This is a genomic window from Saccharothrix sp. ALI-22-I (assembly GCF_001984175.1).
Classification (GTDB): Bacteria; Actinomycetota; Actinomycetes; order Mycobacteriales; family Pseudonocardiaceae; genus Actinosynnema.
In genome coordinates this window covers 288,358-1,130,869 of the sequence record NZ_MTQP01000069.1, presented here as the reverse complement: position 1 = coordinate 1,130,869, position 842,512 = coordinate 288,358, and the positions used below count along the sequence as shown (strand labels likewise).

The window sequence follows — 842,512 nt, the reverse complement described above, 5'->3', positions numbered from 1 at the left end:
CGCGGCCGGTCACCGTGCCCGACCAGTGGCAGGTCCAGATCCAGGCGCGTATCCAGGCGGACTGCCGGGTCGTCATGCACACCTCGTACCTCAGCGACGCCGAGCTGGCGACCGCGCACCTGGCGCAGACCGCGGACGTCTCCGCGACCGTCGCCGAGGCGCTCGCGGCGGCCGGGCCCGACGCCCGGCTGTGCGTGCTGCCCGAAGGCCCCCAGACGATCCCCTACGTCGACGGGACACGTCGGTGAACGGGGCGGTCCTGGTCTGTCTGGACAAGTTCCGGGGCTCTCTCACCGCCGCGCAGGCGTGCGCGCACGTGGTCGACGGCGTGACCGGTGCGGGCGGCCGGGCGGTGGCGATGCCGGTCGCGGACGGCGGTGAGGGCACCGTGGAGGCGTTGGTGCGCGCCGGTTACGACGAGGTGCGCGTCGAGGTCGCCGGTCCCACGGGCCGGCGCGTGCAGGCCGGGTTCGCCGTGCGCGGCGGACGCGCGGTGGTCGAGATGGCCCAGGCCAGCGGGTTGGACGTGCTTCCCGGTGGTCGGTCGGCGCCGCTGACCGCTGACACCTACGGCACCGGCGAACTGATCCGTGCCGCGCTCGACCAGGGCTGCCTCGACCTCGTCCTCGCGGTGGGCGGCAGTGCCACGACCGACGGGGGAGCGGGACTGCTCCGCGCTCTGGGCGCACGCATCACCGGCCCTTCGGGCGTGCCGATCGGGCCCGGCGGCGCGGCGTTGACCGGCGCGGCGCGTGTCGACCTGTCCGGCTTGGACCTGCGGCTGAGGCTCGCGCGGGTGACGTTGGTGTCGGATGTGGACAACCCGCTGTCGGGGCCGGACGGGGCCGCCGCGGTGTTCGGGCCGCAGAAAGGCGCGACACCCGGCGACGTGGAGGTGTTGGAGCGAGGCCTCCGGCGGTTCGCTGAGGTCATGGCGGAGGAGACCGGGCGCGACCTGAGCGGGGAACCCGGCGCGGGTGCGGCCGGCGGCACCGGGTTCGCGGCGCTGGCGGCCCTCGACGCCCGGCGGGCGTCCGGCGCCGACTTCGTCCTGCGTGCGATCGGCGTCGAGGACGCGTTGCGCGAGGCCTCGCTCGTCGTGGTCGGGGAAGGCCGGTTCGACGAGCAGAGCCTGCGGGGCAAGGCGCCGATCGGTGTGGCCGAGGCGGCCCGGCGGCACGGCGTGCCGGTCGTGGTGATCGCGGGCGACATCCGGCTCACACCCAGGCGACTGCGGGACGTCGGCGTCGTCGCCGCCTGGTCACTGCTGGAGCGCGCGGGCGACCTCGACACCGCGATAGGACAGGCGCCCGCACTGCTCAAGGCAATCGGGCGCGAACTCGTCACGCACGTGCCCATCGTCGTCGCGCAAGGAGGATGACCATGACCGGACCGGAGGTGGTGGGACCGGAGGTGGTCGATCTGGGGTTCGCCCGGGTCGATGTGGGTCGTGAGGCGCGTCAGGGGTTGCCGGAGGTGGTCTACGGCAGCGGGAAGACGCCGGCGCAGGTGGTGGCGATCGTGCGGACCTTGTTGGGGCACAACGACGGTCCGGTGCTGGTCACGCGGGTGCAGGCCGACGCGGCGCGGGCCGTGCTGGCCGCCGTGCCGGGCGGCGCGTACGACGGCGCGGCGCGTCTGCTGGTGTGGCGGCCCGCGGCGCCGACGGGGTTCGGTGTGGTGGTGGCGGCGGCGGGGACGGCGGATCTGCCGGTGGCGGGGGAGGCCGCCGCGGTGGCCGCCGCGGTGGGGCTCGGGGTCAGCACGGTCACCGATGTCGGCGTGGCGGGTCTGCACCGGCTGCTCGCCGAGCAGCAGCGGTTGCGGGCGGCGGACACCGTGATCGTGGTGGCGGGCATGGAGGGCGCGTTGGCCAGCGCGGTGGGTGGTCTGGTCGCCTGCCCGGTGGTCGCGGTGCCCACCTCCACCGGTTACGGGGCGGGTCTGGAGGGGATCACGGCGTTGCTGGCGATGCACGCGTCCTGCGCGGCCGGCATCACGGTGGTGAACATCGATTCGGGGTTCGGGGCGGCGATGGCCGCGTTCCGGCTCGCCCGCGTGGCGGGACGGAGGACGGGATGAGCCGGATCTGCGTCATCTCGCCGTTCACCGGGTTGGCCGGGGACATGCTGCTGGCCGCGCTCATCGACGCGGGGGCGCCGTCGGAGGCGGTCCGGGCGGCCGTCGCCGACACCGGCCTGACCGGGTGGGACCTGGCCGTCACCTCGGTGCTCACCCACGGGTTGACCGGGTGTCGGGTGGTGGTGTCGGTGTCGGACGACGCGACGAGCCGCAGCGCGGGGGAGTTGATCGCGATGGCGGGGCGGGTGCGCGTCCGGGCGGTGGCGGACATGGCGGTCGCGGCGTTGCGGGCGATCGCCGAGGTCGAGGGCCGGCTGCACGGTGAGGACCCGGACCGGGTGCATCTGCACGAGCTGGGTGGTCACGACACGCTGGTGGACATCGTCGGGGTGGCCGCCGCGCTGCACGCGCTGGGCGTGGACGCCGTGCACTGTGAGGCGTTGCCAATCGGCGCGGGGGCGGTGCGCACGGCGCACGGGGTGCTGCCCTGCCCGGCCCCGGCGACCTCGGCGCTGCTGGCGGGCGCGCGTGTGGTGGGCACGAGTCTGGTGGGGGAGACGGTGACGCCGACGGCGGCGGCGTTGCTGCGTGCGGTGGGCGCGGACTACGGTCCGCCGCCGGGGATGCGGATGACGGCCACCGGCTACGGGGTGGGCAGCAGGACGTTGCCCGACCGGCCCAACGTGGCGGTGGTCCGCCTCGGCGACCGGGAATCGGGAGAGGTGCGCGACCTGGTGGTCCTGGAGACCAACCTGGACGACGTCACCGGGGAGGTCCTCGGCTATCTCGTCGCCCTGCTGCTGGACTCGGGGGCGTTGGACAGTTGGATCACGCCGGTGGTGATGAAGAAGGGTCGGCCCGGACACGTGCTGCACGCGCTGGCCGCGCCCGAGGCGGCGGACGGGATCGAGCGGCGGATGCTGGTCGAGACCGGCACGCTGGGTGTGCGGCGGACGAGCGTGCGGCGGACCGCCCTGCCCCGCACCACCGACACCGTGCACGTGCACGGGATGCCGGTACGTCGCAAACACGGACCGCACCACGGCAAGGCGGAGTACGACGACACCGTCACCGTCGCCCGGCACACGGGCCTGCCACTGCGCACCGTGCTCGCCCTGGCCGTGGAAAGCCCCGCCGTGGAAAGCCCCGCCGTGGAAAGCCCCGCCGTGGAAAGCCCCGCCGTGGAAAGCCCCGCCGTGGAAAGCCCCGCCACGCAGAGCCCCGAGGAGCACTGATGGACACCAGGACCGCCGCCGAGCGGCTCGTGGAGCATCTGGCCGGGATCGGCCCGGTGGCCGTGGCGTTCTCCGGTGGCGTGGACTCCGCGCTGGTGCTCGCCGCCGCCGTGCGCGCCGTCGGGCCCGACGCGGTGCTCGCGGTCACCGCCGACTCCGCCAGCCTCGCCGCCGCCGAACTGACCGACGCCGTCGCGTTCGCCGACCGCCTCCGCGTCCGGCACCTCGCACCCGCCACCGCCGAGCTGGACAACCCCGACTACGCCGCCAACGGCCGGGACCGCTGCTACTTCTGCAAGTCCACCGTGCTGGACACCATCACGGCGGTCGCCCGCGAGCACGGCCTGCACGCGGTGGCGACCGGGACCAACGCCGACGACGCACGCGACCCGTTCCGCCCCGGCATCCGCGCCGGCGACGAGATCGGCGTGCACACCCCGCTGCGCGCCCTCGCGATGACCAAGACCGACGTCCGCGCCGTCAGCCGCCACTGGAACCTGCCCACCTCCGACAAACCGGCCATGCCCTGCCTGGCCAGCCGCGTCCGCTACGGCCTGAGCATCACCCCCGCCCGCCTCGCGCGGGTCGAACGCGCCGAGACCGCCGTCCGCGCCTGGCTCGCGGACACCGGCACACCCACCCGCGACCTGCGGGTCCGCGACCTCGGCGATACCGGACGGATCGAACTCGACCCACACCTGGCCCACCGCCCCGAGATCGCACCCGCCCTGACCGAGATCGTCCGCACCGCCGGATTCGACAACGCCGAGATCACCTTATTCCGGTCGGGCGCCCTCAACCACGAGTGAACCAGCCGGGTTCATCGGTCGGCCTGGGTGGCCAGCGCAGTCCGAATGGAATCGATTCACGGGTATTGACCAGCGATAACGCTGGCACCGAGTAGTCAAATGCCGCATCATTGCGGCGTAGGGACCGGAGTGTCAATGACGACATCAGGACTGTCCCGCCGGGGTTTCCTGGCGGCCACCGGCATCGCGGCGACCGCAGCCGCACTACCGGGCCTCACTGCGGGCTCGCCGTCGGCGTTCGCGGCGGACACCCAGGCCAACCTGTCGAACCTGGTCAACCTCCGGTTCGGCATGTTCAACCACTTCAACCTCGGCACCTTCACCGACGAGGAGTGGGCGGCGGGCGGCCAGAGCCCGGCGAAGTTCGCGCCGTCCTCCGTGGACTGCGCGCAGTGGGCGGCAGCCGCCGCCGCCGCGAAGATGAGCTACGGCGTGCTCACCACCAAGCACCACGACGGCTTCTCCCTGTGGCCCACGGCGTTCGGCACCCAGAACGTGGCCTACTCGGGCTACCGACAGGATGTCGTGCGCCAGTACGTCGACGCGTTCCGCGCCCGGGGTCTGCGGGTCGGGCTGTACTACTCGATCTGGGACCGCACGCACACGATCCAGGCGTACGGCGGTCACGTCGGCGACCAGACCCAGTCCATCGAGCCGGGCGACATGACCGTGGTGCTCGGCCAGATCCGCGAGCTGCTGACGAACTACGGCACGATCGACGTGTTCGTCACCGACGGCTACGCCTGGCAGATGGGTCAGCAGCAGATCTCCTACCAGGAGGTCCGCAACCTGGTGAAGTCGCTGCAACCGGACTGCGTGATGGTCGACCACGGCGCCCTGACGCAGCCCTGGCTCGGCGACGCGATCTACTTCGAGGCCCCGCTGGGCATCCGGGCACCGGCGGGGAACACGTTCGCGGGCATGCAGGGCGAGACGATCAGCCGCGGCTGGTTCTGGCACCCGCACACGCCCACCGAGGCACCGCGCAGCCGTGACGCCATCCTGGCCGACCTCGGCGACCTGGAGCCCAAGTACACCTCGTACCTGTTGAACTGCCCGCCCAACCGCAACGGCAGGCTCGACACCAACATCGTCAACCGGCTCGCGGAGGTCGGCGCGGCCTGGAGCCCGAACAACTCGCGTCCGCCGCTGCCGGCCCAGCCGCTGCGGGTCGAGTGGCCGGTGAACGCGGTCGCCGCCTACGCGTCGTCCTACAACCCCGGCGAGTCCGCGTACCACGCGATCGACAACCGCAGCGACCGAAACTTCGAGACCTGCTGGTCGACCTGGGGCGGGGGTCGCACGCTGCCGCAGACGATCACGATCGACCTCGGCGGGGTGTGGAGCAACGTCTCCACGCTCGAATACCTGCCCAAGCAGTGGAACCGCACCAACTCCACCGACGGCGACATCACCGCGGCCACCATCTCCACCAGCACCGACGGCGTCGCTTTCACCACGGTGGCCACCGTGAACTGGGCCGCGAACGGGCGGCTCAAGCTCGCCGAGTGGGCCAACCGGGACGTCGGCTTCGTGCGCATCACCGTCACGGCCGCCACCGGCGGCTACGTCAACGTCAACGGAGTGCACATCGGAGGCCGGAGCGCCCGCCCCCAGTTGGTCTCGCGTTTCCCGGTGGCGAACACGGTCTACCGCATCCAGTCCCGCGCCAGTGGCAAGGTGCTCGACGTGCGGGGCGTCGACACGGCCAACGGCACCCCAGTGCACCAGTGGTCGTGGTTGAACCAAGCCAACCAGAAGTGGACCTTCATCGCCACTGGGGACGGGTACTTCAAGATCCGTGACCAGAACAGCGGCAAGCTGCTGGAGGTAGGTGGCCTGTCCCGGGTCAACGGCGGAACCATGAACATCTGGAGCGACGCGAACGTCCACCAGCAGCACTGGGCCGTCACACCGATCGACGGCGGCTACCACATCCTCACCAACCGGCTCAGCCAGCGGGTGCTGGAGGTCCCCGGCGCGTCCACCGCGGACGGCACGGTCCTCGACCAGTGGGACCACAACGGCGCCGGTCAGCAGCAGTGGCGGCTGATCCAGTCCTGACGGACCGATCCGCCGACCCGTCCCGGCGTTCCCGTCCCCGACGGGAACGCCGGGCTTCGGGCCGGTGATCGCGGCACGGTTCCGGCCGAGGCCCGCGCCGCTCCGGAAGCGGGCTAATCGCCGAACAGCTTGCCGGTCTGCTCGATGATCGTCATGACGCTCAGCACGCCGAACAGGAGCACCGACCAGCCGAGCGCGGCCATGCGGCCGGCGCGGATGCGGATCGGTTCCGGCAGCACCTTGCGGTTGAGGACGATCAACAGGCCGGAGTAGATGAACATCATCAGGCCGCCGACGCACGCGGAGATCACCAGCAGGATCAGCGGCTGTCCGAGACCGGCCAGCACGATCGCGCAGCCCACCAGCACCAGCACCCACACCACGGTGAAGTAGAGCGTGCTCTCCTTGACGTTCTTGGCGTACGCGGTCTTGATCACGTCCGCGACCAGGCGGCTGGAGTAGTCCACGATGCCCAGCGCTGCGGCGAACAGCGCGAACGCGCCGGTCACCCAGAACAGCGTGCCGAACCAGGCGCCGACCGTCTCCTTCAGCACCTCGCCCTCGATCCGCAGGAACCCGATGTTGTTCGGCAGACCCGGCCGGCCGTAGACGGTCGAGTAGGCGAGCAGCGAGGTGAACATGATGGACAGGAACGTGATCAGCACGAAGGTGTACAGCTGCTCGCGGTTCGCGAACCGCCACCACGCGCGCCAACGGGCCAGGTGCTCGTCGGTCGGTTCGAAGATGAACCCGGTGCTCGGCGCGGCCTCGGGCTTGCCGGTCACCGGGCTCTTGATGCGCGGCACGTACTTGCCCATGCCGAAGCCCTTGTCCCGGATCCAGTTGCTCTGCACCAAGTTCTGGCCGCCACCGGCGCCCGCGAAGGCGAGCGCGCCGGTCAGGAACGCGAGGCCGAGCGGGTCGATCGGAATGCTCGCCCCGGTCACGATCTCGGGCACGTCCGCCCACGTGTCCGCCGAGATCGCGACCACCGCGCCGACCGCGAGCAGCGCGAGCACCGCCGCGACCTTCAGCATCTCCGCCCGTTCCAGCGCCACGTACACCACCGGTGCCAGCGTGAGGATCAGTCCGATGGCGAGCAGCATCCCGACGGAGATCCAGCGGACGTCACCGCCCCACAGGTAGGTGACCATGGTCGCCGAACTGGTCGCCCAGCCGGGCCACAGGTTCGCGAACACGGTCAGCACCGCGAACACCAGGCCCCAGTGCCGCCAGAAGCGGCTGAAACCGGTGAGCGCGGTCTCGCCGGTGGCGAGCGTGTACCGCTCGATCTCCATGTTCAGGAAGAACTGGGTGGCCAGCCCGACCAGAGCCGCCCAGACGAACACCAGGCCGACCTGGGAAGCGATGTAGGGGAAGAGGATGAACTCGCCGGACGCCAGCCCGACGCCCGCGGCGACGACCCCCGGTCCGATGATCCGCCAGGTGGAGGTCGGGGCCTCCGGTAACGGCCGGACCTCGGGCGGTGGCAGATGGCGGCTGGTGGGAAACCTGCCGGTCACGTCGTTGTGCTGCCTCGTCATCTGGTGATCCCTTCGCCGGAACAAGGAGATCTCCGTGGAGATCATACGGGGGAACCCGCACGATCGGGCGAGGAAAGTCGAATGGGTCCGTTCAGCGACGCATGATCGCGGAGGCCTGGGATGACCGTGGCGCCGAGGTGGCCGCCGGTCGACGTCGAGGCGCCGACCGGCGGCTTCGGTTCAGCGTGCCGAGCAGGTCGGGGAGAGACCGGTGGCGTTGCCGGTGGCTTGGAAGCCGAATTCCACCGACTGACCCGCCGCGACGGAGCCGTTGTAGTCGACGTTGGTGAAGGTGACGGTGCCGGTGGTGCCGCTGCGGTTGGCGCTCCACTGGTTGGTGACGGTGGTCCCGGATGGCAGGGGCACCGAGACCGACCAGCCGTTGAGCGCCGACGAGCCCGCGGTGACCTTGATGTTGGCGACGAAGCCACCGTTCCAGGTGTTCAGCGACGCGGTCGCGGTGCAGTCGCCGGGGCCGGGGTTCTGCGTGGTGGTGGTGGTCGTCGTGGTCGTGGTCGTGGTCGTGGTGGTGGTGGTCGTGGTGGTGGTCGGGTTGGTGGGCCCTGCGGCGTTGAGGACGTCGAGGACGGCGTTGTAGGCGGGCTTCTTGTTGCCGGAGCCGTCGAACAGCAGCGGCGAGTCGCCGGGGTAACGCCAGGAGTCGGTGTCGCGGATGCCCCACACGGTGATACCGGTGCATCGTGCGACGGCAACGCACGCCTGGGTCACGCGGCGGTAGCTGTCGGCCTGCTGGGTGCCGGAACCGGCGATGTCCAGCTCGGTGATCTGCACGTCGACGCCGAGCGCCGCGAAGCGCTGGATGGTGGTCTGGTAGTCGCCCGGGATGCCGGTGCCGAAGTGGGACTGGAGGCCGACGCAGTCGATGGGGACACCGCGGGCCTTGAAGTCCTGCACCATCCGGTAGACGCCCTGGGTCTTCGCGGCGGCCCAGCTGTCGGTGTTGTAGTCGTTGTAGCAGAGCTTGGCGCCGGGGTCGGCCGCGCGGGCGGTGCGGAAGGCGACCTCGATCCAGTCGTTGCCGGTGCGCTGGAGGTTGGAGTCACGGCGTCCGCCGGACCCGCCGTCGGCGAAGGCCTCGTTGACGACGTCCCAGGCGTAGATCTTGCCCCGGTAGTAGGAAGCGACCCGGTTGATGTGGTTGACCAGCGCGGAGCGCAGTGCCGAGCCTTCCATGCCCTGCATCCACCGCGGTTGCTGCGAGTGCCAGGCCAGGGTGTGGCCGCGCACGCGTTTGCCCTGTGCGAGCGCGTGGTTCACGATGCGGTCGCCGTTGGCGAAGCTGAACTGGTTCTGGTTGGGTTCGGTGGCGTCCATCTTCATCTCGTTCTCGGCCGTCACCATGTCGAACTCGCGGTTCAGGAGTCCGACGTAGGTCGAGTCGCCGAGCCTGCCGGCCGCGACGGCCGCGCCGTAGTAGCGGCCGCTCTGGGCCGCGGACGCGCCGAGCGTGCTCGCGGCGCTCGCGGACGTGGTCGCGAGGAACGCGACACCGCCCGTGGTGGTGGCCATCAATGTCGCCGCGAGTACGACTCGTGACACTGACCTCGCTGTCAGTTTCATCTTCGACACCTTCAGGGAAAGCACCCGCCGCGGGCGACGGGTGGGTGGGCAGAACCGTTCGGCCCGGATTGTTCGCGCTCACAAGAATTGCACGGGGGGATGATGGCGGTTAATGGGCTGAACGGAGCAACTTCTTTCTTTAGCGTCTTTAGCTGCGCTAATGCGACCTTGTCGAATGTCGTTCAACGCGAGATTCGGAGCGGGTAGCTAAAGTTAGCGCTCACATTTTTAGCTTTGACCGGTCGATCCGGGCATGGCTACATTTGCCTGGTGACCGGGGTAGCTCCGCAGACCGCGACCCCCACCGTGTCGAGCGCCGCCGCCGCGACCGCTGTCAATGATGAACAGCGAAGGGGACTGAAGACCATGAAACGCTCACCCTGGAGGCATCGCGTCGCGCACGCCATGTCCGCGGCGCTGCTGGTGGCGGCAGGCATGGTGACGGTGCTGAACGCCGACCCCGCCCGAGCCCTGGACAACGGTGTGGCGCGCACGCCACCGTTGGGCTGGAACTCGTGGAACACGTTCGGCTGCAACATCAACGAGACGCTGATCAGGCAGATGACCGACGCGATGGTCAGCTCCGGAATGCGCGACGCCGGCTACCAGTACGTGGTGGTGGACGACTGCTGGATGAACCCCAACCGTGACTCGGCGGGCAACCTCCAGGGCGACCCGGGCCGGTTCCCCAGCGGCATGAAGGCCCTCGGCGACTACATCCACGCCAGGGGCTTGAAGTTCGGGATCTACCAGGCGCCGTTGACCGAGACGTGCGCCCAGTACTTCAACTCCTACCCCGGTTCGACCGGGGCGCTGGGCCACGAGGAGCAGGACGCCCGCCAGTTCGCCGCGTGGGGCGTGGACTACCTCAAGTACGACTGGTGCTCGCCGAGCGGGACGATGGACGACCAGGTGCGCACGTTCGCGAAGATGCGCGACGCGTTGCGCGCCACCGGCCGCCCGATCGTCTACAGCATCAACTCCAACAGCATCCACGACAAGACCGGGCCCCGGCGCAACTGGGGCGACGTGTCGAACATGTGGCGCACCACCGAGGACATCACCAACAAGTGGGACACCGGGCAGACCAACGGCTACCCGATGGGCATCCAGAACATCGTCAACGTCACCGTGCCCCTGGCCTCCTACGCCAAGCCCGGGTCGTTCAACGACATGGACATGCTCGAAGTCGGCCGCGGTGGCATGAACGACACCGAGATGCGCAGCCACTTCGCGCTGTGGGCGATCATGGCCTCGCCGCTCATCGCCGGCAACGACCTGCGGAACATGGACGCCGCCACGCAGGCGATCCTGAAGAACCCCAACCTCATCGCCATCAACCAGGACCCCCTCGGCTACCAGGCCCGGCAGGTCAGCAACGACGGCACGCGCCGCATCCTGTCCAAGACGCTGTCGAGCAACCAAGTCGCGGTCGCCCTGTTCAACCAGGGCTCCAGCCCGACCACCATCAGCACCGACCGCTGGGCGGTCGGCGGCCTGGAAGGCGTGGACATCACCGTGCGGGACGCCTGGACGAACGCGAACGTCCCGACGAGCGACGGCAAGTTCTCCGCCACCGTGCCGGCCCACGGCACCGCCGTCTACGTGGTCAAGGGCTCCGGTTTCCCGACGACCACCACCACGACGACAACCACCACGACCACCACGACGTCGACCACCCCGGATCCGGGCGGCTCCTGCCGGGTCACGAGCACCGTCAACGCGTGGAACACCGGTCTGACGTCGGACACCACCATCACCAACACCGGTAGCGCGCCGATCAGCGGCTGGTCGCTGGCGTTCACCCTGCCCGGCGGGCAGACGATCACCTCCGGGTGGAACGCCTCCTACTCGCCCACGTCGGGACAGGTCACGGCCAGGAACGCCTCCTACAACGCCGACATCGCACCCGGCGCGTCGGTGAGCATCGGTTTCCAGGCCAACCACACCGGCAACACCGACAAACCCTCCTCGTACACCCTCAACGGCGCCACCTGCACCACGGCCTGACCACGGCCGGGGGAGGACTCAAGCGCGAGCACCACGCAGATGGGACGGTAGTGGGGAACAGGAGCTTCGACGTGCCCGCGATGGCGGATGTCGCCCGGCTCGCGCAAGTCTCGCACCAGACGGTGTCGCGGGTGCTCAACGGGCACCAGCACGTCAGCGAGCCGACGCGGCTGCGGGTCCAGGCGGCGATCGACCAGCTGGGCTACCGGCCGAATCGGGTGGCGCGCGCCCTGGTGACGGGCCGTTCGCAACTGCTCGGCGTGGTGGCGCAGAACTCCACCCTGTACGGGCCGGTCTCGCTGCTGGCGGCGTTCGAGCAGGCGGCGGCCGAGGTGGGGTTCGTGGTGACCGCGCATCGGGTGGACGTGGCGGACCACGGGTCCGTCACCAGGGCCCTGGAGCGGCACCGCGACCAGCGGGTGGCGGGCATCGTCGTCATCGCACCCACGGCTTCGGTGAGCGACGCGATCGACGCCATCCCGCCCGGCGTGCCGTTGGTGATGGTGGACGGCGACCCGGAGCGGTCCACCCCGCTGGTGACCGTCGACCAGGTGGCGGGCGCCTACGCGGCGACCCGCTGCCTGCTCGACGCGGGCCACCGCACGGTGTGGCACGTCTCCGGTCCGCCGGACTGGTTCGACAGCGCGGGTCGGGTGCGCGGCTGGCGGTCGGCGTTGGAGGACGCGGGTCTGGAGGCGCCGCCGCTGCTGCCCGCGGACTGGAGCGCGGCGTCGGGGTACCGGGCGGGGCAGAGGCTGGCGCAGATGCCCGAGGTGACCGCGGTCTTCGCGGCCAACGACCACCTGGCGCTCGGCATCCTGCGTGCGATGAGCGAGCACGGCAGGCGGGTGCCGCACGACGTGAGCGTGGTCGGCTTCGACGACGTGCCCGAGGCCGGCTACCTGATTCCGTCGCTGACGACCGTGCGGCCGGACTTCGACGCCGTCGCCCGGGAGACGCTGGACCTGCTGCTGGCCCAGGTCGGCGACCACGAGATCGGCGACTCGCAGCGCACCATCGCGCCGACCTTGGTGGAGCGGGACAGCGTCCGCCCGCCGTCGACCGAGAGCGTGGGTCAGGCCGGTGCGGCAAGCCCGCGCTCGTGCAGCCAGGCCAGTTGCACGGCTGGATTGGAGCCGTAGCCGCCGCCGTGGTCGGCGAAGGGCCACACGGTCATGGTCCGGTCCTCGCCCGCGTAGTGGTTGAAGGCGGCGTAGACGGTGGAAGGCGGGCAGACCGGGTCCATCAGGCCGACGCTGAACAGCGCCGGCGCCGTCGCCCGCTGGGCGAAGTGGACACCGTCGAAATAGGACAACGTGGCAAAGGTCCGCTGCACGTGCTGGCGACTGTGCCAGCGCAGGTACTTCGCGAGTTCCTGGTACGGGCCTTCGCCGCTGATCTCCGCCGCCCGGCGGAACTGGCACAGGAAGGGGACGTCCGGCAGGACCGAGGCCACGCCGTCCGGCGCCAGTCCCGCGACGGCGAGCGCGAGGCCGCCGCCCTGGCTGCCGCCGGCGACGATCACCCGCCGGGGATCCAGGCCGGGCAGGTCGGCGACCGCGTCCACCGCCCGGACGCAGTCGGTGATGAGACGCCGGTAGTAGTAGTGCTCGGGGGAGTCGACGCCGCGGGTCATGAAGCCCTCGGCCCACTGCGTGCCGTGGCCCTCCGTCGAGTCCGGGGTGTCGTGGCCCTGGCCGCGGCTGTCGACCACGAGCTGCGCGTACCCGGCGGCGGACCAGAGCAGGTGGTCGGTGGGCAGCCCACGACCTCCGCTGTAGCCGATGTAGGTCACGACCACGGGCAACGGACCTTCGGCGTCGCGTGGGCGCAGCAGCCAGGCGGCCACCGGTTCGCCGTTCCAACCGGGAAACCGCACGTCGTCCACATCGACGGTGCGCAGCAGGTGCCGGTCGGTGACCCGCTCGGCCTTCACTGCCCCGCCGCAGGCGCGTGCCGCCGCGAGGGTGCGCTCCCAGAAGGCGTCGAAATCCTCCGGAGGGCTGGAGTCCGGGCGGTAGTGGGCCAGTTCGTCGTGCGGGGAGTCGGTCAACGGCATGGGGGAGTCCTTCGGATGCGCGGTGGTGAAGCGCTTCGACGTTCGCATGCGTCCCGCTGGTCTGTCAATCATGCGACTGCAAGGAATGTTCGCGCTGTTGGAGCCCTTGTTGAAGGTCAATGTGCATGGCTAACCTCAATGCGACAGTTCAAGCGCTTCGACACTGGGATTCATCGTGACCAACGAACCGCAGACGATCCAGTGGGGCCACGGGACCTTGGCGGCCGAGTTCAGCCTCACGGGGGACGGTGTCATCCGACTGGCCCGACTCGGCTCGCCCGGTGACGTCCCCGATGAGCACGACCCGGGCGCGGCGGTGCCGCTGGTGGCCGTGACGGCGGTGGGCCACGGCCGCTGGTGGTCGGGCAACCGCTTCATCCACTCCGTGATCGGCGAGCGGCTCCGCTACCGGACGCACCGTTCGACCCACGAGGACGGTTGGCACGTGCTCACCGTCGAACTCGACGACCCGGAGACCGGCCTGGTCGCCGAGGTGGTCTACGGCTCGCCGGACGGCGTCCCCGCACTGCGCGGCGAGGTCGTCCTGCGCAACGAGGGCGACACCACCCTGCACCTGCAGGCGGTCAGCTCGCTCGCGGTGGGGGGCCTCACGCCGGCGCGGGCGGATGCGCTGGACGACGCCGACCTGCTGTGGGCGGACAACGACTGGTTCGCCGAGTGCCGCTGGCAGCGCCGACCGCTGCGGCTGACCTCGCCGGCCCTCACCAGGCGCGTGCGGATGTCCAACGGTCGGGGAGCGTTCGTGCTGGCCGGCCAGGGCGTCTGGTCCAGTTGCGGCCAACTGCCGATGGGTGGTCTGGCCGACCGCCGGACCGGCCGGGCGTGGGTGTGGCAGGTCGAGCACAACGGGGGCGGCTGGCGCTGGGAGTGCGGCGAACGCGAGGGCGCCGCCTACCTGGCGGCGTTCGGCCCCTGCGACGGTCACCACGGCTGGCACCACGCCCTCGAACCCGGCGCGGAGTTCCGCACCGTGCCCGTGTCCCTCGCGTTCAGCTCCGACGGCGGGACCGACGTCGCCTTCGCCGCGCTGACCGACTACCGCCGTGCGACGCGCCGACCGCACCCCGACCACGAGCGCTTGCCCGTCATCTTCAACGACTACATGAACTGCTTGATGGGCGACCCCACCACCGCCAAGCTGCTGCCGCTGATCGACGCCGCGGCCGAGGCGGGTGCGGAGTACTTCGTCATCGACGCCGGCTGGTACGCCGAAGAGGCCGAGAACTGGTGGGACACCGTCGGGCTCTGGGAGGCGTCCCACTCCCGCTTCCCCGGGCCGCGAGGTCTCCACGAGGTTCTGGACCGCATCCGGGAACGCGGCATGGTCCCCGGTCTGTGGCTGGAACCGGAGGTGATCGGGGTCCGCAGCACCGTCGCCGACGCGTTGCCCGAGGAGGCGTTCTTCCGGCGCGACGGCGTGCGCGTCGTCGAATCGGGCCGCTACCACCTCGACCTGCGCCACCCCGCCGCCCGCGCCCACCTCGACCGGGTGGTGGACCGCCTGGTCGGCGAGTGGGGCGTCGGCTACCTCAAACTGGACCACAACATCGACGTCGGCGTCGGCACCAGTGGCCACCCCGGCGAGAGCCCGGGCGCCGGTCTGCTCGGCCACAACCGCGCCCAGCTGGACTGGCTCGACGGCGTCCTGGACCGCCACCCGCACCTGGTCGTGGAGAACTGCGCTTCCGGCGGCATGCGGATGGACCACGCGCTGTTGTCCCGGCTGCAGGTGCAGTCCACCAGCGACCAGGAGAGCCTGGTGCTCTACGCGCCCATCGCGGCCGCCGCGCCCACCGCGGTCACCCCGGAGCAGGGCGCGGTCTGGGCCTACCCGCAGCCGGACGACTCGCTGGACGAAGTCGCCTTCACCATGGTCAACGCACTCCTCGGCCGGGTGCACCTGTCCGGGCGGATCCCGGAACTCCGCCCCGAGGCCCGCGCGCTCGTGCACGAGGCCGTGACGGTGTACAAGAGCATCCGCGCCGACCTGCCGCGGGCCGTGCCGGTCTGGCCGCTCGGCCTGCCCGCCTGGGACGACCCGTGGATCGCCCTCGCCCTGCGCACACCCGCCACCACGTACCTCACCGCGTGGCGCCGACCCGGCACCGAGGACACCGCGACGCTGCGCCTGCCACACCTGCTCGGCGCGGACGTCGTGGTCGACCTGCTCTACCCCGGCGCCGGTCGGGCCGCCACCACGTGGCACCCCGACACGGCCGAGCTCACGCTCACCCTGCCGGCGGCACCGTCCGCCGTGCTGTTGCGCCTGAGGCGTTCGGGGGCGGACGCCGGGTAGCCGACGTCGTCACGCGCACCGATCACCATCCCGACCGCCGGACTTTGGAGTTCCGCCATGTCCTCAGCAGGGAAGAACGCCGGCACGCCGGACCCGCAGACGGCGCTGAGCGACGTCTCCGCCCTGGAGTACCTGCCCAAGCAATGGCATCGCACCGACGCCATCGACGGTGACGTCACCGCGTGCACCGTTTCCACCAGTACGGACGGGGTGACGTTCACCGAGGTCGCCACGGCCGCCTGGCCGGGTGACCGCACGACCAAGTTCGTCGAGTGGCCCGCCGTGGCCGCCGGGTACGTCCGCGTCGAGGTCACGGCGGGCACCGGCGGCTTCGCCCGCGTCGGTGGCCTGCACATCGGCGGTCGCGTCGACCGACCCGCCCTGATCTCCACGGCCTTCCCCGGCGACCGCACCGCCTACCGACTCGTGCCCCGGGACAGCGGCCTGGTGGCGGGGGTCTTCGGCACCGAGGTCCGTACCCGGGACGGCGGTGCGCAGGAGTGGACGATCACCCGCGCCGACAGCGGCTACTACAAGATCCGCAACGCCGGCACCGGCACGCTGCTGGAAGCCGCCGGCCGCTCCCGTGCGGACGGCACGACGGTCGTGCACGGGAGCGACTCGGACGATCCGCACCAGCACTGGGCGATCACCCCCACCGGGGACGGCCGCCACTACTTCCTCACCAACCGGGTGAGCGGTCTGGCTCTGAACGCCGGCGGCTACCTGGACCGGTGCCGCGTCGACCTGATGACGTACACCGCCGACGTGCGGCAGCAGTGGCGGATCATCGCCCCCTGATCGGCGCACGCCGCGTCGAAACTCTCGTTTGCGGTTCGCGCGCACGAGCAGCATGGAATACCGCGTGTGATCACGTGTGAAACCATGCGATACCGGGGTGAGCGCTAACAATTTTAGCTTCTTTGAGCGTTGACCGCCGCGCGCGCCGCCGGCTAGATTGGCTCGAAAGTGGAGGTCTCTCCACCGAAAGTTTCGGACCCTGTCGGTCTGGCAACTCCGCCGCGACCGTACGTCAACGACGACGATGGGGACAGCGATGCGATCGCCTCCTGCGCTGTGCGCGTTCGATGTGGTGCCCGTCCCGTGCCGGCACAGCTCTCCGGTGCGAACCATCCATTGAGGACTGCCGCGCTCACCCCAGGAAGGCAAGTCATGCTCTCGTTACGACGTTTCACGTCGAGGCGCGCCAAGCTGGCCGTCGCGGCGCTCACGCCGGTAGTCGCCCTCTCCGTGCTGACGGGGGTGTCGGTGCCCGCCTCGGCCGCGCCGGGCTGCTCGGTCGCCTACTCCGCGCCGTCCCAGTGGCAGGGCGGGTTCACCGCGAACGTGTCCATCACGAACGTGGGCGACGCGGTCAACGGGTGGACGCTGACGTGGTCGTTCACCGCCGGTCAGCAGGTGATGCAGGCGTGGAACGCCGACGTGTCGCAGAGCGGGGGACAGGTGACGGCGCGCAACGTCTCCTACAACGCGTCGATCCCGACCGGGGGCCGGGTCGAGTTCGGGTTCAACGGCTCGTGGACCGGGAGCAACCCCGCACCGGCGAGCTTCAGCCTGAACGGCACCCCGTGCACCGGCGGCGTGGACCCCACGACCACGACCTCCACCACGACCTCCTCGTCCACCACCACCACGACCACGACGACCACCCCGCCGACCGGGAACCTGCCGTCGAGCTTCCGCTGGTCCTCCAGCGGGATCCTGATCAGCCCGAAGCCGGACGCCACCCACGCGAACGTGGCGGTGAAGGACCCGAGCGTCGTCTACTACAACGGCAAGTACCACGTGTTCGCCTCGACCTACACCAACGGTTACAACCTGATGTACACCAGTTTCAGCGACTGGTCGCAGGCGTCCTCGGCACCGCACACCTACCTGGACACGACCGCGATCGGCTCCAGCTACAAGGCCGCGCCGCACGTGTTCTACTTCGCGCCGCAGAACCTGTGGTACCTGGTCTACCAGACCGGTGACAACGCGGCGTACTCGACCACGACCGACATCGCCAACCCGCGGTCGTGGAGCGCGCCGAAGAGGTTCTACGCCAACGGGATGCCGCAGATCGTCCGGGACAACATCGGTGACGGTTACTGGGTCGACTTCTGGGTCGTCTGCGACACCGCCAAGTGCTACCTGTTCTCCTCCGACGACAACGGTCACATCTACCGGTCGGAGACCACGGTCGCGAACTACCCCAACGGGTTCACCAACACCGTGATCGCCATGCAGGACTCCAACCAGAACCGCCTGTTCGAGGCGACCAACGTCTACAAGGTCCAGGGCCGCAACCAGTACCTGCTGCTCCAGGAGGCGATCGGCTCGGACGGCAGGCGCTGGTTCCGCTCCTGGACCGCGCCCGCCATCACCGGACCGTGGACCGCGCTGGCCGACTCCGAGTCCAACCCGTTCGCACGCTCCAACACCGTGACGTTCCCGAGCGGGCAGTGGACGCGGGACATCAGCCACGGCGAGCTGGTCCGCTCCGGCCACGACCAGCTCATGGAGATCAGCCCTTGCAACCTGCGCTTCCTGTACCAGGGCATGGACCCCAACTCGGGCGGTGACTACAACCGGCTGCCCTGGCGGCTCGGCCTGCTGACCCAGACCAACTCCACCTGCTGACCTGATCACTTCCGCCGCCCATGCAGTCCATGTCCGAACGGCAGAAAAGAGTTGCTGATGATCATGCGCAGGCTATTAGGGCCCGCGTTGGCGGCGGTGCTCCTCGCCGCGGCGGTGACCGGCACGGCGTTGAGCGGAGGACTCGGTGCGGCCGCGCCGTCCACGCAGGTCGGTGCGCTCGCGTCGAGCGCCGGCTGTGGCAAGGCCCCGACGTTGCGCAGTGGGACGCACACGATCCAGAGCGGCGGCAAGAGCCGCAGCTTCATCCTGCGGGTTCCGGACGGCTACGACAACACCCGTCCGTACCGGTTGATCTTCGGGTTCCACTGGCGTGGTGGGACGATGAACGACGTGTCGTCCGGTGGGACGAGTGGGACGGCGTGGTCGTACTACGGGATGCAGGAGCAGTCGAACAACAGCGCGATCCTGGTGGCGCCGCAGGGCCTGGGCAACGGCTGGGCGAACTCCGGCGGCGAGGACGTGACGTTCACCGACGACATGCTGCGGCGGATCGAGGCCGACCTGTGCGTCGACACGGCGTTGCGCTTCGCGATGGGGTTCAGTTACGGCGGTGGGATGAGCTACGCGTTGGCGTGTGCTCGGGCGACGGTGTTCCGTGCGGTGGTGGTGTACGCGGGTGCGCAGTTGAGCGGGTGTAGCGGTGGTAGTCAGCCGATCGCGTACTTCGGCATGCACGGCATCACGGACAACGTGCTGAACATTTCGCAGGGGCGGTCGTTGCGTGATCGGTTCGTGGCGAACAACGGCTGCACGCCGCAGAGTCCTCGTGAGCCGTCGCAGGGCAGCATGACCCACATCACCACGACTTACTCGTGCCGTGCGGGGTACCCGGTGCAGTGGGCGGCGTTCGACAACGGTCACATGCCCGGTCCGGTGGACGGCACCTACACCGAGAGCGGCGTCCGGACCTGGACCAAGGGCGAGGCGTGGAAGTTCATCTCCCAGTTCCAGGGCGGCCCCGGCACCACGACGACCACCACAACGAGCACGACGACAACCACGACGACAACCACGACCACGACCACGAACCCGCCCGGTGACGGCTGCAAGGTGACCGACACCATCAACGCGTGGAACAGCGGCCTGACGTCGGAGATCGTCATCACGAACACCGGTAGCGCGCCGATCAGCGGCTGGTCGCTGGCGTTCACCCTGCCCGGCGGGCAGACGATCACCTCCGGGTGGAACGCCTCCTACTCGCCCACGTCGGGACAGGTCACGGCCAGGAACGCCTCCTACAACGGCAACATCGCACCCGGCGGGTCGGTGAGCATCGGCTTCCAGGCCAACCACACCGGCAACACCGACAAACCGGCCTCGTTCACCCTCAACGGCGCGGCCTGCAGCGTCGCCTGACCCACCGGCGCGGGGTTGTCCGGCATCGTCCGGTTGATCAGGTCCTGCGCCCGCGTCCACAGGTTTCGCCAGAACACCGCCGCGGGAGCCGCCGTTGCGGACCGGCAGTGCGGGCAACCAGTCCGCGCCGGCCGGCCGCAGGGCGGCTCCTGCGGTATCTGCTTGATCGCCCGCCTTCGTCATCGAACCGGTTCGACTGCGCCGCGTCGCGTGATGATCTGGGCAACCGCGCGCCGAAGTCCGCACGCCGTGTCATCGATGCATGTCGATTCGCCGGTCGCGGAGTCGAACCGTTGGGATGAGCGCGCGGTGTTAAGCCCCCGCTGAACTGACTTCTCGGCGTCACGTCGGTGCGGACCGTTGCGCCGCTCGCAGGGCTGCGCGTACGGTCTGCCGTTAGTCGAACCGGTTCGACCCTCTATCCGCCGATCCGGGGTCCTCATGGTTCAACGGCGAACTGGTCCTCCTCTCCCTAGGAGTCACGCGTGGACACGACACCTGACCGGCGGCGTAAGCGCCGTCGCAGTCCCGCTCTTCTCACGATCGGCGCTCTGGTCGCCGCATCCCTCGTCATGACGACCGCACCGGCCCAGGCCGGGGACGAGTCGATCGCGGTCGACTTCTCCGTCGCCGGCGGTTCCCCGACCTACCGGGCGTCCGGTTGGATCTACGGCATGTCCGAGGACGCGTCGGCGCCCGCGGACAACTTCTTCCGCGACGTGAAGTTCCGGTACATGCGTGCCGGTGGCGCGCAGCTCGACAGCCCGGGGGGCTGGGTGTCGGGCAAGTACGACCGCAGGTGGAACGCGACCCGTGCCCAGTTGTTACGTACCCGGTCGCTCGGTGGTGAGTTCATCCTGCTGCCCCACGACCTGTGGGGCGCCGACGGCTACCCGATCTCCCGGTTCCCGGGCGACAACGGCAACTGGACCGACTACGACAACTTCCTCACCCGCTTGATCGCCGACGTGCGGGCGACCGGGGCGCCGGTGCAGTGGGACATCTGGAACGAGCCCAACATCACGCTGTTCTGGAACCGCCCGCAGTCGCAGTACTTCGAGCTCTGGCGGCGCACGTACCAGCGCATCCGAGCCGAGTTCCCCGCTCACCTGATCGTCGGCCCGAGCTGCGCCTGCGTGCCGTCGTCCTCCGGGTGGTGGACTCAGTACCTGGACTTCGTCAAGGCCAACAACGCCGTGCCCGACATCATCAGCTGGCACTCCCTGCCCGGCGACCCGGTCGCGAACGTGGCGACGGCCAACGCCACCCTCGACGCGCGCGGCATCCCGCACCCGCGGCCGTACCAGATCAACGAGTACGGCGCGTCCAACGAGCAGAACCCCGGTGACGGCTCCTGGTACATCGCCCGCCTGGAGCGCGCCGGCGCGGACGGCCTGCGCGCCAACTGGGCGAGCGCGGGCAACCTGCACAACGACCTCGGCAACCTGCTCGTCCGGAACTCGGCGGGGCAGCACCAGCCGAAGGGCGAGTGGTGGGTCTACCGGTTCTACGGCTCCCAGACCGGGCAGATCGCCTCGGTCACGCCCAGCCAGTCCTACGACGGGTTCGCGACGAAGGCGCCGGGTGAGGCCAAGGTCCTGGTCGGTGGTGGCCGCACGACCGGCAACATCGCGGTGAACCTGCGGCGCCTGGACGCCACCGAAGGCATCGTGCTGAACAACCAGGTGCGGGTGCTCGCCGAACGCATCCCGCACAACGGCGGTGCGGCGGTCGGGGGCCCGGTGACCGTCCTGAACACGGTCGTGACCCTGTCCGGCAACGCCACCACCGTGAACCTGCCGCACTCCAACGTCGACGACTCGTTCACCATCACCGTCCTACCGCCCACGGGCACCGGTGACGGCTCCTTCCAGTCCACCGCGGTCGCCCAGCACTCGCAGCAGTGCCTGACCAACCCGAACCGCAGCACCGCCGACGGCACCCAGCAGCGGCAGTCCTCCTGCGGAACCGGTGACGAGCAGCGGTGGAACTTCCGCCCGGTGGCCGGGCTCGCCGACACCTACACGGTCGTCAACCAGCAGTCGGGCAAGTGCCTGGACGTCAACGCGGCGTCCACCGCGGACGGCGCCGCGGTCATCCAGTGGGCCTGCAACAGCGGTGTCAACCAGCAGTTCACCCTGCGGAAGGTCACCTACGCCGGCAACGACCCCGACGACCACCAGCTCGTGGCCCGGCACAGCGGCAAGTGCGTCGACGTCAACGGTGTCTCCACCGCGCAGGGCGCCGTGGTCCACCAGTGGCCCTGCAACCCCGTGACCCAGGGCACCCCGCTCAACCAGACCTGGCGACTTCCCGGTCGCTAGACCCGCACTCCGTGACGGGAACGGCCGCCCCCCCATAAGACCGCCACCAGGAGGCCGCCACGCAGAAGACCGCCGAAGGCCTTTCACGGCCTTCGGCGGTCTTCGCGTCGACCCGATCCCGGTTCGGTCAGGCGGTCGTGCCGGTGACCGACGTGCCCGACTTGGTGACGTAGTACGTCACCTTTTCGCCGCTCCAGTAGTGGAACGTGAGCGTCACCCGCTGGTCGTCCTTGACAGCGCCGAAGAACTCCGCCGTCAGGGTGGTGCGACCGTCCGTGTAGTTGGGCGCGAACGACCGGTCGAACTCCTTGAAGGACGTCCAGTCGTGCGGGCCCGCGTTGGTGCCGTCGTCGTACTTGGCCTCCATCGTGGCGAGCTGGTCGCCGCGGAAGGCCGTCGGGATGGCGAACGAGTCCGTCGTCCCGGTGGCGTCGGACAACACCGGGGTGTCATAGGTGATGACGTAGAACTTCCACGGCACGCCCTGGGAGAAGCGGGCCGTCAGCACCGCGTTCGTGCCGTAGTCCCGCGAGCCGCTCAGCCTTGTCAGCGCCGAGGCGGTCAGGGTGAGCTGGTCACCCTCGAGCGTGTAGTCCCGGCCGCGCACCAGCTTCGTGTTGCCGTGGTACAGGTCGGTGAACGAAGTGCCGTTGAGGTTGAGCGCGATCGTCTTGGCGGTGATGGGGCTCGACTTCGCGTTGAACACCTGGTCGGTGTAGGCCGTGCCGGAGCGGGTCTTCCAGCTCGACTTGATCTGCGCGAACAGCTCCGGGTCGTTCCACTGGAACGAGGTGCGGTTGAAGTGCTGGCCGTTGTCCCACAACATCGTGGTGACCTTCTTGCTGCGCGCCTGGTAGCCGAAGTACTCGAAGAACTTCAGCTTCTCACCCTGCTCGATGGTGCCGGTGTGCCGGTCGAAACCGAGCAGGCCGTACTCACCGATGATCACCGGGATGCCGCGCGCGACGAAGCTGGTGTGAACGCGGTCGAACGTGTCGGTGACGTCCTTCTGGACACCGGCGTCGAAGCGCGTGCCGCCCGCGACGTTCACGCTGAACGGCCAGTAGCCGTAGTAGTGCACGGTCGCGATCAGGTTGGGGTCGTTGAACCCCCGGATCTGTTCCACCAACGGGTCGACGTACACCTGCTCGGACGAGGTGTGCAGGGTCGGCAGGACCAGCAGGCGCTTGGCGTTGTTGCCGCCCGATCGGCGCACGATGTCGTGGAACGACGCGTTCAGCTCGGCGTTGAGCTCGATCTCCTGCGGCTTGCCCGTGCTGCCGGTGAACTGCGGCTCGTTCCAGCTCTCGAACGTCAGCTTGGGCCCGAACTCGGTGAAGGCGCCCGCCAGTTGCGTCCAGATGCTGTTGAACTGGTTGAGCACCTGGTCGTGCTCGGTCGGCATCTTCCAGGTCCACTGCCACGAGTCGTGGTGGAGGTTGATCATGACGTACAGGTCGCGCGCCAACGCCCAGCGCACGACCTCCTTGACGCGGTTCAGGTACGCCGCATCGATGGTGTAGTCCGGCCCCGGGCCCACGCGCGCAGTCCACGTGACGGGGAGGCGGACGCTCTTGAAGCCCTGCGCCTTCACGTTGTCCAGCAGGGCTTCCGTGATGCGCGGGTTGCCCCAGGACGTCTCGTCGCCGGGCATCCCGACCGAGTCCAGCGTGTTGCCGAGGTTCCACCCCGGCTGCATCGCCGCGGTGTGCTCCATCGCGCTGAGCTGCTTCCCGCCGTGGACGCAGGTGACACCGTTGAGCGAGAACGACAACGGCGCCGTGTTCGCTTCCTCCCAGGTGCCGATGAAACCGAACTTCACCGTCGAGTTCGTCGTGATCTTGGCGTTGTAGCTGGCGTCCGCGGCGGTGACCTGGTTGTCGGACTCGGTCACCTTCGCGTTCCACGCGTTGCGGACCTGCTGACCGGACGGCCACTCCCAGCTCAGCCGCCAGCCGTCGACCGCGGCGCCGTGGTTGGTCACGGCGACGTCGGCGTTGAAGCCACCCGACCACTGGCCCGTGACCGAGTACGCCACGGTGCACCCGGCCTCCGCCGCGACGGCCTCGTTCGCCGTCACCGTGATCAGGCTCGCGGTCAGGGCCGCGACCCCGGCCGCCACGACACCGATCCGATGGCGGGCCGGTCGTGTCCTTCTGCGCAATCCGAACATGGAACTCCTCACATCCTCAGGTGGAGCAAACAGCCATGAGAGCGGCGAACCGGTCACGAACCGGTGATCCGCCACTGTTTGTGGAGAGCCGCGGGACTAGTCGCCCGCGGTGAAGATCCGCACATCGCACGCGTCGAGGTGCATGGGCTGGCCGGCGCCGACCGCATCGCCGGACAGCACGTCGGTCAAGTCGCGCGGCGCCCGGACCTCCGTGGGCAGCGGGCTCCAGTTGTGGACCACGTGCACGCGGCGGCCGTCCGGTGACGTCCCGGTGGTCGCGGTGGTGGAGGCAGGCAGGTCGGCCCAGCCGCTGACGGGGACGGGCGCGAGCCAGGCCGCCAGGCTCCGGGCGAGGGCGCGCCCCGGCACGGTGCCCACGCAGGTGACGCGGCCGGCTCCGTGACGGCGGGTGGTGACGGCGGGCCAGCGGCCGAAGTGCGGGTGGTCGTACTCGGCGAGCACGTCCGCGTCCACCGTGGTCAGGCCTTCCGCCCACCGCGTCGCGGTCGCGTCGGTGCCGAGGTCGAGCGGGCTGTCCGGTGCGGCGCGGACGGGCAGCGGAGTGGCCAGGTTGCTGAACTCGTCGTACCACACGCCCGCGGCTACGACGAGCCGCGGCGGGGCCGGCTCGGGCCGTGCGCGCGCCTCGTGGTCCGCGTAACCTGTCCGGGGACCGAGGACCAGGTGACCACCGGCGTGCGCGTAGGCGGCGAGCCAGTCGAGCGTCGCGTCGTCGGCGATGTACAGGCCGGCGGCGATCAGAACGGGGTGGTTTTGCACCGCGGCCTCGGGAGTCGAGCGCTGGTGCAGCTGGCGGGTGTGGATGATGCGCGCCTGCCGGCCCGCCTCGAAGACGCCGCGGTAGAACGAGTCGAAGATGCGGTGGTACGAGGCGTGGTCCGGACCGCCGTCCGCGGTCGCCAACGGCGGGTACTTCTGCATCAGCCACTTGTTCGGCATCGAGTAGACCAGCGCGATGTCGGAGTCCGGCTCGATCCCGGCCACCAGGGCGCCGGCGGTGTCGAACTCGGCGCCGAGGCGGGCGATCTCGGCGTAGACCCGTCCGGGACGACCGCTGTGCGGCAGGACGCCGCCCCAGTGGGTCTCCGCGCCGAAGTGCAGCGTGTGCCAGTGCCAGTACTCCACCATCCGCGCGCCACGCGAGACCAGTGCCCAGGCCGCCTGCCGCCACTGCCCGTCGTAGCCCGGTCGGTTGTCCGACGTGCCGCCGACCGCCTGTGCGTTGGTCTCGGTGATCAGGAACGGCTCCTGGCGGGAGGAGAAGACGCGGTCCGCGTTCTCGTAGAGCGCCCACACGCCGGTGGTCTTCCAGTGCTGCTGCTCGTGGTCGTCGGGTGTCGGATCGGGTAGCACGAGCCCGTCCTGCATGTCGTAGTACGGGTTGCCTGCGGTGACGTCCAGCGCGTCGGTGAGTTCGTCGTCCTCGAAGGCCGGGTGGCCGTAGGAGATGCACGTGGTGACGAACTGGTCGGGGCTCGCGTACTCCCGCACGATGTCCGCCTGCCAGGCGACGAACTCGGTGGTCTGGCGAGCCTGGAACGCTCGCCACGCGACGTCGTACTGGGGCTGTGCGTTGTTGTCCGGTGTCCAGAGGTCGGCCCAGGTGGAGAGCAGGTGCGACCAGTAGACCAGGCCCCACTCCTGGTTGAGGGCCTCCACGGTCCCGTACCGCGCGCGCAGGTCGTCCACGAACCGCTGGAAGAGGCCCTGGTTGTGCGGCAGCCGCAGGCCCGGTTCGTTGTCCACCTGGAAGCCGATGACCGCCGGGTGCGAGCCGTGCCGGACGAGGATCTGGCGGCTCACGCGTTCGGCGTGGAAGCGGAACGCGGGGTGGGTGAAGTCCACCTCCTGGCGGGCTCCCCAGCCCATGCGCTGCCCGGTGGCGTGCTCGGCGGCGATCTCGGGGTACTGCCGGGACAGCCACGGCGGCACGGCGTACGTGGGTGTGCCGAGGACGACGGAGATGCCGCGTTCGTGGGCGCCGTCGAGCACCGGCGTGATCCAGTCGAGGTCGAACCGCCCGTTCTCCGGTTCCCAGGTGGACCACACCGACTCGCCCACCCGGATGACGGTGAACCCCGCTTGCGCCATCAGGTCCAGGTCGGTCTTCAACCGGTCGTACGGCTGGTACTCGTGGTAGTAGGCGGCGCCGAACAGGACGCGCGGTGGCAGTGCGGTCATGGCGTCGGTTCTCCGAACGTGGCGGTGCGGCTGGTGCGGTCAGGAGGTCGTGTGGTCGGCGGGGTCCGTTCCATGGCGGTGACCTTCGCTGTCGTTGGAAGCGTCGCGGCAGGGGACACGCGCGCGCCGCGCCGGGTCAGCCGTCGAGCGACTCGTAGTCGAACCAGTCGAAGTGGACGGTGCCCGCCGTGGCGTGCAGGCCGATGACGCGACCGGTGAAGCCACCCGCGACCTCGGTGGAGAGGTAGCGGCCGTCGAGGGTGGCGAGGGTGGTGAACGTCCCGTCCGGTTCGCCGAAACCGAGGTGGACGGTGTCGGGGCCGGTGCGCGCGTCCCGGAGGGTCTTCTCCTCGTGCACGTCCACGCCCAGGACCAGTGGCCCGGCGGGTACGGCCCGGGACGCGACCACGGACTTCAGCGTGCCGACGCGGGCCACCACCCGCACCTCGCCGGCGGTCGCCTCGACCTCGTAGTGGTGCTCCTCGTCCAGCCTCAACGCGAGGCCACCGGTTCCGCTGGAGGTGTCCACGAGCGTGCGCGCCCGGCAGGACCGGTGCTGCTGGCGGCGGCCGACGAACACGACGTCGCAGTCGTCCAGGGACTCACCGCGCGCGTGGAGGGTCAGCCACCCGGCGCGTTCCTTCGTCGTGCAGTGCCGTTCCTGCCGGTCGCGCAGCGAGATCCAGGCCGGGGGGAGCGCGGGCAGGTCGAAGTCGTCGCGGGACGCCTCGGCCGGACCCGGCCGCAGCGGCCACGGCACGGTCCCCTCGGGCGCCAGCGGGCCGACGACCGGCCAGTCGTCCACCCAGGTCACGGGCGCGAGGAACGTCTCCCTGCCCAGCACGTGCCAGCCGGGGGTCCCGCCGCCCGGCCGCACGCCGAGCAGCACCATCCACCAGGAGCCGTCCGGCCCTTGCACGAGGTCCGCGTGCCCGGTGTTCTGGATCGGGTGATCGGTGCCGCGGTGGGTCAGGATCGGGTTGTCCGGGCACGGCTCGAACGGGCCGGAGGGGGTGCGGCCGCGGGCGATCGAGACGCCGTGGCCGCGTTCGGTGCCGCCTTCGGCGATGAGGAGGTACCAGTAGTCGCCGATCCGGTACAGGTGCGGCGCTTCCGGCGCCTTCGCGCCGGGCGCACCGGACCAGATCCGCCGCGGCGCGTCGAGCACCTCCCCGGTGTGCGGGTCGATCCGGACCTGCGCCACCCCCGCGATCGTGCACCAGCAGGTGCCGTCGGAGTCCCAGGCGAGGTCCGGGTCGATGCCGGGCAGGTCGGGCAGCAGGATCGGGTCCGACCAGGGTCCGGCGGGGTCGGTGGCGGTGACCAGGAGGTTGCCGTCGCCGCTCACGTTCGTGGTGATCAGCCAGAACCGGCCGTCGTGGTGGCGCAGGGTCGGCGCGTAGACACCGGCGGACGACGGCGAGTCGAGCGGGAGGCGCAGTTGGCCCGGCCGGTCCAGGACGTTGCCGATCTGCGTCCAGTGCACCAGGTCGCGACTGTGGAAGATCGGCACGCCGGGGAAGTACTCGAAGCTGGAGCAGACGAGGTAGTAGTCCTCGCCGACGCGGCACACGCTCGGATCGGGGTGGAAGCCCGCGATCACGGGGTTGGCGAACGTGCTGGGGTTCGGTGACATCCCATCAGGCCCTTCGTGGTTGGGGCGCGCTCCAGCGCACCGGTGCGGCACGGCGCACGGTGTGATCGACGGGTTCGGTGAGGGTCAGGGCATCCGGAGCACGGCACAGCCGTGGGACGGCAGCTCGGTCAGCGGTCCACCGGTGAGCAGGTCGTGTGCGGTCTGGGCGAGCGGGACGGTGTCATCGCCGTGGTTGAACAGGAAGCACCACCCGCCGCGGGTGACGGCTTCCACTCCGGGCGGCCACTCGCGGGCCACACCGGCTTCCCGCAGCAGTCGGTCGACCAGCGCGGCGTAGTCGGAGGTGTCGAGGACGGTGGAGAGGTACCAGCCGTGGCCGGCGCCGAAGGCGTGGCGGGTGAGCGCCGGGCGTCCGGCGAGCATCCCGTGGGTGTAGGCGGCGATCGCCTCCGCGCCGTCGAGGTGCAGGTACTCGCTCCACACCGTGCCGTGCGCGCCGTCGGACAGCGTCATCCGCTCCTCTCGGCGCAACGGCCGCGGCTCTTCGACCCGGACGCCGAGGGCTTCGCGCAGTGGCTGGGCCGGGTAGCCGCCGAGGCGGGCGTGGGGGTGCTCGTCGACCACGCCGCTGAAGTGCTGGACGAGCAGCGTGCCGCCGTCGGCGACGTAGCGGCGCAGGTTCGCCGCCCCCGCGTCGGACAGCAGGACCAGGGCGGGTGCCAGGACGAGTCGGTAGCGGCTCAGGTCGTGCTCCGGGTGGGCGAAGTCGGTGACGACCCCCGCGTCCCACAACGCCCGGTGCGCCCGCCGCAGCATCGCGTGGTAGTCGAGGTCCGGCGAGGGCAGACCGTCCGCCTCCGACGCCCACCACGCCTCCGCGTCGTGCAGCACGGCCACCTCGGCGGTCACCGTCGACCCGGCCACCTCCGCGAGCCGGGCGACGGCGTCGCCGACCTCCGTCACCTCCCGGAAGATCCGGCTGTCCGGCCCGGCGTGCGGCACCATCGCCGAGTGCCACGTCTCGGCGCCCGCCTTCGACTGGCGCCACTGGAAGAACAGCGCGCCGTCCGAGCCGCGCGCGATGTGGCTGAGCGTGTGCCTCAGGATGTCGCCCGGGTCCTTCGGCAGCACCCGGCGTTCGGCGTAGACGGTGTTCGTGCCCTGCTCCATGAGCAACCACGGCCGGCCGCCGCCGAACGAACGGGCGCGGTCCGCGCCGAACGCCGTGTCCGCCGCGGCGTCGAGGCCCGGCCTGTCCGGGTAGTGGTCGATGGTCACGACGTCCAGTTCGCGGCCGAACGCCCACAGGTCGAGGTTCTGGTAGCCGGGCAGCATCAGGTTGGTGGTCACCGGGAGGTCGCTGTGGGCGCGGATCGCGTCGCGTTGCTCCCGGTAGGCGGCGAGGGCCAGGTCGGACCCGAAGCGGCGGAAGTCCAGCGTCTGCCCGGGGTTGTGGTGCCATTGCGTGGCGCGTGGCGGCAGGACGTCGTCCCAGGAGGTGTAGCGCTGGCTCCAGAACGCCGTGCCCCACGCCTCGTTCAGCGCGTCCAGCGTGCCGTGCCGGTCGCGCAGCCAGGTGCGGAACGCGGCGGCGGCGTGGTCGCACCAGCAGAGCGTGGCGTACTCGTTGTGCACGTGCCACAGCGCGACCGCGGGGTGTCGGCCGTAGCGCTCGGCCAAGGCGGAGGCGATGCGGCGGGCCGCGTCGCGGTAGGCCGAGGCGGCGAGGCAGTAGGTGTCACGGCTGCCGTGGACGAGTTGGACGCCCTCGGCGGTCACCGGCAGCGCGTCCGGGTGTGCCGTGGTGAACCACGGGGGAGGGGAGGCGGTCGGCGTGGCCAGGTCGACGGCGATACCGTTGGCGTGCAGGCGGTCGAGGTGGGCGTCGAGCCAGGTGAAGTCGTAGCGGCCTTCCTCGGGTTCCAGCAGGGCCCAGGAGAACACCCCGACCGTGGCGAGGTTGACCCGCGCCTGGCGCATCAGTTCGTCGTCCTCGGCCCAGACCTGCTTGTCCCACTGCTCGGGGTTGTAGTCACCGCCGAACGCGAGACCGCCGAGCCGCTCGGTCAGTTCGTGCGCCGTCATGCCTGCTCCTTGCGCAGTGGCAGTCGTGCGTCGTCGCGCACGAACAGCGGGATGCGTTCGATCGGGGCGGCGACGGTGACCGTCTGCCCGCCCGCGTGCTCTTGGCCCGTCCACGCGTCGGTCCACCGGGCTCCGGCGGGCAGGTGCCCGGTGCGCTCCCGGGCTCCCGCGGCGGTGACGGGTGCGACGAGCAGGTCGGGGCCGAGCACGTCGGCCGGTGCGCCCGCGGTCGCCGGGAGGTACGGGGTGACCGAGCCGTCGGTGTCGGCGTCGACCCGCACCGTCAGCGCCCCGTTGACCAGGGTCGCGTGGTGCTCGGCGATGCCGATCTCCGGCTTGCCGCCGGGCGGCGCGTCGAGCAGCGCGCCCGGCAGGTCGTCGAGCACCGGACCGCCGGTCCTCGCGCGAACGCGGACGGCGTCGGGTCCCCACACCTCGATGCGCAGGGTCTCGCCGTTGGCCCGCCATTCGAGGGCGTTGCCGAGATCGCGGAAGTGCATTCGGTGTGCTCCTGGCGGTGGTGAAGGTTCATCGCGTCCGGACCGGTGGCCGACGGACGCGCAGGGAGCCGCTCGCGGTTGTTCAGGGCGCGCTGGGAGTCCGGCTGAGGTGCGGGCCGGTGCTCTCCCGAACGGTCAGGACGGGTCGGAGCAGGACGAGTTCGTCGTCCGGCTCCTCGTCGCGCCCGGCCGCGGTGATCCGCTTCATGACCTGCTCGACGGCGACCCGGCCCAGTTCCTGCGCCGGGCCGGTGACCGCCGTCAACGCGGGCGCGTACTGCTCGGCGAGCAGCTCGGGGCACAGCGCGATCACGGAGGCGTCCTCGGGGACCGTCCGCCCGCTGATGCGCAGCAGGCTGAGCAGCGGGCCGATCGCGCCCTCGTTCTGCACCACGAACCCCGTGGTGTCCGGTCGGTCGGCGAGGATGCGGGCCAGCGTGCCCGCGGTGCTCTCGTAGGTGCCCTCGCACGGCCGGTGCACGAACCGCAGTCCTCTCTCTTCCGCGCGTTCCCGGAAGCCCACCAGGGTGCGCTCGGCGTACCCGGCGTGCCGCTGGTACACACCGGAGCCGTACCCGATGAACGCGACCTCCCGGTGGCCCAGGTCGGCCAGGTGGTCCGCGCACAACGCGCCCGCGGCCCTGAAGTCGTGGTCCACGCAGGACAACCCGCTCCGGTCGTCGGGCAGGCCGATGAGCGCGGCCTGCGTGCGCAACTCGCGCAGCACCGGGATGCGCTCGTCGTCCAACTCGACGTCCATCAGGATCACGCCGTCCGCCAACCCGCTCACCGCGACCCGGCGCACACCCTCCGGGCCCTCGTCGTTGGTGATCAGCAGCACGTCGTAGCCGTGCTGGCGGGCCGTCATGGTGACCGAGATGGCGATCTGCATCATGATCGGCACGTAGACGTCGGCACGCAGCGGCACCACCAAGGCGATTATGTGGGAGCGCTTGGCGGCCAGCGCTCTGGCGCCGGCGTTGGGGTGGTAACCGAGCTCGGCCACCGAACGCTCGACGCGGCGCCGGGTCTCCTCGGAGATCGAGCGCTTGCCGCTGAGCACGTAGCTGACCGTGCTGGCGGACACGCCCGCGTGCCTGGCCACATCGGCGAGTGTCACCATGCGTGATGCTCCTGCTTCTCGTCCTCTTCCGGGCCCGCTCCCGGAGCCCGCGTGCGCACAGTGTGCCGGTTCAGCCCTTGACCGCCCCCGTGAGCACGCCGACGCGGAAGTGCTTCTGCATGAACGGGTACACCACCAGCAGCGGCACGATCGTCAACACCACCACTGCCATCTGCAACGACAGCGGCGCGGTCTGCGAGAACTGCGTGCCGAAGCCGGCGTTGACCGAGCCCGGCAGCCCGTTGCCCCGGTTGACGTAGGTCAGCAGCACGTACTGCAGCGGCCACTTCTCGCTGTCGGTCGGCATGTAGAGCATCACGTTGAAGAACGAGTTCCAGTAGCCGACGCCGTAGAACAGGGCGACGACCGCGGTCACCGCCCGGGACGTGGGCAGGACGATCGACCACAGGATTCGCCAGTCACCCGCGCCGTCGATCCGCGCCGCCTCGATCAGGTCGACCGAGGTGTCGGAGTAGAACGCCCGCAGCACCAGGATGTTGAACACCGACACCGCGCTGGGCAGGATCAGCGCCCACCACTGCCCGTAACCGCCGAGCTCGGTGACGACCAGGAAGGTCGGGATCAGGCCGCCGCTGACGAACATCGTGAGGATCAACAGCACCAGGATGAAGCGGTGGGCCACCGAGCCGGACCGGGACAGGCCGTAGGCGCACAGGATCGACACGGCCATGGACACGGCCGTGCCGACCGCCGTGATGCCGAGGCTGACCAGCAGCGCGTTGCGCACCGTGGAGTCGCCCAGCATCACGCGGTACGCCTCGAAGGTCACGTCGGTCGGCCAGATCACCAGGCCGCCCGCGCGGTTGACCGCCGCCTGCGTGGACAGGCTGGTCACCACGATGATCCACAACGGGACCAGGACCACTGCCACGACCATGCCGAGGGTCAGGCCCTTGGCGGTCTGGCCGGCCGCGGTCGGCGGCTCCTCCCAGACCGGGCGTTTCGCGCGCTTCCGGTGCCGGACGGGCTTGCGACCGGTCACTTCGCGCTTCTCTTTGGTGCGTTCGATGGTCAGCGTCTCGGTCATTTCCGGTACAACCCGTCTTCGCCGAAGGCGTGCGCCAGCTTGTTCGCGCCCCAGATGAGCAGCAGCGAGATGACGCTCTTGAACAACCCGGCCGCCGCGCCGTAGCTGTAGTTGTTGGTGGCGATGCCGTAGTAGAACGCGAAGGTGTCGAGCACGTCGGCCGCTTCGTGGCCGACCGCCTCCCGCTGGATCAGGAACTGCTCGAACCCGACGGTGAGCGCGTTGCCCAGGCGCAGCACCAGCATGAGCATGATGACGCCGGCCATCCCGGGCAGGGTGATGTGCCACAGCCGCCGCCACCGCCCGGCCCCGTCCACCGCGGACGACTCGTACAGATCGGTGTTGATGGCGGCGAGCGCGGCGAGGAAGACGATGATCGACCAGCCGGCTTCCTTCCAGATCGCCTGCGAGGTGACCAGCAGCACGAATGTGTCGGGGTTGGTCATGATGTCCCAGGTGCTGATGTCGTTGCTGCGCAGGAACTGGTTGAGCAGCCCCGCACCGCCGAACATCTGCTGGAAGATCGTGATCGCGAGCACCCACGAGAAGAAGTGCGGCAGGTAGGCGATGGACTGGATGAGGTTGCGCAACCGCTCGCTGAGCACCGAGTTCAGCAGCAGCGCCAGCGCGATCGGGATCGGGAAGAACAGCACCAGCTGCACGAAGCTGAGGTAGAGCGTGTTGCCCAAGGAACCCCAGAACAGCGAGTCGTTGAACAGGTACTCGAACTGGTCGAACCCCACCCACTCGCTGTTCCACACCCCGACCAGCGGGTTGTAGTCCTGGAACGCCGTCAGCAACCCGAACAGCGGCACGTAGTTGAAGACCAGCAGCAACGCGACCGCCGGCACGGTCATCAGCAGCAGCGACCGGTCGCGCCGCAACCTGACCCGCAGGCTCAGCCTGCCGCTCTTCCGTGCCGGCGGTTCCGTGTCAACGGTGCTCACTGACCGGTCCCGTACTTCTGGAGGACGTTCTCGTCCATCCACTGGATCAGCTTGTCGCCTCCGCTCGACTTCCAGGTGGTGATGGCGTCCTTCACCTCGGAGACGGGCTTCTTGCCGTGGTAGCAGTCCTTGATGGCGTCCTCGACGGCCTGCGCCGCGTCGGCGGTGGCCATGGACCGGGGCAGGCTGATGTTCATGTTCCAGAACACCGGCTTGCGCAGGTACTTGACGTTCGCGGCCTGCCAGGCGGTGTAGTCCTTGGTCACGACATCACCACCGGGGTTGCTGATCACGGCAGAAGGCGCGGCCAGGAACGGGTAAGTCGTGGCCTGGACGTTCTTCTTGCCCTCCTCTGTGGCGGTCGGCACCCCGTTGACCATCGTGTGGTGGACGCCCTCGACCCCGAAGTTGATCAACGTGTACTCCGCCGAGCCGAACGGCGCGGCCAGGTAGTTCGCGACCGCCAGCAGCTCCTCGATCTGCTCGGGCTTCAGGTTGATGTTGAGGTAGCTGAGGATCCTGGTGGAAGCGCCCATTTCGATCACCGCATCGCCCTTGCCGTCCGCGGTGAAGAAGTTGAAGGCGCCCCGCCGGTAGTTCGGGTTGGCGGCCGTGCCGGACTGGTGGTCCGACAGGTTCCAGGCGCCTCCGCCGCCGCCTCCGATCAGCGTCTTCCCGGAGTAGAAGCGGACGCCTGCGTTGGTGTTGTCGCCCGCGATCGCGTCCGGGTGCAGGTAGCCCGAGGTGGCGAGCTTGTAGTGCCAGTCGAGGGCGTCGAGCAGCTCTTCCATCTCGTACTTGTGGACCAGCTTGCCGTTGTCCACCTTCCACTTGAGGGGCACGTTCCAGGCAGGGAACATGTACGTCCACACGTCGTCGAACGCCCACACGCCGCCCTTGGCGTCGGTCAGCTCCTTGCCCAGGTTCATCAGGTCGTCGGCGGACTTCACCTGGTCGGCCGTGATGCCCTTCGCGTCGAGGACGTCGCGGCGGAAGAAGGTGGTGCCGGCGATCGAGAACCCGGTGGAGAACGACGGGATGCCGTAGAGCTTGTCGCCCCAGGCGCCCGACTGCCAGGCGCCCGTGGGGAGAGCCGCGAGGTTGGGGTACTTCTTGATGTTGTCACCGGACAGGTAGGGCGTCAGGTCCGCCAGCTGCGTCCCGGCCAGCTCGCCGAGGCTGAAGTTCGAGCTCCACCACGCCGGCAGCTGGATCCAGTCCGGCAGCTTCTTGGCGGCGGTCATGGTGGGGACGATGGTGGCGTAGTTGTTGCCGTCCGCCGGCTTCATGTCAAGCGTGACGCCCAAGGCCTTGTTCATGGCCTGGTAGAACGAGTTGTCGGCGGGCGGGATGGTGCCCCACAGCGGCGTGACGGTCGTGTACCTGCCGCCCTTGCCCGGGATGCCCGAGACGGTGGCGATCCGGTTCGACGGGTAGGTCAGGAAGCCGGGGTCGGTCATGACGTCCGGCCCGCCCGCCACCGCGGCGATGTCCGCCTTGATCGCGTTGCTCGGCACGTAGCTCGGGAGCGCGGACTTGAGGGCGTCGCTGTTCGCACCGGTCGCCTGCTGGGCGCCGCCGCCGCAGGCGGACAACAGGCCACCCATGGCCGTGAGTCCCACGACCGAGGCCGTGGTGCTCAGGAACCTTCTGCGATTCAGCTCAATCCCCATGACAGGGCCCACCCTTCTTCGTTGAAAGCGGTGTGTCGAAGCGCTTGACGATGTCGGGAGAGTAATCATGTGACGTGGCGCACGGCAAGGGTCAGTCACCAAGCAAGATGCGAGCTTGGGGCACTGATTGACAGTCCCGCAGACTCCATGTCAGCGTTGAAGCGCTTCACCTGATCTGACCTGAGGGGTTGTGCCGCGTGAGTACCTCATCCCTGACCGCCGCCGGGCGGCTGCCGTTCCACGACTCCGAGCTGGATGTGCGCAAGCGCGTCGATGATCTGCTCGGCCGGCTGACGCTCGACGAGCGGATCGCGATGCTGCACCAGCACGCACCGGCCGTGCCGCGGCTGGGCGTCGCCGCGTTCCGCACCGGCGCCGAGGCGTTGCACGGTGTGTCGTGGCTCGGCGTCGCGACGGCGTTCCCGCAGGCGGTGGGCCTGGGCGCGACCTGGGACGAGGACCTGGTGCGCCGCGTGGCCGAGGCGACCTCGGTCGAACTGCGCGCGTTCCACCTGCACCGCCCACCGGCCGAGGGGGACAGCCGGACGAGCCTGCAGGCGTGGGCACCGGTGGTGAACCTGCTGCGCGACCCGCGCTGGGGGCGCAACGAGGAGGGCTACTCCGAGGACCCGGTGCACACGGTGCGAATCGCGGAGGCGTTCTGCCGCGGCCTCGCGGGCGACGACCCGCGGTTCCTGCGCGCGGCCCCCGTGCTCAAGCACTTCCTGGCCTACAACAACGAGGACGACCGCTGCATCACCTCCTCCGGTGTGCGTCCCCGTGTGCTGCACGAGTACGACCTCGCGGCGTTCCGACCCGTGGTGGAGTCCGGGGCGGCGACCGGCGTCATGGCCGCCTACAACCTGGTCAACGGTCGTCCGTGCCACGTCAGCCCGCTGATCGAGGACGAGCTGCGCCGCTGGGCCGAGCCGACCGGGCACGAGCTGTTCGTGGTCAGCGACGCGGAAGCGCCGTCCAACCTGGTCGACCCGGAGCACTACTTCGACGACCACGCGGAGTCCCACGCCGCCGCGCTCAAGGCGGGCATCGACAGCTTCACCGACCACGGCCTGGACAGCGCCACCCCGGTCGGGCGGCTGCGCGAGGCGCTGGAACGCGGCCTGATCGACGAGATCGACATCGACCGCGCGGTGCGCCGGCAGCTCGCGCTGCGGTTCCGCCTCGGCGAGTTCGACCCGGACCTCGACCCGTACGCCACGATCGGTCCCGATGTGATCGACCACCCGCACCACCGGGTGCTCGCCGAACGTGCGGCCACCGAGTCCGTGGTACTGCTGAAGAACGACGGGCTGCTGCCGCTCGACAAGGCCGCGACGCCCCGCGTGGCGGTCATCGGTCCGCTCGCCGACGTGCTGCACGAGGACTGGTACAGCGGCACGATGCCGTACCAGGTCACCATCGCCGCCGGTCTCGAAGAGGCGGTCGGCGAGGTGGTCCGCGTGTCGGGTGACGACCGCATCGCGCTGCGCTCCCGCACCACCGGCCGGCTCCTCGGTGACACCGCGTTCGACGTCACCGAGTGGGGCGACGACGTGGTGACCCTGCGGTCCGCCGACACCGGCCGCCACCTCGGCGCCAAGGACGGCTCACTGGTCATCGAGGAAGAACGCATCAAGAGCTGGGACGTGTACGAGACGTTCCGGCTGGAGCCCGTCGCGGACGACAGCGACACGGTGCTGCTGCGCAACGTCCTCACCGGCCGTTACGCCGCGGTCGACCCGGCCGACGGCGGGGTGAGCGTCACGGTCGAAACGCCCGAGGCCGCCGAGCGCTGGTCGCGGGAGTTGGTGCGCGACGGCGCGGAGGAGGCCCGCGCCGCCGCGGCCGCCGCCGACCTCGCGGTCGTCGTCCTCGGCAACCACCCGCTCATCAACGGCCGCGAAACCCAGGACCGCACCGGCACCGCGTTGCCCGAGACGCAGGCGGCACTGCTCCGCGCCGTCGCCGAGGTCCAGCCGGCGACCGTCCTCGTGGTGATGAGCAGCTACCCCTACGCCCTGGACTGGGCAGATGAGCACCTGCCCGCCGTGGTGTGGACTTCCCACGGCGGGCAGGAGACAGGTCACGCGCTCGCCGCCGTGCTGCTCGGCGACGCCGAGCCGGCGGGCCGGCTGCCGCAGACCTGGTACCGGGGCGACGACGACCTGCCCCACCCGCTCGACTACGACATCATCAAGGCGGGTTGGACCTACCAGTACCACCGGGCCGCACCGCTGTACCCGTTCGGCCACGGCTTGTCCTACACCGACTTCGCCTACCGCGACCTGCGGTTGTCGTCGGAGGTCATGCCGCAGGACGGATCGCTCGACGTGTCGGTGACGGTGGCGAACACCGGTGCGCGGCCCGGCAGCGAGGTGGTCCAGCTCTACGTGCGGGCGCTGGACGCCCGCTACGACGCGCCACGGCTGCGCCTCGTCGACTTCCGCAAGGTCCGCGTCGGTGCGGGGGAGAGCGAGGCGCTGACCTTCCGGCTACCCGTCGAACGGCTCGCCCACTGGGACGTCGCCCGCGGTGCGTTCACGGTCGATCCGGGCGACTACGAGATCGTCATCGCCCGTTCCGCCGAGAACCACGTCCTCGTCGCACCGCTCACCGTCACCGGCGAGAACCCCGCGCCGCGCGCGGTGGTCGACCGGCACACCCGCGCCGTCGACTTCGACGACTACTCGGAGCTCGTGCTCGTCGACGCGACCCGGGCCACCGGCGACGCGGTCGCCCCGGCGGACCCGACGCGACCCGCGACACTGCTGTTCCGCGCCGCGGACCTGACCGGCGCTGTCGGCGTCGAGGTCGAGGTGGCGCGAGTGGACGGTTCGGGGGAAGGGCGGCTGGAGTTCCGCTTGGCCGACCGGCCACTCGCCCTGGTCGACGTACCGGTGACGGGCGACCGCTACACGTGGACGACCGCCACGGCCGAGTTCCCGGAGCGGTTGGACGGAGTCCACGACCTGTGGCTGACCCTGCACGGCGACGTCCGACTCACCGCGTTCCGCTTCACCTCGTCCCACACGGCTGCCGGATGAGGAGCTCCTGAGGTAGCGACTGGTGACGTCGGAGTCGGCGCCGGCATGTGATGAACAGACCGTTGCCCCTGGTCAGGCCCACTTGTGGGTCCGACCAGGGGCAACGGTCTGTTTGGCGTCGGTCGACCGGACGGCAACGCGCCCACCATGCGGACCGAGGGTGGTTCGCGCTCATAGGCCAGGTGGAGGCGGGCGCCCAACTATGAGTGCGACTCACCACGTGCCGTTCCTTGACGATGGATGTGACACACCTTACTGTCGTGGGCGCTAACATTCGGTAGTTGCTTCGAAAGTTTCGGTCGGGTGGGTGCATGCCCACTCCGGTGCCGCACTGCCTCCGGGCCGTGACGACCGAGCGCTCAATGCGGCCGTGCCGCCTGTCCCGTCGGTTTTGGAGGAGCGTCGTGAGACTCCGCTTACCCCTGTTCTGTGCCGCTGTGGCCCTGGTCGCCGCCTGTACACCCGGCACCGGGGGCGGTGGCGGTGGTGACGGCAAGTCGTTCGAGTTCTGGTCGTTCTCCGCGATCAACCAGAAGCTGTCGGTCGACGCCTACAAGCAGAAGCACCCCGACGTCGAGGTCAAGCTGACCGAGGTGGGCTCGTCGGTGGAGACGGCACAGGCGCTCACCACCGCGCTGGCCGGCGGCAAGGTGCCGGACCTGGTGCTGATCCAGGGTGACGACCTGCCGAAGTTCGTGCAGCAGCCGCAGAACTTCGTCGACCTGCGGACGTTGGGCGCCGACGACATCAAGGGCGACTACCTGGACTGGGTGTTCAAGCAGAGCGTCGCCAAGGACGGCGAGGTGCTGGGCATCCCGACCGACGTGGGCGGCATGGCCATGGTGTACCGGACCGACCTGTTCGCCGCGGCGGGCCTGCCCACCGACCGGGAGGCCGTCAGCGCGCTGTGGCCGACGTGGGACGACTACATCGAGACCGGGAAGCGCTACACGCAGCAGACCGGCAAGGCGTTCGTGGACAACGCGGCGACCAGCGTGTTCTACCAGGCGGTCAACCAGGTTTCCCAGAAGTACTACGACAACAAGGAACGCAAGCCGGTCTACGACAGCAACCCCGAGGTGAGGGCGGCGTTCGACCTCGGCATCAAGGCCGCTACCTCCGGGATCACCGCCAAGCAGACGTCGTTCGAGACGGCGTGGAGCGCCGGCATGACGCAGGGCCAGTACGCGACCGTGGCCGCGCCGTCGTGGATGCTCAACAGCATCCGCACCACCGCACCCGACACCAAGGGCAAGTGGGACATCGCCCGCATCCCGGGCGGTTCCGGGAACTGGGGCGGCAGCTACCTGGCCATCCCCAAGCGCGCGCAGAACCCCCAGGCGGCCTGGAACTACATCAAGGAGATGCAGTCGCCGCAGGGGCAGTTGGAGCACTTCGGACGAGTCGGCGCCCTGCCCTCCACCCCGTCGGTCTACAAGGACGAGAAGCTCACCACGACGAAGGACCCGTTCTTCTCCGACGCGCCGACCGGCACGATCTACACCGACTCGCTGCTGGAGCTGAAGCCCTTCTACATCGGACCGGACAGCGCCACCATCGGCCAGGAGTTCCTCAACTCCATCACCAACGTCGAGCAGGCCGGTGGCAACCCGGCCACCGCGTGGGACGACGCGGTGCGCAACATCAAGACCGCCATCGGCGGTTGACGCCGTGGTAGCCGCGCTCACCCCGGTGCGCCCGGCCACACCGCCTCCCCCAGCCTTCGGAAAGACCCGAGGGCTGGGGGAGCGGCTGTCGCCGTACGCGTACATCGCCCCGTTCTTCGTCATCTTCGCGGCGTTCGGGCTGTTCCCGTTCGCCTTCACGTTCTACGTCGCCCTGTTCGACTGGAACCCCATCGGCGACCAGGAGTTCATCGGCACGGACAACTTCGTCCGCATGCTCGGCGACCCGAGGTTCTGGAACGCCACCCGCAACACGGTGAGCATCTGGGCACTGTCGACGATCCCCCAGCTCCTGATCGCCCTGCTGCTGGCCCACGTGCTCAACAACGCCCGGCTGCGGTTCGCGTTGTTCTTCCGCATGTCGATGCTGGTGCCCTACGTGACCTCGGTGGCGGCCACCGCGATCGTGTTCGTGCAGCTCTTCGACCGCGACTTCGGGCTGCTCAACTGGCTGCTCGGGCTGGTCGGCGTGGCACCGATCGACTTCGTCCAGACCACGTGGGGCAGTCACCTCCTGATCGCCGCGATGGTGACCTGGCGGTGGTTCGGCTACACCACGCTGCTCTACCTCGCCTCGCTGCAAGCGGTCCCCCGCGCGGTCTACGAGGCCGCGGCCATCGACGGCGCGGGCCCCTGGCAGCAGTTCCGCCACATCACCGTCCCCTCGTTGCGGCCGATGATCATATTCACCGTGGTGACCTCCACGATCGGCGGCTTGCAGATCTTCACCGAGCCGCTGCTGGTCGGCACGGGCGGGCCGCAGTCCTGCGGTGTGGTGCGGCAGTGCCAGACGCTGACGCTGTTCCTCTACGAGCAGGGCTTCGGGCAGTTCCAGTTCGGCTACGGCTCGGCGGTCGGCGTCGCGCTCTTCGTCATGGTCGTCGCCATCGCCGCGATCAACTACCTGCTGTCCACCCGGATCAAGGCGGACCGATGACGAGCACCACGCCACAACCCCGACGCCACGGCCGGGTCCGCTGGTGGACTTACGTGCTGCTGGCCGCGGCCGCCGTCGTGAGCCTGTTCCCGCTGTACTGGATGTTCATCGTCTCCACCACCGACAGCGCGACCGCGACGGAGATGCCGCCCGAGATCGTGCCGGGAGGCAACTTCTTCCACCTCGCGGGCCTGGTGCTGGACACCGTGCCGTTCGTGCAGTCGCTGCTCAACAGCCTGTTCGTGGCCACCGCGATCGGGGTGGGCCAGGCGGTGCTGTGCGCGCTGGCCGGGTTCGCCTTCGCCAAGCTCGACTTCCGGGGCCGCAACGCGCTGTTCCTGGTCGTCCTGCTGACCATGACCGTGCCCACGCAGCTCTCGGTCATCCCGCAATACCTGATCATGTCCTGGCTGGGCTGGGTGGACACCCTCCAGGCCCTGGTCGTGCCGGGCCTGGCCAGCGCCTTCGGCATCTTCTGGATGCGCCAGCACATCATCGCCACGGTCAGCGACGAACTGCTCCAGGCGGCGCGGATCGACGGCGCGAGCACCTGGCAGGTGTTCTGGCGGATCGCCTTCCCGATCGTGCGCCCGGCCGCGTTCGTCCTAGGCCTGTTCGGGTTCATCACCGCGTGGAACGACTTCCTGTGGCCGTTCATCGTGCTCAAGTCGCCCGAGCGGTACACCGCCCAGATCGCCATCAAGGCCTTGCAGAACAGCCTCGACGTCGACCTCGGGCTGGCCATGTCCGGTTCGTTCCTGGCCACCATCCCGCTGGTCGTGGTGTTCATCGTGGTCGGGCGGCGCATGGTCGCGGGCATCCTGGACGGCGCCTTCAAGGGCTGATCACCGTCACCGGCCACATCCCACCGACGCGAGGTCGGCGGGATGTGGCCGGTGAAGTGCGGCGGGCGAGCCGCTTACTGGTTGCCGCTGACGGTTACGCCCGAGCCCAGCGCTGGTTGGCGCCGGTGTGGCAGGTCCACACGATCACGGCGGAGCCGTTGGCGGTGGCGGCGCTGTTGACGTCCAGGCACAGCCCGTTCTGCACGTTGCTGATCGTGCCGTTGCTGTTCAGGTTCCACTGCTGGTTGGTGGCGCTGTTGCAGTCCCAGATCCGCACCCGGGTACCGGTGGCGGCGTTGCTCGGCATGTCCAGGCACTTGCCCAACACCTGCAAGGCCTTCCCGTTCACCGTGAACTGCTGGTTGGACCCGCTGTTGCAGTCCCAGATGACCATCTGCGTGCCGTTGGCCGAGTTCGCGCCGTTGACGTCCAGGCACCGGCTGCTCGCCTCGCCGCGCAACCGGAAGGTGGTCGGGTCCGGGCCGGGGCCGGGGCCCTGCTCACCGGTGAAGAACTTCCACACCTCGCCCTTGACCCAGCTCCTGGCACCGCTCTCGCAGCCCGCGCACCCGTCCACGGGTCCCTGCTGGTGACCACCGTCGAACGGGGCCCAGACCACCGGGTACCCGGTCCGGCACCCCGAGTAGGCGGTGGTGATGTGGGTGTTGCTGCCCCGGGCCGGCTCCGGCGGGTTCTGCGTCGTGCAGCCGTTGTTGCGGACCCACCGGTCGCGCTGGCCGCGTCCACTGCCGATGTTGTCGCCGATGCCGTGGATGCCCATGTAGGCGACGGGCGCGGTGCCGCCCGCGCACCCGCTGATCTCACCGGGCGAGGCGATGGCGGCGATGGCGCGGAACACCGTCGGCCGGGAGCACGCGAGCGAGATGCTCATCGCGCCGCCGTAGCTGAAGCCGAGCGAGAAGCGCTGCGTGGTGTCGACGCAGAGGTCGTCCTCGATCCGCTTGATCATGTTGTCGACGAAGGTGACGTCCTCGCCGCCGGCGTTGCCCCAGCCGTTGTTGAGGCCTTGGGGCGCGACGAAGATCGCGGTGTTGTTCGACAGCTGCTTCAGCCCGTAGTGGGCGTAGACGGCCCCGTCGCTCCCGCCACCGGCGACCTGGTCCATGGTGCCGCCCAACCAGTGGAACCCGAAGACCAAGCGGTGCTGGTAGGTGTTGTTGTAGTTGTCGGGGACGCTCAGGATGAAGCTGCGCGTCTTGCCGCCGCTCTGGATCGTGTGCGTGCCGCTGCGCAGGGTGGGCGTCTTGCCGCAGCCCGGGGTCGCGGCGGCGGTGGTGACGGTGTCCGGTGCCGCTGCCGCCGGTGCCGGTTCGGCGCCGGCGACATCGGTGCCGCCCAGCAGCAGCGCGGCCGCGGCCGCGAACAACGTCCATCGTCGTTGAAGGCGTTTGTCCTTTGACACGGGTGCTTCCGTTCTCTGTGGTGTGGTTCGCTGATGGGTGGGTCGGCGGTCACCCGCTGCCCTCCGGGGCCGTGTCGGCCGGGATCGCGCCGGAGTCCGGCCCGGACGGCAGGTACACGTGCACGTGCCCCTTGCCGGCGTCGATGCTGATCACGTCCAGCTGGAGCGCGGCGACCGACCAGGTCCGCAGCGCCAGCGTGCGCTGCGCACCGGCCAGGGTCAGCAGCTCGCCCGCCAGCGGCTGGGGAGCGGTGACCGCAGCGGCGAAACCGTCGACCGCGGCGGCGAGTTGCTGGACGGCGGTGCGCATCCCGGTGCGGGCGACGTTCACGCCGTTGCCCGCGGACGGTGTCTCCGCGTACCGCTGCACCTCCGCAGAGACCACGTCGCGCCAGCCGCGCACCTCGTCGATCGTGGGTGCGGCGGGCGCCGCCGTGTGCTGGAGGGGAGACGCCTCCGCCATCGCCTGGAGCACCGGGGTCAGCCGTTCCCGGCCGCCCTTGGCCAGCTCGATCAACGTGCCGACCTGCTCGACGTCGCGCTGCGCCTCGGCCTGCTCCAACTCGGCGATCCTGCGCTCCGTCGCGTCCGGTCCGGACGTCCAGGAGCCGGTCACGAACGCGACGGCGAACCCGAGCGCGAACGTGGTGACCAGGGCGGTGGCCGATCCCCACCGGGATCGGGGTGATCGCGCCGCCGCGGCCTGGCGCGGGGACTTCCCCGGCCGTGCCCGTCCCACCGATGTGGTCCTGCCCATGACCTTCCTCCTTGCCGAACGGTGAGAAGGAACCTCGCGGCGGGGAGGTCCGCGGCCCCGGCGCGTGCCGGGGCCGCGGACGACCCGCTCAGGACAGCGTCCACCTCTGGTTGGTGCCGCCGCTGCAGGTCCAGATGATCAGCTGGGTCCCGTCCGCGGAGCTGCCGCCGTTGGCGTCCAGGCACTTGGTGCCGTTGCGGATCGTGCCGTCCGACTGCACCGCCCAGTTCTGGGCGGACGAACCGTTGCACGTCCACAGCTGCACCAGCGCGCCGTCGGCGGTGCTGCCGCCGTTGACGTTGAGGCACTTGCCCAGGGCTTGGAACGTCTGCCCGGTGCGCGTCCACGTCTGGTTGGTGCCGCCGTTGCAGGTCCACAGCTGGACCTTGGCGCCGTCGGCGGTGCTGCTGCCGTTGACGTCGACGCACTTGCCGCCGATGCCGACGATGCGGTTGGTCCCGCCGCCGGGGCCCGGCACGCCGACACCGTTCCCGGTGAACGTCATCGAGTCCAGGTCGTACGTGGTGCTCGAACCCGTCTTGAACACCATGAACAGCTCCGTGGTGCCACCGGGGTTGGTGACGTTCACCGCGGGCGTGCTCGCGTAGTTGTCCCAGCCGCCGGTGCTCGGGACCGGGACCGTGGCGATCAGCGCACCCGTCGGCGAACCGGCCCGCAACTCGACCGATCCACCACCGCTCGGCGAGGACAACCGGAGCGACACCTGGTTGATGCCGGTGAAGTTGTACGGCGTGAACGAGATCCAGTCGTTGTTGCTGATGTCGCCGACCCTGGAGCCGGACTCGGCCGCCGCCTGCGCCACGACCCGCACGCCGGAGGAGCCGGTGAAGAACTCGGCCTGCTTGCGCTTGGGTTGCAGCAGGACCTTCCGGTTGCCTTCCAGCGCGGGCACGCCGGACGTGCCGTTGTCGGTGTACCTGCTCGCCGCCACCCAGAACGAGTTCAGGTTGGCGTGCGCGCTGTCGGTCTCGGCCTTGAACGTGCCGGTGCAGCCGGGGATCGGCGAGAGGTCGTGCCCGTGCTGGTCGTGACCCAGCGCCGGGGTGGTGGTCACCCTGCCGCAGTCGATGGTGCCGTCCTCGGGGTCGGTGACGGTGACCGTGTACGGGATCGAGTCGCCCCAGCCGAACATGCCGCCGTCGGGGATGCTCAGGTTGACCGTCGGCGCGGTGTTGCCCGAGGTCACGACCACGCTGGTGACGCCGGACTTCCCGCCGGCATCGGTGACGGTGAGCTTGGCGTTGAACTGACCCCTCGCGGTGTAGGTGTGCGTGGGGTTGGCCTCGGTGGACGTGCTGCCGTCGCCGAACTCCCACCGGTAGGTCACCGGGCCGCCCTCGGGGTCACCCGAGCCCGCGCTGGAGAACCGCACGGTCAGCGGTGAGGAGCCCGAGGTGGGCGTTCCCGTCGCGGTCGCGATCGGACTGCGGTCGCCGCTCTTGTAGTCGATGCGGTAGAGCCCGGAGTCGGGGTTGTCCCGACCGTACCCGGAGCCCCACTCCAGCAGGTACATCGAGCCGTCCGGGCCGAACTTCATGTCCAACGGGGACTTGAAGCTCAGGTTCGGCAGGAAGTCGTTGATCTTCAACAGCTTCCCGTCCTGGCCGAGCCGGAACTCCCACATCCGGTTGCGCGACCACTCGCCGAAGAACGGGGTCTGGTCGAAGTAGGCCGGGAACTTGGTGGGGGAGGGGTTGTTCGCGTCGTACTGGTAGATCGGGAACGCGCCGGGCGCCTCGCCGCCCGAAGGGCTGCCCATCTCCGGGAACTTGTTGCCGTTCGCGCCGTTGCCGTACCAGACGTCGGCCTTGCGCGCGGCCGGCAGGTCGGTCAGGCCGGTGTTGTTGGGCGAGTTGTTCACCGGTCGGTCGCAGTTGAACTTGGCGCCCGACTGGCCGGTGGCGAAGTTGTAGTCGTTGAACGGGATGTTGTCGCCGATGCAGTACGGCCAGCCGTAGAAGCCGGGCGACGCGATGATGTTCCACTCGACGGTGCCGCCGGGACCGCGGTTCGCGTTGTCGTTCGCGGCGTCCGGGCCGTAGTCGGCCGCGTAGATCACGCCCGTGGTCGGGTGCACCGAGAACCGGAACGGGTTGCGGAAGCCCATCGCGTAGATCTCGGGCTTCGTCCGGGCCGTGCCCTGCGCGAACATGTTGCCGGTCGGGATCGTGTAGGTCCCGTTGGTCTCCGGGTGGATGCGCAGGATCTTGCCCCGCAGGTCGTTCGTGTTGGCCGCGGTGGCCTGGACGTCGTTGTTCGCCCAGCCCGGCCGCTCGTCGATCGGCGCGTAGCCGTCGGAGCGGTGCGGCTGGACGTCGTCGCCGGTGCCGATGTAGAGGTTGCCGTTCGGGCCGAACGCGATGTAGCCGCCGGTGTGCCCCGGTTCCGGCGCCTGCCGCGAGGACGGCACCTTCATCAGGATCCGCTCGCTGGCCATGTCCAGCGCGTCGCCGTTCACGGTGAACCGGGAGACCCGCGCGATGTCCTCACCGCCGCCGGAGGGGGAGTACATCAGGTAGATCCACTTGGTGGTGGCGAAGTTCGGGTCCAGTGCGAGCCCGGTCAGGCCGTCCTCGCCACCCGTGTACACGCTCAGGGTCGCCGCCGTGACGGTGGTGCGGGTGTCCGGCTTGTGGATCTTCACCTTGCCGCCGTACTCCGCGTAGAACACGCGGCCGTCCTTGGCGACGTCGAGCGCGGCCGGTCCGACGGTGTTGTCGTCCAGCGCCACCTTCTCGAAGCTGCTCCACGCCGTGGGACCGCAGTCGGCCTGGACCTTGCCGCCGGCCGATTCCACGCCGCCCTTGACGTGCTCGCGGAACAGCGGTTCGGAGTAGCTGGACGCCTGGTGGCCCATGGCGGTGGCCCAGAGCCGGCCGCCCTCGAAGTTGCGGCACCACGAGATCGGGTGGTCGTAACCCATCCGGCTCGAGCCGGGGTCGTACGTCGTCTCGTCGGCGGTCACCAACACGTGCGCGTTGCCGCGCACCGAGCGGTTGAAGTTGTACCACTCCTCGGTCCGCGTCCAGCGGTCCGGCAGCGCCGTGCCGGACGGGTGCTTGCGGTCGGCGACCTTGGCGGTGCCGGACACGGTGGCCGAGTGCGCCGTCATGGTCGCGCCGAGCATCTGGTCCCACCACGGGAACTGCTGCTCGATGTTCATGTCCGTCGCGTTGTGGATCGCGACGAAGCCGCCGCCGGCGCGCATGTACCTCTGCGCGGCGGAGCGCTGCGCGTCGTTGTCCCACACCATGCCGGAGGTCTGGAGCATGACGACCACGTCGAACGTGGCGAGCGTGGCGTCGTTGAAGACCGACGAGTCCTCGCTCTTGGTCAGCTCCCACTCGTTCTGGGCGGCCAACTGCTCGAACATCGTGATCCCCGCCGGGATCGAGTCGTGCCGGTAGGCACCGGCAGCGGTCTTGCTGAACAGCAGGACGTGGAACCCTTCAGGGTGCGCGGGTGCGGGCGCCGAAGCCAGGCCCATCATCACCAGCACGCAACCTATGATCGATAACAGGCGCGCGAATCTGTGTCGCATTGCCACTCCTCTGGGGCATCGAAAGGCGACTGGCTGGATTACGCGGCGGCGGCGGCGTGCGGGAAGGTCTGTGGCGTCCGGCGGCTGTCACCGGATGCCGGTGGTGCTGTACGCGTGCTGCGCTAGCCCGGTGCACGAGGGTCCGGCCGGCGCGGCGCACGGCACCGCGCCGGCTCGGATTCGGATTCCAGTCGGCTGGAACACTCCGAGGTGTCGACCGCCGTGGGACTCAGGGCGCTTCACCAGGGGAGGCGGACTCTTCCGCACTCACCGGTGGCGATGATCGAACCCATCGACGAGCAGACATGAGCGCTCCCTCGGTGCGTCATTGCCCGGGTGCTGGATGTCATACAAGTACTCGTAAGATCCGCCACGATTTGTAACACACATCCGCCGGGCGAGTCCAGATACGCGATCGCCGCGAGGGTGCTTCGGCCGTCGCGGGCAAGGGGCGCCACGTGACCGATCGGCGCCCGGTCGCGGGTGTCAGCCGAAGAGGCGGCGCTGGATCTCGCGGCGGTAGTCCTGCAGGGTGTTGTCGAGGTGGAGGCCGGCGGCCGCCGCAGCGGCTTCGGGGTCGCCGTCGCGGATCGCCCGGTAGATCGCCAGGTGTTCCTCGACCGCCTCGGCCGCGTGGCCGCCGACGGTGCCGTGAAACCCGATGGTGCTGGACTGGCGCTGCAGACGGCGGGCTTCGCGCACCGCGGCCACCAGGAACTGGTTGTGGGACGCCGCGGCGACGGCGAGGTGGAAGTCCTCGTCGCCGCGGTCGAACAGCGAGGTCTCGCCGGTCAGGTGGCCCTGTCGGCAGGTTTCGGCGGCGGCGCCGATGGCGCGCAGTTCGGCGGGGGTGGCATGGGTCGCGGCCAGTCGGCTGGCGGCGGTCTCCTGCACACGGCGGAACTCGAAGAGCATGTAGACGTGGTCGAGGTTGGTCGGCAGGAAGAAGCCTCCCCACCGGGAGGAGCCGAGCATGCCCTCGTCGTCGGCCACGTAGAGCCCACGCCCCTTGTGCGCCCGCACCCGTCCGATCGCGGAGAGGATCTTGACGGCTTCCCGCACGACCGTCCGGCTGGTGCCCATCCGCGCGGCCAGCTCGTTCTCGGTCGGCATCCGGTCGCCCGGTTGCAACTCCAGCTCGGCGATCAACTGGAGGATCTGCTCGGCTACCAGCTCGTAGCCCGGCCGGTACGGACCGGTCACCGGAGTGGTGTCCGGCTGCCCGGTCGGGTCCTCCGGCACAAGTGCGCCATCCGTCAACGCTGCTCCTTAGTGACGGGTCACCTGAAGAGTATGACGGCTCACCGCCGGCCACACAGCCTACATCTCAAGGGCGACGACCCGCGGGAGCATGCGGTGCGGTGCCTGACGCCGCACATCGGCCGCCAGATGTGACGCGTGGCGGTCGCGGTGTGGCCGACCTGTCCCGAATAAGCATGCTTATCTGTCCTTGAGCAGATCCGGCCGGCAGTGGAGGCTCCTTGCTCACGCCGGCGTCGAACAGCGGTGTGCGGATGCCGCGTTCCCGACCCCCTCGGATGTCCAGACGGTGGGCACCTGCTCCGTCGGCGGCGGCCTCGTGGTGCACGGGTTGGACCACGGTGGTGGCCGCCGGGTCGAGGTGGATGTCGAGCCCCGAGTCCCCGTAGGCGAGACGCACCTTCACAGCCGTTCCCCCGGCAGTCGGTAGACGCGCGCGGCCGTGCCGCCGAACACCTCGTCGCGCTCGGCGGCGGTGAGCCCGGCGGTCAGCCCTTCGGCCGCCGCGACGACCTCCTCGTAGGAGGCGGCGAGCAGGCAGACCGGCCAGTCGGAGCCGAACATCACCCGCGACGGACCGAACGCGTCCAGCACCACGTCGGCGTACGGGCGCAGGTCCGCCACGGTCCACCCGGCCCGGTCGGCCTCGGTGACCATGCCCGACAACTTGCAGGTGACGTTCGGCTCGGCGGCGAGCTCACGGATGTGGGACGCCCACGGTTCGCGGTCGCCGGCGGCGATCGGGGGCTTCGACAGGTGGTCCAGGACGAACGTCGCCCCGGGCAGCGCGCGCACGGTCTCGATCGCCGCCGGCAACTGGTGGACGAGGGTGAGCAGGTCGTAGGCCAGCCCCGCCTCGGCCACCGCGCGCAGTCCGCGCTGGACGTCCGGCCGGGTCAGCCAACGCGGGTCCGGCTCACCCTGCACCAGGTGCCGCACACCGACGAGCAGGTCGCCGCCGGGACCGGCGCGCAGAGCGGCGAGTGCGTCGCCGATGCCGGGGTCGGTGAGGTCGGCCCACCCGACGACGCCTGCCACCAGGCCCTTGCCCTCCTCGGCGGCCAGGGACAGGAAATCCGCGGTCTCCTCGACGTCCGGGACGACCTGGACCAGGACCGTCCGGTCGATCTCCGCCACCGCGGCGGCCGGCGCCAGGTCGTCCAAGGCGAAGTCGCGGCGGATCGGGGCGAGGTCGGGACCGTTGAGCCAGTCGTGGGCCCGAGGGCTCGGCCCCGTTCGGCCGGGGGCGCCAGGCCGGAGTCGCCAGACGTGGTGGTGCGCGTCGATCCGGATCATGTCGGTCGGTGGCATCGGACTCCCTGCTCCGGCGCAAGTGTGCGCCAGCAGGCTAGCAATACATCCTATCTCATCGGAAGGGTGGTTTGTTCGCGTGGTCCCGGTGTTCGGCCTGTTCTATCGCTCTCACATGTGCATATGTCTTCGGGTGGCACCTCGGTATGCCGTGTGATGCCGACGCGACTACGTCGGCGCCTCCCAAATCCATCCGATGTTCGCGTGCCGGTGGGCTGCCGGACGTGACGGCGAGGTCAGGCGCGCTGGAGTTGGAACCGCTGGTTGTCGCCCCCGCCGGGGGTCCACTGCGAGATGCGCGCGCCATCGGTGGTCGACGCGCTCCACACGTCCATGGCCAGGTTGCTGAGGCGGTTGACCAGACTGACGACACCGCCGCCCTGGTCGACCACGCGCCATTGCTGGCTCGTGGCGTTGGTGTCAGCCCGTTGGGTGATGTCTGCGCCCGTGCTCGAACTGGCGACCTGGAGCACCAGGCCGCTGTGCCGGGCCCGGATGCGGTAGTAGCCGCCGCCGGAGTCGACGAAGTCGAACTGCTGGTTCAGGCCGCCGGTCGACGACCACTGCTGCAGCAGGGCGCCTGCGGCGGTGGACACGCCGCTGATGTCGGCGAACTTCCCGCTGTGCCGCGCGACGAGCCGGTAGTACACCCCCGGCTGGACGACCGGCCCGCTGCCGACGCCCTGTCCTGTCGCGCGGTACGCGTGCCCGGCCTGGCCGGGGAACACGATGACGTCCGCCTCGGGCTTGGTCGGCTGCACGACCGCACCGCTCGTCGTGTCGGTCAGTTCGAAGGTGCCGGTGAACATGCGGTTGCGGACCCGGATCGTGCCGTCGCGGTCCGGCGTGACGGAGAGGGTGGTCGCGGTGCTGCTCCATGTGGCGCCGACGGTGTGCCCGCCGCGCCCGCGCAGACCCGTCACGCTGCCCGCCGACCACGCCGGCGGCAGCGCGGGCAGCACGTGCAGTTCGCCGTTGTGGCTGTGCAGCAGCATCTCGGCGATGCCGGACGTGGCGCCGAAGTTGCCGTCGATCTGGAAAGGCGGGTGCAGGTCGAACATGTTGGGCGCGAGCCTCGCCGGTGTCACGAGGTAGCGGATCAGGTCGTGCGCCCGGCCACCCTCCTCCATCCGCGCCCAGTAGTTGATCTTCCAGGCCAGTGACCAGCCGGTTCCGTCGTCGCCGCGCAGCTGGAGGGTCCGGCGGGCGGCCTCGAACAGCTGGGGCGTGCCGCGCTTGGTGATCTGGTTGCTGGGGTGCAGGCCGTACAGGTGCGAGACGTGCCGGTGGTTCGTCTCGGGCTCGACCCAATCGTAGAGCCACTCCATGATGTTCCCGCGCGAGCCGACCCGCATCGGCGCGAGCCGCTGAGCCGTCGCGCGGACCCGCGTTCGGAGGTCGGCGTCCACGCCCAGCACCTCGGAGGCGCGGGCGCAGCCCTCGAACAGGTCACGCAGGATCTGCATGTCCATCGTCGGCCCCGCGCACACGCTGACGTTCGCGTGGTGCAGCAGTTCCGGCGAGTTCGACGGGTTGGTGACCAGCCACTTCAGGGTCGGTTCCTCCACCAGGGTGTCGAGGAAGAACTGGGCGGCGCCCTTCAACGCGGGGTAGTACGACCGCAGGAACTCGACGTCGCCGGTGAACAGGTAGTGGTCCCAGATCATGGTGGCGAGCCACGCGCCGCCGGTCTGCCACATGCCCGCCGCGGCGAAGTCGACGACCGAGGAGCCCCGCCACCCGTCGGTGTTGTGGTGCGTGACCCAACCACCGGCGCCGTACTGCGCACGCGCGGTACGGGCGCCGGTCACGGTGAGGTCGTTGATCATCCGGAACACCGGCTCGTAGCACTCGGCGAGGTTGGTCGTGTCGGTCGGCCAGTAGTTCATCGGCAGGTTGGCGTTGATCGTGTACTTCGAGTCCCACGCCGGTGTCAGCGAGTCGTTCCAGATGCCCTGCAGGTTCGCGGGCTGGGTGCCCGGCCGCGACGACGAGATCAGCAGGTACCGGCCGTACTGGAAGAGCAGGGCGGAGAACTGCGGGTCGACCGCGGTGTTGTGCTGGGCGATCCGGACGTCGGTCGGCTGGTCCGCCGCCGCGGTGCGGCCGAGGTCGATGGCGACCCGCCCGAACAGCCGCTGGTAGTCGGCCACGTGCCGGCTGAGCAGCACGTCGTACGCCGTGCCCTGCGCGGCGTTGAGGCGTCCCCGGGCGATGCCCTGGTAGTCGCCCGCCACGTTCCGGTAGTCGACGTAGCTGGTGCCGATCGAGATCAACAGGGTGACGCTGTTGGCGTTGGTCACCCGCAGCGTGCCGCCGGAGCTGCTGGTGCTCCCGCCCTCGGTGATGGCCTTGGCCAGCGCGAGGAACCGGACCGAGCCCGCGATGCCGCGCTGATCGCCGGACCGGCCGTCCAACCCGATCGTCGTGCCGTCCGGGCTCGATGCCGTCGCCCTCTGCGGCGTGCTGAACGACGCGGTGAACGAGATGGAGCCAGGCGTCTCGGCCGTCAGGCGCACGGCGATCACCTGGTCGGGCGCGCTGGCGATCACCTCGCGCCGGTACCGCACGTTGTTCGCCACGTAGGTCACCACCGTCGTGGCGGTGGTCAGGTCGAGCCACCGCTGGTAGCCGGACACCGTGCCGGGACTGGGGAAGGTGAGCCTGAGGTCGCCGACGGTCTGGTAGGCGAGCTGGCCGGCCGGGTTGCCCAGCATCGCCTGGTCGATGAGGGTCTGCGCCTGCGACCACTGGTTCGCGAACACCAGGCGTCTGATCTCCGCCAGGGCGGCCGCGCCTCGCGGGTTGGTGTAGTCGTGGGGACCGCCGGCCCACACCGTGTCCTCGTTGAGCTGCAACCGCTCCGTGTCGGCGTTGCCGAAGACCATCGCGCCGAGGCGGCCGTTGCCGATCGGCAGCGCGCGGAGCCACTCCGTGCCTGCCTGCCGGTCGTACCACAGCGCCAGGTCGTTCACCGCGCGCACTTCCGGCGGCGCGGTCGACCCGGCACGGGCCACCGCCGTCCAGCCCGGCATCAGCAGGGCTCCGGCGCCCGCCGCACCGAACTTCATCAGTTGCCTACGTGGTAAATCCGGCATGCTGGACCCTCCAAAGCGGACGGTGGTGGACCGGGAGCGGGGACGTGACTGTCCTCAGTGGCTGGTGGACCGCCGAATCGGGTCGCAACGTCCACAGCTCAACCGAAGCCCTTGGGCAACGTAGCCATCGGCGAACGTCGCCGTCAATGCCAGGCGCACGATGATGTTAGCGATAACAGGCGATGGTGTGGAAACCGGAAAGCGCATATTGCGCCATTCCGACCAAGGCGTTAGCGCTAACAATTTTAGCAAGGCAGAACGTTGACGCCTTGAGTCGTCGGTGGCTACGGTGCGGGAAGGCTCCGGTGAGACCCGCGGTTCGGCCAGAGGTGGGTAGCCCGGCCGCGCCCGTCAACGATGACGAGGGGACTCTTCGATGCGACGAACACGTTGGGGTGGACCGGGTGCCGTGTTCCGGCCGGCGCATCCGCCCAATCGCAGTTGTCCGACCGGTCGAGCCCCCGTCGATGTCTAGTCCGTTGAGGACATTGCGGCGCACGTCGCTCGGGCGTCCCGGGAGCGACAGGCGAAGTCGTTGCTTTAGCCGATTATTAGCACTTAGCCTCCCCCTTGGTTCGAGTCGGTTCGGACCGCGCACTGCCCGATTCGTTCGGAGTCCCCATGGTTCAATGGCGAACTGTCCCCGCCGCGTCCGCCGCCATCCTGATCGCGTGCGGAGTCGGTCCGCCGCAGCCATCTCGTGCCGGCGCCGGCCGGTCGACGGGTTGACCGCGGAAAGTCGACCGAATTCTTCCTGACTTCGACTGGGAGCGCTCCCGGAGAGCGCTGGACGTCATTCGGGCAGGAAGGGCAGTGGTCGAGAAGGTCATGCCGGTGTGGGCGGCGACTACCTCCGGCTGTCCTGGCGGAGGGGCCCGCTCACCCGGACCCACTCGACCCGCCGATCGCCAAAGCGCTCCACCGGCGCGTCGCCGCCCCACGCGCCGGCCGTGTCGAAGCCACCGTCAGATGAGATCAAAGGGTGTGAGCCTGCCATGAGATACCGGGTCAGGGCGGCGTTGTCCGCCGCTCTCCTCGTGGCCGCCGGTGTGGTGGCGACGGTGATCGGCTCCTCGCCACCGGCCGCCGCGCACGCGGTCAACCCCGCCGACTTCCAGCAGGTCGAGCTGGCCCGAGGGGTCGCCGAAGTGGGTGAGCCGATGACGCTCGCCGTGTTGCCGGACCGCTCGGTGCTGCACACCGCCCGCAACGGGACGGTGCGCCGCACCACGGCGGCCGGCGTCACCAACGTGATCGGCACGGTGCCGGTCTACACGCACGACGAGGAAGGCATGCAGGGCATCGGGGTGGACCCCGGTTTCGCCACCAACCGGTTCATCTACCTGTTCTACGCACCGCCGCTGTCGACCCCGGGCGGCGACGCACCGGCCACCGGCTCGGACTTCTCGGCGTGGAAGGGGGTCAACCGGCTGGCCCGGTTCACCCTGAACGCCGACTTCACGCTGAACATGGCCAGCCAGGTCACCGTGCTGGAGGTCGGGACCGACCGGGGCAACTGCTGCCACGTCGGCGGTGACATCGACTTCGACGCGGCCGGCAACCTGTACCTGTCCACCGGCGACGACTCCAACCCGTTCGACTCCAGCGGCTACACCCCGATCGACGAGCGGACCAACCGCAACCCGGTCTACGATGCGCAGCGCAGCGCGGGCAACACCAACGACCTGCGGGGCAAGGTGCTGCGGATCAAGGTGAACGCGAACGGGTCGTACTCGATCCCGGCGGGCAACCTGTTCGCGCCCGGCACCGCGAACACCCGGCCGGAGATCTACGCGATGGGTCTGCGCAACCCGTTCCGGTTCAACGTGGACAAGGCGACCGGCGCGATCTACGTCGGCGAGTACGGTCCGGACGCGGGCACCAGCAGCAACACGCGGGGACCCGCCGGCATGGTGGAGTTCAACCGGATCACCTCGGCGGGCAACTACGGCTGGCCCTACTGCGTCGGCTCGAACACCACGGCCGAGGCGTACGTGGACTACAACTTCGCCAACGGGCAGTCCGGCAGCCGGTTCAACTGCGCCGCGCCGGCCAACAACTCGCCGCGCAACACCGGATTGGGCACCCTGCCCGCCGCGCGATCGGCGTGGATCAAGTACGACAACTGCTCGTTCTCCGCCTTCGGCTGCGGCTCGGAGTCCCCGATGGCCGCCCCGGTGTACCGGTACGACGCGGCCAATCCGTCGTCGATCAAGTTCCCGCCCGCGCTGGACGGCCACGTGTTCGCCACCGAGTTCGGCCGGCGCTGGATCAAGACCATCGACGTCAACGCCGACGGGTCGGCCGGCCAGGTCAACGAGTTCCCGTGGCGCGGCACGCAGGTCATGGACGCCACCTTCGGCCCCGACGGCGCCCTGTACGTGCTGGACTACGGCACCGGGTGGGGCAGTGGTGACGCCAGCTCCGCGCTCTACCGCATCGAGTACAACCCGGCCGGGAACAGGGCGCCGACCGCCCGGGCCGCCGCCGACCGCGTCTCCGGCAGCGCACCGCTGACGGTGAACTTCTCGTCGGCCGGCTCCTCCGACCCCGAGGGCACGGCGCTGAGCTACTCGTGGAACTTCGGCGACGGCACCACCTCCACGGCCGCCAACCCGAGCCACACCTTCACGGCCAACGGCCAGTACTCGGTGACGCTCACGGTGACCGACACCGGCGGCCGCTCCGGCTCCGCCGGCGTGTCCATCTCGGTCGGTAACACCGCTCCGACGGTCAAGCTGGACACGCCGATCAACGGCAGCCTGTTCAGCTTCGGCGACGCCGTGCCGTACACCATCACCGCGACGGACGCCGAGGACGGCACGATCGACTGCAGCCGGGTGAAGCTGAGCTACGTGCTCGGCCACGACAGCCACGGGCACCCGATCACCACGCAGACCGGCTGCTCGGGCACGTTGCAGATCCCGGTGGACGGTGAGCACGACACGGCGGCCAACCTGTTCGCCGTGTTCGACGCCGAGTACACCGACTCCGGCTCGAACGGCCAGCCGCCGGTGACCACGCACACCCAGCACGTGCTCCAGCTGAAGCACCGCCAGGCCGAGCACTACTCGACGCAGTCCGGCACCGCCCTCTACGACAAGGCGGCGGCCGAGGGCGGGCGGACCGTCGGCGACATCCAGAACGGCGACTGGATCGCGTTCGATCCGTACGCGCTGGGCAGTTCGACGAGGTTCACCGCCCGGGTGTCGTCGGCAGGCTCGGGCGGCACGCTGTCCGTGCGGGCCGGTTCGCCCACCGGAACGGTGCTCGGCACGGTGACCGTGCCGGTGACCGGCGGGTGGGACACGTTCACCGACGTGTCCACCAACCTGTCCAACGTGCCGGCCGGAACGTTCACGCTGTACCTCACCTTCGCGGGCGACACGGGCACCCTGTTCGACCTGGACGCCTACACGTTCGGCGCCTCGACGGGCACCCGGACCGGACCGATCGTCGGCGTCGCGAGCAAGTGCGTGGACGTGAGCGGCGGCAGTACGGCCGATGGCACGAAGATCCAGTTGTGGACGTGCAACGCCGGTGCGAACCAGCGTTGGACGGTGAACGGGTCCACGCTGCGCGCGCTGGACAAGTGCATGGACGCGGCCGGCACCGCCGACGGCGCCCTGGTGCGGTTGTGGACCTGCAACGGCGGCGGTGCGCAGAACTGGACCGCCGGCGCCAACGGTTCGTTGGTGAACCAGCAGTCGGGCAAGTGCCTGGACGCCAACGGCGCCAGTTCCACCGACGGCACGCAGTTGATCATCTGGAGCTGCCACGGCGGCACCAACCAACGATGGACCCTGCCCTGACGAACTCGGCAAGGACAGCGGTGTGGCGTCGCTCCTATCGCAGGGGCGGCGCCACACCGCCCTCCTCCCAGGAGGCCAAGAGATGAGAAGCTCCCTCACCCGACGCGTGGTCGGCACGGCCGCGGCCGTGCTGACCATCGCCGCCCTCAGCACGAGCCCACCGGCCACCGCGGCCGACGCACCGTACGACGTGCTGGTGTTCTCCAAGACCGCGGGTTTCCGGCACGACTCGATCCCGGCGGGCATCCAGCTGATCCGTGACCTCGGCGCGGCCAACAGCTTCACGGTCACCACCACCGAGGACTCGGCCCACTTCACCTCGGCCAACCTGTCCCGGTACGAGTCCGTGGTGTTCCTCAACACCACCGGGGACGTGCTCAACGCCACGCAGCAGACCGCGTTCGAGTCCTACGTCCGTGGCGGGGGCGGGTACGTCGGCATCCACTCGGCGTCCGACACCGAGTACGACTGGCCGTTCTACGGCGAGCTGGTCGGCACCTACTTCACCTCGCACCCGGCCATCCAGCAGGCGACGGTCCGGGTCGAGAACCGGGCGCACCCGGCCACCGCGCACCTGAGCCCGGCCTGGACCCGGACCGACGAGTGGTACAACTTCCGCGGCAGCGTCCGGTCGACGGCCCGGGTCCTGGCGACCCTGGACGAGTCGACCTACAGCGGCGGCTCGATGGGCGCCGACCACCCCCACACCTGGTGCAAGCCGGTGCAGAGCGGGCGCTCCTTCTACACCGGCAGCGGCCACACCCAGGCCAGCTACGCCGAGGCCGGCTTCCGCGCCATGGTCCTCGGCGGCATCCGCTACACGGCCAACCGGGCCGACGCGGACTGCCGGCCGGAGAACGGCTACACCACGCTGTACAACGGCTCCACCACCGGTTGGACGCAGGTCGGTCCGGGCGGCTTCACCAACAGCGACAACACGCTGACCTCGTCCGGCGGCATGGGGATGCTCTGGTACAGCGCCAAGGAGTTCCGCTCCTACTCCCTCAAGCTGGACTGGCGGATGCCCGGGGACGACAACTCCGGCGTGGTCCTCGGGTTCCCGGTGGGCAGCAGCGCGGACTCGGCCCTCGCCAACGGCCACGAGGTGCAGATCGACGCCACCGACACCGCGGACAAGACCACCGGCGCGATCTACGGGTTCAAGGGCGCCGACCAGGCCGCCCGTGACGCCGCGCTCAACCCGCCCGGCGAGTGGAACACCTTCGAGCTGCTGGTCGAGGGCGAGCGCCTCCAGGTGTTCCTCAACGGCGCGCTGATCAACGACTTCACCAACACCGACCCGGCGCGGTCCCTGGCGTCCGGGCACATCGGCATCCAGAACCACGGCACCGGCGACGACGTGTCGTTCCGCAACATCCGCATCAAGGAGCTGGGCGGCACTGTGCCGCGCACCGGGCCGATCACCGGAGCCTCCGGCAAGTGCGTCGACGTCAGCGGTGGCAGCACGGCCGATGGCACGAGGTTGCAGCTGTGGTCGTGCAACAGTGGCGTGAACCAGCGTTGGACGGTCAACGGCTCCACCCTGCGCGCGTTCGACAAGTGCATGGACGTGTCGGGCACGGCCAACGGGGCCGCGGTCCGGCTGTGGACGTGCAACGGCAGCGGTGGCCAGAACTGGACCGCGAACGCCAACGGTTCCCTGGTGAACCCGCAGTCGGGCAAGTGCCTGGACGCGAACGGCGGCGGTTCCGCGGACGGCACGCAGTTGATCATCTGGAGCTGCCACGGCGGCACCAACCAACGGTGGACCCTGCCTTGAACCGAAGGAGTGTTCGATGACAGCCAGCGGTGAGGCCTTGGCCTCCCCACAGACGCGACGCAGACGACCGGTGACGGCCGCCGTGGCGGCGGTGCTCCTCGCGGCCGGCACGGTGACCGCGGTGACCGCGTTGCCCGCGTCGGCGGCCACGATCGACACGAGCGCGTGGTACGTCCTCGTGAACCGCAACAGCGGCAAGGCGTTGGACGTGTACGGCCTGTCGACGGCCGACGGCGGCCGCATCGCCCAGTGGACGCGCAACGACGGCGCGAACCAGCAGTGGCAGTTCCTGGACTCCGGCGGTGGCTACTACAGGCTCAAGTCGCGCCACTCCGGCAAGGTCCTCGACGTGCCGAACTCGTCGACCGCCGACGGCGTCGCGATCCAGCAGTGGACCGACCACGGCGGCACCAACCAGCAGTTCCGGGCGGCCGATTCCGACGGCGGCTTCGTGCGGTTGATCGCCCGGCACAGCAACAAGGCGGTGGAGGTGCAGGGCTCCTCCACCGCGGACGGCGCGAACGCCGTCCAGTACGCCGACACGGGCGGGAACGGCCAGCAGTGGCAGATGGTCAAGGTGGGCGGCGGCGGTGAGCCCGGCGGCTCTGGCTGCGGCAAGGCCCCGACGTTGCGCAGCGGCTCGCACACGATCACGAGCAACGGCAAGACCCGCAACTTCGTCCTGCGGGTGCCGGACGGCTACGACAACACCCGGCCCTACCGGTTGATCTTCGGTTTCCACTGGCGTGGCGGCACGATGAACGACGTGTCCTCCGGCGGTACCAGCGGTGCGTCGTGGGCGTACTACGGGATGCAGGAGCAGTCGAACAACAGCGCGATCCTGGTGGCTCCCCAGGGCTTCGGCAACGGCTGGGCGAACTCCGGCGGTGAGGACGTCACGTTCGTCGACGACCTCATCAAGCGGATCGAGGGCGACCTCTGCGTCGACCCGAAGCTGCGGTTCGCGATGGGCTTCAGCTACGGCGGCGGCATGAGCTACTCGCTGGCGTGCTCCCGGGCGACGGTGTTCCGCGCCGTCGTGGTGTACGCGGGTGCGCAGTTGAGCGGGTGCTCCGGCGGTACGCAGCCGATCGCGTACTTCGGCATCCACGGCATCTCGGACAACGTGCTGAACATCTCGCAGGGACGGTCGTTGCGCGATCGGTTCGTGGCGAACAACGGTTGCGCCGCGCAGAGCCCGCGCGAGCCGGCTGGAGGCAGCCGCACGCACATCACGACGACGTACTCGTGCCGAGCGGGGTACCCGGTGCAGTGGGCCGCGTTCGACGGGGGCCACGGGCCGGGTCCGGTCGACGGCTGTGCCTGTGAGGACGGCGCGCGGACCTGGACCAAGGGCGAGGCGTGGAGGTTCATCGCCCAGTTCTGACCGCGAACCAACCCCACCCAGTACGGCAGGCGGGGCACCTGGACTTCCCGCTTCGTGATCATCCCGGCCAGAGCGATGAGCTCGGCCGCCGGTCGCGGAGCGGCGAAGCCCAGGTGCCCCCGGGTTTCGTCGTGCCGTTCGAACGCCAGGCCGGAGTGCTCGCCGTCGATGAGGCCGAGCGTCGCGGCCAGGCGCAGCGGTGTCCACAATGGAGGATCGCGGGTCGTGGGTCAGCGCCACCCACAACGAAGGGAACCGCACATCGTAGTGATGCCAAGGGTTTTGATTGACATGCACCCGACGGCGCTCCTACGGTTCGCGTCATGGTCGTGGTCCGCCGAACAGCGGCGGACCGGGCGGCCGACCGAATCCCCGGAGAGCGCGGCCGTTCGGCGGGCACGTGCACGGCTGCTGCCACGACTCTCTCTCCGGGAACGTGGACGGAGGTGCGCGGGTGAACGTGCGGCTGGAGGGCGTCACCAAGAGCTTCCTCGGCGTCACCGTGTTGCGCGGCGTCGACCTCGAACTGCGAGCGGGCGAGGTGCACGCACTGGTCGGCGAGAACGGCGCCGGCAAGTCGACCCTGCTGAAGGTGTTGGCAGGCGTCCACCGACCGGACTCCGGTCGGATCGTGCTGGGAGGGAAGGAAGTCTCGTTCGGCACCCCGCGTGACGCGCAGGCGGCGGGCATCTCGATCATCCACCAGGAGTTCACCCTCCTCGAACACCGGTCGGTCGCCGAGAACGTGTTCCTGGGCCGCGAACCCGTGCGACGCGGCCAGGTCGACAGCCGGGCGATGGAGGCCGAGACGCGACGGCTGCTGGACTGGCTCGGCGAGGAGGGCATCGAGCCCGACACCGAGGTGGCACGGCTCTCCGTCGCGCAGAAGCAGGTCGTGGAGATCGTCAAGGCGCTGTCCACCGAAGCCGGGGTGCTCGCGATGGACGAGCCGACCGCCGCGCTGGCCGATCACGAGGTCGAGCTGCTGTACGCGCTGGTGGGTCGGCTGCGGGAGCGGGGGATGGCGATCCTCTACGTCTCCCACCGGATGCGCGAGGTGTTCGACCTGAGCCAGCGGATCACGGTGCTGAAGGACGGCGCGTTCGTGGCGACCTCGGCGACCGGCGACATCACCTCCGACCAGCTCGTGCGGCAGATGGTCGGCCGTCCGCTCGAAGCCCTGTACCCGGAGCGCGGCAACGACGTGGGCGACGTGCGGCTGGCGTTGCACGCGGCGGGGAACGACCGGGTGCGGGACCTGGACTTCGGGGTCCGTGCCGGTGAGATCGTCGGCCTGGCCGGGTTGCAGGGCTCCGGGAGATCCGCGACGGCGCGGGCGATCTGGGGTGTGGAGCCGTTCACCACGGGCTCCGTGGCGGTGGACGGCGTGCCGGTCCGCGTCGACCGGCCACGTACCGCGGTCCGCGCCGGCATCGGCTACGTCACCGAGGACCGCAAGGGCGAAGGTCTGGTGCTCCGGCAGTCGGTGAAGGACAACGTCCTGCTCGTGCGGCGGGCGGCACTGCGGGGAGCGGCGGCACGGCGCGCGGCCGACCTCACCAGGCTGCTGGAGTCGGTCACGGTCACCGCACGCGGGCCGCACCAGGAGGTGCGTTACCTGTCGGGTGGCAACCAGCAGAAGGTCGTGCTCGGCAAGTGGCTCGCGGTCGAGCCGCGGGTGTTGATCGTGGACGAGCCGACACGCGGTATCGACGTGGGCGCGAAGCAGGCCGTCTACCGGCTGCTGCGCGACCTCGCGGGTGGGGGAGTGGCCATCCTGATGATCTCCTCGGAGTTACCCGAGCTGATCGGCATGAGCGACCGGATCATCGTCATGCACGAAGGCGCCGTGGCGGGCGAGCTGCCGGCCGGCAGCTCGGAGGAAGCTGTGATGAGGCTGGCCACCGGACACGGGATCGGTGACGCCGCGTGAGCGTCGTGCGGGAGCGGGCCCTGCGGAACGCGAGTGCGACGCGACCGCGGAAGTTCGCGCTCACCCCCACCGTGACCGTGTACGTCGCGTTGGCCGTGCTGCTCGTGGTCGGCAGCGTCCTGGTCGCCCTCGACGGCGGTGTGCTGCTCGACCAGGGCGGCATCCTCAACATCCTGACCCGCAGCACCGTGCTGGGACTGGTCGCGGTGGGGCAGACCATCGTGATCATCACCGGCTCGCTGGACCTGTCCGTGGCCTACCTGGTCGGGCTGAGCTCGCTCGTGGCGGCCGAGACCATGGCGGGCAGCGGGACGATGATCGTGCCGGGGGTGCTGCTGGCGCTGGCGGTCGCGGCCGTCGTCGGGCTCGTCAACGGACTCGTGATCACGGTTCTCAAGGCCAACGCGTTCATCGCCACGCTCGGGGTCGCGTTGGTCCTGCGCGGGTACCTCGAACACAACTACACCGGGCCGGCGGGCAGCGTGCCCCGTTCGTTCCAGCACCTCGGGTACGACCGGATCGGGCCGATCCCGGTGGCGGCGCTGCTGATGCTGCTCATCGCCGCGGGCGCGTGGTGGTACCTGCGGCGGACCCGCGGCGGTTACCACATGTACGCGGTCGGTGGTGACGTCGACGTCGCCCGGCTGTCCGGTGTGCGCACCGGCCGGACGATCGTCACCGCGCACGTGCTGTGCGCGGTCATGGCCGGACTGGCCGGGGTGTTCCTGGCCAGTCGGCTGGGTTCCGGTGCGCCGTACGTCGGCACCGACGCGGGGTACGACCTGGAGTCCATCGCGGCCGTGGTGCTCGGCGGCGCGGCACTCGCCGGTGGCCGCGGCGGCGTGGTCGGCACGATCGGTGGCGTGCTGATCCTGGCCACCCTCGACACCGTCTTCGACGACCTCGCGGTCGACCCGTTCTTCAAGGACGTGGTGCGGGGCATCGTGCTCATCGTCGCGGTGGCGCTGTACGCCCGCCGCCAGTCGTCCCGGAGGTCGACGTGACGTGGCGACCCCGCCTGGCCGACGGGACCGCACCGGTGCTGGTCGTGCTTGTGGTCCTGCTGGTGGCACTGGCCTTCGCCGGTCCCACGTACGCCGAGCCGACCGGGTACCTGGCGCTGCTCAAGCGCGCTGCGCCGTTGATGATCCTGGCGATCGGCCAGTACTTCGTGGTCGTGTCGGGTGGTTACGACCTGTCGGTGGGGTCGCTGGTGACCGCGGAGGTCGTGATCGCCGCACGACTGGTCGACGGGGACGACGCGAACACGTCCTGGGTGATCGCGCTGCTGCTCGGCTTCGGCGTCCTCGTCGGGCTGGTCAACGGCCTGATCACGACGAAGCTGCTGGTGCCGTCGTTCATCGTGACGCTCGGGATGCTGCTGGTGCTCGACGGCGCGGTGTTCCTGTGGACCGGTGGCGCGCCGCGCGGCGCCCTGTCGCCGTCGTTCCGGACGTTCGGCCGGGGCGGGATCGACGTGCCGGTCCTGGGCCAAGTGCCGTGGTCGGTGCTCATCCTGCTGGTGGTGCTGGTCGCCGCGGCGCTGTTCATGCGCGGCGGCACCGGGCGGACGCTGCTCGCGGTGGGCGACAACGACACGGCTGTCCGGCTGGCCGGTGGCCGTGTCGACCGGCTGCGGCTGATCGCGTTCGTGCTCTCGGGACTGCTGGCCGCGCTCGCCGCCATCCTGCTCGCCGGGTTCGCCGGGGTGTCCGCACAGGTCGGAAACGGCTTGGAGTTCCGGGCGATCACCGCGGTCGTGCTCGGCGGCGTCCTGCTCGGCGGTGGTCGCGGCTCGGTGGTCGCCGCGGCTGCCGGGGCGCTGTCGTTGGAAGCCCTGTTCTCCCTGCTGAACCTGCTCGGTGTCTCGGGCGCGCTCGAATCCGCCGTGCAGGGCGTGATCATCATCGCGGCGGTCGCCTACGCCGCGCGCGGCACCGGCTTGCGACGAGTGCTTCGGCCTCGCAAACCCGAACCGGTGACCTCTTGAACACCGCCGAAGAACCAAGGAGCAACACCATGCGCAGGAAGTGGTTCGGAGTCGTCCTCGCGGGTGCCCTGGCGGCAACCGGTTGTTCGAGCGACCTGCCCGCTGCGGGCCCAGGCGCCACGACTGCGTCCGACCAGGCGGTGAAGTCCGAGTTCTTCGACCAGGCCGAGTACGAGCGCCAGTTGAAGTTCCGCACCGCGAAGGCCGTCGACCTGGACGGGGCGAGCGGGGAGGCCAAGCCCTGGGCGCAGATGCTCGACCCGAAGATGGTCGCCACCACCGAGTACGCCAAGCCCGGCGGCAACTACCACCTGTGCTTCTCCAACGCCTCGGTCGACAACCCGTGGCGGCAGGTCGGGTTCAAGACCATGCAGGAGGAGGTGAAGCTGCACCCGGAGATCGTCAAGTTCACCGTGCTCGACGCGGAGGCCAAGGACGACAAGCAGATCAGCGACATCCAGTCGTTCGCCGCGCAAGGGTGCAGCGCGTTGATCGTGTCGCCCAACACCACCGCCACGCTCACTCCCGCCGTCGAGGCGGCGTGTGAGACCGGGGTGCCGGTGATCGTGTTCGACCGCGGCGTCAACTCCGATTGCCCGGTCACCTTCATTCACCCGATCGGCGGGTTCGCGTTCGGCGCGGACGGCGCGGAGTTCCTGAAGGAGAAGGTGCCGGCGGGCGGCAAGGTGCTGGCGTTGCGCATCCTGCCCGGCGTGGACGTGCTGGAGCAGCGGTGGGCCGCGGCGAACGAGATCTTCGCCGGCAGCGGGCTGGACATCGTCGGTGTCGAGTTCACCGACGGCGACGCGGCCAAGACCAAGACCATCGTCAACGACTACATCCAGCGCGAAGGCCGGATCGACGGCGTGTGGATGGACGCCGGCGCGACCGCCGTCGCCGCGGTGGAGGCGTTCCAGGACGCGGGTGTGCCGATCCCGCCGTTCGTCGGCGAGGACCAGCAGGACTTCCTGCGGACGTGGGTCACGGAGAAGATGACCGCGGTCGCGCCCACGTACCCCACCTTCCAATGGCGGACGCCCGTCATCGCCGCGCTCAGAATCCTGGAAGGCAAGCAGGTGCCGGAGGAATGGGTGCTGCCCCAGCCCAAGGTCACCCAGGACGACGTCCAGGACTTCATCAAGCAGGACATGCCACCGCTGCACTACGCCATGTGCGGCTGCGAGTCGATGCCGGGCTACCCCGGTCCCTGGAAGTAGCCGTGGCCGGGCTGACCGCGCGGCACCCCGGATCGGAAGGAGAACCAATGGCGGATGAGTCCACCGGGCTCTGGCTGATCGGCGCACGTGGCTCCGTCGCGACGACCGCCGTGAGCGGGCTGCTGGCCCTGCGCGCGGGCCTGACACCCGTCACCGGATGTGTGACCGAGCGACCCGAGCTGGCCGGGGTCACGCTGCCCGGGTGGTCGGACCTCGTCGTCGGCGGGCACGACATCGCGCAGACACCCCTGGAGAAACGGGCCGAGCTGCTGGCCCAGGGCGGTGTGCTGCCGCACCACCTGCTGGAGTGCGTCAAGTCCGGTCTGCGTGAGGTCGACAGCGAGATCCGGACGGCGAGCTTCGACGGTGTCCAGGCCGACGTCGCCCGGCGGCTGGCCGCCGACATCACCGAGTTCAGGGAACGGCACCGGCTCGCACGCGTCGTCGTGGTCAACGTGTCGTCCACCGAACCGCCCGTGCCGCCGCTGCCCGAGCACGCCGAACTGGCCGCGTTGGAGCGGGCGTTGGCCGATCCCGACCGGAACGTGCTGCCACCCAGTTCGCTGGCCGCCTACGCGGCCCTGCGGGCGGGCTGCCCGTTCGTCGAGTTCACACCCTCGACCGGGATCGCCCTGCCCGCGTTGGACGAGCTCGCCCGACGGGAGGGCCTGCCCTACGCCGGGCGGGACGGCAAGACCGGTGAGACCCTGCTGCGCACGGTGCTCGCGCCGATGTTCACCGCACGGGGACTGACGGTCCGGTCGTGGGCGGGCACCAACCTGCTCGGCGGCGGGGACGGCGCGACGCTGGAGGACCCGGCGCACGCCGACAGCAAGCTGAGGTCCAAGGCGAACGGGCTCGCGGCCCTGCTCGGCAGTGAGGTGACCGCACCCCTGCACATCGACAACGTGCCGGACCTCGGCGAGACGAAGACCGCCTGGGACCACGTGTCGTTCGAAGGGTTCCTCGGTGCGCGGATGAGCCTGCAGTTCACCTGGACCGGCTTGGACTCGGCACTGGCGGCACCGCTGGTGCTCGACCTCACCCGGCTCGTCGCCGCGGCCCACGCGGCGGGTGAGAAGGGCGCGTTGGGCGCGTTGGCCTTCTTCTTCAAAGACCCGCTCGGCAGCGAAGAACACCGCTTCGCCGAGCAGACCCGCGCGCTGTACGAGTGGGCGGGAGGACTGGGATGAGGGCGTACCTGCAACTCGTGCGGGCGCCCGCCGCGTTGACGGCGCTCGGCGACACCCTCGTCGGCACGGACGCGCCGTTGCGGGGCAGGCGCCTGCTGCTGCCACTGGCATCGGCGGCGCTGTACTGGGCGGGCATGGCGCTCAACGACTGGGCGGACCGCGACCTGGATGCCGTGGAACGGCCGGAGCGGCCCATCCCGTCGGGACGGATCAGCCCGAACGCCGCCTTGGCCACCGCAGTCGGCTTGACGGGCGCCGGCATCGGGCTCGCCGCGGCGGCCGGGCGCAACGCGGTGCCGCTCGCCGTGGCGGTGTGGGGCTACGACACGGTGTTGAAGAACACCCCCGCCGGTCCGTTCGCGATGGCCGCGTGCCGGGGGCTCGACGTGCTGCTGGGAGGCCGGGCCCCGTTGCCCGCCGCACTGATGGCCCTGCACACGCTGGGCGTGACGGCGCTGTCGCGCGGCGAGGTGCACGGCACGTCACCTGCCGTCGCCAAGGCCGTTGTGGGCGGGACGGCGATGACCGCCCTGACCGCTTTGATCGCCGGCGGTCGGCCCACTGCCGTCGCGGCGGCCGTGGCCTACGCCGCCTCGGTCGGACGTGCGCAATGGGCCGTGGTGCAGGACCCGTCCGCCGCACGTGTGCGCGCGGCGACCAAGGCGGGCATCCACGGCATGGTGCTGCTGCAATCCGCGCTCGCCCGGCACGGTTCGGCGATCGTGCTGGTCCTGCCGCTGGCCCGGGCGCTGAGCCGGAAGGTGAGCCCGACATGACGTTCCACGTCGGCTACGGCACCAACGGGTTCGCCAACCACCGCTTGGACGACGCGCTCTCGGTCATCGCCGATCTCGGCTACACGGCGGTCGCGCTCACGCTCGACCACCACCACCTCGACCCGTTCGCCGACGACATCGGCGCGCGGACCGAACGGCTCGCGGCACGTCTCTCGGCGCTGGGGCTGCGCGTCGTCGTGGAGACCGGGGCGCGTTACCTGCTCGACCCGCTGCGCAAGCACCACCCGACGCTGGTGAGCGAAGACCAGGAGGTCCGGGTCGACTTCTTGCTGCGCGCCAAGCGGATAGCGGCCGACCTCGGCGCGGACTGCGTGTCGTTCTGGTCGGGCGTCGGGCCCTCGGACAGCTGGGAGCACCTGAAGTCCGGTGTCGCCGCGGTGTTGACCGGCGGGCCGGCCGTGCCGCTCGCGCTGGAGCCGGAGCCCGGCATGGTGGTGGAGCGACTGGACCAGGCCCTGCGGCTCCGAGCGGAGCTCGGGAACCCCGAACTGCTCGGGATCACCTTGGACGTGGGGCACTGCGTGGCGGTGGAGTGGCAGGACGCGGCGGCGTGCGTTCGAGCAGCGGGCGGGCTGCTGATGAACGTGCAGCTGGACGACATGGTGCCCGGCGTCCACGAACACCTGGAATTCGGAGAAGGGCAGTTGGACCTTCCCGACACCCTCGCGGCACTGACCGACATCGGCTACACCGGTGTCGCCGCCGTGGAGCTTCCCCGACACAGCCACGCCGCACCCCTGGTGGCGAAGCGGGCATTCGAAGCGCTGCGCACCGCGAGTTGGCTGGCCATGGTCGAACAGGCGCTGCGGGCCGATCCCGCCTCCATCCGAACCCTGTTCCCCGTCGTGGGCCGAGCGGTGCGCGTCGGTGTGCAGGAGGCCCGCGTGCGGCTGCTCGTCACGTACATCGACATCGCCCAGGACGTGGCCGAAGGGCTCACCGCGCTCTACCGGCACGGCACGTCGGCCGAACGCCTCGGGATGTTGCGCGGGCTCGCCGAGATCGGCGGTCGAGTGCCGGAGACCGGGGTCGAGCTGGTCAAGGACGCCCTGCGCAGCAACGAGAGCGGGCTGGTCGCGGCGGCCATGGGCCCGTTCGCGGCGGATCACCTCGACCAGCACGCGTGGCGGCACGGCGTGCTGAAGCTCCTGTTCATGGGTGTCCCGTTGACGGTGGTCGCCGACCTCGACCGGCGCACGGACGACGAGTTGCTGCGCATGGTGTCCGCGTTCGCCGACGAACGCCGCGCGGCCGGCCGCCCGGTGCCCACCGACGCCCTCGAACTGCTCGGAAAGGCATCGTGATGCGCATCTTCGACCCGCACATCCACATGACGTCGCGCACCACCGACGACTACGAGGCCATGTACGCGGCCGGGGTGCGAGCGCTGGTGGAGCCGGCGTTCTGGCTGGGGCAACCGCGCACGAACGTGGGGTCGTTCCTCGACTACTTCGACGCTCTGGTGGGGTGGGAGCGGTTCCGCGCGGCGCAGTTCGGCATCGCCCACCACTGCGCGATCGCGCTGAACCCCAAGGAGGCCAACGACCCGCGGTGCACCGGCGTGCTGGAACACCTGTCGCACTACCTCGTCAAGGACGGGGTCGTCGCGGTCGGGGAGGTCGGGTACGACTCGATGACGCCGGAGGAGGACGACGCGTTCGCCCGCCAGCTGGAGCTGGCCGCCCGGCACGACCTCCCGGTACTCGTGCACACCCCGCACCGGGACAAGCTGGCCGGCACGCTGCGGACGCTGGACGTGGTCCGCGAGTCGGGCATCCCGCCGCAACGGGTCCTGGTCGACCACCTCAACGAGACGACCGTGGGCGCGGTCGCGGACTCGGGGTGCTGGATGGGGTTCTCCATCTACCCGGACACCAAGATGGACGAGGCGCGGATGGTGGCGCTGCTCGCCGAGTACGGCACCGAACGGGTGCTGGTGAACTCCGCCGCCGACTGGGGCCGCTCGGACCCGCTGAAGACCCGGTCAACCGGTCTCGCGATGCTCGAAGCCGGGTTCGACGAGTCCGAGGTCGACACCGTGTTGTGGCGCAACCCGGTGGACTTCTACGGCCAGAGCGGACGGCTCCTGCTCGACCCGGCCACCGCCGGCGCGACCGACACCGCCACCGGGAACTCGGTCCTGAGGGGCGAACGCCGGTGATCGCGTACTGCACGAACGTCCACCCGGCGAACGACCTCCCCGGCATCCTCGACCAACTCGACCGCCACGCGGTCGGCGTGCGGGCGCGACTGGGTGTGGACACCCTCCCGCTGGGCCTGTGGCTGCCCGCGTCGGTCGCGCGCGGACTGGCCGAGGACAGGTCCGCGCGGCTCGGGCTGCGGGCCGAGCTCGCCGCCCGGGGGCTGACCGTCAGCACGCTCAACGCCTTCCCGTACGGCGACTTCCACGGCGAGGTGGTCAAGCACGCCGTGTACCGGCCGAGCTGGGCCGACCCGCGGCGCCTGGCCTACACCGCCGACTGCGCCACCGTCCTCGCCGACCTGATGCCCGACTCCGCCTCGTACGGCAGCATCTCGACGTTGCCGCTGGCGTGGCGTGAGCCGTGGGGCGACCGCGACGACGCGGTCGCCGAGGCCGCGCTGACCGAACTGACCCGCAGGTTGCGGGGGAGTGGCGACCGGCCGATCAGGCTCGCGGTCGAGCCCGAACCCGGCTGCGTGCTGGACACCGTCGCGGACGCGGTGGCGTGGCTGGCCGGTCGCGTCGACCCCGAGTACGTCGGCATCTGCCTGGACACGTGTCACCTCGCGGTGTCGTTCGCCGACCCGGCGGCAACGGTCGCGGCGATCCGTGCGGCCGGGTTGTCGATCGTCAAGGTGCAGGCGTCCGCCGCCCTGGAGGTCGCGGAACCCGGCAGCGAGGAAGGCCGGCGTGCCGTCGCCGCCTATGTCGAACCCCGCTACCTGCACCAGGTCCGGGAGAACACGCCGGACGGCGTGCTGGCCGCGGACGACCTGCCGGACGCGTTCGCGACCCTGCCCGCGCGGCACCCGTGGCGGGTGCACTTCCACATGCCGCTGCACGTCCAGCCCGCACCGCTGCGTTCGACCACGGACGTGCTGGTGGCCGCCATGGCGGCGGTGGAGCCCGACACCCACGTCGAGGTGGAGACCTACACGTGGAACGTGCTCGCGGACGCGGGCGACCTGACCGACGGGATCGCCGCGGAACTGCGATGGGCCCGGGACCACCTCTGGACGGGGGTATCGGCGTGAAACCACTGGTGGTCGTGGACGTGGTCGGCATGACGCCGGCGCTCCTCAAGCACATGCCCAACCTCGCGGGCCTGGGCTGGCAGGCCGAACTGGGCACGGTGCTGCCCGCCGTCACGTGCAGCGCCCAGGCGACCCTGCTCACCGGGCTCACCCCCGCCCGGCACGGCATCGTGGGCAACGGGTGGTACTTCCGCGACCTCGGCGAGATCCACCTGTGGCGCCAGCACAACCGGCTGGTCGGGGGTGAGAAGCTGTGGGAGACCGCACGGCGCGTCCACCCCGGCTACACGGCCGCGAACGTCTGCTGGTGGTACGCCATGGGGGCGACCACCGACATCACCGTCACCCCGAGGCCGATCTACCACGCGGACGGCCGCAAGTCGCCCGACTGCTACGTCCGCCCACCCGACCTGCACGACCGGCTCACCGGGGCCCTGGGCGAGTTCCCGCTGTTCCAGTACTGGGGCCCCACCGCCTCCCTGGCCTCCAGCGAGTGGATCGTCGGCGCGGCCGTGAAGGTCCTGGCCGACCACCGACCCGACCTGGTGCTGGTCTACGTGCCGCACCTGGACTACGACCTGCAGCGGTTCGGGCCCTCGTCACCGCAGGCGATCAAAGCCGCGGCCGACGTGGACAAGGCGCTCAAGCCGCTCCTGGACTCCGACGCGACGATCGTCGCGCTGTCGGAGTACGGCATCACCGATGCGCGCAGGCCGGTCGACGTCAACCGGGCGTTGCGGGCGGCAGGGCTGCTGGAGGTCTACGAGCAGGCCGGCATGGAGTACCTGGACCCGTGGACGTCCCGCGCGTTCGCCGTGGCCGACCACCAGATCGCGCACGTCTACGTCGCCGATCCCGCGGACCTGGCCAAGACCCGCGCCGTGCTCGACGAACTGCCCGGGGTGGACGTGGTGCACGACCGGGACGCACAGGCGAAGGTGGGGCTCGACCACGAGCGTTCCGGCGAGCTGATCGCGGTCGCCGAACCGGACGCCTGGTTCACCTACTACTACTGGACCGACGACAGCCGTGCGCCCGACTTCGCGCGCGGCGTGGACATCCACCGCAAACCCGGCTACGACCCCGCCGAGCTGTTCTTCGACCCGGCCGACCCACTGGCCAAGGTCAAGGCGGGGTTGAACCTGGCACGCAAGAAGCTCGGCCTGCGGTATGCGATGAACGTGGTGCCCCTGGACCCGTCGTGCGTGCGCGGCACGCACGGCAGGCTCCCGGACGTGGCCGCCGACGGCCCCGTGCTGCTGTGCTCCGACCCGGCAGCCGTGCCGCGATCGGTCGAGCGCGACGGGCGACTGGCGGCCACCGACGTTCGCGACTTCCTGCTGGCACTCCAAGGGATCAGCGGTCCGCCCGCGCGGCAGTGAGGAATCAGGCACATGTGGGACATCGGCGTCAGCACCTGGGTCTGGGCGTCACCGCTCACCGACGACGTGCTGGCGGGGCTCGCGCCGCGCATCCGCGAGTGGGGCTTCGACGTCATCGAGCTGCCGGTGGAGCACCCGGGCGACTGGGACCCGCACCGGGCGGCCGAACTGCTGGCGGCCCTGGACCTGAAGGCCTCCGTGTGCCTCGCCATGGCGCCCGGTCGGGACCTGGTGGAATCCGACACCGTCGCCGAGACCCAGGACTACCTGCGGCACGTGGTGGACGTCGCGGCGATCGTCGGCAGCGGCGTGGCGGCCGGACCGGCCTACAGCGCGACGGGCCGCACGTGGCGGATCGGGAACCGGTCGCAGGTCTACGCCCAGCTGCGCGAGAACCTCGCCCCGGTGGTCGAGCACGCGGCGTCGAAGGGCGTCCGCATCGCGGTGGAGCCGTTGAACCGCTACGAGACCAGCCTGCTCAACACGGTCGGGCAGGCCCTGGAGGCGCTGGACGGACTGCCCGAGGAGGGCTGCGGCCTGGCGCTGGACACCTACCACATGAACATCGAGGAATCATCGCCGGTCGCGGCCATCCGGGCCGCGGGCGAACGGATCGCGCACGTCCAAGTGTGCGCCAACGATCGCGGCACGCCGGGTGCCGACCACCAGGACTGGCCCGCGTTGTTGCGGGCGCTGGCCGATGCCGGCTACCGCGGTCCGCTGTGCATCGAGTCGTTCACGCCGGACAACGCCACCATCGCGACGGCCGCTTCGATCTGGCGGCCGTTGGCGAGTTCGCCCGACGCCCTCGCCACCGGGGGGCTGACGTTCCTGCGCGACGCCGTCGCACCGTTCAGCGGGTGATCTCGCCTCACCCGATCCGCGTGGCGGGTGCTCGGCTCATCGAGGCGGCGCCACGGAATCCCGGTGGCGGACGGGCATCGGGACGCGGTGGGTGCTGCCCCGGTGCACGCGGTCCAGGTCGGGGTGATCGGTGTCGGCGAAGAGGAGGTCGACGGCCTTCGCACCGAGGTCGTGGTGCGGGAGGGCGACGGTGGTGAGGCCGGGGCGCAGCCAGGAGGCGATGGGGTGGTCGTCGAAGGAGACGACGGAGACGTCGTCGGGCACGGTGAGGCCGGCGTCCTGCAGTGCCTGGTAGGCGCCGAGCGCGAGTCGGTCGTCGAGGCAGATCAACGCGCGGGGACGTGCCTTGGCCAACAGGTCCCGGGTCGCCTCGAAGCCGTACTTCGGCAGCCACCAGCGGCACGGGTGTCCGCTCTCCACCTCGACGCCCACTTCACCGAGCTCCTGGCGGATACCGGTGAGCCGGTCGAACGCCGCGGTCCGGCCCGCAGGGACGTCGTCCCCGGACGGGCCGACGCCGATGAGGTGGATGCCCTCGGCGTGGCCGGCGTCGAGGAGCACGCGTGCGGCGGCGCGGCCGGCTTGGACCTCGTCGGGCAGGACGGAGACGAGCGGTGACGGCTCCCGGGGCAGCAGGTTGAGCAGTACCGCGGGTCCGGTGGCGAGTTCGGTCGGGATGCTGATCGTCCTGGTGTGCACCGAGGCGAGGATGATGCCGTCGACGTGGTAGTCGTGCATCGTCTCGATCAACGTGCGCTGAAAGCCGGCATCGCCCTCGGTCTCACCGAACAACAGCGTGACGCCGTGCCTGCGGGCCGCGCCCAGCGCACCTTTGATCATGTGGCCCGCGAGTCGTGAACTGGCGACGGAATCGGACACGAAGGCGATCGTCTGCGTCCTCGCCCCGCGTTGTCCCATCGAGACCCGGTTGCGGCGGTATTCCAACTCCGTCGCCGCTTCGCGGACCCGGCGCTGCATCTCCTCGGAGATCCGCAGGTCGCGGCCGCGCCCCGATAAGACCAGGGACACGGTGGTTTGGGAGACGCCGACCACCTTGGCCACATCGGCCAAGGTGACCCGTCGTGCGCCCAACGTGGACCTCCGTTCGCCGAGTCCGGCCGCCGGTGCACGGCGACCGGTGCATGCACAACAAGGGATGGGGCCGTTCGGATCGACAGCTGGGCCACCGGGAGCGCTCCCAGAGCTGGTGAAGCTTCGCGCGACGGCCGTTCGTCAGCCGCCCGTCAGCCGGGGCCGCCGGTTCGGGGCGCACAGGGTGCGCGGCCGTTCGGCCGTTGTGGCATGAGCTGCTCCACTACGTTGTGGTGCTCGTGGGCCGGAGTCCGACGAGCTGGATCTCCTGTCGATGAGTCTGACTCATCGAGCCGTGGTCCTGGCTAACCATGACAGCCTGTGAGCGGCCGTGTCGTCAAGGGAACGAGCATGCCTATTTTCCGGAGCAGTAGCGCTCGTTCGGCCATCTGGTCCGTTTCGCCGGGAAGCTACTCGCAGTTGATCGAGTAAGTACTACTCATCGTTCCCCGTCGGGCGTCGGATCGGTATGCTGGCCGCACCCGTCGGCCGTGCGCATGGCGACGACTCAGCGGAGTGCCGCGCGAGGGGGTGATGTCGCCGAGTGGCCGCCTAGCGCTCCAGGCGGCTCGGGTCTCCGTTGTCGGTACGGCGCACCAACCACGCTTCGGTGATGTGGGTGAACATGGCTTCGGCGGCGCCTGCCGGGTCGTGTGCCGCGATCCGTTCGTAGATCCGGCGGTGTCCTTGGTTGGACGCCACGCACAGGGCGCGTTCGCTTCTGCCCGTGTAGCGGGCGGTGTTGATGACCTGGCTCTCCAGAGAGCGCACGACGCCCCGGGCGATGCGGTTGCCCGACGCCTGCATGATCGTGTCGTGGAAGGCGCGGTCCTGCTCGCGGTAGGCGATGGGGTCGTCGACGAGTTGGTCCATCCGGTCCACGAGGGCGCGTAGCCGGTCGATCGTGTCCTGGTCGGCCGTGCGGGCGGCGACCTGGGCCATGTCCGATTCGAGGAGCCGCCGGGTGACCACGAGATCGTCGAGCACGGCCAGCGTTTCGTCTTCGGCGATGGTGGCCGCGAGGACGAGTTCGTCCAGCATGTTCCACATCGCGGGCGGGGTGACCATGGTGCCGGCGCCTTGGCGCACCTGGACCAGGCCCTTCTCCTGGAGGATCTTCACCGCTTCGCGGATGACGGTCCGGCTGACCGAGAAGGTCGCGCCGAGTGCGGGCTCGGGCGGCAAGGACGTCCCGGAGGGGTGGACGCCCCGGACGATGCGCCCCACGAGTTCCGCGGTGACCGCCTTGGCCAGGTTGGCCGGTCGACGCGCCCACTCGGGAGGTGCGGGTGCGTCTTCGGCCGCTCGCCGGTCCGCTGCGGTCATCTTTCCTCCGGTTGCGCCATGCGCCCCGGGTGCTTTCAGGGCTGCGGCGAGTATACGTAGCACCGTTGACGTCATACGTCATACGACGTTACGTTTGTGGCCGCAATCGCGCCGAGCGCGTAGATCGCCCGGCCGCCGTCTGGGGAAGTGAGCAGCAATGAAGCAGCGCGCACTGTGGTCGGCTGCCCTGGTCCTGGGTCTGGCACTGGCGTCCGGCTGCGGAAGCGCCACGGCGCCGGGATCCTCCGGCAGTTCGGGCGACAAGCTGGTGGTCTGGGACTGGAAGTCCGGCGATGCGAATGTGGCCGCGTACCTCGACAAGGCGAAGGCCGATTTCGCGAAGAGCCACCCGGACACCGAGGTCGAATTCGTGGCCCAGCCGTTCGACCAGTACTACACGCTGCTCGGGGCGGCGATCCAGTCCGGCAAGGGGCCCGACGTCATGCTCTTCAACGGGGGCGGTCAGCTCCGTGACCGGGTCGACGCGCTGGTGCCGCTGGACGAGTACGTCGCCCAGGACAAGCAGCGGCTGGCGGGCTGGGAGGCGTTCACCCGGGACGGGAAGACCTATGCCTCGCCGGTGACGCTGCAAGGTCACCCGCTCTACTACAACAAGGCTCTGTACGAACAGGCGGGACTGGACCCCGAGGCGCCCGCCAAGACGTGGGACGACTTCGTCGAGAACTGCGGCGCGATCACCGGCAAGACGGGTGCCAAGTGCTTCGGCGTGGGCAACAAGGAAGGCATCGGAATCCAGTTCTTCCTGTCCAGCGTCGGTTCGGCGGTGCTCGCGCCGCAGGAGTACGACGACTGGATCGCCGGAAAGCGGAACTGGGCCTCGCCGGACGTGAAGCGGATCTTCGAGCTCTGGAAGCAGGTCAACGACGCCGGCCTGAACAACGACGGGGTCAACTCCACCGCGATGTTCAACGACGCGTTCGCGGTCTTCCAGTCGGGCAAGGCCGCGCACATCATCGGCCTGATGTCCGACATCGGGCACTGGAAGGACTTCGCCGAGTTCCTCGACCCGGACGACGTCGGCGTCATGGCGGCGCCGGTGGTCAACCCCGCGGCGACCCCGAGCCTGCCGTACGACGGTGGAATCGGCTACGCGGTCGCGAAGTGGACCAAGGACCCGAAGGTCGCCGCCGACCTGGTGCGGTCGTTGACGTCGTCCGAGGCGCTGAAGGCCTTCTACGCGGACGCGGGCGCGATCGCATCCGACACCACCATCGACGTCTCCGCCGGCGGCCCGGCCGTCACCACGATCACCGCGGGGATCAAGACCGGCAAGCCCGCCCTGCACGTCGCCTTGTCCTCCAAGACGGTCGATCTGATGGGTCGCCTTTCACAGCAACTGCTCAGCGGCTCGATCACCGCAGACGAGGCCGTGGCGCAGCTGGCCGCCTCCGACAAGGCGAGTTGATCCGTGCCGTCCGGAGGTTCCCCGTCCTCGGTTCGCCCGGTAGTGGCTGGGCGAACCGAGAGGGGAGTGGTCGCCGGAGCGGCGGGGCGGCGACCGGGGAGGCCGTTCTCGCGGCGAACCCGTCGCGGGTCGAGGGTCGAGCGCCTGGCGCCGTTCGTCCTGGTGGCGCCGGCCGTCCTGATCATCGTCGTGCTGCGGCTGTGGCCGCTGGTGCTCGGGGTCAACTTCTCCTTCACCGGTGACGGCGACCGCAACGGCACGTCGGTCGGCCTGGACAACTACGTGACCCTGTTCGGCGATCCGCTGTTCCGCACCGCGTTGGGCAACGTCGGCCTGCTCGTGCTGTTGCTCCCGGTGGCCGTGGCGATCCCCGGTCTGCTCGCCACGTTGATCTACCTGCGGGTCCCCGGACATCGGGTCTACCGGGGCGTCTACTTCTTCCCGGCCGTGCTCTCCCCGGTGATCGTGGGTGCGATCTTCAACCTGTTGCTCGCCTACGACGGTCCGCTCAACGCGGTCCTCGGCGGGGTGGGCCTCGGGCCGGTGGACTGGCTCGGCGATCCGGACGTGGCGATCTTCGCGGTCGTCGGCGTGCACGTCTGGGCGACGTTCGGCATGGCGCTGGTCGTGTTCCTGGCCGGGTTCGCGGCCCTCGACCCCTCGCTGCTGGACGCCGCCAAGGTGGACGGCGCGTCCCTCCCGCAGACCGTCTGGCACGTGATCATCCCGGGTCTGTCCCGCACGATCCAGTTCGTCTTCGTGACCACGATGATCGGCATGTTGACGTCGATGTTCGGCCTGTTGTTCGTGATGACCAGCGGCGGTCCGGAGGCGTCCACCTACCTCCCGGAGTACTACATCTGGGTCCAACAGGGACAGTTCAACCAGCCCGCGCTCGCCTCCGCCGCCTCGACGGCACTGTTCCTGATCATGCTCGTGGTGGGGCTGGCCCAGATCGCCGTCCTGCGCCGCGCGGGCAGGGAGGGCTGATGGCCGGCCGCCGGTTGACGAAATGGGTCGTCGCGGTGCCGATGGCCGGGCTCGCGCCGGCGACGATCTACCCGCTGGTCATGCTTCCGACGGGTGCCCCGGCACTCCTCGTCGTCTACCTGTTCCTGCAGCGCCAGATCGCCGACGCGTCACCGCGGGGGCCACGAAGGGCTGACAAAATGCGCATCACTGGTTACCGGACCCTCACCACCGTCCAGGACTGGGGTCGGCCGGTCGGCGACGCCAACGGCGTCTTCGCCGACGGCCTCGTCCGGGTTCCGATCGTCGTCGTCGAGACGGACGTGGGCATCACCGGCGTCGGGTTCGGACCACACGTGGAGATCGACTCGATCTTCGCCGCCTTGGAGGGCGAGGACCCGCGCGGCGTCACCGCCCTCTACGACCGGATGCTGCGCCAGACGTTCAAAGCAGGCCACGCGGGCGCGGTGTTCGGCACCATCGGCGCCCTCGACACCGCGCTGTGGGACATCAAAGCGCAGGCCGCCGGCGAACCGCTGTGGCGACTGCTCGGCGGACGCGACCGCCGCGTGCCCGCCTACGCCTCCGGTGTGGACATCGGGCTGGGCGACGACGAACTCGTGGCGCTGTACGAGACCTATGCCGACCGCGGACTGCGGGTGGCGAAGATCAAGGGAGGTCTCGACGTCGATCGGGACCGGGACCGCCTCATCCTGGTGCGCGATGTGCTCACCAACGCCGGTCGCGGCACACGGCCGGGTTTGATGCTCGACGTCAACGAGGCGTTGACCCGCAAGCAGGCGGTGCGCCACGTCGTCGAGCTCGAACGGACGCTCGACCTGATCTGGATCGAGGAGCCGGTCCGGCGGTGGGACGCGGAAGGCCACGCGGTCGTCGGCCGTGGCGTCCGCGCGTCGGTCGCCAGCGGGGAGAACCTCTCCGGCCTCGAACAGTACCGCCCGTTGATCTCGACGGGAGCGATCGACGTCGTGCAGGCGGCCGCGGGCTGGGGTGTCACGCACTTCCTGCGGGTCGCGGCCCTCGCACACGCCCACGACCTGCCCGTCAGCCCCATCGGCAACACGCCGGTCGGGTTGCTGCACGCCGCGACGTCCGTACCGAACCACCTGGTCAGCGAGCTGCAGGACTTGCGGCCGCCGTCGGGGATCTCGGTCGACCTCCACGTCGAGAACGGGGCGTTCATCCTGGGCGACAGCCCGGGGCTGGGCGTCCGCGTCGACGAGGAAGCGATCGTCGCGTCTCGCCGTCGACTCGCCGTCCCGGTGTCCGAAGGTCCCCACGTCCGGCCGGAACGCGCCGGGCAGCGCCTGCTGGCGGTGGTGCGGGACACCGTCACTCCCGATCGCCTGGATCCCTTGCCGTCGTGATCGACACGTCGTGACGACCACGTCAAGGTCGCGTGTCCGAGTGCGTCCCACGCGCCGTGGCAGCGGCCGAGCACTCGGCTGAACCGCCTGCGTCACAACGAAGTGCCCATCCGCCACCTCGACCGGCCGCCACACAACACACTCCAATGCCAGGAGGCCTCCTTTGTTAGCGTCCTCGTCCTCTGCGGTGCGAAGGCCGGTGTCGGCCGGCGTTGCCGCTGTGGTGTTGACCGCCGCCGTCGCGGCGGTAGCCCTCGCTCCTCCCGCGTCCGCCGCCACCACGACCCTCTACGCGTCGCCTTCAGGCACCGGCACCAGCTGTTCCGCCGCCCAGCCGTGCTCGTTGCCCGCCGCCCAGGCCGCGGTGCGGTCGCAGAACAGCAGCATGTCCGGTGACATCGTCGTGCAGTTGGCCGACGGGGTGTACCGGCTCTCCGAACCGCTGCGGCTGACCGCGGCGGACTCCGGCAACAACGGTTACCGCGTGCTGTGGCAGGCGGCCCCGTCCGCGCGTCCGGTGATCAGCGGCGCCCGCGCCGTCACCGGCTGGTCGGTGGTCGACGCCGGGAAGAACATCTGGCGCGCGAACGTCCCCACCGGGGCCGACTCCCGCCAGCTGTACGTCAACGGCGCGATCGCGACCCGGGCGCGCACGCAGGTGAACCGGGCCGACTTCACCTTCGCCAGCACAGGTATGAGATTCTCCAACTCCGCGCTGAACTACCTCAACAACCTGGGCAACCAGAACCGGGTCGAGGTGGAGAGCGTCAACTCGTTCACCGACCGGTACTCGCCGGTGCAGAGCATCAGCGGGAACTTCCTCACCATGCAGCAGCCCGCGTGGAACAACAACACCTTCGGGTACGACACGCTCAGCCAGCCGCACCGGGCGGGGCCCTTCTACCTGGCCAACGCGTACGAGTTCCTGGACTCACCGGGGGAGTGGTACCTCAACCCCGCTACCGGCGCGTTGTCCTACATCCCGTTGGCCGGGCAGAACATGAGCACCGTCAGCGTCGAGCTGCCGGTGCTGCAGTCGCTGGTGGACGTCGGCGGCACCTATGACGCGCCGGCGCACCACATCTCGTTCAGCGGGATCACGTTCACCGGCACCACCTGGCTCGGCCCCAGCAGCAACCAGGGGTACGCCGACCAGCAGACCGGCGCCTACATGACGGGCAACTGGAACTGGCCGGGCGACCGGCTGACCTCGTGCCAGAACGGCTGCACCCAGTTCGAGGCGGCACGACCGCACTGGAACCAGATGCCCGCCGCCGTGCAGGTCTCCGCGGCCAACAACATCACCTTCAGCGAGTCCCAGTTCCTCAACCTCGGGCAGACCGCCATCGGTATCGGCAACGACGCCAACGCCCACGCCAGCGGAGTCGGCCTGGGCGCCAGCAACATCACGGTCACCCGGTCCGAGATCGCCCGTAGTTCCGCCGGCGGCATCGTGGTCGGCGGCGTGCGCGCCGACGCGCACCACCCGAGCGACCAGCGGATGGTCAACCGGGACATCACCGTCAGCTACAACCGCATCCACGACCTCGGCATCGAGTACCGGGGTAACGTCTCGGTGCTGAACACCTACGTCACCAACGCCACCGTGTCCCACAACGAGGTCTACAACATGCCGTACTCCGGCATGTCGATCGGGTACGGCTGGGGCGCCAACGACGCCGGCGGCAACAACAACTACGCCAACCGCGGCCTGTACAACTACCAGCCGCGCTACACGACGGCCACCACCGCGTCCAACAACCGGCTCATCAACAACTACGTCCACGACGTCATGCAGCAGATGAACGACGGCGGGTGCATCTACACGCTGTCGTGGAACCCGGGCGCCTCGATCAGCGGGAACCACTGCCAGCGGACCAACGGCTACTTCGGGGTCTACTTCGACGAGGGCTCGAAGTACTACTCAGTCACCGGCAACGTCTTCAACAACACCGGCACTTGGGCCACCGCCAACTACTGGGGTGGCGAGAACATGGGCAACTGGACGGTCACCAACAACTGGTCGACCAACGGCAGCACCAACGTGACCAACGGTGATCGGGGCAACGTGGTGTCCGGCAACACGGTCGTCTCCAACGGCAACTGGCCGGCCGGCGCGCAGGCCGTGATGGCCAACGCCGGGCCAGGGGGCAGCACCAACACCGGCCCGCAGAACGCCATGCTCGTGGGAACCCAGTCGGGACGCTGCGCCGAGGTCGCCAACGGGAGCGCCAACGGCGCCCAGGTCCGGCTCTGGGACTGCGGCGGCGCCACCAACCAGCGGTGGACCTACACCTCCGGCAAGCAGTTGATGGTGAACGGCAACAAGTGCCTGGACGCCAGCGGCGCCGGGACCGCGAACGGCACCGCGGCGATCATCTGGGACTGCCACGGCGGCACGAACCAGCAGTGGAACGTGAACGCCAACGGCACCATCACCGGGGTGCAGTCCGGGCTGTGCCTGGACGCCAGCGGCAACGGGACCGCGAACGGCACCTTGATCCAGCTCTGGTCGTGCCACGGCGGCACGAACCAGCAGTGGAGCACGCGCAACTGAGCCACCGTGCGGGGGGCCGGCACGCCCGGCCCCCCGCACCGCGGCAATCGGCGCGCCGACCCACCGGCAGACGCCAGACGAGGGGCCTGGCCGCCGGTTTCGAGAAGGTGTGACCGCGGGAGCCCGCGTCGGAACCGTTGCTTTAGCCCTGTTTTAGCACTTACCGTCGTCTTTTGATCGAACCGGTTCGAAAACCCTGCACTGCTGATCCGTTCGCCCATTCCGCGTACTCGGCGCGCCCGTGTTCGCGACCGTCGCCGCTCTCCCTGCCCTCCCACATCGTCGTAGGAGTAGAAATGCAGCCTTTACCCGTTTCCCCAGCGGGTTCTGTGACGCGTTGGTGGCGCTCGCCGGCGGCGGTGCGCGCGCGTGTCGTGATGGCACTGGCCCTGTTGCCCGCGGCGGTGTTGACGTGGTCCGCACCGGTGACCGCATTGGCGGCCGGCACGGGGCCGTGTGACATCTACGCTTCGGGTGGTACGCCCTGCGTGGCCGCGCACAGCACGACGCGGGCGCTCTACGGCTCGTACGCCGGCAATCTCTACCAGGTCAGACGTTCGTCGGACAACACCACGAGGGACATCGGTCTGCTGGCCGCGGGCGGTACCGCCAACGCGGCGACCCAGGACTCGTTCTGCGCCGGCACCACCTGCGTGATCACGGTGGTCTACGACCAGTCCGGCCGGGGCAACGACCTGTGGTACCAGGGATCGGCGGTGGTTCCGGGGTCGCCCCAGAGCAGGCCCGCGGTCGCGACCTCCGAGTCGCTGGCGGTCGGCGGCAGCAAGGCCTACTCGCTCTACATCAACCCCGGCAACAGCTACTGGCGCGACGGCCACCTGACGGGCGTGCCGACCGGCGCCGCGCCGGAAGGCATGTACATGGTGACCAGCGGCACGCACGTCAACAGCGGCTGCTGCTTCGACTACGGCAACAGCGAGACGACCCGGAAAGCCGACGCGGCCGGCGCGATGGACGCGATCAACTTCAGCACGCAGTGCTGGTTCGGCGGGTGCTCCGGAACCGGTCCCTGGGTCCAGGCGGATCTGGAATGGGGCCTCTTCCCCGGCGGCAGCCAGTCGTGGAACCCGAACCAGCGCGCGTTCACCAGCAAGTTCGTCACCGCGATGTTGAAGAACAACGGAACCACGCGGTTCGCGCTCAAGGGCAGCGACGCGCAGGTCGGCAACCTGACCACGCTGTGGGACGGCGCGCTGCCCAACGGGTACAGCCCGATGAAGAAGCAGGGCGCCATCATCCTGGGCAGCGGCGGTGACTGCTGCAAGCCCGACGGCGGCGCGAACCTCAGCGCGGGGACCTTCTACGAGGGCGCGATGGTCGCGGGCTACCCGTCCGACGCGACCGAGAACGCGGTGCAGGCCAACATCATCGCGGCCGGGTACACCACCGGTGGCAGCACCACCCCGGGCGGCGCGGTGCGCGCGGTGGGCGCGGGCAAGTGCCTCGACGTGCCGAACGGGACGGCGGGCACGCAGGCCCGGATCTGGGACTGCCAGGGCGGCGCGAACCAGACCTGGACCCGCACGTCGTCGGGCCAGTTGGCGGTGTCCGCCGGCTCCGCCCAGATGTGCCTCGACGCCTACGGCCAAGGAACCACCGCGGGCACGAGGGCGGTCCTCTGGTCGTGCAACGGCCAGGCCAACCAGCGCTGGAACGTCAACGCCAACGGCACGATCACCGGCGCCCAGTCCGGCCTGTGCCTGGACGTGTCCGGGGCGTCCACGGCCAACGGGGCGCAGGTGCAGCTGTGGACCTGTAACGGCGGCACCAACCAGCAGTGGGGCGTCAGCTGATCCCCACCACCATCGGTTCCGACTCGACAGCTGCCCGGCACGTCGTGCCGGGCAGCTGTTCAACCCGAGGAGCACACGTGCGACAACGCCTCAGCAGACTTGCCGCCGGTGCCGCGGCACTGATCACCACGGCACTGGTCACCGCCGCGCTGCTGCCCGCCGGTCCCGCCGCCGCGGAATCCAACGGCGGCGTGCGGGTCATGCCGTTGGGCGACTCCATCACCGAGGGGACGCAGGTGCCCGGTGGTTACCGGATCGGGCTGTGGCAGCGGTTCGGGTCCGGCAACTACCGGGTGGACTTCGTCGGCTCGCAGTTCAACGGACCCGCCTCGCTCGGGGACCACGACCACCAGGGCCACCCGGGTTGGCGCATCGACCAGATCGACGCGAACGTCGTCACCTGGCTCCGGAACACGACCCCGCGCACGGTGCTGCTGCACATCGGCACCAACGACATCCTCCAGAACCGCGATGTCCCGAACGCGCCCGCCCGCCTGTCGGCGCTCATCGACCGCATCACCGCGACCGTGCCGAACGCCGACGTGTTCGTCGCGACCATCATCCCGCTGTCCAACCCCGGGCAGGAGTCCGCCGTCCGGACCTTCAACGCCGCGATCCCCGGCATCGTGCAGAGCAAGGTCAACGCGGGCAAGCGCGTGCGCCTGGTGGACATGCACGCCGCGTTGACGACGGCCGACCTGATCGACGGCGTCCACCCCACCGCCACCGGTTACGACAAGATGGCCGCGACCTGGTACAACGCGCTGCGCGCCGTGCCCGGGAGCATCGGGGACCCGGTCGCCTCGCAAGGCAGGCAGGTCGTCGGCGTGCCCTCGGGCCGCTGCCTCGACGTGCCGGGTACGTCGACCGCCAACGGTACGCAGCTGCAGCTGTGGGACTGCCACGGCCAGTCCAACCAGTCGTGGACGCACAACTCCGGCAGGCAGTTGGTCGTCTACGGCACCAAGTGCCTGGACGCCTACGGCCGGGGGACGGCCAACGGCACGCAGGTGGTGATCTGGGACTGCCACGGCGACACCAACCAGCAGTGGAACGTGAACGCCAACGGCACGATCACCAACGTGCAGTCCGGCCTGTGCCTGGACGCGCACAACCTCGGCACCGCCAATGGCACGAAGTTGGTCCTGTGGTCCTGCACCGGGCAGCCCAACCAGCAGTGGATCCAGCGCACCCCGGCCTGACCGCGAGACCGGGCAAGCGTCCACCGGGTATTTCGACGGCGGTTCGAAGAATCGCGGATTCCGGTGGGCGCTTACCCGGAGGTATTCGACAGGAATCGACCAGAGGGTTCGCAATTCGATTCGAAATTCGACTGTCATTCGATATTGACAGTCGTGAAAAGCGGTGCGTAGCGTTTTGTGCGCGTTGACCGCCGAATTTCGGAGAGAAAGGTGGACCTTCGTGCTCAAGAGCTTCATGGTAGCCGTGCTGGCCGCTGCCGCACTGGCCCTGCCGACGACCGGCACCGCGCAGGCGGCCGGCAGTTGCGAAGACTTCTACTCGATCACCATGGGCAAGTACTGGGTCAACAACAACGTGTGGGGCCAGGACTCGGGCCAGGGATGGCAGTGCGTGTGGGACGTGTCGTCCGGCGGCTCGATCTCGTGGGGCACGAGTTGGGACTGGAGCGGTGGGCCGAGTCAGGTGAAGTCCTACGCCAGTTCGGTGCTCGGCTGGCACTGGGGCAACAAGCTGTCGGGCACCGGCCTGCCGGTCCGGTTGTCGGACAACCGGTCGGTGAACACGGGTGCGAGCTACACGGTCCGGCAGAACACGGCGAACGTCATGAACGTCGCCTATGACCTGTGGCTGCACCCGATGTCGAACCCCGGCACCACCAACCCGTCCGACGAGATCATGATCTGGACCTACCGCGCCGGTGGCGCCGGGCCGGTCGGCACGCGGCAGGCCACCGTGTCGATCGCCGGCACCAACTGGGACCTGTACCGGGGCAACATCGGCTGGGAGGTCTACTCGTTCGTCCGGACGAGCAACACCAACTCGGCCGCGTTCAACCTGCGCGACTTCACGTCGCACCTGGTCAACCGGGGTTGGTTGAGCAACCAGAAGTACCTGACCAGCGTGCAGCACGGCACGGAGGTCTTCAGCGGGAACGGGCAGTTGGACGTGCACTCGTACTACGCCAACGTGGGCTGACCACCCGACGCGGCGCGGCGGTTCCTGTGCCGCCGCGCCGCCACCGCGTCCGGTCACGCCGGGACGTCGGCGCCCCGCTCCCGGTACTCGAACCAGTCGAAGGACGCGCTGCCCTCGGTGGTGTACATGCCGATCACCCGGCCGGTGAAGCCGACGGCGACCTCGGTGGACAGGTAACGCCCGTCCAGCTCGGCCAGCAGGTCGGTGCCGAGGTGGAAGGCGATGGTATCGGGCCCCGTGGCGGCCGTGCCGAGCGCGATGTCGTGCGCACCCGTCGCCGAAGGCGGCAGCAGGTCGTCGGTCCGGGTCGTCACCGCGAGCACGACCGGGCCGGGTGGCACCGCACGCCGCGCCACGGCGTGCCGCAGCGGACCGATGCGCGCGATGACCTCCACCTGCCCGTCGCACACCTCCAGGTCGTAGTGGTGCGCCTCGTCGAGGCGCACGGACACCCCGGCACGCCCCGAGCCGGGATCGAGCCGCACTTCCACGCGGCACTCGGGGTGCTGCTGCCGCCGCCCGACGAAGGTGCACCCGGAGGCGTCCAGCGTCGATCCGGTCGCGTGCAGGGTGAGCCACCCCGGGCGTTCCGCCAGCGACCAGGAGGTGTCCGGCCGGCTGCGCGGCGAGATCCACTCGGGGCCGAGCGCCGGCGCGTCGAAGTCGTCCCGCGCGGGCTGGGGCTCCCAGGGGTGCCACGCGCGTGGCGCCTCCGCACGGAGTTCCACGGTGCCGATGCGCGGCCAGCCGTCGACCCACTCGACCGGGACCAGGAACGTCTCCCTGCCCAGGACGTGGAAGCCGGGGGTGAAGCCGCGGGGGCGGGTCGCCAGCAGCACCATCCACCAGTCCCCGTCCGGAGTGGTCACCAGGTCGGCGTGCCCGGTGCTCTGGACGGGGTGGTCGGTGCCGCGGTGGGTCAGGATCGGGTTGACCGGCGCGGGTTCGAATGGGCCGCGTGGCGAGCGGGCCCGTGCCATCGCCACCGTGTGGCCGCGCTCGGTACCGCCCTCGGCGATCATGAGGTACCACCAGTCGCCGATGCGGTACAGGTGCGGAGCCTCCGGCCACTGCAGGCCGGTGCCGGACCAGATCTTCCACGGTCCGTCGAGGACCTTGCCCGCCTCGGGGTCGATGCGGGCCACCCCGACCCCGTGGAAGGCGGCCCAGCAGTTGCCCTCGTCGTCCCAGGCCAGGTCGGGGTCGATCCCCGGCAGGTCGATCCAGACCGGGTCCGACCACGGGCCTTCCGGCCGCTCGGCGGTGACGATGAAGTTGCCGCCGGAGGAGACGTTCGTGGTGATCATCCAGAAACGGCCGTCGTGGTGGCGGATGGTCGGCGCGTAGATGCCCCGTGAGGCGGGTGCCTCCGGTGGCAGCGGCAGTTGCTCCGGCCGGTCCAGGACGTTGCCGATCTGCCGCCAGTGCACCAGGTCGCGACTGTGGAAGATCGGCACGCCGGGGAAGTACTCGAAGCTGGAGCAGACGAGGTAGTAGTCCTCGCCGACTCGGCACACGCTCGGGTCGGGGTGGAAACCCCCGATGACCGGGTTGTCGTAGAACCGCGGCAAACCCGCCTCCTGTGAGTGGGATCGAAGGTGGACGGCCGAGGGACGGGCCGTCGCTCGTGACCACTGCGGCCATGAGCGACGGCCCGTCCCTCGTCCTGGTCGGGTATCAGGGTGTGGTGAGGTCGAACTTGCCCACGGTGACGGAGCCGCCCAGGGCCTGGGTGGCGTGGTTGAAGATGCCGAAGCGGTAGCCCATGAAGAACTGCCAGGTGTTGTTGAGCGTGAACGATGGTCCGAGCGAGGTGAAGTTCGTGCCGTCGGTGCTGTAGGAGAAGCGGGCTTGCCGGTTCGAGCCGGGTTGGATGTCGGCGTTGATCCGCAGCCAGATCCGGCCGCCGCTGATGCCCGCGCTCGCGGCCTCGGTACCGGTGCTCGTGGTGCGCCAACTGCTGTCCATGGCCAGACCGGTGGTCATCACGACCCGGGACTGGCCGTTCTCGCGTTTGACGCCGATCCACGCCGACGATTGGCGGAGCATCGCCAGGCCCGACCGGTCACCGTCCCGCATGGTGCTGTAGTCGAGCTCGATCGTGGCGGTGGAGGTGGGGCCTTGGATGCGGTGGGTCAAGGTGTTGCGGGCGGCGTAGAGGTCGTTGGTGACCGTGGCCGTCTGCAACCTCAGCCCGTTGTTCACCGAGTACTTGGAGGTGTCCGGGTCGTGGTTCCACTCCCACTGCGGACCGAGGGCGGTGCCCGCGAAGGTGTCGGTCCCGGTGAGGGGTTTCACCGGCCGCGTCGGCAGCGGCGAGGGGTAGTTCACGCCCCACCTGCCGTTGACGGTCTGCAAGGTCGGCCAGCCGTCGGCGGTCCAGGTGATCGGTGCGAGCGCGGGCACCCGGCCACCGGGGTAGGCGTCCACGAAGGACATGTAGTGCCAGTCGCCGTTCTGGGTCTGCACCAGACCGCCCTGGTGCGGCACGCCACCGCCGGAGATCGGGCCCGGCAGGTCGAGCAGGACCTGGCGCATCGTGTAGGGCCCGAACGGGTTGTCGGCCTTGAGGACGTACTGCCCGTTGGCCGGTCGGGTCAACCAGATGTAGTAGCTGCCGTTGCGCTTGTAGAACCGTGCGCCTTCCAGGGTGCCGACGTTCGACGGCGTCTGGAACACCTGCTGCGCCCGCACCTGGCTGCGGCCGTCGGGCGACAGCTGGGCGACGCTGATCGTTCCGTTGCCGTAGGCGACGTACATCGTGTCGTTGTCGTCGATCAGCATGCCCGCGTCGTAGTAGCAGTTGTCGAGCTGGGCGTGCCGGCTCCACTGCCCGTCGACGCTGGTCGCGGTGTAGATGTAGGTGTCGTTGAAGTCGATGCAACCGGCCCAGTAGTAGGTGCGGTTGCTCGCCCGGTACTGCAACGTCGACGCCCAGATGCCGTTGACGTAGGCCCGTTGCCCGTTGGTCAGGTCGTACTTGGTGCCGAAGTCCAGGGACGGCACCGAGTGGCCGGCGAACTCCCAGTTCACCAGGTCGTAGGACCGCAGGATCGGCGCGCCGGGGGAGTAGTGCATCGTGGACGCGGTCATGTAGTACGCGTCACCGACCCGGATGACCTCGACGTCGGCGAAGTCCTGCCACACCACCGGGTTGGTGTACTGCCCGCCCGGCGCTTGTGTCGTCGTCGTGGTCGTGGGGTTGCCGCCACCGACGCGGACGAGTTGCCACTGTTGGTTGGCGCCGCCCCAGTCGCTGTACTGGACGACGTTGGCGCCGTCGGCCGTGGAGGAGCCCTGGACCTCGACGGCCTTGCCGCTGTTGCGGTTGATCAGGCGGACGTGTCCGTTGTCGGAGTCGGCGAGCCGGAACTGCTGGTTGGTGCCGTTGCCGTCGGCCCACTGCACGATGCTCGCACCGTCGGCGGTGGAGAAGTTGTGGACGTCGAGGACCTTGCCGGAGTGGCGCGACTTGAGTCGGTAGTAGCCGCCGCCGGAGTCGACGAACTGCCACTGCTGGTTGTTGCCGTCGTTGCGGGCCCACTGGGTGATGCGGCCGCCGTCGCTGGTGGAGAGGTTGTAGACGTCCAGTGCTTTACCGCTGTTGCGGTTGACCAACACGTACCAGGCGTTGGTGTCCACGGTCGCCGCCGACGCGGGTGCCATGCCGAGCGCTACCACGACGCCGCCGAGCAGGACGGTGATGACCGCGGTCGCGACACCGGCCAGACCCCGGTGTCTGCGGACCCGTGGAACTGAGGTGGGTGGGTGTTGGCCTGCCCCTGCCATGGGTGTGCTCCTCTTCTTCGAAGGGATGGCGAAAGGCGGGGGACCGGTGAGGTCCCCCGCCCCGCGGCGGCGGTGCCGGATCAGCCGACCTCGTCAGGCGGTCAGCGTTGCAGGGTCAGCACGCCCGGTCGGTAGGGCAGCAGGCCGTAGTCCACGCCGTTGGAGCGGGGGTCGCGGCCTTGGTAGAGGAGCTGCAGGTTGCAGGGGTCGATGGTCTTGGTCTGGTCGGCGTTGGTGCGGATCAGGTCGCCGTGACTGATGTCGTTGGTCCAGGTGGCGCCGCTGTTGGCCTTGCCCGCGAAGGGGTTGCTCTCGGTCGCGGCCTGCGGCGTCCAGGAACCGTTGAGGCTGCTGGAGGTGAACGAGCGGAAGTAACGCCCGTTCGCCCCGATCGCCTCGACGATCATCAGGTACTGGTTCTGGTCCTTGACCTTGTAGACCTCGACCGCCTCGAACAGGTTGTTCGTCGTGTCGCTCATGATCGTCGTGTAGGACGAGCCGAAGCTGCCCGGGAAGTTCCCGAGCGGCATGACCTGGCGGTAGATCTTGCCGTTGTCACCGGCGAAGAACAGGTACATGTTCTGGCCGTCGCCGATGAGCGTCTGGTCGATGGGTCCCGTGCCGGAGCCGGTGATGCTGGCCGTGGAGAGCACCTGCTGCGCCGACCACCCGTTCGGGTTGGTGGGGTCGGTCGACGTCCGGTAGCTGAACGCGGTCCCGCCCCACTGGTACGCGAGCACCCAGATGTTCTTCGGGGCGAAGTAGAGCAGCGTGGGCGCGACGGTGCCGGTGTTCATGGCCTGCTGGGGTGCCGAGGCCATGTCGGACCAGTTGCTGAAGAGCCCGAAGTTCATCGAACCCCAGCTCGTCCCGAAGTCGTGCGTGGTCCCGTAGACCAGGTGCTTGCCGTTGTAGGGCACGTAGGTGAAGTCCTTGAGCGAGACCCAGCCCGACCTCGGGTTCGCCAGCGCCCCGGTGGAAGTCCACCGGTAGCTCGACGGAAGTGAGCACCCGCCGGGGTTCGAGGACGTCGTGGTGGTGGGGTTCGTCCCGCCGCCGACGCGGACGAACTGCCATTGCTGGTTGGCGCCGCCCCAGTCGCTGTACTGGACGATGTTGCCGCCGTCGTTGGTGGCCGCGCCCTGGACTTCGAGAGCCTTGTTGCTGTTGCGGTTGATCAGGCGGACGTAGCCGCTGTCGGAGTCGGCGAGGCGGAACTGCTGGTTGGTGCCGTTGGCGTCGGCCCACTGCACGATGGCGGCGCCGTCGGCGGTGGAGAAGTTGGCGACGTCGAGGACCTTGCCGGAGTGGCGGGACTTGACGCGGTAGTAACCACCGCCGGAGTCCACGAACTGCCATTGCTGCTGGTTGCCGTCGTTGCGGGTCCACTGGGTGATGCGCGCGCCGTCGTTCGTGGCGAGGTTGTAGACGTCCAACGCCTTGCCGCTGTTGCGGTTGACCAACACGTACCACGCGTTGGTGTCAACGGTCGCCGCCGACGCGGGTGTCGCGCCGAGCGCCACTACGAGACCGCCGAGCAGCACCGTGACGACCGCGACGGCGACACCGGCCAGGCGGCCGCGGTGTCTGCGGACTCGCGGAACTGTGATGGGTGGGTGTTGGCTTGACTCGGCCATGGGTGTGCTCCTCTTCGTCGAGGGGATGGCGAAAGGCGGGGACTGGGAGGTCCCCCGCCGTGCGGCGGCGGTGCTGGATCAGCCGACCCGGACGAGCTGCCACTGTTGGTTGGCGCCGCCCCAGTCGCTGTACTGGACGACGTTGGCGCCGTCGGCCGTGGAGGAGCCCTGGACCTCGACGGCCTTGCCGCTGTTGCGGTTGATCAGCCGGAAGTAGCCGCCCGATTCGACCGCGCGGAATTGCTGGTTGGTCCCACCGTGGTCGGTCCACTGCTGGATCGCGGCGCCGTCGGCGGTCGACGAGTTGGGCACGTCGAGGACTTTGCCGGAGTGACGTGACTTGACGCGGTAGTAGCCGTCGCCGGAGCCGGCGAACTGCCATTGCTGGTTGGCGCCGTCGTTGCGGGACCATTGGGTGATGCGGCCGCCGTCGTTGGTGGCGAGGTTGTAGAGGTCCAGCGCCTTGCCGCTGTTGCGGTTCACCACCACGTACCACGCGTTCGTGTCGATGACCCCGGGCTGGGGCTGGGGAGTGCCCCCGTTCAGGGCGTTGAGGGTGGAGGTGTAGGCGGGCTTCTTGTTGCCCGAGCCGTCGAACAGCAGCGGGGTGCCCGAGGCACGCCACGAGTCGGTGTCGCGGATGCCCCACACGGTGATGCCGGTGCAGCGCGCCACCGCGAGGCAGGCCTTGACCACGCGTTCGTAGTTGGCCGCCTGCGCGGAGCCGGAGCCCTCGATGTCGAGTTCGGTGATCTGGACGTCGACGCCGAGGTTGGCGAAGTTCTGCAGGGTGGTCTGGTAGTTGCCCGGCACCGGGGACTGGGGGTTGAAGTGGGACTGGAGGCCGACGCAGTCGATGGGCACGCCGCGCTGCTTGAAGTCCTGGACCAGCCGGTAGACGGCCTGGGTCTTGGCGTGGGTCCAGTCGTCGGTGTTGTAGTCGTTGTAGCAGAGCTTCGCGCCGGGGTCGGCGGCGCGTGCGGCGCGGAACGCGGCCTCGATCCAGTCGTTGCCGGTGCGCTGGAGGTTGGAGTCGCGGCGCGCGCCGGAACTGCCGTCCTGGAACGCCTCGTTCACCACGTCCCAGGCGTAGATCTTGCCGGCGTAGTAGCCGGCCACCCGCGTGACGTGGTTGAGCATCGCCGAGCGCAGCGCGGAGCCGGACATGTTCTGCATCCAGCCGGGCTGCTGGGAGTGCCAGGCCAGGGTGTGGCCGCGGACCCGCTTGCCCTGGGAGCGGGCCAGGTTGACGATGCGGTCGGCGTTGCCGAAGGTGAACTGGTTCTGGTTCGGCTCGGTCGCGTCGATCTTCATCTCGTTCTCGGCCGTGACCATGTCGAACTCGCGCTGGAGGAGTCCGGCGTAGGTCGAGTCACCGAGCCTGCCCGCGGCTACGGCCGTGCCGAAGTAGCGACCCGACTCGGCCGCCGCGGTGGCCAATGTCGTACCCGCCGCCTGGGCCAAGCCGGTGAACGCCACCGTCAGCGTGGTGGCGATCAGTCCTACGACGAGCAGCAACGCCGTTGTTCTCGGCTGACGCGAGGGCGTCGGCCGAATGACCGCTCGTATCGAATGTTCCATCACATGTCCTTCGGATCGAACAGCAGGGTGTTAGCGTTAACATCCACCTTGGAAAGCCTCCTCGTGGAGGAGGCGCATTTGGGCGCGGCAATCACGGCACGCGCGGCGGTCGTGCTCATCTGACTGTGACCGATGGCACACCATGGGTCAAGACATTACGCAACTGTTTCGTACAGGTAGGCTCGGCTAAAGTTGGTTGGACATTCTTTAGCAGCCGATAAGTGCTGTTCGGTGCCCTCGGGCAGGGCAACTTCGGAGACCGCTGTTCCTTCGTGCTAAAAGTTAGCGCTCACATTTAGCTTTGACCGCGTTCTAGAACTCATAGTTTCATTGGCGGGGCAGCCCCGTACGTCACCGCCTGCCCCGGTCGAAGTGAAGGGACGACGATGTCCACTGGAACACGCGGACGACTCCTGCACCTCGCCACCGCAGTCGTCGCGGCGCTGGGCCTGTTCACCGCGGCGCCCACCTCGCCCGCGGCCCAGGCCGCGCCGGGCAGTCCCGCGCTCACCCCGCCACTGGGCTGGAACAGCTGGAACAGCTTCGGCTGCGGCATCACCGAGGCACAGGTCCGCCAGGCCACCGACGCGATGGTGAACTCGGGGATGCGCGACGCGGGCTACCAGTACGTCGTCGTGGACGACTGCTGGTTCGACCCGCAGCGCGACGCCCAGGGCAACCTGCGCGCCCACCCGACCAAGTTCCCCAGCGGCATGAAGGCGCTCGGCGACTACATCCACGCCCGCGGCCTGAAGTTCGGCATCTACCAGGCGCCCAACGAGAAGACCTGCGCCCAGGGCGTCGGCACCCACCCCGGCTCCACCGGCAGCAAGGGCCACGAGGTCCAGGACGCCCGGTCGTTCGCGTCGTGGGGAGTGGACTACCTGAAGTACGACTGGTGCTCCGGTGCCGGCACCCGTGACGAGCAGGTCGCCCGGTTCACGATCATGCGCGACGCCCTACGCGCCACCGGCCGCCCGATCGTGTACAGCATCAACTCCAACAGCTTCCACGCGCCCACCGGTGACAAGTACAACTGGGGCGAGATCGCCGACCTGTGGCGCACCACCGAGGACCTGCTGGACATCTGGCAGAACGGCAACACCAACAGCTACCCCATGGGCGTTGGCAACGTCCTGGACATCACCGCCCCGCTCGCCGCCCAGGCCGGACCCGGGCATTGGAACGACCCCGACATGCTCGTCGTGGGCCGCCCCGGGCTGAGCCTGACCGAGTCCCGGGCGCACTTCGCGCTGTGGGCGCTGATGGCCGCGCCGCTGATGGCGGGCAACGACATCCGCACCATGTCCGCCGACGTCAGCGCGATCCTGCGCAACCCGCGACTGCTGGCCGTGAACCAGGACCGGCTCGGCGCGGGCGGCAGGCGGGTGCGCGACGACGGCAACACCGAGGTCTTCGCCAAGCCCCTGTCCGACGGCTCGGTCGCGGTCGGTCTGTTCAACCGGGGCAGCGGCACCGCCACGGTGTCCACCACCGCCGCCCAGATCGGCCTGTCGGGTGGGTCGTTCTCCCTCACCGACCTGTGGACCGGAGGCACGTCCACCACCTCCGGCGCGATCTCGGCGAGCGTGCCCGCGCACGGCGTGGCCGCGTTCCGAGTCTCCGGCGGCAGCCCGATCGCCGCCACCACCTCCCGGCTGCGCGGCGTCGGCTCCAACCGGTGCGTCGACATCGAGAACGCCTCCACCGCCGCCGGCGCGGCCGCGCTGCTCCAGGACTGCCACACCGCTGCGGCCCAGCAGTGGACGAGCTGGGCGGGCGGCGAGATCAGGGTGTTCGGCGACAAGTGCCTTGACGCCTACAACCAGGGCACCACCAACGGCACCCGCGTGATCACCTGGTCGTGCAACGGACAGGACAACCAGAAGTGGACCCTCGGCTCGGACGGGTCCATCCGCAACACCCGTGCCGGTCTGTGCCTTGACGCCGACCAGGCCGGCACCGCCAACGGGACCCGGCTGATCCTGTGGACCTGCAACGGCCAGAACAACCAGAAGTGGAGCCGTGCCTGACGATCGCCCTGAGCGGCGCGCTCACCGTCCGGTACTGCGCACTCCGCGGCACCCGGTCCCGGACTCCGGTCCCCTCGCACGCAAAGCCTCGCGAGGGGACCGGAGTCCAGCCCGCGCCGATCGGCCCGACGTCCACCCGTGATCCCGGGAAGGAGCACCGTGCGCACCTGCCGCGACCCTGTGATCGGTGGATCCCACCCGCACCCGAGCGTGTGCCGAGTCGGTGACGACTACTACCTGGTGTGCTCCAGCTTCGAGCACTTCCCCGGCGTGCCGATCTTCCACAGTCGCGACCTGGTGCACTGGCGGCAGATCGGCAACGTCCTCAGCCGGCCGGAACAGCTGCGGCTGTCCGCCGACACGCCCGCGTCGCGCGGGATCCACGGGCCCACCATCCGCTACCACCGCGGGCGGTTCAGGGTGATCGCGACGAACATGTCGGCGGGCGGCAACTTCGTCGTGACGGCCGACCGCCCGTGGGGGCGGTGGTCGGATCCGGTGTGGATCGACCTGCCCGGTGTCGCCCCCGACCTGGCATGGGACGAGAACGGCAACTGCTGGTGCACCACGTCCGACGGGCACATGGCGCGCATCCACCCTGACACGGGAACCGTGCTGGAAGGTCCATGGCGGACGTGGCGCGGCAGTGATCGCCAGTACCCGGAAGCGCCCCGCCTGTGCCACGTCGGCGACTGGTGGTACCTGCTGTTCAAGTACGGCCACGCGCTCGCGGTCGCCCGCGCACGCACGCCCCGCGGACCGTTCGAACCCGCGCCGGGCAGCCTCAGCGACACCTCACGGCCGATCCGGAGCACCGGCCGCGCGGACCTCGTCACGACACCGGACGGGGCTTGGTGGCTGGTGCTGCCCGGAACCCGCGAACACCCGTCGGGTTTCCACGTGCTCGGGCAGGAGGTGTTCCTGACGCCGGTGCGCTGGGAGAACGAGTGGCCTGTGGTGGACGAGGCGGCCGAAACGCCCACACCGGGGGAGTTGCACCCACCGCTGCCGGCGCGCGACGACTTCGACGAGTTCGTGCTCGCCCCGTCCTGGATCTCGCCGCGTGGTCGCCCGGACGGGTCGTGGTCGTTGACCGAACGCCCCGGCTGGTTGACGCTGCGTGCCACCGGCGACACCCTCGACCGCCCCGGCTGCACGTTCGTCGGTCGCCGACTGGCGCACCTCGACTCACGGGTGTCGGTCCGCATGGATCCCGGCACGGCCCGAGCGGGTCTGAGCATCCGGCGCGACGAGGCGCACCACTACGACTTCGAGGTCGTGCCCGGCCGGGTGGACGTGGTCGCCAGGATCGGGCCGGTGCGCCAGGTCGTGGCTAGCCGCACCACGCATCCCGGGCCGGTCACGCTCACGGTCGTCACCCGCACCACCGACCTCGTGCCGCCGTCGTTCGTGCGCCCGACCGACGAACCCACCGGCATCGAGCCCGCCGGACCCGACACCATCGCGTTCCACGTCGACAGCGATCCGGGCCCGCTGGCCGAGCTGGACGGTCGGTACCTGTCGCCCGAGGTCACCGGCGGTGCCGCCGGGCGGGTCGTCGGCATGTACGTCACGCGCGGTGTCGCGGCGTTCGACTGGTTCGACTACCGCGGCCTCGGCTGACTTCTCGTGCCTACCGACTGATGTCCTACCTGGAGGTGCTCTTGATGAAATCCACGTCGTTGTCCGCAGCGGCACCGCGACGAGCCGGTGCTCTGCTCGTCGCCGTCCTGTGCGCCTTGGCGCTCCTCCCTGCGGTGGCCAGGGCCGATAACCCGATCGTGCAGCACATGTACACCGCCGACCCGGCACCGCTGGTGCACAACGGTCGGGTGTACCTCTACACGGGGCACGATGAGGACGGCTCGACCTGGTTCACGATGAAGGAGTGGCGGGTCTGGTCGTCGGCCGACATGGTCAACTGGACCGACCACGGCTCGCCGATGAGCGTGGCCACGTTCTCCTGGGCGAGCAAGGACGCGTGGGCCGGGCAGGCGATCTACCGCAACGGCAAGTTCTACTGGTACGTGCCCGTGGTCAACCGCGCCACCGGCCGGATGGCGATCGGTGTCGGCGTCGCCGACAGCCCGACCGGCCCGTTCCGCGACGCGATCGGCCGCCCGCTGGTGGAGAACGGCGAGATCGACCCGACGGTCTTCATCGACGACAACGGCCAGGCGTACCTGTACTGGGGCAACCCGAACCTGTGGTACGTGCGCCTCAACGCCGACATGACCTCGTTCTCGGGCAGCCCCACCCAGATCCCGCTCACCACCGCCGGGTTCGGCGCTCGGACCGGCGACCCGAACCGGCCGACGCTGTACGAGGAAGGGCCGTGGGTCTACAAGCGCAACGGCCTGTACTACAACGTGTTCGCCGCCAAGTGCTGTTCGGAGTTCATCGCCTACTCGACCGCACCGAGCCCGACCGGGCCGTGGACCTACCGGGGCACCGTCATGCCCACGCAGGGCGCCAGCTTCACCAACCACGCCGGGATCGTCGACTTCAAGGGCAGCTCCTACTTCTTCTACCACAACGGCGCCCTGCCCGGCGGAGGCGGTTTCACCCGCTCCGTGGCGGTGGAGAAGTTCACCTACAACGCCGACGGCACGATCCCGACCATCAACATGACCACCTCCGGCGCGCCTCAGGCGGACACGCTCAACCCCTACGTCCGCCAGGAGGCCGAGACGATCGCCTGGGGCTCGGGCGTGGAGACCGAACCGTCCACCGAGGGCGGGATGAACGTCGGTTGGATCGAGAACGGCGACTACATCAAGCTCAAAGGCGCCGCGTTCGGCACGGGCGCGAGGACGTTCAGCGCACGGGTCGCCTCCGGCGCCGCCGGTGGCACCATCGAGGTCCGACTGGACGGCCCCACCGGCACGGTGGTCGGACGCTGCGGCGTCTCCGGCACCGGCGGCTGGCAGAACTGGACCACCGTCTCCTGCCCGATCACCGGCGCGACCGGCACCCGCGACCTCTACCTCCGGTTCACCGGCGGCAGCGGCTACCTGTTCAACGTGAACTGGTGGCAGTTCGGCGCGTAGCGCACAAGCGCCCACCCGGCTGATGTTCACGCTCACAAACGACCCCTAGTTCAAGCACGCTAAAGTTAGCGCTAACAATTTTAGCATTTCCGAGAATTGACTGCGCTGCTTTGCGTGGTTACATTCAAGTTGCGTCTGGGAGCGCTCCCAGAAAAGTTCAGCTCGTACCCCAACACAGCATCGACGCTGCGAGGACCCTGAATGAGTGCAACAAAACTGGCACGCGGCGGCGCCGCTGCCGCCGCCCTGACCCTGTGTTCGGGGCTGCTGATCCTGGCGAGCACCTCGGCCAACGCGGCCCCCGGATGTTCGGTCGACTACCGGGTCAACCAGTGGGACACCGGCTTCACGGCCAACGTCACGCTCAACAACCTCGGCGACGCGATCTCCGGCGGGTGGACCCTGGAGTGGGACTTCCCGGGCAACCAGAAGATCACCAACGGCTGGAGCGCGACCTTCGCCCAGTCCGGTCAGCACGTGAGCGCGAAGAACCCCAGCTGGTCGCCGACGCTGCCCACTGGTGCATCCGCGACCATCGGTTTCAACGCCTCGTACTCGGGCGCGAACGCCACCCCCCCGTCGTTCAAGCTCAACGGCACCACGTGCAGCGGTGGTCCCACGACCACGACATCAACCTCGACGTCGACGTCGACTTCCACATCGACCTCCACGACGACCACGACTACCACGACCACGACCACGCCGGGCCAGCCCGGTGAGCACTTGGCCAACCCGTACGTGGGCGCCAAGGGCTATCTGAACCCCGACTACGTCGCGAACGTCAACAGCCTGGCCGACGCGACCGGCGGTGCCCTCGGCACCTCCATGCGCAAGGTCGCCCAGAACTCCACCGCCGTGTGGATGGACCGCATCGGCGCCATCACCGCCGGACGGGGGTTGACCGGTCACCTCGACGAGGCGCTGCGGCAGTCTTCCGGCGGCACACCAGTGGTGATCCAGGTCGTCGTCTACGACCTGCCCAACCGCGACTGCGCGGCACTGGCGTCCAACGGCGAGCTGAAGGTCGGCGAGAACGGTCTGGCCCGGTACAAGGCCGAGTACATCGACCCCATCGCCGCGATCCTGGCCGACCCGAAGTACCGCGACCTGCGGATCGTCGGGATCATCGAGCCGGACTCGCTGCCCAACCTCGTGACGAACCTGAGCAAGCCCAAGTGCGCCGAGGCCAATTCCAGCGGTGCCTACGTCCAGGGCATCCAGTACGCCCTGAACAAGCTCAGCGCGATCCCGAACGTCTACAACTACGTGGACATCGGGCACTCCGGGTGGTTGGGCTGGGACTCGAACATGGGTCCCTCGGTGCAGTTGATCGCCAACACCATCAAGGGCACCACCAAGGGCGTCAACAGCGTGGACGGGTTCGTGTCGAACATGGCCAACACCTCGCCGACCGACGAGCCCAACCTGCCCGACCCGAACCTCAACGTCGGGAGCCAGCAACTGCGGTCCGCGACCTTCTACCAGTGGAACCCGTACTTCGACGAGGCCGACTTCGGCACGGAGATGCGCAACCGGTTCATCTCGGCCGGCTTCCCCAGCGGCATCGGCATGTTGATCGACACCTCCCGCAACGGCTGGGGCGGCCCGAACCGGCCCACCGGTGCGAGCGGGTCGACGGTGGACGCGTACGTGAACTCCGGCCGCATCGACCGCAAGCTCCACCGGGGCAACTGGTGCAACCAGGCCGGTTCCGGCATCGGTGAACGGCCCACGGCCGCGCCGCGAGCGGGCTTCGACGCCTACGTGTGGATCAAGCCTCCGGGTGAGTCCGACGGCATCGCGACCAAGACCGACGGCCCGAACGAGGAAGGCAAGCAGCACGACCCGATGTGCGATCCGGCCTTCCGCGGCGACGAGCAGGCCAACGGCCGCAACCTGACCGGTGCCATGGCCGGCGCCCCGCACGCCGGCTCGTGGTTCCCCGCCGGGTTCACCTCCCTCGTCCAGAACGCCTACCCGGCGCTCTGAAAAGGGGAGACACGATGACGCGCAGAAAACAGACCGCAGCCGCGTGCCTCTTGTCGAGCGCACTCCTGGCCGGGGCTGTGGCCTTGGCGGTGGGCGGCGGCGCGACCGCGCAGGCGGCCGACTCGGCGTTCTACGTCGACCCGTCGAGCTCCAGCGCGAAGTGGGTCGCCGCCAACCCGGGCGACTGGCGGGCATCGCTCATCCGCGACCGGATCGCCTCGGTCCCGCAGGCGCGGTGGTACACCACCACCAACACCTCGACGGTGCGCTCGGAGGTCAGCTCCTTCGTCGGCGCGGCGGCTTCGGCCGGGAAGATCCCGATCCTGGTGGTCTACAACATCCCCAACCGGGACTGCGGCGGCGCCAGCGGCGGCGGCGCACCGTCCCACTCGGCCTACCGGGCGTGGGTGGACGAGGTCGCGGCGGGTCTGGCCGGTCGTCCCGCGACGATCGTGCTCGAACCCGACGTGCTGCCGATCATGAGCAACTGCCAGAACGCCGACCAGCAGAGCCAGACCAGGGCGTCCATGTCCTACGCGGGCAAGAAGCTCAAGTCCGGTTCCGCACAGGCCAAGGTGTACTACGACATCGGCAACTCGGCCTGGCTGAGCCCGTCGGAGGCCGCGAACAGGCTGCGTGCGGCCGACATCTCCAACAGCGCCGACGGCATCTCCTCGAACGTGTCGAACTACCGCAGCACGTCCGACGAGGTGAACTTCGTCAAGAACGTCCTCAATGCCGTCGGCGACAGCAGGCTCAAGGCGGTGGTGGACACCAGCCGCAACGGCAACGGTCCGCAGGGCACCGAGTGGTGCGATCCTCCCGGGCGCGCGATCGGCACGCCCAGCACGACGAACACGGGCGACGCGAGGATCGCGGCCTTCCTGTGGGTCAAGCTGCCGGGTGAAGCGGACGGCTGCATCGCGCCGGCCGGCCAGTTCGTGCCGCAGCGCGCGTACGACCTGGCGATCGCGGCGGGTCCGACATCGACGACGACATCGACGACGACGACCACCACCACCACCACGGGCAACAACCCCGGCGGCGGCTGCACGGTGACCCATCGTGTGGTCAGCCAATGGACGGGCGGGTACACCGGCGAGATCGTGATCACGAACCGGGGACAGTCGATCAACGGCTGGACCCTCACGTTCTCCGCGCCGGGGGTCTCCGTCACGAACGGCTGGAACGGGACGTGGACCGACACGGGCGACACAGTCCGGGTCGCCAACGCGTCCTGGAACGGAACGCTCCCGACCGGTGGGCAGACGACCATCGGTTACAACGCGAGCTACAACGGAACGACGCCGCCGTTCACGTCACCCGCCTTGAACGGCACTGTCTGCTCCTGACACCGTAACCAGCCCTGAAGCGGTTCCCCGTCCGGTCACTGCCTCCTCCGGACGGGGAACCGCTGTGTGTTCACGACCGGGATGCGGTGAACGGCATGCGGCGTGCTTCGTCAACGAGTCGTCGCACCTCGGGCTTTGCGCCGCCCTACCGCGGTACCGGACATGGCGAGAACGGAGAGCAGGACGAGCGCCCCGGCCGCGCCGAGAACGGTCCAGGGCGCCAGTTCCAGGTATGGCTGGTTCTCCGCCAGGAGGCGGCCCCACTCCGGCGTGGGCGGCTGCTCGCCCAGGCCGAGGAAGCCGAGGGACGCCAGCACGAGCACCGTGGTGGGCAGGCGCAGGAGGGCGTTGCGCAGCACGGCCGGCAGCACGGCGGGCAGCAGGTGGTGGCGCAGCAGGTGCGTCGGGCCGGCGCCGCACGACACCGACGCCAGGATGTGACCGCTCGCCCGTTCCTGTTCGAGCAGTGCCGCGGCTTGGGCGGCGTAGGGGGTCCAGCCGATCAGGCACACCGCGCCCGCGGCACCCCACACCGACGGCCCGGTCACCGCGGTGGTCAGGAGTCCGATCAGGACGGCCGGCAGCGTCGACATGACCTCGGTCAGGCCCGCGGTCACCCGTCCCGCCATGCCGAGCAGCAGTCCGGTCACGATGCTGACCGTCGTGACCCCGAGGGCCAGGCCCGCGGTGCGCAGCGCGCCGTGGCCCAGCCTGGCCAGCAGGTCGCGTCCGAGCGCGTCCGTGCCCAAGGGGTGCGCGGCCGAGGGGGGCAGTAGGCGGGCCGCCGTGTCGACGTGCAGGGGATCGCGCAGCAGCCCGGCGACGACGAGCGTGAGCAGAGTGAGCGCGCAGAGGCCGGCCACCAGGCGGGTGGAGCGCCGCGGCCGGAGGGCCGGTAGGTGGGAGGCGGTCAGGCCGCCGTCCCGCAGGGCGGGGCCGAGCAGAACGTGGCGCATGGCCTGGATGAGCAGGCCGGCCGCGACGCCGAGCAGGGCCAGGGCCAGGGTCGCGGTCTGCAGCGGCGGGAGGTCTTGGGCGATGGCGGCCTCCAGCGCGAGTCGGCCGAGTCCCGGGATGTTGAAGATCTTCTCCACCGCGACCGCGCCGCCGACCAGGGCGACGACGGTCGGCAGGAGTTGGGGGAGCACCCCGGCCAGCGCGCCGCGAAGCGCCGACCGGGCCACGTGGCCGGACGAGAACCCGCCGGCGTGCCAGGTCCGCGCCCACGGCTCGTGGAAGGTGGCGGGCAGGGAGTGGTCGAGCAGGCCGCCGATCATCGCCCCGGACGGCACGCCGAGGGCCAGGGCGGGCAGCACCATCGACGACGGCCCCTCCCAGCCGCTGGACGGGAACCAGCCCAGCCACACCCCGAACACGGTGGCGAGCAGCGAGGCGAGCAGGAACTTCGGCAGCGCGGCGAGGAAGGCGGCCCCGGTGCCGCCCCGCCCCGGTGGCAGTGCTTGCCGTGATCCGAGGCACAGGGTGCGTGCGCTGATCAGCGCGGCCACCGCGATCGTCACTACGAGCGCGCCGAGCATCAACGTGGTCGAGACCGCGAAAGCGCTCGTCACCTGGGGAAGGACCGGTTCGCCCGACACCCAGGAGGTGCCCGCGTCGCCGCGCGACAGGCCGCCGAGCCAGTGCCCGAGGTGCGTGAACGGCCCCTCGTCCAAGCCCAGCTGCTCCCGTACCGCCGCCAGTTGCGCGGGGGTCGGGTCCTGGTCGGCGGATCGGGCCCGCAGGACCGTCAGCGCGGGGTCGGTCGCGGACAACCAGGGCAGCAGCGCGACGGCCGTCAGCAGGGTGGTCCCGGCGGCGACGCGGCCCGCGCCCGCGCGCCACCGGGGCGGGCGGGCATCGGCACCGGTCGACTTGGTGCTGATCATCCGCCGCTACTTGAGTCGGGTGTCGAGGCCGATCAGGGAGCGCTCGCGGGGGTCGAGGCGCACACCCTCGACATCGGCGCCGATGCCCTGTACGACCTTCTCGTGGACCAGCGGCACGACGGCGTCGGTGCGCAGGACCTCCGCCTCCGCCCGCATGATCTTCTGCTGCCTCTGCGCGGTGTCGCCTTCCTCTGCGGCGGACGTGATGGCCTGGTCGACCGCGGAGTCCTTCACCCGGGCGATGTTGTAGACGCCGGTGCTGCTGAAGTCGCTCGTGAGGTACGCGACCGCGTCGCCGGTGTCGAGGAGCGTCACCCGGGAGAAGACGAGCGCGTCGTACTCGCCCGCGAGGAGGTCGGCTTCCATCTGCGTGTACTCGCGCACGTCCTGCTGCACCGTGAACCCGGCCTTCTCCAGTTGCTGCTGCAGGACGGTCGCGATCTCGGGCAGTTCGGCGCGGTTGGTGTAGGTGGCCAGGCGCAGCGTCGTGCCCTGGGTCTTCGACTTGACCTGGTCGGTGGTCGCGGCCGTCGCGCGGCCGGACACCTCGACACGCTTGTCGGCCGCCCAGGGGACGGCGGGCCCGAACAGGCCCTGCGCGGGGTCGGCGTACCCGCCGAAGACCGAGTCGACGAGGGCGGAACCGTCCACGGCCTCGCGGGCGGCCGCGCGGAGCGACGCGTCGGCGAAGACGCCGCCGGCGGTGTTGAGGACCAGGCTGTCGGTCCGCACGGACGGCACTTCGTGACGGGTGTCGGTGTCCAGCAGCTTCGCCTGGGCGGTGGGGATCCACTCGGCGATGTCGACTTCGCCGGCGCGCAGGCCGTTGGCACGGGCGGCGCCGTCGGCGATCCAGGTCACGTCGATCCCGGATGCCTCGGCCTTGCCGCCCCAGTAGTCCTCGAAGCGGTCCAAAGTGGCCTTGGTCTTCCCGGTGAGGTTGGTGATCCGAAAAGGACCGGTTCCGGCACCGATGGGGCTGACGGTGCCGTCGTCGGCGTACGCCTTCGCGGAGAAGATGCCCAGCGCGGGGCTGGCCAGCCGAAACGGGAGCACCGGATCGGCGGTCTTCGTGCTGATCGTGACGGTGTCGGCGTCCTCGGCCTTCGCGGTCAGCGTCACGTCACTGAGGACGCGGGGCTTGGTCTTCGCGGCACCGGCGTGGTCGAGCGCGTTGACGACGGACTCGGCGGTGACCTCGGTGCCGTCGTGGAACTTGGCCTCGCGCAGCTCGAAGACCCAGGTCGTGGTGTCCTTCCGGGACCAGGACTTCGCCAGCGCGGGCGCGGCGGCTCCGTCCTCGCCCAGCGCCGTGAGTCCTTCCGCGACGGAGAGCTTGCTCAGCACGGTCGCGTCGTTGCTGTACGGGGACAGGGCCTGCACCGGCGGCACCGCGAGGGCGACCCTCAACCGGCCACCCGACCCGGCCGGCGCGCCCGGATCGCCCGTGCCCGACACGAAGCAGCCCGCCAGCACGGGGATGAGAGCGAGCGCGGCGACGATGCCGAGGGGTGTTGGGCGCATGGTGGTTCCTGTCGTGCGGAGAGGTGGTTATGTCCCGGCTCACCGGATGCGGTGCGGGCGACGACACCGTATAAGGCAAGCCTCACCAATCTTTCGGTGAGGTGAGTGAAGTCTCAATGATCCGCAACCGTCGGCCACCGGTCGGGACGGCTCGCGGCGCCCATCATGACGCACCACCTGCTGTGCCAGATACGGGCACGATATGCCACATCGTGGGACGACCTGGATGGAAACGATTGTCATGAGCTACGGTCCGGTCGTTCACTCCTCAACGACCTCGGGACAGGCTGATGCACCACCGCACGCCCATGGCTGCCGCCGGCCTCATGGCGGTCTCCGTTCTCCTCACCGGTTGTTTCGCGACCGGGGCGACGGGAACCGACGACCCGTCCGGGGGAGGCCGGATCAAGGTGGCGATGATGCTGCCGCCGCGGTCGGGGTTGTCGCCGTTCAGCGACGACGCCTTCAAGCTGTCGCGCTGGTCGACGGCGGAGACGCTGGTGAACCTGGACGAGAAGGGTGACGCGCGGCCCGCGCTGGCCACTCGGTGGACCCGCACGTCCGATACGACGTGGGAGTTCGTCATCCGGGACGGTGTGACGTTCCACGACGGCAGCGTGCTGACCGCGGCCGTGGCCGCGAACACGCTGACCCGCGCGATGAAGGCCTCGCCCAAGCCGCGCATCCTCGACGGTGTCCGGTTGGAGGTCCGTGCCGAGGCGGACAAGGTCGTGCTCACCACCGGCGTGCCGGATCCGCTGGTGCCGCAACGACTCTCCTCGCCGCAGCTGTCCGTCCTGGCCGAGAGCGCGTACGCCCCGGACGGCAAGGTGAACCCGGTCGGTGCTGGTAGCGGCCCGTTCAAGCTGGTGCACGTCAACGGCACGACGGGCGCCACGCTCGACCGCTTCGACGATTACTGGGGCGACAAGGCGAAGGCCGCGGGCATCGACGTCTCGTTCGTGCCGGACGGCGCCGCGCGCGCTGCCGCGATCCGCAGCGGTGAGGCCCACATCGCGGAAGCGGTCCCGGTGTCCCAGGCCGCGCTGCTGGACCAGCAGACGATCACCGAGGTGCCGATGCCGCGCACCAACACCCTCTACCTGAACACCAAGTCAGGCCCGTTCATCGATCCCGCCCTGCGTGCCGCGGTCCGTGAGTCGATCGACGCCGAGGCGATCGTGAAGGGCGTCTACGAGGGACGGGCCGACGTGGCGAAGGGCCTGCTCGGACCCGCGCTGCCCTGGGCGACCGAGGGTCGCAAAGCCTTGGGCGACCGGACGAAGGCCGCAGATCCGAGGGGCGTGACGATCACCCTCGCGACGTTCACCGACCGGGCCGAGCTGCCCGAGGTGGCGTCGGTGTTGCAGCAGCAATTGCAGGACAAGGGGTTCACGGTGAACCAGGTCGTGCGCGAGTACGCGCACATCGAACAGGACATGCTGGCCGGCAAGTTCGACGCGTTCATCCTGTCCAGGGCGACGGTGCTGGACTCCGGCGATCCCGTCGCCTACCTGAGGTCGGACTTCGCCTGCGACGGGTCGTTCAACATCGCGAAGCTGTGCGACCCGGCGGTGGACGCGGCCGTGGCGAAGGCAGCCGGTGTGGAATCCGGTGATCAGCGCCGTTCCGCGATCCTGGAGGCCGAGGCGACGGTGCTGCGGACCGACGCCGCGATCCCGATGCTGCACGAACGCGTCATCCAAGGTGACGCGACGTCGGTGGCGGACTCGGCCAAGGACCCGCGCGAACGGCTCCTGGTCACCGCGACCACCCGGCTGAAGTGAGCGGCGTGTCGGTGCGCGACCGCGCCGGTGCGCTCCTGTCCCGCGCCGGCGCACTCGCGTTGATCGTCGCGGTCGTGGGGTTGCTGCCGTGGCTGTCGGGCCGCGACGCGGCGCTGTCCGTGCTGCGTGCCCGTTCCGCCGAACAGGAGCCGACGCCCGAGGCCTTGGAGTCCGTGCGCCGGGAACTGGGCTTGGACGCGGGCCCGGCGGGGCTGCTCGGTGACTGGCTGGGCGGGGTGCTGCGCGGTGACCTCGGGCGGTCCTGGGTCAGCGGCGCCGAAGTGCTGCCGTCGGTGCTGTCCGGTCTGGGTGTCTCGTTGACCCTGATGGGCGCGGCGTTGGTCGTGACCCTGCTGTTGGCGAGCGCGTTGTGTGCGCGGACGGTCGTGCGCGGGGCGCGGGGGACGCTGCGAGGTGGTTCGGGTGGCGGAGGGGCCGCGGCGTTGGCGGCGTTGCCGGAGTTCCTGGTCGCCACGATCTTGTTGATCGTCCTGTCGGTGTGGCTCGGGTGGTTCCCGCCGTACGGCTGGCAGGGACCGCAGCATCTGGTGCTGCCCGCGGTCGCGTTGGGCGTCCCGGCGGGTGCGGTGCTGGGACGATTGGTGGACGACGCGCTGCCTGCCGTGGTGGAGGAGCGCTGGGTCGGGCTGTGGCGGTCCTCGGGGTGCACGCCTCGCATCATCGCGTCGGCTGCGCTGCGCCGCGTTCTGCCTCCCCTGCTGCCGCAGATCGGTCTCGTGGCCGTCGGGCTGACCGGTGGCGCGGTGGCCGTCGAGACCGTGTTCACGGTGCCCGGCATCGGCCGTACCGCCCTGAGCGCTGCGGAATCCCAGGACTTGCCGCTGTTGCAGGCTTCGATCCTCGCGCTGGTGCTCCTGGGGGTGCTCGCGGGATCGCTGGCGGCGCTGGCCCGGCACCGGCTGCTCGGACCCGGGTTGCGTGACGCCGCGCTGTCGCTGCCCGCGCCGGTCGCAGGGACGACCGGCCGTTCGCGGCGAGCGGTTCCGATCGTGTGCGCGGTGGTGGCGGCCGTGGTCATCTGCTGGGGGCTGCTGCTGGAACCACTGCGGCTGGACATGGCCGCCCGGCTCGCGGGCCCGTCGTGGGCGCACCCGCTGGGCACCGACTCGCTAGGCCGGGACGTCCTCGCCAGGGTCGGGCACGGCGCGGCCGCGACGCTCGGTGTGGCGGCGGGCGTGTGCCTGTGCTCCTACGTCCTCGCGGTGGTGCTGGGATTCCTGCCGGGCCCGGCGTCGGGCGTGGCGGAGACGGCCAACGCCGTGCCCCCGGTGATCGCGGGCATCCTGGTCGCCGCTGTGCTCGGCCCCGGAGTCGTGGGCGCGTCCGTCGCGGTCGCCCTCGTGTCCTGGCCGCCGCTCGCGGCCCACGCGGCAGCCTTGGTCCAGGAAACGCGCGCTGCCGCTTACGTGACGGCGTTGCGTGCCATCGGGTCGCCACCGTCGTGGATCCTGCTGCGTCACGTGCTGCCGTCGGTGGCCGGACCGGTAGCCCGCCACGCCGTCCTGCGCCTGCCCGGCATCGCCCTCGCCCTGGCGTCCCTGGGCTTCCTCGGGCTCGGCGCACAGCCACCCGCGCCGGAGTGGGGCCTGATGCTGGCCGAGTCGTTGCCCTACGTGGAGCGTGCTCCGCTGGCGGCACTCGCACCGGCGGCGATGCTGCTGGTGCTCGCCACACTCGCGGTCTCGTTGTCCACGTTGCGCGGATGGGGCAGGACGGATTCCGGGCTGTTCGGCGTGATTCGGAGTCGCCGGATGTCGATCGCCGAAGGGGTTGGTGCGTGATGAGCACTGAAGCACTCCTGGAAGTTCGCGGCCTGCGGATCACCGCCACCCGGCCGCACGAGGTCGATCTGGTGTGCGACGTGTCCTTCGAGGTCGCGGCAGGCGAGATGCTCGCCGTGGTGGGGGAGTCCGGGGCGGGGAAGTCCATCACCGCGCGAGCCGTGCTCGGGTTGCTGCCCGCCGGGATGCGTGTGTCCGGCAGTGTTCGGTTCGACGGCGAGGAACTGGTCGGCGCCTCGGATGCGGTGTACCGGAAGCTGTGGGGACACCGGATGGCCTTTGTGCCGCAGGACGCGCTGTCCGTGCTCAGTCCCGTGCACACCGTCGGAGACCAACTCGCCCTCGCCGTCCGATCGGTGCGGGGAGTGGGGCGCAAGGCGGCGCTGGAGCGGGCTGTCGACGCGCTCGACCGCGTCGGCATCGCGGACGCCGCCCGCCGCGCCCGCGCCTACCCGCACGAGTTCTCCGGTGGCATGCGCCAGCGCGCGGTGATCGCCATGGCGACGGTCAACGACCCGGACCTCGTGGTGGCCGATGAGCCGACCACTGCGCTGGACCCGACCATCCAAGCCCGGATTTTGGACATGCTGGACACGCTCCGCGAGCGGGCCGGGATGGCGGTCGTCCTGGTCACGCACGACCTCGCCGTAGCCGCCGCCCACGCCGACCGGGTGCTGGTGATGTACGCGGGCCGGCACGTGGAGTCCGGTCCGGTCCACCGAGTCCTGCGCGAGCCGCGTGCCCCCTACACAGCAGGCCTGCTCGCGTCGTTGCCTCCGCGGCACGCGGAGAGCAGGTACCTGCCCGCCATGCCCGGAGCGCCCGCGACGACCGGTTCCCTGCCGGCGGGGTGCGCGTTCGCGCCACGCTGTCCTGCGGCCGCGGACTCCTGCACGCGGCACGAGCCCGAGCCCGCCGAGTGGCAGGACGGGCACTGGGCGTCCTGCCACCGGCTCGCCGAGCTGCCGCGGCGCACCACGGACCTGTTCGTGGGGACCACGGCATGACGGCGCCACTGCTCGAAGTCCGGGACCTCGTCGTCCGCTACCCGGCACGGGGACGCCGGACGTCGCCCGTCCTGGCGGTGGACCGAATCTCCTTCACCGTGGCCGCCGGGGAGACGCTCGCCCTGGTCGGCGAGTCCGGCTCCGGCAAGTCCAGCACCGCCGCTGCGGTGCTCATGCTGCGCAAGCCGGAAGGCGGGTCCGTCCGTTTCGGAGGTCGTGAACTGACCACTGTGGAGGAGCCTGAACTACGAACGCTCAGGCGTGGTTTCCAGCCGGTGTTCCAGGACCCGTACGGTTCACTCAGCCCGCGCAAGACGGTGTTCGACGCCGTCGCCGAGCCGTTGCGCGTCCAGTGCCGCTGGGATTCGGCGACCGGTCCCGCGCGGGTGGCCGAGCTGCTCGACCTCGTGCACCTCGACCGGTCCGTCGTCCGGAGGCTGCCGCACGAGCTGTCCGGCGGGCAGTGCCAACGCGTCGGCATCGCCCGGGCGTTGGCGAGCGAGCCGAGGCTGCTGGTGCTCGACGAACCGGTTTCGGCGCTCGACCCGTCGGTGCGCGCCGGGGTGATCAACCTGTTCACCGAGTTGCAGGACTCGCTGGGGCTCGCCCAGCTGTTCATCTGCCACGACCTCGCGCTGGTCCGGCACGTCGCGCACAGGGTGGCGGTGCTGCACCGCGGCCGCATCGTCGAGTCGGGTCCCGCTCGCCAAGTGTGCGACGCACCCACCCACGACTACACCCGCGAGCTGCTGTCCTCCGTACCCGATCCGGACCGCCTGACCGCGCGGTGATCCCTCTCCTGCACGAGATCCGTTCCGTCAGCCCAGTCTCAGGACGCCGAGCGCCATGAGGGCCACGTGCAACTCCGTGCGCCGCTCACCGGATTCGAGGTCGCAGTCGAGCAGTCGTTCGATGGTCGCCAGGCGCTGGTAGAGCGTCTGGCGGGAGAGGTCGCCGCGGCGGGCGGCGGTGGTCTTGTTGCCTGCGGCGTCGAGGTAGTGGCGCAGGGTGGGCAGCAGGTCGGTGTGGTGGCGGACGTCGTGTTCGACCAGGCGGCCGATCTGGCGTTCCACGTAGTCCTGGACGCGGACGTCCTCGCGCAACGTGTACAGCAGTTGCCGCAGGCCGATGTCGGACAGTTCGTGGAACGGCTTGTCCGAGCCGCCGGGCAGGACGGCTTCCGCCACGCGTGCGGCCGCGCGGAACGAGCGGGCGGCGTGGGCGAGGTCGGTGACCTCGGTGACCTCGGAGCCGACGCTCACCACGGCCGACGGGTCGACGTCGAGCGCGGTGTGGCTCAGCTGCTCGACCACGGGCCGCCACGGCTGGGCGGTTCGCAGGGCGAGCAGGACGCCGACGCGCCCCGGGCTCAGTTCACCCACCAGGGCGGTCCAGGGCTCCAGTGCGTCGACCAGGGAGCTTCCGGCTGACGTGTCCACGAGAACGGCGACGTAGCGGGTGTCCTTGGTCGGCACGCCCAGCGCCGCGGCGCGTACACGTGCCTCGTCGGGGGAGCGGTGGCGTTGTTCGGCGATGTCCTGGAGCAGGTTGCGGTGGGCTCGGCGTTCCCACGTCGCGGTGTGGATGAGGCGTGCGATCGTCAACGCCATCGCGGTTCGCACCAGCACGGTGACGTCCTCGGGCCCGAACGGGGTGCCGTGCGCGGGTTTGCCCGGTGCCGGTGGGGAGAGGGTGGGGAGCATGGCCACCCGGCCCCACCGTTCGCCGCGGTATTCCACCGGGGTCACCAGCCACCGCTCGGGACCGCGGACGTCGGTGTCGTCGCCCGGTGGGACGGCTCGGGAGCGGCGTTCCCAGTCGGTGAGCGCCTCGGCCACGGTCCGACCGGCGGCTTCGCAGATGAGCGCCTGGTGCGCGAGGTTCTCCAAGACCACCGTGTGGCCGCTCATCTCCGCCGCGGCCCGCATCACGTCCTCGGGCCCCGCGCCGCGCAGCGTCAACGCGGTGAAGGCGTCGTGGATCTGCTGCGTTCGCTGCATCGCCTCCGCGTGGTTGCCGAGGATGAGGGCGTGGACGACCTGGGTGACTTCGAGGAAGTTGACGTCCTTGGCCAGCGTGACCAGGGGCAGGCCCCGGGTCCGGCAGGCGCGCACCAGGGCGTCGGGTGCTCGGTGGAACCTCCGGACCAGTTCGATGACGAGGGCGGCCGCGCCGACGTCGGCCAACTCGTCGACGTACCGGCGCACCAGCGAGGGATCGGTCGGCAGGGGCATGCCGGTGGTCAGCACCAACTCGCCGCCCTTGAGGAAGGACGCCGGGTCGGTCAGTTCGGTGATGTGCACCCAGCGGACCGGCCGGTCCAGGCCGGATTCGCCGGTGACCACCGTGGGCAGACCTGCCGCGAACAGCGGCAGGGCCAGTACGTCGGCGACGGTGAGCACGCTGCCGACCGCCGCCGGGTGCTCCTGCTCGCCGGACCGGGCGGTCCGGTGTTCGTCGTCCACGGCGTCTCCCTGAGTGCCCGGTCACTCTGACAAGCGGCGTCCACCTGCGCAAGTGCGGCCGACGCGGGCCGGCCCGGCCGTGGCCGACGGGTGCGGACCGCGGCGGTTGACAAAACGTCCAAACCCCGTGCTCCAGGCGGACAGAACACGCGTTGTCGCGCCCACGGGCTGCCGAGATGCTCGGAATCGACCGCGAGACCCAGGGAGACGACCATGACCGCACTGTCGCCGCACCTCCGCCAGGCCACGCCCGTGGTCGCGGTCCGAGGGGAGGGCGTCCACCTGTACGGCGAGGACGGCCGGCGTTACCTCGACTTCACCGCCGGGATCGGCGTCACCAGCACCGGCCACTGCCACCCGGCGGTGGTGGCCGCGGCCCAGGAGCAGGTCGGCACGCTCGTCCACGGCCAGTACACGACGGTCATGCACCAGCCGCTGCGTCGGCTGGTGGACAAGCTGGGCGAAGTGCTGCCGACCGGACTGGACAGCCTGTTCTTCGCCAACTCCGGCAGTGAGGCGGTGGAGGCGGCGTTGCGGCTGGCGCGGCAGGCCACAGGCCGGCCGAACGTGCTGGTCTGCCACGGCGGTTTCCACGGCCGGACGGTGGCCGCCGCCGCGATGACGACCTCCGGCACGCGGTTCCGGGCCGGTTTCTCGCCGCTGATGAGCGGTGTGGTGGTCACCCCGTTCCCGGCCGCCTTCCGGTACGGCTGGGACGAGGACGCCGCCACCGACTTCGCGCTGCGCGAACTGGACTACGTGCTGCAGACCGTGTCCGCGCCCGCCGACACGGCCGCGGTCATCGTGGAGCCCGTGCTCGGTGAAGGCGGGTACGTGCCCGCGACCCGCCGGTTCATGGAGGGCCTGCGCGAGCGTGCCGACCGCCACGGCTTCCTGCTGATCCTGGACGAGGTGCAGACCGGCGTCGGCCGCACGGGCCGTTTCTGGGGTCACGACCACTTCGGTGTCGTGCCGGACATCCTGGTCACCGCCAAGGGCCTGGCCAGCGGTTTCCCGCTGTCCGGCATCGCCGCGTCCGAGGAGCTGATGAGCAAGGCGTGGCCGGGCTCGCAGGGCGGCACGTACGGCGCCAACGCGGTGGCGTGCGCCGCCGCCTGCGCGACCCTGGACGTGGTCCGCGACGAGAAGCTGGTCGACAACGCCGAGCGGATGGGCGAACGGCTGCGCGCCGGGCTGGAGGCGGTCGCCGCCACGACGCCGGCGATCGGGGACGTGCGGGGCCTCGGCCTGATGCTGGGCACGGAGTTCGTCACCGAGGACGGTCGCCCCGATGGGGAAACCGCCGCCCGCGTGCAGCGCGCCGCCGCGGAGGCGGGGTTGCTCCTGCTGCTGTGCGGCGCGTGGAACCAGGTCGTCCGGATGATCCCCGCGCTGGTGATCGACGAGCAGGCCGTCGACGAGGGGCTGCGGGCGTGGGCGTCCGCGGTCGAGGTGGGCGTGGTGGCGCCATGACGGCGGACGCCCTGGCGCGTCTGCTCGCCCGATCCGCTCCCGGTATGCGGCTGGAGACCGGCGCGGGCGGCACCGCGCCGTACGCCTACGACGCCTCCAACTACCGGGTCCCGCCGCTGGCCGTGGCGTTCCCGCGCTCGGTGGACGAGGTGCGCGCCGTGGTCCTGGCGTGCCGGGAGCTGGGCGTGCCGGTGACCGCGCGGGGCGGCGGCACCAGCATGGCGGGCAACGCCATCGGGCCGGGCGTGGTCCTGGACTTCTCCCGCCACCTGAACCGGGTCCTGTCGATCGACTCGGAGGCGGGCACCGCTCGGGTCGAGGCCGGGGTGGTGCTGGACGACCTGCGCACGGCCGCGTCACGGCACGGGCTCACGTTCGGCCCCGACCCGTCGTCGCACAGCCGCTGCACGCTCGGCGGGATGATCGGCAACGACGCGTGCGGCAACCGTTCCGTCCGGCACGGGCGGACCAGCGCGCACGTCGAGTCCCTGGAGATCGTCACCGCGGACGGCGTCCTGGCGATCGCCGACCACACCGGACTGCACGCCGCCGACCCGACCGACACCGAAGCGGTGGCGCGGCTGACCGAGGGCGCGCGGAAACTGATCGTGGACAACCTGGCGCTGATCCGCACCGAACTCGGTCGCATCCCGCGCCAGGTCTCCGGCTACCAACTCCACCACCTGCTACCCGAACGCGGCTTCGACATGGCGCGGGCCCTGGTCGGCACGGAGGGCACGTGCGCCGTCGTGGTCGCCGCGACCGTCCGCCTGGTCGCCACGGCTCCAGCGTCGGCCTTGCTGGCACTGGGCTACGACAACCTCGTGGACGCGGCCGAGGACGTCCCCGAGATCCTGCGTTGGTCGCCCACCGCCGTGGAAGGCATGGACGAGGCCATCGTCGCCACCATGCGCGCCCGACGCGGCCCGGACTCGGTCACCGGGCTGCCCGACGGGCGGGCCTGGCTGTACGTCGAACTCGACGGTGACGACGAAACGGACGTGACCGTCCGGGCCGCCGAGCTGCTGGACGTCCTCAAGGTCCGCGGGCGCGTGGTCGACGGCAGGCTGGTGGACAGCGCCGCGCAACGGCGTTCGCTGTGGCGGGTCCGCGAGGACGGCGCCGGCCTGGCCGCACGCCTGGTGGACGGTGGCGAGTCGTGGCCGGGCTGGGAGGACGCGGCGGTCGCGCCGGAGAACCTGGCGGGCTACCTGCGCGAGTTCCGGGCGCTGCTGGACGAGCACGGCCTGACCGGTGTGCTGTACGGGCACTTCGGCGCCGGCTGCGTGCACGTGCGCATCGACTTCGACCTCGGCACGGACCCCGGCCGGGCCGCCGCCCGCCGTTTCCTGAAGCAAGCGGCCGAGTTGGTCGTCCGGCACGGCGGCACGCTGTCGGGCGAGCACGGCGACGGGCGTGCCCGCGGCGAACTGCTGGACGTCATGTACAGCCCGCGCATGATCCAGGCCTTCGCCGCCTTCAAGCGGCTCTTCGACCCGGACGGGCTGCTCAACCCCGGCGTCATCGTCGCGCCCGCCGCACTCGACGCCGACCTGATGCTGCACAACCCCGTCGCACCGGACGGCCGCCCCACGCTCTTCACGTTCCCGCACGACGACGACGGGTTCGCGGGTGCGGCCCGGCGCTGTGTCGGCGTCGGTCGCTGTCGCAGCGACACGGGCGGTGTGATGTGCCCCAGTTACCGGGCCACCGGCGACGAGAACCACTCCACCAGGGGCCGGGCGCGTCTGTTGCAGGAGATGCTGCGCGGGGAGACCGTCCAGGACGGCTGGCGTTCGACGGAGGTCCGTGACGCCCTCGACCTGTGCCTGTCCTGCAAGGCCTGCTCCACCGACTGCCCGGTCGGCGTCGACATGGCCACGTACAAGGCGGAGTTCCTGCACCAGCACTACCGGGGCCGGATCAGGCCCCGCTCGCACTACTCGCTGGGCTGGCTGCCCTTCACCTCCGCCCTGGCCCGTTACGTCGCCCGACCGGTCAACGCGCTGCTGCGCGGACCGTTGGGAACGCTGGCGGCCCGCCTCGGCGGCGTCACAACCCACCGCGCGATACCCGCCTTCGCCTCGCGGCGCGCGCTGCGGTCCGCGCTCCGCGACGTGCCGCCGACTACCGAGCCGACGGCGCTGCTGTTCGTCGACAGCTTCACGCGGGCGTTCCGCCCCGAGGTCGCCGGGGCCACCGCCAGAGTGCTCGGCGACGCGGGGATTCCGAGCACGGCGCGCGACGGGCTGTGCTGCGGTCTCACCTGGGTGAGCACCGGCCAGCTCTCCGTGGCACGCCGGGTCATGGCCCGCACGGTGGCCGCACTCGACGGCGCGTCGGATCGCGACCTGCCGATCGTTGTGGCGGAGCCGAGCTGCGCCGCCGCGCTGAAGCGTGACGTACCCGAACTGCTCGGCACGGACGCCGCCCGCCGCGTCGCCGCACGGGTGCACACCCTGACCGGTGCGCTGACCGAACTGGCCGCGCCGGGGTGGAGTCCGCCAGAGCTGCCCGACTCCGTGCTGTTGCAGACGCACTGCCACGAGTACGCCACATTCGGCAGCCGTCGGCCGGGTGACCTACTACGCAAGCTCGGCGTGCGGAAGGTGACCGACGCCGAGGGCTGCTGCGGTCTGGCCGGGAACTTCGGCTTCGAAGAACAGCACTACGAGACGTCCATGGCCGTCGCCGACCTCTCGCTGCGCCCCCGTCTCGACGAACAGCCCGACGACGGGGTCGTCGTGGCGGACGGCTTCAGCTGCGCCACCCAGATCGACCACCTCACCCAAGGCCGGGACATCCGCGCGGTGCACTTGGCCGAACTGCTCGACCAGGCCGCCCGACCAGGAGGAACACCGTGATCGACACACCGAGGCAGTTGTTCATCGACGGCACCTGGCTGGACGCGGCCGACCGCGCCACCATGCCCGTGCACGACCCGGCGACCGGCGAGGTGATCTGCCACGTCGCCGACGCGGGTCCCAAGGACGCGCTCCTCGCGGAGGACGCGGCCGTGCGCGTGCAGGAGGAGTGGGCGGCCACCGCGCCCAGGGTGCGCAGCGAGATCCTGCGCCGCGCGTACGAGATCATCGTCTCCCGCACCGACGAACTCGCCGCGCTGATGACGTCCGAGATGGGCAAGCCCCTGGCCGAGGCCAGGGGAGAGGTCGCGTACGCGGCCGAGTTCTTCCGCTGGTTCTCCGAGGAGGCCGTGCGTGTCGAGGGCGGGTACGGCGTGCTGCCGGACGGCCGCAACCGGATGCTGCTGATGCGGCGGCCCGTCGGGCCGTGCCTGCTGATCACGCCGTGGAACTTCCCGTTGGCGATGGGCACCCGCAAGATCGGCCCGGCCGTCGCGGCGGGCTGCACGATGGTGCTCAAGCCCGCGCCGCAGACCCCGCTGTCCAGCCTCGCGCTGGCCGCGATCATGCAGGAGGCGGGGTTGCCCGACGGCGTGCTCAACGTCGTCACCACGTCGAAGCCCGGTGACGTGGTCGAACCGATGCTGCGCGGCGGGCGTATCCGCAAGCTGTCCTTCACCGGCTCCACGCAGGTCGGCCGACTGCTGCTGGCACAGAGCGCGGACACCGTCGTGCGCACGTCGATGGAGCTGGGCGGCAATGCCCCGTTCATCGTCTTCGACGACGCAGACCTCGACACCGCCGTGGACGGCGCGATGACCGCGAAGATGCGCAACATGGGCGAGGCCTGCACCGCCGCCAACCGGTTCTTCGTCCACCGCGCCGTCGCCGACCGGTTCGCGCAACGACTCGCCGAACGCATGGGCGCCCTCGTCGTCGGGCCCGGCGCCCGACCGGGAGTCGACGTCGGGCCGCTGATCGACGAGGCGGGCCGCGCCAAGGTCCAGGAACTCGTGACCGATGCCGTGCGACGGGGTGCCGAGGTGCTCGTCGGCGGAACCACCCCGGACGGCCCCGGCCACTTCTACCCGCCGACCGTGCTGACCGGCGTGGACCCCGACAGCAGGCTCATGTCGACCGAGATCTTCGGCCCGGTGGCCGCGATCCTCACCTTCGACGACGAGGACGAGGTGGTGCGCCGGGCCAACGACACCCCGTGGGGCCTGGTCGGCTACGTCTTCACCGGGTCGCTGGACCGCGCACTGAGGGTCAGCGAGCGGCTGGAGGTGGGCATGGTGGGCCTCAACACCGGACTGGTGTCCAACCCCGCCGCCCCGTTCGGCGGCGTGAAGCAGTCCGGCCTGGGCCGGGAAGGCGGCCGGGTCGGGATCGAGGAGTTCCTGGAGTACAAGTACATCGCGGTGCCGGTGTAGGCCGACACCGCGACATCCGTGGGCTACGAGCCGAGGCGGCGTGCGGAGATCTCCGCCGCCGCCTCGGCGACGAGCCGACCCCACTCGGGCAGCCGGGCGTCGTCGTAGCGGGAGCTCGGCATGGATATCGCCACGGCGGCCAGCGGCGTGCCGTCCTCGTCGAGGATCGCCGAGGCGATGGCGCACACGTCGGGCCGGTACTGGTTGCGGTTGACCGCGTAGCCGTCGGCGCGTACGTGGTCCAGCTCGCCCCTCAGCTCCTGCGGATCGGTGATGGTGGCGTCGCTGTAGCGCTCCAGTGAGCGGGCCAGCAGCTCCTCCACATCGGACTGCTCCACGTTGGCCAGTATCGCGTGCCCTACCGCCGTCGCGTGCATCGGCGAGGTGTCGCCGATCTCGTGGAAGGTGCGCACCGCGTGCGAGGAGTCGACGCGGTCGACCACGACCATGCAGTCGAGGGCGTCCGGAACGGACAGGTGGATCGTCTCGTTCACATTGTCGCGCAAGCGGATCATGGGTTCGCGCGCCGCCGCGAACAGACTCGATCCCTGCAAGGCCGCAGGGCGCACGGCGAGCACCCGCGCGCCGATCTCCCAGCGCGTCGTGTCCTTGCGGTTGGCGCGCAGCCAACCCGCCTCGCTGAGGGTGACGAGGGTGCGCTGCACCGTCGACTTGGGCAGCCCGAAGATCTTCGTCAGTTCCCCCACTGTGACCGGCTGGTGCTGCGCGACCGCCTCCAGGATGCGCAGCGACCTGGTCACGCTCTTCATCTCCATGCGTTATCCCCCTGTTAAAGCAGTGAAGTCCTGCCGGACACCTCTTGACTCCCTTCGGAGTAACTGCCATTCTTCGTGCCAGATTCTAGCACGCCGTGCCACATTCCGGCACGCTGATGTGAGTGGATTCGCCTGAGCCCCCCATCCGGCCGCATCAGCTTCGCGGTCCGATAGGCCGAAAGGAAGCCCCCGTGTCTGCCAGGAAGCGTGTCGCCGTCGTCGGCGTCGGAACGATGGGCAGCCAGGCCGCCTGGCGGTTGGCGGCCCGTGGCGCCGAGGTGGTCGGGTACGACCGGTTCGCCCCCGGTCACGACCGGAGCGCCGCGGGTGGCGAGACGCGGATCTTCCGCAGCGCCCACTTCGAGGACTCCCGCTACGTGCCGCTGCTCAAGCACGCCGACGCCCTGTGGGAGGAGTTGCAGCGGGAGACCGGGCGGGAACTGCGCCGCCTCACCGGCTGCCTGCTCATGGGGCCGACCGGGCACCACCAGATGGCCACCGTCCTGGAGTCCATCGCCGAGCACGGCCTGGACCACGAGGTCCTCGACGCCGACCTGCTCGCGAAGCGCTTCCCGCAGTACCGGATCGAGGACGGCGACGTCGCCGTGCTGGACCAGCGCGCGGGCTTCATCCGGCCGGAGTTGACCATCCAGACCGCCGCGCGCCGTGCGGAGGAACTGGGCGCTCGTATCCACCGCTACACGCCGGTCCGCGAGATCACACCGGAGGGCGACGGTGTGGCGGTCCGCACCGATGAAGGCAGCGAGCACTTCGACGCTGTCGTGGTGACGGTCGGCCCGTGGGTCAACGACCTGCTGCCCGACCTGCCCTGGGAGGTGGAAGTCCGCCGGCTGATCAGCGCCTGGTACGTGCCCACCACCGGCGCGTGGTTCGGCGAGGAGCGTCCGGCGTTCATCCGCACCGCGCCGACGCACTGCTACGGCCTGCCGTCCCCGGACGGCGTCTCGGTCAAGCTCGGCCTGTCCCGCGCCCTGCACCGCCCGGTGGACGACCCGAACCGGCTCGACCGCACGGTGGAGCCGGAAGAGTTGGAAATCTTCGGCGAGCTGATCGGGCGGTACATGCCGGACCTGCACCGGGACCCCATCCGACTGTCGGTCTTCATGGAGGGCTACACCGAGAGCAGCCGTCCGTTGGTGGGTCCGCTGCCGGGCAACGAGAACGTGGTTCTGCTGGCCGGGTTCTCCGGTCACGGCTTCAAGCTCTCGCCCGCCTTCGGCGACATCGCCGCGGACCTCGCGCTCGACGGCGCGTCGGCCCAGCCCATCGACTTCATCTCCACCTCGAACCGCACGGAGGCGTGACGCAGCGATGACCAACACAGCGATCACCAACAGCGGGGCGACGACCCTCATCGTCGGCGCGCTGGGCGCCGGACCGGGGACCAAGGTGCGCGGCAGTGTGCGCGCCGACCTCGGCACGCTCACCGTCGACATCCCGTTGGCCCTGATCAACGGCAGCCGTCCGGGCCCCCGTGTGGTGATCACCGCCGGCGTGCACGGCGGCGAGTTCACCGGAATCGACGCGGCCCACCGACTCGCGGCCCGACTCGACCCCGACCAGGTGCGAGGGCAGGTGCTCCTCTGCCTGGTCGCCAACCCTCCCGCCGTTTACGACGGACGGCTCGGCACGTCCCCGCTCGACGGGGTCAACATCAACCGCGTCTTCCCCGGTGACCCCGAGGGCAGCCCCACCGAACGGCTGGCGGCCTGGCTGTTCGAGAACCTGATCCACGGCGCCGACGCGTACATCGACCTGCATTCCGGCCGCGTCGACGAGTTCCTCCGCAACTTCGTCGGCTACCGCCTCACCGGCGACCCGGAGCTGGACACGAAGACCGCCGACATGGCGCGCGTCATCGGCTACGACGACGTGATCCTGGGCCTGAACGCCGACGGCGGCAACAGCCACGCCGCAGCGGCGCGTCTCGGTATCCCGGCCATCCTCGTCGAGACCGGTCAGCTCGGCGAGCGCGACCCGCAGGCGGCCGAGCTCCTCGTCGCCGCGCTGCTGAGGCTGCTCGACTTCCTCAACGGCGAGGACGTCGAGCAGCCGCCCGCCGACGAATGGGTCTGGGTCGGCGGCATCACCGCCGAGGCCACCGGCCTCTGGTACCCGGAGTTCACCCCTGGGGACGACGTGACCGAGGGTCAGGTCATCGGCCGCATCACCGACCCCGCCGACGGCGGGGAACACGAGGTCCGCGCAACGGCCACCGGACGTGTCTTCTACGGCATGCACGGCCTGACCGTGGTACCCGGCACCGATCTCGCCGCCATCGCGGCGCCCCGCTAGCCCGATCCCCGAACCTCCCCTCCCGCCAGTCTCCCCGCTCCGCTTCCTCCCCCGGCCCCCTGGAGGCTCCCGTGAAAGACGTACGGATCGACCGCCGATTGTTCCTGCGCGGTGTCGGCGCCGTCGCGGCAGGTGTTGCCGCGTCCTCGCTGGCCGCGTGTGGCACCGGCTCCAGCCGCTCGGCAGGCAGCAGTGGAACCGCCGGCAGCTCCAAGACGATCGTCGTCCGCAACAGCGGCGGCGCCTACGGCGACGCCAACCAGAAGGCGCTCTACGAGCCGTTCTCGAAGGAGACCGGTATCGAGGTCAAGGTCATCAACATCAACTACGCGCAGATGCTGGCCCAGATCGAGCAGGGCCGCCCGCAGTTCGACCTGATCGACAACTCCATGATCGACTTCGTGAAGTTCGCCAAGGCGGGGGCGACCGAGCAGCTGGACTACGACCGGCTCAAGAACGCCAAGAACGCGGGCATCGCCCAGAACCTCCTCGCCACCCACGCGGTCGGCAAGAACTACTGGGGCAGCGTCATGGCGTACCGCACCGACGCGTTCGGAGGCAGGAAGCCGGGCTCCTGGGCGGAGTTCTGGGACACCAAGGCGCTGTCCGGCAACCGTGCCCTCCAGCACGTGGACGCCGACATCCCGGAGTTGGAGTTCGCCCTGCTGGCCGACGGCGTGCCGCTGGACAAGCTGTACCCGCTCGACCTGGACCGCGCCTTCCGGGTGCTGGACCAGGTGAAGGGCTCGATCAAGAAGTACTGGGACACGGGAGCACTGCCCGGCGTGCTGCTGGGCCGTCGCGAGGTCGACGCGTCGAGCGTCTGGCACGGTCGGCTCGACGACCTGATCAAGCAGGGGCAGCCGCTGGCCTACCAGTTCCAGGGCGCCCGGAGGCAGAGCAACGGCTGGGCCGTCCCCAAGGGCACGAACAACCTGGACGCCGCCTACCAGCTCATCGACTTCTCGCTGCGCCCCGAGGTGCAGGCCCACTTCGCCGAGGTCTACCCGATGGCGCCGATCGTGCCGGCGGCCTACGAGAAGCTGTCGGAGGAGGTCTCGGCCAACCTCCTGGGCTCGTCGAAGAACCTGGCGACCGGATTCGACGCCGATGTCGAGTGGTGGGTGGCGAACGACGACGTCGTCACCAAGCGCTGGCAGGAGTGGGCCCGTGTCTGAGCTCCACGTGATGTCGACGCAGCAGTCCCCGTCGATTCCCGCGTCGGCGGTCACCGGCACCGGCAAACCGCTGTCGGTGACCAAGGTGCGCAAGACCTACGGCGCCATGGCCGCCGTCGATGAGATCTCGATGGAGATCGGCGCCGGGGAGTTCGTGACGTTCCTCGGCTCCTCCGGCTCCGGCAAGACCACCACGCTGATGATGATCGCGGGCTTCGTGGAACCCGACTCCGGGTCGATCGTGGTCGGCGGCCGGGACGTCACCAGGCTGGCGCCGCAGAAGCGCGGGCTGGGTTTCGTGTTCCAGCAGTACCTGCTGTTCCCGCACATGACGGTCGGGGAGAACATCGCCTTCCCGTTGCAGCTGCGGGGTGTGCCGAAGGCGGAGATCCGCCGGCGGGTGGGAGAGACGCTGGAGATCGCCGGTCTGGCCGGGTTCGCCCGGCGCCGGCCGCGCGAACTGTCCGGCGGCCAGCAGCAGCGCGTGGCGCTGTGTCGCGCGCTGGTCTACCGGCCACCGGTGATCCTGATGGACGAACCGCTCGGCGCGCTGGACAAGAAGCTGCGCGACCAGCTCCAGACCGAGATCAAGCGCATCCAGCAGGAGCTGGGGCTGACCGTCATCTACGTGACGCACGACCAGGAGGAGGCGCTCGTCCTCTCCGACCGGATCGCGGTGATGCGCGACGGCCGGATCGACCAGTTCGACACGCCGCGGGAGCTGTTCGAGCGACCGCGTACCCCGTTCGTGGCCGACTTCCTCGGTGCGGCGAACTTCCTCCCCGGACAGGTGGAGGACAGCACTGCGGAGCACGTGGTGGTGCGCCTGGACACCGGCGGCGTGCTGCGCGCCCGTGCGCAGGACGTCACCGCCGGCACGCGGGTGCGTGCGGCGGTCCAGCCGGGACGGTTGACGCCGGTCGCGCCGGAGGCGGGCTTCTGCACCGGCGTCGTCGAGTCCGTGACCTACGTGGGCACGCTCGTCCGCGTGACCGTGCTGCCGGAGGGCGGCACGGGCTCGACGGTCGTGCGACTGGAGGTCCCGGCGGGTCGGGCGCCGTACGTGGGCGACCGCATCGGCCTGTCCGCCGACCCCGGGGACGTCAGTGTGTTCGCGGCCGGCACGGAGGGCTGAGCGATGGCCGCACCCGTTCTCGCGCCGGCGGAACCCGCCGTCGCGACCGCACCCGGAAGCGGGCCCGGCGGACTGCGCCGCCGGCTGTCCGGCCGCCGGACCCGATTCGGACTGCTCAACGCCACGCCCATCGTCGTCTACCTGCTGGTGCTGTTCGTCTACCCGATCTTCAGCACCCTGCTCCTCAGCGTCGAAGGCGAGGACGGCGGGTTCACGCTGCACTGGTACGCCGACGCCCTGCAGGGCACGAACCTGGACATCCTGCTCGCGACGCTGCGGATCTCCGCTGAGACGTCGCTGCTCAGCCTGGTCATCGGGTTCCTGCTGGCCTACTGGATCACCCGGCTGCGCCCGCTGTGGGCGGGGCTGGTGATGCTGGTCGTGGTCGTGCCGCACTTCATCAGCGCACTGGTCCGCACGTACGGCTGGATCATCCTGCTCGGCGACCACGGCCTGGTGAACGAAGCGCTGGTCGGCCTGAACGTTCCCGGTGCCCCGTTCGCACTGCTCTACAACGAGATCGGTGTCGTGATCGGCACGACCTCGGTGATGCTGCCGTACACCGTGCTGCTGCTGTACGCCGTGATGCGCGGCGTGGACCGCGGACTCACGGCCGCGGCGGCGAGCATGGGCGCGGGCCGGCTGGTGACCTTCCGCCGCGTCTACCTGCCGCTGGTGGCACCGGGCCTGGTCAACGCCAGTGTCCTGTGCTTCATCCTCTGCCTCGGCTACTACGTGACGCCCGCGCTGATGGGTGGTCCGAAGCAGACGATGGTCGCTGCTCTGATCGACGAGCAGGTGATGAAGGACAACCAGTGGAACGGCGCCTCCGCGCTCGGGGTGATCCTCCTGCTGCTGACCTTCGCCGGCCTGCTGTTGCTGCAGCTGTTCAAGAAGGTGGGCATGGCCCGCAGGAATCGAGGTGCGGCGTGATCGGCCTGCGTAACAGCGTGACCGGACGCATCGTCCTGACCATCCTCTCCTTGCTGGTGCTGCTGTTCCTGGCGTTGCCGATCGTCCTGATCGTCGTCACGTCGTTCGGCAGCGACGCGCTGGGCTCCTTCCCGCCCGAGTCGTGGACGCTGGGCTGGTACCAGCAGGTGTTCGCCGACGACAGCAAGTGGCCCGCCGCGCTGTCGCTGAGCGCGATGGTCGCCGCCATGACCACCGTGTTCTCCGTGGCGCTCGGCATGACCGCGGCGATCGCCCTGGTCCGCAGCGAGCTGCCGCTGCGGTCCGCGGTCTACGGTCTGGTGCTGGCTCCGCTGGTGATCCCGCAGGTCGTGATCGCACTCGGCATGTTCCTGCTCTTCGAGCCCGCCTCGATGCTCGGCAGCCCGATCGCGATCGCCTTGGGGCACACCGTGCTGGCCTCGCCGATTGCGGTGATGATCATCATGGCCACGCTGAAGGGCATCGACGAGCGACTGGAGGACGCGGCCGCCAGCATGGGCGCGGGCCGGCTCACCATCGCGCGGCGGATCACGTTCCCGATGGCCGCGCCCGGTGTCGTCGCCGCCGCGGTGTTCTCCTTCATCACCAGCTTCGACGAGTTCTTCATCTCCCAGTTCCTGTCCTCCGTGGACACCACGACACTGCCCGTGCAGGTGTTCAACGTCCTGCAGTACGACGTCGACCCGTCGGTCACCGCGGTCGCCGCGCTGCTCATCGCCGTCGCGATCCTGGCGTTGGCCGTGGTCGGTGTGGTCCGCAGGCTCGGCTCGGACAAGCAGAGCGGTCTGCTGCCGGTGGAAACCGGGATCTCGGCCGGAGGTGAGACGCGATGACGACCGCGTTGTCCGCCACCGCGGCCCGGCACCTGCTGTTGAACATGACACCCAACGGTTCCCCGGGCGATGACGGGGTCTTCGTGGTGCGGAGCGGGGACGGCCCCTACGTCCGCGACGAGGACGGCACGCGTTACATCGACGGGTTGTCCGGCCTGTACTGCTGCCAGCTGGGCTACTCCTACGCCGACGAGATCGCCGAGGCGGCGGGCAAGCAGCTCCGCGAGCTGTGCTACAGCCCGCTGTGGTCGGCTTCGGCGCACCCGGCGGCGATCGAGTTGGCCGAGCGGCTGGCGGGCATCGCGCCCGCCGGCATCGAGCACACCTTCTTCTCCAGCGGTGGAGCGGAAGCGGTGGAGACCGCGTGGAAGATCGCCCGTCTTTACCACGCGCTGCACGGCGAACCGGGCCGCACCAAGGCCCTGTCCCGGCGGGGCGCGTACCACGGGCTGACGATCGGCGCCTTGTCGCTCACCGACGAACCCGGCCTCACCGAGCCGTACGGGCCGCCGGCGATCGACACGCGGTTCGTGTCCAACACCAACCGCCACGGTCTGCCGCCGGAGATGGCGAACGACTCGGTGTTCACCGCCCACCTGCTCGCCGAGCTCGAAGACGTCATCGTGGCCGAAGGGCCGGAGACGATCGCGATGCTGATCGCCGAGCCGGTGCAGAACAGGGGAGGGTGCATCGCCCCTCCCGCCGGCTACTGGCAGGGCCTGCGCGCACTGGCCGACCGGTACGGCTTCCTGCTCGTCGCGGACGAGGTGATCACGGGCTTCGGGCGGCTCGGGGAGTGGTTCGGCGGCGACCGCTACGGCGCCGAGCCCGACGTGGTCACGGTCGCCAAGGGCATCACCGCCGGCTACGCCCCGATGGGCGCCACGCTGGTGGGGCCGCGCGTCGCCGAGGTGATCAACCGGCCCGGCGTGGTGCTCAACCACGGCTACACCTTCGGCGGGCACCCGCTGAGTGCCGCCATCGCCCTGCGCACGCTGGAGATCATGGAGCGCGACGAGGTCTTCGACAACGTCCGCGATTTGCAAGGCGGGTTCGCGAGCGGCATGGCCGCGCTGACCGACCTGCCGATCGTCGCCGACGTGCGCGGCGCCGGGTTCTTCTACGCGGTCGAGCTGAACGGGGACCGGGAGGACGGTGGTTTCTCCGACGCGGCGCGCCAGGCTCTCGTCGTCGACCTCATCCCGCGCCGGCTGCGCGAAGCGGGGCTGCTGGCCAGGGTCTACGACCGCGCCGCACCCCTGCTGCAGATCGCGCCACCGCTGATCAGCGATCGGCCGCTGCTGGACCGCATAGTCGAGATCATCGCCGACACGCTCGACGAGGCCTCACCGGCGTTGACCCGATGACGTCTCCACGCCACACCACGAAAGGAACGCACATGTACTCCATCGGTCCGCTGACCGTCGCCCCCGGCGCGCGAGCCCAGGGCCTGATCCCGGTCGGCACCAGCACCTACGGCGTGGAGCTCGGCATTCCCGTGATCGTCGTCAACGGCGTCGAGCCCGGCCCGGTGCTGTGCGTGGACGCCGGCGTGCACGGCGACGAGTACGACGGCCAGGAGGCGATCCGCCGGGTCCTGGCCGAGACCGACCCGGCGACGCTGCGCGGCACGCTGGTCGGCATCCCGTGCATGAACACCCCGGCGTTCGAGGCGGCGGCCCGCACTGGCAGCCTCGACCACCTCAACCTCAACCGCATCTTCCCCGGTGACCCCGACGGCTCCTACTCGCTGCGCCTGGCCGCCACCTTCGTCGACCAGGTCGTGCCCGCGATCGACGCCCTCGTGGACCTGCACACCGGCGGCCAGTACGGCGAGATCGCCCCGCTGACCATCGTGCAGGGCGGCTACGAGGACCTCGCGACCGGCATCGGCCTGGCCGCCGGGCACGAGCTGATCTGGAAGGGCGGCAAGTGGGGCGGCACCGTGCGCCACCCCACGCTGGCCGCGGGCAAGCCGGCCATCACCATCGAGGTCGGCGGTGGCACCTACCGGGAGTCGAACGTCGCGCTGCACGCCGACGCCGTGCGCAACATCATGCGCCACCTCGGCATGGTCGACGGCGAGCCGCAGCTGCGCGACCGCTACACCGCTGTGACCGGCACGTTCGCCCGGTCCGCGGCCGGCGGCTTCTTCGTCAGCCGCGCCGAGCCGGGCGAGCAGTGCAAGGAAGGCGACCTCATCGGCCAGATCGTGGACCACTACGGCAACACGCTGGAGGAGGTCCGCGCCGAGTGGGACGGGATCGTGCTGTGGGTGCGCCGCATCCGCACCGTCCGCCCCGGTGACGAGGTCGTGATCTTCGGCGCGGTCGAAGGCGAGATCACGCCATGAGCGACACCACCGAACTGCTGATCGACGGCAAGCGGGTCCCCGCCGCCGACGGCCGCACGTTCACCGTGGTCGACCCGGCGCACGGCGCGCCGATCGCCGAGGTGTCCCTGGCCGGCGTGGCGGACGTGGACCAGGCGGTAGCCGCCGCGCGGACCGCGTTCACCGCCCCCGAGTGGGCGCGGATGCGTGCCGCCGACCGCGGCAGGCTGCTGTACCGGATCGCCGAAGGCATCCGGCGCGAGGGCGAAAAGCTGGCGCGGCTGGAGAGCCTCGACGTCGGCAAGCCGCTGCGGCAGGCGAAGGCGGACGTGGAGGCCGCCGCGCGTTACTTCGAGTTCTACGCGGGCATCGTGGACAAGCTCGGCGGCTCGACCATCCCGCTGGGCCCCGGCCTGCTCGACTACACCGTCCGCGAGCCGATCGGCGTGTCCGGCCAGATCATCCCGTTCAACTACCCGCTGCAGAACACGGCCAGGGGCAGCGCCCCGGCGTTGGCCGCGGGCTGCACGGTGGTGCTGAAGCCGTCCCCGGAGGCGCCGCTGACACCGTTGGAGATCGGCCGGATCGCGCTGGACTGCGGGCTGCCGCCCGGCGTGCTCAACGTCGTGCCGGGCGACGGCGAGACCGGCGCCGCGCTCGCCGGGCACCCGGGCATCGACCAGGTCACGTTCACCGGCTCGGTGGCCACCGGCATCAAGGTCGCCCAAGCCGCCGCCGCGAACGTGGTGCCCTCGGTGGTCGAGCTGGGCGGCAAGTCCCCGGTCGTCGTCTTCGCCGATGCCGACTTCGACCTGGCCGTGGGCGCCATCGCGGCCTCGGCGTTCGGCAACGCGGGGCAGACCTGCTCGGCGGGCACCCGGCTGCTGGTCCAGCGCGGGGCCGAGGAGTTCCTCGACAAGCTGGCGGCCCACGCGGCCTCCCTGCGCCTCGGCCCCGGCGTGACCGACCCGGACGTGGGCCCTTTGGTCTCGGCTCGCCAGCGGGACCGCGTGCAGGGGTACCTGGACTTGGCCCGCGAAGAGGGCGCGACCGTCCGCGCCGGCGGCAACGCACCCGCGGACCAGGAGCTGAGCAGCGGTTACTACATCGAGCCCACCGTCCTTTGCGGACTGACCAACCAGGCCCGGGTCGCCCGCGAGGAGATCTTCGGACCCGTCGTGACCGTCATCGAGTTCGATGACGCCGAGGAGGCGCTGGCGATCGCCAACGACAGCCCGTTCGGCCTCGCCTCCTATGTCTGGACCCGTGACATCGACCGCGCGTTGCGCATGGCCTCGGGTATCCGGGCAGGTCAGGTGTACGTCAACGCCACCGGCGTCGGGACGGGCGTGGAGCTGCCGTTCGGCGGCTACAAGCACAGCGGGTGGGGCCGGGAGAAGGGCCTGGAGGCGTTGGCGAGCTACACCCAGACCAAGAACGTCTGCATCGGGTTCGGGAACCGGCCATGAGGTACCGCACGCTCGGCGAGCGCGGCCCCACCGTCTCCGTGGTCGGTGTGGGCGGCAACAACTTCGGTTCGCGCCTCGACGAGGAAGGAACCAAGGCGGTCGTCCACGCCGCACTGGACGCGGGCATCACCCTGTTCGACACCGCCGACATGTACGGCGGGTTCGGCGGCAACGGCGCGCGCGGCGACGGTGAACGGCTGCTCGGTGCCGCCCTCAAGGGACACTGGGACACCGTGGTCCTGGCCACCAAGTTCGGCATGGAGATGAGCCCGGACGACGACCGCCACGGCCCGCGCGGCGCGCGCCGTTACATCCGGCACGCCGTGGAAAGCTCACTGAGCAGGCTCGGTACCGACCGGATCGACCTGTACCAGTACCACGAGCCGGACGGCGTCACTCCGCTGGAGGAAACCGTCGCGGCGCTCCGGGAACTGGTGCGGGAAGGCAAGGTGCGGCACATCGGCTGCTCCGACCTTCCCGCCGACGAGCTCACCGCCGACTTCGTCAGCACGCAGGCCCGCTACCACCTGCTCGACCGGAGCGCGGAGACCGACCTGATCCCCGCCTGCCTGTTCGCCGGCGTCGGCCTGCTGCCGTACTACCCGCTCGCCAACGGCCTGCTCAGCGGCAAGTACCGGCGCGGCGAGCAAGCGCCACCCGGCAGCAGGCTGTCCTGGCGCCAGGGCTGGCTCACCGGCGCCGCCCTCGACCGCGTCGAAGCGCTCACCGCCTACGGCGACGAACGAGGCCTGAGCCTCCTCCAGGTCGCGGTGGGTGGACTGGCCGCCCTGCCCGCCGTCGGCTCCGTGATCTGCGGCGCCATGACCCCCGAACAGGTCACCGCCAACGCGGCGGCGGCCGACTGGATCCCCACCCCGGCCGACCTGGCAGCCCTGGACGCGATCGTCACCCCCGGCGAACGCGTCGTCTGAAGTCCCCCGCTCCCTCTGGAAACCGCGAGATAGAGGCTGAACGCCATGCGAGAGATCGTCACCTTCGACGCCTATGCAACCTTGATCAACTTTGAGCTCGCCCCCACGACCCTGAAGGTCCTCGAAGACCGGCTGGATCTGGACAACCTGGACGTCGACGAGTTCCTCGACGACTTTCGCGTCATGCGCTTCCAGGCCGTCCTGGAGGCCTACCGCCCGTACCACGAGATCCTGCACTCCAGCCTGCGCAACGCCATGCGCCTGCACGGCCTGGAGTACCGCGAGTCCGACGGCGACGCCCTGGTCGAGGCCGTCCCCACCTTCGGCCCCCACCCGGAGGTCCCGGAGGCCCTGCGCGCGCTGAAGTCCAAGTACGAGATCGCCATCATCTCCAACACCGACGACAACATGATCGCGCGGAACGTCGAGAACATCGGCGTCGAGTTCGACTACGTCATCACCGCGCAGCAGGCCGGCGCGTACAAGCCGGACCGCCAGACCTTCGAGTACGCGTTCAAGACCATGGGCGTCGAGCCGTCGCAGGTCACCCACACCGCCCAGGGTTGGGAGTACGACCACATCCCGACCCGCGACCTCGGCCTGAAGCGCCGGGTGTGGATCAACCGCTACGGCCGCCTCGGCAGCAGCGACTACCAGCCCTACGACGAACTGCCCGACCTGAGCGGCCTGCCCGCCCTGCTCGGCTGCTGAAGGAGAGGCCCGCCGCCATGAAACAGATCCCCTATTGGCTCGACACCGCCCCACAGCCGCCCGACCGGTCGGGCAAGCCACTGCCCGAGAACGCGGACGTGGTGGTCATCGGCGGCGGCCTCACCGGCCTGTCGACCGCCTACCACGTCGCCCGCAAGGGCGCGTCGGTCGTGCTGGTCGAGAAGGACAAGATCGGCTCGGGTGCGTCCGGGCGCAACGGCAGCATGTGCACCCAGGGCATCACGATCGCACCGGCCGAGGCGCGCAAGCGCTACGGCCAGGAGCGCGCACTCGAGCTGTACAACGCCTTCCGCGAGGCGGTCGACGTCGTCGAGGACCTCACGCGGACGGAGCAGATCGACTGCGACTTCAACCGCTCCGGGCGCCTCGGCCTGATCTGCAAGCCTCAGCACTTCGAGGGCCTGCAGGCCAAGCAGCGCGACCTGGCCGAGAACTTCGGTCACGAGACGGTCGTGCTGAGCAAGAGCGAGCTGCGTGCCGAGCTCGGCTCGGACTACTACCACGGCGCTCTGCTCGACCCGCTCAGCGCGGGCCTGCACGTGGGCAAGTTCGTCGGCGGCCTGGCAGACGCCGCCGAGCGTGCCGGCGCCGAGATCCACGAGCGCAACGCCGCCACCGGCCTCACCCGCCTTCCTGACGGCGGCTTCCTGGTGGAGACCCTGCACGGCACCATCCGTGCCAAGCAGGTCATGGCGGCGACGGACGCCTACACCGACAAGGCGCTGCCGTGGTTCCGGAAGCGGCTGATCAACGTCGGCAGCTTCATCATCGTCACCGAGCCGCTGGGGGAGGAGCGCGCCAAGGAGCTCATCCCGAACGGCCGCCTGCTGGTCGCCCACAAGAATGTCGGCCACTACGTCCGCCTCACCCCCGACAACCGCCTCGCCTTCGGCGGTCGGGCCCGCTTCGCCCCCTCCAACCCGGCTTCCGACATCAAGAGCGGAGACATCCTCAAGCGGGAGATGACCGAGATCTTCCCGCAGTTGGCCGGAGTGCGGATCGACTACGTGTGGGGCGGCATGGTCGGCTTCTCCTGGGACCGCGTTCCGCACGCGGGCGAGGAGGACGGCCTGTTCTACTCCATGGGTTACTGCGGTCACGGCGTCCAGATGGCCACCTACATGGGCCGTGCCATGGCGGAGATGATGGACGGCAAGCCGGAGGCCATGGCTACCGCTGGGTGATGTCGGAGGGTCGAACAGTTGTCGAATGCCCTGGTGCTGTTATCCAGAATCACATGTCTGAACAAGTCTGTCGTTTTGCTGAAGGTCTTTTCGCAAACGGTCGAACCTCGTGCGCCGACTCCCTGTCGTGCCCGTCGACGTGCCTTGCCCCGGGCGGATTGGGCTGTTCGGGCGGCGCGTGGCTGCGCGGGCTGTCGACCTCACGGAGCGGGCCGGTTCTTCCGCGTTCTGGGGCGTACCTAGGGTGGGGTCTCAAGACCATCGAGAGGGAACGCCGTATGTCGAGCACTCGGCCGTTGATCGCTGTGACTGGTGCTACCGGACAGCTTGGTGGGCGGGTTGCCCGTCGGCTTGCCGATGCTGGGATTGGGCAGTTGCTGCTGGTCCGTGATCCGGCCCGTGCGCCGGAGTTGCCGGGGGCGACTACGGCGAAGGGGAGTTTTACGGACTTCGACGCGGTTCGGGAGGCGCTTGACGGCGTGCCGACCGTGTTGATGGTGTCTGCCTCGGAATCACGGGACCGGGTTGATCAGCACCGGGCGTTCGTGGACGCGGCGGCGGCTGCGGGGGTTGGGCACCTGGTTTACACCTCGTTCGCGGGTGCGGGGCCGGAGGCGACGTTCACGCTGGCGCGGGATCACTGGGCGACTGAAGAGCACATTCGGGCCAGTGGCATGGGGTTCACGTTCCTGCGGGACAACCTCTACGCCGACTTCATGCCTGCCCTTGTCGGTGACGACGACGTCATGCGTGGACCGGCTGGTGATGGTCGGGTGGCGGCGGTGGCGCAGGACGACATCGCGGACGCGGCGGCTGCGGTGCTGACCGAGCCGAAAGCGCACGTTGGGTGCACGTACGAGCTGACCGGGCCGGAAGCGTTCACGTTGCACGAGGCGGCTGCCCTGCTGTCGGAAGCCACCGGGCGGACGATCAGCTACTACCCGGAGACCGTTGAGGAGGCGTATCGGTCACGGGCCTCGTACGGTGCGCCCGACTGGCAGGTGGACGCGTGGGTCTCCACCTACACCGCCATCGCCAACGGTGAGCTTGCCGAGGTCAATGACGCCGTTCCGGTGTTGACCGGCCACCCCGCCACGTCGTTGGCCGATCTGCTCCGCAGTGGGGCCGTCCAAGGCTAGGGGCACCGAGGGCTTCCGCTGTTGGTCGGCCCAACTGTTAACGCTAACAGCGCAGCTCAGCGGCCTCAGCGATCTCGTCGTGTCACAGATCCACCGTAATAGCGCAACATTTCGGCACGTAGAGTGACCGCTCAGTCGCCGACCTCTGGGTCTTGACAAATGTTGTTAGCGATAACATAGTTAACGCAGGCGCCCCGTGAACGCCCGGATGAGCGCCACCTCAGAACTTGCTCGGTGGGCAGACGTGTGAACCTCAACCGTCTGCCCACCAAGCTCCAAACCACCAAGCTCCGAACCCCGCTGCTCAGCGCCCCAACGGGATCTCGAAGTGGACGGTCTGGAAGCTGATCGGGTCGCCGTCACGCGCGTCGTGCACCTCCGTGGCCACGGACCGCCAGAACGGCTCGGCCCCGGCGATCCGGGTGTCGGTGTGCAGGTACAGCCGCTCGTACCCCGGCGTCCCCGCCACGAACGAGGTGGCCATGTCGACCAGCGCCCGCGCCAGCCCACTGCGCCGGTGGTCGGGCCGCACGTACACCCGGAACAGCTGGGCGGTGCTCCCGTCCGGGTAACGGGCGGCCAGCCAGGCGGGGTGCGGCGGGCTGGACGGCGCCGTGGCGCGCACACCGGTGGTGCCCACCACCTCGTCACCCTTGACCGCGACGAACAGCGCGTGCCGCTCCGGCCGCACGTAAGAGCCGTCGAGGTCGACCACGTCACCGTGCCACTCGGGCCGGTAGCCGTAGCCGAACTCGTGGTAGAAGGTGTCCAGCATGACGCTGCGCGCGCCGGGCAGGTCGGCTTCGGTCGCCCGGCGGACCTCGTAGGGCCCTACTTCGCGGTGGTACAAGGTCATTTCCTCTTCTCCTCTGTTCCTTCCATTGCGCGGCCCAGCAGGCCGGTGGTCACCGGGTGGGTGGGGGAGCCCAGGACGTCGGCCGCCGATCCGTGCTCGACGACGTGCCCCTGGTGCAGCACGGCGACGCGGTCGGCGAGCCGCGCCACCACGGCCAGGTCGTGGCTGATCAGCACCACCGTGCAGGTCAAAGCGGCGAGCTGGTCGAGCAGGCTCGCCTGGGTCAGCGTGTCCAGCCCGGACGTGATCTCGTCGCACACCAGCACGTCCGGTCGGGCGAGCAGCGCGCGCACCAGCGCGGCCCGTTGCAGCTCGCCACCCGACAAGCCGGCGGGCCGCCGGGTCACGGTCGCCTCGTCCAGACCCACGGCGGCCAGTTCCGCCAACGCCTCCGCGCGAGGGTCCGTCGAAGCCGAACCACCCAGGCGCACGGCCGTCCGGCTGACCTGGTCGAGCACCGTGCGGTACGCGTCGAACGACGAGCGGGCGTCCTGGAACACGTACTGCACCGCGGCCAGCGAAGCCCGTGAACGCCAGCGCAACGACCGGGGCAGCGGCCGACCGTCGAGCAGCACGTCACCGGTGAACGCGGCGTGCAGCCCGGCGACACACCGGGCCAGAGTCGTCTTCCCGCTGCCGGAGCGACCCACGACGGCCAGGCATTCACCCGCACCGACCCGCACGTCAACGTCATGCAGCACGGCGGTGGAGCGGTGCCGTGCGGTCAGCGAACGGGTCTCCAGCCGAGGCACCCCGGGTGGGCGCACCGAAGGCACCGTGACGCGGGGCTGCGCGGCGACCAACGCGGCCGTGTACGCCGAGCGTGGCCGGTCGAAAACGTCGGCCGTCGGCCCCGCCTCGACCACCTGACCCGACCGCAGGACGACCACCTCGTCCGCCAACGCACGCACCACGTCGAGGTCGTGCGTGAGCAGGACCAACGCGACACCCTGGGCCACGACCGACGCGAGTTCGTCCACCACCTCGGCCCGCGTGATCGGGTCCTGCCCCGTGGTCGGCTCGTCCGCCACGAGCACCGCCGGATCACCGACGAGCGCCTGCGCCAGCACCACCCGCTGCTGCTGCCCACCGGACAGCTCGTGCGGGTAGCGGCGCAGCAACTCGGCCGGCACCCGTGCCCGGCGCAACGCGGTGGCGATCAACGAGTCCCGATCACCGGGGTGCAACGCGGCGATCTCCCGGAACACACCACCGAGCCGTCGCACCGGGTTCAGCGCCGCCGAAGGCTGCTGCGGCACGAACCCGACGTGCCCGGTCACCGTGACCTGCCCGGTCACCGTCACCCCGGGCGCGTGCTCGCCCAGCAACGCCAACCCGGTCGTGGTCTTACCGCTCCCGGACGCGCCGACCAGCGCGACCACCCGCCCGGCGGACAGCGCGAAGCTCACCCCGTCGACCAGCGTCTTCGCACCGGCCACCGCCCGCAGGCCCTCGACGTGCACGACGGGCGTCACGACCGGCGTCATGTCCGCGCCTCCGCCCGCAGGGCGCGGTCGAACACCAGGTTCAGCCCCACCGACAACGCCACGATCAGCAACGCGGGCACGACGACCGCCCACGGCTGGAGGAACAACCCGACCCGGTTGCGGTCGACCATCACGGCCCAGTCGGCGGCGTCCGGCGCGACCCCGACACCGAGGAAGCTGGCCGACGCGACCAGGTACAGCGCGCCGGTGAGCCGGACGCCCAGGTCCGCGGCCAGCGTCCGCAGCATCGACCGTCCCGTGTAGACGATGGAGGTCCGCCACCACGTCTCGCCCTGCAACCGCATCGCCTCCAACGCCGGACGTCCGGAGATCTCCAGCGCGGCGGCCCGGGAAATGCGCGCCACATCGGGGAAGTTGACCAACGCCACGACAACCACCAGCACCGGCAGACCCGGCCCGGCGATGGCCGCCACCAGGATCAGCACGAGCAGGGACGGCACCGCGAGCAGCAGGTCGAGGGGCCGCATCAGCACCTCGTCGACGATCCGCGGACGTGACATCGCCGCCATCACGCCCCACGGCACGCCCACCAAGTACGAGAACACCGTCGCCAGCAACGCGACCAGCACCACCGTCTGCCCACCGGCTAGCACCTGGTGCCACACATCGCGACCCACGAAATCGGTGCCCAGCAACGAGTTCGCGGTGAACGGCGCACCCCTCGTCGGCGAGTCCGGCACGAACCAAGGCCCGACCAACGCCAACACCAGCGGCACCACGACGAGCACCGCGCCGACACTCCTCATGGGGTTCAAGCGGTTCACGCGATCGCCACCGATCGCGGCGCGAGCCGGAACACGACCAGGTCCGCGACCAGGTTCACCACCACCGTGGTGACCGCGAAGACCACCGCCAGCCCTTGCACCACCGGCAGGTCACGGCCCGCGACCGCGTCCACCAGCGTGGTGCCCAGACCGGGGATGACGAACACCGCCTCGACCACGATCACGCCGCCCAGCAGCCAGTCCGTGGTCCGCGCCACCTGCTGCACGGCCGGCGCCAGCGCGGTCGGCAGGGCGTGCGCGAACCGGACCCGGTTCACACCGATGCCCAGGCGACGCGCGTGCCGCACGTAGTCCGACGCCAGCGCGTCGATCATCCCCGCACGCACCAGACGACTGATCGAGCACAACGGCCGGGCCACCAGCACCACCAGCGGCAGCACCAGCACGGCGGGCTCTGCCAAAAGATCCGCCCCCACCGCCGTCGGCGGCAACCACCGCAACTGCACCCCGAACAACGCGATGAGCACCACGGCCAGCGCGAACTCCGGGATCGAGTGCAGACCAACGGTCACCGTGGTGACCGCCCGGTCCAACGGCCCGCCCTCGCGCAACGCGGCCAGCACGCCGAGCAGCACCGACATCGGGACCAGCAGCACCAGCGCGAGCAGCGCCAGCACGAGCGTCGGCCCCAGCCCGTCGTGCAGGAACTCGGCGACGGGCCGGCCGGAAATCAGCGACGCGCCGAAATCACCGTGCGCGAGACCCCACAGCCACGAGCCGAACCGGTCCAGCGGAGGCCGGTCCAGGCCCATCGCGACCCGGATCTCCTCGATCCGCCGCGGGTCCGGGTTGTCGCCCGCCAACGCCACCGCCGCGTCCCCCGGCAACGCCTGCACCAGGAGGAACACGACGGTGACGACGGCGAGCACCTGGACCGCGCCGATGGCCAGCCGCCGGGCCGCGTAGCGGCGCAGACTCATCCCAGCCACACCTTGTCGAACCGCGCCCAGTCCAGCGTGTTCGCGGGCGCGGTGGAGATGCCGCCGACGTTGGGCGCGGCGCCGACGATCCAGTCCGCGAATCCCCACATCAGGTAGCCGCCCTCGGCGTGCAGGGACCGCTGCATCTCCCGGTACACCGCGCCGCGCCCGGCGTCATCCACAGTGGACACAGCCTTGTCGTACAGGGCGTCGAAATCGGGCCTGGCCCACTTGGTCACGTTGGTGCCGGAACCGGTCAGCAGCCGCTGCGCGATGTGCGTCTCGATCGGCATCGCGCCGGACCGGAAGCTCGACATCGAGCCGTTCTTCAAAGTGTCGGCCCAGTAGCTGTCCTTGTTGCCGGTGACCACCTCGATGGTCAGCCCCGAGCCCTTGACCTGGTCGGCGAACACCGTGGCGGCCTCGACCATGCCGGCCGCGGCGGTGGAGGTGTCCAGCTTGACCGTGAGCCCTTCGGCGCCGGCCCGGCGGATCAGGAACTTCGCCTTGTCCAGGTCACGGGTGCGCTGCGGGATGTCGTCGGCGTAGTGCTGGTAGCCCTTGCCGAACAGGTCGTTGCCCACCTGGCCGCTGCCCGCGAGCACCGATTCGACCAACTGCGGCCGGTCGGCCAGCAGGAACATCGCCTCGCGCAGGTCGCGGTTGTCGAACGGCGGCCGGTCCACCTTCATCGCGAACGCCTGCACGGCGCTGTTGGGCGCGCGGTGGATCGCCATCCGGTCACCGGCCGCGTGGCTGCGCGCGGTGGTCGGGGTGAGGTCGTGCGCGTACTCGACCTGGCCGCCGAGCAGCGCGTTCGCCCGCGCCGACTCCTCGTTGGCGATCACGAACTCCAGCTCGTCCAGGTGCGGCGCGCCCTCCCAGTAGTCGGCGTTGCGCTTGAGCAGCACCGACTTGCCGGGCTCGAACGAGACGAAGCTGAACGGTCCGGAGCCGACCGGCGCGGTGAAGTCCTCGCTGCCGGCGGGCACGATGTACGTGCCGAACGCGGCCAGCGCGTTGGGGAACTCCACGAACGGCCGCTTGAGCGCGAACTCCACCGTCCGCTCGTCCACCGCGCGGCTGTTCGGCAGGTCGATCAACGCGAGGCTGGACTTGGCCCGGAACGCCCGGTTGGGGTCGAGGATGCGGGCGTAGCTGGCCAGCACGTCCTCCGCGCGCACGGGCTGCCCGTTGTGGAAGGTGGCCTGGCGCAGGGTGATCCGCCAGCGTGTCAGGGCGGCGTCGGCCTCCCACTTCTCCGCCAGTCTGGGCTGCGCGGAGACGTCCGGGCCGAGGTCGGCGAGCTTGTCGTACAGCGCCTTGGACCGGGCGGCCTCGACGAACAGGTTCGCCAGGTGCGGGTCCAGCACCTCCTTGGCGCCGCCGCCCGCGAACGCCGCGCGCAGCCGGCCGCCGTCGCGTGGCGTGGACGCGGCGGACGCCGGCCCGCTGTCCGTCGTGCCGCATCCGGTGAGGGTGGCGATCGAGAGGCCGGCGGTGAGACCGAGGAAGTTGCGGCGGTTGAGGGAGTGCATGGTCGTTCCTTTCAGCGGCGGGTCATTGGGGCTGGCGAAGGCGCGCGACGAGGTGCAGGCGGTCTCCGGACAGGTCCTCGCTCAACTCGGCGTCGGATGCCCAAGGAGGTTCGGTCCGCGGTCCCGGCGAGTCGAACAGGGCCAGCACGTCGAACCCGGCGTGGTCCAGGAAGTGCCGCAGTTCCTGGGGGAACAGCAGCCGCCACGCGGAGCGCTGCACCAGCGGCTGGGCGCCGGGCCACTGCCACTCGCGTCGCCGGCGCAGCAGCTGGGCGGCGTGGTCGATCCAGAGCCGGGTGTGCGAGGTGTAGGAGACGCCCTCCCAGACGACAGTGCGGCTGCGGACGTCGTCGAGCAGTTCGGTGTTGCCGAGGAAGAACGCGCCGTTGCGCATCTCCGCCACCAGCAGGCCGCCCGGTTCGAGGTGGTCGCGGCAGCGGCGCAGGAAGTCGTCCAGATCGGCGTTCGTGTGGCAGTACAGCAGCGCGCTGTCCAGGCACGTGATCACGTCGAAGCGGCGGCCGAGGTCGAACGACCGCATGTCGCCGAGCACGAACGCCGCCGCCGGGTGGTGCGCGCGGGCGTGCTCGACCATCGACTCCGAGCTGTCCAGCCCGACCACGCGGTAGCCCAGGCTCGCCAGGTGGCCGGCGTCGCGGCCGGTGCCGCAGCCGACGTCCAGCAGGTCGCGACCTGCCCCGGAATGGCGGCCAACCCCGAACCTGGTCACCACGTCGTGCGTGAACCGGGCGGCGACGTGGTCGGGATCGGGGAACTGGTGCTCGTACAGCGCCGGGTTGTCGGTCAGCAGGTTCTCGCCCCGCGGGTTCTCGCGCAACGTCATCGGGCCACCTCTCGGTTCTGGGCGAGCACGCCACGTCGGTGCAGTCCGGCCACGGCCGCCGCGCACACCAGCCCGACCGCCACGCACACCAGCGACGCCACCCAGCCCGACCGGCCGAACACCCAGCCGATCGCCGCGTTGCCCAGGGCCGCCGCGATGCCCGAGACCAGGTAGAACACGCCGAAGTAGGTGCCCGCGAGACCGGTGCGGCCGAACGCCGGGATGAGCTCGTAGACGAACGGGTGCGCGATCATCACGCCGACCGACAGCAGCAGCGCTGCGACCAGCACGGGCGTGATGCCGCCGAGCGGGCCGACGTGGCTCACCGCCGTCGCGACGAACCCCAGCCCCATGACCGCCAGCCCGAGCGCGATCGCCCGGCCGCGCGCCACCCGTTTCAACGCCCTGGTGATGCGCACCTGGAACAGCAGAGTGGCCACAGTGGACACCAGGAACACCGCCCCGACGGCGAACGCCGAGTCGGTGAGCCGCTGTGCTTCCAGCGGAAGCACCAGGTACAGCTGGTTCTGGAGCACGAACATGCCGGTGAGCGCGCAGGTGAACGCGAGGAACCGGCGGTCGGCCAGGCACTCGCGCCAGTCGTCCAGCACGGTGCCCTGGTGCGGCGGGGTCGGGCGGGCGGGCAGCACGGCCGCCTGCGCGACGGTGAGCGCGGCGAAGATCCCGGCCGCCACCAGCGCGGCGATCCGGAAGTCCCACAGCATCAGCAGGCCGCCCAGCAGCGGACCGGTCAGCGCGCCCGCCTGCCCATAGGCGTTGAACAGGGCGAACGCGCCCGCCCGGTCGGAGGACTCCTCGGCGATGTAGGCGCGCACGGCCGGGTTGAACAACGCGCCCGCGAGGCCGCTGAGCACGGACGCGGCCAGCAGCACCGCCACCGACTCACCCGCCGCGAACAGCCCGAACCCGATCGCCCGGATCGCGCAGCCGGCGATGATGATCCGGCGCGGGCCGAGGCGGTCCGACGCCGAGCCGCCGAGCAGGAACAGCCCCTGCTGGCTCAACGTCCGCACGCCGAGCACCACGCCGATCGTGGCCACCGACAACCCCAGGTCGCCCAGGTGCGTGGCCAGGTAGGGGATCAGCAGGTAGAAGCCGGTGTTCACGCCGAACTGGTTGACCAGCAGCACGCGCACCGACAGTGGGAAACGCCTCATCGGCCGGCCCTGGGCACCACGCCGAGACCGGGCACGGGGGACAGCCGCAGCGTGCCGTCGTCACCGCCGATACCGGTCCACGGGTCGTCGGCGAGCAGGAGGTGGCCGTCCAGGTCGACCCACCGGGCGTGGCCGGTGAGGTGCACGGCCGGCGCGATGCCGAGCGAACTGGCCACCAGGCAGCCGAGCATCACGTCCAGGCCGGACGCGTGCGCGATGTCGATGATCTCGCGGGCGGCGGTGAGCCCGCCGCACTTGGCCAGCTTGACGTTCACCCCGTCGACCAGGCCTTTGAGCGCTCGTACATCGTCGGCGGTGGCCGCGTCCTCGTCCGCGATCAACGGCACCGGGCAGCGGTCGTGCAGCCAGGCCAGGTCGTCCAGGTGACCCGGTGCGATCGGCTGTTCCAGGGCGTCGATGCCGGTGAGCTGTTCGACCACCCTGAGGGCCTGTTCGGCGGTCCACCCGCCGTTGGGGTCGAGGATGAGGCGCGCGTCGGGGGCGGCGGCGCGGATCGCGTTGACCGTGGCGACGTCGTGCTCGGAGCCGACCTTGACCTTCAGCACGGTGAACCCGCGTGCGGCCAGTTCGGCTGCGTGCGCGGCGGCGGTCGCCGGGTCGCCGATGCCGATCGTGTAAGCCGTCGGCACATCCGTCCACTGTGGAACGCCGACGAGCGCGTGCACCGGCACTTCTTGCCGCAACGCCGTCAGGTCGTGCAGCGCGGTGTCCACGGCGGCGAGCACGCCCGGCGGCAACTCCGGCAGGCGTTCGCGCAGTTCACGTGGGTCCGTGCATTCGGCCACCACAGGCACCAGGTCCCACAGCAGCCCGGTGATCCGCTCGACGTCCAGCCCGTAGTACTGGCTCGTCACCACCTCGCCGTGCCCGCGCAGCCCGTCGCACTCGACCACCACGCGCACGGCGTCACGGCGCGCCATCACCGACCGCGAGATGCGCAGCGGCGAGCGCAACTCCAGCCCGTACACCGTCCAGTCGAGCTTCACGCGGGCACTCCGACGGCCTTGGGCGCGTACACCGAGCGGCACCTGGCCCAGCTGGTGACCTCGATCCCGTCCGTGTCCGCGATCTCCACCGGACGGTCCTCCGGCGTCCCCAACAAGCCCCGTGACCGGCAGAAATCGTCGTCGAAGATGGTGCCGAGGTAGCGGTGCGGGCCGTCGGGGAAGATCGTCACCACGGTCGTGCCGGGCTCGACGCGCGCCACCCACGCCGACACCAGGGCGACCGCGCCGGTGCTCCAGCCGCCGGTGACGAAGCAGTCCCGGGCCAGCCGGCGGCAGGCGTCGACCACCTCCACCGGACCCAGCCAGTGCACTTCGTCGAACTGCTCGTAGGCGACGTTGCGCGGGTGGATGCTGCTGCCCAGGCCGCGCATCACCCGGGACCGGGCGGGTTGGCCGAAGATGGTCGAGCCGACGGTGTCCACGCCCACCAGCCGCACGTCCGGCCAGTAGCGGCGCAGGGCCGTGACGATGCCGGCGCTGTGCCCGCCGGTGCCCACGCTGCACACCAGCACGTCGGCGTGGTCCAGTTGGGCCGCTAACTCGCGCGCCAGACCCGTGTAACCGGCGGGGTTGTCGGGGTTGTTGTACTGGTCGGGCCAGTACGCGCCGGGCAGGCCGCGCAGCACCGACTGGAGCCGGTCCAGCCTGGCCTGCTGCCAGCCGCCGGTCGCGTGCGGCCGGTCCACGACCTCCAGCCGTGCGCCATGGGCGCGGAGCAGTGCGCGCATCGACGGTTCGAGCTCGTGGTCGACCACCAGCACGACCGGGTGTCCCAGCGCCTGACCGGCGAACGCCAACCCGAGGCCGAGGGTGCCGCTGGTCGACTCCACGACCACCGCGCCGGGACGCAGTTCGCCGCGTTCCCGTGCGGCCAGCAGCATCGCGACCGCCGAACGGGCCTTCATACCGCCCGCGCTCAGGCATTCCAGCTTCGCCCAGAAACCGCCGTGGCGGTGCGGGAGCGGGGTGTCGATGCGGGCGATCGGGGTGTTGCCGAGCAGGTTGAGCAGGTGGTGGTTGCGACGCGGGCCCACTGGAGAAAGCACGGTCACCGGGCCCGTTCCGTGCGGTAGTGGTGCAGGGTCGTCTGGCCGCCGTGCAGCCAGAAGAACGGGTACGGCTCCGCCGACACCGCCGTGACGCCCGAGCCGAGGAACCACGGCACGATCGCGCTCGCGGTCTGGGCGAACAGCACCAACGGCCGGTCGGCGGCGACCGCCGTGCGCAGCAGCGGTTCGAAGCTGCCGTTCCCGACCGTCATACCGGAGGCCAGCACCAGGTCGCAGTCCGCGACGGCGGCCTCGGCGTCGGTCACGATCGGCTCGTCCCACTCGGTGCGACCGCCCTTGAGGTCGCACGCCACGTACCGCAGGTCGCGGGCGCGCAGGTGGTGCAGCAGCGAGTTCACCACGCCGACGACCAGTACCCGTTGTCCCGGCACGGCGTCCAGCAGGTCGACCACCGCCGACGCGCGCGCCATGGACTTGGCCAGCGAATCGCCGGGGCCGACCACGATGTGCTGTGCGGCCGAGAGTTCGTGCGGATGGGCGTTCATCAGGTACGCGTCCAGCACGGCGGTGCGGATCGCGGCGTCGGGGTGGGCGAGCAGGTCCGCGACGGTCTCGCCGACGCAGTCGGTCACGTGCGCGTCGTCGGCCTCGTCGGGTTCGACCGCGCACGAGCCGACCGCGTCACCGACCCGGACGCTGACCACGGTGTTGCGGTACGCCTGGCCGCGCGAGACGTGCCGGGCGCCCTGTCGGGTGGTGAACGCGACGCTCACCCGGCTCTCGGCCGGATCGGGTCCGATGGCGCCGGCGCGGGCCAGGGCGAGGAGTTCGGTCACGCTCGTCAGTCGCTCTACCCCGGCGGTCACTCCGAGCCCTCCGCGTACCGGACGTCCAGCCCGGCGATGACGCGTTCGGCGCGGTCACGCGCGTCGGTGTCCGGGGACGTGACCATGACGTGCCCGAGGTAGCTGTTGTTGCTGGTCGGCTCACCGGCCCGATGCCCGGCGGGCTTCACCGCCCAGTCGACGACCTCGGGGTTCGCGGCCAGGGTGTCGGCGCCGTCGATCCCGGCCAGCACCCCGGCGCGGGGCGGCAGGAGGAAGGAGATGGCGGCGCTGCGGACGCCGGTCTCGCGGGGGCGCAGGTCGGGCTGTTGGCCGGCGGCGAGCTGGGCGAACACGGACGGCAGGTCGATGCCGGTGACGCGGCGGACCAGCTCGGTGATCTGGTTGCCCGCCGGGCGCGGGTTGACCTCGATCAGCCGGGGGCCGTCGGCGGTCAGCTTGACCTCCGTGTGCGCCACGGAGTTGTCCAGACCCAGCGCCTCGATCGCGGCCACGGCCGTGTCGACGACGGCGGCCCGGTCGGCGTCACCCAGGTCGGCCGGGAACATGTGGCCGCTCTCCACGAACCACGGCCGTCCGGCCAGGCTCTTGTCCGTCACGCCGATCACGTGCGTCGTACCGGCCACCGTCACCGTCTCCACGCTGAACTCGGGACCGACGAGGAGCTCTTCGAGCAGCACGGTCGGCACCCGCTCCTGGCCGCGGGCGTTGACCGGGAACGCCTCCAGGGCCAGGAACGCCTCGCGCAGCCCGGCCTCGTCCCGCACCTCGCGGACGTGCATCCCGGCGCACAGGTCCACCGGCTTGATCACCAGCGGGTAACCCAGCGCGGCGGCGGCTTTCGCGGTGGCGGGCCAGTCCTCGGTGAGGGTGAACCGGGGACCGGGCACGCCCGCGTCACGGGTGGTGGTCCGGGTGAGGTCCTTGCGGTAGGCGCGTTCGACACCTTGCGGGTCCGGACCGGGCAGGTTCAGGTGCGCGGCGACCGTGGCGACGGTGGAGAGGTAGTAGTCACAGGAGGAGATCACGCCGTCGAACGCCAGCACCTCGTGCACGCGTTCCACATAGGACAGCAGCGCGGCGATGTCGTTGGTCTCCGTGGTGAGCACGTTGTCCGCCGCCAGCAACGGGTGCGGGTGCGCGGGCGCGGAGCGCAGGTAGTGGTGCAGATCGCGGGTGAGGAAGGTGAACCGGTGGCCCGACTCGTGGATCGCCCGTGGCAGCAGCGAACTCATCGCACCGACCCAGCTCTCGATCATCAACAAGTGCGCCACGCGTGCTCCTCCGGAGGAACGTCGATCGGGATCCAGGGAATGGTAATCATTATCAGTCGAGCGGTGTCGCCGCCAAACGAGTGACATGGGTCACGAACGGTGAGGTCGGTCGGGCGCGGACAGCGCCGTGGCGCCGCCGGAGTTCCGGCGACGCCACGGTTTCCGCCAGGCGATCAGGGTTGGACGGTGAAGGTGTAGGTCTGCCGGCCGGTGGTCACGGCGCAGCCGGAGGTGGTGGTGGCGGTGGCGGTGGCTTCGCCTTCCTCGGCGCTCCCGGCGGCTCGGTGCACCAGCTGCCGCAGGTGGTGCTGGGCAAGCACGTCCACGGCGAGATCGACCCGCACCTGTGGCAGGACGTGCGCAACGCCCGTGCCTACGCCGAGGTCATCCGTGACGCGTTGTGCACCGCCGACCCGGACGGCGCGGAGATCTACGACCGCAACGCCCGCACGGCCCTGCTCCTGCTCACCCGCAGCCGCCGACGTCACGGCTGACGGTGTTGTGGCGCCACAGCGGAGGGTGCGGCCCCGGCGCGTCAGGCGTCGGGGCCGTCCTGTGGGACCTCGCCTTGAGCGCCGGGGATCGGGTCAGGCCCTGCGGGCGCGGTAGGCGGCTACGGCGTTGCGGTTGCCGCACGTGGTGCTGCAGTAGCGGCGGGAGCGGTTGCGCGAGAGGTCCAGGACGAGGTTGTCGCAGGTGTCGTCGGCGCAGGTGGAGAACCTGCTCAGTTCGTCGGCGCGGATTACGTCGATCATCGCCATGGCGGTCTCGACCGCCATCCGGACGGCCAGCGGCGTGTCGGGGTGCGTGGCGTGCAGGTGGTAGTCGAACCCGTCGTGCCGCACGAGCTGGGGCACGGCGTGGTGCGTGGCGAGGATGTCGTTCACGATCTCGACGGCGGTGTCGCGGTCGCTGGTCAGCAGCCGTCGCAGCGGGGCTCGCAGCGCGCGGACGGCCTCCAGTTCGGCGTCGTCGTGGGTGCGCGACCCGGTGTAGGCGTGCTCAATGACGAACGCGTCCAGCTGTGCCCGGTCCGTCATCGTGTCCGGCTCCTCGGCCGAGTTCGCGAGAGCGACCGCGGCGGCAAGCGCCGCGGTGGTGTCATGGGTGAAAAGCACATTGACAGATTACCGGTTCGGTCCATAGCGTCATGAGTCATGACGGCGATGACACATGACAGGCTGGCCGGCGGGCGACTTCGAGCCGGGTTGGGCTTCGCGGCGCTGTCTGCGTCGTCCTTCGCGTTGTCCGGGCCGTTGGCGCGCGGGCTGATGGACGCGGGCTGGTCGTCGGCGGCCGCGGTGGCGGCGCGGGTGCTGCTGGCGGCCGTCGTGCTCATGCCGATCGCGCTGGTCCAGCTCCGCGGCCGGTGGCACCTGTTGCGTCGCAACGTGCGGCTGATCACGGCGTACGGGCTGGTCGCGGTCGCGGGCTGCCAGCTGGCGTTCTTCAACGCCGTCGCGCACATGGAGGTCGGCGTCGCGTTGCTGGTCGAGTACACCGCGCCGGTCGCCGTGGTCGGTTGGCTGTGGCTGAGTCGCGGCCAGCGTCCCGGTCGGCTGACGGTCCTCGGCGGGTTGCTCGGGCTGGTCGGGCTGCTGTTGGTGCTCGACGTCGTGTCCGGCGCGCGGGCGAGTGCGGTCGGCATCCTGTGGGCGTTGGGCGCGATGGTGGGGGCGGCGGTCTACTTCCTGCTCTCGGCGCGGGACGAGGACGGGCTGCCCGGCACCGTGCTGGCCGCCGGTGGGCTGCTGCTCGGCGGTGTCGTGCTGGTGGTGGCGGGTGCCGTCGGGATCGTTCCACTGGCTGTGTCGACCGGGTCGGTCGCGTTCGACGGGTTCACCGTGCCGTGGTGGGTGCCGATGCTCGTGCTCGGCGTCGTGACCGCCGGGCTCGCCTACGCCGCCGGTATCGCCGCCATTCGTCGGCTCGGCTCGCGGTTGGCGTCGTTCGTGGCGTTGACCGAGGTGGTAGCGGCGCTGCTGTTCGCCTGGCTGCTGCTCGGCGAGGCGCCGGGCGGGATTCAGCTGGTCGGCGGTGCGCTGATCCTCGGCGGTGTGGTGGCCGTGCGAATGGGTGAACCCCGTTCTGAGCGTTGAATTCGGGTGTTCCCAACGTTGGACACGCGTGTTCTGAACGTTGGACACGCGTGTTCTGAACGTTGGGCACGCGGGGGTTCGGGGGTGGTCCTTGTCACATGACGTTGGGGTTCCTATGCTCGGAAAGCGCTTACCTCATCCCTCGACGACGGGTGGACGATGGACATCGCTAACGGGCTCCGGATCGGCGCCCTCGGCGCGGCGGCGTTGTTGCTGGTCGCCGGGTGCTTCGGCGGACGACCGGCCGAGGGTGGGGCGGCGGGTGACGGGCCCATCCGCATCGGCGTCTCGTTACCCCTGACCGGCGATTTCTCCGAACCGGGCAAGGGCGTGCAGCGCGGCTACGAGGCGTGGGCCAAATACGTCAACCACAACGGCGGGCTGCTGGGCCGCCAGGTCGAGCTGACCATCCTGGACGACCAGTCCAACGCCGACCGGGTCGCGGCGGACTACGAGAAGCTCATCAACTCCGACGGTGTCGATCTCGTCTTCGGCCCGTTCTCCACCCGCCTGGTCATCCCGGCCGCGCAGGTGGCCCGTGACTACGGCTTCCTGTTCGTGGAACCGGCGGGCGCCGCGGCGGAGGTGTTCAACCAGGGCTTCGACAACCTGTTCTACGCCGCACCGGCCGTCGCCCAGGACCACTACAACCACCTGGCCGACGCGATCCTCGCGATGCCCGAGGCCACCAGGCCGAAGACGGCCGCCTACGCCGCGATGGACGACCCGTTCGCCCAGGGCACCGCCAACGGTCTCAAGGAGAAACTGGCCAAGGCCGGCATCCAGACCGTGGTGGACGAGGTGTACCCACCCAACACCACCGACTTTGGCTCCATCGCCGCCAAGATCGCCGACTCGCGCGCGGACGTCGTGGTCGGCGGCACCCAGTACCAGGACGCGGTCAACCTGATCGTGGCCCTGCGGCAACTCAACTACCAGCCGAAGCTGGCCGCGTTCTCCACCGCGCCGACCAACCCCGAGTTCCCCAAGGCGATCGGCGCGCAGACCGAGGGCATCCTGTCCCCGACCGGCTACACGCCCGAAGCGGACTACCCGTCCAACAAGGAGTTCGTCGACTTCTACACCCGTGAGCACGGCACCGCGCCCACCGAGGACGAGGCCAACGCGTGGACCACCGGCCAGGTCGTGGCCGCCGCTGCCACCGCCGCGGGCTGCGCGGACCCGTCCCAGGAGTGCCAGCGCAAGATGATCGACTGGCTGCACGGCAACGAAGTGGACACCGTCGTCGGCCCGTTGAAGTGGGACGAGGCCGGCCGGCCGCAGGGCGCGCACCTGATCCAGCAGTACGTGGGCGGCAAGATCCGCATCGTGCTGCCCGCCGAGGCCGAGGAAGCCGAGCTGGTCTACCCGAAGCCCGCGTGGTGAGGCCGGGTGTCCCTCGTCTTCCAGAGCCTCGTCCTCGGCGTGCTCATGGGCGGTCTCTACGCCCTGCTGGCCGCCGGTCTCACCCTCTACTTCGGTGTGATGCGCGTGGTGATGATCGCGCATTCGGCGTTCCTGGTGCTGGCCGCGTACCTGGCGTGGGCGTTCACCGTCCAAACCGGACTGGACCCGATGCTGTCGCTCGTGGTGACGGTGCCGCTGTTCTTCGTCCTCGGTGTGGCCGTGCAACGGTTGCTGGTCGCACGCCTGCGCCCGGCGACGTTGACGATGATGTCGGTGCTGCTGACGTTCGCCGTGGCGCTGGCCGTGGAGGGCACGCTGGGGTTCGTCTTCACCGGCACGCACCGCCGCATCCCGCTGTCGTACTCGGGCGCGCGGCTGGAGCTGTTCGGAGCGAGCGTCGCGCTGGTCAAGCTGATCGCGTTCGGCCTGGCCGTGGTGACGCTGGTCGGTCTGCACGTGCTGCTCAAGGTGACCCGGTTCGGCCAGGCGCTGCGGGCCACGATGCAGCACCGTGAGGCGGCCCGGCTGCTGGGCGTGGACACCGACCGGATCGCCGGGTTCGGTTTCGGGCTCGGCCTGGCCACCGCCGCCGTCGGCGGGACCGCCCTCGCGTTGGACTCCACGATCTACCCGTCGCTGCACTGGCACTGGATCGGACCGTTGATGGCGATCATCGTCGTCGGCGGGCTGGGCAGTGTGGCGGGCGCGGCCATCGCGGCTTTGTTGCTGGGTGTCGGGCAGAACCTGCTCCAGATCCCGCTCGGCACGACGTGGGCGCAGACGTTCTTCTACGCCGCGCTGTTCGTGACGCTGATCCTGCGTCCGCAGGGGTTCTTCGGAGGCCGCCTTGCGCAGCGGTTCTGAGACAGTCGCGAAAGCATTCGGTCTGGTCGCCCTCGCGGCCTTCGTGGTGGCGTTCCCCAGCCTGGCTTCGGACCCGTTCGTGCTGTCGGTCGGCGTGGTGATCGTCAGCTACGCGGTGCTGGCCACGGCGTGGAACTTCGTCGGCGGGTTCACCGGCTACATCTCCCTGGGGCACGCCGCGTACTCGGGTCTCGGCGGTTACGCCACCGGGCTGCTGATCCTGCGCGCGGAGGTCAACCCGTGGCTCGCGCTGCTGCTCGGCGGGCTGGTGGTGGCGGCGCTCGCGGTGCCCGTCGGCATCGCCGCGCTGCGGGTGCGCGGGGCGTCGTTCGTGATCGTGTCCATCGCGTTGGTGCTGGTCCTGCTGCTGGTGTTCCAGAGCTGGGAATCGGTGACCGGCGGCTCGGACGGACTGCGCGTGCCGCGCCCGTTCGGTCCCGAGGTGTTGCGGCCCGAGCAACACCAGCGGTTCTTCTACCTGCACGCGGTGTTGCTCGCGGTGATGCTGCTGTGCTGGTGGGCGATCGACCGGTCGCGCTTCGGCATGGGCCTCAAGGGCATCCGGGAGGATGAGGACAAGGCGCGGTCGCTCGGCGTGCCGACGGTTCGCTACAAGCTGGCGGCGTTCGTGATCTCGGCGTTCTTCACCGCGTTGGGCGGCGGCCTGTACGCGCTGTGGTTCGGTTTCCTCGACCCGATCTTCCAGTTCTCCATCCTGGTCGGCTCGAACATGGTGCTGATGAGCCTGCTCGGCGGCGTGCGCAGCCTGTTCGGGCCGCTGGTCGGCGCGGTCGTCGTCGGTTACGCCACGGAGTTCTTCAAAGCCCAGTACGGCGACACGCAGATGCACCTGGTCGCGATGGGCGTCCTGCTCGCGGTGGTGGTGCTGTTCCTGCCGGACGGGGTCATCCCCGCCGTCAGAGGGCTCGTGGCCCGGCTGCGGCCGGAGCAGGCGTCTATCCGCGAGGTCACGCAGGAGGAACTGGCCGAGGAGGTGCGCCGGTGACTGTGCCGAAGGAGGGACTGCGGACCGAAGGTCTCACCAAGTCGTACGGCGGTGTGCGGGCGGTGGACGCCGCGTCCGTGACGTTCCACCACGGCCGGATCAACGCCCTGATCGGGCCGAACGGCTCCGGCAAGACGACGTTCTTCAACTGCGTCACCGGCATGGTCAAACCGGACGCGGGCACGGTCACCTACCACGGCCGCGACATCACCGGACGGGGCGCGCACAAGATCGCGCACGCGGGCATCGGCCGCAGCTTCCAGCTGTGCCGAGCGTTCCCGCGGCTCACCGCCGTGGAGAACCTGCTGGTGTCGGTCCGACCGGGTTCGGTGCTGCGCGCGCTGGCCCCCGCACGCCGCAAGGCCGACGTGGACCGGGCGATGGAGCTGCTGACCCGCGTCGGCATCGAGCACCTGGCCGAGGTCGAGGCGCGCGACCTGTCCTACGGCCAGCAGAAGCTGCTGGAACTGGCGGGCGTGCTGATGGCCGATCCCGAGACGATCCTGCTGGACGAGCCCGCCGGCGGGGTGAACCCGGCGTTGATCGAACGGATCGGCGCGCTGGTGCGCGAGTTGAACGCCGAAGGCCGGACCTTCCTGATCGTGGAGCACAACATGGACATGGTGATGAGCTTGTCCGATCACGTGGTCGTGTTCGACCGGGGCCGGCCGATCGCCGAGGGCCCACCGGACACCGTCCGCGCCGACCCGCTCGTGCTGGCGGCCTACCTTGGCGGCTGACCTGCTCGAACTCGTCGACGTCGAGGCCGGTTACGGCCGTGCGGCGCTGGTGCTGCGCGGGCTGACGGTGCGCGTGCCGCCCGCGTCCGTGGTGTGCCTGGTCGGCCCGAACGGCGCGGGCAAGTCCACCGTGCTCAAGGTGGCCAGCGGGCTCCTCGCGCCGCGCGCCGGCCGGATCGTGCTCGACGGGCGGGACGTCACCGGGCGCGGGCCGCAGCAACTGCTGACGGCGGGCCTGTCGCACGTGCTGCAAGGGCACAGCGTGTTCCGCGAGATGACGGTGGGGGAGAACGTCCTCCTCGGCGCGTACACCGTGCGGGACAAGGCGACGGTGGCCGAACGGGTGGACTTCGTCCGGACGTTGTTCCCGGTCGTCGGCGAGCGTTGGGACGCGCTCGCGGGCGCGTTGTCGGGCGGGCAGCAGAAGCAGGTGGAGTTCGCCCGCTCGCTCATGGTCAGCCCACGGGTGGTGCTGCTGGACGAGCCGTCGATGGGCCTGGACCCGAAGGCCACCGCCACCGTGTTCGAGCAGATCGTCCGCATGCGCGACGCGGGCACGGCGGTGCTGCTGGTCGAGCAGAACGCCCGCCGCGCGTTGGAAGTCGCCGACCTGGGCTGTGTGCTCGACCTGGGCCGGGTGCACATCAGCGGCCCGGCGGGCGACCTGCTCTCCGACCCCCGGCTGGGCGAGTTGTACCTCGGTCGCGCCGGCGACCGGAAGTCGGTGGAACCGACCGACCTGTGACTGTGGCCGACCCGTGAAGGGGCTGACCCGTGAAGGGGCTGACCCGTGAAGGCCTACCGCCGCCCGGTCTTCCGCGTATCTCCAAAGGAGGAGACAACGATGGGCAAGCGCAGATGGTGGGCTGCGGTGGCGGCCGCCGCCGTGGTCCTCGCGACCGCGACGCCGGCGTGGGGCGCACCGGACGATCCGATAGCCGACCCGATCCCGGAAGACCCGATCCAGTCCCGTCTCGGCCTCGTGCTGGCCGAGGTCGCGCAGCTGCCCGCGTCCACGCCGACCCCGCCGACCACCGACAACCGGCTCCTCCGGCACAACCGGATCAACTTCGTCGGCGAGGTGCCCGACCGGTCAGGCCGGCTGTACGTCCCGGACCTCAACGGCCCGCTGTACCTGGTGGACGGCGGCACGCCGCACCTCTACCTCGACCTCGTGGCCCGGTTCCCCAACTTCTGGGCCGCACGCGGGATGGGCAGCGGGTTCGGGTTCGTCGCGTTCCACCCCGAGTTCGCCCGCAACGGCAAGTTCTACACCACGCACACGGAGGGCAAGGCCGCGATCGACACCGAGACGCCGACCTACCCCAACCAGCCCAACGCCGTCGTGCAGAGCGTGGTGTCGGAGTGGACGGCCGACGACCCGTCCGCCGACGTGTTCACCGGCACCCGACGCGAGCTGTTCCGGTACGGCTTCGGCACCACGACCCACGCCGTCCAGCAGATCGACTTCAACCCGAACGCCCGGCGCGGAGACCCCGACTACGGCTTGCTGTACCTGGCCGTCGGCGACGGCGGCCTCGGCGTGAGCTCCGACGTGCCGCAGGACCTCGGCAACCCGGCGGGCAAGATCCTGCGCATCGACCCGCTGGGCACGAACGGGCCCGGCGGCCGGTACGGCATCCCGCGGGCCAACCCGTTCGTCGGCCGGCCCGGCGCGCTCGGCGAGATCTACGCCTACGGCATGCGCGACCCGCACCGGTTCACCTGGGACCGGGGCGGCAGCCACGCGATGTACCTCGGGCACATCGGCCAGCACGCGATCGAGGCGGTGTACGAGGTCCGCGCGGGCGACAACCTCGGCTGGAGCCGGCGGGAGGGCGCGTTCACGTTCCGCCGGGAGGACCAGTGCCGGCTGTACCCGCTGCCGGACGACGACGCCCAGTACGGGTACGTCTACCCGGTGGCGGCCTACGACCACGACCCGCCGGCGGGGTGGTCGTGCTCGTCCGACAGCGGTCACGCCATCTCCGGCGGTCAGGTCTACCGGGGGCGCGCCGTGCCGCAGCTGCGCGGCAAGTACGTCTTCGGTGACCTGGTCGACGGCAGTGTGTTCTACACCGAGGTGTCGAAGATGAGGCGCGGCAAGCCCATGGCGCCGCTGCACGAGCTGCAGTTGTTCGACACCGACGGCAACGTGAAGCGGATGACGGACTTCGTCGGCGACGGCCGGGTGGACCTGCGTTTCGGCACCGACGCGGCCGGTGAGCTGTACCTGTTGACCAAGGCCGACGGGCGGCTCTGGAAGGTCGTCGGCACCCGCAACGGCCCGCGCACCGAGGTCACCCCCGCCGTCGCCCGGAACCTGGTGGCGCACTACGACTTCGACCACCCGTTCCCGGTCGACGACGCCCGCGAACGCGACCTCGGCACGTCGCGCACCCTGTTCCGGCTGATCAACGGCGGCGAGGAGATGCGCGTGGGCGACGGCGCGTTCCCCGGCGGCAACAACGCCCTGGAACTGCGGCCGCTACCCGGTGAGAACGACGACTGGAAGGCGGGGGTGTGGGACGAGGACGGCGCCGAGTCGCTGCGGGCGTTCAACGGCGCCAAGGGCATCACGATCATGGGCTGGTTCAAGCTGACCGGCCAGAACCCCAGTCCCGGCTTCGGCGCGGTCGGGCTCGCCGGTCTGCTGAGCGGCAACTCCGACGGGCACTCGGTCCGGGCGCTCATAGAGGCCTTCGAGGTCGACGGGGAGATGCGGCTGGTCGCGCTCGGACGCCGGATCGACGGCGGCGCGTCGCAGACCTACGCCGCCTCGATGGACTGGCAGGAGGCGCTGCCGCCCAACCGCTGGGTGCACCTGGCCGCCACGTTCGACTACACCACCGGCCGGATGGCGCTCTACCGCGACGGCAAGCCGCTGCCGGGGTTCTACGCCGTTCCGGGTGATCCCTGGCAGGTCGACGGCACCGGCACCTCACCCACCGATCCGAGGGGCATCAAGGTGGGCGGGAGCTTCCCGCAGGACACCGCGGAGCGGAACCCCTGCACGTGCCGGATGGATTCGCTGATGTTCCTGGACGTCGCCGCGTCCGCCGACGTGGTGGCCGAGCAGTACCGGCGGTTCACCCGCCGCTAGTTCACGGACACGCGAGTCCTCCACCCGGCGTACCGGGCGGAGGACTCGCGGGGTGCCGACTAGCGGTAGGTGATGTTGGATGAGCTGTAGAGGCAGTTGGTGCTGTCCGCACCACTGCCGATCTTCGTCGGCTCACCGCTGGTGACGCCCCTGTACTTCTCGCAGATCACGATCTTCCGGCTGCTGTCGCCGACGATGGTGATCCCGGAATAGCGCGCGGTGTCGCCGTAGTTCGTGTTGATACCCGCCAGCACCTGGCCCGGCGAGTACACCCTCACGTTTTCCAGGATGACGTTGCGCTTGTACTGCGTGCCGCAATTGCCGCACGACCGGTACAGCTTGCCGAAGTCGTCCACCTGGAAATTGCGGATGTGGATGGTGCCCGGCCCGTTGTGCTGGAACACCTTGTCCGACGCCTTGCGCGCGCCGCCCCCGTTGACCGTCATCTTCTGCGACGAAGAGGAGCCCTTCAACGTCGCCGCGTCCTCGCCGACGTCCTCCCACCACACGTTGTTGAGCGTGCAGGTGCCGAGGCAGTGGACGCCGTCGGAGGCCGGGTTGCCGAGGATGACGTTGGACAGCGTGGCGCCGTTGGCCAGTTCGAACAGCGGGCTCTTGCCCTCTTCCTGGCCGCCGTCCCCCAGGGCGCCGGTGCCGTAGAACCGCTTCATGCCGCCGTCGTACGGCGTGGTGCCGACCTTGATCTTCGTGCTGACGCCCTGCGAGCCGTTCGGCGCGGGAAAGGTGCTCCCGGCCGCCGAGCCGCTCGGCGCGACCGCCGTGGTCAGCACCGCGGCCATGACTAACGCCGCGGCCGCGGACAGCAGCCGCCGAATCGGCAGCCTGGTTTTTTCGTGCACGTGTTGCCTCCTATTCGGTGGCAGCGGTGACGAAAACGTTACAAGTGTGATAACTGGCGTGTCAACGAAATCGGGGGCCGTCGGGAAAACCTTCGGAATGTCGAGTTCGATTCCGCGACCGAAAAAGGGTCGGACGGTTGTGGCGCTGACCTGTTCGAACGATTCGAATGGCCCGGTCGAACGATCTTCGGCCGGGCATTCTTCATTCACATATGTGACGTCTCACCACGCAATGAACTTCGGTCCGAATCACCCGAACGGACGGGTCAGGGTTGACCCGTTCGGAACTTGTCCAGGACCCGGCGTTCCCGCTTGGTCGGCCGCCCGGCCCCGCGCTCACGGCGGGCGACGGCAGCGGGCGCTTCCGTGGGCGGTGGCGGTGGCGGCGTCCGGTCGATGAAGCACGCGACCGCGTCGGCCGCGCCGACCCGCTTCTGGATCACCCGCACGACCTCCACGATCCGGGTCGTCTGCCCCACGCGGGCACGCACCTCGTCACCCGGCGACACGGTCGTCGCGGGCTTGGCCGGCCGGTCGTTGACGCGCACGTGTCCACCCCGGCAGGCCGCCGCGGCGTCGGATCGGGTCTTGGTCAGTCGGACCGCCCACAGCCAGCGATCCACACGGGTGGACTCCACCACCACATCATGGCCTGCGCACGGGCGGGTCCGCCAAGCCACCACCGTCAGTGCCACGGTCGTCATTGCGGTCCGCGTGGTGCCTGTGACACGTTGTAGCACCCAAATGGAATAACGCGATGAGGAGCGCGCATGATCATGCGTCGCACGGTCCTGGCCCCGTTGAGCGTCCTGTCCCTGTTGGCCGCGGCGTTGGTCGCGCTACCGGTCCCGGCCTCCGCGGCCGTGCTGTCCCTCTCCAACTTCCAGTTGCGACCCAACACCTACGGCACCAGGCTGCGCGACCGCGCCGACAACCTCCCGCTGGTGAAGGCCACCGTCACCAACATCATGAACGACCTGAACCGTCGGGACGACGACATCGCGACCAAAGTCGGCGGGGCGTGCGAGGGCGGCGCCCTGGTCGCCGGCAATCAGGTGGTGATCTCACAGAGCGTCTGCTTCGACGACGACGACAACGCGGTCGCGGCCTGGTACCCGCAAGGCGTCACCACGTCCGCCGACATGCAGGCCGACCAGACGTGGGGCGACGGCTACCAGCCCGTCCTGGTGAGCTGGTACGACAAGAACGACAACGCCGACGGCCTGGTGAAGGGCGTCCGCATCAGCTTCATGAACGCCGACACCGGCTACTACCGGCACGTCCTGCTGGTGTATCCGCGCGAGCTGAGCAGCGGCGACATCGACTACGACGCGGTCCGGGTGTCGCAGGACGAGACGAACACCGACGACTACAACAAGGCACTGCACGCCGGCGGGATCGTCTGGTACGGCAACTACCTCTTCGTCGCCGACACCGCGCGCGGCTTCCGGGTGTTCGACATGCGCCGCATCTTCGACCTCGGCGCGTCGGGGAACGGCACGACGAGCAGCCCCGACCTGCTCGGCCTGCGCAACGGCGTCTACTACGGCCACGGCTACCGCTACATCATGCCGCAGATCGGATCGTGGACGGTGACAGCCGAAACGGGCACCAAGTGCACCGAGGGGGACCTCTCGCCGAACTTCTCCTACACCTCCCTCGACCGCAGCGGCACGCACCACCTGCTGGCGGGCGAGTACTGCGAAGAGGAGCGGGACACCAACGGTCGCGTGGCGGCGTGGCCGATGGCCGGGGCTTTCGTCGGCGACACCGAACTCAACATGGACCCGGACTACCGGTGGAACGCCGACGCGGCGTACCGGGTCCCGGTCAGCAACCTCCAGGGCGCGACCCGGTTCAACAACAAGTGGTACCTGAGCCAGAGCGACGGCGAGACCAGGTCCGGCAAGCTCTACACCACCCCGGCGATCAGCACGCAAACCGGCGACCTCCAGGTGGCCGGCAGCCAGTGGCTGACCATTGGGCCGGAAGACCTCTCGCACTGGGCGAGCGGCACCGCCACCAACCCGACGCGCGGCACGTTCTGGACGGTGGCGGAGCACAAGGACAAGCGCATGGTCTACGCCGTCGTCCCGCAGATCTCCTGAGTGTGTTGAATTGCCGCTCCTCCGGAGACGGCGTGCGAGGTCGCCTGACTGAGCTCGTTTCCGCCGCTCCGCGGCTGGGCAGGTCGTTCGCGCCTCATTTCCGGCGATCGAAGAGCGTGATGGCCGGAAAATGAGGCGCGAACGACCGACGCGACCTCGCACGCGGGTGCGACCGCCGTCAGATCACTTCATGCCGCAGAGCGCGTGGTCGACCAGGTCCACCGTGACGTCCTTCGTCGGCTTGGGCACGTTCGGCTTCGGCACCATGGAGTCGGTGTTGATCGACACCATCACGCTGCGCGTGCCGTCGGCGGTGACGCCGTTGCGGGTCTTGAAGCCGGGGATGTCGCCGCCGTGCGACCAGTAGCCGCCGCACGAGCTGGGAATCCACATGATCCCGAGTCCGTACCGGGCACCCGGCCACGCCGGGTCCAGCGCGGGCACGCGCATCGCCTTCGTCATCTCGGCGAGCTGCGCGGGCCGCAGCACCTTGCCGCCGATCAGCGCCTTGAGGAACTTGTTCCCGTCGTCGGTGGTGCTGATCATGTCACCGGCCGCGCCGCCCCACGACGGGTTGTACGTGGTCACGTCGATCGGCTCGCCCCACCGCGGGTCGTTCGGGTCGGCCTCCATGCCCTTCTCGGTGAACCGCTGGTAGGACACGGCGTGCGGCCTGGGCAGGAACGGCGACGTGCCCGGCAGGTACGTGTCGCGCAGGCCGAGCGGTCCGACGATGCGAGACCGCACCTCGTGCTGCCAGGTGTTCCCGGTGACGCGTTCTATGATCATCCCGGCCAGGGTGTAGCCGGTGTTGGAGTAGTTCCAGTCCGTGCCGGGCGCGAAGTCCGGCGGCATCTGCATCGCCAGCGCGACGGTCTGCTCCGGCGTCACGGTCCGGAACCGGTTCTCTTCGAACTCCTTCTCCAGGAACAGCTCCGGCATCTTGCCCAAGTAGTTCGGCACGCCGCTGGTGTGCTGCAACAGTTGCCGCACGGTGATCTTCGTGCCGTCGTTGCCGTTCCCGGTGACGACTCCGGGCAGCCAGCGGTCCACGGTGTCCTCAAGGGACAGTCGACCTTCGCCGACCAGTTGCAGCACGGTCGCCGCCACGAACGGCTTGGTGTAGCTGCCGATGCGGAACTTCGCCTGCCACGGCACGGGGGTCCGCGCGGCGACGTTGCCGTAACCGCTGCGCACCTCGACGTCACCGCGCGGGGTGTCGACCTCGACCAGCACGCCGGGCGCGCCGTGGTCGAGCAGCGCGTCCGCGTGCCGCTGGAGGGTCTTCGTGTCCGGGCGGTGGTCGGCGTTCGCCGTGCCGGCCGTGGCGATGCCCAGCACCGCGATCATCACCGTCGCACAGAGTCGTTTCATGTCACCGAACGCTAGGCACGCGGCGGCCCCGGGTCGTCGCCCCACGACGGCATCTTCGGCTACCCCCGTGGGGGTAGCGGTAGATCAGCCCGCAGGGTGGCGACGGATGTCATGGCACGCCACTACCTTGGGCTGGTGCTGGCGAAACTCACACCGATCCGGCTGGACCTGCTGCTCGCGGTGGTCCTGACCTGGTTGACCGTGGCCACCACGGTGAAGCAGGTCGGCGGTCACCACGGTTGGCCGGCTTACGCGGTGGCCGCGCTCACGGTCGCGCCGATCGCGCTGCGCCAGCTCGCGCCCGTGGTCACGATGACGGTCATGCTGGGCGCGTTGACCGCGTACAGCCTGCTGGAGTTCGGCGGTCTGCCCAGTGCCGGGGTCGGTGCGCTGGTGGGCATGTTCACCGTGGCCACCATGCGCTCGAGGCTCGTGGCCGCGCTCGTGTTCCTGGTGACGTCGTTCGTCGTGGTGGTCGCGTTCGTGCGGGTCTCCGAGGTGGCCGCGTGGTCGGAGATCGCGCAGTCGATCCTGGTCGTGCTGGGCGCGTGGGTGCTGGGCGAGGGCACGAAGCGCTGGGCGGAACGCGCCGAGCGGCTGGCCGAGGAGGCGGCGCGGGCGGTCGCGGACGAGCGGGTGCGGATCGCGCGGGAGCTGCACGACATCGTGGCGCACCACATGTCGGTGATCTCCCTCCAGGCCGGTGTGGCGCAGTACGTCCTGGACACGGACCTGGCGACGGCGCGCAAGGCGATCACGACCGTCGGCGACACCAGCCGTGAGGCGTTGACCGAGATGCGCCGCCTGCTCGACGTGCTGCGCGTCGACCACGACGACGACTACCGCCCGCAGCCTGGCTTGGCGGCCCTCGACGACCTGGTGGAACGCGCACGCGGCGCGGGGCTGCCGGTGGACGTGGTGGTCACCGGGCAGGCCCGCGAACTCCAGCCGGGGCCGGACCTGTGCGCCTACCGGGTGGTGCAGGAGTCGCTGACCAACGTGCTCAAGCACGCCGGACGGGCCGAGGCCCGCATCGATGTCGACTACGGCGAGCAGACGCTCGTGCTCAAGGTGACCGACAACGGCCGGCCACCCCACGACGGCGCCGCGTCGGACCACCCGTCGCACGGCATCCGCGGTATGCGGGAACGCGCCGAGCTGTACGGGGGAGTGCTCACCGCCGGCCCGTTGGCGGACGGCGGGTTCGGTGTGGTCCTGCGCCTGCCGATGGGCGAGGTGGCGGCCCGGTGACGATCCGCGTGCTCGTCGCCGACGACCAGGCGTTGATCCGCGCCGGCCTCGTCGCCCTGTTCACCGCCGCACCCGGCTTCGAGGTGGTGGGTGAGGCCGCCGACGGCGAGCAGGCCGTGGCCCTGGCCGCCGAGACCACGCCCGACGTGATCCTGATGGACATCCGGATGCCCGTGCTGGACGGCATCGCCGCCACCCGCCGCATCTTGCGGGAACACCGTGAGGACCCGCCGCGCGTGGTCGTGCTGACCACGTTCGACCTGCCGGAGTACGTCTACACCGCGTTGGGCGAGGGCGCCTCGGGGTTCCTGGTCAAGGACACCCCTCCGGAACGCATCATCTCCGCGGTCCGCACCATCGCCGCCGGCGACATCCTCATCGCACCCCACATCACCCACCGGCTCATCGAGACCTACGCCAGCCACCACCGGGCCACCGCCGTCGGCGCACCCCAACTGGCAGTCCTGACCGCGCGGGAGACCGAGGTGCTGCGCCTGGTCGGCAACGGGTTGACCAACGGCCAGATCGCGCAGCGGCTCGTGCTCAGCGAGGCGACGGTGAAGACGCACGTCAAGCGCACGATGGGCAAACTCGGCCTGTCCAGCCGGGCACAGGCCGTCGTGGTCGCCTACGAGAGCGGCCTCATCGTGCCGACGTCCGGGAAGCAGGTCAACTAGCATCCGCGCCGTGGACAAGACGCGGGTCGGGTGCTGGTCGGTGGTCGCGCTCATCGTGGCGCAAACGTTTTCCACCGTGTTGTCCGGTGGACCGCCCGAACTGCGGATCATCGGCGTGTTCTTCAACGCCGCCGCCGCGTTCTCGGTCTACCTGGTGCTGCGCCGCCCCGACCGCAACCGGTGGCCGCTCGTGGCCTGGACCGCCGGCTTCTTCGGCTGGCACGTGACCGGCCTGCTCACCCTGGCGGGCATCGTCACGACCGGCTTGGACGCGGCGTTCATCGTCGGGGTGGACAACCAGTTCTCGGTCTTCTACCAGGCCGTTCTGACCACGTTGGCGGGCTTCGCGGTCCACCTGCTGCTGCCCAGGCCGAACAAGACCTGAGCCGGGTCACGCGTCGCGCCACCGCAGCAGCGAGCCGCCTACGACCAGCGCCCCGGCCGCCCACAGGCCGAGCACGCCCAGACCGGCCCAGGGGCTGACCGGCAGGCTGCCGACGCCCGTGGTGGCCTGCACCGCCAGGCCCGCCGTCATCGGGCTGATCCGCTGGAGGCGCTTGAACCAGTCCGGGTCCGACACCACCGCGGCCACGATCGGGAACAGGTACAGCAGCCCGAGCACGACCCCGATGGCCGCCGCCGCGTCACGCACCGCAGTGGCCACGCCCAGTGCGAGCAGGCCCACCAGCACCAGGTAGAGCACCGAACCGACGGCTGCGCGCAGCACCGGCCCGTCGGCCAGCGACAGCGTCGCGTGCCCGTGAGCCTCGGTGAAACCGTTGCCCGGCAGGATGATCCGCCCCGCCAGCACGGACACGAGCACCGCCGCCGCACCCGCCACCGACACCAGACCGCTGACCACGAGCGCCTTCGCGGCCAGCACCGTGGACCGGCGCGGTATCGCCGCGAACGTCACCCGGATCATCCCGGTGCTGTACTCGCCGCCGACCGCCAGCACCGCCAGCACGGCGACGACGGCCTGCCCGAACGCGATCCCGGTCAGGCTGATCTTCGCCGGGTCCTGCCCGCAGCCCAAGCCCGAGCAGCTGACGACGGCCGACGCCGCGACACCCAGCGCCACGGTCAGCAGCACCACGGCGGCCAGCAGCCAGGCCGTGCCCGCCACGGTCCGCAGCTTCGTCCACTCCACGTGCAGCGCTTCCTTCACGCGTCCCTCCTGCGCAGCACGAAGGTCGCCACACCCAGCGCCAGCGCGGTGTAGCCGCACAGCACCGCGAAGCCCGCCAACGGCGTCAACGGGAAGTAGCCGTCGGCAGGCGCGTAACTCGCGGTGACCTGCGCGTACTCCGGCACGCTCTGCTGGACGGCGAACGCGGCGGCCGGCGTGACCCGCAGCAGCCAGTCCGAGGGCCCCGAGGGCAGCACCGACGCGATCGCCAGGATGTACGGCAGCACGATCGCCACGATGACCACGGTCACCGCGCCCGCGCTGCGCCGCAGCACCGTGCCGACGGCCAGGCTGAACACCGCGGCCACCGCCAGCAACGCCGCCGTGCCGACCACCACCCGCACCTCCGTCGCCGTCGGCACCGGGAACATGAAGTGTCCCTTGTCCCGCTCCACCGCCCCGACCAGCGGCACCGCGATCACCGCCGCGGCCAGCCCGGTGACGAACGTGACCGCCCCGATCACCACGGCCTTCGCCGCCAGCACCCGACCCCGCCTCGGGCTCGCGGCGAGGCTCGTGCGGATCAGGCCACGCCGATACTCGGAGGTCATGAACGTCGCCGCGACCACGATGACCGCGATCAGCCCGGCGAACGCGCCCACCAGACTGCTCTCGATCGTCTTGCCGAGACCGCCGCGGCCGGCCACGATCGGCGCGATGTTGCCGGCCCCGCTCACCGTGACACCGTCGCCGGTCTCGTCGAAACCGACCGGCGGTTCGGCGCCGCCGCCCGGCCCCCCACCGGCCCGGTCACCGATGCTGTCACCTGTCCACCCGGTGTCCGGCCAGGTGCCCTGGAGGTCGATCCGGTCGAACTCGGCCGTCGCCAGCGTGGGGTAGCTCGTGGCGCTCGTGCTGACGAAGGACTCGGTGATCACCTCGTGGTGGGGGGAGGCGGCGAACAGCCCGGCCCGCACGGTCGACGGCAGTCCGGGCAGGCTCACCGTGCCGACGAGGTGCCAGTCCGTGCCGTCGGTCGACTCGTGGCCGGTGATCGTGTCACCCGACCGGGTCAGGCGCAGCCAGCTCGGCTTGGTGGACACCGTGCCCGCGATGTCCCCGGTGTAGTTGTGCTGCATCCGCACGCCGTGGCCGCCGGTGACCGCCAGCGCGGCGTACGCCGACCCCGGGGTGGTGCTCTCCTTGATGATGATCCCGGCCTTGGTCCACGGCTCGGGTTCGGTCTTCTGGTTGTCCGAAGAGGACACCGTGGTGAGGGAGGTCAACCGGGCGGTGATGCTGCCGTCACCGCTCAGCGACTGGTGTGCGAGGTAGAAGCGGTCGTTCACCGGCTCGCCGTCCGGGCCGACCGGAGGTGTGCTGGCCGCGCACGACCGACCCTCGGGGCCGGCGCACGAGAAGTTGCTCGCCGCCGCGCCGAACAGCCCGATCAGCACGATGACCAGCGCCGCCGCGACCAAGCCGATCACCCAGCCGCGCACGGTCCGGAACTTCGTCCACTCCGCGCGCAGCAACTGCCCGAACCCGTCCCGCGCGGGAGGTGCTTCGGAGCGGTAGGTCGTCATCGTCATCGTGCCGCCTCCTCGGCCACGGCCGCGTGGAACTCGACCGCGTCCCTGGTCAGCTCCATGTACGCCTCTTCCAGCGACGCGCGGTGCGCCGACACCTCGGAGAACGGCACCGCGTTCTCGCCGAGCACCGCCACCACGCGTTCCCCGGACAGCCCGGAGACGGTGAGCGTGTCGGCTCCGGTGACAGCGACCGTGGCCCCGGCGTGCGCGAGGACCGTCATGGCCTGCGTGCGGGCGGTCGTGAGCAACGTGATCCGGTCACCGGACGCGGACTCGATCAGGTCCGCCACGCTGACGTCGGCGATGACCTTGCCCCGGCCGACGATCACCACGTGGTCGGCGGTGTCCTGGAGTTCGCTCATCAGGTGGCTGGACACCAGCACCGCCCGGCCCTCGGCGGCCAGCGACCGCAGGAAACCGCGCATCCACCGGATGCCCTCGGGGTCCATGCCGTTGACCGGCTCGTCCAGCACGAGCACCGGCGGGTCGCCGAGCAGCGCCGCCGCGATACCCAGCCGCTGCCGCATGCCCAACGAGTAGCTGCCCGCCCGGCGCCGGATCGCCGACGCCAGGCCGACCTGCCCGACCACCTCGTCCACCCGCCGCGCGCCCAGGCCCTGCGAGTGGGCCAGCCACAGCAGGTGGTTGCGGCCGGTGCGGGCGGGCTGGAGCGCGCCCGCGTCCAGCAGCGAGCCGACCTGCCGCAACGGGTGCCGCAGGGTCCGGTACGGCCGGCCGCCGACCAGCGCGTGGCCCGCGTCGACCGAGTCCAGGCCCAGGATCGCCCGCATGGTGGTGGACTTGCCGGCGCCGTTGGGGCCGACGAAGCCGGTGACCTTGCCCGGTGTGACGGTGAACGTCATCCCGTCCAGCGCCACGGTCGGCCCGAACCGCTTGCGCAGCCCGGTGACTTCGATGGTTGCTTCCATGCCGGGAAGGCTAGGGAGCGGGGGTGGGCGCGGTCGTCACGCGAGAGAGCCGTCTCCGCCGTCGCTGACGTGGGGGACGACGACCGCCGCGCATCCCTCGCGTGGGGGACGGCGGTGTCACCGCCTGCGGTGACGCACGTGCGCGCGCCGGTGACCACAATGATCGGCGTGAACGGAGACAGCGACCGGTGGGGCCGGACAGCGCGGTTCGTCGCGGCCCCGTACGCACCGGTCGTGGCCGGGTTGCTGCTGGGGGCGGGCGCGATGGCCGAGTCGGTCGCGCGGGCGGTGACAGGCGGGGTGGACACGCAACTCGTCCTGGTGCTCGGCGTGCTGGCGCTGGGCACGACGGCGCCAGTGGCGTTCCTGCGGCCGACCCCGGCCGCGATCGCCGTCACGGCGGCGGGAGTGCTGTCGCTCGGGCTGTTCCACAGCCTCACCGTGGCGGGTCTCGGCGCGCAGCTGATCGTGCTCTACCGGCTGGGTCGGGCAGGTGGGCAGCTCCTGGCCACGTGCCTGGCCACGCCGTACCTGGTGCTGGCCTTGGCCGGTGGCACATGGGAACAGGGCCTCACCGGGATCGCCGCGTCACTGGGGTTGGCGGCGGCGTGGGTCGGGATCGCCCGGTCGGCACGCGGTGAGGCGTTGGTGCACCGCGCCGCCCGGCAGGCCGTCGCCGGGAGGCTGCTGGAGCACACCGCACGCGGTGAACGGGCGAGGATCGCGCGCGAGTTGCACGACGTCGTCGCGCACCACATTTCGATGATCGCGGTGCAGGCGGAGACGGCCCGGCTGACCACGCCGGGAATGCCCGCCGCCGGTGCGCAGCGGCTGTCGGAGATCGGCGACACCGCACGGGCCGGGCTGACGGAGATGCGCCGGCTGCTCGGCGTGCTGCGGGAGGACGCCGCTCCGGAGGAGGTCGCGCAGCGGCAGCCCCAGCCCGGTCTGCAACAGCTCAACGAACTGCTCGACCACGCCCGGGACACGTCCGGCGCCGGTGCCCGGCTCATCGTCTCCGGCACGCCGGCCGAACTCGATCCGGGCGTCGAACTGGCCGCGTACCGGATCATCCAGGAAGCCCTCACCAACGCGCGGCGGCACGCGCCCGGCGCGGCGGTCGACGTGGAGCTGCACTACACCGACGAGGCACTGCGATTGCGCATCAGGGACAACGGCCCCGGCCCGCCGGCCACTGCGCTCGGCGGGCACGGGTTGACCGGAATGCGTGAACGGGCAGCGGCCGTCGGCGGCCGGTTGCACACCGGACCGACGGCCGTGGGCGGGTTCCTGGTCGAAGCCAGCCTCCCGAAGGCGGTCGGATGAACGCAGTCCGCGTCGTCGTCGCCGACGACCACCAGGTGATCCGCACCGGGTACGCCGCGCTGCTCGACACCCAGCCGGACTTCACCGTCGTCGGCACCGCGTCCGACGGCGGCGAGGCGGTGCGGATCTGCCGCGAGCTGTCGCCCGACGTGGTGCTCATGGACGTGCGGATGCCGGGGACGGACGGCATCGAGGCCACCCGGCAACTGGTCGACGGTGCGTCGGGCGGGCCGCGAATCCTGATCCTGACCACGTTCGACCTGGACGAGTACGTCTACGACGCGTTGCGCGCGGGTGCCAGCGGCTTCCTGCTCAAGGACGTGACGGCGGAGCAGCTGTTCGACGCGGTGCGGGTCATCGCGGCGGGGGAGGCACTGCTCGCACCCACCGTCACCCGTCGCCTGATCAGCGAGTTCACCCGCCTGCGGCCGGAGCCCGCCACCCCGCCGAGCGCCGCCCTGGCCACCCTCACCCCACGCGAGACGCAGGTCTTGCGGCTGGTCGCGGAGGGCTTGTCGAACCCGGAGGTGGCGGCCCGCCTGGTCGTGACCGAGGAGACGGTGAAGACGCACGTGAGCCGGGTGCTGAACAAACTGGGCCTGCGCGACCGCACCCAGGCGGTGGTCGCCGCCTACGAGTCGGGCCTGGTCGTGCCGCGCTTCCGCGACCCCGGCTAGGCCGCCCGGCCTCGGGACCCGTTGGTACGACAGTCGGTGTCGGCCGACGGTGGCCTGTGGCATTCTCGGTGTGGCGCGCGCGATCACCGACTGTCAGCACTTCCTTCACGAGAAAGGCTGAGTCCGTGCGAAATTCCAGTCGAACGCTGCGTGTCGCCATCCGGTCGCTCGTCCTGGCGCTGTTGTGTTCCGGCACCATCGCCGGGGCAACGGGCACCGCCTCGGCCGAGCCGGTCGAGTCGGTTCTGGACTACCGGTGCGCCGTGCCCCATGGACCCAGCCTGACCGTGAGAGCCCAGGTCCGGGGCGGATTACCGGCCGAGGGGTGGGGGTTCGCGCCCAACACCGTCCCCAACAGCAATTACGCGTACATCGACGTGGACCTGACGCTGGGTGGCGACCGTCGGGCACTGGGTGCGGGCGCGGTGCGGATCGACGGGGACAGCACCGCCACGCTCGCGGCGACCTTCACGGGTCCGAGCGGAACCCAGACCGCCGACGCGAGTCTGACCTTCGCACCGGTGCGCCTCACCGGGTGGAGCGGGGCGCCGGTCCAGGCCGCGGGCGCGTTCACGCCGCTGTTCTTCCGCCAATCCGGCGATCACACCATCCACTTGGGCGATCTCAAGCTGACCTTGCGCCCCGAGCGCGCCGACGGAACGCCGCTGGGGACGGTCGGCGTGACGTGCAGCCCTGTCCCGAACCAGGACACCTCGCTGGGCAGCCTGTCGGTGCAGAGCGTCATCATCGAACGCCCGGTGCGCCCCACCGAACTCCGGGTGACGGCCGTGACCCCGACCAGCGTCTCCCTGGCCTGGCACGCGGTCCCCTGGTGGTTCGAAACCCGGGACTACGAGGTGCACCTCGACGGCCAGAGGGTCGCCTACGCCACCGAGAAGCAGATCACCCTCACCGGACTCGCGCCCGACAGCCAGCACCGGGTGAAGATCGTCCACCGGGATCTGGGTGGCTTCTCCTCGGTGCCGAGCCAAGGACTGGTCTTCGCCACACCGCCCGCCGACCTCTGAAGCACGGCCCGGAATGCCCGAACCTCAAGGGGAGCGGGCATTCCGGGCGTCAGAGCGGGATGTGCGCTTACCGGTCCACCCGCTGCGGCGGCAGTTTGTCGCCCACCAGCGCGAGGGTCTGGATGGCGGCGAGACCGTACTGGGCCGACGCGTTGGTCGACACGAACGCCGCCTCGTCCACCGGGCGCAGCACGTTCGGGCCCTCGACCCTGGTCGAACTCCACGGCAGGCCGGGGGTGTAACCGTCCTGGCCCGCGAAGAACTCGTTCCACGCCCGCTGGGCCAACGCGTCGTCCCCGGTCCGCGCCGCCGCGTACGCGGTGAGGCGGGAGTGCATCTGGCGGAAGCCGATGTTCCACGAGCCGCCGACCTCGGCCTGCTGCTCGGCCCTGGTCGCGCCGTACAGCCGGCAGTACTGCAACCACGCCCGCTCGAACGCCGGCTGCCCCAGGACGTCGATCAGCTCACTGCAGATCTCTGCCAGCCCGAACACCGCCGACAGGTGCGACACGCTCACCTGCACCCGATCCGTGGCGAACCGGCCGGTCTCCAGGTTGTACAGCGCCTCCCCGGTGATGAACCCGTTCTTCAAAGCCCCGATGTCCTCGACGGTGCCCAGCAGCTTCTGCCGCGCGATCGGGTCGCCGCCGCGTTCCCACTCGGTCAGCCACGCCGCGGCCAGCGCGCCCCAGTCCGTGCCCAGGCCGATGGCGAGCGCCTTGGGGTCCGGCGTGTACGGCTCGGTGCGGATCTTGCGCAACGGGTCGAGGGCGACGAACGTGCGGTCCGCGTCGACCAGCTCGCGCAGCAGGTCGCCGACCCGTTCGTCGGCGGTGAGGAAGTAGTAGAACCGCCGGTTCGCGGCGGTGCTGATCCGCAACTGCTTGGCGCTGCACCCCCAGTGCAGCACGTTGTGCCTGGTGCCGAGGTCCTTCCACTGGCCCAGGTGGTAGACGTCCACCTCGCCGGTGTGCCGGGTCATCGCCTCGGCCATCCGGAACACGTCCGCCCGCCCGCTGCGCAGGTAGGCGTACCAGAGCCACAGATCCGTCGACAGCTCCGAGTTGTCCCACGCGTAGCCGCCGACGTCGTACCGCCACTGGTGCCGGTCGGTGTCGTAGGTGTGCATCACGTCGCCGTAGTTCCAGAACCCGTACCAGCGGCGCTGCTCGACCTGGTCGCGGTGGTAGTCGAAGAGGAAGTCCAGCCGGTCCTCGATCGAGGCCCGCGCCGGGGTGGAGCGGTCGACCAGCGACCAGTCACCGAACACGCCCGCCGCCAGCAGGTGCTGCGGCGGCGCGACCAGCAGCGGCGGCGTCTGCACGGCCTGCGACATGGCGGCCAGGCTCGCGTCGTCCGGTGTCGAACCGAGCGCCCACAGGGTCAGCTCGCTGGTCCGCGCGACGCCGTACGCGGTGCCGAAGCCCGGTTCGTAGTCCTCGTAGGTGATCTGGAGGCCTTCCAGCTGCTCCGGGAAGGTGTCCATGCCCAGACCGTCGTGGTAGAAGCGCAGGTCCATCGGCCGCGCGTCGGGCGACCACAGCCACACCGTCACTTCGGCCTTGTCGCCCGCCGCGCCGCGCACGTCGAGCTGCGTCGGGTGCAGCTGCCAGAAGTTCCGCAGGCCGAACGCCAGGCCGCCGCTCACACCGCCGACGTAGCCGAAACCGGGGGACCGCTGCCCGGCGTCCACGTCCACCCAGGTGTGGCCGGGCTTGGTGCGCTTGCGGATCGCGTAACCGTCGGCCGTGAGCTGGCTCAGGCTGTAGTCGCCCCACGCCGGGATCAACGGCAGCCTGCTGCTCACCCGGGTGTCCCAAGTGGACGTCGGCGGCAGCTTCCGGCCCTCGACCTGCGCGGTCCGGACCGCCGCGCCGGGGTCGCGCCGCAGACCGGTGATACCGCGCACGGCCTCGCGCAGCAGACCGCCTTCCTCACCGCCGAACCGGATGTGCCGGTCGTACAACTCGTCCCGCATCGGCACCTCGAACCGGATTCCCAGACCGCGCAGGTAGTCGTCGGTCGTGCCGTCCCAGACGAACGTGTGGGTCATCCGGATGCTGTCCGTGCCGGCGAAGAAATAGAACCGGACGGTGAACGGCAGCCACTCGCGCCGTCTCGTCACACCCCGGTGCACGCCGTCGATGCGCAACACCGCCCGCACCGGACCGCTCTGCTCCACGATCACGTTGCGCACGGCGCTGACGAACTTCTCCCGCCTCGCGCTGCCGGTGTCCTCGTCCTCGTCGTGGTCCTGCCGCAAGGCCACCAGGTGCCCGCGCTGCACCACCGGCCGGCCGTTGCGCACGATCCGCTCGATCAGCTCGGCGCCGCTCTTGCGCACGGTCACCTCGATGACACCGGTGTCGACCACGACGCGCCCGTGCTGGTCGTCCACCTTGACGGCCTGCGCCGGGGCTTGCGCCGGGCCCGGCTCCAGCCGGTACCCGTCGGCGGCGGTCGGCCCGCTGATCGCGTGCGCGCTCCACTTCAGCGAGCCGTCCGGCCAGACGCCCGTGGTCCAGGTCTGCACCGGCACCTGCTCGCCGGAGGCGGTGGTCAGGGCGAACGTCTGGTCCTTGCCGAACACCCCGCGCGGCCAGGGGACGCCCCACGTGGTGCCCGCGTGCGTGGCCGGTGCGCCGCCTTCCAGCCAGGCGAGGGCGGCCTGGCGCGGCGGGTCGGCCGCCTGAGCTGACGCCTGAGCCGCCGCGTGCGCGCTGCCCGCGCCGAACGGCAGTCCGTACGCGGCGCCGGCGGCCGCGACGCCACCCAGGAAGGTCCGACGGTTCACCTTTGCCATCAAGGTCTCCTCGTTGAGATGCAGGGAAAGCGCTTTCCGACGGCGTACGAGCACTGCACCACCGACGACCGCCGCCGTCAAGGCGCCGACGGCGGTCGTCGAGTGCGGTCAGCCGATCAGGTCGCCGACACCTGGAGTTCGTTGATGCCGAGGAACCCGGTCGACGTTCCCGGTGCCCGGCTGGTCATCGTGATCCGGACCTTCGTGGTGGAGACCGGGTCGAACGTGATGGTGCTCGGCTGTCCCACCGCGGTCGCCCAGTCGACCCGGACGTTCGACGCGGACGCCCACGCGGTGCCGTTCCAGTACGCCACCTCGACCGAGGCCGGCAGCTGGTGGGAGCCGTCCACGGTGAAGTACGACGTCACGCCGCCGAACCGCCGCTCCTCCGGCCACGCCACGGACACCCAGTCGCTCGCGTGCGCCGACGACACCGACGGCAGCACCTGTGTGGCCTGCTTGGAGTAGGAGTTGGACCACCGGGTGGCCATGTCACCATCGATCATCGCCGCGGGCAACGTGGTCGGCCTACCGCTGTAACTGGCGTCCACGGGGCTGGAGAGGTCCGGCGGCGCGGGCGCGAACACCGGTGCCGCACCGACCGGTCCCTTGGTCCCGGCCCAGGTGGCGAACACCGACGTGCGCCCCGACCGCAGACCCGGCGACGTCGCCTTGACCGTGATGGGCCCGGCCCGCCCGTCCGACTGGACGATCGCCAGCACCTTGCCGTGGAACGCGGTCATCCCTTCCGCCTTGTACGGCTCCACGCTCTCCGGCCGTCCGTTGTCCACGCCGACCAGCCTGCCGCCGGTGACGGAGAAGGTGACCTTGTTGTCCGCGCTCGGCACGACCACGCCGTTCTTGTCGACCACGTCGGCGGTGATGTAGGTCAGCGACTTGCCGTCGGCCTTGACGACCTTGCGGTCCGCCGTCAGCTTCACCGCGTCCGCCGCACCGGCCGTGCGCACGGCGTCCCGCGAGACCTCCTTGCCGTCCTTGCGCGCCACCGCGACCAGCTCACCCGGCTCGAACGGCACGGTCCAGGTGAGGTGCAGCTTGCCCGCGCTGCCGTTGGGGCTGGTGTAGCTGCCCGGGAACGGCCCGGTGGTGACGTTCTTGTCGTCACCGGACGGCTCGGTCGTCTCCAGGTACTCCTTGCCGTACGTGGTCGTCTTGCGGTCGAACTTCCGCACGCCGAGCGACTTGCCGTTGAGGAACAGCTCGACGGTGTCCACGTTGGCGTAAGCCCACACCTGCACCGGGTCGCCCACCTTGTGGTCGGTCCAGTTCATCGGGATCACGTGCACCATCGGGTCGGTCGTCCACTGGCTCTTGAACAGGTAGTAGAGGTCCTTCGGGAAACCGGCCGTGTCCATCGCGCCGAAGTGCGAGGTGCGCACCGGGAACACGCCGTCGAACGGCGTCGGCTCGCCGATGTAGTCCATGCCGGCCCACAGGAACTGGCCGAGGAAGAACTTGCGGTCCCGGTCCTTCTTCAACCCGTACTCGCCGCTCAACGTCCACGACGCCATGTTGTTGTCGTACGACGACGCCTCCCGCTTGCCCGGCGTGTAGTTCTCACCGGTGTTGAGCAGCAACGGGTCCTGGTACGAGCCGCGGGTGGACGTCGAGGACGACGACTCGGACTCGAAGATGAACTTGTCCGGGTACTTGGCGTGCAACGCGTCCACCGACCCGGCGGTGTTGTAGTTCAGGCCGAGGCCGTCCAACGCGGTGAGGATCTGGTCCGGACCCGATCCGGTGGCCGGCACCCGGCGGTACGCGTCGGAGCCGAACACGATCGGGCGACTGGTGTCGATCGACCTGATGTCGGCGGCCAGCCGCTTCGCGGTGTCCGGGCCGAACGGGACCGAGTGGAAGTCCGGGATCTCGTTGCCGACCGACCACAGCACGACGGCGGGGGAGCTCTTCGCCGCGTTCACCATCTCCTTGATGTCCGCGGAGCTGTTGGCCTCGAAGAACCGGCCGTAGTCGTAGGCGATCTTGGGCCTGCGCCAGGTGTCGAACGCCTCGACCATCATCACGATGCCCAGCTCCTCGCAGAGCTCGATCTGCTCGGGCGAGGGTGGGTTGTGCGAGGTCCGGAAGGCGTTGACGCCCATGTCCTTCATCAGCTTCATCTGCCGTGCCAACGCGTCCCGGTTCACCGCGGACCCGAGGGCGCCCTGGTCGTGGTGCAGGTCGACGCCCTGGATCTTGTGGTACTCGCCGTTGACGAAGAAGCCTTCGTTCGCGTCGAACCGGACCCAGCGGAAGCCGAACCGGGTGCTGGTGGTGTCCACGCGCCTGCCCGCCACCGTCACCTCGGTCTCCAAGGTGTAGAGGTGCGGGTTCCCCATCGACCACAGGGTGGGCCCGGGCACCCGGATGTCGGACTCGACGGTCGGTCCGCTCACCGCCGACCGGTGACGTGCCACGACGCGACCGGAGGCGTCCTTGATCCGGTACTGCACGGCGACGTCCGCGCTACCGGCGCCGTTGACCACGTCGGTGCGGACGTGGGCGGTGGCGTAGCCGGACTTCACCTCCTGCTCCACGTTCGGCGTCGTCACGAACGTGCCGTGCCGGGCGACGTGCACCGGGTCGGTGACGACCAGCTCGACGTGCCGGTAGATGCCGCTGCCGGAGTACCAGCGGCTGCTCGGCAGCTTGTTGCGCACCTTCACCGCGACGACGTTCGGCGTCCTGCCGTCGGTGTGCGCCAACGGGGTCAGGTCGACCGCGAAACCCGTGTAGCCGTACGGGTGCGCGGTGACCAGGGTGCCGTTGAGGTAGACCTCGGAGTCCATGTAGACGCCGTCGAAGTCCAGCGAGACCTTCTTGCCCGTGGTGGAGCGCGGCAGCGTGAACGTCTTGCGGTACCAGCCCAGTCCGCCGGGGAAGTAGCCGGTGTTGCTGCCCGCCGCGGGTGTCATGGCCTGCTCGATCGACCAGTCGTGCGGCAGGTCGAGCGCACGCCACGACGAGTCGTCGAAGCCGGGTTCGTCCGCGTCGGCGTACGCCGGGTCGTCGTCGCCGGTGGTGTTGGCCAGGGCGAACTTCCACGACCCGTCGAAGTTCTCGCTGCGGCTGAGGTGCGCGGCGGCGGCCGGGTCACCGGTCGCCGCGGGAGCCTGCACGAGGCCCGACGCCAGGAGCAGCGCGACGACCGACGCCACGCTTCCTCGGAACAAACGCCTGTGTCTGTCCACCAAACCCTCGTCTCCCCGAAACCCAACAACACCGATCAGAGAAGTTCTCAGAGCAACAGAACGCCACAGGATGCTGCCGCCGGCGCAAGTGGCTGTCAATAGCCCGGCCAGGTCCCGAAGGCGGCCTGAAGTCATTGAGACACAAGGCTTGCGCAGCACACGCCCCCGTGCTGGTAAGCGTTTACCGAGGTGTCGGTCTCAGCGGCCGGCGGCGCGACCGAGGGTGCTCTGCCGGGCGATCAGTCGGTGTGAGGCGCGGACCTCTATGCCGGGTAGCGGTTCGGTGCTGCCGATGCGTTTGAGCAGCCGGTCCACCGCCGTCGTGGCGATGGCGTCCTTGTCCGGCGAGATCGTGCTGATCGCGGGGTTGGAGTAGCGGCCTTCCTCGATGTCGTCGTAGCCGATCAGCGCGATGTCCTCGGGCACCCGGAGCCCGCGTTCCAGCACTTCGTGCAGCGCGCCGAGCGCCACCGGGTCGTTGTAGCCGAAGACTGCGTCCGGTGGGTCGTCCCGGTCGAGCAACGCCCGCATGGCGGCCGCGCCGTCGGCCCGGGTGAACCGCTGCGCCTGGATGATCAGCGACTCGTCCACCGGCAGCCCGGCGTCCGCGTGGGCCTGCCGGTAGCCGAGGGTGCGCAGTTGCGCCGCCTCGCCGGTCGGGTACGGCTGATCGCCTATGGCCGCGATCCGGCGCCTGCCGAGGCCGATCAGGTGCGCGGTGGCCTCGCGGGACGCCACGACGTCGTCGATGCCCACGTGGTCGAAGAAGGCGTTGGACGACCGCTCGCCGAGCAGGACCAGCGGGAACGTCGGGTCGCTCTCGGCCAGGTCGTCCTGCGCCAGCCCGAGCGGGCTGTAGATCATCCCGTCGAACAGGACCGCCCGCGCGCCGCGCCGGATCAGCTCGCGCTCGTGCGTCGGGTCGCCGTCGGTCTGGTCGATCAGCACGTGGTAGCCGCGTTCCCGAGCGTGGGGGATGATCACCTGCAACAGCTCGGAGAAGTACGGCACGTCCAGGAACGGCACCACCACGGCGATCTGCCCGGACCGGCCGTTGGCGAGGTTGCGGGCCAGCACGTTGGGCCGGTAGCCCAGTTCCTTGATCGCCTTCTCCACCTTCTCGCGGGTGTGGTCGGTGACCGCCGCGTAGCCGTTGACCACGTTCGACACCGTCCGCGCGGACACCCCCGCCAGCTCGGCAACGTCACGCAGCGTGGCGTCACGCATGGGCTTCCTCCGGTCGGACGGCGCGGCGGCGCGGCGGCTTGCAGCGCTGCAAAGAGTGTGCGCGCCGGCCCCCGTCGCGGCAAGACTCACTTGTCCGCCGGAGGTCGAGCCGGCCCACATCTCGTTTGAATTAACATCAGATGAGGTCTTGCAGCGCAGCAAAACGCGGTCCATAGTCTTTTGCAGCGCAGCAAGACCCGGTGCCACGGCGGCAGCCACAGTCGGTTCCCCCGAACCCGTCGGCCGTGGCGCAGTACGCCGACCGACCTCAGCGGCACCTGTTCGCGCCTCGTGGGGTCGCCGCTCACCTTCCCTGTCTCGATCACGCTCCGTGATGACGGTCGCGCATGCCCGGACGCATGCCGCGACGGAAAGGCGCTACCCATGCTCGGCACCAACTGGTTGGCAAAAGCCAGGATGGCGAAACTCGGCAGAGGGCTCGCCGTCTGCGGCCTGCTCGCGGTGGCCGCCTGTGGCGGGGCCACCGGTGAGGACAGCGGACCGGTGCGCGTGTCGGTCTGGGCCTGGTACCCGGAGTTCAAGGGCGTGGTCGAGGCGTTCAACGCCTCCCACTCCGACATCCAGGTCGACTGGACCAACGTCGGTACCGGCCCGGACCAGTACGCCAAGCTGAAAACGGCGTTCACCGCGGGCAAGGGCGCGCCGGACGTGGCGATGGTCGAGTTCCAGCAGATCCCGACGTTCGTCATCCTCGACGGTCTGGCCGACATGGGCCCGTACGGCGCCAACGAGGACAAGGACCTCTACGCCGAGTGGGCGTGGAGCCAGGCCACCGACGGCGAGAAGGTCTACGCGATCCCGGTCGACGGCGGCCCGATGGCGTTGATGTACCGCAAGGACCTGTTCGACCAGCACGGCATCCCGGTGCCGACCACCTGGGCCGAGTACGCCGACGCCGCGGCGCGGATCAAGGCCGTCGATCCGGACGCCTACATCGCCAGCTTCGGCAGTGACGGCGGCTGGCTCAACGGGCTGATGTGGCAGGCGGGCTGCCGGCCGTACGGCTACTCGCAGGCCAAGGCCAAGGACGAAGTCAAGATCAACTTGACCGCGCCGGAGTGCAAGAAGGTCGTCGACCTGTACGGCGACCTGGTGGACAAGGGCCTGATGGCGCAGGACAAGTTCTTCACCGCCGACGCCACCGCCGCGCTGGACTCGGGCAAGTACTGGACCTGGGCCGCGGCCGGTTGGACTCCCGGTTACGTCGCGGGCTCGCTCAAGAACACGGCCGGCAAGTGGGCGGTCGCGCCGATGCCGCAGTGGACCGCGGGCGCCGACGAGCAGGGCGACTGGGGCGGCTCGACGTTCACCGTGACCAAGCAGGCCAAGAACCCGCAGGCGGCGACCACGGTGGCCCGCGAGTTGTTCGGCCGTTCGAAGGCGGCCTGGGACATCGGCCTGAACAAGGCGTTCCTCTACCCGCTGGTCAAGGACGTCGCGGCGGACCCGGCGTTCACCGGAAAGGCGTACGAGTTCTTCAACGGCCAGAAGGTGAACGAGATCTTCGTGCCGGTGTCGCAGAAGCTGGGCGAGTTCCAGTACACGCCGTTCCAGGACTTCGTGTTCAAGGACCTCAACGACCGCACCGCCGAGGCGATGTCGGGCGGCAGGGAATGGAGCACGGTGCTGGAGGAGACGCAGAAGAACGTCGTCGCGTACGCCGAGAAGCAGGGCTTCAAGGTCAGCCGGTAACGCACTCGCGGCCTGTCGCGGCCCGTCCGCCGCGGCAGGCCGACCACCCCCCAGTCCAGGAGGTTCCCCGTGACCCGGTCCATACCGATCACGGCACCCGCGGCCGACTCGCCGCCACCACCGCACCGCCCGGTCGAGAGCCGGTCGCGGCGCAGGTCGCGCCGGGTCACCGCGCACCCGGTGGCCGGCGCCCTGTTCGTCCTGCCGTTCTTCCTCGTCGTCGTCGCGTTCCTGATCGTGCCGCTCGGGTACGCGTTCTGGCTGAGCCTGTCCAGCAAGAGCCTCGCCCTCGGCACCCGGTTCACCGGTATCGACAACTACGTGCGCGCGTTCACCGACCCGGTGCTGCTGGACGGCCTGCTGCGGGTCGTCCTGTTCGGGCTCGTGCAGATCCCGATCATGCTCGGTATCGCGCTGGCCGGGGCGTTGACGCTCGACGCCGTGACCACGAAGTTCGCCCTGGCGTTCCGGCTCATCGCGTTCATGCCCTACGCCGTGCCCGCCGTCGTCGGCGCGCTCATGTGGGGTTTCCTCTACAGCCGGACGTTCGGCCCGTTCGCGGACCTGCCCACGTTCGTCGGCGGCGACCCGATCGACTTCTTCAGCTCCTCTTTGCTGCTGCTGTCGCTCGGCAACATCGTGACGTGGGCGTGGACCGGCTACAACATGATCATCCTGTACTCGGCGTTGCAGGGCGTGCCGAGGGAGATGTACGAGGCCGCGGTGATCGACGGGGCCACGCCGGTGCAGATCGCGTTGCGGGTCAAGGTGCCCGCGATCAAGCAGGCCATCTCGCTGGCCGCGATCTTCACCGTCATCGGCACCATGCAGTTCTTCACCGAACCGGCGATCATGGCCCGGTTCGCGCCGCAGATCTCGGCCGGGTACACGCCCAACCTCTACGCCTACAACCAGGCGTTCGCCTACTCGGACTTCCACTACTCGGCCGCGCTGTCGTTCGCGCTGGGCTTCCTGGTGTTCGTGGTGGCCTACGCGTTCGTGTTCATCAACCGCAGGCGGGGGGCACGCTCGTGACCATCGGCGGAGCCGGCAATCGGACCACGGTGAAGACCCGACTCCCGCACGTGCTGATGGCGGCGGGCATCCTGTACTTCCTGGTGCCGCTGCTGTGGGTGGTCATCGCGGCCACCAAGAGCCAGCCGGACCTGCTCGACAGCCCGGCGCTGTGGTTCGCCGAGTTCAACCTGGTGGAGAACATCGAACAGCTGTTCCGCGAGGACGACGGCGTCTACGGCCAGTGGCTGCTCAACACGGCGCTGTACTCGGGGCTCAGCGCCCTGGGCGCGACCGCGCTCGCCGCCGCCGCCGGTTACGGACTGGCCCGGTTCTCTTTCGTGGGCAAGCGGTTGTTCGAGACCGCGTTGCTGGGCATGATCATGGTGCCGGCCACCGCACTGGTGCTGCCGACGTACCTGATCCTGTCCGAACTGGAGATCGTCGACACGATGTGGGCGGTCATCCTGCCGTCGCTGCTCAGCCCGTTCGGCGCGTACCTCGTCCGGGTGTACGTGGCCGAGAGCGTGCCGGTGGAGCTGATCGACGCCGCGCGCATCGACCGGGCCGGTGAGCTGCGCATCTTCTGGCAGATCGCGGTGCCGATGATGCGCCCCGCGATCGTCACCGTCTTCCTGTTCACCCTGGTCGCGACGTGGAACAACTACTTCCTGCCCCTGGTCATGCTCAGTGACGCCGACCTGTACCCCCTTACCGTGGGGTTGACCACCTGGTTCAACACCGCACAGCAGGAGGCCGGTACGCGAATGCTGTTCAACCTCGTCGTGACCGGCTCACTGCTGGCCATCGTCCCGCTCGTCGTCGCCTTCGTCCTGTTGCAGCGCTTCTGGCGCAGCGGCGCGGCCGCGGGCGCCCTGAAGTAGGAGCATCGTGCTAAAGGCTTCTTTGGTCCTCAGTCCCGACTACGTCATCGCGCCGGTGCGCCGCCGGCTGTTCGGGTCGTTCGTCGAGCACATGGGCCGTTGCGTCTACACCGGCATCCACGAACCCGGTCATCCCACCGCCGACGAGGACGGTTTCCGGGGTGACGTGCTCGAACTGACCCGTGAGATGGGGGTCGAACTGGTCCGCTACCCCGGCGGCAACTTCGTGTCCGGCTACCGGTGGGAGGACGGCGTCGGCCCGGTCGCCGACCGCCCGGTGCGCCGCGAACTCGCGTGGCACAGCATCGAGACCAACGAGGTCGGCATCGACGAGTTCGTCCGGTGGGCCCGCAAGGCCGACGTCGAGGTGATGTACGCGGTGAACCTCGGCACGCGTGGCGTCGCCGAAGCGCTCGACGTGCACGAGTACATGAACCACGAGGGCGGCACGCACCTGTCCGAGCTGCGTCGTGCCAACGGGTCCTCGGAGCCGCACGGGGTGAAGCTGTGGTGCCTGGGCAACGAGCTGGACGGCCCGTGGCAGCTCGGCCACAAGACCGCGCACGAGTACGGCCGGCTGGCCGCCGAGACGGCCCGGGCGCTGCGGCAGGCCGAGCCGGGGTTGGAGCTGGTGGCGTGCGGCAGTTCGAGCTCGTCCATGCCGACGTTCGGCGAGTGGGAGTCCACCGTGCTGGAGTTGGCGTACGACGAGGTGGACCACATCTCGCTGCACGCCTACTACGAGGTGCTCGACGGTGACGTGGACAGCTTCCTCGCCTCCGCCTTGGACATGGACCGCTTCATCGACAGCGTGGTGGCGACGGCCGATGCGGTCGGCGCACGGCTGAAGAGCAGCAAGAAGATCACGTTGTCGTTCGACGAGTGGAACGTCTGGTACATGAAGAGGTTCCAGGAAGCGCCGCGCACCGAGTGGGAGATCGCGCCACGGGTCATCGAGGACCAGTACGACGTCACCGATGCCGTGGTCGTGGGCAACCTGCTGATCTCGTTGCTGCGGCACAGCGACCGGGTGGCGGTGGCCTGCCAGGCGCAGCTGGTGAACGTGATCGCGCCGATCCGCAGCGAACCGGGCGGCCCGGCGTGGCGGCAGACGATCTTTCACCCGTTCGCGTTGACCTCGCGGTTGGCACGGGGCCAGGTGCTGCGGGTGGAGACGTCCTCGCCGACCTACCCGACCAAGCGCTTCGGCGACGTTCCCGTGGTCGACGCGGTCGCCACCCACGACCCCGAGACCGGTGACACGGTCGTGTTCGTGGTCAACCGACACCAGTCCGAACCGGTGGACCTCCGAGTCGGCCTGGCGGCGTTCGGCGAGCTGACGGTGGCCGAGGCCTGGACGATGCACGACTCGGACAGCACGGCCACCAACACCGAAACCGACCCCGACCGCGTAGTCCCGCAACCGCAGAAGGCCGACATCACCAACGGCGAACTCCTCGTCGCCCTACCACCGGTCTCCTGGACCGCCGTCCGCCTCACCAACCGCTAGCCCACTCCGGGCACCGCGAGCCCTCCACTCGGACGACTCGCGGTGCCCGGAAGACTTCCGGTCATGAGCACGTCGGTCGAGGAGATCGTCCAGGAGGTCCTGCACGCCGCTGCCTGGTGAGCTGCCCGCTACGGCAGGGAGGCCGGCAGGTCGAAGGGCGGGAAGTGCTCGGCCCCCACGAACGACGTGACCTCCGAGATCAGCTCCCCCTTCAACGTCAGCACGTTGATCGCCCACGCCCTGTGCGTCCCGGCGCTCTCGTCCCACAGGTAGCACCCCACCGCAGGCTGGCCGTTCGCGGTCGTCGCGATGTGCCGCCACGACCCGCAACCGGTCAGCGGGACCCGGACGGCGAAGTCCATGACCGCCTCGATCCCGTGGTGCCAGTGCGGCAGCGGCGGCATGGACCAGGTGACGTCCTCGGTCAGCAGTGCGACCAGGGCGTCGGCGTCACCGCGTTCCAGTGCGGTGGAGAAGTCGGTCACGACCTGTCGCATGCGTGCGTCGCCGATTCGGCGCAACGTCTGCTGCTGCGTGCGCGCGGGCACCTTCTCCGCGACGATCCGGCGGGCCCGCGCCAACGCCGAGTTCACCGACGTGGTGGAGGTGTTCATCATCGCGGCGATCTCGGCCGCCGAGAAACCCAGGACCTCGAACAGCAGCAACGCCGCCCGCTGGTTGCCCGGCAGGTGCTGCAACGCCGCGACGAACGCCAGCTCGACCGCCTCGCGCTGGGCATAACGCCCGTCCGGGCCGCCGTCGCCGAGGCCCGCGTCCGGGTACGGTCCGAGCCAGGCGACGTCGACCAGCGGCTCGTCCCCGAGCACCGCCCGCTCACTGGACGGCCCCAGGTCGACCGGCAACGCCCGCCGCCCCCGGCTCTCCACGGTGTCCAGGCACGTACGAGTCGCCACCGTGTACAGCCACGACCGCAGCGAGCTGCGCCCCTCGAAACGGGCCAGTCCGCGCCACGCCCGGAGCAGGGCGTCCTGGAGGGCGTCGTCGGCGTCGTAGGTGGAGCCGAGCATGCGGTAGCAGTGGGCGTGCAGTTCCCGGCGCAGCGGTTCCACCAGACGGGTGAACGCGTCACCGTCGCCGTCGCGTGCCCGCGCCAGGTCGGGCTCCTCGGGGCCCGCCACGGCGGAGTCTGCGGACCGCGCCGAAGAAACTTCGTTCACGACCGACGATTCTGCCCCACTCCGGGAGTCACTTCCTGCGATCGAGCACTTCAGACCCGTTCTGCGGAGGAACCGATGACCCAGACCGCCACCACCGAGACCCTGCGCGTCCCGGACGCGCTGCTGCACTACGAAGTGCGGGGTCAGGGGCCGCTCGTGGTGCTCGTCGGCGCGCCGATGGACGCCAGGCCGTTCGAGCCGCTGGCCGACCTGCTCGCCGTCGACCACACCGTGCTCACCACCGACCCGCGCGGCATCAACCGGAGCAAGGTGGACGACCCCGACCGCGACTCGACGCCGGAGCTGCGCGCCGACGACCTGGCCCGGCTCATCACCCACCTGGACGCGGGCGCGGCGGTGGTCCTCGGCTCCAGCGGCGGCGCGGTCAGCGTGCTGGCCCTCGTGCAGGCGCACCCCGAACTCGTGCACACCGCGATCCCGCACGAGCCGCCGCTGGACCAGCTGGTGGACGACCGCGCGCAGCTGCTCGCGTGGACCGACGAGATGATCGCCACCCACCTGTCCGGCGACACCATGGGCGCGTGGCGGAAGTTCATGCTCATCGCCAACCTGCACATGCCCGACGAGGTCATCGAGCACATGTTCGGCGGCGAGCGCGACCCGCAGGACCTCGCCGACGAGCGCTTCCAGTACACGCACATGCTGAAGCCGACCGTCGAGTGGGTGCCCGACTTCGACGCGCTGCGTTCGGCGTCGACCAGGATCGTGGTCGGCATCGGCGAGGACTCGGGTGAGCAGCTGTGCGAGCGCACGTCGATCGCCCTGGCCGCGGGACTCGGCATCGAGCCCACCCGCTTCCCCGGCGGCCACATCGGCTTCGCCGAGGACCCGGAGCCGTTCGCGACCCGGCTGCGCGAGGTCCTGAACGAGAGCTAGGCGGTGACCCGGCGGTGGTCGACCACGACCGACAGGACGGCCACCGCCAACCCGGCCAGGCTCAACCCCACACCGACCCACGCGGTGGAGGTGTAACCCCAGCCCGCGCTGATGGCGAGGCCACCCAGCCACGCGCCCGCGCCGTTGGCGATGTTGAGCGCCGAGTGGTTGGACGACGACGCCAGCGACGGCGCGTCGGGTGAGGCGTCCATCAGCCGGACCTGGAGCGCCGAGGCCAGGATCTGCGACACCAGCCCGATCAGGAACACCATGCCGAACGCCATCACCGGTGACGTGGCGGTCAGCGCGAACAGCACCAGGACGACCGTCACCGCGATCATCGAGCCGAACACCGTGCCCATGACCGAACGGTCCACGAAACGCCCGCCGACCGTGGCGCCGATCGTCATGCCGAGCCCGAACACCGCGAGCACCCACGGCACGGCGGCGAGCGACAGGCCGGTGACCTCGGTGGTGATCGGCGAGATGTAGGAGTAGACGGCGAACATGCCGCCGAACCCGATCATGCCCGTGACCAGCGCGAACCACACCTGCGGGCGGCGAAACGCGCGCAGTTCGGCGGTGACGCTCTCGTCACCGGAGGCGGGGATGCGGGGCAGCCACTTGGCCACCGCCAGCGCCGTCACGACCGCGATCACGGCCACCGCCAGGTAGGCCACGCGCCACCCGATCTGCTGACCGGCGGCGGTGGCGACGGGGACGCCGATCAGGTTGGCCAGCGTCAGCCCGACCATGATCCGCGCGACCGCCGTGCCCCGCCGTTCCGGTGGCACGAGGGTGGTGGCGACCACGGCGGCGATGCCGAAGAACGCGCCGTGCGGCAACCCGGCCACGAACCGCGCCGTCATCAACAACGTCGTGTTCGGCGCGATGGCGGACAGCCCGTTGCCGAGCGCCAACGCGATCGTCAGCCCGATCAGCAGCCCTTTGCGCGGCAACTTCGCGGCCAACCCGGCGATGAGCGGCGCCCCGACCACGACACCCAGCGCGTAGAGGCTGATCGCGTGGCCGGCGGTGGGGATGGAGATGCCGAACGTGTCCGCCATCTGCGGCAACAGCCCCATGGTGGCGAACTCGGTGGTGCCGATCCCGAAGCCGCCCAGCGCGAGCGCGGCCATGGCGGCACCGCCACCCTTGCCACCCCGACGGGTCGCGGTGGACTCAAGGGTGGTCGCCGTCATGCGTCGCTCCTGTCATCTGTCCCGTGTCGACAGTGACCGCGACGGTTGGCTCACTCGTTAGCTACTGAAACGATTTTACCGGCCCCGCCCGCACCGGTCCGCCCACCTGCCGCGTGCCCCTCCTCACACGGCGGTCAGACGGTGGTGTGCTGGGGCTTGCGCAGGACGATCACCGTGACCACGAGAGCGGCGGCGAGCAGGGCTGCGGCGATGGTGAAGGCCACGTGGTAGCCGGCGGTGAGGGCGGCGGGCTCGGCGACGCCTGATGCCAGTTCCTCCTCGGTCCGTGCCGCGGCCAGGGTGGAGAGGACGGCCACGCCCACGGCCATGCCGATCTGCTGGGTGGTGTTGAACAGGCCGGACACCAGGCCCGCTTCGTCCGGCTTGGCGTCGGACATGCCCAGCGCGGTCAGGGCGGGCAGGACCAGGCCGCCGCCCGCGATCAGCAGCATCACCGGCAGCAGGTCGGTGACGTAGTTCGCGTTCACCGGAACGGTCATCAGCTTCAGCATCGCGCCCAGCAGCAGCACGAGCCCGGCCGACAACACCGCACGTTCACCGAACCGGGTGTTCAGGCGGGCCGAGACGAACAACGACACACCGCCGATGGCCACCGCCGCCGGGAGCATCGCCAAACCGGTCGCGAGCGCGCTGTAGTCCAAGACCTTCTGCATGTAGAGCGCGACGATGATCTGGAAGGCGAACATCGCCGACAACGTCAGGATCTGCACCAGGTTCGCGCCCGTCACGTTGCGGGAACGCAGGATGCGCAGCGGCATCAACGGCGTCTTCGCCGTCGCCTGGCGGACGGTGAACGCGGCCAGCAGCGCCACCGACAGCGCGCCGAGGCCGAGGGTGTGCGGAGCCGTCCAGCCGTACTGCTCGACCTTGACCACGGTGTAGATGCCGAGCATCAGACCACTGGTGACCAGCGCCGCACCGAGCACGTCGGCACCCGCGGACAGGCCCGCACCCCGGTCGGACGGCAGCGTCCGGATCGCCAGCACGATGGTGGCCACGCCGATCGGCAGGTTGATGAAGAAGATCCAGTGCCAGCTCAGGGTGTCGGTGAGAACGCCGCCCAGCACCTGACCGATGGACGCGCCGGCCGCACCGGTGAAGCTGAACACCCCGATCGCCTTGGCCCGTTCACCCGGATCGGTGAACAGCGTCACCAGAATCCCCAGCACCACCGCCGACGCCATCGCGCTGCCCGCACCTTGGAGGAACCGGGCGGCGATCAGCAGACCCGGGGTCGTCGCCGCGCCGGCCAGCAGCGACGCGGCGGTGAACACGGCGTTCCCGGCCAGGAACATCGTCTTGCGGCCGATCAGGTCACCGAGCCGGCCGGCCAGGAGCAGCAGGCCGCCGAACGCGATCAGGTACGCGTTGACCGTCCAGCTCAGGCCGGCCGGTGAGAAGCCCAGGTCCTGCTGGATGGCGGGCATGGCGACCGTGACGATGCTGCCGTCCAGGATCGTCATCAACATCGCGGCGGACAGCACGACCAGCGCGGACCAGCGGTTCGCGCGGGGTGTTTCGAGCGGTGTTGCGAGCGTGGACGACATGGTTCTCTCCTGTTTCGACGACAACAGGAGGAACCGTAGCGGATAGTTTTGTTGCGGACAATCTCTCTCGGACTTACCTGGTGCTCTCGCGCACCCGACGGGCGATCTGGAACCCCGGGACGGGGGTGGCCAGATGACCGTTGACCAGCAGGTTCATCGCGTGCAGCAGTGCGTCGCGATCTTTCTCGGGCAGCGACTCCAGCGCCGCCCGGTGCACGCCGTCCACGATCTCCTGGCTGCGCTTGGCCAGCTCCGCGCCCTTCTCGGTGACGGCGATGATCCGGGCCCGCCGGTCGGTGGTGGACTGCCGGCGCTCGGCCAGGCCCGCCTTCTCCAGCGCGTCGACCGTGACCACCATCGTGGTCTTGTCCATGTCGCCGACCTCGGCCAACTGGATCTGGGTGCGCTCCTCTTCGAGGGCGTGGACGAGCACGCAGTGCATGCGTGCCGTCATGCCGATCTCGGCCAGCGCTGCCGCCATCCGGCTGCGCAGCACGTGGCCCGCGTGGTCCAGGAGGAACGACAGGTCGGATTCGGTGCGGGCTGGGGCCATGGCGGACATGGCCCCAGTCTAGCTACCAGGACAACACTGGATTATCCGCAAGAAACCTAGTTACAGCGGTGGGTGGGCGTTGCGCAGCAGCTCCTGGAACTGCGCCGAGTGCCAGTACCGGGCCTGCGGCGAGCCCGGCCACGCGCCGGTCGGTTTCGGGGTCGCGCCCGGCCAACCTTCGTACGTCGGGTCGCACATCCGGTTGTGGACCTCGTCCTCGATCGGCATCGGGATGCTCGCGCCGTCCGACTCGCCCGGCGGCTTCATCCACACGTAGGCGTCGACACCGCGCACCGGTGCCGCGACCGGCCGTTCACCCAGGCCCGTGCCGGTCTGGTTGCACCAGTTGGTGATCCGCAGCCTGCGGTCGATCCGGCCACCCTCGACGTACGCCTCCACGTGGCTCTCCGAGCCGGGGCCGGTCGGCCGGTTCGGGCCGCCCCACCCGTTGCGGGAGGTGTCGATCAGCACGCCGACGCGCGGGTGGAAGCCCGCCGCGACCAGCTCCTGCCGGAAGACCTCCACAAAGGACAGTTCGTCGATGAACGGGTTCCAGTCCACCCACCTGGTCTGCAGGATCGGCTGGCCGGCGATGACGTCCTTGACGATGAACTCCTCGCGCAGCACCGAGTAGTCGGCGGTGTTGGCGATGAAACCGTGCACGTTCGCCGTCGTGCTGCCGCCCGCGTTCGCCGCCCTCAGCAGCAGGTCCCGCGTGGGCAGGCGGTCTTCGTCCCAGCCGATGTTGCCGTGGTGGCCGATGTCCAGGTAGTTGTAGACGTTCCGGATCGCGCCCAGCTTCGCCAGCGCGTACCCGATGCCCTCCACGTAGGCGCCGTTCGCCTTGACCGTCTCGCACTGCGGGGTGGCCCACGGGCGCGGCGCGGTGTGCGTGACCAGGAACGGCAACGAGTTGGGCTCCACGACCGTGACGATGCGCAGCCGCGCGTACGCCGGGTCGGCCAGGATCGCGGCGACGGGGTCGATGAACTCCCGCTGGTAGCGCGACAGCTCGCCCGGCCCCAGCTCGCCGTTGCTCGACAGCCAACCGCAGTCCCGGCCGGGCAGGTCGTAGAGGACGAGTTGCACCAGGTCGGCACGCTGGCGCAGCGCCTCGTCCAAGTGGGCGCGCAGGGTCATCCGGCCGTGCCAGCCGTACAGGGACGCGATGTTGTGCAGCCACACGCCGGTCGGCTGCCCGGCGACGGCCGCACCGCCCGGTTCGGCGGCGGCGTGCGCGGACCACTCCGGGTTCACGTAGACCCGGGCGCCCGCATACGGGTTGTCCACGCGGCGCGCGCTTTCCGGCGCGCCTTCCGCGGTGCCGACCACCAGTCCGGCCGTCAGGGCGATGGCCGTGAGCGCGTGGCCGACGCGTAAGAGGGACTTCATGAACTGCTACCTCCGGTGATCACAACGATGTGAGGGAGGCGGTGTGCTTCACACCGTACCGCGCGCGGTCGAGGCGCGGCTGCGGTCATTGGAAGGCGGCTGCGGCGACTTCGGTGGCCTGTGCGATCAGGGCGTCGTCGTGCTCGGCGTCCTGCGCCGTGCGGCTGGACATCACCGCCAGCACGATCGGGGCGCGGTCCGGCGGCCACAGCACGGCGATGTCGTTGCGCGTCCCGTAGGCGCCGTTGCCGGTCACACCTCCACTACAGCACGACCGGCGCGAAGCGGGCGATCAGAGGTCGTCCACGCCGATCAGCCCGTCCTGGATGGCCCGCGCCACCAGCGCCGCCTTGGTCGGCGCCTCCCGCCCGATCAGGGCGTACTTGATCCGGATCCGCTCCAGGTGCGAGTTCACCGTGCTCAGCGAGATGCCCAGGCGCTGCGCCACGAACTCCTTGGACTCCGACTGGAACCACTCGACCAGCACCTCGACCTCCCGCGCCGACAAGGCGGGCCGGTGGTCGGACCGGTCGCCCGCCAACGCGCCCGCCAGCGACGGCGGCGTGTACGGACGGCCCTCCGCCGCCGCACGGGTCGCCTGCACCAGGTGTTCCGCGCCCTCCGCCTTGGTCAGGTAGCACAGCGCGCCCAACTCCAGGCACTGCAACGCGATGTCGTCGTCGGCGCGCATCGAGTAGACGACGACCCGCCGTCCCACCTCGACCAGCCGGCGCAGGTCGCCGAGCACCGGCGTGGGGCCGCCCAAGTGCAGGTCGAGGATCACCACGTCGGCCTGCGCGCCCTCGCCGAGCCACGCCGCGCGCACGTCCTCGCCGCTCGCGACGACCCGGATCGGCGGGGTGCCGGAGGACAGCCAGTAGGCGACGCCCGCGCGCACCGCCGGGTGGTCGTCCACCACCACCGCGCTCAGCTCGTCCGCCATCTCGCCTCCATCCGCGTGTGCCGACCGTACGTGCCGCATTCGACCTCGACCCGACCCGTCACGGTTCCGAAATCGACCCCGGCGTCGGCGATCACCGCCACCCGCACCTCGCCCTCGGTCCGCAGCAGGCTCACCCGCGCCCGGTCGCGGGCCGCCGACAGCGCCACCGCCAGCGGGCCGGTCAGCTCGCGCCGCACGTCCGTCGGCACCGGCACCGGCGCGCCGCTGACCGCCAGCGACACCTCCACCCCGCGCCGCTCGGCGACGTGCACGCACGCCGTCACCTCGTGCACCAGCGGGTCGGGCACGTCGTCGTTCTCCGCGAACAGCCGCCGCAGCTGGGTGGCCGCGAGCGCGCACCGCAGCCGGGTGTCGTCGGCGCGCGGGTCCAGCACGCCGTCCGCCAGGTCCGCGAGCAGCGGCAGGGTCGCGCCGAGCTGCCCGGCGAACCCGGCGCGCAGGTCCTGTTCCCACTGCTCGGCCAACGCGGCACGGGTCGCGGCGCGCTCCCGTTCGGCGGCGACTTCGGCGGCCCGGCGCGCGTTGCGCAGCAGAATCCGGGACATGACCAGCACGCCGAGCTGGAAGCTGGTCACGCTGAACACGACCACGCCCGCGCTGCCGATCTCGGCCCGCTCCGGCGCCCCGGCGAGCACCCACTGGGTCACGCTCAGCACGACGTGCGCCGCCTGCGCGGCCAGCAGCACCGGGACGCGGTCGAGCAGCAACAGCAGCAGGTGCCAGCCGATCAGGCCGTACGACCAGTGCGCGGGGCCGAAGTGCGCGTCCGGCGGCAACGCCTCGGTGGCCACCGAGGACGCCGCCAGCACCGCCACCGTGCCGCCCACCACCAGCGCCTTCGGCAACGGCCTGCGGCGCACCACCCACACCGCGCACAGCAGCGTCACCAGCGCCGGAACGGCGAACGCGACCCGGCCGGCCGGGTGGTCGTGCACGAACAGCGCCGCGACACCCAACCCCTGCACCACGGCCGTGACGCCGAGCAGCGCCAACCGCAGGCTGGCGAACACGTGGCCCTCGACGTCGACCCGTCTTTCAGCTCCCCCGGCGACCTCAGCCACGTGGCCACGCCAACCGCACCGTCGTGCCGCCCGGCCGGGACGTCACCTCGGCGCTGCCGCCGACCGCCGCCATCCGCTCGACCACCGAGCCGCGGATACCGCGCCGGTGGTCGGACACCGCGTCCACGTCGAACCCGCGTCCCGCGTCGCTCACCCGCACCTCCACACCGTCGCCGTTCGCGCTCACGCGCAGCTCGGCGGCCTGGGTGCCCGCGTGCCGCTCGACGTTGGTCAACGCCTCCCGCACCGCTCGGACCAGCGCCAACGCCACCGACGCGGGCACGAGCGCGTTGTCCCAGCGTGCGTCGATGTCCAGCGGACTGCGTTCCACGACCGGTTTGAGGGACGAGCCGACGTCCACGGCGGTGTCCGTCGGCACGGCGCCGGCCAGCACGTCCAGATCACGGCGCGCGTACCCGGCGACCTCGGACGGGTCGGTGTCCCGCCCGTTGACCGCCACCACCAGGAACGTCGCCGACGCGGTGTCGTGCAGCAGCGCCAGGTACTCGCGCTCACGCCTGCGCCGTGCCAGCGCCATCGCCTCGGCCCGTTCCAGCGCGGCCTGCCGGGCGCGCAACTCGTCCACCCGGCGCGTGGAGCGGCGCAGTAACCGGTACGCGAGCCGCGCCAGCACGCACTCGACCACCAGCCGGGCCACCGCCGAGCCGTCCCACCCGACCGCCGTCAGGTACACGGCCAGCAGCGCGGCCGTGGTGGGCACGGTGATCTTCGGTGACCACTCCCACTGGAGGGTGATCGCGGTGGTGGTGAGCACGTTGAACATCCACTGGTCCGTGCCGTCGATCCGCGCCTGAGCCGCGCACACCGCCACCACCCGCACGATCGCGAGCACGATCGCGAGCCTCTGAGACCCGAAGTCCGCCACCGCGCCGACCAGCACCAGGGCCAGCAGCCCCAAGCCGAGGGGCAGCGCGTCGGACGGCACGGACAGCACACCGAACACGCTGATCAGCGCGACGCCGACACCCCGGACCGGCCCGGCGAACCGCGCGATGGCGGCCAGGAACTCCGACTCCACCTGCCCGCGCATGCCGCGACCCTAACCGCACGCGCGCGGTGACCGACGGGTGACGGGCGCGCCAACGGCTGAGAGCGCTCTCGTGACAACAGCGGACAGAAAGCGCGTCGGGGCTTCCGGTCCGCCCGCCGGGTTGGGTAGACCGTTGGTCAGTCGAAGGGCTGGGGGCGCGGTGCGGGTGGTCACGGCGGGGTTGGCGATCGTTCTGCTGGCGGGTGTGGCGGTGCCGGCCGGCGCCTCGGCGCGGGACGCGGTCGGGTCCGTGGACCCGTTGATCGGGTCGGCGGGCGGCGGCAACACCTACCCCGGCGCGGTGCGGCCGTTCGGGATGATCTCGTGGAGCCTCACCAGCACGCGTGGCGACCAGACCAACACCGGCGCGGCCAACGGGTACGCCTACGACGCCACGCGGGTGCGCGGGTTCAGCCTCACGCACGTCAACGGCGCGGGGTGCCACCCCGGTGCGGCCGGTGACGTGCCGATCATGCCGTTCGTCGGCGAGGTCACCACCTCGCCCACCGCCGACGTCCGGGACGAGGTGTACGCCGCCGACTTCCGGCACGAGGACGAGTCCGCCACGCCCGGCCGTTACCGGGTCGGGTTGGCTTCGGGCGCGTCGGCCGACCTCAGCGTGACCACTCGGGCCGGCGTCGGCGACTTCACGTTCCCCGCCGACAAGCCCGCCGCGCTGCTGTTCCGGGTGTCGAACTCGTTGAACGGCAGCGAGGACGCCGAGGTCACCATCGACCCGGCCCGCCGCACGGTGTCCGGGTCCGTGCTCACCGGCGCGTTCTGCGGCCGTCGGGCCAACGGCGGCGCGAACAACAAGAAGACCTACTACCGCCTGTACTTCACCGCGTCGTTCGACCGTGACTTCGCGGGTACCGGCACGTGGGTGAACGGCTCGTTGCAGCCCGGTTCGACCACCGCCACCGGTGGTGAGGGCTACGAGACCGGGGCGGCACGACAGGGACGTGGGTCCGGCGGTTACGTCACGTTCGACACCTCTCAGGACGACGACGTGCGCATGCGTGTCGGCATCTCGTACACGAGCGCTTCGGCGGCCCGGCGCAATCTGGACCGTGAGATCCGTCCGCACCACAGCGTGGACGACATCGCGGCCGACGCCCGACGCGAGTGGGCGCGGCAGCTGCGTGCGGTCGAGGTCTCCGGTGGCACGGACGCGCAGCGCACCACGTTCTACACCGCCCTCTACCACGCGTTCCTGCAACCCAACATCACCAGCGACGTGGACGGCACGTACCTCGGCAGCGACCGCCAGGTCCACCGCCTGGAACGCGGCCAACGCGCCCAGTACGGCAACTTCTCCGGCTGGGACCAGTACCGCGCCCACACCCAGCTGCTGGCCCTGCTCGAACCGGGGATCGCCTCCGACTACGCCCAGTCGCTGCTCAACCTGGCCCGCCAGAACGGCGGCGTGTGGGACCGGTGGGTGCACGTCAACGGGCCGACGCACGTGATGACCGGCGACCCGTCCGCGCCCGCGTTGGCCGGCATGTACGCCATGGGCGCGCGGGACTTCGACGTGCGGGCGGCGTTCGACTCGCTGGTCCGCCAGGCCACCGTGCCGCACCCGGACGGCCTGTCCGACAAGGGGTGTCCGGGGCAGTGCGAGGGGCAGCGGCCGAACCTGGCCGAGTACCTGCGGCTCGGGTACGCACCGCAGGACACGTGCCACTGCTGGGGTGGGGCGGCCGAGACGCTGGAGGACGCCACCGCCGACTTCGCGTTGGCCGACTGGGCGGGCCGGCTCGGTCGTGACGACGTGCGCCGTTCGTTGCTGCCCAGGGCGGGTTGGTGGCGCAACACGTTCAACCTGTCGGCGGCGGACGGCGGGTACCAGCAGGCGCGGGCTTCGGACGGCACGTGGACGTGGCCGTTCAGCCCGTCGTCGGACCTCGGGTTCGCCCAGGGCACCAGCGCGACCTACACGTGGATGGTGCAGCACGACGTGTCCGGGCTCGCGGCGGCGATGGGCGGGCGCGAGCGGGCCGTCCAGCGGTTGGACGGCTTCTTCCACAAGCCGGACGGCTCGTGGGCGACAGGCGGCGACGGGTTGCGCTACGACCCGACCAACGAGCCCGGTATCCACACGCCTTGGCTGTACAACGCTCTGGGACAGCCGTGGAAGACGCAGGAGACCGTGCGTGCCATGGCGTCCCTGGTCTACCGGACCGGTCCGAGCGGGCTGCCCGGCAACGACGATCTCGGCACCATGTCGGCGTGGTACGTGTTCGCCGCGCTGGGCGTGTACCCGCAGACGCCGAGCCGGGCGGAACTGCTGCTGTCCAGCCCGATGTTCCCCCGCGCCAAGATCAACCGGAACGGCGCGCCCACCATCACCATCAGCGCGCCCGACGCTTCGCCCGCCAACGTCTACGTGAACGGCGTGACGCTCAACGGCCGTGCGCACGACAAGTCGTGGCTGTCGGAGCAGTTCGTGACCCACGGCGGCGACCTCGTCGTGGACGTCGCCGCCACCCCCGACACCTCTTGGGGCACCACAAACCTGCCTGTAGACCACGTGCCCGCGGCGGCAACCCGCTACCGCACCGCCGGCCCGCCCGTCCTGTCCGCGAACGCCGACCTGAAACCGTTCGCCCTGACCGGGACCGCGCCCTAACCTGCGGACGTGACCGATCTCGGTGCCGAACTGTTCGACCGGGTAGCCGCCGACTACGACCGCTCGGTGCCGTTCTTCGCCACGTTCGGCCACCGCCTGGTCGAGTGGGTCGGGTTGGCGCCCGGTGCGCGAGTGCTGGACCTGGGCGCGGGACGCGGCGCGGTGACCGCGGCGGCCGTCCGGGCGGAGGGCTCGGTGGGGTGTCGCGTTCTCCGTGCCGGGACTCAGCGCGGACGGCGGGCGGTGGGCGGCGTACGGGCGGATCGTGGACGAGTTCGTGCGCCGTATCCGTGACCCGGAGCCGCACGAGCCGGTGACGTGGAGTTCTCGCGCCGACCGCGCGGGCCTGCACCACTCCTCCCACACCACCACCGAGGTGTCGATGCCGATCGACGGGCCCGAGGCGCACTGGGCGTGGCTGATGTCCCACGGCAACCGGTGGCTGTACGACGCGCTGGACCCCGTGGACCGCGCCGCCCTCCGCGAGCGAGTGCTGCGCAGCCTCCGTGAGGACCACCCGGCAGGCGGAACCAGGCTGATCGCCGGCGCGGAGTTCCACCGGATCGTCAAACCCACCGTCACACCCTGACTTCGCCAAGCACGGTCTATATCTTTCGTCAGGGGTATCTCTGGTCGATCGCCAGATGTCCTGGCACCGCAACGGTTCCTAGATTCGCAACCATGAAAGCCACCCTGATCGCCGCGCTCACCGGCGTCGTGATCACCGTCGCGGCCTCGACCCCGCCCCCGACCGCCCACGCCCAACCGTCCAAGACCACCATCGACGACTACATGGCCAAGGCCATGCACGGCACCGACCTACCCGGCCTGTCGGTGGTGGTGACGCACCGCGACCGCGTCGTCCACGCCGCCGGCTACGGACAGGACTCCGCGGGCGCGCCCATCACCGCGGACACACCGATGCGGATCGCCTCGGTCAGCAAGTCGTTCACCGCCATGGCGGTGATGACGCTGGTCGAGGACGGGCGGATCGCGCTGGACGACCCGGTCGCGGACCAGCTGCCGGGCTTCACCATGGCCGACTCCCGCCACACCGGGGTGACCGTCCGGCACCTGCTCAACCAGACGTCGGGCTTCTCCGACACCACGATCGACATCACCGCCCTGGAGCAGTCGTCGTCACTGGCCGAGTACACGTCCGCGCTGGGTTCCGCGTCGTTGGCCGCCGATCCGGGCACCCACTACGAGTACTGCAACGTCAACTACGACGTGGCCGCCCGCCTGGTGGAGGTGGCGAGCGGCCGACCGTTCGGCGAGTACCTGAAGGACCGGGTGTTCGGCCCACTGGGCATGTCCCGCAGCACGGTGTCCTCGCAGGAGATCGCACCGGCCGACGGCTACAACTCGGTGTTCGGAGCCTGGCTCTCCAGACACGAGTTGCCGGCCTTCCTCGACTCCAGCGGCGCCGGCGGAGTCATCACCACCGCGGCCGACATGGGCAAGTGGCTGATTAGCCAGACCGGCAACGGTGCGCGGCTGGTGTCACCCGAGGGCCTGCGGACCATGCACCGATCCTCCACTGTGGACGACTACGCCATGGGCTGGATGCCGGAGCAGGGACCGGACGGCGTGCAGCTGCTGGTGCACCCCGGGAACCTGTTCACCTACACAGCCGTGCAGGCCGTAGTCCCCAGTACCGGGTACGGGTACGCGGTACTGGCCAACAGCGCGTCGTTGTCCGACGACACCTACAGCATCCTCACCGGTCTGGTCGAGCTGAGCCAGGGAGGGCAGCCGGAGGACGTCGGCGGCGGGCGGCAACTGTTCGAGCTGGTGCTGGGCCTGATCGCGTTGGTGGCCGTGGGACTCGGTGTTCTGGGTGTGTGGCGGTCACGCGGGTGGGCGCGGCGCCGCGCCGGGACAGCGCCGTGGCGGGTGGCCCTGCGTCTCGTCCCGTTACTCCTGCCGTCGGCCGTGTTCGTGGCCTACCCGGACCTGATCGAACTGCTGATGAACGGCCGCACCGTCACCTGGAGCCAACTGACCTACTTCGCGATCCCGCTGACGATCACCCTGCTCGTAGCGGCACTGGCCGGCACGACAACCGCGATCGCCCGCCTGGTCAACCTGCGGTCGGTTTCAACGTCGATTTGAAGGTTGCGCGGAATCCATCCCAGATAGCTCCGAGCCACTCCGCTAAAAGTCTCAACTGATACTTCAACGATACGGTTGAAGGCATGAAAACCAGCGATGACCAGTGGGAACGGTCGGTTGTGCGGACGCGCGGACTGCGCATGCGGTACGGCTCCACCGACGTCCTGAAGGGAGTGGACCTGACCGTCGGCCCCGGCGAAGTGGTGGCGTTGCTCGGCCCCAACGGCGCGGGCAAGACGACGACGATCGAGATCCTGGAGGGCTTCCGGAAACGTTCGGCGGGCGACGTCCGGGTGCTCGGCGTCGACCCGGACGACGGCGACGAGGCGTGGCGGGCCCGGCTCGGCGTGGTGCTGCAATCGTGGCGCGACCACGGCCGGTGGCGGGTGCGGGAGCTGCTGTCCTACCTGCGCCTGTTCTACGAGCCCTACCGCGAGCAGGTGTTCGACCCGGACGAGCTGATCGGCGTCGTCGGCCTCACCGACCACGCAGACAAGAGGATCGGCACCCTGTCCGGCGGTCAACGGCGGCGGCTGGACGTCGCGGTCGGCCTGGTCGGACGCCCCGACCTGCTGTTCCTGGACGAGCCGACAGTCGGGTTCGACCCCGAGGCCAGGCGCGAGTTCCACGAGCTGGTGCGCCGCCTGTCCGGCACCACGATCCTGCTCACCACGCACGACCTGACCGAGGCGGAGAAACTGGCCGACCGGATCGTGATCCTGGTGTCCGGCCGCGTCGTGGCCGACGGCACGGCGGCGGAACTGGCCGCCCGGATCGCGGGCACAGCGGAAGTGCGGTACCGCCTCGACGGGGAGGAGCACGTGCTGTCCGTGGCGGACTCCACCGGGTACGTGCGGGAGCTGTTCGCCGAGCACGGCAAGGCCGTGGACGACCTGGAGGTGCGCCGCCCCAGCCTGGAGGACGTCTACCTGGCGCTGGTGAACGCGTGAACCCCCGGGCGGTGGCCGTGCGCGCCGGCGTGCGGCGTGGACGGATCGAGTTCGGCCAGACCATGACCAACGCGGGCGAGCTGATCGGCTGGCTGTGGCTGCCGGTGGTCGCGCTGGTGGTGATGTACGCGTTCGGTGACGGCGCGGTACCGGGCGTGGACTTCCCGCTCGGCGCGCAGGCGGTGCCCGGCATCCTCGCGATGAACGCCGTGTTCACCGGCCTGATGAGCTTGGCGATGGCGCTGACCATGGACCGCGAGGACGGCACGCTGCTGCGCGCGAAGGCCACCCCGAACGGCGTGCTCGCCTACGTCGTCGGCAAGGTGCTGGGCAAGGCGGCGCTGACGGTCGCCGTGCTGGCGCTCGTGCTGGTCCCGGCGCTGTTCCTGTTCGACGGCCTGGAACCGGGCCGGGCGTCGACGTGGCTGACATCGGCCTGGGTGCTGGTGCTGGGACTGCTCGCCACCCTGCCGATCGGCGTGATCCTGGGCGCGGTGTTCGGCAACACCCAGAGCCTCGGTTTCGTGACCCTGCTGATCATGGGCCTGGTGGTGGTGTCGGGCGTGTTCTACCCGATCACCGCGCTGCCCGGCTGGTTGCAGTGGGTCGGCCAGGCGTTCCCGCTGTACTGGCTGGGACTCGGCCTCCGGTCGGCCCTGCTGCCGGACGCCCTCGCGGTCGCGGAGATCGGCGGCTCGTGGCGACACCTGGAAACCGTGATCGCGCTCGGCGCCTGGGCCGTCGTCGGTTTCGTGCTGGCGCCCGTGGTGCTGCGCCGCATGGCCCGCCGTGAATCGGGCTCCTCGGTCGCGGCCCGCCGCGAACAAGTGGCACAGCGCCTCAGCTGAGCAGGGCTTAGCTGAACAGCGCCGTCAGTTCACCGCGCTGGAACGCCTCCAGCACCCGACCGACGCGCACGTCCGGTGCGTTCGGCGCGAGCACCCGCACCACGCCGGTCTGGTCGGCGGGCTGCTCGACCGTCGCACCGGGCAGGGTCGCCGCCCACGTCGGGCCTTCGAGGTTGGTCCGCACGAGATCCTTGAGCGCGTTGGGGTTCTCGTCGGGCACGCACACGACTTCGGTGCTCTCACCGGCCGGCGTCGTGCGCACGCCCGCCGCCACCGGCAGTCCGCTCTTCGGCCTGCTGATCAACGCCGCCGACACCTCACCGAGGCACCGGGCCAGTTCCCCGATCATGGGGTCCGCGGCCAGCGACTGGTCCTCCGAGGGCTCGGTGATCCACTTCAACGCCTCGGCGGTGGTGGCGTGGACCACCGCTCCCGCCTCCACGCGCACCTGCTGGAACCCGGACACGAGCCCGGCCCGCGCCAACGCCCCGTCCGCCGTGATCTCGCCGTCCTCACCGGTGGTCCAAGTGCCCGGATCGGCACGCCGCCCGCCCAGCGCGGCGAACTTGGCGTCCACCGCCGCCACGTCGACGTCCATGCGCAGCACCGCGGCCCACGTCGGCGGCTGCCCCACCCGCAACGCCGTCGTGGCCCGCGTCGGATCGAACCCGACCAGGTCGGGAAGCACCGCGCCGTACGAGGCCAGGTCGGAGTACCCGTAGCCCTGCAAGGCGCGGAAGCGCTCGGCGTCCTTCTCCAGCAGCACCCGGACGGCCGCCACGTCGCCGTACTCGACCAGCAGGGACGACTCGTCGGTGGCCCGCGCACCCGCCAGCGCGCCGAGCAGCCCGGTCGCCGGCGGCGATTGCGGCACGTCCGCCTCGGCCGCACACCCGGCCAGCAGGACCGCCACCAACGCCACGCTCGAACCCTTGGTCACCGATCGGATGTTAGGGCGACAAGCCGATCCCCACGCCCGTTTTTGCCGAAGGCGTCGGCGAAAGCGGCGAGGACAGGGGTGTCCCGCCCACCGGCCGCAAACGAAATCAGTCCGGGATCTCCACCGCGATCTCCTCGCCCAACCGCGCGTCGCCCAGCAGGTCCAGTTCGTCACCGCTCCAGAACCGGCCCGGGTCGTACCAGTTGGCGCGGCGGCCGGCGGGCAGCAGGCCCATCGCCTCGTACGTCACGGCCACGACCTCCGCGCAGTACGCGGTCTCCAGCGTGGTCTCGGTCGCCTTGCGCAGGTTCGGCAGCCGGCCGCGCAACCACCTCGTCGCGAGCCGCGCGGTGGACGGGAACGGCGTGCCGTTGAGCCGCGCCACCGTCTTGAGCACCGCGTCGTCCTCCTCACGGGTCGTCGCACGGTCCAGTTGTCGCAGCCACGCCCGCTGCCCGTACTTGCGCGCCCACACCAGCACCGCCTCGCGCAGGTCGTGCAGCTGCACCCCGCGGTGGTGGGTGCCGGTCCACACGTCCGGCAGGGAGCGGCCCAGTTCGGCGTGCCACATCAGCGGCGGCAGGTCCTCGACGGCCACGGTCATGCCCACGTGGTTGACCGGGCTGTTGGTGGTCACCCGGATCGCGCGGTCGGCCACCGAGGTGCCGCGGAACAGCCACACGTCACCGGTGCGGGTCAGCTCGACCGCTTCGTCCAGACCGATCTTCGTTCCAGCCATCCGGGTAGCCTAGGCAGATGCGCTGGTGGAAGCTGCTCGGCCTGGCCGGTGTCGCGGGTGTCGCGGCGACAGGTGTGGTGATCGCGCGCGCGGAGCGCAAACGCCGCGCCTACACCCCCGACGAGATCCGCGAACGGCTGCACGCCCGCGTCGACCGGCCCTGACCCCGTGATGCGGCGGCCGGCCGGCGGTGGGATCTTGGAGCCCATGGTGGTCGTGGTGCTGGGAACGGGTCTGATGGGTGCCGGCATGGCGCGCAGTCTGCTGCGGGCCGGGCTGGACGTGGTGGTGTGGAACCGGAGCGCGGCCAAGGCGCGCCCGCTCGCCGACGACGGCGCCGTTGTCGCCGACGACCCGAAGAGCGCTGTCGCCGAGGCCGACATCGTGCTCACCATGCTGTTCGACGCCGACGCGACCGCCGAGGTGATGGCCGAGGCGCTGCCGGCGGTCAAGGAAGGCGCGGTGTGGGCGCAGTGCGGCACCGTCGGCCTCGACGGCGGCGAACGGCTCGCGGAACTCGCCGCCAAGCACGGCGTGGCGTACGTGGACGCGCCGGTCCTCGGCACCCGCACACCGGCCGAGGAGGGCAAGCTGACCGTCCTCGCGGCCGGACCGACCGACCTGCGCGCGGCCGTCGCGCCGGCGTTCGACGCCATCGGCGTCCGCACGGTGTGGGCGGGCGAACGCCCGGCCGACGGGCAGCGGCTCAAGCTGGCCACCAACTCGTGGGTGCTGTCGATCACCGCCGCCGCAGCCCAGGCCGTAGCGCTGACCCGCGGCCTCGGCCTGGACCCCGACGCGTTCCTCGAAGCCATCGCCGGCGGCCCGGTCGACAGCATCTACGCGCAGGTCAAGGGCCGTCTCATGATCGACGGCGAGTTCCCGCCGTCGTTCGGTGTCGACGGCGCGGCCAAGGACACCGAGCTGATCGTGGCCGCGATGGCCGCGGCTGGCACCGACGACCGGCTCATGCGCGTGCTCGAAGACTTCTACCGGACCGCCGCCCGGCAGTCACAAGGCAGCGAGGACATGGCGGCGGTGATCAGGGCGTTCGGGTCCTGAAACGTTCGGCTCCCGACCCTGTCGGCAGCCGACGGGTGGGAGTTACCGTCGAACCGGGTACCAGTGGGGGAGAGGTGCCCGGCGGCGGAGGAGGCGGCTTGTGGGAACCGGCGGGGTGATCGCGGCCGCGGCGCTGGCCGGCGCGCTCGCCGCGGGCGCGGGCGGACTGACCGTGCCCGACCCGGACGACATCTGGGACGACACCGGCCTGCGCGTGGTGGACCGGGTGACCCGTGCGGACGGCGAGTGCGCGCCCCACGCGTTCTCCCAGGTCCAGCAGCTGCTGACGGCCACGCCGTGCGTCGCGCTCGACCGGATGCTGTTCACCCTCACCGACGACGAGGGCGGCACGATCGTGGTGTTCGTCGCCTGGATCGAGTTCGACGACCGCGCCAAGGCACGCGAGTTCAAACGGGTCGAGGACATCCACGGCACCGGTGACATCACCCCCCTGTCGGGATCGTTGCTCCAGATCAGGGACGTGCCGTTCACCGCGCACAACTACGACTCGGACACGCTCGACGGCGTGACCGTCGTGATCGCCGAGACGGAACTGGTGACCGGCGGGTTCACCGCCGAATACCTCGACGACATCGCCCAGGTCGCGGTCCGCACACCCCGCCCTTAGCCTGAATCCGGAAAACCGGACTTCCGGGTTTAAACGTCCCCAATCGGGTTACCCCGGACCGCGCCGAGCGGTCGCGCGCGGTCCGGGGCAGGCGGGGACAGGGCGGTGGTGCGTAGTGGAGTGGGATTTCGAGGACGACAACGCGGTGCGCGGGCTGCTCGCCTACGTCTCGGAGGTGACGCGCGCGCTAGGGTTCAGCGGCGAGTGCTCGTGCGTGCAGGCGGACGGCCCTTGCCTGACCGCCTACCTCGCGGTGGACGGCCACCTGCCCGGGTTCGCGGACCGGGACGTGGCGCTGCTGTGGGACGAGGACAGCGGCTGGTCGGTCGCCGTGGAGAGCGACAGCGCCGAACCGCCGTTCGTGCTGGCCCGGCTGCGCGGCCCGGTGCGGCCGCAGCCCGAGGCGGTGGCGCAGTGGGTGGAGGAACTGGACCTGGTGCCCGACGACGAACTGCTGACCGCCCGCTGACGGGTCATCAGCCGCCGGCTGTCCGGGACACCGTCCGGACAGCCGGCCAACCTGTGCCCTGACCTGCGGTTGCGGTGCGTTCTGGCCGTGCTCGGTTCCGAAACGGGCGGGTCGTGCCGATGACGCGGTTGGCGGAGGCGCTGCTGGACGACACCGACACCCCGGCCTCCGCTGCCGTGGACCCGGCGCCCGACTGGTACCTGCGACTGGTACCTGCACCGGGCGACGGCGGCGGCCGTCTAGTCGGTGAGGCGGGTTTGCAGGGTCTCGATGTCGTGGGCGACCACGAGTTCGGTGCGCACCGTGGCGAGGCCGAACCGGTGGTTGACCCGGATCATGTGCTCGTTGTCGGCGCTGGTGACCGTCTCCATCCGCTCCAGATCCGGGTGGTCGGCCACCAGCCAGTGCGCCATCACGCCCTTGAGACCCAATCCCAGCCCGTGACCCCGATGCGCGGCGAGCACCGCCGTGTCCCCTTGATGTGACGTCCGCGGCCCGTGCGGCAGCAGCACCACCTCCGTCAACCCGGCGACCTCACCGGTGACCTCGTCCACGGCCACCACCACGCGCTGCTCCACGTTTTCGCGCCTTAGTCCGGCTTCGGTCTCACGGACCTCCTCGACCGTCCACTCAGGACTCCGAAACTCGGTCGTCCCCGTTGGCGCGTCGTGGATCGCGCTCCGCGCGGCGGCGTAGGACGCGACGATCTCCTCCGGTGCCTCACCGACCCAACGCTCGACCCGGTACCCCTCGGGCAGACCTTCCGGCCACCGCGTCCGATCCGCCTCGGCGACCGTCAACGCCTGCACGGCCAGCGCCCGCACGGTCTTGAACCCCAGCCCGTGCGCCCACTTCGCCGCCGGACCGCCCTCCACGAGCCGCCAGTCCTCGATCACGGTGCGTCCGCGTTCCCGGAAATCCGGCAGCATCGCCCGAAGTACCCGCGTGCCGACGCCCCGCCGGCGGGACTCCGGGTGGACCACCACCGTGGCCACCGCGATGTGACTGTTCTCCGCCTCGGGGAACCGCGCGTACCCGAACGCCACGATCCCGGTCCCGTCCCGCACCACCCAGTGCCCGGCCGGACCGACGCCGGGGAACGGGTTGCGCAACCGCTCCACCACATCCTCGTAGGTCGGCACCGGCTGGTCCGCCCCGTCCGGCTCGTCCACGAGGTGACTCGCCCTCACCACCCGGTAGTACCCGGCCAGATCCGCTGCGTCCGCCCGGCGCGGGTCGAACAACTCCACCGTCACTTCGCCCCCTTGTCGGAGCGGTCACGGTATCGGCGTCGGTACGAGCGGGTCGTGCGGTTTTCGTCTCCGGACAAGGTCTCCGGACGAGAACGGGGCCGCAGGCGATTGCCCGCGGCCCCGTCGGCGGAAATCCGCCGGCCGTCACCGGCCGACCGGCCGGAGGTCACGACCGGAGGCGGTCAGGTGTTCCCAGGTCCGGCCGCGCTGGCTGGGCGGCGCCGAACCGTCCGCCGTGCACGTCGGGTACACCAGGCCGTAGGGGGTGGGTTGGTGGAACAGATCTCCGCTGCGGATGTCGATCAGGTCCCGCGACTGTGCCATCACGACCTCCCGTCAGAGGGTGTGGAGGTGCCCATGTCCTGCTCCTCGTTGAACCGACTGGGGACGTGGGGATACCCGCTGAACAGCACTGATATGCCGAAAGCATTGCGACGTAAGGGTGAACCCGCCGTGGTGCTCGTCAACGCTTGTCAACGCTTGTGGTGCGCGACCTCCTGCTCGGCGTCGTCGGCCGGCGGGATGCCCCGGTCGACGTGATCGGCGTGGAAAAGTGCTTGTGCCAGCAGGGATTTCACGTGGTCGTTGGCGGCGGAGTAGTAGACGAACGTGCCTTCCCGCCGCCCCTTCACCAGCCCCGCGAGGCGCAACTTGGCCAGGTGCTGGCTCACCGCGGTCGGCGCCGCGCCCGCCAGTTCGGCGAGGCAGGCCACCGACGACTCGCCCTGGAGCAGCGCCCACAGAACCCTGATCCGGGTCGGATCGGCCAACAGGCGGAACGACTCGGCGGCCAAGTGGACCTGCTCGTCGTTGGGCATGTCGAAATCCGGCCGCGCGGTGTGCATGGACGACAGCCTACCTACTTGCGTATATGCATGACTGCGCAGGTAGCCTGATAGTCGACGGACGCAGGTGCGAGCAAAGGCGGAACCCGTGATGGCCGGCGCACACGATCACGCACACGCACATGGCCACGCACATGGCCATGGCCACGGTCATGGCCACCGTTCGGCAGATCGCGTCGACAACGCCCTGGAGGGCAGCAAACGCGGCATGCGCGCCCTGGTGATCTCCTTCGTCGCCCTGTTCGTCACAGCAGCCGCCCAAGCCGTGTTGGTGCTGCTCACCGGCTCGGTGGCCCTACTGGGCGACACCGTCCACAACTTCGCCGACGCCCTGACCTCCGTCCCCCTAGCCATCGCCTTCGTACTCGGCCGCCGCGCCGCCTCCCGCCGCTTCACCTACGGCCTGGGCAGAGCCGAGGACCTGGCCGGCGTCGCGGTAGTCCTGGTGATCGCCGCCTCCGCGCTGTTCGCCGGCTACGAATCCGTCCACGCCCTGCTCGACCCACAGCCGGTCCGACACCTCTGGGTCGTGGCCGCGGCCGGCGTGGTCGGCTTCCTGGGCAACGAACTCGTCGCCCGCTACCGCATCCGGATCGGCCGGGAGATCGGCTCGGCCGCCCTGGTCGCCGACGGCATGCACGCCCGCACCGACGGCTTCACGTCACTGGCCGTGGTGCTGGGCGGAATCGGCGTGGCCCTCGGCTTCCCCGTCGCCGACCCGCTGGTCGGCCTGGGCATGACGATCGCCATCCTGTTCGTCCTGCGCGACGCCGCGGGCGAGGTCTTCGGCCGGCTGCTCGACGCGGTCGACCCGGCGTCGGTGGACCTCGCCGAACGCGCCGCCGCGCAGGTCGACGGTGTGGTGCGGGCCGAGCGGGTGCGCATGCGGTGGACGGGGCACGTGCTGCGGGCGGAGCTGGCGATCGCGGTGGACGCGGGTCTCAGCGTCGAGCAGGGCCACCGCATCGCCCACGAGGTCGAGCGCCACCTCAAGCGCGCTGTTCCGCGCCTGGTCGCCGTCACCGTGCACACCGAGCCCGCCGCTGTGCCTGTCTAGCCGCCGCGCCGCCGCCTCCTTCCCCACCGGCAACGTCAATGGTGTGCCGAGAGTTTCCCGTTGACGCTTGGTTCGCTCGTCCGGGTGATCTTGGTGCGGGCGGCCGCCGGGGGAGTGGACTGTCAGGGCTCAGGGCAGGGGAGGGATGTCCAGGGCCAAGGTGACCAGGGAGTGCACCCGGGTCGCGATCGCGGCCAGCACGCCGTGCGCCTCCGGGGACGCGGACTCGGTCGCCGCGTGCAGCGCGCGCAGGTCTTCGTCGATCCGGTCCAGGATGGGGGTGACGTCGGCCTGTCGGGTGTTGAACGCGGTCGCGATCTCGTCCAGCGGCACGCCCTGCAGCTCAAGCCGCTGCACGAGGTGGATGCGTTCCACGTCACCGGGTTCGTAGAGCCGGTAGTTGCCGGCCGTGCGCTGCGCCGGCGAGATCAGCCCGAGGCACGTGTAGTAGTCGACGGTCCGGATGCTGACGCCGGCACGGGCGGCCAACTCGCCGATCTTGAGCAGGACCTCGGTCACGCCACCCCCTAACCGTACAGTGCTACGTGCTAGTGTGAAGTATGTCAGACGAAGACGGCTGTAGTAACCGGCCGGGTCAGGCCCGGCTGAACGACACCGCACCATGTTGATCCTCACCGGCACGCTGGCGATCGTGCTGCTGACCATCGCCACCGGCTACTTCGTGGCCCAGGAATTCGCCTACATGGCCGTGGACCGGGGCCGCCTGCGCCAACAGGCCGAGAGCGGCGACAAAGCCGCCCAGCGCGCCTACCTGGTCACGCAGCGCCTCTCGTTCATGCTCTCCGGCGCCCAGTTCGGCATCACGGTGACCGCGCTCCTCGCCGGTTACGTCGCCGAACCCCTCCTGGGCAACGGCTTGGCCTCCATCCTCGGACTCACCGGCCTGCCACCGGCACTGGCCGTGTCGCTGTCCATGGCACTCGCCCTGATCTTCGCGACCGCGGTCCAGATGGTGCTCGGCGAGCTGTTCCCCAAGAACCTCGCCATCGCGAAACCGGAAACCCTGGCCAAGGCGCTGAGCACGTCCACCCTCGCGTACCTGAAAGTCACCGGCCCGCTGATCCGGCTCTTCGACGCGGCGGCCAACCGGCTCCTCCGGGCGGTGGGCATCGAACCCGTCGAGGAACTCCCGCAGGGCGCCACCTCGGACGACCTGAGGCAGATCATCGGTGAGGCCGGAGAACAGGGCCACCTGGACGCCGAGCTGTCCCGCCTGCTCGACCGGGGCCTGGACTTCCGCGGCCTGGTCGCCGACCAGGCCATGACGGCGCGCGTCTCGGTGCACACCGTGCGCGCCGACGAGCCCGCCGCACGCGTGGTCGAGTTGTTGGACACCGGCCACTCGCGGTTCCCCGTCATCGGTGACGGGCTGGACGACCTGCGCGGCGTCGTCGGGTTGGCCGAGGTGCTGACCGTCGCGCCCGAACACCGCCGCACGACGCCGGTGGGTGACATCGCGTCGCCCGCGCTGGTGGTGCCCTCGACGTTGCCGCTGCCCGCCGTGCTGGAACGGTTGCGCGCCGAACGCCGTCAACTGGCGTGCGTGGTGGACGAGTTCGGTGGCTTCGCGGGAGTGGTGTCGTTGGAGGACCTGGCCGAGGAGCTGGTCGGCGAGATCCACGACGAGGACGACGTGCTGCGCGACACCGTTGAACAGCGCGCCGACGGCTGGGAGGTGCCCGGCCGGTGGCGGATCGACGAGATCGCCGACGCGACCGGCATCGAGCTACCCGTGCACGACAGCTACGACACCGTGTCCGGTCTGGTGCTGCGCCGGCTCGGCCGCACGCCCGATGTCGGTGACGAGATCGAGCTGGGCCCGCATCGCGTCCGGGTGACGGCGGTGGCGCGGCACGTGCCCAGTCGGGTGCTGCTGAGCACGGCGGTGCGGCGATGATGTGGTCGTTGGTCATCTCCCTGTTCCTGTTGCTGGCCAACGCGTTCTTCGTGGCCTCCGAGTTCGCGTTGATGGCGGCGAAGCGGCACCGGCTGGAGGAAGCCGCGCAGACGAGCCGGGCGGCGCGGGCCGCGTTGGCCGGCGTGCGCGAGTTGTCGCTGATGCTCGCGGGCGCGCAGTTGGGCATCACGCTGTGCACGTTGGGCCTGGGCGCGTTGGCGAAGCCGGCCGTGGCGGACCTGGTCGACCCGTTGTTCCTGGCGGTCGGCCTGCCGTCCGGGTTGTCGTACGCGGTGTCGTTCGCGATCAGCCTGGTGCTGGTGGTGTTCCTGCACATGGTGGTCGGCGAGATGGCGCCGAAGTCGTGGGCGATCAGCCACCCGGAGCGGTCGGCGCTGCTGTTGGCGATGCCGTTCCGGGCATTCGCGCACGCCGTCCGCTGGGTCCTGAGTGGACTGAACGCGACGACGAACGCGCTGCTGCTCCTGCTGAAGGTGCAGCCGAAGAACGAGCTGACCCGCGAACACCACCCGGACGACGTGCGGATGCTGGTGCGGCAGTCCGCCGAGCACGGCCTGATCCCGGAGGGCCAGCGGCGGCTGCTGACCCGGATGCTCCAGCTCCAGCAGACGACCGTGGCGCAGGTGATGGTGCCCATCGGGACCACGGTCACCGTCGCCGAGCACACCGGCGCACGCGCGATCGAGGACCGCAGCCGGGAGTCGGGGCGTTCGCGGTTTCCGGTGACCGACCGGGACGGCCGGTTCGTCGGCCTGGTGCACATCCGCGAGGCCGTGCGCGCCACCGCCGCGGGCGCGGACACCCCGGCCCGGGACCTGATGACGGTGCCGCTGACGCTGTCCGCCGCGCTGCCGGTGGCGGCGGCGGTGACCAGGATGCGCGCCGAACGGGCGCAGCTGGCGCTGGTGGCCGACGCGGACGACCGCGTGGTCGGCATCGCCGCCCTCGAAGACCTCCTCGAAGAGCTGATCGGCGACTTCGAGGACGAGACAGACCAACCGAATTGACTCCCCTGGAGGACGTCACCCCATGTTCAAGCGGATGCTCAGTGCCTTCGGCGTCGGCGGACCGTCCGTCGACACCGTGTTGGACTCGCCGCACGCCCTGCCCGGTCAGGTGATCACCGGCCAGGTGCGCATCCAGGGCGGCAAGAACGACGCCCGCATCGACCGGATCGTGCTGTCCCTGGTGACCAGGGTCGAGGTCGAGCACGGCGACCACGAGTTCGGCGGCACGGCGGAGTTCCTGCGCCTCGACGTGGCCCAGGACGTGCGGGTCGCGGCCGGTCAGCCGGTGGCGGTGCCGTTCCAGCTGCCGCTGCCGTGGGAAACCCCGATCACCGCGGTCGGCGGACAGCCGCTGCCCGGTATGACGGTGGGCGTGCGGACCGAGCTGGTGATCTCCGGCGCGCCCGACAAGGGCGACCTGGACCCGGTCCTGGTCGGCCCGCTGCCGTCGCAGGACCGGGTGCTCGACGCCTTCGGTCAACTCGGCTTCCAGTTCCGCTCCGCCGACGTCGAGGCGGGCCGGATCCACGGCGTGCACCAGGAGCTCGGCTTCTACCAGGAGATCGAGTTCTTCCCGCCGGCGCAGTTCGCGGGCCGGATCAACCAGGTGGAGCTGACTTTCGTGACCAGCCCGCACGAGCTGGTCGTGGTGCTGGAGGCGGACAAGCGGGGCGGCATGTTCTCGTCCGGCTCCGACGCCTTCGGCCGCTTCCACGCTTCGCACGCCGACGCTCAGAACACCGACTGGGCGGCTGCGATCGGCCAGTGGCTGGCGCAGGTCTCCGAACGCGGCGGCCACGCCGCCTACGGCCACCCCGGCCACCCCGGCCACCCCGGCCACCCCGGCCACCCCGGCCACCCCGGCCAGCACGGCCACCGCCGCGGTCCGGGCATGGGCGCGGTCGTCGGCGGCGTCGCGGCCGGCGTGGTCGGCGGCATGGTGTTGGGCGAGGTGGTGGAAGAGGCGTTCGACGGCGGCGAGGACCTCGGCTTCGAGGAGTAGTAGCCGCGAAAACCCCTGACCACGGGAAACCGCTCTCACCCCGGCCGTGGGTGAGAGCGGTTTCTCTTTGTAACGCAACCCGGTCCACCGCCCCGGCGTCATATGGGTAAGTTGGCGAGACCGGATAGGGGATTCGCTTTGGGGGGACCGGTGTCCAAAAATACCTTCGTCCGCGCGTGCGGACTGGTCGCGGTGGTGCTCACCGCGGCCGCGTGCACGTCGACCGGCGAGGAGCCGCTCAACCCGGAGCTGGCGCCACGCGGCACCGTGCAGACCACGGCCACGCCGTCCAGGCAGGACCTGTCGAACAAGGTCAGCCTGACCGGCAAGGTCACCATGAACCCGGTCTTCGGGATCGTGTCGCCGGTCGCGGGGCAGGTGCGCTACCTGACCCTGACCGAGCCCACCAGCACGCCGACCAGGCCGACCCGGTTCGCCACGGTCTGGCTGGACGGCAAGCCGAACAACGTGGACGTGCCCGCCGGCTCCACGTTCGGCGGGCGTCTGGTGGACGACCGCGCCACCGTCACCGCGGGCATGCCGATCGCGTCGGCGAAGTACGCGGGTTACGGCATCGTCGCGGACATCAGCGGCGAGCAGGCGTACCAGATCTCCGACGCCGCGCAGGGCGTGGTGCAGGCGCAGATCAAGAACGGGCCCGGCCCGTTCCCGTGCACCCTGCTCGGCACGATCGCGGCACTCCCGGTGGGCACCGTCCCGGCGCCGCCGCCCGCGCAGGAGCCGCAACAACCCGACGAGCCCGGCGTCACCAACGCCCCGCCGGTGCAGCCGCAGCAGCCGCAGGAGCCGAGCAACTCCTCCGAGCCGACCGGCCTGCGCCTGGTGTGCACCGCGCCCGCCGACGTGAAGCTGATCAACGGCGCCGCCGCCACCCTGGAACTGGTCACCGCGACCGCGCAGAACGCGCTGGTCGTGCCGGTCGAGGCGGTGGCGGGCGGCCAGGGCAAGGGCAAGGTCGACGTGGTCGGCCCGGACGGCGCCAAGCAGACCAAGGACGTCGAGCTCGGCCTCACCGACGGCAAGGTGGTGGAGATCAAGTCGGGCCTGACGGGCGAGGAGACCCTGGCCGTGCCGGGCCCGAACCTGCCGCCCGCCGCACCCGACGGCCAGGGCGGCCCCGAGACGGGGTCGAAGTGACCACCTCACCGCTCCTGGTGCCGGCGCTGCAGCCGCCGCTGATCCAGCTCACCGGCGTGACCAAGACCCTCAAGGGCCAGGACCAGCCGCGCACCATCCTCGCGGGCGTGGACCTGACCGTGCACCCCGGCGACAGCGTCGCCATCCTGGGCCGTTCCGGCTCGGGCAAGAGCACGCTGCTCAGCCTGATCGGCCTGTTCGACCGGCCCGACGGCGGCCAGTACCTGTTGGGGGAGCGGGACATCACGAAGATCCCCGAACGCAAGGCCGCCGCGTTGCGCAGCGCCGAGTTCGGGTTCGTGTTCCAGCGCTTCTTCCTGCTCAAGCACCTGACGGCGGCGCAGAACGTGGCCATGGCCCTGGTCAACGGCCAGGGCTGGCTGCCGCGGCGCAAGCGCAAGGCCAAAGTGCTGGCGGCGTTGGAACGCGTCGGCATCGGCCACCTGGCCAAGCACAAGCCGCCGCGGCTGTCCGGTGGTGAGCAGCAGCGCGTCGCGATCGCCCGCGCCCTGGTGCGCGAACCGCGCATCCTGCTGGCCGACGAGCCGACCGGCGCGCTGGACACCGACACCGGCAACCTGGTCGTGGACGTGCTGCGCCAGGCCACCGAGCAGGGCTGCGGTCTGGTGCTGGTCACCCACGACCACGACCACGCGGCGAAGATGGGCCGCGTGCTGCGCCTGTCCGACGGCGTGCTGAACCCCGTGCCGCAGCGGGTGGTCGTGTGATCAGGCTGTCCGGTCGGCTGCGCGCGTCGCTGATCATCGGCGGCCAGGGCATCCGGGCCCGCAAGCTGCGCACGTTCCTGTCGATGGTCAGCCTGTTCCTCGGTGTGCTGGCCGTGGTCGTGGTGCAGGCCGGCGCGGAGATCGCGAACCGGGCCATGCTCGCGGACGTCGAGCTGTCCCAGGGCAAGGACGGCACGCGGCAGATGTACCTGTCGCCGGAGGGCCAGACCGTGCCGGTGGCGCTGGAGGTCTTGAAGGGCCGCACCGACTCGGTGGCCATGACCAGCGCCAGCGCGATCATCGGCGAACCGGGTGTGAAGCCGATCAACGAGGGCGGCGGCCCGATCGACCAGCCCGGCGGCTACGGCCCCCGGATGACGTGCGACGAGTCCGGCTGTTACCCGGTGGACGACGGCAACGCCGGCGCGCCGCAGGGCCAGGCCGTGCAACTGGAACTCATCGGGCTGACCGGTGACATCCGCCAGTTCCGGCCGTTCCGCCCGTCGCAGGGCCGGTGGCTCGACTTCGGCGGCGAACCGTCGCTGGCGCCGAGGCTGGTGCTCAACGAGCATGCGGCGAAAGCCTTCACGCAGTACCACGTGCCGGCGGAGATGAGGGTCCAGGGCGCGACCGTCAACCCGACACCGCAGATCATCGGCGTGGTGGACGACGGCGGCTACCAGCCCGCGGCCTACGTCAGGTCCGACGAGATGCTGAACTGGCTGCCGGTGACCAGCGTGAGCGACAGCAACTCCGGCCCCGGTCTCCAGGTGCTGATGACCCCGGCCGCGACCGAGGTCGAGCACATCCTGCGGGCCAGGCTCACCGCCGCGGGCACGCCGGAAGACCGCATCCGCGTGAACACGGTGGAGACGCTGGAGCGCATGTCCACCGAGTTGGCGATCATGCGCTGGATCTTCCTGGGCATGGCGGCGCTCGTGCTGCTGATCGGCGTGGCGGGCATCCTCAACGTCGGCCTGGCGACCGTCGGCGAACGCATCGAGGAGTTCGCGTTGCGCCGCGCCGTGGGCACACCCCGGCTGTTGTTGGCGGGCATCGTGCTGGCGGAGACGCTGCTGACCGGTCTGCTGACGGCGGCGTTGGCGATCGGCGCGGGCGTGGTGGGGCTGAAGCTGGCGCTGACGATGTTCGGCTCCCGGTTCCCGTCGTTGGAGGGCGTGGCGTTCCCGTGGCAGGCGGGCGTGGCCGGGGTGGTCGCGGGTCTGGTGGCCGGCATCCTCGGCGGCCTGATCCCGGCGCTGCGCGCGGCCCGCATCCCCATCGCCACGGTCATGCGCGCCTAGCCGAGGTCACGCGGCGCAGTCACGGCGCGGCGGTCCACGGACCCACTCCGACCTTTCCGGTGCTACCGAGGTCCAGGGTGGCGGGGCCGCCGCGCGGGCTGACGGGCGTGAACACCTGCGACGGCTGCCCGACGGCGACCGCGATCTCCAGGTGGACGCCGACCACCGGCGGCGCGGTCGTGTCGTCGTAGGTGTTGCGCCACAACAACCCCGTTGTCGCCGACGCGCCGGGCGCCACCGTGACCGGCTGCGGCTCGGCGTCGAGACCGGTCTCCGAGGAGATGCCGAACGACCCTTGCCCGACGGCGACCGTCAACGGTTCGCGGTCCTCGTCCAGCAGCGTGATGGACGGGTAGCCGTTCAGCTGCAGCGTTTCGGTGCCGCAGTTGGTCAGCGTCAGGGTCATCACCCGCAGCCCCATCGCCGCGTCCTCGCCCGTCACCGCGTACTCCACACCGGTCGGACAAGGGTCGGGTGACGGCGGCGTGGGGAGCGGCTGCGGGGGAGGCTGCGGAGTGCAGGCCGACACGAACACCAACAACAGCAAAAGAAGTCGGGACACGCGATCGATGGTTCCACAACACAGCGAAGTTGCCGGAAGGCGCATTCCCGGGATAAGCTCACGCCCGTGACTGCCGGGTCGGCCTTGGGCCACAAGCGAGAGAGTCACCCGGCCAAGGTTTGACCGCCGGGTGGGCCCGCGGCCCGCCGTTCCCCTTGAGGCGTCAGGGTTTCCGCGCACGTCAGCGCGACGTACCCGCCTCCGCGCCCACAACCGCACTGCCGTTTCACGCGCGCCCACCACGGTCCCCGCGCGGGACCGTCATGTCCGCGCGTCTCCACAAAATCTTCACCGAAAACCACGGCGCAATTCACCCGTGGTGACCCGGTCATGCCCAAAATCAGGAGTACACGGGAATGGATTTCAACCAGCAGGTGATCGACGAGTTCCGGGCCAACGCGGGCCGGGTCGGCGGTCCGTTCGAAGGGGGCAGGCTCATCCTGCTGACCACCACCGGAGCCAGGTCCGGCACCCGGCACACCAACCCGCTCGGGTACCTGCCCGACGGCGACCGCATCCTCGTCATCGGGTCCGCCGGCGGCGCGCCCCGCCACCCGGACTGGTTCCACAACCTCGTCGCCGACCCGGTGGTCCAGGTGGAGGACGGTGTCTTCACCTACGACGCCAAGGCCACCGTCCTCGACGGACCGGAACGGGACGAGATGTGGGCACGGGCGGTCGAATCCGACCCCGGCTGGGCCGAGTACCAGGCCAAGACCACCCGGCAGATCCCGGTCGTCGCGCTCACGCAGATCGCGGGCGGCCCACCGAACGCGTCCAGCTGGGGTGCGGCGCTCAAGCTCGTGCACGACGCGTTCCGCCGCGAACTGGCCACCATCCGCCGTGAAGTCGCCGCGTCCGGGTCCTCCCTGGGCGCGCAGCTGAAGGTCAACTGCCTGACCGCGTGCCAGGGCCTGCGCTTGCACCACACGGCCGAGGGCGGCGGCATGTTCCTGATGCTGCGCGACCGGTTCCCGGACCTCGCACCGACCCTCGACCGCCTCGACCAGGAGCACGAGAGCATCGCCGCGCTCCTGACCGGCCTCCAGCAGACCCTGGACCGCAATGACGTGACGACCCTGCGCGCGGACGTGGACCGCCTGATCGGCGAGCTGGAAGCCCACCTGGCCTACGAGGAGGAGCAGTTGATCCCCTTTCTTGACGCGTGAAGGCAACCAAACGGCCCACTCGCGCCATTTATGAGTAGGTAGGACTACCAGTCTTCGTCCGCCGCGCGGGCATTCCCGGACGTGATCGGTTCACGACCGCTTGAATGACCGTGCTTGTCCCATCCAGCTGAACAAGGAGAAGTCGTGGGTAGAGCTAGGGGCTTGGGGGCCCTGTTCGCCTCGCTGGTCGTCGCGGCGACCGTGTTGAGCGCGACAGGAGGAGCCGCCGCCGCACCACCGGGACGCGGCACAGTGGACCCGGCGTCGGTCGCGGAGTCCGTGCGGTACCTGGTCGAGACCTACGGCGTCAGCGAACGGGAGGCGCTGCGCCGGCTCGAACTCCAGAACGAGGCGGTGCGCCTGGACCAGGTGCTCCGCAAGGAGAACGCCGCCCAGTACGGCGGCATGTGGCTGGACCAGACGTCCGGCGTGCTGGTGGTGGCCACGACCGAGCCGGCTGCCGTGCGGTCGCACCTGAAGGACCTGCCCGACCGGGCGCACGTCCGCACGCAGCCCGTCCGGCACTCGCTGGCCGACCTGACCGCCGCCAAGGACCGGATCGCCACCAAGGTCGGCGCCGGCCCCGACGCGGTGTACCTGCCCGCGGTCAACGAGCGGGACAACGAGGTCGTCCTGTGGGAGCGCACGTGGGTCGCGCAGGAGAAGTTCTCGGTGGCCCAGGAAGGTGACGCCGCACGTCAGGCGATCGCCGACGAGTCCGGCGTGACGGTGCGGACCAAGGTCCTGCCCAAGCCGACGCCGCTGTCCACGCCGAACGTGGACTGGGGCTTCTGCCACCCGCTCTACTGCACCAACTACGGCCCGATGCGCGGCGGTCTGCGGCTGGACATGCAGCGCGACAACGGGACCTGGGGCGGCTGCACGGCCGGCTTCAACCTCCGGACCACCGGCGGCGGGTTCCCGGGCAAGGGCTGGCTGCTGACCGCGGGCCACTGCATGGCGACCAAGACCAACAACGTGCCGACGCAGCACAACGGCAACCCGGTGCTCCAGCAGCACGGCATCGAGAAGAACTCCTACCCGTACGACTACGCGGCCCTGCCGTACGTCGACGCGGCGGCCGAGAACACCTGGCTGGCGAGCCAGACCGGCCGCAACCGGGTGCTGAAGTACTGCCGCAACGGTGGCGGCGACAGCAACGCCGACACCCCGTGCGGTCAGCAGGCGACGTCGGTGGACGAGTACATCACCGGCATCCACACGCTGGCCGAGGTCAAGGCGGGCTGGGTGGTGTGCGCGTCCGGCTCCGGGTCGAGCGCGGTCAACTACCCGGCCTCGGTGGACAGCGGCGCGGGCGAGGGCTACCTGGTCGGCACCCGCTGCGGCCGGGTGCTGTCCACCGACGTCGGCATCAACACCGACATCTGCGCCCGTGCGGGTGACAGCGGCAGTCCGCTGTTCAGCCAGGTCGACCACACCGCGCTGGGCATCCTGGAGGGCAGCCAGCAGGCCCGCCACGGCATCTGCTACGCCGGTGAGCTGAACAACTACGTGCCGATCGACACGATCCTGACCGACCTGAGCGCCCGCGCCGCGAGCCAGGGGTCGAAGTTCTCGGTGATCACCACGCCGAACGGCTGACCGAACGTGACCCGCCTCCCGTGACAAGGGGGCGGGTCACCCCACCGGCGCCAACAACCCCGCCACCAGCAGCACGCACACCAGCGCCGCCACCAGCCCGGCCGCCACCAGGTAGTGCCGCACCGTCGCCCGCCCCGGCATCCGCCGCAACGCCACCACGACCGCCACCAGCGCGGTGAGCGCGATCGGCAGCAACGCCCGCCAGGCCCGGTCGAACGAGAACGGCAGGAACGAATCCGCCCCGTACAGGGACAGGATCAACGCCGGCAGACCCAGCCCGGCCGCCGCCGCGGCCGCCGCCATGTTGAACCGCTGCTGGGCCTCGCCGTCCTGCGCCACGGCGAACGTCGACATGCTGCTCAACAAGGCATGGAGCCGGGCCACCTCTTCGGCCAGCTCGACGTCCATCGCCTCGCAGTGCCGCAACGCCGCACGGTGCGTCGCCGTCCACGGGTTGCTCCCGTCCACCTGCTCACCGCGGTTGGCCCGGTAGGTGTCGGCATCCCACAGCCCGATCCACAGGCCCTCCCGCACCGCCGCGCGGGCGTGGTCACGGGCCCGGCTCAACGCCATGGACAACTCGATGATCTGCGCCAGCAACGACCGCAACGCGGTGGACCTGCGCTGCGCCAACAGGTCCGCGACCTGGCGTTCCACCTCGTAGCGCAACCCGCGCAGCCTGGTCACCTCGTCGCGGGAGGCCTCGGCGAGCGCCTTCGCCACCGTGACGGCCTTGGCCTTCGGGTCACCGTCGATCCGGTGCGCGGGCTCGGCCAGCGATCCGACCACCGCCTCGGTCAGCCCGCCCGACTCGGTGTCCTGCTGCCACCCGGTGCTCTCCCGCCACACCGACTGCACCAGGAACGCCACCGACGTCCCGCCGTCGGCGGTCACCGCGACCCGCGCCTCGCCGACCACGATCCGCCGGTCACCGCGATCGCCGATCAGCCGGACCAGCGGCGGCACCAGGAGCGCCTCGGCGCCCGACCGCTGCCAGATCTCCCGCCGGAGCGGCAGGTCGACACCGGGCTCGGTGGACACGACCGCGTGCAGGCCGTGCCCCTCTTCCACCGGGTCACCGGCGAACAGCAGGGAGGTGGACGGCATGAGTGGATCCTAGATCGACACCCGACCGGTCACGTGCGGGTTTCGCCCACACCCGACCCGGCACGCGCCGGACCGGGTCGTTCGCGCCGACCAGCGCGGTCACCGTGCCGGGCGCCAGCTCGAACGAGCAGTCACGCAACGCCCAGTTCCGGCGATACCGCATACCCAGACCGTTCGCGCGCACGGCGAACCCCACGTCCACCACCAGAATCCCCCAGATTTGACGAAAGACTGGTCGATCACTCATTACGGCGGCCGGCGGAACGGCCGTCTCAGGCGGCCGTTTCCGGGGTCGGCAGTGGCGGGGAGGTCAGTAGTGCCGGATGCCCGCCGACAGCGTCTGTGCCCACGGCGCGTCGACCGCGTCCGCGCCCACCGCCACCACCAGGTGGCACAACATGCCCTTGGCGAAGAAGTCCTGCACCTGCTCGTCGCTGCCGCCGGACACGCCACGCACGTACTCGGTCATCCGGGCGTACCCGCGCTGGACGACCTCGCGCACGGCCGGGTCCGAGATCGCGGCGCACTGGGCGTGCATCTGGACGAGGAGGAGCGTGCTCTCGTCGGCGATCAGGCGGGCGTAGGCGTCGCCCATCGCGTAGAGGACAGCCTCCGGGCTGCTGCCCTTGGCGGCCGCGACACCGTCGGCCAGGCTTTCCCGGATTCGGGCGAAACAGTGCTCGACCACGGACAGGAACAGGGCTTCCTTGTCGGGGAAGAGGCGGTAGACGTAGGCCTGGGAGATGCCGGCGGACTTGGCGACCTCGCCGGTGGTGGTGCCGTAGTAGCCGCGTGCGGCGAATGCGCCCAGGGCGGTGCGCAGGACCGTGTCGCGGCGTTCCTCGGCGGTGGAGAGTCGTCGTTCGCTTGTTGCGCCAGCCATATGTGTAATTAACCACTCACAATGGTGGGGGTCAAGTCGACGCGCTCATCGACCGACGACCCGCCCACCACGGGGTTAGGGTCGTTCGCATGTCCCGTGGCGTGGTGGTGCTGGTCCTCCTGCTGCTGGCGGCATGCAGTTCACCGCAGTCCGCCGAGCCCTTCACGCCCACGGCGCTGCCCTCTCCGACCACCACCACTCCCGCCGGCACTGTGGCAACGACCACCACGTCCTCACGTGTGCGGGTGACGGCTCCACCGGCGGGCAATCCGAACGGCGGAGCGCCCGTGCCACCAGAGGCCGCCGCCGTGGACACCACCCGCCCGACCCGCGTGATCGGCGACGGCACACCCGCCGGCTGCACGTCCCAGGCGGTGGTGGCGGCGGTGGCACAGGGCGGGATCATCACGTTCGACTGCGGCTTCGACCCGATCACCATCACCATGACCGTCACCGCGCAGGTCCGCAACGATGCGGTGCAGGACGTCGTGCTGGACGGTGGGGGACTGGTCACCCTCAGCGGAGCCGGTCAGCGCCGCATCCTCTACCAGAACACGTGCGACGAGACGTTGGGCATCACCACGTCCCACTGCCAGGACCAGGACCACCCGCGACTGACCATCCAGAACATCACGCTGGTGGACGGCAACTCCATCGGTGCGACCGAGGGCGGCGGTGCGGTGTTCGTGCGCGGCGGACGGGTCAAGGTGGTCAACTCCACGTTCGTGCGCAACAAGTGCGACCAGAACGGGCCGGATCTGGGTGGTGCGGGGATGCGCGTGCTCAGCCAGTCGGCCAACCAGCCGGTGTTCGTGGTCGGCAGCACGTTCGACGGTGGCACGTGCGCGAACGGCGGGGCGCTGAGCAGCATCGGCGTGTCGTGGGTAGTGCTGAACAGCCTGCTGCGCAACAACTCCGCCATCGGCCACGGCGCCAACCCCGCCCGTGCAGGAACTCCAGGCGGCGGCAGCGGCGGCGCGATCTACGCCGACGGCAACACGTTCACCGTGCGAATCGCGGGTAGCATCGTGGAAGACAACAAGGCGAACGAAGGCGGCGGCGCGGTCTTCTTCGTCAGCAACGACCGCACCGGCACGATGGCAGTGGAGTCCTCCACCCTGCGCCGCAACTCCAGCGCAGGCTTCGAAACCCCCGGCTACAAGGGCATCTTCTTCCTCGGCGCAGCAAACCCCTCGGTCATCGGCTCCACCATCCAGTAGCACTCCGGCCCACCTCAGGCCGCGATGGCAGCGGGTGGTCGGTGGAGAACTGCTCCACCTCGGCCGGATTCCCCCGCAGTAACCGTTGATAGGAATCCAGGTCATAGCCACACCGCAACACCTGGGCCAACAACTCCAACCGCTGCCGATGCATCGCCCGCATCGACGCCTCGACATCCGCCGCCGCGGCGAACACGGCTGCCTCGTTCAGCAGCGGACGGGAAAGTTCCATACCTCCATGATATTCGAACGAGCGTTCGCGGTCATCGCTCGACCAGGTGAAAAGGATCGTCCAAAAGCGACAGCTTCAGTGAGGAATTTCTAGGCAGCACAACCACTTCAGGGAAGTTCGGTGATCACATGTGTCAGTGCGGCGACCTGTCGGTACGGATCGGTTGCGCCGGCACGTTCTTCGCACTCAAGCAACGCGGCGAGCGTCTGTTCGTCGGGGAGTGGGGCGTCCTCGGACAGGTGGTCGGTGAACACGCGCACGCCGTACCAAGCGCGCAGCACCAACCCCTGCGCTGCGAGCGCGTCCGTCAGATCCCCCAGGCGATCCGCGCGAGCGGTCACGCCGATGCGGTTGTCGTAGGACTCACCGCTGAACGCGTCCAGCGGCGCAGTCCAATCACCGAGCAGGCCCGGTCGCATCGCCAGTCCGTCGCCGTTGCGCACCAACAAGGACACGAGCCCGCCCACCGCAACGACGTTCGCCAACTCGGCCAGCAACGGCGCCGGATCGGGGTAGTACATGAGAACTCCGTGGCAGAGCACCAAGTCGAAGCTCCGCGCCGGGAACGGCAGGTGGCGTGCGTCGCCCTGCATCAGGTCCACTCGCGCGCGGACGTCCGGCTCCTCCGCCGCCAGGGCGTCGGAGAAGTCGCTCAACAACGTGGCCGAGGAGTCCAGCCCGGTCACTCGGTGGCCGAGCCGCGCCAGCCGCAGCGCCTGCGTGCCCTGCCCGCACCCCACGTCCAGAACGGACCCGCCTGCCGGCAGGTGCGACGCCAGCTGTCGGGTCACCACTTCCTGTCGCACGACCTGGCGGAGGGTGCCGAGACGGGACCGCCAGCGGTCCTCGCCCGTGGTGAAGGTGGTCATGTGACCTACAGAACCACGTGGCCACCTGGGACGCCGGCGCAAGAATTCCCGTCGATCGTCGGATTGTGAGCAGGCCGTCCGCCGCGCACGATGAGGCGCCGGCAGAGGGGCCGGCTGGATATCTCCCTGCGATCTCGACGTCCGGCCACCCTGCGAGCACGACCCCGGCCGGGCGCGGGAAGGATCAACCGTGCGCAACACTGCTGGAAAGACGCTTGCCCTGGCGGCGGGCGTCGTCGCGATGCTGGCCGCGTTCGGGGGCCAGGCGGTCGCCGCGCCACCGCCACCGGACTCGGGCAACCTGACGCCGATGGTGGTCGGCGGCACCCAGGCCGCCAAGGGAGAGTTCCCCTGGATGGTGCGTCTGTCCATGGGCTGCGGTGGTTCGATGCTGACCGACCAGCTCGTGCTGACGGCGGCGCACTGCGTCAACAGCACCGGCAACAACACCTCGATCACCGCCACCTACGGCGTGGCGGACCTCCAGGACACGTCCAGGATCACCCGCACGTCCACCTACGTGCACCGGTCGCCCACGTATGACACCTCCACCGGTGGTGACTGGGCGTTGATCAAGCTGGCTACGCCGATCACCGGCGCGGCGCTGCTGCCGATCGCCACCACCAAGGCCTACGACACCGGTGTGTTCACGGTGGCCGGTTGGGGTGCCACGGCGGAGAACGCCGGCCAGTCCCGTTACCTGCTCAAGGCGAACGTCGACTACATCGATGACACCACGTGCAAGAACTCGGACCCGTACTACGCGGACCTGAAGCCGGCCGCCGAGCTGTGCGCGGGCAAGCTCGCGGGTGGCGTCGACACGTGCCAAGGTGACTCGGGCGGTCCGATGTTCCGCCGCGACAACAACGGCGCGTGGATCCAGGTCGGTATTGTCAGCCACGGCAACGGATGTGCCCGGCCGGACAACCCCGGTGTCTACGCCGAGGTCAGCACGTTCGCCACGGCCATCAACCAGGCTGCGGCGAACCTCGGCGGCACGCCGCAGCCTCCCGGCAAGGTGTTCGAGAACCTGACCAACGTGAACATCCCGGACGCCGGCTCGGCCGTGTTCAGCAACGTGACGGTCAGCGGTGTGGCGGGCAACGCGCCGTCCACCCTGAAGGTCGGCGTGGACATCAAGCACACCTACAGCGGTGACCTGGTGATCGACCTGGTCGCACCGGACGGCTCGACCTACCGGATGAAGAACTCCAGCAACTCCAGCACGCCGAACGTGGTCACCACTTACACGGTGAACGCGTCGTCCGAGGTCGCCAACGGCACGTGGCGGCTCAAGGTGCAGGACGTCTACAGCCAGGACACCGGCTACGTGGACTCCTGGAAGCTCACGTTCTAGGAACCACTCACGGTCACTGGCATACAACGGTCCGGTGACCGAACCGACCATCGCGCTGTTGTGAGCTGTACGCCGACAGCCGTTTCCGGAATGCGCCTGAAACGCCAATCCGCACCATCGAGGTGAAGCTGTCACCGCGTCCGTCGGTCTGACTCCGACGTGCTGGTCGCCCGGCGCTGCCACAGCTCCCGGGCGACCAGCCAGCAGCCGACGAGCAGGAGCAGACCGTGGGCCATGCGCCCCGGCGGGGCGGTGAAGAACTGCGGCAGGAAGAGCGCGAAACCCAGCGCGTAGGGGATGGCGAGCTTGCTCTTGAGCTCGACGGCGGCCATCACACCACCCACGGCGAGCACGATGAGGCCGATGGCGAAGATCGTGATCCCGACGGGCTGGTAGCGGACCGCTTCGACCAGTTCCAGCAGGCGCGGGTCCGGGTCCTCGGCCGCGCGCAGGCCGAGGGGGTACAGGCCGAACGTCTCCGCGCCGTAGTAGACAGACGTCAGCAGCGCGCCGATCGTGGTGACGACGGCGGCGCGGGAGCGTTCGAGGACCGGCAGGCCGAGGCTGACCAGCAGGAAACCGCCCACGGCGAACATGTGCGAGGCGACCCAGGCGGATGTGCCCATGACGCGCAGGCCTTCCACCGTCGTCTCGTCCGAGTAGGGCCGCAGCACCGGGTAGAGCAGGAAGAACGCACCCGCGACGCCGAACGCGGCGGTGCCTGCCTTGAGCTTGTCCATGACGTCTCCGTGAGCACTAGTCGTTTTGGAGAGCATCGCTCTCTGGTGAGAATGGTGCCGCCTCGCGCCCGTCCTGGCAAGAGCGATGCTCTCTTTTGTTGCAGCCGCTCTCGAACTGCGCGATCATCGGCGCCATGACCGGCACACCGAGGCAGCGAGCGCGGGCTCAGGCGATCGAGGACATCAAGCGGATCGCGAAGGAGCAGTTGGCGCGGGAGGGCAGCGCGGCGCTGTCGTTGCGGGCGATCGCGCGGGAGTTGGGCATCGTGTCGTCCGCCGTGTACCGGTACGTGCCCAGCCGGGACGACCTGCTGACCATGCTCATCGTGGACGCGTACAACTCGCTCGGTGACGCGGTCGAGGCGGCCGAGGGCGCGTGCGCGCGGGACGACCTGCGCGGCCGGTGGCTGGCGCTCGGGTCGACGGCGCGGGCGTGGGCGGTCGAACGGCCGTCGGAGTACGCGTTGATCTACGGCAGCCCGGTGCCCGGCTACCAGGCCCCGGTGGAGCAGACCGGTGATCCGGGCACCCGGGTGTCGTTCCTGTTGTTGGCGTTGCTGGTGGACGTCGAGCGCCGACGCCCGCCTTCGGCCCCGCTGTCCGGGCCGCTGGGCGAGGATCTCGCCGCGCTGCGCGACACCCTGGGGCTGGAGATCGGCGACGATCTGCTGGCCCGCGGGTACCTGGCGTTCACCGCGATGTTCGGCCTGATCAGCTTCGAGGTGTTCGGCCAGTACCGCGGCAGCTTCACCGACTGCGCCGCCCACTTCGAGCACCAACTGGGCCGGTTGGCCGACCTGCTCGGCATCTGAACGAGCGGAGTGGGGAGCGTTCGGGTTTTGCCGCACAGGCCGCACAGGCCGCACAGGAGGAGATGCCGCCAGCCGCTGAGCGCTGCCACTGTCGCCGGATGAGACATGCGGTGGTGTCGGGCGCGAGCATGAGCGGGTTGCTGGCGGCACGGGCGTTGGTCGAGGACTACGACCGGGTCACCGTGGTCGATCGGGACCCGCTGCCGGCTGACGTCGGGCACCGCCGCGGGGTGCCGCAGGCCAGGCACTTCCACACCATCCTGCTGCGCGGGGCGCAGGTGCTCGACGAGATGTTCCCCGGTCTGGTGGACGAGTTGGTCGCCGCGGGCGGGCATCAGGCGGACTTCCTGAGCGAGGCGCGGCTCGTGGTGGCCGGACACGAGTTGGTGCGCACGGTCACCGGCGCGTCGGACATCCAGACGACCCGGCCGGTGCTGGAGGGGGCGATCCGGGCGCGGGTCGCGAACCACCCCGGTGTGGAGATCCTGTCCGGTTGCGACGTGGTCGGGCCGGTGGTCGAGGGCGGACGGGTGACCGGGGTCCGGATCGTCCGGGACGGTGTGGGCGACGTGCTGGACGCCGACCTGGTGGTGGATGCGATGGGGCGTTCCGGACGGGCGCGGGCGTGGTTGGCGTCCATGGGGTTCCCGACGCCCGCCGAGGACCGGATCGACGTCGACATGGTGTACGCGAGCCGGTTGGTGCGGCCGGCCGCACCGTTCCCGGACAAGCTGGTGCTGGTCGGTCCGGTGCCCGGCCGGCCGACCGGGTTCGCGTTCGCCGCGCAGGAGGGCGGCCGGTGGATGGTCACCGCCGTGGGTATGGCGGGCGACCACCCGCCGACCGACGAGGCCGGCTACCTCGCGTTCCTCAAGCGGTCCGCGCCACCGGACGTGCACGACGCCATCGCCGCCGCCGAACCGCTCACCGAAATCCGCCTGCACCGGTTCCCGGCCAGCCTCCGTCGGCGCTACGAACGGCTGCGCCGGTTCCCGCCGGGTCTGCTGGTCTTCGGCGACGCGTTGTGCAGCTTCAACCCGATCTACGGCCAGGGCATGACCGTCGCGGCGCTGGAGGCCCAAGCCCTGCGGCGGTGCCTGCGGGACGGCGAGCGCGACCTGGCGCGGCGGTTCTTCCGCGCGGCGGCCGGGATCGTCGACCCGGTGTGGCAGCTCAACGCGGGCGGCGACCTGGCACTGCCGGAGATCATCGGTCACCGCCCGCTGACCACCAGGCTCCTCAACCGGTACGTCGCCCGACTGCAACGCGTCGGCGCGCACGACCCGGTGGTCGCCACCGCGTTCGTCCGCGCCATCGGACTGCTCGACCCGCCGTCCTCGATGATGCGCCCCGGCGTGCTGGCCCGTGTCGTGGTCGGCGGTATGCGCCGGAGCTGAGACGACCAGGTCTGCCGAACGGCTACCTTGGGCAGCATGCTGCTGCCGTCCGCGATCTGCGCGGTGAGCGCGGTCTACCTGATCGCGGGGGTGATCAGCCGCCGGGTGCAGCCCCGCAACCGGATCGGGCTGTTGTTCGTGCTCGTCGGGGTCGGGTGGTTGCTGAACTACACGGTGGACGACACGTCCTTCCTGGTGATGCTGGCGGCCCAGGGGTGGCCGTCCGTGCTCGGTCACGCGCTGGTGGCGTTCCCGACCGGCAGGTTGCGCACGGTGCCGCGTCGGCTGGTGGTGGGTGCCGGGTACGTCGAGACGATCGTGCTGAACGTGGCGCACGACTGCCCGTGCAAGCCGTGGGCCGGTCCGGTGATCGAGGCCGAGACGGCGATGACCGCCGTCGTCGGGATCTCCATGCTGGGTCTGCAACTGCACCGCTGGCGGGTCAGCAGCATGGCGCAGCGGCGGACGCTGACCTTGATGCTGGGCGCGATGGCGGTGGGGGTCGTCACGTTCGCCGCGTGGGAACCGGCGGCGGAGGCGGGCCTCGACCTACCTCTGGTCGTCCTGATGCTTGCGTTGAGCGGCGTCCCGTTCGCCTACCTCGCGGGCCTGCTGCGCCGGCGGATGGACCGCGGCGCGTTGGCCGACCTGGTCGTGCGGCTCAGCGGCGACAGCCGGCGGGCCGGGGTGCAGGAGGCGTTGGCGGCCACGCTGCACGACCCGGGTCTGCGCGTCGCGTACTGGGTGGCCGAGCAGGAGCAGTACGTGGACGTGGACGGGCGGCCGGTGGCACTGGATGCCGTGCACACCAGGGTGGACCGGGGCAGCACGCCGGTCGCCGTGCTGCTGCACGACCCCGCGCTGGACCTGGAACTGGTGGATGCCGCGTGCGCCGCCGTCGGCCTCGCGCTGGAGAACGAACGGCTCACCGCCGAGCTGCGGGCGAAGGTCCGGCAGCTGGCCGAGTCGCGCACCAAGGTGCTGTGGGCGGCGGAGGACGAACGCCGGCGGCTGGAACGCAACCTGCACGACGGCGTCCAGCAGCGGCTGCTGTCGGTGGTGATGACGTTGGGGCTGGCCGAGACCGTGCCGTCGGAACGCGGACGCGCGCTCGCCGCCGAGGCCAAGCAGGCCGTGCTGGCCACCATCGACGACGTGCGCGCGGTGTGCCACGGCATCCACCCGCCGGTGCTGACCGAACGCGGCCTGCACGGCGCGGTGCGGGAGCTGACCGCGTTGGCCGAGCCGCGGGTGGACCTGACGCTGGACCTGCCGGAGACCGTGCCGCCGTTGGTGGAGACGACGGCGTACTACGTGGTGGCGGAGGCGCTGGCGAACGTCACCAAGCACGCCGAGGCGTCCCGCACCAAGGTCGTGATCACCGGTGGTGGCGGGCGGTTGGTCGTGCGGGTGGACGACGACGGGCGCGGGGGAGCGGACCCGGAGCTCGGCTCGGGGCTGCGCGGCCTGAGCGAACGGGTGGAGGCGAACGGGGGGACGATGCGGGTGGTCAGCGGGCCGGGGGAGGGCACGAGCGTGCGGGTGGTGCTGCCGTGCGGGTCGTGATCGCGGAGGACTCGACGTTGCTGCGCGAGGGGTTGACCAGACTCCTGGCCGAGGCCGGTTTCGACGTCGTGGCGGCGGTGGAGGACGCGCCGGCGTTGTTGACCTCGGTCGGCGCGCACCGGCCCGACGTGGCCATCGTGGACATCCGGATGCCGCCGACGCACACCGACGAGGGGCTGCGGGCGGCGGTGGTGTTGCGGCGGCAGTACCCGGAGACGGGGGTGCTGGTGCTGTCGCAGTACGTCCGGGTGAGCTACGCGGCGGAGTTGTTGGACGCGGGCGCGGACGGGGTCGGCTACCTGCTCAAGGACCGGGTGTCGGACCTGGCCGAGTTCACCGCCGCGATCCGGCGGGTGGGGTCGGGCGGGTCGGCGTTCGACCCGGACGTGGTGAGCCGGTTGCTGGTGCGGCGGCGCGGCGACAGCGAGAGCCGGTTGACCGAGCGGGAACGGGCGGTGCTGGCGTTGATGGCGGAGGGGCGGACCAACCAGGCCATCGCGCAGCGGCTGTTCATCGCCGAGCGGACCGTGGAGAAGCACTGCACGAGCATCTTCACCAAACTCGACCTGTCCGCGAGCCCGCACGACCACCGCCGCGTGCTCGCCGTCCTGCGCTACCTCAACGCCTGACCTGTAGGTGGTGCGGTTAACCGCACCACGGGGTGGGGCTGGCACGATTCCGGCGCACGTGGTCGCGGCGGCAGGCTGGCCCCATGACACTGGGGCAGGATCTGGAAGTCGACGAACCGGCGGGGAGCACGGCGCCCGCGCGCCCGAGGCCCAGGGCGGGCTATCGCACGGACCTGATCACGGTCCTGCTGGGGACCTGGTTCTCGCTGGGCCTGTTCCTGGACGCGTGGGCGCACTCGAACGTGCCCGAGCTGGAGTCGTTCTTCACGCCGTGGCACGCGGTGTTCTACTCGGGCTTCGCCGCGACCGGCGCGTGGATCCTGTGGGTGCTGTGGCGCAACTACCAGCAGGGTCTGCGCGGCCTGGACGCGGTCCCGGTCGGCTACGGGCCGGCGGTGATCGCGCTGCCGGTGTTCGCCGCCGCCGGCATGGGCGACTACCTGTGGCACACGTTCATCGGCATCGAGCAGGGCATCGACATCCTGTTCAGCCCCACCCACCTGGTCCTGATCTCGTCGATGATCCTGATCCTCACCACGCCGCTGCGCACCGCGTGGAGCGACCCGGCCATGACCGGCCCGTCGTTGCGGCAGTTCCTGCCCGCCGCGCTGTCGCTGGGGTTCACCGCCGCACTGGTGGTGCTGTTCTCCGGCTACGCCGACGCGACCGAGTTCACCAGCGGTGAGATCATCAGGGCGTTCACCTTCGAGAAGAGCGAAGGCGGCTCGGGGTGGGCGAGGTCGCTCGCCTCCTCGATCATGTTCACCAACCTGATCATGGTGTTGCCGCTGCTGCTGGCCGCACGCCGGTTCCGGCTGCCGTTCGGCACCGCGACCCTGCTGGCCGTCGTGGTGATGCTGCTCAGCACCGCCGTCGCCGACTACACCAACATGAGCACCGCCATCGGGTTCGTCGTGGCCGGTGTGATCATCGACGTGCTGCTGGTCAAGCTGCGCCCGTCCGAGGACCGGCTCAAGGAGTACCGGATCTTCGGCGCCGCGGCCTCGTTCGTCACCTGGGCGGTGTACTTCGCGGCGGCGGGCATCGACCAGGGCGCGATGCCCGGCGTCACCGAGATGTGGACCGGCGCCCCGGTCATGGCCGCGCTGCACGGACTGCTGATGGCGGTGGTGCTCGTGCCGACCGCCCGCCGGTGAGGGCACTGCTCCTCGCCCTCGTCCTGCTGATCTCCACCGCCACCCCGGTTCAGGCGCACGCCGGCGGCCTCACGCCGCAGGACCACCTGAGCCGGGTCACCGGGATCGAACCGCCGCTGCCCGGCGTGACGGCGGAGATGGTCAACCACGGCACCCAGTTGGAGATCCGCAACGGGAGCGGCACCCCGATCACCGTCGCCGACCACGTGATCGGGGTGGGCGAGGCCTACCTGTTCCGCGACGAACGCACCACCGCGCCGCAGTGGGAGGTGCCGCTGGGCACGTCGGTGATCAAAGGTCGGGTGGGCACCACACCGGGCCCTAACCCGTTGTGGTGGCTGCTGATCACGGCCGCGATCGCCCTTGGCGGCTACTTCCTGGGGCGTAGGCGGGCACTGCTGGCGGCGGGCGTGGTGGTGGTGACGGCGGCGCACGTGTGGCACGCGGTCGGCTCGACACTCGCCGTGACCGGCCAGCCGTTCGTGCCGCTGCTGATCGGGGCGAGCGGCGTGGGCCTGGTGGCGTGGCCGTTGACCGTGGTCGCGGTGGTGGCGGCGGTGCGGCGCAGACCGGCGACCGCGTTCGTGGCGGCCGTCGTCGGCGCGATGTTCGTGGTGGCGGGGATACCGGACTTCGACAGCTTCCGGTTCTCCCAGCTGCCGTTCGCCGGTCCGGGCGACCTGGACCGGCTGCTCGTGGCACTCACCCTCGGCGGCGGCCTCGGCCTCGCCGCGGGTGGATTCGACTTCATGCGAAGGGCTGGTTCGACCACATGAGCCCGGTGATCCGAGTTCTGCTCGCCCTGCTCGTACTCGCGGGGTGCTCGTCGGCGCCGCAGCCGGCGTCCCCGCCGGCGCCGGACGGGCCGCTGGTGCTCGAACTGTCGGTGGACCAGGCGTCACCGCAGCGGGTGGAGGCGGTGCGCGGGCAGGCCGTCGAGCTGACCGTGACCAGCGACGAACCGGTGGACGTGCACGTGCACGGGTTCGACGTGCTGGGCCGGGCCGAGAGCGGCACACCGGCGGTGCTCAAATTCACCGCCGACCGGACCGGCACGTTCGACGTGGAGGCGCACCCCGACACGCTGCTGGTGCAACTGGTCGTTCGGTGACGGTCCTGGCGCACGGGGTGGGCGCGCGGCACGACCTGCCGCTGCCGTTGGACCTGGTGCTCCAGGGCGCGGCGGTCGCGCTGCTGGCGTCGTTCCTGGCGCTGGGGCTGCTGTGGGCGAAACCCCGGTTCGACACGGCCGTGCCGAAGCCCGAACGTGACTGGTGGCCGGTGCGGGTGCTGGTGGCCGCGGGGCTGCTGCTGGTGCCCGCGCAGGCGTGGCCGCACCTGGTGTTCGTGCTGTTCTGGGTCGGCGTGGCGGTGCTGTCGATGCTGCTCGGGCCGGTGTGGCGGGTGCTCAACCCGCTGCGCCTGGCCGCCCGCGTCACGCTCGGCCGCACGTACCCGGAGCGGCTGGGCCACTGGCCCGCGGCGCTGGGGCTGCTGGCGTTCACCTGGGTCGAGCTGGTCGAGCCGGACGCGCTGCCGTGGTTCCTGGCGGCGTACGCGGCGGTGAACGTCGCGGGCGGCGTGGTGTTCGGCCACACCTGGTTCGAGCGGGCCGACGGGTTCGAGGTGTTCTCCACCCTGCTCAGCCGGTTGTCGCCGCTGCACGGCAACCCGTTCCGCGCCCTGGTCGCCACGCCGGTCCGGTCCGGCCTGGTCGCAGTGGTGGCGGTGCTGCTGGGCTCGACCGCGTTCGACAGCATCGGCTCCACACCGACCTGGGAACGGCTGGCGGTACCCGACTGGGTGGGGCTGGTGGTGACGGTCGGGCTGGTCGCGGGCAGCTACCAGCTGGCGTGCCGGGCGTTCGGCGGGGAGCTGGCGCACTCGCTGGTCCCGATCATCGCCGGGTACGTCGTGGCGCACTACTTCTCGCTGCTCGTGGTCGAGGGCCAACGGGGCGTCGCGCTGCTGTTCGGCGTCACCGACTCCACCCCGGACGACGCCCTCGCCGCCCCGGTCCTGGTGGCCTCGGTTCAGGTGTGCGCGGTGCTCGCCGGTCACCTGCTGGCCGTGGTGTCCGCGCACGACCGCACGTTGCGGCTGCTGCCGCCGCAGAAGCAGCTGACGGGCCAGGTCCCGTTGCTGGTGCTCATGGTCGGCTACACCTCGGGCGGCCTGGCCCTGCTGTTCGCGGGCTAGGGCCGTTCACGAGTACCGCGCGCCGAACGCGCCGCGAGGGTCCACTCTAGACACGCCTGGGGGTCCCGCTCCGAGTTGTGGAGGTTGGACATGTTGGATGTCTCGGCACTGCGCGGCGTCTTCGGGGGCACCGTGCTCACGCGCGACGACGACGGTTTCGAGGCCGCCCGGGTGTTGTTCAACATCGCCGTGGAGACCTCGCCCGCGGTGATCGCGCGGTGCACCACCGCGGAGGACGTGAGGCAGGCACTGGCGTTCGCCCGGCGGTCCGGGCTGCCGGCGGCGGTGCGCAGCGGCGGGCACAGCGTGGCGGGCGCGAGCCTCGTGCAGGACGGCCTGGTGCTCGACATGCGCGCGATGGACTCGGTCACCGTCGCGGCGGACGCGCGCACCGCGGCGGTCGGCGGCGGCGCGACGTGGGGCGCGGTGGACCGGGCGACGCAGGCGTACAGCGTGGCCACGACCGGTGGCCGGGTGTCCACCACGGGTGTGGGCGGGCTGACCCTGGGCGGCGGCTCCGGCTGGCTGGAGCGCAAGTTCGGCCTGGCGTGCGACAACCTGCTGTCGGTCGACCTGGTGCTGGCCGACGGCCGCGAGGTCACCGCGAGCGAGACCGAGCACCCCGACCTGTTCTGGGCGCTGCACGGCGGCGGCGGCAACTTCGGCGTGGCGACGTCGTTCACGTTCCGCCTGCACCGGTTGCCGGAATTCTCGATCGCGCTCCTGCTCTGGCCGCACGACGAAGGCGAAGCCGTCACCCGCGCGTACCGCGATTTCGTGGCCGACGCGCCCGACGAAATCGGCGGTGGGCTGCTCTACCTGACCGGGCCGCCCGAGGAGTTCATGCCGCCCCACCTGGTCGGACAGCTGTGCTGCGCCGTGCTGGTCACCCACGCCGGACCCGAGGCGGAATTGCGCGAACTCGCCGCTCCGCTGCTGGAGGCGGACCCGAAGGCGACCGTGCTGACCGACATCCCGTACGCCGACCTGCAGTGCATGCTGGACGACCCGCCGGGATTCCGGAACTACTGGTCGGCGGAATACCTGATGGATCTGCCGGACGAAGCGGTGCGCCGGTTCTGCGCGAGTGCGTACGAGATGGTGTACCCGTCGCCCTCGCAGCACGCGCTGTGGCCGTGGGGCGGCGCGGTGGCCAGGGCGGGTGACTGGCCGATGCGGCACCGCGACGTGCCGTGGGTGGTGCACCCGTTCGGGGTGTGGGCGGACCCGGCCGACGACGAGCGCGCCCGGCGGTGGGCGCACCGCCTGCGCGACGCGCTCCAGCCGTGGAGCACGGGCGCGACGTACCTCAACTTCATCGGCGACGAGGGCGCCGACCGGGTGGTGGCCGGGTTCGGCGCGGCCAACTACGCGCGACTGGCGCAGGTGAAGGCCGAGTACGACCCGGACAACGTGTTCAACCGGTGGCACAACATCGTTCCCGCGACTGTCCGTCGTGACACAGTGACTCGGTCGGGGTAAAGGATTAGCCCGAAGAGCGGGTTCCCATCGGTTTCGAGTGGATCGATCCCGCTCGCAGTGTCCGCAGGTCACCTGACCGTTGGGCATCCTGAGGCACTCGGATGAACCGCCTTTTCACGGAACCACGCGATCACTAGTTTTCGTAGGCGTGGAATTCGCGGATCTGTGGAAATCGTCCCGGTTGTCGGAAGGGCGTCAATGAGCGTGTACCTCACAGGTCTGCTGTGGGTCGGCGGTGCGGCGGTCGTCGCCGCCATCCTGGCCTACCTGATCCGCAAGTACGGCGAGATCGAGGGCAGGTCGGCCAACAACGAGGCCGCGGGGCAGGTGTTCACCATCGTCGGCGGGCTGCACGCGGTCCTGGTGGCGTTCGTGCTGATCGCCCTGTTCGACGCGGTCACCCAGGCCAGCGACGCCTCGTACCGGGAGGCGGACGGCCTGGTCGCGGCCACGTGGGCGAGCGACGCGCTGTCCAAGGAGACCGGTGAGGAGGTGCGCGAGCTGTCGCGCGCGTACGCGACCACCGTGATGAACGACGAGTGGCCGTCGATGACGGCGGGCACCGACTTCGAGTCCACCGGCTGGTCCCAGCTCGACCGGATGCGCCAGGTCGTGGCCCAGGCGCCCGCGACCGACGAGTGGCAGGTGGACCGCAAGACCGAGGCCGCCAACCAGCTGTGGCAGGTCTACCAGGCCAGGCAGGAGCGGTTGGACGCGGCCGGCGGCGGGGTCAGCTCGGTGGTGTGGTTCGTGCTGGTGGCGGGCAGCGTGCTGGCCATCTGCCTGCCGCTGTTGTTCGGCGGCCCGCTGATGCGCACGCACGTGCTCATCGTGGCCACCCTCGCCGCGACCATCGCGCTGCTGCTCTACGCGACCTACCAGCTGCAGAACCCGTTCGGCGGTGGTGCCGAGGTGAGCCCGGCGGCGTTCGAAGCCGCTGTTGCGCGGTTCGGATGATCGAAGCGCTCGCCCAGCTCGGGTGCACCATCATCCAGGTGGAGGCGGGCCACCACGGTCCGTCGACCACCTTCGAGGTGCGGTTCCCGTCCGGCGCGGCGACGTCCCTCGGCCGGCTCGACGTGCGGCTCAACGCCATCGGCTTCTCCGCGCGGCAGAACCTCGTCTACGGCGTGGACGACGACGGCAGGCTGGTCGCGCTCGACCGCGCGGGCCGGGTCGTCGGCACGCCGACGCACCGGTTGCCCCTGCTGAAGCACGCCACGGCGGGCGTGGTGATGGGGGAGCGGCTGGTGGTGCGGGTCGGCCCGCGGCTGTTGTCGGTGGACATCGACCCCGGCGGCGGCCGCTTCGGGCACGTCGTGCACGAGACGTGGCTGTGGCCGTGGGAGTCCTGGACCGTCGACGACTTCGACGTCAACCCGGCCGACGGCCTGCTCTACGGCGTCGCGACGCACGCGTTCGGGCCCGGCGTGGTGGTCACCATCAACCCGCACAACGGCAAGGTCCGCGAGGTGCCCGGGGTCGGGCCGCTGCCCGGCGGGCACGGCTACGGCGCGGTGACGTTCAGCCCGGAGGGCGCGCTCTACGCCACGAACAACCGGCACGACGGCCGCAGCACGCTGTGGCGGGTGGCGCTGGACGGCTCGGGCGTGGTCACCGAGATCTCGTCGCGGCAGACGCTGCGCACCATCGACTCGTCCGGCTGCCTGTCCGCGCCCCCGGTGATCGACCCGCCGCGACCGACACCGACGCCCACCCCTGGTCCGACACCGACCCCCACGCCCGATCCGACGCCCGTTCCGACGACGACCACCCAGCCGGCGGCGGCGCCACCGCCCCCGCCGGTCACCACCACCACGACGACAACCACCACGACGACAACGACCACTACGACAACGACCACTACGACGCCGACCACGCCCGCACCCACGCCGCCGCAGCCGAACCCGCCACCGCCGGCCGCCCTCAACATGCCGGAACGGCGGGCGGAGACAGTGGCGCCGGTCAACAACAACGTGCGCGACCAGCGCCGCTGGGGCCTGGTCGCGATCCTGCTGATCCTGGGTGCGGGCGCGCTCGCCCGGCAGTCAGCGAGCGCGAGCCGGCGGCGGTGACCCGCGGCTAGACCGCGAGCATCCGCCGCACCTCCTCGTTGTGCAGCTCCTCGACCGCGCCCGCGTGCACGACCTCGCCCGCGTCCATCACCACGAAGCTGTCGGCCAGCCGCAACGCGAAGTCCAGGTACTGCTCGACCAGCAGCACGGTCAGCCCGGCCTCGCGGTGCAGCCGCTCGATCGCGTTCTCGATCTCGTCGATCACCGACGGCTGGATGCCCTCGGTCGGCTCGTCCAGCAACAGCAGCCGCGGCCTGGTGATCAACGCCCGCGCGATGGCCAGCTGCTGCCGCTGACCACCGGACAGGAACCCGGCCGGCCGCTTGAAGAACTCCTTCAACGCAGGGAACACGTCCAGCGCCTCGTCCACCGCCGACGGGTCGCGGTGCGCGGTGGCCTCCAGCGTGACCTGGAGGTTCTCCCACACCGTCAGCTGCGGGAACGACACGTGCCCCTGCGGCACGTACGCCATGCCCGCCCGCACCCGCTGGTGCGTCGGCATCCGCGTGATGTCCTGCCCGTCCAACGTGATCCGGCCCGCGGTGGGCGTGAGCGTGCCCATGACGGTCTTCAGCAGCGTCGTCTTGCCGACCCCGTTGCGGCCCATGACGCAGACCAGCGACCCGGCTGGCACCTCCAGACCAACGCCGAACAGCACCCGCGCCCGCCCGTAGGCGGCATCCACTTCGGACACCGACAGCATCAGCCCACCGCCTTCCCCTTGGCCCGCCCCAGGTACACCTCGCGCACCTCGGGGTCCTCCTGCACCTCGGCGACCGAGCCCTCGCGCAGCACGTGACCCTGGTGCAGCACGGTGACCTTGCGTGCGTACTTGCGCAGGAACTCCATGTCGTGCTCCACCACGACCACCGTGTGCGTCGAGGCGATCTCGTGCAGCAGTTCGCCGGTGCGTTCGCGTTCCGACCGGCTCATGCCCGCCACCGGCTCGTCCAGCAACAGCAGCTTCGGCTTCTGCACCAGCAGCATGCCGATCTCCAGCCACTGCCGCTGGCCGTGTGAGAGGACACCGGCGGGCTTGTCGGCCAACGCCGTCAGGTCCGCCACCTCCAGGGCCGAGGCCACCGCGTCGGACACGCCGCGCCGCCGGCGGAACAGCGACCGCAGCGGCAGCCGGAAACTGTCCGCGAGGTCCAGGTTCTCCACCACGGTCAGGTCCTCGAACACGGTGGCGGTCTGGAACGTGCGGCCGACACCCATCCGCACGATGTGGTGCTCCCGCTTGCCGACCAGCTCCTCACCGCCGAACCGGACGCTGCCCGACGCGGGCTTGGTCAACCCGGTGACCACGTCGATCAGCGTGGTCTTGCCCGCGCCGTTGGGCCCGATCAGGAACCGCAGCTCGCCTTCCTCGACGGTGAAGTCCAGCCCGTCGATCGCGGCGAACCCGTCGAACACCACCCGCAGTCCACGCACCTCCAGCAACGCGCTCACGCCGTCACCTCCACCGGTGCGGAACCGGAACCGGAACCGGTCGGGGTCTGTTTGCGGGACGACAGCCGGTAGCGCACCGACTCGACGACCCCGGCCAGGCCCTTGGGCGCGAACACCAGCACCAGCACGAACAGCCCGCCCTGCAGGTACAGCCAGCCCTCGGCGAAGTCCTCGCTGAACAGGGTCTTGGCGTAGTTGACCGCGATCGCGCCGGCGATCGCGCCCGCGAGCACGAACCGCCCGCCGACCGCGACACCGACCAGCAGCTCCAGCGACGGCACGATACCGAGCAGCGCGGGGGAGATGATGCCGACGATGGGCACGAACAACGCACCCGCCAAGCCCGCCATCACCGCGGAGATCGTGAACGTGATCGTCTTGACCACGGCAGGGTCGTAGCCGAGGAACCGCACCCGGTCCTCACCGTCCCGCACCGCCACCAGCAGCCGGCCGAACCGGCTGCGCACCAGCAGCTTCGCCACCAGGAACGTCACGCCGAGCACCACGGCGGCGACCGCGTACACGGCGCGCTGCCCGTTCGGGTCGGTCAGGTCCAGCCCGAAGAACTGGGTGAAGTTCGTCATCCCGTTCGTGCCGCCGGTCAGGCCCTGCTGGCCCACCAGCAGGATCACGAACGCCGCCGCCAACGCCTGGGACAGGATCGCGAAGTACGCGCCGCGCACCCGTTGCCGGAACACCAACAGCCCCAACAGGAACGCGACCAGACCGGGCAGCAACACCACCGCCGCCAACGCGAACACCGGGTTGCCGAACGGTTTCCACAGCGCGGGCAGCTGTTCGACCCCGCTCCACACCATGAAGTCCGGCAACCCGGCCGACCCGGCCTCCTTCAGCTTCAGGTACATGGCCATCGCGTAGCCGCCGAGGCCGAAGAACACGCCCTGGCCCAGCGTCAGCATCCCGCCCTGACCCCAGGCCAACGCGATGCCGACCGCGACGATGGCGAAGCACAGGTACTTCGCCAGCAGCCCGAGGCGGAACGGCGAGAGCGTCAACGGCGCCAACGCCAGCAGCACGATGCACACCACCAGGGAGATGCGACCCAACGTCATACCAGCGTCCTCCCCTTCAACACGAACATGCCCTGCGGTCGGACCTGGAGGAACGCGATGATCGCCACGAACACCAGCACCTTCGCCAGACTCGCGTCGGTCCAGAACTCCAGGTAGCCGTTGAGGAATCCGAGTGCCAGCGCCGCCAGCACCGCGCCGCGCAACTGGCCCAGCCCGCCCGCGACCACGACCAGGAACGCGTCCACGATGTAGAAGGTGCCCAGGCTCGGGCCGACCGGGCCGACGAGCGTCAACGCGACGCCCGCCACCCCGGCCAACCCCGAACCCAGCAGGAACGTGAACCGGTCCACCCGTCCGGTGGCGATACCGCTGTACCCGGCCAACTCCCGGTTCTGCACCACCGCCCGCATCCGACGGCCCTGCGGCAGCTTGGTCAGGTAAACCCACACCCCGACCACGCAGAGCACGGCCAGCACGATGATGAACATCCGGTTGTAGGGGAGGCGGACGCCGAGCAAGTCGACGCCGCCCACCAGCCAACCCGGTGCCGTCACCTGGACGTTCGGCGCGCCGAAGATGTCCCGCGCCAGCTGTTGCAGCACCAGGCTCACACCCCAGGTCAACAACAGCGTGTCCAACGGCCGCCCGTAGAACCGCCTGATCAGCGACCACTCCAGCAGCAGCCCCATCAACCCGGCCACGACGAACGCGACCGGTAGAGCGATGAGGAACGACTGGCTGGTGAAGCCCTGCAACAGGTATGCGGTGTAGGCGCCCGCCATGATGAACTCGCCGTGCGCCATGTTGATCACGCCCATCTGGCCGAACGTGAACGTCAGACCGAGCGCGATGAGCAGGAGCACCGCGGCGATGCTCAGTCCGATGGGCAGCTGGTTGGCCAATGCCCCCATGTGTCCCTCCTGTGTTGGATTGCGCCGCCTCCGGCGACGCGACCTCGCTAACTCAGGCCGCCGGCCCAGTCGTAGCTCTTGAGGTACGGGTCCGGCTTGATCGGGCCGGGGGAGGACCACACTTCCTTGATCTGGCCGTCGGCCTGGACCAGGCCGATGCGCGCGGTCTTGGCCACGTGCTGGTTCTCGCCGTCGATGGTGGTGGTGCCCTCGGGCGCCTCGATCGAGATGCCGCCCGCGGCCTTCTTCACCGCCTCGACCTCGACGGTGCCCGCCTTGGCGACGGCCGCGGCCCACAGGTAGACGGCGTTGTAGCCGGCCTCCATCGGGTCGGAGGTCACCTTGTCCGCGCCGTACTTCGCCTTGAACGCCTTGACGAACGCGTCGTTCGCGGGCGTCGTGGTGGTCTGGTAGTAGTTCCACGCCACCAGGTGCCCGGCCACGTTCTCCGGCCCGATGCCCTTGACCTCTTCCTCGGCCACGCTCACCGAGACGACCGGCGTGGTCTGCGGCGTGATGCCGGAACCGCGCAGCTGCTTGAAGAACGCCACGTTGCTGTCGCCGTTGAGGGTGTTGAACACCGCGTCCGGCTTGGCGTCGGCGATCTTGTTCACCAGGGTGCTGTACTCGGTGTGGCCGAGTGGCGTGTACTCCTCGCCCGCGATCTCGATGCCCTTGGCGGCCGCGTACGCCTTGATGATCTTGTTGGCGGTGCGCGGGAACACGTAGTCGCTGCCCACCAGGAACATCTTCTTCTTGCCCTGCGCGGCCAGGTAGTCCAGCGCGGGCACGATCTGCTGGTTGGTTGTCGCGCCGGTGTAGAAGATGTAGGGCGAACTCTCCAGGCCCTCGTACTGCACCGGGTACCACAGCAGCGCCTTGTTGCGCTCGAACACCGGGAGCATGGCCTTGCGGCTGGCGGACGTCCAGCCGCCGAAGACCGTCGCCACCTTGTCCTGGGAGATCAGCTTCTGCGCCTTCTCGGCGAACGTCGGCCAGTCGGACGCGCCGTCCTCGGTGACCGGGACGAGCTTCTTGCCGAGCACGCCGCCCTTGGCGTTGATCTCCTCGATGGCCAGGAGTTCCGCGTCGCGGACGGTCACCTCGCTGATGGCCATGGTGCCGCTCAACGAGTGCAGGATGCCGACCTTGATGTCGTCACCGGAAGCACCCGCGTTCGAACTCGGATCGTCGACGCAGGCCGTCGCGAGGAGGGCGGGAAGCAGGAGGGCGATCAGACCGCGCTTGAGGGTTCTGGGACGCACCGGCGGCTCCTTTCGGCTGTGGAACCGAGAAGGTATGAACCGGAAGTTGCGTGCCGGACGCGTCAGGTTACGGTCGTGTGGCCAATGCGCACCGTACCCAGTCGTAACCTTCCGCCCTCACAGCCCGTTTCCGAACCGTCATCCGAACGGTCGCCCGCATCCGCCGAACGTGTCACCGGCTCGCGGGTTCGCGGCAGCCGACCGGACGACAGCGACCAGGTCCGACTCGGCGTAGCGTCGGAATCATGAGCGCTGCGGAACGCGGACGGGTGCGCGTGGAGACCGGGGCCAAGCGGGTTCGGGTTTATCTGGCGGGTGAGTTGGTCGTCGACACGACGCGGCCGGCGTTCGTGTGGGAGAAGCCGTACTACCCCACGTACTACTTGCCGGTGGCGGACTTCCGGGCCGCCCTGGTGCCCATCGGCGAGGTGAGGCGTTCACCCAGTCGTGGTGACGGCCAGGTGTACGACGTGAAGACCAGCACCGGCACCGCGCCCGGAGCCGCGTTGCGCTACCCGGAGTCACCGCTGGAGTCCCTGCGCGACCTGGTCCGGCTGGAGTGGGACGCGATGGACGAGTGGTTCGAGGAGGACGAGCCGGTCTACGTCCACCCGCGCGACCCGTACTCCAGGATCGACGCCCTGCGCAGCAGCAGGCACATCCGGGTCGAGATCGGCGGCGTCGAGGTGGCGAACTCGCACCACCCGGTGATCCTGTTCGAGACCGGCCTCCCGGCCCGCTACTACCTGCCGATGACCGACGTCCGGATGGACCTGCTGCGACCCACCGACCTGCGCACGAGCTGCCCGTACAAGGGCAACGCCGAGTACTGGTCCGTCGTGGTCGGCGAGGACGTGCACGAGAACCTCGTCTGGACCTACCGCACGCCCGTCCGGGAGAGCACGCCGATCGCGGGTCTGGTCGCGTTCTACAACGAGAAGGTCGACACGTACGTCGACGGCGTCCTGGAGGAACGGCCCCGCACGCCATTCAGCTGAGTGTGATCGCCGTCTGCCGCCCGGACGGCGGATGGTAGGGGGTGGTCGGTCCGGGAACGCTTGCCAACCATGGACGTCTTCCCCTCCACGCCGAGGGCCCACCGCAACCCCGTGGTCGTCGCACGGAAGAAGGCGCTGCTCAAAGCGCCGCACATGGCCAAGTTGACGGAGTTCGCGCAACGCATCGCCACCGAGCGCAAGGCCGACGTGCCGCTGTTCGACCCCGCCGGAGGCGGTGTCAACTCGAAGGTCCTGTTGCTGCTGGAGTCACCGGGGTCGGCGTCGACGAAGTCCGGCTCCGGCTTCAACTCCCTGGACAACGACGACCCGACGGCCGCCAACGCGTTCGCCGCGATGACCGAGGCCGGTCTGTCCCGGCGGGTGTGCCTGAACTGGAACGTGGTGCCCTGGTACCTGGCCAACCGCGAGCCGACGCCCGCGGAGCTGCGTTCGGCGGTGCCGTACCTGGTGGAGCTGCTGCGGATGCTGACCGACCTGAAGGCGGTCGTGGTGCTGGGCAGGCCCGCGGGCACCGGCTGGACGCTGTCCGGCCGCGGTCACAAGCTGAAGGTGTTCAACGCGCCCCACCCGTCGCCGCTGTCCATCAACCGGGACCGGGCGGGGCGGTGGCCGCAGCTCGTGGACGCCTTCCGGCAGGCCGCCAAGGTGGTCGACGGCTGAGCTTCACTCGATCGGGAGTTCACGCAGTCGGAATCGGTACACCCGGGTTTCCGCCGGGACGTGTCGAACCCGGGCAGTCTGCTTCGTCGTACGGGTAGAGCACCCGACGCACGGAGGGAGACCGCCATGGACACCACCACCATCACCCCCAGGGACCGCGCCGTGCTGCGCGCCGTCGCGGCGGGCCGCTGCGTGTACGCCGCCGGCACGTTGCTGGTCGACGGGATCTGCTGCTGCGACCAGTTCATCGGCCCCCGGCTGGTCCGCGCGGGCCTGATCTCGTCCCAGTCGGGCCCGGCCCGGCTGACCGCCAACGGCCGGGCCGTGCTGGACGCCGCGTACGACGCCGTCGCCGCTTGAGCCCCGGCGTTCAACCGTTGACCGCGCGCCCGATCCGGTCGTGCACCCCGCGCAGGTGTTCCACCAGCTCGTGCGGCTCGTGCACCTCGAACTCGCACCCCAGCTGCACCAGGTGGAACGCCAGGTACTCCACCGTGTCGGCGAGGCGCACCCGGCACGTCCGTTCGTCCACCTCCTCGACCTCGGCGCCGCCGAACCGACCGCGCACCTCACGGGCGGGCAGGTGGACGGTCGCCACCGCCGTGTAGGTCGGGGCCCGGTTCAGGATGTGCTCCGCCACGTAGGTGGCCGCGTCGGCGGCCGGCAGCGGACGCGGCGTGAACCGCGCACCGGTGGCCGACAACGCCGTCATCCGGTCCACCCGGAAGAACCGCCAGTCGTCCCGCTCCAGGTCGAACGCCAGCAGGTACCAGCGCCGCCCGGACGGCACCAGGTGCTGCGGCTCGACGTGCCGCCTGCTCTCCGCGCCGTCGGCGGCGGAGTAGCGGAACCGCAGCCGTTCCCGGTTCGCGATGGCGGACGCCAGCACGGTCAGGTGCGCCGGATCGACGGTCACGCCGTCGGCGCCCAACACCACCGGCACGGTCGCCGCACCCAGCGCGCTCAACCGCCGCCGCAACCGGGACGGCAGCACCTGCTCCAGCTTCGCCAGCGCCCGCACCGAGGCCTCCTCGATGCCCGCGACGGTCTGCTGCGCCGCCGCGCGCAGACCGACCGCGATGGCCACGGCCTCCTCGTCGTCCAGCAGCAACGGCGGCATCGCCGTGCCCGCGACCAGCCGGTACCCGCCCTCGGCGCCCATCGACGCCTCGACCGGGTAACCCAGCCCCCGCAACCGGTCCACGTCCCGCCGGATCGTGCGCGGGCTGACCTCCAGCCGCCGCGCCAACTCGCTGCCCGGCCACTCGCGCGGCGTCTGGAGCAGCGACAGCAGGGCGAGCAGCCGGCCGGCGGTGTCGGTCACCAGCCCAGCATGCCGGACAACCAGGACAGCTCCCGACCTACTTGTCCCGCCGCCACATCTCCATCAGCTCTGCCGGTGCGACCTCTTCGAGTTGCTCGTACGTGCACGACTCCGGGGTGCGGTCGGGGCGGAACCGGACCAGCCTGCTGGTGTGCCGAAAACGTCGGGCCTGGAGGTGCTCGTAGCGGACCTCGACGACCAGTTCCGGCCGCACCGGCTGCCAGGACAGCGTCTTGGTCGGGTTCCACCGGCTTTGTGCGCCGGGCGTGGTCGCGTCGATCTCGCGCGGCACCGAGTGGACGGCCTTGGCCAGCATCGGCCGCACGGGTGGCATCACGGGGAGGTCCACGCCGCCGAGCGTAGATCGAAGGAGGAATTTCCACCGTCGGTCGCAATTCAGGACCGGAGTTGTCCGCGATAGCTCATAGCCTGAGTCCAACGCCGAAACGGAAGGCAGAAACCCATGAGCACCACCGCGATCGCCTCGACCGAGCTCACCGACCTGCTGTCCACCCTCGCCAGGCACCGCGGGTTCCTCCGCTTCACCGTGCGCGAGCTGACCGACGAGCAGGCCCGGCTCACGCCGACCACGAGCCAGTTGTCCCTCGGCGGCCTCATCAAGCACGTCCGCGACATGGAGGAGAGCTGGATGCGCTTCGCGGTCGGCGGCGCCGAGCTGATGGAGAGCGTCCAGGGGGACTGGGTGAACGGCTTCCGCATGCTCGAAGGCGAGACCCTGGAAGGCCTGCTCAAGGACTACGAGGAGGCCGCCGCGAAGACCGAACGGCTGCTCCGGGACCTGGACCTGGACACCGCCCACCCGCTACCGGTGGCGCCGTGGTTCGAGCCGGGCGCCAGCTGGAGCGTCCGCCGCGTGGTGCTGCACCTGATCGCCGAGACCGCCCAGCACGCCGGCCACGCCGACATCATCCGCGAGACCATCGACGGCCAGAAGACCATGGGCTGACACCACGCCTTACCCCGAAAGGGGGAACCGGTGTATCGGGAGTGTTGCGACGCGGGGTGGCGTCTCGATCGGATCGCTACCCTGCGTGGACTGCTGTGCCAGGCAGCTCGACGGCCTTGGTGCAGTTCGACATCGTGGCCACCTCCGGCGCGTTCTCGGCGCGGACGCCGTTCGTGCTGACCGGGTAGCGGGCTCTCACAGCCGGCAGAGCCGCCGGATCGTGTCGGCGTGCGAGGGGTAGAGCGGGGCGAGGGTGTCGGCCGCACCGAAGGTGACCACGTCGTCGGTGTAGGGCGGCACCACGACCGTGCCGACCAGTGACCACTCGCCGTCCGGTTCGCTGGCCTGCCAGACGCCGGCGGGCACGACGACCTGGGGGCGCTGGCCGGCGGCGAGATCGGGGCCGAGCACGGGTGTGGTCACCGTGCCGTCCGGGTGCAGCAGCAGCATCCGCAGCGGCGCGCCGAAGTGGTAGGCGTAGATCTCCACGTGGTCGAGCTTGTGCACACCGGAGAACTCGCCCTTGCGCAGCAGGTAGTAGATCGCGGACACCTCGGGCGAGCGCCACGACTGCCCGAACCACCCGCCCTCCACCGGCAGTTCCGCCAACCCCAGGGCCGCGATGGCCTCGTCCGCCGTCACCGTCGAATCCCCGTTCACGACAACTCCGCTTCCACTGATCCGTGCACGACGACCATCCCCTTGCCCAGCCGCTTGGCCGTGTACATCGCCGCGTCCGCCGTGCCCAGCAGGTCGTCGGCGGTCAACGACGGGTCGAACGCGTCGCGGTGCGAGATGCCGATCGACGCCCGGATCTCGTGCGAGCCGTTGGCGGTCCGGAGCGGCTCGCTCATCGCCTCCAGCACCCGCCGCCCGATCTCCTCCGGCGCCTGCGGGTAGCCGTCGACCAGCACGCCGAACTCGTCACCGCCCAGCCGGGCCACCACGTCCTGCGTCCGCACGCACGCCTGCAACCGCGCCGCCACGATCCGCAGCACCGCGTCGCCCTCGGCGTGGCCGAAGTTGTCGTTGACGTCCTTGAACCCGTCCACGTCGATGAACAGCACCACCGCCGGCGACGTCCCGGCCAGCGCCGCGTCCAGCCGTTCCCGGAACAGCGCCCGGTTCGCCACCCCGGTCAGCGGGTCGTGGTAAGCCTGGTGCCGCAGCCGTTCCCGGCTGTCCCGCAGCTGCTCCAGCAGCCGCACGTTGTCGATCAGCGTCAGCAGCTGCCGGGCGATCACCAGCAGCACCACGCCCAGCCCGACGTAGATCTCCAACGGGTTCAGCCGCACGCCCGTCGCCGTGCCGACCACGATGAACAGACCGGTGACCAGCATCGGCAGGTACGGCACCAGCAGGTGCAGCAGCTCGCCCGCGCGCAGCCGCGCCGAACCGGCCCGCTCCCGCGCGCCGTCACCGGGCGCGATCGAGCTGAGGAAGAACAGCGCCGGGCACACCATGAACCCGATGTCCGCGGCCGTGGGGATGGCGGTGGCGCCCTTGCTCACCAGGAACGCGAACACCCAGCCGGAACCCGACTGCGCCACGCCCGCCAGCGCGATGAACAGCACCGGCAGCTGCCGCACCGACCGGTGCGTCCACGACGACACCAGCAGCACGACCAGCATCACCAGATACGCCGCCGGGTGCGCCACGACGGTCGCGAAGCCCGGCCCGGAGGTGGCCCACGCGCGGACCATCGACTCCAGCAGCGACACCCACGTGAGCACGAACAGCGAGCCGACCACGATCAGCCCGTCCAGCGCGACGACGAGCTTGCTGCGGTGCCCCGGCAGCTTGCCCGACCCGCCGTGCGACAACACCAGGATCGCGCACAGCGTGAGCGCGGGCACGAGCATGAACCCCAGCGGCGCCAGCGTGGACGAGGGCAGCGACACCCCGAGGAACACCTGGCCCCAGATCCACGCGCACAACCCGACGACCAGGCTCGCCATCGCCGCGGCCATCCACAGCCGCCAGCGCCGCGCCACGCCCTGACGCCGCCGTGCGGCCCGCCAGTAGGACACCATCGCCGCGGCAGAGGCGAGGAGCTGGGTGAACTTGTCGATCGCCACCGACGTGGGCCGGTCGAGCACCCCGGAGACGACCAGGCAGACGATGCCGACCACCAGGGCGCAGACGGCAGCGGTGACGATGCCGAACCGCCTCAGGGTCATGGCACCCCGCTTTATGCCGCGACTGGAGTCGATCACTTGACTTAGGCACTGTAGTGACATCGTGACGCTGTGTCGATCGGGGGGTATCCGTTCGTCACCGAACGCATGTCACGGCCGGGGTGCGTGTCATGACGGCGGCATTCGGGTCCACCCCTTAAGGTTCGAACTGGTGTTCGTCGGCGGCTGAGAGGACCAGCGTGCGCGTGTTCGGAGTCGACCCCGGCTTGACCCGGTGCGGGTTCGGGGTGGTCGACGGCGGCCCCGGTCGCACCGTGCGGCCGATCGCCGTGGACGTGGTGCGCACACCCGCGGACGCGGACCTGGCCGTGCGGCTGCTCCAGCTGTCCGACGCCGTCGAGGAGTGGCTGGACCGGTACGAGCCGCAGGTGGTGGCCATCGAGCGGGTGTTCAGCCAGCACAACGTGCGCACCGCCATGGGCACCGCGCAGGCGGGCGGCGTGGTCGCGCTGTCGGCCGCGCGCCGGGGCCTGCCGGTCGTGTTCCACACGCCCAGCGAGGTCAAGGCCGCCGTCACCGGCTCCGGCCGGGCGGACAAGGCACAGGTCACCACCATGGTCACCAAACTCCTCGGCCTCAAGACCGCGCCCAAGCCCGCCGACGCCGCCGACGCGTTGGCGTTGGCCATCTGCCACCTGTGGCGCGCGCCCATGCGGTCGCGCCTGGAGGAGGCGCAGGCGAGGGCGGCTGAGATGGCCCGGACGCACCGCGCGAGACTGGCGCAGGCCAGTGGTCGGATGTCGGCCGCGAAGACCGGAGGTGAGGGTCAGTGATCTCGTCGCTGCGCGGGCAGGTGCTGTCCATCGGGCTCGACCACGTCGTCGTCGAGGTCGGCGGCGTCGGCTACGCCGTGCAGGCCACCCCCGCCACGCTGGCCACGCTGCGCCGCGGCGAGGAGGTCCGGCTGGCCACGGCGCTGGTCGTGCGCGAGGACTCGCTGACCCTGTTCGGGTTCGCCGACGCCGAGGCGCGCGAGTTGTTCGGGCTGCTGCAGACGGTGTCCGGGATCGGGCCGAGGCTGGCGTTGGCCACGTTGGCCGTGCTGGAGCCGGACAAGCTGCGCGCCGCGCTCGCCGAAGGCAACATCACCGTGCTGACCCAGGTGCCGGGCATCGGCCGCAAGGGCGCCGAACGGCTGATCATCGAACTGCGCGACAAGGTCGGCCAGCTCCAGACCGCGCCGAGCGCCGCCGCCGAGACCGGCCAGGTCCGCACGCAGGTCACCGAGGCGCTGCTGGGCCTGGGCTTCCCGGCCAAGCAGGCCGAGCAGGCCGTGGACGCCGTGCTGGCCGCCGACGGCACACTGGGCACGTCCGAGGTCCTCCGCCGCTCCCTGGCCGCCCTGGGTCGCAAGCGATGAATTTCGACGACTTCGAAGAGGACACGCTCAACCCGCTGCCCGACCCCGCCGAGCGGGACGTCGAGACCACGCTGCGCCCGAAGGACCTGCACGAGTTCGTCGGCCAGCCCAAGGTCCGCGAACAGCTCGAACTCGTCCTGCAAGGCGCGATGCAGCGCGGCTCGCCGCCGGACCACGTGCTGCTGTCCGGGCCGCCCGGCCTGGGCAAGACCAGCCTCGCCATGATCATCGCCGCCGAGCTGGGCGCGTCGCTGCGGATCACCTCCGGCCCGGCCCTGGAACGCGCGGGCGACCTGGCCGCGATGCTGTCCAACCTGGTCGAGGGCGATGTGCTGTTCATCGACGAGATCCACCGGATGGCCCGGCCCGCCGAGGAGATGCTGTACCTGGCGATGGAGGACTTCCGGGTCGACGTGGTCGTCGGCAAGGGCCCCGGCGCGACCAGCATCCCGCTCGACATCGCCCCGTTCACCCTGGTCGGCGCCACCACCCGGTCCGGCGCGCTCACCGGCCCGCTGCGCGACCGGTTCGGCTTCACCGGGCACATGGAGTTCTACAGCCCCGACGAGCTGGAGCTGATCGTCCGCCGTTCGGCCAAGATCCTCGGTGTCGACCTGCACGACGACGGCGGCCGGGAGATCGCCGGCCGCTCCCGGGGCACGCCCCGCATCGCCAACCGGCTGCTGCGCCGGGTTCGGGACTACGCAGAGGTGCGCGCCGACGGCGCGGTCACCCTGGAAGTCGCCCGCGACGCCCTGAAGGTCTACGACGTGGACGAGCTGGGCCTGGACCGACTGGACCGCGCGGTCCTGGGCGCGCTGGTCCGCTCGTTCGGCGGCGGGCCCGTCGGCGTCTCCACGCTGGCCGTCGCGGTGGGTGAGGAACCCACCACGGTCGAGGAGGTCTGCGAGCCGTACCTGGTCCGCGCGGGCATGCTGGCGCGCACTCCCCGTGGTCGCGTGGCCACCGCCACCGCCTGGCTGCACCTGGGCTTGCAGCCGCCTCCGGGCGCGCCCGGCGAGGCCACCCGTTCCCTGTTCGACGACGCCACCGAGTGATCGGGATTACTGACCTGGCACAATCGGCGGTGGCATCCCAGAAATTCGGACGTACCGGGCGCTGATCGCGTTCGCCCGTCCGGTTGATCGGAGAATGATGGACCTGTCCTCCTTGATGTTCCCGCTGCTGCTCGTGCTGCTCGCGGTGCCGCTGTTCCTCAGCGCCCGCAAGCAGAAGCGGGCCGTGGCCGAACAGCAGGCGCTGCTGAACTCCCTGGAGCCGGGTGACCGGGTCATGACCACCTCCGGGCTGTACGCGACGGTCGCCGAGGTGAACGACGACGACAACACGATCGAGCTGGAAATCGCCGACGGTGTGGTCACCACCTGGCTGCGCCAGGCCATCCGCGAGAAGGTCGTCGCGGACACCGAGAGCGACGCGGTCGTGGACGACGTGGACGATGTCGTGGACGAGACGGTCGACGCCGCGCCCGCGCAGCAGGAGAGCAAGAAGTAACCCGAAGTAACCAGCAAGCCCTTCGGCCTGGAGCCGGCAACGGTCAATCTGCCGACTCCAGGCAGTGACGCGCAGCTCACACCATCAGGGGTACGCTGCGCCCTCGCTGACCTTGTCAACTATCAGGAGACGGACGGACCGTGGCACCTCCGGCCGGGCAAATCCGCCCCGCGAAGTACCTGGGCGCATTTGTCCTCATCGTGGTCGCGCTGTACTCCCTGGTGTTCTTCACCGGGAACGGCAAGGCGACACCCAAGCTCGGTATCGACCTCCAGGGTGGCACGCGCGTCACCCTGACCGCCCGGGCTCCTGATGGGCAGACGCCGACCGAAGAAGCGCTCAACCAAGCCCGCACGCTCATCGAGACCCGCGTCAACGGCCTGGGTGTGGCCGGCACGGAGGTCGTCCGCGACGGCACCAACCTGGTGATCACGGTCCCCGGCTCGGACAGCGAGGGCGCCAAGCGACTCGGCCAGACCGCGAAGCTGAACTTCCGCAAGGTCATCGGCTCGCCGGTGCCCAACACGCAGCCGGAGCCGGCGCCCACCACGACCGGGAGCGCGCCGCCCGCCTCGGGCTCGACCACGCCGCCCGCGAGCGACGGCACCGCGCCGTCGGAGACCGCGGTCGCGCCGACCACGACCGCCCAGGGCCGCCCGGCGCCGGCGTTCGAGGCCCAGCCGACCACGACCCCGCCGGCCGACACCACCCCGCCCGCCACGGACCCGTCCGCGCCGCCGGCCGAGCCGCAGATCGATTGCCAGGCGGTGTTCGGCGGCAAGTACTCCGACGACCCGACCACGGCGATCAAGGAAGCCCGGGAGTGCCGGCAGAACGAGCAGCTGTCCGCGATGGACGCGCAGACGGCGTCCCAGTACGTGGGTCTGTTCACCTGCCCGACCATCGACCCGCTGCTGGGCAACGACGACCCGGCGCTCCCGCTGCTGACCTGCGACCAGGACAAGACCGAGAAGTACCTGCTGGCGCCGGTCAACCCGCCGGCCGACGGCAGCGTGAAGGACGACGACTTCAGCCTGTACTCGCGGCTGACCGGTGAGGACATCGACGACGCGGTGGCGGGCACCGACCCGCAGGGCGCCGGCTTCATCGTCAACCTGAGCTTCAAGGCCGACGGCGGCGACAAGTGGGGCAAGTTCACCTCCGCCAACGTGCAGCAGCAGGTCGCGGTCGTGCTGGACAGCCAGGTGGTGTCCGCGCCGAACATCAACGAGCCCATCCTCGGCGGCAGCACCCAGATCAGCGGCCGGTTCACCCAGGCCGAGGCCAACGGCCTGGCCAACGTGCTCAAGTACGGCTCGCTGCCGCTGTCGTTCGAGGCCTCCGAGGCCGAGACGGTGTCCTCGACGCTCGGCCTGGCCTCGCTCAAGGCGGGCCTCATCGCCGGCGGCATCGGCCTGGCGCTGGTGTTCGTCTACTGCCTGTTCTACTACCGCCTGCTCGGCGTGCTGACGATCCTGTCGCTGGCGCTGTCCGGCGTGGTGGTCTACGCGGTGCTGGTGCTGCTCGGCCGCCTGATCGGGTTCACCCTCGACCTGGCCGGTATCGCCGGTTTCATCGTGTCGATCGGTATCACCGCGGACTCGTTCGTGGTGTTCTTCGAGCGGTTGAAGGACGAAGTGCGCGAGGGCCGGACGTTCCGGTCCGCGGTGCCGCGCGCCTGGGTCCGCTCGCGCCGCACGATCCTCTCGGCGGACGCGGTCAGCTTCCTCGCCTCGGCGATCCTGTACGTGATCGCCGTCGGCCAGGTGAAGGGCTTCGCGTTCACCCTCGGCATGTCGACCGTGCTCGACCTGGTCGTGGTCTTCCTGGTCACGCACCCGCTGGTCTCCATGGCGTCCAAGTCGAAGTTCCTGTCCAACCCGAAGCTGTCCGGTCTGGGCGGTGCCATCCAGGCCGCCGTCAACGACCGCGCGCTGTCGGGTGCGAAGAGCACCGCTGTGAAGGAGGTCTGACGTGGCCGAGACGAAGAAGGCCAACGTTTTCACGCGGCTCTACGTCGGCAATGGCGCGTTCGACATCGTCGGCAAGCGCAAGCGCTGGTACGTGCTGTTCGGCCTGATCCTGCTGATCTGCATCGCGTCGATCGTGTTCCGGGGGTTCAACCTCGGGATCGACTTCACCGGTGGCACGCGGGTCCAGCTGCCGGCCACGAGCGCGTCCGGCACGATCAGCGTCGAGGCGGCCAAGGCCACCTTCGAGAAGGCCATCGGCGAGGAGCCGACCGCGGCGCAGACCGTGGGCTCCGGCGCGTCGGCGACCATCCAGATCCGGTCCGAGACGCTGAACGCCGACCAGGTGCTCGCGCTCAAGAACGCGCTCAACGACGACCTGAAGCCCAACGGCGGCACGCAGGCCATCAGCGACAGCGCGGTGTCCGCCTCCTGGGGCGGTGAGATCACCGGCAAGGCGCTGATCGCGCTCCTGGTGTTCTTCGTCGCGGTGGCGATCTTCCTGGCGCTGTACTTCGAGTTGTCGATGGCGATCGCGGCACTGGTCGCGGTGGTGCACGACGTGCTGATCACGGCGGGCATCTACTCGCTCGTCGGGTTCGAGGTCTCGCCCGCCACGGTCATCGGTCTGCTCACCATCCTCGGCTTCTCGCTGTACGACACGGTGGTGGTGTTCGACAAGGTCCGGGAGAACACCCGCGGCCTGCTCGGCCTCACCCGCCGCACGTACGGCGAGGCGGCGAACCTGGCGGTGAACCAGACCCTGATGCGCTCGATCAACACCTCGCTGATCGCGCTGCTGCCGGTGCTGGGCCTGCTGGCGATCGGCGTGGGTCTGCTCGGCGTCGGCACGCTGAAGGACCTGGCGCTGGTGCAGCTGACCGGTATCGCCATCGGCGCGCTGTCGTCGATCTTCATCGCGACCCCGGTCGCGGTGGACCTGAAGATGCGCGACGCCCGTTACAAGGCGCAGGCCGCGCGGGTGCAGGCGCGTCGGGACAACCTGGCCCGCAAGGCAGGCGGCGAGGCCGTCAGCGGTGGCGACATCGTGGAGTCGACCGACGACGAGTCGTTGCAGGCCGAGCTGCGCAAGGAGAAGGCCATGGCGGCCGCGGCGGGTGTGCCCGCCCGGCACGGCAAGGCAGGCGACGCGCGGCGCCGCCCGACCGGCAAGAAGCACCGTTGAAGCTGGACCGCGCCCTAGGGCTGCTGCGTGAGGTCCCGGACTTCCCCCTGCCGGGGGTCGTCTTCCGGGACCTCACGCCGGTGCTCGCCGACCCGGACGCGCTGCGTGCCGTGGTCGACGCCCTTCAGGACAAGATCCACCCGGACACGCAGGTCGTCGCCGCGATCGAATCGCGCGGGTTCCTGTTGGGCGCCGCGCTCGGCTACGGCTGGCGCTACGGCGTCGTGCCGCTGCGCAAGCCCGGCAAGCTGCCCGCGGTGGCCCATCGCGTGTCGTACGACCTGGAGTACGGGACGGCCACGCTGGAGCTGCCCGCCGACGCCATCACCCCCGGTCAGCACGTGGTCGTGGTGGACGACGTGCTGGCGACCGGTGGCACCGCGGCGGCGGCGTGCGAGCTGGTCGAACGGGCCGGCGGCGTGGTGACGGGCATCTCGGTCGTGCTGGAGATCCCCGGTCTCGGCGGGCGTGACCGCTTGGCGGGCCGTGAGGTCAACGCGCTGCTCACCGTCTGATCATCCGACCGGTCGGACCGAACGGCGGGTGCTGCTCGTCGTGTGAACCGCACCGCTCATCGGCTCACTGCCGAGGTCGACGTCCGATCGGAGTTATCCTCGGTTCCTAGACCCGAGGAGCGTGGTTGAGCCAGGACACCGAACCCGCCCAGACGTCGCAGCCCGTGCCCGCACGGCCGCCGTCGGCGACGAGGCGTGTGCGCGCGCGGCTGGCACGTCGGATTACCGCCCAGCGCGCAGCGCCGGTCAAGCAGGTGCTCGAACCGCTGGCCGCCGTCCACTGCGACCTGCACCCCAAGGCCGACCTGGCGCTGCTCCAGCACGCCTACGACGTGGCGGAGGAGAAGCACCGGCCGCAGCGGCGCAAGTCCGGCGACCCGTACATCACGCACCCGCTCGCGGTGGCGACGATCCTGGCCGAGCTGGGCATGGACACGACCACGCTGGTCGCGGCCCTGCTGCACGACACGGTCGAGGACACCGACTACTCGCTGGACCAGCTGCGGGTCGACTTCGGCAACGAGGTCGCGCTGCTGGTGGACGGCGTGACCAAGCTGGACAAGGTCAAGCTGGGCGCGGCGGCCGAGGCCGAGACCATCCGCAAGATGGTCATCGCGATGGCCAAGGACCCCCGGGTGCTGGTCATCAAGCTCGCCGACCGGCTGCACAACATGCGCACCATGCGGTTCCTGCCGCCGGAGAAGCAGGCCCGCAAGGCGCGCGAGACGCTGGAGGTCCTCGCGCCCCTCGCGCACCGCCTGGGCATGGCGACGGTGAAGTGGGAGCTGGAGGACCTGGCGTTCGCGATCCTCCAGCCGAAGAAGTACGACGAGATCGTGCGGCTGGTGGCCAACCGCGCGCCGTCCCGCGACACGTACCTGGGCGGGGTGATCACGGAGCTGGGGCAGCAGTTGGAGGCGGCCCGGATCACCGCCAAGGTCGAGGGCCGGCCCAAGCACTACTACTCGATCCACCAGAAGATGATCGTGCGCGGCCGGGACTTCGACGACATCCACGACCTGGTCGGCGTGCGCATCCAGGTGGACGAGGTCCGCGACTGCTACGCGGCGATGGGCGTGGTGCACGCGCTGTGGCAGCCCATGCCCGGCCGGTTCAAGGACTACATCGCGCAGCCCCGGTTCGGGGTGTACCAGTCGCTGCACACGACGGTCATCGGGCCGGACGGCAAGCCGCTGGAAGTGCAGATCCGGACCTACGACATGCACCGCACCGCCGAGTACGGCATCGCGGCGCACTGGCGGTACAAGGAGACGCGCGGCACGCACAACGGCAAGGGCGTCGAAGTCGACGAGATGGCCTGGATGCGGCAGCTGCTGGACTGGCAGCGGGAGGCCGCCGACCCCGGCGAGTTCCTGGAGTCGCTGCGGTTCGACCTGGCCGCGCGGGAGATCTTCGTGTTCACGCCCAAGGGCGACGTGGTGACGTTGCCGACCGGGTCCACGCCGGTCGACTTCGCCTACGCCGTGCACACCGAGGTCGGGCACCGGTGCATCGGCGCCCGGGTGAACGGGCGGCTGGTCGCGCTGGAGCGCAAGCTCGAAAACGGCGAGGTCATCGAGATCTTCACGTCGAAGGCGGAAGGCGCGGGCCCGTCCCGCGACTGGCTGACCTTCGCGGCCTCGCCGAGGGCCAAGGCGAAGATCAAGCAGTGGTTCGCGAAGGAGCGCAAGGAAGAGGCCGTCGAGGTCGGCAAGGACGCCATCGCCAAGGAGGTCCGGCGGGTCGGGCTGCCGCTGCAGCGGCTGGTGTCGGCCAATTCGATGGGTGCGCTGTCGAAGGAACTGCACTACCCCGACGTGTCCGCGCTGTACGCGGCCGTGGGGGAGGGGCACACCTCCGCCCGGCACGTGGTGCAGCGGCTGGTCGCGCAGCTCGGCGGTGTCGAGCACGCCGAGGAGGAGCTGGCCGAGCGGTCCACGCCGTCCACCGTGGCCAGGCGGCGGGTCACCGGTGACGCCGGTGTCATCGTCAAGGACGCGGCCGACGTGTGGGTCAAGCTGGCCCGCTGCTGCACGCCCGTGCCCGGTGACGACATCCTCGGCTTCGTGACCCGTGGTGGTGGGGTGTCCGTGCACCGGACCGACTGCACCAACGCGGACGAGCTGCTGAAGACGCCGGAACGGCTGCTGGACGTCGAGTGGGCGCCGTCATCGTCCTCGGTGTTCCTGGTGGCGATCCAGGTCGAGGCGCTGGACCGGCACCGGCTGCTGTCCGACGTGACGAAGGTGCTGGCCGACGAGAAGGTCAACATCCTGTCGGCGTCGGTGACCACGTCACGGGACCGGGTCGCGGTGAGCCGGTTCTCGTTCGAGATGGGCGACCCGAAGCACCTCGGCCACGTGCTCAAGGCGGTGCGCAGCGTGGAGGGCGTGTACGACGTGTACCGGGTGACGTCGGCGTCCTAGCGCGGGTCGCGTCAGCGAAACGTCAGGGGCTGGTGTCACTATCCGGCATGTCGTCCTCACGGACAGACGGGGAAGACGCAGGGGCCCGGCACTCCTCTCCCGAGTGCCGGGCCCCTGCGTGTCCGTGAGGGACGAGGTGTCGGCCTCTAGGCGACGGCGGCGGTCTTGATGTCGACCGGGGTCTTCGGCTTGCCGTCGCCCGTGCCGCTTTCCGTGCCGGCCTTCGCGACCTCGTCGACCTTCTTCAGGCTTTCCTCGTCCACGGTGCCGAACACCGTGTACTTCGGCTCCAGGTTCTGGCCGTCGCCGTAGACGATGAAGAACTGGCTGCCGTTGGTGTCCGGGCCCGAGTTGGCCATCGCCAGCACACCGCGGCCGTAGGTCAGCTCCGGGAACACCTCGTCCTTGAAGCTGTAGCCCGGGCCGCCACTGCCCGTGGCACTCGGGTCGCCGCACTGGAGCACCTGGATGCCGGAGGTGGTCAGGCGGTGGCAGGTGGTGTCGTTGAAATATCCCTGCTGGATGAGGCTGACGAAGCTGTTCACCGCGCACGGCGCGAGCGTGCGGTCGAGGGTCAGCTTGAGGTCGCCGATCGAGGTGCCGAGCGTCGCGCTCACGGTGCCCTCGGCGGAGACCTGGCCGGCCTCGGGGGCCTTGACCTCTTTGCTCGCCTGCTCCTGGCCGGCCGGGTACTCGCACGACACCTGCGCGCCGAGCGGCGTGGGGCGCTTGATCGCCGGGTGCAGCTCGGTCGGGATGGCCGCCGGGGCGTCGTTCGAGGCCGACGGAGGGGTCGAGGCGGCGGCCGCGTCGTCCCCGGTGCTGCTGAAGTCGGTCGTGGCGAACCAGTACACACCGCCCGCGACCACGACGACGGTGAGCGCCGTCGCGACCACAGCGATCACCCGGCGCCGCTTCGCGCGCTCCGCCCTGCGGACGAGCTGGCGCTCCAGCTTCCGCTTGGCCTGCTCGCGGCGCTGCACGTTGGTCGGCACCTGCAACCTCCCTGATCTCTGCGTCGACGGCGACGATCGGTCAGCAGTCTAGGGGGCAGGTATGTGACTGGTGTATGCCGGATAGGCTGGTTGAGGGGTCCACAGGGATCCGTTGTAGATCCGTTGCCGTCGAGAGGTGCTCCCGTGCTCGTGATCGGGTTCCCCACCGGCGCCCTCCAGGCCAACTGCTTCGTGCTGGCCACGGGCGCGGGCGGGGCGTGCGTGGTCGTCGATCCCGGCCAGGACGCGGCCGAGCCGATCGCCGAGGCGCTGCGCGAGCACCGGCTCTCCCCGGTGGCGGTGCTGCTGACGCACGGGCACTTCGACCACTCGTTCTCCGTCGCACCCGTCTGCGACGGCAACGACATCCCGGCGTGGATCCACCCCGACGACCGCGTGCTGCTGTCCGACCCGCTCAAGGGCATCAGCGCCGAGTCGAGGGCCTTCTTCGGCGGCAACCTGGAGATGCGGGAGCCGCGCGAGGTGCGCGAACTGGCCGACGGCGCCGAGCTGGACCTGGCCGGTCTCCGGCTGACCGTCGACCACACACCGGGCCATACCGGCGGGTCGGTGATGTTCCGCGCCGGCACCGAGGAGGGCGGACGGCTCGTGCTGTCCGGCGACACCCTCTTCGCCGGCTCCATCGGACGCACCGACCTGCCTGGTGGCAACCACCGCGAGATGCTGACGTCGCTGCGCACCAAGGTGTTGACGTTGGCCGACGACACGGTGGTGCTGCCCGGCCACGGGCCCACGACGACCATCGGCCGCGAGCGCGCGGGCAACCCGTTCCTGCTGGAACTGGGTTCGCCCGACGCGCCGGCCGCACCGCACCGAGGACTGTAGAACCGTGACGACTTTCGCGGCGCCCAAGGGCGTCCCCGACTACTTCCCGCCGACCTCCGCCTCGTTCCTGGCTGTCCGCGACACGCTCGTGGAGTCCGCGCGCCGTGCGGGCTACGGCTACATCGAGCTGCCCGTCTTCGAGGACACCGCGCTGTTCGCGCGCGGTGTCGGCGAGTCGACCGACGTGGTCAGCAAGGAGATGTACACGTTCACCGACCGCGGCGGCCGGTCCATCACACTGCGGCCCGAGGGCACGGCGGGCGTGATGCGCGCGGTCATCGAGCACGGCCTCGACCGCGGCCAGCTGCCGGTGAAACTCGCCTACGCGGGGCAGTTCTTCCGCGCCGAGCAGCCCCAGGCCGGGCGGTACCGGCAGTTCCACCAGGTCGGCATCGAGGCGGTCGGCGTGGACGACCCGGCGTTGGACGCCGAGGTCATCGCGGTCGCCGACGCCGGGTTCCGGGCGTTGGGGCTGACCGGGTTCCGGTTGGAGCTGACGTCGCTGGGCGACGCCACCTGCCGTCCGCAGTACCGGGAGAAGTTGCAGGCGTTCCTGGCGGGGCTGCCGTTGGACGAGGAGACGCGGCGGCGGGCGGCGCTCAACCCGTTGCGGGTGCTGGACGACAAGCGGCCCGAGGTGCGGGAGCTGGTCGCCGACGCGCCGCTGATGGTGGACAACCTGTCGGCCGAGTCGCTGGCCCACTACGAGCAGGTCAAGGGGTATCTCGGCGACCTGGGCGTGAAGTTCGCGGAGAACCCGCGGATGGTGCGCGGCCTGGACTACTACACGAAGACGACGTTCGAGTTCGTGCACGACGGGTTGGGCGCGCAGTCCGGTATCGGCGGCGGCGGGCGTTACGACGGGTTGATGGAGCAGTTGGGCGGGCAGCCGCTGTCCGGGGTCGGGTTCGGCCTCGGGGTGGACCGGGCGCTGCTGGCGTGCCAGGTCGAGGGCGTGTCGCCGGGTGACCCGACGCGGTGCGACGTGTACGGCGTGCCGTTGGGCGAGGCGGCCAAGGCGCGGCTGGTCGCGTTGTCGGCGCCGTTGCGGGCGGCCGGTGTGCGGTTCGACCTCGCTTACGGCGGCAAGGGGCTCAAGGGCGCGATGAAGGGCGCCGACCGGTCGGGCGCGCGGTTCGCGCTGGTACTGGGCGAGCGGGACATCGAGGCCGGGGTCGTGCAGGTCAAGGAGTTGGCGTCGGGTGACCAGCGTTCCGTGCCGCTGGACGACGTGGTGATCTCGGTGCTGGAGGCGTTGGGCCGGTGAGCGAGCGGACTGCCCTTGACCTGCTCGACCCGAAGGCGGTGCGTCGGCGCGCGCGGACGGTGGCCATCGGCGCGCTGATCGTCGCCGCCGCGTTCGGCGGGTTGCTGGGGCTGCTCGCGGGGCGGACCGCCGGTCTGGTGACGGCGGCGGTGTTCGCCGTGCCGTTGTTGATGTTGGCGTGGTCGGAGGCGCGGCGGCGGGTGTGGCTGGAAGGTCACGTGCTGTCCGTGCGCGCCTTCGGCACGCGTTCGGTGGACCTGCACACGGCCGACCAGCTGGACCTGCTGGTCACGGACATGCGCGGCACCCGGACCGTGGGCCTGTTCGTGCGGGGTGGCGGCAAGGCGATCAACCTGGCGTTGGCGATCTACGCGGGCACGGGTGGGCGGGAGCAGGGCGTCCTGGGGCTGCGCAAGGTGGCCGACGCGCTCGCCGGCCGGGGCGACGCGCCGGGTCTGGTGTTCTCCGAGCTGCTCATCGCCCAACTCCGCGCCGAGGCCCGCGGCCTGGCCGCCGCCGACCGCCCGCTCTACAAGCTGGGCTCGATGGCCCCGACGGGCCGCCTGGCCCAGAAGCTGACCCCCGAGGCCATCTCCCGGTTCGTCTCCAGCTTGGACTAGACAGCCCCGACCGGACCTGACCGGGTACGGCGGGGGGTCACTCGTCGGGCAGGCCCCATGTGCCCTTGGGTGGCGGGGGTGACTGGGTGGCCGTCGCGTCCGTCGTCGGTGGCGCTCCGCCGATGAACCGGATCAGGGAGTCGTCGTGTTCGACGCGCCCCGGGAACGGGTCGCCGGCGGTGAGCCTGGTCAGGGCCGCCACCGGCAGCTCCACGTGCGAGCCGACGAGCACGAAGTTGCCGAAGCGCCTTCCCCGGAACACCGCGGGCTCGGCCAGCACGCACACGTGCGGGAACACGGCCCGGACCGTGGCGGCCTGGGCCTTGGCGAACGCCAGCTTGCCGCCATCGCCGATGTTCGCCGTGTAGACGCCGTCCGGGCGCAGGGTGCGCGACGCCAGCGCCACGAACTCGACCGACGTCAGGTGCGCGGGCGTCCGGGCGCCGGCGAACACGTCCGTCACGACCAGGTCGAACGCGGCCTCCGGCGCCTTCTCCAGCACGGCCCGCGCGTCGCCGTTGCGGATGCGCAGCCGCCAGTTCCGGTCCAGCGGGAGGATGCCGCGGACCAGGTCGATCAACGCCGCGTCGATCTCCACCACCTGCTGGCTGGACCGCGGCCGCGTGGTCGCGATGTACCGGGGCAGGGTGAGCGCGCCGCCGCCCAGGTGCAGGGCCCGGATCGGGTCGCTGCCCGGTGCGATCAGGTCGGCGACGTGGCCGAGTCTGCGCAGGTACTCGAACTCCAGGTGGGTCGGGTCGTCCAGGTCGACGTGGGACTGCGGCGTGCCGTTCAGGCGCAGCATCCACGCCCTGGACACGTCGGGGTCGGGGACCAACTCCGCGATGCCCGAGTCGACCTCCCGGCTGATGGTCTCGTCGGCTTTCCGGATCCGTCCCACGCCGATGATTATCCAGGGTGGCTACGCTGCACAGTCGTGCAGATCGCCGCAGATGTCCTCACCGCGCTCGTCGCGGCCATCCACCTCTACATCGTCGTGCTGGAGATGTTCCTCTGGAACACCCCGCGCGGCCGGGCGACGTTCGGCACCACGGAGGAGTTCGCCGCCGAGTCGAAGGTGCTGGCGGCCAACCAGGGGTTGTACAACGGGTTCCTCGCGGCCGGTCTGATCTTCGCGTTGATCGCCCGGGGCGCGACCGGGTTCGCGTTCGCGGTGTTCTTCCTGATCTGCGTGATCGTGGCGGGGCTGTACGGCGCGGCGACGGTCAGTCGTCGGATTCTCCTCGTGCAGTCCGTGCCCGCCGCGATCGCGTTGTCGCTGGTCCTGCTGGCCCGGTAGGGCGGCGCCACGGGCCCTTGGCCGGGTCGTAGCCGGTGCGCAGGTCGCCGGTCACGCGCTTGCGCCACGTCGGGTCGGAGGCGGCGGCGGGGTCGGAGGTGGCGGGGTCGGGGGTGGCGGGGTCGGGCGAGGGTTCCTCGGTGGCCGGCACGGGTTCGCGGCCGGCCACGAACGCGGCCAGAGCGGTGGTGATCGGCACGGCGGCCACCAGGCCGATGCTGCCCACCAGCGTCCGCACCACCTCCTGCGCCACGTCCTGGGCGGTGAGGATCTCGCCCAGCGTCCGCCCGGACAGCGAGAACGCCAGCAGCAACGGCAGCGCCGCGCCCGCGTACGCCATGACCAGCGTGTTCACCACGGACGACAGGTGGTCGCGGCCGATCCGCGACCCTGCCGCGTACAGCTCGCGGAACCCGAGCGCCGGGTTGGCCCGCCGCAGCTCCCACACCGCACTCGTCTGCGTCACGGTCACGTCGTCCAGCACGCCCAGCGCGCCGATGATCGTGCCCGCCAGCAGCAGCCCGCGGGTGTCGATGCCGTGCCCGAGCAGCGACACCAGGTTCGCGGTGTCCGGGTCGAGCCCGGTCAGCTTGCCGGCCGCGGAGAACACCGCGCCCAGCACGCCGATCAGCCCCAGGCTCGTCAACGTCCCCAGCACCGCCGTGGACGTCCGGGCGGACAGCCCGTGCGTCAGGTACAGCACGATGAACATGATCAGCCCCGCGCCGACCACGGCCACGGTCAGCGGGTTCTCCCCGGCCAGGATCGCGGGCAGCACGAACAGCACCAGCACCACGAAGCTCAGCACCAGCGCGCCCAGCGCGGCCAACCCCTGCCAGCGCCCCAACAGCAGCACGGCCGCCGCGAACAGCACGGCGAGCAGCAGCAACGGCACCCCGCGCTGGAAGTCGGCCAGCTGGTACGACGAGCTCTCGTTCGGGTCGCCGCCGCCGTAGGACAGCACCACCGCGTCGCCGACCGCGAACTTCGGCGTGCCCGGCTGGTCCGGCACCGGGACGCGGATGTCCCGTCCGGCCGCCGCGCCGTCGCTCATCCGCACGGTCACCAGCACGCAGCCGGTGGCGCCCGGAACGGTCGCGTCCGGCCCGCACCCGCCCTGGACCACGGCGGTCACGTCGCCGCGCACCGGCACCTGCGCCAGCCCGGCCGCGGCGCCGGTGGCCTGCTCGTGCCCGAACGGGTACAGCACCAGCGTGCCCACGACGGTCGCCAGCACGAACGGCAGCAGCAGGACCAGCAGCAGCTTGCGGACCGGCTTGGAGGCCGGTTCGGCGGGGCCGTGCCCGTGTCCGTGGCCGTGTGCGGCGATCAGGTCCTTGGCGTGCACGGTGCTAATAGTGCCCGATCGGCCCAACGCGTCCGCATTCCGGACGGTTAGGTGCGGATTTCGGGATGAAAGCTACCCGAGCGGGTGGGTGAACCGGAAGTGCCGGGCCACCGCCTCCTCGCAGGCCGCCAGGGCCTGCCGCAGCCGCTGGTCCGCGGACCCGGTGACCAGCCGCCACGGCACGCCCCGCGCGGCCAGTCCGGCCTGGAACCGGGCCGTCATCCACGCGCGCAGGTGCTCGCCGTCCCGCCACCCGTCCTGCTCGAACGGCACGCCGACGTGATCGGTCAGCAGGTACAGGGCGGGGCGGTGGGCGTCCGGCGCGATGTCCGGGTGTGGCGCGCCCAGGTACCGGTGACCCCAGACGGTGGCGGCCCACGGGTCGTTGTCGCACACCAGGACCGGGCCGTCCACGGCGGCGTCGGCGAGCTCCCGTTGCCTGCGCGCCACGTCCTGGAAGTCGCCGACCGTCCACACCAGACTGTCGATGGTCGCGTCCGGGTCGAACGCGCGGGCGGCGGCCAGCTTGAGCTCGGTGTGCGCGCGGCCGTATTCGGGCACCCAGGGCGCGCCCAGTGCGGCCGCGAGGTCACGCGACAGCGTCGTGGTGCCCGTGCTCTCCGCCCCGAGCACCACGATCCGCGCGCACAGCCCCACCCGGGTCGCCGGCGCGAGGTGTGCCCACTGGCCGCGCGGATCGGCCCGGACCGCGGTGCCCGACACGGGGTGCGTGCCGCGGTCCAGGTCGACCAGGACGTGCCGGGCGCCCAGCCGTTTGGCCATCTCGTCGCCGTAGCGCTCGCTGGAGAACACCGCGTCGATCGCCGCCGACGCGGGGTCTCCGTCCAGGATGGCCCGCCGCGCGAGTACGGCCCGTGCCACGCCCATGTGCAACTCCCACACGGTGTCGCTGTGGAAGTCCATCTCGTGGTCGTCGACGTCGCCGAGCACGACGAGACCGGGCGTCTCCGCGTGCTCGGCGCGCAGCCACGCGACCCGGTCCGCGACCGGGATGGACTCCACGGCCGACGCCAGCACGGTCACCGTGGTCCGCCGGCTGCGGGCGGCGGCGGTGCGGATGAGGTGGTGGTGACCGGCGTGCGGCGGGTAGAACTTGCCGAGCACCAACGCGTGGTCGAAGTCGGTCACGCGACGACCAGTTCGTCACGCAGGTCGTCGCGCAGCGCCTTCGTCCAGTTGCGCAGCCCGAGCACGCACAGAGCCATGAAGCCGACGTAGAGGATCGCGGTCAGCCACAGGTCCTTGTAGGCGTACAACGGAACGTAGATCACGTCCGCGGCGATCCACAGCCACCAGCACTCGACCTTCTTGCGGGTCTGGCCCCACGTGGCCAGCAGCGAGAGCACAGTGGTCACGGAGTCCGCCCAGGGCACCGTCGAGGTGGTGAACGAGGTGAGCACCCACACCAGCAGCAGGGTGCCCGCCACACCGGCCGCGAGCAGCCACTGCCACTGCGCGCGGGTGGTCCGGCTGACGTGCAGGGCGGAGTGTTCGGCGCCGCCGCGCAGCCAGGCCCACCAGCCGTACAACGCCAGTGCGATGTAGACGACCTGAAGGCCCGAATCGGCGAACAGGCCGCTGGTCGCGAACAGCACCAGGAAGGCGAGGTTGTTGAGGATGCCGATCGGCCAGTTCAACGGGTTCTGCTTGGCCACCAGCCACACGCAGAGCGCGCCGGTGACGAAACCGGCCACCTCGCCCCAGCTCGTGGTGGCACCGGCGAAGGTCAGGGCGGTGGTGGTGAAGGGCCACAGGATGACGTCCAGCACTGACACAGGCACTCCGATTGACCATAGTTCGAACACGTGTTCGAATGTGGACATGCGATGGGACGGACAGAAGGACGGGGCTGATCGGCAGCAGGCTCTGCCGGGGTTGCCGGGGCTGGTTCGCAGCGTACGAACTCCCGACTTCGCCGACGTCGTGTTCCACGAGGTGAACGCCAAGTCCGTGTTGAACCGGGTGCCGGGCGGCGGGCTGCCGTTCGGCTGGACGATCAACCCCTACCGCGGCTGCACGCACGGCTGCACGTACTGCCTGACCGGTGACACGCCCGTGCTGCTGGCCGACGGCCGCACCAAACCCATCGCCGAGCTGTCCCTGGGCGAGGAGGTGTTCGGCACGTCGGAGGGCCGGTTCGTGGTCACGCGCGTGCAGGCGCACTGGAAGACAGCCAAGCCCGCGTACCAGCTGACGTTGAGCGACGGCACCCGGGTGGTGGCCGGCGGCGACCACAGGTTCCTCACCGACGAGGGCTGGAAGCACGTCACGCCCGGCCGTTGCGACGATTTCGAGGAGCGGCCGTTCCTGGTCAAGGGCGCGCAGCTGGTCGGAACGGGTCGGTTCGCCACACCGCCCGCGCAGGACGACGAGTACCGCACCGGCTACCTGTGGGGCGTGGTGCGCGGCGGGCTGCCCAGCCACCCGGACGTGCTGGCGCGGGTGCGCGAGTTCGCCGGCGGTCGGCTGCCCCGGGAGAACGAGCTGGTGGAGTGGCCGACGACGCCGGGGGAGGAGTGGTCGAAGGGGTTCCTGGCGGGCCTGTTCGACGCGCGCGGCAGCTCCACCGGCGGTCAGCTGGTGATGTCCAGTTCGGACAGCGTGGTGTTCGAGGCGGCGGTGCTGGCGTTGACGCGGCTGCGCGTGTCGCACGTGGTCGAGGTGCGCGGGGTGCGAATCATCGGCGGGCTGGTCGAGCGGCTGCGCTTCCTGCACCTGGTGGGTCCGGCGATCCCGCGCGGCAACGCGGTGGAGGGCATGGCGGTGCCCGTGACGTCCCGGCTGTCGGTGGTGTCGGTGGAGTCGCTGGGCGTGACGCGGACGCTGTACGACATCACCACGGGCACCGGCGATTTCGTGGCCAACGGTCTGGTCAGCCACAACTGCTTCGCCCGCAACACGCACACCTACCTGGACCTGGACGCGGGCCGTGACTTCGACACCCAGGTGGTGGTGAAGGTCAACGCGGTGGAGGTGCTCAAGGCCCAGCTCCGGTCGCGGAAGTGGCAGCGCGAGCACGTGGCGATGGGCACGAACACCGACCCGTACCAGCGGGCCGAGGGCCGGTACGCGTTGATGCCGGGCATCATCCGGGCACTGGCCGACTCGGGCACGCCGTTCTCGATCCTCACCAAGGGCACCGTGCTGGCACGGGACCTCCCGCTGTTGGCGGAGGCCGCGTCTTCGGTGTCGGTGGGCATCGGTGTGTCGCTCGCATTACTGGACCGGGAGCTGCAATCCGGCCTGGAGCCCGGTACCCCGAGTCCGCAGGCGCGGTTGGATCTGGTGCGCCGAATCCGCGACGCGGGCCTGCCGTGCGGGGTGTTCGTCGCGCCGGTGCTGCCGGGGTTGACCGACTCGGAGGAGCAGCTGGACGCGCTGCTGGCGTCGATCGCGTCGGCGGGCGCCACCGGCGTCACCGTCATGCCACTGCACCTGCGACCGGGCGCGCGCGAGTGGTTCGCCCGGTGGCTGGTGCGGGAACGCCCGGACCTGGCCGACAACTACCGCAAGCTCTACTCCCGCGGGTCCTACGTGGACACCCACTACCGCCGCCGCCTGGCCGCCCGCGTCCAGCCACTCTTGGCCCGCCACAGCCTGGACGCACACGGCAAACGCGAAGCCGCAGGCATCCCCGGCGATGAAGAGGGCCTGTGGCCCGAAGGCAGCCTCCCCGCCTCAACCCCACCCACCCCCGTAGCGCAAGAACAACTGACCCTCCTCTAGTCCCGCATAACGCACGGCCTGAGGGAACCGCAGGGGCAAAACTGCTGGTCGGGTGGCCGGTCGCAGTCTGGCGTACGGCGTACGGTACAATGTACGACATGAGTGCCGTGCCGGGTAGTGGAGCTGGGTTCGTGCCGACCGACGAAGACGTGGCGGGCGTGCTCGCGTGGTTCGAACAGTGGGATGCCCTGGCGGTGGCCAAGGACGTCGAGGCGATGGCCGGGCTGACGATGTTCCCGGTCAACGCGGTTACCGACGGGTCGGTGCAGTCGTGGGACCGGGAACGGTTCCTGCAGGACATGGCGGCGAACCTCGGTGAGGGTGACGTGCAGATGGAGTCGGTCCGGACGCCGGTCTTCATCAACGCCAACCTGGTGTTCGTGGTCACCGACGCGACCATCACGGTGGGCGAGTTCTCGCAGGTCGTGCGGTACGGGGACCTGCTGGTGAAGACCGACGGCAAGTGGCTGTTCCAGACCATGGTCCAAGGCGGGTGGTAGACGTCCGGGCCACTAACAATCAGTCTTGACTGTTTGTTAGTGGCCCGGAACACTCGGCCGCATGGCCACCGAAACCAGGGAGACCCGGCGCCAGGCCGACCGCAGCCGGGAGACCCGGCGCAAGCTCATGGAGGCGACGGTCGACTGCCTGGTCGAACGCGGCTGGGTGGGCACGACGACGACGGTGGTGGCCGAGCGCGCGGGCGTGTCCCGGGGCGCTCAGCTGCACCACTTCCGCACCCGCGGTGAACTCGTCGCCGCCGCGGTCGAGCACCTCGGGGTGGAGAGCGTCCTGCACCTCAAGGAACGCGCGCGGCAGGTCAACGGGAGCTCGTCGAAGAATCGGATCACCGCGGTGGTCGAGCTGATCGCCGACTTCTACGCCAGCGACCTGTTCACCGCAGCCCTCGAACTGTGGGTCGCCGCACGCACCGATCCCGACCTGAAGACCGTGGTGGTGCCGCTGGAGGTCCGCCTGGGCCGCGAGACGCACCGCTTGGCCGTCGACCTGCTCAACGCCGACGAGACCAAGCCGGGCGTCCGCGAAGCCGTGCAGATCACCATGGACCTGGTGCGCGGTTTGGCCCTGGCCAACCAGCTGACCGACGACACCAAACGGCGTAAGAGGATCATCCGGCACTGGGCTCAACTGCTGGAGGACTCGCTGTGATCACCGAAATCCTGAACGACCTGCGCGCCGAGAGCCAGGAACTGGACGATCTGGTCTCGCCGCTGTTCGACTGGACCATCCCCACGCCCGCCGAGGGCTGGACGATCGCGAACCAGATCAGCCACCTGCGGTGGACCGACCGCATGGCCACGCTTGCCATCCGCGACCCGGCCGCGTTCGCCGAGGCGTTGAAGCAGGCCACGCCGGACATGGTGGACGAAGGCGCGCGGGAGCGGGTCAGGCTGTCGGACTGGCGTGCCGGCCGCGCGGAGCTGGCCCAAGCCCTCCAGGAGGTGCCGCCCGGCGTGAAGGTGCCGTGGTTCGGGCCGCCGATGAGCCCGGCGTCCATGGCCACCGCCCGGCTGATGGAGACGTGGGCGCATGGCCAGGACGTCGCCGACGCGCTCGAGGTGACCCGTGAGCCGACCCACCGGCTCAAGCACGTCGCGCACATCGCGGTTCGTGCGTTCGGCTACGCGTTCCTGGTCAACGGCCTGGCCGTGCCGGAGGTGCCGGTCCGGGTGGAGCTGACCGGGCCGCAGGGCGAGCTGTGGACGTGGGGCCCGGAGGACGCCGAGGACCGCATCACCGGCCCCGCGTTGGACTTCTGCCTGCTGGCCACCCAGCGACGGCACCGCAACGACCTGACCGTGACCGCGGTCGGGGACACCGCCAACGCCTGGCTGCCCATCGCGCAGGCGTTCGCCGGTCCTCCCGGCGCGGGGCGCGGGAAAGGGCAGCGGTGATCCGCATCGGCAACGCCTCGGGGTTCTACGGTGACCGGTTCTCCGCCGTCCGCGAGATGCTGGCCGGCGGGGAACTGGACGTGCTCACCGGCGACTACCTGGCCGAGCTGACCATGCTCATCCTGGGTCGCGACCGGATGAAGGACGCGAACCTCGGCTACGCCCGCACGTTCCTGCGCCAGCTCGAAGAGAACCTGGCCGAGGCGCTGGAACGCGGTGTCAAGATCGTCTCCAACGCAGGCGGGCTGAACCCGGAAGGGCTGGCCGAGGCGGTCGACAAGCTCGGCCTCGGCGCGAAGGTCGCCTACGTGACCGGCGACGACCTGCGCGAACGGTTCCCGGAGGCGTTGACCGCCAACGCCTACCTCGGCGCGTGGGGCATCGCCGAGTGCCTCGCCGCCGGGGCGGACGTCGTGGTCACCGGGCGCGTCACCGACGCGTCGTTGGTCGTCGGGCCGGCGGCGGCGCACTTCGGCTGGGGCCACGAGGACTGGGACGCCCTGGCCGGCGCGACGGTCGCCGGTCACGTGCTGGAGTGCGGCACGCAGGCCACCGGCGGCAACTACTCGTTCTTCACCGAGATCGACGCGACCAGGCCCGGGTTCCCCGTCGCGGAGATCGAGGCCGACGGCTCGTCGGTCATCACCAAGCACGACGGCACGGGCGGCGCGGTCACCGTGGACACCGTCACCGCCCAGCTGCTCTACGAGATCGGCGCGCCCGCCTACCTCGGCCCGGACGTGGTCAGCCACTTCGACACCATCCGGCTCGACCCGCACGACCGGGGCGTCCGGATCTCCGGGGTGAAGGGCTCGCCGCCGCCCGACACGCTCAAGGTCTGCCTCAACACGCTCGGCGGGTTTCGCAACTCGACGACGTTCGTGCTGACGGGGCTGGACATCGAGGCCAAGGCGGACCTGGTCCGCCACCAGCTCGAACAGGCCATCGGTGACGGCGACCTGACGTGGACGCTGGCGCGCACCGAACACGCCGACGCGGACACCGAGGAGACGGCGAGCGCGCTGCTGCACGTCACCATCAAGACGCCGGACGCCAAGCGGGCCAAGGCGTTCTCGCGGGCGGGCATCGAGCTGGCGTTGGCGTCCTACCCGGGCTTCCACGTCACCGCGCCGCCCGGCGACGGCACGCCGTTCGGCGTCTACCGGGCCGCGTACGTGCCGCGGACGTCGGTGCGGCACCGGGCCGTGCTGCCGGACGGGGAGGTGGTCGAGGTATGAGGCCTGTCTCGAAGAGGGTTTCCCCGAAAAAGGTTCCACTGCGTCGAATCCCTTTGGGCACGATCGCGGGCGCGCGCTCGGGGGACAAGGGTGGTGACGCCAACCTCGGGGTGTGGGTGCGCACGGACGCTCAGTACGAGTGGTTGCGTGGCGAACTCACCGTCGAACGGGTGAAGGAACTGCTGCCCGAGGCGGGCGAGGTCGACCGGTACGAGCTGCCGAACCTCAAGGCGCTGAACTTCGTGCTGCACGGCCTGCTCGGCGACGGCGTGGCTTCGTCCACCCGCTTCGACCCGCAGGCCAAGGCGCTGGGGGAGTGGCTGCGCTCCCGTCACGTGGAGATCCCGGAGGCGTTGCTGTGAACACGACGTCCGAGCTGTTCGAGACGCCGGAGCGGCGGGACCTCCGGGCCACCGTGCGGAAGTTCACCGAGCAGGAGGTCGTGCCGCACCTGTCGGACTGGGAGCGGGCCGGGGAACTGCCGCGTGAGCTGCACCGGAAGGCGGCGGAGATCGGGCTGCTTGGCGTCGGTTTCCCGGAGGCCGTCGGCGGCGCGGGCGATCTGCTCGACACCGTCGTGGTGACCGAGGAGCTGATCCAGGCCGGTGGCTCGTCCGGGCTGGTCGCCGGGTTGATGACGCACGGCATCGCATTGCCGCACATCGTGGACTCGGGTGACGAGAGGCTGATCGACCGGTTCGTGCGGCCTACGTTGGACGGTGAGCTGATCGGGGCCCTCGCGGTCACGGAACCCGGTGGTGGCTCGGACGTGGCCGCCCTGCGGACCACCGCTCGGCGTGAAGGTGACCACTACGTGGTGAACGGGTCGAAGACGTTCATCACCTCGGGTGACCGGGCGGACTTCGTCACCACGGCCGTGCGCACCGGTGGTCCCGGTCACCGGGGCGTGAGTCTGCTGGTGATCGAGAAGGGCACGCCCGGGTTCACCGTGGACCGTCGACTGGAGAAGATGGGCTGGCACTGCTCGGACACGGCCGATCTGTCCTTTGTAGATGCACGGGTGCCGGTGGCCAACCTGGTCGGGCTGGAGAACACCGGGTTCGCGCTGATCATGCGGCAGTTCCAGGTGGAGCGGATCTCGATGGCCGTGGAGGCGTACGCGACGGCTCAGCGCTGTCTGGACTTGACGGTGGCGTACACGCGGCAACGCGAGACGTTCGGCAAGCCGCTCATCGCGCGGCAGGTGGTCAGTCACCGGCTGGTGGAGATGGCACAACGCATCGACCTCGCCCGCACGTACACGCGCGAGGTGGCGGTGAAGGTGTTGCAGGGTCTAGAGGTCGCCGCTCAGGTCTGCTTCGCGAAGAACGCGGCCGTGGAGGCGTGTTCGTTCGTTGTGGACGCTGCGGTCCAGCTGCACGGCGGCGCTGGTTACACGCGCGTTATGGAGGTCGAACGACACTACAGAGACGCGCGAATCCTCGGTATCGGGGGCGGCGCGACCGAGGTGTTGACCGAGCTGGCGGCGAAGCGATTGAGGTACACGGGATGACGATCTTGCGGACGGTGGTGGACGGCCGGTCGCCCGAGTACGCCGGGAACCGGGAGGCGTTGCTGGCCAGGTTGGCCGAGTTGGACGCCGAGCAGGCCAAGGCACTGGCGGGCGGCGGCGCGAAGTACGCCGAGCGGCACCACAAGCGCGGCAAGCTGCTGGTGCGGGAGCGGATAGAGCTGCTGGTCGACCAGGACAGCCCGTTCCTGGAGCTGTCGCCGTTGGCGGCGTGGGGCACCGACTACCCGGTGGGCGCGAGTGTGGTCACCGGGATCGGGGTGGTGGAGGGCGTCGAGTGCGTGATCGTCGCCAACGACCCGACCGTGCGCGGTGGGGCGAGCAATCCGTGGACGCTGAGAAAGACGTTCCGCGCCAACGACATCGCGTTGCAGAACCGGCTGCCGTTGATCGGGCTGGTCGAGTCCGGTGGTGCGGACCTGCCGAGCCAGAGCGAGATCTTCATCCCCGGCGGCCGGGCGTTCCGCGACCTGACCCGGCTGTCCGCGGCCGGTGTCCCGACCATCAGCACGGTGTTCGGCAACGCCACCGCGGGCGGCGCGTACGTGCCCGGCATGTCGGACTACGTGGTGATGATCGAGGAACGGTCGAAGGTGTTCCTCGGTGGTCCGCCGCTGGTGAAGATGGCCACCGGTGAGGAGTCCGACGACGAGTCGCTGGGCGGCGCGCGGATGCACGGCACCACGTCCGGGCTGGCCGATTTCGTGGCGGAGGACGAGGTGGACGCGATCCGGCTCACCCGGCGGGTGGTCGCCCGGCTCAACCGGCGCAAGCTCGGTCCCGCGCCCAAGCCGGTGGAGCCGCCGTTGTACGACGAGGACGGCCTGCTGGGTCTGGTGCCGACGGACCTGCGCGTGCCGTTCGACCCGCGCGAGGTGATCGCCCGGATCGTGGACGGCTCCCGGTTCGACGAGTTCAAGCCGGACTACGGCACCAGTCTGGTCACCGGGTGGGCCGACCTGCACGGCTATCCGATCGGCGTGCTGGCCAACGCGCGCGGTGTGCTGTTCAGCGCGGAGGCGCAGAAGGCCACGCAGTTCATCCAGCTGGCCAACGCCAGTGACACGCCGTTGCTGTTCCTCCAGAACACCACCGGGTACATGGTCGGCGCGCAGTACGAGCAGGGCGGCATCATCAAGCACGGCGCGATGATGATCAACGCGGTGGCCAACAGCCGGGTGCCGCACCTGACCGTGGTGATGGGCGCGTCCTACGGCGCGGGCAACTACGGCATGTGCGGCCGGGCGTACGACCCGAGGTTCCTGTTCACCTGGCCCAACGCCAAATCGGCGGTGATGGGGCCCAAACAGCTCGCCGGCGTGCTGTCGATCGTGGCGCGGCAGGCCGCCGCCGCGAAGGGGCAGGACTACGACGAGGAGCACGACGCGGCCATGCGGCAGATGGTGGAGGGGCAGATCGAGCAGCAGTCGTTGGCCGCCTTCCTGTCCGGCAGGCTCTACGACGACGGCGTGATCGACCCGCGCGACACCAGAACCGTGCTCGGGCTCTGCCTGTCGGCGATCCACAGTGGACCGATCAAGGGCGCCGAGGGCTACGGCGTCTTCCGGATGTGAGGACGCGATGATCCGCAAGCTGTTGATCGCCAACCGGGGCGAGATCGCGCGTCGGGTGATCCGGACGTGCCGGGAGGTCGGGGTCTCGCCGGTGGCGGTGTTCTCCGACCCCGACGAGCACGCGCCGCACGTCCGGGAGGCCGACGCGGCGGTGCGGCTGCCGGGGGACGCGCCGAGCGGGACCTACCTGCGTGGTGACGCGTTGGTGGCGGCGGCGCTCGCGGCCGGTGCGGATGCGGTGCACCCGGGCTACGGGTTCCTGTCCGAGAACGCCTCCTTCGCGCGTGCCGTGCAGGCCGCCGGGTTGACGTGGGTCGGGCCGGACCCGGAGGTCATCGATGCGATGGGCTCCAAGGTCGCGGCCAAGAAGCGGATGGCCGCCGCCGGCGTGCCGGTGCTGCCGGAATTTGACCCGGAGTCGGCCCGGGAGTTCCCGCTGCTGGTCAAGGCATCCGCGGGTGGCGGTGGCCGGGGGATGCGGGTGGTGCGGTCCGCGGCCGAGTTGGCCGGGCAGGTCGCGGCGGCCCGTCGCGAGGCCGAGTCGGCGTTCGGCGACGGCACGGTGTTCTGCGAGCCGTTGCTGGAGCACGCACGGCACGTCGAGGTGCAGGTCCTGGCCGACGCGCACGGCACGGTGTGGGCGTTGGGGGAGCGGGAGTGCTCCATCCAGCGCCGGCACCAGAAGATCATCGAGGAGACGCCCAGCCCGGCCGTCACGCCGCAGGCGCGTGCGCGGCTGTTCGACGCGGCGACCAAGGCCGCCGAGGCGATCGGGTACGTCGGGGCCGGCACGGTGGAGTTCCTGTTCACCGACGACGGCTCGTTCCACTTCCTGGAGGTCAACACCCGGCTCCAGGTCGAGCACCCGGTCACCGAGGAGGTGTTCGGCGTCGACCTGGTGGCCTGGCAGCTCGCGATCGCCGAAGGCGCGCGGCTCCACGGGGAACCGCCGACACCGAACGGCCACGCGATCGAAGCCCGGCTGTACGCCGAAGACCCGGCGCACGACTGGCGGCCGGCGAGCGGCACCGTGCACCGGTTCGCCGTGCCGGACGGGGTGCGCGTGGACAGCGGTGTGGAGGACGGCACCGAAGTCGGGGTGCACTACGACCCCATGCTGGCCAAGGTCATCGCGTGGGCGCCGACCCGGCACGCGGCGATCCGCAAGCTCGCCGCCGCGCTGGAGCGCACCGAACTGCACGGTCTGGTCACCAACCGGGACCTGCTGGTGCGCACGCTGCGGCACCCGGAGTTCGGCGCGGGCAACACCCACACCGGGTTCCTCGACGAACACGCGCTGACAACCCCGCCCGACGCAGACGTGCGGCCCGCCGCGTTGGCCGCCGCGCTCGCGTTGGCCGAACGCCGCCGCGGCTCACTCCCACTGGCCTCCCTCCCGCTGGGCTGGCGGAACCTCCCGTCCCAGCCGCAGAAGACCGTGTTCGAGCACGGCGGCGACACGGTGGAGGTCGACTACCGCCACACCCGCGCGGGCGTGGAGACGAGCCTGGACCTGACGGTCGTGGCGGCGTCGCCGACAGAGGTGACGGTGGAGCGGGGCGGGGTGCGCACCACGTTCCCGGTCGCGGTGTACGGAGACCGGGTGGAGGTGGGCGCGGTGTCGCTCAAGCTCCGGCCGCGGTTCCCGGAGCCTGCGGCCAAGGTCGCCGAGGGCGCCACCGTCGCACCGATGCCCGGCACCGTGGTCCGGGTCGCGGTCGAGCCGGGGCAGCGCGTGGAGCCGAGGGCGGAACTGTTCGTGCTGGAAGCGATGAAGATGGAGCACCGGGTGCCGTCGGCGGCCGGCGGCACGGTGGTGGAAGTGCTCGTGCAGGCGGGTCAGCAGGTGGATGCGGGCGATGTGCTCGCGGTAGTAGCCGAAGACCCGCTTGCGGGGTCGAGTGAAGGGGCTGCGGTGTGATGATCAACTTCACCGAGAGTGAGGAGCGGCGGGCGCTGCGCAAGGCCGTCGCCGACATGGCCCGCAAGTACGGCCACGAGTACTTCACCGCCAAGGCGCGGGCGGGGGAGAAGACCGACGAGCTGTGGGCCGAGGCGGGCAAGCTGGGCTACCTCGGCGTGGCCGTGCCCGAGGAGTACGGCGGTGGTGGCGGTGGGATCGGTGACCTGGCCGCCGTGTGCGAGGAGTTGGCGACGGCCGGCTGCCCGTTATTGCTGACCGTCGTCTCGCCCGCCATCTGCGCCACGGTGATCGCCCGCTTCGGCACCGACGAGCAGAAGCAGCGGTGGCTGCCGGGGTTCGCCGACGGCACCACCAAGATGGGGTTCGCCATCACCGAGCCGGACGCGGGCTCCAACTCGCACAAGCTCACCACCGCCATCCACCGCGACGGCGACGAGTGGGTCCTCAACGGCGGCAAGTACTACATCTCCGGTGTGGACGAAGTCGAGGCCGTTCTTGTGGTGGCCCGGCATGTCGACGCGACGGGCCAACGGCTGCTGCCGTCGTTGATGATCGTGCCGACGAACGCGCCCGGCTTCACCTACCGGCACATCCCGATGGAAGTGCTGTCGCCGGAGAAGCAGTTCACCTGCTTCTTCGACGACGTGCGCCTGCCACTGGACGCGCTGGTCGGCACCGAGGACGCGGGCCTGGCCCAGCTGTTCGCCGGACTCAACCCGGAGCGGATCATGGCGGCGTCCTTCGCCACCGGCATGGCCCGCCGCGCACTCGACCTGGCGGCCGAGTACGCCCGCACCAGGACCGTCTGGGATACGCCGATCGGCGCGCACCAAGGCCTCGCGCACCCGTTGGCGCAGTGCGCGATCCAGGTCGAGTTGGCGAGGCTGATGACCCAGAAAGCCGCGGCTCTCTACGACGCTGGGGAGGACCGGGCTGCCGGGGAAGCGGCCAACATGGCCAAGTACGCGGCGGGGGAGGCGGTGGCGGCGGCGGTGGACCAGGCCATCCAGGTGCACGGTGGCAACGGGCTGTCGTCCGAGTACGGACTGGGCGCCATGCTGGCCGCGTCCCGGTTGTCCCGAATCGCCCCGGTCAGCCGGGAAATGATCCTGAACTACGTGGCGCAGCACACGTTGAAGTTGCCGCGCTCCTATTGAATCAGGTCCATTCCCAGCGCAGGCCGACCACGCCGGGACCGAAGTCGAGCGCGACCGCGTACGCGTAGCCCCAAGTGTCCACCGGGGTCTCGCGTACGTCGGTTGGTTCTCCACCGGTCAAACCGGTCGTGAATTGTTCACAACGCGCGGGTCGGCACCGCGAGTCGTAGCGGACCTCCAGGACGTACTCGCGAACGGGGTGGCGGAAGCGCCGCGAGTGCGTGTTGTCGAACGTGGGGTGGTGCGGTGCCACGTGGATCAGCTCGTACTCGACGGCGGTCCGCTCACCTCGGCGCAACGGGCGGTCGAGCAGCAGTTCGGCGACCATCAATCCGTTGCGCGGGTCGGCGGAAACCCTCCCCAGTCTGCACGAGCGCAGCGTGCCGATGACCGGCAGCGGGTCACCGGGCAGCCGGGTGTCGTAGCCCAGCAGCACCCGGTCCACGCCCGACCGCTCGGCGCGCAGCACCTGCCGCGACCGCACCCGGCGGGTGCTGCCGTCCATCGCCAGCTCCACCTGGTCGCGCAGGCTGAGCCGGGTGAGGTCCTGGTCGGTGCTGGTGTCGACGTCGGCCAGCAGCTCCGCGATGGTCGCGTAGTCGTTCTCGCCGACCCAGCCCTCCGGGCCGGACACGCGTGACCGGGGACGGGCCTTGCCTCGGGGCCGGGGCGGTCCGAGCAGCGTGCTGAGCCCGCCGGGGCCGACGTCCAGGATCTCCTCCAGGTGGCTGACAGCGGTGAGCGAATCCGGTCGCTCGGGTCGCCGCCTGCCCGACTGCCAGTAGCTCAGCGCGGCGATGCTGACCGCCACGCCCCGCCCTCGCAGCTTGTGCTGGATGCGTTCCAGGCTGAGCCCTTTCGCTCGGATCGCCGCACGCAATGCGTCCGCGAAGGGGTCGGACCCCGCGTCGATCCGTCGGGGATCGCGTACCCGCGATTCCGGTCCGACGACTGGCGTAGGCATCTTCGCTCCGTTCTCCGGTGGACAAGGCGAGCGACGTTATCGCGCGAAATCACCAGGACGGTACAGCCGATCGGGTTTCCCGGCGTGAATTTAACCGAATCGGACGGCAAATCCTGCGGGCTGTGGAATGTTTGAATTCTCATCAACAGCAGTGGTGTGAAGAGTCGGCTACCACACGATCACCGCACCACGCTGGGACATCTGGTCCCTTTCCGGTAGTCGAAGCAGCCCATAGGCTCAAGGCGGTCAGTGACGTGGAACACATCTACCGCCGAAGCGGGCGTCATCGCTTCTCGTTTCGACGGCCCCGGCGAAAGCATTTATCCACAGCGTTGAATCACTTCTCAATCACGTTGTCGCGGGCGGGCGGGCCGGTGCCCCTGGCGGGTGGTTCCCCGAACCGACTGCTCCGTCCGGCGCCCACGGCCCGACCGGAGTTCGGCACACTGGCAACCCCGGCGCGTGATCCGCGCCCGGGTTCCCTTCCCCTGCAAAGGAAAGCCGTATGCGCAAGCTCTTACCGGGCCTCGCCGCCACCGCCCTGACCGTCACCCTGCTCGCCGCGCCCGCCCACGCCGAGGGCGCCGTCCTGCACGCGGGCTCGCCCACCGCCGTGCCCGGCAGCTACATCGTCAAGCTCAAGGACCTCACCACAGCCGGTGCCGTCGAAAGCCGGCTCCAAGGTCAGGTGACGCGGAGATTCGCCGCGTTCGGCGGCTTCACCGCGTCGCTCACCCCGCAGCAGGCCCGCCGGCTCGCCGCCGACCCGGCCGTCGAGTACGTCGAGCAGGACCAGGTCGTGCACGCCAACGCCAGCCAGCCCAACGCGCCCTGGGGCCTGGACCGGATCGACCAGCGCGCCCTGCCGCTGAGCACCACCTACAACTACACCTCCCTCGGCACCGGCGTCACCGCGTACGTGATCGACACCGGCATCCGGACCACGCACACCCAGTTCAGCGGACGTGCCGTCCACGGCTACGACGCCGTCGACAACGACTCCGTCGCCCAGGACGACAACGGGCACGGCACCCACGTCGCCGGCATCATCGCCGGCACCACGTACGGCGTGGCCAAGGGCGTGCGGGTGGTCGGGGTGCGCGTGCTCAACGGCTCCGGCAGCGGCACCACCTCCGGTGTCATCGCGGGCGTGGACTGGGTGCGGGTGAACGCGCGCCGTCCCGCCGTGGCCAACTTCAGCCTCGGCGGCTCGGCGTCCGTCGCGCTGGACGACGCGGTGCGCCGGTTGATCGCCGCGGGCATCACCGCGTCGGTCACCGCCGGCGGCAGCAACGGCAGCGTCGCCAACGTCTCGCCGGCTCGGGTCGTCGAGGCCGTCACCTCCGGCGCGACCACCCAGACCGACGCCAGGGCGTCGTTCTCCAACTACGGCACCGGCGTGGACCTGTACGCGCCGGGCGTCGGCATCACCTCGGCGTGGCACACCAGTGACACCGCCACCAACACGCTCAGCGGCACGTCCATGGCGACCGGCTTCGTCAGCGGCGTCGCCGTCCGGTACCTCCAGAACAACACCACGGCCACCCCGGCCCAGGTGCACGCCGAGCTCCTGCGCGAGGCGACACCACTGCCGTGGGGCGGAGGGCTCCTCTACTGGTCGCCGACCCGGTGAACTGAACCGGTGACGTGCTGGTCGGCGAGGTGAGTCGACGGGGCGAGGTGGTGGCGCATCACCAGCTCGCCCTCGTCCACCTCGCCGGTGTCGGCGAAACCGAACGCCGCGTACAGGCCGCGGGCCACCGCGTTGCCCGGCACGACGCTCAGCACCAGCTCGGTACGGCCCTCGGCACGTGCCACGTCGGCGATCGCGGCCAGGCCCTTGCGGCCGAGCCCGCGGCCCTGGGCGCGCCGGTCGATCATGAACCGGACGATGTGCAGCTCGTCGGGTCTGTCCCGTTCGAGGAGGGTGAAGCCCACCAGCTCCGCTCCGCTGAACAGGGCAAGCGGCTGCAACTTCGGGCGGTGGATCCAGGCGTCCGCGATCGACTTGAGGTTCGTCGCGACGAACGTCCGCTGGTCTTCGTGGACCTCCAGGCCGATCACGGCCCGGTAGTTGTCCGCGGTCACGGGTTCCAAACGCATGTCCGGACCGTAGCGCCGCCGTGACACCACCGCTCCCGGATTTTGGGAACCCCCTGGTCGGACCGATTGTTCACGCTCAGGGATAACTGGCAATTGTTCACCCTTCCGAGGGAACCCATCGGTTGCCTACGTTTGTGACTGTCAGCGAGGGCAAGGTGGCCCAATGTCACCCCCGAGCCCTGCAAAGCTCCTCGGGGTGAGTCGAGCCACCGTTCGAAGAACGGAATCCGCATGCGACAGTCACGACAGGCCCGGTTCCTGGCCGGGGTCGGGGCGACGGCGCTCGCCGTCACCGCGACCTCCCTGTTGGCCGCCCCTGCCCAGGCCGCCGAGGGCGAGATCCTCGCCGCCGACGCCGTGCAGAAGGTCCAGAACCACTTCATCGTCAAGCTCAAGGACGGCTCGACCGCGTCCGCGCAGAGCCTGGCGGGCCAGTACGGCGGTCAGGTCGACACCGTGTTCCGCAGCGCGCTCAACGGCTTCTCCGTGTCGCTGCCCGAGGCGGCGGCCAAGCGTCTCGCGGCCAACCCGGCCGTCGAGTACGTCGAGCAGGACCAGGTCTTCACCATCCAGGCGACGCAGACCAACCCGCCGTCCTGGGGCCTCAACCGGATCGACCAGCGCAACCTGCCGCTGGACACGGCCTACAGCTACACCTCGACCGGCTCGGGCGTGAACGTCTACGTCATCGACACCGGCCTGCGGGTCAGCCACAGCACGTTCGGCGGCCGGGCCCGCAACGGCTACGACGCGGTCCAGAACGACAGCGTCGCGCAGGACGGCAACGGCCACGGCACGCACGTCGCGGGCACCATCGCGGGCAGCCAGTACGGCGTCGCCAAGGGCGCGACGGTGTACGGCGTGCGCGTGCTCAACGACGCCGGCAGCGGCACCACCGCCGACGTCATCGAGGGCATCGACTGGGTGACGAACAACCACGTCAAGCCGGCCGTGGCGAACATGAGCCTCGGCGGCGGCGCCTCCTCCACGATCGACGCGGCAGTGCGCCGTTCGATCGCGGCGGGCGTCACCTACGCCATCGCGGCGGGCAACAGCAACGCCAACGCGTCCGGCTACTCGCCGGCCCGCGTGACCGAGGCCATCACCGTCGGTGCGACCACCAGCACCGACGCCCGTGCCAGCTACTCGAACTTCGGCACGGTGCTGGACATCTTCGCGCCGGGCTCGTCGATCACCTCGGCGTGGATCACCAGCGACACCTCCACCAACACCATCAGCGGCACCTCGATGGCGACCCCGCACGTCGCCGGTGCCGCCGCCCGCTACCTCCAGGGCAACCGCAGCGCGACCCCGTCCCAGGTGGCGAGCTACCTGGTCGGCCAGTCGACCGCGAGCAAGGTGACCAGCCCGGGCACCGGTTCCCCGAACCGCCTGCTCTACCTGGCGCCCACCGCCTGATCCACGACCGAACGAACTGGGGCCGTCCTCTCACGAGGGCGGCCCCAGCCGCGTCAGGCCCCGGTCGCGTCAGGCGGGCTGCACCACCAGGAACTCCAGCGACGTGGCCGGCTCACCGTCGCCCCCGGCTTGTTCGGTGCCGGGCACGACACCGCCCGCGACGACCTTGTCGACGACCTCCATGCCGAGGGTGACCCGGCCGAGCACCGGGAAGTCGGGGCCGATCACCGGACTGTCCTGGTAGACGATGAAGAACTGGCTGCCGTTGGTGCCGGGGCCCGCGTTGGCCATCGCGACCACACCGCGCCGGTAGTCCCCGGTCCTCGCCGTCGGGTCGTCGTAGACGTATCCCGGTCCGCCGGCGCCGGTGCCCGTCGGGTCGCCGCACTGGAGCACCCAAAGCTCCTCCACGGTGAGCCGGTGGCACGACGAGGTGTTGTAGAGCTGCTTCGTGATCAGGTGGCGAAAGCTGTGCACCGCGCACGGCGCGCTCGCGGCGTCGAGCTCCACGTCGAAGCGGCCCCGGTTGGTGTCGAAGCGGATCGTCACGGTGCCGCGGGCGGGGACCGGACCCTCGTCGGGTGGGGTCATCCGGCGCATCGGTTCGTCGTTGATCAGCGGGTACTGGCAGTCGACGGTCGGGATCGGCTCCGCCGGCGGTGTGGAGCCCGCCACCGGGCGGCCGGGGACCGCCGTGGTGCACGCGGTCGTCAGGAGGATCAAGGCACTCACGAGCAGGCGTCTGGCCACCGGGTGATCGTAGAACCTCTCCCACCTGCGGATTAAAGGTTTGCTCAACGATCGTTCAGCACCGGCTGGGCACACTGGGTTCCGCGGCGGTCCGACAGGGAGCCCTGATCGGTAGAGCAGGGGGAAGGGCACCCCTGGGGGCGGACCGCCGCGCTCGGACGCGGAGGAAACACGGAGGGGAAACCTGGTGGCGCCACCCACCAGGTCGTTGGCTAGCCTTGACGACCAGTAGTCAGTTGAGCTAGCCCCCAGTTTTCGAGCCAACCCGAGGAGAGCAGTACCCGTGATGCGCACGCACCAGGCCGGGACGCTCCGCGCCGAGCACGCCGGGCAGTCCGTCACCCTGACCGGGTGGGTGGCCCGCACGCGCGATCACGGCGGCGTGATCTTCATCGACTTCCGGGACGCCTCCGGCGTGGCGCAGGTCGTCTTCCGCGAGGGCGAGATGGCCGAGCGGGCGCACAAGCTGCGCTCCGAGTTCGTGGTCAAGGTCGTCGGTGAGGTCGCCCGCCGCCCCGAGGGCAGCGAGAACCCCGACCTGCCCACCGGGGCCATCGAGGTCTACGCCTCCGAGCTGGAAGTGCTCAACGAGGCCGCGCCGCTGCCGTTCCAGCTCGACGAGCACCTCCAGGTCGGCGAGGAGGCGCGGCTGCGCCACCGCTACCTGGACCTGCGCCGCAGCGGCCCGGCCAAGGCCATGCGGCTGCGCAGCGAGGCCAACCGGATCGCCCGCGAGGTTCTGCACGCGGAGGACTTCGTCGAGGTCGAGACCCCGACCCTGACCCGCTCCACCCCCGAGGGCGCGCGCGACTTCCTGGTGCCGGCCCGGCTGCGCCCCGGCTCCTGGTACGCCCTGCCGCAGTCGCCGCAGCTGTTCAAGCAGCTGCTGATGGTCGGCGGCCTGGAGCGGTACTACCAGATCGCCCGCTGCTACCGGGACGAGGACTTCCGCGCCGACCGGCAGCCCGAGTTCACCCAGCTCGACATCGAGATGAGCTTCGTCGACCAGGACGACGTGATCGCCCTGTCCGAGAAGATCCTGGCGAGCCTGTGGAAGGACCTGGCGGGCTACGAGATCGCCACGCCGATCCGCCGGATGACCTACGCCGAGGCGATGGCCAAGTACGGCACGGACAAGCCTGACCTGCGCTTCGGCCTGGAGCTCACCGAGCTGACCGAGTACTTCAAGGACACGCCGTTCCGGGTGTTCCAGGCGGCGTACGTGGGCGCGGTCGTCATGCCAGGCGGCGCGTCGCAGCCTCGCCGCACGCTCGACGCGTGGCAGGACTGGGCCAAGCAGCGCGGCGCCCGCGGTCTGGCGTACGTGCTGGTCAACGAGGACGGCACGCTCGGTGGCCCGGTCGCCAAGAACCTCTCCGACGCCGAGCGCGACGGCCTGGCCAAGGCCGTCGGCGCCAACCCCGGTGACTGCGTGTTCTTCGGCGCGGGCGAGCCGGACGGCGCGCGGGCCCTGCTCGGTGCGGCCCGGGTGGAGATCGCGTCCCGGATCGGCCTGATCGAAGAGGGCTCCTGGTCGTTCGTGTGGGTCGTGGACGCGCCGATGTTCGAGGCCGTGGACAAGATCGGCGACGACATCGCGGTCGGCAGCGGCCAGTGGACCGCGCTGCACCACGCGTTCACCTCGCCGAACTCCGAGTGGATCGACAAGTTCGGCACAGACCCGGGCAACGCGCTGGCCTACGCCTACGACATCGTCTGCAACGGCAACGAGATCGGCGGCGGGTCCATCCGTATCCACCGCGCCGACGTCCAGCAGCGCGTTTTCGAGATCATGGGCATCGGCGCGGAGGAGGCGCAGGAGAAGTTCGGCTTCCTGCTCGACGCGTTCAAGTACGGCGCGCCGCCGCACGGCGGCATCGCGTTCGGCTGGGACCGGATCACCATGCTGCTCGGCGGGTTCGACTCGATCCGCGAGGTCATCGCGTTCCCGAAGAGCGGCGGCGGCTACGACCCGCTGACCGCGGCGCCCGCGCCGATCACCCCGCAGCAGCGCAAGGAGGCGGGCGTCGACTTCAAGCCCGCTCCCGAGAAGACCGCGCACGAGAAGACCGCGCCCGAGAAGACCAGCACCGAGAAGCAGTAACCAGTGCTGCACCTGCGGGCCATCTGCCCGGTCGAGCACACCGATGAAGTGTTGGTGGCGCTGAAGCAGCACCCCGGCGTCACGCACGTCGTGCTGCTGCGCGGCGCGGCGATCGAGCCCGCGGGTGACTTGGTGGAAGCCGACGTCGCCAGGGAGGCCACCGATGTGGTGGTGGCCTCCCTGTGCGCATTGGGCGTCGACCGCAACGGCGGCGTCACGCTGGAGCAGATCGACACCGCCCTGTCCGACGCCGCCGACCGCGCCGAGGAGGCCGCGCCCGGTGAAGGCGCGGACGCGGTGGTGTGGGAGGAGCTGCTGTCCCGCACCGGCGAGGAGTCCCGGCTCAACGTCACGTTCCTGTCGTTCCTGATCATCGCGTGCCTGCTCGCGGCGGTCGGCGTGGTGACGAACTCGCCGATCACCATCGTCGGCGCGATGGTCGTCGGGCCGGAGTTCGGCCCGCTCGCCGCGATCGCGGCCGGCATGGTGCTGCGGCGCTGGGACCTGGTGCGCAGGGCCGCGGCGGCGCTCGCGGTCGGGTTCCCGCTGGCCATGGCGATCACCGCGGTGGCCGCGTTCGCGGGCTCGTTCACCGACCTGTTCAGCCGGGACATGGTGCTCGCCGCGCACGAGGTCGACTTCGTGTTCCAGGTCGGGCCGTTCTCGTTGATCGTGGCGCTGCTCGCGGGCGCGGCCGGGATGCTGTCGATGACGTCCGCGAAGTCCGCGGCGCTCGTCGGGGTGTTCATTTCGGTCACCACCGTGCCCGCCGCAGGCTACGCCGCGGTGGCCGCGGTTCTCGGTGAGTGGGACATATGCCTCCAGTCGATTGCGCAGTTGGCGGTGAACCTGGTCGGCATCGTGGCGGCGGCGACGCTGGTACTGGGGCTGCGCACGCGTCGCGGCCGCGCCCGTGAGCTGGGACGACCCCTCACGAGCGGCTGACCGGGTGCCGATTTCGACAAACACTGGAACCCTCCGGGGCGTGAGCATTACCGTCACGGTGCCCGGACGGGTTCTGTCAGATCGGTGGCCACCGGGAGTAGGGTCGGAGGGGATGAGCGTGGAGATCACCGCCGGCCCGCAGGACATCGACGACGCTGCCCCTTCCGAGCTGGACGCGGCGGTGGCGGCGGCCGAGTCCGTGTTGAGCAGCAGGTTCGGCGCACCGGTTCGACTGGCCGACCCCGAGGACCTCGGGGGAGCGGGCCGGTCGGTGGTCGCCCGCGTCCGGGTGGCGCACACCCCGTTCTCGCTGCCCCGCACGCTGGTGGTCAAGCGCTACCCGTCGCCGGTGAACGACCGCGACCCGTTCGCGCACGAGGTGGTGAGCCACAAGCTGCTCACCGCGCTGCCGTCGGAGGAACGCCTCACGCCCGAGCTGGTGGCGCAGGACAACGCCAAGCGGCTCGTGGTGCTCGAAGACCTGGGCAAGGCCCCTCGGCTGGCGGAGAAGCTGCTGGGCTCCGACGCGCGTGCTGCCGAACGGGGGCTGCTGTCCTGGGCGCACGCCATGGGACGGCTGCACGCGACGACCGCCGGGCGTGACGCCGATTTCGACGCGTTGATGCGCCGCCAGGGCAGCCAGTGCTGCGCCGATCCGATCGTGGTGGACGTGCACACGGCGTTGGCCGGGATGCCGGCGTTACTGTTCGAATCGTTGGAAGTCGACACACCGGACGCGGTGCGGGCGTACGCCGAACAGGCCGTGCGAGGGTTCGTCACCTCCCGCCGGCGCGCGTTCAGCCCGTCCACGTCCTGCCCGGACAACCACCTGGTGACCAGCAAGGGCGTCCGGTTCCTCGACTTCGAGGGCGGCTGCGTGCGGGACATCGTGTTCGACGCGGCGTGCCTGCGGGTGCCGTTCCCGTCGTGCTGGTGCGCCTACGGGCTGCCCGCCGGCATGTCGGAGGCGATGGTCGCGGCGTGGCGGGCCGAGGTGTCGTCGGTGTGGCCGGACCTGGACGACGACTCGGTGTTCCTGCCCCGGCTGCTGGAGTCGCAGCTGATGTGGGTGTGGCTGGGCACGTGGCGCGGGCTGCCCGGGTTGGACTCGGCGCTGCCGTCCGGGCACCGCCCGCTGGACTCGCCGCCGCGCCTGGTGGTGCTGCTCTCGCGGTGGGTGCGGCTGCGGTCCGACGCGCTGGCGTCGGGCGCCAAGCACATCGCGGCGCACGCCGAGGACGTCATCACGGCGCTGGTGTCGCGGTACGGGGCGAAGGCCGCGGAACTGCCGCTGTACCCGGCATTCCGGTAGCGTTCCGCTGTTCGTCCCCGGCGCGTCACGTGGCTGCGCGATGGTTTCGGTGTGGCCAAGCCGGTGCACAGTCTGGTGGTCCTGGGCGACTCGACGACGGTGGGCGTGGGCGATCCCGTGCCCGGTGGGTGGCGGGGCGTCGGTCCGCTGCTCGCGGCGGCCTTCCCGGACGCGCGGTACCTGAACGGTCTCGTTCACCGGGGCGCGGGTGGCGTCGGTGCGGCACGCGCAGCTGCCGAAGGCGCTGCCGGTGCGGCCGGACGCGGCCGTGCTGCTGGTGGGGATGAACGACACGTTGCGGTCCGACTTCGACGCGCGGCAGCTGCACCTGGACCTGGACGCGATCGTGGGCGCGTTGGTGTCGGTGGGTTCGGTCGTCGTCACGGGTGCCGCTGGTGTGCACGGGCGGGTTGAAGGTGACGCCTCTGCACCGTGGGCTGGTTGGTGGTGAAGGGGATTCCGTGGCTGTGGCGCCGAGGTCGCGATCTGGTCCCTTACGCCGCAACGATTGTGTACTGCTCGTGGGCGGGTCACCCGGAACCACCCCGCTACGTCATCCGCCCGATCGCGACCGAGGCGGTGGCCGCGCAGTTGAGCGCAACGACCACCGCCTCTTCCGGGGAGTGCTAGTCGAGCTCGTACACCGTCGATTCACCGATCGTGGTGGCCTCGTAGTTCGCGGCGACCCACTCGGTGATCTCGCTGTTGCCGCCGCGCCCGCCGCCCATGCCGGTACCGCCCGTGACGAAGTAGCCGACCCGGCCGTCCGCCACGTACTGCTTGAACTCCTCCAGCGTCGGCGCAGGGTCACCGCCGCTCCAGCCGCCGATCCCGATCACGGCCTTGCCCGAGGCCAGTGACAGGCTCGCCGCGCTCTGCGCGCTCACCGTCGCCGCCGCCCAGGTGCCGGTGGTGTTCTTGAGCAGGTCGATCAGCTCCGCGGAGGTCTGGCCCGCCGGATCGCCGCCCATGCCGCCGCCCATCTGGCTGGTGTAGCCGGCCGGGCCGGACATCGGGATGGAACCGCCGTGCGGAGTGGCGGCGGTGGCCACGCCGAAGGCGGCGGTGGAGAACACGGCGGTGATCAGGGCCAGCGCGGCGACCCGGCGTGCGCCCATCACGATCGCGGTGGCCACCAGCACGGTCACCGCCGCGACGGTCCAGCGGATCGCGGGCATCCAGTCACCGAACCGCTGGAGCAGGGCGAAGCTCCAGAAGCCGGCGGCGGCGACCATCAGCGCGAGAGCCACGCGCACCTGGACGTTCTTGCGGCCACGCCACATCTCCCGGCCGGAGATGGCGACGAGCGCGGCGATGCCCGGCGCGACGGCGACCGTGTAGTACGGGTGGGTGATACCGCTCATGAAGCTGAACACGATCCCGTTGCCCAGCACCCAGAGGCCCCACATCACCAGGGCCGCGCGGGTCCGGTCGGTGCGCGGCAGGCGGCGGGTGAACCACAGCCCGGCCACCATGCCGATGAGCGCCGCCGGCAGCAGCCACGAGATCTCGGCGCCCATGCTCGCCCCGAACAGCCGCCCGATGCCGGTGGCGCCGCCGAAGCCGAGGTTGGCGTTGTTGCCACCGGCCACGACACCGACACCGCCGCCACCTCCGCCGCCGCCGAAGATCCGGCCGAGGCCGTTGTAGCCGATGGCCAGTTCCCAGAGGGAGTCGTTCGACGAACCGCCGATGTACGGGCGGGAGTCCGTCGGCCACAGCGCCACCAGGGCGATGAACCAACCGGCGGAGACGACCAGTGCGAGTCCCGCGCCGAGCAGGTGCGCGAACCGCTTGAGCAGCGAGGCGGGCGCGGCGAGCAGGTAGACGGCGGTGAACGCGGGCAGCACCAGCAGCGCCTGCCCCATCTTGGCCAGGAACGCGAACCCGATGGCCACGCCCGCCAACGCCAGCCACCAGCCGGACGCCTTATCCAGCGCCCGCACCGTGCAGTAGGCGCCGGCCACCATCAGCAGCACCAGCAACGCGTCGGGGAGGTTGAACCGGAACATCAGCACGGCGACCGGCGTCACCGCGAGAGCCGCGCCGGCCATCAACCCGGCCGCCGCGCCGGAGGTGCGCTTCACCGTGGCGTACAACAACCACACGGCCAGCACGCCCTCGATGGCCTGTGGCGCCAGCACGGCCCAGCTGGAGAACCCGAAGATCCGGGCGAACAGCCCGCTCACCCACAAGGCGGCGGGCGGCTTGTCCACGGTGATCACGCCGCCGGCGTCCGACGCGCCGAACAGCCACGCGGTCCAGCTCTGCGACCCGGCCTGGGTGGCGGCGGCGTAGTAGCTGTTGCCCCAGCCGGAGTCGGTGAGGTTCCACAGGTAGAGGGCCGCGGTGCCGGCCAGCAGCACGACCAGCGCGGGCGTGGTCCAGTTCCGGCCCGGCCGGGCCGCGGCCGGGGCGGTGGCGGGTGCCGTCAGGGTGGCGGTGGTCATGGAAGAGGTCCCTGGAGTCGAGGTTGGCGTGGTCATCCGGTGGCCTCCACGGCGCGGCGGGGGCGGAAGACCCAGTTGCGCAGCAACAGGAAGCGCAGCACGGTGGCCAGGAGGTTGGCGCCGACGACCGCGGCCAGTTCGGCCGGGCCGCCGGGTTCGGAGAACAGGTGCAGCAGTGCCAGTGAGCCGCTGGTCAGCGCCAGGCCCAGGCCGAAGACGATCAGGCCCTCGAACTGGTGCCGCCCCGCGCCCCGCCGACCGCGCACCCCGAAGGTGAACCGGCGGTTGGCCGCGGTGTTCGCGATCGCGGTCACCAGCAGGGCCACCAGGTTCGCGCCCTGCGCCCCCAACCCGCCGCGCAACAGCACGAACAGCAGCAGGTAGGCCAACGTGCTGATCACCCCGACCGCGGCGAAGCGGACGAGCTGCTTGAACAACCCCGCGGGCACACCCGGCGTTTCCGGCTCCAACGGTTCTCTCCCCAGCTGGGCGCGGAGTTCGCCGACGGGGATGCGCCCGGTCACCAGACCGCGCCCCACCCGTGCGACGCCTTTCAGATCGGCCACGGCGGTGGACACGATGTCCACCCGGCTGTCCGGGTCGTCCACCCAGTCCACCGGCACTTCGTGGATGCGTGCGCCGGCACGTTCGGCGAGCACCAGCAGTTCGGTGTCGAAGAACCAGCCGGTGTCCTCGACGTGCGGCAGCAACCGGCGGGCCACGTCGGCCCGGATCGCCTTGAACCCGCACTGCGCGTCGGTGAACCGGGTGGCGAGCGTGCCGCGCAGGATCAGGTTGTAGCAGCGGGAGATGAACTCGCGCTTCGGGCCGCGCACCACCCGCGCACCGCGCGCGAGTCTGCTGCCGATGGCCAGGTCGGAGTGCCCGGAGGTCAGCGACGCCACGAGCGGTGCGAGGGCGGCCAGGTCGGTGGACAGGTCCACGTCCATGTACGCCAGCACGGCCGCGTCCGACGCGGTCCACACCGCCTTCAGCGCCCGGCCCCGCCCCTTCTCCTCCAGGTGCACGGCGGTCACGTTGGGCAGCTCGCGGGCCAACTCGTCGGCGACGGCACGCGTCCCGTCGGTGCTCGCGTTGTTCGCGATGGTGATCCGGAACGTGTAGGGGAACGTCCGGGTCAGGTCGGCGTGCAGCTTGCGCACGCAGGGCGCGAGGTCGCGCTCCTCGTTGTACACCGGCACCACCACGTCGAGCACGGTGGTCGTCGTGAGCGTCGCGAAGGTCATGAGCTCACCCTCGGGCGCTTGGCTGGGTGGCTCGTGTGTCATGGCTGTACGTCCGCTGTGAGATCGTAAACGGCCACGCCGTCCACCTCCGTCACCGTGAACGTCTCCGCGACCCATTCGGCGATCCGCTGCGCGGCGTCGCTGCCGGTCTCGGCCGGCATCCCCGCGCCGCCGAGGAAGTAGTGCATCCGTCCATTTCGGACCAATTCCTGGAACTCCTCCAGCGTGGGCGCGGGATCGGTGCCGTTGAACCCGCCGACGGCCATCACCGGCTCACCGCTGCCGAGCTGGTACCCGGCCGCGTTGTTCGACCCGACGGCCGCCGCCGCCCAGGTGAACCCGTCGTTGTCCCGCAACAGCTCCACCAGTTCCGCGCCGGGTGTGGGCGCGCTCAGCAGGCCACCCATCCCGCCCATGCCACCGACGTTGGCCGTCCCACCGCCGGGGCCCATGAGGACCAGCCCACCGCCGGGGCGGTTGGCCCGCGCGGGCCCGGCGCTGGGAATCGCGCCGGAGTGCGGTGTCGCGGCGGTGGCCACGGAGTACGCGCCCGGCCCGAGCAGGGCGGCGACGAGCGCGATCGGCACGACCACGACGGCGGGCGCGACCGTGGACAGGAACAGCCCGACCGCGGCCGGCAGACCGAGGATCAGCACGACGGCGGCCAGCGCGGTCGACCAGTCCAACAGCAGCAGGTAGCACTGCAGCGCCGTCACGGCCAACGCGCCGGACAGCGCCGCCGCCGCGGCCGGTTCCCGGCGTCTGCGCCACAACGCGACCGCGCCGATGCCGATCAACGCCCCGATCGCCGGGGCCAACGCCACCGTGTAGTAGGCGTGGATGATGCCGTTCATGAAGCTGAACACCAGGGCGGTCACCACGAGCCAGCCGCCCCACAGCGCGATCCCGACCCGTTCGCCCTTGCGCCCGGCCCACCACCCGGCGGCCAGCAGCACCAGCGCGGTCGGCAGCAGCCAGGCGATCTGACTGCCCATCTCGCTGCCCAGCAGCCGGGCCCACCCGGTGGAACCCCACCCGCGTCCGCCGCCGACGCTGCCGACCTCCTCACCGGTCAGCCGGCCGAGCCCGTTGTAGCCGAGCGCCAACTCCAGCACGCTGTTGGACTGCGATCCGCCGATGTAGGGCCGTGAGCCGGCGGGCACCAACTCCACCGCCAGCACCCACCAGCCACCGGCGACGATCATCGCGCCCAGCGCCGCGCCCAGGTGCCACACCTTGCGCAACACCGCGGCGGGCGCGGACACCAGGTACACCAGCCCGAACGCGGGCAGCACCAGGAACGCCTGGAGCATCTTCGCCAGGAACGCGAAACCGACCGCCACCCCCGCGAGTACCAGCCACCGCACCGAGGCCTTCTCGGTGGCCCGGACCGTGCAGTAGGCGCCCGCCACGAGCAGCAGCACCATCAGCGCGTCCGGGTTGTTGAACCGGAACATCAGCACCGCGACCGGCGTCAACGCCAGCACGGCGCCCGCGATCAGACCGGCGGCCTCACCGGCCGTCCGGCGCACCGTGGCGTACAGCAGCCACACACTGGCCACGCCCATGAGCGCCTGTGGCACCAGGATGCTCCAGGCGTTGACCCCGAACAGTCGGGCGGACAACCCCATGACCCAGGTCGCCGCGGGTGTCTTGTCGACGGTGATGGCGCCCGCCGAGTCGGTCGCGCCGAAGAACCACGCGTGCCAGCTCTCGGCACCGGCCTGGGCGGCGGCGGAGTAGTAGGCGTTGGCCCAACCGGAGTCGCCCAACCGCCAGAGGTACAACACCGCCGTCCCGGCCAACAACAGCAACAGTGGTAGTCGCGCTCGCATGGGGTCGAGCCTGTCGGCGGACCCTGGGCGGTCCTTGTGCCCTGCCTGTGAGCCGGCTGTGTGCGGATCAGCGCGGCAGGCGCACGGTGAACGTGGTCCGGCCCGGCCTGCTGTCCAGCCGCACCGAGCCCTCGTGCGAGGCGACGACGGCGGCCACGATCGACAGGCCCAGCCCGGTGCTCCCGGCCGCACGGGACCGCGACGTGTCACCCCGGCTGAACCGCTCGAAGACGTCGGCCTGCAACTCCTCCGGGATGCCGGGACCGTCGTCGGTCACCGCCACCTCCACCGCGCCGTCCACAATGGACAGCGAGGTGGTGACCTTGGTGCCCGGCGGTGTGTGCGTGCGCGCGTTGGACAACAGGTTCGCCAGAACCTGGTGCAGCTTGTGCGTGTCACCGGTCACCTGGACCGCCTCGGGCGGCAGCTCCAACCGCCACTCGTGGTCCGACCCGGCGATCCGGGCGTCGCTGACCGTGTCGACCACCAGCCGGGACAGGTCCACCGGCTCACGCCCCAGCGGACGCCCGGCGTCCAGCCGTGCCAACAGCAGCAGGTCCTCGACCAGTGACGTCATCCGCACCGCCTCGGACTCCACCCGCCGCATGGCGTGGGCGATCTGCGGCGGCACCTCGTCGGGTGTGCGCCGGGTCAGCTCCGCGTAGCCGCGGATGGCGGCCAGCGGGGTGCGCAGCTCGTGGCTGGCGTCGGCGACGAACTGCCGGACCCTGGTCTCGCTGTCGTGCCGGGCCTGCAACGCGCCGCCGATGTGCCCGAGCATCCGGTTCAGCGCCAGACCGACCTGCCCCACCTCGGTGTCGGGGTTGGCGTCCTGTTCGGACACCCGTTCGGCCAGCGCCACCTCGCCCTCGTGCAACGGCAGCTCCGCCACCCGGCCGGCGGTCGCGGCCACCCGTTCCAGCGGGCGCAGCGTGCGGCGGACTATCAGCACACCCGCCAGGCTCGTCGCGATCAGGCCGGCCAACGCGACCCCGCCGAGAATCCAGCCCATCTGCCACACGATGCTGTCGATGTCGGCCATCGGCAGCCCGGTGGTCACCACCGCCCCGGACGGCGTGGTGAGGGAGAGAACCCGGTAGTCGCCCAGTTCGCCGTCCAACGTCACCGTCCGCGCGATGCCGTCGGCGGGCACGTTTTGGATCTGCTCGGTCACGTCACCCGACAGCCTCACGCTGTCGCTGAAGTCCGGGGGCAGCCGCCGGCCGTCCACCACGCCGTCGTCGAGCCTGATCAGCACCAGCGTCCCCGGCCGGAACCCGGGGCCGTCCAGCGGACTGGGCGGCATACCGCCGGGCATCGGCATGGACAGTCCCCGGCCGGCCTTGAACGTCGATTCCCGCAGCTCGCCGTCCAACTGCCGGACCAGGAAGTCCCGCAACGCGAACCCGGTCGCCACGCCGATGATCGCGCACACCACCGCGAGCAGGACCACCTGCGCGGCGACGAGCCGGGTGCGCAGCGGCCAGCGCTTCGTCCGCGCGGACCAGTGCTCAGGACGAAGGCTTGAGGACATAACCGGCGCCTCGCATCGTGTGGATCATCGGTGCGCGGCCGGCATCGATCTTCTTGCGCAAGTAGGAGATGTAGAGCTCGACGATGTTGGCCTGGCCGCCGAAGTCGTAGCTCCACACCCGGTCCAGGATCTGCGCCTTGGACAGCACCCGCTTGGGGTTGCGCATCAGGAACCGCAGCAGCTCGAACTCGGTCGCGGTGAGGTCGATCGCGGTGCCGCCGCGGCGGACTTCGCGCGTCTCCTCGTCCAGCACCAGGTCGCCCACCACGAGTTCGGTGCCCGCGGTCGCCTCCGTGACGCCGGTGCGGCGCAGCAGACCGCGCAGCCGCAGCACGACCTCCTCCAGGCTGAACGGCTTGGTCACGTAGTCGTCGCCGCCCGCGGTGAGCCCGGCGATCCGGTCCTCCACCGCGTCCTTCGCGGTCAGGAACAGCACCGGCAGGCCGGGCAGGTCCGCCCGCATCCGGCGCAGCACCTCCAGCCCGTCGAAATCGGGCAGCATGATGTCCAGCACCACAACGTCCGGCCGGAACTCGCGCGCGGTCCGCACGGCGGACGTGCCGTCCAGCGCGGTGCGGACCTCCCAGCGTTCCATCCGCAACGCCATGGACATCAGTTCGGCCAACGTGGACTCGTCGTCGACCACGAGGACCCGCACCGGACTGCCATCCGGGCGGCGGAGTTCAGGGGAAGCCCCCGATGCAGACACTTGGTGCATGCTCCCATCGTCGGTCGGGCCCTTGAGCACCTCCTGTGCCGATCCTGTGTACCACCTGTGAACCGACGCGACCGGTGGCGGCACACGCTCAGGCACACGCTCAGGCACACGCACAGGCACCGCCCAAGGGCCGCACAGCCCACACACAGACTTCCCCGAGACCGTGGTCGCCATGACTACCGAAACCGAGCAGCACCCGACCTGGGGTGAAGAGCCGCCGCAGGCCGCCGCTCCCGGATCCGGCTGGAACGGTCGCAAGACCCTTGCCGCGGTCGCCATCGCCGTGGGCATCGCCGCCGTCGGCGGTGGTGTCATCTACGCCGCGAGCAACTCCGAGGCCGCCCAGAACAGCATGGGAGGCCCCGGCGGCTACGGCATGCGGGGCGGCCCCGGCATGATGATCATGGGCAGTCCGTTCGGCGAGACCACGCACGGCGAGTTCCAGAACGGCGAGGTCACCGAGGTCGGCGACGCCTCCATCACGGTGCAGAGCAGCGACGGGTTCAGCGAGACCTACAAGATCGACGGCGACACGCAGGTCAACGGCGGACAGGGCGCCCTGGACGACATCGCCAAGGGCGACACCGTGACCATCATCGCCGCCGCGGCCGAAGACGGCGGCGAAGCCACCGTCGAGACGATCATGGAAGGCAACGCGCAGCGCGGCGGGCCGCAGATGGGCAACGGCCAGCCGCCGGCCAACCAGCAGGGAACACCACCGACCCGGTAGAACTACCGGTATGACCAGACTGGCGCTCTCGGCACTGCTGGCAACCCTGGCCCTGTTCGGGGCGGCGCCCCAGGCGCTGGCCCACACCGAGTTGGTGTCGAGCGACCCGGCGAACGGCGGCACGCCGCCGCAGCGTCCCACGCAGCTCACGCTGACGTTCACCGAACCGGTGCCCGCCGAGAGCGCCACGGTCACGGTCATGGGCCCCGACGGCGCCGCCTGGCCGTTGGGCGAGGTCACGGCCCAGGCGGCGACGTTGACCATCCCGATGCGGGAGACCGGGTCGCCGGCCGGCCAGTACACCGTGACCTGGATGGTCCAGGCGCTGGACGGCGACTTCGTCGACGGCACGTTCGCGTTCACGCTGACCGCGCCGCCCGCGGCCCAGCAGCCACCGGCCGCCACGCCGACGCCCACCGCGCCGGCCGTGACGTCCGCGGACGCGGCCCCCACCACCGCATCGAGCACCGCCTCCGCGACGACGCTCACGGCCGTGATCACCGGGACGTCCGTCCCGGCCGTCGCGGGGAGCGCGGACGACGACGGTGGCGTGCCGCTGTGGGTGTGGATCCTGGTCGCGGCGGTGCTGGCCGTGATCGGCATCGCGGTCGGCGTCGGCCTGAACAGGCGCGGAAAGCCCGCCGAGTAGTCAACGGTCAACGGTTACGGTCCCGCCATGACCGGATCTCCTCTGCACCGCCGCGCCCTGCTCGCGGGCGGCGCCGCGGGTGTGCTCGCCCGCTACGAGGACACCGCCGCGCTGGACTTCGTCAACCAGGTGCAGGGCGAGACGCTCAAGGCGAACCTGACCGAGGCGCTGCCGGTGCTGTCGCCGGCCTCGCCGTTCAACAACTACCGGCAGTCCGGCGGCGGCAACTTCCCGCACATCGCCGCCGCGCCGGTGCTGCACAACCGGCAGCTGGAGATCCGCCAGCTGATCATCGAGTGGGTGCAGGAGCGCGGCGAGATCGACCCGGCCGCGTTTCACCGCACCGACTGGCGCCTGGTCGTCGACGGCACGCCGGTGGTCGTCGGATGACGTCGCCGGTGTTGCCGGACATCGTGGGGCCGGGGTTGGACGTGCTGTTCTGCGGCATCAACCCCGGCCTGTTGTCCGCGGCCAAGGGGCAGCACTTCGCCCGGCCGGGCAACCGGTTCTGGCCCGCGCTGCACCTGTCCGGGTTCACGCCGCGCCTGCTGACGCCCGCCGAGCAGGAGGAGCTGCTGGAGTACCGGCTGGGCATCACGAACCTGGTGGCCAGACCGACCGCGAAGGCCGACGAGCTGTCCCGCGAGGAGCTGCGGGCCGGCGGGGTCAGGTTGACCGAGCTGGCCCGGCTCTACCGGCCCAAGGTGGTGGCGGTCGTCGGCGTGACGGCGTACCGGACCGCGTTCGAGCGCAAGGCGGCCCGGATCGGCCCGCAGGACGGACTGATCGCCTCCTCGCGGCTGTGGGTGCTGCCCAACCCCAGCGGGCTCAACGCGCACTACCAGCTGCCCGACCTGGTCGAGCTGTTCGGGCGGCTGAGGTCGGCCGCGCGAGGTCGCGTCAATCGTTCGTGACTCATTTTCCGGCGATCACGCTTTCGATCGTCGGAAAATGAGGCGCGAACGACCGACTTCCAGGCGACCGAGCCGCCGTCTGCGGAGCAGCGGCAATCCAACACAGTTACAGGTTCTTGAGGCCGGCTAGGACGCGTTCCAGCAGGGTCAGGTCGGGGCCGCCGGGGGCGGCGGCGTTGTGGTGGACGGCGACGATGCCCATGGTGATCAGGTCGCTGAGCAGGACCCGGGCCACGCCTAGTGGCACCGAGAGGAGTGCGGAGACCTCGGCGACGGACCGGGGGTTGGCGCACATCTCCACGATCGACCGCTGCTCGGCGGTGGTGTCGCGCATGGCGATCGCGATGCCGTTCTGCTCCAGCGAGACCAGCGTCTCCAGCCGCAGGTCGTAGCTGGCGGACGTGCGGCCGCCGGTCCACGCGTAGGGGCGGACCAGGGGGCCGGAGAACTCCTCCACGGTCGGCTCGGGTTCCGGCTCGCGGCCGGACGGCACGGTCGGCGGCGCGACGTAGTCGTAGGGCCCGTCGAACGGCGCGGTCTCCTCCAGCGGGTCGTCCTGCCGGTCGTCGTCGGGCTGTTCGTCCAGGCTGCGGCGGAGTCTGGACGAGCCGAACCGGGCGCCGGTGGCCCCGACCTCGCCGCGTAACGACCGCCGCCGCCGGGGCGGCTTGGGTGGCTCCGCCGGCTCCTCGTCGATGCTGCGGCGCAGTGAGGGCGAGCCGAACCGGGCACCGGTCGTACCCACCTCGCCACGCATGGACCGTCGGCGTCTGCGATCTCCACCGTCGGCAAACTCCGGGTCTGAGCTCGCTGTGCTCACATCCCGGGAACCGTAGACCGAACCACGTTCGGCTGATGTCAAACATGTTTCGAGTCCGTGCAATCCTCGTTAACGGCTGCACGTGAGGACGCATGTGAGGCCCTGAGGGATGATGTTGCGATGCGCATCCGTGAGGTCGAGATCTCCGACGACATGATCAGGTTGGGCCAGTTCCTCAAGCTGGCGGGTCTGGCGGACAACGGCGCGCACGCCCGTGAGCTGGTCGAATCCGACGAGGTGACGGTGAACGGCCGGCTGGAGACGCGGCGCGGCGCGCAGCTGCACCACGGCGACGTGGTCGCCGTGGGCGACGAGAAGGCCCGTCTGGTGGCCGGTCGCTAGCCCTCGCGAAGGCTCATGAGGGCGGCGCGCCCTGGCGGCGGTAGGCCCACTCCTCGTGCCAGCAGTGCGGGTAGACGCCGCGGCGGAAGTAGGCCGGCACGCCGTCGATCGGGGCCGCCGCCCGGTCGTGGTAGAGCAGCCAGTACGGCAGCACGGTCGCCACGACCCAGTTCGCCGCCACCAGCGGCAGGTACAGCGGCCCGAACAGCCGCGCCTGGAACACGTGCACGGCCTCGTGGTCGTCCACGCCCATCGCGATCCCGGCCTGCACCGGTCCGATGGTGGTCGCGAAGCCCTTGATCACGCCGTCGCGCAGCCCGAGCGTGCCCCGGTGCCGGCTGAACGCCGGATCCACCCGATTGCCCCGCGCCAGCGCGTACGCCAGGAACACCGCGCCCGCCACCGTGTTCGGCAGGCTCCACGTGGCGTCCACCACACCGAGCACCCACCCACGCCGGCCGCGCGGGTACAGCCGGGTCCGCCACGCCCACACGCCGTGGAACGCGCCCAGCAGTCCGCCGATCACCAGCACGACGACCACCGGCCCATTGTGGTCGGAAAAGTGGCGGCGGTCACTCTTGATCCTCCGGGCCGGTGGAAATTGGTTCGGCCCGGTCACTTGAAGTGGCCGGGCCGTTGCTCCGAATAGCTGCTCCCGCGCTGTGAATGGGTGACCGCAAGCCCGCCGTGATGCGGTGTCGCCCTAGGGTCTTTAGACCCTTTTCGGGCTCATTCCGGCCCAGTTCGGACCTCTGTCGAAAACTCCCTGTAACGGAAACCGTCCCAGATTCGATGGACGTGTCCGCGTGCCTGTGCGGCCTCGCGCCGGCCACTGTGGATCGCCGCATCCCGACCGGCGGCAAGCCTTTCCCTGAACCGGTGCGGTGACCCGAAGTCACCTGGTGGCCCACCTGGGTGTGTGTGAGAGGCGTACCGAGGAATGTCCGACCGGCCCGGCTTTCACTGTCCGTGTAACGCGCGCCCTCGACGTGACGAATGACCGTTGGCGAAGCAAAAAATCGTCGCCGCACATTTGCCGTACACCACACGCGGGTCCGTCGGGGATGCCCTGCGAACGAGCACGTCCGAACCGACCCAACCCGGGGGGAGTACCACGATGAGCAACCAGGTCCAGCCGACGCGACACAGACAGGTCGCGGGAGTCGGCGCAGCCAACCGCACGACCAGCCCCACGGTCGACAGTTGGGAACCCGCCTACCGCTACGGCGTGATCGCCGCCGACGTCTTGTGCACCGTCGTGGTCGTCCTGCTCGCCGGTGTCGTCCTGTCGTCCCGCGTCGCCTCGTTCACCCCACTGCCCCTGATCGCCCTGGAAGCGGTCACCGTCGCGGTGGTCATCGGATCGCTGGTCCTCAACCGGGTGTGGAACCCGACCGTGCTGGGCCAGGGCGCCGAGGAGTTCCGCCGCCTGGGCCGCGGCGTGTTCGGCTCCGTCGTCGCGCTGGGTCTGGGCGCGCTGGCGGCCAACCTGCCCGGCGCCCGCCTGTGGGTGTTCGTGGTCGGACCCGCCGTCGCGCTGGTCGCCTTCCCGGTCCGCTACCTGCTCCGCCGCCCGCTGCACCGCGCCCGCGGTGAGGGCCGCTGCCTGCTGCCGGTGCTCGCGGCGGGCAACGTCGAGACCGTCACCGACCTGATCAGCCGCACCCGCCGCGCGCCCCACCTGGGCTGGCGCGTGGACGCCGTGTGCACCGTGGACGGCCGCGCCGAGATCGGCGTCGAGCTGGAAGGCGTCCCGGTCGTCGGCCGGTTCGGCGAGCTGGGCGAGCAGGTCCGCCGCGGCGGCTACCGGATCGTCGCGGTCACCGCCGACGCCTACTGGACGCCGCGCCGGCTCCAGCGGCTCGCCTGGGACCTGGAGGGCACCGGCACCGAGATGGTCGTCGCGCCCGCCCTGATGGACTTCGCCGGACCTCGGCTGCACGTCACCGGCGTGTTGGGCATGCCGCTGCTGCGCGTCACCGAGCCGGCGTTCACCGGTTTCCGCCGCGTGGTCAAGGCGACCGTGGACAAGGTCGGTTCGGCACTGCTGGTCGCGCTGCTGAGCCCGGTGCTGCTGGCCGTGGCGGTGGCGATCATGGTCGACACCAAGGGCCCCGTGCTCTACAAGCAGCGCCGGGTCGGCAAGGACGGCGTGCCGTTCACCATCCTGAAGTTCCGCACCATGGTCACCAACGCCGACGCGCTGCGCGCCAAGCTCCAGTCGGTGAACGAGGGCGCGGGCGTGCTGTTCAAGATGCGCCGCGACCCCCGCATCACCGCCGTCGGCCGGTTCCTGCGGCGCTACTCGCTCGACGAGCTGCCGCAGCTGTTCAACGTCCTCACCGGCGCCATGTCGCTGGTCGGCCCACGGCCGCCGCTGCCGGAGGAGAGCGCGAAGTACGGGCCGGACATGCGCCGCCGGCTGCTGGTCAAGCCCGGCCTGACCGGGTTGTGGCAGGTCTCCGGGCGCAGCGACCTGTCGTGGGAGGAGTCCGTGCGGCTCGACCTCCGGTACGTGGAGGACTGGTCGCTCGCGCTCGACGCGTTGATCTTGTGGAAGACCTTCCGCGCCGTGTTCGGCGGGCAGGGGGCGTACTGACTATGACCCGCCGACGTACGTCTCCCAGCGGAGGCGGCGACAAGGAGAACGAGATGGATCAGCCGATCGGCATCGCGGTGATCGGTGCCGGCTACTGGGGGCCGAACCTGGTGCGCAACGTCCAGGCCACCCCCGGGCTGAAGCTGCGCTACCTGTGCGACCTGGACGTGGAGCGGGCCCGCCGTGTGTTGGGCGACTACTCGACCGTCCGGGTGTCGGGCTCGCTGGACGACGTGCTCGCCGACCCGGCGGTCGACGCGGTCGCCATCGCCACCCCGGCCGCCACCCACCTGCCGGTCGCGCTGGCGGCGTTGCGGGCGGGCAAGCACGTGCTGGTGGAGAAGCCGCTGGCGGCGAACTACGAGGACGGCTTGAAGCTGGTCGGCGAGGCCGACAGCCGCGGCCTGACGTTGATGCTCGACCACACCTTCGTCTACACGCCGACCGTGCAGCACCTGCGGCACCTGGTGCGCAGTGGCGAGATCGGCACCGTGCAGTACCTCGACTCGGTGCGGGTCAACCTCGGCCTGGTGCAGCCGGACGTGGACGTGTTCTGGGACCTCGCGCCGCACGACCTGTCGATCTTCGACGCGATCCTGCCCGACGGGGTGCGCGTGACGCGGGTCGCCGCGCACGGCTCGGACCCGATCGGCGCGGGCCGCGCGTGCGTCGGCCACCTGACGCTGGAGCTGTCCGACGGCGTGATGGCCCACGTGCACGTGAACTGGTTGTCGCCGACCAAGATCCGCACCATGATCGTCGGCGGCTCCCGCCGCACGGTGGTGTGGGACGACCTGAACGCCGTGCAGCGCCTGTCCGTGCACGACCGGGGCGCGGACCGCATCGAGGACGACGAGGACCGCCGCCAGGCGATCATCTCCTACCGGCGCGGCGACACCGTGGCCCCGGCGCTGCCGGAGAAGGAGGCGCTGCGCGGGATGATGGCGGAGTTCGCCGCCTCGATCACCGAGAAGCGGGCGCCGCTCACCGACGGCTGGTCCGGCCTGCGGGTGCTGGCCACCCTGGAGGCCGCGTCAGCCAGCCTCGCCGCGGGCGGCGAGTTCGTCACCGTGGCGCAACTCGACCAGCCCGACCCGCTCGACGAGCTCGACGACGTCCAGCTCGCCACCGCGTAACAACCACTTGCACGCCCGCAAGGAAGGAACAAGCACCATGTCGGAAGCGGCTCAGCCGATCACCGGCCAGCGGGCCCTCGTCACCGGAGGAGCGGGCACCATCGGCTCCGCGGTGGTGGACCAGTTGCTCGCCACCGGAGCCGCCGAGGTGGTCGTGCTGGACAACTTCGTCCGGGGCCGTCGGGAGAACCTGGCCGAGGCCGCCGCGTCGGCGGGCGACCGGCTCACCGTGGTCGAGGGCGATATCAACGACCGGGCGCTGCTGGCAGAACTCAGCCAGGGCACCGATCTGGTGTTCCACCTCGCGGCCATCCGGATCACCCAGTGCGCCGAGGAACCCCGGCTCGCGCTGGAGTGCCTGGTCGACGGCACGTTCACGGTCGTCGAGGCGGCCGCCGCGGCGGGCGTGAAGAAGGTCATCGCCTCGTCGTCGGCGTCGGTCTACGGCCTGGCCGAGGTCTTCCCGACCACCGAGCGGCACCACCCGTACAACAACGACACGTTCTACGGCGCGGCCAAGGCGTTCAACGAGGGCATGCTGCGCAGCTTCCACGCCATGTACGGGCTGGACTACGTGGCGCTGCGCTACTTCAACGTCTACGGACCGCGGATGGACGCGCACGGCAAGTACACCGAGGTGCTGATCCGCTGGATGGAGCGCATCGCCGACGGCAAGCCGCCGCTGATCTTCGGCGACGGCGCGCAGACCATGGACTTCGTGCACGTGCACGACATCGCCCGCGCCAACATCCTGGCCGCGAAGGCGCCCGTCACCGACGAGGTCTACAACATCGCCAGCGCCCACGAGACCAGCCTCAAGGACCTGGCGCACGCGCTGCTGTCCGCAATGGACTCCGACCTGCCGCTGGAGCACGGCCCGGAGCGCGCGGTCAACGGCGTCACCCGCCGGCTCGCCGACATCTCCAACGCCGCCCGCGACCTCGGCTGGAAGCCCGAGATCGGTCTGGTGGACGGGTTGCGCGGCCTGGTGTCGTGGTGGCAGGCGGCCGTGGCGGCCTCGGGCGCCGAGGCGCTCCGATGATCCCGGTCATGAAGCCGTGGCTGGGCGCGGAGGAGGCCGAGGCGGCCGCCGCGGCCGTGCTGTCCGGCTGGGTGGCCCAGGGGCCGAAGGTCGCCGCGTTCGAGGACGCCTTCGCCCGCCGCGTCGCCGCGCTGCACGCGGTCGCGGTGTCGTCGTGCACGACCGCGTTGCACGTCGCGCTGCACCTGCTCGACGTGCGGCCCGGTGACGAGGTCGTGGTGCCGTCGCTGTCGTTCATCGCCACCGCCAACGCGGTGCGCTACTGCGGCGCCACGCCGGTGTTCGCCGACGTGGAGGTGGAGACCGGAAACCTGTCCGCGGCCACCGTCGAAGCGGTGCTCACCGAGCGCACCCGCGCGGTGATCGTGGTGCACCAGGCCGGTGTGCCCGCCGACGTCGACGCGTTGCGCGCGTTGTGCGGGCCGCGCGGTGTGACGGTGGTGGAGGACGCCGCCTGTGCGGCGGGCTCCACCTACCGGGGCGTGCCGGTCGGCGCGGACGCCGAGCTGGCGGCCTGGTCGTTCCACCCGCGCAAGCTGATCACCACCGGTGAGGGCGGGATGCTCACCACGAACCGCGAACAGTGGGCGGTGCGCGGCCGGCGGCTGCGAGAGCACGGCATGAGCGTCAGCGCGGCCGAGCGGCACAGCGGCGGCGGCGCGGTCGTCGAGAGCTACCTGGAGACGGCGTTCAACTACCGGATGACCGACATCCAGGCCGCCGTCGGCCTGGTGCAGCTGTCCAAACTGGATGCGATCGTGCGGCGTCGGCGTGAGCTGGCGGCCCGCTACCACGAGCTGCTCGCCACTGTGTTCGAAACCGATGGGCCGGGCCTGCGCCCGGTGCGCGACCCGGAGCACGGCACGACGAACTACCAGTCCTATTGGGTCATGCTGCCGGAGGACACGTCGTTGGAGCGCAACGACGTGCTGGCCAGGCTCGCCGAACGCGGGGTGTCGGCGCGCCGGGGGATCATGGCCGCGCACCTGGAGCCCGCGTACGCGGGCCACCCGCACGGCGACCTGCCGGTGACGGAGTCGTTCACCAAGCGGTCGCTGATCCTGCCGCTGTACCACGATCTGACGACCGCGGAGCAGGACACCGTGGTCGAGGAGTTGAAGGCGGCGCTCCACGTGCCGCTGGCTGCACGCTAGCCCGGCGCTGCGGGTGGTACACCTTTTTCCGTTGTGGTGTAACGCAAGGTGCGGTTCCGGCGACGACCGGAGCAACAGCACTCCGCTGATTGACGGAGTGCGCACTCGACCACCCGCAGTTACGGCCGCTTTTGCTCGAAAGGTGAACCGCCATGACCGCCGACCCGAAGCGGGCCAGACCCGTTCTCGCGGTACTACTACTGCGTCTGCTGGTGGTGATCGCCCTCGCGGCGTCGACCATCGTGGTCGTCGGTCTGCTGCGGGCCCCAGAGGCAGCCGCGGCGCCGTGCGACGCGCCCGTGGTCAACAAAGTGGCTTGCGAGAACACCAAACCGGGCACGCCCGACTGGCAGGTGAACTACCGGGACGACGGCATCCTCGGGTTCACCACGGACATCAGCGTCAACCCCGGCGGCCGGGTCGACTTCAAGATGCTCACCAGCGCGTCGTCCTACTACATCGACATCTACCGGCTCGGGTGGTACGGCGGCATCGGTGCGCGGTTCCAGGAGCGGATCACCCGCAGCGGGGCGCAGAACCAGCCGCCGTGCCTGCGCGGCACGGACGGCAGCGCGCTCATCGACTGCGGCAACTGGGCGGTGTCGCTGGGCTGGAACGTGCCCTCCACCGCGGTCTCCGGCATCTACTACGCCCGCACGCACCGCAACGACAACGGCGCGGAGAACGAGATCGTGTTCGTCGTCCGCGACGACGCCAGCACCTCGAAGATCCTGTTCCAGGCCTCCGACTCGACCTGGGTGGCCTACAACCGGTACGGCGGCAACAGCCTCTACTTCGGTGACGGCCCCGGCCAGGGCGGCCAGGCGTACAAGGTCAGCTACAACCGCCCGTACACCGGCGGCGACGGCGACGACAACTTCATCTTCAACGCCGAGTACCCGATGCTGCGCTTCCTGGAGCGCAACGGGTACGACATGAGCTACACCACCGACGCCGACTCGGCCCGGCGCGGCCACCTGATCAAGAACCACAAGGTGTTCATGGCCATCGGCCACGACGAGTACTGGTCGGAGGAGCAGCGCAACAACGTGGAGGCCGCCCGTGACGCGGGCGTGCACCTGGCGTTCCTCACCGGTAACGAGGTCTTCTGGAAGCACCGCTGGGAGAAGAGCATCGACTCCTCCCAGACCGACTGGCGCACCATCGCCTGCTACAAGGAGACCAAGGGCACCCAGAACGACGGCCTGAGCGACTGGACCGGCACCTGGCGCGACCCGCGCTACCCGGACCAGGACGGCGGAAAGCCGGAGAACGCGCTGCTGGGCAACATCTTCACCGTCAACGGCCGACGGGACGACTCCCTCCAGGTGCCCGCCGCGTACGGCAAGATGCGGTTGTGGCGTCACACGTCGTTGCAGAGCCAGGCCGCCGGCTCCACCTACACGTTCCAGCCCGGCACGCTGGGTTACGAGTGGAACACGGTGGAGGACAACGGCTTCCAGCCGCCCGGCGTCGCGCAGCTGTCCCGCACCACGGTGACCATCCCCGAGGGCGCGTACGTGCTGCAGAACCACGGCGACCTCTACACCCCGGACACCAAGACCCACGCCATCACCTACTACCGGCACCCGAGCGGGTCGCTGGTGTTCGGCGCGGGCACGGTCCAGTGGGCCTGGGGCGTGGACGACGAGCACGCGTTCCTCACCAACACCCCGACCTCCGACGTGCGGATGCAGCAGGCCACGGTCAACTTCCTGGCCGACATGGGCGTGCAGGCGACGACGTTGATGTCCGGTCTGGTGCAGGCGACCGCGAGCACCGACAGCCAGGCGCCGACCGTGGCGTTCGCCAACGTGCCGCCGGTGTCCAGCGTGGGCGTCTCGTACACGTTCTCCGGCTCGGTGTCCGACACCGGCGGCCAGGTCGGCGGCGTCGAGGTCTCCACCGACGGCGGCACCCGCTGGCACCCGGCGGTCTGGCAGGCCGGCGCGACGGGGTGGAGCTACACCTACGTCCCGACCCAGTCCGGCCCGGCGAGCCTGCGCGTGCGCGCGGTGGACGACTCGGCCAACCTGTCCAACCCCGTCGTGGCCACGCCCGGCGTGAACCCGCGCACCTGCCCGTGCGGCCTGTGGACCAACGCGGACGTCCCGGACGTGCCCGACAGCGGTGACGCGTCACCGCTGGAGCTGGGTGTCAAGTGGACCGCGAACAGCGCCGGCTACGTGCGCGGCGTGAAGTTCTACAAAGGACCGGGCAACACCGGCACCCACACCGGTTCGCTGTGGTCGTCCACCGGCCAGCAGCTGGCCACCGGCACGTTCACCAACGAGACCTCAGGCGGTTGGCAGACGCTGACCTTCGCGATGCCCGTGCAGGTGGCGGCGGGCACGACCTACGTCGTGTCGTACTTCGCGCCCAACGGGCACTACTCGTACGACCTGGAGTACTTCTTCCAGCAGCAGCGCTACCTGGAACCGCTCACCGGCCTGAAGAACGGCGCGGACGGCACCAACGGCCTGTTCAAGTTCGGCGGCACCGGCTTCCCGACCCAGTCCCACTGGGGCAGCAACTACTGGGTGGACGTGGTGTGGGCGTCGGACCCCGGCCCCGACCAGCGCGCGCCGCTGCTCGTGTCGACCACGCCGGTCGACGGCGAGGGCACCGTCGCGCTCAACCCGGTCGTCTCCGGCACCTACGACGAGGCCGCCTCACCTGGTTCCATCCAGTTCACGGTGACCGGCCCGGCCGGCGCGGTGTCCGGCTCGTCGGCGCTGTCCAACGAGAACAAGACGGTCACCTTCACCCCGAGCCAGGCCCTCACGCCGAATACCGCCTACACCGCGGCGCTGCGCGTGTCGGACGCGGCGGGCAACCAGACGGTGCAGTCGTCCTGGTCGTTCACCACCGGCGCGACCCGGCCCGCTGCCTGCCCGTGCACGGTCTGGGACGACTTCGCCCGGCCCGCGGTGTACGCCGCGAACGACACCACGGCCATCGAGGTCGGCACCAAGGTGCGCTTCAACGGCAAGGGTGAGGTGCTGGGCGTCCGGTTCTTCAAGGGCACCGGCAACACCGGCACGCACACCGGCTCGCTGTGGTCGTCCACCGGCCTGCTCCTGGCCACCGGCACGTTCACCAACGAGACGTCCAGCGGCTGGCAGAAGCTGACCTTCGCCTCACCGGTGGTCGTGCAGGCCAACACCACCTACATCGTGTCCTACTACGCGCCCAACGGGCGTTACGCGGTCACCGGCGGCTACTTCGCCGGCCAGAGCCCGAGCTACGCGGGCATCCGGGCGTTGGCCGACGGCGTCGACGGCGCCAACGGCCTGTACCGCTACGGCAGCGGCGGCGGCTTCCCGACTTCGTCGTACAACGCGACGAACTACTGGGTCGACGTCGTCTACCGCAACGGCCTCAACGGCGACACCACGCCGCCGACGATCACGAACCGCTCCCCGGCCGTGGACGCCACGGACGTCGTCGCCACCACCCCGGTGACCGCGACGTTCAGCGAGGCGGTCGACCCGGCCAGCACGCAGATCTGGCTGTCCGACCCGCGCGGCGCCCAGCTGACCGGCTCGCTGTCGCTGTCCGGCGACCAGAAGACGGTCACCTGGACACCGACCGGCAAGCTCATGCCGAACACGCGCTACACCGCGAGCGTGCTGATCGCCGACGTCAACGGCAACCCGATGCCGGACCCGGTGACGTGGTCGTTCACCACCAGCGCGGCCGTGATCTGCCCGTGCACGCTGTTCAGCTCGGCGACCGTGCCCACGGTGCAGTCGGCCGACGACAGCGGCGCCTACGAACTGGGCGTCCGGTTCACCCCGACCGCGGGCGGCAAGATCACCGGCGTCAAGTTCTACAAGGGCGCGGCCAACACCGGCACGCACACCGGCTCGCTGTGGTCGGCGAGCGGCCAGCAACTGGCCACTGGCACGTTCACCGGCGAGACCGCGAACGGCTGGCAGACGCTGACCTTCGCCAACCCGGTGTTCGTCTCGGCGGGGACCACCTACACCGCCTCGTACACCACGACCACGGGCCGCTACTCCGTGGACGGCGGGTACTTCAGCGGCTACGCGGTGGCCGGCGGACCGCTGGGCGCGCCCGCGGCCGGTGACGGCGGCAACGGCGTCTACCGCGCGGGCACGGGCTACCCGACGAACTCCTACTCTGGCGGCAACTACTGGGTCGACGTGGTCTACCTGCCCAACGACGACAACGTCCCGCCGGTCGTCAACGGGCGCACCCCGCTGGCCGGCGCCGGCGAGGTGTCCCGCACCTCACCGCTGACCGCGTCGTTCGACGAGCCGGTCGACCTGACCACGGCCCAGTTCACGCTCGCTGACTCCGGTGGCGCGAAACTCGCGGGCACGCTGTCGCTGTCGGCCAACCAGCAGCAGGTGACGTGGACGCCGGCGGCGGCGTTGGGCGGCGGCATGACCTACACCGCCAGCCTGCGCATCGCCGACGTCTACGGCAACCTGATGACCACGCCGACGACCTGGTCGTTCACCACGACCACCGACGGGGACTGCCCGTGTTCGCTGTTCAGCTCGGCGACCGTGCCCACGGTGCAGTCGGCCGACGACAGCGGCTCGTACGAGCTCGGCGTCCGGTTCGTGCCTTCGGTGAACGGCTCCATCACCGGGGTGAAGTTCTACAAGGGCACCGGCAACACCGGCACGCACACCGGCTCGCTGTGGTCGGCGAGCGGCCAGCAACTGGCCACCGGCACGTTCTCGAACGAGACGGCCACCGGCTGGCAGACGCTGACCTTCGCGGCACCGGTGTCGGTCTCCGCCGGGGCGAGCTACGTGGCGTCCTACACCGCGCCCAACGGCCGGTACTCGGTGGACACCGGGTACTTCATGGGCAACGCGGTGACCAGCCCGCCGCTGAGCGCGCCGGCCACCGGTGAAGGCACCGCGAACGGCGTCTACAAGGCAGGCCCCGGGTTCCCGGAGTCGTCTTACGCGGGCAGCAACTACTGGATCGACGTCGTGTTCACCACCGGATGAGCGCCCCCCAAATGAAAAGGCCCCGCCCACTGCTGCTGGTGGGTGGCGGCGGACTGGCCCGCGAAGTCCTCGCGGCCGTCCGCCTCACCCCCGGCGCGTGGCGACCCGTCGGCGCGCTGGACGACGACCCGGCGCGGCACGGCACGCACCTCGACGGCCTGCCCGTGCTGGGCGGGACCGATCTGGTGCACGAGATGACCGACGCGGCGGTGCTGGTGTGCGTGGCCAACGCGCACCGGCCGCGCGGCAGGCTGGGCGTCGTCGCCCGACTCGGCCTGCCGGAGGACCGGTGGGCGACGGTGGTGCACCCGGCGGCCTCGGTGGCCGTCGGAGCGGTGGTGGGGCCGGGCACGGTCCTGCTCGCCGGAGCGGTGGTGACGACGCCGTTGCGCTTGGGAGCGCACGTCGTCGCCATGCCGCACGTGCTGATCACCCACGACGACGAGATCGGCGACGGCGTCACGTTCGCCGGGCGCGCGTCGCTGGGCGGGTCGGTGCGGGTGGGGGAGAGCGCCTACCTCGGACAGGGCAGTTCGGTCCGGGAAGGCGTGTCGATCGGTGCGGGAGCGGTGGTGGGCATGGGCTCGGTGGTGCTCGCCGACGTCCCCGCGGGTGAGGTCTGGGCGGGCATCCCCGCCCGACGACTGCGAGAGGGGAACGGTTCGTGATCGACATCCCGCTGGTGGACCTGCGTGCCCAGCACGAGCAGGTGGCCGACGAGGTAGCCGACGGCTGGGCGGAAGTGCTCAAGAACACCGCCTTCGTCGGTGGGCGCCAGGTCGCCGAGTTCGAGGCGGAGTTCGCCTCGTACCAAGAGGTCCCGCACTGCGTGGCGGTCGGTAACGGCACCGACGCCATCGAGTTGGCGTTGCGGGCGCTGGGGGTCGGGCCGGGTGACGAGTGCGTGCTGCCCGCCAACACCTTCATCGCCACGGCTGGGGCGGTGGCCCGGACCGGTGCCACGCCGGTGCTGGTGGACTGCGTGGCCGACACGGGTTTGATCGACGTGTCGCAGGTGGCTGATGTGCTGTCGCCACGGACGAAGGCGCTGCTACCCGTGCACCTTTATGGGCAGGCCGCGCCCGTGGAGGAGTTGCTCGCCCTTGGTGTGCCGATCGTCGAGGACGCGGCGCAGGCCCAGGGCGCGCGGCGGCACGGTGTGCCGGTGGGCGGGCTCGGCGACATCGCCGCGACCAGCTTCTACCCCGGCAAGAACCTCGGCGCTTACGGCGATGGTGGTGCCGTGCTGACGGCGTCGGCTGAGTTGGCTTCCGCGGTGCGTCTGCTGCGTGAGCACGGGTCGCCGCGCAAGTACGAGCACTCGGTGGTCGGCTTCAACAGCCGGCTCGACACCCTCCAGGCCGTGGTGCTGTCCGCGAAGCTGCGCCGGCTGGAGGCGTGGAACGAACTGCGCCGGGCCGCTGCGGATCGTTACTCGTCTTTGTTGGCCGATGTTCCCGGCGTGACGCTGCCCGTGGTGCTGGACGGCAACGTGCCGGTGTGGCACCTGTACGTGGTGCGCGTGGCGTCGCGGGAACGGGTGCTGGCGTCGCTGCACGAGGCCGGGATCGGTGCGGGCATCCACTACCCGACGCCGGTGCACCTGGCGGGCGCGTACGAGTACCTGGGGCACGCGCCGGGGGACTTCCCGGTGAGCGAGGCCGTGGCGGGGGAGATCCTGTCCCTGCCGCTGTTCCCGGAGATCACGGTGGCGCAGCAGGAGCGCGTCGTGGCGGCGTTGGCGGAGGCGGTGCGATGAGTGAGGTGTTCGTTCACCCCAAGGGCCTGTGCGAGAGTTCGGACGTCGGCTCCGGCACCCGCGTGTGGGCGTTCGCACACGTGTTGCCGGGGGCCAGAATCGGCCGCGACTGCAACATCTGCGACGGCGCGTTCGTCGAGAGCCGGGCCGTGCTGGGCGACCGGGTGACCGTGAAGAACGGCACCCTGGTGTTCGACGGCGTGGTCTGCGAGGACGAAGTCTTCCTCGGCCCGAACGTCCTGTTCACCAACGACCTGCGTCCCCGTGCGGCGATCCGCAAGACCGGCGATGCCCTCCTGTCCACAGTGGTCCGCCGCGGCGCCACCCTGGGCGCCGGCGTCGTAGTCGTCTGCGGCGTGGAAATCGGCGAACACGCCTTCGCCGCCGCGGGTTCCGTCGTCACCAAGGACGTGGCCGCACACGCCTTCGTAGCCGGCAACCCGGCCACCCACAAAGGCTGGGTCTGCGACTGCGGCCAACGCCTGGACGCCGGCCTGGTCTGCCGCGACTGCCACAACCGCTACGTAGAAGGCGACAAAGGCCTCTCCCCAGCCCCCTAACCCCACCCCACCCGCGTCCCGTCCGCCTCTGCGGACGGGGCGCCCTCGCGTGTCCAACGTTCAGAACGCGCGTGTCCAACGTTCAGAACAGGCGTGTCCAACGTTCAGAACGCGAGAGTTGAACCTTCAGAACGCGAGAGTCGAACGTCCAGGACCCGTGAGTTCAACGCTCGGAACGTGCGACCAGGGCCGTTCAGGCGCCCTGGACCTCGGGTGTGGGTGTGGTCTTGCGTTCCTGTTGGGCGGCGCGTAGTAGGGCGCCGCTCATGCCGATCATGATGAACACCAGGCCGGTGGCTACGCTGAAGCCGAGCAGGTCGAAGGTGATCGAGCCGATGCCGCCCGCCAGGACGGCCGCGAGCAGGGCGCTTGCCAGGCTGCGCAGTTGCTCGTCCTGGCTGATCATCCGCACTCGGATCGTCGCGAACGCGGCCGCGAGGAACATGCCGATCAACGCGAACAGGCCGAGGTAGCCGTTCTCGATCAGGGTGAGCAGGAACTGGTTGTCCAGGATCGTGTACTTCGTCGGCAGGTAGGTGCCGAAGCCGCGACCCAGCAACGGGTTCAGGTCGATCTGCTCCGCCGCCGCCTCGTAGTCCGCCGTACGCGCCTTCACGCTCGGGTCGTCCTCGATGTTGGAGAACATGCCGCGAATGGTGCCGAACAGACCGGGCACCACCAGGCTCGCGCCCAGGAAGAACCCGCCGCCCACCCCCAGAGTGGTGATCTTGCGCCGCTTCGGCAACGTGACCACCATGATCACCGCCGCCACCGCCACACCGACCAGCGCGGTCCGCGACAACGCGGTCATCGAGCCCAGGCCGACCAGCGCCAGGCACACCAGCCAGCGCACGTACGGCGTGCCGTCGTCCCGCGCCTTGAACACGTAGTGCGCCCCCAGCGGCACGGCCATCGCGCACACCAGGCCGAACTCGATGGGGTGGTTCGTGGTCCCGGTCGGCCGGCGGAAGATCGACCGGGCCTCCATCGCCGAGTACCCGTTGTCCTGCGTGCGCAGCCCCGGCAGCGACACGTAACCGGCCAGGTCGACGCCGAGCCCGAACTGCACCAGCCCCACGAACGCGATCACCGCCGAACAGCCCAAGAGCAGCTTGAGCACCCGGTCCAGCCGTTCCTTGCTGCGGATGGCGTCGCACGCGAACACCGCGACCGCGATCATCGACATGATCCGGATGATGCTGCTGTCCGCCACGGTCAGCTCATCGGTCGGCAGCCAACGCCGCGTCGCCACGCCGTAGGTCGCCAGCTGCGACGCCAGGTACAGCGCCACGGCGGTGCGCACGACGTTGCGCCCCTTGCTCATCCCGACCGTGTCCACCATCTGCCCGGACAGCCACAGCACCCCCAGCAGCAGCGCCACCACCAACGCGGGCGGCAGCGTCATGGGCACGAACGACAGCACCAGCCGGGCCGGGATGATCAGCAGTGCCAGCAGTAACAGGCACACGAGAGTGGCGCCGTCCGTCCGTTGGCGCACGGGGCTGTCCTGCAGGAACTGCTCGGACACGGTCAGGGTTTGTCTTCGTTGGTCGGCCACGCCGGAGCCCCCGGTTTACCGGGGGCGTTGCGCGCCCCGGGAGCGGCGATCTTGACCGTCTGCTCGCTGGCCGTCGGCTGCGGGCGGCGCACCGGCGGGCCGGGCGGGCGGCGCGGCATGCCGTTGGACTGCGGCGAAACGTGTGTCGGAGGGTGTGGAGCGGCCTGTGGCGGTGGTTTCGGAGCCTCGGGCTTCACCGGAGTGCCCGCGGCGGCCTGTGGCGGCGTCACGGCGGCGTCATCCGGGTGGTCCGCGGCCTCCGCGGCCTGGCGCTCCCGCGCCTCACGGCGGCGGCGCAGGTGGTTCAGGATGCTGTCGCCGCCGAACGTGGCCGCCGTCGTCAACAACATCAGCAGCACGAACGCCGCGCCCGCGTACCGGACCTTGCCGCCGATCTGCGCCTCGGCCGCGGTCGGGTTCACGATCACCTGCGAGGTGATGAACGTCGACGCCGGCGCCTTCAGCGTGGTCTGCTGCTTGTCCAGCTCCTTGGCGGCGAACTCCATCACCGTGGAGACCATCCGCTCGGCCGCTTCCGGCGTGTTGCTGTCGCCCGTCACGAACAGGAACGGGCCGGCCTGGCCGCCGCCGGCCGCGGTGAAGTTGTCCGGTGAGTCCTTGACGATGCCCAGCGACTCCTTGCGGGTCTTCGGATCGGCCAGGATCTGCGCCAGGATCTGCGAGGTGGTCGACAGGCTGCCGTCGAACGCCAGCAGCGGGTTGACCCGCACCGCCTCGTCCGGCGAGACGTTCTCCGAGAACGTGCCACCGGCCGCGGGGGAGGTGAGCACCATGACCCCCGAGGACTGGTAGCGCGTCGGGATCGAGAGGAACACACCGGCGGCCACGGCGACAGCCAGGATCGCCGACGGCAGGGCGATGTACCACCGCCTGCGCAGCGTCCGCACGGCGCCCCAGAAGTCCATCCGCTCCCCGATCCACGTTCACCCTGCATGCGGGCGCACTAGCTGTTGTTACTCTTGAAATCGGCCGACTCGCGCCTAGGTGTTACAGGTGGTGATGGACTTGGGCTCCCGGCGCGTCACGCTCGCCGTCGCGGCCATCGTACTGGTCGTCGCGGCCGCGGTGGTGTATGTGACGTCGGTCGTGCGCGAGACCTCACCCGTGGCGGTGACCACGGTCGACGGGGACCTGATGTTCGTGGCCCTGGCCGACGGTCGCGGCCGGGTGGAGCAGGTGCGCCTGGCCGATCCCGGCGCCCGCAGCGCCACCCCGATGACGTGCCAGCGGGTGTACCGGGCCGGCGGGACGACGGTGTGCCTGCGGTTGGCCGGGCCGGGCCCGACGTACGCCGCCGAGGTGTCCCGGGACGGCGCCGCGGTGCGGACCGTGCCGCTGCCCGGTGTGCCCAGCCGGGCGAAGGTGTCGGCCTCGGGGCAGGTGGTCAGCTGGACGTCCTTCGTCAGCGGCGATTCCTACCTGGTGCCCGGCGGGTTCTCCACCCGCACCGGGTTCCTGGACGTGCGGACCGGCGAGGCCGTGGAGTCCCTGGAGGGCTTCACCGCGATGGTGGAGGGCAAGCTCCACACCGCTCAGGACATGAACTACTGGGGCCTGACCGTGGCCGACGACGACCGCACGTTCTACGCGACCCTCGCCTCGGGCGGCTACACCTGGCTGGTGAAGGGCGATCTGGTGGACCGTCGCCTGGAGTCGCTGCGCCGTGACGCCGAGTGCCCGTCGTTGTCGCCGGACGGCACGAAGGTCGCCTACAAGAAGCGCATCGGACGGCTCGGCCCGTGGGAGCTGGCCGTGCTGGACCTGAAGACCGGCGAGGAACGCCGGCTCCCCGGCACCGCGGGCGTGGACGACCAGGCCACCTGGCTGGACGACGAACGACTCGCGTTCGCCGCCGTGCCCAAGGACGCCAAGCTCGCCTCGATCCACGTCGTCCCCGCCGACGGCTCGTCCGCCGCCGTGATCCTCATCCCCGACGCCGACTCGCCGTCCCCGATCTGAGCGGTCCCCGCACCGCCCGATCACACCAGCAGTTCCCGCCTGAGCACCTTCTCCAGCTCGTGTCCGGCCGCGTCCCAGGAGCGGCTCGACACAGAGGCGGACGCGGCCTGGGCGACCGCACCGAAGTCCGGCAGTGTGACCACTTCGGACAGTGCACGGGCCAGGTCGTGCGGGGTGGCGGGGGCATAGCGGACGTGGTCGTTGTCCAGCACGACGCGGTTGTGCACGGCGTCGTTGACGACCGGCAGGCAGCCTGCGGCGAGCATCTCGTGCGGTACGAGCGAGACGTTGGTCATCGACAGGGTGAGGCCGGCGTAGCACTGGTTGTAGATGTCGTTGAGCCGGTCGGGGGAGACCAGGCCGTGGTCGATGTGCCGGGGGCCCAGGGTGCCGATCTTCTCGCCGTACGTGTGGATGGCGACGTCCGGATGCTGTTCGGCGAAGATCTCCAGCGCCAGCAGTCCGATCTCGATCGCCCGGCGCGGCGCCAGCCGGCGCGCGTAGAACACCACGCCGTCCCGCCGCACACCGTTGCGCAGGTGGTAGCGGTCGGCGTCGCAGCCGAAGTCGAAGAAGTCGGCCGCCATGCCCGCGTCGGCCCGCACCTTCTCGGCCAGGTAACGGCCGGCGGTGAAGCCGTGGAAGCCCATCCGGTAGGTGTTCTCCGCCAACGCGGACAGCCCGCCGACCGGGAAGAACCACGGCTCGTAGTCCTGCACGAGGTAGAACCGCTTGCCCGCGCACGGGTCGTTGAACGCCGGGTAAGCCGTCATCCACGCGGTGGCGAACACGGCGTGCGCGTCGGCCATGCCGTCCAGCACATCGTGCACCGAGCCGCGGAAGCCGGGGAACGCCGACCGGATCACCGGCTCGTGATCCGCCGCACGGCTGCCGTACACGTCGTACAGGTAGAGCCGGCAGTTGTGGCCGAGCGATTGCAGGTGCTCGATGAGCCGGAACATCGTGGTGTGCCCGCCGGAACCGGGTGACGGCGGCGTGCTGACCCAGTTGACGGTCAGCCGCCCGTCGGCCGGAAGAGGCGGCACGACGACCGGCCGCCGAACACCGATGTCCGCCGCACGCACGTCCTCCAGGCGCACCGGGAACACCTCGGCGTCCGCCCCGAACCGCCGTGCCGCGCTGCCCAGCGCACGGGCCCCGAGCTGCCGCACACCCTGCGAGCGCACGATGCGCGAGACCTGGTGCGCACGCCGCTGCAACTGCCGGACGACCCTCACTCGCTACCCCTTCGACGCAGCAGACCCAGCACCTCGTGGCGCAGGGGGAACACGACGACCGCGTACGTCAGCGACGCCAACGCGCCACCCACCAGCAGCCGCCACAGAGCGCCCTCGATCACCGACTGCACGCCCAACGCCACCGCGACCATCACCAACCCGCCGAACGCGGGCCGTGCGACAGCCGCACCGAGCACCCGCGCCCGAAGCCCGTAAGGCCGGAACGCGATCAGATACGCGGGCACGATCACCAGGAGCACGACCACGCTCTGCGCCGCCGCCACACCCCGGATGCCGTCCACGTGTGCGCCCAACGCCAGCAGCGGCACAAGCGCGACCAGCCACACCAGGTGGATCACCAGGATGGCCCGCGACCGCCCGGCGCTGGCCAGGTAGTCGTACCCCAGCTCCAACGCCACCCGCAGCGCGCCCAGCAGCACCAGCAACGCCAACGCCTCCGCGGCCGGCGCCCACCGCTCGCCGTAGACGGTCCGCACCAGCGGATCGGCGAACGCCGCCAGCAGCACGCACGCCGGCACGGTCACCAGCGCGAGTAGCCGCAGCGCACGCGCGAACGTCCGGGCGAACAGCTCCGGATCATCCCTGACCTGTGAAAACGCTGCCAGCGACACGCTGCGCACCGGCTGCGAGAAAGCACCTACGGGCCAGTTCGCCAGGTTGAACGCCAGCAGGTAGAACCCCAGCGGCACGGTCCCCAGCACACTGCCGACGATGATGTAGTCGACGTTCAGCACCCCGAACACCAGCAGGCTCGCGCCCGCCAACGGCAGCCCGAACGCCAGCAGCCCCCGCGCCTGGACCGCGTCGAACCCGGGCCGGTAGCGCTGCTTGGTGTAGGCGAACATCACCACGGCGGCCACCAGGTTGGTCGCGATCCGCGACCACGCCAGGCTCCACGCGCCGAACCCCAGCACCGCCAGCACCACCACCACGGACGTGCCGATGACGAACGCCGATGTGTCCGCGACGAACTTGTGGTCCTGCCGGAACTCCCGCTGCAACAGCGCACCCGGCACCGCCGACGCGCCCGCGATCACCAGCGACAGCGACATCAGCTGGATCACGCCGGTGGCCTGCGGCGTGTCCATCGCCGACGCGAACCACGGCGCGCCGATCACGCAAAGCCCCGCGAGCAGGGCACCGGACGCGATGGACAGCGTCGTCACCGTCGGCGCGAGTTCCGCGACCGGCTTGTCGGTTCGCACCAGCGCCACGCTGACGCCCATCTCGCTGACGCTCATCACGATGTTGAGCACCACGAGCGCGACCGCGAACACGCCGAACTGCTCGGGCGCGATGAGCCAGGCGAGCAGGACGCCCACACCCACCTGGCTCAGCCGCTGCACCAGGCTGTTGACCGCACTCCAGCGGATCGCCGAGGTGACCTTGCGCTCCAGTCCGGGGCGCGCGGATTCGGGCTGCTCGACCTCGGCGGTCACTGGCCGCGCCACTTCCAGACCTGCTTGCCCACCAGGCCGGCGCCGCGCTTGGCCAGGTGGCTGCCGACGAACAGCTGCGTGCGGCTGCACACCTTCGGGCCCAACGCCCGCCGCCGCCGCAGCGCCCGGTACTCGGGCAGTCGCTCGGTGCCGGGGTAGACGCGCCGGGCGAAGGTCACCAGCTCGTCCACCGGGATCTCGGCCAGCTTGTCCCGGTCGTAGGCGCGCACCGCCCGCCACAACGCGTCCTTGGCGATCGACCGGTCGGCCAGCGCCCGCAGCCCCGGCGGCAGGTCGGGGTGCTCGGCGAAGAACCGCTCGAACACGGCGTGGCGCTGTTCCAGATCGGCGAACAACGACGAGAACCGGGTGCGCATCATGCTCTGCTGGTGCACCCGGTAGTACGCGGCGGGCTTGCCGCGCACGTAGCCGATGTCGGACACCGCGGCGATGCGCATCCACATCTCCAGATCGCCCGCGTGCGGCAGGTCCGGCCGGTAGCCGCCCACTTGCTGCTGCACGGACGTGCGCACCACGGCCTCGGGCGAGGACAGCACGTTCTGCCCGGTGCGGCAGCGCGCCTCGATCCAGTCCACACCGGACCACACCGTGCGGCCGGGCGGGGGAGTGATCACGGACGGCAAATTGTCGTGATCGGTGTAATAAACAACACGTCCGTAGACCATGCCGACACCCGGATGAGCCTCGAACACCTCGGCCGCACGGGCGAGCGCGCCCGGCGCCAACAGGTCGTCCGCGGACAGCAGTACGGTGTAGTCGGCCTTGGCCCACTCCAGCAGGCCCTCGTTGTAGGTGGCGATGTGGCCCTGGTTGACCTCGTGCCTGCGGCCCTCGACCCGCGGGTCCTCGACCAGTTCGGCCATGACCTCGGGCGTCTCGTCACTCGACGTGTCGTCGATGATCAGCACCCGCACGTCGACGCCGGGCTGGTCGAGCACGCTCCGCACGCAAGCGCGCAGGAACCGGGCGTAGTTGTAGCAGGGGATGACGACGTCGACCGTTGGTCGTGCCGGAGGCTCAGTCACTCTCTACACATCGTGCGCGAACGCGGATCGTTAACGGCAAGGCTCCGATCCCGATGTACGGGACATACGGGAAGGGGTTCCATGGACCACGTCGTGCTGACGCGTTTCAACCTGCCGTCCGTCGGCGCGGAAAGCGTCGTGCGGGCGCGTGACGGGTGGCTGACCGAACGCGTCGGGCTGTTCGAGCGGTACTGCCTGCCCTCAGTGGCGGCCCAGACCTCGTCGAACTTCCGGTGGCTGATCTACTTCGACCCGGAGAGCCCTCAGTGGCTCAAGGACCGCATCGAAGCCCACGGCGACGCCTACACCCCGGTGTTCCGCACTCAGGTGAGCCGCGAGGAGCTGATCGAGGACATCTCCAAGCTGTTCCCGACCAAGGGCGACGAGCTGATCACCACCAACCTCGACAACGACGACGGCCTGGCGGCGAACTTCATCGCCCGGCTCCAGGCGGAGCGCTCCACCGGCCGCCGCACCGCGCTGTACCTGGCGAACGGGCTGGTCAAGAGCCCGGAGGGGCTGTTCGCCCACCACGACCGGGACAACGCGTTCGCGTCGATGCGGGAGAGCTGGGACGCCCCGGTGACGTGCTGGGCGGACTGGCACAACCGGCTGCACCGGCACGCCGAGGTGGTGTCGCTGGGCGGCGCGCCCGGCTGGCTGCAGGTCGTGCACGGCGGGAACGTGAGCAATCGCACTCGCGGCAGGCTGGTCGCGCCCGCGCCGTACCGGCCGCTGTTCGGCACCGCGCTGGACGACGTGCCGGAGCCCGCCGGTGGGGTGTTGGCGCGTGACCGATTCGTGGGACATCCCTTGCGGGTGGCCCGGGACGGGGCCAGATACTTGGCCAAGACGACGGCGCTGCGGCTGCTCGGACCCGGCGGCTTCGAGAAAGCAAAACAGGTGCTGGCCGCGCGTGGGCGCGTCCGCACCCCGCCGAGGTGAACAGGAGCACGACCATGGTTCGTGCACTTTTGGCAGTACTCGGACTCACCCTGACCGCTTGTACGGCCACGGCCGTGTCCCACCCGCAACCGGATCCGGAACCGGACCGGGTGGTGGCGCCGGCGCTCGCCGGACCGTCCGTGGACTACTACAAGAAGTGGGCCAACGGCCCCAATCCCACCGGTGACCCGAGCGTCTTCCCGGTCAACGTCTGGATGCAGGACCCGTCCGGCGTGGAGAACGGCGAGAAGCTGGGCCGGGCCTACCCGAAGATCGGCGTCGACTTCGGCATCGGGCTGTGGGAGGACCAGTGGTGGTACCTCCGCCAGGAGGGCCTCTACGAGACCGACTGGCGGGTCTACGCGGACGGGACGCGGGTCGACACGGTCTTGGCGGACACCGCGCACGCCCGCAACTACGTCGGCTACCTGATCGCCGACGAGCCGGACATGAACAAGGTCTACGGCGACGTGTTCAACCCCGACATGCAGCCGTCGGCGATCCTGAAGGCCTCCGACGCGGTGCGCGCCAAGGACCCGTCCCGGCCCACGTACCTCAACTTCAGCCCGTGGATGGGCACGCCGACCGGTGAGATCGGGTACGGCTACATCGAGGAGTCCTACGAAAAGGACATGCGCAAGTACTGCTCGGCCGCGGACATCGCGTCGGCCGACTACTACGCCTGGACGCACCCGGACCGGGGCGACACGGTCGGCGCGTACAGCTACGGCCAGGTCATCGACACCATGCGCAAGTGGTGCGGGCCGGACAAGCCGCTGTACGGGTTCGTGGAGACCGGGCACCCGCACACGCACGGCGAGATCATCAACGCCGACCAGCTCGAATCGGCGGTGTGGAACACCATCCTGCACGGCGCGACCGGCATCAACTACTTCGCGCACAGCTTCTACACCGAGGGCAAGGGCGAGTACTCCAGCGTGCTTACCCGGCCCGAGATCATGGCTCGCGTCACCGCGGTCAACGCGCGGCTGAAGAGCCTCGCGCGGGTGCTCAACGCGCCCAACCAGCCGGGTGCGCCGGCGGTGAGCGACAACGGCATCCCGGTGTCCGTGTTGCACAAGGAGATCGGCGGGGACCGGTGGGTGCTGGCGCAGACCGACGGCACCAAGCAGGACCCGCGCAGCCGCGCCGCGAAGGTGACGCTGAGCGTGCCGGTGGAGTCGGGCACGGCGACGGTGGTGGACGAGAACCGGACCGTGCCGATCGTGGACGGCAAGATCGTGGACGACTTCGGTCCGTACCAGGTGCACGTCTACCGGTTCTGAGCGGTTTCGCGGCCGGCTACGGCTTTCCGCCCCCACGACTGCTAACAGCTGGGCGGTGTACGGCGATTGGGCCAGTGCGGGACTCGAACCCACCGGAGGCCGATCGTGTTGCTCAGACAGATCCGCAAAGCGCCCGCCGTGTGCAGTGCGGTGGTGTTGGGCGCGGCGCTGCTGCTCGTGCCGTCCGGGGCGGCGGGCGCCCAACCCGACCGCGTGCTCGGCTACATCGCGAACAACGGCGGTGGGGTGTCGGTGCTCGACACGGCCACGAACGCCGTCACCAACACGCTCATCGACTCGAACGGTGACTCGCCCTACGGGGTCGGTGTCGCGTTCGACGGCACGCGCGGTTACGTGACGAACGTTCGCGATGACACCCTCACGATCATCGACACGCCGACCAACACCGTGGACGCGGCCGTGCCGGTCGGCGACGGACCCGCCGGTGTCGCGGTCTCGCCCTCGGGTGGGCACGTGTACGTGTCGAACTACCTGGCGGGCACGGTGTCCGTGGTCGACACGGCGACGTTGACCACGACCGAGACCATCCCGGTCGGTGCGAACGCCGACGGTGTCGCGATGAGGCCGGACGGCAAGCGGCTCTACGTGGCGCACGACGTGGTCGGCCCCGGCACGGTGTCCGTGGTGGACACCACGACGAACACCAAGATCGCCGACATCCCCACCGGCAACACCCCGACCGCCGTGGCGGTGACCCCGGACGGCGCGAAGCTGGTCGTGGTCAACAAGTTCTCCAACAACGTGGCCGTGGTCGCCACCGCGTCGAACACCGTGATCGGCACGGTGCCGGTGAGCTTCATCCCGCACGGTGTGGCGATCTCGCCGGACGGCGCGCGTGCGTACGTCACCAACAGCGAGAACCACACCTTGTCCGTGGTGGACATCGCCGCACTGACCCACGTGGCCCAGATCCCGGTCGGCAGCAGGCCGATCAACGTGGCACTGACACCGGACGGCTCCAAGGCGTACGTGACGAACTTCAACAGCGGAACACTGTCGATTGTGGACACCGCAACGCTGTCGACCGTCGGTTCGGTCCCGGTGGGCGTGGACCCGGTGGGCATCGCGATCCACGCCGTCCCGCCCGCCCCGACCAAGCTGGCCGCCGGCTCCGGCCAACTCCAGTTGCGCCTGCTGGGCTTCACCCTGCGAGGCCTGGACGCCACGCTCACCGAATCGCACACCGGCAAACCGGTGGTGGGCAAGCTGGTCTCGTTCCGCACCGTCAAGGGCCACCCCCTCTGCACCGCCACCACGAACTCCGCGGGCAAGGCCGAGTGCAACGCCAACGTCCCGCTACTGGTGGGCACCGCCACCCTGCTCCTGGGCTACACGGCCGGCCACGCGGGCGACCAGACCCACGGCCCGTCCGCCGCACACGGTCAGATCCACCTCCTCTGAACCCGCACCCCTGCGGAACCCGCGGCCCGTGCACCTTCGGGGGTGCACGGGCCGCGGTCACGCCCGCGGTCAACCGCGGGCGTCGTAGGTCTCGCGTGCTGCGAGCACCTCTTCGATGTGTTTCTCGGCCCAGTGGCCCAGCGCCTGCAGGGGCGTGTGCAGCGTGCGTCCCAGGGTGGTCAGTTCGTATTCGACCCTGGGTGGCATTTCGCCGTACGCGTGCCGTGTGACGAGTCCGTCGCGTTCCAGATCCCGCAGCGTCTCGGTGAGGACTTTCCCGCTGATCCCGTCGACCACGGTGCGCAGGTCGCCGAAGCGCATCGGGCCGTCGCTGAGTGCGATCACCACCATCGCCGTCCACTTGTTGGCGATGCGGGCCAGTGACGTGCGGGACGGGCAGGTCGCGGTGAGGATGTTGAACGCCGGGTGCTGGAACATGGCCGACATTCTCCTCAGTCGGTGCCCCAAAGGCGTCCTCGGCGTCCTGGGCGCTGGAGAAGAGCCAGACCTCCGCGATCCGGTCGCCCTCGATCCGCATCACGTCGATGCCGTCCTGCGCGAGTTCGACGTCGTCGCGCCGTGCCGAGAAGTGGACGGGAACCGCGACCACGTCACCGTTGACCATGGGCGCGCCGGTCACCGCGAGCTCGAACGTGCCCGCGCTGATGGTCATCGTCGCGCCGAGCACGCCTTCGACGGCGGCGCGGCCCCGATGAGTGCCGGAGAGCCGGTTGTCGCCGGGCTGGTGCCACACGATGCCCTCGGCGAACAGGCCGGCGACCGTGGCGAAGTCCTTCGCGGACACCGCGTCGAGGTACTCGCGGGCAACGGCGAGCGTGGTGGTCGAGTCCACTGTGAACATCTCCTTGGTGAGTTCGTGCTGGTGGAACCCGATACTCACCATCGGTAACCATTTACCGCAACGTAACTAACGTGCATATGTGGCCCATGTCACATCTGTCGAACTGTGGCCGTGGGTCACTCAGTGGCAGCGGTGTCCGCGAGTGCGTTGAGGCGCCAGGCCACGAGCACGGCCACCAGCAGGGAGGCGATCGCGGCGTAGACGGCGGTGCCGAAAGCGGCGAACTGGAGGAGGAAGCCGAACGCCACGGACGACACGAGCCGGGCCAGTGCCTGGCCCGTCTGCACCACCGACAGACCCGACGCGCGCAGCGACTCCGGCACCAGGGCGCTCACCCGTGCGGACAGGACACCGTCCGTCGCGGCGTAGAAGAGGCCGTGCAGCAACAGGGCCGAACCAACGCCGACGTAGCCGGTGCCGGGGGCTAGGAACAGCACGTACACGGCCAACAGCAGCACATGGCCGCCGAGGAACACCGGCCAACGGCCGACACGGTCGGCCAGCCGTCCGATCGGCGTGGCGGCGACGAGGAACACCAACGCCGTGCCCAACGGCAACAAAGGCAACAGGTGCAGCGGGGCGTCAGTCGCCTTCTGCACCAGGATGAACACGAACGCGTCCGACAACGTCGCCAACCCCAGCACCGCCGACGCGATCGTCACCCTCCGGTACCCGGCCTGCCGCAGCAACGCCAACCCGGCCTTCACGGACGGTCGCGGGCCCGTCAGCACCGGCCTCGGATTCTCCCGGACGAACGCCACCAGCACGATCAGCCCCACCACGGCGAAGCACGCGCTGACCACGAACACCGGGCCCGCGACGATGCCGATCTCGTACAGCAGCACGAAAGTCACCAACGGCCCGAGCAGCGCGCCGACCGTGTCCATGGTCCGGTGCACGCCGAACGCCGCGCCCAACCGGTCCGGCGGGGTGGCCAGGGAGATCAACGCGTCACGCGGCGCGGTGCGCAGGCCCTTGCCCGCACGGTCGGCCGCCATCGTCGCGCCGATGCCGAACGCCGACGCGCCCACGACCGGGAAGATGAACTTGGTCACCGTCGACAGTCCGTAACCGACCGCGGCGACGGCCTTGTGCCGGTGCGTCCGATCGGAGACGGCTCCGCCGACCAGTCGCAGCACCGCCGTCGCACCCGTGTACAGACCGTCCAGCACACCGAACTGCGCGTAACCCATGTGCAGCGTGAACAGCAGGTAGACCGGCATGAACGCGGTGACCATCTCGGCCGAGACATCGGTCAGCAGGCTCACTGCGCCCAGCGCGAACACCGTGCCGGGAACCCTGCCCCTGACCCGCTCACTGGGCCGGACGGACGCAACGTACATGCTCCCGATATCGGTCACGTGCGGTAACCGTTACCGGTTCCGGGGGCGTCGTAACGGGGACCGGTCCGAACCCGATGACGCGGGTATGCCGGACATCTCCCTGGCCCGCGTCCGCGTGGGCGCCGTCGATGTGTGGGCCGTCCGCGAGTCCGGCGTCGCCGAGCACGTCACCGAAGCCTGGCGACGGGCCGAGGGTGGCGCGATCGTCACGGCCAACGTCGACATCGTGCGCGCCGCGACCCGCCGTCCTGAACTGGCCGAGCTGGTCGCCAAGTCCGAAATGGTCGTCGCCGACGGCATGCCGGTGGTGTGGGCGGGCAGGCTCGCGGGCGTCCCGGTGCCCGAACGGGTCACCGGCGCGTCGCTGGTGTTCACCCTCGCCGAAGCCGCCGCGCGCGAAGACCGCTCGGTCTACCTGCTCGGTGGTGACCTCGGCGTGCCGGAGAGGGCCGCCGACGTGCTGCGCGACAAGTACCCCGGACTGCGGATCGCGGGCACGGACTCGCCGCCGTTCGGCTTCGACTCCTCCGCCGACGCCACCGCCGACGCGGTGGCCAAGGTGGTGCAGGCCAAACCGGACCTGGTCCTGGTCGGCCTCGGTTTCCCCAAGCAGGAACGCCTGATCGGGTTGCTGCGCGCGGAGCTGCCGCAGGCCTGGTTCCTCGGCTGCGGCGCGGGCATCCCGATGGCCGCGGGCGAGTTCCGGCGGGCCCCGGGCGCGGTGCAGAAGCTGGGTGCGGAGTGGCTGCACCGCCTCGCGCTCGAACCGCGCCGCCTGGCCAAGCGCTACCTGCGTGACGACCTGCCGTTCGCGTTCCGCCTGCTCGGGGGCGCGCTGCGCACCCGGTTCCGTCGCTCGACCGCCGACGGAGTCGGCAATCAGACCGGGGAGTAGATAGTGCCGCTTGCCGTCGTCGTCGTGACCTACCACAGCGCCGAGGTCGTCGAAGACTGCCTGAAGTCGATCGCCGTCGCGTTGCAGTCCATCCCGGACGGTCGGATCGTGGTCGTGGACAACGCCTCCGCGGACGACACCCTCGACATCGTCGCCCAGGTCGCGCCGGACGCGCAGATCGTGGCGCGGCCGACCAACGACGGGTTCGGCGCGGGCGTCAACGCCGGGTTCGCCGCCGCGCCGGACTGCGACGTGCTGGTGCTCAACCCGGACGTCCGGCTCGATCCGGACGCCATCACGCTGCTGCGGGCCGCGTTGGCGTTGCCCGGCACCGGCATCGCGGTGCCCCGGCTGGCCGGGGCGGACGGCGCGCCGCAGCTGTCGTTGCGCCGTGCGCCCAACCCGTTGCGCGCGGTGGGCGAAGCGCTCCTCGGCGGCACGCGGGCGGGTCGGTTCGACGCGCTGGGTGAGCTGGTGGTCGATCCCCTCCGGTACGAGACGGCCGGGACGTCGGACTGGGCGACGGGTGCGGCGTGGCTGATTTCGCGTGAGGCGCGTGAGGCGACCGGCGTGCTGGAGGAGCGGTACTTCCTGTACTCGGAGGAGACCGAGTACATGTTGCGTGCGGGCAAGCGGGGGTACGCCGTCCGCTACGAGCCGCGTGCGCACGCCGTGCACTTCGGTGGTGAGCAGTCGACGTCGCCGGTGCTGTGGTCGATGGCCACGACGAACCGGGTCCGGATGGTCCGGGAGCGCAGCGGACGCCTGGCCGCGTTCGTGATGTGGTGGGCGGTGCTGCTCAACGAGCTGGTGCGCGTGCCGCGTGGCGTCAAGCACCGCAAGGCCATCGGCGACCTGCTGCGGTGGCGCCGTTGGCCCGCGCGTCCCGGACAGGCCGCCGAGCCCGGTTGGGTGTGCTTCTCCGCGCAGGACTGGTGGTACCACAACCGGGCGCACTCGGACTTCCAGCTGATGCGGTCGATGTCGGCGCACCGGAAGGTGCTGGTGGTCAACAGCATCGGCATGCGGATGCCCACGCGGGGCAACAGCACGCACGTGTCCCGGCGCATCCTGCGCAAGCTGCGCAGCGTGGCCAAGTTCGTGCGCAAGCCGATGCCGGACTTCTACGTGATGTCGCCGTTGCCGCTGCCGTTCTACGGCTCGCCGTTCCTGCGCAAGGTCAACGCCGTGCTGGTCCGCACCCAGGTCCGCCTCGTCGCGCGTGCGCTCGGCCTGCGGACGCCGGTGATCATGGTGACCATCCCCACCGCGTGGGACGTGGTCGCCCCGATGCGCCGGCAGAGCCTGGTGTTCAACCGGTCGGACCGGCACTCGGACTTCCCCGAGGCCGACCGCGCCTCCATCGAGGCGCTGGAGAACCAGCTCCTGGCCCACGCCGACCACGTCGTGTACGTCAGCCACGCCCTGATGGACGAGGAGCTGCCGCGGACCGGTACCCGTGCCCACTTCCTCGACCACGGTGTGGACGTTGACCACTTCACCGCGCGGCCGGAGTTCGAGTGGCCGGACGACGTGCGCTCGATCGACGGTCCCCGGATCGGGTTCTTCGGGGCGCTCGACGACTTCGTAGTCGACTTCGACCTGCTGGAACAGGTGGCCGCCGAGCTGCCGGAGGCCTCACTGGTGCTGATCGGTGACGCCACCCACCCGATGGAGCGGTTCGACAAGTACCCGAACGTGCACTGGCTGGGCTTCCGCCCGTACAGCCTGATCCCGGCCTACGGGTCGGCGTTCGACGTGGCGATCATGCCGTGGCAGGACAACGACTGGATCAAGCGCTCGAACCCGATCAAGCTCAAGGAGTACCTGGCCCTCGGCCTCCCCGTCGTCAGCACCGACTTCGCCGAACTGGCCGCCTACACCGACCGGGTCCGCGTCGCCCGGACCCCCACCGCCTTCATCGAGGCCATCCGCCAGACCCTCGCCACCGGCCCCCTGCTCCCCGCCCACACCCTCCGCACCTCCGTCCAACCCCACTCCTGGCACGCCCGCACCCAAGACCTCCTGACCCTCACCACCCCCTGACCCCCGCGCGTGTCCAACCCCCAGAACGCGCGTGTCCAACGCTCAGAACAGGCGTGTCCAACGTTCAGGACTCCTGAATTCAACGCTCAGAACACGCTGAGCGGGTCCTGAGGCGTCCTCGACTCCGTGACCACCCCTGAGGTTGCGTCGTTGTGGCTTGCGCCGCGAACCTCGCCGTCTGGCCCAGGCTGGGTGGCCGGCACATCTAGTGTGGGTGTCGTGCAGCCACTGCCCCCGAACGCCCCATCGCGGATCGGCGACTACACGCTGCTCGCCGCGCTCGGCCGCGGTGCGATGGGGTCGGTCTACCTGGCCCGCTCGCGCGGCGGGCGGCCGATCGCGGTCAAGGTCGCGAAGGCCGAGCTGGCCGACAACCCGGAGTTCCGGGAGCGCTTCCGCCGCGAGGTCGAGATGGCACGCGCGGTCGGCGGCTTCTGGACCGCCACCGTCGTCGACGCCGACCCGGACGCCGAGCGGCCGTGGATGGCCACCGAGTACATCCCCGGCCTGAGCCTCCAGCAGGCCGTCCAGGACCACGGCCCGCTGCCCGAACGCGCCGTGCGCCGCCTCGCCGGAGGCCTGGCCGAAGCGCTGGTCGCGATCCACGGAGCGGGCCTCGTCCACCGCGACCTCAAGCCGTCCAACGTCCTGCTGGCCAACGACGGCCCGCGCGTCATCGACTTCGGCATCGCCCGCGCCCTGGAGCACTCGGCGCTCACCGAAGCGGGCATCGTCTTCGGCACCCCCGGCTACCTGTCACCCGAACAGGTGGTCGGCCAGAAGATCACCACCCAGAGCGACGTGTTCGCGCTCGGCTCGGTCCTGGTCTACGCCGCGACCGGCGGCGGTCCGTTCGGCGAAGGCGCCACGTCCGCGCTGGTCTACCGCGTGGTCCACCAGGAACCGGACCTGTCCAACGTGCCGTCGAACCTGGTCCCGCTGATCGTGCCGTGCCTGGTCCGCGACCCCGCGCACCGCCCGACGCCCGCCCGCCTGCTGGAGCTGATCGGCCCACCGTCCGCCGAACCGTCCTGGCTGCCCGCACGCATCCGCACCATGGTCGAGCAGCGGCACACCGAGCTGAGCATGCTGCCCGCCAAACCGCCCACCCGCGTCATGGTGGACGACCCACCGCCCAAACCTCCGACGATCGCCACCCCGGCACCGGCGGCACTGGTCCCCGTCCGCACCGACCCCGGACGCAAGGAGGTCCGCCCCACCGGCGTCCGGTTCAAGACCTCCCGCGTGGTGGGCCTGAGCTGGGCCGGGGCGAACGTGCTGGCCGCCATCGTCACCGGCTCCATCGCCGACCCGAACCTCGGCGCGCCCGACGCGGTGCGGCTGGCCGCGATCCTCGCGTTCCTGGCCTTCGCCGTGGCCGCGATCCGGCTCGTGGTCGGCGTGGCCCGCGCACCGCTCACCCTGGACGTCGGCCCGGACGGCATCACGCTGTCCAACGGAGCCGAGTCGCGCCGCCTCCCGTGGTACGCGATCGCCCGCGTCAAGGTCGAGGCACACCACGCCCGCCCGTGGCTCGTGGTCTGGCTGGTCAGCGCCGCCAAGGCCCCGGACACGCTGGGGCGCGGCAGCTTCACCCGGCACAAGGGCGGCCTGCGCGTCTACCCCATCTCGCACGAGCGCTACCGCAAGCGCCGCGACCGCGACGTGGTCGAGCTGCGCTCCGCCCTGGCCTGGTACGGATCGGCCGCCTACGACCCCCGCTGATCTACACGGCTGATCTACAGGGTTCCGCCGCGGATCAGCGACCGCTGAACGTCGCCTTCCCCGGCCCCTCGGCCAGGAACGACCGCACCGCGCCGCGCAGGTCCTCGGTGTCGAACAGCTCGGCCGCGATCGCCGCGACGTGCTCGTTCGCCTCGGCCACGCCACCGCTCTCGAAGTGCGCCAACACCCGCTTGGTGGCCGCGTGCGCCAACGTCGGCCCGGTCGCCAACGTGTGGGTGAACTCCAGCGCCGCGTCCTCGAAACCCTCGTCCGGCAGCACCCGGTTGACCACGCCCCACCGTTCCAGCGTGGCGGCGTCGTACCGGTCGCCGGTCATCACGAACTCCTTGGCCCGGCCCACGCCCGCCCGCGCGGCCAGCCGCTGCGTGCCGCCCATGGTCGGGGTCAGCCCGACGACCTTCTCCACCAGGCCGAACCGCGCCCGTTCGGCGGCCAGCAGGATGTCGCACGCCACCGCGACCTCGAACGCCCACGTGAGACACAGCCCGTGCGCGGCGAACACGGTCGGGAACGGCAGCGCGGCCACCCGTTCCGGCAGCTCCAGCATCTGCTCGAACAGGGCTTTGGCCTGCGCGGACGTCTTCTGCGCGGCGAACAGCCCGACGTCGACACCGCCGCTGACGACCTTGCCCTCGAAGCGGATCAGCAACGCCCGCGCGGGCCGGTCCTCCAAGTCGTCGACCGCCGCTTCCAGCAGGTCCTGCAACTCGGCGGAGTAGAGGTTCAGCGGGGGAGCGTCCACGGTGAGCACGGCCAGCCCGACCGCGTCCCGCTCAAGGCGGACCTGTTGCGCTGCCACGGGCCTGGACTTTACACGCGTCGGAATGCCGAAAACCACGTGTCCGAATGGCCCAGCCGGGGTGAGAATCCGCCAATGACTTCCTGGACCGTTCGGCCGGAGCCGGTCGACAGCCCGACCGCGGTGGCGGTGATCCGCGCCTACTTGACCGACATCATCGGCCGGTACTACGGCCGCCCGGCCACGCCCGCCGAGGTCGACCAGGCGATCGCCGACGACCCGACCGACGACCTGGCGAGGTTCTTCGTGGGACGCCGGGACGGGGTGGTACGAGGGTGCGTCGGGTTTCGCATGGTCGGTCCGGAAACGGCCGAGTTGAAGCGCATGTTCGTGGACCCCGGGGCCCGCGGCACGGGCGGGGGAGCGGTGCTCCTCGCGGCGGCGGAGCGGGCCGCCGTCTCACTTGGTGCTGCGGCCATTCGCCTGGACACCCGGGCTGACCTGGTCGAAGCCCGCGCGCTGTACGCCAGGCACGACTACCGCGAGGTGCCCGCGTTCAACGACGACCGCTATGCGGAGCACTGGTTCGAAAAGCGGCTATCGGGGTCATTCGGTTCCCAAATCACAGGTGTGAGGTCTCTCACTTGACAGTGAATAATCGCCCCAGTTGAGTATGGGTCGAAAGTCGGCCGCGGAATGAAATGGGGATCAGTCCAGTGGCTTTCGCCGTTGAGTTGACATTTCGTGATGCGCGCCAGGTGCGGAGATCCATTCATCTCGCACACCGGGAATATTGGCGTCCGCTCGCCGAACAGGGTGTGCTCGTCGGAACCGGCCCGTGGGCCGATGGTTCCGGCGTGCTGCTCATCGTTCAGGTGCCCGACGACGCCGCCGCCCGGGACCTGGTGCGCGGTGACCCGTACGTGCGGTCGCAGTCGATCGCCGAGGTGCGCATACGCCAGTGGCACGTGCTGCTGGGTGTGCCGGAAGGTGAGCGCGTGCCGGGTATCGTCCGGCCGCGTGACGGGCAGAGCGCCGAGGCGCGTTCGCGTGAGCCGTTGACGCCACACGAACACCGGATCGCACTGATGATGTTGGAGGGTATGACGAACCGGCAGATCGCCGAGCACTTCTCGGTGTCGACCCGGGCCGTCGAACTCCACATCACCCGCATCTACCGCAAGCTCGACATCGGCAGGCGTGCGCAGCTCGCCGCGGCGATGCCGTGGGGCCAGCGCTCGTACTTGTAGGCGCACGTACCGGTCGGGTGTGAGCCGCGAGGATCGACGGAGAGCGTCGATCCTCGCGGCTTTCCTGTCTAAGTTGATCTATTCGGGTGGCACTGGGTACGGATCGGCTCGGTAAAAGTTCACCGACCGTGCGGTATGTCACACGATTAGGCAATCCGAGTGACTTCTGTCAATACTCCTTACCCATCGGTAACGTGAGTGACGGGAGTCAGTGGTGCGCAACCTCGTCGTCGGATCAGCCGTGCTCGCCCTGCTCGCCGCCGCCGGTTGCGGCGCCGAGGACGAGAAGCCGATCAAGGCGGGGCCGGGCGTCACCGCCGACACCATCTCCCTCGGCGTGCTCACCGACATGACCGGTCCGTTCTCGCCCACGTCGCTCATCCGGATCAAGGGCTACGAGCTGTTCCTGGGCGAGCTCAACGAACGCGGCGGCATCTGCGGGCGCAAGGTCGAGCTCAAGCAGGCCGACCACGGCTACGACGTCGACCGGGCGTTGGAGGCGTACTTCGACCTGGAGCCGCAGGTGCTCGGGTTCATGGACGTCACCGGCACGCCGATGACCGAGGCCATCGAGCCGGACCTGATGCAGACCCGCGCCATCGCCGCGCCCGCGTCCTGGTCGGCGAGCCTGCTGGGCAACCCGCACATGGTCATCGTCGGCACCACCTACGACCTCGACGTGATCAACGGGCTGGACCACGTCAAGCGGGCGGGGCTGATCGGCGAGGGCGACACGATCGGGCACATCCACGTCGACAGCGACTACGGGCGCAACGCGCTCGAAGGCAGTGCGTTCGCCGCCGAGAAGTGGGGCATGACGCTGGTGTCCAAGGCCGTGCCGGAGACCACCGACGTGGTCGCCCAGGTCGCCGAGCTCAAGGCGGCGGGTGCGCGGGCGGTGTTCCTGAGCACGTCGCCGCAGCAGACCGCGACCGCCGTCGCCACCGCGGAGCGGATCGGCTGGGACGTGCCGTTCCTGGTCAACGCGGTCGGGTACGACCCGCTGATCCTGGACTCGCCGGCCGCGGCCGCGGTGGTGAAGCGGGTGCAGGTGGTGTCGCCGATCGCGCCGTTCGCCACCGACCTGCCGGGGCCGCGTGCGGTCGCCGAGGCGTTCACGCGCAAGTACCCGGACCTGAAGCCGACCGGGTCGGTCGACCACGGTTACGTGATCGGCATGGCGTTCGCCGCGATCCTGGAGAAGGCGTGCGCGGCGCGTGACCTGACCCGTGACGGCGTGCTGCGGGCGTTCCAGGAGACGAACAAGGTCGAGACGAACAGCCTCACCGGGCAGCTGCGGTTCTCGCTGGTCGGTCGGCCGTCCAGCACGCAGTCCTACATCGCCAAGCCGGACCCGGCGACGCCCGGCGGGCTGGCCGTGGTCGCCAACCTGTTCGAATCCGACCTGGTCAAGCTCAAGGGCACGCGTGCCAAGTAGCCCTTGCGGGTAGTTTTCCCCGCTCCGGTTGGGGAATCCGCTGGGCATGATCGAGGTGCGCACGACGGTGCCGACGTCGGTGGAGCGGGTGTTCGCGGTGTTGGCCGACGGCTGGTCCTACGCGAGCTGGGTGGTGGGCGCCGCCCACATCCGCCAGGTCGACCCGGGCTGGCCCGGCACCGGCACCCGGATTCACCACAGCATCGGCGTGTGGCCGGCGGCGGTGAAGGACGTGACCACCGTGCTGGACGTCGACCCGCCCCGGATGCTGGAACTGGAAGCGCGCATGTGGCCGATGGGTGCGGCGCGGATACGGTTCGAGCTGAAGACCGTGTCCGACGGCGCCGAGATCACCATGTTGGAAGAGGCCGTCAAGGGACCCATATCCCTCCTGCCCGAGTCCGTCCAGTCCCTGTTCCTGGCGCCGCGCAACCGCGAATCCCTACGCCGCCTGGACGACCTGGCCGTCCGCAAAGGCACGGTCGGCTAGTAGAGGGTGCGGTGCAGGCCTCGGATCATGAGGCGGTAGGCGTCGCCGGCCAGGCCGTTGCGGGTCAGGGCGGCGCGGGCGGCGTTGGCGCCGGGGGCGCCGTGGACGCCGCCGCCGGGGTGGGCGGAGGCGCTGGAGAGGTACAGGCGGTCGATGGGGGTGTCGGCGCGGGCCAGGCCCGGGACGGGGCGGAAGATCAGCTGTTGGTGGATGGCGGCTGTGCCGGAGTTGATCGAGCCGCCGATCAGGCTTTGGTTGCGTGCCTCCAGGTCGGCTGGGCCGTGGAGGATGCGTGCTCGGATCGAGGCGCGGAAGCCAGGTGCGTGCTGTTCGATCAGCTGCTCCACGCGGTCGGCTCGGCGGCGTAGGCGGTCCGGGGACCAGCGTTCGCCGCGCGGCACGTGGGTGTACGCCCAGGCCGTTTCGGTGCCGGCGGGCGAGCGGGTCGGGTCGGTCGTGGTCATCTGGCCCATGATCACGAACGGGGTGCGCGGCACCCGGCCGCACGCGATCTCCGTGCTGCTGAACGCCAACCCGTTGAAGTCGCCTCCCAAGTGGACGGTGCCGGCGCCGCGCACCGACGGGTTGGTCCACGGGATCGGGGTGTTCAACGCCCAGTCCACCTTGATCGTCGCGTCGTCCCACTCGAACCGGTCCAGGTCCGCCACCAGCCGTGGCGGCAGGTGGTCCGGGCCGACCAGGTCGAGGTACAACGTCGGCGCGGGCACGTCCGCCAGCACCGCCTTGCGCGCCCGCACGTAACCACCGGCCGCGTCACGCACCCCCAGAGCACGCCCACCGGCCACGACAACCTGCGTCACCGGCCGCGCGCACTGCACCACGCCACCCAGCCGCCGCACCAACGCCTGCGTCAACGCCCCGGCCCCGCCCTCCGGCACGGGATACCCCACGTCCTGCCCGAGCATCGACAGCAGCCACCCGAACGCCGCCCCGCCCGCCTGATCCGGCCCCAGATCGGTGTGCATCGCGTTGCCCGCCAACAACATCCGCGCGCCCTCACCCGAGAACCGCTCGTCCCCGAACGCCCGCACCGACTGCACGAACGACCGCACGAACCGCAACGCCTCACCCGGTCCCAACGCCCCCAACAGCCCCGCCCCCGCACGAAAAGGCGGGAACGGCCGCAACAGCCCGTCGAGCAACTCCGACCGCACCCGTTGCCACCGCTCGAACTCCGAACGCCACGCGTCACCGTCACCCGCGCCGAACGCCTCCACCGAGGCCGCCGTCCGGTCCACGTCCTGCGACAGCACCACCGCCCGGTCGTCCGGCAACAGGTGCGCCAGCACGTCCGGCGCCCGCCGCCACCGCAGCCCGTGCCGCTCCAAGCCCAGCCCGGCGATCGCCGGCGACGCCGCCCCCAACGGGTAGAACGCGCTGAACAGGTCGTGGTGGAACCCCGGCTCGGTCAGCTCGGCCGTCCGCACCGCCCCACCCGGCTCCTCGGCCGCCTCCAACACGAGCACGTCCCACCCCGCGTCGGCCAGCACGTTCGCCGCCACCAACCCGTTGGGACCGGACCCGATGACCACCGCGTCCACGACATCGCTCAACGCACGTCTCCCTGGCTCTGATGCACCGGCCGACCGAATCCCAGCCGACGCCACCGACTCCCGTGCTGCGGCGCGAGCGGCCCCCACGTCCCACGCCCCGCCGCGAGCGCCGCGATGAACGACGCCAACGCCTCACGCGGATCGTGCATCGGCGCCCAGCCCAGCGCCCGCATCCGACCGGAGTCCACAACGGACACCTGATCGGCCAGCCGCAACCAGCCGGGGTGCACCGGTTGCAGACCCACGCGCCACGTCGGCCAGGCCAACGCCCGCAACACGCCCAACGGCACCGGCACCAGGAACCCGCCCACCACCGCCGCCAACTCCGGCGCGCGCAACGGCGGATCGGCGGCGATGTTGTACGCGCCCACCGCGCGCCGCCGCAGGATCACCTGAAGAGCCCGAGCCACGTCCTCCGCGTGCACGATCTGCATCCGCAGCCCCGGCCACAACGGCACCGGCAGCCACCGCCGCCCCAACACCCCGGGCGGGATCAACGGGCTCAGCGTCCACCGGTCGATCTCCGCGCCCGCGTCCGGCTGCACGACCGCGCAAGGCCGCACCACCGCCACCCCGGGCTGTCCGACCAGCAACCGCTCCAGCTCGGCCTTCTGCGCGCTGTAGGCGCTACCCGGCACCCCGCCGCACGGCCAGCCCTCGTCCACGGGAGCCGACGCCGGCGTGTAGGCCGCGACCGACGACGCCACCACGACGTGCGGCACACCCGCCCGTCGGGCGGCTCGCAGCACGTGGGAAGTGCCGGTGATGTTGGTGCGCCGCATGTCCGGTTCACCCGGCGTGGGCTGCACCGCCCACGCCAGGTGCACCACCGCGTCCGCACCCGCGAACGCCCTGCTCAACACCACCTCGGCGGCCGTCGCGCTGATATCGCAGCTCACCCACCCGGGTGAACCGGGCGGTATCCGCCGCGCGACGCCCACCACCGGGTCGCCCGCATCGGCGAGCACCCGGCGCAGGGCCGTCCCCACGTTGCCGCTGGCACCCGTGACGACGACCCTCATGGCCCGTGAGTACCCCTACTTGCCCCCGCCAAGCCCGGCCCGGCGCAGCGCCTCGGCCATCGCGCCGTTCGCCGGCGGGCGCTGCTCCTGCTGACGGGGCTTGCCCCCGCCGCGTTGCCCGCCGCGCTGACCACCACCACGTTGCTGACCGCCGCGTTGGCCTTCCTCGCGCGGCGGCTTGCGGCCCGGCTCGTCCTCCAGCCGCAGCGTCAGCCCGATCCGCTTGCGCGGGATGTCGACCTCCAGCACCTTCACCCGCACCACGTCACCGGACTTCACCACGTCCCGCGGGTCCTTGACGTAGGTGTTGGACAGCGCCGAGATGTGCACGAGACCGTCCTGGTGCACGCCGACGTCCACGAACGCGCCGAACGCGGCCACGTTGGTCACCACGCCCTCCAGCACCATGCCGGGCTTGAGGTCGGCGATCTTCTCCACGCCGTCGGCGAACGTCGCCGTCTTGAACGCCGGCCGCGGGTCGCGTCCCGGCTTCTCCAGCTCGCGCAGGATGTCGGTGACGGTCGGCAGGCCGAACTTGTCGTCCACGAACTCCTGCGGCCGCAGCGACTTCAGCACCGCGGTGTTGCCGATCAGCTGCTCACCGCCCGCGCGTTCCTGCATCCGACGCACCACCGGGTACGCCTCGGGGTGCACGGAGGAGGCGTCCAGCGGGTCGTCGCCGTTCGGGATGCGCAGGAAGCCCGCGCACTGCTCGAACGCCTTCGGACCCAGCCGCGCCACGTCCTTCAGCGCCCGGCGCGAGCGGAACGGGCCGTTGCTGTCGCGGTGCAGCACGATGTTCTCGGCCAGACCGGCGGTGATGCCGGAGACCCGGGTCAACAGCGGCACGGACGCCGTGTTCAGGTCCACGCCGACCGCGTTCACGCAGTCCTCGACCACCGCGTCCAGCGAGCGCGACAGCTTCGACTCGGACAGGTCGTGCTGGTACTGGCCCACGCCGATCGACTTCGGGTCGATCTTCACCAGCTCGGCCAGCGGGTCCTGCAGCCGGCGGGCGATGGACACCGCGCCGCGCAGCGACACGTCCATCCCCGGCAGCTCGGCCGACGCGAACGCCGACGCCGAGTACACCGACGCGCCCGCCTCGGACACCACAGCCTTGGTCAACTTCAGCTCGGGGTGCCGTTTGAGCAGGTCGGCGGCGAGCTTGTCGGTCTCCCGCGACGCGGTGCCGTTGCCGATCGAGATCAGGTCGACGTCGTGCTTCTTGGCCAGCGCGGCCAGCTTGGCGATCGACTCGTCCCACCGGTTCGCGGGCACGTGCGGGTAGATCACGTCGGTGTCCACGACCTTGCCGGTCGCGTCGACCACGGCCACCTTCACACCGGTCCGGAAGCCGGGGTCCAGGCCCATGGTGGCGCGCGTGCCGGCCGGGGCCGCCAGCAGCAGGTCCCGCAGGTTCGACGCGAACACCTTCACCGCCTCGTCCTCGGCGAACGCCCGCAGCCGGGACCGCAGGTCGATGCCCAGGTGCACGAGAATCCGGGTCCGCCACGCCCAGCGCACGGTGTCGCCCAGCCACCGGTCGGCCGGACGGCCCTGGTTGTCCACCCCGAACCGGGACGCGATGCGCGCCTCGTAGCCGGTGGGCTCGTCCTCGTCGGCCGGGTCGAACTGGAGGTCCAGCACCTCTTCCTTCTCGCCGCGCAGCAGCGCGAGGATGCGGTGCGAGGGCAGCTTGGTGAACGGCTCGGAGAAGTCGAAGTAGTCGGAGAACTTCGCCCCGTCCTCCTCCTTGCCCTCCCGGACCTTGGACACCACCCGACCCTGGCCCCACATGCGTTCCCGCAGGTCACCGAGGAGGTCGCCGTCCTCGCCGAACCGCTCGACCAGGATCGCGCGCGCACCCAGCAACGCGGCGGCCACGTCCGCGACCTCCTCGGTCACGTACGCCTTCGCCACCTCCTGCGGGTCCTGCGTCGGGTCGTTCAACAGCCCGTCGGCCAGCGGTTCCAGGCCCTGCTCACGGGCGATCTGCGCCTTGGTCCGCCGCTTCGGCTTGTACGGGAGGTAGAGGTCTTCCAGCCGGGCCTTGGAGTCGGCGGCCAGGATCGAGGCCTCCAGCGCCTCGTCCAGCTTGCCCTGGGACCGGATGGAGTCGAGCACAGCCGCCCGACGCTCTTCGAGCTCGCGGAGGTAGCCCAGCCGCTCCTCCAGCGTGCGCAGCTGGGTGTCGTCGAGCATGCCGGTCGCTTCCTTGCGGTACCGGGCGATGAAGGGAACGGTGGAACCACCGTCGAGCAGGTCGACGGCGGCACTGACCTGCCCGGCCCGCACCCCTAGCTCGTCGGCGATCCTCTGGTGAATGGCTGTGGTCACAGCGAGCCATTGTGCCCTGCCCGGCCGGCCACGTTCGGGCACCCCGGTGACGTCGGGCGGTGCCGGGGTCGCTCGTGCTCGCCGCTGTCGAGAACCCGTGTCCGGGTCGGGCGACCTCGACGCCTCGGTGACGTCCGCTGAGGCATCAGGGTGTTCGTCCTTTCCGCCAGGAGGATCACGAGCCGAAGAAGTCGGTCTCGCCTACGTCGAGGGGGATGACCCGGCCGTCGCTGCGGGCCGTGGCGAACAAGTCGCCCACGGCCACCGCCGTGGTGCCGTCTGGGCCGACGAGGGCGCGATCGACCCGGGACCCGACCTCCACCGCGGCCAGCCGCGCGCCGTGGAACGAGGTGGCGCCCACCGGGACCTCCCGACCGTCGGCCGCGACGCGGACCAGCACGCTGCCCGGGGCGGCGCCCGGTGCCTGCCGCAACCCGATCCGCTCGGGCGAACCGGGGTTCACCCCGGCCTCCACGGCGGTCGCGCTGGGCGGCGCGGCGAAACCCGACTGCATCTCGACGTCCGGCTCCGGCGTCAGCAGGTAGGACCCGCCGAAGAACAGCACGCCGAACAGCACCGGCGGCAGCAGGAACAGCGGGAGCCGGTGCCGAGGGGGTCGCGGCGTCTCGTAGGGCATGACCGGCGAGTACTGCGGTGGTGTCTGGTACATCGGTGTCCCCCGTTCGATCGTGATGGCGCAAAGCTCCGGCCGCGCCCGCGTCGGCTACGGCCGGTGTGCCTGCGTTGGACCTCGCTGTGTTGCAGGCGGAACGAGCGGTCGCTGTGTCTGCTGTGGAGCATTTCCTGGACGATCCGGACGCGGTGGAGCGGACGTTGGCGGCGGTGGTGGCGTTCGGTGTGCCGACGTCCGATCCGGAGTTGGACGCGTTGGCGGAGCGGGTTGCTGTGCTCGCCGAGGACTACGGGGTGGTGCTCGGCCCGGTTGAGGCGCGGAGTCGGGGCTCGTTCGCCCTTGCGGCCGGCGGTGCGGATCACTGTGCTGGCTGGTTCGTCCACTGTGGATTGGGCGTTGGTGCCCCATGGCGTGGTGGACGCCGCCGCGCCCGCCGAGTGGGCCGTCGTGCGGCGGCAGGGGAAGAGCTAGCGGTGTACGACGGGCTGATGCGCGGGAGCTGCGGACGTCGCTCGGGTTGCCGTGGGAGGGGTACGACGTGATCGCCGAGGGGGTGGCGACGAGCGTGGGGGAGTGGGCCGACGCGGGCGCTACCTGGTGGATCGAGTCGGACTGGGACACCACGGTCGACGCGGTGCGCGACCGGATCGCTGCCGGACCGCCGTCGGTGTGAGCTGTCAGCCGGGGAGGGCGGCCAGGACTTGGTCCGCCAGTTGGGCGGGGGTGTGCTGGTCCGACCTGAGGACGAGGGTGTCCGGGGGCAGGGTGGCTCGCGCGGCCACGCAGCGGTCGACGTTGCGGAGGCGGAAGGCTCGGGCGTTGGCGTCGACCTGCGGGTCGTCATCGAGGACCTGGGTGTTGATGCGGTGACGCAGTTCCTCGGCGGCCAGGTCGAGGAAGACGTGCAGGACGGGGACGTCTGCTTCGGCGAGGAACTTGAAGACCTCGTCCCGGTAGCCGGTGTCGACCAGGGTCATGGGCGTGATGACGTGGTGGTCGTACTCGCGGTGCAGGCCGATGGCGAACTCGGCGGTGAGCTTGCGCCACAGCGGCAGGTCCTGGAAGTCACCGCTGTCCGGCAGGGGCACCCACTTGCGGAGCAGGTAGCCGACGTACTCGGGGTCGAACGGCAGGGCGTCCGGCAGCCGGCGGTGCAGTTCCTCGGCCAGGGTCGTCTTGCCGGCGCCGAACGCGCCGTTGATCCACACGATCACCCGCTACCCCCCTTGTGATCCCCTCCCGACTCTAAATGACCTTGTGCGCGGCACGCCGGCCGCCCGGGCGGTGCGTCCGGTCGGGTGAGACGATCCGGGCCGTGGTGGACCTTCCCGGACCCGTCGGGTTCGTGCTCGGTGGTGGTGGCAGCCTGGGCGCCGGCCAGGTCGGCATGTTGCGTGCCCTGGCCGAGGGCGGTGTCGTGCCGGATCTTGTCGTGGGCACATCGGTCGGGTCGGTCAACGGGTCGTTGCTCGCGTTGGACCCGGCCGGTGCGTTCGAACGGCTCGCCGCGATCTGGCAGCACATGACCAGGGCCCGCGTCTTCCCCGGCGGTCTGCTCGCGCAGGCCCGGACGTTGCGGCAGCACAAGACGCACCTGTTCCCCAACACCGGGCTGGGTGAGGTGTTGGGGTTCGGGCTGGGTGGCGTGCGGGACTTCGCCGAGCTGACCCTGCCGTTCGGCGCGGTGGCGGTGGACTCGGTGACCGGCACCGCCGTCACGTTGACCTCGGGTGATCTGGTGTCGGCGGTGCTGGCGAGCAGTGCGATTCCCGGTATCTACCCGGCGGTGCGGCGGGAGGGGCGGGTGCTCTACGACGGCGGCGTGCTGGCGAACGTGCCGATCCGCCAGGCGCTCGCCATGGGGGCGAAATCGCTGGTCGTGCTGGACTGCGCGTTCCCCGGGCACCTGCCGACCGTGCCGGCGACGTTGGCCGAGACGCTGCTGTTCTGGGCGACGTTGGGCACTCGCAACCAGGCGGTGCTGGAGGCTGAGTTGGCGTCGGTGGACGTGCCGATCGTCTACCTGCCCGGACCACCCGTGCAGCCGGTGACACCGCTCGATTTCGGGCACACCGCCCAGCTGATCGCGGCGTCCTACGAGGCCTCGAAGGCGTTCCTCGCGGGCGTCGAGGTCAAGGGTCCCGGTCTGTACGGCCACCCGTCCGGGACATACTGACCGGTATGACCACACTCGACCACTGGGGCGGGACCAGCCGGTACGTCGATCTGGACGGTCCGGTGCACTACGTCGACTTCGGCGGTGACGGGCCGCCGGTGGTGCTGGTGCACGGTTTGGGCGGATCGCACCTGAACTGGTGCCTGCTCGCGCCGCACCTGGTCGACCGGCACCGGGTGCTGGCCGTCGACCTCGCCGGGTTCGGTCTCACCCATCCGGAGGGGCGCTCCACGACGGTGCCCGCCAACGCGCGGCTGCTCGAACGGTTCCTCGCCGAGGTGGTCGGTGAGCCGGCGGTGCTGATCGGCAACTCGATGGGCGGGATGATCGCGATCCTGCACGCCGCCCGCCGTCCCGCGTCGGTCACCGCGCTGGCACTGCTGGACCCGGCCGTGCCGCTGCCCTTGGGTGTCCGCCTCGACCCGCAGGTGACGGCGGCGTTCGCGATGTACGCGGTGCCGGGCCTGGGCCAGTGGTTCCTGACGAAGTCACGTGTGGGGGTCCCGCCGCGCCGGCAGGTGAAACGGGTGCTGAACCTGGTGTGCGTCAACCCGGAGCTGGTGCCGGAGGAGATGATCCTGGCGTCGATGTCGCTGCTGGAGCAGCGCGCCGAGGTGCCGGGCCTGGACGAGGCCTTCCTCGCCGCTGCCCGTTCGGTGGTCTGGACGGGCGCGACCAAGCGCCGGTACTACGCCGCGATGAGCAGGGTGCGCGTGCCGGTCTACCTGATGTCGGGCGCCCAGGACCGCCTGGTGCCGGTCGCATCGGCCCGAGAAGTCGCCCGCCGCAACCCGTCCTGGCGGTTCGACGTCCTCGAAGGCGTCGGCCATGTCCCGCAGCTGGAAGTGCCGGAGCTGGTGGCCGAGCGGATCAAGGCCTGGCTCGCCTAGCGACGCAGGAACTTCGCCCAAGCGGCACGCGGGAACGACAGCATCGGCCCGGCCGGGTTCTTCGAGTCACGCACGTCGGTCGCGTCGGTGGTGAATCGGATCTCCACGCAGGCCGGGTTTTCGGCGCTACGACTCGACTTGAACCAGCCGGTGCGGTTGATCGGGTCGTTCACGCGAACTCCTTACCGATCTGCTCGATCAGGCCGAGCGATTCGGTCCGGTCGAGCGCGTAATCCATTGCCTGGCTGTGGGCCAGACTGTACTCGCGGATGCGCATCGGCTGATCGATCAGATCGGTGGTCGACACGGTCTCCTGCCACACCAAGTCGGGCAGCCTGCTGCTGGCGAAGCCGAGGATGTAGAAGGTCGATCCGCCGATGGCGTTGTGGTAGTCGGCGCTGAACGGCACGATCCGTACCTCGATCGTGTCCGGATGTTGGTTGATCTTCGCGACCAGGTGTTTGAGCTGTGCCGCCATCACCGTGCGGCCGCCGACCATCTGGCGCAGTCCTGATTCGGTGATCACCGTGGTGAGCCGGACCGGATCGTCGCCTTCGAGTCGCTGTTGCCGCTTCATCCTCACTTCGACGCGGCGGTTCGCTTCCGCCAGCCGGATGCTCGGCGCACCACCGTTCATGATCGCCATGGCGTAGTCCTCGGTCTGGAGCAGGCTGGTGATCATGCCCGCGCTGTAGGCGCGAATGCTCTCGGCGCCGGCCTCGAAACCGAAGTACCTGGACACCTCGGCGCTGAACATGGCGGAGTACGCGCTCCACCAAGCCCGCTTGCCCGCCGCCTCGCGAAGTTCTTGCAGTTCCTCGACTTCCGCCTCGTCGAACTCCAGGACTGCGGCCAGTTCGGCGAGTTTGCGTGCGTTGATCTTGAGCTTTCCGCTCTCGATGCCGGAGATGTACGACTGGCTGGTGCCGATCGCCTTCCCGGCGGACACGGCGGTGATGTCCATGAGTTCGCGGCGCTCGCGCAGTCGGAGGCCAAGCTCCCAGCCTGCTACTGAGGTTGACATCGACATGATCTTTCACCTGATCAGGTTGTGCTACTTGCTAATATTAGCGACCTTGGGCACGATCGTAACAGAGGCGGGAAGGGGGAGGCGGAAATGGGTCGGGCTCGGGTGCAGTTGTGGGCGCAGATTCCCAGTGATGTGTGGATCAACTACGAAGTCGAACCGGGTGGGGGTGCGGTGGTGTTCAAGATCGGTCAGGACGTGGAGTTGTACGTCGATCCACGGGCGTTGACCAAGATCGGTGAGGCGGCGGCGGAGGCGGTCGAGTTGGCGGGGGCGGTGGCGGCGGACAAGGTCAGCTCGCGGTCGCGGTGACGAGGTCGTCGAAGCCTGCGCGGATGCCGTCGGCCAGCACTTGCACGTCCGGCACGCCGTCGAAGTCCGCGTTGATGCCGAAGGTGATCTGGTCGAGGTAGGAGAAGATCCCGACGCTGATTCGCATGGTGCTGGCGATGGGCACGTACGGGTAGATCTCCGACAGACGCCTGCCGAGCATGTACAACGGGATGCGGGGGCCGGGGACGTTCGTCGTGACCGTCTGCAACAGCTGCTGCGGGAAACGCATGGCGGTGCGCGAACCCAGTGCCAGCAGGGTGGGGGCGGCGAAGTTGGACAGGTTGGTGAGCACGTCCGCGCCCGCTGCCTGGCGGCTGCTCTTCAGGTCGTCCATCTGCTCGCGGATCGATGCCAGGCGCGCCAACGGGTCCGGCTCGCTGACGGGCAGGTTCACCAGCACCGCGCTGACCCGGTTGTTCAGCACCCCGCGCTCGGCGGACGACCGCATCGACACCGGCACCATGCTGCGCACCACCTGACCGTCCGCCAGCTCGTCCCGTTTGGCGAGCAGGTCGCGGAACCCGTTCGTCACGGCGGTCAGGATGACGTCGTTCACCGTGCCACCGGTGACCTTGCGGACCGCCTTGATCTCGGCCAGGTTCGCCTTCGCCCACACCCAGCGCCGGTGCGGTCCGATCGGGCCGTTCAACGTCTTCGGGGTGCTGGTGGTGAGCCGTCGAGCCGTGGTCGGCAGGCTCTCCAGCACGGCACGGCCGATGTCCAGCACCTCCGAACCGCTGCGCAACCGCTTGGCCAACGCCGGGAACGCGGCCAAGTGCTTGACCGGCGTCAACACCGCGTCCCGCACCCCGTCCACGACGAGGTCCAACGTCGAAGGACTGGACGCGGGCTTCCACTGCACCGGCTCGGGCAGCGGTGCCTCCTCGCGCCAGTCCAGCAACACCTGCATCAGGTCGGTGCCCGCGACACCGTCGATCAGGCAGTGGTGGACCTTGGAGATGATCGCCCACCGGCCGCCCTCCAGCCCCTCGACCAACCACACCTCCCACAGCGGCTTGGCCAGGTCCAGGCGCTGCGCGAACAACCGTCCGGCGAGGTTGCGGAGCTGGTCGTCCGCGCCCGGCGCCGGCACCGCCGTGTGCCGGACGTGGTAGAGGATCTGGAAGTGCTCGTCGTCCACCCACACCGGGCGGCCGACGTGCAGTGGGAGCGCTTTCACCCGCTGCCGGTACCGGGGCACGTTGCCCAGCTTGGCCGCGAACAGCCGGACCACGTCGCCGTACGACGGGGCCGGACCTTCGAAAACCAGGACCGAGCCGACGTGCATGGGCACGTTCTCGTCCTCGATGAAGAAGAAACCCGCGTCCATCGCGCTCATCCGGTCCATGGCCCGACCGTAGGCCTGCGGCGACACCGCGGTCCAGGTGACGCGCGAGTGGCTGTTGAGACGGCCGGGCCATAAGAGGCCATAAGAGACGGCCGGCCATAAATCGAGACTTCTGGGTACTGGCGTAAACGATCGCCGCGAAACATCATGGTTACGTGGGGCGCGCTCGACGCGGAGCGGGGGGAGGGGCCAATGTCAGCACTACCGGACATCCCACCGGACCACCTTGACCTGCACGCGGCACCGGATTCCGCGCCGAGCCTGCTCTGGTACCTCACCGAGCCGACCCGGGCCGTCGTCGACATCGGCCAGTTCGCCGCCACCCGTGCGCTGCTGCGTGCCGCGCCGAGCGGCGACGGCCACACCGTCCTCGTCCTGCCGGGCCTCGGCGGGACCGACGCCTCCACCGCCATGCTGCGCAAGTTCCTCACCGGCCTGGGCTACGACGTGCACGGCTGGGGGCTGGGCCTGAACATCGGGCCGTCGGTCGAGGTCGTGCGCGGGATGCGCGAGTTGCTGCGGGAACTGGCCGTCGGCGGCAAGGTGAGCGTCGTCGGCTGGTCGCTGGGCGGCATCTTCGCCCGCGAACTGGCCCGCGATCACCCCGGGATGGTGCGCCAGGTGATCACGCTCGGCAGCCCGTACGCGATGACCGACCTGCGGCAGACGCGGGTCAACCCGGTGTACCGGCTGCTGGCCCGGTTCTACGTGTCCGGCGCGGACGTACCGCCACCCGAGCACACCCGCCCGCCGTTCCCGGTGCCGTCGACGTCGGTGTACTCGAAGTCGGACGGCATCGTGGCGTGGCAGGCGTGCGTCTCGACGCCCGGCGCGCGGCGGGAGAACGTCGCGGTGGCCTCCAGTCACCTCGGCTACGGCTACAACTCCTCCGTGCTGTGGGTGATCGCCGACCGCCTCGCCCAACGCGCGGGCCGCTGGCGCCCGTTCACCCCACCACCGGGCATGGCCCGGATGTTCCCGGCCGCTTAATCCGGTCGGCGAGTGCGGTTATCCGCCTGGAGCGCGCGGGGTACGGGCGCGCTGATCGATCCGTCGGTCTCGGGGAGCGCCCCAGGCCGTCGACCTCCGGAAGGGAAGACGACGCATGCTCCTCAAACGTCCGATGTGGCAACGGTTCAAGGGCCGACGGCTCGTCACGCCTGCGGTCATCGGTGTTGTGGCAGCGTTATCGATCGCTCCGATGGCCGTCACGGTGGCGGGTGCCTCGGCGGCGGCCCCCGTTCGTGTCTACATCGCGGGAGACTCCACCGGGTCGACTTATGTGTCCTCGCTGGCTCCCCGGACCGGCTGGGGGCAGGCGCTGCCGGTGTTCCTCACCTCCAAGGCCGTGGCGGTGAACGTGGCCAAGTCGGGGGCCAGTTCCAAGAGCTTCATCGACCTGGGCCGGCTCGACCACATCCTGGGCCTGATCAAGAGCGGTGACTACCTGCTCATCTCGTTCGGGCACAACGACGAGAAGATCGAGGACCCGACCCGCTACACCGAGCCGTCGACAACGTACAAGTCGTATCTCTCCCAGTACATCGACAAGAGCCGGGCCAAGGGAGCGATCCCGATCCTGATCACGCCCGTGGAACGACGCCGCTTCACCAGCGCGGGGGTCGCTTCCCCGTCGCACGGCGCCTACCCGGCGGCGATGCGCGAACTCGCGGCGGCCAAAGGCGTACCGCTGATCGACCTGACCGCGTCCAGCATGGCGCTGTGGAACCGCGAAGGCGTCGAGGGAACGAAGAAGCACTTCATGCACCTGGCGGCCGGGCAGTACCCCAACTACCCCGACGGCATCCAGGACAACACGCACTTCCAGGCGTTCGGTGCGATCGAGGTCGCCCGACTCATCGCCACCGCGTTGCGAAACCAGGGCGCCCTGCCGTCCACCTATCTCCGGCGACTCACCGAAACCATCCCCACCAGCGCGATCGTCTGGCCCACGACCGCACCGTACTGAGGCGAATACGACAACAGCTGCGCCGGGGCCGGTACCGGTACCAGCCACCGCCCGCCCTCCGTCCACGAGGCCATCGCGTCGTGGACGGGAGGGCGCGTCGTCTCAACGCGAATACCTCGCTGCCCCGATCAGGTGGAACGTTCGGCGTTCCGAAGGGTTCTGGCGGCCTGGCAGGCGTCTTGAAAATGACCACCTGAATATCTCTTGTGTTGGTCGTTTCTTCACCGCAGGGTTCAGCGCGGCCCGTTGGCTCCGACGGGCAACCCTGACGGAGGTGGAGCATGTCCCCTGCACGCAAGATCGCCGCGTCCCTGTTCGCGGCCGCCACGTTATCGGCATTCCTCACGACCCCGGCGCACGCCGCGACCGACGCCGAACTCGCCTTCCACTGGGCGCCGGTCCACTACCAGGACACGGACTCGTCCGACTACGACGCCGACTACCTGTCCTCTGTGGACTTCGACGGCGAGTGGAACGCGCTGAACAACTGGGAGAGCCAGGACGACTCGCTCGCCCGCCTCACCGGCGCCGCATACTACTCGGTCGTGGAGACCTCGACGCACTGGTTCGTGGTCTACAGCTTCTACCACCCGCGTGACTGGGAGGACTCGCCCGACCCGCTCGGGCTGACCACGCACGAGAACGACATGGAGGGCATGCTGGCGACGGTCCGCAAGGACGGTTCGGCCTACGGCAAGCTCGAAGCCGTGGTGACGGTGGCGCACAGCGACTTCTACTCCTACGTCCCGGCGGGCAGCACGTTCACCTCCGGACGGGAGGGCACCGACGGCACCCTGCGGCTCAACGGCACCCGGCCGACCACCCGCCAGGAAGCCAAGGGCCACGGCCTGTACGCGTGGAACGGCGCGGAGTTCCCCGGCGGCGACGGCGTGGTCTACGTGCCGAGCACGACCGGCGAGGTGCCGTCGGGCGGCAACGACCGGTCGGTCGGCTACCGGCTCGTGGACACCTTCGCCGCCGGTGGTCTGTGGGCGCAGCGCAACAGCTCCACCACGTTCGCGAGTTGGGGCACGTTCCGCGGTGACAACGGCAAGGACAACGCAGCCAACACCGCCTGGGGCTGGGACGACGCCAACGACGGCAACGACCTCCCGCGCGGCATGCTCGCCACCGACCCCGCCTACCTGGTCTCGGTCTACTTCGCCAACCGCGGCACGTTCAGCCTCACCTACACCCGCAACACCTACCGCTAAACCCGAGAGCCGAACCCCCAGCCCCCGCGTGTCCAACGTTCAGAACGCGCGTGTCCAACGTTCCGGTACCCCGAGTTGAACACTCAGGACAGTCGGCCGACGTTCCGAGTGTTCAACTCGGGTGTTCTGAATGTTGGACACGCGTGACGCGAACGTTGGACACGCGCGACTTGGGGGTTCGACTCTCGCTACCCGAGTGTTCGACTCTCGCGGTCTAAGGTGTGCGGCGTGACTGCTCGCACTTCCGCACCACCGTTGGCTCGACTGGTCACGGAGGTGTTGGCGCCGTGGGTGCTCGTGCTGAGCCTGCCGTTGTTGGTGGCTTGGCGTGCCACCAGGAGCCTGCCGGAGACGCTGCTGTGGGGCGCGGTGGTGGGGTTGACCGGGTCGGTCATCCCGATGGCGGTGATCGTGCGCGGTGCGCGGCGGGGCCGGTGGGAAGGCCACCACGTGACCAATCGCGAGGGACGGCTGGTGCCGTTGCTGGTCTGCGTGGCGTCACTCGGTCTGGGGATCGCCGCACTGACGTTCGGCGGTGCGCCGAGGGCGATGGTGGCGCTGGCGTTGTCGATGTTCCTCAGCCTGCTCATCTGCCTGGCGGTGACGTTCGGCCTGCCGGTGAACGGCGGGCGCGGCTGGAAGGTATCGGTCCACTCGGCGGTAGCGGCGGGCGCGGTGGCGGTCCTGACCATCACCTACGGCCCCTGGGTGCTCCTGGCCGCGCCGCTGGTGGCGTTGGTGGCCTGGTCACGGGTGGCGCTGGGCGACCACACGAAGGCGCAGGTCGTCGTCGGCGCGGTCCTGGGCGCGGTGATCGGCGGCTTGGCCTTCTCGATCCTCTCCTCGTGAGGGCGCTCACTCCCGGCGACCGCCGGTCACGCTTTACCCTCCGGTAATGACGCTGAGGCTCGACACCGCAGGCCCGGTGGCGGTGTTGACCATCGACCGCCCGGCCAAGCGCAACGCCATGAGCTACGACATGTGGTCCGCGCTGCCCGGCCTGCTGACCCAGGTGGAAAAAGACGACGCGGTGCGCGTGCTGGTGGTACGCGGTGGCGAGCACTTCTCGGCGGGCGCGGACATCAGCGAGTTCTCCACCCTGCGCAAGGGCGCGGACGGCGCGGCCCGGTACAGCGAGGCCGTGCACAACGGCGAACGCGCCATCGCCACCCTCGGCAAGCCCACCATCGCCGCGATCACCGGATTCTGCATCGGCGGCGGCTGCGAGATCGCGCTGGCTTGCGACCTGCGGGTGGCGGCGGCGGACGCCCGGTTCGGCATCACGCCCGCCAAGCTCGGCATCGTCTACAACTTCACTTCCACCAAGCGGTTGGTCGACGTGGTCGGCCCGGCGTGGGCGAAGCAGATCCTGTTCGGTGGCGAGATCGTCGACGCGGCCACCGCGCTGCGGATCGGCCTGGTCAACGAGGTGCACCCGGCCGACGCGCTGGAGGCGCGGGTCAAGCAGCTGTCCGAGACGATCGCCGCCCGCGCCCAGGTCAGCGTCCGCGGCGCGAAGCAGATCGTCAACCGGATCACCGACGGGCAGCACGACGAGGACGACGCCGTGCGGGCGCTGTACGACGAGGCCGTGCACAGCGCGGAGTACGCGGAGGGCGTGGCGGCGTTCCTGGAGAAGCGGACGCCCCGGTTCTGATCCGACGCTGTTAAGTCCGTTAGCCCGGCCGGGTGAATCGGACTGGTTCCAAGCGGGTGTGTCGGGGTACTTCGACGGCATGACCGAACCCGGAGAGCCAATCGAAGAACGCGACGAAGAAGACCTGGGTGAGACCGAAGGACCGATCAACCCCGATCCGCCGCACTCGGCGGGTACGCCCGAGCCGCCCAACCTCGACGTTGACCCGGAACAGTTCATCGACGAGGACGAGAAGCGCGGTAGGGCGGACGAACCGCCGTCATAGTGGAACATCCTCGCAGGTCAGAGGAGCCTGTGGGCCGCCCTGTCGTGGATGCGCCCTGTCGTGGATGCGGCCTGTCGTGGATGCGGCGCAAGGGGCACCTCTGACGCCCCAGGGCGAGGACTGGGCCAAGAGGACGAACCGCCCTCCTGGCCCAGCCGGGTGTCAGTCGCCGTCGTGCTTGTTCGTGTCACCGGGCCATTCGCCGGTGAGCCGGTCGTAGCCGGTGGCGCCACCCCGATCGATCGCGGCCTTCACCAGGCCGAAGATGGCGCCCTGGACGGTCGCGGCCAGCAGCACCTCGCCCCAGCCGCGGTCCTTCTGGGTCGCGGTCGGGGCTTCCTTGGTGCCGGTGATCAGCTTCCACACCTGGCCGAACAAAGCGCTGGCGGCGAGCCCGCCGAGCACGCTGAACAGCAGCCCGAGAGGTCGGTAGAGCAGCTTGCTCATGCCGACCGCCTCCTGCGCAGGAGCCTCCACAGCAGCAGCACGACGGCGACCGCGCCCGCCGTGACCGCGCCGGGGTGCCGGCGGGCCTGCTGCACGCCCTGCTCGACGCGCTGCTGCACGGGCGGCGGCAGCGCCTCGACCGCCTGGGCGGCCTTCTCGCTCACCTGGCCGGCGACCACACCGGCCTTCTCGCCGACCTGGCCCGCGACCTCGCTCGCCTTGTGGCCCACCTGACCTGCCACTTCGCTCGCCTTGTGGCCGACCTGGGTGGCCACGGCGCCGGCCTTCTCGCCGACCACACTGACCTGCTCGCCCGCCTTGTCGGCGGCGTGGCTGACCGCGGCGGTCGTCTTGCCCGCCGCCGCCGAGACGGCCGCGTTGGCCCGCGTAGCGGTCTCCTTCACCTGTTCCACTCCCTCGTGCGCCTTCTCCTTGACCCGTCCGGGCACGTCGGTCTTGTGCACGAGCGCTTCCACGGTGTTGCCGAGGTCGCGTCGGGTCTGCTCGACATCGGCGCGCAGCTCGTCCGGGTCCTTGGGGACGTCCTTGCCGCTCATCGGTGTGCCCTCTCGCTCACTGTGGCGATGTCCTGCTTGACGCCCGCGATGGCCTCTTCCGGCACCGGTGGGGTGCCGCGGTCGATCTGCTTGCGGCCGACCAGCGCGAGCACGCCCGCGACGGCGAACAGGGCCACCGCGACCACGAACGCCGCGATCCACGCCGGCATGACCGTGGCCAGCAACAGCACCAGCCCCGCGAGCACCGTCATCAGGCCGAACCAGGCCAGCACGCCCGCACCGCCGAGCAGCCCGGCACCGGTGCCGACGCGCTTGCCCTTGGTGCGCATCTCGGCCGCGGCCAACCGGATCTCGTCCCGCGCCAGCCGCGTCACCTGCTCCGACAGCCTGTTCACCAGTTCGGCGGTGGACGGCTCGTGGTCGGTGGCGTGCCCGGTGACGCGATCGGAGGTACGGTCGTCCGTGCGGGTGGTGGCGACGTGACTCATGTCCGTCTCCTCTCTCCACTCGACCTCCGACTACCCGAAAACGCGTGGGTGTACGCACCGTGTTCGGGGGAACCCGTCCGCCATGGCACAGGCACCCGAGGCGCCCACCCAACTGCCGAGGCGGTCGTGGTGGGCCGTGCTCAAGCGGACCGTCAAGGAGTTCAAGGACGACGACCTCACCGACTGGGCCGCCGCCCTGACCTACTACGCCGTGCTGTCGCTGTTCCCCGGTCTGCTGCTGTTGACCGCGCTGCTGGGGCTGCTCGGACCGAGCGCGACGCAGACCATTGTGGACAGCCTGGACGTGCTGGGGCCGGGCGAGGCCAAGGACACCATCGCGGGCGCGATCGAGAACTTGCAGAAGTCCGAGGCCAGCGGGCTGTTCGCGATCGTCGGTCTGGTCGCCGCGCTGTGGTCGGCCTCGGGGTACGTCGGCGCGTTCATGCGCGCGTCGAACTCGATCTACGACGTCGAGGAGGGCCGGCCGATCTGGAAGGTCATCCCGCTGCGACTGGCGCTGACGATCGGCGTGGTGGTGCTGCTGGCGCTGACAGCCCTCGGTGTGACGCTCACCGGAGGGGTGGCCGAGTGGCTGGGCAACCTGATCGGGCTGGGCCCGACGTTCGTGACGGTGTGGGACATCGCGAAGTGGCCGGTGCTGTTCCTGCTCGCCAGCCTGGCGATCGGCCTGCTGTTCTGGGCGTCGCCGAACGTGCGGCAGCCGAGCTTCCTGTGGATCACGCCGGGCGGCCTGGTCACCGTGCTGGTGTGGGTCGCCGCGTCGTTCGGCTTCGCGTTCTACGTGGCGAACTTCGGGTCCTACAACAAGACCTACGGCTCACTGGCCGGTGTGATCATCTTCCTGGTGTGGCTGTGGATCTCGAACCTGGCGCTGCTGCTCGGCGCGGAACTGGACGCGGAGCTGGAGCGGGGCCGGCGGATCGAGGCCGGACAGCCCGCGGGGCAGGACCCGGTGGCCCCACCCCGCGACACGACCGCGATGGACTGATCGGTGGATCGGATCGGACTGATCGGTGGATCGGATCAGGCCTGCTGTTCGGCGTTCTGCTCCGCGACCTGCTTGCGCACCTCGTCCATGTCGACCTTGCGGGCCTGCTCGATCAGGTCCTCCAACGCCGACTCCGGCAGGGCACCGGGCTGGGCGTAGAGGACGACACCGTCGCGCACGATCATCAGCGTCGGGATCGAGCGGATCTGGAACGCCGCCGCCAGCTGCTGCTGCGCCTCGGTGTCGACCTTGCCGAACACGACGTCGGTGTGCTTCTCGGCGGACTTCTCGTAGGTCGGGCCGAACTGCTTGCACGGTCCGCACCAGTCGGCCCAGAAGTCGACCAAGACCATCTCGGAGCCGCCGACAACCTCGTCGAAGTTCTCCGCGGTCAGCTCCACGGTGGCCATGCGTCCTCCTTGCTGTGGACATGGGGGTCGCCCCCTTATACCCACCGCAACGAATTCCACACCCGCCACATTCCCTTCAACAGGATGTGGACGCCTTCAACAAAACGTTGTAGCTTTCGGCCACACGAAAAGCAGGAGGTGTCCCGTGCGCAGGACCGCAGCCCTCGCCCTGTCCCTGTTCGCGCTGGTCGCGTGCGGTACGCCCGCCGAGGACCAACCGGCCGGGCCGGCCGACGACCTGCCATCCACCTCGGCGATCGTGGAGGCGGTCACCAAGGACGACGCGCTGGCCGCGACCCTGCCCCCGGCCGTCGCCGAGGCCGGCAAGCTGCGCGTCGGCTCGAACATCCAGAACCCGCCGAACAACTTCTACGCCGCCGACGGCAAGACCGCGGTCGGCTCCGAGGTCGACCTGGCCAAGGCCATCGGGGCCAAGCTGGGCCTGACCGTCGAGCACCAGGACATGGCGTTCAGCTCGCTCATCACCAGCCTCCAGGCCGGCCGGATCGACGTGACCATGGCCGCGATGAACGACACCGCCGAACGGCAGCAGGCGATCGACTTCGTCGACTACTTCACCTCCGGCATCACGATCATGGTGCAGAAGGGCAACCCGTCGGGCATCAAGGGCCCGGACGACCTGTGCGGCAAGGCGGTCGCGGTCAACCTGGGTTCCAGCCAGGAGACCTACGCCAAACAGTTCCAGTGCCTGTCGGGCGACCCGATCTCGGTGACGGCCACGGACAGTGACACGCAGAACCAGAACCAGTTGCGCACCGGCCGGGTGGCGGCGATCCTCAACGACCTGCCCACCGCCGTCTACGTCGCCAAGACCGCCGGTGACGGCGAGTTCTTCGAGGTCGTGGAGCTGGCCCCGATCAACGGCGGCCCGTACGGCATCGGCGTCAACAAGAGCACCCCGGAGCTGACGGCGGCCATCCAGAAGGCGTTGCAGGCGCTCGTGGACGACGGCACCTACGGCAAGATCCTCGACGCCTGGGACGTGTCGCAGGGCGCGGTGACGAAGGTGACCGTCAATGGACAGTGACACCGCCCAAGGGGGCACCGAGGGGGACCTCGCGAAGGGTGACACCGCCCAGGACGAGCTGGTCGTCGTCCCGCTGCGGCACTGGGGGCGGTGGGTCGGCGGCGCGGTGATCCTCGGCGTGCTCGGCGCGCTGGGCTGGGCGCTGGCCGACGCGAAGATCGACTACGCGGCCGTGCCGGGGTTCTTCACCCACGACATCATGCTGCGCGGCCTGGTCAACACGGTCGTGCTGGCGTTGGCCGCGCAGGCGGGCGCGATCGTGCTCGGCGTGGTGATCGCGCTGCTGCGCCGGTCGGCCAACCCGGTCGCCCGCTGGTTCGCCGCCGGGTACGTGTGGCTGTTCCGGGGCCTGCCGGTGCTGTTGCAGATCCTGCTGTGGTTCAACCTGGCGCTGGTCTTCGAGAACATCTCCGTGTTCGGGTTGTTCGAGGAGAAGACGAACGTGCTGGTGACCGCGTTCGTGGCGGCCCTGCTCGGGTTGGGGCTCAACGAGAGCGCGTACATGGCCGAGATCGTGCGGGCCGGGCTGAACAGCGTGGACCACGGCCAGGTCGAGGCGGCCAAGGCGATCGGCATGACGCCCGCGACCACGTTGCGGCGGGTCGTGCTGCCGCAGGCCATGCGGGTGATCATCCCGCCGACCGGCAACAACTTCATCAACATGCTCAAGGGCACGTCCATGGCGTCGGTCATCGGGTTCCTGGAGCTGATCCACGCGGCCAACAACATCGCCTCGCGCAACCTCCAGATCATGGAGACGCTGCTGGCCGCCGCAGCGTGGTACATGGTCGTGGTCAGCGTGGCGAGCGTCGGGCAGCACTTCCTGGAGCGCTACTACGGCAGGGGGGTGGCGCGGTGAGCCTGGTGCGGGCGGTGGGTGTGCGGAAGTCGTTCGGTCACACCGAAGTGCTGCGGGGCGTTGATCTGACCGTGGACGCGGGGCAGGTGGTGTGCCTGCTCGGGCCGTCGGGCGCGGGCAAGTCGACGTTCCTGCGCTGTGTGAACCACCTGGAGACGATCGACGCGGGCCGGATCTGGGTGGACGGGCAGGCGGTCGGGTTCACCACGCGCGGCGGGAAGCTGTTCGAGCTGCGCGAGCGGGAGGTGGCGCGGCAGCGGCGGGGGATCGGCATGGTGTTCCAGCGGTTCAACCTGTTCCCCCACCGCACCGCGGTGGAGAACGTCGCCGAAGGGCCTGTCCACGTGCTCCGGACGTCGCGGAAGCAGGCGCTGGAGGAGGCGCGGGCGTTGCTGGACCGGGTGGGGTTGGCCGACAAGGCCGGCTCGTACCCGCACCAGCTGTCCGGTGGTCAGCAGCAGCGGGTGGCGATCGCGCGGGCGTTGGCGATGCGGCCGAAGCTCATGCTGTTCGACGAGCCGACGTCGGCGTTGGACCCGGAGCTGGTGGGCGAGGTGTTGGACGTGATGGTCGACCTGGCCCGGGACGGCATGACGATGATCGTGGTGACGCACGAGGTCGGGTTCGCCCGGCAGGTGGCGGACTCGGTGGTGTTCATGGTGGACGGCGCGGTGGTCGAGGCCGGGGTGCCGGAACAGGTGCTGGACAATCCGCGACAGCAACGCACGCAGCAGTTCCTCGCGAAGGTGCTCTAGGTGGTCATGCGCATCCCGTCGTCCTACCTCGTCCAGTTCCAGGAGCCGGAGGGGTACCTGGACTTCGCCCGGTTCGGGCCGCCGTCGTTCGCGGTGGTGGACGCGTCCACGCGGCTGTTGGAGGCGTCGGTGGCGGCCGGGCCGTCCACGGTGGACGACCTGATGCGGCAGGAACTGCGGGCGAAGGCGGCGGTGGCCCGGTTGTGCCGCGGGGACACCGACCACGTGACGTTGCTGCCGAACACGAGCACCGGCCTGTTCCAGGCGGCGTTGGGCGTGTCCGGTGAGGTGCTGGTGTCGTCGGGGGAGTTCCCGGCGAACACCTACCCGTGGGCGCGGTCGCCGCGGGTGGACGTGTCGTGGCTGCCGGCCGGTCCGGTGACGGCCGACGTGGTGCGCGCGGCGTTGACGCCGGAGACGGCGGCCGTGTCGGTGAGCGCGGTGGACTTCCGGACGGGGTACCGGGCCGACCTGGCGGCGTTGCGCGAGGTGGTCGGTGACCGGTTGTTGATCGTGGACGGTATCCAGGGGTTCGGGGTGGTGGACGAGCCGTGGGAGGTGGCCGACGTGCTCGTGGTCGGCGGCCAGAAGTGGCTGCGGGCGGGCTGGTCGACCGGGTTCATGACGCTGTCGGACCGCGCGTTGGAACGGCTCGACCCGGTGTTGTCGGGCTGGACCGGCGCGGAGGACCCGGGATTGTTCAACAACACGGTCCACCCGGTGGGGGAAGCCGCGGCGGGGTGGTCGATCACCAACCTGAGCCCGATCGCGTCGGGCGCGTTGGCGGCGGCGTTGGAGCTGGTCGAGCTGGCCGGGGTCGAGGCTCTTGGCGCGCGGATTGTTGAACAATCCGACGATCTGGTGGAGGTCATCCACGCAGCAGGCGGCGAGGTCGTCTCCGCGGTGGACCGCCGCGCGGGCATCCTGGCGTTCACCCTGCCCGACCACCCGCCCTCGGTGATCGGCGCGGCGCTGGTGGAGGCGGGCGTGACGGCCACCGTGCGCCCGGAGCACGTCCGCCTGTCGCCGCACGCTTCCACTACGGCCGAGACCGTCGCCCGCTTCGCCACCGCGTTGAAGGAGATCCGCAAACCCGCCGCCACCACGGTGGAAGTGCCGCGCGAGACCTCTCGGGTGCCCGCGGCGACCTCGGACGTGCTCACGGCCCTGATCCCGACCGTCAACAGCCTGGCCGAGGCGTTGGGGCCGGGCGCCGAGGTCGTCCTGCACGACCTCGGCGCCCTGCCCAACTCGATCATCGCCATCGCCGGCGACCTCACCGGCCGCAGCGTCGGCGGCCCGATGACCGACCTGCTGCTCGGCCTGGTCCGCCGGGGCACCACGCAGGACCTGGCGGGCTACGAGACGTACGCCCCCGATGGCCGGGTGATCCACTCGTCCACCGTGTTCCTGCGTGACGCCCGGGGCGTGGCCGTCGGCTGCCTGTGCGTGAACAGCGACCCCGGCCCGAACCGACGCCCGGAGAGCGCCGTGTCGGCCGTCGAAGCGTTCCCCGGTGATGTGGACACCCTCCAACGCCTCCTGGTCGAGCGTGCGGTGACGGCTGTTGGGGTGCCCGTGGAACTGATGAAGAAGTCCCACAAGTCCCAGGTGGTGCGGGTGCTGGACGAAGCGGGCCTGTTCCTCATCCGGGACTCGGTCGACTACCTGGCGGGCGTGCTCGGCGTGACCCGGTACACGATCTACAACTACCTCAACGAGATCAGGGGCTGATCGCCTTCGTGCACGGCCGCGTAGGCGGCATCACGGGCGGCGTTGGCCTCGTCGTCGGTGAGGGTTCGGGTGGGGTGGCGGAGGACCAGGCGGAGCAGCACGTTCTTCTGGTCCGGCCGAGCGCCGAGCCTGGCGACGGCGGCCGGCGGGAGGTCGTGGACGGGGGTCTCGCTCACTACGACGACCTCTTCGACCAGGTCACCGATCGCGGCGCGAACCGTGTCGCCGATGGTCTCGGCGTCGGCTTTCGGATCGGCGGCCACCGAGATGTCCCGGGTGATCGGCGGGTGCTTGGACACCGGCCGGTACGGGGTGAGGTCCAGCATCTGGGCGGCCACGCGCGGGTCGTCGGAGGACAGCAGGCGGATGTCCGGTATGCCCTTGCGCAGCATCAGCAGCCGGTCCAGGCCCATGCCCAGGGCGAGGCCGTGCACGTCGTCGGGCAGCCACGCCCGGCGCAGCACGTGCCGGGCCGCCAGACCGCACTCGGCGACTTCCAGCCACTCGCCGTCCACCAGCACGTCCACCTGGCGGCCGGCCGACGTGTACGGGTGGGACGCGGGCGTGGTGCGGTAGCGCAGCCCGGGCACGGCGGCGGTGATCACGGCGTCGATCAACCCGTCCAAGTCGGCCTGGTGGTGGGAGATCCGCCACACGTCGAGCTGGTGCGGGGTGCCCGAGTGCACGCGATCGACCGCGTCACGGCGGTACACCATCCCCACGCACGCCAACGTCACGTCGTCCCAGCCCTGTTCGGTGCCCAGCAGCCGCAGGGCGGGCGGCACCATGGCCGAGGTGTGGCTGCGCAGCATCCGGTTTCCGCTGGTGTAGCGCGTGTAGCGGGCGTCACGGGTGATGGCGTCCGGTGGGTAGCCCAACGCGGTGTAGTTGTCGTCGATCGATACTTCCGGGTGGTCGCGCAGCACGCGCAGCTCACCCGGCAGGGCGGCGGTGATCAGGTCGACGAGGAGTTGCATGGCGTGCGGCCCGTACGTGGGGTTGCTGAGGTCGCGAGGCATCGCGGGTGGTCCCTTCGAGCGGTGGTGGACATCGGCTGGAGGTATCCCCCGAGCCGGTCCGCCACCGGGACCGCGTGAACTAGCGCGCGCCGCAGGCCCCAGCGACCGGGTCTCCCGGTCGGGGGCGGCTAAATCGGCGCGTCACGTTTTCCACCCTAGCCGGTGCGTGCCGCATGATGCACGCATGTTGTCGACCAAGGGTGAGGACTTCCGCGCGTTCTGGACCGAGCGCCACCTGTGCACGCTGACCACGATCCGCCCGAACGGCACGCCGCACGTCGTGCCGGTGGGCGTCACGCTGGACGTGGACACCGCCACCGCACGGGTGATCACTTCGCGTGGCTCGCACAAGGTCCGCCAGATCCTCGCCGCCGGTGATGGGGGCGCGCCTGCCGCCGTGTGCCAAGTGGACGGACGTCGCTGGTCGACGTTGGAGGGTCGGGCCGTGGTGCGGCAGGAGCCGGAGGCCGTCGAGGACGCCGTGCGGCGTTACGCCGACCGCTACCGGATGCCTCGGGTGAACCCCGAGCGTGTGGTGATCGAGATCGCCATCACCCGCGTGTTGGGGACGGTCTGAGTCCGTGGGTGTCACCGTCATCGGTATCGGGGCCGACGGTTGGGAGGGCCTGCCGCACGCGTCGCGCCACGAGATCGCGTCGTGTGAGGTGTTGATGGGCAGCACCCGTCAGCTCGACCTGATCCCGGGCGCGTTCGAACGGGTGCCGTGGCCGTCACCGCTGGTACCGGCCTTGCCGGGGCTGCTGGCGCGGCACGAGGGCCGGCGGGTGGGTGTGCTGGCCAGCGGTGACCCGATGTTCCACGGCATCGGCACGACGCTGGTCCGGCTGCTGGGTGCTCGGGATGTCCGGGTCGTGCCGCACCCGTCTTCGGTGTCGCTGGCGTGCGCCCGGCTGGGGTGGGCGCTGGACGACGTGGACGTGGTCAGCCTGGTCGGCAAGCCTGCCTCGCTCGTCGTCCCGCACCTGCACCCGGGCCGGCGTGTGCTGGTGCTCGGTGGTGACCCTCTTGAGGTTGCCGCCTTGGCGCCGGACGCGCGGCTGACCGTGCTGGAGCAGTTGGGTGGGCAGGGGGAGCGGGTGCACCACGATTTGGGCGCCGCCGATCCGTTGCACGTCCTCGCGGTCGAGTGTGGTGCGGACGGCGCGTCGCTGACGCCGGGACGGCCGGACGACATGTACGAGCACGACGGGCAGTTGACCAAACGGGAGGTGCGCGCGGTGACGTTGTCGCTGCTCGCACCGCGTCCCGGGGAGCTGCTGTGGGACGTCGGCGCGGGTGCGGGCAGCATCGCCGTCGAGTGGTGCCGGACCCACCCGAGCTGCCGGGCGATCGCCGTGGAGCAGCACGTCGAGCGCGCTGCGCGCATCACACGCAACGCCACGACGTTGGGCGTGCCGAACGTCCGGGTGGTCGTCGGGTCGTCACCCGGTGTTCTGGATCTTGAGGTACCGGACGCCGTGTTCATCGGTGGCGGTCTCACTGTCGAAGGCGTGGTCGAACGCTGCTGGGACGCGCTCCGGCCCGGTGGGCGGCTGGTCGCCAACGCCGTCACGCTGGAGTCGGAGGCCGTGCTCACGCGGTGGCACGCCCGGCTCGGCGGTGACCTGACCCGGATCGAGATCAGCCGGGCGACGGCGATCGGCGGCTTCACCGGCTGGCGCCCGCAGATGCCCGTGACAGCGTGGGTCGTAACCAAAGAGAACGTGACAGGGGAGAACGCGTGACCGTCCACTTCATCGGCGCCGGGCCGGGCGCGGCCGACCTGCTGACCCTGCGGGCGGCCCGGCTCATCGCCGAGTCCCCGGTGTGCCTCTACGCGGGCGCGCTGGTGCCGGTGGAAGTGCTGGAACACTGCCCGCCCGACGCCCGCTTGGTGGACACCGCGTCCCTTGATCTGGACCAGATCGTGACCGAACTCGCCGCCGCGCACGCGGCGGGGCAGCAGGTGGCGCGGCTGCACTCGGGTGACCCGTCGGTGTTCAGCGCGATGGCGGAGCAGATGCGCCGCCTGGACGCCCTGGGCATCCCGTACGACGTGACGCCGGGCGTGCCCGCCTTCGCCGCCGCGGCTGCGGCGCTGAACCGTGAGCTGACCGTTCCAGGGGTGGGGCAGACCGTCATCCTGACCCGCACGTCGGCCCGCGCGACGCCCATGCCGCCGGGCGAGGACCTCGTGACCCTGGGGCGGTCCGGGGCCACCCTCGTGCTGCACCTGGCCGTGCAGCGGATCGCGGAGGTGGTGGCGGACCTGCTGCCGAGCTACGGCGCGGACTGCCCGGTCGCGGTGGTCGCCCGAGCCAGCCGTGACGACGAGTTGGTCTTGCGCGGCACGCTCGCCGACATCGCCGAGCAGGTGCTGGCAGCAGGCGTGAAACGGACCGCCGTCATCGTCGTGGGCAAGGTCCTGGCCGCCGAGGGCTTCCCGGACAGCCACCTCTACTCGACCACCCGCTGCCGTTCATGACCTCAGGCCCTGCCCACGATGGTGCCCGCGCGGTCGATCACGATGACGTCCACCGTGACGGGTGCGCCGCGCAGGACGTCGTCGGCCGTCGCCTTGGCCCGCACCGCGACCAGGTCACCCAGCGGCACCCCGGCCGCCTGGCACAGCTGCAAAGCCCCGAGCGCGGTGTTCGCCTCCGTCACGGCCGCGGCCACGGCGGGGTCGTCCACCAGCGACGCCAAGAAGCCCAGGTTGACCTGCGAACGGCCGGAGTGCAGGTCCAAGTGTCCGTCGGCCAGCTTGGACAGCTTGCCGATCCCGCCCGCGATGGTCAGCCGGGGCACGGGGTGACGACGCAGGTACTTCAACACGGCCCCGGCGAAGTCGCCCATGTCCAGCAACGCGTCCTCGGGCAGCCCGTGCACCGCCGCCGCGACCTTCTCCGACGTGCTCCCGGTGCACCCGGCCACGTGCCGGTACCCCTGCGCCCGCGCCACGTCGATGCCGCGCCGGATGCTGTCGATCCACGCCGAGCACGAGTACGGCACCACGATCCCCGTCGTGCCGAGGATCGACAGCCCACCCAGAATTCCCAACCGGGGGTTCCACGTCTTCCGGGCCAACTCCTCGCCGTGCTCGACCGAGATCGACACGACCACATCGCCACTGCCGCCGTGCTCAAGAGCCACCCGCGCGATGTGCTCACGCATCATCTGCCGCGGCACGGGGTTGATCGCAGGCTCGCCCACCGGCAGCGGCAAGCCGGGTTTGGTCACCGTGCCGACCCCGGGACCGGCCTCGAACACCACCCCGCTGCCCGGCGCGCCGTGCCGGACGGTGGAGCCGACCAACGCGCCGTGCGTGACGTCCGGGTCGTCGCCCGCGTCCTTCACGATCGCGGCGAACGCCCGGTCGCCGGACAGCTCTTCGCGGGCCAGCGCGAACGACGGCGTCTGGCCCTTCGGCAGCACGATCCCCACCGGGTCGGGGAACTCACCGGTGAGCAGCGCCGTGTACGCCGCCGTGGTGGCGGCGGTGGCGCAGGCGCCGGTCGTCCAGCCGAAACGCAGGTTCGTGCTCACGATGTCAGGATGCAACAGCCGTGAAGACCGTGCTGGTACTGGGTGGCACGGGCGAGGCCCGCGAACTGGCCCGGGAGCTCACCGGCCTCCGGGTGATCTCGTCGCTGGCCGGCCGGGTGGCCGACCCGAAGCTGCCCGAGGGCGAGGTCCGCATCGGCGGGTTCGGCGGTGTCGAAGGGCTCGTGGCCTACCTCAAAGCCGAGCAGGTCGACGCGGTCGTGGACGCCACCCACCCGTTCGCCGACCGCATCACCGCGAACGCCCTCGCCGCGACCACCGCGACCGGCACCCCGTTCCTGGTGCTGCGCCGCCCCGGCTGGCCGCCCGAGGAGAACTGGCAGTACGTGGGCACGGTCGCCGAAGCCGCCGAACTCGTCGCCGGCCGTCGGGCGTTCATCACCACCGGACGCCAGGAGCTGGCCGCGTTCACCGGGGGTGTGGCGCGCACGGTCGATCCGCCCGACCCGCCGAACCCCCACCTGGAACTCCTGCTCGACCGTGGACCGTACACAGTGGACGGCGAACTGCGGCTCATGCGGGAACACCGGATCGAGGTCCTGGTCACCAAGGACAGCGGCGGCCCGATGACGGCGGCCAAGCTGACCGCCGCCCGTCACCTCGGCATCGCCGTCGTCGTTGTGCGCCGACCGCCGCCACCGGACGCACCGCTGGTGGAGACCGTCGCCGAGGCGCTCGACTGGCTCACCCGGGGTAGCGGCGCGGGGTGAACACCGTGCCGCGCGCGCTCACCTGAGTCTGCGACGAGCCGACCAGCAGCAGGCACCGCATGTCGACAGTGGACGCGTCCAGTTCGGCCAACCGCACGACCCGCACGGATTCCTCCGGACCGCCGACGTCCCGCCCGATGACGACCGGCGTGTCGGGGGAGCGGTGCTTGAGCAGCAGGTCCCGTGCCGACTCGACCTGCCACGTCCGGCTGCGTGACGCCGGGTTGTAGATCGCCAGCACCAGATCGGCCTTGGCCGCCGCCTCCAGTCGTTCGGCAATGACGTCCCACGGCTTGAGCCGGTCGGACAACGACACCACGCAGTAGTCGTGCCCCAACGGCGCGCCGACCCGGCTGGCCACCGCGTGTGCCGCCGTCAGGCCGGGCAGCACGCGCACCGGCACGTCCGAGAACTGCTCCTCGGTCGCCACCTCAAGCACCGCGCTGGCCATCGCGAACACACCCGGATCGCCCGACGACACCACCGCGACCCGACGGCCGCGCTTGGCCAGGTCCAGCGCGAACGCCGCCCGCTCGGCCTCCACCTTGTTGTCCGAGGCGTGCCGCCGCTGCCGGGGGTTCACCGGCACCCGGTTCAGGTAGGTCACGTACCCGACCAGGTCGTCGGCCTCCGCCAACGCCCGACGGGCCTCCGGCGTCAACCACTCCGGCCCCGCCGGACCCAGCCCGACCACCACGACCCGGCCCTCGCAGTCCGAACGCGCCGGAGCGGGCCTGCTCGGCAGCAACGCCAACGAGAAGTACGGCACGCCCTCGGCGTCCACTTCGGACAGCGGCGCGGTGCGCTGGCCACCGGTCGTGGCCCGCTCCACGTACCAGGCCTCGTCCAGCCGCCCCGCTCGCGCCAACGCCTCCCGCACCTGCGGGAACGTCCGCCCCAGCTTCATGATCGCCACCGGGTCGCCGCCGGCCAGGTGCTCCACCAACGCGTCCGCGGACAACGTCCCCGGCAGCACGGTCAACACCTCGTCCCGCTCCACCAACGGCCGCCCGATCACCGCCGCACCGGCGCTCACCGACGTCACCCCCGGCACCACCTCGGCCTCGTACCGGTGCGCCAACCGCTTGTGCAGGTGCATGTAGGAGCCGTAGAAGAACGGGTCACCCGCCGCCAGCACCACGACCGTGCGCCCGGCATCGAGGTGGGCGGCCAAGCGGGCCGCGCACTCCTCGTAGAACGCGTCGATCTCGCCCTGGTAGTCGTCGGAATCCTCGGTGGTGACGGGGTAGACCAGCTGCTCCTCGATCTGCCCGTCCCGCAGGTACGGCGCGGCGATCCGGCGCGCCACGCTCCGCCCGTGACGAGCGCTGTGGAACACCACGACGTCCGCTTCGCCGATCAGCCGCGCCGCCTTGACGGTCACCAGCTCCGGATCGCCCGGACCCACCCCGACCCCGTACAGCCTGCCCGTCATTCTTCCTCGCTCGCGATCGCGTTGATCGCCGCCGCGGTCATGGCGCTGCCGCCCCGACGCCCGCGCACGACCAGGTACTCCAACCCGAGACCGTTGTCCGCCAACGCGTCCTTCGACTCGGCCGCGCCGATGAACCCGACCGGCACACCCAGCACGGCGGCCGGCCGTGGCGCGCCCGCCGCGATCATGTCCAGCAAGTGGAACAACGCGGTCGGCGCGTTGCCGATGGCCACCACCGCGCCGTCCAGCCTGTCCCGCCACAGCTCCAACGCGGCGGCGCTGCGCGTGTTGCCCATCTCCGCCGCCAAGCCCGGTACCCGAGGGTCGCTCAACGTGCACACGACCTCGTTGTCCGCGGGCAGCCGACGCCGCGTCACGCCCGCCGCGACCATCTGCGCGTCGCACAGGATCGGCGCGCCGGCCAGCAGCGCCGCCCTCGCGTCGCGGACCACGTCACGGGAGAAGTCGATGTCCGAAACCAGGTCGACCATCCCGCAGGCGTGGATCATCCGCACCACCACCCGGGCGACGTCCGACGGGAACCGCGCCAGATCGGCCTCGGCGCGGATGGTGGCGAAGGAACGGCGGTAGATCTCCGCGCCGTCCTTGACGTAGCTGGTCACCTGATCTCCTCGTACCCGTCGCCGGTCGCGACGAACTCCACCACGTCACCGGCCGGACGCCCGCACCGCCGTGCGCAACCCGACCAGTGCACCGCGCTGCGTGCGCCGGCGTTCCGGCTCTCGATCCAGCGGGTCGCGTCGGCCCGGACGTCGGCCAGGGACTTCGCACAGCCGGGCCGCCCGGTGCACGCGCTCACGCCGTGCCACGGCGAGTCCGGCGAGGTGAACAGGCCAGTGGTATCGCTCCCGGCCGGCAGCACCAGGCTCCGCCACGGCGTGAGCCGCACCGGCACACCGGCCAGGAGCCGCGCGTCCAACCGCCCCAACGGCACGCCCGCCACGACGGCGGAACCGTGCACGCCCGGTGGGACCGGCGTCACAGCGGGTTCGATCTCGGGTGGACCCGGAACGCCCATTATGTCGGTGATCTTCCGCACACCGTCGTCCACTTCGGACAGCCGCCAGGCGTTGACACGCACTTGCTGGAACGCTTTCGCCGCCGTCACCACCGCCGCCACCGGATCGGTCACGCGGAGCCCGGAATCCCGCCCGGCCAGGAACAACGCGTCACCGACCAGCCCGATGTCACCCGCCAGGCCGCTGACCGCGTGACCGACCGTGATCAGGAACCGCCCGGGAAGAAACGCCAGCTCAGGCACGGCGCACAGCGCGGCATCGATCGCGTCGACCAACGCCTGGTTGTCGTCCAACGGCGCCGCGATGATGTTCCGCATCCGCTCGTGCGTCATCGACGGCAGCAGCCCGACCTCGCGCAGCCGACCGCCCAGCTCGTGCTCCGCGCCTGGTTTCAAGCCTCTGATCTGCGCGTTTGCCCGTGAGGTGAGTTCGATCGTGCCGTCGCCGAGCTCCAGTGCGGCGGTCCGGAGCGCGTCGAACTGCACCGCGCTCAACGTGCCGCCGGGCACCCGCACGCGCGCCAACCCGCCGTCGGCGGCCTGGTGCACGTCGATGGCGCCGGGGCAGGCGTCCGGGCGAACTCGGTCGGTGGCCATGGGCTGGATGCTAACCGCCGTCTAGGGTGAGATCCGAACGGCGAAGCAACAGGAGGAAGCCGGTGTGAATCCGGCGCGGTCCCGCCACTGTGACCGGGAGAAGTCCCGGGAGCCAGGAACTCCGCCCGCTGTCCCCTACGACTTGGGGCGAGGACCCCCGAGGGATGGAGCCCGCACGTGATCCTGCTGTTGTCGACCTCCGACACGGACCTGCTGTCCGCCCGCGCCAGCGGCGCCGACTACCGCTTGGCCAACCCCGCCCGCACCGCCGTGGACGACCTCCCCGCGCTGCTGGAGGGCGTCGACCTGGTGGTCGTGCGCATCCTCGGCGGTCGCCGGATGTGGGAGGAGGGGCTGGACCGGCTCCTGGCCTCCGGTCTGCCGGTCGTCGTGCTGGGCGGCGAGCAGAACCCCGACGCCCCGCTGATGGAGCTGTCCACCGTGCCCGGTGGTGTGTGCGCGGAGGCGCACGCGTACCTGGCCCACGGCGGCGCGGTGAACCTCGCGCAGCTGCACGACTTCCTGTCCGACACGGTGCTGCTCACCGGCCACGGCTTCACCCCGCCCGAACCGACCCCCACTTGGGGCGTGCTGGAGCGGGAGCCCGCAGGTAGCGGCCCGACCATCGCGGTGCTCTACTACCGCGCCCACCACGTGGCCGGGAACACGGCGTTCGTGCACGCGTTGTGCGACGCGATCGAGGCCAAGGGCGGCCGTCCGCTGCCGATCTTCTGCGCCTCGCTGCGTGCGGCGGACGCGGACCTGCTGGCCGAGCTGGGCAAGGCGGACGCCCTGGTGGTCACCGTGCTCGCGGCCGGCGGCACCAAGCCCGCCACCGCGTCCGCCGGCGGTGACGACGACGCGTGGGACGTGGGCGCGTTGGCGGCCCTCGACGTGCCGATCCTCCAGGCGCTGTGCCTCACCAGCAGCCGTGCCGCGTGGGACGAGAACGACGACGGGCTGTCCCCTTTGGACACCGCGACCCAGGTGGCGATCCCGGAGTTCGACGGCCGGATCATCACGGTGCCGTTCTCGTTCAAGGAGATCGACCAGGACGGCCTCACCGTCTACGTGGCCGACGAGGAGCGCGCGTCGCGCGTCGCGGGCATCGCGGTCCGCCACGGCAGGCTCCGCCACATCCCGTCGGCCGAACGCCGCATCGCGGTCATGCTCTCGGCCTACCCGACCAAGCACTCCCGCATCGGCAACGCCGTCGGCCTCGACACGCCGGCGAGCGTCGTGCGGCTGCTCACCGCGATGAAGGACCACGGCTACGACATCGGTGACGAGCTGCCGGGCGTGGCGAACCTGGACGGCGACGCGTTGATCCACGCCCTCATCGCGGCCGGCGGCCAGGACGCCGACTGGCTCACCGAGGAACAGGTCCAGGGCAACCCGGTCCGGCTCCCGGCGGCCCGTTACAAGCAGTGGTACGCCACCCTCCCGGAGGACACCCGGCAGGACATGGAACAGCACTGGGGCGCGGCTCCCGGTGAGCTGTTCGTGGACCGGTCGAAGGACAAGGACGGCGAGATCGTCCTGGCCGCGCTGCGCTCCGGCAACGTCGTGGTGATGGTCCAACCGCCGCGCGGCTTCGGCGAGAACCCGATCGCCATCTACCACGACCCGGACCTGCCGCCGAGCCACCACTACCTGGCCGCGTACCGCTGGCTGGAGGACGAGTTCGGCGCCGACGCCGTGGTGCACGTCGGCAAGCACGGCAACCTCGAATGGCTGCCCGGCAAGACCGTCGGCATGTCGGCCGGCTGCGGCCCGGACGCGGCGCTGGGCGACCTGCCGCTGATCTACCCGTTCCTGGTCAACGACCCGGGCGAGGGCACCCAGGCGAAACGGCGGGCACACGCCACCCTCGTGGACCACCTCGTGCCGCCGATGGCCAGGGCCGACAGCTACGGCGACATCGCCCGGCTCGAACAGCTGCTGGACGAGCACGGCAACATCGCCGCGATGGACCCGGCCAAGCTGCCGGCGATCCGGGCCCAGATCTGGACCCTCATCCAGGCCGCCAAGCTCGACCACGACCTGGGCTTGGACGACCGGCCGCACGACGCCGAGTTCGACGAGCTGATCCTGCACGTGGACGGCTGGCTGTGCGAGGTGAAGGACGTCCAGATCCGCGACGGCCTGCACATCCTCGGTGAAGCGCCCGTCGGCGAGACCAGGGTCAACCTGGTGCTGTCCATCCTCCAGGCCAAGCAGATGTGGGCGGGCCAAGTCGCCGCCCTGCCGGGCCTGCGCGAGGCGCTCGGGCTGTCCGAGGCCAGGACCAACGCCGCGAACACCCGGACCGACACGGACCGGGTCGAGGCGGAGGCCCGCGTGCTCGTCCAGGCGATGGAAGACGCCGACTGGGACGTGTCCGCCGCCCGGACCCTCACCGACAACGAGGACGTCGCCCGGATTCTGGAGTTCGCGGCCCTGGAGGTCGTGCCCCGGCTGGCCCGCACCACGGACGAGATGACCAACGTCCTGCACGCGCTCGACGGCGGTTACGTCCCGGCCGGTCCCAGCGGCTCGCCGCTGCGCGGCCTGGTGAACGTCCTGCCGACCGGCCGCAACTTCTACTCGGTCGACCCCAAGGCGGTGCCGTCCCGGCTGGCCTGGGAGACCGGTCAGGCCATGGCCGACTCGCTCCTTGACCGCTACCGCGCGGAAACGGGGGAGTGGCCGCCGTCGGTGGGCCTGTCGGTCTGGGGCACGAGCGCGATGCGCACGGCCGGTGACGACATCGCCGAGGTGCTGGCCCTGATGGGCGTGCGGCCCACGTGGGACGACCAGTCCCGCCGGGTGACCGGTCTGGAGTCGATCCCGCTCGCCGAGCTGAACCGGCCGCGCATCGACGTCACCATCCGCATCAGCGGCTTCTTCCGCGACGCGTTCCCGCACGTCGTGGCCCTGCTCGACGACGCGGTGCAGCTCGTGGCGAACCTGGACGAGTCGGCGGAGGACAACTACGTCCGGGCACACGCCCAAGCCGACCTGGCGCAGCACGACGACCCGCGCCGGGCGACGATGCGCATCTTCGGCAGCAAACCGGGCGCGTACGGCGCCGGTCTGCTCCCGCTCATCGACAGCCGGAACTGGCGCGACGACGCCGACTTGGCCGAGGTGTACGCGGTGTGGGGCGGCTACGCCTACGGCCGTGAACTCGACGGGGTGGAGGCGCGTCCGGCGATGGAGAGCGCGTACAAGCGCATCGCCGTCGCGGCGAAGAACATCGACACCCGTGAGCACGACATCGCCGATTCCGACGACTACTTCCAGTACCACGGCGGGATGATCGCCACGGTCCGCGCGCTCACCGGCAAAGCACCCGCCGCTTACGTCGGCGACAGCACGCGCCCGGACGCGGTGCGGACCAGGACCCTGCACGAGGAGACGAACCGGATCTTCCGCGCCCGAGTGGTCAACCCGAGGTGGTTGGCCGCCATGCGCAAGCACGGTTACAAGGGCGCGTTCGAACTCGCCGCCACGGTCGACTACCTGTTCGGCTACGACGCCACCACCGGTGTCGTCGCCGACTGGATGTACGAGCAGCTCGCGGCGAGTTACGTGCTCGACCCGGAGAACCGGAAGTTCCTGGCCGAGTCGAACCCGTGGGCGTTGCACGGCATTTCCGAACGGCTGCTGGAGGCGGCGAACCGGGGCATGTGGGAGCACCCGGAAGCCGAGACGCTGGAAGCGCTGCAAAACGTCTACCTGGAAACCGAGGGCGATCTCGAAGACGGCCGCTGACCGAGTCCTCAGGCGTCGCCCGTCATGAGGGATGGGCGTGAGTTCTCGACGCGGCGCAGCACGCCGGCGTTGGTGCGCAGGCTGGTCAACGGGGTCCGCAGTTCGTGGGCGGCGTCCTGCACCGACCTCTCCTGGGCATCACGGGCGGCGGCGAGCCGATGCAGCATCCGGTTGGAATTGGTAAAACTTGATCACGACGCACTGATGGCTTGCGATCGTCGCAACGCTGTGTGTCCGACCGGTCTACCGCCAGTACCCGAACGGGCGACCAGCGGCGCTGCTAGCAGAATCGGTCCAGCTGGGCAAATGTCGCAAGATCGGTAACAGCGCGGACACGAGAGCTTGACACAACTCCGTGGTGCGAACCACACTTCCGCAAAACCTGGGAGCGCTCCCAGAACGTTCACCGCCGATCAACTGAGGAGTTCTCGTGCGCTACCGTCGAGCAGGCTTGGCCAAAGTCCTGGCCTGCACAGCAGTGCTTGCCGCAGCCGCCACGGCATGCGGCTCCGGTGGGTCCGGAGCCGCGTCCGACGGCAAGGTCGAGCTGACCATCGCGACCTTCAACGAGTTCGGCTACGAGGACCTCCTCAAGGAGTACGAAGCCGCCAACCCGAACGTCAAGGTCACGCAGCGCAAGACCGGTCAGGGTGCGCCGCACCACCAGAACCTGTTCACCAAGCTGGGCGCGGGCTCCGGTCTGGCCGACGTCGAAGCCGTCGAAGAGGGCTTCCTGAGCCAGGTCATGGCCAAGTCCGGCCAGTTCGAGAACCTCAAGGAGATCGGCCCGAGCGACGTCAAGGAAGACCGCTGGCTGCAGTGGAAGACCGACGCCGTCACCACCAAGGACGGCAAGCTGATCGGTTACGGCACCGACATCGGCCCGCTGGCCATGTGCTACCGCAAGGACATGCTGGAAGCCGCCAAGCTGCCGACCGACCCCGAGGGCGTCAAGGCCCTGTTCGCCACCTGGGACTCGTACTTCGAGGCCGGTGACAGGTACGTCGCGGCCACCGGCAAGCCGTGGTTCGACTCGGCCGCGCAGATCTTCAACCCGATGCACAACCAGGCCAAGGTCGGCTACTTCGACAAGGACGACAAGCTCGTCATCGAGTCCAACGACGACAAGAAGATCTGGGACCAGATCACCGGCGCGGTCGCGCGCGGCCAGTCGGCCAAGCTCGCCGCGTGGAGCCCGGAGTGGCAGACCGGCTTCAAGGAGTCGGCGTTCGCCACCAAGACCTGCCCGTCGTGGATGCTGGGTGTCATCGAGGGCAACGCGGGCCCGGAGCACAAGGGCAAGTGGGCCGTCACCGCGGCGTTCCCCGGCGGCAGCGGCAACTGGGGCGGCTCGTACCTGACCGTCCCGAAGCAGGGCAAGAACAAGGCCGAGGCCGCCAAGCTCGCCGCCTGGCTGACCGCGCCCGAGCAGCAGATCAAGGCGTTCAAGGCCAAGGGCCCGTTCCCGAGCCAGACCGAGGCCCTGATCTCGCCCGACCTGCTGAACAACACCAACGAGTACTTCGGCGGCGAGAAGGTCGGCATGCTGTTCGCCGAGCAGGCCAACAAGGTCGCGGCCGCCCAGTACAAGGGCCCGCAGGACGGTGAGATCCAGGACAACGTGGTCTCGCCGGCCCTCGCGTCGGTCGAGCAGGGCACTTCGTCCGAGGATGCCTGGAAGCAGGTCATCGAGGGAGCCAAGAAGGCTGCCAAGTAATGACGACCGAACTCACGGTCACGCGCGGGCGGGGCGTCGAGCCCCGCCCGCCGCGGCGCGACGACAACGATGACATCGGTCCGGAGAAGCTCAGCTGGCGCTACCGGCTGACCCGCCTGGACGTGAAGTTCTCGCCGTACCTGTACATCGCCCCGTTCTTCGTCCTGTTCGCCGTGGTGGGCCTGTTCCCGCTGCTCTACACCGCCTACATCTCCCTGTTCGACTGGGAGCTGGGCGCGGACGAACAGCCGTTCATCGGGATCGAAAACTACACCACGCTGTTGGCCGACTCGCAGTTCTGGAACGCGATGGTCAACACGCTGAGCATCTTCGCGATCTCCACCATCCCGCAGGTGATCATCGCGGTGCTGCTGGCCGCGCTGCTCAACACGGCGCTGCGCGGGCGCACCGGCTGGCGGATGGGCGTGCTGCTGCCCTACGTGGCCAGCATCGTCGCCCTGACCATCATCTTCGGCGACCTGTTCGGCGTGCAGTACGGCATGATCAACGACGTCATCCAGTGGATCGGTCTGGACCGGATCGACTGGCAGGCCGAGCGCTGGTGGAGCCACGTCGCCATCGCGACCATGGTCGACTGGCGCTGGACCGGCTACAACGCCCTCATCGTGCTGGCGGCCATGCAGGCCATCCCGCGTGACGTCTACGAGGCGGCGTGGGTGGACGGCGCGAGCAAGGTGCGCCAGTTCATCAGCATCACGCTGCCGATGCTGCGGCCCACCCTGATCTTCGTGGTCGTCACGTCGACCATCGGCGGGATGCAGATCTTCACCGAGCCGATGCTGTTCTCGCCTTCCGGGGGCAGCAACGGCGGCGCGACCAACCAGTACCAGACGGTCGTGCTCTACATGTACCAGTCCGGCTTCCAGAGCTCCGACCTCGGCTACGCCTCGGCGATGGCCTGGGCCCTGTTCATCGTCATCATCGCCATCGCGGGGATCAACTTCCTGCTCACCCGCAGGCTCGCGTCCAGTGGGGAGGCGTGATGGCCACCATCGCCGAACGCCCGGCACCGTCCACCGCCACCAGGCCGAAGCGCAAGAAGGCGACGTCGTTGTCCGAGCGGCGCCCGAGCTTCGTCGTCTACGGCATCCTGATCGCGTTCATCCTCGGTTCGGCGTTCCCGTTCTACTGGTCGTTCCTCGTGGCCAGCCACGACGACGCCGAGTTCAACGCGGAGGAGCCGCTGCTGCCCGGCGGCAACTTCTTCGTCAACGCCGGCCGGGTGCTGGACACGATTCCGTTCTGGAAGGCGCTGGGCAACAGCATCATCGTCTCCGGCACGGTCACGCTGTCCGTGGTGGTCCTGTCCACCCTGGCCGGGTTCGCGTTCGCCAAGCTCCGGTTCAAGGGCCGCGGGCCGCTGATGGTCTTCGTGGTCGCCACGCTCGCCGTGCCCACGCAGCTCGGCATCATCCCGCTCTACATGGCGATGGCGGAGTACGGCTGGTCCGGCACCCTCGGCGCGGTCATCGTGCCCAACCTGGTGACCGCGTTCGGCGTGTTCTGGATGCGCCAGTACATCGCCGACGCCGTGCCGGACGAGCTGATCGAGGCGGCCCGGATGGACGGGTGCAGCATGATCCGCACGTTCTGGCACGTGTGCCTGCCCGCCGTGCGACCGGCCGCCGCCATGCTCGGCATCTTCACTTTCATGATGTCGTGGAACGACTTCCTCTGGCCGCTGATCGTGCTCAACGCGGACAACCCGACGATGCAGGTCGCCCTGGAGAAGTTGCAGAGCGGCTACTACGTCGACAAAACGCTCGTGCTCGCCGGGACCACCATGGCCACGGTCCCGATCTTGATCGTGTTCCTCGTACTCGGTCGGCAGATCGTCGCCGGGATCATGCAGGGTGCTGTGAAGGGGTAGCTGTGGAGTCGATTTCCTTTCCCGAGGGATTCGTGTGGGGCGCCGCGACCGCGGCGTTCCAGATCGAAGGCGCGACCACCGCGGACGGTCGCACCGCGTCCATCTGGGACACGTTCTGCAAGGTTCCGGGCGCGGTGGTGGGCGGTGACACGGGTGACCCCGCCGCCGACCACTACTACCGCGTGGACGAGGACGTCCAGCTGATGGTCGACCTCGGCCTGCACGCCTACCGGTTCTCCACCGCGTGGCCGCGCATCCGCCCGGACGCCGGTCCGGTCAACCAGGCCGGTCTGGACTTCTACTCCCGGCTGGTCGACAAGCTGCTGGAGAACAACATCAGCCCGTGGCTGACCCTCTACCACTGGGACCTCCCGCAGACCCTTGAAGACGCGGGCGGCTGGGCCAACCGGGACACCGCGTACCGCTTCGCCGAGTACGCCGAGTCGGTCGTCGGCGCGCTGGGCGACCGGGTGGACAACTGGACCACGCTCAACGAGCCGTGGTGCTCGTCGCTGCTCAGCTACGCCGCCGGCATCCACGCGCCCGGCCGCCAGGAGCCGGAGGCCGCCGTCGCGGCCGTGCACCACCTGCTGCTGGCCCACGGCCTGGCCACCGCGGCGATCCGGGACCAGGCGCCCGACGCCAAGGTCGGCATCACGCTGAACATGTACCCGATCATCCCGGCGAACCCGGAGGACCCGGCCGACCTCGACGCCGCGCGCCGGCTCGACGGCCTGCAGAACCGGATCTTCCTGGACCCGCTGTTCAAGGGCGAGTACCCGGCGGACATCGTGGAGGACCTGGAGCCGTACGGCTTCTCCAAGCACATCCGCGAGAACGACCTGGAGATCATCTCCGCCCCGCTGGACCAGTTGGGCGTCAACTACTACGCCGAGCACTTCGTCAGCGGCACCCCGGAACTCGAATCCGCCGCACCGGTCCAGACCAACGGGCGTCGCCCGACCGGGTCACCCTGGGTCGGCGCGGAGCACGTCACGTTCCCCAGCCGCGGCCTGCCGCGCACCGACATGGACTGGGAGGTGCAGCCGGACGGCCTGACCAAGGTGCTCGTGCGGGTGCACCAGGACTACCCCAGCATCCCGCTCTACGTCACCGAGAACGGCGCCGCCTACCGCGACTCCGTCAACGACGACGGCTCGATCCACGACACCGAACGGCTGGGCTACATCGAGTCACACCTCCGGGCGGCGCACGCGGCCATCCAGGCCGGTGTCGACCTCCGCGGCTACTTCGCGTGGTCGCTGATGGACAACTTCGAGTGGGCCGAGGGTTACGCGAAGCGGTTCGGGATCGTGCATGTCGACTACGAGACCCAGGTGCGGACGCCTAAGATGAGCGCCATGTGGTACTCGCAGGTTGCCCGCGGCAACGCTCTCGCGGCGACGGTCGCTCCGTGACGGATGCCGTTGACCCACCCAAGGCGCGACGACCCAACGCCCGGCTGGAGGAGGTCGCTCGCGCAGCCGGGGTGTCCAAGTCGACCGTCTCCCGGGTGATCAACGGCGAGCCGTACGTCAGCTCCAAGGCGCGCGAGGCCGTGCACCAGGCCATCGGGAAGCTCGGCTACAGCCCCAACCAGGCGGCCCGGACGTTGGCCGGCAGCCGGGCCAACTGCATCGCCCTGGTCGTGTCCGAACAGGGCAGCCGGGTGTTGGCCGACCCGTTCTTCGCCGGCGTTTTGCGCGGCGTGCACGCCGAGTTGGCGGGCAAGCGGGTTCAGCTCGTCCTCATGATGAGCAAGGAGGGCGACGAGCAGGACCTGGTCAACTACCTCTGCGGCGGTCACGTGGACGGCGTGCTGGTGATCAGCCTGCACGGTCAGGACCCACTGCCCCGCACGCTCGCCGACGCGGGCCTGCCGACCGTGGTCGGCGGCAGGCCCCTCGGCGCCGGTGGAGTGCCCTATGTGGACTCGGACAACTTCAACGGCGCCATGGAAGCGGCTCGCTACCTGGTCTCGCTCGGGCGCAAGCGCATCGGCACCATCGCCGGCCCCCGGGACATGGCGGTGGGCATGGACCGGCTCTCGGGTTGGAAGCGCGGGCTGAGCCAGGCCCGGCTCGACACCGACCTGGTCGCGTACGGCGACTTCACCCCGGAGAGCGGCGCGGTCGCCATGGCCGACTTGCTCAACCGGGCACCGGACCTGGACGCCGTCTTCGTCGGCGCGGACATCATGGCGCTGGGCGCGTTGCAGACCCTGCACGCGCACGGCAAGCGGGTGCCCGACGACGTGGCGGTGGTCGGGTTCGACGACCTGATGATCGCCTCCACCGCGGTGCCGCCGCTGACCACGATCCGGCAGGACGTGGAGCAGTTGGGGCGCACCATGACGTGGCGGCTCATGGCGGAGCTGGCCGGCGAGGAGAACCTCCCGCCGTTCCTGCTCCTGCCGACCGCGATGGTCACCCGGTCGAGCGCCTGAACGGGCGCTGACCGACCTCGCTCCACCCCGATCCGGACCGCGATCCGGATCTTGACGAGCGTGCCGCGACCCGGGCCCCAGGCCCGGGTCGCGGTGTTTTTCGAAGCGATTCGACACCGGGTTCGACGCGTTCGACACCAGCGGGCTGAACACGCCCCGCACTTCACTCGGATGGCGCAACCCGTCCCCTTGCCGGCGACCGATTCGCCTCGTTACGGTCCAACTCTGCGCACTCTGGGAGCGCTCCCAGAGTGCGCTAAGAGCCCGGGGGGAGGCGGTTCCATCTCGCCCACCGCCTCCCCCCAACCCCCTGCGCAAAGGAGCGCACAAGCCATGAGACGGCTTCTGGCGTTGACCACCGCGGCCGTGGCCGCACTGGGTGTCGTGCTCGTGTCCAACGCGACCAGTCCCGCCGCGGAGCCCTCGGCGTCGGGGATCGTCCAGCCGCACGACTGGCGCAACGTGGAGATCGCGGGTGGCGGGTTCGTGCCGGGCATCGTGTTCAGCCCGGCCGAGAAGGACCTGATCTACGCGCGCACCGACATCGGCGGCGCGTACCGGTGGGACAAGACCACCAGCCGCTGGATCCCGTTGCTGGACTGGGTCGGCTGGGACAAGTGGGGCTACAACGGCGTCGCCAGCATCGCGCCGGACCCCAAGAACGCGAACAAGGTGTATGCCGCCGTCGGCATGTACACCAACACCTGGGACCCGAACAACGGCGCGATCCTGCGTTCATCCGACCGCGGCAAGACGTGGCAGACGACCGAACTGCCGTTCAAGGTCGGCGGCAACATGCCGGGCCGGGGCATGGGCGAGCGGCTGTCCGTGGACCCCAACGACGGCCGGGTGCTGTACTTCGGCGCGCCCAGCGGCAAGGGCCTGTGGCGCAGCACCGACAGCGGCGCCACCTGGTCACAGGTGGCGAGCTTCCCCAACCCCGGCAACTACGTCGCCGACCCCAACGACCCCAACGGCTACGCCAACGACATCCAGGGCGTGGTCTGGGTGACCTACGACCCGAGGTCCTCGACGGCGGGCAGTCCCAGCAGGACGATCTACGTCGGCGTCGCCGACAAGGAGAACACCGTCTACCGCAGCACGGACGCGGGCGCGACGTGGACCCGGCTGGCCGGCCAGCCGACCGGCTACATCGCGCACCAGGGCGAGCTGGACACCGCGGGCGGCTTCCTCTACCTGGCCACCAGCGACACCGGCGGCCCGTACGACGGCGGCAAGGGCGACGTGTGGAAGTACGACACGGCGACCGGCGCGTGGACGCGGATCAGCCCCGTCCCGTCCAGCAGCGCGGACGACTACTTCGGCTACAGCGGTCTGACCATCGACCGGCAGAACCCGAACACGCTGATGGTCGCCACCCAGATCTCCTGGTGGCCGGACATCATCATCTTCCGCAGCACCGACGGCGGCGCGACGTGGACGCGGGCGTGGGACTTCACCAGCTACCCCAACCGCAGCTTCCGCTACACCATGGACATCGGCTCCTCGCCGTGGCTGAGCTTCGGCGAGAACCCGCAGCCGCCGGAGGTCACCCCGAAGCTGGGCTGGATGGTCGAGTCGCTGGAGATCGACCCGTTCGACTCCAACCGGATGATGTACGGCACGGGCGCCACCATCTACGGCGCCACGGACCTGCTGAAGTGGGACAACGGCGGCCGGATCACCATCAAGCCCACCGCGGCGGGCCTGGAGGAGACCGCAGTGCTCGACCTGGTCAGCCCGCCCACGGGCGCGCCGCTGATCAGCGGGCTCGGTGACATCGGCGGGTTCCGGCACACGGACCTGACCAAGGTGCCGGCGATGATGTTCCAGCAGCCGTACTTCACCACCACCCGGAGCCTGGACTACGCGGAGAAGAACCCGGCGGTCATGGTGCGGTCGGGCGACTTCGACAAGACCGCGCGGCCCAACGACATGCGGGCGGCGTTCTCCACCGACGGCGGCGCGAACTGGTTCCAGGGCACTGAACCCAGTGGCGTCACCGGTGGCGGCACGATCGCCGCGGCGGCGGACGGCAGCCGGTTCGTGTGGAGCCCGCAGGGCGCGGGCGTGCACTACTCGGTGGGCTTCGGCAACTCGTGGACGCCGTCCACCGGCATCCCGGCCGGCGCCGTGGTCGAATCCGACCGGGTCAACCCGAACAAGTTCTACGGCCTGGCCGACGACACCGTCTACATCAGCACGGACGGCGGCGCGACGTTCACCGCGGGCGGGACCGCGGACGTGACCAAACTGCACGCCGTGCCCGGCTACGAGGGCCACCTCTGGCTGGCGGGGGAGGGCGGTCTGTTCCGCTCGACCGACTCCGGCGCGACCCTCGCCAAGGGCCCCGACTGGATCACCAGCGCGGTCAACATCGGCTTCGGCAAGCCCAGGGAGGGCAATACCTACCCTGCGCTCTACGCGGTGCTGACCATCGACGGCAAGACCGGCGTGTACCGGGCCGACGACGAGGCCGGCCGGGGCTGGGTGCACATCAACGCCGACGGCCTGCACAACTACGGGAACATGGGCGAGGCCATCACCGGTGACCCGCGCGTCTACGGGCGCGTCTACCTGGGCACCAACGGGCGCGGCATCCTCGTCGCCGATCCGAGCGGCAACATCAGCACCACGGAGCCCTTCCCGACCACGACCACGACCACGACCAGAACCACGACGACGACCACCACCACCACCACGACCGGTCCGACCACGACCACCACGACCTGGCCGCCTGCCGGCGCGTGCGAGGTGCGGTATCGGGTCGCCAGTCAGTGGACAGGGGGCTTCACCGGCTCGGTGAAGATCACGAACTGGACCGCCGGTGCCGTCACGGGCTGGAGTCTGGGCTGGTCGTTCGCCAACGGCCAGCGGATCACCAACAGTTGGAACGGCAAGGCGTCGCAGTCCGGTGCCGCCGTCACGGTGACCAACGAGGGCTGGAACGGGACCATCGCAGCGGGCGGCTCGGTGGACTTCGGATTCCAGGCGAGCTGGCAGGGCAGCAACGTCACCCCCACCGGCTTCACGCTGAACGGCAGGGCCTGTTCCTCGGTCTAACGCAGCCCTCGCTTGGCCTGGCGGCGCAGCTGCATGATCCGGGCTGCGCCGACCAGGGCCACCACGATCGCCCCGGCGATCGCCGCGAACAGCAGTGCCACACCCAGCGGCAGCGTGCCCGCCGCACCGAGGAAGTGGACCGTGGCGTCGGTGAGGTTCTGCAGGATGAACACCAGCAGCACGATCAGCACGACGATCGAGGCCAGCACCGCCACCCAGGTGCCGCTGATCCTGGTCGGCTTGAGCTTCACCGGCTGCCCGGCGCCGAGGTCCGGCTTGTCGGGAGCGGCCGGGGGTGGCGTGGGCTCGACGGTGCTCGGCCCGGGGTCGCGCGGACTCACCGCCGGCGGGCCGTCCGGTATCGGGCTCTCGGGCAGCGATTCGGGGCGGTCGTCGTCACGCGGCGTGGTCACGGCGTGATTATCCGTCCGGGTCGGACGACACGCCAGCTCAGGGCACCCTTCTCAGGACACCGATCTCAGGCGCACGGTTGGAAGTACTGCAACGCGCCCACCGCGGCCACGTACTGCTGCCACTCCTCGCGCGAGATGTGCGCCTCGACCGCCGAGCACATCTCGGCCACCGCGGTGTCGAAGTCGAAGCCCCAGGAACGGGTCGTGCCGTCGGAGTTGGACGTCACCACCCGGTCGGGGGCGTCGCCGAACGCCACCCCGTACACACCGGTGGTGCGCCCGGTGATCCGCCCCTGCTCGACCGGGCGGGTGGGGTCGGACACGTCCCACAGCACCACCTTGTCGTCCTTGCCCACGGTGGCCAGCGCCCGGCCGTCCTGCCGGAAGCCCAGCGCGCGGATCGACTCCGGGTGCACCTTCTGGGACCACGTCTCCTCGGGCGCCCACTGCTTGGTCCGGTCCCACATCCGGACCAGGCCGTTCGCGAAGCCGGCCGCGAGCGTGCGGTTGTCCGGGGACAGCGCGGCCGCGGTGATCTCCCTGCCGGTCTCCACCACCCCGATCCGCATCGGTCGCGCCGGGTCGGACACGTCCCACACGCGGAGCGTGCCCGCGTCGTCGTAGGTGACGACCACGTGCCCGTCCTGGCTGTAGACGACGCCGTTGAGCGGGCGCGGGTGACCGATCAGCTTCCCCCGCATCGCCGGCCGCTCCGGCACGGACCAGTCCCACACGGTGACCTCGTCCCGGTCCGAGACGGTGATCAGGGTGCGGGCGCCCGCCGGGTCCAGCGCGATCCGCCGCACCGGGAAGTCGAACGTGTGCGCCACCTCGGGGGTGATCGCGTCGGTGACGTCCCAGACCTTCGCCACCCGCCCCTCCACCGTGGTGGCGAACGCCTGCTGGAAGCCGTCGACGGCCATCGAGGTGACGGCGGCGCGCGGGTTGGTGCGGGCGCCGAGCCGGATGTACGGCTCGTCGGCGGGGACGGGCACGCGTGCGCTGGGGCGCGGCAGGCCGTCCGGGCTCAGGCCACCGCCGGACGGGTACGCCGAGCGGGTGACCACGTCCTCCTCGCTCGCCGCGTGCGCGGTGAGCACGCCGTCGCGCAGCGGTCCGGTCGGGTTGAGCCGGTAGGCGGCGATGGCCAGCTGGTCGGCCAACCCCGGGTTGCTGCCGCGCAACGACTGCGCCTGGTTGGACACGAACCAGGCGGCCGACGAGCGCCAGCCCTCGGCGGCCTCCTTCTGCGCGTTGATCGCGAGCACCACGGCCGTGCCGGCGAGCAACAGCAGCACGGCCAGTAAAGCCACCAGCTGCCGCAGCCTGCGGGTGCGCCGGTGCGCGAGTTGTCGTTCCCGGTCGCGGGCCTGGAGGCTGTCGGCCAGGAAGTCCCGCTCCTGGGCGCTGGTGCGCACGCCGTCCCGTTGCGTCCACTCGACCGCGGTGTCCAGCCGCGAGCCCCGGTACAGCGCGTCCGGGTCGCGGCCGAGCGAGTCCCAGGTGGCCGCGGCCTCGGTGAGCTGCCGCATGGTGCGCAGCCCCTCCCGGTCCTCGGCCAGCCAGCCGCGCAGCCGCGGCCAGGAGCGGATCAGCGCTTCGTGCGCGATCTCCACGCTGTCCCGGTCCAGGGTGAGCAGTCGGGCGTGCGCCAGCCGGTCGAGCACGACGTCCACGTCCACGTCGTGGTCGAGTTCGGCGCGCGGCAGCCGCCGCTTGGTATCCTCGGTGCCGTCGCCGAGCGCGGTGAGCCGCAGGAACACCTGCCGCGCCAACGCCCGCTGCTGCTTCTCCAACGAGGTGAAGGTGCGTTCGGCGGTCTGCGCGATGGCGTGCTGGACGCCGCCCGCCGCCTCGTACCCGGCCAGCGTCAACGTGGTGCCGCGCCGGCGCCGCCACGTCTCCAGCAGGGCGTGCGACATCAGCGGCAGCACGCCCGCCTGACCGGTGGCGTCCGCGACGAGCCGGGACACCAGCGCCGTCTCCACCGTGCACGACGCCTTCACGGCGGGCTGCATGATCACCTGGCGCAGCTCCTCTGGACCCATCGGCCCGAGCAGCAGCTGGCCGTCGGTCAGCGCCTCCACCAGCGCCGGGTGCTGCGCGCAGTGCCCGTAGAAGTCGGCCCGCACGCCGATCACGACCTTGCACCGGGCGGTCAGCAGCGCGTCGATGTACGCCGCGCGCTGGTCGACGTCCGGCCACAGCGTGAAGACCTCTTCGAACTGGTCCACGATCAGCAGGTCCGCGTCCAGGTCCGGCGCACCGGTCTCGCTGGGCGTGGTGACCACGACCCGGCCGGTCAGCCGCGGCACCAGACCGGCGCACAGCAGGGACGACTTGCCCGCGCCGGACGCGCCGAACACCGCGACGAACCGCCGGTGCGCGATGCGCTGCTCCAGGTCGTCCAGCAGGTGGTCGCGGCCGAAGAACCACTCGGCGTCCTCGGTGCCGTAGGCGGCCAGGCCCGCGTACGGCGGGTGGCCCTCGTCGGGCTGCGGCTCGGGGCTGGGCAGCACCTCGGCGGCGACCTGCCGCCACCGGTCCTCCCACTCGGCCACGTCGCCCTCGCAGGCGCGGACGTAGGCCAACGTCACCGCGAGCGTCGGCAGCTTCCGCCCGCCCGCCGCGTCCGACAGCGTCGTCGCCGAGTAGTGGGCGCGCGCGCCCAACTGCCGGTAGCTGAACCCGCCCGCCTTGTCCCGCAACGAACGCAGGTCGGCGGCGAACTTGAGCAGCGGGCTGTCGCCCACGTCCAAAGGGCGCTCTCCACGCGGCACCGGTCCACCCCCTGCCCCAGTATCCCCGATTGTCCGCCACCGGCGTTCAACGTCAAAACGTGCCGTCCAGGCTGTCAGACGAGCGGCCGGAGCGTGTCCGCATCCGGTGGGCTCATTCGGGTGAACAGGGCCGGCGCGTTTCGCCAGTGTGTTCGCCCAGGCGCCGTTCCCGCCGCTAGTCTCGCCGGTGTGGCTCGCCTGATCGCGTTGAACGGCCCGCCGGGGTGTGGCAAGTCGACCATCGCCCGCCGTTACGCCGAGGACCACCCGCCCGCGTTGGCGTTGGACGTGGACCGGGTGCGCGACCTGATCAGCGGCGACCTGCGCCAGGCCGGCCTGTTGGCCCGTGACATCGCGATCGCCGCCGCCCGCACGCACCTGACCTCCGGTCACGACGTCGTCGTGCCCCAGTTCCTGGGCCGCCCGGAGTTCCTGGACCGCCTCCGCCACCTCGCCGCGGACGTCGGCGTGACGTTCCACGAGATCGTCCTGCTCGACTCGAAGGAGAACGCCCTGCGCCGCTTCGCCGAGCGCGGCACCATCCACGAGACCCCGGAGACGCTGTCGATCATGTACGACAACCTGATGGCCATCATCGCCACCCGCCACCCGGTGGTCATCCCCTCCCGCGAAGGCGACCCGGACCACACCTACCAGGCGCTCCTGGCCGTCCTGAACGGGTCAGGTCAGGACTGAGGTCACGTAGGGCTCCGGGTCGGCGAGGATGGCGCGGACGGCGGTGGTCGCGGCGCCGCGCACGGCCGCTTCGGCGCCCAGGGACGAGGCCACGACGCGGACCTTGGACCACTCGGCGCTGACCACGCGGCGGTCCAGTTCGGCGTGCAGGGGCTCCTGGAGCCACGGTTCCAGGCGGGCGTAGGTGCCGCCGAGCACCACGGTGGGCAGGTCCAGGAGGTTCACCGCGCCGGAGAGGGCCACGCCGAGCCACCGTGCCGCCGAGCGCACCGCCGCAGTCGCCGTGCGGTCACCCGCCGCCAGCCGCGCCAGCAGTTCGTCCACGCCGGAGACGCCCGCCGCGCGCACGATCTCGTCCTGCCCCGCCAGCCGCTCCAGGCACCCCCGCGACCCGCACGCGCACTGCGGCCCACGTGGGTCGACGGACAGGTGGCCGATCTCGCCACCGAACCCGGACACGCCCTCGAACAGCCCGCCGGCCACCACGATCCCCGCGCCGATGCCGATCTCACCCGAGATGTGCAGGAAGTCCGCCGCCACTTCCCCGTGCCACAGCTCGGCCAACGCGGCCAGGTTCGCCTCGTTCGCCACCAGCACCGGCACGTCCAGCGCCATCCGGCGGGTCAGCTCGCCCCGGATGTCCACCTCGCGCCACCCCAGGTTCGGCGCGACCCGCAGCGACCCGCCGGCCACCTCCACCAGGCCGGGCACGGCCACGCCCACCCCGCCGATCGGCACGTCCTGCTTCGCCGCCGTCCGCACCGCCGTGGCCACCTTGGCCAGCACGCGGGCGGGGGAGGAGGCACGATTGTCGCTGGGCCGCAGCCACCGCGCCCGCACCTGTCCGGTGAGGTCGACCAGGCACGTCGCCAGGTAGTCGACGCCGATCTCCACGCCGAGCCCGTGCGGTCCGGTGGGCGACAGGTGCAGCGCCGTGCCGCGCCTGCCGGGACCGGATCGCGCCTGCGCCTCGCCCTCGGCGACGAGCCCGGCGCCGATCATCCGGTCCACCAGGCTCGACACGGTCGCCTTGGTCAGACCGGTGCGCGCGGCGACGGCCGCCCGCGACGAGCCGGGAGCCTCGGCGATCGCGTCGAGCACGAGGGCGGAGTTGTGCCGTCGCACGGTGTGCTGGCTCGCGGGCTGCGGTCTGGACACCACTGGATACTAGCGGCTGAGTGCGATAAGTTCAGGCATCAAACTTATTGGAGGTGCCCTCGTGGACAAGTTCAGCTTCGGCCTGTGGACGGTCGGCTGGCAGGGACGCGACCCGTTCGGTGAGGCGACCCGCCCCGTTCTGGACGCGCCGTTGGCGGTGCGCAAGCTCTCGGAGCTCGGTGCGTGGGGCATCACGTTCCACGACGACGACCTGGTCCCCTTCGGCGCGGACGCGGCCGAGGCGGACAAGCGGGTCGCCGCGTTCCGCGCGGCGTTGGACGAGACCGGCATGGTCGTGCCGATGGTGACCACCAACCTGTTCGCCCACCCGGTGTTCAAGGACGGCGGCTTCACCAGCAACGACCGCACGGTGCGCCGGTTCGCGCTGCGCAAGGTGCTGCGCAACCTGGAGCTGGCGGCCGAGCTCGGCGCGGAAACCATCGTGATGTGGGGTGGCCGCGAAGGCTCGGAGGTCGATGCCGGCAAGCCCGTGCACGCCGCCCTCGACCGCTACCGCGAGGCCGTCGACACGGTCGCGCAGTACTCGATCGACCAGGGCTACGGCTTCCGCTTCGCGCTGGAGCCCAAGCCCAACGAGCCGCGCGGCGACATCCTGCTGCCCACGATCGGCCACGCGCTGGCGTTCATCTCGACGCTGGAGCACCACGAGCTGGTCGGCGTGAACCCCGAGGTCGGCCACGAGCAGATGGCGGGCCTCAACTTCGTGCACGGCATCGGCCAGGCGCTGTGGCAGGGCAAGCTCTTCCACATCGACCTCAACGGCCAGAAGGGCCCGCGCTACGACCAGGACTTCGTGTTCGGCCAGGGCGATCTGCTGTCCGCGTTCTTCCTGGTCGACCTGCTGGAGAACGGCGGCTACGAGGGCCCGCGGCACTTCGACTACAAGCCGCTGCGCACCGAGGACATGGACGGCGTGTGGGAGAGCGCGGCGGCCAACATGCGCACCTACCAGCTGCTGCGCGAGCGGTCGGCGGCGTTCCGCGCCGACCCCGAGGTGCAGGAGGCGCTCAAGACCAGCGGCGTGTACGAGCTGGCCGAGCCGACCCTGAACGAGGGCGAGTCGATCGCGGACTTCCTGAAGGGCGAGGACTTCGACCCGTCCGCCGCCGGTGAACGCGGCTACGGCTTCGTGCGCCTGTCGCAGCTGGCGCTGGAGCACCTGTTGGGCGCGCGCTGATGGCGCTCGTCGCGGGCGTCGACTCGTCCACCCAGTCCTGCAAGGTGGTGGTGCGCGATTCGGACACCGGCGCCCTTGTGCGGCAAGGACGTGCGGCGCACCCGACGGGCACCGAGGTGCACCCCGCCGCGTGGTGGGACGCACTCCAGACGGCCATCGCGGACGCGGGCGGCCTGGACGACGTGACCGCCGTATCGGTGGCCGCCCAGCAGCACGGCATGGTCACGCTGGACTCCTCCGGCGAGGTAGTGCGGCCGGCGCTGCTGTGGAACGACACCCGTTCCGCAGCGGCGGCGGCCGACCTCACTGCCGAACTGGGCGGTCCGGACAAGTGGGCCGAGGCGATCGGCAGCGTCCCGGTCGCCTCCCTCACCGTGACCAAGCTGCGCTGGCTGGCGGCTCACGAACCCGAGTCGGCGGCCCGCACGGCAGCCGTGTGCCTGCCGCACGACTGGCTGACCTGGAAACTGTCCGGCGGGACGTCGTTGGACGCCCTGACCACCGACCGCAGCGACGCCAGCGGCACGGGTTACTGGTCGCCGTCCACAGAGGACTACCGGCCGGATCTCCTGGAACTGGCCCTGGGCAAGGTAGTCGCACTCCCGCGCGTGCTGGGTCCGGCCGACCTGATCGGCCGGTTCGGCGCGGGCGCAGGCGACAACGCGGCAGCGGCCCTGGGCGTGCAGGCACAGCCCGGTGACGTCGTCGTGTCCATCGGCACCTCCGGCACGGCCTTCGCACGATGGCCGAACCCGGTCGCCGACGGCACCGGCATCGTCAACGGCTTCGCCGACGCCGAAGGCGGCCACCTGCCGCTCGTGTGCACCCTCAACGCGTCACGGATTCTCGACGCAACCGCGGCCATGCTGAAGGTCGACCTGGCCGAGCTGTCGGACCTGGCCCTCAGCGCCCCCGCAGGCGCCGACGGCCTGGTCTTCGTGCCGTACCTGGAGGGTGAGCGGACACCGAACAAGCCCGACTCCACCGGCGCCCTGCACGGCCTCCGCCTGGACACCATGACCCCGGCGCACATGGCACGCGCCGCGGTCGAGGGCCTGCTGTGCAGCCTGGCCGACGCCATCGACGCCCTGGTGGCCCTCGGCATGCCCGTAACGCGGGTGCTCCTGATCGGCGGTGCGGCCAAGATGCCCGCCGTGCAACAGCTAGCCCCCGCCGTGTTCGGCTGCCCGGTACTGGTGCCGTCGCCGAGCGAGTACGTGGCAGACGGCGCCGCCAGGCAGGCGGCGTGGGCGGCCAGCGGCGCGGACGCACCACCACACTGGACGGAACTGGCCTCCACCTCCGTAGAGGCCGACCCGACCCCGTGGGTCCGCGAACGCTACGCGTCGGCGCGTGAACTGACCGTCAACCGCTGAGCCGAAGGGGTGTCTCCGCTGCGGAGGCACCCCTCTCGGCGTCACGGCGCGTCGTTCAGGATCTCCTCGATCAGCCGCCGGTTGACCGCGGCCTGCTCCTCGCCCTTGTCGTGCTCGACGATGTCGGCGAGCGTGATGAGGGCCTTCCACAACGCCCAGCCGCGCGCCCGTGCCCAGGTGGCGGCGTCCAGACCGACCGCGTCGCGGAACGCCTCCCGGCTGTCGCCGGAGAACATCGTCCACGCGATCACCAGGTCGCAGGCCGGGTCACCGACGCCGCACCCGCCGAAGTCGATGACCGCGGTCAGCTTCCCGCCGTCGACCAGCAGGTTGCCGCTCGCGATGTCGCCGTGGAACCAGACCGGCGGCCCGGCCCAGGCGGGCGTGCGGATGGCGTCCTCCCACACGGCCGCGGCCCGTTCCGCGTCGACATGCCCCTCCAGCACGGTGAGCGCGCGCCGGGTCCAGCCGTCGTAGTGCGCGGGCGGCGTGCCCCGGTAGAAGCAGTGCGCACCGGCCGGCGGTCCGTCCGTCGCGTCGATGCGCTGCAAGGCGCGGATGAAGTCGGCGATCGAGACCGCGAACCCGGAGAGGTCGTCGATGCGGTCGGGGGAGGCGGTCCGCCCGTCCATCCAGCGGCGGACCGACCAGGGGAACGGGTAGCCCTCGCCCGGTTCGCCCATCGCCAGCGACACGGGCACCGGAACGGGCAACGACGCCGCGAGCACAGGTAGCCACCGGTGCTCCTTGGCCACGGCCGGCACGTAACCCTCGCCGGTGGGCAGCCGCACGGTCATGTCATCGCCGAGCCGGTACGTGCGGTTGTCCCACCCGTCGACTTCGACCGGCGTCACCGGGAGATCGCGCCACCGCGGGAACTGGCTCGCGATCAGCCGTTTCACCAGGTCCGCGTCGACACCGGCGCGACCGTCGCTGTACGGATCGTCGACCATGCCCCGAGCTTGGCGATCTTCCCATCGTCGGGCAAGGCATTTTCGGCGGCGTCGGGACCGGGCGGCTGGTCAGGCGTGTGACAGGGCGAACGCGGTCAGGAAGCCCGAGACCGTCACCAGGCCCACGAGCAGGTGGGCGTCGTCGAACGCCTCGGGGATCATGGTGTCTGCCACCATCGACAGGATCGCGCCGCCCGCGAACGCGGTGATGCCCGCCAGCCACACCGGCGGCGCACCGGCCAGCAGGCCGTACCCGGCCATCGCCGCCAGCCCGCTCACCGCGGCGATCCCGATCCACAACCCGAACACGTACCGCCGCGACCGCCCGGCCCGCCGCATCCCCGCCGCCGACGACAACCCCTCCGGTACGTTGCTGATGAACACGGCGACCACGGTCACCGCGCTCACGCCGCCGCCGCTGAGCAGGCTCGCGCCGATCACCACCGACTCGGGTATCCCGTCCAGCAGCGCACCGACCGCGATCGCCGTCCCCGACCCGCTCTGCTCGGCCTCGGACGGCTGCAGACCACCCGACCGCTTCCGGTGCCGGGCGCCACGCCGCGCCAACGCCACGTTCGCCGCCGTGTAGACCACCGCCCCGAGCGCCGCGCCCGACGCCGTGGGCGGCAACCCGCCCAGCTCGTGCGCCTCCTCGATCAGCTCGAACGACACCGCCGACATCAGCACCCCGCTGCCGAACCCCATCACCGCCGCCACCACCCCGCGCGGCACGCGCGCCAGGTAGCCCACGAGCGCGCCCAACAGCAACGCGGAACCGGCCAGCAGCCCCCACCCGGCAGCCTCGAACAACCGCGCCTCCCCCGTGTCACACCGGCCCGCACGGGTATCCGGTAGCCATGAGGATCGTCGTCACCGGCGCCACCGGCAATCTGGGCACGGCCTTGCTGCGCCGTCTGGCCGACGAGCCGGACATCACCGTCCACGGCATCTCCCGCCGCCCGCCGAAGGAAGAACCGCCCTACGACATCGCCTGGACCCCGGTCGACCTCAGCCGCGACGGCGCCGAGGAACCGCTCACCGAGGTCTTCAGACACGCCGACACCGTGGTGCACATGGCCTGGCGCATCCAGCCCAGCCACGACGAGCGCGTCCTCTACCGCACCAACGTCGCCGGCAGTGACCGAGTGTTCACCGCCGCCGTCAAAGCAGGCGTCCCACACCTGGTCCACATGTCGTCCGTCGGCGCGTACTCACCAGCGGCCAAGGACCACACCGTGGACGAGAGCTGGCCTCACGACGGCCTCGCCAACTCCTACTACAGCCGGCACAAGGCGGCCGTCGAGCACCTGCTCGACCAGGTCGAACGCGAGCACCCCGACCTCACCGTCACCCGCGTCCGCCCCGGCCTGGTGCTGCAACCGGAGGCCGCCGCCGAGATCAAGCGCTACTTCCTCGGCCCCCTGGTCCCGCACGCCCTGTTCCGCCTCCGCCTGCCGGTCCTCCCGCTGCCGCGCACGATGGTGCTCCAGTTCCTGCACGCCGACGACCTCGCCGATGCCCTCGCCAAGATCGTCACCACCCGCGCCGAGGGCGCGTTCAACCTGGTCTCCGAGCCGGTCGTCACGCCCCAGGTCCTCGCCGAAATCATGCGCACCCGCCACGTGCCGATCCCGCCGATCGCCCTCCGCACGGCCGCCCGAATCACCTGGCACCTGCGCCTGCAACCCACCTCTCACGGCTGGGTGGACCTGGCCCTCACCGCACCGCTGATGGACGCGACCAAGGCGTTCACCCGGCTCGGCTGGTCACCGCGCCACAACGCCCGCGACACGCTCAAGCAGCTCTTCGACGGCCTCGCCCGCAAGGAAGGCCTCCAACCAAGCCCGCCCCTGAAGCCCTGAACCGCTGAAGCCCCGAAGCCCCGGGAGCGGCTAGTAAAGGTTGGTCCAACCCATCACCTGGGCCACCACGAACGCCAGCGTCAGCAACGTAATGATCACCACCACCACGAGCGTGACGACGGGCCCCCGCCGTGACGGCATGGGCTGCGGGTGGGACAGGCCGGAGGTCTGGCCGGAATCGGGCGGCGTCTCGCCGGGCGCGACCCCGCCACCGGGCTCCAGGCCGGGCGTGCGGGCCGGATCCGGGTCGGGCGGTGTGGCAGTCATGCCCTCTGGACTACCCCGTCCGGACGGCCCTACCCCGCCGTGTGAACAACCATCCAGACGGGTAATCACCACGCATGAGCGGTGTCCAAGACGAGCTGCTGCGCACGTTGACGAAGGTCGCCAAGGCTCTGCGCGCGCACGACATCCCGTTCGCCTTGGCGGGCGGGTGCGCGGTGTACGCCAGAGGTGGGCCCGCGACGGAACACGACGTGGACATCCTGGTGCGCGAACAGGACGCCGGCCCCGCGGTGAGCGCGCTCGTCGCGGCCGGTATGCGTGCCGCTACTCCACCGGAGGACTGGCTGTTGAAGGTCTACGACGGCGACTCGCTGGTGGACCTGCTGTTCCGGCCCAACGAGATGCCCGTGACCGACGAGACGCTCAGCCGCGCCGAGGAGCTGGCAGTCGGCTCCGTGACGCTGCCCGTGATGCCCGCGACCGACGTGATGATCAGCAAACTGCTGGTCCTCGACGGGCACCGCTGCGACTTCAGCGGGCTGCTGCCGTTCGCCCGCGCGCTGCGCGAGCAGATCAACTGGGAGCACGTCCGCGAAGCCACCAAGCACTCCCCGTACGCCGAGGCGTTCCTCGTGCTCGTCGAACGCCTCGACCTCCTGCCCGCCCCGCTGACCAGGAGCGCCCGATGACCGCTGAGCAATACCTCGCCGCCCGGCTGCGCCAGGCGCTGGCCGAGGACCCGCGCACCACCGAACTGGGCGTGCGCGTCACCGTGCGTGGTGACCACGTGCTGCTGTCCGGTGACGTGGCGAGTCCGGAACGCCGCGCCGAACTGGAGGCGGTGATCCACGACGTGGCCCCGGAACTGACCGTGCTCGACGACGTGAAGGTGGTGCCGTCCGAAGCCCCGGTCGGCCGAGAGGAGATTCGATGATCCGCATCGCCGCAGTGGGTGACGTGCACTTGGGCGAGGACGCGCGCGGCCGGCTGCGGCCCGCGTTGGAACAGCTCGGCGAACGCGCCGACGTGCTGCTCCTCGCGGGCGACCTGACTCGGCACGGCACGGTGTCCGAGGCGCGGGTGGTGGCCGACGAGTTCGGCGGCTTGGACGTGCCCGTGGTAGCCGTGCTGGGCAACCACGATCACCACGACGACAAGCCGGACGAGGTCACCGCCGTGCTGCGCGACGCGGGCCTCACCGTGCTGGAGGGCCAGACCACCACCATCTCGGTCGACGGCCACACGCTGGGTGTCGCGGGCGTGAAGGGCTTCGGCGGCGGGTTCGCGGGCAAGTGCGGGAGCGTGTTCGGCGAGCCGGAGATGAAGGCGTTCATCCGGCACACCACCGAGATCGCCGACTCCCTGCGGGGCGCCCTGGGCAGCCTGGACACCGACGTGAAGGTGGCGTTGACGCACTACGCGCCGATACCGGACACGCTGCGCGGCGAGCCGCCGGAGATCTACCCGTTCCTGGGCTCCTACCTGCTGGGTGAGGCGATCGACGACAACGCGCCGCACCTGGCCGTGCACGGGCACGCGCACTTCGGCGTCGAGCAGGGCATGACGCCCGGAGGGGTGCGGGTGCGCAATGTCGCACAACCCATCATCCGATCGGCATACACCGTGTACTGCGTGGAACCCGCCGTAGTGGAGGTGTAGCCGCATGGAAGAACCCAGGACCGAGGGCCCGTCCGTGGTGTGGGCGGGGCCGCCCGATGCGCCGGCCGTGGTCGTGCTCGACCCGGCCGGTGTCGGCAGGCACGGCGACCTGCCCGGCACGTGGCGTCCGCTGACGGAGTACCTGCAGGTCATGTGGTGCCGGCTGCCCGCGGCGGACGAGCCGTGGCGCGAGGTGGACGAGGTGTTGTCCGAGTTCGTCGACCGCGCGGTGCCGGTGCACCTGGTGGCGGGCGCGGCGGCCGGCGCCGAGGTCGGCGAGCTGGTCCGGCGGCACGAGGGCCTGATCAGCTCGGTGCAGACGTTCGCCGCGCCGGTGCCCCTGGGCCACCCCGAGGTGGTCCTGGAGGTCCTGCGCGAGCTGCTGAACCTGGACGTGGACCCGCAGGCCGACCCACCGCTCCCGAGCGGCGGCCGCCGGCCCGATTCGCTGCTCGGTGACGCCGCCTCGGCGCTGAGGCAGTCCGTGGCCCAGCTGTGGGAGCGGCTCAAGCAGAGCTAGACCCGGTGAAGCGATAGAGCAACGCCGAAAGGCAAAGCAACGCCGAAAGGCCCGTGAACCTCGGGGTTGAAGTTCACGGGCCTTTCGGCGTTGTCAGCTGGCAGCTTCGTTCGTTGTCAGCTTCCGTCAACCGGCGGACGGGGCCGGGGGATCGGCGGGTGTGCCCAACGCCGTCTCCGCGGCTCCCGCACCGCCCGCGTGCTCATCGCAACGGGTCACCCGGCACCGAGCCGCCCGGGAACGGGCCACCCGGCCGCGGGTCACCAGGCAACGGGTCGCCCGGTCGGCCGGCGTCGGGCAGGTCGTGGCGCGTCTCGCCGGCCTGCGGCGGACGGCTCACGTCGCCCCGCCAGGCACCGGTCTCGCTGCCACGGTGCTCGATGAACTCCTTGAACCGCTCCAGGTCGGCGGACACGCGGTGTCCGACCACGCCGGTCGCCGCGCCCGCCTTCTCGGTGAGCGTCTGCGGCTCGTACTCCATCTGCAGGTGGACTCGGGTGTGGCGGTCGTCGAGCCGGTGGAACGTCACCACACCGCCCTGCGGCGGGCCGTCCACGGTGTGCCACGCCACCCGCTCGTCCGGGTGCTGTTCGGTGATCTCCGCGTCGAACTCCCTGGTCACGCCACCGATCTTGGTGACCCAGTGGGTGCGGGTGGGTGTCACCTGCGTGATGCGCTCGACGCCCTCCATGAACTGGGGGAACGACTCGAACTGCGTCCACTGGTTGTACGCCGTCGTGACCGGGACCTCGACGTCCACGGACTTCTCGATCGTCGTCACTTGCAACAACCTCTCTTTGGGAATTCGAGTGCGACACTCGGGTACCCGCCCTGACAGCCCTCACACACATCCGACAGTCCTCACACACGTCCGAACCCACATAAGGGTGACGGAGAGTAGCGCTTTGTCGAGAAGCGTTTGCTTCTCACCCAGCCGGCTAACTCTCCTCTGTGGACCAGTACCCCGACGCCGTTCTCTTCGACCGCGACGGCACGCTCATCACCGACGTGCCCTACAACGGCGACCCGGACCAGGTGCAGCCGATGCCCGGCGCGCGTGAGGTTCTGCACGCGCTGCGCACTCACGGAGTGCGCACGGGCGTAGTCAGCAACCAGTCCGGCATCGGTCGCGGTCTGCTCACTCGCGACCAGGTGGACGCCGTGAACGCGCGGGTCGACGTGCTGCTCGGTCGATTCAGCACCTGGCAGGTGTGCCCGCATCACCCCGACGACGGCTGCACGTGCCGCAAACCCGCGCCCACCATGATCCTCCGGGCGTGTGAAGCGCTTCAGGCACGGCCCGAGCGCACCTACTTCATCGGCGACATCGAAGCCGATGTCAAAGCCGCACTCGCGGCGGGCGTCGTCCCGATTCTCGTGCCCACACCGGCAACCCTGCCCGACGAGGTCGACCGAGCGCCCTTCACCGCGCCCGATCTCGTGTCCGCATTGGCGATGGTCCTATGAGGACTACGCGGACACTCGTGGCCAGACTGGACAGCGACGGTGACGTGCTGCTCGCCGGTCCGGCGGTCCGCGCCGCCGCGCACGCGGGCGAAGTCGTGTTGCTGTGCGGGTATTCCGGCGCACAGGCGGCGGCGTTGCTGCCCGGCGTGCAGCGGGTCGTGCGCTGGGACTGCCCGTGGATCAGCCATCCCGCACCGGAGATCCGCACACCGGACATCGAAGGGATTGTGGCCCTGCTCAAGGGGGTTCGCGCCGACGTGGCATTGATCCTCACCTCGTTCCACCAGAGTTCGTTGCCGCTGGCGTTGCTGCTCAAGCTCGCCGGTGTGCCGAAAGTCGTGGCCCGTTCCACGGACTACCCCGGTTCGCTGCTGGATATCCGGCTGCGCGAGGACCCCGACATCCCGGAGGCCGAACGCGCGCTGGAAGTCGCACGGGCCGCGGGCTTCGAGCTGCCGCCGGGCGACGACGGCCGGCTGGCGATCACCACACCACCGGAGACCACCGAGATCGGGCCGTACGTGGTGCTGCACCCCGGCGCTTCGGTGCCCGCCCGCGCGTGGTCACCGGAGCGGTGTGCGCAGAGCGTGACGGCTCTCGCCGAGGCCGGGCACCGGGTCCTGGTCACCGGCGGGCCCGATGAAACGGAGCTGACGAAGTACGTGGCGGGCACGCACGGCGTCGACCTCGGCGGCCGCACGACGTTCGCCGAACTGGCCGGGCTGCTGGCCCGTGCGGACGCCGTGATCGTCGGCAACACCGGACCGGCGCACCTCGCCGCCGCCGTAGGCACGCCGGTCGTGTCGTTGTTCTCGCCGGTCGTGCCCGCCGAGCGGTGGGCCCCGTACGGACCGCACGTGCTGCTGGGCGACCAGAACGCGCCGTGTCGGGGCTCACGCGCCCGCGAGTGCCCTGTCGCCGGGCACCCGTGCCTGAACCGGGTGACCCCCGACCGGGTCGTCACCGCCGTAGCCGAACTCGTGGGGGTGCGAACGTGAAGATCCTGTTGTGGCACGTGCACGGTTCGTGGACGAACGCGTTCGTCCGCGGCGGTCACGAGTACCTGATTCCCGGGCCGCCCCAAGGGATCGGCCTGGCTGGACGCGACTGGCCGGCGGCCCGCGAAGTCGCGGTGTCCGAAGCGGCTCTTCCCGAGGTGGGGGCAGACATCGCGGTGCTGCAACGGCCGGTCGAAGTCGGCTTGGTGCCCACCGGCGTTCCGTGGGTGTACCTGGAGCACAACACACCGAGGTACCCGAACCAGACGCACCCGCTCAAGGACTGGCCGGGCACGATCGTCCACGTCACCCACTTCAACGACCTGATGTGGGACTGCGGGACCACGCGTACGGTGGTCATCGAACACGGCGTGGTGGACCCCGGCCCCCTGTACACGGGCGAGCTGGAACGTGCCGCCGTGGTGGTGAACGACCCGGTGCGTCGCGGCCGGGCGGTGGGTACCGACCTGCTGCCGCGATTCGCCGAAGCGGCTCCGTTGGACGTCTACGGCATGCACACCCGCAGGCTGGGCGCGATGGGCCGCGGCGACCACGAGCTGGGATCGCTGCACCGGGAACTGGCCCGGCGACGGCTCTACCTGCACCCCGTGCGGTGGACGTCGTTGGGGTTGTCGCTGATCGAGGCGATGCACCTGGGGATGCCCGTGGTGGCGTTGGCGTGCACCGAGGTGGTGCGCGCGGTGCCCCCGGACGCCGGTGTGGTGTCCACCGATGTGGAGGAGCTGGTGCAGGCGGTGGCCGACCTGGTCGCGGACCCGGCGTTGGCCAGGCAGAAGGGCAAGCAGGCCAGGGAGTTCGCCCTGGCACGGTACGGACTCGACGCCTTCCTGCGGAGTTGGGACCACTTGTTGACAGGAGTGAGCGGATGAGGATCGCGATGGTGTCCGAGCACGCCAGCCCGTTGGCCGCCTTGGGCGGTGTCGACGCAGGTGGGCAGAACGTGCACGTAGCCGCGCTGTCGGCGGGGTTGTCGGCGCTCGGGCACGACGTGGTGGTCTACACCCGCCGCGACGCCCCGGGCCTGCCGCAGCGGGTGCGCACCGAACAAGGCTACGACGTGGTGCACGTGCCCGCCGGTCCGGCGCGCGCGGTGCCGAAGGACGAACTGCTGCCGCACATGGGCGAATTCGCCCGGTTCCTCGAACAGCATTGGTACGAGGAGCGACCGGACGTCGTGCACTCGCACTTCTGGATGTCCGGCCTGGCCTCGGTGCTGGCCGCGCGCAAGGCCCGAGTGCCGGTCGTGCACACCTACCACGCCCTGGGCACGGTCAAGCGCCGGCACCAGGGCGCCGACGACACCAGCCCGGCCCAGCGGATCGGCATCGAGCGGATGATCGGCCGCGAGGCCGACCGGATCGCCGCCACCTGTGACGACGAGGCGACCGAGCTGATGCGCATGGGCGTGCAGCGGTCGCGGATCTCGGTGGTGCCGTGCGGGGTGGACCCGGTGCGCTTCCGGCCCGAAGGCCCGAGCGACCGGTGCGGCTACCCGCACCGGATCGTCTCGGTCGGCAGGTTGGTGCCGCGCAAGGGTTTCCAGGACCTGATCACCGCGTTGCGGACGCTGCCGGACACCGAACTGGTGATCGCGGGCGGCCCGGTGGACGTCGAGGCCGACCCGGAGGCGCGGCGGCTGGCCGCGCACGCCGAACGCGTCGGTGTGCGCAGCCGGGTGCGGCTGGCCGGGCAGGTGTCGCGGGACGCGATGCCCGCGCTGCTGCGCTCGGCCGACGTGGTGGCGTGCGTGCCGTGGTACGAGCCGTTCGGCATCGTGCCGCTGGAGGCCATGGCCTGCGGTGTGCCGGTGGTGGCCAGCGCGGTGGGCGGCCTGACCGACACCGTGGTGGACGGCGTCACGGGCGTGTTCGTGCCGCCGCGCGACCCGTCCACGCTGGCCCGCGCGCTGCACTCGCTGCTGGCCGACAAGGCCCGTCGGGAGGCGTGCGGTATCGCCGGACTGGACCGGGTCGCCGTGCGCTACACGTGGAACCGGATCGCCGAGGACACCGAACGCGTCTACGAGCGGGTCACGGTGGGGCAGGCCGTGGCCGTGGGAGGTGCGCGATGAGCGTCGAGACCCACCTGAACGGCCTCGCGGAGTCGTTGGCCGGGCTGCGCGCCCAGGCGCCGCGACTGATCCGCTGGGGCAGCGTGCTGGCCCGCCGGCTGACCGACGGAGGTCGGCTGCTCGCCGCCGGCAACGGCGGTTCGGCCGCCGAGGCGCAACACCTGACCGCCGAACTCGTCGGCCGGTTCCGCGACGACCGGCAGCCGTTCTCCGCGATCGCGCTGTGCGCGGAATCGTCCAGCGTCACCGCGATCGGCAACGACTACGGCTACGACCAGGTGTTCGCCCGCCAGGTCACCGCGCACGCCCGGCCGCAGGACGTGGTCGTGCTGCTGTCCACCAGCGGGCGCAGCCGCAACCTGATCGAGGCGGCGAAGGCGGCCCGGCTGGCGGGCGCGCACATGTGGGCGATGACCGGACCGGCGCCCAACCCGCTGGCCGAGATCGCGGACGAAGTCCTCGCGCTGCCGGGTGACCCGGCAAACGTCCAGGAAGCCCACCTAGTCGCCGTGCACGCCCTATGCGCCGCCTTCGAAGCTGTGTTGGATGGCCGCTGCTCATATGCCGCTGCGCTGAACAACGTCATGCCCACCCCGCGAGGTCGCGTCGGTCGTTCGTGACCGACTTCCAGGCGACCGAGCCCGCCGTCTGCGGAGCAGCGGCAATTCAATACAGGAGGGTGTGGTGAAACTCGTCGTCGTGGGCGATTCGTTGCTCGACGTGGACGTGGTGGGCACCGCCGAGCGGTTGTGCCCGGACGCGCCCGCACCCGTGCTGGAGGTGGCGGAGGAACGAACGCGACCCGGTGGCGCAGGCCTGGCCGCGGCTTTAGCCGCCGCCGACGGTGTGGACGTGACGCTGGTCAGCGCGGTGGCCGACGACGAGGACGGGCAGCGGCTGCGGGACGAGCTGGCCCGGGTGCCGTCCGTGCTCGGGCCGTCACCCGTGCCCACCTCGGTCAAAACGCGGCTGCGCTGCGGCGACCAGTCGATCGCCAGGCTGGACCGGGGCGGCGGCCCCGGTGCACCCCAGGCCACCGACGAAATGCTCGACGCGGTGCTGGAGGCGGACTACGTGCTCGTCTCCGACTACGGGCGCGGGCTGGTGCGCGACGAACGGCTGCGCGGCGTGCTCACCCGCCGGCCGGTGGTGTGGGACCCGCACCCGCGCGGCCCGGAGCCGGTGCCCGGCGCGCGCCTGGTGACGCCGAACGCGTCCGAGGCCAAGGCGTTCAGCGGGCACGCCGACCCGACGAAAGCGCTGCAAGTGCTGCGCGACCGGTGGCGGGCGCGGGCGGTCGTGGTGACGCTCGGCGCCGACGGCGCGCTCCTGCACGGCGGCGGCATGCCGGTCGCGGTGCCCGCGCCCCGCGTCCCCGTGATCGACCCGTGCGGAGCGGGGGACCGGTTCGCGGTGACCGTCGCGGCGCGACTCATGAGCGGTGCCGCGATGGACGACGCGGTCGCCGACGGTGTGACGTCGGCCGCCGAGTTCTTGCGGTGCGGCGGCGCTTCCGGGTTCCGACCCGTCGACCCGCTGTCCACAGTAGACGCTGTACGGGCGCGCGGCGGCGTGGTCGTCGCCACCGGAGGGTGCTTCGACCTGCTGCACGCGGGCCACGTCCGCACGCTGCGCGCCGCCCGGTCGCTCGGCGACTGCCTGGTGGTGTGCCTGAACTCCGACTCGTCGGTGCGCCGGCTCAAGGGCCCGGACCGGCCGGTCACCCGGGAACAGGACCGGGTCGAGGTGCTGCGCGCGTTGGGCTGCGTGGACGACGTGGTGGTGTTCCATGACGACACGCCGGAACGCGTGTTGGCCGACCTGCGACCGGACGTGTGGGTCAAGGGCGGTGACTACTCCGTGGATTCGTTGCCGGAAGCGGACCTGGTGCGGGGCTGGGGCGGACGGACCGTCGTCGTGCCCTACCACCGGGGTCGTTCGACCACCGAGATGCTGTCGAGGAGGGGCTGATGCTCGGTCAGGTGTTGGTGACCGGAGGTGCGTCCGGGTTGGGCGCGGCCGTGGTGCACGCGGTGCACGAGCAGGGCGGGCGCCCGCTGGTGCTGGACAAGGCCGCCCCGTCGTCCCCCGAGGTCGCCGACTTCGAGTCGGTGGACCTGTCGGACACCAGGGCGGCGGAACGGGCGGTGCGGGCGATCGCCGAGCGCAACGGCGGCCTGCGCGCGGTCGTCACGGCGGCGGGCACGGACGCCTGCGGCCGGCTGGACGAGGTGCCCGGCGCCGACTGGGACCGGGTGGTGATGGTGAACCTGCTCGGCACCGCGGCGGTGGTGCGGGCGGCGTTGCCGATGCTGGGCGGCGGCCGGGTGGTGACCATCGCCTCGACCCTCGGGCTGCGCGCGGTCAGCGACGCGACCGCGTACTGCGCCTCGAAGTTCGGCGTGGTCGGCTTCACCCGGGCGCTGGCGGCCGAGACCGCCGGCCGGATCGGCGTGACGCTGGTGATCCCGGGCGGGATGCGCACGCACTTCTTCGACGACCGGGCCGAGCAGTACCGGCCACCGGACGACAGCAAGCTGAACCCGCCCGAGCGGGTGGCCGACGCGATCGTGTTCGCGTTGCGCCAGCCCGAGGGGTGCGAGGTGCGCGAACTCGTGGTCGCGCACGCCGAGGAGGGGTCGTGGCCGTAGCGCGGTGAACACTGGCTGTTCGCGCTGGACGCGGCGGGTATCGCGACCATGCGGGCGTTGGCGATCGGCGGCGCCGGGCCGGTCGGGATCTGGGAGTCGGTGCGGCTGTGGCCGACCACGCCGGTGACCCTGCGGGAGAGCACGGAACCGACCCGCTGGCACGGCAAGTGGCTGCCGACCGGCACCACGTTCGTCGTGTTCGTGCCGTACTTCCACCGCGATCCGGACCGGCTGCCCTACGCCGACGCGTACACGCCGGAGATCTGGCCGACGCCGCCCGACCCCGGTCTGGTGCCGTTCAGCGGCGGTCCCGGTGTGTGCCCAGGCCGTGATCTCGTGCTGGTGGCGGGGAGCACCATGCCGGACGCGCTGCGGGACCACCTTGAGGTGCCGACCCTGCGTGCACCCCTCCCGGCCACGCTGAACCACTGCGGGTTGACCTTCGTCACGCGGACGTAGTAACCGGCGTTCGGGTGACGGTGGTTAACCGGGGGGATTAACCTGGCCGGGTGACGGGTACCTCGTGCCGGTGAGTCAGGCCGAGGAATCACACCAGCGGAGATTGGCGCGCAACCTCAACGAGTTGTTGCAGGAACTGCGGGTGGCGCAGGCGGGCGTGCAGATCCTGTTCGGTTTCCTGCTGTCGATCGCGTTCACCGAGCGTTACGCCAACGCCGACAACTTCGTCCGCGCCACCCACCTGATCACCATCCTCTTCGCCGCGTGCGCGGTGGCGCTGCTGACCGCCCCGGCCGCCTGGCACCGCCTGCTGTTCCGCCGCGGCAGGCGGGAGGACGTGATCGAGGTGGCCAACGGCTTCGCGATCGCCGGGCTGGCGTGCCTGGCGGTGGCCATGATCGGCACCATCCTGCTGCTCGGCGAGGTCATCGTCGGCGGCTGGGTGGCCATCGCGCTGGGCGCGTTCGCGGCCGTGCTGTTCGGCATGCTGTGGTTCGTGCTGCCGTGGCGCGAACGCGGGCGGAACTCCATCGAGGACGAAGGCGAGGACGACGAGGACCGCCTCGAATAGGCCGTGGCCGGCTGGAATCGGCCGCGGCCGGTCAGCCGGTCTCGTCGGTGGCGGTGTGCGGTGTGCCCACCGGTTTGGACTCCGGCGATCCCCGCTGCCGCAGGTACACGCTCAACACCGCCATCGAGCCGATGGCCAGGAACTCCGACTGCCAGTTCTGCAGCGACCGGTTCCAGAAGTCGGCCGACAGCACGTAGTCCCACCACGTCACCGGGTCCTGGAACTGGTTGAGCTGGTCGTTGTTGTACGAGCTGCGCCCGGCGATCGACTGGGTCAGCCAGGAGCCGATGAACAGCCCCAGCATGACCAGGCCGAGCGAGTTCGAGTACAGCGCCGTGCGCCAGCCGCCGGCCTTCGCCCACGGCGGTGACTGCTCCTTCACTTGCGGCCCGAGCAGTTGGTCCTCGTCGGACTCCGCGCCCAGCCGCCCGGCCGGTTTGGACTCGGGCGAGCCGCGCTGCATCAGCCACACGGTGGCGAAGATGAACAGGAAGAACTGCAGGTATTCCGACTGCCAGTTCTCGGCCACGTTCACCGCGAAGTCGGACGACGTCACGTACTGCCATAAGCCGATCGGGTCGCCGCCGTCGGTGAGCCTGCGGCTGTTGAGGTCGGCGTTGCCCGCGAACGCCTGACCGACCAGCGTGGCCAGGAACAGCAGACCGAACGCCAGACCCAACCCGTTGTCCCGCGGGAACCTCTTCACATCCCCACCAGCCCGATGACGCTGAAGAACACCAACAGCGCCAGCACGCCCAACAGGTAGGCGTAGAACATCCCGCGCTGCGTCACGGCCCACCCACCTCGCACGTGTAAGGCCGGTCGGACTGCGCCTCGCAGCCCGCCCCGGACACCCGCCACCCGGACGACAGCTCACGCAGGAACAGCACGTCCTCCGAGGTGCGGACCTGGGCCGCGTCACCCCAGACCTCGACCGCCTCCACCGACCCGCCGGGCAGGTCCAGCGACGAGCACTCGACGCCCTCACGCGCGCGTTCGGTGAGCATCCCGCAGGCCCGCTCCGAGTCGCCCGCGGTTATCGCGGCGGTGAAATCGTCCGCCGCGCGCCGCACCAGGTCACCGGAGCCCGAACCGCACCCGCTCACCAGCACCGCCGGTAACGCCACGGCGAGCAACCACCGAAAGCGGATCATCGCTGGACGATAACCCGTCACGGTCGAAGCAGCACTTTGACGGCGCTGTCCTGCTTCTTCTGGAAGATCTCGTAGGCGTGCGGCGCCTGGTCCAGCGGCAGGTGGTGCGTCGCGAACGAGTCCACGCCGAGCGGGTCGTCGTCGGTCAGCAGCGGCAGGATGTCCGGCACCCAGTGCCACACGTTGGCCTGCCCCATGCGCAGCTGGACCTGCTTGTCGAACAGGGTCAGCATCGGCATCGGGTCGGCCATCCCGCCGTACACCCCGGACACCGAGATGGTGCCGCCGCGCCGCACGATGTCGATCGCGAGCCGCAGCGCGTGCAGCCGGTCCACGCCCGCGGTCTGCATGAACCGGGCCGCGATGGCGTCCGGCAGCAGGCCGACGGCCTGGTGCGCGAACTTCGCCACCGGCGCACCGTGCGCCTCCATGCCGACCGCGTCGATCACGGCCTCCGGGCCGCGCCCGTCGGTCAGGTCGCGGATGTGGTCCACCAGGTGGCTGTCCCGCACGTTCATCACGGTCACGCCGTGGGCTTTGGCGCGCGCCATCCGTTCCGGCACCAAGTCCACCCCGATGACGGTCTCCACGCCGCGGTGCTGCGCGATCCGGGTCGCCATGTCGCCGATCGGCCCGAGCCCGAGCACGACCAGGCTGTCCCGCGTGGCCGCGTACTCCACCGCCTGCCACGCCGTCGGCAGCACGTCGGACAGGTACACGAACCGGTCGTCCGGCGGCCCCTCCGGCACCTTGATCGGCAGCGTGTTCCCGAACGGCACCCGCAGGTACTCGGCCTGCCCGCCGGGCACCTGCCCGTACAGCTTGGTGTAACCGAACAGCGCCGCACCCGACCCGTGCTCACGCACCTGCGTCGTCTCACACTGCGACTGCAAGCCCAACTCGCACATGAAGCACGTGCCGCAGGAGATGTTGAACGGCACCACCACCCGGTCCCCGACCTTGACCTCGGTGACCTCCGCACCGACCTCCTCGACCACGCCCATCGGCTCGTGCCCCAGGATGTCGCCCTCGTCGATGAACGGCCCCATCACCTCGTAGAGGTGCAGATCGGAGCCGCACAGCCCGCTGGAGGTGATGCGGACGACCACGTCGGTCGACTCCTTGACGATCGGGTCCGGCACGGTATCCACGCGCACGTCCCGCTTGCCGTGCCAGGTGACGGCCTTCATCACGCGCTCCTGTGTTGAATTGCCGCTGCTCCGCAGACGGCGGGCTCGGTCGCTTGGAAGTCGCGACCTCGCGGGTCGGGTTCCCGGCGGGGTGTGTGGCAAACACCGTGGGCACTGTGTGGCGGGCACCGGGCCGGGTACCCAGCGGCGCATGAGCGCTCCACTACCTCAGGACCGCGCCGGCGCGCCGATGCGCGCGGTGGTGACCGGCTCCGACTCCGGTATCGGCAAGGCGATCGCGGTGGCTCTGGCGGGCGGCGGCGTGGACGTCGGCATCACGTTCCACGAGGACGCCGACGGCGCCGAGGACACCGCCCGCCAGGTCCGCGAGCAGGGCGTCCGCGCGGCCGTGCGCCGCCTGGACCTCACCGACCTCCCCACCTCGGCCGCCGTGGTGGACGAACTGGCCGACGAACTGGGCGGCGTCGACGTGCTGGTGAACTGCGCGGGCACCGGCACCGCCCAGAAGGCCATGGAGATGGACTTCGACACCTGGCGCAGTGTGCTGTCGGTGGACCTGGACGGCGCGTTCCTGTGCTCCCAGCGCGCCGTGAAGCACATGATCAAGGCGGGCCAGGGCGGCCGGATCATCAACATCACGTCAGTGCACGAGCACCAGCCACGCGTCGGCGCGGCCCCGTACTGCGCCGCCAAGGCCGGACTGGGCGCGTTGACCAAGGTACTGGCGTTGGAACTGGCCGAGCACGCCATCACGGTCAACTCGGTCGCCCCCGGCGAGATCTCCACCCCGATGACCGGCCAGGAGGACGTGGACCCACGCACGGAACAACGCCCCGGCGTGCCCCTGGGTCGTCCCGGCCACGCCGGCGAGGTCGCCGCGGTGGTGGCATTCCTGGCCACTCCAGCGGCTGGATACGTGACCGGCGCGTCGTTCGTGGTGGACGGCGGCATGACCCTGATGGGCCCCCAAGCCAGCCAACTCCTGGCAGACCGGAAGTGGCTCCAGGTCTAGCGAGTAGCCCGGTGCGTGGCGGCACGCGGTCTACCCGGCTCCGGCCTCGGACTGGCCGTGGTGCGTTCCGCCGCCCAAGCCCACGGCGGCGAGGTCTTCGCCGAACCACGCCCCGGCGGCGGCGCGGCCGTCGGCTTCACCCTCGACCGCTGCCGCCGCCGGCGGCGGCAGCGGTCGACGTGCGCGTTGTGGTGTTGGTCGTCATCCTGACCACTTGAGCTCGTTGTCGTGGCAGGGAGGTCGGCCGTGGTCATCCAGATCGTTCGGGTGGCGATCAGGCCCGAAATGCGCGCGCGGTGGCTTGACGTCGTCCGGGTGAACGCCGAGCGGACGCGTGCCGAGGACGGGTGTGAGGGCTACGAGGTCTGCGAAGACGTCGAGACCCCCGACACCTTCGTCATCGTCGAGCGGTGGGCGTCGTTGGACGCGCAGTTCCGGCACTTCCGCACGCCGGACTTCCGACGGCTCCTGGCGGGGCTCGGTGAACTCGTGGCCGGGCCGCCCGAGGTGTCGATCAACGAGGTGCCCCGCACCCTGACCCTGGACGAGGCGCTCGCGGCCGCCGGCACTTCCGGCGTCACACCATGACCCGGCCTTCCCCGAATCGCGTCCTCACCCGCGCTCAGGCGGGGAAATCGGCCGGCCGCACGGGGCGGAGGAGCCGGACACCGACGGCGACGAGGAGTGCGACGGCGCCGACGACGATCAGGGCCGAGGGCAACCCGGCGATCGCGCCGGCGAGGGCCAGGACCGCGAGCGGGCAGACGAACTGGCCGATGAACAACGCCGAGGTCCAGATTCCCGTGCCGCGGCCGCGTTGGTCGAAGCTCAGGGAGCCCAGCGCCCAGGTGAGCATCGCGGGAAGCAGCAGGCCGTTGCCGAGGCCGGCGACGACGGCGCCGAGCACCACGACGGGCACCGAGGAGGCCAGCGCGAGCACGAGGATGCCGAGTCCGGAGAGGGCGAACGCGGCGGGGATCGTGACGGCCGGGCCGAGGCGTGCGACGCGGGCGAAGAGGTAGGCCGCGACCGCCGTGGCCAGTGATCCGATGGCGCTGACGAGGCCGATGGTGGCGGTGGACGTCACGCCGATGCCGTCGAGCACATAGGACAGTTCGACGATGAGCACGTAGAAGACGAGACCACCGACGAGCGTGACGCCGACCGGAGCGAGGAGAGGGCGCCAGGCCAGGGGTGGGAGCTCCGCCTTCGGCCGGGCGGGCGGCTGCCAGATGTGGCGCGCGGCGAGGAAGGCGAGCGGCAGGCTGACCGCGTAGAGCCAGAACGGGGTGCGCCACCCGCTCGCGCCGAGCAGCCCACCGACGGCGAAGAACACCGTCGCGCTGACGGTCGTGTAGACGGTCTGGAGGCCGAAGTAGCGCTCCCGCCGGACGCCGTGGAAGTAGTCGGCGAGCAGGGTCGTGCAGCAGGTCATGATCGCGGCTTCGGTGAGGCCGACGAGGACCCGGCTGGCGACGATCAGGGGCAGGGACGGCAGCCACAGCGGCGCGGTGCCGACGACGGCGTACACGACGAGCGCGCCCACCAGCAACCGTTTGCGACCGAGCCGGTCGACGATGCGGCCGGCGAGGGAAGCGGTGAGTCCGATGACCAGAGCGGGCACGGTCAGCGCCATGGGCGTGAGCGTGGCGACTCCCGGCGTGCCGGCGAAGGCGGCCTGCATGCTGGGCAGGACCGGCGCGAGCAACACCGCGCCGAGCACCGACAGGCAGCTGGAGAACAGCAGCACCAAGGCCTGGGCGGTGCCGGCGGGCTTGCCGGTGGCCGGGTCGACGGCGGTGTCCGGGGTGAGTGGGACACGAGCGGAAAGGGTGCTGTCCGTCACGGGCGTCTCCGGTCGAGTGGGAGCTGGTCCTCGATGACCTGCGTCACCGCCGAAGTGTCAGCCGCGCGGAACGCGATCGGAAATCACTTCCGCCGAGGTGGACTATCGGTGCCGTCGATGTGGACGGACGGGGTGGGCCGCGCGGTCACGATCGTGGCGGCGCGCAGCACGAGGTCCCGGAGGTAGCGGTGTTCGGGGTCGTCGTCGTACATCGGGTGCCACCACATGGCCTCCACGAGCGGGCCGGCCTCGAACGGGCAGGGCAGGACGCGCACGCCGAGTTCGTCGGGGATGCCGTCGGCGAGACGCCGCTGTAGCAGGGCTACCCGGTTGGTGCCGCGCACGAGGCTCGGCACGGTCAGGAACGTTTCGGTGACCACCTGGACGTGCGGCTCGATCCCGACCATGCGCATCTGCCGCGCGGCGGGCGTGGACGCGGTCGGCCCGTGGTACGTCATCACCCACGGCATGGTCTCCAGCTGCTCGACGGTCAGCGACTCACCCACCTCGGCGTTGTCGGCTGACACGAGGCACACCCACTCGTCGCGGTAGAGGTCGAGGTGGGACAGGTCCTCCACGAAACCGTGCGGGAGGAGCAACAGGTCGGAGTTGACCAGGACCTGGGTGGCCGTGTCGACCAGCTGCGGCGTGTTCGCGATCAGCCGCAGTCGCGTGCCGGGCGCTTCCGCGGCGAGCAGACCGGCGACGGCCGCACCGAAGACCGCGACCCCGTAGTCACTGACCAGCAGGGAGAACTCACGGGTCGAGGACGCGGGGTCGAAGTCCGGCGAGGACGCCGGCACCGCGGACTTCCTGCGTGCGTGGACCGATCTGACGGACCGGCTGGTCGCGCAGGCCGAAGAGGCCGAGAAGGCCGGCCACACCCGCACCGCCGGGCAGCTGTACGCCCGCGCCACCAACTACCTGTCCCAAGCCGAACGACTGCAGAGCGCGTCAGCGCCCGAACGGCCGGACACCTACCGGCGCGTCCTCGAACTGCAGCAGAAGACCTTCGACCTCAAGGACCCGCGCATCACCCGCGTGTCGATCCCGTACGAGGGAACGACCCTGCCCGCGTACTTCAGCCCGGCCACCGACGGCGCCGGAGCCCCGGTGATGATCATGTGGAACGGACTGGACTCCACCAAGGGGCACATGTACGCCTCGGGGCACTGGGAAGAACTGGCCGCCCGCGGCATCTCGTGCCTCATGATCGACTGCCCCGGCTCGGGTGAGGCGCTGCGCTTGCAAGGACTCACCGCCCGCATCGACACCGAAGCGTGGGCAGCCGCGTGCGTCGACTGGCTGCTCACCCGCGACGACGTCGACCCCGCCCGCATCGGCCTCGTCGGCTGGTCCCTCGGCGGCTACTACGCCCCGCGCGCCGCCGCCTTCGAGAAGCGCCTCGCCCTCGTGGTCGCCTGGGGCGCGAACCACGACTGGGGCGCCGTGCAACGCCGCCGACTCGAACGGGAGGGAGAACGCCCGGTCCCGCACTACTGGGAGCACGTGCAGTGGGTGTGGGGCCACAGCCGCCTCGACACGTTCCCCGACTTCGCCGACGCGGTGTGCCTCGACGGCGTAGTCGAACACATCACCGTGCCGTTCCTCATCTGTCACGGCGAGAACGACCGCCAGATCCCCGTCGCCTACGCGAACCGCTCCTACACACAGGCCACCCGCAGCCCCGACCGCCGGCTGCGCGTCTTCACCGCCGAGGAAGGCGCGACCGAGCACATCGGACTGGACCACCTCTCCCACGTCAGCACCTACATCGCCGACTGGGTCGCCGACACCTTCGCCGCGCCGGCCGTGACGTCGTGACGGTCAGCCGACGTCGTGACGGTCAACTCCGCACCGACCGGCGGTGGCTTGAGCCTTGACGGCTCTGAACCGCGTCGGCCGTGCGGGCAGCCCTGCGCATAGCGGACGCCGCTACGCCGAGGGCCAGCAGGATACTAGGACCGGGCCTTGGCGGTCTTGCGGTTGTTGGCTTTGTTGATCGCCTCGACCAGCTGCTCCTTGGTCATGCTCGACCGGCCCGTCACGCCCAGGCGCTTGGCCAGGTCGTAGAGGTGCTGCTTGCTGGCGTTGGCGTCCACGCCGCCGGCGGTCTTGCCTTGCTCGGGGGTGCTGCGGGCGGCCTGCTTGTCGGACGGGCCCTTGCCGGCCTTGGGCTCCCAGTGGTCGCCGACCTTCTCGAACGAGTGCTTGAGCGCGGCGAACGCGGTGCGGTGCGAGCGCTGGCCCTCGCCGTAGGTCTCCACGGCCGAGTCGTGCGCCTTGATCCACGTCCGCTGGGCCTTCTTCGGCGAGCGGGCGATGGTGCTGGGCAGTTCCTCGCGTCCGGGCATGGGTCTACCTCCTCGGGGCTTCGCCTCGGGTTTCACCTCGACCACCGGGGTACCCGATGCCCATGACGGACATGCGTGTCGATGCACTCGACGTCCACAGCCCGGTCGACGGTCAGCTGATCGGCTGGCTGCCCACTGCCACGGACGAGGACGTGGCCGGTTCGGTGCTCACCGCGCGTGAGGCCCAACCCGGATGGGCGGCGACACCCGCTGCCGAACGGGGAGCCGCGCTCAAAGCCGCGGCGGCGGCGATCCGGGCGCAAGCGGTCGACCTGGCCAACGTGGTGCACGCGGAGACCGGCCGCCCGTTCCCGTCCGCGCGGGATGGCGTGTTGGCCGGGGTGTCCACGTTGGAGCAGTACGCCGAGTTGGGGCCGGTCCACCGCGGCCGGTCGCTGCTGGGCGCGCACGACGCGGCCGACTTCATGGTGCCCGAACCGCGCGGCGTGGTCGTCGCGCTGACCCCGTGGAACGACCCGGTGGCCGTGTCCTGCGGGCTGCTCGGCGCGGCCCTGGTGACCGGCAACGCCGTGGTGCACAAGCCCAGCGAACGGTGCCCGCACACGGGCGTGCTGCTCGCGCAGCTCATGGTCGACCACTTCCCACCGGGCGTGCTGCAAAGCCTCACCGGCGACAGCACGGTCGGCGCGACGCTGGCCGCGTCACCGCACGTGGACCTCGTCGCGCACGTCGGCGGCACGGCGACCGGCCGTTCGATCGCCGCCGCGTGCGCCGTGACCGGCGCGAAGGCGCTGCTGGAGAACGGCGGCAACGACCCGCTGGTGATCGACGCGGACGTGGACCCGGTGTGGGCGGCCGGTCAGGCGGCGCTGGGCGCGTTCACCAACGCCGGGCAGCTGTGCACGTCGGTGGAGCGGATCTTCGTGCACCAGGCCGTGGCGGAGGAGTTCCTGGCCGCGCTGTGCGACGAGGCACGCCGCTGGAACACCGATCCGCAGCCGCTGGTGGACGTCCGGCTGCGCGAACACGTGCACGCGCACGTCGCCGAGGCGGTCGCGGACGGCGCGGAGCCGTTGGTCGGCGGCGAGGTCCCGGAGCGCGAGGGCGCGTACTACCCGGCGACCGTGCTCAACCACTGCACGCCGGACATGCGGGTGATGCGGGAGGAGACGTTCGGTCCGGTCGCGCCGGTGCGCGTGGTGCCGTCGTTCGAGGAGGGCCTGGCCGAGGCGTGCGTGGACGAACTCGGCCTGGCCGCGACGGTCCTCACCGCGTCGATGGCGCACGCGCAGCAGGCGTGGCGGGCCCTGCCGGTGGGCACGGTGAAGGTCAACGCGGTGTTCGGCGGCGCGCCCGGCGGCGCCGCCCAGCCGCGCCGGATGTCCGGCACCGGGTTCGGCTACGGGCCCGAGCTGCTCGACGAGATGACGGCCATGAAGGTCGTCCACCTCGGTCAGATCCAGCCCTCGTCCCAGGCCAGTCGGGCGGCCTCGTAGCGGGTGCTCACGCCGAGCTTCGTCATCGCCGACGACAGGTAGTTGCGCACGGTGCCCGCGGCCAGGTGGGCTTCGCCGGCGATCGTGGCCACGGTGCCGCCCTTGAGCGCGTAACGGAGCACGTCCAGCTCGCGTGTGGTCAGCGGGCACACGCCTTCGGTGAGCGCGGCGGCGGCGATCTCGGAGTCCACGTACCTCCGACCCGCGTGCACGTCACGCAGGATCGAGGCGAGCTGTGCGGCCGGCGTCGTCTTCGGCACGAAGCCCCGCACGCCCGCGCTCAACGCCCGCCTCAGCACACCAGGGCGCGCGTGCCGGGTCACGATGACCACCGCGACGCCGTCCAGCTCCCGCACCGCCTCGGCCGCGAGGACACCGTCCCGACGCGGCATCTCCAGGTCGAACACGGCGATGTCGGGGCGGTGCTCGCGGACCGCCGCGACCGCCGCGTCACCGTCGCCGGCCAGTGCCACCACCGAGATGTCGTCCTCCAGCTCCAGCAACGCCGCCAGCGCGCCCCGGATCAGGTCCTCGTCGTCGGCCAGCACCACGCGGATCACCGGCCCACCTCGGCCCGGCCGACCAGCTCGAACCCGTCCGCGCCCGTCGGACGGGCCTCGACCCGCCCGCCGACCGTGGCGAACCGCTCCCGCAACCCGGCCAGCCCCGACCCCGGCTGCGCAACGACGTCGTCCGCGCGCACGCCGTCGTTGCGCAGCCGCACGCACACCTGCCCGTCGAGCACGGTGATCAGCACGTCGCAGCGCCGTGCCTTGCTGTGCCGCAGCACGTTCGTCGTGCCCTCCCGCACCAACGCGCCGAACAGCGGCTGCAACGGCGGCGGCACGTCCACCGCGTCACCCTCGACCGTGGTCTCGATGTCCGCCGCCCGCAGCACGCCCACCGCGTTGGTGATCTCCGTGCCCAGGCTGGCGCGCCGGTAGCCCTGCACCACGTCCCGGGTCTCCCGCAACGCGGTCCGCGCCAGCTCGGCCACCTCGCCCGCGTGCTGCCGGGCCAGGTCGTCGTCCCGCCCGATCAGCCGCTGCGCCAGCTCGCCCTTCAACGCGATGGCCTGGAGGTGGTGGCCCTGGATGTCGTGCAGGTCGGCGGCGAACCGCAGCCGCTCCTCGGCCACGGCCAGCGCCTCGGCGGTCTTGCGGCCCTTGTCCTGCTGCACCACCAGGTCCCAGATCCACAGCTGGATCAGGTCGGCGAACACCAGCGCGATGATCATCGTCGCGACCAGGAACATCGCCGGACCGGCGTCCGCGCCGCCGAACAGGCCGCCGACCGCGACGGCGAGCGCCGTCATCACCACCACGACCGGCCACCGGCTGCGCGCCGGCAACAGCGCGCCCACGTGCGCGACCACCAGTGCGGGCAGCATGGCCCAACCGAACAGGAACCCACCGCTGGCGCTCATCGCCGCCCACCCCGCCAACGCCACCGCGAACGTCGCCCCGTGCTCCCACGGCCGGTGGTCACCGCGCCCCAGCCCGCCCATGGCCTGGTGCAGGTAGCGGGTGTGCTGGACGATCACCACGGCCACCGCCGAGGCCACCAGCAGCGACTTGACCAGGCCGTGGTCGTGGGTGAACAGGTCGAGCCCGGTACCGAGGCCGACGACCACGCCGCCGGCGACCACCGACCACCACGTGTAGCGCCGCAACCTGCTCAGGGGTGTCACAGGGGGAATCTACGAGTCGGATCACACGGCTGTCTGCTGACATCTGTCACGTGAACCGGTGCGCGGTGGCACTGGGGCGTGGGCGGGCCCGCGACCAGCATGGTGACCATGAGAAAACCGGTGATCGAGGTGGCGGGTCTGAGATGCCGCTACGGCGAGTTCGAGGCCGTGCGCGGGGTGGACTTCGAGGTCTTGGCGGGGGAGCTGTTCGCTCTGCTGGGCACGAACGGCGCCGGCAAGACGACGACCATGGAGACGTTGGAAGGGCTGCGCGCGCCCTTCGCCGGGACCGTGCGGGTGCTGGGTGTGGACCCTTGGCGGGACCGGGCGCAGCTGCGCACCCGGACCGGGATCATGCTCCAGGACAGCGGGTTCCCGGCCGATCTGACGGCGCGGGAGATGGTGCGGCTGTGGAGCGTCACGAGTGGTCGGCGTGCCACCGAGGACGTGCTGGAGCGGCTGGACCTGGCGCACCGGCGTGACGTGCGGATCAAGCAGCTGTCCGGCGGCGAACGACGGCGGCTGGACCTCGCCCTGGCGGTGCTGGGCAAGCCGGAGCTGCTGTTCCTGGACGAGCCGACCACCGGGTTGGACCCGGAGTCGCGTCAACGCACGTGGGAGGTGGTGCGCGGGCTGTTGGCCGACGGCACGACCGTCGTGCTGACCACGCACTACCTGGAGGAGGCCGAGTCGCTGGCGCACCGGCTGGCGATCATGCACGAGGGGGTGGTGGCGGTGTCCGGGACGTTGGTGGACGTGCTCGCCGCCCAGCCCGCGCGGATCTCGTTCGACATGCCGGACCTGCTCGACGTCACCGCGTTGCCGATGTTGGCCGGGGATGTCGTGCACCGGCCGTCCGGCCGGGTCGAGGTGCGGACCGGTGAGTTGCAGGACGACATGGCGGTGCTGCTGGGGTGGGCGCAGCGGGAGGGGCTGCGGTTGGGGCGGATTCGGGCGAATCACGCGTCGCTGGAGGACGTGTTCCACAGCGCGCGGACCGGCAAGGAGGTAGTGGCCGCATGATCACCGCACTGGGCGTGGCCGAGCTGAAGCTCCTGCTGCGCAACCGCACCGCCGCCGCGTTGGCCGTGCTGATGCCGTTGGCGGTGGGGATCTTCTTCGCGTTGTCGATGGACGGCGAGCAGGGCGGCTGGACGATGGTCGTCGCGCTCCAGCTGCTGTTCTCGTTCGGGTTCACCGTGTACGTGACGGTGACTACCGCGTTGACCTCCCGCCGTCAGGACCTGTACCTGAAGCGGCTGCGGACCGGCGCGGCGTCGGACGTGGTCGTGCTGACCGGCATCCTGCTGCCGGTCGTGCTGCTCGGCTTGGCGCAGGCGTTCGTGCTGCTGGGCGTCAGCGTGGCGGCGGGTGCCCCGATGCCGGCCCGGCCCGGCCTGCTGGTGTTGGCGTTGATCGGCGGCTCGGCGATCAGCTGCGCGGCGGGCGTGGCCACCAGCGGTCTGACCAGCACCGCCGAACTGGCCCAGATCACCACGGCCCCGTTCTTCTTCGCCCTGATCGTGGGCGGCCTGATGAGCCTGGACGGTGCACCGGACATCAGGGTGCTCCTGCTCCCGGGCACCGGCCTGGGCACGCTGATCCAGGCGGCGTGGGGCGGCCCGACCACCCACATCGGCCCGGCCCTCATCTCCACCGCCGCCTGGATCGCCGCCGCCACCGCCCTGTCCACCCGCTTCTTCCGCTGGGACCCGCGCGGTTAGCCGACCTCAGCCGCCGGGGGAGAAGTCGGCGCTCTGGACGTACGCCATCGCCTTCACGAACCCGGGGTCGGTCATGCGCGCGGCCAGCTCCTCCTCGGTGGGCTCCGCGACGCGCTGGTGGATCCACCACAGGTTGTCGAACGGGTCGCGGAAGCGGCTGACCCGGTCACCCCAGAACAACTCGGTCGGCTCGGTGACCACGGTGGAGCCGCGCTCGACGGCCCGCTTGAGGACCTCGGCGTCGTCGGCCACGTAGAGCCGCAGGAAGGAGGGCGTGGCCGGCCACTGAGGCTGGTCGAACATCATCACGACCGAGTCGCCGATGCGGACCTCCGCGTGACCGATCACCCCGTCGGCCTCCACGCGGCCCAGTTCGGCGCCGTCGAAGACCTCCACCACGAAGTCGATCAACGCCGCCGTGTGGCCCGGCGTGATCAGCCACGGCGTCACGGTGTGGTAGCCGTCGGGAACAACCTTCACGGATCGTCTCCTCATTCTCTTGCGGTGTCTGCGCCAGGAACGGTAGAGACGATGTAGGTCAGTTCTGGTCCTGGATGAGCGGCTGGGCCGGGCGGCCCAGGGCGATCAGGTGGAAGCCGGCCTCGGTGACCTTGTCGCCCGGCAGGAGGTTGCGGGTGTCGATGATGATCGGGCGGGTCATCGCGGCGGCCAGGTTGGGCCAGTCCAGTTCGGCGAACTCGGGCCACTCGGTCAGCACCACGAGACCGTCGGCGCCCTCGGCCACCGCCTCGGGTGAGTCGAGCACCCGCACCGGTCCGCAATCGGTGCTCACGCACGGGTCGTAGCCGGTCAGCTTGGCGCCCTCCTCGGCCAGCAGCGCCGCCACCGCCAAGGCGGGGGAGTCACGCAGGTCGTCGGTGCCGGCCTTGAACGTCAAGCCGAGCAACCCCAGCCGCGCACCCGCCAACGGCCCGACCGCGTCGCGCACCATCGACACCACCCGGTGGGGCTGGTGGCCGTTCGTGCCGATGGTCGCGCGCAATAACGGGAAGTCGACGTGCGCCTCGTCCGCCGTGGACAGCAGAGCCCTGGTGTCCTTGGGGAAGCACGAGCCACCCCACCCCGGCCCCGGTTCGAGGAACGACGCCCCGATCCGGTCGTCCAGCCGCATCCCCTCGGTCACGTCGGAGATGTCCGCGCCGACCCGCTCGCACAACTCGGCCAGGCTGTTCACGTACGACAACTTCATCGCCAGGAAGCAGTTGCTGGCGTACTTCACCAACTCCGCGCTCGCGCTCCCGGTGACCAGCGCCGGCGCGCCCGTCCGCGCGTACAGCCCCACGACCCGATGCGCGGCCTCCTCGGCCTCCGCGCCGACCACGACCCGCTGGGGCCGCAGGAAGTCGTCCACCGCGTGCCCTTCCCGCAGGAACTCCGGGTTGGACACGACCTGCACATCCGGCCGACCCACCAGCTCGGCCACCCGCTCGGTCGTCCCGGCCGGCACGGTCGACTTGATCACCAGCACGCACCCGGGCGCGACCGCGTCCCGCGCCTCGCGCAACACCGCGTGCACGGCGGTCAGATCGGCCGCACCGTCGACACCGGTCGGCGTGGGCACGCACAGGAACACGAAGTCCACACCGGAGAGGGCTTCCGCGTTCCCCGACACGAACCGCAACCGCCCGGCCCGCAACCCCTCCCCGACCAGCTCCGCCAACCCGGGCTCGTGCGCGCCGACCTCCGCCCGGCTCAGTGCCGCGACCTTCGCCTCGTCCACGTCCGCGCACACCACGGTGTGCCCGAGCCGGGCGAAGCAGGCAGCGGTGGTCAACCCGACATAGCCCGCGCCGATGACGCCGATCTTGGACACGGTCCACCTCCCAGTAGCGATCGCGCGGCGTCCAACACCTCGTCCACGGTGATCCCGAGCAGCCCCGGATCGGGCCGGTCGGCGAACGTGTCACCGGTCCGGCCGTGCCACAGCACCCGGTGCGGCCCCGACCTCGGCCCCCACGCGGCGGGGGACACCGGCCCGAACAGCAGCACCGACGGCGTGCGGTAAGCGGTGGCGACGTGTGCCACGCCCGTGTCGCCGCAGATGACGAGCCGTGCGCTCGCCACCAGGTCCATCAACCCGGCCAGATCACCCATCCGCGTGCGGCCCCGTCCCACCGCGCGCACCAGCGGAGCCTCGGTGGGGCTGCCGGTCACCACCACGCTGGGCCCCAGCGCACGCACCACCGCGGCGAACCGCGCGGCCGGCCAACGGCGGGCGGCGTGACTCGCGCCGGGGTGCACGACGATCGCACCGTTGCGCGGCAACGGCGGCAGGCGCAGATCAGCCGGGTCGCACGCGATGCCGAACTGCGCCAGCAGCCGACACCACCGCAGCACCTCGTGCTGCCGCGCGGGCCACGGCACGTGCGGGCCGTGCGTGATCAGCCGGGCGGGATGGGTGGCACGCAGCAGTTCGGTGCTCTGCGGCCCACGTCCGTGCAGGTTCACCGCGAGGTCCGGCGAGTCGTAGTCGATCGGCACGAGCCCTTCGGTGGGCAGCAGCCGGTCGACGGCGTCGATCCGGTCCACCGCGTCGGCCAGCCAGCCCGGCGCGGCCAGGGTGATCTCGGCGTCCGGGAACGCGCGGCGCAACCCGCGCAGCGCCGGCAGGGCCGTCAGCAGGTCACCGAGGCCGAGCGCGCGCAGCACCAGGACCCTCATCGCCGCACCGCCCCGAGCGCACGGACCGGCGCCCGTGGATCGATGCGGGTGCGCAACCGGTCCAGCGCCACCGGAACCACCCGGCGGCGCTCCCGTCCGGCGACGGGCACGCGCCGGTGGCGCAGTTCGCCGCGCACCCGGTGCGCGCACGCGGCGGGCGGGATGGCGATGCTGGTGACGACCATCTTCGCCACCTCGTCCGGTGTGCGCGGGCCGGGTGCGATGCGTTCGAAAGCGAACCGCGCGGTCAACGCCGCCCACAGGCCCCCGAACACCAACGCCGATTTCCGCAACCCGAGAAGTCTGCAAAGGACAGCCAGCCCGCCGGACGCCGTGGTGACCGCGTGCTGCGGCAACCGTCCGGGTGCGCCACCGATCCGTTCACGCCACTCCGGCCCGAGCAACCGCCGCACCAACGCGTCGTCCGCGTTGCCGCGCTGCTGCCGCAGGCTGGCGAAGAACCCGGCCTCACGCACCGGGTGCGTGGTCACGCGATCACCGGTGACGATCCGGTACCCGTTCGCCTGCACGCGCAACGCCAGCTCGGTGTCCTCCCGGTAAGCACGCGGGAACCGTTCGTCGAACCCGCCCGCGTGCACCAGAGCGGCGCGCCGGTAAGCCATGTCCGCGGTGATCCACCGCGCGTGCTCCAACCCGGCCGTGTTGCGTTCCCAGTCCGTCGGCCTGCGGCTCCCGGGCAGCGGCACGATGATCCGCGCCTGCGAGGCACCGACGTCCAGCCCCAGGTCCTCCAGGTCGTCGGCCAGCCGCAGCTTCCAGTCGCGCGCCGGCACCACGTCGTCGTCCAGGAACGCGATCCACTCGCAACACGAGGCACGCCATCCGGCGTTGCGCGCGGCAGCGGGACCGCGGCCACCGGTGTGCAGCACGCGCGCCGAGTGCGTCGGCGGCAACGGGCCGGGATCGGTCCGGTCGTCCACCACGATGATCTCGCGCGGCGGCGGGCCGTCGCCGTGCTCCAGCGCGTCGAGCACCACCCGCAGGCTGTCCCGGCCGACGGTGGGGATGACGACGGCGTAGTCGACATTCATCGCTGCTCCCCAGATGCTTGAGGCCCGGACGCTTGGGGCCGCCGCACCACGAACCGGCCGATGGCCAGCAGGTCGACCGGCGCCGAGCCGAAGCACTCCAGCGCGTCACGCGGGTCGTCCACCATCGGCCGGCCGGCCGTGTTCAGGCTGGTGTTGACCACGACGGGCACGCCGGTGCGCCGGTCGAACTCGCGGATCACCCGCGCCATCAGCGGTTCCGACCCCGGATCGACGGTCTGCACGCGCGCGGTGCCGTCCACGTGCACGACCGCCGGAATCCGGTCACGCCACTCCGGCCGCACGTCGTGCACGAACAGCATGTACGGGCTGGGCAACGGCCCGCGCTCGAACAACTCGGCCGCCCGGTCGGCCAACACCATCGGCGCGATCGGCCGGAACTGCTCACGCCCCTTGACCTCGTTGAGGCGGGCCAGGTTCTCCGCCCGACCGGGGTGCGCCAGCAGCGACCGCCGGCCCAACGCGCGCGGCCCGTACTCGCTGCGGCCCTGGAACCAGGCCACCACCTGGTCGTCGGCCAACGCCTCGGCCACCGCGACCGCCACGTCCGCCGGCTGTTCGTAGGCGATCTTGGCGGTGCGCAAGTAGTCCTCGATCTCCGCGTCGGTCCACGACCGACCCAGGTCGGCGCCCGGCATCGCGGCGGCGGGCTCACCGGCGTCGGCCACCACCTGCAACGCCGCGCCCAGCGCGGTGCCCGCGTCACCCGCGGCCGGCTGCACCCACACCTCGTCGAACGGCCCCTCGGCGAAGATCCGCGTGTTCGCCACGCAGTTCAGCGCCACGCCGCCGGCCATGGTCAGCCGCTTCTGCCCGGTCCGCTCGTGCAGCCACCGGACCAGGTCCAGCAGCACCTCCTCGACCCGCACCTGCACGCTCGCCGCCAGTTCGGCGTGCTCGCGGGTCATCTCGCCGTCCGGGTCGCGGCGCTTGGCCAGCGTCGCCCAGTCCAGCGGTTTCACCGCGAACCCGCCGTCCTCGGTCGCGTAGAGGTGCTCCCGGACCAGGTCCAAGTGCCGGGGCTCGGCGTAGGAGGCGAGCGCCATCACCTTGTACTCGTCGCTGGACCGCAGGAAACCCAGGTGTTCGGTCAGGTCCTCGTAGAGCAGACCGAGGGAGTGCGGCAGGTGCTGCGCGGCCAGCGTCTCCAGCTTGTGGTCGCGGTAGCTGCCCGCCAGGTGCGAGCGGCACTCGCCGCGACCGTCGTTGACCAGCACCGCGCAGTCCCCGCCGAACGGCGCGGCCAGGCCCGTGGACGCGGCGTGCGCGACGTGGTGCGGCACGAACCGCACGATCGCCGGGTCCAGGCCGGGCAGCGCGGTGGCCAGGAAGTACGGCGCGCGCCGGGCGTACTCGGTGCGCAGGTCCTCCCACGGCACGTCGCTCGGCTCGACCAGGTCGGGGTCGTAGGAGTAGGCGACGGCGTCGAGGTCGGCGGGGGTGAGACCGGCGTGCTTGAGGCACCACCGGGCAGCCTGTTCGGGCTGTTCCCACGCGGAGAACGGCACCGGCCGCTTGCCGTGCTTGCGCCGGGAGAAGCGTTCCTCCTCCGCGGCGGCCACCACCTCGCCGTCCACCACGAGGGCGGCCGCGGGGTCGTGGAAGACCGCGTTGATACCGAGCACGCGCACGGCGTTCCCCTTTCGCTCCTGTGTGGACAAAGCTCCTGTGTGGACTCTCTTCCGGGTGCCTGATGCGGTCCGATGCGGACCGATGTGGTCGGATGTGGTCCGACTACCCGACGAGATGTCGGTCAAACGAACGCCGCAGGCCCTCGTCCAGTGGGATCTCCGGCTGCCAACCCAGCAGCTCACGGGCCCGCGAGATGTCCGGACGGCGGCGGCGCGGGTCGTCGGTCATGGCGTCGACGTGCTGGATCGCGGACGTGCTGCCGGTCAGTTCGATGACCTTGCGCGCGACCTCCAGCACGGTGACCTCCTCCGGGTTGCCGAGGTTCACCGGGCCGGCGTGGTCACTGTCGGCCATCGACAGCAGGCCGCGCACGAGATCGTCCACGTGGCACAGCGAGCGGGTCTGCGTGCCGTCGCCGTGCACGGTCAGCGGCTCGCCGGCGCGCGCCTGCCGCACGAATGTGGGGATCATCCGACCATCGTCGGGGCGCATCCGCGCGCCGTAGGTGTTGAAGATCCGCACGATGCCCGCGTCCACGCCGTACTCGCGGCGGAACGCGCAGGTCATGGCTTCACCGAAGCGCTTGGCCTCGTCGTAGACGCTGCGCGGGCCGATCGGGTTGACGTTGCCCCAGTACGTCTCGCGCTGCGGGTGTTCCAACGGGTCGCCGTACACCTCGCTGGTGGAGGCGATGACGATCCGCGCGTTCTTGCGCCGCGCCAGCTCCAGCGCGTGCAGCGTGCCGAAACCGCCGGTTTTCAGCGTGTCGACGGGTGCGCGCAGGTAGTCCACCGGGGACGCGGGGCAGGCCAGGTGCATCACCAGGTCGACCGGGCCGAGCAGGTCCAGCGGTTTGGCCACGTCCTCGACCACGACGCCCAGCCTCGGGTCGTCCGGCAGGTTGTCCGGCGATCCGGTGCGGAAGTCGTCCACGCACACGACCCGCGTACCGCGCCTGAGCAGCGCATCGCACACGTGCGAGCCGAGGAATCCGGCCCCACCCGTCACCACCGCGCGTTCGAATCCCATGAGCTGGGCCTACCCGTGGACCGGAGGAGTAACCACCGCTTCTCCGGGTAGTACCCGCTGGTGCCGCAAACAACAGTGGTGGTCGCAACCCGTGACCGCGTGGACGATCTGAGGCGCACGCTCACCCGACTCCGGGAACTGGACGCGCCGGTCATCGTGGTGGACAACGGCTCCTCGGACGACACGGTGGCCCGCGTGCGGCGGGAGTTCGACCAGGTAGAAGTGCTGGCCCTGGGGCGCAACGAGGGCGCGGTGGCGCGCAACCACGGCGTGCGACGGGCGACCACGCCTTACGTCGCGTTCAGTGACGACGACTCGTGGTGGGCTCCCGGTGCCCTGACGCGCGCGGAGGAGCTGTTCGCGCGGCATCCGCGACTGGGCCTGATCGCGGCGCGCACGATCGTGGAACCCGGCGGCGGGCTCGACCCGGTGTGCGTGGAGATGGCCCGATCGGCGCTGGGCCGTGACGACGACCTGCCCGGACCGTCCGTCCTGGGCTTCGTGTGCTGCGGCGCGGTGGTGCGGCGGTCGGCGTTCGTCGAGGTCGGCGGATTCCACCCCGTGCTGTTCTGGCCCGGCGAGGAACGCCTGTTCTCCTGGGACATGGCGGCGTCCGGCTGGTCCTGCTGTTACGTGGACGACGTGGTGGCGCACCACCAGCCGTCCCCGTCCCGGCCGCCGTCGGCGTGGCGGCGCCGGGTGGAACTGCGCAACGAACTGCTGACCACGTGGCTGCGTCGCCCCGTCGGGGTGGTGCTCGCGCAAACGTTCGCGCTGGCCCGGCGGGCGGTCGCGGACCGGGACGCGGGCGCGGCGCTGGCCGCCGCCGTGCGCAGGCTGCCCGCGGCGCTGCGGCACCGCCGGCCGCTGCCCGCCGAGGTGGAGCGACGCGTCGCCCTGGTCGGTTGATCTTTCGACGCGGCCGGTGGGACCGGTGCGCAGCGGGCATGATGGCACCCATGAGGACCATCACCCTGAACAACGGCGTCACCATGCCGCAGCTAGGTTTCGGTGTCTTCCAGGTGTCCACTGAGGACACTTATGACGCGGTGCGCGAGGCGTTGCGGGTCGGCTACCGCAGCATCGACACCGCCGCCGCCTACGGCAACGAGGAGCCGGTCGGCCGGGCGGTCGCGGATTCGGGCATCCCGCGCGACGAGCTGTTCGTGACGACCAAGCTGTGGAACTCCCACCAGGGCTACGACGAGGCGTTGCGCGCGTTCGACACGAGCGCCGCCGAGCTCGGTCTCGACCGGATCGACCTGTACCTGATCCACTGGCCCGCGCCCAAACAGGACAAGTACGTCGACACCTGGCGCGCGCTGGGCAAGCTGCACGCCGACGGCCGGGTCCGCGCCATCGGCGTGTCCAACTTCCAACCCGCGCACCTGGAACGGGTCGTGGAGGCCACCGGCGCGGTGCCCGCGGTCAACCAGGTCGAGCTGCACCCGTGGCTCCAGCAGGCCGAATTGCGCGCCTTCCACGTCCGGCACGGCATCGCCACCGAGGCGTGGAGCCCGCTCGCGCAGGGCGGCGCGCTGCTGTCCGATCCGGTCATCACCGACATCGCCGCGAAACACGGCCGAACCCCGGCCCAGGTAGTGCTGCGCTGGCACGTGCAGCTGGACAACGTCGTCATCCCCAAGTCCGTGACACCGAGCCGGATCGCGGAGAACTTCGCCGTGTTCGACTTCGAGTTGGACGGTGACGACCTGCGCCGCATCGCCGAACTGGACCGGGGTGAGCGCACCGGCCCCGATCCCGACACGTTCGGCTAGACCCCGCTAGATCCCGCTAGACGCTCACCGGGCCGCCGGTACGCCAGTACTCGCCGTCGGCCCGGCTGAGCAGGCCTTCGTCCACGAGGTACCGTCGCACGGTCACGTGGTCGACCTCACCGCCGTCGCACCACCGCTTCAGCACCTGCACCACTTCCCGCTCGGGGTACCGTCTACCCGGCTCGAACGCGGTGCTCACCTGTTCGAGGACCGCCCGCCTGCGTCCGCGTTGCGCGGGGAGCTTCACCAGCCGCCCGTCCCGCACGAACGGGTCCTCCGGGACCCGGTTCGCCTGTTCGACCCGGGTGGCCTCCTTGAACAGCTCCTCGCGCAACCGCAGGCCGGAGCCTTCGGTCACGACGAGTCCCGTCGACCGCAACCGGCGCAACGAGTTCTCGACCCGTCGTGCGTCCATCCCGGTCGCCGCGACGATGTCCGCAGTCGTGCGGGCACCGAGGGCCAGCGCGGCCACGACGCGCAACCGCTCGGGCTCGGCCAGCAATCCGATCAGTGAATCAGGGGTCACGCCCAGAGCTAACCGAAGCCGGCGGTCTGGTGCACGCCCATTTCGGGCGGACCTTAATACCCGTGCGCACTGATCACCTCTTCCCCCTGGCGTCGGTGGAGCCGGTTTTCGGCATGCCCACCGAACACGCCCGCAAGTTCCAGCAGGTGGCCGCGGAGCAGGACCTGGTCATCGACGTGCGAGCGACGAACCCGCACGCGGTGGCCTGGTTGCGCGAAGGCGCGCTGCCCAAACCCGAGGCGGTGAAGGCCAAGACCATCGACGACCTGGACGTCCGCTTGGGCGCGGCTCGGCGCCACCGGGGACTGGTCGGGTACTTCCGGCCTTCGTTACCCCACTTCGACCTCAACGACCGGCTGCTGCGCCGGTACGACCAGCGGCGCGTGGAGTTCGACGCGTTGCGCGACAAGATGGCCCTGTTCGAACAACGGGGCGAGTACTTCGTGCGGGACGGTGTCGTGCACGGTCACGACCGGCGCGGCGCGTTGCGGCCTCTGACGGGCGACCACGACGTGTTCGACATCCACGCCTCCGGCGGCGCGGATCTGAGCCGCCGCCGGTACGACCGGGCGGTGGCGACCATGATGTCGATGGACATGGGTGTCACCCACGGCGCCCACATGTACTGGCGGCCCACCACCACGTCCGACCGCGCGATGTTCGAATCGATCGCCCGCAGCCCCGATGCCAAGCTGCGGTTCCACCCGGACGGCACGATGAGCGCCGGTGACTACGGGCGCTTGAACGCCGGGATCAGCGCGATCACCACGCCCGCCAGGGCGGCCCGGCCGTACGCCAGGGTCTCCCACGTGGGCAGGCCGAAGGCGGCGGTGTCCTCGGCGTCGGTGATGAACAGTTGACCGTAGAGCAGGAGCAGGGCCACGCCGTAGAAACGGGCGTGTCTGTGCTGCCACGCGAGGAGGACACCGGCCACACCCGTGCTGATGTAGAGGGTGTGGCTGGTGCCGTCGCTCGTGGGCAGGAACGGGACGGAGGCGAGGACGATCTGCAACACGCCCACCACGAGCGCGAGCAGCTGTGCCCGGCTGAACGGCTGGTGCCCGGCCTTGGGATCGGCCTTCTGCTCAGCCTTCTTGTCGGCCCTCTTCCCGGTTTTCCGGTCTTTCACGGGTGCCTCGTTCCGCATGGGAGGGGGTTACCCCGCGCCCGTTCGGCTCATCCCGCTGCGTGGCGGCTTCCCCCTATAGGACACATCGCCCAACCTCTTCCGGCATTACGGCTAATCGGCGTGTCACGGTCGGGGCGGGCGCCAGGGTTTACCCATCCGTTACGGCCGGCGCATACGACTGGCGCATACGGCTAGCGCAGCAGTCGGTCGATCTCCGCCTCGGCGTCGGCCGCCGCCCGCTCGGGTCTGCTCACTCCGGTGAGCACCTGCGTGGCCATGGTGTGGATCACCCGGGAGATCTCCGGGTACTCCGCGCCGTACCCGGAGCGGGGCCGCGCGGACGGCAGTTGTCCGGCGAAACCGGGCACGTTCGCTCCCCGGCGGCCAGCCGGGGCAGGTCGGTGGGCTCTCCGTTGCACGTCGACGCGCCGAACAGTGCCGCTGCCAGGAACAGCGCTCGTCCACGCATTCCGCTCCACCCTTCGGGTAGGCGACCTCTTCTGCGGACTGCGATCGTCCTGCTCCGCTGCGTGAGGCGGGGTCAAGATCGGAGGTGGTTCAGACCTTCGGCCGTTTGCGCGGCTGGTTCCGGGGTGGGGTCGGGGCGGTGGGTGGCGAGGCGGGTTGGGTCGGCTGGTCGGACCCGGCCGGCTCGCGGTTCTCGGGTGTGAGGTCGGCGAGGTAGGTGGCCGCCAACTCGTCGTAGATCGGTGTTGAGCTCACATTTCGGAATCCTGTCCGGCCGGCGGCCTCAGCGCTGCCCCTCTCACTCCTGTGGGTTACCTTCTCCTCGACGGAGACCGCAATATTGCGGAGATCCACGTGCCGTGCGCGGGCCGACGGACCTCTGTGGACATCCCGGCGCGTGCCCGCTCTGGGTCCGCTCGGAGGTCATGATGACGTGGATCACGTAGTCGGTATTCGGAACCGTGATTGAAACCCGGTAACAGGGGTAGTCCTGCTCACGATGAGGGCTTAGGCGGCCGTCGCCCCCCAATGGCCGCCTACCAAGTCCCGGCCGGGCTCCACTCCCCCCAGGAGCCCGGCCGGGCACTCATCGTCCTTCTACCTCCTTTAGGGCCCTGCGTTTGTTCCGGGCGCCCGGAACGCCTGTGAACACCGGCGGAACAGTGCGACCGACCGCGTGGGCCCCGCCGGTTCACGGCCGGGCTCCGGGCGGTACCCGCCGCACCGGCGCGCGGTGCGGCGGCTGGCGGAGGTCGGGCGGCTCGGGCGGATCCGGTGTGGACAGCGTGGCCGGCAGGCCGGGTTCGACCACCACCGGAACGCCGTGGTGCCGGGTGTGCAGCGGGCCGCCCGCCACGATCCGGTACGTCACCTTGCCCGGTTCGACCTCCACCGCGAACCGGGTGCCCCGGAACGACATGCGGAACGCCATCCTGGTCAGCCCCGGTGGCAGGCGCGGCGCGAACGACAGCTCGCCGTCGTGGTCGCGCATCCCGCCGAACCCGGCCACCAACCCGACCCAGGCGCCCGCCAGCGACGCCATGTGCAGTCCGTTGTGGACGTTGTGGTGCAGGTCGTACACGTCGGTGAACACCGCCTCGGCCAGGTAGTCGTAGGCCAGCTGCAACGCGCCCACCTCGGCGGCCAGCACCGCCTGCGTCCCGGCCGACAGCGACGAGTCGCGCACCGTCCGCGGCTCGTAGTAGGCGAAGTTGCGCGCCTTCTGCAACGGCGTGAACGCGTCACCGCGCACGTGCATCGCCAACACCAGGTCGGCCTGCTTGATGACCTGCTTGCGGTACAGGTCGAAGTACGGCCGGTTGAGCAGCAACGGGTACTCGTCGGCGTCGGTGCCGTCGAAATCCCACTCGGCGTGCGATGTGAACCCCTCGGCCTGCTCGTGCACGCCGAGCAGGCTGTCGAACGGGATCACCATCCCGTCGGCCGCCTTCCGCCACCCCTGCACCTCCTCGGCGGTCACGTCCAGCCGTTCGGCCACGTCGGGGTGCCGGTCGCACGCGTCCGCCGCGCTACGCAGGTTCTTCTGCGCGATGAGGTTGGTGTAGACGTTGTTGTCCTCCACCGCCGAGTACTCGTCCGGCCCGGTCACCCCGTCGATGCGGAACCCGCCGTGCGGGTCGTGGTGCCCCAGCGAGGTCCACAGCCGCGCGGTCTCCACCAGGATCTCCGCGCCGCACTCGCGCTCGAACGCGGTGTCGCCGGTGGCGTTCACGTACTGCGCCACGGCGTGCGAGACGTCGCCGGAGACGTGGAACGCCGCCGTGCTCGCGGGCCAGTACGCCGAGCACTCCGCGCCGCTGATCGACCGCCACGGGAACGCCGCGCCGCCCTGCCCGAGCACCGCGGCCCGCTCCCGCGCCTTGCCCAGCGTCGAGTGCCGCCACCGCAACGCGTCCCGCGCCGCCTCCGGCACCGTGTAGGCCAGCACGGGCAGCACGAACATCTCGGTGTCCCAGAACGCGTGCCCGTCGTACCCCGGACCGGTCAGCCCCTTGCCCGGGATCGCGCGCGTCTCACCGCGCACCGCGGCCTGCATGATGTGGAACAACGCGAACCGCACCGCCTGCTGCATCTCGTCGTCGCCCTGCAGGTCGATGTCCGCGACCTCCCAGAAGTCGTCCAGGAACCGCCGCTGCTCGGCCAGCAGGCCCTCCCAGCCGGTCTGCCGCGCGCCCGCCAGCGCCGCCTCCACCTGCGCCCGCAGCGCGGGCACCGACCGTTGCGCGGACCAGCCGTAGCCGAGGTACTTCACCAGCCGCAGCTTCCCGCCCGCGGGCACGTCCACGGCCGCGGTGAACCGGGCCAGGTCCTTCTCGGCGCGGATCTCCGTGCGGACGCCGTCCTCGACTTCCAGCTCGTGGTCCATCGCGGCGGCCATCCGCAGCCCGGAGTTGCGCGCGTGGTGCGCCAGCACCGCCCGGAAGTCCTCGACGTGCGCGAAGTCCGACACCAGCGGCTCGTTCAGCGCGGCGGCCACCCGCGGGTCGTCGCTGTCGTGCTCGACCGGCTCGTTGGCCAGCAGGTCGGACTGCAAGACCAGCTGCACGTCCTCGCTCGGCTCGACCTCGTAGAGGATCGCCGCGACCGCCCGCTGGGTCAGCGACACCAGCCGTTCGGTGCGCACGGTGACCCGGCGGCCGGTCGGCGACTCCCACTCGGTGTGCCGGCGCAGCGTGCCGGTGCGGAAGTCCAGCTCACGCCGGTGCACGTGCGCCCGGCCGTACCGCATGTCCAGCGGCTCGTCCTCCACCAGCAGCCGGATCACCTTGCCGTCGGTGACGTTGACGACGGTCTGCCCGGCCTCGGGGTAGCCGTAACCCGGTTCGCCGTACGGCAGCGCGTGCTCCTCGTAGAAGCCGTTGAGGTACGTGCCGGGCAGTCCGCGCGGCTCGCCCTCGTCCAGCGTGCCGCGCATGCCGAGGTGGCCGTTGGACAGCGCGAACACCGATTCGGTCCGGCGCAGCTGGTCCACCGCGAGGCCGTTCCACCGCAGCATCCAGGGGTGGACTTCCCAACCGGTCGTCACAGCAGCTCCGCGAGGTCTTCGACCACCACGTCCGCGCCGTGCGCGTACAGCGCCTCCCGCTGACCGGTCCGGTCCACGCCCACCACGTGCCCGAACCCGCCCGCACGGCCCGCTTCCACGCCGGCCAGCGCGTCCTCGAACACGGCGGCGTGCTCCGGGTTCACGCCGAGCAGGCGCGCGCCCGCCAGGAACGAGTCCGGCGCGGGCTTGCCCTTCAGCCCGTCACGGCTGATCACCACGCCGTCCACCAGGGCTTGCACGAACGGGCTGAGCCCGGCCGCGTCGAGCACCTTCTTGGCGTTGGCCGACGACGTCACGACGCCGATGCCGAGCCCGGCGTCCTTCACCGCGCGCAGGTAGGGCGCGGTGCCCAGGTAGGGCGTCACGCCTTCGTGTCGGATGATCGCTTCCAGCAGCTCGTTCTTGCGGTTGCCCACGCCGTGCACGGTGTCGTGGTCCGGCGGGTCGTCCGGTTCCCCCTCGGGCAACGTGATGTCGCGCGAGGTCAAGAACTCCCGTACTCCGTCGTAACGCGGCCGCCCGTCGACGAACCGGATGTAATCCGATTCGGCGAACGGCGCTTCACCGCGCGGGCGCAGGAGATCGTCGAAGGTGCGCCGCCAGGCACGGCGGTGCAGCACGGCCGTGCTGGTCAGCACGCCGTCGAGGTCGAAGAGACAGGCGGTGATCGCGTCAGGCAGTCCCAGGGCCATGTCTTTGGTCTACCCCTTCAGACTCGTGGGTACCCGCTGGCGGAACAGCTGCTGTTGACACTTGCCGTCGTCGTCGGAGGGATCGAGCCAATGGGCAAGCCGCGCGTCCTGGTCGTCGGAACGGGCTTCGCGGGCTACCACTGCCTGCGCACGCTGGAACGCGTGCTGCCGCCCGACGCCGCCGAGCTGGTGGCCGTCAACCCCACCGACTACATGCTCTACGTGCCACTGCTCCCCGAGGTCGCGGGCGGTTCGCTGGACCCGCGCCGGGTGGCGGTGCCGTTGCGGCCCAAGCTGCCGCGCACGCGGCTGGTGCAGGCGCACGCGACCGGGATCGACCTGGCCGCGCGGACTTGCACCGTGGTGGACATCGAGGGGCGTGAGCAGGTCCTGGAGTGGGATCGGATCGTGCTGACGGCCGGCTCGGTCACCCGGTTGATGTCCATCCCGGGCGTGGCCGAGCACGCGTTCGGGTTCAGGTCGGTCGCCGAGGCGGTGTTCCTGCGCGATCACGTGCTGCGGCAGGTCGAGCTGGCCGAGCAGGCCACCGATCCGGCCGAGCGGGCGGCGCGGGCGACGTTCGTCGTGGTCGGCGCCGGCTACACGGGCACGGAGTTGGTGGCGCAGGGGCAGCAGCTGACGCGGTCGGCGCTGCGCGGGCGCACCGGGCTGTCCGAGTCCGAGATCAAGTGGGTGCTGGTCGACATGGCGCCGCGGGTGCTGCCGGGGCTCTCCGAACGGCTGTCCGGGCCGGCGGCACGGGTGCTGCGGGCGCGGGGCGTGGACGTGCGGCTGGAGACCAGCGTCGAGGCGGTCACCGCGAACTGCGCCCGGCTGACCGACGGCACCGAGATCCCGACGAAGACCCTGGTGTGGTGCGTGGGCGTGCGGCCGGACCCGTTGGTGGAGTCGGTCTCGCTGGCCACGGTGAAGGGCCGGGTGGTGGTCGATCCGACGCTGGCCGTGCCGACGCACCCGCACGTGTTCGCGGCCGGTGACGTGGCGGCCGTGCCGGACGTGTTCAACGACGGCAAGCCGACGCCGATGACCGCTCAGCACGCGCAGCGCCAGGGCAAGCTGGCCGCGCGCAACATCGCGGCCTCCCTGGGCCACGGCACCGTGGGGACCTACCGGCACCGCGACCTCGGATTCGTGGTCGACCTCGCCGGCACGCAGGCCGTCGCCAACCCGCTGCACGTGCCGCTGACCGGGCTACCCGCGAAGGCGGTGGCGCGCGGCTACCACCTGATCGCGATGCCCGGCAACCGGCTGCGGGTGGCCGTGGACTGGCTCACCGACCTCCTCGCCCGCCGCCAGGTCGTGCAGTTCGGCCTGGTCCCCGAGGCGGGCGTGCGGTTGGGGGACGCCGAGAAAGTCGGCGTCGCCACCGGGAGGTGACGGTGGAGCGGGCTTCGGCGGGGGTTCTCAAGCCGGCTTGAGCGGGTCGTGGCCGATGGACATCAGCCGGTGCCTCCAGTGCGCCTCACCGGCCGTCGGCTCCAGGTCCTCGCGCCGCTGCGCCTGCACCCGCTCCACGACCTTGCGCATCACCTTGACGTCCTCGGTGGTCAGGTCGGTGCGCCGCTTGCGCAGCACCCGCAGCACCTCCTGGCCGGTCGGCGTCCCCGCCTGGTCGGGCAGGGCCTCGGTGTCCTCGTCCGCCGAGCGGGTGCGCAGCCAGTCCTCCAGTTCGTGCGAGGTCATGTTCACTACGCGGTGGAACTCGTCCCAGAGGGTGTCGGTCATGGGGAGGAGGGTTGCCACTGCGAGGCTCACTGAAACGGACGAGTTTCGAGTTCTTTGCACAACCCGAACACCGGCCGGACACCGTCCACATCCGTCGAGTCCATCGTGGCCTCCATGAACACATGGATTCGCCGCATGGCCGTCGTCGGGACCGTCGCCCTCGGGTTCACCTCGACGGGTGTCGCCGCCGCGCAGGACACGAGCTACGCGCCCATCACGATCAGCCCTGAGCAGGTGAAGCAGCTGTGCGAGCAGCGGGCGCCGAAGGTCGAGGACCGCATCCAACGGCTCACCACGCGCATCAACGGCGGGCCCGAGGCGGCCGGGTCGACGGCGTGGCTCCAGGCGCAGGCGCGGAAGGCGCGCGACGCGGGCAACACCGCCCGTGCCGAGCGGCTGGACCGCCGGGCGGCGCGGCGGGGCGACCAGCTGACCAAGCTCGGTGACGCCCAGCGCCGCGTCGACACGTTCCAGACCAACCACTGCGGTGCCAAGTGAAGACCCTGGTCACGGCCGTGGCGCTGATGCTCTCGCTGGTCGCGTGCCGGGCCGACGACGCAACGCCGGCGGACCCCGGCTTCGACGGGATCGAGTCCACGCTGGACAGCGTCGAAGCCGAGGTCAACGAGCCCTAAAGCCGCTCTCAGCGGAATCGGTCCAGCCACTCGTCCACCTCGCGCAGGCCTGGGTCGTCCACCGCGTAGAGCCGCCGGGTGCCCTTCGCGCGGACGCGGGCGAAGCCGTTCTCCCGCAGCACCCGCAGGTGCTGGGAGACCGCGGGCTGCGAGATGCCGAACTCCCGGCGGACCACCTCCGTGACCGCGCCGGAGGTCTGCTCGCCGTCCGCGAGCAGCTCCAAGATGCGGCGGCGGACCGGGTCGCCGAGTACGTCGAACACGTGCACGACCAGCATGTTTCAGACTGGGCTTATATAAGTCAAATCTAAAGTTCTGGAATTGTCGGTGGTCGGTGGCACTATCTCGAACGGGTGTTCGGTACGTGTTCGAAGGGAGCCATGAGATGCGTGTTCGACTCGATCCCCGTCAGTGGCCCGGCCGTGTCATCCCCGAGACCGACGCCGAGATCGACACGGCCGTCGAGGCGCTCTGCCTGCGCGCGACCTGGCCCGACGCGAACCGCGCCGCCGTGCGCCGGGTCGTCGAGCCCTGGTTCGGCGAGGGGTGGAGCGTCGATGCCCTGCTCGCGGCGGTCGACCGCAGGCCTGACGGCACCAGGCAGGGCAGCCCGAGAAACCGCGACCAGGTAGCGCACGACTTCCTCCGTGCGCGGCTGAGGTCGTGGTGGCAGGGGGGCGCGCGCCGAGCGCGCCCCCCGGTGGCCGGTATGACGCTGGGCGCGTGGTGGCGGATCAACCGCCGCAACGCCCGCCTGACCCAGCCGCGGGCGGCGCGGCCGCTGAGCGCGGCCGGGACGTTGGCGCGTGAGCAGTCGCGGGAGCGGGTGCGAGCCCGGCTGAAGGATCCAGTGGAGCGGTCGCGCGAGTTGGCCCGCCGGCGGCAGGAGGTGCTGGACAGCCTTCTGGTGCCGGGGCAACGGGTTCCGACGTTCGACGACGCGCGCAAGCTGCTGGCCGACGTGCGGCTGCCCGCCCACCCGGTGTGCAGTCGCTGTGGGTGCAGGCAGGGGGTGCTGCCGCACGCGGCTTGACACGTCCTTAGTCTGTGCTTCCCGAAAGAGTGCGGTCGGCCACAGTGTCGCGTGCCGACAGGTTGCGCGCTGTCGGGGTCTTGCTGTCCTGTCCCCGCTAGCAGTGGCCCTAGGAGTGGCAGTGTCCTGGTTGATCACTTTCTTCCTGTGCGTGGCGACGTTCTCGGCGGGCGTGTCGCTCGCCTGGCTGCGTCTCAGCGCCACCATCACCAACCTCCGCGACCAACTCGACCAGTCGGCAGCCAAGCCCGCGCCGGTGGCGGCCAAGCCCGCGTCGGTGGCCGAGCCCGAGCCGGTGGCCGACACCGCAACGGCAACCGACACCGACGACGACACTCCGGTCGCCGCCGCCGTCGTCACCCCTGTCGCCGCCGCCGTGATCGCGGCACCGACCTCAGCCCCCGAGCCGGAAGCCGCCGCCGACCCCGAGCCGGAGCCCGAGGTCGTTGCCGAGCCGGAGCCTGTCGCGGTTGTCGAGCCGGAGCCCGTTGTCGAGCCCGAGGTCGTCGCGGAGCCGGAGCCTGCTGCGGCTGTCGAGCCGGAGCCCGAGGTGGTTGCGGAGCCGGAGCCTGTTGCGGTTGTCGAGCCGGAGCCGGTCGTCGAGCCCGAGGTCGTCGCGGAGCCCGAGCCTGTCGCCGTTGTCGAGCCGGAGCCGGCCGCCGAGCCCGAGGTCGTTGCCGAGCCCGAGCCCGAGGTTGTTGCCGAGGTCGAGCCCGTGGCAGCGGTCGAGGAAGCGGAGAAGGTCGAGGAAACCGGCAGCAGCCCGGTCGCCGAGGCCGAAGCGGTGCTGATGGAAGCCGTCCCGGCGGAAGCCCTGGTGGCCGAAGCGGCGGAGGAAGACATGGAGGTCAAGGCGAACTCCAAGTCGATGATCTTCCACACCCCCTCCTCGCCGTACTACAAGCGCATGAAGGGCGATGTCACGTTCCGCTCGGTCGCCGAGGCGGAGGCCGCCGGCTACACCCAGTGGACCCCGAAGTCCAAGGTCGCCTCACCCGCGCAGTGACGTGGTCGACCGCATCGGGACCCGGTGCGGTCGTCACACGCCCGTGTCGTACGGCGTCGCACGGCGTCGTACGACCACTCTTGCTCCGCATTGAAAGAAACTGCGGCGAGTAGGTTCACACCGCTCGGGTATCCACCGATCGGGGTGACCTGATGCCAACGCGAGACCTGATCGTCGTCGGCGCATCGGCCGGAGGTGTCGAAGCACTGCGCGCGTTCGTCGCCGGTGTTCCCGCCGACCTGGACGCGGCGATAGCCGTGGTCCTGCACCTGCCCGCCGGTGGCACCAGCGCACTTGCCGGAATCCTCGGCCGCAGCGGCCCGCTACCGACCGTCACCGCGTCCGACGGGATGGCTCTGCGCCGCGGCCGGGTGCACGTCGCACCGCCCGACCACCACCTGCTCGTCGTCGACGGCTCGGCGCGCCTGTCCCACGGGCCCACCGAGCACGGCCACCGGCCGGCGGTCGACGCGCTGTTCCGCTCGGCCGCCGCGTCGCACGGCGCGGGCGTGATCGGCGTGGTGCTCTCCGGTGCGTTGGACGACGGCACGGCCGGCATGCTCGCCATCGCGGGACGCGGCGGTCTGACCGTCGTGCAGGACCCGGACGACGCGCTCTACGACGGGATGCCCACCAGCGTGCTGCGGCACTTGACGGTCGACCACGTGGTGCCGTCCGCGAAGATGGGAGCGCTGTTGCGCGACTGCGTCGGACTGCAGGTGGACACCCGCCACGAGCCCTCGGGCCTGGTCCGACGCGAAACCGCGATCGCCGCGACCAACGGGGGCGTGCACGCCGATGGGGTGACCCCGTTGGGCAGACCGTCGAACTTCAGCTGTCCCGATTGCGACGGCAACCTGATCGAACTGGACGGCACGTCGAAGTGCTTCCGCTGCCATGTCGGCCATGCGTGGACCGCCGAGGCGTTGCTGGTCGCGCAGGGCGCGACCCTGGAGAGGGTGTTGTGGACCGCGCTGCGCACGTTGGAGGAGAAGGCTGGCCTGGTCCGCCGCATGCGCGGTGACGCCTCGGCCCGCGGCGCGGAACTGCTGGTCCGCCGCTTCCCGCGCACCGAGGAGGAAGCCGCGCACGCCGCCGACGTGCTCCGGCACCACCTGCTGTCCGGCACGTTCACCCGACCCGCGGACGTGGAAGAGGAGTCGGCCACGTGACCGCGCTCGCGCTCCAGCGCACCGACGTCGACGGCGCCGTGGTGGTGCGCCCGACCGGCCTGCTGGACCTGACCACCTACCGCGACATGCGCGACGGGCTGCTCAAGTGCGTGGCCGACGAGCCGACGGCCGTGATCGTGCGGCTCGACGACGACTTCCGGTGCGCCACGCCCGCGTTCATGTCGGTCTTCGCCACGGTGTGGCTGCGCGTGTCGGAGTGGCCCGGCGTGCCGATCATGCTGGTCGGCGAGTCGCCCCGGCACCGCGAGGTGCTCGCCGGCGGCGGCGCGGGCCGGCTGGTGCCCCGGTTCACCGCCCTGGACGACGCCCTGGATGCCATCAGGCGACCGCCCGAGCGCAGACGCGACGAGATGCAGTTGCCGAAGGCGCTGGTCAGCGGGCTGCTGGCCAGGCACTTCGTCCGCGAGATGTGCGAGCGCTGGTTCGTCGACCACTTGGTCGACAACGCGGTGACGGTGGCCACCGAGCTGGTGGAGAACGCCGTCCGGCACGGCCGGTCCGCACCGCTGCTGCGCCTGGAGCTGCGCGAACGGCGGCTGACGATCGCGGTGCGCGACGACAGCCCGGACCCGCCCGAGGAGCCGAAGGGGGAGACCCTGCGGCCGGACGGCCGGGGTATCACGATCGTGTCGTCGCTGAGCCGGGTGTGGGGCTGCTCCCCGTGGCCGCGCGGCGGCAAGATCGTCTGGGCCGTCATCGACGACTGAGCCGTCCACGCGCGGTAAACGCCTCGATCGGGCGATACCGACGCGCACGAGTAGCGTTCCGGAGCGTGAGCGATCGCCAGGAGCCGGACGAGGACTTCGAAGAGGTGCTGCGCTACCTCAAGGAAGCACGCGGCTTCGATTTCACCGGTTACAAGCGCAGCAGCCTCATGCGCCGGGTGCGCCACCGGATGGGCCAGGTCGGCATCGACAACCACGCCGACTACATCGACCACCTCCAGGTCGACGCGGACGAGTTCAACGCGCTGTTCAACACCATCCTGATCAACGTCACCGGTTTCTTCCGGGACCCGGAGGCGTGGGACTACCTGCGCGACGACGTGGTGTCCGCGCTGCTCGCCGAACGGGGCCCGTGTTCCACGACGTGACCGCCACCCGCCGGCTGCTCGACGACCTGGAGTTCGCCAACCAGCAGCTCGAATCGGCCTACGAGGAGTTGCAGTCCACCAACGAGGAACTCCAGACGATCAACGAAGAGCTCCAGTCCACAGTGGAGGAGCTGGAGACCACGAACGAAGAACTCCAGTCCACCAATGAGGAACTGGAGACGATGAACGAGGAGTTGCAGTCCACCAACGACGAACTCCAGACGATCAACGAAACCCTCCGCGACCGCACCGGGGAACTGGACCAGGTCAACGACTTCCTGGAATCGATCCTCACCTCGCTGCGCGCCGGCGTGATCGTGCTCGACACGAGTATGCGCGTGATCGCGTGGAACCGGGGCGCGGAGGACCTGTGGGGCGTGCGGCGCGACGAGGCCGAGGGCGAGCACCTGCTCAACCTCGACATCGGGCTGCCCCTGCCGGAGCTGCGGCCGGTCGTGCGGCAGGCGCTCAGCGACGCCGGGTTCCTGACCGAGGTGAAGGTCAGCGCGATCAGCCGGAAGGGACGCGAGGTCGTCGTGCGCGTCGTGTGCAGCTCGCTGCGCTCCAACGCCGGTGAGCCGAGCGGCGCGATCCTGGTGATGGAGCAGAGCGACTGACCGGCGCGGTCAGCAGGCCTCGTCGACCGCCGCGATGATGGTGAAGTGGCTCGTCAGGTCGGTCACTTCCAGCGGGCGCAGCACGGCGTTGGTGTTCGCCACCAGCCGCAGTGCCGTGCCCGCCTCCTCGCACGCCGCGCGCAGCGAGATCAGCAGGTTGATGCCGGTCGAGCCGAGGAACGTGACACCGGACAGGTCGACCACCAGCGTGCGGACGGCGTCGTCGAGCGTGCGGAGGACGAACTCCTCCACCAACGGGGCCGTCGCCATGTCCACCTCACCGGAGACGTCCACGACCAGCACGCCCACGGTCGCATCGCGCGCCGTGAGCGTGATGGCGTCGGTGAAATCGTCCATTTCGAATCCCTGGGTGCGGTCGGCAGGACGCGGCTGGCTGCTCAACCACACCAAGCCTATGCCCAGGGGATAGTCGAGCGTCCGTCAGGACGGGTGCAGCTCCTTCTCCAGCTGTGCCTTGCTCAGCCCGGACGCACCGGACAGGCCGGCGTTGCGGGCCTGGGTCAGCAGCTCCTCGCGGGTCTCCTCACCCGGCCGGTCGCCCATGTGCCGGGCCCGGCTCTCCGCGAACGCCCGCCCCAGCTCCTCGCGGCGGTCCTGGTCCAGCCGCTCCCGCATGCCGGGCAGCACCGTCGACTCCTCTTCCTCGACGTGGTGCGTCACCGCCTCGACCAACTCGCGCAGCACGTCGTCGAACACCCTGGACGTCGGGTCGGTCTGGGACAGCCTGAGCAGCAGGTGTTCGGCCTGGACGTGCTCCGCCTGGCTGTGCTCGATCTCCTCGGTCTCGCCCGCCTCGTTCTTGGCGACGGGGTACACCGCGGACTCCTCGGCGCGGCTGTGCGCGGTGAGCACGGCGGTCAGCACGGGTACCAGCAGCGGGCGTTTCTCCGGGTTGTTCTCCAGTTCGGCGAACAACCGCTCCACCTCGCGGTGGTCCTGCATGATCAGATCGACTACGTCCGGCATCTCGTCCTCCGTCACGTGTGGTGGTGGCCGGAGGAGTACCCGCGAATCAGCCGACCACGCGCCGGATGACGCTGATGGGGCCGATGGACTCGATGTCCTGCACCTTAACCGGCACGCCCTCGGTGGAGGCGTGCACGGCGCGGATGCCGTCGATCGCCATGGCCACGTGCGTCTGGCCGGAGTAGTAGATGACCAGGTCACCGGCCTTCACGTCGTTGCGCGACACGGACCGGCCGATCGTCGCCTGCCCGTAGGTGGTGCGCGGGATCGCGATGCCGACCGAGCGGTAGGCCGCCTGCATCAGGCTGGAGCAGTCCCACGTGTCGGGGCCGTTCGCGCCGAACACGTAGTCCTCGCCGCGCTGCGCCAGCGCGAACGCCAGCGCCTTACCGACCGTGCCGGCGGGCACCGGGATCGCGCTCATGTCGCCCGCGTTGTTCAACGCCGCCCGCTCGGCCGCGCTCAGTGAGCGGTAGGCGTTGCGGGCCTCGGTGATCTGGCCGTCGAGGGCGGCCTTGCGCTGGTCGATGTCGGCGATGGCCTTGGTCGCGGCGTCGGCGGCCTCGTTGGCGCGGCGGGTGGCGTCGTTGGCCAGGTCCACGGCGGCGCCGAGGTTCTCCAACGCGTCCGCGTTGTCGCCCGCCAGTACGCCCAGCGCGGACATGCGGTTGAGGAAGTCCTGCTGCGAGTCGCTGACCAGCAGCGCGGACAGCTGGTTGAACCGGGCGCCTTCGAACGAGGCCTCGGTGAGCAGGTCGACCTGGCCGCGCAGCGCGTCCTGCGCCTGGTGGGCGGTGGTGAGGTCGCGGTTGGCCTGGTCGAGCGCGCCCTGCGCGTTGGTGAGGGCTTCCTGCGCGCGGAGGTGCTCCTCGTTCAGCGCCTCGGCCTGCATGGACAGCTCGCTGTACTTCCGCAACGCCTCGGAGGCGTTGGGCGGCACCTCGGGGTCCGCGGCGGCGTGGGGGAGGGGCATGGTGGCCCCGATCAGCGCGGTGACGGCCGTGGCCGTCAGGGTCGCGCGGACGGTGCGTTGAGCGGGTTTCGACGCCACGGTCGCGCGGTCCTCCTCGGAAGCCGGGATGAGTGCCGAGCGGATCAAACCCCGCCCAGGTCTCGGACAGGTTACGGATCTACCCCGCGCTCGTCCATCAGGGGTGCCGTTCGACTCGTTCCGAACCCCGCCGGCCATCAAACGTGACACCGCGCAACCGGGCATCCGGCGCAACGACCCGCATGGCGCAATGGCCAATGCGGTGCAACCGCGTGGCCGTCGCGCCGAGTTGCCTGACGCCCCGGGCGATGTTGGCGCCCTTCCCGCCGAGCACTTCGCGGCGTTCCCGAACCTCCGCGCTGCCACCGGAATCCGGGCACCTCCGGCACCAGCAGCACCAGGTCACGGGCTATCTGGCCGACCACCGCGATCCGCATGGTCGACCGGTACCGGTGGCCACCAGTTGAAACGGGCCGTTGACGCGGCGTCACCGGCAATGCGATCGTGATTCTGGGAGCGCTCCCAGTCTCGTGGTTCACAGATCACCGTCGATCTGAAGGAGAAGTCCTTTGCGACTCAAGCGCTTAGGGGCGTTGGCCGTTGCCGCGCTCGGTATCGTCGGTGTGACCAGCGTGTTCGTCCAGAGCGGCGTAGCGGTGGCGCACGGTTCGATGACTTACCCGGCCAGCCGGACCTACGCCTGCTACGAAGACGGCAGGGCGGCCGGCGGCGGCGACCTCTACCCGACGAACCCGGCGTGCGTCGCCGCGGTGGAGATCGGCGGCAAGCAACCGCTGTGGGACTGGTACGGCAACCTCATCAGCCAGGCGGGCGGCCGGCACCGCGAGATCATCGCCGACGGCGACCTGTGCGGGCCGACGACCAAGTACGACGCCTACAACCTGGCGCGCGGTGACTGGCCCACGACCACCCTGCGGGCGGGCGCGGCGATCAACTTCAAGTACAACGCCTGGGCGCCCCACCCTGGGACCTGGGACCAGTACGTCACCAAGGACGGCTTCGACGTCAACCAGCCGTTGAAGTGGTCCGACCTGGAGCCGGTGCCGTTCGACAGCATCACCAACCCGGTCGCGGTCGGCGGCGAGTACTCGTGGAACGGCACCCTGCCCAACAAGACCGGCCGCCACATCATCTACTCGATCTGGCAGCGCAACGACAGCCCCGAGGCGTTCTACAGCTGCTCGGATGTGATCTTCACCGGCGGCAACGGCGGCGGTGACACGCAGGCCCCGACGGCGCCCGGCACGCCGACCGCGACCGCCACGGGCACCTCCGTCGCGTTGAGCTGGCCCGCGGCCACGGACAACGTGGGCGTCAGCGGCTACACGGTGTACCGGGAGGCGGGCGCCACCGACGTGTCGGTCGCGACGTCCTCGGGCACCACGGCCACCGTCACCGGCCTGACCGCCAACACCGCCTACCAGTTCTACGTGGTGGCGCGGGACGCGGCGGGCAACACCTCACCGGCGTCGGCCCTGGTGTCGGTGACGACCGGCGGCGGCACGACGCCCGGCGCGTGCGCGGTGACCTACAACGTGCCCAGCTCGTGGTCGGGCGGCTTCACCGCGAACGTGTCGGTGAAGAACACCGGTACGAGCGCGGTCAACGCCTGGCAGTTGGTCTGGGACGTCCCGGCGGGTCAGGGCATCACCTCGGCGTGGTCGGCCGAGATCGCCATCGCGGCGGGCAAGGCGACCGCGAAGGGCGCGAGCTGGAACCAGAACATCCAGCCGGGGCAGACGGTGAGCTTCGGGTTCAACGGGTCGTCGCAGGGGACGCCCGCCCTCCCGACATCGTTCAGCCTCAACGGCGCCCTGTGCGGCGCGGGCTGATGTTCGCGCGATGCGCGGCCCTGGTCGCGCTCCTGGTGGGGTCGGTCGCCTGTTCCCCGGCGACCGGCTCCACCGGCTCTCCCGGTCTCGGGTCCAATGCCCTGGGACCGCCGCTGGCCACGTCCTCCGAGGTGGGCGAGTGGGTGCGGGAGAAGACGGGGCAGTGCGACGACGTGGTGCCGCGGACGATGGAGGAGTTCGGCGAGTTCGTCGGGCCGTTGCGGGCGAAGCTCTACGCGCCGTACGTGGCGGAGTGGGCGACGTGCAAGGCGGGGCCGTACGAACGGCTCGGGCTGGTGGTGTTCCAGCGCGAGAAGCTGGCGGACTTCCAGCGTTCGTGGCAGGGGGCGCTGTCGAGCGGCGAGGTGTCGGACGGCCCGGACTTCGGGTTCGGCAACGGCTTCGCGTTGAGCGGCACGCTCGGCTTGGAACTGTTGGGGCTGCACGAACTGCGGTGCACACCGGTGCGGCCCGGCGAGGACGTGGGACACACCGTGCCCGCCGAGGCGCAGGGGTGCATCTACACGCAGACGTCGGGCCACCACCACTAGAGGCGGCTCGTCAGCGCGGCGCGGCGGTGCTCTGACGCACCACCAGCGTGGTGGCAAGCTCGATTCGGCGGTGTTCGGGCTCTTCACCACGTGCCAGCGTGATGGCGAGACGGGTGCCCGCCGCGGCCATGTCCTGCAGCGGCTGCCGGACCGTGGTCAGCGGCGGGCCCACCCACTGCGCCACCGGGAGGTCGTCGAAGCCGACGACGCTGAGGTCTTCAGGGATGCGCAGACCGGCGGCGCGGGCCGCCTCGTAGACGCCGAGGGCCTGGAGGTCGGAGCCGGCGAACACGGCGGTGGGCGGGTCCGGCAGGTCGAGCAGCGGGGCGAACTGGGCGCGGCCGGATTCGACGTGGAAGTCGCCGTACCGGACCAGGTCCGTGTCGTAGGCCAGGCCCGCGGTCTCCAGCGCGGCGCGGTAGCCGTCGACGCGGGCACGGCTGCACAGCACGCGTTCGGGGCCGCCGATCATGGCGATGCGGCGGTGGCCGAGCTCGATCAGGTGACGGGTGGCGGTCAGGCCGCCGTTCCAGTTGGTCGCGCCGATGGACGGCGTCTCCAGCTGGGGTTCGCCGATCGGGTCGACCACGACGACCGGGATGTCCCGCGCGCGCAGCTTCGCCAGCTGCGAGGAGGTGAGATCGGAGAAGACGGAGATCACGGCCAGCGGCTTGCGCGCGATGACCCCTTCGAGCCAGCCGTGGCCAGGCGTGAGCCTGCCCTGGGACTCCGACAGCACCAGCGCCAGACCCTGCTCGGAGGCCACCTGCTCGGCGCCGCGGATGATCTCCAGCGCCCAGGCGCTCTCCAGCTCGTGGAACATCAGCTCCACCAGGTTGGAGCGCCGCGACCGCTCGTCGGCCCGCCGCTGGTAGCCGTGCCTGCGGATGATCGCCTCGACCCGTTCCCGGGTGTGCGGAGCGACGTCCGCGCGACCGTTCATGACCTTCGAAACAGTCGGAACCGAAACCCCGGCCTCGGCCGCGATGGCGGCAATGGTGATCTTACCCGAGGCGGTGCCATCCGAAGGGGACGGGTCGGCTTTGGTCGGCATGGGGGAAGTCTACGACAGCCCTGCCCAGTTCCGGCCGCTGGACGCGGGGGACGGGCGGTGGGGTGTCGGTCACTCGATCGCCAGTTAACACGATCGAAACAATCGAGGTTCGAATCGAAACTGTCGAACACGCGTCTCGACTGGTGTGCCCCAACGCTACCGGCCCGCGCAAGGGGTGGCTCGGGCCCGTGGGAGAGTCGGGCCCGAGCCAGGTCTTGAACTCGGTGTTGCGCGCCGAAACCTACTTGCCGAAACCGGCCGTCAGACCGCTGAGCAGGAACCGTCGCCCGATCAGGTACACCGCGAAGATCGGCAGCACGGACAGCGTCACCGCGGCCAGCAGCGCCGGCACGTTCGTGCCGAACTGCCCCTGGTAGTCCCACAACCCGAGGGTGAGCACCCGCGACGATTCCGACTGGGTGAGCACCAACGGGAAGAGGAACCCGTTCCACGCGTTGAGCGCCGTGTAGACGACGACGGTCATGATCGCGGGCCGCGCCAGCGGCAGGACCAACGACACCAGCACCCGCAGGGGGCCCGCGCCGTCGATGGCCTGCGCCTCGTACAGCTCGCGCGGCACGTCGCGCAGGCTGTTGACCAGCACCAGCATCGCCACCGGTAGCGCGAACGCCGCCGTCGGCAGGATGACCGCGGTCAGCGTGTCGTACAGCCGCATCCGCGTGATCATCAGGTAGACGGGGATGATCGTGGCCTGTGCGGGGATCGCCAGCCCCATCAGGAGCAGGGTGAACCCGCGCTGCACGAACGGGCTGGTGTTGCGCACCACCGCGTAGGCGGCGGGCACGGTCACCAGCACCACGATCGCCACCGTCGCCACGGTCACGATCACGTTGTTCAGCAGGTACTGGCCGAAGTTGCCGGTCAGCACGGTGACGTAGTTGTCCAGCGTCAACGCGTCCGGTATCTCCCACGCGCTCTTGCCGAGGTACTCGGCACGGGAGCGCAGCGACACCGTGACCAGGTAGAGCAGCGGTCCGACCACGATCGCCAGCCACACCAGGGCGAACAGCCCGGCGGGCCAGTTGGGACGAGACTTCACGACCCCTCCTGCTGGCTGCTCATCGAGCGGAAACCGCTCCAGCGCATGACCGCGAGGGACAGCGCGGTGCCGAGCACGACCAGCACGACCGCGATCGCGCTCGCGTAGCCCATCTCGAATCCCTTGAAGCCGGTGATGTACATGTGCAGCGGCAGGATGCGGGTCGCGGTGCCCGGTCCGCCCTGGGTCAGGATCAGCACGGTGTCGAACGTGGTCAGCGAGCCGACCAGCATCAGCACCGACGACGTGACGATGGTGTACCGCAGCTGCGGCAGCGTGATGTGCCGGAACTTGCTCACCCGCGAGGCGCCGTCGATGGTCGCCGCCTCGTACAGCGAGGGCGGCACCGCCCGTGCCGCGCCCTGGTAGAGCAGGGTGTGGAACGGGATGAACTGCCAGGAGATGACGAGCACCACCGTGTAGAGCGCGATGTCGGGGTCGCCCAGGAACAGCGGGCCGCCGACGAACGCGCCGAAGTTCGGCTCCATCAGCGCGTTCCACAACAACGCGATGGCGGTCGTGGACAGCAGCAGCGGGAGGAAGAAGATCGAGCTGAGCACCGCCCGGGACCGCTGCTTGCCTGCCGCCCAGACCCCGACCAGCAACGCGATCGGGGTCTGGACGAGCCACGACATGACCATCAGCAACAGGGTCCGCCACACCGAGGCGCGCGCCTCGGCGTCGTCGAGTAACCGGGCCCAGTTCTCGCCCCCGTTGAGCCGCGGCGTGCCCAGACTGTCCCAAGCGGTGAAGCTCAGGTAGATCACCAGCAGCATGGGCAACGCCGCGAACAGGGCGAAGAACGCGAACGCCGGGACGGCGTACCAGGCCGAGGGTCGTTGGGACGACATCAGCGTGCGGCCACCGCGTCGACGAACTGCTGCGGCGAGACCTTGCCCAGGAAGAACTCCTGGAGCTGGGTCAGCATGAAGGTGGCGTCGTCGGCCGGCAGGTCCTGGTCCCAGGACAGCTGGAAGTTCTTCGTGTCGAGCACCAGTTCGTAGATGAACGAAGCGTACTCGGGGTTCGGGGACTTCTTCAGCTTCTCCTCGGCGCCCACGACCGGCGGCACGTCACCGGCCTCGATCAGCGCGTCGATGTAGGAGTCCTCGTGCAGCGTGGTCGTGACGAACTTCTTCGCCGCGTCCAGGTTCTTCGAGTCCGCGGTGGCGGAGTAGAAGTTGCTCACGTTGCCGACCAGGTTCGACGGGTCGCCCTTGCCGCCGGGGATCGACGGGAACGCAACCCAGCCCAGGTTGCCCTGCTTGACGAAGTCCGGGCTCTGGTCGAGCTGGTTGGTGTACTCCCAGGTGCCCATGAGGTGCATGGCGGCCTTGCCCTGGGCGAGGAGCGTGGACGCACCACCTGCGTCGTAACCGACGGAGGCGAAGCTCTGACCGAAACCGCCCCGGTCGATGAGCTCCTTGAGCTTGGACATGGCCGCGACCACGGCCGGGTCCTTCCAGCCCGCGGGGCCGTTGTCCCGGATGTTCTTGAACACCTCGTGGCCCGCGAAGCGGTCGAGCACGTACTCGGCCCACATCAGCTCGGTCCAGGCCTGGGTGCCGGCCAGGGCGATCGGGGTGATGTTCTTGGCCTTGAAGGTGTCCACGAGCGTGAGCAGCTGGTCCCACGTGGTCGGCGGCTCCACACCGGCGTCCTTGAAGACCTGCTTGTTGAAGAACAGCAGCACCGGCTGCATGCCGCGCATCGGTACCCCGTAGTACTTGCCGTCGAGCTTCGCGCCGTCCAGCACGCTGGGGATGAACGCGTCCTTGGCGGCCTTGTTCTCCTCCAGCACGGAGGTCAGGTCGGCGACCTTGCCGGCGTCGACGTACTCTTTGAGGTTGCCACCACCCCAGTTGAAGAACAGGTCGGGGGCTTGGGGCGAGCCCATGGCCACCCGCAGCCGTTGCTTGTACGGATCGTTGCCGAACGTCTCCAGCGAGGCGTTGCCGCCGTTCGCCTTGAACGAGTCGATCGACTTCTGCTCGATCTTGTTGAGCACCGGGTCCTCAAGGGCCCAGATCTTCAGGGAGCCGGCGCTGGTCTCGCCCGGACCGGACGTACCACACGCGGACACCACTGCTGTCACGGCGACGAGCCCCATCGCGAGGAGGGGACGCACCCATGAACGGCGGGACATTCGACCGCCACCCTTCTGCCACGCTGCGGAATGTTCGTGGCATCGAAACATTTCGAAACATCCACGACTTGCGCAGACCCTAGGCCCGTGTCCAATCGGTGTCAAGCATCACCATTTGGCGCGCCTAGGTGACATTTGTGCACGTCAAACGGTCACTCTTGTGTTTCGATCGAGTTTCGATACTATCGGCGCATGCGTCGAGCCACGTTGGCCACGATTGCCGCAGCTGCGGGGGTGTCCCTCCCGACGGTGTCCAAAGTCCTCAACGGTAAGGACGACGTCGGCGCGGAGACCAGGGCCCGGGTGCGGCAGTTGCTCGCCGAGTACGACTACGTGCCGGTGGGGTCCCGTCGGGCCTCCGGCCACCTGCTGGTGGACCTCGTGTTCACCGCCTTGGACAGCCCCTGGGCAGTGGAGATCATCCGCGGTGTCGTGGACACCGGACTGCACGTCGTGGTGTCGTCCACCGACAAACCCCGTCAGCACACGTCGTGGGCGGCGTCGCTGGTCGAGGCCCGGCGCGCGGGCGCGCTGCTGGTCACCTCCCAGCTCACCGCCGCCGACCGCCGGGTGCTGGCCAACTCCCGCATCCCGGTCGTGGTCATCGACCCGGTCGACCTGCCCCAGCCCAACGTGCCCAGCGTCGGCGCGACCAACTGGGCCGGCGGCCTGGCCGCCACCGAACACCTCCTGCGCCTGGGTCACCGCAGGGTCGGCGTCATCGGCGGACCGGCCGGGATGCTGTGCAGCCGCGCGCGGGTGGACGGCTACCGCGCCGCGCTGGACCGGGCGGGCATCGGGTTCAACGCCGAGCTGGTCAAGCACGGCGACTTCAAGCACGAGGGCGGGTTCCGCCGCGCGGCCGAGCTGCTGGCGCTGCCGGACCGGCCGACGGCGATCTTCGCGGGCAACGACGAGCAGGCTCTAGGCGTGATCGAGGCGGCCCGCGTCGTCGGGTTGTCCGTGCCGCACGACCTGAGCGTGGTCGGGTTCGACGACCTGCCGGTCGCGGTGTGGTCCTCGCCCGCCCTCACCACCGTGCGCCAGCCGCTCACCGAGATGGGCCGCCACGCGGGCCGGATGCTCGCCGACCTGATCGCGGGTCGCCCCGTGGAGACCGAGCGGGTGGAACTGGCCACCGAACTCGTCGTCCGATCGTCAACGAAGGAGCCGCCGTGCTGAACACCTGGGCCGATCCCGGAAGGCCGACCGGTGAGCGGGTCGCCGCGCTGCTGGCCGAGCTGACCCTGGAGGAGAAGCTGGCCCAGCTGGTCGGCGTGTGGGTTGGTATCTCCGACGGGGAAGAGGTCGCGCCCGCGCAGCACGAGTTCGCCGAGCCGCTGCCGCCGTGGGACGAGCTGACCAAGCCGGGCCTGGGCCAGCTGACCCGCGTGTTCGGCACCGGGCCGGTCGACCCGCTGGTCGGCGCGAAGGTGCTGGCCGAGACGCAGCGCAAGCTGGTGGCCAACACCCGGTTCGGCATCCCTGCCATGGCGCACGAGGAGTGCCTGGCCGGGTTCACCGCCTGGCAGGCCACCGTGTTCCCCGTCCCGCTGGCGTGGGGCGCGTCCTTCGACCCCGAGTCGGTCGAACGGATGGCGCGCGAAGTGGGCCTGGTGATGCGCGACGTCGGCGTCCACCAGGGGTTGGCGCCGGTGTTGGACGTGACGCGCGACCCGAGGTGGGGACGCACCGAGGAGACCATCGGCGAGGACCCGTACCTCGTCGGTCTCCTCGGTGCCGCCTACACCAAGGGCCTGGAGTCCAGCGGCATCGTGGCCACGCTCAAGCACTTCGCGGGCTACTCGGCCTCGGCCGGCGGGCGCAACCACGCGCCGGTGCACATGGGCCCGCGCGAGTTCGCCGACGTGGTGCTGCCGCCGTTCGAGATGGCGCTGCGGCTGGGCGGTGCGCGGTCGGTCATGCACTCCTACGCCGAGGTGGACGGCGTGCCGCCGGCCGCCGACCCGTCGCTGCTCACCGATCTGCTGCGGGACCAGTGGGGCTTCGACGGCGTGGTGGTCGCGGACTACTTCGGGGTGTCGTTCCTGGAGACCGCGCACGGCGTCGCGGGCTCGCCGGGCGAGGCCGGTGCGATGGCGCTGGCCGCCGGCGTGGACGTGGAGCTGCCCAGCGTGCGCTGCTACGGGGAACCGCTGACGGAGCTGGTGCGGTCCGGTCTGGTGGACGAGGCGCTGGTGGACCGCGCGGTGACCCGCGTGCTCACCCAGAAGTGCGAGCTGGGTCTGCTGGACGAGGACTACCGGCCGGAGTCGCCCGCGGTGCTGCGCGGCGAGCCGGTCGACCTGGACCCGCCCGCGCTGCGCGACCTGGCCCGCACGATGGCCGAGCGTTCCGTGGTGCTGCTGGACAACGCCTCCGGCGTGCTGCCGCTCGATCCGGCGAAGGGTGACACCGTGAAGCTGGCCGTGGTCGGGCCGTGCGCGGACGACCTGCTGGCGTTGATGGGTTGCTACGCGTTCCCGAACCACGTGGGCGTGCAGCACCCCGAGGTGGCGCTGGGCGTGGAGATGGACACGCTGTTGCAGGCCGTGCGGACGGAGTTCCCGGACGCGGCCGTCTCCACCGCCAAGGGCTGCGAGGTCGACGGCGAGGACCGGTCGGGCATCGCGGACGCCGTGGCCGTGGCGCGGGAGGCCGACGTGGTGCTCGCCGTGCTCGGCGACCGGGCCGGGTTGTTCGGCCGCGGCACGTCCGGTGAGGGCTGCGACGCCGAGGACCTGTCCCTGCCCGGTGTGCAAGGCGAACTGCTGGACGCGTTGCTGGCGCTGGACGTGCCGGTGGTGCTGGTCCTGCTGACCGGCCGCCCGTACGCGCTGGGGTCCTATCAGCCGGCGGCCGTCGTGCAGGCGTTCTTCCCCGGTGAGGAAGGCGCGGGCGCGGTCGCGGGCGTGCTCAGCGGGCGCGTCAACCCGTCCGGCAAGCTGCCCGTGCAGGTGCCGCGCGGCTCCGGCGGCCAGCCCACCACCTACCTGCACCCGCGGCTCGGCGGTCCCGGCGGGGCCAGCTCGGTGGACCCGTCGCCCGCCTACCCGTTCGGGCACGGCCTGTCGTACACCACGTTCGAGCTGTCCGACTTCACCGCGGGCGAGGAGTTCCCGTCCGACGGCGAGGTCGAGGTGTCGTGCCTGGTGCGCAACACCGGCGACCGGCCCGGCGCGGAGGTCGTCCAGTTGTACCTGCACGACCCGGTCGCGAGCGTCACGCGGCCGGTGCGCCAGCTCGTCGGCTTCGCGCGGGTCGACCTGGAGCCGGGCGAAGCCACCGAGGTGGGGTTCCGGCTGCACGCCGACCGCACCTCGTTCACCGGTCGCGACGGCCGGCGCGTGGTGGAGCCCGGCGAGCTCCTGCTGCAGGTCGGCTGTTCGAGCGCGGACATCCGCTGGGAGCGGTCCGTCCGGCTCACCGGTGAGCCGCGCGTGGTCGGTCACGACCGCGTGCTGGTGACCCCGGTGAGCACCAACTAGCTGGTCGTGGACCGAGGAGACCTGAGGTCGAGCTAGCGGGCCTCCGGAGAGCCGCCGAGTCCACTGACCGGGCTGGGGCGTGAGGGGACTATGGCGGTGGTCCCCTCACGCCCCGCCGTTTCTTTCGCTTGCAGGTTCGCGCGTTACAGGTTCGCGCGCAGGTGCCGGAGCTTGCGCTCGTCGTGCACCCTCGGCACGGCGTGACCGCTGAACGGGAACACCGCGATCTCCTTCGGCGCGGTGATCTCGTTGTACGCCGCGTACACCGTGGACGGCGGGCACACCTCGTCCATCAGGCCCACGCTCAGCAGCGAGGTCGCGGTGATCCGCTTGGCCAGCAACGCGCCGTCGACGTACCGCAGGGTGTCGAGGGCGGCCGGGATCAGGTCGACGTGCTGGGCCAGGAACTGGGAGATCTCCGCGTACGGCTCCGCGCCGGTCATCGTGATGGCCCGCTGGAAGTCGCACAGGAACGGCACGTCCGCGTGGCAGACCTTCACGGCTTCGCCGTTCAACGCGGCGGCGGCCAACGCCAGCCCGCCGCCCTGGCTGCCGCCGGACACCGCGAGCCTGGTCTCGTCCACCCCGTCGAGTGAGGCGGCCACCTCGACGGCGAGGGCGGCGTCCACCATCAGCCGCGTCACGTAGTACGTCTCGGGGGTGGCGATGCCCCGCGTCATCACACCGGGGTACTCCGGACCGGTGAAGCCGGAGTCCGGGGTGGCGCCGACGGTCCAGCGCCCGCCCTGGCCGCGGGTGTCCATCACGAACACCGCGAACCCGGCGGCCGGCAGCAGCGCGTGCTCCGACGGGAGGCCGCGCCCGCCGCCGTAGCCGATGTAGCAGACGACGGTCGGCAGCGACTCCACACCGGAACCGGCCGGGCGGATGTACCACCCGCGCACCCGGTCGCCGCCGTAACCGGAGAACTCGACGTCCCAGACCGCCAGCGGCCCGTAGGCGTCGGCCCCGTACGGCGTCAGCACCGGCGGCAGCGCGGCGGCGCGGGACTCCTCCAGCCGCGACTTCCACCAGAGATCCAGGTTTTCCGGCTCGGCGGTGGCGGTCCGGTACAGCGCCAGCTCCCGCTCGGAGAGGTCGAACCAGGGCACGGGGGTCCCCTTTCCGGTAATCCGTTAAGCGCTTAACCACCCTACCGGGCCGAATCGCCGGAACAGCGGTCTAGACTTGATGATCATCGACCGAGGAGGCGCGGGTGGTTGTCAAGCGTCCGACCATCTCGGACATCGCCAAGGCCGCGGGCGTGTCCACCGGCGCGGTGTCGTACGCGCTCAACAACCGGCCGGGCGTCTCGGAACCGACCCGTCGCCGGATCATGGACATCGCCGACCGCCTCGGCTGGGTGCCCAGCAGCGCCGCCCGGTCCTTGAGCGACGGCCGCGCGAACGCGATCGGGTTGGTGGTGGACCGGCCGGCCAGGGTGATCGGCGTGGAGCCGTACTTCATGCAGCTGATCTCCGGGATACAGGGCGCTCTGGCGGGCGGGCCGATGTCGCTGCTGTTCCAGGTGACGGACAACTCGGCGGCGGAGTTGGCGGCGTACCGGCGGTGGTGGGGCGAGCGGCGGGTGGACGGCGTGCTGCTGGTCGACCTGATCCAGAACGACCCGCGGGTGGAGTTGGTGCGGGAACTGCGGCTGCCGGCGGTGGTGTTGGGGGAGCCGGTCGTGCCGGACCTGCCGTGCGTGTGGACCGACGACGAGACGGCCGTCGAAGAGGTGCTGGAGTACCTGGTGGCCCTGGGCCACCAGCGCATCGTGCGGGTCGCGGGCCCCACCAAGTTCGTGCACACCCAGACCAGGTCGCGCGCGTTCACCACGTCCGCCGCCCGCCTCAACCTGACCGAGGCCCGCGTCGTGCACGCCGACTACTCCGACGAGGCCGCCGCGCGGGTCACCCGCCGAGTCCTGACCAGCGGCACCCCACCCACGGCCTTGGTCTTCGACAACGACGTGATGGCCGTATCCGCCCTGGGCGTAGCCCACGAGTTGGGCCTGACCGTCCCCGACGACCTCTCCCTGGTCGCCTGGGACGACTCCGCCCTCTGCCGCCTGGTCCGCCCCGCCCTCTCCGCCGTCCGCAGACCCATCGCCGAACGCGGCGCCGCCGCCGTCCACCTCCTCCTGGACGTCATCGGCGGCGCCCCCGCCGAACAGCTGAAAACCTCCGACCCCGAACTGGTCCCCCGCTCCACCACCGGCCAAGCCCCCACCTAACCCGCGTGTCCAACGCTGGGAACGCGCGTGTCCAACCTTCAGAACGCGCGTGTCCAACGTTCGGAACGCGCGTGTCCAACCTCCAGGTGCTTCGCCTTGATCCCTCGCAAAGCCCAGGTCGCGTGTTCTGAGTGTTCAACTCGCCTGTTCTGAACGTTGGACACGGCTGTTCGGAACGTTGGACACGCGCGTTACGTCTGGGGTGTGCTGTTGACACTTAAGCGGTTAAGTGTTTGGGTGTGGATTGCCTGCCTGTGGCAGGTGCGCTGCCCTGCGCTCGCTACGTCAACGTCGACAACTACGCGAGGTACATCCATGCGCAAGCGATTCGCCTTGGTGGGCGCCGCCATCGCCGCCTTGGTCCTGTCACTGCTGACCGTCGTGCCGGCACACGCCGCGGCCGGGTTCACCGTCAACAACGGCCGACTTCTGGACGCCAACGGCAACGACTTCGTGATGCGTGGCGTCAACCACGCGCACACCTGGTACGTCGACCGCACCACGCAGTCGCTCAAGGACATCAAAGCCTTGGGCGCCAACACGGTCCGCGTGGTGCTGTCCAGCGGCGACCGGTGGACGCGCAACGACGCCGCCGACGTCACCAACGTCATCAACCAGTGCAAGGCCAACAAGCTCATCTGCGTGCTGGAGGTGCACGACACCACCGGCTACCAGGAGCAGAGCGGGGCCGTCAGCCTGGACCGCGCGGTGGACTACTGGGTCGGCATCCAGAGCGCCATGGCCGGCCAGGAGAAGTACGTCATCCTCAACATCGGCAACGAGCCCTGGGGCAACACCGGCTACGCCGGGTGGACCCAGGCGACCAAGGACGCCATCACCCGCCTGCGCTCGGCGGGCTTCCAGCACACCATCATGGTGGACGCGCCGAACTGGGGCCAGGACTGGGCCTTCACCATGCGCGACAACGCGGCCTCGGTGTTCGCCGCCGACCCGCAGCGCAACACCGTGTTCTCCATCCACATGTACGGCGTGTTCGACACGGCGGCGGAGATCAACGATTACCTGAACCGGTTCGTCACCGCGAAGCTGCCGATCGTGGTCGGCGAGTTCGGTCACGACCACTCCGACGGCAACCCCGACGAGGACACCATCTTCGCCACCACGCAGCAGCTCGGCCTAGGCTACCTCGCCTGGTCGTGGAGCGGCAACGGCGGCGGTGTGGAGTACTTGGACCTGGCGGTGGGATTCAACGCGGCCAACCTCTCCTCCTGGGGCCAACGCGCGTTCAACGGCGCGAACGGCATCAAGGCGACCTCCCGTGAGGCCAGCGTCTACGGCGGTGGCGGCAACCCGACCGACACCACGCCGCCGTCCGCCCCCGGCACCCCGTCCGCGTCCGGCGTCACGTCCACCGGCGCCACCCTGTCCTGGGCCGCGTCCACCGACAACGTCGGCGTCACCGGCTACGACGTCGTGCGGGTCAACGGCACCACGGAGACCGCGGCCGGCAGCTCCGCCACGACCACCGCGAACATCACCGGCCTGTCGGCCAACACCACATACACCTTCGCCGTCTACGCCCGTGACGCCGCGGGCAACCGCTCCACCCGCTCCGGCACGGTCAACGTCACCACCCAGTCCGGTGGCGGCGGCCCCGCGGGCTGCGCGATCACCTACAAGGTCACCGGCCAGTGGCAGGGCGGCTTCCAGGGCGACGTCAAGATCGCCAACACCGGCACCGCCGCGGTCAACGGCTGGACGCTGCGCTGGACCTGGGCCAACGGCCAGACCGTCAGCCAGTCCTGGGGCGCCACCACCACTCAGTCGGGCACGACGCTGAGCGCGACCAACGTGTCCTACACCGGCAGCATCCCGGTGAGCGGCTCGGTCAGCTTCGGCTTCATCGGGTCGTGGAACGGCACCAACTCGGTGCCCACGGCCTTCACCCTCAACGGCGCCGGCTGCACCACGGTCTAGGGGGTCGGTGATGTCGAGAAAAACCGCTGTAGCAGCACTCTTAGCCGCACTGGTCACGCTCGTCGGCCTCCTGGTGGCCGCACCGGGCCAGGCGGTCGAGGCCGCCGCACCGACCCGGATCATGGCGCTGGGCGACTCGATCACCGGCTCGCCGGGCTGCTGGCGGGCCCTGCTGGACCGCGACCTGCGCGCCGCCGGGCAGACGAACATCGACTTCGTGGGCACCCGTGCCGGTGACGGCTGCGGCTTCGCCTACGACGGCGAGAACGAGGGCCACGGCGGCGCGCTGGTCACCAACGTGGCCGACCAGAACCAGCTCGTCGGGTGGTTGAGCGCGACCAACCCGAACGTCGTGCTCATGCACTTCGGCACCAACGACGTGTGGAACGGCCGGCCGACCGCGACCATCCTGGCCGCGTACGGCAAGTTGGTCGACCAGATGCGCGCCAACAACGCGAACATGAAGGTGATCGTCGCCAAGATCATCCCCATGGCGGCGAGCGCCTGCGCCGAGTGCCCCCAACGGGTGGTCGACCTGAACGCGGCGATCCCGGCCTGGGCGGCGGGCAAGTCCACCGCGCAGTCGCCGATCACCGTGGTGGACCAGTGGGCCGGGTTCGCCACCGGGAGCGACACCTACGACGGTGTGCACCCGAACGCGTCCGGTGATCGCAAGATCGCGGACAAGTGGTTCCCGGCCGTGGTGTCCGCGCTCAACAGCACCACACCCACGTCCACCACGTCCACCACGACCACCACCTCAACCACGACTACTACGACAACCACCACGACCACTCCTCCGAGTGGGTCGTGCGACGTCGTGATCGAGATCGTCAACCAGTGGCCCGGCGGGTTCCAGGTGGAGATCACCATCCGGAACACCGGCGGCACGGCGACCAGGGGCTGGAGCGTCGCGTTCAGCCTCCGCGCCGGGATGGCCATCACCCAGGGCTGGAACGGCACCTTCACCCAGAGCGGCACGTCGGTGACGGTGTCCAACACGTCCTGGAACGGCGCCATCCAGCCGGCGGCGTCCACCAAGGTCGGGTTCACCGGTACGGGTGACGCGGCCGGCTGGGTGCCCGTCCCGATCTGCACGCTGTCCTGACCCGGCCCTCGCGGTTGTGCCCACCAACCCGGGCGCAACCGCGAGGGCCTACCTATGATGTGACGCGGGTCACACTCGGTGGGGTCGAGAAGGCCTGAACGGCTCCGACCAGGGGGTGAAAGCGCCAAGATGGGCGCGGACGACACCTAGGAGGCCGCCATGGCCAAGTTCCTGCTCCTGACGAACTACGGTCCCGCCGCCAACTGCGACATCCCGATCGATCAGTGGGACCACCAGGACATCGCCGCACACATCCAGTTCCAGCAGGACCTCGGCAAGGAGCTGACCGAGAACGGCGAGTTGGTCGACGCGCAGGGCCTGGCCGGTCCGGAACTGGCCAAGACCGTCACGTTCACCGGCGAAGGCGCGCCCGTCGTCACCGACGGCCCGTTCCCGGAGTCCAAGGAGCTGCTGGCGGGCTACTGGATGGTCGACACCACGCTGGAGCGCGCGCTGGAGATCGCGGCGAAGGCCTCGGCCGCGCCCGGTCCGAAGGGCGTGCCGATGGGGATTCCGGTCGAGGTGCGGGAGCTGATGTCGGCGCCCGCCGCGTCGGACGTGTGAGTGCCGGCCTCGTAGGTTCTGTGAGCCACGCCGTCGAGGACCTGCTGCGCGAGTGCGCGCCGCAGGTCCTCGGCGTGGTCGCACGTCGGTACGGCGATTTCGCGCTGGCCGAGGACGCCGTGCAGGAGGCGCTGCTGGCGGCGGCCCGACAGTGGCCCGTGGACGGTCTGCCGGACAACCCGCGCGGCTGGCTGGTGCAGGCCGCCGTGCGGAGGATGATCGACCTGATCCGCAGTGAGGCCGCCCGCCGCCGGCGTGAGGACGAGGTGTTCCGCGCACCGCCGCCCGGTGACGCGGCGGACCGTGACGACACGCTCGTGGTGCTGTTCCTGTGCTGCCACCCGGACTTGACGCCCGCGTCCGCGATCGCGCTGACCCTGCGCGCGGTGGGCGGCCTGACCACGGCGGAGATCGCGAACGCGTTCCTGGTGCCCGAGGCGACCATGGCGCAGCGGATCAGCCGGGCCAAGCAGAAGCTGCGCGGCGCGGACTTCGCCATGCCCGGACCGGAGGAGTTCGCGGCCCGGCTGCGGACCGTGCTGCACGTGCTGTACCTGATCTTCAACGAGGGCTACACCAGCAGCGTCGGCGGCTCGCTGCACCGCACCGAACTGTCCGGCGAGGCGATCCGGCTGACCAGGGCCGTGCACGCCCGGCTGCCGTCCGACGCCGAGGTGGCGGGCCTGCTGGCGTTGATGCTGCTCACCGACGCGCGCCGGCCCGCCCGCACCGGCCCGAACGGCTCGCTCATCCCGTTGGCCGAGCAGGACCGGTCGTTGTGGGACAAGGCGCTGATCGTGGAGGGCGTCGAGCTGATCATGGCGGCGGTGGAGCGCGGCGCCATCGGCGAGTACCAGTTGCAGGCGGCGATCGCGGCCCTCCACGACGACGCGCTGCGGGCCGAGGACACCGACTGGCCGCAGATCCTGGGCATGTACGGGCTGCTGGAGCAGATGACCGGCAACCCGATGGTGTCGCTCAACCGGGCGATCGCGGTGGCCATGGTGCACGGACCCGCCGAGGGTCTGAAGCTGATCGACGCCTTGGACGAGCGGCTGCCCGGCCACTACCGGCTCGACGCCGTGCGCGGCCACCTGCACGAGCTGGCCGGTGACGTGCCGCGCGCCGTGACGCACTACCGGGCCGCCGCCGCGCGCACGACGAGCATCCCCGAGCAGCGGTACCTGATGGAGAAGGCGTCCCGACTCGCCCACTGAGCGAGTAGCCCGACTTCCTTGCGTGCAGCCACTCACGAACTCGTGGGTGCAGCCGGCGGCGTCGGTGCGGATCAGGACCTTGCGTCCGATGCGGCGGGCTCGTCAACCTGTTCAGCTACGAGGTCCGCGTCTGGTTTGCGCCGCGACAAGGCCGACCGATGGCCGGGTCCGTGCCGCACCCGCCGGTTGACCAGCCGCTGGGGTTGAGCCGCCGCCGGGTTCTCCGGAGTGGTGGGGTACTCCGCCGGAGCGGAACGAATGACCCGGATCATGCTGAACATCGTGGGCGCGCTGTCCAGCGTGACCACCAGTTCCCGGCCGAACTCCGGTGAAGCGCTCCGGTTGTGGTGGAGAATCTGGTCTGCCCCCGGTTATCGGGGGAAGCTCACCGGCCGTGTGCTTGGTGATTTCGGTGGTGGGAGGTGGTGGCCGTGACCGAGCGCAAACCGGCTGGTGTCGGGTTTGAGACGTGGATCGAGCGGCAGATTCGGGAGGCGCAGGACCGGGGGGAGTTCGAGAACCTGCCGGGTGCGGGTAAGCCGCTGAGTGGGTTGCAGGGGCCGCACGACGAGTTGTGGTGGGTGAAGGAGAAGTTGCGGCGGGAAGAGGGTACGGCGTTGCCGCCGACTCTGTTGCTGCGCAAGGAGGTGGCTGCGGCGCGGGAGGCGGCTGGGCGGGCGTCCGGTGAGGGGGAGGTGCGGTCGATTCTGGCCGGGATCAACGTGAAGATCGAAGAGGCGATCCGGAAACCGATGTCGGGGCCGCCGTTGAACCTGATGCCGTTCGACGTGGAGCACGTCGTCGCGGAGTGGCGGGCTAGATCGGCCACTCGCTGAAGCCCAGTTCCTCCAGCAGCGCGGTGCCCGCCAGGAACGCCGAGGCGGACAGGGCACCGTGGCCGTCGGCCAGCCTGCGGTACTCGCGCAGTGCGGCTCGGTAGTCGCCGAGTCGGCGGTAGCTGTCGGCCACCAGGTATCTGGCCCGGTCGGCCGAGTCGGCCCACGCCGCGTCCTCCGTGTCGCGCAGGTGGTCCAGGCGGTTCGCGGCACGCAGGCCGGCGTCCACGGCGTCCTCGTGACGTCCGGCGGCGTGGGCGGCGTGCACCAGTTGGTACCACTGCTCGGCCGTGTCGCCACCGCGCTGCGCCGCCTGGCCGATCGCCTCGTTCAGGTCGTCCACCGCGTCGGCCACCCGGCCGGCGTCGATCAGCGCGCACGCCCGCAGGTACCGCAGGTGGCCGAGCAACCGGTCCGCGTTCCGGGGCGGGTCGGCCAGGAGCCGGTCCAGCACGGGTTCGTGCGCGTCCAGGTTCCGCAGCTGCTCGACGGCCTCCAAGGCCTTCTCCGGAACGCCTGCCGCGATCAACGTCTCCAGCGCGGCCCTGGCGGTGGCGGCCGATGGCCGGATGACGCCCTCCAGGATGAGCAGCGTCCCCAACGCGAGCAGGTCGCCCGCCGCCGATGCGTGCTGTCTGCCGCGCGACAGCGCCTCAAGAGCCTCCGCGTGCCGGCCTTGCCCGATCAGGACGTGCGCCAGCCAGTGCTCGCCCCACGCGCAATCGCTGTCGTCACCTAAATCCCGTAACCGGGCGACGGCGTCGGCGGTGACCATGACGCCCTCCTCGGTCCGGCCGTCGTGGGCGATCCACAAGCCGAGCCAGCACTGGTTGAGCAGCGCGCGCCGTTCGTCCCCGTAACGCCGGTGCACCTCGGCGGCACGGCGCAACGCGGGCTCGGTGTCCGCGCTCTGGAAGAACTTCGCCCGCAGCTCGACCAGCCGGGCGTCCAAGTGCTCGGGCAGGTCGTCGGACAACCCGGTCAGGCAGGCGCGCGCCTCGTCCGGCTCGCACCGCAGGTCGTGCCAGTGCGCCCGGTCGAGCAGGGCCTCGTCCGACAGGCCCGGCGACGGCAGCATGGGCAGGGCGGGACGGCTGGTCGGGCCCAGCGGCAGGAAGTCGGTCAACGGCGAGGCGGCGAGTCGGGCGCGGACCCGGTCGCTCTGCCGTGAGTCGCCGTTGCGCCGGTCGAACCGGTCGGCCAGGTCCAGCGCGAGCCGCCGCATTCGCCGCGCCACCACGTGGAACGGCACGGAGTTCGGGTCGTCGGCGCCGAGGTCGAGCGCGGTGTCCCCACGGCCCTCGCGGACCAGCGCGTCGGCCAGCACCGCCACCGCCGTGGCGTACTCCATGGTGGCGAACGGCCGCTGCCGCTCCTCGAATCCGCGCATCGACGCGAGCCAGTCGACGCCCGCCGCCGCGTTGCCGGTCAACGCGCAGAATTCGATCACCAGGCCGTGCTGCTCCAGCGAGTGGAACTCGCCCTCCATCCCGCGCCGCAACCGCCGGTACGCCATCGTCGCCTCGTACCACGCGCCCGCCCGCGCCAAGGGCAGCAGCATCAGACACCGCACCTGCACCAGGGAATCGTCGGACACGGTCGGGTCGGCGAGCATCGGTGCGGCGAGCGCGTGCGCGCGGGCCAACGACTCGTCGTCGCCACGCGCCAGGAAGTGGTCGATGCCGGTGACGTGCAGCCACCGGTCGTCCTGGTCGGTGGGCGCGGTGGCCCTCCACTGGAAGTAGGCCCGGTCCGCGACGGCCCAGTCGCCGAAGTGCGCGGCCACACCGCGCCGGCCGGCGTAGATCTCGTGCCAGTCGAGCCCGGCCGTGGTGAACCGGTGCTCCACGGCGTGCTGCGCCTCGCGGATGTCGTCGATGCTGTAGTCCGGGAAGTCGACCATGCACTCGACCAGCCAGGCGTACCAGTGCAGCAGGTCGATCTCGTCGGCCGGTGCGAACCGCGCCGGCCGGCGGTCGTACCCCTCCAGGCATTCCCGCAACAGCCGGTAGACCTGCTCCCACCGCCCGTCCACGCGGTACGCGTCGGCCAGGAGCCTGCGGGACAGGTACATCAGCCGCGGCACGTCGGCGCGATCGGCGCGGCCGACGGTGTCCTCCAGCAACGCCGTCCTGGCTTCGGTGTGCTCCATGGCCTGTGCCTCGCGCAGCGAGAACCACAGTTCGGACTCCATCGCGATCCGCCCCCCGGTGTGATCACTCCACCCGCGAGCTTAGGCCGACGGACCCCGCTGCGGCGCAGACAGCTCAGGCGGCCTGCGCGGCCACCGATCACATGTGCTCTGAGCTGCTGTCGCCGGGACGACTCGCGGAGTGGATCGTGGTCGGCGGCGTAGGTGGGCGCCGCCGACCTTCGTCTTCCCGAACCGGCCATACGTCCATTCGTGCACTGTGCCGCGTACGGATGAACCCGAGGGATGCTCGATCTCGTAGTGGTGGCGAGCACTCACCCCTCTGGAGGTGCACGTGACCGACATGGATGTCGACTACCTCGTGATCGGTGCCGGCCCGGCCGGTCTGCAACTGGGCTACTTCCTGCACCAGGCCCGGCGCAGCTACCGGATTCTCGAAGCCGGGCCGGCCGCGGGAACGTTCTTCAAGACCTTTCCCCGGCACCGCAAGCTCATCTCCATCAACAAACCGCACACCGGCACGACGGACCCGGAGCTGAACCTCCGGATGGACTGGAACTCCCTGCTGTCCGACGATCCCGAGCTGCTGTTCACCCGCTACACCCCGCGCTACTTCCCGCACGCCGACGACCTGGTGCGGTACCTGCAGGACTTCGCCGCCAAGACCGATCTGGACATCCACTACGACAGCCGCGTGGTGGAGGTGAGCCGAAAGGACCACTTCGTGGTCCGTGACAGTCGCGGACGGACGCACACGGCCAAGAGGGTCATCGTCGCGACGGGTCCGTCCAAACCGTACCTGCCCGACATCCCGGGCATCGAGCACGCCGAGCCGTACGGCACCGCGTCCACCGACCCGGACGACTACACCGACCAGCGGGTGCTGATCATCGGCAAGGGCAACTCCGCGTTCGAGACCGCGGACAACCTGGTCGAGACCGCCGCCGTCATCCACCTGGTCGGCCCGCACTCGCTCCGGATGGCCTGGCAGACGCACTTCGTCGGCCACGTGCGCGCGGTGAACAACAACTTCCTCGACACCTACCAGCTCAAGTCGCAGAACGCCGTGCTGGACGGCGACGTGCTCGACATCCGCCCGGACGGCGACGGCTTCGTGGTCAAGGTCAGCTTCGCCCGTGCCGACGAGGTGACCAAGGAGCTGCGCTACGACCGCGTCATCGCGGCCACCGGGTTCCGGTTCGACGCAAGCGTGTTCACCGAAAAACCGGCACTCACCATCAACGACAGGTTCGCCGCGCTCACCCCCGAGTGGGAGTCCACCAACACCCCCGACCTGTACTTCGCGGGCACCCTCATGCAGGTCCGCGATTTCAAGAAGTCCACCAGCGGCTTCATCCACGGCTTCCGCTACTGCGTCCGGTCGCTGCACCGCATCCTGGAGCGCAAGTACCACGGGGCCGAGTGGCCGCACGTGGACGTGGCCCTGGACGACCTGGCCGACGTCGTGGTGGACCGGGTGAACCGGACTTCCGGGCTGTGGCAGCAGTTCGGCCAACTCGGCGACGTGGTCACCGTCGACGGCGACCGCGCCCGCTACTACGAGGAACTGCCGGTCGACTGGGTGCCGGGCTTCGCCGACGACTGCTTCGTGATCACCCTGGAGTACGGGCCGGACCACGACAAGGTGGACCCGTTCGACATCACCGTGCGGCGAGTCGCCCAGAACGACACCGAGCGCGCGTTCGACGCCGCCTACCTGCACCCGGTCGTGCGCCACCTGCGTGACGGCGAAGTCGTCGCGACCCACCACCTGGCGGAGAACCTGGAGAACGAGTGGACCGGCGCGACCACTCACCGGGACCCGTTGCGGCGGTTCCTGGCGCAGCGCGTCCCGGTCCGATGAGGGAACTGGCCAGGCAACGCCTCGACCCGGCCGTGTTCGACTTCTTCGAGGGCGGGGCGGACGACGAGCACACGGTCCGCGCGAACGAGGAGGCTTACGCGCGGATCGGTCTGGTGCCAAGAGTGCTGCGCGCGGGCGGCACCCCGACCGTCCACACCGGACTCCTGGGTCGTGGGCAGTCGATGCCGGTGGTGGTCGCGCCCACCGCGTTCCACCGGTTGGCGCACCCGGACGGCGAGGTGGCCACGGCGAGGGCGGCGGCACGGGCGGGCGTGGTGCTGATCGCGAGCATGGCCGCGACCACGCCGATCGAGTCGGTCACCGAGACCGGCGCGGACGTGTGGTTCCAGCTCTACGCGCAGCCGGACCGGGAGTTCACCGGGCACGTGGTGCGGCGGGCCGAGCGGGCGGGCTGCCGGGCGTTGGTGCTCACCGTGGACTCGCCGGTGTTCGGCAACCGGGAACGGGACCTGCGCAACGGGTTCACCGACCTGCCGGACGGGCTGCGCTGCGAGAACATGCGCGACGCGGACGGCGTGATCCGGCCGATCGGGTTCGACCCCGGCCTGTCCTGGCCGGACGTGGACGAACTGCGCGCCACGACCCGGTTGCCGTTGCTGCTCAAGGGAATCGTCCACCCCGACGACGCCGTGCTGGCGGTCGAGCACGGCGTGGCGGGGGTGATCGTGTCCAACCACGGGGGCCGCCAGCTCGACACCGTCCCGGCGACGGTGGAGCTGCTGCCCGCCGTGGTCCGCGCGGTCGACGGGCGAGTGCCGGTGCTGGTGGACGGCGGTGTCCGGCGCGGCACGGACGTGCTCAAGGCGTGCGCGTTGGGCGCGACCGCGGTCGGTGTCGGCCGGCCGGTGCTGTGGGGGCTGGCCGTGGACGGGGAGAAGGGGGTCGAGCAGGTGCTGGAGGCCCTGCGCGCGGAGCTGGTGCGGGCGCTGGCGCTGTGCGGCTACGACACGCCCGCGGCCCTGACCGAGGACGTGATCCGGTGGTGATCCCGCTGGCCGTCCTCGTGCTGGGCAGCCTGCCGTTCTGGCTGCCGAACGCCGTCGTCGCGCTCCGGACCCGGATCTTCGCCCGGATCAACGGCGACGAGGGCATCCCGGTGCCCGGCGACCTGGTGGGGTTGGCCGATTTCCGCCGCGTCTACGAGCACCCCGCGGCCAACGGGCGCAGTCGCGGCGCGGCCCTGTCAGACCTGTTCTGGTACTGGCTCGCGCCCGGACCGCAGGTGCACCAGGAGCACCTGGAACCCGGGCCGCGCTACGACGACGTCGCCCGCACCACCCGGCGCGTGCTGGCGCACGGCATGGCGGACGCCGACCGGCTCGCCACCGAGTGCACCCGGAGGGTCCTCGACGGGCTCGGCACCCGGAGGCTGGTCCGCCTGCGGGACCTGATGATGCCGATCTGGGCGGAGTTCAACCACGAATTGGTCTTCGCCGAGAAGTGCCCACCGGAGGCGCGCGACCTGATCGTCGCCAACGCCGACGACGTGGTCTCCGCGCTCAAGTGCACCAGCCTGCGGCACATGGACCGCCGTGAGCGGCTGACCAGGTTCCTGCTGGACCGGATCGACACCGTGCCGCACGCACTGCCCACCACGTTCGACGCCCAGGAAAAGGCGTGGTACCTCCAGGGCACGTTCTTCAACACCGCCGTGGTGCAGTCGTCGGAGGCGATGGCCCACCTGCTGCTCGTCGTGGCCCAGCGGCCGGACATCCAGCAGCGCATCGCCGACGGCGAGGACGGGCTGGTGGACGAGGTGATGGACGAGGCGTTCCGCCGGTTCCCGCTGTTCGGCATCGCGCACCGGATCACCAGCGCCGACATCCCGATCGACGGCGGCTCGATCCCCAAGGGCTCGGTGCTGTGCTTCGACTACCCGTCGTTCCACCGGTCGGGCGGGAACATCCCGTTCGGCGTCACGGGCAACCGGCCGTGCCCGGCGCGGGTGATCGCGCCGATCGCGATGCGGGCGGTGGCCCGTGAGGTGCTGACCCGCTTCGCGGTGCACTCCACGGCCGCGCACACCCGGTCGTTGCCCAACCGCGGGCCTTGCGCCCTGGTGCCGCGCGGCGCCCGGCCGCCACGCGCGCTGCTGCTCTACATCCGGGTCCGCGACCGCTGGGAGGACGTGTGGCGCGGGGTCGTGCAGCTCGTGCTGGGCACCTACATGGTCTGGGACGCCCGCCGCGTCGGCCTGTGCCGGCGCTACTTCGCAAACCACGAGCCAAGTCACGGTCCAAGTCATGGGCCGGGTCACGGGCCGCGCCACGACTGAGAGGCATCCCATGGACATCGCCACCACGGCTGCCAGGTTCTTCCTCGCCGCCGTCGTCGTGCTCGTCGTGTGCCGGATGGTCGGGGCGGCGGTGGGCCGCATCGGTCAGCCGCCCGTCGTCGGCGAGATGATCGCGGGCGTCCTGCTGGGCCCGTCCGCCCTCGGGTTCGTCAGCCCGGATCTCCAGGAACTGCTGTTCCCGCCCAGCGTGCGGCCGATGCTGTACGTGGTCAGCCACATCGGCCTGGTCGCGTTCATGTTCGAGGTGGGCTACGAGTTCGCCTCCCGGAAGGTGAGCGGTCTGGGCCGCTCGGCGCCCGCCATCTCGCTGGCGGGCGTGGCCGCGCCGCTGGTCGGCGGCATCGCGCTGGTGCTGCTGGTGCACGAGCACGTGGACGTGCTGGTCGACGGCATCCCGGTGTTCGTGTCGGCGATGTTCGTCGGCGTCGCGTTGGCCATCACCGCGTTCCCGATGCTGGCCCGGATCATCACCGAACGAGGCCTCACCGAGACCCGGTTCGGCTCACTCGCGCTGGCCTGCGGCGCGCTGGACGACGGCGTCGCCTGGATCCTGCTCGCCGTCGTGCTCGGCCTGGCCACCGGCAACCCCGCCGGCGTGCTGATCACCGCGGGCGGCTCGCTGCTGTTCCTGCTGTTCCTCGGCACCATCGGCAAGCGCGGCCTGGCGTTCGCGCTGCGCCGCCCGGGCGCGTCGATCGAACAGCTGGTGCTGGTCACCGCCGTCGCGTTGTTCGCCGCGGCCTGGTACACCGACTCGATCGGCCTGTACTCGGTGTTCGGCGGGTTCTGCGTCGGGTTCGTCTTCCCCCGCGGGGAGGCGTCCGACCGGGTGATCGCGGCGATCAGCCCGATCACCCGGGTGGTGTTCCTGCCGCTGTTCTTCGCCTACTCCGGGCTCAACACCCGGTTCGGCCTGCTGTTCACCGCGAGCCTGCTCCTGCTCTCGGTCGCGTGCGTCGTGGTGGCCATCGCGGGCAAGTTCGGCGCGTGCTGGGCGGCCGGGCGACTGGTCGGCGAGAGCAGTGCGGACGCGCTGCGGGTCGGCGTGCTGATGAACGCCCGCGGGCTGATGCAGCTGATCGCGCTCAACGTCGGCCTGGCGGCGGGCATCGTCACCCAGGAGCTGTTCAGCGTGCTGGTGCTGGTCGCGATCATCACCACGGTCATGACCGCGCCGTGGCTGAACTGGCTCGACCGCCGAGCGGCGGCACGCCTGGACCGGTCGGACGGGCCGGCCGCGACCCGGCTGGCCACGACGGAAGAATAGGCACCGTGAAGAACGGTAAGAACCAGTAACCGTCAATGGCGTCCGCGGGTGCGCCTGGCTGTCGCCGCCGCCTGTTCCAGTTCCTGCTGGGACGTGCCGAGCACGCGGCCCAGCCAGGTCCGCCAGTACGGTCTGGGAATACGTTTTCCCGCTCCCGGCGGGAGACCTCCTCCCGGGCGATGCTGACGTTGCCGGACACCGCGTGCAGCTCCGCGGCCAGGTCGTACTGGGGTAGGCCGCGTCCGCGCCGGAGTTCGGGGAGTATCGCGCTGATCGGCCTCGGTCGGCGTCCCTCGTCGTTTCGTGCGGCTGGCGGGCTCGGGCGCAGGGGGTCAATGCGCGCGCCGACGCTCACGGGAGTGGCACAGGTGTCACGTGGGGTACCCCACTGATAACTGAGTGTTGTGTCCCTCGACGGCTCTACTGGAACTGCGAGGTGTGGCGATGGCCGAACACCCACACGTACCGGCACGCATCGGTGTCGAGGACGTGGTCCGCCTGGAAGCGGAGACCGAACGCCTGCGCGGGCTGGACTACCGGCAGGGCGGTGCCGCGTGCCGCGCCTCGGCGGTCGTCTGCGCCGCGTGGCACGACCGGTTACTCGACGCCGACGCGACCGACGCGGTGCGCGAACGGCTGCTGGTCGCGTTGGCCGACGTGCACAACCTGGCCGCGTGGACGTGTTTCGACACGGGACTGGAGGAGGCCGCCGCGCGGCACTGGGACCGGGCGCTGGAACTGGCCGTCGAAGCCGGCCACCACGACCTGGAGGCCAACATCCACTACCGCGCCGGCCGGATGCGACTGCACCGCGGCCGGTGTCGGGAGGCGTTGGAGATGTTCGAACGCGGGCTGGTCGCGGCCCGCCGGGCGGGGTCGCGGCGGGCGGTCGCGCTGCTGCAGGCCAACCAGGCGTGGGCGCACGCGGGGTTGGGGAACCAGTGCGAGGCGATGCGGCTGCTGAACCTGGCGCACGACGGTTTCGCCCGCGTGCCGTCCGGCCCGGTACCCGGGTGGGCGCGCTTCTTCGACGAGTCGGACCTGTGCGGGTTGACCGGCGTGGTGCTGACCGAGTTGGCCCGGACGGTGAACCCGGCGCACAGCGCGACGGCGATCGACACGCTGACCACCGCCGTGCGGGGCTATCCGGACGAGATGGCCCGCAGCCGCGCGTTCAGCCTCGTGGCACTGGCCACGAACCACTTGGTGGAGCACGACTTCGACCACGCCGCCGAAGTGGGCGGGCAGGCGTTGGCGGCGGCGGGCGAGGTCGGCTCGACCCGCGTCGCCGACCGACTGACGCCGTTGCGCCGGCTGGCCGACCGCTACCGGACCGACCCGCACGCCCGGACGTTGTCGGACAGGATCGCCGCCTTCACGCCCGCGCTCTGACCGCCGTCCCACCGGTGTCACGCCGGTCGGAGTAGTGCCCGGCGTCGAATTCGATTCGAATTCGACGAATCGTCGAACAACACTGTCGAACGACGATCGAACGGAGTTACGTCGTTGACGTGCGGCGGACATTTTCGTAATACTCTGTTCGCACTTCTGGATAGTGTTCACAAATATGAACTATCTCGCCGGGGAAGGCTCCTCGCCATGCGGATACTGAGTTCTGCGCTCGTGCTTTCATGCGCCCTCGGCGTGGTCGCGGCGGTACCCGCGCACGCAAGCGATGACCTGGGCAAACAGGTGCTTCAGGCAGGTGACGGCTGGGCGTCGAGCGGCACCGGGACCACCGGCGGGTCCGCTGCCACGACGATTCACGTCGTGCGCACTGAGGCGGAATTGCGGGCCGCTCTCGCCGCCCCCGCGCCGCGCATCATCAAAGTGCGCGGAGTCATCGACGTGCGCGAGGATTGTTCTTCCTACGCGACGGACGGCTATACCCTTGCGGGCTACTTGGCGGCATACGATCCCGCTGTTTGGGGGCGTGACAGGAGGCCGAGCGGCCCTTTGGAGGACGCCCGTGCGGCATCCGCGGCCAAGCAGACCGAGGCCATCCGGTTCGACATCGGCAGTGACACCACAATCGTCGGCGACGGCAAGGGCGCGGGCATCACCGGCGCGAACCTGCGCCTCAACGGCGCGCACAACGTGATCATCCGCAACCTCACCATGCGGGACACCCGCGACTGCTTCCCCCAGTGGAACCCGACCGAAGACGTGGTCGGCAACTGGAACTCCCTCTACGACTCGGTGTGGGTGATGGGCGGGAGCACCAACGTCTGGGTCGACCACGTCACGTTCACCGACCAGCCGTACCCGGACAGTGAGCTCCCGAAGTACTTCGACCGCCCGTTCCAGATGCACGACGGCGCCCTGGACATCACCGCCGGCGCCGACCTCGTCACCGTGTCGTACAACCGGTTCGAGGACCACGGCAAGACGATGCTGATCGGCGGGTCCAACACCTCCACCGTCGACCCCGGCAAGCTGCGCGTCTCGATACACCACAACGTGTTCCGCAACGTCGAGGAGCGGCTGCCGCGGGTCAGGTTCGGCCAGGTGCACGTCTACAACAACCTCTACGAGCCGGGGCCGTCGTTCGTCTACGCGTGGGGCGTCGGCGTGCAGTCCGCGCTCTACGTGGAGAACAACTACGTCAAGCTGGGCAACGGAGGTTCGGTCGACAAGCTCATCTACAACTGGAGCGGCACCGCGATCACCGAGGTCGGCACGCTCGTGGACGGGAAGCCGGTCGACGCGCTCGACGCGTTCAACGCGGCCAACCCGACCAAGCAGCTCTCCGGCGACGCCGGCTGGACGCCCACGCTGAACCGCGGTCTGGAACCGGCCTCGCGGATCAAGAACCTCAAGGCGGGCGCGCAGGAGCGCGAGCGGTACCACGTGGCCAAGGGCACCGACTTCGACACCGTGCAGGCCGCGATCGACGCCGCGCCGCCGGGCACGACCATCACCATCGGCAAGGGCGTGTACCGCGAGGTCATCCGGGTGCCCCGCACCAAGCCGGACCTGCTGCTGAAGGGCTCCACCGGCAACGCGCGGGACGTCGTCATCGACTACGACAACGCCAACGGCACCAAGAAGCCCGACGGCACCACCTACGGGACTACCGGGTCGGCCACCGCGACGATCGAGGCGGACGGGTTCGTCGCCCGCGACCTGACGTTCAGCAACTCGTTCGACCGGGCCGCGCACCCCGAGATCACCGGCACGCAAGCCGTCGCGGTGAAGGCCACGGGCGACCGGCAGTACTACGACCGCGTCCGGTTCCTCGGGCACCAGGACACCCTGTACGCCGACACGCGCGCCGTGGGGACGAAGGCCCGCCAGTACTACCGGGGCGGCGAGATCGTCGGCGACGTCGACTTCATCTTCGGCCGCGCCACCGCGGTGTTCGACCAGGTCACCATCACGGCGCTGAACCGGGACCGCGACCCCAACGGCTACATCACGGCCGCCAGCACGCGCCGGGACAACCCCCACGGCTTCCTGATCATGAACTCCACGATCGTGAGCGACGCGCCCGCGGGCACCTTCTACCTGGGACGGCCGTGGCACCCCGGCGGCGACCCGGACGCCATCGCGTCCGTCGTCATCCGCGACACGAAGCTGCCCGCCGCCGTGAAGACCGCGCCGTGGACCGACATGTCCGGCTTCTCCTGGCGCGACGCCCGGTTCGCCGAGTTCCGCAACTCCGGCGCGGGCGCCACAGCAGGCGTCGACCGTCCGCTGCTCACGGCCGAACAAGCCGCCCAGCACACCCTCCGCGCGTACCTCGGCGACTGGAACCCCGCATGAGGACTCGCACGTGGGCGCCTTATGCGCTGATCGCACCGACGCTGGTGCTGATGGCGGTCTTCCTGGTCTACCCGATCGGGAGCGTCGTCTACTACAGCCTCCAGCGGTACAACGTCACGCAGCCGTGGAAGAACGGGTTCGCGGGGCTGGACAACTTCAAGCAGATGCTGTTCGACGACCCGCTGTTCTGGCAGAGCCTGGCGTTCAGCGCCAAGTGGGTGTTCGTCGAAGTCGGACTGCAACTGCTGCTCGGCCTGATCCTGGCGCTGATCGTGAACGAGACGTTCATCGGCCGCGGCATGGCGCGGGCACTGGTGTTCTCGCCGTGGGCGGTGTCCGGCGTGCTCACCACGGGCATCTGGATCCTGCTGCTCAACCCGTCCACCGGCATCTTCCAGGAACTCTCCAAGCTGGGCATCGGCACGCCGGGCACCTCGGTGCTCGGCAACCCCGACACGGTGTTCGACGCCCTCGTCGTCACCGAACTGTGGCGCGGTGTCCCGTTCTTCGCGATCCTGCTCCTCGCCGACCTCCAGAGCATCCCCAAGGACCTCTACGAGGCGGCGTCCGTGGACGGCGCCAGCCGGTGGCGGCGCTTCACCAGCGTCACCCTGCCGCACCTCAAAGACGCGATCATCCTGTCGACGCTGCTCCGCGCGGTGTGGGAGTTCAACAACGTCGACCTCATCTACACACTCACCGGCGGCGGCCCGGCAAACCAGACCACGACGCTGCCGCTGTACGTCGCCAGGCAGGCCGTCGACTCGCACAACTTCGGGTACGGCTCGGCGCTCACCATCGCCGGGTTCCTCATCCTGCTGTTCTTCTCGATCCTGTACCTGCGGGTGTCGAAGTTCGGGAGCCGGGCATGACCGAGACGTTGATCCGACCACCGGTGGACACCCCGCCCCCGCCCCGGCCGCCGACGAAGCGGCGCCGCCGGGCGGTGGCCGAGGAACCGGGCAAGCGGTGGCTCATCCACCTGCCGCTGGTGGTGTACCTGCTGTTCACGCTCATCCCGTTCTACTGGATGCTGGTGTTCGCGGTGCGGCCGACCGGCTCGACGCAGCTCGTGCCGTGGCCTATCACGTTCGAGCACTTCGACACGGTGTGGAACGACATCGGCTTCGGGATCTTCTTCTACAACAGCGTCGTCATGGGTCTCGGCGTGCTGGTGTTCGTGACCGTGCTGTCGGTGATGGGCGGGTACGCGCTCGCGCGGTTCAAGTTCCGCGGCCAGAAGGTCTTCCTGCTGGCGATGCTGTGCACCCAGTTCATCCCCGGCGCGATGATGCTGATCCCGCTGTTCGTGATCTTCAAGAGCGCCGGGCTGCTCAACAGCATCACCGGCCTGATCATCGCGGAAGTGGCGTTCCAGCTCCCGCTGTCGTTGATCCTGATGAGCGGGTTCATCCGCAACATCTCCGTGGAGCTGGAAGAAGCCGCCATGGTGGACGGCTGCTCGCGCCTGCGCGCGTTCTTCGCGGTCACGCTGCCGCAGCTCAAACCCGCGCTGGTGGCGGTCGGGTCGTTCGCGTTCATCGGCGCCTGGAACCAGTTCCTGTTCGCGTTGATGTTCGCGTCGCGGCAGGACAAGTTCACCCTGCCGGTCGGCCTGAGCTACGCGCTGGGTGAGTTCAACACCGACTTCGGCGCGCTCGCCGCGGGTGGGGTCGTCGCGGCCGTACCGGTCGTCCTGGTTTTCGCCGTCGTGCAGCGGTTCCTGGTGCAGGGGCTCAGCGCCGGGGCTGTCAAGGGATAGGGAGCATCATGAGAAAACTGCTGGTCGCCGTGGCCGCCGCCGCGCTGGCGTTGACCGCCTGCGGGTCCGGGGACACGAGTAGTGGTGGCACGGCCACCATCACGTTCTGGGACAACAACGGCGGCCCTGCCCGCCAGCCGATCTACGAGGAGCTGATCAAGCGGTTCGAGGCCGCCAACCCGGACATCAAGGTCGAGTACGTCGGCATCCCCAGCGCGTCGGTGCAGCAGAAGTACGACACCGCCATCGTCGGCGGCGAGACGCCGGACGTCGGCGGCGTGACCACCTCGTACCTCGCGCACCTGGTCGGCCAGGACGCGCTGGCGCCCCTCGACGACCGCATCAGCGGCGGTCCGCTCAAGGACAAGCTGCTGCCCTCGCTGGTGGAGACGGTCCGCCAGACCGCGCCGGACAACAAGCTCTACATCGTCCCGTCCTCGGCCAACATGGACCTCATCTGGTACCGCACCGACTGGTTCAAGGACGCGGGCCTGGAGCCGCCGAAGACGTGGGACGAGTTCATCACCGCCGCCACGAAGCTCACCGACACGGCCGCGAACAAGTACGGCTACACCATCCGCGGTGGCGCGGGCTCGGTGTTCCAGCTCATCACCGAGGCCTACGCGTACTCCGGCGTGGACAGCTTCTTCAAGGACGGCAAGAGCACGCTCAACGACAAGGCCAACGCCGAACTCGTCGACAAGGTCGCCGACCTCTACAAGAAGGCCACGCCCGAGGCCGACGTCAACAACAGCTTCACCCAGATGATCGCCCAGTTCACCGGCGGCTCGGTCGCGATGATGCACCACAACCTGGGTTCCTACGGCGACGTCACCAAGGCGCTGGGCGACAAGGTCGCCGCCATCCCGCTGCCGGTCGGCCCGAGCGGCAAGCGGACCGTCGTGCCCAACCCGACCGACGGCTTCGCGGTGTTCAAGAACAGCGAGAACCCCGACGCGGCGTGGAAGTTCGCCGAGTTCCTGACCTCCGCCGAGTCCAACAGCTACTGGAACGAGAAGGTCGGCCAGATCCCGGCGAACACCGACGTGCGCAGCGAGGCGTGGATCGAGTCGAACGCGCACGTGAAGATGGCGCTCGGCGTGCTGGAGGACCCGGCCACCGTGCTCGTGCCCGCCCCGGTCTACCTGCCGCAGTACTCGTCCATCACCAAGACCGACAGCGAACCCCAGTACCAGAAGGTGCTCCTCGGCGAGCTGACCGGCCAGCAGTTCCTCGACGAGATGGCGAAGAAGCTCACCGAGGCACAAAAGGAGTGGGAGGACCGCAAGTGATCGAACGCGTCGAGGTGTCGGTGTTCACCACCACCGCGTGGACCGCGGTGGACCCGGCTGGGCACCGACACCCCAGCGCCGAGCACGAGGTCCGCGAGGCGCTGCTGGAGATCACCGATTCCGACGGCGTCGTCGGCCGCGTGCAGGTGCACCCCGACCAGCTGCGGCCCGCCGTGCTGGACTCGATCGTGCGGCCGGTGCTGGTCGGCGCGGACCCGTGGGACCGTGAGCGGCTGTGGCGGTCGATGGCGCGCAAGCAGCGCGGCTCGCACGGCCGGTTCACCGACCGGGCGCTCGGCTACATCGACACCGCGTTGTGGGACCTGGTGGGCAAGAGGGTCGAACAGCCGGTGTGGAAGCTGCTCGGCGGCGCCCGGTCCCGCATCCCGGCGTACGCCAGCACGATGTGCGGCGACGAGATGCCCGGCGGGTTGAGCACACCGGGCGACTACGCGTCGTTCGCGAAGCAGCTGGTGGAGCAGGGCTACCGGGCGATCAAGCTGCACACGTGGATGCCGCCGGTGCCCGGCGCGCCCAACGTGCGGGCCGACATCTCCGCGTGCGAGGCGGTGCGCGACGCCGTCGGCCCCGGTGTGGCGCTGATGCTCGACGCCAACCACTGGTACTCCCGCACCGAGGCGCTGGAACTGGGCCGCGCGCTGGAGGCACTGGACTTCTACTGGTTCGAGGAGCCGATGGAGGAGGCGTCGATCAGCTCCTACCGGTGGCTGGCCGACCAGCTGTCCATCCCGGTGATCGGACCGGAAGTGGCCTGGGGCAAGCACATGAGCCGCGCCGAGTGGATCACCTCCGGCGCGTGCGACATCCTGCGCGCCGGCCCGACCGACGTCGGCGGCATCTCGCCGACGCTCAAGGCGCTGCACCTGGCCGAGGCGTTCAACATGGACTGCGAGATCCACGGCGACGGCTCCGCCAGCCTCGCCCTGCTCGGCGGCACCGACAACGGCCGCTGGTACGAGCGCGGCCTGTTGCACCCGCTGCACGACTTCGACCGCGTGCCGCCCCACCGGCTCGCGATCGCCGACCCGCTCGACGCGGACGGCCACGTCACCATGACCTCCTCTCCCGGTCTCGGTGACGAGTTCGACGTCGAGCACATCCGCAAACACACCATTGAGAGGTGGTGAGTCCGGTGTAGACCTCAGGCCGCCGCCACGTCTTACCGCCGCCGTTTCCTGTCATCCACTGTCGTATGGAGGAAACCGCATGTCCCGCAAGATCTCCCGTTCCCTGCTCGCGGCCGCGGCGCTGGTCGCCACCGCGACTCTGGCCGCACCCTCGGCCAACGCCGCCTCGTTCAACCTCGAAGGCTGGGGTACGCAGTGCGGCGGCACGACCGGTGGCGGCAGCGCCGCGACGGTCACCGTCTCCACCACTTCGGCGTTCGTGTCGGCCGTCGGGTCGTCGAGCGCGTCGGTGGTCCGGGTCTCCGGCACCATCAACCTGTCGAGCATGACCAAGGTCGCGTCGAACAAGACCATCATCGGCAACTCGGGCGCCACCATCACCGGCCACGGCCTGAACGTCTCCAACGCGTCGAACGTCATCATCCGGAACCTGAACTTCCGGGGCTGGGGCGACGACGCGATCAACGTCCAGTACTCGACCAGGGTGTGGATCGACCACAACAGCCTGAGCAACGGTTACGACGGCGCGATCGACATCAAGCGCGCGTCCGACTGCGTGACCGTGTCGTGGAACAAGATCAGCTCCCACGACAAGTCGATGCTGCTGGGTCACAGTGACGACAACGGTGGCGAAGACCGCGGCAAGCTGCGCGTCAGCTACCACCACAACTGGTTCGACGGCACCAACCAGCGCCACCCGCGCGTGCGCTTCGGCAACCCGGTGCACGTCTACAACAACTACTACGGCGGCGTGACGTCGTACGGTGTCGCCTCCACCATGGAGGCCGGCGTGCTCGTGGAGGGCAACTCCTTCGAGAACACCGAAGACCCGTTCCACCGCGGTGAGGGCTCCTCGCCGGCCGCTAACCTGGTGGCGCGCAACAACTGCCTGGTGAACTCGGGCTCGGGTGACCAAGGCGGCTCCGTCAGGGCGATCCCGTACTCCTACGCCCTCGACGCGTGCGGCAGCGTGAAGTCGATCGTGCAGAGCGGTGCGGGCACGGGCAAGATCTGACGCCCTGTCAGTAAATCGGCGGCCCCTGGCAACTCTCCCGCCAGGGGCCGCCCCCGTGTCTTCCCACACCACCTTGACGTGTTTACTTCCCTTCACGTGTGCACTTCGAGGTGTGGATCAACGGTCCACAGAAGATCGACCCGGTAGACTGGCCTGGCCTGGCCTGGCCTGGCCTGGCCTGGCCTGGACGAACGAGCCGTCTCCGCTGACCGCCAAGATCACCCAGACGAGCGAACAAATCGCCAACGGGAAACTTTCAGCGCACCATTGACGTTGCCGGGTTAGAAGGAGGCGGCACCCCCAGGCAGCACTCGAACCCACCCACACAACTCCACCCACCGAACCAACACACCGAAACCACCCACACGACTCCACCGCCGCCGAGCGCGCCCAGCAACAGCCTGACGACGGCTCCGACCACCAACGCGAGGGCCGGCGCCCGCGAGGACCAGCGCTGTCACGGTGTCGTGATCGGCACGCCGGCGTCCGCGGCTTGGGCCCAGTCGCCGTCCACGTGCACCACATCGTGCCTGGCCCGGTGCAGCAGGCTTGCCGCGATCCCGGCTCGGTAGCCGGAGGCGCAGTGCACCCAGACCTCGCCGGCCGGCACCTCGTCCAGCCGGCGGACCAGGTCGTGCAGCGGGATGTGGACGCAGCCGGCGACGTGACCGGCTCGGTGTTCGTCCGCGCGGCGCACGTCCAGCACGATCGGTGGTTGCTTCTGGCGGGTCAGTTCGGGCCAGGTCGCGCGTCGGTAGCCGACCAGCGGGTGGCCGGGTGCGATGCCGTGGGCCGGGTCGCCGATCGCCGCGTCGGGGCGGTCGATGCCGATGCGGGACAGGTCGCGGATCGCCGCGCGGACGTCGGCCTCGGAGCCGACCAGGGTGATCGGTTCGCCCCAGGGGAGCGTCCAGCCGAGGTAGGTGGTGAAGCTGTTGCCGTACTCGATGCCGACCGTGCCGGACAGGTGGCGGGCGGCGAACGCGACCCGGTCGCGCAGGTCGACCACCCACTGGCCGTTCGCGATCCGCGCTTTGAGCTCGTCGGCGCGGAGCGGTTGCGGGACCGACAGGTCGGGTGCGGCCGGTCCGCGGAGGTTCAGCGGGGCCATGTGCGAGTAGTACGACGGGTACGCGCTGAGGTTGTCGATCAGGGTGCGCACGAAGTGGTGCTCGTCGGGGTCGGTGAGCGCGTGGTTGGACCGGCGCTGCTCGGCGATGGTGGACGAGTCGGCTACGACCGCCGGTCCGGACGAGCAGAAGCTGCCGAACCCGTGCGTCGGGTGCAGGGTGGCGTCGTCACCGGCGTGGTCGGCCAGGGCGCGGGCCGAGCGGTACTGGGCGCGGGTCAGGTCGGCGGTCTTGTCCGGTGCGACGAGGTCGGTGCGGCCGACCGAGCCGAACAGCAGGTTGCCGCCGGAGAACACGGCCCGCTGCCCTTCGTGCTCGACCACGTAGGCGAGGTGGTGCTCGGTGTGGCCGGGGGTGGCGACGGCGGTGACGGTCATCGTGCCGACCGCGAACTGGTCACCGGGGTGGACCGGGTGGCGCTCGAAGGACACGTCCTCGGCCGCGGCCACCAGGTAGGTGGCGTGGTGGTGGCGGGCCAGCGCCAGACCGCCGGTGACGTAGTCGTTGTGCACGTGCGTCTCGGCGACGTGCGTGATCCGGACGCCCAACCGTGCGGCCAGGTCCTCGACCCGGTCGAAGTCCCGCTGAGGATCGACCACCAGCGCCGACCCGCCGTCGTGCACGAGGTAGCCGCGGTCGCCCAGTGCCTCGGTGCTGATCGTCTCGACGTTCATGCACGCCTCCGTCATTGAGCGACGCAGCCAATGTGCGGACATTCAGGTCAACGATGGCGTCCGGCAGCCTCGGACTCGCCAGCCACCGCGTACCAGTCGCCGCACACCATTGTGTGCCGCCACCCACGCAGGTGCTCCCCGGGGCGGTGACGGAGGAGACCGGGGCGAACGCGCTGAGTGACAGTGCGAGCAGGACGTGGCTATGCGTGAACGGGCACGTGTCGCGCCCCCGCTCCGGGCCGCTGCGGAGATCTAGACTCGATCACCTTGGGGAGGTGACGGGTTGAGCGACCCGAAAACGGCGTTCGCGCAGGCGTTGGCGAGCTTGCGGGGGCGGTTGCCCGACGTGTCGGACGAGGCGGTGGCGCGGCGTGCGAGCGCGGTGGTCCTGCCGTCCGGGCGGCGGGTCGCGGTGAACGCGCGGCGACTGGGGGAGTGGGTCGGCGGCCAGTCCGTGCCGCGCGATTTCGACGCCGTGCTGGCCGTGGCGCTCGCCACCGGCGGCGTGCCGGGGCTGAACACGCTGCGCGACCTGTGGCGGGCCGCGCGCCAGGACCGCCGGGCCACCCCGAAGTCCGGACGCGTGGTCGTCGGACGACCGCCCACCGACGCGGCCGCGTTATGCGACCGGACCGAGCTGGCTGACGCGGTCGACGCCGCGTTGCGGGCCGACGACGTCCGGCAAGTGCTGCTCACCGGGCCCGGTGGCGTGGGCAAGTCGCAGTTGGCGACCGCCGCGTTCCACCGGGCGCGGGCCGACGTGCTGGTCTGGGTGGGCGCGCGGACCAGGCAATCCGTGCTCACCGGGTACGCCCGCGCGTGGCGCGCGCTGGTCAAGGCCGAGGCGGGCGCCGACGACGAGGCCCAGGCCGACCTGTTCCTGGCCTGGCTGCGGTCCACCGGCACGTCGTGGCTGATCGTGCTGGACGACGTGGACGACCCCGCGGAGTTGGCCGGGCTGTGGCCCGTCGGCGACGCGGGGCGCACGCTGGTCACCACGCAACGACGGGACGCGTCGCTGCTGCGGCCGGACGTGCGGATGATCCCGGTGGGCACGTTCGCCCCGGACGAGGCGACCTCCTACCTGTCTGCCCGGTTGTCGGTCGATCCCCGGCACGACCCGGACGAACTGGCCGCGCTCGCCGACGCGCTCGGGTGCTTCCCGCTGGCGCTGTCCCAAGCCGCCGCGTTCCTCATCGACACCGGCACGGACGTGCCCGCCTACCTCGATCTGCTGGCCGACCGACGGCAACGGGTGGCCGACCTGTTCCCGCCGTCGTCACCCGGTGACGAGCACGTCGACACGGTCGCGGGTTCGGTGCGGCTGGCCGCGGAACGGGCCGAGTCGCTGGCCGCCAACGCGGTCGAGGTTCTCGGCCTGGTCTCGGTGCTCGCACCGGACGGCATCCCGGAAGCCGTGCTGCTCGACGGCGGCCGCAACCTGCTGGCGCTGCGGGCGTTGCACCGGCTCAACCTCGTCACCCACCACGGCAGGGTCGAGGCGCACGCGCTGGTCCAGCGTGCCGCGCGTGACCTGGTGCCGGACCTTTCCGCGGTCGCGGTGGCGGCGGCCGACGCGATCGAACGCGAGTGGGCGATGGCCGACCCGGACACCGCGGCGGCGTTGTACCGCAACGTCGAGGTGCTGCGGTCGGTCGCGGGGGAGCACCTGTGGGCCGGCGCCATGCACCCCGTGCTGCGCCGGCTCGGGCAGTACCTGTCCGGCATCGGCCGCACCGCCGCGTCCCGTGACGTGGCGTCCGAGCTGCTGGCCCGTGCGGTCGAACCCCGCGATGTGGTCGTGCTGCGCACCCAAGTGGCCAAGGCCATCGGCGACCTAGGCGACACGACTACCGCGCTGGTGCACTTCAACGAGATCCGGACCGCCGCCGAACGCGACCTCGGCCCGACCGACCTCGACACCTTGTGGGCCCGCCTCTACCAGTCCAGTTACCGGATGGAATCCGGCCAGATCGAGACCGCGCTCGCCGAACTGACGTCCCTCGTCGCCGCCTGCGACCTGCCCGCCGCACACCCGCTGCTGGTGGCGGCCGAGGACGACCGCGTGCTGTGCATGGGCCTGTCCGGCGACATCACCGGCGCGCGTGACGCGGCGACCGCGCTGGTGACCGTGCTGCGCGAGGAACTGGGGCCGCGGCACAAGCAGACGTTGCGGGTGCTGGTCGGCCTGGGCCGGTGGATCGGCGAGACCGGCGACGCGCGGGCCGCCGTGGCGACTTACCAGGAGGCCGTCGACGGGCTGGAGGCCGTGGCCGGACGCGTGTACCACGACACGTTCATCGCCCGGCACAACCTGGCCTACTGGCGTGCCGTCGCGGGAGACTTGCAGCAGGCGATCACCGAATTCGAGACCGCCGCGGCCGACGCCGAACTCGGCCTCGGCGCCAGCCACCCGACGACCCTGACCTACCGGTCGAACCTGGCCTTCTGGCGCGGGGTGGCGGGCGACCCGGAGGCGGCGGGCCACCTGGCCACCCTGCGGCGGTCGGTCGAAGCCGTATTCGGCCCCGACCACCCCCGCGTGCTGCGGATCAGGCAACAACGCGCCGAACTCCTGCACCGGGCCGGCCGGCGCGCCGAAGCGGTCGACGAACTGCGCGAGGTGCTGTCCGAAATGGCCCGCGTGCAGGGCGCCAACCACCCGCGCACCCGTGAAGCCGCTGTGTTGCTGGCCGGCTGGGAGTCGTCTCCGCCAGCGTGAACGAACCGGCAACGGCGTCGCGGCGTTTGCCGGCTGGGCGGCGGGCGGCACTGACGCAGTCAGGCGGCCGGCCCCCTGTTACCGGGCCGGCCGCCTGACCGAATGTCACGAACCAGGACGGCTACGTCCGCCGGACGATGATCCGCTGCAACGCGATGAACGCCAGCAGCAGGGCGCCGATCACGATCTTCGTCCACCACGACGACAGCGTGCCCTCGAACGAGATCAGGGTCTGGATCGTGCCCAACACCAGCACGCCCACCACCGAGCCGATCACGAAGCCGACACCGCCGGACAGCAGGCTGCCGCCGACGACGACCGCGGCGATCGCGTCCAGTTCCATGCCCACCGCGTGCAGGCTGTAGCCGGACAGCATGTAGAGGCTGAACAGCAGTCCGCCCAACGACGAGCAGAACCCGCTGATCACGTACACGCCGATCTTCACCCGCGTCGTCGCCAGGCCCATCAGCCGGGCGGACGACTCGCTGCCGCCCACCGCGTACACGGTGCGGCCGAACCGGGTCAGGTGCAGCACGTACACCGCCGCGATCACCGCCACCAGCGCGATCACCACGGGGTAGGTGATGGTCACGCCGCCCGGCAGTTCGATCGTCCCGGTGGCCACGTCGCGGAACGTCGGGTTCTTGATCGACACCGACTCCACGCTGATCACGAAGCACAGGCCGCGGGCCAGGAACATGCCCGCCAACGTCACGATGAACGGCTGCACGCCGAACCGGTGGATCACCCAGCCCATGGCCAGGCCGAGACCGGAACCGGCCGCGAGCACCGTGATCACCACCAGCCACGCCGGCCACCCGGCCTGCAGCGCCGACGCCGCGATCATGGTGGACAGCGCCACCACCGACCCCACCGACAGGTCGATGCCGCCGGTCAGGATCACGAACGTCATCCCGACCGCGAGCACGATCAGGAACGCGTTGTCGATGAACAGGTTCGCCATCACCTGACCGGACGCGAACCCCTCGTAGCGCGCCGAGCCGACGCCGAACGTCGCCACGAACACCACGAAGGTCGCGATCACCGGCAGGAACCGCGACGGCACCTTGGAGACCACCTGCCCCAACCCGCGCGACGACCCGGAGGGCTTGGCGGGAGGGCTCATCACTGAATTGCTCATGCGGGCACCCCTTGCCTCACCCGAATCCGAATCGGCGCCTGCATCAGGCACACCGCGATCACCACGACCGCCTTGAACACCAGCGTGATCTCCGGCGCGATGCCGATCGTGTAGACCGTCGTGGTCAACGTCTGGATGATCAACGCGCCGAGCAGCGTGCCGGTCAGCGAGTACTTGCCGCCCGCCAACGACGTGCCGCCGATGACGACGGCCAGGATCGCGTCCATCTCGATCCACAGACCGGCGTTGTTGGCGTCCGCCGCACTCACGTTCGAGCTGATCATCAACCCGGCCACGGCCGCGCACAGCGCCGCGAACACGTACACCGTCCAGATGATCGTGCGCGCCTTCACGCCCGCCAGCCGCGACGCCGCCGGGTTCACCCCGACCGACTCGATCAGCAGGCCCAGCGCGGTCTTCCTGGTCACCAACGCGACCAGGCCGAGCACCGCCAGGCTGATCAGGATCGCGATCGGCAGCACCAGGAACCCCGCGCCCACCTCGCGGTAGGTCGGCGAGTCGACCGTGACGATCTGCCCCTCGGTGATCAGCATCGCGATACCGCGACCGGCCGTCATCAGCACCAGCGTGGCGATGATCGGCTGGATGCCCAGCACCGACACCAGGAACCCGTTCCACAACCCCAGCGCCGCGCACAGCAGCAGGGCCAGGCCCATGCCGATCCACGGGTCACCGCCGGAGGCGATGTACGTGCACGTCACCGCGCCCGCGATGGCCGCCACCGCACCGACCGACAGGTCGATGCCGCGGGTGGCGATCACCAGCGTCATGCCCAACGCGATCAGCAGCGTCGGCGCGCCGTTGCGCAGGATGTCGATCAGGCTGCCGTAGAGGTGCCCGTCCTGCAGCCGCAGCGAGAAGAACGACGGCGTGACCACCACGTTCAGCACGAGCAGCGCGACCAGCGCCAACACCGGCCAGAGCAATCGGTTCTTCACGACGCCACCGCCTTCTCCACGCCGCCGCCGCCCGCGATGAGCGCCATCACGTCGTCCACGCCCACCGCGCCGCCGTCGAGTTCGGCGACCTTCTGCCGGTCGCGCATCACCACGACCCGGTCGGCGATCCGCACGACCTCTTCCAGTTCGGCGGAGATGAACACCACCGCCATGCCCTCCGCGGCCAAGTCCGCCACCAATTTCTGGATCTGTGCCTTCGCGCCGACGTCGATACCGCGCGTCGGCTCGTCCAAGATCAACAGCCGCGGCTCGGTCACCAACCACCGCGCCAACAGCACCTTCTGCTGGTTGCCGCCGGACAGCGTGCCCACCACCGCGTCGGGGTTCGCGGGCCGGATGTCCAGCATCTCCATGTACTTGGCCACCAGCTCGTCGGCCAGCTTGCGCGGCACCGGCCGCAGCCAACCGCGCGCGGCCTGCATCGCCAGGATCAGGTTGTCCCGCACGCTCAGGTCCGCCACCACGCCCTCGGCCTTGCGGTCCTCCGAGGAGAACGCGATGCCGACCTCGATCGCCGACCGCGGCCCGCGCAGGTGCACCGGCTTGCCGTCGACCAGGACCCGGCCGGAATCGGCCTTGTCCGCGCCGAACAGCAGCCGCGCCACCTCGGTGCGGCCCGAACCCAGCAACCCGGCCAGGCCCACCACCTCGCCCGACCTGATCTCCAGGTCGAACGGCGCGACCGAACCCTTGCGGCCCAGACCCTCCGCCACCAGCAGCGGATCACCCGGCGTGCCGGTGCGGCGCTCGATCTCCTCCAGCACGCCCATCTCACGACCCAGCATCGCCGACACCAGGTCGATCCGGCTGAACGTGGCGGTGGCGTGCTCGCCGACCAGACGGCCGTTGCGCAGCACCGTGATCCGGTCGGAGATCTCGTACACCTGCTCCAGGAAGTGCGTCACGAACAGCACCGCGACACCCTCGTCGCGCAGCACCCGGATGATCCGGAACAGCTCCGCGACCTCGTCCACGTCCAGGCTCGACGTCGGCTCGTCCAGCACGAGCACCCGCGCGTCCACCGCGACCGCACGTGCGATCGCGACGAGCTGCTGCACGGCGATCGGGTGGCTCTCCAACACCGAACCCGGATCGATGTGCAACCCGATGCGCGCCAACATCTCGGCGGCACGGGCGCGCATCGTCTTACCGTCGATGCGCCCGAACTTCCGCGGCTCACGCCCGAGGAGGATGTTCTCCGCCACGGTCAGGTTCGAGCACAGGTTGACCTCTTGGTACACCGTGCTGATCCCGGCGGCCTGCGCCTCGGCAGGCCCGCCGAACGACACGGAGCCGCCCGCGTAGCGGACCTCGCCCGCGGCCAGCGGGTGCACCCCGGTCAGCGCTTTGATGAGGGTGGACTTACCCGCTCCGTTCTCTCCCATCAACGCGTGGACCTCGCCGGGGAAAAGCCGGAAATCCACCTCTTGCAGGGCTTTCACTCCGGGGAACTCCACCGAGATGCCCCGCATGTCGACGACCGGCTCGGTCACCGGACAACTCCCTCACATGAGTGGGTGCGGTCCCCGCCACCACACCCGGAGGGTGGCGGGGACCGCTGCTTGTGGTGACTAGTACTTGCGGGTGGGGAGCGCGGCCTTGGCCTGCTCGGGGGTGAACGTCGTCTCCTCGGTCACCACGCGGGCCGGCACTTCCTCGCCCTTGAGGACCTTCTTCGCCAGGTCCATCAGCTGGTCGCCCAGCAGCGGGCTGCACTCGACGATGAAGTTGATCTCACCGGCGGCCAGCGCGGTCATGCCGTCCTTCACCGCGTCCACGGTGATGATCTTGATGTCCTTGCCCGGCACCTTGCCCGCGGCCTTGATCGCCTCGATGGCGCCCAGGCCCATGTCGTCGTTGTGCGCGTAGACGACGTCGATCTGCGGGACCGACTTCAGGAAGGCCTCCATGACCTGCTTGCCGCCGGACCGCGTGAAGTCACCGGTCTGGCTGGCCACGATCTTCAGGGGCGTGCCCGCGATGGCCTTCTCGAAGCCCTCCTTGCGGTCGATCGCCGGCGCCGCGCCCGTGGTGCCCTGCAGCTCGACGACGTTGACCGCGCTGCCCGCGTTGGCCTTCAGCCACTCGCCGGCCTTCTTGCCCTCCTCGACGAAGTCCGAGCCGAGGAACGTCTTGTACAGGGAGGTGTCCTCGGAGTCGACCGCGCGGTCGGTCAGGATGACCGGGATGTTCGCGCGCTTGGCCTCCAGCAGCACCGTGTCCCAGCCGGTCTCCACGACCGGGCTGAAGGCGATGACGTCCACCTTCTGCTGGATGTAGGACCGGATCGCCTTGATCTGGTTCTCCTGCTTCTGCTGCGCGTCGGAGAACTTCAGCTCGATACCGGCAGCCTCGGCGGACTCCTGGATCGACTTGGTGTTCGCGGTGCGCCAGCCGCTCTCGGCACCGACCTGGGCGAAGCCCATGGTGATCTTGCCGTCGTCCGCGGTGGTACCGGACGACGCGGTGTCCCCGGAACCGCACGCGGTCAACGCGGCCAACATGACCGCAGCTGCGGCGGTCGTGATCTTCTTCAACACTGGTCTTCCTCCGTGTGAACCCGAGACACTTGACGTCGCGGCGAACCGCGTGACGGTGGTCACCTGGTGGACAAGAGTGAGCGTTCACAATCCGCTCGTCAACCCCTCGGAAATGACGATTTTGCATCCTTGACACATTTGTTAGCCAGTCGTATGTTAGCGCTCACTTTTTGTGACACAGCACACCTGGACAGTACGGATGCCCTGTTCATCCGCGGCCCACGTGCCGCACGCAAGACGAGAGAGCGACGTCCCCATGGTCTCCCTTCGTCATCGCCCAGCACGCCCGTTCGCCGCGATACTCGTCGTGGTGCTCGCGGTCGCGGCCCTGAGCGCACCGCCCGCGTCGGCCGCCGACGGACTCGTAGTGCACTACCCCCTCACCGAGACGGCGGGCGCCGTCGCGACGGACGCCTCCGGCAGCGGTCGTGACGCCGCCATCATCGGTGACGCCACCCCTGCCGGTGCCGACGGCCTCCAGTTGGGAGGCGTCAACGGCCACGTCAAGCTGCCGGACAACGTCCTGCGCGGTCTGACCGACGTCAGCGTCTCGCTCCAGGTGCGCATCGCGCCAGACCAGGCGACGCCTTACTTCATCTACGGCCTCGGTAATTCCTCGGGCACGTTCGGTGACGGCTACCTGTTCACCACGGGCAACGGCTACCGCACCTCGATCGCCACCGGCAACTGGTCCACGGAGCAGACCGTGACGGCCGGCCGGAATCTGGCCAGGGGCGTTTGGAAAACGCTTACCTACACCCTCTCCGGCGGCACTGCGGTGCTGTACGAGGACGGCGTCGAGATCGCCCGCAAGACCGACGTCACGATCACCCCGGCCATGATCGGCGGCGGCACCACGACCGCCAACTACATCGGCCGCTCGAACTACAGCGGTGACCGCTACCTGAAGGGCGCGGTCCGCGACTTCCGCCTCTACAACCGGGCCCTCACCGCCGCCGAAGCGCACGACCTCGGCTTCGTGGCGGACGACGAGAAGGGTCGGCGCGACCTCGCGGCGATCGACCTCGGCGACACCTCGGCCGTCACGGCGAACCTCACCCTGCCCGTCACCGGGCCGTACGGCTCCACGATCACCTGGCAGTCCAGCGACCCCGCGCACGTCGGCACCGACGGTGTCGTCACCCGTCCCGCGCCCGGCAGCGCGCCCGCGACGGTGACGCTCACCGCGACCGCGTTCGGCCAGACTCGCGAGTTCCAGGTCACCGTGCGCCCGGAGCTGACCGACGACGAGAAGGTCGCCGAGGCCGACGCCGCGCTGGTCGTGTGGGACGAGAACGACATCCGTGGCAACATCACCCTGCCCACCACCGGCCTGCACGGCACCACGATCACGTGGAAGAGCGCCAAGCCCGAGGTCATCACGCCCACCGGCGAGGTCACCCGGCCCGCGTTCGGCGCGAAGCCGGTGAAGGTGCAGCTCACCGCGGAGATCAGCGCGGGCCGCGAGACCACCCGCAAGAAGTTCAAGGTCACCGTGACCCCGAAGCCCGAGCAGCAGGCCTACGAGGGCTACATGTTCGGCTACTTCACCGGTGAGGGCTCGGCCAACGGCGAGCAGATCTACTTCGCCGCCAGCCGCGGCAACGACGCCCTCAAGTGGGACGAGCTCAACCAGGGCAACCCCGTGCTCACGTCCTCGCTCGGGGACAAGGGTGTGCGCGACCCGTTCATCATCCGCTCGCCCGAGGGCGACAAGTTCTACATGATCGCCACCGACCTGAAGATCCACGGCAACGGCAACTGGGACCTGGTGCAGCGCAAGGGCAGCCGCTACATCGAGGTCTGGGAGTCCACCGACCTGGTCAACTGGTCGCAGCAGCGCCACGTGCAGGTGTCGCCCGAGACGGCCGGCAACACGTGGGCGCCCGAGGCGTACTACGACGAGTCGATCGGCGCGTACGTGGTGTTCTGGGCCTCCAAGATCTACGCCGAGAACGACCCGGAGCACACGGGCAACACCTACAACAAGATGCTCTACGCGACCACGCGCGACTTCCGCACCTTCAGCGAGCCGCAGGTGTGGGTGGACCCGGGCTACTCGGTCATCGACTCCACGGTGATCAAGCACGACGGCGAGTACTACCGGTTCACCAAGGACGAGCGGAACAACACCTCGACCACGCCGTGCAGCAAGTTCATCCTCGCCGAGAAGTCCACCGAGCTGCGTGACACCTCGTACGACTTCGTCGCCGACTGCATCGGCAAGGGCTCGATCAACCAGGGCGAAGGGCCGACGGTGTTCAAGTCGAACACCGAGGAGAAGTGGTACCTGCTCATCGACGAGTTCGGCGGACGCGGCTACGTCCCGTTCGAGACCACCGACCTCGCCTCCGGGCAGTGGCAGCTCTCGACCGGCTACGAGCTGCCCAGCCGGCCCCGGCACGGCACCGTGGTGCCGGTCACCAAGGCCGAACTCGACCGTCTCCGCGCTGCCTTCCCCTGATCTGGAGCACGCATGTCCCGCGTTGTGATGGCCGCGGCACTCGCCGCGACCCTGCTGGTCGCCGTGCCCGCTTCGGGCACGGCGGCCGACACCGACTACACCCTCACCATCGACCCGGCGGCCAAGGGCGCGTCGATCGACGACAGCATGTACGGCGTCTTCTTCGAGGACATCAACCGCGCGGCCGACGGCGGCCTCTACGCGGAGCTGGTGCAGAACAGATCGTTCGAGTACGACCGTGCGGACAACGCCACCTACACGCCGCTGACCGCGTGGGCGCCGACCGGCGGCACGCTCGACGTGGTGGACGACGACGCCCGCCTCAACGAGCGCAACCGCCGCTACCTGCGCCTCGGCCTGCCCGCCGGGGTGATCAACTCCGGGTACAACTCGGGGATCGCGGTGGAGAGCGGCAAGCGGTACGACTTCTCCGTCTGGGCCCGCACGGACCAGCCGGCCGGCACGCCGATGAGCATCGGCCTGACCGACCCGGCGGGCAACTACTTCGCGCCGCCGTTGAACATCCAGGTGCGCGGTGACGGCTGGGCGAAGTACACCGGCACGTTCGAGGCGCGCAAGTCCTCCACCACCGGCCGCCTGCTGCTCAACGCCGGCGGCACGGGCACGCTGCGCCTGGACATGGTGTCGCTGTTCCCGCAGGACACCTTCAAGGGCCACGGCCTGCGCAAGGACCTGGCGGAGAAGATCGCCGCCCTCGACCCCGGCTTCGTGCGCTTCCCCGGCGGGTGCCTGGTGAACACCGGCAGCCACTACGGCTACGAGGCCCCGAACTTCGAGCGCCGCCGTTCGTACCAGTGGAAGGACACCATCGGCCCGGTCGAACAACGCGCCACCAACTGGAACTTCTGGGGCTACAACCAATCGTACGGGCTCGGTTACTACGAGTACTTCCAGTTCTCCGAGGACGTCGGCGCGATGCCGCTGCCGGTGGTGCCCGCGCTGGTCACCGGGTGCGGTCAGAACCGCGCCACCGACGACCCGGCGCTGCTGCAACGGCACATCCAGGACACGCTGGACCTGATCGAGTTCGCCAACGGCCCGGCCGACTCCACCTGGGGCCGCAAGCGGGCCGAGATGGGGCACCCGGAGCCGTTCAAGCTCACCCACATCGGGGTGGGCAACGAGGAGAACCTGGCCGACGCGTTCTTCACCCGGTTCACCCAGTTCCGGGCCGCGATCGAAGCGAAGTACCCCGACATCACGGTCGTGAGCAACTCCGGGCCCGACGACACCGGCGCCAACTTCGACAAGCTCTGGCAGCTCAACCGCGACGCCGGCGTGAAGATGGTGGACGAGCACTACTACAACAGCCCGAGCTGGTTCCTGGAGAACAACGAGCGGTACGACAGCTACGACCGCAACGGACCCAAGGTGTTCCTCGGCGAGTACGCCTCCCAGGGCAACCTGTTCTCCAACGCCCTCGCCGAGGCCGCGTTCATGACCGGCCTGGAGCGCAACGCGGACGTGGTGAAGCTCGCCTCCTACGCGCCGCTGCTGGCCAACGAGGACTACGTGCAGTGGCGGCCGGACATGATCTGGTTCAACAACCACGCCTCCTGGGGCTCGGCCTCGTACGAGATGCAGAAGCTGTTCATGACCAACGTGGGCGACCACGTGGTGTCCAGCACCGCTTCGGGCACGCCGTCCACCCGTGAGCCGATCACCGGCGCGATCGGTCTCTCGACCTGGGCCACGGCCGCCTCCTACGACGACGTCAAGGTCACCTCGGCAGCAGGCCAGGAGCTGTTCTCCGACGACTTCTCGGCCGGCGCGAACAAGTGGATCGGCACCGGTCGCGGCGCGTGGAGCGTGGTGGACGGCGCCTACGTGCAGTCCGACGCCGCCGCCGAGAACACCCTGGTCACGGCGGGCGATCCGACCTGGCGCGACTACACCCTCAACGTCAAGGCCACCAAGCAGTCCGGCCGCGAGGGCTTCCTGGTCGCCTTCGGCGTCAAGGACACCGGCAACTACTACTGGTGGAACCTCGGCGGCTGGAACAACACCCAGTCGGCGGTGGAGAAGGCCGAGGGCGGCGCCAAGAGCACGCTGCTCACCGACACCACCAAGATCGACGCCGGCCGCGCCTACGACTTGCGGATCGAGGTCCGGGGCCGGAAGGTGCAGCTGTTCCTGGACGGGCAGAAGTGGGGCGAGTTCACCGACGACAGCGTCGCCGAGCCGTTCCGCCAGGTCGTCACCCGCGACCAGGCCACCGGCGAGCTGATCGTCAAGGTCGTCAACGCCCAGGACAACGCGGCCCGCACGAAGATCGACCTGGGCCCGAACACCTGGGTCGTGCCCACCGCGAAGGCCACCGTGCTGGAGGGCATGCCGGACGACGTGAACACGGAGTTCACCCAGCCGATCAAGGCCAGGCAGACGCAGGTGCGGGTCTCGAACTCCTTCACCCACACGTTCCCGCCGAACTCCGTGACGTTCCTGCGGATCAAGGACCAACGCCGATGACCGAGACTGGAGCCGACGTGACGCTCGACCGCAGAAGCCTGTTCCGCGCCGGCGGCGCGCTGGCCGTGGTGGGTGGCCTGTCCACCTCGGCGGCGGCCATCGCGGCGGAGGCCCAACCGGAGGCCGAGGCCGCGGCCGCGACGCCGGGTGGGCTGCCCACCCGCAACCCGCTGGTCGAGCAGCGCGCCGACCCGTTCATCACCCGCCCGGTCGACGGGATGTACTACCTGACCGGCTCGGTGCCCGAGTACGACCGGGTGGTGATCCGCGGCGCGTCCACCCTCGACGGTCTCGCCGACGCCCGCGAGCGCACCATCTGGCGGCGGCCGACGTCCGGGAAGATGGGCGGCTACATCTGGGCGCCGGAGCTGCACCGCATCGACGGCAAGTGGTACGTCTACTTCGCCGCCGGCGACTCCGACCAGCCGTTCCGCATCCGCACCTACGTGCTGGAATCGGCCAAGGCCGACCCGCGCGAGGGCGGCTGGGAGCTGCGCGGCGAGATGGTCACCGCGTGGGACACGTTCACCCTCGACGCGACCACGTTCGTGCACCGCGACAAGCGGTACTTCCTGTGGGCGCAGAGCGAACCCGGCATTGCCACCAACAGCAACCTCTACATCGCCGAGATGGCTTCGCCGCTGGCGCTCAAGTCGGCGCCGGTGCGGATCGCGACGCCGACGCTGTCCTGGGAGACCCAGGGCTTCAAGGTCAACGAAGGGCCGGCGGTGCTCATCCGCAACGGCCGGGTCTTCGTGACCTTCTCCGCCAGCGCCACCGACGCCCGTTACTGCATGGGTCTGCTCACCGCGGACGAGAACGCCAACCTGCTCGACGCGCGGTCGTGGACCAAGACGCCCACGCCGATCTTCACCACGAACGACGCGACCAGGCAGTACGGCCCCGGTCACAACTCGTTCACCACGGTCGGCGACCAGGACGTGCTGGTCTACCACGCGCGCGACTACCGGGACATCACCGGCGACCCGCTGTTCGACCCGAACCGGCACACCCGCGTGCAGCGGGTGCACTGGAACGCCGACGGCACGCCCAGCTTCGGCGTGCCGGTGGGCAAGGGCGGACCGGTGGTCCGGCTGTCGCCGCTCGACGCGCCGAACCTGTTCGTGCGGCACTACGAGTACCGGCTCCGGGTGGACGGCAACGTCCGCGAGGTGGCCGACTCGCAGTTCCGGTTCGTGCCCGGCTTCCTCGGCGCGGGCACGGTGGCGGTGCAGTCGGTCAACTTCCCGGACCGCTACGCGCGGGTCGACGGGACCGCGATCCGGATCGACCCGTACGAGGACGCCGACGCCTACGGGCTGGCCGCGTCGTTCGTCCGGGTCCCGGGCCTGACCGATCGCGGCGCGGTGTCGTTGCGGTTGGCCGCCGACCCGGCGGCGTACCTCGCGCACGACACCGGGCGGCTGGTGGTGTCCAAGCCCGGTGACGACCGGCGCGCCAGGGAACGGGCGACATTCCGCCTGGGATGACGTGTTGCGGCCAGGTGCGCCCGGTCCCCGGTGAGACAATCGATCGGGCGCACTTGCGCGGTGAACAGGGCTAACAGGCCCTGTTATCGCTAACATCAAGGCAAGCAGTGTTCGGACAGTGGAGATGGGGACGTAGTGGACCACAGGACCTCGCGCGATCCCGCGATGACGGATGTCGCCCGGCTCGCCGGGGTCTCGCACCAGACGGTGTCGCGGGTGCTCAACGGGCACCCCAACGTCCGGGAGCAGACCCGACTGCGGGTGCGCGCGGCCATCGCCGAGCTGGGCTACCGGCCCAACAAGGCCGCCCGTGCGCTGGTGACCGGACGGTCCCAGCTGATCGGGGTGGTGGCGCAGAACTCGACGCTCTACGGCCCCGCGTCGCTGCTCGCCGCGTTCGAGGCGGCGGCGGCCGAGGCCGGGTTCGCGGTGAGCGTCGGCCGGGTCAACGTGCTGGACCGCAACTCCATCTCGGACGCCGTCGAGCGGCACCTCGACCAGCGTGTCGCCGGAATAGTGGTTATCGCGCCGACCGCGTCGGCCAACGAGGCCGTCGGCGAGGTGTCCGCGGGCATCCCGCTGGTCACCGTGGACGGCGACCCGGAGCGCTCCACCCCGCTGGTCACGGTCGACCAGGCGGCGGGCGCGTTCGCGGCGACAACGCACCTGCTCAGCGCGGGTCACCGCACGGTGTGGCACGTGTCGGGCCCGTCGGACTGGTTCGACAGCCTCGGTCGCATACGGGGTTGGCGGACGGCACTGGAGACCGCGGGCCTGGAGGTGCCGCCGGTCGTCCCGGCGGACTGGAGCGCGTCGTCCGGCTACCGGGCGGGCCAGATGCTGGCCCGGATGCCGGAGGTCAGCGCGATCTTCGCGGCGAACGACCACCTGGCGCTCGGCATCCTGCGGGCGATGAGCGAGCGGGGCCGCCGGGTGCCGCACGACGTGAGCCTCGTGGGCTTCGACGACGTGCCGGAGGCGGCGTACTTCATCCCGCCGCTGACGACCATCAGGCCGGACTTCGACGCCGTCGCCAAGGAGACCCTGGAGCTGCTGCTGGCCCAGGTCTCCGACGGCGACGTGGGTGCGCCGCAGCGCACCGTCGCGCCGTCGTTGGTGCAACGGGACAGCGTCGCTCCGCCCGCGGAGTGATCGCGGAGTGACGTCGTCCGGCTAGGGTCCGGGCTCGTAGTGGGCGCCGCCGGGGACGGCGGCGCAACACTTTCGTACTCTCTTCGCACATCTGCGGCTCCGCGTCGGGCGCGATCACGCCTACGCTGAAGCTGCGGGCGGTAGTCGCCCGAACCCGCTAAGCATCACGTTTTGTGCACGCTCACCAAGTCGTTAAGACCAGGTTGCGGGCAGGTCTTGACGCCGGGAATGTTAGCGATAACACTCCTTCCCATGGCGAGCGATCCGTTGGTGGTGGGTGTCGACTTCGGCACGTTGTCCGGCCGCGCGGTGGTCGTGCGGGTCCGCGACGGCCTTGAACTGGGCTCAGCGGTGCACGACTACACGCACGGCGTGCTGGACCGGGCGCTGCCCGGTGGGCGCGCCTTGCCCCCGGACTGGGCGTTGCAGGTGCCCCAGGACTACGTGGACGTGCTGCGCCACGCGGTGCCCGCGGCCATCGCCGACGCCGGGGTGGACCCGGCCGACGTGATCGGCATCGGCACCGACTTCACCGCGTGCACGATGGTCCCGGTCAAGGCGGACGGCACGCCCCTCAACGAGTTGCCCGAGTTCGAGACCAACCCGCACGCGTACGTGAAGCTGTGGAAGCACCACGCGGCCCAGCCGCAGGCGGACCGGATCAACCACCTCGCGGCCCAGCGCGGCGAGAGCTGGCTGCCCCGCTACGGCGGCCTGATCTCCTCGGAGTGGGAGTTCGCCAAGGGGCTCCAGCTGCTCGAAGAGGCCCCCGAGGTCTACGCGGAGATGGACCACTGGGTCGAGGCCGCGGACTGGATCGTCTGGCAGCTGGCCGGCGTCTACGTGCGCAACGCGTGCACGGCCGGTTACAAGGGCATCTACCAGGACGGTTACCCGTCCACCGAGTTCCTGGCGGCGCTCAACCCGGACTTCGCGGGCTTCGTCGCCGACAAGCTGGAGCACCCGCTCGGCCAGCTGGGCGACCGCGCCGGCGGGCTCACCGAGCAGGCCGCCGAGTGGACCGGCCTCACGCCCGGCATCGCGGTGGCCGTCGGCAACGTCGACGCGCACGTGACCGCGCCCGCCGCCCAAGCCGTGGAACCGGGCCAGATGGTCGCGATCATGGGCACCTCCACGTGCCACGTGATGAACGGCGACATCCTGCGCGACGTGCCCGGCATGTGCGGCGTGGTCGAGGGCGGCATCGTGCCCGGCCTGTGGGGCTACGAGTCGGGCCAGAGCGGTGTCGGCGACATCTTCGCCTGGTTCGTCGAGCACAACGTGCCGGCGGAGTACCACGAGACGGCCCGCGAGCGGGGCATCTCGGTGCACGAGCTGCTGACCGAGCTGGCCGCCCAGCAGCGCATCGGCGAGCACGGCCTGATCGCGCTGGACTGGCACAGCGGCAACCGCTCGGTGCTGGTGGACCACGAGCTGTCGGGCGTGGTGGTCGGGCAGACGCTGGCCACGCGCGCCGAGGACACCTACCGGGCGCTGCTGGAGGCCACGGCCTACGGCACCCGGGTGATCGTGGACTCCTACACCGACGCGGGCATCCCGGTGAACGAGCTGGTGATCGCGGGCGGCCTGCTGCGCAACCCGCTGCTGATGCAGATCTACGCCGACGTGACCAACCTGCCGCTGTCGGTGATCGGCTCGGAGCAGGGGCCCGCGCTGGGCTCGGCGATGCACGCGGCGGTGGCCGCGAAGGCCTTCGAGGACATCCGTGCCGCGGCCAAGGCGATGGGCTCGGTCAAGCGGGGCGTGTACCTGCCGATCCCGGCGAACGTCGTGGCCTACGAGCGGATGTTCGTCGAGTACCAGGAGCTGCACGACTACTTCGGGCGCGGCGTCAACGAGGTCATGCACCGGCTCAAGGCGCGGCGTCGTGCCGCCAAGGGGGAGTGAGTCCATGTCAGCCGTTTCCGACCTGCGTCGCACGGTCGCCGACCTGCACCGCGAGCTGACCCGCTACGAGCTGGTCATCTGGACCGCGGGCAACGTCTCGGCGCGCGTGCCGGACCAGGACCTGATGGTCATCAAGCCGTCCGGCGTGTCCTACGACGAGCTGGGGCCCGAGGCCATGGTCGTCACCGACCTGCACGGCACGCTCGTCGAGGGCGAGATGGCGCCGTCGTCGGACACCGCCGCGCACGCCTACGTGTACCGGCACATGCCCGAGGTGAACGGCGTGGTGCACACGCACTCGCCCTACGCCACGGCGTGGGCGGCACGCGGTGAGCCGATCCCGTGCGTGCTCACCATGATCGCCGACGAGTTCGGCGGCGACATCCCGGTGGGGCCGTTCGCGCTCATCGGCGACGACTCGATCGGCCACGGCATCGTGGAGACGCTGCGCGCCAGCCGGTCCAAGGCCGTGCTGATGCGCAACCACGGCCCGTTCACGGTCGGCAAGGACGCGCGGTCGGCGGTGAAGGCAGCGGTGATGCTGGAGGACGTGGCACGTACCGTCCACTTCGCACACCAGCTGGGCAAGCCGGAGCCGATCGAGCAGCACCACATCGACAGCCTTTACTCGCGCTACCAGAACGTCTACGGGCAATGAGCCCACGAGGGGAGTCCCGCATGTCCTCTGGGGGGAAGCCGCAGGTCTGGTTCCTGACCGGGAGCCAGCACCTCTACGGCCCGGAAACGCTGGAGCAGGTGGCCCGGCAGTCGCAGCAGATCCAGCGGATGCTCACCGAGTCGGGCAAGCTGTCCGCCGAGGTGGTGTGGCAGCCGGTGCTCACCGACACCGCCGCCATCCGCAACGTGATGCTGGCGGCCAACAGCGACCCGTCGTGCATCGGCGTGATCGCGTGGATGCACACGTTCTCGCCCGCGAAGATGTGGATCACCGGGCTGGACGCGCTGCGCAAGCCGCTGCTGCACCTGCACACGCAGCTGAACGAGGCGCTACCGTGGTCCACCATCGACATGGATTTCATGAACCTCAACCAGGCCGCCCACGGCGACCGCGAGTTCGGGTTCATCCAGACCAGGATCGGTGTGCCGCGCAAGACCGTCGCGGGCCACGCGAGTGACCCGCTGCTGGCCGAGCGGATCGACGGCTGGGTGCGCGCGGCCACCGGCTACAGTCATCTCAACGGGATGAAGCTGGCCCGGTTCGGCGACAACATGCGTGGCGTCGCGGTCACCGAGGGCGACAAGGTGGAAGCGGAGCTGCGCTTCGGCGTCTCGGTGAACACCTACGGAGTGAACGACCTGGTCGAGCTGGTGGACGCGGTCGAGGACCAGGAGATCGACGTCCTCGTCGCCGATTACGCCGACACCTACCGGCTCGCGCCCGAACTGCACCGCGGCGCGGAGCGGCACGAGTCGCTGCGCTACGCGGCCCGCATCGAGGCCGGTCTGCGTCGGTTCCTCACCGACGGCGGCTTCGGCGCGTTCACCACGAACTTCGAGGACCTGGGCGGGCTGCGGCAGCTGCCCGGCCTGGCCGTGCAGCGGTTGATGGGCGACGGCTACGGCTTCGGCGGCGAGGGCGACTGGAAGACCTCGGCCCTGCTGGCCGCGGTCAAGGCGATGGGCGCGGGCACCGGCCGCGGCACGTCGTTCATGGAGGACTACACCTACCACTTCGGGCCGGGTGAGCCGAAGATCCTGGGTGCGCACATGCTGGAGGTCTGCCCGACCATCGCGGCCGACCGGCCTTCGTGCGAGATCCACCCGCTGGGCATCGGTGGTCGGGAGGACCCGGTGCGGTTGGTGTTCGACGCGGCGGAGGGGCCCGCCGTGGTTGTCGGCCTGGCCGACCTGGGGGAGCGGTTCCGGTTGGTGGCCAACGAGGTCGAGGTCGTGCCGCCGGACGAGCCGCTGCCGAACCTGCCGGTGGCGCGCGCGGTGTGGAAGCCCGCACCGTCGCTGTCCACTTCGGCCGAATCGTGGCTGACCGCGGGCGGCCCGCACCACACCGTCATGACGCAGGCGGTGGGCGCGGAGGTGCTGCGTGACTTCGCGAACATGGTGAACACCGAACTGGTGGTCATCGACCAGGACACGACGACCACGTCGTTCAGCGATCGCCTGCGCTGGAACCAGGCGTACTTCCGACTTGCGCAGGGCCTGCGTTAGCAGCATCTGGGCTTGGCACCACCCCGAGGAGAGAGAAACGATGAAGTTTCCACGGTTCGCCGCCGTCACCGTGGCGGCAGCAGCCCTAACCTTGTCCGCCTGCGGTTCGGCGGAGAAGTCCGTCGACACCCAGACCGGCACCACCGAGGGCGCGCTGGTCGGAGTGACCATGCCGACCCGGTCGTCCGAGCGCTGGATCCACGACGGCGACAACATCAAGAAGCAGCTGGAGGAGAAGGGCTACAAGGTCGACCTCCAGTACGCCGAGAACGACATCCCGACGCAGGCCAACCAGATCGAGAACCAGATCACCAAGGGCGCGAAGCTGCTCATCGTGGCTTCGATCGACGGCACCGCGATCACGTCGCAGCTGCAGCAGGCCGAAGACGCGAAGATCCCGGTCATCGCCTACGACCGCCTCCTGCGCAACACCGACAGCGTCGACTACTACGCCACCTTCGACAACTTCAAGGTCGGCGTGCAGCAGGCGACGTCGCTGCTCACCGGGCTGAAGGTGCTCAACGCCGACGGCACCCCGGGCACCGCGACCGGCCCGCTGAACATCGAGCTGTTCGCCGGCTCGCCGGACGACAACAACGCCACGTTCTTCTTCAACGGCGCGATGTCGGTGCTCCAGCCGCACATCGACAAGGGCACGCTGGTCGTCAAGAGCGGCCAGGTCGACTTCAAGACGGTCGCCATCCTGCGTTGGGACCCGGCGACGGCCCAGCAGCGCATGGAGAACCTGCTGACCTCCACCTACGGTGGCGCCCAGGTGCACGGCGTGCTCTCGCCCTATGACGGTCTGTCCATCGGCATCCTGTCCGCGCTCAAGAGCAGCGGCTACGGCACCGGCGGCAACCCGTACCCGATCGTCACCGGCCAGGACGCCGAGGTCGCCTCGGTGAAGTCGATCATCGGCAACGAGCAGTACTCCACCATCTACAAGGACACCCGCGAACTGGCGGCGACCACCGTGAAGATGGCGGACTCGGTGCTCAAGGGCCAGAAGCCCGAGGTCAACAACGAGAAGGACTACGACAACGGCAAGAAGGTCGTCCCGTCGTACCTGCTCGAATCGGTCATCGTGGACAAGAGCAACTTCCAGAAGGTGCTCGTGGACAGCGGCTACTACACCGCGGATCAGCTGAAGTAGGTTTGCACAACATGTCCGACGACATCCTGGTGATGCACGGCATCACCAAGCGGTTCGCCGGAGTCACCGCGCTGCACGACGTATCGCTCGCCGTGCAGCGCGGTGAGATCCACGCGATCTGCGGTGAGAACGGCGCGGGTAAGTCCACGCTGATGAAGGTGCTCTCCGGAGTGCACCCGCACGGGTCGTACGAAGGCGAGATCGTCTTCGAGGGCGAGCCGTGCTCGTTCGCCAGCGTCCGCGACAGCGAGCGACGCGGCATCGTGATCATTCACCAGGAGCTGGCGCTGTGCGGCCAGCTGTCCATCGCGGAGAACCTGTACCTCGGCAACGAGCGGGCCAAGCGCGGGTTCATCGACTGGAACCGCACCAACCACGCGGCGGGCGCCCTGCTCGCCCGCGTGGGACTGCGGGAGAACCCGACGACGCCGATCAACGAACTGGGCGTGGGCAAGCAGCAGCTGGTGGAGATCGCCAAGGCGTTGGCGAAGGACGTCAAGCTGCTGATCCTGGACGAGCCGACCGCGGCGTTGAACGACGACGACTCCGCGCACCTGCTCGACCTGCTCGACGGGCTGCGCGACGAGGGCATCACCTCGGTGATCATCTCGCACAAGCTCAACGAGGTCACCAGGATCTCCGACAGCATCACGATCCTGCGCGACGGCCGCACCATCGAGACGCTGCCCGCGGGCGAGGTGAGCGAGGAGCGGATCATCTCGGGCATGGTCGGCCGCGATCTGGAGAACCGCTTCCCGCCCCGCACGCCGAAGGTGGGCGAGGAGGTGCTGCGGATCGAGGACTGGACCGTGCACAGCCCGTCCCAGCCGGACCGGGTGGTGGTCCACAACGCCACCCTGTCGTTGCGGCGCGGTGAGATCGTCGGCCTGGCCGGTCTGATGGGCGCGGGCCGCACGGAACTCGCGATGAGCGTCTTCGGCCGCTCGTACGGCGTGGGCGTGTCCGGCCGGGTCATCAAGGACGGCCGCGAGATCGACACGCGCACCGTGCGCAAGGCCATCGAGCACGGCTTGGCCTACGTCAGCGAGGACCGCAAGCGGTACGGGCTGAACCTGATCGAGGACGTCAAGCGCAACGTGTCCGCGGCCGGGTTGGACAAGATCGCCCCCCGCGGCTGGGTGAACGACGGCGAGGAGTTCTCGGTCGCCGAGAAGTACCGGCGCTCGATGAACATCAAGACGCCCAACGTCGGCACGCCGACCTCGTCGCTGTCGGGCGGCAACCAGCAGAAGGTCGTGCTGGCCAAGTGGATGTTCACCGACCCGGACGTGCTCATCCTCGACGAGCCGACCCGCGGTATCGACGTGGGCGCGAAGTACGAGATCTACTCGATCATCAACGAGCTGGCCGACCAGGGACGCGCGGTGCTGGTCATCTCCTCCGAGCTGCCGGAGTTGCTCGGCCTGTGCGACCGGGTGTACGCACTGTCCGAAGGCCGGATCACCGGTGAGCTGGACCGCGCGGAAGCCACCCAGGAACGCCTGATGCACCACATGACCCAGGGACAGACCTCATGAGCACTGAACTGGCACCGGCGCCCGTGGCGAAATCCGCCGCACCGCAGCGCCGGTTCTCGATCAACCTGCGACAGTCCGGCATCTACGTGGCGTTCGCGCTGATCGTGGTGCTCTTCACGGTGCTGACGGATGGCGCTCTGCTGACACCGCAGAACATCTCCAACATCATCGTGCAGAACTCGTACGTGTTGATCCTGGCCATCGGGATGATCCTGGTGATCATCGGCGGGCACATCGACCTGTCCGTCGGGTCGGTGGTCGCGTTGACCGGCGCGATCTGCGCGGTGCTGACCGTGCAGATGGGCCTGCCGTGGCCGCTGGCCGTGGTCATCACGCTGGCCGCGGGCGCGGTGATCGGCGCGGCCCAGGGGTACTGGGTGGCGTTCTTCGGCATCCCGGCGTTCATCGTGACGCTGGCGGGCATGCTGGTGTTCCGGGCGCTGACCCTGACCGTGCTGGGCAACCAGGGCATCGGCCCGTTCCCGGACCAGATCCGCACCCTGGCCAACGGCTTCACCGAGGGCTACCTGGGCAACGTCGGCCTCGGCCCGCTGGGCGGCGCAGACCTGCTCAGCCTGCTGGTCGGCGTCGTGGTGGTGGCCGTTTTCGGGTTCACGCAGTGGCGCACGCGCAAGGCCCGGCTGAGCTATGGGCAGGTCGTGGACCCGTTCCCGATCTTCGTGGCGAAGATCGCGCTGGCGGCGGCCGTGGTGCTGGCCGTGGTCGTGCAGCTGGCCCGGTTCCGGAACCTGCCGTGGGTGCTCGTGCTGCTCGCGGTGCTGGCGCTGGGCTACTCGCTGATGGCCAACAAGTCGGTGTTCGGCCGGCACATCTACGCCATCGGCGGCAACCTCCAGGCCGCGACGCTGTCCGGCGTGAAGGTCAAGCAGGTCACCTTCTGGGTGTTCGTGAACATGGGCGTGCTGGCCGCGCTGGCGGGCGTGATCTTCGCCGGCCGGCTCAACCAGGCCGGTCCGACCGCGGGTACCGCGTTCGAGCTGGACGCGATCGCGGCGGCGTTCATCGGCGGCGCGGCGGTGCAGGGCGGCGTGGGCAAGGTGGTCGGCGCGATCACCGGCGGCCTGATCATGGGCGTGATCAACAACGGCATGTCGTTGATCGGTGCCCAGAGCGAACAGGTGATGCTGGTCAAGGGGCTCGTGCTGTTGGCCGCCGTTGCTTATGACGTGTGGACCAAGCGTCGCGGGCGTGCCTGAGCGGTTGGTTCTCTCGGTTCTCTTCGTCAAGGGCCTGTCCGGGTGTCGGACAGGCCCTTGACTCGTTTTCGGATGTCCGATTCACTACCGAGTGGCCCTGGGAACGCTCCCATCAGTGTTCCTCGGGCAGGGTCCTCGGGTGGTGGCCCGCCTCGTCCCCCCGGTGGGCCGCCATCCTTCCTCTCCGACCGAACAGGAACCCGCAGATCTCCGCCGCCGCTAGAGGAAAGCGCTTACCAAACTCGGGAGATCACCACATGAAAGCACTACTCGCCGTGTCAGCGTTGACAGCGGCGCTCCTCCAGGTCACCGCGCCGGAGGCCCAGGCCGCCTGCGGCGACGGCACGTTCCACGCCGAGGTGACCGGGTCCGGCAGCAGCTTCACCGCCCGCCGGGGCAGCAGCACGGTCTACACGGGCAGCAGCCTGCGTGCCGCGATGCAGGCGGCCAACGACAGCCTCACCGCCAACCGCACGTCCAAGGAACGGATCGTCGTCCGGGCGTCCGGCTCCATCCCCGCGGGCGAGCGGTACTCGATGCGCAGCTACACCACGATCGACCTGTGCGGCACCATCAACGTCACCGGTTCCGGCTCGGGCGACTACGCCCCGGTCTATGCGCGCGGCGTCCGCGACATCGAGGTCCAGAACCTCACCCTCACCGGCACCCCGCTGTACGGCATCTTCATGCGCAACGTCACCAACGTGGTGATCGGCAATGTGAACATGCGCCTGTCCAGGGGGTTGGGCGTGCGCATCGACAACCGCGGCGACACCAGCCAGTGGAGCCGCAACATCCGCCTCGACTACGCCTACGTGCAGGGCGCCAGCTCGCACGCCGTGGAGACCTACGGCGTGGACGGCCTGACCATCGGCACGGTGGTGGCCCGCAGCGTCGGCGAGTCGGGCCTGTTGCTCAACCAGACCATCAACGCCACCGTGGGCACGGTCGACGCCGAGAACGCGGGCACCGGCACCGGCTACGCCGCGTTCCGCACCGCCAACCGCAACGGCCGCATCGGCAGCAGCTACCCGATCAACGTGCGGGTGGGGCAGGTCATCGCCCGTGGCGGCGGGCGCGGCATCTTCTGCGTCTCGGAGAGCGGCGGCCTCCAGATCGACCGGATCACCATCGCCAACACCGGCAACAACGCGATCCTGATCGAGAACTGCTACAACGTGAACCTTGCCGCTCAGAGCGGCAGCGTCAACGGCGGGGGTGAGATCCGGTTGGCGGCGCGGAGCGAGTTCCCGGTGACGCGGGACATCATCATCCAGAACCTGACCGTCACCAACTCGGCGATCACCGAGAACCCGTGCGGCACCAACACCACCTTCCGCAACAACACCCTGGTCAACAGCAGGCAGAGCATCTGCTAGCAGTCCTTCGGCCGGGACGGGGCGCACGTGTCCTGTCCCGGCCAAGGCCATCTGAAACGGTTCCGTTCGGATGTGGGGATCTGTAGTGTGCGTGGACCTCGGGGGGAGGTGGCGCGGTGAATCGGTATGAGCGGCTGAACCTGCTGTTGGAGCTGTTGGCCGAGCGGGGGCGGGTCGAGGTGGACGACATCGCGGCCGAGTTGGACGTCTCCGGGGCCACTGTTCGTCGGGATCTCGATCATTTGGCGGGTCAGCAACTGCTTACGCGCACTCGTGGGGGTGCGGTGGCGCACTCGGTCGCCTATGGGTTGCCGTTGCGCTACAAGTCGGTTCTGCGTGCGGGGGAGAAGCAGCGCATCGGGCGGGCGGCGGCCGGGCAGGTTGCGCGTGGTGCGGTGGTTGGTATCAACGGCGGTACTACGACCACGGAAGTTGCGCGGGCGTTGATGACCAGCCCGGATTTCGGTGGCGCGGCGGGTGACGGCGTGATCACCGTGGTGACCAATGCGTTGAACATCGCCAATGAACTCGCGGTGCGGCCGCAGGTGAAGTTGGTGGTGACCGGTGGGGTGGCGCGGCCGCTGTCCTACGAGTTGACCAGTCCGTTGGCGGGGAAGATCCTCAGTGGGCTGAGTCTGGACGTGACGTTTCTGGGCGTGGACGCGATCGACCCGGACTCCGGTGCCTACGCGCACCACGAGGCGGCGGCGGACGTGGATCGGATGCTGGCCGAGCGTGCGGAGCGGGTCGTCGTGGTCGCGGACTCGTCGAAGATCGGCATCAGGGCGTTTGCCGAGATCTGCCCGATCGGGCTGGTGCACGCGCTGGTCACGGATACCGACGCGGATGAGGACGATGTGCGTCGGTTCCGCGAACGTGGGGTCGAGGTCATTCGCGTGTGAGGTGTAAGCGGGCGCGGACTACGGCGGCGGCTGACCACGCTTGTGGGCTGCATGCCGCGGGGTAGGCGACGATGTCTTGGTCTACGACGCCGTGTAATTCCTGTGGTCGTCCGCTGAAGTGTGTGGCTGCTCGGATGATGCCGTGTGCCAATGTGTCGGCGAGGTTGTGGTGGCCTTCGGCGGCCAGACCGACCATGGCGATTGCGGTGTCGTGGGGCCAGACGCTGCCCAGGTGGTAGCTCAGCGGGTTGAAGGCGGCGCTGTTGGACGACAGCGTGCGCAGGCCGAATGCGGTGGTCAGGTCGTCAGCCGCTAGCCGTGCGGCGACCAGGTCCACCTGGTCGCGGTCGAGGAGGCCGGTGCCCAGTAGGTGGGCCATGTTCGACGCTGCGCCGTCGACCGGTTTTTTGGCGCCGTCCAACGCGATTGCGGGGTAGTGGCCGTGTTCGTCCGCCAGCCAGAACGACTCGTGGAAACGGTTGCGCAGGCGGTTTGACCAGGTGGCCCAGCCGGTGGCGTCCAGGCCGAATTCGTCGGCCAAGGCGATGGCGTTCGTCGCCGCCGCGTACGCGTAGCCCTGTACTTCGCACAACGCCAGCGGGCCGATGGGGTGGCGGCCGTCGTCGTGCCGGATGCCGTCGTGGGAGTCCTTCCAACCCTGGTTGGTGAGGCCGCCGGTGGCTGAGCCTGCGTACTCCAGCAGGCCGTCACCGTCCGGGTCGGCGTCCGGGCCGGTCAGCCAGGCCATCGCGGCGGTGAGGTTCGGGAGTAGTGCGCGGACCTCGTCGGATGGCATTCCGGCCTGCCAGGCGTCGTGCAGCAGTCGGATCCACAGGGCGGTGGCGTCGATCGTGCCGTAGTACAACGGGGAGAGGCTGACCTGGCCGGTCTCGATGGCTTCCGAGCGTGCCTCGTGCGGCATCTTGCCGGGCGCTTCCTCGGTGACCGGGTCGTGCCGGACGCCCTGCCTGCGTGCCAGGGTGCGTAATGTGCCGGCGGCCAGCGTGGTGTCCAGTGGCAGGAGTAAGGATGCCGTCCACAGTGAGTCGCGGCCGAAAAGTGTGAAGTACCAAGGGCTTCCGGCTGCTGCGTAGGTGTCGGCGGGTGCGTCGGGGTCGGATAAGAGGAGTGCGTCCAGGTCGCGCAGCGATCGTGCGGCCAGGTCGTCCGCGAATGTCCACTTGGGACGTTGGATGGCGGGGAGTGGTGTGAAGGTGGTCGGCTTGGCGCGGCCTGCGGTCACCACGACGTCCACGGTCCAGGATTCGCCGGAGGTGAGGGTCAGCGGCCAGCTCAGTTCGACTACGTCGGCTATGACTGCGGTGGACGCCTCGGTGGAGACCTCCAGCCGTGACCACGAGTGCTCGTCTTGCCATAGGACGTCCGCCCCGATCAGCGGCGGCACCAGTGGTAGTCGGGAGCCGGCTCGGACGCGGTCCACTCCGGCCAGGTCGGTCGCGGCCCAGAGGCGCACCACTACCTGGCGGTGGGCCCACGCGGTCACGGTGATCCGTTCGCGCAAGCCGTCGGCGGTCACCGTTCGGTCACGATGGATCATCAGTACCGGATCGACCCACGACGTGGTTTCTTCGGTCGCGTAGCGGAAGGACACGCGGTCAGCGCCGGACGTCGAGGCACCCACGCACACCAGTGGCCCTACGGCCAGTTGCAGCAGGGCGAGGGCTCGGCGGTCGGCGTGGAAGAAGCCGTTCACACCTTCTCCGGTGACCTGTCCGTCGGCCGCGCTCAGCACCACTGACGGTGCGCGTAAGACGGTCGTCAGTTGCGGTCCGGTCACGTCGGGCCTCCGACTCCTTGACACCACCGTGTGGCGCGGGACACAGTACCGCCGATTTGAGCGGTCAAATGGAGATCGAAGTGTGCCGGCCGGTGCGCTCGGTGAACAGGGCGTGACGGGGGAGTGATCAGGCCATGGCACGTCCCGGTGGTCCGGTGACGATCCGCCAGGCCGCGTTACACGCCGGCGTCTCCCCCCAGACCGTCTCCAACGTGCTCAACGCGCCACAGCGGGTGGACCCGGCGACACGGCAGCGGGTCCGGTCGGCCATCGAGCCGCTCGGCTACCGGCCCAACCGCAACGCGCGCAACCTCGCCGCCCGGCGCGCCGGCCTCATCGGCTACAGCATGCCCGGTCCGCGACACCGCCAACTCCTTCATGGACCGCTTCCTGCACCTGCTCACCGCCGAGGTGGAGCGCTCCGGACGGCACGTGCTGCTGTTCACCGGTACCGACATCGAGGTCTACGCCGACCTGGTCGCCCAACGGGCCGTGGACGCGTTCGTGGTCGCCGACACCGTCGACCAGGACCAGCGCCACCAGTGGCTCGCCGACCACGGCGTGCCGTTCGTGTCCTTCGGTCGCACGTGGTCGGGCAGCCAACCGGGTCCGTGGGTGGACCTGGACGGCGCCGCCGTGTGCCACCGGCTGGTCGACGGCCTGCACGACCTCGGACGCCGCCGCATCGCGTTCGTCGCCAGGCGCGGCGGCAGCGGCCAGTTCCTGGACCGGCAGCGCGGGTGGCTCGCCGGGTGCGCCGCCCTCGACCTGCCCGCGGGCCGGCTCGCGGTCGCCGAAGCCGACACCGTCGCGGCGGGCGGCGCGGCGATGCGGGACCTGCTGGACTCCGAAGTCCCGCCGGACGCGGTGATCGCGGTGAGCGACCCGCTTGCGGTAGGTGTGCTCCGTGAAGTGCGCCGCCAGGGGCTCCGGCCGGGGACGGACGTCGCGGTGACGGGTTTCGACGACTCACCGTTGGCCTCCGTTGTGGACGGTGGTCTCACCTCGGTGCGGCAACCCGTCGAGAGGTTCGCCCGAACCGTGGTGGACCTGCTGGACAGCACGAACGGGGATCGGGGTGTGTTGCTGCCGGGCGAGATCGTCAGCCGCGGCAGCGCCCCACTCCGCCTGACAGAGCAAGATGTGAACCGATGGGAGTCTCGGTGATGGGCGTTCGGACAACGGCGTTGCGAGCGACTGCGGCGCTGGGGGTGGCAGTTCTCCTCGCCTCGTGCGGCAGTGGCGGGAACGACACCGGCGAGCAGACCGGCGGTGCGCTCGAAGGCCGGGGCGAGATCACGTTCGCCACCGGCAAGGACACGTCCAACAACATGCAGAAGCTCGTGGACGAGTGGAACGCCTCGCACCCCAACGAGCAGGTCCGGATCATCGAACTGCCCGAGTCCGCGGACGCCCAGCGCCAGCAGATGGTGCAGAACGCGCAGGTCAAGTCCGACGCGTACACGATCCTCAACCTCGACGTGGTGTGGACGGCCGAGTTCGCGGCCAACCGCTGGGTGGTGGAACTGCCCACCGACCAGCTCGGCCTGGACAAGTTCCTGGAGCCCGCGGTGAAGACCGCGCAGTACCGGGACAAGCTCTACGCGGTGCCGGTGTACTCCGACGGCGGCCTGCTCTACTACCGCAAGGACCTGCTCGACGCGGCGGGCGTGAAGCCGCCGAAGACGTGGGCCGAACTCATCGCCGCCTGCCAGGCGGTCAAGCCGGCGCAGCCCGCGATCGGCTGCTACGCCGGTCAGTTCGAGAAGTACGAGGGCCTGACGGTCAACTTCGACGAGGCCGTGCACTCCGCGGGCGGTGACGTGGTCGACGCCTCCGGCAAGCCGGTGGTCGACTCGCCCGAGGCGAAGGCCGGGCTGGACGCCCTGGTCACGGCCTTCCAGCAGGGCGTGATCCCGCAGAAGGCCATCACCTACAAGGAGGAGGAAGGCCGCCGCGCGTTCCAGGCCGGCGAGCTGGTGTTCCACCGCCAGTGGCCCTACCAGTGGAACCTGGCCGGCAAGACCGACGGCTCCTCGCAGGTCGCGGGCAAGTTCGACGTCGCCCCGCTGCCCGGCATCGACGGACCCGGCAGCTCCACGCTCGGTGGCCACAACTTCGCCATCTCGGCGTTCGGCAAGAACAAGGCCACCGCGGTCGACTTCATCAAGTTCTTCAGCGGCGAGGCCGCGCAGCGCTCCAACCTGCTGGCCACCTCGCAGGCGCCGACCCTGGCGAGCCTGTACGACGACGCCGAGCTGATCAAGCAGTTCCCGTACCTGCCGATGCTGAAGGCGTCCATCCTGTCCGCCAAGCCGCGTCCGCAGGCCGTCAAGTACGGCGACGTCACCCAGGCCATCCAGGAAGCCGCGTACGCCGCGCTGACCGGTGAGAAGACCAGCGAGGTGGCGCTGAAGGAGTTGCAGGCCAAGTTGCAGGAGCTGGTCAAGTGACGGTAGTCGCCCGCCGCGCCCGGGGTGCTACCTCGGGCGCGGGGCGACTCGCCGTGGCGCTGCTGTCACCGACGTTCGTGGTGCTCGCCCTGGTGGTCGGGTACCCGCTGGTGGCGGCGCTGCGCGAGTCGGTGTTCAGGGAGGGCACGGACCTCGACGAGAGCGGTTTCGTCGTGGAGGGCGCGCGGTTCGTCGGTGTGGACAACTACGCCTCGGTCTTCGCGGGCGAGTCGGCGGTGCGGTTCTGGAACGCCTTCAGCAACACCACGGTGTTCACCGTCATCACGGTCTCCCTGGAAGTGGTGATCGGTGTCGGCATGGCGCTGGTCATGCACCACGCGCTGTGCTGGCGTGGTGTGGTGCGGGCCAGCATCCTGGTGCCGTGGGCGGTGCCGACGGCGGTGTCCGCGCTGTTGTGGCGGTGGATCTTCCAGGCCGACGGCGTGGCCAACTCGATCATCGGCCAGCAGGTCCTGTGGACCACCGAGGGCTGGCAGGCGAAGTTCGCGATCATCCTGGCGGACGTCTGGAAGACGGCGCCGTTCGTCGGTCTGCTGGTGCTGGCCGGCCTCCAGATCATCCCGAACGACGTCTACGAGGCGGCCCGGGTCGACGGGGCGTCGCCGTGGCGGCAGTTCTGGCGGATCACGTTGCCGCTGGTCAAGCCCGCGTTGCTGGTGGCCGTGCTGTTCCGGGTGCTCGACGCGCTGCGGATGTTCGACCTGCCGTACGTGCTCATCGGCCCCCGCAAGGCGTCGGCGGAGACGTTGTCCATGTTGGCCTTCGAGGAGGCGGCGAGTCTGCGGTTCGGGCCCGCCGCCGCGTACGCGACGCTACTGTTCGTCTACGTGGCCGTCACCGCCTTGGTGTTCGTGCGGTTGCTGGGTGCGGACGTCATCGGCGCCGCTCGGGAAAGGGCGGCCAAACGATGAACACGCAGCTGAGGCGGGTGCTGACGTTCGGCGGGCTGGGGCTGATCCTGGTCTACTGCCTGGCGCCGTTCTACTGGATGGCGGTGTCGGCGTTCCGCCGGCCGTCCGACCAGTTCGAGCTCACGCCGCTGCCGGCGCCGTTCTCGCTGGACAACATGACGGCGGTGTTCTCGCCCGGGGTGGGGTTCGGCCGGTCGCTGCTCAACAGCCTGGTCGTCGCGGGTACCACCACGGTGTTGACGCTGATCATCGGTGTGTCGGCGGCGTACGCGCTGGCGAGGTTGCACTTCCGGTTCAAGAACGCGGTCGCGGCGCTGATCATCGCCACCTCGATGTTCCCCGGCATCTCGCTGCTGGTGCCGCTGCTGGCGCTGTTCACCGACATCGGCTGGATCAACACCTACCAGTCGATGATCGTGCCCAGCCTGTCGTTCGCGCTGCCGCTGGCGGTGTGGAACCTGACCGCGTTCTTCCGGCAGATGCCGGAGGAGCTGGAGCAGGCGGCCATGATCGACGGCTGCACCCGTGGCCAGGCGTTTCGCAAGGTGATCCTGCCGTTGGCGGCGCCGGGTATCTTCACCACCGCGATCATCACGTTCATCGCGGCGTGGAACGAGTTCATCATCGCCCTGTCCATGGTCAACGACAGCAGCATGCAAACGGCGACCGTCGCGATCTCCCGGTTCACCGGGGCGTATGGTTTCGATCAGCCGTTCGGCACTCAGATGGCCGCCGGTGTGATCGTGACGGTTCCGCTGGTCGTCATGGTGCTGTTGTTCCAGCGGAGGATCATCGCAGGCTTGACCGCAGGCGGAGTGAAGTAGGCGCCGAGCGGTTGCAGAGGCCGGTCGTCACGTGTTGGGAGAGCCGTGACGACCGGCCAATTACTTGCCGCCGGGGGGCGTCAGGAGCAGCGGTACTGCGCGGGTCCACCCTCGTGGCCGACCAGGGTGGTTTCGTCGTCGCTGATCCCCACCAGCCGGAACGCGGCCGAGACGGTGGTCAGCGGGTCGACGACCGCGCCGTCACGCCAGAGGACCGCCCGCTGGCCCGAGCCCACGAAGCGGTTGCCGCCGACGGTGCCGTTGCCGCCGATGGCCACCGCGTTGACCGCGCCGTCGCGGATGGTGCGGATCAGGGTGCCCCGTGCGTTCCACTCGGCGGCGGCGTAGCTGGTGTCGTTGTTCATCCCGCCCACGACACGGCCGTTTCGGATGGCCCACGGGGTGCCGTAGCCGCCGGTGCCCTGCGCGGCGAGCGCCCGCCACTGGCCGTCGGTGTCCCACACGAAGCCGCCGCCCGAGCCCGAGTCGGTCTGAGCGACGATCCGGCCCTGCTCGTCGACGTCGGTGAGGCTGAGGTAGTCGACGTCCGGTGTGGGCAGCTCGCGGTAGGTGCCCGGCGCGCTCGCCGGCCACACCACCACGGTGTGCCGGAAGCCGGTGGTGGACGAACCGACGATGTCACCGGCGTTGTTGACCAGGTCGGCCGAGTAACCCTCCCACGCGGGGTTGCCCGGCAGCACGGTGGTGCTGCCGTCGCGACCGACGGTGACGCCGACGAACTCGCCGTTGACGATGTCGTCGCCGACGATCAGCCCGGCGGCGTTCACGTCGCGGAGGTGGGGCGTTTCGCCGGTCAGCCGCAGCGCGACCTTCCCGTTGTCCCACAGCGTTCCGCGCGGATCGGCCATGCCGCCCGACAGCCGCCGCTTCCCGGTGACGCCGACCGCGTACCGGCGGCCGTCGTAGCCGGAGATCGTGCCCGCGTCGATGCCGGTCGGCAGGTTCCACGCGGTCTTCAGCCAGGTGCAGGCCGCCGCTTCCACCGCACCGGCCTGGCCGGCGGGTAGCGCCAGCCCCATCGCCATGCCGAGCACGGCCGTGGCGAGCAGCTGTCTGTTTCGTCGGTTCGACAAGGGGATCGCCTTTCCTCGCGCGGATTTCACCGTCCGAACCGCAAGCCTGGCAGCGGCCGTCCGCCGCGGGAACCAGTTTTAACGAGGGCCGAATGTTCACCCGAACCAGCGATCAAGGGCACAAGTCGTCACGCTGAGTTGATAATCACTATCACTTCAGTGTAGACAAAAATCACCCAATCGGTGCGGGCGAGTTGGCTTCCGGGACGAGGACGGCCGGGGTGCCGGTGCCATCGGCGGGCACGGCCCAGACGTCGTTCAGGCCGTCGCTGCGCTGCATGCCGTAGCCGATGGTGTCCTGGTCGAGCCACGTCGGCTGGTCGTCCACGCTGCGCGTCTCGGCCAGCGGGGTGATCACCCTGGTGCCGAGATCCATTGTAGACAGTCGCCAGCCTTGCTGCGGATCGCGGTTGACCGCCGCCTTGTACGCGATGCGCTTTCCGTCGGGCGACAGCGATGGGCATTCCACGTTGTCCGCGATCGACCGCAGTGTGCGGTCCGCGAAATCGCCTTCCATCAGGTAGCGGTGGGTGCCGGTGGACATGGTGGCGTAGAAGCGGTTGTCGTCCGCCGTGAAGGTCACGCCCCAGAAGTTGCGGTCCACGGCGGTGACCACCTCGCCGTCCACGGTGGCGGTGAACTCCTCCAGCGAGGTGACGAGGGTGTCGGCTTTCGTGTCCAGGATGCCGGTGCTGGTGGAGAAGCCGTTGGCCGCGTAGGAGTGGCCGTCGACGAACAGGGTCCACGCCACCATCCGGCCGCTCGGTGACACCCGTGTGCGGTTCGGGAAGCCGGTCAGCGGCACGGTCCGCACCTCGCGCAGTCCGGAGTCCAACACGGCCAGCTCACCGGCCTTGAACGCGCCCACCGGACGCAGGCAGGACGTGGTCCCGGCGGCGGTGTATGCGCGGTCGCAGCGCTGTTCGGTGACCTCGCGCGGTCCGCTGGGATCGGAACGGGGCACCGTGGACAGTCTGCCGTTGCCCAGGACCATCAACCGCGGCCCGCTGACGGTGGAGGAAGTGATGGCGTCGGGCTGCTTGGACGTGGACAGCGCCGTGTAGCCGACCGCGAAGACGGCGAGCAGTACGGCGGCCAGCGCGGTGATCAGCAGACGGGTGCGGGTGGTCATGAGCGGCGTCCCAGGAGTGCGACGGTGGCGGCCAACGTGAGCGCGACGCCCGCGGCGGCCAATCGGGTGGCGGCCTCCGGGCCCCAGAACTGCCAGGCCAGGCCGAACAGCACGGACGAGCCGAGGTACGCCAGGGCCTGTCCACTTTGGATCAACGCGATACCGGTCGTGCGCAACCGCTCCGGCAACAGCGGCCCGGCCAACGCCATCAGCACCCCGTCAGTGGCCGCGTAGAACACCCCGTACAGCGCGACCACGACGACGACCAGCGGCCACCCGCCCAGCGGCCCGAACAGCAGCAGGTACACCGCGCCCAGCGCCACGTACCCGCCCAGCATCACCGGCAGCCTGCCCACGCGGTCCGCCAACGCCCCGAGCGGCGCGGCCAGCAGCAGGTACACCAGGCTGGTGCCGACGGCCAGCAGCGGGAACCAGCCGATGGCCAGGCCCTCCCGTTTCTGCAGCAGCAAGTACACGAACCCGTCGCCGATCGTGGCCAACCCCAGCAGTGACGCGGCGAGCACGACCCGCCGCACGCCCGCGTCCTTCCACAGCCCGCCGATCGCCTTCACCCGCACGGGTTTCGCCGGTACCGGTGAACGGTGGTCGCGCACGAACAGCACGAGGATCACCACACCGAGCGCGGCGATGCAGAAGCTGGTCATGAACACCGAGTCGAACGACTGCCCGGCGGCGGCCAGCACGGCCAGCGCGACGAGCGGACCGGCGAACGCGCCCACGCCGTCCATCGCCCGGTGCACGCCGAACGCCCGTCCGAGGTCACCCGAAGGCGTGGACAACGTGATCAGGGCGTCACGCGGTGCGGTGCGCAGTCCCTTGCCGGCCCGGTCGAGGGTGATCACCGCGCCGAGTGCGGCGGTGGAGCTGCCGGCCAGCAGGAGCCCGACCTTGGCGACGGCCGACATGGCGTAACCGAACCCGGCCACGGTCTTGCGCTTGCTGGTCCGGTCGGCGAGGTAGCCGCCGACCAGCCGCAGCAGGGTGGTGGCGCCGGTGTAGACGCCGTCGATGACGCCGTAGGCGGCGGGGCTGAGCTGGAGTCCGATGACGAGGTAGAGCGGCAGGACGGCGGTGACCATCTCGGACGAGATGTCGGTGACCAGGCTGACCGCACCGAGCGCGAAGACGTTGGCGCTGAGACCTTTCCAGCGGGCCGTTCTCGGACCTTCGGTCTTGGTGCGGGTGATCGTGGACAGGTACACGGCACACCTCCGTGGCGGGGCGCCGCACCCGGCCGGTGAGGGCCGGGTGCGGCTGCCTTCGGGTCAGTGACAGGCGGTGGTGCCGCTGTCGGTGAAGGTCTTGCCCGCCTCGGGCACGAACTGCCAGTCGAAGCTGTTGCTGTGCAGGGTCAGCTTCAGCACGCCGTAGGTGTCGCTGTTGCGGACCTCGCTGTTGGCGCGGATGGTGCCGAAGCTGTAGTGGCTGGCACCGCCCATGCCCGCGACGAACGTGCGGATGCCGCGCGTGGTGTCCAGTCCGCCGCTGGGGTTCTGCGGCGCGAACCGCTCGTAGTGGTGGTTGTGGCCGAACAGGACCACGTCGGCGTTGTTGTCGTACAGCGCCTGGAACAGCGGGCGCGTGGACGTGGACGGCGCGTGGTTGGCGCCGGAGGTGAACAGGGGGTGGTGCCAGTACGCCGCCGTGCACGGCTTGCCGCTCGCGGCCAGGTCGGCGCGCAGCCACTGCTCCTGCGCGGAGCCGGCGGCCATGCTGATGTTGGAGTTCAGCGAGACGATGTGCCAGTTGCCCAGGTCGTAGGAGTAGTAGCCCTGACCGGACGGTCCGGCGAGCGAGCCGAAGTAGTCGTAGTACCCGGTCGCGCCGCTGGTGTGGTAGTCGTGGTTGCCCGGTGAGGGGCGCGTGCGTGCCTTGTGCCTGCCCCAGGTGGGGTTGTAGTAGTTGGCGAACTCCGCGGCGGTGCCGTCGTTGTAGACGTTGTCGCCGGTGGTGAAGACGGTGCCGGGGATGTTGTCGAGCAGCGCGGCGGTCGCGCTGTCACCGGAGCCGGAGTTGGAGATGTCGCCCGCGCCGACCAGCACGGGGTCGCCGCTGGGCGGGGTGGTCGTGGTGGTCGGTGTGGTGCCGGTGGTGACGACGAGTTGCGGCGCGGTGGCGCCGGTCTCCCGCGAGTCGTAGTCGCTGCCGTCGGAGTTGGACGACGTGACGCCGAAGCTGAACGTGCCGTTGGCCTTGACGTGCGAGGTCACGTCGACCTCGTACCAGGTGTTGCGGACGACGGAGCCGAGCGTGCCGAGGGTGACGCCGTCGATGGCGGGCTGGTTGTTCCAGGTCACTCCGGTCTCGGACCAGGTGGTGTCGGTCATGGCCCGGAACGAGCCGCCGGCCGGGCTGGCGGCGCCCGACACGTCGTCGGTGTGCACGCGCAGCTTGACGCCGCTGACCGTGCCGGACACACCGGAGACGGTGAACTTGAGGAACATCCGCTTGATCGGCGAGTTGTCCACGCCGAGCTGACCGGAGGTGCCGTAGTTCGTGCCGGTGGCGGAGTTGTCGACGTAGGTGTCGGCGGACGCCGTGAACGTGGTGGTGGCGGCCGTGGCGGCCGGCACCTGGCCGGAGGAGGCGATGACGGTGAGCGTTGCGGCGGTGACGACGCCGATGGCGAGCACCGCCAGGGGAGCCCTGCGACGTGACATGCGAAACCCTTCGCTTCGAATGGCGGCTACCAGAGCCTCGCAGACAGTAGGCAGGCGTAGACACTGCGTGGTGATGACCGGGCAGCCGCCGGATGAACGACCGACGAACCGCTCACGCCTTGATCAGTGCAGGTGAAGAAGGCTCGCGAGAGGTGCTCGGGTTCCGATGCCGGTCTCTGCCGGCCATTCGGGAAAACTTCGGCAGCGGGACGTCTGATCGAGCCTCCGGCTCTCGACCCCGATGACCTCCTGGTGCCCTGATTGATCACTCGGCAGTATGGGGAACATGCCCGCCAATCCCGAGAGGTCTGCCGGAGCCGTCGACGTGGTCGTGGAGAACGACTACGACGGCTTCGCCGAGGCGTACACGGCCGAGAACGAGACCAGCCTCATCAACGCCTACTACACGCGGCCCGCGATCCTCGACTTGGCAGGGGATGTGGCCGGTCGCCGGATTCTCGACGCCGGCTGCGGCGCAGGCCCCCTGTTCGCGGCGCTGCGCGACCGGGGCGCCGTCGTGACCGGCTTCGACCGCAGCACCAAGATGGTGGAGCTGGCCCGGCAGCGACTCGGTGACGACGCGGACCTGCGGGTCGCCGACATAGCCGGTCCGCTGCCGTATCCCGACGCCGCGTTCGACGATGTCATCGCGGCGCTGGTGCTGCACTACCTGGAGGACTGGACCGCACCGCTGGCCGAGTTGAGGCGCGTGGTGAAGCCCGGCGGCCGGCTGATCGTGGTCGTCAATCACCCCATCCTCCTCAAAATGGAGCATCGCGAAGCCGACTACTTCGCGACCAGCAAGGGGTCCTACGAGTACACCTTCAACGGTCAGAAGGCCGTGCTCACCTACTGGCACCGGCCGCTGCACGCGATGACCGACGCCTTCACCGCAGCCGGCTTCCGCACAGCCGTCATCAGTGAACCGCACCCGGCACCGGAAGCCCGCGAACTCTTCCCCGACGAGCTTGCGAAGTTCCCCTCCGGGGCCTTCCTGTGCTTCCTGTTCTTCGTCCTGGAGGCCGTCTGACTGCTGCGCGGCGCGGCGGCGCATGGGTGAAGGCGTGGGCGTCAGCGTCGCGGCGTGATCGCCGTGACCTCGCGGCCACGTGCAGGTGCCACACCGCCTCGGCCACGGCCGCGTACCCGACAGACTGTCTCAGTGCAGTTCAGCGGCAGCCGCGCGGAAGACGGCGTCGGCGACGCGGGCCAGCGGGGGTGAGTCGAGTTTCCACTGTTGCCAGTACAGCAGCACGTCCACGGGCTTCTCCGGAGCCAAATGGACGAGCCGGCGGTGCCTGGCGATCTGGTGCTCGGTGAGCAGTGCCCAGCCCGCGCCCGCGACGACGGCGTCCTCGAACACGTGTCCGTCGGGTAGGTGGTGGCGGCGGGTGGAGGCGTTGTGGCCGGTGAGGTCGCGGCAGAAGCGGTCCTGGAGGTCGTCCTTCTCGTCGAACACGATGACCGGCGCGTCGTGCAGTGGGCGGTCGTCGGTCAGCCAGCGTTGTGTGAACCGCTTGGTGGCCACGGCGTGGTAGCGGATGCTCCCCAGTGGACGGACGACGCAGCCCTGCACCGGTTGCGGCGACGAGGTCACCGCGCCCACGACCAGGCCCTGGCGCAGGAGTTCGGCGGTGTGGTCCTGGTCGTCCCGCCGCACGGCCAGCACCAGGCTCTCGTCGGTGGCCAGCTCCTTGACCACGCGGCGGAACCAGGTGCCCAGCGAGTCGGCGTTGACGGCGACCGGGATCGGGGTCGGGTCCTCGATCAGGCCCAGTGCCTCCCGCGCGTCCCGGTCCAGCAGCGCCTGCTGGCGCCCGTACCGGGCGATCACCGCGCCGGAGTCGGTGAGCCGTGCGGGCTTGGAGCGCACCAGCAGCACGCGGCCGGTGCGCTGTTCCAGCAGCTTGATGCGCTGGCTCACCGCCGACGGCGTGACGTGCAGCGCTTTGGCGGCGGCGTCGAACGTGCCCTCGTCCACGACGGCCAGCAGGGTGCGCACGCATTCCGGATCGAGCATCACGATCACTAATGATACGTAAGAAACCGTAGCTGGCCTTATCGCGGCCGGGTTCATACGGTCGGCGGTGTGATGTACGCGCTCATCGCCGGACTCGGCACCGGACTGTCCCTCATCGTCGTGATCGGCGCCCAGAACGCCCTGGTGTTGCGCCAAGGGGTGCTGCGGCAGCAGGTGCCGGCGATCGTCGCCATCTGCGCGGGCTCGGACGCGCTGCTCATCGCGCTGGGCGTCGGCGGTGTCGGCGCGGCGCTGACCGCGTGGCCGGCCGCGTTGACGGCGGTGCGGTGGGTCGGCGCGGCGTTCCTGGTCGGCTACGGCGTGCTGGCCGCACGGCGGGTGCTGCGGCCGGCCGCGTTGCAACTCGGCGGCGCGGCGTCGGCGGCGATCGTCACCTGCCTGGCGCTCACCTGGCTCAACCCGCACGTCTACCTGGACACCGTGCTGCTGCTCGGCACCGCGTCCACCGGCTTCGGCGGCGACCGGTGGTGGTTCGGGGCGGGTGCGATGGCGGGCAGCGTGCTGTGGTTCACCGCGCTCGGCTTCGGCGCCCGGTGGCTGTCCGGCACGTTCACCCGGCCCTCGGCGTGGCGGGTGCTGGACGCGGCAGTCGCCGTGGTGGTCACGGCGACCGGCATCTCACTCGTCGTCTAGCGGGGGTTGGTAGCCGCCGCACACCTCGGCGTGGGGCCTCGGGTCGGCGGCGGCGATGGTGGCGGTGATGTCGGCCGCGAGCCCGGCGGGCTCGGCCGTGCCGACGGGGAACCGCAGTCGGTACTGGAGGTGCGGCCCGAGGCTCGGGCGGCGCGGTGGCGACGTGAACACGACTCGCCAACGGTCAATCCCGGGCGGTCGTCGGACTACGGGACTATCGTCTGCACCCATGGCCACCTGGGACGACGTGCGCCGCATCGCCGCGGCACTGCCCGAGGTCACCGAGCACGCCTCCTACGACGGACGACCCGTGTGGCGGGTGAAGGACAAGGCGTTCGCCTGGGACCGACCGCTCCGCCAAGCCGACCTGGCCGCCCTCGGCCGGACCGCGCCCGACGGCCCGGTCCTCGCGGCCCGCGTGCCCGACCTGGGCGCGAAAGAGGCGCTGCTCGCCGACGACCCGACCGTCTACTTCACCACCCCGCACTTCGACGGCTTCCCCGCCGTCCTGGTCCGCCTGGACGGGGTCACCACCGACGACCTGCAGGAACTGCTGACCGAAGCCTGGCTCTGCCGCGCGCCGAAACGTCTCGCGAACCAGTACGAGGCCGATCACTGACCAGGCCATCGCTCGCGGCGCGCCTTGAGCGAGAGGGCGCGCCGCGAGCGTGACTCACCAGGTGCTGTTGACCAGCCCGGTGCCCAGGTAGACCTGGTCGAAGCCGTTGCCGTCGTTGTCGTCGGTGTAGACGACGGTGATCCGACCCCACGCGTCGACGCCCAGCGCGGGCTCGTCCTGCCTGCCCGTGGCGGTGGAGACGGTCGGCTGGCGGGGCAGCCGGCCGGTCACCGTGCCGTCCGGGTTCAGGCCCTGCGTCACCACGTCCTGCGCTTCGACGGACGTCACGACGACGTTGAGCTGGTCGTCGATGCCGATCTGCGGGTCGGTGCCCGGCAGCAGGGTGTCGGTGGCCGTGCGGGCGGTGCCGGCGGCGGTGAACGACCGGGCGCCCACCTGCGCCACGCCGGTGTGGTCGGTTTCCCAGGCCACCGTGTAGTCGCCGTTGAAGTTGGCCGCCACGACGGGCCGCCGCTGTTGGCCGTCACCGCTCGCGTTGGCCGCGCCCTGGGCCAGCTTCACGCCACCGGACGGGGTGAGGATCTTGCGGCCGATGTTGAAGAAGCCGTTGCCGTCGCCGTCCTCGTCCCACACCACGATCGCGTTGCCCGCCGCGCCCATGGCCACGTCCGGCCGCTGGTGCGTGCCGCCGGCCGTGTTCACCTGCGCCTCGTAGGTCTTCGACGTCACGGACGCGAACCCGGCCACCCGCACGGTCGGGTTGACGCCGGTCTGCTCGTCCTCCCACGCCACCGCGAAACCGGCGGTGTCGGGGTCGGCGGCCACGGCCGGGTTCAGCTGCTGCCCGTCGGTGTTCGCGTTGGCCCGCGCGGAACCGGTGACCGTGCCGTCGGTGCCCAGGACCCGCACCTGGATGTTGTAGTAGCCGTTGCCATCGGCGTCGTCGGCCCACACCACGACCGCGCTGCCGTTGTCGTGCACGGCCACGTCCGGCTGGATGTGCCGCCAGGTGGTGCCGCTGGTGCCGCCCGCGGACAGCTTCTTCTCGTAGCGGGACACGCCGTCCTCGAACATCCGCACCCACACGTCGCTGTGCGCGGGATCGGTGGGCGTTTCGGAGTCGCGGTCGTCCTCCCACACCACGGCGGTCCAGCCGTTGCGCACCGCCGACACCGCGGCGTTGTCCTGGTCGCCGGTGGCGGTGCTGTTCGCGGGGGTCCACGTGGCCGCCGCCGACGCGGTACCGGCGCCGGCGCCGAGCAGCACGAGCGCCGCGGTCGTGATCATCAGTTTTCTCATGGCGCCTGCAATCCCGGGTTGCCTGCCTGGATGACGTAGCTCTGCAAGGTCCTGATCGGGTAGTCGCGCGCGGTGACCCGGTCCACGAAGCGGAAGTCCACGTTCACCTGGGTGGGCGAGGTGACGGTGCGGACGTAGCCGCGCAGGTTCTTGAAGAACTTCACGTGCGGGTTGAGGCTGTTCAGGCCGGTGTCGGCGGCGTTGCCGTCGCCACCGGAGGTCACCGACGTGGTCACCAGCTCGGTGCCGACGATCCGGTCCTGGGTGTTGTAGTTCGCCATCAGGTTGGCGGCCCACGACCGGTGCACGTCACCGGTCAGCACCACGGTGTTGCGCAGGCCCGCCGCGTCCCAGCCGCTCTGCAACCGGCCGCGGTTGGCGCTGTAGCCGTCCCACGAGTCCATCGACTTCGCGCCGTCGGCCGAGGCCAGCTTCTGCGCGAAGAACACCTGCTGGCCCAGGAAGTCCCAGGTGCCCAGCTTCTGCCGCATCCCGTCGAGCAGCCAGGACTCCTGCGTCGCGCCGATCAGCGTGCGGGCCGGGGCGTCGGCCTCCGGGCACACCTTGGTGCCGTCGCCGCACGCCTGGTCGTCGCGGTACTGGCGGGTGTCGAGCATGTGGAACGTGGCCAGGCCGCCCCAGCGGACCCGGCGGTAGAGCTGCATGTTCTCGGCGACCGGCGCCTGGGCGGCGCGCAACGGCATGTGCTCGTAGTAGGCCTTGTACGCCGCCGCACGGCGGGCTTTGAAGTCGCCGGCGGGCGAGGTGTCGTTGCGGACCAGCTTGGCGTAGTTGTTCTCCACCTCGTGGTCGTCCCACACGACCAGCCACGGCGCGGCGGCGTGCGCGGCCTGGAGGTCCACGTCCGTCTTGTACTGCGCGTGCCGCACCCGGTAGTCGGCCAGGCCCGAGATCTCCACGCCGGGCGCGAACTTGCGCACCTTGGTGGTCGTCGCCGCGCCCTCGTAGATGTAGTCGCCCAGGTGCAGGATGAGGTGCGGGTTCTCCTCGGCCATCCGCCGGTACGCGGTGAAGTAGCCCTCCTCGTAGTGCGAGCACGAGGCGAACAGCATGGTCAGCGCCGGGCTGGTGCCGGGTGCGGGCGCGGTGACGCCGCGGCCGACGGGGGAGATGTGGCCGGCGGCGCGGAACCGGTAGAAGTACTCGCGACCGGGCTGGAGGCCGTCCACCTCCACGTGCACGCTGTGCGCCCACGTCTGCGTCGCGGTCACCGTGCCGCTGCGGGCGATCTGGCTGAACCTCTGGTCGGTCGCGACCTGCCACTCCACCGCCACCGAGGCGCTGGTCATGCCGCCGAGGCCGTCGGCGTTGAGCGGGCTGGGCGCGAGCCTGGTCCAGATCACGAAGCCGTCCGCGGCGGGCTCACCGGAGGCGACGCCGAGCGTGAACGGGTAGGAGATGGCGTTCGCGGTGGTGGGGGCGAGGACCGTCACGCCGGCGCTCGCGATGCCGCCGGCGATGAGCGTTCGTCGAGTCAGTGGGGACATCGGCTCTCCTTCGGTGCAGGGCCCGGAAGAACGCGTTCCCGGTACTGCGTACACGCCGGAGGTGATCAGCGGCCATCCCCGACGTGTACGCCCGGTGGAGCGCGGGAAGCCCTCGGCGGAGGTGGGATGACGGGCCCTCATGGGGCGGTCACCCGAACGTCCCTGGTGAACGCCCGCCCAACTAGGAGATGTATTGGTGATAGATAAACTTCCCGAATGGGCTCGGGCTCCGCTCATCTCGAATTCCCATGCGGACACTTCGGCCGGGCACTTCGGGGAGGGCGCCCGATACCGGGATCACCGACGAGGTGATCGTCAAGGGCGGGCCGGTCGGAGAACCGGAGTGGACCATCAGCGTCGGCTCCACCGATTCAGAGCCGACGGCGGGCGTCCACTGTCGAGTGGTGGTCACTCGACAGTGGACCTACCTTGAGCTGTGGGGGAGCACCCAATGACTTCATCGACGAGGTGCACCATGGCGAAATTCCTGTACCACGGCAGATACACGCAGGCCGGCTTCCAGGGCGTGGTCAAAGAGGGCTTCGGTGCGCGTGAGGCCTACATCCGCACCCTCGCGGAATCCGTCGGAGGGAAGGTCGAGGCGTTCTACTGGGCCTACGGCCAGGACGACGTGATCGTCCTCGTCGACGCCGAACCCTCGGCGGCCGCAGCGATCTCGCTCTCGGTCAACCAGAGCGGCAGCGTCCAACTCAGCACGACCGCGCTGCTGACCGCGGCAGAGATGGACGAGGCGCGGACCAGACTCCCGGACTACCGGGCACCCGGCGCCTAGACCAGAGCTACTCGACGCCCGCGGGGACGTGGTCCGTCCGGCGTGCCCCGGCCGCCGCGGTGGCGGTCCAGCAGTCCGGGGTGGCGAAGCCGTGTTCGGCGAACGCGGTGTGGACAGCCGTGGTGCAGGCTTCCACGGCCGTCTCCTCGACCAGCGAGATCACGCAGCCGCCGAAGCCGCCGCCGGTCATCCGGGCGCCCAGGGCGCCCGCCGCGAGCAGCGTGTCCACCGCGACGTCCAACTCCGGCACGGTCACCTCGTAGTCGTCCCGCAGTGACGCGTGCGAGGCGGTCATCAGCGGGCCGATCTCGCGAATCCGGTCGGCGCGCAGCAGTTCCGCCACCTCCAGCACCCGCTGGTTCTCGGTCACCACGTGCCGCACCCGGCGGGCGAGGCGGTCGGGGAGGTCGTGGCGGGCCCGATCGAGATCAGCAGGATCCAGGTCGCGCAGGGCGGGCACGCCGAGCAGTTCCGCCGCACGGTGGCAGTCGCGCCGCCGTGCCGCGTACTCGCCGTCCACCAGCCGGTGCGGGGCCTTGGTGTCCACCACCAGCAGGGAGAGCCCGGCCGGGGTGAGGTCGAACGGGATGTGCTCGGTCGCCATCGTGCGCGTGTCGAGCAGCAGCGCGTGCCGCTCCCGCGCCAGCAACGACGCCGACTGGTCCATGATCCCGCACGGCATGCCGACGAACTCGTTCTCCGCCCGCTGCGCGATCCGCGCGAGCGTGCGGCGGTCCAGCGAAACACCGGACAGTTCGGTCACCGCCAGCGCCGTGGCGCTCTCCAACGCGGCCGACGACGACAGGCCCGCGCCCAACGGCACGTTCCCGTCCACCAGCAGGCCGAATCCGCCGATCGGGTGGCCCGCGTCGCGCAGCGCCCACACCACGCCCGCCACGTACGCCGCCCAGCCGGTGACCGCGCCCGGCGCGAGGTCCACGAGCCGCACCTCGGTCACGCCGTGCGCCTGCCGTGACGACATGCGCAGCACGCCGTCGTCCCGCCGTGCCGCGGTGACCCGCGCGACGTGCGGCAACGCGATCGGCAGCACGAAACCGTCGTTGTAGTCGGTGTGCTCGCCGATCAGGTTGATCCGACCCGGCGCCTCGAAAACCCCGTCACGCGTCACGCGCCACTCCTCGTACTGTCTCGGATCTCCAACGAGAACGGCGTCCGCACGTGCTCCGGTGGCCGTTCCGGGTCTTCCACGCGCCGCCGCAGCAGGTCCACCGCGGCCCGCGCGATCGCGGCCTTGTCCGGTGCCACCGAGGTCAGCGAGGGCAGGCTGTACGCGCCTTCCTCGGTGTTGTCGAACCCGACGACCGCCACGTCCGCGGGCACGCGCACGCCCCGTTCCGCCGCCGCGCGCACCGCGCCGACGGCCAACAGGTCGTTGAAGCAGAACACCGCGTCCGGTGGCTCGTCGGCGGCCAACAGCCGCGCCATCGCTTCCGCGCCGTCCCGGCGGTGGTAGTTCAACGCCGTCGCCACGAGCGAATCGCGCACCGGCAGGCCCGCCTCGGCCAGCGCGAGCCGGTAGCCCTCCAGGCGTTGCGCGGCCGTGCCGCGATGCGGGTGCGCGCCGATCGCCGCGATCCGGGTGCGGCCCAGGCCGACCAGGTGCGCCACGGCCGCCCGCGCCGCCTCCACGTTGTCGATGCCGACGTGGTCGATCGGCAGGTCCACCGAGTGCTCGCCGAGCATCACCACCGGGATGCCGGGCGCCAGCTCGCCGAAGTCCCGCGCCTGCAGCGCCTCCGGGCTCACGATCGCGCCGTCGATCATGTGCGGTCCGAGCGAGGCGAGCGTGTCCCGTTCACCCTCGCGGGTGCCGAGGGTCTGCTCGATCAGCACGTTCCACTCGCGCTCCTGGGCCGCGCCGAGCACCAGCCCGGCCAGTTCCGCGAAGTACGGCACGACCAGTTCCGGCAGCACCAGGGCCACGAACCCGGTCCGCCCCCGGCGCAGGTTGCGCGCGCCCAGGTTCGGCCGGTAGCCGGTGGAGACCAGCGCCTCCTCGACCCGGCGGCGGTTCTCCGGTTTCACGAACGCGTAGCCGTTGACCACGTTCGACACCGTCTTCACCGACACACCGGCCAGCGCGGCGACGTCCTTGAGCGTGGCCACGCGGCACCTCCGGGCTCTCGGGAAGGGCGGGTCGGAAACGGCGGGTCTCGGGAACGACCGGAATCGTAGCCGGCGCGTCGGGCGGTTTACAACGTTGTATCAACGATGTAAGAACGAGAAGTGACCCAGGTCACCAACTCTGGATCACCCCAGCACCACGTCACCAGCACCCTGCCGACCGTGGAGCCACCATGCGCAAGCTGTTGTCCGGGCTGACCGGACTCCTCGTCCTGAGCACCCTCGTGATCGCCCTGCCCGGCACCGCCTCGGCGGCCGTCTGGCAGCCCAAACCGGCGCCGTTGACCACACCGTGGACCGGCCAGGTGTCACCGACCAACGCGTTGCCCGAGTACCCGCGCCCGCAGCTGGTCCGGTCCGACTGGCTCAACCTCAACGGCGTCTGGGAGTTCACCGGCGCGCCGAACCTGTCCTCGCCGCCGTTCGGCCGGCCGCTCGCCGAGGGCGTCCTGGTGCCCTACCCGATCGAGTCCGCGCTGTCGGGCATCAAGCGGCACGAGGACCACATGTTCTACCGCCGCACCTTCACCACACCGGCCGGCTGGCACGGCCGCCGGGTGAAGCTCAACTTCGGCGCGGTCACCTGGGAGACCAGGGTCTGGGTCAACGGCGTCAGCGTCGGCACCCACACCGGCGGGTTCGACGCGTTCTCGTTCGACATCACCAACGCCCTGCGCGGCGGCACGAACGAGGTGATCGTCGGCGTGCGGTCCACTGTGGACGGCAGTTCGCACCCGATCGGCAAACAGCGGCGCGACCCGAGCGGCATCTTCTACACCGCCGCGTCCGGTATCTGGCAGACGGTGTGGCTGGAACCGGTCGCGGCCAACCACATCACCCGCCTCGACACCACCCCGGACGTGCGCGCGGGCGTGCTCGACCTGGTCGTGCAGGGCACCGCCGGGCAACGAGTGCGCGCCGAGGTGCTGTCCGGTGGCCGGGTCGTCGGCACGGCCGTGGGCACAGTGGGCGCGCACCTGCGGGTGCCCGTGCCCAATGCCCGGTTGTGGTCGCCGGACGACCCGTTCCTCTACGACCTGCGGGTCAGCATGGGCGGCGACGTGGTCACCGGCTACTTCGGCATGAGGTCGCTGGGCAAGGCGATGATCGGCGGCGTCATGCGGCCCCTGCTCAACGGCAAGTTCGTGTTCCAGCTCGGCACCCTCGACCAGGGCTACTGGCCGGACGGCATCTACACCGCCCCCACCGATGCCGCCCTGCGGTTCGACCTGGAACGGCAGAAGGCGCTCGGCTTCAACATGGTGCGCAAGCACATCAAGGTCGAACCCGCCCGCTGGTACTACCACGCCGACCGGCTCGGCCTGATGGTGTGGCAGGACATGCCGTCGCTGGACGCGGTGGACGACGTGCCCAACGGGGCCACCCACTTCGAGTCCGAGCTGCGGCGGATGATCGACCAGCTCAAGGGCATCACGTCGATCGTGCAGTGGGTGCCGTTCAACGAGGGCTGGGGCGAGTACGACGCCGGCCGGATCGTGGACCTGGTCCGGTCGATCGACAACACCCGGCTGATCAACCACAACTCGGGCTCGAACTGCTGCGTCTCCGACCCCGACCCGGGCAACGGTGACATCATCGACGACCACGCCTACCAGATGTCCAGCGGCACGCGGACGCCCGACGCGAACCGGATCGCGGTGCTCGGCGAGTTCGGCGGTCTGGGACGGCGGATCGTCGGGCACGAGTGGCAGCCGGGCGCGGGCTTCGCGTACGGCGAGCTGTTCCCCGACGAGACGTCGCTGACCGGCCGGTACGTGGAGATCACCAAGGAGGTCGGCCGGTTCGTGCACACCCGCGGGCTGTCCGCGTCGGTCTACACCGAGCCCTACGACGTGGAGAACGAGGTCAACGGCTTCTACACCTACGACCGGCAGGTGCTGAAGGTGTCCGAGGCGCGGGTGCGGGAGGTCAACCAGCGAGTGCTGGCGCTGGCCAACGGCACCGAGGTCGGTCGGGGCGAGGCGATCTCCCTGCGGGTCACCACGACCGGCTTCACCGACCGGTACCTGCGCCACCGCGATGGGCTGGTGCGCACCGACGTGATCGGTGACGACACCGGCCGGTTGGACGCCACGTTCTGGGCCCGGCCGGGCTTGTCCGACGCGGCGTGCCTGTCGTTCGAGTCGCGCAACTTCCCGGGCCGGTTCCTGCGGCACTCCGGCTTCCGGGTGCGGTCGGAGGTCAACGACGGGTCGGCCGGGTTCGCCGGTGACGCCACGTTCTGCGCGCGTTCCGGCTCCGGTGGCACGGCGTTGGAGTCGCGCAACCTGCCCGGTCACTTCATCCGGCACTACGCCGAGGGCGTGTACCTGGCCCGCTCGGGTGGGCCGAACCCGTGGGACGGCGCGGTGGGCTTCGCGGCGGACACCACGTGGGCGGCGGTGGTTCCGCTGTGGCGCAGCGGCGCCGATCTGCCGCTGGACCAGGCGCGGTCGTTCCGGGTGACCACGCCGGGGTTCACCGACCGGTACCTGCGGCACCGGGACGGCCTGGCCCGGACGGACGTGGTGGACGCGGGTAGTCCGGACCTGCTGAAGGCGGACGCGACGTTCGTGGTGCGGCGTGGTCTGGCGGAGCCGTCCTGCTACTCGTTCGAGTCGCGCAACTACCCCGGCCAGTACCTGCGGCACGCGGCGTTCCGGGTGCGGCTGGCCCCGTCGGAGAACACCGACCTGTTCCGGAAGGACGCGACGTTCTGCGCTCAGCCGGGGGCCGGTGGCGTGCGGCTGACGTCGGTCAACGAGCTGGGTGCGAGCGTGCGGCACTACGCGGAGGAGGTGTGGGTGGCGGTGAACGGCGGCGCCCACGCGTTCGACAACCCGACGTCCTACGACGCGGACGTGAGCTGGGCCGTCACCGCGCCCTGGGCGCCTTAAGTCCTTTGTGGACCCGCACGGTGGTGCTGCTGCCGTGCGGGTCCATGAAGGGTCTGGCCGTTCTCGGTACGGTGCTGCTGTGCGTGTGGGCGCCGGTCGCCATGGTGTACGGGTTGATGGCGTTCACACCGACGGGCAGTTGCGAGTACTCGGTGAGTGGCGTCTGCGCGTACGGGCAGCTGCCGATGGTCCTGGCGGCCGGCGGGACGGCGTTGGTGTGGGCGGTGGCGGTCGTGCTGACCTGGGCCGGCACCCGTGGCCGGCCTCGGGCGGTCGTGCCCTACGCGGGCATCGTGTTGATCTTCGGGCTGCTGTTCGCGGCCGGTCGGATCGCCGCCGGGTAGACCGAACGGGCCAGCCACACCAGCGTGCCGCCGACGACGACGTGCAGCGCGCTGGTCAGCGGCGTGTCCGGGAGGGGTGCGGCGAAGGTGAACAGCGGCAGCGCGATCGCGTAGGTCCACACCGGGACGAGCGGGTGGGTGCGGGCTTTGATCATGCTCATCGCGAACAGCACCGTGCCGACCGCGAAGATCAGTGCGCTGGCCGTGAGGACGATCTTGGTCGGAGCGGCGAGGATCGGCTGGTCGAGGTGGAACAGGACGATGTTCAACGCGTAGGCCGCCGCGCCGAACAGGCCCAGACCCAGGAAGTTCACCACGTAGCCGACGGTGCCGAGCGTGGTGCGCGGCTGTTTCAGGTAGAGGGCGGTGAGCAGCGGTGCGGCCAGGGCGGGCGACACCCCGATCACCAGACTCGTGGCGGTCGTCTCGCCCACAAACCCCTCGACCGCTCCCGGTAGGGCGATGAACAGGCCCGACAGCGCGCCGCAGAGGGCGCCGAAACGCAGCAGGAACGTCATGGCGGGGACGCTATTGGCACAGGTCATGGCGTCGGGAGTGCCGAGCGGCCAGTCCTGGGGTGCCGATCGGCACGTGCCGGGTGGCCTCGCGCCGGCCTCGCGCCGAATGAGCCACGGCGAGTAGCGCCGTAGCCTGCCGGTGTGCGTCCTCTGTCGTGGTTGTCGCCCCTGTTGTGCGGGGCGGTGTTGGTGGCCGGCGGTTACGCCGGTCTGGCCGGGCTCGGGGAGACCCGGTGGGTGCCGTTCGTGCTCGGCCTTGCCGCGCTCGTCCTGGTCGACGCGGTCGGCACGCGGTACCCGGCGTCGGTGGTGCTGGCGGTTCAGGCCGGGTTGGTGGTGCTGGTCGCGTTCTCCGACGGGTCGGGGATGGCGCGGGTGTTGTTCCTGCTCCTGCCGTTCAGCGCCTACTTCGCGTTCGGGCGCGTGGTCGCGGTGGGGGTCGGGGTGGCGAGTGCCGCCTTCCTCGTGGTCGCCTTCCAGCTCACCGTGCCGGGGTGGACGCGGTCCGTCGAGCACGTGTCGGACCTGCTGATGTTCGGCATCGGGCTGGTCCTGGCGTTGGCCATGGCCGAGCTGTCGGCCGCCGCCGAGCGGAACCGGGTCGCCCGGGACATCCACGACGGTCTCGGCCACCACCTCACGGCCGTGTCGGTGCTGCTGGAGAAGGCGTCGGCGTTCCGCGACCGCGACCCCGAGGTGGCCGACCGGGCGATCGAGGACGCCCGGGAGTCGGCGCGTCGGGCGTTGGAGGACGTCCGCACGTCGGTCCGCGCTCTGCGTGAGCCCTTCCGGTTGGCGGAGTCACTGGCGGGGTTGACCCAGGGGCTGGGCGTGTCGGTCGACTGCACGGGTGACGAATCCCGTTACGCCCCAGGTGCTCTGCTCGCGCTCTACCGGGCGGCCCAGGAAGGGATCACCAACGCGATGCGGCACGCTCAGGGTTCGGAGGTGCGCGTCACCGTCCACTGTGGACAGCGCGAGGCGCGGCTGGTGGTGGCCGACGACGGGCCCGGCTTCCCGCCGGAACGGGAGGGCATCGGGCTGAGCGGTCTGCGGGAGCGGATCGCGCAGGCGGGCGGCTCGGTCGAGGTGGTCGCCGGATCGGGCACCCGGCTCACCGTGGTCGTGCCGAGGGGGACGGCGTGAGCGACGACGTGCGCGTGATCGTGGTGGACGACCAGCAGCTCATCCGGGAGAGCATCGCGGCCCTGTTGGACATCCAGCCGGGCATCTGCGTGGTCGGCACGGCCGGTGACGGCCGGGCCGCGGTCGACCTGGCCGTCACCGAGGACCCGGACGTGGTCCTGATGGACGTGCGGATGCCGGTGCTGGACGGCATCGAAGCGCTCGGCGTGCTCCGGCAGCGCAACCCGCGCACCAGGGTGGTCATGCTGACCACGTTCGACGACGAGGAGTACGTGGTGCGCGCCCTGAAAGCGGGGGCGAGCGGTTACCTGCTCAAGGACCGGCCCGCGGTCGAACTGGCCGCCGCCGTCCGGCTCGCGCACTCCGGCGTGGTCCAGTTCGACCCGGCCGCGGCGGCCCGGTTGGCGTCCGCGCTGAAACCCGAACGGCAGGGGCCCGAACGCCCGCCGGCTCAAGGTTTCGGCCTCGATCTCACCGACCGCGAGGTGGACGTGCTGCGGCTGGTCGCCACCGGCTCCACCAACCGGGAGATCGCCGGACGCCTGCACCTGAGCGAGGGCACGGTGAAGAACCACGTCTCCCGCATCCTGGGCCGGCTCGGCCTGCGCGACCGCACGCAGGCCGCCGTCTACGCCCGTGACCACGGACTCCTCTGAGACCTCGCACCTGAGACCTCACACCGGGATCATCCCCATGAACAGCAGCAGGTTCGGCGAGCCCGCACCCGGATTGGTGATCACGCCGGGTGTGGCGTTGGCCCGCAGCGCCTGGGCCACCGCCACCGCCGAATCACCGGGGAACCGGTGCCGCCACAACGCCGCCACGCCCGCCGCGTGCGCGGACGCCGTGGAACCGCTGATGGTCGAGTACGCGGAGTCCGAGGTGCCCCACGCCGAGGTGATGTTCACGCCCGGCGCCCACAGGTCGATGCACGGCCCGTAGTTGGAGAAGCTCGCTTTCGCGTCGTTGATGTCCGTCGCGCCCACGGTGGTGGCCAGCGGCGTGCTGCCGGGGGAGTAGTTGCACGCGTTGGCGTTGGAGCTGCCGGACACCACCGAGTAGTGGACGTTGGCGTTGATCGACGCGGTGATGGCGTCGTTGAACGCCTGGTGCAGCCCGCCGCCGAGGGTCATCAGCGCGACCGCCTTCTGGCCGACGGCCGCCGCGTCCTGGGTGGCCCAGTCGATGCCCGCGATGATCTGCGAGTACGTGCCGGAGCCCTGGCAGTTGAGCACCCGCACGGACACCAGGGTCACGTCCTTCGCCACGCCGGTGGTCTGCCCGCCGACCGTGCCCGCCATGTGCGTGCCGTGGCCGTTGCAGTCGTTGCCGGGCGGGGTGACGCCGCCGACGGTGTCCAGACCGGGCACGGCCGCGCCGTTGAACTCCTGGTGGGTGTACCGGATGCCGGTGCCGAAGATGTACGCCCGCACGGTGGAGGCGGTGTTGGGGTGGAAGTACTTCGTGTCCAGCGGCAGGGAGCGCTGGTCGATCCGGTCCAGGCCCCACGACGGCGGGCTCGGCTGCACGACGAGGTCCTGCGCGTTGACGTCGGTGGCTTCCGGCGCGGTGACGTCACGCCTGGCGAAGTCCTGCGGTGCCAGCCGCACCCGCACGTCCTGCGCGACGTAGGCGACGCGCGGGTCGGCGGCGAGCCGTCTGGCCTCCGCCGCGCCCGTCCGCAGCGCGAACCCGGCCAGCGCCGAGCGGTAGGTGAACGTGACGCCCGGTGCGGCGGCCCGGGTGGCGGCCAGGTCCTCGTGCCGCTTCAACACCACGATGTAGCTGCCCGCCACGGCCTGCGGGTGCCCGCTGTAGAGCACCGCACCGACCGGGGCGGCGTGCGCGGGTGCGGCCACGAGCCCGGCTAACAGCGCGCTCGCCACCGCCACGTGTCTGATCTTCACAGCTCCTCCAACATGCAGGGGTCGTCGGGGAACGTGCACGACTTGCCCCTGAACCACAGCACGGCGGCGGGTGCGGCGACAGGTCCGATCAGAGTTCAGCCATCAGTCTCCCGATGGTCAACTTTCAGTCGTCCAGGTGATGGATACTGCACTCGGTGGCCGACAAAGGGCTGAATGGGTGACGGTGTCAGGTCCGGGCTAACACCGGATTGGGTGACACCGACAGCAAGGCCACCGACGCGCGCACATCAGGGGGTTGGCGCTCATGGTCAAGAAGAAGAACGGTTTGCAGGCATCGCTGCGGCGGTTCGTGCGCACCAAGGGCGCCGACTACCTGCGGGACGTCAACGTGTCCTCGATCGGGATCGGCTACAAGGTCGCCGACGGCAAGCCGACGAACGAGATCGCCATCCAGTTCACCGTCCGGCAGAAGGCCGCGCCCGAGGCGTTGGGCGCGCTCGGCACCACGCTGCTGCCCGAGACGATCGAGGTGGACGGCGTCCCCGTGCCCACCGACGTGCTGCAACGCGACTACCGGGTCGACTTCCACGTGGTGCAGGAGACCGTCAGCAGCGTGCGCAAGACGCGGATCGACCCGGTCGTGCCGGGCGTGAGCGTGGGCCACGTGCGCGTGTCGGCGGGCACCGTCGGCTGCGTCGTGTACGACCGCGTCGACGGCACCCCGTACGTGCTGAGCAACTGGCACGTCCTGCACGGTCCGCAGGGCGCGTTGGGCGAGGACGTGGTCCAGCCCGGCGTGCACGACGACAACCGCACCGAGCGCAACCGGCTCGGTCGGCTCGTCCGGTCGCACCTGGGCGCGGCGGGGGACTGCGCCATCGCGACCATCGAGGACCGCGGGTTCGAGGCGGAGATCCTGGACCTGGGCGTCGCCGTGGACAAGCTGGGCGAGCCGGAACTCGGTGACAAGGTCGTGAAGAGCGGCCGGACGACCGGCGTGACGCACGGCGTGGTCCGGCGCGTGGACACCCTGGTCAAGATCGACTACGGCCCCGGTGTGGGGCAGCGGCAGATCGGCTGCTTCGAGATCGGACCCGACCCGGCGCGGCCCGCCGCCGACGGCGAGATCAGCATGGGCGGCGACTCCGGCGCCGCGTGGGTGTTCAAGGCGTCCAACGGCAAGACCGGCAAGACCATCGCGGGCCTGCACTTCGCCGGCGAGTCCGGTGACGGCACGGACGAGCACGCGCTGGCGTGCCTGCCGGGGTCGGTGTTCGAGAAGCTCGGCATCACGGTCAAGCCGCCGAAGAAGCCCGAGGTGGCGGCGCTGGTCGGGTTCGACGAGAACTTCCTCGGTGTACCCGCGGGCGTGCCGGAACTCGGCGACGCGACCCGTGCCGACGCGGTCGAGCTGAACGGGTCGACCGTGATCGACTACAAGCACTTCTCGCTGGCGCAGAGCAAGTCGCGGCGGTTCGCGTTCTGGGTGGCGTGGAACATCGACGGCGGCGGGCTCAAGAAGATCAACCGCAGCGGCATCCCGTTCCTGCTCGACCCGCGCATCCCGGCGGAGTTCCAGGTCGGCGACGAGCTGTACCGGGACAACCGGCTCGACCGCGGGCACCTGGCCCGGCGCGCGGACCTGCTGTGGGGGCCGCAGGCCGACGCGGAGCGGGCCAACAAGGACTCGTTCTTCTTCACCAACATCACGCCCCAGATGGACGACTTCAACCAGAGCGCCCGGCGCGGGCTGTGGGGTCGCCTGGAGGACGCCGTGCTGTCCGATGTGGACGTGGACGACCTGAAGGTCAGCGCCTACGGCGGCCCGGTGTTCCGGTCCGACGACCGCGTGTTCCGCGGCGTGCCGTTGCCGCGCGAGTACTGGAAGGTGATCGCCTTCGTGTCCGCCGGCGTCCTGAAGGCGCGGGCGTTCGTCCTGACCCAGAACCTGAACCAGCTGGAATCGCTGGAACTGGACGAGTTCCGGGTGTTCCAGGTGGCCTTGGGCGAGGTCGAACAGCGCTGCGGCTTCACGTTCCCGGCGCCGTTGAAGGCGGCCGACACCCTGGTGCTGCCCGAGTCGTTGGCGCAACGCGCGCCGTTGGAGACCCTGACCGACATCCAGTGGTGAGCTTCACCGAGGACTGCGGTTGTACCAGACGATCCAGAACACCCCGACGGCGATCAGCCCGAGCCCGATGCCGGGCCACAGGTACAGGTTCTGCCCGTCTTCGGGGAAGTGGACGGCACTCGGGTTCCTGGGCCGGTAGCTGACCTCCACCCGATCGCCGGTCTGCGGCTTCCGGGTGGACGGCCGGAGATCCTCGGTGACCTGCTTGCCTTCGAGGGTGGTGAACCGCACCGTCGACCGCCACTCGGTGTCGTCCACCCTGGACACCCTGACCACTTCGGCCTGCACGTCGACCAGGCGTTTGTCGTCGATCACGACGTAGCCGCCGAACGCGATCAAACCCACGCCGGAGACGATGAACATGACAGCCCTGAACACCGCAGCCCCCACTGGTCGAGCACCAACCCGAAGCTGATCTTACTGTCCCGGCGGAGTCGAAGGCGGAGCACTCCCGGTCCACCCATTTCGCGGTGCAGCACCAACCTAAAGATCGGGCCGGGTGGTGGGAACGCCACCACCCGGCCCGATCCTCACCACGCTCAGGACGTCAGCGCCGCCGAGATGAGCGGAGCCAGCCGATCGGCGATCTTGCGGTGACCCTGGTCGTTCGGGTGCACGTTGTCGGAGGTGTCGGTGGACTCCACGATCCAGCCGGTGGTGTCGACGAACCGGATCTTCGGGTCGTTCACCGTCTGCACGGCCGCCTGCGTCTCCGGGATGAAGCGCTTGCGGAACGTCTGCAGCGCCAGCACGGTCGCGTTCGGGTACTTCTCCCGCGCCCGCCGCAGCAGCGTCACGTACGCGGTCTGGAACTGCGCACCGGTCACGCTGTGCCCGACGTCGTTGGTGCCCAGGTTGATCACCACCACGTCCGCCCGGTAGCGGGAGAAGTCCCAGTTCGACGCGTTGGCCTGGAGGCCGGTGCGGAGGAACCGGTCGCTCATCCCGATGCAGCCGTCCGCCGCCGACACCAGGCACGCGCCGCCGACCGCGATCTGCGTGTGGCCCAGACCCAGCCGTTCACTCGCCAACCACCCGTACGCGGTCAGCGCCTGCTTGGACGACAGCTGGCCCACGGTGATCGAGTCGCCGACGAACTCCACGATCCGCGACGGCACGGTCGGCGCGAACGTCGTAGCACCCGCGTCCAGCTGGACGCCCTGGAACACCGCGTCACCCCGGTAGGACCCGGCGATCGGCCGGTAGGACACCCGCATCGTGTGGTTGCCGCTCGCCAACGGGGTGGGCGTGAGGTCGACCGTGCCGCTCCGGTTGGTGTACGACACGTCCGCGCCGCCGTCGATGCTGACGTAGAAGTCGATCGCGTTGCGCTGGCGCAGCTTGATCGTGCGGCCGGTGAAGCCGACCACCACGTACGCGCCCGCCCACTCCGACACGTACGCGGCCGGGTTGCTGTAGTTCCAGCGGCCGAAGTACCGGATGTTCGGGTCGGTGGGCGCACCCACGGTGGCCGCGGCGAGCCGTACCAGCTGCCACTGCTGGTTGGTCCCGCCGTTGTCGTCGTACTGGGAGATCCGGGCGCCGTCGGCGGTCGAGCGTTCCCAGAGGTCCAGCGCCTTGCCGCTGTTGCGGTTGACGAACCGGACGTACCCGCCGTCCGAGTCCGCCAGGCTGAACTGCTGGTTGGTGGCGTTCTTGTCGGTCCACTGCACGACGTTCGCGCCATTGGCCGTGGACGACGACGCGATGTCCACCACCTTCCCGCTCAGACGCGACTTCAACCGGTAGTAGCCCCCGCCCGAGTCGACGAACTGCCACTGCTGGGCGGTGGAGTCGACCCGGGTGGCCTGCACAACCGCCTCCCCATCCGCCGTGGAGCCGACCTGCACCGCCTTGCCGCTGTACCGGGAGACCAGCACATAAGTGGCGGAGGTGTCGACGGTCGCGGCAGCGGCCGGTTGGGCGACGGCGGTCATGGCGCACCCGACGAGTGCCAAGGCCGTGATCGTGGCGGTGAGCTTCATCGCTCTCCCCTTCAGGAAGGTGCAACGCCGGAAGGTGCACCGGGTGCATTCCCTGTGCACCTTCCGGCCGGCCGTCGATTGCCGTCAACGCCCGCATCTTGTTTGGGCACAGCAAGACCACCCCCGTCGGTTCGGCGTGCCCGCCTGGGGTGCCCGATCGGCTACCCGGTGAACGTAGGACCGGCTACTCCACGGTCACGCTCTTCGCCAGGTTGCGCGGCCGGTCCACGTCCCGGCCCAAGGCGTGGGCGAGGTGGTAGGCGAAGAGCTGCAACGGCACGGACAGCGTGATCGGGGCCAGCACCTCGTGGGCCTTGGGCACCCGGATGACATCCGTGGCCAGACCCACCGGCAGGTCGGCGTCGGTGACGGCGATGACCGGCCCACCACGTGCCTTGATCTCCTCGATCGTGCCGGTGTTCTTGGCCAGCAGCTCGTCGTCCGGCACCAGCACCACCGTCGGCATCTCGGGGTTGATCAGCGCCAACGGCCCGTGCTTCAGCTCGGACGCCTGGTAAGCCTCCGCGTGCACGTACGAGATCTCCTTGAGCTTCTGCGCACCCTCCCGCGCCGCAGGCCACCCACGCACCCGGCCGACGAAGAACATGTGCTCAGCCCCCGCGTACTTCCGGGCGATCTTCGCGATCTCGTCCTCGGACGCGAGGATCTGCGCGATCTGGTGCGGCAGCTGGGACAGCCCACCGACCAGCCGACGCCCCTCGGTGATGGACAGGTCGCGCACCCGCCCCAGGTCCAGGGCGAGCATCGCCAACGCGACGGCCATCGTGGTGAACGACTTGGTCGCCGCCACCGACACCTCCGGACCCGCGTGCAGGAAGATCCCGTGGCCGCACTCGCGGGCGATCGTGCTGCCCACCGCGTTGACCACGCCGATGACGTGCCCGCCCTTGCGCTTGAGCTCCTGCACGGCGGCCAGCGTGTCCAGCGTTTCACCCGACTGGCTGATCGCGACGTACAGCGTGTCCGGGTCCACGACCGGGTTGCGGTAGCGGAACTCGGACGCGGGCTCGGCGTCGGCGGGGATGCGGGCCAGTTCCTCGATCAGCTGCGCGCCCAGCTGCCCGGCGTAGTACGCCGAACCGCAGCCCAGCAGCTTGACCCGGCGGATGCGCTGGTAGTCCTGCGGGGTGAGGCCGACACCGTCCAGCCGGGCCGACGAGAACCGGTGGTCCAGCCGGCCGCGCATGCAGCGGTCCACCGCGTCCGGCTGCTCGCGCATCTCCTTGTACATGAAGTCCGGGTGCTCGCCCAGCTCGTACTCGGCGCTCGCGACGTCGATCGACGTGGGGGAACGGGTGGTGCTGGTGGCGCGGGCGTCCATGGTGGACGTGCGGTAGCCGTCGGCGGTGACCGTGGCGATCTCGTCGTCGTCCAGGTAGATCACCTGCTGGGTGTAGCGGACCAGCGCGGTGACGTCGGAGGCGACCAGCATCTCCTGCTCGCCGACGCCGAGCACGACCGGGCTGCCCCGGCGGGCCGCGACCAGCTCACCGGGCCGTTCGGCGTCCATCACGATCACCCCGTACGTGCCCTCGACCAGCGCCAACGCCTCGCGCACGGCGTCTTCGAGGGTGTCGGCGGAGCTGCGGGCGACGAGGTGGGCGAGGACTTCGCTGTCGGTGTCGGAGGCGAGCTCGACACCGTCCGCGACGAGCTGGGCGCGGAGCCGGTCGGAGTTCTCGAACACGCCGTTGTGCACGATCGCGATGCGCTCGGCGGCGTCCACGTGCGGGTGTGCGTTGCGGTCGGTCGGCTCACCGTGCGTGGCCCACCGGGTGTGCGCGATACCGGTCGCGCCCGCCATGTCCTCGGGCACGGCCCGCCGCAGGTCACCGACCCGTCCGGCGTTCTTGACGACCCGCAGCGCGCCGTCGTCGACGACCGCGATGCCCGCCGAGTCGTACCCCCGGTATTCGAGCCGGTGCAGGCCCTCCATCAGCACGGGGACCGCGTCCCTCGGACCTACGTAACCGACGATTCCGCACATGCCCGGTGATCTCCTCTAGCCGTAGACGATCCGGCGCAGCTGGCGTTCGGACAGGGGCGGCGCGGCGACCGGCCGCACGTCCAGTTCCTTCCGCAGCAAGCTCCAGATCTTCGCGTTGGCCAACCCGTCCCGCCGCAGCTCCGCGTGCCGGCGCAGCACGTACTCCTCCGCCGTCTCGACGAAGTAGCCCATGACATCGGACACCACCCGTCGCGCGAGTGCGGGAGGCAGGCCGGTAGTCCTGACCACGTGCCGGAGCAGTTCCTCCGACACTCCGATGTGGGGTTCTTCCCACCGCTCGTCAGACCGGCGAACGTCCTCCACGGACTCCAGCATGACCACAGCCAACCACCGGATCAACCGCCGTGCCCGGATTCGGGCACGGCCAACCCCGGCGACGGAGGTGACCGTGCGTAACCACATGGTCTGCGCCACCGTGCCGACGAGTCCATGAGCCAGACGGCTTATCGGGTTCCCGCGAACCTCACTGCAAAGGATCAGCGTGTACGTTGTCGGGCCTTACCTGGTTAATGCCCGTCCTGGTCCCTGGTGGCCGGTTCATCGAGCTGTCCCGGATCGCGAACTCCCCCCGTACTGATACGAAGCCGATGGAAGGAGTGGGAGTGGGTGCGACGGGACTGGCGGACAGGCTGGCGGCGGCACGAGCCGGTGCGCTGGTAGGCCGAGAGCCGGAGCGGGCGGTGCTCGACCGGATGCTGTCGGGTGCGGCCGACGCTCCGATCGTGACGTACCTTCATGGCCCTGGCGGGATCGGCAAGTCCTCCCTGTTGCGCTACGCCGCCCGGCAGGCCGAACTCGCCGGCCGCCGCGTGGTGCATATCGACGCACGGTTCCTCGACGCGGATCCGCGTCGTCTCGAGCAGGCCGCCGCCCTGGCGTGCGTCGAGCCCGGTGCGGTGCTCCTCATCGACTCCTTCGAGCACTGCCAGCCGCTCGAGCCGTGGCTGCGCGACACCTTCCTGCTCCGGCTCGCCGACGGCGCGCTCGTCGTGCTGGCGAGCAGGATCGCCCCCGACGCCGAGTGGTCGCTGGATCCCGGCTGGGCCCGGCTCTTCGCCGAACTGGTCGTGCGACCGCTCGACGCCGCCCGGTCCGACGCCCTGCTCGCGGCACGTGGTGTCACCGAGGAACAGCGCAGTGCTCTCGTCGCCTTCGCCGGGGGCAGCCCACTCGCCCTCTCCCTCGCCGCCTCCGTGCCCGCCGCGGCGCCGGGCGCACCGTGGGAGCCCACCGGCAACGTGCTGACGACCCTGGTCGAGCGGCTCGTGGGCGACCTGCCGAGCACCGCTCACCGGCGCGCCCTCGAGGTCGTCGCGCAGGCCTACGTCACGCGCGAGTCGCTGCTGCGCGCGGTGCTGGGTGACGAGGACACCGCGACGGTGTTCTCCTGGCTGCGTCAGCTGCCCTACATCGAGGCCACCCCTGAAGGGTTGCACCCGCACGATGCGGTGCGGGCCACACTCGCGGCTGACCTGCGCTGGCGCGATCCCGAGCGCTACGACGACGTCCGCGTCCGCGTCTCGGTCGCGTGTCTGCAGGCCGTGCGCTGCGCCTCCGAGGAGGACGCGCTGGTGCGCGTCGCGGAGTGGATGTTCCTCTTCCGCGACCAGGGCGGCCTGAAAGACCTGTACGACTGGCAGGCGCACCCCCACGTCGAGGACACCCCGCTGCAGCCCGACGACGTGCCCGACGTCCTCCGCATGGCGGAGGAGGCGGAGGGCCCCGCCTCCGCGACCGCGGTCGCGCACTGGGTGCGCCGCCAGCCACGGGGCTTCCGCGTCTACCGGTACGCGGGCTCCTCCGCACCGGTCGCGTTCATGGCCATCCTGCGCATGGAGGCACCGCTGCCCGAGGACTGCGCCGAGGACCCGGTGATCGCGGCACTCTGGGACTACGTGAAGGCCGCCGCTCCCCTGGGACCGGGCGAGCACCTGGGCATCCGCCGCTTCGCGGTGCAGCCCGGCCGGCACCAGCGGCCCTCGCCCCTCATGGACCTCATCAGCCGGCGCACCATCGCGGCCGAGATGAGGGTCCGCGGACGCGCGGTGACCTTCACCGTCTTCGAGGACGCCGAGCGGTGGCGACGCTACCTCGCCAACGCCGGGCTGCAAGAGGTCGTGGCGGTGGACGCCGACGGGCGGAAGCAGCACGTCTTCGGCAGGGACTGGCGGCGGCAACCGGTGGAGCAGTGGGTGGAGCACCGGGCTCGCGCCATGGTCGCACCCGAAGCCGGGTGGACAGCAGCCGCGTCCGCCGGTGGCCCGGACGACGAGCACGGCGACGACCTGCCGCGTGCCGCGTTCGAGGAGGGCGTGGTCGAGGCGCTGCGCACCTGGCACGCTCCCCGGGAGTTCGCGACCAGCGTCCTGCTGCACTCCCGCCTCGTGCCGCACGGGTCAGCCGACCCCGTCGCCGACCTGCGCGCCGCCATCACGACCGCCCTCGACGCGCTGCAGGTCGATCCCGCAGGCGTGAAGGCACACGAAGCGCTCACCGCCACGTACACCTCGGCTTCCCGCACCCACAAGGCAGCCGCCCGACGACTGGGGGTGCCCTACGGCACGTACCGGCGCCACCTCGCCATGGCCAAGGAGCGGCTCATCGAGCAGTTGCTGCGTCAGGCGGCCACGATGCCTGTGCTGTCCGCGCCGCGCTTGTCACTGGAGGGGTGAGGCCGCGAGGGCTTCGTGGATCGCGCAGACTGGTCTACCGCGGACTCGTTGCGGCCGTCCGCGTGAACTGAGACGAGTCGTCACGCTCGGCCCTTGCGGCGGCGAGGCGCTGCCGAGCGAGGCGGCGTCGAGCGCATGTGGTCCCGCACCGGCGCGAGCAGGCTGGCGAGGGCCGTGACGTCGTCGCGCGAGAGTGGCTCGAAGAGCATGCTGCTGACGACCTCGATGTGACCGGGCAGCACCTTGGCGAGCAGCGCGCGTCCGGCATCGGTGATGGTGACGGTGATGCTCCGCTCGTCGTCCGAAGAGGGGGCGCGCATGACCAGGCCCGCCTTTTCGAGCAGGCCTGCCTGGTAGGTCATGCCGCTGCGGCTGTAGACGACGCCGTCGGCCAGGTCGGTCATGCGGTGACTGCCCGTCGGCGAGTCGCCGAGCCGAGCCAGCAGCTGGAACTGCACGTAGCTGAGATCACCGGCCTCGCGCAGCTGCTGCTCGACCGCGTGCCGGAGCAGGCTGGTCACCTCGATGAGGTCGAAGTAGGCACCGAGCTGCACGGGATCGAGCGACGGCGGCGAATCAGGCATGGCGCAAGTCTACTGCTTCGAATTCGAAGTGCACCGTGGCTGCGAGGACATCGCGGCCCGATGTGTGGCCTCGTGAGCGCGTGTGGGCAGTGTTGGGCCCGACTGGGCATCGCAGGACGTGGAGATCGGGCAGTGGCGCGGGGCAGGGTCGCGGGCAGGAGGACGGCGCCGCTGTCTGCGGATCTTGAGGACCGGCCATGACTATCCCGTACCTCGCCCAGCGGGAGGATCAGCAGCAGCTTGAGTGGATCGGCGGGAGCGTCTTCAGCGTCCTGCTCGATGCCGAGGCGACCGGTGGGCAACTGACTGTCGGGCGCTTTGATGTCAGCTTGGGCGAGGCGCCGCCGTTCCACGTGCACAACAAGGAGGACGAGGTCTTCCTGCTCCTGTCCGGCTCGGCGCTGGTGTGGGTCGGTGACGAGCAGCACGAGTTGCAGGAGGGTGGCATCGTCTTCCTGCCCCGGCGCATCCCGCACGGCTACCGCATCACGTCCGAGAAGGCCGACCTGCTGCTCATCGCGACCCCCGGCGGGCTGGAGAAGATGTTCCGCCACGCGGGCCGCGACCTGCGCGAGCCACGCCCGGAGGGCTTCGAGATCACGCGGCAGCTGCTCGCCGAAGCCGCCGAACTCACCGGCAACGTCGTCCTCGGTCCTCCCCGGTGACGGTACCGCAGCCCGGCTGTGGGGAAGAAGCCATGACGCGGTGCTGGGATGAGCCCGTCCGCGTGGAGCCCGGTTTCCCTGGCCGTCCTCTGCGCCGGTGTCGGTTACGGGCGCCCGACTCGCCTGCTCGTGGACCGGATCGCGGAGTCGGTCTGCAGGGCGCTCACGGCCAGTGGAGCGAGAGTCGAGGTGGAGGTGCTGGAGCTGGGCCGGCTGGCGGCCGACCTCGCTCAGCGCTCCACCCGGGGCCACGTCAGCCTCGACCTGCGCGAGGCGATCGCGGCGGTCGTGGCGGCCGACGGGCTCGTGGTGGCGACACCGGTGGTTGCCGCATCCCCGAGTGACGTATTCGAATCGTTCTTTGCCGTCCTCGGCGACGGTGTCCTGTCCGGCGTGCCCGTGCTGCTCGCGGTCACCAGCGGCTCGCGCTGGCAGGCCACCTGGCATCGGGCAGGTGATGCGGGGGCGCCTCATCTGCCTGCACGCCGAACCCGTGCCCACTGTCGTCGCCGGCCCTGCGGACTGGGAGGAATCGCCTTCCGGCGACACGACGCGGCTGCGCGAACACATCGACCAAGCTGCCGCCGAGCTCGCCGCGGCGATGAGCTCTGACCGGCGGTGACCGACCTCACTTGCTTCGAATTCAAAGCAGAAGTAGTCTGATGTCAGTTGCTTCAAGTTCGAAGCAACCAACTTGAAGTGAAAGCGAGAACTCTGATGAAGGCAGTGCGTTTCCATGAGTACGGCGACCCCGATGTCCTGCGTTACGAGGACGTGGAGCAGCCCGTCCCCGGTGCCGGTGAAGTTCGGATCCGCGTCGCGGCGACGTCGTTCAACTCCGTCGATGGCAACATCCGCGGGGGCTTCATGCGCGGCCCCATCCCGGTGGTGCTGCCGCACACTCCCGGCATCGATGTCGCCGGCACGGTCGACGCGGTGGGCGAGGGCGTGGCCGGCATCGAGGTCGGTGCCGAGGTCATCGGCTTCCTGCCGATGGACGGCAACGGCGCCGCCGCGGAGTACGTCCTCGCGCCGGCCGAGGTCCTGACGCCGGCGCCCAAGAGTGTCCCGCTGCCCGACGCCGCCGCGCTGCCGTTGGTGGGCCTCACCGCGTGGCAGGCGCTGTTCGACCACAGCAAGCTGACGGCCGGGCAACGCGTGCTGATCAACGGCGCGGGTGGAGCGGTCGGCGGCTACGCCGTCCAGCTGGCCAAGGGGGCCGGTGCCCACGTGATCGCCACGGCCAGCCCGCGCAGCAGCGAGACCGTCAAATCCGCCGGCGCCGACGAGGTCATCGACCACACCACCACCGGGGTGACCGCGGCGGTGACCGAGCCGGTCGACGTCGTGCTCAACCTCGCGCCGATCGACCCGGCCGAGCTCGCCGCGCTGGCCGGCCTGGTCCGCTCGGGCGGTGTCGTGGTGAACACGACGGTGTGGATGCCCGCGCCCACCGACGAGGAGCGCGGCGTGCGCGGCATCGACCTCTACGTCCGCAGCGACGCCGAACAGCTGTCGCGGCTGGTGGCGCTGATCGACCGCGGCGAGCTGCGCGTCGACGTCGGCCGGCGGGTCCCGCTGGCCGAGCTGCCGGCAATCCACGCCCAGGCCGCCGCGGGCACGCTGCACGGCAAGGTCATCGTCGTTCCGGCCGCCTCCTGAGCCTCACTCCGCCAGTACCGAAAGGCAACCACCATGGCACTGAGCTTGGATCCCGAAATCGCCGAGGCACTGGCCCCGATGGCCGGCGCGATGGCGGACGCCACGCCACCAGCGGTGGGAGACGTCGCGGCGCGACGCGCCATCTGGGAGCCGATCATCGGCACCGCGGGAACGGCACAGCCGATCCCGGCCGATGTCAAGACGAGCGAGCACTACGCGACCGCCGACGACGGTGCTCAGATCACAATGCGCTGGTATGTCAAGGACGGCGCGACGCCGGGCCCGGCCGTGCTGTTCTTCCACGGCGGCGGGTACATCTTCGGTCACATCGACCTGTTCGACGGACCGGTCGCCCGTTACGTGTCCGCCAGCGGCGTGCCGATGCTGTCGGTCGAGTACCGCCGCGCGCCCGAGCACCCCTTCCCTACGCCGCTCGAAGACGCCTACGCCGCGTTGCGCTGGCTGCACGAGCACGCCTCCGAGTTGGGCGTAGACCCCGACCGAATCGGTGTGATGGGCGACAGCGCCGGTGGCGGCATGGCCGCGGCGCTGACGATCCTCGCCCGCGAACGCGGCGGCCCGAAGATCGCCCGGCAGATCCTGCTCATGCCGATGCTCGACGACCGCACCACCACGCCCGATCCGCACATCGCGCCCTACGCGCTGTGGTCCTACGACGACAGCCGCACCGCGTGGCCGGCACTACTCGGTGCGGCCGCCGGCGGCCCCGACGTCCCAGCCACAGCGGCCCCGGCCCGGCTCGATGACGCGACCGGCCTGCCCCCGGCCTACATCGAGGTCGGCCAGCTCGACGTCTTCCGCGACGAGGACACCGCCTACGCGACCAAGCTCAGCCGCGCCGGCGTGCCAGTGGAGTTCCACCTCCACCCCGGCGCCCCCCACGAGTTCGACTCCATCGCCTTCGACTCCGACGTCGCCCGCCGCGCCATCGCCGACCGCATTCGGGCGCTCAGATCGATCTGACCTCACCATCACCGAAGACACTCGTCCGCCCTCGCGAACTGGAGCATTCCCGTGTCCGTCACCACCGTCACCGCTAGCGGCACTGCCGCCGTCGACAGCCTGGAGGCGGCCTTCGACGTCATGACGCCGATCGACCTGTCACTGGTCTTCACCGGCTGGGGACCGCTGCCCGCCATCACACACGTCGAGGAGCAGTCCGGCCCGTGGGACCACGTGGGCGTACACCGCAGGCCGCAGTTCGCCGACGGCGGGTCCGCGATGGAGAGGATGACGCACTACCTGCGGCCCGGTTACTTCGCCTACGAAGTCACCGGCTTCACCAACGCCCTGCGGTTGGTCGTGGAGCGCGCCAGGGGCGAATGGACCTTCATCCCCGACCTGGACGGCGGCGTGGCCGTGCGCTGGTCCTACCACTTCACAGCGAAGCCGGGCCGGGGAGCGTTGGTGCGCCTGCTCATCGGTCCAATGTGGAAGCGGTACATGCGCAAGGGGTTGGCGGCGTCGATCCGCGAGGCCGAGCAGGTGGCGGGCCTGGGCACGTCCTCAGCGGACTGAGCTGGACGGTCGACGTCCACCGCAGAACGTCAGGTGCGATCAGGACGTGGGCGCGAGGTCCGGCTAACCGCCCAACGCATCCTCACCACGCACTTGCGCCCTGGCGACGATGCCAATCGTCCCGCAGCGACCTTCTGGCCGGGTATCGACCTCGATCTCACCGCCGCATGTGCCGCTCGAAAAGTCATCACTGCTGGTCAAGCGCGGCATGCCTGTACTCGTTGATGAGTCCGCCCAGGATCCGGGTACACAGCAGACTGTGGGCGTCGAGGTCGTGCACGCGGTGGGAACTCCTGCTCGACACCCTCGCCGACCCCGAGGCAACCGGGCGCAAGAACACTCACTCAGGCTGGCAGGCAACACCGCGCCCACCCCACGTACTGCTACCGGACCTCCAAGGGCACAGTCGACTGGATCAGTGTCAACTCCGTCGACTTCGACAGCGGCCCGCCAACCAACCACGTCGTTCTCAACTACAAGCTGTTCACCTAGTGGTGCGTCTCGGACCGCCCACCCGGTAGGCGGTCGTCTGGGCTGACGGGCCGGGGCGGTTCTTCCGTGTCGGGCGGGGGAGGTGATTGCGGCTCGTCAGCCAGGCGCGTCGGTGTGACCCCGGTTCCGATGACCGCCGTATCGACCAGGGCCGCCGCAGTATGCGGTCAATCGACTCGTGACCGAAGGCGAGCATCGGGAAGCCGGTCTCGCCTAGCCCGGGGCGATGTCGAAGCCGCCGGACGAGCCGTTACCCGAAGGGTCCTTCAACAAGGCGACCGTCGACCGCTGACAGGCGTTCGGCGGATGGCGGGGGTGGCGCCACCACCCCCTTCGGCACAGACCACCGACCACCACACCGTCACGGACATGAACGCCACCAAAGGCGCGAGGGCGGAGCCCGCTCTGGCGCGTGGCATTGGAGCTGCTCGCGGTTGCCGGGCCGGAGGACCTGTTGACCGGCGTCCTGTACTACTGGCGAATGGTCAACGGGGCTGCACAGAGGCGCAAACGCGAAAAGTCCTCGTACGCAACGGTGTGGCCTAATAGATCGGATCTCGTGTCGGCTGTCCGGTCGCCGCTCGGTGGCTATCCCAACGCCGGCACTCCCGCTATGCTGAATGACTAGCACGAGGTCTGAACTGGCGCCCTCGGCGCAGGCCGGGCACGCCACTTAGGGGTGTCCACGTTGATTATTCTAGGAATTATAAGCGCCTTTATTACATACGCGGTCTGCTGCATATTCGCCTACCGGGCCGGCATGAAGAACGAGGACGGCAAGGAGATTGGGTGGGTGATGGGCGGCGTGCCGCTTGCGGCGGTCGGCTTCTTCGTCCCGTGGCTGATCGCGATCGCCCTGGTCGTGGCGGTGGCGATCGCCGGGCTGGTCCTGATCGGAACTGTTCTTGGCGGAGGAGGCTCGGGCGGCATGATCTCCACCGCGATCCGTCGCCAGCAGCAGCGCGACGACACGGAGACCGCTGTGCACAACGCGATGGTCCGGGCCGAGTCGCGTCACTTTTGGAAGAACCACTCACACCCCTGGCTATAGCCCGCCGCCGGTGTCGGGCCGCGCTACCAGGAAGAGGCGTCCTGGCCACCTCGGTCGGGGCGAACCCTCCCGATCATGCCCTCTCGGTCATCGGGAAGGTTCGAGATCGAGCGAAGCCGACGCGCGCCGCAGCAATAGTAGTGGCCTTTCGGGGCTTGAATGGCCACTACTCGGCGGCGGCAAGGGCTTCCACACGTCAAAAGTCATCCCTTAAGTGAGGACTCCCGCTGTGACGCAGCCTCAGCGACAGGGTATACGTTGGCTGCCAGTGGCAAGTCTGGCCATCGCTGCCGTGATCGCACTTATATGGATCTTCAATGTACTGCCAGATTCGAATGAGAGCGAACAGTATCCAACAGTATTTCAGGGTCCGTCAACGGCTGAGCTGACTACCATGCCTGGAATTTTGCCAAACACGAACACGGCATCTGTCGCACCGCCTGCGGCGCCTGAAGTCTTCCTCGATGAGGTTGCGGAGTATCAGGTCGTACGTGGGCCGGGCAACTTTGAGACCGGGCTGTACGTCGTCAATGGTAATACGTATACCAGGTCGGTAGCGTTTCCAAATCCTTGTGGGCAGTACCCGGAGGTTGTCGAGTTCGTGTCGAGTCGGCGCTTCAGCAAGTTCACGGCCGTGATAGGTCTCGCCGACGACTCTGGGTCGGCTGCCAAAGTCCAATTCGAGGTCGCTGCCGATGGTGTGCCAGTCGGTGGGCCGTACGTCATGACCTTGGGTAAGCACGAAGCGATAAGTGTTTCTCTTTCGAATCCGGTCAAGTTGAAGCTTACGACAACGAATGTGGGCGGCTGTAACGATTATTACGTGGAGAACGCTACTGCGGTATGGGGCGATGCGAAGCTCGTCCGTTAGTGCTCCAGTCGGATGTTGCGGGCGAACCTGGGGGCCTTCTCGTGAAGTAGTCGAAGAGGGTGACCGTGATGGATCTTCAGCGAAGGCGTCGAATACTGACAGTGGCGGTGGTTGCAGGGGTCTTGTGTGGTTGTGCAGGCGGAGGGGTGAACTCTGGATCCGTAGACCCGACTGGAGACCCGGAGGCAACGGTCAGCCCAACGGAGGTCTCGACCGGGCCGGCCACCGGGATAGTAAAGCCGCTCCTGATTGCCATGACTCGCACGAGTCACGATACGGACCCCGGGTATGAGCGACTGACCGTCAACTTTGGGTTTGACGCCGCCGGCGGCCCTCAAGTGATCCCCGATATAGGAGGGGGCACGATTACGATTTCTGAGGGGCGCGAATATGATGTAATGCTGCGCATGGACAATGCCGCACATTATGTAGTCGAAAATATGTGGGCTTGGTTCAACGAAGCGTATGCCAACAGCTTTGCACCCATGACATTGCCACCTGAAGTCCCTTTGTGCGGCTTCATTACGGGTCTGGCCGCTGATGAAAAATCCCTCATTGTATACATGTATGCAACGGCCGAGATTCCTCGGGGAACCACGCCCAAGGCTCTTGCGCTCGACGGCTTCGACTCGCTCGACTTGAGCACTCCTCCGCAGGATTCTGCCACCGCATGTCAGGTGGACACGCGCCGGTTCACTGCCAAGATCGGCCAAGCCTTGCCATTCGCAACTAGCGCTGGACAATCAGGTACGTTCACCGTCACCGGAGCGCCAAGCCGAGGGGTCGTCGCACCTCCTTCAGGAGCCTGGGGACAGAGAGGTAATGCGATTTCAGTTCCGATAACCGTGGCCAACCAGAGCAAGCTCGATCCCTTGAACTCAAATTTGCAGATCTTTTCAGTGAACGCGAACGGTGTGCTCGGCACTCCTACGACCTGTCCTGAACCGCCGGCGACGGGCGAGAAGTTTGACTTTTTGGGTCCAGGGCAAACGGTCTCCGGGTCCATCTGCTTCGCGGCTGATGTCGAACCGGTGGGTGTGTTGGCGGTGCTCCTGGACAGTCAGCAACCGACAGTGGTTGGTACTGTTGCGTTTGGCGGTTAAGGGGGTTGAGAGCCCTGCGTTGCTTGAGTTGGCCGGCGAGTCGCCGACCCGCTTGGCCCTCGCCGACGCGGCGCCGCTCGTTCGGCAGACGCTTGCTGAACTCGGTGCTGAGCCGATCGACGCATCGCAAGCTCCCTGGGTGGTTGCCCGCGACATCGCCCGCCAGATGATCGCTGGCGGCTTGCTGCCCGAAGACGGTGCGCGTTCGCTGTGGGGCTTGTGGTGGTCCTGCGACACCGCGAAGGGGATCGGTCTGATCCATCGTGGAGCCTGGACGGCAAGCGGCGCGCCGTGTTGGACATGGCGGTGCGGCGGGCGGTCGAGCAGCTCTGCACGGTGACGCGCACGTTGAAGAAGACGCCGAGTACGCCGTTGATCCTGCCCGGCGGTGGGGCTCACCAGTCGTAGTGGCTGCCGTCGGGCAGCACGCACGCGCCGTGGTCGTCCGGGCCGAGGCGGTCGATGAGGTCGACGAGCCCGGGTGCCGCGGTATCGGGCGGAGCGGCGTCCGCGGCGTGGTCGTTCATGTCGGTGCGCAGGTAGCCGGGCCACAGCGCGGCGACGGTCACCCCGGTGTCCGCCAGTTCGGTGGCGATCATCCTGGTCAGCGCGTTGAGCGCGTAGCGGCTCGCGACGAAGACGTGGTTGCGCGGCTTGGAGACCTTGCCGACGGGCGGCGTGGGCAGGGTGATGTTGACCATCCGCGAGCCGGCTCGCAGGAGTCCGGCGAAGTGCCGGGCCGTGTTCAGCGGCCCGAGGGTGTTGACGTTGAGCAGGGCGAGCGCCGAGGCGGGGTCGACGTCGCGGAAACCGGTGCTCTGCTGCAGCACGCCCGCGTTGTTGACGAGGACGTCCAGCCCACCCGCCTCCGCTTCGACGACCCGCGCGGCCTCGGCCAGGTCGGCCTCCTCGGTCACGTCGAGCCGAACCACCCGCAGTGAGGTGCCATCAGCTTTGAGCGCGCGTAACGAGGCCTCGCCGTCCGCGGAGCGCGTGCCCGCGAAGACACGCGCCCCTCGGGCCAGGTACTCGGCGGTGAGCGCGCGGCCGATGCCGCGGTTCGCGCCGGTGATCAGGACGTCCACTGTTCTCCCCCAGAGCGATGACCGGACGGCTGAAACTACAGTTCGTGTGGATTGACCGGCAGAGGCGTGCCAAGACCGGGATCCAGCCGGCGTTGACGCAGCACGCCAAGACAAGCACAAAGTCACACACTCACATCGGCAGAAGGGGCCTCACCCCAAGGCCGGGTGGTTAGCGTTTTCGCCGGTCACGCAACGGAGTTGAAGGAGTCTTGACGCAGGACAACGGAGCTCATTGGTACAGGCAGTCGATCAAGACAGCTTGTCCCGAAGGAGCTCCATTGCCCGTCATCGAGCCTTTTCATCTCCGACCGCCCTGCGGGAACGCAGGCGTGGTGGGACATTGGCGGCGTGGTGGATCGGTCGGTCGTGGCGTGGATGCTGGGGGCCTTCGTTGTTGCGTTCGTCGTCACGCGGCTGGTCACGCGGATGATCCGCGCCGGACGCGGGCCGTTCCGGGACGTCAGCGCCGGCGGGGTCCACGTGCACCACCAGGTGTTCGGCATCTTCCTGATCCTGGGTACCGGGGCCGTCTCCCTGGTGTTCCACCCGGCGGACGGCTGGGCCGACGCCACCGCGGTCGCGTTCGGGATCGGGGCGGCGCTGACGCTGGACGAGTTCGCGCTGTGGCTGCGGCTGGACGACGTGTACTGGGGGCCGGAAGGGCGGCAGTCCGTGGACGCGGTGCTGGTCGCGGTCGTCATCGGGCTGCTGATGCTCGCAGGGTTCTCGCCGTTCGACGACGACCCCGACGACGGCAGCCTCGCCGCGGTGCTGGTAGTGGCGGTGAACCTGGTGTTCGCCGTGGTCGCGATCCTCAAAGGACGGGCGCTGCTGGGCATCTGCGGGCTGTTCGTGCCGCTGCTGGCGCTGGTCGCCACGTGCCGCGTCGCCCGCCCGGGATCACCGTGGGCCCGCCGCTGGTACCCGCCGGGCTCGCGGCGGCTGGCCAAGGCCCGGCGGAGGTTCCCGCCGGGCCGCCGCAACCGCTGGGACCCGCTGGTCGACTTGTTCACCGGGTCGCGCTGAATCCGAAGCGCTGCCGAATTTCCTCCGACACCACTCCGCTGCCCGACAGTCGATCCGACATCTTCCGAGCGGAAGGACCGGGCCGTCGGCGTCCGCGACGGGCTCGTGCCCATCGGCACGAAGACTGCGGAAAGTTTCCGCCGCACGTGGATAGGCCGAGTGGTGTGGATCGCCTAGCGTTTTCCGCAGTCGATCCGGAATCCGCAGCTGATCCGGAATCCGCAGTCGATCCGGAATTCAAACAAGCATCATTGGAGATGGTTGTATGCCTGGAGCGTTGTGGGGTCGAGTGTTGACCGGGGTGGCTTTTGCCGCGGTGATGGTCACGTTTACCGCAGGTCCGGCGCAAGCCGCCACGGAGAAGCGCTTCACAGAGCAGTATTCCGATGGCGCGCAGGTCGTGCCGGGTTCGGACAACTCGTACAAGACGCGGTCCGTGGCACGGACGCAGGCGTCGAACACGTGGGACGACTGGGTGTGGCGTGGACGTATGGACAAATGTCCGTCCGCGCCCGGCACGAGGGACTGCCAATTCACGTACTCGGAATCGAAGACGACGACATCGGGGTGGAACGTCGGCGGGGGAGTTGAACTCGGAAACGCCAGTTCACCGTCCAAGAAGTGGTACAACGTCGTCTTGAGCCTGGTCGGTGGTTACGGCAGGTCGACCACGGTGACGACCAACTACGACAGGTCCGTCACCGTCGATCCCGGGGTGACGGTGCAGTTGGTGCAGGTGGTCGTCCGCCGCTGGACGCGGGGCGATTACGTCGGCGGCTGGGTCCGGACGAATCGCACCTGCGGCGGCTACCCGATCGCCAACACGGTCTACGAATGGCGTGGCGAACACCGGTTCGGTCAGTGGACCCGCCACAACCCCAACGCCCGCTGGTACAACTGGGCGGCGACCGAATGCTCCGCCTGCTGCTCGGCCCGCCGGGCCGAGGCGACCGTCCTGGTGAACTCCACGATGTCGACGTCGGCCGGATCGACGTCGAGAACGTATCCCGGCGCGCGGGTGCGCAACGCGGCATCCGCGCCGATCTCGGCGAACTTGCGCCGCAGCGCCGAAACGTAGGTATGTACCAGAGCCACTGCCGACTGCGGTGGGTTCTCATCCCGGATCAGGTCGACCAGCCGGTCGATCGACACCACCTGCCGCGGCTCCAACATCAGCGCGGCCAGCAACGCCTTCGGCTTGGGCCCACCGATGTTGACCGGAGATCCCGGGGACAACACCTCGACAGGACCCAAGGCACCCACCGCATCCGCACCCCCAGAGCGACGTGGATCAGTATTGCCCAGCGCGCGACGCCCTTACAAGCATCGGCCCGGGGCGAGGTGGGTGAGGGTTCACCGCCGGTTCGGTGCTCGGCGCGGAGACCTCATGCCGGAACGTGCGGCGGTAGGTGTCCGGCGGTACGCCGATCGTGCGATCGCAAGAAGAACGTCGCGGGACCGACGCTGCTCTCGGGTGGCAACCCGCAGATCCCCAAGGATGAGGAGAACGGCCCGGTACGGGACTACATCGCTGCCATGCCCGGCTGAAAACGAGACGTCGGGCAACGTCTCGATGATCTCATCGTGCACACGGTTCCCCAGGTGCACAAGGAGCAATTGTCAAGAGTTGTGGATCAGGCCCCCATTGGTGGGCGGTTGAGGTTTCGGGGCTGTTCAGTCTTGGCAGCCCGGTTCCAGGAACTTCTGGATCCGGGCCAGGGTGTCCGTGGTGCTCGTGTGCACGTGACCGGTCATGCCGAGTGACCTCGCAGCGGCGACGTGTCCAGGGGTGTCGTCGATGAAGAGGGCCTCGGCGGGGCGGGCGCCGACACCTCGGAGAGCCGCCGCGTAGATGCGGGGGTCGGGCTTCGCGAAGCCGATTTCGCAGGACAGGACGACGGCGTCCACCATGTCCGGAAGTCCGGCGTTCGCCATCCTGCTGCGCATGTGCGGCCAGGCGTTGCTGACGACGGCGATCTTCGCCAGGCCGCGGAGGCGGTGCAGGGCTTCCAGGAGCGCGCGGTCCCAGGTCTGCCTGGACGCGAGATCACCTCTGATCTCGTCGATCAGGCCCGGGTCGATGCCGAGCCGGTCTCGAATGACATCCCACCAGGACTCTTCGTCGGTCCGACCGATGAGCACGTGGTCGTCATTTCCGCCGAACAGCGCGTTGAGGAAGCCCTGCGGAGGAATTCCGAGTCGGGTGCCCCACTCGATGGCGGCCGCGGTGAGGCGGTCCGAGGCGAGGACGCCGCCGATGTCGATCAGGATCGCCCGACGGCTGAAGCGGACGTGCCCGGCCGGCTCCTCCTGCCGGGCGTCATGAAGGCTCATGCGACCTGCTCCTGCCGCTCGACCAGAACGCCGTTGTCGAACCGGGCACCCGCGCGGGCCAGGGCGACCAGGTCGGCGCCGGTGATCGCACGCCGGCGTGTCCGGGCGGACTCGACGAGCTTGAAGACTATCGCGAGCGCCGCGGCGAGGCCGCCGGCTCCGCGGGTGACCCTGTGCGGAGCTCGACCGTCGAGACGGTGGATTCGATCGGGTTCGTGGTGCGCAGATGGATCCGGTGCTCGGACGGGAAGTCGTAGAACGCCGACAGCTCCTCGCGGTCGTCAGTGATCTTCGCGACTGCCTTGGGGAACCTCGCCCCGTAGGTCCTGGCGAACGCCCCGATCGCCTTCTCGGCGTGCGCGCGATCCTCGGCGTTGCAGATCTCCTGCATCGCCTTCGTCGCGCCCGGCTGCGCGGACTTCGGCAGGGCACTGCCGCCGCCGAGAGGCGCTGATCGGGAGTCGGTGACCGGGCGTTGATGATCGGGCGTTGATGATCGGGCGTTGATGATCGACTCGCCGGGTACACTCGCCGTGATCCTGTTCGCCGGATCCACGACGAGGTCGTCCGCCACTCAGTGGTACTTGACCCGGCCACGTTCCGACCGGTGCTGTTCGTGGTGGAGGAGGCCCGTGAGACGTCTTGGACCGCTCTGCCCGGTCATCCCCATCACACCGACCAGGTGATCCCGGGTCACCCCGTGCGGTCCGGTGATTCCGGTGTCCGCGGGGAGGGTGTGGAGTTCGGCGTGCTGGGGCCGATGACGATCTGGCACAGGGGTCGGGAGGTGGCGGTCGGCAGCGCGCAGCAGCGGTGCGTGCTGGCGGTGTTGGCGTTGCAGGCCGGGCGGGTGGTGCCGTTGGAGCGGCTGGTCGACGCGTTGTGGGGTGACGACGCGGTGCCGCGCACGGCGCGCAACGTGGTCCAACGGTGTGTGTCCGAGCTGCGCAAACTGGTCGCGGTGGACCCGGAGGTCAGCCTGGCGCACCGGCCGCCCGGTTACGTGCTGGAGGTGGAGCCGGAGCGGGTGGACCTGCACCGGTTCCGGACACTGGTGGCACAGGCACGCGGTGCCGGCGACCGGGCGGTGCTGTTGCGTCAGGCATTGGGGTTGTGGCGGGGCGAGCCGCTGGCCGACGTCCCCGGATCGGCATCGGTCAAGCAGGCGTTGGTCGAGGAGCGGCTGGCGGTGCTGGAGGACTGCCTGTCCGCCGAGATCGACTCCGGGCAGCACGCCGAGGCGATACCGCAATTGCGTGGGCTGGTGGCCGAGCACCCGCTGCGGGAACGCCCGGCCGGGTTGTTGATGCTGGCGCTGTACCGCGGCGGCCGGCAAGCCGACGCACTTGAGCACTACCAGCGTGCCCGGAAGCGGCTCGTCGAGGAGTTGGGAACCGATCCCAGCTCGGCGTTGCAGGAGCTGCACCACCGCATCCTCACCGCCGACACCACGCTGACCACGACCGAGCCCGCACCTCCCGGCGCCGTGGCGCCCCGCCAACTGCCCGCCGCTCCCGCGCCGTTCGTCGGCCGCCACGACGAGCTGGACCGCCTGAACACCGCCCTGACCACCGCGGGCGAGACCGCCGCCACGATGCTCATCACCGCCATCGGCGGGGCGGGTGGGATCGGCAAGACCTGGCTGGCGTTGCACTGGGCGCACGACCGGCTCGACCGGTTCCCGGACGGGCAGCTGTTCGTGGACCTCCGGGGTTTCAGCCCCGAAGGTGAGCCGATGGACCCGGCCGTCGCGGTCCGCGGGTTCCTCGACGCCCTGGGTGTCGACCCCGGCCGGTTGCCGGTCGAACCGCACGCCCAGGCCGCGCTGTTCCGCAGCCTGGTGGCGGACAAGCGGATGCTGATCGTGCTCGACAACGCCGCCGACACCACGCAGATCACGCCATTGCTGCCCGGCAGCCGTACCTGCACCGTGGTGGTCACCAGCCGCAACCGGCTACCTGGCCTGATCACCGGCCACAGCGCGCAACACCTGTCCCTCGACGTCCTGACCGACTCCGAAGCCCGCGCCCTGCTGGCCGACCGCCTCGGCAGCGGCCGGGTCGACGCCGAGCCGGACGCGGTGGCGGAACTCATCCGGATGTGCGGTGGTTTCCCGCTGGCGTTGAGCATCATCGCCGCCCACGCCCACACCCGCCCGCACCTTCTCCTGGCCGCTGTCGCCGCCGAACTGCTCGACCTCGGCGTGGACGCGCTGGACGACGAAGACCCGACCGCCAGCCTGCCCGCGGTGCTGTCCTGGTCCCACCAAGCGCTGACCCCGGAGCTGCGGCAGGTGTTCGCCCTGCTGGGCATCGCCCCCGGACCCGATATCGGACTCCCCGCCGCCGCCTCCCTCACCGCCCTGCCCCTCCTGCACGCACGCAAGGCACTGCACACCCTGGAGGACGCCTCCCTGCTGGACCGGGGCGCCCACGGCCGCTACACCATGCACGACCTGATCCGCGGCTACGCCACCACCGCCGCCCAGCACGACCTGGCCGAGCACGTGCGGGAGCCGGCACTGCGGCGAGTGGTGGACTTCTACGTCCACACGAGCTACGCCGCCGACCGCCTCCTGAACCCCCACAGCACGTTCCCGCCGCCTGATCCACCCACACCCGACACCCGACCGCACCCGCTGGTCGACGTCTCGGCGGCGTTGGCCTGGCTGGACACCGAGCACGCCAACCTGCTGGCCGCGCAGCACCTCGCCGCCACCCACCGGTGGCACCACCTCGTGTGGCCGCTGGCCTGGGCACTGACCACCTTCCACGTCCGACGGGGGCATCGCCACGACGACGTGACCGTGTGGCAGGCCGCCGTGGACGCCGCCGCCCACCTGTCCGCCCCCGCCGTCCGCATCCGCGCCCACCGGGGTCTCGGTATCGCCTACTCCCGGCTGGAACGCCACGATGAGGCGACCGGGCACCTGCACCAGGCCCTGGCTCTGGCCCAGGACCACCGCGACACCACCGAACAGGCCCACACCCACCACGACCTCGCGCTGGCCTGGACTCGGCACGGGGACGACCAGCGGGCCTTGGAACACGCCCAGCGCGCCCTGGCTCTCTTCCGGGAACTCGATCGGCCGGTGTTCGAAGCCATCACGCTCAACTCGGTGGGCTGGCTCAACGCCCGCCTGGGCGACTACGACACCGCCCGTGTCCAGTGCCGAGCCGCCCTCACCCTGCACCGCCGTCACCGCGACCCCGAAGGCGAGGCGGCCACCCTGGACAGCCTGGGCTACATCGACCACCTCACCGGCCATCACCACCAGGCCGTCGAGCACTACCGACAGGCGCTCATCCTGCGCCGCGACCACGGCAACACCGACCAGGCCACGGACACCCTCGACCACCTCGGCCACCCCTACACCGCCCTCGGAGAGCACGAGCAGGCCCGCGCGGTGTGGCAGGAAGCCCTTGAGCTGTACCGACAACAGGGCCGCGATGCCGATGCCGAACGAGTGCGGCGACAACTCGACGCGCTCGACGGGGACACCCGGGCGTGGTAGCGGGTCGAGGCCGCCGAGCGGGTTCGTCACCCGCTCGACACCCCGACCCGCCGGGACACACCCGGTTCGGTCACCCCCACGCGATGTCGGTCGGGTAGTGGCCACCGATGCACGACGTGAGGCCGACGTAGTTCCCGCCCGCGTAGTCGCCGCCGTCGTCCACCAGGCAGTCGGCGTGGACCTCCTGGCTTTCGAACCAGATCCCGTTGGGCGCGCGGCGGACGTACCAGCTCATGACACTCGACGGCCCGCACGCCCCGGACGTCAGGACACCGCCGGCTCCGTACTTCCTCGCCCCGAGGCACCTGTTCGTGGCCACGTTGCGCAATTGCCGGGTGCCGTCGTTCCACACGGTGACCCCCCACCTCTGGTAGTTGGTTCCGTTGCAGTGGAAGGTGCGCACGCTGAAGTCCCTGCTGTCGTCCAGGCACAGACCGCTGTAGACGTTGCGGAACGTCTGGAACACCTCCGCCGCCGAAGCCGTGCCGGTCGCCCCCACCAGCGACGCCCCGGCGATCAGCAGTGCTGCGCAGACGCGTGCCACGACGCGTGATGTCATTCCCATGATCTTCCCTTTCGGAGTGAACTGATCGGTGGCCTGACGGCCGCGGCGGTGAGCGTGCTGCTGCCAGGCCGTGCGTCGATGCGGAAGTGCCCCTCCCACGGCGTGTCCCGGTCGTCGCCGCCCCACCGCACGGCGCCGCCGCAGTCCGCCAGGATGTCCCGGACGACCGCCACTTCGTGCGGGAAGAGGCAGCCCGTGGCGCCGCGCGGGTACGCATCGGGGCGGATCACGAGCTCGGTGCCGTCGGCCAAGCCGATCGCGTCGGTCGACGTGAGCGCCGCGATCTCGTAGTGGAACCTGCGGGCGACGTGCAGCAGGAGGGTTGCGACCGGGCCGGAGAGGAGCGCGGCGGACGCCGCGGACCCCTCGATGACGTGGGTTTCGACGTTGCCGAACCGCGTCGGGCCGGGGCGGGCTTCGGCAGGTGCGCCCGCCGCGGCGGGCGCCGGTTCCAGCACGGCCAAGCCGCCGGCGGCGAGCAGTCCGGTCAGGAACGTGCGGCGGGCCAGGTGGTGGACTGGAGATCGGGTCACGGTGTCCTCACCGGGTCGGAGGTCAGCCACGGGCCAGCTTTTCGATGGTGTCGGCGTAGCCCTGGAGGAACGGGTCGAGCTTGTCGGCGGGCAGCATCCCGGGCAGCAGGCAGTTCCAGCCGCCGGTGGTGCGGATCGCCGCGGTGCACAGCCCGCCGAGTTCGGCATCGGTGCCGTCGCTGATCAGCATGTTCCTCGCGGACGCGACGATGTCGGCGTTCCTGGCGTCGTACCGGGCGCCGAAGAACCGGGCGAACCGGCCCACGTGCCCGGTTCCTGCCAGGTGCAGTCGCAGCAGTTCGTCCACCCGGCCGCCGATCCGCAGTGACAGGCCGAGCAGGTGACCGTCGACGTCTTCGACCAGGTCGCCGAGCGGGAACGACGAGCGGACGTCCACTTTGGCCAGACGATCGGTGCAGAACGCGTAACCGGACGGGTAGGACTCGCTGTTGGCCTGCCATTCGCCGTAGAAGGTGGCGAGGTCGCCGCCCCAGCCGCCGAAGTCGCCCCGGTTGGCCGTCACGCCGTTGACGTTGCCCTTGAGGTACACGGCGTTGGCGGTGGCGCCGAGGTGGTCGACGTTGACGGTCACGCCGAGCGACGGGTCGCGGTAGCTCTCGACGCGACCCGGCCCGTTGGCCCGCGCGTAGTCGATCCAGGCCCGGTCGACATCGCCGATGAGGTTCTGCCAGCCGCTGTAGACGTCCACGTAGGTCGGGTACCGCAGGTACTCCAGGACCCTCAGGTTGGGATCGGGCCCGCCGTAGGCGAGCGCGGTGGCGTACAACTGCTCGACGTAGTGCAGGAACGCGTCGACCGGCGAAGTGGTCCCGCCGACGTTCTCCCGTCCCACGCCGGGGTCGCTGAACGGCCGGTGCACGTTCCGGTCGAGGTCGAAGACGTCGGTCCCGCTGGTGAACCTGAACTCCTTGATCTGGTTGAACGACCAGTTGGCGGGCATCGGGAAGCCGAGGTTGCCGGAGAACCCGTAGGACATCCCGGACACGAACGAGTACCGGGCGTACGCCTGGCCGGTGACGCGGGCGCACACGTTGCGGGACCCGTACACCCCGGCGACGTACCGCTTGCCCTGGTTGGCCAGGGCGGCTTGCACTCCGTGGAAGTAGGGCACGATGTTGGAGGTGATCTGGCCGTCGGTGGCGTCGTAGTCGACCGCGAAGTAGATGACGGTGCCCCGGTTGAAGCCGTAGTGCACGGCGCGTTCGTGCGCCCGCAGCCCGTGCTGGTAGCCCTGCTGGTAGGTGAAGTTGCCGAGTTCGCGCCCGTTGTACTGCGAGATCGGGAAGACGCGCAGGCCACCGGTGAAGATCGCGTCCAGCTCGCCGGGCTGGAGTTCCTTGTCGAGCGTGCTGGTCGGATCTTCGTCCAGGTACCGGCCCACGACCGTGTAACCGGCGGCGCGCAGGGCTTGGGCGCGGGCGACGCTGATGTGGAAGCGGGTGTCGCAGGCGCTCGCCGGCCGGTCGGGGTCACCGGTGGAGACCAGCAGCTGTGCCCACGTGCGGTAGTCGCCGACACCGGTGCGGTCGAGCGCGGAGAACTCCTGGAACACCCGCACGTACTCGGCGAGCCGGTCGTCCCAGGCGGCCTTGAACACGGTGGCCGCGCCGTCGACCGCGCCGTTGAACACGCACGCGGCACTGAACAGTTGCACCCACTTGCTCGCCGAGCCCGGGCCGACGGTGTTGCGGCGCAAGGCGTCGCGGGTGGCGGGGCCGAAGCTGCCGGTCGCCTGGTCGTCGGGGATACCGCTCTCGTACTGGATGGCCTTGATCAAAGCCACCTGCACGTCTCGGGAGAACAGGCCGTCGCAGGGGATGACGAAGTACGTGGACCGCTCCAGGTACTGGTCGTTGAGCCATTGCTGGATGGCCCGGACCTCGGCGCTGCCGCCCGACACCAGGATGTAGGCGTCCATCGTCAACAGCGCCTTGAACCACTTCGGTTGAAGGGTGTGGCCGGCGGAGGTGACGCCGCAGTCGCCCTTCATCCGCAGCACCGCGTGCTGGGTGCTCGCACCGTACGTCCCCGACGTGGTGTCGCCGGCCCAGTAGCCCTTGCAGAACAGGGCGTGCTGAGCGATCCGCACGATGTTCGGGTTGGCGAAACCGGGACCGACCGGTCCGCGCTCGGTGAGCTTCGTCAGGGTCGTCGGACCGAAGCTGTCCGAGAGGGCGGTGATGCCCAACTCGTGTTGAAGCGCCCTGGTGAGCGAGTGCATCGTCGCCCAGCCGGTGCGGCCGTCCTCCTCGCACCTGGTGTAGCCCGGCACCGCGCCGTAGGTGGCGTTCACCCACTGCTGAGCCTCCAGGACCTTCTGATCGGCCATCGCTACGACGCGCCGGAGTAGACGCGGACCCAGTCGACCTCGAACACCGCCGGCCGCAGGCCGCCGGCACCGGTGAAGTTGTCCAGCTGGATGTTGAGGTGGCCCGACGGCATGGCCTGGATGTCCGCCCGCCCGTCCGGACCCGCGCCGCCGGACAGCCGGAACCACTCGACGCCGTCGACGTAGCCGACGAGCGCGGTGGGGCTCCACTCGAAGGCGAAGTTGTGCCACTGGGTCATGTCGACCGGGCAGCGCTCGCGGTAGACCTTGTTGTCGTTCGGGCTCTTCGGGTAGTGCAGGAACGCCGACAGGCACTGGCCGTCGGGGTTCGAGTACTCCACCCAGTCGTACTCGCCGTCGATCAGCCGCTTGCCGGAGGTCGGCCAGATCAGGTGCAGCGGGTGGTACAGGCCGCCGGAGGCGCCGGTGTTGCGCGAGCGGGACCGGATCTCCCACTTGCCGTACTGGCGGTCCAGCTTCTGCCTGAGCCAGCCGGTGTCGCCGTTCGCCTCACCGGTCATGGTCATGATCCCGCCGGCCACCGCGGAGTTCTTCGCGCACCGGCGGCCGTTGCCGGCGTGGCCCTCCCAACAGCCCTCGGTGCCACCCACCGTGCCGCTGGGCGCCGCCCACTTGGCCGGGTCCACCGGGCCGGTGTAGTCGAACTCGTCGGAGATCGGCTGCGGCGTGCCCCAGCCGTAGCGGACGGCGGCCTGCGTCTGGTCGCCGGGCTGGGTTGTCGTGGTGGTGGTGGTCGGGCCGGTGGTCGTGGTGGTGGTCGGGCCGGTCGTGGACGTCGGCTCCGTGGTGGTCGGTGTCTGCGCGCCCGCGCGGTAGTCGCACGCGGTCGCCCGGAAGCTCGCTCCGGTGGCGGTGTACTCGTGGTCGCTGAGCACGTTGGCCCGCACCGCGCCGGTCGGCGCGGTCAACCCGGCGGCGACGCGGGTCCAGCCGGTTGCCGCGAACGACACCCACGGGCCGTCGACATGGCCGAGGTACCCGCTGTTGTCGCCCTCGGGCGTGGAGTACCAGTCGACCTCGACCCGGGCCCGGCCGCTCTGCGTGGCCGCGACGTCGTAGGCGAAGGTCCACTGCTCGCCGGCCTTCACGGGCTGCTGCGGCAAGTAGAGCGACGGGTTCGACACCGAGTTGTCCCGCTGCGCGTAGGCGAACCTCGCCGACTGGTGGTCGGTGACGGGCTCGCGAGCAGGAGTCGCACCGCGCAGCGGCCCCCACTCGGCCAGTGTCTTGTTCAGCACCGGGTTGTTGCACGTCGACACGTTCGTGCCGGTGCCGGACGGCGGCTGCGCCACCGACACACCACCCAGGACCAGCGCGGTCGCGACACCGACGACGCCTCCTCCGACGATCCATCGTCTCCGCTGAACGGCCATGAACTGCGCTCCCTGTGATCGCTGACGTGCCGAGGCCGAAGCATGGCGACCACCGCTGAACGCGCGCTGTTCGCCCGCTGATCGCCGAGGTCACGCGGTCGGGCCAGGCGAATCAGCGCGAGTTCAACGCATGGTCAGCGGCGGTGGCCAGGATCGACGTGTCCGGGATCAGTCCGGACCACGCACCATCAGACCGAGGTGAGGTTCGATGAAACGAGCTTGTCGTGTGTTCGTGGTGGGCGCGCTCGCGCTCGGCACCGTGAGCGCGCCTGACGCGCTCGCGGCGGCGGCTCCTCCGTTGCCGATCACCGGTGTCGTGGCCAGCGACGACGACGGCAACGTCGCGGCCAACACCCTCGACGGCAACCTGGGCACCCGCTGGTCGGCCGAGGGCGACGGGGTGTGGATACGGTACGACCTCGGCTCGTCCAAGACCGTCGGTTCGGTATCGGTCGCCTGGCACCAGGGGAACACCAGGAGACAGACCTTCGACGTCCAGCTGTCCGACGACGGGTCGTCGTGGCGGACCGTCATCGCGCGGAAGGTCAGCAGCGGCGGCACGGTTCAACCAGAGGCCTACGACTTCTCCGACAGCTCCGCGCGGTACGTGCGCGTCGTCGGCTACGGCAACACGTACAACGACTGGACCAGCATCGCCGAAGCCACCGTCAACGGGGCGGACGGCGGCGGCGGCGGCGGGGGAACCTGCGCCTACCCGGCCGACGTGCTGGACCTGACGAACTGGTACATCGGCCTGCCGATCGGTGAGGACGAGAGCCCCACCAACGTCGAACAGCCGGAGCTCGACACCTACGAGATCGACCCGTGGTTCACCACGACCCCGGACTGCGACGCGGTCCAGTTCCGCGCCGGGGTCGACGGCGTCACCACGAGCGGTTCGAGCTACCCGCGCTCGGAACTGCGCGAGATGAACGGGACCTCCAAGGCGAGCTGGTCGTCCACCTCGGGAACGCACACGATGGTGGTCGAGCAGGCCATCACCGCGCTGCCCGAGGACAAGCCGCACGTCGTCGCCGGGCAGATCCACGACGCCAGTGACGACGTCTCGGTCTTCCGGCTCGAAGGCGGCAACCTCTACATCACCAACGGCGACACGAGCCACCACAAACTCGTGACGAGCAACTACGTGCTGGGCACCAAGTTCCAGGCGAAGTTCGTGATCAGCGGTGGCCAGATCAAGGCCTACTACAACGGCGTGCTGCAGACGACGATCTCGAAGAGCTTCTCCGGCGGCTACTTCAAGGCAGGCGCGTACACGCAGGCCAACTGCACCAACTCCTCGCCGTGCAGCGGCGGCAACTACGGCGAGGTGAAGATCTACGGGCTGAGCGTGACACATGACAACGGTGACCCGGGCACCGGAGATCCGGGGTCCGACCGCACCATCAACGTCGCGGACTCGGCCCAACTGCAAAGCGCGCTCGGCAACGCCCAGGCCGGTGACCGCATCGTGCTCGTGAACGGCAACTACACGATCGGCAGGATGACCGGCAAGAACGGCACCGCGGCCAAGCCCATCACCGTCGCCGCGGCGAACCGCGGCCAGGCGGTGATCACCGACGGGCAGCTTGAAGTGGCGAGTTCCTCGTACGTGACCTTCGAAGGTCTCAAGTGGACCAACAGCGACACGTTGAAGATCACGAGTTCGAACAACGTGCGGCTCACCCGCAACCACTTCCGGCTGACCGAGGAGTCGTCGCTGAAGTGGGTGATCATCCAGGGCGCGAACAGCCACCACAACCGGATCGACCACAACCTGTTCGAGGAGAAGCACCAACTGGGCAACTTCATCACGATCGACGGATCGGCGACCCAGCAGTCACAGCACGACCTCATCGACCACAACCACTTCCGCAACATCGGCCCGCGCGCGCAGAACGAGATGGAGGCCATCCGGGTCGGCTGGAGCGGGATCTCCCAGTCGAGCGGGTTCACCACGGTCGAGTCGAACCTGTTCGAGAACTGCGACGGCGATCCCGAGATCATCTCGGTGAAGAGCAACGACAACACCGTCCGCTACAACACGTTCCGCACCTCGAAGGGCACGTTGTCGCACCGGCACGGCAACCGCGGCGCGTTCTACGGCAACTTCTTCCTCGGTGGGGGCAAGGCGGGGACCGGGGGCATCCGGATCTACGGCCAGGACCACAAGATCTACAACAACTACTTCGAGGGCCTGACCGGCACCGGCTACGACGCCGCGTTGCAGATCGACGGCGGCGACGTGGACACCTCGGGGGCGCTGAGCGCGCACTGGCGCGTCTACCGGGCGACCGTCGTGAACAACACCTTCGTCGGCAACGCGTCGAACATCGAGATCGGTGCCAACTACACCCTCGCGCCGGTCGACTCGATCATCGCCGACAACGTCGTCGTGGGCAGCCAAGGCAAGCTGTTCAACGAGCTCAAGGCGCCGGTGAACGCGACCTACACCGGGAACATCGCTTGGCCCACCGGGTCGGCGACCGTCGGCGTGGCCAAGCCCTCCGCCGCCGTCCGCGCGGTCGACCCGCTGCTGGTCCGCGATGGAGCGTTGCACCGGATCGGCGCGGGCAGCCCGGCGATCGACACCGCCACCGGCGGCTACGCCTTCGTGATCGACGACATGGACGGCCAGGCTCGCGCGGGTGGTGTGGACGCCGGCGCCGACGAGCGGTCGTCGGCGCCGGTCGCCCGAGGTGCGCTCGGCGCAACCGATGTCGGTCCGAACAGCACGTGACGAGGTGTCATGCCTGGTGACGGGTCGAGATGGGCATCCGCCCCGCTCGACCCGTCACCAGGCCGGCGAGCTTGTAGAGCACCGACGAACCGGCGACGGCGACGACGATCTCGTCGAACCGGGGATGGAACCTGCTCTGGTTCCACACCGTGCCCGCGATGAACAGTGGCTCACCCGAACGCTCATGGTCCGCGATCAGCGCGTCGATCCGGTCCTCGCGCCACTGCGGCTCCATGCCGGCGCCATCGGGGCGCGGGACGTCTTCGATCCACTCCCCGACGTCGGTGTCCACGACCCGGTATCCCCGCTGTTCCAACCGGCCCAATGCCGTCGATTTCCCCGTGCCGGACATGCCTGTCACCAAGATCACCGCCACGTGTTCATCGTAGGGTGCGGCAGCTGAAGCCCCGGGTGTTCGAGGCGTTGTCGCTGGTAGTGGCCTCGTCGGGGTCGACCGGGATCACCGGCTGCGCGAACCCCCGGCCGCAGCCGCGCCGCCAGGCCGGTGCCGGCGTCGTCGTCGCTGTTCGGCTGATGCTTGCTGCCACTGGACGGCGACTTCGATGTGGACCCCGAGCATCCGGGCCGGGATAGCCGGGTGAGGTGGAACCCGGTTCTGGAACGCAGCGTGAGAGCCGCAACGGATACTTCGTCCTGGAATGCCTCCAGCAGAGACACGATCACCAGAGCATGCCCTCAGGCTGACGACCGCGCAGCTCTGCCGGCGACGATGACTTTTCGAGCGGCACAAGCTTCAACCGGGCCAGGAACTGCGTCGCCATCGCCACGTCGGCGGGATCAGGAGCGGCCTCGGGCACGGCCATCCCCGACCCGGTCGAATTGACCGTCGGCGGCAACACCTTGACCGTCGCATGCGGTATCGCGGGTTGCGCACCCGACCATTTCGGTGTCGGCGTGCGTGATCCGACAGTGTTTGTTCATCTTGTGTTCCCGCCCGTTCGACCGCAACGTCACCCGGCGGGGAATGCAGGGTCGCATGAAGGCGAACGCGTGGGGGGATCACGGCCCGCTGGGGGCGCGTCGGCTGGCGGAGGGCCTGTTGGGGGAGATGGGCAACCGCTGGCGGCACACGGTCGGAGTGGCCGCGCGGGCGGCGGAGTTGGCGGTGACGGTGCCGGCGGGTGATCGGGATGTGCTGGTCGCGGCGGCGTGGTTGCACGACATCGGGTACGCCGCGTCGGTGGCGGACAGCGGGTTTCACCCGCTCGACGGTGCCCGCCACCTGGACCGGTCGGGGTGGCCGCGTCGGGTGAGCGCGTTGGTCGCCCACCACTCGGGTGCACGTCTGGTGGCCGGTGTCCAGGGCCTGGGCGAGGCGCTGGACGCCTACCCGCAGGAGGACGGCCCGGTCGCGGACGCGCTGACCTACGCCGACCAGACCGTGGACAGCACCGGCCGGCAGGTCACCCCCGCGCAACGGCTGGCCGACGTCCTGCGCAGGCACGGAGCTGATTCGGCCAACGCGCGCGTTCACCACCTGCGCGGACCCCGTCTGCTCGCCATCGCGGCGAGGGTCGAGCGGAGGTTGTCCGCGATCTGAGGGCACGGCCCGTGCCTCTTCGCTAACGTGGAGATGTCGACGCGGGTTGGGGGACTGGTGGCCGATCCTGTGACCGCGGTGCTGGCCGCGACCTTCTCGGCTATGCACCAGTGGGTGCTGACCAAGGTGTTGGACGGTGCCCTTGAGCGGCGCGGCCGTCGGTTGGGCAACGTCGACCGCCAGGTCGCCGCCGCACTGGAAGACCTCGGAGCCCTGCGCTCCCTGGAGTTCCCCGCGCTCACCGACGCCGAGTGGATGCTCACCTGCGAGGCCGCCGCGGAGGCGTTGGCGTCGTCCCCGTTGGGAAGACTGGCCCAGGCCGCTCCCGCCGACCTGGTCGACGCGGCGAAGCTGCGCCGGGCGCTGCGCACCACCGCGCCCGCCGGGATGAGCGACGGAGAGGCGCGCGCCTACCACCGGCTGCTCTACGAGGCGTGCGAGCAGGTCGCGCAGCACGCCCGGCAGGTGGACAGCATCTGGCGCTCGGCCGTCGTCGCGGGTCTGGCCGATGTCGGCGACGACATGAGCAGGGCGCTCGGCGGTCTCGACCGCGTGCGGACCTCCTTGGGTGAGCTGGCCGAGGCGCCCGAACGCAAGGCGCGGGACGAGCGGGCCCGGTTCGAGCAGCGGTATCTGGCCGAGGTGGCCGAGCAGTTCGCCCGGTTCGAGCTGTTCCAGGTCGGCGTGCGCGGCGGCGGCCCGGCCAAGCACGAGTTCTCCTCGTTCTACGCGCCTCCGTCCATCGACCGGTGGCAGCGCGGTTCGGAGACCGAAGCCGAGCTCACCGGGCAGGGTGTCAACAGCGCCCACACCATCGCCGAAGCGCGTCGCGTCCTGTTGCTGGGTCGGGCCGGGGCGGGGAAGACGACGTTCCTCCAGTGGCTCGCCCACGAGACGGCGTTGGCGACCGGCCAGGGCGAGCCCGACGGCACTTGGCGCGGTGTCGTGCCGTTCTACGTGCCGTTGCGGCAGTTCGCCGACCGTGAACTGCCGCTGGCCGAGGAGTTGGTGCGCGTCACGACGCCCGTGCTCGCGGGCGAGAAGCCCGATCGGTGGGTCACCGACCTGTTGGCCCAGGGGCGTGCCCTGCTGCTGGTGGACGGCATCGACGAGCTGCTGATCAGACGGCGCGACAGTGTGCGGACCTGGTTGAGCGGCCTGCTGCGCAACTACCCCGACGCCTGGTACGTGGTGACGTCGCGCCCGTCCGCCGTTGACGAGACCTGGCTCGCGCCCGACGACATCGGCGTGCCGGGACTGGTCCGTTTCGAGCTGATGCCGCTCAGCGGCCCCGGAGTGCGGGATCTGGTGAGCAACTGGTTCGCCGCGGTGCGCGTCACCGAGCCCGAGTCGTCGCACGAGTGGCTGTCCCGGTGCGAGCGCAAGCTCAAGGAGGCGCTGCTCAAACGTCCCGACGTGCTCCGGCTGGTGTCGAGCCCGTTGCTGTGCTCCCTGCTGTGCGCGCTGTACCGGCGAGAGAACATGTACCTCCCGTACAGCCGCAAGGACTTGCTCAACCGGGCGCTGGAACTGCTGCTGGGCGAGTGGGACCTGCGTCGCGGCGTGCAGGTGGAAACCGAGCTGCGGATGACCGGCAACGAGAAGGTGGTGCTGCTCGAACGGTTCGCCGCACCCATGGTGCGCAACGGCGAGCACGTCGTGACCCGGTCGGCCGCCGCGCGCCGCATCGAGCGCGCCATGACCGGCCTGCGGTCCACCGACCTGGACGCGCACGAAGTGCTGCGTCACCTGGTGGAGCGCACCGGTCTGCTGCGCGACGACGAGGGGGACGGCCACATCCGGTTCGTCCACCGCATCTTCCGCGACTTCCTCGCCGCGGGCGACTTCGTCAAGTCCGGTGAGCTGGCCTACCTCGTGGACAACGCCCACGACGCAGCCAAGGAACTCGACGAGGTGATCTTCATGGCGGCGGCGCAGGCCCGCGCGCACGAGGCGGGGGAGCTGCTTCTGGGCATGCTGGCCCGTGCCGAACGGCGCCGCAGCACCACCGCCGAGGTGCAGCGGTTGCGCCTGCTGGCCGCCGCCTGCCTCGGGTACGTCGACGTGATAGAACCCCAGCACGTGCGTGCCGAGGTGATGGCCGCCGCACGGGAACTCGTCCCACCCCGCGGTTACGACGAGGCCGAGCTGCTGGCCCGCGCGGGCTCGTTCGTGCTCGACCTGCTGCCCGGTCCGGACGCGGTAGCCGAATTCGCGGCGGAGACCGGCGCGAACGCCGCCGAGATCGCCCGCTACGTCATCCGCGCGCTCGCCGTCATCGGCGGGTGGGGAAGCATCGAAGCGTTCACGCACGCCTACGGTGGCGCGGTCGTCAACGAACTCCTCCGCGCGTGGCGCAACACCGAGTACTCCGAGCGGTACGCCGCCGACAACCTGGGCGTCGTCGACTTCGGCGACCGCGTCCTGGAAGTCCACCGCTGGCACATGCTGCGCGGCCTGCGCCACCTCAGCACCCTGCGCCACGTCGTGGTCGTCGGTGACCTCCAGCTCGCCGACTCCCGTGCCCGCCTGCGCCCGCTCGTCGAACTGCCGCGACTGGAAACGCTGGAGATCCGCGCCAACGAGGTGTGCCGCACCCTCAACGGCCTCATCGGCTGCAAATCCCTGCACACCATCACCGTCTCCGGCTTCAGCGCCTTGGCGGACCTCTCCGCGCTGGCCCACCTCCCGGTCACCACGTTGCGCCTGCTGGGCCGCCCGTACGTGGGAGGACCGTCGGTCGACCTGGACACCCTCGACGGGGCGCGGGTGAGCGACCTGGCGATCAGGCACCGCGCCCTGCGCGACGGCCTGCACGCCCTGCCGGACTCGCTGCCGTTGACCGATCTCGCGGTCGAGTCACCCGGCCACGCGCGAAACCTCGCCGGTATCGGGCGCTTCCGGGGACTGACCACCGTCCACGCGCGCGGGGTGCCGTCCGTCGCCGAGGCCGGAGAACTGGCCGTCCTGCCCGCGCTGCGCCGCCTCGTGCTCGACCTGACCGGCATCGACCGCCCGGACCTGGGCCCGCTCGCCGGGTTGTCCGTCGAGTTCGAGTTGCGCGGCGTGGCCCCGGACGACCGACCGGCGCTGCGCGCCACGCTCCCCGACGCGCCTCGCGTCGACTTCACCTGACGGGAGCGGTCCGCGCCATCGGTGGCCACGGCACCTCGTCCTGGCTTTCCCCGGTGGCCGGCTATGCCGCCGACATCAGCCGCCGAACGACCAGAAGATGAACTCGCATGACCAAATCCCGCGACACCACCGAGGCCGCCTTCAACAAGCGTGCCGCCTCCTACGACAGCAACTCCTGGCACATCGGCTACGCCCGACGGCTCGTCGAACTCGTCGCCCCCACGCCGGGCATCCGAATCCTGGACGCCGCAACCGGGACCGGGTTCGCCGCGATCGCTGCCGCCCGCGCCACCGGACCCGCCGGGCGCGTGGTGGGCGTGGACATCTCCGCAGGCATGCTCGACCGGGCCCGGCAGTCGATCACCGCAGCGGGCCTGACGAACATCGACTTGGTCCAGGCCGACGCCACATCGCTGCCCCACTTCGCGGATGCCTCGTTCGACTTGGTCCTCTGTTCCGCCGGTCTGCTCTACCTGCCCGTCCAGGCCGCGCTTCGTGAATGGCACCGGCTGCTGGCGCCCGGCGGGCTCATCGCGTTCTCCACCATGCGGGAAGGATTCCCTGTCGGGGCGAGGCTCTTCCGTGAGCAGGCCCGCCGCTACGGCCTGGATCTCACCGACCCGGCCACGCCCTTGGGCACGGAATCGCGATGCGCCCACGCTCTGCGGGAAGCCGGCATCACCCCGACGGCCCCGGTTGCAGAGACCGTCCAGTTCTCCCGCGGCGACCTCGAACACGCCTGGGAAGCCCACGTCCACGGCCCGCACCACGACGCCATCGCCACCCTCGTCCCCGAGCAAGTCCAGGCGTTCCAACACGACTACACCAGCGCGTTGGCCGACCTCTTGCGCGACGACGAGGACCGCCTCCTGAACCCGGAGGTGATCTACGCCTTCGGCCGCAAGCCATCCCCACCTACGGCTGCGGAACCGGCACCTACAGACCCCACCGAGCCGACCGGAGCAGACCCATTCCAACAGTTCTGATATCTGACGTCGCCAGAGCGCACCTCGGCGACGTTCATCGAGGACGCCTATCGGCGTGCGGCGTCCTCCACGCTGTCCGAGCTGGCCGGAGAGGGGAGATCCGGTGGCGGCTGCGGATGGCCGCGGCCCAGCGGGAGGTGTGGACCGGCACCCCGCTGCGGCGGCCGCCGGCGGAGAAGGCCGGCCTGGAGATGTCCGCGGCCTCGGTGTCGGCGTTGTTCACCAAGGAACCCAGCCAGATCAAGCTGTCGACGCTGATCGCGTTGTGCACCGCCTTGCCGTGCACTCCCGGCGATCTGTTCGAGGTGGACACGACACCCGGTGGAGCGGCCCGCCGTGCCGCCGGGGTGTGCGGCAGGCAGGTCTTCGACACGGACCACGAGATGTCCCTTTCAGGTCGAGGCAAGAGGAGTCCGGTTTCATCCGCCATCGGGCTCGTCGTCGACGACCAGGGCCTTCGTGAGGGTGGTGACGGTCGGCGCCAGGTCGACGTTCCAGATCTCGTCGAGCATCCGGCTGCACCGCGCTGCCGTCGTCAGCGGTTCCACCATCGCCGCGAACTTCTTCTCGAACTGCTCATCGGTCATCGGCGTCCGGTGGCCACCGGGGGCGTCGTGGACCTCGCGGACGAGCTCGTCGCCGGAGGTGAGGCTGATGGTGACCCGGTTGGGGATGCGGGTCGGCAGCATCGCCGTGAGAACCGGGTCCTCGCGAACCTCGACGCGGGCCATCAACGCCCCGACGGCGGGGTCGGTGAGCGCGTCCGGATCGTACGAGGACGCCGTCAACTCCCCGTCGACGAGCACACGGGCCACCGTGTACGGGAGGCTGTGGTCGGCGGTCTCGCGAGTGGTGGGGCGCCACTTCTCCGGGTCCTTGCCCAGGATCGTCCAGCCGATGTGCGTGGTGTCGACGACGATGCGGTCGATCTCGTCGAGGTCGGCGATCTTCTGGCGCAAGGCGAGCGTCGCCCACACCGCTGTCTGCATCTCACCGTTGGTCGGCAGCAGTTTGGTGAGCGTCCGGGACACGGCGTACGGGCTGCCGGAGGTGTGCGGGAACCCGTGTGGCTCCAGGACGAAGGAATCGCTCACCTGTCGCATGAACCCCATCTCGCCCTCGAAGATCGGCGCGGGTCCGGTGAACCCTTCCCTGGCCAGCCAGGCCGAGAAGACACCATTCCTGGCGGCGTTCGGCGCGGAGGAACCCTTCCACGACGACAGCTCGCCTGCCCGGACCTGACGCATCGCGATGTGCCCGTTCAAGGCGATGTTGACCGCCTGGGTGAGCTGTTGAGCGTCCAGGCCCATGAGCTTGCCCGCGGCGAGGGTGGCGGACACGAGCACGTAGTTCGCGTGGTCCCACCCGCGGCGGTAGAGGTTCGCGGCGTCCTGCAGTTGGACCTGTACCTCGTAGGCGAGCGCGATGGCTGTGACGAGGTCCCGGCCGGAGCGCCCTTCGGCCTCGGCAACCGCCAGACATGCCGGGATGTTGTCGCTGGGATGTCCGGGTTCGAGCCCGAGGTAGCCGTCGTTGAAGTCCAGGTGGCGCACCATCGTCCCGTTGACGAACGTGGCGACGTCCGCGGTGGCGCTGTGCCTCGTGCCCAGTACGGTCGACGGGCCCGGGGGAAGGGCACGTGCGAGACGTCGCGCCGCGCGGCTGGGCTCGGCGTTGAACGCGCCGAGCCCGCAGCCGAGGGTGTCGACCAGGCGTTGCCGGACCGTGTGGACCGCGTGCTCGCTGAGGTCGTCGAAGCGCAGTGCAGCCGCCCAGGAACCGAGGTCGTCAGCGATCACGGTCGGCTGACCGCTTGATCGGCATGCGCGCGAGCGGGACGTGGTGCTGGCCGGCGTGCATGTCGCGGTCCCGGAGCGATCCTTGGCTGATCGGGCGTGGAAAGGAGATCTTCACGACGTTGAGCGACGGGATCCGGAACATCTGGACCGTGCTCTCCTCGACCCGGTAGAGCTCCGCGATCACGCGCTCGTTCAGGAAGGACTCGTCCGCGGCGATCCGGTAGCCCTCGGCATCGCGCATGAACAGCTCCATGGTGACCCAGAACGGGCCTGCGTTCTTGGACCGGACCTCGTGGGCGAGATCCGCCAGGGTGGTCTCAGGCATCGGTGTTCTCCCCGATCTCGGTCCGGAACAGGCTCGTGGGGTCGTCGCAGTCGACGACGTGGTTCAGCACGAACTCGTACGCCGCGCCGCGCTCGACCTCGGCGGGCGAGGACGCGAACGCGAGGCTCGGCAGGTAGTCCATCGCCGGCGTCGGCAGGTGCAGCATCAGCGGGTTGGCGACCTTGGCGATCGCCGTGGCCGTCGCCTGGTCGGGCGCGTTGACCAGCAGCATCACGCCCACCTCCCGCGGCGGCCCGATCTCGGGTTCGAGGTCGTCCAGCACCGCGTTGTGGCCGTAGAGGCGGAGGTCGAAGGCGTACTCGTCATCCGCAAGCCCCAGCGTCTGGTCCACCCGCTGAGTGATCATCGTGCGCATCAAGTCCGCCCAGGCGTCGATGTCGGCGAGGATGAGGGGGTCTCGGATCGCGGTGAACGACATGGTCTCGTAGCCGGTGATCCGGGCGCCTTCCAGCTTGATCGTGTACTGGTCGGCGACGTGGAACCTCGACCCCTCGACGCGGACGATCCGGCCGTCGACCGCGGTGTACCGCGCGTCACGGACGTCGAGGGTGCCGTCGGGCTCCCGCATCTCGAACGGGTTCGCGGTCTCGTAGAGCATGTGAGCGGCCACCGAGATCGGCGTGCACGACACCGCGGGGTCGAGCGGCTCGATGGTGAAGCCGTCTGCGTCGATGGTGGCGAGGACTCCGCCCGCGCGCGGGTTGTCGGTGCACTGACCGCCGCACTCGACGATCTTGGCGGCGTGCCACGTCGGCCCGGCCGGCATCCCCTTCATGAGCGGGTAGGCGGCAGCCACCGCCGTGTCGGTGGCCCGGCCGGCGAGCACGACCTGGGCACCGGCACGGAGTGCCTGGACGATCGGTTCGTGGCCCATCGCTCCGACGATGCGGGTGCAGCTCTCAAGGGTCTCGGCCCGCAGCTGTCCCAACGGCGGTAGCGGGTGGATCCGGCCCGCGTCGAGGTGCTCCTTCAACTCGGCCGCGTTCTGCTCGCTGTAGATCCGCGCGACCTTCAGGCTCAGGCCCTCCTCCGCCATCACCTCGGCGGCGATCCCGGCGACCCAGTCGACGCCGCTGTCGGTTCCGCTCGTACCGCAGGAGCCCACGATCACGGGTATGCCCGCGCCGGCCGCGGCCGTCAGCAGGCTGCGCAGGTCGCGTGCCACCGCCTTGGCCGTCGTCTTCGGGGTCGCGGAGCCGAGGTAGTAGGGGCCGGAGTCCGTTGACCCGGCGTCGATGCTGATGACGTCGGCACCCAGTGCGATGCCGCGCTCGATCGTCGCGTGGTCCCACCCGGCGCCGAGCATGCCGCTCGGCGACAGGACCCGGACCGACTTGACGGGTTCGCTGTCCATGTCCCTCTTTCTCTCCGTGTCAGTTCACCGGGAACTGTGCTCGGCCTTCGAGCGCCGCCACGAGCTCTTCGGCCCCTCTGCGCCCTGCGGCGGCTCGTGCTTCGGCGGTTTGCCCGGCCATGTGGGAGTAGACGACGATGCCCTCGACGCCGCGCAACGGGCTGCTCGGCGGAAGCGGCTCCTCGCTCACGACGTCGAGTGCGGCGCCCGCGATCTCTCCCGCCCGCACGGCCGCGACGAGCGCGTCCTCGTCGACGATGGGGCCACGCGCGGTGTTGACCAGCAGCGCGGTCGGCTTCATCTGCTTGAACGCCGACTCGCCGAGGAGGCCTCGGGTCCGTTCCGTGAGCGAGGTGTGCACCGAGACGTAGTCGGCGGTGGCCAGCAACTCGGGCAGATCGACGAACCGGACCGAGGGGGCGCTCCGCAGCCGCGCCGGCACGTTGGTGGTGCAGACCACGCTCATGCCGAAGGCGCGAGCCAGCGGCACCACCGCCCGCGCCGACGCGCCGTAGCCGATGAGTCCGAGGGTCGACCCGCGCAGTTCGCGTCCGTCCTCACGCGGCCAGGCCTCCTGCGCCACACCGTGTGCGGACTGCACGAGACGTCGGGCGCCCGCGAGCAACAGACCAATGGTGTACTCGGCGACGGCGTTGGCGTTGATGCCGGGCAGGTTGCTCACGCTGATCCCCAGCCGGGCCGCGGCGGCGACGTCGACCGAGTCGTAGCCCACACCCGTCCGCACGATGACCCGCAGCCTCGGCGCGCGGGCGAGGACGTCGGCCGTCAGCGGTTCGTTGGCCACCAGCGCGGCGTCGATCCCGGCGAGCGCCGCCACGAGCTGCTCGGGATCGCGCCGACCGACCATGGGCAGGTGCACGGTCTCCAACCCGGAGCGCCTCAGGAACTCGTCGACCTCGTCGCCGGGGCGGAGGTAGTCCGTGGTGATCAGCACGCGGGATGCCGTCACAGGACACGACCGGAGGAAGACCGTCGTTGCAGGGCACTGATGCGCGCGACCACCAGCACGCCGATGACCGCGATGATCGCCACGTGGATCAGCAGCAGGGACCAGCTCGTCAGGTCGACCATGCCGCCGACCACCGCCGGCCCCAGGAAGCCGCCACCCACCCATCCGACGGTGTAGAGACCGGTATAGGTACCGACCACACCGTCGGACGGGGCGAGGTTCCACAGGACGACGACCGCGTTGACCAAGAACGAGGACGCACCCGCTGCCGCGACGCACAGACCCACCACCGCACCGGCTGGCGTCTGCACCACGGTGCCGAGCACCAGGCCGGCCGCGAACACCGCCATCCCGGCCATCATCACGCGCAGCCGGCCGAAGCGCTCCGCGAGCAGCGCCACCGGGTAGGCGGCCACGATGAAGGCCACCCCGCTGGGCAGGGTCAGCCCGCCCGCTTCGCCGCGGGACAGGTCCAGCACCTCCATGCCGTACGGCGTGATGAGTGCCCGGGAGGCGGCCCACGCACCGCCGAAGACGAGGATGGACACGATGAGCAACAACCTGCTGCGGTTCGGATCCCGCACGATGTCGAGCACGACGTCCCGCACCCGCACCCGCACGTCCGCTGACGCCGTACCCTGCCGCTCGCGGTCCTCGTCGAGTGCCGCCTGGTAGGCGGGGGACCGGCTGTCCCGCAGCTTCGCGGCGAGCACGACCACGGACGCCACCATCAGGACCGAGGGGATCGCGAACGACGACCTCGGGTAGTCGTCCATCAAGAAGACGCTGATCAGTGCCGCGACCATCACCGTGAGGCTCGACGCGATCTTGACCGCCGCGTTGGCCCTGCTGCGCCGCTCGGGTGGGATGTAGTCCGGGAGCAGGGACTCGGCGATGGGCTTGAACGAGTTCGCGACCAACGCGTAGGCGAACATCACCAGGACCAGCAGTGGCAGCGCGGCCGCGGCGTGCGGGATGGCGAGGAACAGCAGTGCCGCCAACGGCATCCCGACGACGAGGTACGGGATACGTCTTCCCCACGAAGTACGGGTGTTGTCCGACCGGTTGCCCATCCACGGCTGGACGAAGATGCCGAGCAGGTTGTCCATCCCCATGAGGAGACCGACGAGCGCGGCACTGCCGATGTGCTCGCGGAGCAACGGCGGTACCTGCGAGTCGTAGAGGTTCCACGTCGACTCCTGCGCGAAGACCGCAAGAGAGACCAAGAGCGTGATCCGTCCCGTCCGCGTGCGCTGGCCGCGCATCGTCGTCGACATGGGCACCTTCCCTTCACCACTGCCGTTGTGGCGAGCACAACGCTACGGTTGCTATAGCAAGATGGTCAAGAGTTGCAAGTGAACTTTGCCATGGCAGATAGACTGCTCGCATGGCGGATGAGACGTTGAAGGGCCTGACGGCCGGCACCCTGGCCGACCGCGCGTACCGCGCCATCCGCGACGCGATCACGATCGGAGAACTACGTCCCGGTCAGAAGGTCACCGAACGGGGGCTCGCCGAGCGGTTGTCGGTCAGCCCGACGCCGGTGCGCGAGGCCATCCGGCGCCTGGAGCAGGACGGCCTGCTCGAACGAACGGGGCCGAGGACGGTGCAGGTGGCCACCTTCGGCGACATCGCGATACAGGACCTCGCCGAGGTCGAGGTGGCCCTGCGCGGGATGGTGGCCCGCTTCGCCGCCCGGCACGCGTCCCCGGAGCAACTGGACCAGCTCGACGCCATCCTCGACGAAGCCGACGACCTGCTGATCCTCATCAAGCAGCGCCAAAAGGCCGGACAGGAGCTGTCGCGGCACCTCGGCCGGCTGCTCGACGCCATGCAGCGCTTCAACGAGGTCGTCGAGTCCTGCGCCGGCAACCCGGTCCTCGTGCGTCTGCTCGACCAGACCCGGGTGTTCTCGTGGCCGGAGCGCCGGGCCAGGCTGATCGAACGGATCAGCCACGACACCGAGTTCGGCCTGCACCGCTACACGAGCCATCGAGCGCTCGTGCGGGCGTTGCGGGTGGGTGACTCGGCAGCGGCCGAAGCGCTCGTGATCGAGGACGTCCGTGGCGGGCTCGGGGACCTGCTCGCCGCACCCACGACACCGGCGACGGCTTCCGTTGCCCAGTCCTGAGGGACCGCCAGGACGCCGGTGCAGTCGTTGGACTGCGGTTGGGAAGCACTCGGCCTGTCATGACACCACCGTCACCGTTGGGTGCTGGGCGGCGATCTCGGCGGCGATCGCCGTGCCGAGACCCGCGGTCGTCCCGGAGCTGCCGAGGTCGGGAGTGAGCACCTCCGGTTGCTCGTCGAGCACGCTCTCGATCGCGGCCACGACCCGCGCCGCCGCGGCGTGCTCTCCCAGGTGGTCGAGCATCATGGCGCCGCTCCAGATCTGACCAACCGGGTTGGCGATCCCGCGTCCGGCGATGTCGGGAGCCGAGCCGTGAACCGGCTCGAACAGGCTCGGCCAGGTGCGGTCCGGGTTGATGTTGGCGCTCGGGGCGATCCCGATCGTCCCCGCGCACGCCGGCCCGAGGTCGGAGAGGATGTCCCCGAAGAGGTTGCTGGCGACGACGACGTCGTACTGCTCGGGGTGCAGGACGAACTTGGCCGCGAGGATGTCGATGTGGTCCTTGTCCGCGACCACGTCCGGGTACCGCTCCGCCATCGCGGCCGCGCGCTCGTCCCAGTACGGCATCGTGATGGAGATGCCGTTGCTCTTGGTCGCCCACGTCAGGTGCTTGCGTGGCCGGGAGTCGGCCAGCTCGAACGCGTACCGCAGCACCCGGTCAACCCCGGTTCGGGTCATCACGGTCTCCTGCACGACCGTCTCGCGGTCGGTGCCCTCGAAGATCCGGCCCCCGATGCTGGAGTACTCGCCCTCGGTGTTCTCGCGGACGACGAGGAAGTCGATGTCGCCCGGTTCCTGGTCACGCAGCGGGCTGCGCACCCCGCGCAGCAGCCGGACCGGCCGCAGGTTGACGTACTGGTCGAACTCACGGCGGAACTTCAGGAGGCTGCCCCACAGCGACACGTGGTCGGGCACGACCTCGGGCCACCCGACCGCGCCGAAGAAGATCGCGTCGAAGCCACCGAGCACCTCCCGCCAGTCCGGCGGCAGCATCTCGCCGTGCCGCACCCAGTAGTCGGCGCAGGCGAACCCGAACTCGACGGTCTCCAGCTCGAACCCGTGGGTCTCCGCGGCGGCCCGCAGGCACCGCAGCCCTTCCGGGACGACCTCACGTCCGATGCCGTCGCCCGGGATGACCGCGATGCGGTAACGGTGGGACACAGGCGCTCCTCCGGCCTCGTCGACAGTGCACGCGCCCGGTCCGGCCGGCGGGTGCGCCTCCACCTTTGTCGGCGGGGAACGCCACAACAAGAACGCTCAGGGCAACTTATCCTTTCGCTCATGGAAAGACACCGGCTCCGCACCCGCCGCGGTGCGACGCGATGACCACCTCGATGGACGACCTCCACTTCTTCCAGGTGGTCGCCTCCAGCGAAACGCTCACGGCGGCCGCCCGCGAGCTGGACTGCTCCCTGCCCGTTGTCAGCAAGCGCCTCAGCGCCCTGGAACGCCGGCTCGACGTACGTCTGGTGCACCGCGGCACGCGCCGGCTCGCACTGACCCCCGAGGGGGAGGTCTACGCCGCGCGCTTGGAGACGATCCTCGACCAGGTCCGCGAGCTGGAGGACTTGGTCACCCATCGTTCCGGCGACCTGCGGGGCTCCATCGTGGTCCAGGCGACCCTGGGCCTCGGACGCGCGCACGTGGCGCCGTTGCTCGGCGAGTTCACCGCCCTGCATCCCCGGCTGAGCATCCAGCTCCGCACGACGGCGCTGCCCCTGCGTCCGCACCGACGCGAGTTCGACATGGCCGTCCACGTCGGAACACCCCCGGACTCCTCATTGCGGATGCGCCGACTGGCGAAGAACCGTCGAGTTCCCTGCGCCGCACCGTCCTACCTGGAACGGAGGGGAACGCCCGAACACGTCGAGGACCTTGCCGACCACGACTGCATCGTGCTCCGCGAGAACGAGGGCGACTTCGCCCTGTGGCGCTTCGGCGACGTCGGGAACCCGCGCCAGATACGCGTGCACGGCCGCCTGTCCAGCAACGACGGTGACATCGTGACCGGCTGGGCACTGCAGGGCCGCGGGGTGATCATGCGCTCGGAATGGCAGATCCGGTCTCACCTCAAGAGCGGCGCCCTGGTGCGCGTGCTGCCCGAGGTACCGACACCGCCTGCCGACATCTACGCGCTCCTGTCCGACGACGTCCACGTGCCCCGACGGATCAGCGAACTGGTCGACCACCTGGCCACACGACTACCGGACCGGATCGCCGGCTCCGGTGAGCCGGCGCTTTCTCGTTGAGAAAGGTCGCTTTGCCGTCGACGGCGATCATGCAAAGCCATCGGGCCGGCCTGGGCGACCGGCTGCGTCGTCTCGATCGAGTACCGGCCGGTGGATTCCAGCGGTCGTCGCAACACGGGTGATCAACTGGTTTCGGTCAGGAGTTTAGCCAGGCGCTCGGCTGGGGTGTCCCAGCCGAGTGTCTTGCGTGGGCGGCGGTTGAGTTGGGCGGCGACGGCGGCCAGGTCCTCGGGTGTGTGGGCGGCGAGGTCGGTGCCTTTGGGGAAGTACTGGCGCAGCAGGCCGTTGGTGTTCTCGTTGCTGCCGCGTTGCCAGGGCGAGTGGGTAGACGCGCAGGTCGAGCACGGTGATCATGAGGAACTGGACGGTGCGATCGACCGTCGAGTCCTCGACCGGGTGCCATCCGGACGGGCCTTGTTCGGCTGCCCAGAGGTAGAAGACGGTGTTGGACAGCACGATCAGCAGCAGCATCAAGCCACGGGCCAAATCGGGGGCGAGTGCCCGCTCCCCCTGCTTCACCGAGCCACGTGCCGGTTGCTCGAGTTTGGCCGTGACCGAATGCTAGGAAGATCGCGCGAATGGCGCATCGGCCATCGGTATCGCGTGATCAGCCGAAAGTACCGACGGTCATGACATTCGTGTCCCGGGACGAACGCTGAGGGACACATGGGTTCCTGGGCGGTTCGACACCTGCGTGATCAGCGTGGCGTGGTCGTCGACGCGCGGAGTGGGGCGGCGGTTTTATGGTCGTCCCGGGAGGTGCGCGTGGTCGAGCGGGTGGAGTACTTGCGCGAATGGCCTGCGCGGCGTCACGATTCAGCTTCTTGTGAGCGCGGCTGGGGTAGCGCTCGCAGGTGGGAAGGGGGGCGGTCGCATGACCTCGGAGTCAGGGGTCGACACCGCACAACTGCGGATTCAAGCGGAGCTGGTAAACGCTCTTGAACGCTGCGAGAGCCTGCGCGGCGATAGCAGCCGGCAGATGCTCGCGGGTCTGTTGTCCGACTGGTTCGGTGAAGCGGTGTTCCTGCAGGGGCAGGCGGCGCGACTGCAGTTGCTCGACCTGGTGCGGCAGTGCTGCAAACGGCCGAACGGCCTGGCCGCGCTCGTCGAGGGCGTGACCGCGCTGGATCCCCATACGCCCGAACTCTCCGAACTCGTGCTCCTCGGCGACGAGTGGGCCGCCGCCAGGGCGCTGCCCACGCGGGACTGGGACAAGCTGCGCCAGGCACTGCGCTCGGTGCGGTTGACCGACGACCCCGGCGCGGAACGGCGGCGGCTGCGCCACCTCGCGCGGGTGGCCACCGACGGCAAGTGCGACGACCTGCCGGCCCACTGCGGGTCCGCGTGGTCGGCGTTCCTCCACCTGGCCGATCTCAACGCGGGCCCGAACGCCCTGCCGCCCGCCATGGTCTTCATCGCGTGCCTCGCGGACCAGGTGGAGGACAAGGCGTTGGCCGAGGAGTTCCTGCGCTGGAACTGGCGGTGGGCCGAGCGGTTCGAGGTGACCGACCTCGTGGAACACGCGCACTGGCGCGCGCGGTCGGCGCCGCGCGACGGCGCGGAAGTGGTCTACCTGGTGTTCGAGGTCGATCCCGACCCGGCCGACCAGCACAAGGTGGTGCTGTCCCACTGGCGCCAGTGGGACGCGCCCGGCTGGAACGCGCAACGCCGCGGCGACGTCACGGTGCGCCGCGACGAGTTGGAGCGGGAGATCGACCGGGTCATCGCGGGCCTGGAGGCGGATCTCGGCGTCCGCGCCGAAGGAGTGCGCGTCGGCGCGATCTTCGTGGAATTCGTGCTGCCGTGGGACATGCTGAACACGCCGGTCCAGTACTGGCGCAAAGCCACGATGTCCACCGACGCGGTACCGCTGGCCGTGGATCACCCGGTCGTGTTGCGCAGCCTGGAGCGGATGCGCAACCAGAGGTTCCTGTTGGCCTGGAAGAAGAGGTGGAGCGCGGTGGCCGGCCGGTCCGCCTCGACCCTGCCGTACTGGGGGCAGGCCAACGGCGGGTGGGACCCCACCAGGATGGCGATCGACCTGGGCGCGGACGACAGCATCGTGTCGCTGGTGCTGAGCGAACCGCCGGGTGACCGCGGCGGTCGGGCCTGGCACGAGGCCGCCATGGCGTTCCGGGCTGGAATACCGGTGATTCTCTGGGATCACGAGGACTGCTCGACGACCGGTTTTCACGACGCGGTGACCGCTCTGTTCGCGGATGGCGCGGTCGATCAACTCCCGCATCGAGTGGCGCGGTTGCGGCGTGAAGCACTGCGCTCGAATGCTTCGGATGTCACCCATGCAGGGCATGGAATTGCCGTACTGTGGGATGACGCAGACCGTCTACCGGAACCCCTCGGCGCGTGGTGGGGTTCGCTGGGAGGATCTGAGTGATGCCCGAGGAGCGGGTGGTCGAACGAGAGGACTTATCGGTCACGCATTCATCCGGATCGCCCGATTGGTGGATCTACCGCGGTGTCGGACAGGTGGTGGATCCCGACGTGCGGGACCGGCACTGGCCCATGCCGCCACCGTCGCGTCGCTTCGCGGGTGCCCCGGATCTGCCTGTTCCCGAATTCGACTTGACCGACAGCGCCCGCCATCTCGGCCGCGCCCCGTTCGCCGGGTTCAACCGGCCGGAGGTGCTCAACCGCGTCAACGCCGCGATCGCCCTCGCGCGTCCCCTGCTCGTCACCGGTCGGGCGGGTGTGGGCAAGACCGCGCTCGCCTATTCCATCGCGCGCGAGTTGGGGCTGGGCAGGGTGCTGCGTTGGCCGACAACGCCGCGCAGCACGGTGCAGTCCGCCTTGTACGAATTCGACTCGGCCGGCTGGATTCACGCCGCGGAACCGCGCGACCGCCGTTCGGTCGGTGATTTCGTGCGCCTCGGTCCGCTCGGCACCGCGTTCCTGCCGCACCGCACGCCGCGGGTGCTGGTGGTGGAGGGCATCGACCTGGCCGATTTCGCGCTGCCCTTCGACCTGTTGCCCGTGCTGGCGGACGGCGGGTTCGAGATCCCGGAACTGGCCCGGGTGCGCGAGGATCCCGAGATCACCGTGCGCACCGCCGATCCGGGCGGCACCGCGCGGATCGGCGGCGGTGTCGTGAACTGCCACGCGTTCCCCCTGGTGATCGCGACCAGCGAGGGCGAACGCGATCTGCCGCCCGCGTTCCGCCGCCGGGTGGTCCACCTGGAACTGCCCGAGCCGACCGTCGACGAACTGCGCCTCGTGGTCGACGCGCACTTCCCGGAGGAGCAGGGCGCGTTCGTCGACAGCCTGGTGGACCTGTTCGTCCAGTTCCGCGCCGAGCACGCGGTCGCGGACGTGGGCCGGCTGCTCGACGCCGTCCACGTGTTCCGGTCCAGCGACCAGATCGCCGCCGACCCGGCGCGGCGGGACGAGGTGCTGCGCGTCCTCTGGCACGACACGGTCGAAAGGACATGACGGTGGGCGCGCTCCACCACGAACCCGGCGGGGGAGCGCCGTCGCACGCGGACGCTCCCGGGTTGACCACGCGTGTCCTGCGGGAGGCGCTGAGACCACTGGTCGCGCGAGGCCACAAGGCCGCTTCGCAGCCCGTCTCCCGCGCGGCACGCGGTGCGCCGGACGCCGGCGGGAACCACGAGCGGCGTTGGGACCTGGGTCTCGTGGTCGACGACAGCCCGTCGATGTGGATCTACTCGTCGTTCGTGCGCGATTTCGCGCGGGCGTTGAGCGCGGCCGGTGTCTTCCGCGACGTGGTCCTGCGCAGGTTCGGCCTGGACGACCGAGGGCGGCCGGCCCTGTGGGGCGCCGGCCCGACCTCGGCGCGCAGGGAACCCGGCGAGCTGCTGGACCCGTTGCGGCGCCGCCTGGTGCTCGTGGTCAGCGACGGGGTGAGCCCGATGTGGCGGACGGGGCCGGCCTGGACGCCGCTGCGCCGGTGGGGTGCGGCGCACCCGGTGGCGCTGGTCGGCCTGGTCCCGTGGTCGGTGGCCAACCGGATGGGCTTCGAGGTGCACCGGCTGCGCCTGCGGTCGCCCGAAGCCGGTGCGCCGAACACCCGGTTGGCCTGGCGGCCCCAGGTGGACGTGCCCGGCGTGTTCGACGACGTGGGCGACGTGTTCCCGGTGTGCTTCACCGATCCGACCCCGGCCGGCCTGCACCGGTGGGCGCGCCTGACCGCCGGGGCGGACTGGGTCGACGCGGGCGCTCTGCTGGTGCCGGAGAGGTCGCCGGCCGAGGGTGCCACCGTTCGCGGGACGCCCGCGCAGTTGGTCGCCGCCTACCGGGCCAACGCCTCGCCGGCCGCGTTCGACCTCGGTGTGTGCCTGGCCGCCGCTCCACTGGAGCTGGGGGTGATGTCGCGCATCCGCGCGCGGATGCACCCGGACGCCGCGCACGCCGTGCTGTCGGAATTCCTCGGCAGTCCACTGGTCGCCGCCGTGCCGCAGGAGCGATCGGCGGACCGGGGCCGGGCGATGTTCGCATTCACCTCGCCCGGCATTCGCGAAGAACTCCTCGCATTTGGCCGCAGGGGCGAGACCGCTCGTGTCCGCGACATCGTCCGGCGATACCTCGCCGAGCGGGATTCCGATGCCGCGGCTTTCGATTCGGCGCTCGACGAGGACGTCGTCGGCTTCGACGACAGTTGGGCCACCGCGCAGGCTGAACACGTGTTCGAGGCGCAACTGGCCGGTGAGCAGGCCCTTTCCGGACTTCACCTCGGTAGGTACCGACGCCTTTCGAGTCGTCGTCGTCACCTGAACGCGGGTGAAGTGGATCCGACGTCGGGAACCTCGGCTATTGTGCCCCCGCATATGATTAACTCTACTTCGTCGAATGTGCATTCGCAAATGTCGGACGTGGTGCCGAAAGCAGGAGGAGCCGAGGTGACCTCAACAGTCGACCGCGACAAGGAGGAAAGGAGAAAAACGTTCGTAACCCCGGTGTTCGGCGGCGTCCCGCCGCGAAACCCCAACTTCACCGGGCGGGCCGACCTCCTCCAGGAGCTGGACCGCCGGCTGGTCCGCGGCGCGACAGCGGCGGTCCTGCCGGAGGCGCTGCACGGCATGGGAGGCGTGGGCAAGTCGCAGCTCGCGATCGAGTACGCCTACCGCAACAAAGCCAAGTACGACGTCATCTGGTGGATCCCGGCGGAGCGGTCGGTGAAGATCGTCAACTCCTTGGTGGAGCTGGGCGACCGCCTGGACCTCAACGTCGGGGCCGAGGCCAACGTCGCGGTGCAGCAGGTGCTCGACGCGCTCAAGAGCGGACGCCACCCCAAAGTGCCCGCCAACTGGCTGCTGATCTTCGACAACGCGGACAGTCCCGCGGCCGTCCAGCAGTACCTGCCCACGGGGGGTACCGGCCGCATCCTCGTGACCTCCCGCAACTCGCAGTGGCTCAGCGTCGCCCGACCCCTCGAAGTCGACGTGTTCCGCCGGGCGGAGAGCGTGCAACTGCTCTGCCGCCGCGATCCCGACCTCACCGAGGGGGACGCCAGCCGGCTGGCCGACGCGCTGGGCGACCTGCCGCTGGCCATCGCGCAAGCGGCGGCGTGGCGGGTCGAGACGGGGATGCCCGCGAGTGAGTACATGGAACTGCTCGCCGAGAAGCAGCTGGAACTGCTCGACGTGACCACGACGCTGGACTACCCCAAGTCGGTGGCCGCGATGTGGAACCTGTCGCTGAACCAGCTCAAGCGCAAGAACTCCTCCGCCCTGCGGCTGCTGCAAGCGTGCGCGTTCCTCGCGCCCGAGCCGATCGCCCGGTCGATGTTCACCAACAGCCGCAACATCGACGTGCTGCCGGAACTGTCCCGCATCCTGCGCGACCGGCTCCGGCTCACCGAGGCCATTCGCGATATCAACCGCTTCGCCCTGGTCCGCATCGACCACCGCACCAACTCGATCGAGATGCACCGCCTGGTGCAGACGGTGCTGATCAGCCAGATGAGCGACCAGGAACGCGACGACCTGCGGCACGCCGCGCACCTGATCCTCGGCGCCAACGATCCGGACTCGCCGGACGACTCCGAGCAGTGGTCCAAGTACGCCGACCTCGGCGCGCACCTGTCCGCGTCCAACGCCTATGAATGCCAGGAGGAATCGGTGCGCGGCCTGGTCTACAACCAGGCGAAGTTCCTCTACCGCTGGGGCGAGCACGAGCAGAGCGTCAACTTGTCCGGCCGGGTGTACAAGATCTGGAGCGAACGGCTCGGCCCGGAGCACCCGGAGACGCTCAGGATCGGCCGTTGGTACGGCTCCATGCTGTGGGTCGTGGGGCGTTACGCGGAGGCCGCCGAGTTCAACCTCGCCCTGCTCGAACCGCACCGGCGGGTCTTCGGCGAGGAGCACGAGGACACGATCGAGGCGATCGGCTCGGTCGCGACCGACTACCGGGCCAGGGGCGATTTCGACGAGGCGCTGCGGTTGTCGATCCAGAACTACGAGAACTGCGTCCGTTACCTCGGGGACGACGACCCCGTGACGTTGACCGCGGCGCACAACCTCGGGGTGAGCTACCGGCTGGTGGGCGACTTCCGCGCGGCCAGGAAGCTCGACACGGACACCTGGGAGCGGAAGGTCCAGATCTACGGCCAGGAGCACCCGATCTCGCTGGCCACCGAGGTCGCCGTGGTCATCGACATGCGGGAGACCGGCGACTACATCGACTCCCGCGCGCAGCTGGAAGGGATCATCCGGGTCCTCGAACGCCAGAACAGGCCGCTCAACCCGTCGCTGTTGGCGGCGATGCGGCAGCTCGCGGTGGTGCGGCGCAAAGCAGGCGACCACGAGGGCGCCTTGGCGGCGGCGGACATCGCGCTGAGCGGGCTCGTCGCGCGCTACGGCCCCGACCACGCCGACACGCTGGCCGCCGCCCTGTGCAAGTCCGTGGAACTGCGGCACCACGGCCGGATCGGCAAGGCGACGCAGCTCGGCCAGGACACGTTGACGCGCTACGCGAAGACGTTCGGCGCCGACCACCCGCACACGCTGTGCGCCGCCGTGAACGTCGCGATCCTGCGGCGCGCCGTCGGCGAGGCCGAGGGCGCCCGCGACCTGGACCAGGCGACGCTGGACAAGTTCCGGGCCAGGTTGGGCGTCGACCACCCGTCCACCCTGGTCACCGCGGTGAACTTCGCCAGCGACCTGCACGAGCTGGGCGAGTTCCAAGCGGCGTCCGACCTGGACACCGACACGCTCCGGCGGCTCGCCGTCGTCCACGGCGAGGACCACCCGACCACGCTCGCCTGCAAGGTGAACCTCGCCCAGGACACGAGGTCGCTGGGTGACGTGGACGGGGCGGATCGACTGCACCGGGAGGCCGTGGAAGCGCTGCGTCACAGGTTGGGCGCGGAGCACCCGGCCGTGACGCAGTTGGCCGACGGGGACCGGCGGGCGGACTGCGACCTCGACCCGATCCCGTTGTGACCGGTTAGGGCCGGTCGTCCGACCACCGGGCGCCCAGCCAACCGGCGAGGTTTTCCACATCCGGGGCCTCGCCGGTCGCGGTCGCCACCTCGTCGTGCACCGCGCGGACGAGTTCGGGGCGGTGCAGCAGCGTGGTGGCGGCGCGGCCCGGGCGCACCGCGCGCAACGCCAACGCGTACCCCGACCACGCGCCCGGTCGGTCGGTCACCTCGGACAACTCCTCGGCGTACCGGGCCAGCGCCTCGCGGACGTCGCCTCCCACCAGCGCGAAATCCCCTTCGCCCGCGTCCGCGACGACGTGGTCTTCGCGGCCCAGCAGCGCGTGTGCCGCCTCGAAGTCGTCCCGACCGCACAGCAGGGCCCGGTTCAGCACGGCCTTCACGTCGAGTCGGCGCGGCTTCTCGTTCGGCACGACCGCGGCCGGAGGTGCGATCGGTCCGGGTGGTCGGCCCGACAGCCACCGCGCGGCCTCGGTGCGCACCCGCGCGGGATCGGCGCGCAGATTGCTGACGCGCCACCCGATCCAGTGGTCGTCGGCGGCCGACTCGGCCACGGAACGGACCGCCTCGGGGACGTCGACGGAGTCCAGCGCGGCGAGCCGTTCACCGATGCGGGTGGCGAAGCGCCGCCCGGTCGGGGTGAGCGCCGACCTGCCCTTGAGCACGTCGAGGGCGGTGACCACCTGCCGTCGCACCAAGGCGAACTCGAACCGCGCCAGGTCGCGCTCCGCCCCCGACAGCCGCTGCCACTGCACCGCCCAGAACTCGGCCACCGCGGTGAACGCGTACACGCCCTGGAAGAGCCCGCTGGTGCCTCTGGGGTCGTCACGCCACGGCGCGTAGCAGTCGAGCACGGGGTCGTCCTCGGTGAGCGGCACGAGATGACCGATCGCGGTCAACTTGCTGTGCTGGAACTCGTGGACCATCGTGACGGCGAGTTGGACCGGGTCGTGCGGCGCGGAGATGATCGCGGCCCCGAACCCGTCGCCGACCGAGGCGCTGTGCGGCCGGAACCGCGGGGTTCCCACCCGCGGGGTGATCGCCACCAGGCCGGCGGCCAGTTCACGCGCCCGGTCGGGGTGGTCGCGGTCGAGCACCGCCCAAGCGCCGGCCAGCGCGGCCCGCCAATTCTCCTCCTCCGATTCCGACAGCGGCTCCGGCGGTTCCGGTATTTCCGAACCCCGGTAGCAGCTCGTGTCGTCCAGAGTGAGGACCGGCGGCCGTTCTCCGGCGGGGACCACAAAATTGCGGACTGGTCGGAACGCGGTGTCCGCGGATTCACCGTCAATGGTGAATGCGGCGCCTTCCGAAACCACCGTCGCGTGCGTCCACCCGGTGTGGTCGGGCAGCTCGACCGAACCCAGACCGGGCAGCACGCCGAGTCCGTCCCACAGCGGAATCGGCATCCGGAAGCGCAACCCCGCGACTATCCCACTCGCGGCGGCCAACGCGTGCAGTTGACCCACGTGGAACCACAGCGGGGCGGCGTCGTCGGCCTTGCCGCGCAGTCGGCGCAGCAGGTGGGCGGACCACACGCCGACCTGGGGTCGTCCGAGCAGCGCCGTGACCTCCTCCGGTCGCACCCTCTGGGCCTCGACCAGGAGGCGCCACGCCTCGGCCACCGGCACCAGCGGTCCGGTGGGGACCAGGTGATTCCTCATGTGTCGCACGAGGATGCCCAGCGCGAGCCGCCAACGACTGCGCTCGACGTCGCGCAGCACGGCGAAGGCCCCGTCCTCGTGCCCGCCGGAGGCGAGGACGTCCAACTGCACGGGTGTGATGTGGTGGTGCGGCAACAGGTCCGGAGACCCGGTCATGAAGGTTGGCTCCCCGCCACGCTGCTGCTGGCCTGGTCGACCTGTCTGAGCAGACGTTCGACCGACGGCGCCAGTACCTCGTCGTCGAATGCGTCCAAGGCATCGAGTGGCACGTTCGTCAGGTCAACCAGACCGGAGTCGATCCGAATTGCGGATTCGTCCACTAGCGGGCCTCCCGAGTTGGCCACCTGGTCAGGGCGTCCCCGTGTGGTAGCGATTCACCATCGACGGCATGACTCAGTGTAATGTCGCGGAAACGTGCGGGTAGAGGTGCGTATGGCGGTATTCGGTACTGCGGCCGGCAACTACCCGTCACCGAGCCGCGCCGCCATGAGGGTGTCGAGTTCCGCCATTGCGGTGGTGCCGGCGGCGTAGAAGCGGATCGCTTCGACCAGCGACTCCAGACCGTCGGGGTAGTGCTCGCACGACCGGACGATGCTCACGGTGTCCGCGCGGTCGCTCGACAGGCGGGCCGTCGACGACGCGAACGGCAGGTCGCGCAGCACCAGGTCGCGGCCTTCGCGGGTGTCGAAACCGGGCGTGCGCAGCAGGACCTCCACGATCGGGCCCAGCGCGGCCGTCGTCGACGCATGCCGCGGTCGCGGCTGCGGGTACCGGGCGGTGACGGGCGCGGTGGCCGGGTAGTGGTCCACCAGGCGGATCCACACCTCGGTCCGGGTCTCCTTCACGTCCGCGTCGACGAGCCGGTAGGCCTCCGGGTGCGACGCCGGGTCGTGGCGGATCACCGAGTCGTAGAACAGGTCCGAGGCGATCACGACCAGGGTGGCCGCGGAGTCCTTCAGAGCGCGCTTCGCCTCGGCGGTGTCCACGATCCGGCACGCGAAGATCAGCGCCGCGCTGCTCTTGCCGCCGCGCCCGTCGTAGGCGACCTCGCCGAAGTGCAGGGCCATGCGCATGCGCAGCCGGGCGCCGTGCGAGTGGATCGCGTTGTGCGCGCGCAGTTCCGCCGCGGCGCGCGTCGGCAGGTGGTCGGCCAGGCGGGACTTGGGGACGTCGGCGGGCAGGACCACGATCAGGCTGTCGCCCGCGTCGTCCACCATCTTGTCGTCCCACGGCAGGTCGCAGTCGGCGAACGCGGTCATCAGCACCTGGTACATGCCGTCGCGCGCGGCGAGCCGTTGGTGGGTCGTCCGGGTCAGGTCGCCGTAGCTCTCGACGTCCACGACCACGAACGACCGGTGCACAGCATCCGCACCCATGAGACCTCCCCAAGGCTGTTGTAGCCCAGTGGGGGTGTTCGGGGGCAGCGGCACCACTCGAAATGACCAACGCACCGGTAGCGTTGCGCGTCTGCCGGGTCGGGGTATGGGGTAGGTGTGGACGGGTACGGGTGGACCATTGCGCTGGTCGCGGTGCTGGTGTCGCTCAACGCGGTGTTCGCGGGCAGCGAGATGGCGTTGATCAGCTTGCGCGAGGGGCAGTTGCGGTCGCTGGAGCGCGACGGCCGGGCCTCCGCGAGAACGCTGGTGCGGCTGGCCCGTGATCCGAACCGGTTCCTGGCCACCATCCAGATCGGTATCACGCTGGCCGGGTTCCTGGCTTCGGCGACGGCGGCGGTGTCGTTGGCCGAGCCGTTGGTGCCCGCGCTGTCGTTCCTCGGCGACGCGGCGAACGCGGTGGCGATCGCGCTGGTCACGGTCGTGCTGACGTTCCTGACCCTGGTGTTCGGCGAGCTGGCGCCCAAGCGGCTGGCGATGCAGTACGCGCTGCGGTGGGCGCTGCTGGTGGCACGGCCGCTGCACGCCCTGTCGACCGTCTCACGGCCGGCGGTGTGGGCGTTGAGCGCGTCCACGAACGTGGTGGTCCGGCTGTTCGGCGGCAAACCGGACGCGGAGTCCGAGCAGATGTCGGCCGAGGAGCTGCGCGAGCTGGTGTCGGCCCAACGGGGTCTCAACGCCGAGCAGCGCATGATCATGACCGGCGCTTTGGAGATCAACGAACGCCGGCTGCGGGAGGTCCTGGTGCCGCGCCGCGCGGTGGTCACGCTGGCCGCCGAGCTGGACGTGCCGTCCGCCCGCACCGCGCTGGCCGCCTCCGGCCACTCCCGCGCGCCCGTCGCACGCGGCGGGCACCTGGACGACGTCGTCGGTGTCGTGCACCTGCGCGACCTGCTCCGCGACGACGTCCGGCTGGTCGACGTGGCCCGGCCGCCGGTGGTGTTCCCCGATTCCGTGCGGGTGTCGGACGCGCTGCGGCGGTTCAAGGCCGAACGCGAGCAGTTGGCGCTGGTCGTGGACGAGCACGGCGCGGTGGACGGGATCATCACGCTCGAAGACCTGCTGGAGGAGATCGTCGGCGAGATCCTGGACGAGACCGACCGCGACGTGATGGCCGTGCGCAACGGCGCGGACGGGTCGCTGGTGCTGCCCGGCACGTTCCCCATGCACGACCTGGTCGATCTGGGCATCGAACTGCCCGACGCGCCCGAGGGCGACTACGCCACCATCGCGGGCCTGGTCCTGGTGGTGCTCGGCCGCATCCCGGACGACCCGGGCGATCGGATCACCCTGTCCGGCTGGACCATCGAGGTGCTGAAGGTCGAGCACCACGCGATCACGTCCGTGCGCCTGCGGAAGCGGTGACGGCCTGTCCCCGAGCGAGGACGGGCCTTCCGCTCAGCCCCAGCTCACGCCCGCCTGCTCCTTGACGGTCACGTTGATCCGGTCATCGTTTCCGACTCCTTCGTTCCCGGTCCGTCACAGCACTGACGGACCGGGCGCGAAGGATGTGACCGGTCGGCGGGAAAGTTTTCTACCGGCCGGCGGCGGCCACCCAGGCCTCCAGGCCGGCCACGTCACCGGGGAGCGCCGACGACAGGACCCGGTTGCCCTCGGACGTCACCACGACGTTCTCCTCCAGGCGCACGCCGATGCCGCGCAGTTCGGGCGGCACGGTTTCGTCGTTCGGGTGGAAGTACAGGCCGGGCTCGACGGCCAGTGTCATGCCGACCTCCAGCGTGCCGTCGTGGTACGCGGTGGAGCGGGCGTTGGCGCAGTCGTGCACGTCCAGGCCGAGGAAGTGGCCGACGCCGCACGTGATGTAGCGGCGGTGGTGCTGGCCGTCGGGGTCCAGCGACTCGTCTACCGACACCGGCAGCAGGCCCCAGTCGTGCAGTCCTTCGGCGAGGACGCGCATGGCCTCATGGTGGAAGTCCCGGTACGCGGCGCCGGGCCGTACGACAGCCAACGCCGCCACCGACGCGCGCTCGATCAGCTCGTGCACTCGCCGCTGCGCGGGGCTGTAGGCGCCGGAGACGGGCAACGTGCGGGTGATGTCGGCGGTGTAGAGGCTGTCCAGTTCCACGCCCGCGTCCAGCAGCAGCACGGCGTCCTCGGGTACCGGGCCGTCGTTGCGCGTCCAGTGCAGCACCGGCGCGTGCGGTCCGGCGGCCACGATCGAGCTGTAGCCGGGGCCGTTGCCGGCGGTCCGGGCGCGTCGGTCGAAAGTGCCCTGCAGCCATCGCTCGCCGCCGCCCTTCACGGCGGTCTGGAGCTCGGCGGCGACGTCGGCGAAGCCCAGGATCGTGGCGTCCACGGCGGCCTGGAGCTGCCCGATCTCCCAGTCGTCCTTGATCCGGCGCAGCTCGGCCAGCACGGTGCGCAGCTCGGCGGTGTGGTCGGCGCCCGCCAACGCGTCCAGCAGCGGGTCGACGCCGGTCGTCGCGTGCACGGCGGGCAGCCTGCCGCGCAGCGCCGACGGCAGCTCGTGCAGCGGGCGGCAGCGCACGCCCAGGGCCTCGGTCCACTCGGCCAGGCCCGGCACGGGGCCGATCCACAGCTCGCCGTCACGGGCGTTGGCGAAGAAGTCCGGTTCGTCCGGCCCGGCCGGCGGGCGCAGGAACAGCTCGGCGTCGTGGCCACCCTGCACCGGCTGCATGACCAGCACCGCGCCCTCGGCGGAACAGCCGGTCAGCCAGGAGAAATCGCTGTCGGGACGGAACCCGAAGTCGGTGTCGTTGGACCGCACCGGCGCCCAGCCGGCGGCCACGGCGATGCGTGCACCGGGCAGTGCGGCGCTGAGCCGGTCGCGGTGCGCAGCGGCGGCCTGGGCGGCGCCGGGCGTGAGGCGCGCGGTGCGGTCGGCCGGGCCCCAGCCGTGCTGGACGAACTCGCGGAACCCGGAGGCGTCGACGAGCTTGCTCGGGTCGCGGCGGGCGGGTTTGGTCACCGTGGGCAGCCTTTCGGGTCGGGGCGCGTCCGGTCGCGATCGGCGACCGGGCGTCAGCCTCGATGCTGCCACCAGCCCGGAATCGCCCAACCGGGTGGCTCCGGGACCGAAACGGCTTACCCGATCCGGGCGATCCGGTAGGCAACACCCCACGGCCTACCTACGGCAGGTGATCGCATGCGTCCCGAGGACGTCGTCGAACTGCGGGTGCACGGGGTGTCCGGCACACCGCCGGAAGCGATGCTCGGCGACCCGTTCCCGACCCCCGTGGCCGGTGACGACGTGGCCCGGTTCCTGCGGGCGGGCAAACCGGCGCGGGCGTTGTCCAGCGGGCGCACCCGGACCGTCGAGGCGTTCCACTGGGGGCGGTTCACGTCGGGCGGTGCGAGCCGGGCGCTGTGGCTGGTGCTGATCCCGTTCGCGATCCTCAACCTGGCCCGGTACACGCTGCTGGGCGCGGGCCGGTTCGCCGAGGCGGTGTTGCGGCTGCTCGGGCTGGTGCTGACGTGCATGCTGGTCACGGCCACCGCGTACGTGTCGCTGGAGTTGCTGGTGCGGCAGTGCGCGGGCACGGTGGCGTGCCGGGCGGCCAACCTGGGGTTCTTCGACGACTGGCCGTTCGGGGCGATGCTGCTGGTCGGCATGGTGCCGCCGGGGCTGGTGATCACCGTGCTGTGGTGGTTCGGTCGGCAGACGTTCCTGTACGAGCCCAAGGGCACCCACCACGCGTGGGAGACCCGCTCCGGGAGCCTGGGCGACTACGCGTTCTGGCACACGTCGCCGCGCACGCCCGTGCTGCGTGACGCGCACGTGGCGGCGGCGTGTGTGGTGGTGGGCGTGCTGTACGCGGGCGCGTTGCGGACCGAGCAGCCGGACCGGCCGTCGGACGTGCTGTCGTGGTTCGTGATCGGGCTGGGCGGGCTGGTGCTGTTGTGGGCCGTCGGGTGCGTGGTGATGTCGCCGGACCGGCGGCGGGTGAACTCGCGGGCGTTGAAGTGGGTGTCGGTGGCGTACCTGCTGGTGGCGGCCGCGCTGGCGACCGCGTTCCTGTGGCGGGTGCCGACGGACGCGGGCGGCGGGGTGAAGCCGCTGGCCGGGTTCGAGGCGGTGACCAACATCGAGGCCGCGTTGGCGATGGTGCTGCTCGTGGTGCTGTTCGGTGCGTGCGTGCAGCTGCGGTACTCCAAGCGCGGTGTCGAGTTGATGGTGGCGGACAAGCGGTTCCGGCCGATGTGGCACGGCTACGCGGCCGTGGTCATCGCGGCGCTCGCCACCACGTTGGCGGTCGGGTTCAGCGGCGGGCTGGCGTACCGGGCGGTGGAGTGGGTCGGCGATCCGGTGCCCGAGGCCGGCGGGCCGGGGCTGGTGCTGAGCACGAGTTACCTGGTCGGGGCCGGGCTGTGGGGTGTGCTGGCGATCGCGTTCCCGCTGCTGGTGGCGCCGGTCGTGGCGGCCATGGTGCGGCAGGTGTCGAGCGCGGTCGTGTTCGCCGCCGGGTCTCTGGTCGCGGGTGTGGCGGTGGCGCTGCGGTGGACGGCCATGCCGGGCTGGGCGTTCTGGGTCGCGGCGGCGGTGGCCGGTGTGTTGTACGCGATCGGGTTGGCGTCGTGTGCGCGGCATCCGGTCGGCGCGGCGGTCCGTGAGGCTGTGGTGGCCGACTACCCGGGCCGCGTGGACCGGCCGGGCATCGGCAAGGTGGCGTTCAACCAGCGGCTGGCCTCGGCCAAGTACCGCTACCACTGGCTGCTCGGCGCGATGGCGTTGCTCGGCGGTGTGCTGGTGGCGGCGGGTGGCGGGGTCGCGCTGGCCCGGCTGGTGCATCCGGACTGGCGTGCCGCGCCGCCGCCCGGACTGGTCGACTGGCTGTCCACCCGCCCGGCGCAGGACCTCGGTGCGTTGGGCAGCCTGGTGGTGTCCGGTCTTGTGGTGGTCCTGTTGTTGTTGGGTGTGCGGACGTGGCAGAGCCCCAAGATGCGCACGGCGGTCGGCATCGTGTGGGACCTGGTGGCGTTCTGGCCCCGGCTGGCGCACCCGATCTGCCCGCCGCCCTACGGCGGTCGGGCCACCATCGAGCTGACCTCCCGCGCGGTCCGGCTGGCCGGGCACCACGACGTGGGCGCGGTGGTGCTGTCCGGGCACAGCCAGGGCAGTGTCGTGTGCTTCGCCGCGTTGTCGTTGCTGCGCCGGGAGAGCGAGCGGCCCGACCCGGCCGACGGCGAGCGGTACATCAGGCAGGCGGACGCCGTCGCCGCGCTGCAACGGGTCGGCCTGGTCACCTACGGCTCGCAGTTGCAGTGGGCGTACTCGCGGCTGTTCCCGCACTACCTCGGCCACGCCGAGCTGACCCGCCTGCACGACGAACTCGGCGACAGGTGGTGGAACGTGCACCGGTCGACCGACCCGTTGGGCGGGCCGGTGCAGGCCTGGCCGGAGACGGCGGACGAGCCGCTGTACGCGGGCACGAAGCTGTGGGGTGTCCGCTGCGGCAACGACGTGCGCCTGCGCGACCCGGAATTCCTCGACCCGGACCCGGACATGGTCGCCTCACCGTTGCGCGGGCACAGCGACTACTACGACGACCCCGTGTTCGACGAGGTGGTGGCCCGCGTGGCGGACGCCGTAGCGACGCCGCGCACGACCGTGGTGATCGGCGATCTGGCCCTGTCGGGTGACCGGCCTGGTCCTTGAGCCTCGGTCCTTGAGCCCGGGGTCCTCGGGGTCTTTGACGCGTCAGCCCAGGTGGCCGAGCTTGTCCGGGTTGGTGATCGAGTAGAGGCGGCCGACCCGGTCGCCGTGGACCTCCAGCACCAGCACGGCGAACGGCGCGTCGTCGGCGAACAGCAGCACCGCCGGGTCGCCGTGCACGCGGCGGAACCGCAGGTCCGTCGTGCTGGGGACGTTCTTCGCGACGGTGACCAGCAACCGTGCCACCCGGTCCTTGCCGTGCACCGGTTCCAGGCTCGTCGCCGGTCCCTTGCCGCCGCCGTCCGTCCACAGCGTCACGTCGGGCGCGAGGATTTCGAGCAGGTTTTCGAGGTCACCGCCCAGTGCGGCGGCCATGAACCGCTCGGTCACCTCCTGGCGGGTGCGCGGGTCCACGGTGAACCGGGGCCGCCTGGCCTCGACGTGCTCGCGGGCCCGGTGCGCGAGCTGCCGGACCGCCGCCGGACTGCGACCGAGGATGACCGCGATCTCCGGGTGCGCGTACCCGAACACCTCGTGCAACACGAATACCGCCCGTTCGGCGGAGGTCAGGGTTTCCAGCACCACCAGCACGGCCATCGAGAACTCCTCGCCGCGCACCACCTCGTCCGCCGTGTCGCCGACGAGCGGTTCGGGCAGCCACTGGCCGGGGTAGGTCTCGCGGCTCGTCTTCTCGCGGCGGCGCAACGCGTGGTTGACCGCGATCCGGACCAGGTAGGCGCGCGGGTTCTCGACGTTGTCCCTGGGCGCCCACGACAGCCAAGTCTCCTGGAGCACGTCCTCGGTGTCGGCGACCGTGCCGAGCATCCCGTAGACGATGGAGAACAGCAGTTCCCGGTGCTCGACGAACGCGTCCGTGCCGCCCATGGCGCCTCCCTCTTCCTTGCGTCCTCCCTATGAGCGATATCGACAGGGTGACTGTGACACGGTGTGATGTGGACCTCAGCACGTCACAGTCACCGGTGTCCGTGTCCTCTCAGATGGCGACGTTCCCAGTCCCCTGAGGAGACACCATGCGAACCCTGATCCGTGATGTGCGAGTGTTCGACGGCCGGTGTGTCGTGCCCCGTGCCGACGTGCTGATCGACGGCCCGCTGATCGCCGCGCCCGGTGGTCCGGTGGACGTCGAGGTCGATGGCAGGGGCAGGACCCTGCTGCCCGGCCTCATCGACGGGCACACGCACACGTTCAACGGCAGCCTGGCGGCAGCGCTGACGGCGGGTGTGACGACCGAGCTGGACATGTTCTGCCTGCCGGGCAACCTGCGCGGGCAACGGGAGCTGGCCACGTCCCGCGACGATGTCGCCGACCTCCGCAGCGCCGGTCTCCTCGCCACCGCGCCCGGCGGGCACCCGACCCAACTGCTGGCGGCGATCGGCGACGAGTTCGGCGACGCCGCACAACCCTTCGACACCGTGGCGGACGTGGACCAGGCGCGGGCGTTCGTGGCGGCACGGGTGGCGGAGGGCATCGACTACCTGAAGGTCGTGATCGATGACGGTGCCGTGCACGGCCTCCGACTCCCGGCCCTCGAACCCGAGATCGTCGTGGCTCTGGTGGACACGGCACACGACCACGGCCTGAAAGTCATCGCCCACGCCATCACCGGGAAGGAGGTCGGGATCGCGGTGGACGCGGGGGTCGACGGTCTGGCGCACGTGTGGTGCGACGCCGGTGACGACCTGGTCGGCCGGGTGGTCGAGCGCGGGGTTTTCGTGGTGAGCACGCTGGTGTACTTCGAGTCGATCACCGGGCAGGGCGATGCGGTCGACCACGCGGCGCACGGCAGTTTCGAGCACGCGATGCGCGCGGCCCGGGTGCTGCACGAGGCCGGGGTGCCGATCGTGGCGGGTACGGACGCCAACCCTTTCGCACCGCTGCACGGCGTGAGCATGCACCGGGAACTGGAACTGCTCACCCTGGCCGGCTTGACCCCGTCGGAGGCTCTGGCTTCGGCCACCAGCGTGCCCGCTGTCCATTTCGGGCTCACCGATCGAGGGCGCGTCGAGCCGGGTCTGCGCGCGGATCTGGCGCTGGTGGACGGCGACCCGACCACCGACATCACGGCGGTCGGGTCGGTGGTCGAGGTCTGGCGGCGGGGCGTCCGATCCGCTCGACCTTAGGGTGGAGGAGCCCGGTCAGTGAGGGCACGCCTACCAGGGAGGAGCGCACCAGTGATCATCCGCCGTGCCACCGCCGAGGACGTCCCCGCGATCGTCGCCGTGCTCGCCGACGACGAGTTGGGCGCGCTGCGCGAGTCGCCGCTGACGCTGTCGTGACGCCGGGTAGGTTGCGGCGGTAGTCGTCCGCCGCCCTACCGAGAAGGCCTGATGATCCAAGTCCTCGCGACCTCGTTGACGGTCGTGGCGCTCATCGCGGCCCTGTGGTCGCTGGTGCTGGCCATCGCGAACCGGCCCATCACGCTGGCCACCAAGTCCACCCTCGGCCTCGCCGGCGTGATCGTGCTCCTCGAAGTGGGGCTGCTGGCACAGGCGGTGGCGGGCGTGATCAACGTCCTGGGGGTCGTGCGGGGTGAGGTGGACGTGCCCACGTTCATCGGGTACCTGATCGCGACGACCGTGGTGTTGCCGGTCGGCGCGTTCTGGGCGCTCGGTGACCGGTCGCGGTGGGGCGCCGGGGTGTTGGCCGTGGCGTGCCTGAGCGTGCCGGTGATGATCCTGCGGCTGAACCAGATCTGGGGTGCCCCGTGGATGACGGGCTGAAGGCCTCGACCCGGTCGGGGCCCGGCCGGTTGCTGATCGCGGTGTACGGGATCTTCGCCCTCGCCGCGACGGCCCGGTCGGCGGTGCAGATCGCCACCCGGTTCGAGCAGGCCCCGCTGGCGTACCTGCTGTCCGCGTTCGCCGCGGTCGTGTACGTCGTGGCCACGGTGGCGCTGGGTGGTGTGGTGTCGCGGCGGATCGCGTACCTCGCGTGCGGGGTCGAGTTGGCCGGGGTGGTCCTGGTCGGCGCGGCGAGCCTGGTGTTCGCCGACGCGTTCCCGGACGCCACGGTGTGGTCCGACTTCGGCGGCGGCTACGGGTTCATCCCGCTCGTGCTGCCCGTGCTCGGCCTGCTGTGGCTGCGACACACAGGACTTCGGTACTCCGAAGAGTCCGGGTGAACCGGAATGTCACCGATTTCGTATTGGAGGCAGACCGCCTGGGGCCCCACGCCCCGGGCGGTCGATCCGTGACGGCGGCCGAGACAACGGGTGTCCGGCAGGGCACCGCCGTCGTGGGGTGTTGCAGGAGGCCGGGGGCACGGCTCCCGGCCTCCGTGACGAAGATCACCGGGCCGGCCCGATCTTGTGATGATCACTGTCCACGCAGGTCAGGCCAGGTGCCGGCGGTCGCGTGGTCACCCCGTGTCTGAGCCCGTTCTCAGGTGGTGTGTGCAAGCGTTCGCGCATCCGCCCGCGGCACCGAGCGCAGCGATGCGTCGGCCGGCCCGCTCACCAAGGAGATTCCCACGATGTCCGTGCTGGCTCGGCTGAGCCTGGCCAACCGAAGTCTCGTCGGGCTGCTCAGCCTGCTCGTGATCGGTTTCGGTGTGTTCACGCTGCCCTCCATCAAGCAGCAGCTCTTCCCGTCCATCGAATTACCCGCCGCGGTGGTCATCGCGCCCTACCCCGGCGCGTCGCCGGACCTGGTGGACAGCCAGGTCGCCGAGCCGATCCAGTCGGCCGTGCGCGGCGTCGACGGTGTCGAGCAGGTGCTCACCCGTTCCGCGGAGAGCTCCGCCACGGTGCAGGTGATGTTCACCTACGGCACCGACGTCGACGCCGCCGTGGCGCAGATGCAGCAGGCGGTGAACCGGCTCCAGCCCCGCCTGCCGCAGGGCGTCGAACCCACCGTCGCCCAGGGCAGCACCGACGACATCCCGGTCATCGCGCTCGCCGCGACCTCCGGTGACGACGACATCGCCGCCGCGGCCCGGCTGCGTGCCGAGGTCGTGCCCGGCCTGGAGGCCATCCCGGGCGTCCGGGAGGCCACGGTCAGCGGTGAACGCGACCGCCAGGTCACCGTCACCGTCGACTACGCCCGCCTCGGTGCCGCACGCGTCGAGCCGCAGGCGTTGACCGCCGCGCTGACCACGGCGGGCGCGGTCGTGCCCGCGGGCACCGTGCCGGAGGGGGACCAGACGCTGACCGTGCAGGTCGGCGGGCCGGTCGGTTCCGTGGACGACCTGCGCGGGCTCCTGCTCGCCTCGCCCGCCGGCCCGGTGAAACTCGGTGACGTGGCGGCGGTCGAGTCCGCGCCCGAGGCGGCCACCGTGCTCACCCGCACCGACGGCCAGGCCACGCTCGGCGTCAGCGTCACCATGACCGCCGACGGCAACGCGGTGGAGATCTCCAGTCAGGTCCGCGAGAAGCTCGCCGAGTGGGGCGAGGCGGCCGACACCACGCTCACCGTCGCGTTCGACCAGGGTCCCGAGGTGGAGAAGGCGATCAGCGGCCTCACCACCGAAGGACTGCTCGGCTTGCTGTTCGCCGTGATCGTGATCCTGCTGTTCCTGATGTCGGTGCGGTCCACGCTGGTGACGGCGGTGTCCATCCCGCTGTCCGTGGTGGTCGCGCTGATCGCGCTCTACACCGGCGACCTGTCGCTGAACCTGCTCACCCTCGGCGCTCTGACGATCGCGGTCGGCCGGGTGGTGGACGACTCGATCGTGGTGCTGGAGAACATCAAACGCCACCTCGGGTACGGCGAGGAGAAGCAGCGGGCGGTGCTCGACGGCGTGCGGGAGGTGTCGGGCGCGGTGGTCGCGTCCACGCTCACCACGGTCGCGGTGTTCCTGCCGATCGCGTTCGTCGGCGGCATCGCGGGCGAGCTGTTCGGGCCGTTCTCCATCACGGTCACCGTGGCGTTGCTGGCGTCCTTGTTGGTGTCGCTGACGATCGTGCCGGTGCTGGCGTTCTGGTTCCTCAAGCGCCCGGCCGTGCCGACCGACCCCGAGGCTGCCGAGCGCGCTTTGCAGGCGGCGTTGGAGAAGGAGAAGCGCAGCCCGTTGCAGCGCGCTTACGTGCCCGTGCTGCGGTTCGCCACCACGCGGCGCTGGGTGACGTTGCTGATCGCGGTGCTGATCTTCGGCGGCACGCTCGGCCTGGCCGGCTCGCTGCAGACCAACTTCATCGACAACGCGGGCGGCACCGCGTTGCAGGGCACGCAGAAGATGCCGCCCGGCAGCAGCCTGGCCGCCCGGGACGAAGCGGCGCGCAAGCTGGAGAGCGCGCTGGCGGACACCGAGGAGGTGGAGACCTACCAGGTCACCATCGGCACGGACAACAGCCTGGCCGCGTTCGGGTTCGGCGGTGACGGCGACACCAGCGTCCGCGCCACCGTCCGCGAGGGCACCGACCTGGAGGCTTTGCAGACCCGGCTGACCGAGCGGATGGCCGCCACGGCCGGCGCGGGTGAGGTGGCGTTCGGCGCGGCGGCGTCCGGGTTCGGCTCGGACACGATCGACGTCCTGGTCACCGCACCCGACGCGGCTTCGCTGCGGGACGCGGCCGACCGCGTGCAGCAGGTCGTCACTGGCACGCCGGGCGTCGGCGAGGTCACCAACGACCTCTCGGTGAGCGCGCCGCGCGTGCAGGTCACGGTGGACCAGGCCGCGGCGGCGGCACGTGGGCTCAGCAGCCAGACCATCGGCCAGTTCGCGGCGCAGGCGTTGCGCGGCGTGCCGGTGGCGCAGCTGCCGATCGACGGTGAGTCGCAGCAGATCGTGCTGCGGACCGGCACCGCGCCCTCGGACGTGGACGCGTTGCGCGCGTTGGCGTTGCCTGGTGGCGTCACGCTCGGCCAGGTCGCCGAAGTGTCCGTTGTGGACGGTCCGGTGCAGGTGCGGCGCGCCGACGGCGCGCGCAGCGCCACGGTGTCGGCCAAGGTCACCGGCTCGGACCTGGGCGCGCTGACGACCGAGCTGACCTCGCGGCTGAACGCTGTGGACCTGCCTTCGGGCGCCACGCACACCCTCGGTGGTGTCAGCGCCGACCAGGCCGAGACGTTCGCCGACCTGGGTCTGGCCATGCTCGCGGCCATCGCGATCGTGTTCCTGATCATGGTGGCCACGTTCCGCAGCCTGGTGCAGCCGCTGATCCTGCTGGTGTCCATCCCGTTCGCGGCCACCGGCGCGATCGGCCTGCTGCTGCTCACCGGCACCCCGCTCGGCCTGCCCGCGTTGATCGGCATGCTGATGCTGGTCGGGATCGTGGTGACCAACGCGATCGTGCTGATCGACCTGGTCAACCAGTACCGGCGGGACGGCATGCCGGTGCGTGAGGCGGTGATCGAGGGCGGACGACGACGGCTGCGACCGATCCTGATGACCGCCGCGGCCACCATCTTCGCGCTGCTGCCGATGGCGCTGGGCATCACCGGCGAGGGCGCGTTCATCGGCAAGCCGCTGGCGATCGTGGTGATCGGCGGCCTGATCAGCTCCACCCTGCTCACCCTGGTCCTCGTGCCGACGCTGTACTCGATGGTCGAGGGCCGCAAGGAACGCCGCCGGGCACGCAAAGCTTCACGGCCCACCGAGGACCGCGAGCCGGTCACCGTCTGACACCGGCACGTATCCCCCTCCTCAGCGTCCGCGCCGAGGAGGGGCCCCGGCGTCAGACGCCGCCGGGGAAGGGGGACAGTGCCTTGCCGAACCTCACGAGCCAACCCGTCCGCGCTGTTTCGGCAGCCATCGTCGGCATCGCGTGGTCCTGGTGCTCGTCGGCGGTATCGCCCTGACCGGGGGAGCCCGTGACAACGGCAGTCAGGCCGGTGCGGAGCTGTAGTGGCCCCGCACCGGCCTTCCTGGTAGAGGACGGTGCGCTGTCCCTGGACGAGATGTCGATGCACCGAAACCTTCAAACCCCGGTCGAAGCGAAGGACCGCGGCGTGAACGCAAAGTCCAAACAGGACGCGTTCGACGACCTCCCGGTTCCGTCCGAGGCCGGTCCGATCGGCGCCGTGGTGTGGGCGTTGGTCGGACCCGTCGGCGACGATCACCTGTCGGTCATCGCGGCCGATGCGGCGGAGGCGATCGACGTGTTCCTGGCGTGCGACGACGGCGAGTACTGCGCAGCCGGTGGTCTGCGGGTCGTCGAGGGCGATGTCGTCATCGACCCTGGGTGCTGCAACGGGCTCGACGAATGGCGTGACTGGGTGGGCGCGGTCAAGGGGCACACCGTCGGCTTCGGGCACGACCCGGATGTGTGGGTGGAGCCCCGAGGCCCGCTGGTCCGCGTCTGGGAGGACGAATCCGAGTTCACGATGGACGATGTGCCGGGGCCCAACGCCCGACACATCGACTTCGCGCGCGACGACCTGCCCGCGCTTCTCCTGGGTGTTCAGCGGGACCTGTCGGACTTCCTCCGCACGCTGCACCGCTGGGCACTGGACGTCGTGCCCGCTCAGGCCGACAGGCTCACCGACGCGGTGGACCGGCGGCTGGAGATCAGCCGCCGGCTCGACCTCTGAACGGTCAGGCGCCCGGCTCGTAGGCCAGGTTGGGGCGCAGCCACCGTTCGACCTCGGCCAGGGGCATCCCACGCCTGCGCGCGTAGTCCACGACCTGGTCGCGGCCGATCCGGCCGACGGTGAAGTACCGCGAGTCCGGGTGCGCGAAGATCACGCCGCTCACGCTCGCCGCGGGCGTCATGGCGAACGAGCTGGTCAGCGCCATGCCGAGCTGCTCGGCCTCCAACAACGCGAACAGGTCCTGCTTCTCGCTGTGGTCCGGGCTCGCCGGGTAGCCCAACGCGGGGCGGATGCCGCGGAAACGCTCGGCGTGCAGGTCCGCCAGCTCGGGCTCGGCGTCCGGCTCGAACCAGTCGCGCCGCGCCTGGAGGTGGACGTGCTCGGCGAACGCCTCGGCCAGCCGGTCGGCCAGCGCCTTCACCATGATCGACTTGTAGTCGTCCTGCTCGCGCTCGTACCGGGCGGACAGCTCCTCGGCGCCGTGGATCGCCACCGCGAACCCGCCCAGGTGGTCACCGGCCGGCGCGACGTAGTCGGCCAGGCAGCGGTTGGGACGGCTCTGCGGCTTCTTGGTCTGCTGGCGCAGCATCGGCAGCCGCAGCCCGTTGACCACGATGTCGTCGCCCTCGGAGTGCGCGGGCCAGAAGCCGTACGCGCCCTTCGCCGACAACGACCCGTCGGCGATGATCTGGTCCAGCATCGCGTTGGCGTCGTCGAACAGCTCCTGCGCGGCCGGGTTGGTCTCCAGAATCTTCGGGAACTTGCCCTTCAGCTCCCAGGCCAGGAAGAAGAACGTCCAGTCGATCATCTCGCGCAGCTCGGCCAACGACGGCTCCACCACCCGCAGCCCGGTGAACGCGGGCGTCGGCAGCTCCTCGAACGACACCACCTCGGCGTTCGCCCGGGCCTGCTCGACGGTGAGCAGCGGCGTGCTCTGCCGGTTCTCGTGCTCCTCGCGCAGCCGCTGCTGCTCCACGCGAGTCGCCACGCCCAGCTCCTCGGCACGCTCCTCGTCCAGCAGCGCCGACACCACGCCCGCCACCCGCGACGCGTCGAGCACGTGCACCGTGGTCTGGTCGTACGCGGGCGCGATGCGGACCGCCGTGTGCTGGCGGGACGTCGTCGCGCCGCCGATCAGCAGCGGCAGCTTCATCCCGCGCCGCTGCATCTCCGCCGCCACCGACACCATCTCGTCCAGTGACGGCGTGATCAGCCCGGACAGGCCCACCGCGTCCGCGCCCTCGGCGATCGCGGTGTCCAGGATCTTCGCCGCGGGCACCATCACGCCCAGGTCGATCACGTCGTAGTTGTTGCAGCCCAGCACCACACCGACGATGTTCTTGCCGATGTCGTGCACGTCGCCCTTCACCGTGGCCAGCACGACCTTGCCGTTGCCGCGGGTGGAGCCGGAGGCTTCCTTCTCCGCGTCCATGTACGGCTCCAGGTGCGCGACCGCGCGCTTCATCACCCGCGCGCTCTTCACCACCTGCGGCAGGAACATCTTGCCCGCGCCGAACAGGTCGCCGACGACCTTCATGCCGTCCATCAGCGGCCCCTCGATCACGTCGAGCGGGCGCTTGGCCTCCAGCCGGGCTTCCTCGGTGTCGTCGATGATGAAGTCCACGATGCCGTGCACCAGCGCGTGCTCCAGCCGCTTGGCCACCGGGCCCTCGCGCCACGACAGGTCGACGACCCGCTTGGTGCCCGAACCGGACACCGTCTCGGCGAACGACACCAGCCGGTCGGTGGCGTCCTCACGGCGGTCGAACAGCACGTCCTCGACCAGTTCCAGCAGGTCCTTCGGGATGTTCTCGTAGACCGCGAGCTGCCCGGCGTTGACGATGCCCATGTCCAGGCCCGCCCGCACACCGTGGAACAGGAACGACGAGTGCATCGCCTCGCGCACGGTGTCGTTGCCGCGGAACGAGAACGACAGGTTCGAGATGCCGCCGCTGATCCGCACGCCCGGACAGCGCTGCTTGATCAGCGGGATGGCCTCCAGGAACGCCTTGGCGTAGCCGTTGTGCTCGGCGATGCCGGTGGCGACGGCCAGCACGTTCGGGTCGAAGATGATGTCCTCGGCCGGGAAACCGGCCTTCTGCGTGAGCAGGTCGTACGCCCGGCCGCAGATCTCGACCTTGCGCTCGGCCGTATCGGCCTGGCCCTTCTCGTCGAACGCCATCACCACCACGCCCGCGCCGAAATCGCGGATGCGGCGGGCCTGGGCCAGGAACGGCTCCTCGCCCTCCTTGAGGCTGATCGAGTTGACCACGCCCTTGCCCTGCACGCACTTCAGCCCGGCTTCCAGCACGGTCCAGCGCGAGCTGTCCACCATGATCGGCACCCGGGCGATCTCCGGCTCGGTGGCGATCAGGTTGAGGAACGTGGTCATCGCCCGCTCGCTGTCGAGCAGGTCGGCGTCCATGTTCACGTCCAGCAGGTTCGCCCCGCCGCGCACCTGCTCCAGCGCGACGTCCACGGCCGCCTGGTAGTTGTCGCTCTCGATCAGCCGGCGGAACTTCGCCGAACCGGTCACGTTGGTGCGCTCGCCGATCATCACGAACCCGGTGTCCGCGCCGATCTCGAACGGCTCCAGACCGCTGAACCGGGTCCGGTTCGGCGCCTGCGCGACCGGGCGCGGCTTCATGTCCTTGACCGCCGACGCGATCCGCGCGATGTGGTCCGGCGTGGTGCCGCAGCAGCCGCCGACGATGTTGACCACGCCCTCCTCGGCGAACCCGTGCAGCAACGCGGCGGTCTCGTCCGGGGTCTCGTCGTAGCCGCCGAACGCGTTGGGCAGCCCGGCGTTGGGGTGGCTGGCGGTGTAGGTGCCCGCGATCCGGGACAACTCGGCGACGTGCGGGCGCATCTCTTCCGCGCCCAGCGAGCAGTTCACGCCCACCACCAGCGGGTCGGCGTGCGCGACGGAGTTCCAGAACGCTTCGACGGTCTGCCCGGACAGCGTCCGACCGCTCAGGTCCACGATGGTGACCGAGATCCACAGCGGCAGGTGCGGCGCGACCTCGCGGGCCGCGGCCACGGCGGCCTTGGCGTTGAGCGTGTCGAAGATCGTCTCGATGAGCAGCAGGTCGACCCCGCCCTCGGCGAGCGCGCTGATCTGCTCCGCGTACGCGGCCTGCACCTGGTCGAACGCCACCGTCCGGTACGCCGGGTCCTCGACCCGCGGCGACAGCGACAGGGTGACGTTGAGCGGGCCGACGGAACCGGCAACGAACCGCCCGCCCGCCTCGTCGGCGGCCTGGCGGGCCAGCTGCGCGCCGCGCACGTTCATCTCGCGCACCAGGTTCTCCAGGCCGTAGTCGGCCTGCGCGATGCTGGTCGCGGTGAACGTGTTGGTGGTGGTGATGTCCGCGCCCGCGGCCAGGTACTGCCGGTGCACGTCGAGGATGACGTCCGGCCGGGTCAGGTTGAGCAGGTCCGGGTCACCGGTGACGTCGTGCGTGTGGTCGCCCAGCAGATCACCGCGGTAGTCGGCCGGGGTGAGCCCGGCGCCTTGGAGCATCGTGCCCCAGGCGCCGTCCAGCACCGCGACGCGCTGGTCCAGCAGCTCTCGCAGAGCGTTTTCCGACACGCGGCCTCCCATCGTGGGAGGCGCCCTTTACGGTCTTCGAGCCTCGGCCGAGCGTGGCGGGCTCGTCACCCGTTGCAGCGCCTCTCGGTCGGGAAACCGATCCTAGCGAACCCCGCGATTGTGGGCGTAGCGGCCCACTGGGTGAGATCCGGCGCACGGGGTTCAGCGCACGATGACGACCTCCAACGTGCGCGGACCGTGCACGCCTTCGACCCGTTCCAGCTCGATGTCGCTGGTCGCGGACCCCCCACTGATCCACGTCTGGGTACGCACCCCCGCCAACGCCGCCACCGCGTCCGGCACCCCCGCCACCACCTGGTCCGCCCGGACCACCACGAGGTGGTAGTCCGGCACCAGCGTCAGGGCGCGCGGCCCCTGGTCGGCCGCGTCGTGGTCGAGCACGATCGTGCCCGTCTCGGCGATCGCCACGTGACACGCCGTCACCACGGCGTCGGTGCGTTCGAGCGTGTCGACGTCCACCGGGATACGAATGACTTCCGGACCGCTGGCGGCGTCTGGGGTGCCGGTGGGCTCGGCTTCGCGAGGGTCCCCGCCCAGGGGAACCCTGGATTCAAAAATACCAGCGGGGTACGACAATTCCGTCCACTCGGCAGGGGTGCCGGGGGCCGCGACGACCCGTCGAGCGCCCCGGTCGCGGAGCGCGGCGGCGATCGTCTCGGCGACTTGGTCGGCGTTGACGATGCGGACCAGGGCGCGGTAGTCGCGCAGGCGTTCGGCGAACAGGTCCAGGTCACCGGGCCCGCGCGTGCCCGCCGCGCGGTAGTCACGGGGGACCGGCGCGGGATCGCGCGGACCCTTCGCCCGCCGCACCCTGGCCAGGACCTCGTCACGGGCACTCAACGGGACTCCCACCAGTCGCGGAACGTTTCCTTCGGCGGCTGCGGCAGGTCGCGCGCCGTCGTCCAGCCGGGCAGCGGCACGTGCCGGCTCGCCACCCGCCCGAACTTGCCCAGCCGGATCAGCCGACGCCACCGCCGGGCGTCCGACATCGCCCACGCCATGGCCCGCATCGCGGTCGACTCCGGCGTGGTCCGCTTGGACTCGGTGACCCGTTCCCGCAGGTGCACCAGCATCGACGGGATGTCGATGGCCACCGGGCACACGTCGTAGCAGACACCGCACAACGACGAGGCGAACGGCAGCGTCGGATTCTTGTCCACCCCCGTGAGCTGCGGCGACAGCACCGCGCCGATCGGGCCGGGATAGGTGGAGCCGTAGGCGTGGCCACCGGTCCGCTCGTACACCGGGCACGAGTTCAGGCACGCCGAGCAGCGGATGCAGCGCAACGCCGCACGGCCGTCCGGGTCCGCGAGGGTGGCCGTGCGGCCGTTGTCGACCAGCACGACGTGGCTGGTCTGGCCCTCGGTCGGCCCCGTCCACACCGATGTGTACGGGTTCATCCGCTCACCGGTGGAGGAGCGGGGGAGCAGTTGCAGGAACACCTCCAGGTCCTGCCAGGTCGGCACCAGCTTCTCGATGCCCACCACGCTGATCAACGTGCGCGGCAGCGTCAGGCACATCCGGCCGTTGCCCTCGGACTCGACCACCACCAGCGCGCCGGTCTCGGCCACGCCGAAGTTCGCGCCCGAGATGGCCACGTCCACGGTCAGGAACTTGCGCCGCAGGTGCTCGCGGGCCGCCTCGGCGAGCGCGGGCGGGTCGTCGGTCAGGTCCGGGTCGACGCCGGGCATCTCGCGCCGGAACACCTCGCGGATCTCGGACCGGTTGCGGTGGATCGCGGGCACCAGGATGTGGCTGGACTTGTCGTTGCCCAGTTGGACGATCAGCTCGGCGAGGTCGGTCTCCACCGCGTGCACGCCGACGTCCGCCAGCGCCTCGTTCAACCCGATCTCGACCGTGGCCATCGACTTGACCTTGATGACCTCACGCGTGCCGGTGGCCTGCACCAGGCCGGTGATGATCCGGTTGGCCTCGTCGGCGTCCCGCGCCCAGTGCACGTGCGTGCCCCGGCTCGTCAACGCCTCCTCGAACCGGACCAGGTAGTCGTCCAGGTTGGCCAGCACTTCGTCCTTGATCGCGGCGCCGGCCGCGCGCAGGTCCGCCCAGTCCGGCAGCTCGGCGACCACGTTCGCGCGCTTGGTCCGGATCGTGCCGGTGGCCTTGGCCAGGTTGCGGCGCATCTGGGCGTTGGCGAGCGTGTTCTTGGCTGCTTTGGGGAACGGTTCGCCGGTCAGGTTGCCGCCACCGGCGGGCATGCCGAGGAACGTCATCGGGTGTGCTCCAGGATCTGGGCCAGGTGCAGCGGGCGGACGCCGCTGCGCAGCCTGCTCAGGCCGCCGCCGATGTGCATCAGGCACGACGAGTCGCCCGCGGTGAGCACGCCCGCCTTCGTGCTCAGCACGGCGCTCATCTTGTCGCCGAGCATGGCGGTGGAGGTGTCGGAGTTCTTCAGCGCGAACGTGCCGCCGAATCCGCAGCACGTCTCGGCGGCGGGCAGTTCGACCAGGTCGATGCCCTCGACCGCGTTGAGCAGTTTCAGCGGACGGTCCTGCACCTTCAGCACGCGCAGCGAGTGACAGGTGGGGTGGTAGGTGACGCGGTGCGGGAAGTACGCGCCCACGTCGGTGACCTGGAGGACGTCCACCAGGAACTCGGACAGCTCGTAGGTGCGCTTGGCGGTGTCCGCCGCGGCCTCGGCCAGCTTCCGGTCGCCGTGCTTGCGGGCGACGTCGGCGTGCTGGTGGCGGATCGAACCCGCGCACGAACCGGACGGCGCGACGATCACGTCCGCTTTTTCGAACGCCTCGACGTGGTTGCGGATGACCGGCAGTGCCTGGCCGGGGTAGCCGGTGTTGATGTGCATCTGACCGCAGCAGGTCTGGGCACTGGGGACGACCACCTCGTGGCCGAGCCGTTCCAGCAGGCGGACGGTGGCTTTGCCGACGTCCGGGAACAGCCCGTCGACCAGGCACGTGACGAACAGCGCGACTCTCACGGCGGTGAGTCTAGACTCTGTGGTCAGACCACACCAGACTGTGGTCTGACCACATGTCGTTTCGTCGGAGGTGTTCGGGTGTCCGGGTACGGCGCGGTGCTGCGGCACGTCGAGTCGGAGTTGACCGCAGGCAGGCTCGGCGTGGGGCAGCAGCTGCCCGCCGAACGCCGGCTGGCCGAGGACCTGGGCGTCAGCCGGGCCACCGTGCGCGAGGCGATCCGGGTGTTGCAGGCGATGGGCGTGGTGCGCAGCGGCGTCGGCTCGGGCCCCGACGCGGGCACCACCGTGATCGCCGACCCGGCGGGCGGCCTCGGCTCCGCCCTGCGCCTGCACCTGGCCACCCGCAGGCTGCCCCTGGCGGACCTCGTCGGCACCCGGGTGATGATCGAAAGCCACTCCGTGCGCGCCGCCGCTTCGTCGCCCGACCACCCCGACCTGGCCCGCGCCGCCGACCTGCTGACCCGCATGGACGCGCCGGACCTCGACGCGGACACGTTCCACCAACTCGACGCCGACTTCCACGTCGCCCTCACCGCCGCCGCCGGCAACGCCGTGAACACCGCGATCATGGCCGCCCTGCGTGACGCCATCCACCACACCGTGCTCGACGCCGTCCAGGCCTTACCCGACTGGCCCCGCACCGCCGTCCGCCTCCGCCGCGAACACCGCTCCATCCTCCGCGCCATCCAGTCCGGCAACCCCGACCTCGCCGCCACCAGAGTCACCCGCCACGTCGAAGGCTTCCACCGCGAATGGGTCCGCCACTCCACCTAACCCAACCCCCCCGAGAGTCGAACGCTCAGACCACGAGAGTCGAACCTTCAGGTCGCGCGTGTCCAACGTTCGCGTCGCGCGTGTCCAACGTTCAGAACACCCGAGTTCAACGCTCAGAACACGGTCCGGCCGACCTGAGTGTTGAACTCGGGGTACCTGAGCGTTGGACACGCGTGTTCTGAGCGTTGGACACGCGTGTTCTGGGGGTTCGACTGTCGGGTTAGGCGGGGTGGTAGTGGCGGATTTGTTCGGTGGCGGCTAGGGCGGCGCGGAGGTCTTCTAGGGACTCTGGGGCGGCGCTGTGGGCGCGGGCTTGGATGAGGATGTTGCCCAGGGCTGTGGCTTCGACGGGGCCTGCTGTTACGTGGCGTCCGGAGAGGTTGGCGGTCAGGCGGCACAGGAGGTCGTTGCGTGAGCCGCCGCCGACGATGTGGATGACGTCCACGTCTTGGCCGGTCAGGCGGGTGGCCTGGTCGACGGTGCGGGCGTAGGCGACGGCCAGTGAGTCGAGGATGCAGCGGACGGTCTCGGCGGGGGTGTGCAGGGCGCCGGATGCGGCTGAGGCGATTCGTTGCGGCATGTCGCCAGGGGCGATGAACGCCGGATCATCGACGTCGACTGTCGGGCCGCCTGCGGGGAGGGCTTCGGCTTGGGCGAGTAGGTCAGACGTGTCGAGGGTTGCCCACTCACGGAGCGACTCCTGGAGGAGCCACAACCCGCCTACGTTGCGCAGGAACCTGGTCCGGCCGTCCACGCCGCCCTCGTTGGTGAAGTTGACCTGGCGCGCTTGGCTGGTCAGGACGGGGCTGGGCCGCTCGACGCCGGCGAGGGACCACGTGCCGCTGGACACGTAGGCGAACCGCGGGCCGTCCGCCGGCAACGCCACCACAGCGGACGCGGTGTCGTGCGAACCGACCGACGTGACCAGGGTCGTGCTCGGCAGCCCGGTCGCCGCCAACACCTCCCGGCGCAACAGACCCCGCACCTCACCCGGCTCCTGCAACGGCGGGAACGGCACGCCGCCGGCCAACTCCGAGGCCCACGTCCGCGTCCGCACGTCCAACAAACCCGTGGTCGAGGCGTTCGTGATCTCGGTCCGCAACTCGCCGGTCAACCAATAAGCCAGCAGGTCCGGCAGCAACACGACGTGCGCGGCCTTGTCCCACAACGGCGACGACCGTTCCGCCTCCAACTGGTACAGCGTCGTGAAAGGCAGGAACTGCAGACCGTTGATCGCGTACAACCGCTCCGGCGACACCCGCTCGTGCACCCGCGCCACCACGTCGGCCGTCCGCCCGTCCCGGTACGACACGGGCTCGGCGAGCAGCGTGCCGTCCTCGGCCAACAGCCCGTAGTCCACCGCCCACGTGTCGATGCCGATGGACACCACATCGGGGAACCCCGCAGCCAACGCCCGCAGCCCGGTCAGCACCTCCCGGTACAGCCCGCTGAAGTCCCACCGCAGGTGCCCGTCGAGCGAGACCACCCCGTTGGGGAACCGGTGCACCACGTGGAGCGTGGTCCGCCCACCGTCCACCACCCCGGCCACGACCCGCCCGCCCGAGGCGCCGATGTCGACTGCTCCGAAAACCCTGGCCACGGGCGACATGTGCGGCTCCACCTGATCCTTGAATCGTTTCAAACCCCAGCAGTCAACCGCCCCCGACCAGGCCCTGTCAAGCAACCGGATGAGCAGGCGTGCGGAAGCCCGGAGCCCGGTCCCCGGGAGGATCGGGGACCGGGACCGGACGCCGACCGCACGGCTAGCTCGTCCGCCGCCTCTCGACCCGGCCGAGCAGCACCAGAGCGGCGCAGATGAGCACCACGTTCTTCAACACGAACTCGCCGTTCGTGGTCAACAGCAGAGGATTGCCCCCGGTGATCACGAGAGCGGGCGGCTGGGCGAAGACCAGGAACGTCCCCGCCAGGTGGGCCGCCACGACGACCAGCGTCAGCCGCGGCAGCCGCCCGAGCAGCAGCACCACCCCCAGCAGGGCCTCGAACCACCCCAGCGCGGGCACCAGGAAGTCCTGGTCCACCCACGGCACGGCGGCCCCGACGAGGTACGCGACCGGCGAGGAGCCGGTCACCTTCAGCATTCCGAACCAGACGAACACGACACCGATCGAGATCCGCAGGGCCGGCCGGGCCCAACGGTCGAGCTGCGCTTCCGCGGTGGTCCGCTCCCCCAAGCGGGCCGACATGTCAGTCGCCCAACGGGTTGAGCAAATCCGCCTTGCCCTCGAACGCGAACAGCAGCAGATCCGTCATCCGGAACGTCTGCGCGTCCGGACCGAACGTGGGCCGCCACGACGGCTCACGGACGATCGACGTGCGGCTGCCCTCGATGGCGCGGTGGAACACCTCGGCCACGATCCGGCCGCCCACCGGACCCAGCAGACCGTTGTTGAACTCCGCCTCCCGCAGGACGTAGAGCCACAACGGGGTCGCGGCGGTGACCGCGGCCTTCTGCGCGTCGGTCAGCGAATCCAGGGTCGCGCCCTGGTTGCCGACCAGGATCTGCTCACTCGTCAACGGCGGCACGCCCAGGAACTCCGCCATCTGCTGCCCACTGGCCAGCCGGACCATGTTCGCCCGGGTCAGGTTGCGGAACGCCAGGTTGCGCTGGATCTCCGGGAACGTGGTGCCGCGGCCGTCGAACGTGCCCGCCGGCAGCTGGGTCAGCGGGTTGACCAACAGGCTGTCGATCCGCTTGGTGAGGTTGCCGCCGTCGGCGGTCGGCGGCACCAGGTCCGGCCGGTCGACCTCGGTGAAGTCGTACAGCCGGCGGAAGTCGGCGATCCAGTTGGTGGGCAGCGTGTCCACGCTCTCGTGGTCCGGGTTGTCCAGGTCCGGCAGCAGCGACCCGGGGTCGAAGTTGCCGGAGGTGCCGGTGAAGACGAACAACAGGAACAGCGTGGCGACACCGCCCGGCCCGTCCGTGTTGAACACCCGGTTCCACTGGTACGCGCCCCGGATCATGCTGTGGCCCAACCGGTACGACGCCACCGAGAACTCCAGCGGCATGGTCGGCTGCATCCCGTACGGCGACTTCCCGCGGCCCGGCGCCTCGAAGAAGCGCCGACCGTGGGTGAACACGTCGTCCACGATCGCAGGGTCCACGATCCGCGGCAGGAAGTCGGTGCGCAGCACCCACTGGTAGTGGCGCACCACCTGCTCGCGTGCCGCGGTGAACAGCCGCCGCCCGGTCAGACCGCGCAACGCCAGCTCGTCCACGACCCGGTTGTGGAACCTGATGAACGCCAGGTGCGTCTGGGCGACGACCAGGTTCTCGTCGTTGCGAGGGTCCGGGATGAGCGGCCTGCGCCGGTCCGCCTCGGTGGTGCCCGCCGCACCGAACCGAGGTAAGTCGAACCCCTCCAACGCGACGTTGACCTGCTCGTCCCCGGGCGGGAACGGCGCGGGCGACGTCGTGCCGACCTTGAGCTTCACGCCGTCGGCGGCGTAGAAGACCCGGTCGTTGCGGTCACCGGGACCGCGGCCGTACACCGAGTCCAGGTCCAGGGCAGGCGAGCGGCCCTGCACCAGGTCGACGAGGTTGACGTCGTCGCCGAGCTGCGACTCGGTGCGGTCCATGGTCAGGTCGTGGTCCACGAACTGACCGAGGTAGGTGAAGCCCGCCGGGATCGGCGGGTCCACGGAGTCCAGCTGCGGGACGTCCGCGGTCATGGCGGTGGCCAGGGCGATCCTGGTCTCCTCGTCCAGTTGCGTCCCCTCCGGCCCCAGCCGGGAAAAGCGGAACCGGCGCAATTCCTCCACCGTGAGCGGCTGACGGGTCGTCGCCACTCCGTTCCGGTCGAACTCCAGAACTCCTTCGCCCACGACGAAGAAGCTGTTCGTGCCGTGCTTTTTCATGGACCCCCCCGGGTCATTCGTTCCCCGGAATCCCCATCCCGGGCAGGACGAGCACCCCCTGTGGTCGCCCTGTACTACACAAGTACCAGGTCTTGTCCATCAGATACACGGACTATTCCGTTGGTCCGGATGCTTTAGTCCATTCGGCGAGGAAACCCGCGGGTGGCGGCGGGTGCGTGCGCGAAAATATTCCTTGGCCACTCGATCGGCGGAGTGCCACGGTGGCGCCGTGACATTCTCGGATTACCGCCGCGCACCCAACATCGCCGACCACCCCGATGTCTACGAGCGGGAGAACGAGGCGATCGACCCCGACGGCGTGCTGTGGCGGGAACTGCGGGTGCGGGCCGACTGGGCCGGGCGCACGATCGTCGACCTGGGCTGCGGCACGGGGTTCTGGCTGCCCCGCTACGCGGCCGACGCAGGGGAGGCCATCGGGGTCGAGCCGGACCCGGACCTGCGGGCCAGGGCGGGGGAGCGGGGGACGGTGCTGCCGGGCTCGGCCGAGCACATCCCGTTGGCCGACGCGAGCGTGGACGTGGTGCACGCCAGGTTCGCCTACTTCTTCCCACCGGACTGCGACCCCGGCCTCACCGAGGTGCGGCGGGTGCTCCGGCCCGGCGGCAGGCTCGTCGTCATCGACAACGACTGGCGGCACGGCGAGTTCGCCGACCTGCTCGCCGCCTCGCCGTGGGCGTCCGCCCAGGGGACCGCCGACACGACCGACGCGTGGTGGCGGGAGCGGGACGCCGAGCGCACCGAGGTGATGTCCGCGTGGCGTTGCCGTGACGCGGCCGAGTTGGAATCCGTGCTGCGCATCGAGTTCCCGGGCGATGTCGTGGACGAGTGGGTCCGCGCGAACCCGGGACGGCGGGAGCTGAGCTACGGCTACGTCCTGTTCACCGTGACCGCTTGACCGTGCCCCAGGGGCAGGGGGTAGACCTGGCGGCACACAGGACGACAGTCGTTGAGGGGGAGCGCCGATGATCGACTACACGACGCACAGCCGGTTCACCGATCCCGGACCGTTGGCCGGGTGGCTGGACGGCGTCGGGCCGGATCTGGCGAAGCTGCGGCAGGCGGCGTCCGGGCTGGTGTTCCACTTCTGGGGCAACGGGGACATCACCGACCACGGGTTCCCGGCCGAACGGCTGGCGGAGGTCGATCTCCGGTACGCGGCGGACATGTTCGCCCGGCTGCACGAGCTGAACCCCGAGTCGCTGGACCAGGAACGGGCACCGACCGACCGGATCGTGGGCTGCTGCCGCGACTTCACACTGCTGTTCGTCTCGATGGCGCGGCACCACGGGATACCGGCGCGGTCGCGGGTCGGATTCGCCGGTTACCTGGCCCCCGGCTGGTACGTGGACCACGTGGTGGCGGAGGTGTGGGACGGCGACCGGTGGCGGCTGGTCGACCCGCAGTTCCTGGAGAGCGACGTCGACCTGTTGGACGTGCCCCGCGACCTGTTCCTGGTGGGCGCGGACGCGTGGCGGGCCTGCCGGTCGGGCGCCATCGAGGCGGAACGGTTCGTGGTGTCACCGCAGCTGACCATTCCCGGCACGCGCGGCCTTCCCCAGGTGCGGCACGACCTGGTGCAGGACTTGGCCTCCTTGAACAAGCACGAGATGATCCTGTGGGACCTGTGGGGCGGGTTGCGCGACGAGCCCGAAGTGTCCGAAGAGGACGCTCGGGCCGCCGACGAACTCGCCGCACTACTGGCGAACCCGACCGCCGACCTGCATGCGGCCTTCGACACCGACGCCTACCGGGTGACGCCGGTGATCACGTCCCTCGACCAGACCACTCAGCTCCCGGTGGAGGTGGTGTTGCGCTGAGGCGCTGCCGCCTTCCGGGCGGTGGACGGGCTGAGGCGGCTCATCACGGCCAGGTAGGAGGTGGGGAACAGGCGGGCCAGGATGTCGGGCACTACGGCGGTCCACGCGATCAGCACGCGGCCCTTGCGCTTCTCGACACCCGCCAGGATGCGCTCGGCCGCCTTGTCCGCCGGGTAGGTGAGCAGCTTCGCGAAGCTCTCCTTCCCCTGCGCCGCCTCCGCTTCGTCGGCCCCCGACGCCACCCGCGCGGTCTCCGCGATCCTGGTCCGGATGCCGCCCGGGTGGACGCTGGTCACGCCGACGCCCCGGTCGGCCAGTTCGTGGCGCAGCGACTCGCTGAACCCGCGCAGGGCGAACTTGCTGGACGAGTACGCGGTCTGGCCGGGCGGGCCGATGAGGCCGAACAGGCTCGACACGTTCACCACGTGGCTGCCCGGCGACTCCAGCAACGTCGGCAGCAGCAGCCGGGTCAACGCGACCGGTGCCCGGAAGTTGATGTCCATGACCCAGTCGAACTCGTCCGCGCTGACCTGGTCGAACGTGCCACTCAGCGCCACGCCCGCGTTGTTCGCCAGCAGGGTGACGCGCCGGTTCGAGGCCAGAATCCGCGCCGCCAGGTCGCCCAGCCCCGCGATGTCGGACAGATCCGCCACCAGCGTCTCCACCCGCACCCCGCGGATCTTCCCGGCCACCGCCGCCAGCCGGTCGGCGTCCCGATCGATCAGCACCAGATCGCTGCCGCGCCGAGCCAGCCCGTAAGCCATGTGCTCACCCATCCCACTGGCCGCACCGGTCACCACCGCCGTGCCGCCCGCGAACCGGTAGGGCGAGAGCTGGGACATGCGGCCTCCTCAGGGCGTTCGGTGACACCAGTCCCGTTCGGTGACACCAGTCTGGCGTGAAGTCGAGCGGCATGGCTTGTCCGGTGGGTCCGGTGGTCCGGTGGGTCGGGTGGTCGGGTGGGTCGGGTCCGGTGGGTCAGGTGTGGTTGCTCGGGCGTCCTCCTTGTTTCAACCGACGTTTCAACCGAGAGATAACAGCGTTTTTCGTAGGTCCTCGGGTGATGTTCACTCGATCGTGTTGGGCGTGGGCGTAGTTCTCGGCCGGGTCGCCCAGGTCAGCGGGGCGCCCGGAATCCGTGTGGCTCCGCCGAACCGGATCACCGACATGCCGTACAGGGTCAAATACTTGTCGCACCCAGTCAAGGACCGTGCGGACCGCATCCCGCACACTGGAGCCATGACCACTCCCGAGCACCTCGACGTCGTGATCGTGGGCGCCGGACTGTCCGGTGTCGGTGCGGCCTATCGGCTGCGGACCGAGTGCCCGGGCAAGTCCGTCGCGGTCCTCGAAGCGCGTGATGTCATGGGCGGGACGTGGGATCTCTTTCGGTATCCGGGAATCCGGTCCGATTCGGACATGTTCACCCTCGGCTACCCGTTCCGGCCGTGGCGCGAGGCGAAGTCGATCGCCGACGGGCCGTCGATCCTGGACTACGTCCGGGACACCGCCGAGGAGTTCGGCATCGACCGACTGATCCGCTACCGCACCAAGGTGTTGGCCGCCGACTTCTCCACTGAGACGGCGCGCTGGACGGTGACGGTCGGCCGCCGCGACGAGGCCGGTGTGGTCACCGAGAGCACGCTCACCTGCGACTTCCTCTACTCGTGCACGGGCTACTACAACTACGAGCAGGGGCACGACCCGGTGTTCCCGGGCATCGAGTCGTTCCGCGGTGAGGTCGTGCGGCCGCAGTTCTGGCCCGAGGACTTGGACTACGCGGGCAAGCGGGTCGTGGTGATCGGCAGCGGCGCGACGGCGGTGACGTTGGTGCCGTCGATGGCGGAGACCGCCGCGCACGTCACCATGCTCCAACGCTCGCCGACGTGGATCGGCGTGGTGCCCGGTCGGGACAAGCTCGCCGACAAGGTTCGCGCGCTGCTGCCCGCGAACGCCGCGCACCGGCTGATCCGCACCAAGAACATCCTGTTCGGGCTGGCGTTCTACCAGTTCTGCCGCCGCTCGCCGAAGCTCGCGCGCAAGGTGCTCACAGGCTTGTCCACCAAGGCTTTGAACGACGAGAACGCCGTGCGTGAACACTTCACGCCCACCTACGACCCGTGGGACCAGCGGCTGTGCGCGATTCCGGACGCCGACCTGTTCAAGTCGGTCAGCGCGGGCCGCGCGTCGGTCGTCACCGATCACATCGACACGTTCGTGCCCGAGGGTGTCCGGCTCAAGTCCGGGCGGGTGCTGGAAGCCGACGTCGTGGTCACGGCCACCGGGCTGCAACTGCTGGCACTCGGCGGGATCACGCCGAGCGTGGACGGGCGGCGGGTCGAGTTGTCCGACCAGTTCATCTGGCGCGGCGCGATGATCACCGAGCTGCCGAACTTCGCGGTGTGCGTCGGCTACACGAACGCGTCGTGGACGCTGCGCGCCGACCTGACCTCGCGCCTGGTGTGCCGGGTGGTCAACCACATGGACCGGCACGGGTACGCGTCGGTCGTCCCCACGCCGGACCGCGAGTTGGTCCGCCGTCCGCTGTTGGACCTGGCCTCCGGTTACATCCAGCGGGCCATCGACACGTTCCCGCGCCAGGGTGACCGGGGTCCGTGGCGGGTGCGGCAGAACTACCTGCTCGACGCGGTGGCCACGTTGCGCGGTGACCTGAGCCGGCACCTGATCGGCACGTCGCGCGCGGCCGTGCGCCGGTCCGTGCCGGTCGGTCAGGAGCAGTAGCTCGGGTCTGGCGGCTCAGGCGCGGTAGCGGAGGCCGTTCATCACGAGGTCGAGCATCCCGTCCGTCGGGCCGACCTCGCTCGGCGCCATCGCGATGCCGCCGAGGGTGGCGATCACGTCCAGCGGGGCCACGTCCGTGCGGTCGATGGCTTCCAGCAGCATGGTCATGGTCCGCATCAGCCGTTCCAGGCTCTCCGCGTACGGATCGCCGCCGCAGGCGATGACCATGCGCAGCGCGTCCCCCAGGCCGCGTTTCGTGGCCATGTAGTCCACGAACCGGTCCATCCACGCCCTGGTCGCCTCGTGCGGGGGCAGGGTGCGCAACAGCTCGGGCGCGGCGTCGCAGAGTTTGGCCAACTCGTTGCGGTAGACCGCCTCCGCCAGCGCCTCGCGGGTGGGGAAGTGGCGGTAGAGCGTGCCGATGCCGACTCCGGCGCGCTTGGCGATCGACTCCAGCGTGACGTCCGCGCCGTCGTTGGTGAACGCGTCCAACGCCGTCTCGATCAGGCGATCGCGGTTGCGCTGGGCGTCCGCGCGCAGCGGACGGGACACGATGCCTCCCGGAAGTGGTATGACGCAGCTCACAATGCTAACCGGAGGGGCCTCCGGTTAGTGTCGGAGTTACCGGAGGAACCTCCGCTTAAGTGTACGACAGCAGACGGGGATCATCATGACCGAGCACATCACCACTGCGTTCGACGCGGAGTCCACTGCTGCGCAGGTCGTGGCGGGCATCGACCTGACCGGCCGTCGCGCGGTGGTCACCGGTGGCGCGTCGGGCATCGGCATCGAGACCGCGCGGGCTCTGGCAGGTGCTGGCGCGGAGGTCATCCTGGCCGTCCGCAACACCACGGCCGGCCAGCAGGTGGCCGACGAGATCGGCGGGAACGTGCGGGTCGCGCCGCTCGATCTGGCCGACCGGGCGTCGGTGGCGGCGTTCGTGGCGGGCTGGGACGGGCCGCTGCACATCCTGGTCAACAACGCGGGCGTGATGGCCACGCCGGAGACCCGCACGCCCGAGGGCTGGGAGTTGCAGTTCGCGACCAACCACCTGGGCCACTTCGCGCTGACCACGGGCCTGCACCGGTTCCTCGCGGTCGAGGGCGCGCGGGTCGTGTCCGTGAGCTCCAGCGCGCACCTCATGTCGCCGGTCGTCTTCGACGACATCCACTTCGTCGACCGGCCTTACGACCCGTGGGCGGCGTACGGGCAGTCGAAGACGGCGAACGTGCTGCTGGCGGTCGAGGCGACCAAGCGCTGGGCAGCCGACGGCATCACCGTGAACGCCCTGATGCCGGGCGGCATCATGACCAACCTCCAGCGCCACGTCGACATGGAGACCATGGGCGCCATGTTCGACCAAGCCGCCGCCGACGGCTTCAAGTTGAAGACGGTGGAGCAGGGTGCGGCCACGTCCGTGCTGGTGGCGACGTCACCGCTGTTGGAGGGCGTCGGCGGGCGGTACTTCGAGGACTGCAACGAGGCCCTGCCGAACGACGGCGGCTCCGTGATCAGCGGTGTCGCGGCCTACGCGCTCGACCCGGAGGCGGCGACGCGGCTGTGGCAGGTCTCGGAGGAGACGCTGGCCCGCTGAGCATTACCCGGCTGGGCGGCACTCAACCGCGGTCGGCGTGGGCCACCACCAGTCGACCGCGGGGCGGTGGGCGCGGACCTCTTCCGGTGACCATCCGTCGGAGCCGAACGCGCGGTCGCCGGCACGCCTCCCAGCCGTCGACCACCCACTCGCCGGACGGCGGAGGTGGCACGGCCGAGATCGTAGGCAACGTCGGTCGGCGTCGTGGCGCCGTTCGCGTGGGAGCTGATCACGTCAGCTTGACGTCGGTGATCTCCGCGCAGGCGCTCCCGGTTATCCACGGCCGGCCCACTTATCCACATGTTGATCATGAACTGTTGTGACCTCCCTCGCCGCCCGCCACCGTGGAACCCGTAGATCCGCAACGGGGAGAGGGAGAGCGGGATGGAGCGAACGGTGGTCCTGGTGGCCGCGCCGAAGGTAGTTCGCCACTTTACGAATGATCGGTGCGGTCGGCCGAAATTTCCGCGTCCCACTGACGGAAGACAGGAATGCGCCAGGTTTCGGGTGCTCTACCCGATGGCTGGAGGTGGCCATGTGGTCGAGCTTTGGAGCAGCCGGCGCGGTGGTGTCTACGCCAGTTCGGTGAGCATCGAGGCGGCCTCCTGCGGGTGGAGGAGGAAGCCCATGTGGCTGGTGTCGAGGGTGCGGACGTCGAAGGGGTTGTCGGGGGTCAGGGTGTCGGCCTCGCGGATGAAGCGGTCCTGGAGTTCGATCGGGATGGAGCGGTCGGCGGTGAGGCGGACGTACGTGTGCGGGAGGCGGCCCCAGGTGGTCGGGTTGACGCGCTCGTCGCCGGCGTCCAGGCTCTCGTCCGGCTCCAGGGTGTTCAGCGCGGCCAGGAACTCCGTGTCGGTGCCCTCCGCCAGCATCGCGGTCTTGAGGGTGGCGAGCACGGCGGGGTCGGCGGTGCGCCAGTTCATCCGCAGCGAGCCCAGTTCGGCCGGGTTGGCGGCCATCAGTTCGGGGCCGAGGTCGTTGAGCGCGCTCGACGCGTACTCCGGCTCCGTCGTGTACTCGCGAGGAGTCAGCTCTACGCAGCACCACGCGGACATGTACACGACCCGGTGCAGGAGCTCCGGCGCCGCGTTGGCCACTCCGGTCACGGTCATGCCGCCACGGCTGTGCCCGACCAGGATCACCGGGCCGAGTCCGCCGGCCCGCCGCACGACCTCGATGACGTGGGCGATGTTGTCGGCATACGGGACACCGGCCAAGCCGGACGGCGCGACGGCCAGCGCGGCGGCGTCCTGCGGGGCCTGGTACGACGCGGAGAATGTGGCGTTGAAACCGTGTCCGGGCAGGTCGACGGCGAGTGCGCGGTGGCCGAGCAGGGTCATTTCGCGGAGCATGGGCGACCAGCTGAACGAGTTGCTGTTGGAGCCGTGCACGAAGACGAAGATCGCGTTCATACAAGGATCTTCACATTCGGTCGGGACCGGGCCGGCAGCACACCACCGATCACCACCGCGCCGCCGACCAGCGTGTTCCACCCGACCGGCTCGTCCAGCAACAACACACCCACCGCCGTCGACCACAACGGCGTGACGTACGTGACGGTGGACGCGACCGTCGGCCCGGCCGCCCGGATCACGTCCAGGTTCAGCACGTACGCCAGTCCCGTGCCCGCCGCGCCGAGCACCACCAACGCCACCGCGTTGAGCAGCGCCGCGACCACCGCCGCGTGCCCCCACGTGCGCCGGTCGTGCGGCACGGCAACACCCTGCGCTCCTGGTCGTGGTGGGCTGGCTGCTCGTCCGAAGCAGGGCGAGCCGATGAGCACGCGGAGACGCCTGCGTGCGGCGGCGTCCGAGGTGTTCGGGTGGCCGGAGCTGCGTGACGAGCAGATCGACGCCATGGAGCAGGTGCTGGCCGGTCGTGACGTGTTCGTCGTGCCGCCCACCGGCGCCGGGAAGTCGGCCGTCTACCAGGTGCCCGGCGTGTTGCTGGACGGTCTGGTCGTCGTGGTGTCGCCGCTGATCGCGTTGCAGCGCGACCAGGTCGCGGCGCTGAGGGAGAGCGGCGCGCCGCCCGCCGTGCTGGTGAACTCGGCACAGTCCGAAGTGGACAACAAAGTCGCCTGGGAGGCAGTCGAACGCGGCGAGGTGCGGTACTTGTTCGTGTCGCCCGAGCAGTTGGCCAAGCCGGGAGTAGTGGACCGGTTGGGGCGGCCGTCGGTTTCGACCGACCCAACCGGTCACTGGAAGTGCGGAGGTACGCGGAGACCAGGGCGTGCCGGCGGCAGCACCTGCTGGGGTACTTCGGCGAGGTGCTGGAGCGGGCGTGCGGGACCTGCGACACGTGCGCTCGGGGCGAGGCGGGCACCGGTGTGTCGGCCAACCCCGAGTACCCGGCGCAGTCCCGGGTGCACCACGCGGAGTGGGGCGGCGGGACGGTGGTGCAGAGCGAGGAGGACCGGCTGACCGTGCTGTTCGAGCAGGTCGGGTACAAGGTGCTGTCGCTGGAGGCGGTGCACGCGGCCGACGTGCTCGGCCGGCACCCGAAGGTGTGACGGCGGCGCATACAGTAGGCCGGTGACGTTGCGCGGCACCAGACCCAATCCGGCCCAGTGGCTGTGGTACGCGGTCGGTGGGCGGTTGCCGCAGCGCTGCAACGCGTGGGTGCTGCACGACGTCACCTGCCGCACGTGGGCGGTGCGGCACTTCGTGCGCGGGTTCATCCAGATGTCGCCGGTACTGCTGCTGCTCCTGCTGCCCGGCCCACTGCTGATCCGGGTCCTGTCGATCGTGCTCGGCCTGCTCGTCGGCTACTTCTACTCCATGTCCTACATGTGGCAGACCACCGAGGAACGCCTGGTCAAGCAGGGTTACCCGCGAGGCCTGGGCGCGGAGACCCGGCGCGCCTCGAAGGCCGACGAGGACGCGCAGGCGCAGGCCGCCTACGAGCGGCTCTACCGCGGCGGTTCCTGACCCGTCGGAGGTCGTGCACAACCCCGAGCGCGCGTCCGGGTTCGAGGACTCGATCGACGGGATGTGTCGGCAGCTACCAGGTGATGTCGCCCGACTCGACCCGCGCGGTGAACGCGGCGGCGTCCGAGGCCAGCGGCAGGGCGGCCGACCAGTTGGTGCTGGTGACGTCCACCAGCGACACGGGTGCCGGGTCGTGGCGCAGGTCGAACGCGAGGCGTTCGCGGGAGCCGTCGTCGCCGATGATCGCGATGCCGGGATGCGCCGCCGTGGGCTCACCCCACGCGGCGTTCGCCTCCAACGTCTCCGACGGCGTGTAGAGGGTGAGGAAGGTGTCGCCCAGCCACCCGCTGCGGAACCACGACTCGCCCTGGAGGTACCGCCGCCACCCGGCCGGCAGCGGACAGCCGTGCGCCGCCGCCTGGTCGAACTCCTCGTCCGCGACCGGACCCCGGTACTCGGCCTCGCGCACGATCGCGCCGACGATGTTGGCGTTGAACTCGTCCAGGTCCTCGGCGGGCACCCAGTGCTCCAGCACCTCACGCCCGCCGGCCTGCTGCACGGGGTACCGGGCGAGGAAGTCGCGCCGCACGCTGAACCGCGTGACGAAACCGACACCCTCGGTGGGCACGTTCCACTCGCGCGCGATCTTGGTGGCGTACCAGCGGTTCGCCACCGGGTAGAAGATCGGCTGGTCGGGCAGTCGCGGTGGCCAGGCCCGCCACTGCGAGGCCGCGACCAGGTCCAGCTCCGCCCGTCCGGTCGGCCGCCACAGGTCCACCAAGTCCATGGCGCAGAGGGTAAGTGGCCGGCGTCGGAACACCGCAGGATTTAGGCCGCAGAGGTGGCTCAGCCCACGTCGACGCCCACCGGCATACCGGTCACGGGCTGTCCCGAGGCGAACGCGATGGCCGCCGCGGCCGGGGGATAGGCCAGTTCGCCCAACCCGCCGATCGGGGCGTCCGACGGCACGATCACCACGTCGATGTCCGGCGCCCGGTCGATCCGCGCCCACGCGTAGTCACGGAACGACGACTGCACGACCCGGCCCTCCCGCACGGTGATCTGCGCGCCCGACACCGTGGACACCGCGTCCATCACACCGCCCTCGACCTGCGCCCTGACCCCGGACGGGTGCAGCGCCGACCCCACGTCCACCGCCGCGGTGACGCGGCGGACCTCGCCGTCCGAGCTGTCGGCGATCACGGCGATCACCGATCCGTAGTCGTGGTGGCACGCGACCCCGCGGGTGAACCCCGGCCGGACGTGCCCGGCCCGTGCCGCCGCCGCGTCCAGCACCCGCCGCAGCCGGGAGTCGGCGGGCAGCAGCCGTCGCCGCAGGTCCACCTGGTCGAGCCCGGCGCGTTGGCCCAGAGCGCTGAGGAAATTCTCCTCGGCGTACAGGAAGTGCCCGGCGTAGACCGCGCGCCAGAACCCGGTGCGCAACGGCGCGGGCCGCAGGGTCACGTCCACCGCGCCCGGCACCGTGTACGGGAAGTGGTCGCCGTTGAGCTTGACGATCGCCGGGTCGTTGAAGAACGGCAGGACGTTCAACGGCCAGGTCGCGATCCCGTGCGCACGCCACGTCGGCACGCCGGCGGCGTCGACCACGGCGGACAGCCGGTGCACCGACATCGGCCGGTACGAGTCGTGCCGCATGTCGTCGTCCCGGGTCCACAGCACGCTCACCGGCGCGCCCGCCACCCGTGAGCAGGCGATCGCCTCCAACACCGGGTCCGGTTCGATCCGCCGGCCGAACGCGCCACCGGCCAACGTCGGCTCGACCCGCACGTTCGCCGGGTCCAGCTCGAACTGCCGCGCCAACGACGCCCGCAGACCGCCCGGGTCCTGCGTCGGCGTCCACACGGTGAGGCCGGTCGCGGTGACGTGCGCGGTGGCGTTCATGGGTTCCATCGGCGCGTGCGCCAGCAACGGCAGCCGGTAGACCGCCTCGAACGCCACCGGGCCGGGAGCCGCCGGCACGGCGGGCAGCGCGGTCTCCAGTTCGGCCAGCCACACCCGGCTGTCCGCCGTGGGCGTGCCGCCGCGCCAGGTCACGCGCAACGCCTCGCGCCCGCGCAACGCCTCCGGGATCGACCGCGCGATCACCGCCACCCCGCCCTGGCCGGACGTCGCCGGGTCCAACGCCGTCACCGCGACCACACCGGGCACCGCCCGCGCGGCGCTGTCGTCCAAGGTGTCGACCAGCGCACCGATCCACTGTGGACGGAGCACGGCCGCGACCAAGGCACCGGCCGGACGCGTGTCGATGCCGTACCGGGCCTTGCCGGTCACGATCGCCTTCGCGTCCACGCGTCCCGCACGGGTGCGGCCGAGCAGCCGCCACCGTTCCGGCGGGGTCAACGTCACAGGCACGGTCGCCGGGTCCAATGCCGCCGCGTCCCGCACCAGCGAGCCGTACCGCAGCACGCGGTGACCGTGGCGGACCGCGCCGTCTCGTGCCGTGCACTCCTCGGAGGGCACACCCCAGCGCTGCGCCGCCGCAGCAACCAGCAGACACCGGGCGGTCGCGGCGGCCGTGCGCATTGGCTGGGTGAGCTGCCGGGCGGAGAACGAGTTCGCCACCAGCTGAGACCCGAACCGGGCCGTGTCGCCGTACGCCTGCTCCAGCCGGACGTCATCCAGACCGACCGCCAGCTCCTCGGCGACCAGCAAGGCCACCGTGGTCCGCACGCCCTGCCCGGTCTCCGGCCTCGGCACGGTCACGGTGATCCGGCCGCGTGCGTCCAGCCGCACGAACACGTTCGGCGTGAAGCCGGTGGCGGCGTGCGCGGGTAACGGCACCGACACCACCAACACGCCACCCAAGAACGCCCGCCGGCTGATCACCGGTCACCACGCTTCAGCTGCGCGGCCCGCCGCACGGCCGCCCGGACCCGCGTGTACGTCCCGCACCTGCACACGTTGTCGCGTAAGGCCACGTCGATGGCGTCGTCGTCCGGGTCGGGGTTGGCCGCGAGCAGCGCGACCGTCGACATGATCTGCCCAGGCTGGCAGTAACCGCACTGGGCGACGTCCAGTTCCAGCCACGCCCGCTGCACCGGGTGGTCACCGTCCTCGGACAGGCCCTCGATGGTCGTGATCCGCCTGCCCTGGGACTCCGCCACCGTGGTGATGCACGGCCGCGCCGCCTGACCGTCCACAAGGGACGTGCACGCGCCGCACGCGCCGACGCCGCACCCGTACTTGGGGCCGAGCAGCCCCAGCTGTTCCCGCAACGCCCAGAGCAGCGGTGTCTCCGAGGGGACGTCCACCTCGCGCCGCTCGCCGTTGACGTGCAACCGGTATCGCCCCACCGCGGCCCCCTTCACGTTCGGCCTGTCCTCATCGTGGTGGGGCGCCGACCGGCCGGCAATCATTCGTTCAGTCGCTCCGACGAGGGCACCGGTACGACCGACAGGCGGTTGCGCGTTCACCCCGGCGGGGTTACCCGGGCCAGTTCCGCGGTGTGCCGCAGGACTCGCGCACGGTCAGACTGGGCCAGAGGGCGACGCGGTGCACCGGACGGTCCAGCGGGTCGGCGACCCGTGCCAGGGCCAACTGCGCGGCCAGCGCGCCGAGCCGGTGCTTCTGCGGCCGAACGGCGGTCAGCGGCGGGTCGGACGCGGCGGCCACCTCGTCGTCGTACGACACCACCGCCAGGTCACCCGGCACGTCGAAGCCGCGGTCGCGGGCACGGTCCAGCAGGCCGATGGCCTCGCGGTCGGCGTGCACCAGCAACGCCCGCACCCCCGCCCGCACGCACTGGTCCAGCACGTCGTCGCACGCCTGCGCCCACCCCGCCGACCCGTACGACGGCACGTCCAGCGCCGGCACCCCGTCCACCGGCATGCCCAGCGACGACACCGCCGCCGACCACCCGTCCCGGATCGCCGCGTGGTGCGGGCTGAGACGCGACAGCACCAGGCCGACGGTGCGGTGCCCCAGCGTCGCCAGGTGCCGCACGGCCAGTCCCGCGCCCAGCGCGTGGTCGGTGACGGCGGCGTCCAACCCGATCGTCGGCAGCTCCGGCGGCGGCATGCGCTCGATCAGCACCACCGGCACGCTCAACCCGCTCAGCCAGCGCAGCAGGTCGATCCCGGCCACCCCGGTGGTGTTGGGCGCGACCAGCAGCGTCTGCACACCGCGGTCCAGCAGCCTGATCACCTGCCGCCGGTCCTCGACGGCGTCGTAGCACGACGTGCGCAACGCCAACCGGCCGCCCGCGGCGGTGACGGCGGCCTGGGCGCCCTGGATCACGGCCGGCCAGTAGTACTCCTCCGAGGGCGCGACCATGCCCACCAGGGTGTGCGCCGATCTCGGGGACGGCGGCGGGTCGCCGTGGTGGGGCATGGTGATGCCGCCGTGCACCCGGGAGACCAGCCCGCGGTCGGCCAGGGCGGTCACGTCGCGGCGCACGGTCACCGCCGTCACGCCCAGCTGTTCCACCAGGTCCGAGAGCCGGACCACCCCGTGCGCGCGTACCGCCGACAGGATCAGTTCACGCCGCTGCGCAGCCAGTCGCATTTTCGGTTCCGATCGACTTTGATCGTTTCTGTTTGTTTCGTTGACGGGGACTATGCCACGTACTGAGGTGGTCTTCATCACTCCAGCAGGGGGATGGGCAATGACGCTGCGTTCTCGACGCACGGTGCTGCGCGCGTTGGCCACCACGCCGCCACCGGAGCGGTCCGGCAACGGACCCGGCTTAGTCCATTTGGAGTATCTCCGCTGCCGTCCATTGCCGTCGGCGGCCACCACGTCACCGTGACGTTGGACGACGGCCAGCACACCGAGTTCACCCCTCTGACGTATGGAGAGTTCGATGGATTCACCGGGATTCAGCCGCCGGGCACTGCTCGCCGCGGCCGGCGTGACGGTCGCGGGCGGCGCGTTCGGCACGGGGGTGGCAGGGGCCGACGCGACCGTGGGCGTCGACCCGGCCGCCGACCAGGGCGCCTGGGAAGGCTGGGGCACCTCGCTCGCGTGGTGGGCCAACGTGTTCGGCGATCGGGACGACTTCGCCGACCTGTTCTTCACCACCAAGACGGTGACCTACAACGGCGCCTCGCTGCCCGGTCTGGGCATGAACATCGCCCGCTACAACCTCGGTGCGTCCAGCTGGAACGCCGTCGGCGGCGAACGCATGGTCGCCTCGCCGAACATCCCGCGGTTCAAGCAGATCGAGGGTTTCTGGCAGGACTGGAACAACGAGGACCCGAACTCGGCCGCGTGGAACTGGAACGCCGACGCCAAGCAACGGGCCGCCCTGGTCAAGGCCACCCAGCGCGGCGCGATGAGCGAGCTGTTCGCCAACTCCCCCATGTGGTGGATGTGCGTCAACCACAACCCGTCCGGCGCGGCGAACGCCGCCGACAACAACCTCCAGTCGTGGAACCACCGCCAGCACGCCCTGCACCTGGCCGTCACCGCGCGCCGGGCCCGCGACCAGTGGGGCGTCAACTTCCGCACCGTGGACCCGTTCAACGAACCGTCCTCGAACTACTGGCACGCCAACGGCACCCAAGAGGGCTGCCACATCGACGCCACCACCCAGCGCAGCGTGCTGGCGCACATGCGCACCGAACTGGACCGGCAGGGCCTGACCGGCACCTGGATCTCCGCCTCCGACGAGACCAGCTACGACCTCGCCCGCACCACCTGGAACAGCTTCGACTCCGCCACCAAGGGGCGGGTGCGCCAGGTCAACGTGCACGGCTACCAGGGCCTGAGCGGTCGTCGCGACCTGCTGGGCAACGACGTCCGCGCGTCGGGCAAGGTCCTGTGGAACTCCGAGCACGGCGACAGCGACGGCAGCGGCATGATGACGGCCCGCTGCCTGCTGATGGACTTCCGCTGGCTCAAGCCGACTGCCTGGTGCTACTGGCAGGTGATGGACCCCACCGCCGGCTGGGGCACCATCCGTTACGACGGGAACGCGGGCGTAGCGGGCGCGGTGGAGACGAAGCTGTACGTGCTGGCCCAGTTCACCCGGCACATCCGGCCCGGTATGCGCATCATCAACACCGGTGTCGACTACGCCGTCGCCGCACACGACTCGGCCGCGCGTCGTCTGGTGATCGTGGCCGCCAACAACGGTGCGGCGCAGACGCTGACGTTCGACCTGTCCCGGTTCGGCACGGTGCCGAACGGCACGGCCACCCGGTGGTCCACGCTGACCTCCGGTTCCGGCGACCGGTACACGCGGCGGACGGACATCAGCGCGAACGGGAAGCTCGTGCGCGTGCCGTTCGCGGCGGGCGCGGTGCAGACCATCCAGGTCGACGGCGTGGTCCGGTGACCCGGTGAGAAGGAGCGCTTCGCTCGCGGCGGCCGTCGTGCTGGCCGCGTCCCTGATCCAGCCCGGCGTCGCGCACGCCGGGCCGGGTGTCACCCTGCTGTCGGACACGGTGCTCGACCAGTCGGCGCTGTACTTCGTGTCGTACGACGGGCTGGTCAACAACAACGCGTTCCAGGACGCGCTGGTCACCTACAACGGCCACCAGTACGCGGCCTGGTACACGTCCAGCCGCAACGTCGTGGTCGCGCGGCGGGCGTTGGGCGGCAACTGGGAGAAGGTCGTGCTGCCGCACCAGCTGAGCACCAACGACTCGCACAACGTGATCTCGATCGGGATCTCGCCGCAGGACGGCACCCTGCACGTCGCGATGGACACGCACAACACGCGGCTGTACTACTCGAAGTCCGTCGCGGGGCTGGCGTCGCAGCCCGGTTCGCACCGGTGGACGTCGTCGGTCTTCGGTTCCGTGCAGCGGACCCTGGGTGGCGTCGAGCTGGGCAACATGACGTACCCGCAGTTCGTCGTCACGCCGGAAGGCGCCTTGCAGTTCAGCTACCGGACCGGTGGGTCGGGCAACGGCGTGAACGAGTTGGCCGAGTACACAGGCGGGACGTGGCGGCGGTTGGGCGTGTGGTCGTCGGCGACCGGCAACTACACGGGGCCGAACGGTGTCGTGTCCACGACCCGCAACATGTACCTGCACGGCCTCACCTACGACCGGCGCGGTCGGCTGCACGCGGCGTTCACGTGGCGTGAGGGCAACACGGGTGTGCTGTGCAACTCCGGTGGCCTGACCAACCACGAAACCGGTTACGTCTACAGCGACGACCGGGGCCGGACCTGGCGCAACGGTGCGGGCACGGTCGTGGGCACCACCGGTGGCACGCGGGTGTCGATCAGCTCACCGGGCCTGGTCGCCGACCCGCTGGACCCGAACCACGGTCTGATGAACCAGGAGGCGCAGGGCGCGGACTCCACCGGCACACCGCACGTGGTGATCAGCTACGTGCCGGGCCGGTTCGGGCAGTGCGTCACGAACTACGCGCAGCAGCGGACGCAGAACGGCCGCACGTTCCACGTCGTGCGGAACTCGAACGGCACCTGGACCAAACGAGAGGTCCCCGTGCCGCCCGGCAGCACCCAGCGCACCAAGCTCGTCTTCGACCGCTCCGACAACGCCTACCTGGTGATGCCGCGCGGCCGGATCGTGTCGGCGAGCAAGGCCAGCGGCTGGACGGACTGGACCCTGGTCTTCGACCAGCCGTCGATGAACGCGTTCGGCGAGGTCAACGTCGACGCGTCGAGATTGGCGGTGGACGGCGTCCTGTCGTTCCAGTACCAACAGCGCTCCACCGGCACCACACCGTCACCGATCCGGGTAGCCGACCTCCGCCTCGGCTGACGGCTGCGCTGGCCTCGTCGAGCCGACCAGTCCGTTCGCGGATGCTTCGCAGGGGTCCCCGCCAGGGGACCCCTGTTCTCATTTTACTGGCGAGGTCCGACATTCAGCGCAGGACGGCGCAGCCGGAAGCGCATCAGTGCATCAGTGCATCAGTGCATCAGTGTGCCGGCGCGCCGGCCCGTCAGGGCGAGGGGGAGCGGGCGATGCGGAAGCCGACGTCGTCGATCCGGAACGTCGGGTGGCTTCGGCGGCGTACCGAGGCTCGGCAGCTCCAGTGCTCGTCGAACCAGCCGCCGCCGCGCAGGACCCGGTAGATGCCCTTGACCTCGACGTCGTGCATGTCCCAGCACCATTCCCAGACATTGCCGAGCATGTCGTGCAGGCCCCACGCGTTGGGCTGCTTGCCGCCCACCTCGTGGACTCGCTCGTCCGAGTTGCCGCGGTACCACGCGATGTCGTCCAGCGGCCCGTAGCGCGCGTCGATCGTGCCGGCGCGGCAGGCGTGTTCCCATTCGGCCTCGGTCGGCAGCCGGTAGCCGTCGGCGGAGGTGCCCCACTCGACGTCGTCGGCATCGATCCGGTACGCGGGCGCCAAGCCTTCAAGCCGCGACAGGGTGTTGCAGAACCGGAGCGCGTCGAACCACGAGACGCCCTCGACGGGTAATCGGTCGCCGTGCGCGGTGCTCGGCCGTTGTCCGGTGATCTCGGCGTACTGCGCCTGGGTGACCGGAGACGCCGCGAGTTCGTACGGCGCGACGTCGACAGACCAGCTGCGCCGCGCGCCGCGGTGCGAGACGGTCACCCGCCCTGAGGGGACGGTGATCATCCGTTCAGTACCCGACGTAACCCGTGCCCCGCCTGATTCCGGCCAGGCCGGGGTGGCGCTCGAAGCTGCCGTAGCGGGAGAAGGTGTAGCGGACGCCGCAGATGATGTTGTCGACCGGGTTGTAGATGTCGTTGTGGCCGGGCAGCTTGTGGGCCTGGAACGTCGGGTCGATGCACTGCATCAGGCCCTTGGACGGCGTGCCCTTGACGGCGTTGGAGTCCCAGGTGTTGATGGCGTTCGGGTTGCCGTTGGACTCCTTGATGATGATTGTGTAGATGTCGGCCACATTGGCCTCGGAGACCGGGGTGCCGTTGGCGGCCATGATCTTGATGGCCTCCCGGATCCAGCCCTCGACCTGCCGCTGCTTCGGGGACTTGCCCGCGTCAGCGGCCTCCTGCGCCTTCCGCGCGTCCTCGGCCGCCTTCTCCTCGGCGGCCTTGCGCGCCGCGTAGTCGTTCGTCGCCACGCCGCTGACCTGGTTGAACGTCTGCATCGCGGCCTGTTGCTCTTGGCGGATGATGCGGACGGTCTCCGAGCCGAGGTTGATCGCGTTCGCGGTGTCGGCCTTGCCGGTCTGGACTGTGTTGTCGGGCACACCGCCGAGATCCAGGCCACCTGCCACGGGGCTGAACGTCCCACTCATGGCGTGGGCGCCCGCACCGGCGCCGGACGCGATGCCTACGGCCACCGCCACACTGGCGATACGTCGCGGGAGCACCCGCTCTGCCTCTACCCGGTGCGCGCCCTGGTAGCCGGGTGGCGGCGGTGGGGGGACGGGCAGCATGAATACGGTCGTCTGTTCACTGGCGTTCTTTTGTCGAGCATGCCGAGCCAAGGGTGCAGCCTCCTGCGGTCGGGGAACTCCGTCACCGGGGCCTGGCGGGGGATCCAGGTGGTCAAGGGCCGGTTGTAGGGGTATCGGGCCCGTGTCCGTTCGGTGATGGAACCGTGATCTGCGGCCAGGAACGTAACCGTTGGTGATTTGAGGTGGCAAGAAATCCTGCCCTATCGGTGACGCTAGTCACGTTTGCTCGTCACATTGACTACAGACTGTGTCTGGGAGCGCACCCATGTGTCAGAAGGGTAACGGGCGTGGGTACGGGCCGGTCGTCAACGGGCGCGAACGCCGGACTCACCGTTACCTCCGCGTCCCGTCCACCGGCCCGCGCCATCCCGGTACCGCGCCGTCGATCTCCCCTTCTTGACGGCCCTGTCGGCGTGCCGGGAAGTCGCAGGAGTGCGGTGACGTGGGCGAATAGTGCCGGAATCGCCCGGTTCCGGTCGTCCGGACCGTTACAGTCGAAGGTCCTGCGTCACGCCGGCGAGGGTGGGACGAGGCTGGTCCGCGCGAGGAGTCCGGTGGCCGAAAACGGTGCAGGGGAACGGTTCTCGTCCGTCGAAGTGGTGGACGAGCTGGTGAAGCTGCTGCAGGAGCTCACCGAGCGGCCGCGGTTCGGCGAGTTACCCGGCCGCCGTGCGGGTGCGCGGGCGGGTGGCGATCGGGGTATCCCGTTGGTCTGTCTGGTCCGCGGCACGGCGGCCGCCGGTCTGCTCCAGGCGCTTCAAGCGCACCTGCGCGGCGCGCACCCCGGCCGCGTGCCGCACGCCTACCACCGCTTCCCCGACCCGAGCCCCGGCGTGCCGACGTCCGAGCCGGCCACGCTGGACGCCGTCGGCTCCGTGCTGGTTCGGATCGCCCGCGAGCTGTCCGCCGGCGTCAACGGCCGTTACGGGCGGCACGAGTTCCGGCGCTTCGAACTCGTCTACTGGCTGATGAACCAGCGGCTGGACGGCGCCGACCCGGAATCGGCCGCGACCCTGCTGACCCGGCTGCGGGAACGTGACCTGCTCCGGCGCAGCGGCGACGACCTGTTACCCAGGGAAGTGCTGGACGACGCCACCGAGACCGCGCCGTGGTGGGTGCGGCTGGTGGTGCGGCTCGTGCCGTCGTTCCTGTTCCGGGCCAAGCTGCGTGGGGTGGTGCCGGGCAGCGAGTACCGGTGGCTGCTGCGCCAGCCGTACCTCGCCCCGCACGACCCGGGCACGTTCATCGGCTTCGCCGAGCGGCTGACCTCGGCGCTGGTGCCCGGCCAGAGCGCCGAGCCGCGCGAGGACACCGGCCAGTTGGCGAAGCTGCTGGTCAACGCGTTCCTGGAGGACGTGCGCCGGGCCTACCGCCGGTCGTGGTGGCGCATCCGGTCGGCCCGCCGCACCGTGTACCCGGTGGTCCTGCTGGACGGCATCCGCCGCGACAACGGCGGCTACGCCGTGCTGAAGATCATCAACGACGTGCGCAACGACACCGGCGCGTTCGACCCGCTGGTGATCATCAGCGGGTCGGCCAAGGTGCCACCGGACGCGGAGACCACCGCCGAACGCGAACCGGCGCCGGTGAGCCAGGCGAGCCACGCCTACGAGACGTGGGCGCGCAAGCTCGCCACGGACAGCCGCGCCCGCCGTCCCACCGCCTGGTTCCTGCCGCTGAAGGTGCCCGCCCTGACCGTCGACCGGGGCGAGGTGCCGCCCACGGCCACGCTGTCCGTGCGCCCGGCGCCGATCTGGTCGCGCACGTCGGTACTCGTGATCGTCTTCCTGCTGCTGATCGGTCTGGTGGCGACGCTCGGCTACCGGCAGGTGCGCGGGATCGTCGCCGCGGACGAGCTGTGGCGGTACGAGCACTGCGGCCTGGACCGCGACAACCCCGACGCGCACACCTTGCAGCGGATCGGCGACGACTGCGTGGGCGTCACCACCGGCCACCTGCCGCTGTTCGGCCCGGCCGACGCCGAGAACCTCACGCGGTTCAACAGGGTCCAGCAACTGATCGTCAGCCAGAACCAGCGGGTCCTGGAAGCGCACGAGAGCAACCCCGACCGCCCTTACGCGACGGTCGTCTACCTGTCGGCGATGGGCGCCGCCCGTGACGCCCTGGCCAGCAACACCGCCCGGCTGGTCGGCTTGGCGGCCCGACAGGCACGGCTGCTCGAACGCACCGACTCCGACGAGCCGCTGATCCGGGTGCTGCTGAGCAACGCGGGTTCGGCGATGCAGCACGGCGAGCTGGCGGCGGAGAAGCTGAAATCGCTGGCGGAGCGGGACAAGAGCGTCATCGGCGTGCTCGGCATGGCGTTGAGCAGCAAACCGACCCGCGACACGATCGCCGCTCTGGGTGACGTCGGCCTGCCCGTGGTCGCCGCGACGCTGTCGGACGACGCGATGCCGGAGGCGTCCCGGATGTACTTCCAGGTCTCGCCGAACAACGACCGGCAGGCGCAGGTCGCGGCGGGGCACGTGCGGGCGGCGTACCCGGACAAGCGGGGCGTGGTGATCGTGCACTCCAGCGACGAGGCGGACTCCTACGCGGACAACCTGCGTGCCGACGTGGCGCAGCGGTTCGGCGAGGTCGGCTTGCGGGTGCGCGAGGAGCCGTACCGGCCGGTGACCGCCGGGCAGGACGCCGACGCCCGGCAGCTCGGACAGCGGCTGTGCGGGGTGGCCGACGAGGAGGTGGTGTTCTTCGCGGGCAGACCGGCGGACTTCGGCAAGCTGCGGGACGGGCTCAGCGCGGGCTGCCGCAACCGCCCGCCCGCGCTGATCGCCGGCGACGACATCGCGCGTTACGCCGCCGACAACAACCTGCGCGGCCAGCACCCGGAGATCCCGTTCGACTACGTGTCCTTCGCGGTCGGCGCCCAGAGCTGTGCTGCGGCGACCGAGATGAACCAGACGCTGCGCGCGTTGATGCCGGAGGAGTGCGAGGACGACGCGAACGTGTCGTTGGACGGGCACGCCGCGTTGACCTACGACGCCCTGTACCTCTACGTGCACGCCATGACGAAGCTGGGCGGGATTCCGGTGTCGGCGGGCCACATCTGGAAGGAGATGAGCGATATCGGCGACAGCCGTGCGCTGTCGGGGGAGAGCGGCGTGATCGACTTCGGCGGCGGCCAGGTGCCGATCGACAAGTTCATGGCCGTGCTCCGGGTAGCCGACGGCAACTCCCCGACCGTCCTCGCCTCCTGCGGCGAGTACCCGAACCGCAAGGACCTGGACCTCCGCCGCGCGTCCTGGTGCCCCGTCACGCCCCGCTGACCCGCTGACCCGCTGACCCGCTGACCCGCTGACCCGCTGCCGCAAGGTCGCGAGCGAGGACACCGCGGCATCCGAGGGCGCGCAGCCCGGCCGAGCGCCCGCCGCGTCGGCTGCGAATTCGCTGTCCGGTTGCCGGAGCACGGTGATAGACAGCCGGAGTGGAAAGCACTCTGGAGTTCCCCGACCTGCTGCGGCTGATCGACGAACGGTCGAGCGCGTTCCGGGCCGCGGTCGCCTCCGCGCCCAGCCTCGACGTGCAGGTGCCGACCTGCCCCGAGTGGACGCTGTTCGATCTGGTGCGGCACCTGGGCGAGGGGCGCCGCTCCTGGGCCGCCACCGTCGCCGCAGGGCCTGCCGCTGCCAAGTCCGCTCCAGAGGGCCCGGCTGCGCCTCGGGAGCGCGAGGCACTGCTGGCCTGGTTGGCCGCATCGACGCAGCAGCTACTGGACGCACTGCGGGAGGCCGGCCCGGATCGCGGTTGCTGGACGGGGTGGGGCAGGTCGCAGTCGCCGCAGACCTGCGGTGCCGTCGCCCGGCACCAGCTCCAGGAGATCGCGGTGCACACCTACGACGCCCAGATCACTCTGGGCGCCCCGCAGCCGCTGCCGGACGAGGTGGCACTCGACGTCTCTTCGACCTGCTCGTGGCCTGGGAACCCGGATGAGCAGGACGTGACGCTGCGCCACCTCGCGCGTCTTTGAGGCCCGGACTCGATGGGATGAACTTCCATTTCACACGTGCGTTGGCCTTTGGCGTCCTGACACGCTGGATGGGGAGCGTTGATCATGTAGGGGCGGGGCATGGAATCCGATCTGGTGGCGAGCGCGGCGACGACGCTGGTCGAGAGGTTGACGGGCGAGGCGTGGCAGACGGTCGTGGCGGCGATCGGCGGGTTGTGGCGGCGGGTCCACGCGGAGCAGGGGGACGCGGTCGAGGCCGATGCCGCCGAGACTCGTGCCGCGGCGTTGCGGGCGCTGGAGATCGCGGACGACGAGGCCGTGGCGGAGCTGGTGGGGGAGTGGCGCAGCCGGTTGCGCAGGCTGGTGGCGGGCAACCCCGCTGTGGCTGACGAACTGCGTCGGATGGTGGAGGGCTGGGCGTCGGCGTCAGGTGGCGGGGACACCGACATCGGAAGTATCTCCATGCGGGTCAGGGCGTCCGGGCACAGCAGTGTCACGATGGCCGGGCGGGACGTGCACATCACCGGACCATGACCGGACGGGATCGGGTGACGAGGCTGCGCGCCACGGTCTCGGGCCACGCGCGGGCCACGATCGCGGGGCGGGACGTCCACGTCCACTACGAAGACGGTGTCACGCGGCGCGCGGAGGCTCCGGACGCTGACGGCGAGTGCCCGTACCCGGGGCTGGCGGCCTTCACCGCCGAGCAGTCGCAGTGGTTCTTCGGCCGTGACGCGCTGACCGCGCGGCTGGTCGAGCGTGCGGCCGAGCGGCTGGACGAAGGCGGTCCGCTGGTCGTGGTCGCGCCGTCCGGCGCGGGCAAGTCGTCGCTGCTGCGGGCCGGGCTCCTGACCGCGATCGACCGGGGCGCGCTGCCGGTTCGCGGGTCGGCGCGGTGGCCGCGTCTCGTGCTCACCCCGACCGACCAGCCGGTGCTCGAACACGAACGCGACCAACGAGCCGCCGCCCGCCGCCGAACGCGCAGACTCAAGCTGTTCGTCGCCCTGCTCACCGCCCTGGTCCTGGTGCTGGCCGCCACCGCCACCTACGCCGTGATCGCCGAGCGGCGCGCAGACCAGGCCCGCACCCGCGCGGTGGCGCAGCAAGCGGTGATGAAGGCCACTTCACTGATCTCCACCCGACCGGAACTCGCGGTCGCGCTCGCCCACGCCGCCTACCGCGTCGTACCCACCCCGGAAACACGGGACGCCTTGCTCACCGCGCACCTGGCGGTGAGCAGGATTCCGCGCGGCGACGCAGCCCTGCGCACCGCCTCGGTCCGCATAGGACCTCCCGGCAGGGTGGCGTTCGCTTCGGAACAGAGCGGCATCTTGTTGTGGCGAGTGCTCGCCGACCGCGCGGTGCCCGGGGCCCGACTGTCGCAGGAATTCCAGTACTACTACAACCCGTTCATCAACGACAGCGTCATGGTTTTCGAAGTCGAAGAACACACCGACGTGTGGAGCATCGACGACCCCGCCGTCCCACGGCGAATCGCCGCACTTCCCCGTCGAGTCCAAGTCTTCTCGGCATCCTCGGACGGACGGGTCCTGCTCGGCTACGAACCGCAATCCTCGACGGAGGACAGCGGGATGGTGCGGTCACTGTGGGACGTCTCCGACCCCGCCGCTCCGACGGAGATCGCGCTTCCGTGCGACGTCGTGGTCGGACGGGTGCGACCCGATGGGCAGGTGTTCGCCTCGACGTGCGCGGAGGACGGCGGAGCCTCGATCCGGTTCTGGCGCATCACCGGGAACCACGCCCTGCAGCCCCTCGCGGAGGTACCGCTGGGAAGCTCCGGGACAGGCGTGTTCGACTACAGCACCGGAGGCGACTACCTGGTCATCACCGAACAGCCCGACGAATGGGCTCGAATCCTGGATGTCTCCGACGAGCACGACCCGCGGCCGTGGTCCGAGGTGAGGCCGGGCGGAGAGGGGTACCAGTTCTCGTTCAGCGAGGAGGACCGCACCCTCGTCGTGCACGACAACGTCGAAGTGTCCTTCTGGAGCCTCGCCGATCCGGCCCGACCGGAGCGGCTCTCCACCGTGCGCACCGTCTTCCCGCTGTCGCACGTGCCGGTGTACCGGCCGGAGTTCGGGGACTACGTGTACTCCGACGGCCAGGAGATCTGGCGCCTGGACCGTGACGCGCACAGCGTCACCGCCAAGATCTGCCAACGCGAAGACCTCCGCCTCGGCGACGACGACTGGCGACAATTCCTCCCCGAGGTCGATCGGGTCCCGGTCTGCCCGTAGCAGCCGTAAATTGGTGCCATGAGCAGCGCGACGGGCAGCGGTCAGCAGCCGCGGGTGGTTTCCGGCAGGCAGTCGGAGCTGCTGGGTCTGCTCCGCGACGAGGGCGCGATGTCCCGGGTCGCGCTGGGCGAACGGCTGGAGCTGCCCAGGGCCAAGCTGACCGCCGAGCTGGCCAGGCTGGTGGACGTCGGCCTGGTCCAGATCGGCGGACCGGCCGCGAGCCGGGGCGGGCGGCGTTCCACGCTCGTCCACCTGGCCGACGACCTGCGTGTTCTCGGCGTGGACGTGGGCGCGACCTCGGTCACCATCGCGGTCACCGACGGTCGGTGCGAGGTGCTGGAGAGCCTCAGCGAGGACTGCGACGTCCGCAGCGGCCCCGCGCAGGTGTTGAGCCGGGTCGCCGAGCTGGCCGACCTCGTCTACGCCAAGGCGCCGGGCAGGCTGATCGGCGCGGGCATCGGGCTGCCGGGGCCGGTGAGCTTCCGCGACGGCATGCCGGTCGCGCCGCCGATCATGCCCGGCTGGGACCGCTACCCCGTGCGCGACGAGCTGGCCGGCCGCTGGGGCTGCCCGGTGACCGTGGACAACGACGTGAACGCCATGGCGTTGGGCGAACGCCACGCGGGCGTGGCCAGGTCCCTGGAAGACCTGATCTTCGTCAAGGTCGGCACCGGCATCGGCTGCGGGATAGTGCTCGGCGGACGGGTCTACCGGGGCGTGGCCGGCACCGCCGGCGATATCGGGCACATCAGGCTGGACGACTTCGGCCCGGCCTGCGCGTGCGGCGAGGTCGGCTGCCTGGAGGCCTACTTCGGTGGCGCGGCGCTGGCGCGTGACGCGACGACGTTGGCCCGCAGCGGGCGTTCCGTCGCCCTGGCCACCGCCCTGCACGACAAGGGCGTGCTCACCGCCGAGGACGTCGGCACCGCCGCCGCGGCGGGTGACTTCGCCGCGGCCAACCTGGTGCGCGAGGGCGGCCGACGCCTCGGGCACGTGGTCGCGTCCTTGGTCAGCTTCCTCAACCCGGGCATGGTCGTCATCGGCGGCGGTGTCTCGCGGCTGGGCCACTCCCTGCTGGCGGAGGTGCGCAGCGCCGTCTACCGCCGTTCGCTGCCGTTGGCGACCGGCAACCTGCCCATCGTGCTGTCCGAGTTGGGCGACCTGGCCGGCGTGACCGGCGCCGCCTGGTCCGCGACCGACCGCGCCTTCTCCCCGGCAGGCTGACCCGACCCCCGCGTTCCACGATCGAACGCTCGTGCACGCCGTTGGGGTTTGCGAAAGCAATTGATCGGCTTCTGTCTAATAGGAGCCGACTTTTGCAATGAACCGACAAAAGTAGGCCCAAGTTCTTGTCAGACCGTGCAGTCAACTGCCAGGATCGGCCGCAACTCACCCCAGAAAGTGAGCTGGACCACCTCATTCGATCGACTCCCTCAACGAAGTCGGAGAGACGATGCAGGCGCAGACCGAGGGCAGACGCGAGGCCAACCTCGCCCTGCTCCTGCGCACGCTCCGCGCCCGAGGCCCCCTCTCCCGCGCCCAGCTGGCCGCCGGGTCGGACCTCTCCAAGGCCACCGTCGCCCCGCTCCTGGCCGACCTCGAACAACGCGGCCTGACCCAACGCGCCGGCACCACGACCACCCAGGGCCGACCCGGTCAACTGATCCAGTTGCGCCCCGGCGCCGTCTGCGGCATCGGCCTGGACGTCCACCCCGGCCACGTCGGCGCGACCATCACCGACCTGACCGGCGAGGTCCACCTCCGCCGGCAGACCAGCTGCGACACCAACGCCCCCGAACACGCCCTGGACCAACTGGCCGACCTGGCCCGGAAAGCCCTCAAGGACGTGGCCAAAGCCGACTGGACGGGTATCACCGTCGCCGTCCCCGGCCGGGCCGACCGCGAGACCGGCATCGCGACCGCCACCCGGCTGCGCTGGCGCGAGGTGGCCGTGGTCGACGGCCTGGCCGCACGCACCGGCCTGCCCATCACCAGGATGGACATCGACAACGAGACCAACCTCGCCGCCTACGCCGAACACGACACCGACCCGGTCGACGACCTCGTCTACCTCAACGGCGACCACAGCGTCGCCGCGGGCGTGATCGCGAACGGCGTCCTGGTGCGCGGCGCGGACAACCGCGCGGGCGAGGTCGGCCACATGGTCCTCGACCAGCTCGGCAGCACCTTCTGCGGCTGCGGCCGGCGCGGCTGCTGGGAGACCCAGGTGGGCCTGGACGCGTTCCTGCACGCCTGCGCGCCGCGCCACGACCAGGTGCACAACCCCAGGCTGGCCCAAGGCGAACGCATGTCCATCCTGCGCACCCGGGCCGAACGCGGTGACGCGCGCACCCTCGACGCCCTGCACCGCACGGCCGCCGCCCTGGCGTCCGGCCTCTCGGTCCTCACCAGCCTGCTCAACCCGCAGAAGATCGTCCTCGGCGGCTACTTCGCCGCTCTCCAGGACTGGCTGGTCGCGCCGCAGAAGCAGGAGAAGACCCCGGTCACCGCCTCCACGCTCGGTTTCACCGCGGGCGCGAGGGGCGCGGCCCTGGCCGCACTGCGCCGCGTGCTGGACGACCCGACCGTCGTGCCGCTCAAGGAAGGCACCCCGAAACAAGACCGCCAACGTGAAGGGGCCTCGGCATGACGCTGCTCAGGATGACGGGCATCGGCAAGACCTTCCCCGGCGTGCGCGCCCTGGACCAGGCGGACCTGACCAAGGAGAACGTCGACCAGTACCTCGACGTCGGGTTCGACTCCTGACCCAGTTCATCCGGGTAAGACACTGCTGCGAAAGGCTGCTGATGACGGAAGAGATCGGCGTGGGCATGGTCGGCCACGCGTTCATGGGCGCGGTGCACTCGCACGCCTGGCGCAGCGTCCACCGGTTCTTCGACGTGCCCCTGACGCCGCGCCTGGCCGTCCTCGGCGGACGTGACGCGGTGCGGACCAAGGCGGCGGCGACCAAGTACGGCTGGGCCGCCGCCGAGACCGATTGGCGCGCGCTCGTCGCCCGGGACGACGTCCAGCTCGTCGACATCTGCACGCCCGGCGACACACACGCCGAGATCGCGCTCGCCGCGCTCGCCGCCGGCAAGCACGTGCTGTGCGAGAAGCCGCTGGCCAACTCGGTGGCCGAAGCCGAGGCGATGGCCGCCGCCGCGGCTGAAGCGGCTGTCAAGGGCGTCCGGTCGATGGTCGCGTTCAACTACCGCCGGGTGCCCGCGATCGCGTTGGCCCGCAAGCTGGTCCGGGAAGGCCGGATCGGCGACGTCCGGCACGTGCGCGCGGTGTACCTGCAGGACTGGCTGTCCGACCCGGAGTCGCCGATGACGTGGCGGCTGCGGCGGGAGCAGGCCGGTTCGGGCGCTTTGGGCGACCTGGGCGCGCACATCGTGGACGCCGCGCAGTTCGTCACCGGCGACCTGATCACCGGGGTCAGCGGCACCACCGAGACGTTCGTGCGCTCCCGGCCCGACGGTGACGGGCGTGGCGACGTGACCGTGGACGACGCGGCGGTGTTCCTGGCCCGTTTCTCGTCCGGCGCTTTGGGCACCTTCGAGGCGACCCGGTACGCGTTGGGGCGCAAGAACGCCATGCGGCTGGAGGTCAACGGCACGCGCGGCAGCCTGGCGTTCGACTTCGAGTCGATGAACGAGCTGTCGGTGTTCTTCTCGGAGGAGGACGGGTCGGCGGCCGGGTTCCGGCGGGTTCTGGTGACCGAGCCGGACCACCCGTACGTCGGCGCGTGGTGGCCGCCGGGTCACCTGATCGGCTACGAGCACACGTTCACGCACGAGGTGGCGGACTTCCTGACCGCCATCGGCAGCGGTAGTGATCCGGCGCCGAGCTTCGCCGACGGCCTGCGCGTGCAGCGGGTGCTGGCAGCGGTGGAGGAGAGTGCCGGGCAGCAGTCGATGTGGACCACGATTGGAGACTCCCGATGAGCCGACCGGTCACGCTGTTCACCGGCCAGTGGGCCGACCTGCCGTTCGAGGAGGTGTGCCGGCTGGCCTCCGGGTGGGGTTACGACGGGGTGGAGATCGCCTGCTCCGGCGACCACTTCGAGGTGGACAAGGCGTTGGCGGACGACGATTACGTGCCCGCCAAGCGCGCGATGCTCAAGCGGTACGGGCTGGAGGTGTTCGCCATCTCCAACCACCTGGTCGGCCAGGCCGTGTGCGACGACCCGATCGACTTCCGCCACCAGGCGATCGTGCCCGCTCGGATCTGGGGTGACGGTTCACCCGAAGGTGTTCGGGAGCGGGCTGCTCTGGAGATGGCCGACACGGCGCGGGCGGCGGCCCGGTTGGGGGTGGACACCGTCGTCGGGTTCACCGGGTCGTCGATCTGGAAGTACGTGGCGATGTTCCCGCCCGTGTCGCAGGCCGTGATCGATGCCGGTTACGAGGACTTCGCGCGGCGCTGGAACCCGATCCTGGACGTGTTCGACGAGGTCGGGGTGCGGTTCGCGCACGAGGTGCACCCGTCGGAGATCGCGTACGACTACTGGACGACGCGGCGCGCGCTGGACGCGGTCGGCAACCGGCCCGCGTTCGGCCTGAACTGGGACCCGTCGCACTTCGTGTGGCAGGACCTCGACCCGGTCGGGTTCATCCTCGACTTCGCCGACCGGATCTACCACGTGGACTGCAAGGACACGAAGAAGCGGTTCGACGGGCGCAACGGCCGGCTCGGCTCGCACCTGGCGTGGGCCGATCCCCGGCGCGGCTGGGACTTCGTGTCGACCGGGCACGGCGACGTGCCGTGGGAGGAGTCGTTCCGGGCGTTGAACGCCATCGGGTACCGGGGGCCGATCTCGGTGGAGTGGGAGGACGCCGGGATGGACCGGCTGCGCGGGGCGGAGGAGGCGGTCGGGTTCATCCGGCGCCACCTGTTCGACCCGCCCGCCGCGTCCTTCGACGCCGCGTTCAGCACGGGGGACTGAAGCCCAGGGGCGGGAGCGGCCGCCCGCGGTGTGCGCCGTGGGCGGCCTTCACCCTCACCCGATCTTCCACTGAAATCCGAGGCGGTCCAGGAAGGCGGCCGGGTCGACGACCTGGGTCGGGGCGAGTACACCCGGCGCGGCGCGACAGTCGCCAGTTCGCGCGCCACCCCGAGACCGCCGAACAGGCCCTGATGGCACACCACGAGACCCTCCTGCGCACCTACGGGCTGACCATGACCCAGTACACGGTGCTGCTCACCCTCTCACGCGATGACGGCATGTCCGGCGCCCAACTGGCCCGCGCCTGCGGCGTCACCCAACAGGGCATGGCCACGGTCCTCAGCGACATGCAGGCCAAGGGCTTCATCGACCGGCAGCCGTCACCCGTGCACGCCAAGGTCGAACAGACCCCCGACCCGCCAAGTGACCATGAGTCACCAGGTGATCGGGAGTGACCGCAGGCCGTAGATGGGTGCGTCGAACTTGAACTCGACGTCCTCGAACGGCACGGCTAGGCGGAGGGTGGGTAGTTCCGTCACCAGGGCTCGGAGGGCTACGTGCATCTCCATGCGTGCCAGCAGGTGTCCGATGCACTGGTGCACGCCGCTGCCGAACGCGAGATGCGTGCGGGCGTCGCGGTGCAGGTCGATGCGGTCCGGCTCGGGGAAGGCTGCTGGGTCGCGGTTGGCGGCGAACAGGGATGCGATCACGCCCTCGCCGGCGCCCAGGACCGTGCCGCTGATCGTTGCCTCGCCCGCCACGGCCCGCACCACGCCCTGGTGCACGGGGCTCAGGTAGCGCAGCAGTTCCTCCACCGCGTTCTCGATCAGGTCGGGCTCGGCTACCAGGGCCTCCCACTGCGCGCGGTCGCGTTGGAGGGCCAGGACGGACAGCGCGATGGAGTTCGCGGTCGTCTCGTGCCCGCCGACGAGCAGCAGCACGGTCATCCCGACGGCCTCCTCGTCGGTCAACCCCGGCTCCTGCACCAGGCGACTGATCAGGTCGTCCTGGGGTGACGCGCGGCGGCTGCGGATCAGGGCTTCCAGGTAGGCGTGCAGTTCGTCCAACGCCGTCTGCACCTGTTCCGCCGTCAACGACCGGTTCAGGTGGGCTCGGCTTCGGGTGGAGAAGAACTCCTGGTCGGACACGGGCACGCCGAGCAGCAGGCAGATCACGTCGGACGGCACGGGCAGCGCGAAACCCGTCACCAGATCGGCCGGGCGCGGTCCCGAACGCAGTGCTGCCAGGCGTTCCCGGGTGATGCGCTCCACCTCGGGCCGCAAGGCGTTCATCCGCCGCAGGGTGAACTCACCGGTCAGCATCCGCCGGTACCGGGTGTGCTCAGGCGGGTCGGTGACCAGGAAGCTCCCCGGCGCCGCCTTGCGGTCCACGACCGGCCGCAGCTGTGGGAATCCCGGCGTGCTCGGGTCCGAACTGAACCGCCCGTGGTCCCGCAACACCGCCCGCACGTCGTCGTACCGGGTCACCAGGTGCGCCTCCTGGCCGTGCCGCAACGACACCGGGCACACCGGCGCCTCCGAGCGCAGCGACGCGAACTCCGCCGGCGGGTCGAAACCAGGACTGCGCGCGATCGGGTACTTCATGGTGATCGACCTTATAGCCGCCACGAGCGGCTCATGAGCGCGAGAAGAAGCACACTGCTCAGGTGGACCCGGTAACAGCGCACGCCTGGACGGCACTCGGCGGCCGACCCGACCTGACCGTCGAGTACACGACGGCGGGCGAGGTGTTGAACGCCCACCTACCCGTGCGGGACATGGCACGCGCCACCGTCGGAGTGTGCGCGCTCGCGGCAGCGGAACTCTCGGCCCGACGCAACAACACCCCGATACCACCGGTGACGGTGGACGAGGCCGCCGTCGCCACGGCGTTCATCAGCGAACGCCACCTGCGGATCGACGGACGCACCGGTGCCACGTTCGCGCCGCTGTCCGGGTTCTGGCGCACCGCCGACGGCTGGGTCCGCACCCACGCCAACTACCCGCACCACCGAGCCCGCCTGCTGAAAGCCCTGAACATCACCGAGGACCGAACCGCCCTCGAACGCGAACTCGCCACCCGCCAAGCCGTAGAGGTCCAAGAGACCGTCTACGCCGCAGGAGGCCTCGCCGTCGCGGTCGCGACCGAACCCGACCAGACACGGCGCCCACTGGTCGTAACGCGCCCAACGAACGCCGAGAGGCGCGTCCTACCACCGGCATCCCGCCCGGCCGAAGGTGTCCGCGTCCTGGACCTCACCAGGGTGATCGCCGGTCCGGTCGCCACCCGCACCCTCGCCTTCCTCGGCGCCGACGTCCTCCGCGTCGACTCACCGCACCTCCCCGAAGACCCCGACGCCCACGCCGACACCGGCATGGGCAAGCGCTCCACCCTCCTCGACCTCACCACCGGCCACGACCGGCGGACGTTCGACGACCTCCTCGACCAGGCCGACGTCGTCGTCACCGGCTACCGGCCCGGCGCACTCGACCGCCACGACCTGGCCCCCGAAGCCCTGCACGAGAAACGCCCCGACCTGGTCGTCGCCCAACTCCGCGCCTGGGGCTACACCGGCGACTGGTCGCACCGACGCGGCTTCGACAGCCTCGTCCAGGCCGCCACCGGCATCGCGGCCGTCGAGAGCACGGACGGCACCCCCGGCGTCCTCCCGGCGCAAGCCCTCGACCACGGCACCGGCTACCTGCTCGCCGCCGCCGTCCTGCGTGCCCTCACCGAGCGACAAGGCCGACACCTCAGGCTGTCCCTGGCCGGCACCGCGTCCTGGCTCCTGCACGACATCGAACCTTCACCGGCCCGAGGCGACTACGACCCCGAACCGTGGCTGGTGGAAACCGCCTCCCCCTACGGCACCCTCCGCCACGCCCGCCCGCCACTCACCGAAGACGGGACGTGGGAGCGCCCGCCAACCCTCTGGGGCACCGACGAACCACGCTGGCTCTGACGCACCACGCTGACGCACCAGCGGCAGCAGCGGGCATGATCGTCGGGATGGGGAAACCTTCGGCGCCGGTGGCGGACTGGCCGTTCGCGGAGGAGTGGCAGGCCCTGGGCACGGGGCGCGCCGGCCGCGTGCTGATGGGCGTGTTGTCGTGGTTGGCCGCGTTCGTGATCGCGCTGTTCGCGGACAGCTCGGACGCCGACTCCCCGATCCCGCAGAGCGTGCGTTACGTCGTAGTGCTGGCCACACCGCTCGTGCTGGTGGCACGGCCCAGGCTCGGGTGTGCGGTCGCGGTGGTCTCGGCGGTGCTGCTGGGAATCGCGGGTGAACCGCCCTCGGTCGTCGTCCCGTTCGCCGTCAACGCCGCGCTCTGCGCTTACTTCCTGGCCCGCTTCCTGATCGGACCACGGCGGCAGCGTCGGTTGTTCGCCCAGATCGCCACGCCGGTGTCGATCGAACTGCCGGCTGACGACGTCGTCAGCCGGCGCGTACCGGCGCTGCGGGTGTTCGTGATCTCGTGCCTGCTGGTCCTGGCGGCGCTCGCGGTGTGGGCTTGGTCCGGGAACCCCGGCGTGTGGCTGTGGGTGGGTGTGATCGGTTTCGTCCTCGCCGTCCAGATCACCCGCCTCACCGCCGTACGACTCGCCGCTCGCCGGCTGGTGTCCCGACCGGGTCCCGGCGTGCAGGTGTTGATCAGCGCCGAGCAAGGGCCGCGACTGATCCTGTTCACCGCCGACAAGCACCGCCTACGCCTCGCTTGGCTGCCGCTCAACGAGATCGTGCACCGATCGGCGGACGCGGAAACCCCCGACGTGCGCGCCTTCCGCGCCGCCATCCCCGAGGTGGAAGACGTCAAGCCGCCGGACGACCTGTTCCCGGCCACCGTCGTCGGCGACTTCCGCGTGGGCGGATACGTCGCGATCGTCACCGACCACGCCGTGCTGCTGCCCGGCGGCCCGCTGCGCGCACTGTCCGCCGACCCGCCCATGGAGATCCCGACCCGTCTGGTGGACGGTCGCCAGTGGTCGGGCCTGAAGCGACCCGCCTAGGGCCGCTCCGGCCACCACGATTCGATGAGCGGGTCGTCGTGCTCGCGCCGCCGCCAGTCCTCGGTGAGGCGGCCGAGCCGGGCAGGGGCGGCCATGGCACGCACGGTCGCGATCTTGTCGTCGCGGACCTCCAGGACCACCACGCCCACCACCCGGTCGTCGAACGCGGCGATCATGGCGGGGGAGCCGTTGATCACGCCGGCGTGGATCGCCGGGGAGCCGCCGACCAGTTTCCGCTTCGCCGCGGACGGCTTGAAGGCGCCTCTCAAGGCGGCGGCGATCCGCTCGGGGACCGAGATCCGCGTCAACTTCTCAGTCAACCCGGCGCCGTCGGAGATCGCGGTCGCGTCGTGGGTCAGCAACGCCACCAACTGTTCGGTGTGGCCCGAGGAAGCGGCGTCGATGAACGCCTGGACGATTCGGCGCGCGGCGGCGCGGTCGACTTGACCGGCGCTGCGCTCGGCGGCGACATGGCGCCGGGCCCGGTGGGCGTGCTGCTGGCTCGCCGACTCGGTGATGTCGAGGATCTCGGCGATCTCGGCGTGGCTGTAGGAGAAGGCCTCGCGCAGGACGTAGACGGCCCGCTCGACCGGCGGGAGGCGTTCCATGAGCGTCAGCACCGCCAGGGTCACCGATTCGCGCTGCTCGAAGGTTTCCGCCGGGCCCAGCATCGGATCGCCGTCGAGGAGTGGTTCGGGCAGCCAGGCGCCGACCGCGCGTTCACGCCGCGTCTTCGCCGAACGGAGCCGGTCGAGCGACAGGTTGGTGACCACCTTGGTCAGCCACGCCTCGGGCACCTCGATGTGCTCCCGATCGGCGGCCAGCCAGCGCAGGAACGCGTCCTGCACCGCGTCCTCGGCGTCGGCGGCCGAGCCGAGCAGACGGTATGCGAGCGAGGCCAGCCGCTCCCGGCCGGCCTCGAAACGCGCCACGGCGGCAGTGTCCATGAGCGCCACGCTAGGCGGCGACCGCCTCGGTGGAGCGGGCGGATGCGGTTGCCAGGCGGTGCTTGCGAGCCGGCATCCCGAAGGTCGGGTGGCCCATGCTCCACGCGGCGCCCCTGAGGATGGCCGCCTTGAAGCGGGCGGCCGTACGGCCGAGCAGGGCCCAGGACTTCGATCGCGCGTCGCCGTCGACCAGCTGGAAGATCGCGTCATTCCGGCCGAGGCTGATGTGGTTGCCGACGTACACCAGCGAGGTCTTCGAGATCTTGCGACCGGTCAGGTCCCCGATGATCGCGGCCGTCGCCTGCATGCCGGTGTACCCGGCCGAAGCGCAGGACATCGGCAGCGGCCGGCCGTTCTCGCCGACGGCGTGGACGCTGTCGCCGGCGGCGTAGACCTCCGGGTGCGAGACCGACCGCATCATGCGGTCGACCCTGATCTGGCCGTTGTCCTCGACATCGAGACCGCTGGCCGCGGCGATGGGGTGGACGGCGAAGCCTGCCGCCCACACGGTCACGTCGGACGTGAAGCCGGTGCCGTCGGCGGCGATGGCTCCCGTCGCCTCGACGCGGTCGATGGTGGTGTGCTCGTGGACCGTGATGCCGAACCGGTCGAACGCTCGCCGCAGGTGACGGCGGGCCTTCGGGCCCAGCCAACCGCCCAGCTCGCCGCTGGTGGCGAGGGTGATCGAGAGTCCGGACCGGGATTCGGCGATCTCGGTGGCGACCTCGATCGCGGTCAGGTTGCCGCCGACGACCAGCACCGTCCCGTGCCCGCCCAGCTCGTCCAGGCGCCGGCGCAGGCGCAGCGCCGCCGGCCGTCCGGCCACGTGGAAGGCGTGCTCGTCCACGCCCGGAACGCCGTGGTCGGCCGCGGTGCTGCCGAGCGTGTAGAGGAGGGTGTCGTAGTCGAGCCGGTCGGTGCCCTCGCCGTCGGTCACGGTGACGGTCCGGTGCTCGGCGTCGACCGCGGTGACGTGCGCCAGTCGCAGTCGGATGCCGGTGCCCGCGAACATCTCCGCCAACCCGTAGCGGCGCAGGTCCTGGCCGGCGGCGAGCTGGTGCAGGCGCAGCCGCTCGACGAAGTCGGGTTCGGTGTTGACGACGGTGATCTCGAAGTCGTCGGGGTGGAGGCGGCGGGCGAGGCATCCGGCGGCGTAGCCCCCGGCGTATCCGGCTCCGAGGACGACGATGCGGTGCGGCATGTTCTTGCTCCTGTCTGGTTCGGGTGCCCTCTGAACGGGACAGCGCCCCGATCCCTGACAGGGTTCGACTATGACGTGGATCACCATGAACTCCGGCAGTGCTGCCCGCCGGTGAACGCTCGTGGTCAACGCGCCAGCCACCGCCACCGGGGCTGCTCGGCGACCACCGACGCCACCGCCAACGCCGTGACGACGCCCGCCGCGACCGGGTGCCAGGCGATCCACGACGACACGACGGCCGCCACGACCTGGAGCACCACCAGCGCGATGGTGACGTGACCGGGGACCGGCACCATCACGTGCGGCTTGTCGCCCGGAGTGGCGAACACCGTCGGCAGCCCGATCAACACCACCACGGACAACACGGACAGCACCCAGGAGACGTCCCACAACGCCCACGGCGTGGCCACCCAGGCGACCAGCTCGGTGAGGAACCTGAGGGCGGACGCCACACCTGGGCGGTTGGGGGAGCTGGTGATCACGGCCGAACGCTACGCGGAACGTCCGGTGCAGCACCACGGTCAGGCTCGTCACCCCGCACAACGCCATGCCCAGGTACAGCACCAGGTGCGGCGCGGTGAAGAACGTGTCCGGCCCGACGTCCGAATAGGACTCTCATTCGCCCCCCGGACGTCGATCGTCAGCGGCACCGTCGTCACGGTGAAGTCCCGCTGGTACTGCACCCACCCCAGGTACCGGCCCGGCGCGGAGAACGTGAAGGTGAACCGCAGTCGCGGCCCGAGACCGGCGACCGTCTCGTCCGGGCGGCCGGTCGTCATCGGGCCCATCTCGTGCACGTGCCCGAAGAACCCGCCTGCCCGGTCGCGCAGCACGAGGTGCCCCGCCATGCCCAGCCACGGCTGGAGGTCCGCCCGTTCACCCACGACCACCTCGACCGTCGTGGCCTGCCCGGCGACGGCGTTCGCCACTCCCAGGTCCACCGACGGGACGTCGACCGGCCGTTCCCGGTTCTCTCCGCTGACCTCGAACGAACCGCTGGCCAGCTGCGACCCGGACTCGGCCCGCTCGAACTCGACGTGCAGCAGGTGCCGCCCCGGCCGGTCGACGTCCACCCGCACCTCCAACTGCCCCGGCGCGACCTGAACGGGGTGCAGGTGCCGGAAGAACCGCCCGTCCTCGCCTGATGAACACCGCGCTGAGCAAAGTCGTGGCCAACAGCAGCCCTGCCAGCGACAACCCTCCGTAGGCCACCGGCTCCCACGCGCTCAACCGAGGTGTCAGCACCCGGAACGGGATGGTGGCGCGTTCGCCGGAGTCGGCGGTGGGCACCACCTCCCACGGCCCACTTCGGTCTACCGACAACACGGCCGAATGGGTGCCACGCCGATCCACCATGACGTGGGCGTGTTGCTCCGCCGGCCCGATACCGACCGTGACCGCGCGGACGGGTTCGTGCGGTCAGGTCGACGTGCAGCGGCCCTGGGACTTGCGTCGTGCGCCGGACCACCACGGTCGGTTCGTTGCCCGCAAACGTCTGCGCCAAGTGCAGGTCCGCGGCGTCGCTCACCCCGTGCGCCGACGCACGGCCGGCGCACAAGACGGCCGGCAACAGCCCGAACACGACCCCCGAAGCATGCGGCCGACGCTAGGCAGCCGACCACGCCGGGCGAGTCGTGCGAACGGACCGCTCGGCGTCGTACTTCCGGAGGAGGCCGCGCCAAGGCGGCTCAACCCGAAAGTGCGGTGGCCGGCACGGAGATCGTCACGGGAGGTCCGATCAGCGGTCGTGGTCGTCCTCGATGCCGCTAACTTGTGGTGATCAAGGGACGTCCCAGTGGCGGACGGACGGTTCACAGACGAAGTCGGGGTCAACGGTGGAACTCTCTCCGGAGGAACGCGGCCGGTTCCTGCCCAACGAGGTCGGCTCCGGACGTGCGGGGTCCGACGCCGTGACCAGCGCCGGACCGGCCAGGGACAGCCGGTGATCGTCGACGCCCAGGTGCACCTGTGGGCGGCCGACAACCCGGACCGGCCGTGGCCCGCGGGCGGCCGGGGGCTGGCGCACCGGGACGTGCCGCCCACGGTCGAGGAGACGTTGGCGGTGCTGGACGGCGCGGGCGTGGACCGGGCCGTGCTGGTGCCGCCGTCGTGGGAAGGCGACCGCAACGACGTGGTGCTCGACGCGGCGGAGCGGCACCCCGACCGGTTCGGGGTGATGGGCCGGATACCGCTCGCCCCCGCCGCCGCCTGGCTGCTGTCCGGCTGGCGGGAGTCCGGCCTGCTCGGCGTCCGCATCACCCTGCACCGCGAGCCGTGGCGGACCGCGTTCGCCACCGGCGGGCTGGACTGGTTCTGGGCCGCCGCGTCCGCCCTGGAACTGCCGGTCATGGTGTACGGGCCGGGGCTGTCCAGTCCACTGAGGACGGTCGCGCGGCGGTACCGGGGCCTGCGGCTGGTGGTGGACCACCTGAACGTGCCGCTGGGCGCGACCGGCGCGGACGCGTTCGCGCACCTGCCGGAGCTGCTGGCCTTGGCGGACCTGCCGAACGTCGCGGTCAAGGCGAGCGCGCTGCCGTGCCACTCGGCGTTCTGCTACCCGTTCACCGACCTGCACGACCCGTTGCGGCAGGTGGTCGGGTCGTTCGGCCCCGCACGCGTGTTCTGGGGCAGCGACTGGACCCGCTTGCCCTGTTCGTACACCGACAATTTGCGCCTGATCACCGAGGCTCTATCGTTTCTTGGCGACGCGGAACGGGAGCTGGTGCTCGGTGGTGCGCTGCTCACATGGCTGGGCTGGCCCCGCGTGGTGAAGGGACAAACGACCACCTGAAGTGTTACCACTTGAAACGCACGTTCGAGGGGTAACACGATCGGGTACCCCCGGCGCCGGGCGTGCGTCGCGACGTTGGGAGCACGGGTGGAGGAGCGCACGATCGCCGGCCGGTACCGGCTGACCGAGCGGATCGGGTCTGGCGGGATGGGGGTGGTGTGGCGGGCCGAGGACACGCGGTTGCGCCGTATCGTGGCGGTCAAGGAGCTGCTGTCCCGCACCGGGTTCGACCAGGAGTCGGTCGACCGCGCGGTCCGGGAGGGGCGCATCGCGGCCCGGTTGCAGCACGCGAACGTGATCGCGCTGTACGACGTGGTCGAGCACGACGGCCACCCGTGGCTGATCATGGAGTACCTGCCGTCCCGCAGCCTGGCCACGGTGATCACCGAACGCGGCCGGCTGCCTGCCGACGAGGTGGTCCGGTTGGGCGTGCAGTTGGCGTCCGGGCTGTCCGCCGCGCACAAGGCCGGTGTCGTGCACCGGGACGTGAAGCCGGGCAACGTGCTGGTCACCGAGTTCGGCACGGTCAAGATCACCGACTTCGGCACCTCGCGCGCGGCCGACGAGGCGGCCGTGACCGCGTCCGGGATGCTCGTCGGCACACCCGCCTACCTGGCGCCGGAGGTGGCGCGCGGCGGCAAGGGCGAGTTCCCGGCCGACGTGTTCGCGCTGGGCTCGACGTTGTACGCGGCGGTGGAGGGCGCGCCGCCGTTCGGCCAGGACGGCAACACCATCGCCCTGCTGCACCGGGTGGCCGACGGCCGGTTCGCGCCGCCGCAGCACGCCGGGCCGTTGGCGCCGGTGCTGATGCGGCTGCTCGACTCGAACCCGGAGACGCGGCCGACCATGGCCGAGGCGGAGGAGATGCTGCGGGAGGTCCGGTTCGACGAGACCCCGGCTCCGGTGCCGGGCCCGACTCCCACCGCCGTGATGCCCGCACCCGTACCCGTCGAGCCGTCGCCTGCCGAACACGCGCATGTCCAGTACACGCATGCCCGGGACTCGTCTGCCCAACAGCCGCCTGCCCAGGCCACGCCTGCGCAGGTCACGTACGCCGGGACCGGTGCCGTGCCCGCCGCCGGTCCCGGGGAAGAGCCGCGACGTGACCGGAAGGCGGCGCTCGCCGTGCTGTCGGTCGTCGTGCTGATCGCCGCCATGGTGATCGTGTACCTGGTCAACCGGGACGAGGGCGAGTCGCCGTTGGCCGGGTCTCCCACTGCCACCACCGAGACCCAGGGCGCGCCCACGAGCGCCGCCGACACCGCCACCCAGCCTGCCGGGACGACCGCGGCGGAACCACCGACCACGACCACCGCGCCGGCGGAGCCCACGACCGAGCCCACGACGCAGCCGCCCGCCGAGATCGGCTCGGACCAGGCCGTGAGCGAGTACTTCGGCCTTCTGCCGAACAACATGGAAGCCGCGTACGCCCGGCTGACCGACCGCTTCAAGGCCGCCTGGTCGCCCACCTTCGCCGACTACCAGGGCTGGTGGGGGCAGATGAGCGCGGTCAGCGTGAGCAACGTGCAGGCGGTGGGGCCGGACACGGTGTCGGCGAGCTTGTCGTACACGTTCAAGGACGGGCGGAGCGTGGTGGAGCAGAACGTCTACACGCTGGTCAAGGTCAACGGGCAGTGGGCGATCGACCGGCAGAACGGGGAGTAGCCATCGGATACCCGGTGGCGGGCGACGGCGGTCGGCTGTGATGATCGGTCGGGTGGGGGAGACGATGGTGCGCCGAGCCGTGCCCGACGACGCCGAAGGCATCGCGCGCGTGCACACGACCACCTGGCAGGTTGCCTACCGGGGCGTGGTGCCGGACGAGTTCCTGGCCGGGTTGAGCTGGGAACGGCGGGCCGAGGGCTGGCGTCGTGCCCTGGCCGAGCCGTCGGGGGACGGCAGCACGGTGTTCGTCGCGGTCGAGGGTGACGTGGTGGTGGGGTTCACCTCGGTCGGCCCGGCCCGTGACGAAGACCTGCGGCAACGGGACTTTCTGGAGCTGCACGCCATCTACGTGCACCCGTCGGTGTGGGGTAGTGGCGTCGGGTTTGGTCTGCTGGAGGCGTCGTTCGCGGACGTCGGCGTGTCCGGCGTTCCGGGCGTGTCCGGAGTGTCCGGAGTGATGCTGTGGGTGTTGGAGGACAATCCGAGGGCGCGTCGGTTCTACGAGCGTGCCGGGTTCGCTCCGGACGGCGTCACGCGGACTGAGACCGTCGGTGGCCGTGAGCTGGTCGAACTGCGTTACGTCAAGCAGTGGGTTGGGTCCGGCTCGATTTGACATGGGGCCCTTACAGGCACCGAAGGCTGGCCGCAGCCGGCCTAAGGCACCCGAACCCATGTCAAATCGAGCCTCGTCGGCCCCCCGGCGGTCTGGTGTGGGGCGCGGGGCGGGGCTAGGCGAAATGGCCGCGCCAGATGTCGATGACCAGGATCGGACGCATCCCCACCGACTCGTAGAGGTCGAGTGCGGGTGTCGGGTTGTTCGAGTCGACGTGCAGGATCGTGCCCGCCCGGCCGGTGGTCGCGTCCAGGCTGAAAGCGTGCCGGAGCAGGTGCTTGGCCACACCTCGGCCGCGCGCCTCGGGGAGCACGCCCAGGTGGTCTACGTATCCGCAGTTCTCGTCGGCGAACTGGTCGGAGCACTTCAGGAACCCGGCCGGGTGTCCGTCGAGTTCCGCCAGCCACAGGTCTGACCAGTCGAAGGTCGACTGGCGGGCCAGCTTCTCGTGCCACGTGTCGTAGGGCTTCGGCACGAAACCGAAGTGGCCGTCGAACGACGTGTTCCACACCTCGTGCACGGTCCGCCGCACGTCCTCGTCCAACGCCTGCCGCAGCACCAGGCCGGGCACCGGGGACGGCGGTGGCACGTCAGCGGTGTGGTCGATCCGCATGCGGTGGAACGTGGTCGCGATCTCGAAGCCGAGCGCCTCCACCCGTGCTCGCAGCGAGACGTCGTCCCGGTAGACGCCGTGGTGCACGGAAATCTTGTCGTGCCCGCCCTCTCGGCCGATCTCGCGTGCCCGGTCCAGCACGTGGGTGAACAGCCAGTCCGTCACGGTTGGGTCCGTGGATACGACGTCTACGTCGACCTCGGCGCTGCCGCTCTTGCCGTTGGCCGTCGCGTAGCCGACCGCCGTGCCGGCTGGGTCGAACACCAGCCAGGCGTCGCGTTCCGGGTCGAACTCCGGTCTGCTCAGCTCGTCCCGCACATCGTCGAGCGTGTAGTCGGCGAACCCCACGACCGCCGTCGTGTACGCCTGCACCAGGCCGAGGATCGTCTCGGCGTCGTCCGGGCGGGGTGGGCGGGCGGTGTGACCGGGGGGAAGGGCGTTCATGGGCGGACATGGTGCGCCGGCTTGCGAGGCCCTGTCGATCGCGTTTCACCGGGTTAGGGTCTGGCGGATGGTCGCCAGGCGTAGTCCTGCTCGTTGTGATCGCTGGGGTGGGTGTGCTCGCGGTGCCGGCGTCCCGGCCGCCGGTGCCGGTGCCGGACGCAGCTGGGGGCGAGTTCGCGGCTGGACGGGCCCGACCTGGCCCTGCCGGTTCGGTGACGCCGACCTTCCGGGCTCCACGCTGGAGTTGTACGGCTCGACGAGCCGCGAGATCACTTGCGACCTGGACCCCGGCGCGCCGCTGGAGGTCGGTGTGGCGGACCACTGGATCGGCCTGCCCGCCGAGGCGGCCTCGCTGGTCGGCCCGCGTCCGCCCGACACGATGCCGGTCCAGTCCGGCAACCGGCCGTTCGACGCCGCTCTGGTGCTCGCCGCGTTCCAGCTCTGATCGGCTCCGGTCGGCGATGCGGTGTCGGGGGTGTTGTCGTGATGGACCTCCGGCAAGAGGACGTCACCCAGACCGCGCAGCGGATCGCCCCTTGATCCGTAGCTTCCTCTGGTAGCCGATGACGAACAGAGCGGCGAGCGTGAGCCCGACGCACAGCCACGCGAACCAGTCACCCAGCCGCGCGTACGGCGTCGCCCTGTTACCCATCGGCACATCGGCGACCACCGTGGTGAACGCACCGGCCCCGCCGCTGCTCGCCTCGGCGACCACCCGTCCCCGGTCGTCGGACACCATCAACCGCGTCTGACGCCCGCCCCACGCCACCGCCACCCCGCTCTCGACACCGCGCAGCAACGCGATCCGGCTGTGCTGCCAACCGTTGTCGTCCTCGTTGGACGCCGGGATCGCCAACAGCCGCGCACCGGCCGTCGCGTAGTCGGCGCTAGGGTTGCGGTGGTTGACGTCGCCGCAGATCAGGACTCCGGCCGCCGGCAGCAGGGCGAGGTCGTGACCCGGCGGGCTGACCATGTCGTGGTGCTTGAGGTAAGGCACCGGGTCACCGCCGGAGGCCAGGAACGTCAACGCGTAGTTGTACTTCGCCCCGTCCGTCCACTGCGCGTACCCGACCACGATGTCGACGCCCTCGGCACGGGCGAGCGCGGTCATGGTGTCCACCAGCAGGGCGGGCCGGGCCTCGTGTGCGCCGAACACCGCCTCCGGCAGCACCACGGTCCGCACCCCGTCCGGCAACGCCGCGATCTCCCGCGCGTAGGCCGCCAGGAGTTCAGGCCCGGCCGGTGTGTCCAGGTCGGCGGCCCAGCCGTGCCCGTTCCCCGCCACCAACGCCACGCGCTGCGCCGGCTCGTCGTCCTGCGCCAGCCGAACCGCTCCACCCGCCACCACGACCGCGAGCACGACCCCGGTGAACACGGCGACCCGCACATCGCGCCTGGTCACCAGGGCGGCGACCGCGACGGGCACGAAGAGGACCAGGTACTCGACACCCCACGCCCCGGTGACCGACGCGGCCTGGACCACGATCGGCACGTCGGCCTGCGTGTTGGCCAGCGTGCCCATGATGCCCGTCGGGTTGAACGACGCCACCACGTACAGGACCGCCACCCACGCGGCCGGCGCGGTCGTCACCGCGAGCAGGGTGCGCCCGTGCAGCAGCAGCGTGCGGAACAGCACGACCGCCAGGGCGAACGTCAACGCCATGCCGACCGTCACCATCAGGCCCCACGGCCACAGCGGCACGTCGTGCGATCCGGCGAAGAACGGCCAGCTGTTCGTCATCCCCAGCAGGCACGCCCCGAACGCGAGACCCGCGGCGACCCGGCCGGACGTGCGTGCCGCGACCAGCAGCACCGGCAGCGGTGCGAGCCAGGTCAGCGCGGCGACCGGCGCGAGTCCCGTGCCGAAGTAGAAGAGGGCGGCCGAACACAACCCGGCCACGGGTAACAGCAGGCGTCGGTCACGTGCGAAGTCCATTGAGGACCCTTCCCGTCGTGCGCTTGCACAGCGCGCGGAAGTCCTGCTCTGACATGTTCATCCGGCCGCCCAGGTGCAGCTGGACCAGGCCCATGACCGGTGTGGTGAGGGCCAACGTGACCTCCAACGGGTCGTCGTCGAGCAACACGCCGTCCTTCAACGCCTGCTCGACCGCCGCGAACGCCGGGGCGAACGCGGGCGAGCCGCCGGCGCGGAAGTCGTCCGGGAACCGCAGCGCGTCCGACCGGTGGTCGGTGACGAGGTACCGGTAGAGGTTCGGCCGGCCGAGCGCGAAGTCCAGGAACGCGTCCGCCAGCACGTCCACCCGCGCGGCGAAGTCCAGGTCCCGGCCGCGTTCGCGCCAGTCCCCGGTCATCTCCGCCACCGCCGCGTCCACCACCGAACGCAACAGCGCCTCACGGTTGGGGAAGTGCCGGTAGGTGGCCATCGCGGTCACCCCGGCATCCGCCGCCACCCGTCGCATGGTCACCGCCTGCGCGCCTTCCGCCAGCAGGATCGCCAACGCCGCCGCCGCGATCCGATCGGCCGTCTCGGTCATGTGTACAACGTACACGCGTGAGGTCTACGCTGTACACATCGAGCCGCCTGCATGTCCGGATCGGGAACGGTCTTCGGCGTGATCGCCGAGGAGTGAGTGGACACGTCCGGACCCGTTCGGACGAAGTCTCATCGGGTGCGGGATGCGAGGACGCCGACGGTGTTGGCGGTGACGATGAGGGCGATGGCCAGCCAGTCCATCGCGGCCAGGGTCTCGGCGAGGACCACCGAGCCGATGGCCGCGGCGATCATCGGGTTGACGCTCATGAAGATGCCGAAGAAGTGGGCGGGAACGCGGCGGAGCGCGAGCAGGTCGGCGAGGAACGGCACGGCCGTGGACAGCAGTCCGGCTGCCGCCCCGCACGCGACCGCGGACAGGGTGGGCGGGTGCGCGACGAGTGCGGCGATCCCGATCGGCGCGTACACCACCGCGGCCAGCGCACCGGCTGCCGCTGCGCCCTCGACGCCCGAGGTCCGTGCTCCGACCGTGCGGCTGAGCAGGATGTAGCCCGCCCAGCACGCCGCGGCGAGCAGTCCCAGGCCGATCCCGAGGTAGTCCGTGCTCGGTTGCGGGCGGGTCAGGACCACCACCCCGACGACGGCGAGCAGCGCGCAGACCAGGGTGCTCGGGCGGCGGGAGCCGGCCAACGCCACGGCCAGCGGGCCGAGGAACTCCAGCGTCACGGCCAGCCCCAGGCCGAGGCGGTCGATCGCGGTGTAGAGCGCCAGGTTCATCGTCGCGAACACGGCGGCGAGCACCAGCACGGGCCACCACTGCGGCCAGGTGAACGACCGCAGCCGGGGCCGGCCGACGAGCAGCAGGATCACCGCGGTCACCCACTGGCGCACCGCGACCACACCGAGCGGGCCGATCACCGGAAAGGCCAGGGCGCCGACGGCGGCGCCGGTCTGGTTAGCCAGTCCGCCGCCGAGCATCAGCGCGACGCCCGCCATGCGATCGCCGGTGCCGACGGACGGCGCGGCGGGCAGGTCTCGGGTCTTGGTGTCCACGCACCGAACGATCCGTCACGTCCAAGCATTCGCAAAATGCATCTTGTGCCGCATCTATACGCTGGACACATGGATGTGGAGCTGCGGCACCTCCGCTGCCTGATCGCGATCGTCGACTCGGGCGGCTTCACCGATGCCGCCTTGGACCTGGGCATCTCCCAGCCGGCCGTCTCGCGCACCCTCGCCGCGCTGGAGGACGTGCTCGGCGTCCGATTGCTGCGCCGGACCAGCCGCGAGGTCGTGCTCACCGCCGCGGGAGTGCGCGTGCTGGCCCGCGCACGACGTGTGGTCGCCGAGGTCGAGGACCTGGCACGCGAGGCGAAGACAGGCCGCGGCCGGCTCCGCATCGGCCACGCGTGGGCGGCGATCGGCGAACACACCCTGGAGTTCCAGCGCCGCTGGACCGAGCGGCACCCCGACGTCTCACTGCACCTGGTGCGCACCAACTCGCCGACGGGAGGCCTCGCCGAAGGCGCCTGCGACCTGGCCGTCGTGCGGACCCCGTCCGACACCGTGTGGCCCGACACCGCCGCGGGCCGGTTCGACGCGAAACGCTTCGACCGGGCCGTCGTCGGTCTGGAATCGCGCTACTGCGCGCTGGCCGCGGACGACCCCATGGCCCGACGCCGCCAGTTGCGCCTGGACGACCTCAGCGACCGCACCCTCGCCGTCGACCCCCGCACCGGGACGACCACCCCCGAACTGTGGCCGGTCGGCAGCCGTCCCCGGGTGGAGGAGATCCACGACGTCGACGACTGGCTCGCCGTGATCGGCACCGGTCGCTGTGTCGGGGTCACGGCCGAGAGCACGCTCACCCAATACCGACGCCCCGGCATCGTCTTCCGCCGCGTGCGCGACGCCCCACCGATCCCCGTCTGGCTGATCTGGTGGCGCGACGACCCCCACCCGGCCACCCAGGACGTGGTCGGCCTGATGGCCGAGCTGTACCGCGACAACACCACCCCGACCCGTCGCGGCGCCGGCCGTGCCGCACCCCCGGAGGGACAGCCCGGTCAGCCGGAGACCCGGTAGCGCAGCAGCACCACGCCGTTGCCGAATGTCCGGCTGTCGATCAGGTCCAGGTCCGTCTTGTCGTCCGCCGGCCCGAACAACGGCCGCCCCCGCCCGAGCAGGACCGGGTCCACGTACAGGTGGTGCTCGTCGATCAGTCCGAGCCGCCGGAACGTCGAGGCCAGGTCCGCGCTGCCCAACGACAGATCCCCATCGGTCGAAGCCTTCAGCGCCAGCACCTCGTCCGCCACCACCTCGCGCACGATGGTCGTGTTCCAGTCCGTCGACTCCCACGTCCGCGAGTACACGATCTTCGGCATCTCCCGCCAGATCCGCGCGAACTCGGCCATCGGCCCCGAAATCGCCGGATCGCGGTCGGCGGTCGGCCAGAACTCGGCCATCAGCGCGTGGGTGCGCCGCCCGGCCAGGAACGCGCCCATCCGCGACAACTCGTCGTTGAAGTGCTGGTGCAGCTCGTCGTCGACGAGGTGCCAGTCGATCTCGCGGTCCGGTCCCTCGAAGAAGCCGTCGAGGGACACCGTCGCGATGTGGATGATCTTCCCCATGGACCTCACCAGTCGTGGAGCGTGCCGTCCGCCAGCCGGTTCACCGGCAGGTACGCGGGACGGTAGGGGAACCGCTCCGCCGCGTCCAGATCGAGCTCCACCCCCAACCCGGGCGTGTCGGACGGGTGCAGCAGACCGTCCACGAACGTGTAAGACGTCCGGAACACCTCCAACGTCTGCGGCGTGTGCCGCATGTACTCCTGAATCCCGAAGTTGTGCACCGCCAGGTCCAGGTGCAGCGCGGCGGCCATGCCGACCGGCGAGATGTCCGTCGGCCCGTGCAGCCCGGACTTGATCCCGTACACGGCGGCGAAGTCCAGCACCTTCTTCAACGCCGTCACACCACTGGTATGGGTGACCGCCGAACGCACGTAGTCGATCAACCGCTCGCTCAACAACGTGGTGTAGTCGTGGATCGAGTTGAACACCTCGCCGATCGCCAACGGCGTGGTGGTGTGCTGCCGGATCAGGCGCAACGCCGCCTGGTCCTCACCGGGCGTCGCGTCCTCCAACCAGAACAGGTCGTACGGCTCCAGCGACTTGCCCAGGCGCGCCGCCTCGATCGGCGTCATCCGGTGGTGGCCGTCGTGCAGCAACGGCAGTTCCGGCCCGAACTCCGCCCGCACCGCCTCGAACACGCTCGGCACGTGCCGCAGGTACGCGCGGGTGTCCCAGCTCTCCTCCACCGGCAGCACACCGGCCCGCGCCGGCTCGTAGTCGTACCGCTCACCGCCACCCGCCGCCGACGCCGCCACGCCGTACACGGTGTCCAGCCCCGGAATGCCGGTCTGCACCCGGATCGCCCGGAACCCCAGTTCGAGGTGCTGCCGGATCGAGTCGAACAGCTCCGGCAGGTCCCGCCCCGACGCGTGCCCGTACGCCAACGCGCCGACCCGGCACGCACCGCCCAGCAACTCGTACAGCGGCATCCCGGCGACGCGCGCCTTGATGTCCCACAACGCCGTGTCGACGGCGGCGATCGCGGCCATCGTCACCGGGCCGCGCCGCCAGTACGCGCCCCGGTACAGGTACTGCCACGTGTCCTCGATGCGGTGAGCGTCGCGCCCGATGAGCAGCGGCACGACGTGTTCCCGCAGGTACGCCTCCACCGCCAGCTCACGGCCGTTGAGCGTCGCGTCGCCCAGTCCGGTGACCCCGCCTTCGGTGGTGATCCGGAGCGTGACGAAGTTCCGCCCCGGGCTGGTCACCACGACGTCCACGGCCCGAATCTTCACAAGCCCCTCCGCACTTCCGCCACCAACACGCCATAGGCGTCGAGTTCCACCACGGACAGCGGCTCGCCGTCCAACGTCAGCAAAGAGCCATCCACTTGAGGACTCACCGCGACCGGCGACGCGTGCTGGCTGATGAACCACGCGAACACCCGCCCGTCCTCGTGCTCCATCAACCCCGTCATCACCAGCGGATCGTCGACCCGCACGCGCGGCGGCACACCGGCCACCGTCGCCAACGCGGAGTACAGCCGCCACGTCGGCTCCGGGTTCACCCGAGGCGTCATCGCGGCCATGTGCTCCAACGGGTAAGTGCACAGCACCATCCAGCCGTCACCCACCCGGTGGCGCAGCAACGCGGGCCGACCACGACCGTCGACCGCGATCACCTCCGCACCATCGGGCACCACCGGCAGGAACGCCCGGGAGTTCTCCGTGCCGCCGACCCGGAACACCAGCTCCTCGCCCGCGCCGATACCGCCGAAGTCCCGCACGAACCCCATCCGCAGCTCGTCGTCCTCGACCGGGTCGACCAACCCGTACCGCAGCTGCTTCACCACGCCGAACGTCTCGTCCAGCTTCGGCCACCACGGCCCGCGCTGCGTCCGGTGCTCCCCGACGAAGTACGACACGTACACCACCGAGCCCGCCGAAGCCCGCTCCACCAACGTCCGCCACGTCGGCGCGGTGAGCTGCTTGACCGACGGCACCAGGTACAGCGCGCAGTCGTCCGGCACACCGTCCAACTCGCGCACCACGCCCACCGGCAGATCCGCTTCCCGTGCCGCGATGTACGCCTGCCGCGAGTTGTTCGCCACGCTCGTCGCGTCCTCGGGATACGTGAACGGGTATTGCGCCTCCAGGAACGACGACACCAGCAGCGCGATCCGCGTGTCCGACCGCCGCAACCTCGCGAAATCGGTGCGTCGCAACACTTCCGTGAACGCGTGCACCTCCCGCAGCTGCTGCTTCGGTCGCCCTTCGGAGTCGGTCAGCCCGAAGTGCATTTCGAACGGGTGATGCCGGTACGGCTCCTGGTCGGCCAGTCCGTCGTAATCGGTGTTGTTCCACGGTATCCAGCCGGTCGCGCCCGCGAGCAGCGTCGTGTGCAGGATCTGCCGGTAGTAGTGCGCGGCGTTGGCCTCGGAGACGTAGTCCGACGTCACGCCGAACTCCTCCATGATCACCGGCTTGCCGCCGATGTCGAGCAGCTCGCAGACGAACGCCGCGCCGAGGTGCAGCCGCAGCTGGTCGTCCTCCATCCGGTACACGTGCGGCCCGTGGAAGTCGATCAGCGGCGCCAGGTCGCGGACCCGGAAACCGTTGTCCAGCCCGGTGATCTCCACACCCCACGCACCGTCACCGACGGACACCGGCTGCGTCGCGCCCGCCGCCCGGATCTCGCCGATCAACGCCGCCGCCCACGCCGTCACGGCGTCCGCGTCGAGCGTGCCGATGCCCCGCGACCTCCAGTCGGCGTAGATCGGGATCTCGTTGCTCAGCAGCCACCCCGCGACGGCCGGGTGGTCCTTCCACCGGCCGGTCAGCTCCCGGACGTACCAGCGCTGCCGGTCCAGGAACGACTCGTCGGCGAAGATGTCCCGGCCGTCCCGCCACGGCGGGTCCCAGTTCTGGCCCGACATGTGCCCGACGACGAACGTCGGGATGGTCTGCATCCCCAGCGCGCGATGCCGGTCGAGGAAGTCGTCGTACCTGGTCAGCAGCTTCTCGTCGAGGGTGTCCTCGGCCGGCATGAAATCCGGCCAGTAGAAGAAGCTGCGGGTCAGGCCGATGCCGTGGTCGCGCATCGTGCGCAGCTCCTCGTCCACCACGGACGGGTCGTAGTTGCGCCACATCAGCGGGCCGCCGGTGCGTGACCAGTAGTTGACCCCGATCCAGACCAGCGGACTCCCGTCGGCGTCGGCGAGCTTGGCGGAGTTTCGCTGCATGGCCACAGGTATATCGTTATACCTAGCGTATGTCGAGGTAGTGGGGCCAGTCGGTGTAACGTTTGCCGGGTGGTGAGACGCGGACCGGGCAAGCCCACGATCGCGGACGTGGCGGCCCTCGCCGGGGTGTCGGTGGCGGCCGTGTCGAAGGTCGTCAACGGCAAGACGGGCATCTCCGCGCCCACCCGCGAACGCATCCTGACCGCCGCGCGCAAACTCCAGTGGACGCCGTCCGCCGCCGCGGTCGCCCTGCGCGGCGCGAAGACCCGCGCCATCGGCATGGTCGCCAAGCGCTCACCGGACCTGCTCAGCGCCGACCCGCACTTCACCCTGCTGATTTCTGGTATCGAGAGCGAACTGTCCCCGCTCGGGTACGGCCTGCTGCTGCACATCGTCGGCGAGGAGCCGAGTGCGGAGGAGGCCGCCTATCGCAGGTTGGCCGACGAACGCCGGGTCGACGGCGTCGTGCTCACCGAGAGCCGGATCGGCGACACCCGGTTCGAGCTGCTGCGGGCTCTTGGCATGAACACCGTGCTGATCGGCACGCCGTGGCGCGACGACCCGGTGCCCGCCGTGCAGGCGTCCGGGCTGGACAGCGGTATGCGGTCGGCGGTCGAACACCTGGTCGCGCACGGGCATCGGCGCATCGCGTACGTGTCCGGCCCCGAGGACCGGGTGCACACCCTCTACCGGCGGCGGGTGTTCGAGGAAACGTTGGCGGCGCACGACCTCGCGCCCAGCCACACCATCGTCTCCGACTTCACCGCGGCCGGCGCGGTCGATGCCGTCGGCAGGCTGCTCGACGACCGCCGACGCCCGACAGCGGTCCTGTTCGCCAACGACTCGATGGCCGTGGCCGGAATGAGTGCGGCTCGGAGACTGGGCGTGGACGTGCCCGGCGACCTGTCCGTGATCGGCCACGACGACCTGCCGCTCGGCGAACTCGTCTACCCGCAGCTCACCACCGTGCGCCAGGACCTGGTCGGCCTCGGCCGCGCGGCGGCGCGTGTGCTGCTCGCGTCGCTCGACGAGATCGAGGACGCGTCACTCGACATCCGCCCACCCGAACTGGTGGTCCGCGAGTCCACCGGACCGGCGGCCGGCCGCCAGCGCTGACCGGACCTGGCGCTGACTGGCCGCCGGCGCTGACAGCTCGCCGGCGTTGACCAGCCGGAAGGCCGCCCGGCTGCACGTAAAGTGGACCGCATGCGCACACGGCCCACGTTGAGCTGGACGGCGACCGGTGCGCCGTTGCCGCGCACGACCAGCCTGGACGAGGTGGTGCGGGTGGTCGCGGGCGGACGGGTCGTGGTGCTCAGCGGCGCGGGGCTGTCCACCGAATCCGGCATCCCGGACTACCGCGGCGCGTCGGGCAGCCTGCGCAAGCACACCCCGATGACCTACGACGAGTTCGTCGGCAGCGTCGAGGGCAGGCGCCGGTACTGGGCGCGCAGCCACCTCGGCTGGCGGACCATCGCCCGCGCCGCCCCGAACACCGGCCACCACGCCGTGGCCGAGTTGCACGCCCGCGGCTACGTGTCCGGCGTGATCACGCAGAACGTCGACGGCCTGCACCAGGCCGCCGGCACGCCGGACGTGGTCGACCTGCACGGCAGCCTCGACCGCGTGATCTGCCTGGACTGCCGCACGGTCAGCGCCCGCGAAGACCTCGACCGCAGGTTCCGCGCCGCGAACCCCGCGTTCGAGGCCACCGCGACCCGGATCAACCCCGACGGCGACGTCGACCTGCCCGATCACGAGGTCCGCTCGTTCCGGCTGGTCTCGTGCGCCGCCTGCGGTTCGGGCGTGCTGAAACCGGACGTGGTGTTCTTCGGCGAGAACGTGCCCCGGCCGCGCGTCGAGCAGTGCTACCGGCTGGTGGACTCCGCCGACGCCCTGCTGGTGCTCGGTTCCTCGCTGACCGTCATGTCCGGCCTGCGTTTCGTCCGGCACGCCGCCACCGCCGGCAAACCCGTCCTCATCGTCAACAAAGGCCAGACCAGAGGCGACGCCCACGCCACCGTCCGCGTCGACCTGCCCCTAGGCGAAGCCCTGACCACCCTGCTAGCCCGCCTGCCCCGCCCGCCCCGGCTCGCCTAGCTCCGGCGCAGCCGCAGCACGATGTCCGCGCGCGTGCCGTGCTCGCCCTCCGGACTGATCACTTCCCGCTCGACCGACTCGTCCACCTCCACCACCCACCGCTGGTCGAGTTTCAGCGACGCCAACACGTCGGCGTTGGTCGGGAACCGGTACTCCACCGGCGGGTTGTGCCGCTGGAAGGACGCCCACTCGGCGTGCCCCACGACCAACAACACACCACCGGCCGCCACCGCCTCGGCGGCACGCGCCAGAATTCCCTCCCGCTCACCCTCCGCGGCGACCGACGAGTGCAGGAACTGCGCCGACACCAAGTCGAACGAACCGGCCGGGAACGAACGCGCCAGATCATGCCGCTGCCAGTCGATACGTGCGGCCAACCCCACCTCAGTGGCCCGCGCCGCACCTCTCGCCAACGCGGTGGTGGACACGTCGACCGCCGTCACCATCCAACCCCGCTCGGCCAACCACAACGCATCCCCACCTTCACCGCACCCGAGATCCAGCGCCGTGCCCGGCTCCAGATGCGCGACCTCCCGCACCAGCAACTCGTTGGCCTTGCCGGTCCAGACCCGGTCGCGATCCCGGTAGAACGTCTCCCAAAACTCCTCAGTAGCAGTCATACCCAGATCCTCCAGCCATCCACCGAACACCAGCAATAAACGTTGCCAATTTGGCAACCCCAAAGCCCACCGATAACGTTTCCGCTGGTCCACGGACTGGAGCCCGGAGCCTCCGGTCACCCAACCGGGTGATCATCACCTGACAACCTAGAAAAACGCTGTTATAAATCCCCTCAAACGTCGGTTGAAACAACGAGGACCGCGCGACCAACCCCAACCCCATCCCACCCGCAGTCAGGCCCACCCAGCCCGCCCCACCCAAGCCGTGCCGACTGCCGCCCCCGCCCGCCCCTGCCCTGCCCTGCCCCGACCTGCGCCCCGGCCCGACCTGCCCTGGCCCGGCCTGCCCTGCCCCGCGTCCCGCCCTGCCGTGCCCGCCCTGCCGCTGTCCGATCCGCCGCTGCCCGGTGCAACCAGCCGGTGGGTAAGTGCGTACTTGTGGTGACCGCAGGACATCGGGGGAGGGCAACGGGTGGGACGCGAGGACGAGTTCTCCGAGTTCTTCGCGAGCCGGTTCGATCAGGCTCGGCGCACGGCGTACGCGCTGTGCGGTGATTGGGTGAGGCGGAGGAGATTGCGCAGAACGCGTTCGTCCGCATGTACGTGCACTGGCCGAAGGTGCGTCGGGAGACCGCGGAAGCGTATCTGCGGACCGTGGTGACCAGGCTGTTCCTCGATTCACGGCGGCGTGGCAGGTGGCGCGAGCAGGCCGTTGCGGCGCCACCGGAGTCCGCGGTCGAGGCGGACACGTCGGGCGCGGACGAACGGCCGCCGTTGCTGGCTGCGTTGCAGCACGTGGCGCCCCGGCAGCGGGCGGTGCTGGTGTTGCGGTTCGTGCATGACCTGTCGGTGGAGCAGGTGGCGGAGGCGCTGCGGTGTTCGACGGGGACGGTCAAGAGCCAGACGGCCAGAGGCTTGCAGACGCTCCGCGAGGCCTATCGCGGCGCGATGACCCGGGGGAGTGCGTGATGTGGGAGAACGAGCGGGAGTTGAACGAGCGGGAGTTGGGCGGCGTGCTGCGGTCCGAAGTGGACGGACCGGCGCCTGCGGTGCGGACGGATCTCGCGGACGTGTTGCGGCGTGGCCGCCGTCGGCTGCTGGTGCGTCGGGCCGGCGCTGCGGCGGGCGTGCTGGCGGTGGTCGGCGTGGTCGGGTTCGGCACGGCCGCGTTGAGCAGCCTTGCCGGACCGGACCACTCGTCATCCGCTGGGGGCGACGGGCCGCTGGTCACGATGTCACCGGCGACCGTCGGTCCCGAGTGGACGGCCGTGAACCAGCCGCCGCGCATCCCCTACGGCACGTTCACCCCCGCGTGGACCGCGCCACCGCCGGAAGGCCGGGAGATCCTGGCGATCCCGCAGTGCGACTCGGGCACCGGCAGCCGGTTCACCACGTGGAACTCGCCGCGCCCGCCCATGCCCGTGCTGAACGCGTGGGGGCTCGCCGTGGCGCAGGTCGCGTCGCCCGCGAGGGTGAGCGAGCTGAACACACGCACCATCCCGGCCAACAAGGACAAGCACCCCGACTCGGTCGACGGGCACGTCCAGTGGATCGACGTCACCGACGAGCACGGCACCGGCAGCGTGGACCTGAAGGCCGGCTACACCACCCTCGACCCGGTCGCGGCGGCCGACGACGAGGCGTTCGTGGAGGGCAACTGCGCCCCGCCGCGCAGGCTGGTCCGCCCGGACGGGACGGTTCTCCAGTTCTACCCGGTGCGGGTGAGCGAACCGTTCCAGTCGCTGGCCCGGGTGCTGCGCGTCTACACACCGACGGGCGAGACCTACGCGATCACGGTGGTGAACTACGGCAGCCCCGACTTCGAGTTCCGGGAACGCGATGCGTCCTTCAACCGCACCGGCGCGGGACGCGAGACCCTGCCGCTGACCGAGGAACAGCTGACCAGGATCGCCCTGGCCGTCGCCGACGCCACCTGATCCACACTCCGAGGTAAAAATGTCGTTGTGTAGTCGGCAAGTTAACTCGATCGTGTAACCGCCTATCGCTCGAAAGAGTCGCAGGAGTGCGGGTTCTACGCTGCCCTTCCGATATCGGGATCACACCGACCGCTACCGCGTGCCGGGTGTCTCCATGGGAAGAGTCGCGTGACTGGTTACCTCGAACTCGCCGCGTCCGCGGTGCTGTACGCGTTGGGCATCGTCGCCCAGTCGGTCGCCTCCCAGCGCGCCGACGAAGGCGGCGGCGGGTTGGGCCTGCTCGCCCGGCTCCTGCGCGACCGGCTCTACCTGTCGGGTTTCGCCGGGCAGGTCGGCGGGTTCGCGCTGGCCTTCCTCGCCCGCGCCGAACTCCCGCTCTACCTCGTGCAGGCCGGCTCGTCGTGCGCGGTCGGGTTGGCCACCCTGTTCGGCATGGCGGTGCTCGGCTGGCGGGTCCGGGCGGTCGAGATCGTGGTGCTCCTGGTGATGGCGACGGGGCTGGTGCTGCTCGTCGCCGCCGCCACGCCGTCGGCCGCGCACGACGTGCCGCAAGGGCTCGGCATCGTCCTGTTCGGACTCCCGCTGGTCGCGCTCGTGCTGATCCAACGCCTGGTCGGCGGCGCGGTGCCGCTGGCAGCGTCGGCGGGCCTGGCGTTCGCCGTGGTCGCCATGACCAGCCGCACGCTCGCCGACGAACCGCTGCTCACGCTCCCGCTGTACCCGTTGGCGTGGGTGATGGTCGTGGCCGCGCTCGTCGGCCAGTCCTACCTCGCCCTGGCACTGCGCCGCGGCTCGGCCACCTCGACCGTCGCCACCATGGACGCCACCACCGTCGTGCTCACCTCCGTCATCGGCATCGCCGCCCTCGGCGACCGGATCACGCCCGGCCGCGAGTGGTGGGTGGTGCTCGGCGTGGGCCTGGTCGTGTCCGGCGTGCTGCTGCTCGGCTACGCCGACCGGTTCACGAAGACACCCGCGCGGGTGGCCCGATGAGCACCGCCAGCGTCTCACTCGACCTGGACAACCTCTGGGCCTACCTCAAAACCCACGGCAACCCCGAGTGGGAACGCCGCCCCAGCTTCCTGCCCACCGCCGTGCCCCGCCTGCTGGAAGCCTTCGGCACGCACGGCCTCACCACGACCGTCTTCGTGGTCGGCGCGGACGTCGAACGCGAGGACGGCGCACAGGCCGTCGCCGCCATCACAAAAGCAGGGCACGAAGTCGCCAACCACTCCTACGGCCACGAACCCTGGCTGCACCGCTACTCCCGCGACCGGCTCCAAGCCGAACTCGCCCGCACCGAGGACGCCATCGTCGCCGCCGGCGCGCCACGCCCGACCGGCTTCCGCGGCCCCGGCTACAGCGTCACCCGCGACCTGCTGGAACTGCTCGCCGAACGCGGCTACCGCTACGACGCCAGCACCCTGCCCACCTGGATCGGCCCACTCGCCCGCGCCTACCACAACCGCACCGCCCCGACCGGCGGCGAACGTGACCTGTTCGGCGGCTTCTCCCGCGTCCGCGCGCCCAACGCCGCCTACCGCTGGCGCATCGGCGTCGGCATCGGCCTGGTCGAACTGCCCGTCACCACCATGCCGCTGTTGCGCGTCCCGATCCACGGCTCCTACCTGCTCCAACTGCACCAGGTCTCACCCCGCCTCGCCCGCGGCTACTTCACCACCGCGCTGCGCCTGTGCCGGGCGCGCAAAGTTCAGCCGTCGTTGCTGCTGCACCCCACGGACGTGCTCGGCGCGGCCGAGGCACCCGGCATGGAGTTCTTCCCCGGCATGGCGGTGCCCGGCGCGCGGAAAGTCGAGTTCCTGGGCTGGGTGCTCGGCGCGCTGCGCGCCCACTTCGACGTGGTCGGCACCGGCGAGCACGTCGCCCGGCTCGCAGCGGGCCTGCGCGAGCACGACACCGGACTCCTGGCGCGGTGCGGCGGATGACCTGGCCGTTGCGGGCCCTCGCGTGCGTGACGGTGTTCGCCGCGCCGCTGGAGGGCTACCTCCTCCAAGCCCACGGCCAACTGGCCAAACTACCGCCCGCGCTGCTCGCCGTCACCTGGATCGCGGTCCGGGCGCGCCAACGCCGAGCTCCCGAACCCCACCCGGTGCACGCGGTCCTCGCGTTGCTCGCCATCGTGCTGCTGGCGTCCTCGGCGCTGCACGCGAGTGGCGCGTACACGATGGAGTACGCGTTGCGCTGGCTGCCGTTCCTGCTGGTCACGGTGATCCTGGTGGACGTCGCCGCGCGCGAGGTGTCGATCCGCGCGATCCTCACGGCCGCCGTCGCGGGCGCCGTGGTGGCCGCCGTCGGCGCGCTGTACAGCCTGCTCGCGGCGGGGGAGACGCGCGCGACCGGCCCGTTGGAGGACCCGAACGACCTCGCCTACGTCCTGGTCGCGGCCCTGCCGCTGCTGGTGGCCCTGCGCCGCGGCGTCGTCATCGCCCTGGCCGCGACCATCCTCGTCGCGGGCGCGGCGGCGACGTTCTCCCGGGGCGGCGCGCTCGCCCTCACCGCCGCGCCGGCGTGGCTGCTGGCCCGCCGCGCGTTGCCGCTCAAGGCGTTGGCGATCGGGGCGGCGGCGCTCACCCTGCTCGGTGTGTCGGCCGTCCTGTTCGCCGGACCGGCGCTGGACCGGGCGTTGCGGGAGAAGACCCACATCGCCGAGACCAATGTGGACACTCGTGAACTGCGCTGGCAGGCCGCCGCCCGCATGGTCGCCGACAACCCGGTCCTCGGCGTCGGACCGGGCGGGTTCCGCGCCGAGTACCCCGCCGCCTCGCACAACGCCGAGATCGACGAGCAGAGCCCGGTGTCGCACAACATGTACCTGGAGGTGGCCGCCGAACTCGGCGTGCCGGGGTTCGCGCTGTTCGCCGCACTCCTGGTGCTCGCCGCGGTCACCAGCGAACGCGTGCTGCGCGCCACCACCGACCCGTTGCCGATCCTCGCGGTGCAGGCGGCCCTGATCGCGGTCGTGGTCGCCTCCACCTTCCTGTCCCAGCAGTACTACCTGCCGTTGTGGTCGCTGGTCGCAGTCGTGGCCGCGGCCGACCTGCGTCTGAGGAGGACGAGCGACGTTGCGTGTGCTCCACGTGATCAGTGAGATGGGGACCGGCGGCGCCGAAGCGCTGGTCGCCGGGATGGCCCGGTCCGGCGGGCAGTTCGGCTGGCAGTCGGCCGTGGCCAGCGGTGGCGGGCACCGGGCCGAGGCGTTGCGCGCGCTCGGCGTGCCGACGTTCACCGTGCCGGTGGCGCAGCGCAAGGCCGCCGGCGTGTTGCGCGCGACCACGGCCACCAAAGCCGCCATCCGCAGCTTCCAGCCGGAGGTCGTGCTGGCGCACAACGTGTCGGCCAGCCTGGTCGCACGGCTGGCCGTGCTGCCCCGCCGACTGCCGCTGCTGACCGTGTTCCACGGTGTGGCCGAAACCGACTACACCGGCGCGGCCCGCATCCTCAAACACACCTCGCGCACGGTCGTCGCGGTCGCCGACGTCACGGCCGACCGGCTGCGCGCCGCGGGCGTCCCCGACCCGGTGGTGATACCCAACGCCGTGTTCCCGCAACCCGAACGGGTGGACCGGGAAGCGGTCCGCGCGGTGCACGGCGTCGCCCCGGACGTGCCGGTCGCGCTGTGCCCGGCCCGGCTGGAACCGCAGAAGCGGCACGACGTGCTGCTGGAAGCGTGGGCGAAGCTGGACGGCGAGGCGGTGCTGTGGCTGGCGGGCGACGGCAGCCGCCGCGACACGCTGCGCCTGCGTGCCGCCGAACTCGGCATCGAGGACCGGGTCCGGTTCCTGGGCAACCGCTGCGACGTGCCCGACCTGCTGGCCGCCGCCGACGTCACCGTGCTGACCAGCGACTGGGAGGGCATGCCGATCGCGGTGCTCGAATCGCTGGCCGCCGGACGCCCGGTGATCGCGACCGATGTGGACGGTGTGCGCCAGGCGCTGGCCGGTGGCGGCGGCGTCACCGTGCCGCGCCGTGACCCGGCCGCGACGGCGGACGCGTTGCGGTCCCTGCTGTTCAACGCTCACGCCCGCACCGAACTGGGCGAGGCCGGACGTGCGTCGGTCCAGCGTGAGCACGACCCGCGCCTGCTGATGCGGTCCTACGACGAACTCCTGCGCACCGCGATCGGAGGATCATGAAGCGTCCACTGCTGATCAGTCTCGGTGTCGCGCTGCTGGTCGCCTTGGCGGTGTTGATCGCCGTCGAGGTGGGCGGCGAGGAGCACGAGAGCCGCGTCGGGCTGCTCGCGGTGGCGACGGCGGGCGATCCTGCCCAGCTTGGTCAGGCACAGTACGGCGAGGTCGTGGCGTTGGCGCTGCCCGCGCTGGTGGAGGTGTCGCGCAGTCCGTCCGTGCTGCGGGGCCCGGCCGAGGAGCTCGGCACCACGATCGACGACCTGGCCCGCCGTGTGTCGGTGGAACTGGTGCCGGCCTCAGGGCTGGCCCGGTTGTCGGTGCGCGCGCCGACCGCCGACCAGGCCGCGCAGGCCGCGACGCGGATCGCGCAGGCCGTGGTGGACGCCGACCTGCTCACGCCGGCCGCCCGGCTCCGCATACTGGACCGACCCGAGACCACGCGGATCGCGCCGGACCGGCCGTTGGCGTCCGGCCTGGCCCTGGTCGCCGGGGTGATCGCGGGTCTGGCCGCCTACGCGGTCGGCCACCTGCGCCGGACCCGCCCCGGTGACCAGGTGCGGGCCGCTCTGACCGCCGGTGGTGTGCGGCACCCGGTCGCGGTGTTGCCCGACGACGACCCCGGCTTGGCACAGCGGCTGACGGTGCTGTGCGAGGCGTCGGCACGGCCGGCGCGGGTCGTGGCGGTGGTGCCGGAGTTGACCGAACGCGCCGAGGCGTTGGCGGCCGAGCTGCCGGACAAGACCGGTGAGCCCGGTGACGGTGACGCGGTGATCGCGGTCGTCCGAGCCGGCGGCGGGCGGCACGAGGAGCTGGCGACTGTGGTGGGCGCGCTGCCGGTTTCGGCGACGGTGGTGGCGGTGGTGTTGTGCTGAGCGGGAAGGTGCGTTCGTTTTTCGTCGACGGTCGGGTGTCCGGGAAGTCGCTCGGGAAGCCGCTCGGGAAGCCGCTCGGGAAGACAGCGCGATTCGTTGTCGTTGTGGTGGGGCTGGTCGGGGTTGTGGGGGCGTGGCGGGCGTTGCGGCCGTCGTGGGAGGTGCCGCTCCCGACGTCGGCGAACCTGCCCGAGGAGCGGATGCAGGACTTCCGGGACGCGCTGTACTTCCCGATCCGCGAGTTCCTGGCCGGCGGCAACCCGTACCACCCGGCGACGATGTTCGAGCACTGGCCGGTGCGGCAGAACTTCAACCTCTACCAGCCGTACCACCTGCTGCTGCACGCGCCGTTCGCGCTGCCGGGGTACCGGGTGGGCGCGGTGGCGTTCGCGTTGGCGTCGTTGGTGCTGCTGGTCGCGCTGGCGGTGTTGGCGGCGGGTCGGCTGCGGCAGCACGTGCCGGTGGTGCTCGGCACGGCGGTGAGCGCGACTTTGCTGGTGCTCAGCCAAGTGGGCAAGGCCCAGCTGTACATCGGGCAGGTGAATCCGCTGATCGCGGTCGGGGCGGCGGGTGCGTTGCTGGCGCGGCGGGACTCGCCGAAGTGGGCGGCGTTCGCGTTGGCGTTGGCGTGGCTCAAGCCGCAGTTCGGTCTGCCGCTGGCGTTCCTGCTGTTCGTGCGCGGGTCACGGCGGGTCGCGGTGACCGGGACGGCGGTCGCGGCGGTGGCGAGTCTGGTCGTCTTGGTGCCGTTGATCGTGCGTAGTGGCGGGGTCGGGCCGTTCCTGGACGTCATCGCGGCGAACCTGGCGCACGCCAGTCAGACCTCGTACGGCGCGGTGGATTCGCTGACGGCGCAGCGAATCGATCTCGCGGCGGTGTTCTACCGGGCCACGAGGTGGATCGCATTCGGCGCGGAGCCGTTGGTGTTGGTCGGGGTGCTGGCGGTGAGCGCGGTGCTCGTGCGGCGGCTGGACCGGTTCGGTCAGCCCGCGTTGGCGGATCTGTTGACGTGCATGGCCGTCGTGGTGGCGGTCGTGCACCAGCCCGGTGACGTGTTGATCGCCGTGCCGTCGATGGCGGCGGTGGCGGTCGTGTGGTGGCGGCATCGGCGGGAGCGTGGCTGGCGGCTCGTGGGGCTGTCGGTGTTGCTGATGGCGGTTCCCTTCGCGCACCTCCACTTCGTCAGCGTCGCGATCCGGGGGTTGCTGGGTTCGCGGGTGGACGTGACGGTCGACGGGGTGGCGGTCGTGGTGGCGTGGCTGCTGGTGATGGGTTTCGCGGTCAACCGCCGTTGCTCGGACGTCGGCACGGTGCGGGCGTGACACCTGTCGGTCAGCGGGCCGTGCGGGGTTCGCTGTGGCTGTTCCTGGTCAACCTGGTCGGCAAGGGCAGCCAGATGGCCGTCACGCTGGTGCTGGCCGCCTTCCTCACCGAGGAGGGGCTGGGGCTGGTGGCGCTGGCGGTGGCGCTGGTGAACATCGGCCAGGTCGTCCAGTCGATGGGCGTGTACGACGTGGTCAGCAGGACGGACCGGGACCCGCGCCGGGTGGCGGGCACGCTGCTCATCCTCAGCGTGGGCGTGGGAGTGGTGCTGGCGGTCGGGTTGGTGCTGGCGGCCGACGGGATCGCGCGGGCGCTGGACGCTCCTTCGGTGGCGTCGCTGGTGCGGCTGGCGGCGGTGAGCCTGCCGTTCTCGGCGGTGGCCGGGGTGCAGATGGGGTTGCTGCACCGGGAGCTGGACTTCCGCCGGCGGTTGGTGCCCGACGCGGGTGGTGCGGTGCTCGGCGCGGTGGTGACGATCGTGCTCGCGGTGGGTGGGGCCGGGCCGTACTCGCTGGTGATCGGGCTGCTGTGCACGGCCGTCGCGCAACCCGTGTTGGGTGTGGTGGTCGGGGTGTGGGTGCGGCCGGTGTGGGACGTGGACGCGGCGGCCGAGGCGTTGCGGTGGATCGCGGTGGTGGGGCCGGGTGCGCTGGTGGCCGTGCTGCTGATCAACCTGGACTACTTGGCGATCTCGCGGGTGCACGGGCCGGAGGCGGTCGGCGTGTACTCGTTGGCGTACCGGATCGCCTGGGTGCCGTACATCCTGGTCGCGGTGGTGCTCGGCGGCGTGGTTCTCCCGTTGTGCGCCAAGCTGATCCGGGAGGGGCAAGGGCTGTCCGATGTGGTCGGGCGGTTCACGTCGGCGGTGCTGGTGGTGACCGGTGGGTTGTACGCGGTGACGGCGGCGTTGGCCGATCGGGTGGTGGTGTTCGGCGCGCGGTGGGCGGAGGCGGCGGTGCCGTTGACTCTGCTGTGCCTGTACGGCTTGGGGATCAGCCTGCTGCACCTGTGGTACCAGGTGCTGAAGGGGGCCGGGCACGCCCGCCGTTACCTGGCGTTGGAGGCGACTCACCTGGCGTTGTTGGTCGGCGGGTTGTTGGTGTTCACCCGGCACGGGGTGGTGGCGGTCGCGTTGGTGCAGGTCGTGGCGGCGTGGCTGGTGGTGCCGTGCACGTGGTGTGCGTTGGTCCGGCGGGGGATCGGGCCGCCGTTGAGGTTGCTGGCGAAGGGGATTGCCGGGGTGGTCTTGGCGGCAGGGGGTTGTGCGGCGGTGGCGCATTTAGTTGGTGACGTGTTCGGGCCGCCCGGTTCCGTGGTGGGTGCGCTGGGTGAAGGGGGCGTGTTGGCGGTGGTGTGCGGCGTGGTCGTGCTGGCTGCGAACCGGAAGGCGTGGCTTCGATGAAGGTCGTGCACGTGAGCCAGCCCGTGGAGGCCGGGGTGGCGGCGGTGGTGTTGGAGTTGGCCGAGGCGCAACGGGAACTCGGGTGGTCGGTAGCCGTGGTGTGTCCGCCGGGGTCGCTCGCCGAACGGGCGCGTGGGGTGGGTGTCGAGGTGCGTGAGTGGTCTGCCCGTCGGCAACCTGGGGTGGGGACGGTGGGGGAGGCGCTGCGGCTTCGGCGGATTCTGCGGGATCTCGCGCCGGATGTCGTGCACCTGCACAGTTCCAAGGCCGGGCTGGTCGGGCGGGTGGTGGTGCGGGGGCGGCGGCCGACGTTGTTCCAGCCGCACATGTGGTCGTTCCAGAGCGCTGCCGGGGTGGTGGGGCGTGCGTCTCGGGCTTGGGAGCGGGTGGGGTCGCGGTGGACGCACCAGTTGGTGTGTGTGAGCGACGACGAACTGGCGGTGGGGCGGGCAGCCGGTGTCCGTGGACCTGCGGAAGTGGTGTGCAACGGCGTGGACGTCGAGCGGTTCCGGCCTGGTGATCGGGTCGCGGCGCGGCGGCGGTTGGGGCTGCCGGATGTGCCCACGGCGGTGTGCGTTGGTCGGCTTGCGCTGCTCAAGGGGCAGGACCAGTTGCTTGCGGCGTGGCCGGAGGTGCGGGGGCGGGTGCCTGATGCGCGGCTGGTGCTGGTAGGTGACGGACCGATGGGTCCGCAGTGGCGGGCGGCTTGTGACGACGAGTCCGTGCGGTGGTGGGGGCATGACGACTCGGTCGCCGACTTCTACGCCGCCGCCGATGTGGTGGTGATGCCGTCGCGGGCGGAGGGGATGGCGTTGGTGCCGTTGGAGGCGATGGCGAGCGGGCGGTCTGTGGTGGCGTTCGATGTCGGCGGGGCGCGGCAGAGTGTTGGTGAGGGTGGTGTGGTGCTGCCGGTCGGTGACGTCGGGGCGTTGGCGGGGGCGGTGGCGTTGCGGCTGGCTGATTCGGTGTTGGCGGATGAGGAGGGGGCGCGCGGTCGGCGGCGGGTGGAGTTGCTGTTCGACCGGCGGCAGGTGGCCGACCAGGTCGCGACGTTGGTGGACAAGCTCGTGGTGGGTCTTCGGTGAGTGGGTCGTCGGTGACTGGGTGTTCGGTGAGTGGGTTTGTGGGAGGCGGCAGGCGTTTGCGGGTCGCGTATCTGCTGACGCAGGACAGCGGGGGGCCGGTGGACGTCACTGTGCGGCTCGCGCGGGCTCTGCTTGCGTCCGGGGAAGTGGATGTGCGGGTGTTCGGGCCGGTGCCGCGTCGGGGGGCGGAGGAGTTGGGGGTGCACCACGAGATCGTGGACGTTGGTGACAAGACGGACTTGCGGGCTGGGCGGCGGGCGCGGGTGGCGGTGCGGGCGTGGCGGCCGGATGTGGTGCACGCGCAGGATCGGCGGGCCGGGTTGGTCAGCGCTGGTTTGCGGTGGCGGCACAAGGTGATCCAGACCTACCACGGTGTGCCGGACGATGTGGGGGAGGCGTGGTTCCGAGGGGTGCCGCAGGCTGTCCCGCCTTCTGCTTACACGCGGGTCGTGTTGGCTGCGGATGCCGTGGTGGCGCGTGCCGTGCATCGGACGGTGGTGCCTGCGTGGGCGATGGGTCGGTTTTTGTCGACTCGGCTGCGGGTGCCGGGGGCTCGGTTGACGCATATCGACAACTGCGTGGAGCCCGCGCACGTGCAGCTGCCGGTTGGGCCGGTGCGGCGGCTGGTGTTCGTCGGGTTGTTGGTGGAGCGCAAGGGGTTGGCGACGCTGCTGGCGGCGTTGGCCCGGCCGGGGGTGATGCCGGCGGACGCCACGTTGACCGTGGTCGGTGACGGTCCGGAGCGGATGAGGGCGGAAGAGTTGGCCCGCGGGTTGGGCGGACGGGTGACGTTTCTGGGGTTCCGGGCTGATGTGCCGGATGTGTTGCGGCACCACGATGCGCTCGTGCTGCCGTCCATGATGGAGCAGCAGCCGTTGGTGGTGGCCGAGGCGATGGTGGCGGGTAAGCCGGTGGTGGCCACGGACACCGGTGGGGTGGCAGACATGCTGGGGTATTCGGATTCGGATTCGGGTTCACCGGGAGCGGGTTCTTCGGGCTTGGGTGGCGTGGACTTGCTGGCCGCGCCGGGTGACGTCGATCAGTTGGCGGCGCGGCTGCGCGCGTTGTTCGCCGACCCCGATCCGGCCCGGACCGGCCGCCTGCTCGCCGAACGGGCGCGGGAGAGGTTCGCGCCGCACGTGTGCGCGCGGCGCCACCTCGCCCTCTACCGCGAGCTCATGAGGTGGGAGTCGGCGGCGTAGTGGTCGTCGTCAGGGTTTTGGTCGTGGTGGCCGTTGGCTGGGTTGTCGGCTGGGTTGTCGGCTGGGGCTCGGGTGGCTGAGTTGTGGTCGGCTGAGTTGTTGCGGGCTGGGTTGTTGCGGGTTGGGTTGGGGTCGGCTGTGTGGTGGTCGGTCCGGTGGTCGAGGTGGTGGTCGGTGGGGTTGCCGTGGTGGTGCTTGTGGGCTTGACCAGGATCACGGCGTCGCCTGCGGGCAGGTCGATGGTGGTCGGTGTGGCGGCGCCGTCATCGATGTCGACCAATCCCGGTGGCGGGGTCACCTGCGTCGTCTTGCCGGTCGGGTTCACCGCCACGTAGCCGCCGGTGAACCGTCGGTCCCATGCGCCGGACAGCAGGCGGTTCGCGGCCTCGGTCGCCTCGCCCAGTCCGGCGTCCTGGTAGCGGGACCAGTCCGGGTTGCGGTAGTCCTTGGTGGTCGCGCCGGACCAGCACGTGTACGGGCTGGCCAGCAGCGCTGCGGTGGCGTAGCCGACGCGTTCTTCCCGGGGGTCCTTGGTGTGGGTGATCAGCAGCAGCCAGGACTCGCCGAGCGCGGCCTGTGACCGCAGCTCCTTCCACTCGTTGCCCTTGAAGGTGAGCAGTTCGCCCGTGCCGGACTCGTGGAGGCTGAAGTTCTCCTCCATCGCGCCGTCGTAGCGGGAGTGCGCCGACCACCGGCCGGGGGTCAGGTGCGATTCGGACACGTTCGGGATGAGTATCTTCCCGGCTCGGCGCAGGGCGTCGCCCGCGACGGTGAGGAACGTGTCCATGCCGTCGCGGATGATCCGGTCGGACTCGGCCGCGTCCGCGGCGCCCTTGATCACGGACGACGAGTAGTACTTGAGGGAGTTGAAGTCGTTGTCCGCGAGTACGCCGTCCCAGCCCTCGCGCAGCACCTCGGCGGTGACCGCGTCGCTCCAGGCCTTCTGGTACGCCGGGTCCCACACGGTCATCTGCCAGTGCTTCGGGTAGGTCTTCCACTCGATGCGCTTGCCCCCGGTGTCCTCCGCGAACCAGTGCGGGCTCTCGCGCTGCGCCTTGAAGTAGCCGATGCCGGTGGGCAGGAACGGCGAGTCCACCTCGCCGTCGACCGCGCCGGGGTAGTTGCGCGCGCTGGAGAAGTCCTTGTAGACGAGCACCTTGATCTGCGGGTTGAGCTGCTTGAGCCGGCGCATGGCGGCCGTCTCGGTCGCGTTGAGCACCACCAGGCTGTAGTGCTTCGCGGCGAACGTGATGTCCGCCGCGGTGGGTGGCTCGCCGATGCCGTACCACCAGCCGCACGGCGCGAATGGCCGCGGCAGTGGGGCGAGCGGGTCCGGGGGTGTCGCCTTGCCCGACGCCGCGTCCAGGGTGCACCCGGTGCTCGGCAGCAGCATCGCGGCGGCGCACAGCAGGCCGAGTAAGCGGCTGCCGAGTTCATGGATGGAGCGGCGGTTCAGCGATTCCTTCGGCACAGCAGCTCACCCACCGTCTGCAACAGGATTTTCACGTCCAGCCACAACGACCAGTTGGCTATGTAGTAGTTGTCGTACCGGGACCTGTCGACAATTGAGGTATCACCTCGCAGTCCGTGTACCTGCGCGAGTCCGGTCAGGCCCGTGGGCACCCGGTGCCGGGCCCAGTATAGCTCGTGGATAGCCGAGAATTCACGCACGAAACCCGGCCGTTCGGGGCGTGGTCCGACGATGGACATGTCGCCCCGGAGGATGTTCCACAACTGCGGTAGTTCGTCCAGGGAACTGTTGCGCAGGAATCGTCCCACTGGTCCGACCCGGCGATCCCCGGCCACCGACCAGGTGACTTGGGAATCGTCCTCGCCGAGCATTCTCACGCTGCGCAGTTTGTAGAGCACGAACGGCTGGTCGTCCATCCCGACCCGGACCTGGCGGAAGATCACCGGCCGGCCGCTCTCCAGCAGCACAGCCAGCGCGCACAGCGCGATCACCGGCGAGAGTACGACCAGCGCGACGGCGGCCAGCAGCACGTCCATGGCCCGCTTGACCCACCAGCTCGGCCTGCTGGTCGGCGCGGTGCCCAGGCGCATCAGCGGGTAGCTGCGCAGCCGTTCGATATCGGGTCCGTCCTGGTAGAGCTCGAACATCCGGGGCACCACCAGGGTGGTGCAGCCCAGCCGGTGCGCGGTGATGGCCGAGTCGACCACCGACGACTCGCGGGCGTGGGAGAACGCCAGCACGACCGTGCCGACACCCAATCGTGTGATCGCGTCGGCCAGGTCCTCGTCCATCAGGTCCACCGGGAGGGCGGCGCGGGCGAGCGCGGACCGGAGGTCCTGCGGGGGCTGGGGGTCGATGAACCCGACCGGGCGCAGCCCGAACTCGGGGTGCGCCAGCATCGCGCCGGCCAGGTCGACCCCGACCTTCCCGGCGCCGACCACGATCGTGCGGTCGCAGCGGTGGAACCGGCGGCGGCACCAGCGGCCGAAGGCGAACACGGCGAGCCGGGCCGGTTCGCTCAGCGCGGCGAAGGCCAGTACCGACCACTGGGCGGCCCGGGCCGGGCCCGGTGGCGCGTCGCCGATCAGTCCGACCAGTGTGACCAGGGCGAACGCCACCGCCGTCGCGCCCGCGGAGCGTGGCAGGTCGTGGAACCAGGACAGCCACAGCCGGCGCCGGTAGAGCCGGCACGCGCCCCGCACGCCCAGCAGCGCCGCCGCCACCACCGCCGTCCACCGCCCGCCCGGCGAGAACCGGGTGACCACCGCGACCACCGCGGTCACGTCCACCGCGACCAGCAGCACCGCCACCGCGTTCACCCGCCGGAGCAGGTCCGACCACGACGCCTCCCGCGGTCTCGGGTGCCGCCACCGCGACACCGGGGGCGAGGTGGTCGCCGAACCCACCCCGTTCACCTCGGACCGCCATTGCCAGGGCCCGAGTGCGTCCCGTCCACGCCACACCACATCCGGACGACGTCCTTCCCACCACGAACTCAACTATCGGTCCACCCGTTCGAGACCACACGAACGGGAATCTCTGCTCACTCGGTGTGCATCAAGCGTCGATCTTCGGCGTTAATTCACTCTTTCGGTGAACACTATTCCCCTTTCCGGTGATCGCGGTTCCTGTTCTCCGCGCGAATTCGCCCTGCCGTGCGACGAGATACCGCGGGGTGGTCGAGTCCAGTGTCGGTGCGGAGGCGAATAATTGTGGACCGCCATCCGTCATCCAGTGAAATGGGGCCCTTTGAGCGTCGATGAAGGCGGCCTGCGCACCGCGTCGGAAGAGGGCGGACCGGCCTTTTCCGGCAGCAAGCGCACACACGCCAGAGCCCACGTCGTGCTTCCCGCCTACAACGAGGCCGTCTCGCTGCCGCCGCTGCTGAGCCGGCTCGCGCAGGTCGCGCGCACCGAGCGGCTCACCGCCTGGGTAGTGGACGACGGGTCGTCCGACGGCACCGCCGAGGTCGTCGCGGCCGGCGTGCCGGGGCTCGACCTCCGGCTGGTCAGCCACCCGGTGAACCTCGGCCTCGGCCAAGCCGTCCAATCCGGACTGCGGGCCGTGCTGGCCGAGGCCGGGGAGGAGGACGTCGTCGTCGTGATGGACGCCGACGACACCCACGACCCGGCCCTGATCCACGTGCTGGAGGAGGAGATCGCGGCGGGCGCCGACGTGGTGATCTGCTCCCGGTTCGTCAACGGCGGCGACGACGCGACCGCGCCCGCGTTGCGCCGGCTGCTGTCGCGCGGCGCGGCGGTGCTGTTCCGCCGCGTGCTGCGGGTGGCCGGCGTCCGCGACTTCACCAGCGGCTTCCGCGCCTACCGGGTGAGCCTGCTGACCCGGGCCGCGGGCCACTGGGGCGAGCGGCTGATCGAGGAACGCGGGTTCGCGTGCATGGTCGAGCTGCTGCTCAAGCTGCGGCACTGCCGGCCGGTGGTCACCGAGGTGCCGCTGACCCTGCGCTACGACCGCAAACGGGGGCCGAGCAAGATCCGGATCGCGCGCACCGTCGGCCAGTACCTGAAGCTGCTGGTCCGCGACCGGCTCTCGCCCGCGCCGTACCGGGCGCTGTGATGCGGCGCCCGTCGGAGGGAAGCGTGGACCACGGGCACGTGGTGGTGGTCGGCGGCGGGATCTGCGGCCTGGCCACCGCCCACCGGCTGACGCGCGCCGGCGCGCGGGTGACGCTGCTGGAGGGCAGCGACCAGCTGGGCGGGCTCGGCACGTTCTTCCCGTGGCGCGACCGCTGGGTCGAGCGCTTCTACCACTGCGTGATGCCCACCGACGACCACCTGCTGGGCCTGCTGGCCGAGCTGGGGCTGCGCGATTCGATCACCTGGCGCCGCACCCGGATGGGCATGGTGGTGGACGGCCGGAGCTTCCCGTTCAACACGGCCCTGGACCTGCTCAGGTTCACCCCGCTGGCTGTGGCCGACCGGCTGCGGTTCGGCGCGGTCTCGGTGCTGCTGCGCCGGTTGGGGCGGGGCCGGGACCTCGACGGCACGCGCACCGAGGACTGGTTGCGCGGGCTCTACGGCGACCGGGTGTGGGAGCTGCTGCTCGCGCCGCTGTTCGGGGCGAAGTTCGGGGCGCGCTTCGGCGACGTGCCCGCGCTGTACCTGTGGCAGCGCCTGGGGCGTGAGGGAGCCGTGTCGGTGCGCGGGTATCCGGAGGGCGGCTACCGGGCCGTCATCGACGCGCTGAGGACGTCGATCGAGGCCGGCGGCGGGGTGGTGCGGCTGGACGCCCCGGTGCGGCGGATCGGGGTGGCCGACGGCGTGCGGATCCAGCTGGACGACGAGGTGGTGTCGGCGGACCGCGTGGTGTCGACGCTGCCGCTGCCGTTGCTGCGGCAGCTCGCGGACGACGACCTGGCCGGCCGGCTGCCCGAGGTGCGGCTGCCGTACCAGGGCGTGGTGAACGCGCTGTTCTTCCTGCGCCGGCCGCTGTCCGGGCACTACTGGACGCCCGTGGTGCGGTCGGGCACCGAGTTCGACGGGCTGGTCCAGATGACGCCGCTGGCGGGCGTGGAGCCCTACGACGGGCGGCACCTGGTCTACGCGATGCGGTACACCGACCGGGAATCCGCGCTGTTCCAGGAGGACGACGCGGCGGTCGCGGCGCGGTGGACCGCGCAGTTGTTGGCGCTGCACCCGTCGTTGAGCCGGGAGGACGTGGAGGACGTGCGGGTGTTCAAGGCGCCGTTCGTGGAGCCGGTGTACCCGTTGGGGTACCTGGCCCTGCGCCCGCCCGTGGTGGTCACCGGCACGCCGTTGCTGCTGGCGACCACGGCGCACGTCTACCCGGACGTCACGAGCTGGAATTCGAGTGTGGGACTCGCGCGGCGGGTCGTCGCGACGCTGGCGGGGGCACCACAACCCGTTCCGGGCTGAGCCCCACCCCCGACTGGACGTGCACCGGCTCGCCGCGGACCAGTTGCCGCAGCGCGGCGGCGATCCGGGCCGACGGCGAGCCGGTCCCGTACGGCGACGGGATGTGCTCCAGGCGTTCCCGGTGGCCGGCCACGTCGTCCAACCACCGCGACACCTCCGCACTCATCCCCGGACCGGGTGGGACGAGGGTGCCGAAGGTGCCCTCGATCTCCGGGCGCTCGGTGCTGCGGCGCACCACGACCACCGGCCGTTTGAGCACGCTGACCTCCTCCTGGATGCCGCCGGAGTCGGACACGACCACGGCGGCGCCGCGGGCCAGCGCCAGGAACGCCGGGTACGCCTGGGGTTCGACCACCCTGAGCGGGCGCAGCAGGGCGGTCAGGCCGAAGCCGTCCACGCGCTTGGCCGTGCGCGGGTGCAGTGGGAGGACCACCGGCAGCGGCAGCCGGTTCAGCTCGCGCAGGATCGTCTCCAGGGTGGCCGGGTCGTCCACGTTCTCCGGCCGGTGGATGGTGGCCAGCACGTAACCGTCGCGTTCGAGTCGGTGCGCGGCCAGCACGACGGCCTCCTCGTCCCGTCCGGGCAGGGCGGTGACGAGGGCTTCCACGACCGTGTTGCCGGTGATCGCGATCCGTTCCTCGGGGACGCTCTCGGCGAGCAGGTTGGTGCGGTTGAGCGGGGTCGGCGCGCAGCACAGGTCGGCGAGGTGGTCGATGGCCACCCGGTTGTGCTCCTCCGGCATCGCCCGGTCGAAGCTGCGCAGGCCCGCTTCGACGTGCACCAGCGGCACGTCGTTGGCGTTGGCGGCCAACGCGCCGGCGAGCGCGGAGGTCGTGTCGCCCTGCACGATCACCGCCCGCGTCGGGTGTCGGGCCAGCACGTCGTCCACCGCCGCGACGGCCGCGCCGAGTTGCTCGCCGCGCCGTCCACCGCCCACGGCCAGCTCGTGGAACCGGCCCGGAGCGCCGATGTCCTGCCGGATTCGGTGGTACATGGCGGTGTCGTAGTGCTGTCCGGTGTAGACGACGGTCGCGTTCGCCCCGATCAGGCGGATCAGCGGAGCCAGTTTGATCAGCTCCGGCCTGGTGCCGCACACCATCGTGACGGCGCCGAGAGCTCCCTTGTCGATCGGACCCACCTCCAGTCGCGGCTGACGCGCACCCGTGCGCGATCGCGGTGAAGGTTAGGGCCCACGGCGGCCGTTTTCCCTTGTGTCTCAGTCGATCGAGTGAACTTGACTGGCGTTGGACCGGAGATGGGGGTTGTGTCAGTAGTTTTGCGTGTGGATCACTTTGACAATCGGACGGACTGAGGACAATGGTTCGAAGGTACGCTGCCCTGTTCACCACGACGGTGCTCGTGGCGGTGTCCCCGTGGCAGTCGCACGCGCAGGCCACGGGGACGGTGCTGTTGCCCGATCTGCGGCAGGCGGCTGTGGGGTGCGTGGGTAGTTACTCCGGCAACCCGTCGTGGTGCGTCGACTGGGACGTGTGCCTGGTCGTCGATCCGTCCGGGGCGAACGGCGAGTGCGTGGAGAAGGGGCCGGCCGGTGCGGTGCGGCTGAGGTTCGCCACATCGGCGGAGAACATCGGCGACGGACCGTTGCTGATCTACGGCCGGCGGGAGCACCTCGGCCGGCACGAGATGTCGGCGCGGCAGGCGCTGCAGTCCGCTGTGGACGGTTCGATCCCCGCGTCGTACGAGCAGGCGCAGCACGGGATCCCGGCGACGATGTACTACGAGCCGGCCGCGACGCACGAGCACTGGCACCTGCTGGGCTTCGAGCACTTCCAACTTCGCACCCCGTCGGGTGACACGCTGGTCACCGACCGGAAGACAGGCTTCTGCCTGGGCGACCGCTACGAGACGGGCGACCGCCTGCCGAACCGGCCGGGCAACGGGGACAGCCCGGAGGAGGAGTTGGCGGACGTGCTGGCGAGGAACCAGTGCGGCCGCCACGCGCCGGAGGCGTTGACCGCGGTGCAGGGCATCTCGGTCGGGTACGGGGACGCCTACCTGCACACGGTGGACTTCCAGTGGCTGGACATCACGACCGTGCCGTCGGGGGTGTACGACGTGGTGAACATCGTCAACGGCGACCGGTCGCTGATGGAGAAGTCGTACACCAACAACGCCTCGTCCATGGCGATCTCGGTGCAGTGGCCGGACGGGGCCGCCCACGCGCCCGCGGAGATCATCGACCCGCCGCACGTGCGGCTGCTGCGGAACTGCCCGGGCCAGGAAGGCTGCGCCGCCGGCCTCCGCTGACCCCGGTGCCGCGGCCCGCTCGGAGGCGGTTTGATCGTGGTGTCCCGGGGGAACTCGATGGCGTCCGGACCGGTGACTCGAAGGGCGGGGCCATGTCGCTGTCCACCGAGCACCGTGTTCTGGCGGGTCGTTACCAGCTGGCGGGCAAGCTCGGCACGGGCGGGATGGCCGAGGTCCACCGGGGGTGGGACGTGCTGCTCCGGCGGTTCGTCGCGGTCAAGCTGTCCCAGTTCCGAGGCGATTCGGTCGGCGGCAGCCGGTTCGACAACGAGATCCGCACGCTGGCCCGGCTGTCGCACCCCGGCGTCGTCTCCGTCTACGACGCGGGCACCTGCGGCCGGACGTCGTTCGTGGTGTTGCAGCTGGTCGAAGGCCCGTCGCTGCGTGCTCGGCTGACCGACGGCGTGCTGTCGCCCGCACAGGTCCGCGTTCTCGGCCACCGGCTCGCCGACACCCTCGCCCACGTGCACGAACACGGTGTCGTGCACCGGGACGTGAAGCCGTCGAACATCCTGCTCGACGAGACCGACACCGCCTACCTCGCCGATTTCGGCTTGGCCCACTCGCTCGGCTCGGCCAGGCTCACCAATACCAGGCAGATCGTCGGCACCGCCTCCTACCTGGCCCCGGAGCAGGTGCGCGGTGAGGAGGTCGGCCCGGCTGCGGACGTGTACGCGCTCGGCCTGGTGCTGCTGGAGTGCCTGACCGGGTACCGCGAGTACCAGGGCAAACGGGTCGAGGCCGCCGTCGCCCGGCTGCACCGGCCGCCCGAGATCCCGCGTGACCTGCCCGCCGACCTGGGCCGCCTGCTGGCGTTGATGACCTCGCTGTCCGTCCGTCGCCGCCCGACGGCCGCGCGGTGTGCCGAGATGCTGCGCTCCGGCCGGATCTCCGGCGTGCTGCCTGACGAACTGCTCTGCGGTGGCGGCGCACAGCACGCAGGAGCGGGCGACACCCTCCGCTACCGCGACTAGCCGCGCCTGCACGACACCGACGTCAGAGGGTGTCCAGGAACTTCTCCACCGCGTCGGTGAACTCCTCCGGCCGTTCGAGGTTCGGCAGGTGGGCCGCGCCGGGGATCACGGCGAGCGTCGAGCCGGGGATGGTGGAGTGCATCCGCCGGGCCACGTCGACCGGCGTGAAGTCGTCGTCCTCGCCGACCACCACCAGCGCGGGCACGGTGGCGCGGGACAGGGAGTCGCGGTAGTCCGGCCGTTCCGCCCGTCCGCGCAGGGCCGCGGCGGCGCCTTCCGGCGACGTGCCGTGCATCATCCGCAGCACGTGGGCGGCCACGTCGGGGAGGGCCCGGACGTTGCGCGGGGCGATCATCCGGTCCAGCACCTCGTCCGCGTAAGGTCCCATGCCTTCGCTGAGCGCGCGCTCGGCCGCCGCGTAGCGGGCTTCACGGCCGGCCGGGGTCTCGGCCTCGGGGAAGGTGTCCGCGAGGATCAGGGCGCGGACGCGCTCCGGGTGCGCGCGGTGCAATTCCATGACGATCTGGCCGCCCATGGACAGCCCGCACAGCACCACCCGGTCCAGGTCCAGGCGGTCCAGCAGGCCGATCAGGTCGTCGGCGAACGCGCTCAGCGGCGTCGTGCCCGGCACGACCGTCGTTCCACCATATCCACGCAGGTCAGGGGCGATGACGCGGTACCGGGAGCTGAGGTGTTCGACCTGTGGCCGCCACATCGAGCGGTCGAACGGGTGGCCGTGCACGAGCACCACCGGGAGCCCGGCACCCTTGTCGTCGTAGGCGATGTCGATGTCGTTCACGCGCATGCGTCCCCCGTAATCGTTGACGTCCGAAGCGTAGGAACGCGACGATCCTCGGTGCAATGAAAACAATGCTCTCGGTGCAATGTGGGGTGCGCGTGCCGGACTACCGGGTGATCGCCGACCGGATCGCTGCCGATATCGCGGCCGGGCGGCTCAAGCCGGGTGACCGCCTCCCGCCGCAACGGCGGTTCGCCCGCAGACACGGCATCGCCGGATCGACGGCGGCGCGTGTCTACGGCGAGCTGGTCCGGCGCGGCGTCGCGGTGGGGGAGGTCGGGCGCGGGACGTTCGTGCGCGCCGCACGTCCACCGGACGAGCCCGCGTTGGCCGAACCGGGTGGGGCGCGGGTGGACCTGGAGCTGAACTTCTGCGTGCTGCCCGACCAGCCGGCGTTGCTGGCACCGGGGCTCGACCGGCTGGTCCGCGACGGGCTGGGTGACGCGCTCACGCCGATCGGTGTCCGCGGCACGGCCGAGGCGCGTGATGCCGTGGCGCGGATGTCGGCCCGGGGCGGGTGGGCGCCGGACCCGCGGCGGATCCTGTTCACCGGCAACGGCAGGCAGGCGATCGCGGCGGCGGTGTCGGCGTTGGTGCCGGTCGGCGGGCGGCTCGGCGTGGAGGCCGTCACCTACCCGGTGGTGAAGGCGATCGCGACCAGGTTGGGCGTCACGCTGGTGCCGTTGCCGGTGGACGATGCGGGCGTGCTGCCGCGGGCGATCCGGGCCGCCGACGTGCGGGTGGTCTACCTCCAGCCGACGCTGCACAACCCGCTCGGCACCACCATGCCCGAACGGCGTCGGGCCGAACTCGCCGACACCGTGCGGGAACTGGACGTCCAGGTGGTCGAGGACGGCATCTACGCGTTCCTGGGGCCCGACCTGCCGCCGCTCGCGCCCGAACGCACGACCGTGGTGGACAGCCTGTCCAAGCGCCTCGCGCCCGGCCTGACGGTCGGGTTCGCCGTGCCGCCCGAGCACCTGGTCGACCGGGTCGCCGCCGCCGCGCGCTCAGGCGGGTGGGCGGCGGGCCACTTCGCGATCGCGGCGGCCACCGGCTGGCTCACCGACGGCACGGTCCAGTCCATTGTGGACCGCAAGCGCGCGTTGGCGCTGGAGCGGCAGCAGCTCGTCCGCGACCGGCTGGCCGGGTTCGACATCCGCGGCGATCCCGGCTCCTACCACTGCTGGTGGCGGCTGCCGGAGCGGTGGCGGGCGGAGACGTTCGTGGCCGCGGCCGGGCGTCGGGGCATCGCCGTCACGCCCGCCGCCGCGTTCGCGGTCGTGCCGGGCCACGCCCCGAACGCCGTCCGCCTCGCCCTCGCCTCCGCGCCCACCCCGACGTTGACCGCCGCACTGGACGTGCTCGCCGCCCTGGCCGCCGGCAGCCCGGAGGACGAGCCCGTCGACTGACGCCGTTGACGCAACCGGACGGTTGCCATACTGTGGCAACCGTCCGGTTGCTACTTGTTGGAGGCAGGCAATGGGTTTTCCCGACCGCATCGAGCGGACCATGGAACTCGCGCACCCGCCGGTGAAGGTGTGGGCCGCGCTCACCACCGCCGAGGGTCTGGGCGCCTGGTTCGGCAACGAGGCGACCATCGACCTGCGTCCGGGCGGGGAGGCCCGGATGAAGTGGACCGACGGACCCGAGGTCCAGCTGCGGGTGGAACGGGTGGAGGAGCCGACGGTGTTCGGGTTCACCTGGCACATCTACGGGCTGCCCGAGGACGATCCGCGCCGCACCTACGTCGAGTTCACGCTCGAACCGGTCGGCGCGGGCACGCGGCTGAAGGTGGTCGAGTCCGGCTTCGCCCAGCTGCCGGAGAACTGCTACGGCAAGGCGTTCGAGGCCAACACCCAGGGCTGGATGAGCGAGCTGGGAGAACTGGTCGACTACCTCGATGCCGCCTGATATCGAGGCCATCGCCGAACAGGTCTTCGCGGCCCTGGCCGATCCGACCCGACGCGCCATCCTTGCCGCGCTGGCGTCCGGGGGGCCGGCCACGGCCACGGACCTGGCCGATCGGCTTCCGATCACGCGCCAGGCGATCGCGAAACACCTCGCCCTACTGGCGGAGGTCGGCCTGGTGACGGCCGAACCGGGGGAGCGGCGCCGGGTGCGGTACCGGCTGCGTTCCGCGCCGATGCGGGTGGCCCAGCAGTTCCTGGCCGCGCTGGCCCGCGACTGGGACGGCCCGCTCGACGCCTTGAAGGACCACCTCGACCGCACCGCCGGCGGAACCCACGAAAGCTGAGGACACCACGATGAAGACGCCCTTGATCGTCAAGCCGCGGGAGTGGCACGCGGCGCACGAGCGGCTGCTCGTGAAGGAGAAGGAGCTGACCCGCGCCCGGGACGCGCTGGCCGCGGAACGTCGGCGGATGCCGTGGCTGGAGGTGGAGCAGGAGTACGCGTTCGACGGACCCGGAGGACGGGTGAGCCTGCTCGACCTGTTCGAGGGTCGCCGTCAGCTGATCATCTACCGCGCCTTCTTCGAGCCCGGCGTGTTCGGCTGGCCCGACCACGCGTGCCGCGGCTGTTCCATGGTGGCCGACCAGGTCGCCCACGTCGCCCACTTGAACGCGCGCGACACCACCCTCGCCTTCGCCTCACGCGCGCCGCAGCCGGACATCCAGCGGGTGAAGGCGCGGATGGGCTGGACGATGCCCTGGTACACCGTGACCGACGGGTTCGACGCCGACTTCGGCGTGGACGAGTGGCACGGCACCAACGCGTTCATCCGCGACGGCGACCGCGTGTTCCGCACCTACTTCATCAACCGCCGCGGCGACGAGGCGATGGGGGGCACCTGGAGTTACCTCGACATGACCGCGCTCGGCCGGCAGGAGGCGTGGGAGGACTCGCCCGAGGGCTACCCCCAGACCAAGCCGTACGAGTGGTGGAACTGGCACGACGAGTACAGCGACGCCGAGGTGGCGGAGGCGCGGGCGGCCAAGATCACCGATGCCGCCGTCCGAGGCGCTGCAGGCGGTGCGGGCCGTGGTGAACCCGACGCCACTCGACCGCAGCCCACCTCCTCGAACGGCGGCGACACCGTGCCCGCGTCGGCGGGGTGCGGCTGTTCCGAGTGAGCGGACTCCAGGCGGGGGCGTCGACGTGCCCCCGCCTGGAGCGCCTGGCTAGGCGAACACCACCAGGTACGTCGCCAGCACCCCGAGCAGGTAGACCGGGTAACCGACCCGTGCCGCCCTGGACAGCCGCCGCTCGGCATCGTCGCGCTGGAGCGAGGCCATCCGCTTGCGCAGCATGGCGACCAGCACGCACCCGACGGCCAGCAGGATGAACGCGTAGTACCCCCACTCCAGCGCCACCGTGTAGCTGACTGACGGCAACTGCGAGGTCACGTTGTTCAGCAGCACGGCGGTGCTGAGGATCGCGGTGATGCCCATCGACACCGGCGCGGTGCCGTCGGAGGCCTTGAAGAACAGCGACAGGTACGTGACGCAGATCAGCAGCACCAACGGCAGCAGGTTCTTCAGCAGGAACGGCAGCGTGTCACGGACGATCTCCACCTCGCCCGTGTACTGGCTGTAGTAGATGCCGTCGGCGGTGCCGGCCGCGGACCCGTCACCCAGGGCGTCGCTGCTGCCGACGGTCCGCTGGAAGAACCGGGCCGAGGTCGCCAGCCAGTTGGGGATGGCGTTGATGCCGGCCTCCGCGTCCGCACCGCTGCGCAGGTGGTGTTCGGCCGGCTTGTCCAGGATCTCCTTGTCGGTCACGTACACGACCTGGTCGGCGGTCCGCGTCCGGTTCTGGAGCACGACCTTGAGGTGCTGGTGGTCGAACGGGAAGCCGCGGAACTCGAAACCGTTCTTGAACCGGTCGGCCACCCGGTACAGCCGGTAGGTGCCGTCCGGGCCGGTGACATCGCGCAGCGGATCGCCGAGCTTCAGGTCCGGCTTGACCGCGTTGACGAACTGGACGTCGGCGGCGGTGTGCGGGCCGGTGTACTTCAACCACAGGAAGAAGTCCACGAAGTAGGTGCCGTCCCGGGTGTCCAGGTCGCGCACCTCGTTGAGGTTGATGCCGGTGGCCACCACCTGTCGGCGGGTCAGGTACCGGTCGCCGATCGCGATCACCGTGCCGTCCGCCAGCGCGGCGCTCAACACCTGCTCCGACGGCGGTTCGTAGATCGTCAACTGCACGGGCGCGGAGACCAGCCGGGAGCCGTCGCTGGTCACGAACGACACCGGCATCTGGGCGGAGCCGTTGGCGGTGAAGTACAGCGGGCCGAGCAGCGCCGGGAACGCGTTCTTCCGGTCCTTCAACGCCGCGAGGCCGTCACGCAGACGTTTGCGGTCCTCGGCCCGGTTCGCCGGTGCGAGGCCGATGCCGTTCTTGGTGATCACGTGCAGGCCGACGTTGAGCGCCTGCCGGGCGGTCGCGGCGTGCCAGCGCGGGCGTTCCCCGTACCGCCGCTGGTAGTTCTCGGCCCAGGTCAGCGCCGGGCCGGACAGCGAGTCGTGCGCCATCGGGGTCGCCAGGTGCAGGTCACGCGTCGCGCCGCCCAGGGCGGCGTGGAACGCGGTTGTGCCGAGGGCGGCGGTGCCCAGGATCGGCGCGTCGATCCCCGCGCCGCGCAGGCCCTTCACCAGGGGGACGCCGTTGCGCTCCTCGGTGGCCAGCAGGACCGGAGTGCCGGGGGCGAGGGCCTTCACCTGGTCGATCGCGGCCTGCGGGTCGTCGGTGACGGGGAGGGCGGCGACGACCTCGCCGAAGCGCCCGAACGAGTCCGCGAACGCGGCGTGGGCGGAGCGGCCGGACTCGTTGTCGTCGTAGACGACCGCCACCCGGTCGGCGTGGAGCACCCGGGAGGCGTAGGCGGCGAGGAAATCGCCCTGGGTGCGGTCGCCGAACATGCTGCGGAAGTACCACTCGCTGCCGTCGGTGACGCCCGCGCCGCTGGCCGACGGGGTGATGGCGGGGATGCCGGCCGCGCGGTAGAGGGGGGAGGCGGCGAGGGAGGTCACGGTGACGCCGTGGCCGATGACGTACAGCGCCTTGTCCTCGCGGACGATCTCCTCCGCGATCTGCTTCGCCCGGTCGGGCTGGTCGGCGTCGTCGTAGACGAGCAGTTCCACCGGGTGGCCGTTGATGCCGCCGTCCGCGTTGAGGTCGTCCAGGCGCATCCGCACGCCGCGTTCGAGGTGGGCGGCAGCGGCCGGGTCACGTCCGGTCATGCCCGCGACCAGGGCGACGTGCACGGGGTCGTCGCCGACGCTGCCGGTCGCCGTCCACACACCGACGGTGGTCAGCACCACCAGCACCACGACGCCGATCGCGATCAGGTCCTTGGGCCTGCGGCGGCGCCTGGCGGGCGGGGCGACGGGGTGTGGGCGGGGTGGCTCGACCACGTCGCGCGCCTCGACCGGCGCGGTGGGCTGGATGCCGCGCAGTGCGCGCCGGGCCCGGTCGGTGTCCGGGTCGGCTTTGATCGCGTACGCCTTGTCCAGGCAGAACAGGCGCTCGGCGTTGTCGGTGACGAGTTCGGCGAGCCAGCGCCAGGCCGGTTCGTACTCGGCGTCGTTGGCCAGCGCCACGCCCAGCAGTTCGCGGGCCGCCTGCGGGTCGGTGGCGCGCAGGCTGATCGCCCGGTGGGTGAGCGTGACGGCGGTGTCGGGCTTTTCAGGCACGGGGCGGAGGTTAGGAAATCCACCCGGTGCTCGATGGATGATCCCCTGATCGGGACACCCTCACCCGATCAGGCGGTGTTCGGCGCGTAGGTGAGGTCGAGGACGCCGGTGGACAGGACGTGGGAGTGGGACAGCGTGAGTGTCATCTTCTTGCCGCTGTCGGTGAACAGGCGCTTGCCGCCGCCGGCGACGATCGGGTGCTGGAACAGGCGCAGTTCGTCGAGGAGGTTGTTGTGCAGCAACCATTGGACGAGCGTGGGGCTGCCGTTGACGAGGATGTTCCTGCCCGGCTGTGCCTTGAGCGCGCGCAGCTCCTCGGCGAGGTCGCCCTTGATGACGGTCGTGTTCTGCCAGTCCGTGGAGTCCAATGTGGTTGATGCGACCAGCTTGGGCGTGTTGTTCATCCAGTCGGCGAACGGGTCGTCCTCGATCGTCCGTTGTGGCCACGAGGCGGCGAAGACCTCGTAGGTGCGGCGGCCGAGAAGCAGGGTGTCGGCCGCTTCCGCGTCCGCGCCGATGGTCTCGCCGATCTCGTCGTTGTACATCACCCACTTCTCCGGTGACTCCACGACACCGTCCAGCGTGATGAACAGCCAGGCGACGATCTTCCTCATGGCATCTCCTTCAGGCGTGCGCGGTTGATCCGTCGGATCGTGCCACGCGAACGGCCGGAGAAGAGCTGTCCACTGTGGCGGGTCAGTCGCGGTTCTCCTCGATGTGCATGGCCTGGTGCTCGGGGCCGCCCGGGTAGCTCGACCCGGCTTCGTCGGCGATGGCCGTCGGCTCGTCGTCGGTGAAGTCGCCGTCGTCGTCGGGCTCGGTGTACTGGGGTGCGGCCGCCTCGGCGTCGCGTTGCCAGGCGCGGTCCTGGCCGGTGCCCCGCCGCATCTCCAGGCCCTCTTGCTGTTCGGACCGCGTTCGGTCGGTCCGCGATCGTTCGTCGGCCATGGATGACTCCTTTCGAGTGGGTGACACCCTGTCGGATTCCCCCGGTGGGTTCCCCGCCGCGTGGGCGGGTATCCGTTTCGGCCATGGGTCGTTTGCCTGGGCTCGTTTGCCACGGGTCGTTTGCCGGGGTGTCTGCCGGTGAACCCCGGAAGACATGACGAGGAGCGCCACGACGGCCGTGTCGGTCGACGCGTGGGGTGTCGACTTGGCCGCGGACCTCGGGATACCCGACGAACCCGCCGGGGTGGTGGTGTTCGCGCACGGCTCGGGCAGCTCACGGCACAGCGGGCGGAACCGGGCGGTGGCCGAATCGCTGCGCCGGGACGGGTTCGCGACCCTGCTGCTGGACCTGCTGACCGAGCGTGAGGAGCGGGAGGACCGCGTCACGGGTCGGCTGCGGTTCGACATCGGGCTGTTGGCGGAGCGGGTGGCGGCGTCGGTGGAGTGGGCGTCGCGGTACCGGGTGACGCGGGGGCTGCCGATCGGACTGTTCGGCGCGAGCACCGGAGCGGCGGCGGCCTTGGTGGCGTCGGCAGGGACGTACCTGGTCAGAGCCGTGGTGTCGCGCGGCGGCCGGCCGGACCTCGCGGGTCGTGCGCTGGCCCGTGTGCGTGCGCCGACGTTGCTGGTGGTGGGTAGCCGGGACGAGCAGGTGCTGGACCTGAATCGTGCGGCGGCGGAGCAGTTGGTGGCGACGTGCCGGATCGAGGTGGTCGAGGGCGCGACGCACCTGTTCGAGGAGCCGGGCGCGTTGGCCGAGGTAGCCCGCCTGGCGGGCTCCTGGTTCCGTGAATACCTGTAACCCACAGGCCGTCCGACCCCGCCCGCGACCGACGTGCCACGCTCCCCGCCCGTGACCGACGTGCCGCCCCGCCACCGCCCGCCACCACCCCGCCGTCGAGACACATGCTCGCCACCCACACCGACCTGACCCCACACCGATCTCGCCCCACGCCGATCTCGACAGTCCACAGTGGACTGACCGTCACCGGGGAGCGGACTGACTATCGCGGGGCGAGCCGACGGTCGAACCACGCACGGGTGCGGCGCAGGACATCGAGCTGGTGTGCCCGTTCACGGATCGAGTGGTTCTCGCGCGGGTAGACGACGTACTCGTGCTCGACGTCGAACCGGACCAGCGCGCGGTGCAGGAATTCGGCTTGCGAGACCGGCACATTGGTGTCCTCCTCACCGTGCATGATCAGCACGGGGGTTCGGACACGAGCAGCGTGCGAGACCGGACTGAGCCGATCGTGCGGATGCGGGCCGACACCCTCCCACCCCGCGCTACCCGCCAGGGCCGCCTCGAACGCGCCACCCTCGCCCGTAGCGGCGAGCATGCCCCAGTCACTGATACCCGCGCCGACCACCGCAGCCTGAAAACGATCAGTCCGCGTGACCGCCCACGCCGCCATGAACCCGCCGTGACTCCAACCAGCGATGCCGAGCCGCTCAGGGTCGGCCACACCGTCGCCGACCAGCAGATCGATGCCGGCCACCACGTCATCCCACTCATCAAGGCCGACCGCGCCGGTGACAGATGCGGCGAACTCGTGGCCATGCCCCGCACCACCGCGCGGATTGGGCAGGAACACCGCGTAGCCGGCGGTAGCGAGCCACTGTCCGGAGGGGTGCCAGGCAAGCGCCAACCGATCGGCGTGCCGGTCGTACGGGCCGCCGTGGACGATGGTGACCAGCGGGAACGGACCGTCGACGCGCGTCCGGCCCGGTGGCAGGAGCAGCAGGCCGTCCAGCGGCAGGCCGTCGGGCGCGCGGTAGGCGAGGCGTTCTTGCCTGCCCCAGCGGACGGCGGTGAGTTCGGGCCTGGTGCGGGTGAGTCGGCGCAATGGCCCGGCCTGTGGCCCGGCGTGGATGTCGGCGGGGCTGTAGGCGGTGCTGAGCACGGCCGCGATCGTGTCCTGGGTCGCGGTCACGGAGCCAGCCGAGCCGGTCAGGCGGGACAGCTCCCGGAAGCCGGTCGGGGTGAGGGCGTGGACGGTGGTGTCCAGGCCGTCCGCGAACAGCGCGATCACGCCAGGGCCTGCCTGGGCCAGTTCGGTCGGGCAGGTCGTCGTCCCGGCCGTCAGGTTCCGGTGCGGCGGTGTTCGGTGGGGTGGTGTTTGCGCCAGCGGTGTTTCGTGTGGCGGTGTTTCGTGCGGTGATGTGTGGGCCGGTGATGTGTGGGCCGGTGATGTGTGGGCCGGTGGTGTGTGGGCGGGTGGTGTGTGGGCGGGTGGTGTGTGGGCCGGTGATGTTGGGGCCCATGGTGCTGGGGGCGGTGGTGGCGTCGGGTTTTGGGTGGTGTGGGTTTCGGGTGTCGTGTGGGGGTCGAGGTCGGTGGTTGGTCGCGGTCCTCGTTGTTTCAACCGACGTTCGAGTTGGGAAATAACGGCGTTTCTGTAGGTCGTTGGGTCAGGATCACCCGATTGTGTATCCAGGTCCGGTATGGGGAGGTCGAACACGGCACGTCCGCCGACCAGGGTCGGCGGGGTCGTACCTAGGTAGGCCAACCGCCATCCGTGATCATCATGCCACCACACTGGGGATGACGCCTCGACGTGCGCGGGACCGAGGTTGTGTGCCTTGCCGTCGTGCACCAGGTGTAGCGCGGGGCGGAGTAGGCCGGGGTCGATGGCTGGTGTTTCCCAGGTCAGCACGGCCAGTGGTCCGCCAGTTGGGCGCTGGGCCAGCTCGACTACGTGTCGATCGTCGAGGCCGGGTGGGGTTTCTAGCTTGCCGGTGGTCAGGTCTAGTAGGCGGAGTCGGGCCGGGGCGGGCCGCTCGCCCCACACCTGCGCGTCGTCGCGTTCGGCCGCTCGTCGGGCGTCCTCCTCGGTCGGTTCGTCGTGCGCGATCACGGCGACCTGCGGCCGGCCGGTCAGGGGTAGGTGGTCGATCACGGCTCCGCGCCAGGTGGTCAGCTGTTCGATCACCCCGTTGTCCAGTCGGACGCGGTGCAACTGAGGGCATCCGCGTTGTGCCGCGTCCGACAGGTAGTAGATGGCGGTCGAGTCGGGTGACCAACGGGGGCGCGACTCGTCGGAGAGGGAGGGGGAGGGGGAATCGGGGGTGGGGGTGGAGTTGGTTGGGCGGTGGGGTGGTGCGCTGCCGTCGGATGGGACCAGCCACAGCTCGCTCACCGGGTGTTCCCCGATCCGCCCGACGGGGACGACTACGAAAGCGATCCACTTGCCGTCCGGGGACAACACCGGATTGCGCGGCTCCCGGCCGTCCACGATCATCTCCGCGGTCAGCTCGATCATGGCCGCCAGGCTAGGCCAATACCAGTGATTTAGTGCCTATTCGCAGGTCGGAAGCCTTTGGCGGCGTCATGGAAGCGGTGGCCAGCGCGGCGGCCAGCCGAGAAGTGAACCGTCACGGGTTTGGGACCGGCTTCGGTTTCAGACCAGCGCCGGTCGGCGTGGCGGTTGTTGAGAGTAGTACGCGGCTTCGTACTCGGCCGGGGGCAGGTAGTCCACCTCGTCGTGCCGGCCCGCGACACTGCAGGACCGCGCCCAGTCGGGCTCCCGCCGGGAACGCTCGTAGCCCAGCTCGGGCAGATCGTGCCGGGCGAGCGCGGGAAACCGCCCGGCGGGCAGCTCCCCCGTAACCGCCGCCCGCCAGACCGTCCAGATCCCGCACGAGCCCGGTGACGCCGCTCACGAGCCCGGCGAGGTCGGTGCGGTGACGGCGCGTCAGGGTGTCGGCGCCCTGCATGAGGGACCAGGGCACGGTGATGCCGAGTTCGATCGCACCGCCGCGCGTCCACAGCCCATCGAGCCCGATGGCCGCCACGGGCGTGTGCTTGCCGTACGGGAGCCGGCTCAGCAGCACCGGCCACGGTCCCGTATCGCCGGGCCGGTAGACATCCGCGCGCAGCACCGTGCCGTCACGCATCTCCGCCGGAACGTCGAACTCGATCTGGATCTCCGCCATGTACCGCTCCCTGTGCGTCTTTTGCGGTGTGCTCGGGTGCGGCGGGCGTCAGCCGGCCAGTTTGTTGAGCTTGCGGATCTGCTTGTCGAAGACCCCGGCAGGAGCGATGCGGCGCAGCATGCTTGCGCGTCCGGCCATGGAACCGGCGGTGTAGCGCAGCTTCGGTTTCGGGGCGGTCGCTGCCTCGACGATCACCTTGGCGACGATGGCGGGGTCGTCGCCGTCCTTGATCGCTGTCTCCATCATGCGGTCGAAGGCGCGCCGCTGGTCCGCGTAGACCTCCAGGGGCGTGTCGGGCCGCGGGCTGTTGGCCTCGAATCCGGTGCTGGTGTAGGCGGGTTCGACGAGAAGCGCCCGGACGCCGTACTCGCGGACCTCGTGGTCCAGGGACTCGGTGTACCCCTCGATCGCGTGCTTGGAGGCGGCGTAGGCGGCCATGTAAGGCGAGGGGAGGAAGCCGACCACGGAGGAGAGGTTGATGATGCGTCCGCGTCCTTGAGCGCGCATGTGGGGCAGGACGGCCTTTGTCATGCGCATCACGCCGAAGACGTTGACGTTGAAGATGTCCTGGGTCTGCGCGACGGAGCTTTCCTCAACGGCGCCGATCGCGCCCATGCCGGCGTTGTTGACCAGGACGTCGATCCGCCCGGACCGGTCGACCACTTGTCCGACCGCGGTGGTGACCGACTTGTCACCGGCCACGTCGAGGTCGAGGAACGTCACACCGTCGAGCGGGGTGACGCGCGAGGTGTCGCGGCTCGTGCCGACCACGTCGAAACCCGCTTCGACCAGCGCGAGCGCGGCGGCCTTCCCGATGCCGGAGGACGCACCCGTCACAAGTGCCACCGGACGATTCGTGGTCATCATGAACTCCCGTACTCAGTGAGAAACCGATCGGTTTCCACCACTGTAAACCGATCGGTTTCCACGCGCAAGCGCGAACACCACCACGAGACCGGACCGCGCCACCGGCCGCGTCCGTCCGGGAACCGCGTGATGCGTCAGCGCATGCCTGCCGTGTCGAGCAGGGTGGCCACAGTGGGCGCTACGAGCCCGGCCAGGGTGTCGGCCTGTACCCCCGCGCGGGCGCTGGCGCCGTCGAAGACCAGGCTGAGCTGTCGGGCCAGCAGGTCGGGATCGCTCACGCCACCCTGTTCGGCCTCGGCACGGAAAAACGCCGTCAGGTTGGCCTTGACCTGGTGGGCCACCCGGCTCGCGGGGTGGCTCTGATCCTTGAGTTCGATCTGAACAGCCAGGTACCGACAACCTCGGAACTCGGGCGCACCCGCCTGCGACTCCATCTGCTCGAAGACGTGCAGGATTCGCGCGCGGGGTGACCGGCCATCGTCCGCCGCGGGCAGGAGGGTCGCCACGTAGGCGGAGGCGCGCTCCTCCAGGCTCGCTGCCAGCAGTTCGTCCTTGCTCTCGAACAGCTGGTACAGGGAGCGCTTCGACACCCCCGCCGCCTTGCAGAGCGCCTCGACGCCGATGCCGACACCGTTTCGGTAGGTGAGCGTGGCCGCCGCCTCCAGCAGTCGCTCCCTGGTACTTGGCTTCACTTCGGTGGTCATGCTGCGAGGTTAACTCGATGCGGACGAAATGAAAACCGATCGGTTTCAGGGTGTGCCGGGGCGATCGGTTTCATCTGCAAGGTCAAAGGCCGGGTCGTCCTCCACGCCGGCCCGTCACCGAGTCCCGTTGCCGCCCGTAAGAGGGTGGTGGCGCTCCCGGCGGATCTGTTCTCCGATCGAGTCGATACACGCCCGACTCCGCCATGGACTGTCCAATGTGGACGGACGCCGGGGTGACCGGATGGCGGGTTCCTGCTTTTGGTCTAGTGCTAAACCGGTTGAGACGGGGATTTGTGGGCTGAACGGAGCAATGTCGGCCAGGTGCTGAACAGGCCTTGGTCGATGCTCGTACTTCCCCATGAGAACGGGTCACCCCGCCGCGCAGGTGCACTCGCCTCTCCCCACACAGGAAGGTGGTTCATGAGGCACACACGTCCCCAGCTCGGCAGGAAACGCGCGGTTGTGGTCGGTGCGGTCGGCGTTGCGGCGATGGTCGCGATGGCGGTGGCCGCACTCGCCACCGCAGGCGGAGACCAGGCGGAGCAGGCGATCGTCTGCCCGTCGCCGGTCGGTGCGCTGACCGCGGTGCCCGAGGCGGCGCAGGCCGAAGTCACCCGCGAACTGGCGAACCTGGACAAGCAGCTCAAAGAGGCCAACGAACGGTTGGTGACGTCGGCCGGCGAAGGCGGTCCGGCCTTTGTGGACAATGCGATCCTGGGTCCGTTGGCCAGCAAGCGGACCGCCGCCTTGGATCGGATAGCGATCGCCATCGGCCGGGTCGACGAGAAGCCGGAAGGGTTGGAGCAGTTCGCGAAGTGTGCGTTGGGTGAGGCCGGCGATGTCGTCGACGTGACCGCGGCCCCGCCCGCGGACGCGCCTGCCGAAGGTGAAGGCGAGCAGGTGATCGAGTGCCCGTCGCCCGTCGATGCGTTGGCCGCGGTGGAAGTGCCGGCTTCGGCTGAGGCCGAGGTCGAGCGGGAACTCGCGAATCTCGACAAGCAGATCCAGGAGGCCAACGACCGTCTGGTGAGCACGAAGGGTCAGGGTGGGGCCAACTTCGTGGACAACGCGATCCTGGGTCCGTTGGCCGACAAGCGGACGGCCGCGCTGAACCGGATCGAGACCGCGATCGGCCGGGCCGCCGAGAAGCCGGAAGGGTTGGAGCAGTTCGCCGAGTGCGAGCTGGTGGAGGCCGGTGCGGGAGCCGGTGAGGAAGGCGAAGCCGGTGAAGAAGCCGGTGGGATGACCACGACGACCGCTCCGGCCGCCGACGAGCCCGCGGACGGTGAGCAGGTCATCGCGTGCCCGTCGCCGGTGGATGCCATTCCCGCGGTGCCTGCCGCGGCTCAGGCTGAGGTGACCAGGGAGCTGGCCAACCTCGACAAGCAGATCCAGGAGGCCAACGACCGTCTGGTGAGCACGAAGGGTCAGGGCGGGCCGAACTTCGTGGACAACGCGATCCTGGGTCCGTTGGCCGACAAGCGGACGGCCGCGCTGAACCGGATCGAGACCGCGATCGGCCGGGTCGCCGAGAAGCCGGAAGGGTTGGAGCAGTTCGCCGAGTGCGGGTTGGCGTAAGCGGATCAACTCGCGTGGAGAGGCCGGTCCGGGCATGCCCGGACCGGCCTCCGGCGTTTCTGGCGCGAACCGGCCGGCCCGGCCGGAAGTGGTCGAGTCCTTGACCGAACAGGGCGTCCCGGTCGCGGGGAATCGAGGCGGTCGTGAGCCGCCGTACTTCCCGATGCGTTGCAGGAGAACGGGTCGAGGTCCGGCTGGAGTGAGGCTCACGCGACCTTCGGTGCGGCGCGCATCCCGATGTAGCAGCACTTCCGGCCGTCCGTCAGGGTGGAGAACACGACCGGCATGTACGCGTCGCTGAACGACGGTCCGGCGCCCGAGGCGGCGAACACGGTGTCGGTGACCGGCAGCAGGTCCATGTCCATCGACGGGTAGGCCTTCATGCCGTCCACGAACTCGTAGCGCAGGTGCGGCGCGCCGGAACGGGTGCCGACGGTGATCACCACGCCTTCACGGCGGTAGGTGCCCAGGTGCGGCGTGATGTCGGCGTCCACCTCGCGCGGGCCGAAGGGCTCGGGCACGGGGACGCCGGCGGTTTCCGCGAGTAGTTCGCCCAGCAACGCCGTGGCCAACGGCCGTGCGCCGCCGCCGTTGGTGAGCAGGGCGACCGCGACTCCCGCGCCGGGCACCACACGCAGATAGGCGTACTGGCCGGTGGCCGCGCCGTCGTGGCCGAAGCCGGGCGTGCCGTCCCAGTCGTAGAGGGTCCAGCCCAGACCCCAGCCGTCGGCGCTGACGGTCCACTTGTCCGGCACGTCGACCTGCCGCTCCTGCATCGCCGCGACACCGGCCGGGGTGAGCACGGACGCGCCGCCGTCGAGGTGCGCCTTGGCCAGCCGGACCACGTCGGCGGCGCTGGCGCAGACGATCGCGCCGGGACCGAACCCGCGGGGCATCATCTCCCACACCGGGGCGGGGTCCGGGTCCTGGCCGGGCTCGCCGAGGTGGCCCATGGCGGACCGGAAGCGCAGCAGGTCTTCCGGCAGCATCATCGTGTGGTCCAGGCCCAGCGGCGCGAGGACCCGCTCCTTCAACGCCTGGTCCCACGTCATGCCGGTCAGCACCTCCGCGATGCGGCCGAGCACGACGTAACCAGAGCCGCTGTAGGACACCGTGGTGCCGGGCGGGCAGTCCTGGGCCAGGTCCGCGCAGCCCTCGACGTAGCGGGCGATGCAGTCGTCGCCGCGCCCGGTGTCGAGGTGGAAGTCGCCGCTCAGGCCGCTGGTGTGGGACAGCAGTTGGCGCGGGGTGATAGTCCGGCTCGCCTCGGCGTCGGCGACCGTGAAGTCCGGCAGCACGTCGCGGACCGGTGCGTCCAGGTCGAGCAGGCCGGCTTCGACCAACTGCATGATCAGCGTGGCGGTGTAGATCTTGGCGACCGAGCCGAGTTGGAACACCGAGTCGGCGGTGGCCTCCACGCCGGTGCCGCGGTTCAGCACGCCGGTCGCGAACTCGTGGATCTCGCCGTCCACCAGCACGGCCAGGGTCGCGCCGGGCACGTGGTTCGCGGCGCGCAGCTCGTCCAGCCGGGCCTGCCAGTGATCGCGCTGGAAAGTCATGGGGTTCTCCTCGTCCGAGCATCTTGCGAACGCTGTTCTCATCTTGCGCACACTGTACGCAGCGGGACGATTGTGCGCAAATGCGCACGTCGTGCGCTAGTCTCGGTGGTGAGAGGAGGCCCCCATGCCCGAACCGACCGTCCCGTCCGTGTGGGCCCGTCAACGCCGAGCGCGCGAACAGCCGGCGTTGAGCCAGGACCGGATCGTGTCCGAGGCCGTGCGGTTGCTGGACGAGGAAGGTCTCGAAGCGCTGAGCATGCGGGCCCTCGGGACCAGGCTCGGCGCCGGCGCCACCTCCCTGTACCGGCACGTGGCCAACAAGGACGAGCTGATCGAACTGGTCGTGGACGAGGTCTACGGCGAGATGCGGGTGGGTGACGCCGACCCTGTCGGTTGGCGGGCTGTGGTCGCCGAGTGCGCGCACAGCCTGCGGGCGATGGTGCTGCGCCACCCGTGGGTCGCCTCGGTGCTCGGGCAGGTCGGGCTGGCGCAGCTGGGACCGAACCTGATGGCGCGGTCCGAGCAGTTGCTGGCGCTGTTCCGGGCGGCCGGTTTCCCGCCGGGTGAAGCCGACCAGGCCATGAGCACGCTCATCGCCTACGTCATCGGCATGACCACCAGCGAGGCCGCGTACCTGTCACTGCTCGCGCGCAGCGGCCAGACCGAGCAGGAGTGGGCGCGGAGCGTGCGGTCGACCGCCGAGCAGTCCGTCCGCGACCACCCCCGGCTGCGTGACGAGTACGCGGTGCGGCGCGAGGACGACCCGGTGAAGCTCCGGGAGGACAACTTCACCTACGGCCTCGACCGGGTGCTGGACGGCCTCGCGGCCAGGGTGTCCGGCTAACGCCGGCGCGGTCCGAACCTCATCGACATGCCCCGGATGCCGACGCTGAGCAGCGGGCGGTGGGGGAGGAGCCAGGACAGCGGCCCGGCCGGGTCGATGTCCCAGCTCGTCCGCAGCGCGGTCACGAAACCCTTGGCGCGCAACGGTGTCCGGGCCAAACCGCTGCCGAACGCCTGCCACGTCGACGTCGCCACCGGCAGCCACACGCCGATCCGCAACTGCCTGCCGCGCACCGAGGCGATCGTGCCGTTCACGTCACGGGCGGACGCGGTGAGCCCCCGTTCCCACTCGAACTCCGCCAACTCCTTGGGGATGCCCCACAGCTCACGCCCGCCCGCGCGGGACGCCGGGCTGTCCACCCAGATGCGCGTGATCGACACACCGAACCGCAGCCCCTGCCGCACCAGCACCGCCGCCACCAACTCGTGGTAGGCCAGGCCGGGCGGCTGGTAGTGCACGAACGCCGTGCCCACCACGGCCCGCCCGAGCACCGTCACCGGACGCACCGGCAACGGCGGTAGTGCCGTCGCCCTGACCAGCCACACGGACACGCACGCTCGGCCGTTCAGCTCCCACGGTTCGGGCGGATAGCTCACCATCGCGGCCCCTCGCTTCGGCGGTAGGCACGACTGTGCATCATTGTTGGGCCACAACGGCATTGCGCGCTCGACGAGCGGTGTACCGTGCCCCGACAGCCTGACACCCGATACGGGGTCGGCGCGTGGGGGATGGAACACAGCGTGAGCACGCTCATCGAGGAACGCGCGCCCGCCGACAGCGCGAGACCGCCGGCGTTCCGCACCGACATCCAGGCCCTGCGGGCGGTCGCGGTGCTGGCGGTGGTGGTGAACCACCTCTGGCCGGGCGGGCTCACCGGCGGGTACGTCGGCGTGGACGTGTTCTTCGTGATCTCCGGCTTCCTGATCAGCTCCCACCTCGACCGCGAGATCACCGCCACCGGCCGGGTCCGCCTCGGCCGCTTCTACGCCCGCCGCATCCGCAGGCTGTTGCCCGCCGCGTTGCTGGTCTTGGGTGTCAGCCTCGTCGCCGCCTACTTCCTGCTGCCCTACCCGCGCTGGGAGGCGACCGCGGCCGAGGCGTTCGCCGCCGCCCTGTACTGGGAGAACTGGCTGCTCGCGGCCAAGTCGGTGGACTACTCGGCGGCCAACGCGGCGGCGAGCCTGGTCCAGCACTACTGGTCGCTGTCGGTGGAGGAGCAGTTCTACCTGTGCTGGCCGGTGCTGTTGGTGCTGCTGTTCAAGATCCGGCGACGGCGGGCGCAGGTCGTCGGCATCACCGTGGTGGGCGCGGCCTCGCTGGCGTTCAGCGTCTACTACACGCAGGTCGAGCCGAGCCAGGCCTACTTCGTCACGCCGGTCCGGGTGTGGGAGTTCGCGCTGGGCGCGCTCGTCGCGTTGACGGGGTGGGGGCTGTCGAAGCGGACGGCCGGTGCGGCGTCGGCGGTCGGGTTCGCGATGATCCTCGGGTCGGCGGTGCTCTACGGCCACGGCACGCCGTTCCCCGGTTACCTGGCGTTGGTCCCGACCGTCGGCACGGTCCTGGTGATCGCGGCCGGGCGGAGTCCGGGACGGCAGTGGCACACGGCGGTCACGGCGTCGTCGCCCGTGCAGTTCCTCGGTGGCATCAGCTACTCGTTGTACCTGTGGCACTGGCCGCTGATCCTGCTCGCGCCGTTCGTGTTGGGCGACGCGTTGCGGGCGGGCCGGATGACCGCGCCGTACCTGGTGGCGGTGCTCGCGGTGTCGCTGGTCCTGGCGTACCTGTCGAAGGTGCTGGTCGAGGACCGGGGCATCGCGATCGGGCTGGGCACCGGTCGGACGTTCGCCGCGATGGTGGCGGGCGTGGTCGTCGTGTCGGCTGCCGCCGGCGGGCTGAACTGGACCTACCTGCGGCACGTCGACCAGGCCGAGCGGGACGGGACGGTGCAGCTGAGCGGGCCGTGCGCCGGTGCGCAGGCGTTGATCCCGGCCCACGGCTGCCCGAACCCGATGGGTCCGGCGAAGGTCGTGCACATGGGACCGGCCAACGAGTACTTCACGGCGCCGCCCGACTGCGTCGGCACCGAGGGGTCGGCCGACGTCCTGGTGTGCGACTACGGCGGGGGAGCGGAGTCGCCGGACGTGGTGTGGCTCGTCGGCGACTCGCACGCGCAGCAGTGGCAGCCGGCGGTGGCGGACCTGGCGCGGGAGCACGGTTGGGTGCTCAAGCTCGCCTACCTGGGCGGGTGCCCGTTCGCGGACGTGGCGTTCGTCGGGTTCGGCGACCTGACCACCGACGAGGCCAGGCGCACGTGCGTCGAGTGGAGCGCGCGGATGACCGACGTGATCGCGGAGGACCGGCCGTCGGTGGTGCTGACGTCGTTCTACGCGCGCAAGGAGTCGGTGGACGACGGCAGCGGCCGGTCGCAGACCGAGCAGTACCGGGACGGGCTCGAACCGCGCTGGCGGCGGTGGACCGACGCGGGGGCGCGCGTGGTGGTGCTGGCCGACCCGCCGCTCAACGGCGCCGTGCGGGACCACCAGTGCGTGGCGCTGCACCCGGGCGACCCGTCGGTGTGCGCGGTGGACCGGGGCACGGCCCACCCGGTGGACCCGTTGGCGGAGGTCGCGCGGACCAGCGGCAACCCCGGGGTGCGGCTGGCGGACTTCACCGACTACTTCTGCGACGAACGGCGGTGCCACGGGGTGGTCGGCAACGTCGCGGTGTACTACGACCCGGACCACCTGAACGCGACCTTCAGCCGCAGCCTCGCACCGATGCTCGACCAGGTGCTGAAGCCTCGGTAGCCGGACGGTGGCGCCTGAGGCTCAGCGGCGCGCGCTGCCCAGGCCTCGGCGTGGGCGTGCGGGTGGCGGTGGGGCTTCGGTTTCGGTGGTCAGGCTGGTGTAGGCGTCCAGCCAGCCGGTGGCCCGGTAGTCGCCGCGTCGGGTGAACACGGCCACTCCCGTTTCGGTCTCCGCCGGGTCGTCGTCCTCCGGGTACGGGATGGTCGCGGCCGACGTCGTGGGCGCGGTCCACGTCCGGCCTCGCCAGGCGATGGCGGTCGCGCCGGTGCCGTTGGTGACGGTGGCGCTGTCGCCGTGCGCGGTGAGGGTGTAGTTGGTGGTGCGTTCGCGCAGCAGGGCGGTGTAGCCGGCGTGGTCGAGGACGCAGCCCGCCGGTGAACGGCTCGGCTGCCAGTCCGGTGCGCGGACACCGCGTGCCACCGCCGAGCGCCACAGGGCCGGCACCACGTCCTTCAGGTGGGCGCGGGTGGCCATCTCCTCGCACATCCACAGCAACCGGCCCGCGCCACGGGCCGGCGCCAGGCTCCGCCAGCGGACGCGGTGGTCCAGGTCGGCGGCCACCACGGCGATCCACGGGTGCACGGTGCCCAGCACGCCCTGCGCGGCCAGCCACGCGAGGAACCTGGGCGCCTGCTCGTACACCGGGTGCAGGGTGGCCATCGGGATGCCGCCCGCCACCCGTCGTCCCCGTGTGCCGGGCTTGGCGGTGTCGAACAGGTGCGGTGAGCGGGCCACCAGCAGCAGCGCAGCCCACGCCAGGTCACCGGGTGCGGTGGTCGTCTGCGAGCCCAGGCCCTTGACCGACGTCGTGTTGGTGATCTGCGACGTCTTGCCGCCCGCCTTGATCACCGTGGCCACCGCCGGCCGCACCGGCTCCGGCACCGGGATGCCCGCCAGGTCCCGCACCGCGACCGACAGGACCAGGCTGAGCGCGTTCTCCGCCTCGTCCGGGTCGTGCGGCACGGGCAGCAGGCCCAGCGTGCGGCGCAGCCGGTGACCGGTGTGGGTGGACACCATCATCCGCGCGGTCAGCCGGCCGGGTTCGGTGATCGCCAACCGGCCGTCCGCCAAGGTCAGGTGGCCCTCGTCCACGAGGAACGACACCGCTTCCTGCACCGGTTCGAGGTCGTCGTCGCCTTGCGCGTGCGCCAGGGTCTCGACCCACCAGGCTTGGGCGTCGTCCACCGTGCCGATCCGGCCTTGCAGCACTTCGGCGAGCACGTGGTCGGGCAGCGAGTCGCGGATGCGCGAGTAGACCGAGTACCCGGCCACCAGCCGGGTCTGCCAGTCGGCGCGCTGCGTCTCGTCCACGATCAGGTAGGACCAGCCCTCGGTCTCACCGGCCCCGATGCGCCCGGCCCGGCCGAACATCTGCAGCACGGTGGAGGTGTCGATCGGTTCGCCGCCGATCGAGACGTCCCGGATGATCACGGCCCGGGCCGGCAGGTTCACGCCGGCGGCGACGGTGGACGTGGCCACCAGGACGTCGGCCTCACGTGCCCGGAACGCCCGTTCGGCGGCGTGTTTGTGCTCGTAGTCGGCGTAGTGCAGGCGGACGCCGACGTCCGCGCAGACCTTGGTCAGGCCGTCGATGTCGTCGGCGGCGACGGTGTGCACGGGGGCGCCGCGGTCGGCGGCGATCGCCATCGCGGTGGAGCGGACGTTGCGCTTGGAGCCGCAGAAGACCAGCACGCTGCCGCCCTCGGCGGCGTGCCGGTGGGTGAGGTCGAGGACGACCTGTTCGCGCCGGCGGTTGTTCGCGGCGAAGCCGGACGCGGCCGGGATCGTCGGCAGCTGCCACGTGACGCGGGACGGCCGCCAGGTCGTCGCGACCAGGTCCGCTTGCAGCCATTCGGCGACTTCGGCGGCGTTGGACACGGTCGCGGACAGGCCGACGATCCGCACCGGCGAGTCCGTGCCGCGCACGCGGGCCAGCAGCGCTTCCAGCAGCGCGCCGCGACCGGGGCTGCCCAGCAGGTGGATCTCGTCCACGACCAGGCAGCCGACCTCGCCGAGGGCGGCCTGGAGGGAGCTGGCACGGCAGATCGCCTCGAACTTCTCCGTGGTGGCGACCCACAGGTCCGCCGCTTTGACCGCTTCTACGTCGACGGCGTACTCGCCGGACAGGCGTTCGACCCGCAGGCCCTGGCTGCGCCAGGTCTCCAGTTCGCGGTCGAGTTCGTCGGTGAGGGAGCGCTGCGGGACGAGCCAGGCGGCCTTGCGGCCTTCGTCCAGGATGGTTTTGAGGACGGCGAGCATGCCCATCGCCGTCTTGCCCGCGCCGGTCGGTGCGGTGATCAACAGGTGCGAGTCGCCGTCCACCAGGTGCGGCGCGGCCTGGGCCTGGGCGGGGTTGAGCACGGGAAACGGCAGGAACCGGGCCCAGTCGGACGGCACGTGCCGCTCTACCGGCACCGGGTCCGGGACGTCGTTCGGGTCGACCGGTTCGTGCAGGTTCCACAGCATCTCGAAGGCGAGGCGAGCCGCCCGAGCCCCCTCACCGACCACCGCCTCACACCGCTCCGGCACCACGCCGCCGACCTCGGACAACCAGGCCGACGCGGAACTCGCGGACACCTCCTCCTGCTCCAACCAGTGCCGCACGGCCCGGAACGGCACCCCGGCTCGTTCCAGCCGCTCCCGCAACCCGTCGAACTCCGGCCGATCGGGCAACACGACCCGCGCGTCCACCCCTGGTGGCACGTCGAGCACGTCGAGCGCCGGGTCCACCGTCTTGCACCACCACACGGGCCGCGACTCCAGCGCCGCCAACGCCGGTGGCAGCACCGGTGCGCCCGCCGTGCGGGTCGTGGGCGCGACCTCGGAGCCGCTGAGGATGGACCGGATCCGGGCCGCCATCGCAACGGTGGAAACGCGTCGGGCGGGCCGTGCCGGGGTCACGTCCGGCGCGGTGCTGTTCGCTGCGAGGGCCTGCTGCTCCACCTCGGCGTCGCCCGCCGCCGGCCCGGCCTCCGGCTCGGCCTCAGCCTGTGGCCCGGCCTTCGCCCCAGTCCGCGAGCCGGCCCCGTTCCGCGAGCCGGCCCCGTCCCACGAGCCGGCCTCTGGCTCGACCTCAGCCCACGGCTCGGGCTCCGGCCCGGCCTGAGACCCGGCCTTCGCTCCAGTCCGCGAGCCGGCCCCGTTCCGCGAGCCGTCCGCAGCCCGTGAGCCGGCCTTGGCCTGCGAGTTCGAACCGGGCCTCGTCTCTCGTCCCGGCTCGGCGCTGGTCGGCGGCTGTGACTTGCGCTGCGGCTTCGGCCGTCGCCCCTCCTCGCTCGATCCCGATCCCGGCGCCGGCGGTGTCGAATCCGGGCCCGGCGGGTTCCGGCGCGTGGTCTGAGACCGGCTCTGGCTCTGGGGCGGTTTCGCGGTCGGCGGGGAGATGGCACGGGAGCTGCCGGCCAGGGCTTCCAGCTGGGCGTCTTCCGCCAGGCGGCGCGACACCGCGTCGGGGCGCAGCTCGCCGAGCACGGAACGTTGCGCGAGCTTCAACTCCCGCAGCGTGAACGACGCGGGGCACGTGGGGCACACGACCGCGGCCTGCAACTGCTGCCGTCCCCGGTCGGGGTGGGCGCGGTAGAGGCCATGGATCTCGCCTTCGCACTTCGGGCACCGCCGGTCGATGGGCACCGGCGACAGCTGCCAGCCGGGCTCGGCGTACCGCGCGATCGCGGGCTCCGGGCGGACACCCCACCTGGCCTGCACGACCCCGGCGACCGACGTGTCCACCACGGGCGACCCGTCCTCCACTCATCGCCTCCGTCCCGACCGCGGGCAATCGACCCCGCCGGCCGACACGTGATGCTATGCCGAACTCCGTGCGGACGGCCTCGGCGGTGAGGGGAGCGGTCAGACCGGGTTGGTGGCCACCAGCACCGGGATGTGCTGCTCTTCCTCCGTCAACGAGCCGTGTTGGCCCACGAGTGTCGTCAAATGCGGTTCGGCCACCGAGCGGACCACCGCCAGCGACCCCTTCGCCGCGACGACCAGGTCACCGATCCGCGGCAGCACGTGGTCCGCCACCCGAGGGCCGAACCAGCCCGCGGCGACCGCCTCCGACCGCGACGCGACCCACGCCCGGTCACCCAAGCGCTCGCTCCACCGGGCCCGCACACCTTCCACCGCGGAGGTGTAAACGTGCCGGACCCGCGCCTCGCCGCCCAGCACCCGCACACCGTCCTGCAACGCGGCGTCCGTGTCGAAGTCCACCCGGTCGTCCGCCGGCACCATCCCGTGGTCCGCCGTCACCACCAGCGCACCCCCGGGTGGCAGACCGTCGGCAATCGCCGCCGCCAACCGGTCGACGAACCGCAACTGCCACCGCCACGGCTCACTCCCCGGCCCGTAGACGTGCCCGAGCCCGTCCAGATCCGAGTGGTACGCGTAGCAGAGCACCCGGTCCTCCGACCACAACGCCTCCGCCACCCGCGTCACCATGTCACCGAACCCGAGCACTCCCTGGAACCGCCCGCCGCGCAACACCGCCCGCGTCAGCCCGCTGTCCTTCTGGTCCCGGGGCAGCACGAGCCGCACGGCCACCCCCGCCTCGGCCGCCACCTCGAACGCCGTCCGCCGGGGCTGCACGTCCTCCGGCACGAGCACGGTCCGCAGGTCCACGTACTCCGGCACCCCGTGCCGGGTCCACCGCAACGCGTTCAACACCTCGTCGCCATCGGCGAACGACAACCCCACCAACCCGTGCTCACCGGTCGACAGCCCGGTCCCCAACGCCGCCAGGCTCGTCGCCGTGGTCGACGGGAACCCGGCCGTGATCGGCGACCCGGCCAACGAAGCCAGGAACGGCGCGTCGGTCTCGTGCTCCCGCAACAACCGCCACCCGAGACCGTCCACGAGCAGCACGCACACCCGCGACGAGCCGGAGATGCCCAGCACGTCGACCATCCCGGGCACACCCAGCCCGGCGAGCAACGACGGCACGACGTCGGCCAGCGAACCAACCCCGTACCGGGGCACCAGCGGGTCCATGACACCCGACCCTAGCCCGCCAACGAGGATGTCCGACATGGAAACCGAACGGATCGGCCCACCGCTGCGAGGCGGCGAACGCGAGACGCTGCGCGCGTTCCTCGACTACCACCGCGCCACCCTGGCCATGAAGTGCGACGGCCTGTCCACAGAGGAACTGCGCCGCCGCTCCATGCCACCGTCCACGCTCACCCTCCTCGGCCTGGTCCGGCACATGGCCGAAGTCGAACGGACCTGGTTCCGCCGAGTGATCAACCACGAGGACATCCCGCTCGTGTGGTCCGCCGACGGCGACTTCCAGGTCGCCTACGACGCCTCCACCGCCACCAGGTCTGAAGCCTTCGAGGCGTGGCAGACCGAGGTCGAGCACGCGCGGCGGATCGAACGCGAGGCCGAATCCCTCGACATCACCGGCCACCAGCCCCGCTGGGGCGAGGACGTGTCGCTGCGCCTGGTCATGCTGCACGTCATCCACGAGTACGCCCGGCACAACGGACACGCCGACTTCCTGCGCGAGGGCATCGACGGCACGGTCGGCGCCTGAGGCGTCACGTCTCCGGAGAACTGCGGCGCGAGGTAGCCCACCGTCACCCGCGCCCGCCGTTTCGGCCCGCCGGTCGTCCACACTCTCTCCGCCGTCGGCGGCGGGATGTCGGACCTCGCCGGCAGAATCAAAACAGGGTTCCCCTGGACGGGGACCCCTGCGTAGCCCGGCCGTCGGCCCGGTGGTCGGTGTGCGTTCGAGTTTCGGGCGGTGGTGATCGGAGCTAGCGTCGGTGTATGCCGTCGACCGAGCGAGCCACGGACGACCTGGAATTGCTGGACGCCTACTGGCGTGCGGCGAACTACCTGTCCGTCGGGCAGATCTACCTGCTCGACAACCCGCTCCTGCGCGAACCGCTGCGCCCGGAGCACGTCAAGCCGCGGTTGCTCGGGCACTGGGGGACCACGCCCGGGCTCAACCTGCTCTACGCGCACATGAACCGGGCGATCCGGCAACGTGACCTCAACGCCCTCTACGTCACCGGGCCCGGTCACGGTGGTCCGGGGCTGGTCGCGAACGCCTACCTGGAGGGCACCTACAGCGAGGTGTACTCCGGCATCGGTGAAGACCTGGACGGGCTGCGCGCGTTGTTCCGCCAGTTCTCCTTCCCCGGCGGCATCCCCAGTCACGTCGCGCCGGAGACGCCCGGCTCGATCCACGAAGGCGGCGAGCTCGGCTACGCCCTCCTGCACGCGTACGGCGCGGTGTTCGACAACCCGGATCTGCTGGCGTTGTGCGTGGTGGGGGACGGTGAGGCGGAGACCGGGCCGCTGGCGGCGAGTTGGCACTCGAACAAGTTCCTCGACCCCGCCCGTGACGGCGTCGTGCTGCCCGTCCTCCACCTCAACGGCTACAAGATCGCCAACCCCACCGTGCTGGCGCGCATCCCGGACGACGAGCTGGCGTCGTTGCTGCGCGGCTACGGCCACACACCGCACTTCGTCGTCGGCGACGAACCCAAGGCCGTCCACGAACAGCTGGCGTCCACTTTGGACCAGGTGTTGGACGACATCGCCGAGATGAAGAACGCGAAGCAGCGCCCGCCGTGGCCGATGATCGTGCTGCGCACCCCGAAGGGCTGGACAGGGCCGAAGGAAGTGGACGGGCAGCAGGTCGAGGGCACGTTCCACGCCCACCAGGTCCCGCTCGCCGCCACCCGCACCGACGCCGGGCACCGCGACCGACTGGAGGAGTGGCTGCGCGGCTACCGGCCCGAGGAGCTGTTCGACGACAACGGCCGGCTGATCCCCGAGCTGCGCGCCCTCGCGCCGACGGGCGACCGGCGGATGAGCGCCAACCCGCACACCAACGGCGGCCGGCTGCTGCGCGACCTCCGGATGCCGGACTTCCGCGACCACGCGGTGACCGTGGACCGACCGGCCGCCACCAGCAGCGAGGCCACCAAGGTGCTCGGCGGGTTCCTCCGCGACGTGATGCGCCGCAACCCGGACAACTTCCTGGTCATGGGCCCGGACGAGGTGGCGTCCAACCGGCTGTCCGCGCTGTTCGAGGCGACCGGCCGCAAGTGGCGGGCGGCGACCGTGCCCGGCGACGAGCACCTCGCGCCGGACGGCCGGGTGCTGGAGGTGCTGTCCGAACACCTGTGCCAGGGCTGGCTGGAGGGCTACCTGCTGACCGGCAGGCACGGCCTGTTCACCAGCTACGAGGCGTTCATCCACATCGTCGACTCGATGCTCAACCAGCACGCCAAATGGCTCAAGACCACCCGCCTCATCCCGTGGCGCGCGCCGCTGGCGTCGCTGAACTACCTGCTGTCGTCGCACGTCTGGCGCCAGGACCACAACGGGTTCAGCCACCAGGACCCCGGTTTCCTCGACCACGTGGTCAACAAGAAGGCCGAGATCGTCCGCGTCTACCTGCCGCCGGACACCAACACGCTGCTCTCGGTGGCCGACCACTGCCTGCGCAGCAAGCACTACGTGAACGTGATCGTAGCCGGCAAGCAGTCCGCGCTGACCTACCTCGACATGCCCGACGCGATCGCGCACTGCACGCGCGGCCTGGGCATCTGGGACTGGGCGGGCACCACGGAGGGCGAGCCGGACGTGGTGCTGGCCTGCGCGGGCGACATCCCGACGTTGGAGACCCTGGCCGCCGCGAAGCTGCTGCGCGAGCACCTGCCGCAGCTGAAGGTGCGCGTGGTCAACGTCGTGGACCTCATGCGCCTGCAACCGGACACCGAACACCCGCACGGCCTGCCCGACCGCGATTTCGACGCCCTGTTCACCACCGACAAGCCGGTGATCTTCGCCTTCCACGGCTACCCGTGGCTCATCCACCGCCTCACCTACCGCCGCACGAACCACGTCAACCTGCACGTGCGCGGCTACAAGGAGGAAGGCACCACGACCACCCCGTTCGACATGGTGATGCTCAACGACCTGGACCGGTTCCACCTGGTCATGGACGTGATCGACCGCGTGCCCGCGTTGGGCGGCGCGGCGGCGTCGTTGCGGCAGCGGATGACGGACGCCAGGCTGGCCGCGCGCCAGTACACGCGTGAACACGGCGAGGACGACCCGGCGATCGCCGAGTGGACGTGGAGCTGACGTGCGGATTCTGGTGGTCAACGCAGGGTCGTCGAGCCTGAAGCTGCGGCTGCTGGCCGCCGACGACACGGTGGAGCGCACCGCCGACGTCGAACCGGACGTCGAGCAGCTCGGCTTCCTCGAAGACTGGCCGAGGCCGGACGCCGTCGGCCACCGGGTGGTCCACGGCGGCACCCGGTTCACCGACCCGGTCGTGATCGACGAGCTGGTCCGCCGGGCGCTGTTCGACCTGACCGCCCTCGCGCCGCTGCACCAGCCGAAGTCGCTGGCCGGCCTGGACGCGGTGGGCAAGCTGCTCCCGGACGTGCCGGCGGTCGCGTGCTTCGACACCGCGTTCCACACCACCATCCCCACCGCCGCGGCCACCTACGCCGTACCGAAGCAGTGGCGGGACCGGTACGCGATCCGCCGTTACGGCTTCCACGGCCTCTCCCACGCCTACTGCGCGCGGCGGGTGGCCGAACTGCTGTCGCCCGGCCTGCGGCTCGTCACCTGCCACCTCGGCGCGGGCGCGTCCCTGACCGCGATCGCCGACGGCCGCAGCATCGACACCACCATGGGCTTCACGCCGCTGGAAGGCCTGGTGATGGCCACCAGGTCGGGCACGGTGGACCCCGGTCTGGTGCTGTGGCTGGAAGAGCACGAGAACCTGTCGCCGCACGAGGTCGCCACCGCGCTGGAGGAGCGCTCCGGCCTCACCGCTCTGGCCGGCACCGGCGACATGCGCGAGATCGACACCGCGGCGGCGAACGACGAGCCGGACGCCGTGCTGGCGCTGGACGTCTACACGCATCGGTTGGTGGCGGGCGTCGCCGCCATGGCGGCCGCGCTCGGCGGCCTCGACGTGCTGGCGTTCACCGGTGGCGTCGGCGAGAAGTCCGCGACCGTCCGCCGCCGTGCCGCCGAACGCCTCGGCTTCCTCGGCGTCACCATCGACGCGGACCGCAACGACCACGTGGACGGCGACACCGACATCACCGGCCGGGACGCCGGCGCCCGGACCCTCGTCGTCACCGCGCGTGAGGACCTGGAGATCGCACACGGCACCCGTCAGGCGCTCAGTCGCTGATCGGCTTGCCGTTGCCGATGAACGGGTGGCGCCGGAACACGAACCACGCGTACCAGAGCAGCGCCAGGAACAGCGCCGCCCCACCGAACACCAACGCCTGCAACGGGCCGCCCGGCCGCGACACCTGGCTCAACACCACCGACAACACCGTGGTGCCCAGGCCCGTGCCGCACAGCAGCCCGGTGGCCAGGTGGTAGGCCGGGCGGGAGTGCACGTTGGTGCGCCACTTGTTCCGCCCGCGCACCCAGCTCTCCCAGTGCAGCACGTCGGACGCGGGCAACGCCGACCCGGACGGCACGTCCTGCTCGGGCCGCAGGAGCGCGTTCACCTTCTGCTCCAGCTCCCACAGGTACCACCGCGCCCGCCCCAACCGCTGCACCTCGCCGAACCAGACGAACCAGACGAAGACCAGCAACACCGGCGCCAGGCTCAGAATCCCGGTCCGCACCGGCACGTTCGACCACGACGCCAGCAGACCCGAGTAGATGACCGCGATCGCGGCCAACCCGTACGTCATCACGGTCTGCTGCGTCGACACCGCCGCCACCAGCTCGGTGCGGATGGTGTTGTACTCCGCGAGCATGAACGCGAGCCGTGCCTGCGGCCGGTCCACGAACGGCTCCGGCTCCGGGCGTGACTTCCATAACCCCACGACGACTCCCTCCCGCGCACCTGTGGAAACACAGTGTTCACGACCGCGGGGTTCCGCTAGGGTCGAACGCAAGACCTTGGACGGGGGGCGCCCATGGCCGACAACACCTTCACACCGCCGGGTCCGGCGGATTTCTTCCCGCCGGCGATCTTCGGCGGGGTGACCAAACCGATGGTCCTCGTCGTGCTGTCGGTGGTGATCATCTCGACGTTCTTCCTGATCACGAGCCGCAACCTCAAGCTGGTGCCGAGCAGGTGGCAGTTCGCCGCCGAGTCGGTCTACGACTTCGGCCGCAATTCCATCGCCCGCGAACAGATCGGCGCGAACGATTTCCGCCCGTACGTGCCGTTCATCCTGTCCCTGTTCACCTTCGTGCTGGTGAACAACATCTTCGGCATCGTGCCGCTGGTGCAGTTCCCGACCATGGCGCACATCGGCTTCCCCGCCGCGGTCGCGCTGCTGGTCGTGTTCCCGCTCTACCACTTCGTCGGCATCAGGCGGCACGGCCTGGTCGGCTACCTGCGCAACCAGTTCGTCATCCCGGACGTGCCGAAACCGGTGCTGTGGCTGCTGCTCATCCCCACCGAGGTCGTCCTCAAGTTCTTCTTCGACCCGGTGAACCTGGCGATCCGGGTGTTCGCCGCGATGTTCGCCGGCCACCTGCTGGTCATGGTCTTCGTGCTGGGCGGCGAATTCCTGCTCCTCGAAGCCGCTCCACTGCTGAAACCGCTGGCCGCGGTCAGTTTCGCGCTGGCGATCGGCATCACCATGCTCGAAGCCCTGATCCAGGTCCTGCAGGCGTACATCTTCGCCACGCTGAGCGCCCACTTCATCGGCCGCGCCCTGGCCGCCCACCACTGAACCGGTGTCGCCCTCATCCGGCACGTTGCCGGATGAAGGTTTCCACGCCGTCCGGAATCCGGTCCAGGCGAGCAGGTTGGGTGTTCGGTGTCGAGCCAGGCCATCGCCGCCGGGATGTCGGGCAGCGGGTGGACGCGGGAGGCAGGTGAGGGTGGGTCGAGCTCGATGGGGTGGCGGTGGGGGCCCAGGAGGAGAGCGGTGCCGTACGCGGTGTGGGTGTAGAAGTCGAGTACCTGCCGCAGCGCTGCCGCAAGCGGGACTCACAGCGGGCGGGCCTGCGTGCATACGGCCGGCTACCGCTGGCAGGACGAGGGCGACCTGTCGACCAGCGAGCACGCGTACTCCAACGCGACCTGTCTGTGGCAGAAGATCCTGTGGGCCGACGGTTACCTCACCAACGACGGGATCGACGGCATCTTCGGCGGTGGCACGGCGAGTGCGACCTTGCAGTGGGAGGCAGACCGAGCCCTGCCGCACGACGGGAAGGTCGGTATCAACGCCTTCAAGAAGGCGGATGCCAAACTCAAGTCGGACCAGGAGCGGGCGTGGTATTACGACGGCTCGGAGCACGACGCCGTGATCACCTTCGACGATGACGGTAGGTTCGGGTTCTACGAGGACGGCGTGCATCGGCTCGCGGGCTACAACTACCGCACGTGTAGCTGATCGCTCTCCCGTGGTGGCCCGCCGATCCGTTCGGCGGGCCACCACGGCCGTTTGATCGGCACGGCTAGCGCGGTGTGATGCCGTTCAGGACAGTCCTCACCAGCGCCTCGACGTAGCCCGGCGGCACCTCCACCGGCGTCGACGTGCCCCGGTAGAGCCGGGGGAGTACCAGCTCGTGGCACGCGCCGATGACCTGGCCGCGGCTTCCCGGAGTTCGTCCACCGCGGGCGGTGAGACGTCGCGCAGGGCGAACCGCACCGGTCCCCAGCCCATGATGAAGTCCGTCGCGTCCGCGATGTCACGGCCCCACACCTGGTCCGCGTCCACCGCCTCGGCCTTGACGTCGGTGAAGCCGGCCCCGGTGAGCACGCGGTCGATCACGGCCGGGTCGGACAGCGACAACGGCCCGGAGTCGGAGTACTTCGGCCGGTCGCCCAGGACCGCGAACACGTCACCGAGGTGGCCGAAGTCCCGCATCGACAGGAACGCCAGCCGCCCACCGGGGCGCAGCGCACCGCGGTGCGTGTCGTCAAGCGGTCCGGTGGGCGGGTTATCGTCGCGATCATGACCGTGGTGCGCTCGCTGGTGTTGTTCGCGCTGGCCGCGTTCGCCGAGATCGGCGGCGCGTGGCTGGTCTGGCAGGGCGTGCGCGAGCACCGGGGCCTGCTGTGGATCGGCGCCGGCGTGGTGTCGCTCGGCCTGTACGGGTTCGTGGCGACGTTGCAGCCCGACGCGCACTTCGGCCGCATCCTCGCCGCGTACGGCGGGGTGTTCGTGGCCGGATCGCTCGCCTGGGGCGTGGTCGTGGACAAGTTCCGGCCCGACCGGTGGGACTACGTCGGCGCGGCGATCTGCCTGGTCGGCGTGGCCGTGATCATGTACGCCCCGCGCCCGTGAAGGCGCTCAACCCCGCTCATCGGCACGGCTCGGGTGTCCACCGGGTGGCCGCGCGAACGGCCTCAGGCGTCGAGCGGGGTCACCGGGGTTCGCGGGTTGCCGCGCGGTCGGAGGCGGCCCATCGGTAGCGGCGGGGCGGGTAGGCGGTCGCCGGGGTAGCCCTCGACCCGGCCGAACCGTTCCGCCTCCGCCTGCCACTGGTCGCGGAACCGGACGATCTCGTCGTGGCTGCGGCCGACGAAGTTCCACCACATGACCAGGTCCTCGCCGAGCGGTTCGCCGCCGAGCAGGACCACCCGCGCCGGGGTGTCGGCGACGTTGGCCAGGTGCAGTTCGGCCGCACCCGCGCCGACGTAACCGAGCGTCCCCCGCGCGAGCGGCGTGCCCGCGAGTTCCACCGCGCCGGCGTCCACCAGCACGCCGTGCTCGAACGCCGTGTCGACGTCGAGCACCAGCCGCGCGCCGGGTTCGAGCACGAGTTCCGCGCCCACCAACGGCGTGAACGTGCGCACCGGCGACGTCTCGCCCGCGACCGTGCCGAGGAACACCCGGACCGTCGCACCGGCCAACGCCACCGCACCGGGCACGTAGTGCTGGAAGTCGCGCGGCGCGTCCCGGTGGGCGTCGGGCAGCGCGATCCACAGCTGCACGCCGTGCAGCACGGTCGTGTCCGGGGTCGAGACCTCCGAGTGGCAGATACCGTGCCCGGCGGTCATCAGGTTCAGCTCGCCCGGCCGCACGAGCGCGTGCACGCCCAGGCTGTCGCGGTGCTCGATCTCGCCGCTGAACAGCCACGAAGCCGTCTGGAGCCCGGTGTGCGGGTGCGGCGCGACGTCCATCCCGCCGCTGAGCGAGACGTCGTCGGGCCCGTAGTGGTCGGCGAAGCACCACGCGCCGATCATGGACCGCGACCGCTGCGGCAACGTGCGCCGCACGGACATCGCCCGCGGCCCGCCCAACGGGACGTCGCGCGGGTCCAGCACCTCGACCGCGGCGACACCGGACGCGCTCTCACAGACCAGCTCGGACGGGTCGGTTTCCACGTTGCTCATCGAGACCCCGATCGGACGGCCATCGGACCATCGTAGAGCCCGATGGCCGCCGAATCGCCTAGAGCGAACGCTGGTATTCCTCCCACGTCCGCTTCGGGCTGACCGCCGGCCCGTCGTCGGCGCCGCGGTTGGCGAGCCCGTTGTAGCCCAGGTAGTAGTCGCCCGCCTGGTTGCGGGCGCCGCTGGACAGGTCCGGGTCGGCGAGCGCGATGGCGTGGATGTGGTAGCCCCAGTCGCCCTGCGCCGGCGTGCGGACCCAGGCCGCGAACCCGACCTGCCGCATCACCCTGGCCACGTTCGTGCGGGTGGTCGTCGTCATGCCGGACACGGAGATGTCCAACGCGCCGCCGCCGTCGTGGGTGCCGGCCGATCCGGCCACGCCGCCGGGATTGTAGGAGCCCTGGGTGACGCCCAACGACATGCCCAGCAGCCGTTCCGCCTCGACCAGCATGGCCTTGGTGCGGGTGTTCATGAGCTTGCCGTGGTAGGTGACCTTGCTGCCCGCCGACACCGCGTTGGTGACCGTGTAGGTCGTCTCGCCCAGCAGCCGCAGCGAGGTCGGTCCGGGCATGCCGGACGCGTCGAGCCCGGTGTAACCCAGCGACCGCTGGTACGCCGCGTAGGCGGAGATGGTGCTGGTGCCGAAGTGCCCGTCCACGTAGGTCGAGGACAACAAGCCCTTCGCGACGAGCGCCCGTTCGACGAGCAGGACGCTGGGGCCGCTGCCCGTCGTGATGGCCGTGTCGGCCCGGCGCGGATCGATCTGCGCGGCCTTGAGCACGGCTTCCATGTTGGCCGTCGGCAGCGCCACGGCCTGCGGCGGTGCCGACGGCATGGCGCCGGCGGGGACCGCCAGGCCGATCCACCCGATCACCACAGCGGCCACTGCGGCGCCTCTGATGTTGACCACATCCACCTCCGGTCGACGCTGGACTGGAATCGAAATCAGTCAAGCGCCAACCGACAGCCCTTGGCAATAGTTGACTACGGGAGCGTGCGGTTGGTTAAACACCGACCATGGTCAACGGTTGGACGACGGGAACCGGTTGCCCGGACTGCCCAGCGCGATCAGTTCGGTGTACTGGTCCTGCCACGACCGCTCGGTGGCCAGCAGGTCGGCCAGGCGCTGCACCCACCCCGCGTCGATCGGGGGCGTCGCCGTGGCCAGGTGCTGCCCGGTCTCCTCGCGCGCCTTCAGCCACCCGACCAGAGTGGGCGCGAGCACGGGGCCATCCGCATTTTCCGACATACCGGAACCGTACTTCGTGTGATGAGGTGCTGGTGGAGTACACTTCGCCAGGTTGGGGCACGAGCTGTCGGCACGAGGCCGGCGCGGTCCCCGATCCAGTCCGGCCGTACTTCTGGGGCCGGGGACGGGAGCACCGGCTTGTCGCCGGAAAATCCGTTCACATCTTCTACCCCCTCGGCCCGCGGGCACGCCGAACCGAACGACGACTCCAGCGCGCGGGACGATGTCCGCCGTCGGCGTGGTCCGGTCCCGCAGGCAGGGGAGACGGGGTCCTCATGACGCAGACCAGATCTGGCCGATCACAGGGTGCCGCGGTGGGTTTCGCCGACGCGCGCGCAGCGGCCGACAGGGCCGAGAACGTCCAGCGCAGCCAGGCTGCCCGCACCGTCGCGGACAACTCGGTCGACGCGAACGACTGCCGTGAGCTGCTCCTCATGCTCGGCCTGCCCGACCCGCCGGCGGGCAACGCCCCCGTGCGCACGCAGAACGAGCGGGCGCAGGATCAGCGCGCCCCCGAGCAGCGCGTGCCCGACTACAGCTACCAGGACGCGCCGGACGCGGCCTACCAGGCAGGAGTACGCGAATGACCCAGGGAACCGTCAAGTGGTTCAGCGGCGCCAAGGGCTTCGGCTTCATCACCCCCGAGGGTGGCGGCGCCGATCTCTTCGTGCACTACACGCAGATCAAGGACTACGGCCACAACGGCCTCGCCGACAACCAGGCGGTCCAGTTCGAGATCGGCGAGGGCGCCAAGGGTCCGCAGGCCACTTCGGTCCAGCTGGTCTGACCCGCGTCGGCAGGCGGCCCCCTCGCCGTCGACCACGTCGGGTCTTCGCAGTACCGCGTCTCGACCTCCGACTTGCCTGTGACAGTGCCGTCCGGGCAGTCGGTGGGGTCTACGCGTACCGGTGCAGGGCTCTCTGGAGCGCGCTCCGGGTGTGGTCGGCCGTGTCGTCCTCCCGGTCGTCCAGCCCTCGGTCCGGGCCATCTCGTCGAGCACGCCCAACCCCGTGCTCCTCGTAGAGTCCTATCAGGACTTCGCAGTCGGACCTGGTACGCGGGCGGAAGCGTGCCACCGGGCTCACCCACGTCTCCAACGCGGTGGTGAACCGCGGGTACCGGTGCAGGTGTCGCAATTGGACGATCGTGAAGCCGTGCGCGGACAGTACCCGAGCCGCACCGTCCGGGTCGTCTCGTGGAGCGCGTTCCCGGTCGGTTCGCCGGCGGCCGGTTGCACGACCTCGTGGAAGACGGCGCCGACCATCAGCCTAACTCGATCGGGTGACTTGTCGGTCGGGGTGCATCGACCCCACCGGACTGCGGTAGCCCATTCCGTGGAGTGTCCACGAGGGACACCCGTGGAGGAGGTTCGAGCGCAGATGGGCATTGGCGACAAGTTCGACGAACTGAAGAACAAGGCCAAGGACGCCCTCGGCCAGCACGGCGACAAGGCGGACGAGGGCATCGACCGGGCCGGTCAATTCGCCGACGAACGGACTGGCGGTCAGCACTCCGAGCACATCCAGAAGGGCACGGACAAGGCCAAGGAGGGTCTGGACCGATTCCGCGAGCAGCAGTAGCGCCCGCCGAACCCGGACCAAGGGCCGCCCTCCGGTCGAGGGCGGCCCTTCCTGTCCTACCGCTGTGCGCTTACTGTCGGGCAAGGCGTGACGCGAGCAGCTGCTTGCCCTGCTCGGCGCCCTTGCGGCTCTCACCCTGAGCGCGGCGGAAGAAATCCGCCAGCTCCCCGTCGCCCGCACGCTCGGCGTCGGAGATGTATGTCTCCAGCCGCAACGCGTTGCTCAGGCACGCTTCGACGAACCAGATGATGTTGTAGTCCTTGTCCTGGGTTCCGGTCACCTGACCGGCTTCGGTCGTGGACACGTGACCTCCTCACTAGTCGACAACCCCCGGATACCCGTTTTCGGCATCCTGAACGCCGACCGGTGCCGTGATCCTCAGGCTTCCAGCTCGGCCCAGACGACCTTGCCGTCGGACGTCGGCTCGGCGCCCCACGACCGGCTCAACGCCGCCACGATGATCAGCCCGCGCCCGCGTGCCGAGTCGACCTGCACCGGTCTTGGCTGGGGCAGCGAGGACGAGCGGTCGGACACGTCGATCCGCATTCCGGACGTGGTCCGCGTCACGGTCAACCCCACCGGGCCGGTCGCGTGGTCCACCGCGTTGGACACCAGTTCCGTCACCACCAGGGCGGCATCGTCGGCGACGTCGGCCGACAGCCCCCAGGCTGACGCCGCGTCACCCACCACCCGCCGCGCGCGCGCCGATGAGCCCGCTGAGGCGGGCAGCGTCACGGCCACCGGCGCCGCTGGCTCGTTGCGCACATCCGCTCCCCGTCGATCGGCCGTCACCGCATCGTCGCACATCCTCCGCTCCGATCACCGAGTGGTCGCGCTCACCGGCCGTCTGGCCGCGACCGGCGGCGTGGCGGTGACCAGCGCGTGTGACGCCACCAGCGGCCGTGACGCGACCGGCGGCGGCGTGGCGGGTGAACGGTGGCGACGTGAGACGCACCGGGTGGCCTAGGCTCGGGCACCATGGAGTTGCAGGTGCGCAGTGAGGTGCGGGGCGACTGGACGGTCGTCGCGGTGTCGGGCGAACTCGACGCGGACACCGTCCCCATGCTGTCCGACCGCCTCGAAGAGAGCACGGGCGCCAGGGTGGTCGTGGACCTGAGCGGCGTGCCGTTCATGGACACCACGGGCCTGTCCCTGATGCTCGACTGGCACCGCCGGCTGGATGGCGTGGGAGGCCAGTTCCGGATGGCGTCCCTGCAACCGTCGGTGCACAAGCTGTTCCGGCTGACCGAGTTGACCGAGGTCATGCACATCCACGAATCCGTGGAGTCGGCCACCACGCCTGCGGCGTGATTCCCGAGACCTTCCGGAACTCGCCGATTCCTCGTGACCAGGCATGGTTGGCCGCCCTGCCGGCGGCGATCGAGGAGCGGTTGACGGTCTGGGACCTCCGCCCCGACGGCCCGGTCGCACACGGTTCGCACGCGCTGGCGATCCCCGTGACGCGGGACGGCACGCCCTTGGTGCTGCGGCTGAACGCGCCCAGCGAGGACGTGACCTCGCACGTCGAGGCGCTGCGCTTCTGGCAAGGCCGGGGGACCGTGCTCCTGATCGACGCCGACCCGACCGCCAGCGCGATGCTCCTGGAACGCCTGGACATGCACCGCACCGCGCTCGACCTGCCGTCGGACGAGGCGATGGCGGTGCTCGGCGTGATGGCCCGACGACTGGCCGTGTCCGCACCACCGACCGCCCGATCAACCGCCGACCTGGCCCACGCCCGCGCCTCAACCCTGGAAGCCGCCTGGGCGCGCCAGGGGAGACCGTTCGACGTGGCGTTCCTGCGCGAAGGTGAGAAGGCGGCCGAGACCCTGATCACCACGTCGTCGGACCTGGCGGTGAACGGCGACCTGCACTCGGCCCAGGTCCTGGCGGGCTCGCGCGAACCCTGGCTCACCGTCGACCCGATCCTGCTGCGCGGCGACATCGCCTACGACCTGGCCCGCGTCCTGTGGACCAGACTCGACGAGATGCCCGACGACACCGCCATCACCGGACACCTGGACATCGTCACCGATTCGGCGGACTTACCCCTCGACCACGCCCGGAACTGGGTCGTCTTCCGCGCCGTCGACTACTGGCTCTGGGGCCAGGCCAACGGCCTGACCGAAGACCCCCTCCGCTGCCACCGCCTCATCACCGCCCTGACCTGACCACCCCGCCGACATCGCCGGCGCCCAGGGGGATACCGAGCCGGTGCCGCGTGCCACCGCCCGGTCAGGGCCTTGTCACCCTCATCGATCTGCTCCCGCAACATCAGTTGCCCTCTCAGGACACCGGTGGGTGAATCTGGTGCTCCTTGCCGGTCACGACGTCGATGGCGAACACCCGCTCGACCCTGGGGTTGGTTTGGAGCGTCGGGAAATCGGTCATGTCGACCGGGGTGCCCGGCTCGCGATCAGGGCTTAGCAGGACGTAGACGTCGCCGTTGGCGCTGCGCGCGGGACTGGCGGCCACGGCGGCAGACGGCTCCGCACCGGCCTCGAACCCCGGCCTCGGGCTGTCCTGGTTGTCCAGGTTCGCCATGAATTCGGCCAGGTCCATCAGCGAATGGCGTTGCCCCTGGGTGTCGATGGTGTCGCCCGCCCAGAAGAACGAACCGTCGGCCTTGGTGTCGATGATGTCGCGGATGTTGTCCAACCAGCGCTCACCCTGCTCCTGCGGGATGTCGCGCAAGTCGATGTGGGGCTTCCCGTCCACCGAGGTGACCGGGAATCCGTGCTGGTCCTTTTCGTCCTTGCCGATCGCGTCGCGGAGCCCGTCGGGCTTCGTCGGGTCGTCGCCGGGCTCACGGTGGCGGCCGTCATGCTCGCCGTCCTGCCCGTGGTGTCGGTCGGAGCGGCCCTCGTCCCCCGGCTTGCGGGCGTCGCCGGCCACGTCGTTCGGCGACTGCGAAGGCTTGTTGTCCGGCTCAGAGGCCCCACCGTGCCCTGCGCCGCCCTGCTGGGGGCTGCCGGGAAGATCCGGCATGGACGGCATGGACGGCATGGTGGGCGGGTTGAGCCGTGCTGACAGGCCGGTCGTGTCGGGAGCCGAGGGCAGTTTCGCTTCGCCGCCGGGGCCGCTCGGCAAGGGGAAGTCCGGGATCGACGGCATAGCGGGCATCCTGGGCACGGCCGCGGAGGTGGTGCCACCGGTCGGCTGGGGGATCTCCGGCATCTTGACGGCACCGGCCGAGACGGGCGGCTTGGCTCCGCCGGTCGGGGCGCTCACGTCCGGCGTCCCGAGCTGACCCGGTGCGGACGTCTTCCCGGTGGCGCCCGGCGTGTTCGCTCCACCCGGCACGCCCGTGCCGCTGGTCATGCCGGGGATGTCCGGCATCGAGGGGATCGGCGGCATCGCGGGAGTCGGCGGCATCGCGGGAGTCTGGGGCATGGCCGGAATTGAGGGCATGGCCGCAGCCGGGGCCGTGGGAGCGCTCGACATCTGCGCCGCTGATGCGGTTTTGGTAGCCGCCGAGTCCGTCCCACCGACACCGCCCGCATCGAACGCCGGTATGCGTGCTACGGGATCCGGGATGTTCGGCATCGCCGGCATCGCCGCCGTAGTGGGAGCGGTGGGGGCCGTGGGCATCGTTGCCGTAGCGGGGGCGTTCGGCATCGTCGGGGCGGACGCCGTCGTGGCGGCATCAGGAGCCGGGCCGCCGGTACCGGGGAGCGGTCCGGTCGGCGCGGTAGCGGTGGTGGTCTGCGGGACGGTCTCCTGGCCGGCGTTGATCTGCTCGGCAGGGACGGCCGCCGGTGCCTGGCCGCCGGTGGTCCGGGGCCTCTCCTCCGATGGCGTCGATGGCGCGCCCGGCAGCTTCTCGGAGGTCGTAGTGGGTTCGAGCTTCGAGAACTCCTCGCCGTTGGCGCGGTCTGTGTCGAAGTGGGTCGACGCGGTGGCCTTCAGGCGGTCACCGACCTGGCCCATCGTCGTGGCGGCGCGGTTCGCCTGCTCGATCGACCTGCCGGCGGAACTGTTGAACGCGTCCACGAAGGACACGCCCACGGTGCCCAGCGCGTTGCCCACCAGGGTCTGCCCCGACAACTGCGACACCACCTCCTCGTAGCCGGTGCGCAGGCCGCTCGCATGCTGCTGGAGCGTGTCCATAGCGGACCGCTCCATCGTGAACCCCGAGCCGACGCCGCTGGGCGTCTGTGGACTGGTCGAAGTGGGCGACAGATCGGTGGTGACCACGGGAATGCCTCCGCAGGGTGCAGGGAAGGGAGCCGGTTGAGAGGGGACGCCGGTGCTCGGCCGCCGTCAGCGCCTAATCGGCACCCGGCGCCCTCACGTACGTGGCCTCTGTCGCCTGGCGGGCTTGGACCTGCGGTTCTGTTGCCTTGACGTACGTGGTGGCTTCAGTCGCCTGGCGGGCTTGGACCTGTGGTTCTGTTGCCCTCAGAAGGGGAGCCTCTGTCGTTTGGTTGGTGTGGAGGACGTGCTGTTCCGCTGCCCTCACATGGGTCATCGACTCCGTCGGCGCGAGCGGGGCGGTGGCGTGGACCGCTTGGCTCATGCGCGTGGGCTGGAGTGGCTGCGCTTCCACGGCCATCGCCGTGCGGTACTGCGCGGGTTCGAGCGGGGCCGTGGACCGCCGAGCGGTGGTGACCTCTTCGGCATCCGTGAGCAGGAGGGGTCGTACCATGGTGAGGCCTTCGGTGTCGGACAGAAGGCGTCCGGTGGGCCGCACTGCGGCCTGCGCGGGGGTCGACGAAGTGCGCGCCAGCATCCTGCTCGCCTTTGTCGTCCCCTCGGCGGCGGCGTCGAACCGCTCCCAGCCCTTGGTGACATCGTCGGAGATCTCGTCGAGCTTCTTCAAGCGGTCCGCCTGGCGGGTCAGCGCGGCGGCCAGGCTGTCCATCTTCGCCGCGATGGCGGTGCCCAACTCCACCGCGCTGGACACCACTGAGCCGAGGAACACGGCGATGGACGCGCCGAACGTGAACGGAGCCATGACATACGCCGTGATCGCGCCCGGCACCAGCGAGTCCGAGTACCGCGTGACCAGGTCGACGACCATGTCGCGCAGCGCCTGCACCATCGCGCCGGTCGTGGCGACGACCACGCCCTTCTTGTCCACCACGTTGGCCAGCGAGTCCAACTCCTGGCCGAGGGCGTCCATGCTGCTCTTGAACGCCTCCTGCGAGTTGCCGCTCCACCCCACGGGCTGCGCCAACGTCGTGCGGTGCGTCTCGGTCAACGTCCGCATCCGCTCCGCCGCCGACTTGATCGCGTCGGAAGTGGCCTTGACGCTCCGTGGGTCTCCCTGCAACTGGTCGATCGGCTGCCGCAGGAACGCCACGTAGTCGATCACCCAACCGGCGACACCCTGCAGGCGCTGGAACGGATCGCCTTCAGGCGCCGCACCACCCAAGCCAGACGGCAGGCCCGCGACGGACTCGGGCTCGGCTTCAGCCTCGCGGCCGATCGTCTCGATGCGCTGGGCGAACTCAGGCCTGGCCAGCGCCTTCCTGAGCCTGGGCTGTTCAGCGGTAGCCGATGCCATGAGCCGGACCTTCCTCGGAACACGTGAGCACGTGGTCGAACCGCACCGGATATGGCGCGAACCCGTCGGGGCCCACCGTCGAGGCCCGCATCGAGGAGTCAAGGCACTCCCGCCAACGCCGCACCAACGTCCAGCCAACGATCACCCACAACGGACCCGCCGCCGTCCGCCAACCGCCAACCCACGACGGGGACCACCGCAAGCCGACGAAGCCAGTCAATCCCCGCCAGTCAATCCCCCAAGATCACAACAAACCTCCGGGGGCCGACGAGCCGGACCCAACCCACGGCCGTGCAACACGGCCCTGCAACCACCAGATCACTCCTGCTCGTGCTCAACCCCCAGGTAGAACGCGATCAACCGCAGCAAGTGCTCGGTATCCACCGGCTTCGTCACATAATCCGTAGCCCCGGAAGCCAACGACTTCTCCCGGTCCCCCTTCATCGCCTTAGCCGTCACCGCGATCACCGGCAGATCGGCATACCGCGCCATTGCCCGAATAGCAGCCATGGTCGCGTTCCCGTCCAACTCCGGCATCATGATGTCCATCAACACCAACGTGACGTCGTCGTACTGCTCCAACGCCCGCACCCCGGTGATCCCGTTGTCCGCGTAGATCACCTGCAACCCGTGCAGCTCCAACACCGACGTCAACGCAAAAACATTCCGCAAATCGTCATCGACGATCAGCACCTTCTCACCGTGGAACCGCATCGGCGCCGGCGGCAGCTCCGACGGCGCGATCAACGACTGCGGCACCGAATCAGCGGGCGTCAGCAGCTCAGGCAAGGCCTCCGGCTCCGCCACGACCGGCGGCACCAGACCCTGCTCGCCCAACGGCAGGTACAACGTGAACGTCGACCCGACCCCCGGCTCGGACCGCACATCCAGCCGCCCGTCCAGCAACGTCGCCAACTCCCGGCTGATCGACAGGCCCAACCCCGTCCCGCCGTACTTGCGCGACGTCGTGCCGTCCGCCTGCTGGAACGCCTCGAAGATCACCGACAGCTTGTCCGCCGGGATACCGATACCGGTGTCCTGCACGTCGAACGCCACCGAGCCGCCCTCGACCACCCTGATCCGCAGCTTGATCTCACCTTCGTGGGTGAACTTCACCGCGTTCGACAACAAGTTCCGCAAGATCTGCTGCAACCGGTGCTCGTCGGTGTGCAGGGTGGGCGGGACATCGGGTTCCACGACGACCTCGAAGTCCAGCCCCTTCTCCGCCGCCAACGGCATGGTCAACGTCTCGACGTAGGTCACCACGTCCGACACCCGCACCGGGTCGGTCAGCACCTGCATGTGCCCGGCCTCGACCTTCGTCAGGTCGAGGATGTCGTCGATCAGCTGCAACAAGTCCGTACCCGACGAGTGGATGGTCCGGGCGAACTCCACCTGCTTCGGGTTCAGGTTGCCGTCCAGGTTGTCCGCCAACAACTTCGCCAGGATCAGCAGGCTGTTCAACGGCGTGCGCAGCTCGTGCGACATGTTCGCCATGAACTCCGACTTGTACTTCGACGCCGACGACAGCTGCCGCGCCCGCGCCTCCAGCTCCACCGAACCGGCCCGCAGCTCCTCGGTCAGCCGCTGCGACTCCACCAGCAGGCTGTCCGTCCGCGCGTTGGCCAGCATGGTGTTCAGGTTGACGCCGATGTTCTCCTTGAGCTGGTCCAACAGGTCCAGGTGGACCTCGGTGAACTCGCCGAACGACCCCAGCTCGATCACGCCCAGCGTCTCGCCCTGGAACACGATCGGCAGGATCACCAGGTTGGCGGGCGGCGCGGAACCGAGCCCGGAACCGATCTCGATGTACCCCGGCGGCACGTCGGTGACCAGCACCGTCTTCTTCTCCACCGCGACCTGCCCGACCAGCGACTCACCCCGCATGAACCGCTTGGGACGCCCGCCTCGCGGCCGGTACCCGTAGGAGGCGGTCAGATCCAGGGCACTGGACTCGGGGTTCACCAGGAAGAACGCCCCGTGCTGCGCCGACACCAGCGGTGTCAGCTCGCTGATCACCAGCGACGCCATGGCGTTGAGGTCCCGGTGGCCCTGCATCTGACCGGACAGCCGGGCCAGGTTCGTCTTCAACCAGTCCTGCTCCTGGTTGGCGCGGGTGGACGCCCTCAGGTTGCCGATCATCCGGTTGATGTTGTCCTTGAGCTCGGCTACCTCTCCGGACGCCTCCACGGTGATCTGCCGGGTCAGGTCGCCCGCCGTCACGGCCGTGGCCACCACGGCGATCGCACGCACCTGCCGGGTGAGGTTCCCGGCCAGCTCGTTCACGTTCTCGGTCAGCCGCTTCCAGGTGCCCGAGACACCCTCCACCTCGGCCTGACCGCCCAGCTTGCCCTCGGTGCCGACTTCCCGTGCCACACGCGTGACCTCGTCGGCGAACGACGACAGCTGGTCGACCATCGTGTTGATGGTGGTCTTCAGCTCCAGGATCTCGCCGCGCGCGTCGACGTCGATCTTCTTCGACAGGTCGCCGAGCGCCACCGCCGTGGTCACCTGGGCGATGTTGCGGACCTGCGAAGTCAGGTTGTTCGCCATGAAGTTGACGTTCTCGGTGAGGTCCTTCCAGGTGCCCGCCACGTTCGGCACGCGGGCCTGACCACCGAGGATGCCCTCGGTGCCGACCTCGCGGGACACGCGGGTGACCTCGTCGGCGAACGCGCGCAGCGTGTCCACCATGCCGTTGATGGTGTCCGCGAGCGCCGCGACCTCGCCCTTCGCCTCGACCGCGATCTTCTTGGACAAGTCACCACCGGCCACCGCCGTGGCCACCGCCGCGATCGACCGCACCTGCGTGGACAGGTTGTCGGCCATGACGTTGACGTTGTCCGTCAGGTCCTTCCACGTCCCCGCCACGCCCGGCACCCGAGCCTGACCACCCAGCCGTCCATCGGTGCCGACCTCACGCGCGACACGCGTGACCTCGTCGGCGAACGACGACAGCTGATCCACCATCGTGTTGATGGTCGACTTCAATTCCAGAATCTCACCGCGCGCATCGACCGTGATCTTCTGGGACAGGTCGCCACCCGCGACCGCCGTCGTGACCTGCGCGATCGACCGCACCTGCGCGGTGAGGTTGTTGGCCATGAAGTTGACCGAGTCGGTCAGGTCGCGCCAGGTACCGGCCACGCCCGGCACCTGGGCCTGACCGCCCAGCCGTCCGTCGGTGCCGACCTCACGTGCGACACGCGTGACCTCGTCGGCGAACGACGACAGCTGGTCGACCATCGTGTTGATGGTGTCCTTCAACTCCAGGATCTCGCCACGCGCGTTGACCGTGATCTTCTGCGACAGGTCGCCCCGCGCCACCGCCGTCGCGACCTGCGCGATGTTGCGGACCTGCGAAGTCAGGTTGCCCGCCATGAAGTTGACCGAGTCGGTCAGGTCGCGCCAGGTACCCGCCACCCCCGGCACCTGGGCCTGACCACCCAACCGCCCATCGCTGCCGACCTCCCGAGCCACCCGCGTGACCTCGGCCGCGAACGACGACAGCTGGTCCACCATCGTGTTGATCGTGGTCTTGAGCTGCAAGATCTCGCCGCGCGCGTCGACGTCGATCTTCTGCGACAGGTCGCCCTGTGCCACCGCCGTCGTAACCTGCGCGATGTTGCGGACCTGCGAAGTCAGGTTGCCCGCCATGAAGTTGACCGAGTCGGTCAGGTCGCGCCAGGTACCCGCCACCCCCGGCACCTGGGCCTGGCCACCCAGTCGCCCGTCGGTACCGACCTCACGTGCGACACGCGTGACCTCGTCGGCGAACGACGACAGCTGATCCACCATCGTGTTGATGGTCGACTTCAATTCCAGGATCTCGCCGCGCGCGTCCACGGTGATCTTCTGCGACAGGTCGCCCTGTGCCACCGCCGTCGCGACCTGCGCGATGTTGCGGACCTGCGAAGTCAGGTTGTTCGCCATGAAGTTCACGTTGTCGGTCAGGTCGCGCCAAGTACCGGCCACGCCCGGCACCTGGGCCTGACCGCCCAGTCGCCCGTCGGTACCGACCTCACGCGCGACACGCGTGACCTCGTCGGCGAACGACGACAGCTGGTCGACCATCGTGTTGACGGTGTCCTTCAGCTCCAGCATCTCGCCCGCCACCGTCACGGTGATCTTCTGCGACAGGTCGCCCTGTGCCACCGCCGTCGCCACCTGGGCGATGTCGCGGACCTGCTGGGTCAGGTTGTCGGACATGAAGTTCACCGAATCGGTGAGGTCCTTCCAGGTGCCCGCCACCCCCGGCACGACCGCCGTGCCGCCCAGCCGGCCGTCCGTACCGATCTCGCGCGCCACCCGGGTGACCTCGCCCGCGAACGTCCGCAGCGTCGCCGTCATCGAGTTGAAGCTCTCCACCAGCGCGGCCACCTCGCCACGGGCGTCCACCACGATCTCCTGCGACAAGTCGCCCTCGGCCACCGCGGCGAGCACGCGGCTCAGCTCGGCGGTGGGCCTGGTCAGGTCGTCGATCAGGCCGTTGACCGAGTTCGCGGCCAGCTGCCAGCCGCCGGTGCCGGTGCTGGGCGGCAGCCGTTCGCCCAGCCTGCCCTCCTGACCGACCGACTGGTGCACCCGCGCGAGTTCGCCGACCAACCACTGGTTGCGCTCGGCGATCTCGTTGAACACCTCGGCCAGTTCGGCCGTCACCCCGTCACGGGGCACGACGAGGCGACGGCGGAAGTTGCCGTCCTTCATCTCCCGCATGGCGGTCAGCAGTCGGGCCAGGGTCACGTCCGTGTCGTCCTGGGCGGTCGTCACACGAGCCTCCGATGTCAGCGCAACTGAGCCAAGCCTGCCACTGTTGGAGGCAACTTGTCCGATAGGTTGGGTCGACCCGACACACAGGAGCCGTGATGGCCCAAGGCTACCGGCAAGGCGCCGACACGGGCCTCGACCTCGACGCGTGGCGTCGCGTGGTCGACGGCTTCCGTGAAGCCGTGGTCGTGCTCGACCCGGATGGCGTCGTCCGGCTGGTCAACCCCCTCGCGGCCGTGCTGTTCCCCGAGGCGCGGCCGGGTTCGCCGCTGCCCCCGGTGGACCAGGGACGACAGCAGGACCTGGGCGGCGGGTGGGTGGCCTGGTACCGGGGTGTCGAGGACTACCTGGAAGAGGTCGTCCGGCGGTTGACCCCGCTCACGGACCGTGCGGAATTGTTGCGCTGCGTAGTCGAGCTGGCACCCGCTAAGCACACCGTGGTGGTGATGCCGGGGCTGCGCGGACGTCTGGAGTGGTGGCGCCGCACGCCCGCCGGTGACGTCGCCGTCGCCCGCACCACCCCGCAGGTCGCGGACACCGCACCCGGCTTCACCGCCGTCCTGGACCGGCTGGTCGAGCACGCCGAACTCACCGATCTGGGTGAGGGGCCGTGGGGCACGTCCGGGGCCGGCGTGGCCGTGCCGCTGACCGAGGGCGGCGCGCTGGTGTGCTTCGGCGGGGCCTGGAACGTGGACCTGCTGAAACGTTTCGCGATCCGCGCGGCGGCTGCCGTGGAGGCCGGCACGCGGCTCAGCGAGCAGCAACAGACCGTGGACGCGCTGCGGGCGAACCTGCTGCCCGCCACGCTGCCGAACGTGCCCGGCGTCCGGCTGGCGCGCGTGTACGAGCCCGCGCACCGGCGCGTGCTGATCGGCGGCGACTTCTACGACGTCCACCCGCGTGAGGACGGCAGCGCGGCGTTCGTGCTCGGTGACGTGGCGGGCAACGGGCTGGAGGCGGCCGTGCACAGCGGCCGGGTGCGCCAGAGCCTGCACACCCTGCTGGTGGTCGAGCAGCGGCCCGCGCAGCTGTTGCACCTGCTCAACGCCGCTTTGCGGGCGGCCGGCAGCCGCCTGTTCACCACCCTGGTCGTCGGCACGATGATGCCCGTCCAGTCCGGCGGCCTGCGCCTCACCTTGGCCGCCGGCGGCCACCCCGCGCCGCTCGTGCTGCGCGGTGACGGGCGGGTGGACGAGGTGGCGGTGCACGGCGGGATCGTCGGCGTGCTGGCGGAGGTGCGGTTCCACCAGACGACGGTGACCCTCGCGCCGGGGGAGACGCTGCTGCTCTACAGCGACGGGTTGACCGAGGCGCGCAAGCACGGTGACCGGCAGGAACTGTTCGGGGACGTGCGGCTGAAGGCGGCGTTGGCGAGGTGCGCCGGGCTGTCCGCCGACGCGGTGGCCGAGCACCTGCGGCACGTCGTGTTCGACTGGCTGGGCACGACGGAGCACGACGACCTGACCCTCTTGGTGCTGCAGGCGGAGAGTTAACGGCTGTCCACCAGCTTCAGCGACCCCGACCCCGGCGCCGCCGACGTCAACGCGGCGCTGTTCAGCGCGGGCGACCTCACCGTCGCCGGTGGCGGGGCGCTGACCGTGCAGGGCAACGGCAACGACGCCATCGCGAGCAAGGACGGTCTGGTCGTGCAGTCCGGCACGATCACCGTGGACGCGGCGGACGACGCCGTGCACAGCGACGGCACGGTCCACGTCGACGGCGCCACCGTCAACGCCGCAGCCGCCGTAGCCCGCCATCATCCACTATGGACTGTCAAGGTGTCGGGGCACCGGTCGGGCCGACCGGAGTGCGGCTGAGTTGTTGCTTTCGGTCTTGTCGCCGCCGCCATTTGCCGGCGCTGCCGGTCTGGGCAAGCTCAGCGGCTCACGGCGATCTCCCGCTCCACGCCCGACAGCTTCTCGGGATTGCGCACGTGGTAGGCGCCGGTGACGTAGCCGTTCTCGACCCGCACCGCCGGCACGCCGTCGATCTCCCCGTCGACGCGGATGAGCAGCCCCGGGCCACCGTTGATCTGCACCGGCTCGACCGACCTCTCCACATCGCGCTTCCGCCAGCCGACGGCCAGCAGGCGAGCCACCTTGTCCGCGCCCACGATGGGCCGCAGCAGGGCATGTTTGACTCCTCCGCCGTCGCTGAGGGCGACGACGTCCGGCGCGAGGATGTCGAGCAGGCCCTGCAGGTCGCCGGTTTCGACCGCTGATCGGAAGGCGTGGAGTGCGGCCCGGTGCTCCCTCTGAGCCAAACGCACGGTCCGGTCTCCTTGGGCGCGCGCCGAGAACTCACAGTTGATCAACGGCTTGAGCAGTCGCCGGATACGGGCAGATCACCCGAACAGAGATCAGCTGCCCGCTAAGATCGGGTGACGTGGAACCACCCATCGACGCCGTGGCCGAGGCGCATCGGCGTCTGCTCCAGGTGATCGCCGATCTGACCGACGCCCAGGTCGCGGAACCGTCCCTGCTGCCCGGTTGGACGCGGGGTCACGTGCTCGCCCACCTCGCGGATGCCGCTCGGGCCCGCAGCCGGGTTGTCGAGCACGCGTTGCGCGGTGAACAGGTCGCGATGTGGGAGCCGGGCGAACGGGACGCGATCATCGAGGCCACGGCGTCCCGCACCGCCGCTGAACACCGTGCCGCCACCGCCGAGCACTCCGACCGCCTGGACCGGGCGTGGGCGAGTGTCGGGGACTGGTCGGTGCCGGTCGATCCCGCTGTGGCCGACCCCGTCCCGCCCGTGTTCACCCGGTGGCGTGAGGTGTGGATTCACCTGGTCGATCTGGATCTGGGCGTCCGGCCGGCGGAGTGGAGTGCGGACTTCTCCTGCCACACCATCGACATCCTGCGGCCACGGCTGCCGGACGGCGTGTCGCTGCGGGCGACCGACGTGCCACGGACGTGGGGGACGGGTGCGGAGGTGAGCGGCGGGGTTCGTGATCTGGCTGCCTGGCTCGCCGGTCGCGTTCCCGACGAGTCGCCCACCTCGGCCGGGCCGCTGCCCGCGCTCGGCCCCTGGCCTTCGTACCCGGCGCGTCGGTAGGCGGTCCTCCGGCCGACCGCGCGGTGTTCAGCCGGGTCGTTCCGATCAAACGGGTTTGGCGAATGCCCTTCGGCTGAACGCCAGCAGCTCCCGCACCGCGGGGTTGTGGGTGCTCCGCCAGATCAGGGCGAGCAGCGCGGGCGTCGTGACGTCGTCGATGGTGAGGGCGGTGAGGCGATCGCGGTAGCGGGCGGCCATCGAGTCGCTGAGGATGGCGACCGCGAGGCCGCGTGCCGCCAGGTCGGCGATCGCGTCGGCGGCGCTGGCCTGGAAGGTGATCACCGGTCGAAGGCCTTGTGCCGCACACGCCTGGTCGAACACCGTGCGTAGACCGGTGCCGGTCGGCATACACACGATCGGGTGGGAAATCAGGTCGCGCAGGGTGATCCGTCGCAATGTCGTCAACGGGTGTCCGGCCGGGACCGCCACGACGAGCGGTTCGCTGACGATCGTCAGTGCGTCGAGCCCTTCCGGGGTGGCGGCGGTCCCGACGAGAGCCAGGTCGACGGTGCCATCACGCACGCCTTCGACGAGCTGTTCGGAGTTGTCCTCCAGCAGCGAGATCTCCACACCCGGATGGGCCCGGTGGAACGCGGCGAGGGCGTCGAACAGCGGTGTGACGGTGCAGCCGACGACCATCCCGACCGTGAGCCGGCCGCGGATCAGCTCGGCCACCTCACCCACCGCCCGAGCGACCGCCTCAGCGGCGGCGAGCGCGACGCGGGCGTGTTCGAGCGCGGCCTTTCCCGCGACGGTCAGCGTGACGGCGCGCGCCGACCGGTCGAACAGCTCGGCGCCGAGTTCACGCTCCAGCTGACGGATCTGGGCGCTCACCCCGGACTGGCTGATGTGCACTCGCTCGGCCGCCCGGGTGAAGTTCCGCTCCTCGGCGACCGCGACGAAGTACTCCAGCTGCCTCAAGTCCATGACTGCAGATTCTAGTCTCGATAACTTCTATCTGTTGGACTTCTGATCGGGTCACGGCAACCCTGGGAAGCACCGAATCCCGACGCAAGGAGGAAGTCCATGCCGGAGTACGAGAAGGCCATGCGGCCCGAAGACCTCACCCGACTGTTCGTCGAACGGTCCAACGCGGGCGACGCGGCCGGAGTCGCGGCGCTGTACGAGGAGGACGCGGTGATGGCCTACCCGCCCGGCAGCCGGACCGTGGGGCGGACGGCGATCCGCGCGCTGTGGGAAAAGGTGCTGGCCAACCGTCCCCGCTTCGAACCGGAACCACCGCTGCCGACGTTGATCAGCGGCGACATCGCGCTCACCGCGACCCCGCCGAAGGACGGGAGCGGGGCCCGCGCGCAGGTCGTCCGACGTCAGCCCGACGGGAGTTGGCTGCGCCTGCTCGACCAGCCCGAGTTCGTGCCCCCGCCCGCCGAACCGACCCGGTGACATCGACCTGCACGGTGTCGGCAACGCCTGCACGACGTCGGCAACCCCTGCGCGGCACCGATGGGCCACACACGTGGCAGGTGGTACGACCGGCCCTTGGCACCGCTTCGGCACGCGGACGTTGTGCCGGGGGTGGGGAGGGGGCTTGGGTGCGCGCGGGGTGTGTCCGCTCCGAGGTCAGAGACCCAAGGCAGCGCGTCCGGCCAGGCCGATGCCGACCACCAGGACGAGAGCCGCGGTGATGGTGGGTAGGGCGGTGAAGCGGTCCCGGAAGCGTTCGACGGCGGCCAGGCGGTCTCGTAGGCGGACCAGGATCAGACCTACGGCGGTGAGGGTCGCGGCCATGCCGAGGCCGTAGCCGAGGACGAGCAGCACGCCGAACCAGGTTCGGCCCAGCGCCACCGCGCCCAGCAGGACGACCAGCGCCGAAGGGCTGGGCACCAGGCCCCCGGCCACGCCCATGCCGATCAGGCTGGTGCGTCCCAGGCCGTGCCCGTGCCCGTGTCCGTGTCCGTGCCCGTGTCCGTGTCCGTGTCCGTGCCCGTGCCCGTGCCCGTGGCCGTGGCCGTGTGCGGCGTCGTCGGCTGGGGGAGGGGCGTGGCCGTGGCTGACCAGGACCGGGCGGCGTTGGCGTAGTGAGCTGCGCAGGAGGGTGACGCCGATCGCGGTCACCAGCAGGCCACTGGTCACGCCCAGCCACCTCAGCACCGAATCACCGGCCACCGCGCTCGTCGCGCTGATCAACAGACCCAGGACCAGCACCCCGGCCGTGTGGGTCAGGGTGACGGTCGCGCCCACCACCAGGGCGTCACGAGGCGTCCCCGCCCGCCCCGCCAGGTAAGCGGCGATGACGGTCTTGCCGTGCCCCGGCAACGCCGCGTGCGAAGCCCCCAGTACCAGCGACAACAGCACCGCCAGCACACCCACCAGAGGCGTGAGGTCCTGGTCGCCCGCAAAGGACGTGAAAGTCGCCGTAGCCGCCGTCAACAGCGACGAACCGCCCACAACAGGCCCGGCAACCGGCGCGGACGCACCGGCGCCCACCTTCAACTCCACCGAACGCACGTCCAACGGGTCCGACAGCAGGTCGTCCGGGTACGTCCGCAGCTCACTCGTCACGCTCACCCCGGGCACGGGCGGGTCGAGCAACGCGACACCATCACCGACGGCGGTCATCTCACGCCAGCCGATCCGGTCGTCCCGATACCCGGCCCGCACGGCGACCGTCGAACCGGACGCCGCAGCCTCGACCACGCACGTCAGCCGCGTGGTCGACAACCCCGCGTCACCGGGAGGGAACTCGACCGCACTGGACAGCACCTCCACCGGCACCGCCTGACCGTCCACCTCGACCGACGTCGCCCGCGACAGGGCCGAGCACTCCCGCGACGCGTAATCGCTCACCTCCGCAGGCCGCTCCTGCAAAGTGGGAATCTCGGCCGTATCAACCACCGCCCGCACGGTCACCCGATCCGGGTGCACCGTGATCCCGTGATAGTGGTTGACCGTGAAATTCCCCAACGGATGCGCCGCCGCCTGAACCGGGAACACCAGGAATACCAGCAACCCCAACAAAACCAGGCCAAGAAGCTTCACCGGAGACCGTCCAACGTCTCACGGGCACGCGGCGCGTCCACAAAGGAGAAGTGCGGGTTGATCCGCAACGCCTCGTCCAACACCCCCGCAGCCTCCTCACGCCCCAACGCGGCCAGGATCATCCCCCGGTGGTACAGGAACACGGCGTTGTGCCACCCGGCCGACACGGCACGGTCGGCGAACGTCAACGCCTCCTCGTGCCGCCCGTTCAGGTACAACGCCCACGCCATCGCATCGGCCACCAGCACGTGCTGCCGCCGTCCCCACTCGGACTCCGCCAGCCGCAACGCCGCCGCCGCGTCACCCCGATCGGCCGCCACCACGGACGCCGCCAGATCGTCCGGCACCAACGCGAACTGCCGCTCCAACACGGTGAACTGCGCCGAAGCGTCACGTCCCGCCGCACGCAGCATGTTCGCGTGCTCGTGCACCAACTGCGGCAACGGCGTGCGCTGCACCAGCTCCGAGTACATCCGCAACGCCTCGTCCACCGACCCGCGGGCGAACGACACCTTCGCCTGGCCCTGCAACAACATCACGTCCCGCGGATCGACCGCCAACCCCTGCGAGTACTGCGACGAGGCCTCGTCCAGATCCCCGTTGTCGAACGCCAGCTCACCCAGGTGGTACCGGCAGAACACGATGTCGGGCGCAGCGGCGGCGGCATCCAGCCCCCGCCCCAACGCCTCGCGGGCCCCCGCCACGTCCCCGCGCTGCTCCAAGTCGTAAGCCGCCCGCGTGAACGACGAGATCCCGGGCTCCAGATCCAACATCCGCTGCACCGCCGCGGTGGCCTCAGGAGCCATCCCGAGCTGGGTCAACGCGTCCGCCAGAACCCCGTACACAGCCGCCGTGTCCGGCAGCAACGCCTCGGCCTGTGACGCGTAATCGCGCGCAGCGGCGAAGTCATGCCGAGCATTGGCCAACGCACCCAGCCCCACCAGCGCGAACCCGTTCCCGGCAGGCTGGTGCTGCATCGACGTGTCCAGCGCACCCTGCGCCTTCTCGTAGTACGACGGATCGCCGGTGATCCGGGCCTGCTCGACATAAGCGGTACCCAGCGCGGCCCAGGCCCCCGCGTCCGACGGCGTCCGGCGCAGCTTGTCCTGCAACGCCGAGACGGTCCGGTGCGAGGCGACCTCCACCACCGCGCCCGCCGGTTGCGCCGGCGCCTCCGAAGTGGGAAAAGAAGATACGGCCGTGACGAGCAGGGCGATACCGCCCACGACGGCGGTGACGGCGACGAGCCGGAGCATGGCGGCCTCCAACGAGGGCGAAGACGAAGAAGCCCCCTTGGAGGGTGGGGAACCCTCCAAGGGGGACCGGACTACTCGGTCGGGGAGTCCTGCTGGGCACGGTGGCGCAGGACCCATGCCCCGGCGCCGATCAGCAGGATGGCGAGTAGTCCGCTCAACAGGGGCGCGGTCGGGAGACCGCCGCCGCCCGCTGTCGGCTTGATCGCGACGTCCGCCGCACCCGCGTTGACCGCGGTGTTGTTGGGCAGCGCCACGTACGGGAACTTCTTCTCGAACGCGTTCTCGTTCGCGTCGACCTTGTCACCGGCGGCCAGTGCCTCGACCACGCCGTTCACCGCCGCGCCCTCCAGCGCCTGCAAGCCGATGTCCAGCACGTCGTCGGTCAGCCTGCGGCCGTTCGGGAAGCCCTGGTTGTCCTTGGCCAGCACACCGAGCCGGTTCGGGTCCGCCGCCGGCGCCACGGACATGTTCAGCCGCAGCTGTTCCGAGGGCACGAACTTCCGCTTGTCCACGTCCGCGTTGTTGACCTGCGAGTTCAGGTCCGCCTTGATGGGGCCGCCGAGCTTGGTGGTGATGCCGGTCAGGAAGATCTCGACCAGGTCGTCGCGCCTCCCCTTCGGTGCGGGGATCTTGTAGATGGCTTCGACCAGCTGGGGCAGCTCCGGGTTCGTCACCCGGTCCACCAGCTCCTTGACCTTGCCGTCCTGGTCCGGCGTCAACGAGTTGAACGTGTCCTTCAGGCCCGCGGGCACGACGACCTCGTTGACCAGCGGGTTGCCCAGCCGGGACACCTGCACCCACTCGCCGTGCGCCCGGTAACGGCCGGGGCTGAGCTCCATCGAGCGGCGCTCGGTGTCGCCCCACACGCCGATCACCGGGTTGCGCTTGGCGTCGCCCTTCAACGCCAGCCACGCCTTCGGCACCTGCAACGCGATGGTGTTGGAGTTGAAGCCCTTCAACGTGTCCTGCCCGACCTCGGACAGGTCCGCGCCGTAGAGCAGGTCGAACACCCGCAGGTCGAGGAAGAAGGAGTCGTCGGCCTGCCCGACGTACGCCTTCGCGCCGCCCTGGATCTGGGTGATGGCCTGGTCACGCAGCGCGGCGTAGTCCGGCATCGACTTCGGACCGGTGTTGGACGGGGCGACCTTGCCCTTCTGCACCAGCTTCGTGGACGCGCCGCGCTGGTCCACCAGCTCCAGCGTGTAGGTCTGCCGGAACAGCAGGTTCTCGTCGTCCAACGAGTCCACGACGCCGTTGTTGTACAGGAACGTGGACTTGCCGCGCCGGTCGTCGTTCTGGAACGTGAACCGGTAGGTGATGTCCGCGCGGGCGTCACCGTCGTTGTCGACGTTCAGGTCGTACCGCGCGTCGGTCGCCCACGGGTAGAAGTTCGGACCGCCGTTCGGCTCCTGGAACGGCGAGAAATTCGCGATCAGCGTCACGGTGTCCTGGTGGTCGGGGCTCACGAACGCGTAGACGTCGGTGTTGTCGACCGCCGGGTCGCCCGCGATCAGCGGCGCCTCGCGGTGGCTCGACGCGCCCGCACCGGACGTGCCGAACAGGCCGGTGGCCAGGGCCGTGGCGCCGACCGCGGCCAACGCGGCGACCACCCTGGTGGCGCGGCGGCTGGTGAGCGGTGTGGACATGCTCGATCCCTTCACTGGATTCGCGAGCGTGCTTTCACTGATCAATTCGTTCCGGGAGCACTTCCGGTTCAGAACGTAGGGGTTGCTGTCTTCCGGTCAGTGGAAGCTGCCGTTGACCCCCGGCGAGGGGGCTCAATAGCGTTCGCCGGACAAAGTCGCCGGTTCGGACCGCGCACAACAGGAGGTCGGATTGGCCACCATCGCTCCCCTCGCGGAGGCCGTGGCGCACGTCGTGCGGGACGGCGACACCGTGGCGTTCGAGGGGTTCACCCACCTGATCCCGTTCGCCGCGGGGCACGAGGTGATCCGGCAGGGCAGGCGCGATCTGACCCTGGTGCGGATGACCCCGGACGTGCTGTACGACCAGCTCATCGGCGCGGGCTGTGCCCGCAAGCTGGTGTTCTCCTGGGGCGGCAATCCCGGCGTGGGCTCGCTGCACCGGTTCCGCGACGCGGTCCAGCACGGCTGGCCGAATCCGCTGGAACTGGAGGAGCACAGCCACGCGGGCATGGCCAACCGGTACGTCGCGGCGGCGTCCGGGCTGCCGTTCGCCGTGATGCGCGGCTACACCGGCACGGACCTGCCCGCCCAGACCGCCAACATCAAGTCCGTGACCTGCCCGTTCACCGGCGAGGTGCTGACCGCCGTCGCCGCCTTGAGCCTGGACGCCGCGGTCGTGCACGCGCAGCGGGCCGACCGGCAGGGCAACGTGCAGCTGTGGGGCATCACGGGCGTGCAGAAGGAGGCGGTGCTGGCCGCGACGCGCTCGCTGGTCACCGTCGAGGAGATCGTGGACGAGCTGGAGCCGCGACCGGGTGCGGTGGTGCTGCCGTCCTGGGTGATCGACTACGTCGCCGAGGCGCCGGGCGGCGCCCACCCGTCCTACGCGCACGACTACTCCGTGCGGGACAACGACTTCTACCTGGCGTGGGACGAGATCAGCCGCGACCGGGACAAGTTCGCGCAGTGGTTGGAGAGTGTCGCGTGACCGACGACAGCGAGTACACGTCCGACGAGATGATGACGGTCGCGGCGTCGCGGGCCCTGCGTGACGGGGCGGTGTGCTTCGTCGGCATCGGACTGCCCAGCACCGCGGCCAACCTGGCCCGCCGCACGCACGCGGAGAACCTCGTGCTGATCTACGAATCCGGCACGATCGGCGCGAAACCGGACCGGCTGCCGCTGTCCATCGGGGACGGTGTGCTGGCCGACACCGCGGTCAGCGTGGTCGGCGTGCCGGAGATCTTCAACTACTGGTTGCAGCCGGGCCGGATCGACGTCGGCTTCCTCGGCGCGGCCCAGTTGGACCGGTTCGGCAACATCAACACCACGGTCATCGGCGGCGACTACCGCAACCCCGGCGTGCGGCTGCCCGGCGCGGGCGGTGCGCCGGAGATCGCCGCGTCGTGCCGCGAGGTCGTCGTGGTGGTCCGGCAGACCGCTCGGGCGTTCGTGGACCGGGTCGACTTCGTCACCTCGTTCGGCTTCGGCTCCGGGCCGGGGGAGCGGGAGAAGCTGGGCCTGACCGGCGCCGGACCGCAGCTGGTGATCACCGACCTGGGCGTGCTGCGACCCGATCCGCGCACCTGCGAGCTGGTGCTCGTGCAGCTCCACCCCGGTGTGGAGGTGGAGACCGTGCGCGAACGCACCGGGTGGGACCTGAAGCTCGCCGACGACCTCGGTCGCACCGAGCCGCCGACGGACCGCGAACTCGCCGTCCTGCGCGCGCTGAAGCACTGAATTCCCCCTCGGCACGACGAACAGGAGAACGCGGTGCCGACCTCTCGACCGCACACCTACCGGCCGGACACGCCGTCGCACCCCCCGGTGAGCTGGCCCGACTACAAGTCCAACGTCGGACGGGCCCCGCACAAACCCTTCGTGCTGCTCCCGCAGCGGCTCGGCGAGATCACCGGTCCGCTGCTCGGCGAGGGCCGGGTCGGGCCGAACGACAACGACCTGACCCTCGGCCATGACGGCGAGCCGCAGGGCCAGCGGATCATCGTCTCCGGCCGCGTGCTGGACGGCGACGGGCGGCCGGTGGCGGGCACCCTGCTGGAGGTGTGGCAGGCCAACGCGGCCGGCCGGTACCGGCACGACGCCGACCGCCACCCCGCGCCGCTGGACCCGAACTTCACCGGCGTCGGCCGCATCATCACCGACTCGGACGGCCGCTACTCGTTCACCACGATCCAGCCCGGCGCGTACCCGTGGCGCAACCACGACAACGCCTGGCGGCCCGCGCACATCCACTTCTCGCTGTTCGGCACCGCGTTCACCCAGCGGCTGATCACCCAGATGTACTTCGAGGGCGACCCGCTGTTCGCCCAGGACCCGATCTTCAACTCGGTCCGCGACCCGAAGGCCCGCGAGGCGATGGTGGCGAAGTTCGACCTGGCCACCACCGTGCCCGAGTGGGCGCTGGGGTACCAGTGGGACATCGTGCTGCGCGGCAAGAACCCCACGCCGCTGGAAGAGGAGGACGACGATGAGTGAGTCCCAGACCACCGGTCTCCAGCTGAGCGGGCTCCAGACAACCCCCTCGCAGACCGTCGGCCCGTTCTTCAGGCACGGCCTCGAATGGGAGGACGGCCCGTACGTGGTGCCCGAAGGCACGCCCGGCGCGTTCCGGATCGAGGGCACGGTGTTCGACGGCGCGGGCCTGCCGGTGCCGGACGCGGTGATCGAGACCTGGCAGGCCGACCCGGACGGCCGGTTCGACCACCCCGACGACCCGCGCGGTGCGGTGCGGTGGAAGGATTTCCGCGGTTTCGGTCGCAGCGCCACCGACCCGGACGGGCGGTACTCGGTGCTGACCGTCAAACCCGGACCGCTGCCGGTGCCGGGGGGCGGTCAGGAGGCACCCCACCTCAACGTGTCGGTGTTCTGCCGGGGCATGCTGGTGCGGCTGGTCACCCGGATCTACTTCCCGGACGAGGAGGAGGCCAACACCGCGGACCCGGTGCTCACCTCGATCGACGACCCCGCCCGGCAGGCCACCCTTGTCGCCGAGATCGCCGAGAGCACCCCGACCGAGACCATCCCTTTGGGCTACCGCTTCGACATCCACCTGCAAGGGGAGCATGAAACCGTCTTCTTCGACCTCTGAGCACAGCGCGAGTCCATCCGGGCCGCGCTCGCTCTGGGGCGCGTTGTTCACCGACCCGGACGTCGAGGCCGAGACCTGTGACGGGGCGTGGCTGCGGGCCATGCTGGACTTCGAGCGCGCCCTGGCCATCGTGCAGGCCAGGGCGCGCATCGTGACCGAGGAGGCGGCCCGGATGGTGGTCACCGCCATCGACGTCGGGCACTACGACCCGGTCGCCCTCGGCGAGGGCGCCCTCACCTCCGGCACGCCGGTCGTGCCGCTGGTCCGTGCGATCGGCGCGCACGTGACCACCGAGGGCCGTGCGGCCCTGCACAACGGCGCCACCAGCCAGGACGTGCTGGACACCGCCATGTCGCTGGTCGCGCACCGCGCGCTGGGGCCGATCCTGGCCGGGCTGCGCGGCGTCGCGGCCGAGTGCGAACGGCTCGCCGAACGGCACCGGGACACGCTGATCGCGGGCCGCACGCTGGCCCAGCACGCGTTGCCGACCACGTTCGGACTCAAGTGCGCCGGGTGGATGGTCGCGGTGGACGAGGCCGAGACCGCGCTGGCCCGCGTGCGCACGCAGCGGCTGGCCGTGCAGTTCGGCGGTGCGGCGGGCACGTTGGCCGCCGTGCGCTCGGGTGCCGACCTGACCGGGCAGTTGGCGGACGAACTGGGTCTGGCCGCGCCGCTCATCCCATGGCACACCAACCGGACCAGGGTGGCCGAGTTGGCCGGCGCGCTCGGTGAGGCGTCCGGTGTGCTGGCCAAGATCGCGCAGGACGTCGTGCTGCTCGCGCAGACCGAGGTCGGCGAGGTGGCCGAAGGGGACGGTGGCACGTCGTCGGCCATGCCGCACAAGCACAACCCGGTGCGCTCGGTGCTGGTGACCGCGTGCACCCGCCGCGTGCCGGGACTGGTGGCCACGGTGCTGTCGGCGATGGCGCAGGAACACGAACGCGCGGCCGGCGCGTGGCACAGCGAGTGGCAGACCGTCACCGAGCTGCTGCGGCTGGTCGGCGGGGCCGTGCGCGGCACCCGTGAGCTGCTGTCCCGGCTGCGCGTCGATCCCGAGCGGATGCGCCGCAACCTGGACCTGACCGGCGGGCTGCTGATGGCCGAGAACGTGGCCGTGCGCCTGGCCGACCGGATCGGCCGGTCCGAGGCGCAGGACCTGGTCGCCGAGGTGTGCCGGACCGCGGTGGCGGCGGGGCAGTCGTTGCGTGACGCGCTGCTGGCCGACCTGCGGATCGGGTTGTCCGAGAAGGAGATAGACGACGCGCTGGACCCGGCGGGGTACGTCGGCAGCGCGGGCGAGTTCGTGGACCGCGCCCTCGTGGCGCACCGGGGAAGGGGACGGTCGTGAAGCTGCACTACGAGTGGAGCGGACCGTCGGACGCGCCGGTGGTCGTGCTCGGCAACTCGCTCGGCACCACGACCGCGTTGTGGGAACGGCAACTGCCCGTGCTGCACCGACGTTTCCGGGTGCTGCGCTACGACCACCGCGGCCACGGCGGCAGCCCCGCCGTGCCGGGCCCGTACCGGATCGACGACCTGGCCGACGACGTGCTGGAGCTGCTGGACGCGCTGGACCTGGCCCGGGTGTCCTACTGCGGGGTGTCGATGGGCGGCATGATCGGCATGTGGCTGGCCGGACACGCGCCCGAGCGCATCGAGCGGCTGGTGCTGTGCTGCACGACGGCCACGTTCGCGTCCGCCCAGCCGTGGCTGGACCGCGCCGCCACCGTCCGGTCGTCCGGCACCGCCTCCATCGCGCCGGCGGGTGTGGGCCGTTGGTTCACCCCGACGTTCCGTGACCGTTCACCGGAGGTGGTGGCGTCCTTCGAGCGCGGTCTGTCCGAAGTGGACGACGAGGGGTACGCGGGGTGTTGTGACGCGTTGGCGTCCTTGGACTTGCGGTCCGTGCTGCCCGCGATCGAGGCACCCACGGCGGTCATCGCCGGCGCGGCCGACGAGGCCACGCCCCCGGAGTGCGGACGTTCCATCGCCGACGCCATCCCCGGTGCGTCGTTCCACGTCGTGGCGGGGGCCCACCTGGCGAACGTGGAGGCGGACGACGCGGTCTCGGCGATCATGGAGGGCCACCTGTGAGCGTCTACGACGAGGGCATGCGCGTGCGCCGTGAGGTGCTCGGCGACGAGCACGTTGACCGTGCCGTGGCCCGCACCGACCCGTTCACCGCCGATTTCCAGGACTTCATCACCCGGTACGCCTGGGGCGAGATCTGGACCCGCCCCGGCTTGGACCGCCGCATCCGGTCCTGCATCACGCTGGCGATGCTCGCCACGCTCGGGCACGAGCAGGAGTTGGCGATGCACGTGCGCGCGGCGTTGCGCAACGGCCTGACGGCCGACGAGATCAAGGAAGTCCTGCTGCAGGTAGGCATCTACGCAGGCGTACCAGCGGCCAACCGGGCGTTCGCCGTAGCCCAGCCGATTCTGGCCGAGGACTGACCTTGCAGAGCGTTTCCGCGCCTCTCGTCATGATTGACACGCCATGGCACAGGAGGACTGACCGCTACCGGTCCGACGTGCGTCCTTCGGGCGGTTGGCCGGCGGGTCCTTCGACGGGGTCGATGACGCCCGCATGGACGACGTCGAGTGAGCCTCCTGGTGCTCGGCCGCATCCGTGGGTCGAGGCCGATGGGCCGAGGGCTGACGCCGGAGACGTGTCCGGCGTCAGCCCTCGCCGGCCATTACTGGTTCCTCGCCTCGGACTTGACCTGTTGGCCGGACTCGCGGGCGTGCTCGCCGACTTCCTGGGCCGAGCCCTTGGCCTGCTCCACGGTCGTCTGAGCGGCCTCCTGGGCGACCTGCTTCACCTGGCCGGCCGCCTCGCCGACCACCGTGCCCGCGTCTTCCTTCAGCTTCTGCGCGGACTCGGTCAGTGCCTCCTTCACCGGTTCCATGGTGCCGCCGGCGCGTTCGCCGAGTTGCCGGACGGCGTCCTGCTCGGTCCGCGTCGCCGGAATGAGCGTCGCGACCAGCGCGCCCGCGCCGAAAGCGATCAAGCCCGCCGCCAGCGGGTTGCCGCGGGCCTGCTGCCGTGCCTGCTCCGGCACGCTCTGCACCGCTTGCGCGGCCTGCTGCGCCTTGTCGCTGACGGTGGAAGCGGCCTGCTGCGCCTTGTCACCGACGGTCGAGGCGGCTTCCTGCGTCCGCTCGCCGACGGTGGACGCCATGCCGGCCGTCCGGTCCTGCACCGTCGTCGCGGTCTCCGGAACCGTGCCCATGACTCTCTCCTTCAAGTTCGTCATGCCGTGCCGGACCCGGTCGACCCGGCGCTGCGCGATGTTGCGCGGCTTGGAGTGCTCGACGATCCGGTTGGCGTCGGCGACCAACTCGGCGCGGGTCCGGTCGATGTCGTGCCTTATTTGGTCGGGTGACGCGCCCATTCCGCGTCCTCCTTCAGGGTCTCGATGGTGCGCTCCGGCTTGGGTGACACCTTGCGCAGCCGGGCGCGGCCGATGGAGAACAGGACGAACCCGACGACGGCCCACAGCGCCGCGACGATGAGCGCGGCCCAGCCCAGGGCCATCAAGGACCCCAGGCCGAACATGAGCGCCAAGCTGAGCAGGACCGCGGTCATGTAGCCCGCGAACCCGGCCCCGCCCAACATCCCGGCCGCCTTGCCCGCCTTCGTGGCCTCTTGCCTGATCTCGGCCTTGGCGAGTTCGAGTTCCTGCCGCATCAGCCGCGACAGGTCCTCGGTCAGCTCACCGAGCAACTGCCCGAACGACGCCTGGTCGCCGGTCGGTGGCACGCGACTCTCCGGCACGCGCGTCTCGGGCACCTGCGCCTCGGGCACATCCATCTTGGACACGTGCGTCTCAGCGTTGGACATACGGCGATCCCTCCGGCTGGTAGGGGGTGCGCGGCGACGGCGTGCCGTACCCCGGTGCCGGCGTGCCGTACTCGGGCGACGGCTGTGGCGACGGCGTCGGGGTGGGCGTCGGTGCCATGGCCGGCGTGGTCACCGGCGTCGTCGGCGTCTGATCCGCGTACCCGCGCTGGATTTGCGGCTCGCGCGGCTGGTCGGCGGTGCTCATGCTCTTGGCGGCGCGTGCGACCAGGAAACCGGCCACCGCGGCACCGATCAGGAACGTCCCCGGCTTGCGCCGCGCGAAGTCCTGCGCCGTGTCCAGCAGCCCGCGCGCACCCCGCTCGTCGAGGTACCGGGCCGCCTGCCGGCTCGCGTCGGACACCTGGCGCAACGCGCCCGCGGTCAGCGAGTCCGGGCCCGAGCCGTCGGCCATCGTGCCCAACTCGTCGGCGATCCGGTCGATCTGCCGCGACACCCGTCGGGCCTGCTCCTCGGCCTCGCCCGCGACGCGTTCCCGCATGTCGTGCACGACGTGCTTGGCCTGGCCGGTGGCCTCGGACACCACCTGTCCGGCCTGCTCACGCGCGGTCGTGCGTACCTCTCCGGCGGCCTGCCTGGCGTGCTGCGCCACGGCGGTGCCTTCCTGCTCGGCGGTCTCGCGGACCGCACCCACGTTCTCGTCCACGACTGACTCCTCACGGTCGGCGTGTTTCTCGCCCACCCACCTACCCACGTGGCGGACGGCTAACCTACTTCGCAACAGCAACTATCTCGCCGTGTCGACTTGCCCACGCGGCGTCAACCAAAATGCCCCCGGAAAATGCGCGACGACCCTGCGGCCGGTGCTCGGCCGCAGGGTCGGACTTGATTTCGGTCAGCCGGTCGGCTGGTCAGAACGAGAAAACCGCGCCGGTCTCCCGCTCCATCACGCACCGGTTCGGGAATTCCTCGGTGTACTGCACCGGTTCGCCGCGCCACGAGCCGAACGCGGCCACCCGCACCGGGTTGTAGTCGAACGTGCAGAACTGCGGTTCGGTGCCGGTCAACTGCGTGAAATCACCGCCGGCGGCTTCGATCTCGCCGCACGCGGCCTGCGCCAGCGTGTGGTCACCGGCCGCCGGGTCGCAGGTCAGCCGGGTGCTCTCGATTCCGCTTTCCTCCTGGTAGACCGCCAGTACGAGGTCCGTCTCCGGCTGCGCGGCGGACGCCGTGCCGGCGCCGATCAGCGGCGCGGCCAGCAGGCCGGATGCGAACAAGGACGCCATGAGGGTTCGTGTTCGTCGCATGGCCCCGGGGTGACCCCATTGAGTGGATCGTATTCAGCAGGATTCGCACGTCACTGAGATGTCGTAATCTGTGAATTCACATTTCCACTACGTCGCGAATAGTTCACCAAGTGGGTCGCGCGGTGATCCCGCCGTCTACTACCAGGTCGTTTCCGGTGATCCAGGAGGCCATCGGTGAGGCCAGGAAAACGCAGGCGTCACCAACGTCCTCCGGTCGACCCAGTCGACTCAACGGCGCCGCCGTAGTCCACCGCTCGACCCCGTCCGGCCAGTCCTCGGCCAAGCCCGGCCGGTCGATCAACCCGGGGGAGACCGTGTTGACCCGGATGCCACGTGACCCGTACTCCAGTGCCGCCGACCGGGCGTGCATGATGAGGGCGGCCTTGGACGCGCTGTAGTGCGCGTGCCCGGCGGCGGGATGGGTGCCCTCGATGGAGGCGATGTGGGTGACCGACCCACCCTCCGGCAACACCTCGGCCGCCGCTTGGGTGCACGAGAACGCACTGGTCAGGTTGACGTCCACCACTTCACGCCACTGAGCCGCCGTCATACCCGCGAGGTCCTGCACCGGCTGCACACCCGCGTTGTTCACCACCGCGTCCAACCGCCCGCGCCACTCGGCCGCCTCACGCACCAGCCGCCGGCCCTCTTCTTCGTCACCGAGATCGGCCCGGACACCGGTCGCCCGCCCACCCGCCGCCACGATCTCCGCGACCAGCGCCCGCACGTCACCCCGATGGCTGTGCGCGACAACGGCCGCCCCGGCCAACGCGAACCGCACCGCGATACCGCGCCCGATGTGGCCGCTGGCCCCGGTGACGAGTGCGACCTTGCCCGTGAGAAGTCCTGTCACGGCAACGGACAGTAGCGTCAGGAAGGCTTGCGGATGAGGCCGGCGTAGCCGGCGATCGCGAGAGTGGCGAGTGCCCGGACCGTGGCTTGGACGAGCCGGATTCATCCGCCGCGATCACCACCTGCGCGATCTCCAGCGACAGCTCGGACTCAGCTCAGACCGGCACGAGCGGGCTGTGCGGTTCGGCGGGGAGTTCGACCCGGATCTCGTCGCCGGGGCGGACTTCGCCGCCGACGAGCACGACGGACATGATGCCCGCCTTGCGGACCACGTTGCCGTCCTCGTCGCGGCCGACGACCTGCTTGAGCAGGCCCTCCTGGAACGCCTCGATCTGCGGGCACGGGTTGCGCAGGCCCGTCACCTCGACCACGGCGTGCGGACCCAGGTGCAGGCGCGTGCCGGTCGGCAGGTCGAGCAGGTCGATGCCGCGCGTGGTCACGTTCTCACCCAGTTGGCCGGGGGCGACCTGGAAGCCGGACGCGTTCAGCTCGTCGTGCAGTTCCGCGTGCATGAGGTGCACCTGGCGCAGGTTCGGCTGGGTGGGATCGCGCCGGACGCGTGACCGGTGCTTCACCGTGACGCCCTGGTGCACATCGCCCTCGATGCCGAGCCCGGCGACGAGCGTGACGGCGTCCTGGTTGGGTTTGGTGAAGGTGTACTCCCCGCTTCGGCTCACGGCCACGACTGTCCCCATGAAATCGACCCTACCCAGTAAGACTTCCTGGTGTTGTGGCGATATGCCCAGTGAACAACTTTCAGGGGGGACGACGGTGAAACGATCATGGACGAGGAACTGAACCACCGGGCACGTGCTCTGCTCCGCGCCATCGCGGCGGGACGGGCCGAGGTGACCCGCAGCAGCGAACCCGATTTGAAGGTGGACGGGCTGCTGTGCAGCGACCAGGTGGCCGCTCGCGAACTGGCCCACGCCGGACTGCTCCGCCCGGCTCGACCGGACACCTCCGAGCCGTGGGTGCGGGCCGAGTTGACGCCCGCCGGCCGCGCGGTGCTGGCCTGACCGACGCCGGTACCGACCTGGGTGCCAACACGGGCACCGACGCCTGACCGCCGTAGGCACCGACGCCTGACCGATGCGGGTACAGCCGCCCGGACTGGCGTGACCTGGCATCGGAGCGGTGCGGGCGCACTCTTGACGCTGCGTGCACCTAGCGGTTGACTGCGTGTCCGTAACCGGTTTCGGTACCGGTTACGAACGCCGTGGACAGCAGCCGAGGAGTGCACGTGCGAGTCACGATCGCCGAAGTCGCCCGACGCGCCCAGGTGAGCAAGGCGACCGTGTCCCGCGTGCTCAACGGCAAGCCGGACGTCGACGCGGCCACCGCGGTACGGGTGCGCCAGGTGATCGCGGACGTCGGCTACGTGCCCAGCGCACGGGCCGTCGGCCTCGCCCGCGGCCGTGCCCGCACCGTCGGCATGCTGGTCCCCTCGCTGACCTGGCCCTGGGCCGGTGAAGTGGTACAGGGCGCGGTGGACGAGCTGGAGGCCGAGGGGTACGGCCTGCTGCTGTACACGGTGAACCGGGGCGCGGAGTCGTTGGCGCAGTTCGCCGGCCACGTGTCGGCGAAGGCGTTCGACGGGCTGCTGGTGATCGAGCCGCCGGACACGTTGAGCTACATCGAGACGTTGCACGACCAGGGCCTGCCCGTGGTGATGATCGACGACCGGGGCAGGAGGCCCGGTTTCCCGTCGGTGAGCACCACCAACCGGGAGGGCGCGCGGGCGGCGGCGCAGCACCTGGTGTCCGCCGGCCGCACGGCGTTCGCCGTGGTGACGGGACCGGCGCACTTCGGGTGCGTGCGGGAGCGGTTGGACGGTTTCCTCGACGCGCTGGGCGACGCGGGCGTGCACGTGGACCCGCGGCTGGTGGTGGAGGGCGACTTCGGCACCGATCGGGGCGCGGCGGCGACGGAGGAGCTGTTGGCCACCGGGCTGCGCTTCGACGCCGTGTTCGCGCACAACGACCTGTCCGCGCTGGGCGTGGTGCGGGCGTTGACCGCGGTCGGCCGGAAGGTGCCGGACGACGTCGCGGTGGTCGGTTTCGACGACATCCCCATCGCCGCGCACGCCGAGTTGACCACCGTGCGGCAGCCGATGCGGGAGATGGGCGGGGCCGCCGCCCGGCTCCTGCTGGCCCGGCTCGAAGGCACGACCCCGGCTCCGGAACCCGTCGTCCTGCCCACGACCTTCGTCGTCCGCCGTTCGGGCTGATCAGCTCCGCGCCGATGCCGGTGTGGACGCCCGTGCGGCGCTGCCCGGCATCGAGGCCGCCGTGCGCGAGTTCAAGCCCGATGTCGTGGTGCGGGAGCTGGCCGAGTTCGCGTCGTTCGTGGTCGCGCGGCGGTGGGGGTGCCGCAGGTGGAGATCGCCGCCGCGCTGGCCGAGACCGACGTGGCCGCCTGCGCCCTGCTCGGTGACGCACTGGCGCGGCTGGGCTCCCCGGACGACGACGGACTGCTGGCGACACCGTTGCTGACCGCGGTGCCGGAGTCGCTGGACCCCACCGACGGCCTGCCCGACCGACCGATCCACCGCTTCCGCTACGAGCCGCCCCCGGCGACGCCACGCGGCCTCTCGGAGTGGCCGGATTCCGACGGCCCGATCGTGTACGCGAGCTTCGGCACGGTCGCCGCGGCCCTCCCACCGTTCCGCGGGATGTACCGCGCGCTGGTGGAGGCGCTGGCCGACCAGCCGGTCCGAGTGCTGATCACGCTGGGGGAGTCGGTCGACCCGGCGCTGGTGGGCCCGACCCCCGACCACATCCGGGTGGAACCCTTCTGGCCGCAACAGGACGTCATGCCGCACGCGGGCGCCGTCATCGGCCACGGCGGGTTCGGCACCACGATGACCGCGCTCGCCGCCGGCGTGCCGCAGATCGTGGTCCCGCTGTTCGCGCTGGACCAGTTCTACAACGCGCGGGCGGTCGAGCGGTCCGGGGCGGGTGCGGTGGTCGATCCCGAGCTGACCGCCTTGAGCGAGAACCTGTCGCGGGTCCCGCGGGACGAGTCGCACCGGCTGGCCGCGCGCAGGCTGGCCGATGAGATCGCCGACCTGCCGCCGATCGAGGAGAGCGTGGCCGTGCTCGCGGGAGCGCGCTCCTAGCCGAACGGGTCAGGACCGGGTGCCCGACCAGGCCGCCCACAGCGTGGCGTAACGACCGCCGGCGGCCAGCAGTTGCTCGTGCGTGCCGCTCTCCACCACCCGCCCGGCCTCCAGCACGACCACGCGGTCCGCCGTCGCGGCCTGGGTGAGCCGGTGCGCCACCAGCAGCCCGGTCCGCCCGTCCAACGCCCGCGCCGCCGCCTCCTCCAACTCCCGCGCACCGGCGCTGCCCGCGTCCGCCGTCGCCTCGTCCAGGATCGCCACCGGCGGGTCGGCCAGCACGAGCCGGGCCAACGCCAGCTGCTGCGCCTGCGCCACGGTCAACCGGTGCCCGCCCTCGCCGACCACGGTGTCGAGCCCGGACGGCAGCGCGGACGCCCAGCCCAGCGCGCCGACCCGCGCCAACGCGGCCGTGATGTCTTCGTCCGAAGCATCGGGGCGGGCCAGCCGCAGATCGTCCACCAGCGGGCCGGCGAAGACGTGCACCTCCTGCGTGATCAACGCGACCGACCGCGCCGCCAACCCCAACTCCACCCCGCCGAGGGTGATGGACCCGCTGGTCGGCTCGTGCACGCCCGCGATCAGCTTCGCCAACGTCGTCTTGCCCGCACCCGACGCGCCGACCAGTGCGACCCGCTCACCCGCGCCGAGCTCCAGGTCGATGTCCCGCAGCACCGGGTGTCCGTCCACATAGGAGTAACCGACGCCGGCCAGCTTGATCGTCGTGTCCACCGGCCGGACCCGCCCCTCGACCGAGGGCATCGGCCCGTCGGTCACGCCCACCAGCCGTGACAGTGACGCGGTGGCGGCCTGGGCGTCGTCGGCCAACGCCAGCGCCGCGTTGATCGGGTTGAACAGGCTGTGGAAGTACAGGGCCGCGGCCGTCGCCGTGCCGACCGACGCCGAACCAGCGCCCACCAGCAGGTACCCGGTCACCAGCACACCGGCCAGACCGATGAACTCGGCTACGTTGAGTCGCCCGTAGAACCGGGTCAGCAACCGGATGCCGCGCAATGCCAGGTCCACCGCCTCCTGCGACCGCGTCCGCACCCGCGCCACGTGCGAGGAAGCCAACCCGAACGTCCGCACGGTCGCCGCACCGCCGATCGAGTCCAGCAACTGCTGCTGCTGCACCCCCACGGCGACCCGCTGCGACGCGTACAGCCGCACCGCCCGCCCGCCGTACCAGCGCACGGTGTGCACGTGGATCGGCAGCGCCAGCAGCACCGGGATCAGGAACCGCCAGTCCAGCACCGCGATGCCGACCACGGTCAGCCCGATGGTCAACGCCGCCCGCGCCATCACCGGCAGCGCGTTGCGCACCGCGTCCGCGATCACCTGCACGTCCCGCGTCACCCGCGAGGTCAGGTCACCCGCGCCTGCCTTCTCCACCCGCTCCAACGGCAGGTGCAGCGCGCGCTCCACGAACTTCTCGCGCAGGTCGGCGAGCATCCCCTCGCCCAGCCGCGCCACCAGGGAAGTGCCGAACGCGGTCGACACGCCCTGCGCGACCGCGACCAGCACCAACACCACCACCGGCCAAGCCAGAGCGGACGACCCGGCACCGACCAGGTCCACGATCCGACCGAGCATCGGCGCGGTGATCAACCCGACCGCCGTGCCCGCCAACAGCACCAGCAGCGCCCCCCACGCCAACCCGCGGCGCGGTCGCACCAACTCCCCGACCGCGGCCCAGGTCCGCGTGCCGGACGCGGTCGCCAGCAGCTCGCGCATCAGCTCAACACCACCAGTCGGTAGTCCTCGTCCGCCACCAGGTCCGCGTGCGCGCCCGACGAGACGACGGCACCGGAAGCCAAGAACACCACACGATCCGCCGCGGCCAGCAAAGCCGGGCTCGTCGCCACCACGATCGTCGTCAGCCCCGACCGCATCCGCTTGATACCGGTGGCCAGCGACACCTCGGTCACCGCGTCCACCGCGGTCGTCGGGTCGTGCACCACCAGCACCGGGGGAGCGGCGGCCAAGGCCCGCGCCAGCGCCACCCGTTGCCGCTGCCCGCCCGACAACGACCGGCCGCGCGCGGAGATCACCGTGTCCAACCCGTCGGGCAACGCCCGCGCCACGTCGTCCACCCGTGCCGCGTCCATCGCCTCATCCACCTGCGACCCACCGGCCGCGACGTTGTCCCGCACCGATCCCTCGAACAGGTCCGCGTCGTGCGCCGCGACCAGCACCGCCGACCGCAGCGCCGAACTCTCCACACTGGACAAGGGCAGGCCGTCCAACGTCACCGAACCGGCCGTCGGGTCCACCTCCCGTGCCAGCACGGCCAGCAACGACACCGCGTCCGCCGGATCACGGGCCACCACGCCGAGCAGTTCACCGGGCGACGCCGTCAACGACACCCCGCGCAGCGACCCGGACACCACGTCCGTCAGCTCCACCCTCCCGGGAGCCGAAGCCGGCAACGGCGAGGAACCCGGCGGCACGACCGGGGGAGCGGCCAGCACCTCGGCCACCCGTGCGGCCGACGCCCGGCCCTGCGCGAACAGCCCGTTCACCCAGGAGAAGATCGACAACGGCCACAGCAGGAACTGCGCCAACCCGACCGCGGCCACCAACTCGCCCACGCTGATCGACCCGGACGCGGCCAGGTGCCCGCCGACCAGCGCCACGATCGCCAGGAACACGCCGGTCATCGCCAGCATCGAGCCGTCCAGCCAGGCCCGCGACCGGGCGGCCCGGATCGCGGCCTCCATGGACGACCGGCTGGTCACCCGGTACCGCTGGGCCGCCGTCGCCTCCGCTCCGATGCCCTTCAACGCCCGCAGCCCGGCGACCAGGTCGGCCGCCACCCCGGACGCCAACGCGGCCCGGTCCTGCTCGGCGTCACTGCGCCGTTCGAGTGGTTTGCCCAAGAAATGCGCGAGGCCCAGCAGCACCGGGGCGGCCACCAGGACCAGCAGTCCCAACACCACCGACACCCGCAGCAACGCCACCGCGCCCACCAGCACGCCGACCACCGCGGCGAACGCGATCGGCAGGCCGAGGTTCACCTGGCCGACGCGTTGCGCGTCGCTGGTCGCGATGTTCGCCAGCTCGCCGGACAGCCTGCCGTGCGCCGCGCCGCCGTGGGCCGACAGCACCCGCGCGGCCAGTTCGGTCCGCACCTCGTGCGCGGCCTGGTGCGACGCCTTTTCCCCACACCGCAAGGAGAACCGGAAGCTCAGCGACAGCGCCACGAACACCGCGGCCAGCACGCCGATCCAGAACACCAGCCGCCCGCCCGCGCCGGTCCGCACCGCTTCGTCGATGACCACACCGATGAGCAGGGGTACCGCGGCCTCCCCGGTCTGGTGGGCCGCGCCGAGCGCCGAAGCGAGGGTCACCGACTTCCACTGCCCGGTCACCGCCCCCTTGAGGACAGTCGTCTTGCGGACCGTTTTCACCCCGGTGCCCACCTTCCGCTGATTGGTAGGTGAGGCTACCCTAAACAAAAGAGAGGTATGGATCACGCCCGCTGCGGGGCCGCTTAGGTTAGGGTAACCAAAGTTCGATCATCCTGTATGTCGCACCGATGGGACAGCCATGCCACAGCCACCGGTCTTCGACGTCCTCGGCGTCGGCTTCGGGCCGTCCAATTTGGCCCTCGCGATCGCCGTCACCGAGTACAACGCCACCGCGCGGCCCGAAGACGTGGTGACCGCCCACTTCCTGGAACGCCAGCCGCAGTTCGGCTGGCACCGGGGGATGTTGATCGACGACGCCACGATGCAGGTGTCGTTCCTCAAGGACCTGGTGACCCTGCGGAACCCGAACAGCACCTTCACCTTCCTGAGCTACCTGCACAGCAAGGGCCGCCTGGTCGACTTCATCAACCACAAGAACCTGTTCCCGCTGCGGGTCGAGTTCCACGACTACTTCGAGTGGGCCGCCGAACGCGTGGACGACCTGGTGTCCTACGACCACGACGTGGTCGACGTGCGTCCGGTGACCGAGGACGGCGTGGTCACCCACTTCGACGTCGCCTCGCGCACCCCATCCGGTGAGGTGGAGCTGCGCCGCGCCCGCAACCTGGTGCTGGCCACCGGCCTGCGGGCGGCCCTGCCCGACGGCGTCCTGCCGTCCGACCGGGTCTGGCACAACCGGGACTTCCTGCACCGCGTCGAATCGCTGACCGATCCGCGCCGGCTGGTCGTGGTCGGCGCCGGGCAGAGCGGCGCCGAGGTCACCGCGTTCCTGCACGAGCGGTTCCCCGCCGCCGAGGTGTGCGCGGTGTTCGCCCGCTACGGCTACAGCCCCGCCGACGACAGCTCCTTCGCGAACCGGATCTTCGACCCGGGCGCCGTGGACGACTACTTCACCGCGCCGGAGCAGGTCAAGCGCCGGCTCATGGACTACCACGGCAACACCAACTACGCGGTGGTCGACAACGACCTGATCGCCGAGCTGTACCGGCGGGTGTACCGGGAGAAGGTGCTGGGCAGGCAGCGGCTGCGGCTGCTCAACCTCTCCCGCGTCGCCGAACTGAACGACCGCGAGGACGGGCTGACGGTGACCGTCGAGTCGCTGAGCACCGGTGAGCGCGAGGTGCTGGAGGCCGACGCCATCGTCTACGCCACCGGCTACCTGGAGGCCGACCCGACCGCGTTGCTGGGCGACCTGGCCGGCCACTGCACGCGTGACGAGCACGGCAGGCTCAGTGTCGGCCGCGACTACCGCCTGGACACCGACGACGACCTGCTGGCCGGTCTCTACCTCCAGGGCGGCACCGAGCACACGCACGGCATCTCGTCGTCGCTGCTGTCCAACACCTCGGTCCGGGTGGGGGAGATCCTCGACTCCGTCCTCGGACGCCGTGAACCGGTGCTGCCCGCACGGTCTGCGCAGCCCGAATACGCGATCAGCGTCTCACGGGTGCGCTAAACCCGCCTCGATTTGTTAGGTTACGCATACCTAACTTGCACAGCGGCGCGCCGCCGCGCCTCCGAAGGGGAAATCCTTGATGTCCACGAAGTTCAAGCTGGTCGCGGTCGTCTCGGCCGCAGCGCTGGCGCTGGCCGCCTGCGGGGGCGGCGGCGACGCCGGCTCCGGCGGGACGAGCCCGACCAACGCGGCCGCCACCGGCGCGTTCCCGGTCTCGGTCGAGCACAAGTACGGCACCACCGAGATCAAGGCGGAGCCGAAGAAGGTCGTCACGCTCGGCCTGTCCGACCAGGAGCCGGTGCTGGCTCTGGGCGTCAAGCCGGTCGGCGTCGTGGACTGGTTCAAGGAGCGGCCGTTCGGCAACTGGCCGTGGACCAAGGAACTCTGGGGCGACACCCAGCCGGAGATCGTCGGCGAGCGCGACGAGTACAACCTGGAGAAGGTCGCCGCGCTCAAGCCCGACCTGATCATCGCGGTCTACTCCGGCATGAAGCAGGAGCAGTACGACACGCTGTCCAAGATCGCGCCCGTGGTCGCGCAGCCCAAGGCGTTCCCGGACTACGCCGCGCCGTGGCAGGACCAGACCCTGCACATCGGCAAGGCGCTGGGCAAGGAGAAGGAGGCGCAGGCGCTGATCGACGGCGTCGCGAAGACCTTCGCCGACGCCAAGGCCGCGCACCCCGAGTGGGCGGGCAAGACGATGGTGGTGGCCGACAGCTTCAAGCCGGGCCAGTACTCCGCGTTCGCGCCGACCGACCCGAAGGCCATCTTCATGAAGGAGCTGGGCTTCACCCTGGTGCCCGAGATCGGCACGCTGGCCGGCGAGAAGAACGTGGCCGAGTTCAGCGAGGAGCGGTTCGACCTGCTCGACGCCGACCGGCTGGTGTGGATCATGTTCGACCAGACCGCGTGGGACCGGATCAAGGCCATTCCGGCCTACCAGCGGCTCGGCGTCGTCACCGGGAAGCGCGACCTGTTCCTCACCTACATGGACCCGCCGGTCGGCGCGGCCATGTCGTTCAACACCGTGCTGAGCGTGCCCTACGGCATCCAGCAGGTCGTGCCACTGCTCGAAGCCATCAAGAACTAACAGGCGGTGCAACGGGTGGGGGTGCCGTCGCGCATCCCCACCCGTGGCTTGTCCAAGAGAAGTCGGCGCAGAAGCCGGTGCCGGCGAACTCGGCGCGGTGAAGTCGGTGCCGGTGAAGTCGGTGCCGGTGAAGTCGGGAACATGCGGGGAAGGTTGTGACCATGGCTCTGCCCTTGACCGGTGCTCAGACGGGTGTCTGGTTGGCACAGCAGCTGGAGCCCGACAACCCCGTCTACAACGTGGCCTGGTACCTGGAGCTGCGCGGCGCGGTCGACCACGACCGGCTGGAGGCGGCCGTCCGGCAGGCGGTCGCCGAAACCGGCGCGCTGCACGTCCGGTTCACCGAGCAGGGTCAGGTCCCGGCGCCGGTGACCACCGACATCACGCACCTGTCGTTCGACTCGCTCGCCGGCGCGCGGGCGTGGATGGACGACGACCTCAAGCGGCTGACCGACATCACCCGCGGCCCGCTGTTCCACCAGGCGTTCCTGCGCATCGCCGACGACCACGTGCTCTGGTACCAGCGCTACCACCACCTCGCGGTGGACGCCTACGGGTGGGTGTTGATCACCCAGCGCGCCGGCCGGATCTACGCGGGTTCCGACGAGCCGAGCCCCAAGCCGGTGGAGGCGTTGGTCGACGCCGACCTCTCGTACCGCCAGTCCCCGGCGCGCGAGGAGGACCGGGCGTTCTGGCTCGCGAAGATGGCCGACCACCCGGAGCCGGTGCGGCTCGTGCCGCGTGCCGCCGGGCAGGTGCGCGAGGTCATCCGCCGGACCGTCGAACTGCCCGATCCGCTGTCCTCACGGCAGGTCATCGCCGCCGTCGCCACCTACGCCCACCGCGTGACCGGCGCGTCCGACCTGGTGCTGGCCATGCCGATGACCGGTCGGCGGGACGCGGTCAGCCGGGTCACGCCCGGCATGGCGTCCACCGTGCTGCCGCTGCGCGTCACCGTGCGGCCGGACAGCACCATCACCGGCCTGATCGCCGACATCGACCGGGAGATCCGCGAGGTCATCCCGCACAGCGCCTACCGGGGCGAGGACCTGGCCCGCGAACTGGGCCTGCGCGACGGAATCCCCGAGCTGGTCGGGCCGACGGTCAACTACCTGGGCTTCGGCCGGGAGATCGAGTTCGGCGACCTCGACCCCACGTTCCACGTGCTGTCGTTGGGGCCGGTCAACGACCTCACCACGTCGTTCCTCCAGCGCGCCGACGGAAGCCTGGTCGTCACGTTCGAGGCGAACGCCGCCGTGTGCACGGCGGAGGAACTGGCCGACCACCAGCGGCGGTTCCTGCGCGTGCTCGACGCCGATCCGGACCAGCCGGTGGCGTTGATCGACCTGGTCGATCCCTCGGAACGCGCGCGGCTGCTGGAGTTCGGCACGTCGCCGCGTGAAGTGGACGAGGTGACGTGGCCGGGCGCGTTCGAACGCCAGGTAGCCCGCACTCCGGACGCCGTCGCGGTCGTGTGCGAGGACGTGCAACTGACCTATGCCGAGCTGAACTTCGCCGCGAACCGGCTCGCCCGCGCTTTGCTGTCGCAGGGCGTGCAGCTGGAAGACGTGGTGGGCGTGGCGTTGCCGCGGTCGGCCGACCTGGTCGTCACGCTGCTCGCGGTGATGAAGGCGGGGGCCGCCTACCTGCCGCTGGACCTCGACCACCCGCGTGATCGCGTCGACTACATGGTGGCCGACGCGGGCGCGAAGCTGGTCATCACGCCGGAGTCGCGGTTCGAGCTGCCCTCCGATGGCACCGATCTCGGGCTGGACATCGCGCTGGACCAGGCCGCGTACGTGATCTACACGTCCGGCTCGACCGGCCGGCCCAAGGGTGTCGTGGTGACGCACGAGGGCATCGGCAGCCTCATCGCGACCGCGTTGGACCGGATCGGCATCACCGCGGACAGCCGGGTCGTGCAGTTCGCGTCCGTCGGCTTCGACGTGGCCGTGTGGGACCTGTGCATGTCGCTGGGCGTCGGCGGTCGGGCGATCGTCGTGCCGTCGCATCGGCGGGTCGCGGGTGAGGCGCTGACCTCGTACATCGCTGCGCATGGGGCCACGCACATGATCCTGCCGCCGTCGCTGGTCGCGGCGCTGCCGGCGGAGTGCGAGCTGCCCGAGGGTGCGGTGTTGATCGTCGGCACCGAGACCGTGCCGACCGAGCTGATCGCCCGGTGGGCGCGTCGGCTGCGCGTGGTCGCCGCTTACGGCCTCACGGAGGCCACGGTCAACTCGACTTTGTGGGCCGCCCAGCAGGATTGGACCGGGCCGGTGCCGATCGGCGTGCCGGACCCCAACACCCGCTGCTACATCCTCGACTCGGCGTTGCGGCCGGTGCCGGTGGGTGTCGAGGGTGAGCTGTACGTCGGCGGGCGTGGTCTCGCGCGTGGTTACCGGGGGCAGGCGGCGTTGACCGCGTCCCGGTTCGTGGCCGACCCGTTCGGTGCTGCGGGCGCACGTATGTACCGGACGGGTGACCGCGCTCGGTGGCGTGCCGACGGGAACATCGACTTCCTGGGTCGGGCCGATGGCCAGGTGAAGATCCGTGGTTTCCGGATCGAGCCGGGTGAGGTCGAGAGCGTCCTCATGGCGCACCCGGACATCACGCAGGCCGCCGTGCTGGTGCGGGAGGACCACCGGCGGGTGAAGCGGCTGGTCGCGTACGTGGTCGGGTCGGCTTCGCCGGTGGACGCGCGCGAGCACGTCGCGGGGGCGTTGCCGGAGTACATGGTGCCGTCCGTGGTGATGCCGCTGACCGGGCCGCTGCCGTTGACGCCGAACGGCAAGCTGGACCGCGCGGCGCTTCCCTCGCCGGACTGGACCACGCTGGGCGGTGACGCGCCGGCCACGAATCCCGTCGAGCAGACTTTGGTGGACCTCGTCGAGGTCGTGCTCGGTCTGACGCCCGGTATCCACGACAACTTCTTCGAGCTCGGCGGCGACAGCATCGTCACGATGCAGTTGGTGTCGCGGGCTCGTGACGCCGGCCTGGTGATCACGCCGCGAGAGGTGTTCGAGCACCGGACCGTGGCCGCGCTGGCCCGTGTCGCCCGTGAGGCCGTGCCCGAGGTCGAGCTGACCGGGTTCGACACCGATGTGTTGCCGGTGTCGCCGTTGCAGGAGGGGTTCTTCTTCCACGCGCAGTACGACACGGATGACTCGTACGTGGTGCAGGAAGTGCTGACTCTCGATGTCGGCAGGGAGGACGTACAGGGCCTGCTGGACCGGCACCTGTTGCTGCGGGCCGGTTTCCGGCAGACCGACCGGGGGCGCGTGGAGCAGGTGATCGCGGAGGCGTTGACGCTGCCTTGGCGCGACTACCCGGTCTCTGACGATCTGGAAGACGTGCTGGCTGCGGAACGCGCCGACGGCTTCGACCTGTCCCAGCCGCCGCTGATGCGTGCCGCTCGGCACGGTGGCCGGCTCGTGCTGACCCTGCACCACATCCTGCTCGACGGGTGGTCGGTCGGCCTGCTGCGGCGGGAACTGGTCGGTGGCCGGGTCGAGCCGGTCGACCACCGACGCTACTTCGCGTGGCTGGCGACTCGTGACCGGGACGCGGCACATGCCGCCTGGCGCGCAGCCCTGTCCGGTGTGGACGAGCCGACCAAGATCGCCGGCCTGTCCACAGCCGCGATCGCCGCGACCGGAATTGTCGGACCCGGCCGGCAGAATAAAAGCAGGGGTCCCCTGGGAGGGGACGCCCGCGAAGCATTGCCGTTGGCCGAGTTCGAGGTCTCGCCGCGCCACGGGCAACACCGCGTGCGGCTACCTGCCGAGCTGAGCGCGTCGTTGGTGGGCGAGGCGCGTCGGCGTGGACTTACGCTCAGCACGGTTCTGCACGGCGCGTGGGGTCTGCTGCTCGGCGGTCTCACCGGCCGTGCGGATGTCGTCTACGGCACCACGGTCGCGGGGCGCCCGGCTGAAGTGCCTGGGATCGAGAACGCGGTCGGCCTGTTCATCAACACCGTGCCCGTCCGACAGCGGTGGCGGGGTGGGGACAGCCTCGCCACCGTCTTCCGGCACTTCCAGGACGAGCAGGCTCGCCTGCTGGACCACCAGCACCTCGGCCTGGCCGAGATCCAGCGAGTCACCGGGCACGGTGAGCTGTTCGACACGCTCGTCGTGGTCGAGAACTTCCCGGACGTGGTGGACGACGTCGAGATCCGCGACCAGGTCCACTACCCGCTCGCCCTGGTCGTCCTGCCCGGCGAGCGCATCGAACTGCGCCTCAAGCACCGCCTCCCGGACGCCGAAGTCGCCGCCCTCGGCGAACGGCTGGTCGGGCTGCTGTCCGCGTTCGCCACCACCCCCGACCGGCCGGTGGCGAGCCTCGACCTGGTCTCCGCGCGCGAAACCGACTGGTTCGCCGAGCTGAACGCGACCGCCGCCGACGTGCCGGAAGGCACGCTGGTCAGCCGGATCGCCGCCCAGACCGCCCGCACCCCGGACGCCGTCGCGGTCGTCTACGACGGTGTCTCCCTCACCTACTCCGAACTGGACCGCCGAGCCACCGCCCTGGCACGCAGGCTCCGAGCCGAAAACGCCGGTGACGTCGTCGGCGTCGCCGTGCCCCGGTCGGCCGAACTGATGGTGGCGTTGCTGGGCGTGCTCAAATCCGGCGCCGCCTACCTGCCGCTCGACCTCGACTACCCGGCCGACCGCATCGAGTTCATGCTCGCCGACTCGGGCGCGACGACCGTCGTGCGCCCCGAAGACTGCACCGGAACCACGGCACCGGACGTCGAACTGCCCGCCGTCCGACCCGACCAGGCCGCCTACCTGATCTACACCTCCGGCTCGACCGGACGACCCAAGGGCGTCGTGGTCACGCACCGTGCGATCGTGAACCGCCTGGCGTGGATGCAGCACGAGTACGGCCTGGCTGCCGACGACCGCGTGCTCCAGAAGACCCCGTCGAGCTTCGACGTATCCGTGTGGGAGTTCTTCTGGGCGCTGTGCGAAGGCGCGGCCGTCGTGCTCGCCAGGCCGGACGGCCACCGCGACCCCGCCTACCTGGCCGAGCTGATCCGGCAGGAGCGGATCACCACGCTGCACTTCGTGCCGTCGATGCTGGCCGCGTTCCTCGGCGTCCCCGAGGTCTACGAGAGCGCCGCGTGGTCGGCGAGCCTGCGCCGGATCTTCAGCAGCGGTGAGGCGTTGACCGGTGACGTGGCCGGCCGTTGGCTCGAACTGACCGCCGTGCCGCTGCACAACCTCTACGGCCCCACCGAGGCCGCCGTCGACGTCACCTACTTCGAGTACGACGCCGCGCCCGACCCGGCCGTGCCGATCGGCCGCCCGGTGTGGAACACCCAGCTGCACGTGCTCGACCCGTTCCTGCGGCCCGTCCCGACCGGTGTGCCGGGTGAGCTGTACCTGGCGGGCGTGCAGCTCGCCATGGGCTACCACGGCCGGTTCGCGCTCACGGCCGAGCGGTTCGTGGCCAACCCGTTCGGTGGGCCGGGCTCCCGCATGTACCGCACCGGTGACCTGGTGGTGCGCCGACCGGACGGCGCGATCGTCTACCTCGGTCGCACCGACCGGCAGGTCAAGGTGCGCGGCAACCGGATCGAACTGGGCGAGGTCGAGTCCGCGCTGGGCAAGCTGCCCGGTGTCCGGCGCGCCGCCGTGATCGCCCGGGACAACCAGCTCCTGGGTTACGTGACCCCGGCAGACGTGGACCTCGACGCGCTGCGCGCCGGGATCGCCGAAGCCCTGCCCGCCGCGATGGTCCCGCACGCCCTGGTGGCGTTGCCGGACTTCCCGCTCACGCCCAGCGGCAAGCTCGACCAGAACGCCCTGCCGTCGCCGACCGTCGTGAAGACCGAACGCCGTGCGCCGGAGACCGAGCGGGAACGCCTGCTGTGCGAGGTGTTCGCCCACGTGCTCGGAGTGACCGAACTCGGCGTGGACGACGATTTCTTCGTGCTCGGCGGCGACAGCATCACGTCCATCGCGGTGTCCAGCCGGGCCCGCAAGCTCGGTATCGGGATCAGCCCGCGTGACGTGTTCGAGCACCGCACGGTGGCCGCACTCGCGGCCGTCGAGAGCGTCACGAACACGGTCGTGGACGCCCCGCTGCTCGTGCTGACCGCCGAACAGCGCCGCGCCCTGCCCGAGGCGGAGGACGTCTGGCCGCTCTCGCCGTTGCAGGAGGGCCTGTACTTCCACTCCAGCTACGACACCGACGCGCTCGACGTCTACCTCTCCCAGGAGACGATGGACTTCGCCGGCCGGCTCGACGTCGACCGGCTGCGCCGCGCGGGCGCCGCCCTGCTGGACCGCAACCCGAGCCTGCGCGCCGGTTTCACCAGCGACGGCGTTCCGGCACCGGTGCAGTTCATCGCGCCCGGCCTGGAGATCCCGCTGCGCGTGGTCGACCTGGCCGACGAAGCCGGGATGTCCGACGTGCTGGCCGCCGACCGGCGCGAGCGGTTCGACCTGGCCGCGCCGCCGCTGTGCCGGTTCCTGGTGCTGCGGCTGCCCGACGGCCGCGACCGGCTCGTCATCACCCACCACCTGATCCTGTGGGACGGCTGGTCGGCGTGGCTGTTCCTGGAGCAGCTGCTGGAGCTGTACCGGGACGTCGAAGCCGAACTGCCGCCGCCCGGCTCCTACCGCGACTACCTGACGTGGCTGGCCCGCCAGGACCACGACGCCGCACGGCGAGCGTGGCGCACCGCCCTGTCCGGCCTGCGCGAGCCGACCCTGGTCGCGCCGGTGGACCGCTCTCGCGAGCCGGTCATCCCGGCCGAGTTCCACCGGGAGTTGACCGAGGACCTGACCGACCGGATCAGGACGCAGGCCCGGCAGCACGGCCTGACCGCCAACGCCGTGTTCAACGCCGCCTGGGCGCTGGTGCTGGCCAGTCAGGTCGGCCGGGACGACGTGGTGTTCGGCACCGCCGTCGCGGGCCGCCCGGTCGAGGTCGACGGCGTCGAGCACGTCATCGGCATGTTCCTCAACACCATCCCCACCCGGATCGCGGTCAACCCCCGCGAGACCGTGCTGGAGCTGCTGCGGCGCATCCAGGCCGAGCGGACCGCGCTGATGTCCTACGAGCACGTCGGCCTCGGTGAGATCCAGCAGGAAGCCGGGCACCGGCAGCTGTTCGACACGCTGTTCGTGCTGCGCACCGGTGACGGCGAAGACCGGCAGAACGAGCTGTCCGACGAGTACGGCGTGCTCGACGTGTCCAATGTGGACGGCACGCACTTCCCGCTGACGCTCATCATCACGCCGGGCGCCCGCACCCGCGTCACGCTCGCCTCCCGGCCGGACATCTTCGCCACCGACGCGGCCGAGGCCCTGCTCGCCCGGTACACGACCGTGCTGGAACGGCTGGTCGACGCGCCGGACGCGCTGCTCGGCGCGCTCGACGTGCTGCCCGACCACGAGCGCCGCGCGTTGGCCGCCGAGTGGGACGCCAGCGCCGACTCGATGATCGAGGACACCGTCGCCGACCTGCTGGTCGCCCAGGCGCGCAAGACGCCGGACGCGACCGCGCTGGTGTTCGGTGACGAGCGGCTGACCTACGCCGAGTTGCAGGACCGGATCGACACCCTGGCCCGGCTGCTGATCAGCCGGGGCGCGGGGCCGGAACGGGTGGTCGCGCTGGCGTTGCCGCGCACCACCGAGATGGTGGTGGCGTTGTTCGCGGTGCTGCGCACCGGCGCCGCCTACCTGCCGCTGGACCTCGACCACCCGGCCGACCGGCTGCTGCTGATGATCGAGGACACCAAGCCGCTGTGCGTGCTGTCGACCACGGCGGTCGGCCTGGTGCCGGACGCGCTGTGCCTGGACGATCTGGGCCCGGACGATCTGGACCCGGACGACGTGCCCGCTGACGTGGAGTGGCCGCGGTTCTCGTTGGAGCACCCGGCGTACGTGATCTACACGTCCGGCTCGACCGGTCGCCCGAAGGGCGTGGTCACGCCGTACCGCGGTCTGACGAACATGCAGCTCAACCACCAGCAGGCGATCTTCGCACCCGCCATCGCGGCGGCCGGGGGACGGCGGCTGCGCATCGCGCACACCGTGTCGTTCGCGTTCGACATGTCGTGGGAAGAACTGCTGTGGCTGGTCGAGGGTCACGAGGTGCACGTGTGCGACGAGGAGCTGCGCCGTGACGCGGCGGCCCTGGTCGCGTACTGCGACGAGCACCTGATCGACGTGGTCAACGTGACCCCGACCTACGCCCAGCTGCTCATCGAAGAGGGTCTGCTGGACAACCACGTGCCCGCGCTGGTGCTGCTGGGCGGCGAGGCCGTGCCGGAATCGGTGTGGCAGCGGCTGCGCGAAACCCCCGGCACGTACGGATACAACCTGTACGGGCCGACCGAGTACACGATCAACACGCTCGGCGCGTCCACTGAGGACAGTGAGACGGCGACGGTCGGCAAGGCGATCCGGAACACCCGCGCGTACGTGCTGGACGCGCACCTGCGGCCGGTGCCGCCCGGCTCGCCCGGTGAGCTGTACATCGCGGGCATCGGCCTGGCCCGCGGCTACCACGACCGGTTCGGCCTGACCGCCGAGCGGTTCGTCGCCGACCCGTACGGCCCGCCCGGAACCCGCATGTACCGCACGGGTGACCTGGTGCGCGCCCGTGCTGTGTCTTCGCTCGACCCCGCAAGCAGGTCTTCGGCCGGCAACCTGGACTTCCTCGGCCGCACCGACGACCAGGTCAAGATCCGCGGCTACCGGGTCGAGCTGGGCGAGGTCGAGTCGGCGCTGGCCGCCCAGCCGGGCGTGACGCACGCGGCGGTCGTGGTGGACGCCGGTCCTGGTGGCGTGAAGCGGCTCATCGGGTACGTGGTGTCCTCCGTCGAACCGGCGGTGTTGAAGGACGGCCTCAAGTCCGGCCTGCCCGACTACATGGTGCCCGCCGCGATCATGCCGGTGGACGCGCTGCCGCTGACCGTGAACGGCAAACTCGACGTGCGCGCCCTGCCGAAGCCCGTGGTGGCAGGCGGCGCGTCGTCGCGTGCCGCCGCGACCCGTGAAGAGGAAGTGCTGTGCGGGTTGTTCGCCGACATCCTCGGCGTGCCGTCGGTGGGTGTGGAGGACAACTTCTTCGACCTCGGCGGCCACTCGCTGCTCGCCACCCGGCTGATCAGCCGGGCCCGGTCGGCGCTGGGCGTCGAACTGGCGATCCGCGACCTGTTCGACGCGCCCACCGTCGCCGAACTGGCGTCACGGGCCGGTGGCGGTTCGGCGCGCCCGCCGCTGGTGCCGGTCGAACGGCCCGCCGAGCTGCCGCTGTCGTCGGCGCAGCAGCGGCTGTGGCTGATCCAGCAGATGGAGGGCACGTCCGCCGCGTACAACTTCCCGCTGGTGTTCAAGCTGCACGGCCCGCTGGACGTGCCCGCGTTCACCGCCGCCCTCGGTGACGTGGTCGACCGGCACGAGGCACTGCGGACGGTGTTCGGCGAGCACGAGGGCGCGCCGTTCCAGCGGGTGCTGCACGACGTCACGCCCGTGGTGGTAGTGCGTTCGGCTGTTGAGGACGACGTGCCCGGCATCGTGCGCGACGAGGTCGAGCGGCCGTTCGACCTGCACACCGAGCTGCCGTTGCGGGTCACGATCGCGTCGCTGGGCGAGGACGAGCACCTGGTCGTCATCCTGCTGCACCACATCACCACCGATGAGTGGTCCGACCGGCCGTTCCTGCGCGACCTCGCGTCGGCGTACCGGGCGCGGCGGGCCGGTGAAGCGCCGCGGTGGACGCCGCTGCCCGTGCAGTACGCGGACTACACCGTGTGGCAACGGAACGTGCTCGACGTCGTCGGCGAGGAGCAGCTGGACTTCTGGGCGCGGGCGTTGGCCGGTGTGCCCGAGGAGCTGGAGCTGCCGGTGGACCGGCCGCGTCCGGCGCGGCCGACGTTCCACGGCTCGGACCTGGAAGTCGTGTTCGAGCCGGAGACGGCCGACGGGCTGCGGGCGCTCGCGCAGACGTCCGGTGCGTCGATGTTCATGGTGTTGCAGGCGGCTGTGGCGGCTCTGCTGGGTCGGCTCGGCGCGGGCGACGACATCCCGTTGGGCGCGCCGATCGCGGGTCGCACCGATGAGGCGTTGGACGACCTGGTCGGGTTCTTCGTCAACACCCTCGTGCTGCGGGCCGACCTGTCCGGTGACCCGAGTTTCGCCGACCTGGTGGGGCGGGTGAAGGAGACGTCGCTGGCCGCGTTCTCGCACCAGGACGTGCCGTTCGAGGCCGTGGTGGACCGGCTCAACCCGCTCCGGTCGGCGGCGCGCAACCCGCTGTTCCAGGTGATGGTCGGCTACCACAGCCGGGGCGGTGACGCGGGGTCGTTCGACGGCCTGCCGGTGACGTGGGTCGGCCACGAGACCACGACCGCGAAGTTCGACCTGGTGTTCAGCTTCACCGAGGTGGTCGACGGGCCGGTCACGTGCCGGCTGGAGTACGCGACCGACCTGTTCGACCGGGTGACCGTCGAACGCCTCGGCGCGCGGCTGACCACGCTGGTCGACGCCGTGCTGGCCACGCCGTCCGCGCCGGTGAGCGCGGTGGACCTGCTGGCTCCCGACGAGCGCCGGCGCGTGGTGGACGAGTTCAACCGGACCGCCCGGGTGGTGGCGGAGGAGACGTTCACGGCGATGTTCGCCCGGTGCGTCGCCGCGACACCCGACGCGGTGGCCGTGGTCGACCGCAGCCGGTCGGTCAGCTACGCCTGGCTCGACGCCCGGTCCAACCGGATCGCCCGACTGCTCGCCGCACGCGGTGTCGGCCGCGAGTCGGTGGTGGGCATCGCGGTGCCCAAGTCGGCGGACATGGTCGCGACCGTCGTGGCCACCCTGAAGCTCGGCGCGGCTTACCTGCCGCTCGACCTGTCCCACCCGGCCGACCGGATCACGTACATGATCGAGGACTCGGCGGCTTCGATCGTCGTGACCACGTCCGCCGCGCCGGTTCCGGTGCCCGCCGTGCTGCTGGACTCGCCATCCGTGGTGGCGGAACTGGCCGCGCTGGACGAGTCCGCTGTGGACGGTGGGCCGCCCGCCCTGGACTCCGCGATGTACGTGATCTACACGTCCGGCTCGACGGGTCGGCCGAAGGGTGTGGTGGTGCCGCACGAGGGCATCTCCAGCCTCGCCGCGACGGCCATCGACCGGATGGGGCTCACGTCGGAGAGCCGGGTGCTCCAGTTCGCGTCGGTCGGGTTCGACGTGGCAGTGTTCGAGCTGACCATGGCGCTGTGCGTCGGCGGACGGCTGGTGTTCGCGCCCGACGAGGTGCGTGTGGCCGGCCCGGAGCTCACCGACTTCCTGCGCGACCGCCGGATCACGCACATGATCCTGCCGCCGTCGCTGGTGTCCGCGCTGCCCGCCGACTGCGAACTGCCCGAGGGCTCCACCATCCTGGTCGGCACCGAGACCGTGCCACCGGACGTGATCGGCCGCTGGGCGGGACGGCTCAACCTGCTCGCCGCCTACGGCCTCACCGAGGCCACGGTCAACTCCACGCTGTGGAAGGCGCGGCCGGACTGGGACACGGCGGTGCCCATCGGCATCCCCGACCCCAACACCACCGTGTACGTGCTGGACGACCGGCTGCGCCCGGTGCCGCCCGGCGTGGTCGGCGAGCTGTACGTGGCCGGACGCGGCCTGGCCCGCGGTTACCTCGGCCGGCCGGCCCTGACCGCGTCCCGGTTCGTCGCCTCGCCGTTCGGCCCGCCTGGCGCTCGCATGTACCGCACCGGCGACCGCGCGCGCTGGCGTGCCGACGGCAACCTGGACTTCCTGGGCCGCGTCGACACCCAGGTGAAGATCCGCGGGTTCCGGATCGAACTCGGGGAGATCGAGGCCGCCCTGGCCCGGCACCCGGACGTGGCGCAGGCGGCCGTCGTCGCCGACCGCACGGGTGACGTGACCAGGCTCGTCGGGTACGTGGTCGGTTCGACCACGGACGACCTGCGGGCGTTCGCCGCCGAACGGCTTCCCGAGTACATGGTCCCGGCCACGGTGATCTTCCTCGACGGCCCGCTGCCGCTGACGCCGAACGGCAAGCTCGACCGGCGTGCCCTGCCCCAGCCGGACTGGTCCGCGCTGACCGGCGACGACCGGCCGGTGACACCGGAGCAGAAGGCGATCGCGGAGCTGTTCGCCGAGCTGTTGGGCGTGTCGCCGGGCATCCACGACAACTTCTTCACCCTCGGCGGCCACTCGATGGCGTCCATGCGGCTGGTCGGCAAGATCCGGTCGGTGTTCGGGGTCGACATCGCGTTGCGCGACGTGTTCGACTCGCCGACCGTCGCCGGGCTGGCCGGGCGGCTGACCGGCGCCACGTCGGCCCGGCCGCGGTTGCGCCGGTTCGACCGGCCGGTGGACCTGCCGTTGGCGCCCGTGCAGCGGGGGCGTGTGTCGTCGTCCTGGGACCACGCTCTGGCTCTGCGTGCTCGGACGCCGTTCGACGTGCCCGCTCTCGTCGCGGCGTACGCGGACGTCGTCGGTCGTCACGAGCCGTTGCGCACGGTGCTGGACGGGGACGTGCAGCGCGCCGTGGCCGTGTCGCCGCTGGAGGTGGTGCCGGTGGTGGCGTTGGACGACGCGTTGTCCGCGTTCGCCGCCGAGTCGGTGGACCTGACCGCACAGCCGCCCGTGTTGGCCCGGCTGGTCGAGGACGCGTCCGGTGCACAGGCGTTGTTGCTGACCATGAGCTACCTCGCGGTGGACGAGTGGTCGGTGGTGCCGCTGTTCCGCGACCTCCAGCACGCCTACGCGGCCCGCCGTGCCGGTGAAGCTCCACAGTGGACCGAGTTGCCGGTGACCTATGCCGACTACACGTTGTGGTCGCTGGACGTCGTGGAGTCGGTGGGGGAGAAGCAGCACGCGTTCTGGCACGAGACGTTGCGCGACCTTCCGGTGCTCGCTCTGCCTTACTCCGGTGAGCGCCGGTCGGGCCGTTACGCCGCCGAGGTGATCCCGTTCTCGCTCCCGGCTTCACTGCACGCGTCCATCGACCGGCTGGCGGCCCTGACCGGCACCAGCATGTTCATGATCGTGCAGGCGGCCGTGGCCGCCGCGCTCACGCCGTACGGCACCGACATCCCCATCGGGACCATGGTGGCCGGCCGGACCGAGGAGGCGCTGGCCGATCTGGTCGGCTCGTTCTTCAACCGGATCGTGCTGCGCACCGACACCGCCGGCAGCCCCGGCTACACCGAACTGCTGGCCCGCATCCGCGCCACCAACCTGGCCGCACTCGACCACGCCGACGTGCAGGTGCCCGCCGACCCGCAGATCATGATCGTCCACCACGAGAAGGCGGTCCTGTCGACGCTGGAAGGCGACACCGGCGCACTCGAAGCCGTGCCCACCGGCACCACGCCGGCCGAACTGACCGTCAGCTTCTACGAACCGCAGGACGACGGCCCCGTGCCGTGCTTCCTGGTCTACGCCACCGACCTGTTCACCCCGACCACTGCCCAACACCTGGCCGACGCCGTGCTGGACCACCTGCACCGCGCGACCACCGACCCTGACCGGAGGATCGAGCCGTGACCAACCCGTTCGAAGACCCCGAAGGCCGCTTCCACGTCCTCGTCAACGCCGAGGACCAGCACTCCCTGTGGCCCTCGTTCGCCGACATCCCCGCCGGCTGGACCCCCCGCTTCGGTCCCGACACCCGCGACGCCTGCCTCGCCTACGTCGAAGACCACTGGACCGACCTCCGCCCCCTCACCCTCCGCTAACCCGAGAGTCGAACCCCCCAGGCCGCGAGAGTCGAACACTCAGGTCCCCGTGAGTTCAACACTCAGGACGCGCGTGACCTGACCTGAGCGTTGAACTCGGCCTACCTGAGCGTTCGACTCTCGCGCGTGTCCTACGTTCAGAACGCGCGTGTCCAACGTTCAGAACAGGCGAGTTGAACGTTCAGACCACGAGAGTCGAACCTTCAGGTCCCCGTGAGACGGCACTGGGCCACCCCACGAGGCCGGTCGAGCGTCAGAACACGAAGCACTCCGTGCCCTGGTAGCCCGCCGCACGGACGTCCGCCGCGTCCGCCGCGGCCAATTGACCGGCGAACCGGCGCTCGACCTCGGCGCGTTCCGCGGCGTTGGGCAGGTCGTTGCGGCACGACGTCGGCGCGCTGGAACCGGACATCAGGTCGGCGCACAGCCCGGTCCGCCGGTCCGGCAGGCCGAGGATGTGCCCGATCTCGTGCGTCGCGATCCGGGGCCGGTAGTAGCCCTGGTCCACGGCCTGGCGTCCCATGTAGACGGTCCCGTTGCCGAGCGAGCTGACGTACGCCCGCGGCCAGCCGTTGTCCGCGAGGATGCGGATGTTGGTCGGCGTGCCCGTGGCCCGGGGGGCCAGCTTGACGTTGGCCACCGAGTTGTTCCAGTTCGTCGCGGCCCGATCCCAGTCCGCGGCGAACTCCTGAGCCTGGCTGACGTCGTAGTACAGCGTGCGCACCAGCGCCTGCGGGTCCGCCGACGCACTGGGTGCGGCCACCGCGACCAGCGGCAACAGCAGACCCAGCACCGTCACGACGACACGTGCGGCCTTTCGTACGAACATCGTTGGTCTCCTCGTGTGCAGGGAAGGGAGCCGTGCGTGACAGGGGGAGGCTCCCGCGTACCAACGAACCAGTAGTAGCCCGGCGTCACCAGGCCCATACGTAGGGTTGTAATGAGGGGTAATAGTTGACGTTGACTAGTTAGTATTGGATAGTCAGAGTTGACTAGGAGGTGGCGGTGAAGTCCAAGCGGAAGGTCGGCAACCTGCTCGGGTTGGCGGTGCTCGGCTATCTCGTCCGGGAGCCCATGCACCCCTACGAGCTGAGCCGGCTCATGCGCGACCACGGGGACGATCGCAGCATCAAGTTCACCCACGGCTCGCTCTACATGGTCTTCGGGCAGCTCGCCAAGGCCGGGTTCATCGTCGAGCAGGAGACGTCACGCGAAGGGCAACGGCCCGAGCGGACGGTGTACGCGTTGACCGACGCCGGGCGGGCGGAGCTCAAGGACTGGATGCGCGAACTCGTCGCCGAACCGCGGCACGAGTACCCGCACTTCGTGGCGGCCCTGTCCATGATCGGGGCGCTGCACCCCGACGAGGTCACCACCCTCCTGCACGACCGGCTGGACGGGCTCGGGCGGCAACTGGAGGAGGCCAAGGCGGTCATCGCCGGCGCCGACGCGCACCCGCTGTTCCTCATCGAGGAGGAGTACCGCATCTCGATGCTGAACGCCGAGATCGCGTTCGTCCGCCACTTCCTGGCACGTATCGAGGACTGGCGCCCGCTGTGGGCGGGCTTCCACGGGGAGGAACCATGAGAGCGACTGTGATCGGGGGCGGCATCGGCGGACCCGTAGCCGCGATGGCGTTGCGGAAGGCCGGGATCGAGGCGACCGTCCACGAGCGCTACGACTACACGGCCGACGGCTCGGGCGGTGCGTTGAGCATCGCGCCCAACGGCCTGCAAGCGCTGGACGTCGTGGGTCTCGCCGACGCGGTGCGGGACGTCGGCACGCCGATGACCGCCATGGCGTTGCAGAGCTGGACGGGCAAGACGCTCGGCCAATTCGGCAGCGAACCGCCGCAACTGCTGGTGTGGCGCTACGACCTCTACCGCGTGCTGCGCGAGGAAGCGGTCCGGCGCGGTGTCACCATCGAGCACGGCAAGGAGCTCGTGGACGCCGTCGATCACGGCTCGCACGTCACCGCGCACTTCGCCGACGGGTCCGAAGTGGACTCCGATCTGCTGATCGGCGCCGACGGCATCCGGTCGACCGTGCGCCGGATCATCGACCCGGACGCGCCGGCACCGCGTTACGCCGGTCTGCTCGGCTTCGGCGCCCGGATGGCGCGGACCGGTGAACCGTCGACCGACGGCGCCATGCGGCTGGTCTCGGGCAAGCGCGCGTTCTTCGGCTACCAGATCCACGACGACGGCTCCGGCGGCTGGTTCGCCAACCTGCCCCACAAGACACCGATGACGACCGCCGAAGCCCGTGCCACCGGCCCCGAGCAGTGGCTGGACGTGCTGGCCACGGCGTTCGCCCCCGACCGGACGCCCGCCGCCCGGATGATCGCCGCCACCGACCCGGCTGCCCTCATCGTGACCGGCGGGTTGGAGGACGTGCCGAGCGTGCCGACGTGGAGCCGTGGCCGGATGGTGCTGGTCGGGGACGCCGCGCACGCCACGTCACCCAGTTCCGGGCAGGGGGCTTCGCTGGCGTTCGAGAGCGCGGTGCAACTGGCCCGTTGCCTGCGCGACCTGCCGTACGGCGAGGCGTTCAGGACCTATGAGTCGATGCGCCGGGTGCGGGTGGAACGGATCATCGCCCAGGCCGCGCGGACCAACCGCAACAAGGCCGCCGGTCCGATCGGCCGGGTCCTGCGGGACGTCATGATGCCGTTGGCGTTCAAGTTCGTCGATCCGGCCAAGTTCACCTGGCAGTTCGACCACCGGATCGAGTGGGACGACACCCTCAGCCACGCGTAGTCGAGTCCCTGCGCCGGGCCGGCCGGGAAATGCGGTGGATCGGCTGTAAGCCGCCCGATTACGGTCCGGTCGTGCATCACGGTGAGTTCCGCGATCCCCGTCTCGTGCAGGTCTACGACGCCCAGTGCCCGTGGTCGGTGGACGACGACTTCTTCCTGTCCGTGGTCGACGAGACCCCGGCCGCCCGCGTGCTCGACCTGGGCTGCGGCACGGGTCGGCTGGCGCTCGGCCTGGCCGCCGCCGGGCACGCCGTGACGGGGGTTGATCCCGCTGCGGCGTCGTTGGCGGCGGCACGGGCCAAGGCCGGTGCCGAGCGGGTGATGTGGGTGGAGGGCTCGACGGACTGCCTGCCCGACGCGGCGTTCGACGTGGCGGTGATGACGAGCCATGTGGCGCAGTTCTTCGTCACCGACGAGGAGTGGGCGCGTGCGCTGGCCGATCTCAGGCGGGCGTTGGTGCCGGGCGGCCGGTTGGTGTTCGACACGCGTGATCCCCGTGCGCGCAGGTGGGAGCGGTGGAACCCGGTGGAGTCACGGGACCGGGTGACGTTGGCCGATGGTGTCGACGTGGTGGTCTGGACCGAAGTGACGGCGGTCGAGGGCGGCGCCGTCACGTTCGTCCACCACTACGCGTTCTCCGACGGTGACGAGCGGCGCAGTCAGGCCACGTTGCGGTTCCGCGGTGAGGAGGAGGTGCGCTCCACGTTGGCGCAGGCGGGCTTCACGGTCGACCACATCCACGGCGGCTGGCACCGTGAGCCGATCGGCGCGCCGGACGGCGAACTCCTCGTCATCGCCCACACCCGATAGCCGCCCTTGAGGTCGGTCAGCCACGCGTAATCGGAGGTAGATGTGACCGGAGCGGACACCCGGCTCCCGCACGGGTACACCAACGCCACCGGCAAGAGCGGGGGAGTGGTGCGCAAGTCCTACCTCGGCCCCGATCCGCTGGGACGGGCCGCTGTCGAGCGTGCCGCCCTGACGGGGCTGCACGGCCGGTTCCCGGTGCCCGCTCTCGTGCCGGACGCCCCGGAGGGCTCGCTGTGGTTGGCGGAGGTGGACGGCAGGCACGCGCAGGAGGTGATCGCCGACGGGCGGGCAGGGGAGGTGCTGCGGTTGTGCGGCGAGACCCGGCGGCTCCTGTCGGAGATCGACCCGAGCACTGTGCCGGGCCTGCCGGGTGACGGCGACGTGATCGTGCACGGTGATTTCGGGCCGCAGAACATGCTGCTGACCGAGACCGGCGACGTGGTGCTCGCGGTGATCGACTGGGAGCTGTGCCGCCTGGGTGCGGCGGTGGATGACCTGGCGTGGACCGAGTGGATCGTGCGGACGCACCACCCGGAGGCGGTGGGACACCTCGGTGAGCTGTTCGCCGGATACGGCGAGCGGCCCGAGTGGTCTCTGCGGCACGAGGCGATGTTGGCGGCGTGTCGGCGGTGCCGTGACTTCTGCGTGCGGTGGGACGCGCCGGCGGCGGTGGCGATGTGGGAGGACCGCATCCGCGCCACGGAGGCCTTCACGGAGTGACACGGGAGGCGGGGGGCCACCGGTGAACGACGTGTCGGGTCAGGAGAACCGGCTCGGCAGGTCGAGGCGGCGCGTTCGCGCTCACGGCGCTGGATGGACACGGTCGGTCTCTAGCAGTGCTAGACATTCGAGCGCAACTAAGTCTAGTGGCGCTCTCACACCTAGCACTGCTAGAGACCGGAGTCGAAGTCATGTCCCTCAAGCGGTTCAACACAGGGCTCGCCGTGCTCGTCGTCCTCGCCGGCCTCGGTTTCGGCCTCAACTTCCTGGTCAACCCGCAGACGGCGGCGGCCGGCTTCGGCATCGATCCGTGGCCCCAGGCGGAGGCCGGGGGCTATTTCGTGGTCAAGGGCGTGCGCGACATCGCCTACGGCCTGACCGCGCTCGTCCTGTTGCTGCTCAAGCACCGCCACGCCCTCGGTTGGGTCGTGCTGGCCGACGCGATCATCCCGATCGGTGACTGCATCGCCGTGGTCGCCAACGGCGGCACGGTGGCCTACGCCCTCGGCGTCCACGGCTCGGCCGCCGTGCTGGTGCTCATCGCCGCCGCGTCGCTGCTGTGGGAGACCCGGAAGCGGTGAGCAGGAACGCGGGCGACCACCAGTAGTCGTGCAGCCGGGTGACCTCGACGTCGGTGAACCCGGCCCGCGTGACCTGCTCCGCCCACCGCGACGCGGGCTGCTCCCACGTCGCCCGGGTCGCGCCCGGCACCAGCTGGCCGGTCAGCACCGGCATCAGGAATCCCTGTGCCACCAGGGCCCGGTCGGTGTCGTACTCGGTCAACCCGCGCTCGTAGGCCTCCGCCAGGAACCTGCGGTGCTCGGGACTCGCGTGCGGCAGGTCCGGCACGTCGAACTCGACCACCGCCAGCACCCCGACGTGTCCGACCAGGTCGGCCAGCACGCCGTCACGCACCTCGTGCGGCAGGGTGTGCAGGGCGAACGTCGACTGGGTCACGTCGAACACCGCGTCCTCGGGCAGTGCCGCCGCGAACGGCTCGACCCCGGTGTGGCGGGCGTCGATCTCGAACCCGTCCAACGCCCGCACCGCCGTGTCGAGCAGTGCCGCCGACGGCTCGACCAGCGTGACGGCGGCGGGCGCGTTCCCGGAAGCCAGCGCCGGCAGCAATGCCCGGCCGTCACCGCAGCCGATGTCCAGCAGGCTCGACGGCCGGGCCCGGTCGTAGACCTGCCCCAACGCCTCGGTGACCGCCCGGTAGAGGCCGACGTTGCCACCGCCGTTGATGAACGCCTCGAACGCGGCCGGCTGGTCGTACACGGACCCGCTCCGCACGTCTTCCAGGTGCTCGGCCAGTGCCGCCGTCAGCGGCGTCCCGCCACCGCGGACCGCCTCCCTGGCCCGGTCGAGGTCTCCGTCGGCCAACGCCTTCAGGGCTTCGTCGATGTAGATCGTCACCGTACGAGCTAACCAAACTCCGACGACCGACGACCGCCAAGGTAATACGTATCTCATACGATATGATACTCGTATTAGTTTATGACCCATGGAGTCGTCGTGACCACTGCACACACCGTCGTTTCCCTGCTGGCGATCGCGTTCAACGGGTTCTCGGGCGTCGCGGCCCTGCTGCACTTCAAGCCGATCATCCCCGGCATGGAGAAGGCCGGCGTGCCGGTGTCGTGGCTGAGGTTCCCCATCGGCACGCTCAAACGGCGGGCGCCGTCGGCCTGCTGATCGGTCTCCTCGCGGTGCCGTGGGTGGGCACGGCGGCGGCGTCCGGGCTCGTCCTGTTCTTCGCCTGCGCGATCCAGACCCACCTGCTCGCCCGCGACTACTCGTCGCAGTTCGGCCTGGCAATCGGATTCCTCACCCTCAACGCCGCCACCCTCGCGCTCGGACTGGCCGCGTGAGCGCGATCGCCGCCCGCACCGCTGCGGCCATGCTCGTGTTCGGGTCCCTGAGCGCGCTCACGGCGGTTCGTTCGCGTTCTGAGCGTTCAATTCGGGTGTTCTGGACGTTGGACACGCGTGTTCTGAGTGTTGGACACGCGCGAGGGTGCGACTGCGTGGCTGACCGGGCGCTCAGGCTGTCAGTACGAGCTTTCCGCGCACGTGGCCTGTGGCGCTGACGCGGTGGGCTTCGGAGGCGTCGGCCAGCGGGAAAGTGCCCTCGACGGCGGTGACGAGTTTGCCCTGGGCGGCGAGGTCGGCCAGTTCCGCCAGGCGCTCGGCGGAGCGTTGCTGTGGGCCGGCCGAGAAGGTGACGCCTAGCTCTTGGGCGGCGTTGTCGGAGATGGTGATGATGCGGTCGGTGCCGCCGCGCAGTTCGATCGACGCCGGGAGCGCGCCCTTGCCCGTCACGTCGAACACCGCGTCGACGCCCTCGGGTGCCAACGCGCGCACCCGTTCCACCAAGCCCTCGCCGTACGTCGTCGGCGTGGCGCCGAGGGCGGCGATGTGCTCCTGGTTGGCGGGGCCGGCTGTGCCGATCACGTGCAGGCCCGCCAACACTGCCAGCTGCACGGCCATCGTGCCCACGCCGCCCGCTGCGCCGTGGATCAGCAGGGTCTCGCCCGGCTTGACGTCCAGCAAACCCAGCACGCGGTCGGCGGTTTCGACGGCCACGGGCAGTGCCGCGGCGTTCTCCCACGACAGGCCCTCGGGCTTGAGCGCGAACGTGGTGGCCAACGCGTACTCGGCGTACGAACCGGTGTCCGGCCAGCCGAGCACCTCATCCCCGACCGACACGCCGGTGACGTCCGGGCCGACCGCGTCGACCACGCCCGCGACCTCGATGCCCAGGATCGTCGGCAGCGGGGTGGTGAAGACGGCCTCCATGATGCCTGAGCGGACTTTCACGTCGAACCCGTTCACGCCGGACGCCCGCACCTCGATCCGCACCTGGCCGGGACCGGGCTCGGGGCGCTCCACGTCGGTCAGGCGCAACTCTTCCGGCCCGCCGAACCGGCTCAGCACAACGGCTTTCATGACGATGTCTCCTCGGTGGTGTCGGCTTCCGCAGCGTCGGCTCGGACGGTGTCGGTTCTGACGGTGTCGATCTCGTCGGCGCTCAGGACCCGCAGCCGGCTCAGTCGGCGTCGAGCACCTTGGCGACCAGCCCCGGAAACCGGGTTTCCAGCTCGTCCAGCCGCAGCGTGTTCATCCGCTGCCGCCCCTCGTCCCACTGCCGGATGATCCCGGCCTGCCGCAGCGCCCGGAAGTGGTGGCTGAGCGTCGAGGCCGCGACCGGCAGGCCGAACGTGCCGCACGGCCGGTCGCCCTCGGCGAGCAGCAGCCGGATGATCGCCCGCCGGTGCGGGTCGGCGAGCGCGCGCAGCACGTCGTCCACCCTGATCTCGTCGATGTCCGGGTGGCTCAACGGCATCCAGCGACCCAGCCCCATTCCCGGCAGTCCTCTCAGCTCTATTCGACACTTCACGAAAAGACTACCTCCGGGCTGGTCTATTAGAGAGGTCTCGAATAGACGCCACCAGGGAGGCATCCATGGGGTTCGTCCTGAGCACACTGTTGATCGCCACGCTCGCCTGTCCGATCGCGGACCCGGCGCCCGCCGGTCCGCGACTGCCCTACGAGCCGGACGCCGTCGGCCCGACCAACATCGAGAACGGCACGGTCGACGTCACCACGGACGGCGGCGAGGGCGTGCTGCTCGCGTTCCACACCCGCCGCTGGACCGGGACGGGGGAGAAACCTGCCGCGCCGCGCCGGTTCGTGTTCCTGTTCGACGACTCGATCCGCTTCAACACCACCGCGTTCCCGACCTGCGACCGCACCACGGTCGAGCGGGACGGCATCGGCGCGTGTCCGGCCGGCTCACGGGTCGGCGGCGGCACGGCCGAGTTCTACCCGACCGGATCGGCCGAGGTCGCCGTGTTCAACACCGCCTACGCCAACGGCATGCGCGGCGTGCTGATCACCATCCCGGCGACGGGCACGATCCTGGAGAACACCTTCGAGCGCGTCGCCCACCCGTACCGCGACCGGTACAGGTGGGGCTCGGACGAGATCATCCCGCCGAGCACGGTGCCGCCGCAGGACCGGGCGGTCACGCAGGCGTTCTCGGTGACGTTCGGCGCGACGCGCGACGGGCGCAGCTTCGCCGAGACCGACACGCCGGTGGGCAGGCCGATGGACTTCGGCGTCTACAGCCATTACGTCACCGGCCAGATCACCCTCGCCGAGGAACGCACGACGCGCACGTCATGACCCGGACACGCCCCCGCGGCCAGGCTGCGGGGGCGTGTCGCAAACCCTGGCGTCCGGTGGCGGAGGTCGGGGACCGCCCCCATGACGGCCCTGGCCGCAGGGGAGGGGCGCGGTGCTGGAACGGGCGAGGAGGCACTGGCTGTGGCCGCTGTCGGTCGCGGTGGTCGGGTTCGGGGCGTTTACCGGTCTCTCGGTCCTCACCCGTGCCGTGCCGGCGTCCGGTGGCAACGGCGCACGCGCGCACACCCCGGACTTCACCTTCTGGGTCGGGCTGGTCGCCGGCCGCCTCCGGTATCCTCGCCCCGCTGGCGACGAGCGTGCTGGCCGTGGTGATCCCCGCCGTCAGGTGATCCCCGTCGTCAGGTGACGCGCTCCTCCGGCCGCAGCCGCGCGACCAGCTCACCCCGGCTGCGCACGTCCACCTTGCCGAACACCGACTTCAGGTGGTCCTGCACGGTGTGCGCGGAGATGACCAGCCGGGCCGCGATGTCCGAGGTGGACCGCCCGGCGATGACCTCGTGGCACACCTCGCGTTCCCGGGCCGTGAGGCCGTAGGCGGCGAACAGCAGGCCGAGCAGTTCACCACCGGACGCGCGTTCGACCGTCACCACCGTCTCGTCGTCGTCCTCGGCGATCAGCCTGCTCGCCTGCAACAGGACCCAGCCACCGGACGCGTCGCGCACGCGGGCCCGGAACGTGCCGGAAGCGGCAGCCCGCGCGCCGACCACCACGGCCCGCAGCAGTACCGAGAACCGGCCGGGCGCGATCTCGTCCAGCTCCTCCCGCCACGACCGGGCGGCGGCCGTGGCCGCGCGCTGCACGCAGTCCGGGCCGACCACGACGATCGCCGGGTCACCGCCGGCCCGGTGGTTGCCGCACCGTGCCGCCACCCGCGTCGCGGCGGCCAGCGCCGGCGTCACGGAGGCGACGAACTCGGCCTCGCGGTCGGTGAAGTCGCCGCGCCGCACCATGCCCGCCGCGCCCCAGCACGTGCCGTCCACCCGGAACACCGCCCGCATCTCGTGGCACAGACCCAGCGGTCGCCACACCTCGTTGAGCCGGCCACTGCGCGCGACCTCCCGCTGCGGCACGTCCGACAGCAGCGCCACCGGTTCCGGTCGGCGTGCCAGTTCGGCGAACGTGTGCGGCTCGCCGCCGCTGTACTCGTAGGTGGCCAGCAGCGGCTCGTACTCGGCCGGGATGCGGGTGGGGCCGCTGGTCATCGAGCTGATCACGGCGGTGTCCGGATCGAGCGACGCCCAGCAGGTCAGCTCGGTGGGCACGACCCGTTCGACCACGTCGATGGCGGCCCGGTGCAGCTCGGCGACACCGAGGCCTGCCGAGGCGAGCGCGGCGATCTCACGCCGCGCGCCGATCGCGCGACCTTCCCACATGGACCGAGTATGCGTCCGATTCCGCGACACCGACATCCCACATTTCCGGGATGGAAAGCCCCGGCCGGCGGTTCCTACCGTCGAGTCATGAAGACACACCTGAGCACCACCGGCGACGGCTTCGAGCTCAACTCGCCGGACGCCAAGATCACCGTCAAAGTCGACGCCGCGCACACCGACGGCGCCTATGAACTCTTCGAGGTCGACGCGCAACGCGGCCCGACCATGCCGCCGCACCGCGAGCCGTGGGCCAAGACGTACTACGTGCTGCACGGCCGGATGGCCGTGCTGGTGGACGGCGAGGTCTACGACCTGGGCCCCGGTTCGTCCCTCGCCATCCCGGCGGGAGCGTTGAACACGTTCACCGTGCACACGCCGTCCGTCCAATTCCTGGCGATCAGCCTGACCGACGCGCTGGGCCGGTTCTTCCACGACGTCGACCAGGCCGTGCCCGCCGGCACACCACTGGAGGAGGCGGCCGAGCGGCTCCCGGACCTGGCCGCACGGCACGGGGTCACGCTGGGGGAGTGGCCGTCGTGAACGCCGTCGCGCAGGTCGCCGTCCTTGATGTTGGCGTTGACCCGACGACAATCCCGATGAGCTCCGCCACGGTCACCTCTGCCTCCGCATTCCGGCATACGCCGATCGGATCATCGCAACGGATCTCCGTGTACCGGGCCGTGTTCGCGCGATGTTCACCTGTGCCGGCCGGAAGCTGCCGACACCGCCGCCGACCGCCGGCAGCATCGACGTCGTGGCTGAGCTGAGCATCCGGGTGGCGACCGGCGCCGACGACCCGGACAGGTTGTTCGACCTGCTGTGGACGTTGGCCCCGGACGACGACCGGCCGGAACCCGACCGGCTGATGAGCGCGTGGCGCGAGATCGTCGCGCAGGCGGGCAGGCGCGTCTTCCTGGCAGAGCGGGGCGCCGATCTCGTGGGCGCGGTGGACACCGTCGTGGTGCCCAACCTGACGCGCGGCGCGCGGCCGTTCATGTTGGTGGAGAACGTCGTCGTGCGCCAAGCGGACCGTCGCGGGGGAGTGGGCTCGGCGTTGTTCGAGGCCGCGTCGGCGTGGGCGCACGAGCGGGGTTGCTACAAGATCCAACTGCTGTCCAACAGCCGGCGAGCCGATGCCCACCACTTCTACGAGCGGCACGGCTTCGCCGCCACCGCCAAGGGCTACCGCCGCTACCTGTGACCGCCGCCCGTCACCGTCCGCAGGTGGTCAGGGCGGTGACGGGCGGCCCAAGCGGAGTCCACGCGCCCGAGGCCGGCCGGACGATCACCTCACCCGGTGCATCGGTTAGCCTTACCTAAACTTCCGGGAGGTGTGGGTGTCGCGCGGAACGGTGCGAGGGGTCGGCTTGGTGGTGTCGGTCGGTGTGCTGGGCCTGGTCGTGCTGCTCAGCCTCTGGATCGGCACCAAGAGCATCCCGTTCACCGACACCTTCTCCCTGCTCCTCGCCGACGACGGCACCGGTGACGCGGCGATCGTCCGTGACGTCCGCGTCCCCCGGGCGGCCCTCGGCCTGCTCGTCGGCACGGCCCTCGGGCTGTCCGGCGCGGTGATGCAGGCGTTGACCCGCAACCCGCTGGCCGACCCCGGCCTGCTCGGCGTGAACATGGGAGCGGCGGCGGCGATCGTGTCCGCCATCGCGTTCTTCGGCATCACCAGCCCCACCGGTTACGTCTGGTTCGCGCTGGCCGGCGCGGCGGGCACGGCGACGGTCGTCTACGTCCTCGGCGCGGCCGGCCGGGGCACACCCACACCGGACCGGCTGGTGCTCAGCGGCGCGGCGCTGACCGCCGTCCTGTTCGCCTACGTCTCGGCGATCCTGCTGCTGTTCACGCACACGTTCGACTCGTTCCGGTTCTGGAACGTCGGCTCGCTCGCCGGCCGCGACTTCCAGCTCATCGGCCAGATCTCGCCGTTCGTGCTGCCGGGCATCCTGATCGCGTTCCTGCTCGCGCGGAACCTCAACGTGCTGGCCCTCGGCGACCACACGGGCAAGGCGCTGGGTGCGAACGTCAACCGCACCCGTGCGTTCGGCGTCCTGTCCGTCACGCTCATGGCCGGCGCCGCGACCGCCGCCGCCGGGCCGATCTCGTTCGTCGGCCTGACCGTGCCGCACGTGGCCCGGATGATCGGCGGCAGTGACCAGCGCTGGGTGCTGGCGTTCTCCGCGGTCCTGTCGCCGATCCTGCTGCTCGGCTCGGACATCGTCGGGCGGGTGATCATCGCGCCGCAGGAGATGGAGGTCGGCATCATCACCGCGTTCATCGGCGCGCCGGTGTTCATCGCGCTGTGCCGGCGGCGGAAGCTGGCGACGCTGTGAGGACGATGCCGTGAGGACCATCCGCACCCCCGCCGTCTCGCTCCGGTTCAGCGAACGCGCCCTGCTCGTGAGCGCGGTCATCGCCGCGCTGACCGTGGTCGCCGCCGTCGCCACCATGGTCACCGGCGATTTCCCGCTGACCATCGGCGAGGTGCTGGCCACGTTCTCCGGCAACGGCGACGGCTACGCCGACTTCGTCATCTTCACGCTGCGGCTGCCGCGCCTGCTCACCGGCCTGCTGGTCGGCGCGGCGCTCGCGCTCAGCGGCGCGATCCTGCAAAGCCTGTCCCGCAACCCGCTGGCCAGCCCCGACATCATCGGCTTCACCCAGGGCGCGGCCACCGGCGCGATCGCGGTGATCGTGCTCGCGCAGGGCAGCATGGCGGCCACCGCGCTCGGCGCCACCGCCGTCGGCCTGCTCACGTCCGGCGCCGTCTACCTGCTGGCGTTCAAGCAGGGCGTGCAGGGTTTCCGGCTGGTGCTCATCGGCATCGGCGTGAGCGCGATGATGCTCGCGGTCAACTCCTACCTGCTCACCCGCGCCACCCTGGAAAGCGCGTTGGCCGCGCAGACCTGGCTGGTCGGCGGCCTGAACAACCGGGGCTGGGACCAGGCCCAGGTGGTTGCGGTGGTGCTGGCGGTGCTGCTGCCGTGCGCGCTCGTCCTCGGTCGTCGTCTGGCGCTGCTGGAGATGGGCGACAGCGCCGCGACCGGCCTGGGCGTGAACGCCGAGCGCACCCGCTTGGCGCTGCTCGTGGTCAGCGTCGGCCTGGCCGCCGTCGCCACCGCCGCCGCCGGACCGATCAGCTTCGTGGCGTTGGCCGCGCCACAGCTCGCCCGACGGCTCACCGGCGCGTCGGGCCCCGGCCTGGCCGCCTCCGCGCTCATGGGCGGTCTGCTGCTGGTCGTCAGCGATTTCGCGGTGCAACGGCTGTTCCCGACGACCCAGCTCCCGGTCGGCATCGCGACCGGCGCGATCGGCGGGCTCTACCTGGTGTGGCTGCTGGCCCACGAATGGCGGAAGGGGAGCACGACATGAACATGCCAAAGGCGGAGCCGACAATCGGACGACTGCGCGGTGCGGATCTGACGCTGTCCTACGACGAGCGCGTCGTCGTGTCCGGCCTGGACGTCGAGATCCCCGACGGCTCGTTCACCGTCATCGTGGGCCCCAACGCCTGCGGCAAGTCCACCGTCCTCAAAGCACTGGCGCGCATGCTCAAGCCACGCACCGGCGCCGTGTACCTGGACGGCGAGGCGATCTCGACGTACCGCTCCAAAGAGGTCGCCCGCCGCCTCGGCCTGCTGCCCCAGACGTCCATCGCACCCGGTGGAATCACCGTCGGCGAACTGGTCGCCCGCGGCCGTTACCCGCACCAGCGGCTGCTGCGGCAGTGGTCCACAGAGGACGAGGCGGTGACGTCGGAGGCGATGAGCCTGACCGGCGTGCACGACCTGGCGGATCGGTTGGTCGACGAACTGTCCGGCGGCCAACGGCAACGCGTGTGGCTGGCCATGGTTCTCGCCCAGCAGACGTCGATCCTGCTGCTGGACGAGCCGACCACGTTCCTGGACATCGCGCACCAGATCGAGGTGCTGGACCTGTGCGCCAACCTGCACGAGGACGGCAACCACACCCTCGTCGCCGTCCTCCACGACCTCAACCAGGCGTGCCGCTACGCCACCCACCTGATCGCGATGAAGCCCGGCGAGGGCGTAGTGGCACAAGGCAACCCCGCCGACATCGTGACCGCCGAACTGGTGGAGCACGTGTTCGGCCTACCGTGCCGAGTAATCGCCGACCCCGAAACCGAAACCCCCCTGATCGTGCCGCTCCGCCGCCAGCGGGCCACCCAGACCGTCGGAACGTGACCAGCATCAGTCCCGCTGCGCCCCGGTGGTCGTCTCGTCCAGCCACACCAGGTGGACCCGCCGCGACAGGCGACCATTCGCTTGAAGTGACCAGAACAGGTGGCCAGACTGGTGCGGCCAATCTTGCTTACGCTCCAGAATGGAACCCTCGACGCTGCTGACGGGCCTACCGTTCGGGCGTGACCTGGAGAACCGGACGAAGTCAGACTTGCCACCTGACCCGGCCCGGTGGCTCGGGGGTCAGTTCGGTGGTGAATGCGGTGGCGATGTCTTCGACCTGCCATGAGTCCCGCACCAGGACGGGGTGCTTCACGGCGTACTGCGAGATGACGTGCAGCTTGTCGGGCAGGAACCGGACCAGTTGGCCGGAGACGTCCTTGGCGAGGTCGCTGAGCAGGTAGGTCACCAGGGGTGCCATCTTGTCGGGTGTCTGGTCGGGTGAGCTGATCTGGTGGGCACGTGGGTCGGTGTCCATCATCGGGGTCCACGCTAGTGGCGCGATTGCGTTGACTCGGATGTCTCGCGCCGCCAGGGACGCGGCCCAGGACGTCGTTACCGATGCGATCGCGCCCTTGGACGCCGAATAGGCGGCGGCGCCGGCACGGCCCAGCATCGCGCCGGAGACGACGTTCACGATCGACCCGCCTCGCATGACCTTCGCTGCCGCTGTGCCGCAGTACATCGTGCCGAGCACGTTGACCTCGATCACCGAGCGCATGATGTCGGGCTCGTCCTCCCACGGTTCGGCGAAGTGCGTGATGCCCGCGTTGTTCACCAGGCCGTCCACCTGCCCGAACGACGCCACGCACAGCTCCACGACAGCCGACGCGGCCGCAGGATCCGCCACTGAACCGGTGTGCGCCACGGCCCGGCCGCCCGCTGCCACGATCGACGCCGCGAGCGAAGGGGCGCCCTCGATGTCGTTCACCACGACCGCGGCGCCCTCGGACGCCGCGTGCCGCGCGTACGCCTCACCCAACCCGCGACCGGCGCCCGTCACGATCACGGCCTTGCCGTCCAGAATCCCCATCGGGCCCCTTCCGCTCGACTCGGCCACGTCAGCCGAGCTGCCCCCGGTAGCCGGCCTTCGCGTCGTCGGCGCGCAACCGGTCGAGTTCGCCACGCTCCAGGACGGCGACCACGATCTGCGGGCCGATTCCCGCCTCGGCCACCCGACGACCGTCCGGGTGCCACACCCCACTGCCGCCGCACGAACGCCAACCGGGACCCGCGCCGGCCAGGTTCGCCACCAGCGCGTACATCCGGTGGTCCATCGCGCGGGCCGCGGGGTGGACGTCCAGGCGCCGTTCCTGCCCCTCCGTGTAGAGCGCCGACACGGCGTAGACGTCCGCGCCCCGCCCGGCCGCCTCCAGAGCGTGCTCGGGAGCGGCGGCGTCGTAGCAGACGGCCAGCGCGATCCGCCAACCGTCGATCTCCGCCATCGGGGACGACACACCCGGTTCGAACAGGTCCCGCTCGTCCCGGTGCAGGTACTGCTTGCCGACGATCTCGACCCCGCCGTCCGGTGACAGCACGACCGAGGCCAGCAAACGATCGCCGTCCGGTCCGAGCCACGCCGCACCGACCACCGTCGTCACCCCGTGGGTCCGGCTCGCCTCCCGGACGACGTCCAGTCGGGGGTCCTCGGCGGTGACCCAGCAGGTCGGATCGGCCAGGCGGTCCAGGTCGTAGCCGGTCAACGACAGCAGGGGGAACAGCAGCAGCCGCGCGCCCGAGTCCGCCGCGACGGCGACCGTCGTGGCCGCGCGGCGCGCGTTCTCCGCGATGTCACCGGGTATGGGCGCGTGCTGCGCGACGGCGACCACCAACTTGTCGGATTCCACGCGATCGATCATTCCACGCGGAATCCCCGCGCGAGGCCGTTGCGGAGAAACGCGCGGAGAAATGTGGTAAACATCAGGGTTGACTTCGCCAGGAATGGCGGAATGAAGACAGTCCCAGTATATCACAGGGGGCAAGCGTGACAACCGGGGAATTGTCCGCCGAACGGGATCGGATCGCGTTCCTGCACGACCGGCTCGACCGGGAACGAACCGCCGCCCAAGCCGAACTCGACGCCGCGCTCCGTGACGCCCACGAACAGCGTTGGCACCGCGAAGTGGCCGTCCGGACGCTGTCCGACCAGGTCAGCCGCCTGAAGGTGGCGGACGACGGCCTGTGCTTCGGCCGCATCGACACCGCCGACGAACGCATCTACATAGGCCGCATCGGCCTGTTGGACACCGAGAACGACTACGAGCCGTTGTTGACCGACTGGCGTGCGCCGGCCGCACGCCCGTTCTACACCGCGACCGCGGCGAACCCCGAGGGAGTGATGCTCAGACGCCATTTCCACACCAAGGGCAGACACCTGGTGAGCTTCCACGACGACGAACTCCAGCTCACCTCGAAAGCGCTGCTCGACGCGTTGAACGCGCCCAGGTCCGACACCATGCGCGACATCGTGGCCACGATCCAGGCCGAGCAGGACGAGGTGATCCGGCTGCCGCACCGGGGCGTCCTGGTGATCGAGGGCGGTCCGGGCACCGGGAAGACAGCGGTGGCCCTGCACCGCGTCGCCTACCTGCTCTACACGCAACGGGAACGGCTTTCCCGCCAAGGCGTGCTGGTGGTCGGCCCGAACCCGGGTTTCCTGCGGTACATCGGCGAAGTGCTGCCGTCGCTGGGTGAGACCGACGTCGTGTTCGCCACGCCCGGCGAGCTGTTCCCCGGCGTGCGGACGGAGCGGGAGGACACGCCGGAACTCCAGGCGCTGAAGGGCGGTCTCGCCGCCGTCGACCTGCTCGTGGAGGCGATCGCCGACCGCCAGGAACTGCCCGCCGAACCCATCCCGATCGAACTGGAGGACGTCACCGTCCCCCTGACCGCCCGGATCGCCGCCCAAGCGCGGGACAAGACCAGGAAGGCCGGGCTGAAGCACAACGAGGCCCAGTCGGTGTTCCACAAAGCCCTGGTGAACGCCCTGGTCGCGCCTGCGTTGAAGCTGATCGGGGAGGACTGGCCGGAACTGGCGGCGGACGTGCGCCGCGAGCTGACCGGCCACCCCGACGTGCGGAGGGCGGTGGCCGAACTGTGGCCGGTCCTGACCCCGTGCACCCTCCTGGCCGACCTCTACGCCGGCCGCTGCTTCGCCCTCGGCTACCCGGAACTGCACCGCGACGACCCGCACGCGTGGACCGTTTCCGACGTGCCGCTGCTGGACGAGGCGGCCGAACTGCTCGGCTCGGACGGCCGGGCCGGACGGCAGGAGGCCGAGGAACGTCGGCGGGCCGTCGAGTACGCGCAGGGCGTGCTGCACGTCATCGACACCGACCAGGCCATGCACGAGGACGAACTCCGTGCCGTGGACCTGGTGAACGCCGACTGGCTGGCCGACCGGCACACCGCCGTCGACCACCGCGTGTTGGCCGAACGCGCCGCCGCCGACCGCGAGTGGACCTACGGCCACGTCGTGGTGGATGAAGCCCAGGAACTGTCCGCAATGGACTGGCGGCTGCTGGCCCGGCGCAGCCCGAACCGCTCCATGACCATCGTCGGCGACCTGGCCCAACGGCAGGCGGAAGCCGGTGCCCGCAGCTGGCGCGGGGTGCTGGACCCCCTGGCCCGCTGGGAGTACCGGCGGCTGACCGTCAACTACCGCACGCCCGCCGAGATCATGGCCTACGCCGCCGAAGTCCTGGCCGAAGTGGACCCCACCGCCGTCCCGCCGACGTCCGTGCGCCACGGCGAACCACCCCTCGAAGTCACGGACACCGACCCGGAGACCTTCCGCCCGCCGACCGGCACGTTCGCCGTGATCACCCCCACCGGCCCGCTCACACCCCGTGCGTCCAAGGGCCTGGAGTTCGACACGGTCGTGGTGGTCGATCCCGAACGGATGACACCGGCCGAGCGGTACGTAGCACTGACCCGCGCCACCCAGCGCCTGGTCGTCGTGCGCAACTGAAGTGCCGGGATGCGGGTTTCCGCATCCCGGCACGCACGCCGTCCTACCGGCTCCAACTGCTTCAACGCTTCGCAGGGGTACTCGCCAGGGAGACCCCTGCTTTGATCTTACCGGCGGGGTCCGACAATCTCAGGCGTTCACGATCGCGACGTCCTCCCGCTCCACGACCGGAGCCGCCGTGGGCGGCACGCGGCGCAGCACGCTCAGAGCGAGCAGGGCCGCACCCGCGACCAGAGCGGCCGCAACCACCGCCGCGATGTTGAGGCCGCTGGTGAACGCCGCCCGAGCCGGTTCCACCAACGCCCGCGCCGCGTCCGACGACAAGCCCTCGGCCGCAGCCAGCGCTCCCGACAGCGAATCAGCCGCCTCGGCAGGCACATCACCCGGCATCGCCGCGTGGTAGACCGCCGTGCCGATGCTGCCCATCAACGCGATCCCCAGCGACACCCCCAGATCGCTCGCCGTGGTGTTGACCGCCGACGCGGCACCCGCCTTCTCCGGCGGCGCGGCCGTGATCACCAACGTGGTGGTCAACGCCATCGTCGGCGCGATACCCGGGTAGAGCAGGTAGAAGCCGGTGATCAGCAGCGGCAGCCCGCCCACGCTGTCCACCTGGGTCAGCACGACGTACCCGGCGATCGACAGCACCGCGCCGCCCGCCACCACGTACGCCGGCCGCACCCGCCGCGCCAGGATCGGCGACAACGTCGACACGGCCACCAGCGCCAGCGCCGCGGGCAGGATCCACAGCCCCGCCGCCAACGGCGACAGCCCGGCCACCAACTGGAGGTACTGCGTGAACAGCAGGTAGATGCCGCCGAGCGCGATCGCGGACAGCAGGAACACCCCCAACGCGCCGCTGAACGTCCGGTTCGCGAACAGCCGCACGTCCAGCAGCGGGTTGTCCAGGCGGAGCTGCCGGCGGGCGAACAGCACCGCGAACACGACACCGACGACCACCGTCACCACCGACGTCACGCTCAGCCCCGACTTGGAGAAGTCCTTGATCCCGTAGACGAACGGCAGCAGCGCGGCCATCGACAGCAGCACGCTGGCCAGGTCCGGCAGCCCGGTGCCCGGCGCGCGGTACTCGGGCACCGACAGCGGCGCCACAACGACGACCAGCGCCATCACCGGCACCCCGATCAGCAGCGCCGCGCCCCACCAGAACGATTCCAGCAGCAGCCCGCCGACCAACGGCCCGACCGCGACACCCACCGAGACCGACGCCGCCCACAGCCCGATCGCCGTCGCACGCTGCCGTGCGTCCCGGAACATGGTGCTGACCAGCGACAACGTGGACGGCATCACGGCCGCCGCGCCGACGCCCATCAACGCCCGCGCCCCGATCAGCAGCTCGGCGTTCGGCGCGAACGCGGCCAGCACCGAGGCCACCCCGAACGTCGCCGCACCGAACAGCAGCACCCGGCGCCGCCCGACCCGGTCGCCGACGGTGCCCATGGCCACCAGCAGCCCGGCCATCACGAACCCGTACACGTCGTTGACCCACAGCAGTTGGTCGCTGGTCGGCCGCAGGTCGGCGGCGATGTGCGGGGTGGCCAGGAACAGCACGGTCATGGCCAGGAACAGCAACGCCGTCGGCAGCAGCAGCACCGCGAGGCCGAGCCACTCCCTGGTTCCGGCCCGATCGCCGACATCGACAGACATGGTGATTCTTCCCCTTGCTCGAACCGCTCGAACCCGCTCGAACGGTCGGTTTCCGCTCGTGGGACCCACAGTGGCCGGCGCGGCTCCAGGAACCGTCCAGATCGACTTCGGGTACGGTCGGACCGTGCGTTTCGGGGTGCTGGGCCCGCTCGCGGTGTGGACGTCGGACGCCCGGCTCGTCCGCGTTCCGGAGCTGAAGGTCCGGGCGCTGCTGGCCCAGCTGGTGATCGACGCGGGCCGCGTGGTGCCCGCCGACCGGTTGATCGACCGGCTGTGGGGCGACCGGCTGCCGGCCAACCCCGCCGGCGCGCTCCAGACCAGGGTTTCCCAGCTCAGGGCCGCGCTGGACGAGGCAGAGCCGGGCGCGCGGCGGCTGGTGGTGTCACGCCCGCCCGGCTACCTGCTGGACGTCACCCCGGACGCGGTGGATGCCGGCCGTTTCGAAGCGCTCATCGGCGAAGCCACCGAAGCCACCGGAGCCACCGCGGGCACCCCGCAGGCACGCGTCGCGCTGCTGGACGACGCCCTGGCGTTGTGGCGCGGACCGGTGCTGGCCGATTTCGCCGACGAGGAGTTCGCCCGCGACGTGACGGCCCGGCTGGAGGAGCTGCGGCTCACCGCGTGGGAGCAGCGCGCCGAGGCACGGCTGGAGTTCGGCGAACCGGGCCTGCTGGCCGACGAACTCGGCGACCTGGTGGCCCGCCACCCCCTGCGCGAACGCTTGCGCGCCGCCCACTTGCGTGCCCTCTACCAGGCCGGACGGCAGAGCGAGGCGCTAGCCGGCTACCGCGATCTGCGCGCCCGGCTGATCGCCGAACTGGGCGTCGAGCCGGGCCCGCGCCTGGCCGCGCTGCACCGGGCGATCCTGGAACAGGACCCGTCGCTGAGCACCGCCGTGGAGCCGCCGACCAACCTGCCGCACCTGCTCGGCGACCTGGTCGGCCGGGACGCCGAGATCGGCGAGGTGCGGTCGCTGCTCGCGGCGGACCGGCTGGTCACCCTCACCGGGCCGGGCGGTGTGGGCAAGACCCGGCTGGCGCTGGCCGTGGCCCGGGAGTCGGCGGCCGGGTTCCCGGACGGGACGTGGCTGGTGGAGCTGGCCGCGTTGCCGGCGGGCGCGCGGCCGGACGAGGTCGCGGCGCTGGTGGCGGTGACCGTCGGCCTCCGCGACTGCGCGGCGACGGATCTGGCGGGCAAGCTGGCCGAGACCCTGCGCGCCAAGCGGATGCTGCTGCTGTTGGACAACTGCGAGCACGTCGCACCGGCCGCCGCGGGGCTGGCCGCGGGGCTGTTGCGGGCCGCGCCGGGGCTGCGGGTGTTGGCGACCAGCCAGAGTCCGCTGGACGTGGCCGGTGAGCTGCTGTGGAACGTGCCGACGTTGGCCGAGTCCAGCGCGGTGGAACTGTTCGTGGCACGTGCGGCGGCGGGCGTGCCCGGCTTCACCCTGAACGCGGACAACGCCGACGCCGTCGCGGCCATCTGCCGCCGGCTGGACGGTATCCCGCTGGCCCTGGAACTCGCCGCCACCAGGGTCCGGGCGCTGGGCGTGCACGAGATCGTGGCGCGGCTGGACGACCGGTTCCGGGTGCTGACCGCCGGGCACAGCGGCGCGCCCGCCCGGCAGCGGACCCTGCGGGCGATGCTCGACTGGAGCTGGGAGCTGCTGACCGAGGCGGAGCGGACGGTGCTGCGCCGGCTGTCCGTGCACGTGGACGGCTGGACGTTGAGCGCGGCGGAAGCCGTGTGCGGCGGTGCGGGCCTGGACGTGCTGGACCTGTTGGCACGCTTGGTGGACCGGTCCCTGGTCGCCGCCTCCACCAGGGACGACCGCGACGGCCCTCGGTACCGACTGCTGGAGTCCGTCGCCGCGTACTGCTCGGCGAAGCTGCGCGAGGCCGGTGAACTGGCGGAGATCGAGCGGCGGCACCGGGACTACTACGCGCGGCTCGCCGCGACCGCCGACCCGTTCCTGCGCGGTCCGGAGCAGCGGCAGTGGCTGCACCGGCTGGACGCCGAGGCCGCCAACCTGCGCGTCGCGGTCGACCACGCGGCCCGTGACGGTGAAGCGCTGCCGTTGGTGGAGTCGCTGGCCTGGTACTGGGTGCTGCGCGGGCGCCTCGGTGAGGGACGTCGGGCGTTGACCACGGCGTTGGCCGGCGGCGGCCCGGAGGACGAGGCGGGCACCGCCCAGGTTTGGCACACCGCGTTCAGCCTGCTCATGGGCGTGGCATCCGGGCTGGTGAAGCCGCCCGCGTCCCGGCCGACCGGCGTGGAGGCCGCGGCACGGCGTGCGCGGGCCGAGTGGTTCCTCGGGTTCGCCGGGATCGGCATCGGTGAGCTGAGCATCGGCCAGGACCTGGTCGGCGACGCGTTGGCAGTGTTCCAGGCCCAAGGTGACCGGTGGGGCACGGCCGCCGCGCTCGGCACGCTCGCCCGGTACGCGTTGGCGCGCAGCGACCTGGACGCGATGGCCCGACACGGCGAGCGCAGCATGGCCCTGTTCACCGAGTTGGGTGACCGGTGGGGACAGTTGCACGCGACGTTCGGACTCGGCACGCACGCCGAGGTCGTCGGCGACTACGACCGCGCGGCCCGCCTGCACCGCGAGGGCCTGCGGATGGCCGAGGAACTGGGCCTGGGCACCGAACTGTCGGACAAGCTGTCCGCCCTGGGTCGGATCGCGCTGCTGACCGGTGACCTGGAACAGGCCGATGAGCTGCACGAATGCGCACGGGTGCAGGCCGTCTCGCAGGGCTACACGCTCGGCGAGGAGTACGCCGAGCTGGGCTTGGCGTTGAGTGCGCGGCGGCAGGGGCGGTTCGACGACGCCGAGGCGTGGTTGCGCAAGTGGCTGGAGCAGGACCGTCGGCTGGAGTCCGATATCGCGCTCGCCCTGATCTTCGCCGAACTGGGCTTCATCGCCGAGCAGCGCGGTGACGTGGACACGGCCCGTGCCCTGCACGTCGAGGGGCTGCAAGCGGCACGGAAGGCGGCCGATCCGCGGGCGGTGGCCCTGGCGTTGGAAGGTCTGGCCGGGGTGAAAGCCGTCCTCGGGCACCACGACCGGGCGGCGCGGCTGCTCGGTGCGGCCACCGTGCTGCGGGAACAGGTGGGCGCGCCGCTCCCTTCGGGTGAACGCGGGGACGTCGAACGGATCACCGCGACGTCGCGTGCGGCGTTGGGCGCGGACGCGTTCGCGGTGGAGTTCGAGCGCGGACGTGCGCACGGCGAGTCCGAAGTGGACTTCATCGTGCCGTGACCGGCCCCTCGCGCTTGTCGCTTGTCCGCTTGTCGTGCGAACGGCAGGGGCCCGTCCTACGGTGAATCGCGGGAGGTTGTCCATGGACGATCGGTGGGAGTACCTGTCGGTGCTCTTCGTCTGCCTTCTGCTGACCGCGCCGCTGGAGTACCTGGGCGCGGGCGTCTACCGGCGGCTCGACGCGGTGGTCCGCACGTTGTTGCCGGTCGTGGTGCTGTTCGGCGCGTGGGATGTCGTGGCCATCGCGCGTGGGCACTGGACGTTCAGCGAGAGGTTCACGATCGGGTTCGCCCTGCCGGGTGGCATGCCGGTGGAGGAGGCCTTGTTCTTCCTGGTGGTGCCGCTGTGCGCGCTGCTCACGTATGAGGCGGTGCAGAAGGTGATAGCCCCCCGATCGGAGGATATGCGGTGGGTCCGGAATACCTGATCGCCGCCGCGGTGTCCGTCTCGTTGACGATCGCCGCGGAACTGCTGGTGTTGCGCACCGGCCTGTTCCGCCGTCCGGCCTACTGGCTGACGATGGTGATCGTTTTCTTGTTCCAGATCCCGGTGGACGGGTGGCTGACCAAGCTGAGCGCGCCCGTCGTCCTCTACGCGCCTACGGCCATCAGCGGGTTGAGGGTGCCGTGGGACATCCCCGTCGAGGACTTCCTGTTCGGCTTCTCCCTGATCACCCTGACCCTGCTGCTGTGGGAACGGGCGCTGGCCCGTCGGAAGGCGACCTGATGGCGGGGTTGGCGGCGGACGCGGTGCCGGGCGCGTTCGATCTCGCGGCTCCCGGCTACGACCTGCTGGTCGGCGCGAACCCCGGCTACCACCGGGAACTGCGGAGAGCGGCCACCGCCCTCGGCATCGCGGACTCCGGTGCCGGCCGGCGACTGCTGGACCTCGGGTGCGGCACCGGGGCGTCCACGGCGGCGCTGCTGTCGGTGGCCCCCCGTGCGGAGATCATCGGCGTGGACGCGTCGGCGGGCATGCTCTTGCGTGCGGCGCGGAAACCGTGGCCGGACAACGTGTCGTTCGTGCACGCCAGAGCCGAAGGACTTACGACTCTCGGGCCGTTCGACGGAATCTTCGCCGCTTACCTGATCCGCAACCTCGCCGACCCGGACCCGGTGCTGGCCACGATCCACGGCCTGCTCAAGCCTCGCGCCCGGTTCGTGGCCCACGAGTACTCGGTGCGTGATTCGCCGGTCGCCGGTGCCATCTGGACCGCCGTGTGCTGGACGGTGATCATCCCGGCCGGTGTGGTGGTGACCCGTTCCCCGAAGCTCTACACGTACCTGTGGCGGAGCGTCGTCTCCTTCGACGGTGTTCGGGCGCTTCGGGACCGACTGCGCCGCAACGGTTTCACCGACGTCCGCGCCCTGCCTGCTTGTGGGTGGCAGCGGGGGATTTTGCACACGTTCGTGGGGCAGGCGTGAGGCGGGACCGCAAGGCCGTGCGCATCCCGGGGCCAACCGGGCACCCGACGTGCGACAGGGACGTGGTCGTGGTCGGTGGTGGCATCGCGGGGCTGGCTGCCGCGACCATCCTGGCCGAACGCGGCGCGCGGGTCGTGCTGTGCGAACGGGAGGACCACCTGGGTGGGCGGGTCGGCGGCTGGGAGACGCGGTTGGCCGACGGCAGCCGTGCCACCATGACCCGCGGCTTCCACGCGTTCTTCCGCCAGTACTACAACCTGCGGTCCCTGCTGGCGCGGATCGACCCGGACGGCTCGGCGCTGGTCGGCCTGCCGGACTACCCGCTGTGGCACGCGGGCGGGCACCGTGAGCGCTTCGCCGGCCTGCCGCGCGCCGTGCCGTGGAACGCCGCCGGTTTCCTGCTGCGCAGCCCCGCGTTCGCGTGGAGCGACCTGCCCGCCGTCGACGCCCGCGCCGCCCTGCCCCTGCTGGACGTCTCCGTGCCGCGTACGTACTACGAACTGGACTCCCTGGACGCCGCCACCTACCTCCAACGCATCCGCTTCCCGCCGGCCGTGCACGCGTTGGCGTTCGAGGTGTTCTCCCGCAGCTTCTTCGCCCACCCCAGCCGGATGTCCGCCGCCGAACTGGCGACCATGTTCCACATCTACTTCCTCGGGTCGAGCGAGGGACTGCTGTTCGACGTGCCCATCAACCCGTTCCCCACTCTGTGGAACCCCTTGGCCCGCTACCTGACCACGCGGAACGCGACCATCCGCACCGGCACGCCCGTACTCCGCGTCGAGCGTGGCGAACGCTTCACCGTTCACCTCCCGGACTCGGCACTGGAAGCAGACGCCGTGGTCCTGGCCGTCGATGTCCCAGGACTGCGCCAGATCGTGGCCACATCGGACATCGGCACCTCGCAGTGGCGCGCCGACATCGCCCGGCTTGAGACCGCGCCACCGTTCCTGGTGTCCCGCTACTGGCTGGACCGGCCCGTGCGCCCCGATCGCCCCGGTTTCCTCGGCACCAGCGGCTACGACCTGCTGGACAACATCTCCGTGCTGAACCACTACGAGCACGAGGCCCGCGCGTGGGCCACCCGCACCGGCGGTGTCGTGATCGAACTACACGGCTACGCCCTATCGTCTGATGTGGACTCTCTCGACGCCCGCGCCCGCCTCCTGAACCAACTCCACACCATCTACCCCGAAACCCGGTCCGCGCAGATCGTGGACTCACGACACGAACTACGCGCCGACTGCCCACTGTTCCCGCCGAGCGGATTCGCCCGACGCCCCACCGTCCGCACCCCCGACCCGAACCTGGTCCTGGCCGGCGACCTCGTCCGCGTCGACCTGCCTGTCGCCCTGATGGAACGTGCGGCCACCACCGGCTTCGCCGCCGCCAACCACCTCCTGTCGTCCTGGGGTGTGGCGGGAACCGACCTGTGGACCGTCCCGACGAGCGGCCGAGGCCCCCTCCTGCGCACTCTGGCCCGCCGCTTCGGGCGTAATCCTCAGCTCGACCGGCCGGTGGTGCGCAGCGTGTAACGGCGTTCGGCGTAGGCCAGGTCGTCCCGCCACAGCCGGGCGGCGGCCCACTTCATCAGCGGCCGGATCACCGGGGCGGCGGGCTTGGCCAGGGCGAAGCCGCGCCGGTGCGAGTGGGCGATGGTCGCCTCGATCACCGCTGTCCGGGGCGTGCCGTCCCGATCGACCGACAGTGGGGTCGCGTGCGTCTCCACCACGCTGCCGACGCCTTCGCCTTCCACGATGTGCATCACGACCGTGCGCGGTTCGGGGCAGGTGAAGGCGGCGATCACCGGCACCCCGATCCGTCCGGCGACCTTGAACGTCACCTCGACCAGGAACCGGTCATCCTGTTCGGTGGGTGTTTGCAACACGGTCAGGTTGGCGAACGAGTACGGGTGGAACCAGGCACCGTGCCACGGGTCGAGTCGGTTGGCCACCACGTCTTCCGGTTCGCACCGGCCCACCATCGTTGCCACCGCATCGACTCCGCCCTCAGGCCTGGTCGGCAACACCGGCTGCGGTAGCGGGTCTTCACCGCCGACGTCGTCCAACCGGACCCAGACCAGCACGCCGTCGTCGTGCGCCGGGTAAGGGCTCCATGTGCCTAACCGACGGGAGCCGAGCGCCAACCCGTGCCACCGGCACACCAACTCACCTCGGTGCACGCCCGCGTCACACAGCGGCGCCCCCATGTGCGGGCACGCCCCCGGCCCGCCCAACACCTGCCCCGCACGTCCACGCCACACCACGACCTCGCGCCCGCCGATCACCCGCCCGACGGGCGCGGATGCCGTGACCTCACGACTGGCCGCGAGCACGAACCAGTTGCCCGAAGGCTTCACCGAGGCACGCTTGACCGCCGACTCGATGAGCGCGGGCTGGGCATCCCGCCACGTGGGCTCCTGCTCAGGCCACGGCCTGGCGCTGAACCGACGCAACGGGATGCGCATTCACAACCTCCAACGTACCCAGAACCTCACTCAGCGTGACACCACCAGCCGCACCCCGCCACCGAACCGCACCTCACGTAGGCGTAGGCGGCTCCGGCGTAGGCGGAATCGGCGGCTCAGTACCAGGCGAAGGCTCAGGCGGCGGCTTGGGCACCGGATCCGGAACCGGCACAGGCCGCGGCTGAGGCGGTTGAGGCTGAACCATGACGACCTCCCTTCCCCCCACGGACTACCCCACCCCCACCCCCACCTCACCCCCCCAAGACCCCGAGAGTCGAACCCCCAAGTCGCGAGAGTCGAACGCTCAGGACCCCTGAGCTCAACGCTCAGAACACGCGAGCCCCCCGCCTCCGCACCGCCAGCCTGTCCTGAGCGTTGAATTCGGGGTACCTGAACGTTCGACTCTCGCGCGTGTCCAACGTTCAGAACGCGCGTGTCCAACGTTGGGAACGCGCGTGTCCAACGTTCAGAACGGGCGTGTCCAACGTTGGGAATGGGCGAGTTGTGCGTTCAGGGGAGGGTGGGTCAGGGTTTTAGGTTTGGTAGGACTTCTTGGCCGAAGAGGCGGATTGTGTCGAGTACGGCCTGGTGGGGTAGGCCGCCGATGTCGACCATGACCAGCTGTGTGTCCAGGCCCAGTAGTTCGGTGAGGGCGTTTAGTCGCTCGGTTACCTCGGTCGGGTCGCCGCAGACGGCCGCGCCCTCCATCAACGCGTTGACGTCCACGTCGCCATCGCCGCGCCAGGGGTCGGCGAACTCGGCGTACGCGGCGAGGTGCGGACGCCAGGTGTCGCGAGCCTCGGCAGCGGTGGGCGCGACGAACACGTGGCTCGGCAACGCCACCCGTCCCCGTCCGTCCATCGCGGCCCGGTAGCGCTCCACCACCGAACGGTGCGTGCCGGGGTCACGCAAGGTACTGGGCAGCATCAACGGCAGGTCCAGTTCGACCGCCAGGTCCGCCGACACGGCCGACCCGCTCCCGATCCACACCAACGGCCGGGGCTGCTGGAGCGGGCGCGGCGTGGTCGTGACGTCCACCAGAGGGCTCCGGTACCTGCCCTCCCACGTCACGCACGGCTCCTCCAGCAGCCGGAGCAGGAGCCGCAGGTTCTCGTCGAAACGCGCCCGCAGGTCGTCCTGCACCCCGAACGCCCGGTCCGTCCGCTGCGACACCCCGCGCGCGACGATCAGCTCCGCCCGTCCCAACGACAGCACGTCGAGCGTGGCCAACTCCTCCGCCACCAGCACCGGATCGTGGTGCGCCAGCAACGTCACCCCGGTGGACAGCCGCAACGTCGAGGTGCGCGCGGCAATGGTGGCCAACAGCAACTCGGGCGCGGAGATGATGTACCGGGTGAAGTGGTGCTCACCGATCGCCACCCCGGTGAAGCCCGCCTCCTCGGCCACCACGGCCTGCTCCACGATCGCACGCACCCGGTCGGACTCGGTGACGGCGTTCCCGGTGCACGGGTCGGGCAGGTGGTCGCCCAGGATCAGCAGGTACACGTCCATCGCACAATTGGACGGCGACTCGGGCGGCTTCGCCGAGTACGTGTCGGCGAATGGCGGTGGTCACGTTCACCCACACCGAGGTTACCGGAAAGTAGTATCCGGGGATGGAGTGGACCGAACCCGGAGCCTTCGAGGTCGCGCCCGGTGTGTACCGGATCCCGTTGCCGCTGCCCAACGACGGACTGCACACCGTCAACGTGTACGCGATCGACGACGGCGACGGTCTCGTCCTGATCGACTCCGGCTGGGCCCTCGACGCGGCTGAGACAGCCCTGGAGTCGGCGCTGGGCACCCTCGGGCACGGCTTCGAGGACATCCGCCGCTTCCTGGTCACCCACGTCCACCGCGACCACTACACGATGGCCGTGGCGCTGCGCCGCCGTTTCGGCACGAAGATCGCGCTGGGCGCGGGGGAGCAGCCGTCGCTGGCCAAGGTCATCGCGCGCGCCCGGGTCGGCCAGATCCGCAACCTGACCACGTGGGGCGCCCCGCACCTGGCCGACAAGTGGCGCGCGGTGGTGGCGTCCACCGGCGAGGACGAGTTGCGCGACTTCGAAGAGCCGGACGAATGGCTCGACGAGACCGACCTGGCCCTGGAGAAACGGGTGCTGCGCGTCCTGCCCACACCCGGCCACACCCGTGGGCACGTGGTGTTCGTGGACGCCGACTCGTCGCTGCTGTTCGCCGGCGACCACGTGCTGCCGCACATCACCCCGTCGATCGGCTTCGAACCGGCCCGGCCCGCCCTGCCACTGGGCGACTACCTCGACTCGCTGCGCCTGGTCCGCGACTACCCGGACCTGCGCCTGCTGCCCGCGCACGGCCCCGTCACCGAGTCCAGCCACGCGCGGGTGGACGAGTTGCTGGCCCACCACGAGGACCGGCTGACCGCGACGCTGGAGGCCGTCCGCGCCGGCACCGGCACCGCGTTCGAGACCGCCCGCAACCTCGGCTGGACCCGTCGGAACCGGAAGTTCGCCGAGTTGGACCTGTTCAACCAGGTACTGGCCACCGGTGAGACCGCCGCGCACCTCGACGTGCTGGCCCACCGGGGGCTGTTGACCACCGACGAACGCGAAGGCGTGACGATCTACTCGATCAGGTGACGCACGAACGAGTCAACGGGGCAGCTTCACCACGGTCACGAAGAAGTCGTCGATCTGCCGCACGACCTCGATGAACCGGTCGAAGTCCACCGGTTTGGTGACGTAGGCGTTGGCGTGCAGGTTGTAGCTGCGCAGGATGTCCTCCTCCGCCTCCGACGTGGTCAGCACCACCACCGGGATCGGGCGCAGGGTCTCGTCCGCCTTGATCTCGGCCAGGACCTCCCGGCCGTCCATCTTCGGCAGGTTCAGGTCCAGCAGGATCAGGCCCGGCCGCGGCGCGTCCTCGTAGGGCTCCTCGCGGCGCAGGAACTGCAGCGCCTCGATGCCGTCGCGCACCACGTGCAGCTGGTTGCGGATCTTGTGGTGCTCGAACGCCTCCTGCGTCATGAGCGCGTCACCGGGGTCGTCTTCCACCAGCAGGACGTCGATCACGTTCAGCGGGTTGCTCATTGCTCGTCGTCCTCTACGGCCGGCAGGGTGAACTTGAAGGTCGTCCCGGTGTCCCGGCTGGTGTCGAGCCAGATTGTGCCACCGTGGTACTCGATGATCTTCCGGCACATGGCCAGCCCGATACCGGTGCCGGGGTAGTCATCCTTGTGGTGCAGGCGCTGGAAGATCACAAAGATCCGCTCAGCGTACTCGGCGTTGATGCCGATGCCCTCGTCGCTCACGCTGAACGTCCAGAATTCACCATTCCGCTCCACGTCCACGCGCACCCGGGGCGGGTTCTCGCCGTGGAACTTCAGCGCGTTGTTGACCAGGTTGCCGAACACACCGCCCAGCAGCGACGCCTCGCCGCGCACCGTCGGCAGGTCCGCCACCTCGATCGTGGCCCCGGTCCGCTCGATCACCTCGGAGTAGTTGTCCAGCACCTCGGCGACCAGCTCGTCGCAGTCCACCAGGGTCTGCTCGCGGCTCATCCGGCCGACCCGGGAGAACGCCAGCAGGTCGTTGATCAGCACCTGCATCCGCTTCGCCCCGTCCACCGCGAACCGCAGGTACTGCTCGCCGCGCTCGTCCAGCTGACCCGAGTAGCGGCGCTCCAGCAGCTGGCAGAAGCTCGCCACCTTGCGCAACGGCTCCTGCAAGTCGTGCGAGGCGACGTAGGCGAACTGCTCCAGCTCCGAGTTCGACCGCCGCAGCTCCTCCAGGTCGGCGAGGATGCGCACCCGCATCGCCTCGACGTCCTGGCCGAGCATCACCGTCTCCCGCGGCCCGCCCGCCTCGACCGCGTGCGAGAAGTCGCCCGACGACACCTGCCGCACGTCCGCCGCCAGCCCGCTCAACGGCGCGATCACGATCCGGTACAGCATCACCGCGACCCCGGCGATGATCAGCACCAGCAGCACGCCGAGGGTCACGACCAGCCACAACATCTCGTCGGCGACGTCGTCCAGCGAGCGCCGCGCCTCGTCCGCCGCCTGCTCCAGCTTGTCGCCCAGCTCGTCGACGGCGGCGAGGAGCCGGTCGAACAGCTCCTTGCCACGCTCGGCGTCGACCAGGGTGGTCTGCGGGTTGCCCGACACGGTCACCAGCTCGACCAAGGGCTCGGCGTAGCTCCGCCGCCAGTCGGCCGCCAGCCGGTCGACCTCGTCCAGGTCGCGGACCAGGTCCGGCCGCACCGGCCCGAGCCGCGACCTGGCGGCGTCGACGGCCTCGCGCTCGGCCCGCTGCCCGTCGGTGTAGGGGGTGAGGAAGTCCTGTCTGGCGGTGAGCACGTACCCGCGCACACCGTTCTCCTGGTTGATCAGCGCGGTGTCCAGCCGGCTCACCATGCTGTGCGCGGGCGCGATCTGGTCCAGCATCAGCACCCGCGCGTCCGACAGGTTCGCCACGGCCACGCCCAGGCTGCCGATGCCGCCCGCGCACACGAGGATCAGCGCCGCCACCGCGGCCATCAGCAGCCGGCTCGCGGGCCAGCGGGTCCGGTAGTCCGTCAGCGGCGATCCATCGGCGGTAGCCCGTCGGCGGTAGCCCATCAGCAGGCGGCGGTCCATCAGTGGCGGTCCGAGATCAGCAGCACGGCCATGTCGTCGTCCAGTTCGCCGCCGTTGAGCTCCTTGACCTTGTTGATCAGGTTGTCCAGCAGCGCCGCCGGTTCGCGCGCCCAGTCCGGCCGGTCCGCGGTGATGTCGCCGATCAGCTCGATCAGCCGCTCCGAGCCCAGCCGCTCGCTGTCACCGTCGACCCGGCCCTCGACCAGGCCGTCGGTGTAGAGCAGCATCGACCACCCCGGCGGCAGGGGCACGTCCAAGCCGCTCCAGGTGCTGTCCGGCAGCACGCCCAGCGGCAGTCCGGCCCGGTCGCGGGGCAGTTCCACCACCCGGTCGCCGACCAGGAGCATCGGCTCGGGGTGGCCGGCCAGGTAGAGCCGCGCCCAGCGGCGGTCCGGCGAGATCGTCACCATGCACGCCGTGGTGAACAGGCCCGGCTGGTGCCGCTCGTGCTCCAGGATCTCGTGCAACGTGCGCAGCACCCGTGACGGCTCCTGGTCGGCCAGCACCAGCGCCCGCCACGCGATGCGCAGGAACACGCCGATCGCCGCCTCGTCCGGGCCGTGCCCGCACACGTCGCCGATCAGCAGCTGGAGCGTGCCGTCCGCAGTGCGCACCGCGTCGTAGAAGTCGCCGCCCAGCAGCATCCGGCTACCGCCCGGGCGGTAACGCACGTGCCAGCCGATGTCGTCGCCGCGCATGATCGGCGACGGCAGCAGACCCCGTTCCAGGCGGGTCTTCTCCGACGCCAGCAGCTGCTCGTCGCGCAGCTGGCGCTGGGTCTCCTCGGCCCGCTTGCGGCCGACCGCGTACCGGATGCTGCGGGCCAGTCCCACCCCGTCCACCTGGCCTTTGACCAGGTAGTCCTCCGCACCCGCGGCCACCGCCCTGGTGCCCTGGTGCTCGTCGTTCAGGCCGGTGAGCACGATGATCGCCACCGGCGCCGGGTGGGTGAGCAGCCTGGTCAGGCCGTCGAGGCCGGTCGTGTCCGGCAGGCCGAGGTCGAGCAGCACGCAGTCGGCCTTCGACAGCAGCCCTTCGGCTTCGCGCAGGGTCCGCGCCCGGTGCAGGGAGACGTCCGCCTCCACCTCCTCCAGCAGGGCTTCGACCAGCACGGCATCGCCCTCGTCGTCCTCGACGAGGAGCACGTTGATCCGGTCCACCGCGGTCCGCGGTGCGGGGAGCCCAGCCACGGGGGAGGAGATTAGTCGAACTCGATCAGACCGCGGCGACGGCGGTGCGGTGGGGCGCGGTAACCGGACCGGAGGCCATGACCGAAGATCCTGGCGTGACGTTCTCCCAGATGGTGGCGCTGACGGCCCGCCTGCCCCGACGGGGCCGCGGTTTCTGGTACTCCGTGGCCATCGACCTGCTGTGGCCGCTGGTGGTGCTTTTCGTGCGGATGCGGATGGCGGGCCGGACCAACATCCCGGACCGGGGCGCGGTGCTGCTGGCGTCCAACCACCTGTCCTTCGCCGACCCGGTGACGTTGACCGCGTTCGCGCTCGCCTCCGGCCGGGTGCCCCGGTACCTGGCGAAGGGCAGCCTGTGGAAGGTGCCGGTCCTCGGCTGGGTCATGTCGTCGGGGCGGCACATCCCGGTCGACCGGAGCAGCGTGCGCGGGGGCCAGGCGTTGGACAGCGCCCGCGAGTCGTTGGAATCGGGGGAGTGCGTGATCGTCTACCCGGAGGGGACGTTCACCAGTGACCCCGACGGCTGGCCGATGCGCGGCAAGAACGGCGTCGCGCGGCTGGCGTTGACGACTCGGACGCCCGTGGTGCCGGTGGCGCAGTGGGGTACCCGGGAACTGCTGCCGCCGGGGAAGTTCCTGCCCCGGCCGTGGCGGAAGGTGAGCGTGGTGGCGGGCGCCGAGGTGGACCTGTCCGACCTGTACGGGCTGGAGCCGAACAAGGCCGTGCTGGACGAGGCCACCGCACGGATCATGGCCGCCGTGACGACTTTGCTGACGGGCGTACGGGAGCTCCCACATCCCGGGAACCGGTGACGGGATGCGTTGGCCTGATCAGCGTTCGGGGACGTCCGAGGGTTTCGGGCCGCGCCGCTCACGTTCCCACCGCAGGTACTGGCCGGCGACCGTGGACACACTGGTGAGCAGCCACACCGCCACGCCCGCGTCGTCGGTCACGCCGATGATCGGCAGCAGTTCGGGCAGCACGTCGATGGGGGAGACCAGGTAGACGATCGCGAAACCCCAGGTGGCCAACGTGCTGGTGGGCAGGCCGTAGGCCTTGCGCTCGCGCAGCAGCCGGGGCAGCGCCTTGGCCCGCTCGATCACGTTGCCGACCGGCCGCGGCTCGCCGGTCCGCTCCCACCGGCGACGCCGGCGCACCACCCACAGCACACCGGCCGCCACACCCAGCACCAGCAGGCCGGCACCCACGACCGCCGGGGGCAGACCGATCAGCTCGTCGTCACGCCACAGCAGCGTGCCCAGCCCGAGCAGGGTGAGGACCACGCTGAAGAAGATCACGCCTTCATGGTAGTGGCGGTCGGGCGCTCACGCGGGCGGAGCGGACTGCGGTTGGGTCACGTGGCGGAAACTTCCGGATCAACCGGCTCACGTCGCGGGCCGGTCGATCAATACGATTGTCCGGTGAGCGATTCCGCCCGGTTACCGGCACGATCCGTCGTCGTGGTGCTGTTCGCCGTCGCCGCGTGCGCGGTGCTCGCGGCGGGCGGGTTGACCGCCGTCGTCCTCGCCGACTCCCGCCCCGGTCCGGTCACTCCCGTCGTGGCGGGTGAGCGGCCCTCACCGACCGCACGTACCGCCGCCACCCGCGCCGTCGCGCACCCGATGTGCCTGATCGGCTCGTGGCGCACGGTGGACGAGACGCTGATGGTGAAGTTCTACAACGACGAGGACCCGATGCCGCTCACCACCAGCGGCCGGGTGTTCGAGTTCCGCCCGGACGGCACCGGGACCGAGCGGCTGGACAACGTGACGCTCAGCGGCAGCTTCGAGGGCAACGCGCTGCGCATGGTCGGCAACGGGTCCACCGACTTCACCTGGTCGGCGACGGACAAGGTCATCACCTACATCGACCGCACCAGGACGGATGTGACCTGGGCCTTCTACGACCAGCGCGGTCTCGTGGACACCCAACCAGTGACGGCGAAGCAGGGCGTGAACGAGGTCGACGACTACAGCTGCCAGGGCACCCAACTCGTCGAGAGCAACGGGTCCGGCTACCGGTCGGTGTGGGCGCGCACCACAGCGTCCGGGGTGTACGGCTGATGCGCGCGGTGTTCGTCGCGGCGGCGCTGCTCGCGCTCACGGCCGCGCCCGCTGCCGGTGCCGCTTCGCAGCCGTCCAGCCCGGAGGAGTCGGCCGCCGCCGTGGCCCGGCCCGGGATCGTGTTGGTCACCGTGGAGTGGCGCGGCTGGGTGCGCGACAAGCGCACCGGCGAGCAGTTCGGCGGCGCCGACGGTTACCAGATCAAATCGACGTGCAGTGGCGCGGTGATCAAGCCGGACGGGCACGTGGCCACCGCCAGCCACTGCGTCCACACCGGACCGCAGGGCGGCGCGGGCGCGCTGTTCGACGCGGCCATCGAGGAACTCGCGGCGGCCGGCCGGATCGGTGACCGGGCCGTGGCGAAGGCGCAGCTGATCGAGCACGCGGTGGCCGAGGGCGCGACCCCCGACCGCCCGGTCGACCGCGCCATCCAGGTCGAGCGGATGGAAGCCACCGGCGACGGGCCGATCCGCGATATCGCACCGGCCACCGTGGTGGACCTCGTCGCACCGACCGACGGTGACGTGGCGGTGCTGAAGGTGCCGCGCGACAACCTGCCGTCGTTGGAGATCAGGGCGGACCAGACGCCCGTCGGCACGCCGGTCCTCGCCATCGGCTACCCCGGTTCGGCGGGGGCGGCGGTCGATCCGAGCCTGGAGCCCAGCAACAAGAACGGCCAGGTCTCCGCCCGCCGCACCCAGAACGACCGGCCGTTCTACGAGATCAGCGCCGCCGCGACGCACGGCATGAGCGGCGGCCCGGTGGTCGACATGGAGGGCCGGATCGTCGGCCTGGTCAGCCAGGGGGCGCCGGGGGAGACGCAGTCGTTCAACTTCGCCGCCGCGTCCACGACGTTGCTGGACGTGTTGGCGGGCAAGGACGTCAAGGCCGAACTCGGCACGCACGACCGCGCCTACCGGGAGGGGCTGGAGCGCTACTTCGCCGACGATTTCGACGGCGCGGTGGAGGGTTTCGACGATGTGCTGGCCGCCTCGCCCGGTCACCTCCAGGCCACCGAGTACCGGCGGCTCGCGGTCGAGCGGGGCGGCACGGCCGGCGGTGATTCCGTGCTGCTCATCGGGTTCGCGGTGCTCTGCGCCAGTATCGCGGTGGGCACGGGGGCGGCGGGCACGATGGTCGCGCTGACCCGCAGGCGTCGCCTGACGCCCGCATCCCCTGTCGCGGCGGCCGCTCCGGCGCCGGGCGGGCACTCGCCGACGCCAGTGCCGACGTCAGTGCCGCTGTCTGCGCCGACGCCTGTGCCCGACGAAGGCTTCGCAGGAGTCCCCGCCAGGGGGACCCCTGCTTTTATCCTGCCAGAGGGGTCCGACAATTCCGGTCCTGCGCCTGCCGGTCCCGCGCCTGCCGGGCTCCCCGTTGTGTCCGATGTGGACACGCCGCCGTTCGGCATTCCGCTGCTACCAGCTGCTCTCGGCCTTGAGCCACAGCGCGACCGCGAAGGCGATACCGACAAGGTTGAGCGGGGTGAAGCCGGCGCCCTCCGAGACGAGCAGACCGACAAGCTGACTGAACCCCGCCGTCAGCACGTAGAGCCGGGGACCCCACTTGCGGGTGAGCCACGCGCCGACCAGGCCGACGAGGGCGACGAGGCTGACCAGGGCCATGAAGACGAGAAGCGGTAACACGCCGTCGCCCCAGTCGCCGCCGTGATCGACCTCGTCCACCCAACCGGCCACGGCGACGACCAGCGTGAACGTGTTGGCCACGGTGAGCAGCACCAGCAACGCGATCATGGCGCCGCCCTTCTTGGCGCGCGGTTCGGGCTGGGAGCCGGCGGTGGCCGGGGAGTCGAAGGAGTTGTGCTGCACCATGGCTGCGGTCCTTTCCGGAGCACGGCGCGGCCCCGGAAAGCCGCGAAGCGGAACCGGTCGTGCGCCGTGGGGGTGGGTGGAGGGGCGAGGAGTCGCGGTGCCCCTGACACCCGAGACGTTACGGAGCCGGGGCGTCGCCGGGCGAGGACGGCGCGGGTGGAAGTTTCCGGTTCCGCGCCGCCCGTTCCACCTCGGCCAGGTCGGCGGCGGTGACCAGCCGGACCTCCGCCGCGCGCCGTGCGACCGCGAACCTGGTGTTCTGCAGCCGACCCGCGTGCGGCGCCAGGAACGGGTCGTCCGCCCGGCCGAACGCGATCGCCGAGATGGCCCGGATCGCGTCGTCCACCCGCTGCGGCCGGTGCAGGTTCCACGTGTAGCCGTGCCACTCGCGGACCCGTTCGAAGATCTCCCGGTTCGACGGCGGCCGCGGGTAGTCGTCCGCGCCCACCAGCCACGGCTCGCTCAACGCCAGCGCGACGAACCAGTCCCGCCCGCCGCGCACCAACCCCGGCCCGGTCCGGGTGTCGTCGCCGGCCGACCCGAACGGCACTTCCGGCGTCACCGCCGACGGCTCCACGTCGATCGTGATCAACAGGTCGGTGAACCCGTCGCCGTCACCACGCCTGCCCAACAGCAGCACCAACTGGTTCTCCCCGGCGTCCAGCAACGCCGAAGCCGACCGGGTCAGGATCACCCGCCGCGCGCCACCCGGCGCGTCGAACAGGCTCGACAACTGCGCCTCGCCCGCGCCCAGCCACGTCAACGACACCACGTCCACGCCGACCGCCAGCTCGCCGACCAGCCGTGACACGTGCGGCGCGCAGTCCGGCAGGGTCAACGCCACCCGCCCCGGACGGGCCGGACCCAGCACGCCGTGCGGCGCGCGCCCGAACATCAGAGACTCACCCGGCCCCAACACCACCGAGGCCAGGCCCGCTCCCCGCACCACCACCCGCGGCACGGCTCAGCCCGGACAACCGGGCGGGTCGCCCCGCTCGGACCCCAGCGAAGCCCACTCCTCGGCCAACGTGTCCCGGTCGAGCGCGCCGCACAGCACGTCGACCGCCCGTTCCGGCACGAGGTTCCACACCCGGGTCGTGCCGTCCGCGCTCGCGGTGGCGACCCGCTCCCCGGTCGGGTCGAACGCCACGTCGTTCAACTCGCCGTCGTGCCGGTCCATCCGGACCAACTGCCGGGCGCCGTCGACCTCCCACATCCGCAACACGGTGTCCTGGCTCGCCGTGGCCAGCGTCTTCCCGTCCGGGCTCCACTCGACCTGGCGCACCGGTGCGTCGCTGCCGGTGAGCTTGCCGATCTCGACGCCGTCCCTGACCCGCCACAGCCGCACCAGCTTGTCCGAGCCGCTCGTGGCCAGCACCTCGCCGTCCGGGCTGAACTCGGCGTCGAGCGCGAGGTTCTCGTGGCCGGGCAGGATGGTCCACTCCGAGCCCGGGTCGACCAGGTTCCACAGGCCGATCTTGCCCCCCGCCAAGGTCACCGCCAGCGTGCGGTTGTCCGGGCTGTACGCGATCGCGGTCGGGTAGTTCGCCTCCAGCCCGTTCGGCTGGGCGTTGCGCGGTTCCTCGCCGGTCGGCCGACGACCGGCCACGCTCAGGTCGGTCGTGTTTAGCAAGAGCAGTTCGTCGCGCTCGGTGTTTTGCGTACTGGTCGGCGTGCGGCCCGCGACGGCGATCGCCTTGCCGTCGGGGCTGAACCTCACCGCGGTGAACTCCGTGCCGGGTCGGGAGAACCGGCGTGCCTCCGCACCGGTCTCGGTTTTCCACACCACGACCTCGCCGTCCTCGCCCACCGTCGCCAGTTCGGTGCCGTCCGGGCTGAACGCCAGGTCGTAGGCGTCGTCGGTGTGCGCCCGGAACTGCCGGACCTGGCGGGCGTTCTCGTGGTCCCACAACCGCACCATGCCGTCGCCGCTGGTCGTCGCCAACAGCTTGCCGTCCGGGTGGAACGCGGTGCTGAGCACGACGGCGTCGCGCGGGCCGAACGCCGAGCGCCGGTACGACCACTCCGTGACCACGCCGTTCGAGTCGGCGCTGAGCAGCGTGTGCGAGTCGCCGGTGAAGGCGAGGGCGGACGTGGTCGCCGAACCGGCCGCGTACTGGGTCAGCATCTGGCCGGTCCCGGTGTCCCACGAGTAGATGCCGGTGCCCACCGACCCCGCCGCCACCTCCGCGCCGGTCGGGCTGAACTGCACCGAGGCCAACCCCGGCTCGGATGTGCCCAACACCTGGCGCGCGGTCCACGTCGCGGTGTCCCACACCCGGACCGTCGAGTCCATCGACGCGCTGGCCAGCATCGCGCCGTTCCGGCTGAACGCCAGCGCGCTCACCCTCGCGGTGTGCGCCACCAGGTTCGCGACCATCGTGCCGTCGCTCACCCGGTGCACCACGACGTCGTTGCCGTTGGCCAACGCGATCAGCCCGGGGTCCGGGAGGTACACCATCCGGATCGACGGCCCCGCCTGGAACACCGCCCGCTCGGTGAAATTCGCCGTCTCGTACACCACGACACCGCGGTCGGTGTAGGCGGCGAACGTGGCGCCGTCCACCGAGATGGCCGTGTCGAGCGCCGAGCCCGGCACGGTGAACACCCGCTTGCGCTCCCGGACGTCCCACAGCTCGACCTTCTTGGTGTCCGGGTCCGCCGTGGCCAACAGCCGACCGTCCGCGCTCATCGACACCGTGCGGTACCAGCCGTCCTTGTCGTCCAGCACGGCCAGTTCACGCCGCGCGGGCACGTCCCACAGCCGTAGCGACCCGTCGTTGCCGGCGGTCGCCGCCGTCTTGCCGTCATCGCTGACCGCGATCGAGTCGATCGCTCCGGTGTGACCGGTCATCCGGCCCCGGTAGGCGTCCAGAGCGGTGGCCAGCAGCGCACTGCGCCCCTCGACGGTCGGGCTCGCGCGCCACGCGCCGAGCGCCGCCAACGCCGCCCGACGCGGGTCCACTTCCCTGGCCAGCGCCGATTCCGCGGCGAGCTGCCGGGACAGGTTCTGCTGCCGCCCGACGTCCGCCCGGTCCCGTTCCGCCGACGCCGTCTGTTGCAACCGGGTGGCCACCACGACGGCCACCGACGCGACCACCAGCAGCAGGCTCAACGCCACCACCAGACCGCGCAGCCGGTTCGTGCGCCGCCGCGCCGCCAGCTGACCGGCGTGCTCGGCCGCCGTCGAGCGGTCCAGGAACTCCTGCTCCACCGGCTGCAACCGGACACGGTCCCGCGCCGATTCCAACCACGTGGTCAGCGCCGCCAGCCGGACACCCCGGTACAGGTCGTCGGTGTGCTGCCCGGACTCCACCCACACCCGCACCGCGTCGGTGAACCGGCGGTGCTGCACCAGACCGGCTCGATCCTCCTCGATCCAGTCCCGCAGGCGCGGCCACGCGGTGAACAGCGCCTCGTGGCTCAACCGCGCGCCCGTGCCGTCCACGGTCACCAGCCGTGCCGCGATCAGCCGGTCCAGGACGTGCCGCTGCGCCGCGAACTCCTGCGGATCGACCCGACGCCGGACCACCGCGCCGTCGTCCAACACCGCCACCAGCCGCAGCAGGATCGTCCGCAGCGCCTGGCGGCCGGCCGGGTCGAGCGCGGAGTGGATCTCCTCGGCGGTGCGCGACACCGCGCCGTCGATCCCGCCCGCCCGGCGGTAGGCGGCCAACGTCAGCACCGGACCGTCCCGGTGGTTCCACGACTCGCGCAGGGCGTGCGCCAACCGGGGCAGCGCGCCGGGGTCGTAGCCGATCTCGCCGCGGACGCCCAGGTCGGCGATCATCCGCTCCGGCAGGCCGGGCTCCACGTCGACACCGAAGTCCTTCGCCGGGCTGACGATCGCCTGCCGCAGACCGGTGGCGTCCAACGGTCCCAGCAGGACGGGGGCGGCGAGCGCGGGGCGCAGCGGGGCCAGTTCGATGCACCGGTCCACCAGATCGGCGCGCACGGCCAGGACGACCAGCACCGGACGTGCGGCGGTCAACGCGGTGGCGAACGCCAACCGGTCCGCTTCCGGCGCGTTGAACACCTCTTCGAACTGGTCGACCACGATCACCGGGCGGGTGGTCCGCACCGAACGCGCGCACACGTCGCCGAACCGGCTCGGGGACTCGCGGATCAGCCGCGCCCACTCCGCCGCCGCGATGGTGGTGTGCTGGGCGATCGCGCCGGCCAGGTTGCCGACCGGGTCGGTGCCCGGCGTCAACAGCACCTGCGGCCACGCGTCCTGGGCCTTCCCGTCCGCCAGCGCGGGCAGCAGACCGGCCCTGAGCACCGACGACTTACCCGAACCCGACGCGCCGACCAACACCACCGGCTCACCGCCGCCGACCTGCTCGGCCAACCGGACCAGCAGATCGGTGACGACGTGCTCGCGCCCGTGGAACAGATCCGCGTCGGCCCGCTCGAAGCCGCTCAGGCCGGGGTAGGGGGAGGACGGTCCGTTCGGGCGTTTGGGGCGGGGTTTGTTGGTGGAGCGGAGGATCGCGCGCACCAGCCGGCCCTGGTCGTTCTCCGGGCCGGGTGAGGTCGGCCGCGCGGCGCGTGCGGTGTCACCGTCGTACGCGGCGGCTTGCGCGGCGTGGATCAGCGCCGTCGTCGACTGGAAGCGCCGCGCCGGATCCTTCGCCAGACCGCGCAGCACGACCGCGTCCAGTCCCGGGGTGACGGTCGGGCTGAACACCGAGGGCGCGGGTGGTGGTTGGAGGAGGTGGGCGGCGACCTTGGCGGCCGGGTCGGTGGCCGGGTGCGGTAAGCGGCCGGTCAGGCACTCGAACAGGACGCAGGCCAGGGAGTACTGGTCCGAACGGCCGTCGACCTCGCCGCCGGAGAGGCGTTCCGGGGCCATGTAGTCCCAGGAGCCGATGAGCTCGCCGGAGCGGGTGAGGGCGGTGGCTTCGGGGGACGTCTCGCGGGCGATGCCGAAGTCGGCCAGGTAGGCGTGGTCGTCGGCGGTGATGAGGATGTTGGACGGTTTGACGTCCCGGTGGACCAGGCCGTGTTCGTGGGCGGCGTCCAGGGCTTTGGCGACTTGTTCGAGGATTTTGAGGGCCCGGACCTGGTCGACCTCGTCGGCGCCGAGCGCGCGGCGCAGGTCGGTGCCCTCGACCAGCATCATGTCGAGGTAGAGGTGGCCGTCGATCTCGCCGAAGTCGTTGACCGGGATGACGTTGGGGTGGCGGAGACCGGCGGCGATGCGCGACTCGCGTTGGAAGCGCGCGCGGAACTCGTGGTCGGTGACGGAGGCGGAGAGTCGCTTCAACGCGATGACCCGGTCGTTGGCGGTGTCGTAGGCGCGGTGGACCACACCCATGCCACCCTGCCCGAGCAACTCCCGGACCTGGTACCGCCCGAAATCCGCCAAGTCGGACCGCGCCCCCATTGCGCCCCCTCGTGTCGCTCGCCCAACCTTACTGCGCCGGTCTTTCTGTTCTGCACAGCGCGTTCCCCGCGATCGGGGGGTTGGGCGAATGGGAGCTGGGCGGGCCGCGGGTGGGTGGGTGCCCACCCGCGGCCTCGCGGATTCTCGGCCTCGGATGCCCGGGCCGGGTCAGATGCCGCAGGAGGAGGCAGACCAGAAGCGGCTGCCTCGGTGGTCCACGTGGGTGTGGTCGCCGTGGCCGGGGTAGCCGGGGCCGAGGATGCCGTTGAAGCCGTGGTTGCGGGCTTGTTGGGCCAGGCGGCACAGGGAGTGGGGGCCGGAGCCGAGGTCTACCGCGTCGCCGTAGAGGTGGCGGGAGTCGGAGGCGCCGCCGACGGCGTTGTTGCAGGCGATACTGCGGAAGCCGCTGGTCACCCGGACGGCCTCGTCACCCAGGGCGTGCCGCAGGGCCTGGAGCTTCCACATCGACACCAGGGCGTTGAACTTCGCGGTCGCGGCCGAGACTTTGCCGCCTGACCAGTCGGAATTGCAATCGTTCAACTCGGCATAGGAGAAGTTGATGGGTGTGCAATCGTCGTCCTGGAGCGAATAGAGGCGCGAGTACGTCCCACTGCCCGCCACGCCGTCGGCGGTCAGGCCGTAAGCCTGTTGGAAGCGCACCAGCGCCGACTTCGTCGCCGGGCCGAACTGGCCGTCCAAGCCCAGCACCCCGCCGTAGCCGGGATAGCCGGACAACCTCACCTGCAATTGCCGCACGTCCTCACCGGACGCACCTTCGGAAAGAGTTCGGTTCCACGTGTAGCAGCCATCGGCTTGCGCCGTTCCGCCGCCAGTCACGAGCACCACCGCGACGAGCGCTAACGACGCGAGATAGGAGACAAGTCGGAGCACAGGGACCTCCAGACCGTGATGTGAACGGATCTGGAGCCTGGCGGAGATGAAAAGTTCCGTCAATCTATCTGCGATGGCCGAACATTTCACACATCGCGAACAGTTTGTGAACGGAAGGTCACGAGCGGCGCACTGCCACGAGTAACAAGCCGGCCGATGCCACGGCGCACATGGCAGCGGTGGCATCGCGCCATGCCACCTGGTCGTCCAACGCCAACACGCCGTTCCACACGGCGACCGCGAGGAAGACCACAGCCAGCACCACCAGAGTTCGTGCGCCGCTCGGTCCCATACATGAACAGCGTTTGCGACCGGTCCGCCGTTACCGGTCGGTCAACGAAAGCAACGTCCACACGTCAGACCTGGACGCTCCACGCGGGCGAGACGTCGTTGAACCCGGCCCAGTGCCGCACGTCGAACCCGTCCGGCCCGGTCGCCCCGCCCAACGCGATCCGCTTCTCCTGCACCGCCCGCACGGTCTGCGCGGCCTGCCGGTCCAGCAGCTCGTCGATCTCGCCGTCGCCCAACCCCTCGATCTCGTCCCAGAACGTCATCACCCGGTTCACGTACAGCGCCACCAGGTGGTCCCGCGCCGGCTCGAACCGGCCCTCCGCCACCGCCGCCACCGCGTCGGCCAGGATCTGCGGCCAGTCGTCCGTCGTCACCCGCAACCCCCACGGCGCCGACGGCACCGAACACGCCGACGGGAACAGCGTCCGCACGTCACCCCGGTGCACGTCCATGTACCGCGCGACCGACTCGGACACCCGCGTCACCACCGCCGGGTCCTGGCGCACCGCCGCACCGTCCACAGCGGCCCGTGCCTTCGGCGCCGCGAAACCCGGCGACCGCACCCCGTCGGTCCGCAGCACGACGTGGAACAACGAGTCCAGCACCTGCTGCGGCAGCGTCAGGATCTTCGGGAACGGCGAGTTGTGCAGCTTGCGCCCCAACGGCACCTCGACCACCCGAACGTGCTCGCGCAACGCGTTCGCGGTCAGCCACACGTCGATCCCGTACAGGTACGCGCTGTCCGGCCGCGGCCACGAGCGGGCACGCTCCACAAAGGCGCGGTTGAACGCGAACTCGCCGCCGATCGGCTGCTGCACGTGCACGCCGAACACCGCCGCCAACAGTGGGCTGGCCAAGTGGTTCGTGGTGTTCGCTTCGAACCGGTTGCGCCGGTACGCGGGCACGGCCAGCGCGGGCTCGTCGGAGTCCACCGCGTCCGCCAACGCCGAGATCCACCGGGGCTCGGTGGACCGCACGTCGGCGTCCAGCAGCAGCACCCGGTCCGCGTCCAGCTCCAGCGCCCGGTCCATGATCGCGAACACGTTGGTGCCCTTGCCGGTGCCCTCACCGCTGGAACTGGCCACTACTTTCCGTGCGCGCAGCGGTGTCGAGGCGAACTCCCGCACGGTGCCGTCGGTGCTGCCGTTCTCGGCCAGCACCACGACGTTGGTCCCCTCGGGGAACGCGAGGTGCAGGCCGGCGTCGGCGGCCGAGGCCACCGCGCCGACCGTGCGCGCCTCGTCGCGGGCCGGTATCCCGACGACAGTGACTCGACTCCGGTTCGCCATGGCCCGAATGCTTGGTGGCCCGGGTTACGGGAACACGGCGGCGAGGTAACAGATCACCTGGGTCTTGCCCTTCTCGGCCCGGTGCGGGTCAGGGTGCGCGACCGCGCCCGCACGACGGGCGCGTGCGACGGGGGGATGGGCAGCGGTTGGGACTCCTGCTGCTGGCGCGGCACCCGGGCCAACTCGACCGGGTCCGAGAACTGGGTGTGGGACGGTCCCGAGTCGACCTCGCGGGCCGGCGGTTCCGCCCGGATCGCTTCGGCGCGCCTGGCCTGGAACCGGGCCGCCTCCAACCTGGCCGCTTCGAGCCGGGCCAACTCCTCGGCGTGCGTCGCCTCGGCCCGTCTGGCTTCGAACCGGGCCGCCTCTTCCAGCAGTGCCGTTTCCAGCCGGATCGCCTCGGAACGGACGGATTCGAACCGGGTCGGCCCCAGCCGCCGCGACGGCGACTCGTACCGCACCGACTCGGTGGGCGGTGGTTCGTACCGCACAGACTCGACCAGTGGTGGTTCGTACCGCACAGACTCGACCGGTGGTTCGTACCGCACGGACTCGACCGGTGGTGCCTCGTACCGCACCGGCTCGGTGCGCGGCACCTCGAATCGCATCGAGTCCGCACGGGGTGCTTCGTAGTGCGTGGGCTCGGTGTGCGGCACCTCGAATCGCATCGAGTCCGCACGGGGAGCTTCATAGTGCGTCGGCTCGGTACGTCGTGTTTCGTATCGCACGGACTCGGTCGGTGCCGCCTCGTACCGCATCGACTCCGTACGCGGTGCTTCGCGCCGCAGCGACTCGGGCGGTTCGAACCGCCCGGACTCCGTCGGCTTCGGCAGCGGGTAGGCCGACGTCGCCTGCACCGGCTCCGGCCGTGCCCGTTCGGAACGGTCGGAACGCTCGGGGTCCGAACGCAACACTTCCGTCTGGGACAGCGCGGCGCGGATCGGCTCGTACCGCGTCGGCTCCTCGGCGGGGACAGCCGCCGGCCCGGTCGCCGGTTCCGCTGCCGCTGCCGGGGCCGCGACCGCTTCGGCCGCCGGCACGGGCCGCTGCGCCGCACGCCGTTGTTGCTGCTCCGCGGCGGCCCCGGTCACCCGGTTCTGCCGCCACAGCTCGGTGGACAGCTTGATCATCGCCGTCGGCGCGTCCAACCCGACCATGCCGACCAGCTTGCCGTCGTTGATGAACCCGGTGATGGTGCGGTGGTCCTTCTGCGACCCCGCCAACGTCGTGGTGTCCTTGCCCATCGACGCGTGGCCCGCACCCTGGATGCGCATCCCGTACTGCTCGGTCCAGAACCGGGGTACTGGGGTGAACGGCCGCGAATTCTCCCTGCCCGCCAACAGGTTCTCCGCGGCCGCCCGCCCCATTTCCACCGCGTGGATGTAGTGCTCCACCCGACGCGGTTGTCCTCCGAACCGGAGGTTCGGCCACTTGGCGACGTCACCCGCGGCCACGATGTCGGTCCCACCGACCGCGTGGCACGCGGCGTCGCACAGCACGCCGTCCTCCAGCGACAGACCCGACCCGCGCAACCAGGCGGTCGCCGGCGCGGCGCCCACCGCGATCACCACGACCGCGGCGAAGAACACCTGCCCGTCGGAGAGGTGGATGGCCACCCCGCCCGCCTGTCGCACCCAGTGCCGGATCTTCACACCCATCGCCATCCGGACACCGCGCACCCGGTGCGCCTCGGTGATCGTCTCGGCGATGTTCTTGCCGACCGCGTTGCCCAGCAACGTGGACGACCGGCTCACGATGGCCACGTCACGGCCGATCATCTTCACCGACGCGGCCATCTCGCAACCGATGAGGCCGCCGCCGATGACGACGACCAGGCCCTGCGTGGAACGAATCGCCTCCTTGATCGCGATCGCGTCGTCCACGGTGCGCAGCACGTGGATGCGCGGGTCCTGGCGCGGCGCGCCCACGAGGTGCCGCGCGTCGACGCCGGTCGCGATGATCAGGCCGTCGTAGCTCAGCTCCTCGCCACCGGGCAGGCCGATCACGCGCCGGTCCTGCTCCAGGTAGGTGGCCGCGGCGTTCAGCCGCCACACCGCGTTCAGCTCGCGGCTGATCTTCAGCCGCAGATCGCTCGCGACCAGCTCGCCGCTGATGGCCTCTTTGGACAGCGCGGGCCGGTGGTAGGGCAGGTGCCGTTCCGCGCTCACGATGACGATCTCACCGCGGAAGCCCAGCTCCCGCAGTCGTTCGCCCGCGCGCAGACCGGCCAACCCGCCGCCGGCTATGACCACGCGTTCCTCGTTCTTCACCGCACACGCTCCCGCAGCTCGATCGCGCGCATCGGACAAGCGCGCGCGGCGGCCCGCGCCTTTGCGAACTGCTCAGGTGGTGGCCTGCGCTCGTAACGCAGGCGTTCGTCGTCGACCAGCTGGAACAGCCCCGGCGCCTCGGCCTGGCAGATGCCGTAGCGGTGGCAGCGCTCGTTGTCGACGCTGATGTCCAGCGCGCTGCCGCCCGCGCCGTCGGGCTCGGGCTCGAAACCGGGCTCCGGCTCCAGCATGCCCAGCTTCACCAGCACGTGCGGCGGGAGGAAGCGGGCCAGGGCGATGGTCGCCGTGGGGATGAGGATCGTGAGGCCGGCCAGCCACAGCACGGACAGGTTGCCGTTGGCGATGGCGCCGAACCAGGAGTGGACCACGGTGATGGTGACCGCGGCGTAGGCGACCTGGTGCAGCCGCAACCACTTGCGGTAGTAGATCTTCTTGCGCAGACCCGCGGTGACCGCGATGGTGATCATGAGTTCCAGGCCGAGGATGCCCAGCGCGTGCCGGAACAGGCCGCCGTTGGCGAAGGGCACCAGGATCTGGAGGAACGAGAAGGTGTTGAGCTGCAAGATGGTGAACGCGAAGGCGTGCAACGAGCCGAACGTGATAGCCATGGTGGCCAACACCATGTGGGTGTTGCGCAACCCCTGTCTACTGGAGAACTTGTTGGCCCAGCCTGTGGCGATCATCACGCCCCAGGCCAGGGTGGCGCACATGAGCGCATAGGCCATGCGCGCCGAGATCTGCGCCATGTGTTTCACGCCGGCGTCATGGTCGCCGCTGGCCTGGGCGATCAACAGCGGAACCTGGGAGAGCACTGGACTTTACCTCCGAGATGGCGGGAGAGAACTCGCAGGTGGTGGGAGGGGCCCGACCCGCCCGGCGTGGCCGCGCAGGAGTGTTCACGGCCTGCCGGGCGGGTTCGAGGGTGTGGAAGTTCTCCGCGTCGGGAGTCGCACTGTGGTGTCGGGATCACCACCTCCTTTCACTTGACGTCGCCGCTTGGCCGCAGCACGCGCAGGATTCCGATCGTCACCACCGCACCTGCCAGGCACATCAGGAGCACGACCAGGGGACTGGGTCCGTCGTCGGAGGGGACCTGGGCGGCGGTTCGCAAGGGGTCGACGCTGACCGCGCCCCCCTGCAGCGCCGCACCCGCGGCGACCGGCTTGGCCAGGCCCATCTCGCCGACCATGTTGGTGCTCTCCAACAGGGTCATGTGCTTGAGCACGATCTGGTTGCAGATCTGGGCGAACTGCCGGATCGCCTCGTTGCGGGTGTTCGACCGCACCGTGCCGACGACCGGGAAGATCGAGCCGTGTGCGGCCCGCAGCCGGTTGGCGAACGACTCGTCGAACGCGGTGCCGGTGCGCGCGCGCATCTCCGCCATCCACGACTGCTGGTCGGCGTTGGCCTCGTCCGGCAGCGGGACGCCCATCTGCGCGGCCAGCCGCACCACCCGTTCGTCGAGGAACTGGTGGTCGCTCATCAGCTGGGCGCCGACTTCTTTGACCCGGGTGCTGGCCGCGCGGGTCTGCGCCTCTTCGCCCATGGGCATCTCCCACAGGCCCGCCAGACGCACCTTGACCAGCAATTCCTTGTCCGACGCGGTGATCGGGCCCAACGGCGTCTGCTCCACCGGACCGGTGTCCTGGGCGAGCGCCACACCGGGCAGCGCGGGGAGGAACAACAGGTGCAGGGCCAACAAGGCCGCCGCGAAACGTTTGGCTGACATGGTCTTCTCGTCCTAGTAGCCGGTGCCGGTGGACGGTTGGCCGGACGCCGCTGCGGCGTTGGCCTGCGCCTTCTTGCCTTCGGGTGTCACCGCGAACCACGTGCCGCCCTTGCCCTGACCGGTCAGGTCGCCCGCCTTCTTGTCGCCTGCGTACCGGTACAGCGGCCAGCCGGCCAGCGTGACCTGCTTGTTGCCGTCCGCGCGGGTCACCGAGCCGACCAGCGTCGGGTCGACCCCGGTGGTCATCGTCTGCTTCTCGCTGACCAGCACCGGCGGCCACGTCTTGACGCACTCGACGTCGCAATTGGACTTCGCCGGTTTCGCGGTGTCCTTGTCGAAGCGGTACAGCGCGAAGCCGCCACCGTCGGCCACGAACCACCCGACCTGCTTGGACTCCGTCGCCAGGAGCATCTGGCGTGGCTCCTTGCTGAATTCCGGCGTCTGTTGGAGAGTCGTCGAACCGGAACCGGCGTCGACCGCGCCGTTCTGGCTCGCAGCGTTGTTGATCCCGGTCGCGCTGCAGGCGCTGACCAGCATCAACGCCGCTGCTGCCGGAACCAGCAGCAACGCCTTTCGGGTACGTCGACTTCGCATCGTTGGTCCTTTCTACTGCTGGCGGGTCCGCCGGAAGGACTAGTGGGACCGGGGACCCAGGTCCTTGCCTTCGAAGCGGATACCGAGGAGTACGGACACGATGGGATGTCGGTTCACAAACAAATCAACGACTTTTTTTGCCACGAAACCCTCGACGCGGAAGCCGTCGGCGCGCTTGGATGCTCGGCGTGGCGCGGCACAGACGCAGCACTTCCCCCCAAAGAGATCAGAGTTGGCCGGACTTGAGTCTGGAAGACGAGCTGATCCGCAGGCTCTACCAGGAGTTCGGCAGCGCGCTGCTCGGGCATGCCATGAGGCTGACCGGCAGCGACCGGCAGTGGGCAGAGGACATCGTCCAGGAGACGCTCGTACGGGCGTGGCGCAACGCCGAGAAGCTGGAACGGGACCCCGTCCTGCTCCGCTCCTGGCTGTTCACCGTCGCCCGGCGGCTGGTCATCGACGACCGGCGCAAGCGGAGCGTCCGACCGCAGGAGTCGGAGTTGACGCCGTCCGACGAAGCCCCGGCGCGGGACGAAGCGGACCGCACGCTGGCGGCGATAGTCGTAGCCGAAGCGATGAACGGACTGACGGAGGAACACCGGGAGGCTATTCTCGAAACGTACTTGAGGGATCGGACCGTCGGGGAAGCCGCAGCGGTGCTCGGGGTACCGCCCGGCACGGTGAAGTCCAGGGTGTACTACGCGCTTCGCGCCCTGCGGCGTGCGTTGCAGGATCGGGGCTGAAACAAGGTGACATCGCTGCCGAACCACATCGACGTGGCGGCGTACGTCCTCGGCATCCTCGATGAGGACGAGGTCGACGCGTTCGAGAACCACCTCGCCCAATGTCGTCGATGTGCGCTCGACCTGCGCGATTTCGCCGAACTGCCGGATCTGCTCGACGAGGCCGACGCCAACGGCATGCTGCGCGCCAACGCGGGGGAGCGGCCCGACGGCCGCTCGGTGCGCGCGATGCTCGACTCGGTCTCGGAAACCAGGGCGCGCAAGCGCCGCAACGTGGCGCTGCTGGCTGCCGCCGCCGCCGCGTTGCTCATCGCGGGGACCGCTGTCGTGTCGATGAGCATCGCCTCACCGTCCGACTCGGTCGCCACCTCGACGACGCCGTCGGTGCCGGAGCAGTCCAACGTGGCGAAGGGCGCCCCGGACGCTTCCGGCACCATCACCCGCACCGATCCCGCGACCGGCGTGTACGCCCGGCTCGCGGCGAGCCCCGAACCGTGGGGCACGTCGATCCAGGTCGAAGTGAAGGGCGCCAAGGGGCCCACGCGGTGCGAACTGGTGGCGAAGGCGCGGACGGGCGAGACGATGGTCGTCGGCTCATGGCTGGTGACGGCCTCGGGCCCGAGCAAGGACCCGGTGAGCATGCAGGCCTCGGTCGGCATGCGCTGGCACGAGATCTCCGAGTTCATCGTGCGTGACACGAAAGAAGGCGCGACCCTGGTCCGGCTGCCCACCAGCGGCTGACGAACCAGCGGCCGGTCCACCGGTTGCTGCCCCACCGGCGGGACCGCACCACCGTTCAGGACGGGTACCACCGGCACGGCGTCGACTCCCACGCGGAGACGGCGCCGTGCCGTCGTGCGAGGAGGTCGTAGTGCAGGTCGGATTCGTCGGTCTCGGCATCATGGGTCAGCCGATGGCGCTCAACCTGGCCCGGTCCGGCCGACCGCTGGTGGTGTGGAACCGCTCGCCGGAGCGGACCGAACCCCTGCGGGAGGCGGGCGCGCGGGTCGCGGCAACGCCGGCGGAGGTGTTCGCCGGCTCCGACGTGGTGATCCTCATGCTCGCCGACGAGGCCGCGATCGATTCGGTCCTCGGCCGCCGAACGGCCGAGTTCGCGCGCACCGTCGAAGGCCGCACCGTCGTGCACATGGGCACGACCTCCCCGGACTACTCGCACGACCTCGGCGCCGATATCCACGCGGCCGGCGGCGACTACGTCGAAGCGCCGGTCTCGGGCTCGCGCGGCCCGGCCGAGGCCGGGGAACTGGTCGCCATGCTCGCCGGCGCCCCCGAAGCCGTGGCACGGGCACGCGAGGTGATCGCGCCGATGTGCGGGGACGTGGTGGACTGCGGCCCGACCCCCAACGCCCTGCTGATGAAGCTGTCGGTGAACCTGTTCCTGATCACGATGAGCACCGGCCTCATCGAGGCGTTCCACTTCGCCGAACGGCACAACCTCGACCAGCGGACCCTGGTCGAAGTCCTGGACGCGGGTCCCATGGCGAGCAAGGTGTCCCGGGCGAAGGCCGCCAAACTCCTCGCCGCCGACTTCGACGCCCAGGCCGCGGCCCGCGACGTGCTCCGGAACAACCAGCTCATCGCCGACGCCGCCCGCGCCGCCGGCATCGCCTCACCGCTGCTCGACGTGTGCCTGACCCTGTTCACCCGCACGGTGGAACTGGGGCACGGCAAGAACGACATGGCCGCCGTGGTGCACGCGATCAGGGAACGCTCAGATTCGGCGCAACCCCATCAGGACGCGTTCCATCAACTCCATTGACGGTCGGCCCTTCGCGTCGATCGCTTGGTCCTTGTGCACGTTGATCAGGCTCATGTCCGACATATCCGCCAACAGCACGCGCACCACGCCGAGCGGCAACCGCAGTGTCGCCGCCACTTCCGCGACGGAATGCGGGTTCCGGCACAGATCACTGATGATGCGGTGTTCCGCGGTGGACGTCAGGGCGTCTCTCGCCGCCCTTTCGTTCGTCGTCACGATGGTCTCGATCGCCAGCGTCGTCGCGGAATGCGTACGGCCGCCGGTTCTGGTGTAGGGACGCACCCGGAGGGTCGACACACCAGCTCCTCAAAGCGGTCGGCGTGGATCTTGGTCGCGTGTTGCGTCAGGGTCCCTGACGCCGGTAGACCCTACGAGTGATCAGGGCCCCTGTCTCGGACTTCCCGCCATGTGGGACGACTTGCGTGTCGTGGCGACGGTCTGTGTCCGGTCGCTTCCTGCCGGTATCGGAACCTCGGCAAGGCGCCGGCGCAGGCATCGGATGATCGGCCGACTTCACCCTCCGTTCGTGCCTTGTTCGGCTCCGGCTCGCCCGGAACGGGGTCGTTCCGGAACTCTGTCGGTTCTGGTGATCATCCACAGTGCACCGCGCCGTTCATATTCCGCGCCACCTCGGGGAATTACCCCGACACGATTCAGGGGTCATTCCGGACGCGTCGGCCACTTGTCGTGGGCCACATTGCTCTCGGACGGCGACGTGCCGTCGGCAAAGGGGTGGCTTCAGCCCCCCAGATCGTGCGCTCGCGCACCTTGTCGTACAGGGTGCTGCCCATCAACCCCGGAACGAAAACCACGGCGTCCACAGTGGTCTCGTTGTGCAGTCGCGGTCCAGAACCCCACGGCTGTTCCCGTGATGTACCCATGAACGGCACCCCGCAGCGGTGTGACACTGTCTGCGCGACGTTGCGACCCGCGATGCACGCAAACCCGGGCCGCCCGGCGTCCGCTCCTGACTGAACCCGAAAGCGGGGCAGTCCCACCGCAGATCCCGCTCTTGGTGATGTCTGCCAAGCAGGACTACGGCGACCGTGATCGACCGCTCTCAAGGCCGACAGTGACTCGGTAATCCCTCTCATCTCACAGTGGCCACGATGGCGCGTACACCCTTCGACAGCCAGGGGCTCACGTCATCTCAGGGCACAGTTCACCCTGTCGAGTGACAGCGACCCGTGTGGCGGTGCCTGTACTACAGGAGGCCACGCATCCGATCCAACGGATGGCGAGTCGCTACCGCGACGGGCGATCGGACGGAACCGCACCCCAACGCGACCTCCACCGCGGTGTCGAGGCGTGCCGGCCAGGACCAGACCCAGGAGACCTTGGCCGGATCAGCCGCCAGCGCGGGCCGGGCGGACATCGGCGAACGGCGGCCACCCGCCGCGCGGTGAACCGCTGGGTTAGCCGCTGCGCGGGCACGCAATAGACGGCGGTGTTTGTCTGATGATCTTGGGTGCTGTGCTGTGCTGTGCTGTGCTGTGGCTGGCGGTCCTGCACGCCCTGCTGCGACGACGCCGTGGTCTCGCGCACGGCTGTCGCCGCGCGTTGTCGGCCGGGTTGACCGGCGCGGCGGCCGCGCTCTCGTTCGCCGTGCTCATAGCGCTCCTCGCCTACGTTCCCGGCCACGGCCCAGCGGCTCCCAGGCCGTTGCCCGTTGCCTTCGGTGTTCTCGTCCTCGCGGAAGTCGCGATCCTCGGCGGCTGCTGAAGGACTCGCCTGTGCGTCAGGGATCCAGGGTGCACGGTCGCAGCGGAGGTCACATCCGCTGTGCCGCGCGGGTTACCCAGGGGTTCGCGCTCGCGCGAGACATGTTCAAACTCCCTCCTCGCAAGGCGATGGGAGCCGCGCGAACGTCGACCCGCCCTACATGCGGCCACTTCCCGCGAGCCTTCGCGGCGTGGGCGATGCGGGTGGCATCGGGCCCGGGCTTTCACTCCGTCGACCCGCCCAGGAACACGACGCCGATGTCGTCCCAAGGGGCGTCGCGCGGCCGGAGTCCGTCTTGCGCGACCAGCGAGGGCCGGGAGGTTGTCGCAGATCCGCGCGGCGGCGTGCCCGGTTCGGTCTCCCACAGCCGTCGGCCGTGCACATTCGGCCGATGTGGTGATGCGCGGTGGTGCTGTGGCCGTTGTGGGTTGTTCCGACCGCTGCGGGTGTGTGGAGGCGTTACGTTGCCTGGTGTGAAGCGATCCGGGTGGGTTGTGGTGCTTGCTCTGGTGGCCGGGCTCGTGGCGCCCGTTCCGGCGTGGGCGGTGGTGCGGTCGCCGGGGGAGTGCGCGGCGTCGTTGGACTGCACCGCGGCCGAGATCGATCGTATGGGCATGGCGGAGCGGTTGGAGTTCCTGCGTCTTCTGCAGAGCGGTCCCGCCGCGGGGCTGGGTGCGCCGGACCGGTGGCGCAACATCGAGGGCGTCATCTCGTTCTTCCGCGATCACGGCCTGGGTGCGCCCGGCACGTGGGTGTCGCACGTCGACGCGGCGATCCTGGAGGGGATCGAGCGCGGCATCGCGATCGCGCTGGGCCGTTCGACCGACGGGTTCGGCAACCCGGGGTCGGCGCGGTGGGCCGACTACCTGACCCGGCTGCACGGCGGCGGACTGACCGTCCGCGCCGTCCACGACAGGGCGTGGAGCGAAGCCGAGCAGGCCTCGACCGACCACGGTGTCGCGGTGGCCGAGCGGGAGCACGGGGTGCGGCCGACGGCGGTGGAGCGCCGGTTCTTCCTGTTCTCCGAGTTCTACCGGTGGACCCTGCGCAACCGCCCCGTAGTGCTGGACCTGCTGCTGCTCCACGCCGCGCTGCTGAACCCGGCGCTGGTCCTGCGGCGGGTGCCGTTCCTGGACTGGTTCACCGACGTGCGCGAATCGACACCCTCCCGCAAGGGCTGTGAGATCGCCTTCGCCTACGCGCAGCTCGACCCGGTCAACGGCGTGTTCAGCACCGTGGACCTGATGTTCGCTTACATCCCGGAGCTGTTCGAGGAGTTCCAAGCCACCCACTAGCGGCCCACGGCTTGAACCGAACGGCGTCGGACGGGTGGGTGCGGCCTCGAATGACGGGAGACGGGCGACCGACCGTGGTTCGAATCCTTCCGTTTCCACAGCTTGATCAGCGAAAACAGGGGCGGCCCATCAGCAGGTGAGCCGCCCCGGCCGTCAGTAGGGGTAGCTCAGCAGCCACATCGGCGTGGAGTCGTGGGTGGCGCCCTCGTACCGGCAGTTCACCAGGATCGTCGCTCCCCGCAGCGCGATCTGCCTGGCGTTGGCGTGGCAGAGCCGCTCAGAATCTCACGAGCCTGTGCTTCGAAGTGGGTCAACCGCTGGCGTCGCCATGGTGAAGTTTGATCAGAGCGTTCTCGGCGGCGTCGGGGCCGGGTTCCACCCGCGGCGGCGCCACGCCGAGTGCGGCCAGGACGGAAGCGGCCGTGTCGCTGTCGGCGTCGGGCGCGGCGTAGGCGACCACGGTGTGGGGGCGGGCCCGGCCGCGTCCGGCAGGGCGGTCACCCGGGACCGCGGCACCGGGGGTCCGGGGTTGGTGCCGACCATGTTCTCCAGGTCGATGAGCACCACCCGCTCGTCAGGCACCATCGCGCGGTCGGGTCCTGTTCTTCCCTCGACCGCCGTTTCCGACCGAGGGCCGGCTTCGCCGTCCTGGCGTGACGGCATCCGAGGCAGTGTCGCCGGGATCGGTAGCGCGCACCCGTGCGGCCGTCTCGACGACCGACTCCAACGCGATCCGCGCCGGTGACGCTGCCGGAGAGGTCATGACCGGGCACGGTATCGGCAGATCACCGGACACGAGCGGGCGATCACCGGCTCCGCGACAACCCTGCGCCGAAGCCCTCGACGATCACCTACGATCAATCCAAGGCACCGGTGTTGCGTCCACCGATTGAATCCGCCGAATACACCGCCGCCGCGACCGCGGCGGTCTGCCGGGTGCCGGGCGTGGTCCAGTCGATGGGCCGGGTCGGATGCGCCCTGGACAACGCCGCCGCCGAGGCGTTCAACAGCACGCTCAAGGTCGAGTTCGTGCACCGGCACCACTTCAGGACCCGCGCCGAGGCCCGCATCAAGATCTCGACCTGGATCGCCGACTTCTACAACACCACCCGACGACACAGCGCCAACGGCTGGCCGGCTCCGATCCCGTTCGAGCACCAGATGGCACGAGCACGGACGGCGTCAACGGTCCAGGCCAGGACCGAAGTGGCATAACACCGTCTCCACGATTCGAGGGGATTGACATCAAGCACGTCCGCCGCAGTGTGGTCCCGCAGTGTGCTGATACGCCCGCGAAGGTCGGGAATCGACAACTTCTCCCGCACCGCCACCCCGACGTCTTCACGTGGACCGCCGGCAATGACGTCGTGCATGTGAGCGGCCCCGCCGTTCGCTGATCTCCGGAGGCGCGCGGATTACCCGCGCGACGATCCATTGCAAGGTGATCTACATCACAGCAAGCGGCGACTTTGTCAACGAATGACTACAGTAAGTGACTGTAACGATCATCACGATGACCGTCTGTCGGGGGATCTGGTGCGCAACTCGCGTCTGCTGGCGCTGTTGCCGGCCGTGGGGCTGCTGTTCGCGCTGCTCGGCGTGCTGCACCGAGAAGAACCGGCGGTGCCCTCTGCCTTCGCGGTCGTTCCGGCGGTGGTGGCCGCCGAGGCCCATGACCAGGAATCCGCTGACCTGTCCGTCGCCGGTCGGTTCTCCCGAATCCCGGTCGACCTGACGCGCGTCTCCCGGCGCGTCGGGGCTCTCGTCGGCGGCGCCGTGCGGATTCCGGTCGTGGTGGTGCTGGCGTTCGGCCTCGCGCTCGCCTGCTGGAGGGCCAAGAGAACCTTGGCCTCGGCGCGCCGGGTGGCCGAGTGGCTGCGGGCGCACCGCTCGCCTGTCGCATTGCAGACATTGCTGCACTGAATCGTTCCGCGCGCGGGATACCGCTCCGCCCGGTATCCGGCCGATCGCTTTTCCGGCAACGCGACCAAACAACGAACAATTGAATAATGAATGACGGACGACACCAACGAGGCGAATATGGCATTCCAGCACCTCGTGGCGCACGCCCGTGCCCACCGGGACCGAATTTCCGAGGCCCAGCGGCGAGCGCTCGCCGAGGGTCAGCAGCCCCTTGCCCTGTTCATCACCTGCTCTGATTCGCGAATTGTTCCCGCGCGGATCACCGGTGCAGAACCCGGCCAGCTCTTCGAGCTGCGCACCGCCGGTTACATCGTTCCCCCGTACACCTCGATCCGCCCGGTGGCGGAGACCGCGACCATCGAGTACGCGGTCGAGGTGCTCGGTGTCCCCGACATCGTGGTCTGCGGGCACTCGCACTGCGGGGCCGTCGGCGCCCTGTGCTCGCGAGACGGTCTGGACGAGCTTCCGGCACTGCGCAATTGGCTGGCCGAAGCCACTCCCGTTCCAGCGCCACGCGAAGGCGATCCGGCGCGGAAGGCGGAGGCGCAGCAGCACGTGCTCAACCAGTTGCGCACCCTGGCCGACTACCCGTTCGTCCGCAAGCGGCTGGAGCGCGGTGAGCTGCGGCTCCACGGCTGGCTGTACGAGATCGACACCGGTGAGGTCCTTTTCTGCCCCGATGTCGATCCGACCGGTTCCGACCTGTCGTTCCAGCGCCTGTAACGGATCTCCAGGGGGTTCGACGTGATGACCATGACCGAGCGGGCGGAAGAGCAGCCCGCCCGCAATCGCCAACCGCGATGGCGCAAGCAGGACATCGCCGCCGACTTCGGTGCTTCGCTGGTCGTGTTCCTGGTCGCGGTGCCGCTGTGCGTCGGCATCGCAGTGGCCTCCGGCGTACCGGCCGAGCTGGGCATCGTCACCGGCATCGTCGGCGGCATCGTCGTCGGCCTGTTGCCCGGCAGCAGCCTGCAGGTGAGCGGCCCCGCGGCCGGGCTGACGGTGCTGGTGGCCGACGCCGTCTCCCGGCACGGCCTGCCGGCGCTCGGGGTGATCGTGCTCGGCGCGGGCCTCCTGCAGATCGTGCTGGGCCTGCTCCGGCTGGGTGAGTGGTTCCGCGCCATCTCGCCTTCGGTCGTGCAGGGGATGCTGGCCGGTATCGGCCTGGTGCTGTTGCTCAGCCAGATCTACCCGATGACCGGGGCGACGCAACCGGAGACCACCGCGGACAAGGTGCTGGGCCTGGCCAACCTGGTGACAGACGCCCTCACCCAGCCGGCGGCAATGCTTGTCGGGCTGCTGACGATCGCCACCATCCTGGGCTGGCAGCGGATGCCGGCAAAGGTTCGCCTGGTTCCCGGCGCCCTGATCGCAGTGGTGCTGGCGTCGGCGGTGACCGCACTGGTGGGTCTGCCGGTGGCGACCGTCGAGGTCGGTGGCCTCACCTCCGTCCTCGGTGGACTCGGCGGTCACGACTGGGGCCTGCTCACCGATCCCGCGGTGCTCGGTTCGGTGTTGACCTTCGCCCTGGTGGCGTCTGCGGAAAGCCTGTTCAGTGCCGCGGCTGTCGACCGGATGCACGACGGCCCACCCACCCGCTACAACGCCGAGCTCGTCGCTCAAGGCGTCGGCAACACGGTGTCCGGCGTTCTCGGCGCGCTGCCCATGACGGCTGTCATCGTGCGCAGCGCGGCGAACGTTCAGGCCGGGGCACGGACCAGGGCCTCGCGCGTGATGCACGGGGTGTGGCTGCTGGTGTTCGCCGTGCTCCTGCCCGGGTTGCTCGCCCTGGTGCCGCTGGCGGCGCTCGCGGCGCTGCTCATGCACGCCGGTTGGAAGCTGTTGGAGATCCCGCGACTGATCGCCCTGGCCAGGACGAACCGGCCGGAGGCCGCGGTGGTGCTGATCACGGCGGGCACCATTGCCGCCGTGGACCTGCTGGTCGGCGTGCTCGTCGGGCTTGGCGTGGCGATCACGAAGACCGCGTGGGACGTGTCGCACTTGTCGGTGAGCACCACGTCCACCGCGGAGGGAGTCCACGTCATGCTGCGCGGCACCGCCACCTTCCTCCGCCTGCCCCGGCTGCTGCAACTGCTGCGGTCGGTGCCTTCCGCGCCGCGGACCGAACTCGATCTGACAGGCCTGAGGCACCTCGACCAGGCCTGCCTCCAGGCGGTCGAGCAATGGGCGAGCGAGCGGCGACGCGAAACGGGCCGGGTGCACGTGATGCTGCCCATCCAAGCGAGCTGACCGGTTCACCGCCGCAGCGTGGCGCCGGGGTGATTTCGGAGCCCCGGCGCCACGCTGTCGGCACGTCTCGTCGGATGCTGGGTGGTTGGCCGTCCGCCGCACCTGATTGTGGCGTCAAGTGAAGTACTTCTGCTTCTTGGTCTCGAAGTCGTAGTTCTGGGCCTCTGAGTTCTTCTCGTGGTTCAGCAGCACCAGGTTGGCGATGCGGTGGGTCCAGCGGGCACGCTGGTCGTCGTCGAACAGGCCCAGCCACTGGGAGTCCTGCCCCGGCGTCTGGGGCAGAACGTGCTCGACGGTGATCAGCTTGTGATCGTAGGTGACACCCGGGCGTCGCGTGAGGAAACCCCGGTGCCAACGCAGCACCGTCTCGGGACGCACCGACATTCTGAACCGACGAAGCGCCTCCACCGGGAGCCGGTGCAGCAGCGCGGCGTTGTCAAGTCGCCTGGGCGGTAGCCACGGCGAGAGTGAGTGTCTCGTGCGCCTTGATTTCGGCGTCGAGATGCTGCCACCGGCGGGCGATGGCGCGCAGGGTGTGTTTGGTCGCGGCGGTGACGGTGTCGACCTTGCCGGGGCGCAAGCCGGCGCAGCGGTGGATCAGCGCCATCTTCGACAGTGGTTGCAGTTGCTCGCGCAGCTCGGGGTCGGCGGTGACGATCACGGCTTTGAGGGTGACCATGGCGGAGGTACGGGCCTTGACCGCGACGTCCTTGGCGACCTTGATCTGGCGGATCATCCCCACCGTGCCGTCGTTGGTCTTGGGCACCGAGGTGGCGGTGTTGTTGAGCACGGCGCGGGCGGCGTTCTCGGCGTCGATGGTGTCGCTCTTGCCGCGCAGTCTGCGGTCGCGTCGGTCGGTGCGCAGCACCTCGACCGCGCCCAGGCCGCGGCGGCGCACGGCGGAGGTCAGCCCGGCGCCGTAGGAGCCGGTGCCCTCGATGCCGAACACGAGCTGCTTGGCGCCGAAGCCGGCGGCCCAGTCCAGCAGCTGCCGATAGCCTGTGAGGTGCCAGAAGTCAGCATTGATGCTCTGACCTGCGCGTTAGGCTGCGGCGGGTTCGTATTCGTTGATCAGGCCGCCGAGGATCGGTCGACGGCGTACCGACGTGTGGCTCGGCAGCGGGATCGGATGAGCCGATCGTGGTGGCAGGAGCTGGTGGGCTCGGTGGGGTCGGCGGTGGTTGTAGTGGGACACATAGCGGTCCAGCGCTGATCGCAGGTGGTGTTCGTTGAGGATGAGTAGTCGGTCGGTGGCTTTGTGTCTGATGGTGCCGACGAATCGTTCGGCGTGGCAGTTGACCCGTGGCAGCGTGGTGGGATCTTCACGACCTTGACGTCCGCGTCGGAGAAGGCCGCGTCGAACGAGGTGGCGAACTGTCCAGCCCGGTCACGAACCAGGAAACGGAAGTCGTCAGCTCGGTCGTCGAGGTCCATGAGAAGGCTGCGGGCTTGTTGGGCGGTCCAGAGGCCGTCGGGGTTGGTGGTGGTGCCAAGGATGTGGACGTAGCGGGTGGCGACCTCCATCACGAAGAACACGTGGACGCGCTTGAGGGTGAATGCGCAGTCGAAGTGGAAGAAGTCGCAGGCCACCATGCCAGCGGCCTGAGCACGCAGGAGCCGCCGCCAGGAGATATCGGTGTCACGTATGGGTGCGGGCGGTGTCCGCAGGCGCTTGAGCATGCGGCGGATGGTCGTCGTGACGTGCAGGGGACCGTCCTCAGCTCGGCTCCGCCGCAGGGCTGCAGCTGAGGGGTTCGGGCTTGCGGTGGGCGGGTACGAGTGGGCCTACCAGGGCCACCGGGGTGGAACTGCGGTGGAGCAGGTGGTGGCTGGTGGAGTCGTCGCCGGTCGGGTCCGAGCCGACGACGAGCACGGACGCCAGTCTGGCGTGGCGGATCAGGCCGGTGACCGGGTGGGATCGGGCAATTCGCACCTCCACGGGCACATCCGGGTACTGCTCGGCGCAACTGTTGGTCACGGTGAAGGTGGCTTGCGCGACCGAGGTGGACCTCGGTCCGGTGATCGGTGTGCCCAGGGTGCAGCACACCACGCGAACTCCGGTGCCCAGTGCCGTCGCCAGGGCGAGCCCGGCCAGCACGACCGCTTCGGCCAGGTGACCGCCGTCGGTGCCGACCACCACGGGGAGGTCGTCGTCCTGGTTCGTGGCGGGCGGGATGGCGACGAGCGGGCACCGGGCCCGTGCGGTCACGGTGCGGGCCAGCACCGTCTGCTCCGCATCCAGGACGATGAGGTCCGCGGTGTGGGATTCGGCCGCCAAGCCGTACGCGATCGGCTCGGGGATGCTCCGGGTGGACACGTCCAAGCGCGGTGAGCCGGCACGCAGGCGCACTGTCACGTCGTGGGCCTGTGTGACTCGGTCGGGGGTGTGCGCCACGGTGAGACCGTGGCCGCACCGGTCCGCGTAGTCGGCCGCCCACAGCGCGGCGTCGATCTCTGTCGAGGCCAGGACGACGCGGGCAGTGGTCCAGGCTGGTGTCGTGGTCATGCTCCGTCCCTCGATGCGACACGTTCCTGCGGTAGGTCGAACGCAGATCGTTCCGCGGGCGGTGTCGGTGCGGCCGGAAGGTCCCCGCGGAGCGGCCGGTGTCCGCTATGTGGAATGTGTTTATGAGGAGGCATCGTCTTTCGAATTCGTCATCGGTCGTACGATGCGTTTCACGTTAGCGCATAGCTGCGTGGATCTCCGCTCAAACGTGGCGTTCGGGTGATTCTGTTGCATCTTCGTGTACCTACGGTGAAATTCCGTTGTTCATCGTTCAAATGTGAATCCCGCTCGATTGTGAATAGTCCGTTTGGCGGTCGCCAAGTCGGGCGAGCGGTCGCAAGCATAGGGTGGTAATTTCGCTGTCGCGTGGACTCGATCGGTTCGGGGTGGGATTTCGGGATGTGCGCATAAGACCTGCCGAAGTGGGTATATGGCCCCCGGTACTCCTGATTCGCCGAGGTCGGGCCCCCAGTCCGCAGGTGTGACCATCCCTTGAGTTCCACCGGGTGCGGACCTGCGCGGATATCGGGCACCGTGCTGCAGGCGGAATGTTCAGCCGGCAAGCGGTAGGGCTCGCCAGTGAGGAAAGAGAGCTGTGGAAGACTTAGGACGAGCTTTTCAGAGAGCGGTGCGCGTGCACGACGTCCCAGGCGCGCAGTTGGCCGTGCTGCGCGACGGCAGGGTGTGGGAGTTCGTGTTCGGTGAGGAACGACACGCCTCCGGGCGTGCAATGGGGCGCGACACCAAGGTGCCGATCGGCTCCATCACGAAGGCCTTCACGGCGACCCTGCTGATGGTGCTGGTGTCCGACGGCGACGTCGACCTCGACGAACCCGTCGCGGAGTACCTGCCGGAGGTGCGACAGACCGGTGGCGGGCTCGCCGAGGTGCTGACCACCCGCCACCTGCTCAGCCACACCGGGGGGCTGTGCTCGGAGGTCGTCGCGCCGTCCGCCGACGCCCGACCGCCTCTGGCGGCGTCCCTCCTGGAACTTCTGCACGCGCCGGGGGAGGGCTTCTCGTACTCCAACGCCGGCTACGCCCTGGCGGGCCGCCTGGTCGAGGTGGCGACCGGGATGACGTGGTCGGAGGCGGTCCGGACGATCCTGCTGAAGCCGCTGGGCATCGCCCCGGCCTTCATCGTGGGCGCCGGTGCCGCGGCGTCGTCCATCGCGCACGGCCACACCGTGAACCGCGTCCTGCGCCGGGTCCGCCCCGTGGAGCAGGAGTTGTCGCCGATCGAGGCGCCGGCGGGTGGGCTCGCCGCGAGCGCGGCCGACCTGGTCGAGCTGTCCCGGATGCACCTGCGCTCCGAGCACGGCGGGACCGACCACGGCCTGGTGGCCCCGGCCGACCTCGTCGAGATGCGCCGCCCCGTTCCCGGAGCCGAGCCGTTCGGGCTGGCCGACGGCTGGGGGTTGGGCTTGGCGCTGTTCCGCAGCGGCGACACCGAGTGGTTCGGCCACGACGGTACGGCCGACGGCACCTCCTGCCACCTGCGCCTCGACCCCGAATCGGGCACCGTGGTGGCGCTCACGGCCAACTCCGCCACCGGTGCTGCCCTGTGGCGGCAGCTCCTCCCCGATCTGCGGACGGCCGGTCTCGACGTCGGCGAGCACGCCACCTCGGTCGACCTGGGCCGCCGGGTGCCCATCCCGCCCGGCTGCGCCGGCGACTACGTCAACGGCGGCACCGCCTACTCGGTGGTCGTCCAGGACGGCGAGCTGCGCCTCGTCGTCGACGGGGACACGGCGGCGCGGCTCACCTCCCACGACGGGCTCGTCTTCTCCGTGACGGACCCGGCCAGCGGCGAGACCGGTCACCCCGGACGCTTCCTCCGTGACCCGCGCAGCGGCGTGATCGATCGCATCCAGGTCGGCGGTCGGATCGCGAGCCGCCGGCAGCGCGCGCGAGAAGTGGCCTGACCGCAGGACCGCCGCCCGGCGCGGCACCCATCCCCCACCCCACCCGTGCTCCTGCGGCGCCCTGCCGCGCCCAAAAGAGGTTTGGACAGCGATGACGCCCCCGGAAACCGCCCCTGTCACACCGTCGACCGCCGGCCCTCGTTCCCGTGAAGGCGGAGCTCCGCCCGCCGCGGTCCCCACGATCGTCGACCTGTTCGCCGAGCAGGTGCGCAGGACCCCCGACGGCGTCGCCGTGGTCGCGCAGGGCGTGGAGTGCGCGTACGCCGAGCTGGACGCCCGCGCCGGCCGCCTGGCGCGCCGCCTGCTGCACCTGGGGGTGCGGCCCGAGCAGTGCGTCGGCGTGCTGGCGGACCGCTCCGCGGACCTGGTGGCCGCCCTGCTCGCCGTGCTCAGGGCCGGCGGCGCGTACGTGCCGCTGGACACCCGCGCGCCGGTCGGTCGGATGAACACGGTCCTGACCGAGGCCGGGGTGTCGGTGCTGGTGACCGACCGCGCTTGGCAGGCCACCGCCGAACGCATCCACGACGGCCACCTCGTCGTGATCGACGACGGGGACCCGGCCGCCGAACCGGGAGCCGCGATCCCCGTGGCGGTGCATCCGGACAACCTGGCCTACGCCATGTTCACCTCGGGGTCGACGGGCACGCCCAAGGGTGTGGCGGTGCGGCACCGGGACGTGGTGGCGCTGGCCTTGGACTCCCGGTTCCGCAACGGCGCGCACGAGCGTGTGTTGTTGCACTCCGCGCAGGCGTTCGACGCGACCACTTACGAGATGTGGGTGCCGTTGCTCAACGGTGGCCGCGTGGTCGTGGCCCCGGCTGGCGATGTGGACGGTCGGGTGTTGCGGGAGGTGATCGGCCGGCACGGCGTGACGGGGGTGTTCCTGACCTCGGGCCTGTTCCGGGTGTTGGCACAGGACGACCCGGCCTGTTTCGCGGGGTTGCGCGAGGTGTGGACCGGTGGTGACGTGGTGCCGGCGGCGGCGGTGCGGCGGGTCCTGGAGGTGTGTCCCGGCCTGACCGCGGTGGACGTGTACGGCCCGACCGAGACCACTACGTTCGCCACCTCCCATCCGATGACCGACTCCGGTGCCGTCCCGGACGTGCTGCCGATCGGCCGCCCGCTGGACGGCATGGCCGCCTACGTGCTCGACGAGGACCTGCGGCCCGTCCCGGTCGGCGTGCCCGGCGAGCTGCACCTCGCGGGCGCCGGCGTGGCCCGCTGCTACCTCGGCCGTCCCGCGCTGACCGCCGCCCGGTTCGTGGCCGACCCGTTCGGCCCGCCCGGCTCCCGCATGTACCGCACCGGCGACCTGGTCCGGTGGAACCCGCAGGGGGAACTGGACTTCGTCGGCCGCGTCGACGAGCAGGTCAAGGTGCGCGGCTTCCGCATCGAGGCCGGCGAAGTCGAAGCCGCCCTGGCCCGGCACCCCGGCGTCGCGCAGGCCGCCGTCGCCGCCCGGTACGACCACGTGGGGACCAAGCGCCTGGTGGCCTGGGTCGTCCCGGAGGGCGACCGGGCCCCCGCCGACGGTGAGCTGCGGGAACTGGTCCTGCGGACGTTGCCCGACTACATGGTGCCGTCGGCTTTCGTCACCGCGGACCGCCTGCCGCTGAGCGCCAACGGCAAGGTCGACCGCAAGGCCCTGCCCGAGCCCGACTGGCAGGCCGCCCCGCGTGCCGGGCGCGTGGCGCCCCGCACCCCCACCGAGACCGCCGTCGCAGTCGCCTGGGCCGAGGTCCTGGGTGTGGCACCGGACCGGGTCGGCGTCGAGGACGACTTCCTGGGCCTGGGCGGCGACTCGATCCAGGCCATCCGGGTGGTCTCCCGGCTCCGCTCGGCGCTCGACGTGCCCCTGTCCTCCGGGGACGTGTTCAACGCCCGCACCGTCGCCGGGCTCGCCGCGCTGGTGGCCGAGCGGCAGCCCGCCGGCGCGGACGACCGCATCGCGCCCGCGCCGCGCGACGCCACGCTGCCGCTGTCCCCGGCCCAGCAGCGGTTGTGGTTCCTGCAGCGGCTCGACCCCACCGCCACCGACTACAACACCGGCGTCGGCCTGAAGCTGTCCGGCCCGCTCGACGAGGACGCACTGCGGGCCGCCCTGGACGGCCTGGTCGAGCGGCACGAGACCATGCGCACCACCTTCGACGAGGTCGACGGCCGGGGTGTGCAGGTCGTCGCGCCGCACGGGACGGTGCCGCTGCGCGTGGTCAACCTGACCGGGGTGGCGCACGCCGACCGCGACAGCGCCCTGGACCGGGTCTTCACCGAGGAGTTGACCACCCCGTTCGACCTGGGCCGCGGCCCCCTGGCCCGCGCCGTGCTGGCCCGCCTGGCCGACGACGAGCACGTGCTGCTGCTCGACCAGCACCACATCGCCACGGACGGCTGGTCGGTCCGCGTGCAGGTCGACGACCTGGTCGAGCTGTACCGGGCCGCGCTCCGAAGAACCGCACCCGACCTGCGCCCACTGCCGGTGCGCTACGCCGACTTCGCCGTGTGGCAGCGCAACCGCCTCGACGACCCGGCCGTGGCCGGCGAACTCGACCACTGGCGCGACCGGCTCGCCGGCCTGGAACCGCTCGACCTGCCCACCGACCGGCCCCGGCCCGCGCAGCGGACCACCTCCGGCGCCGTGCACCGGGAGGCCCTGCCCGCCGAGCTGGTGCGGCGCCTGGCCGAACTGGGCCGCGCCGACGGCGCCACCCTCTTCACCACCCTCGCCGCCGCCGTGCAGGTGCTCCTGGCCCGCTACACCGGTCGGCGCGACATCGCCGTGGGCACCGCCTCCTCCGGCCGCGGCAGGCCGGAGCTCGACGACCTCGTCGGCTTCTTCGTCAACACACTCGTCCTGCGCTCCACCGCGGATCCCGCCACGCCGTTCCGGGACTTCCTGGGCCGGGTGCGCGCGATCTCGCTGGACGCGTTCGCCCACGACCAGGTGCCCTTCGACCGGCTCGTCGACGAGCTGCAGCCCGACCGCGACCCCAGCCGCACGCCGCTGGTGCAGGCGCTGGTCGTGCTCCAGCAGGCGATGGTGGAGCCGACCGCGGTCGACGCGCTGCGCGTCGAGGAGCACCACCTGCCGCGCCCGCGCGCCCGGTTCGAGCTGCTGGTCGAGTTCTGGCCCAGGGGCGATGCGCTGGACGTGGCGCTGGAGTACAACACCGACCTGTTCGACGCCGCCACGGTCGAGCGGCTGGCCGGTCACCTCAAGGTCCTGCTGGACGCCGTCGCCGCCGACCCGGACCGCCCGCTGGGCGATCTGCCGCTGCTCGACCCCGCGGAACGCCACCGGGTCCTGGAGGAGTGGAACGACACCCGCCGTGACCTGTCCCCGGCGACGATCACCTCCCTGTTCACCGCGCAGGCCCGTCGTACGCCCGACGCCACCGCCGTGCTCGCCGACGGCGCCTCGCTCACCTACGCCGAGCTGGACGCGCGGGCCAACCGGCTCGCCCGCCACCTGCTGCGCCGCGGCCTGCGCGTCGAGGACCCGGTGGCGCTGCTGCTGGGCCGGTCGGTCGACCTCGTCGTGGCCGAGCTGGCCGTGGTCAAGGCCGGAGGGACCTACGTGCCGCTGGACACCAGGTCACCCGCCGAGCGGCTGGCGGTGCTGCTGGCCGAGACGCGGGCCGGGATCGTGCTGATCGACCGGGCGTGGCGGGACACCGTCGCGTCCGTCCACGACGGTCACGTCGTCGTCCTGGACGACGCGGACCTGTCGGCCGAGCCCGCCACCGCCCCGGACGTGCCGCTGCACCCGGACAACCTGGCCTACGCCATGTACACCTCGGGCTCGACCGGTGTGCCCAAGGGTGTGGCGGTGCGGCACCGCGACGTGACCGCCCTGGCCCGCGACTCGCGCTTCCTCGGCGGCGCGCACGCACGGGTCCTGCTGCACTCGGCGCCCGCGTTCGACGCCACCACCTACGAGTTGTGGGTGCCGCTGCTCAACGGCGGCAGCGTCGTCGTCGCCCCGCCCGGCGACCTCGACGCGGACCTGCTGCGCGACCTGGTCACCCGGCACGGCCTGACCGGCCTGTGGCTGACCGCCGGACTGTTCCGCGCCGTGGCACAGGACGATCCGGCCTGCCTGGCGGGGCTGCGCGAGGTGTGGACCGGTGGCGACGTGGTGCCCGCGGCCGCCGCGCGCCGGGTCCTGGGCGCCTGTCCAGGCATCGCGGTGGTCGACGGCTACGGCCCCACCGAGACCACCACGTTCGCCACCGCGCACCGCATGGCCGACGCCGCCGACGTCCCGGACGTGGTGCCCATCGGTCGCCCGCTGGACGACATGCGCGTCTACGTGCTGGACGAAGGGCTGTCGCCGGCGCCGATCGGCGTGCCGGGCGAGCTGTTCATCACGGGCGCGGGCCTGGCCCGCGGCTACCTGGGCCGTCCCGGCCTGACCGCCGAGCGCTTCGTGCCCGATCCGTTCGGCGCGCCGGGGGAGCGGATGTACCGCACCGGCGACGTCGTGCGCTGGAGGTCCGACGGCACCGTCGAGTTCGTCGGGCGCACCGACGACCAGGTCAAGATCCGCGGCTTCCGCGTCGAACCGGGCGAGGTCGACACGGCGCTGTCCGGGCACCCCGCCGTCGCGCAGTCGGTGACCGTCGTGCGCGTGGACGACACCGGCCGCAAGCGCCTGGTCGCCTACCTGACAGCCATCGGCGACCGGCCGGACGCGACCGGGTTGCGCGAGTTCCTGGGCCGCGCGCTGCCCGACTACCTGGTGCCCTCCGCGTTCGTGGTCGTGGACGCGCTCCCGCTCAACGCCAACGGCAAGGTGGATCGCCGCGCCCTGCCCGAACCGGACTGGAGGACCGCCGGCACCGCCCACGTCGCGCCCGCCGAAGGGCCGCAGGCCGTGCTGGCGGACATCTGGGCCGGGCTGCTGGGTGTGGACCGCGTCGGCGCCCACGACAACTTCTTCGAGCTGGGCGGCGACTCCATCCTCAGCATCCAGGTCGTGTCGCGCGCCCGCCGCGCCGGGCTCGCGCTCACCCCCGGCGACCTGTTCCGGCACCCCACGGTGGCCGCCCTGGCCGCGGCCGTGTCCGAGCAGGTGGACGCCGAGCAGACGACCGCGGACCAGGGCCAGGTGGTCGGCGACGTGCCGCTCGCCCCGGTGCAGCGGTGGCTGTTCGCCACCAACCCCGACCACCCCGGCCACTTCGCCCAGTCGCTGACCGCGGAGCTGACCGACGACGTGGACGTGGCGGCGCTGCGGCGGGCGCTGGAGGCGCTGCTGGAGCACCACGACGCGCTGCGGATGCGGTTCGAGCGCACCGACGACGGCGGGTGGCGGCAGCACAACGCCCCGGTCGAGCGGGGCGACGTCCTCGACGTCCACGAGGTGTCCCCGGCCGACGAGGAACGCGTCCGGGCCGTCACCACGCGGGCGCACGCGGACATCGACCTGGCGAGCGGGCCGCTGGTGAAGGCCGCGCTGTTTCGCGCGGACGGACACCGCCCGCTGCTGTTCCTCGCCGCCCACCACCTCGTCGTGGACGGCGTGTCGTGGCGCGTCCTGTTGGAGGACCTGGCCTCCGCCTACGACCAGGCGGCCCGCGGCGAGCCCGTCCGGCTGGGCGCGAAGACCACCTCGTTCAAGGAGTGGGCGCACCGGCTGGTCGAGCACACCGCGAACGGCGGGTTCGACGACGAGCGCGACCACTGGGCGGAGACCGCCGCGGTGGACCCGTCCCTGCCCGTCGACCACGACGGGATCGGCACCGCGGGCTCCACCCGCACCGTAGCCGTCCGGCTGGACGCCGGGACCACGCGGGCGTTGTTGCAGGACGTGCCGGGTGTGTACCGCACGCAGGTCAACGACGTGCTGCTCAGCGCGCTGGGCCGGGTGCTGGTCGACTGGACCGGGCGCGACCGGGTCGTGGTGGACCTGGAGGGGCACGGCCGCGAGGACCTGCTCGACGGCGTGGACCTGTCCCGCACGGTCGGCTGGTTCACCTCGATCTTCCCGGTCGCGCTGGAGGTCCCGGAGAGCGGGGACTGGGGAACAGTGCTCAAGTCGGTCAAGGAGCAGTTGCGGGCGGTGCCGCGCAAGGGCATCGGCCACGGCGCGCTGCACGAGCCCGGCGTCGACGGTCCGTGGATCAGCTTCAACTACCTGGGCAGGCTCGACTGGTCCGCGGTCGAGGGCGGGCTGGTGCACGCCGTGCGCGGCAGCCTGGAGCTGCACGGCGCACCGGAGGCGCCCCGCCCGCACCTGCTCGACGTCGTCGGCGTGGTCGAACGCGGCAACCTCGAACTGACCTGGTACTTCAGCGACCGGGTGCACGACGAGGCGACCGTGCGGGCCCTGGCCGAGCGCATGGCGGAGGCGCTGCGGGACATCGTGGCGCACTGCGCGCGGCCCGGTGCCGGTGGTCGCACGCCGTCGGACTTCCCGCTGGCCGGGCTGGACCAGGCCGGTGTGGACCGGCTGGTCGGCGACGGCCGCGACGTCGAGGACGTCTACCCGCTGACCCCCATGCAGGCCGGCATGGTCTTCCACGGCCTGGTCGACCGGGACACCTCCGGCGCCTACTTCAACCAGGTGCACTTCCGCCTGTCCGGGGTGACCGACCCGCGGGTGCTGGGCGAGGCGTGGCAGCGGGTCGTGGACCGCAACCCGGTGCTGCGCTGCGAGATCGCGTGGGAGAGTCTGCCCGAACCGCTCCAGCTCGTGCGCCACCACGTCACCCTCCCGGTCGCGCACCTCGACTGGACCGGCCTGGACGACGCCGGCCGCGAGGAGGAGCTGCGCCGGTTCCTGGAGCGGGACCGCGCCGCCGGTCTGGACCTGGGCACGGCGCCGCTGATGCGCGTGGCGATCGCGGCGCTGTCGCACGACGAGGTCCAGGTCGTGTGGACCTTCCACCACGTGCTGCTCGACGGCTGGACCGCGGCGCAGCTGTTCACCGAGGTCTGCGAGCACCACGCGGCGATCACCCGCGGCGGCTCGGGCCCCGCGACCGCCCGGCGCCCCTTCCGCGACTACGTGGACTGGCTGGCCCTGCAGGACGGCACGACAGCCGAGCGGTACTGGCGCCGGGTGCTCGGCGGGTTCGACGAGCCGACCCCGCTGCCCTACGACCGGCGCCCGGTCGAGGCCCACCGCGCCGCGTCCGGCGGGACCGTCCGCTTCGACCTGACCGCCCAGCAGACCGAGCGGCTGCGCACCGCCGCGCAGCGCAACGGCCTCACCGTGAACACCGTCGTGCAGGGCGCGTGGGCCCTGCTGCTGGCCCGCTACAGCGGCACCTCCGACGTCGTGTTCGGCACCACCGTCTCCGGTCGGCCCGCCGACCTGGCGGGCGTCGAGCAGATGGTCGGCATGTTCATCAACACCGTGCCGACCAGGATCGCCGTCGACCGGGACCGCGACCAGCTGTCGTGGCTGCGCGAACTCCAAACCGACCAAGCCGAGGCGCGGCGCTTCGAGCACGTGCCGCTGTCGAAGCTGCGCGCTTGGAGCGATCTGCCCGGCGGCTCGAACCTGTTCGACAGCATCCTGGTCTTCGAGAACTACCCGTTCGACGAGGACGCCATGGCCGCGCACGGCCTGCGGTTGCACGACGTGCGCGCCGACGAGCCGACCAACTACGCCCTCACCGTCGTCGTCTCACCGGGTCCGCAACTGGTCGTCGAGCTGGACCACGACCCGGCGCTGTTCGACGCGACCACGGTCGAGCGGCTGGGCCGGCACCTGCGGGCACTGCTGGAGGAGGTGCTGGCCGACCCGGACCGGCTGCTGCGCGACCTGCGGATGCTCGACGACGCCGAGCGGCGGCAGGTGCTGGTGGAGTGGAACCCCACCGGCCGCGACTACCCGGTGGCCACGCTGCCCCGGCTGTTCGCCGAGCAGGTCGCCCGCACCCCCGACGCCGTCGCCGTCACCTGCGAGGGCCGCAGTCTGACCTACGCCGAGCTGGACGACCGCGCCAACCGATTGGCACACGTCCTGGCCGGGCACGGCGGCGCGCCCGAGCGGTACGTCGCGCTGCGGCTGCCCCGCTCGATCGACCTGGTGGTGGCCGTCCTGGGTGTGCTCAAGTCCGGCGCGGCGTACCTGCCGATCGACCCGTCCTACCCGGCCGACCGGGTGGCGGGCATGGTCGAGGACACCCGGCCGGTGCTCACGCTGACCGAGCTGCCGGACCTGTCCGGCGTGCCCGCGACCGCGCCCGCGGTGGATCTGCGGCCCGGGCACCCGGCCTACGTCATCTACACCTCCGGCTCCACCGGCAAGCCCAAGGGCGTGGTGATCCCGCACTCCAACGTGGCGCGGCTGTTCTCGGCCACCGACCGCTGGTTCGGGTTCGGCCCCGAGGACGTGTGGACGCTGTTCCACAGCTACGCCTTCGACTTCTCCGTCTGGGAGCTGTGGGGGCCGCTGCTGCACGGCGGGCGGCTGGTCGTGGTGCCGCACGAGGTCTCGCGTTCCCCGCGCGACTTCGCCAGGCTGCTGGCCGACGAGCGGGTCACCGTGCTCAACCAGACGCCCTCCGCGTTCTACCAGCTCATCGCCGAGAAGCCAACGGGGCTGAGCCTGAGGTGGGTCGTGTTCGGCGGCGAGGCGCTGGACGTGCGCAAGCTGGCCGCCTGGGACGGTCCGGGCGAGCTGATCAACATGTACGGCATCACCGAGACCACCGTGCACGTCACGTGGACACCCGCCGACGGCACGGTCGGCGAGCCCATCCCCGACCTGCGCGTGTACGTCCTCGACGACGACCTGCGGCCGGTGCCGCCGGGCGTCACCGGCGAGATGTACGTCGCCGGGGCGGGCCTGGCGCGCGGTTACCTCAACCGGCCGGGGCTGACCGCCTCCCGGTTCGTCGCCGACCCGTTCGGTGAACCCGGCACGCGCATGTACCGCACCGGCGACTTGGCGCGCTGGCGGGACGGTCGGCTGGACTACCTGGGCCGGGCCGACCACCAGGTCAAGATCCGCGGCTTCCGCATCGAGCTGGGGGAGATCGAGGCGGCCTTGGAGGCGCACGACGACGTGGCCGAGTCGGTCGCCGCGGTCCGCGAGCACGCCGGGCGCAAGTTGATCGTCGGCTACGTCGTGCCCGCTGCGGGCCGCACCGCGCCCGCCGCCGGGGGACTGCGCGGCTTCCTGGCCCGCTCCCTGCCCGAGCACATGGTGCCCTCGGCGTTCGTCGCCCTGGACCGCCTCCCGCTGACCGGCAACGGCAAGCTGGACCGCAAGGCGCTGCCCGCGCCCGAGTGGGATGCCTCCGGTTCCGGGTACGTCGCGCCGCGCACCGAGGCCGAGCGGGTGCTCGCGGAGATCTGGGCGCAGGTGCTCGGGGTCGATCGCGTCGGCGTCGAGGACGGCTTCTTCGAGCTGGGCGGCGACTCGATCATCAGCATCCAGATCGTCTCGCGCGCCCGGCAGGCGGGGTTCGCCCTGGTGCCGCGCGACCTGTTCACGCACCCCACGGTCGCCGCGCTGGCCGCCGCCGCGTCCGCCGCCGACGCGGTCGAGGCGGTGCCGCAGGGCCCGGTGACCGGCGAGACGCCGCTGACCCCGATCCAGCACTGGTTCCTCGACACCGAACCGCCCCGGCCCGAGCACTTCGACCAGTCGATGCTGCTGGAGTTCACCGACGACGTGGACGTGGCGGCGCTGCGGCGGGCGCTGGAAGGGCTGCTGGTCCACCACGACGCGCTGCGGATGCGGTTCGAGCGCACCGACGGCGGGTGGCGGCAGTACAACGCCCGGATCGAGCCGGTGGACGTGCTGTCGGTGCACGACGTGGCCGACGAGGAGCGGCGGCGGGCGGTCGTGGCGCAGGTGCACCGCGGCTTCGACCTGGGCAACGGGCCGCTGCTGCGCGCGGCGCTGCTCGACGACGGGGCCGGCGACCGGCGACTGCTGCTCGCCGTGCACCACCTGGTCGTGGACGGCGTCTCCTGGCGCGTGCTGCTGGAGGACCTCGACACCGCCTACCGGCAGGCGCTGCGCGGCGAACCGGTCGACCTCGGGGCGAAGACCACGTCGTTCCGGGACTGGGCGCACCGGCTGGCCGAGCACACCGCGAACGGTGGGTTCGACGACGAGGCCGACCACTGGGCCGTCACGGCCGGCGACCGCGACGTGCCGGTCGACCTCGACGGGGCCAACACCACCGGCACGGTGCGGGGTGTCACCGTCGAACTGGACGCGGAGACGACGCGGGCGTTGTTGCAGGACGTGCCGGGCGTGTACCGCACGCAGGTCAACGACGTGCTGCTGAGTGCGCTGGGTCGGGTCCTGGCGGAGTGGACGGGCCGGGACCGGGTGGTGGTGGACCTGGAGGGCCACGGCCGCGACGGCGACTTCCTCGACGGCGTGGACCTGTCCCGCACGGTCGGCTGGTTCACCTCGGTGTTCCCGGTGGCGCTGGAGGTCCCGGCGACGGACGACTGGGGACGCGTGCTCAAGTCCACGAAGGAACGGCTGCGGGCGGTGCCGCGCAAGGGCATCGGCCACGGCGCGCTGCGCCACCTGCGCGGCGGCGGTACGACCGGGCACCCCGCGGTGGCGTTCAACTACCTCGGGCAGTTCGCCGCCGCGGCGGGCGGGACGGCGGTGCGCGCCGTCGGCGGGCTGGGTGCCGACGGCGCCCCCGACACGCCCCGGCCGCACCTGCTCGACGTGGTCGGCGCTGTCGAGGACAAGCGGCTCAAGCTGACCTGGTACTTCAGCGAACGGGTGCACGTCGAGTCGACCGTGCGCGGGCTGGCCGAGCGCATGGCGCGGGCGCTGCGCGGGATCGTGGCGCACTGCGCCCAGCCTGGTGTCGGTGGTCGTACGCCGTCGGACTTCCCGTTGGCCGGGTTGGACCAGGCCGGTGTGGACCGGCTGGTCGGCGACGGGCGCGGCGTGGAGGACGTCTACCCGCTCACGCCGATGCAGGCCGGCATGGTCTTCCACAGCCTCTCGCAGGCGGAGGAAGGTCTTTACACCGAGCAGATCGCGTTCGTCCTGGACGGCGTCACCGACACCGCCGTGCTGGCCCGCGCCTGGCGCGAGGTCGTGGAGCGGACGCCGGTCCTGCGCAGCCGCGTCGTGTGGGAGGGCGTGGACCGCCCCCTCCAGGTCGTGGAGCGCGACGTCGAGGTGTCCATCCGCGAGCTGGACTGGAGCGGCCTGCCCGAGGACGAGCACCGGCGCGCGCTGCGCGAACTGCTCGACCGCGACTCGGCCGAGGGCCTGGACCTGGGGACCGCGCCGCTCATGCGCCTGGTGCTGGCCCGCGTCTCGGCCACCGCCGTGCGGGTCGTGTGGACCTTCCACCACGTGCTGCTCGACGGCTGGAGCACCTTCCAGGTGTTCACCGACGTCTTCGCCTGCCACGCCGCGCTGACCGCGGGCCGCCGTCCCGAGCCGGTCGCGCGCCGCCCGTTCGGCGACTACCTGCGGTGGCTGGACCGGCAGGACCCGCGGGAGGCCGAGCGGCACTGGCGCGGAGTGCTCGACGGGTTCCGCGCCCCGACCCCGCTGCCGGTGGACCGCCCCGCCGAGCAGGGCCACGCCGGCGGCTCGGCTCGGTGGATCACGTTGACCCTGCCGGGCGCGGACCTGAGGGCCTTCGCCCAGCGCAACGGCCTGACGGCCAACGCCGTCGTGCAGGGGGCCTGGGCGCTGCTGCTGTCGCGCTACAGCGGGCAGCGCGACGTGTGCTTCGGCTCCACCGTGTCCGGCCGCCCGGCCGACCTGCCGGGCGCGGACTCCATCACCGGCATGTTCATCAACACCCTGCCGGTTCGGGTGGACGTCGACAACGACGAACCGGTCGCGGCGTGGCTGCGGCGGTTGCAGGCGGCGCAGGCGGAGTCCCGGCGGTTCCAGCACGTCTCCCTGGCCGAGCTCCAGGGCTGGAGCGACGTGCCGGGCGGGGTGGACCTGTTCGACAGCATCCTGGTGTTCGAGAACTACCCGGTCGACGACGAGGCCGCCGCCGAGCACGGTCTCGCGCTGCGCGACCTGCACGCCGTGGAGACCACCAACTACGCGCTCAGCGTCGGCATCCGGCCCGGCGAGGAGATGGCCGTCGAGCTGGGCTATGACCCGGCCCTGTTCGACACCGCCACGGTCGAGCGGATCGCCGGGCACCTCACCCGTGCGCTGGAGGGCATGACCGTCGACCCGGACCGCGCGCTGGGCCGGGTCGACGTCCTGGACGAGGCGGAGCGGCGGCTCGTCCTGCCGGCCCCGGCCGACCGGGACCTCCCGGAGGGCGCGGTGGCCGACCTGTTCGCCGCGCGGGCCGACCTGACCCCGCACGCCACGGCTGTGGTGGCGGGTGGCACGACCCTGACCTACGCCGAGCTGGACGCCCGTGCCAACCGGCTGGCGCACCGGCTGATCGCCCTGGGCGTGCGACCGGAGGACCGCGTCGGCGTGCTGCTGAACCGCTCGGTGGAGCTGGTGGTCGCGGTGCTCGCCGTGGTCAAGGCGGGCGGCGCCTACCTGCCGCTGGACGTTCGGGCGCCCGCCGACCGGATGCGCCTGGTCCTCGACCAGGCGGGGGCGGGCGTGCTGCTCACCGACCCCGCCTGGGAGACCACCGCCCGCGAGGTCCACGCCGGGCACGTCGTCGTCCTCGACGGCGATCCCGGCGGCCGCGCCGACCGACCTGCGGTCATCGCGCACCCGGACGGCCTGGCCTACGTCGAGTACACCTCCGGATCCACCGGCACGCCCAAGGGCGTCGCGGTGCGCCACCGCGACGTGGTGGCGCTCGCCCTGGACTCCCGCTTCGACGGCCCGGCCCACCGCACCGTGCTGGTGCACTCGCCGCTGGCCTTCGACGCCTCCACCTACGAGCTGTGGGTGCCGCTGCTGCGCGGCGGAACGGCGGTCGTCGCCCCGCCCGGAGACCTCGACGCGGCGCTGCTGCGCGAGCTGATCACCGGGCACGGCGTGACCGCGCTCTGGCTCACCGCGGGCCTGTTCCGGGTGCTGGCCCAGGATTCGCCGGACTGCCTGGCCGGCGTCGCGGAGGTGTGGACCGGCGGCGACGTCGTGCCCGCCCCGGCGGTGCGACGGGTCGTGCAGGCCTGTCCGGGACTGGTGGTGGTGGACGGCTACGGGCCCACCGAGACCACCACCTTCGCCACCGCCCACCGGATGCCCGACCTCGCTTCCGTGCCCGACACCGTGCCCATCGGCGCGGCGCTGGACGGGATGCGCGCCTACGTGCTGGACGACCGGCTGCGGCCGGTTCCGGTCGGCGTGCCCGGCGAGCTGTACCTCGCCGGTGACGGGCTGGCCCGCGGCTACCTCGACCGCCCCGGCCTGACCGCCTCCCGGTTCGTGGCCGACCCGTTCGGCGTGCAGGGGGAGCGGATGTACCGCACCGGCGACGTGGTGCGGTGGCTGCCGCAGGGGGTGCTGGAGTTCGCCGGACGGGCCGACGACCAGGTCAAGCTGCGCGGTTTCCGCATCGAACCGGGCGAGATCGAGGCCGTGCTGGGCGGCCACCCCGACGTGGCCCAGCTCGTCGTGGTGGCGCGCGAGGACACGCCCGGCGTCAAGCGGCTGGTGGCCTACGTGGTGCCCGTCGACCCCGGCCGCGCGCCCGACCCGACCGACCTGGCCGCGTTCACCGGGCGGCACCTGCCCGACTACATGGTCCCGGCGGCGTTCGTCGTGCTCGGCGCGCTGCCGCTGAGCACCAACGGCAAGGTCGACCGGGCCGCGCTGCCCGCACCCGCCGAGACCACGCCCGCCGCGCGGCACGTCGCGCCCCGGACCGACACCGAGCAGGTGCTGGCCGGGATCTGGGAGGACGCGCTGGGCGTGGCCGGCGTCGGCGTCGAGGACGACTTCTTCGCCCTCGGCGGCGACTCCATGCGCAGCCTGCTGGTCACCTCCCGCTGCCGCGCGGCCTTCGACGTGCCGCTGACCCCGCACGACGTCCTCACCGCCCGCACCGTGGAGAACCTGGCGCGGCTGGTCGAGGAGAAGATCCTGCTCGAACTCGAACGAGTCGCCTTCGCTGACGGCGCAATCCCGGAACTGTGAGGAGAGACCACGCCATGTCGTCGTCGATGGAGGACCGCATCGCCGCGCTGCCCCCGCACCTGAGGGAGCAGATGCGCCGCCGGCTCGCCGGCCGCGCCGAGCAGACCGACGCCATCAAGCCCGCCGACCGGGACAGGCCCCTGCCGCTGTCGTTCCCCCAGCAGCGGCTGTGGTTCCTGGACCAGTTCCAGCCCGGCGGTTCCGGCTACAACAGCGCGCTGGCGCTGCGCCTGGTCGGGCGGCTGGACGTGGCGGCGCTGACCGCCGCGCTGCGCGGGCTGGTGGCCCGCCACGAGTCGCTGCGCACCACGCTGGACGAGGTCGACGGCCGGGGCGTGCAGGCCGTGCACCCGCCGTTCGACCTGGACGTGCCGGTGGTCGTCGCCGGCTCCGACGAGCTGGACGACGTGCTGGTCGAGGAGTACTCCCGGCCGTTCGACCTGCGGCGCGGTCCGCTGGTGCGGGCGCTGCTGGTGCGGCTCGCCGAGGACGAGCACGTGCTGCTGGTGACCGCGCACCACGTCGTCACCGACGGCTGGTCGATGGGCGTGCTGACCGAGGAGCTGGTCGAGTTCTACCGCGCGGCGCTGGACGGCCGCGAGGCACCGCTGCCGCCGCTGCCGATCCAGTACGCCGACTTCGCCGCCTGGCAGCGCGAACGCCTGTCCGGTGACGCCCTGCGCGGCCACCTCGACCACTGGACGCGGCGGCTGACCGGCACCACGCCGCTGGAGCTGCCCACCGACCGGCCCCGCCCGCCGGTGCGCACCACCGGCGGCGCGGCACACGCGTTCGCCGTGCCCGCGCCCGTCACCGCGGCCCTGCGCGACCTGGCCCAGGAGCGCGGCACGATCCTGTTCACCGTCCTCGTGGCCGCGTGTCAGGCGCTGCTGGCCCGCTACGCCGGCCAGGACGACGTGGCCGTCGGCACCGTCACCACCGGCCGCGACCGCCCCGGTCTCGACCGGCTGGTCGGGTTCTTCGTCAACACCGTCGTACTGCGGTCCACGGTGGACGCCGAGCGGGCGTTCACCGACTTCCTGGACCAGGTCAAGCAGACCGTGAAGGACGCCTACGCCCACGACGAGGCGCCGCTGGAGCAGTTGGTCGACGCCGTGAGCAAGGACCGCGACCCCAGCCGCAACCCGCTGTTCGACGTCATGGTGCTGCTCCAGAACCCCTACCGCACGCCACCGCAGCTCCCCGGCCTGCGCGTCGAGCAGGTCGAGATGTCCAGGCGCGACGCCATCTTCGACCTCACCATCGAGTTCCAGGAGCGCGACGGCGCGCTGACCGGCCAGGTCGAGTACAACACCGACCTGTTCGACGCCGCCACGGTCGAGCGCTTCACCGGGCACCTCGTGCGGCTGCTCGGCGGCGTGGCGGCCGACCCCCGGCGTCCCCTGGCCGAACTGCCGTGGATGTCCGACGACGAGCGCGACCAGGTGCTCGTGCGCTGGAACGACGCGCACCGCGAGCCGCCCGCCCGCACCATCACCGAACTGTTCGCCGAGCAGGTGCGGCGCGTCCCGGACCGGACGGCCGTCGTCGCGGGGGACACCACGCTGACCTACGCCGAGCTGGACGCGCGGGCCGACCGGCTGGCGCGCCGGCTGATCGCCGCGGGCGTGCGCCCCGAGCACCCGGTCGGGCTGCTCGCCGAGCGCTCCACCGACCTGGTCGTCGCCGAACTGGCCATCACCAAGGCGGGCGCGGCCTACGTGCCCCTGGACGTGCGCGCGCCCGCCGACCGCATGAGACGGGTGCTCGACGAGGCGGGCACCGCCGTCGTGATCACCGACCCCGCGCACGAGAGCACCACTCGCACCATCCACACCGGACACGTCATCCTGCTCGACGGCGACCCCGGTGAACCCGGCGACGGACCCGTCGACGTGCCCGTGCACCCGGACAACCTGGCTTATGTCATGTTCACGTCGGGTTCGACGGGGGTGCCCAAGGGTGTGGCGGTGCGGCATCGGGATGTTGTGGCGTTGGCGTTGGATTCGCGGTTCGGCGGCGGTGCGCACGGGTGTGTGTTGTTGCATTCGGCGCAGGCGTTCGATGCGACGACTTATGAGTTGTGGGTGCCGTTGCTCAATGGTGGTCGTGCGGTGGTGGCGCCTGCCGGTGATGTGGATGGTCGGGTGTTGCGGGAGGTGGTGGGTCGGCACGGTGTGACGGGTGTGTTCCTGACGTCAGGTCTGTTCCGGGTGTTGGCGCAGGACGACCCGGCGTGCTTTGCGGGGTTGCGCGAGGTGTGGACCGGTGGTGACGTGGTGCCGGCGGCGGCGGTGCGGCGGGTCCTGGAGGTGTGTCCCGGCCTGACCGCGGTGGACGTGTACGGCCCGACCGAGACCACGACGTTCGCCACCTGCCACCCGATGACCTCGGCCGACGCCGTGCCGGACGTGGTGCCGATCGGCCGCCCGCTGGACGGCATGGCCGCCTACGTCCTGGACGAGCACCTGCGGCCCGTCCCGGTCGGCGTGCCCGGCGAGCTGCACCTGGCGGGCGCGGGCGTGGTCCGCGGCTACCTCGGGCAGCCCGGCGCCACCGCTCAGCGGTTCCTGCCCGACCCGTTCGGCCCGCCCGGCTCCCGCATGTACCGCACCGGCGACGTGGTGCGGTGGAGATCCGACGGCACCCTCGAGTTCGTGGGCCGCACCGACGACCAGGTCAAGATCCGCGGCTTCCGCATCGAGACCGGCGAGATCGACGGCCGGCTCATGGACCACCCCGGCGTGGCTCAGGCGGTCACCGTCGCCCGCGCCGAGGACGGCCGCAAGCGCCTGGTCGCCTACCTCGTGCCCGCCGACGGGGCCGTGCCCGCCGACACCGACCTGCGGTCGTGGCTCAAGCGCGAGCTGCCCGACTACATGGTGCCCTCGGCGTTCGTGGCGCTGGAGGCGTTGCCGCTGAACACCAACGGCAAGGTCGACCGCAAGGCGCTGCCCGCGCCCGAGGCACCCGCCGCCGCGGCGTCCCACCACGTCGAGCCCGGCACGCCCGTGGAGCGCGAGCTGGCCCGCATCTGGGCCGAGGTGCTGCGCGCCGAGCGCGTGGGCGTCGAGGACAACTTCTTCGAGCTGGGCGGCGACTCGATCCTGAGCATCCAGGTCGTCGCCCGCGCCCGGCAGGCCGGTCTGAAGCTGGCCTCCAAGGACATCTTCCTGCACCCGACCATCGCCGAACTCGCCGCGGACGTGACCGCCGTCGGCGACGACGTGCGCGCGCCGGAAGCGCCGGTCACCGGCCCCGTGCCGTTGACGCCCATCCAGGAGTGGTTCTTCGACACCGCGCCGGGCAAGCCGCACCACTTCACCATGTCCACGTTCGTCGAGCTGACCCCCGACCTCGACGAACGGGCGCTGCGCACCGCCGTGGACGCCGTGGTGGCGCACCACGAGGCGCTGCGCACCCGCTTCACCCGCGACGGCGACCGGTGGGTGCAGGAGATCGCGCCCACCCCGCCCACCGGTGTGCTGGAGGTGCGCGACCTGTCCGGGTTGGACGGCGACGCGCTGGACCAGGCCGTCGAGGCCGACGCCCTGGCCGCCCAGTCCGGCCTCGACCTCGGCGCGGGCTCCCCGGTCCGCGCCCTGCTGTTCCGGCTCGGAGACGACCGGCGTCCCCGCCTGTTCATGGCCGTGCACCACCTCGTGGTGGACGGCGTGTCGTGGCGCGTCCTGCTCGGTGACCTCGACACCGCCTACCACCAGGTGCTGCGCGGCGAACAGGTCCGGCTCGACCCGGTGGGCACCGCGTTCGCCACGTGGTCGCGCCGCCTGACCGAGCGGGTGTCCGCCGGCGAGCTGGACGCCGACCTCGACCACTGGACCGGTTTCGCCGCGTCCGCCCCGGCCGAACTGCCCGTGGACCACGAGGGCGGCGACCCGGCTGAGGGGGTGCACGCGCTCACCGTGCGGCTCGGTCGCGCCGACACCGACGCCCTGCTGCACCAGGTGCCCGGCGTCTACCGCACGCAGGTCAACGACGTGCTGCTCAGCGCGCTGGGCCGGGCGCTGGCCGACTGGACCGGTCGGGACCGCGTGCTGATCGGCCTGGAGGGCCACGGCCGCGAGGACGTGCCCGACGACCTGGACGTCTCCCGCACCGTCGGCTGGTTCACCAGCCAGTTCCCGCTGGCGCTGCACGTGCCCGACGGCGGTTGGGACGCGGTGCTCAAGTCGGTCAAGGAGCAGGTGCGCGCGCTGCCGCGCCGGGGCCAGAGCTACGGGGCGCTGCGCTACCTCGGCGCGCCCGACTCGCCCGCCGCTGCGCTGCGCTCGGACCCGCACCCGAGGATCAGCTTCAACTACCACGGTCAGTGGGACGTGGCGGCCGGCGACGAGGGCCTGTACCGGGCCCGCTGCGCCCCCGTCGGCCGCGACACCGCCCCCGACAACGCCCGCGCGTACCTGCTCGACGTCGTGGGCGTGGTGGAGGACGGCGAGCTGGTGCTCACCTGGCTGTACTCCGACAACGTGCACGACGAGTCGACCGTGTTCTCGGTGGCCGAGGCGATGATGGCCGCGTTGCGGGGGGTCGTCGAGCACTGCGCGCGGCCCGGTGCCGGTGGTCGCACGCCGTCGGACTTCCCGCTGGCCCGGCTGGACCAGGCGGCAGTCGACCGGCTGGTCGGCGACGGGCGCGGCGTGGAGGACGTGCAACCGCTGACCCCGTTGCAGGAGGGGATGCTGTTCCACAGCCTGGTCGACCCGTCCTCGACGGCCTACTTCGACCAGGTGCGGCTGCGGCTGGCCGGCGTCGCCGACGAGCGCGCCCTCGCCACCGCCTGGCAGCGCGTCGTGGACCGCACGCCCGTGCTGCGCGGCGAACTGGTCTGGGAGGACGTGCCGGAGCCGGTGCAGGTGGTCCGCACCGGCGTCGAGCTGCCCGTCACCCGCCACGACTGGCGCGGCCTGTCCGAGCAGGACCGGCAGCGCGAGCTGGACCGACTGGCCGCCGAAGACCTCGACCTGCGCCGGGCCCCGCTGATGCGGATCGCCCTCGCCCGGCTGTCCGACGACGAGGTGCTGCTCGTCTGGACCTTCCACCACGTGCTGCTGGACGGATGGAGCCTCGCCCAGGTCTTCGCCGAGGTGTGCGAGCACTACGCGGCTCTCGTCGACGGCCGCGCGCCGCGCCTGGTGTCCCGGCGGCCCTTCCGCGACTACCTGCGCTGGCTGGCCGACGGCGACCGGTCGGAGGCGGAGCGGCACTGGCGCGGTGCGCTGACGGGCTTCGCCGCCGCCACCCCGCTGCCCTACGACCGGCAGCCCGCGCGCGACCACGCCACCGAGTCCTCCGACGCGGTGCCCGTGGTGTTCACCGCCGAGCAGACCGACCGGCTGCGCCGCACCGCCCGCACCGCCGGGTTGACGGTGAACACGGTGGTGCAGGGTGCGTGGGCGTTGTTGTTGTCGCGTTACAGCGGTGAGTCGGATGTGGTGTTCGGTACGACGGTGTCGGGTCGTCCGGCGGAGTTGCCGGGTGTGGAGTCGATGGTCGGCCTGTTCATCAACACCGTGCCGACGCGGGCGACCGTGCGCGGGGACGCCGCGACCCTGGCGTGGTTGAAGGAGTTCCAGGCGGCCCAGACCGAGTCGCGGCGGTTCGACTTCGTGTCTCTGGCCGACTTGAGGTCGTGGAGCGACGTGCCGGCGGGTGCGAACCTGTTCGACAGCGCCGTGGTGTTCGAGAACTACCCGCTCAACGACGTCGCCGAGGTGGGCGGCGTCCGGGTGACCGAGGTGCGGGCCCGCGACACCACGACCTTCCCGCTCACCCTCAGCGCCGTCCTGGACGACCGGCTGCGCCTGGACCTGGCCTACGACCCGGCCCTGTTCGACACCGACACCGCCCGCGGCCTCGCCGACCGCCTGCACCTGCTCGTCGACGCCATCGCGACCGACGCCGACCGGCCGTTGGCCGAGTTGCCGCTGATGGACGAGGAGGAGCGTCGGCGGGTGGTGGTGGAGTGGAACGACACGGTCGGCGAGGTGCCGGTGGTGACGTTCCCGGAGGTGTTCGAGGCGCAGGTGAGGGCCACACCGGATGCGACCGCCGTGGTGGTGGGGGACCGGTCGTTGACGTTCGCCGAGCTGAACGCGCGCGCCAACCGCGTGGCGCGGGCGTTCGTCGCCGCGGGCGTGGGCCCGGAGCGCCTGGTGGCGCTGTCGCTGCCGCGTTCGGTGGAGTTCGTGGTGGCGCTGCTGGCGGTGTGGAAGGCCGGCGGTGTCTACCTGCCGATCGACCCCGGCTTACCCGTCGACCGCGTGGACTTCGTGCTGCGCGACGCCGGCCCGGTGCTGGTGGTCGACGGGGCGTTGCCGACCGCCGACGACCCCGACGACCTGACCGACGCCGATCTGACCGACGCGGACCGGCTCGCGCCGTTGCGTCCGGAGAACGCGGCGTACGTGATCTACACGTCGGGTTCGACCGGCAGGCCCAAGGGCGTGGTGGTGGAGCACCGCAGCCTGGTCAACCTGCTGGTGAACCACCGCGAGGACTTCGTCACCGAGGCCGGTGGGGGGCGGTTGCGCGTCGGGCTGTCGGCGGTGTTCTCCTTCGACACGTCGTTGGAGGGTTTCGTGCTCATGGCCGACGGCCACGAGCTGCACGTCCTGGAGGACGACGTGCGCCTGGACCCGCCCGCGTTCATCGAGTACGTCGTGCGGCAGCGGATCGACTTCCTCGACCTGACCCCCTCCTACGCGCAGCAGTTGCTGGCGGCGGGGCTGCTGGACCGCGAGCACCGGCCGAAGGTGCTGATGCTCGGCGGTGAGGCGATCGGCGAGTCGCTGTGGCGTCGGCTGGCCGAGGCGCCGGGGACGGCGAGCTACAACTTCTACGGCCCCACCGAGTCCACCGTGGATGCCCTGTCGTGCCGGATCACCGGTGAGGGCAGGCCGGTCGTCGGTCGCCCGCTGCGCAACGTGCGCGCCTACGTCCTCGACGAAGACTTCCGGCCCGTCCCGATCGGAGTCCCTGGCGAGCTGTACCTGGCGGGCGCGCAACTGGCGCGCGGCTACCTGGGGCGGCCGGCGCTGACCGCCGAGCGGTTCCTGGACGACCCGTTCGGCGCGCCGGGCGAGCGCATGTACCGCACCGGTGACCGTGCCCGGTGGCACGCCGACGGCCGCATCGAGTACCTGGGTCGCACCGACGAGCAGGTCAAGATTCGCGGTTTCCGCATCGAACCCGGCGAGGTCGAAGCAGCCCTCACCCGCCACCCGGACGTGCGTGAAGCGGTGGTCGTCGCCAGGGAGGACAGCGGCGTCAAGCGCCTCGTCGCCTACGTCGTGCCCACCGGCTCCACCGTGCCCACCACGGCGGACCTGCGGTCCAGGCTGGGAAGCACCCTGCCCGAGTACATGGTGCCCGCCGCGTTCGTCGCCCTGGACGCCGTGCCCGTGACGCCCAACGGCAAGGTCGACCGCCATGCCCTGCCCGCGCCCGACCTCGTCGCAGCCCGCGGTCGCCACGTCGCGCCGCGCACCGACGCGGAGCGCGACGTGGCCGACATCTGGTCCGAAGTGCTCGGCGTGCCGGGCATCGGCGTCGAGGACAACTTCTTCGAGCTGGGCGGCGACTCCATCCTCAGCATCCGGGTGATCTCCCGGCTGCGCACCGCGTTCGACGTGGAGATGTCGCCGCGCGCCCTGTTCACCCACCCCACCGTCGCCGGGATCGCCGAACTGGTCTCG

Annotated in this window: 710 protein-coding genes, 16 pseudogenes and 1 riboswitch (1 of these 727 cut by a window edge); of the genes and pseudogenes, 425 read left to right on the top strand and 301 right to left on the bottom strand. The window is 70.5% G+C overall.

All coding sequences use genetic code 11. The annotated features are described in order from the left end of the window. The 6 genes and pseudogenes from ALI22I_RS47120 to ALI22I_RS47095 all read left to right on the top strand — a co-directional run. A pseudogene (locus tag ALI22I_RS47120) lies at positions 1–248 on the top strand (nickel-dependent lactate racemase); the annotation flags it as partial. Continuing rightward, entirely contained in the window at positions 245–1,381 is a 1,137-nt protein-coding gene (locus ALI22I_RS47115) for a glycerate kinase (protein WP_077011993.1), read from the top strand. The pseudogene ALI22I_RS47120 and the gene ALI22I_RS47115, both read left to right, overlap by 4 nt. A 2-nt stretch (positions 1,382–1,383) precedes the next feature. Next, positions 1,384–2,082 carry a nickel pincer cofactor biosynthesis protein LarB gene (larB, locus tag ALI22I_RS47110; protein WP_077011992.1) on the top strand — a complete coding sequence of 233 codons (699 nt, stop codon included), beginning with the start codon at positions 1,384–1,386 and terminating at the stop codon, positions 2,080–2,082. Next, positions 2,079–3,317, top strand: coding sequence for a nickel pincer cofactor biosynthesis protein LarC (gene larC / locus ALI22I_RS47105; protein WP_077011991.1), 1,239 nt, complete (start codon positions 2,079–2,081; stop codon positions 3,315–3,317). The genes larB and larC overlap by 4 nt, the downstream gene beginning before the upstream one ends. Next, the gene (larE, locus tag ALI22I_RS47100; protein ID WP_077011990.1) at positions 3,317–4,126 is read left to right on the top strand and encodes an ATP-dependent sacrificial sulfur transferase LarE; all 810 of its coding nucleotides are present in this window, start codon (positions 3,317–3,319) and stop codon (positions 4,124–4,126) included. The genes larC and larE overlap by 1 nt, the downstream gene beginning before the upstream one ends. Before the next feature lie 135 nt (positions 4,127–4,261). Beyond that, positions 4,262–6,190, top strand: a complete 1,929-nt coding sequence (locus tag ALI22I_RS47095) for an alpha-L-fucosidase (protein WP_077011989.1) — start codon at positions 4,262–4,264, stop codon at positions 6,188–6,190. Positions 6,191–6,303: 113 nt separating this feature from the next. Here the strand turns inward: ALI22I_RS47095 and ALI22I_RS47090 are convergent, their stop codons facing one another. Then, the gene (locus ALI22I_RS47090; protein WP_077012154.1) at positions 6,304–7,734 is read right to left on the bottom strand and encodes an Nramp family divalent metal transporter; all 1,431 of its coding nucleotides are present in this window, start codon (positions 7,732–7,734) and stop codon (positions 6,304–6,306) included. A 180-nt stretch (positions 7,735–7,914) separates the two neighbouring features. Continuing rightward, positions 7,915–9,315, bottom strand: a complete 1,401-nt coding sequence (locus tag ALI22I_RS47085) for an endo-1,4-beta-xylanase (RefSeq protein WP_077012153.1) — start codon at positions 9,313–9,315, stop codon at positions 7,915–7,917. Positions 9,316–9,681: 366 nt separating this feature from the next. Between ALI22I_RS47085 and ALI22I_RS47080 the strand changes: the two genes are divergently transcribed. After that, positions 9,682–11,325, top strand: a complete 1,644-nt coding sequence (locus tag ALI22I_RS47080; protein WP_077011988.1) for a cellulose binding domain-containing protein — start codon at positions 9,682–9,684, stop codon at positions 11,323–11,325. 80 nt (positions 11,326–11,405) lie between these two features. Then, a complete protein-coding gene (locus ALI22I_RS47075) occupies positions 11,406–12,467 on the top strand; it encodes a LacI family DNA-binding transcriptional regulator (protein ID WP_083752563.1) in 1,062 nt (353 codons plus the stop codon). Here ALI22I_RS47075 and ALI22I_RS47070 read toward each other — a convergent pair. Next, the gene (locus ALI22I_RS47070) at positions 12,401–13,384 is read right to left on the bottom strand and encodes an acetylxylan esterase (RefSeq protein WP_077012152.1); all 984 of its coding nucleotides are present in this window, start codon (positions 13,382–13,384) and stop codon (positions 12,401–12,403) included. The two genes, ALI22I_RS47075 and ALI22I_RS47070, sit on opposite strands and share 67 nt — an antisense overlap. Before the next feature lie 175 nt (positions 13,385–13,559). On the opposite strand from ALI22I_RS47070, the gene ALI22I_RS47065 reads away from it, so the two are divergent. From ALI22I_RS47065 to ALI22I_RS47045, 5 genes are all read left to right on the top strand, one after another. Continuing rightward, positions 13,560–15,701, top strand: coding sequence for a glycoside hydrolase family 36 protein (locus ALI22I_RS47065; RefSeq protein ID WP_077011987.1), 2,142 nt, complete (start codon positions 13,560–13,562; stop codon positions 15,699–15,701). A 57-nt stretch (positions 15,702–15,758) separates the two neighbouring features. Further along, positions 15,759–16,502, top strand: a complete 744-nt coding sequence (locus tag ALI22I_RS47060) for an RICIN domain-containing protein (RefSeq protein ID WP_077011986.1) — start codon at positions 15,759–15,761, stop codon at positions 16,500–16,502. Between the two features lie 372 nt (positions 16,503–16,874). Then, positions 16,875–18,344, top strand: a complete 1,470-nt coding sequence (locus ALI22I_RS47055; RefSeq protein ID WP_077011985.1) for a non-reducing end alpha-L-arabinofuranosidase family hydrolase — start codon at positions 16,875–16,877, stop codon at positions 18,342–18,344. 57 nt (positions 18,345–18,401) lie between these two features. Beyond that, entirely contained in the window at positions 18,402–19,721 is a 1,320-nt protein-coding gene (locus ALI22I_RS47050) for a cellulose binding domain-containing protein (protein WP_077011984.1), read from the top strand. 485 nt (positions 19,722–20,206) lie between these two features. Beyond that, positions 20,207–22,045 carry an RICIN domain-containing protein gene (locus ALI22I_RS47045; RefSeq protein ID WP_077011983.1) on the top strand — a complete coding sequence of 613 codons (1,839 nt, stop codon included), beginning with the start codon at positions 20,207–20,209 and terminating at the stop codon, positions 22,043–22,045. A gap of 127 nt (positions 22,046–22,172) precedes the next feature. Here the strand turns inward: ALI22I_RS47045 and ALI22I_RS47040 are convergent, their stop codons facing one another. The 9 genes from ALI22I_RS47040 to ALI22I_RS47000 all read right to left on the bottom strand — a co-directional run bounded on the left by ALI22I_RS47040 (position 22,173) and on the right by ALI22I_RS47000 (position 35,393). Then, a complete protein-coding gene (locus ALI22I_RS47040; RefSeq protein ID WP_179118574.1) occupies positions 22,173–24,218 on the bottom strand; it encodes a cellulase family glycosylhydrolase in 2,046 nt (681 codons plus the stop codon). Between the two features lie 96 nt (positions 24,219–24,314). Beyond that, a complete protein-coding gene (locus ALI22I_RS47035) occupies positions 24,315–26,420 on the bottom strand; it encodes a beta-galactosidase (RefSeq protein ID WP_077011982.1) in 2,106 nt (701 codons plus the stop codon). A 136-nt stretch (positions 26,421–26,556) separates the two neighbouring features. Continuing rightward, a complete protein-coding gene (locus ALI22I_RS47030) occupies positions 26,557–28,056 on the bottom strand; it encodes a glycoside hydrolase family 43 protein (protein ID WP_077011981.1) in 1,500 nt (499 codons plus the stop codon). Between the two features lie 84 nt (positions 28,057–28,140). After that, positions 28,141–30,102, bottom strand: coding sequence for a beta-galactosidase (locus ALI22I_RS47025; protein ID WP_077011980.1), 1,962 nt, complete (start codon positions 30,100–30,102; stop codon positions 28,141–28,143). Continuing rightward, positions 30,099–30,602: a TIM-barrel domain-containing protein gene (locus ALI22I_RS47020; protein WP_077011979.1), complete on the bottom strand. Its 504-nt coding sequence runs from the start codon at positions 30,600–30,602 to the stop codon at positions 30,099–30,101. Before ALI22I_RS47020 ends, ALI22I_RS47025 begins: the two co-directional genes overlap by 4 nt. A gap of 82 nt (positions 30,603–30,684) precedes the next feature. Next, entirely contained in the window at positions 30,685–31,725 is a 1,041-nt protein-coding gene (locus ALI22I_RS47015) for a LacI family DNA-binding transcriptional regulator (RefSeq protein WP_077011978.1), read from the bottom strand. A gap of 70 nt (positions 31,726–31,795) precedes the next feature. Beyond that, positions 31,796–32,773, bottom strand: a complete 978-nt coding sequence (locus ALI22I_RS47010; protein WP_077011977.1) for a carbohydrate ABC transporter permease — start codon at positions 32,771–32,773, stop codon at positions 31,796–31,798. Next, positions 32,770–33,720 carry an ABC transporter permease gene (locus ALI22I_RS47005; protein WP_077011976.1) on the bottom strand — a complete coding sequence of 317 codons (951 nt, stop codon included), beginning with the start codon at positions 33,718–33,720 and terminating at the stop codon, positions 32,770–32,772. The genes ALI22I_RS47010 and ALI22I_RS47005 overlap by 4 nt, the downstream gene beginning before the upstream one ends. Further along, on the bottom strand, positions 33,717–35,393 hold the full coding sequence (locus ALI22I_RS47000) for a Tat pathway signal sequence domain protein (protein WP_143532794.1): 1,677 nt from the start codon (positions 35,391–35,393) through the stop codon (positions 33,717–33,719). Before ALI22I_RS47000 ends, ALI22I_RS47005 begins: the two co-directional genes overlap by 4 nt. Positions 35,394–35,590: 197 nt before the next feature. On the opposite strand from ALI22I_RS47000, the gene ALI22I_RS46995 reads away from it, so the two are divergent. The 4 genes from ALI22I_RS46995 to ALI22I_RS46980 all read left to right on the top strand — a co-directional run bounded on the left by ALI22I_RS46995 (position 35,591) and on the right by ALI22I_RS46980 (position 41,904). Next, positions 35,591–38,437: a glycoside hydrolase family 3 protein gene (locus ALI22I_RS46995; RefSeq protein WP_143532793.1), complete on the top strand. Its 2,847-nt coding sequence runs from the start codon at positions 35,591–35,593 to the stop codon at positions 38,435–38,437. 404 nt (positions 38,438–38,841) lie between these two features. Next, positions 38,842–40,104 (top strand): ABC transporter substrate-binding protein, encoded by a 1,263-nt coding sequence (locus ALI22I_RS46990; RefSeq protein ID WP_077011974.1) that lies wholly within the window; start codon positions 38,842–38,844, stop codon positions 40,102–40,104. Between the two features lie 4 nt (positions 40,105–40,108). After that, positions 40,109–41,059, top strand: coding sequence for a carbohydrate ABC transporter permease (locus ALI22I_RS46985; protein ID WP_077011973.1), 951 nt, complete (start codon positions 40,109–40,111; stop codon positions 41,057–41,059). Continuing rightward, positions 41,056–41,904 carry a carbohydrate ABC transporter permease gene (locus ALI22I_RS46980; protein WP_077011972.1) on the top strand — a complete coding sequence of 283 codons (849 nt, stop codon included), beginning with the start codon at positions 41,056–41,058 and terminating at the stop codon, positions 41,902–41,904. The genes ALI22I_RS46985 and ALI22I_RS46980 overlap by 4 nt, the downstream gene beginning before the upstream one ends. Positions 41,905–41,998: 94 nt before the next feature. Here ALI22I_RS46980 and ALI22I_RS46975 read toward each other — a convergent pair whose 3' ends face one another. The 6 genes from ALI22I_RS46975 to ALI22I_RS46950 form a co-directional block, all read right to left on the bottom strand. Continuing rightward, positions 41,999–43,327, bottom strand: coding sequence for a ricin-type beta-trefoil lectin domain protein (locus ALI22I_RS46975; protein WP_202971213.1), 1,329 nt, complete (start codon positions 43,325–43,327; stop codon positions 41,999–42,001). 49 nt (positions 43,328–43,376) lie between these two features. Then, complete coding sequence (locus tag ALI22I_RS46970; protein ID WP_077011970.1) at positions 43,377–44,084, bottom strand: hypothetical protein; 708 nt, start codon at positions 44,082–44,084, stop codon at positions 43,377–43,379. Positions 44,085–44,172: 88 nt separating this feature from the next. Next, positions 44,173–47,595 (bottom strand): ThuA domain-containing protein, encoded by a 3,423-nt coding sequence (locus ALI22I_RS46965; protein WP_238598942.1) that lies wholly within the window; start codon positions 47,593–47,595, stop codon positions 44,173–44,175. A 537-nt stretch (positions 47,596–48,132) separates the two neighbouring features. After that, positions 48,133–48,906, bottom strand: coding sequence for a FadR/GntR family transcriptional regulator (locus ALI22I_RS46960; protein WP_238598929.1), 774 nt, complete (start codon positions 48,904–48,906; stop codon positions 48,133–48,135). 402 nt (positions 48,907–49,308) lie between these two features. Then, entirely contained in the window at positions 49,309–50,217 is a 909-nt protein-coding gene (locus ALI22I_RS46955) for an amidohydrolase family protein (protein ID WP_238598928.1), read from the bottom strand. 236 nt (positions 50,218–50,453) lie between these two features. After that, positions 50,454–53,288, bottom strand: a complete 2,835-nt coding sequence (locus ALI22I_RS46950) for a glycosyl hydrolase family 95 catalytic domain-containing protein (protein WP_238598927.1) — start codon at positions 53,286–53,288, stop codon at positions 50,454–50,456. A 1,022-nt stretch (positions 53,289–54,310) separates the two neighbouring features. Here ALI22I_RS46950 and ALI22I_RS46945 point away from each other — a divergent pair. The 14 genes and pseudogenes from ALI22I_RS46945 (at position 54,311) to ALI22I_RS46880 (ending at position 72,907) form a co-directional block, all read left to right on the top strand. Then, a complete protein-coding gene (locus ALI22I_RS46945; protein WP_077011966.1) occupies positions 54,311–57,127 on the top strand; it encodes a PQQ-dependent sugar dehydrogenase in 2,817 nt (938 codons plus the stop codon). Positions 57,128–57,209: 82 nt separating this feature from the next. After that, positions 57,210–58,907 carry a ThuA domain-containing protein gene (locus ALI22I_RS46940; protein WP_077011965.1) on the top strand — a complete coding sequence of 566 codons (1,698 nt, stop codon included), beginning with the start codon at positions 57,210–57,212 and terminating at the stop codon, positions 58,905–58,907. Positions 58,908–58,923: 16 nt separating this feature from the next. Then, positions 58,924–60,291: pseudogene (locus ALI22I_RS54350) on the top strand (RICIN domain-containing protein); the annotation flags it as partial. A gap of 457 nt (positions 60,292–60,748) precedes the next feature. Next, positions 60,749–62,227, top strand: a complete 1,479-nt coding sequence (locus ALI22I_RS46930) for a sugar ABC transporter ATP-binding protein (protein ID WP_238598926.1) — start codon at positions 60,749–60,751, stop codon at positions 62,225–62,227. A gap of 5 nt (positions 62,228–62,232) precedes the next feature. Continuing rightward, positions 62,233–63,231, top strand: coding sequence for an ABC transporter permease (locus tag ALI22I_RS46925; RefSeq protein ID WP_083752557.1), 999 nt, complete (start codon positions 62,233–62,235; stop codon positions 63,229–63,231). Continuing rightward, on the top strand, positions 63,228–64,217 hold the full coding sequence (locus ALI22I_RS46920) for an ABC transporter permease (protein ID WP_077011963.1): 990 nt from the start codon (positions 63,228–63,230) through the stop codon (positions 64,215–64,217). The genes ALI22I_RS46925 and ALI22I_RS46920 overlap by 4 nt, the downstream gene beginning before the upstream one ends. A gap of 29 nt (positions 64,218–64,246) precedes the next feature. Then, the gene (locus ALI22I_RS46915) at positions 64,247–65,434 is read left to right on the top strand and encodes a substrate-binding domain-containing protein (RefSeq protein WP_077011962.1); all 1,188 of its coding nucleotides are present in this window, start codon (positions 64,247–64,249) and stop codon (positions 65,432–65,434) included. 47 nt (positions 65,435–65,481) lie between these two features. Next, positions 65,482–66,627 carry an inositol-3-phosphate synthase gene (locus ALI22I_RS46910; RefSeq protein WP_077011961.1) on the top strand — a complete coding sequence of 382 codons (1,146 nt, stop codon included), beginning with the start codon at positions 65,482–65,484 and terminating at the stop codon, positions 66,625–66,627. Continuing rightward, positions 66,624–67,403, top strand: a complete 780-nt coding sequence (locus ALI22I_RS46905) for an SCO3242 family prenyltransferase (RefSeq protein WP_077011960.1) — start codon at positions 66,624–66,626, stop codon at positions 67,401–67,403. The genes ALI22I_RS46910 and ALI22I_RS46905 overlap by 4 nt, the downstream gene beginning before the upstream one ends. Beyond that, complete coding sequence (locus ALI22I_RS46900) at positions 67,400–68,728, top strand: EboA domain-containing protein (protein WP_077011959.1); 1,329 nt, start codon at positions 67,400–67,402, stop codon at positions 68,726–68,728. Before ALI22I_RS46905 ends, ALI22I_RS46900 begins: the two co-directional genes overlap by 4 nt. Next, positions 68,728–69,585 (top strand): TatD family hydrolase, encoded by an 858-nt coding sequence (locus tag ALI22I_RS46895; RefSeq protein WP_077011958.1) that lies wholly within the window; start codon positions 68,728–68,730, stop codon positions 69,583–69,585. The genes ALI22I_RS46900 and ALI22I_RS46895 overlap by 1 nt, the downstream gene beginning before the upstream one ends. Continuing rightward, a complete protein-coding gene (gene eboE, locus ALI22I_RS46890) occupies positions 69,582–70,661 on the top strand; it encodes a metabolite traffic protein EboE (protein WP_077011957.1) in 1,080 nt (359 codons plus the stop codon). Before ALI22I_RS46895 ends, eboE begins: the two co-directional genes overlap by 4 nt. Further along, positions 70,658–72,043: an alkaline phosphatase family protein gene (locus ALI22I_RS46885; protein WP_077011956.1), complete on the top strand. Its 1,386-nt coding sequence runs from the start codon at positions 70,658–70,660 to the stop codon at positions 72,041–72,043. The genes eboE and ALI22I_RS46885 overlap by 4 nt, the downstream gene beginning before the upstream one ends. Positions 72,044–72,055: 12 nt before the next feature. Further along, on the top strand, positions 72,056–72,907 hold the full coding sequence (locus ALI22I_RS46880) for a sugar phosphate isomerase/epimerase family protein (RefSeq protein ID WP_077011955.1): 852 nt from the start codon (positions 72,056–72,058) through the stop codon (positions 72,905–72,907). Positions 72,908–72,943: 36 nt separating this feature from the next. Here ALI22I_RS46880 and ALI22I_RS46875 read toward each other — a convergent pair whose 3' ends face one another. After that, positions 72,944–73,999, bottom strand: coding sequence for a LacI family DNA-binding transcriptional regulator (locus ALI22I_RS46875; protein WP_077011954.1), 1,056 nt, complete (start codon positions 73,997–73,999; stop codon positions 72,944–72,946). A gap of 552 nt (positions 74,000–74,551) precedes the next feature. Further along, the gene (locus tag ALI22I_RS46870; RefSeq protein ID WP_077011953.1) at positions 74,552–75,325 is read right to left on the bottom strand and encodes a FadR/GntR family transcriptional regulator; all 774 of its coding nucleotides are present in this window, start codon (positions 75,323–75,325) and stop codon (positions 74,552–74,554) included. A gap of 157 nt (positions 75,326–75,482) precedes the next feature. On the opposite strand from ALI22I_RS46870, the gene ALI22I_RS46865 reads away from it, so the two are divergent. From ALI22I_RS46865 to ALI22I_RS46835, 7 genes are all read left to right on the top strand, one after another. Continuing rightward, positions 75,483–76,751, top strand: a complete 1,269-nt coding sequence (locus ALI22I_RS46865) for an ABC transporter substrate-binding protein (protein WP_077011952.1) — start codon at positions 75,483–75,485, stop codon at positions 76,749–76,751. A 162-nt stretch (positions 76,752–76,913) separates the two neighbouring features. Next, positions 76,914–77,741 (top strand): carbohydrate ABC transporter permease, encoded by an 828-nt coding sequence (locus ALI22I_RS46860; protein ID WP_238598925.1) that lies wholly within the window; start codon positions 76,914–76,916, stop codon positions 77,739–77,741. After that, the gene (locus ALI22I_RS46855; RefSeq protein WP_238598924.1) at positions 77,741–79,108 is read left to right on the top strand and encodes a mandelate racemase/muconate lactonizing enzyme family protein; all 1,368 of its coding nucleotides are present in this window, start codon (positions 77,741–77,743) and stop codon (positions 79,106–79,108) included. Before ALI22I_RS46860 ends, ALI22I_RS46855 begins: the two co-directional genes overlap by 1 nt. A 199-nt stretch (positions 79,109–79,307) precedes the next feature. After that, positions 79,308–81,665, top strand: a complete 2,358-nt coding sequence (locus ALI22I_RS46850) for a ricin-type beta-trefoil lectin domain protein (RefSeq protein ID WP_077011950.1) — start codon at positions 79,308–79,310, stop codon at positions 81,663–81,665. A 377-nt stretch (positions 81,666–82,042) separates the two neighbouring features. Further along, positions 82,043–83,479, top strand: a complete 1,437-nt coding sequence (locus ALI22I_RS46845) for an arabinofuranosidase catalytic domain-containing protein (RefSeq protein WP_083752519.1) — start codon at positions 82,043–82,045, stop codon at positions 83,477–83,479. Positions 83,480–83,556: 77 nt separating this feature from the next. Then, complete coding sequence (locus tag ALI22I_RS46840; RefSeq protein ID WP_077011948.1) at positions 83,557–84,681, top strand: ricin-type beta-trefoil lectin domain protein; 1,125 nt, start codon at positions 83,557–83,559, stop codon at positions 84,679–84,681. Positions 84,682–84,901: 220 nt separating this feature from the next. Then, positions 84,902–85,657, top strand: a complete 756-nt coding sequence (locus tag ALI22I_RS46835; protein WP_202971212.1) for a GH12 family glycosyl hydrolase domain-containing protein — start codon at positions 84,902–84,904, stop codon at positions 85,655–85,657. 53 nt (positions 85,658–85,710) lie between these two features. Here the strand turns inward: ALI22I_RS46835 and ALI22I_RS46830 are convergent, their stop codons facing one another. The 4 genes from ALI22I_RS46830 to ALI22I_RS46815 form a co-directional block, all read right to left on the bottom strand. Further along, positions 85,711–87,228: a glycoside hydrolase family 43 protein gene (locus ALI22I_RS46830; protein WP_077011947.1), complete on the bottom strand. Its 1,518-nt coding sequence runs from the start codon at positions 87,226–87,228 to the stop codon at positions 85,711–85,713. 106 nt (positions 87,229–87,334) lie between these two features. Next, complete coding sequence (locus ALI22I_RS46825) at positions 87,335–89,446, bottom strand: family 43 glycosylhydrolase (protein WP_077011946.1); 2,112 nt, start codon at positions 89,444–89,446, stop codon at positions 87,335–87,337. A gap of 101 nt (positions 89,447–89,547) precedes the next feature. Beyond that, a complete protein-coding gene (locus ALI22I_RS46820; protein WP_083752518.1) occupies positions 89,548–91,083 on the bottom strand; it encodes a non-reducing end alpha-L-arabinofuranosidase family hydrolase in 1,536 nt (511 codons plus the stop codon). A gap of 78 nt (positions 91,084–91,161) precedes the next feature. Next, positions 91,162–92,601, bottom strand: coding sequence for an endo-1,4-beta-xylanase (locus ALI22I_RS46815; protein ID WP_077011945.1), 1,440 nt, complete (start codon positions 92,599–92,601; stop codon positions 91,162–91,164). A 449-nt stretch (positions 92,602–93,050) separates the two neighbouring features. Between ALI22I_RS46815 and ALI22I_RS46810 the strand changes: the two genes are divergently transcribed. From ALI22I_RS46810 to ALI22I_RS46790, 5 genes are all read left to right on the top strand, one after another. After that, positions 93,051–94,697 (top strand): glycoside hydrolase family 27 protein, encoded by a 1,647-nt coding sequence (locus tag ALI22I_RS46810; protein ID WP_077011944.1) that lies wholly within the window; start codon positions 93,051–93,053, stop codon positions 94,695–94,697. Between the two features lie 138 nt (positions 94,698–94,835). Next, the gene (locus ALI22I_RS46805) at positions 94,836–96,320 is read left to right on the top strand and encodes a glycoside hydrolase family 43 protein (RefSeq protein ID WP_338013555.1); all 1,485 of its coding nucleotides are present in this window, start codon (positions 94,836–94,838) and stop codon (positions 96,318–96,320) included. A gap of 44 nt (positions 96,321–96,364) precedes the next feature. Continuing rightward, positions 96,365–97,747, top strand: coding sequence for a glycoside hydrolase family 43 protein (locus ALI22I_RS46800; RefSeq protein WP_077012143.1), 1,383 nt, complete (start codon positions 96,365–96,367; stop codon positions 97,745–97,747). A 201-nt stretch (positions 97,748–97,948) separates the two neighbouring features. After that, positions 97,949–99,736: a glycoside hydrolase family 6 protein gene (locus tag ALI22I_RS46795; RefSeq protein ID WP_077011942.1), complete on the top strand. Its 1,788-nt coding sequence runs from the start codon at positions 97,949–97,951 to the stop codon at positions 99,734–99,736. A gap of 14 nt (positions 99,737–99,750) precedes the next feature. Further along, on the top strand, positions 99,751–101,088 hold the full coding sequence (locus ALI22I_RS46790) for a glycoside hydrolase family 6 protein (protein ID WP_077011941.1): 1,338 nt from the start codon (positions 99,751–99,753) through the stop codon (positions 101,086–101,088). Positions 101,089–101,198: 110 nt separating this feature from the next. Here ALI22I_RS46790 and ALI22I_RS46785 read toward each other — a convergent pair whose 3' ends face one another. Together ALI22I_RS46785 and ALI22I_RS46780 are read right to left on the bottom strand one after the other, a co-directional pair. Further along, positions 101,199–102,974, bottom strand: coding sequence for an ABC transporter permease subunit (locus ALI22I_RS46785; RefSeq protein WP_077011940.1), 1,776 nt, complete (start codon positions 102,972–102,974; stop codon positions 101,199–101,201). A 6-nt stretch (positions 102,975–102,980) separates the two neighbouring features. Beyond that, positions 102,981–104,498 (bottom strand): ABC transporter substrate-binding protein, encoded by a 1,518-nt coding sequence (locus ALI22I_RS46780; protein ID WP_077011939.1) that lies wholly within the window; start codon positions 104,496–104,498, stop codon positions 102,981–102,983. A 308-nt stretch (positions 104,499–104,806) separates the two neighbouring features. On the opposite strand from ALI22I_RS46780, the gene ALI22I_RS46775 reads away from it, so the two are divergent. The 4 genes from ALI22I_RS46775 to ALI22I_RS46760 are packed head-to-tail and all read left to right on the top strand — an operon-like array spanning position 104,807 to position 109,885. Beyond that, entirely contained in the window at positions 104,807–106,285 is a 1,479-nt protein-coding gene (locus ALI22I_RS46775; protein WP_238598922.1) for an ABC transporter substrate-binding protein, read from the top strand. Further along, positions 106,282–108,087: an ABC transporter permease subunit gene (locus ALI22I_RS46770; protein WP_238598921.1), complete on the top strand. Its 1,806-nt coding sequence runs from the start codon at positions 106,282–106,284 to the stop codon at positions 108,085–108,087. Before ALI22I_RS46775 ends, ALI22I_RS46770 begins: the two co-directional genes overlap by 4 nt. Continuing rightward, positions 108,087–109,094, top strand: a complete 1,008-nt coding sequence (locus ALI22I_RS46765; RefSeq protein WP_077011937.1) for an ABC transporter ATP-binding protein — start codon at positions 108,087–108,089, stop codon at positions 109,092–109,094. Before ALI22I_RS46770 ends, ALI22I_RS46765 begins: the two co-directional genes overlap by 1 nt. Continuing rightward, positions 109,091–109,885 carry an ATP-binding cassette domain-containing protein gene (locus ALI22I_RS46760; RefSeq protein WP_077011936.1) on the top strand — a complete coding sequence of 265 codons (795 nt, stop codon included), beginning with the start codon at positions 109,091–109,093 and terminating at the stop codon, positions 109,883–109,885. The genes ALI22I_RS46765 and ALI22I_RS46760 overlap by 4 nt, the downstream gene beginning before the upstream one ends. 27 nt (positions 109,886–109,912) lie before the next feature. Here ALI22I_RS46760 and ALI22I_RS46755 read toward each other — a convergent pair whose 3' ends face one another. Further along, positions 109,913–111,559: a PucR family transcriptional regulator gene (locus ALI22I_RS46755; protein WP_083752517.1), complete on the bottom strand. Its 1,647-nt coding sequence runs from the start codon at positions 111,557–111,559 to the stop codon at positions 109,913–109,915. 213 nt (positions 111,560–111,772) lie between these two features. Between ALI22I_RS46755 and ALI22I_RS46750 the strand changes: the two genes are divergently transcribed. The 3 genes from ALI22I_RS46750 to ALI22I_RS46740 are packed head-to-tail and all read left to right on the top strand — an operon-like array spanning position 111,773 to position 117,329. Next, the gene (locus tag ALI22I_RS46750) at positions 111,773–113,032 is read left to right on the top strand and encodes an aspartate aminotransferase family protein (protein WP_077011935.1); all 1,260 of its coding nucleotides are present in this window, start codon (positions 111,773–111,775) and stop codon (positions 113,030–113,032) included. After that, positions 113,029–115,896: an FAD-binding and (Fe-S)-binding domain-containing protein gene (locus ALI22I_RS46745; protein ID WP_077011934.1), complete on the top strand. Its 2,868-nt coding sequence runs from the start codon at positions 113,029–113,031 to the stop codon at positions 115,894–115,896. The genes ALI22I_RS46750 and ALI22I_RS46745 overlap by 4 nt, the downstream gene beginning before the upstream one ends. Beyond that, positions 115,893–117,329: an NAD-dependent succinate-semialdehyde dehydrogenase gene (locus ALI22I_RS46740; protein ID WP_077011933.1), complete on the top strand. Its 1,437-nt coding sequence runs from the start codon at positions 115,893–115,895 to the stop codon at positions 117,327–117,329. The genes ALI22I_RS46745 and ALI22I_RS46740 overlap by 4 nt, the downstream gene beginning before the upstream one ends. 23 nt (positions 117,330–117,352) lie before the next feature. On the opposite strand, the gene ALI22I_RS46735 is transcribed toward ALI22I_RS46740, so the two are convergent. After that, entirely contained in the window at positions 117,353–118,105 is a 753-nt protein-coding gene (locus ALI22I_RS46735; protein ID WP_202971211.1) for an IclR family transcriptional regulator, read from the bottom strand. Between the two features lie 191 nt (positions 118,106–118,296). Here ALI22I_RS46735 and solA point away from each other — a divergent pair, with 191 nt between their 5' ends. From solA to ALI22I_RS46670, 13 genes are all read left to right on the top strand, one after another. After that, positions 118,297–119,430 carry an N-methyl-L-tryptophan oxidase gene (gene solA / locus ALI22I_RS46730; protein ID WP_077011932.1) on the top strand — a complete coding sequence of 378 codons (1,134 nt, stop codon included), beginning with the start codon at positions 118,297–118,299 and terminating at the stop codon, positions 119,428–119,430. A 7-nt stretch (positions 119,431–119,437) separates the two neighbouring features. Further along, entirely contained in the window at positions 119,438–120,421 is a 984-nt protein-coding gene (locus ALI22I_RS46725; protein WP_077011931.1) for a succinylglutamate desuccinylase/aspartoacylase domain-containing protein, read from the top strand. 71 nt (positions 120,422–120,492) lie between these two features. Continuing rightward, positions 120,493–121,599, top strand: a complete 1,107-nt coding sequence (locus ALI22I_RS46720; RefSeq protein WP_077011930.1) for an ABC transporter substrate-binding protein — start codon at positions 120,493–120,495, stop codon at positions 121,597–121,599. Further along, entirely contained in the window at positions 121,592–122,734 is a 1,143-nt protein-coding gene (locus ALI22I_RS46715) for an ABC transporter ATP-binding protein (protein ID WP_202971210.1), read from the top strand. Before ALI22I_RS46720 ends, ALI22I_RS46715 begins: the two co-directional genes overlap by 8 nt. A gap of 3 nt (positions 122,735–122,737) precedes the next feature. After that, positions 122,738–123,667, top strand: coding sequence for an ABC transporter permease (locus tag ALI22I_RS46710; RefSeq protein ID WP_083752515.1), 930 nt, complete (start codon positions 122,738–122,740; stop codon positions 123,665–123,667). Continuing rightward, entirely contained in the window at positions 123,664–124,521 is an 858-nt protein-coding gene (locus tag ALI22I_RS46705) for an ABC transporter permease (protein WP_077011929.1), read from the top strand. Before ALI22I_RS46710 ends, ALI22I_RS46705 begins: the two co-directional genes overlap by 4 nt. Continuing rightward, entirely contained in the window at positions 124,518–125,888 is a 1,371-nt protein-coding gene (locus ALI22I_RS46700; protein ID WP_077011928.1) for an aminotransferase class III-fold pyridoxal phosphate-dependent enzyme, read from the top strand. The genes ALI22I_RS46705 and ALI22I_RS46700 overlap by 4 nt, the downstream gene beginning before the upstream one ends. 32 nt (positions 125,889–125,920) lie before the next feature. After that, positions 125,921–126,874, top strand: coding sequence for a succinylglutamate desuccinylase/aspartoacylase family protein (locus ALI22I_RS46695; protein WP_077011927.1), 954 nt, complete (start codon positions 125,921–125,923; stop codon positions 126,872–126,874). Next, positions 126,871–128,322: an aldehyde dehydrogenase family protein gene (locus tag ALI22I_RS46690; protein ID WP_077011926.1), complete on the top strand. Its 1,452-nt coding sequence runs from the start codon at positions 126,871–126,873 to the stop codon at positions 128,320–128,322. The genes ALI22I_RS46695 and ALI22I_RS46690 overlap by 4 nt, the downstream gene beginning before the upstream one ends. Then, positions 128,319–129,254 carry an aldo/keto reductase gene (locus ALI22I_RS46685; RefSeq protein WP_077011925.1) on the top strand — a complete coding sequence of 312 codons (936 nt, stop codon included), beginning with the start codon at positions 128,319–128,321 and terminating at the stop codon, positions 129,252–129,254. The genes ALI22I_RS46690 and ALI22I_RS46685 overlap by 4 nt, the downstream gene beginning before the upstream one ends. 45 nt (positions 129,255–129,299) lie before the next feature. Continuing rightward, positions 129,300–129,965: a haloacid dehalogenase type II gene (locus ALI22I_RS46680; RefSeq protein WP_077011924.1), complete on the top strand. Its 666-nt coding sequence runs from the start codon at positions 129,300–129,302 to the stop codon at positions 129,963–129,965. A 17-nt stretch (positions 129,966–129,982) separates the two neighbouring features. After that, complete coding sequence (locus ALI22I_RS46675) at positions 129,983–131,170, top strand: NAD(P)/FAD-dependent oxidoreductase (RefSeq protein ID WP_202971209.1); 1,188 nt, start codon at positions 129,983–129,985, stop codon at positions 131,168–131,170. 278 nt (positions 131,171–131,448) lie between these two features. Then, positions 131,449–132,309 (top strand): SDR family oxidoreductase, encoded by an 861-nt coding sequence (locus ALI22I_RS46670; protein ID WP_077011923.1) that lies wholly within the window; start codon positions 131,449–131,451, stop codon positions 132,307–132,309. Positions 132,310–132,613: 304 nt separating this feature from the next. On the opposite strand, the gene ALI22I_RS46665 is transcribed toward ALI22I_RS46670, so the two are convergent. Genes ALI22I_RS46665 through ALI22I_RS46615 form a run of 11 tightly spaced genes read right to left on the bottom strand, consistent with a single transcriptional unit; the run spans position 132,614 to position 144,095 of the window. Continuing rightward, positions 132,614–133,165 (bottom strand): GNAT family N-acetyltransferase, encoded by a 552-nt coding sequence (locus tag ALI22I_RS46665; RefSeq protein ID WP_077011922.1) that lies wholly within the window; start codon positions 133,163–133,165, stop codon positions 132,614–132,616. Beyond that, positions 133,162–134,652 (bottom strand): ABC transporter ATP-binding protein, encoded by a 1,491-nt coding sequence (locus ALI22I_RS46660; RefSeq protein ID WP_077011921.1) that lies wholly within the window; start codon positions 134,650–134,652, stop codon positions 133,162–133,164. Before ALI22I_RS46660 ends, ALI22I_RS46665 begins: the two co-directional genes overlap by 4 nt. Then, positions 134,649–135,419 (bottom strand): ABC transporter permease, encoded by a 771-nt coding sequence (locus ALI22I_RS46655; protein WP_077012137.1) that lies wholly within the window; start codon positions 135,417–135,419, stop codon positions 134,649–134,651. The genes ALI22I_RS46660 and ALI22I_RS46655 overlap by 4 nt, the downstream gene beginning before the upstream one ends. 14 nt (positions 135,420–135,433) lie before the next feature. Next, a complete protein-coding gene (locus tag ALI22I_RS46650) occupies positions 135,434–136,378 on the bottom strand; it encodes an ABC transporter permease (RefSeq protein ID WP_077011920.1) in 945 nt (314 codons plus the stop codon). Further along, positions 136,375–137,916 carry an ABC transporter substrate-binding protein gene (locus ALI22I_RS46645; RefSeq protein ID WP_077011919.1) on the bottom strand — a complete coding sequence of 514 codons (1,542 nt, stop codon included), beginning with the start codon at positions 137,914–137,916 and terminating at the stop codon, positions 136,375–136,377. Before ALI22I_RS46645 ends, ALI22I_RS46650 begins: the two co-directional genes overlap by 4 nt. Positions 137,917–137,938: 22 nt before the next feature. Further along, entirely contained in the window at positions 137,939–138,760 is an 822-nt protein-coding gene (locus ALI22I_RS46640; RefSeq protein WP_077011918.1) for a class I SAM-dependent methyltransferase, read from the bottom strand. After that, positions 138,757–139,938, bottom strand: a complete 1,182-nt coding sequence (locus ALI22I_RS46635) for an MFS transporter (RefSeq protein ID WP_077011917.1) — start codon at positions 139,936–139,938, stop codon at positions 138,757–138,759. The genes ALI22I_RS46640 and ALI22I_RS46635 overlap by 4 nt, the downstream gene beginning before the upstream one ends. Continuing rightward, a complete protein-coding gene (locus tag ALI22I_RS46630; RefSeq protein WP_077011916.1) occupies positions 139,935–140,945 on the bottom strand; it encodes a dipeptide epimerase in 1,011 nt (336 codons plus the stop codon). Before ALI22I_RS46630 ends, ALI22I_RS46635 begins: the two co-directional genes overlap by 4 nt. Continuing rightward, a complete protein-coding gene (locus ALI22I_RS46625) occupies positions 140,942–142,018 on the bottom strand; it encodes a PLP-dependent cysteine synthase family protein (RefSeq protein WP_077011915.1) in 1,077 nt (358 codons plus the stop codon). Before ALI22I_RS46625 ends, ALI22I_RS46630 begins: the two co-directional genes overlap by 4 nt. After that, entirely contained in the window at positions 142,015–142,842 is an 828-nt protein-coding gene (locus ALI22I_RS46620; RefSeq protein ID WP_077011914.1) for a Rossmann-like domain-containing protein, read from the bottom strand. The genes ALI22I_RS46625 and ALI22I_RS46620 overlap by 4 nt, the downstream gene beginning before the upstream one ends. Further along, positions 142,839–144,095: an ATP-grasp domain-containing protein gene (locus tag ALI22I_RS46615; RefSeq protein ID WP_077011913.1), complete on the bottom strand. Its 1,257-nt coding sequence runs from the start codon at positions 144,093–144,095 to the stop codon at positions 142,839–142,841. Before ALI22I_RS46615 ends, ALI22I_RS46620 begins: the two co-directional genes overlap by 4 nt. A gap of 179 nt (positions 144,096–144,274) precedes the next feature. Between ALI22I_RS46615 and ALI22I_RS48255 the strand changes: the two genes are divergently transcribed. Continuing rightward, positions 144,275–144,589 carry a metal ABC transporter solute-binding protein, Zn/Mn family gene (locus ALI22I_RS48255; protein ID WP_338013554.1) on the top strand — a complete coding sequence of 105 codons (315 nt, stop codon included), beginning with the start codon at positions 144,275–144,277 and terminating at the stop codon, positions 144,587–144,589. A 93-nt stretch (positions 144,590–144,682) separates the two neighbouring features. Here the strand turns inward: ALI22I_RS48255 and ALI22I_RS46605 are convergent, their stop codons facing one another. Continuing rightward, positions 144,683–145,213, bottom strand: a complete 531-nt coding sequence (locus ALI22I_RS46605; protein ID WP_077011912.1) for a CGNR zinc finger domain-containing protein — start codon at positions 145,211–145,213, stop codon at positions 144,683–144,685. A 39-nt stretch (positions 145,214–145,252) separates the two neighbouring features. Between ALI22I_RS46605 and ALI22I_RS46600 the strand changes: the two genes are divergently transcribed. The 7 genes from ALI22I_RS46600 (at position 145,253) to ALI22I_RS46570 (ending at position 153,314) form a co-directional block, all read left to right on the top strand. Then, positions 145,253–146,194, top strand: coding sequence for an EamA family transporter (locus ALI22I_RS46600; protein WP_077011911.1), 942 nt, complete (start codon positions 145,253–145,255; stop codon positions 146,192–146,194). Positions 146,195–146,353: 159 nt separating this feature from the next. After that, positions 146,354–147,580: an amino acid ABC transporter substrate-binding protein gene (locus ALI22I_RS46595; RefSeq protein ID WP_077011910.1), complete on the top strand. Its 1,227-nt coding sequence runs from the start codon at positions 146,354–146,356 to the stop codon at positions 147,578–147,580. A 6-nt stretch (positions 147,581–147,586) separates the two neighbouring features. Beyond that, entirely contained in the window at positions 147,587–148,465 is an 879-nt protein-coding gene (locus ALI22I_RS46590) for a branched-chain amino acid ABC transporter permease (protein WP_238598919.1), read from the top strand. Continuing rightward, positions 148,449–149,471, top strand: a complete 1,023-nt coding sequence (locus ALI22I_RS46585) for a branched-chain amino acid ABC transporter permease (protein ID WP_077011909.1) — start codon at positions 148,449–148,451, stop codon at positions 149,469–149,471. The genes ALI22I_RS46590 and ALI22I_RS46585 overlap by 17 nt, the downstream gene beginning before the upstream one ends. After that, the gene (locus tag ALI22I_RS46580; RefSeq protein WP_077011908.1) at positions 149,468–150,211 is read left to right on the top strand and encodes an ABC transporter ATP-binding protein; all 744 of its coding nucleotides are present in this window, start codon (positions 149,468–149,470) and stop codon (positions 150,209–150,211) included. Before ALI22I_RS46585 ends, ALI22I_RS46580 begins: the two co-directional genes overlap by 4 nt. Then, the gene (locus tag ALI22I_RS46575) at positions 150,201–150,956 is read left to right on the top strand and encodes an ABC transporter ATP-binding protein (protein WP_077011907.1); all 756 of its coding nucleotides are present in this window, start codon (positions 150,201–150,203) and stop codon (positions 150,954–150,956) included. The genes ALI22I_RS46580 and ALI22I_RS46575 overlap by 11 nt, the downstream gene beginning before the upstream one ends. Positions 150,957–151,055: 99 nt before the next feature. Next, complete coding sequence (locus ALI22I_RS46570; protein WP_077011906.1) at positions 151,056–153,314, top strand: PQQ-dependent sugar dehydrogenase; 2,259 nt, start codon at positions 151,056–151,058, stop codon at positions 153,312–153,314. 59 nt (positions 153,315–153,373) lie between these two features. Here ALI22I_RS46570 and ALI22I_RS46565 read toward each other — a convergent pair whose 3' ends face one another. Both ALI22I_RS46565 and ALI22I_RS46560 read right to left on the bottom strand, forming a co-directional pair. After that, complete coding sequence (locus tag ALI22I_RS46565; RefSeq protein ID WP_238598918.1) at positions 153,374–154,174, bottom strand: pectate lyase; 801 nt, start codon at positions 154,172–154,174, stop codon at positions 153,374–153,376. Between the two features lie 266 nt (positions 154,175–154,440). Beyond that, on the bottom strand, positions 154,441–154,812 hold the full coding sequence (locus ALI22I_RS46560; RefSeq protein WP_077012134.1) for an RNA-binding S4 domain-containing protein: 372 nt from the start codon (positions 154,810–154,812) through the stop codon (positions 154,441–154,443). A gap of 132 nt (positions 154,813–154,944) precedes the next feature. Here ALI22I_RS46560 and ALI22I_RS46555 point away from each other — a divergent pair, with 132 nt between their 5' ends. After that, complete coding sequence (locus ALI22I_RS46555; RefSeq protein WP_083752514.1) at positions 154,945–156,282, top strand: hypothetical protein; 1,338 nt, start codon at positions 154,945–154,947, stop codon at positions 156,280–156,282. Positions 156,283–156,465: 183 nt separating this feature from the next. On the opposite strand, the gene ALI22I_RS46550 is transcribed toward ALI22I_RS46555, so the two are convergent. Beyond that, complete coding sequence (locus tag ALI22I_RS46550; protein WP_077011905.1) at positions 156,466–157,656, bottom strand: serine hydrolase domain-containing protein; 1,191 nt, start codon at positions 157,654–157,656, stop codon at positions 156,466–156,468. A gap of 135 nt (positions 157,657–157,791) precedes the next feature. Here ALI22I_RS46550 and ALI22I_RS46545 point away from each other — a divergent pair, with 135 nt between their 5' ends. The 3 genes from ALI22I_RS46545 to ALI22I_RS46535 are packed head-to-tail and all read left to right on the top strand — an operon-like array spanning position 157,792 to position 159,969. Beyond that, the gene (locus ALI22I_RS46545) at positions 157,792–158,907 is read left to right on the top strand and encodes a sensor histidine kinase (protein ID WP_238598917.1); all 1,116 of its coding nucleotides are present in this window, start codon (positions 157,792–157,794) and stop codon (positions 158,905–158,907) included. Then, positions 158,904–159,584 (top strand): response regulator, encoded by a 681-nt coding sequence (locus ALI22I_RS46540; RefSeq protein ID WP_179118572.1) that lies wholly within the window; start codon positions 158,904–158,906, stop codon positions 159,582–159,584. Before ALI22I_RS46545 ends, ALI22I_RS46540 begins: the two co-directional genes overlap by 4 nt. Positions 159,585–159,594: 10 nt before the next feature. Beyond that, positions 159,595–159,969 (top strand): hypothetical protein, encoded by a 375-nt coding sequence (locus ALI22I_RS46535; protein ID WP_077011904.1) that lies wholly within the window; start codon positions 159,595–159,597, stop codon positions 159,967–159,969. A 6-nt stretch (positions 159,970–159,975) separates the two neighbouring features. Here ALI22I_RS46535 and ALI22I_RS46530 read toward each other — a convergent pair whose 3' ends face one another. Genes ALI22I_RS46530 through ALI22I_RS46520 form a run of 3 tightly spaced genes read right to left on the bottom strand, consistent with a single transcriptional unit; the run spans position 159,976 to position 163,234 of the window. Beyond that, positions 159,976–160,752, bottom strand: a complete 777-nt coding sequence (locus ALI22I_RS46530; RefSeq protein WP_077011903.1) for an ABC transporter permease subunit — start codon at positions 160,750–160,752, stop codon at positions 159,976–159,978. Continuing rightward, complete coding sequence (locus tag ALI22I_RS46525; RefSeq protein ID WP_077011902.1) at positions 160,749–162,305, bottom strand: ABC transporter permease subunit; 1,557 nt, start codon at positions 162,303–162,305, stop codon at positions 160,749–160,751. The genes ALI22I_RS46530 and ALI22I_RS46525 overlap by 4 nt, the downstream gene beginning before the upstream one ends. Beyond that, entirely contained in the window at positions 162,302–163,234 is a 933-nt protein-coding gene (locus ALI22I_RS46520) for an ABC transporter ATP-binding protein (protein WP_077011901.1), read from the bottom strand. The genes ALI22I_RS46525 and ALI22I_RS46520 overlap by 4 nt, the downstream gene beginning before the upstream one ends. A gap of 168 nt (positions 163,235–163,402) precedes the next feature. On the opposite strand from ALI22I_RS46520, the gene ALI22I_RS46515 reads away from it, so the two are divergent. The 3 genes from ALI22I_RS46515 (at position 163,403) to ALI22I_RS46505 (ending at position 166,265) form a co-directional block, all read left to right on the top strand. After that, positions 163,403–164,560 (top strand): sensor histidine kinase, encoded by a 1,158-nt coding sequence (locus ALI22I_RS46515; protein WP_202971208.1) that lies wholly within the window; start codon positions 163,403–163,405, stop codon positions 164,558–164,560. Continuing rightward, on the top strand, positions 164,557–165,237 hold the full coding sequence (locus tag ALI22I_RS46510) for a response regulator (protein ID WP_077011900.1): 681 nt from the start codon (positions 164,557–164,559) through the stop codon (positions 165,235–165,237). The genes ALI22I_RS46515 and ALI22I_RS46510 overlap by 4 nt, the downstream gene beginning before the upstream one ends. 125 nt (positions 165,238–165,362) lie before the next feature. Then, a complete protein-coding gene (locus tag ALI22I_RS46505; protein WP_077011899.1) occupies positions 165,363–166,265 on the top strand; it encodes a fibronectin type III domain-containing protein in 903 nt (300 codons plus the stop codon). A gap of 67 nt (positions 166,266–166,332) precedes the next feature. Here the strand turns inward: ALI22I_RS46505 and ALI22I_RS46500 are convergent, their stop codons facing one another. The 3 genes from ALI22I_RS46500 to ALI22I_RS46490 all read right to left on the bottom strand — a co-directional run bounded on the left by ALI22I_RS46500 (position 166,333) and on the right by ALI22I_RS46490 (position 173,507). Then, positions 166,333–169,068, bottom strand: a complete 2,736-nt coding sequence (locus ALI22I_RS46500) for an exo-rhamnogalacturonan lyase family protein (protein WP_077011898.1) — start codon at positions 169,066–169,068, stop codon at positions 166,333–166,335. 116 nt (positions 169,069–169,184) lie between these two features. Further along, a complete protein-coding gene (locus tag ALI22I_RS46495) occupies positions 169,185–172,247 on the bottom strand; it encodes a glycoside hydrolase family 2 TIM barrel-domain containing protein (RefSeq protein ID WP_202971207.1) in 3,063 nt (1,020 codons plus the stop codon). Positions 172,248–172,478: 231 nt separating this feature from the next. Then, positions 172,479–173,507: a LacI family DNA-binding transcriptional regulator gene (locus tag ALI22I_RS46490; protein ID WP_077011896.1), complete on the bottom strand. Its 1,029-nt coding sequence runs from the start codon at positions 173,505–173,507 to the stop codon at positions 172,479–172,481. A gap of 384 nt (positions 173,508–173,891) precedes the next feature. Here ALI22I_RS46490 and ALI22I_RS46485 point away from each other — a divergent pair, with 384 nt between their 5' ends. The 4 genes from ALI22I_RS46485 (at position 173,892) to arfA (ending at position 178,628) form a co-directional block, all read left to right on the top strand. After that, complete coding sequence (locus ALI22I_RS46485) at positions 173,892–175,220, top strand: ABC transporter substrate-binding protein (protein WP_077011895.1); 1,329 nt, start codon at positions 173,892–173,894, stop codon at positions 175,218–175,220. 69 nt (positions 175,221–175,289) lie between these two features. Further along, entirely contained in the window at positions 175,290–176,255 is a 966-nt protein-coding gene (locus ALI22I_RS46480) for a carbohydrate ABC transporter permease (protein ID WP_077011894.1), read from the top strand. After that, a complete protein-coding gene (locus ALI22I_RS46475) occupies positions 176,252–177,118 on the top strand; it encodes a carbohydrate ABC transporter permease (RefSeq protein WP_338013552.1) in 867 nt (288 codons plus the stop codon). The genes ALI22I_RS46480 and ALI22I_RS46475 overlap by 4 nt, the downstream gene beginning before the upstream one ends. A 7-nt stretch (positions 177,119–177,125) precedes the next feature. Continuing rightward, the gene (gene arfA, locus ALI22I_RS46470; RefSeq protein WP_077011893.1) at positions 177,126–178,628 is read left to right on the top strand and encodes an arabinosylfuranosidase ArfA; all 1,503 of its coding nucleotides are present in this window, start codon (positions 177,126–177,128) and stop codon (positions 178,626–178,628) included. A 128-nt stretch (positions 178,629–178,756) separates the two neighbouring features. Here arfA and ALI22I_RS46465 read toward each other — a convergent pair whose 3' ends face one another. Further along, complete coding sequence (locus tag ALI22I_RS46465; RefSeq protein WP_238598916.1) at positions 178,757–179,806, bottom strand: sigma-70 family RNA polymerase sigma factor; 1,050 nt, start codon at positions 179,804–179,806, stop codon at positions 178,757–178,759. A 75-nt stretch (positions 179,807–179,881) separates the two neighbouring features. Here ALI22I_RS46465 and ALI22I_RS46460 point away from each other — a divergent pair, with 75 nt between their 5' ends. Beyond that, a complete protein-coding gene (locus tag ALI22I_RS46460; RefSeq protein ID WP_077011891.1) occupies positions 179,882–180,703 on the top strand; it encodes an alpha/beta fold hydrolase in 822 nt (273 codons plus the stop codon). Here the strand turns inward: ALI22I_RS46460 and ALI22I_RS46455 are convergent. From ALI22I_RS46455 to ALI22I_RS46420, 8 genes and pseudogenes are all read right to left on the bottom strand, one after another. After that, positions 180,700–181,905 (bottom strand): MFS transporter, encoded by a 1,206-nt coding sequence (locus ALI22I_RS46455; RefSeq protein WP_077011890.1) that lies wholly within the window; start codon positions 181,903–181,905, stop codon positions 180,700–180,702. The genes ALI22I_RS46460 and ALI22I_RS46455 overlap by 4 nt on opposite strands. Before the next feature lie 134 nt (positions 181,906–182,039). Then, a complete protein-coding gene (locus tag ALI22I_RS46450) occupies positions 182,040–183,473 on the bottom strand; it encodes an MFS transporter (protein ID WP_077011889.1) in 1,434 nt (477 codons plus the stop codon). 73 nt (positions 183,474–183,546) lie between these two features. Beyond that, positions 183,547–184,035, bottom strand: a complete 489-nt coding sequence (locus ALI22I_RS46445; RefSeq protein ID WP_077011888.1) for a MarR family winged helix-turn-helix transcriptional regulator — start codon at positions 184,033–184,035, stop codon at positions 183,547–183,549. A 51-nt stretch (positions 184,036–184,086) separates the two neighbouring features. Then, positions 184,087–185,418 carry a glycoside hydrolase family 6 protein gene (locus ALI22I_RS46440; RefSeq protein WP_077011887.1) on the bottom strand — a complete coding sequence of 444 codons (1,332 nt, stop codon included), beginning with the start codon at positions 185,416–185,418 and terminating at the stop codon, positions 184,087–184,089. 85 nt (positions 185,419–185,503) lie between these two features. Further along, positions 185,504–185,680, bottom strand: a pseudogene (locus tag ALI22I_RS46435) (class A beta-lactamase); the annotation flags it as partial. A 30-nt stretch (positions 185,681–185,710) separates the two neighbouring features. After that, positions 185,711–186,361, bottom strand: a complete 651-nt coding sequence (locus ALI22I_RS46430; protein ID WP_077011886.1) for a response regulator transcription factor — start codon at positions 186,359–186,361, stop codon at positions 185,711–185,713. Then, positions 186,346–187,443 carry a hypothetical protein gene (locus ALI22I_RS46425; RefSeq protein WP_238598915.1) on the bottom strand — a complete coding sequence of 366 codons (1,098 nt, stop codon included), beginning with the start codon at positions 187,441–187,443 and terminating at the stop codon, positions 186,346–186,348. The genes ALI22I_RS46430 and ALI22I_RS46425 overlap by 16 nt, the downstream gene beginning before the upstream one ends. Continuing rightward, entirely contained in the window at positions 187,436–188,494 is a 1,059-nt protein-coding gene (locus tag ALI22I_RS46420; RefSeq protein ID WP_077011884.1) for a sensor histidine kinase, read from the bottom strand. The genes ALI22I_RS46425 and ALI22I_RS46420 overlap by 8 nt, the downstream gene beginning before the upstream one ends. Before the next feature lie 160 nt (positions 188,495–188,654). Here ALI22I_RS46420 and ALI22I_RS46415 point away from each other — a divergent pair, with 160 nt between their 5' ends. The 6 genes from ALI22I_RS46415 (at position 188,655) to ALI22I_RS46390 (ending at position 195,039) form a co-directional block, all read left to right on the top strand. Then, positions 188,655–191,126 (top strand): GH92 family glycosyl hydrolase, encoded by a 2,472-nt coding sequence (locus ALI22I_RS46415; RefSeq protein ID WP_083752511.1) that lies wholly within the window; start codon positions 188,655–188,657, stop codon positions 191,124–191,126. Positions 191,127–191,135: 9 nt separating this feature from the next. Further along, a complete protein-coding gene (locus ALI22I_RS46410; RefSeq protein WP_077011883.1) occupies positions 191,136–191,420 on the top strand; it encodes a class I SAM-dependent methyltransferase in 285 nt (94 codons plus the stop codon). Beyond that, a complete protein-coding gene (locus ALI22I_RS46405; protein ID WP_077011882.1) occupies positions 191,392–191,715 on the top strand; it encodes a hypothetical protein in 324 nt (107 codons plus the stop codon). The genes ALI22I_RS46410 and ALI22I_RS46405 overlap by 29 nt, the downstream gene beginning before the upstream one ends. A gap of 92 nt (positions 191,716–191,807) precedes the next feature. Further along, positions 191,808–193,241, top strand: a complete 1,434-nt coding sequence (locus tag ALI22I_RS46400) for a serine hydrolase domain-containing protein (protein ID WP_077011881.1) — start codon at positions 191,808–191,810, stop codon at positions 193,239–193,241. 83 nt (positions 193,242–193,324) lie between these two features. Next, positions 193,325–194,191 carry an ABC transporter ATP-binding protein gene (locus ALI22I_RS46395; RefSeq protein WP_077011880.1) on the top strand — a complete coding sequence of 289 codons (867 nt, stop codon included), beginning with the start codon at positions 193,325–193,327 and terminating at the stop codon, positions 194,189–194,191. Then, positions 194,188–195,039 (top strand): ABC transporter permease, encoded by an 852-nt coding sequence (locus tag ALI22I_RS46390; RefSeq protein ID WP_077011879.1) that lies wholly within the window; start codon positions 194,188–194,190, stop codon positions 195,037–195,039. Before ALI22I_RS46395 ends, ALI22I_RS46390 begins: the two co-directional genes overlap by 4 nt. Before the next feature lie 7 nt (positions 195,040–195,046). Here the strand turns inward: ALI22I_RS46390 and ALI22I_RS46385 are convergent, their stop codons facing one another. Beyond that, positions 195,047–195,979 (bottom strand): hypothetical protein, encoded by a 933-nt coding sequence (locus tag ALI22I_RS46385; protein ID WP_077011878.1) that lies wholly within the window; start codon positions 195,977–195,979, stop codon positions 195,047–195,049. Positions 195,980–196,085: 106 nt separating this feature from the next. Continuing rightward, complete coding sequence (locus tag ALI22I_RS46380) at positions 196,086–196,718, bottom strand: hypothetical protein (RefSeq protein ID WP_077011877.1); 633 nt, start codon at positions 196,716–196,718, stop codon at positions 196,086–196,088. Positions 196,719–196,735: 17 nt separating this feature from the next. On the opposite strand from ALI22I_RS46380, the gene ALI22I_RS51730 reads away from it, so the two are divergent. The 4 genes from ALI22I_RS51730 (at position 196,736) to ALI22I_RS46365 (ending at position 198,877) form a co-directional block, all read left to right on the top strand. Then, positions 196,736–196,882 carry a hypothetical protein gene (locus ALI22I_RS51730; RefSeq protein WP_179118571.1) on the top strand — a complete coding sequence of 49 codons (147 nt, stop codon included), beginning with the start codon at positions 196,736–196,738 and terminating at the stop codon, positions 196,880–196,882. Positions 196,883–196,925: 43 nt separating this feature from the next. Further along, on the top strand, positions 196,926–197,780 hold the full coding sequence (locus ALI22I_RS46375; protein WP_077012128.1) for an NAD(P)-dependent oxidoreductase: 855 nt from the start codon (positions 196,926–196,928) through the stop codon (positions 197,778–197,780). Between the two features lie 100 nt (positions 197,781–197,880). Beyond that, the gene (locus ALI22I_RS46370) at positions 197,881–198,408 is read left to right on the top strand and encodes a hypothetical protein (protein WP_077011876.1); all 528 of its coding nucleotides are present in this window, start codon (positions 197,881–197,883) and stop codon (positions 198,406–198,408) included. A 115-nt stretch (positions 198,409–198,523) separates the two neighbouring features. Beyond that, positions 198,524–198,877 carry a DUF6292 family protein gene (locus tag ALI22I_RS46365; protein ID WP_077011875.1) on the top strand — a complete coding sequence of 118 codons (354 nt, stop codon included), beginning with the start codon at positions 198,524–198,526 and terminating at the stop codon, positions 198,875–198,877. Positions 198,878–199,116: 239 nt separating this feature from the next. Here ALI22I_RS46365 and ALI22I_RS46360 read toward each other — a convergent pair whose 3' ends face one another. From ALI22I_RS46360 to ALI22I_RS46350, 3 genes are all read right to left on the bottom strand, one after another. Continuing rightward, a complete protein-coding gene (locus ALI22I_RS46360) occupies positions 199,117–200,133 on the bottom strand; it encodes a GNAT family N-acetyltransferase (RefSeq protein ID WP_077011874.1) in 1,017 nt (338 codons plus the stop codon). Positions 200,134–200,274: 141 nt separating this feature from the next. Further along, entirely contained in the window at positions 200,275–200,454 is a 180-nt protein-coding gene (locus ALI22I_RS46355; protein ID WP_077011873.1) for a hypothetical protein, read from the bottom strand. Between the two features lie 149 nt (positions 200,455–200,603). Next, positions 200,604–200,975, bottom strand: coding sequence for an ArsR/SmtB family transcription factor (locus ALI22I_RS46350; RefSeq protein ID WP_077011872.1), 372 nt, complete (start codon positions 200,973–200,975; stop codon positions 200,604–200,606). A 91-nt stretch (positions 200,976–201,066) separates the two neighbouring features. Here ALI22I_RS46350 and ALI22I_RS46345 point away from each other — a divergent pair, with 91 nt between their 5' ends. Beyond that, a complete protein-coding gene (locus tag ALI22I_RS46345) occupies positions 201,067–202,032 on the top strand; it encodes a cation diffusion facilitator family transporter (protein ID WP_077011871.1) in 966 nt (321 codons plus the stop codon). Positions 202,033–202,161: 129 nt separating this feature from the next. On the opposite strand, the gene ALI22I_RS46340 is transcribed toward ALI22I_RS46345, so the two are convergent. Further along, entirely contained in the window at positions 202,162–202,551 is a 390-nt protein-coding gene (locus ALI22I_RS46340) for a helix-turn-helix domain-containing protein (protein ID WP_077011870.1), read from the bottom strand. Positions 202,552–202,654: 103 nt separating this feature from the next. Between ALI22I_RS46340 and ALI22I_RS46335 the strand changes: the two genes are divergently transcribed. The 6 genes from ALI22I_RS46335 (at position 202,655) to ALI22I_RS46310 (ending at position 209,171) form a co-directional block, all read left to right on the top strand. After that, on the top strand, positions 202,655–203,950 hold the full coding sequence (locus ALI22I_RS46335) for a hemolysin family protein (RefSeq protein WP_077011869.1): 1,296 nt from the start codon (positions 202,655–202,657) through the stop codon (positions 203,948–203,950). Further along, complete coding sequence (locus tag ALI22I_RS46330) at positions 203,947–204,978, top strand: hemolysin family protein (protein ID WP_077011868.1); 1,032 nt, start codon at positions 203,947–203,949, stop codon at positions 204,976–204,978. Before ALI22I_RS46335 ends, ALI22I_RS46330 begins: the two co-directional genes overlap by 4 nt. A gap of 22 nt (positions 204,979–205,000) precedes the next feature. Continuing rightward, complete coding sequence (locus ALI22I_RS46325; protein ID WP_077011867.1) at positions 205,001–205,981, top strand: sporulation protein; 981 nt, start codon at positions 205,001–205,003, stop codon at positions 205,979–205,981. Between the two features lie 150 nt (positions 205,982–206,131). Continuing rightward, positions 206,132–207,139 carry an efflux RND transporter periplasmic adaptor subunit gene (locus ALI22I_RS46320; protein WP_238598914.1) on the top strand — a complete coding sequence of 336 codons (1,008 nt, stop codon included), beginning with the start codon at positions 206,132–206,134 and terminating at the stop codon, positions 207,137–207,139. Beyond that, a complete protein-coding gene (locus ALI22I_RS46315; protein ID WP_238598913.1) occupies positions 207,136–207,867 on the top strand; it encodes an ABC transporter ATP-binding protein in 732 nt (243 codons plus the stop codon). Before ALI22I_RS46320 ends, ALI22I_RS46315 begins: the two co-directional genes overlap by 4 nt. Continuing rightward, a complete protein-coding gene (locus tag ALI22I_RS46310; protein ID WP_077011866.1) occupies positions 207,864–209,171 on the top strand; it encodes an ABC transporter permease in 1,308 nt (435 codons plus the stop codon). Before ALI22I_RS46315 ends, ALI22I_RS46310 begins: the two co-directional genes overlap by 4 nt. Before the next feature lie 19 nt (positions 209,172–209,190). Here ALI22I_RS46310 and ALI22I_RS46305 read toward each other — a convergent pair whose 3' ends face one another. Next, positions 209,191–209,733: a DUF4232 domain-containing protein gene (locus ALI22I_RS46305; RefSeq protein WP_077011865.1), complete on the bottom strand. Its 543-nt coding sequence runs from the start codon at positions 209,731–209,733 to the stop codon at positions 209,191–209,193. Positions 209,734–210,089: 356 nt separating this feature from the next. Between ALI22I_RS46305 and ALI22I_RS46300 the strand changes: the two genes are divergently transcribed. Beyond that, positions 210,090–210,902 carry a nitroreductase/quinone reductase family protein gene (locus tag ALI22I_RS46300; protein ID WP_077011864.1) on the top strand — a complete coding sequence of 271 codons (813 nt, stop codon included), beginning with the start codon at positions 210,090–210,092 and terminating at the stop codon, positions 210,900–210,902. Positions 210,903–211,046: 144 nt separating this feature from the next. Then, on the top strand, positions 211,047–212,504 hold the full coding sequence (locus ALI22I_RS46295) for a trypsin-like serine protease (protein WP_143532788.1): 1,458 nt from the start codon (positions 211,047–211,049) through the stop codon (positions 212,502–212,504). A gap of 36 nt (positions 212,505–212,540) precedes the next feature. On the opposite strand, the gene ALI22I_RS46290 is transcribed toward ALI22I_RS46295, so the two are convergent. Then, positions 212,541–213,611, bottom strand: a complete 1,071-nt coding sequence (locus ALI22I_RS46290; RefSeq protein WP_083752507.1) for a hypothetical protein — start codon at positions 213,609–213,611, stop codon at positions 212,541–212,543. A gap of 310 nt (positions 213,612–213,921) precedes the next feature. Further along, positions 213,922–214,494 carry a TetR/AcrR family transcriptional regulator gene (locus ALI22I_RS46280; protein ID WP_077011862.1) on the bottom strand — a complete coding sequence of 191 codons (573 nt, stop codon included), beginning with the start codon at positions 214,492–214,494 and terminating at the stop codon, positions 213,922–213,924. Between the two features lie 89 nt (positions 214,495–214,583). Between ALI22I_RS46280 and ALI22I_RS46275 the strand changes: the two genes are divergently transcribed. Then, complete coding sequence (locus ALI22I_RS46275) at positions 214,584–215,714, top strand: hypothetical protein (RefSeq protein ID WP_077011861.1); 1,131 nt, start codon at positions 214,584–214,586, stop codon at positions 215,712–215,714. Here the strand turns inward: ALI22I_RS46275 and ALI22I_RS46270 are convergent. Both ALI22I_RS46270 and ALI22I_RS46265 read right to left on the bottom strand, forming a co-directional pair. Beyond that, on the bottom strand, positions 215,692–215,946 hold the full coding sequence (locus ALI22I_RS46270) for a hypothetical protein (RefSeq protein WP_143532787.1): 255 nt from the start codon (positions 215,944–215,946) through the stop codon (positions 215,692–215,694). The genes ALI22I_RS46275 and ALI22I_RS46270 overlap by 23 nt on opposite strands. A 107-nt stretch (positions 215,947–216,053) precedes the next feature. Next, entirely contained in the window at positions 216,054–216,815 is a 762-nt protein-coding gene (locus tag ALI22I_RS46265; RefSeq protein ID WP_077011859.1) for a class I SAM-dependent methyltransferase, read from the bottom strand. A gap of 241 nt (positions 216,816–217,056) precedes the next feature. Here ALI22I_RS46265 and ALI22I_RS55835 point away from each other — a divergent pair. Continuing rightward, a pseudogene (locus tag ALI22I_RS55835) lies at positions 217,057–217,806 on the top strand (S1 family peptidase); the annotation flags it as partial. A 27-nt stretch (positions 217,807–217,833) separates the two neighbouring features. Then, complete coding sequence (locus ALI22I_RS55830; protein WP_443217032.1) at positions 217,834–218,172, top strand: proprotein convertase P-domain-containing protein; 339 nt, start codon at positions 217,834–217,836, stop codon at positions 218,170–218,172. A gap of 131 nt (positions 218,173–218,303) precedes the next feature. Here the strand turns inward: ALI22I_RS55830 and ALI22I_RS46255 are convergent, their stop codons facing one another. Next, a complete protein-coding gene (locus tag ALI22I_RS46255) occupies positions 218,304–218,912 on the bottom strand; it encodes a hypothetical protein (protein ID WP_077011857.1) in 609 nt (202 codons plus the stop codon). Positions 218,913–219,046: 134 nt separating this feature from the next. Between ALI22I_RS46255 and ALI22I_RS46250 the strand changes: the two genes are divergently transcribed. The 11 genes from ALI22I_RS46250 to ALI22I_RS46200 all read left to right on the top strand — a co-directional run bounded on the left by ALI22I_RS46250 (position 219,047) and on the right by ALI22I_RS46200 (position 230,229). Further along, positions 219,047–219,724 (top strand): TetR/AcrR family transcriptional regulator, encoded by a 678-nt coding sequence (locus ALI22I_RS46250; RefSeq protein WP_077012123.1) that lies wholly within the window; start codon positions 219,047–219,049, stop codon positions 219,722–219,724. 98 nt (positions 219,725–219,822) lie between these two features. Beyond that, entirely contained in the window at positions 219,823–221,121 is a 1,299-nt protein-coding gene (locus ALI22I_RS46245) for an FAD-dependent oxidoreductase (RefSeq protein WP_202971206.1), read from the top strand. Between the two features lie 36 nt (positions 221,122–221,157). Then, a complete protein-coding gene (locus ALI22I_RS46240; RefSeq protein WP_077011855.1) occupies positions 221,158–222,687 on the top strand; it encodes a sensor histidine kinase in 1,530 nt (509 codons plus the stop codon). Continuing rightward, on the top strand, positions 222,675–223,316 hold the full coding sequence (locus tag ALI22I_RS46235; protein ID WP_077011854.1) for a response regulator: 642 nt from the start codon (positions 222,675–222,677) through the stop codon (positions 223,314–223,316). The genes ALI22I_RS46240 and ALI22I_RS46235 overlap by 13 nt, the downstream gene beginning before the upstream one ends. A gap of 83 nt (positions 223,317–223,399) precedes the next feature. After that, complete coding sequence (locus ALI22I_RS46230; RefSeq protein ID WP_077011853.1) at positions 223,400–224,473, top strand: hypothetical protein; 1,074 nt, start codon at positions 223,400–223,402, stop codon at positions 224,471–224,473. Beyond that, positions 224,470–225,249, top strand: a complete 780-nt coding sequence (locus ALI22I_RS51725) for a hypothetical protein (RefSeq protein ID WP_077011852.1) — start codon at positions 224,470–224,472, stop codon at positions 225,247–225,249. The genes ALI22I_RS46230 and ALI22I_RS51725 overlap by 4 nt, the downstream gene beginning before the upstream one ends. Then, on the top strand, positions 225,246–225,584 hold the full coding sequence (locus ALI22I_RS51720) for a hypothetical protein (protein WP_077011851.1): 339 nt from the start codon (positions 225,246–225,248) through the stop codon (positions 225,582–225,584). Before ALI22I_RS51725 ends, ALI22I_RS51720 begins: the two co-directional genes overlap by 4 nt. After that, positions 225,581–226,672: a hypothetical protein gene (locus tag ALI22I_RS46215; RefSeq protein ID WP_077011850.1), complete on the top strand. Its 1,092-nt coding sequence runs from the start codon at positions 225,581–225,583 to the stop codon at positions 226,670–226,672. The genes ALI22I_RS51720 and ALI22I_RS46215 overlap by 4 nt, the downstream gene beginning before the upstream one ends. A gap of 90 nt (positions 226,673–226,762) precedes the next feature. Continuing rightward, a complete protein-coding gene (locus ALI22I_RS46210; RefSeq protein WP_077011849.1) occupies positions 226,763–228,154 on the top strand; it encodes an FAD-binding oxidoreductase in 1,392 nt (463 codons plus the stop codon). Positions 228,155–228,352: 198 nt separating this feature from the next. Beyond that, a complete protein-coding gene (locus ALI22I_RS46205; RefSeq protein ID WP_077011848.1) occupies positions 228,353–229,111 on the top strand; it encodes a bestrophin-like domain in 759 nt (252 codons plus the stop codon). Further along, positions 229,108–230,229: a hypothetical protein gene (locus tag ALI22I_RS46200; protein WP_077011847.1), complete on the top strand. Its 1,122-nt coding sequence runs from the start codon at positions 229,108–229,110 to the stop codon at positions 230,227–230,229. Before ALI22I_RS46205 ends, ALI22I_RS46200 begins: the two co-directional genes overlap by 4 nt. A 7-nt stretch (positions 230,230–230,236) precedes the next feature. Here the strand turns inward: ALI22I_RS46200 and urtE are convergent, their stop codons facing one another. Genes urtE through urtA form a run of 5 tightly spaced genes read right to left on the bottom strand, consistent with a single transcriptional unit; the run spans position 230,237 to position 234,891 of the window. After that, entirely contained in the window at positions 230,237–230,932 is a 696-nt protein-coding gene (gene urtE / locus ALI22I_RS46195; protein WP_077011846.1) for an urea ABC transporter ATP-binding subunit UrtE, read from the bottom strand. Beyond that, complete coding sequence (urtD, locus tag ALI22I_RS46190) at positions 230,932–231,681, bottom strand: urea ABC transporter ATP-binding protein UrtD (protein WP_077011845.1); 750 nt, start codon at positions 231,679–231,681, stop codon at positions 230,932–230,934. Before urtD ends, urtE begins: the two co-directional genes overlap by 1 nt. Then, positions 231,678–232,754: an urea ABC transporter permease subunit UrtC gene (gene urtC / locus ALI22I_RS46185; protein ID WP_077011844.1), complete on the bottom strand. Its 1,077-nt coding sequence runs from the start codon at positions 232,752–232,754 to the stop codon at positions 231,678–231,680. Before urtC ends, urtD begins: the two co-directional genes overlap by 4 nt. Then, on the bottom strand, positions 232,751–233,626 hold the full coding sequence (gene urtB / locus ALI22I_RS46180; RefSeq protein ID WP_077011843.1) for an urea ABC transporter permease subunit UrtB: 876 nt from the start codon (positions 233,624–233,626) through the stop codon (positions 232,751–232,753). Before urtB ends, urtC begins: the two co-directional genes overlap by 4 nt. A gap of 47 nt (positions 233,627–233,673) precedes the next feature. Then, positions 233,674–234,891 carry an urea ABC transporter substrate-binding protein gene (urtA, locus tag ALI22I_RS46175; RefSeq protein WP_077011842.1) on the bottom strand — a complete coding sequence of 406 codons (1,218 nt, stop codon included), beginning with the start codon at positions 234,889–234,891 and terminating at the stop codon, positions 233,674–233,676. Positions 234,892–235,136: 245 nt separating this feature from the next. On the opposite strand from urtA, the gene ALI22I_RS46170 reads away from it, so the two are divergent. From ALI22I_RS46170 to ALI22I_RS46160, 3 genes are all read left to right on the top strand, one after another. Continuing rightward, on the top strand, positions 235,137–235,889 hold the full coding sequence (locus tag ALI22I_RS46170) for a DUF427 domain-containing protein (protein WP_077011841.1): 753 nt from the start codon (positions 235,137–235,139) through the stop codon (positions 235,887–235,889). Positions 235,890–235,958: 69 nt separating this feature from the next. Further along, positions 235,959–236,570 (top strand): uracil-DNA glycosylase, encoded by a 612-nt coding sequence (locus ALI22I_RS46165; protein WP_077011840.1) that lies wholly within the window; start codon positions 235,959–235,961, stop codon positions 236,568–236,570. A gap of 126 nt (positions 236,571–236,696) precedes the next feature. Continuing rightward, complete coding sequence (locus ALI22I_RS46160) at positions 236,697–236,930, top strand: hypothetical protein (protein WP_077011839.1); 234 nt, start codon at positions 236,697–236,699, stop codon at positions 236,928–236,930. Positions 236,931–236,940: 10 nt separating this feature from the next. Here the strand turns inward: ALI22I_RS46160 and ALI22I_RS46155 are convergent, their stop codons facing one another. Together ALI22I_RS46155 and ALI22I_RS46150 are read right to left on the bottom strand one after the other, a co-directional pair. Beyond that, positions 236,941–237,894 (bottom strand): helix-turn-helix transcriptional regulator, encoded by a 954-nt coding sequence (locus tag ALI22I_RS46155; RefSeq protein WP_077011838.1) that lies wholly within the window; start codon positions 237,892–237,894, stop codon positions 236,941–236,943. Positions 237,895–237,931: 37 nt separating this feature from the next. Then, positions 237,932–238,162 (bottom strand): annotated as a pseudogene (locus ALI22I_RS46150) (ATP-dependent DNA ligase); the annotation flags it as partial. Positions 238,163–238,357: 195 nt separating this feature from the next. Here ALI22I_RS46150 and ALI22I_RS46145 point away from each other — a divergent pair. Further along, entirely contained in the window at positions 238,358–238,861 is a 504-nt protein-coding gene (locus tag ALI22I_RS46145; RefSeq protein ID WP_077011837.1) for a DinB family protein, read from the top strand. 195 nt (positions 238,862–239,056) lie between these two features. Here the strand turns inward: ALI22I_RS46145 and ALI22I_RS46140 are convergent, their stop codons facing one another. Both ALI22I_RS46140 and ALI22I_RS46135 read right to left on the bottom strand, forming a co-directional pair. Further along, positions 239,057–239,521 (bottom strand): cupin domain-containing protein, encoded by a 465-nt coding sequence (locus ALI22I_RS46140; RefSeq protein ID WP_238598912.1) that lies wholly within the window; start codon positions 239,519–239,521, stop codon positions 239,057–239,059. Then, positions 239,518–241,041, bottom strand: a complete 1,524-nt coding sequence (locus tag ALI22I_RS46135; RefSeq protein ID WP_083752504.1) for a GGDEF domain-containing protein — start codon at positions 241,039–241,041, stop codon at positions 239,518–239,520. Before ALI22I_RS46135 ends, ALI22I_RS46140 begins: the two co-directional genes overlap by 4 nt. Before the next feature lie 197 nt (positions 241,042–241,238). Between ALI22I_RS46135 and ruvC the strand changes: the two genes are divergently transcribed. The 8 genes from ruvC (at position 241,239) to ALI22I_RS46095 (ending at position 250,031) form a co-directional block, all read left to right on the top strand. Further along, the gene (gene ruvC / locus ALI22I_RS46130) at positions 241,239–241,832 is read left to right on the top strand and encodes a crossover junction endodeoxyribonuclease RuvC (protein ID WP_077011835.1); all 594 of its coding nucleotides are present in this window, start codon (positions 241,239–241,241) and stop codon (positions 241,830–241,832) included. Next, on the top strand, positions 241,829–242,419 hold the full coding sequence (gene ruvA / locus ALI22I_RS46125) for a Holliday junction branch migration protein RuvA (RefSeq protein ID WP_077011834.1): 591 nt from the start codon (positions 241,829–241,831) through the stop codon (positions 242,417–242,419). The genes ruvC and ruvA overlap by 4 nt, the downstream gene beginning before the upstream one ends. Continuing rightward, positions 242,416–243,477: a Holliday junction branch migration DNA helicase RuvB gene (gene ruvB / locus ALI22I_RS46120; RefSeq protein ID WP_077011833.1), complete on the top strand. Its 1,062-nt coding sequence runs from the start codon at positions 242,416–242,418 to the stop codon at positions 243,475–243,477. The genes ruvA and ruvB overlap by 4 nt, the downstream gene beginning before the upstream one ends. 97 nt (positions 243,478–243,574) lie before the next feature. Beyond that, the gene (yajC, locus tag ALI22I_RS46115; protein WP_077012121.1) at positions 243,575–243,934 is read left to right on the top strand and encodes a preprotein translocase subunit YajC; all 360 of its coding nucleotides are present in this window, start codon (positions 243,575–243,577) and stop codon (positions 243,932–243,934) included. 140 nt (positions 243,935–244,074) lie between these two features. Then, entirely contained in the window at positions 244,075–245,907 is a 1,833-nt protein-coding gene (secD, locus tag ALI22I_RS46110) for a protein translocase subunit SecD (RefSeq protein WP_077011832.1), read from the top strand. 1 nt (position 245,908) lies between these two features. Beyond that, positions 245,909–247,090: a protein translocase subunit SecF gene (secF, locus tag ALI22I_RS46105; RefSeq protein WP_077011831.1), complete on the top strand. Its 1,182-nt coding sequence runs from the start codon at positions 245,909–245,911 to the stop codon at positions 247,088–247,090. Continuing rightward, the gene (locus ALI22I_RS46100; protein ID WP_077011830.1) at positions 247,087–247,605 is read left to right on the top strand and encodes an adenine phosphoribosyltransferase; all 519 of its coding nucleotides are present in this window, start codon (positions 247,087–247,089) and stop codon (positions 247,603–247,605) included. The genes secF and ALI22I_RS46100 overlap by 4 nt, the downstream gene beginning before the upstream one ends. Before the next feature lie 125 nt (positions 247,606–247,730). Next, positions 247,731–250,031 (top strand): RelA/SpoT family protein, encoded by a 2,301-nt coding sequence (locus ALI22I_RS46095; protein WP_077011829.1) that lies wholly within the window; start codon positions 247,731–247,733, stop codon positions 250,029–250,031. 146 nt (positions 250,032–250,177) lie between these two features. Here ALI22I_RS46095 and ALI22I_RS46090 read toward each other — a convergent pair whose 3' ends face one another. Next, positions 250,178–251,026, bottom strand: coding sequence for a peptidylprolyl isomerase (locus ALI22I_RS46090; RefSeq protein WP_077011828.1), 849 nt, complete (start codon positions 251,024–251,026; stop codon positions 250,178–250,180). Positions 251,027–251,170: 144 nt separating this feature from the next. Between ALI22I_RS46090 and ALI22I_RS46085 the strand changes: the two genes are divergently transcribed. From ALI22I_RS46085 to ALI22I_RS46075, 3 genes are read left to right on the top strand one after another with little or no spacing between them, the layout of a single operon-like run. After that, positions 251,171–251,872, top strand: coding sequence for an MBL fold metallo-hydrolase (locus ALI22I_RS46085; RefSeq protein ID WP_077011827.1), 702 nt, complete (start codon positions 251,171–251,173; stop codon positions 251,870–251,872). Between the two features lie 4 nt (positions 251,873–251,876). After that, positions 251,877–253,139 (top strand): histidine--tRNA ligase, encoded by a 1,263-nt coding sequence (gene hisS / locus ALI22I_RS46080; protein WP_077011826.1) that lies wholly within the window; start codon positions 251,877–251,879, stop codon positions 253,137–253,139. Then, positions 253,136–253,759: a hypothetical protein gene (locus tag ALI22I_RS46075; RefSeq protein WP_077011825.1), complete on the top strand. Its 624-nt coding sequence runs from the start codon at positions 253,136–253,138 to the stop codon at positions 253,757–253,759. Before hisS ends, ALI22I_RS46075 begins: the two co-directional genes overlap by 4 nt. Positions 253,760–253,796: 37 nt before the next feature. Here ALI22I_RS46075 and ALI22I_RS46070 read toward each other — a convergent pair whose 3' ends face one another. Further along, positions 253,797–254,660 (bottom strand): spermidine synthase, encoded by an 864-nt coding sequence (locus ALI22I_RS46070; RefSeq protein WP_077011824.1) that lies wholly within the window; start codon positions 254,658–254,660, stop codon positions 253,797–253,799. A gap of 36 nt (positions 254,661–254,696) precedes the next feature. On the opposite strand from ALI22I_RS46070, the gene ALI22I_RS46065 reads away from it, so the two are divergent. Beyond that, positions 254,697–255,059, top strand: a complete 363-nt coding sequence (locus tag ALI22I_RS46065; protein ID WP_077011823.1) for a DUF1304 domain-containing protein — start codon at positions 254,697–254,699, stop codon at positions 255,057–255,059. Here the strand turns inward: ALI22I_RS46065 and ALI22I_RS46060 are convergent. The 3 genes from ALI22I_RS46060 to pnuC form a co-directional block, all read right to left on the bottom strand. After that, positions 254,986–256,416, bottom strand: coding sequence for a YibE/F family protein (locus tag ALI22I_RS46060; protein ID WP_083752546.1), 1,431 nt, complete (start codon positions 256,414–256,416; stop codon positions 254,986–254,988). The genes ALI22I_RS46065 and ALI22I_RS46060 overlap by 74 nt on opposite strands. A gap of 63 nt (positions 256,417–256,479) precedes the next feature. Next, positions 256,480–257,556, bottom strand: a complete 1,077-nt coding sequence (locus tag ALI22I_RS46055) for an AAA family ATPase (protein WP_077011822.1) — start codon at positions 257,554–257,556, stop codon at positions 256,480–256,482. Continuing rightward, entirely contained in the window at positions 257,553–258,209 is a 657-nt protein-coding gene (gene pnuC, locus ALI22I_RS46050) for a nicotinamide riboside transporter PnuC (RefSeq protein ID WP_238598911.1), read from the bottom strand. Before pnuC ends, ALI22I_RS46055 begins: the two co-directional genes overlap by 4 nt. Before the next feature lie 40 nt (positions 258,210–258,249). Here pnuC and ALI22I_RS46045 point away from each other — a divergent pair, with 40 nt between their 5' ends. From ALI22I_RS46045 to ALI22I_RS46005, 9 genes and pseudogenes are all read left to right on the top strand, one after another. Next, positions 258,250–260,154 (top strand): intein-containing Rv2578c family radical SAM protein, encoded by a 1,905-nt coding sequence (locus ALI22I_RS46045; protein WP_179118570.1) that lies wholly within the window; start codon positions 258,250–258,252, stop codon positions 260,152–260,154. Positions 260,155–260,252: 98 nt separating this feature from the next. Continuing rightward, complete coding sequence (locus ALI22I_RS46040; RefSeq protein ID WP_143532785.1) at positions 260,253–260,654, top strand: nuclear transport factor 2 family protein; 402 nt, start codon at positions 260,253–260,255, stop codon at positions 260,652–260,654. A gap of 61 nt (positions 260,655–260,715) precedes the next feature. Further along, positions 260,716–261,324 (top strand): TetR/AcrR family transcriptional regulator, encoded by a 609-nt coding sequence (locus tag ALI22I_RS46035; RefSeq protein ID WP_077011818.1) that lies wholly within the window; start codon positions 260,716–260,718, stop codon positions 261,322–261,324. After that, on the top strand, positions 261,321–262,070 hold the full coding sequence (locus ALI22I_RS46030) for a TIGR03084 family metal-binding protein (protein ID WP_083752503.1): 750 nt from the start codon (positions 261,321–261,323) through the stop codon (positions 262,068–262,070). The genes ALI22I_RS46035 and ALI22I_RS46030 overlap by 4 nt, the downstream gene beginning before the upstream one ends. A gap of 56 nt (positions 262,071–262,126) precedes the next feature. After that, a pseudogene (locus tag ALI22I_RS46025) lies at positions 262,127–263,670 on the top strand (acyclic terpene utilization AtuA family protein). Then, complete coding sequence (locus tag ALI22I_RS46020) at positions 263,667–264,821, top strand: acyl-CoA dehydrogenase family protein (RefSeq protein WP_077011816.1); 1,155 nt, start codon at positions 263,667–263,669, stop codon at positions 264,819–264,821. The pseudogene ALI22I_RS46025 and the gene ALI22I_RS46020 overlap by 4 nt, the downstream one beginning before the upstream one ends. After that, on the top strand, positions 264,818–266,413 hold the full coding sequence (locus ALI22I_RS46015; RefSeq protein WP_077011815.1) for an acyl-CoA carboxylase subunit beta: 1,596 nt from the start codon (positions 264,818–264,820) through the stop codon (positions 266,411–266,413). The genes ALI22I_RS46020 and ALI22I_RS46015 overlap by 4 nt, the downstream gene beginning before the upstream one ends. Before the next feature lie 7 nt (positions 266,414–266,420). Continuing rightward, positions 266,421–268,334: an ATP-binding protein gene (locus ALI22I_RS46010; RefSeq protein ID WP_077011814.1), complete on the top strand. Its 1,914-nt coding sequence runs from the start codon at positions 266,421–266,423 to the stop codon at positions 268,332–268,334. A 2-nt stretch (positions 268,335–268,336) separates the two neighbouring features. Continuing rightward, positions 268,337–269,494 (top strand): acyl-CoA dehydrogenase family protein, encoded by a 1,158-nt coding sequence (locus ALI22I_RS46005; RefSeq protein WP_077012120.1) that lies wholly within the window; start codon positions 268,337–268,339, stop codon positions 269,492–269,494. Position 269,495: 1 nt separating this feature from the next. Here the strand turns inward: ALI22I_RS46005 and ALI22I_RS46000 are convergent, their stop codons facing one another. Then, positions 269,496–270,458 (bottom strand): helix-turn-helix domain-containing protein, encoded by a 963-nt coding sequence (locus ALI22I_RS46000; protein ID WP_077011813.1) that lies wholly within the window; start codon positions 270,456–270,458, stop codon positions 269,496–269,498. Positions 270,459–270,963: 505 nt separating this feature from the next. On the opposite strand from ALI22I_RS46000, the gene ALI22I_RS45995 reads away from it, so the two are divergent. Continuing rightward, complete coding sequence (locus ALI22I_RS45995) at positions 270,964–272,091, top strand: S8 family peptidase (RefSeq protein WP_077011812.1); 1,128 nt, start codon at positions 270,964–270,966, stop codon at positions 272,089–272,091. Here the strand turns inward: ALI22I_RS45995 and ALI22I_RS45990 are convergent. Continuing rightward, positions 272,070–272,561 (bottom strand): GNAT family N-acetyltransferase, encoded by a 492-nt coding sequence (locus tag ALI22I_RS45990; protein WP_077011811.1) that lies wholly within the window; start codon positions 272,559–272,561, stop codon positions 272,070–272,072. The two genes, ALI22I_RS45995 and ALI22I_RS45990, sit on opposite strands and share 22 nt — an antisense overlap. Before the next feature lie 231 nt (positions 272,562–272,792). On the opposite strand from ALI22I_RS45990, the gene ALI22I_RS45985 reads away from it, so the two are divergent. Continuing rightward, entirely contained in the window at positions 272,793–273,980 is a 1,188-nt protein-coding gene (locus ALI22I_RS45985; RefSeq protein ID WP_077011810.1) for a S8 family peptidase, read from the top strand. A gap of 69 nt (positions 273,981–274,049) precedes the next feature. Here ALI22I_RS45985 and ALI22I_RS45980 read toward each other — a convergent pair whose 3' ends face one another. After that, complete coding sequence (locus ALI22I_RS45980) at positions 274,050–274,730, bottom strand: peptidylprolyl isomerase (protein ID WP_077011809.1); 681 nt, start codon at positions 274,728–274,730, stop codon at positions 274,050–274,052. Positions 274,731–275,013: 283 nt separating this feature from the next. Here ALI22I_RS45980 and aspS point away from each other — a divergent pair, with 283 nt between their 5' ends. The 4 genes from aspS to ALI22I_RS54335 all read left to right on the top strand — a co-directional run bounded on the left by aspS (position 275,014) and on the right by ALI22I_RS54335 (position 279,542). Next, positions 275,014–276,834, top strand: coding sequence for an aspartate--tRNA ligase (gene aspS, locus ALI22I_RS45975; protein ID WP_077011808.1), 1,821 nt, complete (start codon positions 275,014–275,016; stop codon positions 276,832–276,834). A 3-nt stretch (positions 276,835–276,837) separates the two neighbouring features. Next, entirely contained in the window at positions 276,838–277,779 is a 942-nt protein-coding gene (locus ALI22I_RS45970; RefSeq protein ID WP_077011807.1) for a DUF389 domain-containing protein, read from the top strand. Between the two features lie 112 nt (positions 277,780–277,891). Continuing rightward, positions 277,892–279,091 (top strand): hypothetical protein, encoded by a 1,200-nt coding sequence (locus ALI22I_RS45965; RefSeq protein WP_077011806.1) that lies wholly within the window; start codon positions 277,892–277,894, stop codon positions 279,089–279,091. Positions 279,092–279,308: 217 nt separating this feature from the next. Continuing rightward, positions 279,309–279,542 carry a hypothetical protein gene (locus ALI22I_RS54335; RefSeq protein WP_238598910.1) on the top strand — a complete coding sequence of 78 codons (234 nt, stop codon included), beginning with the start codon at positions 279,309–279,311 and terminating at the stop codon, positions 279,540–279,542. Between the two features lie 175 nt (positions 279,543–279,717). Here ALI22I_RS54335 and ALI22I_RS45955 read toward each other — a convergent pair whose 3' ends face one another. The 5 genes from ALI22I_RS45955 to ALI22I_RS45935 all read right to left on the bottom strand — a co-directional run bounded on the left by ALI22I_RS45955 (position 279,718) and on the right by ALI22I_RS45935 (position 286,875). Further along, positions 279,718–281,541 carry an ArnT family glycosyltransferase gene (locus ALI22I_RS45955; RefSeq protein WP_077011804.1) on the bottom strand — a complete coding sequence of 608 codons (1,824 nt, stop codon included), beginning with the start codon at positions 281,539–281,541 and terminating at the stop codon, positions 279,718–279,720. A gap of 32 nt (positions 281,542–281,573) precedes the next feature. Further along, a complete protein-coding gene (locus tag ALI22I_RS45950; RefSeq protein ID WP_077011803.1) occupies positions 281,574–282,788 on the bottom strand; it encodes a bifunctional glycosyltransferase family 2/GtrA family protein in 1,215 nt (404 codons plus the stop codon). A gap of 38 nt (positions 282,789–282,826) precedes the next feature. Then, a complete protein-coding gene (locus ALI22I_RS45945; protein ID WP_077011802.1) occupies positions 282,827–284,623 on the bottom strand; it encodes an ArnT family glycosyltransferase in 1,797 nt (598 codons plus the stop codon). A 67-nt stretch (positions 284,624–284,690) separates the two neighbouring features. Then, a complete protein-coding gene (locus tag ALI22I_RS45940) occupies positions 284,691–286,157 on the bottom strand; it encodes a sensor histidine kinase (RefSeq protein WP_077011801.1) in 1,467 nt (488 codons plus the stop codon). Beyond that, on the bottom strand, positions 286,135–286,875 hold the full coding sequence (locus tag ALI22I_RS45935; protein WP_077012119.1) for a response regulator transcription factor: 741 nt from the start codon (positions 286,873–286,875) through the stop codon (positions 286,135–286,137). The genes ALI22I_RS45940 and ALI22I_RS45935 overlap by 23 nt, the downstream gene beginning before the upstream one ends. 172 nt (positions 286,876–287,047) lie before the next feature. On the opposite strand from ALI22I_RS45935, the gene ALI22I_RS45930 reads away from it, so the two are divergent. Genes ALI22I_RS45930 through mug form a run of 4 tightly spaced genes read left to right on the top strand, consistent with a single transcriptional unit; the run spans position 287,048 to position 289,168 of the window. Next, positions 287,048–287,605: a hypothetical protein gene (locus ALI22I_RS45930; RefSeq protein WP_077011800.1), complete on the top strand. Its 558-nt coding sequence runs from the start codon at positions 287,048–287,050 to the stop codon at positions 287,603–287,605. Between the two features lie 10 nt (positions 287,606–287,615). Continuing rightward, positions 287,616–288,254, top strand: a complete 639-nt coding sequence (locus tag ALI22I_RS45925) for a copper resistance CopC family protein (RefSeq protein WP_077011799.1) — start codon at positions 287,616–287,618, stop codon at positions 288,252–288,254. 27 nt (positions 288,255–288,281) lie between these two features. Beyond that, positions 288,282–288,644, top strand: coding sequence for a hypothetical protein (locus tag ALI22I_RS51715; RefSeq protein WP_077011798.1), 363 nt, complete (start codon positions 288,282–288,284; stop codon positions 288,642–288,644). Then, complete coding sequence (mug, locus tag ALI22I_RS45915; protein WP_077011797.1) at positions 288,641–289,168, top strand: G/U mismatch-specific DNA glycosylase; 528 nt, start codon at positions 288,641–288,643, stop codon at positions 289,166–289,168. Before ALI22I_RS51715 ends, mug begins: the two co-directional genes overlap by 4 nt. Positions 289,169–289,274: 106 nt before the next feature. On the opposite strand, the gene ALI22I_RS45910 is transcribed toward mug, so the two are convergent. Next, positions 289,275–289,913, bottom strand: coding sequence for a DUF742 domain-containing protein (locus ALI22I_RS45910; RefSeq protein WP_179118568.1), 639 nt, complete (start codon positions 289,911–289,913; stop codon positions 289,275–289,277). Between the two features lie 195 nt (positions 289,914–290,108). Between ALI22I_RS45910 and ALI22I_RS45905 the strand changes: the two genes are divergently transcribed. Then, the gene (locus ALI22I_RS45905; RefSeq protein WP_077011795.1) at positions 290,109–290,330 is read left to right on the top strand and encodes an RNA-binding S4 domain-containing protein; all 222 of its coding nucleotides are present in this window, start codon (positions 290,109–290,111) and stop codon (positions 290,328–290,330) included. Between the two features lie 13 nt (positions 290,331–290,343). Here ALI22I_RS45905 and ALI22I_RS45900 read toward each other — a convergent pair whose 3' ends face one another. Then, positions 290,344–290,871: a hypothetical protein gene (locus ALI22I_RS45900; protein ID WP_077011794.1), complete on the bottom strand. Its 528-nt coding sequence runs from the start codon at positions 290,869–290,871 to the stop codon at positions 290,344–290,346. 576 nt (positions 290,872–291,447) lie between these two features. Here ALI22I_RS45900 and ALI22I_RS45895 point away from each other — a divergent pair. The 8 genes from ALI22I_RS45895 (at position 291,448) to ALI22I_RS45860 (ending at position 303,574) form a co-directional block, all read left to right on the top strand. Continuing rightward, positions 291,448–292,929 carry a sugar transferase gene (locus tag ALI22I_RS45895; protein WP_077011793.1) on the top strand — a complete coding sequence of 494 codons (1,482 nt, stop codon included), beginning with the start codon at positions 291,448–291,450 and terminating at the stop codon, positions 292,927–292,929. A 53-nt stretch (positions 292,930–292,982) separates the two neighbouring features. Continuing rightward, a complete protein-coding gene (locus ALI22I_RS45890) occupies positions 292,983–294,065 on the top strand; it encodes a Gfo/Idh/MocA family protein (protein WP_077011792.1) in 1,083 nt (360 codons plus the stop codon). 37 nt (positions 294,066–294,102) lie between these two features. Next, positions 294,103–295,107: an SDR family NAD(P)-dependent oxidoreductase gene (locus tag ALI22I_RS45885; protein WP_077011791.1), complete on the top strand. Its 1,005-nt coding sequence runs from the start codon at positions 294,103–294,105 to the stop codon at positions 295,105–295,107. An 8-nt stretch (positions 295,108–295,115) separates the two neighbouring features. Next, on the top strand, positions 295,116–296,261 hold the full coding sequence (locus tag ALI22I_RS45880; RefSeq protein WP_077012118.1) for a DegT/DnrJ/EryC1/StrS family aminotransferase: 1,146 nt from the start codon (positions 295,116–295,118) through the stop codon (positions 296,259–296,261). A gap of 152 nt (positions 296,262–296,413) precedes the next feature. Next, positions 296,414–301,255: a DUF4082 domain-containing protein gene (locus ALI22I_RS45875; protein WP_077011790.1), complete on the top strand. Its 4,842-nt coding sequence runs from the start codon at positions 296,414–296,416 to the stop codon at positions 301,253–301,255. A gap of 11 nt (positions 301,256–301,266) precedes the next feature. Then, positions 301,267–301,923: a NeuD/PglB/VioB family sugar acetyltransferase gene (locus tag ALI22I_RS45870; protein WP_077011789.1), complete on the top strand. Its 657-nt coding sequence runs from the start codon at positions 301,267–301,269 to the stop codon at positions 301,921–301,923. After that, the gene (locus tag ALI22I_RS45865; RefSeq protein WP_077011788.1) at positions 301,920–303,014 is read left to right on the top strand and encodes a DegT/DnrJ/EryC1/StrS family aminotransferase; all 1,095 of its coding nucleotides are present in this window, start codon (positions 301,920–301,922) and stop codon (positions 303,012–303,014) included. Before ALI22I_RS45870 ends, ALI22I_RS45865 begins: the two co-directional genes overlap by 4 nt. Beyond that, positions 303,011–303,574, top strand: coding sequence for an acyltransferase (locus tag ALI22I_RS45860; RefSeq protein WP_077011787.1), 564 nt, complete (start codon positions 303,011–303,013; stop codon positions 303,572–303,574). Before ALI22I_RS45865 ends, ALI22I_RS45860 begins: the two co-directional genes overlap by 4 nt. A gap of 193 nt (positions 303,575–303,767) precedes the next feature. Here the strand turns inward: ALI22I_RS45860 and ALI22I_RS45855 are convergent, their stop codons facing one another. Then, entirely contained in the window at positions 303,768–305,102 is a 1,335-nt protein-coding gene (locus ALI22I_RS45855; RefSeq protein WP_083752500.1) for an O-antigen ligase family protein, read from the bottom strand. A gap of 2 nt (positions 305,103–305,104) precedes the next feature. Then, the gene (locus ALI22I_RS45850) at positions 305,105–306,058 is read right to left on the bottom strand and encodes a hypothetical protein (RefSeq protein WP_077011786.1); all 954 of its coding nucleotides are present in this window, start codon (positions 306,056–306,058) and stop codon (positions 305,105–305,107) included. Positions 306,059–306,152: 94 nt separating this feature from the next. Here ALI22I_RS45850 and ALI22I_RS45845 point away from each other — a divergent pair, with 94 nt between their 5' ends. Continuing rightward, the gene (locus tag ALI22I_RS45845) at positions 306,153–307,112 is read left to right on the top strand and encodes a TolB family protein (RefSeq protein WP_077012116.1); all 960 of its coding nucleotides are present in this window, start codon (positions 306,153–306,155) and stop codon (positions 307,110–307,112) included. A gap of 20 nt (positions 307,113–307,132) precedes the next feature. Here the strand turns inward: ALI22I_RS45845 and ALI22I_RS45840 are convergent, their stop codons facing one another. Genes ALI22I_RS45840 through ALI22I_RS45830 form a run of 3 tightly spaced genes read right to left on the bottom strand, consistent with a single transcriptional unit; the run spans position 307,133 to position 310,856 of the window. Beyond that, positions 307,133–308,350 (bottom strand): rhamnosyltransferase WsaF family glycosyltransferase, encoded by a 1,218-nt coding sequence (locus ALI22I_RS45840; protein ID WP_077011785.1) that lies wholly within the window; start codon positions 308,348–308,350, stop codon positions 307,133–307,135. Further along, entirely contained in the window at positions 308,347–309,822 is a 1,476-nt protein-coding gene (locus tag ALI22I_RS45835; protein WP_077011784.1) for a lipopolysaccharide biosynthesis protein, read from the bottom strand. The genes ALI22I_RS45840 and ALI22I_RS45835 overlap by 4 nt, the downstream gene beginning before the upstream one ends. Then, a complete protein-coding gene (locus ALI22I_RS45830) occupies positions 309,807–310,856 on the bottom strand; it encodes a glycosyltransferase (protein WP_077011783.1) in 1,050 nt (349 codons plus the stop codon). Before ALI22I_RS45830 ends, ALI22I_RS45835 begins: the two co-directional genes overlap by 16 nt. Before the next feature lie 81 nt (positions 310,857–310,937). On the opposite strand from ALI22I_RS45830, the gene ALI22I_RS45825 reads away from it, so the two are divergent. The 3 genes from ALI22I_RS45825 (at position 310,938) to ALI22I_RS45815 (ending at position 314,509) form a co-directional block, all read left to right on the top strand. After that, complete coding sequence (locus ALI22I_RS45825) at positions 310,938–311,801, top strand: glycosyltransferase (protein WP_077011782.1); 864 nt, start codon at positions 310,938–310,940, stop codon at positions 311,799–311,801. A gap of 74 nt (positions 311,802–311,875) precedes the next feature. Continuing rightward, complete coding sequence (locus tag ALI22I_RS45820; protein ID WP_238598909.1) at positions 311,876–313,087, top strand: hypothetical protein; 1,212 nt, start codon at positions 311,876–311,878, stop codon at positions 313,085–313,087. A gap of 105 nt (positions 313,088–313,192) precedes the next feature. After that, a complete protein-coding gene (locus tag ALI22I_RS45815) occupies positions 313,193–314,509 on the top strand; it encodes a cytochrome D1 domain-containing protein (protein ID WP_238598908.1) in 1,317 nt (438 codons plus the stop codon). A 69-nt stretch (positions 314,510–314,578) separates the two neighbouring features. On the opposite strand, the gene ALI22I_RS45810 is transcribed toward ALI22I_RS45815, so the two are convergent. From ALI22I_RS45810 to ALI22I_RS45800, 3 genes and pseudogenes are all read right to left on the bottom strand, one after another. After that, a complete protein-coding gene (locus tag ALI22I_RS45810) occupies positions 314,579–314,947 on the bottom strand; it encodes a winged helix-turn-helix transcriptional regulator (protein ID WP_077011780.1) in 369 nt (122 codons plus the stop codon). A gap of 127 nt (positions 314,948–315,074) precedes the next feature. Then, positions 315,075–315,371: pseudogene (locus ALI22I_RS55825) on the bottom strand (nuclear transport factor 2 family protein); the annotation flags it as partial. A gap of 116 nt (positions 315,372–315,487) precedes the next feature. Next, the gene (locus tag ALI22I_RS45800; RefSeq protein ID WP_077011779.1) at positions 315,488–316,714 is read right to left on the bottom strand and encodes an MFS transporter; all 1,227 of its coding nucleotides are present in this window, start codon (positions 316,712–316,714) and stop codon (positions 315,488–315,490) included. Positions 316,715–316,799: 85 nt separating this feature from the next. Here ALI22I_RS45800 and ALI22I_RS45795 point away from each other — a divergent pair, with 85 nt between their 5' ends. The 3 genes from ALI22I_RS45795 to ALI22I_RS45785 all read left to right on the top strand — a co-directional run bounded on the left by ALI22I_RS45795 (position 316,800) and on the right by ALI22I_RS45785 (position 321,380). Continuing rightward, on the top strand, positions 316,800–317,609 hold the full coding sequence (locus ALI22I_RS45795) for a WecB/TagA/CpsF family glycosyltransferase (protein ID WP_077011778.1): 810 nt from the start codon (positions 316,800–316,802) through the stop codon (positions 317,607–317,609). Between the two features lie 3 nt (positions 317,610–317,612). Next, positions 317,613–319,655, top strand: coding sequence for a glycosyltransferase (locus ALI22I_RS45790; RefSeq protein ID WP_077011777.1), 2,043 nt, complete (start codon positions 317,613–317,615; stop codon positions 319,653–319,655). Positions 319,656–319,874: 219 nt separating this feature from the next. After that, positions 319,875–321,380, top strand: coding sequence for a serine/threonine-protein kinase (locus ALI22I_RS45785; protein ID WP_083752543.1), 1,506 nt, complete (start codon positions 319,875–319,877; stop codon positions 321,378–321,380). Positions 321,381–321,414: 34 nt separating this feature from the next. Here the strand turns inward: ALI22I_RS45785 and ALI22I_RS45780 are convergent, their stop codons facing one another. Then, complete coding sequence (locus ALI22I_RS45780; protein ID WP_077011775.1) at positions 321,415–322,200, bottom strand: enoyl-CoA hydratase/isomerase family protein; 786 nt, start codon at positions 322,198–322,200, stop codon at positions 321,415–321,417. A gap of 123 nt (positions 322,201–322,323) precedes the next feature. Here ALI22I_RS45780 and ALI22I_RS45775 point away from each other — a divergent pair, with 123 nt between their 5' ends. From ALI22I_RS45775 to ALI22I_RS45760, 4 genes are all read left to right on the top strand, one after another. Continuing rightward, on the top strand, positions 322,324–322,788 hold the full coding sequence (locus tag ALI22I_RS45775) for a GNAT family N-acetyltransferase (RefSeq protein ID WP_338013551.1): 465 nt from the start codon (positions 322,324–322,326) through the stop codon (positions 322,786–322,788). Between the two features lie 53 nt (positions 322,789–322,841). Next, positions 322,842–323,390, top strand: a complete 549-nt coding sequence (locus ALI22I_RS45770; protein ID WP_053715935.1) for a LuxR C-terminal-related transcriptional regulator — start codon at positions 322,842–322,844, stop codon at positions 323,388–323,390. Positions 323,391–323,604: 214 nt separating this feature from the next. After that, positions 323,605–324,828: an ABC transporter substrate-binding protein gene (locus ALI22I_RS45765; RefSeq protein ID WP_143532784.1), complete on the top strand. Its 1,224-nt coding sequence runs from the start codon at positions 323,605–323,607 to the stop codon at positions 324,826–324,828. Between the two features lie 46 nt (positions 324,829–324,874). Beyond that, entirely contained in the window at positions 324,875–325,318 is a 444-nt protein-coding gene (locus tag ALI22I_RS45760; RefSeq protein WP_077011772.1) for an SRPBCC family protein, read from the top strand. On the opposite strand, the gene ALI22I_RS45755 is transcribed toward ALI22I_RS45760, so the two are convergent. From ALI22I_RS45755 to ALI22I_RS45740, 4 genes are all read right to left on the bottom strand, one after another. Beyond that, a complete protein-coding gene (locus tag ALI22I_RS45755; protein WP_077011771.1) occupies positions 325,315–326,892 on the bottom strand; it encodes a phytoene desaturase family protein in 1,578 nt (525 codons plus the stop codon). The two genes, ALI22I_RS45760 and ALI22I_RS45755, sit on opposite strands and share 4 nt — an antisense overlap. Next, entirely contained in the window at positions 326,889–327,914 is a 1,026-nt protein-coding gene (locus ALI22I_RS45750; RefSeq protein ID WP_077011770.1) for an NAD-dependent epimerase/dehydratase family protein, read from the bottom strand. The genes ALI22I_RS45755 and ALI22I_RS45750 overlap by 4 nt, the downstream gene beginning before the upstream one ends. 15 nt (positions 327,915–327,929) lie before the next feature. Then, on the bottom strand, positions 327,930–330,254 hold the full coding sequence (locus ALI22I_RS45745) for a Tex family protein (protein ID WP_077011769.1): 2,325 nt from the start codon (positions 330,252–330,254) through the stop codon (positions 327,930–327,932). A 175-nt stretch (positions 330,255–330,429) separates the two neighbouring features. Next, complete coding sequence (locus tag ALI22I_RS45740) at positions 330,430–330,924, bottom strand: hypothetical protein (protein WP_077011768.1); 495 nt, start codon at positions 330,922–330,924, stop codon at positions 330,430–330,432. 502 nt (positions 330,925–331,426) lie between these two features. Here ALI22I_RS45740 and ALI22I_RS54970 point away from each other — a divergent pair. Beyond that, positions 331,427–331,561 carry a hypothetical protein gene (locus tag ALI22I_RS54970; protein WP_274523057.1) on the top strand — a complete coding sequence of 45 codons (135 nt, stop codon included), beginning with the start codon at positions 331,427–331,429 and terminating at the stop codon, positions 331,559–331,561. Positions 331,562–331,565: 4 nt separating this feature from the next. On the opposite strand, the gene ALI22I_RS45730 is transcribed toward ALI22I_RS54970, so the two are convergent. After that, a complete protein-coding gene (locus ALI22I_RS45730; RefSeq protein WP_077011767.1) occupies positions 331,566–332,102 on the bottom strand; it encodes an AAA family ATPase in 537 nt (178 codons plus the stop codon). A 101-nt stretch (positions 332,103–332,203) separates the two neighbouring features. Here ALI22I_RS45730 and ALI22I_RS45725 point away from each other — a divergent pair, with 101 nt between their 5' ends. Together ALI22I_RS45725 and ALI22I_RS45720 are read left to right on the top strand one after the other, a co-directional pair. Next, positions 332,204–333,064, top strand: a complete 861-nt coding sequence (locus ALI22I_RS45725; protein WP_238598905.1) for a patatin-like phospholipase family protein — start codon at positions 332,204–332,206, stop codon at positions 333,062–333,064. A gap of 5 nt (positions 333,065–333,069) precedes the next feature. Next, entirely contained in the window at positions 333,070–333,954 is an 885-nt protein-coding gene (locus ALI22I_RS45720) for an alpha/beta fold hydrolase (protein ID WP_077011766.1), read from the top strand. Here the strand turns inward: ALI22I_RS45720 and ALI22I_RS45715 are convergent. Both ALI22I_RS45715 and ALI22I_RS45710 read right to left on the bottom strand, forming a co-directional pair. Next, positions 333,951–334,127, bottom strand: coding sequence for a DUF397 domain-containing protein (locus ALI22I_RS45715; protein ID WP_238598904.1), 177 nt, complete (start codon positions 334,125–334,127; stop codon positions 333,951–333,953). The two genes, ALI22I_RS45720 and ALI22I_RS45715, sit on opposite strands and share 4 nt — an antisense overlap. Then, positions 334,124–334,984: a helix-turn-helix domain-containing protein gene (locus ALI22I_RS45710; protein ID WP_077011765.1), complete on the bottom strand. Its 861-nt coding sequence runs from the start codon at positions 334,982–334,984 to the stop codon at positions 334,124–334,126. The genes ALI22I_RS45715 and ALI22I_RS45710 overlap by 4 nt, the downstream gene beginning before the upstream one ends. Before the next feature lie 87 nt (positions 334,985–335,071). On the opposite strand from ALI22I_RS45710, the gene ALI22I_RS45705 reads away from it, so the two are divergent. Further along, entirely contained in the window at positions 335,072–335,293 is a 222-nt protein-coding gene (locus tag ALI22I_RS45705) for a hypothetical protein (RefSeq protein ID WP_077011764.1), read from the top strand. Here ALI22I_RS45705 and ALI22I_RS45700 read toward each other — a convergent pair. Further along, positions 335,274–336,662: a WS/DGAT/MGAT family O-acyltransferase gene (locus tag ALI22I_RS45700; RefSeq protein ID WP_077012112.1), complete on the bottom strand. Its 1,389-nt coding sequence runs from the start codon at positions 336,660–336,662 to the stop codon at positions 335,274–335,276. The two genes, ALI22I_RS45705 and ALI22I_RS45700, sit on opposite strands and share 20 nt — an antisense overlap. A 192-nt stretch (positions 336,663–336,854) precedes the next feature. Here ALI22I_RS45700 and ALI22I_RS45695 point away from each other — a divergent pair, with 192 nt between their 5' ends. The 6 genes from ALI22I_RS45695 to ALI22I_RS45670 all read left to right on the top strand — a co-directional run bounded on the left by ALI22I_RS45695 (position 336,855) and on the right by ALI22I_RS45670 (position 341,767). Further along, positions 336,855–337,652, top strand: coding sequence for a lipase family alpha/beta hydrolase (locus tag ALI22I_RS45695; protein WP_083752497.1), 798 nt, complete (start codon positions 336,855–336,857; stop codon positions 337,650–337,652). 211 nt (positions 337,653–337,863) lie between these two features. Next, the gene (locus ALI22I_RS45690; RefSeq protein WP_238598903.1) at positions 337,864–338,631 is read left to right on the top strand and encodes a rhamnogalacturonan acetylesterase; all 768 of its coding nucleotides are present in this window, start codon (positions 337,864–337,866) and stop codon (positions 338,629–338,631) included. Positions 338,632–338,912: 281 nt separating this feature from the next. Beyond that, the gene (locus ALI22I_RS45685; RefSeq protein ID WP_077011763.1) at positions 338,913–339,845 is read left to right on the top strand and encodes a hypothetical protein; all 933 of its coding nucleotides are present in this window, start codon (positions 338,913–338,915) and stop codon (positions 339,843–339,845) included. 228 nt (positions 339,846–340,073) lie between these two features. After that, positions 340,074–340,694: a hypothetical protein gene (locus ALI22I_RS45680; protein ID WP_077011762.1), complete on the top strand. Its 621-nt coding sequence runs from the start codon at positions 340,074–340,076 to the stop codon at positions 340,692–340,694. Between the two features lie 46 nt (positions 340,695–340,740). Beyond that, positions 340,741–341,502 carry an enoyl-CoA hydratase/isomerase family protein gene (locus tag ALI22I_RS45675; RefSeq protein ID WP_077011761.1) on the top strand — a complete coding sequence of 254 codons (762 nt, stop codon included), beginning with the start codon at positions 340,741–340,743 and terminating at the stop codon, positions 341,500–341,502. Positions 341,503–341,581: 79 nt separating this feature from the next. Further along, positions 341,582–341,767: a hypothetical protein gene (locus ALI22I_RS45670; protein ID WP_143532782.1), complete on the top strand. Its 186-nt coding sequence runs from the start codon at positions 341,582–341,584 to the stop codon at positions 341,765–341,767. A gap of 162 nt (positions 341,768–341,929) precedes the next feature. Here the strand turns inward: ALI22I_RS45670 and ALI22I_RS45665 are convergent, their stop codons facing one another. From ALI22I_RS45665 to ALI22I_RS45655, 3 genes are read right to left on the bottom strand one after another with little or no spacing between them, the layout of a single operon-like run. After that, on the bottom strand, positions 341,930–342,214 hold the full coding sequence (locus tag ALI22I_RS45665; RefSeq protein ID WP_077011759.1) for a DUF4235 domain-containing protein: 285 nt from the start codon (positions 342,212–342,214) through the stop codon (positions 341,930–341,932). Continuing rightward, positions 342,211–342,771, bottom strand: a complete 561-nt coding sequence (locus tag ALI22I_RS45660) for a DUF3618 domain-containing protein (protein ID WP_077011758.1) — start codon at positions 342,769–342,771, stop codon at positions 342,211–342,213. The genes ALI22I_RS45665 and ALI22I_RS45660 overlap by 4 nt, the downstream gene beginning before the upstream one ends. Next, the gene (locus tag ALI22I_RS45655; RefSeq protein WP_083752494.1) at positions 342,768–343,220 is read right to left on the bottom strand and encodes a phage holin family protein; all 453 of its coding nucleotides are present in this window, start codon (positions 343,218–343,220) and stop codon (positions 342,768–342,770) included. Before ALI22I_RS45655 ends, ALI22I_RS45660 begins: the two co-directional genes overlap by 4 nt. An 82-nt stretch (positions 343,221–343,302) precedes the next feature. On the opposite strand from ALI22I_RS45655, the gene ALI22I_RS45650 reads away from it, so the two are divergent. Continuing rightward, a complete protein-coding gene (locus ALI22I_RS45650; RefSeq protein WP_077011757.1) occupies positions 343,303–344,229 on the top strand; it encodes a YihY/virulence factor BrkB family protein in 927 nt (308 codons plus the stop codon). Positions 344,230–344,264: 35 nt separating this feature from the next. On the opposite strand, the gene trxA is transcribed toward ALI22I_RS45650, so the two are convergent. After that, complete coding sequence (gene trxA, locus ALI22I_RS45645) at positions 344,265–344,639, bottom strand: thioredoxin (RefSeq protein WP_077011756.1); 375 nt, start codon at positions 344,637–344,639, stop codon at positions 344,265–344,267. A 145-nt stretch (positions 344,640–344,784) separates the two neighbouring features. Here trxA and ALI22I_RS45640 point away from each other — a divergent pair, with 145 nt between their 5' ends. From ALI22I_RS45640 to ALI22I_RS45625, 4 genes are read left to right on the top strand one after another with little or no spacing between them, the layout of a single operon-like run. Further along, positions 344,785–345,687, top strand: coding sequence for an ABC transporter substrate-binding protein (locus tag ALI22I_RS45640; protein WP_077011755.1), 903 nt, complete (start codon positions 344,785–344,787; stop codon positions 345,685–345,687). Then, positions 345,677–346,546, top strand: a complete 870-nt coding sequence (locus tag ALI22I_RS45635) for an amino acid ABC transporter permease (RefSeq protein WP_083752493.1) — start codon at positions 345,677–345,679, stop codon at positions 346,544–346,546. The genes ALI22I_RS45640 and ALI22I_RS45635 overlap by 11 nt, the downstream gene beginning before the upstream one ends. Next, a complete protein-coding gene (locus ALI22I_RS45630; RefSeq protein ID WP_077011754.1) occupies positions 346,543–347,301 on the top strand; it encodes an amino acid ABC transporter ATP-binding protein in 759 nt (252 codons plus the stop codon). The genes ALI22I_RS45635 and ALI22I_RS45630 overlap by 4 nt, the downstream gene beginning before the upstream one ends. 6 nt (positions 347,302–347,307) lie before the next feature. Beyond that, positions 347,308–349,035, top strand: coding sequence for an aminotransferase class V-fold PLP-dependent enzyme (locus tag ALI22I_RS45625; RefSeq protein WP_077012107.1), 1,728 nt, complete (start codon positions 347,308–347,310; stop codon positions 349,033–349,035). Here the strand turns inward: ALI22I_RS45625 and srmL are convergent. Continuing rightward, positions 349,011–350,054: a PheS-related mystery ligase SrmL gene (srmL, locus tag ALI22I_RS45620; RefSeq protein ID WP_077011753.1), complete on the bottom strand. Its 1,044-nt coding sequence runs from the start codon at positions 350,052–350,054 to the stop codon at positions 349,011–349,013. The genes ALI22I_RS45625 and srmL overlap by 25 nt on opposite strands. Positions 350,055–350,238: 184 nt before the next feature. Here srmL and ALI22I_RS45615 point away from each other — a divergent pair, with 184 nt between their 5' ends. The 3 genes from ALI22I_RS45615 to cobM are packed head-to-tail and all read left to right on the top strand — an operon-like array spanning position 350,239 to position 352,539. Beyond that, positions 350,239–350,631, top strand: coding sequence for a pyridoxamine 5'-phosphate oxidase family protein (locus tag ALI22I_RS45615; protein WP_077011752.1), 393 nt, complete (start codon positions 350,239–350,241; stop codon positions 350,629–350,631). A gap of 4 nt (positions 350,632–350,635) precedes the next feature. Beyond that, positions 350,636–351,799 (top strand): precorrin-6y C5,15-methyltransferase (decarboxylating) subunit CbiE, encoded by a 1,164-nt coding sequence (gene cbiE / locus ALI22I_RS45610; protein ID WP_077011751.1) that lies wholly within the window; start codon positions 350,636–350,638, stop codon positions 351,797–351,799. Next, positions 351,796–352,539: a precorrin-4 C(11)-methyltransferase gene (gene cobM / locus ALI22I_RS45605; protein ID WP_077011750.1), complete on the top strand. Its 744-nt coding sequence runs from the start codon at positions 351,796–351,798 to the stop codon at positions 352,537–352,539. The genes cbiE and cobM overlap by 4 nt, the downstream gene beginning before the upstream one ends. Positions 352,540–352,541: 2 nt before the next feature. On the opposite strand, the gene ALI22I_RS45600 is transcribed toward cobM, so the two are convergent. Further along, entirely contained in the window at positions 352,542–353,600 is a 1,059-nt protein-coding gene (locus tag ALI22I_RS45600) for a cobalt-precorrin-5B (C(1))-methyltransferase (RefSeq protein ID WP_083752492.1), read from the bottom strand. A gap of 20 nt (positions 353,601–353,620) precedes the next feature. On the opposite strand from ALI22I_RS45600, the gene ALI22I_RS45595 reads away from it, so the two are divergent. Beyond that, positions 353,621–354,328 (top strand): cobalt-precorrin-6A reductase, encoded by a 708-nt coding sequence (locus tag ALI22I_RS45595; RefSeq protein WP_077011748.1) that lies wholly within the window; start codon positions 353,621–353,623, stop codon positions 354,326–354,328. Here ALI22I_RS45595 and ALI22I_RS45590 read toward each other — a convergent pair. From ALI22I_RS45590 to ALI22I_RS45580, 3 genes are read right to left on the bottom strand one after another with little or no spacing between them, the layout of a single operon-like run. Continuing rightward, complete coding sequence (locus ALI22I_RS45590) at positions 354,303–355,763, bottom strand: precorrin-2 C(20)-methyltransferase (RefSeq protein ID WP_077011747.1); 1,461 nt, start codon at positions 355,761–355,763, stop codon at positions 354,303–354,305. The genes ALI22I_RS45595 and ALI22I_RS45590 overlap by 26 nt on opposite strands. Then, complete coding sequence (locus ALI22I_RS45585; RefSeq protein ID WP_077011746.1) at positions 355,760–356,386, bottom strand: precorrin-8X methylmutase; 627 nt, start codon at positions 356,384–356,386, stop codon at positions 355,760–355,762. Before ALI22I_RS45585 ends, ALI22I_RS45590 begins: the two co-directional genes overlap by 4 nt. Beyond that, positions 356,383–357,399: a hypothetical protein gene (locus ALI22I_RS45580; protein ID WP_077011745.1), complete on the bottom strand. Its 1,017-nt coding sequence runs from the start codon at positions 357,397–357,399 to the stop codon at positions 356,383–356,385. The genes ALI22I_RS45585 and ALI22I_RS45580 overlap by 4 nt, the downstream gene beginning before the upstream one ends. 7 nt (positions 357,400–357,406) lie before the next feature. Continuing rightward, a riboswitch (cobalamin riboswitch) is annotated at positions 357,407–357,542 on the top strand. Positions 357,543–357,576: 34 nt separating this feature from the next. Between ALI22I_RS45580 and cobN the strand changes: the two genes are divergently transcribed. Further along, on the top strand, positions 357,577–361,155 hold the full coding sequence (gene cobN / locus ALI22I_RS45575) for a cobaltochelatase subunit CobN (protein WP_077011744.1): 3,579 nt from the start codon (positions 357,577–357,579) through the stop codon (positions 361,153–361,155). A gap of 8 nt (positions 361,156–361,163) precedes the next feature. Here the strand turns inward: cobN and ALI22I_RS54965 are convergent, their stop codons facing one another. Continuing rightward, a complete protein-coding gene (locus ALI22I_RS54965) occupies positions 361,164–361,322 on the bottom strand; it encodes a histidine kinase dimerization/phospho-acceptor domain-containing protein (RefSeq protein WP_202971205.1) in 159 nt (52 codons plus the stop codon). Positions 361,323–361,585: 263 nt separating this feature from the next. Between ALI22I_RS54965 and ALI22I_RS45565 the strand changes: the two genes are divergently transcribed. From ALI22I_RS45565 to ALI22I_RS45540, 6 genes are all read left to right on the top strand, one after another. Continuing rightward, positions 361,586–362,872 (top strand): ABC transporter substrate-binding protein, encoded by a 1,287-nt coding sequence (locus ALI22I_RS45565; protein WP_077011743.1) that lies wholly within the window; start codon positions 361,586–361,588, stop codon positions 362,870–362,872. Next, a complete protein-coding gene (locus ALI22I_RS45560) occupies positions 362,872–363,876 on the top strand; it encodes a carbohydrate ABC transporter permease (protein ID WP_083752491.1) in 1,005 nt (334 codons plus the stop codon). The genes ALI22I_RS45565 and ALI22I_RS45560 overlap by 1 nt, the downstream gene beginning before the upstream one ends. Then, a complete protein-coding gene (locus ALI22I_RS45555) occupies positions 363,876–364,763 on the top strand; it encodes a carbohydrate ABC transporter permease (protein WP_083752490.1) in 888 nt (295 codons plus the stop codon). The genes ALI22I_RS45560 and ALI22I_RS45555 overlap by 1 nt, the downstream gene beginning before the upstream one ends. An 11-nt stretch (positions 364,764–364,774) precedes the next feature. Further along, positions 364,775–366,181, top strand: coding sequence for a GH1 family beta-glucosidase (locus tag ALI22I_RS45550; RefSeq protein ID WP_077012104.1), 1,407 nt, complete (start codon positions 364,775–364,777; stop codon positions 366,179–366,181). Next, positions 366,178–367,209 (top strand): LacI family DNA-binding transcriptional regulator, encoded by a 1,032-nt coding sequence (locus ALI22I_RS45545; protein WP_077011742.1) that lies wholly within the window; start codon positions 366,178–366,180, stop codon positions 367,207–367,209. The genes ALI22I_RS45550 and ALI22I_RS45545 overlap by 4 nt, the downstream gene beginning before the upstream one ends. Positions 367,210–367,542: 333 nt before the next feature. Continuing rightward, positions 367,543–370,272 carry a cellulose binding domain-containing protein gene (locus tag ALI22I_RS45540; RefSeq protein WP_077011741.1) on the top strand — a complete coding sequence of 910 codons (2,730 nt, stop codon included), beginning with the start codon at positions 367,543–367,545 and terminating at the stop codon, positions 370,270–370,272. Here ALI22I_RS45540 and ALI22I_RS45535 read toward each other — a convergent pair. Beyond that, positions 370,269–370,685 (bottom strand): LapA family protein, encoded by a 417-nt coding sequence (locus ALI22I_RS45535; protein WP_077011740.1) that lies wholly within the window; start codon positions 370,683–370,685, stop codon positions 370,269–370,271. The genes ALI22I_RS45540 and ALI22I_RS45535 overlap by 4 nt on opposite strands. 65 nt (positions 370,686–370,750) lie before the next feature. Next, positions 370,751–373,465 carry an nSTAND1 domain-containing NTPase gene (locus tag ALI22I_RS45530; protein ID WP_077011739.1) on the bottom strand — a complete coding sequence of 905 codons (2,715 nt, stop codon included), beginning with the start codon at positions 373,463–373,465 and terminating at the stop codon, positions 370,751–370,753. Between the two features lie 189 nt (positions 373,466–373,654). Here ALI22I_RS45530 and ALI22I_RS45525 point away from each other — a divergent pair, with 189 nt between their 5' ends. Next, entirely contained in the window at positions 373,655–374,161 is a 507-nt protein-coding gene (locus ALI22I_RS45525) for an AAA family ATPase (protein ID WP_077011738.1), read from the top strand. On the opposite strand, the gene ALI22I_RS45520 is transcribed toward ALI22I_RS45525, so the two are convergent. Beyond that, a complete protein-coding gene (locus ALI22I_RS45520) occupies positions 374,147–375,319 on the bottom strand; it encodes an ROK family transcriptional regulator (RefSeq protein ID WP_077012103.1) in 1,173 nt (390 codons plus the stop codon). The two genes, ALI22I_RS45525 and ALI22I_RS45520, sit on opposite strands and share 15 nt — an antisense overlap. A gap of 61 nt (positions 375,320–375,380) precedes the next feature. Between ALI22I_RS45520 and xylA the strand changes: the two genes are divergently transcribed. After that, the gene (gene xylA / locus ALI22I_RS45515; protein ID WP_179118567.1) at positions 375,381–376,517 is read left to right on the top strand and encodes a xylose isomerase; all 1,137 of its coding nucleotides are present in this window, start codon (positions 375,381–375,383) and stop codon (positions 376,515–376,517) included. Continuing rightward, positions 376,517–377,893: a xylulokinase gene (locus tag ALI22I_RS45510; RefSeq protein ID WP_077011736.1), complete on the top strand. Its 1,377-nt coding sequence runs from the start codon at positions 376,517–376,519 to the stop codon at positions 377,891–377,893. The genes xylA and ALI22I_RS45510 overlap by 1 nt, the downstream gene beginning before the upstream one ends. 41 nt (positions 377,894–377,934) lie before the next feature. Here ALI22I_RS45510 and ALI22I_RS45505 read toward each other — a convergent pair whose 3' ends face one another. Beyond that, the gene (locus tag ALI22I_RS45505; RefSeq protein WP_077011735.1) at positions 377,935–378,846 is read right to left on the bottom strand and encodes an aminoglycoside phosphotransferase family protein; all 912 of its coding nucleotides are present in this window, start codon (positions 378,844–378,846) and stop codon (positions 377,935–377,937) included. Between the two features lie 69 nt (positions 378,847–378,915). After that, positions 378,916–379,656 (bottom strand): ZIP family metal transporter, encoded by a 741-nt coding sequence (locus ALI22I_RS45500; protein ID WP_077011734.1) that lies wholly within the window; start codon positions 379,654–379,656, stop codon positions 378,916–378,918. A gap of 47 nt (positions 379,657–379,703) precedes the next feature. On the opposite strand from ALI22I_RS45500, the gene ALI22I_RS45495 reads away from it, so the two are divergent. Next, positions 379,704–380,708, top strand: a complete 1,005-nt coding sequence (locus tag ALI22I_RS45495; RefSeq protein ID WP_077011733.1) for an NAD-dependent epimerase/dehydratase family protein — start codon at positions 379,704–379,706, stop codon at positions 380,706–380,708. Between the two features lie 30 nt (positions 380,709–380,738). Here ALI22I_RS45495 and ALI22I_RS45490 read toward each other — a convergent pair whose 3' ends face one another. Continuing rightward, entirely contained in the window at positions 380,739–380,975 is a 237-nt protein-coding gene (locus ALI22I_RS45490; protein ID WP_077011732.1) for a DUF6480 family protein, read from the bottom strand. A 74-nt stretch (positions 380,976–381,049) separates the two neighbouring features. On the opposite strand from ALI22I_RS45490, the gene ALI22I_RS45485 reads away from it, so the two are divergent. The 4 genes from ALI22I_RS45485 to ALI22I_RS45470 are packed head-to-tail and all read left to right on the top strand — an operon-like array spanning position 381,050 to position 383,112. Next, positions 381,050–381,622 (top strand): nucleotidyltransferase family protein, encoded by a 573-nt coding sequence (locus tag ALI22I_RS45485; protein ID WP_077011731.1) that lies wholly within the window; start codon positions 381,050–381,052, stop codon positions 381,620–381,622. Next, on the top strand, positions 381,619–381,867 hold the full coding sequence (locus ALI22I_RS45480; protein WP_077011730.1) for a BON domain-containing protein: 249 nt from the start codon (positions 381,619–381,621) through the stop codon (positions 381,865–381,867). Before ALI22I_RS45485 ends, ALI22I_RS45480 begins: the two co-directional genes overlap by 4 nt. Continuing rightward, a complete protein-coding gene (locus ALI22I_RS45475) occupies positions 381,864–382,592 on the top strand; it encodes a metallophosphoesterase family protein (protein WP_179118566.1) in 729 nt (242 codons plus the stop codon). The genes ALI22I_RS45480 and ALI22I_RS45475 overlap by 4 nt, the downstream gene beginning before the upstream one ends. Positions 382,593–382,596: 4 nt before the next feature. Continuing rightward, the gene (locus tag ALI22I_RS45470) at positions 382,597–383,112 is read left to right on the top strand and encodes a hypothetical protein (RefSeq protein ID WP_077011729.1); all 516 of its coding nucleotides are present in this window, start codon (positions 382,597–382,599) and stop codon (positions 383,110–383,112) included. A gap of 322 nt (positions 383,113–383,434) precedes the next feature. On the opposite strand, the pseudogene ALI22I_RS45465 reads toward ALI22I_RS45470, so the two are convergent. Next, positions 383,435–383,893, bottom strand: a pseudogene (locus ALI22I_RS45465) (SRPBCC family protein); the annotation flags it as partial. Positions 383,894–384,063: 170 nt separating this feature from the next. On the opposite strand from ALI22I_RS45465, the gene ALI22I_RS45460 reads away from it, so the two are divergent. The 9 genes from ALI22I_RS45460 (at position 384,064) to ALI22I_RS45420 (ending at position 391,350) form a co-directional block, all read left to right on the top strand. Then, positions 384,064–384,579, top strand: a complete 516-nt coding sequence (locus ALI22I_RS45460; RefSeq protein WP_077011728.1) for a D-glycero-alpha-D-manno-heptose-1,7-bisphosphate 7-phosphatase — start codon at positions 384,064–384,066, stop codon at positions 384,577–384,579. Then, entirely contained in the window at positions 384,576–385,577 is a 1,002-nt protein-coding gene (locus ALI22I_RS45455; protein WP_077011727.1) for a glycosyltransferase family 9 protein, read from the top strand. The genes ALI22I_RS45460 and ALI22I_RS45455 overlap by 4 nt, the downstream gene beginning before the upstream one ends. Next, entirely contained in the window at positions 385,574–386,467 is an 894-nt protein-coding gene (locus tag ALI22I_RS45450) for a glycosyltransferase (RefSeq protein ID WP_077011726.1), read from the top strand. The genes ALI22I_RS45455 and ALI22I_RS45450 overlap by 4 nt, the downstream gene beginning before the upstream one ends. Continuing rightward, a complete protein-coding gene (locus ALI22I_RS45445; RefSeq protein WP_077011725.1) occupies positions 386,464–387,669 on the top strand; it encodes a glycosyltransferase in 1,206 nt (401 codons plus the stop codon). Before ALI22I_RS45450 ends, ALI22I_RS45445 begins: the two co-directional genes overlap by 4 nt. Then, positions 387,666–388,289: a D-sedoheptulose-7-phosphate isomerase gene (locus tag ALI22I_RS45440; RefSeq protein WP_083752488.1), complete on the top strand. Its 624-nt coding sequence runs from the start codon at positions 387,666–387,668 to the stop codon at positions 388,287–388,289. The genes ALI22I_RS45445 and ALI22I_RS45440 overlap by 4 nt, the downstream gene beginning before the upstream one ends. 64 nt (positions 388,290–388,353) lie before the next feature. Further along, positions 388,354–389,640, top strand: coding sequence for a D-glycero-beta-D-manno-heptose 1-phosphate adenylyltransferase (rfaE2, locus tag ALI22I_RS45435; protein ID WP_077012101.1), 1,287 nt, complete (start codon positions 388,354–388,356; stop codon positions 389,638–389,640). Next, positions 389,640–390,320, top strand: a complete 681-nt coding sequence (locus ALI22I_RS45430; protein WP_077011724.1) for an SDR family oxidoreductase — start codon at positions 389,640–389,642, stop codon at positions 390,318–390,320. Before rfaE2 ends, ALI22I_RS45430 begins: the two co-directional genes overlap by 1 nt. A 57-nt stretch (positions 390,321–390,377) precedes the next feature. Then, the gene (locus ALI22I_RS45425; protein WP_338013550.1) at positions 390,378–390,779 is read left to right on the top strand and encodes a cytochrome P450; all 402 of its coding nucleotides are present in this window, start codon (positions 390,378–390,380) and stop codon (positions 390,777–390,779) included. 70 nt (positions 390,780–390,849) lie between these two features. Further along, positions 390,850–391,350 (top strand): DUF6328 family protein, encoded by a 501-nt coding sequence (locus tag ALI22I_RS45420; protein WP_077012100.1) that lies wholly within the window; start codon positions 390,850–390,852, stop codon positions 391,348–391,350. Positions 391,351–391,381: 31 nt separating this feature from the next. Here the strand turns inward: ALI22I_RS45420 and ALI22I_RS45415 are convergent, their stop codons facing one another. The 3 genes from ALI22I_RS45415 to ALI22I_RS45405 all read right to left on the bottom strand — a co-directional run bounded on the left by ALI22I_RS45415 (position 391,382) and on the right by ALI22I_RS45405 (position 393,694). After that, on the bottom strand, positions 391,382–392,056 hold the full coding sequence (locus ALI22I_RS45415) for a DUF6766 family protein (protein ID WP_077011723.1): 675 nt from the start codon (positions 392,054–392,056) through the stop codon (positions 391,382–391,384). 82 nt (positions 392,057–392,138) lie between these two features. Further along, positions 392,139–392,504, bottom strand: coding sequence for a hypothetical protein (locus tag ALI22I_RS45410; protein WP_077011722.1), 366 nt, complete (start codon positions 392,502–392,504; stop codon positions 392,139–392,141). A gap of 17 nt (positions 392,505–392,521) precedes the next feature. Next, positions 392,522–393,694 (bottom strand): zinc-dependent alcohol dehydrogenase, encoded by a 1,173-nt coding sequence (locus ALI22I_RS45405; RefSeq protein ID WP_077011721.1) that lies wholly within the window; start codon positions 393,692–393,694, stop codon positions 392,522–392,524. Between the two features lie 151 nt (positions 393,695–393,845). On the opposite strand from ALI22I_RS45405, the gene ALI22I_RS45400 reads away from it, so the two are divergent. Genes ALI22I_RS45400 through ALI22I_RS45390 form a run of 3 tightly spaced genes read left to right on the top strand, consistent with a single transcriptional unit; the run spans position 393,846 to position 395,255 of the window. Beyond that, a complete protein-coding gene (locus ALI22I_RS45400; protein WP_077011720.1) occupies positions 393,846–394,667 on the top strand; it encodes an SDR family oxidoreductase in 822 nt (273 codons plus the stop codon). A gap of 15 nt (positions 394,668–394,682) precedes the next feature. Beyond that, positions 394,683–394,877, top strand: coding sequence for an ATP-binding protein (locus tag ALI22I_RS52665; protein ID WP_443217026.1), 195 nt, complete (start codon positions 394,683–394,685; stop codon positions 394,875–394,877). Positions 394,878–394,913: 36 nt separating this feature from the next. After that, on the top strand, positions 394,914–395,255 hold the full coding sequence (locus ALI22I_RS45390) for a putative quinol monooxygenase (RefSeq protein ID WP_077011719.1): 342 nt from the start codon (positions 394,914–394,916) through the stop codon (positions 395,253–395,255). A 34-nt stretch (positions 395,256–395,289) separates the two neighbouring features. Here the strand turns inward: ALI22I_RS45390 and ALI22I_RS45385 are convergent, their stop codons facing one another. Both ALI22I_RS45385 and ALI22I_RS45380 read right to left on the bottom strand, forming a co-directional pair. Further along, a complete protein-coding gene (locus ALI22I_RS45385) occupies positions 395,290–396,513 on the bottom strand; it encodes an MFS transporter (RefSeq protein WP_077011718.1) in 1,224 nt (407 codons plus the stop codon). Between the two features lie 83 nt (positions 396,514–396,596). After that, positions 396,597–397,316: a LysR substrate-binding domain-containing protein gene (locus ALI22I_RS45380; protein WP_083752487.1), complete on the bottom strand. Its 720-nt coding sequence runs from the start codon at positions 397,314–397,316 to the stop codon at positions 396,597–396,599. A gap of 238 nt (positions 397,317–397,554) precedes the next feature. Here ALI22I_RS45380 and ALI22I_RS45375 point away from each other — a divergent pair, with 238 nt between their 5' ends. Next, positions 397,555–398,337, top strand: a complete 783-nt coding sequence (locus ALI22I_RS45375; protein ID WP_238598902.1) for an alpha/beta hydrolase family protein — start codon at positions 397,555–397,557, stop codon at positions 398,335–398,337. Positions 398,338–398,471: 134 nt separating this feature from the next. On the opposite strand, the gene ALI22I_RS45370 is transcribed toward ALI22I_RS45375, so the two are convergent. Then, complete coding sequence (locus ALI22I_RS45370; RefSeq protein WP_077011717.1) at positions 398,472–398,867, bottom strand: ChaB family protein; 396 nt, start codon at positions 398,865–398,867, stop codon at positions 398,472–398,474. Between the two features lie 71 nt (positions 398,868–398,938). Here ALI22I_RS45370 and ALI22I_RS45365 point away from each other — a divergent pair, with 71 nt between their 5' ends. Next, positions 398,939–400,324 carry an aldehyde dehydrogenase family protein gene (locus ALI22I_RS45365; protein WP_443217031.1) on the top strand — a complete coding sequence of 462 codons (1,386 nt, stop codon included), beginning with the start codon at positions 398,939–398,941 and terminating at the stop codon, positions 400,322–400,324. Here the strand turns inward: ALI22I_RS45365 and ALI22I_RS45360 are convergent. Next, positions 400,282–400,884, bottom strand: a complete 603-nt coding sequence (locus tag ALI22I_RS45360; protein WP_077011715.1) for a response regulator transcription factor — start codon at positions 400,882–400,884, stop codon at positions 400,282–400,284. The two genes, ALI22I_RS45365 and ALI22I_RS45360, sit on opposite strands and share 43 nt — an antisense overlap. Beyond that, the gene (locus ALI22I_RS45355) at positions 400,881–402,014 is read right to left on the bottom strand and encodes a sensor histidine kinase (protein ID WP_238598901.1); all 1,134 of its coding nucleotides are present in this window, start codon (positions 402,012–402,014) and stop codon (positions 400,881–400,883) included. The genes ALI22I_RS45360 and ALI22I_RS45355 overlap by 4 nt, the downstream gene beginning before the upstream one ends. Positions 402,015–402,122: 108 nt before the next feature. Here ALI22I_RS45355 and ALI22I_RS45350 point away from each other — a divergent pair, with 108 nt between their 5' ends. Further along, the gene (locus ALI22I_RS45350; protein ID WP_077012098.1) at positions 402,123–403,037 is read left to right on the top strand and encodes an ABC transporter ATP-binding protein; all 915 of its coding nucleotides are present in this window, start codon (positions 402,123–402,125) and stop codon (positions 403,035–403,037) included. Further along, complete coding sequence (locus ALI22I_RS45345) at positions 403,034–403,738, top strand: ABC transporter permease (RefSeq protein ID WP_077011713.1); 705 nt, start codon at positions 403,034–403,036, stop codon at positions 403,736–403,738. The genes ALI22I_RS45350 and ALI22I_RS45345 overlap by 4 nt, the downstream gene beginning before the upstream one ends. A 6-nt stretch (positions 403,739–403,744) precedes the next feature. Here ALI22I_RS45345 and ALI22I_RS45340 read toward each other — a convergent pair whose 3' ends face one another. The 6 genes from ALI22I_RS45340 to ALI22I_RS45315 all read right to left on the bottom strand — a co-directional run bounded on the left by ALI22I_RS45340 (position 403,745) and on the right by ALI22I_RS45315 (position 410,151). Continuing rightward, entirely contained in the window at positions 403,745–404,218 is a 474-nt protein-coding gene (locus ALI22I_RS45340) for a VOC family protein (protein WP_238598900.1), read from the bottom strand. Between the two features lie 58 nt (positions 404,219–404,276). Next, positions 404,277–405,572 (bottom strand): UDP-glucose dehydrogenase family protein, encoded by a 1,296-nt coding sequence (locus tag ALI22I_RS45335; protein ID WP_077011711.1) that lies wholly within the window; start codon positions 405,570–405,572, stop codon positions 404,277–404,279. Next, entirely contained in the window at positions 405,530–406,420 is an 891-nt protein-coding gene (locus tag ALI22I_RS45330; protein WP_077011710.1) for a glycosyltransferase family 9 protein, read from the bottom strand. The genes ALI22I_RS45335 and ALI22I_RS45330 overlap by 43 nt, the downstream gene beginning before the upstream one ends. After that, on the bottom strand, positions 406,417–407,472 hold the full coding sequence (locus ALI22I_RS45325) for a glycosyltransferase (RefSeq protein WP_083752485.1): 1,056 nt from the start codon (positions 407,470–407,472) through the stop codon (positions 406,417–406,419). The genes ALI22I_RS45330 and ALI22I_RS45325 overlap by 4 nt, the downstream gene beginning before the upstream one ends. Continuing rightward, positions 407,469–409,121 (bottom strand): carbamoyltransferase family protein, encoded by a 1,653-nt coding sequence (locus tag ALI22I_RS45320; protein ID WP_077011709.1) that lies wholly within the window; start codon positions 409,119–409,121, stop codon positions 407,469–407,471. Before ALI22I_RS45320 ends, ALI22I_RS45325 begins: the two co-directional genes overlap by 4 nt. 103 nt (positions 409,122–409,224) lie before the next feature. Beyond that, on the bottom strand, positions 409,225–410,151 hold the full coding sequence (locus ALI22I_RS45315; protein WP_077011708.1) for a UDP-glucuronic acid decarboxylase family protein: 927 nt from the start codon (positions 410,149–410,151) through the stop codon (positions 409,225–409,227). A gap of 57 nt (positions 410,152–410,208) precedes the next feature. Here ALI22I_RS45315 and ALI22I_RS45310 point away from each other — a divergent pair, with 57 nt between their 5' ends. Both ALI22I_RS45310 and ALI22I_RS45305 read left to right on the top strand, forming a co-directional pair. Continuing rightward, positions 410,209–411,060 carry a glycosyltransferase family 2 protein gene (locus ALI22I_RS45310; protein WP_443217030.1) on the top strand — a complete coding sequence of 284 codons (852 nt, stop codon included), beginning with the start codon at positions 410,209–410,211 and terminating at the stop codon, positions 411,058–411,060. 41 nt (positions 411,061–411,101) lie between these two features. After that, entirely contained in the window at positions 411,102–411,929 is an 828-nt protein-coding gene (locus ALI22I_RS45305) for an aldo/keto reductase (protein WP_077012097.1), read from the top strand. 16 nt (positions 411,930–411,945) lie between these two features. Here the strand turns inward: ALI22I_RS45305 and ALI22I_RS45300 are convergent, their stop codons facing one another. Continuing rightward, positions 411,946–412,455 (bottom strand): DUF2087 domain-containing protein, encoded by a 510-nt coding sequence (locus ALI22I_RS45300; protein WP_077011706.1) that lies wholly within the window; start codon positions 412,453–412,455, stop codon positions 411,946–411,948. 62 nt (positions 412,456–412,517) lie between these two features. Between ALI22I_RS45300 and ALI22I_RS45295 the strand changes: the two genes are divergently transcribed. After that, positions 412,518–413,315 (top strand): hypothetical protein, encoded by a 798-nt coding sequence (locus tag ALI22I_RS45295; RefSeq protein WP_238598898.1) that lies wholly within the window; start codon positions 412,518–412,520, stop codon positions 413,313–413,315. A 460-nt stretch (positions 413,316–413,775) separates the two neighbouring features. Here the strand turns inward: ALI22I_RS45295 and ALI22I_RS51710 are convergent, their stop codons facing one another. The 4 genes from ALI22I_RS51710 to ALI22I_RS45285 form a co-directional block, all read right to left on the bottom strand. Next, complete coding sequence (locus tag ALI22I_RS51710) at positions 413,776–413,952, bottom strand: hypothetical protein (protein WP_179118564.1); 177 nt, start codon at positions 413,950–413,952, stop codon at positions 413,776–413,778. 190 nt (positions 413,953–414,142) lie between these two features. Continuing rightward, complete coding sequence (locus ALI22I_RS51705; RefSeq protein WP_179118563.1) at positions 414,143–414,307, bottom strand: hypothetical protein; 165 nt, start codon at positions 414,305–414,307, stop codon at positions 414,143–414,145. 436 nt (positions 414,308–414,743) lie between these two features. Beyond that, on the bottom strand, positions 414,744–417,068 hold the full coding sequence (locus ALI22I_RS45290) for a glycoside hydrolase family 65 protein (protein ID WP_077012095.1): 2,325 nt from the start codon (positions 417,066–417,068) through the stop codon (positions 414,744–414,746). 26 nt (positions 417,069–417,094) lie between these two features. Further along, positions 417,095–417,811: an HAD family hydrolase gene (locus ALI22I_RS45285; protein WP_077011705.1), complete on the bottom strand. Its 717-nt coding sequence runs from the start codon at positions 417,809–417,811 to the stop codon at positions 417,095–417,097. A gap of 90 nt (positions 417,812–417,901) precedes the next feature. On the opposite strand from ALI22I_RS45285, the gene ALI22I_RS45280 reads away from it, so the two are divergent. Continuing rightward, positions 417,902–419,209, top strand: coding sequence for an NAD(P)/FAD-dependent oxidoreductase (locus ALI22I_RS45280; RefSeq protein ID WP_077011704.1), 1,308 nt, complete (start codon positions 417,902–417,904; stop codon positions 419,207–419,209). A gap of 27 nt (positions 419,210–419,236) precedes the next feature. Here the strand turns inward: ALI22I_RS45280 and ALI22I_RS45275 are convergent, their stop codons facing one another. Further along, positions 419,237–419,557, bottom strand: a complete 321-nt coding sequence (locus tag ALI22I_RS45275) for a DUF3140 domain-containing protein (RefSeq protein ID WP_077011703.1) — start codon at positions 419,555–419,557, stop codon at positions 419,237–419,239. 114 nt (positions 419,558–419,671) lie between these two features. On the opposite strand from ALI22I_RS45275, the gene ALI22I_RS45270 reads away from it, so the two are divergent. Then, a complete protein-coding gene (locus tag ALI22I_RS45270) occupies positions 419,672–420,055 on the top strand; it encodes a hypothetical protein (protein WP_077012094.1) in 384 nt (127 codons plus the stop codon). Then, a complete protein-coding gene (locus tag ALI22I_RS51700) occupies positions 420,052–420,192 on the top strand; it encodes a hypothetical protein (protein ID WP_179118562.1) in 141 nt (46 codons plus the stop codon). Before ALI22I_RS45270 ends, ALI22I_RS51700 begins: the two co-directional genes overlap by 4 nt. Before the next feature lie 8 nt (positions 420,193–420,200). Here the strand turns inward: ALI22I_RS51700 and ALI22I_RS45265 are convergent, their stop codons facing one another. After that, a complete protein-coding gene (locus tag ALI22I_RS45265) occupies positions 420,201–420,461 on the bottom strand; it encodes an ArsR/SmtB family transcription factor (RefSeq protein WP_083752538.1) in 261 nt (86 codons plus the stop codon). A 116-nt stretch (positions 420,462–420,577) separates the two neighbouring features. Here ALI22I_RS45265 and ALI22I_RS45260 point away from each other — a divergent pair, with 116 nt between their 5' ends. The 6 genes and pseudogenes from ALI22I_RS45260 to ALI22I_RS55815 form a co-directional block, all read left to right on the top strand. Further along, positions 420,578–421,225 carry a hypothetical protein gene (locus tag ALI22I_RS45260; RefSeq protein ID WP_077011702.1) on the top strand — a complete coding sequence of 216 codons (648 nt, stop codon included), beginning with the start codon at positions 420,578–420,580 and terminating at the stop codon, positions 421,223–421,225. Between the two features lie 121 nt (positions 421,226–421,346). Continuing rightward, positions 421,347–422,231, top strand: coding sequence for a sunset domain-containing protein (locus ALI22I_RS51695; RefSeq protein WP_077011701.1), 885 nt, complete (start codon positions 421,347–421,349; stop codon positions 422,229–422,231). A 152-nt stretch (positions 422,232–422,383) separates the two neighbouring features. Then, a complete protein-coding gene (locus tag ALI22I_RS45250) occupies positions 422,384–423,403 on the top strand; it encodes a chemotaxis protein CheB (RefSeq protein WP_077011700.1) in 1,020 nt (339 codons plus the stop codon). Next, complete coding sequence (locus ALI22I_RS45245) at positions 423,400–424,131, top strand: ATP-binding protein (RefSeq protein ID WP_077011699.1); 732 nt, start codon at positions 423,400–423,402, stop codon at positions 424,129–424,131. Before ALI22I_RS45250 ends, ALI22I_RS45245 begins: the two co-directional genes overlap by 4 nt. A 65-nt stretch (positions 424,132–424,196) precedes the next feature. Then, positions 424,197–424,517: a hypothetical protein gene (locus ALI22I_RS55820; RefSeq protein WP_077011698.1), complete on the top strand. Its 321-nt coding sequence runs from the start codon at positions 424,197–424,199 to the stop codon at positions 424,515–424,517. Positions 424,518–424,525: 8 nt separating this feature from the next. Further along, positions 424,526–425,134, top strand: a pseudogene (locus tag ALI22I_RS55815) (PAS domain-containing protein); the annotation flags it as partial. Positions 425,135–425,143: 9 nt separating this feature from the next. On the opposite strand, the gene ALI22I_RS45230 reads toward ALI22I_RS55815, so the two are convergent. From ALI22I_RS45230 to ALI22I_RS45220, 3 genes are all read right to left on the bottom strand, one after another. Continuing rightward, on the bottom strand, positions 425,144–425,491 hold the full coding sequence (locus ALI22I_RS45230; protein ID WP_077011696.1) for an STAS domain-containing protein: 348 nt from the start codon (positions 425,489–425,491) through the stop codon (positions 425,144–425,146). A gap of 84 nt (positions 425,492–425,575) precedes the next feature. Beyond that, positions 425,576–426,121: a hemerythrin domain-containing protein gene (locus ALI22I_RS45225; protein WP_077012093.1), complete on the bottom strand. Its 546-nt coding sequence runs from the start codon at positions 426,119–426,121 to the stop codon at positions 425,576–425,578. 46 nt (positions 426,122–426,167) lie between these two features. Beyond that, complete coding sequence (locus ALI22I_RS45220; protein ID WP_077012092.1) at positions 426,168–427,172, bottom strand: C40 family peptidase; 1,005 nt, start codon at positions 427,170–427,172, stop codon at positions 426,168–426,170. A 509-nt stretch (positions 427,173–427,681) separates the two neighbouring features. On the opposite strand from ALI22I_RS45220, the gene ALI22I_RS45215 reads away from it, so the two are divergent. Further along, positions 427,682–428,965, top strand: coding sequence for a lytic polysaccharide monooxygenase (locus ALI22I_RS45215; protein ID WP_077011695.1), 1,284 nt, complete (start codon positions 427,682–427,684; stop codon positions 428,963–428,965). Continuing rightward, complete coding sequence (locus ALI22I_RS45210) at positions 428,965–429,516, top strand: hypothetical protein (RefSeq protein ID WP_143532779.1); 552 nt, start codon at positions 428,965–428,967, stop codon at positions 429,514–429,516. Before ALI22I_RS45215 ends, ALI22I_RS45210 begins: the two co-directional genes overlap by 1 nt. Before the next feature lie 10 nt (positions 429,517–429,526). Here the strand turns inward: ALI22I_RS45210 and ALI22I_RS45205 are convergent, their stop codons facing one another. From ALI22I_RS45205 to ALI22I_RS45190, 4 genes are all read right to left on the bottom strand, one after another. Beyond that, positions 429,527–430,570, bottom strand: coding sequence for a LacI family DNA-binding transcriptional regulator (locus ALI22I_RS45205; RefSeq protein WP_077011693.1), 1,044 nt, complete (start codon positions 430,568–430,570; stop codon positions 429,527–429,529). Between the two features lie 241 nt (positions 430,571–430,811). Further along, positions 430,812–431,630 (bottom strand): carbohydrate ABC transporter permease, encoded by an 819-nt coding sequence (locus ALI22I_RS45200; RefSeq protein ID WP_077011692.1) that lies wholly within the window; start codon positions 431,628–431,630, stop codon positions 430,812–430,814. Beyond that, positions 431,627–432,481: a carbohydrate ABC transporter permease gene (locus tag ALI22I_RS45195; RefSeq protein ID WP_077011691.1), complete on the bottom strand. Its 855-nt coding sequence runs from the start codon at positions 432,479–432,481 to the stop codon at positions 431,627–431,629. Before ALI22I_RS45195 ends, ALI22I_RS45200 begins: the two co-directional genes overlap by 4 nt. Further along, positions 432,481–433,740 (bottom strand): extracellular solute-binding protein, encoded by a 1,260-nt coding sequence (locus tag ALI22I_RS45190; RefSeq protein WP_083752483.1) that lies wholly within the window; start codon positions 433,738–433,740, stop codon positions 432,481–432,483. Before ALI22I_RS45190 ends, ALI22I_RS45195 begins: the two co-directional genes overlap by 1 nt. 228 nt (positions 433,741–433,968) lie before the next feature. Between ALI22I_RS45190 and ALI22I_RS45185 the strand changes: the two genes are divergently transcribed. Together ALI22I_RS45185 and ALI22I_RS45180 are read left to right on the top strand one after the other, a co-directional pair. Continuing rightward, positions 433,969–434,958 (top strand): LacI family DNA-binding transcriptional regulator, encoded by a 990-nt coding sequence (locus ALI22I_RS45185; protein ID WP_077011689.1) that lies wholly within the window; start codon positions 433,969–433,971, stop codon positions 434,956–434,958. Then, positions 434,952–437,264 (top strand): glycoside hydrolase family 3 N-terminal domain-containing protein, encoded by a 2,313-nt coding sequence (locus ALI22I_RS45180; RefSeq protein WP_077011688.1) that lies wholly within the window; start codon positions 434,952–434,954, stop codon positions 437,262–437,264. Before ALI22I_RS45185 ends, ALI22I_RS45180 begins: the two co-directional genes overlap by 7 nt. Before the next feature lie 143 nt (positions 437,265–437,407). Here the strand turns inward: ALI22I_RS45180 and ALI22I_RS45175 are convergent, their stop codons facing one another. Continuing rightward, on the bottom strand, positions 437,408–438,376 hold the full coding sequence (locus tag ALI22I_RS45175) for an acetylxylan esterase (RefSeq protein WP_077011687.1): 969 nt from the start codon (positions 438,374–438,376) through the stop codon (positions 437,408–437,410). A gap of 104 nt (positions 438,377–438,480) precedes the next feature. Here ALI22I_RS45175 and ALI22I_RS45170 point away from each other — a divergent pair, with 104 nt between their 5' ends. From ALI22I_RS45170 to ALI22I_RS45145, 6 genes are all read left to right on the top strand, one after another. Next, positions 438,481–439,500, top strand: a complete 1,020-nt coding sequence (locus ALI22I_RS45170) for a LacI family DNA-binding transcriptional regulator (RefSeq protein ID WP_077011686.1) — start codon at positions 438,481–438,483, stop codon at positions 439,498–439,500. 315 nt (positions 439,501–439,815) lie between these two features. After that, positions 439,816–441,438 carry a cellulase family glycosylhydrolase gene (locus ALI22I_RS45165; RefSeq protein WP_077011685.1) on the top strand — a complete coding sequence of 541 codons (1,623 nt, stop codon included), beginning with the start codon at positions 439,816–439,818 and terminating at the stop codon, positions 441,436–441,438. 10 nt (positions 441,439–441,448) lie between these two features. Next, the gene (locus ALI22I_RS45160) at positions 441,449–442,546 is read left to right on the top strand and encodes a cellulose binding domain-containing protein (RefSeq protein ID WP_077011684.1); all 1,098 of its coding nucleotides are present in this window, start codon (positions 441,449–441,451) and stop codon (positions 442,544–442,546) included. Between the two features lie 159 nt (positions 442,547–442,705). Then, positions 442,706–443,110: a YciI family protein gene (locus tag ALI22I_RS45155; RefSeq protein ID WP_077011683.1), complete on the top strand. Its 405-nt coding sequence runs from the start codon at positions 442,706–442,708 to the stop codon at positions 443,108–443,110. 20 nt (positions 443,111–443,130) lie between these two features. Then, a complete protein-coding gene (locus ALI22I_RS45150) occupies positions 443,131–444,327 on the top strand; it encodes an RNA polymerase sigma factor (protein ID WP_077011682.1) in 1,197 nt (398 codons plus the stop codon). A gap of 431 nt (positions 444,328–444,758) precedes the next feature. Next, positions 444,759–445,163, top strand: a complete 405-nt coding sequence (locus ALI22I_RS45145; protein WP_077012091.1) for a J-domain-containing protein — start codon at positions 444,759–444,761, stop codon at positions 445,161–445,163. Here ALI22I_RS45145 and ALI22I_RS45140 read toward each other — a convergent pair. Then, positions 445,144–447,357 carry a hypothetical protein gene (locus ALI22I_RS45140; RefSeq protein WP_077011681.1) on the bottom strand — a complete coding sequence of 738 codons (2,214 nt, stop codon included), beginning with the start codon at positions 447,355–447,357 and terminating at the stop codon, positions 445,144–445,146. The genes ALI22I_RS45145 and ALI22I_RS45140 overlap by 20 nt on opposite strands. 301 nt (positions 447,358–447,658) lie before the next feature. On the opposite strand from ALI22I_RS45140, the gene ALI22I_RS45135 reads away from it, so the two are divergent. The 11 genes from ALI22I_RS45135 to ALI22I_RS45085 all read left to right on the top strand — a co-directional run bounded on the left by ALI22I_RS45135 (position 447,659) and on the right by ALI22I_RS45085 (position 461,745). Next, positions 447,659–449,179, top strand: a complete 1,521-nt coding sequence (locus tag ALI22I_RS45135) for an NAD(P)-binding domain-containing protein (protein ID WP_077012090.1) — start codon at positions 447,659–447,661, stop codon at positions 449,177–449,179. Continuing rightward, positions 449,176–450,186: an alpha-hydroxy acid oxidase gene (locus tag ALI22I_RS45130; protein ID WP_077011680.1), complete on the top strand. Its 1,011-nt coding sequence runs from the start codon at positions 449,176–449,178 to the stop codon at positions 450,184–450,186. Before ALI22I_RS45135 ends, ALI22I_RS45130 begins: the two co-directional genes overlap by 4 nt. Then, complete coding sequence (locus tag ALI22I_RS45125) at positions 450,180–451,475, top strand: cytochrome P450 (protein WP_077011679.1); 1,296 nt, start codon at positions 450,180–450,182, stop codon at positions 451,473–451,475. The genes ALI22I_RS45130 and ALI22I_RS45125 overlap by 7 nt, the downstream gene beginning before the upstream one ends. Before the next feature lie 10 nt (positions 451,476–451,485). Continuing rightward, on the top strand, positions 451,486–452,763 hold the full coding sequence (locus ALI22I_RS45120; protein WP_077011678.1) for a cation:proton antiporter: 1,278 nt from the start codon (positions 451,486–451,488) through the stop codon (positions 452,761–452,763). 444 nt (positions 452,764–453,207) lie between these two features. Further along, complete coding sequence (locus ALI22I_RS45115; protein ID WP_077011677.1) at positions 453,208–454,155, top strand: hypothetical protein; 948 nt, start codon at positions 453,208–453,210, stop codon at positions 454,153–454,155. A 378-nt stretch (positions 454,156–454,533) separates the two neighbouring features. Beyond that, positions 454,534–456,528, top strand: coding sequence for a pectinesterase family protein (locus tag ALI22I_RS54320; protein ID WP_238598897.1), 1,995 nt, complete (start codon positions 454,534–454,536; stop codon positions 456,526–456,528). Further along, positions 456,525–457,400, top strand: coding sequence for a carbohydrate ABC transporter permease (locus tag ALI22I_RS45105; protein ID WP_077011675.1), 876 nt, complete (start codon positions 456,525–456,527; stop codon positions 457,398–457,400). The genes ALI22I_RS54320 and ALI22I_RS45105 overlap by 4 nt, the downstream gene beginning before the upstream one ends. Then, the gene (locus ALI22I_RS45100) at positions 457,397–458,290 is read left to right on the top strand and encodes a carbohydrate ABC transporter permease (RefSeq protein WP_077011674.1); all 894 of its coding nucleotides are present in this window, start codon (positions 457,397–457,399) and stop codon (positions 458,288–458,290) included. Before ALI22I_RS45105 ends, ALI22I_RS45100 begins: the two co-directional genes overlap by 4 nt. A gap of 8 nt (positions 458,291–458,298) precedes the next feature. Then, positions 458,299–459,582 carry an ABC transporter substrate-binding protein gene (locus ALI22I_RS45095; protein WP_077011673.1) on the top strand — a complete coding sequence of 428 codons (1,284 nt, stop codon included), beginning with the start codon at positions 458,299–458,301 and terminating at the stop codon, positions 459,580–459,582. Next, positions 459,579–460,730 carry an enolase C-terminal domain-like protein gene (locus tag ALI22I_RS45090; RefSeq protein ID WP_077011672.1) on the top strand — a complete coding sequence of 384 codons (1,152 nt, stop codon included), beginning with the start codon at positions 459,579–459,581 and terminating at the stop codon, positions 460,728–460,730. The genes ALI22I_RS45095 and ALI22I_RS45090 overlap by 4 nt, the downstream gene beginning before the upstream one ends. 79 nt (positions 460,731–460,809) lie before the next feature. Next, complete coding sequence (locus ALI22I_RS45085; protein WP_077011671.1) at positions 460,810–461,745, top strand: pectate lyase family protein; 936 nt, start codon at positions 460,810–460,812, stop codon at positions 461,743–461,745. A gap of 457 nt (positions 461,746–462,202) precedes the next feature. Here the strand turns inward: ALI22I_RS45085 and ALI22I_RS45080 are convergent, their stop codons facing one another. Further along, positions 462,203–463,549, bottom strand: a complete 1,347-nt coding sequence (locus ALI22I_RS45080; protein WP_077012089.1) for an MBL fold metallo-hydrolase — start codon at positions 463,547–463,549, stop codon at positions 462,203–462,205. 283 nt (positions 463,550–463,832) lie between these two features. Here ALI22I_RS45080 and ALI22I_RS45075 point away from each other — a divergent pair, with 283 nt between their 5' ends. After that, positions 463,833–466,271, top strand: coding sequence for a tetratricopeptide repeat protein (locus tag ALI22I_RS45075; protein ID WP_077011670.1), 2,439 nt, complete (start codon positions 463,833–463,835; stop codon positions 466,269–466,271). Between the two features lie 121 nt (positions 466,272–466,392). Here the strand turns inward: ALI22I_RS45075 and yjfF are convergent, their stop codons facing one another. From yjfF to ALI22I_RS45055, 4 genes are all read right to left on the bottom strand, one after another. Continuing rightward, the gene (gene yjfF, locus ALI22I_RS45070; protein ID WP_443217024.1) at positions 466,393–467,412 is read right to left on the bottom strand and encodes a galactofuranose ABC transporter, permease protein YjfF; all 1,020 of its coding nucleotides are present in this window, start codon (positions 467,410–467,412) and stop codon (positions 466,393–466,395) included. Next, complete coding sequence (locus ALI22I_RS45065; protein ID WP_077011668.1) at positions 467,409–468,371, bottom strand: ABC transporter permease; 963 nt, start codon at positions 468,369–468,371, stop codon at positions 467,409–467,411. The genes yjfF and ALI22I_RS45065 overlap by 4 nt, the downstream gene beginning before the upstream one ends. Beyond that, positions 468,368–469,864 carry a sugar ABC transporter ATP-binding protein gene (locus tag ALI22I_RS45060; protein ID WP_077012088.1) on the bottom strand — a complete coding sequence of 499 codons (1,497 nt, stop codon included), beginning with the start codon at positions 469,862–469,864 and terminating at the stop codon, positions 468,368–468,370. Before ALI22I_RS45060 ends, ALI22I_RS45065 begins: the two co-directional genes overlap by 4 nt. 99 nt (positions 469,865–469,963) lie before the next feature. Beyond that, positions 469,964–470,896, bottom strand: a complete 933-nt coding sequence (locus ALI22I_RS45055; protein WP_179118585.1) for an ABC transporter substrate-binding protein — start codon at positions 470,894–470,896, stop codon at positions 469,964–469,966. Between the two features lie 346 nt (positions 470,897–471,242). Here ALI22I_RS45055 and ALI22I_RS45050 point away from each other — a divergent pair, with 346 nt between their 5' ends. The 12 genes from ALI22I_RS45050 to ALI22I_RS44995 all read left to right on the top strand — a co-directional run bounded on the left by ALI22I_RS45050 (position 471,243) and on the right by ALI22I_RS44995 (position 488,815). Further along, positions 471,243–473,396, top strand: coding sequence for an immunoglobulin-like domain-containing protein (locus tag ALI22I_RS45050; RefSeq protein WP_443217023.1), 2,154 nt, complete (start codon positions 471,243–471,245; stop codon positions 473,394–473,396). Positions 473,397–473,408: 12 nt separating this feature from the next. After that, entirely contained in the window at positions 473,409–475,886 is a 2,478-nt protein-coding gene (locus tag ALI22I_RS45045) for an alpha-L-arabinofuranosidase C-terminal domain-containing protein (RefSeq protein WP_077011665.1), read from the top strand. Continuing rightward, on the top strand, positions 475,883–477,376 hold the full coding sequence (locus tag ALI22I_RS45040) for a family 43 glycosylhydrolase (RefSeq protein WP_077011664.1): 1,494 nt from the start codon (positions 475,883–475,885) through the stop codon (positions 477,374–477,376). The genes ALI22I_RS45045 and ALI22I_RS45040 overlap by 4 nt, the downstream gene beginning before the upstream one ends. A gap of 165 nt (positions 477,377–477,541) precedes the next feature. After that, positions 477,542–478,528: a LacI family DNA-binding transcriptional regulator gene (locus tag ALI22I_RS45035; protein WP_077012087.1), complete on the top strand. Its 987-nt coding sequence runs from the start codon at positions 477,542–477,544 to the stop codon at positions 478,526–478,528. A gap of 252 nt (positions 478,529–478,780) precedes the next feature. Continuing rightward, the gene (araB, locus tag ALI22I_RS45030; protein WP_143532778.1) at positions 478,781–480,436 is read left to right on the top strand and encodes a ribulokinase; all 1,656 of its coding nucleotides are present in this window, start codon (positions 478,781–478,783) and stop codon (positions 480,434–480,436) included. Positions 480,437–480,440: 4 nt separating this feature from the next. Next, positions 480,441–481,094, top strand: a complete 654-nt coding sequence (locus ALI22I_RS45025) for an L-ribulose-5-phosphate 4-epimerase (protein ID WP_077011662.1) — start codon at positions 480,441–480,443, stop codon at positions 481,092–481,094. A 20-nt stretch (positions 481,095–481,114) separates the two neighbouring features. Then, positions 481,115–482,623, top strand: coding sequence for an L-arabinose isomerase (araA, locus tag ALI22I_RS45020; RefSeq protein WP_077011661.1), 1,509 nt, complete (start codon positions 481,115–481,117; stop codon positions 482,621–482,623). Between the two features lie 40 nt (positions 482,624–482,663). Then, a complete protein-coding gene (chvE, locus tag ALI22I_RS45015) occupies positions 482,664–483,779 on the top strand; it encodes a multiple monosaccharide ABC transporter substrate-binding protein (RefSeq protein WP_077011660.1) in 1,116 nt (371 codons plus the stop codon). Between the two features lie 11 nt (positions 483,780–483,790). Then, complete coding sequence (gene mmsA, locus ALI22I_RS45010) at positions 483,791–485,317, top strand: multiple monosaccharide ABC transporter ATP-binding protein (RefSeq protein WP_077012086.1); 1,527 nt, start codon at positions 483,791–483,793, stop codon at positions 485,315–485,317. Continuing rightward, complete coding sequence (gene mmsB, locus ALI22I_RS45005; protein WP_077011659.1) at positions 485,314–486,534, top strand: multiple monosaccharide ABC transporter permease; 1,221 nt, start codon at positions 485,314–485,316, stop codon at positions 486,532–486,534. Before mmsA ends, mmsB begins: the two co-directional genes overlap by 4 nt. 257 nt (positions 486,535–486,791) lie before the next feature. After that, positions 486,792–487,913 (top strand): hypothetical protein, encoded by a 1,122-nt coding sequence (locus ALI22I_RS45000; RefSeq protein WP_077011658.1) that lies wholly within the window; start codon positions 486,792–486,794, stop codon positions 487,911–487,913. A gap of 116 nt (positions 487,914–488,029) precedes the next feature. After that, positions 488,030–488,815: a DeoR/GlpR family DNA-binding transcription regulator gene (locus ALI22I_RS44995; protein WP_077011657.1), complete on the top strand. Its 786-nt coding sequence runs from the start codon at positions 488,030–488,032 to the stop codon at positions 488,813–488,815. On the opposite strand, the gene ALI22I_RS44990 is transcribed toward ALI22I_RS44995, so the two are convergent. Further along, positions 488,802–490,613, bottom strand: a complete 1,812-nt coding sequence (locus ALI22I_RS44990) for a glycogen debranching N-terminal domain-containing protein (protein ID WP_179118561.1) — start codon at positions 490,611–490,613, stop codon at positions 488,802–488,804. The genes ALI22I_RS44995 and ALI22I_RS44990 overlap by 14 nt on opposite strands. A 134-nt stretch (positions 490,614–490,747) precedes the next feature. Between ALI22I_RS44990 and ALI22I_RS54315 the strand changes: the two are divergent. The 5 genes and pseudogenes from ALI22I_RS54315 to ALI22I_RS44970 form a co-directional block, all read left to right on the top strand. Further along, positions 490,748–490,849, top strand: a pseudogene (locus tag ALI22I_RS54315) (LacI family DNA-binding transcriptional regulator); the annotation flags it as partial. Between the two features lie 142 nt (positions 490,850–490,991). Continuing rightward, on the top strand, positions 490,992–491,780 hold the full coding sequence (locus ALI22I_RS44985) for a substrate-binding domain-containing protein (protein ID WP_238598896.1): 789 nt from the start codon (positions 490,992–490,994) through the stop codon (positions 491,778–491,780). Next, complete coding sequence (locus tag ALI22I_RS44980) at positions 491,780–493,066, top strand: ABC transporter substrate-binding protein (protein WP_077011655.1); 1,287 nt, start codon at positions 491,780–491,782, stop codon at positions 493,064–493,066. Before ALI22I_RS44985 ends, ALI22I_RS44980 begins: the two co-directional genes overlap by 1 nt. Then, a complete protein-coding gene (locus ALI22I_RS44975) occupies positions 493,063–493,998 on the top strand; it encodes a carbohydrate ABC transporter permease (protein ID WP_077011654.1) in 936 nt (311 codons plus the stop codon). Before ALI22I_RS44980 ends, ALI22I_RS44975 begins: the two co-directional genes overlap by 4 nt. Further along, entirely contained in the window at positions 493,995–494,822 is an 828-nt protein-coding gene (locus tag ALI22I_RS44970) for a carbohydrate ABC transporter permease (RefSeq protein ID WP_077011653.1), read from the top strand. The genes ALI22I_RS44975 and ALI22I_RS44970 overlap by 4 nt, the downstream gene beginning before the upstream one ends. Before the next feature lie 80 nt (positions 494,823–494,902). Here the strand turns inward: ALI22I_RS44970 and ALI22I_RS44965 are convergent, their stop codons facing one another. The 4 genes from ALI22I_RS44965 to ALI22I_RS54960 form a co-directional block, all read right to left on the bottom strand. After that, entirely contained in the window at positions 494,903–495,916 is a 1,014-nt protein-coding gene (locus tag ALI22I_RS44965; RefSeq protein WP_077011652.1) for a hypothetical protein, read from the bottom strand. Positions 495,917–496,088: 172 nt separating this feature from the next. After that, positions 496,089–497,048, bottom strand: a complete 960-nt coding sequence (locus tag ALI22I_RS44960; protein ID WP_077011651.1) for a TolB family protein — start codon at positions 497,046–497,048, stop codon at positions 496,089–496,091. Next, a complete protein-coding gene (locus ALI22I_RS44955; protein WP_083752481.1) occupies positions 497,045–498,271 on the bottom strand; it encodes an MFS transporter in 1,227 nt (408 codons plus the stop codon). Before ALI22I_RS44955 ends, ALI22I_RS44960 begins: the two co-directional genes overlap by 4 nt. A 63-nt stretch (positions 498,272–498,334) precedes the next feature. After that, entirely contained in the window at positions 498,335–499,729 is a 1,395-nt protein-coding gene (locus ALI22I_RS54960; RefSeq protein ID WP_077011650.1) for a CBM96 family carbohydrate-binding protein, read from the bottom strand. A 286-nt stretch (positions 499,730–500,015) separates the two neighbouring features. On the opposite strand from ALI22I_RS54960, the gene ALI22I_RS44945 reads away from it, so the two are divergent. Then, positions 500,016–500,759: a class I SAM-dependent methyltransferase gene (locus tag ALI22I_RS44945; RefSeq protein WP_077012084.1), complete on the top strand. Its 744-nt coding sequence runs from the start codon at positions 500,016–500,018 to the stop codon at positions 500,757–500,759. Positions 500,760–500,888: 129 nt separating this feature from the next. On the opposite strand, the gene ALI22I_RS44940 is transcribed toward ALI22I_RS44945, so the two are convergent. Next, positions 500,889–501,749, bottom strand: a complete 861-nt coding sequence (locus tag ALI22I_RS44940; RefSeq protein ID WP_077012083.1) for a LysR family transcriptional regulator ArgP — start codon at positions 501,747–501,749, stop codon at positions 500,889–500,891. Positions 501,750–501,821: 72 nt separating this feature from the next. On the opposite strand from ALI22I_RS44940, the gene ALI22I_RS44935 reads away from it, so the two are divergent. Then, the gene (locus tag ALI22I_RS44935; RefSeq protein WP_077011649.1) at positions 501,822–502,403 is read left to right on the top strand and encodes a LysE/ArgO family amino acid transporter; all 582 of its coding nucleotides are present in this window, start codon (positions 501,822–501,824) and stop codon (positions 502,401–502,403) included. Here ALI22I_RS44935 and ALI22I_RS44930 read toward each other — a convergent pair. Beyond that, positions 502,389–502,574, bottom strand: coding sequence for a hypothetical protein (locus ALI22I_RS44930; RefSeq protein ID WP_077011648.1), 186 nt, complete (start codon positions 502,572–502,574; stop codon positions 502,389–502,391). The genes ALI22I_RS44935 and ALI22I_RS44930 overlap by 15 nt on opposite strands. Positions 502,575–502,632: 58 nt before the next feature. Here ALI22I_RS44930 and ALI22I_RS44925 point away from each other — a divergent pair, with 58 nt between their 5' ends. Beyond that, complete coding sequence (locus ALI22I_RS44925; RefSeq protein ID WP_077011647.1) at positions 502,633–503,022, top strand: MmcQ/YjbR family DNA-binding protein; 390 nt, start codon at positions 502,633–502,635, stop codon at positions 503,020–503,022. Between the two features lie 54 nt (positions 503,023–503,076). Here the strand turns inward: ALI22I_RS44925 and ALI22I_RS44920 are convergent, their stop codons facing one another. Together ALI22I_RS44920 and ALI22I_RS44915 are read right to left on the bottom strand one after the other, a co-directional pair. Next, complete coding sequence (locus ALI22I_RS44920) at positions 503,077–504,270, bottom strand: hypothetical protein (protein WP_238598895.1); 1,194 nt, start codon at positions 504,268–504,270, stop codon at positions 503,077–503,079. An 8-nt stretch (positions 504,271–504,278) separates the two neighbouring features. Continuing rightward, the gene (locus ALI22I_RS44915; protein WP_077011645.1) at positions 504,279–505,790 is read right to left on the bottom strand and encodes an alkaline phosphatase D family protein; all 1,512 of its coding nucleotides are present in this window, start codon (positions 505,788–505,790) and stop codon (positions 504,279–504,281) included. Positions 505,791–506,265: 475 nt separating this feature from the next. Here ALI22I_RS44915 and ALI22I_RS44910 point away from each other — a divergent pair, with 475 nt between their 5' ends. Beyond that, a complete protein-coding gene (locus tag ALI22I_RS44910; protein WP_077011644.1) occupies positions 506,266–506,583 on the top strand; it encodes a GYD domain-containing protein in 318 nt (105 codons plus the stop codon). A gap of 7 nt (positions 506,584–506,590) precedes the next feature. Here the strand turns inward: ALI22I_RS44910 and galK are convergent, their stop codons facing one another. Together galK and ALI22I_RS44900 are read right to left on the bottom strand one after the other, a co-directional pair. Then, positions 506,591–507,712: a galactokinase gene (gene galK / locus ALI22I_RS44905; protein ID WP_077011643.1), complete on the bottom strand. Its 1,122-nt coding sequence runs from the start codon at positions 507,710–507,712 to the stop codon at positions 506,591–506,593. Continuing rightward, positions 507,709–508,710, bottom strand: a complete 1,002-nt coding sequence (locus ALI22I_RS44900) for a LacI family DNA-binding transcriptional regulator (RefSeq protein WP_077011642.1) — start codon at positions 508,708–508,710, stop codon at positions 507,709–507,711. The genes galK and ALI22I_RS44900 overlap by 4 nt, the downstream gene beginning before the upstream one ends. Before the next feature lie 191 nt (positions 508,711–508,901). Here ALI22I_RS44900 and ALI22I_RS44895 point away from each other — a divergent pair, with 191 nt between their 5' ends. Both ALI22I_RS44895 and ALI22I_RS44890 read left to right on the top strand, forming a co-directional pair. After that, positions 508,902–511,625, top strand: coding sequence for an AbfB domain-containing protein (locus tag ALI22I_RS44895; RefSeq protein WP_077011641.1), 2,724 nt, complete (start codon positions 508,902–508,904; stop codon positions 511,623–511,625). Between the two features lie 20 nt (positions 511,626–511,645). Further along, a complete protein-coding gene (locus ALI22I_RS44890) occupies positions 511,646–511,969 on the top strand; it encodes a hypothetical protein (protein ID WP_077011640.1) in 324 nt (107 codons plus the stop codon). Here the strand turns inward: ALI22I_RS44890 and ALI22I_RS44885 are convergent. Next, a complete protein-coding gene (locus ALI22I_RS44885) occupies positions 511,906–512,487 on the bottom strand; it encodes a hypothetical protein (protein WP_077011639.1) in 582 nt (193 codons plus the stop codon). The genes ALI22I_RS44890 and ALI22I_RS44885 overlap by 64 nt on opposite strands. 141 nt (positions 512,488–512,628) lie before the next feature. On the opposite strand from ALI22I_RS44885, the gene ALI22I_RS44880 reads away from it, so the two are divergent. Further along, the gene (locus tag ALI22I_RS44880; protein WP_077011638.1) at positions 512,629–513,633 is read left to right on the top strand and encodes a sensor histidine kinase; all 1,005 of its coding nucleotides are present in this window, start codon (positions 512,629–512,631) and stop codon (positions 513,631–513,633) included. Continuing rightward, positions 513,630–514,289 (top strand): response regulator, encoded by a 660-nt coding sequence (locus ALI22I_RS44875; protein WP_077011637.1) that lies wholly within the window; start codon positions 513,630–513,632, stop codon positions 514,287–514,289. Before ALI22I_RS44880 ends, ALI22I_RS44875 begins: the two co-directional genes overlap by 4 nt. An 18-nt stretch (positions 514,290–514,307) precedes the next feature. Here ALI22I_RS44875 and ALI22I_RS44870 read toward each other — a convergent pair whose 3' ends face one another. Next, positions 514,308–515,540, bottom strand: a complete 1,233-nt coding sequence (locus ALI22I_RS44870) for a S8 family peptidase (RefSeq protein ID WP_202971203.1) — start codon at positions 515,538–515,540, stop codon at positions 514,308–514,310. A gap of 265 nt (positions 515,541–515,805) precedes the next feature. Here ALI22I_RS44870 and ALI22I_RS44865 point away from each other — a divergent pair, with 265 nt between their 5' ends. Continuing rightward, positions 515,806–517,632, top strand: a complete 1,827-nt coding sequence (locus tag ALI22I_RS44865; protein WP_077011636.1) for a DNA/RNA non-specific endonuclease — start codon at positions 515,806–515,808, stop codon at positions 517,630–517,632. Positions 517,633–517,635: 3 nt separating this feature from the next. On the opposite strand, the gene ALI22I_RS44860 is transcribed toward ALI22I_RS44865, so the two are convergent. The 4 genes from ALI22I_RS44860 to ALI22I_RS44845 form a co-directional block, all read right to left on the bottom strand. Beyond that, on the bottom strand, positions 517,636–517,977 hold the full coding sequence (locus tag ALI22I_RS44860) for a DUF3592 domain-containing protein (protein ID WP_179118560.1): 342 nt from the start codon (positions 517,975–517,977) through the stop codon (positions 517,636–517,638). Positions 517,978–518,171: 194 nt separating this feature from the next. Beyond that, complete coding sequence (locus ALI22I_RS44855) at positions 518,172–519,617, bottom strand: RICIN domain-containing protein (RefSeq protein WP_077011634.1); 1,446 nt, start codon at positions 519,615–519,617, stop codon at positions 518,172–518,174. 184 nt (positions 519,618–519,801) lie between these two features. Beyond that, positions 519,802–521,625, bottom strand: a complete 1,824-nt coding sequence (gene glmS, locus ALI22I_RS44850) for a glutamine--fructose-6-phosphate transaminase (isomerizing) (RefSeq protein ID WP_077011633.1) — start codon at positions 521,623–521,625, stop codon at positions 519,802–519,804. A gap of 15 nt (positions 521,626–521,640) precedes the next feature. Beyond that, entirely contained in the window at positions 521,641–521,961 is a 321-nt protein-coding gene (locus tag ALI22I_RS44845) for a hypothetical protein (RefSeq protein WP_274523055.1), read from the bottom strand. A gap of 287 nt (positions 521,962–522,248) precedes the next feature. Here ALI22I_RS44845 and ALI22I_RS44840 point away from each other — a divergent pair, with 287 nt between their 5' ends. Further along, positions 522,249–524,318, top strand: coding sequence for an ATP-binding protein (locus ALI22I_RS44840; protein WP_238598894.1), 2,070 nt, complete (start codon positions 522,249–522,251; stop codon positions 524,316–524,318). An 80-nt stretch (positions 524,319–524,398) separates the two neighbouring features. Here ALI22I_RS44840 and ALI22I_RS44835 read toward each other — a convergent pair whose 3' ends face one another. Beyond that, positions 524,399–524,902, bottom strand: coding sequence for a MarR family winged helix-turn-helix transcriptional regulator (locus ALI22I_RS44835; RefSeq protein WP_077011632.1), 504 nt, complete (start codon positions 524,900–524,902; stop codon positions 524,399–524,401). Between the two features lie 197 nt (positions 524,903–525,099). Between ALI22I_RS44835 and ALI22I_RS44830 the strand changes: the two genes are divergently transcribed. The 9 genes from ALI22I_RS44830 (at position 525,100) to ALI22I_RS50115 (ending at position 532,693) form a co-directional block, all read left to right on the top strand. Then, a complete protein-coding gene (locus ALI22I_RS44830; RefSeq protein ID WP_077011631.1) occupies positions 525,100–525,567 on the top strand; it encodes a cupin domain-containing protein in 468 nt (155 codons plus the stop codon). A 48-nt stretch (positions 525,568–525,615) separates the two neighbouring features. Continuing rightward, positions 525,616–526,179 carry an NAD(P)H-dependent oxidoreductase gene (locus tag ALI22I_RS44825; RefSeq protein WP_077011630.1) on the top strand — a complete coding sequence of 188 codons (564 nt, stop codon included), beginning with the start codon at positions 525,616–525,618 and terminating at the stop codon, positions 526,177–526,179. Between the two features lie 105 nt (positions 526,180–526,284). Beyond that, on the top strand, positions 526,285–527,229 hold the full coding sequence (locus ALI22I_RS44820; RefSeq protein ID WP_077011629.1) for an NADP-dependent oxidoreductase: 945 nt from the start codon (positions 526,285–526,287) through the stop codon (positions 527,227–527,229). Between the two features lie 33 nt (positions 527,230–527,262). Further along, positions 527,263–528,213 (top strand): alpha/beta hydrolase, encoded by a 951-nt coding sequence (locus tag ALI22I_RS44815; RefSeq protein WP_077011628.1) that lies wholly within the window; start codon positions 527,263–527,265, stop codon positions 528,211–528,213. Positions 528,214–528,264: 51 nt separating this feature from the next. Continuing rightward, a complete protein-coding gene (locus tag ALI22I_RS44810) occupies positions 528,265–528,768 on the top strand; it encodes an SRPBCC family protein (RefSeq protein WP_077011627.1) in 504 nt (167 codons plus the stop codon). 1,252 nt (positions 528,769–530,020) lie between these two features. Continuing rightward, positions 530,021–530,311, top strand: coding sequence for a hypothetical protein (locus tag ALI22I_RS44805; protein ID WP_077011626.1), 291 nt, complete (start codon positions 530,021–530,023; stop codon positions 530,309–530,311). A gap of 268 nt (positions 530,312–530,579) precedes the next feature. After that, complete coding sequence (locus tag ALI22I_RS44800) at positions 530,580–531,182, top strand: NPCBM/NEW2 domain-containing protein (RefSeq protein WP_143532774.1); 603 nt, start codon at positions 530,580–530,582, stop codon at positions 531,180–531,182. A 398-nt stretch (positions 531,183–531,580) separates the two neighbouring features. After that, positions 531,581–532,285: a hypothetical protein gene (locus tag ALI22I_RS50120; RefSeq protein ID WP_143532773.1), complete on the top strand. Its 705-nt coding sequence runs from the start codon at positions 531,581–531,583 to the stop codon at positions 532,283–532,285. A gap of 210 nt (positions 532,286–532,495) precedes the next feature. Further along, positions 532,496–532,693, top strand: coding sequence for a hypothetical protein (locus ALI22I_RS50115; RefSeq protein WP_143532772.1), 198 nt, complete (start codon positions 532,496–532,498; stop codon positions 532,691–532,693). Here the strand turns inward: ALI22I_RS50115 and ALI22I_RS44795 are convergent. Continuing rightward, the gene (locus tag ALI22I_RS44795; RefSeq protein WP_077011624.1) at positions 532,681–533,370 is read right to left on the bottom strand and encodes an SDR family NAD(P)-dependent oxidoreductase; all 690 of its coding nucleotides are present in this window, start codon (positions 533,368–533,370) and stop codon (positions 532,681–532,683) included. The two genes, ALI22I_RS50115 and ALI22I_RS44795, sit on opposite strands and share 13 nt — an antisense overlap. Before the next feature lie 348 nt (positions 533,371–533,718). Between ALI22I_RS44795 and ALI22I_RS44790 the strand changes: the two genes are divergently transcribed. Then, positions 533,719–534,396, top strand: a complete 678-nt coding sequence (locus tag ALI22I_RS44790) for a hypothetical protein (protein ID WP_083752477.1) — start codon at positions 533,719–533,721, stop codon at positions 534,394–534,396. Positions 534,397–535,254: 858 nt separating this feature from the next. On the opposite strand, the gene ALI22I_RS44785 is transcribed toward ALI22I_RS44790, so the two are convergent. The 3 genes and pseudogenes from ALI22I_RS44785 to ALI22I_RS44770 all read right to left on the bottom strand — a co-directional run. Further along, entirely contained in the window at positions 535,255–535,650 is a 396-nt protein-coding gene (locus tag ALI22I_RS44785; protein ID WP_143532771.1) for an AfsR/SARP family transcriptional regulator, read from the bottom strand. 420 nt (positions 535,651–536,070) lie between these two features. Further along, the gene (locus ALI22I_RS44775; protein ID WP_077011622.1) at positions 536,071–536,730 is read right to left on the bottom strand and encodes an HAD family hydrolase; all 660 of its coding nucleotides are present in this window, start codon (positions 536,728–536,730) and stop codon (positions 536,071–536,073) included. Then, a pseudogene (locus ALI22I_RS44770) lies at positions 536,727–537,163 on the bottom strand (transposase); the annotation flags it as partial. The gene ALI22I_RS44775 and the pseudogene ALI22I_RS44770, both read right to left, overlap by 4 nt. Before the next feature lie 174 nt (positions 537,164–537,337). Between ALI22I_RS44770 and ALI22I_RS44765 the strand changes: the two are divergent. Next, the gene (locus ALI22I_RS44765; protein WP_338013549.1) at positions 537,338–540,244 is read left to right on the top strand and encodes an AfsR/SARP family transcriptional regulator; all 2,907 of its coding nucleotides are present in this window, start codon (positions 537,338–537,340) and stop codon (positions 540,242–540,244) included. A 70-nt stretch (positions 540,245–540,314) separates the two neighbouring features. On the opposite strand, the gene ALI22I_RS44760 is transcribed toward ALI22I_RS44765, so the two are convergent. Genes ALI22I_RS44760 through ALI22I_RS50110 form a run of 4 tightly spaced genes read right to left on the bottom strand, consistent with a single transcriptional unit; the run spans position 540,315 to position 545,086 of the window. Beyond that, positions 540,315–540,803: an RICIN domain-containing protein gene (locus tag ALI22I_RS44760; protein WP_179118559.1), complete on the bottom strand. Its 489-nt coding sequence runs from the start codon at positions 540,801–540,803 to the stop codon at positions 540,315–540,317. Further along, positions 540,800–541,342, bottom strand: coding sequence for a hypothetical protein (locus ALI22I_RS44755; RefSeq protein WP_077012077.1), 543 nt, complete (start codon positions 541,340–541,342; stop codon positions 540,800–540,802). Before ALI22I_RS44755 ends, ALI22I_RS44760 begins: the two co-directional genes overlap by 4 nt. A 22-nt stretch (positions 541,343–541,364) precedes the next feature. Beyond that, on the bottom strand, positions 541,365–543,692 hold the full coding sequence (locus ALI22I_RS44750) for a glycoside hydrolase domain-containing protein (RefSeq protein WP_077011620.1): 2,328 nt from the start codon (positions 543,690–543,692) through the stop codon (positions 541,365–541,367). Between the two features lie 2 nt (positions 543,693–543,694). Next, positions 543,695–545,086, bottom strand: coding sequence for a glycoside hydrolase family 16 protein (locus ALI22I_RS50110; protein ID WP_143532769.1), 1,392 nt, complete (start codon positions 545,084–545,086; stop codon positions 543,695–543,697). Positions 545,087–545,294: 208 nt separating this feature from the next. Here ALI22I_RS50110 and ALI22I_RS44740 point away from each other — a divergent pair, with 208 nt between their 5' ends. Next, complete coding sequence (locus tag ALI22I_RS44740) at positions 545,295–547,826, top strand: chondroitinase-B domain-containing protein (RefSeq protein ID WP_083752476.1); 2,532 nt, start codon at positions 545,295–545,297, stop codon at positions 547,824–547,826. Between the two features lie 7 nt (positions 547,827–547,833). Here ALI22I_RS44740 and ALI22I_RS44735 read toward each other — a convergent pair whose 3' ends face one another. Both ALI22I_RS44735 and ALI22I_RS51690 read right to left on the bottom strand, forming a co-directional pair. Beyond that, entirely contained in the window at positions 547,834–548,202 is a 369-nt protein-coding gene (locus tag ALI22I_RS44735; protein WP_143532768.1) for an RNase adapter RapZ, read from the bottom strand. A 304-nt stretch (positions 548,203–548,506) separates the two neighbouring features. After that, positions 548,507–548,683 carry a hypothetical protein gene (locus ALI22I_RS51690; protein WP_179118558.1) on the bottom strand — a complete coding sequence of 59 codons (177 nt, stop codon included), beginning with the start codon at positions 548,681–548,683 and terminating at the stop codon, positions 548,507–548,509. 140 nt (positions 548,684–548,823) lie between these two features. On the opposite strand from ALI22I_RS51690, the gene ALI22I_RS44730 reads away from it, so the two are divergent. From ALI22I_RS44730 to ALI22I_RS44715, 4 genes and pseudogenes are all read left to right on the top strand, one after another. Further along, complete coding sequence (locus ALI22I_RS44730) at positions 548,824–549,387, top strand: HD domain-containing protein (RefSeq protein ID WP_077012075.1); 564 nt, start codon at positions 548,824–548,826, stop codon at positions 549,385–549,387. 57 nt (positions 549,388–549,444) lie between these two features. Beyond that, positions 549,445–552,522 carry an NACHT domain-containing protein gene (locus ALI22I_RS44725; protein WP_179118557.1) on the top strand — a complete coding sequence of 1,026 codons (3,078 nt, stop codon included), beginning with the start codon at positions 549,445–549,447 and terminating at the stop codon, positions 552,520–552,522. 107 nt (positions 552,523–552,629) lie between these two features. Then, complete coding sequence (locus ALI22I_RS44720) at positions 552,630–553,508, top strand: class I SAM-dependent methyltransferase (protein WP_083752474.1); 879 nt, start codon at positions 552,630–552,632, stop codon at positions 553,506–553,508. A gap of 116 nt (positions 553,509–553,624) precedes the next feature. After that, positions 553,625–553,756, top strand: a pseudogene (locus ALI22I_RS44715) (helix-turn-helix domain-containing protein); the annotation flags it as partial. A 171-nt stretch (positions 553,757–553,927) separates the two neighbouring features. Here ALI22I_RS44715 and ALI22I_RS44710 read toward each other — a convergent pair. From ALI22I_RS44710 to ALI22I_RS44690, 5 genes are read right to left on the bottom strand one after another with little or no spacing between them, the layout of a single operon-like run. Then, a complete protein-coding gene (locus tag ALI22I_RS44710) occupies positions 553,928–555,307 on the bottom strand; it encodes an MmgE/PrpD family protein (RefSeq protein WP_143532767.1) in 1,380 nt (459 codons plus the stop codon). After that, the gene (locus tag ALI22I_RS44705; protein WP_077011618.1) at positions 555,297–555,632 is read right to left on the bottom strand and encodes a DUF4387 domain-containing protein; all 336 of its coding nucleotides are present in this window, start codon (positions 555,630–555,632) and stop codon (positions 555,297–555,299) included. The genes ALI22I_RS44710 and ALI22I_RS44705 overlap by 11 nt, the downstream gene beginning before the upstream one ends. Continuing rightward, positions 555,625–557,007, bottom strand: a complete 1,383-nt coding sequence (locus tag ALI22I_RS44700) for an acyclic terpene utilization AtuA family protein (RefSeq protein ID WP_077011617.1) — start codon at positions 557,005–557,007, stop codon at positions 555,625–555,627. The genes ALI22I_RS44705 and ALI22I_RS44700 overlap by 8 nt, the downstream gene beginning before the upstream one ends. 19 nt (positions 557,008–557,026) lie before the next feature. Next, complete coding sequence (locus ALI22I_RS44695; protein ID WP_077011616.1) at positions 557,027–557,977, bottom strand: phosphoglycerate dehydrogenase; 951 nt, start codon at positions 557,975–557,977, stop codon at positions 557,027–557,029. Beyond that, positions 557,974–559,254, bottom strand: coding sequence for an MFS transporter (locus ALI22I_RS44690; RefSeq protein ID WP_077011615.1), 1,281 nt, complete (start codon positions 559,252–559,254; stop codon positions 557,974–557,976). The genes ALI22I_RS44695 and ALI22I_RS44690 overlap by 4 nt, the downstream gene beginning before the upstream one ends. A gap of 110 nt (positions 559,255–559,364) precedes the next feature. Here ALI22I_RS44690 and ALI22I_RS44685 point away from each other — a divergent pair, with 110 nt between their 5' ends. Then, positions 559,365–560,108, top strand: a complete 744-nt coding sequence (locus ALI22I_RS44685) for a GntR family transcriptional regulator (RefSeq protein ID WP_077011614.1) — start codon at positions 559,365–559,367, stop codon at positions 560,106–560,108. A gap of 57 nt (positions 560,109–560,165) precedes the next feature. On the opposite strand, the gene ALI22I_RS44680 is transcribed toward ALI22I_RS44685, so the two are convergent. Next, complete coding sequence (locus ALI22I_RS44680) at positions 560,166–561,269, bottom strand: tartrate dehydrogenase (protein ID WP_077011613.1); 1,104 nt, start codon at positions 561,267–561,269, stop codon at positions 560,166–560,168. A 161-nt stretch (positions 561,270–561,430) separates the two neighbouring features. On the opposite strand from ALI22I_RS44680, the gene ALI22I_RS44675 reads away from it, so the two are divergent. Next, complete coding sequence (locus tag ALI22I_RS44675) at positions 561,431–562,357, top strand: LysR family transcriptional regulator (protein WP_077011612.1); 927 nt, start codon at positions 561,431–561,433, stop codon at positions 562,355–562,357. A 122-nt stretch (positions 562,358–562,479) separates the two neighbouring features. On the opposite strand, the pseudogene ALI22I_RS48210 reads toward ALI22I_RS44675, so the two are convergent. Next, positions 562,480–562,680 (bottom strand): annotated as a pseudogene (locus ALI22I_RS48210) (transposase); the annotation flags it as partial. 551 nt (positions 562,681–563,231) lie between these two features. Here ALI22I_RS48210 and ALI22I_RS44665 point away from each other — a divergent pair. Together ALI22I_RS44665 and fxsT are read left to right on the top strand one after the other, a co-directional pair. Further along, positions 563,232–564,752 carry a VMAP-C domain-containing protein gene (locus tag ALI22I_RS44665; RefSeq protein WP_143532766.1) on the top strand — a complete coding sequence of 507 codons (1,521 nt, stop codon included), beginning with the start codon at positions 563,232–563,234 and terminating at the stop codon, positions 564,750–564,752. A 715-nt stretch (positions 564,753–565,467) separates the two neighbouring features. Then, positions 565,468–569,775 carry an FxSxx-COOH system tetratricopeptide repeat protein gene (gene fxsT, locus ALI22I_RS44655; protein ID WP_274523059.1) on the top strand — a complete coding sequence of 1,436 codons (4,308 nt, stop codon included), beginning with the start codon at positions 565,468–565,470 and terminating at the stop codon, positions 569,773–569,775. A 4-nt stretch (positions 569,776–569,779) separates the two neighbouring features. Here the strand turns inward: fxsT and ALI22I_RS44650 are convergent, their stop codons facing one another. The 3 genes from ALI22I_RS44650 to ALI22I_RS44645 form a co-directional block, all read right to left on the bottom strand. After that, entirely contained in the window at positions 569,780–571,591 is a 1,812-nt protein-coding gene (locus ALI22I_RS44650; RefSeq protein WP_077011608.1) for an HEXXH motif domain-containing protein, read from the bottom strand. Further along, positions 571,588–571,755: a hypothetical protein gene (locus ALI22I_RS51685; RefSeq protein ID WP_179118556.1), complete on the bottom strand. Its 168-nt coding sequence runs from the start codon at positions 571,753–571,755 to the stop codon at positions 571,588–571,590. The genes ALI22I_RS44650 and ALI22I_RS51685 overlap by 4 nt, the downstream gene beginning before the upstream one ends. A 141-nt stretch (positions 571,756–571,896) precedes the next feature. Beyond that, positions 571,897–572,811 carry an effector-associated domain 2-containing protein gene (locus tag ALI22I_RS44645; RefSeq protein WP_077011607.1) on the bottom strand — a complete coding sequence of 305 codons (915 nt, stop codon included), beginning with the start codon at positions 572,809–572,811 and terminating at the stop codon, positions 571,897–571,899. Between the two features lie 117 nt (positions 572,812–572,928). Here ALI22I_RS44645 and ALI22I_RS44640 point away from each other — a divergent pair, with 117 nt between their 5' ends. Next, complete coding sequence (locus tag ALI22I_RS44640) at positions 572,929–574,194, top strand: hemolysin family protein (protein WP_077011606.1); 1,266 nt, start codon at positions 572,929–572,931, stop codon at positions 574,192–574,194. Between the two features lie 169 nt (positions 574,195–574,363). On the opposite strand, the gene ALI22I_RS44635 is transcribed toward ALI22I_RS44640, so the two are convergent. Beyond that, a complete protein-coding gene (locus ALI22I_RS44635; protein WP_077011605.1) occupies positions 574,364–575,779 on the bottom strand; it encodes an aminopeptidase P family protein in 1,416 nt (471 codons plus the stop codon). A 177-nt stretch (positions 575,780–575,956) separates the two neighbouring features. Here ALI22I_RS44635 and ALI22I_RS44630 point away from each other — a divergent pair, with 177 nt between their 5' ends. Next, positions 575,957–578,467: a hypothetical protein gene (locus ALI22I_RS44630; RefSeq protein WP_077011604.1), complete on the top strand. Its 2,511-nt coding sequence runs from the start codon at positions 575,957–575,959 to the stop codon at positions 578,465–578,467. Positions 578,468–578,509: 42 nt separating this feature from the next. Here ALI22I_RS44630 and sigJ (ALI22I_RS44625) read toward each other — a convergent pair whose 3' ends face one another. Then, positions 578,510–579,349, bottom strand: a complete 840-nt coding sequence (sigJ, locus tag ALI22I_RS44625; protein ID WP_077011603.1) for an RNA polymerase sigma factor SigJ — start codon at positions 579,347–579,349, stop codon at positions 578,510–578,512. Positions 579,350–579,495: 146 nt separating this feature from the next. Here sigJ (ALI22I_RS44625) and ALI22I_RS44620 point away from each other — a divergent pair, with 146 nt between their 5' ends. The 5 genes from ALI22I_RS44620 (at position 579,496) to ALI22I_RS44600 (ending at position 585,954) form a co-directional block, all read left to right on the top strand. Continuing rightward, a complete protein-coding gene (locus ALI22I_RS44620; protein WP_077011602.1) occupies positions 579,496–580,605 on the top strand; it encodes an amidohydrolase family protein in 1,110 nt (369 codons plus the stop codon). A gap of 207 nt (positions 580,606–580,812) precedes the next feature. Further along, the gene (locus ALI22I_RS44615; RefSeq protein ID WP_077011601.1) at positions 580,813–581,205 is read left to right on the top strand and encodes a hypothetical protein; all 393 of its coding nucleotides are present in this window, start codon (positions 580,813–580,815) and stop codon (positions 581,203–581,205) included. After that, a complete protein-coding gene (locus ALI22I_RS44610; RefSeq protein ID WP_077011600.1) occupies positions 581,190–581,606 on the top strand; it encodes a hypothetical protein in 417 nt (138 codons plus the stop codon). Before ALI22I_RS44615 ends, ALI22I_RS44610 begins: the two co-directional genes overlap by 16 nt. Before the next feature lie 350 nt (positions 581,607–581,956). Further along, positions 581,957–585,046: an efflux RND transporter permease subunit gene (locus tag ALI22I_RS44605; RefSeq protein ID WP_077011599.1), complete on the top strand. Its 3,090-nt coding sequence runs from the start codon at positions 581,957–581,959 to the stop codon at positions 585,044–585,046. 326 nt (positions 585,047–585,372) lie between these two features. Beyond that, complete coding sequence (locus ALI22I_RS44600; protein ID WP_143532763.1) at positions 585,373–585,954, top strand: hypothetical protein; 582 nt, start codon at positions 585,373–585,375, stop codon at positions 585,952–585,954. A 4-nt stretch (positions 585,955–585,958) separates the two neighbouring features. On the opposite strand, the gene metH is transcribed toward ALI22I_RS44600, so the two are convergent. The 4 genes from metH to ALI22I_RS44580 all read right to left on the bottom strand — a co-directional run bounded on the left by metH (position 585,959) and on the right by ALI22I_RS44580 (position 592,523). After that, positions 585,959–589,546 (bottom strand): methionine synthase, encoded by a 3,588-nt coding sequence (gene metH, locus ALI22I_RS44595; protein ID WP_238598893.1) that lies wholly within the window; start codon positions 589,544–589,546, stop codon positions 585,959–585,961. A 162-nt stretch (positions 589,547–589,708) separates the two neighbouring features. Continuing rightward, a complete protein-coding gene (locus ALI22I_RS44590) occupies positions 589,709–590,407 on the bottom strand; it encodes a LutC/YkgG family protein (RefSeq protein WP_179118555.1) in 699 nt (232 codons plus the stop codon). After that, a complete protein-coding gene (locus ALI22I_RS44585) occupies positions 590,404–591,798 on the bottom strand; it encodes a LutB/LldF family L-lactate oxidation iron-sulfur protein (protein ID WP_077011595.1) in 1,395 nt (464 codons plus the stop codon). The genes ALI22I_RS44590 and ALI22I_RS44585 overlap by 4 nt, the downstream gene beginning before the upstream one ends. After that, on the bottom strand, positions 591,795–592,523 hold the full coding sequence (locus tag ALI22I_RS44580; protein ID WP_077011594.1) for a (Fe-S)-binding protein: 729 nt from the start codon (positions 592,521–592,523) through the stop codon (positions 591,795–591,797). The genes ALI22I_RS44585 and ALI22I_RS44580 overlap by 4 nt, the downstream gene beginning before the upstream one ends. Positions 592,524–592,601: 78 nt before the next feature. Here ALI22I_RS44580 and ALI22I_RS44575 point away from each other — a divergent pair, with 78 nt between their 5' ends. Then, positions 592,602–593,297 carry a FadR/GntR family transcriptional regulator gene (locus tag ALI22I_RS44575; protein WP_077011593.1) on the top strand — a complete coding sequence of 232 codons (696 nt, stop codon included), beginning with the start codon at positions 592,602–592,604 and terminating at the stop codon, positions 593,295–593,297. Between the two features lie 220 nt (positions 593,298–593,517). Here the strand turns inward: ALI22I_RS44575 and ALI22I_RS44570 are convergent, their stop codons facing one another. The 3 genes from ALI22I_RS44570 to ALI22I_RS44560 all read right to left on the bottom strand — a co-directional run bounded on the left by ALI22I_RS44570 (position 593,518) and on the right by ALI22I_RS44560 (position 597,173). Then, positions 593,518–594,906, bottom strand: a complete 1,389-nt coding sequence (locus ALI22I_RS44570; RefSeq protein WP_077012073.1) for a rhamnulokinase — start codon at positions 594,904–594,906, stop codon at positions 593,518–593,520. A gap of 154 nt (positions 594,907–595,060) precedes the next feature. Beyond that, positions 595,061–595,501, bottom strand: coding sequence for a DoxX family membrane protein (locus ALI22I_RS44565; protein WP_077011592.1), 441 nt, complete (start codon positions 595,499–595,501; stop codon positions 595,061–595,063). A gap of 1 nt (position 595,502) precedes the next feature. Next, complete coding sequence (locus ALI22I_RS44560; protein ID WP_077011591.1) at positions 595,503–597,173, bottom strand: peroxidase family protein; 1,671 nt, start codon at positions 597,171–597,173, stop codon at positions 595,503–595,505. A gap of 229 nt (positions 597,174–597,402) precedes the next feature. Between ALI22I_RS44560 and ALI22I_RS44555 the strand changes: the two genes are divergently transcribed. After that, on the top strand, positions 597,403–598,089 hold the full coding sequence (locus ALI22I_RS44555) for a class I SAM-dependent methyltransferase (protein ID WP_077011590.1): 687 nt from the start codon (positions 597,403–597,405) through the stop codon (positions 598,087–598,089). A gap of 67 nt (positions 598,090–598,156) precedes the next feature. Then, a complete protein-coding gene (locus ALI22I_RS44550; protein WP_077011589.1) occupies positions 598,157–599,011 on the top strand; it encodes a transglutaminase-like domain-containing protein in 855 nt (284 codons plus the stop codon). On the opposite strand, the gene ALI22I_RS44545 is transcribed toward ALI22I_RS44550, so the two are convergent. After that, positions 598,981–599,853: an SDR family NAD(P)-dependent oxidoreductase gene (locus ALI22I_RS44545; protein WP_077011588.1), complete on the bottom strand. Its 873-nt coding sequence runs from the start codon at positions 599,851–599,853 to the stop codon at positions 598,981–598,983. The two genes, ALI22I_RS44550 and ALI22I_RS44545, sit on opposite strands and share 31 nt — an antisense overlap. 397 nt (positions 599,854–600,250) lie before the next feature. Here ALI22I_RS44545 and ALI22I_RS44540 point away from each other — a divergent pair, with 397 nt between their 5' ends. After that, positions 600,251–601,753: a flavin-containing monooxygenase gene (locus ALI22I_RS44540; protein WP_077011587.1), complete on the top strand. Its 1,503-nt coding sequence runs from the start codon at positions 600,251–600,253 to the stop codon at positions 601,751–601,753. Positions 601,754–601,768: 15 nt separating this feature from the next. On the opposite strand, the gene ALI22I_RS44535 is transcribed toward ALI22I_RS44540, so the two are convergent. Continuing rightward, on the bottom strand, positions 601,769–602,305 hold the full coding sequence (locus ALI22I_RS44535) for a TetR/AcrR family transcriptional regulator (protein ID WP_238598892.1): 537 nt from the start codon (positions 602,303–602,305) through the stop codon (positions 601,769–601,771). Positions 602,306–602,423: 118 nt separating this feature from the next. Here ALI22I_RS44535 and ALI22I_RS44530 point away from each other — a divergent pair, with 118 nt between their 5' ends. Then, positions 602,424–603,347: an SDR family NAD(P)-dependent oxidoreductase gene (locus ALI22I_RS44530; RefSeq protein WP_077011586.1), complete on the top strand. Its 924-nt coding sequence runs from the start codon at positions 602,424–602,426 to the stop codon at positions 603,345–603,347. 572 nt (positions 603,348–603,919) lie between these two features. On the opposite strand, the gene ALI22I_RS44525 is transcribed toward ALI22I_RS44530, so the two are convergent. Both ALI22I_RS44525 and ALI22I_RS44520 read right to left on the bottom strand, forming a co-directional pair. Next, on the bottom strand, positions 603,920–604,759 hold the full coding sequence (locus ALI22I_RS44525) for an alpha/beta fold hydrolase (RefSeq protein WP_077011585.1): 840 nt from the start codon (positions 604,757–604,759) through the stop codon (positions 603,920–603,922). Next, positions 604,756–605,061 carry an EamA family transporter gene (locus ALI22I_RS44520; protein ID WP_238598891.1) on the bottom strand — a complete coding sequence of 102 codons (306 nt, stop codon included), beginning with the start codon at positions 605,059–605,061 and terminating at the stop codon, positions 604,756–604,758. The genes ALI22I_RS44525 and ALI22I_RS44520 overlap by 4 nt, the downstream gene beginning before the upstream one ends. Positions 605,062–605,122: 61 nt before the next feature. Between ALI22I_RS44520 and ALI22I_RS54300 the strand changes: the two are divergent. The 3 genes and pseudogenes from ALI22I_RS54300 to ALI22I_RS44505 form a co-directional block, all read left to right on the top strand. Continuing rightward, a pseudogene (locus ALI22I_RS54300) lies at positions 605,123–605,431 on the top strand (DEAD/DEAH box helicase); the annotation flags it as partial. A gap of 122 nt (positions 605,432–605,553) precedes the next feature. Continuing rightward, positions 605,554–605,859, top strand: coding sequence for a DUF3553 domain-containing protein (locus ALI22I_RS54295; RefSeq protein ID WP_077011583.1), 306 nt, complete (start codon positions 605,554–605,556; stop codon positions 605,857–605,859). A gap of 22 nt (positions 605,860–605,881) precedes the next feature. Then, the gene (locus ALI22I_RS44505) at positions 605,882–606,277 is read left to right on the top strand and encodes a DUF5313 family protein (RefSeq protein ID WP_238598890.1); all 396 of its coding nucleotides are present in this window, start codon (positions 605,882–605,884) and stop codon (positions 606,275–606,277) included. A 73-nt stretch (positions 606,278–606,350) separates the two neighbouring features. Here the strand turns inward: ALI22I_RS44505 and ALI22I_RS52655 are convergent, their stop codons facing one another. From ALI22I_RS52655 to ALI22I_RS44485, 4 genes are all read right to left on the bottom strand, one after another. After that, entirely contained in the window at positions 606,351–607,064 is a 714-nt protein-coding gene (locus ALI22I_RS52655; protein ID WP_202971201.1) for an SMI1/KNR4 family protein, read from the bottom strand. Positions 607,065–607,123: 59 nt separating this feature from the next. Continuing rightward, complete coding sequence (locus ALI22I_RS44495) at positions 607,124–609,124, bottom strand: xanthine dehydrogenase family protein molybdopterin-binding subunit (RefSeq protein WP_077011582.1); 2,001 nt, start codon at positions 609,122–609,124, stop codon at positions 607,124–607,126. Next, positions 609,121–609,591 (bottom strand): (2Fe-2S)-binding protein, encoded by a 471-nt coding sequence (locus ALI22I_RS44490; protein ID WP_077012070.1) that lies wholly within the window; start codon positions 609,589–609,591, stop codon positions 609,121–609,123. The genes ALI22I_RS44495 and ALI22I_RS44490 overlap by 4 nt, the downstream gene beginning before the upstream one ends. Before the next feature lie 130 nt (positions 609,592–609,721). After that, positions 609,722–610,801, bottom strand: coding sequence for a substrate-binding domain-containing protein (locus ALI22I_RS44485; RefSeq protein WP_077011581.1), 1,080 nt, complete (start codon positions 610,799–610,801; stop codon positions 609,722–609,724). Between the two features lie 298 nt (positions 610,802–611,099). Here ALI22I_RS44485 and ALI22I_RS44480 point away from each other — a divergent pair, with 298 nt between their 5' ends. Both ALI22I_RS44480 and ALI22I_RS44475 read left to right on the top strand, forming a co-directional pair. Beyond that, positions 611,100–612,575, top strand: coding sequence for a beta-1,6-galactanase (locus ALI22I_RS44480; RefSeq protein ID WP_077011580.1), 1,476 nt, complete (start codon positions 611,100–611,102; stop codon positions 612,573–612,575). A gap of 4 nt (positions 612,576–612,579) precedes the next feature. Further along, positions 612,580–613,977 (top strand): BNR repeat-containing protein, encoded by a 1,398-nt coding sequence (locus ALI22I_RS44475; protein WP_077011579.1) that lies wholly within the window; start codon positions 612,580–612,582, stop codon positions 613,975–613,977. A 181-nt stretch (positions 613,978–614,158) separates the two neighbouring features. Here the strand turns inward: ALI22I_RS44475 and ALI22I_RS44470 are convergent, their stop codons facing one another. After that, on the bottom strand, positions 614,159–614,803 hold the full coding sequence (locus ALI22I_RS44470) for a formylglycine-generating enzyme family protein (RefSeq protein WP_077011578.1): 645 nt from the start codon (positions 614,801–614,803) through the stop codon (positions 614,159–614,161). 4 nt (positions 614,804–614,807) lie between these two features. Beyond that, positions 614,808–615,587, bottom strand: a complete 780-nt coding sequence (locus ALI22I_RS55810; protein WP_083752470.1) for a lytic transglycosylase domain-containing protein — start codon at positions 615,585–615,587, stop codon at positions 614,808–614,810. A gap of 575 nt (positions 615,588–616,162) precedes the next feature. Between ALI22I_RS55810 and ALI22I_RS44460 the strand changes: the two genes are divergently transcribed. The 9 genes from ALI22I_RS44460 (at position 616,163) to ALI22I_RS44420 (ending at position 627,239) form a co-directional block, all read left to right on the top strand. Next, positions 616,163–618,895 carry a hypothetical protein gene (locus tag ALI22I_RS44460; RefSeq protein WP_077011576.1) on the top strand — a complete coding sequence of 911 codons (2,733 nt, stop codon included), beginning with the start codon at positions 616,163–616,165 and terminating at the stop codon, positions 618,893–618,895. Between the two features lie 158 nt (positions 618,896–619,053). After that, positions 619,054–619,596: a maleylpyruvate isomerase N-terminal domain-containing protein gene (locus ALI22I_RS44455; RefSeq protein ID WP_202971200.1), complete on the top strand. Its 543-nt coding sequence runs from the start codon at positions 619,054–619,056 to the stop codon at positions 619,594–619,596. A 99-nt stretch (positions 619,597–619,695) separates the two neighbouring features. Then, a complete protein-coding gene (locus tag ALI22I_RS44450) occupies positions 619,696–620,109 on the top strand; it encodes a hypothetical protein (protein ID WP_077011575.1) in 414 nt (137 codons plus the stop codon). Next, on the top strand, positions 620,106–621,833 hold the full coding sequence (locus ALI22I_RS44445; RefSeq protein ID WP_077011574.1) for an nSTAND1 domain-containing NTPase: 1,728 nt from the start codon (positions 620,106–620,108) through the stop codon (positions 621,831–621,833). The genes ALI22I_RS44450 and ALI22I_RS44445 overlap by 4 nt, the downstream gene beginning before the upstream one ends. A gap of 18 nt (positions 621,834–621,851) precedes the next feature. Further along, the gene (locus ALI22I_RS44440) at positions 621,852–623,057 is read left to right on the top strand and encodes an ROK family transcriptional regulator (protein WP_077011573.1); all 1,206 of its coding nucleotides are present in this window, start codon (positions 621,852–621,854) and stop codon (positions 623,055–623,057) included. Between the two features lie 229 nt (positions 623,058–623,286). Then, on the top strand, positions 623,287–624,483 hold the full coding sequence (locus ALI22I_RS44435; protein ID WP_077011572.1) for an ROK family protein: 1,197 nt from the start codon (positions 623,287–623,289) through the stop codon (positions 624,481–624,483). Positions 624,484–624,640: 157 nt separating this feature from the next. Beyond that, the gene (locus ALI22I_RS44430) at positions 624,641–625,783 is read left to right on the top strand and encodes a Gfo/Idh/MocA family protein (protein ID WP_077011571.1); all 1,143 of its coding nucleotides are present in this window, start codon (positions 624,641–624,643) and stop codon (positions 625,781–625,783) included. After that, a complete protein-coding gene (locus tag ALI22I_RS44425) occupies positions 625,780–626,784 on the top strand; it encodes a sugar phosphate isomerase/epimerase family protein (protein WP_077011570.1) in 1,005 nt (334 codons plus the stop codon). The genes ALI22I_RS44430 and ALI22I_RS44425 overlap by 4 nt, the downstream gene beginning before the upstream one ends. Positions 626,785–626,975: 191 nt before the next feature. Further along, positions 626,976–627,239, top strand: a complete 264-nt coding sequence (locus tag ALI22I_RS44420) for a MarR family winged helix-turn-helix transcriptional regulator (RefSeq protein ID WP_083752469.1) — start codon at positions 626,976–626,978, stop codon at positions 627,237–627,239. On the opposite strand, the gene ALI22I_RS44415 is transcribed toward ALI22I_RS44420, so the two are convergent. Then, a complete protein-coding gene (locus ALI22I_RS44415; protein ID WP_077011569.1) occupies positions 627,219–628,388 on the bottom strand; it encodes a cytochrome P450 in 1,170 nt (389 codons plus the stop codon). The genes ALI22I_RS44420 and ALI22I_RS44415 overlap by 21 nt on opposite strands. A gap of 62 nt (positions 628,389–628,450) precedes the next feature. Here ALI22I_RS44415 and ALI22I_RS44410 point away from each other — a divergent pair, with 62 nt between their 5' ends. Together ALI22I_RS44410 and ALI22I_RS44405 are read left to right on the top strand one after the other, a co-directional pair. Further along, positions 628,451–629,746: a CoA transferase gene (locus ALI22I_RS44410; RefSeq protein WP_202971199.1), complete on the top strand. Its 1,296-nt coding sequence runs from the start codon at positions 628,451–628,453 to the stop codon at positions 629,744–629,746. A gap of 47 nt (positions 629,747–629,793) precedes the next feature. Next, positions 629,794–630,792: a hypothetical protein gene (locus ALI22I_RS44405; RefSeq protein WP_143532762.1), complete on the top strand. Its 999-nt coding sequence runs from the start codon at positions 629,794–629,796 to the stop codon at positions 630,790–630,792. Here ALI22I_RS44405 and sigJ (ALI22I_RS44400) read toward each other — a convergent pair. The 4 genes from sigJ (ALI22I_RS44400) to ALI22I_RS44385 all read right to left on the bottom strand — a co-directional run bounded on the left by sigJ (ALI22I_RS44400) (position 630,789) and on the right by ALI22I_RS44385 (position 634,013). Next, complete coding sequence (sigJ, locus tag ALI22I_RS44400; protein WP_077012068.1) at positions 630,789–631,739, bottom strand: RNA polymerase sigma factor SigJ; 951 nt, start codon at positions 631,737–631,739, stop codon at positions 630,789–630,791. The two genes, ALI22I_RS44405 and sigJ (ALI22I_RS44400), sit on opposite strands and share 4 nt — an antisense overlap. 10 nt (positions 631,740–631,749) lie before the next feature. Further along, the gene (locus ALI22I_RS44395) at positions 631,750–632,940 is read right to left on the bottom strand and encodes an NAD(P)/FAD-dependent oxidoreductase (RefSeq protein ID WP_077011567.1); all 1,191 of its coding nucleotides are present in this window, start codon (positions 632,938–632,940) and stop codon (positions 631,750–631,752) included. A 125-nt stretch (positions 632,941–633,065) separates the two neighbouring features. Next, positions 633,066–633,422, bottom strand: coding sequence for a hypothetical protein (locus ALI22I_RS44390; protein ID WP_077011566.1), 357 nt, complete (start codon positions 633,420–633,422; stop codon positions 633,066–633,068). Between the two features lie 48 nt (positions 633,423–633,470). Beyond that, entirely contained in the window at positions 633,471–634,013 is a 543-nt protein-coding gene (locus tag ALI22I_RS44385) for a hypothetical protein (RefSeq protein ID WP_143532761.1), read from the bottom strand. Between the two features lie 869 nt (positions 634,014–634,882). Between ALI22I_RS44385 and ALI22I_RS44380 the strand changes: the two genes are divergently transcribed. From ALI22I_RS44380 to ALI22I_RS44370, 3 genes are all read left to right on the top strand, one after another. Next, positions 634,883–635,731: an amidohydrolase family protein gene (locus tag ALI22I_RS44380; protein WP_077011564.1), complete on the top strand. Its 849-nt coding sequence runs from the start codon at positions 634,883–634,885 to the stop codon at positions 635,729–635,731. A gap of 87 nt (positions 635,732–635,818) precedes the next feature. Further along, entirely contained in the window at positions 635,819–637,396 is a 1,578-nt protein-coding gene (locus tag ALI22I_RS44375; RefSeq protein WP_077011563.1) for a serine/threonine-protein kinase, read from the top strand. A 52-nt stretch (positions 637,397–637,448) separates the two neighbouring features. Then, complete coding sequence (locus ALI22I_RS44370) at positions 637,449–638,009, top strand: GNAT family N-acetyltransferase (protein WP_202971198.1); 561 nt, start codon at positions 637,449–637,451, stop codon at positions 638,007–638,009. Positions 638,010–638,124: 115 nt separating this feature from the next. Here ALI22I_RS44370 and ALI22I_RS44365 read toward each other — a convergent pair whose 3' ends face one another. After that, entirely contained in the window at positions 638,125–639,066 is a 942-nt protein-coding gene (locus ALI22I_RS44365) for a GNAT family N-acetyltransferase (protein WP_077011561.1), read from the bottom strand. Between the two features lie 244 nt (positions 639,067–639,310). Here ALI22I_RS44365 and ALI22I_RS44360 point away from each other — a divergent pair, with 244 nt between their 5' ends. Next, a complete protein-coding gene (locus ALI22I_RS44360; protein ID WP_077011560.1) occupies positions 639,311–639,511 on the top strand; it encodes a hypothetical protein in 201 nt (66 codons plus the stop codon). A gap of 63 nt (positions 639,512–639,574) precedes the next feature. Here the strand turns inward: ALI22I_RS44360 and ALI22I_RS44355 are convergent, their stop codons facing one another. The 3 genes from ALI22I_RS44355 to ALI22I_RS44345 form a co-directional block, all read right to left on the bottom strand. Further along, positions 639,575–641,002, bottom strand: coding sequence for a nitrilase-related carbon-nitrogen hydrolase (locus tag ALI22I_RS44355; protein WP_077011559.1), 1,428 nt, complete (start codon positions 641,000–641,002; stop codon positions 639,575–639,577). After that, positions 640,986–641,561, bottom strand: a complete 576-nt coding sequence (locus tag ALI22I_RS44350) for a TetR/AcrR family transcriptional regulator (RefSeq protein ID WP_077011558.1) — start codon at positions 641,559–641,561, stop codon at positions 640,986–640,988. Before ALI22I_RS44350 ends, ALI22I_RS44355 begins: the two co-directional genes overlap by 17 nt. 128 nt (positions 641,562–641,689) lie before the next feature. Further along, positions 641,690–642,571, bottom strand: coding sequence for an EamA family transporter (locus ALI22I_RS44345; RefSeq protein WP_238598889.1), 882 nt, complete (start codon positions 642,569–642,571; stop codon positions 641,690–641,692). 69 nt (positions 642,572–642,640) lie between these two features. Between ALI22I_RS44345 and ALI22I_RS44340 the strand changes: the two genes are divergently transcribed. Continuing rightward, a complete protein-coding gene (locus ALI22I_RS44340) occupies positions 642,641–643,603 on the top strand; it encodes a LysR family transcriptional regulator (protein ID WP_077011557.1) in 963 nt (320 codons plus the stop codon). Here ALI22I_RS44340 and ALI22I_RS44335 read toward each other — a convergent pair. From ALI22I_RS44335 to ALI22I_RS44325, 3 genes are read right to left on the bottom strand one after another with little or no spacing between them, the layout of a single operon-like run. Continuing rightward, positions 643,585–644,148 carry a dihydrofolate reductase family protein gene (locus ALI22I_RS44335; protein WP_077011556.1) on the bottom strand — a complete coding sequence of 188 codons (564 nt, stop codon included), beginning with the start codon at positions 644,146–644,148 and terminating at the stop codon, positions 643,585–643,587. The genes ALI22I_RS44340 and ALI22I_RS44335 overlap by 19 nt on opposite strands. A 5-nt stretch (positions 644,149–644,153) precedes the next feature. Then, positions 644,154–645,383, bottom strand: a complete 1,230-nt coding sequence (manD, locus tag ALI22I_RS44330) for a D-mannonate dehydratase ManD (protein ID WP_077011555.1) — start codon at positions 645,381–645,383, stop codon at positions 644,154–644,156. Continuing rightward, positions 645,380–647,329 carry a glycoside hydrolase 5 family protein gene (locus ALI22I_RS44325; protein ID WP_077012066.1) on the bottom strand — a complete coding sequence of 650 codons (1,950 nt, stop codon included), beginning with the start codon at positions 647,327–647,329 and terminating at the stop codon, positions 645,380–645,382. Before ALI22I_RS44325 ends, manD begins: the two co-directional genes overlap by 4 nt. A gap of 69 nt (positions 647,330–647,398) precedes the next feature. On the opposite strand from ALI22I_RS44325, the gene ALI22I_RS44320 reads away from it, so the two are divergent. Then, positions 647,399–648,445: a LacI family DNA-binding transcriptional regulator gene (locus tag ALI22I_RS44320; RefSeq protein ID WP_077011554.1), complete on the top strand. Its 1,047-nt coding sequence runs from the start codon at positions 647,399–647,401 to the stop codon at positions 648,443–648,445. Positions 648,446–648,535: 90 nt separating this feature from the next. Then, positions 648,536–649,429, top strand: coding sequence for an NAD-dependent protein deacetylase (locus ALI22I_RS44315; RefSeq protein ID WP_077012065.1), 894 nt, complete (start codon positions 648,536–648,538; stop codon positions 649,427–649,429). Here the strand turns inward: ALI22I_RS44315 and ALI22I_RS44310 are convergent. Beyond that, the gene (locus ALI22I_RS44310) at positions 649,426–650,049 is read right to left on the bottom strand and encodes an SAM-dependent methyltransferase (RefSeq protein ID WP_077011553.1); all 624 of its coding nucleotides are present in this window, start codon (positions 650,047–650,049) and stop codon (positions 649,426–649,428) included. The genes ALI22I_RS44315 and ALI22I_RS44310 overlap by 4 nt on opposite strands. Before the next feature lie 472 nt (positions 650,050–650,521). Between ALI22I_RS44310 and ALI22I_RS44305 the strand changes: the two are divergent. From ALI22I_RS44305 to ALI22I_RS44255, 11 genes and pseudogenes are all read left to right on the top strand, one after another. Beyond that, a pseudogene (locus ALI22I_RS44305) lies at positions 650,522–651,018 on the top strand (SigE family RNA polymerase sigma factor). Further along, the gene (locus ALI22I_RS44300) at positions 651,018–651,986 is read left to right on the top strand and encodes a hypothetical protein (protein WP_143532760.1); all 969 of its coding nucleotides are present in this window, start codon (positions 651,018–651,020) and stop codon (positions 651,984–651,986) included. Before ALI22I_RS44305 ends, ALI22I_RS44300 begins: the two are co-directional and overlap by 1 nt. 168 nt (positions 651,987–652,154) lie before the next feature. Further along, entirely contained in the window at positions 652,155–652,979 is an 825-nt protein-coding gene (locus tag ALI22I_RS44295) for a hypothetical protein (protein WP_077011551.1), read from the top strand. Next, complete coding sequence (locus tag ALI22I_RS44290; protein ID WP_077011550.1) at positions 652,976–653,932, top strand: polysaccharide deacetylase family protein; 957 nt, start codon at positions 652,976–652,978, stop codon at positions 653,930–653,932. Before ALI22I_RS44295 ends, ALI22I_RS44290 begins: the two co-directional genes overlap by 4 nt. Further along, positions 653,929–655,095 (top strand): O-antigen ligase family protein, encoded by a 1,167-nt coding sequence (locus ALI22I_RS44285; RefSeq protein WP_077012064.1) that lies wholly within the window; start codon positions 653,929–653,931, stop codon positions 655,093–655,095. Before ALI22I_RS44290 ends, ALI22I_RS44285 begins: the two co-directional genes overlap by 4 nt. Beyond that, positions 655,085–656,140: a glycosyltransferase gene (locus tag ALI22I_RS44280; RefSeq protein WP_238598888.1), complete on the top strand. Its 1,056-nt coding sequence runs from the start codon at positions 655,085–655,087 to the stop codon at positions 656,138–656,140. Before ALI22I_RS44285 ends, ALI22I_RS44280 begins: the two co-directional genes overlap by 11 nt. Beyond that, complete coding sequence (locus ALI22I_RS44275; protein WP_077011549.1) at positions 656,137–657,009, top strand: hypothetical protein; 873 nt, start codon at positions 656,137–656,139, stop codon at positions 657,007–657,009. Before ALI22I_RS44280 ends, ALI22I_RS44275 begins: the two co-directional genes overlap by 4 nt. 104 nt (positions 657,010–657,113) lie before the next feature. Continuing rightward, positions 657,114–658,331 carry a glycosyltransferase 87 family protein gene (locus tag ALI22I_RS44270; RefSeq protein ID WP_238598887.1) on the top strand — a complete coding sequence of 406 codons (1,218 nt, stop codon included), beginning with the start codon at positions 657,114–657,116 and terminating at the stop codon, positions 658,329–658,331. Beyond that, on the top strand, positions 658,328–659,734 hold the full coding sequence (locus ALI22I_RS54955) for an oligosaccharide flippase family protein (RefSeq protein ID WP_274523053.1): 1,407 nt from the start codon (positions 658,328–658,330) through the stop codon (positions 659,732–659,734). Before ALI22I_RS44270 ends, ALI22I_RS54955 begins: the two co-directional genes overlap by 4 nt. Positions 659,735–659,745: 11 nt before the next feature. Beyond that, on the top strand, positions 659,746–660,819 hold the full coding sequence (locus ALI22I_RS44260) for a glycosyltransferase family 4 protein (RefSeq protein ID WP_238598886.1): 1,074 nt from the start codon (positions 659,746–659,748) through the stop codon (positions 660,817–660,819). Positions 660,820–660,917: 98 nt separating this feature from the next. Then, the gene (locus ALI22I_RS44255; RefSeq protein WP_238598885.1) at positions 660,918–662,021 is read left to right on the top strand and encodes a glycosyltransferase family 4 protein; all 1,104 of its coding nucleotides are present in this window, start codon (positions 660,918–660,920) and stop codon (positions 662,019–662,021) included. Here ALI22I_RS44255 and ALI22I_RS44250 read toward each other — a convergent pair. Beyond that, the gene (locus ALI22I_RS44250) at positions 661,996–663,492 is read right to left on the bottom strand and encodes a putative glycoside hydrolase (protein WP_238598884.1); all 1,497 of its coding nucleotides are present in this window, start codon (positions 663,490–663,492) and stop codon (positions 661,996–661,998) included. The two genes, ALI22I_RS44255 and ALI22I_RS44250, sit on opposite strands and share 26 nt — an antisense overlap. Next, positions 663,474–664,898, bottom strand: coding sequence for a sugar transferase (locus ALI22I_RS44245; protein WP_238598883.1), 1,425 nt, complete (start codon positions 664,896–664,898; stop codon positions 663,474–663,476). Before ALI22I_RS44245 ends, ALI22I_RS44250 begins: the two co-directional genes overlap by 19 nt. Before the next feature lie 343 nt (positions 664,899–665,241). Here ALI22I_RS44245 and ALI22I_RS44240 point away from each other — a divergent pair, with 343 nt between their 5' ends. Continuing rightward, complete coding sequence (locus ALI22I_RS44240; RefSeq protein WP_077011546.1) at positions 665,242–666,069, top strand: glycosyltransferase; 828 nt, start codon at positions 665,242–665,244, stop codon at positions 666,067–666,069. 23 nt (positions 666,070–666,092) lie between these two features. After that, positions 666,093–667,388, top strand: coding sequence for an FAD-dependent oxidoreductase (locus ALI22I_RS44235; protein ID WP_238598882.1), 1,296 nt, complete (start codon positions 666,093–666,095; stop codon positions 667,386–667,388). Here the strand turns inward: ALI22I_RS44235 and wecB are convergent. Then, entirely contained in the window at positions 667,306–668,526 is a 1,221-nt protein-coding gene (gene wecB / locus ALI22I_RS44230) for a non-hydrolyzing UDP-N-acetylglucosamine 2-epimerase (RefSeq protein ID WP_238598881.1), read from the bottom strand. The genes ALI22I_RS44235 and wecB overlap by 83 nt on opposite strands. Positions 668,527–668,705: 179 nt before the next feature. Here wecB and ALI22I_RS44225 point away from each other — a divergent pair, with 179 nt between their 5' ends. Both ALI22I_RS44225 and ALI22I_RS44220 read left to right on the top strand, forming a co-directional pair. Further along, complete coding sequence (locus ALI22I_RS44225) at positions 668,706–669,656, top strand: lysyl oxidase family protein (protein WP_077011544.1); 951 nt, start codon at positions 668,706–668,708, stop codon at positions 669,654–669,656. 92 nt (positions 669,657–669,748) lie between these two features. Further along, positions 669,749–670,630: a serine/threonine-protein kinase gene (locus ALI22I_RS44220; RefSeq protein ID WP_077011543.1), complete on the top strand. Its 882-nt coding sequence runs from the start codon at positions 669,749–669,751 to the stop codon at positions 670,628–670,630. A gap of 22 nt (positions 670,631–670,652) precedes the next feature. Here ALI22I_RS44220 and ALI22I_RS44215 read toward each other — a convergent pair whose 3' ends face one another. Further along, positions 670,653–671,435, bottom strand: a complete 783-nt coding sequence (locus ALI22I_RS44215) for an alpha/beta fold hydrolase (protein WP_077011542.1) — start codon at positions 671,433–671,435, stop codon at positions 670,653–670,655. Positions 671,436–671,527: 92 nt separating this feature from the next. Between ALI22I_RS44215 and ALI22I_RS44210 the strand changes: the two genes are divergently transcribed. The 4 genes and pseudogenes from ALI22I_RS44210 to ALI22I_RS44195 form a co-directional block, all read left to right on the top strand. Beyond that, the gene (locus ALI22I_RS44210; RefSeq protein WP_077012058.1) at positions 671,528–672,841 is read left to right on the top strand and encodes an aminotransferase-like domain-containing protein; all 1,314 of its coding nucleotides are present in this window, start codon (positions 671,528–671,530) and stop codon (positions 672,839–672,841) included. A gap of 70 nt (positions 672,842–672,911) precedes the next feature. Continuing rightward, complete coding sequence (locus tag ALI22I_RS44205; protein ID WP_077011541.1) at positions 672,912–673,343, top strand: SRPBCC domain-containing protein; 432 nt, start codon at positions 672,912–672,914, stop codon at positions 673,341–673,343. Continuing rightward, positions 673,333–673,686 carry an ArsR/SmtB family transcription factor gene (locus ALI22I_RS44200; protein ID WP_077011540.1) on the top strand — a complete coding sequence of 118 codons (354 nt, stop codon included), beginning with the start codon at positions 673,333–673,335 and terminating at the stop codon, positions 673,684–673,686. Before ALI22I_RS44205 ends, ALI22I_RS44200 begins: the two co-directional genes overlap by 11 nt. Positions 673,687–673,696: 10 nt before the next feature. Beyond that, positions 673,697–674,359: pseudogene (locus tag ALI22I_RS44195) on the top strand (DUF899 domain-containing protein); the annotation flags it as partial. A 213-nt stretch (positions 674,360–674,572) separates the two neighbouring features. Here the strand turns inward: ALI22I_RS44195 and ALI22I_RS44190 are convergent. The 3 genes from ALI22I_RS44190 to ALI22I_RS44180 all read right to left on the bottom strand — a co-directional run bounded on the left by ALI22I_RS44190 (position 674,573) and on the right by ALI22I_RS44180 (position 678,034). Then, complete coding sequence (locus tag ALI22I_RS44190; RefSeq protein ID WP_077011539.1) at positions 674,573–677,086, bottom strand: ABC transporter substrate-binding protein; 2,514 nt, start codon at positions 677,084–677,086, stop codon at positions 674,573–674,575. Between the two features lie 68 nt (positions 677,087–677,154). Continuing rightward, positions 677,155–677,700, bottom strand: coding sequence for a dihydrofolate reductase family protein (locus ALI22I_RS44185; protein ID WP_077011538.1), 546 nt, complete (start codon positions 677,698–677,700; stop codon positions 677,155–677,157). An 82-nt stretch (positions 677,701–677,782) separates the two neighbouring features. Further along, positions 677,783–678,034 (bottom strand): hypothetical protein, encoded by a 252-nt coding sequence (locus ALI22I_RS44180; RefSeq protein ID WP_077011537.1) that lies wholly within the window; start codon positions 678,032–678,034, stop codon positions 677,783–677,785. Positions 678,035–678,188: 154 nt separating this feature from the next. On the opposite strand from ALI22I_RS44180, the gene ALI22I_RS44175 reads away from it, so the two are divergent. After that, the gene (locus ALI22I_RS44175; protein WP_077011536.1) at positions 678,189–678,836 is read left to right on the top strand and encodes a dienelactone hydrolase family protein; all 648 of its coding nucleotides are present in this window, start codon (positions 678,189–678,191) and stop codon (positions 678,834–678,836) included. A gap of 202 nt (positions 678,837–679,038) precedes the next feature. Here ALI22I_RS44175 and ALI22I_RS54280 read toward each other — a convergent pair whose 3' ends face one another. The 4 genes from ALI22I_RS54280 to ALI22I_RS44155 form a co-directional block, all read right to left on the bottom strand. Then, entirely contained in the window at positions 679,039–680,067 is a 1,029-nt protein-coding gene (locus ALI22I_RS54280; RefSeq protein ID WP_238598880.1) for an alpha/beta hydrolase family protein, read from the bottom strand. Between the two features lie 1,342 nt (positions 680,068–681,409). Further along, positions 681,410–681,970 (bottom strand): CocE/NonD family hydrolase, encoded by a 561-nt coding sequence (locus ALI22I_RS44165; protein WP_077011534.1) that lies wholly within the window; start codon positions 681,968–681,970, stop codon positions 681,410–681,412. Positions 681,971–682,018: 48 nt separating this feature from the next. Further along, a complete protein-coding gene (locus ALI22I_RS44160) occupies positions 682,019–682,834 on the bottom strand; it encodes an oxidoreductase (protein WP_077012057.1) in 816 nt (271 codons plus the stop codon). Between the two features lie 137 nt (positions 682,835–682,971). Beyond that, on the bottom strand, positions 682,972–683,541 hold the full coding sequence (locus tag ALI22I_RS44155) for a TetR/AcrR family transcriptional regulator (protein WP_077011533.1): 570 nt from the start codon (positions 683,539–683,541) through the stop codon (positions 682,972–682,974). A gap of 420 nt (positions 683,542–683,961) precedes the next feature. Between ALI22I_RS44155 and ALI22I_RS44150 the strand changes: the two genes are divergently transcribed. Next, positions 683,962–685,119 (top strand): hypothetical protein, encoded by a 1,158-nt coding sequence (locus ALI22I_RS44150; RefSeq protein WP_077011532.1) that lies wholly within the window; start codon positions 683,962–683,964, stop codon positions 685,117–685,119. A gap of 206 nt (positions 685,120–685,325) precedes the next feature. Here the strand turns inward: ALI22I_RS44150 and ALI22I_RS44145 are convergent, their stop codons facing one another. Continuing rightward, positions 685,326–686,678, bottom strand: a complete 1,353-nt coding sequence (locus ALI22I_RS44145) for a serine hydrolase domain-containing protein (protein ID WP_077011531.1) — start codon at positions 686,676–686,678, stop codon at positions 685,326–685,328. A 124-nt stretch (positions 686,679–686,802) separates the two neighbouring features. Between ALI22I_RS44145 and ALI22I_RS44140 the strand changes: the two genes are divergently transcribed. Next, positions 686,803–687,522, top strand: coding sequence for a TetR/AcrR family transcriptional regulator (locus tag ALI22I_RS44140; protein ID WP_077011530.1), 720 nt, complete (start codon positions 686,803–686,805; stop codon positions 687,520–687,522). Here the strand turns inward: ALI22I_RS44140 and ALI22I_RS44135 are convergent. Next, positions 687,519–688,181: an acetoacetate decarboxylase family protein gene (locus ALI22I_RS44135; RefSeq protein ID WP_338013546.1), complete on the bottom strand. Its 663-nt coding sequence runs from the start codon at positions 688,179–688,181 to the stop codon at positions 687,519–687,521. The genes ALI22I_RS44140 and ALI22I_RS44135 overlap by 4 nt on opposite strands. A gap of 81 nt (positions 688,182–688,262) precedes the next feature. On the opposite strand from ALI22I_RS44135, the gene ALI22I_RS44130 reads away from it, so the two are divergent. Beyond that, entirely contained in the window at positions 688,263–690,329 is a 2,067-nt protein-coding gene (locus ALI22I_RS44130; RefSeq protein ID WP_238598878.1) for an acyltransferase family protein, read from the top strand. A gap of 21 nt (positions 690,330–690,350) precedes the next feature. Here the strand turns inward: ALI22I_RS44130 and ALI22I_RS44125 are convergent, their stop codons facing one another. Both ALI22I_RS44125 and ALI22I_RS44120 read right to left on the bottom strand, forming a co-directional pair. Then, complete coding sequence (locus tag ALI22I_RS44125; protein ID WP_238598877.1) at positions 690,351–694,079, bottom strand: DEAD/DEAH box helicase; 3,729 nt, start codon at positions 694,077–694,079, stop codon at positions 690,351–690,353. A gap of 99 nt (positions 694,080–694,178) precedes the next feature. Continuing rightward, positions 694,179–695,315, bottom strand: coding sequence for an alkaline phosphatase family protein (locus ALI22I_RS44120; RefSeq protein WP_077011527.1), 1,137 nt, complete (start codon positions 695,313–695,315; stop codon positions 694,179–694,181). Positions 695,316–695,352: 37 nt separating this feature from the next. Between ALI22I_RS44120 and ALI22I_RS44115 the strand changes: the two genes are divergently transcribed. The 3 genes from ALI22I_RS44115 to ALI22I_RS44105 all read left to right on the top strand — a co-directional run bounded on the left by ALI22I_RS44115 (position 695,353) and on the right by ALI22I_RS44105 (position 699,498). Next, on the top strand, positions 695,353–695,859 hold the full coding sequence (locus ALI22I_RS44115) for a DinB family protein (protein ID WP_077011526.1): 507 nt from the start codon (positions 695,353–695,355) through the stop codon (positions 695,857–695,859). Between the two features lie 236 nt (positions 695,860–696,095). Further along, positions 696,096–698,429, top strand: coding sequence for a phosphoketolase family protein (locus ALI22I_RS44110; protein ID WP_077011525.1), 2,334 nt, complete (start codon positions 696,096–696,098; stop codon positions 698,427–698,429). A gap of 1 nt (position 698,430) precedes the next feature. Further along, positions 698,431–699,498, top strand: coding sequence for an acetate/propionate family kinase (locus ALI22I_RS44105; protein ID WP_077011524.1), 1,068 nt, complete (start codon positions 698,431–698,433; stop codon positions 699,496–699,498). Here the strand turns inward: ALI22I_RS44105 and ALI22I_RS44100 are convergent. Further along, positions 699,488–700,150, bottom strand: a complete 663-nt coding sequence (locus ALI22I_RS44100; protein WP_143532759.1) for a hypothetical protein — start codon at positions 700,148–700,150, stop codon at positions 699,488–699,490. The two genes, ALI22I_RS44105 and ALI22I_RS44100, sit on opposite strands and share 11 nt — an antisense overlap. A 93-nt stretch (positions 700,151–700,243) precedes the next feature. On the opposite strand from ALI22I_RS44100, the gene atpB reads away from it, so the two are divergent. Continuing rightward, entirely contained in the window at positions 700,244–701,011 is a 768-nt protein-coding gene (atpB, locus tag ALI22I_RS44095) for a F0F1 ATP synthase subunit A (protein ID WP_077011522.1), read from the top strand. Positions 701,012–701,290: 279 nt separating this feature from the next. Beyond that, positions 701,291–701,677: a hypothetical protein gene (locus tag ALI22I_RS44090; protein WP_083752463.1), complete on the top strand. Its 387-nt coding sequence runs from the start codon at positions 701,291–701,293 to the stop codon at positions 701,675–701,677. A gap of 96 nt (positions 701,678–701,773) precedes the next feature. On the opposite strand, the gene ALI22I_RS44085 is transcribed toward ALI22I_RS44090, so the two are convergent. Then, on the bottom strand, positions 701,774–702,154 hold the full coding sequence (locus ALI22I_RS44085) for a hypothetical protein (RefSeq protein ID WP_077011521.1): 381 nt from the start codon (positions 702,152–702,154) through the stop codon (positions 701,774–701,776). An 87-nt stretch (positions 702,155–702,241) separates the two neighbouring features. On the opposite strand from ALI22I_RS44085, the gene ALI22I_RS44080 reads away from it, so the two are divergent. Beyond that, entirely contained in the window at positions 702,242–702,574 is a 333-nt protein-coding gene (locus ALI22I_RS44080) for a YnfA family protein (RefSeq protein ID WP_077012055.1), read from the top strand. A 62-nt stretch (positions 702,575–702,636) separates the two neighbouring features. On the opposite strand, the gene ALI22I_RS44075 is transcribed toward ALI22I_RS44080, so the two are convergent. The 3 genes from ALI22I_RS44075 to ALI22I_RS44065 all read right to left on the bottom strand — a co-directional run bounded on the left by ALI22I_RS44075 (position 702,637) and on the right by ALI22I_RS44065 (position 704,875). Further along, positions 702,637–703,626, bottom strand: a complete 990-nt coding sequence (locus ALI22I_RS44075) for a pirin family protein (protein ID WP_077011520.1) — start codon at positions 703,624–703,626, stop codon at positions 702,637–702,639. Between the two features lie 58 nt (positions 703,627–703,684). Beyond that, on the bottom strand, positions 703,685–704,461 hold the full coding sequence (locus ALI22I_RS44070; protein ID WP_238598938.1) for a peptidoglycan-binding domain-containing protein: 777 nt from the start codon (positions 704,459–704,461) through the stop codon (positions 703,685–703,687). Between the two features lie 186 nt (positions 704,462–704,647). Continuing rightward, positions 704,648–704,875, bottom strand: coding sequence for a hypothetical protein (locus tag ALI22I_RS44065; protein ID WP_143532758.1), 228 nt, complete (start codon positions 704,873–704,875; stop codon positions 704,648–704,650). A gap of 314 nt (positions 704,876–705,189) precedes the next feature. Here ALI22I_RS44065 and ALI22I_RS44060 point away from each other — a divergent pair, with 314 nt between their 5' ends. Next, positions 705,190–705,462, top strand: a complete 273-nt coding sequence (locus ALI22I_RS44060; protein ID WP_077011518.1) for a hypothetical protein — start codon at positions 705,190–705,192, stop codon at positions 705,460–705,462. Beyond that, on the top strand, positions 705,459–705,662 hold the full coding sequence (locus ALI22I_RS44055; RefSeq protein ID WP_077011517.1) for a cold-shock protein: 204 nt from the start codon (positions 705,459–705,461) through the stop codon (positions 705,660–705,662). The genes ALI22I_RS44060 and ALI22I_RS44055 overlap by 4 nt, the downstream gene beginning before the upstream one ends. A gap of 109 nt (positions 705,663–705,771) precedes the next feature. Here ALI22I_RS44055 and ALI22I_RS44050 read toward each other — a convergent pair whose 3' ends face one another. Further along, positions 705,772–706,011 (bottom strand): hypothetical protein, encoded by a 240-nt coding sequence (locus ALI22I_RS44050; RefSeq protein WP_077011516.1) that lies wholly within the window; start codon positions 706,009–706,011, stop codon positions 705,772–705,774. A gap of 243 nt (positions 706,012–706,254) precedes the next feature. On the opposite strand from ALI22I_RS44050, the gene ALI22I_RS44045 reads away from it, so the two are divergent. Further along, positions 706,255–706,455 (top strand): antitoxin, encoded by a 201-nt coding sequence (locus ALI22I_RS44045; RefSeq protein WP_077011515.1) that lies wholly within the window; start codon positions 706,255–706,257, stop codon positions 706,453–706,455. A 70-nt stretch (positions 706,456–706,525) separates the two neighbouring features. Here the strand turns inward: ALI22I_RS44045 and ALI22I_RS44040 are convergent, their stop codons facing one another. Then, on the bottom strand, positions 706,526–706,759 hold the full coding sequence (locus ALI22I_RS44040) for a hypothetical protein (RefSeq protein WP_077011514.1): 234 nt from the start codon (positions 706,757–706,759) through the stop codon (positions 706,526–706,528). Between the two features lie 74 nt (positions 706,760–706,833). Beyond that, on the bottom strand, positions 706,834–707,220 hold the full coding sequence (locus tag ALI22I_RS44035) for an ATP-binding protein (protein ID WP_077011513.1): 387 nt from the start codon (positions 707,218–707,220) through the stop codon (positions 706,834–706,836). Positions 707,221–707,281: 61 nt separating this feature from the next. Between ALI22I_RS44035 and ALI22I_RS51670 the strand changes: the two genes are divergently transcribed. The 3 genes from ALI22I_RS51670 to ALI22I_RS44025 are packed head-to-tail and all read left to right on the top strand — an operon-like array spanning position 707,282 to position 708,626. After that, positions 707,282–707,422, top strand: a complete 141-nt coding sequence (locus ALI22I_RS51670; RefSeq protein WP_179118553.1) for a hypothetical protein — start codon at positions 707,282–707,284, stop codon at positions 707,420–707,422. Between the two features lie 11 nt (positions 707,423–707,433). After that, complete coding sequence (locus ALI22I_RS44030; RefSeq protein ID WP_077011512.1) at positions 707,434–707,766, top strand: STAS domain-containing protein; 333 nt, start codon at positions 707,434–707,436, stop codon at positions 707,764–707,766. After that, a complete protein-coding gene (locus tag ALI22I_RS44025) occupies positions 707,763–708,626 on the top strand; it encodes an aminoglycoside phosphotransferase family protein (protein ID WP_077011511.1) in 864 nt (287 codons plus the stop codon). Before ALI22I_RS44030 ends, ALI22I_RS44025 begins: the two co-directional genes overlap by 4 nt. A 115-nt stretch (positions 708,627–708,741) precedes the next feature. Here ALI22I_RS44025 and ALI22I_RS44020 read toward each other — a convergent pair whose 3' ends face one another. The 3 genes from ALI22I_RS44020 to ALI22I_RS44010 all read right to left on the bottom strand — a co-directional run bounded on the left by ALI22I_RS44020 (position 708,742) and on the right by ALI22I_RS44010 (position 716,734). Then, positions 708,742–710,652, bottom strand: coding sequence for a hypothetical protein (locus ALI22I_RS44020; RefSeq protein ID WP_077011510.1), 1,911 nt, complete (start codon positions 710,650–710,652; stop codon positions 708,742–708,744). Between the two features lie 73 nt (positions 710,653–710,725). Beyond that, complete coding sequence (locus ALI22I_RS44015) at positions 710,726–711,964, bottom strand: WXG100 family type VII secretion target (protein WP_077011509.1); 1,239 nt, start codon at positions 711,962–711,964, stop codon at positions 710,726–710,728. 318 nt (positions 711,965–712,282) lie between these two features. Continuing rightward, positions 712,283–716,734, bottom strand: coding sequence for a HAMP domain-containing protein (locus ALI22I_RS44010; RefSeq protein ID WP_143532757.1), 4,452 nt, complete (start codon positions 716,732–716,734; stop codon positions 712,283–712,285). 95 nt (positions 716,735–716,829) lie between these two features. Here ALI22I_RS44010 and ALI22I_RS44005 point away from each other — a divergent pair, with 95 nt between their 5' ends. Both ALI22I_RS44005 and ALI22I_RS52650 read left to right on the top strand, forming a co-directional pair. Continuing rightward, the gene (locus tag ALI22I_RS44005) at positions 716,830–718,224 is read left to right on the top strand and encodes a PP2C family protein-serine/threonine phosphatase (protein ID WP_077011508.1); all 1,395 of its coding nucleotides are present in this window, start codon (positions 716,830–716,832) and stop codon (positions 718,222–718,224) included. Positions 718,225–718,227: 3 nt separating this feature from the next. Beyond that, positions 718,228–718,548, top strand: coding sequence for a carbohydrate-binding domain-containing protein (locus tag ALI22I_RS52650; RefSeq protein WP_083752461.1), 321 nt, complete (start codon positions 718,228–718,230; stop codon positions 718,546–718,548). Between the two features lie 59 nt (positions 718,549–718,607). Here the strand turns inward: ALI22I_RS52650 and ALI22I_RS43995 are convergent, their stop codons facing one another. Further along, positions 718,608–719,000 (bottom strand): hypothetical protein, encoded by a 393-nt coding sequence (locus ALI22I_RS43995; protein ID WP_238598876.1) that lies wholly within the window; start codon positions 718,998–719,000, stop codon positions 718,608–718,610. 116 nt (positions 719,001–719,116) lie between these two features. Here ALI22I_RS43995 and ALI22I_RS43990 point away from each other — a divergent pair, with 116 nt between their 5' ends. Beyond that, complete coding sequence (locus ALI22I_RS43990; RefSeq protein WP_077011507.1) at positions 719,117–719,788, top strand: maleylpyruvate isomerase family mycothiol-dependent enzyme; 672 nt, start codon at positions 719,117–719,119, stop codon at positions 719,786–719,788. 45 nt (positions 719,789–719,833) lie between these two features. On the opposite strand, the gene ALI22I_RS43985 is transcribed toward ALI22I_RS43990, so the two are convergent. Then, complete coding sequence (locus tag ALI22I_RS43985) at positions 719,834–720,715, bottom strand: LysR family transcriptional regulator (protein WP_077011506.1); 882 nt, start codon at positions 720,713–720,715, stop codon at positions 719,834–719,836. Positions 720,716–720,814: 99 nt separating this feature from the next. Here ALI22I_RS43985 and ALI22I_RS43980 point away from each other — a divergent pair, with 99 nt between their 5' ends. Then, positions 720,815–721,192, top strand: a complete 378-nt coding sequence (locus ALI22I_RS43980) for a YybH family protein (RefSeq protein ID WP_077011505.1) — start codon at positions 720,815–720,817, stop codon at positions 721,190–721,192. Positions 721,193–721,369: 177 nt separating this feature from the next. On the opposite strand, the gene ALI22I_RS43975 is transcribed toward ALI22I_RS43980, so the two are convergent. From ALI22I_RS43975 to ALI22I_RS43965, 3 genes are all read right to left on the bottom strand, one after another. Then, positions 721,370–722,788, bottom strand: a complete 1,419-nt coding sequence (locus ALI22I_RS43975) for a nickel/cobalt transporter (protein ID WP_077011504.1) — start codon at positions 722,786–722,788, stop codon at positions 721,370–721,372. Continuing rightward, on the bottom strand, positions 722,785–724,044 hold the full coding sequence (locus ALI22I_RS43970) for a tetratricopeptide repeat protein (RefSeq protein WP_077011503.1): 1,260 nt from the start codon (positions 724,042–724,044) through the stop codon (positions 722,785–722,787). The genes ALI22I_RS43975 and ALI22I_RS43970 overlap by 4 nt, the downstream gene beginning before the upstream one ends. A gap of 71 nt (positions 724,045–724,115) precedes the next feature. Further along, positions 724,116–725,690 carry a DUF4331 domain-containing protein gene (locus ALI22I_RS43965; RefSeq protein WP_077012052.1) on the bottom strand — a complete coding sequence of 525 codons (1,575 nt, stop codon included), beginning with the start codon at positions 725,688–725,690 and terminating at the stop codon, positions 724,116–724,118. Positions 725,691–725,880: 190 nt separating this feature from the next. On the opposite strand from ALI22I_RS43965, the gene ALI22I_RS43960 reads away from it, so the two are divergent. From ALI22I_RS43960 to pcaC, 7 genes are read left to right on the top strand one after another with little or no spacing between them, the layout of a single operon-like run. Further along, the gene (locus ALI22I_RS43960) at positions 725,881–726,678 is read left to right on the top strand and encodes a CoA transferase subunit A (protein WP_077011502.1); all 798 of its coding nucleotides are present in this window, start codon (positions 725,881–725,883) and stop codon (positions 726,676–726,678) included. Between the two features lie 29 nt (positions 726,679–726,707). Continuing rightward, entirely contained in the window at positions 726,708–727,430 is a 723-nt protein-coding gene (locus ALI22I_RS43955; RefSeq protein ID WP_077012051.1) for a CoA-transferase subunit beta, read from the top strand. 33 nt (positions 727,431–727,463) lie between these two features. Then, complete coding sequence (pcaH, locus tag ALI22I_RS43950) at positions 727,464–728,186, top strand: protocatechuate 3,4-dioxygenase subunit beta (RefSeq protein ID WP_077011501.1); 723 nt, start codon at positions 727,464–727,466, stop codon at positions 728,184–728,186. After that, positions 728,179–728,799: a protocatechuate 3,4-dioxygenase subunit alpha gene (gene pcaG / locus ALI22I_RS43945; protein ID WP_202971197.1), complete on the top strand. Its 621-nt coding sequence runs from the start codon at positions 728,179–728,181 to the stop codon at positions 728,797–728,799. Before pcaH ends, pcaG begins: the two co-directional genes overlap by 8 nt. Continuing rightward, positions 728,774–730,147 carry a class-II fumarase/aspartase family protein gene (locus tag ALI22I_RS43940; RefSeq protein ID WP_077011500.1) on the top strand — a complete coding sequence of 458 codons (1,374 nt, stop codon included), beginning with the start codon at positions 728,774–728,776 and terminating at the stop codon, positions 730,145–730,147. Before pcaG ends, ALI22I_RS43940 begins: the two co-directional genes overlap by 26 nt. Continuing rightward, complete coding sequence (pcaD, locus tag ALI22I_RS43935) at positions 730,144–730,893, top strand: 3-oxoadipate enol-lactonase (RefSeq protein ID WP_077011499.1); 750 nt, start codon at positions 730,144–730,146, stop codon at positions 730,891–730,893. The genes ALI22I_RS43940 and pcaD overlap by 4 nt, the downstream gene beginning before the upstream one ends. Then, complete coding sequence (pcaC, locus tag ALI22I_RS43930) at positions 730,890–731,255, top strand: 4-carboxymuconolactone decarboxylase (RefSeq protein WP_077011498.1); 366 nt, start codon at positions 730,890–730,892, stop codon at positions 731,253–731,255. The genes pcaD and pcaC overlap by 4 nt, the downstream gene beginning before the upstream one ends. Before the next feature lie 242 nt (positions 731,256–731,497). Here pcaC and ALI22I_RS43925 read toward each other — a convergent pair whose 3' ends face one another. The 6 genes from ALI22I_RS43925 to ALI22I_RS54275 all read right to left on the bottom strand — a co-directional run bounded on the left by ALI22I_RS43925 (position 731,498) and on the right by ALI22I_RS54275 (position 735,439). Further along, positions 731,498–732,196 (bottom strand): DUF3618 domain-containing protein, encoded by a 699-nt coding sequence (locus ALI22I_RS43925; RefSeq protein WP_077011497.1) that lies wholly within the window; start codon positions 732,194–732,196, stop codon positions 731,498–731,500. After that, entirely contained in the window at positions 732,172–732,645 is a 474-nt protein-coding gene (locus ALI22I_RS43920; protein ID WP_083752460.1) for a phage holin family protein, read from the bottom strand. Before ALI22I_RS43920 ends, ALI22I_RS43925 begins: the two co-directional genes overlap by 25 nt. Further along, positions 732,632–733,309, bottom strand: coding sequence for a hypothetical protein (locus ALI22I_RS51665; protein ID WP_077011496.1), 678 nt, complete (start codon positions 733,307–733,309; stop codon positions 732,632–732,634). The genes ALI22I_RS43920 and ALI22I_RS51665 overlap by 14 nt, the downstream gene beginning before the upstream one ends. Before the next feature lie 205 nt (positions 733,310–733,514). After that, a complete protein-coding gene (locus tag ALI22I_RS43910; protein WP_077011495.1) occupies positions 733,515–733,889 on the bottom strand; it encodes an SSI family serine proteinase inhibitor in 375 nt (124 codons plus the stop codon). 124 nt (positions 733,890–734,013) lie between these two features. After that, positions 734,014–734,763: an SDR family NAD(P)-dependent oxidoreductase gene (locus ALI22I_RS43905; protein WP_077011494.1), complete on the bottom strand. Its 750-nt coding sequence runs from the start codon at positions 734,761–734,763 to the stop codon at positions 734,014–734,016. A gap of 154 nt (positions 734,764–734,917) precedes the next feature. Further along, the gene (locus tag ALI22I_RS54275; protein WP_238598875.1) at positions 734,918–735,439 is read right to left on the bottom strand and encodes an MOSC domain-containing protein; all 522 of its coding nucleotides are present in this window, start codon (positions 735,437–735,439) and stop codon (positions 734,918–734,920) included. A gap of 105 nt (positions 735,440–735,544) precedes the next feature. Between ALI22I_RS54275 and ALI22I_RS43895 the strand changes: the two genes are divergently transcribed. The 3 genes from ALI22I_RS43895 (at position 735,545) to ALI22I_RS43885 (ending at position 737,883) form a co-directional block, all read left to right on the top strand. Continuing rightward, positions 735,545–735,781 (top strand): hypothetical protein, encoded by a 237-nt coding sequence (locus tag ALI22I_RS43895; protein WP_077011492.1) that lies wholly within the window; start codon positions 735,545–735,547, stop codon positions 735,779–735,781. Positions 735,782–736,005: 224 nt separating this feature from the next. Further along, positions 736,006–736,992: a LacI family DNA-binding transcriptional regulator gene (locus ALI22I_RS43890; protein ID WP_077012048.1), complete on the top strand. Its 987-nt coding sequence runs from the start codon at positions 736,006–736,008 to the stop codon at positions 736,990–736,992. Positions 736,993–737,124: 132 nt separating this feature from the next. Next, positions 737,125–737,883: a glycosyltransferase gene (locus tag ALI22I_RS43885; protein WP_077011491.1), complete on the top strand. Its 759-nt coding sequence runs from the start codon at positions 737,125–737,127 to the stop codon at positions 737,881–737,883. A 9-nt stretch (positions 737,884–737,892) separates the two neighbouring features. Here the strand turns inward: ALI22I_RS43885 and ALI22I_RS43880 are convergent, their stop codons facing one another. Together ALI22I_RS43880 and ALI22I_RS43875 are read right to left on the bottom strand one after the other, a co-directional pair. Next, positions 737,893–739,620, bottom strand: a complete 1,728-nt coding sequence (locus ALI22I_RS43880; RefSeq protein ID WP_077011490.1) for an ABC transporter ATP-binding protein — start codon at positions 739,618–739,620, stop codon at positions 737,893–737,895. After that, the gene (locus ALI22I_RS43875) at positions 739,617–741,293 is read right to left on the bottom strand and encodes an ABC transporter ATP-binding protein (RefSeq protein ID WP_077012047.1); all 1,677 of its coding nucleotides are present in this window, start codon (positions 741,291–741,293) and stop codon (positions 739,617–739,619) included. The genes ALI22I_RS43880 and ALI22I_RS43875 overlap by 4 nt, the downstream gene beginning before the upstream one ends. Positions 741,294–741,432: 139 nt before the next feature. On the opposite strand from ALI22I_RS43875, the gene ALI22I_RS43870 reads away from it, so the two are divergent. From ALI22I_RS43870 to ALI22I_RS43855, 4 genes are all read left to right on the top strand, one after another. Continuing rightward, positions 741,433–742,770: a lysine N(6)-hydroxylase/L-ornithine N(5)-oxygenase family protein gene (locus ALI22I_RS43870; RefSeq protein WP_077011489.1), complete on the top strand. Its 1,338-nt coding sequence runs from the start codon at positions 741,433–741,435 to the stop codon at positions 742,768–742,770. Between the two features lie 79 nt (positions 742,771–742,849). After that, positions 742,850–743,860 carry an iron-siderophore ABC transporter substrate-binding protein gene (locus ALI22I_RS43865; RefSeq protein WP_077011488.1) on the top strand — a complete coding sequence of 337 codons (1,011 nt, stop codon included), beginning with the start codon at positions 742,850–742,852 and terminating at the stop codon, positions 743,858–743,860. 161 nt (positions 743,861–744,021) lie between these two features. Then, complete coding sequence (locus tag ALI22I_RS43860; RefSeq protein ID WP_077011487.1) at positions 744,022–757,392, top strand: non-ribosomal peptide synthetase; 13,371 nt, start codon at positions 744,022–744,024, stop codon at positions 757,390–757,392. Further along, complete coding sequence (locus tag ALI22I_RS43855) at positions 757,389–757,583, top strand: MbtH family protein (RefSeq protein WP_077011486.1); 195 nt, start codon at positions 757,389–757,391, stop codon at positions 757,581–757,583. The genes ALI22I_RS43860 and ALI22I_RS43855 overlap by 4 nt, the downstream gene beginning before the upstream one ends. 253 nt (positions 757,584–757,836) lie before the next feature. On the opposite strand, the gene ALI22I_RS43850 is transcribed toward ALI22I_RS43855, so the two are convergent. Beyond that, positions 757,837–758,412 (bottom strand): snapalysin family zinc-dependent metalloprotease, encoded by a 576-nt coding sequence (locus ALI22I_RS43850; RefSeq protein ID WP_077011485.1) that lies wholly within the window; start codon positions 758,410–758,412, stop codon positions 757,837–757,839. A 176-nt stretch (positions 758,413–758,588) separates the two neighbouring features. Between ALI22I_RS43850 and ALI22I_RS43845 the strand changes: the two genes are divergently transcribed. The 5 genes from ALI22I_RS43845 (at position 758,589) to ALI22I_RS43825 (ending at position 762,452) form a co-directional block, all read left to right on the top strand. Further along, positions 758,589–759,170 (top strand): PadR family transcriptional regulator, encoded by a 582-nt coding sequence (locus tag ALI22I_RS43845; protein WP_077012046.1) that lies wholly within the window; start codon positions 758,589–758,591, stop codon positions 759,168–759,170. Beyond that, a complete protein-coding gene (locus ALI22I_RS43840) occupies positions 759,167–760,342 on the top strand; it encodes an FAD-dependent oxidoreductase (protein ID WP_077011484.1) in 1,176 nt (391 codons plus the stop codon). Before ALI22I_RS43845 ends, ALI22I_RS43840 begins: the two co-directional genes overlap by 4 nt. A gap of 71 nt (positions 760,343–760,413) precedes the next feature. Continuing rightward, positions 760,414–761,151: a class I SAM-dependent methyltransferase gene (locus ALI22I_RS43835; RefSeq protein WP_077012045.1), complete on the top strand. Its 738-nt coding sequence runs from the start codon at positions 760,414–760,416 to the stop codon at positions 761,149–761,151. 42 nt (positions 761,152–761,193) lie between these two features. Further along, positions 761,194–761,871, top strand: coding sequence for a phosphotransferase family protein (locus ALI22I_RS43830; RefSeq protein ID WP_077011483.1), 678 nt, complete (start codon positions 761,194–761,196; stop codon positions 761,869–761,871). A 191-nt stretch (positions 761,872–762,062) separates the two neighbouring features. Then, positions 762,063–762,452 carry a DUF4267 domain-containing protein gene (locus ALI22I_RS43825; protein ID WP_077011482.1) on the top strand — a complete coding sequence of 130 codons (390 nt, stop codon included), beginning with the start codon at positions 762,063–762,065 and terminating at the stop codon, positions 762,450–762,452. On the opposite strand, the gene ALI22I_RS43820 is transcribed toward ALI22I_RS43825, so the two are convergent. Continuing rightward, complete coding sequence (locus ALI22I_RS43820) at positions 762,409–763,287, bottom strand: class I SAM-dependent methyltransferase (protein ID WP_077011481.1); 879 nt, start codon at positions 763,285–763,287, stop codon at positions 762,409–762,411. The two genes, ALI22I_RS43825 and ALI22I_RS43820, sit on opposite strands and share 44 nt — an antisense overlap. Before the next feature lie 99 nt (positions 763,288–763,386). Between ALI22I_RS43820 and ALI22I_RS54270 the strand changes: the two genes are divergently transcribed. Together ALI22I_RS54270 and ALI22I_RS43815 are read left to right on the top strand one after the other, a co-directional pair. After that, positions 763,387–763,566: a hypothetical protein gene (locus ALI22I_RS54270; RefSeq protein ID WP_238598874.1), complete on the top strand. Its 180-nt coding sequence runs from the start codon at positions 763,387–763,389 to the stop codon at positions 763,564–763,566. After that, the gene (locus ALI22I_RS43815; protein ID WP_238598873.1) at positions 763,512–763,742 is read left to right on the top strand and encodes a DoxX family protein; all 231 of its coding nucleotides are present in this window, start codon (positions 763,512–763,514) and stop codon (positions 763,740–763,742) included. The genes ALI22I_RS54270 and ALI22I_RS43815 overlap by 55 nt, the downstream gene beginning before the upstream one ends. A 171-nt stretch (positions 763,743–763,913) precedes the next feature. On the opposite strand, the gene ALI22I_RS43810 is transcribed toward ALI22I_RS43815, so the two are convergent. Both ALI22I_RS43810 and ALI22I_RS43805 read right to left on the bottom strand, forming a co-directional pair. Beyond that, a complete protein-coding gene (locus ALI22I_RS43810; protein ID WP_077011480.1) occupies positions 763,914–764,819 on the bottom strand; it encodes an NADP-dependent oxidoreductase in 906 nt (301 codons plus the stop codon). 100 nt (positions 764,820–764,919) lie between these two features. After that, positions 764,920–765,234, bottom strand: coding sequence for an ArsR/SmtB family transcription factor (locus tag ALI22I_RS43805; protein WP_077011479.1), 315 nt, complete (start codon positions 765,232–765,234; stop codon positions 764,920–764,922). 101 nt (positions 765,235–765,335) lie between these two features. On the opposite strand from ALI22I_RS43805, the gene ALI22I_RS43800 reads away from it, so the two are divergent. Beyond that, positions 765,336–766,058: a hypothetical protein gene (locus tag ALI22I_RS43800; protein ID WP_238598872.1), complete on the top strand. Its 723-nt coding sequence runs from the start codon at positions 765,336–765,338 to the stop codon at positions 766,056–766,058. A 359-nt stretch (positions 766,059–766,417) separates the two neighbouring features. Here ALI22I_RS43800 and ALI22I_RS43790 read toward each other — a convergent pair whose 3' ends face one another. Next, positions 766,418–767,452, bottom strand: coding sequence for a helix-turn-helix transcriptional regulator (locus ALI22I_RS43790; RefSeq protein WP_077011477.1), 1,035 nt, complete (start codon positions 767,450–767,452; stop codon positions 766,418–766,420). A gap of 87 nt (positions 767,453–767,539) precedes the next feature. On the opposite strand from ALI22I_RS43790, the gene ALI22I_RS43785 reads away from it, so the two are divergent. The 5 genes from ALI22I_RS43785 (at position 767,540) to ALI22I_RS43765 (ending at position 771,663) form a co-directional block, all read left to right on the top strand. Then, positions 767,540–767,992 (top strand): cupin domain-containing protein, encoded by a 453-nt coding sequence (locus tag ALI22I_RS43785; protein ID WP_077011476.1) that lies wholly within the window; start codon positions 767,540–767,542, stop codon positions 767,990–767,992. Positions 767,993–768,206: 214 nt separating this feature from the next. Further along, entirely contained in the window at positions 768,207–768,653 is a 447-nt protein-coding gene (locus ALI22I_RS43780; protein ID WP_077012043.1) for a GNAT family N-acetyltransferase, read from the top strand. Positions 768,654–768,789: 136 nt separating this feature from the next. Continuing rightward, positions 768,790–769,791 carry a FecCD family ABC transporter permease gene (locus tag ALI22I_RS43775; RefSeq protein WP_077011475.1) on the top strand — a complete coding sequence of 334 codons (1,002 nt, stop codon included), beginning with the start codon at positions 768,790–768,792 and terminating at the stop codon, positions 769,789–769,791. Positions 769,792–769,801: 10 nt separating this feature from the next. Beyond that, positions 769,802–770,830 carry a FecCD family ABC transporter permease gene (locus ALI22I_RS43770; RefSeq protein ID WP_077011474.1) on the top strand — a complete coding sequence of 343 codons (1,029 nt, stop codon included), beginning with the start codon at positions 769,802–769,804 and terminating at the stop codon, positions 770,828–770,830. Then, entirely contained in the window at positions 770,827–771,663 is an 837-nt protein-coding gene (locus tag ALI22I_RS43765) for an ABC transporter ATP-binding protein (protein ID WP_202971196.1), read from the top strand. Before ALI22I_RS43770 ends, ALI22I_RS43765 begins: the two co-directional genes overlap by 4 nt. A gap of 202 nt (positions 771,664–771,865) precedes the next feature. On the opposite strand, the gene ALI22I_RS43760 is transcribed toward ALI22I_RS43765, so the two are convergent. Both ALI22I_RS43760 and ALI22I_RS43755 read right to left on the bottom strand, forming a co-directional pair. Then, positions 771,866–772,693, bottom strand: coding sequence for an SDR family NAD(P)-dependent oxidoreductase (locus ALI22I_RS43760; protein ID WP_077011472.1), 828 nt, complete (start codon positions 772,691–772,693; stop codon positions 771,866–771,868). Positions 772,694–772,721: 28 nt separating this feature from the next. After that, entirely contained in the window at positions 772,722–773,507 is a 786-nt protein-coding gene (locus tag ALI22I_RS43755; RefSeq protein ID WP_179118552.1) for a carbon-nitrogen hydrolase family protein, read from the bottom strand. A 137-nt stretch (positions 773,508–773,644) separates the two neighbouring features. On the opposite strand from ALI22I_RS43755, the gene ALI22I_RS43750 reads away from it, so the two are divergent. Beyond that, positions 773,645–775,630 carry a UvrD-helicase domain-containing protein gene (locus ALI22I_RS43750; protein ID WP_077011470.1) on the top strand — a complete coding sequence of 662 codons (1,986 nt, stop codon included), beginning with the start codon at positions 773,645–773,647 and terminating at the stop codon, positions 775,628–775,630. 129 nt (positions 775,631–775,759) lie between these two features. On the opposite strand, the gene ALI22I_RS43745 is transcribed toward ALI22I_RS43750, so the two are convergent. After that, a complete protein-coding gene (locus tag ALI22I_RS43745) occupies positions 775,760–777,298 on the bottom strand; it encodes an MFS transporter (RefSeq protein WP_077011469.1) in 1,539 nt (512 codons plus the stop codon). A gap of 124 nt (positions 777,299–777,422) precedes the next feature. On the opposite strand from ALI22I_RS43745, the gene ALI22I_RS43740 reads away from it, so the two are divergent. The 5 genes from ALI22I_RS43740 to ALI22I_RS43720 all read left to right on the top strand — a co-directional run bounded on the left by ALI22I_RS43740 (position 777,423) and on the right by ALI22I_RS43720 (position 783,516). Next, positions 777,423–780,557: a BTAD domain-containing putative transcriptional regulator gene (locus ALI22I_RS43740; RefSeq protein ID WP_077012042.1), complete on the top strand. Its 3,135-nt coding sequence runs from the start codon at positions 777,423–777,425 to the stop codon at positions 780,555–780,557. Positions 780,558–780,639: 82 nt separating this feature from the next. Then, positions 780,640–780,984 carry a lycopene cyclase domain-containing protein gene (locus ALI22I_RS43735; protein WP_077011468.1) on the top strand — a complete coding sequence of 115 codons (345 nt, stop codon included), beginning with the start codon at positions 780,640–780,642 and terminating at the stop codon, positions 780,982–780,984. Next, positions 780,966–781,283: a lycopene cyclase domain-containing protein gene (locus tag ALI22I_RS43730; RefSeq protein WP_077011467.1), complete on the top strand. Its 318-nt coding sequence runs from the start codon at positions 780,966–780,968 to the stop codon at positions 781,281–781,283. The genes ALI22I_RS43735 and ALI22I_RS43730 overlap by 19 nt, the downstream gene beginning before the upstream one ends. After that, a complete protein-coding gene (locus ALI22I_RS43725) occupies positions 781,247–781,981 on the top strand; it encodes a class I SAM-dependent methyltransferase (RefSeq protein WP_338013545.1) in 735 nt (244 codons plus the stop codon). The genes ALI22I_RS43730 and ALI22I_RS43725 overlap by 37 nt, the downstream gene beginning before the upstream one ends. Then, positions 781,978–783,516, top strand: a complete 1,539-nt coding sequence (locus ALI22I_RS43720) for an FAD-dependent oxidoreductase (protein WP_077011465.1) — start codon at positions 781,978–781,980, stop codon at positions 783,514–783,516. Before ALI22I_RS43725 ends, ALI22I_RS43720 begins: the two co-directional genes overlap by 4 nt. On the opposite strand, the gene ALI22I_RS43715 is transcribed toward ALI22I_RS43720, so the two are convergent. Both ALI22I_RS43715 and ALI22I_RS43710 read right to left on the bottom strand, forming a co-directional pair. After that, positions 783,483–784,448, bottom strand: a complete 966-nt coding sequence (locus tag ALI22I_RS43715; protein ID WP_077011464.1) for a DUF5914 domain-containing protein — start codon at positions 784,446–784,448, stop codon at positions 783,483–783,485. The genes ALI22I_RS43720 and ALI22I_RS43715 overlap by 34 nt on opposite strands. Positions 784,449–784,973: 525 nt before the next feature. After that, the gene (locus ALI22I_RS43710; protein WP_077011463.1) at positions 784,974–785,960 is read right to left on the bottom strand and encodes an LLM class flavin-dependent oxidoreductase; all 987 of its coding nucleotides are present in this window, start codon (positions 785,958–785,960) and stop codon (positions 784,974–784,976) included. 104 nt (positions 785,961–786,064) lie between these two features. Between ALI22I_RS43710 and ALI22I_RS43705 the strand changes: the two genes are divergently transcribed. Beyond that, complete coding sequence (locus ALI22I_RS43705) at positions 786,065–787,066, top strand: MBL fold metallo-hydrolase (protein WP_077011462.1); 1,002 nt, start codon at positions 786,065–786,067, stop codon at positions 787,064–787,066. A 12-nt stretch (positions 787,067–787,078) separates the two neighbouring features. Here the strand turns inward: ALI22I_RS43705 and ALI22I_RS43700 are convergent, their stop codons facing one another. Genes ALI22I_RS43700 through ALI22I_RS43690 form a run of 3 tightly spaced genes read right to left on the bottom strand, consistent with a single transcriptional unit; the run spans position 787,079 to position 790,253 of the window. Next, on the bottom strand, positions 787,079–787,516 hold the full coding sequence (locus ALI22I_RS43700; RefSeq protein WP_077011461.1) for a response regulator: 438 nt from the start codon (positions 787,514–787,516) through the stop codon (positions 787,079–787,081). Then, on the bottom strand, positions 787,513–789,063 hold the full coding sequence (locus ALI22I_RS43695; protein ID WP_338013544.1) for a sensor histidine kinase: 1,551 nt from the start codon (positions 789,061–789,063) through the stop codon (positions 787,513–787,515). Before ALI22I_RS43695 ends, ALI22I_RS43700 begins: the two co-directional genes overlap by 4 nt. Next, entirely contained in the window at positions 789,063–790,253 is a 1,191-nt protein-coding gene (locus ALI22I_RS43690; RefSeq protein ID WP_143532753.1) for a PP2C family protein-serine/threonine phosphatase, read from the bottom strand. Before ALI22I_RS43690 ends, ALI22I_RS43695 begins: the two co-directional genes overlap by 1 nt. A 77-nt stretch (positions 790,254–790,330) precedes the next feature. Here ALI22I_RS43690 and ALI22I_RS43685 point away from each other — a divergent pair, with 77 nt between their 5' ends. After that, on the top strand, positions 790,331–791,065 hold the full coding sequence (locus ALI22I_RS43685) for a lysophospholipid acyltransferase family protein (RefSeq protein WP_077012040.1): 735 nt from the start codon (positions 790,331–790,333) through the stop codon (positions 791,063–791,065). Between the two features lie 18 nt (positions 791,066–791,083). Here the strand turns inward: ALI22I_RS43685 and ALI22I_RS43680 are convergent, their stop codons facing one another. Next, positions 791,084–791,551, bottom strand: coding sequence for a YkvA family protein (locus tag ALI22I_RS43680; protein ID WP_077011459.1), 468 nt, complete (start codon positions 791,549–791,551; stop codon positions 791,084–791,086). A gap of 123 nt (positions 791,552–791,674) precedes the next feature. On the opposite strand from ALI22I_RS43680, the gene ALI22I_RS43675 reads away from it, so the two are divergent. Both ALI22I_RS43675 and ALI22I_RS43670 read left to right on the top strand, forming a co-directional pair. After that, a complete protein-coding gene (locus tag ALI22I_RS43675) occupies positions 791,675–792,316 on the top strand; it encodes a hypothetical protein (RefSeq protein ID WP_143532752.1) in 642 nt (213 codons plus the stop codon). Further along, positions 792,316–793,959, top strand: a complete 1,644-nt coding sequence (locus tag ALI22I_RS43670) for a S1 family peptidase (RefSeq protein WP_143532751.1) — start codon at positions 792,316–792,318, stop codon at positions 793,957–793,959. The genes ALI22I_RS43675 and ALI22I_RS43670 overlap by 1 nt, the downstream gene beginning before the upstream one ends. A gap of 307 nt (positions 793,960–794,266) precedes the next feature. On the opposite strand, the gene ALI22I_RS43665 is transcribed toward ALI22I_RS43670, so the two are convergent. From ALI22I_RS43665 to ALI22I_RS43630, 9 genes are all read right to left on the bottom strand, one after another. After that, positions 794,267–795,109, bottom strand: coding sequence for a hypothetical protein (locus ALI22I_RS43665; RefSeq protein ID WP_238598871.1), 843 nt, complete (start codon positions 795,107–795,109; stop codon positions 794,267–794,269). 3 nt (positions 795,110–795,112) lie between these two features. Beyond that, positions 795,113–799,537 carry a WD40 repeat domain-containing serine/threonine protein kinase gene (locus tag ALI22I_RS43660; RefSeq protein WP_077011456.1) on the bottom strand — a complete coding sequence of 1,475 codons (4,425 nt, stop codon included), beginning with the start codon at positions 799,535–799,537 and terminating at the stop codon, positions 795,113–795,115. A 168-nt stretch (positions 799,538–799,705) separates the two neighbouring features. Beyond that, positions 799,706–800,383 (bottom strand): D-Ala-D-Ala carboxypeptidase family metallohydrolase, encoded by a 678-nt coding sequence (locus tag ALI22I_RS43655; RefSeq protein WP_238598936.1) that lies wholly within the window; start codon positions 800,381–800,383, stop codon positions 799,706–799,708. A 163-nt stretch (positions 800,384–800,546) separates the two neighbouring features. Continuing rightward, positions 800,547–800,693 (bottom strand): hypothetical protein, encoded by a 147-nt coding sequence (locus ALI22I_RS51660; RefSeq protein WP_179118551.1) that lies wholly within the window; start codon positions 800,691–800,693, stop codon positions 800,547–800,549. Positions 800,694–800,784: 91 nt separating this feature from the next. Continuing rightward, on the bottom strand, positions 800,785–802,008 hold the full coding sequence (locus ALI22I_RS43650) for a glycosyltransferase family 2 protein (RefSeq protein ID WP_077011454.1): 1,224 nt from the start codon (positions 802,006–802,008) through the stop codon (positions 800,785–800,787). 53 nt (positions 802,009–802,061) lie between these two features. Beyond that, a complete protein-coding gene (locus tag ALI22I_RS43645; protein WP_077011453.1) occupies positions 802,062–804,278 on the bottom strand; it encodes an FAD-dependent oxidoreductase in 2,217 nt (738 codons plus the stop codon). Next, on the bottom strand, positions 804,275–805,111 hold the full coding sequence (locus ALI22I_RS43640) for a ferredoxin (protein WP_083752454.1): 837 nt from the start codon (positions 805,109–805,111) through the stop codon (positions 804,275–804,277). The genes ALI22I_RS43645 and ALI22I_RS43640 overlap by 4 nt, the downstream gene beginning before the upstream one ends. Before the next feature lie 167 nt (positions 805,112–805,278). Then, positions 805,279–806,028: a DUF4142 domain-containing protein gene (locus ALI22I_RS43635; protein ID WP_077011452.1), complete on the bottom strand. Its 750-nt coding sequence runs from the start codon at positions 806,026–806,028 to the stop codon at positions 805,279–805,281. Between the two features lie 12 nt (positions 806,029–806,040). Then, positions 806,041–806,622: a hypothetical protein gene (locus ALI22I_RS43630; RefSeq protein WP_083752453.1), complete on the bottom strand. Its 582-nt coding sequence runs from the start codon at positions 806,620–806,622 to the stop codon at positions 806,041–806,043. A 179-nt stretch (positions 806,623–806,801) separates the two neighbouring features. Here ALI22I_RS43630 and ALI22I_RS43625 point away from each other — a divergent pair, with 179 nt between their 5' ends. The 3 genes from ALI22I_RS43625 (at position 806,802) to ALI22I_RS43615 (ending at position 809,145) form a co-directional block, all read left to right on the top strand. After that, complete coding sequence (locus ALI22I_RS43625) at positions 806,802–807,365, top strand: sigma-70 family RNA polymerase sigma factor (protein WP_083752452.1); 564 nt, start codon at positions 806,802–806,804, stop codon at positions 807,363–807,365. 6 nt (positions 807,366–807,371) lie between these two features. Next, positions 807,372–808,106, top strand: coding sequence for an anti-sigma factor family protein (locus ALI22I_RS43620; protein WP_077011449.1), 735 nt, complete (start codon positions 807,372–807,374; stop codon positions 808,104–808,106). Positions 808,107–808,236: 130 nt separating this feature from the next. Further along, the gene (locus ALI22I_RS43615; RefSeq protein ID WP_077011448.1) at positions 808,237–809,145 is read left to right on the top strand and encodes an NAD(P)-dependent oxidoreductase; all 909 of its coding nucleotides are present in this window, start codon (positions 808,237–808,239) and stop codon (positions 809,143–809,145) included. Here ALI22I_RS43615 and ALI22I_RS43610 read toward each other — a convergent pair. Then, positions 809,098–809,442, bottom strand: coding sequence for a DUF742 domain-containing protein (locus tag ALI22I_RS43610; protein WP_077011447.1), 345 nt, complete (start codon positions 809,440–809,442; stop codon positions 809,098–809,100). The genes ALI22I_RS43615 and ALI22I_RS43610 overlap by 48 nt on opposite strands. A gap of 1,161 nt (positions 809,443–810,603) precedes the next feature. Between ALI22I_RS43610 and ALI22I_RS43605 the strand changes: the two genes are divergently transcribed. Further along, entirely contained in the window at positions 810,604–810,867 is a 264-nt protein-coding gene (locus ALI22I_RS43605) for a hypothetical protein (protein ID WP_143532749.1), read from the top strand. A 473-nt stretch (positions 810,868–811,340) separates the two neighbouring features. Further along, entirely contained in the window at positions 811,341–812,162 is an 822-nt protein-coding gene (locus ALI22I_RS43600) for a hypothetical protein (protein ID WP_077011445.1), read from the top strand. A gap of 310 nt (positions 812,163–812,472) precedes the next feature. On the opposite strand, the gene ALI22I_RS51655 is transcribed toward ALI22I_RS43600, so the two are convergent. Next, positions 812,473–812,622 (bottom strand): hypothetical protein, encoded by a 150-nt coding sequence (locus ALI22I_RS51655; RefSeq protein WP_179118550.1) that lies wholly within the window; start codon positions 812,620–812,622, stop codon positions 812,473–812,475. A gap of 416 nt (positions 812,623–813,038) precedes the next feature. Between ALI22I_RS51655 and ALI22I_RS43595 the strand changes: the two genes are divergently transcribed. From ALI22I_RS43595 to ALI22I_RS43580, 4 genes are all read left to right on the top strand, one after another. Next, positions 813,039–813,377: an integrase core domain-containing protein gene (locus ALI22I_RS43595; RefSeq protein WP_143532748.1), complete on the top strand. Its 339-nt coding sequence runs from the start codon at positions 813,039–813,041 to the stop codon at positions 813,375–813,377. 321 nt (positions 813,378–813,698) lie between these two features. Continuing rightward, entirely contained in the window at positions 813,699–814,085 is a 387-nt protein-coding gene (locus ALI22I_RS43590; RefSeq protein WP_077011443.1) for a hypothetical protein, read from the top strand. A gap of 90 nt (positions 814,086–814,175) precedes the next feature. After that, on the top strand, positions 814,176–814,808 hold the full coding sequence (locus ALI22I_RS43585; RefSeq protein WP_238598870.1) for a carbonic anhydrase: 633 nt from the start codon (positions 814,176–814,178) through the stop codon (positions 814,806–814,808). A 30-nt stretch (positions 814,809–814,838) separates the two neighbouring features. Then, the gene (locus ALI22I_RS43580; RefSeq protein ID WP_077012036.1) at positions 814,839–816,335 is read left to right on the top strand and encodes a SulP family inorganic anion transporter; all 1,497 of its coding nucleotides are present in this window, start codon (positions 814,839–814,841) and stop codon (positions 816,333–816,335) included. A gap of 114 nt (positions 816,336–816,449) precedes the next feature. Here the strand turns inward: ALI22I_RS43580 and ALI22I_RS43575 are convergent, their stop codons facing one another. From ALI22I_RS43575 to ALI22I_RS43560, 4 genes are all read right to left on the bottom strand, one after another. Next, a complete protein-coding gene (locus ALI22I_RS43575) occupies positions 816,450–816,713 on the bottom strand; it encodes an HNH endonuclease family protein (RefSeq protein ID WP_202971195.1) in 264 nt (87 codons plus the stop codon). Between the two features lie 58 nt (positions 816,714–816,771). After that, positions 816,772–817,362: an IS110 family transposase gene (locus tag ALI22I_RS43570; protein ID WP_338013557.1), complete on the bottom strand. Its 591-nt coding sequence runs from the start codon at positions 817,360–817,362 to the stop codon at positions 816,772–816,774. 15 nt (positions 817,363–817,377) lie between these two features. Next, positions 817,378–817,602, bottom strand: a complete 225-nt coding sequence (locus ALI22I_RS54265; protein ID WP_238598935.1) for a transposase — start codon at positions 817,600–817,602, stop codon at positions 817,378–817,380. Positions 817,603–818,052: 450 nt separating this feature from the next. Beyond that, the gene (locus ALI22I_RS43560) at positions 818,053–818,841 is read right to left on the bottom strand and encodes a hypothetical protein (RefSeq protein ID WP_077011441.1); all 789 of its coding nucleotides are present in this window, start codon (positions 818,839–818,841) and stop codon (positions 818,053–818,055) included. Between the two features lie 595 nt (positions 818,842–819,436). Between ALI22I_RS43560 and ALI22I_RS43555 the strand changes: the two genes are divergently transcribed. The 3 genes from ALI22I_RS43555 to ALI22I_RS43545 form a co-directional block, all read left to right on the top strand. Further along, positions 819,437–820,765, top strand: coding sequence for a serine hydrolase domain-containing protein (locus ALI22I_RS43555; protein ID WP_083752450.1), 1,329 nt, complete (start codon positions 819,437–819,439; stop codon positions 820,763–820,765). 91 nt (positions 820,766–820,856) lie between these two features. After that, entirely contained in the window at positions 820,857–834,797 is a 13,941-nt protein-coding gene (locus ALI22I_RS43550) for a non-ribosomal peptide synthetase (RefSeq protein ID WP_077011440.1), read from the top strand. A gap of 14 nt (positions 834,798–834,811) precedes the next feature. After that, positions 834,812–842,512 carry the start of a non-ribosomal peptide synthetase gene (locus ALI22I_RS43545; RefSeq protein WP_077011439.1) on the top strand. 12,117 nt of this gene lie beyond the right edge of the window, so the window shows 7,701 of its 19,818 coding nt (coding positions 1–7,701); its start codon is at positions 834,812–834,814; its stop codon lies beyond the right edge, outside the window.

Coding starts and splice junctions, on each gene's coding strand:
- ALI22I_RS43925 (WP_077011497.1), bottom strand. CDS start 732,196: ATGGGCGCGTCACCCGACCAAATAAGGCACGACATCGACCGGACCCGC.
- ALI22I_RS46790 (WP_077011941.1), top strand. CDS start 99,751: ATGACGCGCAGAAAACAGACCGCAGCCGCGTGCCTCTTGTCGAGCGCA.
- ALI22I_RS43670 (WP_143532751.1), top strand. CDS start 792,316: ATGCGCGCGGTGTTCGTCGCGGCGGCGCTGCTCGCGCTCACGGCCGCG.
- ALI22I_RS44355 (WP_077011559.1), bottom strand. CDS start 641,002: ATGGACTTCGCACGTGACCGACGCCTGCTGTTACCCGTGGCCGGGTTG.
- ALI22I_RS44750 (WP_077011620.1), bottom strand. CDS start 543,692: ATGGCCGATCAGAAGGTCCTGGAGGCTCAGCAGTGGGTGAACGCCACC.
- ALI22I_RS54960 (WP_077011650.1), bottom strand. CDS start 499,729: ATGTCACGTCGCAGGGCTCCCCTGGCGGTGCTCGCCATCGGCGTCGTC.
- ALI22I_RS44290 (WP_077011550.1), top strand. CDS start 652,976: ATGAGCACCGCCAGCGTCTCACTCGACCTGGACAACCTCTGGGCCTAC.
- ALI22I_RS47000 (WP_143532794.1), bottom strand. CDS start 35,393: ATGGGGATTGAGCTGAATCGCAGAAGGTTCCTGAGCACCACGGCCTCG.
- ALI22I_RS45085 (WP_077011671.1), top strand. CDS start 460,810: ATGTCCCGCAAGATCTCCCGTTCCCTGCTCGCGGCCGCGGCGCTGGTC.
- ALI22I_RS45950 (WP_077011803.1), bottom strand. CDS start 282,788: ATGACCTTCGCGACGCTCACGACGACCACCGTGCTCGACGTGGTGGTG.
- ALI22I_RS47070 (WP_077012152.1), bottom strand. CDS start 13,384: ATGCCGTTGACCGACTCCCCGCACGACGAACTGGCCCACTACCGCCCG.
- ALI22I_RS46455 (WP_077011890.1), bottom strand. CDS start 181,905: ATGACGGCGACCACCCTTGAGTCCACCGCGACCCGTCGGGGTGGCAAG.
- ALI22I_RS46870 (WP_077011953.1), bottom strand. CDS start 75,325: ATGACCGCAGCGGACCGGCGAGCGGCCGAAGACGCACCCGCACCTCCC.
- ALI22I_RS45880 (WP_077012118.1), top strand. CDS start 295,116: ATGAAGCCGTGGCTGGGCGCGGAGGAGGCCGAGGCGGCCGCCGCGGCC.
- ALI22I_RS43860 (WP_077011487.1), top strand. CDS start 744,022: ATGGCTCTGCCCTTGACCGGTGCTCAGACGGGTGTCTGGTTGGCACAG.
- ALI22I_RS44335 (WP_077011556.1), bottom strand. CDS start 644,148: ATGGGGAAGATCATCCACATCGCGACGGTGTCCCTCGACGGCTTCTTC.
- ALI22I_RS43810 (WP_077011480.1), bottom strand. CDS start 764,819: ATGAAAGCCGTTGTGCTGAGCCGGTTCGGCGGGCCGGAAGAGTTGCGC.
- ALI22I_RS44560 (WP_077011591.1), bottom strand. CDS start 597,173: ATGAAAAAGCACGGCACGAACAGCTTCTTCGTCGTGGGCGAAGGAGTT.
- ALI22I_RS46280 (WP_077011862.1), bottom strand. CDS start 214,494: ATGGCTGGCGCAACAAGCGAACGACGACTCTCCACCGCCGAGGAACGC.
- ALI22I_RS44605 (WP_077011599.1), top strand. CDS start 581,957: ATGTCCGTGCTGGCTCGGCTGAGCCTGGCCAACCGAAGTCTCGTCGGG.
- ALI22I_RS44340 (WP_077011557.1), top strand. CDS start 642,641: ATGGATGTGGAGCTGCGGCACCTCCGCTGCCTGATCGCGATCGTCGAC.
- ALI22I_RS43980 (WP_077011505.1), top strand. CDS start 720,815: ATGCCGGAGTACGAGAAGGCCATGCGGCCCGAAGACCTCACCCGACTG.
- ALI22I_RS45665 (WP_077011759.1), bottom strand. CDS start 342,214: ATGAGCAAGCTGCTCTACCGACCTCTCGGGCTGCTGTTCAGCGTGCTC.
- ALI22I_RS43585 (WP_238598870.1), top strand. CDS start 814,176: ATGACGGACGACACCAACGAGGCGAATATGGCATTCCAGCACCTCGTG.
- srmL (WP_077011753.1), bottom strand. CDS start 350,054: ATGCCTCGCGACCTCAGCAACCCCACGTACGGGCCGCACGCCATGCAA.
- ALI22I_RS44085 (WP_077011521.1), bottom strand. CDS start 702,154: ATGCGGGACTTCGGCCACCTCGGTGACGTGTTCGCGGTCCTGGGCGAC.
- ALI22I_RS46810 (WP_077011944.1), top strand. CDS start 93,051: ATGTCCACTGGAACACGCGGACGACTCCTGCACCTCGCCACCGCAGTC.
- ALI22I_RS44015 (WP_077011509.1), bottom strand. CDS start 711,964: ATGGCATCGGCTACCGCTGAACAGCCCAGGCTCAGGAAGGCGCTGGCC.
- ALI22I_RS45870 (WP_077011789.1), top strand. CDS start 301,267: ATGAAAAGGCCCCGCCCACTGCTGCTGGTGGGTGGCGGCGGACTGGCC.
- ALI22I_RS46800 (WP_077012143.1), top strand. CDS start 96,365: ATGAAATCCACGTCGTTGTCCGCAGCGGCACCGCGACGAGCCGGTGCT.
- ALI22I_RS44450 (WP_077011575.1), top strand. CDS start 619,696: ATGGAATCCGATCTGGTGGCGAGCGCGGCGACGACGCTGGTCGAGAGG.
- ALI22I_RS44895 (WP_077011641.1), top strand. CDS start 508,902: ATGCGCAAGCTGTTGTCCGGGCTGACCGGACTCCTCGTCCTGAGCACC.
- ALI22I_RS45750 (WP_077011770.1), bottom strand. CDS start 327,914: ATGAGGGTCGTCGTCACGGGTGCCAGCGGCAACGTGGGGACGGCCCTG.
- ALI22I_RS43895 (WP_077011492.1), top strand. CDS start 735,545: ATGGACGAGGAACTGAACCACCGGGCACGTGCTCTGCTCCGCGCCATC.
- ALI22I_RS45995 (WP_077011812.1), top strand. CDS start 270,964: ATGCGCAAGCTCTTACCGGGCCTCGCCGCCACCGCCCTGACCGTCACC.
- ALI22I_RS44425 (WP_077011570.1), top strand. CDS start 625,780: ATGAGCCGACCGGTCACGCTGTTCACCGGCCAGTGGGCCGACCTGCCG.
- ALI22I_RS45675 (WP_077011761.1), top strand. CDS start 340,741: ATGACGCTGAGGCTCGACACCGCAGGCCCGGTGGCGGTGTTGACCATC.
- ALI22I_RS46745 (WP_077011934.1), top strand. CDS start 113,029: ATGACGGCGGACGCCCTGGCGCGTCTGCTCGCCCGATCCGCTCCCGGT.
- ALI22I_RS45580 (WP_077011745.1), bottom strand. CDS start 357,399: ATGGCCACCGACCGAGTTCGCCCGGACGCCTGCCCCGGCGCCATCGAC.
- ALI22I_RS45130 (WP_077011680.1), top strand. CDS start 449,176: ATGAGGGAACTGGCCAGGCAACGCCTCGACCCGGCCGTGTTCGACTTC.
- ALI22I_RS45190 (WP_083752483.1), bottom strand. CDS start 433,740: ATGGGGCTCGTCGCCGTGACAGCAGTGGTGTCCGCGTGTGGTACGTCC.
- ALI22I_RS44135 (WP_338013546.1), bottom strand. CDS start 688,181: ATGCCGTTGTGGCCCAACAATGATGCACAGTCGTGCCTACCGCCGAAG.
- ALI22I_RS44940 (WP_077012083.1), bottom strand. CDS start 501,749: ATGCTCGATCCGGAATGCGTGCGCACCCTGCTGGCCGTCGTGGACGAG.
- ALI22I_RS46570 (WP_077011906.1), top strand. CDS start 151,056: ATGGGCAAGCGCAGATGGTGGGCTGCGGTGGCGGCCGCCGCCGTGGTC.
- ALI22I_RS43825 (WP_077011482.1), top strand. CDS start 762,063: ATGTCCCTCAAGCGGTTCAACACAGGGCTCGCCGTGCTCGTCGTCCTC.
- ALI22I_RS43710 (WP_077011463.1), bottom strand. CDS start 785,960: ATGGACGTGTACCTGCTGATCCTGGGCGACCACCTGCCCGACCCGTGC.
- ALI22I_RS44830 (WP_077011631.1), top strand. CDS start 525,100: ATGACTATCCCGTACCTCGCCCAGCGGGAGGATCAGCAGCAGCTTGAG.
- ALI22I_RS44445 (WP_077011574.1), top strand. CDS start 620,106: ATGACCGGACGGGATCGGGTGACGAGGCTGCGCGCCACGGTCTCGGGC.
- ALI22I_RS46955 (WP_238598928.1), bottom strand. CDS start 50,217: ATGCCACCGACCGACATGATCCGGATCGACGCGCACCACCACGTCTGG.
- atpB (WP_077011522.1), top strand. CDS start 700,244: ATGGCCGACAACACCTTCACACCGCCGGGTCCGGCGGATTTCTTCCCG.
- ALI22I_RS47025 (WP_077011980.1), bottom strand. CDS start 30,102: ATGACGGCGCACGAACTGACCGAGCGGCTCGGCGGTCTCGCGTTCGGC.
- ALI22I_RS45095 (WP_077011673.1), top strand. CDS start 458,299: ATGAGAAAACTGCTGGTCGCCGTGGCCGCCGCCGCGCTGGCGTTGACC.
- ALI22I_RS43970 (WP_077011503.1), bottom strand. CDS start 724,044: ATGCTCCGGCTCGTCGCCGTCACCGCCGTCGTGGGCGGTATCGCCCTG.
- ALI22I_RS44275 (WP_077011549.1), top strand. CDS start 656,137: ATGAAGCGTCCACTGCTGATCAGTCTCGGTGTCGCGCTGCTGGTCGCC.
- ALI22I_RS45055 (WP_179118585.1), bottom strand. CDS start 470,896: ATGTTGGCCGCGTTGACCGCGTGCGGTTCCGGGGACACCGCGTCGTCC.
- ALI22I_RS46200 (WP_077011847.1), top strand. CDS start 229,108: ATGATCGAAGCGCTCGCCCAGCTCGGGTGCACCATCATCCAGGTGGAG.
- ALI22I_RS43870 (WP_077011489.1), top strand. CDS start 741,433: ATGCCACAGCCACCGGTCTTCGACGTCCTCGGCGTCGGCTTCGGGCCG.
- ALI22I_RS44155 (WP_077011533.1), bottom strand. CDS start 683,541: ATGACCACCGAAGTGAAGCCAAGTACCAGGGAGCGACTGCTGGAGGCG.
- ALI22I_RS43785 (WP_077011476.1), top strand. CDS start 767,540: ATGAAGACACACCTGAGCACCACCGGCGACGGCTTCGAGCTCAACTCG.
- ALI22I_RS45280 (WP_077011704.1), top strand. CDS start 417,902: ATGGGCAAGCCGCGCGTCCTGGTCGTCGGAACGGGCTTCGCGGGCTAC.
- ALI22I_RS45695 (WP_083752497.1), top strand. CDS start 336,855: ATGTCAGCACTACCGGACATCCCACCGGACCACCTTGACCTGCACGCG.
- ALI22I_RS46795 (WP_077011942.1), top strand. CDS start 97,949: ATGAGTGCAACAAAACTGGCACGCGGCGGCGCCGCTGCCGCCGCCCTG.
- ALI22I_RS45795 (WP_077011778.1), top strand. CDS start 316,800: ATGCCGGACATCTCCCTGGCCCGCGTCCGCGTGGGCGCCGTCGATGTG.
- ALI22I_RS44915 (WP_077011645.1), bottom strand. CDS start 505,790: ATGTCCCCACTGACTCGACGAACGCTCATCGCCGGCGGCATCGCGAGC.
- ALI22I_RS45810 (WP_077011780.1), bottom strand. CDS start 314,947: ATGTTCCAGCACCCGGCGTTCAACATCCTCACCGCGACCTGCCCGTCC.
- ALI22I_RS43605 (WP_143532749.1), top strand. CDS start 810,604: ATGATCTTGGGTGCTGTGCTGTGCTGTGCTGTGCTGTGGCTGGCGGTC.
- ALI22I_RS45925 (WP_077011799.1), top strand. CDS start 287,616: ATGACCAGACTGGCGCTCTCGGCACTGCTGGCAACCCTGGCCCTGTTC.
- urtC (WP_077011844.1), bottom strand. CDS start 232,754: ATGACGTTGGGTCGCATCTCCCTGGTGGTGTGCATCGTGCTGCTGGCG.
- ALI22I_RS46725 (WP_077011931.1), top strand. CDS start 119,438: ATGACCAACACAGCGATCACCAACAGCGGGGCGACGACCCTCATCGTC.
- ALI22I_RS45330 (WP_077011710.1), bottom strand. CDS start 406,420: ATGAGGGTCCTGGTGCTGCGCGCGCTCGGCCTCGGTGACCTGCTGACG.
- ALI22I_RS44920 (WP_238598895.1), bottom strand. CDS start 504,270: ATGATCACGACCGCGGCGCTCGTGCTGCTCGGCGCCGGCGCCGGTACC.
- ALI22I_RS43940 (WP_077011500.1), top strand. CDS start 728,774: ATGAAACCGTCTTCTTCGACCTCTGAGCACAGCGCGAGTCCATCCGGG.
- ALI22I_RS45760 (WP_077011772.1), top strand. CDS start 324,875: ATGATCGAGGTGCGCACGACGGTGCCGACGTCGGTGGAGCGGGTGTTC.
- ALI22I_RS45990 (WP_077011811.1), bottom strand. CDS start 272,561: ATGCGTTTGGAACCCGTGACCGCGGACAACTACCGGGCCGTGATCGGC.
- ALI22I_RS44545 (WP_077011588.1), bottom strand. CDS start 599,853: ATGTCCCAGCTCTCGCCCTACCGGTTCGCGGGCGGCACGGCGGTGGTG.
- ALI22I_RS45685 (WP_077011763.1), top strand. CDS start 338,913: ATGTCCCCTGCACGCAAGATCGCCGCGTCCCTGTTCGCGGCCGCCACG.
- ALI22I_RS46685 (WP_077011925.1), top strand. CDS start 128,319: ATGAGGTACCGCACGCTCGGCGAGCGCGGCCCCACCGTCTCCGTGGTC.
- ALI22I_RS44065 (WP_143532758.1), bottom strand. CDS start 704,875: ATGTCGGAAAATGCGGATGGCCCCGTGCTCGCGCCCACTCTGGTCGGG.
- ALI22I_RS44935 (WP_077011649.1), top strand. CDS start 501,822: ATGTACGCGCTCATCGCCGGACTCGGCACCGGACTGTCCCTCATCGTC.
- ALI22I_RS44225 (WP_077011544.1), top strand. CDS start 668,706: ATGGTTCGAAGGTACGCTGCCCTGTTCACCACGACGGTGCTCGTGGCG.
- araB (WP_143532778.1), top strand. CDS start 478,781: ATGGCGAGCGATCCGTTGGTGGTGGGTGTCGACTTCGGCACGTTGTCC.
- ALI22I_RS44700 (WP_077011617.1), bottom strand. CDS start 557,007: ATGGACAGCGAACCCGTCAAGTCGGTCCGGGTCCTGTCGCCGAGCGGC.
- ALI22I_RS44740 (WP_083752476.1), top strand. CDS start 545,295: ATGAAACGAGCTTGTCGTGTGTTCGTGGTGGGCGCGCTCGCGCTCGGC.
- ALI22I_RS46555 (WP_083752514.1), top strand. CDS start 154,945: ATGATCATGCGTCGCACGGTCCTGGCCCCGTTGAGCGTCCTGTCCCTG.
- ALI22I_RS46445 (WP_077011888.1), bottom strand. CDS start 184,035: ATGTCCGCCATGGCCCCAGCCCGCACCGAATCCGACCTGTCGTTCCTC.
- ALI22I_RS45325 (WP_083752485.1), bottom strand. CDS start 407,472: ATGAATGTCGACTACGCCGTCGTCATCCCCACCGTCGGCCGGGACAGC.
- ALI22I_RS44395 (WP_077011567.1), bottom strand. CDS start 632,940: ATGCCGCACCGCATCGTCGTCCTCGGAGCCGGATACGCCGGGGGCTAC.
- ALI22I_RS45670 (WP_143532782.1), top strand. CDS start 341,582: ATGACCGAACCCGGAGAGCCAATCGAAGAACGCGACGAAGAAGACCTG.
- ALI22I_RS45655 (WP_083752494.1), bottom strand. CDS start 343,220: ATGAGTCACGTCGCCACCACCCGCACGGACGACCGTACCTCCGATCGC.
- ALI22I_RS44070 (WP_238598938.1), bottom strand. CDS start 704,461: ATGCCGTCGGCACCGCCGCAGGCCGTGGCGCTGCCGACGGCCAACATG.
- ALI22I_RS46950 (WP_238598927.1), bottom strand. CDS start 53,288: ATGAAGTTCGGTGCGGCGGGCGCCGGAGCCCTGCTGATGCCGGGCTGG.
- ALI22I_RS44910 (WP_077011644.1), top strand. CDS start 506,266: ATGGCGAAATTCCTGTACCACGGCAGATACACGCAGGCCGGCTTCCAG.
- ALI22I_RS43695 (WP_338013544.1), bottom strand. CDS start 789,063: ATGGACCGCCGCCTGCTGATGGGCTACCGCCGACGGGCTACCGCCGAT.
- ALI22I_RS44820 (WP_077011629.1), top strand. CDS start 526,285: ATGAAGGCAGTGCGTTTCCATGAGTACGGCGACCCCGATGTCCTGCGT.
- ALI22I_RS43650 (WP_077011454.1), bottom strand. CDS start 802,008: ATGGCGAACCGGAGTCGAGTCACTGTCGTCGGGATACCGGCCCGCGAC.
- ALI22I_RS46380 (WP_077011877.1), bottom strand. CDS start 196,718: ATGGCTGGAACGAAGATCGGTCTGGACGAAGCGGTCGAGCTGACCCGC.
- ALI22I_RS44630 (WP_077011604.1), top strand. CDS start 575,957: ATGCGTCCCGAGGACGTCGTCGAACTGCGGGTGCACGGGGTGTCCGGC.
- ALI22I_RS46275 (WP_077011861.1), top strand. CDS start 214,584: ATGTCCCGTGGCGTGGTGGTGCTGGTCCTCCTGCTGCTGGCGGCATGC.
- ALI22I_RS45410 (WP_077011722.1), bottom strand. CDS start 392,504: ATGATCCGCTTTCGGTGGTTGCTCGCCGTGGCGTTACCGGCGGTGCTG.
- ALI22I_RS45225 (WP_077012093.1), bottom strand. CDS start 426,121: ATGCCGGACGTAGTCGATCTGATCATGCAGGACCACCGCGAGGTGGAG.
- ALI22I_RS46490 (WP_077011896.1), bottom strand. CDS start 173,507: ATGCGTGACGCCACGCTGCGTGACGTTGCCGAGCTGGCGGGGGTGTCC.
- sigJ (WP_077011603.1), bottom strand. CDS start 579,349: ATGGGCGGCACGGACGCGTTCGTCGAGCACCGGGAACTGCTGTTCTCC.
- ALI22I_RS44690 (WP_077011615.1), bottom strand. CDS start 559,254: ATGTCGACGACGATGCGCGGCCAGCGCACGCGGACGGGACGGATCACG.
- ALI22I_RS46460 (WP_077011891.1), top strand. CDS start 179,882: ATGACCCAGACCGCCACCACCGAGACCCTGCGCGTCCCGGACGCGCTG.
- ALI22I_RS44570 (WP_077012073.1), bottom strand. CDS start 594,906: ATGTCGCCCGTGGCCAGGGTTTTCGGAGCAGTCGACATCGGCGCCTCG.
- ALI22I_RS44855 (WP_077011634.1), bottom strand. CDS start 519,617: ATGAAGCTCACCGCCACGATCACGGCCTTGGCACTCGTCGGGTGCGCC.
- ALI22I_RS45080 (WP_077012089.1), bottom strand. CDS start 463,549: ATGAACGTCGAGACGATCAGCACCGAGGCACTGGGCGACCGCGGCTAC.
- ALI22I_RS46915 (WP_077011962.1), top strand. CDS start 64,247: ATGCGCAGGAAGTGGTTCGGAGTCGTCCTCGCGGGTGCCCTGGCGGCA.
- ALI22I_RS46170 (WP_077011841.1), top strand. CDS start 235,137: ATGAGCGCTGCGGAACGCGGACGGGTGCGCGTGGAGACCGGGGCCAAG.
- ALI22I_RS46265 (WP_077011859.1), bottom strand. CDS start 216,815: ATGACCACCTTCACCACGGGCGAGGACCGCTGGCGGTCCCGTCTCGGC.
- ALI22I_RS46670 (WP_077011923.1), top strand. CDS start 131,449: ATGTCGAGCACTCGGCCGTTGATCGCTGTGACTGGTGCTACCGGACAG.
- ALI22I_RS44285 (WP_077012064.1), top strand. CDS start 653,929: ATGACCTGGCCGTTGCGGGCCCTCGCGTGCGTGACGGTGTTCGCCGCG.
- ALI22I_RS44435 (WP_077011572.1), top strand. CDS start 623,287: ATGCAGGCGCAGACCGAGGGCAGACGCGAGGCCAACCTCGCCCTGCTC.
- ALI22I_RS47015 (WP_077011978.1), bottom strand. CDS start 31,725: ATGGTGACACTCGCCGATGTGGCCAGGCACGCGGGCGTGTCCGCCAGC.
- ALI22I_RS46270 (WP_143532787.1), bottom strand. CDS start 215,946: ATGGAACTTTCCCGTCCGCTGCTGAACGAGGCAGCCGTGTTCGCCGCG.
- ALI22I_RS45660 (WP_077011758.1), bottom strand. CDS start 342,771: ATGAGCGGCAAGGACGTCCCCAAGGACCCGGACGAGCTGCGCGCCGAT.
- ALI22I_RS46015 (WP_077011815.1), top strand. CDS start 264,818: ATGACGATCTTGCGGACGGTGGTGGACGGCCGGTCGCCCGAGTACGCC.
- ALI22I_RS44405 (WP_143532762.1), top strand. CDS start 629,794: ATGGGGAAACCTTCGGCGCCGGTGGCGGACTGGCCGTTCGCGGAGGAG.
- ALI22I_RS45945 (WP_077011802.1), bottom strand. CDS start 284,623: ATGCGAGCGCGACTACCACTGTTGCTGTTGTTGGCCGGGACGGCGGTG.
- ALI22I_RS46210 (WP_077011849.1), top strand. CDS start 226,763: ATGTTGGATGTCTCGGCACTGCGCGGCGTCTTCGGGGGCACCGTGCTC.
- ALI22I_RS45895 (WP_077011793.1), top strand. CDS start 291,448: ATGAGCAACCAGGTCCAGCCGACGCGACACAGACAGGTCGCGGGAGTC.
- ALI22I_RS45650 (WP_077011757.1), top strand. CDS start 343,303: ATGGCACAGGCACCCGAGGCGCCCACCCAACTGCCGAGGCGGTCGTGG.
- ALI22I_RS52655 (WP_202971201.1), bottom strand. CDS start 607,064: ATGGACTTGGTGGACCTGTGGCGGCCGACCGGACGGGCGGAGCTGGAC.
- ALI22I_RS46900 (WP_077011959.1), top strand. CDS start 67,400: ATGACGTTCCACGTCGGCTACGGCACCAACGGGTTCGCCAACCACCGC.
- ALI22I_RS46820 (WP_083752518.1), bottom strand. CDS start 91,083: ATGGCCGAGTCAAGCCAACACCCACCCATCACAGTTCCGCGAGTCCGC.
- ALI22I_RS44030 (WP_077011512.1), top strand. CDS start 707,434: ATGGAGTTGCAGGTGCGCAGTGAGGTGCGGGGCGACTGGACGGTCGTC.
- ALI22I_RS46245 (WP_202971206.1), top strand. CDS start 219,823: ATGAGACATGCGGTGGTGTCGGGCGCGAGCATGAGCGGGTTGCTGGCG.
- ALI22I_RS45590 (WP_077011747.1), bottom strand. CDS start 355,763: ATGACGGGCAGGCTGTACGGGGTCGGGGTGGGTCCGGGCGATCCGGAG.
- ALI22I_RS47030 (WP_077011981.1), bottom strand. CDS start 28,056: ATGTCACCGAACCCCAGCACGTTCGCCAACCCCGTGATCGCGGGCTTC.
- ALI22I_RS45230 (WP_077011696.1), bottom strand. CDS start 425,491: ATGGACGATTTCACCGACGCCATCACGCTCACGGCGCGCGATGCGACC.
- ALI22I_RS45365 (WP_443217031.1), top strand. CDS start 398,939: ATGCGTGTCGATGCACTCGACGTCCACAGCCCGGTCGACGGTCAGCTG.
- ALI22I_RS46300 (WP_077011864.1), top strand. CDS start 210,090: ATGGATTTCAACCAGCAGGTGATCGACGAGTTCCGGGCCAACGCGGGC.
- ALI22I_RS44615 (WP_077011601.1), top strand. CDS start 580,813: ATGATCCAAGTCCTCGCGACCTCGTTGACGGTCGTGGCGCTCATCGCG.
- ALI22I_RS47085 (WP_077012153.1), bottom strand. CDS start 9,315: ATGAAACTGACAGCGAGGTCAGTGTCACGAGTCGTACTCGCGGCGACA.
- mmsA (WP_077012086.1), top strand. CDS start 483,791: ATGTCCGACGACATCCTGGTGATGCACGGCATCACCAAGCGGTTCGCC.
- ALI22I_RS47035 (WP_077011982.1), bottom strand. CDS start 26,420: ATGACCGCACTGCCACCGCGCGTCCTGTTCGGCGCCGCCTACTACCAC.
- ALI22I_RS47010 (WP_077011977.1), bottom strand. CDS start 32,773: ATGACCGAGACGCTGACCATCGAACGCACCAAAGAGAAGCGCGAAGTG.
- ALI22I_RS46695 (WP_077011927.1), top strand. CDS start 125,921: ATGTACTCCATCGGTCCGCTGACCGTCGCCCCCGGCGCGCGAGCCCAG.
- ALI22I_RS44110 (WP_077011525.1), top strand. CDS start 696,096: ATGCCGTCGACCGAGCGAGCCACGGACGACCTGGAATTGCTGGACGCC.
- ALI22I_RS45845 (WP_077012116.1), top strand. CDS start 306,153: ATGGACTTGGGCTCCCGGCGCGTCACGCTCGCCGTCGCGGCCATCGTA.
- ALI22I_RS46205 (WP_077011848.1), top strand. CDS start 228,353: ATGAGCGTGTACCTCACAGGTCTGCTGTGGGTCGGCGGTGCGGCGGTC.
- ALI22I_RS45985 (WP_077011810.1), top strand. CDS start 272,793: ATGCGACAGTCACGACAGGCCCGGTTCCTGGCCGGGGTCGGGGCGACG.
- ALI22I_RS46395 (WP_077011880.1), top strand. CDS start 193,325: ATGAAAACCAGCGATGACCAGTGGGAACGGTCGGTTGTGCGGACGCGC.
- ALI22I_RS44220 (WP_077011543.1), top strand. CDS start 669,749: ATGTCGCTGTCCACCGAGCACCGTGTTCTGGCGGGTCGTTACCAGCTG.
- ALI22I_RS44350 (WP_077011558.1), bottom strand. CDS start 641,561: ATGACCGAGACGGCCGATCGGATCGCGGCGGCGGCGTTGGCGATCCTG.
- ALI22I_RS43660 (WP_077011456.1), bottom strand. CDS start 799,537: ATGGGGGCGCGGTCCGACTTGGCGGATTTCGGGCGGTACCAGGTCCGG.
- ALI22I_RS43850 (WP_077011485.1), bottom strand. CDS start 758,412: ATGTTCGTACGAAAGGCCGCACGTGTCGTCGTGACGGTGCTGGGTCTG.
- ALI22I_RS46970 (WP_077011970.1), bottom strand. CDS start 44,084: ATGGGCAGGACCACATCGGTGGGACGGGCACGGCCGGGGAAGTCCCCG.
- ALI22I_RS45000 (WP_077011658.1), top strand. CDS start 486,792: ATGAAAGCACTACTCGCCGTGTCAGCGTTGACAGCGGCGCTCCTCCAG.
- ALI22I_RS44540 (WP_077011587.1), top strand. CDS start 600,251: ATGACCACTCCCGAGCACCTCGACGTCGTGATCGTGGGCGCCGGACTG.
- urtB (WP_077011843.1), bottom strand. CDS start 233,626: ATGGGGGCATTGGCCAACCAGCTGCCCATCGGACTGAGCATCGCCGCG.
- ALI22I_RS46165 (WP_077011840.1), top strand. CDS start 235,959: ATGGACGTCTTCCCCTCCACGCCGAGGGCCCACCGCAACCCCGTGGTC.
- ALI22I_RS44550 (WP_077011589.1), top strand. CDS start 598,157: ATGATCGACTACACGACGCACAGCCGGTTCACCGATCCCGGACCGTTG.
- ALI22I_RS43550 (WP_077011440.1), top strand. CDS start 820,857: ATGACGCCCCCGGAAACCGCCCCTGTCACACCGTCGACCGCCGGCCCT.
- ALI22I_RS45285 (WP_077011705.1), bottom strand. CDS start 417,811: ATGGCCCTGGGACTGCCTGACGCGATCACCGCCTGTCTCTTCGACCTC.
- ALI22I_RS45560 (WP_083752491.1), top strand. CDS start 362,872: ATGACGACCGAACTCACGGTCACGCGCGGGCGGGGCGTCGAGCCCCGC.
- ALI22I_RS46230 (WP_077011853.1), top strand. CDS start 223,400: ATGACACTGGGGCAGGATCTGGAAGTCGACGAACCGGCGGGGAGCACG.
- ALI22I_RS45270 (WP_077012094.1), top strand. CDS start 419,672: ATGAACACATGGATTCGCCGCATGGCCGTCGTCGGGACCGTCGCCCTC.
- ALI22I_RS46240 (WP_077011855.1), top strand. CDS start 221,158: ATGCTGCTGCCGTCCGCGATCTGCGCGGTGAGCGCGGTCTACCTGATC.
- ALI22I_RS44150 (WP_077011532.1), top strand. CDS start 683,962: ATGAGGCACACACGTCCCCAGCTCGGCAGGAAACGCGCGGTTGTGGTC.
- ALI22I_RS46910 (WP_077011961.1), top strand. CDS start 65,482: ATGGCGGATGAGTCCACCGGGCTCTGGCTGATCGGCGCACGTGGCTCC.
- ALI22I_RS44980 (WP_077011655.1), top strand. CDS start 491,780: ATGGGCGTTCGGACAACGGCGTTGCGAGCGACTGCGGCGCTGGGGGTG.
- ALI22I_RS44185 (WP_077011538.1), bottom strand. CDS start 677,700: ATGAGGAAGATCGTCGCCTGGCTGTTCATCACGCTGGACGGTGTCGTG.
- ALI22I_RS44805 (WP_077011626.1), top strand. CDS start 530,021: ATGAAGAACGAGGACGGCAAGGAGATTGGGTGGGTGATGGGCGGCGTG.
- ALI22I_RS46290 (WP_083752507.1), bottom strand. CDS start 213,611: ATGCCGTCCACCTCCCTGCTGTTCGCCGGTGACCCGGTGGAAGAGGGG.
- mug (WP_077011797.1), top strand. CDS start 288,641: ATGACGTCGCCGGTGTTGCCGGACATCGTGGGGCCGGGGTTGGACGTG.
- ALI22I_RS45705 (WP_077011764.1), top strand. CDS start 335,072: ATGGGTCGGGCTCGGGTGCAGTTGTGGGCGCAGATTCCCAGTGATGTG.
- ALI22I_RS45710 (WP_077011765.1), bottom strand. CDS start 334,984: ATGTCGATGTCAACCTCAGTAGCAGGCTGGGAGCTTGGCCTCCGACTG.
- ALI22I_RS46255 (WP_077011857.1), bottom strand. CDS start 218,912: ATGGACAAGCTCAAGGCAGGCACCGCCGCGTTCGGCGTCGCGGGTGCG.
- ALI22I_RS44485 (WP_077011581.1), bottom strand. CDS start 610,801: ATGCGACTGGCTGCGCAGCGGCGTGAACTGATCCTGTCGGCGGTACGC.
- ALI22I_RS43735 (WP_077011468.1), top strand. CDS start 780,640: ATGGACGATCGGTGGGAGTACCTGTCGGTGCTCTTCGTCTGCCTTCTG.
- ALI22I_RS45400 (WP_077011720.1), top strand. CDS start 393,846: ATGAGCGCTCCACTACCTCAGGACCGCGCCGGCGCGCCGATGCGCGCG.
- ALI22I_RS44970 (WP_077011653.1), top strand. CDS start 493,995: ATGAACACGCAGCTGAGGCGGGTGCTGACGTTCGGCGGGCTGGGGCTG.
- ALI22I_RS43705 (WP_077011462.1), top strand. CDS start 786,065: ATGGAGTGGACCGAACCCGGAGCCTTCGAGGTCGCGCCCGGTGTGTAC.
- ALI22I_RS45470 (WP_077011729.1), top strand. CDS start 382,597: ATGGAAGAACCCAGGACCGAGGGCCCGTCCGTGGTGTGGGCGGGGCCG.
- ALI22I_RS44180 (WP_077011537.1), bottom strand. CDS start 678,034: ATGGCCGACGAACGATCGCGGACCGACCGAACGCGGTCCGAACAGCAA.
- ALI22I_RS45890 (WP_077011792.1), top strand. CDS start 292,983: ATGGATCAGCCGATCGGCATCGCGGTGATCGGTGCCGGCTACTGGGGG.
- ALI22I_RS44845 (WP_274523055.1), bottom strand. CDS start 521,961: ATGCTGGAGTCCGTGGAGGACGTTCGCCGGTCTGACGAGCGGTGGGAA.
- ALI22I_RS43635 (WP_077011452.1), bottom strand. CDS start 806,028: ATGTCAGCCAAACGTTTCGCGGCGGCCTTGTTGGCCCTGCACCTGTTG.
- ALI22I_RS46035 (WP_077011818.1), top strand. CDS start 260,716: ATGGCCACCGAAACCAGGGAGACCCGGCGCCAGGCCGACCGCAGCCGG.
- ALI22I_RS45445 (WP_077011725.1), top strand. CDS start 386,464: ATGAGGATCGCGATGGTGTCCGAGCACGCCAGCCCGTTGGCCGCCTTG.
- ALI22I_RS44175 (WP_077011536.1), top strand. CDS start 678,189: ATGACGAGGAGCGCCACGACGGCCGTGTCGGTCGACGCGTGGGGTGTC.
- ALI22I_RS45040 (WP_077011664.1), top strand. CDS start 475,883: ATGACCGAGACTGGAGCCGACGTGACGCTCGACCGCAGAAGCCTGTTC.
- ALI22I_RS44470 (WP_077011578.1), bottom strand. CDS start 614,803: ATGATCACCGTCCCCTCAGGGCGGGTGACCGTCTCGCACCGCGGCGCG.
- ALI22I_RS45350 (WP_077012098.1), top strand. CDS start 402,123: ATGAGAAAACCGGTGATCGAGGTGGCGGGTCTGAGATGCCGCTACGGC.
- ALI22I_RS43910 (WP_077011495.1), bottom strand. CDS start 733,889: ATGGCGTCCTTGTTCGCATCCGGCCTGCTGGCCGCGCCGCTGATCGGC.
- ALI22I_RS44685 (WP_077011614.1), top strand. CDS start 559,365: ATGGCGGATGAGACGTTGAAGGGCCTGACGGCCGGCACCCTGGCCGAC.
- ALI22I_RS50120 (WP_143532773.1), top strand. CDS start 531,581: ATGCTGCGCATGGACAATGCCGCACATTATGTAGTCGAAAATATGTGG.
- ALI22I_RS45405 (WP_077011721.1), bottom strand. CDS start 393,694: ATGAAGGCCGTCACCTGGCACGGCAAGCGGGACGTGCGCGTGGATACC.
- ALI22I_RS45635 (WP_083752493.1), top strand. CDS start 345,677: ATGGACAGTGACACCGCCCAAGGGGGCACCGAGGGGGACCTCGCGAAG.
- ALI22I_RS45510 (WP_077011736.1), top strand. CDS start 376,517: ATGGCGCTCGTCGCGGGCGTCGACTCGTCCACCCAGTCCTGCAAGGTG.
- ALI22I_RS46650 (WP_077011920.1), bottom strand. CDS start 136,378: ATGAGTCTGCGCCGCTACGCGGCCCGGCGGCTGGCCATCGGCGCGGTC.
- ALI22I_RS44080 (WP_077012055.1), top strand. CDS start 702,242: ATGACCGTGGTGCGCTCGCTGGTGTTGTTCGCGCTGGCCGCGTTCGCC.
- ALI22I_RS46000 (WP_077011813.1), bottom strand. CDS start 270,458: ATGCCTACGCCAGTCGTCGGACCGGAATCGCGGGTACGCGATCCCCGA.
- ALI22I_RS43685 (WP_077012040.1), top strand. CDS start 790,331: ATGACCGAAGATCCTGGCGTGACGTTCTCCCAGATGGTGGCGCTGACG.
- ALI22I_RS44045 (WP_077011515.1), top strand. CDS start 706,255: ATGGGCATTGGCGACAAGTTCGACGAACTGAAGAACAAGGCCAAGGAC.
- ALI22I_RS46145 (WP_077011837.1), top strand. CDS start 238,358: ATGAGCACCACCGCGATCGCCTCGACCGAGCTCACCGACCTGCTGTCC.
- ALI22I_RS43700 (WP_077011461.1), bottom strand. CDS start 787,516: ATGAGCAACCCGCTGAACGTGATCGACGTCCTGCTGGTGGAAGACGAC.
- ALI22I_RS44825 (WP_077011630.1), top strand. CDS start 525,616: ATGAGCCCGTCCGCGTGGAGCCCGGTTTCCCTGGCCGTCCTCTGCGCC.
- ALI22I_RS45770 (WP_053715935.1), top strand. CDS start 322,842: ATGGGGATCAGTCCAGTGGCTTTCGCCGTTGAGTTGACATTTCGTGAT.
- ALI22I_RS45490 (WP_077011732.1), bottom strand. CDS start 380,975: ATGACTGCCACACCGCCCGACCCGGATCCGGCCCGCACGCCCGGCCTG.
- ALI22I_RS45315 (WP_077011708.1), bottom strand. CDS start 410,151: ATGGGATTCGAACGCGCGGTGGTGACGGGTGGGGCCGGATTCCTCGGC.
- ALI22I_RS45370 (WP_077011717.1), bottom strand. CDS start 398,867: ATGCCCGGACGCGAGGAACTGCCCAGCACCATCGCCCGCTCGCCGAAG.
- ALI22I_RS44005 (WP_077011508.1), top strand. CDS start 716,830: ATGGCCCAAGGCTACCGGCAAGGCGCCGACACGGGCCTCGACCTCGAC.
- ALI22I_RS45555 (WP_083752490.1), top strand. CDS start 363,876: ATGGCCACCATCGCCGAACGCCCGGCACCGTCCACCGCCACCAGGCCG.
- ALI22I_RS45720 (WP_077011766.1), top strand. CDS start 333,070: ATGACCACACTCGACCACTGGGGCGGGACCAGCCGGTACGTCGATCTG.
- ALI22I_RS44200 (WP_077011540.1), top strand. CDS start 673,333: ATGCCGCCTGATATCGAGGCCATCGCCGAACAGGTCTTCGCGGCCCTG.
- ALI22I_RS46335 (WP_077011869.1), top strand. CDS start 202,655: ATGTTGATCCTCACCGGCACGCTGGCGATCGTGCTGCTGACCATCGCC.
- ALI22I_RS45165 (WP_077011685.1), top strand. CDS start 439,816: ATGCGCAAGCGATTCGCCTTGGTGGGCGCCGCCATCGCCGCCTTGGTC.
- ALI22I_RS46735 (WP_202971211.1), bottom strand. CDS start 118,105: ATGGAGATGAAGAGCGTGACCAGGTCGCTGCGCATCCTGGAGGCGGTC.
- ALI22I_RS46640 (WP_077011918.1), bottom strand. CDS start 138,760: ATGACGTTGCGCGAGAACCCGCGGGGCGAGAACCTGCTGACCGACAAC.
- ALI22I_RS47055 (WP_077011985.1), top strand. CDS start 16,875: ATGCTCTCGTTACGACGTTTCACGTCGAGGCGCGCCAAGCTGGCCGTC.
- ALI22I_RS45290 (WP_077012095.1), bottom strand. CDS start 417,068: ATGCTGCGGTGGAACGGCCTCGCGGTGGACCAGCTGCGCCGGACCGAA.
- ALI22I_RS46595 (WP_077011910.1), top strand. CDS start 146,354: ATGGACATCGCTAACGGGCTCCGGATCGGCGCCCTCGGCGCGGCGGCG.
- ALI22I_RS46680 (WP_077011924.1), top strand. CDS start 129,300: ATGCGAGAGATCGTCACCTTCGACGCCTATGCAACCTTGATCAACTTT.
- ALI22I_RS44325 (WP_077012066.1), bottom strand. CDS start 647,329: ATGCAGCGAAACTCCGCCAAGCTCGCCGACGCCGACGGGAGTCCGCTG.
- ALI22I_RS46045 (WP_179118570.1), top strand. CDS start 258,250: ATGCGATGGGACGGACAGAAGGACGGGGCTGATCGGCAGCAGGCTCTG.
- ALI22I_RS43790 (WP_077011477.1), bottom strand. CDS start 767,452: ATGTGGGAAGGTCGCGCGATCGGCGCGCGGCGTGAGATCGCCGCGCTC.
- ALI22I_RS46520 (WP_077011901.1), bottom strand. CDS start 163,234: ATGGAAGCAACCATCGAAGTCACCGGGCTGCGCAAGCGGTTCGGGCCG.
- ALI22I_RS45485 (WP_077011731.1), top strand. CDS start 381,050: ATGAGCGGTGTCCAAGACGAGCTGCTGCGCACGTTGACGAAGGTCGCC.
- ALI22I_RS46010 (WP_077011814.1), top strand. CDS start 266,421: ATGATCCGCAAGCTGTTGATCGCCAACCGGGGCGAGATCGCGCGTCGG.
- ALI22I_RS45495 (WP_077011733.1), top strand. CDS start 379,704: ATGAGGATCGTCGTCACCGGCGCCACCGGCAATCTGGGCACGGCCTTG.
- ALI22I_RS44945 (WP_077012084.1), top strand. CDS start 500,016: ATGCCCGCCAATCCCGAGAGGTCTGCCGGAGCCGTCGACGTGGTCGTG.
- ALI22I_RS44865 (WP_077011636.1), top strand. CDS start 515,806: ATGGTCAAGAAGAAGAACGGTTTGCAGGCATCGCTGCGGCGGTTCGTG.
- ALI22I_RS47080 (WP_077011988.1), top strand. CDS start 9,682: ATGAAACGCTCACCCTGGAGGCATCGCGTCGCGCACGCCATGTCCGCG.
- ALI22I_RS54965 (WP_202971205.1), bottom strand. CDS start 361,322: ATGCTGCATCGGCTCGCCGCCGCCCGTGATGCCCAGGAGAGGTCGGTG.
- ALI22I_RS45825 (WP_077011782.1), top strand. CDS start 310,938: ATGGACCACGTCGTGCTGACGCGTTTCAACCTGCCGTCCGTCGGCGCG.
- ALI22I_RS55810 (WP_083752470.1), bottom strand. CDS start 615,587: ATGCTGCCCGTCCCCCCACCGCCGCCACCCGGCTACCAGGGCGCGCAC.
- ALI22I_RS44415 (WP_077011569.1), bottom strand. CDS start 628,388: ATGAAGTACCCGATCGCGCGCAGTCCTGGTTTCGACCCGCCGGCGGAG.
- ALI22I_RS45540 (WP_077011741.1), top strand. CDS start 367,543: ATGAGACGGCTTCTGGCGTTGACCACCGCGGCCGTGGCCGCACTGGGT.
- ALI22I_RS46905 (WP_077011960.1), top strand. CDS start 66,624: ATGAGGGCGTACCTGCAACTCGTGCGGGCGCCCGCCGCGTTGACGGCG.
- ALI22I_RS44160 (WP_077012057.1), bottom strand. CDS start 682,834: ATGACCACGAATCGTCCGGTGGCACTTGTGACGGGTGCGTCCTCCGGC.
- ALI22I_RS46780 (WP_077011939.1), bottom strand. CDS start 104,498: ATGCGCCCAACACCCCTCGGCATCGTCGCCGCGCTCGCTCTCATCCCC.
- ALI22I_RS44145 (WP_077011531.1), bottom strand. CDS start 686,678: ATGACTTTCCAGCGCGATCACTGGCAGGCCCGGCTGGACGAGCTGCGC.
- ALI22I_RS46825 (WP_077011946.1), bottom strand. CDS start 89,446: ATGGCAGGGGCAGGCCAACACCCACCCACCTCAGTTCCACGGGTCCGC.
- ALI22I_RS46345 (WP_077011871.1), top strand. CDS start 201,067: ATGGCCGGCGCACACGATCACGCACACGCACATGGCCACGCACATGGC.
- ALI22I_RS43965 (WP_077012052.1), bottom strand. CDS start 725,690: ATGTCCACACCGCTCACCAGCCGCCGCGCCACCAGGGTGGTCGCCGCG.
- ALI22I_RS46250 (WP_077012123.1), top strand. CDS start 219,047: ATGACCGGCACACCGAGGCAGCGAGCGCGGGCTCAGGCGATCGAGGAC.
- ALI22I_RS43955 (WP_077012051.1), top strand. CDS start 726,708: ATGATGACGGTCGCGGCGTCGCGGGCCCTGCGTGACGGGGCGGTGTGC.
- ALI22I_RS45275 (WP_077011703.1), bottom strand. CDS start 419,557: ATGACCGACACCCTCTGGGACGAGTTCCACCGCGTAGTGAACATGACC.
- larE (WP_077011990.1), top strand. CDS start 3,317: ATGGACACCAGGACCGCCGCCGAGCGGCTCGTGGAGCATCTGGCCGGG.
- ALI22I_RS44420 (WP_083752469.1), top strand. CDS start 626,976: ATGGCACACCACGAGACCCTCCTGCGCACCTACGGGCTGACCATGACC.
- ALI22I_RS46690 (WP_077011926.1), top strand. CDS start 126,871: ATGAGCGACACCACCGAACTGCTGATCGACGGCAAGCGGGTCCCCGCC.
- urtE (WP_077011846.1), bottom strand. CDS start 230,932: ATGCTGTCGGTGTCCGAAGTGGATGCCGCCTACGGGCGGGCGCGGGTG.
- ALI22I_RS45205 (WP_077011693.1), bottom strand. CDS start 430,570: ATGCCGACCAAAGCCGACCCGTCCCCTTCGGATGGCACCGCCTCGGGT.
- ALI22I_RS46430 (WP_077011886.1), bottom strand. CDS start 186,361: ATGGCGGACGAGCTGAGCGCGGTGGTGGTGGACGACCACCCGGCGGTG.
- ALI22I_RS46485 (WP_077011895.1), top strand. CDS start 173,892: ATGCTCGGCACCAACTGGTTGGCAAAAGCCAGGATGGCGAAACTCGGC.
- ALI22I_RS46660 (WP_077011921.1), bottom strand. CDS start 134,652: ATGACGCCGGTCGTGACGCCCGTCGTGCACGTCGAGGGCCTGCGGGCG.
- pcaG (WP_202971197.1), top strand. CDS start 728,179: ATGAGTGAGTCCCAGACCACCGGTCTCCAGCTGAGCGGGCTCCAGACA.
- ALI22I_RS46400 (WP_077011881.1), top strand. CDS start 191,808: ATGAAAGCCACCCTGATCGCCGCGCTCACCGGCGTCGTGATCACCGTC.
- ALI22I_RS45625 (WP_077012107.1), top strand. CDS start 347,308: ATGCGCATCCCGTCGTCCTACCTCGTCCAGTTCCAGGAGCCGGAGGGG.
- ALI22I_RS43760 (WP_077011472.1), bottom strand. CDS start 772,693: ATGGGGATTCTGGACGGCAAGGCCGTGATCGTGACGGGCGCCGGTCGC.
- ALI22I_RS43765 (WP_202971196.1), top strand. CDS start 770,827: ATGAACATGCCAAAGGCGGAGCCGACAATCGGACGACTGCGCGGTGCG.
- ALI22I_RS51715 (WP_077011798.1), top strand. CDS start 288,282: ATGACCGGATCTCCTCTGCACCGCCGCGCCCTGCTCGCGGGCGGCGCC.
- ALI22I_RS46845 (WP_083752519.1), top strand. CDS start 82,043: ATGGCACTGGCCCTGTTGCCCGCGGCGGTGTTGACGTGGTCCGCACCG.
- ALI22I_RS44775 (WP_077011622.1), bottom strand. CDS start 536,730: ATGAGCCTTCATGACGCCCGGCAGGAGGAGCCGGCCGGGCACGTCCGC.
- ALI22I_RS45060 (WP_077012088.1), bottom strand. CDS start 469,864: ATGCGGGGCATCTCGGTGGAGTTCCCCGGAGTGAAAGCCCTGCAAGAG.
- ALI22I_RS45140 (WP_077011681.1), bottom strand. CDS start 447,357: ATGGAGTCCGAACTGTGGTTCTCGCTGCGCGAGGCACAGGCCATGGAG.
- ALI22I_RS44985 (WP_238598896.1), top strand. CDS start 490,992: ATGGACCGCTTCCTGCACCTGCTCACCGCCGAGGTGGAGCGCTCCGGA.
- ALI22I_RS45115 (WP_077011677.1), top strand. CDS start 453,208: ATGGCCGAACACCCACACGTACCGGCACGCATCGGTGTCGAGGACGTG.
- ALI22I_RS44430 (WP_077011571.1), top strand. CDS start 624,641: ATGACGGAAGAGATCGGCGTGGGCATGGTCGGCCACGCGTTCATGGGC.
- ALI22I_RS46880 (WP_077011955.1), top strand. CDS start 72,056: ATGTGGGACATCGGCGTCAGCACCTGGGTCTGGGCGTCACCGCTCACC.
- ALI22I_RS46675 (WP_202971209.1), top strand. CDS start 129,983: ATGAAACAGATCCCCTATTGGCTCGACACCGCCCCACAGCCGCCCGAC.
- trxA (WP_077011756.1), bottom strand. CDS start 344,639: ATGGCCACCGTGGAGCTGACCGCGGAGAACTTCGACGAGGTTGTCGGC.
- ALI22I_RS46665 (WP_077011922.1), bottom strand. CDS start 133,165: ATGACCTTGTACCACCGCGAAGTAGGGCCCTACGAGGTCCGCCGGGCG.
- ALI22I_RS45100 (WP_077011674.1), top strand. CDS start 457,397: ATGACCGAGACGTTGATCCGACCACCGGTGGACACCCCGCCCCCGCCC.
- ALI22I_RS50110 (WP_143532769.1), bottom strand. CDS start 545,086: ATGGCCGTTCAGCGGAGACGATGGATCGTCGGAGGAGGCGTCGTCGGT.
- ALI22I_RS44885 (WP_077011639.1), bottom strand. CDS start 512,487: ATGACGTTCCTGCTGCGTTTCGGCGCCCTCTGCGGCGCGCTGTCGGGC.
- ALI22I_RS44815 (WP_077011628.1), top strand. CDS start 527,263: ATGGCACTGAGCTTGGATCCCGAAATCGCCGAGGCACTGGCCCCGATG.
- araA (WP_077011661.1), top strand. CDS start 481,115: ATGTCCTCTGGGGGGAAGCCGCAGGTCTGGTTCCTGACCGGGAGCCAG.
- ALI22I_RS47050 (WP_077011984.1), top strand. CDS start 18,402: ATGATCATGCGCAGGCTATTAGGGCCCGCGTTGGCGGCGGTGCTCCTC.
- ALI22I_RS46325 (WP_077011867.1), top strand. CDS start 205,001: ATGTTCAAGCGGATGCTCAGTGCCTTCGGCGTCGGCGGACCGTCCGTC.
- ALI22I_RS45935 (WP_077012119.1), bottom strand. CDS start 286,875: ATGCACCAAGTGTCTGCATCGGGGGCTTCCCCTGAACTCCGCCGCCCG.
- ALI22I_RS45930 (WP_077011800.1), top strand. CDS start 287,048: ATGACTACCGAAACCGAGCAGCACCCGACCTGGGGTGAAGAGCCGCCG.
- ALI22I_RS45850 (WP_077011786.1), bottom strand. CDS start 306,058: ATGGACTTCTGGGGCGCCGTGCGGACGCTGCGCAGGCGGTGGTACATC.
- ALI22I_RS45305 (WP_077012097.1), top strand. CDS start 411,102: ATGGCACCCATGAGGACCATCACCCTGAACAACGGCGTCACCATGCCG.
- ALI22I_RS44760 (WP_179118559.1), bottom strand. CDS start 540,803: ATGACATCACGCGTCGTGGCACGCGTCTGCGCAGCACTGCTGATCGCC.
- ALI22I_RS51730 (WP_179118571.1), top strand. CDS start 196,736: ATGCGCTGGTGGAAGCTGCTCGGCCTGGCCGGTGTCGCGGGTGTCGCG.
- ALI22I_RS45615 (WP_077011752.1), top strand. CDS start 350,239: ATGTTGTCGACCAAGGGTGAGGACTTCCGCGCGTTCTGGACCGAGCGC.
- ALI22I_RS44055 (WP_077011517.1), top strand. CDS start 705,459: ATGACCCAGGGAACCGTCAAGTGGTTCAGCGGCGCCAAGGGCTTCGGC.
- ALI22I_RS46785 (WP_077011940.1), bottom strand. CDS start 102,974: ATGATCAGCACCAAGTCGACCGGTGCCGATGCCCGCCCGCCCCGGTGG.
- yajC (WP_077012121.1), top strand. CDS start 243,575: ATGGACCTGTCCTCCTTGATGTTCCCGCTGCTGCTCGTGCTGCTCGCG.
- ALI22I_RS43920 (WP_083752460.1), bottom strand. CDS start 732,645: ATGTCCAACGCTGAGACGCACGTGTCCAAGATGGATGTGCCCGAGGCG.
- ALI22I_RS46375 (WP_077012128.1), top strand. CDS start 196,926: ATGGTGGTCGTGGTGCTGGGAACGGGTCTGATGGGTGCCGGCATGGCG.
- ALI22I_RS43580 (WP_077012036.1), top strand. CDS start 814,839: ATGACCGAGCGGGCGGAAGAGCAGCCCGCCCGCAATCGCCAACCGCGA.
- mmsB (WP_077011659.1), top strand. CDS start 485,314: ATGAGCACTGAACTGGCACCGGCGCCCGTGGCGAAATCCGCCGCACCG.
- ALI22I_RS46655 (WP_077012137.1), bottom strand. CDS start 135,419: ATGAGGAGTGTCGGCGCGGTGCTCGTCGTGGTGCCGCTGGTGTTGGCG.
- ALI22I_RS45155 (WP_077011683.1), top strand. CDS start 442,706: ATGGCCAAGTTCCTGCTCCTGACGAACTACGGTCCCGCCGCCAACTGC.
- ALI22I_RS46700 (WP_077011928.1), top strand. CDS start 124,518: ATGACGACCGCGTTGTCCGCCACCGCGGCCCGGCACCTGCTGTTGAAC.
- ALI22I_RS45965 (WP_077011806.1), top strand. CDS start 277,892: ATGAGCGTGGAGATCACCGCCGGCCCGCAGGACATCGACGACGCTGCC.
- ALI22I_RS44645 (WP_077011607.1), bottom strand. CDS start 572,811: ATGGGTGCGGATGCTGTGCACCGGTCGTTCGTGGTCGTGGACGTCGAG.
- ALI22I_RS44115 (WP_077011526.1), top strand. CDS start 695,353: ATGGAAACCGAACGGATCGGCCCACCGCTGCGAGGCGGCGAACGCGAG.
- ALI22I_RS45740 (WP_077011768.1), bottom strand. CDS start 330,924: ATGTACCAGACACCACCGCAGTACTCGCCGGTCATGCCCTACGAGACG.
- ALI22I_RS46550 (WP_077011905.1), bottom strand. CDS start 157,656: ATGAAACGACTCTGTGCGACGGTGATGATCGCGGTGCTGGGCATCGCC.
- ALI22I_RS44480 (WP_077011580.1), top strand. CDS start 611,100: ATGGATTCACCGGGATTCAGCCGCCGGGCACTGCTCGCCGCGGCCGGC.
- ALI22I_RS44720 (WP_083752474.1), top strand. CDS start 552,630: ATGACCAAATCCCGCGACACCACCGAGGCCGCCTTCAACAAGCGTGCC.
- ALI22I_RS44960 (WP_077011651.1), bottom strand. CDS start 497,048: ATGACCACCCGCACCCGTCTGCTGATCACCGCGCTGGCCGCCGTACTG.
- ALI22I_RS47020 (WP_077011979.1), bottom strand. CDS start 30,602: ATGCACTTCCGCGATCTCGGCAACGCCCTCGAATGGCGGGCCAACGGC.
- ALI22I_RS45905 (WP_077011795.1), top strand. CDS start 290,109: ATGCGCATCCGTGAGGTCGAGATCTCCGACGACATGATCAGGTTGGGC.
- ALI22I_RS44705 (WP_077011618.1), bottom strand. CDS start 555,632: ATGCCTGAGACCACCCTGGCGGATCTCGCCCACGAGGTCCGGTCCAAG.
- ALI22I_RS45345 (WP_077011713.1), top strand. CDS start 403,034: ATGATCACCGCACTGGGCGTGGCCGAGCTGAAGCTCCTGCTGCGCAAC.
- ALI22I_RS45210 (WP_143532779.1), top strand. CDS start 428,965: ATGTTCGCGCGATGCGCGGCCCTGGTCGCGCTCCTGGTGGGGTCGGTC.
- ALI22I_RS44365 (WP_077011561.1), bottom strand. CDS start 639,066: ATGAACGCCCTTCCCCCCGGTCACACCGCCCGCCCACCCCGCCCGGAC.
- ALI22I_RS45250 (WP_077011700.1), top strand. CDS start 422,384: ATGCCAACGCGAGACCTGATCGTCGTCGGCGCATCGGCCGGAGGTGTC.
- ALI22I_RS45700 (WP_077012112.1), bottom strand. CDS start 336,662: ATGGACCGGATGAGCGCGATGGACGCGGGTTTCTTCTTCATCGAGGAC.
- ALI22I_RS45455 (WP_077011727.1), top strand. CDS start 384,576: ATGAGGACTACGCGGACACTCGTGGCCAGACTGGACAGCGACGGTGAC.
- ALI22I_RS47075 (WP_083752563.1), top strand. CDS start 11,406: ATGGCGGATGTCGCCCGGCTCGCGCAAGTCTCGCACCAGACGGTGTCG.
- ALI22I_RS46895 (WP_077011958.1), top strand. CDS start 68,728: ATGCGCATCTTCGACCCGCACATCCACATGACGTCGCGCACCACCGAC.
- ALI22I_RS46040 (WP_143532785.1), top strand. CDS start 260,253: ATGAGTGCCGTGCCGGGTAGTGGAGCTGGGTTCGTGCCGACCGACGAA.
- ALI22I_RS46420 (WP_077011884.1), bottom strand. CDS start 188,494: ATGCGCGGGCAGGTGGAGTCGGAGTTCCTGGCCGCCATCGCGCGGTTC.
- ALI22I_RS47060 (WP_077011986.1), top strand. CDS start 15,759: ATGTCCTCAGCAGGGAAGAACGCCGGCACGCCGGACCCGCAGACGGCG.
- ALI22I_RS45690 (WP_238598903.1), top strand. CDS start 337,864: ATGGCCGTCACGGTGGCGGGTGCCTCGGCGGCGGCCCCCGTTCGTGTC.
- ALI22I_RS46350 (WP_077011872.1), bottom strand. CDS start 200,975: ATGCACACCGCGCGGCCGGATTTCGACATGCCCAACGACGAGCAGGTC.
- ALI22I_RS46645 (WP_077011919.1), bottom strand. CDS start 137,916: ATGCACTCCCTCAACCGCCGCAACTTCCTCGGTCTCACCGCCGGCCTC.
- sigJ (WP_077012068.1), bottom strand. CDS start 631,739: ATGGACACTGCCGCCGTGGCGCGTTTCGAGGCCGGCCGGGAGCGGCTG.
- ALI22I_RS46500 (WP_077011898.1), bottom strand. CDS start 169,068: ATGGCAAAGGTGAACCGTCGGACCTTCCTGGGTGGCGTCGCGGCCGCC.
- ALI22I_RS43715 (WP_077011464.1), bottom strand. CDS start 784,448: ATGCGCATCCCGTTGCGTCGGTTCAGCGCCAGGCCGTGGCCTGAGCAG.
- ALI22I_RS45860 (WP_077011787.1), top strand. CDS start 303,011: ATGAGTGAGGTGTTCGTTCACCCCAAGGGCCTGTGCGAGAGTTCGGAC.
- ALI22I_RS47095 (WP_077011989.1), top strand. CDS start 4,262: ATGACGACATCAGGACTGTCCCGCCGGGGTTTCCTGGCGGCCACCGGC.
- ALI22I_RS45940 (WP_077011801.1), bottom strand. CDS start 286,157: ATGTCCTCAAGCCTTCGTCCTGAGCACTGGTCCGCGCGGACGAAGCGC.
- ALI22I_RS46940 (WP_077011965.1), top strand. CDS start 57,210: ATGAGAAGCTCCCTCACCCGACGCGTGGTCGGCACGGCCGCGGCCGTG.
- ALI22I_RS46330 (WP_077011868.1), top strand. CDS start 203,947: ATGATGTGGTCGTTGGTCATCTCCCTGTTCCTGTTGCTGGCCAACGCG.
- ALI22I_RS46440 (WP_077011887.1), bottom strand. CDS start 185,418: ATGAAGTCCCTCTTACGCGTCGGCCACGCGCTCACGGCCATCGCCCTG.
- ALI22I_RS45135 (WP_077012090.1), top strand. CDS start 447,659: ATGGATGTCGACTACCTCGTGATCGGTGCCGGCCCGGCCGGTCTGCAA.
- ALI22I_RS44620 (WP_077011602.1), top strand. CDS start 579,496: ATGCGAACCCTGATCCGTGATGTGCGAGTGTTCGACGGCCGGTGTGTC.
- chvE (WP_077011660.1), top strand. CDS start 482,664: ATGAAGTTTCCACGGTTCGCCGCCGTCACCGTGGCGGCAGCAGCCCTA.
- ALI22I_RS44205 (WP_077011541.1), top strand. CDS start 672,912: ATGGGTTTTCCCGACCGCATCGAGCGGACCATGGAACTCGCGCACCCG.
- ALI22I_RS46855 (WP_238598924.1), top strand. CDS start 77,741: ATGGCCGGCCGCCGGTTGACGAAATGGGTCGTCGCGGTGCCGATGGCC.
- ALI22I_RS45800 (WP_077011779.1), bottom strand. CDS start 316,714: ATGTACGTTGCGTCCGTCCGGCCCAGTGAGCGGGTCAGGGGCAGGGTT.
- ALI22I_RS45480 (WP_077011730.1), top strand. CDS start 381,619: ATGACCGCTGAGCAATACCTCGCCGCCCGGCTGCGCCAGGCGCTGGCC.
- ALI22I_RS44650 (WP_077011608.1), bottom strand. CDS start 571,591: ATGACCGGGTCTCCGGACCTGTTGCCGCACCACCACATCACACCCGTG.
- ALI22I_RS44835 (WP_077011632.1), bottom strand. CDS start 524,902: ATGCCTGATTCGCCGCCGTCGCTCGATCCCGTGCAGCTCGGTGCCTAC.
- ALI22I_RS43625 (WP_083752452.1), top strand. CDS start 806,802: ATGCTCGGCGTGGCGCGGCACAGACGCAGCACTTCCCCCCAAAGAGAT.
- ALI22I_RS44730 (WP_077012075.1), top strand. CDS start 548,824: ATGAAGGCGAACGCGTGGGGGGATCACGGCCCGCTGGGGGCGCGTCGG.
- ALI22I_RS44120 (WP_077011527.1), bottom strand. CDS start 695,315: ATGGACCCGCTGGTGCCCCGGTACGGGGTTGGTTCGCTGGCCGACGTC.
- ALI22I_RS47040 (WP_179118574.1), bottom strand. CDS start 24,218: ATGTTCGGATTGCGCAGAAGGACACGACCGGCCCGCCATCGGATCGGT.
- ALI22I_RS46710 (WP_083752515.1), top strand. CDS start 122,738: ATGGCCGCACCCGTTCTCGCGCCGGCGGAACCCGCCGTCGCGACCGCA.
- ALI22I_RS45875 (WP_077011790.1), top strand. CDS start 296,414: ATGACCGCCGACCCGAAGCGGGCCAGACCCGTTCTCGCGGTACTACTA.
- ALI22I_RS45045 (WP_077011665.1), top strand. CDS start 473,409: ATGTCCCGCGTTGTGATGGCCGCGGCACTCGCCGCGACCCTGCTGGTC.
- ALI22I_RS47090 (WP_077012154.1), bottom strand. CDS start 7,734: ATGACGAGGCAGCACAACGACGTGACCGGCAGGTTTCCCACCAGCCGC.
- ALI22I_RS45885 (WP_077011791.1), top strand. CDS start 294,103: ATGTCGGAAGCGGCTCAGCCGATCACCGGCCAGCGGGCCCTCGTCACC.
- ALI22I_RS45185 (WP_077011689.1), top strand. CDS start 433,969: ATGCGTCGAGCCACGTTGGCCACGATTGCCGCAGCTGCGGGGGTGTCC.
- ALI22I_RS45160 (WP_077011684.1), top strand. CDS start 441,449: ATGTCGAGAAAAACCGCTGTAGCAGCACTCTTAGCCGCACTGGTCACG.
- ALI22I_RS46525 (WP_077011902.1), bottom strand. CDS start 162,305: ATGACGATGACGACCTACCGCTCCGAAGCACCTCCCGCGCGGGACGGG.
- ALI22I_RS46355 (WP_077011873.1), bottom strand. CDS start 200,454: ATGGCACAGTCGCGGGACCTGATCGACATCCGCAGCGGAGATCTGTTC.
- ALI22I_RS46635 (WP_077011917.1), bottom strand. CDS start 139,938: ATGAGGCGTTTCCCACTGTCGGTGCGCGTGCTGCTGGTCAACCAGTTC.
- ALI22I_RS45105 (WP_077011675.1), top strand. CDS start 456,525: ATGAGGACTCGCACGTGGGCGCCTTATGCGCTGATCGCACCGACGCTG.
- ALI22I_RS44310 (WP_077011553.1), bottom strand. CDS start 650,049: ATGACTGCTACTGAGGAGTTTTGGGAGACGTTCTACCGGGATCGCGAC.
- ALI22I_RS43840 (WP_077011484.1), top strand. CDS start 759,167: ATGAGAGCGACTGTGATCGGGGGCGGCATCGGCGGACCCGTAGCCGCG.
- ALI22I_RS46775 (WP_238598922.1), top strand. CDS start 104,807: ATGGCTGCCGCCGGCCTCATGGCGGTCTCCGTTCTCCTCACCGGTTGT.
- ALI22I_RS44215 (WP_077011542.1), bottom strand. CDS start 671,435: ATGCGCGTGAACGACATCGACATCGCCTACGACGACAAGGGTGCCGGG.
- ALI22I_RS44140 (WP_077011530.1), top strand. CDS start 686,803: ATGCCCGAACCGACCGTCCCGTCCGTGTGGGCCCGTCAACGCCGAGCG.
- ALI22I_RS44075 (WP_077011520.1), bottom strand. CDS start 703,626: ATGAGCAACGTGGAAACCGACCCGTCCGAGCTGGTCTGTGAGAGCGCG.
- larB (WP_077011992.1), top strand. CDS start 1,384: ATGACCGGACCGGAGGTGGTGGGACCGGAGGTGGTCGATCTGGGGTTC.
- ALI22I_RS44925 (WP_077011647.1), top strand. CDS start 502,633: ATGGCCACCTGGGACGACGTGCGCCGCATCGCCGCGGCACTGCCCGAG.
- ALI22I_RS46765 (WP_077011937.1), top strand. CDS start 108,087: ATGAGCACTGAAGCACTCCTGGAAGTTCGCGGCCTGCGGATCACCGCC.
- ALI22I_RS46980 (WP_077011972.1), top strand. CDS start 41,056: ATGACGAGCACCACGCCACAACCCCGACGCCACGGCCGGGTCCGCTGG.
- ALI22I_RS44530 (WP_077011586.1), top strand. CDS start 602,424: ATGACCGAGCACATCACCACTGCGTTCGACGCGGAGTCCACTGCTGCG.
- glmS (WP_077011633.1), bottom strand. CDS start 521,625: ATGTGCGGAATCGTCGGTTACGTAGGTCCGAGGGACGCGGTCCCCGTG.
- ALI22I_RS45955 (WP_077011804.1), bottom strand. CDS start 281,541: ATGACCACCGCCACCCTGACGGCACCCGCCACCGCCCCGGCCGCGGCC.
- ALI22I_RS44675 (WP_077011612.1), top strand. CDS start 561,431: ATGACCACCTCGATGGACGACCTCCACTTCTTCCAGGTGGTCGCCTCC.
- ALI22I_RS43560 (WP_077011441.1), bottom strand. CDS start 818,841: ATGACCACGACACCAGCCTGGACCACTGCCCGCGTCGTCCTGGCCTCG.
- ALI22I_RS44165 (WP_077011534.1), bottom strand. CDS start 681,970: ATGGCGGAGATCCAGATCGAGTTCGACGTTCCGGCGGAGATGCGTGAC.
- ALI22I_RS46510 (WP_077011900.1), top strand. CDS start 164,557: ATGAACGCAGTCCGCGTCGTCGTCGCCGACGACCACCAGGTGATCCGC.
- ALI22I_RS45195 (WP_077011691.1), bottom strand. CDS start 432,481: ATGTCGTCCCAACGACCCTCGGCCTGGTACGCCGTCCCGGCGTTCGCG.
- ALI22I_RS46965 (WP_238598942.1), bottom strand. CDS start 47,595: ATGATGGGCCTGGCTTCGGCGCCCGCACCCGCGCACCCTGAAGGGTTC.
- ALI22I_RS44315 (WP_077012065.1), top strand. CDS start 648,536: ATGCGCACACGGCCCACGTTGAGCTGGACGGCGACCGGTGCGCCGTTG.
- ALI22I_RS46135 (WP_083752504.1), bottom strand. CDS start 241,041: ATGACCCTGAGGCGGTTCGGCATCGTCACCGCTGCCGTCTGCGCCCTG.
- ALI22I_RS44300 (WP_143532760.1), top strand. CDS start 651,018: ATGTGGGAGAACGAGCGGGAGTTGAACGAGCGGGAGTTGGGCGGCGTG.
- ALI22I_RS44525 (WP_077011585.1), bottom strand. CDS start 604,759: ATGAACGCGATCTTCGTCTTCGTGCACGGCTCCAACAGCAACTCGTTC.
- larC (WP_077011991.1), top strand. CDS start 2,079: ATGAGCCGGATCTGCGTCATCTCGCCGTTCACCGGGTTGGCCGGGGAC.
- ALI22I_RS44585 (WP_077011595.1), bottom strand. CDS start 591,798: ATGACGTTCCTCGGCATGCCCGCCGGTGGCGGCAACCTGACCGGCGAA.
- ALI22I_RS45120 (WP_077011678.1), top strand. CDS start 451,486: ATGGACATCGCCACCACGGCTGCCAGGTTCTTCCTCGCCGCCGTCGTC.
- ALI22I_RS43865 (WP_077011488.1), top strand. CDS start 742,850: ATGTCCACGAAGTTCAAGCTGGTCGCGGTCGTCTCGGCCGCAGCGCTG.
- ALI22I_RS46160 (WP_077011839.1), top strand. CDS start 236,697: ATGGACACCACCACCATCACCCCCAGGGACCGCGCCGTGCTGCGCGCC.
- ALI22I_RS45025 (WP_077011662.1), top strand. CDS start 480,441: ATGTCAGCCGTTTCCGACCTGCGTCGCACGGTCGCCGACCTGCACCGC.
- ALI22I_RS46450 (WP_077011889.1), bottom strand. CDS start 183,473: ATGTCGTCCACGCTCGCAACACCGCTCGAAACACCCCGCGCGAACCGC.
- ALI22I_RS45440 (WP_083752488.1), top strand. CDS start 387,666: ATGAGCGTCGAGACCCACCTGAACGGCCTCGCGGAGTCGTTGGCCGGG.
- ALI22I_RS43745 (WP_077011469.1), bottom strand. CDS start 777,298: ATGTCTGTCGATGTCGGCGATCGGGCCGGAACCAGGGAGTGGCTCGGC.
- ALI22I_RS44665 (WP_143532766.1), top strand. CDS start 563,232: ATGACCTCGGAGTCAGGGGTCGACACCGCACAACTGCGGATTCAAGCG.
- ALI22I_RS46600 (WP_077011911.1), top strand. CDS start 145,253: ATGACGGCGATGACACATGACAGGCTGGCCGGCGGGCGACTTCGAGCC.
- ALI22I_RS43630 (WP_083752453.1), bottom strand. CDS start 806,622: ATGCGAAGTCGACGTACCCGAAAGGCGTTGCTGCTGGTTCCGGCAGCA.
- ALI22I_RS45475 (WP_179118566.1), top strand. CDS start 381,864: ATGATCCGCATCGCCGCAGTGGGTGACGTGCACTTGGGCGAGGACGCG.
- yjfF (WP_443217024.1), bottom strand. CDS start 467,412: ATGAGCAATTCAGTGATGAGCCCTCCCGCCAAGCCCTCCGGGTCGTCG.
- ALI22I_RS45260 (WP_077011702.1), top strand. CDS start 420,578: ATGCGTGTTCGACTCGATCCCCGTCAGTGGCCCGGCCGTGTCATCCCC.
- ALI22I_RS45505 (WP_077011735.1), bottom strand. CDS start 378,846: ATGGTCGACGATCCGTACAGCGACGGTCGCGCCGGTGTCGACGCGGAC.
- ALI22I_RS45035 (WP_077012087.1), top strand. CDS start 477,542: ATGACGGATGTCGCCCGGCTCGCCGGGGTCTCGCACCAGACGGTGTCG.
- ALI22I_RS46750 (WP_077011935.1), top strand. CDS start 111,773: ATGACCGCACTGTCGCCGCACCTCCGCCAGGCCACGCCCGTGGTCGCG.
- ALI22I_RS51720 (WP_077011851.1), top strand. CDS start 225,246: ATGAGCCCGGTGATCCGAGTTCTGCTCGCCCTGCTCGTACTCGCGGGG.
- ALI22I_RS43805 (WP_077011479.1), bottom strand. CDS start 765,234: ATGGGGCTGGGTCGCTGGATGCCGTTGAGCCACCCGGACATCGACGAG.
- ALI22I_RS45430 (WP_077011724.1), top strand. CDS start 389,640: ATGCTCGGTCAGGTGTTGGTGACCGGAGGTGCGTCCGGGTTGGGCGCG.
- ruvB (WP_077011833.1), top strand. CDS start 242,416: ATGAATTTCGACGACTTCGAAGAGGACACGCTCAACCCGCTGCCCGAC.
- ALI22I_RS46945 (WP_077011966.1), top strand. CDS start 54,311: ATGAGATACCGGGTCAGGGCGGCGTTGTCCGCCGCTCTCCTCGTGGCC.
- ALI22I_RS46760 (WP_077011936.1), top strand. CDS start 109,091: ATGACGGCGCCACTGCTCGAAGTCCGGGACCTCGTCGTCCGCTACCCG.
- ALI22I_RS43985 (WP_077011506.1), bottom strand. CDS start 720,715: ATGGACTTGAGGCAGCTGGAGTACTTCGTCGCGGTCGCCGAGGAGCGG.
- ALI22I_RS44440 (WP_077011573.1), top strand. CDS start 621,852: ATGAGCAGCGCGACGGGCAGCGGTCAGCAGCCGCGGGTGGTTTCCGGC.
- ALI22I_RS43800 (WP_238598872.1), top strand. CDS start 765,336: ATGGGGTTCGTCCTGAGCACACTGTTGATCGCCACGCTCGCCTGTCCG.
- ALI22I_RS44565 (WP_077011592.1), bottom strand. CDS start 595,501: ATGTCGGCCCGCTTGGGGGAGCGGACCACCGCGGAAGCGCAGCTCGAC.
- ALI22I_RS46865 (WP_077011952.1), top strand. CDS start 75,483: ATGAAGCAGCGCGCACTGTGGTCGGCTGCCCTGGTCCTGGGTCTGGCA.